The sequence below is a fragment of the Chryseobacterium aquifrigidense genome (genome assembly GCF_006716485.1).
In the GTDB taxonomy this organism is placed as follows: Bacteria; Bacteroidota; Bacteroidia; order Flavobacteriales; family Weeksellaceae; genus Chryseobacterium; species Chryseobacterium vietnamense.
The window spans coordinates 1115096-1873217 of the sequence record NZ_VFPD01000001.1; the positions used below are offsets into that span (position 1 = coordinate 1115096).

The following is a 758122-nucleotide window of genomic DNA, read 5'->3' on the forward strand; positions in this document are numbered from 1 at the left end:
TGCGAACAAAAATATGATGTATCGCAATAAATTAACATCGCGAACCTCGCGTTAGTTAAAATACCCGCACCTCGTACCTCGAAACCTGCACCTCATTCAAAAAAAACAAAATTTATCATTTGTAATTCAAAATCAATTACTATCTTTATGATATCAAAATAATATCAAATTAAAATTCAATTATGGAAAAAACATTAAAACCCATGTCGGGTTATCTTACACTGGTCATTTGCCTGGCCTTGTTTGTGGCGGCAGTCTATTTCTTTGTTACCGGAGTAGATCAAAGTATAGCCTATGTTGTTATCGCCATGCTTTGCTTTCTGCTTTCGTGCTTTTTCTTAAAAGGCTTAATGATTATTCAACCGAATCATTCGAGAGTATTAAACTTCTTTGGAAAATATGTGGGAAGTGTAAAAGAGAATGGATTATTCTTCATCAATCCTTTGTATTCATCGCAAAAAATTTCTTTACGTTCTGAAAATTTACAGGGACAGACTTTGAAAGTAAATGATAAAATGGGAAATCCAATTGAAATTGCAGTCGTAATCGTATGGAAGGTTGGAGATACTTACAAAGCGGCCTTTGATGTAGAGCGTTATTCTGATTTCGTGAAAATGCAGAGTGAAGCAGCTGTACGTCATTTGGCAATGAGCTTTCCTTATGATAATTTAGAGGATGATCATGCTCCGATTACTTTGAGAGAAGGTGGAGATAAAATCAATTCTATTTTGGAACAGGAACTTACAGACCGTCTTTCAAAGGCTGGAATTGTGATTCAGGAGGCCAGAATTTCGCATTTGGCTTATGCTTCGGAAATTGCAGGAGCTATGCTTCAGAGACAGCAGGCAACGGCTATTGTAGCAGCAAGAACCAAGATTGTGGAAGGAGCTGTAGGAATGGTAGACCTTGCATTGAAAAAGCTTTCAGAAGAGAATATTGTTGAGCTTGATGATGAAAGAAAAGCAGCAATGGTAAGCAATTTAATGGTGGTTCTTTGCGGAGAAAAAGCTGCAACACCGGTATTAAATGCGGGAACACTTTATAATTAAAAGTGAAAAATTAACAAGTAGATTGTAATGCAGATATTTTCTACACTACAATAGTCAGAATAATGTTAGAGAATTTAGAAAATGAAATCAGAAAAAGCTCAGAACTCTTCGGAAAACAAAAGCAAAAAATCTTTTGTGATAAGGATAGATGAGTCTACTTATAAACTCCTTGAAAAGTGGGCCAATGATGACTTCAGAAGTGTGAACGGACAGATAGAATACCTGTTGCATCAAAGTCTGGTGAACGCAGGGAGAAAGAAGAAAGAGTAGTTAAAAAAAAGCTGAGTTGAGGAGTATAAATACTTTTTTCAGGGAACATGGCTGTCAAAAGATAGAACTTCCTCTCTTTTTAAAATTACAGAAAATATAAAAAAGGATTCTTTATTTAGCTTTTTAATAAATAAATAACAATTCAATTAACCTTATACCAAAAAGAAAGCAGAGAAAAATTTCTCTGCTTTTTTATTGTATACAACTCTGAAGACTATCTGCTCCAACGTAGAATATGACGAGCCAAATCAAGCCTTTAATGGTAAAGAAAGCAAGTCCTGCCCATCCCACACGCTTGAACCACTTCTTAAGCTTTGAGTTATTTTCTTGTGAATTTTCCATTGGTGATTATCAAAAAGATTACCCTGCAAAGATAAGCATGTTTATAATTAGTCCAAATAAAAAGCCTATTAAAAATTAAAGTTTTGAGGTTCACATAATATTTTTATCTTTAGAGAGAACGAAAAGTAAGATTTTATGTCAAAAAAAGTAAAGGATTTCGGAATAGAAAAAACGCTGAAAAACTTAGGTATTAAAGAAGAGAACAAAGGTACCTCAACAGGCGGGAAATATTTCGCTTCAGGAAAGGTGATTGAAAGCATTTCTCCTGTGGATGGAAAGTTGATCGCTAAAGTAAAAACTTCCGGAGAAAGTGATTATGACAAAGTAATTGAAACTGCTCAAAAGGCGTTTCAGGAATTCAGGCTGATTCCAGCTCCCAAAAGAGGAGAGATGGTAAGACAGCTGGGCTTAAAATTAAGAGAATATAAAGATGATCTTGGTAAACTTGTTTCTTACGAAATGGGTAAATCATTACAGGAAGGTCTTGGTGAAGTCCAGGAAATGATTGACATCTGCGACTTCGCTGTAGGGCTTTCAAGACAGCTTCAGGGGTACACCATGCACTCGGAAAGACCTGGGCACAGAATGTATGAGCAATACCATCCGCTGGGAGTTGTAGGAATCATTACTGCATTCAACTTCCCGGTAGCCGTTTGGTCCTGGAATACAGCTTTGGCTTGGATCTGTGGTAACGTTACCATCTGGAAGCCATCTGAAAAAACACCGCTTTGTGCGATTGCATGCCAGAATATCATGATGGAAGTTCTGAAGGAAAACAATCTTCCTGAAGGAGTTTCAAGTGTATTGGTATCAGACCACGAAATCGGTCAGAAATTAGTAGATGATAAAAGAGTTGCCCTTGTTTCTTTCACAGGATCTACAAGAGTAGGAAGAATGGTTTCTTCTAAAGTAGCGGAAAGATTCGGGAAATCTATCCTTGAATTGGGTGGAAACAATGCTATTATCATTACAAAAGAAGCAGATATCGACATGTCGATTATCGGAGCTGTTTTCGGAGCCGTTGGAACTGCTGGTCAAAGATGTACTTCGACAAGAAGACTGATTATCCACGAAAGCGTATACAATGAAGTGAAAACAAGATTAACAAAAGCTTACGGGCAGCTGAAAATCGGAAATCCATTGGATGAAAATAATCACGTAGGTCCTCTGATTGATACTGATGCAGTAAACCAATATGAAGAAGCCATCAAGAAATGTAAAAAGGAAGGTGGTAAATTCGTTGTTGAAGGTGGAGTGTTAACCGGAAAAGATTACGAATCCGGATGTTATGTGAAGCCTTGCGTTGCAGAAGTGAAAAACTCTTATGAGATTGTTCAGCACGAAACTTTTGCTCCGATTTTATACCTTATCAAGTATAAAACATTAGAAGAAGCGATCGCCATTCAGAATGATGTTCCTCAGGGATTATCTTCTGCGATCATGACCCAGAATTTAAGAGAGGCAGAATTGTTCCTTTCTCATGCTGGTTCAGACTGTGGTATTGCCAACGTCAATATCGGAACTTCCGGTGCTGAAATAGGTGGAGCTTTTGGTGGTGAAAAAGAAACCGGAGGAGGAAGAGAATCAGGATCAGACGCCTGGAAATACTATATGAGAAGACAAACCAATACTATCAATTACACCGCACAACTTCCTTTGGCACAAGGGATTAAATTTGATTTATAAAAGCTTTACTTAAAGCACTCAAAAAACATAAAACTTAATAACCTGAATGGTTAAATGTTGTATTCTTTGGATCATTTAACCAATCACTTATTAAATCACACTACAAATTTATTATGGAACACACATTAGATATAAAAGCAAATAAAGTAAAAGAAACAGTAGGAAAACATGTGTTGGCAGACGGTTTCGATTTTGTGATGGATATTGAAAAATCACACGGATCATGGCTTTATGATAAATTGACAGACAGAGAATACCTGGATATGTTCTCTATGTTTGCATCAGCATCTATCGGATACAATCACCCTTATCTCTTAGAAAGATCAGAATGGTTGGGAAGAATGGCTGTAAATAAACCTACTTTAGCTGATGTTTACTCAGAAGAATACGCTCATTTCCTTGAAGTATTTGAAAGAGTGGTTATCCCTGAAGAATTACAATATGCTTTCTTTATCGAAGGCGGAACGATGGGAGTGGAAAATGCAATGAAGGCATGCTTCGACTGGAAAACCCGCAAAAATTTTGAAAAAGGATTAGATACTGAAGCTGGAATCTGTATCCACTTCAAACAGGCTTTCCACGGAAGAAGCGGTTATACTTTGAGCTTAACCAATACTTCTGACCCAAGAAAGTATCAGTATTTCCCAATGTTTAACTGGCCGAGAATTTTAAATCCAAAATTAAAATTCCCGATTACAGAGGAGAACCTTGAAGAAACAATCAAAAACGAAAATCTTGCTTTACTTCAGATTGAAGAGGCAATTTTGATGCACCCTGATAAAGTGGCTTGTATCATCATTGAACCTATTCAGGCAGAAGGGGGTGACAATCATTTCAGAGACGAATTCTTATTAGGATTAAGAAGAATCTGTGATGACAACGAAATCTTACTTATTTTTGATGAAGTTCAGACAGGAATTGCCATTACCGGGAAAATGTGGGCATTCCAGCATTTTACAGCAAAACCGGATATCATTTCTTTCGGGAAAAAAGCCCAGGTTTGCGGTGTACTGGCCAATAAAGAAAAGTTTGATCAGGTTCCGAACAATGTTTTCAGAGAAAGCTCAAGAATCAACTCTACTTTTGGAGGAAACTTTATTGATATGCTTCGTTTCCAGTTAGTGATGGAAGTGATCGAAAAAGAAAACCTAGTAGAGAATGCAAGAGTAGTGGGAGATTTCTTACTGGAAAGCCTAAAAACTCTTGCTGAAAAATATCCTGAAAAGATTTCAAATGCAAGAGGAAGAGGTTTAATGTGTGCCGTTGATCTTCCTACTGCTGAGCAGAGAAACCACCTGATGAATGAGCTTTTCAATGATGGATTGATCATTCTTCCATGTGGAGATCAGTCTCTTCGTTTCAGACCTCATTTGAATGTTACTAAAGAAGAAATTCAACTTGCTTTAGATAAAATTGAAAACAATATTAATAAAATTTAAAACCCGGGATTTGTAATTTTAAAAAAAACATTGTATATTTAGATACTCAAACAATTAGAATATGGAAAGAAGTACGAGAGTATCAGTTTATGTAAGTGATAACCCTTCAGAAATTCAGTTGGTTAAGTCTAAATTGGATGACGCGCAAATTGCAAATACCGTTGAAAATAACTATCTTACGTTTACCACTACACCCACAGCAACCTCGTTGAAGGTAATGGTAGATCTGGAAGAAGAAAAAAAAGCATTTGAAATTATTGATGCTTACCTTCAACAAAGTGAAAATCAATAAACAATTTCATAATTTTAAATTTTACTACTTCGAACCGAAAATTAATTTTAATTAATTTTCGGTTTTTTGATTAATTATAAACCATTAAAAGATGAATGCTTCAAAGATTGAACAAACAGCAGCTATTCTGATTTTTACTTCTTAAATCATTCAGTCTTTTAATCAAATTTTACAACATGAATCCAGAGATTAAACTAAGACAAGCGGAAATTGAAGACAGAAACATTATTTGGGAAATTATTCAGCAATCTATAGAAAGAAGACGACAGGACGGAAGTACCCAATGGCAGAACGGATACCCTAATCTCGGGACAGTGGAAAGCGATATTGCGAAAGGATTTGGTCACGTTATGACCGTAGATAGCGAAATTGCAGTATATGCAGCCCTTATTCTGAATGATGAACCCGCCTACAGCACCATTGAAGGAGCTTGGTTAAGTGATGGGGAATTTGTTGTGGTTCACAGAGTGGCTGTAGATGAAAAATTTGCAGGGCAGGGTATGGTAAAAAAACTTTTTGATCAGATTGAAGAATTTACCAAATCCCATGGAATTCAGAGTATTAAAGTAGATACCAATCATGATAATATTGCTATGCTGAAAATCCTTGAAGGCAGAGGGTATTCCTATTGCGGAGAGGTTCTTTTAAGAGACGGCATGAGAAAAGCTTTTGAGAAGATTATAATTTAGGCAAAAAGTTAAATCAACTTTCATTGAATTTTTAAAACGGCCTGTATTTATAAACTCTATCAGGTTTGTTCGTTTAGTTCTGAACTAATTTCTACTTTTGTTCAAATTTTTATATTATGCACCAAAGTATAGAAATTGATGAAAAAATTTTTCAGGATGCCGTAAAATTCTATGGCACCGTGTTTAGCTTACCCCCTTTAGCATCAAAAATTTATTCCTACCTTCTTTTTGACTATGAGAAAGTAGGAATTACTTTTGACGAGTTTGTCGAAGTGCTCTCCGCGAGCAAAAGCTCCGTTTCTACCAGTATTTCATTACTGCTTAATGCTCAGCTTATCGTAGACCACAACAAAATGGATGAGCGGAAACGATATTTTTTCATCAATGATGAATACAAAAAAATACGATTCGAGAAAATTGTCCAAAAAATGCAGGACGAATTAAGACTATTAGATGATTTAAACAATTTTAAAAAAAGTAAAGACGATGGATACAACGAAAGAATAGAAGTTTACAAAGCACTCTTAAATAAAAACATAGAAAATATTCAGGAATCTCTTAATAAACTATAAAATGAATAATAAGCTAGTTATACTTTCCATTGCAGCGTTTTCACTGACTGCCTGCAAAAAAGAAGCTCCGAAACAGGATGGCGCCAAGCCGTATCCTGTTGTTTCCGTGGAGTCAAAAAATATAGTGGGTTATCAGACGTTTCCGGCTACCATCCAGGGTAGGGTAAACAATGATGTACGTGCAAAAATACAGGGATATATTACCCAGGTATTGGTAGATGAAGGACAATATGTTACCAAAGGGCAGCCTTTGTTCCGTCTGGAAACCAATATACTGAACGAAAATGCAGCTGCTTCCAAAGCAGGAATTGGTGCTGCGGCATCAAGTGTTGCAGCGGCTCAGGCTTCTGTAAATGCAGCTCAGGTTGAAGTAAACAAATTAAAGCCTCTGGTTCAGAAAAATATCATCAGTAACGTACAGCTACAGACTGCCCAGGCTCAGTTGGCTCAGGCTCAGGCACAGTTACAGCAGGCCAATGCTGCCAAAAGACAGGCAGAAGCCAATTATAAAGGGGTGGAAGCCAATATTGAATATTCTATCATTCGTGCTCCTATTTCAGGGGTAATCGGAAGATTGCCTTTAAAAGTGGGAAGCTTGGTAGGACCGTCTGATCAGACCCCTCTGACAACAATTTCTGACACTTCTGAAATCTACGCTTACTTTGCAATGAATGAAAAAGAATATTTCGATTTCCTTGAAAAGTCACCGGGAGCTTCTATGCCTGAGAAAATCAAAAACTTACCCATGGTTGAACTTCAGTTAGCCAATGGAAGTCTTTATCCTGAAAAAGGGAGAATTGAAGCCATTACGGGGCAAATTGATCCTACAACAGGGACTATCCAGTTCAGAGTTGCTTTTTCAAATGCTCAGAAATTATTAAGTAATGGTAACAGTGGAACCATCAGATTCCCTCAGCATTATGATAATGTTCTTGTTGTACCTGAAAGTGCTACTTATGAGCAGCAAGGTATCGTTTACGTATACAAAGTAGAAAAAGGTGATACTGCAAGAAACGTTGTTGTGAATGTTATCGACAGAATCGACAATATGGCTCTTATCAAATCTGGAGTTAATAAAGGTGAAACAGTTATTGCAGCTGGTATCGGCGGTCTGAAACCGGGAACAGCCGTGAAACCGAAGCCAATTAAAATGGATAGTCTAGTTCAATCAATAAAACCGAAATTCTAATGATAAAAAACTTTATTAACAGACCGGTTTTATCTACCGTAATCTCAATTTTGATTGTGATTCTCGGTGTGTTGGGACTGATCTCGTTACCGGTTACACAGTATCCGGATATTGCACCACCTACGGTGAGTGTTTCCGCAAACTATACGGGAGCCAATGCTGAGACGGTGATGAAAAGTGTGGTAGTACCTTTGGAAGAACAGATCAACGGGGTGGAAGGTATGGATTATATCACTTCCAGTGCCGGAAACGACGGTTCTGCCCAAATCCAGGTTTTCTTCAAACAAGGAATTGACCCGGATATTGCAGCGGTAAACGTACAGAACCGTGTGGCCAGAGCGACACCTCTTTTGCCGTCTGAAGTAACCCGTTCAGGGGTGGTAACCCAGAAGCAGCAGACCAGTGCCCTGATGTATATGTCTTTCTATTCTGAAAATAAAGACCTGGATGATGTATATCTTCAGAACTTTTTGAATATCAACATTATTCCTAACCTTAAAAGGGTAAATGGTGTAGGGGATGCCAACGTTTTCGGAGGTAAAAACTACTCGATGAGAATCTGGCTGGATCCCGCAAAAATGGCTGCCTACAGCGTAACTCCTACCGATGTTACCAATGCAATCAACGAGCAGAGTAGAGAAGCTGCAGCAGGTTCTATCGGGCAGAACAGCGGAAGTTCTTTTGAATATATCATCAAATACGTAGGTAAATTCAACGATAAAGAACAGTACGATAATATCATCATCAAATCTCTTGCGAACGGGCAAAACCTGATGCTGAAAGACGTGGCTAAAGTAGAACTGGCAGGCCAGTCTTATACGGGAATCGGGGAGAACGGAAACAATCCTTCCATCAGTATGGGGATCTTCCAGACTCCGGGATCCAACGCACAGGAAATTATTAAAAATATCAAAGCCTACCTGAAATCAGCAGAGGGAACGTTTCCAAAGGGCGTAAAATATACTTTTAACTTTGATACCAACGAATTCCTTGAAGCTTCCATTGAAAAGGTAGTACATACCCTGATCGAAGCCTTTATTCTGGTATTTATTGTAGTATATATTTTCCTTCAGGACTTCAGATCTACGCTGATCCCGGCCATTGCGGTTCCGGTATCTATTGTAGGGGCATTCTTCTTCCTGAATCTCTTTGGATATTCATTAAACCTCTTAACCTTATTTGCATTGGTACTGGCAATTGGTATTGTAGTGGATGATGCCATCGTCGTCGTCGAGGCCGTTCATGCCAAGATGGAGCATGGTATTTCCGATGCTAAAAAAGCAACAGTAGAGGCAATGGATGAGATTACAGGTGCTATTATCTCGATTACTCTGGTAATGGCAGCGGTATTTATTCCGGTGACGTTCATTACAGGTCCTACAGGGGTATTCTACCAGCAGTTTGGTATTACGCTGATTATAGCCATCATCATTTCTGCGATTAATGCATTAACGCTGAGTCCGGTTTTATGTTCATTATTCTTAAAACCTCACGAAGCGCATCATAAAGAGTATAAAAATTTAAATCTGCTGCAGAAGTTTTTCTACAAGTTTAATATTGCTTTTAAAACAACTACTGAGCGTTACGGAAGAGGATTTGTATTCTTATTAAGACATAAATGGGTTACCTTAATCATTTTTGCTGTTACCGGAGGAATCTTATTCTGGGCAAGCAGCAGTATGAAGAAAGGGTTTGTACCTACAGAAGACAGAGGGATTATCTTTACCGATGTACAGCTTCCTCCGGGAGCTTCCATGGAAAGAACTTACAACGCTTTGAAAACACTTCAGGCTAAGGCATTGAAAGTTCCGGGCGTACAGAACGTAACGATTTCAACAGGTAGAGGATTCTTGTCCGGAAACGGTAGTAACAACGGTCTTGCCTTTGTGAAACTGAAACCATTTGAAGAAAGAAAAAAAGACGGACAGACTTCTGAAGATATCACCAAAAAATTATTTGGAATTGTAGGATCTGTTCCTGATGCTAAAGTAGTATTCTTCCAGCCGCCAAGTGTACCGGGATTCGGTAACAGTGCAGGTTTTGAAATGGTATTGCTTGATAAGTCAGGTGGAGAATACGCTGATCTGGATGATAAAACCAATGAATTCATCGGTAAACTGATGCAGAGACCTGAAATTCAGTTTGCACAGACTTCATTCAATACCAAATATCCTCAGTATCAGATGGAAATTAATGTTCCTTTGAGCAAACAGCTTGGGGTTTCTGTTAATGACATCCTGTCCACGATGCAGGGGTATATCGGAGGTATTTATACTGCCGACTTTACCAAGTATGGAAAGCAGTTCAGAGTGATGGTTCAGGCTCTTCCTGAGAACAGAAAGAATATTGAAAATCTGAATCAGCTTTATGTCAGAACAGGATCAGGGATCATGACTCCGATTTCACAGTTTGTAACCTTGACAAAAGCATACGGACCACAATCTGTAAGCCGTTACAACCTCTTTACTTCAGTGAAGGTAACGGGAGCGAACTCTGACGGATACAGTTCCGGGGATGCAATTGCCGCAGTACAGCAGGTAGCTGATGAAACCCTGAATCAAAACTATGCCGTAGAATTTACAGGGTTAACCAGAGAAGAATTAAATTCTGGATCTCAAACGCTTTTGATTTTCGGACTGAGTTTGATCTTTGTTTACTTTATCCTTTCTGCACAGTATGAAAGCTATATCCTTCCGCTGATCGTTATTATTTCTCTTCCTCTTGGGGTAATGGGAGCTTATTTCGGTCAGAAGATCATGGGGCTGGAAAATAATATTTACTTCCAGATTGCCCTGATCATGCTCGTGGGACTATTGGCGAAAAATGCAATTCTTATTGTTGAATTCGCTGTTCAGAGAAGGCATCATGGAGAAACCATTGTAATGTCAGCTATTAATGCAGCGAAAGCCAGGGTAAGACCTATTCTGATGACCTCATTCGCCTTTATTTTCGGTTTATTGCCGTTAGTTCTGGCAAGTGGAATCGGAGCAGTAGGGAACAGGTCTATCGCTACGGGTGCGGCCATCGGACTATTGATAGGGACCGTTTTGGGATTATTTGTAATTCCGGTTCTGTATGTGATTTTTGAAACACTGCAGGAAAAAATTAAACCTATCAAAAAAGAAGATATCAATTTAGCAGAATAAAATTAATTAGAGAAGTCAGAAGTTAGATCTTTAGAAATTAGTCTAAACCACATCTAACTTCCGGCCTCTAACATCTAATTTCTAATTTTTTATAATGAAGAGTTTATTAAACATCATAAAAGGAATCACTTTTTCAGTTTTCATACTCGGGGCCATCTCATCCTGTATGGCAAGAAAAGAATATGAAAGACCGAAGAATGTTGTGGACGAAAAGCTTTTTCGTACAGACATGCTTCCTTCGGACAGTACCAATATTGCAGATATTTCATGGAAAGAGATATTCACTGATCCGATATTGCAGGGGCATATTTCTAAGGCACTGGAGAACAATCTTGATATCAGAATTGCTTTAGAAAGTATTAATTCTGCAGAAGCGTATCTTAAACAAAGCAAGGCAGCCTATCAGCCGACTCTTTCCATAGGGCCCAACTATACATTTCAGACACAGTCTATCAATACACAGTTTGGACAGATCATCGGATCAAGACGTTATGTGAACCAGTTTGACATTACGGCAAGCATCGGGTGGGAAGCTGATATCTGGGGCAAATTAAAGGCACAGGAGAAAGCACAGCTCGCTACTTATTTAGGAACTGTTGCAGCACATAAAGCCGTAAAAAGCAGTTTGGTGTCTTCCATTGCTTCTGCGTATTATCAGTTGTTGACATTTGATGCACAGAAGAAAATTATTACAGAAACAATTGCGGTAAGAGAGAAAAATCTTGAAGCGACTAAGGCTTTAAAAACTTCCGGAACAGTTACTGAAGTGGCAGTACAGCAAAGTGAGGCTCTTGTTTTCAATGCCAAATCATTACTGATTGATATTGATACCCAGATCCAGTTGCTTGAAAATACCATGAGTCTTTTGATGGGAGAGCCTTCTCATTCTATCGAAAGATCTACATTGGAAGGGCAAAAACTTCCAATTGATTTAAAACTCGGGTACCCGACTCAGCTTCTGGCCAACCGTCCGGATGTCATGAGAGCAGAATTTAATTTAATGAATGCTTTTGAGTTAACCAATGCAGCCAAAGCTCAGTTTTATCCCACGTTAAAATTGACAGGAAGTGGAGGAATACAGTCCGTAGATATTGATCACCTGTTTAGTGTGAACTCTTTATTTGCGAATGTAGTGGCGGGATTGGCTCAGCCAATTTTAAATAAGAGACAGATCCAGACCAACTATGATGTAAGTCTTGCCAATAAAGAAACGGCTTATTTAAACTTCAGAAAAACAGTTCTGACTGCCGGAAAAGAAGTTTCAGATGCCATCAGAGTTTTCTCTGTTCAGGATTCATTTATTGAATTAAAACAACATGAGCTGGATGCCTACAAAAAATCGGTTGACTATTCTCAGGAATTGGTGAACTATGGGATGGCCAACTATCTTGAAGTATTGAATGCAAGTGTGAATTCATTGAATGCAGAGCTTAACATTTCCAATGCAAGATACAGTAAAATGAAAGCAGCCGTAGAGCTTTATCAGGCTTTAGGCGGAGGCTGGAAATAACCGTATTCTTTAATGTAATATTATAAAAACGTATGTCAGCAATGGCATACGTTTTTTATTGACAAAGATCACAAGTTAAATAATATTACAAAAATAAGATTTTGATAGTGTAAAGAGATAAAAAAACGGCCGCAATTATTCCGGCCGCAATTTATCTTTATAACTTTTTTTATTGAACGTATGCTACATAAGATTCATTTATAGCTCCTTTTCTGGTCTTGGCAAAAAATGCATAATCTATCCAGAAAAATCCATTGTTTCCCCAGGTAGTACCCCAGGAATTTTGTACTTTAAAAGCTTGTTTAGCATCGTCATAACCCACTACGCAAATGGCATGTCCTCCTCTTACAGCACCAGAATGACTTTTCCATATCCAATTGTTTGCCGCGCTTAAACTATCAAAACTTCCATCTACCATCACTGTAATAATTATTGGCAAATTCATACTTAAAAGTGTCTTTACATTACTGATATTGCTTTTATCTACAGTAGCCCAGGTTGTAAATTTATGAGTACTTGCTGCACTTTTTTGAGTTTCATTGGGTTGCGTAGAGCACTCTACATCTGTATATGGCATTTCATCCCAGCTGCAAACTCCCTGATCTTTTATTAAATTTAACCCACTGGATGCATAAGTTCCATTAGGGCAGCCATTTACTTTTATCTGATTATATACGTACTCAGGGCTTCTTGGGTTCGTTATCCCTTTAAAATTATATTCCAGAATACTTGCAGCGGCATAAGCTGTAGCAAATGCAACGCATGAACCTTCCTGTCCCTGATTTACTATTGGAGGAGTGTTGGGTATAGTATAACTTGACGGAATAGAAGCTATAAGTGTTTCTGCAGACTTGCCCTTAAATTTCATTGTTAATGCATCTATATCAGCTTTAGCAAATGAACTGTAGGTTTTGTCATCTACAAGGATTGCTCCTAAGGAACGCATTGCCTGGTTTTCCTTGTTAGGTTGCTTAGTATTTTGTTCTTCTTCATTTCTGTTACATGAAGACAAAGATAGCATCCCTAATACAATAGCAATTAATTTTAGATTTTTCATCATTGTATTATTTAAAATTTATTACATAAAAATATAAATTATTTTTACACAATTGTAATATATTTTATGAATTAACTACTTTTTTAGCTTTTTTTATGTGTTTGTTTGTTTTTATTTATCGATTTGTTGATGGGTGTTAATATTATTAATTATTTTGTGAATTTATTATAACAGGAATATTCGTTTCTTTTTCAGCTATAAAGTTGTCAATATTTCCATAGTTCTTTTCTCTTTATCTGATATCTCTTTTAAAATATCCGTAGCCAGATGAATATATTGAATATCTTTTGTCTGGCTCACTTTTTCAAACAGCTGAGACACATTTGTCCAGAGCTCAGCAATCTCTCTGAAGGCTTCATAACCTGCTTTTAACGGATCAAGCCGAAGCAGTTCATAACTTTCTTTTAAAAAATCACGGTATAAATTCCTGAACAATGCGCCACCTGTTCCTGCTTTTTCCATTAACAAAGCGGCTTGTTTAAATTCAGTTTCAATGTCTTTGCTCATATTGTACCATTTGACAATTTCAGTACTGGTTTTCAGGATTCCCTTATAAGAAACATTTGTAATAGGCGGGTTCAGATATTCGGCAGTATTACTTTTGATTGCGGTGATTATAGCTTTTTCCAGATCATATTTTCTATTGGTTTTCCTGAGGGTATAATACAGATTTTTGGAAGCCATAGGGCCCTTTTCAGCACGGGCCATTGCCAGACTTTTTAAAGAGGTTTGTACCTGACTGCCTTGTTGTCTGGTGTCTGCGAGGTAAGCATTTTCATCATCATAGCCGTAAATGGCAGCATAATGTCCGGCAAAATGAAAAGGATTTGAGAAATATTCAAGATGATAGCAATCCATTTTTAATCCGACTGCCTGTCCGCTATCCAGAAGTTCTTTTACTTGCTCCCAGGCCTTTTGTTGTGATGAAGTTTCTTTTACGGTTAATTCAAGATTTAGATTTTTTGCTATATTCTGAGTCAGGAAATCAGGTTTTATTCTTCCTCCGATGAAAGGGAAATCCATTGTTTTCATATTCCAATAGATAAAGCTTAAACCTTCCCCCAATCCGAAAAGCATAGGTTCGGAAAGTTCAATTCCGATTTGCTGTAATAATGTTCCGGTAGTGGTCGTTTCGCAGTGCTGTCCGTTAAAAGGTCTCAGGTTTTCTATTTTCATTTTGGTGTGGGTTATTCTTTTTTTCTGAAAAGGAAATTACATAAATATAGCTACATACCGAAATTCCGTTTTTGAATTTTCTGTGTTAAATTTTTTTAAAAAAGCAGAATGGATTTGTATATATGTATTCAACTACGTAGTTTTGTACTTTAAAATACAGACACTATGAAATTAGAGATACAATCCATAGGGAATTCCTACTCAGAGCATGCCATTGATCTGATTTTGACGATTCAGCAGAAAGAGTTTAACATTCCGATTACCATAGAAGACCAGCCTGATCTTCTTCATATAGAAAGTTTTTACAAAAAAGCAGGAGGTAACTTTTGGGGTGCTTTTGTAGATGGCGAACTGGTAGGTTCTATAGCGTTGGTTAAATTTGACGAAAGGGCAGGAGCAATCAGGAAAATGTTTGTTAAAAAGGAGTTCAGAGGAAAAGAACTGAATATTGCACAGGAATTACTGGAAGTTTTAATTTCTTTCTGCCGAGAAAACAGGATCGATGATTTATATTTGGGAACCATAACAGTACTGAAAGCAGCACAGCGTTTCTATGAAAGAAATCATTTTATAAAGATTGAAAAAAACGATCTTCCTGTAAAATTTCCTTTAATGAGAGCTGATGATGTTTTTTACCATTTAAATATTGACCAACTATGAATGTAATCAACGAAGCAGGAATTCTTGCCATATCCACAAGGCTGCACCGTCTCAGTGAACAGTTGAGGAAAGATGGAGCGCTTATTTACAAAGCATTCGGAATTGATTTTGAACTGAAATGGTTTCCGGTTATTTTCACCATTTATAAAAAAGAAATAGCAAGTGTTGTCGAAATAGCCAATGAGATAGGATATACCCATCCATCTACGATAACTCTACTCAAAGAACTTGAAAAACTGGAGTTGATCCAATGGGAAAAAGACAAGCTGGACGAACGCAAAAGACTTTTTAAGCTCACTTCAAAAGGGCAGGAACTCATTGATCAAATGAAACCCGTTTGGGAGCTGATGGCTCAGATTTTAGGCGATATCGCCGACAATAAAAACAATCTGCTGGCTGCAATTGATGAAGCAGAAGAGAAAATTGCAAGTCAGTCTTTTTATCAGAGGGCGCTGCAACGTAAAAATTCCAAGTAAATATCGGAGCGTTTTCTTCTACTTATGTTAGTAAATAATAATGTATAAAAAATAAAAAAAATAATTCCTTCTCATTGATCATCTAATCATAATAGGTCTTTTTGTTCAAGATGTGAAAAAGCTTTATTGAAAACTCATTGTCGTAGAACTACGACAATTTTCCAAATAATCGATAATTCATTTTGCAGTGAATATTTAAGGTTATATATTGCAATACCAAAATCACTAAAAAACTTATGAAAAAATATCGAAATCAACCACTTTTTACAGTGTTACTAAGTATCTAAAGCGGAATTTTTTTTCTGAAAATTCCCACTGTATCCATCTCAGGTCAATCATTGAAAAGCTTGTTCAAGAGACCGTTACATGCTTGTAGATTGATTCCTTGAACCGAAGGGTCTCACCTTATTCAATTAAGTCATACACCAAAAAAAAGATGTCATGTTTAAGGAACAGAATAATCTTCCCAAACCGGAAATAGATTCAGACAAGACAGATTTTGTAAGCAAAATCAAAGACAATAAAAAAGTTAAAGAAGTAAAGAAAGCTGCTTCAAAAGTGAACAATGCAGTCAATATGGTGAATACAGGAAAGCAATTCCTAAACCAGCCTTTACTGCCCAATGAACCATCCATAAGTAAAGATAAACTTTGGGTCAAACAGCCTACTTCTAAAATATTCAATGCTGACAGTATTCCGGAGAGTGCCATCGTAGGAATCAACCGGGTAGTAAAGCTTGATATCCATGTGGAAGGTAAATCTATAAAGTATTTCAAACATTTTAGCCTTACTCAAAGTGCTACTAAACATCACGAGTTTGAGCTTATTCTTGCTCATGATACGTTAGGAAGTGCAGAAAACCATAATCTTGAAGAAATACAGAATTTCCTGGGAAAAAGGATTACGGTGGTTTTCAAATATAAAGATGTGGAAGGCGGAGCTGAGCGGAATTTTATAGGAGTTATCACGGAAGTTGGATTCAGCCAGGAACAAGGAAGCCTGGGTAATCTTGTGCTGTCAGGTTTCAGCCCAACAATTTTGTTAGATGCTGCCCCACATATTCAAAGCTTCGGTGGAGCACAACCCATTAGCTTGAACAGTATTGCCAATGAAGTGATTAAAGAAGGATTAGGGCAGGGGAAATTTGACTTTAGAATAGATGCCCGCCATGGCAATGTATCTTACAGCTCTCAATACGGAGAAACGCATTATAACTACCTGGCTAGAATTGCTGAAGCTTATGGAGAACAATTTTTCTATGATGGAGAAGTTTTACATTTCGGACAATTGCCACCACAGGAAAAGCCTGTGTTGTTAACCTATGGCAGTAATCTGACGGATGTTAAAATTAAAATGAAAGCTCAACATGTGAATCCTTCATTTTATGGATATAACAGTAGTAAAAACGAAAAATTTAAAGGCGGAAGCTCAAAAATAACACATACCTCAGATATTGCGAAGAGGGCTTATGAAATTTCAGAAAAAACTTTTCAAACCCCATCTTTAAGAGTAGCTCCTATCAAAGCATCATCTTTTATGGATATTGATGCTTCTCAAAAGGGAACTGCAGGAAGTAAAGCTTCAGAAGTTTTTGTAACTTCCGGTAATACAACCGTTCCTTTTCTTTATCCGGGATGTATTGCGGATATCCAGATGCGTAAAACGGATACTAACGAAACCTCTTATTTTACTAAATTAATGCTTATAGAGGTAACCCATCAAGTGGATGCCCGCGGATACTATAATGGATCTTTCCAGGCCATCGCTTCTGATACCGGATTTATTCCAAGACCAGAATTTACAGTTCCGGTGGCGGAACCCCAGTTTGGAAAAGTAGTTTCCAATACCGATCCTGAAAATCAAGGCCGCGTGCAGGTTCAGCTTGACTGGCAAACCGGCCAGGACACCACAGAATTTATCCGTGTAATGTCTCCTGATGCCGGAAGCAGTGAGAAGGTAGGTAAGAACAGAGGATTTATGTCTATTCCTGAAGTGGGAGATCAGGTCATTATCAATTTTGTACATCTTCACCCCGATCGTCCTTTTGTGATGGGTGGAATGTATCATGGTGGAATTGGAGCTGGTGGTGGCACTGGAAATAATGTTATGAGTTTCAGTGGACGAAGCGGCGCAGAATTAAAATATGACAATGGAGCCGGATCTATGAATCTTAAAGATCAGGGCGGTGCCAATATGAATTTTGACGGAACCGGAAACGCAACTACCAATGCAAATAGCAACCATACTGTGAATGCAGGAAGTTCCAATGTCATCAATGTGGGAGGTAAAAAAGATGCTCCGCCACAATCATTGCTGAAAATGGATGCAGGCGGAAATATTACCCTTGACGGAAAAACAAGTATTACCCTACAGGTAGGAGATAATTCTATCACCATATCCGAAGAAGGTATTATGGCTTCAGCAGGAAAAGGAATAATTGATATCACGGCACTTACCGGAGCTCTGGGATTATCAAGTAAAGGCGGTCCTATGGATATCAGCACAGATTCGCCACTTACTATTACCGGCGGACCAAGCGCTGTGATGTCTTCAGGAGATACCAATATTATGTAATTCTAAAACCAAAATCATGGATGAGTTAGAATACATAACCCTCAATGCCCTGATGATGTGTGACCAGGGGGCAGCTCCGGATTTCTTTAAACCTACGTTCAATACGAAGGTGAAAATCCATGGCTGTCTTGTAGCGACCAATCAGGATGCTACTCCTCTTATTAATATCCCTTCCTTTAAAGTGTGTAAGATCAGTGGAGGACCTTGTACACCAACTACTGTTCCTATGACATGGCAGGATACCTGGCAGGTAAAAATTAACGGGATCCGTTCTTTGATAGGGAAAAGTACCTGTCAATGTCCTATAGGCGGGAAGATAGAGTTTATGACCAGTGGACAGGTTCCACTTCCGGATGATGCGGCCAAGGAGGTAAAAGATATGCAGGACCAGGCACAGCGTGAACTTGACGATAGTGGACATGGCGATAGTGTAGGTGAGGCAGGTTTTGTAGAAGGTATGATCCCGGTTTGGGGAAGCGGTCGTGACCTCATCAATGATATACAAACCGGAGATGTAGGCGGTGGCCTTATGAATGCCGGATTTTTAATCTGGGATGTCGCTTCTATAGCCGTAGGTGTAGTTTCTTTCGGAACCGGAACGGTAGCCATGCAGGGAGCAAAAGCAGGAGTAAAAGGAGCTATAAAAGCAGGGGCAAAAGCCATATCTAAAGAAGCTCTGCAACAGATGGGAAAAGCGGCACTAAAAAAGCTGAGCAAAGAAGCTTTAAAGAAAAGTGTGGATGATGTAGCCAAAAAATTGCTTAAGACCTGTGTTTTTGCCTGTTTTCCAGCCGGAACACCTGTGCATACTGAACACGGAATTAAAAATATTGAAGATGTCCACATCGGAGATCAGGTGTGGGCTTATGATGAAGATACGGATACCGTAGCCCTTCAGCCGGTAATTGATCTTATCGTCAATGAAAGTGACCATACTATTAGTATTTATACCGAAGCTGAAGTGATTGAAACAACTGCGATACATCCTTTTTATACTGTGGAAGGCTGGAAAGATGCTTCAGAATTAGAAATAGGCGAAAAAATTCTAACGAAAAATGATACGAAAGTTATCATTGAAAGGATAGAATATAGCTATGAACCTAAAAAAGTTTATAACTTTACGGTAGCTCATTTTCATACCTATTTTGTAGGCCTGCTGGCTTTACTGGTTCATAATTCTGGCAGATGCTTGTCCCAAATGATTCTGGAATCTCAGAAATGGTTTCAGAAAGTTAGACGTGGATATTTTTTTAATTTAGTATGGAATAGCGAATTAAGAAAACAAGCATTAGAAAAAGGTTTTAAATATTCTCATGAAGTTGAAGTTTTATTAAAGAAAGGGAAAGTTGGAAAAATAGATGGATTAATTGAAAATGCTGACGGAACTTTTAAAATTATTGAACGTAAAGCTAGTGATCTAAGTCAAATTTCAGATAAAACAATCAAAAGTTATATTGATGATGCAGCAAAATATAATGGTAAACCTATGACACAGACAGGCCAAGTAATAAATTCAGCTGGAGGTAAAGTAATATTACATGTTGAAAAAGTTGGTAACTTAAGTAAAGAAGTTATTGAGCATGCAAGAAAAAAAGGAGTAGAAATAGTGGATAATATTTCTGGATTAATTTAATTAAAAATTTATTATAAAAATGTATAAAACAGAATTTTCGAAGTATAATGGACTTATGGAAAAGATAATGGATGAACAAACTACATTAGAAGTTCATTTATCTACAGAGTTTAGCCAGAATGTTCCAAAGAAGTTTCTAAAATATACCCCTGATGAGTGGGCCAGATATGCTTTTGAAAATGAACTTGAATATAGTATTAACTATTATAAAGATGAAAAACCTTATTGCCAGGTTACCAGTGATTCTATGAGTATAATATTAAATTTTTATGATAACAATATACTTAAGCATAATTTAATGATAGTCTTTTCCAAAGGTGACATCATTAAAGGAGATTTTAAGGAATATAGTAACAATAAAATTTTTTTAAAACAAATTTCCTGGTATGGTGATCTTGGAAAAACACTATTATTCTATTCAAATAAGAAAAAAGACAATGTTTTTTTGAAAGAATTTGTAAAAGAAAATGAAAAAACAGTACTCATTGAACAATTTGGAACTGCAGATTTATCTAAACATTGGTTTGATACGCCTAAAGATTATTTAGACTATGAAGTACTATTAGATTACGAGAACCTATTTAATCAGCTTCCATCAGTACCAGCTTAAAATAATGATCTGACTATCAATCAGAAACTGGAGTTGGAATTATGAAATATATAAAATTCATTTTCAGCAATAAAGGCATTCAGAGTATACAATAGTAATGAAATGAGTATTTCAAATTTTTTATTCGGGGAAAATATTCCTCTTTTTCAACTGGAAAAGTTCTCGCAGGAATACACCCTGAAGGTAGAGAATACTTTTATTATGGGTGAAGAGAATAAACCAATCTCATTAAAAACCTCATCAGATATTATTATTGAACAGGAAAAGAGAGATCATAATATCAATACCACCATAAAACTACAGGAAATCACGGGTGATACTGATGATACTTTGATGAAGCCTTTTTTGTTGCAAAGTCTTGCTCTTGCAGATATTTCCCGCAATATTCAGTTGAAAAGAAATCTTAGTGGGAAAATTCTTTCTATTGAGAATAAACCTGATCTCTGGAAAAGTTGGGAAGAATGGAAAGAGAATAAGCTGGCGAGTGCTTTCCCGGAGGAAAAGGATCAAAATAAGTTGATTACAAATTATGAAAAGGGATTGAAAAACTTTGATGTTGAATTAAAGAAGAATCTGCAATACATTCTCTTACTGCCGGAAGTTTATAACCTTATATTTCCTCCTAATGAATATTACAGTTTTCTATTCAGTCTGTCAAATATTCATTCCAGGCTGATTGATGGTGTAGAATATCACTATCAGTTGAAACTGGTAAAACTTGAAGAAGAAAACAACAACCTTTTTGTAGAGTTTCATTCTGTACTGAACAACCATGATGAGCTTATGAAAAGCCATATCAAAAAGCTTTATGAGAAGGAGGAAGATTTTTCTGTTGACGAGTTTGAATTCAGTATCAAAACCAAATACAATTTTGAAAAATCAACAGCTAAGATCCTGAACGCGGAACTTTATTTTGTAGAAAAAATGCATGAACATCTGGCTTATTTCATTGATATGGATTTACATAGCAAATAATTAGCTTTAAACAAATAGTACTAACAATCAATTCTTTCAAGACTCATACACTATGATTGGAAAATATTGATAATAGGATTAAAAAAAGATTTTTGTTTTAAATGCTGTTTTTCGTCTTCCGTTAGGTCGTTAGTCCCAAGGCCAATCCTGTTCCAGGGTTTTTCGTTATCCATTCCATCAGCTAATTCAATAGATCTAATTTTAATTTTTTTATGAAGTCCTAGTATCGTTAAATCCATCAATTGACCTGGATTTATTTCCCCTTCTATAATTTCCCCAAGCAGATAAAAGCTCCTGTTGGTAAGTTGAAAAGCACTGGAAATCTTAAATTTAGCAGTAACATCATGCCAGCTGTATCCACAATGTCTGCACTGCTTTGCATAAGGAGTACGGGCAAGTTTATTACATTTCGGGCAATTATTGAAAAAAACTTTCTCAGGAGTTTCTGCAATTATCCGCGTTACAACATTTTGTTCAAAAACTTCATATCCATGTTCTAATAGTTTTATGACTTCAGGATCAGAATTTATCCAGCCCCGCTTTATCATTACATTTCTTATATGCTCACTTTCAGAACTCTTCAAAGTATACATATGATGATTCAGTGCTAACGCTTCGTCCCTGGTCATTAATTTCCCAAAATATCTGATAATATAATTTATAGTTTCTCTGTCCATATCCAACTAAAAAAAGTAAAACCTTTTTAATGACTTAGCTTGTCTAATTTATGATTTATTTCTTTACAATAGCCCTATATTATGGAATGTGATAATTAAGAAATAGAAATTTAATACTGACAAACTATTGTCACTAAAGTATGTTAATTTTACATCAATAAAAGAAAAAGCTATGGGTAAAATTACAGAGAAACAGACCTTTCATGTCAGGACAAAGGCAGAATGGCGGCAATGGCTTGAAGAGAATCATCATATAGAACAGTCTGTATGGCTTATTTGCAATACCAGAAAATCAAATTTACCCATTGTTCATTGGACCGAGCTGGTAGATGAAGCCCTTTGTTTCGGCTGGATCGACAGTACAAGGAAGACTATTGATGAAGGTTCATTTATGCAGTTATTCAGCAGACGGAAGCCGAAGAGTACCTGGTCAAAAATTAATAAAGATAAGGTTCAGAAGCTGATAGAAAATAATCTGATGACAACAGCAGGATTTGAAACCATCCGAATTGCCAAAGAGAATGGTTCCTGGAATATTTTGGATAGCGTGGAAGATCTTACCATTCCAGAAGATCTTAATAAAGCATTTAAACAGCATGAAGGTTCCGAAACCTATTTTCTAAGTTTAAGCAAATCCATAAGAAAAATGCTGCTCCAATGGATTGTGCTTGCCAAAAGACCCGAAACCAGAAAAAAACGTATTGATGAAGTAGCCATAAAGGCTGCTCAGAATAGAAAACCAAAAAATTTTTAAATCCTAAAATAAGAAATATTGTTTTTCTACGCTTGTGATTAAAATAAAAATAGGCTGTCCCATTTTGGGAACAGCCTATTCAATTGATTCATTCTTGAAATGAAATTATCTTAGAATCTCAAAGTAGCCGCAACAGACCAGGTTCTTCCAAAACCTAGGAATCCTGTATTACCGTCTGCAACACCCTGATACACTCTGCCAGCTTCCTGATACGTTTTTCCAGCATCCGGACCATTGGCAATTTTATCACCTGCAAAAATATTGGAGCTCAATTCAGAAATATAATATTTGTTGAATAAGTTGTATACATTTGCTCTCAATGTTAAAGATTTTTTCGCATCAAGTGTGAATTTGTAAGAAGCTCCTACATCAAATAAATGATAGCTTGGCAATTTTACAATTCCTTTTTCTCTTGCCGCTTCAGTAAGGAAGTTGATCGGGTTGAACTGAGCATAAAGCTTGTCATAATATTCCCAGTTGGCATCAATACTGAAAGCTTTCGTGATATTGTAATCAGCTCCGATGCTTGCTGTTGTCTGGGCTGCATCTCCAACCTTCAGATCTTTAATATTGATTGTTCCTGTAGCTCCTGCTATTTCCTGGTTGGTTTGAACATCCAGGATGTTGAAGTTGGCATTTCCTTTATATTTCCAGTTACCCATTGATACCATTCCTCTCAGCCTTAGGTTAGCAAAAGGTCTTGCCTTTGCTTCCAGCTCGATTCCCTGGTGCAGCTGACCTACATTCAGTGCATTGTAGAAATAAGCACTTCCAAGGCTTAACTGGGAGAATTTTGCAACATCTGCAGCCGTAGCATTGAATGTTCTTGAAATAAATCTGTCATCCCACTGCGTTCTGTATGCATTGATGTTCACATCTATATAACGTGATTTGAAACCATATCCCAATTCTACAGAGAAGATTCTTTCATTCTTTGCATCATTATAGATATTCTGGTTTGAAGGGAATAAAGCATTGAACAAGGGCTGTCTTGAAATTACCCCTGTATTGAAAAATACATTGTGATGATCATCTATATTATAATTGGCACCTCCTTTTACAATATAACCCGTTTTGTGATACCATTTTGTTTCCTGATTTCCAGGAGTGTACAACATATAATCTCTTCTCTTGTAATATTGCTCGGAAACAGATCCCTGAACGGAAGCACTCAGCTTCTCAGAGCTGTATTCTACCATTCCATAAAGACCTGCCCATTTTACAAGACCTTCATTGTGGATAGATACTTTCTGAGCATCTTTAAGCTTGGTAAGCGGTTCCGGTTTTACGGTTTGATTAATATAATATCCTTTTGGCGCATTGGCTGTGGAAGGAACAAATAACGCATCAGATCCTAACATATCGGTTACAATGTCATACAAAGCTCCTTTGTATGTTTTAAGATCGATACCTCCGTTGAAAGTCCAGTTATTTTTTTTGTAATTAAGGTCTGCGATTACACCATACCAGTCGTGAGCATTGATACTCTGCTTTCTTACGATACCGCTTGTTCCGTTCAGAGTAGAAACATACTGTCCGTTGTAATCACCAGGAGAACCTGCAGGAGCGGTGAAAGTTGATTTCTGGAAGCTATTTCCGTTATAATCAGTTACCATACCGCCTCTGTTATAACGATAAATCATGTCCCAGTTGATAGTACCGTCTCCGCCTGCACCATAGTTCATGAAATTCATAGTTTGTCCTGCAGCGTTTTTGATAGAACCGTTAAGTCCAGTACCGCCGCCGCCGCGTCCCCATGAACCGTAAACCACTGTAGATAACTTCAGGTTATCATTCATTGCCCAGTCCCAGTTCAAAGAGGCAATAGGCTTATGATAGAAGTTAGGTGCTAAATTGAATTGAGAATCATTCAGCATTCCTGTTTGAGGGTTGTATCTTCTTCCGTAGGTTTCAAATTGCTGTAAAGTGGCAACATTCGCTCCGGTTGCAGAAGACCTTCTCGTATCGTGTACCTGTGGTGCTCCGGTTGCAATTAAATTAAACGCATGTTTTTCATTAGGCTTAAATCCTGTTGAGAAAAACCATGAGTAACCTTCTCCTTTGGTTCCGTTGATGTATCCGTCACCTTGCCAGCGGGAAAGCAATACGGTTGTTCCCCACTTGTTTTTTAATCCTGAAGAATACATAGCAGAAATTCTGGAGTAGTTATCATTTCCAACTTCTCCTTTGATCATTGCTTTCTGTTCAGAATCGGTAGCTTTGGTTACAATATTGATGGTTCCTCCTACAGAAGGAACAACAAATTTGGAAGCTCCCAAACCTCTCTGGATCTGAATATTGCTGGCAATATCAGCCAAACCAGTCCAGTTGGACCAATACACCGTACCTCCCTGCATGTCATTCACCGGCTGCCCGTTGATGATTACTGCAATGTTGGCACCGTCAAAACCTCTCATGTTGATTCTGCTGTCTCCGAATCCTCCACCTACTTTGGTAACGTAAACGGATGGAGTAGACTTCATAATTTCAGGAAATTCTCTGTTTCCCAGTTTCTCCTGAATTTCTGCTGCCTTTATGTTGGAAACTGCAACAGGCGTTTTTCTCTCTTTGGCTGTCTGGGAAAGGTTTCTACCTACCAACATCACCTCATCAATAGATTTGGATTTCTCTAAAGAATCCTTCGTACTCTGCCCGTAATACAAGGCGGCCGTAGGTAATACAAGCGCTATAATTAGTCGCTTTTTAAGAATAATGCTCATGAAATAAACTAGCGTTTTTAAATTTAAGGCTGCAAAGATGGATAATTATTTTTTAATTGAGTATTAAATCTTACCGATGTGATTTTATTCAGTTTTTGGAACATGCTCTATTCCTCACTTTTTTGAATATGTTAATTATTTTATATCTTTCATTTACAATTTGTTATAAAATAAAATGATGAAAAATACAGCTTGTTTTTAATGGGTAAAAATAATTATGCTGTTCTCCATATTTTTAAATAAAACTAAATATTGTTGGAAAATATACTGTAATAATAACTAAGTAATAAAAAGCATAGGTGACTTGAGTCATAATTTTTATACTGTTGTTTTGATAACTTGGATTATCATTTTACTTAAAATCGTATTAGTTATGAAAAAAAATCTTTTTGAAAGGTTTTCAGATCGTGTTGTTTGTATAACCGGAAGTCCGGGTGCTTTTGTGGGGGCCAGTTTACTGGTGGTGGTCTGGGCTATTTGCGGACCTGTTTTCAACTATTCCGAAACCTGGCAGCTGGTTATCAATACAGGTACTACTATTATTACTTTCCTGATGGTATTTCTGATTCAGAAAACCCAGAATAAAGACTCTAAAGCTATTCAGATAAAACTCAACGAATTGATAGCATCCTATGAAAAAGCCAGTAACAGGCTGGTAGATATTGAAGATCTGACTGAGGAAGAACTGGACAAGCTCCACAAATATTATGAGAAGCTGGGCCAGCTATCGAAAGAAAAAGAAAATTCACAGGATCCCGTGAAAGAATAACTGAATACTATAATATTATTACATGATTTTAAAATCTTCTCAAATTGCTCACGCTGATTCATTGTCAGTGAAATCGCTGGTGCATTTCGTCATAGAACTGGAGAAACTGTTTAAGCGTATTGGAGAATATCTTCTTTCCGGAGGTGAAACAGTCTCAACGGCTGAAAGTGTTACAGCCGGATTTTTACAGTTTTCGTTTTCCCAGATGAAAGATGCCTCTCAATTTTTTAAAGGCGGAATGACGGCATACACATTGGAGGAAAAGGTAAATCTTCTTGAGGTAGACCCTGTGGAAGCTCAACAATATAACTGTGTATCTCCCCATATTGCTGAAACAATGGCGTTGCAGGTAGGTAAAGTTTACAAAACCGACTGGTCTATCGGAGTTACGGGATATGCCACTCCGGTAGAAGAATCAGAGGGGAAGCTCTTTGCTTACTTTGCTATTGCTTACCAGGGAAAAGTTGTTCTTTCAGAGAAATTAGATCTGCATTCCAGAACTAAGCCGATTAATGCTCAACTTTATTACAGTGAATTCATACTTGGATGTTTTAAGCTGGAGTTAGATAAGCACCGTGAAAATAAGAAATAGAAACCATCTCAATAATAAGCTATTAATACAATTAATTATGGAAAAATTGCAATTGCAGAGTAAATCTGTCCTTATTACAGGAGCAGACAGCGGAATTGGTAAGGCAGTCGCTCTTTTATTGGCTAAAGAAGGAGCAGATATTGCCTTCATCCACTATCATGATGCCAAAGATGCCAGGAAAACAGTGGAGGAAATAAAAAAAACAGGAAGAAAGGCTCTTTCGTTTGAGGGAGATATTAATGACAGTAAATTTTGTGAATCTGTTGTTGATGAAGTAGTTTCCAAATTCGGAGGAATAGATATCCTGATTAATAATGCCGGAACCCAGGTTCCCTGTGAAAGTATAGAAAATCTAAAAGAAGAAGATATCCGCAAGACTTTCGACTCCAACATTATTGGAATGATCCTGCTGACGAAGATCGTATTTCCTCATCTAAAACAAGGAGATGCTATTATCAATACTACTTCAGCTACTGCTTATATGGGCCATGAAGAATTACTGGATTATTCTGCAACCAAAGGAGCTATTGTTTCTTTTACCCGATCACTCGCACTTCAGGCCAAACCTAAGGGAATAAGAGTGAATGCTGTAGCACCCGGGCCGGTAGCCACGCCGCTTACTGAAAAAACATTCGGGGAAGAGGATGAGGATCAGAATAAACCACCGTTAGAACGTAATGCTTCTCCTGAGGAAGTGGCAGCAAGTTTTTTATTTCTGGCTACCGATGCTTCAGCACAGATAACGGGGCAGGTGCTTCATCCTAATGGAGGTCTTATTATTAACGGTTAAATTCAGTGGATATGAATGGAGTTATTATGCAGTTTTTCCATTGGTATCATCCTGGAAACCTTTGGAATGAATTTGTTGAAAAAGCAGAATATTTAAGAGATTTGGGATTTACTGCCGTATGGCTTCCTCCTGCCAATAAATGTAGTCTCAGCACAGAAGGCCGGGGCTACGATGTGTATGACCTTTATGACCTTGGAGAGTTTGATCAGAAAGGAAGTATTGCTACACGCTATGGTACAAAGGCAGAATATTTAAAAGCTATAAACAAAGCTCACGAAGTAGGAATGGCGGTGTATGCCGATATTGTGTTAAACCATAGGATGGGAGGCGATGAAGAAGAAAATATCACGGTACATCAGCTGAACGAAGAAAACCGGAATGAAAGAATTGCTGAAAATCTGGAAGTTACCGCCTATACGAAGTTTACCTTTCCGGGAAGAAATGGAACTTATTCGGATTTTATATGGGATCACCACTGCTTCAGCGGTATCGATTATATCATAAAAGAAGGAGCAGAATTAAAAGGCATCTTTAAAATTCATAATGAATATGGGGAAGAGTGGACTGACGCTGTAAGTCATCAGTTTGGTAATTATGACTATCTGATGGGAGCTGACATAGAATATCGTAATCCTAGCGTTGTGAAGGAAATGAAAAGCTGGATCCGATGGTATATGGAAACAACAAAAGTAGACGGTATCCGGCTGGATGCTTTAAAACACATCTCCTCCGATTTTTTGAAAGACTGGATCTCCTATATTAAAACAGAAGTGAATCCTGAATGTTTTGTTTTGGGGGAATTCTGGAAAGACGAAGCAGAAAAAATAGAATACTTTTCCGATAAAATGTCTGATCTTATCTCGTGTTTTGATGCTCCGCTGCATTATAACTTCTTTAAGGCTTCGCAGGACGGTAAAGATTATGATATGAGCCAGATTTTAAAAGGAAGCTTTTTGGAGAAGAAACCGGTATTCTCTGTTTCTTTTGTAGAAAATCATGATACACAGCACCTTCAGGCTCTTGAATCTGCAGTGAAAGACTGGTTTAAACCCTTGGCCTATGCTATTATTCTTCTTACCGATGAAGCTTATCCCTGTGTATTTTATCCCGATCTTTTTGGTACGGAATATATTGATACTAAAGATGAAGAGGAAGTGCATATCATTATGCCGAAGGTTGAAGAACTTCCTGATTTGCTTGAAGCAAGAAAGCGTTTTGCATACGGTCAGCAGATCGATTATTTTGATCATCCCAACTGCATAGCTTTTGTACGAAAGGGAGATGATAAGCATCCGGGCTGCATTGTAATCATGTCTAATACTGAAGAAGGTTATAAAGAAATAGAATTGGGAAAAGAACATGCAGATTCAGTCTATATCGATTTTTTAAAGAATCGTCATGAAGAAATTTATACGGATAAAAACGGGAAAGCGGTGTTTACTGTAAATCCGGGTTCAGTAAGTATATGGATAAAGAAATATAAGTCTTAGAATAACCATATTCTTACTCATTTTAGATACCACATCTTTGCATTTCAGGCAAAAATGGTCTTATAGTTGCAGATTTACCACCAATCAATCACTAAATTATTATATTATGGAAACGAAAACGGCAACCAAAAAATCACCAGCCAAAAAAACGACAACAACAAAAACAACAGCAAAAACTCCGGCTAAAAAAAATGCAGCCAAAAGTTTGGAAGATCTTTTTGAAGATGCACTGAAAGATATTTACTGGGCTGAAAAAGCACTACTGAAAGCGCTGCCGACGATGATGAAAAATGCAAGCAGTGAAAAGCTTAAAACAGCCATCGACAAGCATATCACCGAGACGGAAGGCCATGTGGAAAGACTGGAAGAATGTTTTAAAGCATTAGGAAAAAAGGCACAGGCAAAGAAATGCGATGCTATGCAGGGACTGCTGGATGAAGGGAAAAGTATACTGGAAGAAACAGAACCGGGAGCAGTAAGAGATGCGGGAATTATTGCAGCAGCACAGAAAGTTGAACATTATGAAATTGCCACATACGGTACACTTGCAGCGTTCGCAAAAGTATTAAAAGAAGAGGAGTGTCTTAAAAATCTTTTAAGTACACTGGAAGAGGAAAAAAAATGTGACGAACTGTTAACAAAAGTTGCCGATACCAATCTTAATAGTAAAGCAATGTAATACAATCTTTATAAAAGGAGACCTGAAAAGATCAGGTCTCTTTTTTATTGTTGAAATCTGGAAGGTTCAAAAAGCAGTAGTTTTATCTTTGGTTGATTTTGTATCAGTTTTAGTATATTTGTAGATATTATTTGTATCAATTTAGTTTTCTTATAGGGAACAATAATTAAATAACAACTTTTATACTTTACAGAGAAATTTTTCAATTTATAAAGATTAAAAATGACCCAACTTAGCCTGTTCGACTCAGAAGATCTGTACGAATTTCCAAAAGACCTTCTGGAATACAGAGAACATTTCCTGAATCAGGATGAAGCAGACAGCCTTAAGAACCTTTTGCTTGAAACAGCACCCTGGAAGCAGCGCACCCAGAAAATGTATGATAAAACGGTTCTCACACCCCGCTTAACAGCCTGGTATGGTGATCCGAAAACTGATTATCCACTGGGAAATGGTGAAGTGGAAAATAATCTCTGGACACCTGAACTGCTTTCTTTAAAGGAAAGAATAGAAGAAACATTCGGTTATCAGTTCAATTCTGTATTGCTTAACCTTTACAGAGATCATCATGATTCTGTCGCCTGGCATCGGGATAAAGAAAGCAGATATGGAAAACGACCCGTGATAGCATCGGTAAGTTTAGGGCAGACCAGAAATTTTGATTTCAGGAAAAAAGATCATCATCAGAGTAAATACAGCCTGCCTCTTCCTCACGGTTCATTATTGATTATGAAAGGAGACCTTCAGGAAAACTGGGAACATCGGATTGCTAAATCTGTCACCACGATGAAAGAGCGTATTAATCTTACGTTCAGACTGGTTAATCAGCTTTAGTGTGTTCATTTATAAGGCTTTGTGATTGGGCTTAAAGTGCTGGGCTCTGCTTTTTGGCAAATAAATTGTTGTATTTATAAACAAAGTCATTGTTTGACTTCATTACTATCACCACTTAAAATTTATTATTATGAAAAATCTTGTAGTAACAATTTTTGCATTGGCTGCTTTAACAGCGTGTAAAAAAAACGAACCGACATCAACGAGTCAATCTGAGGAAAGTACAACAATATCTGCTCCGGCAGAATCCGGGATGACGGTATCCGACTCTACCAAAATGTCTGACACCAAAGAACAGAAAAGTACTCTCAGTGATCATGACAAAAAATTTGCAGATGCTGCAGCCATAGGAGGACTTATGGAAGTCATGATGGGAAAACTCGCCGCAACAAACGCTGAGAATTCAGTGGTAAAATCTTTGGGAGCAATGATGGTAACAGATCATACCAAAGCAAATGACGAGCTCAAGAAATGGGCTTCAGAAACCGGGTATACATTACCCACAAGCTTGGATACTGAAAAGCAGAAGATGTATGATGATCTGAAAGCTAAGAAAGGAAAGGACTTTGACAAAAAATATACGGATCTTATGGTCAGTGATCATAAAGAAGATGTAGAAGCATTCAAAAAAGAGGCATCAGAAGGAACAGAAGCCTCATTAAAGTCTTTTGCAGCGAAGACCCTTCCTACACTCGAGCATCATTTGCATGAATCGGAAAAAGCCAAAAATGCTGTCAAATAATATTGAGTGTATATGACTTGCATCATAAGTCCGAACAGAAAGTATTTAATAATTTTGAAAGGATTAAATATTATTTGTTCTTGATTATAGTAAGAAGGCTGTCTCAAAAACGTCATTCTGAGTGAAATGTAATGTAATGAAGAATCTCATTTGTTAGATTATCAATAAGATTCTTCTTTCGTAACAAAGTCAGATTGTTTGAGTTTTGAGACAGCCTCTTTTTGAGTTATTCTTTCTTTTTATATTCTTCAATTTTCTTAAACTGTCTATAGGAATCTTTCAGGTTACGAAGCTGTTCAGATACAATTTCAATACTTTTTGTACTAAGATCACCCGTATCCAGTGCATTTTGATAGGCTTCTATCGCTGCTTTTTCGCCAAATACTACATTTTCTAAGGTAGATTCTATCAGATTTCCCATGGTAAAAGAATTTTTAACGTCAATCCATGTTCTGTGAACAGCTCCTGCCACAGACGTTGAGTCCTCCGGAATACCTTGTTTTTCTGTGATGAGGTTAATCAGTTCGTTTTTCATGATTTTCGATTGTGAAATCATATGCTCATATTCATCTTTTACATCCGGATACATTTCCCAGACTTTCCCATCTACTTTTTCAAAACCTTCCTTTCTGTCGTTGATAATATGAAGTAAATCATTAAGTACCGATATTTCCTGCTGATGATCCATAATATAATTTTTAAGTTAGATATAAAATTAAAACTTACCTGCCGAACTCTTTATAATCCTGGTCATATCTGAAAATAAAAGCCAAAGTCCTTTCTTTTTACATCAAAAAACTGCACCTTTGCCTCACAATGGGGTGCTACAGAACAGTGGCTGAGATGATACCCAGGAATATATTTCCACACCTGATCCGGATAATGCCGGCGTAGGGATTGATTACTTATCATCTCATCATTTGATTTCTAACAATTAATATGATGCAGGACATTTTAAAACAAATTACTTTACCGGAATGGTTTGGAGTCTTATTTTCAGTCATTCAGGTTCTACTGGCCCGTAAAAACAATGTCAACAACTATCTTTTCGGAATCGCAGGGATTCTGCTTACACTCTATGTGATGCTTACTTCAAAGCTCTATGCTGAATTTACCTTAAACCTTTATTATCTGATCATGAGCATCTACGGATGGCTGTACTGGAAATTCGGGAAACAAAAATCGGAAATGGAAATCTCCGTTACTACCACCACAGAAAAATGGATTACAGGAGGTATTGTTCTGGGAACGTTTATCTTATTCTGGTCTTTTCTTACTCATTTTACTGATTCTGATGTTCCGGTCTGGGATTCTCTGGTAAGTGCTTTTGCCTGGGCAGGAATGTGGCTCATGGCAAGAAGAAAAATTGAAAACTGGGTGATACTGAATGTCAGTAATATTATTTCCATCCCCTTGATGATTCATAAAGAATTATATCTATATGCTGTTCTGACATCATTTTTATTTTTAGTGGCTATTTCCGGGTATATGGAGTGGCAAAAAATCATTAAATCCAAAGCTAATGCTGAATACTAAAGAAATAAGAAAGGAACTTCATGGAGCCTCTGTAATTTCTGATGAGGTAATGCAATATATTCATAAAGAAGGACTGCTTAAAATCTGGGTTCCCAAAAAATATGGAGGACTCGGCTGTCGTTTTGAAGAAGGACTTAAAGCATTATTTGGCTGGGCTCAAACTGATGGAAGTTTTGGCTGGATGCTGACGCTTTGTGCAGGAGCTAATTATTTTTCCAGAAATATAAAGCCTGAGGTCGCCAAGTTATTATTCACCCATTCTGAAACCTGCTTTGGAGGAAGCGGAATGGTGGGTGGTACAGCAGAAAAACAAGATGATAACACTTATTTGGTCAATGGGTTATGGAATTTTGCTACAGGAGCACCTCATCTGACCCATTTTACCCTGAATGCCAGGATTACGGAAAACGGGAAACTCCTTACAGATAAAAATGGTAATGAGATCATCCGTTCATTTATTATTCCAAAAGAGCAGACTCAAATTATTTCCGACTGGAAATCTATGGGAATGAAAGCGAGCGGTACCTATTCATTTTCCATTGAAAATGTCATTGTAACTGAAAAGTACAGTTTTGTTTACGATTCCTTTTTCACGAATGATATTCTGGACAGTATTCCGTTTCGGGTTTTTGCAGATCTGACGCTCCTGGTCAATTATCTGGGAATAGCTTCTCATTTTATTGAAGAGGCAGAGGGTATTCGTCCTCAGATTAATTTTAAAAGTTTCGCAGAATCTGTTGAAAAGCATCTGGAAAAAGTTTTAACCATTGCCAGAGACGTTGAAAATATACTTGGTGATCACAAAGAAATTTCGGAGAATAAACAATGCGAGATTCATGAATATGGAGTAGAGCTGGTGAGAAAATTATCCCATCAGATCCTTACTGTTTATACACAGCTGGGAATCCGGGCTACAGATACTCATTCCGAAGTATATCAGGTATTTTGTGACTATTTTACAGCGGCTATGCATTCCAATTTCAGACCTTCCGCTCATGATTTGGACTTTCGTTTTTAAGAATTAAAAGAGCCGGAATGTTCAGGACAGGAGTCATAACTGAAATAAAAATTTAAGAAAAAGATAACTGAAATAAGCCTGTTTTAGGATATTTTAACAATCGTTTTATGATTGGTGTCATAAAACAAGCCTTTTGTATTTCACTACATTTGGAATAATAAAGCTAGCCATGAAATAAGCCGACATAAAAACTTGTTAAACTAAAAATTATAAAGATTACCAAAGATTATGAAAGACTTATTTTCATTAAACGGAAAGAATAAGGATCATGTTATTATGCATTTAAAAGAGGGGATGTATTCATTGATTGAAAATGATAACTGGATTACGGTTACCATTAGAAAGTGGTTTCATACAATGGTTATATCTTATTTGATTTGCAATGACCTGGTTACTTTAACTATCGTAAGAACAAAATTCACTCCATTTTACGAAAAATATACAGTGTTGTAGGATATATTTGCTATTCCATTGATGGCTGTATGGTTACTATATTTTTCTATGGAATATCATTATAAGATCTGAAGATTCTATCATAGGATGCTTGATTATGTTGTTCTTCTGAATCCAAAAGGAAATTCATTTTGTGTGGTGCAGCAAAATAAATGATCATTTAAGAACAACTATTTTGCAGGCCATTCTTCACGAAGAACCGCATAGATAACATCGTCAACCCATTTATTTTTCCAGAAAAGACTTTTCACAAAGTGTCCTTCCTTTCTTAATCCGATTCTTTCCATCAGTTGGAGAGAAGCTGTGTTGTCAGGATCCACAGAAGCTGTAATTCTGTGTTTTTGCAAATCATTAAACAGAAAATTAATAATACCCTGTAAAGCCTCAGAAGCATATCCTTTACCCTGAAAAGAGGAATTTAAGGTAATTCCCAGTTCTACCTGTACATTTTCATCTCCTATAAAATGAACTCCGATATCCCCGATAACCCCTTTTGTTTCTTTGTCCGTAATCAACAACTGATACCAGCTTTCAGGCTGATTGAATTCTTTAGTATTTCTTTGGATAAAACTTTCCACTTCTTCCAAGGTTTCAGGAATCCATCCTTGAAATTGATTCGCTTCTGCATCGGAACGATAATCAAAAATATCCTGTTTATCATTCATAGTAATATCCCGTAGAATTAATCTTTCTGTATAAAGTTGCATGATTGTAATATAATTTCAGACAAAAATAGTATTAATTGGGAAGTTATTCCATAGAGAATAGTGGATTTTATGGTCTCTGAGCCTGTCTTCATTAATTTTAATTCAATAAAAATTATAAAATAGTTGCAAATATCATTTAAATACTTACTTTTGTACCGCCTTACAATAACAATGGGGGATTGGCGCAGTTGGCTAGCGCGTTTGACTGGCAGTCAAAAGGTCACGGGTTCGAATCCCGTATTCTCCACTTGGTGCAATTGATAAAAGTTTCAAAATGCATTAAAAGATTGATAAAACCTGCAAAAATTAAAGATTTTGCAGGTTTTTTATTTTTCACCCTGTAAATTTTTTAAATAAACTCATTGAGTTTGTGGCAGAATCGCAGTGATTTTATGTTTTTACAGCACATTATTTTTAGTTATAATTTCTCAATATAACCATCATAATTACTTTTTCTAAGAACTTCCTCAGGAGTAAGTCTATAAATATCCACTATCAGTGACTTCTCTTTTTTAAAAAGAGTTCTGTTCCAACTCATTAAGCCCTTTTCATTATGAAACAGTTTCCCGTTATCATCTCCAAATATAGCTCCATAGCAGCTGTCCCAAAGTTTTCTGTGAGGCAGATAAACTTTGCGGGTAATCATAGCTGAATCAAAATCTTTAGATCTGTGCGCAAGGATCTGAGATTTAAAGAGGTTATGGACGGTAATATTCTGAATTTTGATGCTATCCGCTATTTTCTCAATCTTTTATAATCAAAATCAGACGTGTCTCTTTTACGTCCGATGCAGCTAAAGAGCACTGTACCCAGCATCAGCAGAAATATTTTCTTCATAAATAATGGAAGCTATTGGTCATTTATAATTTATGCCTAAGGGTCCCGTTTTTAGCCGTTTAGGTAAATATTTGTTCCCATCATTCACTGGAATATAAATATGCTTTTTTTATGTAAAAGTAAAATAAAACAACACCAAAAAGTATATTTATATACTTTAATATGTATATTTGTATACTAATTTGTTTGATATGAATTTTGATTTTATAAAAGCAATTGTAGAACTCGTTCAGCAGTTTACAGAACAAAATGAAGATGGCATATTATATAGTAATGATCTTCAGGGGTTTAAAAAATGGATGAATGATTCTTTTAAAGAAGATTCTGAGTCAGAAAATCCGCTTTGGATCGGGAAGCAATCTGGAAGAAGTTCTGATAGTGTAATTAATACTTTATTGGTAAGAATAGGCCGGTATGCGAAAATGTATTCAAGATCGATAGGAAAGTCTTTTTTTTCAAGCCAGGATGATTTTATCTATCTAATCAGTCTGAAAACGATGGGAGGCATGACAAAAATGGAACTTATAAAACACAATGCAAGTGAAAAATCTTCAGGGGTGCTTATTATAAATCGTCTGATTCATAATCAATGGATAGAACAGACCGTTTCTTCGAAAGATAAGAGAACAAAACATATTCACATCACAGATAAAGGGCTTGCTGTACTGGAGGAGCATATGGACGAAATTCGAAAAGCGTCAAAGGTAGTGGCAGGAAACCTGACCCATGCTGAGCAGATGCTTCTGATAACCATACTCTCTAAACTGGATGAATTTCATTATTCTTTATATCGGATGAATTTTGAAGTGGGTGATCTGATAGAAGCTGCATATAAAAAATTGAACTGAACAGCAGTAAAAGAATCTGCTAAATTATTACATAAATAATATAATAAATGAATACTGGAAACCTAAGAAAGAGAATTGCGGTAATAGGCGCTGGATTTTCAGGGCTGTCTGCTGCAGCTTATGCCGCAAAATCAGGAAATGAAGTACATGTATTTGAAAAGCATGATCGTCCTGGCGGCCGTGCCAGGCAATTTGTGACGGATGAAGGATATGTTTTTGATATGGGACCCAGTTGGTACTGGATGCCTGATATCATTGAAGACTTTTTTGCTGATTTCGATTGTAAAACATCCGATTTTTTCAGTCTGGTTTCTTTAGACCCCCAGTTTGAGATGGTTTTTTCAAAAGAAAAAGTTTCAGTTCCTGAGAACAATGAAGAGATCCGTAAGCTGTTTGAAAATATTGAACCCGGAGCAGCCAGACAGTATGATAAATTTATGAAGTCTGCTCAATTCAAATATGAAGTGGGAATGAAAGAGTTTGTAACAAAACCTTGTTATAGCTGGTTTGAATTTGCTTCTTTGAAAATAGCAGGTAGTACACTGAAGCTTGATCTTTTAAGCAATTTCAGAACTTATGTTTCAGGTTATTTTACAGATCCGAAACTTAAATCGCTGATGGAGTTCCCCGTGATATTTCTTGGAGCTTCACCAAAACAAATTCCAGCCCTTTACAGCCTGATGAATTACGGCGGATATGTGTTGGGAACAAAGTACCCGATGGGAGGTTTTTACCAGCTCGTTCTTGCGATGAAAAAAGTAGCAGAAAAACAGGGCGTACATTTTCATTTTAATCATGATGTACAGAAAATCAATATCGAAAAAGGAAAGGCAGCTTCCCTAACAATAGATGGTGAAAATTATGAATTTGATGCCATAATTGCTTCCTCAGACTATCATCATACGGAAACATTAATACCTAAATCACTGAGAAACTATGATAAAGCATACTGGGAAACCCGGACATTTGCGCCTTCATGCCTCATTTATTATCTGGGCATCAAAGGAAAAATTCCTCACTTAAAACACCATACCCTGTTTTTTGAAAATGAGCTCGACAATCATATAGATTGTATTTATAAAAATAAAAAATGGCCTTCTAAGCCGCTTTTTTATGTATGCTGCCCTTCAAAAACAGATCCTGATGTAGCCCCGGAAGGTTGTGAGAATCTTTTTTTGCTATTACCGCTGGCCCCCGGGATATATGATGATGAGCAGGTAAGAGAAAAATATCTAACGGAAATGCTGGAAAGAATTGAAAAACATACCGGTGAAACCGATATTATTTCCCGAATTGACTATAAAAAAAGCTATTGTGTGAGTGACTTTATTTCCGATTATAATGCCTATCAGGGTAATGCTTACGGCTTATCCAATACATTGTCACAGACAGCAGTATTAAAACCCAAAATAAGAAATAAAAAAATCACGAATCTTTTTTATACAGGACAGTTAACGGTTCCCGGTCCCGGTGTTCCTCCGTCTGTAATTTCAGGAAAAATTGTAGCAGCTGAAGTCAGTAAATTAAAAATAAAATAATATGAAAAAATTGTTTGATGAATTGTCTTACGAAGTGAGTAAGTACACGACTCAAAAATACAGCACCAGTTTTTCATTGGGAATACTGGCATTGAAGCCTTCCATCAGACCTGCTGTTTATGCTGTTTATGGGTATGTGCGCCTTGCCGATGAAATTGTTGATAGTTTTCATGGTTATGATAAAGAGAAGCTTCTGAAGAGACTAAAAGCGGAAACCTATGAAGCGCTGGAAGATGGCATATCCCTCAATCCTATTTTAAATTCATTTCAGGAAGCCGTCCGTCAATATGACATTGATGTACGGTTAATTGATCAGTTTTTACACAGTATGGAAATGGATCTTCATACAATTGATTATAATTCGGAGCTCTATAAGGAGTATATATACGGATCGGCAGAAGTGGTAGGTCTGATTTGTCTGCAGATATTTACAGAAGGCAATAAGCAGCAATATGAGAAACTGAAGCCTTTTGCAATGAAGCTGGGATCAGCTTTTCAGAAAGTTAATTTTTTAAGGGATCTGAAAGATGATTATCAGATTTTAGGAAGAACCTATTTTCCATCCTTAAATATGTCTGTTTTTGATAATACAGTAAAAATCAGGATTGAAAAAGAAATTGACGAAGAATTTAAAGAAGCATTACAGGGGATTAAAAAACTGCCGGCTTCTTCTATTTTCGGAGTATATCTGGCCTATAGATACTACCTGTCTTTGTTTGAAAAAATAAAGAAAACAAGTTCCCAGAATATCCTGCAGCAAAGGATCAGAATTGCCAATTCACAAAAGCTATTGGTTGCTTTCAAAAGCTATATCCGCTATAAATCTGCTTATTTCTGATATCAGCGTATGGGTGAATGATTTTTTGGGACATTAATAATCAATAACAAATAAATAATGTACAGATTATATAGAGAACAGCAGTTGAATTGCACTATTGAAACGGCATGGGAGTTTTTTTCATCCCCTCATAATTTATCACAGATAACCCCTCAAAGTATGAATTTTGTGGTTCTTTCCGAGAGTAGTGATGCGATATCCGAAGGAATGGAGATAGATTATACAGTCTCTCCTGTATTGGGAATTCCAATGAAATGGAAAACTGTTATAAGCCAGGTGGAAGACTATAAAAGCTTTACTGACTTTCAAAAAGAAGGTCCGTACAAACACTGGAATCATTTTCATGAATTTATTCCTAATGACCATGGAGTACTCATGAAAGATACGGTAGACTATGAACTTCCAATGGGGTTTTTAGGTAAAATAGCCCACCAGTTATTTGTAAAAGAAAAGCTCAAAAACATTTTCGATTTCAGATATAGGGTTTTACATCAGCGTTTTAACAATAAACATCATTAAAATGAATATTCTGATCGTGCTGGCAGTATTTATTTCCATGGAAGGAGCAACATGGCTTATCCACCGGTATATTATGCATGGCTTTTTATGGAGCCTGCACCGGGATCATCATGATCATAGCCATAACGGGAAGCTTGAAAGAAATGATTGGTTCTTTTTCATTTTTGCAAGCCCGGCTATTGCCTTATTATACCTGGGAGTGAAAGAGGATTTCAGTTACTGGTTTTTTATCGGACTGGGTATTAGTCTTTACGGAATGGCCTATTTCTTTGTACATGATATTTTTATTCATCAGCGAGCGAAGATTTTCACCAAAACAAACAATCCGTATTTCCTTGCCATCAGACGCGCTCATAAGCAGCATCACAAACATGTGGGAAAAGAAGATGGAGAATGTTTCGGTTTTCTGTGGGTTCCTGTTAAATATTTTAAAATGTATATCAATAAAAAATGATGCCTTATACTTACATACTGATTAACTTTTTCACTATCATTATTTGCTTCGTGGCTTCTTTTGATAGGAGGATACATTTTAATAAGCTTTTTGAGAAATTTCTCCTGTCATCCACCATTGTGGCCATTCCTTTTATTGCCTGGGATATATGGTTCACGGCAAAAGGGGTATGGTGGTTTGATCTTAACTACACTTTAGGATTTAAAATAGCAGGACTTCCCATTGAGGAATGGCTGTTTTTTTACTGTATTCCTTTCGCCTGTGTATTTACTTACTATTGCCTGGAAAAGTTTTTTTCGCTGGCATGGGCTACGGCTTTAAATAATCTTATTGTATTTACAGCTTTTATTGTTCTTGGTGTTGTGGGGCTTCTGTATTATGAGAGAATATATACTTTGCTTATTGTGACCGTAACGATTACCACGCTTTTTTATCTGCATTTCATTGCCCAAAAAGAATGGATAGGTAAAGCCAGTTTTGTATATCTGGTATTGATGCCCGGCTTTTTTGCAGTGAACGGAATCCTGACAGGATCTTTCATTCCTTCCCCTGTGGTTAACTATAATCCTGGTGACTTTTTAGGGGTGAGAATGGGAACCATTCCTGTTGAAGATGCCGTGTACGGATACAGCCAGTTTTTACTCAATATTTATGTCTTTAAAAAAATAACTAAAAATGAAAAATAGAATAATTATTACTGTATTACTAAGCTTTTTGTTGTTAAATAGTATAACTTCCTGTTCCTCTATGCCTGAAAAGGCCCAGCCTGTCGGACAGTTTGATGTCAATAAATATTTAGGCACCTGGTATGAAATAGCAAGATTTGATTATCGTTTTGAAAAAGATCTTGATAATGCCATTGCTCAGTACAGCCTTAATGCAGACGGAAGTGTAAAGGTACTCAACAGCGGATATAATGTAATAAAGAATAAATGGGTTTCAGCAAATGGTACTGCTAAATTTAGGGGAGACAAAAACGTTGCAGCTCTGAAGGTGAGCTTTTTCGGACCTTTTTATGCCGGATATAATGTAATTGTGCTGGAAGAATACAAATATGCACTGGTTGCAGGAAAAAACCTGGACTATCTGTGGATTCTTTCCCGTGAGAAAACCATCCCGGATCATATAAAACAGAATTTCATCTCCAAAGCGCAGGAAATAGGTTATGATACATCAAAACTTATCTGGGTAAAACAAGATAAAAAAAGTCCGTTTGACAAATAAATTATAGTAACGTAAAATCAGAAAAAATGCTCAAAATACAAGCACAATCAAAAATCCCCACAGATTATGGGATATTCACTGTATATGCATTTTCAGAAAATGAAGAAGACTGGACTCCTCATTTAGTATGGGTAGCAGAAAATACAGATGTTACTACCACTGTAAATGTACGTTTTCATTCGGAATGCATTACAGGAGAAGTTTTTCATTCTAAAAAATGTGAATGCGGCCAACAGCTGGATGCTGCTATGAAATATATGTCTGAAAACGGGGGAGTGATTATTTATCTCCGCCAGGAAGGAAGAAACATCGGGATCATTAATAAACTCCGCGCCTATGAACTTCAGGAAAAGGGATGGGATACTGTTGAAGCCAATCTGAAGCTGGGACTTCCGGCAGACGCAAGGAATTTTGATATAGCCGTTGAAATCCTCGATGTCCTGAAAATCAAAGAGGTTAACTTGCTAACCAACAATCCTGATAAGGTCAGGTCTATAGAGAACAGTGGAATCATTCTCAACAGCAGAATTCCCCTGGAAATTGAATCCAATGAAATGAATGAAAGCTATCTTGTCAAGAAAAAAAATTACTTTGGTCATCTTTTGGAGAAAATATAATGTCTTATCTGGAGCATAATGTTTTTTTAGTATACATTTAAATTCAGACATCATGGAAAAAATTCTGCTTACCGGTGCTACCGGATATATTGGTAAAAGAATGATAAGTGTTATCGTTGCACAAGGGTATAAAGTAGTATGCTGCTGCAGGGATATCAATCGGTTTGAGGCCGTTAAGGATATTGATAATAATTGCATTGAAGTTATTGAAGTCGACTTTCTGAAACCTGAAACTTTACATAATATCCCTGAAGATATTAAGGGAGCATATTATTTGATGCACTCCATGAGTACCGCTAATGAATATGAAGATCTGGAAAAGAAATGTGCTTATAATTTTTCTGAGTATATTCAAAAGACACAATGCAAACATATTGTATATCTTTCCGGCCTGGTGAATGAAAAACAATTGTCAAAGCATTTAAGCTCACGATATCAGGTTGAAAAAATCCTTATGGAGGGTAAAGTTCCTGTTACCGTTCTTCGGGCTGGTATTATTATTGGTTCAGGAAGTGCTTCTTTTGAAATTATAAGAGACCTTGTTGAAAAACTACCTGTAATGATAGCTCCTAAATGGCTTTACACGAAATGCCAGCCAATAGGAATTGCGAATGTCCTGGATTTTCTGATTTTTGTTTTGTTTAAAGAACAGGCTTACCGCAAAGACTTTGATATAGGATGTGATGATGTTCTTACCTATAAAGAGATGTTATTGAAATTTGCTGATGTAAGAGGATTAAAGAGAACCATTTTTACCCTTCCGGTAATGACTCCAAAGCTTTCTTCTTATTGGCTGTATTTTATTACCTCAACCTCTTTTCACCTGGCAAAGGCTCTTGTAGGAAGTATGAAAGTAGAAGTTGTTTGCAGAGCGGAGAGTCTGGCTCAGATTAAATCAATCACACAGATACAGCCGTTTTCTTATGAAAGTGCTCTCAAAAGGACCTTGGCAAAAATTCAGTCTAATGAAATAATTTCAAGCTGGAAAGACAGTTTTATTAGCAGCCGGGGTGATTCCACTTTAAAAGAATACCATGATGTACCCAAATATGGCTGTTTTACAGATCTCAGAAGTGAAGAATATGACAACAGGGAAGCTTGTTTGAACAGGGTTTTTCAGCTGGGAGGGAAGAATGGATGGTATGGGCAGGTACTTTGGGAAATAAGAGGGTTTATGGATAAACTTTTTGGTGGGCCTGGGCTCAGAAGAGGCAGAAGACATCCTTTAGATCTTAAAGAAGGAGATGCCCTGGACTTCTGGCGGGTTTTATATGCCGACCGTAAAGAAGGCAGGCTTATATTGCTGGCCGAAATGAAGCTCCCCGGAGAAGCATGGCTTATGTTTAAAATATATAAAAATAAAATATGGCAGAAAGCCGTATTCCGTCCAAAAGGTTTGTGGGGGAGAATATATTGGTTCATGGTCCTTCCATTCCATGGTATTATTTTTAAAGGAATGATTAAAAAGCTTAGCATGAGTAAATAAGCTGTGATCAATATAAAAATGACAATATAAATAATCAGATATAACCATTTTGTGGAATTACAGAAGTAAGGGATTTTTAAGTTGAAAGTTGTTATTTTTGTGATATTATGCATGATCAGCTACATCAACTTATTTCAAAAAATGTTAAGCTCTCAGATTCAGACCGGGTGTTGTGTACTCAATATTTTGAACCTGTCCTGTATCCAAAAAACAGAATAATTGAGGAAGAAGAAAAAATACCACGGTACTTGTATTTTGTGGTTTCCGGTTTTGTCCGGTTGTTCCATTATAATGATAAAGGAGATGAGATAACCACCCATATCAACTGTCCTCCCGGCTTCATTACTTCCTATTCGCACTTTACCAGTCAGAGTAAATCTGATGAAAACCTGGAATGCATTACGGAATGTGAGCTTTTACGTATTACAAAGCCTGATCTTGATCTGCTCATGCAGCAAAGCTCTGTATTTAAAGATTTCAGTTTTTTGATATTTCAGCAATCGTTATCCTATAATGAACAACGCGCAAAGGAGCTGGCAACGCTTACTGCTGAAAAACGCTATTTAAAGCTGATGGCACAAAATCCTGAAATTCTGCACAATGTTCCTATGCAGTATATCGCTTCTTTTTTAGGAATGAACCCTAAAAGTTTGAGCAGGATCCGTAAACAGATTGTTAAGTAACATTTGTGAAGTGATTTTGAATGAGCAACACTGAACTTTGCAGTATCATTTAAAATCAAGAGATATGACAAACAGAAACTTAGTATTGGTTTCAGGAGCAAACGGACATTTAGGTAACAATCTCGTAAGGTTACTCATCAAAAAAGGAGTTAAGGTCCGGGCATCTGTTCGCAACATCAAAAACAAAGAATGTTTCAATGACTTGGACTGCGAAGTAGTACAGGCTGATATTACGGACAAAGCTTCATTCATTAAGGCTCTTCAGGGTGTTCATACATTTTATGCCGTTGGAGCTTCATTTAAATTGTGGGCTAAAGATCCTAAAAAGGAAATCTACGACGTAAATATGAGCGGGACCCGTAATACTATTGAAGCTGCTGCCGAAGCGGGTGTTAAAAGAATCGTCTACGTAAGTTCTATTGCAGCTTTGGATTATACCAATCTTCCCGCTAAAGAAAGCAATGGCTATAATCCTGACCGCCGGGATATGTATTATAATTCCAAAAACGATGGCGAAAAACTCGCTTTTCAACTCGCTGAAGAATTGGGAATAGAGCTGGTATCCGTACTGCCGGGTGCCATGATAGGCAGTAAGGCATTTCTTCCTCTGAATGTCTCGTATGGGGTGCTGAAACTGATTTTAAATAAGCAAATTCCCATGGATACCAAAATAACACTGAACTGGGTAGATGTAAAAGATGTTGCAGAAGGATGTTATCTCGCTGCGCAAAAAGGACGTTCAGGAGAGAGATATATTTTAGCCAATGAAAAATGTATGACCATTACCGATACTACCAAACTGGCTCAAAAGCTTTATCCGGAATTGAAAATCAAAGTACCGGGTGCTGTCCCTAAGTTTGTACTCTATGCAATGGCCGGATTAATGGAATTTACAGCTAAAATTAGTGGAAAACCTCCGGTGTTGACAACAAAAGACATTGCAATGTTTTCAGGATTACAACAGAACTTTGATCTGTCTAAATCCAGAAACGAACTTGGCTTTCATCCAAAAAGTCCCGAACAAGCGGTGAAAGAAGCTTTCTCCTTTCTCATGGAAAATAAAAATTTGCTATAAATGAAAATCCTGTAAAATTAAAAGTTTGCAGGATTTTTTTTTTGAAAAGATGATCAAAATTTTCAAATAAACCTGTCATATATATTGGGTTTTTCAGGTTTACACTATTATATCATATTGTTGTTTAAGTTGACTGTTTCGTAATTATTTGCAGTTAGAGTGTAAAAATGGTAATCGAAAACAATGATTTGCCTCTTTTTTAATAATAAAAAGTGTGCTTTTTACATTTTTTTTTCGTGCAAAATGAAAAAAAAAATAATTCTTCTTATCATACTATTTATTCAAAAAAAAATAATCTTTTTAGACGTATTGTAAAATTGCAATTGATTGTGAATTCATGTTTTATGAAATTACTAAGTGTAAAATTAATGATAACCTTATCATATTTTTTATACAATTGATATCATAAAAATTCGATATGTAAATGGTTGATAAGCAGTAGATAGTGGCAGATTTATTTTTTTTATTCAGATGAATTTTTATATTTGTAATGTTACCAAAATGTTAACAAACTAATGAATCAGAACTTTATCCATACCTATGTCTCTGTAGATTGTGTTGTCTTTGGATTTGACCATGAAAACCGGTTGAATATATTACTGGTACAACGCCATGTTGATGACGTTCCGTTGGAAAAGCAGATCAAACTTCCCGGAAGTTTGATTTTCAGCGACGAAGATGTAGATGATGCTGCACAAAGAGTACTACATGAACTTACAGGAATTAAAAAAATGGTTCTCAAACAGTTCAAATGCTTTGCCGATCCTCTGAGAGCGAGCAATGCCCATGATATCAAATGGATGGATCAGGAATACAAACACCATATAGACCGGATCATTACAGTAGCTTATCTTTCGCTTTGTAAAATAGATCATAAGATCAACAGCACAAAATATGATACCGTAGACTGGTATCCTATTGATGAAGTTCCGGTATTGCCTTTTGATCATAACAAAATTATCACTGAATCTTTAATGGAGATCAGAAAATGGATTGAATCTGATTTCTCCATCATATTTGAGCTGCTGCCGAAAAGATTCACCATAAGACAGCTCTATCAGCTCTACAGCGCTTTGAATGAAAAAAATATTGATATTAAGAATTTCCATAAAAAAATATCTTCATTCCCCTATATCGTTCCTCTGGACGAAATTCAGAAAGATGTATCTCACCGTGCAGCAAGATATTACAGATTTGATGCAAAGATTTACAAGAAAAACAATACAAAACTTATAAAATAACCCTTTTAAAAAATTATGTACTTACTAGGCTATGACATTGGCAGTTCTTCTGTGAAAGTGTGTCTCATTGAGGCGTCCAGCGGAAAAGTGATTGCTTCTGAATTTTCTCCCAAAAAAGAGATGAAAATCACTGCGATAAATCCCGGATGGGCAGAGCAAAATCCGGTAGACTGGTGGACCAATCTGAAGTTGGCACATGAAGCTGTTATGCATGAATCTGGGGTACATGCTGAAGATATTAAAGGAATCGGAATTACCTGGCAGATGCATGGTTTGATTCTGGTAGACAAAGATCAAAACCTTTTAAGACCATCAATTATCTGGTGTGACAGCCGTGCCGTGCCTTATGGTGAAAAAGCTTTCAAAACTATAGGAGAAGAGAAATGTCTTTCACATTTGTTGAACTCACCGGGAAATTTTACCGCATCAAAGCTTGCCTGGGTAAAAGAGAACGAACCTGAGATTTTTGAAAAGATAGATAAAATAATGCTTCCGGGAGACTATATTGCCATGAGGCTCTCCGGACAGATAGGAATAACCATTGAAGGGTTATCGGAAGGAATATTCTGGGATTTTAAAAACAACTGCATTTCGGAAGATATTATCAACCACTATGAGATCCCGAAAAGCTTTTTCCCGGAAATTGTACCCACTTTTGGCATCCAGGCCACGGTTTCAAGGGCAGCAGCTGAAGAATTAGGATTAAAAGAAGGTACTCCTATTTCATACAGAGCAGGAGATCAGCCCAACAATGCGCTTTCCCTGAATGTCTTTAATCCCGGAGAAATTGCCTCTACAGCAGGAACTTCAGGAGTGGTTTACGGAGTTCTGGACCAGCTGGAATATGATAAATTATCAAGGGTGAATACATTTGCCCATGTCAATTACACTCCGGAACAGATCAGACTGGGAGTTTTACTTTGTATCAACGGAACAGGAATTTTAAATTCATGGTTGAAACATAATTTCGCCACCTCACTTTCTTCGTATGGAGATATGAACGATATGGCTTCACTTTCGCCTATCGGTTCAAAAGGATTAAGCATTATTCCTTTTGGAAACGGAGCAGAAAGAGTGCTTGAAAATAAAGATACAAGCTGTTCCATTCACGGAATTAACTTCAATATCCATTCAAAAGGTGATATTCTTCGTGCAGCACAGGAAGGTATTGTATTCTCTTACGAATACGGAATGGATATTATGAGAAATATAGGCATGAACATCCAGGTGATCCGTGCCGGAAATGCCAATATGTTTTTAAGTTCGATTTTTCGCCAGTCGCTATCCAGTGTCAGCAACGCGGTGATTGAACTTTATGATACCGATGGAGCAGTAGGAGCAGCAAGAGCGGCAGGAATGGGAATAGGATTTTACTCAGATTCCAGAGAAGCATTTTCTTCACTTGAAAAAATAGCAGTGATAGAACCCGAACACGAAAAACAGGAACAATATTTAGAAGCCTATGGCAGATGGAAACATCATCTTAACGAAATAATCTAGGACAATTACCACAACATTTTTCATCCTCTTACTGACTTTTCTGAATCAGTGAGAAGGGAATCTCTACGCAAAAAATTAAAATAAATAAAAAATAATCAAATAAATATGAACACTTTAACAGGTACAAAAGAGTTTTTTACAGGTATTGAAAAAATTAAGTTTGAAGGGAAGGAAAGCAAGAACCCGTTGGCATTCCGCTATTATGATGCTGAAAAGATCGTGATGGGAAAACCTATGAAAGACTGGACAAGATTTGCGATGGCATGGTGGCATACCTTATGTGCCAACGGAAGCGATCCTTTCGGAGGACCTACCATTCACCATCCTTGGGATATCGGAAATGATCCGGTAACAAGAGCAATGCACAAAATGGATGCAGGCTTCGAATTCATGTCTAAAATGGGCTTCCAATATTACTGCTTCCATGATATTGATCTTGTAGACCCTGCCAGTAACTGGAAAGACTACGAGAAAAATATGCAGACTATTGTAGAATATGCAAAACAAAAGCAGCAGGAAACCGGAATTAAGCTTTTATGGGGAACAGCCAATGTTTTTACTCATGAAAGATACATGAACGGAGCTTCTACCAACCCGAATTTTGATGTTGTTGCCTGTGCAGGAACTCAGGTGAAAAATTCAATAGATGCAACCATAGCACTTGGAGGTGAAAACTATGTTTTCTGGGGAGGAAGAGAAGGCTATATGAGCCTTTTAAATACTGACATGAAGCGTGAAAAAGATCACCTTGCGCGTTTCCTTTCCATGTCAAGAGACTATGCACGTCAGCAAGGTTTTAAAGGAACTTTCCTGATTGAACCAAAGCCGATGGAGCCTACCAAACATCAGTATGACTATGATTCTGAAACCGTAATCGGGTTCCTGAGACATTACGGATTAGACAAAGACTTTAAATTGAATATCGAAGTAAACCATGCTACATTGGCTGGTCATACCTTCGAGCATGAACTTCAGGTTGCAGTAGATGCAGGACTTTTAGGAAGTATTGATGCCAACAGGGGAGATTATCAGAACGGTTGGGATACGGATCAGTTCCCGATCGATTACTACGATATGGTTCAGGCATGGCTGGTACTGCTTCCGGCAGGAGGTCTGGGAACCGGAGGAGTAAATTTTGATGCCAAAATCAGAAGAAATTCTATTGATGCTGAAGATTTATTCATTTCCCACATTTCAGGAATGGATGTTTTCGCAAAAGGTCTTCTTGCAGCAGCTGATATTCTTGAAAATTCAGATTACAAAAAGCTGAAAACAAACCGCTATGCTTCTTTTGATAACGGAAATGGAAAAGCATTTGAGGAAGGTTCACTTACATTGGAAGATCTTCAGAGAATTGCTCACGAAATCGGCGAACCACAGCCAAAAAGCGGAAAACAGGAATTGTTTGAAGCCATCGTGAATATGTATATATAATTAAAAATAAAAGGCTTATAAACACTAAGGATTTTTATACACAATAATTATTAAAGAGCCTTTTATTCAACAACTAATACTAAAATAATAATTATGAACCGATTTTATTTCAATAAAAGCAATAGAGCCGCATTATTCTTTGCAATGACTCTGTTGCCTTGCGGCATAGCATATTCACAGGTTAAGAAAGATACAGTAGCTAAAGAAAATAAAATAGATGAAGTTGTTGTGATAGGATATGGAACCCAGAGAAAAGAAGCTGTAACAGGTTCTGTAGCCACTGTAAAAGGAGATGCCCTGCGTGAAGTACCTTCTGCCAATATTACCCAGGCATTACAGGGAAGGACGGCAGGGGTAGATATCTCACAAACATCTACAAAACCGGGTGCTGCCATGCAGATCCGTATCAGGGGAACACGATCTCTGACAGGAGATAACAACCCGCTGATTGTACTGGATGGTATTCCTTTCGTGGGGTCGTTGGGAGACATAAGCTCAAGTGATATCAAAAGTATTGATATCCTTAAAGATGCTTCTGCGACAGCTATTTACGGATCCAGAGGAGCAAACGGTGTTATCCTTGTTACCACCAACAGAGGGGCAAAAGGGCAGAGACCTAAATTCAGCTATAACACCTTTACAGGAGTCCAGACCTTGTTTTCAAAATATCCGATGATGGATGGTCCTCAGTTTGCAAAGCTGCGTTCTTATGCGATTCCTGCAGGAAATACGACACCTTTGTATTCCAACGGGGCAGATGAAAATAACAGTGTCAATACAGACTGGCAGAGCCTGTTTTATAAGCCGGCGATGATGACCAGTCATGATATCGGGGTTTCAGGCGGAACAGAAGGCGGAAATTATAATGTAGGGTTATCCTATTTTAAACAAAATGCGTTAATCCCTATTCAGAGTTATGAAAGATTTGCCCTGAGAATGGCCATTGACCAGCAGGTAGGATCCATCTTTAAATTCGGTTTTACAACCAATACCAATTATTCCGTTTCGGAAGGAAACGGGGTAAACCCGGGAGCAGTTTTAGGATATTCTCCTATTGCTAATCCTTACAATGCGGACGGAACTCCGAAAAGAGTAATGAGTACAGCTGGCGGTATCGATCAGACATGGATTTATACAAGAGGAAGTCTGGGGAATCTGGGAGATAAATATATCGACGAGACCAAGGCCTTCGCATCCTATAACAATCTTTACGGGGAAGCCAGCCTTCCGATCAAAGGACTGAAATACAGATTAAATGTAGGGTTGGATTACCGTACTTCAAACAGTGGAAATTACTCCGGTGTAGGAGTCTTTAATACAAATCCTCTGGGTCCTTCCGCCGCCGGAAGAGGGAATAACCAGACCTACCACTGGGTGTTGGAAAACCTTTTAACCTATGACCGTACATTTGGTAAGCATAAAGTAAATGCTGTAGCACTTTATTCAGCAGAACAGAATAAGTATACAAGCTCATACATGAGTGCAAAGAATGTTCCTGCAGATTTTTTCCAGTATTATAACTTAGGACAGTCGCCTCAGGCTGATATTACCGTAAGACCCGAAGACCAGGTGTACTGGAAAACAGGCCTGCTTTCAGCAATGGGGAGAATCATGTATACGTATGATAACAGGTATATGCTTACAGCAACTCTTCGTGCGGACGGATCTTCAAGGCTTGCTCCGGGAAATAAATGGCATACCTATCCCGCATTATCACTCGGATGGAATGTTACCAATGAATCTTTCATGCAGAATATCAAAGCGATTAATCTCCTTAAATTCAGAGCCGGATGGGGACAGACTTCCAATCAGGCAGTGGATCCGTATTCTACGATGGGAAGATTTAACGTAGCTCCTTATAATTACGGAAGTGCAGGAAGTACAGGGATCTATGGAAATCAGCCGCCTAACCCAAGCCTGGGATGGGAATATTCAAAAACACAAAACTACGGAGTAGATTTCGGGATCTTTAATAACCGCCTTACGGGGAGTGTGGAGTATTACAAAACCCATACCTATGACCTGTTGACGCAGAAAAGTCTTCCGGCGACAAGCGGATGGTCTTCTATTGTATCCAACGTAGCAGAAACAGAAAATAAAGGAGTTGAAGTTTCTTTAAACGGAGTTATTTTTGATAATCCGGATGGATTTACCTGGGAAGCAGGAGTTAATTTCTATACCAATAAAAACAAAATTTTATCGCTTGCATCAGGAACAGAACGTGACATCAATAACTCATGGTTTGTAGGTCATAATATTAATTCATTGTATGATTATCAATATATCGGTCTTTGGCAGGCTGGAGATCCTTATCAGAATATTCTGGAACCGGGAACTGCTGCAGACGTTGTAGGATCTATCAAAGTTCTTTACACCGGAGGCTATAATGCTGACGGAACACCCGTAAGAGCAATTGGACCGGATGACAGACAGATTTTTGATACTGCTCCAAAATTCCAGGGAGGATTTAATATGCGTTTTGCCTACAAAAATTTTGAACTGAGCACAGTTGGAGCTTTCCAGCACGGAGGAATCCTGGTAAGTACTATTTACGGATCTGCAAGTTATCTTAACAGATTAACAGGAAGAGGGAATAACGTGGATGTAGATTATTGGACAGAAGACAATACAGGAGCTTACTTTCCTCGTCCGGGACGCCATCTGAGCGGTGACAATCCAAAATATTCTTCTACTTTGGCGATGTTTGATGCTTCTTATCTTAAGCTTCGTACCATTACCTTAGGCTATAATGTCAACAAAGATTTTTTAAAGGATCTGAAAATTACCAGCTTAAGAATTTACTTCACCGTAACCAATCCTGTTGTACTATTCTCACCTTATCATAAGTTCTCAGGAATGGATCCGGAACCCAACTCTTTCGGAAATGAAAACCAGGCAGTAAGCGGATATCAGAACCGCCAGCTTGTTATTGGAACCAACAACCCTTCTACAAGAAATTACTTAATGGGACTTAACTTAACCTTTTAAAACTGTATTGTCATGATAAATTTTAACAAAAAACTGCTGTTAGGAGCAATCTTTTTATCCTTAACATTTACAGGTTGTAATGAAATTCTTGATGAACAGCCAAGATCAATATATACAGCTGATTATTTTAATACACCGGATGGCGTTAATCAGGGATTTACAGCCTTATACAGGCAGATGAGGTTACTGTATGGCAATGGCTATTTTATGAGCAACTGTCAGAACGGAACCGATGAATCTACCTGGGCACAAAGTGCAGATGGTAACTTTAAAGAATTGGATATGTCCGGAAACGGTATCATCAATTCCAATACTTTTCCTACAAGTATGGTTTGGAACTCTGTGTTTCCATATATCAATACTGCCAACGGAATTATTGAAAAAGGACCAGGATTCGGAATTGCAGAATCTATGATTTCTGAAGCCCGTTTCTTTCGCGGATTCTACTATTTCATGCTGGTGCAGACCTACGGAGGAGTTCCATTGGATCTGGGAACAGGAGAGTTGAAATATAACACTTTACCTTCCACCTCTTCTGCAAGAAATACCGTGCCGGAAGTATATACAAAAACTGTTTTTGCTGACCTTAAAAAAGCAATAGAAAATCTGCCTGCCTCACCAAGGGTAACCGGAGGGGTGACCAAAAATGTAGCAAGACTGATGCTTGCCAAAGCTTATCTTACTTATGGATGGTGGCTGCAGAACCCCAACGGGATTCCAACTTATCCTGAAGCAGCAAGAACTGACCCGGACGGACACAATGCCCAGTGGTATTTCCAGCAGGCTTATGATATCGCAATGGAAGGAATCAATAATCCGGGACCTTACGCCCTTCAGCCTACCTTCTATGATGTCAATGTAGGTTCAAATGACAGGAATACCGAATCTATGTTGTATGCAGACCATACACAGTCAAGTACATATTATAATGAAAGTGATCCTGTGGGATTTGGTTCAGGCTGGGCTCCGGATAATTTTGCAGCATGGATGCAGACCTGGAACTATACTGCCATCAAAAGCAGTAAAACCACAGCATGGGCGGGAACAGATGTAGTAAGTGGTGTACAGCGTGAAGCCGCTCAGTCTCTGGGACGTCCGTGGGTTCGTATGTGTCCTACCCTGGGAGTTATTAAAAATACTTTCGCAGATAAAACCAATGATTCCCGTTATGATGGTACTTTTGTAACCACTTACAGAGGAAACTGGAACAAAAACGGAACGGGTCTTACAACAGTTCCTGTTCTTTATAATGCCAATAATTTACCTGTACAGCCGGGCGGAGCTATCTTAAGCTTCCTTAATGATGACAGCCAAACTCCTTCTTATCCTACAGGAGCCGGGCAAAGCGGAGTGGGAGCAGGAACTTTGTCAGGAAGAGCAGACTGGGTCATTGCACCGAACGGTATCAGCAGAATTGTATACCCTGGCTTATGGAAAATCGGAACTTACCGTACTGATGATCCCAACGGTTTAGGATATCCGAATGCAGGATTAACCCGTCCTTTCAGCGTTGCCAAATTCTCAGAATTCTATTTTATTGCCGCGGAAGCAGCCGTAAAAGGAGCTTCAGGAGCTATGACAGCCAGAGATCTTATCAATGTTATCCGTGCCCGTGCCGGAAAATGGAAATTCAATAATGCGCAAAATGCAGCTTACGTAGCAGATAACAGCGCCGCAATGACTGCCGCTACGCCATCTGTAATTACCATTGATTATATTCTTGCAGAAAGATCCCGTGAATATTACGGAGAATTCTACAGATGGTACGATCTTGTACGTACTCAGAAATGGGGAGATTATGCAGCGACTTATCAGATCGGAGGAGCTTCTTATGGAGATCATGCACCGCAAACGGTTACAAGAACGATAAAACCATTTCATTATCTGAGACCGATTCCTCAGAACCAGATCGATGCAATGGAAGTATCGGCCGATATTAAAGCAAAATATCAGAATCCGGGATACAATTAATTTCATTCTACATTCATATCAGTAACAGAGTAGGTGTGAAAGCACCTGCTTTGTTTATCTGAATTAAAATTTAAAACTATGGAAAAAACCTGGCGTTGGTTTGGCAAAAAAGACAAAATAGCACTCAGTACACTTCGTCAAATAGGAGTAGAAGGAATTGTTTCTGCTCTGCATGATATCCCCAACGGAGAAATCTGGAATTCAGAGGTCATTATTGATTATAAAAACTATATAGAAAGCCACGGACTTCGCTGGTCTGTTGTGGAAAGTCTTCCCGTAAGCGAAGCTATCAAATACGGAGGTGAAGACCGTGACTCTTTAATAGAAAATTATATCACAAGCCTTGAAAATTTGGGTAAAGCAGAAGTTACAACAGTTTGCTACAACTTTATGCCTGTTCTCGACTGGGCAAGGACCGATCTTTTTCACGAATGGGAAGACGGCTCATCATCACTTTATTTTGACAAAGCCAAGTTTGCGTACTTCGAAATTCATATCCTTCAAAGAGAAGGAGCAGAAAACGATTACAGTCCGGAAATCCTTCAAAAAGCAGAAGAATTAAAAAATACCTTAACGGAAAAAGATAATCATGATCTGATAGATTCTGTCATTGTAAAAACACAGGGATTCGTGAACGGAAATATCAAAGAAGGCGAATTGAATCCCGTAGAAAAGTTCAAAAGTTTATTGGCATTGTATGATGGTATAGATAAACATCAGCTTCGCCAGAACATGAAATATTTCCTCGAAAAAATAATGCCTGTCTGTGAAAAATGGAATATCCAGATGTGTGTACACCCTGATGATCCACCTTTTTCATTACTGGGCTTACCAAGAATAGTAACCAATGAAGAGGACATTGACTGGCTTCTGAAAGCTGTTGATAACTCTCACAACGGATTAACGTTCTGTGCAGGATCTCTAAGTGCCAACCTTCAGAATGATGTTCCAAAACTGGCAGAGAAATTTGCCCACAGAACCAAATTCGTTCATCTGAGAAGTACAAATGTCTTTGAAAGCGGTGATTTTATCGAGGCTCATCACCTGGGAGGAAGAGGAAAGCTTATTGAAGTAATCCGTGTATTCGAAAAAGAAAATCCTGATCTTCCGATGAGAATAGACCACGGAAGACTTTTAACAGAAGATGTTGACAAAGGTTATAATCCCGGCTATTCATTTTTAGGAAGAATGCTGGCATTAGGTCAGATCGAAGGAGTAATGGCTGCCATTCAGTCAGAATTACAGAAAAATTAATCTGCGTTTGTAATAAATAGTAAAAAGTAAAATGAAAGACCTGTTTAGTATTAAAAACAAAGTAGCAGTCATCACAGGGGCTTCGGGCGTTTTGGGAGGCAGCCTTGCCAAAAGTTTTATAGAAGCCGGCGCCAAAGTTGTGGCTCTGGGAAGAAACCAGGAAACACTGGACGCCCGTGTAAAAGAGCTTACAGATTTAGGAGGAGATGCACTCGCTGTAGAAGCCAATGTGGTGGATATTGAAAGCCTTGAAGCCGCTTCTGTGAAAATAAAAGAAAAGTATGGCAGCATTGATATTCTGCTCAATATAGCCGGTGGAAATATTCCGGCAGCCACTTTATCTCCCGAACAGTCATTTTTTGATATGGATATGAAGGGATGGGCTGAGGTTACCGATCTCAATATCAACGGAACCGTTTATCCCAGCTATGTTTTCGGAAAAGCAATGGCGGAACAGGGGAGTGGCAATATTATTAATATTTCTTCCATGGCTGCCTATTCAGCGATTACGAGAGTAGCCGGATATTCTGCAGCCAAATCGGCAATTACCAATTTTACCCAATGGCTGGCCTCTGACCTGGCTTTGAAATTTGGAGATAAGATACGGGTGAACGCCGTGGCACCAGGATTTTTCATTGGTGATCAGAACCGTGCTATTCTGTTGAATCCGGACGGAAGGTTAACCGAAAGAAGTAAAAAAGTAATGGCCAAAACACCCATGCAGAGATTTGGAGAAGTAGAAGAGCTGAATGGTGTTGTACAGTTTCTATGTTCGGATGCAGCAAGCTTTATCACAGGAGCATTGATTCCTGTTGACGGAGGTTTCAGCGCATTCAGTGGAGTATAAAAAACTAATTTCTTCATATATAAATTGGAACAGGACCTTAATGGTTTCATTCAAGGTCTTGTTTTTAAAATGTTCAACGTTTAACCACTTAAACTTTTTTAGAGCAGGCTTTATGCATAATCAACACTCCTAAGTTTTATGAAATCTCTGATTTTCATCTTATGTGAACTTTCTGCAGAATCATGGAAACTTTCTTAAGTAAGCTAAAGTGTTTTAAAATAACGCTTTGTGACTTTTGTGGTTTATAAAGTTTAAACAAGTTTAGAATTAACATCCAGGATTGTAAAGTAAATAATGAGTAATTCCACTAAAAATAAAGAAGTTTTCGGAGAATTGTTTCTGCTTGAATCAGCAAAGGCAGAGAATCTCTATTTCGGATATGCCAAAGATATGCCCGTGATCGATTATCACAATCATCTTGAACCGGATGTTATTTCGGCCAACCAAAACTTCCGTTCTCCAACTGCTATCTGGTTGGATGGTGACCATTACAAATGGAGAGCCATGAGAAATTTTGGTATTAATGAACAGTTTATTTCAGGAAATGCTTCCGATCACGAAAAATTCATGAAGTGGGCAGAAGTGGTGCCTTATACCCTTCGTAACCCGCTGTTTCACTGGACCCATCTGGAACTGAAAAACCCTTTTGGAATCAGTGAATATTTATCACCCAATAATGCAGATACTTTATATCATCAGATGAATGAAAGTCTGCAGACATCTGGCTTTTTACCACAATCCATCATTCAGAATTTTAAGGTACAAGCGTTGTGTACTACAGATGATCCTGCTGATGATCTGGTTCATCACAAAGCTTTAAAAAACAGTGGATTTAACACAGCTGTTCTTCCAGCTTTCCGCCCTGATTCCTATATTAATATTATTAATTCTGAACAATATCTTTCAGGAATTAAAAAGCTTGAAAAAGTCTGCGGATTTTCAATCACATCAGCCTCTGACCTGTTGAATGCACTTCAGTCCAGAATCAACTATTTTGTGGATGCAGGAGCAAAAGTGGCCGATCATGGCTTTGAATATTTCCCGGATACCACAAAATGGAATCATAGTCTTGAAAAAGAGTTTTCCGAATTTCTGAAAGGTAATCTCTCAACATTTTCCGATCCGGATGCATTATGCGGTTATTTGCTGAAAGAGCTTTGCAAAATGTATGCAGAAAAAGGATGGGTACAGCAGTTTCATGTAGGGGCAACCCGAAACAACAATTCAGAAATGTTCAGAAAAATAGGTGCCAATGCAGGATATGATGCCATTGGAGAACCCTATTATGCACAGAGACTGAGCGTTTTGCTGGATGCACTGAATACAGAAGGAAAACTGGCCAAAACAATTATATACAATTTGAACCCGGCATTTAACGAGGTTTTGGCAACTCTTGCCGGAAACTTCAATGAAGGAGGAATCAAATCCAAAGTACAGTTTGGAGCAGCCTGGTGGTTTCTTGATCAGCTTGACGGGATGACCAAGCAGATGAATACGCTTTCCAATATCGGTCTGATCAGCACTTTTGTCGGCATGTTGACTGATTCCCGAAGCCTGCTCTCATTCTCAAGACACGATTATTTTAGAAGACTTTTGTGCAATCTGTTCGGAAGTGAAATGGAAAGAGGCCTGCTGCCTGATGATGAAAAATGGGTAGGAAAGATCATCCAGGACATCTGCTATCACAATACAAAAAATTATTTTGAAATTTAATACTATGCAGGACTCGACGAAAATATTATGTTTCGGGGAACTGCTTCTCCACTTTGCCCCGGATTCCGAAGGAAACTGGCTCAATGAACAGTCTCTGAAGATGTATGTTGGCGGTGCTGAATACAATGTCGCGGCAGCACTTTCCCAGTGGAAGAATTCTGTGAAACTGTTATCAGCATTACCGGAGAATTTTGTAGGAAACCAGTTGGAATCTCAGCTTAAAAATAAAGGGATAGAAGTCCTTGCAGAAAAAAGTCAAGAGAGAATAGGAACATTTTATCTTTCTTCCGATGGAGATATGCAGAATGCGTCAGTGGTTTACGACCGCTTTCCGTCTGTTTTTACCCAATCGGATTTTGAAACTTTCAATGATGATAAAATATTTTCAGGAGTAAAATGGTTACATATCAGCACCATCACACCGGCTTTGAGTGACCATGCATTTCGCAAATGTTTACAGATCATGAAAGAAGCCAGAACCAGAAATATTACGGTTTCTCTTGATCTGAATTACAGAGCGTTGCTGTGGCAAAACCAGAATCCTTACAAAATTAAAGAGCTGATGCCTTTTGTCAATGTTCTCATGGGAAATATCTGGTCTGTAGAGCAGTTCCTGAATATTCCCGTTGAATATGAGCTTGACGGAAAATTTGATGATGAAAATCTTCTGAAACAGGCTGAAAAAACAGCATTGGAAATCCGTAAACAATTCCCGGCTGTGGAAAAAATTGCAAATACCTTCCGCTTTACAAACGGCGAACAGGTCAATTATTTTGCCACTTTGTTTGCTGATGAAGAGCTTTTGGTTTCAGAAAAATATAATTCAGATAAAATCGAAGAAAGGGTAGGAAGCGGTGATTCTTTTATGGCCGCTTTGATTCATGGAATTTTAAAAGGAAATCCTGATCAGCAGATCCTTGAGGATGCGACAAAAGTTGCTTTTAAAAAACTTTTTGTAAAGGGAGATACCATTGATGAAAGCATTAATATCGAAAAATTATGAGTGAAATACTACAAAAAATAAAAGACCAGAAAATCGTTCCGCTGTTTTACAACGAATCGTTTGAAGTCTCAAAAAATATCGTAAAAGCTTTATACGAAGCAGGAATCCGTGTGATAGAATATACCAATCGAGGTCAGCAGGCACTGGAAAATTTTACTAAGCTTAAAGAAATTTCCCGTAAAGAATTTCCCGGACTTCTGCTAGGAATCGGAACGGTAAAAAACATAAAAGAAATGGATGATTATGCTCATGCAAAAGCAGATTTCATCATTACACCGGTTATCAGTGAAGCATTGGTGAAACATTCGCTTGAAAGAAATATCCTTTTGATTCCGGGCTGTTTTACTCCTTCCGACATCAATATTGCCTATCAGAACGGTTTAAAACTCGTTAAAATATTCCCGGCTGATGCTTTAGGGAAGAAATACATCAAATCGGTACAGCCTGTTTTCCCGGGAATGAATTTCATGCCCACGGGAGGGATCGATGCGGAATTTGAAGATATTATGGAATGGCTCAATGGTGGTGCTGTAGCAGCAGGATTGGGAAGTTCCCTTATTGGAAAAGATTGTAATGAAGAAGAGCTTACTCTGAAAACAAAAAAATTACTACAACAACTTAATCATAACTAAATGCAGGCTCCTCACAACCGCAATATAAGATGGTGGATGCTGTCCCTTGTCTTTCTCGCCACTACGATCAATTACCTTGACCGTCAGGTAATGGGTTTACTGAAACCTGTACTGGAAAAGGAATTCAGCTGGGATGAAAAAGATTACAGCTATATCGTCATGGCCTTTACCACGACTTATGCCATCGGTTATATGGCGATGGGAAGGTTTATAGACAAGGTGGGAACCAAAATCGGGTATGCGGTTTCTCTTATTGTATGGAGTCTTGCTTCTATAGGACATGGTTTTGTGAAAAGTACCATCGGGTTTATCATTGCGAGAAGTACTTTGGGAATTAGTGAAGCGGGAAACTTTCCTGCCGCGATCAAATCAGTGGCCGAGTGGTTTCCTAAAAAAGAAAGAGCGCTGGCAACCGGAATTTTTAACTCAGGAGCAACTGTGGGAGCTATTTTAGCGCCGCTATTGGTTCCTTTCATACTCGGACATTACGGCTGGAGACAGACTTTTGTGTGGATTGGAGCTTTGGGCATGATTTGGATTATCCTTTGGTGGAAATTCTATGCCGTACCGGAAAAAACAAAAAATCTAAGCAAGGAAGAACTGCAATACATTAAAAGTGATCAGGCTGAAAAAGCAGAAGAAAAAACGAAAATCCCTTTATCTGAATTACTCAAATATAAAGTAACATGGTCATTTGCCATCGGTAAAATGTTAACCGATCCTATCTGGTATTTCTTCATGTTCTGGCTGCCGGCCTATTTCTCGGATGTCTTCAAAATGGATTTAACAAAACCATCGCTTCCATTGATTATTATTTATAGCGGAACTACGATCGGAAGTATCGGCGGAGGCTATCTTTCATCATTTCTGATCAAAAAAGGTTGGGCCATCGGAAGAGCCAGAAGTATTACGATGTTACTGTTTGCTTTGATGGTCGTTCCGGTCATGTTCTCAAAGTATGTAGATAATATGTGGATGATCACAATCATCATTGCCTTTGCAACAGCCGCGCATCAAGGTTGGGGAGCCAATCTTATGACGACGGTCGGAGATCAGTTGCCTAACAATTATGTCAGTTCTGTCATTGGTTTTGGCGGAATGCTAGGCTCAGCAGCAGGAATAATTTTTCCACTTTTTATAGGAATCGTTCTTGATGCCTTTAAAAAATCAGGAAATATCAACGGAGGCTACAATATTATATTTTTCATAGCCGGAATATCCTATGTTACAGCCTGGGGATTGATTAAAATAATCAACCGGAAGAAAACCGTTTAAAATATATAAGATCGGTAAACGATTATAATGATAAATATGAATGCCATTTGCTGAGTGTAACGCCCTTGCGAACCTTATCAAGGAAGTAGTTAAAAAATTTGCGGACTCAGCGTTAAAAAAAATAACACCCATAAAAAAAAATACATTTTAAAAACTATAAAAAAAGAATAACAATGAAACAGAATATAATGAATTTAGCTTTCTTCAGGAATAAAACGAATGTACTTGCAGCAGCTGCTTTACTTTCAGTGACTACTATTTCTGCCCAGACATTCTCAGATTTCAACTACCGTGGAAACGATAAAATATACAATGATAACCCTCTTCAACCGGGCGAGTTTTATTCCCCGATTCTTCAAGGCTGTTACCCCGATCCCAGTATTACCAGAAAGGGAGAAGATTATTACCTAGTAAACTCTTCATTTTCAATGTTTCCGGGAGTTCCTATTTTTACGTCTAAAGATCTTGTAAACTGGAAACAGGTAGGGCACGTTCTGGACAGACCTTCCCAGCTTAAAGTTGAAAAATCAGGAGTTTCCCATGGAATTTATGCCCCGGACATTAAATACAATAAGCACAACGATACTTTTTATATGATCACTACTCAATTTGCAGGTGGTATCGGAAATATGGTCGTAAAAACAAAAGATCCGGCAAAAGGTTGGAGCGAAGTTCAGAAACTCAATTTTGAAGGTATTGATCCCGCTATTTTCTTTGATGATGACGGGAAAGCGTATATCGTTCATAATGATGCTCCACCACAAGGTACCGAGCAGTACAACGGCCACCGTGTTATTAAGATGTGGGACTATGATCTCGAAAAAGACCAGGTAGTTGCGGGTTCGGATAAAATTATTGTAAACGGCGGTGTGGATCTTTCCCAAAAGCCCATCTGGATCGAAGGTCCCCATATTTACAAAAAGAACGGTAAATACTATCTGATGTGTGCAGAAGGAGGAACCGGTGGCAATCACAGTGAAGTTATTTTTATGTCAGATTCTCCCAAAGGACCTTACGTTCCGGCTGGAAACAACCCGATTCTGACACAGCGCTATTTCCCGAAAGACAGAAAAGAAAAAGTAGACTGGGCCGGCCATGCAGATCTGGTAGAAACACCGGATGGCCAATATTACGGAGTATTTCTGGCGATACGCCCGAATGAGAAGAACAGAGTCAACAAAGGCCGTGAAACATTCATCCTTCCGGTTGACTGGAGCGGAAAATACCCGGTTTTCCAAAATGGACTGGTTCCAATGAAACCAAAACTGAAATTACCAGCTGGAGTTCAGAATCAAAACGGACAAAACGGATTTTTTCCCAACGGAAACTTTACCTATAAGGACAAATTAATCGATAAAAATCTTGATTTCCGATGGATTGCGATGCGCGGACCTCGTGAAAGCTTTATTACCGTTACCAAAAACGGATTGAAAGTCAATACTTTTACCACCAATATCAAGGCATTAGCTCCGGTTTCGGCACTGTTCCACAGATTGCAGCATGAATCTTTTGAAACTTCGGTAACCTTGGATTTTAAACCTAAATCAGAAAAAGAGCTGGCAGGAATTACCTGTTATCAAAGCGAAACATTCAATTATGTTTTCGGAATCACGAAAAAAGATAAGGATTTCTACATCGTATTGGAAAGAACAGAAAAAGGACAATCAAAACTGATCGCCAGCGAAAAGATTTCATTATCCAAAACGATTAAGCTGCAGGTGGTAGCCGATAAGGATGAACATAGTTTTAATTATTCGCTGGATGGTAAGAACTATAAAAACCTTGGGGGACCGGTTTCAGGAGATATACTTTCTACGGATGTTGCGGGTGGTTTCACAGGAAGCCTTATTGGGTTGTACAGTACTTCTTCCAATGATATTATACCGAATTAAGTTAGCATTAGCCATGTCACACTGAGCTTGTCGAAGTGTTTCCTTTTAAAATTGAAAAAAGTAAAACCAAACATCACAGTACATTTTGAAAATCAAAAAATCTTATATAGTTTCTTTATTAGGATTTATCGGGCTGAATCTTCTTTCAGCCCAGGTAAATCCTTCCGGAAAACAAAGTACAGCATTTACCAATCCCATCATTTGGGCAGATGCACCGGATTTATCCATTACCAGAAACGGAAACGATTTTTACCTGATCAGTACCACCATGCATCTGATGCCGGGAGCTCCGGTGATGCATTCCAGGGATCTGGTTCATTGGGAAATGTCAGGATATGTTTTTGATACTTTGAATGACAACCCGAAATATGATTTATTGAACGGAACCGTTTACGGCAGAGGCCAATGGGCTTCTTCAATCCGCTATCATAAAGGAAAATACTACGTTTTATTCTCTCCGAATGATGAACCTTTCAAATCTTATTTCTATGTGACGGATGATCCCGAAAAAGGAAAATGGAAACTGATCACAAGAACACGGCATTTTCACGATGCTTCACTGTTTTTTGATGACGATGACAGAATATATGTTTTCACCTCCAACAAAGTTTTTGAATTGAGCCCCGATTTTAAAGAGGTGATCGGAAATCCGGATGGAACTGAAGTGTTTCAGAAAGATGCTTCGGAAACCGGACTTCTGGAAGGCAACCAGATCATCAAAAGAAACGGAAAATATTATATGATGATGATATCCTGGCCCAAAAACGGAAAACGCCGTCAGGTCGTCTACAGAGCAGATAAAGTGACGGGTCATTATGAGAAAAAAGTAATCCTGGAAGACAATTTTTTAGGATTTTCCTACGCAGGTCAGGGCGCTTTGATTGATGATAAAAACGGAAACTGGTATTCTCTTATTTTTCAGGACAGAAATGGAGTGGGACGTGTTCCGCTGCTGCTTCCCGTACAATGGGAAAATGACTGGCCGGTACTGGGGGATAACGGAAAAGTTCCTTTGAAAGGAGAAGTTCCTCTTCAGCCATTCAAAGTCAAAAATCATCTCGTGGAAAGCGATGAATTCTCTGATAAAAAAATGAAAATTCAATGGCAATGGAATCATAATCCAGTGAATGAAGCATGGTCTTTGTCCGAAAGAAAAGGCTTTCTGAGGCTGAAAACCAGCAGAATGGTAGATAATCTGTACGCTGCACCCAATACTTTGACCCAGAGAATGGAAGGCCCGACTTCTTCAGCAGTTGTTGCAATGGATCTTAAAGGAATGAAAGATGGAGATGTTGCAGGTTTCAGTGCTTTCAACGGGGATTCCGGGATTTTGTCAATAGTAAAGGAAGGTAAAGAAAAATTCATTGTTTTTTCAACCAATGAAGTAAGTCTGGATAGTAAAACCAAAGCGATTACAGGAGTTAAAAAAGAAGAGAAAAAACGGATTCCTCTCAATTCGGATAAGGTTTTCCTCCGTATTGATGCCGATTTTAACCTCGGGAAAGATCTTGCAGACTTTTATTACAGTGCGGATCAGAAGAACTGGATGAAAATGGCAAAAGACTATAAAATGATCTTTGATTACCGGAGATTTTTTATGGGATCAAAATTCGCAGTTTTTAATTATGCCACTAAAAATACCGGAGGATTTATAGATGTGGATTTTTTCAGAGTCAATAAAGCCGAGAATGAAAAATAACAAAATTAGCAGAGAAAAGTCTGCTGTAAACAAATAAATAAAATAAGTATTCAGATGTTTAAACTTTATTAACCACAAAAGGCACAAAAGCTTCATTTTAAAACACTTTAGTTCACCTAAGTAAGTTTAAAATGATTCCGAAGAGAAGTTCACATAGATGAAAATCAAAGATTTTCACAAAACTTAAGTGTACTTATTATGCGTAAGATTTGGCTCAAAAAAACTTAAGTGTTTAAAACTTTTGTGCCTTTTGTGGTTAAAAATAATTAAACAGTATTGCTATTTTTTTATCTAAAATAATAAGTGTTAAAACTACAAATAAAAAATCATGAATAAATCAGTTGTATTAGCATTAGGTTTCGTGCTGTCAGGAGTTTTTATTTCTGCACAGGCTTTTGAGAAAAAAGTACCCCAGGATTTCGATATAGAAAAAAAGGAAATTCCACACGGAAAAATAGATACAATACAATATTCTTCGGCAACGGTTGGAACTACACGTAAAGCTTTGGTATATACGCCTCCCGGATATAAAAAAGGCACTCAATATCCTGTTTTGTATCTGCTACACGGTATTGGCGGAGATGAAAAAGAGTGGTTTAAAAACGGAACTCCGCAAATTATTTTAGATAATCTGTATGCCAAAGGAAAACTTTCTCCCATGATCGTTGTACTTCCTAATGGCCGGGCGATGAAGGACGATAGGGCTACTGGAGACATAATGGCAAGGGATAAAGTAGAAGCTTTTGCAACCTTTGAAAAAGACCTGCTGAATGATTTGATTCCCTTTGTAGAAAAAAAATATCCGGTTAAAAAAAACAGAACTGACAGAGCTATTGCCGGACTTTCCATGGGAGGCGGGCAGACCCTGAATTTCGGACTGGGAAATATCGACAAGTTTGCATGGGTGGGAGCTTTTTCCGCAGCTCCAAATACCAAAGAACCTCAACTTCTTCTTCCGGATCCATCCAAGGCTAAAGAACTAAAACTTCTCTGGATTTCATGCGGAGACCAGGACAGACTAATGCCATTCAGCAAAAGGACGAGTGACTATCTTACAGACAATAAAATTCCCCATATTTTTTATGTAGAACCGGGTGGCCACGATTTCAAAGTCTGGAAAAATGATCTGTACCTGTTCTCACAGTTGCTTTTCAAACCTGTAAAGCAGGAAGAAGTTAATCTTATTCTGAAGTCACAATAAATACAGGATTGAAGTTTTAAATCCAAATTTCTATGAATATCCGAACAATATCTATAAGTTTCATTGCGCTGACAGGTTTATTTTCGATAGGATCTGCCCAAAATCCAATTATTCAGACCAATTACACTGCAGATCCAGCGCCAATGGTGTACAATGACAGGCTGTATGTGTATACCACACACGATGAAGACGATTCTACCTGGTTTACCATGAACGACTGGAAAGTATATTCCACCAATGATATGGTGAACTGGACCGACCATGGGACAATTCTTTCGTATAAAGAATTCGATTGGGCAAAACGCGATGCCTGGGCTGCACAATGTGTAGAAAGAAACGGAAAGTTTTTTATCTATGTTCCAATGTGGTCCAAAACCAGTAACAAAGGGGCTATTGGTGTTGCTGTTGGGGACAGTCCGTTTGGCCCTTTCCATGATCCATTGGGAAAACCTCTCGTTCAGAGCGAATGGGGAGATATTGATCCCACGGTTTTTGTGGATGATGACGGACAGGCTCATATGTACTGGGGAAATCCTAAGCTTAAATACGTAAAGCTGAATGAAGATATGATTTCCTATTCCGGGAATATTGTAGAAGTCCCGATGACCGAAGAATCATTTGGCAAAAGGGACGGAAAACCCAACCTGGAGAGACCTTCAAAATATGAGGAAGGACCGTGGCTGTACAAAAGAAAAAATCTGTATTATCTTTTCTGGCCGGGTGGTCCGCTACCTGAATTCATAGGATATTCTACAGGTAAAACAGCACAGGGACCCTGGAAATATGGAGGAATTGTGATGCCTACGGAAGGGAAGTCATTCACCAATCATCCCGGTGTTATTGATTTCCGCGGGAAAACCTATTTCTTTTATCACAATGGCGCATTGCCGGGCGGAAGCGGTTTTACAAGATCGGTAAGCCTGGAAGAGCTTACATTCAATAAAGACGGCTCCATTTCACCATTTAAAATGACTAACGGAATTACAAAAGCTATCGCAACCGTTAATCCTTATTCATTCAATCAGGCAGAAATGATTGCCTGGTCGGAAAATGTAAAATCCTATCAGAATAAAGAGGCTGGTGTTTTCATCAAAGCAAAGAAAAATGGTGCTTATACCAGTGTAAAGAATGTGGATTTCCGAACAAAAGGAGCCGCAGCTTTTTCTGCAAGAGTAGGAACTACACATAACAGTGAGGTAACAATGAGCGTTCATCTGGATGCTGTGAACGGACCGGTTGCTGCAACGGTAAAGGTTCCGCTGACGGGTGGAGATGACCGCTGGGAAACCGTAAAAGCTCAGTTTGCTGAAAAAATCACAGGTGTTCATGATCTGTATTTTGTATTCAATGGCAAAGCCTCAACAGATATTATGTATTTCGATTACTGGACCTTTCTTGAAAATAATTAATTATGAGAAAAAAAGTTTTATATATTGTATTCAGCTTGTTTCTGATCAGCAAAAGCTTTGCGCAGGTAGCAGAAATTTCAAGTCCTGACGGACAACTGAAGCTTCATGTTTTTTCAGAAGACGGAAAAGCCTTATATGATCTTATCCTTCAGGGAAAAACAATGCTTGAAAAATCCCCCTTGGGTTTAGTAACCAACGAGTCTGATTTTTCAAAGAACCTGAAATTTACCGACAGCCAAAAAGATATCGTTTCCAAGAAATATACGAACCAAAGGATCAAAAAGTCTGAGGTTCATTATAATGCCAATACTTTAACCGTTAATTTCACCAATGCAGACCAGCATCAGATCAGCATCGAATTTCAGGTGAGTAACAACAATATTGCTTTCCGGTACAATATTCCACCGATGAAAGAACGGCTGAGTGTGGTGGTACAGTCAGAAAATACAGGATACAGATTTCCATCACCGACGACTACTTTTCTTTCACCTATGATGAAGCCAATGACAGGTTTTGCACGCACGGCACCAAGTTATGAAAGTGGCTATAAAGCCGATGCTGAACTGGGATTGCCATCCGATTACGGTTATGTTTTCCCGGGTCTTTTCCATATTGGAAATGAGGGTTGGATATTGCTTTCCGAGACAGGAGTAAATAGTACATATTGTGCTTCACACCTTGAAACCACAGCAGAAAAAAGCCTTTACAAAGTCGCTTATCCGAACATTGCTGAGAACAACGGTTTCGGAAGTACCGGAGCAGCCATTTCACTTCCCGGGAAAACACCGTGGAGAACAATTACAGTGGGTAGTTCTTTGAAACCCATTGTAGAAACTACCATTCCTTTTGATGTCGTAGATCCGATGTATGAGCCATCACAGGAGTATCAGTTCGGGAAATCTACCTGGAGCTGGATTCTGTGGCAGGACAAAAGCATGAACTATGATGATCAGATGAAATTCATAGACCTTGCTGCTGCACTGAAATATCAGTTTATTCTTATGGATGCGCTTTGGGATAAAAACATAGGCAAAGACCGCATGAGAGAGCTTATTCAATATGCAAAATCGAAAAATGTCGGGGTATTGCTTTGGTACAACTCCAACGGAGCAGCTAATGACGCACCGATGGGACCTAGAAATAAAATGAGCTCATCCGTTGAGCGTAAAAAAGAAATGAAATGGCTGAAAGATGTTGGTGTAAAAGGCCTCAAAGTGGATTTCTTCGGAGGGGACAAACAGGAAACCATGCGTCTTTACGAAGACATTCTCTCCGACGCCAATGATTTTGGATTAACCATTATTTTTCACGGAGCCACTCTACCGAGAGGTTGGGAAGTAATGTACCCGAATTATGCAGGAAGCGAAGCCGTTCTTGCCTCAGAAATGCTCTATTTCTCAGAAGATGTACGCAGGCAGGAAGCTTTTTTTGCCACGCTTCATCCTTTTATCAGAAATACGGTGGGAAGTATGGAATTCGGAGGAACTTTCCTCAATACATATTTAACGGAGTCCAACAGAGACAAAAATAAAAGACATACCACGGATAGCTTTCAGCTGGCTACAGCAGTCCTGTTTCAGAATCCCGTTCAGATGTTTGGTATCATGCCGAACAATCTTACCGATGCACCGAAGTTTCAGCTGGATTTTATGAAAGAAATACCGACACTTTGGGATGAAACCATTTTCATAGACGGTTATCCCGGAAAATATGCTGTGGTTGCGAGAAGACATCAGAATCAATGGTATGTAGCAGGCGTAAATGCTGAAAAACAACCTCAAAAGCTGAAAATAAAACTTCCAATGTTTGCTGGAAAAACTGCAAAACTGATCTATGATGATGCAAAAGGAAACTCATCAGAGAAAGAAGTAAAGGTAAATGCCAGGGGAGATTTTAGTATTGAAATGCAGTCGCAGGGAGGTTTTGTACTGAAAAATTAAAGAAGTAAACCTTACAGGTTTTTAAAACCTGTAAGGTTTGAATTGAGTAAAAAGACTACAAAGCTTTTGAAATTAAAAAAAACTGATTATGAATCATCTAAAAATATTTTTTCTCACTGTATTATTTGGGTTTTGTATACAAATTCATGCAGCAGAACCGTTCATCACCACTGAGAAAACCTCCGGAAGTATCGCTTTAAAAGAAAAAACATTCCATCTTTCGATTTTTACTAATTCCGGGATAGATCATGGAATTATGAGAGCTGTGAAAAATCTGCAGACCGATTTTGAGAAAGTGACAGGAGAGCAGCCTGTGATTCTTAACCGTATATCAGGATTGCAGTCACCTTTACTCATTATCGGAACGGTAGGGACAAAATCGGTCATTGATGATTTAATAAGACAAAAAAAGCTGGATGGAAAAGCATTGGCAGGGAAAAGGGAAAAATATATCATTCAGAATGTCAGCAATCCTTTTCCTGGCGTTTCTGAGGCCATCGTGATTGCAGGAAGCGATAAAAGAGGAACCATTTATGGGATCTATGAAATGTCTCAGCAGATAGGTATTTCTCCCTGGTATTACTGGGCAGATGTTCCGGTTGAGAAAAAAGATAATGTATACTTTAAAAAGGGAATCTATACCGATGGTGAGCCTGCGGTAGAGTATCGCGGTATTTTCCTTAACGATGAAGAACCTTCGTTGGGAGGATGGGCAAGAGCTACATTTGGCGGAGTAAACAGTAAGTTCTACGAAAAAGTTTTTGAACTGATCCTGCGCCTTAAAGGAAATTATATCTGGCCGGCAATGTGGGGAAAAGCATTCTATGACGATGATCCTCTGAGCGGGCCATTAGCAAATGAAATGGGAATTGTTATGGGAACTTCCCACCATGAACCTATGGCTTTGGCACAAACCGACTGGCACAGGTATATCAAAAAAAATAACCTCCCGAATGTCTGGGATTACGCTAAAAATGCGGATGTTTTACAGAAATTCTGGAAATCCGGACTCGAAAGAAGTAAAAACTGGGAAAAGCTCGTTACAGTGGGAATGCGTGGTGACGGCGACGAAGCAATGGGAGAAGGAACCAATATTTCCTTGCTGGAGAAAATTGTAAAAGACCAGCGTAAAATCATTGCAGATGTTACCGGAAAGAAAGCAGAGAAAATACCTCAGGTCTGGGCATTGTATAAAGAAGTTCAGGACTATTATGATAAAGGAATGCGGGTTCCGGATGACGTGATCCTGCTGTTCTGTGATGATAACTGGGGAAATGTAAGAAAGCTTCCGGATCTTTCAAAACCTTTGCATAAAGGAGGCTATGGAATCTATTACCACTTTGATTATGTAGGCGGACCGAGAAACTCCAAATGGATCAACATAAGTCCTATTCAGAGAGTCTGGGAACAGATGAATCTTTCTTACGAACATAAAGTAGATAAGCTTTGGGTAGTGAATGTAGGGGATTTAAAACCTATGGAATTTCCGATCAGTTTTTTCCTGGAAATGGCCTGGAATCCAAAACAGTTTAACGCTAAAAACCTTCTGGAATATACTGAGAAATGGACTGCTCAGCAGTTTGGTGAAAAACACGCCAAAGAAATTGCCAGGATGATTAATCTATATGCCAAATACAACAGGAGAGTTACGCCTGAAACCCTTGACAGCAAAACGTACAGCCTTGAAAATTATCATGAATTTGAGACGGTTTTAAATGATTACAGAGCATTGGCCGTAGAAGCTTTACGGTTAAAAGAGCAGATTCCGGCAGAATATCAGGATGCGTATTATCAGTTGGTTTTGTATCCTATCGATGCATGCAGCAATTTGTACGAAATGTACTACGCTGTAGCAAAAAACAGGGAACTGGCAGCGAAAAAAGATCCGGAAGCCAATTTCTATGCAGATAAAGTGAAGACATGTTTTGAAAGAAACGCTTATCTGGACAATCAATACAATAATGTGATTGCCGGAGGAAAATGGAAGCATATGATGGATCAGATGAGAATAGGATATAAAAGCTGGGCAGACGGAAAAGAAAATATAATGCCAGAAGTGACCTATATTTCTGACGATGAGGTTCCCAAAGAAAAGATATTTCAGGAGAAAAATGGTTATGTTTCCATTGAAGCAGAAAATTTTGCAAGAATGAGTAATTCTGACCGGATCCATTGGGAAGTGATTCCTGATTTCGGAAAAACAAAATCGGGGGTGACAACCTTTCCGCAGAATGCCTATCCAAAAGCTGATGAAAATATCTGGCTTGAATATGATATAAACTTTGAATCAAAAGGTGAGTTTGAAGTCCAGTTATTATTAGCTCCGACTTTAAATTTTAATCATAATAAAGGATTGCGTTATGAGATTTCTTTTGACAACGAAACTCCGCAGATTGTCAACTTCAATGGCCATTACAAAGGAGAATTGGGAAGATGGCAGTCTGAACATATCATTAAATCCGCTACAAAACATTCGGTTCAGCAGACAGGAAAACATACTTTACGTTTCAGAGTGCTGGAACCAGGAATTGTCCTTGAAAAACTCCTGATCAACACCGGAGGTTTAAAACCCTCTTATCTGGGCGCTCCCGAAAGCGAAATACTTCACTGAATGCTCCAATACTCATCACAAACAACACTTTAATTATGAAACACTAACCTTTATTCACATCCAATCTGAAATACAGTTCCCTGACAGAGAATGAAGAGAAAAAACAGCGGATGATTTTGTAAACAGCTTTATTTAACAGATCGCTGCCTGATCTATTTCAGGATATTTCCTGACGGTTTTTAAAAATGAACTGTCTTGATGGGGACTCTATTGCCCTTACTCTAATTATTTGCAATCAAAATCACGACTATCTAAAACTAAACCATTATGAAAAAACTTTTAAATCTTGTCAGTATTCATTCTATATTGTTTTTCAGTTGTCTGCTGCATGGACAGCTTACCACTGTAAAAATTGATAAGAACACATCTTATCAGAAAATAAAAGGATTCGGGGGATTTGTATGCAGTCCTCAGTTTGCGTATAACCATATGTCTACCTCAGAAATTCAGACACTTTGGGGCACTTCCAGTGAAGGTGGATATAACATTATGAGATTGTATATTCCCGAGAACAGCAGCAACTGGAGTTCCGTACTTGCCACAGCACAGCTCGCCAAATCTATGGGGCTTACCATTTTCGCCTCACCATGGACAATGCCCGCAGCCTGGAAAACCAATAACCATGTAAATGCAGTCTATACCGATGCCAACGGAGTACAGCAGATCGGATATTTAAAGCCGGAAAATTATCAGGACTATGCCCTTTATCTTAACAGCTTTGTGACCTATCTCCAGAACAATGGAGTAGAGCTTGATTATATTTCAATCCAGAATGAGCCGGATGAAATGGCCCAGTATCAGGGATGTATATGGACTCCTGCACAGATTACCAATTTTATCAAAAATTACGGGCAACTCATCAACTGTAAAGTAATTGCTCCAGAAAGTGTCGGATTTACGGATAATTTTGCCAGTGCTTTGCTGGATCCTACGGCAATGGCTAATTTTGAAGTGTATGGCGGTCATCAATATGGGCTTATGCAGTCTACCTACAAACAATTCCAGAATTACAACAAAGAAATCTGGCAGACAGAATATCTGATCAACTGGAACTCTTCATCTACCCAGCCAGCCCGTGATTTCAGCTGGAATACAGATGCTTTTACTTTCGCTGGTAGTGTCAACAATGCATTATTGGGCAATGTCAATGCCTGGATTCATTATTCTGCCAAACGTTATTATGGCTTAATGGGTGACGGAACTTACGGAACTCCTGCAGGTGTAATGACCAAAAGAGGCTATATTCTTTCACATTATGCCAAATACACAACAGGAAAGACGAGAATAGAGGCAAAATGGGATGACAAAACCGGAGTTTTACAAGGCTCTTCCTATATTTCCCAGGATGGCAATCAGGTCGTTCTTATGGTCATCAATCCTTCTCAGAATACATATAGTTTGAAAGTTGACCTGCCTTTTTATACAACTTCAGGAACAAAAATCCTGACCAATACACAATCCAATATGGTCAACACACCTATTTCTTTGAGTACGGCAACATTCCGGCCTACTGCTGATATCAGCCCTTCCAGTGTCATGACATTTGTTTTTAATAAAAGTGGTGACAGGCCTGCTTCTCTGATGACAGGTGGTGATATTCATTATAATAAAATTGAGACCCAAACGGCTACCAGTACATCTTTTGGGACAGGATTCAATATCAGTAATACAACGGTGACATTCTCCAATCCAAGCCCTCTTATCAGCAATAATATGACTACGGCTAACGGATATCTTCAGCTTAATGACAGGTACAATAAACTGATCCTGCATGTAAACAGCTATACAACGGCGGGACAAAGCTATTCGGACAATACTACTTTATACTATATCAATAACCTGGGCATAACCAAATCATATAATTACGGCAAAATTAATTTTCCTCAGGGAGGAAATTTCGATATCACATTCGATATTTCAAGACAGGTTCTTACAGACGGCTGCAAAGGAATTTTAGGACTGAGAAATTCCAATTACAGCTCTGTACTTACGCTTAATCTGGGTGATGTTTATTTCAATGTGGGTAATGAAATTGCTTCCAAATTTGGAGGAACCTATTCCGCAAGCGACAGCTATCTGATGGATGCCCTGGAAAACGGCTATTACACTTCTGTAGACTTCAGAAATGCAGCAGGAGTTACTTCCTCTAATAACTGGCAGCCTATGAGTGCTAACACTAACAGCATCTATTATGTGAATTCAAACGTAACTTCATCTGCCAATAATGTGATTTCAGGGACAGCTTGTTCAAATCTTGTCCTTTCCGGTCAGGGTATGGATTTTCAGGTGCCGTTTAATTTCACAGCCAATACGGCCTCTTACAGTCGTACATTTAATGGTTATGATGTGCTGATCCTGCCATTCCAGGCCAATATACCATCTGGAGTTACTGCTTATTTGATGTCTCCGAATGCCAATAATATCAACTGTATCGCAGTTTCAAACGGAATTATTCCCGCAAATACTCCGGTAATCATTAATGCGACAGGAAATATAACTTTCAACGGTTCAGGAAACGTTTCGACACCCAAAGCAATTACTGTCAATCAGATGAACGGAGTTTATCAGAGCATTAAAGTTCCTGCCAATGCTTATGTGCTGAAAACAGAAAACGGAGTAACAGGCTTCTATAAAGTAACTGCCGGAAGTGAGCCTGCAATAGGATCTTTCAAAGCATATCTTACAGAAGAAAATGCCTATTCTGCCAATGTTCTTCCTTTAAATTTCGGATCGTTAAGTGCCAGAAATATTCCTGGTGAGACTCAAAAAGAAAGTGTGAAAATATATCCAAATCCGGTAAAATCAGATCTTTTCATTGATTCTGATCTCTCAGAAGCTACGGCAACCATTTTTGATGGAAGAGGTGGTGTCATCAGATCCGGAGTAAAAATAAATTCAGGGAAAAACCATATTAATGTGGGAGATTTCCCCGCTGGTATTTACTTTATTGAGGTTACTCAAAAGAATAATACAGTGGTAAAACAAAAATTTGTCAAAGAATAAATTGAATTTAAGCCATCATAAACATTGCTTATGGTGGCTTATTTCCACAATTTCGTAGATGAAAACCAAAAATAACTGTGATTTATCATTAATTTAAGTGTATTATTTACATTTATTTAAAATAGAACATTATATTTGTTTTTTAGTGCATTGCTGCTCAATGATACGGGCAATTTGTATAAAATAAGAATGAAAACATAATTATCCATGAAGATATGTGAAATCAGTGGTGTGAAAATGATTAATCACAAAATCAACAGCCTTTTTCCGGACTTTACTGACCCCTAATTCTTATAAAGAAATATGCGCAGTCATCTGTGAAAATCTGTGAAATCTGTGGTTAGAAAATCATTAATTACAGAATCCACAAAGTTTTAGGACTTTACTGATCCCTAATTCTTAATAAGAAATACGCGCAGTCATCTGTGAAAATCCGTGAAATCTGTGGTTAGAAAATTATTAATCACAAAATCCACAGCCATTTTTCGGACTTTACTGATCCCTAATTCTTATAAAGAAATATGCGCAGTCATCTGTGAAAATCTGTGAAATCTGTGGTTAGAAAACCATTAATTACAGAATCCACAAATTCTTAGGACTTTATTGAAACCATATACCTATGAAAAGAATTGTAATAATCCTATGTGCAACCCTGGCAACCCCTTTATTTTTTGCCCAAAGCCATTATAAATACCCATTCAGAAATCCGGACCTTCCGGTTAATGAAAGAATAGAGAACCTTCTTTCTTTACTGACAACAGAAGAAAAGATAGGAATGATGATGGATAACTCCCAGGCAGTTCCCCGTCTGGAAATTCCTGCCTACGGATGGTGGAATGAAGCACTCCATGGGGTGGCAAGAGCAGGTACAGCCACTGTTTTTCCCCAAGCAATCGGGATGGCAGCCACGTGGGATGTTACGGAACATTTTAAAACGTTTGAAATGATTTCTGATGAAGCACGGGCAAAATACAACAGGTCTTTTGATGAAGCAAAAAAAACAGGGCGGTACGAAGGACTTACCTTCTGGACACCCAATATCAATATTTTCCGTGACCCAAGATGGGGAAGAGGTCAGGAAACCTATGGTGAAGACCCTTATCTTACCTCTGTTCTCGGCGTTGCAGCGGTAAAAGGTCTGCAGGGAAACGACCCTAAATATTTTAAAACTCATGCCTGCGCCAAACATTTTGCGGTACACAGCGGACCGGAATGGAACCGCCATTCTTACAATGCAGAAATCTCAAAAAGAGATCTGTATGAAACCTATCTTCCCGCTTTCAAAGCATTGGTTCAGGAAGGAAATGTAAGGGAAGTGATGTGCGCCTACAATGCCTTTGACGGGCAGCCATGTTGTGCAAACAATACTTTGCTTACTGAAATTCTCCGTGGAAAATGGAAGTATGACGGAATGGTGGTCTCAGACTGCTGGGCACTGGCCGATTTCTTTCAGAAAAAATACCATGGTACCCATCCTGATGAGAAAACAACCGCAGCAGATGCTTTGAAACATTCTACAGATCTGGAATGTGGAGATACCTATAACAATCTGAATAAATCTCTTGCAAGCGGGCTGATTACCGAAAATGATATCGATGCATCGATGCGCAGAATCCTGAAAGGTTGGTTTGAGCTGGGAATGCTTGATCCGAAATCTTCCGTTCACTGGAATACCATTCCATATTCTGTAGTAGATTCTGAAGAACATAAAAAGCAGGCACTGAAAATGGCACAAAAATCAATTGTGCTGATGAAAAATGAAAAGAATATTCTGCCTCTCAGCAGAAGTATTAAAAAAATTGCCGTTGTAGGTCCGAATGCTGATGACGGATTGATGCAGTTAGGAAACTATAACGGAACGCCTTCTTCCATTGTAACGATTTTAGACGGAATCAAATCCAAATTCCCGAATGCTGAAATCATCTACGAAAAGGGAAGTGAAGTTACAGATCCTTCTTCCAGAACGTCATTGTACCAGAATTTCATCAGTCAGAAAAACGGCGCGAAAGGAATGAAAGTAGAGTTCTTCAATAATAATGAATTCAAAGGGCAGCCGGCCAATACTTCCGTAAATTCCACCGCCATCAGCTATAACAGCTTTGGAGGAACTCAGTTGGCTCCCAATGTAGGAAGAGAAAATACCTCAGCTATCATTTCAGGGGTTTTCAAAAGCACTTATACAGGAGATGTTATATTTTCTGCTTCCACTTCTGATATCTATACACTTTTCGTGGACGGAAAAGAAATCGCCACAAGGAAAGGACCTGATGCAAGACATCCTTCGGAGTTTCCTGTAAAAATGGAAAAAGGAAAAGAATACCAGATAGAGCTGCGTCATACACAAAAAGGAAAATATGTAAGCATCAGCTTTGAAGTCTACAGAAAAGACCCTGTTAATTTTGCTTCGGTGAGAGAAAAGGTGAAAAGTGCAGATGTCATTGTCTTTGCAGGTGGACTTTCTCCAAGTCTGGAAGGTGAAGAGATGATGGTGAATGCAGAAGGCTTCAGAGGAGGTGATAAAACTTCCATTGCCCTCCCTAAAGTTCAGCGGGACCTGTTGGCAGAGCTTAGAAAAACCGGCAAACCTGTTGTTTTTGTTCTTTGTACCGGAAGTGCTCTGGGATTGGAGAAGGATGAAAAAAATTATGGTGCTTTACTAAATGCCTGGTATGGCGGGCAATCCGGAGGAACTGCTGTAGCAGATGTTTTGGCAGGGGATTATAACCCTTCCGGAAAATTGCCCATTACTTTTTATAAAAACCTTGAACAGCTGGACAATGCTCTTTCAAAGACAAGCAAACATGAAGGATTTGAAAATTATGATATGCAGGGGAGAACCTACCGTTATATGACGGAAAAACCTCTTTACGCATTCGGGCATGGACTGAGCTATTCCAAATTTGTTTACGGAGATTCAAAACTGAGCAAAAATACAATCAGTACCAACGAAAATGTGACGATCACAATTCCGGTAACCAATGTTTCAGAAAGGGATGGCGAAGAAGTGGTTCAGGTCTATATTAAAAGAAATAATGATATCCACGTGCCGTTAAAAACGTTAAGAGCTTTTGAAAGAACTTTGATTAAATCCAAAGAAACAAAAAATATTCAGCTCAACCTTTCCAAAGATTCATTTGCCTTTTATGATGAAAAAGCAGATGATTTGGTTTCAAAACCCGGTGACTATACCATTTTTTATGGGGGAACTTCTGATGACGCAGGGTTGAAAAGTATCCCGCTAACAGTAAAATAAAAATTGATTCAAAACAAATTGAGACATGCTTTAGTTTTCAAAATATACGATCTATGATAACAAAAAATAAAATATTTTCTATCGCAATTTCCCTCAGTGCTGCTTTTTTTTCGGCTCAGAATAAGACGGTCCGTACCTTTGATCTGGATCTGAAAGAAACCTCTGCTCCTGTTAAAATACAGCCCACCATGTACGGGATTTTCTTTGAAGACATCAATTTTGCAGCAGATGGCGGATTGTATGCTGAGCTGATTAAAAACCGAAGCTTTGAATTTGATGAGCCATTTACAGGATGGAAACAGCCCAACACAAAAACACTTTCTCCTAATCTTGATTCCGGGTTTCTGACCATTTATTCCGACCCTGCCAAAACCAATAAAAATTACGCACGAATTACCGTTCTGAACGATAAAAATTATATTCTGGAGAATGAAGGATTCAGAGGAATAGGTATTCATCAGGGTGAAAATTATGATTTCAGTTTTGATCTGGAGAATGTTTCAGGAAATATTGCTGCGGTAAATGCAAGTCTTGTTGATGAAAGCGGTAAGGAAATTTCTTCAGTTTCCACACTTATAAAAGGAAAGGGGTGGCAGAAGTATACAGCCGTTTTCAAAGCACCGCAGACCATAGAAAAAGCAAAACTGCAGATCACATTTACAGGAAACGGCATTGTAAATATGGATATGATCTCACTTTTCCCTCAAAATACCTGGAAAGGCAGAAAAGGAGGATTACGAAAAGATCTTGTTCAGAAACTATATGATTTGCAGCCCGGATTTTTGAGATTTCCTGGAGGCTGTATTGTTGAAGGAAGAACTTTGGCAGAGCGGTATCAATGGAAAAAAACAATAGGAAATGCAGCAGACCGTGAATATCTCATCAATAAATGGAGTACAGGATTTCCACACAGGCTTACACCGGATTACGGACAGTCTTTCGGACTGGGATTTTTTGAATATTTCCAGCTTTCCGAAGATCTCGGCGCAGAACCTGTTCCTATTCTGAGCTGTGGTATGGCTTGCCAGTTCAATACGGCAGAACTGGTGAAAATGGAAGACCTTGATCCCTACGTTCAGGATGCCCTGGACCTGATTGAATTTGCCAACGGAGATTCCGGTACAAAATGGGGGAGAATCCGAACTGAAATGGGACATCCGAAACCTTTTAATTTAAAATTTATCGGAGTGGGAAATGAGCAGTGGGGAGCAGATTATATTGAACGCTATAAAGTATTTGAAAAAGCCATTCATGCTAAATATCCTGGTATTAAGATTATCTCTGGAAGTGGACCGTCACCTGATGGCGAGTTCTTCGAATATGGCTGGAAAGAGCTGAAACAGCTTAATGCACAGATTGTAGATGAGCACTATTACAACTCTCCTGAATGGTTCATGAAAAATGCCGGCAGGTATGACCATTATGACCGTTCCGGACCAAAAGTTTTTGCCGGGGAATATGCAGCCCAGTCTGTAGGTGTGGTAAAACCAGATAATAAAAATAACTGGTTGACCGCCCTTTCAGAAGCCGCTTTTATGACCGGTCTTGAAAGAAATGCAGATGTTGTGTATATGACTTCCTATGCACCGCTTTTTGCCCATGCTGATGGTTGGCAGTGGACACCTGATCTTATCTGGTTCAATAATCTGAAATCTTATGCAACCCCAAACTATTATGTTCAGAAATTATTCTCCAACAACAAAGGAACGGATGTACTGAAAATAGAAAGCAACAGAAAAGCGGTATCCGGCCAGGAAAAATTATACGCTACAGCAGTAAAGGATGTTAAAACTCATGAGATCATTATTAAAATAGTTAATACTGATACTCAGGCTAAAACAGTAAATATCAAACCCGGAACTCTGAAAACAGGGAAGAAAATAACCAAAATCCTTCTGTCTGCACCACAGCTTTCTACTGAAAATAGTTTCGATGCTGAACCCATAAAACCTAAAGAAGAGATTTCTGAAGCCAAAAATGGTGAAATTTCAACGGAAATTCCGGCCAACTCTTTAGTGGTTTTAAAGTTAAATACAATTTAATTAACTGTAAAACATGTGTTTATGAAAAATAAGTGTGTTTTTTACATTTATTTAAAATAGAATCTTATATTTGTTTTTATCTCATCAGGAGAATTTAAAATCTCAACAATCAAAAACGTTTCACCACCATGAAAAAATATGTTATCGGGCTGGACTATGGTACAGATTCCGTACGGGCCGTCCTTATTGATACTGAAAACGGTTCCGAAATAATTTCTTCAGTCAGCTACTACCAGAGATGGAAGGAAGGTAAATTCTGTAATCCCTCAGCCAACAGTTTCAGACAGCATCCTTCAGATCATATTGAAGGTCTGGAAAAGACTATTTCAGAAGTAGTAAGAGAAAGCGGGATACCGGCAGAGCAGATCGTCAGTATTTGTATTGATACTACAGGCTCTTCACCGCTTCCTGTAACCAGTGACGGAACAGCCCTGGCCCTGGTTCCGGGATTTGAAGAAAATCCCAATGCTATGATGGTTTTATGGAAAGACCACACCGCTATTCGTGAAGCCGAAGAAATCAATATCCTGGCAAGAACATGGGGTGGTGAAGATTATACAAAATATGAAGGCGGTATTTATTCTTCAGAATGGTTCTGGGCTAAAATACTGCACATCAGCAGAGCAGATGCAGAAGTAAAAAATGTAGCTTATAGCTGGATGGAACACTGTGATTATCTGACTTTCCTTTTATCAGATCATAAAGATCTGGCCACCTTTAAAAGAAGCCGTTGTGCAGCTGGTCATAAAGCCATGTGGCATGAGTCATGGGACGGTCTGCCTTCCGAAGAATTCCTCAACAGGCTTGATCCTTCTCTGGGAGCGCTCAGAGCAAGATTATACCGGGAAACCTATACTTCAGATGAAATTGCCGGTTACCTGAATGAAGAATGGGCTGCAAAAACAGGTCTTACCACCAAAACCATCATTACCGTAGGAACCTTTGATGCCCATTCAGGAGCTGTGGGAGCAAGGGTGGAAGAAAATACACTGATCAGGATCATGGGAACTTCTACCTGTGATATTATGGTAGCCTCACAGGAAGCTGTCGGGGATACAACGGTAAAAGGAATCTGTGGACAGGTTGAGGGCTCCGTAATTCCAGGATTGATAGGGCTTGAAGCAGGACAGTCTGCCTTTGGAGATGTACTGGCATGGTATAAAGATATTTTAATGTGGCCGGTTCACCAGGTTATGATGCAATCTGAAAGTATTTCAGATGAGCAGAAGACAAAGCTTGCTGAAGAAATGGAGACAGGACTTATCAGAAAATTAACCCTTGAAGCTGAAAAAATTCCTCTTTCAGATACCGTTCCGGTTGCATTGGACTGGGTAAACGGAAGAAGAACACCGGATGCAGACCAGGAACTTAAGGCAGCGATCAGCCAGCTTTCTCTGGGAACAAAAGCTCCTCATATTTTCAAAGCTTTAGTGAATGCTATTTGCTTCGGAGCTAAAAAGATCGTTGACCGGTTTGAAGAGGAAGGTGTGAAAATCAATAAAGTGATCGGAATCGGAGGAGTAGCAAGGAAATCGCCGTTTATCATGCAGACACTCGCTAATGTTCTGGATATGCCGATTGTGGTTGCCGCTTCGGACCAGACTCCTGCTTTGGGAGCTGCTGTTTATGCGGCCGTATCAGCAGGGATTTATCCTACCGTTCAGGAAGCAAGCATGAAAATGGGCTCCGCATTTGAAGCGGAATACCAGCCGAAAGCCGAAGAAGTACAGCACTACAGAGAATTAATGCAGCAATACCAGAAGCTCGCTGATTTTGTAGAATACAATACCAAGCTGAAAAACAACAGAAAAGAACTTCAGAACTCCTGAATATTAACCTTTTGAATGATACTCAAAATGAATACCTATAAAGAACTCCAAAGAGAATGTTATGAAGCGAATATGCAGCTGGATGCGCTGAAGCTGGTGGTTTATACTTTCGGGAATGTGAGTGCTGTAGACCGTGACAAAGGCATTTTTGCCATTAAACCCAGCGGTGTTCCTTATGACGTTTTAAAGCCGGAAGATATGGTGATTCTGGACTTTGATGCCAATGTCATTGAAGGCAGGCTCAGACCCTCTTCCGATACCAAGACCCATGCTTATTTGTATAAAAACTGGGAAAATATCGGTGGAATTTCACATACTCATGCGATCTATTCCGTGGCTTGGGCACAGGCGCAAATGGATATTCCTGTATTCGGAACTACCCATGCAGATCATTTAACGACAGATATTCCCTGCGCTCCACCGATGCGGGATGAACTGATTGAAGGAAACTACGAATACAATACAGGAATACAGATTCTGGAATGCTTTAAAGAAAAACAGCTCTCTCCGGAAGAAGTAGAAATGGTTCTGATCGGCAATCACGGTCCGTTTACCTGGGGAAAAAATGCTGAGAAAGCAGTCTACAACAGCAAAGTGCTCGAAACCATTGCCGAAATGGCGTATCTCACCAGACAGATCAATCCTGATGCAGAACGTCTGAAAGAATCACTCATCAAAAAACACTATGAACGTAAGCACGGCAAGAACGCTTACTATGGACAGGAATTTAAACACTAAACACTTCAACATAAACAACTATTAACGATCAACAAAATTATGTTAACACCCCTCAATACCAAAGAAGTCTGGTTCATCACAGGAAGTCAGCATCTATACGGACCTGAAACACTGGCGCAGGTGGCAGACCACTCACAGAAAATTGTGGCAGAACTTGAAAAATCTTCTTTCATTCCGGTAAAAGTTATTGTAAAGCCGACGGTAAAAACCACCGAAGAGATATTTGAAACCATTGCAGCCGCCAATCAGGCAGAAAACTGTATAGGAATTATTACCTGGATGCATACCTTTTCACCCGCCAAAATGTGGATCAGAGGATTAAAAATTTTACAGAAACCTCTTCTGCATCTGCATACCCAGTTCAACAGAGATATTCCGTGGTCTACCATGGATATGGATTTTATGAATCTTAACCAGGCAGCTCACGGAGACCGTGAATTCGGTTTCATGGTAAGTAGACTCCGAAAAAACAGAAAGGTAGTGGTAGGACACTGGTCAGAAGAAAGAGTTCAGAGGCAGATCGGTGACTGGAGCCGTGTTGCTGCAGGCTGGGACGACTGGCAGGGAGCTAAATTTGCACGCTTTGGAGATAATATGAGATTTGTAGCCGTTACAGATGGAGATAAAGTGGAAGCTGAAACCCAATTCGGCTTTTCAGTCAATACCTGGGGAATCGGTGATCTTGTAGGAGTTATTAACTCAGTAAGTGAAGGAGAAATAAAAAGCCTGATGGAAGAATATGAATCTTCTTATCACATGGCAGCCTCTCTTTTGGCAGGAGGAGCCCAAAGAAGTTCACTGCACACCGCTGCAAAAATTGAATTGGGACTTGGAAAATTTTTAAAAGAAGGAGGATTTAAAGGATTTTCAGATACCTTTGAAGACCTTCACGGGCTGGAGCAGCTGCCGGGAATTGCCGTACAGCGCCTTATGCAGAAAGGATACGGATTTGCAGGCGAAGGAGACTGGAAAACAGCAGCACTCGTACGCGCCATGAAAACAATGGGGCAGGACCTTGAAGGAGGAAATGCCTTTATGGAAGATTATACCTATCATCTGGATCCTTCCAATCCTTCCATTTTAGGTTCCCACATGCTGGAAGTAGATCCTGTGCTGGCAGCCGGAAAACCTTCATGTGAGATTCATCCGCTGGGAATCGGGGGAAAAGCAGATCCGGTGCGTCTCGTTTTCAATTCCAGAGGAAACATTGATTCTCTCAACGCTGCCCTGATGGACTTTGGAAACCATTTCAGACTGCTGATCAATAAAACCAGAGCATTGGAAATTACAGAAGAGTTGCCAAAACTTCCGGTAGCAAGGGTTTTATGGAAACCTCTTCCTGATTTATATACCGCCGCAGAAGCCTGGATACTGGCTGGAGGAGCGCACCATACATGTTACAGTGAAAACATTTCAGCAGAGCAGCTGGAGGATTTTGCTGAAATTGCTAGAATTGAATCATTAGTTATTGATGAAGATACCAGAATGCGTGATTTCAAAAATACACTTCGTTGGAATGAAATGTATTATCGTTAATTAATTTTAAAAAATATGTAAATAATTATGAAAAAAGCAACACATAACGGCATTTTTATTTTATTATTTTTAATTATTTTCGGCTGCAGAAAAGAAAATAACAAACAGGATATTTCAGGAAAAATGGAGAATGTGCATACTTCAGACTATGGAGTGACGCCAAAAGGCGATTCTATTAAAAAATATACTTTAAGCAATAAAAACGGGATGAAAGTTGAGATCATCAACTTCGGAGGAATTATCACTTCTTTAACCGCTCCGGACAGGAACGGGAAATATGAGGATGTAGTCCTTGGCTTTACAAAACCAGAAGGGTATTTCAATGGCAACCCGTATTATTTCGGTGCATTGATCGGAAGATATGGTAACAGAATTGCCAATGCTAAATTCACACTGGAAGGTAAAGCATACGAAATCGATAAAAATGATGGACCCAACAGCCTTCATGGAGGAAAAGAGGGATTTCATACCAGATTCTGGAATATTGAAGTGGTAAAAGATGCAAAATTTCCAACGTTGAAATTATCCTACACCAGTGCAGATGGTGAAGAAGGATATCCGGGAAAACTGACAACAACCGTTTTCTACACGCTTACGGACGACAATGCTTTGGAAATCTCCTATGAAGCAGAAACTGATAAGCCAACAGTGGTAAATCTTACCCAGCATTCCTATTTTAACCTGTCAGGAAATTTCACTAAAACGATTACCGATCACGAGCTGCAAATTAATGCAGATCAATTCCTTCCGGTTAATGAAACCCTGATTCCTACCGGTGAGCAGAAAGCCGTAAAAGGAACTCCTTTTGATTTCACGGTTTCAAAACCTATCGGGAAAGATATCAGTGCAGAGGATGATCAGCTGAAAAAAGGAAAAGGATATGATCATAACTGGATACTGAATGGAAAAGGTCTGAGAAGCATCGCCAAAGTGTATCACCAGGGAACAGGAAGACTGATGGAAGTCTTCACAGATGAACCCGGTGTGCAGTTTTATTCCGGTAATTTTCTCGACGGAAAGTTTGACACCAAAACCGGCGGTAAAAATGAATTCAGAACTGGGTTCTGCTTAGAGACACAGCATTTCCCGGATTCACCGAACCAGCCTTCTTTTCCTTCCACAGAACTGAAGCCCGGACAGAAATACCAGTCGAAAACCATCTATAAATTCTCCGTTAAAAACTAAACCATGGGAAAATTAGCAACTATTGATATTATCATATTCCTGATCTATTTCGTAGTGGTAGCTTCCTACGGACTATGGATCTATAAAAAGAAAAAATCTGAATCTACAGGAAGTAAAGATTATTTCCTTGCAGAAGGATCTTTGACCTGGTGGGCGATTGGAGCCAGCTTAATCGCTTCCAATATCTCTGCTGAACAGTTTATCGGGATGAGCGGTGAAGGTTTCTTTGTCGGAATTGCTGTTGCCGCTTACGAATGGATCGCTGCCCTTGCATTAATTATCATCGCAGTTTGGTTTATTCCGATCTATCTTAAAAATAAGATCTATACCATGCCCCAGTTTCTGGAAAGAAGGTATAATAAATCTGTTTCGCTGATCATGGCAGTCTTCTGGCTGTTTCTGTATGTTATTGTGAATCTTACTTCCATTCTTTACCTTGGAGCTCTGGCTATTGATACTTTACTGGGAGGAGAACACCTTCACGGTATTATGATCGCTCTTTTGCTTATGGCCCTTCTGATCGGACTTGGAGGAATGAAAGTAATTGGATATACAGATGTTATCCAGGTAGCAGTCCTTATTATCGGAGGTTTTGCAACGGTTTATATGGCTTTGCAGATTGTAGACCAGAGAATCAACGGAGCGGCTGTAGGAAATGCGCTGGCAGGATTCAATACCCTGATCAATGAAGCTCCGCAGCACTTTAAGCTGATTCTTGAAAAACCAACAACGACCACAACTACGCTGGCAATGCCTCAGAACCTTGATGTACAGAAGTATGTCGTGCTACCGGGTCTGGCTATGTATTTTGCCGGCCAATGGATTGTTAACCTGAACTATTGGGGCTGTAATCAGTACATCACCCAGAGAGCTTTGGGAGCAGATCTGAAAACGGCAAGAACAGGGATTTTATTTGCAGGTTTCCTGAAACTATTCATGCCTGTGATCGTAATGCTTCCGGGAATTGCCGCTTACGTTTTATATTCAAAAGGACACCTTCCGGGATTTAATGGAGTAAAAGACGGAGCCTATTCTGCAATCTTAGGATTTCTACCTTCCGGTCTTAAAGGGTTGGCTATTGCAGCATTAACGGCAGCGATTGTCGCTTCCCTGGCAGGAAAAGTAAACAGTATCTCAACCATTTTTACCCTCGATATCTATAAAAAATACCTTAAAACAGACGCCACCGAAATTCAGATGGTGAGAACAGGCCGCTGGGTAATCATTATCGCCATGATGGCTGCACTGGCATTCACCTGGACAGATGTTTTGGGAATTGGGGGTGAAGGAGGCTTCACATTTATCCAGAAATATACCGGCTTTATCAGTCCTGGAGTTTTTGCCATGTTCCTTCTGGGAATGTTCTGGAAAAGAACGACTGGTACAGCGGCCTTGGTAGGAGTTATTTTAGGCTTCGTCCTTGCGATCTTCTTCAACAGCTTTGCCGTAGAAATTTTCGGGAAAGAGACATGGATGTACACTGCTTTCACTTATGAAAAGCTGGAAAATGGAGTAGTGCATACCATTACCGAAATTCCTTTCCTGATCAATATGGGATGGTCATTCTTTATCACGATTATTGCCATGATCCTGATCAGTCTTGCAGGTCCGAAAATTAATCCTAAAGCTTTTGCCATTGATGCTACGATGTTTAAAGTAGACAACAGAACTTTAGTTTTGATTGTGATGACACTTCTTTTACTAACTGCTTTGTATGTAAGGTTTTGGTAAACGAACGTTGAATATGAAAAAATGAATGGTCAATAGTGAATTCGTTTCACTGTCAATTTTTAAAAATTTATCATTGACTTGCGAAGCAAAATTGACTTTTTACATATAAAAAAACAGGATGCTTAAAAAGCATTCTGTTTTTTTGTTTCAGAATTAGCTAAATGCACTTCTATGGAGCTTAGTTCATTTCAATATATTTGAACCTGAACTTTAGTTTTTGATCGTGATGACATTGCTTTTTACTGACTGCCTTGTATGTGAGGTTTTGGTAAAAGCGAATGATCAATAGTGAATTCGTTTCACTGTCAATTTTTAGAAATTCACCATTGTCTTGCGAAGCAAAATTGACTTTTTGCATATAAAAAAAACAGGACGCTTAAAAAGCATCCTGTTTTTGTATTGATATCAGTTCATCCCAATATATTTGAACTTGAACAACTGACACGAAGTACCATAATAATCCCAAAGGTGTAAGTTTGAATTACCATCCATGGTACAGTTGGGAATGTCCCAGCCACGTGTAGGGTCCACCTTGGACAGGATTTTGTAGTAACCATTAGAAGCGGCAACTACCTGCCAGCTTTGTGCATCGTTACTATAGCTTTGCCAAAGCCGGATTGCAGTTCCCAGTGTATTGCTGTTGCTGGCTAAATCAATACAGCGATTGGATGCACTCGCTTTAGATACAAAGCGCCAGTAGCCATTACCCGCATCAATGGCAACCCATCGCTGTGCAGAAGCGCCATTTCTTGTCCATGGTCTTAGCACTGCACCATTGGAATCCTCTCCGGATTTCAGATCAAGTACTTTATTGGCATCGGTCTGAAATTCGATTTCGTAAATGCCATTGTTGACCAGGCTGCTGTTTGTATTACAGTTTCCAACAGGATAATTGGAGGATGCATATTGCTGGAACCACTGTTTAACTGGTGCGGCGCAGGCTTCCCAATCGTTGTTGTAGGCTGTTCCTGCATTAGGATCGCCTTTGTGGAGGAGATTATCCGGGGCAAGAACATTCCAGCTTACATTGCCGGCCTGATCCACAATATATTTTAAATTGGCACCAAATCCGCTTCCGCCTGCCGTACCTGTTGTACCAATACCGAAAGTACCATATCCTTGTGGGGCCCAGTCGGTTTCTGTAATAGCAATCGGTGCAATGTCAGCAATCGGTTTAACATTGATATTCCATGCATTCTGAAAGGATTGATAGTTGTTGACACCACCCCAATACCCAGGATAGATATGAACAGCATAACCAATATTACCGCCAGTGATCTGGTTATTGACATAGCCTTGATAATGTGATTGCCAGCCTGTACCCGGTATCCAGCAAACATTATTGGCCCCGTTGTTACGGATGATGTTAACCAGTGGCTGGAAGAAGTTTTTAAGCGCGGCAAAATGCTCGTTGCCCGTTGATCCCCATGTACCGTTTGTTCCAAGAATCTCAACAGGTTCATTGGCAAGTTCAAACATTACATTGTCAGCATTCTTCAATCCGGGATGTTGAGAGAGGAAAGTCCATACCGTCTTAAGATAGCTATGATAGGCATCGTTCACAGCAATACGGCTCGGACATACGCCTGGTGGACGTAGGATGACATACATTCCCAAGCTGCGGGCATGGTTAATCAGTGGGATTATCACCTGATCGGTATATGTTACCAGACGGTTATAATTGAATCTTGAGATATCGTTTTCAGGGATAGCCGGTCCGGGATCATTGGTCCAATACGGATCAATATGGAGGCGGATGTAATTGAGATACCAGCCATCAGCAGCGTTGCTGAGCTTGTTCATGACTGCTTTATTATAGTTAAGAGCGCCCTGTACATTATAATTATCCCAGGTACAGTAACCGGAATTAGCACCATATTGACAGCCATTGAACCAGGGGCTGGGAGTTATAGCGACACCATGTAAGACAACATTATTGTCACAGGGATCTTTAAGGTATTTGCCTCCAACATGCAGCATTGGTGTTGCTGCCAATGCTCTTGCGCTAACGCTGGCACTTAAGTTGGTTTCTGCTTCTTCTAGTAGATTTTTTTCATCCATCGTAGAACAGCTGGAAAGAATGATTAACAGAAAGGCCAGAAAAAGCCACATTTTGTTTGTTTTCATATTTGATATATTTAAAGGTTTGGTTTTATTTTTTAGCTTTCAATAACTTGTTTCCCATCCTGCACAGGAGTATTGCGCAGATAAGTAAAACTTTCTGATTTATTGACGCTGGATTTGAATGAGGATTGATGCTATATTGTTCTATTAAAACTACTCAACTACTTGTTTCCGTTTCTTCAACAATGGTTTTAACAGAACAATTGAATCATTTCTATTCAGTTTCTGATTTGAAAATCTTTTTCTTCTCTTTTTTTCTGGTTTCCCATGAAGGTGAGGATGGGTTTGTGAAAATCTAAGCTTCCGTTAAATATGGTTATTAGTTTTATATAAAAATAAGCATAATATTAAATATAAGTCAATATTTTATTAAAAATTAACAAAAAATTACATATCATAAATACGATTATAAACCATTTAATTATAATCTATTGTGTGGTAGGAGAAAATAAAAAACCTTATCATAAATTTTTATTGCGATCATTCTGAAAAAAGTGAAAATAACTGTTTGGTTTGCTTGAAATTGTCGGTAAGTACAAAAAAAAATCTCACAAAAGTGAGATTTCTAATAAGAGTATGCGGAATTTGTATTACTCCAAACTGTTAACTTTCTACAAATTCATTTTCAAAAGTATACAGTTGTATAGATTAGATCTTAAACATAAATCCGCGGGAGATTTTTTTGTTGTATTTTTTTTCGTCAAAGCGGTAAAGAAAAGATCCTTTTCTGGAAGAGGTCATATCCTTTTTGTTGGTATTCAAAAGAATATCCATACTGTTGATCTTGCTGGTAAAATTCCGTTTATCAAATTTTTCATCAAAAATAGCTTCGTAAAGATTCTGAAGATCCTTCATTGTGAATTTTTCAGGAAGAAGCTCAAACCCGATAGGTCCTGTGGAAGCTCTTCTCCTCAGCCTGGCTACAGCATCCTTTACCATTTCATTATGATCGAAGATAAGATCAGGCGCTTTCTGCAGTTCTACCCATTCTGCACTGTACTGCTCATTGATCTGAATATCTTTCTCAATATTGATCAGTGCATAATAGGAAATAGACATGATTCTTGCTGTTGGCTCACGGTTAATTTCCGTATAGCATTTCAGCTGTTCAAGATAAATATTTTCAAGACCGGTTAGTGTAAAAAGCACTCTGTTAGCTGCTTCATCTGAAGTTTCTTCACCGCCAACGAAGCCGCCCATCAGTGACCATTCGCCCATCTGCGGTTCAAAATTTCTTTTTACAAGAAGTATTTTTAGATTTTCGCCATCAAAACCGAAAATGATACAGTCAACGGCAACAAGGTGTTTGGGATATTGGGAGTAATCCTCGGTCATCTTTTATATTTTACTACAAAGGTAAATCTTTTATGAATACAATATTATATAAATGTGATTATTACACTTTTAAATATAAATGATTTATTTCATTAAAATTATTCTTAAAGCATATTTTGGGAGCTTGATGAGTTGGTAAAACTGAAAATTATCACAAAAATCAGGTTAATTATACATGAATGGAATGTTAAAGTTGTGTTAAAATTAGATTTAATGTTAATAATAATTAAGTAAAGAGGCTTACTGTTAAAAATACGATAAGGTATTCAGTATATCGTTGGTTTTTTTATCAAAATATATTCTCAACTCATTTTCATAGGGAATCATATGATTTTACAGCTTTGTTTTTTTGTTATTTTAATATCTTATTTTTTATGATAAGCTACTGCGTTTTTTGCTATTTTCAGGGCTTTGTAGAAAGTTTTAAATAAAAAAATAACTGAATCAGACGTTAGAAATGTTTTGTATATAGATTCTTTCCATTATTTTAGAAATGTTGAATTAACATTTATCCATGACTTCAAAACTTTCAGTTATTTTATTATGTTTTGTTTCATTTACCTCTGCACAGGTGAAGAAAAAAATTCATTATTTCCCTTTGGAAACTGTAAAATTATCAGAAAGTATTTTCAGTAAAGCTATGATGGCAGACCGTCAATATATCATGGCCATGGAACCGGACAGATTGCTGGCTCCTTACCTTAAAGAAGCCGGACTGAAACCCAAAGCAGACAATTATCCCAATTGGGAAAACACAGGGTTGGACGGCCACATAGGAGGACATTACATTTCCGCATTATCCCTGATGTATGCCTCTACAGGAGATCGGGCAATACAACAGAGAATTGATTACATGATCAGTGAACTGGCACGCTGCCAGAATATCTCTCCGGACGGATACATTTCAGGAATTCCCGACGGGAAAAAGATCTGGAAAGAAATAAAACAGGGAAACATTCGTGCTTCAGGCTTCGGTTTGAATGACCGCTGGGTTCCATTATATAATATTCATAAGCTGTACTCAGGATTACGCGATGCCTATTGGTATGCGAAAAATGAAAAAGCAAAAACAATGCTGATCAGACTGACAGATTGGATGTTGAATGAAGTATCAGGCCTTTCCGATGAACAGATTCAGGATATGCTGCGCAGTGAACATGGAGGACTCAACGAAGTTTTTGCAGATGTGTATGAGATCACCCATGACCGGAAATATCTGAAACTGGCTCACCGCTTTTCCCATCAGACTATCCTTACACCGCTTTTAGCAGGTGAAGATAAGCTGACAGGACTTCATGCCAATACACAAATTCCAAAAGTAATCGGATATAAACGGATTGCCGATCTTGAAAATAATACGTCCTGGAGTAATGCCGCTGATTTTTTCTGGCATAATGTTACAGAGAAAAGATCTTCAGTTATTGGAGGTAACAGTGTGAGTGAGCATTTTAACCCTGTCAATGATTTCAGCAGCATGATAAAAAGTATTGAAGGTCCGGAAACTTGCAATACATACAATATGCTCAAACTCACTAAAGAGCTTTATGCAACCCTGCCAGCATCTTACTACATTGATTATTACGAAAGAGCATTATACAATCATATCCTTTCCACAGAAAATCATGAGCAGGGAGGCTTCGTGTATTTTACCCCAATGCGTCCCGGGCATTATCGTGTATATTCACAGCCTCAGACCAGCTTCTGGTGCTGCGTAGGATCCGGAATGGAAAACCATGCGAAATATGGAGAAATGATTTATGCAAAGTCGGATAAGGATTTATATGTAAACCTGTTTATCCCTTCCACACTAACATGGAAAGAGCAAAATGTAGTGCTCCGTCAAGTCAATAACTTCCCGGAAGTTCCTGAAACAACATTGATCTTTGATGCTGCAGGGAAGTCAGAATTTGATGTAAAACTAAGATGTCCGGAATGGACGACACCTTCAGAAGTACAAATTCTGATCAACGGAAAACAGGAAAAAGTACAGCGCGGTTCTGACGGTTATTTTACCCTTACTAAAAAATGGAAAAAGGGAGATGTCGTAAAAATGATTTTACCCATGCATATCTCCGCAGAACAGCTGCCTGACCATTCCAATTATTATGCATTTAAATACGGGCCTGTAGTGCTTGCTGCAACATACGGAGCCGAAAACCAACAGGGACTTCTTGCGGACGATAGCAGAGGAGGCCATATTGCTCATGGTCCGCAGATCCCTTTAAATGAAATTCCGGTTATCCTTGGGAATTCCTCCGAGGTTGTCAATCATGTTAAGCCCTCCAACAATGGACCGCTCAACTTTGCCATTACAGGACTTTATCCGGCTGAAAAATTCGGAAAAGGCTTAAGTCTTGTGCCGTTTTACAGTATTCAGGCAGAAAGATATATTCTGTACTGGCCACAGTCGGACAAAAACGGAATAGAAAATACATTGAAGCAAAGGGCAAAAGAAGAAGCTGAAACCAGAAACCTGGATATGATCACGGCAGATAAGATCCAGCTGGGCGAACAGCAGCCGGAATCAGATCATTTTATAGAAAGCAAAGACTCCGGCACAGGGTATATGGAAGACCATCATTTCCGTGAATCCAAAAGCTGGTTCAGTTACCGGATGAAAAATAACGGAAAAAACGCTTCATTCCTTTACCTGCTGTATTTTGATGCCAATAACAATCGTACGTTGAATATTGAGATCAACGGTAAAAAAATCATTGCTCAAAATCTGGAAGGGAAGTCCGGAGCTTCACCTCAATATCTGCTCCTTCCGATACCGGATTCAGAAAAGAATAAAGAAAATCTTACCGTAAAATTCCTGGCGGATGAAAAATTGATGACCGCTAAAATCATTGAAGTCCGTATACTGTCAGAAAATTACGAAAAGAAATAAAGCTTAACCAAAATTAAAAACAGATTTTTCCCATGAAAAACAGAATCTTATACTTATTATTTTTTCTTGCAGGCATTTGCAGCTTTTATGCAAAAGTAAGGCTGCCTGCTTTGGTTTCAGACGGAATGATCCTACAGAGGAATCAGGATCTGAAAATCTGGGGATATGCAGATGCAGGAGAAAAAATTACGGTTAAATTTATCAATAAAACGTACCATGCAGCAGCTGACCAAAATGGCAACTGGTCTCTTATGCTTCCAAAGCTTACTGCGGGAGGTCCGTATATCATGACAATTAATGAGATTACCCTAAAAGATATTCTTATTGGTGATGTGTGGGTAGCTTCAGGACAATCCAATATGGAACTTCCGATGCGCAGGCTCACACCTTTGTATGGAGATGAAATTAAAAACGCCAATAATCAGAATATAAGATTCTTCACGGTTCCGCAGAAATACAATTTTAAAGCGCCGCAAAATGATCTTGACGGAGGAAAGTGGGAAAGTACAAATCCTCAGACCATCCTTAATTTTTCAGGGGTTGCTTATTTTTTCGCCAAAGAACTGAATGAAAAGAATAAAGTGCCTGTAGGCATTATTCATACCAGTCTGGGAGGTTCTCCGGTTCAGGCCTGGATGGATGAAAAATCACTGAAAAAATATCCGGAATATCTTGCTGAAGCAGAAAAATGGAAAAATGATGAGTTGATACAATCTACAGAATCCCAGGAAAGATCATTAAGCAAAGCATGGTATGCAGAGCTGGACCAGAGCGACATTGGTTTCAACCAGCATTGGGAAAAAGATAACGCCAATGATTCCGGATGGAAAACCATGATTGTTCCGGGATCATGGGAAGATCAGGAAGGCCCGTTTGACGGTTCGGTATGGTTCCGTAAAGAAATTATTCTTCCCAAAGGAGTGGATCAGAAAACAGCTTTTTTAAATCTGGGAAGGATAAAAGATGCTGATATTACTTACATCAATGGAATAAAAGTAGGCAATGTAACCTATGAATATCCGCCACGCTGGTACGACATTCCCAAAGGTGTTTTAAAAGAAGGAAAGAATATCATCACGGTAAGAGTCATCAATGGCAGCGGAAAAGGACAGTTTATTGCTGATAAGCCATATTATCTGGAAATCAATGGACAAAAAACAGACCTTAAAGGCGAGTGGAAATATAAAATAGGAGCAAAAATGGAAAAAATGGCTCCCGGACAAACATTTATCCGCTGGAAACCGGTAGGGCTTTACAATGCGATGATTAACCCGCTGATCAATTATAAAATCAAAGGATTTATCTGGTATCAGGGTGAAAGCAATACCGGAAAACCAAAAGAATACGGAGATTTGCTGTCAACCATGATCTCAGACTGGCGTTCAAAGTGGAACAAAAAAGATATGCCATTCCTGATTGTACAGCTGGCTAATTTCATGGAGAAAAAAGATGAACCTCTGGATAGTGGTTGGGCTGAGTTAAGAGAGCAGCAGAGACAGGTTTCTCTCAATGTTCCTTATACGGGACTTGCTGTAGCTATTGATTTGGGAGAATGGAATGACATTCACCCGCTCAATAAAAAAGCAGTGGGTGACAGACTTGCTTTACAGGCACTGAAAATCGGAGAAGGTAAAAAAATCATAGCTGACGGACCCATTTATCAGTCAATGAAAACGGAAGAGAATGTCATTATTTTATCCTTTAAACCCGGGACAGATGATCTGGTACAGGGAAGCCTTAAAGGTTTTGCCATACAGCAGAAAGACGGCAGCTATCAGTGGGCAAAAGCAGAAGCAAAAGGAAATAAAGTCATGGTATGGAATGATCAGATCACAAGCCCTGTCAATGTACGCTACGACTGGGCAGATAACCCTGACGGTAATCTTAAAAACAAAAGCGGGCTTCCTGCATCACCTTTTACAACAGAAAAAAATTAATTTAACATAGAAAACCTTATTAAAATCAATGGATAATCAGCCTCAAAAAATATCGGTAATAGAAAAAGTAGGGTATAGCCTGGGAGATCTGGCAGCCAACCTTGTTTTTCAGACCTTAGTGACCTACCTGACCTATTTTTATACAGATATTTACGGACTCAAAGCAGAAGATGCTTCTGTTATTACCCTTACTGTAGGATTAATTGCCGGGTTTGGCTTTAATCCGCTTATCGGAGCGCTGGCAGACCGTACAAGCTCACGATGGGGGAAATTCCGTCCATGGATTTTATTTACCGCTGTACCGCTTGGTATTGCAGCACTTTTGGCTTTCAGCACGCCTCACTTTTCCTATCAGGGTAAAATGATCTATGCTGCGGTTACCTATTCATTATTACTGTTATTGTATGCATCCAATAACTTACCGTATGCTGCTCTGAGCGGTGTTATCACTGGAGATATGGGAGAAAGAAACAGTATTTCTTCGTACCGTTTTGTAGCGGTGATGTTTGCACAGTTTTTTGTACAGGTATTTATGCTTCCTATCATTCTGTATGTTGGACACGGAGATAAAGCACAGGGAATCGAGACTGTTATGACATGGCTGGCTGTGATCGGATCCGTCATGTTACTGATTACCTTTTTTACTACCAAAGAAAGAATCATTCCCAAGCCGGAGCAGAAATCAAGTCTGAAAGAAGATTTAAAAGACTTATTTCAAAACAGACCATGGATTATTATGCTCACCGTGACCGCATTTATATTCATCACGCTGGCCATGAAAGGGGGATCTTACGTATATTATTTTAACAATTATGTGGATGAGAATGCCCTGAAGAATTTTATTTCACCTATTACAGCATTTTTTAATTCTGCAGGGATGAATTTCTTCGGGGAAGACCCAAAGTCTGCAGGTTTCGGATTGTTTAATGCAGGAGGAATTGTGATGATGATCGTAGGGATTACTTTCTCTAAAAAACTGGCAGACCGATTTGGAAAACGGGACACTTTTATTGCGTCATTATTCATTTCTACATTATTCATCCTCGCTTTTATATTTTATCCTCCGAAAGCAGTAGGAATTATGTTTTTATCACAGATTTTACATGGCTTCTTTTACGGAATCAGCACACCGCTTTTATGGGCTATGATTGCTGATGTGGCCGATTATTCGGAATGGAAAAATAACCGCAGGGCTACCGCTATTATCTTTTCTGCCATGATGGTAGGATTGAAAGTGGGTCTCAGCATCGGAAGCTCTCTGGTAGCTTTGATTATAGGAAAATACGGATATATTTCTGTACACGGGAGCGAACAGGTTATTCAGCCTGAAACAGTGGCAGCAGGAGCCAAAATGCTTGTGAGTATTTTCCCGTCCATACCGTTTTTCATTGCGTGCGGACTGCTTTTATTTTACAAAATCAACAAAAAAATGGAAGTTCAGATTGAAAAAGATCTGGCTGAAAGAAGAAAATAAAACGATTACTATGAAACGTATTTTAATTGGTTTGGCGGCTCTTACCGCTTCCGGGCTGTCGGCGCAGAAATCCGACGGTACTTTAAAAAAAGCATTTCAGGATAAATTCTATATCGGGACCGCGATGAGTCTTCCACAGATTGACGGGACAGATCAGAAAGCTGCAGCGATTATCAAAAAACAATTCAGCTCTATTGTTGCTGAAAATTGCATGAAATCGATGTTTCTGCAGCCTCAGGAAGGAAAGTTCTTTTTTGATGATGCCGATAAATTTGTTGAATTCGGGATGAAAAATAATATGTTCATCATCGGGCATACGTTAATCTGGCATTCCCAGCTTCCAAAATGGTTTTTTGAAGACAGCAACGGAAAAGATGTTTCTCCGGAAGTATTGAAACAGCGCATGAAAAGCCACATTACAACCGTAGTTTCACGCTACAAAGGAAAAGTAAAAGGGTGGGATGTGGTCAATGAAGCGATTCTTGAAGACGGAACTTACAGAAAAAGTAAGTTTTATGAAATCCTGGGTGAAGATTTTATCCCTTTGGCATTTCAGTATGCACAGGAAGCTGATCCCAATGCAGAATTATATTACAACGATTATAATGAATGGTATCCGGAAAAGGTAAAAACAGTCATTAAAATGGTTGAAAAACTTAAATCAAGAGGAATCCGTATTGATGGGGTAGGAATGCAGGCCCATGTCGGGATGGATAACCCTTCTATCGATGAATATGAGAAAGCGATTCTTGCCTATTCTAATGCAGGAGTTAAGGTTAATATCACAGAACTTGAAATCAGTGCGCTGCCTTCTCCATGGGGAAGCTCCGCCAATGTTTCGGATACCGTTGCTTATCAGAAAGAAATGAATCCTTACACCAAAGGACTTCCCAAAGAAGTAGAAACAAAATGGGAAAAGCGTTACCTTGATTTCTTTGGTTTGTTCTTACAACATAAAGACAAAATAAGAAGAGTAACCTTGTGGGGCGTTACCGACAAACAATCCTGGAAAAATGATTTCCCGGTGAAAGGAAGAACTGATTATCCGTTACTGTTTGACAGGAAAGACAAGGAAAAACCTGTAGTACAAAAAATAATAAAGCTGGCAGAGAAAAATTAAAATCAATAGAATTTTTACTTAATGAAAAAATCAAAATATTTATTCCCGGAAGATTATATGGCAGACCCTTCCGTTCACGTTTTTGAAGATAAAATCTATATCTATCCTTCTCACGACCGCGAAAGTGGAATTGAAGAAAACGATAACGGAGATCATTTCGACATGAATGATTATCATGTTTTCTCAATGGATGATGTGGACAGCGGAGACATAAAAGACCATGGTGTAGTCCTTTCGGTAAAAGATATTCCATGGGCGGGGAGACAGCTTTGGGATTGCGATGTGGCCTTTAAAGACGGCAAATATTATATGTACTTTCCTCTTAAAGATCAGAATGACATTTTCAGGATCGGTGTCGCTGTGAGCGATAAACCTTACGGACCTTTCATCCCTGAGAAACATCCGATGATGGGAAGTTACAGCATCGATCCCTGCATTTTTGAAGATAAAGGCAAATATTATATGTATTTCGGAGGAATCTGGGGCGGACAATTGCAGCGCTACAGAGATAATAAAGCACTTGAATCTGCTGTAATTCCCGAAAATGATGAACCTGCAATCCACTCAAAGGTAGCTCTGCTAAGCGATGATATGCTTGAATTTGCTGAAGCTCCTAAAGATGTGGTTATCATCGATGAAAACGGAAAACCATTGCTTCATGGTGACAAACACCGCTTTTTTGAGGCATCATGGATGCATCAGTACAACGGTAAATATTATTTCTCTTATTCAACAGGAGACACTCACTTGATTTGCTATGCAACCGGGGATAACCCTTACGGGCCGTTTACTTTTCAGGGGGAAATTCTTACCCCGGTGGTAGGATGGACAACCCATCACAGCATCGTGGAGTTTAAAGGAAAATGGTATCTGTTTTTCCATGATTCTGTTCCGAGTGGTGGCAAAACATGGCTGAGAAGTATGAAAGTAATAGAACTGGAATACGATCTGGAAGGTAAAATTAAGACGATTGAAGGTTTGGAAAACCAGTCATAATCATCTTTAATAACTTAAAATTTTTCAATGCGATATCTGAGATTCAACATTCTATTTTTTCTGATATTTCCGTTATTGGTTTTCGCGGAGGACGGAAGTCAGCTCTGGCTTCGGTTTCCTGCAAAAAACGGAATATCGGCAGATCAAATTATTTCCAAAGGCAGTAGTCCAACCCTGAATATTGCCAGAAAAGAGCTGAGCAGCCACTGGCAGGGGCAGGCGGTGGAACTTCGTACAGAAAACAAAGACAAAAACCTGAAAGACGGTTACCGGATTGTTTCCTCCCCTGAAAAAATCGTTATTTCTGCAGGCAAAGAAATAGGATTGTTGTACGGAGTCTATCATATCTTACGATGGCAGCAGACAAAAGCCGATCTGTCTCATTTAAATACTATTGAAAAACCATCATACGATGTAAGAGTTCTGGACCATTGGGACAACCTGGATGGAAGTATTGAAAGAGGATACGCAGGAAGATCACTTTGGAAATGGGAAGATTTACCCGGTAAAATTTCTCCGCGCTATGAAGAATATGCAAGAGCCAATGCTTCTGTAGGAATCAATTCCGTTGTTTTAAATAACGTGAATGCATCACCCAATATGCTTAGGGAAGACTATCTTAAAAAAGTAAAGGTTCTGGCCGATATTTTCAGACCTTATGGCATTAAGGTATATCTTTCCGTGAATTTTTCTTCACCTAAAGTGCTGGGCGGATTACAAAATTCAGATCCGTTGAATAAAGACGTACAAAAATGGTGGAAAGATAAAGCAGCTGAAATTTACAGGTTAATTCCCGATTTCGGCGGATTTCTGGTAAAAGCCAATTCCGAAGGGCAGCCGGGTCCTCAGGATTACGGAAGAACCCATGCAGACGGAGCCAATATGATGGCTGATGCCCTGAAACCTTACAACGGAATCGTCATGTGGAGAGCCTTTGTCTACAGTCCTAGCAAAGACGACAGAGCTAAACAGGCTTATCTGGAATTTGTTCCTCTGGACGGTAAATTCAGGGATAATGTGATCATTCAGATCAAAAATGGCCCGGTTGATTTTCAGCCGCGTGAAGCGTTTAATCCGCTTTTCGGAGCTTTAAGAAAGACTTCTGAAATGGTAGAGTTTCAGATCACCCAGGAATATCTGGGCTTTTCAAATCATCTTGTTTTTCTGGCTCCTTTATTCAAGGAAACACTGGATAGTGACACCTATTCTGACGGCCAGGGCTCCACAATCTCTAAAATAACAGACGGTACGTTAAGACCCGCAAAATTGACAGCCATTTCTGCCGTTGCCAATATCGGGGAAGACACCAACTGGACCGGGCATCATTTTGCACAGTCCAACTGGTATGCATTCGGGAGATTAGCATGGAATCATCAGCTGAGTTCAGAGCAGATTGCCGATGAATGGATTAAAATGACCTTCACAGATGATCAGAACTTCCTGAACCCGGTAAAGGAAATCATGCTTTCTTCCAGAGAAACTGCTGTAGATTATATGATGCCTTTAGGATTGCACCATATCTTTGCGGGAGGACATCATTACGGCCCTGAACCGTGGGGAGATTATAAAGGCGGAAGGCCGGATTGGTCACCTGTATATTACCATCAGGCTGATGCTCAGGGATTGGGTTTCAACAGAACAAAAACAGGAAGTAATGCTGTTTCACAGTATTTTCCGCCACTTAATGAAAGATATGGCAATATCTCAACCTGCCCGGAAAATCTTATTCTGTGGTTTCATCATGTTCCTTGGGATTATACGATGAAAGATGGGAAAACCCTATGGGACGAGCTGTGTTATACGTATGATTCCGGGGTGAAAAAGGTAAGGGATTATCAGAAAACCTGGGAAAGAATGGAACCTTATATAGACAAACAGAGGTTTGCAGATGTTCAGTCAAAGCTCAGAATTCAGTCAAAAGATGCGGTATGGTGGAAAGATGCCTGCCTGCTGTATTTCCAGACTTTTTCCAAAAAGCCTATTCCATACGACATAGAACGTCCTGTTCATGAGCTGGAAGATCTGAAAAAGATCAAATTGGACATGGGGCATCACAATTAAAAAATGAGGCAGCTCTTTTTCCTGGTCGGAAATGGAGCTGCCTCAAAACAATAAACTGTAAGTAAAATTTTAATCCAAAATAATTGGAATCATCGATAGGTCAATCTATCTGTATATATTCCGTTTTATCGGAGAGAAATTATCTTATTAAAAACATTTCCGTTTTCTTCAACCTGGATAATGTATTGATCTGCTGTTTTAGGATCAAGATCAAAAGTGAGATCCACTTTGCCGTCAGCATATTTTTTGTTTGAAGTATAATAGGTTGTATTGGAAAGGTCATATACTGAAATGCTTACAGGACCTTTAACATCAGACATGTGAAGCTTTGCCATATGTCCGGAAATAGTATATTCAGGCTTATGCATAGCGCTTACAGGTGTTTTTTCCACCTCCATTACATTATCAGCACCAATTTTGATTTTGTATTTCTCTATCTTGGCTTCTGATTCTGCTACCAGATAATACGTTCCCGGTGTAAAGCTTTGAAAATCATAAGTCTTCATCACATGGTCTCCATCTGCAAGATTTTCAGAAAACAGCTCGTCATGTGCAGTGTTGTAGACAAAAACAGAAACACTTTTAGCATTTGAAAGCTCAAAGTTTAACGTTTTGGCCTGTACATTTCCAAAGGAAAGGGAAAAATCTCTGTCCTTACTCATTACATTTGCGGAGAACAAGAAGGTTCCTGCAAAAAATACAGCTTTTAATAATGTGCTCATGGGTTAAGGCTTTTAGAATTACTACTGCAAAGTTATGGCAGCAACAGTTCCCAGGCTATAATTAAATTTTCATATTAATGTACTATATTAACCTTGTTTGGTGTTATTGGTGTATTATTTGTTAATTTTGCATATGAAATTATTTGTTTTTAGAGTATGAAACATGTAAATCCTTCTTTTGAAGCGATAAGGCCCAATATAGGAAGCAGCTTTACCAGCCTTAAATTTCTCACCAATGAGAATATAAAATCCCATGTCTGGCATTACCATCCTGAGATTGAGCTGATCTTTGTATGCAAAGGTTCTGGGAAAAGACAGATTGGAAGCAGTATTTCTTATTTTTCAGAAGGAGATCTTGTGCTGATCGGAAGCAATCTTCCACATTGCGGACTGACCAATGAAAGTACACATAATGAGTATGAAATGGTCATTCAGTTTAAACCTGACTTTTTAGGAGAACCTGTCTGGGATATACCGGAGATGCAGAGGATTTCGGCTTTACTGGAAAAATCAAAAGCTGGCATTGTGTTCGGGGAAGAGGTGAAGAGAAAAATCGGAAAAGAGATTACTGAGATGCATGAAACTTCCTCACTGGACAAATTGTGCAGATTTCTGAAAATATTGGATGAACTGTCTGTTACCCAGGATTACAGAATTTTAAATGCAGGAAAATATTACCTTCAGACACAGATTGAAGACAATGAAAGGATCAATCTCATATTCAATTACGTTAAAGACCATTTCAAGGAAGCTATAACCCTCGAAGAAATGGCTGATCTTGCCAATATGAAAGTACCTTCTTTTTGTCGCTACTTTAAAAAAATTACCAATAAAACCTTTACGCAGTTTGTCAACGAATACAGAATTACCCATGCCCTCAAATTGCTTGCAGAACAGCCTTTGAGTATTACGGAAGTCTGCTTTGAATCGGGGTTCAATAACTTCAGCTATTTTAACAGGACTTTTAAAGAATATATCAGTAAAAGCCCTTCTCAGTACAGGAAAGAATTCAACTATTTTATGGAATAATTTACATTCGGGCTTTAAAATCAAGTACTTTGTTGGAATGTATTGAAATATAAGTGTATATTTAACACTTATAAACAATGTTTAAAAGTATAATTTCTCTGTTATAAATTCAGTAGTTTTATACTTAAGATCCCAAGGATCTGTTTGATCAGATAAGATTGATATGCATGAACAGTTAATTAACCCAACCCTGCAAAAGTTTAGGACCGAATTCAAAGAAGAGCCTGAACGTATTTTCCTTTCTCCCGGGAGAATTAATATTATCGGTGAGCATGTAGACTATAGCGACGGCTTTGTATTACCCGCTGCGATAGATAAATACATCTGTTTTGCTGTCCGTAAACTCCCTCAGACAAACCTTTGTACCATCATAGCCCAAGATCTTGGAGAAGAATATATATTTGATGTTACAAAAGAGGTAAAACCGGTTCAACAGATGTGGATGAACTATATTCTGGGCGTTTTCAGCCAGTTGCAAAATTCGGAAAACCAGTTTTGCGGAATGGAAATTGTTTTCAGCAGTACCATTCCGATGGGATCCGGGCTTTCTTCGTCAGCTGCTCTTGAATGTGGGTTTGCCTATATCCTCAATGAACTTTTTGATTTGCACCTTACCAAAAAAGAAATTGCGGTGATCGGGCAAAAATCAGAGCATACTTTTGCCGGAGTTCAGTGCGGAATTATGGATCAGTTTGCCTCCGTTTTCGGAAAGGAAGATAAAGTCATTATGCTTGATTGTCATTCCCTGGAACATCAATATTTTGATGCAGACCTTAAGGGATACAGCCTGCTGCTTTTTGACAGCTGTGTAAAGCATACCCATCTGACATCCGGTTATAATGAAAGACGTAAAGATGTAGAACATGGAAAAAAAGTCTTATGGAAAAAATTCCCTGAAGTAAAAAAGTTCAGAGATTTTACCACGACTATGCTTGACAGTTTAAAAGACGAGATGGGAAGTGTTTCATACAAAAGATGTCTTTACTTACTGAACGAGATTAAAAGGGTAGAAATGGCGGCCAAAGCAATTTCGGAAGGAAATATTGAATATCTGGGAACACTTCTCAGGGAAACCCATGCCGGGCTGTCCACTGAATTTGAGGTCAGCTGTGATGAGCTTGATTTTTTGGTTGAAAACACATTAAAGCAGGAAGGCGTGCTGGGAGCAAGAATGATGGGAGGCGGTTTCGGAGGCTGTAGTATCAACCTCATTAAAGAAAATAAAGCTGAAGAAGTAATGCAGGCTATCAGTGAAAAATATTTCGAACATTTTAATATTCAGATGAAAGTTTACCAGGTTAAAATTTCAGACGGAATAAAAAAATATAACAATGAATACATCATTTGACCCTAAAAAACATCCCCACAGAAGATACAATCCTCTTTTGGATGAATGGATACTGGTTTCTCCACAACGGGCAAACCGGCCATGGCAGGGGCAGAGAGAAGAAACAGCAGAAGAAAACCGTCCCGGATACGATCCGGACTGCTATCTCTGTTCAGGAAATATCCGTGCGAACGGAGACCGAAACCCTGAATACAAGGGAACCTATGTCTTTAACAATGATTTTGGAGCATTGCTGAATGAAGAAGTTGAATTTTCCGAAAAACAATCCGGATTTTTTACCCTTCTTCCGGAACGCGGTATCAACAGGGTAGTTTGTTTTTCCGAAAATCACAGCCTTACCTTACCGGAAATGTCTGTGGAACATATTAAAAATGTAGTGGATGTATGGCAGGAGCAGTTCAATGAGCTGGCCGCTCTGGATCATATCAATTATGTTCAGATTTTTGAAAATAAAGGAAGCATTATGGGCTGCAGCAACCCTCATCCACATGGTCAGATATGGGCGCAATCGTCCATTCCTGCCATGGTTCAGAAAACCCAGGATCAGCTGAAATTGTATTTTGAAAAGAATAAAAGAACATTACTGGAAGATTATCTTGAGAAGGAAATCGCGGCTGGTGAGCGCATCGTCACAGAAAATGAACACTTTGCTGCTTTGGTACCGTTTTGGGCGTCGTGGCCATACGAAACAATGATAATCAGCAAACAGAAAAGAGAAAATATTGCGGAATTTTCTGAAGTAGAAAAAGAATCTTTTGCGGCTGTACTCAAGGATCTGACCACAATATATGACAACCTTTTTGAAACGTCATTTCCTTATTCTGCAGGAATTCACCAATCTCCGACAGACGGAAAAGAACATCCGGAATGGCATTTTCACATGCACTTTTATCCTCCGCTGCTCAGAAGTGCGGAAGTTAAAAAATTTATGGTAGGATACGAAATGCTGGCTGAGCCTCAACGGGACATTACCCCGGAACAAAGTGCCACAATATTAAGAAACCTTTCCATCATTCATTACAAGAAAAAATAATAAATCAATATCTTTGAAAAGAATAAGCAAATTATGATGCTGCCAGGTACAGAATTTCGCTTTTCCCAATAAAATTATGGAACAGATTAAATTAATTGTGACGGACATGGACGGGACGTTTCTCAACTCCAGCCATGAAATGAGCCCTGAGTTTTCAGAAGTTTATAAAGAACTGAAAAAAAGAAATATTGTATTTGTACCCGCAAGCGGAAGACAGATGCCGGGTATTACCCATTATTTCGGAGAAATAGAAAGTGAGATCGGTTTTATTGCTGAAAACGGAGGTTACGTGATCTATAAAGACCAGGAGCTTTTCGCTGATACCCTTGAATACAAATATATTGTTGACATCATTAAAGCGGTCCGTGAAATACCCGGTGCCAAAGCTGTATTATCAGCTAAAAAAATGGCGTATTACGAAACCGAAGATCAGCAGTTTGTAGACTTTTTCTCCAAATACTATACTGAAAACATGAAGAAGGATGACCTGACGGAGAAAATTGATGATACCGCCTTTAAAATAGCAGTCTATCACCCGGAAGGTTCTGAAAAACATCTGTATCCGGCCCTTAAAAAATTTGAGGAATTCGGTTTGGAAATAGTGGTTTCAGGAGCGCATTGGCTGGATGTGATGAATAAAGATATCAATAAAGGAAATGCGCTGAAAATCCTTCAGAAATCGCTGGGCATCTCTCCTGAAAATACGATGGCTTTCGGAGATTATATGAACGATATAGAAATGCTGAAGAATGCCAAATATTCTTACGCCATGCAAAATGCCCATCCGAATGTAAAACAGGTAGCCAATTTTGAAGCATGCACCAATGACAGCTTTGGAGTTCTGAAAACCATTAAGGATTATCTGCATTTGAATTAGTACATCCAGATAACACCAATTAAACTAATAAACTAATAATATGAATACATCAACCGGCAGAAAACCCGCTAAGGTCTGCTATGAGCACATCGGCGGAAAATTAGGACAGCTTCTTTTAGATCAGTTCGTTGAGAAAGGCTGGATTGCCAAAGCAAATCCTTCAGACCGTCACTATTATATTACTGATAAAGGGCAGGAAGAATTTACAAAAATGGGCCTTGATCTGTCACAAATAAAAGCGGAATAGCGGCTGTCACAGCAATTTTCAGCAGATTAAGATATTAATATTATTTATTAAAAATAAAGTCAGACTTAGGTCTGATTTTTTTGTTTTTAATCGTGGCAAGCTTCAATTTGGACTGTTTCTATTGTTAAATTTTATATGTTTTTTATATAAATAGTAAGGGATGAATCATAAAACTACGATATTTCGTAGTGTAATTTGCAAACTGTTTTTAATAATATATTGAAAACCAATTGCTTTATTGTTTTGGGTTGTTTTTTGGCATTATGCTCATAAGTTTAATTCAAAAAATACTACAGCAATGAGCACATTAACATTAAAAGACGGAACAGAAATTTTTTACAAAGATCAGGGACAAGGCCCGGTATTAATGTTTCACCACGGATGGCCTTTATCATCTGATGACTGGGATGCACAGGTGATTTTCTTTTTACAAAAAGGCTACAGAGTGGTTACCCACGACAGAAGGGGCCACGGACGTTCCAGCCAGAATATCTACAATCATACTATTGAGCAATACGCTTCTGATGCCGCAGAACTGGTTGAATTTTTAGACCTGAAAGATGTTGTACACATCGGGCACTCAACAGGTGGTGGAGAAGTGATCCGTTATGTGAATAAATATTCCAATGGAAGAGCTAAGAAAGCGGTTCTGATCAGTGCCATTCCACCGGTAATGGTGAAAAGTGAGAACAATCCTGATGGCGTTCCTATGGAAGTTTTCGACAACATCAGAGAACAGACAATGAACAACAGAAACCAGTTTTATTATGATCTTACTATTCCATTCTATGGCTACAACAGAGAAGGTGCTGATGTAAAAGACGGAGTACAGAGAAACTGGTGGCGACAGGGACTGATGGGCGGAATCGTAGCTCATTATGATGGAATCAAAGCCTTTTCAGAAACAGATTTAACCGAAGATTTAAAAGCTGTGGATATTCCGGTATTGGTTCTTCACGGTGAGGATGACCAGATTGTACCAATTGAAAATTCAGCAATAAAATCAGCCAAATTACTAAAGAACGGAAAACTGATCACGTATCCAGGTTTCCCTCACGGTATGCCGACTACAGAGCATCCAACCATCAATAAAGATATTTTAGCTTTTATCACAGAATAATCAGCATTCCCTATAAATGAATACGATACAGCCAGCTTTTGATACGTTGACTGAGGCCGTTCAGTGGCTTAATCAAAACGGATATACAGAAGATTTTAATCTTAAAAATGATTGCATCAGGCTCAATAGTTTTCTTGATGTCTCTCCGGAAGATTTTAAAATACGATACACATTCCGCTTTGAAGGAGATACCGATCAGGGAGATGAAAAAGTTGTCTATGGCATCGCTTCCGACAAGTATTCTGTAAAAGGCATCCTGACGAGCGCTTACGGAATCTATGCCGATACTGTAAGTACAGAACTCATCAGAAAACTATCATCCAATTAACGTAACCCAAATTATTTAAATAAAAATAAACTTTATGAAACCATCATCAAAACTACTTTCTCCTGAAAACCATGCATTGGTACTGATTGATTTTGAAGGACAAATGGCATTTGCAACCAAAAGTATCTCTATGAATGAGCTGCGCAATAATGTTGCGGTACTGTGTGGAGCATCCAAAATATTCAATGTTCCGACTGTCGTTACCACAGTTGCCGAACAAAGCTTTTCAGGTCCTGTTTTCCCGGAAATTGAAGAAGCATTTCCTATGGCAACTTCAGGATATATCGACAGAACAACCATGAATACATGGGAAGATGAAGCTGCTTATAAAGCCATTACAGGAACCCAGAAGCAAAAACTGGTTTTCGCAGGACTTTGGACAGGTGTATGTATCGTAGGACCAGCTTTATCTGCTCTTGAGGAAGGCTATGACGTGTATGTCATTACCGATGCCTGCGGAGATGTAAGTGATGAGGCACACGAAAGAGCCGTACAGAGAATGATTCATTCAGGAGTAAAGCCTATGACTTCCATTCAGTATATCCTTGAGCTTCAGAGAGATTGGGCGCGCCAGGAGACCTATGGTCCTGTAACTGACCTTATGAAAAAATATGGTGCTTCGTACGGATTAGGGATCCACTATGCCCACCATATGCTGAATCATTAAAATCTATATACCATTTTCAATGTTGAAATCTGCACCTTCAATACTGTTTTTAAAAGCTTTTATCATGACGGTTCTTTTATGTTCTGAAACGTTTTCATCCCAGAGTTTTAAGCTTCTGAGGTATGATGAAAATTATGAATACCTGAAAGATTCCACCAAAAGCTTTTATGATAACATTAAATATCTCCCTCTCAATGAAAAAAAAGATATTTATCTCTCATTGGGTGGCGAAGCAAGGTATGAATATGTGGATTTCAACAATGAAGATTGGGGCAGGCTTAACATAGGGCACAACGACTTTTTTCTCCAGCGCTATGATCTTCATGCAGACTGGCATTTCGGGAAAAACCTCAGAATATTTTCACAGATCAGAAGTGCTTTGCAGAATGGGAGAAAAAACGGTTCAAGAGGCATTGATGAAGACCAGCTGAGTATTCAGAATCTCTTTCTGGATGCAGGTTTGGTGAATAAGGAAAATCAGAAGTTGATAGTGAGACTGGGAAGGCAGGAGCTGGACTACGGTTCCGGCAGATTAATTTCTGTAAGGGAAGGACCGAATGCAAGGTTGTCTTTTACAGGAGCTAAAATCATGTATTCCTATAAAAATGTTTCCGTAGATGCTTTTGCGATGATGGCAGACTCTGTCAATACCGGAGTTTTTGATAATACCATTTCAAAACAGCTTAATCTTTGGGGGCTTTATTCCAAAATTATTATTCCTGAAGCTGGAAATCTGGATCTGTATTACCTCGGAATCCGTAGAGATGAATCTGTTTTCGAAGCAGGAACAGACAGAGAAAAACGACATACCGTCGGCGGAAGACTATGGAAATATGGCGGCGGATTTATTTATAACCTGGAAGCTGCCTATCAGTTCGGAAGCTTCGGAAACGAAAAAATCAGTGCCTGGACGGGCTCTGTGGATGTAGGATATCTCTTTGAAAACCTTACATTCAGCCCAAGCATCAATCTGAGAAACGATTATATCTCAGGAGATCATTCTAAAAACGACGGAAAGCTCAATACATTTAATCCTTTATATCCGAAAGGAGGGTATTTCGGCTTCAGTCCGCAGGTGGGACCTGTCAATTTAATTGATATTCACCCGTATATAACCCTGGATCTGACTTCCAAACTCAAAATGCAGATGGATGTTGTCTTCAACTGGCGATATTCCCTGAACGACGGAGTTTACCGGCCAAGCGGCGCATTGAACCGTCCCGGAAGCAGCTCAGATAAAAGATATATCGGAACGGCTTATTTAATCAGTTTCACCTATAATTTCAACAAACATTTCTCTTTGGTGAGCGGACTTCAGTATTTCCATAAAGGACCTTTTATTGAAGATATCATTCAGGATGCAAAAAGCGGTGTTTTCTGGAATATCAGGCTGGGATTCAAATTTTAATTATTACTAAATCATTTATTATGCAAAATTCAATTTCAAAATACATCAATTGGTCAAAAACACTCTTTACAGCATTGGTGTTGGCAACTGCAGGAACCAATTTCGTTTCAGCACAGGCTGTCGCAGAAAAAACAGCTATTGGGACCTCAAAAATATGGGGAACTGTTGACGGAATTTCTGTTGTAGGGCTGGTACAGGGACCTTCTGCCGCCAAGGCAGATTTACAGATCGCCTGCGTTTTCGAGTATGCGGAAGGGGATATTTTCAATCCACCGGCGCTTCCCAAAGAACTGAACGGTATGGTTCACCTGGATGAAGCACTCAAAGGAATTATTACAGAAGTCCGCAAAAAAGGACAATTCAAAGGACATGCGTTGGAAACCTTATTAATTAATCCTCCGAAAGGAAGCCTTGCCTCCGGGAAATTATTGCTGATCGGGCTCGGAAACAGGAATTCTTTTGATGCCGGGCTCATGAAAGAAGTAGGAAGTGTTGCGATGAGAGAAGCTTTGAAACTGCAGGTACACACCGTATCATTTGCCAGTGATATCAAAGATGCCGGAATTGATTCTCCAACCGCTTTAGTGGCAGAAAATGTGGTTTTGGGTGCTTTTGATGCCTATCGTGCACAATCTTATTTAAATACTCAGCACCTATCCGACAAAATGAAATTAAAAAAACTGATTCTGCTGGCCGGACCATCATTTTTCACTGTTGCCGGAGGAGGAATTCAGGATGCGATTTCGAAGTTGAACACCAAATAATTACAGATGAAAGCAGATCTCATAGTATACAACGGAAAAATTCACACTTTCAATCAGGAAACTCCGGAAGTTTCTGCAGTGGCCATTAAAGACGGGAAAATTATTGCGGTCGGAAATGACGGACTGGCAGACCAGTTCGCAGATGAAGCCACGGAACTGATTGATCTTAAGAAGAAAAGAGTGGTGCCGGGAATCAATGATTCTCACATCCACCTGATCCGTGGCGGATTGAATTACAACCTGGAATTAAGATGGGATGGCGTTCCCTCACTGGCTGATGCGCTCAGAATGTTAAAAGACCAGGTAGACCGTACACCTTCTCCGCAATGGGTTCGTGTTGTAGGAGGATGGTCCGAATTCCAGTTTGCAGAAAGAAGGATGCCTACTTTGGAGGAAATTAATGCCATCGCTCCCGAAACACCGGTTTTTATCCTGCATTTATACGACAGGGCCTTAATGAACAGGGCAGCATTGAAGGCGGTAGGATTTACCAAAGATACTCCGGCTCCGGCAGGCGGACATATTGAAAGAGATGCTAACGGTGAGCCCACGGGGCTGATTATTGCGACACCCAATGCCATGATTTTATACTCAACACTGGCAAAAGGTCCGAAGCTTTCCTACGAACACCAGCTGAATTCTACCAGACACTTTATGACAGAACTGAACCGCTTCGGAATTACCAGCGTCATTGATGCCGGAGGAGGATTCCAGAATTTCCCGGACGATTATCAGGTGGTGAACGAACTGAATGAGAAAAAACAGCTTACCGTAAGGATCGCCTATAATCTTTTTACCCAGAAACCTAAGCATGAATTTGAAGATTTCAGCGATTGGATCGATACTGTAAAATTATACCAGGGCGATGACATGTACCGCCACAACGGAGCAGGAGAGATGCTGGTATTTTCGGCAGCAGATTTTGAAGACTTTCTTCAGCCAAGACCGGATCTGCCTGAAAACATGGAAGCAGATCTTGAAAAAGTAGTCCGGTTACTGGTAGAAAACCGCTGGCCATTCAGACTTCACGCCACCTATAATGAAAGCATCACCCGGTTTTTAAATGTTTTTGAAAAGATAAACCGCGATATTCCCTTCAATGGTCTTCCATGGATTTTTGATCATGCAGAAACCATTGATGAAAAAAATATCGAAAGGGTAAAAATGCTTGGCGGCGGAATCGCTATCCAGAGCAGAATGGCCTACCAGGGAGAATATTTTGCAGACCGTTATGGTTCCTCGGCAGCAGAAAGTACACCACCCGTGAAAAAAATGCTGGGAATGGGAGTTCCTGTAGGTGGAGGCTCGGATGCAACAAGAGTAAGCAGTTATAACCCGTGGGTTTCCATGTATTGGCTGACCGCAGGAAAAACCGTTGGCGGACTTCAACTGTATCACGAGACAAAGCTGGACAGGGCAACCGCACTGGAACTGTACACAAAAGGCAGCGCATGGTTCTCTCAGGAACAGCAGAAAAAAGGTGATATCAGAGTGGGGATGTTTGCTGATCTGGCAGTTCTTAATCAGGATTATTTCACAGTTGATGATGAAGAGATCAAAAATATTGAAGCGGAAATGACCATTGTAGACGGTAAAATAGTCTATGCAAAAGGAACCTTTTCATCCTATGCACCACCATCCGTTCCTGTACTTCCGGATTGGTCTCCAACGAATCTTTATAATGGATATTACCCTGTTGGCGGACACGTCCAGAAAGAAATAGAGAAAAATGCAAAACAGGATTTAAAAGTTCCTTTAGCTTCACAAATTCATAGCTGTGCAGGAAGCTGTGATATTCACCATCATAACCATAACCAGGCAAGGATGAGCAACGTGCCTGTTAACAATTACCACACATTCTGGGGAGCTCTAGGCTGTTCCTGCTTTGCTTTTTAAATATCAATACATATGGAAATTTTAAAACAGATCCTTTCATCGGATTTAGGCTCAACATTCAATGATGCTTCATTTCTGGTTTTCCGGGTACTCCTTGCGATTCAATTGTTCAGAGTGCATGGCTTAAAGAAATTCAGGCCGGAAAACGGACAGAGGGAAGTGATCCCAAATCCTCTGGGATTGCCTGATCAACTCAATGCCATAGTCGCTTCATTTGCTGATCTGGTGGTTCCGTTTCTGATTATTTTAGGACTGGGAACCAGACTTGCAGTTTTACCGACCATCGGCGTGACGGCTATAGGATATTTTGTGGTTCACAGAAAAGATTCACTGGAAGTACGGGATGTTCCTTTTATGTACACTCTTTCCCTGTTACTGATTCTTGCATTGGGAGCAGGAAGATATTCACTTGATTATTACCTATTAAATCTATTATAAAATGAAAACTTCAATCGGAATTAAAAACGAAAATTTAGCAAAAGTTGCTGAAGTACTGGTTAGCACTTTAGCAGACGAATTTCTATTGTATACCAAAACAAGAAAAGCACACTGGAATGTGGAAGGAGCGGATTTTTACAATAAACACCTGTTTTTCGAGACACAATACGGACAGCTGGACGATATCATCGATGATCTGGCTGAAAGAATCAGAACGCTGGGCCATTATGCGCCGGCGACTTTAAGGGAGTATCTTGCATTAACGCATCTGTCTGAGCATCATCTGGAATCGAACGACAGTCTGACCTATATCAGAGCACTTCTTTCCGACCACGAAAGCATCATCATTCATCTTCGTGAAAATATTGAAAACTTTGCTGTTGAATTCCGTGATTCAGGTACAAGCGACTATATTACCGGATTGCTGGAAACTCATGAAAAAATGGCCTGGATGCTCCGTTCACATTTAAAATAAAAAAATGGAAGTAAAACATAATATCGGTTTTGTCACCTTATTGTTAACCATGATTGCCGGATATTGCGATACTGTGACTTTTGTATCGGCAGATGCCCTTTTTTCGGCCCATGTTACGGGAAACTTTATTGTCTTTGCCTATCAGTTTGTGAAAGGATCGGATATTCATGCCTGGGTAAAGCTGCTTACTTTTCCGGTATTTATTCTTGCGGTTATGGCAGGAGGAAGAATCGCCGGGAAAGTCATTAACCATTATACCCTGTTGTTCTGGGAAGGAGCATTGCTTTTGTCGGCCGGAATTATTGTTGCCGTTTTCAGTTACTATGGAACATTTTCAGAAGTCGTGATGTATACTGTGGCTATGATTACTGTTTTTGCAATGGGACTTCAGAATGCTTTCGGAAAACTCTATGCAAAGGACACTCATGGCCCGACTACCATGATGACAGGAAACGTGACCCAGGCTTCCCTGGATTTCGGAACGCTTTTATCAAACGGCTTTCACCATCCTGACGCATGGGCAAGCCTGAAGAAGCAACTGATTACCATACTCGGATTTCTGGTAGGCTGTTTTTTAGGGGCTTATGCAGGAAAACAATATGGGTTGGTAACACTGATTGTACCGGGGCTGGCAATGATCATCTGCTATTTTTACCACCGTAAAAACTAGTATTCGGCTATGGCAGATTACAGGATAATAGATTACCTTTAAAAAATGAATTTCAGTCTTTATTTTTTATCTAAAAATCTACTAAAGATAGTATGTTTTTCGTTGGTTTTGATGTTTTCATGCAATACAAAAGCACAGACCCAGGAAAATCCTGCACTGTTGAGAAAACAGATTTCCTCTTCCATCAATACAACTCAGAAAATCACTTTATTGCTGCGCCTGAGTGACTATTACATTACTAAAAAAGGGGAGTTGAAAGCTGATCTCGACAGTGCCGCTATTCTGAACAGACAGGCAAAAGCACTGAATATGAAATCCGGAGATCCTATGTCTGCCGGAAAACTCATCTTTCTGGATGCTAAAATAGATAAAGAAAGAGGCAGTAAAAATATTGCTTTTTCCAAAATGAAAGAGGCGCTTTCTTATTTTGAAAATCATCATTTTAAGGAGCAGGCCGGAGAAGCATACAATGAATTATCATATATGTATGACAATAAACCTGAATACTTTGATACTAAAATCAAACTGAAAGAAAAAGCATTGGAACGTTTTAAGAATTCAGGATCAAAACTGAATCAGGCAGGCGTTTTAAAAGATCTTGGCGAGCTTTATTACATGAAGGAGAATTCCGACAAGGCTCTGGAATTGCTCAAAGAATCGCTATCTGTTTACCAGTCGGCGAAATTCAAAGAATTACAGAGTGTGTACAATCTTATTTCGCAGGTTGAAATTCAGAAGGCGGATTACGAAGAAGCGCTCCGTTATGGTCTTCTTGCAGAAAAAACAGCCGAAAGTGTGAATGATTACTCTTTGCAGATGTGCTCTATTTACAGCAATATCGGAATGGTGTATTATTATCTTCGTAAGAATGATGATGCCATGAAGTATTGGGAAAAATCACTGGCCACAGCAAAGAAAAACAAAGATAACGGCTATATAAGAACGGTAGCCAATAATATTTCTACCATGCTGATCAGACAGAGAAAGTTTAATCAGGCTATTACCATGATTCAGGAGTACAGAGAAAGGTATCCGATTGTAGATCAGAATTTTGAAATGTCAGAAAACTATATTCTGTTCAGTACCTACACTATTTTAAAGCAGTTTAAAGAAGCGGAAGCCTATTACAAAAAACTGGTGGCTTATTACGGTGAAAATGCAGAAAAAAACAACCAGCAGGCGTCATTGCTGCGAAGCTTTGTTTTCTATCATTACCAGACCCGGAACTTTAATAAAATGTATCGTGAAGCCAGACTTTTTGATTCAATTGCTAAAAATAACGGAAATGATATGCTTCGCTCGGAAAATCATTTAATGTGGTTCAAAGCAGATTCCATACAGGGAAAATACCTTGATGCTATACAGCATTATCAGCTATACAAGAAACTTTCCGATTCTGTTTTTAACGGTGAAAAAAGCAAGCAGATCAACAGCCTTAAAATTCAGTTTGAGACAGAGCAGAAGGATAAAAACATTCAACTGCTGACCCAGAAAGCAAAACTGCAGGATATTAAGATTGCCAATGATACCTTTATCAGATATGTCTTCATCGGGAGTATTCTGGCGCTGATCCTTTTTGCAGCTTTGCTGTATAACCGTTCAAGATTAAAAAGCAATGCCAATAAAAACCTTGAACTGAAACGTAAACAGATTGATGAGCAGAACGAACAGCTGAAGAAATTACTTTCTGAGAAAGAATGGCTTTTAAAGGAAATTCATCACAGGGTTAAAAATAATCTGCAGATTGTGATCAGCCTGTTGAATACACAATCGGCTTATCTGGACAATGAAGATGCCCTGCTGGCTATTCAGAACAGCCAGCACAGAATGCACGCCATGTCTCTTATCCACCAGAAGCTTTATCAGTCTGATAATCTTTCAATGATTGATATGTCGTGGTATATTTATGAGCTGATTACCTACATCAAAGAATGTTATTCATCCGACAGAAAAATTAATTTTACAGTGGATACGGATAAAGTATTTCTTGATGTAGCACAAGCGGTTCCGATGGGGTTGATCGTTAATGAAGCAGTCAACAATACCGTAAAATATGCATTTCCGGATGACCGGAAAGGTGAAGTTTCTGTTTCGTTTAAAAATACAGGTGAAGACCTTTGTGAACTGAAGATCTCAGATAATGGAGTGGGGCTTCCGGAAGATTTTAATATCGAAGAAACAGAATCTTTGGGGATGAATCTGATGCGCGGACTTACCGATCAGCTGGATGGAACCTTCCATCTTGAAAACAATGGTGGCTTAAAAGTGACGATTACCTTCAGAAAAAATACAGAAATAACTCCTTCAAATTAAAGGCTGATTACCATGAAAGAAAAAATATTAATTGTAGAAGATGAATTTATTGTAGCCAATGATCTGAAACTGATGCTGATGAAGGCCGGTTACCAGGTTACAGGAATCGCGTCTTCAGTGGTTCAGGCCAGGAAACTGATTGCAGATAACAAACCAGATTGGGTGCTTCTTGATATCATCTTAAAAGGTGATCTTACAGGAATTGATCTGGCCTGGGAACTGCGTGAAATGCATCTGCCTTTTCTTTATATTTCAGCCAATACCAACCAGTCTACTCTGGAAGCAGTGAAAGAAACACAGCCCTACGGGTTTATGGTAAAGCCTTTCCGGGAGCGTGATATGATTGTTATGCTTGATATTGCCAGATACCGTTATGATATGGAAAGAGGCTGTGAATTGTGCACTGATACCGGAAATAATGAAGTTATAGAAGGAATTATCGGGAAAAGCAAGGTGCTTCAGGATGTCGTTGAAAAAATAAGAATAGTCGCTCCTACAGATACCTCTGTTCTGGTGGTCGGGGAGAGCGGAACGGGAAAGGAAAAAGTAGCCCACTCCGTTCATGAGCTTTCAGACCGCAGCACTCATCCTATTGTTGTGGTGAACTGTGCTGCACTGCCGCATGCGCTTATCGAATCCGAATTGTTCGGGCATGAAAAAGGAAGCTTTACCGGAGCCAATACATTGAGGATCGGAAAATTTGAACAGGCCAATGGAGGAACAGTCTTTCTGGATGAAATAGGAGAGCTGCCACTGGATTCGCAGGTTAAACTGCTGAGAGTTTTACAGGAAAAAGAAATTGAAAGGCTGGGAGGAAATAACACGATTAAAGTAAACGTAAGAATCGTAGCAGCTACCAACCGTTCTCTGGAAAAAGAAGTGGCAGAAGGAAGATTCAGGCTGGATTTATATTACCGTTTGAATGTTTTCCCTATTGAGCTGCCCCCGCTGAGAGAACGAAAGGAAGATATTGTATTGCTGGCCCATTTTTTCCTGAATAAATATGCAGCGGCATCAAGAAGAAATATCACATCCATCAGTGAAAAAGCGCTGGAGCAGCTATTGAATTATCACTGGCCGGGAAATATCCGCGAGCTGGAGCATCTTATTGAAAGAAGTGTTCTTCTGGCCAAAACTGCAGAAATAGAACGTTTTGACCTGCCTGAAAACATAGAAAAACCTATAGAAACACAGGGCCCATTGAAATCACTGGAAGATATGGAAAGAGATCATATTATGAATGCACTTCAGACTTCCAACGGAAAAGTTTCCGGACCGGGTGGTGCCGCGGAACTGTTGAAAATACAAGCTCAGACTTTATATTCCAAAATGAAAAAACTGGGAATTGACAAAGGCTATAAATAATCCCGGACAAAGCTAGCCGGAGATAATATTTCCTTTCAATTTTTAATCATAATTCTTCAAATAATTGGAGGATTAAAATCATTATGTCTTTACAATATTAAATCAATCAGGTAATTATGGAAAAAGAAACGCTCAGAATAGAAGGGTTCAGCGATGGTGTTTTTGCAATAGCCGTTACGCTTTTGGTGCTGGATCTTCACTTCCCCGAAGAGAACTCAATACAAAACGGGAATGATCTGCTGATCTTTCTGAAGAATCAGTGGCCGGCATTTCTGGCATTTATCCTTTCATTTTTTAGCATCTTTATCATGTGGGTGAATCATCATAAGATTTTCAAACAGATCTACAGCCGGAATTCAGCAATTACGTTCGCCAATGGACTGATCCTTTTTCTGGTGTCAGCAGTTTCTTATCCTACCGCTTTGCTGGCAAGGTATTTTGACGGTGAAGCCTCTTCTGTTGTCGTGGCACTTTATACCGGTATTTTTGTCCTGATTAATCTTGCTTACAATTTACTATGGTTTCTGGCCACCCGTAATAAAAAGCTTTTGCGCCCGGGTATTACTGATACGGCTATAAAAAAGATCCACAACAACTACTTGTATGGACTTCCTATTTATGTTATGGCATTAATCCTGTCATTCTGGATCCCGGCCTTGTCGCTGCTGATCATTTTAGGACTTTGGATTTTCTGGGCATTGTCTTCTGGGAAAATAGAAATGGTTGATTAAAAAGGATTATGTCCCTGTTTTACATCATCAATCTGATCTTCTATATATTGAGAGAGAGTCTTGTTTAAAAGGGACGTAATAAATTGGATATCGCTCCTTGACGGTAAATAGGCTTGTCTTATTATTGGATCATCTCCTTCATCCAGATATATAAATAAAAATTGATCCCCTGCATTATAGGCATCGACAACAAAAAAGTTTCTGTTGATATTTCTATTATAGAACAATAACCACGACCTGGCAGCATCTTGAAGTTCTTCCTGAGTTTCAAAAATATTATAATCCAGAACATAACAATAGTTTCCTGCAAGAAATAAAAGCTCTTTTAAAACTTTTGGAAAAGCTTGTCCATTGTTATATTTTACTTCAAGCTGTTGTATTTCTATAGGCGAAATTGGTTTTATCCTTCCTTCATATTCCTGATTATTGGGATATGCTGCCGGATTACTCTGTAAATATTTTAAAAGCTCTATTTCCATATTGATTATTTATTATAATAATGTTCCTTCTCTATTCCAAGTTTCTGCATTTTGGAAATAAGTGTTGTTGGTGGTAATCCCAGCAGTTTCGCCGCACCTGTTTCCCCGAAAATACGGCCGTTACATTTTTTGATTATTTTTAAAATATATTCCTTTTCAAATTCCTGCAACGTTTTAACCTGAAAATCCTGATCCGTGTTTTGAGGGTTAATAACTTTTGGAAAATCCATTTCCTTGATGATATTTCCTTTTGCCGTCAGCATGCTTCTTTCAACCATATTTTCCAGTTCACGGATATTACCCAGCCATGGATTGGTAATCATCATTTTTACTACGTTTTGAGAAAAACCATTAATCTTTTTGCCTGTTTTAGGATATAATTTTTCAAGGAAATAATCTGCCAGCAAAGGAATATCTTCCTCTCTTTCCCGCAGGGCAGGAAGGTGGATAGGAAAAACATTCAGCCTGTAAAAAAGATCACTTCTGAACCGTCCTTCCGCCACTTCTTTTTCAAGATTCCTGTTGGTGGCCGTAATGATCCGTACATTTACCTTAATCCTTTTATTTCCACCGATTCTTTCAATTTCTTTTTCCTGAAGAACCCTCAGAAGCCTTGCTTGTAATTCCAGGGGAAGTTCACCAATTTCATCCAGAAAAATAGTGCTGTTATGGGCCTGTTCAAACTTCCCTTTCCGCTGCTCTGTTGCTCCCGTGAAGCTTCCTTTTTCATGCCCGAAAAGTTCAGATTCTATTAAGTTGGCAGGAATAGCCGCACAGTTTATCCTGATCATTTTCTTTCCCGAAAATTCTGAAAGTTCATGAACCGCCTGTGCTATAAGCTCTTTTCCCGTACCCGTCTCTCCAAAGATAATCACATTGGATTGTGAAGGAGCTACCTGTGTGATCTGTTCAAAAATGAGCTGCATCGCTTCACTTTGCCCCACAATTCCCTGAAAGCCGTGTCTGCTTTTCTTGTCTTCTTCAATTTCTTTCGGAAAATTTGGGATATTTCCCTGAAATGTTTTCAATTGCTCCTGAATATCAATATTATGAAGAGTAATGGAAAGCTGGGTAGAAATGCCGTTTAAAATCCTTTCCGGAATACTGTCTCCTGAAATAAAGCTTCTGTAGAAAAGGAAAAGTACATTTTTACTTTCACTGACATTAGGCAGTCCCAATCCGACAGCCATCCGCATTCCCGAATTTTTAGCTTCGGTAAAACAGGAAGGAAGCGGTGACCATTCTTTAAGATCAAAAAGCAGCGGTTCTGCGGAATCAAGACAATTTTTTAAATGCCTGTCAAGCTGTTGATCTGTAGTATAGTTCTGATTTTCAATCCGGCTGCCGAGTATTTCAATAGCTCCTTTATCATCTCTGATAATCATACAATCATTGAATCCCAGTTCAGTTTTGAAAGATTTGTTGAAAGCAAGCTGAAGCTGTTTCTTATCTAAAATGGTAGAAAACTCTTTGGTTAAACGGGAAATCATAAGCTGTTCTTTCTGCATGTCCTGCAGGCGTTTTATCATTTCTGCATTAGAATCAGAAGGCTTACTCATAGAAATTCTTGCTTGAAAGTTTAAAGATAGGAAAATTGAGAAAAAATATATCCATGAGTTCTGAACTTTTGTGTCTTTAACTGTTGAAATAAAAAAAGATGAACTTTAAAGGTTCATCTTCAGTATATTGAGAAAAGATTTGTTTTTTTAAGATCGGATAAATTCCAAAAGGTCTTTATTAATTGTCTCATGTTCTGTAGTCGGCATTCCGTGAGGGAAGCCAGGATACGTGATCAGCTTTCCGTTCTTTAATAATTTAATAGATTTTAATGCAGCATTGGCAATGGGAACAATCTGGTCATCTTCACCATGCATCACCAAAACAGGAATATCCACAGCTTTAAGATCTTCAGTTAAATCTGTTTCTGAAAAGGCCTTGATTCCATCATAATGCGCTACGATTCCCCCCATTAATCCCTGTCTCCACCAGTTTCTTTGTATTCCGTCTTTTACGTTCGCTCCTTCTCTGTTGTAGCCATAGAAAGGGAAAGTCAGGTCAAAATAAAACTGGTTTCTGTTGTTAAGGGTCTGTTCCCTGATATTATCGAAAACTTCCATAGGAACGCCGTCAGGATTCGTTTCGCTCTTCACCATTACCGGCGGAACGGCACTGATCAGTACTGCTTTCTTAGCTCTTCCATTGGAATATTTGTTAACATAGCGGATTACTTCACCACCACCTGTTGAGTGCCCGATGTGGATAACATCTTTCAGGTCTAAAAATTCAACCAATTCTGCAGCATCAGATGCATATTGTTCGATAGTATGATTATAAATGTTCTGGCTGGAGCGGCCGTGGCCTCTTCTGTCGTGGGTAACCACTCTGTAGCCTTTCTGCAGGAAGAAGATTACCTGTGCATCCCAATCGTCAGATGATAAAGGCCATCCGTGGTGAAACATTAATACAGGTCCTTGTCCCTGATCTTTGTAAAAAATTTCTGTTCCGTCTTTTAATGTTAATGTGCTCATGTTGTTTATTTTTAATGTTATGAATTGATTTTTAAATATTTTTCTGATTAATAGGCTGTATTTTCCCGTACCAACTGAAAAAGATCTTCGGCACCGCCGTTGAATTTATTCCCGTTTATGAAAAAAGAAGGCGTCCCGTTTACGCCGCTGATGATGCCGCTTTCAAAGTCTGTATCTACTTTTTCTGCCAGTTCCTGCTTATGCATATCAGCTTTGAACTGAGGAACATTTAAACCCAGTTTTTCCGCAAGGTTTAATGGGAGACTTTCGTTCAGGAATTCCTGGTTTTCATAAATGGCATCATGCATTTCCCAGAATTTCCCCTGTAAAGCTGCCGCTTCTGCCGCCAGTGCTGCCGTTCTTGCATACTGATGCATTTCTGACAGCGGAAAATTTCTGAATATAAATCTGATCTGATCTCCGAATTCTTTCATTAACTCTTTAAGAACCGGATAAGCTGCTCCGCAGTAAGGACACTGATAATCCCCGTATTCTACAATAACTAAGCTGGCATCTGAGTTGCCTTGAGTGTGGTCAGCATTGCTGACTGATGGTTTTAGTGACATAATTATTTCGTGTTAAGTTTTTCTAATGCTTCTAAAATTCCGTCTGCACCAGGATTGATGGCAGTGGGAGAGAGGTAGCTCCATTCGATGATGCCGTCTTTATTGATGACAAAAAGAGCTCTGCTGCATTCTCCTTCTTCGTCATTGTAAACACCATACTTCCTGGCTGTTTCTCCCTTGGCTTCAAAATCTGCAAGCAGCGGGAAGTGCAGGTTTCTGGATTGTGAAAATGCCAGGTGGCACCATTTGCTGTCTACGGAAATTCCGAAAATCTCCGCATCATATTTTTTGAAATACTTCAGCATTTCGTTGTATAATGCCATCTGGTCACTACACACCGGGCTCCAGTCTGCCGGGTAAAATGCAAGGATAACGTTTCGTCCTCTGAATTCGGATAAGGTAATTTTCTGATCCGGGGTTGCAAATAATGTAAAATCAGGGGCAACCGTATTTTTTTGTAGCATAGGATTAGTTTTTAAATGTTGGAATTGGTATTGTTAATGCACAGATGAGGAGTAAGGCTGCCGGAAATATCAACGTCCAGTTTTCTAAATAAAAGAGCAGGAAAGGAGCTGCTAAAGCACCGGAGAGAAAGCCTATCCATAAGAATAACAAATGAAAGACATTCACTTTGTATTCCTTCCGCTCGTCTGCATGATCACTCATCACAAATAGGGCAGCAGTTTTTGCCAGGCTGTTTAAAGTTCCTGTCACAAAATCGGTGTTGATCTTTTGTTTCCCCACTGAAGTGACAATGGTATTCATAAGGCCCATCGAAAAACCGATAACGGCTACAGACACTCCATTGGCCATATGCTCATAATAATCAGTGATACTGTAAAGGATCATCATTCCGGAAACCATGTAGAAGATTATCTTTGTACTTCTGAACTTCTTTGATAATGATAAGCATGTTCCTGTATAAATCCCTGCCAGAAAAAAGCTGATTGCAATAACAGAACTAAAGATAATACCATATTTTTCACTGAAAACAGCCGCTCCCAGTTGGGTGGTATTGCCACTCATGAAAGAAACATAGGTTTTCCATTGTATCAGCCCTGTAGCATCGGTATATCCTGCAATAAAAGCAAGAAGTACTGCCAGTTTCTCCTGTATTCTGACGGTTCTGTCAGGGAACAGGATTTTTGTTTCAGGAATCACAGTCGTTATTTTCCAGGTTTGATGAATACTTTCTTTTGCGGAAATTTTTCTATTTCTCCTTCTTTCAGTCCAAAATTGGTGATGACCACATCTTTCGGGTTTCCTGCCAGCCATTCGCTGATATCAATAGATTCGTAGGTGCCGCTATTAAATCCGATTAAGACTTTACAGACCGTATCTCCGGTATTTTTGATATAATGCCCGGCTCCCATAGGCACATAGCCTACATCACCTGCGTTGAACTGCTCCGTCACAGAAACTCCTTCGGCCAGGAACACCGACATTTCTGCCTGTCCTGAAATAAAATACTGCCATTCATCCGCATTAGGATGCCAGTGCATTTCTCTTAAAGCACCGGGCTGCAGCTCCAATATAGAACCGGCCATTGTGGTGCTGATCGGAAATTCCTTACTCGTAACCAATCTTTGTAGACCACCACCGGGAATGACCCTTGGTTGCTGAGAATGCAGAGGATAACGGTGCAGGCTTGTCAGTTCAATGTCTGATTCCTCAGGACGTGCTGCGGCATTCACAGAGAGTTCATCCGGAACAACTCCTGCTGCAAAATATACCTCTTTCTGCGGAAGTTCTGCTACTTCTTCAAGGCTCAGCCCTAAATTCTGTGCAACGATTTCAGGAGGCATACTTGAAACAAAATCCGTAACGCTGAAGGTATGGTCTTCTGAAAAATTACCGTTGTCAAAAATCAGGATAAAATGACATTCCTCTGTTCCTGTAGCCTGGATAGAATGTCCGTAGCCTTTCGGAAAATACCATACGTCGCCGGGTTCAAAATTATCGGTATAACTTCGTCCGTCCGGATGGATAATGGTAGTACGCACCGTTCCTGAAATCACATATGCCCATTCTGCAGCGTTGGCATGCCAGTGAAGTTCTCTCATGCTTCCGGGCTGCAATCTCATGGATACTCCGGCAATGCCTACAGAAGCGGGAAATTCTTTTACAGAGGCTCCTCTCGTTGTACCGCCGTCATTGGTACGGGGTTCTTTTTTTTCTAATTCGTATCTGAAACTTAATGATGAAGGATTCATAGTATTATTTTTTTGTGATTAATTCTTTGTTTTGTTATCGTAAAGCTACTCCGGAATCTGGCTTTTTTTTAATGTCATTCGGTGAAAAGGCAAAATGAGTCGTTGGGAGTATAGATATATTGGCACTTTAAAATGGCTGGTTATATTGACCTGTTAATGCTTTATTTTCAATACTTTTTGCAAAGTTTGGTGTTTCTTCATGATTGTGGGTATCAGAAGCGGCCTGTCTGGATGCAGCGGCATCTGCAAGGTTGATCCCATGTTCTTTTAGATATTCAAACATTTCGGGAGTGGCCGTCGCATGAATTTCATTGGTGTAAAGACAGGTGTTTTCATCAATCTTTGTTACTTTCAGTTCCCATAGAACCTGAACTTTTGTACGTCCGTTTTTGGTAATTGAATCCGAGATGGAAAGCATTCGACAATAGTCCGGACGGTGAATATCTGCGATATAATGCTGTACCATCAGTGCATCTCCAATGGTTTCCACATTTAAAGACACTGGTTTGCCATCAAAAGTAACAGAAATGGCAGCTCCGATATGCTGAGTCGAACAGCGTTGGTATTCGGCATCCGGAAGATTAAGCAGCCAGTCTGCGATATTCACTTTTTCTATAGGTGCATTGATGGTGGCGCTTACGCTTGAATGGGATAGTGCGTTTTCGGGTGTTTGTAAGATTTCCATAGTTGTTGGTTTTGATTGTTATGTTATTGATGATGTAAAGCTACAAACCGACCATTCTAATTTTTACCGATGTTCGGTCAACAGGCGAAAACAATCGTTGAATAAGCTGATGATGTTCAAATGGTAAAGAGATGAACTTTATTGAAAACAAAAAATCACTGTGGTTTACAGTGATTGGTAATAAGTAATTGTAAAAAGCGGTTATTTATACAGCCATTTTTTGATCAGTCTGGTATAATTGGGCATGACGGCAAACACCATCAGAAAAACAATGATTCCGGAATTGATAAGTCCGTCAGAATAATGATTGACCGGAATATGTAAATATCGTAAAACAGGAACTATCAAAGCTGGAATGAGGACAGACAGCGGATAAATAGCTGACCAGGTTGCCAGAAACTGTTTCCAGCGTACCGGAACTTTATTTCCTTCATTTTCTGCAGTAAAAAGAAAATCAAGTCCGGATCTGATCTGGTAATGGTCATTTTTTCTAAACAATGGACTGGCTTTCTCAATGAGTTGTTTCCGGTTCTCCGATTCCATCCAGCTTTTAATATGATTAATCGTATCAAAACGGATAATGACGGTATACACAAAAGTCAGATCAGGAATCGGACGAATAATCTGCAGATCAATAAAACCTTCAGAATGTTTGGTAACAGGCACAATTTCGTCCAGCCATTTTTCATACTGTGATTGTTTTCCATCCAGAATATGATGGGTAATCACTACGGAGGCACCTTGATTTTCCATAACTGATTTTTTAAGGTTTTATTTAGTACGCTCTTTTATACTGCCACGGAATTTCTGTTTCAACGCCTAATGCTTTAGCAGAATGGATAGCAAAATAAGGATCTCTCAGATGTTCCCGGGCAATGATCACCAGGTCAGCATCCCCATTGACAATAATATCATTGGCCTGTTCTGCTTCTGTAATCATTCCGACAGCTCCTGTCAGAACCCCGGTATGCTCTTTAATGGCTTTTGCAAAAGGAACCTGGTATCCCGGAAACACTTTATCCTTGCTTACATTGGTAAATCCTCCGCCAGACGCTGTAATGAAATCTACACCATTTTCTTTAAGGATTTCCGAAAGTTTAATGCTGTCTTCCAAAGTCCAGGCTTCATCGGATTCTATATAATCAACTGCAGAAATTCTTACGAAAAGAGGCATTTTATCAGGAATAACTTTCCTGATTTCCTGAACGGTTTCTACAAGAAAACGAATTCTATTCTCAAAGCTTCCGCCATATTCATCCTGTCTTTTATTGATTACTGCGGAATAAAACTGATGGAATAAATAACCATGACCTGCGTGAAGTTCAATGGTATCAAAGCCTGCTTCAATAGAAAGAAGGGCTGCCTTAACAAATTTCGTCTGTAATTCCCGAATCTCATCAATCGTGAGCGCTTGGGCAAAAACGCCATTGAATTCGTGAGCAGAAGAAGATTTTACCGTCCAGCCTCCTTCTTCCGGAGTGAGAGGTTTCATTCTTTCGTTGGGATGCTTCAGACTTCCTTTTCCTCCTGCATGCCAGAGTTGGACCCCTATTTTTGCATCCTGTTCGTGAACAAAATTCACGATATTGGCCCATGCATCTTTCTGTTCCTCGTTCCAGATTCCTACATCAGATAATGTAGCCAGGCCTTCTTCTGAAACGGCTGTACATTCGGTGAGAATCAATCCTGCGCCGCCAACTGCACGGCTTCCAAGATGTACGAGGTGCCAGTTGCCAGGAACTCCGTTTTTAGCGCTGTATTGCTGCATAGGAGATAATGCAATCCTGTTCTTTAGAGTCAGGCTGCGAATGTGTATCGGTGAAAATAAATTCATTTTTTCTTTTTTTAAATTGTTTTTGAAAATGCTTCAGCTTCGGAAACCGCTTCTGACAGAACTTCCTGTACTTCTTCAAGTATTTTTTGCAGATCCGGGTTTTCTCCCGAAGCTGTTTCAAGAATATCGAGTTTTTCTTTTAAAACCGGATGTAATCCCATGATGGCAATGCTGGATTTCAGATCGTGAGCCCACAGTTTTACACCCTGAAAATCCCCGTTTTCATAAGCTGTTGTCAGTTTTTGTACATGGTTGGGAATATTTTCAATAAACTGTTGCGTGACCATTTGTTCGAAACTTCTGTCGCCGCCGCTTACCGTCTGCATATAGGTGAGATCAATGTAGCGATAATCAGATGAAGGGATTTCACTTTTCTCTTCCTGGCTGTTCTTTTCTTTCAATCCGAATTTTGAGATCAGTGTAAATAACTCTTCTTCATTAACAGGCTTGGAAATATATTCGTTCATCCCGCGGCTCAGGCATCTTTCTCTTTCTCCTGCCAGTGCATGGGCGGTCATTGCGATAACCGGAATATCCAGTCTGAGTTCTTCCCGTATTTTCTGGGTTGCAGCATATCCGTCCATCTGCGGCATCTGTATATCCATTAAAACCAGATCGCATGCATTGCTTTTGAGATAGCTTACTGCTTCAAGACCATTCGAAGCAATATGAAAATCAATATTCCACTGTGAAAGCAGATGTTTCATCAGGCTTTGATTAATCACATTGTCATCAACTACCAGAACTTTCAGGGGTGTATTGGATTTATCTTTAAAGTAATGCGGATCAGCAGACGGCAATACAGTAAGCTGTTCTTCAGCAATTCCGTAAGGGATATAGAAATGAAATGTAGTTCCTTTACCCTGTTCACTGCTTACTTCGATGTTTCCGTTCTGTAATACAATTAAGCTTTTCACTATAGATAAGCCTAATCCTGTTCCTCCGTAATTTCTTGTCGTTGAATCTTCTCCCTGGTTGAATCTTTCGAAGATTTCGGTGAGCTTTTCTCTGTCGATTCCAATTCCTGTATCTGAAATTTTAAATCCAAGAATGGCTTCCTTTTCTGTTTGCTGTTTACTGTAGATTTCAACAGCAATATTTCCCTGATGGGTAAATTTTATGGCATTTCCGATGAGGTTCACTAAAATCTGGGTCAGTCTTGTGGCATCTCCCACCAATGTGTCAGGAATGGAAGGGTCAATGGTGCTTGAGAGGGTAAGTCCTTTCTCTCTGGCCCGTTCTGTAAAAAATGTTTCTACGGAATTGACCAGCCCGTTGATGCTGAAAATTCCGGGAGTAATGCGCATCATTCCTGCTTCAATTTTGGATAGATCAAGAATGTCATTGATGATGGCCATCAGGTTTTCTCCGGAACGTTGTATGGAAGAGACAAATTCTGCTGAAGTTTCATCCAGAGGACGCTTCTGAAGTAAATTGGTGAAACCTAGGATTCCACTTAATGGAGTTCTGATCTCATGGCTCATATTGGCCAGGAAGTTTTCCTTGGTCTGTGCTGCCACCAGTGCTTTTTTCTCGGCAATATCAAGTTCGTTTATGAGTAATCTCTGACGTTTAAACTGACGGAGAATGTGATATCCTACGACAGAACCTCCCAGAATCAGTAAGATCAATATTGAAATATCATAAAATCTTGCTTTTTGTCCCATTTCCTCACTTTTCTGGCTGAGTTCAACCATATTCAGTTTTCTGCTTTCATATATTTTAGCCGTGATTCTGGTAATTTCATTGGAGATATTCCTTGCGCGGGGGTTGGCAATGGAGGTATTATCATCCATATTTCCAACAGACAGGTAACGGTTCAGAAGCTTATCTTTGGTTGTCTTCTTTTCCATGGCAAGAACACTTAACCGGTGAATCAGCTTTTCTTCTTCAGCATTTACATTATCTTTGGATAGAGAATCCAGAAAATTTTCTATCTGATTGATTTTTTGATCAATGCCTTCGAGATGCGTAGTGTCATTCGTTGCAATAGAAGCTCTGATTCTGCTTTCCACCCCTAGAATATCACGGTCAATCTCACGTAAATGATTGCTTGACCGCAATTCGCTCAGCAAGGTATTGTTATTCTGAATCAGCGCCTTCGTATTTCCTGCAGAATTAAGCTGAACAGCTATCAACAGGAGTGAGCCTGCAATAAATGTCAGGATGATAAAGTAGCTGAATCGCTTGTTATCCATTACTGAAGATATATTTTTCATAATTAACGGTCTGATTTAAAATAAAATACAGGTAAAGGCTGACAAACCCTAAAACGCTCAGGGATTGAGATCAAAAAACGAAATCAAATTTCTGATGGGGAGTAACGGCTAAAAGACATTCATTCTAGTATTCAGTGCTTTCCTGTAGGCATCTGCTACAGGAATGAATTTACCGTTGATCATAATACCGCCGTCCTGAAGAGTATCAATTTTGCCTACAGAAACAATATAGGAACGGTGTACTCTTATAAAATGATCCTTTGGAAGACGTTCTTCAGCGGTTTTCATCTTACCGTGAATGGCAAACATTTTTTCTTTGGTGTAAAACTTTACATAATCACCCATAGCTTCCGCATAGAAAATGTCATCCAGCTTTAAACGCCTTGTAATATTGGAGTCCCTCACGAAAAGGAATTCATCTCTTGTTACTTCCACATTTTCTTTTCTGCTTTCAAGAATTGTCTGTGCCTTGCTTACTGCCTGCAGAAATCTGACCGGCATAATGGGTTTCAGAAGGTAATCTGAAATATTAAGATCAAATGCTTCCAGTGCATATTCCTTTTTTGAAGTAGTAAAAATGATGATAGTCTCTTTACCGGAAAGGGTTTTCGTGAGTTCAATTCCTGTCATTTCCGGCATTTCTATATCGAGAAATATCAGATCGACGGAATTGGACTGAAGATAATGATAAGCTTCTATAGCATTAGAAAACTCGCTGACAATGGAAAGATCCGGAATCTGTTTTGCGAGGTGTGCTAATGTTGTTCTTGCAATATCATTATCATCCACGATTAAGGCTTTCATAGGTATAGTTGTTTATGATTTACACAAAGATAATTATAACTTTTTTATTTTGTGTTATCTGAAATAGGAACGGATCATCCATGCCATTTCTTCATGGGTTTCCATCAGCCCTGTAATGAAATCACTGGTACCGTAGTCTTTATATTTTTCAGCAAATGGAGTGATATTTCCACGGAGAAATTCGATGATGCTTTCATGATCACTTAATAAATCTTTCATGTATCCCAGACCATCGTTTGTTCTTTCACTGTATTCTGTTAAATGAGTCAGTTCCAGATAGACTTTCATTGTTGCCGGTGCATAATGCCCGATTTTACGCATTCTTTCTGCAACGCTGTCAATAAGTTCATCCAGTTGTTTGTACTGTTCTTCAAAGAAAATGTGATGGGCATGGAAGTTATCTCCGGTTACATTCCAGTGGGCATTTCTTGTTTTGATGTAAAGGAGCGTTTCGTCGGCTAATAATTTTGCTAACTGCTCTGCAACGGCTTCCGTGTTTTTTTCTGTAATTCCGATTTTTGTTTTCATAATAATTAAGATTTTAGTTGAACATTATTGTTTTTTTCCTGATGTAAAGGTCTGTAATAACACAACAGAACTATGTCGAATTTCGATGAACGGGCAGAAAGACTCGTTGAATTGGTCTGCAAAATTCGTGGATATTACTACGCTGATATCTGAAATAGAAAAAACTTATCAGTATATTGTATCTGAAAAGCTCTTTAAAAATAAATTTGCATTCTTTTTTCACCTTTGAACATCAAATAACTAGTAAAAGCAATAAAATACTTTATGATAAATAACCAGTTTATTACTGAAAAGTTTGGATTTCTCGGCTCAGAATTTATCCGTGAACTTGAAAAATGCAGCGTGATCACCGATATAAAATCTAAAACGGAGATCGTAAGCCCGGGACAGAGAATTCATTATGTGCCTATTCTGATCAAAGGTTCTGTAAAAGTATTTACGCTTAATGAAGGAAGAGAACTTTTATACTATTATATGAAACCGGGTGAAAGCTGTATCATGACTTTTGCTTCCATATTTAAAAACTGTATAAGTTCTGTATATGCTTATGCCGAAGAATCATCCAAAGCACTGTTGATTCCTGTTTCCAGCCTGCTTAAGCTGATGAACAGTTTTCCGGGGATGAATAATTTTTTCTACAATGAATACGACGGCCGTTTTACTGCGTTGATGAACATGGTAAATGATGCTGTTTTTCATAAGCTGGATACCAGGGTGCTTAATTATATCAGTCAACGTGCTGTGGTCACCGGATATAATCCTGTAAAAATTACCCATAAAGATATTGCATCAGCTTTGGGAACATCCAGAGAAGTGATAAGCCGTGTTCTTAAAAAGCTAGTTAACGAAGGGAAGATTATCCAACACAAAACGGCTATTGAAATAATAGCCGAGGAATAGGGTAATGGATCATCATTGAATAGGGATTAGCTTTTTAAATGCTTCCTTAAAAAAGCAAGGCTTCCTTCAGCTAGTGTTTGAGCATCATAAGGTGATTTCTGCCATAATGAAACCTTTTCCTGCATTCCGGGAATTGAGGAGCTGAAATTTTCAAGAACCAGATTCCCTTCAAAATTGATTTTTTTCAATGCCGAGAAGAATTCCTCCCAATTGATAGTTCCTTCTCCCAGCATACCCCGGTGGGATTCTGTAACATGAATGTGCTTCAGCATCTTTCCGGAATTGATGATCGGGTCATAAAAATTATTTTCCTCAATATTCATATGGAAGGTGTCAAGGTGAAGGAAGAGATTATTTCTGCCCGTTTTTTTAATAAGCTGCAGGACATTTTCTGCAGTATTACAGACGTAAGATTCATACCGGTTAATAGGCTCTATAGCAATATCTATACTTTTAGTTTGGGCGTAATCTGCCACATTGCACCATACTTCAGCGATGATTCCTTTTTCGCTTTCTGTGAGTGGTTTTCCGGTAAACACGCCGATTCCACTGTGTAAAACTCCTGCCAGCAGGTTGGTTTCCAGTTCATCAACTTTATCAATTGCTTTTTTGATAAGCTTTTCCGCGGCTTCCGGATAAAATGCAATATGAGCGTCTTTGGGAAGATTTAGTGAACAGACAGCTTCAAGGTGATTATCTTTCAGCTGTTTTTTTACGGTATTTGCATCAAAATCCATTGATCCGGGCAGCAGTATTTCAATCAGATCAAATCCGGCCTGTGCTGTTTTTTCTATCGCATATTTTCCCGATTCTGCATTCCATAACGGAGTCATCCAGGAGAGTAGGGAAGTTCCCAATTTTATATTCATCATATTTTCTTTATTTTAATTTAAAAAATCCACCATTCTGTTCGTATTCCGAAATAGGTCCCGAATCTTTTCGCTCCTGACTGCTGTAAAAACGGTGAATATAGACTGTTCATAGCCTCATCATTATATCTTGATACTTCTGCAATAAAACGGATGTGAGGTCTTGCCCAGACACTTCTTTCCGCAGTAGGAACAATGGTGGGAGCCAGAACAAGTTTCATCATCGAGGCGGCATCCTGGGTTCCGTTTTTTCGGGTTGCATAGTGAAACTCGGAGAGAATATGGAACCAGTTGTTACAATAATAAGTGGCTCTGATTCCGGTATTAAATTCTGTTTTCCTGTTGAAAATTTCACGGTTGTAATAGTCCGGAGCTTTATCAATACTGGTGGATCCTCCCTTACTTTTGGTAAAAACGGCATAAGGATTAAGCGACCAGCGGTGGGAGATATTCCAGAGGAAATGTTCAACAACCGTAAAAGAGTAAGCCCCTTTATATGTTTTTGTGGTCTCATCAGGAGCTCCATAGGTGCGCCAGGTCTGTGTATTTCCATTATCGCCGCCATTGGCAATTCCTGTTCCGTACCTTACAGAGAACTGATTGAATGAGCCCGGAATGGTTGTTGCCATATCTGTATTTAATTTAGCTCCAAAAACCCAGCCCTGATCCGACGGATACTGTTCTACGGAGTTTTCCCCTGATCTTTCTACATGATGAAATTCTGCCAGTAATTTCAGCTTGTGTTTCGTATTTTTAAATGGCAGCGTCTGTTCCAGAACAAATACCTCTCTTTGCCTGTAGATAAGGTTTTTTGATCCGCTGATCACATTGGTATAAGAGTAGGGAGTGGAGTTGCTGGCCGCAGTGTCAATAGCTGCCGGGAAAAACATTGAAAACCTGGTGTTTTTATGCCGCAGTCCCCAGCCGGTTGCCGAATGGTCATCAAAATAAAAGTAATCCGCAATGTGAATATCATCGTATCTCAGCCATCTTGATCCTGCCCAGACATCCCAGTCACTTCCCATAATGTTCCGGGCTTCTACAAATGCTTCCGGCAAGGCAATAATCATCCCCTGATTGGATTTTGAATCTACATTTCCCAGAAAAGTTCCTCCTGAATAAAAGCTTAGCCTCGCCTGCATATCGATCTTGGTACTTTTTACACTGTCACCGTTTACTACAGGGCTAAAATGGAAGGCCGGCAGGAAATCTACATAATCTCCCTGATCCATTCTGCCGCCTAAAGATCCCTGATTATTCAGATTCAGTTGCCTTCCTGTCTTTCCATCGGCATTCGGGGAATAACCTGCTCCGATTCTCCCGGTTGTGCCAAAGGAAAATTTCTTGTTGGTTATTGTGATCTGGGCATTAATTCCCCTGCTGGCGCATATCAGTAAAATGCACCAGGCTAATAAAAGCTTTGTTTTCATAGGAATTATTTAAAGGTTTTAGGCTTGTAGAATTTTAATGCAAATAATAAAATCACCACATAGCAGAGAATAGGAAGGAGATAGGCGTGGGCAATATCTTTTTCTGCAATTCTGCCCATGATCGGAGGGAAAACAGCTCCTCCAAACATTGCCATAACCAGGAATGATGAAGCCTGCTGAACTTTTGAACCTAATCTTTTAAGTCCGAGACTGAAAATGGTAGGGTACATTACACTCAGAAACAGGTTGAGCAAAATCAGACTGACAAATGATACCCATCCTAAACTTTGGGAAATAATCAGGCACAGAACAATATTGCACATGGTAAAGATAGCCAGCAGTTTGTTGGGAGCGATAAACCTCATCAGGAACGTTCCGATAAATCTTCCGATCATCATCATTGCCATACTTAAAGAAAAATAATAGGAAGCCTGTATCTCCGGAAGGTGCATTTTTTCAACACCATAATTGATAAAATAAGCCCACGTTCCACCTTGTGCAGCAATATTGAAAAACTGGGCAATGACTGCAAATATAAAGTGTCTCTGCTTATAGAGGGGAGCATGTGGATCTGATACAGCCAGATCATCTCCTTTCTCATTTTCCGAAATGAGTATATCTTCCGCATGAGGGTCTTTCAGATCAGGAACTCGTATAAAGCTGAAAATAATGGTAATCGCGAGAATGACAATACCAATCCATGTATAAAGATTTTTTACAGAATCCAGAGATCCTGTTCCGGAATCAGGCGCTCCGAAAATGAAATATCCTCCCAGCAAAGGACCAATAATAGCTCCCAGACCGTTAAAAGACTGGGCAAAATTAACCCTCTGATCACTGGTTCTTTCATCCCCCAAAGCAGCTACAAAAGGGTGGGCTACCGTTTCAAGGGTTGCCATTCCCATTGCCAGAACAAATAGCGCCAACCTGAAAAATTCAAATGAAGAAGTATTAGCTGCAGGAATAAACAAAAAAGATCCCAGTGCAAACAATGAAAGTCCCAGAATAACACCCAATTTATAACCGAATTTTTTCATAAACAGACCTGCCGGAATGCCCATCAATGCATAAGCCCCAAAAATGGAAAGCTGTACCAGCCCTGATTTGGATTTAGAAATGTGAAGGACATTCTGGAAATGCTTGTTCAGGACATCTCCCATGGTAAGGGCAATGGCCCAGAAAAAGAATAGAGAGGTAACAAAAGAAAGGATGACATAGTATTTCTTATCTGTAAATTTTGGAGTATTCATATCGTAGGTTTTTTAAGAGGTTTTACAGCTATTCTTTTCTCTGAATGCCTTGAATTCTTCATAGGTGTAATCCGGGCATGCTCCCGATTTCGAAGTGATAAAAGCACCCAGTGAAGTTGCCTGTTTCATGATCTCTTCCGGAGATCTTCCCTGAATTCTTTTAGACATGAAACCGGCCAGAAAAGAATCGCCACTTCCCACAGTATCTGCAATTTCAATTTGAACTGCGGAGAAATTATAAACGGTACCTCCCACAAAATACCGGGCACCTTTACTTCCCTTGGTCAGCACAATTTCATTGAGGTTAAAATAAGCCTGAAGATGTCTGATACTTGTATCTTCATCAATATATTCTTCACCCAGATATTCCAGAATTGTTCTGAGCTCCGCTTTATTCATTTTAACAAGATCAGCTTTATGCAATAACTTTTTAATAAACTCAAAATCAATAAAAGGAGGCCGGAAATTAACATCAAAAACCCTGAATTTTGAATGTTCCAAAAGTTCGAGCAGTGTATTCCGGGACATTTCATTTCTTGTGATCAGACTTCCGAAAACAAATGCTTCAGAATTCTGAATCAGTTCTTTATGTTCCGGCAGTGGCTGAATATAGTCCCAGGCAACTTCCTCAACAATGTCATATGAAGCCTCTCCATGCTCATCAAAATCTGCAATTACTGTCCCTGTAGCCTTTTCAGCATCTACCTGTATGGAGGCTGTCGTTATTCCCCAGTCCTGAATCTGATTAAGAAGGCGGTGTCCTAATTCATCATTTCCTATACGGCTGAGCATTCTGGTATCGATTCCCATTTTAAAAAGATTGTAGGCAACATTAAATGGTGCACCACCAGCTCTGGATCCTGTAGGGAAAATGTCCCACAGAACCTCTCCAAAACATACAACATGGCTTAAATTATTTTTTATCATAATAGGTTAAACGTTTAAGTTAATGTATAAAAAAATGTATTTTGTTTAATTACTTATTTAAAAGATGCTTTGGCAATAAGTTTTGCAGATAATGTTACCCTTTTCTCCGTTGCCGTATAATTATTGATTTGTCCGTCCAATAGCTTAATAGCCTCCTCAGCCATCGCTTCAATAGGCTGTTGGATATAGGTGATTTCTGTAGGGAAAAGGTGATAGGTTTCCGTTTCATCAAATGCTATTACAGATACCTGCTCCGGAACTTTTATATTATTTTTAACCAGATAGGAAAGTCCCGCGACTGCAAGTTTATTACTTGAAAAATAAAGTGCTGTATTTTCAGGACTTTTCCCTAATGTATTTTCAAGCTGAGAATGTACTTCCTCAGCAATATTTTCCAATCCTACCAGAATATGGCGTATTTCAACTGTTTTTTTGGAAGCGTGTACCGCTTTTTCAAAGCCATGCTGGCGATCCAGAAGGTGTGGAAGCTCAGTTTCATAGCCTATATAGATTATTTTGTCAAAGTTCTTATTAAGAAGTAAGCTGGTCGTATTCTCTGCTATTTCCTGATTGTTAATCGTAATACCAGGGACGGTTACCCCTTTAAGATATCTGTCAATTGTTACAACAGGATATTTAATATGCATAAGGTTTTCAAGAGTCTTTTCTGACCCTGCTACAGGAGCAACGATCATTCCGTCCACCTGCTGCTGTGAGAAAAGCTCAGTAAGTTTTTTGAACTTTTCTGCATTCTCGTCTGAGCTGCCAATGATAAGAGTATAGCCTAATTTTAAGGCTTTATCTTCAAGATTTCTTGCCATAAGAGAATAGAACTCATTGGAAATATCTGCAACAATAAGTCCCAGAAGCTTTGTTTTGTTAGTTTTAAGGCTTTTAGCGATCTTATTAGGAGTGTAGTTAATCGTTTCAGCAATTTCAAAAATTTTTTTCCGGGTCTCTTCGCTAATGCGCTGTCCTTCCTTTCTGTTGAGAACATACGATACTGTGGCCACGGAAACTCCTGCCAGCTTAGCAATATCTTTTATAGATGACCTTTTCATTTATTTTTTAAAAGACAAAAATATTTCATAAAATAGTAAAAAAACAATAGTCTAATTTATTTGGTAGTTAAATAAAATGGTGTAATTTGGCGATTTTTTTTAATTTATTTAAGTTATTGAATTTTAGTTATTTACATTTTGTTGATTGGTGTAAATATTAACCGTTTGTTAAATTATCATGCAGTAATTATTAATTTTGGTTAAACGTTTATTCTTTGAATTTTTAAAATTTCATCTAATTTTTATTTTCTGGAGCACTGAACACCAATTGTAAAGAAAAACGTACAGGTATTTTGTAATTAGTTTTATTTGGTTATATTTGAAATAAGTACTTTATGTACTAAAAAACTAACATATTAATAAACAACTATGAAAAATTTAAAGAAAATTACAAGAGATCAAATGAAAAATGTTCAGGGAGCAGGGACTCCAATTACATGTCCTGCAAAGTACTATCTTAAATGCGAATCTATCTACGTTTGTGATCCTGACCAGGGTATTTATGATTGTGTTTGCTCTTGCGTACCTATCGGATCTTAATAAAAATGTTTACATAAAAAATCAAGCCTTCTCTTTGAGAGGGCTTTTTTGCTATAATCCTTCAGACAAATAGTTTTTTGATTAAAGAATAAGAGTTTCTGCGTTTTTCCAGTTATCCCCTAGAACTCATTCATAGTAATGATATTTGAATTTGCAGTAAAAATCAATTATTTACATTTATCTACCTCTTTTTCAATCCAAGAATTCCAACAGAATAAACTAGATTTGGAAAAAAATAAAACATGGAATTTTCCCCTTTTAATCCTGTGATTAAGTTTTGTCTCCAAGGAATGGGCTTTGAAGACAAAGGAATGCCTGATGAAGCAGCTCAGTTATTTTTGAAAGCCTGGCAGGAAGCTTCGGATGATCATGAAAAGTTTCTGGCAGCTTTTTATCTGTCACGTCATCAGAAAACAGTTGCCGATCGGTTAAAATGGCTTGAAACTTCGTTAGAGTTTGCTTTAAAAATGAATGATGATACCGTTAAAAGTGCCTTACCTTCTCTTTATAGGAATATTTCAATATGCTATGATGATCTGGGAGATACAGAGAAATCAAAAAAAAATGCTGAATTATCGGTTTTGCTTCAAAGCCATCCGTCTGATAAAGGTCCTTTTTACCACGGTACAAAAGCCGACTTACAGATTGGAGATCTGTTAACAGCAGGCGGAAATTCTAATTACAAATCTGAGTTTACAATGAATCATATCTACTTTACCGCTTTAACCAATGGGGCAGGCCTTGCTGCTGCACTGGCCAAAGGCGATGGGGCAGAGCGTGTATATATTGTAGAGCCCACAGGTAATTTTGAAAATGATCCCAACGTAACAGATAAGAAGTTTCCGGGAAATCCAACCCGCTCTTACCGATCCGAAATGCCTCTGAAAATTATCGGAGAAATCACAGAATGGAACAAGCCAACTCCTGAAGACCTTCAGAAATTTCGTGAAAAACTGGAAAATAGTAACGGAGATATCATCAATTAATCATAAATCATATAAATTTTGGAAAAAAGCGGGTTATGATTACACTCATAAAAGCCGGAATGAATATTTCATACATTTGGGATAAGTTTTTCATTCATCCAATAATAGTTTTGAGCCTCTTTTTTAGAGGCTTTTCGTGTAAAAAGTTAAATTTTTCACAAATTAAATCGCTCTTTAATGAATATTCTTATATTTGAAATGAATTAAAACATTTTTTAAAACCATGAAAAATTTAAAGAAAATCTCGAGAGAAGAATTAAAAGCAGTTAAAGGAGCAGGACCTAATGTTCCACAATGTCCTCCAGGTGCTTTATGGAGATGTGAAGCCATCGGAGTTTGTTCAGAAGAATTTGATCAGTGGGACTGCCTTTGTGGTTGCTATCCTGTAACGCTTCCTTTTCCAAGATAAAACAAAGCCCTCTTTTTCAGAGGGTTTTTCATTTTTAATAAAAAACAGCCACAATGAAATATTGTGGCTGCCTTTTTGAAATCAAATATCGACTATTATAAAGATCTGGAGCGGGCAATATTAATAAGGTACACAAGGTGTGCGTACATGCTTCGCTTTACAGACTCTACTTTTATATCTCCGGTTGCCTGGTTAATGGTCGTTACCAGATCCGTATTACATTGGCCGGCAAAATTTCCACTTCCCAGATAGTTCACGGTATTGGTACTGGGATAAGAAATTCTGGGATAGTCAGGAGCTGTCTGATTGGCAACGGGAGTTGCGCCTGCAAATCCTTTGTTATCAACATATCGTGCTGTCCAGGTTCCTAAAAACTGTCCATTCCCGGTATTAATTCCTTGTCCCACAATAATCTGAGTATCTACAGGATTGCTGAAACCTGTACAAGAGGAGTAATGGTTTACAGAAACGGTACAGGAAGAAGCATTATCACCTGGTTGAAAGCATTTTCCTTCGTATATAGTGGACCTTTGTTCACTGGAAGAGGTTGAAGTGTTCAGTATAGCTTTTGGAGCAAAAATTTCTTCTGGGGAAATAAGAGTTAAAACCCCTTGTGCATCCGCCGCAACAATTTTTTTTTCAGCATTTGAAAGCCCTCTTACCCTTACAAGACCATTAACATCCAAAGTATGACTCGGAGTGGCGGTGTTAATCCCAACCTGTGCTGTTGAAGTGCCACAAATAGCAAGTGCTGCCAAAAATAATGTTTTTGTTTTCATGTGATTTTTTGAAAAAGATTAAATTTTTCACTAAGGTAAGAAATATCTTTAAAATAGAATGCAAATGGCCTGAAATGTAATATAAACTAATTGTAAATGAATATTAAACATATTAATATCAAGCTTAATGTTCATTTTTTTAAATAAGTCAAATTTTATACAGACAGTATTTGTTTGAAAAATATTTGTATTTTAGCCGAAATATATTGTTTTTTAATAAACATATTGGGTGCTAATTAAAATTCAGATAATTTGAATGAAAAAATTAGTAGATTTGCACGGAACAAAAAATAATAAATATTAAGCAATATTCTCTGTAACTGGATTTTTAGGAGGAAAGTATAAGAGAATAACAGGATTTTAGGTTATTAAACTACTGAAACTATGAAGAAACTTTTTTTACTTTTATTAACGGCATTTTTATTTATCGGTTGCAGCTCTGATGATGATACTATTTATGATTATGTAGGAACATGGTCTGGTTCTTATGAAGGAGCAGATAAAGGAGTCTGGAACTTTGTGGTAGATGAGAGTGGTAAAGTGGTAGGAACAATGCATTCCGATGTTAATAATGAAAACTATAGCATTACCGGAAATCTGAGTGAGACCGGAGATCTTACCGCCCGAGTAGGACTTCCTTCGCAAGGAGATTTCAGAGGAACGTTAACGACAGAGAAAAAAGGAAACGGAAACTGGTCCAACTCACTTCCAACACCTGCAGTATCAGGAAGCTGGAAAGGAGAAAAGAAATAAAACAAGAAAGTCTGCAGAATCTACTGCAGACTTTTTTATTTAAACAAATCCCATATGGGTAATCTTATCATTTTCATTTTTTAACACTACAAAATAGAGCAGAAGATCATCATCAGAAAAGTGCTTTTTAAAAGACTTCTCTTGTTGTTGATTCCAACGGACTGTTTCTTCATTATTTTCTATACTAAAATTCTCAGAATCTAATTTTAAAGTTAAAATCATGGCATGATCTGAGGTACAAAGATCATTTTTATACAGAACATGATTTTTCATTCTTATCGAATCAGAAACCTTATTAACTGTACCTAATTGAAATTCTCTCAGAAATCGTCTTCCTTCTTCAGTCTTTAAACCATTTTCAACCGTTCGTTTTCCTCTTTCTGAAATTGTATCTAAATCTTTAATCATCGTCATCACCTTTGCAAACTTCTGGTAGAGGAGGGGATCACCTGCTTCTTTACTATATATTTCCAGGCTTTTCCGGATCGTCTTTCCTATTTTGGAACAATGCCCGAATTCAGAACTGTTCTGTCTGACTTTCTCGTAGGAAGGATTTTTTTTAAACGCAGCTTTATTGAACCCGCTCTTCTTCCGAACCACATTCTTGCCGTTCAGCGTATAAAATACCAGATCGCCCACTGTTCCTGTGATCTTGATTATACTTTCATAGGTTGCCATATCTTCAAAATAGAAACCAAATATACCAATAAATATTGATAATCAAAATTTTAACATATATTTATCATATAGTTGTAGTATAGTTATATTATAATTAAAATATAAAATGTATATTTGCCGTGTGTTTTGTTAATTAATTATAAATCAGAAGAGTATGGGAACGGAATTATTTCAGCAAAAAATGAATATCAAGCAGATGGTTGTGGTTATAGTGGCCTCTGTTTTCATAGTTTCCTGCGGTTCCTCAAAAAGTGTTTCCGCCAGTAAAAAATCAAATACAAAGAATGTAGCGAAAGTTGAAAATCTTCGGAAACTGGATTCAAAATTTAATGGTAGTGTTTCCAGATCTATCAGTGATATTCTGAAAGATGCAGAAAAATATATCGGGACACCCTATAAATTCGGGGGAAATACTTCTTCAGGATTCGATTGTTCAGGATTTACCGTAAAAGTCTTTGAGGAAAATGATTTTAGCCTTCCAAGAAGATCTTCTGATCAGGCTGATGCCGGAAAGAATATTGATATAAGAGACGTAAAACCGGGTGATCTGTTATTTTTTGCTACAGCTGGAGGAAGCAGAGTTTCTCACGTGGGAATCGTTCATGATATTGGTCCTGACGGAGAAGTGAAATTCATTCATGCTTCTACCTCAAAAGGCGTGATCATCTCATCCCTGAACGAAAAGTACTGGAATAAGGCTTATCTGCATGCCCAACGAGTGCTGTAAACCTTTAAAACGCATTAAATTAATATTTTGTCTGCAAGGAAGAGATGAAATTCAATAGGAATAGGCTTTAGCCCGTTCAATAAAAAAATGAAACATTCAATTGGCTTTAGCCAAAACTTAAATAATTATACTTTTAAACCACCCCGTCAAAAATTCTTTGAATTTTCGCCACCCCTCCGGTGGAGGAGAATTCTAGATTTCCAATTTAAAATTTCTGAAATCCCAATAAAAGCTGTGTCATTGCAATAGTATTGCATCGCTAAACTCCGGTAATTTGCTCAAAACTATTATCAATGACAGACTTTATCAGATTCTTTGTTCCTTTATATTTTATTCTTTTTTTTCTCATTTCATTTGTTGGGATCAGTTACAAAGTAGCAAAACAGATTGGGAAAAATCCTAATGTCCTTCCTAAGGATGATTCTGCTTATGGACTTGTAGGGTTTTATTTTAAGTTGATGTTGTTTGCTCTGTTTATATATACCATACTTATTTTAATTTTTCCGAAAGACATTTTTTCTGCTTTTAAAATTATATTTCTGGAGCATGATCTTTTTCAATACATCGGATTAGGTTTAATGATTATTGCTTTGATCTGGGTGATTATAGCGCAATTTCAAATGAAAAACTCATGGCGGATTGGTATTGACAACACAATGAAAACAGATCTGATAACCCACGGATTATTCAGATTTTCCAGAAATCCTATATTCCTGGGAATGACGGTAAGTCTTGTTGGTTTTTTTCTTGTTGTCCCAACGGTAATTGCTCTGACTTTCCTTTTGATTGGAAGTATTTTGATGCAGATCCAGATTCGGCTTGAAGAGGAATATTTAATAAAAGAACACGGACAAATTTACCTTGCCTATAAAAATAGGGTTAAGCGTATGCTGAGCCGTTATTAAAAGCACAACGTTAAAAGCCGTTTTGCTGAACTTTTTTGTATCTTTGGGCAGTATAATTTTTCAAACTAATTTAAATAAGAAACATGTCATTACAACAAACTATTGAAAATATCTGGGACAACAGAGAATTATTGCAGAATGAAGACAGCCAGAAGGCGATCAGAGAAGTTATTTCTTTAGTTGATAAAGGTGAACTTCGTACTGCGGAACCTACAGAAAACGGATGGCAGGTAAATGAATGGGTGAAAAAAGCTGTAGTAATGTATTTTCCGATCCAGAAAATGGAAACTATTGAAGTAGGCCCGTTTGAATTTCATGATAAAATGCCTTTGAAGAGAGGTTATGCTGAAAAAGGGGTGAGAGTTGTACCACATGCAGTAGCGAGAGAAGGTGCTTACATTGCTCCGGGAGTAATTATGATGCCGTCTTACGTAAATATTGGTGCTTATGTAGATTCAGGGACAATGGTAGATACTTGGGCGACTGTAGGAAGCTGTGCACAGATCGGTAAAAACGTTCACCTGAGTGGCGGTGTTGGTATCGGTGGTGTATTGGAGCCTTTACAAGCTGCTCCGGTAATTATTGAAGATGACTGCTTTATCGGTTCAAGATGTATTGTTGTAGAAGGAGTTCACGTAGAAAAAGAAGCCGTATTGGGTGCCAACGTAGTATTGACCGCTTCTACAAAAATTATCGATGTTACAGGAGATACGCCGATTGAAATCAAAGGAAGAGTTCCTGCACGTTCAGTAGTAATCCCTGGAAGCTATACAAAACAGTATCCAGCAGGAGAATATCAGGTTCCATGTGCTTTGATCATCGGTCAGAGAAAAGAATCTACAGACAAGAAAACATCTCTGAATGATGCTTTAAGAGAGAATAATGTAGCTGTTTAAGATTAATATTTTAATCTAATACCACAATCTTGAAAGAAAAATTCCTTAAAATACTATTAAACCCTAAATATATATTTGGGGTTTATCTTATTATATCCGTTGTTACGGCAATTTCCAAATACCTGAGAGGAGATTATGCGATTAATAATTATCTGATTTTTAAAAATGTATTCTTTAATACCATTCATCAGAAAAACTTATTTATCCATTATCCCGATCTTTATTTTGATCTGAACCATTATGGTGTATTTTTCAGTGCATTGATTGCACCGTTTGCCATGATGCCGGACTGGTTGGGAATTTCCCTTTGGAATATTGCCAATACTTTCATCTTTATCTACGGTATTTATAAACTGCCATTTTCAGACAGCAAGAAAGCCATTTTCGGACTGCTTTGTCTTCAGGAATACATTACAGCGGCTTTAAGCCTGCAGTTCAACGTAGCACTGACAGGACTTTTGCTATTGTCTGCAGTATATATTTACGAAAGAAAAGAAGTAAAATCTGTAACAGCAATTTTAATTGGGATATTTGTGAAAATCTACGGAATAGTAGGTTTGACGCAGTTTTTCTTTATTAAAAACAAAACTAAATTTATTCTTTCAGGAATTGGCATTGCTATATTGTTTTTCGTGCTTCCAATGGCCTATTCAAGTCCGCAGTTTGTGATTCAGTGCTACACGGATTGGTTTCAGTCTATTGTAGAAAAGAATAATGAAAACCAGGTTCTTGGAAACATGCAGGATATCTCTTTAATGGGCTTTGTAAGAAGAGTTCTGGGAGACGCATCCATTTCTAATCTTGTATTTTTAGCCGGAGGATTGCCACTTTTTGCTTTACCGTACATCAGAATAAAGCAATATAAGCATTATGCTTTCCAATTGATGATTCTGGCTTCAACACTACTGTTTTTGGTATTGTTCAGTTCCAGTTCAGAATCTCCCACGTATATTATTGCGGTGGTAGGAGTATTGATATGGTTTTTCCTTCAGAAAGAAAGAACGCCGCTCATTATAGGTTTGTTGGTTTTTGTCATTATTTTCACATGTTTCTCGACCTCGGATCTGTTCCCGAAATTTGTAAAAGAGAATTATATTATTAAATATTCATTAAAAGCTGTACCTTGTATTGTGATCTGGTTGAGAGTAACTTATGAACTTCTGACTAAAGATTTTGAGAAAAATTACAGCCTGAATTAATACATATGAAGAAAATTTCAATTGTAATTCCTGCCTATAACGAAGAGGGAAATGTCGCTATGATCCATCAGAAAATCAAAGAAGTTTTTGATGGTTTGCACAACTATGATTTTGAAATCATATTTGTAAATGACGGAAGCCGAGACAATACTCAACAAAAATTAGAAGAACTTGCCAGTCAGTATGATGAAGTGAAATTTATCGAATTTTCCCGTAATTTCGGCCACCAGCCGGCTGTAAAAGCAGGAATGGACAGTGCCCACGGAAATGCAGTCATTTCTATGGATGGCGATCTTCAGCATCCGCCTGAGCTTATTCCTGAGATGATTCAGAAATGGGAAGAAGGGTATGATGTAGTTTTTACTTTCAGAACGTATCCTAAAGAGATTTCTTTTTTTAAAAGAAAAACATCAGACTTATTTTACAAACTTTTATCGAGCTTGTCAGATGTTAACTTAACGAAGGGCGGCGGCTCAGATTTCAGACTGTTGGATGCAAGCGCTGTTGAAGTCATGAGGAATTTTAATGAAGACGACCTTTTCCTCAGAGGATTAACGAGTTGGATGGGTTTCAAACAAACGGGAATCGACTTTACTGCAGCAGAAAGACTCTCAGGAAAAAGCAGTTACAACCTTAAAAAGATGTTTACTTTTGCCTTTACGGGAATTACCGCTTTCAGTGTGAAACCTCTTTATCTGGCTGCTTATCTGGGATTTTTATTCTCGGCACTTTCAGTCATTGGATATGGAGCATACGTCATTCATTCATTTATCGCCAAAACGGAGATTTCCGGCTGGGCCTCATTGATTATGACAATTGTTTTCTTCGGAGGACTTCAGTTAATCATCCTCGGAATTATGGGGATTTATTTAGGCAAAATATTTAAACAGGTGAAAGACAGACCTAATTATATTATTAAAAACAAAAATTTTTAAAATGGTTTTATTGAGTTTTGACATTGAAGAATTTGATATGCCATTAGAATATAAGGGTGAAATTCCCTTTGAAAAGCAGATTTCAATTTCACAGACAGGATTAGAGAGAATTCTCGATATTCTTAAAAAACATAATGCCAAAGCTACTTTTTTTTCAACAGTAGTTTTTGCAGAAAACAGCAGACCTCTTATTGAAAGATTGTTAAATGAAGGCCATGAGCTGGCTTCTCACACCTGGTTTCATTCAGAATTTGAAGAGAAACACCTCAAAGAATCAAGAGAGAAACTGGAAGAATTATTTTCTACAAAGGTTACCGGATTAAGAATGCCGAGAATGATGCCTGTAGACGAAAAAGAAGTGGAAAAAGCAGGATATTCTTACAATTCATCCATCAATCCGACCTTTTTGCCGGGAAGATATAACAATTTAAAAGTATCCAGAACGTATTTCAAAGAAGGAAATGTAACGCAGATTCCGGCTTCGGTTTCTCCTAATTTCAGAATTCCTCTGTTTTGGTTAAGTTTCCATAATTTTCCTTTATTTTTCTACAAAAAACTGGCTTTGGACAGTTTGAAAAAAGACCAATATCTGAACATTTATTTCCATCCGTGGGAATTTGCAGAAATTAAAGATGAAGCCTTTAAACTTCCTGGATTTACTGTAAAAAACTCAGGAAAAGAGATGGTAGAAAGGTTTGATTCATTTGTAGGTTGGCTGAAAGAAAAAGGACATACATTCGGTACATTTCAGGAATTTCAAAAACAGATACAACGATGAAGATTGCCTTTGATGCAAAACGGTTTTTCCACAATACATCCGGTCTGGGAAATTACTCGAGAGATCTTGTAAGAATCCTTTCTGAATATGAACCGGACAATGAATATCTGTTGCTCAACAAGAACAAATCGGAGAGGGGAAAAGAGATTCTGGAACGCCCTAATGTTCAATTTATTGAAACCTCAAAAGGGAATTTATCACGCCAACTGAAAATGGGTAAAGATGCCCAAAAACAGGGAGCCGATATTTTCCATGGATTATCCGGTGAACTTCCTTTAAAATGGGATCCAAAACCTATTAAAAAGGTGGTAACCATTCATGATCTGATTTTTGTAAGATATCCGCAGTATTATTCTTTTTTTGACAGAAAGATTCATTTCTGGAAATTTAAAAAAGCGGCTGATTCAGCTGATAAAATTATTGCTATTTCGGAACAGACCAAAAGAGATATTATCCAATATTTAAAAGTTCCTGAGACTAAAATTGAAGTCATTTATCAGGGATGTCATCATGCTTTTAAAGAACAGCAGTCTCCGGAATTAATGGAAGCCGTAAAGGAGAAATTTAAGCTTCCCGAAAGATTTGTGCTCAATGTTGGAACCATTGAAGACCGCAAAAACCTTTTGAATGTTGTAAAAGCAATCAGCGGAACAGAAATTCCATTGGTTGTGGTGGGAAGAAAAACCAAGTATTACCAGAAAATAGAACGTTTCCTGAAAAAAAATAAAATGGAAAAGCAGGTGCTCTTCCTCGAAGGAGTTTCTATGGATGAACTGGCTTGTCTCTATAAACTGGCAGATATTTTTGTCTATCCGAGTTTCTTTGAAGGCTTCGGAATCCCTGTGATTGAGGCGCTTTTCTCCAAAACTGTTGTGGTGACAAGCAATACAAGTTGTCTGCCGGAAGCAGGTGGAAAAGACTCTGTCTATATCAATCCGGATAATGATCTTGATATTAGGGCCAAACTCAAATTTCTTTGGGAAAATGAATCAGAGAGAAAACGCCGTGAGGAAAAGGGTTTCGAGTTTGTTCAGAAGTTTAATGACGAGCCCATTGCAAAACAGTTGATGAATTTTTATCAAAAATTAATCTGAAAAAACTTTGCATTTTAAAAATAAATCCTACATTTGCATCATAATTCAAACAATGAAACCAACTTTTTTAGCATTACATCATTATCATCATCATCTCTGCTAGACGGAATTGATTGATATAAGTATATGCTAAAATCAAAAATAATTAAAACCGTCTGAGTAAATAGACGGTTTTTTTGTTTCCTGAATTCTCCTCAGAAATTTCAACAGATCAGTTTTTATTTGCTCAGACCCAAAAAAGGCAAAATGAGTAAATTAAAAATTGCAATCCAGAAAAGCGGCCGGCTTTACGAAGAATCTCTTCAGCTTCTCAAAGACTGCGGAATCTTCGTCAACAACGGGAAAGACCAGCTCAAAGTTTCAGTAGATAACTTTCCGATGGAAATCATGTACCTCCGGAATTCAGACATCCCTCAATATCTGGAAGACGGAGTGGTGGATGTTGCCATTGTTGGTGAAAATCTTCTGATTGAAAAAGGTAAAAATATCAAAACAATCCAGAAGCTTGGGTTTTCAAAATGCCGTGTTTCACTGGCTGTTCCCAAAGAAGTAGAAACCGATGAGCTTTCTTATTTTCAAGGCAAAAAAATTGCCACTTCTTATCCCAATACCCTTAAAAACTTTTTAGAAAATCAAGGAATTGTATCTGATATCCACGTTATTTCCGGTTCTGTAGAAATCGCTCCCAATATCGGTCTGGCTGATGGAATATGTGACATTGTCAGTTCCGGAAGTACCTTATTCAAAAACGGATTAAGGGAAACGGTTACTTTGCTGAAATCGGAAGCTGTGCTGGCTCAAACACCCCGGTTATCATCTGAAAAAGAGGCTGTTCTTGAAAAACTGGTCTTCAGGATCAAAGCGGTTTTAAAAGCAAAAAATTCAAAGTACATTCTGATGAATGTTCCCAATGAAAAGATTCAGAAAGTATCAGAAGTACTTCCTGTATTAAAAAGCCCTACAGTTATTCCTCTGGCAGAAGAAGGCTGGAGCAGTATTCATTCTGTGATTGATGAAGAACGTTTCTGGGAAGTCATTGATGAACTCAAAGAAAATGGCGCTCAGGATATTTTAATCATTCCAATTGATAAAATGGTTATATAAAGAATCTAACAATCATTAAGGTGATAACGTGAGTTGAAGAATGATAATATTGGTTAACGCAAAGGCGCAATGAAAATGAAAACAATACTGTTTTAAGGCGCAAAGATTTTATCTACGATAAAATTGAATACGTGTATCAAAAAAAATAGCAATTAAAATAGCTGAATAATATAGCTTCAGCTATGATCTTAATGAAACTTAACAACTTAAAAGGATCTTAATGGTTCAAAAAACTTTTAAAATAGTACAATGAAAATATATAAATTTCCCACAAAAGACACCTGGAAAGACCTGGTAAAACGTCCTGTTTTGGAGAAGAAAGAAATTTCAGGGCTCATTACAGAAATTTTTGCAGAAGTTGAAAAAAATGGTGATAAAGCTTTAATAGAATTCAACAAAAAGTTTGATAAAGCAGAAACCCAAAGCATAAAAGTTTCTGATGCCGAAATTCAAGGGGCAGAAAAACAGATTAAGGAAGAATTAAAACAAGCCATTCAACAGGCGAAAGAGAATATTTCAAAATTTCACGCCTCTCAAAAACAGCAAATTCAGAAAATTGAAACCACAAAAGGTGTAGTGTGCTGGCGTGAAAATCGTGCTGTAGAGAAAGTTGGGATTTATATTCCGGGAGGAACGGCTCCATTATTCTCTACTGTATTGATGCTTGCAGTTCCTGCAAATCTTGCCGGATGTAAAGAAATAGTTCTTTGCACGCCACCGGATAAGAATGGAAATGTTAATCCCGCAATTCTTTATGCAGCAAAGCTTTGCGGCGTTTCGGAAATATTTAAAACGGGAGGAGCTCAGGCCGTTGCAGCAATGACTTTTGGAACAGAAAGCATTCCTGCTGTTAATAAAATTTTTGGACCTGGTAATCAGTTTGTAGTAGCAGCTAAAGAATACGCCCAGCGTTTTGGGGTTGCGATCGATATGCCTGCCGGACCTAGTGAAGTTCTTGTAATTGCAGATGAGCAGGCTGTTCCTGAATTTTGTGCGGCAGATCTTCTCTCTCAGGCAGAACATGGAAGCGACAGTCAGGTGGTTTTTATTACGACAGATCTTAAAGTGTTTGATGAAACAATAGAATGTGTTGAACAGCAAATCAAAGAATTACCCAGAAATGAATTTGCAGCTCAGGCATTGGAAAACAGTTCTTTTATTTTAGTGAATTCTGTGGAAGAAGCTCTTGAATTTAGTAATCTTTATGCACCGGAACACCTTATTCTGGCGATTGATGATTTTGAAAAATATATTCCGGAAGTTCAGAATGCAGGATCTGTTTTCCTTGGAAACTATTCCTGTGAGAGTGCTGGGGATTATGCCAGCGGAACCAATCACACGCTTCCTACCAATGCGTATGCAAAGAATTACAGCGGGGTGTCACTGGATAGCTTTGTGAAAAAAATAACATTCCAGCAACTTTCAAAAGAGGGCCTTCAGAATCTAGGAAAAACCATAGAGCTTATGGCAGAAGCAGAAGGTCTGTTTGCCCACAAAAATGCAGTTTCCATAAGATTAAAATAATAAATGTTGGAAAAAGTAAAGACGCGAGAAGGATATAATTAGAGTGTTTTTTAAGACGCAAGGATTTTATCTCCAATAAACTTAAATAATGCATATAAAACACAAAATAAAATTCAAGCCCTTGCTGAAAATCTTAGATTTTCTCGCGCCTTAAAAAAAGCAAGAATTAAAAAACTTTGCGCCCTTGCGTTTATCCAGAAAAAAGAATTTGAACCATTAAGAAAATAAAACTTTTAAGTAAAATTAAGCCTCAAGTACATTTGAATTTAGCGCACTGCTTAATAACTCAATTCATCTTAATGGTTTAGAATAATTAAAATGAAAAACAATACAATGAAAAATAACAGTATCAAAACTCTGGTAAGAGAAAATATATTACAACTACAGCCCTACGTCAGTTTCAGGGACAATAACGAATTTAATGCACCTGTCATGCTGGATGCGAATGAAAGTCCTTTTGGGGATTACAACCGTTACCCGGATTCTACCCAGAAAAGGCTTAAAAGCAAGCTTGCAGGACTTAAAAATGTTGTGCCCTCACAGATTGCCATAGGAAACGGAAGTGATGAGCTGATAGACCTTATCATTAAAATTTTCTGTGAGCCTAAAAAAGATGCCATTCTGATGATGAATCCGTCCTTTGCGATGTATGGTTTCTATGCAGCGATCAACGAGAATAAGGTTTTGAAAATAGATCTGGATGAAAACTTTGAAATCGTTAAAAATGATTTTTTAAAGACAGCAGAAGATCCTTCACTGAAGATTTTCTTTTTATGCTCACCTAACAATCCTACCGGAAACAGTGTAGCCGATATTGAATTTTATCTTCAGAACTTCAACGGAATTGTGGTAGTAGATGAAGCTTATATCGAATTCTCAGGACAAAAATCAAGTATTCAACTTTTGAATCAATATTCTAACCTGATCGTACTGCAGACATTTTCCAAAGCATGGGGAATCGCGGGCGCAAGGGTAGGAATGGCTTATGCATCAGAAGAAATTATTAATCTTATTAATATTGTAAAAGCACCTTATAACGTGAATGTACTGAGCCAGGAGCTTATTTTAAAGACATTGGAGGATGAAAACAAGCTTCAGGAAAATGTAAACCGTATTTTGGAAGAGATAACGTGGCTGAAACGGCAGTTTGAAGGAATTGCGTGTATTTCGAAAGTATTTTCAACAGATGCGAATTTCTTTCTGATCAGAATGGAAAACGTTGATTCAGTGTATGCAAAAATGTTGGAAGAAGAAGTTTTAACCAGCAGAAGAGATCCGGCAATTCCCGGATGTATCAGGATCAATGTAGGAAACCGAGCAGAAAATGAAAAATTAATTAATCTTTTAAAAGGAATATAAGATGTAACCATTAATAAAGAGTGTGTTATAAGAAAAGTTAAGATTCAGGATGAATAAAATACAAGCTAAATTAATAGCTTCAGGTATGTTCTTACTACTTCTTAACCACTTAAAAAAGCTTAATGGTTAAAAAATAATTTATAAAAAACATATGAAAAAAGTACTTTTTATAGACCGCGACGGAACGTTAATTATCGAACCGCCCACAGATTTTCAGGTAGATTCTCTGGAAAAACTTGAGTTTTATCCGGGAGTTTTTCAAAACTTAGCAAAAATTGCCAGTGAACTGGATTACGAATTGGTGATGGTGACCAATCAGGATGGATTGGGAACGGAGAGTTTTCCCGAAGAAGATTTCATAAAGCCACAGGAAAAAATGCTGCAGGCATTTGAAAACGAAGGCATCATTTTTAGTGATATTTTAATTGATAAAAGCTTTGAGTCCGAAAATCTTCCCACCAGAAAACCAGGAATTGGAATGCTTGGAAAATATATCTATGGTAATTACGATCTTGAAAATTCCTATGTAATTGGTGATCGAATTACGGATGTACAACTTGCTAAAAACCTTGGTTCTAAAGCAATTTATCTTAATCAAAACTTCAATACTGAATCTGAGCTGTCTGCTTCAAAATGGTCAGAGATTTATCAGTTCCTAAAATCAGGAATGAGGAAAGCCAAAGTATCCAGAAAAACCAATGAGACCGATATTGAAATTGAAGTCAATCTCGATGGAAACGGAAAGTCAGATATCTCAACCGGGCTTCACTTTTTCGATCACATGCTGGACCAGATTGCCAGACACGGCAATATGGATCTTAAGATTAAAGTCAAAGGTGATCTTGCCGTAGATGAGCACCACACGATTGAAGACACAGGAATTGTGTTGGGAGAAGCTATTTTAAAAGCATTAGGAAAGAAAAAAGGGATTGAGCGGTATGGTTTCCTGCTTCCGATGGATGACTGCCTTTCTCAGGTGGCTATTGATTTCGGAGGAAGATCATGGCTCGTTTGGGATGCTGAATTTAAAAGAGAAAAGATAGGCGATATGCCTACGGAAATGTTTTTTCACTTCTTTAAATCCTTTACAGATTCTTCAAAATCGAATCTGAATATCAAAGCAGAAGGTGATAACGAACACCACAAAATTGAATCCATTTTTAAAGCCTTTGCAAAAGCCGTTAAGATGGCAGTGAATCAATCAGATACTAATTACAGCCTGCCTTCTACAAAAGGAAGTTTATAAATATGATCGCTATAATAAAATATAACGGAGGAAATGTAAACTCTGTTCAGAATGCCCTCAACAGGCTTAAAATAGATTCTGTGATCACCGATGATCCTGAACAGATTTTAAAAGCAGATAAAGTGATCTTTCCCGGCGTGGGAGAAGCTTCCTCCACGATGAAACTGCTGAAGGAAAAAGAACTTGATCTATTGATTCCAAGCCTCAAACAACCGGTTTTAGGGATATGCCTGGGCATGCAGCTGATGTGTAAAGGAAATGAAGAAGGAGATACCGAAGGAATGGGGATTTTTGATATCAATGTCAGAAAATTTCCGGCAAAGGATATTGTTCCACACATGGGTTGGAATACGCTTTCAGAACAGACATCGCCATTATTTTCAGGAATAGAAAAGAATAATGATTTGTATTTTGTTCATAGTTATTATTGTGAGCTTTCAGACTTTACCACATCTGTTTGTGATTATATCCTGCCATTCAGTGCATCTTTGCAGAAAGACAATTTCTATGCGGTACAGTTTCACCCTGAAAAATCAGGACTGGTGGGAAATCAGATCGTTAAAAACTTTATAAATTTATAATGATGAAAATAATTCCGGCTATTGATATTATCGACGGGAAATGTGTCCGTCTATCAAAAGGAGATTACAATACAAAGAAAATATACAATGAAGACCCTGTAGAAGTGGCCAAAGAGTTCGAAAGCTTCGGGATTCAATACCTTCATTTGGTGGATCTTGACGGAGCGAAATCAAAGCATATTGTCAACCAGAAGGTTCTGGAAAATATTGCCAGGTCTACTGCTTTGGATATTGACTTTGGAGGAGGGCTAAAAACTCAGGAGGATATTGAAACAGCCTTCAATTCCGGGGCAAAACAGATCACTTTAGGAAGTATTGCGGTACAAAATCCTGAATTCTGTTATGGAATGATTGAAAAATATGGAGCTGAGAAGATCATTTTAGGGGCAGACTGCGAAAACAGAAAGATTAAAACTTCCGGCTGGCTGGAAGAAAGTAATAATGATGTCATTGACTTTATCCTTCAGTATCAGAAAAAAGGAATACAATCCACAATATGTACTGATATTGCAAAAGATGGGATGCTGGAAGGGCCTTCAACTGGACTTTACATTGAGATTTTATATAAAACATCCGTTCAGCTGGTAGCAAGCGGTGGGATCTCAGGCATCGCTGATGTCTATAAAATGAAAGATATCGGATGTGCGGGGACAATTATCGGAAAAGCAATTTATGAGGGAAAAATAAGCTTACAACAACTTCAAAACTTTATTGAAAATGCTTAAGAAAAGAATTATTCCATGTCTGGACATTAAGGATGGAGCAACGGTGAAAGGAGTCAATTTTGAAGATCTTAAAAATGCCGGAGATCCCGTTGAACTGGCCAAAAAATATGAGCTGGAAGGAGCTGATGAGCTTGTTTTCCTGGATATTACGGCAACTATTGAAGATAGAAAAACATTTGTAGAGCTGGTAAAAGAGATTGCTAAAGAGCTTAGTATTCCTTTTACAGTAGGAGGCGGAATTTCGTCTGTAGAAGATGTAAGAAAGCTTTTGGAAGCAGGAGCAGACAAGATCAGTATCAATTCCTCAGCGGTGAAAAATCCAGGGCTTATTTCTGATCTGGCCAAAGAATTCGGAAGTCAGTGTGTGGTGGTAGCGGTGGATACAAGACAGGTGGGAGGTAAAGATCTTGTTCATATCAAAGGCGGAAGAGAAGCTACGGAACTTACTACTCTGGAATGGGCACAGGAAGCAGCACGTTTGGGAGCAGGAGAAATTCTATTAACTTCCATGGATGGTGACGGCACAAAAAACGGTTTTGACCTTCGCATTACAAAGCTCGTTTCAGACAATATCAGTATTCCTGTGATTGCTTCAGGAGGTGCGGGTACTGTGGATGACTTTGTTAAAGTATTTAATGAAACAAAAGCTACCGGGGCATTGGCAGCCAGTATATTCCATTTTAATGAAATAGGAATTCAGGATTTGAAACAACAGTTAAAAACTCAAAAAATAGAAGTACGATGAAAATAGATTTTAATAAAGATAAAGGACTTGTTCCGGTAATTATCCAGGACAGCAGAACGTTGCAGGTTTTGATGCTGGGCTACATGAATGAAGAAGCTTTTGAGAAAACAAAAGCAGAGGGAATTGTTACTTTTTTCAGCCGCTCCAAAAACAGACTCTGGACAAAAGGTGAGGAATCCGGGAATTTCTTAACCGTAAAAAGTATTAACATCGACTGTGATCAGGACACCATTTTAATTAAAGCTGTTCCGAAGAATGTAGTATGTCATACAGGAAGTTTCAGTTGCTTTGGAGAAAAGAATGCCAAAGGGTTTCTGTATGAACTGGAAGAAAAGATCTCTCAGAGAATCGATACCAAAGCTGAAGGATCTTATACCTATTCACTTTATCAGAGAGGTATCAATAAAATGGCGCAAAAAGTAGGTGAGGAGGCCGTAGAATTGGTAATAGAAGCTAAAGATAATAATGAGGAGCTCTTTAAAAATGAAGCTGCAGATCTTCTGTATCACTTTTTAATCTTATTGAAAGCCAAAGGATTTTCAGTGGAGGAAATTGAAGAGGTTCTTAAAAGTAGAACTCAATAAAAATTAACTCGCTTTTTGATTGTGAGACAAAAATTCCTTCGGTAAATGAAAAACGTTATTTTAAGATCAGAGAAATAAACCTTAAAATATGATTGATGAGTTACAGAAAGCTAAAGATTTAATGGATAACGGGCAATATATGCCCGCTGTGGAAATTTTACAGAATATCAGAGAGTTACCTGTAAAATCTGAAAAATACAGATTGTTATTCATGTCATACTGTTGGTGTAATTTAGGAGAATATCAATGGTCTGTTAATATTGCCAATGATTTATTACAGAAAGATAGGCACAATGAGTTAGCTTCCCAGATAAAGTATTTGTCCTATTGTGGGCTTAAAGATTTTGATAGAGCCTTAGAAGAAATTATACGGTTTTTGTCATTGAATGAAGCGGATCTGTATAAAATAACTCTGGAAGAGTTATTATCAGATATCAAAAATGGCTTTATTAATGAACAGACTATTATTTCTACAATAAAAAAACTCGCATTAAAAAATAACTGTTTGAAGTAAAAATATTTAAACACGCTCTTTTAAAATAAAACAGCAGGAATAGCCCTGCTGTTTTTTAATATAATCTGATTAATATCTTATCTTTCAATCATAATATTCTTCACAAGAGTTTCATCACCTACTTTCAAAACTCCAATATACACTCCGTTCTGAAGGCCGGAAACATTAATCTTTCTTTCATTATTGACTTTCAAAAGTGATCTTCCCAAAGAATTGCTGATTTCAAAACTGAAGTTGGTTTCCTTAGAATCCGGTAATTCAATATTCAGAATATTATTAGCGGGATTAGGATAGATTTTTACAGTTTCCAGTAAATTTTTAGAAGCGGGTTTACTCATAGTAGTAGAAGCGCTTGCAAAATGCTGTAATGCACCCACGGTTGCCTTTCCGATCTTGTATACATAAACAGGATCCATATTAGTAAAGGTATCTTTAGAGCTGTGAGGATAAGTACTTCTTATTCTTTCAAAAAATCCGGTAATTACTTCACCTTTCTGTTCAAAAGGAATATAATCCGTATCGGCAGCCGGATCTACGGCAGTCAGAAGAGTAGAGTAGAGTGCTGTGCAATTTCTCAACTGTTGGGTAACAGCTGCAGAAGCTGCATTATTACTGGAAACACCTCCCTGGTCTTCATCACAATATACCGTTGTATTATTATTTCCTTTCACACCGCCCACCTGATCCAGATTGAAGACCAGTTTGATATCCAGTTTGCGGACGCCTCCCTGGTATACCACATTGTTCACATAATGGCTGCTTCCCTTTAATCCTTGTTCTTCACCGGAAAAATGAATGAATTTTATAGAATATTCTGTAGGAACATTTTTCAGAATCCTTGCAGCCTCAAGGATAATAGAAGTACCACTGCCGTTATCATTTACTCCCGGACCATAGATGGTATCGAAATGCCCGCAGATGATAACATATTTGTTAGGATACAGTGTTCCGGTTTTGGTAATGATTAAATTTTTAGAGCTGGTACTTCCAAAAGTAAAAGGACTTTCTTCTATCTGGCTGGCAGTATAGCCGTAAGAAAGATACTTGTTTTTGATCCAGTTCAGCGTATTGGTATTGGCTGCTGAGCCTGTGGTTTTTACGCCTAAATTACTAAACTCCTGGAGATTTGTGGTGATATTGGTCTGGGTAACCAAATCTGCTCTGTCTTTATAAGCCTGAATAAAAGTTTGAGCCGCAATACTCTGAATCATCAATGCAGAGCATAAAAGTGTTGTGAATTTTTTCATATAAATAATATTATTTGGTAACACGAATGTAGTAAATAAATCACAATAAAGTGTTTAATAGTTTAGATTAATATTGTATTTATTATGAATATCATATTAGTTTTGATGAAGCTTTTGTGAATATTGCAATTGGGATAAAGATAAAAACCTTTGAAAAAATTCAAAGGTTTAGGTATTATAGAGGCTTATAAATTGTATTATTTTTCGATCATCACCTTTCTAACGACCTTTTGATCTCCGGTTTTTAAAATTCCGATATATGCTCCGTTTTCCAGACCTGAAACATTAATTTTTGTTTCATTGTTTCTCTTGAAAATAGAACGTCCCTGGAAATCCGTAATTTCAAAAGTGAAATTTTTAATTCCAGAGTCCGGAAGTTCAATATTGATGATCTCTTTTGCCGGATTGGGATAGATTTTTATATTTTCCAACGTGTTTTTCCCTGTGGTTTCATGCGTTCCCAATGTGCCGGTGGCAACAGCGAAATGCTGCAATGCTCCCACAGACGCTTTTCCTATCTTGTAAATATAAACAGGATCTGTATTGGCAAAAGTATCATTCACTGTATGCGGGTAAGTACTTCTTATTCTTTCAAAGAAACCTGTGATCACTTCGCCTTTCTGTTCAAAAGGAATATAATCCGTGTCTTCAGCGGGATCTACCTCTGTCAGAAGAGGAGAGTAGAGTGCTGTACAGTTTCTGAGCTCCTGAGTTACAGCAGCAGAAGCGGCATTATTTGTTGAAAGTCCACCCTGATCTTCATCACAGTAAACGGTATTGTTATTATTTCCCATCACACCGCCTACCTGATCCAGATTAAAAACAAGTTTAATATCTAAAACACGGACCCCACTCTGATAAGCTACATTGTTGACATAATGTTTACTTCCCAGAAGCCCTTGCTCTTCTCCGGAAAAATGAATGAATTTTATAGAATATTCCGTCGGAACATCTTTAAGAATCCTTGCTGCTTCAAGAATAATAGAAGTTCCGCTTCCGTTATCATTGATCCCTAACCCTGTAATACTATCAAAATGTCCACAGATAATTACATATTTATTAGGATACACTGTTCCTGTTTTAGTAATCACCAGATTTTTAGAGCTGTAGCCCCCTAAAGTAAAAGGGTCTTCCACAATTTGGCTGGTAGTATAGCCATAGGAAAGGTATTTGGTTTTAAGCCATTCTAAAGCATTGTTATTGGCTGGAGTACCTGTTTTTTTTACTCCTAAAAGAGCAAATTCCTGAAGGGAAGTTGTAATATTGGTCTGGTTGACCATATCTGCTCTGTCCTGATAAGCCTGAATAAAACTCTGGGCTCCAATAGTTTGAATAGCGATAGAAGCCAGTAAAAAAGTAGCGATTTTCTTCATTGTATAGAGTAATGCTGAATATTCCCGAATGTAAACCAGATTCAGAATATTCTACCTGACATTATTTAGTAATGATTATTTTTTTTGTTGTATTTCCTTTATCTGTTGTAATAGTAAAGGTATACACCCCGTTTGTTAATCCTGAAGTATTTATTTTCTCCTGGTTTTCAAGGGATAAAACAGTATTTCCTGACATGTCATTGACTTCAACTTTGAATTGCTTTACTTTCTCCTGAAATTCCACGGTTACAAGATCTTTAGCCGGATTAGGATAAACTTTGATTGTCTCACCAGATTTTTGCACGGATGTTTCGTTGGTACCTAACAGGTTACTGGATGTAGATGCAATAGCAAAATGCTGTAAGGCTCCCACAGCAGCTTTTCCTACATTAAAAACATAGACAGGGTCCAGATTGGCAAAAGTATCACTTACCGTATGCTCGTTTTCACTTCTCAAGTACTCGTAAAACCCGGTAATGGTATATCCCTTGGCTTCAAAAGGCATATAATCTGAGCTGTAAGCATATGAAAGATTAGTCTGAAGAGGAGAGTAAAGGGTAGTACAGTTCATCAGTTCCTGTGTTACAGCAGTAGAAGCTGCGTTGTTGGAAGATACACCGCCGGTATCTCTTTCACAGGTAATCGTATTGTTGTTATTCCCAATCAGTCCACCTACCTGGTCAATATTTAAGACCAATTTGATATCCAGAACCTGGCTGCCGTTCTGATACGCTACATTATTTACATAATGATTACTTCCTACAAGGCCCTGTTCTTCTCCGGAAAAATGAATAAACTTGATAGAGTATTCTGTGGGAACATTTTTTAATATTCTTGCTGCCTCCAGAATGATGGACGTTCCACTGCCATTGTCACTTACTCCGGGACCTACAATCGTATCATAATGTCCACAGATAATAACATATTTGTTAGGGTATACAGTTCCCGTCTTGGTAATAATTAAATTTTTTGAAGTACTGCTTCCGTAGGTAAAAGTATCTTCAGACATGTTGTTTACAGTATATCCGTAGGACAGATATTTGTTTTTAAGCCAGTCCAGAGCATTGTTATTGGCTGTTGTACCTGTCTTTTTTATCCCAAATCCTGCAAATTCCTGAAGATTTGTACTGATATTGGTTTGGGTTACCATATCTGCTCTGTCCTTATAAGCTTGAATAAAACTTTGCGCACTCATATTTTGAAGCGCCATTGAAGTGAGCAGAAAAGCTGCAGCTTTTTTCATTTTTGATACTTTCTTTAGAGATTGCTAATATAGCAATAAATCATCATTTATTGTTGATTATTAACTGGAATAGCGTTTATTTGCTTGATTTATCAATAATAATTTATCTTTTTATTAAATTTATTATTGTATTAGATTAAAATTCGCTAAATGAATAAAATTTAGGTAAATTTTTCTTTATTATTAAATATGTTTAATGATACATTCATCTTTTGTGAATGCTATCTCATAAAGTTTACTGTTGATATGGCAATTAGAGTGGGATTGACCTATAACAAATTGTATATAACAAAAAAATCCCGGGAAAACCCGGGACTTATATTGATAACAAAATCTATTCTACATTATTTTACTTGATCTACAACAGCTTTGAAAGCTTCAGGGTGATTCATTGCTAAATCTGCTAAAACTTTTCTGTTAAGTTCGATGTTGTTCTTTTTAAGAGCTCCCATAAATTGAGAGTAAGACATTCCGTGCTCTCTAGTTCCCGCGTTGATACGAGTGATCCAAAGTGCTCTGAAATTTCTCTTTTTCTCTTTTCTACCACGGTAAGCATATTGCATTGCTTTTTCTACCGCGTTTTTAGCTACAGTCCAAACGTTCTTTCTTCTTCCGAAATAACCTTTAGCGTGCTTAAAAATTTTCTTTCTGCGAGCTCTTGAAGCTACGGCATTTACTGATCTTGGCATAATTTAAATTGTTTTTTTGAAAAGGGCGGCAGTGTTATTGCTCTTATTTGCACCGTTTCAGGGTTAAAATTGTGAATTTGTTTGAATTCTTATAAACCGAATATAGATTTATAAAAACTACTTAATTGCTAATTGACGTTGAACGCTTTTCTCATCCACTTTAGCTACGTAAGAAGTAGACGTAAGATTTCTCTTCTGCTTAGTTTCTTTCTTAGTTAAGATGTGGCTTTTGTAAGCGTTTTTTCTTTTGATCTTACCTGTTCCAGTAAGAGCAAAACGTTTCTTAGCACCTGATTTCGTTTTTAATTTTGGCATTGTTTTGCTTTTTTATTGTTTTTGTTATCAATATCTGTTTTGGCTACTCCTAAAGACATTAGGAATAATAGTTTGCAAAGATAAGAAAAAAATCAATTCGAAGGGTTATAATCTTGATTTTATCATGTCAATAAAAACCGTTTAAGGAAACGGTTCATTAATAAGTTGAGTTCTTTTAATCGAAAATCCACCTGGAAGATATCTTCAAAATCTTGATTTATGACAATAATTAATTAAAAATTCCAGACAATAATAATGTACAGATAGTATTAATTAAATAACAGATGGAATGAAAATATTTATGTTATGAAGAAATATTACTCAAAAAATTATGACAGGATAAAATATACCTGATAATCGGGATTGTAGTATTAGCCGGTTCTCTCTAATATTGAAGATTAACCTGTAAATTTAAACTGTTATGCTTTCATCTGCAGATTTACACCTTGAAAGAGCGTTATTTCTTGCTGTCTTAATTATTTTTTTCGGAGCAGGATTTTTGTGCACGTTGATTAGTTTCATTATCAATTTTATACAAAAGAAAGATAAAAAAGGAGTGTATTACCTTCTTATATTTCTTATTTCCGGCCTTATCGGAGTGGTCTTAACAGCATTTTATTGTTACATGATCCTGTTTGAACAGGCTGAAATCTATATGCCATAAAAAGAAGATGCAATGCAGTATAATAAAATGGAATAGACTAAAAACCACTGATATCAGGGATGTTTTTGCACAGTCTCTATTTTTATCTTTGACTCAAAAATTGACCAGGATAAAACGGTGTAAAACCTTTCTCTCAGATCAATAGTAATTATAACTTTTATAGCTTTCTTTTTCACACCCAATAAAAGATAAATTCTTATTTCGAATAAACACTAAAAAACTATGGGTAAAAACACTAGCCAAATAAAATGGAGTGAAGGAGAAGCTGTAAAAGTAATTTAGATGAGTCTCATTTTAGTAATTTTCACCCATTGTAAGAATCCTGAAAAAACAAATTTTAAGAATTACCTGAATATACTTAACAACCCTTCTTTAGATCACCTTTTCATAAAATAGTATTATTTAATTTCACAAAATCATTGTAACAGGAAATGCTGTAATGCTTTTCCGGCATGATAAAATGAACGTATGGCACACCGGATTTATTTATACAATTACGATCAAAAATCAAATCAGACATTCAATAGCTACCTGGGAGAGTGGAATTATGAAATTCCCTTATTGCTGTATCCTTTGCTGGCACAAGACATCAAAGTGGAAGGCGTTGAATTTTTCTCAGATAAAAATCAGGGCATTGTTCAGTTGCGTTATTTTTTCAATCTGCTGGCAGATATCTATCAGCTGCATTACAAGAAAGCTTATTACGAACCTGTAAATAAAATGTTTGAGTTCCTGGAAGCTTTACCGTATGACACTTTTGTATTGAATGCAACAGACGTTTTCAATATGAACGAAGAAAAACATAAGGCGCAGGCAAAGGAATGGCTGGTAGAAATTCAGCACAAAAACAAACTGTATAAAAAAGCTGTGGAATCTCAGAAACTTTCGCTGCTGGATTCTTTGTTGCCGCAGACGGGATATTCTTCATTTCTCGAAATTTTAGAAACTGACTGGATTAATTACGGATTGGGATATTTTGAAGAGCTAGCCTATAAAAAAGCTGCATCTACGACTTTCGAAGAAAACGGAAAGTTTGGTCTTAAAGATGCGAAAGGGGGCATTTTAGCTCCGGCAGTTTATGATGATATTTTTGAAGAAGATTATCATTACGGTATATCGGTAATTCAGAAAGGAACATTGTTCGGTTACCTGCAAAGTGACGGAAAAGAGTGGGTTTCTCCGGTATATGAAGAGGCTTTTGATGTATTCGATTTTGGACAGGAACCTTTAGGCGAAGTGAAAGTGAATGGCAAATCAGGGATTTTAAAAATCCATTCAAACACATGGATGGTACCTGCGGAATATGATGCTATTGAAAGAATAGCCTATGGATTCTTTAGCATAGGAAAAGATGGAAAGTTTGGAGTTTACAGCGATAAAAACGGACTGATTATTCCTGTTGAAAGTGAAAGCCCTTTTGAGTACGATTATTTCCCCGAATTATTTTTCGCCAGACAAAAAGGCACAGGCAAACGAAAATATTATACGAAAGAAGGAAACTATCTGGGAGATTTTTTAGAAGGAAGTATCTCAAAAGCAAGTACCTGTTTCTGGATTAAACCGAACAAGTTTAATAAGAAAGGCAGGTTGATTGATAAAAAAGGCCAACCTATCATAGACGAAGCGGATCAGCTGATTTTAATCGATAATTTTGAAACCCTTGCTGTTCGTAAAGACAAAAACTGGAAGATTTATCATGCTTTAAAACATCGCTTCCTGTTAGAAAATGAATCTATCAGTAAAGTAAGAGCAGAATCCAATGGCGGATATAAAGACAATGTGTTCATTCTGGAAACCAACAGAGGGTCAGGGCTTTTTGATGCCGGTAATGAAAGTTGGCTCATCGCTCCCCAACCGGAAATTAAACAGATTCACTATCTGGAAAATGGATTTTTATCAGTCCGGAAAAACAATGGGTATCAGTTGTTTGATTTTGAGAATGGTCTGTCGGAGAAATTATATGATTATATTTCTAATCCTTTGAATTACAGAACGGAAGAAGGTTTGTTGTTTCTGTATCAGGGTGAAAATATGTTCAGAATGCATGAGGATAAAAGTATTCATCGGGTAGAAATTTCCGGATATGGGGCTATTTATCTGGACAGGTATTCATTCCGGGGAAAGGATCTGGAATACTTTACTGGCTTTTATAACCGTTGGAAAAGTCAGGCTGGTAAAGACGCTGAACAGTTCATGGAGGCCGAAACCATTAAAAAAATGGCTTTTGATGCAAGAGAAAATCAAAATTACCACGAAGCACTTCGTCTGTTTGAGTTATCTGCTCAAAAAGGGGATATGGATAGTCTGGTGGAAATAGGACTACTGCTTACCGATCCTGAAATAGAATCATTATTTGATCCGCAAAAAGGTATCAGATATTACGAAAAAGCGGCACAACGAAACCATCCTGTAGCCTGGAACAATATCGGGGCTTTATACCACAACGGTATAGGGTATTCTTTTAATATCAAAAAAGCAATTCAGGCCTATGAGAAGAGTGCTGAACTTGATGATGAAATGGCACTTGTCAACCTGGGTGATTTGTATTATTTTGGAGAACATGTGCTGCAGGATTACAATAAAGCTTTGGATTTTTATCAGAAAGCTGAGAAAAAATACACCTACAATTACGATAAAATCTCAGAAATCTATTATCAGTTAAGAGATTATAAAAACCTTTTGGTGTACTTAAAGAAAGACTATGATCAGTCATATTCAGGTATTTATTACGGCATTATCTACGAATTGGGTATGGGAGTAAAGACAGATCTGAAGAAAGCCATTAAGTATTTTGAACAGGCCAATACTTACAGTGCCTATGAATATGCAACCCAACGTTTGATATATTACTATGGTGAAGATCCGGTCTTTAAAAATGAAAAGAAATATCTGAAATGGAGATCTTTTGCAGAAAAGCATGGCTTCGAAATAGATTAGCAGGGATTTACCTATATTTACTTTCCTTAATGGAATGCAATTTAATAAAGATAAGGATTTGATGCACAGGTTATTACTTATAATTACTTTACTTATTTGTTCGTTTTTTGCTCAGGCACAGGAGGTTTTAAGCAAATTAGAAAGAGAATACAGCCATGCATCAGACAATACGATTGAACAGCTCAACCTTGCTCCCAAGTACGCTACAGCTTTATTCTTTCATAATCTTAAGCCAAAATCTTACCAGATTTTAGATATTAATATTTCCCTTGCTACAAGGCAGACGGATGGAAAGTATGCTACAATTTTATATGCGGTGCAGGCCATGAATTATCGGCTGGATAATAAAATAGCTGAGTCTTCAAAAAGTCTCGATATGGCAAAGGCATACAGCTTTAAAACAAATAATAATGAGGCTAAAGGCTATTTCAATTATGCAAAAGGCTGGATTCTCACCCGAAACAATAAAACAACTGAAGCCGTTACTGCCTATTTAAAAGCGATTGAATATTATGAAAATGCTCCAACGACTTCCACACTGTACGGAAGGTTTGGCAACGTAGCAAAAGAACTGTCTGCGATTTACTCCAATCTTAATGAATACCAGCTGGAAGAAAAATACAGTAAGCAGTTTCTGGTGCTGGCATCCAAACAGAATGATCCCAATCTTATATTCGACGCCTATATGCGGATGGGTTATGTGTATGAACAAAAATACACTGAGAATCCTTCCAATACAGAGTTGAGAAATAAAACAGAGCAATATTATCTGCAGGCAATCACAACGTTCAACAAAAATAAAAACAGGATGCTCAACAGGAGCAGTCTTTCCTATGCAGCCATCAACCTGGCGAATTTATATACTGAATTTGACAGTGGTAAGGCCATGCAATATGCGCAGTTAGCCAATACAGTCAGTCTGGAAATTGGTGATCCCATTCACATTGCTTCTTCTTTTGGAATTTTGGCAGAATTGGCCTTACAGGATAAAAATTATGATTTAGCCAAGTCATATTTTCTAAAAGCTTCCATGGAGATTGGAAAAAGTCCGGTAAGAGATCATAATATCGAATTGTCCATTCTTGAATCTTTATCCAGAATCAGTGAAGAGCAGGGTAATTACAAAGAAGCTTTGACCTATTATAAAAGCTATGTTGATCAATACAAAAGTGTTTACGACCAGGAAAAACTGGATATCACCAAAAGATTGGAATCACAATTTGATAAAGAACGGCAGGAGCAGAAATACATCAAACTGCAGCTGGAAAGTGACAAGAAAGCCCAGGAAATTAAGCTGATCAATATTTTGCGCGCGCAGCGTGAACAGGTCTACAACAACTTAAAACTGGTAGAAGAAAACCAGCGTGAACGACTGAAATTTTCAGAACTCGAGTCCGAGAAAAAAGAACAGCAGCTTCGTTTGGCAAAACTGGAAACCCGGCAGAAGAATAACGATATTAATACCTTTAAAAAGTTACTGGCATTCAAGGAAAAGATCAATACCTACTACATTTCTTTTATTATATTTTTCATTGTTTTGATCCTCTTATTGCTGTATGCCTATAAACAGCGTGCTAAGTCCATTAAACGGAGAGATGAACTGCATGCTTTAGCCATGGAACAGGAGAAACAAAACTCGAAAATATCTACGCTTACCGCATTGCTTGAAGGGCAGGAGCAGGAGCGTGGCCGTCTTGCCCGTGATCTCCATGACGGATTGGGAGGTCTGCTTTCCGGTACGAAGCATCAACTGTCTTATTTAAATCCTGATCAATCTGAAAATATAGAAGAAGGAATCTCAAAATCAATTGAACAGATCGATGGTGCTGTAGAAGAACTAAGACGGGTGGCACATAATTTAATGCCTGATTTATTAACAAAATACGGTCTGGAAGTAGCCATTCAGGAGTTTGCTTCCCGAATTTCCAATCATGCTCTGGAAATCCATACAGAGTTTATCAATTACAGCAATTCCATATCGAAGGAAAAGCAGCTGGTTATTTACAGAATCATTCAGGAGCTGGTTAACAATGCTATAAAGCATGCTGATCCTTCTGAAATTATTGTTCAGATAAGCGAAGAAGACAATCTGTTAAACCTTACCGTAGAGGATAACGGAAAAGGCTTTGACCATACAGGCTTAGACGTTAGAAAAACAGCGGGTTTTCATAATATTGAACTTAGAGTCCAGTTTTTAAAAGGAACTATGAATATCACTTCAGAATTACATATTGGTACGAGTATAGAACTTCAAATCCCTATTCATTAAACATGATAAAAGTAGCCATAACAGACGATCATCCGCTTCTATTGGAAGGACTTAAAAATATTTTAGGAAACAGTGAAACAATAGATGTGGTAGATTGTTTCAAAAACGTCTCAGAAATGAATGCAGGCCTTGCAAAACAGGCAGTTGACATTTTGTTGCTGGACATCAATCTGGTAGATACCAACAGCATTGAACTCATCAAACCATTAAAGAAAAAGTACAGCGGCCTTCAGGTTATTATCCTGAGTGTTCATAATGAGCTGCCCGTCATCAACAGTACTCTGGCTGAAGGTGCTCTGGGATATATTCAAAAAAATGCTTCGGTTTCCGAAATCCTTGAAGGAATTACCACAGTATATTCCGGTAACAGGTTTTTATGTTCTCAAACCAAAGCTGTTCTGGATAAAAAAACAATGGGTGGATTAAGTCAGGTTCCGAAACTGACACGAAGAGAAAAGGAAATTCTGGGTGAAGCAGCAAAAGGACTTACCACCAATCAAATGGCAGAAAAGCTTTTTATAAGTCCGCACACCGTAGAAAGCCACCGGAAAAATCTGATAGAAAAATTTCAGACTTCTAACCTGAGTTCAGCCATAAAATTAGCGATAGAATATGGTTTGATCATCGAATAAAACAATTATCTAAAAAAAGGCCTGCTTACATCGTAAAAGCAGACCTTTTTTATATAATCAAATAATCGGGTGTGTTCTCTTAATCTTTGAATTTCAACGCAGCCTGGAACAGGTTCTTTTTGTCTACTAAATCATATTCTTCATTATAAACCGGCTGGTACATCAGTATGAAAACACTGCCATTAAAATCTTTTAAATTAATAGGCTGATCTACCATAATATCATAAAACCTTGTAATCGTACGGGTAGCAGTCCATTGCTTTGCATTGCCTTTAGGGTTTTTGTCAAATCTATGATCTTTCGCATCTGTATAATACCAGTATGAAGGCGCGGAATCCATCAGAAACATTTCTTTATCCTTGTTGTAAAGTTCCTCCGCCATACCCGTATTCTGAAACCACGGAACTTCAGTATCCAAAACACCTAAAGCTCCTGCATAGATGTCTTTATTTGTTGTAGCACCCACTAAAAATCCTTCCAGATTGGCAGATGTGATTTCAAATAAAAAAGGAGATTTTTTCAGTTCATAAACATCATTTACCGGTTCAATTACTTTTCCGTCTTGTTTAATAACAACTTTTAACGATTGCGCAAAAGTTATAAAACTTAGTAAACAAAAAAGAAGGGTCAAACTTAATTTTTTCATTGTATCTCTTTAAATAATTGCAGCAAAGATATTAGACTTTATCTCCCTGTACACTCGCTGATTTCAGGGGTTTTTATCTTATCATTAAAACAGATCAGCCTTCAGCCGGATTTTTATATAAGCCGTTTTCTGTTTTTTACCATTGGCAAAAACAGAATTACGAGGGTAGACTTCTGCATAAAAGGTATCATTATCGGTCCAGAATGCCTTTTTATCATCTGCTATTTTGAAATTGGTAAAATTTACGTACAGTAGATTATCTTGTTTCTTTGTTTGTGGAAAATATTTAGAAATGACAAAATCACTCCCCACATCATTATTGGATGAGACAAAGGTAACCCAGCCTTTCGTTGGAAGGATCTGTGGATAACCTCCTGTACTCAGTTCAAACATAATTGCATTTTTTATACTGAAAAAAGAATAATAGGAATCTGCAACTTCATCAGAATGTTCTTTGAATACTTCCAGGTTTAAGTATGGTGACCTTCCTATATATTCATTGGCCAGCGGCCCGGTCTCTGTAGAGACGCTTTCATGTTGTGTAATTACTTCTTCTCTGCCATTTTCTTTGTATACCCAGTTATCTGCCTGCAATTGTATATTGGGGTTTTTTACCAGCTTTTCACTAATTTGTTTTTTAGAATTTGCTTGAAATTCCTGTTCTGATATCTCGGTAATACTCCCGAATTTTTTAAAAGATTTATTCTTAGAATCACTCGATTCTTTAAAAGTACTGCTTCTGATCTCATAAAGATCCACGCCTTTTAAAGTAAGTTCATATGCAGGAGTAAATTCTGATTTAAGGACGAAAGCTTCAATACTATTTGAAATGTTATTATTAATGCTGTAGTGAATAGAATAGAAGTCCTCAAACTCTTCAAATCCATAATAATTATCAAGTTTATCATAAGCCATTTTCAAATGGGTGGCATCTTTACTAGGAGTTACGAAAAAATGTACAGAATCCAGCTTTGTAGATAATTGAAACGGTACTTCCAGAACATTATCCACGCCTTTTATTTTCTTGAAATCAGCAAGAGTTACTGTTTTCTGCTTACCTCCAGTTTTGTGAGTCTCGGATTTTTTGTTCTGTTGATTGCATCCTGCAAAAACAACCATCGATGATATAAAGAGTTGATTGATGATTTTCATTTTTATATTTTTGGGCAAATGTATCAGTATTCAGACCAACAGCCAATAAAACCGCCTGATATAGCGAATAAATGGCCGAAAACAGGGATGTTTTTAACGATGGATTTTGGAGAATTTTACAAAACGATAAACCCAATATTGTAATTTTACTTTATAAAAATGAAAAACTTAATAATCAGCCTTTCAATGGTGACTGCTTTACTAGCATCCTGCTCACCTGCTACAGACAAAAAAGTGGAAAAGAGTACTTCTACGGATACCAGAAAAGAAGTGGAAATCTCTGCACCGGAACCAATGAAGAATGATCAGGCAACATTGGAAATACCAGCTGATTTTTCAACATTAGTTCCTATTGACCTGTTGAATAACAAAAGCGCCAATGTACATGATAAATATGGTATAGAATTCTCTGGAAACTGCTATTCATGCGATTTGACAAGCCTGTCTATAACTAAGAAACACATCAGATGGACCAATGTCTGTGATGAAAAAGACACTTTTGACATTGATGATTTTTCATACTCTAATGAAGGAAACAAAACGATTTTTAAAACACCGGAAAGAACATATATTTTAACCCAAATAGATAAAGCTCCCGTTTATGAACTCGTAATAGAAGGCGAAAAACTGGAGCTGAAAAATAAAAGAATATCCAGATATTTTACCACCAAAAAAGCTTTAGCTCTTTTCACAGAGCATGATTGTGGAGATTTTGAAGGATAAACAGAAGAGCAGTCCGCGATAATCTCTTTAAAATGTTGACATAAAAAAACCTCAAATTGCTTTGAGGTTTTTTTATATTAAAATAATGACTTAATTATTTTGCTGGTTTTTTAGGACTCATCATCATAATCATCCTTTTTCCTTCAAGTTTAGGAAGCTGGTCTACTTTTCCTACGTGCTCCAGTTCCTGAGCAAGTTTTAAAAGCAAAATTTCTCCCTGGTCCTTAAAGATAATCGAACGTCCTTTAAAAAATACGTAGGTCTTTAATTTGGAACCTTCTTCAAGGAATTTTTCAGCATGCTTCTTTTTGAATTCATAATCATGGTCGTCAGTCTGAGGCCCGAAACGGATCTCTTTTACTACCACTTTTACTTGCTTAGCTTTAAGTTCCTTTTGTTTTTTCTTTTGCTCGTATAAGAATTTCTTATATTCTAATACTCTTGCAATAAAAGGTTCTGCTTTATCAGAAATTACTACTAAGTCCAATTCTTGTTCCGCAGCAATTTGTCTTGCTTTGTCAATTGGATAAATTCCTGGCTCTACGTTATCGCCCACCAAACGAAGCTCTCTCACACGAATTTTATCGTTGATCAAGTGTAAGTCCTCTTGTACCGGACGTCTTTGTGGGCCCCTGTTGTTAAATCTTTGTGCTATTGTATTATAATTTTATTGGTTAACTTTCTATTTTCTCTATTATTAAAAGATCAATTCATCTTTTAAAGTCTTTTATATAGCTGCTTCTTTTTTGAAGTAAGCAACAAAATCCTCCATCTTCATTACTCCAAGATCTCCTTCTCCACGTCTTCTTACAGAAATCGTGCCTTCTTTTTCTTCATTTTCTCCTACTACAAGCATGAAAGGAATTTTATTCAATTCCGCATCACGGATCTTTTTACCTGTCTTCTCGTTTCTGTCATCAATCTGACCGCTAATATCGTGATTTTCCAAAAATTGTGAAACTTTTTTTGAATAATCTACATATTTTTCACTGATCGGTAGAATAATAAACTGATCCGGGCTTAGCCATAACGGGAAATCACCTGCGGTATTCTCCAGCAAAATAGCAATAAAACGCTCCATAGAACCGAATGGTGCTCTGTGGATCATTACCGGTCTGTGTTTTTCATTATCATTTCCGATATAATGAAGATCAAATCTTTCCGGAAGGTTATAATCCACCTGGATAGTTCCCAGCTGCCATTTTCTTCCCAAAGCATCTTTCACCATGAAGTCAAGCTTAGGGCCGTAGAATGCGGCTTCACCATATTCCACAACTGTTTTTAAACCTTTCTTTTGAGCTGCATTGATGATCGCACTTTCCGCTTTCTCCCAGTTTTCATCAGAACCGATATATTTTTGTTTGTTTTCAGGATCTCTTAATGAAACCTGAGTTACAAAATCTTCAAAACCTAAAGATTTGAATACATAAAGTGTTAAATCAATTACTTTTTCAAATTCTTCAGAAAGCTGATCCGGAGTACAGAAAAGGTGAGCATCATCCTGAGTAAATCCGCGAACTCTTGTTAAGCCATGAAGCTCTCCACTTTGCTCGTATCTGTAAACAGTACCGAATTCTGCATATCTTTTCGGCAAATCTCTGTAGCTCCATTGTGACGTTTTGTAAATTTCACAGTGGTGAGGACAGTTCATTGGCTTCAGCAGGAATTCTTCTCCTTCATTCGGAGTTTTAATCGGCTGGAAACTGTCTTCCCCATATTTATCCCAGTGTCCTGAAGTTACATATAATTCTTTCGCACCGATATGTGGAGACATTACAAATTCATAACCTCCTTTTTTCTGAGCATCAGAAAGGAAATTTTCCAGTTTTCTTCTTAAAGCAGTTCCTTTTGGCAACCAAAGCGGCAACCCGGCACCTACTTTTTCAGAGAATGCGAAAATTCCAAGTTCTTTACCTAGTTTTCTGTGATCTCTTCTTTTAGCTTCTTCCAATCTCTCAAGATATTCTGTAAGATCTTTCTGCTTAGGGAAAGAAATACCATATACTCTTGTCAATTGAGGGTTCTTTTCATTTCCTCTCCAATAAGCTCCTGCTGCATTTAATATTTTAACCGCTTTTACAATTCCTGTATTCGGAATGTGACCACCACGACATAAGTCTGTGAAGTTATCGTGCGTTACAAAAGTGATTTCTCCATCATTAAGATTAGAGATCAGTTCCACTTTGTAAGGATTGTCTGCATACGTTTTTAAAGCATCTTCTTTGGATACCGGGTAAAGAGAGAAGGTAGAACCTTTCTTTGCATTTTCCAGGATCTTTTTTTCAATCTTTTCAAAATCTTTTTCAGATAAGCTTTCATCCCCGAAATCTACGTCATAGTAGAATCCGCTTTCAATAGCTGGACCAATGGTCAACTTAGCATCAGGATAAAACTCAAGGATTGCCTGCGCCAAAAGGTGGGCAGAAGAGTGCCAGAAAGCCTTCTTTCCAAGATCATCATTCCAGGTCAAAAGCTGTACCGTAGAATCCGTGGTTATAGGTGTGGTCGTTTCTACTTGTTTGTCATTAACAATTGCGGAAATGGTGTTTCTAGCCAATCCCTCGCTTATAGATTTTGCCACATCTAGAGGAGTCACTGCTCCCTCGAATTCTTTGACACTATTGTCTGGAAGTGTAATTTTTATCATTGTTTACTAAGAAATTTTAAGATGCAAAAATACGGAATTTTTAGATAAAATACTATATTAGCACATATTTAGAATGAGAATTAATATTAAAAATGTAAAAGATGCAGATGGTTTTGGTCTCACTGAATTCCATATTTCGTTTTTCATAGAAAAGGACTTTCAAGTTTTTATGCATTACAATCTTACTATTAAATAGCTTGTTCTTATCGTAAGTCTTTATAAACAAACAAATTATAATTTTAATATGAATGCTATAAATGTAGATTTGCACTGCGATTTATTATGCTATTTACTGGAGCCAGGCTCATTAATTGATGACAAAGAACTTGGCTGTTCGCTTCCTTACTTACAGGAAGGAAATGTAAAGCTTCAGGTGATGGCTATATACTCCGCAACAGGAGAGAATAGTACGGTTTATGCAGCAAAACAGAGTGAAATATTTTCAGATCTCCTGCAAAATGAAAGCTTTTTCTTATTCGATGGTAAAAATTATAAAAATCCTGAAAACACAGGCAAAGTAGGGGTTATCGCTTCTATTGAAAATGCATCCGGCTTCTGTGGCGAAGATGACACTTTGGAAACGGGGTTTAAAAATCTGGAAGCGATCATTGAAAAAACACAGCGAGTTTTTTACCTTGGAATAACCCATCATACTGAAAACCGCTTTGGAGGAGGAAATAATTCTGATATAGGGCTGAAAGATGACGGAAAAGTCCTGCTTGACTATCTCTCAGAAAAAAATATTGCTATTGATCTTGCTCATACCAGTGATCAGCTTGCCTATGGAATTCTTAATTATATTGATCAGAGAAACTACAAAATCCATGTTATAGCAAGTCATTCCAATTATAGACAGGTACATGATAAAAAAAGAAATCTTCCTGATGAACTGGCAAAAGAGATTATTAAAAGAAAAGGATTAATCGGACTCAATTTTATCCGTAATTGTGTTGATGATACCAACCCGGAAATGTTATATGAACATATTCAGTACGGTCTTAATTTAGGAGCAGAAGATGCGATTGCTTATGGAGCTGATTTTTTCTTCTGCAAAAATCACCCGGATAAATCACGGCATCCATTTTTCTTTGAAGGATACAATGATGCATCTGCTTTTAATGCGATCAATAAAGAAATTGAAAAACGTTTCTCTTCTGAATTGTTAGAAAAGATCAGTCACAAAAATGCATTGAATTTTATAGAGAATATGTATCAATAAACCATTCTTGTGTGATTATATCAAGGCATAATGAACAGGTCGCTCCTCCGGAGCTTTATTTTCACCGGACTTCATGATGTCTATTAACAGAAGATCCCGATGGGGTCAAACTAACTCCAATAAGAGCTAACTGTTAATAGAAAGTATTTTGTTTTAAAATTAAAGCTCCGGAGGAGCGGCCTGTTAATACCTAATGATAAGATAAAAATGTTTTTTATATGTTTTATTTTACATTAGATAAAATATTGTAGAATATTGTAATATAGAATCTTATGTATTATTATTTAATGCTTTCTTTTATACTTAACTTTCTGCTTGATAATCTCAATGACGTCCACATTCTGGACTTTAGATTTGATCCATCCATGGATGTCAATATAAAATAATGATCGTCGGTAATATTCATTGTTCGAATACTCTCCCAGCTTTTTATCAAAACTTTCAAATGCTTTCTGTCTCTGATCCGGCACCTGATTATTAAGGTTCTTGAAAAACTGAATGCTTTCAAAATGGAATTCTTCCGGCTTCTTCATTTTTTTAGCAAATTTCAGAGTGGAAGCAATAAATTCATCATAATCTTCATCATTTCCAGACTCATATTTTGCCATTAAGATCAGGATTCGTGTATGGAACAGGAGGTCTTCCTGTACATTTCCTTTGGATTCTATCACCCTCATAGAATACTCAATGGATTTATCAAACATTTTACTTCCGAAAAACATAGCTGCCATCTTGAGGTAAAGAATCATAAAATGATGCTCATCAATTCTTTCTCTAAGTCTTTCCATTTTTAATTCAACTTCAGGAATAAGCTTGGTTCCTGTAAAGAATTCTCCTTTTACAAAATGAATATTCATCAATGTATTATATTGGGTAAGGAAAATAAGTGACTGAAGGTTCTCATTCTGAACAAAATTCTCCGCATGCACCATTGTATTGAAATTTTGAAAATGCTCCTCCAGAATATCAATATTCCCGTATAAAAAAAGAATTTTCAGGAGGTAAGTATTCCCTTTGATGTACCAAACCGGGTGGCTGTAGATCATTTCTGGTTTCTTATGAAAAAGATCTACCCATTGGTAAGCATATTTCAAGGTGTATTTATAATCCTGTAATAGCTGGTTTTTCCAGACGTGGGCTTTGTAATACCATAATTTCTCCGTGAAATTCAGTTTCTCAGGGTTAATATTTTTTATCTCAGCGTTGAAGATATCCAGTACTTCCTGTCGGTCTGCATCATTTTTTACATACCCATGCGTAAGCATTTCGCTGTATAATTTCAGGGAAAGATTAGACAGTTTTGTAGTATAGCGGTTTTGTTTGCTGATCTCCTGAGACTGTTTGATAAGCTCTTCTGCACGACCTTCAATACTTCGTGTAATAAATTGTGATTCAATTACTTTTTCAAGGTCTATGATCTCCGATGCGATGCTTTTTTCATCCAGTTCAAGTGCTGTCTGTTTCGTTTTGTCCAGTATTTTTAAAGCCTGTTTGTAAAGTCCTTTCTGATACAGGATATTAGCAAAATCCAACTGTTCACGAAGCTGGATTCTATAGTTCTGATGACTCGGGTTCATTCGGAGACTGACAAGAATCTGCTTGTAAAGATGTGCTTTAAGATTGGAAAGCTGTTGTTTTGTAGATATTTTTTTCTCAATAATAATACTTTCATCATATTCTTTCATTTTATCCATTTCAGAAAATAACAAAAGAAATTTGGCATCTACGTTAATTCCGAGCCGGTTTACGTAGAGCTTAAACTGTCTTTTTTCAGAGGTGGTCAATGACTTTACCAATACAAACAAAAAATCTTTCTGCAATTCTGCCATTGTAAATTTTTGGGGATTAAATTATTGATTAATAAATAAATACAATTGTTTTTTGAGCTGTTGAATATTGTAATTTTCAGAAAAAGTGAAATTTAAAAAATATCGCAAGCTGTAGTTTTGAGCCAAAATTAAGTAAAAAACTTCACTTATGAATTCCGAAAAAATCGAAATTTTTGATACGACACTGAGAGATGGGGAGCAGGTTCCGGGATGCAAACTGAATACGGAACAAAAACTGATTATTGCTGAAAGGCTTGATGAATTAGGGATTGATATTATCGAGGCGGGATTCCCGATTTCCAGCCCCGGAGACTTTGAATCTGTTTCAGAAATTTCAAAGCTGGTGAAAAATGCGAAGGTATGCGGACTCACAAGAGCCAATAAAAAAGATATTGATACCGCAGCAGAAGCGCTGAAGTTTGCAAAGAAACCAAGAATCCACACAGGAATCGGAACTTCTGATTCTCATATTAAATATAAATTCAACTCAACAAGAGAAGATATTATTGAAAGGGCAGCAGATGCCGTAAGGTATGCAAAAACATATGTGGAAGACGTTGAATTTTATGCTGAAGATGCCGGAAGAACGGATAATGAATATCTGGCAAGAGTTTGTGAAGCGGTAATAAAAGCAGGAGCAACGGTCCTGAATATCCCTGATACTACAGGATATTGTTTACCGGAAGAATATGGCCAGAAAATAAAGTACCTGAGAGAAAATGTAAAAGGAATTGAAAAAGCGGTACTTTCATGCCATTGCCATAATGATCTTGGGCTGGCTACAGCCAATTCTATTGCCGGAGCGATTAATGGAGCGCGTCAGATTGAATGTACCATTAACGGATTAGGAGAAAGAGCAGGGAATACAGCTTTGGAGGAAGTTGTCATGATTTTAAAACAGCATAAAGATTTGAATCTGCATACCGATGTGAATTCCAGAATGCTGAATGAAATGAGTGCAATGGTATCTGATCTTATGGGAATGTCTGTACAGCCAAACAAAGCTATTGTAGGAGCTAATGCCTTTGCCCACAGCTCAGGAATTCATCAGGACGGCGTGATTAAAAACAGGGAAACTTATGAAATCATTGATCCTGCAGAAGTAGGTGTGAATGCCTCTTCAATTATTCTTACTGCCAGAAGCGGACGTTCAGCATTGGCCTACCGTTTTAAGCATATCGGCTACGAGGTTACCAAAAATGAACTTGATTTTCTATATCAGGAATTTTTGAAAATTGCGGATCTTAAAAAAGAAATTGACAACGATGATCTGAGTGTTATGATGGATTCTTTCACCAGAAAAATAGGATAGGTTTGATTTAAAATCAAGATAAAGTAAAAATGAACAACAATAAAAAGACACTTTTTGATAAAGTATGGGATGCCCACGTGGTAGAAACCATTCCTGACGGACCTCAGATCATTTATATAGACAAACATCTTATTCATGAGGTAACAAGTCCTCAGGCTTTTGCCGAACTTGAATCCAGAAATCTGGAAATATTCAGGCCTGAACAGATTGTAGCCACTGCGGACCACAATGTACCTACTTTAGATCAGGAAGAACCTATTAAAGATGAACTTTCAAGAAATCAGGTAGAACAGCTTACAGAAAATTGTAAGAAAAATAATATTGAACTTTTCGGATTGGGACATCAATATCAGGGAATTGTTCATATCATCGCTCCGGAATTGGGGATTACCCAGCCGGGAATGAGTATTGTGTGTGGTGACAGCCATACGTCTACCCACGGCGCATTTGGATCTATTGCCTTCGGGATTGGAACCAGCCAGGTGGCACAGGTATTTGCCAGCCAGTGTTTATTGCTGAATAAGCCGAAATCAATGAGAATTACGGTTAATGGCAAATTAAATGAAAATGTTCAGCCTAAAGATGTGATTCTTTATATCATTTCAAAAATAGGGACAGACGGCGGAACAGGATATTTCTGTGAATATGCAGGCAATGTTTTCGAGGAAATGTCAATGGAAGGAAGAATGACCGTCTGTAACATGAGTATTGAAATGGGCGCCAGAGGCGGAATGATTGCTCCGGATGAAACTACTTTTGAATACGTAAAGGGAAGAAGATTTGCACCGCAGGGAGAAGACTGGAATGAAAAAGTAGCCTATTGGAAAACTTTGAAAACAGATGAAGGAGCTGTTTTTGATCAGGAACTCAGCTTTGATGCTGCAGACATCTACCCAATGATTACTTACGGTACCAATCCGGGAATGGGTATATCAATTCGTGAAGTTATTCCGGCGCCACAAAATGAATCTGAAGAGAAAGCTTTGAAATATATGGGGCTGGAGGCTGGACAAACAGTTAACAGTATCAAAGTTAATTATGTTTTCATAGGAAGCTGTACCAATGCCAGAATAGAAGATTTCCGCTCTGCGGCTCAGTATATTAAAGGGAAAAGCAAATCTGAGGCTGTAAAGGCACTTATTGTTCCCGGATCTCAGCAGGTGGTTAAGCAGATTTATGAGGAAGGTCTGGATAAAATATTCAGTGATGCAGGATTTCAGATTCGTCAGCCGGGATGTTCAGCATGTCTGGCGATGAATGATGATAAAATCCCGGAAGGAGAATATTGTGTTTCCACTTCCAACAGAAACTTTGAAGGCAGACAGGGACAAGGTTCAAGAACAATTCTTGCCAGCCCGCTTACTGCAGCAAAAGCAGCCATAGAAGGTAAAATCTCAGCTTTTGAAAGTTTAAACTAAAAGTAATTTTAAATTATGTTTTAACCACAAAGAAAAACTTTTGTGGTTAAAGTCTAACAATGTAGAACGCATGCAAAAATTAGTTGTTTTAAAATCCCGCGCAGTTCCATTGCCGGCAGAAAATATAGATACAGACCAGATTATTCCGGCTAGATTCCTGAAAAGTATAGACAGAAAAGGGTTCGGAGAGAACCTGTTCAGAGACTGGAGGTTTAATATTCATACAGGAGAACCCAATCCGGACTTTGTTTTAAACAATCCCAGATTCAGCGGTGAGATTCTTGTGGCAGGAAATAATTTCGGTTGTGGAAGCAGCCGTGAACATGCAGCCTGGTCTTTAACAGATTATGGGTTTAAAGTAATTGTTTCAAGTTATTTTGCTGATATCTTTAAAGGAAATGCTCTGAATAACGGACTTCTTCCTGTTAAAGTTTCCGAAGAATTTTTAAAAGAAATCTTAGAAGGAATCAATGAAAATCCTGATAATGAAATTGCTATTGATGTGGAATTACAGTCGATCAGCTTTAAAGATACCACTGAAACCTTTGAACTTGATTCCTATAAAAAAATATGCCTGCTGAACGGTTATGATGATATTGATTTTTTAATCAGCAGAAAGCAGACGATCACAGAATTTGAATTAAAAACACAAAAAGCAAATGAGCGACAATTATTTTAAAATCGCGGTCCTTCCAGGAGATGGGATCGGCCCGGAAATCATCAGTCAAAGCATTAAAATATTAGATGTTATTGCTGAAGTTTTTCAATATAAATTCCATTTTGATTATGGATTAATCGGTGCAGAGGCTATTTTTAAAACAGGAAATCCTTTGCCTGAAGAAACACTGAAAATCTGTAAAGAATCTGATGCTGTGCTTTTCGGGGCTATTGGTGATCCGGTTTTTGATAATAATCCTGAAGCGAAGGTAAGACCGGAACAGGGATTACTGAAACTTCGTAAAGAGTTAGGATTGTTTGCGAATATCCGTCCCTTGAAAACCTATGCGTCACTGATTGATAAAAGTCCACTGAAAAGAGAAATCATTGAAGGCGCTGATATCCAGATTTTCAGAGAACTGGTGAGCGGAATCTATTTCGGTGAAAAATTTACAGATCCGGAAGGAGCTTATGCTTATGATGTCTGCAAATACAGTCGTGAAGATATTATTCCAATTGCCCATATGGCGTTTCAGGAAGCTCAGAAAAGAAAGAAAAAACTTACGCTTATTGATAAAGCCAATGTTCTGGATACTTCCAGATTATGGAGAAAAACATGTCAGGAAATTGCACCGGAATATCCGGATGTACAGCTGGATTACATGTTTGTAGACAATGCAGCCATGCAGCTGATTCTTAATCCTAAACATTTTGATGTCATTTTAACGGAAAATATGTTTGGTGATATTATTTCAGATGAAGCAAGTGTGATCGGAGGTTCTATCGGATTATTACCATCGGCTTCAGTAGGAGAGAAGAATGCTTTGTTTGAACCTATTCATGGATCATATCCACAGGCAAAAGGAAAAGGAATTGCCAATCCTGTTGCCTCTATTTTAAGTGTGGCCATGATGTTGGATCATCTTAATTTACAGGCAGCAGCAGATAAATTAAGACAGTCTGTAGAACATGCTATTGAAAATAAGTATGTCACGATTGATCTTAACACCAAACAATATTACTCAACAAGTGAAGTGGGAAGCTTTATTGCCGACCATATCAGATATTCCGAGAAGTCCTATTACAATTTTGAAAATATCAAGATAGGAAAATCCACCATTGTATAGAAACAAAAGTTCAGTTAGATAGTTAGAAAGAAAAGTTCCGCCTCATATGAGACGGAACTTTTCGTTTTTCATTATAAATAAAGCCTTAGGAGCCCTTTTATTTTTTTGTATTATCCGTTTTTCCTGATTTGTTTTTGGAAGACTTCTGAATATCTTCTTTATCAATATCAGGCGGATTGGTCTTTTTTGAGGCTGCAGGAATATTCTGGAAATCCTGATTTTGCTTTTGGGTTTCTGCGGTATTGGCAGATTCTTTCCTGTTGGTTTTTCCTTTTGTATCCATGACTTTGAATTTTAAATTTCAACAATATGAATACTATCATTCAAAGGGTTTGCCAAACAGAAATATTTTCTTCTAAAGTCCCAGAATACCTATTTTTCCGGTTTTGTCTTCTATTTCATAATTCAAAGCCTTGGCCAGAACAAAAACATTATTCAGGTTTTCCATCAGCTGTTTACGACCTTCTGTTCTCAACTGATTCTGATCAATTGATTTTTCAGCTGTTTCCTTAGCTTTAGCGGTAACGTTTTTAATGTCTTTTTCCGAGATTCTGTTAATAAAAGAATCATCCAGAGATTGGATTTCAACACTTGGAGTAATTCTGATCTCAGCATCAGGAAGCTCGGTAATAATAAGCTTTTTGTTGATGGAATCTACTTCGATCTTCATTTTATTAAGATCATACGAAACTTGCGCATTGGTTTTGGTATAAGTAATAATGCTGTTGCTGGAAATTTCCTTCCCAAAAACTTCATAGCCCATTTTGGTTTTCTGCATACTGGAGGTATTCTGTTCCATCACCACCATTTTATTCATCTTGGAAATTTGATTGGTCAGAATATAATAATCTGACTTTTCAGTTTTATTCCCAAGATTCAGGCAGGACTTCAGACCAAAAAACAGCAGCACCATCGCGCCGGCTCCCGCTGCAAAGGATAATATTGTTCTATAATTTCTCAAAATCTATTTAAAAATTTCTTTAATGACAGACGAATCGTTCTTTTTAAGAATTTGAACCAAATCCCTTTCAATATATCCTGTCGTAGGCATTTCGATAATTCTGCCTACTTCTTTTCCATATCTTTTCAGGATAATGGTAGGAACTTTCTGAAGATTGTAAAGACTTTCATCCCCGGTAGGAGATTCCTTCTTACGGTTAACAGCAATAATATTCAATTTACTCTCCGGATAACTTACGGCTTCCAATATTTTAATCAGTCTTGGAAAATCTCTGTGGCTGTCTTCACACCAGGTTCCCATGAAAACAATAATGTCATAAGTACCGATTTTCTCTTTTTTTAATTCACTGACTGCTTTTTGGTCAAGAACATACTCATCATGTTCCTTTACATACCAATCTGCATAAGGAGCTTTCAAAAACTGCTCTTTCAATTGGTTTCCTAAAAGCATTTTGCCATCATTCTGAGTTTCAACTTCACGGTTTACCACTACTTTTTGTGCAGTAAGCTGTTGTGCAGCTAAAAATAAGCTTGAAAAGGCAACAATATTGGTAATAAATTTTTTCATATTTTATTTTTCGATAATTGATTTTAAATCAGCAGGAGAGTAGTATTTGTTTTTTAATACTTTATGATCTGCCTGTCTGTAAACATTGAATTTTTCTCCGGACTTTTCATAAAAAGATTCTACTTCCTTTTCTTTGTAAAATTCTACAGTTTCTTTCGCCTGTTCTTCATTATCACACGCTTTCGACATATTGGAACGTTGAACTTCGTTGAATAGCTCTACAAATTTGTTGCCAAGTCCGAATTCCAGTACAGCACCACTTAATACATACTGAAGATCACACAATGCATCTGCAATTTCTACAATATTATTATCTGCAATGGCTTGCTTCAGTTCGTTTAATTCTTCCTGTAAAAGTTCTACTCTAAGATTGCATCTTTCTGGTGAAGGAATTTGTGGGGTATCTAAAATAGGGGCTTTGAAAGTAGTATGGAATTCTGCTACTTGGTTCAGACTATCAATTTTATCCATGAATTTTTTTATTTCCCACAAAGATAGAAAAGGATTTGTAAAATGTGAAATGTACGGGGACTAAATGTGTGAATAAAGAATTGTAGGGAAATTCTTCAAACCAAAATTTAATCTGTAAAGTCAAAAAAAACCACAACTATAAAAATTGTGGTTTTACTATGACATATTTTAATTCTATTCAATTATTGTAATTGCTCATATTTCCAGACTCCGGAGATGGTCAATATCATCAGTCCCGGTTGTTTTTCTCCATAGCTGAACACACAGATATATTTTGAATGACAGGAAGAACAATCTGTTCCAAAATACAAAGTGGGCAGATTATTAACAGTCAATTCTCCGAAATGAAACATGCTCCGAGAGGTTCCGTTGACGATTCCTTGTTGTAACAGTTCATCTTTAGATAATACTTTATCTTCATGATAAAGCTGCAGAACAGGAAATCCTGATGCATAAGGTCCTATCGTAATTGTGTTTTGGTTTCCGCAATGAGAGCACGTGAAAATTGTTGTTGCTGATGGAAGTGCCTCATCATTGATAAAGGAGCTTTTTTCAACAGGAACTTTTCCGGTAATGTTTATTTTTTCTGATATCGAATACATCTGAGTTAATTTATGGCTGAATAACCGTGCCTGCTAAGTTAGGATATTTTCCGCTGGGACTTTTCTTAATGGTAATTTTAATATACCCTTCTTCTGCCAGCTTATTCCAGGTTTTCTGATAGCCTGTATTGATATCGACAGGAATTTTCCACATCGTTTGTTTTCCTTTTCCTGCCTGGCTGAACCAAGGAATGATGTCTGCTGTCTGTGTTTTAAACTGCATAGAATTATTCAAAACATCAATTTCATAATAAAAATCGTATTTGTCTTCCGGTTGATTTAGTGCTCTCTGTGTAAAGGTATAGGTGTATCCATTGATGATAGGGCTTGTGAAACTTCCTCCCAGTGTAGGAATTCCGGTACCATTATAACTACCGACAGCTCCGCTGTATCTGTCAAACTTCTGTCCAACCTGTAAAGGAACATCATCAACAATATTATAACCTCCGTTGGCAGGCGGCCATCCTCCATTTAAATTATTGGCCTTAAAAAGTGATTCCAGCTCACTCCATTGGCCTCTTTTGTATAAATCATAAGCTTGATTTTTAAGCGCCTGGCTCACCGAATTATTGGGATCATAAGTTACGGCCAGTTCATCAGCGTTTTTGTAGAATACCGTGGTGACATCCGGGTTAGTGTTGGGTTCCTCATCTCTATCTGAATTACAGGCAACCGAGAGCGAAGTAATGGCTAAAAAAAATAAGTACTTAAATAAATGTTTCATATAAAAATTTTAAATTGTTTAAAATGATAGAGGTATGAGAAGGGATACCTTTTGAAACATTATTTTCTTTAGAAAGATCTTAAGTGTGAATATTATTAATGATCAGTCGGTAACAGATGTTGCAGAACTGAAATTTGTTTTAATAATATTCTTTTCAGACAGTAAATTATCGAAACAGCAATTCACGCCAAAATAAAATCAAAAGAAGCAATTGCATCCGGTGTCTTAAAAACGGCCTGGAGCTCCCTTAAATACAATCTGGGTAAACGGTACAATAAAATATTGCTATGCGATAAATTTAAATCAAAAAACTCATATACTGGTTATTTTGACTAGAATAAATTGTTATTTTGAAATTAATTTTAACAATAAATGTGTTTACGCTAATATTTTTCATTTAAATCAACGAAAAAAGCTGCCCGAATGAGCAGCTTTTGTTTCAAGTTTATTTTTTATTTTTTAATGAATTGTTTTGTAAATCCCGGGATCTGGATGATGTAAGTTCCATTGGTTAGTTTATTTACATTGACCGTTCCACTTTCAAGATTTCCTCCACTTACAAGCCTGCCGGACATGTCGTAGATTTTATATTCTTCATTACTGGTATTGGTAAGGGTAAGAATACTTTTTACAGGATTGGGATACAGTTTGATTTCGGTTGAAAATGGAGCAGCATCATCATTAGAATTTTTTACAGAAATACTGGCATTATTGATATCAAAGAAAATATGATTGCTTCCTTTGATCATTATTCTTCCGGAGTTTGTTAAAGTCTCAGGAATTGTAATACTCTCCGAACCGTCATTAGGAGTTCCTGTCAAAAGTGCTACCCATGTGTTGCCGTTATCTGTTGACCAGAGAATATCTACATTAGCTGTATTCACGCCATTCGCTGTAGTTCCTGCTACATCCCATGTAACTGTTTGTGAACTTCCTTTTACATAAGAAACTGCTGTGTTTTGTGAGGTGATCATAAACGGCCCGGCTGCCGGATCCACTGTTAGTCTTACATCATCGGAATTGTTACCTCCACCTCCGGCTTTATTATCGCGAACAGTGAGTCTGAAATTCAAGGTTCTGGCTACGGAAGGTAGAGCTTCGACATCTATTTCTGTTCCTGCGGTTTTGAAAGCGCCTGCCAAAATGGAAGACATTGCAGGAAAATACCTTACCGGAGAAGCTGAAGGCGTCCACGATCTGAATATCGGCCCTTGAATTTTTGATTCCTTCGCTGCAGAATTTGCTCCCGTTTCAGAAGAAGTTCCTTTATCCATCTGTTCCCAGATATAAGTAAGCGGGTCTCCATCTGTATCAGTTCCTGATCCGGTAAGCATAAAAGGAGTACTTTTAGGAATAATATAATCCGGACCTGCATTGGCTGTAGGAATTGAGTTTCCGGTAGCGGTATTTACAGAACATGCTTTTGCTTTGATATTATTGGTGATCTGTTCGATGCTTATGGCATGAAAAAACGGATCTGAGTGATTCTGAACATCATAATTGGTAACACCGGCATATCCCATAATAGTAGACCCTGAACCTGGTTCTACGGCCTTTAAGTCCATTTCAACACGGTAAGAAGATGTATGATTTCCACCGAACTGATGTCCCATTTCATGAGCAACAAAATCTATATCAAACGTGTCGCCCGAAGGATGACCGTTGGCCGGAGAAGTATATCCGCTTCCTTTATAGCTGCTTGGGTAGGTGATGCCCTGATTTTGGTAAGTAGACATGTCATTGTCACAGATACATCCGATACATCCTGCATTACCGCCGCCGCCATCTCTGCCGAAAAGATGTCCTATGTCAAAATTATTATTTCCGATGGATGAGCTCAGATTGTTCATCAGCTCCAGATTCCAGTTTTTCATTTGTGAAGAGGGAGAATAAGGGTCTGTAGCGGCATTGGTGTAAATAAGATCATCATTATTGGCAATCAGGATCATTCTCGCTGCAAAATCATTTTCAAAAATACCATTCACGCGGGTCATCGTGTTATTCATGGCGGCTAAAGCCTGAGCTTTTGTTCCTCCAAAATAAGAGGCGTATTCTCCTGTACAGGAAAGGGCAAGTCTGAACGTTCTTAGGATAGCATCATCTACATTTTTATGGGTTAGGACGCTTGAATTACCTTTTTTGGCAGCATCTAAAACTGTACATTCAAGTTTATTCAAATGGTCTTTGCTGTCAGATCTTTTATAAATAATATAAGTGGAAAGGTCTGTGGTATAAGGCTGAATAAAAACGGCAGATTTATCTCCATGGATTTCCATAGAAGATAATCCTAAAGGAGAAATGCTGAAATAAACTTTTGAGGCAGGATTTTTTATACTTTCACCAATATAAGATTTGATATCCGGATATTTAGAAGCAAGTTCCGGATCAAAATTAGAATTTTCCGTTACGTTGAAATTTTCCATTTTCCCTGTTGAATCGGGAAAAGAGATAATGACTTCGGATTTCTCTGCTAATCTTTTTGGAGCCTTTGCTAATACATTTTTTAATCCAGTCATATTCAGGTGAAAAAGCTGCGGATTTTTAAAAGCTGACATGTTTTCAAAAACGGGAGAGGAAATTTTGATGGAGCTGGAAGTCCATAAACGATCGGTCTGTGCAAAAGAAATACCTGACAATGTGAGCATTCCCGTCATCAATAATTGTTTTTTCACTTAAATGTATTTTCAGCAAAAATAGTAAAAAACTCAGTGAAAATGCATTCTTGAAATATATTTTTTGCCTGCCATCTCCATACGGAAAAAAAGAGGAGAGCGTAAAAGATTATAAAAAAGAAAAACCGTTCTATGCAGAACGGTTTTTCCCATCGTTTAATTTTAAAAAGTGTATTAATTACTAATTTTTAATAAATCTCTTAGAAGATTCTCCAATTTGAATCATATAAGCTCCTTTGATAAGATTGCTTACGTTTACAGAACCTCTTTGAAGTTTTCCTGAGTCAATTAGTTTTCCACCCATATCGAAGATCTTATAATCTTCTGAAGTTGTATTGGAAATATAAAGCATATCTCTCACAGGGTTTGGATAAAGCTTCACATCTGTGATCAGATCTTTTGTATTATGAAGATCTCCTTTTCCTGAAGAAACAATATTAAGCGTATAGTCTTCTACCTGTCCGTAAGTAAATGCTTCACATGAAGAAGTAGGGATTGAGCTATACTTCATCATTACTCTCATTCTTGTAGAGCCAACGGTAGCAGTAGCCGGGATTGTAATAGATCCTGTAACCGGGCTGGTGGTAGAACCTGCTTTTGTCCATGCCAATTCTCCGCTGTCGGTGAAGTCTCCATCTCCGTTGTAGTCAATATAAACTGCATAGGCTTCGCTATATTTTGTAGAAGTCCATACCGGAGTGATAGAAATTGTATAAGCACTTCCTCTGGTAACATTTGTAGAGACTGAAGTGAAGTTTTCGTAACCTGCAGTTCCTGTAGAAGTATTGTTAATAGATCCGAATGTTACATTTCCAATTCTTTCATCTGCTGTATTGGATGCTGAAGAAGAGCAATATGTAACCGTTCCTCCTGAAAGGGTAGTTACACTTACGGTGTTGCTGGAAACAGAAGCATTTCCTGCTGCATCTTTTGCCTTAACAGAGAAAGAATAGGTAGTAGCAGGAGTAAGTCCTGTTACAGTATAGGTAGTAGAAGCCGTAGAACCAATTAATGAAGCTCCCTGATATACATCATATCCTGTAACTCCAACATTGTCTGTAGCTCCGGACCATGAAAGGTTAGTGGTAGTAGAAGTAGTTCCTGACGCAGCAAGGGTAGGAGCTGTAGGTGCAACAGTATCAGGAGTTCCCGAACCTGCATTTACGGAGATGTTGGCATTGTTAACATCAAAGAAAATGTGGTTTGATCCTTTTACCATAATTCTTCCTGTCGTTGTATTGGCATTAGGAATCGTTACTGCCTGTGAACCGTCATTTGGTGTTCCTGCCAATAGAGTAGTCCATGTATTTCCGCTGTCTGTAGACCAAAGGATATCTACGTTAGCAGCATTGACTCCGTTGGCTGTAGTTCCTGCAACGTTCCAGGTAATAGTTTGAGAACTTCCTCCGGCATACGTTGTTGCTGAATTCTGTGAAGTGATGTTAAATGGTCCTGCAGTTCCGTTAACGGTGATTACAGCATCATCGGAATTATTTCCTGAACCTCCTGCTTTGTTGTCGCGAACGGTAAATCTGAAATTCAATGTTCTGGCAACTGAAGAAAGTGCTTCTACTGTAATTTCAGAACCTGCGGTAGTGGTTGCTCCTGCCAGAACGGAAGCCATTCTAGGGAAGTATCTTGCCGGGGAAGTCGTTGGAGTCCATGATCTGAAGTTAGGCCCTGAAGCTTTTGTTGCACTGGCTGCTGAACTTGCTCCTGTTTGAGAAGAAGAAGCGTTATCCATTTGTTCCCAGATGTATGTTAATGAATCTCCATCGGCATCCGTTCCTGTACCTGTCAGTACGAATGGAGTTCCTTTCGGAATGGTATAATCTAATCCTGCATTAGCTGTTGGGATTGCATTTCCTGTGTTGGTATTAACAGAGCAGGTTTTAGCTTTAATATTATTAGTGATCTGCTGGATACTTATTGCATGGAAAAATGCATCAGAATGTGGTTGAATATCCTGGCTGGTAATTCCAGCATAACCCATGATTGTTGATCCTGAACCCGGCTCCATATTGGCACCTGTTCCTTCATTGTTCATGGAGAAGGTGTGGTTTCCGCCGAACTGGTGTCCCATTTCGTGAGCCACATAGTCGATATCGAAATTATCTCCTGAAGGGATAGCATCCGCCGGAGAAGTGTATCCGCTTCCTTTAGATCCGTTGGTACAGATACAGCCGATACATCCTGCGTTTCCACCACCTCCTGAAGCACCGAACAAGTGACCGATGTCATAATTGGCTTCACCAATCACAGAAGTTAATGTACTTTGTAGTTGAGAGTTCCAGCTGCTCATTCCTGAAGCTGCAGAGTAAGGGTCTGTAGAAGCATTGGTGTAGATGACAGCATCATTGTTGGCGATAAGAACCATTCTGGCTGCGAAATCTTTTTCAAAAACACCGTTTACGCGGGTCATCGTGGTATTCATTGCCGCTAAAGCCTGAGCTTTTGTTCCTCCGAAGTAAGTGGTGTATTCTCCTGTACAGGATAGTGCCAGTCTGAATGTTCTCAATTTGGCATCATCAGCATTGGGTCTTGCGGCAAGAGCAGAATTGGAAACTCCTTTCTGTGCAGCATCTACCACAGTACATTCAAATTTGTTAAGATCATCTTTTTTGTCAGATTTTCGGTATACTACGTACGAAGAAAGATCTTTGGTGTAAGGCTCGATGAAAACAGCCGATTTATCACCATAAATTTCCATAGAAGACAGTCCTAGTGGAGAAACACTGAAATAGACTGTGGAATTAGGATCATCCAGACCTTGTCCTACATAGGATTTGATATCCGGATATTTTGCTGCCAACTCAGGGGCAAAATTGGAATTCTCCCTCACTTTGAAATTTTCCATTCTGCCTTCAGAATTGGGAAAAGAAATAATGAGTTCAGATTTTTCGCCTGCAGCCAGTCTTTTGGGAGCTTTAGCCAGTATGTTTTTCAATCCGTTGATGTCCAGGTTGTATACCTTGGGATTGCTGATACTGGTTTTGTTTTCAAAGATCTCTGATGAAGTTTTTTTTGAACCTTCAGACCAAAGACGGTCAGTCTGTGCGAAAGAAATACCCGAGATAAGGAGCATTCCAATCAGCGTTAATTGTTTTTTCATATTAAATATTAAATTTGATTGTGGAATATCAAAGCTAATAAAAAATATATTACGAAAAACGAAATTTTTTAAGGAATATTTAAACTTTTTACCTAATATATTATGTGATGCATTGAATATAATTGAAAAAGCTCATTAATAAAAGAAAAGTGAAAGCGACAAAAGAGTTTTAATTTGTAAAAAAAAAGAAATAAATGTATTTTTTTTATTAATTTATTAAAATGAGACAATAAAATTTACTTATTATTTAATTATATGTAAATAATATTAGTAAGTTGACTTTTGGTAAATATTGCCATATGCCGTGATTCTATCAATAAAAAAAGCTGTTTCAAAATGAAACAGCTTATTTTATTAATACAATTATTAATTACATTTTATCGTCAGCAGTAGGGCCGTAAAGTCCGGGAACTTTATTTCCGGTTGATCTTAAGTAAACAACCAGCTCGCCTCTGTGATGGTACAAATGATTGTAAAGAAAAGCTCTTATCACCTGAACTTTCGGCATGGGAGGGAAAAGTACATTTCCATCCATTTCCATTTTCCACTCATTGAAATAAGTGTTTTCATCAGAGTTTTCAAGAACTTTCTGTGCGTTGGCAACATTTTCTTCAAATTTCGCAAGGATATTCTCCGCTTTGGAAATATCTCCTTTGTCATACCTGTACGTACCCATATCAAAAATATCCTTATTGAAAGTGGAGTCGTACCAATTGTATACTTCAGCAATGTGAGAAGCCAGCTGACCGGTTGTCCAGTTTTTTTCGGATGGTTTCCAGTCCAGTGCGCTGTCGGGGATTGCCTGTAAAATTTTTCTGGTGTTTTCAGCTTCATGCAGAAATTCACCTAAAAGTGCCTGTTTAATCATTTGTATTGGGATTTTAACATGTTATTTCGTAATATCTCTTCCGATTACCAGTCTCTGGATCTCAGAAGTTCCTTCGCCTATAGTACAAAGTTTAGAATCTCTATAGAACTTTTCAGCAGGGAAGTCTTTTGTATAACCGTACCCTCCAAAGATCTGAACCGCATTGTTTGAAATTCTCACGCAAGCTTCAGAAGCATATAGTTTTGCCATAGCTCCTTCTTTTGTCATTTTTTGTTTTGCATTTTTAAGAGTAGAAGCTCTCTGGATAAGAAGTTCAGCAGCATCAATTTCTGTTGCCATATCTGCTAACATAAAGTTAATTGCCTGGAAATCTGCAATAGGTTTCCCGAACTGATGTCTTTCTTTAGCATATTTCAAAGCCGCTTTATAAGCTCCTCTTGCAGTACCTAAACTTAATGCAGCAATAGAGATTCTACCGCCATCCAACACTTTCATAGCCTGTTTGAAACCTTCCCCAACTTCTCCTAAACGGTGAGAATCCGGTACACGTACATTATCAAAAATTAATTCTGCTGTTTCAGAAGCACGCATTCCTAATTTATTTTCTTTTTTTCCGGAAGTAAAACCAGGCATTCCTTTTTCCAAAACAAAAGCTGTAGAGTTATTTTTAGCTCCTATTTCTCCTGTTCTTGTCATGACTACCGCAATATCTCCTGAAATAGCGTGTGTGATAAAGTTTTTAGCTCCGTTGATGATCCACTCATCACCATCTTTTACAGCAGTGGTAGACATGCCTCCTGAATCTGAACCGGTGTTGTGCTCAGTAAGTCCCCAAGCCCCGATTACTTTTCCGGAAGCCAGCTGAGGAAGCCATTTGTGTCTTTGTTCTTCATTTCCAAATTCATAAATATGGTTGGTGCAAAGTGAGTTGTGTGCTGCTACAGAAAGACCAATAGATGGGTCAACCTGAGAAATTTCGTCCAGAATAGTAACATACTCATGATAACCTAAGCCGGAACCTCCATATTGTTCAGGAACTACAATTCCCATAAAACCCATCTCCCCTAATTGGTGGAATAAGTCTTTTGGAAACGTTTGGCTTTCATCCCATTCCATAATATTCGGTCTGATGTTCTTTTCTGCGAATTCTCTAGCGGTTTCCGCTATCATTTTGATGTTGTCAATAGTCTCTGTATTCATATAATAATAGTTAGTTCCCAAAGATAACCAAATTGATGGAATGCTAAAATAAATTATTTCATTCATACTATGTAAAGGGTAATTCCTTTAATTATCAAAATTTTATATTTAAATAATTAATACTTTCTTAATAAAATATTCAATCTTTTCCATGTTTTATTTCACTATTTTAGTTCCCCAATTTTTAAGGCATGAAAAAAATTCTACTTCCTATCATTTTGATTTCTTCTTATATTTCTGCGCAGATCCCTGCCGGAGATTATGACGGGACAGCCGGACTGACGGGATATGCCTTGAAATCAAAAATCCACGATATCATTTCGGAAAAAATGATCAACTGGCATTATGACGACCTTAAGGTGTTATATGCTCAGACTGATCTGGATAAATATTATGATCACGATGCCTCTAACACTCAATACTTACTGGATATCTATTCTGAAATTCCTTCAGGGCCAGATTCTTATGAATATACTGCTGATCAGCTGGTAGCAGGTGTCGGTATGGAAGGGCAAGGGTATAACAGAGAACACATGATGCCGCAAAGTACATTCAGTACAAGCTCTTCCATCAGCGATTATCCTATGTATTCGGATCTGAATTTTATAATTCCTGTTGATGGATTTATCAATCAGCGGAGAAGCAATTATCCTTACGGAATAGGAAATAACACGAATCATTATATTTTTTCCAACACTTCGAGGATATCAAACGCAGCTATTCCAAATTATCCATATACCGGAAGAGTGTATGAGCCTGTCAATGAATTCAAAGGTGACATAGCAAGGTCATTGTTGTACTTTGTTGTACGGTATGAAGGGAAGTTAGGCTCATTCAATACGGCTTATACGACTTCTGCTAATCTTACTCCTGCTACGGATCAATGTCCCCTGGATGGTACGGAAGAAAGAGCGGTAGAACCTGCTTATATTGCTATGCTGAAACAGTGGAGTACGGCAGATCCGGTTTCGCAAAGAGAAATTGACCGCAACAATGCTGTTTATGTCATACAAAAAAACAGAAATCCATTTATTGATCATCCTGAATGGATTGATATGATCTGGTCCGAAACGCCTGACAATATTCCTCCTGCTGCTCCAGGATCACTGGTTTCAACACAGCAGAACGCTTATTTTGTAAATTTGAACTGGACGGCGTCTCCCGATGCTGATATTTTAGGATACAGGATTTATATGAATGGCTCCACGACACCTGTTGCGGTTACCAAAGGGACTTCCATTAGTATAGATCATTTGACTCCGTCAACCACTTATACTTTTACAGTGAAAGCTTTTGATAAAGCCTATCTGGAATCTCCATTCAGCAATACGGTGACCGCTTCAACGATTGCTTCTGATTCATATGCTCCGGATCTGATGATTACAAAATACATATCCGGAACCAATACGGAATTTGTGAAGAACAATGCTCTGGAAATCGTAAATAAAACAGGACACGAGGTTAATTTAAATAATTACAGAATTAATATTCAGTTTAAAAATAATATATCAGGGGCCTTCTATAATGGTGATACGTATGAACTGGAAGGCAAAGTAGGAAATAACGAAACGTTTGTCATCCTGAATCCAAAAGGTACTTTATCATGCTATAATCCTGATGAAGCAAGGTTTGTAACGGCTTCTGATCCTATGATGTTTGCGGGAGGGAATTATGTGGAGCTTGCATATAATAAAACAGTTACCATAGATGCAATTGGGGTAAAATACACCACCAATAACAATGGGAATGTATCTTTATACAGAAAGAGTACAATTCATCAGCCTAACGATTCGTTTACTATCAGTGAATGGGATTCCTATCCGTCCAATTACTGCCAGAATCCGGGTGGTACATTGTCTACAGCAGATTTGATTACTGTTAATACAGAGTTTGCAATATATCCGAATCCTGTTTATGATAATTTATATGTAAATGGAGAAGTTACCAATGTGAAAACAGCTCAGATTATAGATCTTTCAGGAAAAGTAATCTATACCGAAAAAGATCCTTTCAGATATAAGAAAAATATATCTGTACAAGGGATTCCAGCAGGAATATATTTCTTAAAGCTTGATGAAAAAGCCCATCAGTTTATTAAAAAGTAAATCATCTAAGGATTTAAACAATATCATTTTTGTGACAAGCCAAACCTAACAGGTTTTAAAAACCTGTTAGGTTTATTTTTATATGGTGTGGAAATAATTCAAGAGATTGCTTCGCTTTACTCGCAATGACTTTCCTAGCCCTGATAGGAGCGGTTACCCCGGAGTATAAGTGGGAGAGTTGAAGGGTTAAGCAGCCGGAACAGTAAGGAGCGAGGAGTATGAGCGGATAGCAGGAACAGCTTCTTAAAAAAAAAGAAAAAAGTAGAGTTAAAGTTAATATAATAACAAAACATCAAACATTTTTTTACATTTCTGTAATTTTGCGGTTTTATGTAACTTCTTAAAAACCTTGTGTTTACTGCATTATTGATATAAGCTGATTCACTAATAATCAATATCTATAAGTGTTTCTGCTTATATTTTTTATATATAAGTAATTATGCTTATATTTGCAGTATGATAGCGGTCATTACCGGTGATATTATAAATTCACAGCATGCGGACACTGAAGTTTGGATTACCAGGCTTAAACATCTTCTCGAAAAATGGGGAAGCGCTCCTCACACATGGGAAATCTACAGGGGAGACGAGTTTCAGTTCAAGTGCAAAATTGATGAAGTTTTCTGGCGTTTTCTAGCTATAAAATCTCTTATTAAAAGTGTCGAAAATCTGGATGTAAGAATGGCCATAGGTATTGGTGAGGAAAGTTTCTCTTCTGAGAAAATCACTGAATCTAACGGTACAGCTTATGTTAATTCAGGAAGATTGCTTAATGATCTTAAAAGTGATGGTCATACCGTTGCTATTAAAACATCCAGTGACCCGGTGGACAGGGATCTTAATATCCTGCTGAAATGGTCTTCCAAGGATTTTGATAACTGGACCATGGCTACAGCAGAGATTATTCATGAAATGATTATGAATCAGGATATCACGCAGGAAGATCTTGCTAAAAGATTTGCTATTTCACAGTCTTCGGTAAGCCAGAGACTGAAACGAGCCAACTATGAGCTTATTGTGGAAACCAATCAGTATTTCAGAAAGAAAATCTCAGAATTATAGGCATGATCTTCATCAAACTCATATTGGCACATCTACTTGGAGATTTTATACTTCAGCCAAATTCATGGGTTGCAGATAAGGAAAACTATAAACTGAAAAGTAAGTTTTTATACATTCATGTTCTGATTCACACTGTTTTAAGCCTGATTTTTCTTTGGGATCTTCAGCTTTGGTGGGTTGCCGTATTAGTGGGAATCACTCACTTTATTATTGATGCGGCCAAGCTTATTTTCCAGAATGTAAAGACTAAGAAAAGATGGTTTTTCATTGATCAGCTGCTGCATATTCTTGTGATTGCCGGAGTTTCTTTTTATTTCCGGGAATTCAGCTTCGGATTTTTAGAGAATCAGGAATTTTTAAAGATCATTATGGCAGCACTGTTCTTAACCACACCTGCTTCTATTTTTATCAAAATCTTATTGTCATCCTGGACACCTGCTCCGGATGGCCCCAACACTATTCAAACCGAATCTTTATCAAGTGCCGGAAAATATATCGGAATTTTAGAACGTCTGCTGGTTTTCACCTTTATTATGGTGAATCACTGGGAAGGCGTAGGGTTCATGGTAGCTGCCAAATCTGTTTTCAGGTTCAGCGACCTTGCACAGGCAAAACAGAGAAAACTTACAGAATATGTATTAATTGGTACACTGCTGAGTTTTGGACTGGCTGTCTTAACAGGAATAATAATAAAATAAATCAATAAATCTAACTACAATTTAGAAAGTAAAATTATGAGTCAAAAGAAAGAAATGTTGTACGAGGGGAAAGCAAAACAAGTATTTGCAACCGATAATCCTGATGAAGTAGTAGTACGTTTCAAAGACGATGCTACAGCATTTAATGCTCAAAAAAGAGGTCAGGTAGACCTTAAAGGAGAAATGAACAACGCGATCACAACTCTTATTTTTGAATATTTAAATGAAAAAGGGATCAAAACTCATTTCATCCAAAAATTAGACGAAAGAGAGCAGCTGGTAAGAAAGGTTTCTATCATTCCTTTGGAAATGGTAGTAAGAAACTACTCTGCAGGAAGTATGGCACAAAGATTAGGAGTAGAAGAAGGAATTAAATCTCCGGTAACGATCTTCGATATCTGCTATAAAAAAGATGAGTTGGGAGATCCGCTTATCAATGACCACCATGCCGTTTTCTTAGGAGCAGCTACTTATGAAGAGCTTGACGAGATGTATGAATTATCTTCAGATATCAATGATATCCTTATCGACCTGTTTGACAAAATCAATATCATCCTGGTAGATTTCAAAATCGAATTAGGTAAAACTTCAGACGGTGAAATTATCCTTGCTGACGAGATTTCTCCAGATACCTGCAGACTTTGGGACAAAGATACTATGAAGAAGCTTGACAAAGACAGATTTAGAAGAGACTTAGGAGAAGTTACTGAGGCTTATGTAGAAATCTACAACCGTCTTAAAAATCTTTTACAGAAATAAGCTTTCAGAGAAGGGTTATTATTCTGAAAACAATTTGTTATTTAAAACAAAAATTAAAAACTGAAGTTAACTTAGACTAATTTCTAACATCTAATATCTAACTTCTAATCATTAGAAAAAATAGAAATGAAAAGTTTAGACATTCATAAAAGTGAATATTTAAAACAGTTTGAAACCCAGACTTACGGAAGAAATCTTTTCAGAACTCAGGAAGAGGAAAGACTGGATGCTCCCAATGAAGAGTGTGGGATCTTCGGATTGTATTCAGATAATGATCTGGATACTTTCTCTCTTTCTCAGTTTGGTCTTTTTGCATTACAGCACAGAGGTCAGGAAGCTTGTGGTATTTCCGTTTTAAAAGAGGGCAGAATCACAAACATGAAAGACGAAGGACTGGTTTTAGATGTTTATAAAGAAATTCAGGAACCTGAAACTTTTATGGGAAATTCTGCAATTGGGCATACCCGTTATACCACTGCAGGAGATAAAAAGAAATATAATTTTCAGCCATTTTTCGCCAAAAACGAATATGACCAGATTATACTTTCAATAGCACATAATGGTAACCTTACCAATGCAAAAGAATTAAAAGCAGAATTAGAGGCTGAAGGCGTAGTTTTCAGAGCTACTTCCGATTCTGAAGTGATCCTGAGACTGATCCAGAAAAACCTTGATTTAGGTCTTCGTGGAGCTATTAAAGCAACAATGGAAAAGATTGAAGGAGCATATTCTGTAGTTGGGATGACCAGAAATAAATTCTTTGCGTTCAGAGACTTCAACGGTATCCGTCCGTTAGTGTTGGGAGCGATCGATGAGCGATCATATGTAGTGGCTTCAGAATCTGTTGCATTAGATGCTGTAGGCGCTCAGTATGTGCGTGATATCCTTCCGGGAGAGATCATTTATACCAATGAAAATGAGCCCGGAAAACTTCATTCTTATATGATGGATGAAGCAAAAGGTAAGCAGAGAATCTGTTCTTTCGAATATATTTATTTTGCAAGACCGGACTCTACCTTAGAAAATATCAATGTATACGAGATCAGAGAAAAATCCGGAGAGAAAATCTGGGAACAGGCTCCTGTAGAAGCTGATTTGGTGATTGGAGTTCCGGATTCCGGAGTTCCTGCTGCTATTGGTTTCTCTAAAGCTTCAGGAATACCTTTCCGTCCTGTTTTGATCAAAAACAGATATATCGGAAGAAGCTTCATTGTTCCTACACAGGAAATGAGAGAAAGGGTAGTGAACCTTAAACTGAACCCTATCATCTCTGAGATGAAGGATAAAAGAGTAGTGATCATTGATGATTCTATCGTTCGAGGGACAACTTCTAAAAGACTGGTCAAAATTCTAAAAGATGCAGGAGTAAAGGAAATCCACTTCAGAAGTGTTTCTCCGCCAATCATTGCACCATGTTATCTGGGAATTGATACTCCGTCTAAAGATGATCTGATCTCTGCCAACATGACGACAGAAGAACTTAAAAATTATTTAGGAGTAGATTCCTTGGAGTTTTTAAGCATAGATAACCTGAAAACTATTTTAGGATCTGCCAACCACTGCTTCGGATGCTTTACAGAAGAATATCCTGTAGGAAAAGGAGAAGAGGTAGATTTATTCAACTAATCTCTTTATTGAAATAATAAATAGAAGAGCCGGGTTTGTAATCCGGCTCTTTTGTTGTTTAAATGTAGCAAAAGCTTAATATTCCTGTATTATACAGTATATAATGGAGTTTTAATTTTGATGGATTAAAACTTCAGGATATGAAACATCTATTTTTCCCGGGTATTTTTATGATATTTGCCCAGCTTTATTCTTCACAGACTTTTGATAATCAGGCGCACCGCGGAGGGAAATCCCTTTACCCCGAAAATACAATCCCGGCCATGAAAAATGCTTTGAAAATGAATGTGACCACCCTGGAAATGGATCTGGTCATAACGAAGGACAAAAAAGTTATTCTTTCTCACGATGCCTTTCTCTCACCGGAGCTCGTTACAAAACCGGATGGAACTTACATTCCTAAAGATTCAGGTTTTTATTACAAAATTTATGAGATGCCTTATGCAAAAATCAAAACATTTGATGTCGGATTAAAAAAATTGAATAACTATCCGGATCAAAAGAAAATTAAAGCTCAGAAACCTCTTTTTTCAGAGGTTATAGATGCTTGTGAAGCCTATTCCCGTGAATTGAAAAGACCACTGCCTTTTTACAATATTGAAACAAAGACACGTCCTTTTTCTGATAACATTTTTCATCCTGAGCCAAAAGAATTTGTAGATTTGATGATGAAGATTATTATAGAAAAAAAGATTCAGGACAGGGTAATTATCCAGTCATTTGATCCAAGAACGCTGGAAATCCTTCATCAACAATATCCTAAAATCAGGACTGCTTTACTCGTGGAAAAAGTAGATGATAAAAAACGGGCTCAGCAGCAGGCTTATTTTAAAAATATTTCCGTGGAAAAATTCAAAATGTATCCCAATCATTTGAGTGGAGTAGCCGGAGATATGAAGTTCCTGAGTTTTACTCCCACTATTTACAGCCCTGAACATAGTCTTGTTACCCCGCAATTAGTGCAGGAATGTCATTCATTAGGCATGAAAGTAATCCCATGGACTGTGAATACCAGAGAAAGACTGAAGGAATTAAAAGACATGGGAATAGACGGTGTTATCAGTGATGATCCGAGAATATTCGAATAACCCTTTTTAATATAAATAGCCGGAAGAAAACTTCCGGCTATTTTATGCGTGCAGATTACGCTGCACTTAGGGTTAAAAAATTGGTCGTTGATTAGAATTTATAATTCAGGCCTAACTGAAATACTCTGTTGTTATTTTCAGCTGCAGACATGCTCTTATCAATCTTTGTTAAGCTGTTTACATATCTTGCATTGATACCGATATTGGAAGTGATGTCATATCCTAAACCAAGGCCTAAACCGAAGTTGAATTTGTTGATCATGTCTTTATCAATATCTGTAGAGTGAGAACTTGAAGTGGTAGTTGTAACACCTCCTGTAGTACTTGCTACAGTAGATTCTCCTTTATTTTTTCCGTTGATGAAATAACTGAATTCAGGTCCTGCTTCGATATAAAACTTATCCGTAGGTCTCATTTGAACCATTAACGGAACTGAAATGTAATCCATTTTTACTCTGCTCTGTACCTTAGTTTTTACATTCGTTACTCCATTGTCAGTTTCTGTAGAATACATTACATCTTTTGCACCCATTTGGTTATATAATACCTCTGGCTGGAAGCTGAATTGTTTTGAAATTGGAATATTAACGAATACACCCGCGTGGAAACCTAGTTGTTGAGTGTTGATTCCAAACTTCTGCTGGCTGAAATAAGCTGAGTTTCCTCCGGCTTTGATCCCGAATCTAATAGGCTGAACATCATTTTTTAGTGGTGATGCATTTACTGTTTTCGTTTCTGTCTTTGTTTCTGTCTCCTGAGCAAAAGCTAGCGTACCAGCAGTTAATGCTAATCCTAAAAATAACTTCTTCATAATTTTATTTTTTTAATTTTACTATTTGTGTGTCGGATAATCTCTCAATCAGACTCGAATTATTTTGCAAAATGCTTGCCAAAGTTAAAAAATGCCTGTTTATAAGGGTTTTCAGATGTTTTTTGGAAAGTTTTTTTTTAATCATTTATCCCTTTTTGATGAATAAACATATTGTAAAATGACTGTTTTATGAAAATAGTTGAATGCTCAATAAGCTTTATTGTTGATAATTAAAATGATAAAAAAAAAGAAACAGAGTACTATTTTCAGGAATTACTCAGCCTTCTTGGATTTTATTGAGAGACAGAAATAAAAAAACCGGACTATTAAAGCCCGGGACCAGTTTTTGAAAATAATAAAGATCTCTATTTAAATTGATAAGCTACGCCAATCTGAAGTGCATTATTTCTGACTTTAGTACCATAATCGTTTTTGAAAATTCCTGTTACTCCCGCTGTAAATCTGGCTGTCACTCCAAAATTTTGAGTGAAATAATATCCTGCACCAATTCCGATTCCGAAATTGAACTTATTATATAATTTCATTGGAATTTTATTGTCGAAACTTTCAGTACTAGTACTCGTTGTATCATTGTATCTTATTTCATTTCTTCCGTCTCCTTCTATTTTTCCTCCTAAAAGTAAGCCGAATTCCGGCCCTGCTTCCACATACAACTGAGGAAGAATGTGGTATTGAACCATTACAGGAAGGGTAAGATAATTTAAATTTGTCTTATAAGTATATTCCTGCTTTGTGTAAGAATTTTCTGAATGATGAATGAAAATATCTTCGGTTTTTGAACCTAATTGACTGAAAAGAAGTTCGGGTTGTATACTGAATTTTTCAGCAAGAGGAATATTCGCAAATACTCCGATATATGAACCAGCTTTCACTTTTTCACTATTATCTACTTCGTTTCTTTCGCCTCTGCTGAAAGTAGAGCCGTTGAAACCGGCCTTAATCCCAAATCTAACTGAAGGTGCTGTGGTGACAGGCTGTTCTTTTTCCTGAGCATTCATTAAAAAAGAGCCGACAAATGTAAGTCCTAGAAAAAATTTTTTCATGGTTTAAGTTATTTTTTTTGTTTTGCGGCAAAATATCTGCCATAAAGATGAGAAATGATAAAAATCATGCTGTATGCGAAAAAGTCAAGCTTAAACTAATAAACCTGACTTTTTCTATTGAAATCAAAATGTATTCTATTGATAAAACAAAATATCCTCAATATTCTGTTGTGCACTCTGTTGGACAGCCCAACCTGACACAGTTCTCGTTAAAAGGTGATGGTAATAGTTAGATTTTAATTTTGATATTCAATTGAATATCAACTGAATCAAAGCATACTCATTGTGAAAACAAGACCGTAAGTTGGAAATTTCCGGATAGAGTACAATCAATTATTCAATACGCAAATTTCTTGCCAAAAAATAGACAAATAATAAAAAAGCCGGATTATATTAAATCCGGCTTTGTATTGATGAGTAGTTTGCTTTAAAAGCTAAACTGATTTCTTAGAATTTATAAGCTAAACCAAACTGGAATACACCATTTTTAGCTTTATCTTCAGATAGATCTGGTCTGTTTTTAGCAACGTCTGTTAAACCTGCAACATATCTTGCAGTAACTCCGATGTTCTGTGTGAAGTAGTATCCTGCTCCAAGGCCAATTCCGAAGTCAAAACCTTTGAAAAGATCTTTAGCATCTGCAGAATTGGAATTAGCTTTCAGTTTTGAGTTAACCAAAAAGCTGAACTGAGGTCCTGCTTCCAGATATAGGTTAGGAAGAGCATTATATTGAAGCATTAATGGTACAGAAATATAATCCAGATTTACTTTTACATCATTACTTCCTTTAATCTTTGCTCCCATTCCGCTGTACAATACTTCCGGTTGGAAAGAGAAGTCCTGAGCTACAGGAATGTTAGCAAACAATCCTCCGTAGAATCCAGCTTTAGAATTGAAGTCATTCTCGGTAAGAGTAGAGATATTAAGACCTGCTTTTATTCCAAATCTAACTGGAGAAGATGAAGCAGTAGAAGTTGAAGTCTTTTGAGCGAAAGTAAAAGTACCTGCTACTAGGGCAAGACCTAAAAGAATTTTTTTCATAAGTTTTATATTTTAATAGTTATTAAGTTTTATTTAACATTTCATTAAGAATCAAACGGTGTGCCAAAGTTATAGTATGTTGTAAATCTGCTATTCAACATATGTTTATAAGAATAATTTTTTCATTTATGCTAAAAAAGTCGGATTAAATTAATCCGACTCCACTTTAATTATAAAAACTTAATGAAAAAAGCTTACTAAAGCTTTAGAATTTGTAATTTATTCCTACCTGGAATACGCCATTTTTCACAGAGCCCTCTCTGTCATATCCGTAAAGATATCGATGACTTTTATTTACAATATCAGATAATCCTGCAGTATATCTTACATTCACACCGATATTTTTAGTGAAATCGTAGCCAGCGCCCAATCCGATTCCAAAATCAAAACCTCTGGTCGCATCTTTAAGGTGTAAACTTCCCACATTGTTTTTCAGTCTGGCATCCATTAAGAAGCTAAATTGAGGCCCGGCTTCTACATAAAAATTAGGGAGTGCTTTATATTGAAACATTACAGGAACAGAAATATATTCCAATTCAAGTTTTGCATTACTTCCTCCTTTCTCTTTAGCTCCCACAGCACTATATAATACTTCTGGCTGAACAGAGAAATCCTTAGCGACAGGAATGTTTACAAAGACACCACCATAGAATCCGGCTCTTGACTTCATATCCATATTAGAAAGATTGGAAACATTCAATCCTGCTTTCAAACCGAATTTGATTTTAGAAGAAGATGGAGTAGTAGCTTCAGTAGAAGTTGAAGTGCTTTGAGCAAAAGTAAAAGTACCTGCAATAAGTGCCAGGCCTAGAAAAATCTTTTTCATAGATTAGTTTAATTTTTTATGTTGTTTAACGTCCGAGAAGCAACAAACAATATGCCGCTAAACCCCATGTATAAAGACTTTATGGGTTTTTAACAAATCGATAATTCATCAAAATGGGATGTATTTTTGCTGTTTTATGAACTCTTTGTTATTTTAACATAAAAAAAGAACAGATTAAAAAATTAATCTGTTCTTTTCTATTGAATATAAAATTTGTTAGTGAATGTGTAGCTTATTTAAATTTATAAGCTAATCCTACCTGGAATAGGTTGTTTCTTGTAGCATCGGATCCGCTAGGTCTGTTTTTCGCTACATCTGTTAAACCTGCTACATATCTGGCAGTAAGTCCTAGGTTCGGAGTGAAATAATATCCTGCACCAAGACCAATACCAAAGTTAAATGTATTTAGATTGTCTTTGTAGTTATCTGTAGTGTTAGACTGTCCATTTGATTCATTTTTGAACTTGTTTTTAGCACTTACCATGAAACCAAATTCCGGTCCTGCTTCTACATAAAGATTTGGGATCAGGTTGTACTGGAACATTACTGGTACAGTAATATAATCTAATTTAGTAGAAGCGGAATATTTTGTTCCTGCTACTGTATAATCTGATTTATTACCATATTGTGAATATTGAACCTCCGGCTGAACGCTGAATGAAGCTGCTAATGGAATGTTGGCAAATACACCTGCGTTGAATCCTATTTTAGATTTCTGATCATCAAGACCGCTATCTTTTGAAAGGGAAGAAACGTTCATACCTCCTTTTACCCCAAATGTTACCGGATTAGAAGATGTGTTTCCTGTCTGTTGAGCGAATGCGAATGTTCCTGCAGTTAACGCTAATCCTAAAATTAACTTTTTCATAACTTTAATTTTTTTAATTTTACTCTTTCTTAATTTTAAATTTTACTACTGTTCAGCATTTTCAGTTGAACGCAGAGTATCTTTCAAATTGCTTGCCAAAAATATTTTTTATGATTAAAATCAATAAAAAAATCACTTAGTGTTTAAGTGATTTTTAAAATATCTTATTGATTATCAATGTTTTTGCAATTTTAAATAAATGTTTGTTTAGACATGATCTAAATTGACAATTTTGTCAAAAACAAGCCGTAAATCAAATTTTTTTTTGAAAAAAATGTTAAGCATCGTTCAATTTTCTATAAAAAGATAAAGATTCAAGGATATTTTCCTGGCTGCACTGATGATCGTAATGGCAAGAACCTACTCCTGAAAGCAGGGAAAAATTGATTTTACTGTCTGTATTCTTTTTATCATTCAGTAATAATGCCGTGATATCTTCATCTTTAAAATCACTGATATCAAGGTAAGGATAATACCTCTGAATGTTTTCAATGATTATTTTTGAATCTTCCTGTGAAATAAGGTTTTCAAGATAAGCCAGATGAGCTTCAGCAATCATTCCCATAGCTACAGCTTCGCCGTGAAGAATTGGATTTTCCTGCTGTAAACATAAACTTTCCACAGCATGGCCTATGGTATGTCCGAAATTAAGTGTTTTTCTAATGTTCTGCTCATGGAAATCCTGATCTACCACATTTTGTTTAATATTCATAGAAGCTTGGATATGGGGAACGACTGTTTCCACTTCCAGCTTACGGATCTGAATCAGCTGATCCCAATGATTTTTATCAGCAATTAATCCATGCTTCAGCATTTCCGCGAATCCACTTCTTAATTCTTTAAATGGTAATGTTTCTAAGAATTTTGGGAAAATAAAGATTTGCTCAGGGAAAGCAAAAGTTCCCACCATATTTTTATAGTGCATCAAATCGATCCCGGTTTTTCCACCAATAGAAGCATCACACATGGATAAAAGGGTAGTAGGGATGTTGATAAACTGTATTCCTCTTTTATAAGTAGATGCAACAAATCCACCCATATCCGTAATTACTCCACCACCAAGGTTGATAACCAATGCTTTTCTGTCTGCCTGCATTTCTGTAAGAATTTCCCAAAGCTGATTGGCTGTCTGGATATTTTTCATTTCCTCCCCGGCTTCAATCTCCAAAATTTCAAATCCAAGGTCTGTTTCCATATTTCCTAAAAGAATAGGAAGACAGTATTCATGCGTGTTTTCATCTACCAGAATGAAAATTTTACTGAATTTTTTTTCGTGAAGAAACTCGTTGAGCTGAGAAAAATTATCGTTTAATATTGTTATCATCTTCTATTGTATGTAAAGTTAAAAATGTAAACTATAGTGCAAAGTTATGATTCTTAATTTTTAACTCGTAACTAAATTACTATCTTTGCATAAATTTTTAGAATGAGCAGAGATAATAATAATTCAGATAGACCAAAGAGACCAAGAATTTCAACCAAGAAAAGTTCTGATGATTCTCGTGCTTCCAGATCTGGAAATTCTTCAGGATCAAAACCTTTTAAAAAGCCTTTCTCTAAAGATGGAGGAAAAAAAGGCCCGGAACATAAAGGATCCAACTCAAGATTTGAAAAGAAACCTTTCAAAAGAAATACCGACAGTTTCGAAAATTCCAATGACGAATCAGGATCAAAATCTGAAAGAAAACCTTATATCACGAATAAAAGTGAGAGCTATGAGAAGAAATCTTTTGGAAAGCCTAAGAGAGGAGGAAAGAATTTCGATACAAGAGATAAGTACGAAAGAGGCAGCCTGAAATACGGAAGAAGACCATCTAATGGTGAAGAAAGAAATGATGACAAAACAAGATCTTTTGTACAGAAAAGAAGGCTGAATAAAATTGAAAAAGATGTTCATAAAGACAGCATCCGTCTTAACAAGTATATCGCTAACTCCGGAATCTGCAGCAGAAGAGAAGCTGATGACCTGATTACTCAGGGGTTGGTAGAAGTCAACGGAAAGGTGGTAACTGAGATGGGATATCAGGTACAGAAAACAGACAGAGTGGTTTTTGATGGACAAAGTATTACTCCTGAAAAGCCTGTATATGTACTTTTGAATAAGCCTAAAGGTTATATTTCTACTACAAAAGATGATAAAGCAAGAAAAACTGTAATGGATCTTGTAGCGAATGCTTCTCCTTACAGACTTTTCCCGGTGGGAAGACTGGATCGTTCCACAACAGGAGTTATCTTACTGACCAATGACGGTCACATGACTAAAAAACTGACGCATCCTTCTTTTGATGCTAAAAAGATTTATCATGTAACATTGGATAAAAAGCTTACTGGTGAAGATTTACGTCTTATTGCAGAAGGAATCCGTCTTGATGAAGGAGTAGCTGTTGTTGATCAGATTTCATATATCGAGGGGAAACCTAAGAATGAAATTGGAATTGAGATCCACATCGGATGGAACCGTGTTATCAGAAGAATTTTCCAAAGATTAGGGTACGAAGTAGAATCTTTAGACAGAGTAATGTTTGCCGGATTAACGAAGAAGAATATCAAAAGAGGACACTGGAGAATCCTTACAGAACTGGAAGTGAACAACCTTAAAATGCTTTAATATAATGATGAATATGAGTTATAAATGATGAATTATAGATTCAGGGATTGTAACTTAGTTCATTCTTTCAAAAAGTATCTTCAGGATAAAAAACAAAAAGCGCAGAATTGTTTTCTGCGCTTTTTTATTGTAGTAAGCTGTGAATTCCAAAATTCATAACTCATCATTAAAAAGAATTACCCTAACACGGTTACTCCTTTCTCAATCATTTCATAGATAGCATCTCTGCCATTGTCAGGTTTTACATTTACTGCACGTGTTCCGTTGAAATGAAGACACGTAACATATCCGTTAGCTACCGCATCCTGTGCTGTGAACTTGACACAATAATCTAATGCAAGACCTACGATTTCTACCAATTGAATGTCGTGATACTTCAGGAAATCATCCAGTCCGGTTTTCATGAAATGGTTATTATCCTGGAAACCACTGTAGCTGTCTATCTCAATATTTTTACCTTTCTGTACGATATGGGTTACTTTGTCTCTGTTCAGATCTTTATGGAATTCTGCTCCGAAAGTTCCCTGAATACAGTGATCCGGCCACATAAACTGTGGAACACCATTTAAAATAATACTTTCTCCTACCTTTCTTCCATTGCTGCTTGCAAAACTTTTGTGACCGGCAGGATGCCAGTCTTGTGTAAGAACTATCTGATCATATGCATTTTCCTCCATCAAGAGATTGATGTATGGAATAATTTCGCTGGCTCCAGGGACTGCAAGTGCTCCGCCTTCACAAAAATCATTCTGTACATCGACTATTATTAACGCTTTTTTCATATTTTGATTTCTCGAATTTTTGATAAATTTACAAAACTAATCTTCAAAAATTTGTCCAAACCTGAATTATCGGACAAATCGGCAACATAAATTTTCAATGCTTATCCATGAAGGGTATAAAAATTACAATATTTGAATTTTGTCTGCAGCCTGTTGTGTTTTGAGGCTTAAACCAAAAATCAATAGCTTATCTTTGCAGGAAATAAGTATTTTTTATGTCATTTGAATCGTTAGGATTATCACACAATATTATTCGTTCTGTCAAAAAATTAGGGTATTTAAAACCTTTCCCCATACAGGAGCAGGCTGTTCCTGTCATTTTACAAGGGAAAGATCTTATGGGAATTGCCCAGACAGGTTCCGGTAAAACAGCTTGTTTTGTGATGCCGATTTTAGAAAAATTACAGAATGCGGAAGTAAAAAAAGACCGTAATGTTCAGGTTTTGATATTGGTTCCTACGCGTGAACTGGCTATTCAGATCGATGAAGTGTTCAGGGCATTCACAGATAATTTAAAGAGAGAAGTCCGCACAATGGCAGTGTATGGAGGAGTTTCTATTAATCCACAGATGAAGGGAATGTTTGGGGTGGAAGTTTTGATTGCTACTCCGGGACGTTTGCTGGATTTAATTGATCATAATGCGTTGAGTATTTCAGGAATTAAACATTTGGTGATTGATGAAGCTGATAAAATGTTTCAGCTAGGCTTTGGTGAAGAAATGAATAAACTTTTTGCCATGATGCCTGTAGCAAAGCAAACTACATTGTTTTCAGCTACTTTGAATGATAAAGTTTCAGAAATGAAAGAACGTCTTTCTATCAATCCTACGATTATTGAAATTAAAAAAGAAGAAGTTGAAATTGATAATATCGAACAGCTGGCCTATCATGTTGCTCCGGAGAACAAAGGTCCATTTTTACGATATCTGATCAAAGAAAAGAAAGTAGAAAAAGCTTTGATTTTTGTTTCCTCTACAAGATCTGCGGATAATCTGGTGGAGAAGCTTAAAAAGAATAAAATAAAAGCGGTGGCCATCCACAGCCAGAAATCTCAGGGAGCACGAAGAAATAATCTGGAAGAATTTAAAGTAAACGGAGCTCAGATCTTGGTGGCTACAGATTTAATCGGGCGTGGGATTCATATTGAATCGCTGCCATGTGTTATCAATTACGAGTTACCCCGTTCGCCGCTGGATTATATCCACCGCATTGGTAGAACAGGACGTGCCCATGAAAAAGGAACAGCAATCACCATTTTGACGGATGATGAATTGCAGCATTTCAGAGTCATCCAAAAGAAAATGGGTAGAAAAGTTACGCTGCAAAGAACAGAAGGTATTGATTTACACGGATATTAATTATTAACAATAAATAAAAAGGTTTCAGTCTATACAATTGAAACCTTTTTTAATGAAAAACCGGTACCACAAAAATCATTATCGGTATAATTAATGCTTTATTCACTTTAAACTCTTGAATTTTTGATAAATTCGCACAAGCTGATATTCACAACTTATTTTACTAAATAATGAGAGTACAAATCGGCAATAATTAAAAAAAAATAAACCCTGAATAATGAGTGATTTAGAGAAAAAAAAGTTTCCCATAGGACCGTTTGAAGTGCCTGAAAACATCTGTGATACTACATTGGATACTTATATCAAAGTGATCAAAGACTTTCCTGGCCGGCTAAAGAATCTCATTGAACATTTTACAGACGATCAGTTGGATACTCCTTACAGAGAAGGAGGTTGGACGGTAAGACAGCTTGTGAATCATCTTTCTGACAGCCATATGAACAGTTTTATCCGTTTCAAACTGGCTCTCACAGAAGAAAACCCTACCATAAAGCCTTATGATGAAGCGAAATGGGCGGAACTTCAGGACAGTTTTCATATGCCTGTAAAGCCGGCAATGAGAATGTTGAAAGGAACACACCAGAGATGGGTAACACTTCTTAAAAGCCTTACCAATAAACAATTTGAACGAACTTTCCATCATCCTGAACACAATAAGAATTATAATTTAAGAGAAAGCCTGGCTTTATACGTGTGGCATTGTAATCATCATTTTGCCCATATTGAAAATCTGAAGATAGAAAAAGGTTGGTAAGGAAGAGTCTCAATAATCCAATATATTATCAGGAAATTATAGAAAGAATTTCCCTGTTATCTGAAAATTCTCATGGAAAATGGGGGAGAATGAATGTATGTCAAATGCTAAAACATTGTGACCTGGTTCTTCAGGTAGCTTTGGAAAAGGTGGAACTTCCCCGTATTAATGTGACGTTTAAGACAATTGGGATTTTTACTAAAATAGAAATGCATATTTTCAATAATGGAATTCCCAGAAATATGCCTACTTTTCGAAAACTAATCGTTAATTTTGAATGTGATTTTGATGTATCAAAAGCCAATCTGCTGAAAACGCTGGAAGAATTCCGGGAACTCTGTGAAAAAAACAGGCTGCCGGACCGCCACAGACTATTTGGTAAAATGACTGAAAAAGACTGGACATTTTTAGAATACAAGCATCTGGATCACCATCTAAAACAATTTAATGTATGAGTTTTTTTGATAAAATATTTGGCGGTAAAAGCGAAACCCCTGACCAAAAAACATTCTGGAAAAAGATAGAATCTGAAGAGGATCTTACTAAAGCGATAGAAGATTCCTTTCAGAATAAGATCGCAATATTTAAACATTCTACAAGTTGCTTTATCAGCAGAACTGTTCTGAAAAATTTTGAAAAAGAAGTAGAAAACTCAGAACAGCCAGTGAATGTATACTATCTGGATTTGTTAGCTCACAGACCTGTTTCTAACAAAATTGCAGCAGATTTTGAAATCAGACATGAAAGTCCGCAGCTGATTGTCATAGAAAACGGAAAACCTGTTAACAGTGCTTCACATCAGGATATTTCTTTAAGCCAGATTGTATCATGAAGAATATAAATAATTATCTAGCTAAAGTTTTAAATGTTCCGCTCCAGAATGTGAACACCTGCAGCCTGCACTATGAAGTAAAGAAAATCCCTAAAAATCAGTTTCTTCTCCAGTACGGCGAAATCTGCAGACATATTTTCTTTGTAGAAAAAGGACTGATAAAGATGTATTCTATTGATAAAAACGGGAAGGAGCATATTATTCAGTTTGCTCCGGAAAGCTGGCTGATCTCTGACCGAAGCAGCCTTTATTTCAATGAGAAATCCATTTATTATATAGAAGCAGTAGAAGATTCTGAAGTTTTGTTTCTTCATCCTGATTTCTTCAACAAATTGGTAGAACAGTTTCCGAATAGCATAGAAAGGAGTGATTTCCTTCTTCAGAAACACATCAGAAGCCTTCAAAACAGGATCAATTCCTTGTTGGGAGAGACTGCAGAAGAAAGATATATGAAATTCATCAAAATGTATCCGGACTTACTGCTGAGAGTTCCACAATGGATGATTGCCTCTTACCTGGGAATTACTCCTGAGAGCCTGAGCCGTGTAAGAAAGGAGCTGGCAAGAAAAAATTTCATCCCGGATAACAAATAGAAAAGGCTGGGAGATGGAGGCTTGAAATTCTGGTGAATATAAAAGAACTTTAACAGCTCTTGTTTAGATTTATCAATAAAAGTTGAGATCAATTATTTTAAAACTATTTTAGCTTCCATCTTCCTTACTTCAAATAAATCCTTTTGGCAAGCTGTCCCACCTGTCTGAGTTTTGCCTGTGTATCTTCCGACCATGGAAGCCCTATGCAGAGCCTCATACAGTTTTCAAACTGCTCCTGAAAAGTGAACATTCTTCCGGGGGCAATACTTATATTCTGCTTGATAGCCAGATCGTATAATTCTGTTGTGCGAATCTTTTTATCAAATTCTACCCATAAGGACAAGCCTCCCTGCGGACGGCTGGTTTTTGTTCCTTCAGGAAAAGATTCTGCAATGGTTTGTACATAATTCTGATAATTGAACTGTAATGTTCTGCGAAGCTGCTGGAGATGCTTTTCATATTTTCCGGATTTCAGAAAGTTGGCAACAGCTTCATTCACAATAGAAATAGAAGATGTAGAATGCAGAAGTTTAAGTTTCATGATTTTGTCTTTATACTTCCCCGGAGCAATCCAGCCCACACGATAGCCGGGAGCCAGAGTTTTTGAAATAGAGCTGCAGTACAGTACATTTCCGTCTTTATCGAAAGATTTACAGCATTTCGGACGGCTGGAACCAAAATAAAGGTCTCCATAGACATCATCTTCTATCAACGGAATATTATTTTCGGAAAGTATTTTTACAATTTCTTTTTTATTTTCATCAGGCATACAGCTTCCCAAAGGTGAATTAAAATTGGGAATCAACAGGCACAGATCTACTTTGGGAATTAATTTTTTTAAAGCCTCAATTTCTATTCCGGTCGTAGGATGGGTAGGAAGTTCCAGAACTTTTAAACCCAATCCGTTGGCCAACTGAAGGATTCCAGGATAGCAGGGACTTTCAATCGCAACAGTATCTCCAGGTTTTCCTAAAGCCATTAAACAAAAAGAAAGAGCATTCATCCCACCATTGGTGGTAATCAGATCATTTTCGCTCAGATTTCCTCCCCATTGTAAGGAACGTACTGCAATCATTCTTCTTAATTTCAGATTTCCCTGAAGTTCTTCATATTCAGTACCACCATCTTTTAATTCCCTGGTAGCGTTTATAATTTCTTTCTTCAGTTTAGCCTGAGGTAAAAGATCTCCTGATGGAATTCCAATAGAGAAAAAGGTAAGGTCCTTTTTACCCATATTTTCATACACTTTACTGATCAGTTCATCCGGTTCATCGTTATTGGCGATCAAGGACGGGCGGCTTACTTCCGGCAAAGGAAGTTTTACAGAGAGCAGCTGGCTTACAAAATAACCAGACTGTGGCTTAGATTCTACCAAAGACTGGGATTCCAGTTCCAGAAAAACACGCTTGGCTGTATTCATACTTACCTGATGTTCCTGGCATAGCATTCTTACGGAAGGAAGCTTGTCTCCTGTCTTTAGAATACCACTTCTTATCTGTCCTGCAATGCCATCTGCAATTTCCGTATATAAAAATTCCTTGCTCATATTTTTAAACTGTGCTCATGCAAATATACAAAACTGATACTGTGTTTATTTAATTATCCTTTCTAATTTTGAATATCAATTAAAAGCTTGAATAAAATGATGACAAAACAAATCTCAAAGGATGAAAATATAAGTGGCTGGATCAATGGTTTTATAGGGGTGGTCTTATTTAGTGGTGGTTTGCCGGCCACTAAGTTAGCCGTAATGGAAATGAGCCCTACTTTTGTAACAATTGTCCGTGCAGCTGTCGCTGGAGTCTTAGCGCTTACCGTTTTGTGGCTGGGAAAAGAAAAACGTCCCGTCAAAAAAGATTTGATCCCATTATTGCTGGTTTCCCTTGGCTGTGTGGTAGGATTTCCCCTTCTTTCTGCATTGGCTCTTCAGTATCTTACTTCTGCCCATTCTATAGTATTTCTGGGAATGCTTCCTCTGGCAACTGCGGTATTTGGAGTGATGCGTGGCGGAGAAAGACCTCATCCTGTATTTTGGTTTTTTTCAATTGTAGGAAGTCTTCTGGTTATCGGCTATGCTGTTTCGCAGGGAATATCAGCCTCACCTGTTGGCGATATTCTAATGCTGCTTGCCGTAATTTTATGTGGTATGGGCTATGCTGAAGGAGCTAAATTATCCAAAACCTTAGGAGGATGGCAGGTTATTTCCTGGGCTTTGGTATTGGCACTACCAATTATGATTCCTTTATTTTTTATTTATTTTCCTGATGATATTCAGAATGTGAGTTTTCAGGGATGGTTTGGAATGGCTTATATTTCTCTCTTCAGTATGTTTATTGGATTTATATTCTGGTATAAAGGATTAGCACAGGGAGGAATAGCTACTGTTGGTCAGCTTCAGTTACTTCAGCCTTTCTTTGGGCTGGCATTGGCGGCATGGCTTCTTCATGAGCAGGTAAGTATAGGAATGCTAGGGGTGACAGTAGGGGTGATTTTATGTGTTGCAGGAACTAAGAAATTTGCGAAATAATTAAATATAAAGCATTATGACTTAAGTCATAAGAAAGCTGCTTTACAATAGTCTACCTTTGAACTATCACCACAAAATAGAGTATTATGAAGATTATTATGTCAAGCCTGCTTATAGCAATTATTGTCCTGAGTTGTAAAAAAGAATCCAAAACAGAAACCCATGTTACGACAGACACTGTCATAGCTGATACCATAAGGACGGATTCTGTTTCTCCCGTAAGTCCAATCGCTTCCGATACAATCCATCGTGATACGGTTTCCTCAAAAAAACTTACAGATACTACAGGAGCCCATCAAAATAAAATCCCAAAGAAATAGTAGTTTTTTCTGTTATTACTTTGAAAAACCCGTTTTCATTAAGTGAAAACGGGTTTTTATTGTATTGGATTTCAATATACTGTACAATCTATAGCTTAAACATGTGGTATCAAAAAATCAATTTAATTGCATTTTTACTACCGATATTTGGTCAATAAATGAAAAACATGGCTGAAGTTATTAAAATTTTTAACTTTTTTTAACTTTAGGAATAATCATTAAGGTGCGGTTTTTGCATGCATATTACAATCGATTACCAATATTTTTACTAAGACTAAGAAGAGGAGAAGAAGAAAACAACACCAAAAACAACTATTATGGTTATCGACGAAAACATTTTGATTTCAGCGGGAGCAGAAACGAGACATTATACCCCTTCAGAAGTGATATTCTGTGAAGGGGATATTCCTAATTATTATTACCAGATTATTAAAGGAGAAGTAAAACTTAACAATTATAACGAGGAAGGAAAAGAGTTTATTCAAAACATTTTATCCGATGGAGAAAGCTGTGGAGAATCTATTCTATTCATAGAGAAACCTTATCCTATGAACGCTGAAGCCATTACAGAGTGCAGTGTTCTAAGACTTCATAAATCCATTTTTTTCAACTTACTGAACCAGAACCCTGAATTATATATGGAGGTTAACAGTTTTCTTTCTGAACGCCTTTATTATAAATTTATTATGATGCAGAATCTTTCTTCTCAAAACCCATCCATCAGGCTTAGGGGTCTTATGGATTATTTGAAGAGTTTTCAGAAAGATGCACGTCCATATTCATTCCTGATTCCATTAACGAGGCAGCAAATGGCTAGCCTAACAGGTCTTTGTGTGGAAACCGCGATAAGGACGATTAAGCATATGGAAAGAGATAAAATCGTGAGAATTGAAAATCGTAAAATCTTATATTAAATTTCTATCATTATTTATTTAAAAACCTATTTGATGTTATGAAAACAATCAGCTGTATGAATATTGATGAAAGTCTTCTGTACTCTTTTGGTGCGGAAGACAGGGATTATAAAAAGCGGGAAGCGGTTTTTAGAGAAGAGGATCATGCACTTTATTACTTTCAGATCAGTGAAGGGAAGGTAAAATTGAATAATTATAACGAAAACGGAAAGGAATTCATTCATAATATTCTGGGCAAAAAACAAAGCTTTGGGGAAGCCATGCTTTTTCTCAACCAGAAATATCCAATCAATGCCATATGTCTTGAAGATTCCCGGATTATCAGACTTCCCAAAAATAATTTCTTTGAAATGATCACACAGAACCCTGATCTTTCTCTTGAAATGAATGCCTGTTTTTCACAGGAAATTTTTTATAAATTGAAAATGGTACAGAGCCTTGCATCAGAAAACCCTATGCAGAGGCTCAAGGGTTTACTGGAATATCTTAAAAGCTATCATGATGAAGACTGCCAAAAATGTTTTCACATTGAATTTACAAGACAACAGATTGCCAACCTTACAGGTATGCGTGTGGAAACAGTGATCCGCACCCTGAAAAAAATGGAAAAAGAGGGTAGTATTATCCTAAAAGACAGAAAAATTTTGTATTAATCTGCATTAACATGATTCAGGTCATAAAAAAGTGAATTATTCTAACGTATATTTGACATACATTCTTTCACAATTCTTAAGCCCTTAGTAAAAGGCAAGCAAAAAGCATTTCGCTTTTATTATTATTTAAAATTATCGACACCCAATTGTTGCCGTCTAATACTAGTCACGGACTGCAATAGACATCACTAAATATTAATAAAAAAAATTCAGTTATGAACACTAGAAATTCAAGAAGCAACAGCTCAAGAGGACGTTCGCATTCGCCAGAAAACCTTGAAGAAGTATATCAATTAGGATATGATCATGGTTTTAATGATGCAACCAGAGATGAAGATTATGACGATGATTTTTCAGAATATGAAAATTATTTTGATAATGAAAATGACGATTATGATGATGATGATTACGATGAAGATGATTATGATGAATACGACGACGATTATGATGATGAAGATGATGAAGATTATGATGATGACGAAGAAGACGATGATGATCAGAGAGGTCGTAGAGGAGGAAGAAGCAGTTCCAGAGGCGGAAACGGTAACCAGCAGAGAGACAGTCAGGGAAGATTTACTTCCGGTAGAGGCGGTTCTCGTGGAGGAAACGCCGGTGGTGGTTCCCGCGGACGTTCAAATTCTGGTTCCGGCTCCAGATCAGGAGGCAGAGGCAGGTCATCATCAGGAGATGGTACTTCAAGAAGAGGTTTCGCTTCCATGAGCAAAGCTGAGCGTACAAGAATTGCCAGAATGGGAGGCCAGGCTTCTCATGGTGGAGGCAGATCTTCTAACTCAGGTTCCGGCTCAGGAAGAGGAGGTTCATCAAGATCAGGAAGCAATAGTAATAGCTCAGGAAGAGGAGGTTCAAACTCAAACTCAAACTCAGGAAATTCAAGAAGAGGATTTGCTGCAATGAGTAAATCTGAGCGTACAAGAATAGCCAGAATGGGAGGCCAGGCATCCCACGGAGGCGGAAGATCTTCAGGTCGTTCCGGATTCGGAGGCAGACGTAATTCATAATTCTTTTTCCAGGATTGCCTCTTTAGCCATATAAAGAGGTAATCCTTTAATAACAAACACCATTCACACCATGCCCAATAAAATATTAGAAACCAATAGTGCAGTTTCTGCCACCAAAAAAGGTACGGCAGATAAGACAACTGTCAATGAGGATGAAATGAAAAATTCTCCCCTTCACAAGTTCTTTGTGAGTGCCCTAAAGGATATTTATTTTGCTGAAAATGCAATTCTGGATGCATTGGAAAAAATGCAGGAAGCAGCTACTGCTGAAGAATTGAAGGATGCTTTTGAAGACCATCACCTTCAGACCCAAAAACATGTTAAGCGTTTGGAAAAAGTTTTCAAGCTCATTGATGAAAAGCCTGAAAAGAAAGAATGCAAGGCAATTAAAGGGATTATTGAAGAAGGTGAAGAAGTTATCAAAGCTACAGAAGACGGTACTGCAACGAGAGATGTCGCCCTTATTATTGCGGCACAGAAAGTAGAACATTACGAAATCGCCACATATGGCGGTTTGGCTCAGCTTGCCATAACGATGGGACATGATAAGGCAGCCGATCTCCTTGAAAGAACACTTCAGGAAGAAGAAGATACCGATTCTTACCTTACAGATATTGCAGAGACATCCATCAATTTTGATGCAGAACAAGAAGACTAAACTATATAATAAGCCATGTAGCTTGTTCTATATGGCTTATTTTAATCATGAAATCAAAATATATGGACTGTCAGAAAATTATAAAAACACTGAGACATAAAGATTTTGTAAAAGTATCCCATACCGGAAAGTGTTTCGAGGATGGAGCTGCAGTTTATGCGAAAGAGATCAAAGAAAATATCTTTCTTTTATTCATTATTCTGAAAGATATCGATATTGAAAATATACAGGCATTAATTGCTCATTTCGACTGTTTTGGCAGTATAGGATTAAAAGAACCGGAACAGATCATGTTTTATTTATCCATAAAAGATAAAAATGACCTTCATTATTTTGAACAGTATTTGAAAGTTTCCAATAACTAATACCATTTTTTGAATATGACATTTGAAAACGACACTTTGCAACAGTCCGAATTGAACAACAAAAATAATGCAATAGAGAATGAGTCTTTATTTCCGTCTGTTATGAATTCTTACGGAGTGACAGCTTTTCTGATTAAGTCTTTAGAAAAGATTAAGAACAATGCTACCTGTGAAGTTCTGAAAGGAGTTATAGATACTTATCTCGAAGAATATATCCTCAATATCCAGGAGTTTCATTCTAATAACACAACGAAAACTACGGATATGGATGCTGAAATAAGATATGAATCTCCCGCATTTACTTTATATGCCAAAACAGCTTATTATAAAGTTCTGAAGGAGGAAGAATATATCAACAGGCTTCTCGAAATTCTGGGAAAATAAGACAGATTAATTTCTGTACCCCATGATTTACTGCTTTTGAAAGAAAATACACCAACCACAAAAAGATTATGAATATGAACACCAACGAACACAACAAGAAAGCAGAACAACTGGATGTACACACTACTTCCAATGAAAATGAAAAACTGACTACCAATCAGGGCTTAAAGATCAATAACAACCAGGATTCTTTAAAAGCCGGAGAACGCGGCCCTTCATTACTGGAAGATTTCATTCTGAGGGAAAAGATTACCCATTTTGATCATGAAAGAATTCCTGAAAGAGTAGTTCACGCCAGAGGTTCCGGCGCACATGGCGTTTTTAAACTAACTAAAAGCCTTGCAGAGTACACCAAAGCAAAATTTTTAACAGAACTGGGAAAAGAAACACCTGTATTTGTACGGTTTTCAACTGTAGCAGGGAGTAAAGGAAGTACAGATCTTGCAAGAGATGTCCGCGGATTTGCGGTTAAATTTTATACTGAAGAAGGAAATTATGACCTGGTAGCCAATAATATGCCGGTATTTTTTATTCAGGATGCCATCAAGTTTCCTGATTTGGTACATGCTGTAAAACCTGAGCCTGACAATGAAATTCCACAGGCTGCATCTGCCCATGATACATTCTGGGACTTTATTTCACTGATGCCCGAAAGTATGCACATGATTATGTGGCTAATGAGCGACAGAGCCATCCCGAGAAGCCTGAGAATGATGGAAGGCTTCGGAGTACATTCTTTTAAATTCATCAATGAGGCAGGAAAAGTACATTTTGTAAAATTCCATTTTAAGCCCAGATTAGGCGTGCATTCCGTAGCCTGGAGTGAAGCTCAGATGATTTCGGGAGTAGATTCTGACTTCCATAAACGGGATCTTTGGGAAGCCATAGAAAACGGCGATTATCCGGAATGGGATTTTGGGGTACAGCTTATTCCTGAAGAAGATGAACACAAATTTGATTTTGATCTTCTTGACCCTACCAAAATAGTTCCTGAGGAAGAAGTTCCTGTGGAAATCTTCGGAACTTTAACACTTAACAGAAATCCGGATAATTTCTTTGCAGAAACCGAGCAGATTGCTTTTCACCCGGGACATATCATTCCAGGAATAGATTTCACCAATGATCCGCTGCTGCAGGGAAGATTATTTTCATATACCGACACCCAGCTCTCAAGACTGGGGTCGCCCAATTTCCATGAAATACCGATCAACAGATCCATCAATACGGTTCATAACAACCAAAGAGATGGTCATATGAGACAGCAGATCGTGAAAGGAAAAAGCAGCTATGAACCGAATTCCATAGGCGGCGGATGTCCTTTTCAGGCCATGATGTCTGAAGGCGGCTTTACGTCTCAGCAGGAAAGAGTTTCAGGAGTGAAAATCAGAGAAAGGAGTAAAAGCTTTGTAGATCATTATTCACAGGCAAAATTATTCTATAACAGCCAGTCTGCACCGGAGAAAACACACCTTCAGAATGCATTGATCTTTGAACTGTCAAAAGTAACCCGTCCTGAGATCAGAGAAAGACTGGTAGGGCAGCTTGCCTATATTGATACGGATCTTGCATGGAAAGTAGCAGAAAAATTAGGAGTGGAAGTTAAAAAACTGGAATGGCCTAATCAAAGCCTGCCGGCGGATAGTAACATCATAGACCTTCAAAGCGAAGAAAGAGAACCACATACAAAGTTTTCTGATGCTTTAAGCATGATGAATACCATTAAAAATACAATTAAGAGTCGGAAAATAGGCTTTATTCTTGCTAACGGTGCAGATGGAGGAGCTGTCAATGATCTTAAAACAAAACTTGAAGCAGAAGGCGCCAGAGTGGAACTGATTGCAACAAGTGTTGCTCCGGTAAAACTCAATGACGGTTCCGAACTGACTCCCAAACATTCTCTTACCAGTACGGCAAGTGTCTGTTTTGATGCTCTTACCATCTGTCCGGGAGAAGATTCCGTAAAAGAATTGATGATTGCTGAAAACAAACACCTGGTTCTGCATTTCATCAATGAAGCTTATAAACACTGTAAAGCAATTTACTTTGGAAAAGATACGGAGGTACTTTATCATAATTCCAATGTATCAGCGAAACAACATGAGGATCCTGCAATCATTACATGGGAAGACAGTGATCCATCAGATAAATTCATCCAGGCTATTGCTCAGCACAGAGTCTGGGATCTTGAAAAGGAGAGAAACGCGTAATCATAAAAACATCCTTCACACCAACACCAATCACTTTAAATATTTTAGATTATGAAAGCAGCCGTTTTTCACTCACCGGGTAATATTACCTGTGACACCGTAGAAGATCCCAGAATTCTGGATGAAAATGATATTATTCTGAGAGTAACCTCCACAGCCATCTGTGGCAGTGATCTCCATATGTATTCCGGAGGAATTCCGCAGGCCAGACCCATGGTAATGGGACATGAATTTATGGGTATTGTAGAAGAGACCGGGAAGAACATCAGCCATCTAAAAGTAGGTGACAGGGTAGTAGTTCCTTTTCCCATCGCTTGTGGAAGCTGTTTCTTCTGCCAGCATGATCTTCCTACTGCATGTGAACACAGTAACCCTGATTATTATGGACCGGAAGGAGGTATTTTTAAAGAAAAAGGCGGTGCCTTGTTCGGGTATACCGACCTTTATGGAGGATACAACGGCGGACAGGCCCAGTATGTAAGAGTTCCATATGCAAATTTTGGCCCCAGAAAAGTTCCGGAAAACCTTACTGATGAACAGGTATTATTCCTTACAGATATTTTCCCCACAGGCTACACAGGAGTGATGTGGGGAGAGCTTAAAGGAGGAGAAACCGTTGCTGTTTTTGGAGCAGGCCCTGTAGGTACAATGGCCGCCAAAAGCGCCGTTCTTCATCATGCGAAGAAAGTTATTGTAATTGATACCCTTCAATACAGATTAGACAGAATTAAAATGCTTACAGGATGTGAAACCATTTTGTGGGAAGATGCTGAAAGCACTATTGAGCAAATCAGGGATATGACAGACGGCCGGGGTGCTGATCTTTGTATTGAAGCTGTAGGTTTTGAACCGGAAAGAAGTTTTATAGACCGTGCAAAAGCTGTTTTGAACTTTGAAAAAGGCTCAATCAAAGTTCTCGAAGCATGCATGAGCGCGGTACGCAGAGGTGGCATTGTTTCTGTTCTGGGAGTTTATCCCGTTAATTATGACAATTTCAGACTTGGACAGATTTTTGACAAGGGAATTACACTTAAAGCAGGACAGTGCAATGTTCATCCTATCATCGATAAGCTCTTGGACTATGTGGTGACCGGAAAAATCACCCTTGATGATGTTATTACCCACCGTTTATCTCTTGATGAAGTAAGCAAAGGATACGAAATTTTTGATAAAAAAGAAGACGGATGTGTAAAGGTCGTTCTTGACCCGTGGAAGCTGACAGGCTTTTAATTAAAAATAAACGATACACCAATTACTCAAAATTTAATAGTATGGATTTTCAGAAAAATCTTTTAGAATATATAAGTCAGTCACTGATGACCACCGATGAAACCATTTCAATTGCAGAAAGTGTTACTTCAGGATGCTTGCAGCTGGCTTTTTCACAGATGCCCAATGCGTCTATGTTCTACAAAGGAGGAATGACGGCTTATTCTTTGTCAGAAAAAGTAAAATTACTAAAGGTTGACAGACAGGAGGCCGAAGAATGTGATTGCGTTTCAGAGAATATTGCGGAGACGATGGCTTTAAATGTAGCAAGACTTTACGAATCCGACTGGTCTATTGCCACTACCGGCTACTGCACGCCAATCAGAAATTCAGGATATAAAATTTTTGCCTATTTCTCATTTTCTTACAAAGGTGAGATTGTCCTAACTAAAAAACTGGAATTACATCCGAAAACACAAGCTCTAAATGCCCAGCTGTATTACACCGAATTTATTTTGGGATGTTTTAAAAGTGAACTCAACAGGCTTTTAATCTTAAAATAGATCTATGGAACGCAAAAATCAATATGCCCTTATTACAGGTGCTACCAGCGGTATAGGCTACGAACTGGCAAAACTGTTTGCAAAGAATGGTTATGACCTTGTTATTGTGGCCAGGAATCATGAGGAGCTGAAAATGAAAGCCGATGAATTCAAAAATTACGGAATAAACGTGATCAGCATCTCCAAAAATTTATTCCTGGAGGAAGAAGTTTATTCTCTTTATTCAGAATTAAAAATGAATGGAATAAGCCCTGAAATATTGGTGAATGATGCCGGGCAGGGAGTGTACGGAAAATTTCAGGATACGGATATCCACAGAGAAGTAGACATTGTTCAGTTAAATATCATTTCAGTCATCATATTGACCAAACTGTTTTTAAAGGACCGTCTGCCCAAGGGTTCAGGAAAAATTTTAAATCTGGCTTCTGTAGCCAGTAAAGCCCCTGGTCCGTGGCATTCGGTTTATCATGGTACGAAAGCATTTGTATTATCATGGTCTGAAGCCATCCGTGAAGAACTTAAAGATTCAGGAATTACAGTGACAGCACTTTTACCGGGACCAACCGATACTGATTTCTTTAATAAAGCAGATATGAACAGAAGTAAAATACTGGAAGACAGAGATAATCTGGCCTCTCCTGAAGAAGTGGCTGCTGATGGTTATCATGCTCTGATGAACGGTGATGATAAAATAGTATCAGGTTTAAAAAATAAGCTTTCTGTAGCAATGGCGAATATAGCCAGTGACAGTATGGCAGCTCATAGAATGGCAGAAATGCAGAAGCCTTCAGCAGAAGAATAAAAGGATATGTATGATAGGAAAATTAGAAAATAAATCTGTTTTAATTACCGGAGCAGACAGCGGAATCGGTAAGGCGGTAGCACTACTTTTTGCTCTGGAGGGTGCGGATATTGCAATCATCTATCATTCCAGTGACAACGACGCAGGAAGAACAAAGGCGGAAATTGAAAATCTGAATAAAAAATGTATCATTTTTAAAGGAGATATCAATGATTATGATTTCTGTGAAGAAACGGTAAAAGAAGTGATATCGGCATTCGGAAAAATTGACATTCTCATTAATAATGCCGGAATTCAGTTTCCTGCAGAAAGTATTGAGCAGCTTGAAGAGAAAAACATCCGGCAAACCTTTGATTCCAATATTATAGGAATGATTTTATTAACGAAAGTAGTATTTCCATATCTGAACGAAGGCGGAAGTATTATCAACACTACCTCAGTTTCAGCGTATCAGGGACATCCGGAACTTATTGATTATTCCGCAACAAAAGGTGCTATCGTTTCCTTCACCCGCTCGCTGGCACTACAGGCAAAGCCAAAAGGAATCAGGATCAATGCCGTTGCTCCGGGACCTGTTGCTACGCCGCTTACCGAAGAAACTTTTGATCAGGAGAAAGAAAATCCGGATAAACCTCCTTTGGAAAGAAATGCTACTCCCGAGGAAATAGCTTCCAGCTTCCTGTTTCTTGCAAGTAAAGATGCTTCACAGATTACGGGGCAGGTACTGCATCCCAACGGAGGACTGATAGTAAACGGTTAAAGTATATAAAGTATAAAACATCAAAATAGTTAAAATATGAAAACTACAGCACTTATTTTAGGCGTTATCAGCCTGTTTGCTTTTACTTCCTGCCGATGTAATATTGATGAAGATGAAAACCGAAAAAGAGACCAGAAAAGCAGTTCGCCCAATGCCGATAAATCCGGTCTTCCTGAAAGTGATACCTTGAGTATCAGATAAGTTTAACAATAAAATATTTGGTTATGTATAGAGACGGTGCAAGAAAAAGCATATGGCAGGAAGAGGTCAGAAAATTTTCTACAGAAACTGATCTCAATTCATTATATGATGCAGTCATAGTAGGCGGCGGGATTACCGGAACTTCAACAGCGCTGAAACTCCAGGAATCAGGAAAAAGATGCATTATCCTGGAAGCTGCGAATATTGGATTCGGGACAACCGGAGGTACAACTGCCCATTTAAATGATTTCTTTGATACAACTTTTAATCAGGTTATCCGTGATTTTGGGCCGGATAATGCCCAACTGTATGCACAATCCGGAATTGATGCTATAAGCATTATTGAAGATAATATTCAGAAATATCAGATCAGCTGTGATTTCAGAAGAAAATCAGCTTATCTCTTTGCTCTGGATGAAAAACAGGAAGAGCAGTTAAAAGATATTGTAGAGGGAGCAGCTAAGGTAGGCCACGAAATGAGTTATGTGAATGAGATTCCTTTTCCAATCCCATTCAGAGAAGCAGTGCTCATTCCGGGTCAGGGGCATTTTCATCCGGTAAAATATATTAAAGGACTTTGCGAGGCTTTTATAAAACTGGGAGGTTATATTCTGGAAAATTGTCTTGTTGAAGAACACGATGAGCAGAAAGACTATGTTATTTTAAAAACTTCTCAGGGAGAAATAAAAGCAAAGCATGTAGTCTATGCCACTCATATTCCGCCGGGAGTGAATCTGCTTCATTTTACGAACGCACCTTACAGAAGCTACGCCATGGCATTTACCATGAAAAATGATAAATATCCGTGGGAACTTGGCTATGATCTCTCTGAACCTTATCATTATTACCGCATTCAAAATATTGATGGTGAAAATCTATTGATTGCAGGCGGTGAGGATCACAAAACAGGGCATGCCGATGATACCGGAGAATGTTTTTCAATTCTTGAAAATTATATCAGAAAATATTTTGATGTGGAAACTGTATTTTACAGCTGGTCCAGCCAATATTATGAACCCGTAGATGGGCTTCCGTATATTGGAAAACTTCCCGGAAGTAATAAAAGAATTTTTACAGCTACCGGTTTCAGAGGAAACGGAATGATATTCGGGACTCTTTCCTCGCAGATATTGCATGATCTGATTATTACTGGAAAAAGTAAATATGGAGATCTGTTCAACCCTTCAAGAATAAAACCTATTGCCGGATTTTCAGATTTTGTAAAGGAAACCGCAACCGTAGCATTTGATTTTATAAAGGATAAAATTTTAACTGAGAAAATCGATTCTTTTTCAGAAGTTGGAGAAGGAGAGGCAAAAGTCATTAAGTATGAGTCCGAATCTTATGCCCTTTACAAAGAAAATGACGGTACGTTGCATCTTCTCAGAAGTACCTGTCCGCATGCCGGATGTCAGGTCCGGTGGAATAGTGCTGAGCTAAGCTGGGACTGCCCATGCCATGGATCAAGATTTGGTGTCAATGGGAAAATCCTTACCGGGCCCACCACAAAGAATCTGCAGAAAGTATTTCCTTATCAAAAACGTGATTCATAAACCTTAAACCTGGAACTTTAAACCTTGAACTTTAAACTTTAAACTCAGAAATATGCAACGCACCAGTTTCCTTCATCGCAACAGCTTAAGCATTGTTTTGATTACTCTGATGATTATTTTTCTCGCAGGGCAGTTCTTTATGGGCTGGAAAACAGAAAATAAAGAACTCATTGAAAACGGCCAGCCTGCTTTAAAGATCGGTGAATATATCCATAGCGGGCATTTTATACAGGCGACCTTTGAAAACTGGGAAAGCGAATTTCTCCAGATGATGTTATATGTTGTATTAACGATTTCTCTGCGGCAAAAAGGTTCCAGTGAATCAAAATCTATGACAGAAGAGGAAGATGTTGACAAAGAACCTGTGGCACATCCCAAAGCGCCATGGCCTGTTAAAAAAGGCGGCATATGGCTGAAGCTCTACAAACACTCTTTATCACTTGCTTTTGCAATTCTATTTCTGGCAAGCTTTATTTTGCATTTCTATGGAAGTCTTAAAGATTTTAATGATGAACAAATAATGAAAGGGAAACCCCTTATAACGGCAATTCAATACATGTCAGAATCAAGGTTCTGGTTTGAATCTTTTCAGAACTGGCAGAGTGAATTTCTGGCCGTAGCTTCTCTCGTTCTTCTATCGATCTGGCTTCGTGAAAAAGGCTCTCCCGAATCAAAACCTGTTGATATGCCTCACGACGAAACTCCTTAATTTTTATTCACCTTTGGCTTTGTCTGCATGATTGCAAAGTAGGATGCTGTGAATGCTGACAGGCTTTGGTACCCCACTTTATAAGCTACTTCACTCAAAGTATATTGTTTGGTATCTATTAACTCAATGCTTTTTAAAATTCGGGTGAGCTGGAGGTATTTCTGTAAGGTAATTCCCGTTTCATTTTTAAAAATTCTCTGGAGGCTTCTCACAGACATCTGTGCTTTTTCAGCTAATGAATCAATATCCAGATTATATTTAAAATTGGAATTAATATCATGGCACACGGGAATCAGCCTGGTGTCAGTGGGTACAGGGATTTCCAGACCGCTGCTTTCTTTGCAGAAATTGGGAAGACTCTTTAAAATGGCTTTAAAAAAAATGTCCTGTTCTTCATTTTCATCCAGAGATTGATTCCATTTTGAAGCATACAAAAGCATTTCCTTTAAAACCGGCGGAACAGCAAAAACCTGAACATTCTGATAAAATTCATCCTCAAAAACAGATTTAAAAAGAAATACCATCAGATTCACCGTTTGCGCTTCTGAAGTTATTTTGTGGGCTTTCCCTGAAGGTATCCAGATGACATGATGTTGTGGGACAAGATAAATTTTCCGGTCAATATGGAAATACTGATAGCCTTCCTCTACAAAAGTAAGCTGTGCACGGCTGTGTTTATGCTCGTAATCATCATGTTTCCAGCTTTTTTCGCACCATACATAAGCTTCTTTGTTGATAGAATCTACAAAGTGGCTCTCCGTTTTTTCAGTCAGTCCACATTTCATATTGTCGTTTGGTATGTATATTTTGGCAAATTTAATAAAAACGACAATAGTAATTTTGTATAATCAATGTAATCACTACATCATTACTATCAATTATAATCTTTATCTTACTCAGAATGAAAAAACTATGTCTTTTTTTTATTTTAATTTTATTATTTAATAACACTTACATCATGGCACAAACTAAAGCTAAAATATTGGTTCTGATCCATTCAGATAATGGTGGAACTTATGAACTGGCTAAGGAAGTCGCTAAAGGGATCGAAAGCGAAGATAATGCAGTTTCTTATATCAAACTTGTCAAAGCTTCAGAAAATCCACACCTGAAAAATCTTCCGGTAGCAACAGTGGATGAATTAACGTCTTATGACGGGATTGCTTTTGGTTCGCCTGTTTATTTCGGGAATATCAGTACAGGAATGAGCGAATTTTTATCCAAAACCGTTCAGTTATGGACCAATCATGCATTGGAAGGAGTACCTGCCACCGTTTTTATGTCTGCAGGAAGCGGAGCGGGAAAAGAACTTGCTCTTCAGGCATTCTGGAACAGTCTTGCCGTACACGGAATGGTATTGGTTTCTAATGGAATTCGTGGAACAGAAGAACTGAATAAAACTGTTCCACAGGGAAATACTGTTTTGGGAGTTACCAGCATGGCTTCTTTAAAAGATGTGGAAAGACCTACCAAAGGAGAACGAAATATTGCTGAACTCCAGGGAAGACATTTCGCAAAAGTAGCATTGGCATTAAAGGATACGCATCCTAAAAAAACATTAGCTGCTGTTGAAAATCACCAGAATTTCAGTGAAATACTGAAGAAAAAGAATATTACCCTTCCTCAGGTTCCCAAACCGGCAGGAAATTATCAGCCGTTCGTCCGTTCAGGAAATCTGGTATTTATCAATCAGGTCGCTTTAAAAGATGGTAAAATTTTAAATCCCGGGAAATTAGGCGTTGAAGTGAATGAACAACAGGTAAAAGAAGCTACAAAAGTAACGATGCTGAATGTGATTTCAGTGTTAAATGAAGCTGTAGGAGGAGATTTGAACAGAGTAAAACAATGTGTACAGCTTACCGGAATTTTCAATACCAAAGATGACTATACAAAACATGCAGACCTTATGAATGTAGCTTCTGATCTGGCTGTTGAAGTCTTTGGAGATAAAGGAAAACATGCCAGAGCAACTTTGGGAGCTTCTTCTATTCCCGTAGGTTCTTCCGTAGAGATTCAGGCAGTTTTTGAAGTGGAATAATTTTCCAATTTAAACAACAAAGTCACACATCCGTGTAAATCTGTGGGAGAAAAATTTTATTTTACCACAAAAGTTTAAAACACTTAAATTGGCTTAAGTACAAATAAGCAGCAAAGAAGTCCACATAAGTCAAAAAATCTTTGCTTTTTGATTGCGCAACAACCGTGTAAATCCAAAAGAAATCTGCGGGAGTTAAAAAACCGAGATAATCTCTGCGATAACAGGGATACTTTGCTCCAGCTGCTCTTCAGAAAGCGCTCCATAGCTTAACCGGAATCCGTTCACATGGTTTTTACTGTATTGTTTAGGATGAATAATCTTAATATTTTTTTCCAGTAAAAGCTCTGTTATAGCATCCCAATCCGGTTTTGCTTTAGGAACGATCCAAAAAGCAAGACCTCCTTCAGGTAATGTAAAATCGGCAATGTCTTTCATATATTTTGTCAACAGTTCAAAGACAAAATCTCTTTTATTTTTATAATGAACAGTAGCTTTTCTGATATGCTTTTTTATGGCTCCTTCTTTAATTAGCTGAAGAACTGCCTGTTCCATGATGACATCTCCGTGTACATCAATAATCTTTCTCAGATCACCGATTCTTTTCAGAAGTTCCTGATTTTTTGTAGCCAGATAGCCGATTCTTAAAGCAGGAGCAACCACCTTGCTTAAAGTTCCGATATATACATAATTGTGAAGCTCCGCAAAGCTTGAGATCGGGAGAATAGGACGGTATCCGAAATGAAATTCGTTGTCATAATCATCCTCAATGATGGTGATATTGTATTGGTTGGATAATTCAATCAATCTTAATCTTCTTGCCAGGCTTAAAGTAACCGTGGTAGGATATTGTCTGTGAGGAGTAATATATATCGCTTTTATATTCTGATGCTGTTTTAAGAGCTTTTCAACAGCCTCAATACTGATTCCGTCATGATCCACTGGAACGGGCAAAAGCTGCGCTCCGGCATACTGAAACGCTTGCCATGCCGGCTGATATCCGGGATCTTCTACAATGACTATGTCTTCAGGGTTCAAAAGACTTTGGGCGGTGAGAAACATGCCCATCTGGCTTCCCCTGGTGATAGAAATGTCATTTTCTTGAATATGCATTCCACGCTGATGATTGAGCATCTGAGAGATCATTTTGCGGAATTCCACATCACCATGCTCATTTCCATAACCCATCATCTGCCATTTGGCTTTGATGCTAAAAATCTGTCTGTAGGCTCTTGCCAGCTCTGTTACGGGAGCTATTTTACTGTCCGGGTGGCCATCATCAAAATTAATTACCATTCCGGTAGAAACTGCCTGCTGGTCCAGAGGATGATGCAATACATCTGCATTCTTTTCATGTAAGGCAGGAAGATTTTCAGAGACAAAAATTCCTTTTCGTTCTCTGGAAATTACCCATTCTTCATTAATCAACACCTGATAGGCTTCTACAACCGTATTCCGGTTAATTTTTAAGGACTGGGCAAGATTCCGGCTTCCGGGAAGGGTGTCTCCAGCTTTTAATCTTCCTGAACGGATATCACCGATGATGGTATCCGCAATCTGTAAATAAACGGCTTTATCAAGCTTTTTATCAATTTCTAATTCCAATTTCCAAGGGCGCAACATCTGGACTATCTATTTATGTAAAAACTGAATCATTTAAACAGTCCAAAGATAGGGTAATTTTGTCATGCAATAAAGCACAAAACCATAATAATTTTAAAATCATGGACAAGAAACAATTCAGTTCTAAAGATTTCCACGAAACATTTGCAAGACCGAAGTATGTAAAACCAAGCCATTTGATCCATAAAAATGTAGAAAATGCAGGAGAGCATAATCAGTTTTCAACAGAAAGAAAACACCCTGTTTTTTTTGTAGATCTGCCAAGCAAAAATGTGAGTATGACCATTGGTGGATTAACTCCGGGGCAGCAAACCAACAGACACCGCCACACCTATGAAACTGTATTATTTGTGATTGAAGGTAAAGGCTGGACAGAAGTAGAAGATGAAAGAGTGTACTGGGAGGCTGGAGACGCTGTTTACATTCCTTCATGGGCATGGCACAAGCATCAGAATCTAAGTGATACGGAATCTACCAAATATATCGCCTGCGAAAATGCTCCTCAACTACAAAATCTGGGAGTGGCATTGAGAGAAGAGGAAGGAAGAGATCTTTAATATCAGAAATTTAAACCATTAAGAGATCTGGCATTGCTAAACTATTTTGATATCGGAGATGATTTTCATTTCAAGGCGAAATTTGCTTAATCTTCTTAATGGTTTAAAATTATTTTAAAATTTTAAACGAACAGCATATGAAAAATGTTCCATTTAAAGGGATTATAGCGTATCCCATAACTCCTTTTGATGAAAAAGAAAAAGTAGACATTCCTCTTTTCAAGCATCTGGTAGAAAGGTTAATCACTTCCGGAAGTCACGGTATTGCGCCCCTGGGAAGTACAGGAGTAATGCCTTATCTGTCCGATGAAGAAAAAGAAGAAGTTACGGAAGCTACTTTACAGCAGGTAAAAGGAAGAATTCCTACACTGGTAGGGGTTTCCAATCTTACAACAGAAAAAACCATCCATCATGCTCAGTTTGCAGAAAAAGCAGGAGCAGATGCGGTGATGATCATTCCTATGAGCTACTGGAAGCTAACTGACGACGAAATTGTAACACATTATGATGCCGTAGCCAGTAAAATATCAATTCCTATTATGGCGTACAATAATCCCGCAACAAGTGGAGTAGATATGTCACCGGCTTTACTGAAAAGACTGCTTGAAATTCCCAATGTAACCATGATCAAGGAAAGTACAGGAGACATCCAGAGAATGCATTGTCTGAGAAGGGAACTGGGAGAAGAAATAGCATTCTATAATGGTTCCAATCCTCTGGCACTGGCTGCATTTTCTGCAGGTGCTAGAGGTTGGTGTACTGCTGCTCCCAATCTTATTCCTGAGTTGAATATCAGTCTTTATCATGCCGTTGAAGAAGGAGATCTTGAAAAGGCAAAAAAGATTTTCTACCAGCAGTTTGATCTTTTAAAATTTATTGTGAATAAAGGATTGCCAAGAGCTGTGAAATCTGGACTGAATATTCTGGGTGAAGATGGCGGGAATCTGAGAAGCCCTTTAAAACCTCTTCACGAAAAAGAATCCGAAGAATTAAAAAATATTATTAAAACCCTTATTAATTAGTACAATTATATGAAAAAGTCCATTTTTTATCATGCATGATGTCCTGTATGTATGAGCGTAGAACACGATATCGTAAACCTTATAGGATTGGAAAATGTTGAGATTATCCATTTGGGTAATGACAGAGCCAAAATTGAAAATGCTGAAAAGGCCGGTGTGAAATCTGTGCCTGCCTTAGTGACACCAAACGGAAATGTTCTACATATTAATTTTGGAGCATCTATGGAAGATGTGAAAAATTAGCAACAGTAATCTTATAATAAAAACGGCTCAAGAAATTGAGCCATTTTTGTTTTCCCACTGTAAAATCTGTGGGAGATTTATTGCTTATTCAGAACTTTCTAAATCGTTGCATTTCCTTCTACACCGTCAGAATTATCGGTTTTATTTCCTGTGATTGCAGCCGCTACAAAACTAAACAGGCTTACCAGTTTTCCCGCTTTGGTATCCCAGTAATAAGTTTCTTTAGGCTCTACACGGATAATTGTAACGTTGGGATCATCTTTACCATCAAACCACGCATTAGCCATTGGTGACCATTTATCTTCTATGGTTGCTTTGTCCTTATAAACAGAAGCTTCTCCGTATACTGAAAGATATTGGGAATCGCTGTTATTCATAAAAAACAGCTGAACTCTCCGGTCTTCTTTGATTTCAAAATTCTTATTGCTGGTTCCACTGCTGATAAACCAAAGATTTCCGCTGTCATCCGTTTCCTGTAAGCTCATTGGTCTTGAATTGACAGGAACGGTTTCAAGTTCTGTACAAAACATGCATATTCTTGCTTTTTCTGAAAGTTCTTTAATTTTTTTAATCGCTTCGAGATGGGTAAGATTTTCTGTTGACATGATATAATATTTTAGTTATTGGTATTCATTAAAATATTCAAATACCTGACCAAAAGGGAATAAAGTGTGGTACCTTACATAGATTTCTTATAGTTTTTTGGAAATCATGAAGAAACAGAATAATTCTTAATACATAAGGTGCAAAAATTTTATCAATTTTTATCTCTCGCAGATCACACAGATTTCGCAGTTGATTGTATATATATCTGCGTAATTGGCAAAATCTGCGAGAGAATTAAATATTTGATTTTGCGTGTCTTAAATTTAGATATTGTATTTTCCTGTCAATATGTTTTACGTAAATTTGACGAATGCAGATTTCGCCTCCCAAACACTTAGCATCTTATATCAGGCATTATATCTTTCTGGAAAATTCCAAAGAAGATATAAAAAGTTTAAGGCTCTTTACTGATGGGAGCTCCGGGCTTATCTTATCCGGTGATATGAATCTCTATTCCGGTATTTCAAAAGAACGGATGCCACTTTCCTTTTTCTACGGATCATTACGCAGTTACAAAGATTTTTCTTCAAAAGGAAAATTTTCCCTGGTTGCAGTTGTATTTCAACCTTATTTTCTGAATATTCTTTTAAAAACTTCCGCCAAAGAAACCTGTAATCAGATTATTTCCGTGGAAGATGCTCTAAAAAGTAAACTGGAAGTATTTCAGGAAAAACTTTTTAATAAATCAAATCCGTTAGCCATTATTAATGATCTGAATATCTTTTTTACCCATTTTTTATACGAAAGAATAAATACAGATCATCAATTAATAACAGCTGCACAACGATATCTTCTTCAAAGTAAAGGTTCAGTATCCTCCCAAGAATTGCAGCATTTCACAGGTTATTCGGAACGCCATCTGGAAAGAAAATTTGAACACTATATCGGAATGTCGCCCAAAAAATACGGAAATATCATCCGTCTCCATTACTTTCTAAGTATCCTGAATAATGGAACAGATGAAAAAAATATGACAATGCTTTCATATGAAGCAGGATATGCTGATCAGTCACATCTTATCAGAGCATTTAAGAATAATATTGGGCTTACTCCTAAACAGTATTTGAAGACAGAAAATAAAATGGCGGTTAATTTTATTGAGCTGTAACCTGCTATGGCGGTTTTATACAATTTTTACCAAGCAACACTACCTAGTTTTGCTAAAAAAAATCAATGAATATTAAAATTTCAACGGCACAATTTGAAAATAAGAGTGGTGATAAAGCTTATAATCTATCCGTTATAGAAAAACTGGCTGGTGAGGCTGCAGCCAAAGGATCTCATGTGATTGCTTTCCATGAATGCTCCATTACAGGCTATACCTTTGCCAGAAAGCTTTCCAGAGAACAGCTTCTTGATATTGCTGAACTTGTACCGGAAGGAAGAAGTATTAAAAAGTTGCAGGAGATTGCTGCTAAGCATGAGATCACCATCCTGGCTGGACTTTTTGAAAAAGATGCCCACGATAATCTTTTCAAAGCGTACGTTTGTGTTGATAAAACAGGGCTGAAGGCAAAATACAGAAAACTTCATCCTTTTATCAATCCGAATCTTACACCCGGAAATGAGTATTGTGTGTTTGATATTATGGGCTGGAAGTGTGGAATTTTAATCTGCTATTATAACAACGTTATTGAAAATGTAAGAGCAACAAGGCTTCTTGGTGCAGAGATTATTTTTATGCCACATGTTACCATGTGTACCCCTTCTACAAGGCCTGGAGCAGGATTTGTGAATCCTGAGCTTTGGGAAAACAGGGTAGCGGATCCCACATCTTTACGTCTGGAATTTAATGGAATGAAGGGCAGAGACTGGCTGATGAAGTGGCTTCCTTCCAGAGCTTATGATAACGGAGCTTATATTGTTTTTTCAAATCCAATTGGGATGGATGATGATCAGCTTAAAAACGGATGTTCCATGATTATTGATCCTTTCGGTGATGTGATTGCAGAATGCCGTTCCTGGGAAGACAGTTTTGAATCGGCTGTCATGATTCCAGAGAAGCTTACTCAGGCAGGAGGATATCGGTATATAAACGCCCGTAGACCTGATTTATACAGAGATATAATAGGGCAGGAGCATTCGTCTGAACAGAACGTTGTATGGCTGGATGATAAAACTGTTTAAGAGTACAATTCCTCCATGATCATTCTGGAGGAATTGTATTTTTTTATTGACTGAGCGTTTTCTGCAGATCTGTCCACGCTCCTCCGTTGTAGACCTGTTGAAAGCCTTTTTCTTTCAGAATATTTTCAACTTTTACACTTCGAAGCCCGTGCGAACATACGGTGATATAAGTCTTTTTGGGGTCCAATTCCATGTAACGCTCTCTGATTGTTCCTAATGAAATATTGACAGAGCCTTCTATATGACCTGTTGCATATTCTTTTTCCGTTCTTACATCAAGAATAACAGCTCCTTTTCTGACCAGTTCAGGTAATCCGTTATCTAAAGTCTGAAATCGGTATACCTTATAAATAACATATACCATAAAGGCTGTTCCGCAAAGTATAAGAAGACTTTTCATAGTTTGCTAAGGATTTTTTTGTCAATATAAAATGTCCCGAATGGAATAAAGCAGGCAAGAATTACTTTCCATGTTATTTCTTTAAATTTCCAGTTCTGTTCCACGCCAACGCTCAATGTATTGAAGAGGAAAAGCAGGAATAATGTTCCGTGGACAGGTCCGATAAGTCTTACAAACAAAGGATTTCCCATCCAATATTTCATCGGCACAGCAATAAATACCAGCGTCAATAATGAAATTCCTTCCAGAATCGCCAGAATTCTCAGTCTGCCGATTTTTGTTTTAAATAAATTGATCATAATTATCTGAAATAAGGTCTGTTTGCAAAAGGAGAAAATGGCCAGGGAATGGCAATGAAAATAATGATCAGCGCACAGGAAAACCAGATGCCCATCGTTTTGAATTTTTCTTTATCTGAAAGCTTTCTTTTAGCCAGTGCAGAACCAATTGTAATGATGATAATCGCTGTGATCATTAAAACCATATGAATCAATCCGAAAAACAGATGTTCAAAAGAATCTTTTGCTTCATGAAAATTTTTCCAGAAATATTGTATCACCGGACTTTTAAGATAGAAAATCATTCCTAAGATTAACTGAATATGAGCAATTGTGGCTGTCCAGTGTCTTACAGAATCATCAGTTGCTGTAAATTTCCGATCTGAAAAATATCCTTTGAAAGCACGGAAAATTGCGTAGAGTAAGCTTAGTAAAACCAGCCATCGGGTTTGGGAATGTAAAAAAGTAAGAGTTTGATACATTGTATATTTTTTTGAACACAGCAAAGGTATAATAAAAACATACTAATTAGTATGTTTTTTGATAAAAAAATTATTGCAGGCTTTGAAAATAAGACTTAAGCCCTTTTAAATAAACAAGATATACTTCTTTTGAATTCTCAACTTTTCCCAGGTTTCTGACTCCCCAGTACCCGGAAATAACGAAAACACTCACTTCTCTGGAATTGACGTTTTTCTTAATAATTCCGGCTTCTTTTCCTTTTTCAATATTGTTGGTGAAAGCTTCTTCCCATTCTTTTGACAGTTCATGCAAAGCCTGGGTAAAGGCGGTATGCCATGGCGCCATTTGCTGCACAAAATTAGAAGTAGGGCAGCCGTATTCCACTTTCAGAAAATCAGTTTCCATCAGGAGATTGTAGATGATCTCATAAATATTATCCAGTGGATTGCTGTTGTTTTGAAGAGATTCAATAAAGTTACGTCTGAAATTAGGTTTCATCAGCTCGTTAATAATAGCCAGACCCATTTCATCCTTGGTTTTAAAATGATAATAGAAAGCGCCTTTCGTCACCTGAGTCGTTGCAATAATTTCATCAATGCTTGTAGTCTGAAAACCTTTTACATAGATCAATTCGAACGCTTTCTGGAGAATAGTAAGACGGGTTGCTTCTGATTTCTTCATTAAAACTGCTGATTATTATACAAAGGAACAAATTTTAAACTAAAAATAAAACTATCATTATTCTGATACTTTGATACAATTTAAATAATTTTTATAATACAAATATTCGCCGGAAATTTGCCTTGTCAATATCAACAAAATACAAGACAATGAACTTTCAAAAAGAAATACAGATCAATACTGCAGCACAGACAGCCAAAAGAGGTCTTCCTGCAGCTTTATGGGCATTAACGATAAGTGCCTTCGGAATAGGAACTACAGAATTTGTCATTGTAGGACTTCTTCCCACAGTAGCTTCAGATCTTCAAATTACTATTCCTTCAGCAGGACTTCTGGTAAGTCTTTATGCGATAGGAGTGGCTATCGGAGCACCCATCTTAACGGCACTCACAGGGAAAATCCCTCGCAAGATGCTGTTGGTATCCATCATGTTGTTATTTGTTATCGGAAATGGGCTGGCATCTATAGCTCCCGGATTTATCACGTTAGTTCTTGCCAGAATACTTACAGGGTTTGCCCATGGGGTATATTTTTCCATTGGTTCTACTATTGCAGCTTCGCTGGTTCCTGAAGAGAAGAGAGCGACTGCAATTTCCATTATGTTTGCTGGACTTACACTTGCTATTGTAACGGGAGTTCCGCTGGGGACATTTATAGGACAGCATTTCGGCTGGAGAGCAACTTTCATCGGTGTTTCAATCCTTGGGATCATCGGATTGACTGCCAGCTTGTTACTGGTGCCTAAAAATCTTAAAAATGGAAAAACAGCCTCTTTAAAAAGCCAGTTTAAAGTACTGGGCAACAGACGATTGATTTTCGCCTTTTTAATGACCGCGATGGGATATGGAGGTACATTTGTGGTATTCACGTATCTGTCGCCTATTTTACAGAAAATTACAGGATTTCAGGAATCTACAGTTACTTTTATTCTTTTGATTTATGGAATTGCCATTGCCCTGGGAAACCTGATTGGAGGAAAAGTAGCCAATAAAAATCCTCTGAATGCTCTTTTATGGATGTTTGCGGCACAGGGATTGGTATTGCTTGCGTTTTATTTTACAGTAAGCAGTCCGGTTTTAAGTATTATTACACTTTTCCTCTTAGGAGCTTTATCATTTGCTTCTGTTCCCGGACTTCAGCTATTGGTGGTACAGATTGCAGAAAAAGAACTCCCCGGAACTGAAGATGTTGCTTCAGGGATCAATATTGCGGCTTTTAATATCGGTATCGCCATTGGGTCTTATGCAGGAGGAATGATTGTGACATCTTCCTTAGGCCTGGGAAGCACACCGTGGATAGGAGCTTTATTCCTGTTGGTTACCGTATTGATAACGATCTACAGTATCCGTTTAAGTAAGAAGAATATATAGTTTTTATTACCCGTGTCAAGGTTTAAAACCTTGATATGGGTTGGTGAAAGGATCTTTCATCAAATAAAGTATAAATCAGAATGGCAGAGATATATTTATCTGCTTGTATGTTGCTTTTAAAATATTTCAGTTTAAAGAAATTTGTTTAATTCCAATTATTTAGCATGCATGAAATTATAACTATTTGATGATAGAATATCTTTCATTAATTAAATGGTTTTGGTTAAAATCCTATGATATTCAATGATTTAACATAAAACAATAATTTAATTATTGAGTGAATTATTATATATATTTATACTTTAATTGTAAAAAACACAAAATAATGAAAAATGTAAAAGCAGGTCAAATTTGGATTGCAGAAACTTCCTGTGGGATTACAGCTACAACAACTCAGGATTGGACAGCACAACAAGCAACCGAATGGCGTGAAAGGGTTGAAGCAATTAATTGTAAAACACCTGTTTATTCTGGCTCTGATCCTAAACATCTTGCAAATAATCTCAATTAATGTAAATTTAAGCACTTCTAGTGAAGATATTGGATTATAAGTGCTATTAAAAATTAAAATATCTCCGATGGACTACCATAAAAAGTTACTTCAACTATTCGTTCTGTTGTGTAGTATTTTATCCTATGCTAAATCATACAAACAGGATACTTTGCGTGGTGAGTTTACCTATATGTTAAAAGCTAAATTTGATACTCGAACAGATAGCAAATATGAAGACCAATTCTTATTACAAATAGGTGATAAGCGTGCATTTTTTGCAAATACGGTATCACTAAAGGGAGATTCAGTAATGGCAAACGCAGGAACAACAACAAATAATCCAGATGGAAGTATAACGCTGGGATGGAAAAAGGGAACATTAATTCCAAAAACAGATTTTAACTTTACCATTATACAATCTAATGAAAACATACAGTATTTTGACTCAGCTTTCATGTCATTACTCACCTATAAAGAACCAGTGATAAAAAACTGGAATCTAGTGAATGAAACCAAAGTAATCAATACCATTCATTGCAAAAAAGCAGAAGTTTACTTCAAAGGCAGAAGATGGATTGCATGGTATTCAACAGATATACCTTTTCCGTATGGTCCCATGAAGTTCAGTGGATTGCCTGGCTTGATCATAAAAATCACAGATGAAAAAGGAGATTATGATTTTGAATTGGTAAAATCTACGTCTAATTCCCAATTAAAAAACAGACAAGTCAATATTAAGAAAAGCAGATACACCGGAGCTGTAGAAACCACACAGGCAAAATTAAAACAAGCACAGAGGAATGCAGAAACCAATGCAGCCGGCGTACTCGCAAGCTATGGAACTACCATTATAAAAGGACAGGAAATACTGAAGAAAAGAGAAAAAGAAAGAGAAGAAAATAAAAAATATCAAAATCCGCTGGAGTTGACACCTTAAATTATCAAATTTCATAAATATCCGCATCCGTAAATACAAAAAATGTACTTTTCTTAGGCAGATTTTTTGTATCCAGTCCTGTGAATTCGCTGAAAGCAGGTAATAATAATTGATTACTGCTAAGAGCAAAGCATGGAAGTCTGATATTTTTAATGGCAGAATTCAGGACAATTCCCGGGTGGATATGACCGGTAATCTGAAATCCGGATCTGGATGCATCAAAATCATGAATGAAAGTAATATCATCTATTTCCAGCCATTCAGCTTTGTGATTAAAGCATAATTTCTTTTCCAGCGCTTTTGAAATCCGGTCATGGTTTCCTTCAATAAGATAAAACTGAATATCAGGATATTGGCTTTTCCATATACAGAATTCATCCACATCAGAATTGTCTCCGGCATGGAGCAAATCTCCAACCACTACAAACTTTTCGGGCTGAAAATATTCAATCAGAGCGGATAATCTTTCCAGATCACTTTTCATAATATGATTGGCCAGTGCAATGCCGTTTTTTCGGAAATGAGCGGTTTTCCCGATATGAAGATCAGAAAGAACCAACGCTTTTTCTTTTTGCCAGAATACTGCCCGCTGATTGGTCAAAATGAAAGTTTCGTTTTGGATGGAAATATTTTTAGTTGCTATAAACACTTGATGAATTGAAAATTGAATGCTTAAAGTTAAACTATTTAAATGGGATCAGCCCACTTTCCGGCTTACATGAAATTTTTCATCAAAAATATAGGTGAGGGGAAAACCGGTAGCAATCTCCCGTTCTAAAATCTCTTCAGGAGAAAGATGTTCCAGGTACATGATTAGGGCACGAAGGCTGTTTCCGTGGGCGACAATCAATACATTTTCGCCTTGTTTCAATAAAGGTCTTATCTGATTTTCAAAATAGGGAATAACCCTGTTGTAAGTATCTTTAAGGCTTTCTCCACCCGGAGGAATTACGTCGTAGGATCTGCGCCAGATATGAACCTGCTCATCACCATATTTCAAAGCCGTTTCCGCTTTATTTAATCCTTCAAGATTCCCATAAGAACGTTCGTTTAATGCTTTATCTTTGATAACCGGAATATTGGGATTTCCTATTTCGTTCAGGATGATGGATAAGGTATGCTGTGCTCTGATCAGGGCAGAGGTGAATGCTATATCTATTCTTTCCCCTTTTAGCGCAAGACCTGCTTTTTTGGCTTCTTCAATACCGGCTTCAGTAATATCGATATCTTTCCACCCTGTAAATCTGTTTTCCAGATTCCAGAGTGACTGTCCGTGACGGACCAAGAATAATTTTTCCATTATTTATATTATTTAAACTTCTGAGAAGTTATACTCTAAGTTACGATGATTATTTAAATTTATCAAGAAAATTAACGGAGAATATTAGGCTAAGAATAAGATTAAAACGATAGGTTTTTATTTGATTTTATCATTTTTAGAATCCCGCAAAGTCGCAAATTTTATATGATCTATTTTTATTTAAGTCACAAGAAAATTAAAGATTTTCAGGAAGATTAACGGGACTAAATTTTATCGGAGATAAAAATATTTGCGCCTTAAAACGTTATTATTATCAATTTTTTACGTCTTTACGATAAACAAATATCCATTGGCATATCTGTTCTTACAGAAAACACATTAACCGATTATAAAAGATCACTTATATTGGACAGTTTCAGCATCCTTTTAATTCTTGCATCCAAGCCTTCGCTGGAAAGTGTCTGCCTTAAGCTGTCTACCTTAATCGGGAAGCTGAGCGGAGTAAAAGAACGGGAATGTTTTAAAATAATTTCCGATTTTTCAATTCTTTTAAAAGCCTCTACAAGCCGCTGTTCCTGAAGCTGCATATTAAAGACTTCTGTGTACGCCTGTTTTATTAAAAAGTGATTGGGATCGTGGTCTTCCAATACTTTAAAAATTAATCCTGCAGAGCTCTGTAATGATTTGTTGGAGCGCTGCTGTCCTGCATAATTTTGAATCACCATTCCTGAAATCACAGCAATGTCCCGGAATTTTCTCCTTGCCATTTCCGCAGAATTAATGCTTGCAATCACATCATTCATAAGGTTTTCTCTGCTTAAAATCTGTTGTAGATTATCTTCATTTAAAGGAATTTCTTTATCGCTGAACAATTCAAAGCCATAGTCATTCATGGCCATGGAAAAGGAAATAGGAGCCAGTTTTGAGATCCGGTAGGCAATCAGAGCCGCCATTACTTCATGGACCAAACGTCCTTCAAAAGGATACATAAACAAATGATAGCCTTCACGGTTTTTGATCATTTCTACCAGAAACTCGTCTTCTTTGGGAATATGGGAATTTTTTTCCTGATTAATTAGAAGCGGGTGCAAAAATTTAAGTTCTTTTTCTGAAGCTTTAGGATTTAAAGCATGCGAAAGTTTTTCTCTCAAAAAATGTCCCAGATTGGAACTCAAAGGAAGCCTTCCGCCGAGATAACTCGGAACCAGGGCTCTACCTTTAGCTGCCCTCACATATACCGTCATATCTTTAATGATGACAACTTCCAGTGTACGTCCGGCAAGAATAAATTTTTCCTCTTTTTTCAGCTTTGAAATAAAATATTCTTCAATCATTCCAATATAACCTCCGGATATAAATTTCACCTTCAGCATGGCATCACTCACAATCACCCCCATATTCATCCGGTGAAGCATCGCAATTTTCCTTGAAGTTACTTTATACAGACCGTCTTCCATAATGACAATTTTATGGAATTCTTCATAGTTTTTTAATACACTGCCGCCGATGGTAAGGAATTCCAGAATGCTTTTCCATTCCTCATCCAGCATTTCCTGAAAAGCATACACTTTTCTGATTCTTTCATACAGTTCGTCAGGATAAAAGCCATCTCCAACAGCCAATGTCATCAGAAACTGAACCAGCACATCGAAACATAAAACCTGTGGATCTCTTGGCTCAACCACTTTTTGTTTTACGGCTTCTTTCAGGGCTGAGACTTCAATAAGTTCCAAAGAATGGGTCGGAACACAATAGATTTTGGAAGTTTCAAAAGGGGAGTGGCCGCTGCGTCCTGCTCTTTGAAGAAACCGTGCCACTCCTTTGGCCGATCCTACCTGAATAACGGTGTCTACAGGTTTAAAATCAATTCCAAGGTCGAGGGATGAAGTAGAAACTACGGCTTTTAATTTTCCGGAACTTAAGTTTTCTTCAATCCAGATTCTTAAATGAGCATCAATAGAACTGTGATGAATTGCAATCTGGCCTGCAAAATCAGGATGTGCATCCAGCAATAGCTGATACCACATTTCACTCTGGCTTCTGGTATTCGTAAACACAATGGTAGATTTTGATTCAAGAATAATAGGAACCACTTTATCCGCCAGTTTATTTCCAAGATGTCCTGCCCAGGGTAATATTTCGATTTCCTCGGGAAAAACCGGCAGAATATCTATTTTTTTATGTTCTTTTGCAGTAATTTTTGTCTTTTTAATGTCATATGGAATAAGTACCTCCATAGCTTCATCCAGATTTCCGATGGTAGCTGTGATTCCCCAGATCTTAATCTCCGGAACATATTTTCTAAGTTGTGAAATTCCAAGTTCTACCATGACACCACGCTTTGAACCTAATAATTCATGCCATTCATCCACCGCAACACATTTAATTCCGGTGAAAAAACGTTCATTATTTTTCTGAGCCAGAAGCAAATGAAGACTTTCAGGGGTTACGACAAGAATTTCAGGCATCTTTTTTACCTGCTGCTGTCTTACTTTGGGATCAGTATCTCCATTTCTCACGCCTACAGCCCAATCGAGCCCGATTTCGTCAATGGCTTCCTGCATCGCTTTTGCAATATCTTTGGAAAGAGAACGAAGCGGTGTTATCCAGACCATTTTCAACCCTTTCTTATAATGTTCAGGATAATTTAGAAAGTCTGAAACCAAGGCTAAAAACACGGAAAAAGTCTTCCCAAAACCGGTAGGAGCAACGACCATTCCGCTATATCCGCTCCCAAATTTCTTCCAGGTTTCCAGCTGAAATTTAAATGGGGCAATACCTTTATCGGTCATCCATTGCTGAATGATCTTGAATCCGTTGCTATGTTCAAAAGCTGCCAATTTTATTTTTTTTTGTTTTAACGCAAAACGCGTAAAGTTTTTATGATTTTGTTTACTTTTCGATCGCAAGGGCGTTTCACTTAGCAAAGGCAATTCTTACTATCGCTGAACGTAGTGTCTTTGCGAACAAAAAATATTACTAATAAGTTAAAATACCTTGCGCCATTGCGTTAACATTATTGTACTAATTTTTGTTTTAAATGCAAGGAGCGCTAAGATTTTATATGATATTTTTACTTTTCGATCGCAAGGGCGTTTCACTCAGCAAAGGCAATTCTTACTATTGCTAAACGAAGTGTATTTGCGAACAAAAAATATTACTAATAAGTTAAAATACCTTGCGCCATTGCGTTAAAATCTATTGTATTAATTTTTTTATCTCTTCCAAATCATCAATTTCATCCACCGTTTTGTCTTTACGCCATCTTACAATTCTCGGAAACCGGAGGGCCACACCGCTTTTGTGGCGGTTGCTGAATCCTATGCCTTCAAAAGCAATTTCAAAGACAAGTTCTGCTTTTACTGTTCTTACAGGACCAAATTTTTCAATAGCATTTTTAGTTACAAACCTGCTCACCTCCATAATTTCCTTGTCCGTCAATCCGGAATAGGCTTTGGCAATAGTTACCAAGGTATCACCGTTTTTCACGGCAAAAGTATAATCGGTATAATAAGCACTTCGCCTGCCGCTTCCTTTCTGAGCATAGATGAGAACAGCATCAATGGTAAGCGGGTTGATTTTCCACTTCCACCAGTCGCCTTTTTTTCGCCCGGAATGATAGGGAGAGTTTTTTTGTTTCAGCATCAATCCTTCGCTGTTTATATCCCTTGAATTTTCACGGAGAACATCCAGTTCTTCCCATTTTTCAAAATCCAGACTTCTTGAAATAGTGATGCGTTCCGGATTTTCATTCAGCAATAATTCTTCAAGAAGCGCTCTTCTTGCCGAGATCGGTTTTTCTCTGAGATCGTTATCTTCCAGTTCCAATAAGTCGTAAACGAAAACTTCTATGGGGATTTCTGAGAGCATTTTTTTAGTTAAAGTTTTCCTGTTTAATCTTTTTTGTAATTCATTAAAATTTAAAACCTTACCTTCTTTCACTGCAAGTATTTCTCCATCCAGTACAAAGTTACCTTTCATGGCTTTTACGACTTCTGCAATTTCTGGAAATTGTTCTGTTACGAGCTCTTCACCTCTTGACCAGATGAAGACTTCGTCATTTCTTCGGATAATCTGTCCACGGATTCCGTCCCATTTGTATTCTACAAGCCATTCATCCGGATTTCCCAATTCTTCAGGCTCTTTTTCCAAAGGATAGGCGAGGCAGAAAGGATAGGGTTTTGAATTGTCAGGATTCACATTTTCGGCATCAATAAGTTCTTTGAAAGAAACTTCATCCGGAAGCCATTTTCCCATTAAACTATGCATCAAAGCACTTGATTCCTGGCCCGAAAATTTGGTCAGAGCATTGATTAATGTTTTATCTGAGACTCCAATCCGGAAGCTTCCACCGATTAATTTGTTGAAAATAAGACGTTCAGTGTAATCCAAACCGTTCCATGATTGCAGTACAAATTCTTTTTTTTCTGTATCTGTTTTGCTTTTTAAGCTCACGATATCATTCATCCATTCTGATAATGAACGTTCTATTTTTTCCTCGGGAGGTGGAAGAATCAATGATAAGGTTTCCCCGAGATCACCTACCGAAGAATAGGATTCCTGAAACAGCCAATAGGGAAGTTGTGTGATTTCCAGTGCCCATTCTTTCATGTAATTGGTATTGACATTTCTCTTAGGTCTTTTTCCGGTAAATAAGGCAATAAACCATACTTTATCCTCATCAGGAGCACGTTCCAGATAATCAATGATAGCATCAATTTTAGCATTGGTTTTATTGGTCGTTTCCAATGCGTTGATAAGATCTGCAAAATGTCTCATGATTCCGGGGTTTCAAGGGTTTCTTTTTCAGATTCTTCTTCGTCTTCTCCGTAAAGTGTTTCTACAACATCTGCTTTAATTCCTATTTCGTTCAGGTACTTGGAAAAAACTTCTGTCTGTCCGTGGGTTACATGTACAAGTTCTGCTTCAGTTGCTTTTACGGTTTGTAATAGTCCTTTCCAGTCTGCATGATCGCTCATCGCAAATCCTGCGTCTGCACTCCGCCATCTTCTGGCACCGCGCACCTGCATCCAGCCGGAACATATTGCCGTAGCCGGATCCGGAATTTTCTTAATGATATTACTGTCGAGTAAAGCTGGGGGTACAATGACAATTTCGTGTTCTACTTCTTTCGGACGTTCTCTGAAATCTGCAATGGTATATTCAGGAAGATCAATTCCTACTGTTTCAAAAGCGTCATTCAGTTTTCCGATGGAATAGTGAACATATATTTTTCCCAGTTCTTCCACGGCTTTCATGATACGCTGGGCTTTCCCAAGAGAATATCCAATGAAAACAGAGGTTTTGTTATTTTCTTTATTCTTCAGCACCCAATTCTGAAGTTTGTTATTTAAATCCGGAACTTCCAGCCAGTTGTAAATAGGAAGACCAAAAGTACTTTCCGTTACAAATTCATTACACTTTACCAGTTCAAAAGGAGTGCTTAATCCATCATTCTGTACTTTATAATCTCCTGATATGACCGTTACATATCCTTTATATTCAAGCCTTATCTGTGCAGAACCGATGATATGTCCGGCAGGATGAAGTGAAAGTTTTACTCCGTTAATGGTAATAGCTTCTCCATATTCTACGCTTTGGCATTCGATATCCGGTCCTATTCTTTGGTATAAAATAGGTTTTGTAAAATGATGACAAAGGTATTTTTTCATTCCCCAACGGGCATGATCGGCGTGACCATGGGTGATAACTGCCAGGTCTACAGGTCGCCAGGGATCAATATAAAATTTTCCCTGTGGACAGTAAATTCCTTTTTTGGTAAATGCGATTAATTTCAATGGTGTGACTGGTTTTACAAAAATACGCTTCAAAAACTTAACCAATTTTAATAAAGTGGTATTTTTTATTGATTAAAAACTGAATGTTTTATGGAAAAATATCAAAAAAGCTGTCTCCACGTAAAACAGCTTATTATTTTATTTTTCATTAGAACATCGTTTACCTAATCAATCCATTGAAAGTCTCGGATGGTCTGATGAATGTAATAGTCAGACTGAATGCCTTTACCATCGATGGCCATATCCGGAATACGGAAACTTCTGGAGAGAGAGCATATCCCAGTTTAAATTCGTTGCTGAGCATAGCTAAAAGAAGAAGAGGAGATTAAAATTAAACGATGTTTAATTTTAAGTATATATCGGTTTTTACTTTTTAAAGATTACAATTTAATGATAAATCTATCTTTTTATGATGTAAAAGGAGAGTTATTAAGAAAAAACATGTAATTCTATTAGTTTTTTTTGAGCTTTTCAGCAATATAAAAATGAACGTTGAGCCAATATTGGTCTTCTTAAAATCCTGGAATTTTGTATCATCATTAAAAAAGAATACAATGAGTAAAACAATTTTAATTACAGGTGCAGCAAGCGGATTTGGAAAGATTGCTGCTTTCGAACTTGCTAAAAAAGGACATCAGGTAATCGCTACTGCACAGATTTATCCTCAGATGAGTGATTTAATCCGTGAAGCTAAAGAACAGGGAATAAATCTGACAGTGGATAAACTGGATGTAACCAACCCGAGAGATGTAGAGTATATTGTAAAGAAGTATGATGATATAGATATTCTTATCAGTAACGCAGGAATTATGGAAGGTGGCCCTATTGCAGAACAGCCAGTAGATATTATCCGCTCTATGTTCGAAGTGAATGTATTTGGAGCGTTGAATCTTGCGCAGGGTTTTATCAAAAAGTTTGTTGAAAAGAAAAGCGGGAAGATTGTTTTTACCTCTTCAATGGGAGGGTTATGGACTGTTCCTTATGTTGCTGCCTATTGTGCTTCAAAACATGCGCTGGAATCTATTGCAGAAGGGTTGAAAACTGAGTTAGCTCCATTCAATATTAAAATTGCAACGTGTAATCCAGGAGTATTTGGGACTGGTTTCAATGACAGGGGAGTAGATTCTATTTTCCACTGGTATGATCCGAAAATCAACTTTACTCCGGAATCCGTATTTGATGGGGCTGCAGAATCTTTAGCACACCAGCTGGATCCGCAATCTATGGCAGACGTGATTGTAAACGTAGCATTAGATGACAATAGTAATTTCAGAAACGTACATCCAAAGGAAACTGAAGATTTCGTAAAACAACTTCAGGCAGATGCCTGGACATCAAAAAGCTAATATCATGGTACTGAATTATAAAACTGCAGAAAAAGCTTTACATGCCGCAAAAGAAAAGGCATTATCGATGAATATTCCTGTGAGTATTGCTGTAGTGGACACGGGAGGACATCTTGTTGCATTAGCGAGACTGGACAGTGTTTATGGAGTAATTGATTTTGCGGTCAAAAAAGCGAAAACAGCTGTCATGTTTGGTGTAAACAGTGATATCATGGGAGGAATTATTTCTGAAACAGGAGTTCATGGTTATGGAATGCTGAATTCTAATGAAGGGCTTCTGACTATCGCGGGCGGCGTGGTCTTAAAAGATACAGACGGAAAGATCATAGGGGCAATAGGTTCTTCAGGAGGAACTCCGGAACAGGATAAGGAAATTGCAAGGGCAGGAGCGCAGGCTATTGCTTAAATTTCAGATATTTGTATCATGGAAAATACTTCTGAGATTATATTTGACAAATTGGTTTATTCATGCGCTTTTGAATCTTACAGAGGCCATGAAGAGTTTATCCCTCACTATTTTCTGGGATTTCAGATTTCAGGAGAAACGCATGCTTTTCATGAACAGGGGAAGACGGTGATCAAAGAAAATACGGTGGTCCTTGTTAGGAAAAATCAACTGATCAGAACGGTCAAATATCCTTCGGCTCATGAAAAGTATCAATTTATTTCTATTACGCTTGATGATGAAACACTAAGACAGTATGCCACTGAGAATAAAATTGCAGCAAATGCCATTTTTCCAGACCAGGAGCGGTTGTTTTTTGAGCCTGATGATTTTTTTAAGAGCTATTTTGCTTCTCTTATTCCTTATATTAATAAAACAAAGGAAATACCTCCAAAATTAGCTGCATTGAAGGTAAAGGAAGCCCTAGAACTACTGTTGCTGAGCAATCCGGACCTTAAGAACCTTCTTTTTGATTTTTCTGAACCTCATAAGATCGACCTTGCAGAGTTTATGAACAAAAACTATATGTTCAATGTGTCGGTAGATGCTTTTGCAAGGCTTACAGGGCGGAGCCTTTCAGGATTTAAAAGAGATTTCAATAAAATATTTAAAATGACACCGAAACAGTGGCTGAAAGAAAAAAGATTAAAGGAAGCCTATTATTTGATTAAAAATCAGGATAAAAAGCCTTCAGATATTTATCTTGATTTAGGCTTTGAGAATTTATCTCACTTTTATTCTTCTTTCAAAAAGAAATTTGGGATGACGACTACAGAGGTGTAATGAAAGTGATTAAAAAAACACAATATATATCATAAGCATTGCTGATTTGTCAGAAACACAAAGACACAGGAAATTAATCCTGTGTCTTTGTATTTTCCTTTATCTAAGAAATTATATTTTCAGTGATTTGCACCCTTCCTGAAACAGCAGGAAACCGGAATTTCACTTTTCAAAATCATAGAGGTTGATTCCTGTTTCGTCATTTTTCATTTTTACCATTCTGGTATTCAATGGATAGAATATAAATTCTGCAGCTCCCTGAATTTTTGCTTCTAAAAGGTGTCCGGCTAAGGCTGTATAATCTTCTCTCCCCAGTGTAATGTGAAGATGCAGCGTTTGTTTTCCTTCTATTTCAGAAACATTTCCGGAAATATTGGTGACTTCCATCTGTTCTTTGAAAGTCCTGTCCACATATTTTTTGGTCGCCGGATTAAAGAAACGGAGAGTAGCTTCACTCACAGCTCCGATTCCGGTTACTTCTCCCGCCTTGATATTCTGATCCTGAATGAAATCGGTTAAAGTTTCTACTATATTGGAATGATTATCAAGACTAACGATGTAAATGTGATCTGTTTTTCTGGCAGACCAATGTTTTCCTTTATAATTCATGACCTCTTTATTTATTCTATTGTTTTTAAATAATTGATGATTCCTATAACGTCATCCTGACCGAAGCCTGTATTGTGTGCATTTTGATAAGTTTGAATCAGCGTTTCGGATAAAGGATAATCAGCACCCGCATCTTTGGCTAAACGGATGTCTTTCAGCATCAGGTCAAGGGCAAATGCCGGAGCGTACTTATCGGCTGTCAGCAGAGGGGTTTTTACTTTGGTAGCACCGCTTCCACTGGCACTCTCATTGATGATTTCCAGCATATCTGATCTTTCGACCCCTAATTTTCCGGCTAATAAAACTGTTTCTGCAAGTCCCTGATAAATGGCAGACAGAAAATAATTAATCGATAGTTTTCCTGCAATACCTTTTCCGTTTTCACCTAAATGTTTTACAGATTTTCCCATTTTCAAAAGATAGGGCATGGCACGCTGGATATCTTTTTCTTCACCTCCTGCCATAATGATAAGGGTTCCTTCCTGTGCCGGTTGGGTACTGCCTGCTACGGGGGCATCAATAAAAGAAGCCTCTTTTATTTTCAGAGCAGCAGACGTTGCAGCAGATGCTTCCAGAGAAATTGTGCTCATATCTACAAAGAGTTTCCCCTGAATGTTTAAAGGAATAATTTCTTCATATACTGCTTTTACGGCAGAATCGTTGGTTAACATTGTAAATATGACATCACTGTTTTGAACAAGGTCTTTAACCTGGGTGTAGACTGTCGATTTTTCTTCAAAATCTTTAGCTTTTTCAACAGATCTGTTGTACACTGAAAGTGGAAATCCTGCTTTTTCAATATTCTTTGCCATAGGATGGCCCATATTTCCTAATCCGATGAATCCGATTTTTTCCATTGTCCTGGTTACTATTTTGTTATTAATTAATTTTTTATGTGATCAATCTCCTGAGTGAAGGGGAGTTTTCTGAGTTCAATTAAAGTATAAATATGTGTGTTTTGCAGCAAAATATCGACCAAACAGTTCTTTTATAAAACTAAGTTTTAATTATATTTTTATCTATAAGCTTTTAAAACCGGATAAACTTTCAGAAATTTGCAGCAAATAAGAAGTAATGAAGATCGTAGATATAGACAACTGGAACAGAAAAGAGCATTTTGAATTTTTTTCTACTATGGCAAGCCCTTATTTTGGATTTACAACAGAGGTGGATTGTACAAAAGCTTACGATACAGCCAAAAAAAAAGGGTATTCATTTTTTGCCTACTATTTCCACAAATCTATGGTAGCGGTCAATAGAGTGGAGGAGTTGAAGCTTAGAATTGTTGATGGGCAGGTGATACAGTTTGATACCGTTCATGCCGGCAGTACAATCGGAAGACCGGATGGAACTTTCGGTTTTTCATTCACTCCTTTCTCAGAAGATTTTGAAACATTCAATGCCGCGCTGCAGGAGGAAATAAAAGGAGTACACGAAACCACTGGGTTGAGATTAAGCAACGGAAGGCTGGGAAAAGATCACGTCAGACATACTACCATTCCTTGGAATTCTTTCAGTGCGATTTTGCATCCTACAGATTTTAATACAGCAGAATCGGTTCCCAAAATTTCTTTTGGAAGATTCAATATCCGTGAAGGAAGAAAATATCTTCCGGTCTCTATTGAAGCACATCATGGACTGGCAGACGGAATTCACATAGCCAGATATCTGGAAGAGTTTCAGAAAGAGCTGGAGCAGTAATAAAGACCACATTTTAAAACAATTGTAACAAAAGCTGGATTGAATCCGGCTTTTGATTATTAATAATAAATCTTCCCGCGTTTTATTTTCAAAACCTGATCCTTTTCCATATGTTTTATGGTTCTTATAACTGTTTCTACACATAACCCGGTGAGCGAAGCAAGCTGTTGGCGGGTAAGCGGAATCTGAAAAGAATAAGGGTTTTTATCATCATGGTAGCTTTTCAGATAATCCATCAGGAGTTTTAGTTTGGAAACAGGATTTTGGAAGGAAAGATTATAAAGCATGATATATTTATAATACATTCTTTCAGCGAGACATTGGTAGACATTTAATGAAATTTCAGGGTTATTTTGGATCAGCTTCAGAAAGTTCTGTCCCGGCATTACAAAAATACTTGAATCTTCCATGGCAACAGCGTTCATAGGATAAGGCCTGTTGACAAAAAGTAAGGATTCTCCAAAGCTGTGCCCATCTGAGATTATATTTTGGATAAACTCTTTCCCGTTTTCTGTATAGTTATTAAGTTTAATTTTACCTTTTTGAATCTGGTAATAATATACTGGTGATTCTTCTTCACGAAAAATAATATCTTCCGCTTTATAGTCTTTAATTTCGGCTCCAAATGAGATAAGTAAAGTTTCAGTGATCATGGTTGTCATTTAATTTCATCTAAAATTTTAAATACCGGCTGCGAATGCTTCAAAATTTTATAATGGTAAAGGAACATCCATTTTATTTATTTCTCCTATAATGTGGTACCATTTGGATACCACATATTTTTAGTTTTTTCTGATCAATAGGTTGAAAATATTGATTGAGATCATAAAAAGTTAATGGAATAACATACTACATTTACTTCCTATCAAAAGAGGAATGCAAATAATGGGGAATAAGCTGATAAAGGCAATTATGATATTTTAGCTCAATATATAACGTGGTATCTATGTGGTACACATATTTAATAAAATTTTAATCATTTTTTCTTTCTTTGCCTGTATAAAAATGGAAAGAAATTCATATGTGTGATTTTTTTAACATAATCATTCAACAGATGCAGGCTACACACCATAAATTGTTACGTAATATTAATTAAAACCTAGAGAATTTTGAATACATAAAAATTATTTTGTTCCCGATATTGATTTAGTAGAACATAAATTGAACAGTGAAAAAAAGAATTTGCACAGATACACAAGAGATGTGGTATCTGAAATAAGAGATGAAAAAGTATTATGAAAAATAGAAAACCTGAAACTAATTTAGAGGATTTAACCCAAAAGATTCTTGTACAAGACGAAATAATGGCATTGGCCAAAGCAAATTCTCCTCGTCTCTTGAATAAATTCAGATTGGTTTATCCCGATTTTTTTAAAAAGTTATCTGATATACAGCCTTCCCTTAAAAACTCTGAACTGATCTTTTGTATTTACCTTAAGCTCAATATGACTACTAAGGAAATTGCAACCTATATTTTTGTTACGCCAAAAGCAATACAAAACAGGAAAAACAGGATTAGAAAAAAACTGAATATTCCTTCTGAATTTGATATCTATAAATGGTTTAATGAAATTTAAACCATTTTTTTCTGTTTTTATATTTCTACAATGGCTTTATCCAGATCATGATACAAAAGAATTTTCCAGCTCTTCTCTCTTGCTTCCTTTTCCCATTTAAGTCTTAATTCCATTGCTTTTCGGCCATCAAAATCACTTTTATAGGCCAGGTGGTATTTTAAATAAGAAGCCTGCGGAAGATCATCAGCTCCATAGAAAGCCGTTTCCTCATTTTCGCTGATCCAGAATACCTGCATAAAAGGAGTGTGTCCGCCTACCACTTCATAAGATATCTTATCAGTAATTTGTCCTTTGTCTTCATTCATCCATGTAATATTCGGGAGCTGAATCAGTTTTTCCAATATCTCAAAGTCAAAAGAAGGATTGCCTTTATTTTCCATGGCAAAATCAAATTCACGTTTCTGGATATAAATCTGAGCATTTGAGAAGGTGGCTTCGAAACCATTTTCTGTAAGGGTTACCGCACCTTCAATATGATCTTTATGAAGATGGGACAACAATAACTTGGTGATTTGCTCAGGACGAATATTTTCTCTCTCAAGAATTTCTGAAACCACCGTTTTTCTGGAGTCGTTTTTCCAGCCGATCCCGGCATCCAAAAGGATATAATCATTTTCCGTAATAATAAGAAAAGGCTGCACAGACATTTTGATACCTCCAACGGTATCAAAATTTTCTTCTGTTAAAAGCGTAAAATCTTTGGTTTTGCTTGCCGAAAAATTGCCTTCTTTAAGTGGAATAATTTTCATGCTGCAAATTTCCTTAATATTTCTAATATTCGAAAAGTTTTTCATCGATATATATGATCAATAAAAACAATGAAACAGGAGATGTCTGAAATCATTCTACTTAGCGTATCATCATCTATCATTCATAAATAGATAAAGAAGGAAGGCAGATTATTTATTTTTTTAATGATTATCTTTGATCTCTTAAAAATCTGACGGTCATCTGCGGTCGGATCATTTTTCAATTCAAATAAAACTTTATACGCAATGCAGGAGAGTTCTTCCCATGGTATTTCCCGGACTGTTATCTGGCTTATGGCCGTTATTTCCGGACTTGTAGTGGCCAATAATTATTATAATCAGCCTTTACTGGCACTTATTTCAGAAGAATTGCACGTTTCTGAGAGTGCGGCAAGTAAAATATCTGTACTGACTCAGATTGGCTACGCATCAGGATTGTTGCTGATTGTTCCGTTGGGAGATAAATTCTTCCGTAAGAAACTGATTTTAATTGATTTGTTTCTGGTTTTCGGATCCCTTTTATGGATGACTTTTGCCACTCAATTGTGGATGCTATATGCAGCAAGCTTATTGATTGGAGCAACATCAGTCATTCCACAGCTTTTTGTTCCTATTGCAGCAGAACTTTCATCAGATAAAGAAAAATCTTCCAACATCGGATTGGTCATGTCCGGATTATTATTGGGAATTCTTCTATCCCGTTTTGTGGGAGGGATTGTAGGAGAAGTCTGGGGCTGGAGAGCAATGTTTGGAATTGCTGCAGGACTGATGATTCTTGTTTGGCTAGCGGTTTATAAAATGCTTCCGGAAATGTCACCTAATTTTAAAGGAACCTACAAAGAGCTGATGCGTTCCGTGGCTCAACTTGCCAAAACACAACCTGTTCTTCAGCTTGCATCTTTCCGTGGAGCTATGGCATTCGGGTCAATGTGTGCTTTGTTTACCACATTGGTTTTCCATATGGAGAAACCTCCTTTTAATGCAGGGTCTTCCGTTGTAGGAAGTTTTGGATTGGCAGGAGCGGTAGGAGCTTTAGCTGCGGCCAAAGTGGGAAAATTGCAAAAGTATCTGGATATTAACCGTATTATATTGTATTCTTTACTGATCGTTATAGGAAGCTGGGGTTTTACCTATTTTGCTGGAGAAACCTATTGGGGACTGATTGTCGGGGTGATTCTTGTCGATCTGGGAGTACAATCGAGCCATATTATGAATCAGACCAATTATTTCCTGATTAAGTCCAATGCGGTGAACCGACTGAATACGGTGTACATGGTATCTTATTTTATCGGAGGATCCCTGGGAACCTGGCTGGCTTCTATTGCCTGGCAAAAGGCTCAGTGGACAGGCGTGTGCTTCGTAGGAACTGTATTTGGGGTATTGGCTCTAATCGCTCATATTTTGTTTTCAAAAAGGGTTAATAAGGCAAACACAGAGATGTAAATTTTTATATTTTTGACTAGCTGAAGAAGGGGGATTTTATCAAAGATAAAATCCCCCTTCTTTTATTTTCAAATCTTTACTCTTCCATTGTTTCCAGGGTCTGCATCATTTCCCTATGTTTTCCTCCCCATTCATCAAGCTGTTTCCAGATCGGAATCAACTCTCTGGCAATAGCTGTAAGTTCATAATCAACTCTGGGTGGAACTTCAGCATGAACTGTTCTCTTTACTAAGCTTTCCTTTTCCAACTCTCTCAGCTGAAGGGTAAGCATTCTTTCCGTTATTCCTGAAATAGAGTTTCTGAGTTCGCTAAAGCGTAATTTTCCGTCTTTTAATTTATTTAAAATAATCAGTTTCCATCGTCCTCCGATTTTACACACTGCATAACTCAGGTCGCATCCCTGTATATACTGTCTGTTGATATTATTGGTTGAATTTTCTTTTATCTTACCCATTACTTACAAATTTGTTAGTACCATACATTTAGCTGTATACAATGCAAATGTAAGGTTTGAGATTTAATTTTGTTCAACAAAACAGAAAATATACTGCAATAGAAGAACAATAGCGCTCATGTTCTCTGCAGGCACAATAACTTAAATCAAAATAGAAATGCAATTAACGCCTAAGATAACACAGATTTTAAATCATTTAGAAACAATACAACCTTTCAATCCTCAGGACTCCTTAGATGGTGCAAGAAAATTTCTTGAAACCATGTCTCTTCAGCTTAGTGGGAAGAAAGAAGCTGTAGCTGTCATTGAGGAACTGCATATTCCACAGGAAAATCATCAGATTCCTGTCAGGATTTATCGTCCCAAAGGAAAAGAAATTCAACAATCATCGGCTATTATTTACATTCATGGAGGCTGGTTTATCGCTGGAGGTTATGAAACACACGACGCTGTAGTTCGTAAATTGGCTAATAAAACCGGATCTGTGGTTATTTTTATAGATTATCGTCTTGCTCCGGAACATCCTTTTCCTGCAGGTTTAAATGATTCTCTTGACAGCATAAAATGGGTCATAGAAAATGCAGAATCTTTAGGAATTGATCCTGATAAAATAGGAATTATAGGGGATAGTGCTGGTGCAGCATTGGCTACGGCGGTGTCTACCCAAATAGGAAAGCACCTGAAGTTTCAGGTATTAATTTATCCTGCAGTAGATAATCAACTCAATTCAAAGACATGGGAAACTTATGAAAACGGTCCTGTTCTTAATAAGCAGGGTGGTATTGAAGCATGGGCTGGCTATCTTCCTGAAGAGGAGAAAGAGAATCCATTGGCGATTCCTGTCTTAATAAAAGCATTTAAAGAAACTCCATCCACTTTTATCATTCTGGCAGAACATGATCCATTGCTGGATGATGGCAAACAGCTTTCTGAAAATATGAAAAATGCAGGAGTTGACATTACAATAAGCTTTTACAAAGACATGGTTCACGGTTTTATGCATATGGGCGAACTCCTGGAAGAAGTACAGTCAGCAGTGGATGAAATGGCGGCTTTTGCTCATCAAAACTTAAAATCCGGCGAATAAAGTATCATGAAGAAATATGCATATATTGGATGTCTGGGTTTTATAGCTGTTATTACGACAGAATTTGGTGTTATCGGAATTCTTCCGCAAATTGCTGAACATTATAAAATCAGTATAGATAAAGCAGGGTATCTTTTGAGTGCTTTTGCCTTAATTATTGCGCTTACAGGACCTTTTATGACCTTACTCACATCTGGTTTTGACCGTAAAAAAATAATGCTTACTGCTATTTTCATGTTTCTGATTACAGGATTTGTATCTTCTTTTTCACCACCTTTCTGGCTGTTGATGCTGGTTAGGATTTTACCTGCATTTCTTCAGCCTGTCTATATTGCAACCGCATTATCCGTAGCGATATCTCAAGCAGATCAACGAAAAAAGAACGAATTGATGGGGATTGTATTTAATGGAGTAGCCATTGCGATGGTAACCACAGTTCCTTTTGCCACATGGATTGCGGGAATTGCTTCCTGGGAATATTCATTTATGATACAGACTGTAGTTAGTTTGATTGCATTAGTTGTTATTTATTTCCTTCTTCCTGCAATGCCTGTAAAAGAGAAGAAATCCTATGGAAAGCAGATCAGGATATTGAAACAGCCGCCCTTTATTTTGAGTACGCTGACTAATTTTTTCATGATTACAGCATGGTTTTCTACTTACAGCTATTTTGCAGATTATCTCAATAAAGCCAAGGGAATGGATACTTCAATGGTAAGTTATATGCTACTGCTTTTTGGAATTATCGGGGTATTGGCCAATGGAGTAGCCGGAAAAATGCTTAATAAAAATGTGGCAGGTACAACTGCTGTTTTCCTTTCCGGAACTATTGTTGTGCCTGTTCTTCTTTATTTTTCTGATGGAAATGTATGGGCAACGGTAGCAGTTATCGGAATCTGGGGATTCCTATATTCGCCAAGCTTTTTAAATGCATCCACGTATATGATTTCTTCAGCACCGGATTCACTGGAATTTGCCAACAGCCTTGCTACCTCATTCGGAAATCTGGGGGTGACGGTGGGAACTACAATCGGAGGATGGGTAATCGTTACAGAAGGAGTAGAGTATATTCCATGGATAGGCCTTGTTTTTGGACTACTTGCATTTCTTATGATGGCATTAAAAGGGATGTTAGAAAAGCGCAGTCAGGTACTTTCCACCTGTCATAATTAAAATGTAATAATTTTTGTTACATTAAATAAATTGTAGTAACTTTGTACCATTAATTTGAAACTTGTTTAAACATTTATTTTCGGAATAGTAAGAATGTATTAAGTTGTTGAGAATATTAAGATAAGCTTCGCTTAAGGCTTAAAAGTCAGAATGATTCATCTTAACTATACTTTATCTCTTAAATCAATTCTTAATGGTTTTAATATTTTTTAAGTTTAAACAATTTCTTGATTTAAAATAAATACAATGAAAATAGAAATCTGGTCAGACGTAATGTGTCCGTTTTGCTATATCGGAAAAAATAATTTTGAGCAAGCTCTGAACAAGCTTCCTTTCAAAGATGAAGTAGAAGTGGAGTGGAAGAGTTTTCAGCTGGATCCAACTTTAGATCCAAAAGAAACTCAGGACACCATTCAGTATTTCAGAGAAAAGAAAGGAGTGGGCGAAGCTCAGGCTACCCAAATGCTGGGCCAGGTTACCCAGATGGGAAAAGGAGCTGGAATTGATTTTGATTTTGGAAAAACTCTGATCACCAATACTTTCAGTGCCCATAAATTACTTCATTTAGCTAAGAAGTATAACAAATCCAATGAAATGGAAGAAGCATTATTTATTGCCCACTTTATTGACGGTAAGAATGTTGGAGACACAGAGGTTTTGATAGCTCTGGCAGAAAGTCTGGGAATTGATAAAGAAGAAGCAATACAGGCAGTTACTACAGATCAACTGGATTATGAAGTGAATCAGGATATTCAGGAGGCTAGAAACAATGGCATTTCAGGAGTTCCATTCTTTGTACTGAACGGTAAATATGCTGTTTCCGGAGCTCAGCCTGCGGAAGTATTTGAAAATGCACTTCAGCAGACTTATAAAGAAACGGTGAGTCCGTTTAAGGATCTTTCCGGTGGCAGCGGAGCTTCCTGTGATGCTGACGGATGCAGTATTTAAAATAATAAACCCCCAAAACAATTGATTTGTTTTGGGGGTTTACTTTAATATATTACAAAACCTGTTGTATCTTTGTCATGCAGTACGAACAGCTGTATAAATCTGATTTCTCAATGATAAAAATTAACAACGAAACGCATTATTCAATTGACGATACTCTTTTTGTTTTCGCATTAGATTCTGAAGCAGGAACAGTTTTCGATGATAAAAATAAATTAATTACCGGCATCGGAAAAGTGAATGCAGCGATAGAATTAACCAAAGAAATTCACGCCAGAAAACCTAAACTGATTGTGAACTTAGGTTCTGCAGGAAGTAAAGGATTCCACAAAGGAGAAGTGGTATGCTGTACAAAATTCATCCAGAGAGACATGGACGTAAGAGGGCTTGGATTTAAACTCTATGAAACACCATTATCCGGAGTACCTCCTGTATTGGAATACGGCCTTAAAATGGATACCTTGAAAGAAGGAATCTGCGGAAGCGGAGACAGTTTTGAAATGAATCACTCAGAAACTGATTATAATATTGTAGACATGGAAGCCTATCCACTGGCATTGATTGCTCAACAGGAAAATATTCCATTTTTATGTCTGAAATATATTTCTGATGATGCAGGAAGTGACGCAGCAGATGATTGGAGCGTACAGGTACATCTGGCTTCTGAAGCCTTTAAAAAAATACTGTTTTCATAAACAAATATAAATCCTGAACAAAGTTTCAGGATTTATATTTGTATTTTTACTTTCAACCCGCCACTCGTATGAAAGTTACTTTTTATCAACCGATGCATTCTGTTTTGAAAGATTATATTGAAGGATATTATTTTATAGAAAAAGATGATCATCAGGAACCTGTAAAATATCTTACATTTCCAGATAATTATTTTATTGTATCAGCATGTCAGGATGTTGCTGTGACGCAGGATAAAGGATGGGTAGAAATCACCAGGTCGCCGTCTGAGAATATCGTGGTTGATTTTGTATTCAGATGCTCTGTTCCTACTGAAATTTTTTACCGTCAATCGGTAAATGAAATTACGATCTATTTTAAACCATTAGGAATTTATCATTTTTTTAATGCTGATCAATGGGAAGATCTGGAGCAGGAAATCCTTCTTTCAGATTTTACTGATATTATGAGCGCTGTTTTAAAAGAGTCTGACAGGAGAATGCAAATTGAAATACTGGAAAACTATTGTCTTTCCAAATTCCGGCCCCGAGACTTACATCTGGCTTACACCCTATTGAATGATTTTGAAACAGAAATGAATATCGAAGAAATTGCAAAAAAAAATAAAATCACAAGGCAGTATGTCAACAAGGTTTCTCAGCGATATCTGGCTAAACCCGCTTCGGAATTCAGAAAAATACAAAGGTTTTGTAATGTTTTGATTTCAAATAAAAAATCCAGAAATCTTACAGAACTTTCCTACGAACATCTGTTTTATGACCAGTCTCATCTCATTAAAGACTTTAAAGAACTCACCAGAATAAGTCCGGGAAAATTCTTTGAACATGTAGATACAGAGAAAAATAATGTCTGGCTATTTATCTGAGTTTCCATTTTTACAATTCACACAAATTTCATTGAAATACATTTGTTGAAATATTAAATCCTTATTTCAATGAAAAAATTATATGTTGGGATTTCCCTTTTCACTTTCTTATTTTCGAGTGCCCAGAAAAATGATATTTCAGTAGTGCTTGCTGATATTACCGAAAAAGTGAAAAGCCATTATATTGATAAAGAAACTTATAAAAAAGTAGACTCTTTATTTCAGAGTGAGCAGAAAAAAGGAACTTTTAAAGACCTCAATAAAAAAGATTTTGCGGATCTTCTTACTCAAAAGTTAAGAACAACGATTAAAGACGAACATTTTTTTGTTAAATATCTCGAAAACTATACGCCTGAAAAACCGATGAGTGAAAAAGAGAAATTGAACAATGAACACAATAGTCTTGAAAATTTCGGATTTGAAACAGTTCAGCGACTTCCTGGGAATATCGGGTACATCAATTATAAAGGTTTTGCCTCTCCTGAAGCCAGTGAAAAAACATTAGCCGCCACCATGGACTTTGTTGCCAATACCCATTCTCTGATTATTGATCTCAGAGAAAACGGAGGTGGAGAAAACGGGATGCTTCTTCTGTTTTTAAGCTATTTTTTTGATCAGAAAAAAGATCTTTATACCACATATTTCAGACATAATCAGAAAACCGTTGTAGACAGTACTCAACCCAAAGTTTCCGGACAGAAATATCTTCATAAAAAGATTTATATTCTTACCAGTAAAAAAACTTTTTCGGCCGGAGAAGCTGTAGCCTATTTTTTGCAGCAATATAAACTTGCTGAAGTAATTGGTGAAAAAACAGGGGGTGCCGCTAATCCTGTAGATCATTTTATGGTTCAAAATCAATATTTACTGCTTGTTCCGGCAGGAAAAATAACAGCTTTAAGCACTCAAAAGAACTGGGAACATATAGGAGTGATACCCGATCAGGAAGTGAAAAGCGAAGATGCTTTAAAGACGGCTCACATCAAAATTTTAAAAAATATAATAGTTTCAGGAACAAAAACAGAACTGACCTTACCTGAAATAAAAAATCTTATTTATAAATTAGAACAATAAATACTTGTTATGTCATCAATCATTATCAATACATCCAGCGAAAAAGACCTCGAAATACTTCAGAATATTGGTATACAAACCTTCACTGAAACCTTTGCAGAAGATAATACTGAAGAGGCTATGAAAAAGTATCTGGAAGAAAGCTTTACTACTGAAAAGATAAAATCAGAACTGAATAATCCTGATTCATTTTTCTATATTGCCTGGGAAGAAGACAATCCGGTTGGTTACCTGAAAGTTAATTCCGGAAAAGCGCAGACAGAACTTCAGGATGAAACCAGTCTGGAAATTGAAAGAATCTATGTAAAGAAAAGTCACCACGGGAAAAAAGTAGGCCAGCTTCTTTATAATCAAGCTCTGGAAACGGCTAAGCAACTGGGTAAATCATACTTATGGCTTGGGGTTTGGGAAGAAAATCTGAGAGCACTCAATTTTTACAGGAAAAACGGATTTGTTGAATTTGATAAGCATATTTTCAGACTTGGGGAAGAAGAACAGACGGATCTGATGATGAAAAAAGTATTGGATTAATTTTCTTCAAAATAGAAAGATTGTATTTAACCACTGATTACACAGATTTTCACAGATGATTATGTAATACAATTCTTTATACCTTCTAAATGTCAAAATGAAAAACTCAGAATTTGTAAATCAGATCAATACCTATTATCCTTTATCTGAAGAAACGATTAAAGATTTATTGGATATCTGTACAGAAGAATACTATAACAAAAATGATCTTTTGCTGGAAACTGGGGCTATGGCAAGATATTATTATTTTCTCAAATCCGGATTGATAGGGTATTATACAATAGATGAACAAGGGGATAATATTTACAAAATCTTTTTTGAGGAAAGCAGTTTTGTAGCTTCTACGGCCGCCATTATTAAAAATGAACCCAGTGATTTCACAATTATTGCACTGGAAGACTGCACAGTGATACAATATCCTGCAAAAGCCTATCGGGAATTGCTTGAAAAGCATCATGATCTGGCACTTTTTCATATGCATTATCTGGAGAAAAACTGGGTGGTAAAAAAAGAACCCCTGGAAGTTTCTCTGAAATATGAAACGGCAAAAAAAAGATATCTGCAATTGGTTGAAAACACCTCTCTTCATAACAGATTAAAACAGCATCATATTGCCTCTTATCTGGGAATTACGCCTACACAGCTAAGCCGGATCAAAAAGGAAATTCATGAAGATAAATACTAATTGCATTTTACCCATATTTTTAATAATCAGTCATTAATGATTTATTTCATGTTTCTGGGATATATCTTAATATTATTTTAAATTTACATTATTTCACAAATAAGAGATATAATTAAAATAGTAATCCAACATGAAACTACATCACACGTATTTCTATCATCCTGATTTCGTAGAAGATAATACAGCTGTTATTGAGCACTTTGAAAGGCGGGAAATTTCAATGCAAAAAATTCAGAATGCTTTAGGCAGGGCAGAACGTTATATTGTTCCGGAGAATTCCTCCGAAACTACACTTTCTATGGCAATTGAAGCTGCAAGAGGTGTTCTTAATGAAAGTAATATTTCTATTCTCGATATAGATGTTATTATTTTTGTAAGCAGTTCTCCCGAACATCATATTCCCTGTGATGCTATCCAGATCCATCATGAACTTAACGGAAAACCGGATACCTTATGTTATGATATGAATGCCAACTGTATTGGAGCGTTTATAGCACTGGATCAGGTATCAAAATATTTAAAAGGAACCCGGTCCGGAACAAAAGCCTTGGTAGTTTGTTCCGAAAAATTCTCGAGGATATTAGATCCTGACAACCCGATTACCGCTTTTTGTCTTTCAGATTCCGCTTTTGCTTTTATCGTAGAAAATGATGGAGACAATACCTCAGGGTTAATAGATGTATTATATCATACAGACAGCAGCTTTTGTAATACGGTATTGTATCCACCTAAAGGAAATTCGGAGCATCAGCATGGCGATCTGACAACCTGGGATCGTATTTTTGACGGCATGGGAAGTGTCAATTTTGCACTTGAAAATATCAGCCTTTTCTTAAAGCGTAACCAGATAAGTCTGGAACAGATTGATTTGTTTTTATTTTCACAATTTTCTATAAAGAATATTAATATTATCCGCGATTACTTTCATTTGCCGGAAGAAAAAATTCCTTTTTATTCTAAAGAGCTCGGATATACCGGAGCTTCCAGTCCATTTTTAGCTTTAGACAGATACCAGAAAGAAGTAAAATCATTGAAAAAAGGAGATTATATTCTTATATGGACACTGGGGACAGGCTATCAGGCAGGATTAATGCTTTGGAAATATTAATCACTGGCTGATCTTATTTTAGCGAATTAAATAAAAACAAATTACAAAAGCTTCAACATATGTTGAGGCTTTCTTCTTTTTTCTTTCACAATTTTGCTCTGTCATAAGATTATTGGTATACTATATGTTTTAAAAAAGTATACCTGTAATTATCACTAATTAAACATTTTTCAGCATGAAGAAGCTTATCAACATTGTATTTGTAATGACTGCCTTTGTACAGTTATCCGCACAAAAAATTATTCATCAGGAAGTTTTCAGTCCGAAAATGAATAAAAAGATCAAAACAGTAATCATCACGCCTAATCTTCAGCCTAATACGAAGTATCCGTCTGTTTATATTCTTCATGGTTTCAGTGGTAATCCGGACAGAATTATGAAGCAGGATATTCCTGATTTGGTTAAAAAAGCTCAGGAATTAAAAACAATCTATGTACTTCCAGATGGAAATTACAGTTCGTGGTATGTAGACAGTCCGGTTGTTAAGGATTCACAATATCAGACTTTTATTGGAAAAGAACTGGTAGAATTCATTGACAAAAATTATCCTGTAAAAGCAGAAAAAAAATTCCGTGGAATTTTAGGATGGAGTATGGGAGGCTATGGAGCTACCAACATCGGGGTTACCTATAACAAGACATTTGGTATCGTTGGAAGTTCATGTGGTGCCCTTGATTTTAATTCTTTTGGAGAAGGATATCAGAAATATATGGTGAATAAGGTTTTAGGTCCATTGGAATCTATCAATCCGAATTTCCTTACCGACAGCAAAATAAAACTGATGGCCGGAGTAGATCAGCAATATATTTTCGACTGTGGAACGGAAGACACTCAAATGATCAGTATGAACAGAAATTTTCATAAAAAGCTGACAGAAATGAAGATCCAGCACCTTTACACAGAATCTTTAGGCGGACATGTTCCTGAATATTGGAGCAGATCGTTATCCGAACAACTTTCTTTATTTGACAGGTTTTTTAAGCAATAAATCCTTTTTTAAGTTTTGGCTAAAGCCGATCTTATCATAAACAATAAAAATAAACGGGCTAAAGCCCGCTTCTATTGATATAAAAAAACATCAGAATGAAATATCATATTTAAAAAAATACAATGAAGACTTTAAATATTCAATAGGAACGGGCTTTAGCCCGTTTAATAAAATAAATATAAATTCCGATGGCTTTAGCCAAAACTTACCACCTTTGATCCTTGTCAAGGATCAATCAAGTGAAATCAAATAAAAATCCTTTTCAAGCATTGCTTAAAAAGGATTTGCGATTGATTGAATGTTCAAAAATGCTAACTAAGCATTCTATTAAAAGTTTTGAAAGTTTTTGCCCAGATGTTCCTCGATCACAAAGAACGGATCTTCCGTAAGGGTGTGCGCTCTCATATCAATAAGGCTCACTTTACTCATCATACGAAGCATAATTCTTCTCTCACAAGGCTGTTCTATACCGTCAATATTTCTTACTCCTGCCCGGAAAGCCGACCTTCCGTGAGCACATAAGTGATTATTTACCAGAATCACATCTCCTGCCTGAGGCGTAAATCCCGAATAAATCAAATGTCTGGCTTCTTCCCAGAATTCATGCAGCGTATTCTGCGCTTCATCAGATTGTCTGATACTGGAATTGAACAACTGTTCAGCAGCATCAAAACGCATAAATGGAAGGCTGTAATTTCCATACAATACAGAATCTAATGTTTCCTCTTCACTGTTTCCCGTTTCAAGATTGGCATCTTTTGGGATTTTATAGATGGGCTCAAAAAGTGGTCTGTACTTTTCCCCGACAGATTCATGAGAACGGATAGAATAAAGAGTAGAAGGAACCTGTTCCTCATTTCTCACATACATAAAGCTTAAAAAATCTGCCTGATGTTTCAGAAAAGCATCTTCTGTATGTACATACAAATCGGTTGAAGATCCTGATCCAGTCTGTGTTTCTTTCATTCTTTCATCAGGTATTATAGCATGGATCAGTCCGCCGCCTTTACGCTGTGAATAATACTGTACAGGTTTTGAGGGAAGCGCTCCATGAATAAGGGCACATGCAAAACCGTATAAATTAAATTTTGAATAATCAGCTGCCTGCCAGTTGGGAGGAGTAGAGCCTATATTCTCCTGATCTATATCCATTAATCCGGTAAAGATCAGTGCACCATATTGATTTTTTGAAAAGTCACTCGCAAAATCAGCTGCTATATTTAAAATTCTCTCGGGTAAAAAATAAGACGCCAGCTGATGCACATGCTTAATAAAATCACGGTTTTCATAAGTGTCATATTTTTTCTGAAGATGCAAAGCCGCATCTTTTATCATTCTTCTTTCCTGAGAGGTGACTTCTATGACCGTAGGAAGCAGTTTTACAGCTGTTAAACAGTCTTTATCTAAAATTTCTGTAGAATTCATTAAAAAAAATTTGGTGTTAAGTAATAATTTTTATCTTTGTTTTTAATTATTCTAAATAACAATAGCCGATTCAAATTTAGTAATAATTATGTAATCACCAAATAAAATATAATAAAAAATGTAAAATTTAAAAACCTGACTATCAGATATATATAATCGTATATCCAAAAAACCACAACAACTCACAGATTTAAAAAATCACATTACAAAACTTTTATGAACAACAATTTAATATCCCTAGAAGAGCTCACAAGCATACCTTCACCTCACATTTCGGGGAATTTTGGGAATATTTTTCACCCTGACAATTATGATCATTATCGTAATGCTGTCAACAGTACTTTAGACCTGGTTCAGGAATTTCTTCACAGAAACAACAAACCTTTCAGTGGTATAGAAGCCAAAACAATGAAAGGAATGGTTCAACAGATTGATCTTAATCAAAAATTATCCAACTATAATGAGCTACTGGCAGAAGTAGACGAAATCTATGTGAAACATGCCACAGCTTTTCATCTTCCACAATATGTAGCTCACCTAAACTGTCCTGTAGTAATCCCGGCATTGGCAGGAGAAATTCTTGTAAGTGCCATCAATTCTTCTCAGGATACGTATGATCAGAGTGCAGGAGGAACCTTTATGGAAAGAAAACTGATCGACTGGACTGCCGGACAGATTGGATATAACACTAATGAGAGCGACGGTGTTTTCACAGCCGGAGGCTCACAGAGCAACTTAATGGGATTGGTCATGATGCGTGACTGCTTTTCTCAGAAAAGATACAATCATAATATTAAAATGGATGGTCTTCCAGTGGAGGCAAGCCGTTTCAGAATATTTGTTTCGGATAAATCTCATTTCAGCAATCTGAAAAATGCTTCAATAATGGGGCTGGGTGAGAAAAGTATCGTGAAAGTTCCTACAGACGACCGTTTCCGTATGGACATTTCTCTTTTAAAGAAATACATTAAAAGGGAAGAACAGCTAGGAAATATTCCTATCGGAATCGTAGCAACAGCAGGAACTACAGATTTTGGAAATATTGACCCACTGGATGATATCGCCAATATTGCTGAACATTATAACATCTGGATGCACGTAGATGCAGCTTACGGCTGTGCTTTATTGTTAAGTGATAAATACCGTGACCTGATCAACGGCATTGAAAGAGCAGATTCTGTAACGATTGATTACCACAAATCATTCTTCCAGCCTATCAGCAGCAGTGCTTTTATTGTTAAGAACAAGAAAGAACTGTTAATTCTGAAACATCACGCCGATTATCTGAATCCGAAAGAGATGGACGAAGAGGAAATTCCGGCACAGATCAATAAATCCATTACCCAGAGTACCCGAAGATTTGATGCTTTAAAACTTTGGTTTACCATAAGAATGATGGGTAAAGAACAGCTGGCAGAATATACAGATACTGTGATTGATCTTACCAAAGATGCCGCAGCAATGATTACTGAAGATGCAGATTTTGAACTTCTTTCAGATTCTGACTTAAGTGTTCTTGTTTTCAGATATGTTAATCCGGAAATCAGTGATCTGAATGCCCTGAATCAATACATCAAGATGAAACTGTTCTACAGCGGAGAAATACTTGTAGCAAGTACAAAGGTTGACGGAAATTTCTATTTAAAATTTACCTTCCTGAACCCGATTACCACGACAGAAGACATTCATCAGATTCTCACCACAATCAAAAATCATGGAAAAGACTTTAATTCAGAAAAATAAAACAGGAGAAAAAGCCCGGGAAATTACTTTCAGAATTCTGCTGAACGGAATGTTGAGAGAATTGGGAAACGGAAAATTCTATCAGGGCGTTCCGAAATATGATCTTCTCACGGCAAAAGCACTTCAAAACAGTGATTATTCATTGTTTATGAGGTTTGAAATGAAGAAAAGCGGACTGTTTTTATTTGCTCCGGTTTCCTATCGTTCCGAAACTCTTTTTCATGAATACGGACCTGTTTTGTGGGCAGTAGATCATCAAAATCAGGAAGTTTTTGAAGTTAATGATCAAAAGCTTACTAAGCTGGTTTACAGAGAACTTTCTGAAACTACAAACGAAACAGGTTTCAGAAACTTTGTGGAAAGAATTCAAAGCAGCTTAAGAAACCTGGAATTGACAACAGAAGCTTGTCTCCAGGATGATCAACTTTTAACTTATTCTTTTCTTGAATCTGAACAAATGCTTCCGGCAGGACATAATCTGCACCCTTTCACCAAGTCAAGAATGGGATTCTCTGAAGAGGAACAGCTTTTATACGGCCCCGAATTCGGAAAAGGATTTCAGCTGGATTATTTCCTGATTCATAAAGACTGCATCACGGAAAAATCTCTTCCGGGAATTTCTGCAAAAGAAATTTTTGAAAAATGGACTTCATTACCGGAAAGCTACGATTTTGAAAACATCAATGATTTTTATATAGTTCCATGCCATCCATGGGAGGCACAATATCTTTTATCAACAGCAGAATATCCTGAAATGCTGGGTTCCGGAAAAATTATTCACATCGGGCCATTAGGAGAGGATTTTTATGCAACATCATCCATAAGAACAGTATACAATCCTGATTTCAGCTGGATGTTGAAATTCTCTCTGCATGTTTTAATGACTGGTTCTGTGAGAACAAACAGCTTAAAAGATCTCAACAGAGGGTATGCTTCGGCAATCTGGTGGCAGCATCAAAAAGCTTCATTTGAACAAAGTTTCCCGAATTTTAAATTATTACTGGAACCATCCACGTTAAGCGTTCATTATGAAGGGAAAAATATGGACAGTCTGAATATACTGCTCCGTGAAAATCCTTTTTCAAATGAAGATAAAGTCATTCTGTTAGCAAGACTTTGCCAGGATGAATCTACAGATGGTTTCAATTTTACAACGCATTTCTTTAAAAATGTAGCCAATCAACTAGGAGTAGATGCAGAAAAAGCAGCTATTATCTGGTTTGAAAAGTATGTAAACCTATTGCTTTCTCCTTTAAACAGGTTGTATGATCAATTAGGCATGGCTCCTGAAATTCATCAGCAAAACTTACTTGTTCAATTGGATAATCAACTTCTTCCTGAATCTATTTATGTAAGAGACGGACAAGGGTATCTGATCAAAGAAAGCTTCAAAGGAAAATATGAATCTCTGATTAAAGATTATCCTGAAATTGAAGATCTTTTCATCAGAGATGAGCGCCTTCTCGACATTATTTCACATCACCTTCTGGTAAGTAACCTGAGCGCACTGATTGCTTCAATAGGCAAAACAGGTCTGGTTAAGGAAAGAAGACTGATTCATATTCTGTACAGAGAGTTTGAAAATCTTCATGAAACTGAACCTTCATCACTAACTGATTATGCTTTGAATCAAAGATATTGGGCAGTAAAATCAAATCTTCAGTCGGCCGTTGCTGATGTAGACGGTGGTGTGAATGCTTCTTCAATTTCTTATGCTAAAGTTCCGAACCTTCTTCATAAGCATTTCTTTTCGGATCAGTTAATCAATCCGCAGGGAACAGAAGTTTTCTTTAAAAGATACTTCCAGAAAGAAGATGTAACCATGAGCATGCGTCCTATAGATCTTGAAAACGATCTTGAAATGCTTCATGAATGGTTCAACCGTGAACATGCGGTAAAAATCTGGCAGATGAACTGGCCTATTGATGAACTGGAAACGTATTACAGACTGATGCTTCCAGGTGACGAAGCGCACAGTTATATCATTGCAGGAAATGATGAGCCTTCTTGTAATATCGAGATTTATTGGGCCTGCAGAGATATCGTGGGAGATTATTATGACGTATTACCTACAGATTACGGAACACACCAGTTTATCGCACCTACTGATCCTAAGAAAAAATTTGTATCTCCATCCACACAATCTATGGTCGACTATGTTTTTGCACAGCCACAGGTAGGAAAAATGGTAGGCGAAGGATCTGTAGACTCTCTTGCGTCTATGATGAACAAAGCCCATGTAGGCTTCAAAGTAGATAAAGTAATTGAAATGCCCCATAAAAAAGCCAATCTGAATTTCTGTTACAGAGAATGGTACTGGGAAAAATTCCCACAGAATAAAGAGGTACAAATCACCACAAACATCACAAAAAATGACTAACGAAGCCGTATACAATGTAATAGGCATAGGTATAGGCCCTTTCAACCTGGGACTTGCCGCATTATCTAATCCGATTTCGGAACTGAAAACCCTTTTCCTGGACCAGAGAGATGGTTTCGACTGGCATCCGGGACTGATGATTGACCATGTAACCCTGCAGACTCCATTTTTATGCGACTGCGTATCCATGGCCGATCCAACTAATCCTTTGAGTCTTTTGAACTATCTGAAGGAAACCGGAAGATTGTATAAGTTTTTTATAAGAGAAGATTTTTTCATCCCGAGAAAAGAATACAACCGTTACTGCCAGTGGGTGATTGCACAGCTTCCACAATGCCGTTTTTCTACGCAGGTAGTGGATATCACTTATGAAGAAGGGTTGTATCATGTAACTACGATTCACACCAAAACAAAAGAAACAACTGTTTTTAAAACGGAAAGACTGATTTTAGGAACGGGGACACAACCTCATATTCCTTCTTTTATTCCGAAAGATGATTCCAGAATTATTCATACCAGTTCTTATCTGTATCGAAAAGAGGAGCTATTATCTCAAGGGAAAAAGATTGCGATCATCGGTTCCGGGCAAAGTGCTGCAGAAGTATTCTATGACCTGCTTCAGAGCAGAAATGAAAAAACACAACTGGGATGGTATTCCCGTCCGGACAGATTTTTCCCTATGGAATATTCTAAACTGACACTGGAACTTACTTCTCCGGATTATGTAGAATATTTCTACAACAGAAGTGAGTCAGCAAGAAAAACCATTTTAAGCAAGCAGCAAGCTCAGTTTAAAGGAATCAACTACGATCTGATTAATGATATCTATGATTTTATTTATGATCTGAATATCGACAATGCTGATCCTAATCTTAAAATCATTCCTAACAGCCAGCTGAATAGAGTAGACAACAGTAATCCTGACTTTATCAACCTTGAATTCACACAGCTGGAACAGGAAGTTCCTTATGATCAGGAAGCTGATTATCTGATTCTGGGAACAGGATACCGTTACCACGAGCCTGCATTCATAAAGAATATTCAGGACAGAATTAAAAGAGATTCCAGCGGATTGTTTGATGTAAACAGGAATTATTCAATAGACTACAACGGAGGAGAAATCTATGTTCTCCACGCTGAAGTACATACCCACAGCTATATTTCTACTGATCTGGGAATGGCGGCGTACCGTAATTCCTACATCATCAATGATATTCTGGGAAGAGAGTATTATAAAATTGAAAAGAAAATTGCTTTCCAGGATTTCGATGTGGAAAAATATGCTGATTTACCAACTGCCAAAATTTAATCATACAATGAACACCAACTTAAAAAATACCGTAAGCCAGGAAAACTGGAATCAGGCTAACAGAAACCTAATGGCCAAAACCATCGCAGAACTCATGCATGAAGAGCTTCTGAAACCTGTAGCAACTTTTGAAGATAAAGAAGGATATACTGTTTTCAAACTCGAAACAGGATTTGAAAATATTTCATACCACTTCCGCGGACAGGAAAGGATGATGGACTACTGGCATATTGATAAAAACAGTATTACAAAAACCGAAAACGGTGAAGATCTGTCTGCCGTAGATGTGGCGGCTTTCTTCCTGGAAATGCAGTCTGTATTCGATTTGGATCCTTATACTATTGCAAGATACACGGAAGAATTACTGCATACGCTGTATTGTGATGCTTTGATTTTATCCAAAGGAGTAATGTCTTCAAAAGACCTTGCGGATGCAGATTATCAGACGGTAGAGCATAATATGACCGGACATCCGTGGGTAATTGTAAACAAAAGCCGGTTAGGTTTTTCTCCACGTGATCTGAAAACATTTGCTCCTGAAGCAGATGAGAATTTAAAAGTGATCTGGCTGGCTTCCCATAAAAGCAGATCGTCATTCCAGTCTTTGGAACACATTAACAGAGAAGAATTCTATCGTTCTGAAATAGGAGAGGATTTATATAATGATTTTCAGCAGCAGCTATTGAATAAAAGAAAAGTTGTTGAAGATTATCACTTTATCCCCGTACATCCATGGCAGTGGGAGCATAAGCTTCAGATTCATTTTGCAGGAGATATTGCTTCCGGACTTTTAATTCAGCTGGGAGAAGGAAGTGATACCTATAGTCCACAACAGAGTATCCGTACTTTATTCAATGTAGATCATCCGAAGAAAAGATATTTGAAAACAGCTGTTTCCATCCTAAGTACAGGAAATATCCGGGGATTATCGCCTAAACAGATGAAAATTGCTCCAGCCATTACGGATTGGGTAAAAGGCTTAATAAAAGATGATGCATACCTTGAAAATAAAGAAACTATTTTCTTAGGAGAAGAAGCTGCCATCACTTATCTGCACCCACAGTACGGAGCTATTGCCAGCGTTCCTTACCAATATAATGAATTCCTTGGAGCATTATGGAGAGAAAGTGCTGAAAACTATCTGAAAGAAGACGAACAAATGGTTACCATGGCTTCTTTATTGTATGTAGATGAAAGCGGACTTCCATTAGTTCAGGCATTTGCGGAGAAAGCAGGCCTGAGTATTGAAAAATGGATTGAAAGCTATCTGGATGCCTATCTTACGCCTTTGTTGCATATCTATTACACGCATTCATTATGTGTAACGCCGCACGGAGAAAACATTATGGTTGTTTTGAAAAATGGAGTTCCAAAGAGGATCGTAATCAAAGACTTTGTAGATGATATCGTTTTGACCACTGAAGCAAGAGAAAAGCTTCCTGCACACCTTGCAGATGGTTTGATCCAGTCTTCTAACAAAGAAAATATCCCGTTATTTATTTTGCTTGGCGTTTTTGATGCTTTCTTCAGATATCTGTCAAATGCATTACACACCTATTCAGACTTTAATGAAGAAAAATTCTGGGAACTTGTTCACAACTGTGTAGAAAATTATAAAGCGGAGAATACTCACCTTCAGGAACGATTTGAAAAGTATGACCTGTATGTGCCTGCATTCAAAAGATTCTATATCAACAGTCTGCGTCTGAAAAATAACGGTTACAGTGAAAATAAAGCATTTGCCATTCCAAGAAAAGATGGAGCATTGCCGAATCCACTGTACCAGATTGCCAATAAAAATTCAGTAGCAGCAGTATGAGGAAATTCCTGCATATACTAAAAGAAGGAGCGGTTTTTACGTATGGAGCCATAGCCGGAAAGAAAGTTGAGCTTACTTCCGGAAGTATCAACCGTTCCATCTTTAGCCTTGCCATTCCTATGGTGATGGAACTTGTCATGGAATCTGTTTTTGTGAGTGTTAATCTATTGATTATTGCCAAATTAGGAGATAAAGTGCTTGGACTTGTAGGGATCACTGACAATTACATCAATTTTGCTTATGCCATCGCAGTAGGACTTGGTATTGCCGCAGCAACGCTTATTGCAAGAAGAGCCGGAGAAAAAGATCAGGAAGGAATGGGCAGAACAGCTCAGTATATTATCCTGCTTGCCCTGTTTTTTGCCTTGCTGATTGGTGGTGTTTCCTGTTATTTCTCCGCTGAAATTGTTGATTTCCTTGGCGTCAATGCCAGTACGGTAACAGATGGAATTTCCTTTTCAAGACTGGTATTTTTAAGTATCGGGCTTGTGATTCTCCGTCTTTCGGTGAATGGACTCTTCAGAGGTGCCGGTGATGCCGATATTGCCATGAAATCACTTTGGATCTGTCATATTTCCAATATCATCTTTGCGGTAATCCTTGTTTTCGGATTAGGATTTATTCCTGCTTTCGGATTAATGGGATTGGCATATGCTATGGTTTTATCAAGGACATTAGGGGTTTTATACCAGGCTTTCATATTTGTTACCGGGAGAACCAGCATCAGCATCAGAGTTCCTTTCCAGCTTGATATCCCATTACTGCAGAAGATTCTGAAAATAGCCTTTGGAGGATTGGTCCAATATATCATTCCAACATCAAGCTGGCTGATTATGGTGAAGATCATCTCCACTTTCGGAACAACAGCGCTGGCAGGATACATTATTGCCCAGCGTATTGCTTCGGTCGCAACAATGCCTGCTTGGGGAATAGGAAATGCAGCAGGAGTGCTTACGGGCCAGAATCTGGGTGCCGGAGAACCGGAACGTGCAGAAAAAACAGTCTGGAGAGCCGGAACCATCAACATGACGTATCTGGTACTTGTAGCCTTATTCTGGCAGATCGCTGCGGAATATGTAGTGAAGTTTTTCACTACCGAACCTGAAGTTGCAAGATATGCAGTTCAATACATCCATGTCGTATCTATGGCTTATCTGCTCTTAGGATTCACTATGGTAATCAGCCGTGCATTGAATGCAGCCGGAAATATTATGCAGGTTACACTGCTTTATATCGTCATGTTTTATGTGATTCAGCTTCCTCTGGCCTATCTCTTAGGAGTAAGATTTCAGTGGGAACTGAGAGGAATATTTACCGCTATCGTTTCTTCGGAAATTGTTTTGGCTGTGCTATTCCTAATGATTTTTAGAAATGGAAAATGGAAAACTATAAAAATTTAAAATGAACACTACAGAAGAATTTTATGAAATTATCGCCTCTGCCATCGCCATCAAAAAAGAACTGGTAGATGAAAAACTAACGTATCAGGAAATCCCGGAATGGGATTCTATGTCTCATCTTCTGATCGTGGAAGCGCTTGAACAGTTTTATCAGATCAAATTTGATTTCAATGATATTCTGGAGATGGGAACTGTCGGAAAGATTCGTGAAAAAATGAAAAAATACGATGTATTCGTAGAAAACTAAGCCTATGAAAATTTTAGAAAATGTAATTGCTAATAAGAACCTGGCGTTTACAGATGCTTCCACCGGTACAACAATACCGGTGGGAACACTGTACCGGTCTTTAGGCTTAAACCCCGTAGAAAAAGGCCTGCTCTTTTTGTACAATGACAATCAGCTGTCCAGCATTGAGGTGCTCCTCAATTTTTATGGAACAGCGCACACGATAGCGGTATTGGGACAGAAACTGCATGAGGAGTTCAAAGAACGTATTGAAGCAGGGTACCGTCCGAAATATATCTTTGATCCACAGAGAGAAGCCATTGAAGGATACAGCCTGAAAGAATTCTCAGATCATATCAGAATTTTTGCAAAGGATGATTATAAACCTGAGATTACCATTAATCCTGAAATTAAAATCCTTCTAAGTACTTCAGGAACTACAGGTGTTCCGAAGCTGGTTAAATTATCTGATGAAAGTCTTTATCAGAACGCATTGAGCATCCTTCAGTATATGCCGGTTCAGGAAACTGATGTAGTTCCTTTAAACGTTCCGATCAATTTTGTATACGGATTCTCTATTTTCACGACCAACTGTATGCGTGCCGGAAGAATTGTCTGTACCGATAAAGACATTATGCAGAAAGCATTCTGGGATGAAATGGAGGAGTACGGTTACAGTACTTTGGGTGGAGTACCTTTTCTTTATGAAAACCTGAACAGAATAGGATTCTTCAGAAAAGATTCTCCAAGCCTGAGATATTTTACCCATACCGGAGGCGTAATCAACGCTGAATTGAGAAAAACCATTTTCTCTTATTGTCATGAATTTAAAAAAGATTTCTTTGCACAATACGGACAGACTGAAGCAGGTGGAAGAATGGCTTATCTTACTACAGAAGGATTGCTGGAAGGGGAGACTTCTATCGGAACTCCTGTACACAACGGAAGTTTCAGAATTGATCCTGAAACCGATGAACTTCTCTTTTCACACATCAGTATTTTCGGAGGTTACGCCAATAAGCTGGAAGATTTGACAACGTATGATCAGCCTTCTGTACTGCATACCGGAGATACTGCCAGAAAAGGTGAAAACGGAATATATTATATCACAGGAAGAATAAAGCGTATCATGAAGCTTTTCGGAATACGCCTGAATCTCGATGAGGTAGAATTTATTCTTAAAAATGAGATGCAGGGCAATACCTTCGTATGTCTGAATGCCAATGATAAAAAAATCGTTGTGCTGTATGACAATCCTGAAATTGATCCTCAAATCATCACCGAAACCATTAAAAATAAGCTGCGTATCAACCCGCAATATGTACGCACAGAACGTATAGAATCATTCCCATTATCACAAAACGGTAAAATAAACTATCCCCTGTTACAAAACTTACAGCATGAAAACATCTAAAACCCTTATATTACTTCTTGGTCTTGCTTTATCTTCCAACTCGCTTTCTGCACAGCAGGGCGACAGAATTCATGGCAAAATCATGCTGTCTGAAAAAGCACCGGTAAAAAACGCTGTTTTAAGACTTGTCAACACGTCTTATCAGGCAAAAACCAATAATTTAGGAGAATATTACTTTGAAAATGTGCCACCTGGAGAATATACGCTTCAGGTGGTTTTAAATGACATCGAACTGATGAGGGAACCCATCCACATTCAGAAAGATGTCTACGAAATTCCTGCTATCTACGCTCCTTTACACAATAATGTGATAGAGGGAATTACCGTATATGCAGTGAGCAGAAATAAATTTTTGGATAAAGACAGTACTTCAGTGGCCAAAATGCCTTTGAAAGTTCTTGAAAATCCACAGGCTTATACAAGCATCAACCAGCAGATCATGAAAGAACAGCTTACTTACGATATTTCGGAAGTATTGAAAAACGTTCCGGGTATGGTAAAAATGCAGGGAAGCCCGGGAAGAGGCTCCGGAGACGGAAGTTTCTACTACAGCCTTAGAGGTTTTCCTACCAAAGTATCCATGGTAGACGGTGTTCCGGCAACCACCAATGGAGAAATAGATCCTGTAGATCTTGAACGTCTGGAAGTGATTAAAGGACCTTCAGGAACATTATATGGAGGTGCGGTAACTTCGTTTGGAGGTTTGATCAATGCTGTAACCAAAAAACCGAAAGATTATTTCGGAGGAGAAGCTTCTTATTTGATGGGAAGCTACAACCTGAACCGTATAACAGCTGATGTTTACGGACCGATTACAGAATCCAGAAATATGTTATTCCGTTTGAATGCAGCCTATCAGTATCAAAATGGTTTCAGGGATTCCGAATTCAGGAAATCATTCTTTGTAGCGCCTACAGTTAGTTATCAGGTTAATGAAAGGCTTAAATTTAACTTAGGAGCTCAGATTTATAATTATGAAGGAACAAACACTCCGATTATTTTCCTGACCAGAACAAGGCCTTATGTTGCTCACAACCCTGATGAACTTGGCTTCGACTGGAAAAGGTCATACTCCAACAATGATATGACCCTAAAAGCTCCATCTATCAATGTAAAAGCAGAGGCTAATTACAAAATTTCAGATAAATGGACTTCGCAAACGTTGCTTTCAAGAAACTTCAGAAAGACGGAAGGATTATATCAATATCAGTTTATCAGAGGAACAACCAGTGATGCTCTGTTGGAACGTAACGTACAGTGGCAGAACTCGGAAGCTTCTTCCACAAGTGTTCAACAGAACTTCAACGGAGAATTTAATATTGGAAAAATTAAAAATAAAGTGTTGATCGGATTAGATTATTTAAATCAATCTATCAACAATAATCATTCTCCGATTGTAGTGTATGATTATATTGATGGGACAAACCCTTCAGGACCAGTGGTAGCACCAGTAACAGGAATATATGGTAATATATCCAAGGATCTGGCACTGCAAAAAATTCAGGCTTTTACCCAGGCTGCAATGCTGGTGGGTAAATCTCCATTGGTACGAAATACCACAGCATCCAATCTTTATGGAGCTTATATTTCAAACGTAACCTATATTACCGACCGATTGATTACGCTGGTAAGTTTGCGTATGGATCATTATGAAAGTAAAGGACAGCTTAATCTGAATGATAACAAACGTGCGGGTGAATTCAAACAGACAGCCTGGTCTCCTAAAGTAGGAATCGTATACCAGATCCTTAAAGATCAGTTATCAGCCTATGGAAACTATATGAATGGGTTCAGCTATACAGCACCTGTTACACAACAGTTGGCAGATTATAGCGGAGATATGAAGCCACAGATGGCCAACCAGTGGGAAATAGGATTGAAAGGAAATCTTTGGAGAAACAAAATTAATTTTACCGTTTCATATTATGACATCCTTGTTGACAATATCCAGAGAGGAACCGGAGTGATCCGTGACGGAAAAGAATACAATATTGTTGTTCAGGATGGAACGCAGAGAAGTAAAGGGATTGAAATCGAAACGATCATGAACCCTGTTCAGGGATTAAATATTATGGCCGGATATGCCTACAATCACAGCAGATATGAAAAAGCTGATCCTGCTGTAGATGGGCGCCGTCCGGAATCTGCAGGTCCTGCGAATGTATTCAATTCCTGGATCAGTTACATTCTTCCAATCAAAGGACTTCAGGGACTTGGAGTAGGTTTCGGGGTAAATCGTGTAGGAAAACAGATTACCGGAAATAAAGTGGTTACCGGACAGTTTATATTTCCTGCCTATACTTTGGTGAATGCTTCTGTTTCCCTTGAAAAAGAAAGATACAGATTAGGATTTAAAATGAATAACCTGGGCAATGTACAGTATTTTGCAGGGCAGGGAGTAGTAGTCGCTCAGATGCCTCGTAATTTCGTTGCTGAGGTAAGCTTTAAATTTTAAGGATGAAATTAAAGTTCAGAAAAATTGCATATCAGTTACATCTATGGCTCGGACTCACGTCCGGGCTTATAGTTGTTATTATGGCCACTACAGGATGTATCCTGTCTTTTGAAGAAGAATTAAAACATCTTGTTCATCCCAACAGATATTATGTTGAAAACATTGGAAGGAAAAAACTATCATTGTCAGAACTTACGGAAAAAGCAGAAAAAGCACTTCCTGAAGGTTTAAAGGTCAAAAGAGTAATAATGTCTTCCGATCCTGCACAAACCTATGTATTCCGAACCCTTAAAATGAATAATGAAGCATGGACCTATTGGGGAACTTATCTTTATTATTACCGTGTGTATATTGATCCTTATACCGGAAAAGTACAGGAAGTGGAAGATGCCAAAAAGGATTTTTTTGAAATTGTACTGGATCTTCACAGAAGGCTTTTGCTGGGTGAAAAAATAGGGAAAACAATTACCGGTTATTCCACACTGGTGTTGGCGATCATTCTTTTTTCGGGGCTTGTGATATGGTATCCCCGTAAAATGAGCAAAAGCATGCTGAAAGGAATGTTTTTCATTAAATTATCAGCCAACTGGAAAAGAATCAACTATGACCTTCATAATGTACTGGGATTTTATTCCGTAATTCCTTTGCTTCTGATCTCTTATTCCGCTTTGATATGGAGCTTTGAAGATGCAGACAAATGGATAAAGAATACATTAAATGGAAACATTCCCACAGAAAAGAAAGCCAAAAGTACCATTCCTTCCGGAGAGTTTTCAAACCGGGAACATATTCTCAATCTGATTGGAACCACCATGGAAAATGGACTTAAAAACAAAAAATCAGCGCTTATCAATTTTCCAAGATCAGAGGAAGGAACCTTTTATGCAGAAATTACTTATGATGGACGACAATACAGAAACGAACAGTTTAATTTTGATCAGTATTCAGGAGGTATTGTAAAATCTAAATCTTATAAAAACAAAAATATCGGATATGGAACCGCATTGAGAGAAAGAAATTATGACCTTCACACCGGAAGTATTTTGGGATTAACGGGCAGAGTCATTTATTTTCTGGCAGCAATGATCGCAACATCACTTCCCATTACAGGGTTTATCATCTATTTAAACAGGAAAAAGAAGAAACCAAAACATAAGAAAAACAAAATAGTTTATCCTTCTCATCATTAATAATAGCCTCTGGAAAGGGGCTTTTACTTTTTTAAACCACAAAATCACAAAAGATTTATTTTATCCGTTTAAATAAGTTTAAAATGATACCGCAGAACAGTTTATATAAGATGAAAATCAAAGATTTTAAAAACTTAGGTGTACTTTATTATGTATGAAATTTAGCTTAAAAAACTTAAGTGTTTAAAAACTTTTGTGACTTTGTGGTTAAATTTAAAAGGTTAAAACGTCATATTATCCAGTATCGATTTTATCGAAGATAAAATCCTTGCGCCTTAAAACAAGTTCTCTTCATCTCAATTGCGCCCTTGCGTTTTCCAACTAATAAAATAATCAGCTTATCAATTCTTTCACGTTTTTTGAAAAAACCTCAATCCCTTTATTCATTTCTTCAATATTCAGATCCCCAAATCCCAAACGCATCGCAGTCAGCCCTTTATTCTGATACAATAATGTTTTCGGAATAAAAAGATTGTCTTTTGCACAATTTCGGCTCAGCTGCATCAGATTCAGCGGAATATTCCATTCCAGCCAAATGGCCAGCCCTCCGGAAGGTTTCTGAAAAGATATCAAATCACCCAAATTTTCCTCCAGCAATCCGGAAAAATAATTACGCCTTTCCTGGTAGACTTTTAAAGACTTCTTAAGATAACGATTGATTTCTCCTTCTGCGATCATTTCTCCAAGTGCTCTTTCCATCAGAATATCACCCTGACGGTCTATAATTCCCAGGTATTTACGCATTTCTGTCATCAGATTTTCCGGAGCTACAATAAATCCTGTCCTGAACCCCGGAGCCAGAGATTTCCCGAAAGAACCAATGTAGATCACCATTCCATTGGTATCTGCGCTGGCTAAAGGAAGAATAGGACTTTTATCATAATGAAATTCATAATCGTAATCATCTTCGAGAATAATAAATCCGTATTCATTCGCTAATTCCAATAATTCAAATCTTCTCTGAGCACTTAGCGCAACGGTAGTAGGATAGTGGTGGTGGGGAGTTAGATAGAGCATCCGTATTTTCTGTTTTTTACAGGCTTCCCGTACGCTTTCTACGATAATTCCTTCTTCATCAATGGGAATCGAAACAATATCAACACCAGCTTTCATAAAGATCATGTTGACGGAAAAGTAACTCAAAGCACCCACCAATACGGTGTCACCGGCAGAAAGAAGAATTTCTGAAACAATATAAATACTCATTTCCGTACTTCTGGTAATAAGAAGGTTATTCTTGGAAATAGGAAGTCCGCGGGAAAGATTCAGGTATTGGGATAAATGTTCCTTAAAAAATTCACTTCCGTCATGATTGTAATGTCCAAAAGCTTTCTGACTGGATTTACGTTTCAAAATAGAACTGTAAAACCGGGAATGCTGTCCGATTTGCGTTAAACGGATATCTGGCACCCCATCATTAAAGACATACTCACAATCCGAGTGCTCAAAAGGATTATCTAAAATATTGGATGTTTTAAATGAAAAACCAGTCGTTATTGGATAGTTTTGAAGGTTATTTTGCTCAAAATCGTTCACTTTCACGGATTTTTCCTGATCTTTTCCAATCACAAAAGTTCCTTTGTTCGGAAAACTCTCTGTCCAGCCCTGTGCCGACAGTTCATCATACGCTGCAACCGCTGTATTTCTATGGATTTCCAACATTTCACTGAAGGTTCTTGTTCCCGGAAGTTTTGTTCCAAAAGGTAAAACACCTCGCTGAATGGAATTGATCAGCTGATTCGCAATCTGCAGATAGATAGAAGTTTCTGATTTTCTATCTATTTTTATAAAACTTTCATAGGGAATTCTAACCGGACTATCCATAATATCAAAACTGGCACCATAGAACCATCCGGCAATATACTACTTTTGACATCAAAATAAAAATCTATGGAATTTCATCATCTGTTAAAAAGAATTGTACAGGACGGAAGTACCCACGCCAAATGGTTGAATACGCTTTCATTTATGGAAAATGCCGGTGCAAGAAAAATATCAAAATGTGAACATCCAACATTAGTTTCTCAGATCCAACTGAAACATGCAGCTGAAGAACACCGCCACGCTTATTACCTGAAAAAGCAGATTGGTAAAATAAATCCTGAACTCTGCAAAACCTACGAAAGCACAGAGCTTCTGGCACCTATTGCAACAAGCCAATATCTTCACTCATTGGATATAAAAGCCTGTCGCTACCTTCAGAAAGCTTTTAATCTTGATAAAACAGATATTAAATATGCTGCCTATCTTTTTGTAACCTATGCGATTGAAGTACGTGCTGACGAACTTTATCCTGTCTATCAGGATGCGCTTACTGAAGCTTCTTCTAAAATCATGGTAAAATCTATTATCCTTGAAGAAGAAGGACATCTGGAAGAAATGATCAACCAGCTCAACGAATTTTCACCAGATTGGAAAGACCATGCAGATCATATTCTGACCATAGAAAAAGAACTGCACGAAGAGTGGATGAATGCTGTTACAGAAGAAGTTGCTCAGTTACATTATGCTTAATAATATCCTTCGTTTTCAGCAGTCCCTTGACAAAAGGAAAGCGGAAGGAACATTAAGGCGGTTAAGGCTTCAATCTGAAGGAGTTGATTTTTATTCCAATGATTATCTGGGTTTTGCACAAAATAAAGAGCTTCAAAACATTTTGCTGCAGAAGATTATAGACAATCCTCAAATGCTTTCAGGAAGTACAGGTTCCAGACTGATCAGTGGAAACAGCGATGTTGCCACTTCGGTGGAACATTTTATTGCTCAGAAACATCATTTTGAATCGGCATTGCTTTTCCCGTCAGGATATAATGCAAACCTTGCTTTGTTTTCAACGCTTCCCAGCCGTCATGATGTTGTTATTGTGGACGAACAGATTCATCGGTCCGTACATGATGCGTGTCAACTTTCGAATGCTAAAAAATTGAAGTTCAAACACAATGATCTTGAAGATCTTGAAAATGTGTTAAAAAGACAGGAAGGTCATTGCTATATCGCCATAGAAAGTCTGTACTCGATGGAGGGAGATTTTGCTCCTCTTCAGGAAATTGCAGCGATTGCAGAACGGTATAAAGCTTCTTTAATTGTTGATGAAGCCCACGCTTTCGGAGTTTTTGGATATGGATTGATTGAAAAATATGAATTGCAGAAACAAGTTTCAGCAGCCGTTGTAACTTATGGGAAAGCCCTTGGAGCTCACGGAGCAGCAATTCTTTGCAGTGAAACGGTGAAATCTTATCTGGTCAATTTTGCGAGTCCGTTTATTTATACGACATCAGCGCAGGATTTTCAGTGGATAAGCATAAAAAGCGGATATGAATTTTTGGATCAAAATATTGAGCTGTCTAAAAAACTTCAGGATAATATCAGGATTTTCCGAAGCCAAAATCTAGATTATCCATCCGCAGAAACGAGTCCGGTTCAGGCTATTCTAATCCCGGATAACCAAAAACTGAAAACAGTACAGGACACTTTATCTGAAGAAGGATTTTTAACCTATGCCATTTACAGTCCAACGGTAAAAGAAGGTAGTGAACGCTTGAGAATATGCCTTCACAGCTTTAATACAGAACAAGAAATTATGAAACTGACAGAAATTATTAAAGAATTTATGTAAGGTATAATTTTTAAAACCCGAAACACGAATCCCAAATCAAAACATGAAATTATTTATAACAGGAATAGGAACCGAAATAGGAAAAACAGTTTGTTCAGCTGTTTTGGTTCAGCATTTTAAAACAGAATACTGGAAACCGATACAGTCCGGAGATCTGCATTACACAGACAGTCATAAAATTGAAGCATGGACAGATACCAGCTTTTGCCATCCTGAAACTTACCGTTTACAGCTGGCAGCTTCACCACATCAGTCTGCAGGAGAAGAAAATATTACCATCAATCTGAATGATTTTCAACTCCCAAAAACAGAAAACCCACTGATTGTAGAAGGAGCGGGAGGTCTTATGGTTCCCATTTCAGACACTACTTTTATGATTGATCTGATTGATGAATTAAACCTTCCGGCAGCATTGGTCGTAAGAAACTATCTGGGCTGCATCAATCATAGTTTACTCTCAATCTTAGCCTTACAACAGAGAGAAATACCATTGGAATATTTAATTCTTAATGGAGATTTCCCGGAAGATACAGAAAGAGTGATCTGCAGTTTTATCGAAAAAGAAACAAAAATTATAAGGATTCCAGAGATCAATCATACCGATAAGGAATCAATACAAAATGCTGCAAAGCAATTAACAATAACAAAAACAGGATAATGGATACTAAAACAACATTGAGAAACAACTGGACCAAAGAGGAAATTGAAGAAATTTATCATTTACCTCTGATGGAACTTATTTATAAAGCAGCAACCGTACACCGCGAATGGCATGACCCTTCTGAAGTGCAGATTTCTACATTATTATCCATCAAAACGGGTGGATGCCCTGAAGACTGCTCCTACTGCGGACAGGCAGCACGTTATCATACCAACATCAAAGTACAGGCCTTATTGCCAACTGAAACCGTAATTGCACACGCTCAGAAGGCGAAAGATTCCGGATCATCAAGATTCTGTATGGCAGCAGCATGGCGTGAAGTTCGCAATAACCGTGATTTTGACAGAGTAATTGATATGGTAAAAGGCGTAAATGAACTTGGTCTGGAAGTTTGCTGTACGCTCGGAATGCTTACGGAAGAACAGGCTTTAAGATTGCAGGAAGCAGGACTATATGCTTATAATCACAATCTTGATACTTCTGAACAGTATTATGAAGAAATCATTTCCACCAGAACTTTTGACAACAGAATCAATACGATCAATAACGTAAGAAAAGCAGGAATTACAGTATGTTCCGGAGGTATTATCGGACTTGGTGAAACCCACAGAGACAGAATTTCAATGCTTCTGACGCTGGCAACAATGCCAAAACATCCGGAATCTGTTCCCATCAATTCATTAGCAAGAGTAGCTGGAACTCCATTAGAAGATAATGAAAAAGTCGATACCTGGGAAATGGTAAGAATGATCGCTACCGCAAGAATTGTAATGCCATCCTCTATGGTAAGACTAAGTGCCGGACGTATAGAAATGTCAGAAACAGAACAGGCATGGTGCTTTATGGCAGGTGCCAATTCCATTTTCACGGGAGAAAGAGAAACATTATTGGTAACGCCTAATCCGGGAGTTTCTGAAGATATGCAGATGCTTCAGACCTTAGGGCTTAAACCTATGATGAAAAAAGAAACATGCTGCTAGTAAATTATAAATGATAAATAATGAGTGATGAGCTGGATTATTAGTATTATGATTTTTATTGCAGCATTGATATCTGATTTCATCAGTACTAGTATTAGTTTTTAACGCTAAGGTTCGCAAAGAAAGATTTTTAATTCTTAAAATATTTCGTTCGCAAGGGCATTCTATTTAGCAAAGCAGAATATTTCTTATTGCTGAGTGAAACGCCTTTGTGAGCTTAAAACAACAAGCATATATAATAAAACCTGGCGATCATAGCGTTAAAATTTAAAAACCACATTCTTCTTTACCACTTTTTAGATCAATATATGAATACAATAACAAAAGAAATCAGTCTGCAAGAGAGAGATAAAACGGTCAACTGGCATCCGTATACCCAGATGAAAACAGCTGATGATGCTATTCCTATTGTAAAAGGAAAAGGGATTTATCTTTATGATACCGAAGGAAAAAAATATATGGATGTTGTTTCATCATGGTGGGTTACCTTGCATGGACATTCTCATCCATACATTGCCAAGCGTGTTTTTGAACAGCTAAACACATTGGAACAGGTTATCTTTGCCGGCTTTACGCATGAACCGGCTGTACAGCTTTCAGAGAATTTACTGAAACTTCTTCCTGCCAGTCAGGAAAAGGTTTTTTACTCTGATAATGGTTCTACAGCGGTAGAAGTTGCTTTAAAAATGTGTATTCAATATGCATACAATCAGAAAAAAAAGAAAACAAAGATTCTCGCTTTTAAAAATGCATATCACGGAGATACTTTCGGAGCGATGTCTGTAAGTGGAAAAAGCTTCTGGACAAAACCTTTTGAAAGTATGCTGTTTGAAGTCGTTTTTATTGATACACCAAATGCTGAAAATCTGGAACACCTTCATGCACAGATTAAAGAACTTGCTGACGAAGTAGCATGTTTTATTTATGAACCACTGGTTCAGGGTGCTGCCGGAATGCTGATGTATGATGCCGAAGATCTTAGCCAGCTCATGAAATTCTGCCGGGAGGAAGGTATTCTAATGATTCAGGATGAAGTGTTTACAGGATTTGGAAGAACGGGTAAGCTTTTCGCAGCAGATTATCTTACAGAAAAACCGGATATTATGTGTTTTTCTAAAGGTTTAACGGGAGGTACGATGCCCATGGGAATCACCACATGTTCCAATGAAATTTATAGTGCTTTCCTGTCGGATGACCGTTATAAAACCTTATTTCACGGACATTCGTTTACAGCTAATCCTTTAGCCTGTACGGCCGCTCTTGCCAGTATGGAAATACTCTTGACAAACGAAACTCAAATGAATATCAACCGCATCACTCATCAACATTCAGAGTTTGCAAAAGCGCTTGCTTTTCATCCTCATGTAGAAAAGGTTCGCCAGATCGGGACTATTTTAGCTTTCGATTTTAAAACCGGGAATGGTACTTCTTATTTCAACGAAATAGGGAAGAAGCTTTACAATGAATTCTTACAGAGAGGAATCATTATGAGGCCACTGGGAAATGTGATTTATCTTGTTCCTCCGTATTGTATTACATCCGAAGAACTGGATTTTGTCTATCAGAATATTACGGAAGTTCTGGATCAGTTTAAAGATTAAATTGATCCTGTTCCGGTAATAATTATTTTTAATTTTTTTTAAATGTACCTTATAGGTTTTTGAAGCCTATAAGGTTTTTTATGTGTTTACAGTATCGAAAACTTTTTAAGGAATTATGGCTTATTTTTTGAATATTCCCTGATAAATATTTGGTATGCTGTCAGCTTTTCTCATACATCTTGATTGGAAAGAATTACTATTGGGACACGAAGAATGGTCTTTTCTTTTAGAGATCATTCTTCGTACTGTAATTATGTTTCTGGCTATTATCATCGGACTTAGAATTTTAGGAAAAAGAGGGGTAAAACAGCTCTCAATCTTTGAATTGGTAGTCATTATCGGTCTTGGATCAGCAGCAGGAGATCCTATGTTTAATAAGGATGTCGGAATTATTTCATCCCTTATTGTTTTTATTGTTATTATTCTCCTGTATTCTATTGTGACCCATTTCATCGGAAAAAGTAAAAATTTTGAAAATCTGGTTGAAGGAAAATCCATCTGTCTGATAGAAAATGGTGAATTTTCAATTAAAAACTTTCAAAAAGAAAATCTGGGGAGTGACGAATTCTTCGCGGAATTAAGGCTGAAAGGAGTTTCGCAACTTGGTCAGCTTGAAATGGCTATAGAAGAAATATCCGGAGAGATCAGTGTATTCTTTTTTGAAGATGAATCGGTAAGATATGGGCTTCCAATTATGCCGGGATCATTAAATAATCCTTTACAGTATATTCAGGAGGAAAGACATTACTCTTGTATATTCTGCGGGCATACAGAGCATAAAAAACCGGGTAATGCAGGAAGCTGCCCAAGATGCCAAAAAGAAGAATGGGTAGCTTCCAGTAATAAAAGACGTGTAACCTGACCTCTATCCTAATCCTCAACATATTTATTTCTCGCTGCCTTCAGTCCGAAATACAGCATCAGTAATACCGCACAGCTTAACAGATAGAATGAACTGTTCCATGAAATGTCCCAATCATGAAGCTTTCCAAACAACGGAGGTCCGAAAGCAGCGATCAGATAGCCTACGGATTGTGCCATACCTGATATTTTAACCGCATTAATGCTACTTTTCGTTCTTGTAGAAAAGAACAGGATTGACAAACTGAAAGACAGTCCATTAGATATCCCGATAATCACAGCATTCACATAAATCCATTGAGATTTCATGAAGACAAACATCATGGTACTTCCAAACATCAGAGTACATATGAAAAGGATCATAAGTCTCTGGTCTTTCATTTTACTGGCAATAATCGGGCAGCAGAATGTCACAGGAATCATCGTAATCTGAATGACAAAAAATACCCATCCGGAACTTTCTCCCTGCATATGATAATCTCCAAGAAACGAAGGAAGCCACGCTACGAGGCAATAATAAAATAGAGACTGCAGCCCCATAAAAATACTGATATTCCATGCCTGGGCAGATTTAAACATATTAAAATCAGAGGTGCTGAGTGCTGCTTGGGGTTGAGCCGGATTTCTTTTATTACATATAAATTCCAGTGATAAAACCAGAAATCCCAATGCGGCGATCACCAGCCATATTCCCAGAGAACCTTTCCATCCAAAACCTGTCAGTTCTCCAATTTTCACACTGAATCCGGAAGCTAATGCTGCTGTAAGATTCATTGATACAGCAAAAATTCCAGTCATAAGACCTATCTGCTTCGGGAAATTATTCTTAACATATCCCGGAGTAACCACATTTCCAATGCATATTCCCAAACCAATGAATATAGAACCTAAAAACAAAAGCCATAGAGAACCACTGATTCGTAAAAATAACCCGAAGCTTAAAATAATCAGAGAATACATCAGAAGTTTACTGATTCCGAATGTATTGGAAAACCTGCTCACCAGCACAGAACAGGCAGCAAACATAAACAGTGGAATAGAAGTGAGCAGACTCACCTGAAAATTATCCAGTTGTAAAGCATCTCTTACCTCTCCAAGAACAGGAGCCACTGCCACAATCGGAGACCTGAGGTTGCTGGAAATAAGTATAACTACCAGAACATTAATGATTAATAAAACATACGAAGCATTCTTTTTTACTTCATTCTTCATCATAATAAAAACTTTTGTACAAAATTAACACAGTAATTTTGTTTAATTTTGCCAAAGTTTTAACCTGAAACGACATGAACGCTAACGATACTATAAATATAGATGAACTGAAAAAGCCGTATTTTGTATGGTTTGAAGAAAACTGGATTCATGATAACGTTCTTCATCACCATCAGAAGGGACAGCTCGTATATGTAGAGAGTGGTTTTCAATATATTACCATTGAAGAAAAAATCTATCTTCTTCCTCAGAATCATGCGGTATGGATTCCTCCAAATGCTATCCATAAAACCAACTCCCATTCTGAAAAGATCAAGCTGATGATCATGTTTGCAGAAATCAGCACTCAGGAATCTTTCTATGATCAGGTGAATGTATTTTCTGTTCCTCCTGTTTTGAAAGAAATGATAAAATATTCAGAAAAATGGTCTAAGCTGGTGAAGCCGGATCATAATGAGGACGTATTTCTGAAAGCACTGTTCAACGAACTTCCGCGGTTTGCAGAATATTCTCTGACCTTTCATATCAGCCTCCCGAAAGATAAGCGCCTTGATAAAGTGATAGAGCATCTGCACACTCATTACCATAATGAGATCAGGATGGAAGACCTCAGTGATACAGCCCTCTTATCTTTCCGTACACTGGAACGTATTTTCAAAAAAGAAACAGGTCTTACCCCAAGTAAATATCAGCAAATGCTCCGTATTATCAAGAGTCTGGAATATTTGAGTTCCGGGAATCTTACGGTTTCAGAAACAGCTTATGAAGTAGGATACAGGAGTGTTCAGGCTTATACCAGAAGTTTTCAGTCTGTGATGAAATTCAGGCCTACTGATTTTATTAAAACCATTCAATAAGTTATAAACCTGTAAAAAAACTGTCATTTATTGTTGAAAAGGAGAGTTATCAACATTATAAAACTTCGCATATTCCTTTAAGTAAAAGTAATTAGTGGGATTGAAAAAGAAAATATTTCACATTTTGACCGCTTTTCCACTTCAATAGTCAATATTCAATTATGATATTATTGAAAATAAAAAGGTCTCCACGAATGGAGACCTTAAAAAAACACAAATGATGAAAAAAAATTATTTCGATTCACAAATATAAACAAAAATCATGTTATGCAAAACATCATAAGCTTATTTTTTTTAAAAAATATTTATTTCAGGTAAAAATAATTATTCCTTAAATGTTGTTCATTTTATTTAAGATTCCGAAATTACTGGTATAAAAACATATCTATTTAAATATAATTCGCTATTTGAAGAATTGCATGCATGTTTTTCGTCCAAAATAGAAAAATCATTAAAAGTGAATTATTATCAAAATAAGACGATGATGAACAGATATTCAAACAACCGTTTAACTCTTTTGTGACCCTGCTCATAAATTCTGTAAGTTTTTTGTACTACTTTGCTTAAAAACCCGTCCTATGAGTCCAAAAATATTTAAGGGAGTCCCTGCACAAAAATTCGGAGGCTTCCACGATACAGAAAGCAGAAAAGTATTTGACCAGGATCTGATTCCGGAAAAGTTTGAAATATTAAAAAAAAGATTCTTTTCAGTTAATCAATGGGAAAACTATAGTGGGAAAGCGTTTGCTGCATTTAAATTATATGATTTTGATGGTAATCCCGTAGATCGGGAACCTCAAAAAGGAGATTTTATCCGGATCGATATTCCGGGTCCGGGAGAACCTGAGGCTAAAGGGTACGATTGGGTAGAAATAACAGATATCTGTTTCTATCAGGATAGTTTTTCCGAAAGTATATCCATCACATGCAGGCCATCCGTAGATCCTCAAAATAAGAAAAGCCGTCATATTGCTCATTTTTACAGTGCTGCCGCCACCTCAACCTTTATGATAACCAGGAATATTGCGTATTTAAAAGCAGCTGTATACGGGCGAAATGAAAAGCCTAACCGAAACGCTAAGTTTCTGGATGTCATCCGGAATTTTGCAATTGCTATCGGCGGAATGATGGGAATTGCAAAAATACAGTGGAAGCAGCTTACTGATAGTTTTCTGGATTTTGATTAAAACGACTGTACCTTTTTTGACTTAGATCAAAGTTTTGTGTTAACTGTTCGGAGACCTTTGCACCCGAATATTTTAAACAAAATTTATGAGTACAACATTAGAAAAGGGACACACTATTAATTTCTATCAGGCAACAGCTCCTATTATCATTTCGGTATTTGCGGTCTACCTTACCATAGGAATTGCTTTGGGAGTACTTCCCGGGTTTGTTCAGAACACATTGGGTTTTAACAGTATTATTGTAGGACTTGTTATTGGTCTGCAGTCATTGTCTACACTTTTAACCCGAGCCTATTCAGGAAAAATTACAGATACCAGAGGTGCTAAAAGAAGCAAAATGTCGGGGGTAGTACTGGCGGTTATTGCCGGGGTTATTTATGTACTGGCTGTATTATTTCAGGCTCATCCTTTGCTGGCACTTTCCTTTCTTTTATTAGCACGAATTATTCATGGAATTGGCGAAAGTTTTCTGGTTACCGGAGCATTAACGTGGGGAATAGGTCTTGTGGGACATTCCAGCTCAGGGAAAGTAATGACATGGAATGGTATTGCCATGTATGCGGGAATTGCAATCGGTGCTCCAGTCAGTATCTGGTTAAGTAAAGAATACGATATGCTGCCTGCTTTCCTTCTCATTGCCTTTCTCCCGCTGGTAAGCTGGATTTCCACTGCAAAACTTCCTTCTGTTCCCGTGGATAAAGATCATGTACGGACTCCTTTCTACAAAGTAATTGGTGCCATATCCGGTCAGGGGCTGAGCCTTGCTTTTTCATCAATGGCTTTTGGATGTATTGCTTCTTTTATTGCTTTATTTTTCTCACAAAAGAATTGGGGAGATGCTTCACTTGCATTTATGATCTTTGGAGCTTGTTATGTATTGACCAGAATCTTCTTTGCTTCTTTTCCGGACAAATACGGAGGTTTTACAATCGCCCTGATCTCTCTGGTCATCGAAGTAGCAGGGCAAATACTGATCTGGACCTCTGCTTCCAAAACATTGGCTATTGTGGGATGTGGATTGACCGGGGTTGGATTTTCATTGATTTTTCCGGCTTTAGGAGTTCTTGCTATTCAAAAAGTAAAACCACAGATGAGAGGAACTGCACTAGGCGCCTATGTAGCATTTGTTGACCTTTCATTAGGCCTTGCTGGTCCTATTGCAGGATTAATTGCCGGTTGGTTTGATTATCAGGCTGTATATCTGTTCGGAGGAATCAGCTGTATGATTGCAATGATTATTTTACTATATAATAAAAAATAAAAATGGAAAATTCTATAATATCTCAAGCAAAAGAAACGCAAAAAATACGTTCCGCATTTACTGTTAAAAAGAAACTCTTTATGACACCGCATTTAATCCGTGTTATATTTAATATTGATAAAAACCAGGCTGAACTGTTGGCTCATGTAAAATCCGGATCTAATAATAAAATTTTTATCCCGGCTGGAGAGGAAAACACTCAGCTTGTCAGAACCTATACCAACAGAAAAATTGATCTTGAAAACCGTGAATTAAGTATTGATTTTGTCGCACATGGTGATAACGGCCCGGCGTCTGCATGGGCATTAAAAGCCAGTCCCGGCGATATATTGGAAATAGGGATGAAAGAAAGTACAAGGCCTTTAATTCCTGAGGCTGATTTTTACCTGATTGCAGGAGATGCCACGGCATTGCCAGTGATTTGTGCCATTGCAGAACAGTTTCCATCGTATGTTAGAGCAAAAATACTATTGGAAGTGGCAGATAAAGAAGACCAGCTTATCCTGTGTTCTGCAGCAGATATTTCGGTTGAATGGCTGCATAATCCTCATCCCGAGCAAGGAAGCAAGCTTGCGGAAGTGGTGAAGTCTGTTCAGTTTCCCCCCGGAGTATTGAAAGAATATGTGTACATCGCCGCAGAATATGCCACTGTACATGAGCTTCGTACCTATTTCAAAACAACGCTGGAATGGGATCCGCATGGTATGTACATTTGTTCATACTGGAAAGCCGGGCAGGCAGAAAACCCATAGTTAGAACAGAATAAAAGCAGTAAGCAAAGCCATTTATTACTACTTTTGCTTACATGCAGGAACTTTTAACGTCATATATCAACAATAGAATATCAGTAACGGATGCAGAATTGGAAACAATTCTTTCCTATTTTATACCGGTCCGGTTAAAAAAGAATGAAATGCTTCTTTCCAACGGACAAAACAGCCAGAGAACATTTTTTGTTGTAAATGGCTGTCTCCGTATATTTTTCATCAATGAAGAAGGGCAGGATTCCACCCGATATTTTGCTTTTGAAAACCAGTTTGCCACTGCACTTACCAGTTTTATTACTTCTGAACCCTCTGAGGAATTTATAGAGGCCGTAGAGGATTCAGAAGTATATTATATTACCCATAAAAATTTTTATCATCTTCTGGATATTATCCCTCAGTGGGAAAAATTTTACAGGATATACCTGGAAACTGCTTATGTGAATAATACCAAAAGACTGATGTCTTTCCTTGTTCAGGATGCTCTTGAAAAATACCGTCAGCTTTTAGACGAAAACCCTGTAGTGGTAAGAAGGCTTTCCAATAAACTGGTGGCTTCCTATCTTAATATCTCACAGGAGACACTGAGCAGACTGAAGTCGAGGCTGTGATTTTTGTTTGATCAACCTAACATTATTACGGAGGTGTTTTTATTTATTTAAACTATTTTTAAACTGGCAAAAATTCTCAAAAAATTAATACCAGAGCCCTCTCAGAAAAAATTTAAGCCCTATATTTGCACTCATGTTAAAATGGTTCTCCATATTATGCTCAATGATGTATGTGCTGGCTACCACCAATGCGGGGGAAGTACTGAAAGTGCCTATGTTTGTTGAACATTTCATGGAATACCATGGAAGCTTTTCAGAATTTGTAATGGAGCATTATGATAACCACAAACAGGATTCAGACTGGGATACCGATCAGAAACTGCCGTTTATCAATCCGCCTATCGTACTTACTGTACACGCCCAGCTTCCGGAGCTTTCATTCGAAATAAAAAAACCTAAGGAAATTACTGTTTCAAAGAAAAGCAGTATCTACAAGGAAAAAGATTTTTCCAACCAATACCTTTCTCAGATTTTCCAGCCCCCACGGCTTTCTTAATTGACTTCACATTGAAAATTAATGCTTTATGTTCTTGCCTAAAGCAATGAATTCTTGTTATATATCAATTAATTCGTAATGCATTGTATTGATGCTTACCCTTAACCAGAGAAGTTACAAACGCTTGTTTTGATACTTTAGTTTTGGGAAGGATCTCAGCTTTTATAAGGCATTCCGGGTTACCAATTAATAGTTTTTCCATGTTAAATAAAATTATTGAGTTTTCTGTAAAGAATAAACTCATCATTGCTCTGTTTACGGTGGCTCTTATCCTCTTTGGAGTCTATGAAACCACTAAACTTCCTATTGATGCCCAGCCGGACATCACCAATAATCAGGTTCAGATCATTACCACTGCTCCTTCTTATGGTGCAGCAGATATAGAACGCCTTGTTACATTCCCAATTGAACAGGCTACCAGCAATATCAGCGGAATTACAGAACTGAGAAGTTTCTCCCGTTTCGGACTTTCATTAGTCACTGTAGTTTTTGATGACAAAACTGATGTCTATTGGGCTCGTCAACAGGTCCAGGAGCGCTTACAGCTTGTTCAGGACAACATCCCGGCCGGAATCGGCAAACCGGAATTAGGACCCATTTCAACAGGATTGGGCGAGATTTTCCAGTATGTGGTAAGAGCCAAAAAAGGTTACGAAAATGTGTATGACGAAACAGAACTTAGGACGATCCAGGACTGGGTGGTCAGAAGACAGCTTCTTGGAACCAAAGGTGTGGCGGATGTCAGCAGTTTCGGAGGAAAACTGAAGCAATACGAAATCGCCATTAATCCTAATCAGTTACAGGCATTTAATATCAATATCAATGATGTTTTTGCTGCGCTGGAGAAAAACAATCAGAATACAGGAGGTGCTTATATTGAAAAGAAAGAAACTGTTCTGTTTATCCGCAGCGAAGGACTTCTGGGAAGTACGGAAGATATCGGAAGCATTCAGGTAGCGGAAACCAAAGAAGGAGTTCCAGTGCATATTAAAGATGTAGCATCTGTAAAAATAGGATATGCGACAAGGTATGGTGCTATGACTTATAATGATACCGGAGAAGTATCCGGAGCGATTGTTCTGATGCTGAAAGGAGAGAATGCGAATGTAGTGATCGGAAATATTAAACAAAGACTCGAAAAAATTCAGGAATCCTTACCGGAAGGAGTTGTGATAGAGCCTTTTCTTGATCGTGCTAAAATGGTGAATAACACGATCAGTACTGTAAAAACAAACCTGATGGAAGGGGCTCTTATTGTGGTTTTCATTCTGGTGTTATTTCTGGGAAATTTTAGGGCAGGATTACTGGTGGCTTCTGTTATTCCTTTGGCTATGCTTTTTGCCATTATCATGATGAACATTTTCGGTGTAGGAGGAAATCTGATGAGCCTTGGAGCGCTGGATTTCGGTCTTATTGTAGACGGAGCCGTCATTATTGTGGAAGCTGTACTGCATCAGCTTGCCCATAAAAAGCATTTCGGAAAAGACAATATGCTCAGCAAAAAAGAAATGGATGACCAGGTTTCCGGTTCTGCCACCAAAATGGTTAACAGTGCGGTTTTCGGGCAGATTATTATCTTAATTGTCTATCTTCCGATTTTTACGCTTCAGGGAATTGAAGGGAAAATGTTCAAACCTATGGCTCAGACTGTTGCTTTTGCCCTGATTGGAGCATTTATTCTTTCCCTGACTTATATTCCGATGATGAGTTCTCTGGTATTAAGCAGAAAGAAAAAGGAAAAAGAGAATATTTCAGACCGCGTGATGGGCAAAGTGGAAACCGGACATCAGAAGCTACTGATGAAAGCTCTTAAATTCAGAAAAACTATCATCATTGGGGTGCTGATTCTGTTTGCAGGTGCTGTTTTTACCCTTTCCAGAATGGGTGGAGAATTTATTCCGTCTCTGGAAGAAGGTGACTTTGCTGTCGAAATGAGGATTCTTCAGGGAAGTAATATCAATGAAACCAAAAAAGCTACCACTCAGGCTGCACACATCCTTTTGACACAGTTTCCTGAAGTAGAAAAAGTGGTGATGAAAATTGGAAGTGCAGAAATTCCCACAGAACCGATGCCCATGGATTCCGGAGATATGATTGTTGTTTTAAAGCCAAAAAAGAAATGGACTTCTGCAACAACATTTCCTGAACTTTCGGACAAGATGAGTAAAGCATTACATGTTATTCCCGGACTGACAACCAGTTTTCAGTTTCCTGTACAGATGCGTTTCAATGAGCTTATGACGGGAGCAAGACAGGATGTGGTCTGTAAAATTTATGGTGAAGATCTTGACAGCCTTGCCGCCTATGCAAAAAAGATGGGAAGCATCATCAACACTGTAAAAGGTGCTCAGGATCTTTATATTGAACCGGTGGTAGGTGCTCCGCAGGTTGTGATTGATTATAACCGTTCGGAACTGTCCCGATATAATATTTCGGTTGCGGAAATCAACAGAGTGATCAATATGGCTTTTGCAGGGCAGACCGCAGGTGCTTTATATGAAGGCGAAAAAAAGTTTGATATCGTGGTGAGAATGGATAGTGAACATAAAAAAGATATCACCAGCATTCAAAACCTTTTGGTTCCTACTGCTTCAGGAGAGCAGATTCCTCTGTCACAATTGGCGAAAGTGGAACTTAAAAACAGTCCGAACCAGATCCAGAGGGAAGATACCAAAAGAAGAATCATTGTAGGTTTCAATGTAAGAGGAAGAGATGTGCAGAGTATCGTGGAAGAGCTTCAGCAAAAGGCAGGTAAAAGCCTAAAATTATCACCAGGATACAGTGTCTCTTACGGAGGTGCTTTTGAAAACTTAAATGAAGCTAAAGCAAGGCTGGGAATTGCTGTTCCTATTTCGTTGGTGATGATTTTCCTGCTGTTATTCTTCGCTTTCGGTTCTGTAAAACACAGCTTACTGATCTATACTGCCATTCCGTTATCTGCGATAGGAGGTGTTTATTTTCTGGCGTTGAGAGGAATGCCTTTCAGCATCAGTGCAGGGGTAGGGTTCATTGCTTTATTTGGAGTTGCCGTACTTAATGGAATTGTTTTGATATCAGAATTTAACCGATTGAAAAAGAACGGAATAACCAATACCAGCAGAATTGTACTCATGGGTACAAAAATCAGGCTTCGTCCGGTTTTAATGACTGCGTTTGTGGCTTCTCTGGGGTTTCTTCCCATGGCCATCAGCAACGGTGCAGGAGCAGAAGTACAGAGACCTTTGGCAACCGTAGTCATCGGAGGATTGATGCTTGCAACTCTTTTAACCCTGTTTGTCCTCCCGATTTTATACGTCCTGTTTGAACATATTAATAAAGATAAAATTAAATTCTCAAAAAAACTCAATTATAAAAAACTGTATGTTTTCTTGTTGTTAATGGCCTTCGGAATCAATCAGGCTCAGGAAAACATCACCTATGAACAGGCTTTGGAAAAAGCCTATCAGCAGAATGGAACGCTTAAAAATTCAAAACTGGTATCAGATTATCAGGAGAAACTGAAAGCCAGTTATCTGGATATTCCCCAGACAGAAATTACCGGTGGATTCGGACAAATTCAGGGCGAGGAAACGGATAATTCTTTCGGGATTTCTCAAAGATTCAGTTTTCCTACGGTGTATTCAAAAAGGAGACAAATGCTGGATGCAGAATGGTCTTCCAGTGTCATCAATCAGAATCTGACCAAAACACAGCTTACCAAAGAAGTAACAGACGTTTTCTACAGAATACTTGTGCTGCAGGAGAAGAAAAAAGTGCTGGAATACATCAGCCAGCTGTATCATAATTTCGCAGACAAAGCCGGATTAAGATTAAAAAAAGGGGAAGCCAATATTCTCGAGGAATCTACTGCCCAAATTCAGAACGAACAGATAAAAGTACAGTTGAATACCCTTGAAAATGATCTGAATGTGGCAAAACTTCAGCTTCAGCTATTGCTCCAGTCAGAGGTTCCTTACCAGCCTGTTGCTGATCGACCCATTGTGAATATTGGCCTTCAGGTTTCAGAAGAAATGGTAAAACAACATCCTGAGCTTCAGTATCTGCAGCAGCAGATTAAAGTAGGAGAGGCAGAAGTACAGCTTGAAAAAAGCAGACTGCTTCCTGATCTGCTTGTAGGATACACGAATCAGAGCATGAAAAACATCAATAACAACCGTTTCAATTCGGTTCAGGTGGGAGTGGGCATTCCGTTGTTTACCAAAGGACAGAGGGCTTTGGCAAAGGCTGCACAGGCTAAAATTGCGATCTCAGAAAATCAGTACCAAAGAAAAGAAATTGAGCTTAAAAACAGATTGAAACAACAGCTGAATAATTACATGAACCAACAGCAGATCATTGAAAATTATGAACAAAAACAGCTTCCCAAGTCCGAGACCATCTTAAAAACTGCTCAGAAACAAATGGAAGTAGGAGAAATAGATTATCTGGACTGGGTCATACTGGTGAATCAGGCCGTAAAAACCAAAGCAGATTATATTGATCAGCTGGAAAAGCTTAATCAGACCGCAGCCGAACTTCAATTCCTAATTTCAAAATAATACATCATGCATTTCAACAATATATCACTATACAGCCTTGCTTTAGTTCTTATTTTATCTTCATGCTCGGGGAAAAAAGAGGAAGAAAAAACGGTTTATGAAAACACCCAATTTTCTAAGAACGACAAAAACTCTGTGCAGCTTACAGAAAAACAGATTCAGTCTGTAGGACTGACAGTAACCACCATCCAGAACAGGAATATGGAAAAGCTGGTGAAACTTAATGGGAAAGCAGAAATTGCCCCCTCACACATCAGTTTGATTTCCAGTATTATGGGGGGACATATCAAGTCTATTAATGTGATCAATGGAAGCCATTTCAGCAAAGGACAGGTGCTTGCTGTGGTGGAAGATCCGCAGTTTATACAGCTGCAGCAGGATTATCTGGTAACAAAGGCCCAACTTGAAGCGGCAAGACTGAATTTTAACCGTCAGAAAGATTTGAACACAAGCAAAGCCAGCAGCGACAAGACCCTACAGACCGCCCAGGCAGATTATTCCACTTTAAACGCTACTTTAAAAGGGTTGGAAGAAAAGCTGAGAATTATCGGAATCAATGCCAAAGGTTTGAATACCGGAAATATCAGAAGTAAAATCAATATTTATGCACCATTTACAGGTTTTGTAAGCAAAATTCTCGTGAATAACGGTCAGTATATCAATCCGGCAGATACTTTATTTGAACTCATTAATCCGGCTGGATTACTTTTAGAATTAAAAGTTTTTGAAAATGATGTGAATGATGTAAAAGTGGGCCAGGAAATTCTGGTGTACAACAATCAGAATCCGGATGTGAAATCAAATGCTAAAATTGTCAGCGTAGTTCCCAGTATTGAAAACGGAGGTTCTGCAACAGCAATTGCCAGATTATCTTCTGTGAATACGGAATTCGTAAAAGGAATGTATGTGAATGCGGAAGTGAATATCAGCAGCCGTTATACACAGGGACTTCCCAACGAAGCAGTAGTTTCATTTGAAAATAAGAATTATGTTTTTGAAGATCTTGGAAAATCAAATTACAAAATGATTCCTGTCGTAACCGGAATTTCTGATGACCAGTTTACAGAGATTTTGAAAGCTGATGTTTTAAAGGATAAGAAAATCGTACAGAAAGGAGCCTACAGCCTGCTGATGATGCTTAAAAACAAAGCACAATAATTAAAGTGAAGCCAGAAAAACTTTTAGTTTGAAAATACTTAAGTTTAAAAAACTTTTGTGACTTTTGCGGTTAAAATAAAACATACAGGAAGAAAAGATCAGTTATCCGGCTGATCTTTTTTATTTCAAGCAACTTAAAAAAATGATATTTGACATGTTTTCGATAATTAAAATACTATTTGTCGCATAATTCATTTTAAAATAATATTTTTAAGAAGTGAATAGTTGTAAAGGATTTTTAGATGAATAATAAAAAATTTTATCAAAACTTTATGACAAAAAAACCTTTGCACAATTTCCATATTCCGGTGATGGGACTGGCTTACACAATAGACAGTCCGATTCGTGTTGCCCAGTATGGAATTTCTTCCGTCATCTCTATTATTGATGATGAAATCCTGGAAAAAATGAAGAACTTTTATAACAAAAAGTTTAATCTTGACTATTTCGGGATCTCAGCAAAAACAGAAGATTACAGAGCCAAAAGGGTTACGGCTTATCTGGATATGGTGGATGATATCGTGAATGAAAAGTTTGAATCTTTCAAACACGAGATCAGCAGGAATAAAGAGGCTTTGAAAGACTTCATGGCCATGCTTCCGAATACATCAGACCTCAAAAACGGTCTTCAGAACCTTATCAGTCAAAAGGATAACTGGAGTGCCAATATCAAAAATTTCATTGAATCCAATTTAAAACCGGGAAGTATTGATGTCAATATCATGACGAAAGTAGATAAAGACAATTATCAAAATAATGAACAGCTTCCGGTAATGTTTAACGATGCCCATGCTTCACTGCGTGGATTTGCCAAGAGTAAATTATCTTCTTCAATGGTTCTTTCTGCAGGGATGAATCCCCGTTTATACAGCTATATGGAAGAGTTTGACGATTTTTTCCCGGACGAAAATGGAAATATCAAAAAGAAAATCATCCTTAAAGTAAGCGATTTCCGTTCTGCAATGATCCAGGGAAACTTTCTGGCAAAAAAAGGATTGTGGGTTTCTGAATACAGGATAGAATCCGGGTTGAATTGTGGTGGTCATGCTTTTGCCACGGAAGGAATGCTTCTCGGACCAATCATGGAAGAATTCAAGCAGAAAAAAAACGATCTGATACAATCAGCCCATTCCTTAATGACCGCGGCTTTAGAACAAAAAGGGAAGCCCGTAATATCCCGACCTTTAGAAATGAAAATTACGGTTCAGGGTGGAGTAGGAACCGCAGAAGAACATGAGTTTTTATTGGCGAATTACAGTGTAGACAGCGTAGGATGGGGCTCTCCGTTTTTGCTGGTACCCGAAGCAACGTCGGTAGATACAGAAACCAGAAATTTACTTTTACGGTCAAAAGAGCAGGACTTTTATCTGAGTAATATTTCGCCTCTGGGAGTGCCTTTCAATACGGTAAAAGGAACCTCCAATGAACGATTAAAGCATGAAAAAGAAGCAAAAGGGAAATATGGAAGCTCATGCCCCAAAAAACTTCTGGCATTAAGCAAAGAATTCTCACCGGAAGGAACCTGTACTGCTTCCAGAAAATATCAGGACATCAAGCTCAAAGAACTGTACAATCATAAGGAAACCTTTACAGAAAAGGAATTTAATAAAAGGAAATCTGAAATTACAGATAAGGCCTGCCTTTGTGTAGGACTTGTGAATGCGGCATATATGGAGCAGAAACTTGAAATCAAAGGAGAAAAACAAGGTGTTGTCATATGCCCGGGACCCAATATTGCCTTTTTTGATAAGGAAGTTTCTCTTTCGGAAATGGTACAACATATCTACGGAAATGCCAATATTCTTTCCAACAGCCAGCGTCCGAATATGTTTATTAATGAATTGAAAATGTATGTGGATTATCTGAGAAAGGAAATCACCGGAACAACTGTACAGATTACCCACTCACAGACAAAAAAATGGAATGCTTTCAGGAAAAATGTTCTTGAAGGGATAGAATATTATCATGAGCTTTTTAAAGCATCCTCATTCTTCAGCAACGGTTTATCAACCATCAATCTTCAATTACAGGAGTATAAACTTCAGCTTATTGCTATTGAAATTCCTCAGGTTGAAAAGTAACCGTATTTTTTAATTGATAGATAATAAAAACAGTTTTCAATGCGGAGGCTGTTTTTGTTTTTTCTGTTCTGTTGAAGAGTTTTTATGAGATAAAATTCTTTGCGACTTTGCGTTTATCCAACTACAAATCACTTCTTAAGATGTGAAACCAAATTTGCTCTCTTCTATATATTGTTGGAATATCGCAAAGTCGCAAAGGTTTATAATTCTACTTTTTTAATTTTTAGGCGCTAGAAAATAAAGATTTTCAGCAAGCGTGTGTCTAGTTTTTACAGAACACAATTTTATCGGAGATAAAATCTTTGCATCTTAAAGCATTTAGCTTTTAATTTAATTGCGACTTTGCATTTATCAAACAAAGGTTTTAGTCAAAAAAAATCAGTAAACATCAGCATTTCCATTTATAATAACTATAAAGAGAATGGTCATTTTGAATATTCTCCAGGCATAATATTCCTTACCTTAGAGCTCACTTAGTAAATTATTTTTATGGAAAAAAGAAAAATCAAAAACACCGATTTAACGATTGCGCCAATCAACTTCGGAGGAAATGTTTTTGGATGGACACTAGACGAGAAACAGTCTTTCGATATACTGGACCGCTTTGCTGAAGCAGGATTCAATTTTATAGACACTGCAGATACCTATTCTTGGTGGGTGAACGGAAAAGGCGGACAGTCTGAAGAGATCATCGGAAAGTGGATGAAAAGCCGCTCTAACCGTAATGATATCGTTCTGGCAACCAAAGTAGGTTCGGAAACGAAAGAACATGGCTATGATATCAGCAAAAAGCATATTTTACAATCTGTAGATGAATCGTTACAAAGGCTTCAGACCGATCATATTGATCTTTATTATACCCACTTTGACGACAATATTACTCCGGTGGAAGAAACACTTTCGGCTTATGATGAGATCATTAAAGCTGGAAAAGTACGTTATATTTCCGCTTCCAACTTATCACCGGAACGTTTGAAAGCATCATTTGAAGCTGCAGAAAAGCATAATCTTCCTAAGTATGTTGCATTACAGCCTCATTACAACTTAATGGAAAGAGAAGGTTTTGAGCAAAATTATGCTCCGCTGGCTGAACAGTTTGATTTAAGTGTATTTCCTTATTGGTCTTTGGCAGCAGGTTTCTTAACGGGTAAATACCGTAATGAAACTGATCTGGCAAAAAGTGCGAGAGGCGAGGGTGTAAGAAAGTATTTAAATCCTAAAGGACTTGAAGTATTAAAAGCGCTGGATCAGGTAAGTGCAAAGCATAATACAACGCAGGGAACTGTTTCTCTGGCATGGCTGTTATCCAATCCTCTGATTACAGCACCGATTGTAAGTGCGACCAGTGCCTCTCAGCTTGAAACAGTCTTCAATGCACCAAAACTTGTTTTGGATCAGGAAGATATTGATCTGCTTAATAGAGCGAGCAACTAATTTTTTCGACTTTCATTATAGATTAAAATTAAATCCGTTCATTGCTGAACGGATTTTTTATGATTGAACGGCGAAAACCAACCCGTCAAAATTCTTTGAATTTTCGCCACCCCTCCGGAGGAGGGGAATTTAGGTTTCCGATTGTTATTTTCTGTTGTTACTATTAATCGGAATATTCCTTCAAAAGCTGTCTGTAGCTCATTAATATTGATGATTTTGAGATAAACCCGATAAAATCATTGTTCTCACTCACCACCGGAAGATTCCAGACACCTGTATCATCAAAGGTCTGGAGAATATCCAGTGGTTTATTTTCCCGATGAAGAACCGCTGGTGGAGCTTTCATAATCTGAGTAACCGTCTGGGAAGTTTCCATTTCTTTGTTAAAAAGATAAGGTCTTATATCATCCAGCGTCAGAACTCCCTTTAGTTTTCTGTTTTCATCCACCACAGCAAAAATATTTTTATCACCGTTCTTGACCATTTCAAACAGTTCTGTAACGGAAGCATTTTCATGAATGGTCTGGGAATATTTATCAATAAAATCTTCGGTTCTTAAAGCAAACAGCAGGTTCTTATCATGTTTATTTGTGAAAATTTTTCCTTCGTCGGCTAATGATTTTAATTCCGGAGAAATCGGTGAGAACCATTTGGCAATGAGATAGGATATGATGGAAACAATCATCAGAGGAATAAATAAATCATACCCGAAACTGGATTCCGCAATCAGGAAAATTGCAGTAAGAGGCGCATATAAAACACCGCTCATTGCTCCGGCCATTCCTACCAAAACAAGATTGGTCACCGGAACATCTGAAAATCCTAAATGCTGGCAAACCAGTGCAAACAGATACCCCAAAGTTCCTCCCGCAAAAAGGGATGGAGCGAAGTTCCCACCGTTCCCACCGCTAAAGATTGTAAATGAGGTAGCAAATGCTTTTAAAAGCAATACCAGAACCAAAAATATAATAATCGTCCAGTCTCCGATTTCAAAATATCTGAAAAAACTGTTTTCAATAATAGTGTAGGTATTTCCGTTGGTAAATGCCTTTACCGTTTCGTAACCTTCCCCGAACAAAGGAGGAAAAAGTACACATAACAGGGAAAGAACAGCTCCTCCGAACATCGCTTTACGCATTCTTGAAAGCTGAAGACCTTTTATAAAGTGTTCTACTTTTTGAGAAATAATCACAAAATAACGGGCATACAAACCAGTAACAATCCCTAAGATAAGGTAATAGGGAACATTTTTATAGTTGAAAGGATCTCTGGTATAAAATCGGAAAAGAACATCTTCCTGAAGCAAAATCCTTGACAAAAGACTTCCGCAGACCGCAGCCACTACCAAAGGGATAAAATCTGTGAAAACCACTCCGGTTAAAAGGATTTCAAAGGCGAACATAATCCCGGCTATAGGAGCATTGAACGCAGAAGCAATCCCTGCAGTGGCACCGGCAGCCAGTAACAAAGTACGTTCTTTATAACTTAGCCTGTATGTTTGGGCATAGTTGGAACCAATAGCAGCTCCGGTAACGGCAATAGGACTTTCCAATCCGGCGGAACCTCCCAATCCTACGGTAACAGCACTTTGTATCACCTGAGAATACATTTTAACGGAAGCCACAATACTGGAATTCTGTGCAATTTCGTATAAAATAGCCCCGATTCCTTTACGATCCTGACCTTTAAACAAGGTAAGAACAATCATTGTTGTCAGTACGATTCCTAAAAAAGGAAAAACGATATAGAATAAAATCTGATATTCAAAATGAACTTTATTTGTAATGAAATAATGGATATTGTGTACCAGCGTTTTCAGGATCACTCCTGCCAGACCTGCTGTGCAGCCTACAAGAATCCCTGAAAGAACAAGAAACTGATTTCTGCTCAGCCTGTTGTTCAGCCAGTGAAGAATAAGTTCATAACTGCGTGCTTTTTCTAATCCGTATTTCTGGAAATCTCTTTTAAATTTAAGGAAGCTAAGGTATTTTTTTTTGTTGTGAATTTTCACCGTCGAAATATTTTACACTATCATCAGATTGATACAGTTCTGTAAATTTATGAAATATATCACAAAAAATATAGTAAATAACCTTTTTCGCAATACATCCATGAATGTTTATTTCTATCAGTTTTATTTTATTTCTTTCGTTTTTCCTGAAAAAAGCAGGCCAACAGCCAGTACTCCAATGATTCCTGCTCCTGCCCATATTAATGGTTTTCTGGGAATAGAAAATAATGTTTTTCCGTCAATTCTCATATTTCCTGCGGAAGGTTTTTGTACATTTCCTCCGGTATTTTCATCCTTAGCAGCTTTCTTCATTGCCATTCTCACTCCTGCGGAAGATACATAGCGGACTATTCCGGGAAATATTTCATATAAATTTTTAAAAACTACTGCAGACCAGTCCGGATAGGAAGCTTCAGTTGGATTTTTTGCCGTCTTCACAATAGAAGCGGCCAGCTTACGGGGGTCAAACGCTGGAGGTGGTGTGCTGAGTTTTATTCCTGAATAATTTGCTGCGTGTTCTATTCCTGAAGATTTCTGAAACCCTGGATAAAGCGCACAGATATGAATATCAGGAAAGTCTGAAACCTCTCCCTGTAATGTTTCGACCATTCCGCGAACACCGAATTTTGAGGCTGTGTAGGCTGTCCCATAAGGTGCAGGCATCCATCCGCCAATGGAAATATTATTAAGCAGCACTCCTTTTTTTTGCTTTTTAAAAACAGGAAGGACTGCATGTGCCGAATGCATATATCCCAAAAGGTTGGTTTTCACAATCTGATCACTGACATCAACCGGAATTTCCTCAAATTTTCCAAATGCCAGCACTCCGGCATTATTGACCCAGTAATCAATTTTCCCGGTAAATTCAAGGGCTTCTCTAACAAGGTTCTGAACATCTTCTGCAACAGAAGTATCCGTAGGAACAGCAATTACTGTAGCTCCCAGTTTTCTGCATAATTCTGCAGTTTCTGTAAGTGCTTCTTCGCCTCTTGCTGCCAGCACAAGATCAGCTCCCTGTTCTGCAAAAGCTTCTGCCGTAGCCTTACCAATTCCGCTTGAAGCGCCGGTAATGACTACTGTTTCTCCAAAAAACGGAGGTCTTCTTTGATTTTTCATACTATGATAGATTTAGGTGTTCTTATTTTTATCATGATCCGTTTCCTGTACTTCTTTTCGGAAAAAGAATAAGCCTGATGGACGGATTATTGGTGATAAATAACCGAAACCAGTCCATGGCCAGCTGAAGTTTATTTTTAAATCCTACCAGAGGAATGATGTGGATGAAAAGCCAGGTAAGCCAGGCTGTAAATCCGTTAAAAGAATGCTTCGGAAGATCTACTACGGCATTGTATTTTGATATGATGGCCATACTTCCTTTATCATTGTACCGGAATTGTTCCAGTACTTTTCCGTCTTCTATCCGTTTAAAATTGGAAGCAAGGTTGACTCCCTGCTGAATGGCAACCTGAGCCAGCTGAGGATGTCCTTTGGGGTATTTTTCTTCGGTAAGCATCAGACAGATATCTCCCAGCGCGTAAATATTGGTAGTTCCCGTTACTTTATTATAGTCATCCACCAGAATTCTTCTTCCTTTTCCAATAGCTTCTTCCGGCAGGCCTGGGATTTCTTTTCCGATCACTCCGGAGGTCCAGATCAGAGTTTCTGTCTCAATAGTTTTTCCATCGCTTAAAATAACTTTGTTATCTGTATAATCTTTTACAGAAACATTCAAAAGGATTTTCACTCCTAATTCTTTCAGCTTCTCATAAGCTGTTTTCTGAGCCAGCTGACTCATAGGTGAAAGCAGAGTAGGCAGAGCATCAATAAGGTAAAGATTGGAAAGTCCAAGTTTGATTTCCGGATATTCTTTCTGAGCAATATATTTCCCCATTTCGGCAAGCATTCCTGCAAGTTCAACGCCTGTAGGACCACCTCCGGCAATGACAATATTCTGAAGTTTTTCAGCTTCTTTAATATCTTTATTTCTGGCAGCTTCTTCCAACGTAAGCAGAATATGATTCCTCAGATAAAGAGCTTCTTCTATATTTTTCATCGGAAGGGCACATTTTTTCACATTTTCCATTCCAAAAAAATTAGATTCTGTGCCTAATGCCAGTACCAGATAATCATAGCTGAGATTTCCGGTATCGGTTTCTATGGTTTTATTTTCAGGATTGACCCTGAGCAGGCTTCCCATGTGAAACTTCACATTTTTATTGTTTGAAAACAGTTTTCTGAAGGGATAACTGATGTTGGAAGCTTCTATAAACGATGTAGCTACCTGATAGATAAGTGGCGGGAAAAAATGATAATTGTTTTTATCAACCAGGGTTATTCTGAACCTTTTATCATTCCTGAGAGATTTGATAAGATTAATGCCCGCAAATCCTCCTCCTACGATTAGAATGTGCTTTTTCATAGTATGTGATTATTTCAAATGGTGTACTGAATTTCATTCAATAACAAGACCAAAGGAGGTTCAAAATAAATATTTAACATAATATTTAAAATGCTGAAATAGTCATATTTCCGGTATTAAACGCGAATTTCGTTCTTTACTTACCCTCTTCTTTTTAACGTTTCTATGGAGGTCAGCATGATGTTTGTACTTTACCAGTCATCCAACACTTTAAATATTTACATATGAAAACCGAGATTTTAACAGAAAAGCACCGACTGGGACTTGGTGGAGTAGCGATAGGAACAGCTTTTGAAAATATTACAGATGAACAGGCTCATGAAATACTGCAAACAGCCTGGAATGATGGAATCAGATACTATGATACTTCACCTTGGTATGGACTGACGAAGAGTGAACGCAGATTCGGAAATTTTCTCAAAGAGCAACACAGAAACGAATTTGTCTTTTCAACAAAAGTAGGAAGGCTTTTTCACGAAGTTCCAGCCTCTGAAGTGCCTCCCACCATGTGGAAGAAACCTCTGAACTACGATTTCTTTCATGATTATACAGCTGATGCGATACAAAAATCAATCGAGGACAGCCTGGAAAGAACAGGACTGAGCCATATTGATATTGTATACATTCATGATCTGTCTGAGGATCAGGTAGGAGACCGATATCCCTATTTTCTAAAACAGGCAAGAAACGGAGCTTTTAAAATTCTTTCTGATCTTCGTAACCAGGGAGTGATTAAGGCCTGGGGAATGGGTGTCAATAAGATAGAACCTATTTTAGATTGTATAGAATCTGCTGATCCGGATATCTGTCTTTCGGCAACGCAATATTCTATTCTGGAACATGAAGATGCGGTTGACCGTCTTCTTCCTGCAGTTAAAAAAGCCGGGGTAAAACTGGTTTCAGGAGCAGGATATAATTCAGGATACCTGGCTGGAAGAGAACGTTACAATTATAAAGATGTGATCCCAAAAGGAATGCATGAAAAGCGAGCCAGAATGACTTCTATTGCTGAAAAGTATAATATAAGTCTCATTGATGCTGCATTGCATTTTGTACTGGCCGCTGATGAATTTGCTTCCATTATTCCGGGAGCCAGCCAGCCTGAACAGGTTAAAGATAATATAAATGCCTTGCAAACCAACATTCCTGCCGAATTTTGGAAAGAATTAAAAAATGAAGGTCTGATTTATGAGAAGGCGCAGGTCCCTAATTAATTCAGTCCTTTCATTTTATAAAATATTGTAAGTTCAAAATTTCTTCAAAATTTAGTAATAGTTTTATAGCATGAAAATTCTAATCGTTGAAGACGAAACTGAGCTTGCCCAAAGTATTTCCGAATATCTTTCCGGAGAGCATTATCTGTGCGAATCTGCCATCACATTCACAGAAGCGATGAATAAAATAGAGATCTTTGAGTATGACTGTATTTTGCTGGATATTATGCTTCCGGATGGAAACGGCCTGAAAATATTGGAGGAATTAAAAAAGCAGCAGAAACAGGATGGCGTAATTATTATTTCAGCCAAAAATGCTCTCGACGATAAAATTGAAGGATTAAAATTAGGTGCTGACGATTATCTCACCAAACCCTTTCACCTTTCTGAGCTTATGGCAAGGGTTTATTCGATTATCCGGAGAAAACAGTTCAGCAGTTCCAATGTGGTAAAGCAAAATGAACTTCAGATTGATCTGCTGTCTAAAACGGTTACTGTAAACGATGAAATGATCTCTTTAACCAAAAAAGAATTTGATCTTTTAATTTATTTTATCGGTAATAAAAATAAAGTCATCTCCAAAAGTACCCTTGCGGAACATCTTTCCGGGGATTTTGCTGATATGCTGGACAATCACGACTTTGTGTATGCTCATGTGAAAAACCTTAAGAAAAAGCTCTACGACGCAGGATGTGGACATTATCTTAAAACAGTATATGGAACAGGGTATAAGTGGGAAATTCCAAATTAGTAACTGATTGTTGGAAGGTAAAAAATGATTATCTTTTGTATCCTACTTTACCCTTGAAATTCTGAACTTTAAACCTTAAACTCTGTACATTTATAATTCATCATTATTGTGAAGCCTCTACTTACCAAAACCACGAAACCCTTCCTTATCTATGTACTCATTGTACTGATAATAAGTATTCCTGTGTATTATTTTGTGGTAGATACGATCTGGAAAAGTGAACTGGATGAACATAATCAGATTATTGTAGAGAAAACGGCTTATGAATTCAACAAATTACAGTTGTCAGAAGATGCGCTGAACAAAAGTCTTGAATTGTGGAATCACATTCAGCCTGAAACCAATATTGAAAAAATTTCTTCCGATCAGATCAATCAGGATAAAATATACACTTATGAAAAGCATCTACCTTTCATTTCGGAACAAAAAAAGGAACGCTACAGATGTCTTGAAAAAGTAATTTACATTTACAACAAACCTTATCTGTTTACGATACAGACCAATATTGAGGAATCTCATGAAACCATAGCTGTCATTGCGATGATTACCATATTCTTTTTTGTAATGATTGTTGTGGGGCTTTTATATCTTAACCGAAGACTTTCTTCATCTATCTGGAAGCCTTTCCGGGATACTCTGGATAAGCTTAAAACTTTTAACCTTAACAGTCAGAATACAATAGAATTTCCGGCTTCTGACACCTCAGAATTTGAAGAACTTAATCAGTCTCTTTGCAAGCTCATAGAAAGTAATGTTTCAACGTATAAAACCCAGAAAGAGTTTACTGAAAATGCCTCCCACGAGTTGCAGACTCCGCTTGCTATTATTAAAAACAAGCTGGATCTTTTGCTACAGGATCAGGATCTCACTGAAAAGCAATACAAAATAGCAGAAGAAATCAACAAAGCGCTTACAAGAAGTTCCCGTATCAATAAAAATCTTTTGCTTCTCGCTAAAATTGACAATAATCAGTTTGACAGTTCGGAAACCATTTTGTTTGATCAGTTGCTCCATCAAAGCATTGATATTCTCAGAGAACATTTTGAGCAAAAAAATATTTCCGTCACAGAAGACATTTCAGTCGCTGCACAGGTAAGCGGAAACAATATTCTGGCAGAAATATTAATTAATAATCTTATCATCAATGCCATTCGTCATACAACTGTAGAAGGCTGCATTTCCATACAGCTTACAGATGCTGTTTTCGAAATTTCCAATTCCGGCACTGAAAAACTGAATATGGATCTGATGTTCAAGAGATTTTCAAAACTTTCAACAGATCACAGCGGAAGCGGTCTTGGGCTTTCTATCATTCAGGAAATCTGCAGGTTCCATCATTGGACAATCAGTTACAGATTTGAGAATCATCGTCATGTTTTCTCTGTTAAATTCTAATTAAAAAAATTCCGGATTCCGATAAATTCTAAATTTCTTCTAAATCGGATTGCACCTTTGTATAAAAATATACTGAGGCATTAATCGTATCTAGAAATGATTTCAAAAACATTCCAGGCTTTTAGTTCTACAGTATTTTTTATCCATCATAAAAGTACATCAGAATGAAAACATTTAATAAGGTTGCAGCCGTCACTCTTCTTTTCTGGCTGATGAAAATTGTAGCGACTACATTAGGAGAAACGCTGGGAGATTTTATTTCCATGACCCTGAATTTAGGATATGCTGCGGGAATTCTGATCACCCTGGTGTTTTTCATCATTATTTTATTCATGCAACTCCGTATGAAAAAATATACTCCTGCGGTTTACTGGATGGTGATTGTGGGAACAACTACGCTAGGTACTGAAATCTCTGACTTCATCGACAGAACATTAAAAACCGGATATCTTACCGGAAGTTTAATTTTACTTTCCGGGCTCTTGCTTTCTTTGTTTTTATGGTACAAAAAATATGGAAATCTGGAGGTTTATCCCATTTTTGAAAAGAATAAAGAATTCTATTACTGGACTGCCATTTTATTTTCCAACAGTCTGGGAACGGCTTTCGGAGATTTTCTGAGTGATAATTTAGGCCTTGGTTATATGACCGGAGCTTTGATTACAGGACTCATTATTTTAATGGTCGTATTGCTACATTATTTCACAAAGATCAATCATGTATTACTGTTCTGGATTGCTTTTGTTTTTACCAGACCATTTGGTGCTACTTTCGGAGATCTTTTAACCAAACCATTAGCTAAAGGAGGTCTGGACCTCGGAACACTCAATGCCTCTTTGATATCTCTTGCTTTAATGGTTTTGATGATTATCATTTCACAAAGAAAACACAACCGTGAGCTACTCCTTAAAAATGAATAATTACTATCTCATACAACTAAAAGAATTTTAAAGAAAATAAGAATGAATAAAACAGCTCTGTTATTTTTTCCGACATGTCTAATGATTTCTTCTCTAGTTTCTGCGCAGACCGCTTCTGTGACAGCCTCAGGGAGAGTTACAGGTAAAGACAAAACAGCATTACCTTATGTTCATATCATTTTAAAAAAAGAAAAAGACAGCACTTTTACAGCAGGAACGATTACCAATGAAGAAGGCAGATTTTCTCTTACTGGGATAAAACCGGATCATTATCTTCTGGAAACCTCACTCGCCGGATATAATACACAGATACAACCTGTTTTCATAGGAAGCCTTTCAGAATTTCTGGAAATCCCTGCAATTGAACAAGTTCCACAACAGGAAAGTGAAACTAAAATAGAAGCGATAACCATCACAGCATCCAAAAAGAATGAAATAGACAGCCATCTGGATAAGAAAACCTACTCTGTGGCTGATAACCTGAGCCAAAGCGGTGGTTCCGTATTGCAAAGTATGCAGAACCTTCCCGGAATCACGGTTCAGGATGGGAAAGTACAATTGAGAGGAAACGATAAAGTAACCGTTCTGATTGACGGTAAACAGACTGCTCTTACCGGTTTTGGAAGCCAGACAGGACTGGACAATATTCCCGCTTCTGCCATTGATAAGATTGAAATCATTAACAATCCTTCCTCGAAATATGATGCCAACGGAAATACGGGAATCATCAATATCATCATGAAAAAAAATAAGCAGAACGGATGGAACGGAAAAGCCGGGTTTACCACAGGTTTAGGATCTCTCTGGGTAAGAAAGGAAAATCTTCCTACGATCAGACCTCAATATACATTCACTCCTAAAATTAATCCTTCATTATCTGTTAATTACAGGAAAAATAAAGTTAATCTTTTTTTACAGGCTGATAATCTTTACACGGAAACGCTTAACAAAAATGAATTTGTAACCCGAACTTATGATGACGGAACCGTGATCAATTCTCAGCTGAAAAGAAACAGAAATACCAATTTCTTCACTACCAAAGCTGGAATAGACTGGACGATTGATTCTCAAAATACAATAACCGTTTCAGGAATGTACGGCAGCGAAAAAATTACTGACAGAGGCGATCAGCCGTTTTTCAACGGGGACTTATCCCAGCGCCTCCGTCTGTGGCAGTTTCTGGAAGATGAGCTGAAAACAACGGTTATGGGTACCGCTTCGTATCAGCATAAGTTCAAAGAAGCCGGACATGTTTTGAACGCAGGGTTTAATTATACCTTTCACAGAGAAGATGAAAAATATTTTTACGACAATTATCTTCCAGGATCTACAGGAACTGATGCTTTTAAATTATTATCGGATGAGCAGGTATATGATTTCAATGTAGATTATGTAAAACCATTGAAATACGGACGGATAGAAACAGGAATCAAGCTGCGGAACAGAAGTATTCCTACCAATATGAACTTCATTCCGGGAGCTAATTCTGTGCTGGATGTTTCTGCCGGAGGAAAAGCCGATTATAAAGAATTTATTCCCGCAGTGTATGGAAATTATGTGTTTGAAAATGAAAAATGGGAAGCAGAACTGGGAGTAAGACTGGAATATGTAAAAATTCAATACGATGTAAATCCCAATCATCCAACCTATAAAAGTGACGGATACAACTACACCCAGCCATTCCCGAATTTCAGGCTTGCTTATAAGCTTAATGACCGTAATAAGTTTTCTGTTTTCTATAGCAGAAGGGTAGACCGTCCCAATGAAGTAGACATCAGAATTTTTCCAAAATATGATGATGCAGAGATCATTAAGGTAGGAAATCCTGCGCTGCGTCCTCAGTTTACGAATTCTGTTGAACTCGGATATAAACACAATTGGGATAACGGATATTTATATTCTGCACTGTATCACCGTTTTGCTAATGGAACGATCACCAGAATTTCAAGTATTGTTCCGGGCAGCACGCTGATCTACGCCATCTTCCAAAATGCAGGAAAAAGCTATAACACCGGGCTTGAAGCAATATGGAATCAAAAAGTATCTGATGTCTACACCCTGAATGTCAACGGAAATGTATATCGTAACCAGATCAATGCATTTACTGTTCAAAATCTGTATCCTCAGCCTAATATTTTCTCTGCAGATCAGCAGACCGCTATCTCAGGAAATATCAAGATGAATAACATTTTTCATTTCTCAAAAGGGCTGGATATGCAGTTTACGCTTGTGTATCTGGCTCCGGATATTATTCCGCAGGGAAGGATACAATCCAGATTTTCAATGGATGCAGGGGTAAAGAAAGCCATTCAGAAAGGGAAGGGTGAGCTTTTTTTAAATGCGACGAATTTACTTAATACAATGGTGACTAAGAAGTCTGTACAAGGCAGTAGTTTTGCTTATACCAGTAATGATTACTACGAAACTCAGGTAATTCGATTGGGGTACAGTTATAAATTTTAATACAGAATCAGATGATTTTTAATGTGATTTAAAATGAAAAAGCACTTTCAAAAAACAGTGATGTATGCAATGATTCTGAGTTTATTGGTAAACAAAATCGATGCTCAGAATACCAATGATACAGTGAATGTCCAAAAACCTGTGCAGGACAGTATGATCGCGACAGAAATTCAAAAAAGCGGACTGAATTATAAAAGTCTTATCATTCCTGCCACATTCATGGCCTACGGAGTAGCAGGTCTTTCCATAAAGAATCTGAAACAGCTTAATGTATCTACAAAAGTTGAAATCAGCGAGCACCAGCCCGCACAGATACAACTGGATAATTATACCCAATATGCTCCGGCAGTAATGGTATATGGACTTAATGCAATAGGAATAAAAGGGAAACATAACCTGAGGGACCGCACCATCATTTACGCTTCCTCACAACTGATTGCGGCTGCTTTTACCATACCTTTAAAATATCTGGTAAAAGAGGAAAGGCCGGACGGATCCAATACGTTATCTTTTCCTTCAGGTCATTCAGCCACAGCATTTTCTTCGGCACAATTCATGTTCAGGGAATATAAAGACACCAATTTCTGGCTCAGTATCTCAGGATATCCGTTTGCTATTTTCACCGGAGTATACAGAATGCTGAATGATAAGCACTGGCTAGGAGACGTTGTGGCAGGAGCCGGATTTGGAATTCTTTCTACAGAACTGGCCTATTGGCTGTTTCCAAAAATTAACAATATATTGCGGGGAAAAAATAAAGTCAAAAATTCATTTTCATCTACGATGGTAATGCCTTTCTACCAAAATAAAATTGTAGGAATAGGATTGGTAAAAACTTTTTGATATTAATTTCCTCATTATTAAAAGCACGATTCAGTAATCTGGATGGTGCTTTTTCTCTATACAACCTTTGCTTTACGGATAATCTTTGCCAGCAAATTCGGAAAGAATCTCTTAAGATAGACAGCCATTACTTCTTTACCGCCTATTGCTTTTTGTTTTTTCTGTTTTTCAATCGCAGAAAGCATTTTTTTTGCGAAAATATCCACAGGCATTCCATTCTTTGTAGCCTCGTCCATTGTACCTTGTGTCGAACCATCTCCGGTGACTGCATTAATAGAAATGTCAGTCTGTATAAAACCCGGACATATTATTGTAATACAAATATTCTGATTGAATAATTCTGCCCGCAACGCGTCAAAAAAGCCATGTAAAGCATGCTTTGCTCCGGCATACCCGCTTCGCATTGGCGCTCCAAAAATTCCCATAAGGCTTGACACAACAGCAATCTGTCCTTTTTTATTTTCAATCATGTAGGGTACAACTGCTTTAGTGAGCGCTACTGTTCCTATATAATCAATATCGATCAGCTGTTTATCAACCTCAATATCAGTTTCCATGGCTAATGATCGTTGTGACAGTCCGGCATTGTTAATCAGAATATCAATCCTTCCAAACTGTTCTGATGCTTTTTTTGCAATAGCAGGCATGTCTTTATAATTTTTAAGATCTAAAGAAATTACAGCATATCGATCGTTATGTAAACCGGCATTTTCAGCCACGGAATGGAGCTGTTCTTCTTTTCTGGAAGAAAGAATAATTTTTGCATTGCTGTTTCTGGCCAGGTTTTTTACCAAAGCCTCTCCGATACCAGATGATGCACCTGTGATCCAAATGATTTTATGATCGAAATAACTGCCCATATTCATTACTATTATCACATTTTAAAGCTTGGCGATATACTTTCCGGCTTTCATTCCTGAAAAGATACAGCCTCCTAAAAATGTTCCTTCCAGAGCTCTGTATCCATGCATTCCGCCTCCGCCAAAACCCGCCGCTTCTCCTGCAGCGTACAGTCCTTCAATAATGCTGTCATCCTCTCTCAGGACCTGACCATTCAGATTTGTTTTTATTCCACCCAACGTTTTCCGTGTTAAAATATTAAGGCGTACAGCAATCAAAGGTCCGTTTTCCGGATCTAAAATTTTGTGGGGAGTCGCAACACGTCCAAGTTTATCTCCTAAATAATTTCGGGTATTCCGGATGTAATTAACCTGAGTGTCTTTTGAAAATTTATTGTTGAGTTCCCGGTCGCGGGCTTCAATCTGGGATTTTATTTTATCATATTTCAGGAGATTATTTCCGGCCAGTTCATTCATCCTTTTAACAAGATCTTCCAGATTATCCGATACAATAAAGTCTTTTCCATGTTCTTTAAAAGCTTCTACTGGTCCCGGTGCTTTTTTACCAAAAATCCTTTTCAGAAAAAGAGCATAATCTTTATTGGTGATATCCGGATTCTGCTCTGAACCCGAGAGCGCAAATTCTTTTTTAATAATTTTCTGGGTAAGAATAAACCACGAATAAGAATATCCGGTTTCCTGAATGTACTGTAAAGTCCCCAATGTATCAAATCCTGGAAGAAAAGGAGCGGGTAGACGTTTTCCTTTAGCATCAAACCATAGTGATGAAGGACCAGGCAATATCCTTATTCCATGGTTTGGCCAAATGGGATTCCAGTTTTGTAACCCTTCCGTATAGTGCCACATTCTGTCCGGGTTGATGATATGAGCTCCGGAATTTTCTGCAATGCCAATCATTTTACCATCCACATAAGCTGGAACTCCACACACCATATTTTCAGGCGCTTTTCCCAGTCTTTCCGGCCAGTTTTTCCTTACCAGCTCGTGATTGGCACCAATTCCTCCTGAAGCGATGATGATATTCGGAGCTGTATACTCAAATGCAGCGATGATATTCCTGTTCGTTGCAGCACCTCTTTCCTTATTATCATTTTCCAGAATATCGCCTTTAAGACCTTTAATTTTACCGTTTTCTTCTATCAATCCGGTTACCCGATGTCTGAATTTCATCTGAAGCAGTCCTTTTTCCTGAGCTTTATAAGCTTTTTCTACAAAAGGTTTTACCACACCTGTACCTGTTCCCCAGCTCACATGAAAGCGGGGTACGGAGTTTCCATGGCCCGTTGCCGAACCATCGCCACGCTCTGCCCAGCCCACCATAAACATCAGCCTGATTCCCAGTTTGGAAATATAATCGTACTTTTCTCCGGCAGCAAATTTCAGGTAAGCTTCTGCCCATTGGCGGGGCCAATAATCTTCCGGACGATCAAAGCCAGCAGTACCTTTCCAATCCTGAAGGGCCAGTTCATAAGAATCTTTGATTCCCATTCTTCTTTGCTGAGGAGAATTAATCAGAAATAATCCTCCAAATGACCAGAATGCCTGTCCGCCAATATTCTGTTCCGTTTCCTGATCCAGAAGCAATACTTTTTTTCCGGCATTGGTAATTTCCATTGCTGCGGTAAGTCCTGCCAGTCCGGTTCCGATAATAATTGCATCAGGCTGGAATCTTTCTTCCATTGTTACGAGTGTTTTGATTTAGATAAATGTATAAAATTATTCGTAATCAGATTTAAAATTAAAAATTTAAATCAGTCTTGCTATGATCAATTCAACCCTGAACTCTAAACTTTTCAACTGATCTATGTAAAAACAGCAACAGGAAAGAAGACCTCTGAAATTACACTAAACAAGGAGGATGGAACTTCATTTATTAATAAAAACTTAATACAGAATTAAAACAGGGCATTTTTCCGGTTATAATATAAAAGAGTGGTAAGCTATTTTACCACTCTTTTTAGTTGAAAAAGATAGAAGCATTTGTGTTTTAGAATCTTATTATAATCATCCAAAACTATCTTACAAAGACAGATTAATGATTATGAGGGAATCCATTATTATGTCTGATCTGAATGTAAATATACTAAATTGCATTTATTAAATCACTAAATATTGAAATATTAAAAAGATTTAATATTCCATTACAATTCCTTTCGCAATGTATACTGGAAAAAAACTTTCATCCCTTTTTTAAAGTAGTTGATATACAGAATAGTATGTATCTGTTTTTGCTCTTTAATTTTGTTTCTATGAAAAAGAGTTTTTATCTTCGTTTGGCACTTTCAGTGATATTACTGATGCATAGTGTGATTTCTATTTTCAGTGGGGATGTGAATGATTTTGGCCATTTCTATCTGGACAGATTAGGTTTCAGCCCTGTAGGAATTTATATTGCATGGGCGATAAAACTGACTCATCTTTTTTCGGTGCCGTTAATCTGGATTGACAGGTGTATTCAACCTGTAGCTGTTTGTAATATCCTCATTTTTATTTTCGGGATTTATTATGTTCATTGGCAAAATGGGTGGTTTGTAGTAGGTGGCGGAACGAATGGTATTGAATTCAGTGTTTTGCTGATCTTCAGCTTTTTCAATCTTATGTATCCCGAGATTTCTTTACGTTTTACGAATAAAAATAAGAGTTAGGCTCTTCAAAGATCTTCATGATGCATTATGATTCAAAAGGAGGTAATTTGTAGATCTTTAGCTTCCTTTGATAGACTTATATTTTTATATTTGAGTGAACAAATGGTACTTTGTACTTTTAAATCATCATAAGCTTGAGATCAGATCTTCAATCTAAATGGCGGATTCATTTGCTTTTTTGGATCTTGTATTATATTCTGGAAGTTTACCTGGACTTTTACTGGTCCAGGTATCAGTTTCCCGATTTCAGATGGCAAATGAGACTTCAGAATTCCCTTGTGCTGGAGCTTGGTTATTTTTTGGTTAAAATTCCGTTAGCATATTCCTTGCTGTACCTATATGAAAAGGTTGATCTTAAACTTGTTTTTAAATATATACTCTATATTTTCATTGTAATAACAGCTGTTTTGGGTCACCGTTTTTTAACGCATTACTTCCTATATCCTTATATCTACGGTGTTACTGAAACATTGGACGGAAAGCAGGCTTCGGGATTTATCAATGGTTATGTGGCATTCAATTCTTTTATGGATCTTATTTTTATGGTAGGTCTTATTTTCGGAATTGAAATTACCCGGCAAAAGAATGTACTCAAAGAACAGATCTCTCAGCTGAAATCAGAAAAACTAGACCAGGAACTTACTATGCTGAAAGCCCAGATCAATCCGCATTTTCTTTTCAATACCCTTAATAATATCTATGGAATGGCGCTGAAAAAAGCAGATGAAACTCCGGATGTTATTCTGCAGCTATCCAAAATCATGCGGTATAATATTTATGAAGCTGCGGAAAAAAATATTTCCATAGCCAAGGATCTTGAAAATATTAAAGACTTCATAGAAATTCAGAAAATCCGGCATCGTCAGCTTACTGTAAGTTTTATGGAGGAAATTGATCATCCTTCACAGGAAATTTCACCTCTGGTATTGATACAGTTTGTAGAAAATGCTTTTAAGCATGGTGTTTCCGAAAGCCTGGGAAAAGCATTCATTACGATAGATATCCGATTAAAAAATGGAATTCTTACCTATTTTATAGAAAACTCCAAACAGGAAAACTCTCATGAAAATTCCACAAAAATAGGCCTGAAAAACATCCGAAGACAGCTGGAACTGCTTTATCCCAACCATACGCTTCGTGTAGAAGATGAGAAAAACCGCTATACTGTAACTTTAACCATTGATTTTCATGATACCATCAGTCACTAAAAAATACAACTGCATTATTGTAGAAGATGAACCTATTGCCACAGAAATACTGGAAAGTTTTATCTCCAGAGATCAGGACCTGAATCTTGTAGGAAAATGTGCAGATGCAGTATATGCCAGCAGTCTGTTAAGTATTTATGATGTAGATTTAATGTTTCTTGATCTACATCTTCCGGTAGTAAAGGGTTTTGATTTTCTCAGAAATGTAAAAAATCCTCCCTTCGTTATTGTCACAACAGCTTATCATCAGTATGCTGTAGAAGGCTATGAGCTTGATATTGCAGACTATCTGATGAAACCTATTCCGTATGATCGCTTTCTGGCTGCTATTGATAAATTCAAGCATTTAATGGAAGCAGAAGATGCTTTACTCGAAGTCTCTGAGCGTGATTTTATTTTTATGAACAGTGGTAAAAAGAAAGTTAAAATTATTCTCCACGATATTTTTTATATCGAAAGTTTAAGAGAATACATTCATATTCATACAAAAACGGAGACTTTTACTTTTAAAATGCCCATCAGCAAAATAGAAGAGATTCTTAATCCCAAAATGTTTGTCCGTATTCATAAATCGTATATTATATCGAAACAAAAAATTGAAATCAAGTCTGCCAATGCTATTCATATCAATGGAAAAAGACTTCCCGTGGGGAGAACTTATAAAACACTGATAGAGCTTTAGGTATGCTCATTTTAATTTAATATCACTATTATTTTTCTCCTATTAATTATTAAGCCTGTATTTGCGGTATAACCTGTTTTCAAAAGAAGTTGATAGATTGGGATTGCCCATTTATAGATATTCTTTTCCGGTTCATATTCATTTGTACATCTTTGAAACTGTAAATAATAAATATTTGAATTATGAAAGTAATCGGAATTTCGAAACTAAGGAGCAGGTTCTTTTTAATGCTGGCTCTGGGAAGTATTTTCTTCAGTTGTAAAAACAGTGATGATGATGATTCGGCACCCAATTCACATGGCATTGAAGTAGCAACAGGAGTATTCAAAGGGACTATGAAAATTCAGGGGCAAGATTATTATAATGCAATAGTTAATGTGTCAAAGACAGATGATGCCCATGTTAAAGTGCAGCCAAAATCAGGTGAGGCTTATTCAGTAGCAACCTCTAAAACCATCAATGTTACCAATACTGCAGGAATAAGTGTTTCAGGCAATGACAGCCAGGGAAGTGTTAACTACATGATTTCATCAAAATCACTTCAGATAAGTACTCAGAAAACCTCTGAAAATGAGGTGGCTTTTTATTTTGAAGGAGAGAAACAATAATACAATAGAATGTGGTTGGTTTATTATTCGAATGTTGAATAATGTTTTGGCTTATGACTGATCGTGGTCTTAAGCCAATTTCTTTTAAAATAATTTAAGGCCAACGATCCCTACGACAATCAATAATGCTGACAATAATCTTAAAGTACTGGCAGAATCCTGGAAAAAGAGAACTCCCACCAATAGCGTTCCTACAGCACCAATTCCCGTCCATACTGCATAGGCAGTTCCGATAGGAATGCTTTTCTGAGCAAACCAGAGCAAACCACCGCTGACAGTCATACACAGAATTGAAAAAATGATCCAGTTCCATTTATTATTTTCCGGCTGTTGAGAAAGTTTAAGCCCTAAAGGCCATCCGATTTCAAAAATTCCTGCGATAATTAATGCCATCCAGTTCATACTATTTGTTTTAATGATATTCCGAATGAAAATCTATTAAAGAAAATTCATTGCTACTACAGTACAAAGCTACCGTTATCCATTTACAATCAATACTATAAACTTTGTGACCCGACAAAAAACAGAGATAGAATGTATTTTAGAGAAGATGAAACGTTTTACGTTTTCAATAGAATAGTATCATATGGAAGAGCATATTCTACTTATTGGGCTTGCTCACATATTTATTTCCTTTCACAAAAAAGCGCCAGGGCAAAAGCGCATCTTCTTGTGCATAGGCAACACCTATGCGCGGACCTGCAATAATTTCATCCGGAGCATATGAAATACCATGATCTTCAAGCCAGATTTCATGTCCGTTCAGATCTTTTTTGTTAAAGGAACGATCTATTCCTAAGGCTTTGGCAGCTGATCCGGGACCTGCTGAAATAGCAGGTTTGGAAACAGGCATATTTCTCCGCTGTTCCATGATTTCTTTACCAATCAAAGGTTCAACAGCTCTCACCAGTACTGCATGAGGCTCATCTTCCACGGATGTTACGATATTGAAAAGATGATGAATTCCATAGCATAGATAAACGTAAGAAATTCCGCCATGACTGTACAGCGTTTCAGTACGGTCTGTACGTCTGCCTCCGTAGGCGTGGGAAGCTTTATCATTAATTCCAAAATAGGCTTCGGTTTCTACAATGATTCCTGCTGTTTTTTCACCATTGATTTCTGTAAAAAGGACTTTTCCCAAAAGGTCCCGAGCCAGAAAAAGAACGTCCTGATTGGAATAGTAGGAGAGTGGTAGTTTCATGAATGATTCGGAAATTATTCACTCAAATTTAGTGATAATCATCTAAAAACAGAAATACATGAAAGTGAAATTAAAAAAGGTACCACAAAAATTCAGATTTCATAAAACAGTGATTAATTTGGCACATCCATTGTTGTTTTTTGTGTACATCATTCACACCACTATAAAAATTATAGGTTTTGACACTTATTTTTCCCTGGAGCAATCCGGGGAATTTTTGTTGCTGCTGAAAACGATTTCTAATTATTAAAAATTAAAAAGTCCCACATTTCTGTGAGACTTTCATTATTTATCTTGCTCCCGGAGGGCAGTGTTCTCTTAGATACCTGGTAAACATAGTGATCAGATGCAGCGATGTTCCTTCTCCTTCATTAATAGCGTGGGTACGGTTAGGATAAGACATCAGCTGAAACTGTTTGTTGTATTTTACCAGTTCATTGATGTAAACTTCTGTATTCTGATAATGTACATTGTCATCACCTGTTCCGTGAACCAACAGAAGGTTCCCTTTTAAGTTTTTAGCGTAAGCCAATGGTGAGCCCTTAACAAAATCTTCTCTGTTTTCCTGCGGAAGTCCCATATAACGCTCCTGATAGATATTGTCATAGAATAACTGATTGGTCACCGGAGCAATAGCAATACCTGTCTGGTAAATATCAGGATACTGCCCCAAAAGGTTCAGGGTAGAAGAACCTCCACCGCTCCAGCCCCATACGGCAACTCTTGAAGTATCAATATAAGGCCATTTTGCAAATAAAGCTTTCGCTCCCATTGCCTGGTCACGGATATTCATCTGGCCAATTTTACGATACACAGATTTTCTCCACTCGCGTCCTCTCGGGGATGGGGTTCCACGATTTTCAAGAGAAACATATAAATAACCGTCTTCAACCATATCTCCGGCATATAACCAATTCCAGCCGGTATAAAAATCGTCCGTTACCGTTTGCATAGCAGGCTCTCCATAGACTGTGAAGACAATTGGATATTTTTTATTGGGATCAAAATTTTTAGGTTTTACTACCCATCCATCCAGTGTAATCCCGTCTTGTGTGGTAATCTGGAAAAATTCAGCTTTAGATTTTGCAGGATCTGCTTTTTCTGACCTACTGGCAGCAACCAATTCTTTGTGCTCCGGAAGTGACACCACAGAACCTACTGAGAGTGAATTGACACTGGTATTAGTAAAAATCGCAATTTTTCCATTAGGTGAAATCGTATAAGTATTAGAGCCTGTATAGGATTCAGGAGTCACTTTTTGAGCTTTTCCTCCTTTCATGCTTACTTTATACAGGTATTTCTGAGTAGCATTGTTGGGGGATGCTAAAAAGTAAATCTGATTATTCTTAACATCAAAGAATTCCGGTTTTATTACATCGTAAGCATCTTTTGTAATCAATGTTTCCTTGCCGCTCATATCTATTTTATAAATATGTCTCCATCCGTCTTTTTCAGAAAGCCAAAGGAATTCTTTTCCGTTATCAATCCAGTCCCAGCCTTTTGGATCGTTGTCATTCCATCGGGATTTGATATCAATCCATGCAGCATCAGTTTCTGTGTGAATCGTCTTGCTGCTTCCGGAATTGGCGTCTGCCACGATGATTTTACTCTGATTCTGCTTTCTGTTAAGTTGCTGCAGAATAACGGATTTAGAATCCAGTACCCATTCCATTCTCGGAATATAATTTTGCATTTCATCACCTGCAATATCTGCTTTCTTAGAAGATTTAGAGGCAAGGTCATAAAACCAGATACTGCATCCTGAAGGGTTTTCTCCCACCTTTGGATATTCTACCGGAACGGTAAAAGAATACAGACTGTCTGTATTGTTAATCATCAGAAAGTTTTTCGTACCCCGTGCATCAAGCTTCCAGTAAGCAATTTTACTACCGTCGGGAGACCATCGGAAACCATCCTGAGTTCCGAATTCCTCTTCATATACCCAGTCAAAAGTACCGTTGATCATTCCGTCTGTACCATCTGTAGTGATTTTAGTCTGCTGATTACCGGCAAGATCTTCAATATACAGGTTATGCTTAGACACATAAGCGACTTTTTTTCCATCCGGAGAATATTTTGCAAACATCAGTGAGGAAGCGGGCAACCCTTTTCCCAGTTGGGTAAGCTTTTTAGTATTTTTATCAAAAATCCAGTAATCTCCCCGGGTATTGTCTCTCCATACTTTCTTTGTATTGGCAAAAAGCAATAAACTTTTATCATCAGGAGATACCTGAAAACTCTGTACCTGCAAAGCTTCAGAACTTCCGGCTGGAATCAGCTCGTTACTGCTTAAAAGGAGCTGATCTTTTCCAGGATGCAGTATATCAACAATTTCAACCCCTTTTTTAGTAAATGAATAATAAGCGTTCCCATCTGGAGTCCATTGTGTCTTCTGTGCTGCCCATGGTGACAAGCACAGGAAATACAATGCAATAGCTGTTAGTTTTTTTATATTCTTCATAAATTATATTTGAATTAAGCTCAATGTTCAGCTCTGTAATTTTCAATTTCTTCAACGGTTTTGATCAATCCATTCCCCAGAAGTCTGTATCCATCATCTGTAATCAGGAAATCATCTTCCACACGGATTCCTCCAAAATTCCGGTATTCATTTACTGTATCATAATTAATAAAGTCTGCATTCTTGTTTTCAGCCTGCCACATGTCAATCAGCTCCGGAATCATATAGATACCAGGTTCAACTGTAACTACAAAACCGGATTCCAAAGCTTTTCCCAAACGTAAAGATTTCAATCCGAATGTTCGCGTATCTTTTGGTTCTTCCTCGGTATAGCCAATATACTGTTCTCCAAGGTCTTCCATATCATGTACATCCAATCCCATCATATGCCCCAGCCCGCACTGAAAGAACAGTGTATGAGCATGGTTCTTTACAGCATCTTCGGGATTTCCTTTCATCAGTCCAAGATCGATAAGTCCTTCTACCAGATGTTGTGCAGCTTTCAGGTGAATATCTTTAAAACGTATTCCCGGTTTCAAAAGCTTTTGAGCTTGATTAAAAGCATTCAGAACTACCTCGTACATTTCCTTTTGCTTTGTGGTAAAAGTTTTGCCTACCGGAAATGTTCTGGTAAGGTCTCCCGCATATCCCATTGCCGTTTCCGCTCCGGAATCATTCAGGAAAAGATCTCCTTCTTTCAAAGTATTGAGACGGTAGTGATTATGCAGAATTCCTCCATTAATCGTCACAATGGGAGGATATGACATCTGACATTCTTTATTGGCAGCCAGATATTGGATGGCATTGGCAATTTCATATTCTTTCATTCCCGGTTTCGCGAGGCGCATCGCCAGCAGGTGCATTTCATTGGAGACATTCACAGCCTGTTCTATCTGTGCAATTTCCTGAGCTTCTTTAACAGAACGTTGTTTAACAATAGCCTTGATCATTTCTACGGATGGCTGCAGCGCTGCAATTTTAATTCCGAGAAGATCACCCAGCAAAATTTTATTGGAAGACTGATAGGGAGGAAGGTAATGAACCTTTCTGCCGGAAGTCTGTGCTTTTACAATATATTGTGCAAGTTCTGCGTAGGGCAGTGTTTCCTGTACACCGGATTTCAGACTTTTCTCTTTCAAAGTTTCCTGTCTTCCCATCCATACAATATCATCGATGCTCAATTCATCTCCGAAAATAATGGTCTTATTTTCATCAATATCAATAATGGCTGCAATACGGGGTTCCTGAATTCCGAAATAATATAGGAAAGTACTGTCCTGGCGGAAATAATAAGGATTATGTTCAAAGTTTACAGGATTCTCTATATTTCCCAGAAATAATAAGATTCCGTTAGACACGGTTCTCTGTAATACTGATCTTCTGTTTTGATAAGTTTGTGCTGAAAACATATATTATGAATACTTTTTATTATAAAAGTTTAAAGTTACGATTTTGTACTATTTATAGCCCTTTATTCATTAAAATTATGAATATGTAAAATTTGGATTTTAATGTGATATTGAATGTTCATATTTTGCTTATCTTCAGCAATATTTTAACCAAGCGAATAGAGTATTTCATTAAAGCATTGATGTTATGAAGAGTCTCCAGTTTTCTGTTCCTGCTGATGCCAACAAAAGTATCCGCATCCAGGAAGATATAATGCCTAATTTCTACCCTTATTTCCATCGCCACACCGAAACTCAGATCATGTGGATTCTTAAAGGACACGGGACACTGGCTATAGAACAAAATCTCTTTAATTTTGAGGCTGGTGATATATTCTATCTCGGAGCCAATCAATCCCATGTTTTCAGAGGTAATTTTGATAAAGATGAAAAACAAAAAGTTCATTCCATCTCTATATTTTTTGATCCGTATAAAAAGATCGCTGCCTTTTTCGACTTACCGGAATTTGAAGAACTTAAAAATTTCATCAATCATTCAGAGGTAGGTTTCCAGGTGGCTCCTAAATTAAAAACAAATATCGGGGAAAATATTGCGGCTTTACAAAAAACAAAAGGAGTAGAGCAGATCATAGATTTTATCAGAATTCTAAATCATCTTATGCACAACAGGCATTTGCATATTCCCTTATCTTCAGAAAAGAAACTACCTGATCATATTTCCGATACTGACAAAAGGATTATAGATGCCCAGAATTTTATTAAGAAAAATTTTGCCCAACATAAACTTACGCTCGATCTTATTGCCAAAGAAGCCTGTATGACGCCTCAGGCATTTTGCCGGTCATTTAAAAAGCGTACCCGTATTACTTATATTGAATATCTCAATGAGCTTCGTGTACAGCGGGCCTGCAGACTTCTGACAGCCAGCAGTATGTACAGTATTTCTTCTGTTGCCTTTAATAGTGGATTTAATAGTCTCACCAATTTTAACAGGGTTTTCAAATCCATTATGAAATATTCTCCTAAAGAATATCTGAAACACTACAAAGAGGCTACCATACAGCAATAAAAAACAACATGTTAAAATACGGTTAGAATACATTAAAATATTAACATTTATCGTTTTAAAATTCACCTAGTTTTGAATAAATATTATTTGATATGAGTACAAAACTAAACTGGGAAGGTATTTATCCTGCTGTATTAACTCCTTTTACAAAAGAGGGTGAGATAGACTTTGAAATGTTTGCTGTCAATACAGAAGCCCAGATTAAAGCAGGAGTTCACGGAATTATCCTTGCAGGAACATTAGGGGAAGCCAGTGCTTTGGAGACGGAAGAAAAATTTGAATTGCTGAAATATGCAAAAAAAATAACGCAGAGAAGAATTCCTGTCATTCTTAACCTTTCTGAAAATACAACCAAAAATGCAGTCAACTTTGCTCAGAAAGCCAAAGAATTGGGTGCAGACGGGCTCATGCTGCTTCCTCCGATGCGTTATAAAGCCGATAATCGTGAAGTAGTAGAATATTTCAAAGCAGTGGCTTCCGCAACGGACCTTCCAATCCTGATCTATAACAATCCTGTAGATTACGGAATCTATGTCACCCTTGAAATGTTTGAGGAGCTTATTAAATACCCAACCATTCAGGCTGTTAAAGAATCTACTAGAGATCTTGCCAATGTAACCAGAATGATCAACCGTTTTGGAAAAAGAATCAAAATTCTCGGAGGCGTAGATACCATTTGTCTGGAAACCCTCATGCTTGGCGCAGACGGCCTTGTAGCAGGTCTTGTAGATGCTTTCCCTAATGAAACCATGGCTATGTACAACTATGTGAAAGCAAATGAATACGACAAAGCCGTAGCAATCTACAGATGGTTTATGCCATTGCTGGAACTCGATATCCACCCAAAACTTATTCAGTATATCAAACTGGCTGCTACAGCAGAAGGAATAAGCAGTCCATATGTAAGAGCACCACGTCTGGAACTTCATGGAGAGGAAGCTGAAAGAATTCAAAAGATTATTGAAGAAGGCAGAGTGAATCGTCCGAAACTATTAACTCCCGAAATACAGATATGATAGAAGAAACATCACCACAAAATATTGATAGAAGAATTCAGATGGCAGTTGAAGCCTTTCGGTTCCTGAAGAATACGACCATCCATGAACGGGCTGAATTTATGAATGCCGTTGCTGATCAGATTGAAGCTTTGGGAGAAGAACTTCTAACAGCCGCTCATTCCGAAACGTCATTACCATTAGCCAGACTTACTGGTGAAAAGGCCAGAACAACAGGACAATGGAGAAGCTACGCTAAAGCTGTAGCTGCCGGAATCTATACAGAAGCCAGAATTGATCTTCCCCAGCCTGAAAAACAAAAGGGAGATATCCGGAAATACAATGTAGGCATTGGACCCGTAGTTATTTTTGGGGCCAGTAATTTCCCGTTTGCTTTTTCAACAGCAGGAGGAGATACAGCAAGTGCCATCGGGGCGGGATGCCCTGTCATTATAAAAGCGCATCCGGCACACCCACAGACTTCGCAGATAATGGCAGATGCTATAGCAACGGTTGTTTCAGCATTCGGATGGCCTGAAGGGATTTTCAGCCATATTACAGGGACATCTTATGAGATTGGTGCTTATCTGACGCAGCATCCGGATATCCGGGCTATTGCATTTACAGGTTCTTTTAATGGAGGAAAAGCTCTATTCGATATAGCCAGCCGCCGTGAAAATCCTGTTCCGGTATTTGCAGAAATGGGAAGTATCAATCCTGTATTTGCATTTCAGCAACTGCTTGAGACCAAGGCAGAAACATTGGCAAAAGAATATAGTACTTCTCTGACACTGGGAGTAGGACAATTTTGTACCAATCCGGGAGTATTGATTGCATTGAGAGGAAAACCGCTTGACCGTTTTATCAATACGTTAAAAGATGAAATTCAGAAAATTGCTCCCGCTAATATGCTTCACAAAGGAATATTTGAAAATTTCGAAAAAAATAAAAACATTGCATTAAAACAGCCAGATGTTGAGATTATTGCATCAGGGCATACGGAGGCAGAAGGTATTGTGGGAAATGCTTCGGTGATAAAAACGAATGCTGAAACCTTTCTGAATAATCCGGTATTGAGTGAAGAAGTCTTTGGTCCGTTTGGTATTGTTGTAGTGTGCGAAACAGAGGAAGAACTCATGGAAATTGCCCGGCAGCTAAAAGGACAGTTAACCATTACCATAGCAGCGACCAATGAAGATGTGCGTGACAACAGTACATTGATTAATGTTTTGAAAGATAAATGCGGAAGATTATTATTCAATGGAATGCCTACAGGAGTAGAAGTGGTGTATGGAATGCAGCATGGAGGACCTTTTCCCTCTACAACTGATTCACGTTTTACTTCCGTAGGACCGGATGCTGTGAAACGCTTTGTCCGTCCCATTTCCTTCCAGAACTGGCCGGATGAATTCTTACCAAAAGAGTTGAAGAATGAAAATCCATTGCAGATCAACAGAATGGTCGACGGAACAATGAATTCAGAATCTTTAAAATTACAGACCACATGAACAGAACATTTTTTTGCATAGATTCACATACCTGTGGATGTCCCGTACGTCTTGTTGCAGGAGGTGCCCCTATTTTAAAAGGAAATTCCATGATGGAACGTCGCCTTCACTTCATGAAAGAATACGACTGGATAAGAAAAGGACTCATGTTTGAACCCCGTGGCCACGATATGATGAGCGGAAGTATTCTGTATCCTCCAGCAGATGAAAATAACGATATCGGAGTTTTATATATTGAAACCAGCGGATGTCTTCCCATGTGCGGGCACGGAACTATTGGAACGGTTACCATTGCCATCGAAGAAGGTCTTTTTGTTCCTAAAATTCCGGGAAAATTAAGACTTGAGACTCCTGCAGGCCTTATCCTCATAGATTATGTACAGGAAGAAAAAAAAGTAAAGTCTGTAAAACTGACCAACGTAAAATCTTTTCTGTATGCTGAAAATCTGCAAGTCGATTGTCCGGATCTTGGATTAATAAGTGCCGATATTGCTTATGGTGGAAATTTTTATGCGATTATAGATCCTCAGGAAAACTTCAGAGATATTTCCGATTTTACAGCCAGCCAGCTCATCCATTATGGAAAAATTATCAGAAAACTGCTCAATGAAAAATATCAGTTCATCCATCCTGAAATTGAACACATTACAGGATTAAGCCATATTCAGTGGACAGGTAAACCTACTGACCCTAAAGCCAGCGGAAGAAATGCGGTTTTGGTTGGCGAAAATGCCTTAGACCGCTCTCCATGTGGTACAGGTACCTCTGCAAGAATGGCTCAATGGTATGCTAAGGGAAAACTGAAGGAAGGTGAAGAATTCATTCATGAAAGTTATATCGGATCCCAGTTTATCGGGAGAATTGAAGAGACCACTACTATTGATGGAAGAGCAGCCATTATCCCGTCAGTAGAAGGCTGGGCAAGAATTACCGGATACAATCATATAATTATTGATGATGAAGATCCTTATTGGCAGGGTTTTCAGGTAATGTAACAGACCTATGACACAGAATAAAGGAAAAGCACTCATCATTGGTGCAGGAATAGCGGGATTAAGCTCAGCTTATTATCTTTTGCAGAAAGGATGGCAGGTAGAAATTATTGAACAGAATGATCTTACCAACAACTGTTCTTACGGCAATGCAGGAATGATTGTACCCAGTCACTTTACTCCGTTGGCAGCACCGGGAGTTGTTGCGCAGGGAATGCGCTGGATGTTCGACAGTAAAAGTCCGTTTTATGTAAAGCCTTCACTCAACGCTAAACTGATATCGTGGGGATTGAAGTTTTTAAAACATTCCAACCAGAAGCATGTTGACTATTCTGCAGCAGCCATCAGAGATCTTAACCTGGCAAGCAGCAGGCTTTATAATGAAATTGCGAAACAAGATGACTTTGATTTTGAGCTTAATCAGAATGGCATTTTAATGCTTTATAAAACGGAGAAAGTTGCAGAGGAAGAAATAGAGCTTGCCCACAAAGCTACCGGGATGGGATTACCCGTTGATATTCTGGATAAAAAAGAGATTCAGCAACTCGAACCCAATGTTCAATTGGATGTTATCGGAGGAGTCAATTATAAATGTGATGGTCACATGAATCCGATGAAACTGATGAAACAAATGATCTCTTATCTTAAAAATAAGGGTGTCATTTTTCATACTCATCATCAGGTAACAGGTTTTGAATTTTCTGGAAGCATGATTAAAGCCGTAATTGCCAATGACAGAAAGTTTACTGCAGACCGTTTCGTCATGACCGGAGGTTCATTTCTCCCTGAACTGGCTCAGAAGGCAGGAATCAAAATTCAGTTAATGCCCGGAAAAGGATATTCATTTATGCATACCCCTGATAATCCGGTCAATACCCTGAATCATGCTGCTTTATTACTGGAAGCAAGAGTGGCTGTCACTCCTATGAATGGGCAGGTCCGTTTCGGTGGAACGATGGAACTGGCTTCCCATCATGATACAATTAATATGAAAAGGGTAGAAGGGATCATCAGGTCTATTCCTCAATATTTACCTGACTTTCAGATTCAAAACCCCAAAGAATCTGAAATCTGGTTCGGCTACAGACCCTGCGCTCCGGATGGACTTCCTTATCTGGGACAATCTTCCCAATTAAAAAACTTAATTATTGCAGGCGGCGGTGGAATGATGGGGTTAAGTTTAGGACCCATTTTTGGAAAAACAGTTTCAGAACTTGCCAACGACCAAAAGCCAACGGTTGATATAAAGATATTCAACCCTGAAAGATTTAGTTAAAAAACACCACATAAAACACACAAATCAAGCCCAAAACAATTGGGTTATTCAAATAATTTATTAACAACCAAATCCAAAATTTATGAAAAAATTTAAATTACTACTACTTGTTTCCCTATTTCCAATAATAGGTTTTGCTCAGGAAAACAGACCTCGTGAGTGTAAAGCAGATGAAATGATGAAAAAACATTTTGAGCTGCACCCTGAATCTAAGGTTGAATATGAAAATTTTGAGAAATACACCAAAGATTTCGTAAAAAAAATGGGATCCAACAAAAATTCATTGAATAATAGGGCCAGCAATCCAACCTACATCATCCCTGTGGTTTTTCATGTGTATGGAGAATCTCAGAGTAATGTAAAAGTAAATTACCAAAAAGTAGTTGACTTACTGCAACAAATCAACTTAAATTTCAATGGAATCAACACGGATTCAAATACTGTAGATCCTTATTTCCAATCTATCAGAGGAGCATTAAGTATTGAGTTCCGATTAGCGAAAATTGATCCAACCGGAAAAGCAACAAGCGGAGTGGTATTTCACCCTTTCAAAGGGGGATATGGCAACGGAGGTGGATATGATGCACAAATTGGCACAGATGCCTGGGATAATGCAAAGTATATGAATGTGTATATTCAAAATGATCTCTATTCTAATAAAGATTTATATCAATCAGGAGTTGCCTGGTATCCGGATTCATACATGACTTCAGTAAATACAGCCAGAGTTGTTTATAATGGACGTTATATATTTAATGCTGCCGGAACAGTGGCTTCAAACGAGTTTTCCGATACATTTACTCACGAATTCGGACATTGGTTAAATCTGCAACACACGTTCAATGTTCTTTGTTCAACTGCAAATCCTGGTAATGATGGTGACGGAGTTGCTGACACCCCTGTAGAAAATGCTTCTTCCGGATTGGGATGTAACCCTGGAAATAATTGTCTTGGACAAAAAGTAAATGTTGAAAACTATATGGGATACAATGGTTCTTCCGGTTGTTATAAAATGTTTACCAATGGACAAGTTAACAGAATGCTGGCAGCATTAAACCATCCTTCGCGAATAAATTTATGGCAGCCTGCCAACTTAGCAGCAACCGGCGTTGCCAATACTCCACCAAGATTAACCCTTAGCAACAGTACATTTACTGAGAACTTAAACAATAATGGAGTCGTATCATTAGATGGAACTGTAGCCTCTGCCCCTACATCAACAATTACGCTGAACGGAGCAACATTTGCCGTACCCAATGGAACAACTCTTACTGCAGGAACACATTTCACTTCTTCATTACCAGCAGGGCTAACAGCTGCTATAGCAGTTACAAGCCCTACGACTGCTACACTTACCATAAATGGTGCAGCCACCAGTCATCCTAAAAGTCAGGTCCTGAATTCATCAATTACGTTCCTGAATCCGGCTATAACAGGAGGGGTAACTTCATTAGGATCAACGACAGCTTTGGCATTAACTTTTTCTTATAAAGATCCTTATAAAATAGTTACAGGAACTCCTCTGGAAAGTTATGCCAACCCAACACCAACAACAGTAACCACCAACTCAGGGGCAACCTGGAAATATTTTATCATTAACCCGGAGCTTAGTGATGATGCAGGGTATGGCGCCTGGTACTATGGAGCCAATCAATTAAAATTGGAAACTTATTGGAAAGGATTAGTTTGCCAGACAGGAACAAGAAATATCACTTTAATTCCGGCCTGCACCACTATAACGAATGCAAATAATATAGGTTATCCAATTGGTACTCCCGGACAACTGGACGTGTACACCCCTACATACACTAACTGGTCTGGCCAAACCGCTTATGTTGGTTTTAGAAACCAATTCGAAGGCTACAATATTAACGGCTATTTCAAACTGACTGTTGGGGCCAATGGTTCAGGTTATTCTGTAACTGCGTTTGGATACAATACACAACCAAATGGCAGTATCACAACCCCTTGTGCATTATCATCGTTTACTGCAGACGTTGATACAACAAACCCAGAAACTTCTATCTATCCGAATCCGGTTTCTGATGTATTAAATATTAAAACAAAAGGGGAAATTAAGTCAATTTCTGTTTATGATATGTTTGGAAGAAAAATGAATGCTAAAGTTACGGGGGATAAAGTTGATGTTAAACATTTCCTAAGCGGAACTTATTTAATTGATATTGAAACTTCTTTAGGGAAATCTTCCCAAAAATTCATTAAAAAATAAGATCAAACGCTATACCGATACAATATGATCGTTAGTAATAGGTTTTATTTTAACTGCATATATTTGATTAAGATGGGCTCATTGAGCTCATCTTTCTTTTTTCTATGCCACAATCTTCTTTCAAATTAAACAGCAAAATACTTTTCTCAGAAATATGAATAATGGCTTAGTATTTATATGCGGTTGATCGGGCTTCATTGTAAGCCAATTTTTTATCCTATTTATGAGCAGTTCTTCATTTATTTATGTAATTTTATTCTTTGATAACAATATTCAATGCATTATAAAAACGACACCATCATCATCCGCAAATTTACTCCCGAAGAATTCCCTTTATTTTCTACTCTTTTTGAAAATGAAAATGTTACCCGCTATCTGCCTTACAAAACTCCTGAAGAATACAAGGAGATGTTTGACAAAGCATTGACAGATTACAAAGAAGGTCCATTCAGCAGATGGGCAATATTCAACACTCAAAACAATGATTTTGTGGGAATGTGCCTGGCCAGAATCTTCCTTGATAATCCTGACCAGCTGGAAATAGGATATACTTTAGGAGAAAATTACTGGGGAAAAGGTCTTGGAACTGAGGTTTGTAAAGCCCTCGTTGATTATTGTTTATCATTAAATCATCAGAAAGATATCGTTGCTGTAACCGATCTGGATAATATCGGATCCCAAAAAGTGCTTTTGAAAAGCGGCTTCAACAGAATTGAAAATCTTGCGCGAGAAGACAGAGAACTGGCTTACTTTATTCTACAAAAGGAGTAAACTTTTGGCTCATAGTACAAGCGGAGGACTTAAAATTCCCCTCCTTTGGAGGGGTGGCGAAAATTCAAAGAATTTTTGACTGGGTGGTTTTCTTTTACCACAGATTTCACAAATCTACACAGATGATTGTATATATTCTTTCCTTTAGTTTATGCAAAGCAATCAATAAAAATCTTTGATTTTTAAAGCTTCAGTGAACTTCTCAGCAGTCTGTTTGTAACCTAAAATCAACTTATCTTTTGTGACTTTTATGGTTAAAACACAAAGTCTTCAGCTATAAAAACATTTCATTTATCAGATAATTTATCATAACTTGCAGAAATTATGATGTCAAAACGTTGCAAATACGCGCTTAAAGCAATGGTCAGATTAGCAAGGAATTATAACCAGGGCTTTCTGCCAACCTCTGTTATTGCACAAGACGAGAACATCCCAAAAAAATTTCTGGAACAAATTCTTCTCGAACTCAAAAGAGCGAAACTTGTCAACAGTAAACAGGGTAAAGTAGGGGGATATTATCTTCTGAAATCACCCGATGAGGTCTCGTTAGCAGATATTTACCGTATTTTCGATGGTCCCATTGCATTGACGCCTTGTGTCTCTTTAAACTTTTACGAAGCATGTGATGACTGTGTAGATGAAGCAGTCTGCTATCTGAGAAAAGAATTAATGATCGTTCGTGAAAAGACAAGAACAAGCATGATGGAGGCTACTCTGACTAAGTTCATTACTAAAGAATAAAAATTTTTTATTTAAATTCTACTATTTTGATAGGAGTTATAGAATTTTGTATATATTTGCAGGACTTAAATCTCAATTCAAAATGGAAAACAGTCTGAAAAATGAATACGAAAACCTTTTGAGAGAGGCTACTGAAGCTTCTTTTCAAACTAATGGACTGCAATTACTGGCTGAAAGATTTCCGGATAAAGTGATCTTTTCAACCAGCTTCAGTTACGAAGATCAGGTAATCACTCATCTGATAAAAGATTTAAATATTGAAATTTTTACCCTGGATACAGGAAGACTTTTTGAGCAGACCTACGAAACCTGGACTTCCACAAAAGCATTCTTCAAAAAGAATATCAAAGCCTATTATCCGGATATGGAAGAGCTCAGAGAATTTGTAACAGAAAACGGCCCTGATTCATTCTATCAGTCAGTTGAAAAAAGGAAAGCGTGCTGTACCATCCGTAAGGTTCATCCATTAAAAAAAGCACTGGCAGGGTATAAAGTATGGATTACCGGTCTTAGATCCGAACATTCTCCCAACCGGCAGAATATGCCCCAGCTGGAATGGGATCAGGATAATAAGATCATAAAATTCCATCCCATCCTTCACTGGACAACAGAACAGGTGACAGAATACGTGAAAAATCATCATTTACCTTACAATCACCTTCACAAGAAAGGATTTGTAAGCATAGGATGTGAACCCTGTACCAGAGCGATTAAAGAAGGGGAAGATTTCAGAGCCGGCCGATGGTGGTGGGAGGATGCCAACAAAAAAGAATGCGGTCTGCATATTCATCAATAAAAAAGAAAAACATGTCAATACAGCAGTTAAACTATTTAGATCAGTTAGAAGCCGAATCTATTTATATATTAAGAGAAGTAGCAGGCCAATTTGAACGTCCGGCTTTATTATTCAGTGGAGGGAAAGACAGTATTGTACTGGCTCACCTGGCAAGAAAAGCATTTTTTCACGGGAAAATCCCTTTCACATTTGTTCATGTGGACACCGGGCACAACTTTCCGGAGGTGTTGGATTTCCGTGATCAGCTGGTAAAGCAGTTAGATGTTAATATTGCTGTGAGAAAAGTGGAAGATACTATCAAAAGTAAAAAACTAACCGAGGCTAAAGGTAAATTCCCAAGCAGAAACTGGCTGCAAACCTACACTCTTCTTGACACGATTGAAGAATTTGAATTTGATGCCTGTATCGGAGGAGCCAGAAGAGACGAAGAAAAAGCCCGCGCCAAGGAAAGAATATTTTCAGTTCGTGATGAATTCGGACAATGGGATCCTAAACTTCAACGTCCTGAACTGTGGAATATCTTTAACGGAAAAATCCACAAAGGAGAAAATGTAAGAGTTTTCCCTATCAGCAACTGGACAGAACTCGATATCTGGAATTATATCCGGAGAGAAAAAATTGAACTTCCTTCTATTTATTTCTCGCATGAAAGGGAAGTGGTAGATTTTAACGGACAGTGGCTTGCCAATTCTTCACATGTTGTATTAGAACCTGAAGATATCATCACTACCAAAAAAATACGCTACCGTACCGTAGGAGACATGACCTGTACCGCAGCAGTAGAATCCAATGCTGTGACAATAGATGCCGTAATTGAAGAAATTGTAGCGACCAGAATTTCAGAACGAGGCGAAACGAGAATTGACGACAGAGTGACAGAAGCCGCTATGGAAGACAGAAAAAAAGGAGGCTATTTTTAGATAAGCAATCAGAAATGAGTAATAAGTAATAGAACAGACAACTTTACTTCTTAACGACAGAACATTACTCATTACCAATTACTCATTATTTATAATTAAAATCGGATGGATATATTAAGATTTATAACAGCAGGAAGCGTAGATGACGGAAAAAGCACCCTTATCGGCAGACTGCTTTACGATAGCAAAAGTATTTTGCAGGACCAGTTGGAAGTTCTTGAAAAACATTCCAAAAATAAAAATGAAGATGGGGTAGACCTGGCTCTTCTAACAGATGGATTGCGCGCAGAAAGAGAGCAGGGAATCACTATTGATGTTGCCTACCGTTATTTTTCAACCGCGAAAAGAAAATTTATCATCGCTGATGCACCCGGCCACGTGCAGTATACGCGTAATATGATTACCGGAGCATCCAATTCTGATCTGATGGTTATCCTGATTGATGCAAGGAAAGGCGTGATTGAACAAACCAGAAGACATTCTATCATCGCTTCTTTATTACAATTAAAGAAAGTGGCTGTAGCCATCAATAAAATGGATATGGTAGATTATTCGAAAGAAGTTTTTGAATCCATTAAATCTGACTATTCAAAAATTGCAGAAAATCTGGGATTAAACGATGTCACTTATTTTCCGATCTCTGCATTGAAAGGAGATAATATTGTTTCAACATCATCCAGAACAGACTGGTACGAAGGGAATTCGCTTCTTGAGTATCTTGAAGAAGTAACCCTGAATGAAGAAAAAAATAATGGAAACCGTTTTCAGGTTCAGTATGTTATTCGTCCTCAGACCGAAGAACTGCACGATTACAGAGGATACGCCGGACAAATATTAAGTGGAAAATTCACAAAAGGAGACAAAATCCATATTCTTCCGGCAGATCTCACCACTGAAATTACTAAAATTGAGATCAACGGTATTGAAAAAGAGGAAGCTTTTGAAGGGCAGCCTGCAGTGATCCATCTTGCTCATGATTTAGATGTCAGCAGAGGAGATATTTTTGTCACGGAAGAACAGATTCCGGCCGTTGAGAAAGACCTTCAGGTTTTGTTATGCTGGCTTGATCAGAAACCGTTACAGCCAGGGAATAAATACCTTCTGCAGCAGAACAGCAGACTTGTGAAAGCAATTGTTAAAGAGGTAGATTACAAGATCAATGTTAACACCCTGATCCATGAACAGGCAGACAGCGAAATTAAACTGAATGAAATTGTAAAAGTTACCCTGCGAACGGCACAGCCTTTGGTCTATGACAGCTTTACCCATAACAAAACAACGGGCTCTGCCATTCTGGTGGATGAAACGTCCAATTCAACGGTAGCAGCCTGTATAATTCAATAGAAAAAATGGCAATTTCCGATCACTTAATAGAAAGAATTCATCAGACCAAACAAAATAGTAATCATGGATTCTTTGATAAAATAAAGACCAAAAAATGGGTCAAGGATTTGTACGAAACACTTTTCCTTCCCCAGAATAACAATACTGAAGAGCAATTGAAAATAAATTTTAAAGCACTTCAGCAAACACTTTCTGATCAGATAAATACTGTTACAGGAAATAAAGAGATTACAGAAAAACAGGTCAGTCAGTTTTTTGAGGCGTTACCGGAATTGTATGATCAGCTGGTTCTGGATGCAAAATCCATTCTGGAATTTGATCCTGCCGCTGACTCTCTGGAAGAAGTATACCTGGCATATCCCGGCTTTTTTGCCACCTATGTCTACCGTATTTCACACCAGCTCTGGAGTCAGGAAGTGAAAATTTTACCAAGGGTCATCTCAGAATATGCCCATAGCAAAACGGGAATTGATATTCACCCGGGAGCCACCATCGGAAAATCTTTTTTTATTGACCATGGGACAGGAATTGTGATCGGGGAGACAACGGTCATCGGGAATAATGTCAAAATCTATCAGGGAGTAACCCTCGGAGCATTAAATGTTTCCAAAGAAAAAGCCCATCAGAAAAGGCATCCCAATATTGAAGATGATGTGATTATCTATTCTGGAGCAACCATTTTGGGCGGTGAAACTACCATAGGCAGAGAAAGCATTATCGGAGGAAATGTCTGGATAACCCAGGATGTTCCTGCCAATTCGCTGGTTTACCATAAAAGTGAAATAAAAATAAAGGATAATACTTCATTACCGGAATCATTAACCTTTGTGATTTAAAAAAACAAAAAAATAAAGATATGAGATTTCAGAACGCATTAGAAACGATTGGAAATACTCCCGTCGTAAAAATTAATAAATTATTCAATTCAGATCATGAAATCTGGATTAAACTTGAAAAAAGCAACCCTGGCGGAAGCATTAAAGACAGAATCGGACTGGCGATGATTGAAGATGCAGAAGCCAAAGGATTACTAAATAAAGACAGCACCATCATAGAACCTACCAGCGGAAATACAGGAATAGGTCTTGCATTAGTAGCAGCTGTAAAAGGATACAAACTCATTCTTGTCATGCCGGAAAGCATGAGTATAGAACGCCGTAAAATTATGGAAGCTTACGGAGCTGGATTCGTGCTTACTCCACGAGAGAAAGGAATGAAAGGGGCAATTGAAAAAGCTAATGAATTGGCTGAAGAAACTCCCAATTCATGGATTCCAAGACAGTTTGATAACCCTGCCAATGTAAAAGTTCATGTTGAGACGACTGCTCAGGAAATTTTAAAAGACTTCCCGGAGGGGCTCGACTATATCATTACCGGAGTAGGAACCGGAGGACATATCACAGGAATCGCAAAAACGGTAAAAGAAAAATATCCTAACGTAAGAGTAATTGCTGTAGAGCCAGAATTATCACCCGTCTTAAGTGGAGGAAGCCCGGCACCACATCCATTACAGGGATTAGGAGCAGGCTTTGTACCTTCCATTCTGGATATTACCCTTTTAGACGGAGTAATCACAGTAGGCAAGGAGGAAGCTTATGAATACGCCCTTAATGCAGCTAAAAAAGAAGGTCTTTTTGTGGGAGTTTCCACAGGAGCCGCTTTAGCAGCCATCGCAAAACATTTACCGGAAATACCACCTAACGCTAAAATCCTTACCATCAATTACGATACAGGAGAAAGGTATCTCTCTGTAGAAGGACTCTTCTAAATCCCTAATTAACACCTACTTCAATGAAAACAAATATAAAATCACCAAAGGTATTCCTTATCGGTGCAGGGCCCGGCAACCCTGAACTGATCACTGTAAAAGCAGTAAAAGCAATCGCAGAAGCAGACGTCATTTTATGTGACCGCCTTGTAAGTCCGGAAATTCTGGAAACCTACGTCAATGAAAACACAGAAATCATCTACGTAGGGAAAGAATGCAGCAAAAATGCCTCTACCCCTCAGTCTCATATCAATACTTTGATGGTAGAATATGCCCTTCAGAACAAAACCATTGTAAGACTGAAAGGAGGAGATGTTTCTATATTTTCCAATATCCTGGATGAACTGCAGGCTTTAAAACAGAATCATATTCCGTACGAAATTATTCCGGGAATTACAGCAGCTTTAGGAGCAGCAGCATTTGCAGGGATGCCTTTAACGGCAAGAGAATATTCTACATCAGTTCGTTTTCTGACGTATTATAAATCGGAAATAATAACTGAAGAATACTGGAAAGAGCTTGCTTTCACTAATGATACTCTTGTTTTCTACATGTCCAAAGGAAACCTTACTCCTCTTGTGGAAAAGCTTATACAGCTAGGGATTTCAAGTGATAAAAAAATTGCAGTCATTGAACAGGCTACAACGCCTTATCAAAAGGTGTATACGTCATCTTTTGATGATTTTAACGAAAAATTCGGAGACAAAGCCTTCGCATCACCTTCTTTGGTTGTAGTTGGCAAGATTGTCAATCTGCATGAAGAATTTTCATGGCTTGAAAATGCAGAACAGGAAGGTCTTTACTTCAAATCAGTGGAAAACGGAAGTCTAATCCCTACAACTCAAAATTTCTTTGAATATGCTGTCTGAAACTAAATTAAATGTATTAAAACAAATCTCCGGAGACCTTTCCAGAGACGAAGCCATCTGGGCAAGCGGATATCTTGCGGGTATTGCCGGAGGGACTTCACTGACCGCTGTACTACCGCCACAGCAACTCAATAACAGTAGTCAAAATGCCGTAAAAAAAATAACCCTGGCTTACGGAACAGAAACCGGAAACAGCAAAAAACTGGCGACAGCATTGGCGGGTATCGTGAAGAAAAAAGGACTTCAGGTTAAACTGGCTGATCTTTCGCAATACAAACCTAAAGATCTGGCTAAAGAAGAATTCTTTTTCATTGTGATCAGCACTCAGGGAGAAGGAGAACCACCAGCTCTTGCCAAAAAATTCTACGATTATATTCATGAAAATGAAATCAATCTCAGCGGACTGAAATACGGAGTACTGGCCTTGGGAGACAGCAGTTATCCTCTGTTCTGCCAAACCGGAGAAGATGTAGATTCACGTTTTGAAATATTAGGTGGTCAGCGTATTATTCCAATCAGGAAATGCGATATAGACTATGAACAGGAAGCTTCTCACTGGATAGAACATGTAGTCGAAACGGTAAATAAAAATGCAGATCAGAGTTCAAAAAATATTGCAGCACCAAAGGTTTCTACCGGAAGAAAGAAATACCAGGGGAAAGTTTCAGCCATCATCAATCTGAACGATATTACTTCTGAAAAAGAAACGTATCATATTGAAATTGAAACAGAAGAAGTGCTTGCCTACCAACCTGGAGCAGCGCTGGGAATTATTCCATTCAATTCAAAATCTGTAGTAGATGAAATAATTACGCTGACAGGAATTGATCCTCAGAAACAGATAGAAACAGCTAAGGTTACAGCTTCTGTTGAAGAACTGCTGCACAAGCATCTTAACATCAGCTATTTACTCAAATCTGTCGTTGCTCAATATGCAAAAATAACGGGACATTCCATCCCGGAAGTGAGACTCAGCCTTCTTGATCTCCTCAGAATTTATCCCGTAAAAAATGCAGAGGAATTTGAAGAAATCTTACATATAGTAACTGCTCAGGCACCACGTCTGTATTCAATTTCTTCATCTCTGGAAGCACATGGTGACACGGAAATTCATATTACTGTTGCGAAATCAGAGTTCTTTATTGATCATCAGAAACACAACGGATTATGCAGTGGTTTTCTGAGTGAATTTAAAGAAGGAGAAGAGGTGGAATTTTATATTCAGGATGCAGGACATTTCAAACTGCCGGAAGCTGATAAAGACATCATTATGATAGGACCAGGAACAGGTATTGCGCCTTTCAGGTCTTTCCTTTGGGAACGTGATGCAACAGGTGCAGAAGGAAGAAACTGGCTGTTTTTCGGAGACAGGAATTTCGTTTCAGATTTTCTTTACCAGGCTGAACTTCAGGATTTCCTTAAAACAGGCAGCTTAACTCATTTAGATCTTGCTTTTTCCAGGGATACAAATGAAAAAATATATGTTCAGCACAGGCTGGAGCAAAAGGCTCAGGAAGTATTTTACTGGTTGGAAGGTGGCGCATCAGTATATGTATGTGGCGCTAAAGAACCAATGGCTCGTGATGTGGAACAAACACTTCTGACCATTATTCAGAATGAAGGAAAACGCAGCAAAGAAGATGCTGTAAATTATCTGGAAGAAATGGAGCTTGACGGCAGATATGCCAAAGATGTTTATTAAACGGAGTAAAGAAGTATTCGTAAAAAATTAAAGGAAACATTTATGAACAATGATAAAGAAAACCTTTCACCGGTAGAAAGGATTAAAACCAGCAGTAACGGGCTCAGAGGATCTTTAAAAGAGAGCCTTGCTGATCAATTTACCGGAGCTATCCGGGAAGATGACCAAACTTTGATCAAATTCCATGGAATGTACCAGCAGGACGACAGAGACCGAAGGGAAGAGCGTGTCTCCAAAAAACTGGAATGGCTGTATTCTTATATGATCAGATTGAGACTTCCCGGTGGCTTTTTAACTCCGGAACAATGGGTAGGATTGAATGAAACCGCTGAAGATCACTCAACAGGAACCATTAAAGTAACGACAAGACAAACCATTCAGCTGCATGGTATTTTAAAATCACATTTAAGACCTACCATTCAGAGCTTCAATCTGCAGCATCTGGATTCTATTGCAGCCTGTGGAGATGTCAACAGGAATGTTACCTGTACAGCCAATCCCTCCGAATCTCCTTTACAGCAGGAAGCTTACGAACTGGCAGGTAAAATCAGTGAAATGTGCCTTCCAAAAACCAAATCTTACTACGATATCTGGATTGATGACGAACTTTTGGTTGATCGTAAAGCAGAAGAAGATCCATTATATCAGGACAGATATCTTCCAAGAAAACTGAAAATAGGAATTGCTGTTCCACCCAATAACGATGTTGATGTATTTATCAATGATATTGCATTGATCGCCATTATTGAGAATGATAAAATTGTGGGTTACAATATTGCTGCCGGAGGCGGACTGGGAGCCACTCACGGAAATGAAGCTACATATGCCCGTCTTGCATCTATCCTTGGATTTGTGGATACGGAAGAAAAAGTATTGAAGGCTGTCTACGAAATCATCACGGTTCAAAGAGACTTTGGAAACAGAAGCGACCGAAAATTATCAAGGTTAAAATACACGATTGATAAATTGGGTATCGACCAGTACAGAGCTGAAGTAGAAAAAAGAACGGGATTCAGTTTTGAACCGGCCCGCGAATTTAAATTTGAACAGAGAAAAGACCGTTATGGCTGGATTCAGAATTATGAAGGAAAATGGTTCTATACTGTATTTGTTGAGCATGGAAGAATCCTTAATACAGCTGAATATCCTTTAAAATCAGGGTTACTAAAAATCGCACAGACTGGTAAAGCCAATTTCCGTTTTACCTGCAACCAGAACCTTATTCTGGCTGATATTGATGAAAAAGATAAAGCTGAAATTGAAGCTATTTTAAAAGAACACGGGATCTTTGATTATACAAACGATACAAGTGCCTTACGTAAAAACTCTGTTGCCTGTGTAGCTTTGAATACCTGTTCATTGGCTTTGGCAGAAGCTCAGCGTTATCTTCCTTCACTGGTCACAAAAATAGAACCTATCCTTGAGAAATATGGTCTTTTGGAAGAAGATATCACAATACGTATGACAGGATGTCCTAACGGTTGCGGAAGATCTCCAAATGCGGAAATAGGATTTGTAGGAACAGCCTACGGAAAATACAATCTTCACATCGGAGGAGACCGTTTAGGAATGCGACTGAATACAAAATTTAAAGAAAATATTGGTGAAGAAGAGATTCTTGCCACGCTGGATGAGCTTTTCGGGATTTATGTACAGAAAAGACTTGCAGAGGAAACATTTGGTGATTTTTCATACCGTTACTTACACACCTTAAATTAATTATATGGCCAATTTTCATTATGATCTGAAAAAAAACAAAAACAATCAACCCCTTTTTTTAGGCAGACGAATGTGTATGTGTTGTTGATTCTCAAATAACAATATATACAAAGCTGTTTCAACTTTTTTGATTCAAACCGCAAAAGTCACAAAAGTTTTAAACACTTAAGCTTTTTAAGAGCCAAGTTTTATGCATAATAAGTACAACTAAGTTTTGTAAAATCTTTGATTTTTATCTTATGTGAACTTTTATCATTTTAAACTTACTTAAGTGAACTAAATTGTTTTAAAATAAAAAACTTTTGGGCCTTTTGCGGTTAAAATTAATCAATGTAAAATTCAGACAGCTTCATTCTCAACCTAAAAAATGAAGAAAAAATGAAAAACAAAAAGCAGGGAAATTTTCTGCCTAAAGCAGGTATTATAGCATTTACATTTCTATTTTTTAACCTTGCAGAAGCACAGCAGCAGCTTATAGAGCTTAGCGGAAGCATCAAAAATACAGGAACACACAAAGGTCTCGATTCTGTAAAAGTACAGATCGAAAACACGCAGGATACTGCATTAACCGATCAATCGGGTAATTTTAAGCTCAGAACAAGGGTTACTATTCCATTCAGAGTGGTTATTCAGAAAGACGGGTTCAGCAGCCAGACGGTTGAGATCCTTTCGCCTTCCAACAAAATAACGGTGGGGCTTAGTCCTCAGAACACCATCATTGATGATGTTGTGATCTCCGCCTCAAGGGTTCCTGAAAAAATATTAAGATCACCGATAGCTATTGAAAAAATTGATATCAAAACGATCAGGGAAAGTCCGGCAGCATCGTTTTATGAAACCCTGGAAAATGTAAAAGGATTACAGCTTTTAACTTCCAGTCTTACTTTAAAAATCCCAAATTCAAGAGGATTTAACTCGCCTAATAATTTCCGTTTTATGCAGTTGGTAGACGGTGTAGATGTACAGTCTGCAACGCTGGGCGTACCATTGGGAAATGCAATAGGACCTACAGAACTGGATATCCAGTCGATGGAAGTCACTCCGGGAGCCGCTTCAGCATTGTACGGAATGAATGCCATTAACGGACTGGCGAGTTTACAGACCAAAGATCCGTTTACTTCTGAAGGAATAAGTGTATATTTCCGTGGCGGAGTGAATCATGTAGATAATGTCAACCATAAAATAAGTTCCCTGGGAGAAAGTGCCATCCGTTTTGCAAAGGTGATCAATAAAAACTTTGCAGTAAAGGTGAATGCTTCCTATTTCAACGGAACAGACTGGATTTCCAACAATCTTACCGATCAGAATTCCGGTTCATTGGTAACAGCCAATCCTAATTTTTCGCTGGCCAATAATCCGGCTGAAGATCTTTGGAATAAATACGGTGACGAAAGAAACAACCGTGTTGCCGTAAAAGTGGATTACAACGGTAAATCTACTACATTCAACGTTTCCAGAACAGGATATCTTGAAAAAGATCTTGTGAGTCCTGATGTGAAGAATATCAAATTCGATGCAGGATTATATTACCGTTTCGGAGACCAGTGGAGAACTTCTTACGTGTATCGTTACGGTTTGCTGGACGGAACTTTCCAGAGAGGAAATAAAATCCGTTTACAGAACGCCACGGTTCAGAACCATAAAGTAGAACTGACAGGAAGAGAATTAACTTTCAGAGCGTATGTATCCATAGAAAATACAGGAGATTCTTATAACCTGAAGCCTTTGGCAGACAATCTGGACCTTACGAATCTTTCCAATACAAACTGGAAAAATATATTTCAGTCTGCTCTTCAGAACAGCTTAAATGCTGGAACCAATCTTAATGACGCATTTATTCTCGCCCGTCAGGAAGCCGATAAAAACAGGGCAGTCCCTGGAACCGCAGCCTTTGAACAGTTAAAAAATACCATTATCGGAATCAATAACTGGGATTCAGCCAATGCAGGAGTAGCTGGAGCTCCGGCAACAGGAGGCGCAAAGCTTGAACAGAAATCCCGCTTTTATCAGGGTGAGCTTACCTATGATTTCAGCAGATTTGTGAAAATTTTCAGCCTTCTGGCTGGTGTGGATTACCGACTGTACAGCATTACTCCGGATGGAAATAACTTTGTTGATTTCAACCGTCCTGTGAGTGAAAGAAATATTCCTTTAGCCAACGGCACCTTCGGGAAAGATGTGATTTATCAGAAATATGGAGCTTTTGCACAGATTACCAAGCTTTTCTTTGATGATAAATTAAAAATCAATGCCGCATTACGTGTTGACAGAAACCCGGAGTTTGAAGCAAAGCTAAATCCAAGGATCAGTGTCGTGTATTCTCCCGTTAAAGAACATAATTTCAGGGCATCTTTTCAAAACGGATATCGTTTCCCTTCGTTATTTGAAGCTCTTTCTTTCGTGAACAACGGGAATGTAAGAAGAGTAGGAGGTCTTTCAAAAGTAAATGACGGATTAGGTTATCTGGAAAATTCTTATACACTGGCTTCTATTGACCGGTTCACCTCAGCGGTAAATGCAGATGTGGATGCAGGAAAAACCCAAAGCCAGGCTGCTCAGGATAATAAACAGCTTTTAACGGTAGCCAGTTTACAAAAACTACAGCCGGAAAAAATCAATTCATTTGAAGTAGGATATAAGTCTGTGTTTTTCAATAATAAACTGGTGCTGGACTGGGATTTCTATTACAATATCTACGAAGGATTCCTGGGACAGGTAGAAGTGGCAGTTCCAAAAAACAGCCAGGTGGGAAGCAATGCAGCCGTACTTGCGATGCTCGACAGAAGTAAACAAGACAGATACAGGGTTTATACCAATAGTAACAGCACTTACAAAAGTTATGGAACCTCTTTTGGAGTCCGGTATAATATTACAGGAAACTATAATATCAATACCAATGTTTCTTATAACGATCTTGCATCCAACAATACCTCAGACCTCTTTATTACTGCATTCAACACTCCAAAATGGATGGTAAACGTAAGTGTTGGAAACAGAGAAATCGTCAAGAATATAGGGTTTACCATTGTAGGAAGATGGCAGAGTGGCTTTACATGGGAAAGTCCGCTGGCATCCGGAGAAATTCCGGCTTATTATACGATTGATGCACAGGCAACATGGAAACTTCCTGAAATTCACGCAAATATTAAAATTGGAGCTACCAATTTGCTTAACCGCCGTTATTTCCAGTATGCAGCAGGCCCTGAAATCGGAGGCCTGTATTATCTCGCTTTTACGTATGACTTAAAACTGTAATCAGGATGAGCAATTCTTTATATCCCATATTTTTAAAACTTGAAAACCTGTCACTGCTGATCATTGGCGGTGGCAAGGTTGCCCTTGAAAAACTGGAGTCTGTATTGGGAAACTCTCCGGATACTTTCATCAAACTGGTGGCGAAAGAAATTATTCCTGAGGTCAGAGCCTTACAACATGAATTTTCTAATCTAACCCTGCATGAAAGAGGCTACGATGAGCATGATTTTAATGATGCCGATCTTGCCATTATTGCAGTAAATAATATTGAACTGGCAGGAGAAATCAGGGGAAAAGCCCAGCAAAAAAATGTATTGGTGAATATTGCTGACAAGCCTGATCTGTGTGATTTTTATTTAGGTTCCATTGTCAAAAAAGGAAGTCTTAAAATTGCCATTTCTACCAACGGAAAATCTCCTACCATCGCCAAAAGATTAAGGGAAACCTTTACCGAAGTCATTCCTGATGAAATGGATCATGTGTTGGATAATATGCAGCATATCCGGAACAAACTGACCGGAGATTTCAATTATAAAGTGAAGGAACTCAACAAAATCACTACGGAATATCTGTCCGATGGAAAAGCTTCTTCAAAACCGGATATGGAAATTGAAAAACTGATTAATATTACAAAAACAGCCCAAAGAAAAGCTAATATTTATCTCGCAATTATTGGTGTTTTACTTCTTTTCGGGTTATTTGGGCTTATGGTCTATCAGTTTAATCTTTCAGATGACCTCCAATATTTTCTGAACAAAGACGGTCATATCTTTTACTGGATGCTGTTTGCAGGCTTTATGGCGGAAATTGTCGCCGGATCTATGGGAATGGGCTATGGAGTGATCTGTACCACCATCCTTTTACTGCTGAATGTTCCACCACCTGTTGTGAGTGCAAGCATCCACTCTGCGGAATCCTTTACCACAGCAGCAGGAAGTTTCAGCCATTACAAACTGGGAAATGTCAATAAGAAAATGGTGTGGGTATTATTCCCGCTGGCTATTGTAGGTTCTGTTATCGGTGCATTAACGCTGTCTCATTACGGGGAACATTATGCTCATATTGTAAAGCCTATTATTGCCTGTTACACCTTGTATCTTGGAATTAATATCTTACGAAATGCATTTAAGGATAAAAAATCAGGACAAGCAAAAACCAAACGCAGAACCAATCTCAGAATATTAGGATTGGCAGGAGGTTTTATAGATTCTTTTGCTGGTGGCGGCTGGGGACCTTTGGTAACCGGAACGCTTATCAAAGAGGGAAGGATCCCCCGTTATGTCGTGGGAAGCTCCACTGTAGCCAAGTTTTTACTAACTGTAACAAGTGCAATAACATTTATTTTCACTATTGGAATTCATCACTGGAATATTGTTTTAGGACTTTTATTGGGTGGTGTTTTTACGGCTCCGTTTTCTGCGATGCTTACGGCAAAACTTCCTACAAAGAAAATGTTTGTTGTGGTAGGAATTGTGGTTATTCTGATGAGTCTTGTTACAATAACAAAGTCTTTTTTGTCATAAAAAAATTAAACGCAGAGATTTTAATGTTTTACTTTATTTTGAGGCATCAGGGGGGAAAATTAATGATGCAGTGTATTGACACTATCATTACTCATTTTTAGTAAAAATCTGAAACCATTAAAACTTTGCGTTTTCTTATTTTGAATGTTTTAAAACGCAAAGAATCTAATTGCTAATCTATAATTCAAGGAAGCAAAGTCAGAAATCAATAAATTGATTCTTTTTAAGCGTATGTATAGTCCAAAGCTTCATCAGCGACATGGTCGCGACTCTTTGCTGACTTTAGTAAAAATCTTCAAATACTTTAAACTTTGCGTTTTTTTTTATTGTTTTGTATGCTTTTTCGTAAATATTTTTATAACGCAAAGGCGCAACATGATTAAAAAAGGCTGCTATAAGGCGCAAGGATTTTATCTTCGATAAAATTAAATACAGGATATCTTAGTCTCTCATCAATTATTTAGATTTTGCAATTGATTCTTTTAAGTGGTGTATAATCCAAAGCTTCATCAACGACACAGTCGTAATCTTTGCTCACTTTATTAAAAAGCATACATCTTTAAACTTTGCGTTTTAATTGCATATTTTAAAGAAATTTAAATACATTATATCATTGTCCGCTTTTACTTTTCAAGTTCACGAATTACCACTTTAGCCATTTCTTTAGAGCTGAACGGATTTTGTCCCGTGATCAAATTACCATCCACCACAACATTGGAAGTCATTGGAATAAATGCTTTTTTGTAATGTACATTTCGTTCTTTAAGGGCTGCCTCAAGATTAAAGGGAACTTCATTTTTTCTTCTTGCCAATGTTTCTTCAAACCAGTCAAATCCCGTAATATTTTTACCTTTGATCATGTATTCTCCATCAGAAAGCTTTACGCTCACTAATCCTCCAACTCCATGACAGATCGCTGCGACCATTTTATTATTTTCATATTGGTCTCTTAATATAATCTGTAGCGTTGTATTATCAGGAAAGTCATACATTGTTCCATGCCCTCCAGCCAAATAAATGCAGTCGAAAGATTCATTCTTTACCTCATTGAGGCTTTTTGTATGTGCTAGTTCATTCATAAACCCTGGATTTTCATAATATTTTTTTGAAATTCCATCCAGGACCAGAGGTTTAAGGCTTTCCGGATCAACGGGAGTATTTCCGCCTTTCGGGGAAGCTATGTTAATCTGCCATCCTTTCCCCCTGGCAGCGTGATAAATATGGGTAAGCTCGCTCAGCCATAAGCCTGTTTTAAAGTTGCCGCTGGCATATTGATCTACGTTCGTTACGATTAGCAGTATTTTTTTCATCATGATAGTATTAATTAAAAGATTTCCTGAATTCTAACGGTGAAACAGCAGTTTGATTTTTAAATAAACGATGGAAAGACTGTGGATGTTCAAATCCTAAATTATACGCAATCTCAGAAACAGATAGTATTGTGGTTGAAAGCAGTTCTTTCGCCTTTTCTATTACTCTGTTCTGGATATGCTGCTGGGTAGTCTGTCCTGTATGCACTTTTAGCATATCGCTCAAATAATTAGGACTGATATTCATCTGTGACGCCATAAACTGTACGGTAGGAATACCATTAATCAATAATTTTTCATCTTTAAAATAATCATCGAGCAGATTTTCCAGCTGACTCAAAAGGTCATGGTTCACCTTTTTTCGGGTTAAAAACTGGCGGTTGTAGAATCTGTCACAGTATTTTAACAGCAAATCGATATTGGATACCAGTAAATCCTGGGTGAAACCATCCATATTAGCTTCTATCTCCCTGCTGATATTATCCATGATATCCGTTACGGATTTTTCTTCTTTTTCGGAGAGATACAAAGCTTCATTTGCAGTATAGGAGAAGTAGCCATAATCTTTTATTACAGAAGCTAACGGATATCCCTGCAGAAAGTCAGGGTGAATAACCAGCACGCTTCCTCTTACTTCGGAAAGCAGAATATCTTCAAACTGCAATACCTGGTGGGGAGCAATAAAATACATAATCCCATCTTGGAAATCATAATAATGCTGTCCGTATTTGCATCTGCCTGCACAATCCTTTTTAATGGAAACTACATAAAAATCCGTTGTCACTGAACTTAAAATAGTTTCAGGATCAATATTCACTTCATTAAAATCAAAGACACTGATCAAAGGGTTGGAAGGCCTTTTCAGATTCAGGTATCTGTGTAATGCAGTGATGGAGTTTACTTTTTCAGGAGCTTTCATTTTATTTCTTTTTTACCACCCCGTCAAAAATTCTTTGAATTTTCGCCACCCCTGCGAAGGAGGGGAATATTTTGCCTTTCGGTTGTGGTATTGGTGTTTCTAAGTTACTTATTTTAACGAAATTATTTTGCTGATTGCTGTTCTTTTTTGATCTGCTCAATTCCTCGTCTGTAAGTCGTCACCGCAAATTCCGGGAATCTCTTTCTGAATTTTGAGTCATCAAAAAGGTTGTCATGTTGATATCTCGGAAGCAGTTCCAGTAATTCTTTTGCATTTTTGTTGAATAAAGATCCTATTGTAAAAAACAGTTTCGGGATTACAGAATACCTGAATTCTTTTCCATAAACCTGAGAAGCAAAAGCAATAAATTCTTTATAATTCAGCTTATGATCATCTACCGGTAAATGCCATGTCTGTCCGTAGGCATCGGGTGTATTTCCGATCAAAGCAGTGGCACGGCTGGCATCAGGGGTCCAGATCAGGCTTCTTATCTTATCATCTCTCAAAGGAACTTTGAGTTTCTTATCCTCTTTAATAGCATTGAAAATAAGACTATTGGTAATACTCTGAGTTTTTCCGGGACCATAAAATTCAGGAGCTCTGCAGATAACAGCTTCTATGGTTCCGGCTTTCATTTCTTTTAAAAGCATTTCTGTCATCTGTTTTCTTATCATTCCTTTTCTTCCCACAGGAGCGAATCTGGTTTGCTCTGTTAACATCTCATTATTTTGAGGATACATATAAGTATTATCAAAATATACCAGCTTTGTTCCGTTGATTTTACAGGCTTCAATAACATTTTTCATGATGTTCAGAAACTGTCTTTCCCATAAATCCGTATCCATAGGAAGGCCAAGGGTAAAATAAGCGATTTCACTTCCTTTCACAGCTTCTATTGCTTTTTCTCTGTCTGATAAATCTGCTGAGAAAGCAGTATCTGTATCATTTACTTTTTTGGCATTTCTGCTGACAATACGGATATCTGAAGTGTAATTTCTTTTCAGTTCTCTTGCCAGTTCTTCACCAATCTGGCCATTGGCTCCTAATATAGTTTGCATCATTTTCTATTTTGAGGGTTATGTATTCCATTGAAAATAAACAAGATATTTTCAGCTGCTTCTATTTATGATACAAAATTCGGGCATAATTATAAAAACAGAGTAACTGAATCCATGGAAGTTGTAACATAATCTCTGAAGAGCGAAAGAAACATAAAAAATAATGCTGAGAAAGTAAAAATACAGCATTGAATCATTATTTTAACCACAAAAGGCACAAAAGTCTTAAACACTTCAATTTTTTCAGAGCCAAACCTTATGCGTAATAAGTACACCCTAAGTTTTGTGAAAATCAAAGATTTTCATCTTATGTGAACTTTCCTGCGGTATCATTTTAAACTTACTTAAATAACTTAAGTGCTTTAAAATGATACCTTTTGTGACTTTTGTGGTTTGGTGAAGTTTAAACAACTTTATAATAATCAGGTATAATTCTTTACTCTCTCAGCCTTACTGATCTTTATTTTTGGTCCAAAGTCAGGTAATTATCTTTAATTCTGCTGATCAGAATGTAGAACAATCCGGCATAGATCATCTGAATACCCATTGCTTCCCAGTTTTCAACCGTACTGCTACCAAAAAGCAGCAGAATTATCAGCGATGCTCCGGCCATAGTGGCAATACGGGTTTTAAAGCCAATGGTCAGCAGAAAGCCAATTGTAAATTCGAGAAAGGGGAGAGTGACACTAAAAAGATGAACCATTGGCTGCGGCAGCCAGCTTGTTTCAAAACCTTTCATCATTCCTGATGCAAAATCCTGTAGTTTCACCAAACGGACTAATCCGTGTCCTAAAAGATTGATTCCCATCGACACACGAAGGAAAAAATAAGCTGTTTTTGTATTCATATAGTAGTATTTTTTGGTTAGAAGAGGGATGTTTGAGGCTAGAAGTTATATATGTTATTCACTTTTATTGTGTTTATCATTTATTTCTTATTCTGTAATTTGTTTTTACGTACTTCAATCACTTCCTTCCTCAAGCTTCCAGCTTCCTTACTTATTAAACTTTTCTTCACTGTTATCAACAGGAGTATCAGGATCATTCATCACCATTTTAGCAATATCATCTTTTCTCATAAAGACTACCCCTTGCTTTTCTTTGGTATATTTTATAAATTCTTCCATGGCATGCATCATTGCGGGAGTTCCACCGATTCTGTCGTGAAAGCTAATACTCATCATTCTTCTTTTGGAAGCTCCTTCTTCATACAGACGGTCGAATTCAAATTTCAACTGAGTCAAAAACTGATCGGGGCTCCAGTGTTTTCCTTCAATATTGACAATATCATTATTCCGTAATGTGTAAGGGATTACGACAAAATTTTTCCCTTTTACTTTGGTAATGAAAGGCTCATCATGGCTCAGATCATCTATGTGGTACAAGAATCCCAGTTCCTGTAAAACTTTAAGCGTATTCGGGCCTCTTCTCAGCCAATTAGCATTATAACCTACCGCTTTCTTACCTGTAATTTTTTCAACAACATCTACGCCTTGTTTCACAAAATTCAACTCGTCAGCATAATTCTTGTTCCATTGATTGTCCCAGGCAATTCCATGGGCGGCAATTTCATGGCCTCCGTTCGCAATCGCTTTAGCCACTTCCGGATATTTTTCTGCGGCTGTTCCCACGACATGCGACGTTACTTTGATGTCGTATTTTTTCCACAGATCCAGCATTCTGTAAATTCCTTCATTTCCTCCGTAACGATACCAGCTTTCTGCCGGAAGATCGGGTTGCCCTTTAGGAAGGGGAGTTCCACTGAAAGGACTTTCTGCGCCCTCAGGCTGTCCACCAGTTTCAAACTGCATGGAAACGGAAATCACCAGCTGAGCCCCATTAGGCCAGTATTTTTTTGCTGAAGTCTGTGTTTCGTGTTGATCTTTTTTTGCTCTTTTATCTTTATTATGATCAGAAAAAGACATCAGAACAATTGTTGAAGCAAGCAATAGAACAGATTGTTTTATGTATTTCATTTTGAATGTATTTAATAAGACAAAATTGATCAATAATGAATCATAATATATTGTAAAAATTAATGGTAAATTTGTAAAAATCCATTTTTCATGAAACGAATCGTTAATTTCAATTCCTTTAATGTTTTCAGCATCGAAAAAGAAAACTGGGACGTTGAGTATCACAATCATAACTTTTATGAACTGATTATCATAGAAAAGGGAAAAGGATTTCACCACCTCAACAATATTACTTTCCCCTACCAAAAAGGAGATGTTTTTCTCCTGCGCCCCAGCGACGGGCATGAATTTTCCATTACCCATAAAACACGGTTCATTTATATAAAATTTACAGAACAATACATCTGGGAAAATCTACTCTCCAACAAGAAGAATGAGTTGAAAAAAGTGGTCCAGCTTCTGATGGAAGATCATTCTTTTGTATACGAATCGGTGATCAAATGTAAAACGGACAGGGAACATCTGTTACAGCTGGCCCGGATTCTTCTATACGAGTTCAGTCATAAAAACACTTATAATAAAGAGATAAGCTCAGATCTGTTTTCCGCCATTATTACGATTCTGATCCGGAACACGATGAGCAATATCACGGCTAAAAACTGGCTTACTCAAAACTTAAGCAGAATTGAAAGGATCTTGTACTATATCAACATCAATGCTTTAGATCCAGATAAAATGAAAATTGAAAATCTGGCCAAAGAGTTTATGCTTTCTCCCAATTATATCAGCATTTATATCAAAAAACAGACAGGTTTCTCCATACAGCAGCACATCATGCAGCATAAAATAAAAACGGCTGAAAAACTTTTACTTCAGAGTCATTATAATATCAGTGAAATTGCTGACAAGCTGGGGTTCAATGATGCCAGTCATTTCAATAAAATATTCAAAACGTATAAAGAAATGTCTCCTTCTGAGTTTAAAAAGAAAGGATTATCTTATTGATCATGAGGTTTATATATTTTTCATACCTTTAATAATCAAATCTTTAAGTCTATGAAAATAAGCGCAGGGATTTTGCTGTTTAAAAAGGAAAAAGACAATCTGTATTACTTTCTGGTACATCCCGGCGGTCCTTTCTGGAAAAGTAAAGACCTGGGATCGTGGTCTATTCCTAAAGGAGAAGTTTCTCCTGATGAAAGTTTATTGGAGCGTGCTTTGAAAGAATTTAAAGAAGAAACCGGTAAAACAATAGATGGGAAGTTTATCGAATTATCACCCATTAAACAGAAAGGAGGAAAAACCGTTTATGCCTGGGCTTTAGAAAGTGATCTTGAAACGATAGCCCTTTACAGCAATACTTTCCCTTTAGAATGGCCACCCAAATCCGGTAAAATATTGGAAGTTCCCGAAGTAGATCAATGGGAATGGTTTTCTTCAGAAGAAGCACGGAAACGCATAAATACTGCACAAAAAGATTTTATCATAGAGCTTGAAAGTATCATAAAAAATCAATAACACCTTAAAACAAAGACCATGAAAAAATTAAACAGAAGAACATTGAAAAACATTATCGGAGAAATCGGTATTGAACTTAATCTCCCTCTTCCTGTAGGCGTTTGCCTTGGAAACCTGCTTTCCCTATGCCCGCCTCATTCCCATTGCCGTGCAGATGAAAGATGTTATCCTGATGCTGCGGGCCCTTGCATCAACGGGCTGTGTCCTTCAGGATATCACTGCCATTCAGGAGAATGTGTAAGATAGTATATCAAAAAAATAAAACGTTTATCACCTGATAAACGTTTTTTATTATATCTAAAGTTTTACCTTATTATTCCGATTGCTTTTAACGCGCTGGATGTCAAGAATATATCATCAAATACCGTAAGTGATTCTACATCATTAAATCCTGAAGGAAGCAGGTCATTTTTATTGAAAGAAAGCTCTATCGATGCATCATAGGCAGCTGTAATACGAACTTTTGAATATCCGTTATAGTCAACTTGAAAACCTTCGAACATACAGTTCTGCTCTGCCTTCTGGTATTCTGCGTATTCTTCAAATCCTGCAACATCCGTTCTTTTCCCGTCATTATGATTCAGAGATTTCCATGCAGTATAATTCTTTGGTTCTTTCAGAATATTTCCTTCACGATCTAAGGGAACAAACATTCCAAGAGTCAAACGCTTTTTTAAAAAATTGGCATAATTATTCATCAGATTCAAAATCTGAAGATCGGCATATCCTTCATGTGAATAATATTCCAGCACGAAAGTGGTCATCGGAATCAGCTTATGAGAAGCATCAGTCGGCATAATGAGTTTTTACTTTTTTGGGCGATAAAAATAGTATTTTTATTTACGCTACCCAATGGAAACAGATGAATAGGATGGAATTTATACCCATTCTGAATAACAATAAGTTTAGGACATCCCCTCATTTTTCATTATTTTTGGAGGAATAACCATAGAACTCCTTTGTGAAAGACATAAAAGCTTTTACAGATACACATTACAATATGTTGAATAAGATACTTCTGGCAGCGGGCGTTTTTCAGTGCTGCTTTTATAATATTATAGCTCAGAATCCTGGCCAGCACCCGGTTTATACTTCGGAATGGGGACACCTTTATCGTGAAAATGAAAAAAGCAAAGATATTTTGGGAATCTTCTCTACTGAAGCTCCCGTTTATGTTCTGGATTCTACCCAAACCAAATACAAAGTACAGGTAAGCAACGGTGATATTGGCTTTATTGACCGTCAGCCATTACAAAAAAGCATGCGTGGGAAAAAGTCTGCTGGTGAACCCGCTCAGTATTTTTATAGAGGAAAAGAGGGATACCAATGTCCCCATTTTTATGTGCAGGTATCTGAGCTGCGTGTACGAAAAGAACCAACAACAGAAAGCATTCCAGTAAGAAGAGCCGCCTTAAATGAATTGGTCTGTATTGATTATGTTCCTTTATATGAGGACGGCTGGATCTATATAGGTGACCATTTTCATGAGAATCCTGAATATATTCAAATGAAATATCTGGGAACCGAACTTACCTACGACAAAATTCTGAAAGATTATCTTGCAGTGAAAGGTAAAACAAGGAGAAAGAATTGGCCCAGGTGGGAAGACTTCGTGAAATTGCATGGATTGAGGATAAAAACCTTAAACAGGCCTTACAATATTGGAAAGAATCTAATACCGGCGTAGAAAATCCAAAGATCGATATCGACTTTGAACTCCTTCTGGCAGATCAATTCGCAAAAAGACCGGGAACAGAAGCCTATGAAAAAAAATTAAAAGCTTTGAATCTGCATTTTATATGGAAGGAAACCTCCCTTTTTGACGGAAAAATTACAGACGAACAGATGAAACAGCTACAGATGCAGAAAGTGAAGGATATTCCTAATGTGCCGGAATGTGGCTGGGAACCTCAATATTTTTACAGAACACCCAATATCATTATTGCTTTTGAAGAATATAAAGGAAAAGTTTCCGGAAGTATCTACAAAATGTCCTTCAGTAATGGTGAAACTATAGTGTTAGGAAATGAACGTATGGATTCCCATTATGATGAAAAGAATTTTGTGACCCGTTTTGGTGATATGCTGTCTGCCCGATGGATTTCTTCTCCACACGAATATTACATTCAGAATGGTGATGCAGGGCTTTTTATTTTCACATTTAAAGATGGGAAACTTTTCAGCTATGAATGCATGTATTATTGTTAAATGAACTGTTAATCATATTGATCAATAGAAGCAGGTTTTAACCCGCTTATTTTATTATCTTCCATTCCAAGAGCTTCAGCCGAACCTATACGATATTAAGTTTCGGCTGAAGCCGATCTCTCTGTATGCAATTGTTAGAACGGGCTAAAGCCCGTTCCTATTGAATATTCGTACCGTTCTCAGATATGATACCGGATTAATATCAATAAAAGTAGTTTTAAGGCTTCTGCAAAATGTAGTCTACGTTAGGTTTCGGCTAAAGCTGATCCATCTGTATGTAATTATTAGAACGGGCTAAAGCCCGTTCCTATTGAATAATCATACCGCTCTCAGATATAATATCTGGTTTATGTATCAATAGAAGCGGGTTTTAACCCGCTTATTGATTAATGACCCTATCAAGGGCTTTAGCCAAAACTTGAAATATTTTCCAACATAAGTGATTAAATTTTAAAGCTGTATCTTTACGTCACCAACCAAAATATTACAATATGTCATTTATAACACCGGAAGGAGCCAGAAAGGCTCAGCTATCTCTATCTGAAAGGGCACCCGTTGCCCACGCTATTCTTTCAGGGGAAGAGAATATTTCTAAATACAACAGTGGAGTATGTCATGATGTGGTAGCATATGCATTATATATGCGGGGTGCCAGCATCAGTCCTAGCCAGCTTGCACAATCAGCAGGACAGAAGTGGTTAACCCTATTCAATTATCCTGCGGGAGAAAAGTGGGATGGATATACACCCATTCCGGCAGGCAAAGCCATTGGTTTTTACAGGCTTATCGATAAAACATTCTTTCATTCGGCTATTACTACGGGAAACGGAAACGAAATCAGATCTGTTAACGGATTTTCATTAGGATCAGCATGGAATGTACCTGTAGATATGAAATGGGTACTGGGTAAAAAGAACTCTGATGGAACCTTCAATTATGACGGAACCAAAATAGAAGTCTATATTTCTTCTTTATAAAGAATTTCTATTTCCATAAAAGGGCAGATCAGAATTCTCTTTTCTGCCTTATTACTTTTAAGCATCAGCACATTTCGGGCATATCCCGCTGATAATAAAATTATATTCCTGTGCGATAAAATGTTCCGGTAAACTGATTTCCGGAATAGCGTTTTCAATACATGTAACGGAATGACATTCCTTACAGTTGAAATGCACATGATTGTGAAAATGCTGTTCATGCGTACACTTTCCACTGCACTTCGCAAAATTCACTACACCGTCAATATTGACGATTTTGTGTATAGCACCTTCATTTTCAAGCCTTTCCAGCACCCTGTAAATGGTTACTCTATTGCACAAATCTCCCAGTTTCTTCTGAATATCAGAATGGGTAAGGGCCACATCTGAACCATTGATAAGGTTTAAAATTTCAGTTTTGGCGTGAGTATTTCTGACCTGTTTCATATTTTAATGCAACAAAGTTGCGTTATTTAATTTTTTATCTCTACTTTTGCAACAAAGTTACGATAAGAAAATTAATCCTTACTATTATGAAGTCAAAAATTCTTGATGCTGTAGGAATCTCCGCTGCTGTTTTATGCCTGATTCATTGTATCGTCTTTCCTCTATTATTGATTGTTCCCTTGGGAATATCCCATAACCCCTATATTGATTTGGCTTTCCTTTTCATTGGAGCCGTTGTTGTATTCAGAATAACGAAAAAAATGGAAAACCGATGGTTGAAATTTCTGTTCTGGATATCCCTAAGCCTTATTTTCATTTCTATATTGACAGATTTTCTCTTTGAAGTTCATCTTCCTCTGATTTATATCGGAGCTGCCGGATTGATTACAGGCCATATTATCAATTTTAAAAATCATAAACATTAAAATCATGACGAAGAAACTTCCTGTAACGGTGCTCAGCGGCTTTCTGGGAGCTGGTAAAACAACTTTACTGAATCATATTCTGCACAACAAGCAAGGCTTAAAGGTAGCTGTGATAGTAAATGATATGAGCGAAATTAATATTGATGCACGGCTTGTTGAAAATCAAAATACCCTTTCCAGAACAGAAGAAAAGCTGGTGGAAATGAGTAACGGATGCATCTGCTGTACACTCCGCGAAGATCTTATGGTAGAAGTGGAACGTCTTGCCCATGAAAACCGTTTTGATTATCTCCTTATTGAAAGTACAGGTATCAGCGAACCCATTCCTGTTGCCCAAACCTTCACTTATATTGATGAAGAGAGCGGAATAGATCTGTCCCGTTTCAGCTATGTAGATACGATGGTAACTGTGGTAGACTGTTTCAATTTCATGAAGGATTTTGGTTCTGATGAACTACTGCTGGACCGCGATCTCACTGATATGGAAGACGATTACAGAACAATTGTGAATCTTCTTACCGATCAGATTGAATTTGCCAACGTGATTATTTTAAACAAAACAGATCTTATCAATACTGAAACACTTGGCTTTTTAAAAGCAGCAATCCGAAAACTGAATCCCGGCGCAGATCTTTTACATTCTGAGTTTGGAAAAATTGATCCCCAAAAGATTTTAAATACCCGGCTTTTCGATTTTGATAAGGCACAGTCATCCGCAGGCTGGCAAAAAGAGCTGCAATCTGATCATCATACCCCGGAAACTGAAGAATACGGGATAAGTTCACTTGTTTTCAGAGATAAAAAGCCCTTTCATCCGATGAGACTGTGGGAATATCTGAATCATCATTATCCCGAGGGAACCATCAGAACGAAAGGCTTGTTCTGGTTGGCCTCAAGACCCAACGATGCATTGAATTTTTCCCAGGCAGGAGGTTCTTTTCGTCTGGAAAAAGCAGGAGTCTGGTGGAGTAGTATGCCTATGAACCATAGGCTGCAATATTCTTCATTTGTAGAAAACCAAAAGTTTATAGAAAGCAGATGGGACAAAAACTGGGGCGACAGAATTAATGAACTGGTGTTTATCGGGCAGAATCTGGATAAAGAACAGATGTTAACAGATCTTCAGCAATGTCTTATTAATGAAAGGGAAAAGGAACGGTTTGATAAAAACCAAAGTTTTGAAGATCCGTTTCCAGAAAATATTTAAAATTAACTTTTAATTAATGCAACAAAGTTACGATAAAAAATTAATTACAATAACTTACAGCATTATTTCAAAACAATATGGACAGAAGAAAATTTCTAAAAGGATCTGCACTACTTTCAGGGTTATTGACCTTATCACCGTCTGATCTCTGGAGCTTCGGGAAAACGAGTGAAAATCCCCGGGCAGGAAAAGCAAAGAACATCATCTTTATGGTAAGCGATGGAATGAGTCTCGGAACGCTTTCAATGGCAGATCTGTATTCTAGGAATATTTTAGGAAAAGGAAGTAACTGGCTTAATCTGTATCACGACAAAAAGGTTACCCGTGCTTTAATGGATACGGCTTCAGCAAGTTCTATCGTTACAGATTCTGCTGCCGCAAGCTCAGCTTTTGGAGGAGGAATCCGAGTAAAAAATGGAGTTTTGAACATGGGAGCTAACGGAGAAAAACATCTTCCGATATGGCAGAAGTACAAAAAAGCAGGAAAGAAAGCCGGCTGTGTAACTACGGTAACCATTACTCATGCTACCCCCGCCGGATTCTGTATAAATTCTTCCAAAAGAAATGCTGAACCTCAAATTGCAGAGATGTATGCGGAACTGGAATTTGATGTGCTGTTAGGAGGTGGAGACGAATTTTTTAACCCTTTAAAAAGAGAAGACAAAAAAGACCTCTATTCTGTTTACAGCAAAAAAGGATACCGGATTCTGAAAACACAAAATGATCTGAAAGAAATAAAGAAAGGAGAGAAATTATTAGGGATCTTCAGTACGGGAGCATTACCCTATACGATTGACAGAACACATCTTCAGGAATACAAAAATACACCAACTCTTGCTGAAATGGCCACTACCGCCATCAATCAGATGAAAGATCATCCCGGAGGTTTTGTACTTCAGGTAGAAGCCGGAAAAGTAGACTGGTCAGCTCATGCCAATGATGTAGCCGCTCTTATCCATGATCAGCTGGCATTTGATGACACTGTAAAGGCAGTAATGGATTTTGCCGAAAAAGACGGGAATACCTTAGTCATCATCACTACAGACCATGGAAATGCCAATCCGGGAACTATTTATGGAGCAGAAGCCACCAGGCAGTTTAACAGTATTTCAGACTATCGGTATACCAATGAATATATCCTGAACAAAATTCAGAAAGATTATTCGGTAAAAGACATTAAAGACTGGATTTATGAAGGCAATAAAATTACACTGAATGATGATGAAGCTAAGCATCTTCTGAGTTTTTACAACGGACTTGAAAAAGAAGAAGAAGGACTTTATAATTATAAAAAACTGCCTTTTAAATTATATTCAGAAATTCAGAAAACCAGGAATTCTGTAGGATGGATCAGCATGGATCATTCCGGAGATTATGTAGAAGTAGCTGCTTATGGCCCTGGAAACGAACTTTTACAGCCATTTGTTAAAAATACAGACCTTCACGATCTGATGCTGAAGGCCTGTTTGGTATAGACATTCATATTTTTTCATATTTAATTATTTGGGAGATACGAGGCGGATTGATTGTGTCCGCCTTGTTTTTTTTTTTTTTTTGTAAACAGAATTTAAATTCCTCCCATTACAAACATATTTTCCATCGTAGGGACTTTGCTTCCGCCTTCTTTTTCAAGCGTAATTGCAAAAGCCTGGGCTTTTGGTATATTGGCCAAAGCAATCCTACTGTCTTTATCTTCAGTGTACATTCCTGCATCTACAGGTTTCCCTTCATCAATCGCCCAAAGCTGATATTGCATTCCTGCAGGCGCTTTAGGTAGTTTTTCAGCATTCAGATAAACTTCTTTTGTTTTTTTGTCCCAGAAAACCATTGCTTTTGCCTCTGTGTGCTTTTCTACACCTTTCAGCATAACCATCTGCATATCGGGGTTAGAGAACATATCAAGCTTCTGATTCATCTTCTGCATCGCCTGATCCTGATGTTTTTTATCTGCTATCAGTAATGACATTTCTTTCTTACTGGCAGATTGGCTGTTCATCCAGAATAAATTTCCGGCAACACTTACAAGAAACAATGCCGAAGCTGCCACTGCATAAGTTTTCCAGGGAGTCGTAGTTTGAGTTCTGACCTGTTGCGTGATTTCCCTGTGAGTTTTTACATCAGAGATATCTGTTGAAAGAGCAGGAGTTACTTCTTCAACAGTCTGTTCCTGCTGAATTTTATTCCAGATTTTAGCTTTCAAATCACTTGGAGGTGTTACAGCCTGAGCTGTAGCAAGATGTTCCAAAGTCTTCTGTGCTTCTTCAAAAGCCTCTTTTACTTCAGCATTATTCTTCATCACACACTCCAAAATCCCCGCTTCCTCAGGAGAAGCATGGCCAAGAATATAAGATTCTATAATTCCGGATGATATGTATTCTTTAGTGTTCAATTTATTGATAATCTTTTAGCAAATCTTTTAATTTCATCAATGCATTCCGCATTTTCGTTTTTACCGTTCCCAGCGGTATCTTCAGCTTTTCGGATATTTCATGCTGGGTATATCCCTGATAATAAGCAAGATTTATGAGTTCCTGCTTGTCCACTTCAAGGCCTTCAAGGACATTATTAAATCCAATATAATCAGATGAATTATTGACTGTTGAAAGCTCTGCAGTATTATATACGAAATCTGGAAGTGATTGGTTTTTAAGTTCATTCTGGAACCCTTTAGACTTTAAATAATCAATAGCCGTATTCCGGGCAATATTGATCATCCATGTATAAAATCTTCCTTTGGAAACGTCATATTGATGGATAGAGTTCCATATTTTGACAAAGACATCCTGAATAACTTCTTCTGTATATTCTTTAGATTGAACAATTCGGAGAATAATTCCGTACAGCGCACCAGAATAGTGGTCATACAGATAATGAAAACCGGTTTCGTTTTTCTCTTTTAATAAAACGATAAGTTCCTCTTCCGAATAGGTTGTTTTAATAGCGTTTATTTTTCTAGTCAAATGTAATAAAATAAAACATATTCCCAACAAAATCTACAACAACTTTTATTTCGTACATGATAATAAGAAAATAATTAAAAAATAGTCAATATGAAAACAAAATTTTCAAAAACAATACTTGCTTTTTGCGCTGTCTTATCTTTCGGGACTTATCACGCACAAAGCACTTTTTTTAAAAGCAAAAATCCATATTACTCACACACTGCACAAAATACACTGAAAGTAAGCAATAGTGAATGGAAAAAGATTTTAAAACCCGAACTCTATCAGGTGGCCAGAGAAGGAGCTACAGAAACCGCTTTTACCGGAAAATATTATGAGTTTGATGAAAAAGGAACTTACTATTGTGCGGTATGCGGAAATCCGCTTTTTATTTCAACCTCCAAATTTGCAACAACCTGCGGCTGGCCTTCTTTTTATCAGCCGATTGGTAAAAAAAGTGTCAGATACAGAAAAGATACATCTTATCACATGGAACGTACAGAAGTACTATGCGGAAGATGCGATTCTCATCTGGGACACGTCTTTGATGATGGGCCGAAACCTACAGGAAAACGATTCTGCATGAACTCTATTTGTCTGGAATTTATTCCAAATAAAAAATAACGAACTGATTTACAATGAATTAAAAATAATTTTCATTTTTTTCAATCTAAAATAAAACCAACCTCGTAAATGATTTTAAAACACAACCAATACAATTAACTAAAAAATCAACGCAATGAACACACATTCAAAAATCACAGTTTTAGCAATGGTAGCTTTATCATTTGCTTTCAGCGGAAAGGTAACTGCACAAACGATGAAAGAAAAAACAGTAATGGTAGGAGGAGCTCCTATGTATCCATCCAAAAATATTATTGAAAACGCTGTCAACTCCAAAGATCACAAAACCCTTGTTGCAGCAGTGAAAGCGGCAGGTTTGGTAGAAACACTACAGGGTGCAGGACCTTTTACTGTACTGGCACCTACAGATGCTGCCTTCGCAAAACTTCCGAAAGGTACTGTAGAAAACCTTGTAAAACCTGAAAACAAAACAATGCTTACAAGTATATTAACGTATCATGTTCTGCCAGGAAGATACAGTGCTAAAGAAATTTGGGCTGCTGTAAAAGCCGGAAACGGAAAAAGCATGATGAAAACTGTACAGGGTGAGGATCTTACTTTCTGGACCAAAGGGAAAGATCTTTACATAAAAGACGCAAAAGGAAACAGCGCTAAAGTAACGATTGCTGATGTGAACCAATCTAATGGAGTGATTCATGTAATAGATACGGTATTGATGCCATAATAATTCTAAGATTTCAAACAGCATATTCACTGTGCTGTTTTTCTTTCTTTTATATCTAACACTAAAAAAATTAATAGTATGAAAAAAACAATTCAGGTTTCTAATCAGGGTGCCACCCTTGATACCAGCAGAAGAAACTTTTTAAAATTAGGTGGAGTAGGATTAGCCATTGCTGGCCTTACCATCATCGGATGTAATGATGATGATGACTTCCAGATTATAGAAGAATCCAGGTATGATCTTGGAACAGGAGATGTAGGTGTATTAAATTATGCTTATGCTCTGGAACAGTTAGAAGCAGATTTTTATACAAAAGTGGTTAATAACTTTTATACCGGAATTTCCAGTATCGAAAAAGAGGTTTTCACAGATCTCTATCATCATGAGGTGATTCACAGAGATTTCTTCAAAGTTGCCATTAGTGGTGCCACAGATCATGTGCTTCCTAAGCTTGAATTTCAGTATCCTAATGTGAATTTTAATGACAGAAATTCGGTATTGGCTACCGCAAAGGCATTAGAAGATACCGGCGTAGCAGCTTACAATGGAGCTGGGAAATATATTTCCAATCCTGCTTATCTTGTTATTGCCGGTAAAATAGTTTCAGTGGAGGCCAGACATGCTTCTGCCATCAGAAATCTGATCAATCCCGGATCTGCAGATTTTTCAGGAGATGACGTGATAGATGCTAACGGACTTGATCTTGCCAAAGAGCCTAAAGATATTGTAATGGCTGCCGGAGCATTTATCAAAACACCTTTTACCTGGAAAGAAAGAGGTATCAACTAATCATTCACCTTAAAAACTCACATTATGAATATTCTTAGATTACTGGATAAGCTTTCTAATGACAAATTTTTCACCAAGGAAGCATCAAGATTAGAAACGATTACGGATATCTCATTATTCGGGAAAAAAGCAGCTACAGCAGCCGTTCCTCTCGGACTCGGTGCCCTGATGGCTACTCCTGCCAAAGCAGAAACTACAAAACCAACATTAACAGGTACTGCTTTAAAAAGTGCACTGACAGATGCTTTACAACTGGCATTGGTACTTGAATACCTGGAAAATGAGTATTATAGCATAGGATTATCAACACCAGGCCTTATTCCCAATGGAGACAGAACTGTTTTTATGCAGATTTCAAAGCATGAATCCGCTCATGTAAGCTTCCTGAAGAGCACACTGACTTCTTTAGGAACAACTCCCGGAAATAAGCCCACATTTGATTTTACAGCCAGCGGAAACTTTATGCCTTTTACAGATTATAACCAGTTTCTTATCCTTGCTCAGGCCTTTGAAGATACCGGAGTAAGGGCTTATAAAGGGCAGGCCGGAAATGTAATGTCCAATAAGGTGGTACTGCAGGCAGCATTACAAATTCATTCCGTTGAAGCAAGGCATGCCTCACAGGTAAGAAGAATGAGAGCCAACAAAGGATGGATTGAGCTTGCCAACGGAGGGAGTATGCCTTCAGCGACCAATCCTGTTTATGCCGGAGAAGACAATACCAATCAGGCAGGCTACAACACGGCAACGCTTTTTGGTGCTGCGGCAGGTTCTGCAGCTTATGACGAAATTTTAAGTGGCAGCGATGCGCAGGCTATTGCTTCACTTTTCATAGTTTAGTTGTGATTTGGATGATGATAAGTGGTGAGTCCATTTCCGTATTTTTCAGGAAATGGACTTTTATAAACAATCAATCGTCAGGCCTTAAGAAAACACATTATGAACAACTTATATCATCCCGGTTCATCCTTAAGTATCCCATTTCATACAGGGGTACTTTTTATTTTCATAATGCCCATTACTTCGATATAAATGCAGGATTCTTATAAGTTAATTTAAAATAAGCATACATATAGCTTTATTAACAAATTTACTGCAATAGAATACAAAATTATTCCGTACTTTGCTTTACTTATTAAAATAATAATTTAAAGTGCTTAAAAATATTTAAAATATAAACTTTAAGGCCTTGATTATCATTTTTTAATAATCAAAAAAGAAAAGTCTCTAACTGTTGATATAATATATGAAAAAGTATCCAATTCCGGCAAATGAAGAAGGCCGAATGAAAAAACTGGAGTATTTTGGTCTTTTAAACCTCGAAAAAGATCCCCAGTTAGACATTTTTGCCGAAACAGCATGTCTGGTGACAGACTGCCCGGCAGGTCTTATTGCCATGATGGAAAGCGAAACCCAGACCATCCAAAGCTGTGTGGGGATTGCTCTTGATTTTGTAGAAAGGAAAAATACGGTATGCCAATATTCTATCGCCAGTGGCGACGTTGTCATTATCAATGATACTTTATTAGACGAAAGGTCTTCTGATAACGCAATTATTCTTGCCGGAGGAATCCGTTTTTATGCAGGAGTACCTCTTATTGATGATGAAGGATTCGCATTAGGAACTATCTGTGTTATTGATTATAAACCCAAGACAATCACAGATGATCAGATTTCAACCCTAAAAAAAATAGGAGCAGCGATCACAAAAGTTATTATGGGAAAAAGGAAAAACATCCAGGCTGAGTATTTTCAGCAGACTTTTACCATTTCCAATAATCTGATCTGTGTTCTGGATAAAGATTTCTCCATGAAAGATGTTAATCCGGCATTTGAGAAGACCTTTCAAATGGATAAAAGCCAGATTCTTAATCAGAATTTCCTGGACCTTATGGGAAATCATAATTCCCAGCTGCAATTACTTTCCAAAAATCTTCCCGATACCAATGAAGAAGTTACATTTACCACTTCCACAAAGACAGATGATACTCAAACCATCATTATTGAATGGTATCTAAAGCTCAATCAGGATCACTCAGAGATTTTCTGTTTCGGAATAAATATTACTCATCGAATCGAAGAAAAACTTAAACTGGAAAGCTCCGAGCGCCGTTTCAGAAGCTTCTTCGAAAATGCCATAGGCCTGATGAGTATGCATGATATGGAAGGAAATATCATTGCTGTCAATGAAAAAGGCAGAGAAACCCTGCAATATTCTGCCGAAGAGGTGGAAAAGTTGAATTTAAAGGACCTTGTTCCTAAAAAAAACTGGCCACTTCTTGAGCAGTATCTCGAAAGAATCAATAAAAACCAGGAAGATTTCGGAACCATGATCCTGAGAACAAAAGGAGGTGAAGATATGATCTGGATGTATCACAATCTTGTGGAGATCAATAAAGAAGGAAATCCTTATGTTGTGAGCACCGCCCTGAATGTTACTGAACGGGTAAGCCTGGAAAAAGATCTTGTTCATACCAAAAAGATGTTGGAACAAACAAGTGCCGTGGCCCAGGTTGGAGGATGGGAAGTTAACCTGAAAAACAATACTGTTCTCTGGTCACAATCTACCAGAGAAATTCATAAAATAGATAAAAATTTCCAGCCTGATTTTGACAATGCGCTGGGTTTCTACAGTGAAAAAAGCCGTGAAAAGCTGGAATCCTTATTCGAAAAGGCTGTAAAAGAATGCGTTCCCTACGATGAAGAATTACAGCTTATACAGAATGACGGTGCGATGATCTGGGTAAGGGTAAAAGGGATTCCGGAATTTGAAGATGGAGTGTGCACCAGAGTCTACGGAATCATTCAGAATATTGATACGTTCAAAAACATCTATCTTGAACTGGCCAAAAAAGAGGCTATGCTGCAGTCTTTTGTAAAGTATGTACCTTCTACGGTAGCCATGTTTGACAAAAACCTTAATTATCTTTCTGTAAGCAAAAGCTGGAAAGATGAGTTTCAGATGAATGACATCAGGCTTATTGGTGAAAATATGTTTAAAATATCACCCAATGTTCCGGATGAAAGAATAAAGATTTACCAGGATGCACTGGCAGGAAAAGCCTACAAAAATGAAGATATGGTAATAGAAGTTCCGGGTAAAGGAATCATTCAGCATTACAGCGTAGAAGTCACGCCATGGTATCTTTCCAATAATGTTATCGGGGGAATTATTGTTTCTGCACAAAATATTACAGCCTCTGTAAGAATCAATAAAGAACTACAAAATGCCAAGAAAATGGCAGACATTGCCAGCAAAGCAAAATCTGAATTCCTGGCCAACATGAGTCATGAGATCCGAACCCCACTAAATGGTGTTATTGGCTTTTCCGACCTTCTTTTAAAAACTCCATTGAATGAGATACAGACTCAATATCTTAATTATATCAATGAATCAGGAGAGAATTTATTGAATATCATCAATGATATCCTTGATTTTTCTAAGGTAGAATCCGGAAAAATGGACCTCATCGTAGACAAATCCAATATTTATGATATGGTAAGCCAGGTTATCAATGTCATTCTTTACCAGTCACAGAAAAAAAATATAGAATTACTACTGAATATAGAACCGGGACTTCCTGAAACGATCTGGCTGGATGAATCAAGGCTGAAACAAATTTTGATCAACCTTCTTGGAAATGCCGTGAAATTTACAACCCAGGGGGAAATAGAACTTAAAGTAGAAAAACTGAATCTGGACAGCAAAAATATCAAACTCAGATTTTCCGTAAGAGATACCGGAATTGGAATTCCTAAGGAAAAACAACAGCATATCTTCAATGCTTTTACCCAGGAAAACAGCTCTATCAGCAAACGATACGGAGGAACAGGCCTCGGATTGACCATTTCCAATAATATTCTGAAATATATGGGAAGCAGCCTGTCGTTGGTGAGTGAACTTCATAATGGGTCTGTGTTCTATTTTGACATAGAAGTTCCGTATGAAATGTCTGATCACCGTGAGGAGGACGACCTGAAAATAAATAAGGTACTTATCGTAGATGATAACGAAGCCAACAGGATTATTATTCAGCACATGCTTGCATATAAAAATATAGATTCAAAGCTTGCTGCCAATGGAATGGAAGCGCTCCAGATATTACTTGCAGGAGAGCGTTTTGATGTCATTCTGATGGATTATCATATGCCTATTATTTCCGGACTTGAAACCATAGAAAAAATCAAGGAACTATTTAACAAACAACATGAATCTTCTCCTCTGATTATTCTTCACACATCTTCTGAGGAACATGATGTCATCAATTCTTTCCGCCAGGAAAACAATTCCTACTTCCTGCTGAAACCTATCAAGTCAGAAGAGCTCTATAAAGCATTAAGACGGGCTGTAAAAAATACTGAAAAGGAGATCACCAATATCACACAACCGGAGGCAGAAACCTCTATACTGATGCAGGCGCCGCAGGTTTTACTTGTAGATGACAACCCTGTCAATATGGTTCTTAACCATAAAATGATGCGTTCTCTGATTCCGGATGCAGAGCTTACGGAAGCTACGGACGGACTTCAGGCTGTCTTACAGTGTAAAGAAAAAATATTCAATATCGTTTTAATGGATGTTCAGATGCCGGTAATGGATGGTATTGAAGCTACCAAACAAATCCGCTTACTGCCGGAATATGCCGATGTTCCAATTATTGGTGTAACTGCAGGTAATGTTCTGGGGGAGAAAGAAAAGTGTCTGGATTCCGGGATGAATGACTTCCTTCCCAAACCTTTAAGACAGGCAGATCTACTGGAAATGCTAAAGAAGTATATCATTAATGAAGATAATATCTCTGCTGAAGATTCTAGCAGTGAGGGAAATTACCTTGATATAAATCTCCTGAATGAACAAATAGGTGACGATGACGAGGATTTCAGAAAAATATTCCTGAACCTTGTGGTAGATCAACTTACTCAGGCTGAAGAAAATATCAGAAAAAGTACCGCAGAAAAAGACAGTGACCATCTGAAATTGATTCTTCACAAGCTTAAAGGAACAGCAGGAACAGCAGGACTGATAAAGCTTACTGAACGTACTGCCGGCTGGGAAAATAAAGCAGATCCTAATATGGATTTTATTTCCATGGAAAATGAAATTATCCAAGAGATAACAACAGGATTACAATTAATTAAAAATCTAATACAATAAAAAACTAAAATTATGCTGATTCTAATCGCCGAAGACGACGAACTGATTCTAAAAACGATTGAACATAAATTATTAAAAGAAGGGCACGAAGTAATCCTCACCCGCAATGGTAAAGATGCTATTGAAACCCTTAAAACAAGAGACGTAGATCTGGCCATCACCGATATTATGATGCCATTTGCCTCTGGAATTGAAATACTTTCTGCCATTAAGACCATGGGCAAGCAGATCCCGGTGATCATGCTTTCCAGCATGGGACAGGAAGAAGTTGTACTGAATGCTTTCGACCTTGGAGCAGCCGATTTTATCGTGAAACCATTCAGTCCCAATGAATTGACATTAAGAATAAAAAGATTTTCTTTAAAATAAACTACAACCATGTTTCTCACCACTTCTGTGCATTTTCTCTTTCTTGTTTTTCTGGGAATGCTATCTTTAGTACTCTTTCTGATCATAATTGTACTGATCTATAGTTTTTATCAGTACAGAGAATCCGTCCAGATTTTCAAATGGTCTGAAGTAATCAATAAAAAAATCTCAGAAGTGATTGTCTACGGCGAAGAAGACAGGTCTGCAGATACTGATTTTTCAGCAGCTTCCGCTAGTCCTTCATTCAGAAATCTATTCCTTCAGAAACTGGCAGAATCCGAGAAAAAATTCTCCGGAGCTGCCCAGAATAAACTCAAAGACTTATTTCAGGAATATGGACTTCAGGAAGAAGCGTTGAAAAAACTGAATCAAAAAAAAGAACACATCATTGCTGGAGGAATACAGGAACTTACAGCGATGCAAGTGGAAGAAGCATTGCCAAAAATTTCTACATTTTTAACTCATCATTCAGCTCAGGTATATCAGGAGGCCCAATATGCGATGGTTAACTTTAAAGGATTCGAAGGTCTTCATTTCCTGAACGGCATTTCCTCCAAAATATCAGAATGGCAACAGCTTCGTTTGCTTATTTCCATCACCCATGTTCCTGAGAACTCAGGTGATAGTATTAAAAAATGGATGGAAAGTTCTAATGATTCCGTAGTCATTTTTACCCTTAAACTTTTAAGAAAATTTCAGATATTATCTCTGTACCCTACAGTAACCGGTCTGTTGGTCCATTCTTCTGTTGATATAAGAATACAGGCAGTACAAACATTATTATCTCTGGAAAATTCTTCTACCATTGCTCATCTTATGGAAACGTATCCGCATCAGCCGAATGAAGTACAGAAAGAGATTCTCAAAATCATGAAAAAGTCAAAAGACCAATTCAGTACAGATTTTCTGAAAAATCAATTATTGAACAATGCTGATACAGGGATAAAAGTTTATGCCGCAGAAGCTTTGTGTGCTTTGGATAAACAGGAATACCTGACAGAAATATCCCAGGATGAAACCTCTTCCGAAGAATTAGTTCAAATTATTAAATACGCATTACAGGAAAAAGTATGTTAGAATTCTCACACATCATCTATGAAGTCGTTATTTGGCTGTTTTTGGTTTACGGAACAGCGGTAACCCTTATCTATGGCTGGATAGGAATTTATGCGCTTGGAGCTGTATTGCGATACAAAAAAGAAAATACATTTACGGACTACAGTATTATTGCAGCAAATCCCAATGCTCCCGTATTCAGCGTTATTGCTCCTGCATACAATGAAGGGATGACCATTGTGGAAAATGTGCGTTCACTCTTATCTCTTTACTATCATAATCTGGAAATTATCATTGTTAATGATGGAAGTAAGGATGATTCCATTCAAAAGCTTATCGAAGCTTATGAACTTGAGTCTGTCGCTTATTTTATTCAGGGAAAAATAGAAACCAATGCGGTAAGAGGAGTGTATAAAAGTAAAAATCCGGCCTTTAAAAAACTGATTGTTGTTGATAAAGAAAACGGAGGGAAAGCTGATGCTTTAAATGTTGGCGTCAATATTTCTTCCGGTGAATATCTGGTTTGCATTGATGTGGACTGTATCCTCGAGCAGGATTCGATTTTAAAGCTCGCAAAACCAATGCTGGAGCAGACTGATAAAAAGTTCATCGCCTGTGGTGGAGTAATTCGTCTGGCTAACAACTGTGTCATTGAAAATGGAAAAGTAGTAAGCGTCAATATGCCGAAAACCCTTTTGGGAAGAACACAGGCATTGGAGTATATCAGAGCTTTTGTACTGGGGCGTATGGCATGGTCCAGAGCTTCAGGATTGATCCTGATCTCCGGTGCTTTTGGTGTATTTGACAGAAAAATTGTCCTGGCATGCGGTGGTTACGATAAAAATACAGTGGGAGAGGACATGGAGCTGGTGGTAAGAATGAGAAAGTACATGGAAGAAAGAAATGAACCTTACGAAGTGCTTACCATTCCGGATCCTCTGTGCTGGACAGAAGTTCCCGAATCCAAAGATATTCTCAGAAAACAGCGAAACAGATGGATGCGCGGTACCATGGAAACCCTGTGGAAACACAGAAAAATGATGTTCAATCCGAAGTATAAAAAACTGGGAATGATCAGCCTTCCGTATTGGTTCTTCTTTGAATTTCTGGGTCCGCTCATCGAATTTTCAGGATATATTATCTTCATCCTATTTTTATTGCTGGGAATTATCAACTGGCCGTTCTTTACCATTCTTTTTGCCCTGGTGATTTCAATGGGGTTCCTGTATTCTATCTATGCGATATTGGTAGATCTCGTAAGCCATCAGGTCTATACCAAAAGAAAAGACTTCCTTAGATTGATTGTTACCGCTTTTTCCGAACCTTTTTATTTTCATCCTATTGTGGTAAAAGCAGGGGTTAACGGATTTATAGATTATTTCAAAAAATCCCATGGCTGGGGCGAAATGACGAGACAAGGTTTCAATCAAAGCACACAGCATTTACCTCTGAAAGAAAGAATATATGCAATTCTTCAGGCAGGACTCAAAAAATGGGGAATACTGGCATTGGCTTTCTTTGCTTTATTCTTAATAGGAGTGACCGCAGAATCTCTATGGTATCACTATACCTTTCCAACATTTAAAACATCAGCCATTATTGGCCGTCTTTTCGTTGAAAACATTTTATTTGCATTACAACTGACATTCTGTGTTGGAATTATATATCTGGTCATTAATTTTATCAAAGAAGGCTGGGCAAGAATCCTGGGAATGTTAACCCTGGTTATTGTGGCCGTTACACAGTATATCTTATTCCTATATTTTTCTGAAAGCCGTAACATACTGGGCGCAGATCTTTTATATTACAGCAAAGAGGAGATGAAGCAGATTTTGCAGGCCAGCGGAATGCTTAACTTCAAAAACTTTGCATTACTGGGAATTTTAATCACGGCTTCTTTTGTTCCTATATGGATTGCAGGCAGAACAGCCTTAAAATCAATCTATCCGGGATTGGTTATCTTCGTTTTCGGGTTAGCAGCATTCTTTATTCCTTCCAATATAATGGGAGCAAAAATTTTGAGTTCTGAGAGTGAGTTTAATCAAAATGCGGCAAAAAGCAAATGGGCTTATTTCTTCAAATCCAACGAAGAAAATTTCATCAGCGATCATCCGGAACTAGCCGAATTACTGAATGAAAATGAAGATTTTACTACCAATGCTGAAATGATCAATAAAAACTTTCCGTTTTGGAGAAAAGAAAACACACAGGATTTCTTAGGATCCTATATTAACAGATCTGAGAAAATTCCTAATCTTGTTTTTCTTGTGATGGAAGGTTTCGGGCATGCCTACACCTCACCAAAAGGATATATCGGTAACTTTACGCCGTATCTTGATTCTTTATCCAATAAAGGATTATACTGGGAAAACAGTTTAAGCTCAGCAGGAAGAACGTTTGGCGCATTACCATCATTGACGGGATCACTTCCTTTCGGAAAGAACGGTTTCCTGGAAATAGAAAAAACACCTGAAAATTTCAATCTTTATAATATCCTGAAAGCGAATGGTTTTGAAACAGGATTTTATTACGGAGGTCATGTATCATTTGACCGCTACCGCGAGTTTCTGGAGTACAGCGGGGTAGATCATATCGTAGATGAAGCTTCATTCAGCAGCCCTTACCGTAAACTTCCTGCCAACAACGGAGAAAGCTGGGGGTATGAAGACCAGGCTGTTTTAGATAAAATGCAACAGCAGCAAAAATTACAGAATCGTCCTTACTTTAATATGATACTTACGCTTTCAACGCACAATCCTTTTTTAATTAACAATAAGGGATATTATGAAAAGTTGTACAACCAAAGACTTAATTCTGGGACTTTAACTTCAGGGCAGAAAAAATGGGCAGCTGCCCACAAAGACCAGCTCATTTCTGTATTGAATGCTGATGATGCTTTGAAAGGTTTCTTTGAAAATTACAGCAAACGTCCGGATTTCAAAAACACTATTTTTGTCATTACAGGGGATCACAGTATGCCTGAAATCACATTGGAATCTAAAATTGACAGGTTCCACGTACCACTGTTAATTTATTCACCCTTATTAAAAGAATCAAAACGTTTTCACAAAACAGTAAGTCATTTTGATATTGCACCTTCAATTCTGGCGTACTACAGAAATAATTATAAAATCCATACACCTTCTACTGTAACATGGGTTGGAAGAGGCTTTTCTGCAGATTCTGAAATCAGCAAGGCTGGAATTCCTATGATGCAGAGTAAAAACCAACTTATTGATTTTGTATCTGAGAAGTATTATATTCATGACGGACAGCTTTTCACCCTTAAAGACATGGAAGAAAATGCCTACAATGATGCAGCAACCATGAGTAAAATCAATGGCAGGTTCAATCAGTATAAAAGTATGAATGCTCAGTTTTATTCCACGAAAAAACTGATGCCGGATTCGGTAATGGTCAACTTTAAGAAAAAAACAAAGTCAAAGTTTTAAAACTTTCGCGTATAGCCTAAAGTAATGTCAAACTGATTTCCTTTCTCACCCGGACGGAACTCCTGGTTATAATACATCGTTCCTACAGAAAAAAGATTGACGGAACGGTAAGAAAAATTATACTCAGCACCTACTTTAAAGGTTTTAAGCTTAAAAGTCTCATTTTCCAGAAGGTTATTTCGGTATTCTTCCGGGCTTATTCCTGTTCCGATCTGAAAAGCAAAATAGTCCTGAGCTCCTTTGGTATAATAACGCACCGTTCCTGTATAGGAATGTGAAATGTTTTTACTGTCGGGAGTGATATAAGTACGAAGATTGAACCAGAAATTTTTATAATATTTCCCTACAGCCGCAGTATACATCCAGATACTGTTGCTGAAATGAAGCTGACGGTAACCCAACTCAGCCTCAAAACTATGAGGAAGATTGGCGTTCAGGGAAACTCCGGTACGGTATTTCGGAAACAGCCCTACATCATCAGAATAACCTCCGCCAACATATAAATAGAACATTTTGGAAAGTCTTGGGTATGCTTCCAACTCAATCTGTGTACCGCCCTGGGCAAACTTGTTCGCATAGTTACCACGAAGAATTACAGATCCAATAGGGGTAATCCTTTTGTAACTTACACCCACGATATGCCAGTCGTCATCAAACTGTTTGTCAAAATGGGAATAATTGTAAATAATGCCCACAGCATTTTTAGAAGACAAATCCTTTATCCTTACTGCAAGAGCCCTAGCTTCGGTATTTTTTGGATTAACAGATAGGAGAGTGGTTACTGCTTGGTCAGCTTCCTCATAATCATCCATTCCAAAATATACTTTTGCTTTCAGCAGCAGTAAAGCCTCAGATTTTGAATGATAAGAAAGTCCTTTATCTATGATTTCAATAGCCTTTGTATTCTGATCATTCCAGTATTCCAGAGAAGCATAGGCCAGAAAATAATCTTCATCCTGAACCTCTCTTTTTCTGAGATCTTCAAACACAGCTCTTGCTGCTGCCAAATCTTTGTTCCAGGTATACAACCTTCCCAAAAACACGGAAATATCAGTATAATTGGGAGCTTTTTCCAATGCCTCTTTTGCCAGGGCAATAGATGTAACATAATCTTTCTGCTCAAAAGCAGTGGTACGGGCTTTAACGAACAGTTCATCAGCAGTCAGATTCTGCTGGCTATATAGTGTAATGGGAAAAAGTAATGCTAATAAAAAGGTCGGATATCTTTTCATCGAAGTTTATTATTAATGAGCTACATCTGGTATCACAAATATATTGAACTTTTATCTCTCAACCCAGAGATTATTCATCAAAACTTATTTTTTTGAGATTATTTTTTCTTAAAATATCAAATAATAGATATTTATGATGGAATAATTATTGTCGTAATTAAAAAGAATTGATTTTTTAAAAACCTTTATCATGAAAATAGCAACCTATAATGTGAACGGAATCAACGGAAGGCTTCCTGTTTTACTGAAATGGCTGAAGGAAGCTTCACCGGATATTGTCTGCCTGCAGGAATTAAAAGCTCCACAGGAACGCTTTCCAGTCCAGGAAATCAATAACGCAGGATACCAGGCCATATGGAACGGACAGAAAAGCTGGAACGGAGTAGCCATACTGGCAAAAAACAGAGAAATAACTGAAGTACAAAGATCTTTACCAGGTGACACAGAAGATGTTCAGAGCCGTTATATAGAAGCTATTATTGATCAAATGGTCATCTGCTGTTTGTATCTTCCCAATGGAAATCCTTATCCCGGACCTAAATTTGATTATAAATTATCCTGGATCAAACGTTTTAAAAGACGAACCAACCAACTCATCAAAATGGAACTTCCCGCCATACTGATCGGTGATTTCAATATTATACCGGAACCTATTGATGTTTATAAGCCTGAACGTTGGGAAAATGATGCGCTATACAGAACAGAAGTAAGAAAAGCATTTAAAGATCTTCAGAAAAAAGGCTGGCTTGATTCTCTGCGAAGTCTTTATCCTGATGAGAAAATATATACTTTCTGGGATTATCTGTATAAAGCTTACGATCGTAATGCAGGAATGAGGCTTGATCATATTTTATTAAGTCCTTATCTCCAGCCCAGACTGGCTTCCGGTGGAGTAGACAGCCATGTACGGGGTTGGGAAAAAAGCAGTGATCACGCTCCCGTATGGATTGAACTATCGGATCATAATTAATAGGAGTCCATGTATAATATACTCCCGCGAAAAATCAGGAGTATATTATATAATAAGTATTTAAATATTAAGATTGCTTGCGGCGACGGCCAGAAACCTTTTTATCAAGATCTCTGATATCCTGTCTCAGTTCACGGAACATCTCTTTAAAATTATAGCTCTCATAATCACCCGGCTCAAAATCTTCCGGGAAAATCCCTGAAGCGTACTGCCAGATTTCCACTACTTCTTCAAAAGGAATATCATACGGTTCATAAAATGAATTGTCAGCACTTACACAGATTGCATTTTCTTTTCTTTCTTTAAAACGCTTGTAGGTAATCCCGTCATTTAAAGTGACAAAAACATAGGTTTTACCCTGTTTCAGTTCATTGATTCCCTCTACATATTTTCCTACAATATAAGATCCGTTTCTGAATGGAGGCATAGAATCCCCATCTGCAGGAAATGCTCTGTATTTCCCATTGGTAAGAAAGGGAAGAGCAATGCGCTGAAGACTTTCGATGTAGTCTATATCGCTATAACCTTCCAGATAACCCATTGAAGCCTTCTGAGGTATAATTTCTATCGTATCATTTCCATGATTATCTACCGCCACCGGAAGTACAATTCTGTTATCCGGAAGCTTTAGCATTTCATCTATCGGATGCTTCTCAATATCTACAGACAGCATAAGATCAATACTTACATGGAAATATTTTGAGATTTTTACCAGCAGCTCAATTGGAGGTTCAGAAATTCCGTTTTCATATTTTGAATACCGGACTCTTGAAATCAATAATTCATCGGCTACATTTTGTTGGGAGAGCTTTCTCCTGGCTCTTAAAAAGCGTATATTATTTGAAAAAACTGACATTGATATAAGGTTGTCAGCAAAAATACAAAATTTGATTCCGTTATCAATAAACTGAACGGTTTTTACGACAAGAAGAAAACAAATTTTATCCCCCTTCTTATCTTTTTCGGGAAAATCACTCTTTTTGTGTACTTCAAATAACCATTTTCACTTTACCTAAGGCTATTTAAAGACAAATTACAAAGGCATTATTTATTTTTGAAAAATAAATACCAATAAAGACAATTTAATGCATAAATAATAACTCCAAATTCCACAAATTGAGTTATCATTTTTAACTTTTAGAAAATCAATCACATATAAGTGAAAACCATATTTTTATTAAAACACACTTATATTAATGAAATATTAAATGATAAAAACATATAATTAATTTATTGAAAATAATTTGCAATTGTGAAGTTATTATTCATATATTCGTGATGTAATAATCATATAAAATTATAGTTATGAAAAACTTAAAAAAATTAGACAGAAACGAATTAAAAGCTATTTCAGGTAACGGATTACTGGATCCAATTGGCGGTCTTCTAGGTGGACTAGGAGGAGTAGTTGGTGGAGTAGTAGGCGGTGTAGGAACTATCGTTGGTGGTGTTGTTGGTGGTGTAGGATCTACAGTAGGTGGAGTAGTAGGCGGTGTAAGCACTGTTGTAACTAACGCTTTATGCCAAACACAATGTGTTGTTAATGGTGTAATCCACATCAAATTACTTGAGTGCGGTTCTACTTGCTAATCAGCAGGAAAATTAACAGTAAAAAATCAGACCGCTCTTTTTAGGGCGGTTTTTTTATATCCCTGTGAAAGAATAAAATCAATATACATCCATTTTCAGTTCTTAGATTTATTGACATTCTTTTCAATGAATTATAATAAAGCAACACCTGCATTACTATTTCAGCCGGTGTGAAAACAACAATATAAATCCATCTTATTTCTGCAGTTATCAGTAATGAATAACTGCAGATTTTTTTTGGGGTTATCCATTCAAAATCAGTCTTGGAATTCAAATTATTGCTGGTGATTTTCCCTGTTTATGTATACAAAAATTAATCAAAAAAAAGTAAAAAAAAGAGGTGTAAATTTTTAATACGACGAGTTTTGTCGCTGTGCGCCAGTACCTTTGTATCAGAGATAAGATAAAGAATCCCGGGAAATTAATTGTCTTACTAAACCAATTTTAACCTTAAAATAACTTTTTTAATTATGTGTAAAAAACAACTAATAATCATTTTTCTCCTTTTATTTTGCATTTCCTATGCGCAGAATGAATTTACCACCATCTGGAAGCCCAATGCAAACGGCGTTATCGATCATTCCATAAGGTTTGGTGGCACAGGAACCGATTACACCATTCTATGGGAAGAAGTAGGATATCCTGAGCATAACGGGATGTTTGATTATTTAACCTCTAGCAGCAATGAACCTCTACTCATCTATTTTGGGCCATCATTCCATCCAGATCCTCTGCAGGCCACTTACCAATTAAAAGCATTCAGCGGTAACGGATTATTTTACGGATTCAGGGCCAATACTGAGATCATGCCTCAGGGTGGAAATCAGGAACTCATAGAACTTAGCCAGTGGGGAAATACGACATGGCTTCAGCAATTCGACAGAGCATTCGCCAACTGTCCCAATCTTAACGTAACGGCTGCAGACACTCCTGATTTAACACAGATAACCAGTTTATCACAAATGTTCCTTAACTGTTCATCTTTGACAGGCCACACTTCGTTTTCTTACTGGAATCCATTCCGTATTACAGACATGAGCGGTATGTTCAGCGGAGCGACTCTGTTTAATCAGAATATTGGAAACTGGGATACAGCCAAAGTAACCAATTTTAGCGGCATGTTTTCTTCTGCTTCTTCTTTCAATCAGGATATTTCTGCCTGGAACACGATGTCCGGAACTGATTTCTCTTCCATGTTTGCAGATGCCACAGCTTTCAACCAGCCATTAAATTCATGGAATACTGAAAACGCGACTAATTTCCGCTATACATTTTATAATGCAGCAGCATTTAATCAGCCACTTCATAACTGGAATACAGGTAAAGTGACAGATTTTGAGCATATGTTTGAAAATGCAGTATCATTCAATCAGCCCATCGGAAACTGGGATGTAAGTAAGGTTGATTATTTCGCCGGATTTAATATGTTTGCAGGTGCTTCGCATTTTGACCAGGATATTTCTTCATGGAATATCAAGCTTCAGAACTTCAGCTGGAATTCAATGTATTTCGGATTTAAAAATGTCGGTTTATCATGTACGAATTACAGCAATTTTCTCATCGCTCTGAATACTAATTCTACATGGGCGAACTCAACAATAACGTCCGGAACTATAGATGCAACAGGATTGGTTTATTCTTCACCGCAAGCGATGCTTGCCAGAGCCCAGCTGATCAACAAAGGCTTTAATATTATTGGAGATTCCTATATTTCCGGTTGCTTTCTGTCAACAAGAGAAGCTTCCCCAAAAACAAAAACTTCCGCTTATCCTAATCCGACGACAGGAGTGATCAATGTGGAATCCTCAGTAGATGAAAATGTTTATTTATATGATAATAACGGTATCCTCATTAAGAATATATTGTTTAGAAAAGGGAAAAACACTGTCGATCTGACTGAATATCCTTCAGGAGACTATATCTTTAAAGGCGATACTTTTTTCAATAAAGTCACCAAGCAATAGTAGAACAGCCGAAAGGTTAGCTATTTAAACTCTGCTCCAAAATCTAAGGATTTTGGAGCTTTATGGTTTACCTCATTTTATATAGAGATAACTGTCTTATATTTGTATAAACTAAGCATAACCAAGTTTGAACTAAGAATTGAATTCCAATATATTAAATAACAATTATGAAAAAAACTATTACATTTTTTACTATTCTTTTATCGATAGTATATATTCAGGCTCAAGAGAATATTGATTTATTGACTTACGAAAACACTCAGGATATTAATTTTTTCAACACTGTTAAAAATGGCACCCAAGTTAAGGAATATATAACAACGAGTAAAAATAGTGTGAAGGTAGGCGATACTTTAATCTTAGGATCTCCCACCTCAGAAGAACTCAATACAAGGACTTATTCTGGAAGTTATGGAAATAAAGCAAGAGGCGGTATTTCACAATCAAGAAGCACTTCCAAAAAAACTTATGAATTTATACAGATGGGAAGACCTGCTGGATTTGGAAGTATTATGTCCGCTATGGGTGGTGAAGCACAGAATATGGCAGATAACAGCTTCAAAAATACTAAAGTTATTGTCAGAGAAATAAAAACATATCACAGAGGAAGTAAAAATAAACCTTTGTATGTAGTGATGGTTTTGGGAGAAATAAATGATAGAGCTTTTGGAATCAATAAATATTTAAGCGTCATGGATACGGAATTAGGAATTGAATCTGGCGAAATTCTTTTGAAAAACAGAAAAATGACCAGAGATGAAGCGATTGCAAAATTAAAGGAGGCAAAAGAACTAGTGGAAATTGATATGATGAGTAAAGAAAAGTTTGAAGAATTAAAAAAAGAACTGGCTCCCATTATTAACAATAATAACTAAGAACGGATTTACTTTGGTAAAGCTTTAACCCCTTAAAAAACAAATTATCAAGAATTAGTGGTAATAAACAGTAAATTAAATTATCAAATCTCAGTAAAAATTGTTAAGTCCGCTACATGGACGAATTACGAATTCAACAATAACAACCGGAACCAGAGATGTTGGTAGGTCAGCCGAAAAGCCACTTATAAATTAAGCTCCAAAATCTAAGGATTTTGGAGCTTTTTATGTAAAAAATCAAAAAAACATTAGCATCATTACAAATTTTATATGAACACAATCCGTAAATTTGAGTCTTAACTGATATCCATGATAAAAAAGTACTTACTTTTTCTTTTAGTTTTCACTTTAGCAACGTCTTCACTGCTTGCCCAGAACTACGAAAGATATAAAATACTAAAAGACACCACATTAAACCCAACAAGTCTTGGATTTGAGAAGAAAATTTCCGTAATCGTTCCCATAGAATGGCAAAAGAAATCCAGGAACAAATTCCCATTAATTATTGTATTTGACAGGCAAAATAAAAGAAGTAATCATTATATTCTCAATACCATTGATTATTTAACAAGTAATGAACAAATTCCTTCATCAATCATAATAAGCGTTGAATCAGAACAAAGATACCGCTACCTTGAAACACAGTATAAAATTTCTGACCCCAACGGCCTTGCAATGGAGAATGAAAAATTTATTTTTGAACAACTCATCCCGTTAGCCGAAAGAGAGTACAAAGCCTCTGCTTTCAGAGTGTTAATTGGCCATTCAAGATATGGGTATTTTACAACCTCATTATGGAATTCAAGAATAAAAGATTTGAATGCCATTATCTCTATGAGCCCATTTTTTACGCAGAAAAATGTTGATTTAACAGATTCTATGAGTGAATTTGGTAAACGCTCTTTTCATACAAAAAAATATTACCGCTATGGAATCGGAAACGATTATCCTGAAGATTTCATGAAGATGGATTCAGTAATTAAAAAAATTAACAATCCTTTTCTGGATATGAAAGGATATGAATTTAAAAAAGCAGATCATAATGCAACGCCGGGTTTACTTATTAATACAGCTCTTTACGAAATATTTGAAGATTGGTCTGCCAGTCAGTCGAAGTATATTTCCAATAAGCAAACAGATTTGAGTATTAAATCATTATTGGATAAAGAAATCCTGTCCAATTATGGTGTTCAGCTAAATTTTTCCTTGGGTATTTTAAATGGAAAAGGGTGGTTTTTTTATAATGAAAAGCAATATGACAAAGCTATTCAGGCCTGGAAAATCCTCACAGATTCTTATCCAAATTTTTCAGAGGCTTATTTAAATATTATAAAGGCTAAAATCTTACTACAACAGGATTACTCTGCAACTGTCAAAGAATTCAATATTTCATTAGCAAATTCTGAATTTTATAAAGAAAAGGAAAAGAGGGATTTGGAAATGGAATTGCATGAAATAGTTAAATAAACGGATTTAATACGTGTAAAATCGAAAAATGTTAACGAAATTGCACAAATTCTATAACCAGAAATGAGCGAGAATTCAATGACAGAGAAATTTCCAACCATAAACAGTACTTTATCACCTGATCAACTGGGTCAACTTATCCAAGAAAAATATGGACTAACCGACAACACGAAATGCAGTATATTTCGGCTTGCCATGAACCATTTATACATTGTTCATGATGGTGAAAACAAATACGTCTTTAGAGTGTACACCCATCATTGGCGAACCCCATTAGAAATTCAGGAAGAAGTAAGACTTCTCAATCATCTGAAAGGAGCAGACCGACAAATTGCTTTTCCTATAGCTGATCAATCCAATCAGTTTATACAGGAAATTGAAGCTCCGGAAGGCACACGATTTGGTGTTTTATTTTCATATGCCAAAGGCATAAAAACCGCAAAATTCTCACCCAAAACAAGCTTTCTGATTGGACAAGCATTAGCTAAAGTTCATCAATCAACAGAAAATATCGAGCTGATGAGAATGTCCTATAATGCTCAAAATCTACTTAAGAATCCGGTTTTAAGAACCAAAGAGTTTTATCATCAAAATAGCAGCGAAATTGAATTTTTGGAAAGTCTCTCCGATTTTTTAACGCTAAAAATGGAAAATGCTGACCAACAGCACATGAGATATGGAGCGGTTCATCTTGATGTCTGGTTTGACAATCTGCACATCGGCGATGAAAAAGAAGTAACCTTTTTTGACTTTGATTTTTGTGGCAACGGTTATTTATGCTTTGATATTTCTTATTTTTTATTTCAGCTATTTACAACCCATCTGAACGAAGAGGAATACCAAGTAAAAGCAGACAGTTTTATAAAAGGTTACGAGACCATAACTGAAATTACTCCCGAAGAGAAAAAGCTTTTGCCTTTCGCATGTCTGGCCATTATGAACTATTATATAAGTGTTCAGTGCGACAGATTTGAATATTGGACCAATATTTTCCTGAATGAAGATCATTTAAAAAGAATGGTGGGGAATCTCAAACGATGGATTGCTTATCATAAAATTGAGCTAAAATAATGACAGGAAAAGACCTCATTTGCATTATAATTTTAGAAAATCACACAACATGAAATCAGTTTAGAATCATTAATGAATTCATTCTTTGATACAAATAATATCATAAAACAATTATAACTAAGTAATAGTATGACCAACAACTTCCCGGTTATTTTAACGAATGAAAAAGGTAATGGAAAAAAGCCTGAATTTCGAAATGCTCTGTTTAATTTAGACAAAAGTACTATCAGCAATGACAATGTGGAACATCTGATCACTATTTATAACTCAGCAAAACAATTAGATATTCGAAATAAAGTATTGAAATTGCTTTATGACTTTACTTATCCATTACTGAAGGATTTTTTCATGAATGCCTACAAGAAAGAACGTTATTTGGATATGAAAATATATGCCTTACGCGGACTTTCAAATTTTATTGAGGAAAAGGAAATCACTCAGCTTTTAAAAAAATTTAACCAATCATTGGCTAAAAGACAGCAAACAACGCCTTATAACTTTCAGGAATATGAACTTTTAAAAGGAGGAAATGCTTTGCCTTATTTAGCTGAAAAATTTGGGTATCCTTGTTTTAAAGAAACATTAGAACAAGTAAACAGACAATACGATGCAATGCCGGATGCTTTTAAAGGACATTATAGAATTGATGAAAATGGAGACATCAAAATGCTGAAAAGCCCGGGAGAATCTAAAGCAATGATGGACAGATTCTGGGAAGAGGAGAGGAGCAAGCTAAAATAATTTCTTTAATTTTTTTTATGATCTCTTAACAATCCAATCAGCGAAATAAATTTTATATTAGCGGCATAATAACCATTTAAAATTCAGAAATTAAATACAAAAAATATGAGAAACACTATTTATACATTGTTATTATTATTTTTATTCACGGACGTTAATGCTCAGGAATATGCAAAATTAATAAGTGAAGCTGATCAATTATATCAAGCAAAAGACTATAAAATGTCTGCTGATGTATATGATAAAGCTTTTAAAATCGAAAGTGAAAATCCCAGTCACTTATACAATGGCGCATGCTCATCTTCTTTGGCCGGAAATACAACAAAAGCATTTAAATGGCTGAACTTATCTATAGAAAAAGGTTGGACCAATCTAAAGCACTTAAAGTCTGATACTGATTTGGATAATTTACATTCAAAAAAAGAGTGGGGGAAAACAGTTGAAAAGTTAGAAAAAAAAATAGCGGCCATAGAAGCTAATTATGACAAACCATTGCAGGCTGAATTACTGGCAATTCTTGAGGAAGACCAAAAATATAGAGTTCAAATGAATGAAACTCAAAAAAAATTCGGTCCAAATTCTAAAGAAATGAATGATCTTTGGAAAATCACCAATCAGAAAGACTCTATTAATCTATTAAAAGTAAAAAAAATACTGGATGAAAAAGGCTGGGTTGGCAAAGACAAAGTAGGCGCACAAGCCAATAGTGCATTATTTCTTGTCATTCAACATTCAGATCTGGAAACACAAAAAAAATATTTGCCGATGATGAAAGAAGCAGTAACCAAAGGAAATGCAAGTCCAGGTTCTTTAGCTTTGTTAATTGACAGAATAGAAATCCGGGAAGGCAGAAAACAAATATACGGAAGTCAGATAGGAATCAATCAAAGTAATAATACTTACTATATTTTGCCTTTAACTGATCCTGATAATGTAGATAAAAGGAGAACTGAAGTTGGCTTAGAGCCAATCTCTAACTACGTTAAAAATTGGAATTTAGTTTGGGACGTTGAAAAATATAAAAGAGAATTACCTGAATTAGAAAAATTAAATAAAACTAAATAAATAGAAAAACTATTGCTAACAGCAGTTTGTAAAAATGACGGGTTAAGGCTTACTTTAAAAATATCCTAATCCGTCATTTTTTATGTAGGCTTTAAAACGTAAGAGACCAATTGTGGGACTGACAAATTTCTGGATTTAAGGGTTTGAAAATCTGATGCAATAATCGAGAAGGTAAAATATTGAAATCTAAGATGTTTTGTGATTCTTTGAAATCAAAATAATATACAATTTAACATAATATAAATTATAGGATTTTTAATATATCACAAAAATAGAGTATTAACCTCCTCAGAATCCTCTATATTTAATATTTTCCAGCCAAATACATTATAACGGTTTCTAAGAACTTCTTTGCTTATAAAACAATCCTGAGACTTTCCAGATTTCTTTCATTCTCAATTTTCTGATAAACCTTTTATGATTGGCGCTATACACTGTTGGGTTATTTTAATCAGGATTCGTTGTACAGAGAAAGTTTGAAAGAAATTTGTAGTGAAAATTAACCCTTGTCAAGGTTCTGAACCTTGACAAGGATCTCTTGCAACCTCCCAATCTTTAATCATATTTGACCCTTTATATTATGTTAAATTAGTCAAAGAAAACAAAATCTTGCCCAATGGCAGTTTTTATTCCATAAAAACAAAATACCTTTATCCTAACCAAAAAATAAAATAATATGAAACCTAAAATGATCTGGGCCAATCTGGCTGTAGCCAACCTTGAACGCACCCAGAAATTCTATACAGAACTGGGATTCAAGCCTAATAATCCGCATACTTCTAATGAACTGGTTAGTTTTTTTATGGCTGGAAATGAATTCATTATTCACTTTTTCTTAAAAAATGTCATAGAAAACAACCTGAAAAGCATGAAATTCGGAGATCCTCAAAGCTCTAATGAAATGATATTTACCCTTTCCGCTGAAAGTAAAAACCAGGTAAATGAATGGGCTGAAGAAGTAAGAAATGCCGGTGGAACCATTGTTTCAGAACCTGAAAGTTTTGGAGAAAACTACTATGGTTTTGTATTTGCAGATCCGGATGGACATAAGTTCAACGTATTTTTTATGTAAATTTTCAAAATATTTTTCCCTATATTTGACATTCAACAGATCATTATGAACCGCTCGAACTGCCTGCCTCCTCCGGCATTTTAATATTTTCAATTTAATTGAAGCGCACTCATGTCGTTAACGTATTAACGATCGGGTTTTTCGTGCTTCACATTCTGACAAAAATATTAATTCCAATTTTACAGTTCATTCTCTAATGAAAAAATCATATTTATTATTACATCTGGCCGTAATTCTGGCTGGATTTACAGGTGTATTCGGGAAACTGATCACTCTTAACGAAGGTTTGCTGGTCTGGTACAGACTCCTCTTCTCCTCTATTATTCTGTTCTTTATTGTAAAACTCTTGAGGATCCCAACGGATATTCCTTTCCGGGGAAAAATTCAGATCTCAAAAGCAGGGCTGTTACTTACATTACACTGGCTTCTTTTTTATGCCAGTATAAAATATGCCAACATATCCATTGGCGTGGTATGCTACTGCCTGACAAGTTTTTTCACAGCAGTATTCAAACCTGTTATTGACAAGGAAAAATTCAAGCTTTCAGAATTACTTCTCAGTACGCTGACCATCGTGGGAATCAGTTTGATATTTCATTTTGACACTTCCTATCAGCTTGGGATTGTATTAGGTGTCTTTTCATCGGCATTCGGGGCTTTGTATACGATTTATAACAAACGCCTTGTAAGTCATTTTGATACCAAAGTCATCAACTATTATCAGATGATAGCCGGTACTTTATGCTGGGGAGCGTTTTTGCCCGTATATCTCCTCTATTTTCAGTCAGATAGCATAGTTCCTGACTTAAAAAACACGGCTTATTTGGGCATTTTATCACTTTTTTGTACTGTTGGCTTATATGTGATGTTTGCAGAGGTTTTGAAGAAAATTCCTGCATTTACCGTCAATTTAACATACAATCTGGAGCCTGTGTATGCTATTATTATGGCGTTCTTATTTTTCGGAGAAAGCAAAGAAGTGAATCTTTCATTTTATATAGGATTGGCGTTTATTATTGCTTCTGTGGTTTTGCAGACAGTAATTTCTGTTAGGAAAACAAAATAATAATCAAAGCTTTTTAAAACAAAACCGGACACTTAAGTTAGTTTAAGTGTCCGGTTTTATATAATAGTTTTAAGTTTATTATCCATTCAAACCCAAACTGTTATACAGCTGTACCTGCCATATTCCCAATACTTCTTTGAGCATCACAAAGTAAAAGCCGCATTATAGCTGTTTGGAAATACAGTGATTTCAGTATCTATAAAATCTGAAGCTTGTGGAACAGGGTTTAATCCAAAAGTCCGAAACAAAGCAACAGACCTTTTCATATGAAACCCGGAAGTAACCAGATATACATCAGAAGGAGCCAGCTGCTTCAGCATCTTACTGGAATATTTTGCGTTTTCATACGTATTCATGCTTTTATCTTCTTTAATGATATCAGCCTCTGCTACTCCCATGCTTTTAAAATTTTCACTGAATAATTCGGCTTCACTTTTATGGCCTCTTCCCTTTCCGGAGATTACTATTTTACAAGGCAGATTATTTTGCCTGTATTCATGATATAACTGATAAGCCGTTACCATTCTGGAATAAGACAGTGTATGCAGCTTTTCTGTGTGCTCAAAATCTACAACACCACCGCCCAATACAACGATAACGGGATTTTGAGGAGCGGTTTTTTTACTCACAACCGTACTCACGTAATTTTCCTGCAGATATCTGGAAGTCAGTTTTCCCAGAAAACCATTGCCTATAGAAATGATCATTAAAACTGCAAAAATGCCAACTCCTATTCTCAGATTTTTGCCTTTGTTCTTTCTCTTGAGCAAAGCAATGATAACTATTGCAAGAAATACTAAAAAGTAAGGTTCTGTAAAAAGCTGTACAACACGAAATAAAAGGTCTAATAAAAATTTCATCTTCAAAAAATATTGATTAATGTATAGAAAACATCAGATCTGCAAAGGTAGGCATTTCCTGAATATTGCCTTCCTGACTGCGTTTCAATGACTTGAAGCCATTTCATGTTTCTATAAAGAATCATAACAATAAACAGCCTGTTGATTTTGTATTTGAAAGTCTTAGCATGATTTTCCGAAAACATTTAGATATAAAAAAGTGGCCAAGATTATTTATAGGCAGAAACTTCTGGTATCATGAGCTTTTCCGCTTACCACAAAAGTTTTAATATTTCTACAAAATATATTTTAAATAATAATTATTAAGTTACAAAAGCAATTTTGTTTCATTTTCCTTTTGATTTATACAATTATTTTATACATTTGCAAACAACACACCTTTTAGTGTGTTAACAACAATAAAAAATACCTACCCCAGTGAAAAAGCAGAAAAGTATTGCCGTTTTGATGACCGTACTCCATATATTTTTGGAAAGGCATTTTTGTAAAGGAAAAAGCAAAACGTCTTCATCAGGAATTAAGAAACGGTCCCTGCTTTAAAAAACTGAAAACAAACCTGATATTTTTACCATAGAAATCAAAGAATACAAAATTTCCTGAAGAAAACCTGCATTTCAGATAACAATTTATTTTTAAATCAAAAAAAGAGTTCTCACTGGTCAATTTCCGGACTGTATTTATTACAGAACGTTAACAGATTTATTGTTAAAATTAATATTACCTCAATGAAATATGGTTGTAAAAAAAGTACATTTGTCTTGTAACTTTAATACAATCAATGAAATGTCAACAGTTCTCAAAACATTTGTAGCTTATCTTAAAAGACCTGCTCTTTATCCTGAACTGGGCAGAAAAATCATTAAAAATACGGTAAGCAGAAGAAGCCCATTCAAGGGAAAAGCAAAAACCAATTCCTGGGCTGCCTCCATAGCTGTTTCCCAAAAAGAAGCAGTCGCCAGACTTTTCTCTATGAATACCGATCATTTCAGATCTACCTATGCTGATATCCTGGAGAAAGCCAGTTTAAAAGAAAAAGAATGCCCTATTACCATGGGTGGACCTGGCGCTCTGGAGCTTATTTATTATGCCTGCGAATTTACCAAAGCACAACACGTTCTGGAAACAGGTGTGGCTTATGGATGGTCTTCCTTAGCGATATTGCTTTCGCTTCAAAAGAGAAATGGCACACTCTATAGTTCAGATATGCCTTATCTTGCTCAGGATGGTGATCAGTATGTGGGATATGTTGTTCCAGAAAACCTTACAAAATATTGGCAGCTATTCCGTTTTGCAGACAGAGAGTCCTTACCGAAGATTTTTAAAAAAGCTTCCTCTTTTGATGTTTTCCACTATGATTCTGATAAAAGTTACCATGGAAGAATGTGGGCTTATCAAAAAATGTATAAAAGATTGAGACCTGGTGCTGTGTTTATTAGTGACGATATTGGTGATAATTCTGCTTATCAGGATTTTTGTGCTAAAAAAAATATAGAGACTACTGTGGTAGAATACAACGGAAAATATATCGGTGTTTTTATAAAATAAATAAAATATCATAAGAACTAGCCATTGATAAATTCTTAAACCATTAAGAATAGATAAGTAATTAAGAATATTAAGAGAATATCTAAAGACATTCTTGAAGCACAACACTTCATTCAAATTTATTTAAATCTTAACTTTACTTAAAGCCTTAAGTCATACTTAATGGTTCAAAAAATAATCTCCCGCTGATCACACAGATATCACAAATTATTACTCTAAAAAGATCTGCGTAATCTCCAAAATCTGCGAGAAACCATCCGCTTCATCAGGCAAGTTCACTTGCCCATCCTTTGCTTCCTCAAAATATAAAATCCTTCATTTCAAAACTTTGCGTTAATAAGATAATTTTAAACCATTAAGAATAGTAAATTATTAAGAACAATCATGAGGAAATTATACAGGAGATTCTTCATTACATTGCATTTCATTCAGAATGACATTTTTGAGACAGTCTCAGAAAACACAACGCTTCATTCAAATCTATTTGAATCTTAACTTTACTTAAAACCTTAAGTCCGCCTTAATGGTTCAAAAAAATAATCTCCCGCTGATCACACAGATATCACAGATTATTATTCTAAAAAAATCTGCTCAATCTCCAAAATCTGCGAGCGACCATCACCCGCTTCATCAGGCAAGTTCACTTGCCCATCCTTTGCTTCCTTAAAATACAAAATCCTTCATTTCAAAACTTTGCGTTAATAAGATAATTTTAAACCATTAAGAATAGTAAATTATTAAGAACAATCATGAGGAAATTATACAGGAGATTCTTCATTACATTGCATTTCATTCAGAATGACATTTTTGAGACAGTCTCAGAAAACACAACGCTTCATTCAAATCTATTTGAATCTTAACTTTACTTAAAACCTTAAGTCCGCCTTAATGGTTCAAAAAATAATCTCCCGCTGATCACACAGATATCACAGATTATTACTCTAAAAAGATCTGCGTAATCTCCAAAATCTGCGAGCGACCATCATCCGCTTCATCAGGCAAGTTCACTTGCCCATCCTTTGCTTCCTAAAAATATAAAATCCTTCATTTCAAAACTTTGCGTTTAATTTAATATTAGTAAAATTTCCCGCTGATCACACAGATATCACAGATTATTATTCTAAAAAGATCTGCTCAATCTCCAAAATCTGCGAGAAACCATCAAAAAAATCATACTGACCCTCCATAATCCACTTCCCTTTCCAAAATAATCTGGTTTCTGCTTACCGTAACCAATATTTTATCTCCTGCCTTAAAACCACATTGCTGTACCCACTTCCCTGCTATTCTTATTTCGGGGAAGTAGACTATTTTACCATACGCTCTTGAAAATGATTTGAGGAAAACCGTAAGGTAACGATTGTTCAGTTCATTATATTTGCTGCTGTTCATTCTTCTTTTTCTTTTCATATGTGTTATTTTTCTACAAATGAAGGGATAATAAGAAGGATAAACCATCTCAGGAAAGGATATTTTATTCTGAAAGAGGGATATTTTAGAATAGTATTTATTTTAAAACAGCGCTTTATTTTTTTGATCTAAAGCTTTATATTTGTTATTATGAGTTACACAGATATGCAAAATAAAAAAATACACCAAGGTAGAAATATAAAGCGTTTCCGCGAAATGCTGGGAATCAAACAGGAAGCATTGGCTTTTGAACTGGGCGACGACTGGAACCAGAAGAAAATCTCCCTTTTAGAACAAAAAGAAACCGTAGAATCTGATATTCTAGCGCAGGTAGCCCAGATTTTGAAAGTTCCCACAGAAGCGATTGAGAATTTTGATGAGGAGCAGGCGGTGAATATTATTTCTAATACGTTCACAAGCAATGATACATCAACTTTAAATGCTATAAATGTACAACCCACTTTCAACCCTCTTGATAAAATGGTTGAGCTTTATGAGCGTATGCTTCAGCAGCAGAGGGAAATGATTGAGAAGTTGGAGAGATTGATTGAGAAATAAAGTAAGCTAAAAGATTATAAAATAGATGTCAAATACTCTTAATAAAATGAATTCTGTAACTGAAAAGATTACAACCAATACTAGGGTTATTAAAAACTTATTAACAAAATATGGTGATACATTTAAAGCTTTTAAAGAATTAATAAATAATTCTATACAAGCTGGTTCAAAGAATATTTTTATCACCATAGATTATACAAACTCTTTAACTGTTAAATCAGGTATTGAGAAAATTGTTATTGAAGACGATGGCCATGGTGTTCCTTACTCAGAATTTAAAAAAAGAGTGCTCCAAATTGCAACTAATGTCAAAGAAAGAGGCCAGGGAATTGGACGTTTTAGTTCATTCCAAATTGGTGAATTAATGAAAATTGAAACTGTTGCTTTTGATAGATCAAATAAACAATATAGTAAAACTGTTTTTGGAATTGACACTACAGATTTAGAGGATATAGAACTTGAAAAAACCGATGTAAAGGTTGATTATCAATATTTTTCTGAAAAAAAAGTACCTACTTATTATAAAGTTGAAATTGAAAACTTACATCATAATAGCCCAACACGAGCTCCAAAAAAGAATTTAATAATAGAAGATTTTAAGCAAGAATATATTGCTCAAACCATTTTTGAGAATTACCCTTTTGAAATTTTCAATGACAAAATTAATTTTTATATCAATGGTCAAAAATTGAATAAATCTCATTTTGTTATTGGAGAGCCAAATTATAAAAAAGTTGACTATACAAATAAAAACGGAAAAATTTATGATCTAAACTTTTACTTCTATAATGTCAAAACATCATTAAATAAAGTTAAAGTATTTCTACAGGCTGAAAATGCTGGAATAAAATCTGTTGCCCATGAATTTACATATTCATCAGATTGGTATACTCATGATTTAGGAACTTGGTTTGTATATATTGATTCTGATTTATTTGACCAAGATTTGTTCAGAAATATAGATATTGAATCTTTAGGTGAAGAAGAGACCAAAAATTTAAAAATTTGTATAAAAGATACAATAAATGATTTTTTCAAAACAAGAAATAAAAGGTTTGAAAAGTTTGTAAGTACCTTGGAAAAAGATAAATACTATCCATATAAAGATGAAAAACCTGCTACAGATTCTCAAGAAATTGTCTTCAAAAAAATAGCATATTTAATTGAGGATAAGCATAATATTATTGAAAAAGATGATAAAATAAGGACTTTTCTTTTTCCTCTTTTAGATAAAGCTATTAGTGATGGTAATATTGAATATATCTTTAATAAGGTGCTTAATTTATCTAACGAAAACATAGAAAAATTTCATACCCTTTTACAAAAGACTGATTTAGAAAATGTTGTACATTTTGCAAGTCAGGTTGCTGATAAGACAGAATTTCTAAACTTTCTACACGAGCTCGTTTATGGTAAGATTTCAGCTCATTTAAAAGAACGTAGTCAACTTCATAAAATTGTAGAAAATGAATTGTGGTTGTTTGGTGAGAATTATAATAATACCCCGCATGTATGGTCGGATAAAAAAATAGGTAATATTTTAGAAGAGCTAGCTACTAAATATTTACATTATGAACCAACAGTTGAAGATAACAATATTATAGAAGAAACTGAAGGATTGGATAATATAACAGATTTATTTTTTCTTAATGAAAAAATAAATGACAATGAAGAACGAGAAATAATGGTAGTTGAATTAAAATCTCCTAAATGTGCTATAGGGAAAAAAGAACTTAATCAAATCGATACCTATGCATTTACAATAGAAGATTACCCTGTATTACCTACTGAGAAAGTAAAGTATAAATTATATCTAGTTTCTTCAAGATTAAATAAATATGCCAAGTCACAAGTGAAGTCCAGAAGGGATAGCTATCCAAATCAACCTTTTCTATATGATAAGAAAAAAGACAAAAACATTGAGGTATATGTAATGGAATGGTCGGAAATAATAGAATTAAACAAAAGGAAATTAAACTATTTATCTAACCAACTAAATATAAAAGATAAATCTGTTAAGGATAAATTTGAGAATGAATATTCTGCATTGATAGACGAAAAAATAAGTGCTCAATTACGACAAATAAAATAAGTATTATTATATCATCCATATTTGGATGATATTTTACTTTATAATATCTCCGCTAAAAAATAAAACTGAAGAATTAATAAATACAAATTCTTCTAGATTAATACTATGACAATCTAACTCTCCAAACCTTAAACTTATCTTAAAATCCTCCTTCCCAACTACTTATTATCAATATTTTTCATACATTCACATGATTTTATAAAAGTACATTGAAAACTCTTGTTTACTGCTATTTTCAATCATTAAATTGAAAAAAAGATCAATTAATGACAACAAAACAAAGATAGTTTTCAATTAAAAGCACAATCAGAGATATGTTGAAAAATTTTAGAACCGTTCGTTTATTACTTCTTCTTCCGCTTACATTTTTCGTGTTCGGTTTCCGTCCTCCTCTCAATGAAGAAGAAAAGAGGCAGATCATCATGATCAATACAAAGAATATTTTGTCTTATCTGCATTACAGCCCCAAACCTATTAATGATGCGTATTCAAAAGAAGTGTATAAGCAGTATTTTGAATCAATAGATCCTACAAAAACCTATTTCCTGCAATCTGATATGGATGAGTTTCGTAAATATGAAACCAAACTGGATGATTATCTGAACACCGGAGATTTGACTTTTTATAAACTGACAGTCGATAAATTGTATCAAAGGATTGATGAAATTGATAAAATGACTAAAGATATCTTCAGCAAGCCCATCAATCTCCAAGAGGATGAAATATTAACATTGGAACCCAAACTAAAAAATGCACCTGCCAACAAGCAGCAGCAATATAATGAATGGAGGAAATATGTGAAATACAATATTCTCCAGGAAATAGAATCCCTGAACAGGAAAAGCGAAGAAAAAAAGAAGGATGATTCTACCAATAAAGATAACAACAGCAAGCCCGAAGTACTGAGCCAGGATGAAAAGGTAAAAAAAGCGACAGAAAATGTGAAAGATCTTCTGGAAGAAAAATTTATCAGATTCAGGAAAAGACAAAAAATGGATTGGTTTACCGTCTATATGAATGCTTATACTCATATTTTTGATCCACATACTAATTATTATTCGCCGCAGGGAAAGAAAGATTTTGATATGGACTTTAAAGGAAAGATCATCGGGATAGGTGCAGTCATCCAGGAAAAGAAAGGAAACCTTTATATCGGTACATTATCCATTGGGGCTCCGGCATGGAAGACCAAGCAGCTGACGGAAGGTGATAAAATTTTAAAAATAAAATCTACTCCCGATACTGATGCTGTAAATGTTGTGGATATGCTTTCCAGCGAAGCCATCAAATTAATCAGAGGTGAAAAAGGGATTCCAATTACTTTAACGGTACAGAAAAAAGACGGAACGATTCAGGACGTAACCATGAACCGTGAAGAAATATCGATTGAAGATACTTTTGCTAAAAGTATTATCGTAAATGCATCTGGTAAAAAATACGGATTGATCAATTTACCCAAGTTCAATGCTGATTTTGAAGATAAAGACGGAAGAAATGCTTCTGATGATATTAAAAAAGAAATCATCAAACTTAAAGAACAAAATATCCAGGGAATTGTTCTGGATCTCAGAGGCAATTCCGGAGGTTCTTTAACGGAAGTTGGTGATATTATGGGACTTTTCATGGATGCGGGTCCGTATGTGCAGGTGAAGGATGGAAATGGAAAGATTACCACGTTAAAAAATAAAAATGAAGCGCCCATCTGGAACGGTCCGCTTGTGATTTTACAAAATGAATTATCCGCTTCTGCAGCAGAAATTTTGGCTGGCGTAATGCAGGATTACGGAAGAGCAGTTATTATGGGATCGCCTGTATCCTATGGAAAAGGAACCGTACAGGTATTTGTAGATTTGAACAGGTTTTTAAATACTGAAGAAGATTTCGGTTCGGTAAAACTAACTATTCAGAAATATTACAGAATCACTGGAGAGTCTACCCAGAGAAAAGGCGTAAGCTCAGATATCCAGATGAAAGATATCTTTTCTTATGCAGACATTGGTGAAAAATATGATGACTATGCATTAGCGTGGGATAAAATACCGGGAACGAGCTTCAACAGGCAAAACTTCCTCAATATTCAGGCTTTGCAGAAAGTAAGTGCAGAGCGAATTGCTAAAAATGATAATTATAAACTGTTACTGGAGTACGCTCAATGGAAAGAAAATCTGGGGAAAGAAAAAACAGTGCCTTTGAGCATTGAGAAATACAGCGACCTTATGAAGCAGAGAAAAACTCAGGATGATAAATTTAAAGTTTTAAAAACATTCGAAAGCGGTCTTACATTCACTATGTATCCTAAGGATATTGAAAGAGAGAAAAGCGATGCAGCATTCAAAAACAAATCTGAGGTATGGGTTAAAAATCTTCAAAAAGATCTGTATCTGAAGGAAGCCATCAATATAGTTGAAGATTGGGAAATAAGATCTTAAGCATATTTCTTTATTCGAAAGTTAAAAATTCAAAGCTCAATAGTGTATTTCCTTACATTTTTGAGCTTTTTTTCATTACAGTCAAAAATTTTGCATAAAATATTTGTGTAGCTAAATAACTACACATATATTTGTAGTCAAATAACTACACGATGAATTTAAGAAGAGATGTATTTCAGGCGATAGCAGATCCTACAAGACGATCTATATTGATGTTGGTGGCAGCACAGTCCATGACAGCAGGAGCCATTGCCTCCAATTTTGATACGGCAAGACCTACCGTTTCAAAACATCTCCAGATTCTTACAGAATGTGAACTGCTGAGATCTGAACAAAACGGAAGAGAAATTATTTATCACCTAAATCCCAATAAAATGAAAGAAATAGCCGATTTTATAGAACCCTTCCGCAAAATGTGGGACGAAAGGTTCAACAAACTGGAAGATGTGATGAAAGCGTATCAGAATAAAAATACGTGATGCGAAGTGCGGGATACGTGTTTCGGGGTATTAGGTTTTAGGGGTTCAAAGTTTCAAGATAGATTGGATAAATGAATTGCAATTTAAAATCTACAATAACTCGAATTTCTTACCTCGAACCTTGTAAACACAAAAACCCGGATCCCGCATCCCGAACCCTCAAACTCTCCTACTCTAAAACAAAATAACCCGGATCTCGAATCCCGAAACCCTAAAACACCAATATCATGGAACTTAAAACAAAAATTCAGGCAGAAGACGGCCGACAGGAAATCTTCATCATCAGAGAATTTGATCTTCCTGTAGAACTGCTTTTCAAAGCGTATACAGAAGCAGAACTTTTTGAACAATGGATGGGAACGAAAGTAACAAAATTCGAAAACAAACAACATGGTAGCTACCGGTTCGAAACGGCAAATCCTCATGGAGACGTAGTTTTCAGCGCCAATGGAACTATTCATGATATTGTTCAGAATGAGAAAATTATAAGAACTTTCCAGATGGAAAATACTCCTTTTCCGGCTCAGATTGAGTTCTTAACATTTGAAAAGATAACGGACACTACCAGCAAGATTACCATTCAAACCATTTATAAATCTGTAGATTTCAGAGATCAGCACCTGAAAATGCCATTCGCACAGGGGATCAATATGGCGCATAATCGTTTGCAGGAGATATTAGGTAGCATGTAGCGATGATTGATAATAGACAAAGAGATGAGAGACGATACGAGTTTCGAGGTGCGAGGTGCGAAGTTTATATACTACCCTGAATAACTCAAAACTCTCCCACTCTAATACTCTCAAACCCAAATAACCCGAATCTCGCATCCCGTAACCCAAAACTCTCCAACTCTAATACCCTCAAACCCTCAAACATACCACACAATGAATCCAAAAGTTAATTTTTTCTTCGAAAACGCCGGACAATGGCAGGAAGAATTTGAAAAATTAAGAGCTATTGCCCTTAGTACTGAGCTTGTAGAAGATTTAAAATGGGGCTGTCCCTGTTATACTTATGATGGGAAAAATATTTTCCTGATCCACGGTTTTAAAGAATATTGTGCAATTCTCTTCTTCAAGGGAGCTTTAATGAAAGACCCTGATAATATTTTGATTCAGCAGTCTAAAAATGTACAGGCAGCAAGACAGATCCGATTTACAGAGCTATCGCAAATCAATGATTTGGAGGAAGTTATTCGCTCGTATATGTTTGAAGCCGTTGAAATAGAAGAATCAGGTGCTAAAGTGGAAATGAAGAAAACAAAAGAGTTTGAAATGGCTGAAGAATTTCAGGAGAAACTGGATCAAGATCCTGCATTACAGGAAGCTTTTAAAGCATTAACACCCGGAAGACAAAGAGCCTATCTACTCCACTTCTCCTCTGCAAAACAATCTAAAACCCGTGAAGCCCGCATTGAAAAATGCATACCGCAAATCATGGAAGGAATAGGATTAAACGACTAACTATAAAAAAACAGATCATGATCACACCACAACCATCACAAAAAAGAACAAAAATCATCTATTGGATATTCACCCTTTGGATGGCACTGGGAATGGTTTCAACAGCTATTGTCCAACTGATGAAAAACAAAGATGAACTGGCCAATTTTACCAATCTCGGCTACCCTTCTTATCTGATGACCATCATCGGAGTCTGGAAAATTCTGGGCGTTATTGCCATCTTGATCCCTAAACGTTTGCTGTTGAAAGAATGGGCCTATGCCGGATTTTTCTTCGTTATGTCAGGAGCAGTTATTTCCCACCTGATCGTAGGTGACACAGCAGGAAGAACTTTTCCGGCGGTATTATTATTCGTACTGGTTCTTATCTCATGGTATTTCAGACCTGCAGACAGAAAAATCACTGTTATTGATTAATAGTTTTAAAGAATAACAGTCAGAAATTTTATCGAAGATAAAATCTTTGCGTCTTAAGAAATATTCTCACTGAGAAATTTGCGCCTTTGCGATTTCCAACAACACAACACAATAAATTATAAAAAAATTTGACATGAAAAACAAACTCACCCAGGAACAAATCAACGAACTTTTAAAAACATTAAAAGCCCGTTTTGAAAAAAACATAAACCGTCATAAAGACCTGAAATGGGAAAAAGTCCAGCAAAAACTGGAAGCCAACCCTGAAAAAATACGGCCTTTATACGAAATGGAAACCACTGAAGGTGAACCCGATGTGGTAGATTACAATAAAAAAACAGATGAGTATTCTTTCGTTGACTGTTCTCCGGAAAGCCCCAAACGCCGAAGCTTATGCTATGATTATCCTGCATGGGATGCCAGAAAGGCCAACAAACCAGAAAGTAACGTCATCGACACCGCTAAAGAAATGGGCATTGAACTTTTAACAGAGGAAGAATACCGCCAGCTTCAGGAATTGGGAAAATTTGATCAAAAGACTTCAAGCTGGATCAAAACACCATCGCAGATCCGTGAACTTGGAGGCGCTATTTTCTGTGACAGACGGTACAATACTGTATTTACCTACCACAATGGTGCAGATTCTTATTATGCCGCAAGAGGCTTTAGAGGAATCTTAAAAGTATAAAGGAGGTTCTTAGCTGGGATCTCTCAACCAGGGAGATTCCACGCTCCAGAAAATAATATTAACGCCAAGATAGTTTTTGGCATATTCTGTAAATTCTTCTTTGGTAAAAGGTTTCTTTGTTTTAGGGTTTTTATAAGTCAGCGTCGGCTCCTGAACTGCCATTGCTACCAAAGAAAGCTTTCCTTTATATTGATTAAAAAAAGGATAAGAATTTTTCATTTGTGCTTTTTTATCCGGAACAATATCAGGTCCCCCTAACCCAATATTATTTTTATAAGCAAAATCGAACAGCCTGGACATATATTGATGATCATTTTCCCATTCACAAGGAAAGAAATTGACATATTGCAGAACGTAAGAATGATGAAAAGCACTTCTTGCAAACTTTAGATTCTCCAATTCAGCCTGAAAATAACGGTCGCAGCTAAAACCTGTTTTATCCTTTTCCATATCAATATCGATCGATGTTTCAGGAAGATTGATTCCCTGAATCTTTCCGTCAAATTGCTTTGCCAATTCTCCTATCAGTTTCTGAAATCTCATTCGGACCGCTGGATTCCATTGCTGGGTAGCCCAACCATTTCCAACAGGTTTATTTTCACCCGGATTATCATATTGAGGAACCAATCCTCCTGTATATTCTTTATCTTTCAACACATAGTCAGGAATATATTTTGCCTGTGGTTCAAAAAACCTGTCCTGAAGCTGGATAAATAGTTTTTTGTTGAGGCTTGTCAGATAATTCAGATCTTTCTCAATAACAGAAAAATCATACACATCTTTTGAAGTTTCCAAAGCCTTCCAGTTGTAAACAATCTGTACTCCGCCAATGTCTTTACGGGTAATCATTCTTTCAATTCCATGCAGATCTCCCGAGGACGTATAAATATAATTCTTAGGAGCTTGTCCCTGTACAAAGTATAAACCTAACATACATAATCCCAAGCCCAGTACTTTTGCGATCTTTTTCATTAAATCAATTTTAAAAAGTAGATCATTTTTCGTGCCTAAAAGCATTAGACATTTCTAAGAGCATTAAAATAGTATTTCATTATGAGCAATATTTTTAAACATTATTGCCCAATTAGATTAAAGTATAATTAACAGGTCGCTCCTCTGGAGCTATAATTTTAAAGCAAATACGTACTATTAACAGTTAGCTCCTATTGGAGCTGAATTTGATCTCATCGGGATCTACTGTTAATAGAAAAAATGAAGTCTCCGTAATAATAAAGCTCCAGAGGAGCGACCTGTTAATTCATGCCGTAAGTATTGATAATTTCAATGTATTTTCAATTAATATTTTCCTTAAAATTCATTTTCTGAAATATTAATTTTCATCATAAAATCATTATCTCTTCATATCCTATTTTTAATATAAAAGTAGGGCCTACTATACAGAAACGGTATTGAATATAGGTTTGCGCAGTTTTGCAAATATCAAGGTAACGATTTGGTAATGGTGCACATTTCGCTTGATTTCAAAGAATTGCCTTCATAACTCTATCGTGTAAAAATACGAAATTTATAGAACTGTGAGCCATTTTATCTGAACTTTGACAGTAAATGACCAATTGCAGCTCATGGAAAAATCTTATCAGAAGGCATCCAATTTACTGCTTTTCCTCCAATGCGGTCAAATGTGGTTTCTGCCCTTTTATCGCGAATCTACAGATGAGGAATTTTTGGCGAATGTTAACGGAGAAAGAAACTGAGCGTTTTACACTGTAGGCGCAACTGAGCAGGTTTTCAAACCTAAAAATAGTATCCGCGCATGCATTCATGAGACTACCACCATAACCGCAGATGGCACAGTGAAATTACGATTACTTGAATCTGCGAAAACACCTGATTTTACCATTCCCTCTGGATCTACTGTTACTGCGTGGGCAAAATTTTTCTTACGAGAATTTCAATTTCCGGGTAAATTACAAATTAACTCTTCTTGATTGACTAACACTGCTCTATGATTGACGAAGTCTTCTGTTAATAAAATCTTCGCATTGATACCAACTCCTTTGAATGTGCTTGGTCACCCTGTTATAAACAATAGTGGGCGCGGTGAAATAGTTTCTATATCATTAAACGGATAAAAGTTCACGAATTCTGTTCTTGGGTTACAGCTCCATATTCTGTTTGTTCTAAAGTTTGACTTTTTGGAATTGCTGTAAACAGGAACTCCTTCACTCAATCAATCTTTAAATTCGATTTATATTCAAAAAATATATTCTGGTACAATTAAGTATATTATTACCAAAATTTTTTCCATGTTGAAAAAGATGTAATCCATATAAAAACAATCATTTAAGGGAATCCAAACAATCTATTCTGTTAATATATACGCAGATGATATAAAACTCAGCTATATTCCCTTTAAATAGCTAAAATTTGATTAAATTTACATCACCAATGCATAGAATTCATGCATTATAAAAACATCCAGAAAACTTCTATGAACAAGAAAAGTGCAACGATATATGACATTTCCAATAAGCTCAACGTAAGTGTTGCCACTGTTTCGAGAGCATTGAATGACCACCCAAGAATAAGCGTAGCAACTAAAGAGCTGGTCCGCAAAACGGCCAAGGAAATGAACTATAAGCAAAATAACCTTGCTAAAGCCTTAAAAAGTGGTGAAACCAAAAATGTAGGGATTATTGTTCCCTACATCAATACCAATTTTTTTTCCTCAGTAATACGGGGAATTGAGGAAGAACTCTCTCCACTTGGTTATCATGTCATCATCTGCCAGAGTCACGAAGATGTCAATATTGAAAAAAGACAGCTTAACACTTTGCTGAATGCTCAGGTAGATGGTATTTTCATGTCTGTATCCAAAACAACAACAGATATTAATCACATCAGAAACATTCTGGATACGTCAAATACTCCGATTATCTTTTTTGACAGAAAAAAAGATATCGCTGGCATCAGCACCGTAACGATTGATGATTATCGGGGAGGATATATGGCTACAGAACACCTCATCAAAGAAGGTTATAAGAATATCTGTCATTTTGCAGGAGACCTTAATCTTGAAATTTACCAGAACCGTCTTAATGGCTATAAACAAGCCCTAATTGATCATAATCTTCCTATAAAAGAAGATAATATCATTCTTACAGGCAGTTCTATTGATGAAGGAACGGAAGCTATTAAAAAACTTTGGAGTAAAAAATCTGTTCCTGACGCTATATTCTCTTCCAGTGACTTTGCTGCTTTAGGTGCCTGTCAGGAATTAAAAAAGAGAAAAATAAAAATTCCTCAGGAAGTTGCCATTATCGGTTTTTCCAATGAGCCGTTTACTCAGTTTATGGAGCTTCCGATCAGTTCAGTGGATCAGACTCCAGTGTTGATGGGGAAAATGGCAGGACAGGTATTTTTAGAGAACGTAAAAGAAAACGGATCTGGCGTTTCTATTGAGAAAAAAGTGGTACTTACCCCTCAGCTTCATATCAGGAAGTCTTCAAAAAAGAAGTAATTTTTCTATACTTAAAAAATATCGATGCTATTGGATAGTCAATCACTTTATATTTTTCTTGGTGGCTTTGGTCAAATTATTTTATGGTTATCATATAAAATATTGAAAAACAGAACAACTTACCTGATTGTATTGTTCTTCACCATTTTGATCGCATTATTTGGTTATTTAAATATCAATAGAGAAACGCTAAAAATGCCAAATGGCAATGCTGCTACGTTTGCATTTTTGCCTTTATTATATATGGTCTATTACTGGATTCTAAGAAATTTATTTCTTATTATTTTCGGAAATGAACCTTTACTGACAGGCTATATGCAATCAAGCTGGGAGCAAGGTGAATACAGAAAATTACATATGGGCGATGCTGTTTTCACTATATTAACTCTTATATTACCTTTTTTAACAACCCTACTCTTCTAGCGAATTACCAATAAATAAAAGAAAATGCCTTCTACACTACGCAGAAAGCATTTCAATCCTAATTAGTATTTATAATAAAAAAACATTTTTATAAGCTCACCCCCCTTCTCCAGGGGATAAAATCATTTTGGTTTAAAACAGCAGCTTTGGTTTTTACTTCTCCACTGGCTATTTTGATGATAAACTCCAACAGTTCTTCTGCCTTTTCATCAATCGTTTTTTCCCCGGTGATGACATCGCCTGTATTAAAATCAATAATATCCGGCATTCTCTCGGAAAGAGAAGTGTTGGACGATATTTTTACCACTGGAACTACGGGATTTCCTGTCGGAGTTCCAAGCCCCGTTGTAAACAACACCACATTGGAACCTGAGCCCACCAAAGCAGTGGTACATTCTACATCATTTCCAGGTGTACAGAGTAAATTCAGCCCGGGTTTCTGAATGTATTCGGTAAAATCAAGGACATCATTGATGGGAGATGAACCTCCTTTTTTAGCCGCTCCTGCAGATTTCATGGCATCAGTGATCAATCCATCTTTAATATTCCCCGGTGACGGATTCATATCAAAACCAGATCCTGCAGCAACGACTGATTTTTCAAAGTCTTTCATTAACTGTAAAAATCTTTCCGCATCTTTTTCATTTACACAACGGTTCACCAGCTCCTGCTCTACTCCGCATAATTCGGGAAATTCCGAAAGAATAGTAGCTCCTCCTACTCCTGCCATTACATCTGATAACCGACCTAAAACCGGATTGGCAGAAATTCCTGAAAAACCATCTGAACCTCCACATTCCAATCCTACTACCAGCTTTGAAATAGATGCAGGCTCTCTTTGAATTTCATTCGCTTTTTTAATGGCTTCATAAGAATCTTTGATGATCCCGCTCAGCATTTCATCCACTGTTCCCGATTTCTGCTGTTCATATATGATAATCGGTTTTTTATGGTTGGGACTGATCTTTTCAAGGGCATCTTTAAAAATATCAACCTGTAAATTCTGACATCCAAGGCTCAAAACGGTTGCTCCTGCAACATTCGGGTTATTAACATATCCTGCCAATAAACGGCCCAATGCTTCAGCATCCTGACGAATACCGCCACAGCCTCCCTGATGGGTAATGAATTTAACGTCAATATTTTTAAAAACTCTGGAATCCTGATCTTCTTCAGTGATAATTTCTTCCTCAGAGTTATTGATCAGAGATCTTAGTAATAGTTGATGTTTTGTTGCTTTTTCAAATAGAAGTTCTTTTTCGAAAACTTCTTTTAAAATCTCTACATTTCTGTTTTCACAAAAGACTAAAGGAAAAAACAGCCATACATTTTCTGTTCCCACCTGTCCGTCTTCCCTATGATAGCCCATAAAAGTTCTATCCTTCCATAACTCCACATCCGGAGCTGTCCAGGAAATCGTTTCTGTTTTGCCTTCTACTTTTGCACTTTGATGTTTTACATTTCCGGTGGTAATCACTTCTCCTTTTTGGATGGGCTGACTTGCTTTTCCCACCAAAACACCATACATGATAATGGAATCTCCTACCGAAAGATTTTCTGTGACAAATTTATGTTTGGCTTTTGTATCTTTTACAATCTCATAGGTAAAATCACCCAACGTAACATTTTCACCCTGTGTAAGATCAACCAGCGCAACAGCTACATTATCATCAGGATTTATCTTGAGTACTTTTTTTTGCATGATATTTAAGAGTAAGATTGAACAAAGTTTTGATACGCTGTTTCCACATCATGATGGTCAATTTCCCACAATGCTTTTGCCACTGCCTCTTTCAAGCCTTCAACGTTGGTAAGATCTGTATCCCAGAAAGAAGTTTCACATAATGCCAGTTCTGCAACTTTTTGATAATCATTTGCTGTCCAGATTTCTTTGAATCGGTTGATTATTGCCTCTTCATCGTTCAACGGAAGGGCTCTCTCATCAAAACTTCCCTGGTAGAATCTGATTAAACTTGCCAAAGAGAAAGTTAAATTAAGTGGTAATTTCTGATTAATTTCTACATACCTCACCAGACTGGGCAGAATTCTTACTTTAAATTTAGAAACAAAATACAAAGCGATGCTTGCCAGATGATGTTTAATAAAAGGATTTCTGAACCTGTCAAATACTTCTTCTGCAAATTCCTTCAACTCATTTTCATCCAGGCCTAAAGTGGGGTTTACTTCATTAAAAATTGAATCTCTTAAAAACTGTCCGATAAATGAATTCTCAAGAGATTCTTTTACCGTTTCTTTTCCTGATAATAGTGCCGGAGCCAGCATTAAAGTATGGCCGCCGTTCAAAATTCTTACTTTTCTAAGACGGTAAGGCTGAATATCATCCACTACTAAAATCTGCTCATTGATCTGATCAAAAGGGATTCTCTCATTCAGATTTTTAGCATCCTGAATTACAAAAAGTAAAAATACTTCAGAAACAACCATCATCTGGTCTTCATAATCCAACTGTTCTTCGTAGGATTCTGCATCATCTTTAGGGTATCCCGGAACAATCCTGTCAACCAATGTATTGTGGAAATAATTACACTGTTCAATCCATTGCACAAAATCCTCTTTTAAATTCCATAATCTGGCATATTGAATAATAATCTCCTTTAAAACAAAAGCATTATCTTCAATCAACTCACAAGGGATCATTCTCAATCCTTTATCTGATGATCCTTTGAAATGTTTAAATCTTTCATATAATAAAACCGTCACTTTTGCCGGAAAGTTTTTGTGCGGGCCGGAATATTGATCTTCAGTTTCATCATACGCTATTCCCGTTTCTGTAGTATTGGAGAAAATAAATTCCAGTTCTTCTTCTTTTGCCAATGCAAGGAATTTATCATAGTTTGTATAGGGATTAATTGATTTCTGAATCGCAGAAATGACCATCTTTTCATCAATAATTTCACCTTTTTTAATTCCTCTTGTAAAGAGAGTATATAGATTGTCCTGCTCTTCAAGCTTATGAACAGAACCACCCTGCGTTGGCTGAACATTGACAATTCCGGCATTGAAACCTGCTTTTTTATTCAATTGATCAATCACATAATCAGTGAATCCTCTCATGAAATTTCCTCCTCCAAACTGTACGATTTTAATCGGAAGCTTTTCGTGAGAACCATTGAATTCACGATTTAATTTTTGTTTTATCTGATTTTCCATTTTTTCTAATTTGAATGAAACTATCTTAGAATCTGATAGCTTTTGTTTTTATTTAATCACTTTATATTTCGGAACCAAAGTCTTCATTACGCTCCAGGCAATCAGGTAAGCCACTGCACATACTGAGAAAATGATCATATAGCCTTTATCGATTCCATCTGAAATAATAGCTCCGGATTTTTCCAGATCATGAACAAAATTTTCAGGCAGACGCTCATGGATATATTGGGGATATTTTTCCAGTAAAGGTATTCCGTCCACAGTAGTCCATGCTTTATGAGCATGATCAAACAGGACTCCTGAAGATTTATTGATTAAAAATGATCCGATTCCTCCTGCCATTCCTCCGATTCCCGTAATGGTTGCGATTGCTTTTTTAGGAAACATATCACCTACCGTAGAGAATATATTGGCAGACCATGCCTGGTGTGCTGCTCCTGCAATTCCGATAATCAGTACCGGAATCCAATATGAAACAGAACCCAAAGGCTGGGCTAGCAGAGCCAGCAATGGGAAAAATGCGAAGATCAGCATCGCCTTCATCCTTCCTGTATAAGCATCTATTCCTTTTTTCTCCACAAAATATTTAGGAAGCCATCCTCCGATAATCGACAATAAAGTGATCATATAAAGAACAAATAAAGGAAATGCACTCTGTGTAGAATCCATTTTGTAAACGGAGCTTAAATAAGCCGGCGTCCAGAACAGGAAAAACCACCAGATTCCATCTGTCATAAACTTTCCAAAGGCAAAAGCCCAGGTTTGTCTGTGACTGAAACATTCCCTGAAAGAAAATTTCTTTTCCGGCAGCGACGCATCTTCTGCTGGAAAATCATCCTGATCCTGCTGAATATAGATAAGCTCATGCTCATTAACCTTGTGATGTTCGTGTGGCTTTTTGTAATAGAATACCCAGAGGCCCATCCAGACAAAACCTAATGCTCCAATAATGATAAATGCCCATTCCCAGCCCATCGATTTTGCGATAAAAGGAATGGTAACCGGTGCAGCTAATGCTCCAACCGTTGCTCCAGCATTAAAGATACTGGTTGCTAACGCTCTGTCTTTCTTTGGGAAATACTCTGCAGTAGTTTTTATCGCAGCAGGAAAATTCCCTGCTTCCCCAACAGCCAGAACGAAACGGGCAAAAATAAACAGTGTGACACTGGTACTGATGATAGCTCCAACATTATCTACTCTTCCGATAATCTCTTTGGATTCTTCAAAACCTACCCACCAGCTTCCGGTCAGAGCTCCTGAAGTAGCAATTCCGCAGAAAGCATGGAGTACAGCTCCTATTGACCATATTCCGATCGCCCAGAGAAATCCTTTTTTGGTATCCATCCAGTCTACAAACTTTCCGGCAAAAAGCATACTTATTGCGTAGAAAATAGAAAATAATGCAGTGATATTTCCGTAATCATTATTGTTCCAGTGAAATTCCGGAGCGATGAAATCTTTCCAGGTGAGAGACAGCACCTGCCGATCCATATAATTGATGGTCGTTGCAATAAAAAGTAGCACGCAGATCGTCCATCTGAAGTTACTTGGTTTCGGAGATATTTCTTTTTTCATATCAATCGTTAATAGTATTGATTTTTATTGATTTTAACAACAGAACAAGACAAAAACTATCCTTTCCATGCTATTTCAGCACAGAATCTATTAATTTTTTAAACCATTGTTATTTAATTAAAGAATTGAAAACAATTAAGTTGAGTTTCAATGATTACCTCATCAAAGTCTTTACTCAATTTTTAATTTTTTTACCGGCTTAAAACAAAATGTAAGGATCGTTATCTTAATTCATTAATAACCTGAATCGAATAGGCTACTGCTTCTGTAATCTTTTCATAATCATATTCTCCTTCCTCATTTTTTAGAAACAGCTGGGAACCCAATCCTACACAATAGGCTCCTGCAGAAATCCATTCGGTAATATTTTCTTTTGCAGGCATTACTCCGCCTGTAGGCATGATGTTTGACCATGGCATCGGGCCTTTTACCGTCTTGATAAATTCAGGGCCTCCTACCTGTGTTGCCGGGAATATTTTCACAATTTCAGCGCCTAATTCTTCGGCATAAGAAATTTCAGAAACTGAACCACAGCCAGGCATCCATGCAATTTTTCTTCGATTGCAAATTTTAGCGACTTCCGGGTTTAAAGAAGGTGCCACAATAAAGTTGGCTCCATTCTGAATGTATAAAGAAGCTGTTGCGGGATCAATGACAGAGCCTATTCCCAATATCATTTCAGGAATTTCTACGGCTGCATATTTTACCAGATTGGCAAAAACCTCGTGGGCAAAATCTCCCCTGTTGGTAAACTCAAAAACGCGGGCACCACCATCAAAACAAGCTTTTATAATTTTTTTGCAAACTTCAGCATCTGCATGATAAAATACAGGAACAATACCGGTTTGCTTAGCTTTTAAGGCTACTTCTATACGATTAAATCTTGCCATAATTATCTTTTTATTCTTCCTCCTGAATTTCCATTCATCACTTCCAGGATGTCTTCTACACTTGAATAGCTAATATCTCCCGGAATAGTATGTTTGATCGCACAGGCTGCGTTTGCAAAATTCAATGCTTTTTCATCATCAAAATTCTTTAAACCATAGATTAATCCTGCGGCAAAAGCATCTCCCGTCCCGATTCTGTCAACGACAGGATTGATTTCCAGAAGATCTGTTTCAAAGTAGTTTTCGTTTACCCACGCTCTTCCCTGTGTCTGCTGGGAACTTGCGGTAACCCCTATTCTTATTTTATCAAAAATCTTATGAACGGAAGGAATCTGTTGTTTTAATTCTTTACAGGCTTCAATAAAACCTTCTTTATCTGAAGAAAACCGGGTTCCGAGAATCTCATTAATTTCATTCACTCCTCCGATAAATATGGTGGAATAAGAAACCAGTTCTTTAAGCACTTCACTTCCATTTTTACCATATTTCCAAAGGTTTGAACGGTAAGCAGGATCGGCAGTAACTTCAATCCCAATGTGCTGAGCGGTTTTCAACCCTTCTTTTAAGGCTTCATAGGCTGATTCCGAAATACCGGGACTGATTCCTGTCCAGTGGAAGTATTCGCATCCTTCAAGCACTTTTTTCCAGTCTATTTTTTCCGTCCGGATGTTCGCAAAAGAACCGTTCAGCCTGTTATAAGCAATTCTGCTGGCACGAACTGATGATCCTACTTCAAGAAAATACAACCCCAGAGGATGTTCATTCTTGTCGATAAAGGTGGTATCAATGCCAAAACCCTGAATGAAAGAAACCGCAGATTCTCCGACAAAATCATCGGATACACAGCTGACATGCTGTACTTCGCAGCCCATTGTTGCCAATGAAGCAGCGACATTCAGCTCTGTTCCTCCAAAAAAGAACTCCATTTCATGACTTTGTTTCATGGTTCTGTTTCCGGGTGGAGAAAGCCTCATAATGACTTCACCAAATGTGACTATTTTGCTCATTGTATTCAATTAAAAATCAAAATAGTTTTTCGCGTTATGATAACAGATATCTGAAATGGTTTTCCCAATCAGCTCAATATCATCCGGCAGTTCACCATTCTTCATTTCTTCTCCGAAAAGATTACACAATACCCTTCTGAAATACTCATGCCTTGGATAAGAAAGAAAACTCCTGGAATCTGTCAGCATTCCTACGAAGCAGCTGATTAATCCCATATTGGAAAGGGCATTCATCTGTTTGATCATCCCATCTTTTTGATCCAGAAACCACCATCCGGAACCGAACTGTACTTTTCCTTTGATGCTTCCATCATTGAAATTTCCGATCATCGTAGCGAAAATCTCATTATCAGCAGGATTCAGATTATATAAAATGGTTTTTGTCAGCTGATCCTTTCCATCTAAAGTATTTAAGAATTTAGATAACGTTTCTGCCTGAACAAAATCTCCGATGGAATCCCAACCTGTATCCGGTCCAAGAATTCTATGCATTCTTTCATTGTTATTTCTCAAAGCTCCCAGGTGGAACTGCTGTACCCATCCGTATTTATGATAAGCCTCACCAAGGAATAATAAAATTGCTGTTTTAAATTGATTAACCTGCTTTTCAGCAATCACTTTTCCTGCCAGTTTATCATTAAAAATAGCATTCACTTCCGCTTCTGAAGCTTCTTCAAAAGAAATATTGTTTAAGCCGTGGTCACACAATCTGCAGCCATTTTCATGAAAATATTCAATTCTTTTAAGCAAAGCATCACATAAAGTCTGGTAGGAATTAATCTCAATACCTGCAGATACTCCCAGCTTTACCATATAATCTGCAAAATTGTGATTTTCAATTAAAATTGCTTTATCTGGACGAAATGCCGTGCTTACTTTGATGCTAAAATCGCTTTTCGCAAGGTCCTGATGGTAATTTAAAATATCTGTTGGATCTTCTGTAGTACATAAAGATTCTACATTCATCATTTTCAACAAACCTCTGGTTGATTTTTCCGGTGTCTGAAGCTGAGCGGTGATATTCTCATAGATCTCCGACGCGTTATTTTCACTTAATAATTCATCAATTCCGAAATATCTCTTTAATTCCAGATGAGTCCAGTGATATAATGGATTCCTCAATGTATAAGGAACCGTTTTTGCCCATGCTTCAAATTTCTCTTTATCTGTGGAATCTCCAGTGATGAATTTTTCATTCACACCCATGGTACGCATGGCTCTCCATTTGTAATGATCACCGGCAATCCATACTTTAGAGATATTTTCAAAAACAGTGTCTTCTGCAATATCTTTAGGGATCAGATGATTATGATAATCAATGATAGGTTGTTTTTCCGCAAACCTGAAGTAAAGTTCTTCAGCGTATTTATTTTGTAATAAAAATTGATCTGTTATAAAAGGTTTCATTCTAGTCTAATCTGTAGTTATTCATTAGCAGGTTTTCCTATGGTGGCGAGAATTCCACCATCAACGTAAATAATCTGCCCGTTGATGAATCTGCTTGCATCAGAAGCCAGGAAAATAGCTGTTCCTGCCAGATCTTCCGGATTTCCCCATCTTCCTTCCGGAGTTCTGCTGATGATAAAATCATTGAATGGATTTCCATCCACACGGATGGGTTCTGTCTGAGAAGTTGCAAAATATCCGGGTCCGATTCCGTTCACCTGGATATTATGTTTTGCCCACTCTGTTGCCAGGTTTTTAGTAAGCATTTTAAGACCTCCTTTTGCAGAAGCATATGCCACTACATTATCACGTCCCAGCTCACTCATCATTGAGCAGATATTGATAATTTTTCCGGATTTTCTTTTAATCATATATTTGCCGATTAATTTCGACATTATAAAAGGTCCGGTAAGATCCACATCAATTACTTTTCTAAAGTCTTCCACTTCCATATCAATAGCCGGGATACGCTTGATGATTCCCGCATTGTTGACAAGGATGTCTATTTTTCCATGGGTAGCTTCCATCAAAGCTACTTTCTGAGCTGCTTCCAGTTCATCAGTTACATCAAAAATATAGCCGGTTGCTTTATACCCTTTTTCGTGGTAATAATTCAAAGCTTCCTCTAATTTTGATGGCGTTGTGCTGGTAATTGCCAGTTCAGCACCAGCAGCAGCAAGGCCTTCTGCCATTGCCATTCCTAATCCGTGAGTGCCGCCTGTTACAACAGCTACTTTGCCGGATAAATCAAATAAATTCATTAGAAAAATTACTTTAGTTCGTTTGTTTTGATACCGTCCATATCACCGTAGTCCATATTTTCTCCTGCCATACCCCAGATAAAAGTATAATGAGTTGTTCCTACTCCTGAATGAATAGACCATTCCGGAGACAGTACAGCTTGTCTGTTGATCATAAACAAATGACGGGTTTCATGAGGCTGTCCCATAAAATGACTTACCGTCTGCCCTTCTTCGAGATCAAAATAAAAATATGCTTCCATTCTTCTGGAATGGGTATGGGCAGGCATTGTATTCCATACACTTCCAGGGTGTAGTTCCGTCATTCCCATCTGAAGCTGGCATGTTTCAACTACAGAATTCACAATCAGTTTATTGATCGTACGTTTGTTGGCGTACTTTTCTTCACCCAATTCCACAATTTCCGCTTCATTTTTCGTGATTTTCTTGGTGGGATATGAATGATGTGCCGGCGCTGAATTGATGTAAAAATAGGTTTGCTCTTCACCATCTTTTTCAAAAAAGACTTCTTTAGCTCCTTTTCCTACGTATAAAGCTTCTTTATTACCAAGGTTATATACCGTTCCATCTACCGTTACTTTTCCGGCACCACCTACGTTGATGATTCCCAGCTCTCTTCTGTCAAGAAAATTTTCAGCTTTCAGATCATCCGTAGATTCCAGCTTCAAAGCTTTGGAAGAAGGCATTATCCCTCCTACAATAAGTCTGTCATACATAGAATAGACTAATTTTATCTTATCCTCATTGAATAAATCATTGATCAGAAACTCCCTCCTAAGATCTTCTGTGGTATAATTTTTAACATCTTCCGGATGATGGGCGTAACGAAATTCTGACTGTATCATACTCCTATTTTTACTTTTCTTTTTTTGTGGTTTTCTCAAACCAGTTAAATTAAATGTAATCGATTGCATAAAATTACACTAAAATTGGCAGAAATACTTGTGGGATAAATATAGAATTATTCTTCAATTAGTTAACAAAAAATTAATTTAAATTTAAAAACATCTGATTTTCAGATATATAAAATTAAAAATTACACTTATTTTTATTGAAATAAAAACTTTTTATTCAATAAAAATTAACCAAAAACAGAACACAGAACCTTCAAAAATATAAAATCATGCCAAAATAAAACGATATTTACAAGGTGTGAAATTGATAAAAATTAAACGCTTTTACAAAACATACTATATACATTACGATATATTATTAAAAACAATAAAATACTGATACAAAATCCCGCGAAAAAAGATGATAAAAATCAGAAAATATTACAAAATTTTATTCCAAGATAATAATTCAGGGATTTTGGGATGCAAAAAACATATGAATTTTAAGTTATTTTTAAGTTTTCTAAATATTAAGCATTAAAAAAATGAAAAATTCTCACCTAATTACACAACATTCAGAGAAAACCAATATTAACCTTATTTACAATATGTTACATAATAAAAAATCTCTCTAGTTGGATAGGATATTTTTATTTAAACCATCAAATTAATAAAAAAATAACATTTTTTTCTTTGCATATTGAAAAATAATATTAGTTTAGGAGCCAGAATAATGTTTTATAAAAAACTACGCAATCGATTGCACTAAAGCGTAAGAAAATATTAAAAAGCTTCATGACCACTAAAGTCCGCAGAATAATACTTAACAGTCCAAAACAAGAACGATTGAAAAAACTTTCAACCAAGAATTAAAACTATAAGGATACAAAATGGATAAAAGAGTACAATCAATAAAGTGGTTATATTTAACTGTTTTTCTGCTTCCTGTCCTTGCAATGGCTCAAGAAAAAGAAACAAAAAAAGATAAAGAAACCAAACTGGATGATGTGGTTTTAGTGGGATATACAAAGGTTTCTAAAAAAGATGTTACCAACGCTGTTTCTTCGGTGAAAGGCGAAGCGCTTAAAGATATGCCGTCTACCAATGCTGCTGAAGCTATCCAGGGAAGACTGGCCGGAGTGCAGGTTTCCCTGAGTGAGGGATCTCCCGGAGCTGATGTGGATATTGTCATCCGCGGCGGAAACTCCATCACTCAAAGTAATGCCCCGCTCTATATTGTAGATGGTGTGCAGATGGATAATGCCCTGACGATCTTATCGCCAAAGGAAATAGAATCAATTGAGGTCTTAAAAGATGCTTCATCAACCTCTATATTCGGTTCAAGAGGAGCCAACGGTGTCGTTCTGATCACGACAAAAGGAGGCCGTAAAAAGGGGAAAACAACAATCAATTATAATGGTTTTGTAGGAGTAAGAAGTATTCAGAATAAGCTTAATGTTCTGGATCCTTATGAGTATGTACTCTATCAGTATGAACAATATTATAAGAATGGAGACCTAAAAGATATTGAAACTTTTAATACCCGCTACGGAACATTTGATCAGCTGGATAAATATAAATCTGTCAAGAATGTAAACTGGCAGGATAAACTTTTTGGAAGAGAAGCCTTCAACTTTACTCATAATGTATCTCTATCCGGAGGAAATGAAAATTCGGCATTCTCTTTAACTCTGAATAATGTAGAAGAGGACGGGATTATGATTGGTTCCGGATTTAAAAGAAATATGGCCAACTTCAGATATGATTATGATATTTCAAAAAAACTGACCATTGGTCTTAATGCCCGTTACAGCCGCCAAATGATTTATGGTGCTGGAACTTCTGCTTCCGGTTCGCAAACGACCAACAGATTGAGAAATGCTATAAGATATCAGCCTTTTGAAGGAGGTTCTACGGTAGATGTTGATGAATTTGATCCGTTATTCGCAGATCAGACCAATCTTGTCAATCCAATTCTATTGGCCAATGATGAAGTAAAAGAAAGCGGAAGAAATGATTTATTGCTTAATGCAACGCTTGATTATAAAATCAGTAAAGACTTCACTTTCCGAAGTGTAATCGGATATGTACAGAGAGATCAGATTGTCAACCAGTTCTCCGGTCCGGTAACCAACCTTGCAAGACAGAATAATGATCAGCCTGTAGTATTTTTAAGCAACGCTCAAACCAGAAGAATTACCAATACCAATACCCTGAATTATAGAAGAACCTTTGGAAATCATAAGCTGGATTTGCTAGCAGGTCAGGAAACGGTAAGAACAGACGGAGAATCAACATCTATTAATATCAAATGGTTCCCGAAATCCTCTTCAGCACAGGAAGCATTTGCCAATTCGCAGCTGGCTTCTCCTCCGTCAGGAATGATTCAGGATGCTCCTAAAACCGCAAGAGAAGTAGACCGCCTGGCTTCTTTCTTTGGAAGAGTAAATTACATCTATAATAATAAATATATCGCAACGGTATCCATGAGAGCTGACGGCTCAAGTGTTTTCAAACCAGGCCCTAACCAGTGGGGATATTTCCCAGCGGCATCTTTAGCATGGAAGATCAAAGAAGAAAATTTCTTAAAACAGAGCAATTTTGTCAATGAACTGAAGCTTCGTTTAGGATACGGAAAATCGGGAAATAACAGAATCGGAGCCTTTTTATATGATACCTTCTTCACCTCTTCTTCAGATTATGGATATGCTTTTGGGACCAGTGTTACACCTGGTGCTACAACGGGAAATATCATGGCAAACCCTAACGTGAAATGGGAAACTGCAACCTCTTATAATGCGGGGATAGACTTTGGTTTATTCAAGGGAAGACTTTATGGTACCCTTGATGTCTATAAGACTCATACGAAGGACCTTTTATTACTGGCTAAAATACCACAGACCTCAGGATATGAATTTCAATATCAAAATTCAGGAAGCAGTGAAAATAAGGGGATCGAATTATCAATGGGAAGTACCATCATCAGTAAAGAAAATTTTTCATGGAAGATTGATGCCAATATCTCATCCAACAGAAATACGATCAAAAGCTTAGGAAATAATGCCTCCGCAAGTTCCAATTCTTACTACTACCCTTCCGGATGGCAGAATAACCTGTTTGACTTCCTGGTACAGGTAGGCAAACCGGTAGGAACTTATTGGGGATATGTAACGGCCGGTAGATATGAAGTGAGTGATTTTAATTATGACTCAGCCACTCAGATTTATACGTTAAAAACAGGAATTCCAAATTCTGCTGCAGTAGCCAACGGTGCCAAAGCTATACAGCCGGGAGATCTTAAACTTCAGGATCTTAATGGCGACGGTGTCATTGACAGCAAAGACATGACTGATCTTGGAAGCGCACAGCCTAAATTCTACGGTGGTTTTACCCAGACCTTCCGATATAAGAACTGGGATATGAGCCTTCTTTTCAATTTTTCCATTGGAAACAAAGTGTATAATGCCAACAAAGTAGAATATACAACCCAATACCTGTACAAGGATAATAATATGCTGGCAGAAGTAGCAGACCGATGGAGATGGTTTGACAATGCAGGAAATAAGGTAACAGACCCAACGGCTCTTGCTGCCCTTAACGCCAATACAACTATGTGGACTCCGCCTGCAGGGGCTTACTTCCTGCATTCGTATGCCATTGAAGACGGTTCTTTCTTAAGACTGAATAACCTTACCATAGGATATAGTCTGCCAAAAGGATCTCTGGAAGCCATCGGAGTGAAAAACCTGAGACTGTATGCTACCGTGAATAATTTATTTACAATTACCGGCTATTCAGGATTTGATCCGGAAGCCAATACAAGAAGAAATCCATTAACTCCGGGAGTTGATTATTCAGCTTATCCAAGAAGCAGATTTATCTTATCAGGAGTAGATATCACTTTCTAAAACGAACGCTATGAACAAAAATAAATTTTCAAGCCTTTTTTTATCTCTTGCCTTTGTGGTGACCCTGAATTCATGCAGCGAATATTTAGAGGTAGAAAACCTTTCCAACACCGCAGAAAAACAGCAGTTTGACTCAGCGCCGGATACTTTTGCTGCTCTTGTGGGAGTTTATAACAGTGCTATGGGTGACAATACCTATGGACAAAGAATGAACCTTATTCTCTCTCAGTCAGGAGACGACTTCAGAACGTCAGGAGATTACAATGCCAATGACAGAAGAGGAGTCAGCTGTTTTGGAGCAGTTCCTACCAATACAGAATTATTAAGACCTTTCCTTGATACTTACACAGGTATCGAAAGAGCCAATCTTGTTATTAAAAATATTCCGCTTTCTCCGGTGTATCAAACCGGATCCGCAGCTGATAAAAAGCTGATGGACCGTTATCTCGGTGAAGCTTTGGCATTAAGAGCAATGTTCTACTATGATCTTATTAAAAACTGGGGAGATGTTCCATTTCAGGACAAACCTTCAGTTGATCTTCCTTCGGTATATTTACCTAAAACAGACCGTGATATCATTTATGATCAGATACTGGAAGATCTTGCTAAAGCTTCAACCTTAGTTCCATGGAAATCTGAAGGAGGAACTACGGCACAAAGACTTTCAAAAGCTGCAGTAAAAGGATTAAGAGCGAGAATAGCCCTGGCAAGAGCAGGATATTCTCTGAGAAGAAGTCCCCAATTAATGGTACAAGGCTCCAATCCTCAGAAATATTACCAGATCGCATATGATGAGTGTAAAGAAATCATCAATTCCGGGCAGCATAAGCTAAATCCCAGCTATGAAGGTCTTTTCAGATCGCTGCATACCAACAGTCCGGATACAACGAATGAAATTATTTTCGCTGTCGGAGCGTTTGGAGGAAATTCACGAACAGATTCTAAAATCGGATATTATAATGGGTTAAGACATGATGACTCAGACTGGAAATCAGCAGGAGGAATCAGTGCTATTCCTACTTATTTCTATGAATTTGGTAAAAATGATTTGAGAAGAGATGTTAATATTGCTATTTTTAGAGTAAGTACAAGTAAACAGGAAGATCTTCAAACCTCTATCAACTGGAACGATGGAAAATTCAGAAAATCCTGGACAAGCATTACAGGAACTTCCCAGAATTTAGGAATTGACTGGCCGCTTTTGAGATACGCAGATATTTTATTAATGTTTGCAGAGGCAGATAACCAACTTCACAGTGCGCCTTCTCAGGAAGCTATTGATGCCGTAATTGCTGTCAGACAAAGAGCTTATGCCGGAAATCCAGGCCAGGTGGGAACAATTCCAACTTCAAAAAATCAGTTTTTCCAGTATATTGTACAGGAAAGACTGCTGGAATTCGGAGGCGAGGGATTAAGAAAATATGATCTGATCCGCTGGAACCTTCTTGAAACAAAAATCAATGAAACCAGACAAAAATTAACAGATTTCATGAACGGTACCGGAGCTTATGCCAACGTTCCTGAATATATTTTTTATAAAAAACCGGCATCAACCGTTATCAATTATGTTCCTACAAAAACAGCACAGCAAAATGTACTGGACATGGATATTTATGTCAACGGAATCAACAAAGCCGATGTTTTCTACAATCCTAACCAAAGTGTTGCCACGCCTTCAGGATATACAAAAATCAACTGGAGACTTGCTATGACACAGCCTTACATCAACGGAGATCCTGTGAAAAGCTATGCTTATTATTTCCAGCCTAATAAAAAGGAACTTCTTCCTATAGCCCTGGATGTAATCAATTCAAATTATAATCTTACCCAGGATTACGGATACTAGACAGTTTAAGTTTACATTCATATCAAAAATACAGGCTGATCTCTTTAGGAACACAGCCTGTATTTTAAACCAAAATTGCTTTATGAGACATTCCATCCTTTTTAAAAACTGTACGCTGTTTTCTGCTTTTTTGATTACTGTATTCAGCCTTCTTTCTTTCCGGACCAGGGAGAAAACCCTCCTGGTTTCGAAAGACGGAAAAGGTGACTTTACAACCATTCAGCAAGCGATAGATGCAGTTGAAAACAACTCTTATCTGAGGACAAAAATTGTTATTAAAGCTGGAATTTATAAAGAAAAAATTGTTATTCCTGAATCGAAAGGTCCTCTTTTTCTGGAAGGTGAAAATTCTGAAAAAACAATCATTACTTATGATGATTTTGCTTCTAAAAAAAATGCAGACGGAAAAGAAATAGGAACTACAGGCTCGTCTACTCTATTTATTTACTCCGATGATTTTAGTGCTAAAAATATTTCATTTGAAAACAGTTCAGGGAGAGTCGGACAGGCCGTTGCAGTATTGACTTCAGGTGATAGAATCGCTTTTGAAAACTGCAGGTTTTTAGGAAATCAGGATACTTTATATCTGAAAGGAGTTCAGGATCTTCAGGATAAGACAAAACCATCAAGAAATTATTTTAAAAACTGTTATATAGAAGGTACTACTGATTATATTTTCGGGGCAGGAACCGCTGTTTTTGAAAACTGTATCATTTATTCCAAAGAAACGGCAAGCTATATTACAGCAGCTTCTACTCCACTGGAAAATAAGTTTGGTTTTGTGTTTATCAATTCTAAAATTATCGGCAATGCAAAGGAACATTCGGTGTATCTGGGGAGACCTTGGAGGCCATTTGCTAAAACTGTTTATATTGATTGTGAACTCAATTCCACAATAAAACCTGAAGGATGGCACAACTGGAGTAAACCTGATGCTGAAAAGACAACATTTTATGCAGAAAGCCACTCAAAAGGTACGGGAGCAAATCCCATGCAGAGAGTTTCATGGTCACATCAGTTAACCCAACAGGAAAGAAAAAAATATACGGCAGGAAATATCCTGAAAGGCATGGATAGCTGGAATGCAAAAAAGAGTTTAAAATAATTCAACCCTTCAAAGAGAATTTTTCAATCATGACAAAGAGTTTCATCAGAATATTCGCTACCGGAATTTTATGCAGTATTTCCACGCTGATCAATGCGCAGGAAGTATTGAGCTTTCCGGGTGCTGAAGGTTTTGGAAGATTCACAACGGGCGGTCGTGGCGGAAAAGTATATTTCGTAACCAACCTGAAAGACGATCATTCTGAAGGAACATTAAGATATGCCCTGAACCAGAAAGGGCCGAGATATATTGTTTTTAAAACCAGCGGAACCATCTATCTTGAATCTCCTTTAAAAATAAAAGAAGGTAACGTCACCATTGCCGGACAAACCGCTCCCGGAGACGGCATTACCGTTGCCAATTACGAAACATTTATAGCGGCTGACAACGTTATTATCCGCTATCTGAGATTCAGAATGGGAGATCAGAAAAAATTTGAAGGTGATGCTTTGGGTGCAAGATTCATCAAAAATCTGATAGTAGATCATTGCTCTATGAGCTGGTCCACAGACGAAACTGTTTCCATCTACGCCAACGAAAATACAACCTTGCAGTGGTGTATTATTGCGGAAAGCCTCAGAAACAGCTTCCATCAGAAAGGAGCCCATGGTTACGGAGGAATTGCCGGAGGTAAACAGGCATCATTTCATCACAATATATATGCTCATCACGATAGTAGGAATCCACGATTGGGAGAATATGCAGGAAGTAAATTTGCCCTCACCGACCTTACTGATTTCAGAAATAATGTGATGTATAACTGGGGACACAACAGCATATACGGCGGTGAAGGAATGAACGTCAACATCATCAATAATTATTACAAACCCGGACCTGCAACCATCACCAGACAAAGGATTATTGCCATAGATAAAAATGAAAATCCGAAAACGGAAGTCTACAATACCTGGGGAAAATACTATATCCATGGAAATGTCATGGAGGGAAATCCTGAAACTACCAAAGACAATTGGAAAGAAGGTGTTTTTAATCAGATGAAATCCTCGTACAATCTAACGGAAAAAGATAAAAATTCCATAAGGATTAATCAGCCTCACGATATTAAAAATAATACCATCACCCATACCGCCCAGAAAGCCTATGAAAAAACTTTACAATATGGAGGAGCAAGCCTGGTACGTGACGCTGTTGATCTGCATATTATAAAAGATATCAAAACCGGAAACTTTACTTATAGAGGATCAAAAGGAAGCACAAATGGAATCATCGACTCTCAGGAGGATGTGGGTGGATTTCCAAATTTGAGGCAGGAAAAACCACTCCCAGATTCAGATAATGATGGAATTCCTGATGAGTGGGAAATTAAACATCATTTAGACCCGAAATCCGCCAATGCCTATGGCAGAGATCTGGATAAAAATTATGACAATATTGAGGTTTATTTCAACGATATCGTCAGTAAAATAACCGATGAACAACGTTAATAACCATGAAAACTCTTTGTTACAAATCGGTAAACTAATAAGAAAAAGTATGAAATTCAGCTTATTTACAATATGTATTGCGGGAACTTTTATCAGTTCAACTCTTTCAGCACAGACTTCTGTGATTGAAAACAGTAAGAAAAATCCTAAAGCACCATTTTCCTACGCTGAACTTTCTGTAAAAGAAGGCGGCCAATGGGAAGGCAATCAATACATCGGCGGAACTTTTAAAAACGTTCAGGAACTTACCCTGCCGGAAACCCATACGGATCACTCCTCATATATCAGATATGAAGGAATTGGTCTGGAAAACAATCAGATTGGCTACAGGCTCTATCTGGACTGGAGAAATGCTACAGATATTTTTGGTAAAAAAGTAAACACTCTGGTATTACCGGAAGTCGGTCAGGATGGTTTTGAATCTTATCATCATGATGCTCCGTGGGGACAGGATATCCTGAAGTCCGGCCGTACCATCGGAATCGGGTCTTACGGAAGATATGATGAACAGAATGATTATGTTGAAACTTTTAAAATCGTAAAAAAGACTACCACAAAAGTGGTCAATGAAAAAGACCAGTCTTATGCCATTATCAATTACAAGGGATGGAAAACCTGGGGTAATCCGGTAGATCTGCAGTCAAAACTGACTATTTTACCCAAAGATCGTTTCGTAAAAGTGGACCTTACCCTAAACAATAGCCTTTCAGGTTTATGTACGGGAATTGTTGCTTTTAAAGACATTCCTTTGAAACAGGGAATCAGTAAAAATAAAAAATGGGGCTATATTGCGACTTATGGACCGCAAACTTTAGCCAAAAAAGAAGACAATCTGGGAATGGCAGTCTTCTATCCTATTGAAAGTCTAGATCAATATGTAAAGACAAAATCTACCCATACGATCATTTTCAAAAAGACCAAAAATGTATCTTATTACTTTTTAGGAGCCTGGTCACAGGAACCCAACGGCTTAACTACCGAAGACTCTTTCTACCAGGACCTGAATAAAAAACTGGATATTCTGGATAAAACTCAACAACTTTAAAGTTTAAAATCATGAACTTTATTAATAATTCTATTACAATCTATGCATTGGCAGCAGTATGTTCAGGACTCTTTTTTTCCTGTGCACAACAGCCACTGCAAAATTCTTCATCCGAAATACAATCAAAAGTAAACGGAAAAATTTCAGCCAAACTTCCATGGTCGGAAAGAATGCTTCTTTCTGAAATACAACGCTTTCCTCAGGCATGGATGCTGGATTATAACAAAGCGCCCAAATGGAGCTATCCCACAGCCATCGTTCTGGAAGGTGCTGAAAGGTTGTTTGAAAAAACGGGAAACAAAGAATATTACAGATACATCACAACCTTTGGTGATACCATGGTGAAAGAAGACGGAAGTGTTGTTTCTTATGATCTTTCCAAATACAATATTGATATGCTGAATTGTGGAAATGTACTTCTTTACCTCTATCAGCAGGAGAAAAAAGACAAATACTTAAAAGCTCTGCAAACCCTGCGCTCTCAAATTGATGGCCAGCCAAGAACTTCAGAAGGCGGTTTCTGGCACAAGAAAATTTATCCTAACCAGATGTGGCTGGACGGGTTATACATGGGTGAGCCATTTTATGCCCATTATACCCATGATTTTTCAAAAGGCGAAGAAGCTGAAAAAGCTTACAACGATATCATCAATCAGTTTGAACTGATTCAGAAGCACCTTTTAGATAAAAAAACAGGACTTCTCTATCATGCCTGGGACGAAAGCAGAGAACAGCAATGGGCAAATAAAGAAACCGGACTTTCACCAAATTTCTGGTCAAGAGCAATGGGCTGGTACGGAATGGCTATCGTAGATGTACTGGATTATCTGCCTCGAAACCATCCGGGAAGAGCAAAATTACTTGCCTACCTGAAATCTTACTGTGATGCTGTTATCAAAGTTCAGGATTCCAGGACAGGACTTTGGTATCAGGTATTGGATAAAGGAGGAGAAAAAGGAAACTACTTGGAAGCAACAGGTTCATCTATGTTTGTGTACACCATGATAAAATCTGTCAACAAAGGATATTTATCCAAATCATATAAAGCATACGCCAAAAAAGGATACGATGGCATTATCAAAAACCTGATTACAGTAGATGAAAACGGTGTTGTCAGCTTAAATAAATGCTGTGCTGTGGCAGGTTTGGGCGGAACACCTTACAGAAGCGGTTCTTATGAATATTATGTAAATGAAGAAGTCCGTTCCAATGACCCAAAAGGAACAGGTCCGTTTATTCTTGCCAGTTTAGAATTTGAAAAATAAAAAAGGATTGAGAAACTCTTAGCCAGATAATGTATAATCGATTGTATGAAGACAAAAAGTGTTTTAAATATCATTACCCTTACAGCCTTTTCGGCAGCTTCTACCTATCTTCAGGCACAGGAAAAAAAATATGTTTCCGAAGTATGGACTGCTGATCAGGGGAAAAACTACAGAAATCCTATTTTATATGCAGATTATTCAGATCCGGACATTATCCGGGTAGAGAATGATTATTATATGACGGCCTCCAGTTTCAACGAAGCTCCCGGATTGCCTGTTCTTCACTCCAAAGATATGATCAACTGGAAACTGGTTAATTATGCAATCCAGGATATCTTGCCACCCGAACACTTTTCAACACCCAAAAGAGGTGATGGCGTTTGGGCACCCAGCCTCAGATTTCATAAAGGAGAATTTTATATTTACTGGGGAGATCCGGATTTCGGAATTTATATGGTAAAAACTAAAGACCCTCTGGGAATCTGGGAGAAACCGGTTTTGGTGATGGAAGGAAAAGGTTTGATTGATTCCTGTCCTTTCTGGGATGAAGACGGAAATGCCTATCTTATTCATGGCTGGGCCGGAAGCCGTGCCGGAGTCAAAAGTATGCTAACCCTCAATAAAATGAATCCGGAAGGAACAAAAGTACTCGATAAAGGAATTCACGTTTTTGATGGTCATGATGCTCATCCTACCATTGAAGGGCCTAAAATGTATAAAAGAAACGGCTATTATTATATTTTTGCCCCCGCAGGTGGTGTTGCAACAGGCTGGCAGCTTGCGCTGAGATCAAAAAATATATATGGCCCTTACGAAGAAAAAATTGTTCTGGAGCAGGGCTCAACAACCATCAACGGACCTCATCAGGGAGCATGGGTAGATACCCCTTCCGGAGAAAACTGGTTCTATCACTTTCAGGATGTGGATGCGGGCGGAAGAATTGTTCACTTGCAGCCAATGAAATGGGAAAAAGACTGGCCCGTAGTGGGAACAGACTATAATAAAAACGGAATCGGAGAGCCTGTTGTAAGTTATAAAAAACCAGATGTTGGACAATTATATCCTGTTGTCACCCCTTCTGAGACCGATGAATTTGATGGGAAGAAATTAGGTTTACAATGGCAATGGAGCGCGAATGAAAATATTGTATGGTCTTCCAAACTTCCCGGACAGCAATTTTTAAGGTTATTCTCAATAAAAGTTCTTGAAGGTGAAAAAAACCTGTGGAATGTTCCGAATCTGTTAACCCAAAAATTCCCGGCTCCTAATTTTACTGCCACAACAAAGGTAAAATTAGTTCCCGAAGAAGCTAAGGATGGAAAAACTGCAGGATTACTGATTATGGGACTAGATCATGCATCACTGGTTATCACCAACAAACCTGACGGCTATTACCTACAACTAAGGAAAGCTGAAAAAGCAGACAAAGGCGGTGAGGAGAAAATACTCTGGGAAACTCAGTTAAAAAGCAATGAGGCTTATTTAAAAGTGAATGTAACCGAACCCAATGGATTGTGCCAGTTCAGTTACAGCGAAAACGGTAAAAATTTCATCAAAGCAGGTGACGTTTTCCAGGCAAAACCGGGAAAATGGATTGGAGCAAAAGTAGGGCTTTATAGCATCAGTACGCCAAAAGCACCCAGAGGAGGATATGCTGATTTTGATTGGTTCAGAATTACTAAAAAGTAAAATAATATTGGTAAATGTTAAGAGGCTAACGATAGCAAAAAGCACTGTTTTAAGATATTTATGCGCTTTAAATCAGAGAATAAAAACCTCGCGCCTTTGCGATTACCCAACAAAAAAGTCATGAATAAAAGAATATATAAACCCATTTTGTTTTTATTAAGTATCTTATTTCTGTCAGCATGCCAGTCACAGGATAAAGCACAAAAAACAGCAGTAAAAACAGATAGAAAAGTAACCCATATTTACCTCATCGGAGATTCCACAATGGCTGATTATACCGGAGATTATGATCCCGGAAAAGACTATATGAAAGTCCGGTATCCCATCACAGGCTGGGGACAGGTTTTTCAGCTTTTTTTTGTAAAAGACAGTATACAATCTCTGAAACCTGGGATCACAACAGATTCCGTAGCGGTTATTGACAGGGCTCATGGTGGAAGAAGCACACGAACTTTTTTTCAGGAAGGAAGATGGCGGTATGTCTATGAACATCTTCAGGCTGGTGATTATGTGATCATGCAGTTCGGGCATAATGACAGCTCAGAAAAGCATCCTGAACGCTATGTGAACATTCAGGGATATAAAGAATTTTTACGTTTATTCGTTTCTCAGACGAGACAGAAAGGAGGAAATCCCGTTATTGTAACTCCAGTTGCCAGAAATTATCCATGGAAAGACGGAAAACTGGAAAATGTACATGGAGATTACTGGCAGGCCCCGATTGATATTGCCAAGGAAATGAATGTTCCCTATATCGATCTTAATAGATTATCGATGGAATACTTTACAAAAAAAGGACAGGATTTTACAACCATTCATTATTTTATGAACCTTCCTGAGAACTTGTATGAAGCCTATCCAAAAGGACAGAAAGACAATACTCATTTTCAGCCTGAGGGAGCAAAAACAGTCGCCTCTTTAGTGTATCAGGAATTAAAAAAAATAATTAAAACTCAAAAAAAATAACATGAAGAAGTCACTTACAATGATCGGTTTAGCCACAGCAATAATGTTTTCGGGGCAAGTTTTTGCTCAGAATCTGGAGATTTACAAAAACATTGAGTTTACAATGCCTCAGGTTGCAGAAACCACTTTTCCTTCCAATACAGTTTCCATCGCACAATTTGGCGGAATCTCAGGTGGAAATGTAAAAAATACGGCAGCTTTCAAAAAAGCCATTGAAGACCTTAGTAAAAAAGGAGGTGGAAAACTGGTGGTACCAAGAGGAATGTGGTTAACAGGTCCTATTGAATTGAAAAGCAATGTCAATCTTCATGTAGAAGAAGGCGCATTTATTATTTTCAGTAAAGATAAAAATGATTATCCTTTGGTAGATGTAAGTTTTGAAGGATTAAATACCATCCGTTGCCAGTCTCCTATCTCCGCAAAAAATGTTACGAATATTGCCATTACAGGAAAAGGAGTCATTGATGGAAGCGGTGACGCATGGAGGGCTATCAAAAAAAGTAAAGTTGCAGAATCTGAATGGAAAGAAATCATAAAATCGGGTGGAATTCTATCTTCCGATGGCAAAACATGGTACCCTTCAGAAAGCTATAAAAAAGGATTTGAAAGCAGCTCAAGCTTTAATGTTCCTGATAAAATATCCAAAAACGAACTAACTACCGTAAAAGATTTTCTACGTCCGGTGATGGTAAGTCTGGTGGGTTGCGACAAAGTATTGTTAGATGGTTCTACTTTCCAGAATTCCCCGGCGTGGAACCTTCATCCGCTGATGTGCTCCAACCTGATCCTAAGAAATCTTACCGTAAGAAATCCATGGTTTTCACAAAATGGCGATGGTGTAGATCTGGAATCATGCAAAAATGTTCTGATCTATGACAATACATTTGATGTGGGTGATGATGCTATCTGTATCAAATCCGGAAAAAATGAGGATGGCAGAAAAAGAGGAATGCCTACAGAAAATGTAATCATCAAAAACAATGTAGTGTATCATGGCCATGGAGGATTTGTCGTGGGAAGTGAAATGTCCGGCGGAGCAAGAAACATTCATGTATCTGATTGTACTTTCATCGGAACAGACATCGGGCTTCGTTTTAAAACAACGCGTGGAAGAGGTGGAATTGTAGAAAATATTTATATTAAAAATATTGATATGATTAATATTCCTACCCAAACAATTGGTTTCAATATGTTTTATGAAGGTTCTTCTCCGGTTTTAGAAGACGGACAGAAGCAGGAAGGAAACAAGACCCCCGAAAAAGTGTATCCTGTAACAGATGAAACTCCGGTTTTCAGAAATATCTTCTTTAAAAACATCAATGCCGTTAATTCTTATGAAGCCATCACTCTATTGGGTCTGGCAGAAATGAACCTTAAAAATATTGTGATTGAAGATTCAAAATTTGATACCAAAAAAGCACTGACTATTGTTGATGCAGACGGAATTCAATTAAAAAATGTAACGTTGAAATACTCTGAAGGTACGGGAGCAACAGTTTACAACAGTAAAAATATTAACCTTGCTGATGTAAAATTTGAATCCCCAATCAAACCTTATATCAAAATTTTAGGAAACAAAACGGAAGCTGTTATTTTGCCAAAAGAAATGCGATCCGACAAAAATTTGCTTTCTATAGGAACAGAAGTACCTAAGAATGCAGTAAAATAATATAATTTGTAAGAATCCGGCTCATGATTTTTAACAAAAGACATACTTATATTTCTATTTCTATTTTATTCGTAGGGACGATGGCATTCGGGCAGATGAGACCGAATGCTTCTCCTTACACCAATGAAGGTACTTTTGAAAAGCTTAAAAAGAAATACAGCTTTATTACTCCTATTGACCGTCCGATACCCCAAAATATCAGAATTGATAAAGATGTTGAATATGGCACTGCTCATGGAATTTCTTTAAAAGCAGATGTTTACTACCCTGCTGATTCGTCAAAAAAACATGCAGGAATTGCTATGGTACATGGTGGAGGCTGGATTTCCGGAAGTAAGGAAAATGAAAAATACATGGCAATGGAGCTGGCATCAAAAGGTTTTGTGGTCATTGCTGTTGGTTATCGCCTTGCTGATATAGCCAAATATCCTGCAGGTATTGAAGATATTGAAGCGGCTATTCAATGGGGCAGAAAAAATCACAGACGATATGCTTTAGATCAAAATAAAATGGCAGTTTTAGGTGAGTCTGCCGGTGCACAGATGGCGACCCTGGTAGGCGTAAAAGCCAAAAACAAAATAAAGGCGATCATCAATATTGACGGAATTGTTTCGTTTATACATCCTGAAGCTGAAGAAAGTACGTATGCCTCTTACTGGCTGGCTGGTGACAGGGATATCAATCTCAAAAACTGGACGGAAGCCTCACCGTTGGAATATGTAAATCAACATACACCACCTACTCTTTTCATCAACAGTTCGCAGTCCAGATTCCATGCAGGAAGAGATGATATGATGAAGAAATTGCAGTCTTATGACATCCCTACTGAATTTTATGAAATCAAAGATTCTCCGCATTCATTCTGGTCGGCAGAACCATGGTTTACAGAAACTCTGAAGTATACTGTAGATTTTTTAAATAAGGTTTTAAAATAGCTTTTAATCTCAAACGGATCAAATAAATGGTATGAAAAAATTACTTTTAATTCTATTCATAACAGCAGCTCAACTGCTATGGGCAGGCGAACCATACATTACGATTACAGTTGATCAGAAAGGAAACGGAGATTTTACCTCCATTCAAAAAGCCATCAATTCTATAAGGGATCTGGGGCCTGCCGAGGCATTAATCAAAATAAAACCGGGGACCTATCATGAAAAGATAGAGATTCCCTCTTCGAAACATAAAATCACTCTGGAAGGTGAAAACAAAGAAAATACGATCATTACCTATAACGACTTCTCCGGAAAGCCAGATGTGTTCAATGAAAAGATGACGACGTTCAATTCATATACGGTATTGGTAATGTCGGATGATGTTAAAATTACTAATCTCACCATTCAAAACAGCTCATGCAACGAAGGGCAGGCTGTTGCTCTTCATGTAGAAGGTGATCGTTTTATCATGGTAAACGCTGCTATTTTGGGATGTCAGGATACTTTATATTCTGCGACCAATCACAGCAGGCAATATTTTAAAAACTGTTATATAGAAGGAACTACAGATTTTATTTTCGGACAGGCTACTGCCGTATTTAAAAACTGTACGATTAAAAGTCTCGCTGATTCTTATATCACTGCAGCCGCCACCGAAATTGACAGGAAATATGGTTTTATATTTTTTGACTGTCAACTGATTGCAAAAGATGGCATTTCCAAAGTTTTTCTGGGAAGACCTTGGAGACCATACGCAAAAACAGTGTTTATCAATACAGAAATGGGAAAACATATTCTTCCCGAGGGCTGGAACCCATGGAAAGGCGACAAAATGTTTCCTGATAAAGAAAAAACCGCCTACTATGCAGAATCCGGAAGTAAAGGGGAAGGTGGAAACACTTCAAAACGCATCAACTGGTCTCATCAACTCACCAAAAAAGATCTGAAAAATTACACCCTGGAAAAAATATTTGATGGCTGGAACCCAAAATATTGAATTGTTGAACAGACGCATAGGGGAAGATTAATCCAAGAAAATCAGAAACTTCCACCAGTTTTTATGATTGAAAATTTTATCGAAGATAAAATCATTGCGCCCTAAAACACTGTCTTTTAACTTCATTAGCTCCTTTGTGTTTTTCCAGCTTACTTGTCTGATGATGTAGAAATTATAACAAGACAAAAAAAATTATAAAAAACAACTATGTATAAAAAGCTTACCCTACTTCTTTTCTTCCTCTCAATCATGACGTGGGCACAACAACCTACCCTGTTTCTGATTGGTGATTCAACGATGGCCAATAAAGAAAATCCTGATAAAAACCCGGAACATGGCTGGGGACAGATGTTTCCCTCTCTGTTGACCTCCGGAATATCCGTTCAGAATCACGCCACCAACGGGAGAAGTTCAAAAAGCTTCAGAACGGAAGGAAGATGGAATAAAGTAATAAATCAGCTTAAGAAGGGAGATTTTGTCATTATTCAGTTTGGACACAACGATCAGAAAATTAATGACTCGACACGGTTTACCAATCCATATACTCAATACAGAGCCAACCTTGAAAGATATGTGAACGAAGCGAGATCTAAAGGTGCTATTCCCATTCTGATGACGTCTATTGCCAGAAGAAACTTTAATAAGAATGGTGTTTTGATGGATACACATAAAGAATATCCTTTGGTAGTAAAAATGGTTGCCAATGATCTTAAAGTTCCTTTTGTGGATTTACAATTATTATCAGAGCAACTGGAAATTTCTTATGGTCCGGAAAATTCAAAAAAGTTGCATCTGCATTATAAAAAAGGGGATGAAAATTATTATCCGGAAGGAAAAGATGATGATACTCATTTGTCAAAGCTGGGAGCTGAATCCGTTGCAAAACTGGCAGCGGCTTCATTGAAAAGTCTAAACACCGGATTAGAGAAATATATTAAATAAAAAAATTTACGATCTGTGCGGTTTGTCATTATGCACTAATCAGACAGCAATATTTTTTTATCAAGTAATACATGATGATAAAAACAAGAATTTAGATTCTTAGGAATGATAAGATGCATAGGTATGTATATGTAAGTATATATAAATATTAATTTGTTCCGCAATTAATACAGTGATACAAACTACTCGTTTAGACTATCCATAAATTTTGTAATTCCGAAGGAATTCGTACAGCAAAGATTTTTTTATTGGGTAATAAATAAAAAATTTAGATTTCTAGAAAATGACAGAGGGAACGCAAACAGTTCTCTGCAGATCTTACAAAATTTCAATTTAAAAAAGATAAAAATGGATTTAAAAAAAGAACCTTTCTTTAAAGGAGACTCTGAATGGGAAGATCTGGGAAACGGTGTTTCAAGACAGTTTGTGGGCTACAATGCTCAGGTAATGATGGTGATTGTCAAATTTACGAAAGGAGCAACCGGAGCATTACACCAGCATTTTCATTCTCAGATCACTTATGTTGCCTCCGGGAAGTTTGAGGTGACTGTTGACAATGAAACAAAAATTCTGCAGGAAGGTGATGGCTTTTTTGCACAGCCCAATGTTTTCCATGGGGTAAAATGCCTTGAGGAAGGAAAGCTGATTGATGCTTTTACACCTTTTAGAGAGGATTTTCTTATTTAGGAAGCCGGAAAAAGCAGATCTATTCTTCATTAGATTTGAACTCTATACTCCAATTATTGCCGCTTTATTTTAACATTTAATCAATTTCAATTTGTGAATTTAAATAAATAATAAAATGCAACCGATTAACCAAATAAAATATTTAACATTATAACTATATAAATATTAATATATCAAAATATAAAATAATTAAATATTAACTTCATAATTTTACTTCAGAACAAATCACAAAATATAAACTATGAAAACAAAGTTCAAAGCTGTCTTCTTTACAGCAGCTCTAAGTTCAACTTTTGCCCTTACCGGATGTGGTCACGAAGAAATCAATAATGACCTGGCAGAAAGCGAAATCAGTATTAAAAACAGTCTTACACAAAAGATTGTTCCTCTTGCCAATTGTGTGGCTCCCGGATGGGCTTCTGAAAACGGAGGTACTACCGGAGGAGGAACGGCTGCAGAGACTACTGTTTCCTCGTATGCCCAATTAAAGGCTGCTATTGAAAATACTGCTGTAAAAGTGATTAAAGTAACCGGAACCATTACCATCACTACACGTTTATCTCTCCAGGATCAGACCGGAAAAACAATTTACGGAACAACCGGGGCTAAATTAGTATCTACAAACCAGACGAAAGACGGCTCAGGAATTATCAATGTTAAAAGATGTAACAACATCATTATCAGAAACCTTATTTTTGAAGGTCCGGGAGCTTACGATACTGACGGCTGGGATAATGCCATTCTTGATGACTGCCGAAATGTATGGATAGACCACTGCGAATTCAGAGATGGTGTGGATGGAAATTTTGATATCAAAAACAAATCAGACTTTATTACAGTTTCCTACACCAAATTCCATTATCTGAAAGCTCCAAAACCGGGTGGTTCAGGCGGAACGGATGACCACAGATTTTCTAACCTCATCGGATCCAGTGATGGTGCTACTGCTGACGCCGGGAAGCTGAATGTAACCTTTGTTCGTTGCTGGTGGGCTCCGGGATGCAGAGAGCGTATGCCTAGAGTAAGATTTGGCAAAATCCATATCCTGAACAGTTATTTCAACAGTTCTGTAAGCAATAAATGTATTGCAGCAGGAGTACAGGCCAATATTCTCGTGGAAAGAAATGTCTTTGAAAACGTAAAAGAGCCTATTAATTTAATGAGCGGCTTTACAGCAGTAACGCAAACGGGAAGTAGTTTCATTAATGTTACAGGGAATATTAACGGAAGCGGAACAGCATTCACACCGCCATACAATATTGGAAAACTAAATGTTGCGGATGTGAAAGCAGATGTTACCGCTAATGCAGGTGCTACTTTAGGAGGAAATGTTTGTGACGCATTTTAAATCATAAATAACAGTAATACAAGGAGGGTGCCTCAGCAATGAGGTGCTCTCTTTTGTATTCCGGCCTTTCAGTATTCTATAAAGATTAGATAAAGCCTAAGGTTTTGATATAAAAAACGGACTAAAGCCCGCTCTTATTAATATCTGTTGTTATTCTATTATTTTATTTTTTTCAAGCCATTTCGGATATTCCTTAGCAAGCAGTTTTTCGGCAAAGTCTCCAAACCAGCTATATCCATTTCTCCTTTCTTCCGAAACTTCATTATAATTATACTTTACACTGCCATCCCGGTCTCCAAACAGAGGTTTGTTGGTATGAATATCATAGAATCTCGCCCAGATCACAGAATTTTTATCTTCTGCCAGTATTCTCACCGCTTTCCCGTTCTGTTTTGCTACATTATAACTGTACCCTTCAATTTTATTCTGCTTAAACCACTCTACTGCTGCTTTTATAGACTTTTCTATTTCAGGAGTCACTGGCTGCTGCATCAAAAACCTGATAATTCCTACCGATTCTCCCGTAGCTAATGAAACAGGCTCAAAAGCTCTTGCTTTATCCGGCTGCAAAGTAATTTCATTATACTGATCAGCCCAAATAGAAGAATTTCCCTTTTGAAGAACCTGAGTTTTTAAAATACATCCGATGCCCTTCTGAACTGCAATTTTTGATTTTTCTTTTAGAGAAGAAGAAACCACATCAAAACCATTCTTTCCTTCCGCTGCATTATACAGAACTGTCAAGGCATTGATCATCGCATTATCATTATAAGTCACCTGCTTTCTGTAGAGTCCTGTATTGGGATAATATTGTGGAAAACCTCCGTTATCATACTGCATAAGAAGAAGATAGCTGATTCCCTTTTCTGCAGCTTTTAAATATTCAGGATTTTTTGTAGTTGAATACGCTTTAATCAATCCATTGATTTCTCTGGAAGTTGCATTATTATCAATAGTTGCATGATCATCCCCCGTAGACTTTATCTTTCTCAAAAGATTTTTATCAACAGGCAGATTATAGTTTACCACTGACTTATCTTCCAGCTGTTTTCCCCAGCCGCCATTGGGAAGCTGATAGAAAAGCATTTTCTCTGCCAGTGTATCTTTCAACTGAGCAGAATAATTTACCGCCAGTAATCCTAATGTAAATGTGTATATTTTCAGATTCATTTTTTTATTATTTAAAAATTACAACTTCATTACTTTCCTATTTTCACCACCAATGGTTTTGCAATGATCTGAGCCTGCTTCTGAAGCATATTCTCCCAGTCTCTCTGTGTTTGCACCTGTCCGCTTTTCTGCCAGGCAAACCCTGCATAATATGTTAAGGTTTTATAAGGCTTTGTAATAACATATAGATGACTTTCATCAGGAATATCTGAGGTAAAAGCGATTGATTTTTCAACGATTTGCGGATTCACAACAATTCCTTCTCCCACAAAAGCATCGTCTATTTTTTCCCAATGAAGATAATATCCGTTTTGATTATTCAGTTGGGTTTTTCCTTCATTTTTATGCAACGTAATTCCAATAGTATAGTTCGGAACAGGTTTTTCTGATTCAAAAACAGATTCAAACTTTGAAAAGTTGGAAGCCAGATCCAGTGAAATTCTTTTGGTTTCTTTTACTCCAAATTCACTCCATGGCTGATAAGTCAATTCTAAAACTGTTCTTAAAGGACCTTCAGCAATTGTTCTGGAGGCAACAAAGTTTTGGGAAACCTGAAGTTTTTCATTTTTCCAGATTCCAATCCCGCCTGTTCCTCTGCTGTTTCCTACATGGTAAGGATCATAACCTTCCCCTCTTGTATCTTTATGATAATACATAGGATCTGTAAGATACCCTTTGTACCATGTATTGATAACAGGCTTATCTGTTCTTTTCAACCAGATGTCAACACCACTTGAAAGCGTACTACTTTTAACTCCCTTTAAAGCTTCCTGCTGGCCTTTCGGACCATAGACCCTGAAAGCAATTTTATCATTTTCCCAGGCATAATCATCTACCCTTTCCGGGACTAATCTCGAATAGGTAGAAATCCCGCTTTCCGGGATTTGAGCGCTCCCATCCGCAACAATAGTGTATACATTGGTCTTTCCTCCGTCAATATTTACCAGAAGAAGTAATTCTTCATTTTTCCCATCAGCATCATAATCTATCCATTGAATAGGCAGCCATTTTCCTTTTGCATCTTTTATTCTAAGCTCTTCCTCACTGTTTTTATGTAAAAATGACCGCAGCATAGTTCTGGGAATTGACACTACTTCATTTCTGGAAAAATCCAAAGAATTAACAACTTTTACAGATCTTTGAGCATATAAAAAACATGAAAAAATGCAATCGATTGCGCAAATTAATTTAAAACTTATTTTATTCATAGATAGAGGTCTACAGTTTTACCAAAAATAGAAAATATTTTCAATATGGAGACCATAAACTTAGAGTTTCACATACTCTATTATAACTTATTGGTTGGAAACAATAATTATCTTCATTTCATCCATCGTAATCCTGTAAATAAAGATAAACCAAATCACGTATAATATTCTGATATTAATTTATTTTTTCAAAAATACTGAACATCGTTTCTTTGTCTAGAATTTCCATATTATTTGTTGAGAGTAACGCGAAGTGTAGTAAGCTTTTACTTTCACATTATTATTGAGGTCTTACAATTGTCACCTTCTCGTTTCTATCATTTCAGGAAATTATTAATTTTGAAAAAATGAACATCAGATAATATAATAACCTCTGAAAAGCTATTATTTTAAGTATTTTTATCAGGTCAAAAAAAACAGATCCTGCTTGACATATCTCAAATCAAAAATTTATATATTCTCAATTAAAAAACTTGAAATTCATATTAACTTTTCAGTGTATAATTAAAGTCTTGAACGCTCTTTAGATAAATTTTCATCTGCCTCTGATTCTTTCAAATATCGGATCTTCCTATTTTCGTTACAATATCTGATGGAACCTTTTTGAATATACCTGAAATAACAAACTTCAACAGGATACTGTATTTCCAATCGGTCGAACTCCTCTTCCAGATCAGCTGAGTATTGATAGAATAAAGAGACAACTCTATCGATCGCTATCTGCTCATCACAAATTTCAATTTTGAATAATTTTTACAACATGAGCGTAAGCTTTAATTTCCTTCTTTTTAGCCTTATACGAATACAAATCGAGAAGCAAGCCTATTGTATAACCTGATATTTTAAAAGCTTTTTCAAATGAACCACTATAATATGATGACGCAGGCAGATCATCATGAAGATACCACAATAACGAAAATATTACGGGCATTGCAACATCATAAGCCCTGCAATCAAGATATTCTTCAAGAGAAGGCTCCAACTTTTGCACCTCGATAGTACGCTGCATCAGAACATTATCCAGATATTTCACATTTACAGGGATGGATAGCATAATTTATATTTTTTTTCATAAAAAATCGGTAAAAAGGCAGCTAAGGTATTGTTGCCAGCCATCGTCTGTGCCGTCAAAAGACTACGGCATAAACGGTTTCCTCCCTAAAGGTACCCTCCAATTATTCCGTTTCCTTTTGACTTTTTTCATTGTCAACACTTCATATCTGCTTTCTTTTTTCCGGTTTTCTTTTGAAAAAATATTGATTAAAGCCCAACAAAGGTTTGGAGAGAAAAGGAAGGAGGGAAGATCGAAGAGCTTTTGACCTAATAAAACAGGTACGCAGCAGTTCAATCGTGTTTTATTAAATAAATGCTGTTTAACTTAAGTACGGGAAATACAAGGCTCTGCCGTGCTCAGAGCAATAACAATGAAATTTAATATAGTGAATGAGATCAAATTGATCTATACAAGAAAAGGAAATACTGAAAAAGAAGTACTGAACTCACAGGATGCTACAAATATTTTCCGGGAACATTTTGATGCAGATCAGATTGATTATAGAGAGTCATTTTATTCAATGTATATGAATCAGGCCAATAAGGTCTTAGGAATACAAAAAATATCAGAATCCGGGATTACCTCTTCTCTGGTTGATATAAGAATTATTATGCAGGGTGCTTTATTATGTAATGCCGTGTCATTTATTATAGCTCATAACCACCCTTCCGGTAATCTGACACCTTCTCGTGAGGACATAAACATTACACAGAAAATAAAAGAAGCCGCCCAACTATTAAATATTAATTTACTGGATCATTGTATAATAACCTCAATGGACTCCTTCTCTTTCGCAGATGAAGGGATATTATAGACTCTTTATGTTCTTAAAAATAAGAATTCAGACCGATAATCGGCCTGGATTCTTGTGGCGCCGCGAAAAGGTGATTGCCCTTCAATGGTCAACCATCTTTTCGCAAGTATTAAAGCATAATTTTAATTCTCCCCTTTTATCAAAAATTTATCAGCTAAAGACGCTTGATTTGTTCTTCTATTTTTCTGTTGTTAAACTGAAATTCAATTTTCTTCTCATTTCCAAAACTATCATAGATCCATACCGTAAATGATTGTGAAACTTCCGAGGTTGAAGTATAATACAATCTGAACTCTTTCTCATAAAGAGGATAGCTATCATTAGGAAAATAGGGCTGTGTATTATAATACTGAAGCTTTCCTGTTCCTTCAAACTGAAAATACCTAAGATAATACTTTGTGTCAGAAAAATTACCTTCAGGAAGTATTGTAATACGTATCTCCACATACTCATCTTTAGCTATGTCCTTAGGAACCGGCATAACCGACACCTCAAAAGGAAAATTCTGCCGAATTTCTAAATCATCCTTCTGGCATGATTGTACAAGTAATCCGATCATATAGAGTATTAAGGAAAACTTGAATAGCGTTTTAATTTTAATATTAATTAAATTTTTCATTTTATATTATTTTTAAAAATTATATCTTATTCCAAAACCCAACAGAGGGTAAAACTGATCCATTTGACTATTTTTCAAAAAGCGCAACTGCCCGCTGACTAGAAATACACAATGTTCCGTCAGATAGCTTTCAAGCGACAACTTACCACCCGCACCATAAATAAATTGATCTGCAGAGCCAAGTATTGAGCCATCGTAAATTAATTCATTACCCCTATTAACCTGCTCATAACCAACCAGCACGCCAATTCCTAGATTAAGATTGACATTTCGTATGAAATCTCCCCATACATAAAAACTGTAGCCACCGCCCAGCAGAAATGTATCTATCGGAATAGCATAATTGGTATATTTATAATTTTTCCTGCTATATTCTGCCAGACCAAAAAAGTAATTTCCATTCTTTACGTAAGAAACAAACCCCGTACTTATCAGATAATTTTGCTTTTCGGGAGATTTGGGAAATACTGAATAAGAAAGTTCAACACCGGTTTGTCCGGGAATCATCTGCTGGGCAAAAGATTTTACGTTCATTGTACTCATGAAAAGCATTGCTATCAATAATTTGTTCATCTCAATTGGTTTTAAAATTTAAACTATCGATCAGTCTTGCATTGATCAGCTCCTTATTCCCAAGTTGAACTTTTTGATTCCGCCCTCCGTTTCTTTCCAGCACTTCAATTTCTAACACCTGATCCTTTAACAAAGTAAACTGCTCCAGTAAATAAACAGCTGTTACACCCGAATTATGCTTTGAGATCGTCACCGGCGAATAAATCCTGATTGGTTGTAACAACTTATCCTGAATAACAGTTCTCTTTAAATTCTTCTTATCTGCAATTTTAAAATTGATTAATTCAATATCATAGTCTACATTGCTTTTGTTATCAACATGCAGGGTAAAGTAGAATTTATTATCATTGACATGTAATGCACGAACAGAAAACTGAATTCCGAAGCTCTTTGCTGCAATATGCTTTATTTCTTTTTTGCTCTTTCGATACAGGTTTTCCATAATCAATTCTGTAAGAGATGAAGAGCTTCCTTTGAGATCTTCAAAAAGTACATCGGCTGAATTTTCAGTGTTTCTCTCCATCTTTACAAGATCATAACTGAGGACATCAGGAAATGCACTGTAAAAAACATCGAAACTGTAAAATTTTCCATCTTCAGTAATAACCGAAAAATTGGTTTCCTCTTCAAAATCTCTGACTGTAGATTTGACTCTGAGAACATTGCCGATAGGCTCTGCCTTATTGGCAACCAACAGATCGCTTCCAAGATCTACATACCGTATAGATGAAGGAAATACCAGATGGGTCGTTTTATTGTAGGTCACCTGCAACCTGAAAGGTTCCAGCTTAACCTGTTCCAATGAAACATATGTCATCACGGAATCCTGACCCAATACTCTGCTTGCCAATAGAAGCAATAGTATTATGAGAATATAATGGCTCTTTTGCGTATTCATTCTTTAATTTTTTTATTAGTTATTTTTGGGCACGAGTAAAACCTGATGGCCAGCTTTTACAGTGATTTTTAATTGTCTCACTCTTTTTTGAAAATAACCCGACAATCCCTGCATGACTCCCCTGCTTAGATCAGCTGCAACCTGTTGTCCTGCCGATTGGGTCATCATAATATTGGTACCTGAAGTCTGGCTCATATTGGCAACAATATCACTGATTGCATTCTGCTCCGGTGAATACGGAACGTATAAACCCAATTGTCCATCATTATCATGAATATTGATTTCCACAGGATAGACATTACTCTTATATTGGATGGAAGAGATTTTTAACTGAAGTCTTCCAGCCTGAAATTTACCTGCAGCAACCAGCATAGTTCCTGGAGGAATCTCAGTACTTCCAAGCTGCATCGCTTCTGAAAGCCTTATAGATAATGTACTTTCATTAACCAATGTCTTAGTCTCATAGACTATACCTCTTATTGCATTTTTAGATTGGCCTGAAATCGTTTTTTCATTTTGAGCGTTATAAAACCTGTTCTTATTCAAACCTATAATAAAAGTACTGTCAGAAGGCTCTCTGTATAGCGAGGAAACAACACTGGAATACCCCGGTTTTACCGATGTCAGTGTAATGTTCTTCTTAACAGGCTTTTCAACATCTTCTTTTGATTCTATCTCTTTCTGCTTTGGAACTGTTGGAAGATATTTAGCAGCCATCTGATATGATTTTTCCATCAGTTCTAACTGGTCATTCAGACCAAGACCTGCGGGAACAGAATTGTTTTGCATCGCTTCATTCTTTAATCTTGAAATTTCTTTCCTCAGATGATGGACTTCAGAATCATCCCTGCTATAGAATGAACCCAAAGTCTGTTGTGCGTAGCGGTAACTGTTCACGGCATTCTGATCAGATTGCGGAAGAGTACTCGTATTAGAAATTGAAGCAGAAGGATTAGTAGTAGAATGTAAAGTGTTCTGTTCATTCCAATAGTCTGATAAGTTCGTTACCGCATTTCTTTTCTCTTCATTTTTTTGTTCTAGAAGCTGCTGTTCATAAGCCTTTTGTTTGTCCGACTGCAGCTGTCCTTCTTTTGCTTGCGGAATGTCCGCATTAAATCCTGCCTCTTCAATAATGGTATTGTTGGATTTTGGTTTAAAAATAAGATAGAAGAAAATTGCACATACGGCAGCCATCAAAAGATAGATGACAGGCTTTTTCAGTCTCTCCCATTGGACTTTCGGATGATCGCTTGACTCATTTTGAGGAAGGTCATTTTCTGTGATTTTAATTTTCTCTGAATCTTTCATGATCTATTCTTTTGTTAATGAGTTTACTGTATCATTCTGTCCTGAATCTTTTTCGAAAGTTTTCTTAGAAATTCCATCAATGTGATCAATAGACATCGTATTACTTCTCTGGCGTGTAGAAATGCAGACATTGATAATGACAATAATCGTCAGCACAACATAACTACCGAAGAAAACCTTGGTCAGGAACCTTTGACGTTCTACCGGAAGAACTTTCCAACGACTTTCAACCTTTACAACATAATTTTCGATTGTATCTCTTAGTTTTTTCATTACTTTTCTTTTAGCGTTCAACCGTTTCTACATCTCTGTTTTCAAGTACGTTGAATTTTTCAATGGTAAATCCCTGCGGATTGCTGTCAGACCGTACAGAATTAACCAATGAACAGTTTGTGATTAAATTTCTGATGGTAAGATTACTGGATCTGATAATGAACTGTCTGGAGTACGTTTTTATGGCATACGGATAACTTTCGAAGTTCGCAACAACACTGTCCACTTCAATCCTCTGCTGAATATTACCGGAAATGATCCTGTTATAGTAGCCTTTCTCCTGAAGGTCTTTATAGTAATTAAATGCAGATTGATCAGCCAGATTGAAAGCCCTTTTCACATTGCTTTCAATAGCATTCTTATCAGGAGCGATCGTAAAGAACAATTCATGAAATCGCCTTACATGCTCTCTCGCTTCCACAGGCCTGTTAATCGACATATCCTGCGATAGCGCCACCATTAATGATTTACCGTTATCCAACACATAGATCTTTTGACGCTGCTCTTCTGCAAACTGGTAGGACTTGAATACGACCACGCCTACCACCCCAAAACATAACACCGCAAAAACAAACGTAAACAGACGGATCTGCTTGAAGCTGCTCTCAATATTTCTTAAAGTTTTAAATTCCATAGAACTGTATTTTTATTTTAATAATCTTCCCGAAATATTTCCTGTTGCTGAACCTACTGCGGCTCCTGCAACATTGCCGGATTTCGTAGCGGTCTGGTTTACATTACGCATAAAATTACCTGCACCTCCTGCCTGAATCACCCAGCCTGTCACTGTTGGTACCGTAAAATAGCCTATGATCCCAATCACCATATAGATGATGTAAACCGTATTGGAAGTATCAGGAATGAAACTAGGATCTGCCAGCATCTCGATATCCCGTTCTAAAATCAAAGTTTGTATTTTGGCAAGAATCGCACTGAATATATCTGCAACAGGAAGCCATAGGTAAACACTGACATATCTGGTCAACCATTGGGTTAAAGTGGTCTGAAAGCCATCCCAAACCGAAATCGCAAATGCAATAGGACCCAGGATTGATAGTACAATCAGAAAGAATGTTCTGATGGTATCAATAACCAATGCAGCAGCCTGAAACAATATTTCAAGAAACTCACGAAAACCATCTCTGATATCCTTCTTGATAGTAAACATCTGCCTTTCAATATACATTCCGGACATCGTGACTAAATCCGAAGGCGACCATCCCAGCTCTTCCAGCTTTTTGTCAAATTCTTCATTAGAAATCAAATAGGCCATCTCCGGGTTTCTAAGCATGGCTTCACGCTCCAAAAGATCTTTCTTTTGCTGGAGGTCATTCATATCCATTACTTGATTTTCCAGCATTGAATGACTGCCCTGAACAATAGGACTCATCACCCCATTCAGACTTCCTAAAACCAATGTCGAGAAAAACATAATGCAGATGCCAATGGCAAAAGGTCTCAACATGGGAAACAAATCAATAGGCTCCGCACGGCTCAATGATTGCCAGACTTTTAATGCCACATAGAACAGGGCTCCTAGACCGGCAACTCCTTTTGCAACTGCAGCCATATCGGCGCACATCGGCATCATTTCTTCGTAAACGGAACGCAGGACTTCGTGTAAGTTGTTAGGTTCCATTTTACCAGTATTTTTGATTAGAGGTTCCGTAAAGATCTAACACCCTTTGGGTATTGTTTTGTTTTTTAGCTCTCAGGTAGCTGACCGAAATATTCTTGTTCGTATAGTATCTTACCAGATTATGATAGGCTTTAACCTCTTTATACACCCGGTCAACAACATCCATTCTTTCTTTATCATTAAGTGATAAGCCGCTGGAAGTAATAATCTCCTTCAGCTCTTTCAATAGCTCCGTACTCTCCGTAAGAAGCGCAGAATAACCATTGGCAATAGAAGCTAATTCCTGAGCATTGAAGTTGGGGTCATTCAACATTTTACCGAAATTATTCACATACATTTCAGAGACATCACCCACCAAAAGAACAGTCTGCTGAACTTTCCTGGCATCTTTGACAAGGTTGTTGACCGCTTTGAGCTTATCGTAATATTCTTTGCCCTGCTCATACACCTTTTTAACCTCATTGAAGTTCTTAACGACGTTGGAAACGGTTGATGAAGTCTGTACAATTTCGTTGGCTGAATTCAGAATTCCGGATGCCAGGTTAGCAGGATCTGTTACGACAAATTGCGCTTTTGTATAGGTGAGAGTAGCGAAGAATGCTACCATTATGGTTTTGATGATTAAATTTTTCATTGTTGTAAAATTTTAAATGATTTAATTGTCTTTCGTATTCGGTTTGATTCTCTTTAGAGAAATCCGCTTAATGGCATGTTCCACATTACCATCAAGTTCTGATGCAAGATTCATCACTTCCATCTTCTCTGTTTCTTCGGTGGTATAAGCCAGATATTCTTCGGTAGAAACTTCAGTTGCATAGACCGCAGAGTGCGTTCCTCCTAATCCGATCCACACTTCCTTATACAATCTTCGTGGATCATTGTTCATATTGATAGAAAGTACCTGAGATTTTTCCTTATCAGTCAATCCCAGCATGGCCTGAATATCATCGAACTTGTTCATATACTTACGCTGATCAAGAAGGATTTTACAGTCTGAATTGTTAATGATACTTTCCTTCACAATCGGTGACTGTATAATGTCATCAACTTCCTGAGTTACTACAATGGCTTCCCCGAAGAATTTCCTTACCGTCTTGAAAAGATATTTGATATACTCTGCCATCCCCTCCTTGGCAATGGCCTTCCAGGCCTCTTCGATAAGGATCAGTTTTCTGATTCCTTTAAGTCTTCGCATCTTATTGATGAAGACTTCCATGATGATAATGGTCACAATGGGGAACAGAATTTTATGATCTTTAATAGCATCGATTTCAAAAACTATAAAACGTTTGGATAATAAGTCCAGCTGCTTTTCTGAATTGAGCAGATAGTCATATTCGCCTCCTTTGTAGTAAGGTTCCAGCACATTGAGAAAGTTGGCAATATCAAAGTCCTTTTCTCTCACTTTCTTCTGCTCCAGAACTTTCTGATAATCATCTTTTACATACTCATAGAACCCATTGAAAGAAGGATGCTGGTCATCGGATTTAATCTTTTCGATATATCCACTGACAGCATTGGACAACGCTACCTCTTCTGAGCGGGTCGGTGGTTCATCATCTCTTTTCCATAGCGTCAGAATCAAGGTTTTGATACTCTCCCGCTTTTCAATGTCAAAGACCCCGTCATCTGTATAGAATGGATTGAAGGCAATGGGATTGTCTTCTGTATATGTAAAATATACCCCATCCTCTCCTTTGGTTTTACCTTTAATCAGTTCACATAATCCCTGATAGGAATTTCCGGTATCCACCAAAAGGACATGAGCGCCCTGCTCATAGTACTGTCTTACCATATGGTTGGTGAAAAAAGACTTTCCACTTCCTGAAGGACCAAGGATAAACTTATTTCTGTTGGTGATAATCCCCTGCTTCATTGGCAGATCTGAAATATCCAGGTGGATAGGCTTTCCCGTTAGGCGGTCGGCCATCTTAATCCCAAATGGTGAAGGGGAATCCTGATAGTTGGTTTCTTCAGTGAAAAAACATAGAGCAGGTTCAATGAATGTGTAGAAGCTTTCTTCACTTGGAAAATCGCCTGCATTACCCGGAATTCCTGCCCAATATAATGTTGCTGTGTCGGTTGTATTATGACGGGGTTTACATTCCATTAATGCTAAAGCACTACCTGTGTCATTCTTTAACTTCTTTAGTTCAGCAGGATTATCAGACCATGACATGACATTAAAATGAGCACGGATAGATTGTAACCCGAAAGAATGTGCTTCATTCAAATACTTTTCAATCCATTCCTTATTGATCTGATTGGCTCTGCTATACCTTGCCAGAGAATGCATGTTTCTTGCAGATTTTTCAAATTTGTTCAGGTTCTCATCACTGTTGTCAATGAACAGATACTGGTTATAAATGTGATTACAGCTTAACAGAAGTCCCACGGGTGAAGCAAATGAAAGAAGACAGTCACTGCGGTCTGTACTTAACTTTTCAAAACGGCTGTGAGATGTAACAGTACCGGGCAGATCTTCTGTATCCGATAAGGTGTGCATAGTGATACGATTGTTACCAATCCGCATTTCTTCAGATCCGAGCTTAATATCCTGTAATGAGGGATGAGTATCTCGTGATAAAGTAAGATACTGTTCCAAGAGTCCTGATCTTTCGCGGGTTCCTGAGATCTCATCTTCAGTCAGCCTTTCCAAATGAATGTAGCCACTGTCATTTATGATCCGTTCCAGCTGGTCGACAGCTTCAAAAAAACGACTGATCACCTCTTTATCCTTAATCTCTTTCGGAATCAGTCTGCCTTTGCATAATGATGAAAAGTTACTCTGCATCCGCATTCTTTCCTTACTGGTTTTCGTGATGAACAGGTAGCAGTAATGGTTTAAAAAAGGCCTCTCATTGAAATGCCTTTCAAATGATTTTGACAAAAAACTCTGATCTTCTCCCGATAAATCAGGATTGTAGTTTTCCTTAATAAACCAGTCCTGTTTATGAACAACCGTAAAATCAGGTAGTGTTTTAATCGCCTTGAACCAGGCGGAATGCATGGCTTCGTACTCAGCGGAAGCAACGGTAAACAGTTCTGGAAGTTGTACTTTAAAGCAAACCGTAACATCAGCGTCTTTTGAAATGATACAATCATTTTCAATCGCAAGCAATGGAAATTTACTTTCCAAGGTTGCTGCTTTAGAAGAATTTCTCATACGTCTGTTTTTTTACGGTTGGTTTTCAGATACCGGTACATACTCTTACGGCTGATGATGTATTTGGGATGTTTCCTGCGTGCACCTGCTTTCATCAGACCGTACTCACCGTATTTTCTATTCAGTGCGAAAGTCTGCCAGATCAGAAGTCCACTGCTGGCTCCTCCAAGAATTAAACAGAGATACGTATTAACGCCAGCCATATACATGACAATTACGGATACCAATATCCCTAATAGTCCACCTGAAAAAATAAAAAGGTATTGCGCTTTAAGACCCTTAAATTCTACCGTCCTGCCTATTCCCTTATTAATGTGATAGCTAGTCATACTCATCATGTTAAAGGAAGAATGAGCGAAGAATGGTTGCGGCAACAATTAAAAAGATGCATGCTCCGAACCAGCTGGCAGCCGTTTTACTGGTATCAGGATCTCCACTGCTGAACTTGTTGTAAACTTTTACTCCTCCGATGAGTCCGACGACTGCACCTATGGCGTAAATTAATTGGGTAGCGGGTTCAAAATAAGAAGTGACCATCTGTGTAGCTTCGTTAATTCCTGCTGAACCGTTGCCTTGACCGAAGACTGAATTAATTGTTGCCAATACTAAAACCGCATACAGCAATTTTTTTCTTTGTTTTTTCATAATGAATAGATTTTTAATGATGAAACCCGTACTCTACGGGCTTGAAGACAAAGATGTACTGGACCGGGAATTATTTGAAAGGAATGGCAGCAGGAGGAATCTTTTGGCCGTTAACTAACACAATCCTTCTAGGTATTTGATGGCAATTAATTGTAAATTTGTAGGGAATTTCAAAAAAGAAATCATGGATAAAAGATTCACTGACATTATTGAACTCATCAACCGATCTCGAAACAATGCAATAAGAAAAGTCAATGAAGAACTGATCGATTTATACTGGAATGTAGGAGAATATATCAGCAATAAAGTAGAACTGAGCGAATGGGGACAATCAGTGGTCAAAGAACTGTCTCAATACATCCAAGCCCATGATCCTCAGATCAAAGGTTTTTCCGATAAGAATCTCTGGAGAATGAAGCAGTTCTATGAGTCCTATAAGGAATTTCCAAAAATCTCAACACTGTTGAGAGAAATTAGCTGGTCTCATAATTTGTCAATCTTTTCCAGATGTAAATCTATTGAGGAGCGCGAATTCTATATTAAACTGACTAAACGTGAGAACTACAGCTTTCGTGAGCTTGAAAGGCAGATTTCCAGCAGCCTCTTTGAAAGGACGATGATCGGAAATTCAAAACTCTCAACGGTGTTGAGAGAAACAAATCCCGACATTGCCAATACTTTTAAGGACAGCTATGTATTTGACTTTTTAAATTTACCTGAAACTTTCAATGAAAGTGATCTTCAAAAAGGGTTAATACAGCAGATGAAAAATTTCATCCTGGAATTAGGTAGAGATTTTCTTTTTATCAGCGAAGAATACAAACTACAAGTGGGTAATTCGGATTTCTATATTGATCTTCTGTTTTTTCACAGAGGGCTGCAATGCCTGGTCGCATTTGAATTGAAGTCAGATAAATTCAAACCTGAACATCTGGGTCAGCTTAACTTTTACTTAGAAGCCCTGGACAGGGATGTTAAACGTCAAAATGAAAACCCAAGTATCGGCGTACTGCTTTGTAAGGATAAAGACAGTGAAGTCGTAGAATATGCCCTTAGCAGAAACCTTTCCCCCACCATGGTTTCCGAATACAAGACCCAGCTTCCTGATAAAAGAGTTCTTCAACAGAAACTCCATGAATTGTTTGATAACAGACCGGATTAAGTTCCGTTACAATGTAAAAGGGGAATTTGCCTAAACAAACTCCCCAATATCGAAACTGTCAGAAGAATTATTTCGCCTAGAAGAAATGATCTTGTTATCATCCGGAATGCTCGCTGTCAGTAAAGTGGCAATTCTTTTCGAAGCATCTCCTAATGAATTCTCTAAGAGATCAAAAAGCTCGGTTCCCTGAATTCTTTGAATGATATCTGCTGCCTGTTGTTCTAAGTCAGGCTCCAGCACGTGCTGTTGAAGCAGCTGACTCGCAGTACTCAATTCCTGGAAGGTAACCCCTGTAGCAAACCCGCTTTCAATAGTAGAGTCCTCGTATTTCCAATCTTCATCCTCCTGCCCCCAATCATCATTTCTGGCCAGAATATCATTGATATTTTCAGTATGACTGATAGGGTCAAATTCCTCTTCTTTGGTTTCTGATTCAAAGTTATTTTGTGCCATTAAAGCGGATTCATATTGTCTTTCCCTGGCACTGATTGGCAAAATCTGTCCTTCTCTTTGCCTTGTAGCTCCCATAATGGAAGGTACACTCTTATTGGTATCACTGTGATTTTTCCCTCGGATATTGATCAAAAATTTTCTGTCTATAAGAATCAGCATAATAATGATGAGCAAAAAGATGATGATGAGTTGTTCCATATGAGTAAGAATTAAAAGATTGGACGGTATTTATTGTTGAAATCATCAGTAATCTCCTTTTCAAACATTTCAAAATGATACGCCAGAATATTATCCAGGTAAGCATACAATGGAATCTGGTCTTCTGCGATAATCTGAATAATACGGGAAAGTCGCTCATGATATTCAGGCCGGATATAAATACTTTTATCACCACGCTTGGTCATTGTATGATGAGTAAGAAACTGCTCAATATAAGTTATATCATTGCTCTTCTTCCTGTTCAACTTATTCTTTTGTACTTCTTTTTCCTTTGGAACGTCAGCATTTTGAATCGGTACTTCTTTCTTTGGACCTCCCGCCATAATAGACATCAAATACTGCTCATCGATACCGTTCTCCTTACTGTTCTTTTTTTCATTTTCCATACTGCTATAATTTGACAATTTTCAGAAATTCTTCTACAAACTGATCCAGCCTGCATTGCGTTAACAGCTTAGCATCTGCAGGCAGTAGTGTAGACCGGAAAACCGTCTTTGTTGCTGCTTCACCTTCTTTCCGAAATCTTTTACTGTCTGCAATGGTTGTTTCCATAAGCTGCAGTCCTAAGTCTGTAATTACTTTGCTGTAATTTTCGTACAACATGGTCCTTTCTCTGCCATCAAACTGATTCCAAAAAAACCGGACGGTTTTTATTTCCGTGTGTTTTTCTTTCATCAGTACATTAATCAGTACATCCGTAAAACTTAAAGTACTCTCCAATACAATACGATCTGCTGTTATCGGAGAAAAGATATGATTGACACTGGTTAGTGTTTTCAAAATACCTGCGGTATTGACCGTGCCAGGCAAATCTAAAAATATGGCATCAGGGAGGATATCTGTATTATTGATGTACCGTTCAACCTCATTCATTACCGTTTCACTGCTGCTTTGAAAAATAGGATATGCTTTTTTGTTAATGGTAGTAAACTGTCTGTGTGCTAATTTTTTAAGAATCTCATTTTGCATCACTGTTTTTAAATCCCGTTCTCTCATCTGGAGTAAACTATACTGTGGAAAGTCACAGTCGAAAACAGCAACATTATATCCTAAACGATAATGAAGAATACTTGCCAGAAGTACTGTAAATGTACTTTTCCCTACTCCACCTTTTTGAGTGGAAAATGTAATAATGGATGGTTGTTTTTTTGTTTCCATTTTGCTTGAATTTGAGTTAAACATAATTTGAAAGAAAGACTGAATGCAGGTCATCGAGCAGTCAATAATTCAGGTTCACCACCCTGTTTTCAGTATTGCTGGCTGGGATTCCTGAAATCTCTATTGACTTCTATCACTCTTCACTGAATACCATCCATCTTGCCACCTTGGGAGAATGATTTCCTGATTTATATCTCTCACATACGATATGGTGATGGCTTGAATTCAGGAAGGCTGGAAAGCCGGATTTCCATTATTCAATATTTCTGTCAGATCATCAGTTATGAAGTCATGCGCTCAATCTGATGCAAATGAATAGTATTTCTTTGGGGGATGTTTTTTCATGGTTGCTTTTGGCTTTAAGTGACTGTCCTTGGCATTCTTTCTAATACTGTTTCTGCAAAACATAGTGATTACTTTGTTCCAGAAGATTGAGGAGTTTTTTGAAATGGTAGTGCCTGAATAGTATAATGCTATAAATCTATTCTATTAAAGATATTTCCTTTCACCCGAAAGGGGCAAGTTATGTTTTGAGTGCCTCATAACTTTTTTTGTGCCTCAAAACAACTTGCCCTGGCTGGGGCTTTAAAAACCACTCCGAAGTCGTGATTTTGATCGTATTAAATTGAATGCTATGGACAACAATAAAAAAAACAAAGGCGGACGTAAGCCAAAGCTTAATCCGAGTAAAAACAGGTATGTATTCCGTCTTACGGATGCAGAAAACAGTAATTTCCTGAAATTATATGAAACTTCAGGAATGACTAGCAAAGCGAAATTTATTACAACAATTTTGTTTCAGAAAGAACTGAAAGTTGTAAAAGTGGATGTTTCAACTATGGATTATCATACCCAGCTCACTAAATTCTTCTACCAGTTTCAGTCGATTGGAAACAATTATAATCAGATTGTAAAAATGTTGTATCGAAATTTTACCGAGAAAAAAGCGTCTTTCTATCTCTTTAAACTGGAAAACCATACCAAAGATCTGGCTTTAATTGGTAAGCAGATTATTGAACTCACCAAAGAGTTTGAGCAAAACCATATTCAAAAAAATCCTGAAAAATGATTGCAAAAATTGGAAAAGGTGAAAACCTTTGGGGTGCTCTGACCTATAATCAGCAGAAAGTTGATCATGGCCATGGAACTGTATTGTTGACCAATAAGATTCCTGATTTGTGGGATCAAAATTATTCGGTCAGATTTTTTCATAGGTACTTTGAACCCTACCTGATTGCCAATAACAAAACTGAAAAACCGGTAAGACATATTTCCCTTAATCCTGACCCCGAGGACAAGGTAGATGATAAAGATTATCTGGGAATGGCTCAGCAATATATGCAGGAAATGGGTTATGGCAATCAACCTTATGTTGTTTTTAAACATACGGATATTGATAGAACCCATATTCATATTGTGACCACCTGTGTTCAGATCGATGGAAAGAAAATACCGGATCAGTATGATCATCATCGATCAATGGAAGCCTGCAGAAAACTGGAAAAACAATACAACTTGAAAGCTGCCCATGAGAAGAAGAATTTAAATCAAAACTCTATTTTTAAACCGGTAGATTATACTAAAGGGAATATCAAAACCGAGTTGTCATCAGTACTAAGACATATTCCTAAAACCTATGGATTTCAAAGTATGGGTGCTTATAACGCTTTACTCTCTCAATTCAATATCTGTTTTGAAGAAGTTAGTGGAGAACTGCATGGAAAAATGAGAAAAGGAATCGTCTATTTTGTTACGGATGAAAATGGAAAAAAAATAAGCCTTCCTTTTAAATCATCCCTTTTTGGTAAGCACTCAGGATGGAAAAATATTCAGGCGCTCATTGAGAAATCAAAAGTAAACATGAAAGATGATCCTTCAAAACCAATTCTCAAAAGAACCATTGAAACAGCATTGAAAACCTCAAACTCTGAAGCATCTTTTAAAACGCAACTGTTTGAACAGGGAGTGGCTACTGTGATTAGAAAAAATGATCAGGGAAGAATATATGGCATCACATTCATTGACCATCACTCTCAATTAGTATGGAATGGATCACAGCTGAGTAAGGAACTTTCAGCCAACTCATTCAATGAATTATGGAGTGGATCAGAAACAAAACCAGAAACCAATATATATCATAATACTAAAGCTGATTTATTATTTGAAAAATCTTCAGACCATTTCTACAACAATAACATTACAGAAATATTTGCCGGATTATTCAGCGGTTTATTGTTGTCAGATACCAATGAGGATCAGGAGGAACAATTTTTTGCATCTCAAATGAAAAAGCGCCAAAGAAAAAGAAGATAAAAATAATCTTCTTTTGTAAAAACGGTCTTATAATGATGCTCAAAGAGCCAAAGGCGGACAACTTATGCTTGCAACGACGCATTTATAGTTGAGAATACGTAATCCTGTATTTATGCTTCTAAAATGTAATATGCAGGGTGAAGACGATTTAAGAGGACTTGCCAAAATCATGGCGTTTATGCGAGCGGTAAGCATTATTCTAGTACTCATGCATCTCTACTGGTTTTGTTACGGATTTTTTGCAAAGCAACAATGGACACTGGAACTCATCAATAAAATACTTTATAATTTTAATAAGACAGCAGGCCTTTTTTCGCAACCTATTTATTCTAAGCTGTTCGCAATAGTTTTACTGGCTTTAAGTTGCCTCGGAACAAAGGGAGTCAAAAATGAAAAGATCACTTGGAAAAAAATTAGTATTGTTTTTTCTATCGGTTTTGTCTTATTTTTTTTAAACGCAATCCTCTTACAATCTGCCAGCAGTTTTACTCCTGTACTTTATATTCTATCTACTGGATCCGGATACATTCTTCTAATGCAGGCTGGGGTCTGGATGAGCCGCCTTCTGAAGCATAACTTAATGACAGATGTTTTTAATAGTGAGAATGAAAGTTTTCAGCAGGAGACTCAATTACTCTATAATGAATACTCAGTTAATCTTCCCACAAAATTCTATTATCAGGGAAACTGGCATCAGGGATGGATTAACGTAGTCAATCCTTTTCGTGCGACTATTGTTTTAGGAACACCTGGTTCAGGAAAGTCCTTTGCCGTGGTTAATAACTATATCAGACAGCATATTGAAAAAGGATTTTCCATGTACATCTATGATTTTAAATTTGATGATTTATCTACCATTGCGTACAACCATCTTCTAAATCATTCCGATGCTTATACAGTAAAGCCGAAGTTCTATATCATCAATTTTGACAATCCCAGAAAAAGCCATCGGTGTAATCCCCTAAATCCCAGTTTTATGACGGATATATCAGATGCCTACGAAGCAGCTTATACCATTATGCTGAATCTCAATAGAAGCTGGATTCAGAAACAGGGGGACTTCTTCGTTGAATCCCCCATAATCCTTCTTGCAGCGATTATCTGGTTTTTGAAAATCTATGAAAACGGGAAATATTGTACGTTTCCACACGCTATTGAATTGCTGAATAAGAAATATGAGGATGTATTTACGATATTAACTTCTTATTCTGAATTAGAGAACTACCTCTCTCCATTTATGGATGCATGGCAAGGCGGTGCACAGGATCAGCTACAGGGGCAAATTGCATCGGCAAAGATTCCATTGTCAAGAATGATCTCTCCTCAGTTGTACTGGGTGATGACCGGAGATGATTTTTCTTTGGACATCAATAATCCACATGAGCCTAAAATTCTATGTGTTGGAAATAACCCTGACCGTCAGAACATTTATTCTGCGGCTCTTGGACTCTACAATTCCAGAATTGTTAAACTTATCAATAAGAAAGGACAGTTAAAAAGTTCTGTTATTATTGATGAGCTTCCAACGATTTATTTCAGAGGCCTGGATAATTTAATTGCTACAGCCCGAAGTAATAAAGTTTCCGTATGTCTAGGGTTTCAGGATTTTTCTCAGTTGACAAGAGACTATGGAGACAAAGAAAGCAAGGTTATTCAAAATACAGTTGGCAATATTTTCAGTGGTCAGGTAGTGGGTGAAACAGCAAAAACCTTATCCGAACGTTTTGGAAAAGTACTGCAGAAAAGACAGAGTATATCCATCAACAGGAATGATACTTCCACTTCCATTTCTACGCAATTGGATAGTTTGATTCCTGCTTCAAAGATCTCTACCCTGACCCAGGGATTTTTTGTTGGTGCCGTATCGGATAATTTTGATGAAAGGATTCAGCAGAAGATTTTTCATTCGGAGATTGTTGTGGATACTGTCAGGCTTTCTCAAGAAATGAAAAGCTATCAAAAGATACCGCAGATCCGGACCTTTATTGACCAAAATGGGAATGATTCGATGTCCCAACAGATTCAGGATAATTACAAAGAAATTAAGGCTGATATTCTCAACATCATCACGGAGGAGATGGATCGAATAAAAAATGATCCTGATTTACAGTATTTAATTAATGTTGATTAAAGGAATAAACCTCAAATCATCCTGTATTTGAGGTTTAACCTGACATTACGTTATTCAGCATCACCATTTATAAAATATTGATTGAGATTGTCGCCAACCAGTTGAAGGAATTTGGTGGGCCCCTGTTTTCGGTTTCGGATTTCAAATACGGTTTTATGGAAGTTGCCTAAATCGCAATCCAATGACCTTTCTACAACTTTGATAACTTCACTCAGCTCGATATTACCCCCATTAAAACAACGCATCTGGTAAAGAGCATAGATCAGTTCTATGAGGCCTACCTTTGATCCTGACCACGTCAATGGAGACAGTACTTTTGAAGTTGCATTTTCATTAGAGCCCTCAATCTGTTTTTTTAAGTAATGGTCAAATTGTTGATTGGAAATAAACCTGGCGATCAAATGGTCATGCGATGTGGTAAAATTGGGATCATAATTATAGAAGCCCGACGACAGCTTCATTTTGAGATCATAAGAATTACGGACAAATACTTTATGATCAAGATAAGTGGCTTCGCGCTTATAATAGCTGTAAAATTCAGAATGTTCCAAATAAAAGTTCTTGAGTTTCTCCTGCTCTGCCTCATAATATTTTTTTAAAGTCTTATTTCCTGCGGCCGGCTTATGAGACTCGATATCGAGTACCGCAGAGTAATAAATAAATTTTGAGATAAACTGTGGTTTTAGCTTCTTAAAAAAATGTACTTCTTCTGCAATATGATCAAAGTGATGGTTGGAAACCAGAAGCTTTAATTTTCTTACTGACTCGTCAATAATGAGCAAAGCCTTTTCTGAAATTTTGATCAAATCATTTCCGTCGGTATGTACTTCGTTAATCTTTAAATCCAGTTCTTCGAGTAACTGTGATGTCCTTTTAAAAATCGTTTTTGTTACCATGTCCTTTTTTCAGGAATTTACAAAAAATCGCTAATGCAAGACGTAATCAACTCATATCCAGCTCTTTTTTTCGATTCTTTATATAATCTGCCGGCCGGATGCCGTTGATATCGAAAAATAGATCTGAAAAATGCTGGCGCGTTGAAATACCCGATTCTTCCGCAAGAGCTTCAATGGTATACATGAGGTATTTTCTTTCCGAGTTGAGTAAGTGTGTGATATATGAAATTCTGAGTCCATTGATATAGGTCTTAAAATTGGTGCCTTTATTTTCATTGATGAAAGTTGAAAGATAAGACGTATTCGTGTTCATTTTAAGAGCTAGTATCCCTAATGTTAACCCCTTTTGTGTAAATCCGTTTTCGATTTCAAATTTCTGAAATCTCAGATCCAATTCTTTATAAAGCTCTTCAGGAAGCCCCGTTTTCACAGGATATACACTAACATCCTGTTTATCAATAGTTAATATATCATATTGCTTATTATTGAGTTTGTCCTGCAATAACAGATATTTCAATTTTATATTTTTTTCCTTATGGTATTTTATAACGAAGAGACACAGAAAGAATATTGTGGATACAATAAATATAAGAATATACGTCATACGGCGCGAGCTCATATTCTCCAATCTGTTTTTGCTTTCAGTGAGTAATCTTGTATCGTACTCCCTATGTATTTTCGACGATAGATAGGTGAAATCTTTACCGATAAGTTTATCAACCTTCAATAGCTGCTTGGTATAATACAGCTGTTTGTCCCGATCTCCTTTTTCTGAATAGTACGTTATAAGATCTTCATACGCCGGTCTTACTTCAGGAAGAATAAATGTATGCCGGTTAAAAATTGAATCAACTTTCTCCAGATAATACAATCCTTTATTTTCATTGCTTACCATATGGTTCTTTCCCAGGTAGTAATAAATTACGGATAACCACGAAAAATCATTAGATTTTACGATCTCCTGTAATGCCGAATGCAGATCATGGATGCTGCCTGCATAGTTTTTATGGTGATATGCAGAGATGCCACGGCATTTCAACAGATAGCTTTTTTCCAGTAAGAACCGATCCTGATCAGCAAGATGCAGAAGTGCTTTATCAACGAGATCGTCTGCCATTTCATACTGCTTAAGATTTCGATAACAGATCACCATTTGATGTATCGAATTAAAATAGCCTCTTTTAAAATTGAATAAGGTATTGGGATGATTTTTTTCTTTACTTTTCTTGTCAAAGAAGGCACTGCATTGTTTAAACAAATCTAAAGCTTCCTGATAAAATCCCAAATAACTTTTTACAACACCCAGATGATAGATGATTTTTTGATGTAGATACTCATCCTTACCATTTTTAGAATATTCATAAGCTTTCAGGTACTCTGCCAGAGCAGGTTCATATTTCTTAAGGTTAAAGTAATAAAAGATTCCTTTACCCAAATAGGCATCACCGATAATTTCCGGCTGCTTTGACCTTAATGCTGCATAGATTGTACTGTCTGCATAGGAAAGTTTTCCTTCGTTGGAAGGAGTGAAATAAACGGCAAATTTATAAGCTTCAGAAAGCCGTACAAAGTCAGAATCCTTCTTTGCTTTTGATATATAAATTCTTAAATACCTGAAAGCCGTAGAATCATTCTTTTCCAGATTTTCATATTGACTTCTCAGCCAAACATAATCATTCCTGCTTTTCTCCGCATGGAAATCAGTGATAGGCAAAAACAGCAGCAATATGATCATGATACATTGTGAGGTCGTCATGGTGATTAGTTTTTGGCTGAAAGAGTCAAATTTAGCCAAAAAAAGACAATAAAAGCTAGATAATTAAGTAAATCACAATTATGTGTAATATTTATTGTAAATCATTTATCCATAAAGAGATTTTACAGGATTATTACCGTCATTATTTATAAATGATGACGTCTTCTTTTGAAAAGCTGATCCGATATCAGTTTTTTATGCTCAGGTTTCAAAATACCTTTGGTCTAAGAATTCTAATAAATACCCCTAACCGGTTGGGAATAACTTAAATCAATATCAATATGAAAAAGTATATTCCTCACATCATTTTAACGATAGCAGTAAGCATAGCAACTTTAAGCTGCAGGCAGAACGATATGATAGATGAACCTGAATCACAGATCATCCGAAATCCTGAAAACAGTACATATTTTTCCCAAAAAACTCAGGACACAACGAGAACAGAAATACATCCGGCATCAGATCCACCGATAAAGGATACCCACGACTGGCGGATCAATGGAAATAATCCTTAAAATAGTAAGATATGATTCCCCATCACTTACCCTTGATCTGCAAAACAGGCTTACCATGTCCCAGAAGTGGCATTTGGGAAAGTATGGGGAATTTCAAAACAACCTGTCCGGTTTCAAAAGGTTCCAGGATGCCGGATTACTGCGGAGAGAAAATAAAGTGGATCCTGATACGAGCCATTTAACTTAAAAAATTACACCATGAAAATATCAACAATATGCATCAGCATTATAAGCTATTTCTTTATCTTATTATTTGTGTATGCTGCCGTGAGCAAAATACTTGATTTTGAAAACTTTCAGATCCAGATTGCGCAGTCACCATTATTGAGCACCTATGCAGGTATCACTTCGTATGCTGTGATTATTGCTGAGCTTCTCATATCCTTTTGTCTCATGTTTCCGAGATATCGTATATATGGTTTATACAGTTCACTTGGCCTCATGACCTCATTCACGATCTATATTTATCTGATTATTCATTACAGTGAATTTGTACCCTGCTCCTGTGGGGGTATTCTCGAAAAACTGGGTTGGGATGAGCATCTTATTTTTAATATTGGTTGTGCTATCATGGCCGCCATAGGAATTTATCTCTCTGTCAGGCTCAAACAAAGATTTTTAAAAACCTCTTTATGGATTATCTCTACGATCATTTTCAGCTTTTCCCTGGTACTGATCCCTTTCCTTTCCTCCGAACAGATGATGAAGAAAAATAATAATTTTATAAGACGTTTTCCCCATCATCCGATTGTACAGGATAAGAGCCTTGATTTAGGAGCTAATTCTTATTATTTTGCAGGCATAAGTAACGGAAAAGTAATTCTTGGTAACTATATCAGCCCGCTTACCATTACTGAGATTGATTCTTCTTTCACGACTTTCAGGCAGCATACCATAAAGCTTGATCACTATGATCATCCATTTAAATCTTTAACGCTTTATATTCGGGATTCCCATTTCTATCTTGCCGACGGAACCGTTCCTGTCATCTATCGTGGAAATCTCAATACTCTTTCTGCAAAAACGATGAGTTACAAAAAAATGTATTTTGACCAGCTGCAGGTATTGGACTCTACACAGATTGCGTTCAGAACTTTTAATCCTAATACCAAAATTCGATCGTTAGGAATTTTACAATCCATATCAGGTAATTATCATCTGAACGATGACATCATCAAAAAACAAAAGGACGGTCTTTTTGATACGGACGGCCAGCTTATTGCAGACAGCCGTACCAATACCTATTATTACATCTACTACTACCGCAATAAAATCATTACCATAAAAACATCGGAAAATTCTGTCTCCGAGCAAAATACCATCGATACTACCCATATTGCAAAAGTTCAGAGCACCATCCTATCCGATGGAAAAACAAAGATGACTGCTCCACCTTTAACAGTAAACAAGATGGCAACGGCCTGCTGGGGAGTAATTTTTAACCAATCGAATCTCATGGGAAGATTTGAGAATAGGGACCAATGGAAAACCAATGCTATTATTGATATATACAATACCCAGAATAAAAGTTACAGCGGAAGTTTTTATGTTCAGAACCGGCACAAAAATAAAATGACAGGAATGCTGGCTGGCAACAATTACTTCTATACACTTATAGGCAATGAAATCATCCGGTATCGTTATGCGCAGACGATCATGGAAGATTTCAGAAAAGGGGAAGCCGAAAACCTTAGATCAGAGTAGGCAAAACAACAAATCCAATTACTATGAAAAAGTTCATTCTGCCTGTCTTCATTGTCATGATAGGCGCAACATCTGCTCTCGCTAGCAATGTTAACAAAAGCAGCACGAAAGTCCCTGCAACAGGGTACGTTTTTCGCCCTGCCGAAGCTATTAAATGTGTCAATGCTCATGTGACATGTGATACATCAGGGAACGTTATGTGTACAGCAGATCTCGGAAATGGCCCTGAACAGCTTTTCCAAAGGATCAATAACACCTCATGCCCGAACTCACTTTTTGTAAAACCTTAATTTAAAAAGGATGCCCAAAAGGCATCCTTTACTTGTTAATCAATCCTGTTGATCACTTCCCTCCATCCAATCTGCTTTTACCCCATCTTTAAGGTGATATTCAAACCACTGCTCTACTCTTCGGGCGATATCTATTTTATTGGACCGCTTCAGGAATCCATGAGCTTCATCCTTATAAAACAAGGCGACGGCTTCTTTTTTATTCCTCTTTAATCCTATATAAAACTCCATAACCTGATTCCAATCTATATTTTTATCATTGATTCCTGTCCATAGTAATATCGGTGCACTGATTTCGGATACATTGTAAATCGGGCTATTTCGGATATACAATTCCTTATAATCCTTAAAACTTCCGGGCATTTTATACTGTCCTTTTTCAAACTGCCAGTAAAAAGGTCTCAGGAAATTATAATTATATGAAAAATAAGACCGTATCAAATCGCTGTTTCCCGCTCCCGAGGCATAGGCTTTAAATCGGTCTGAATGGGTGGCTATAAAATTAGTCTCATATCCTCCATGGGAATATCCGATGAGTCCCAATCTTGTAAAATCAATGGACCTCAATACAGATACAGCATCCAAAGCCTTATTCACACAATCCAGAGCCGAGAATCCCGTCCCTCTTTTGTCAAATACAATATCGGGAAGAAACACGAAATACCCACCCTCAAGATAAGAACGTATGTTTAGGCTCTCAGTACGCTCAAAAAACCCATCACGTAAATACTGATTGCCTAAGTGGCTTTGTTTCTCATAGACAATAGTGATCATGGGATAACTTTTTTTATCACTAAAATCCAAAGGGTAGTATAAAATACCGGTCAGGTCTGCTCCTTCGGAATTTTTATAGCTGATCCTCTCACTACGAATTCTTCCAACCTCTATATCATCCGGGTTGCTCTTATAGATGATTTTTGCTTTCGAGCCGTTAAATGCCTTAATATAGGTTGGAACATTATAATCCTCAATACTGACAGCCAGCAGGCTGCCATTCTTATGTTCAATTTTATCGATCCGCTCTCTTGTAGGAGCTAGCAGCATAACCTTTTTACCGGATTGGCAAGAATAAGAGAGGATGGCTGTCAGATCATTTTTTTTATCATACATTTTTATAATCAGGGACTCTTTGCTGTTATAGAGATTCTTATTCCCATTAGGGTAACTGCTTATGCCCTCTCCGCGAATTGGATTTACAATGGTTGAATGGAACCCATACAGTAAAGGAATTTTCACCAAATCACCGGTGTCTGTTTGATACCGCAACAGCCCGCCCTCCGTTTCAAACAGGATATATTGATCATCTTCTGAAAAATAGGGATCTCCGGTATCCGCTATTTTCAACTTTTTTTCAGTGAGCGCATCAATATCATAAAGCACCCAATTATTGTCGGGATTAGACAATACAAACCTTCCTGTCGATCCGTAATAAAGCATATACCCTCCCTTTCCTATATATTGCTGCTTCCCATTCTCAACTTGATAACGGTACAAATCAAACTCAGGATATTGGTGAATATAATCCTGAGTTTTGTAGTAATTATAACTGATAACATACATGCTGTCTCCAATATTGATTTTCTCCGGCGCTGTATCATCAGTATCCATTCTTAGCCTGCGGAGTTTCGGGTCCCAGACGGCTATTTCTTCCGACTCACCGCCTTGAAACTTCACTTCCAGTTTATGGTCATCCGCATTCCAGATGTCAGGATTACCGGGTAACTTTAGTGAATCAGCAGCGTAGGTAAGCTCAACCAGAAAACGCTCTGCGGTCCCCAGCTGGGAAATTGAAGCCGTCCTAAAATCCCGGTTCATATCAGTGCTCAAATGAAATGTTTCATGGTTTCCGCTAATATAAACCAGATCCGTTTTTCCATTCTTTTCTGTAACCCATGCACTGGCTCCCTTGTCAGACCAGCTGCAATCCAATATTTCGTGATCAGATGAATAGATTGCTTTTTCCGGTATTTTCAGATCATACAGCAGATTTTTCCCTGCCTCGTTTTTCATAAAAAACACATCATTCCCCTTCACAAAAAACCTTGTAACATTTTTATACGTTTCTTTCAGATTCCCTTCTTTCCAGATTTCCAGATCTGTTCCTGAAGATGAAACTCCCCGTAATACCACCCATTTATTCTGAGACTTTATAAATTTCGAACTGACTATATTATTCCAGCTTTTACTCACTCCCGAATTAAGGTTGATCATCTCAGCACTACTCTTTCTTATTAAAAGAAGATTTGAATCGCCAGTAAAATAAAACCTCGACACGCCTGCATACTGTTTCACCTTCTCAGGCTTTTTATGATCCACCAAAACAATGGTGTCCCTGCTTTCCTCATAAGTCTTCCGGAATGCAGTCCACTTTCTGTCCGGTGATGTTTCCTGAAACATAATCGTGTATCTAAGATTATGATACCTGGGATTAAATCTATCCTTTTTAACAGTCTGGCTTATACCGGGTATCCAAAAAAACATGATAATGATGTATAATAGTTTAATAGCCTTCATTCTGGGGATTTAAATTAGGGTTGAGTAATAGTTCATTCAACGGTATAGGCCAAACCCTGTGGTAAGATTTCCAGTTGGGCTTTACAGGAATAAGCTGATCTAACTTATCCATTCTTTTCAGATCAAAGAACCGCTGTCCTTTCTCCGTAAAGAATTCCCGTCTTTTTTCCTCCAGAAGTTCATTAAGAAACATATCCTGCGTAAGCCCTGTTGCAACAGCGGCAAGGCCTGCCCTCTGTCTGATATGGTTGAGATAAACAGCTGCTGCTGCTATTTTTCCCTGTCTGGCCATCGCTTCAGCCACAATACAATATCCCTCTTCCAGCCTGAAAACAATCGAGTACTCTGTCGTATTGGGATCAAGGCTTTTATATTTATAGGGCCTGTACCATGTCTGTCCGTTAAAGCTAACAGGAAGTGTCCAGTACTGTTTTCTAAGGTCTGTATCAGAGAAAGACGTCATAAGATCTGCTGAAAGCGCATAGGAAAAAGGTGCTGCATTGGTAAAATAATACAGCAAAGCCTCCGCAGTGCCATCATTCTCATTCTGAGGTTTCATCTGCCAGAGAATATGTTTTCCGGTCTTAAAAAACACTTTCTCTACATCCTCTTCAAAAATATATATCGGACTATTAACCACCTCCTTCCCCATCTGTTCTGCTTCAATCCATTTTTTCCGGGACAGATACACTTCAGCCAAAACCAGCTGTGCTACCTTACGGTTAGGATACAGCCTCTCAGCATTCTGATATTCATCAGCCAGCATTTCCACAGATTTTTGAAGATCATTTTCAAGATGGTTCAGCACTTCATTTTCAGCCATTCTCTGAAGACTCTTATTGATCTTAAAATCTGTTGTTTCCGTATAGGGAATATCACCAAATAACCGCTGAAGATTAAAATAGATCATTGAACGTATCAAAAGGGCTGTGCCGGTAATGCGCTGTCTGTCTTTCAGCGGTATTGCAGAAGCCCCTTCCAGGCCCTCTATAATTGAGTTGGTCATATAAATTTCTTTATACGCATTACGCCATATCAGTTCCACACTGACATTCCCGGCAAGCTGCTGGTTATGATAAATATCCTGGGCAGCATTGGTCGTACTGACAAAGTAAGCATCCAGTTCATCCGTATAGCTTGATAAAAAAGCTGAAAGCCCGTTACTGCCTCCTGAAAACATGGAGTTATCTCTTACCTCTGCCATCAGATTGGCCAATGCTGCATCAGCAGTATGGGTATCTTCAAACACCGCAGCGGTACTGATCTGATCAGTTGGCGGATCAATTTCCACCATTTTTTCACAACCCGGAATGAGGATCAAAAAAAGCATCCCCGCCCCTATTATTTTAACAATATTGTATTTCATGATTTGACATTTAAAAATTAAGCTGTATCCCAAAAGCAAAGGTTTTCAGCGGCGGCAGATATCCGGGTACAGTGAACTCGGGATCCAGTCCGAAGTATTTTGTCCACGTCCAGAGGTTTTGCCCCTGCACATAAAGTGTTGCATTTTTAAAGAGACTGTCACGGCCCTCAATACGGTAATTAAGCTGTATATTTTTTAGCCTAATGAAAGAAGCGTCTCCTATGGCTGCCGTACTATTTTTTAAGTTAGCTGTCAGACTGTTTACGGCGGCATTTCCACCCGCTGAGTATGGCATAATAAGTCCTTCCTGATGATCCGCTGACCACACATCCAGAAAATCTACAGGCATATTATTCATAGTACCGGGTACGGCCATCCCCCGTATATAATTCCAGTTTCTCTGTTTCACGAAATACAGCAGAAATGAAAGGCTTATATTTTTATAGGAAATCTGGTTCTGCCAGCCTCCGTAATATTTCATGCCTATATTTTCTATCGCCTGCGCATCTGCCGGAGCTGTAATTTTCCCATCCCCGTTAAAGTCTTTAAACCTGTACTGCCCTGTTACCGGATCAATCCCTTCATATTCAAAAACCCGCACCATGGAGGTAGGAAATCCTACTTTATAGGTATTGGCATAGGTAGACCCTTCCAGTCCCGGAAATTCAATAAGCTTGTTTTTAGGAATACTCAGATTAAACCCCGTCTCCCATCGCAGAGGGGTCGATTTAAGGATATTGACATTGAGTGACAGCTCCCAGCCTCTGTTTTCCACTGTAGCTCCAAGATTAGCCGTTACATTTGAAAAACCTGTGATAGAAGGTAGGGGAATCCCCACAAGCTGATCCGTTGAACGGTTTCTGTAAAAGGCAGCCGTCAGCATGATTCTATCCTTCAGAAATCCCAGTTCCAGAGCCGTTTCCAGCTTCTTGGTCTTCTCCCAGCTATAGGCAGGATTATAAAGCCTTGAAGGATACAGCCCCGTTACCCCGTCATAATTTGAATCCCCTATAGTGTAAGTATTCAGAAACTGGTAGTCTCCTATAAAATCACTTCCTGTTACGCCATAACTTGCGCGAAGCTTTCCGAAGCTCAGCCACTTCCAGGAATCGAATATCGGTTCTTTAGTAAAGAGCCAGGCAAGCCCTGCCGCTCCGAGTTCCGCTGCCCGGTTGGAGGGTCCGAATCTGCTTGAGGCATCACGGCGTCCTGTAATATTAAGTATATACCGATCCTTCCACTTATAGTTAATCCGTGCATAGAAGGCTGCATATCGATAAGGATTGGTCACTTGATTGGAGATTATCTTCGTTGAGGCTGCGCCTATATTTCCAATAAGGGCATTGCTCGGAAAACCAACCCCCGTCATTGAAGATAGTTTGGTGGTTGTCTGCTGAAAAGTAGTTCCTACCAGAATATCCAGTTCATTATTTCCCAGCTTCTTTGCCCACGAAAGCTGAGGTTCTATAATATAGGAGAACATGGTATTGCTGCTTTTGGAAGCTGAAGAATTCTCTGAAGTCATTCCATAGGCCGGATTGTACATCGTACTGGGCAGTAAGGAAAGTTCCTCCAGATTCTGGTAATTAATCCCGCCATTTGCCTTCAGTACAAAGTCTTTCCAAAATCGATACGATAGGTTCACACTGGAATTCCATTGCCATACTTTATTCGAATAGGTGCTCTCCAACGCTGCCAACGGATTGGTGAAGGTATTGTTCTCCCAGTTAAGGCTTCCATCCGCGGTATATAGTGCAGGCGCATTGGGACTCAGGTTCAGTGCCTTTAAGGTAAGATCCGTATTCACCACATTATTGGAAAGCGATGAAAACATATTAGAAGCCTCTATTCTGAATCTTCTATCCGCTGAGCTGTGGCTGAATGAGGAATTCAGTATATTGGTTTTATAATGAAAATCCCCCGGAAATACCGTCGTCTGGTCATTATGTGAAAAGCTTACTAAAAAGGTATTATTTTCTGTCCCGCCACTAAGGCTTGCCTGGGTTATGTTTCCTGTCGCTCTCTTCCCTATCAATTCTTTCTGCCAGTCGGTATATCTTCCCTGATCCCAAACCCCGTTCACATCATAGGCATTGGCAGGAAACGTCATTATCCCGTCATTCCTGTAAGCATCTCTGCGCATGGAAAGATACTGCTGGGTATTCATCATTTTCATTTGGCTTCCCACACTGCTTATGCTGTAAGTGGTGCTGATCATCCCGCCTAATCTCCCTTTCTTACCTTTCTTGGTGGTTACCAGTACCACACCATTGGCTCCCCTCGATCCATAAATAGCCGTTGCATCTGCATCTTTCAGAATCTCTATGCTCTCTATATCATTAGGGCTGATGGCATTGAGCGGACTGATATTTTTAAGCGGAACCACTCCCACTGAAAGAGCTGAGTTAAGCTGCCCTCCCACCGGAATTCCGTCAATCACATATAAGGGCTGATTTCCGTCTACTACACCGTTGGTTAGATTACGCAGACTGTTCCTGCCCCGGATCTGGATATCATATCCGCCTCCTGCTAACCCTGAATTCTGGGTAATGCTTACTCCTGTCATTCTACCCTGTGCTGCTGACAGTACATTGGTTACAGGTTGATTTTCGATATCTTTTGCTGAAACTTTGGCGATACTACCGGTTCTTTCTTTGTCTTTAACCTTATAGTAGCCGGCGTTGAGAATAACTTCTTCGATTCCCTTTACTTTTTGTTCTAAGCTGATATTAACGACTTTCTGATTAGTGAGTGTGAATTTTTCTTCTGTATAATCAGGGTGTCTGAACAATAGGATGGTATTTTCTGCTGAAACCTGTAAAGTGTAGGTTCCGTTGTTGCCGGTCATGGTTACCTGATCACTGCCTTCTTGGGAGATCACGACTCCTGAAAGGGGTTTACCTGATGAGATGACGGTACCGGAAATGGTGCGTGTCTGGGCTTTTGTATGGATGCTTACAGCAGTAAACATGAGCCCAAAGAAAATGCCTCCTATATGGTAATAGGAATTTTTCATAGATTTGTAAAGGTTTTTAATTTAATTAATGACTTAATTGTGCTCTTTCCTGATGTTTTAGTCGACTTATGGGAAAGGGCTTTTTTATTAGTTTCTGTTTTTTATTTTATTTTTTTTGTTATTACTTTTTTTTGTACTCCTCTTTCCAAAATGAGATAAGCTGCATCCAGCATCTTTGTTAGATGAATATAAGGTCTTACCAGATTGCTTTCCGGCCCGTGTCTATAGATTTTTTGTGAGAAATAGACAATTCCCGAAATAAAGTACTCAAACTCTTTAATGCTGTATTTCTTAAAGGCTCTTTTGAAAACCAGTAGTGGGTTTTCATATTCTTCATCAGACAGAGAACCTTTCATCATTGGAAAGTTGGTATCAGACGGTAAATTCACCTTCCATTTCTTTGTCTTTTTACTGATCATATAACCTTCACGGATAAATATGCACAATGATTGATGAAATTGTAAAATGACAGAAGGATCTTTCTTTAGCCAGTCTTTCCCGTTGACTGCATATTGCATGATAGAACTCAGCATCTGTTTAGCTGTAATGAGATCGTTGGTCTGAAAGAAAGTTTCAATAAAACGTATCTTTTTAACTGATCTAACAGCTGCTTTTTTGTTTTTCAATGGTTGTTTTACTGTAAATAATAGTTTTAAAAACCATGTAGGAGAAATCATAATGCTCCTCCCTACAAGGTCAAAGTTGAATATGAATGAATTTGTGTTCCCGTGAAAGCCCTAAAGCCGCAATAGGTCGTACACCCTATTGTACCGTATCAGTATACCTCTATTTTGTAAAGCGGCTTAGAATAAAAAGATAATTGTAGAAAAGCAGAACTGCATAAAATAAAAAACGGCATGGGACTCTACATTATCCAATTCGGGGTACTGGTATACCTTACACACAGATAAGAGAGCCCACGCCTAGGTCGTGAGCTTCCTGCTTATCGTCTCGTGTGTTAAAAATTACCAGTTTTCGAATCGAGATTCTAAGCAATAGCTTCTATTATTCGTTGAAGTATCGCAAAGTTACATTTATTGTAACCTATTTTACAAAGATAATGAAAAAAACATTAAACGACATATATATCTTCATGAAAACATATTAAAAAAACAAAATTTACTACATGTATAAATGGGAAGTAGAGAATTTAAAGTTTCAAATAGGTAAATTTATTCAAGTCTATCGGCTTAGGAAAGAATTATCACAATTTCAAGTTGGTCTGGAATTGAATATCTCTAAAGACCATATTGGTAGAATTGAAAGAGGATTGACAAATCCAACAATTGAAAATCTAGTAAAACTGGCTAACTTTTTAGAAATTGATATATTAATTTTGTTTAAAAAATTGGATGATTCTGAATTAAAAAGAGTTGAATTAGAAATTGAACATCTTCAAAAAAAGTTTAAAAATCAAAATAGAAGAAAACCTTAAGTATAGATGAAGATTATTTTCTTTTGTGATCATCAATTTATAACCACGATTGCATCTAAAATAGAATTTAGCTATTTTTATCTTTTAAATCCATAGATTTTAGTCTAGTCTATTGTCAAAAATTCATTTAATTTACCGAAAATCTATTTCTAAAATCTATGGTGATTACTAGTACTTAATAAGAAAGTTATTTAGTAAAATCTTTTAAAATAACCTTTGGAGTTAATTTCTCACAATATTCCTTCATAACGGATTCAAAAATATAGCTAAGTTCCTTTTGATATTTTTCTACATCAACCTGATTAACTTGATATAAAATTGCGTCATGCATAGGCAATAAAAAATCTACCTCTGGATAATTTTCATTTATTGATATAATTACTTTCTTCAATATTATTGATGCTAGACCTTGAATCTTTTGACTGATCAACCATTTTTCATCATTAATACTTTCAATACCCATTGTTCTATATCTTCTATTACCAAATTCTGTTTCTATATAACCATTTTGTTCAAACTCTTTTGAGACTAAATTCTCATATAAAATTAAATTAGGAAATTGACGAAAAAAATCATTAGTTACATTTTGCCTCTCAACTCCATAACAATATGAATAGAAAAACTGCTTTGCTTCATCTCTCGTTATTTTGTCATCTCCAATACTTTTAACAATTCCATGATAAATATCAGATTCATACATTTTGATCAAATTATCGTCATCAGCTTTTGAGGCGAGCAGTCCTGCTTCAAACTGGCTATAATCGAAGTATAATAGGCATTTCCCATCAGCTGGAACAATAATATCTCGATATTTTTTATTTAGTTGCTGGAGTGATGGTGAAATGACAAGAATCCTGCTGGTAATTGTACCAAAATAGTCAAAATATGGATAAATAGTATTATCCAATAATGAGCCTATTCGTGTTAGAATAGTTTTATTTTTCGATAGTTTCCTTTCATTTAAAAGTAGGTCGAATAAAGGATGCTTCCCTCTCTTTAATTTTAAATATTTCCAAAAACCCTTTGAATTGTATTTTAAACTCTTTGGGATAAAATTAATTAAATTATTTTCTAAATTCCTATAATCGTATTTTGAAAAAATTCCATAATCTAATTGAAGTTCATTTCTAAATTTATATAATTCTGTTTCAATTTCTGCTATATGTTTTTTAACTATTTCAATATCAAAAGCAATTCCTTTTTTAGTTGTTCTAAGTAGTATATTATGGAGTTTCTTTTCAATATTAATATACCTAGCAAATTCAATTGAATTTGATAATTCTTCACTTATATCAAAATATAATTTTTCTAGACAATCAAGTAAAAAGGGAACTTGATTAGCTATATCTAACTCACCACTATTATTTCCATAAAAAAATTCTTTAGCGGTTCGAACCTTATCTTCAAATTCATTCTTAGAAGTACAAAATTCTTGATAATTTAACGAATATATTGCATTCCAAATGTTCCAGGGAAAATCATTCTTTTTAAATTCTTTCTTTGAACGGCCAGTTATCTGTTTTTTAACTTTTTCCAAATCAAAATAGTGAACATTTTTTTCAATTTCAATATGGTGAATCAAGTTTTCAAAATTGAATGAAATTATCATTTTTGCTCCATCCACATTTAACTCATCTTTTTGAATTGTAAAAGGTTTACCAATTTCTTTTATATAAAATAAGTTTTCTTCAGCCCCCTTTATATATGTCGTTTGTTTGATTACAATAATATTCATATTTTAAAGAGAAATTAATGGAGCTGTATTTTTAATAATATCTGAAACTTTCAATTGAGGTAAATCAGAAACAAATTCTTCCAATTTTTCATCATATAATTTCTCATGCAAGTCTTTTAAATCTCCCAAAATTATTTCATTTTTTAGTTCTTTAGGGTTTACATTTCTCAAAGCAATTAAGGCATTACGTTGTAAAAAGTAATTCTCTGCTAAATTACCTTTATTGAATGCGCTAAGCATTACTTGTTTATAATTTCTCCAGTTAATTGATGCTAAATAAATATAGGATCCAGCTGTATTAGCTTGATTAACTTGATTAGTACTTTTTATGTTATCAATTGCCATTCTAATTAAATTTTTATCATCATGTTTCATAAAGCTCATAAAAAGCCATAAAAAATAAGTTTGACTTTCATAAATATTTTTCAAATTATTATTTATGATTTTCTTTATTTGATCAAAATCGGAAAGTTTGAAATATGATTTGTCTATAGACATAAGCAACTTTATAAATGAAGAGGTAAGCCAGGGTTGATTTTCTAACTCCTTTAGAACAAATTCAATTATTTTTTTAAAATCAATACAATCCTTCAACCCCTTTGTTCTAGCAAATAGTTGCAGTTTAGTAATGCAAAATGCTATTTTTCGTCGTTGAATATATTTGTCTTCATGGTCAATATTACTTTCAACTGCATCAAGAAATAATTTATAAGTCATATGTACAGCAATTTGAACATCTCTTTTTCTTTTTGTTGATAACAAACTATTTATTTGTTCAATTTGAATTAATGAATCTGGTAAAAATTCTTTTATTCTATTTCTGTCATTTATATCATTGTAGTCTAAAATAGTGGTTTTTGATGAATTCAGATTCAATCCTAATTCTCTTAATGCTACTGATAAATCGTATATTGCTTTTATTGCTTCTGCTTTTGTTTCACAAACAATTCGTATATCATCCATATATCTATAGTAGTGTTGATGACAGTTAGAATAAATCATTATTTGATCTATTTTATTAAGATAAAGATTTGCTAGAAAAGATGAAGCATCTCTATTTTGAGGAATTCCAAATTCTGAATTTACTTGTTTTTCATTCCATTTAGTAATTAATTTCCCAATTGAATTTATTATTCTAAGCAATTCACCAGTTTCTGATTTAATAACATAATCATGAACCAAAGATTCTAAGTAATCTAGTAATAGCTTTGTATTTATATTCTCAAAAAAATTTGTTATATCTGCAACGACTAAATATGGATATTTTTCATTTAATACAAATTTGGTTTGAAAAACATATTTTTTCCATTGTTCAATCGAATAATGATACATATATTTAACTGAATTTCTACCAGAATTATATCGAAAAGAATATATTTGTCGATGAAGTATAAAGTCAAGTTTTTCAGCTAATTTATCTGCATAAGCCTGATAAATAACTCTATCAATAAAACTTGTTTCAATAGTAGGTCTAGTCGAAAATCCTGATTTTGGAACTGTAAAATGTTTTGCAACAGCAGTTGGCTGATAAACATCTAATTTTCCTATATAGTTTTTAACTCGATCATAAAATGTCTTTTTTGATAACAAAAATCTAAAGTTAAGAGGATCTTGAAACCAATCATCCTTTAAATCTTGTTTTAAACGCTTCAAAGCTCTCCAAATATTTAGCTCACAACCATTAATTATTACTTTTTCATAATTTACGAGACTTCCATCTTTTTCTAATGTTATTTTAGATGTATCATCTATGCATTGAACTTTACAAAGTTTATTATCCCTTTCTTCTAGAACTCTATTTATTAATTCAACATCAATTTTCTTTGCAATAATGGAACTTGCAAATCCGTTTTCATCAGAAATTTGTGTAATAATACCACTTAAAATAGCTTTATTTGACTGAAATAAGCCTGCACCAGAATATCCTGAAATTTTTTCTTTAGCTTCTTCGGCGTTAATATTAGTTTTACATTCTAAATTTATAAAATTAGTGCCGTTTGCTGAAAGTTTATAATGAAATAAAAGATTGTGAGGATTATTATCCATAAATTGTGGATAGCCATATGAGTTATAATAACCTTTATATGTAGATTTACCAATTATTATCTGGGCTAAGTTATCTGAAACTAAATGTGCATCTCTTACAGCTGATTTAGTAAAATCAATTAAAATAAGTGCTAAATCTTGGTCTTTTAATGCTATTATATTTTCTTTTTTTACATTGAATTCCTGATAATTACCGTTCTCAACTTGTCTAAAGATTTGAACACTTTCAAAAATAGATTCATCTGTGAAAGTTTCACCGTTTCTTTTACCAAATAAACAATGTAATGCAGTAAAAATATAATGAATTCCTGAGTTATCTAAAGTCTTATACACAACACCAGTACCCTTTATTGATTTTGTAGTTCCTCTAAAGTTAGGTTCCAATCGTACAGTGTTCGATTTAAGAACTGTTTCTTGATGATCATTTAAATTATAGGAAAAATTACTCATGCTTAATCAAATATCCGTTTTTATAATTGGGGTTGTTATATTCAAAACCAAACTCAGCCATTTCTTCAGCTGAAAAATTTAATCGTTTATCATTTGGAACTTCTTCATCACTGTAATTAAAATAAAAGTGATCTTTTATTAGTCCTTTATTCTTACGATTTAAAATTTTTGCAAATGATAGTTTGTTAGGTAGGTTAGATTTTAATCTATTTGAACTGACTATATATTGATTTGAACTTATTAGTTTCGTCATTTCAAGACTAATACTTCTGTGACTGGCATGATGAGATAGTTTGACATAATCAACCACTAATACATCTTGATTTTTTTTAACTAAAAGTTTCCTAATTGAGTTTACAATAATATCGGGATTTGCATCTCCCAAAAATAATATTGATGTATCATTAATTTCGAAGAGAAATGCAATACTAACACGATTTTCCAGTGTTTGGTCTAAATCTTCAGATTTATCTACAAAAATTCTGCTATTATTTGTAACTAGCTCCCTTATAGAAAAGCGATAATCATTACCCTCAGTTGAGATGTCCAATTCGTTCTTACTTATAAGCTGTTGCAAATCTGACATATACGGAGATAATATGGTTATTTTTGCACCAAAAAAAACAAATTCCTCTAAATCGTCCGCGATTATCTTATTATTTCTTGGAATCTGATAACTTTCTAAAAGATTTTGAATTTTGCAAGACTCAATATAGCTTATATCATTACTTTCTACGAAATAAGAAGAAAAAAAATTATTAAACCAAACATTCTTAATAATTGATTTATCAATATCTTCATCTTCTAATAAATATTGAATTCCTTTTACATGATCCTGATCAGTATGTGTAATAACTAGTAGATCTATATACTCTTTATTATTTTGAATTTCTATAATTTCTGATTTCAGATATTTTCGGTATTCAGACTTTTTATTCCCCCCATCTATAAGAATATTTTTATACGTTGAGTCATCACCCAAAAAACGCATTAATAAAGAATCACCATTACCAGCCTTGATAACTTTCAATGTATTCATAATTTGACTTTTCTATTGGTTTAGTTTTTTTGCAAATCAATTTTAAAGTTTTTATAACTGGAAATCAGATAAAAAAACAGTAATCTAACCTATAACTTTAAATTTCTAAAAGCTGGATAATTAATTTTTTTTACAACACTCCAAAATTACAAAAAACTATGTAAAAACATATCCAAGTATGTTTTAAAAGCTTTTATTATAATTTTGAATTAAAAATATTCTTGCTTCCCTCTACAATATTTGATAACAATCTTAAAAATCAACTTCAGTATTTGCCTATTATGATCTACTTTCCCACGTTTTCACATCAGAGATCTATAAAGAAATATTTAATGGAAAATCTTTTCTATATTTTTAATACAAACTTTTCTAAACTCTACCCTCGGTTGTAATATGTATTAACTTATCTATTTTACGGCTTCCCATAAAACAATCTCATATAATTATCTTATTTTAGCTTGATATGACTTTTACTAACCAATCACAAATGAATCAAGAACATCATAAATGGCTCACCTACTGGAAAAAAAATTTAGCAGACTCCCTTAATACCAATATTGAAATTGACGGTTCTCAGCATTTTGAAATTGAAGATTTCAAAATTGAAGACAATTCTATTGCTGATCTTAAAAAAGTTAATACACTTATTGATTCCGAAGAAAGAAGAATCAATGCAAAAAGAGGGATTAAAAATAAAGACGATGAAGACTGGATCACTATAGACCATATATTTGTAGTAATTGCTCCATTCAAGCTTAAACCGGCAACAGACCATCTCGTTCATCTCAAAGATAAGAAACCCAAATTTCCTTTTTGGTATTCTGCTTATTTAAATAGGAATGGAAAACTCTATATTCCTGACGAAATGTTTCCTTTATTTCAAAGACAGTATCTGGAACCCCTTGCTGATGAACGTACTGAATTTATTTTCGGGAGTATTGAAGAAGTAGATTTAGCTACCACTCTAGGAAAAGAAAATTATTCAAAATATCCCGAGTATATACAATACGTACAGGATATATTTAAAAAAGTTACCGGTCAGGAGCTATGCGAATACCACTCAGGAGCTTATGAAACGATCTTTAATGCCATAGTGTTACTTCCACAAGAGGAAATGAATGCTGCAATGGGAATCATAGAGCTGTATGAAAAAATTCTTCACCAAAAGAATCTTCCCGAACTTTTACAGTCTTTTATAACCTTAAATAACAATCAGGAAAAGTTACCTATTACCGTCCCTGATTTAATAAATACCAATGATTTGCACCTCGGGCAGATGGGGTTTGATTTTCCTATTTCCATTTCACAAAGAAAAAGTCTAAATACTCTTTTAGGATCTAATGAAAAGGTTTTTGCAGTCAATGGTCCACCAGGTACGGGAAAAACAACGCTGTTACAAAGTATAGTTGCCAATAAGATGGTTGAAAGCGCACTGAAAGGAGAAGATGCGCCTGTTATTTTAGCCTGTTCTACCAATAACCAGGCGGTTACCAATATCATAGACAGTTTTTCCCGGTCCAATACAAGAGAAGGAAAATTACAGGGCAGGTGGATTCCAGATGTTGATGGTTATGCCACTTACCTTCCCTCTACCAATAAAAAAGAAAGCGAATTAAAAGGGATTAACTATAAAAAACTAAATGGTAATGGCCTTTTTAACGATATAGAGAATTTAGAGTTTTTACAGGACGCTAAAGAATATTTTTTACAGAAAAGTAACGAATACTTTAATTCTACCGCTCTCAGTTTATCTTCAGTAGTTCAAAAATTACAAAAAGAAATTTCAGACATTGAACAGATCCTTAAAGACTCTGGTGATACGTGGAAGGATTACTTACAATCCGAACATGTATTTACGTCTAATTACCTTCTCAATAATTCGAAAGTTTCCAATTATTATCAGGAAGATTTGCTCAATGAAGATGTACTCAAAAATGATGTTGAGGACCTGACTAAAACTGAACAAAATATTATTACATATTTTAACAATGAACCATTTTTCAGAAAAGTTTTTTGCTTTCTGGGAATACAGTCTGCTCTAAAAAACCGAGCTTCGGAAGTAAAAATAATTCTTAGAGATTCCCAAATTGCAATTCCTGAAAATTTTGTGTTCAAGAAAAATGAAATTCTTGATACAATAGATTCTAAGATAAATACCGCTAAAAAGATTATTGGTTCCATTGAAAAATGGAAACTATGGAAGAATAACAATTCAATTAAAGGTAACCCTCCACGTTCAGAAGAAAAGTATTGGGAAAGTGAGCACCTAAAAATAAAAGAAAAGATAAATGTCAACTCTTTTTATGATGAACTTGATGTTTCTCTTCGCCATAAAGCATTTCAATTGGCTTTACATTACTGGGAAGGAAGGTATCTACTACAACTTGAAGCAGATCTTCGTGATCCCAAATTTAATGGGAAAGGGAAAGAACCTATGATTAACAGATGGAAAAGACATGCAATGCTTACACCATGCTTTGTCAGTACATTCTTCATGGCGCCAAAGTTTTTCAGTTTTTATAAATTTTTAAGGATGAGCGGAGAAGGCAACAAAATACATGATAATCCACCTCTATTTAATTTTATTGATCTTCTCATTGTTGATGAAGCAGGCCAGGTTTCTCCTGAAGTAGGTGTTGCCACATTTGCTTTAGCTAAACAGACTGTTGTTGTAGGAGATGTAAAACAGATTGAGCCCATTTGGAACGTTACCCATAAAATTGATATTGGTAACCTTAAAAAGTGTGAAATTATCGAGGACTATGATGATATTGTTTACGAAAAACAATTTGACCCTAAAGGTTTTCTTTCTTCTACCGGAAGTATTATGAAAATGGCTCAAAATGCATCGGGATTTAAAGAGCCAAATTTGCATGAAAAAGGGGTCCTGCTAACAGAACATAGAAGATGTTATGATGAAATTATTAATTATTGTAATGTTTTAGCTTATGACGGAAAACTTATTCCATTAAGAGGAAAAGCAGAAAAAGATTTGCTTTTCCCGCCAATGCATTGTATTCATGTTGAAGGCCAATCAACAAGAAACCCAAATGGCAGCAGGTTTAATATTGAAGAAGTTAAAACAATTATTAACTGGCTGACAGACAACAAAACAGAAATTGAAAAGAAATATAAGTCAATTGAACACGCTGTTGGTATTATTACACCATTTACAGGACAAAAAAACAGCTTAAAATCGGCTTTAAAAGATGCAGGATTTAAAGTTGAGGACTTTAAAATAGGAACAGTTCACGCGCTACAAGGTGCTGAAAGACCTATTGTCTTATTCTCAATGGTCTATGGTGATGAAGATAAAGGCACATTATTTTTCGATAGAGATAACAAACCGAATATGCTCAATGTAGCTGTTTCTAGGGCCAAAGATAATTTCATTGTTTTTGCCAATACCAAGATTCTTAATAAAAATGCTAAAACCCCTTCAGGAGTGTTGTCGAACTTTTTAAAGTACCATACTCAAAATTAACCTTTCCATGAAAAATTATTACTGTTTAGACCTTAAATTTAAAGATGAAAGAATATCTGATAAAGAGCACCATGCTCATCTTTTTGTCTCAGATAAAGAAATATATATCCAAATTATTGAAAATGATATCACCTCAAGAATAGATGCTTATTATTCTAATTCAGAAAATCCTTTAGGTTTATTTGAAGAGAATTTTCACATTATTGACTCTAAAGTTTCATTAATTCTTGATAAAAGTAGAATTTATAAAGTCTTATCATTTCAAACCAATGAACAATATCGATATTTTACAATATGGTTAACCAATATTTGCATTATTAAGGATAATACAGATAAAGAAAATATCAACAATGGTATTACCTTTCTAAATAAAAATGGTTTACAAGTTGTTAATGAATTTTATTCTTTTTTCACTAATCATCGTAATAAAAATACATTTTCAATATCAAGGATGGATGGTATGTCCAATTTCTATAAAATTGACAATATGTCTTTCAGACCAGAACTAGAATATACAAGTAATGAGCATAGAGGGAGTGAAGAATTTACTGTAAAAAAGCAAGGAACAATTAACTTCAAATTTGAAAACATTGACTATGATGAAATTAAGCATCACATTGAAATTATTTGCAATCTATTTTCATTCTTTTTCAATGTTAGAGTTACAATGGAAAAACTTATTTTCCGTACAGAAAAAGATATATATATATTTCGAGATACAGAGCCAAATAACCAAACATATGTTTCAGACATGGAAACGGTATCCATTTTTCTGAAAAAAAATAATCGAATTGAAAATTTTTTGAAAAAGAATTGGTACCTTAAATATAGTCAGAATGAAAAGAAAATTTCAAAAGCTATTGATAATATCCTTCATTCAAGGGAAGTTGATTTTTCATCAGCGTTTCTGCTTCTCTTTAATATTATTGAGATTTTTAATATTAAGCAAGAACAAGAAAAGTTTGCCTTTAATACTGATAAAAAATCTATTTCAGATCAGGTATATAAAACTCTAAAAAATTATCTGGTAGCTAAAAAAGATCAGATGGAATTTGAAAAGAAAATTAGAGGTATTATTGATAAGTTAGAATTTAAACCATTTAAGAGCCCATTAGAAGAGACTTTACGAATCAATAATGTTGATCCTGAAATTTTCGGGTATCCTTTTGCAAAACTAAAGAAAACAAGGGATGCTATTACACATGGGAGCCTCAATTCTATAAAACCAGATCAGCTACAACTACAAGTTTATTGTTTAAGAAAAATTGCAATATGTATAGTATTATCCCAACTTGGATTTAAAAACGATTTAAATAAAGAATTTCCTGACTAATAAAATTTTACACCTAAATTATAATAAAACATTTAAGAACAGGAAAATTTTCTGAAAGTTTTAAAATTACTATAATCCCTAAATCTATTTAAGATACTATAATGAATAATATCATTAAGCTTACCCGTACAGAACTCTATGATAAGGTGTGGGCTACACCTCTAACTACATTATCTAAAGAATTTAATTTGTCTGATAACGGACTAAGAAAGATCTGTAAAAAATTTGATATCCCTTTACCTCCTATGGGATACTGGCAAAAATTACAATTTGGAAAGAAAGTAGTAAAAACCCTATTGCCTCAACAAGAAAATGAAAAAGAGATAAAAATTCATGTGGATAGAACTAAAAATGATCCTAATCCTATAAATTCACTCAAACAGATTGTTACCGAAAAAATCAAAAGCAATTCCGCATTAATTTTAAAAGTATCCGAACGGTTAAGTAAGCCGGACGAAATCGTTAGTAAAGCACAAGCTAACCTTGACACGAAAAAAGTTCATGATTCTTATGAAAAGATAAAAGGAACTATTTCTACTGATAGAGGGTTACCTAATATTGTTGTTTCTCCAAAAAATGTGTCTCGTTCATTAAGAATACTGGATAATCTGATAAAGAATTTTAAAACTTTAGGATATAAGGTAAGTGTAGATTCTGAAGGATTAAAATTTGCAGCATATGAAGATAAAATTACACTATATATTAAAGAAAAAAGCAATATTAAAGATACAACGAATGAAAGAGGATGGAAAAGCAGAGATTTAATAGCAAATGGAAAACTAGCAGTTAAGATCGTGCAATATGGGACTATTGAATTTGCAGACACAGATAAGTTACTCGTTGAAGATCAAATTGAAAAAATTTTGATAAAAGTTGAAACTGAGTTTCAAAGAATGGCTGAAAATAGAAGAGTGTGGAAAATTGAAAGTGAAAAGAGAGAGGAGCTTAGAAAGATTGAAGAAGCAAAACAAAAATTGAAGGATGAAGAGCTTACAAAATTTATTTATTTCTATAATGATGCCCATCGATGGAAGAAGTTTATGATTTTAAAGGAGTATTTTGAGCATTTGAAATCTACTAATACTACAGACAAAGAATGGCTTGATTGGGCTGAAAAAAAACTCGATTGGTACAATCCGGCTAAAAATGCAGAAGACAATTTAATGGAAGATGTTGATAAAAACTCGTTAGAAATCAAGAAGAAAAATAGATGGGAATGGTAAAGAATAAATTAATATACAAATTAGAATGCTATAGTAACGCTCTATTATAAAGAATTTATTAGAATATTTTCAGTCATATAAATCCATGAAAAAAAATAAAGAATTCAAAGGACTTTGGTACTTGCCAAGCAATCCAGAAAACAAAATTGGCGGAACATTAATAATCAAGCCTGAAAAGATAGTGTTAGAATTATTTGGTTGCTATCATACAGAATCAGAAATTATAAAAAGAATATTGGAAAATAAGGTATCAACTGTAGAAACAATATATGGTGATATTAATGATAATAAAAAAATAACCTTATTTAATTGTCGAGAGTCATTAAATATAAATTCATTGAATTCTGTCCACTTAAGTACTTATGAATGCCTATACACCTTAGAAGGTTTACATTTAAATTCTACTGAAGATAAATTCTTTGATAAAATTTCTTTATTCTCTCCCATTTTTTCTCAATGGAAACAGCCTGCCATTATTGAAAAATCATTTTATTTTGGTGAACGTAATAATAAAGTGAAAAAAGTAGAAGTTTCTACGGATCAAGATTCCTACTGGAAAAAGAATTTTGATATCACAGAAGGATATCAATTGACCCTTAGCGGGGAGAGTCAATTTAATGGAAATTTTGAAAACACAGAATTTAATTTTAGCCAAACCACGGCTCTATCAATAGTATGTAAAGAAAAGAAGAGTTTTTCAGTTTTATTAGAAAAGGTATTTATTACTTGTAAATTTATAACGTTAGCAACACAAATTCCTGTTCTAATAACAGAACTTTTTTTATATAATCAACAAAATATTCCTCAGAATTCTGATCCTATAAAATTATATTTCATAAGTAAGAAAAAGTCTACCCAAAAAGTTGATTCTACAAATTTTTTATTTACTTATGATGATATTTCTGATATTTTCCCTGAAGTAATACTAAAATGGTTTAAAGAAAGTGATCGTCTCACCCCAATTCGAAATCATTTAATAGCTAGTATTCAACAAAAAGGATACTTTTCAAGTCTTGATTTCCTAACTATTATACAGTCTTTGGAAGGTTATCATCAGAGATTTATAGGTACTGATAAGATTCTAAAGGAGAGAATAAACGATTTAATAAATAATTTCAATGCCGTACACCTTATTCGAAATAGCAATATTAAAGTTGACAGAGTAGTAAAAACTAGAAATTATTATTCTCATTTTTACGATCGTAAAGGAAATGAGTTATTAGGGCAAGAACTATTGGAGGAAACTAATAAACTACGAGTTTTACTAACTTGCTGCGTACTTTCACTAATAGGTATCGATAATAGTAAAATAAATGAAATTTTAAATAAAAAGAATTCCATTAAAAGATTATTTTAATTGTAATAGCTAAGATTGAATTAGTTGAATTAGTCAATACTTAATCTGACAGTTATAATCAAATTGAATAACTTTAGAATAGATTAAGCATTATGACTACGCAATCTATTTGCGCATTTACCTTTGATGGTTCGCCATTATATATCTTTTATAAGACATATTAATTCTTTATTTTACTCTCTCGAGTATTATATCGGATTCGCCAGCCAATAATAGCTTATAAAGCTCGATAACTTCATTCCAATCTTTAGGCTGATATTTAGTTTGTTTCCCTGCAAAAATTACCATAAGTGATAAATCTTTATTTACTTCAATTACATTTTCATCATCTGTAATAACCGAAACCCAAAATGCTCCATGTTCTTCATCCATCAATTGGAGATCTGATATAGCTTGTATAATATTCTTTTCATCTATATTGTCTTTTTGATAACCGCCTGCATATTGAATATAATTTTCTGTCATATTATCGTTTTTTATATTTTTGATTTACGCTAGCTGGCTATGGATAAACAAAACCCGGATATTTCCTATCGAAATCGATTACTCTTTCATCGTCATATTTATCAAAAACGTATCCCGTGAACAAATCTATTTCACCCAAACCGAAATACAGCTTTTCAGTTTCGTAATATCTAACCTGGTTCTCCTCAAAATAGAGCAATGTGGTTTCTAAAGCATCCCCAGGACGATTTATTAGTTTTTCTTTGTTGATCCAAAACAATTTGTAGTCAGCATAACTTGCCTGAAATGTTATTTGTGCAGTTTCAAAGTCCAAATTGCTTAAAATGTCCTCAAATTCTTTCAAAAATGCTTTAAGCTCAATTTCATTATCAACAAAATACTTTGCTGTTCGCCCAAAAGAAATCAATATGTTTTCGTAAAAATAAGGGTATTCACTTTCTCCTAATGAGAAAATATTCGGGTGAAAATAATAGTATTTCTTTTTAATCATTTCTCGTATTATGAAATCCTTTGAAAGGTCATAATCTCTATCTATTAAAATAGCTCCATGAAAATAATTATATTCCATAATCTTATAGGAACGCCACAGGTCCTGATCTCTAATATAGTGAATTAAAAGAAATATCTAACAATTAATGCTTTTTTTATTAAATATCTGAGAAAAAATCCCGAATGATTAAGCTTGGGATTCAGGAAGACTTTTTCTCCAAAATCAATAGAATTCTATCTTATCTAATAACACCCTTTACATTTACTTTTATCAACATATACTTTATTACCGGATGAGTTGGTGTAATAACAGCCTCCTTTATCTCCCACATGTAAAGTATGACCATTATAAGAACATCCTGAATTGCCATCACAAGAAACCAAAATAATGACACAAGCTAAGTAGAATTATTTTTTTCATTTTACGATATATTATTTATTGCAAAAATATATAGCGTTGTCATTGATAAAATACGGCTATCCGTAATGCTTCTATATGGAGTCATTCTACATCACCCTCTTAGAAATCTGTTATTAGATTTTTCCAGATTAAGTCCTTAAGAAGAATGTTGCGCCAGGCATCACGTTACACATTTTGAAAGCGAGGTAGATTACGGCTTAACAATGCTGTAATTTCAAGATTTACAAGACTACGGAAAACCGTAATTAGTTCCTTTAAAGTTCATTTAGATTTGTAGATATAAAATTAACTACAATGAAAAAATCATTACTTTATCTTGTATTACTTCTCTCCGCTATTTCATGTACCAACTATTACACTGTTCGGCTACAGGAAGATACACCTCTTTATTCCAGCAGTGACAGCAGTAGATCAGTTACCATTATTCCTAAAGATACGGAAGTTTTCTTGTCTTCAAAAGCTGTTAAGAAAAATTATAGAAAGCTTAAATGGGGAAATTATTACGGGTGGGCTAATAAGCCCAGCTACACCACTTACAGCAGCTATTCTAAAACATCATCGTATTCTTCTCCATCAGTAAGATCATCCTCTGGTTACAGTTCTCAATCAAATTCAGGCGGTTCAGTACATGTTAAAGGGTATACGCGAAAAGACGGAACCTATGTTAGGCCACATACAAGGAGTGCTCCCAGAAGGAGATAAAGTTGCCATCAAAATTGCTTTTTCAACCCTTTAGAAAGCAATGATTACGGATTTCCGTAATGAAAGTAATGACCAAAAATTTACTTTTGATCTGGTATTAATCTGTTTTGATATCAAAATAATTATTAATTAATCTTTATTGTACTATGAATACAATCGAAGCAATCAAGCCAGGACCCAAGCCTAAAAAACCAGATGGAGAACCCGACAGAAGAAGAAGGGTAAACCCACCCAATCAACCAAAGCATCCAAAGCTAAAACCTCACGAACATGAAAGAGGGGATTAGACTTGGATAAAATGTAGAAGCAGCTCATTGGCTGCTTCTTTACTATATTATTTTTTTGAAATTAATTCTTATTTCCAAATTCAAATGATGTACTGAAATCATTTTTTAGAATGATAAAAGCATCAAACTTTTTACCGTTTTTACTTTTCATGTTTTTGATTAATGATGTTTTGTTTTGAGTTAACAGTAAAGTAAGATCTTTAATGCTGAGTTGTATTCCACATATAGTTCTGAAGAGAATCCAATTGCATTTTTCATCAGGACATTTTACGATTTTGTCTTTGATAATAAGAGTGTGTTGTTGGCATTTGGGGCATTCGAGTTGTGGAATATTTTCCTGTTGAATCCTAAGCGATAAAAGTTCGTTGGTGATTTCTGCGGTGTAGTCTTGGATGTCGTTGATGAATTGAGTTCTGTTGAGTTCACATTTTTCAATTTTATCCAATGCCATTTCCCATTCTGCCGTCATTTGGACATTGGCTATTTTTTTGTCTTTGACAAGGTTATAGACCTGTAAACCTTTATCTGTGGGTTGCAGGGTTTTGCTTTTTCTGGTGATATAGTTTCTGCTAAGCAGCGTTTCAATAATGGAGGCTCTGGTGGCTGGGGTTCCGATGCCGATATTGGATAGAGCTTTCTGTTCTTCTTTGTTTTCAATAGATCTCCCAGCATTTTCCATTGCGGATAACAAATCGGCTTCTGTATAAAGTTTAGGTGGTTGTGTGGTTTTTTCCAATAAGTTAGTTTTTGATATCTTCAACTCATCGCCGATTTTGAGTTCTGGAAGTTCAGTAAGGACTTCATTTTTATTATTGGAATTTTCATTGTCAGATAGAATTCCTTTGATGGCTCGCCAGCCTTTCTCCAAGATTGTAGAACCTTTGATCTGGAATTCATAATGATGTACTTTTATCATGATGTGGCTGACTTGTTTTGTACAGGCATGGGATAATGACTCCAATAAACGGTAAGCAATCATATCATAGATAGCTTTTTCAGTTGCAGTAAGTGCGGATGGAACTTTCGTAGTGATGAGTAAACCGTGATGGTCCGTTACTTTTACATCATTAACGATTCTCTTGTTGAAGTTTCCGAATTTTAAAGTAGATACGGCTGATTTAAATTGATCGTTTGTATTGAGGATTCTGACCAGTTCAGGAATCTCTGTCCATAAATCTTCAGGAATATATTTGCTGCCGGTTCTGGGATAGGTAATGAATTTCTTTTCATAAAGGCTTTGGGCAATTTTTAAAACCTCATCTGCAGAAAGGCCCAATTTTCGGTTGGCTTCTTTCTGTAATTCTGTGAGATCGAAAAGTAACGGAGATTGTTCCTTCACTGTTGTAATAGATACATCCTCGACAACAGCTCTCCCCTCCCGCTCTATGGATTTTTGGATTTGTTCTGCCTGCTTTTTTTCTTCCCATTGTAATAGTGAAAGACTGGTGAAATTTGTATATTCTTTTCTATGGCTCAGCTGAATTTGAAAGTACTTTTGCTTGGTGAAGTTTTGATGCTGAAGAAATCGTTGACAGATTAAAGCAAGAGTTGGTGTCTGCACTCTGCCTAATGAGTAAAGATCTTGGTTTCCGGCGATAGTTAATGCCTGAGTAGCGTTGATTCCTACCAGCCAGTCCGCTTCACTTCTGGCTTTAGCAGCTTCATACAAACCGTCAAAGGCATCACCTGGCTGAAAATTCTTAAAACCTTCCTGTATTGCTTTTTCTGTAAGGGAACTGATCCAGAGTCTTTCAAAAGGTTTATTGCAATTAAGATATTGGTAAATATAACGAAATATTAATTCTCCTTCCCTTCCAGCATCCGTTGCTACTATGATACTGCTGCATTGATTGATGACTTGTTTTATGGTGTTGAGTTGTTTTAAAGCTGAAGGATCAGTCTCATAGCCTTTTGCTTTATTTAGTTTTTTGGGAATCAGAATAAAAGGATTTGGAAAGATAGGCAAAGAGGCTTTGTTAAAGCCTCTTATACCATAATCCTCCGGCATTCCTAATGCGATCAGATGTCCCAATGCCCAGGTGACACAATATCCGTTACCGGATAGATAACCATCTTTTTTTTGATGGGCTCCTAACAATTGTGCGATTTCTCTTGCGACACTCGGTTTTTCTGCGATGATTGCTTTCATATGATGGATTTAGATGTTTATTATAGTTTTTGTCTTCTTGGTCTTCTAACCTTTTTTTGCTGATCCTCCTGTTGTTTATTGGCAGGTTGTTGCTGTTTTGATTCTAAAGGTTCTTTGATATTTTTAGTCGCTTCATTGGTTTTACCCTGAGAATTAACAGCAGTTTGGGTTTTATGATCTTCTGTAGGTTTTGCCTGCTCTTTAAGTTTATTAGGATGGGTAAAGGAGAAGTCAGTTTTGGAAGTTTCTTTGTTGAAGGTAATATAGCCTTGATAGGCTTTACCTTTAGCATCGGTAAGGCCGTCAACGTACACGGTTTGTCCGGCTTTGAATTTTTCATATTGTGAATCGTCCAGCTCTTTTCCTCTGAATACTCTGGGTGCTTCTTGATCCGTATGTTGACTTTGTTGTGGCGCCTGATTATTATTGAACAGAAATTCTACATACCGCTTATCTGCATTAAACTGTACGGTGGCATCGAAAGATTCTCCTTTTTTAGAAGTCATTCCTTCAAGATATAATGGTCCACCTTCGAGTAAGGTTTGCTTCTGATGTTCATCGAGTTGTATTCCTTTGATTTCATTAGGAATTTTCATGTACTCCGCTCTATAAGCAACCAATTCGTTGGTTAAACGGTCACGGCTGATGACTGATGGAATGATTTCATCTGTTTTAGGATTGACCAGATCTACTACCCTACCCATATTTCCGCTTTCTCTAAGATTCTTTTTGTCTTCATCACTGAACTGATGCCCGAGGAATTTCATATTGAGGTTAGGTTCTTTTCGGATACCATGCAGATGAACAGCAACTTGTCCGGTATCTCCTGTTTGAAGGGATAGTCGAACATCCATCTTGCTAACCGCCGTTCCCAGATTAATGGTAATGGGAATCAGTGTATTGGTTTTAAAACCTCGGAGTAATGAATCCATAGCATTCATCTTTTCAAGCTTCTCCTGATTAAGTCCGAATTTTTCCATCGTTTTCCAGTCGATCTGTTCAGGCTGAAAACGATATTCCTGATTTTCTGTGTTGTTGTCCATTGTATTTTGATTTTTGGGATTGTTATTGTTTTTAGGTAAAACTTCGTAGTCTTTCAGCTTTTCTTTTTCTTCGGGGGATGCCTGATCGACATATTTTTGAAGATCGTTAGCGGTATTAACAGCATCGTATTCTGAAACTTTGAAAAAGTTGAAATGCGTGGGATTTTTAAGCTGCCGGTAAAAATTGGAAAAGAAGTTGGAGAATAGATCGCCGTGCTTATCTACCGTGATCAGCTGTTCATTATCCTTTTTTTCTTTTGGAGGAACCTTTTGCAGATTCCCATCTTGATCAATTCCTCTGACCAATTCAACTTGGTTGGTATGAATGTTCAGGACAAGGAGTGTATCTCTTGTTGGTTTGATTTCACTGGTTTCCTGAGAATTTACTATTTCATCTTCCATCTTATTTTATTTAATGGGATGAAGGTATTTAGTCGATCACGAATTCATAAAATTTGGAATTACAGTAGTGTATTTGGCTGTTGAAGTCTTGATCATAATGAAGAGCTTAGGCTCTCTCTGATCAGTTGATGAACATCAGAAAGCTTATAATAAAGCTTTCCGCTGATGGTATAGTAAGGCAGCTTTTTATCCGTTCGATATCGTTGTAACGATCTGGAGCTTATTTTTAAAAGCTGTAAAACATCCTGGTTGTCCAAAAGCTGCTCCCCATCAATTTCTATAAATCTGGACTGGTTCTTAATCATCTGTTCTTTTAGAATATCAAATCTTTCCATGATTCTCTCCATCCAGGCTATAAATTCTGTTCTCTCAATATTCATAACTGTGATTTTTATGATTGTTGGTGATGTAAAATTGAACAACAGGAATGATATAAAATCACTACTTTTTCGTAGTAACGAAGAGATTTATTTTATTAGTAGTAAATCTTTTATCAAAAAAATCGATATTTATAGTAAAATAATAAAGACTATGGGCTTAACTGAACAGCTTTTTGGAAATGGTGCTGAAAGATTTTCAGACTGTGTTGAAATTAAAATAGCAGAACTTAATGAAAAACATAAAGATTTTCTTTCTAAAGAAAAAATAGATCTTTCAACAGCGTATATGATTTCGTTCGGACAGTCTGGAAGCGGTAGAGTCGGATTTGGCAGGACACAAGATATCTCCCCTGAGATTGATTCGGAAATTGACAAGATTTTACACGAATGTGCCGAAAAGCATTTGCAAAAATTATAACATACTCTTGAACAGGTTTATTCTTAAGACTTTATTAATCGAAAAGTCAGATTAATTCGTTCTTTCATTCGTATCGTTGATTTAGCAATGCGATGTTCCCAATTTTCTTGTAAGTCTCCCTTCATAATAAGGAGTGAGCCATTAGGAAGTGGCAAACTGTATTTGCTTTGATGATGATCTTTCTTCCTGAAATCAAAGTTTCTGGTTTGTCCAAGACTGATTGATGCAATAACGGGACGTTTTCCATATCGGCTTTCCTTATCCCGATGCCATGCAACGGAATCATTATGGTCACGATACAGGTTTAGCAAAACACCATTGAACTGACAGCCAAATTCCTTTTCAATTCTTTGTTTTAAGGAGAACAATTCAGAAGTCCATGGATTGGTTGGCTTTTTATTTTCTTCGGAATCGTTATATTTTGAATCTCCATACCAAGCGGTCAACCGTGGAGTAAGTACCATCTTATCGTACATTTTCTGGGTACGCTGTTCCCAGGGTGCAGTTTCCAATAATTTGTTTCTAAGCAGGTCAGCTTCTTCCCGGCTCAAGAAATTCTCTCTGTATTCCAAAAGGTCTTTTGGAAACTCATAGAATTCTTCTGTATCAAATAAACTCAGCTGGGTCATTGTAATTTGTATGTAAAACATTTAACTTTGTCTCATTCCGTTTCTACGGAATAATTTTTTTTCATCATTTGTGTTTTTACTTCCCTTCGGGGAAGTTTTTTGATTATGCCATGTACTCAAAATAAATTTAATTCTTATCTCCCATTTTTTCTTTGATCTGTCTGATATCAGTTTTAATTTCTGTGATAAAACTTTGAATATGATGTTCTGAAAATTCATCAGGCTCATATTCTTTGGTATTAATACTACAGGCAAACTCCCAGATTTCTTTAATTTCAGACAATGGAATTTTATAAGGTTCATAAAATTGATTGTCAGCCTTCACCCATATACCATCTGCTTCATGAAACTGAAACCTCTTATAACTGATACCATCATTGGTGGTAATGAAAACATACGTTCTGTCCGTTTTCAAATCCGAAAGATTTTCTACATATTTTCCCACGATATAGGTTCCGTTCTTATAGGGGGGCATTGAATCTCCGTCAGCTGGAAATGCCCTAAACTTACCCCCTTTTAAAAAAGGCAATGATATGGTCTCCAGACTTTCTATGTATTCCGGATCTCCGTAGCCATTCAGGTAGCCCATTGAAGCTTTTTGGGGAATAATCTCAATTTGATTATTTCCATCTTGATCAACCTTTATAGGCAGAACGATTCGATTGTCAGGAAGCTCCATGAGTTCATCGATAGAAAATTTTCTAACATCTACAGTCAACAATAGGTCGATGCTAATGTTATAGAATTTTGAAATTCTAAGCAATATTTCAATAGGAGGTTCTGTTCTGCCATATTCATAGGCGACATATCTGGATCGGGTAAGAATTAATAGATCTGCCAGTTCTTGCTGAGTCATATTTTTCTTTCCTCTCAAAAACACGATGTTATCAGAGAATTTTGACATTGTTACAATTTTAGACAACAAAAATACAAAATTTGTTTCAAAACGTAACTAATTTTGTCACATGGAAAGAGCAATTGTACATATGGATTTGGATACGTTCTTTGTTTCCTGTGAAAGACTAAAAAACTCTGAACTGGAGAATAAGCCTGTGATCATAGGAGGTGGAGACCGTGGTGTAGTAGCGTCCTGCTCTTATGAAACCCGTTTTTTCGGAGTCAGAAGCGCGATGCCGATTAAAATGGCTTTACGGCTATGTCCCGAAGCAAAAGTCATAAAAGGATATATGGAAATGTATTCTAATATGTCTCATATGGTAACGGAAATTATTCAGGAAAAAGTACCTGTTCTCGAAAAAGCAAGCATTGATGAATTTTATCTGGATTTATCCGGAATGGATCAGTTTTTCGGATGTTATAAATGGACTCATGAAATAGCAGAAAGCGTACAGAAAAATACAGGTTTACCGATAAGTTTTGCGTTGTCCACCAATAAAACTGTATCCAAGATCGGAACCGGAGAATCAAAGCCAACCGGAAGATTAGAAGTGAAACAATCTGACATACAGCCATTTTTAAACCCGCTTTCAGTAAAGAAGATTCCTATGGTTGGTGATGTTACCTTTCAGCTGCTCTCAAGACTGGGGATCAGAACGATACAAACGCTTTCAGAAATGCCTGTTGATGTACTTCAGCAGCTGATTGGTAAAAATGGAAATGAACTTTGGAAAAAAGCACACGGAATTGACGAAAATCCTGTGGTTCCCTATTCTGAACGAAAATCCATTTCTACAGAAGATACTTTTGCTCAGGATAGCATCGATATTCAGGGTATTCAAAGTATACTCTCAGGAATGGTTGAAAAGCTCTGTTATCAGCTCCGGGCAGAGAAATGGCTGGTATCGGTAGTGGTGGTAAAACTCCGGTATTCCAATTTTGATACGGAAACCAAACAATGCAGGATTCCTTACACCTCAGCTGACCACACCCTGCTCAGGTATGTTTTGGAACTCTTTAAAAAAGTATATACCAGACGTATGAGAATAAGATTGGTTGGCATAAAGTTTACCGGACTGGTTCACGGATGCCATCAAATGGATCTCTTTGAAGATACGGAAGAGTTGATGTCACTCTATCAGACAATGGATAAAATCAAGAACAGGTTTGGTACTTCTAGTGTAGGAAGAGCCTCGGGTTTATTAAAATAATTTCAAGATGTTTCTGAATTGTCATTCTTATCATAGCCTTCGGTATGGAACCATTTCTATTAAAGAACTGGTTAAGCAGGCTGTACATTTTAATATTAAAACCCTGGCTCTTACGGATATCAATACCATTACCGGGATATATGATTTCTACAAACTTTGTCAGGATCATAATATCAAACCGATCGTCGGAGTGGAAATAAGGCTTCAGGATGAACTGTATTATATCTGCCTGGCCAAAAATCAAAAAAGCATTGCAGAAGTCAACAGGCTTTTAACCGCATATAACTGTGAAGACATTGAAATTCCTAAAGCAAATCCTGATTTTACAGATACTTTTGTTATTTACCCACTGGAGAATATTCCTGAAAAATTAGCAGATCATGAATTTATAGGCATCAGACAGAACCAGTTAAATCTTTTGATTAAACCGGAATTAAAACAGTTCATTCATAAAATGGTTATTCTTCATCCGGTTACCTTTAACACCACTGAAGAATATGAGCTTCATAAAATAGTAAGGGCTATTGATTACAATACATTGATCAGTAAGCTTACAGAAGCTGATTACTGTAAAGACAACGAAATGTTTACTGATAAAAAAGAGCTTCTGGCTCAATTTTACCATGAGCCACAGATTATTGAAAACACAAAGTATATTGTCAATAGCTGCCATTTTGATTTTGATTTTTCAACACCTAAAAACAAAAAGCATTTCACTGACAGCAAAGAAAATGATTCTAAGCTTTTAAAAAAGTTAGCATATCAGGGACTTTCTAAGAGATATTCCGATGATAATCTACAGGCGAAAGCAAGAGTGGATAAAGAATTGGGGGTTATTGACCAGCTTAATTTCTGTGCTTATTTTCTCATCACCTGGGATATCATCCAATACAGCAACCGAATGGGGTTTATGCATGTAGGAAGAGGCAGCGGTGCCAATTCAATAGTCAGTTACTGCATCGGAATTACTGACATATGTCCTCTGGAGCTGGATCTGTATTTTGAACGGTTTCTAAACCTCAACCGCAAAACGCCTCCTGATTTTGACATAGACTGGAGCTGGCAGACCAGAGATATTATCCTTGAATATATTTTTGATAAATATGGTAAGAACCATGTTGCCTTCTGTGGAACCAATGTTGAATTTAAATACCGTTCTATTTTCCGGGAAGTAGGAAAAGTATTTGGGCTTCCGAAAGATGAGCTTGATATACTGGCAACAAAACCCATCCAGAAACATGATAGTAATTCGGTATCCAGACAGGTTCATTACTACGGAAAGCTTTTAGAAAAGTTTCCTAACCAGAGAAGCATGCACTCCTGTGGAATCCTGATCTCCGAAGAACCTATCACTAATTATTCAGCACTCGAAATGCCTCCTAAAGGTTTTCCGATCGTACAGTTCGATATGTACACTGCTGAAGAGATTGGCCTTGAAAAATTTGATATTCTCTCACAAAGAGGATTAGGAACTATAGATGACACTGTAAAGCTGATTAAGGAAAAAAGAGGAATTGATATTGATATCCGAGATACAACTCTTTCAAAAGACGAAGCCCGATGCAATGAATTCTTAAGTTCCGGAAAAACGATTGGCTGTTTTTATATTGAATCTCCTGCAATGAGGGGATTACTCCGAAGATTGAAATGCGACAACTATAAAGTACTGGTAGCTGCCTCTTCCATTATTAGACCCGGAGTGGCTCAAAGCGGAATGATGCGGGAATATATTTTCAGGCATAACCATCCTACAAGATTTGAATACTTCCATGAGGTTTTTGAAAAAGAACTGGGAGAAACCTACGGTATTATGGTATATCAGGAAGATGTTATTAAAATTGCCCTGCATTTCGGAGGCTTATCCGCTCCTGATGGTGATGTGCTGAGAAGAGCAATGAGCGGTAAAGGCCGTTCTTTATCAGCTTTACAGAAAGTAAAAGATAACTTCTTTGAATCCTGTAAAAATCTGGGACATCCTGAACAATTATCCATGGAAGTATACCGGCAGATCGAATCATTTGCGGGATACTCATTCTGTAAAGCACATTCTGCTTCTTATGCCGTAGAAAGTTATCAGAGTTTATATCTCAAGGTCTACTATCCTATCGAATTTATGGTTTCTGCGATCAATAATGGTGGTGGATTCTATAGAACCGAAGTCTATATTCACGAAGCCAGGATGTCAGGAGCTTTTATCCACAATCCTTGTGTTAATTTAAGCCAGTACCAGACAACGGTTTATGGTTCGGATGTTTATTTGGGGTTTATGCATATTGAAAGGCTGGAGGCAAGGTTAGCACAGCTGATTCCTGAAGAAAGAACCCAGAATGGAGAGTATACCTCTCTTGAAAACTTTGTCAAAAGAATTCCTATCGGTATCGAAACATTGCAAATTTTAATCTTTATCGGAGCATTCCGCTTTACCGGAAAACAAAAACATGAACTACTGATTGAATCAAGATTTCTTCTGGGAACTCATAAGGTGCCTTTCAGGCATCTGACTTTATTGGAAGAACCTCAGAAAGATTATCAGCTTCCTTCTATAGAAAGAAACAAGTTTGAAGATGCTTTTGACGAAATAGAGATATTAGGTTTTCCTGTTTCTTTCAGTCCTTTTGATTTGCTACAAATCCGGTACAGAGGTTCTGTTTTGGTAAAGGATTTATTGAAGTTTCATAAACATCAGGTTAAAATGCTTGCCTATCTGATTTCAAGAAAGCATGTACCTACCAAGAAAGGAACGATGTATTTCGGAACCTGGATTGATGCAGATGGAGAATATTTTGATACCGCTCATTTTCCAAACTGCCTTGAAGAATACCCTTTTCAGGGTGGTGGGTGTTACCTTCTATTGGGAACTGTAGAGGTCGATTTCCATTTTCCGACTGTTACCATTCATAAAATGGCTAAAATGCCTTTTATTCCTGATCCCAGGTATTCAATGGATAAAGACAAATCGCAGGAAATTCAAAGAAGTCTTAGGGAGGATGTAAGTATGACTTTTCGTAAGCCTTATCCTCAGCAGCATGAAATAGATTTACCTCGTAACAAAGGTATGTGGAAATAAATTACATTTCTAGTAAAAATCTTTATTTACTTATATTTGATAAACCAATATAATTATGAAGTTATAAAGTTTTTTAAAATTGCAGCTTTTTGTTTGATAGGCTTAAACAACTTAACAAAAAATCTCTCCTTTTGAAAGAGAGATTAAAGCAACTGGTATTAAAAAAATGAGGGAAATAAATGATAACTCTGGATGTATTATCATTGTCATTTGTATATTTAGAATCCGATTCAGCAACTATATAATAAATTATTCACCAGTTAACTCACCCATATTGCTTTTTCCATTTTGCAATAGTATTTCGGCTCAGCTTGTAAACTCTTGCAAGTTGCATATTATTGAGTTCATGCTTTTTTTGATAGTCTAAAATTTTTATAATACTTTTTTCATCATAAGAACGATGTCTTTGATTAAATAGCTCAGTGTCACTTGTTTTTTCCAAAAAAATGATTTTATTCAAAAGAATGATATCAAGAGCACAAAGCGAAGCCTTTTCCATAATTTTTTTACAATCGTTTAATTTATCTGGAAACTTTTGTTCTATCATATCTTTATAAATACTCTTATAGTTAGGCATTGACGTTATTTTTTGTACTTTTCTATCCATTTATATAAAGTTGTTTTAGGAATGTTATACTCATTTATGATCTGCAATTTGGTTTTTGCATTTGTTTCTATCAATTCAAGAATAAAATCTATGATTTCCTGAGTATAAATTTGTTTCCTGAACTGTGGTAGAACCTTAGATTTCTTAACAGACTGATTTTGTTTTATGCTTTGACAGGCGGGAGGTGAAAAAAGTATTAAATGCTGCGTATAAATCCTGAAGAAGTCATATTCCAAAAGCTTACTCCATCTCAAAAGTAGATTGGTGTCAAGACTTTCAGCATTATACATTTCTTGTAACTCTTCCTCAGAACACTTTAAAAAATTTATAATGCGAGATATATCCATCTCAAGTTCATTTACTCTCTTATTGATCATCCCTCCTACACTTATACTCTTAAAGTCCATTTAGAAATAATTTGTTGATTTTTCTTTTAATTCTCATTTACAAAGTTAAAAATGCGATCACTTACAAAGAAAAAATGTAATACTTAAAAATGACTAAATACAGCCCCTTAGATATTTAGCATTCAATAAAGGAATTCACAGCGGCAATAACAAAATTCAAGTATCTAAAAATACCACAATCCTAAAACCGATCATATATTTATAAATATCCTTACCACTCATATAGTACAATTAGTCACTACCGTCCATCTTGTAAATCAAATTCTATATTACTCGCCTAAAAAAATAAACAGGTTTACCGTAAGATATTCCGGTTCTATAGAAAAAGCCTGTCCCTGACCTTCTACTGAAGCAGAAGCCGTATGGGTATGGCTCCAGGAATTGGCATTTGTATTTCTGGTTTGGGTTATATCTTGAAAACGTTTATCAATACCGGTCTTATTATTTGGGGTCCCTTTCCTGTCATTAATAGCATATAAACCAGCAGGTCCCATATGATGATCAAGTAGGTTATGTGAATGTCCTCCACTGTTAGCACTAACTGTAGAAACATTATAGCTTGGCAGATTTTGAGTTGTCAGTTTGACAGTATGGCTACCTCCAAGGGTACCATTAGATCCACTAGTATATTTTATGTACCTATTTCTCGCATCCCATAAATATTCTGAAAAACCTAAAGCATATGCATTTTTTTTGATTTTCTCAGAAGGTAATGTATTTATATTTCGTCCATTGATGAGAAACCATCCTGAATGATCATTTTTTTGCATCCCATATTTAATATCACCTAATGACGGAGATAGTTGTAGATCTTGTCGCTTTTTAACATTCCCTTCATGATCTACAGCAAGAACATTAACAGGTGAATTAATAATATCAAGCTTCCTGATTCTCATATTACCATTTACATCAAGGGTTTTTGTCGGTTTGGATGTGTTTACTCCAATTTGAGCATAAATACAAGAATACATACTTATACATAAACCAAATACTACTATTTTTTTCATCTCTATATTTTTTAGTTTCCAAGATAAATAAACGTATTGACCTCTATGTATTCAGGTACAATACTAAATGACTGGCTATTACCTCCAGCATTAGAAATTTTAAAAGAATGGGTATGATTTCCAGAGTTTGTAGTTTTTGCCTGAGGGCTAAGGTGTGGATTTCGTTTATTAGCACCATTTGTATTACCAACATTCGCCAAAGTACCATTAAAATTAGAACCAAATATATCAGAACGCTTATCAATAAAAGAATGATTGTGAGAAGCATTAGAAGATAAAGAGGTTTCACCAGTAAAGCTTAACTTTGACAGATTATTTTTATCAAGAATTACAGTGTTCTTCCCTCCTGTACTAGCTGTATATTGAGCATTCCCAGATATTTTAAGGAATTTACCTGTTGCACTCGGCAAAGCTGTTGCATATCCTATATTTTTTGCCGATAAACTTGCATTTGACGGCAAAGAAGATATTTGGCGACCGTCCAGAAGATACCACCCATGATGATCAGTCTTCTGAAATCCTCTCTTTACATCTCCTTTTTGCGGCTTAATTTCCTCGTATTTCTTTTTTCCCACTACACCATCCGCATCAGTGACTATTATATACTCGGGATCTTTTTCCGTTTTAATATTTCTAACCCTTAATTCTCCGTTGACGTCAAGAGCTTTAGTAGGTTGCTTTATATTTATACCTGTTTGTGAATGAATCCATTGAACGGAAAACATTAATATTAGTAAGATTTTAAATTTCATATTTTTTGATTTAACAATTATTTTCCTAGATACACAAATTGTTTCAGACTAATATAGCCGGGTGTCAAATTAAAAGCAGTTCCACTACCATTACTTTTTAATGTTATATTATGGGAATGAGCTCCTGATATACTTGTTGTTCGTATGGTATTGTCTGAGCCCCATTTTGCTCCTGTATTTTGAGCATTCAAAGTCATTCCACCTCCGTTAGCATGATTAATCATATTGACAAAAATATGATCATGCTTACCCGCAGAGCTTGTTCTTCCGTTCAATTCGAATGCAGGTAAATTATTTCTCGAAAGTGTAATGCTAGATTTTCCTCCAATTGTGCCTAGAGAGCCGGCAGTATTTTTACTTTTGGATAATTTATTCCTAAAATCTGGAAGAGCGGAGCTAAAGCCCAGTGAGATAGCATTCTGTTTTGCAACTGAGGGTAAGGTAGAAATACTTCTTCCATTTAAAAGAAACCAGCCATGATGATCCTGATCCTGAATAGCATCTTTGATATCACCAATGATCTCCTTTCGGAATTGAGTGTAATCCTGTTTTGAAATATATCCATTTTCGTCAGAAACTAATATTTCAGCATTTGACCCGGCAACAGGCAAATTCCGAACTTTAACATCTCCATTTACATCTAAAGTTGCTGTTGGTTTTGCTACATTTATTCCTACCTGACTGTAAAGCCCAACGGAAGGAACAATTGTAATAATTACAAAAATAAGTTTTTTCATTCGTGTGTTTTTTTAGAGAGCTGCAAAGAAAAGAGATTACATTCTTATCTAAAAAAATTAACATACGTAAAAAAAACAAAAAGCAGAAATCTTGTCGTCACGATGGTTACAATCACTTAAGACAACAAATAAGTGAAATTTAAGTATTTAAGACATTCTAAAAATCTTATAATGGAGAGGTTAAAATATATGAATCTGCTTAAATAAGTTTAAAATGAAAGCTTTGGTTGTTTTGTAAAGTTTAAACAAATTTATTTTAAAAGAAGTAAAATCCTATAAGTTTTTTAAAGATTAAGGATTTATTTTCTTTAGCCAAACATACAAATCCTCTCCTTTTTCCAGTCCTATTTTTTTTCTTAATGTATATTTTCTGGTCTGAATGGTTCTATAGGATCTGAATGTATATTCAGCAATCTCTTTAGAAGAAAAATTTAGATAAACATAGGCAAGAAGTGTTAATTCACCCAAATTAAAACTAGGATTACATTCTAAAAGTCTTGGGCTAAATTCAGGATAAAATGTCTGAAACTTTTCAAAGAAAGATGTTGTATTTTTTTTAGCTTCATAGATAACTTCCTCCAGCGTTACATCTAGTTTTTGTTGTAATTTCACATAATACATATTTTTTTCCTCTAGCAAATGATCTTTTTCCTGCAAAAGCAAATTCTTCTCAGAAATGACGGCTCTCTTTCTTCGTTTTAACTTTAAATATCTATAACCTATTATAATATTTAGAAACATAAATGGTATAATAGCAGATAAAAAAATAATCCAATTGAGTTTCCTGAATTTGTCACTTCTATTCTGGTATTCGTTTTCTACTGTATTTACTGCAGACTGAAGGTTTGTTATCTTTAAACCGGCTAATTCATCAGACTCGATATAATATTTTTCCAAATAAATTTTCTCTTTTGCTTTATCATTAAGAAATCCATAAGACATTGAGATCTTTTTATTGGTGTAAGTAGAATATTCAAGATCTTTGATTCTATTCTGATCAAGATCCTGTAAAGATTCAAAATAAAAATCAACTGCTTTTACATAATTTTTCAGCTCAAAATAGTAATCCCCAAGAGAAATGAGCTGGATATATTTTCTTTTGATCCTGTTTAAGTGGGTATAACTTTTATTAAAATAATAATAAGCTGAGTCATACTTAAGGTTGTGTAAACACACATATCCTTTTATAGTGTATAAATTTAAATTATCAGAGAAATCATCATCCAGATTCTTGGATATTTTATGATGGATACTAATAGCTTTGTTAATAAACTTTTCTGAATACAGAGATTCCTGTTTATTAAGGTAATACGAAGCCATTCTTGCATTAGTTCTGGATAATATTTTTTTTGCTTCAATATCATTCTTTCCTGATAGAAGTTCTATAATCCTATGATATTCTTTAAGTTCACTATCAGTGAGTTTTAACTTATTATAGTTAATCGCTTTTATTTCTCTGAATTGGCATTCTAATACAGCATCTTTCTTCGTTTCACTTCCATTTAATCCTTTTTCAATATATAAAAAACTATCTTTATAGTCCATTAATAGATTTGTACAACGAGCTATATTCAAGTAAGATTCTGCTAATTTCAATGAATTTTTCTCATTTTCAGAAATCATAGCCGCATCCTTTGCATATGTAAGAGATTGTATAGTATTCGTATACAGAGTTTCTTTCGATTTTTCCAGCAAGCCATCAACTCTTTTAATCTCAATTCGTTGACTGTATAAAAAACCGAACATAAACAATAAAAAAATACGTATAAATTTAAATAACATATAAAATTTTCTATTTTTAATTAATATAAAAGAAAATAATTAACAATTTACAAAAAAAACAACATATACTTCAAGATCTTAACTTTAGCTACCTATTTGATTTTAATGCATTACCTATCATCAGCTTATTTAATTTAAAGACTTAGATCTAAAATCATTTGCTTACGATAATTTGAATAATATTAAAATGGATAAAGCGTCCAAAACAGAAATACCAATATTAATTTCTGCTATTTTAGACATGAGATTTGCCATCTGTTATAAAATTTTATACTGAGCTAGAGGTTAAAATGCTAAGCAAAAAACAATAAATCAGAGATTCACATCAAGTTGTACTATTTTAGTTTAGTTACATCGTTTCCATGACAGAAAATAATAATCTCATTAGTTTGATTATTAATTAGACTTCTTGCTTTATCAGAATGACAAAAGTCGAATGATTTGACTTTTGAAATAATCTCCATATTTTATATTTGTCTTATTTCAATAATGCTGCAGTTCTTCTTAATAATAAATTTTATAGAATTAATACCTGTTGACAATTTTGTTTGAAAAGACTGAATTGGGAAATATTACTGAAAAAAATCTTATTGTAATTTACCTTGTGACCGTCTATAAAGGTTTTATAAAAATTATAACTGCCTCTAAAAAAACCAACAGTATAATTTATCATTGAATCAAAAGAATATATAATGGTCTCAATTCCTATTTGATCAGACACACTGATTAATACCGTAATCTTGGGGAATTTATTTCTTCTCATTGTAAGGGCTTTGTTGTTTTTACAAAAGAAAGGAATACCAACCCTATTAAAAAAAATAGCCATACGTAAAAACAACCCAAATGCGCAACAAACTAGTAATCAATAATTAAAAATTTATTTTCAAGAAGATACTGTAAAGATTGCGTACATACTTACAACCAAATAATAATAATGAGAAATTTATTATTTATTAAAAAGAAAATTTATCTGACATAAATTTCTATATTGTACTCAATATTTTTTTATCCAAAACAAGTGATATAAAAATACTATTATCACAAATAACCTTACCTTCTTATTATTGACAATTTGTTTAAATGAGCATTTTATAACCAAAGACTATGTCAATTTAATGCTCTATGAACCATTGCAAAAAATCAATACCTGTCAGTTCTTTTTTTGGTAAATTAAATGGACTCTCTGCCATTTGATCTTCAGAATATGACATCGCAGCTAAAAAAACAGCAGAAGTACTATAGAATTCTGCTGTTAAATATAATTTCTATTATTTGATCAAATCTACATGATAATATATCAGGTAAATATTCTATCAGTTCTTTATCAATTGTATTTCGAAGAAGCTTCCAATACCATTTCCTGTTCCACCGCTTGGATTAGCAATAAAAGTAAGACCATGATTTGCGCCAAAAAAATAAGCTCTGCCTGCTTGTAATTCAGCCACTCCTATAAATGTAGTTGCGCTCCCGACAGTATTATTCGCAGCATAGGTCCCTTTAATGTAATCAGTTGGTATAGAAAATCTTAACACCCAATTACTGGTAGTAGAATCAGCAAATCCTACAACAGCATTGGGTACATTATAAGTATCGGGATCAGTAAGTTTAATAGAAGTTGTCATGGTTATTTTATACAAACCAGTTTCAGGAGCTACAAAATAGCCTTCTTGATGGTCAAAATCATTACCTGGGTCATCAACCTGTGTAAAATAATTTAACCTATAAATTACCCCAGTTGTATTTCCAGTTTCACGATTATTATATAAATATGCTCTGGCAATTCCCTTTATTTCATTTTTCTTCTTTTTAATTACCCCATTAGCATCCGCCACCAAAGTTATATCCTGAATATTCGAACTGGGTACGATATCTCTCAGCCTGAGGTTTCCATTTACATCAAGTTTTTGGGTAGGATCAGTAGTACCTATTCCCACATTTCCATTATCAAGCACATTTACTCTAAATATGTTGTCTGAACTTGCAAGACCCATTATATATTCTGAAGCATTGTTATTCCGAACATTCAAAGTACCTCCTGCATAATTATAACCACTTGGCCCCAATATTATTTTTCTTGATTTAGCAATCCCATCTATATCAAGCTTCTGTGTAGGACTATCTGTTCCTATCCCAACATTATTATCAGCTGCTAATACTACATTATTGTTACTACTACCGTTGACCGTTAATTTCATGGAACTGCTGCTATTAGTGCCATCTCCCTGATAATAGGTCCTTATTCCTGACAAAATTTTATTGGTATCCCCAACATAACCACTTGTATAAAGGTTCGCTACATTCTGACCATTTTGCAGATTACCGGTACCAGACCTTTCAACATACAAACTAGCTTCGTTACCATTTCTGAATATTAAAGAATTATCTGCCATACTCATAACTCTATTGCCTGTTAAAGTCCCATTGGCATTATAAATATTAGTATTGGTATCAGTATTCAGCTTTATCCACTTGCTTGTGGAACCATCAAAATGATAAAATCCCATTGCGTCAATGTTGGATGCCTGTCCTGTAGCTGAGCCTGTAGAGACGTCATTTACGTAAATTAAAGTAGAAGGTTCTACAGATATCATACTCAGTGCCCTCTGCCTGTCTACACGGGGAATAAGAACTCCATCTGCATTTGTTGTAGAACCTGTTGGGGTTTTAGCTATAATATCTAGTGTACTTTTAGGAGCAGTAGTATTAATACCTACTTGCCCAAACATGATACTGCCTAACAAGATGGCAGCCAGAGGTAATAGTTTTTTTTCCATGATAGAGATTTTATTTGTTATAAACAAAAAAACCAAAAACTGACAATACATCAAAAAAAAGACATACTCTATAAGCAGCAGAATTTAAAAAGCTATAAAATAGATAGTTAAAATACAAAATTAAAAAAACATGTATAAATTACGTACCTATATTTACTTTGCTAATCCCCATATTGAATCTTTCTAATATTTTTATGTTTGCTATTTTTTAAACCAAATAAAAACTTTACACACATAAGCTTTTTAACGTCCAAACTCTTGTGCATAATAGATGCACTAAATTTTATGAAAATTTTCGATTTTACTCTTATGTCAGCTTTTCTGCAGAATTATTTTAAACCTACCTAAACGGTTCTAAATATTTTAAAATAAAACCTTTCTTTGTTATGTAAAAATTTAGACAACTTTACTATTTTTATATTAGTATCGTTTTAATTCTAAAAACTAATAGGTGTTTTATACAAAAAGGCCGTCTCAATCTGAGACAGCCTACGGAAATGCATTGTATTAGAGTTAATGAGAGACGTCTAATAAATATGCAAAGATTTAATAAATTGTAGTGTATTTCAAGCACCTAATTTATTATATCTAAAACTTATAAAAATTTAATGCTAGTAGTAAATGGAATAAATAACATTATAATTAACAACCGCTTTCATTATCTAGTCCATAATTGTAATGGAAATCTGTGGTGCAACGGAATCATTTATTATTACATTACCTGAATCTTGTTTAGCACATTTAACATATATAGTTTTAGTATTACCTGAAGGAATCGTCACAAATGTACTCATTGTGTTAGAGCTATTCCAATTTACAGCTGTATAACTCTGAGGTATAATAGATACAGAAGTATAAGAACCACTCCCCGCTTGTGTATCAAATATATGGCACCATGTATGCTTGGCATCACTGGTTTTTAGTCTTCCCATATTGACATCCACCTTATAAGTTCTTCCTCCCTTTAAAACAAAATCAGTATTATTAACTTTAGAAATATAGCCTACCGGAGTAGAATTATACAACTGTTCTTGAAAGCGCACCCGATCTCCACTATTAGTGCTTGTATATGTGATAGTCTGTGAGGCATTAGAAGTAAAAGTAGCTGATGTATTTAAAGTTTCACTCACTGAATCAAGCGTTTCCCACTTTCTATTCGTATCAGTACCAGTATTTACTTGTATTTTACCTATATCCTTATTATAAATAATCGTGGCTGCGTGCGCTCGATCTGAAGCAATTGCATCCCTTTGTGCGGTGGTCAACTGCGGCAGACGCACTCCTGAATCAGTCCCGGAAATATCTAATTTAGCTTTAGGTGAAGCTATTCCTATACCTAAATCTCCCGAGGAATTTAATACCATCTGTGAGTTTGATACCCCATTCACAGAAAACTTCAATTCTGAATCAGTAGTATTACCATTACCTTGATATGTAGCTCTTATTCCTGCCAGATCTTTTTCCCCTCCTTCAACAAATCCTTTAAAATGAACTCGTCCAAATATTTGGTTGGCAGACAAATTTTCCCCAGCATTTTGACGATACAATGATAAAGTAGGAACTGTAGCAGTAGTTGATTCAACTTTTATATCAGCATTATTCCCTATAAACCTTCCGTTACCGCTGACATCCAGCTTTTGCGTAGGAGAATCTGTACCTATACCTACGTTATTGTTGGAAGCTAGTACCAAATTATTGTTGATATTCCCATTAACTGAAAAAGTCATGGAACTATTGGTATTGATTCCATCTCCTCGATAATAGGTTCTTATTCCTGACAGTGTTTTATTTGTATCCCCAACATAACCACTTGTATAAAGATTTGCTACATTCTGACCACTTTGCAGATTACCGGTACCAGACCTTTCAACATATAGATTAGCTTCATTGCCATTTCTTAATACCAAAGAGTTATTTGCCATACTCATAACCCTATTGCTCGTTAAAGTGCCATTAGCATTATAAATATTAGTATCTGTATTGAATTTTACCCACTTACTTGTGGAACCATCGAAATGATAGAATCCCACCGCGTTGATATTGGATGCCTGTCCTGTAACTGTGCCTGTAGATATATCATTAACGTAAATTAAAGTAGAAGGCTCAACCAATGCCATACTCAATGCCCTCTGCCTGTCTACACGCGGAATAAGAATTCCATCTATATTGCTTGAATTACCGATTGGATTTTTTGCCGTAATATCTAAGCTACTTTTTGGGGAGACTGTATTAATTCCCACCTGTCCAAACATAATGTTGCCTAACAGTATAATAGCAACAGGTAATAGTGATTTTTTCATTTCTTAAAATAATTTATGTGTATTACAAAGAAATAAGAGAAAAAAGAAATACGTAGAAAAAGACATACGTAAAAAAAACAATTATTAAAACACTGAAAACAAACATATTAAATTCAACCCACTTACATTTCATATAGAAAACACGTATTTCATCGTGTATTAAAGAGAAAAGAAATCTACAAATCTCCAGTGAAATACTTGTACTTTAAATTGATAGGAAGTTTATTTAACAGATCATTTTCTAATACATCTATTATTACTTATTTATTGACTGCTTCTATTGCTATGAAACAAACACCATTCAATATCTGTTAGAATCGTTGTGTTTATACTTAAATTACAACTCTTGCTATTTAATTATTTAGATGAGTGACATATTGATAATGCTATTTTTGAAATAATTGAAAGGAAAGATCCGTAGCAGACAAATCTATAAAAGGATTAGTACCAGGATTAAATTCCCCATTAGCAGTCCCTTCATTATATTTAAATATATTATCTTTTAATTTTAAAACTATTTCCAATTTATTATTAGATGAATTCAATGGAATTGATGATAAGTCTATAATAAAATTCTTATTGTGATAATTAGTAGAACCAGATCCAAATGAAGAAGTTGCGCTATACGTCTTAATAACACTGTTATTTAAAAGCACTTGTATATCATAAATGGTATAAGTTGCATTAGGAGGTGTATTATTATTGTTTGGTCTTAAACGAATAGAATAATCAAGATTTATCTGCATAAAGCTGTTCGGGTTGGTACTCTGGGAGTTAAAATACAGTGTATATATGGGGTTAAACACAACAGAAGAAAGGGGTGAGTATTTCCAAGGTGCTAATACAACCGTCCCAACAATTTGGCTATAGGAAAAGCTTCTTGTAGTAGCTACAGAAGATGAATACCCCTGTAAAGCTGTCAAATTATAACCATCATATGCACCTGGCGGCAATCCATTTAAAACTCCTACAACGCCGTTATCATCAGCAACCAAAGTCTTGGTTGCAGTAAATCCTGTTGTCCCATTCACTGGTAGATTACGCACTCTGGCCTTACCATTCACATCCAATCTTTCTGTAGGAGAAACTGTATTAATACCCACATTACCATTTTCATTAATCCTAAATAATTCAAAGGCCTCAGTACCGTAGGCAAGAAATACAGCCTTTGAAGCGTCTTGATTCCTTACCTGTAAGCCTCCTGCATATTGAGACAAATTCCCAATGTTTACAGGACCTCCCTGAATATTTACTTTTGAACCAAATGTTAGAGTATTGGTGCCTATACCTACGCTACCATTGTCCTTAATCACAAAATCTGATCCTGAAGCACGGCTTTCTCCTAAAGAAGTAGTTCCCAGTTTTACCATAGAATTGGCAGAGTCATCTATAAAAGCATCCGGAGTAAAATCTGCTTTAACCCCACCAATATTCAGCTTTGTCCACTTACTTACCGAGCCATCAAAATAATAGAATCCCACCGTATCAATATTGGATGCCTGTCCTGTAGCCGTACCAGTAGAGATGTCATTGATGTAAATTAAAGTAGAAGACTCTATAGAGGTCATACTCAATGCTCTCTGCCTGTCTACACGAGGAATCAGAATTCCTTCTACATTTGTTGAAGTCCCTACTGGATTTTTTGCCGTAATATCTAAGCTACTTTTTGGGGAGACTGTATTAATTCCCACCTGCCCGTACATGATTATACCAGTTAATATAGCAACAAGAGGTAATAATGTCTTTTTCATTTTTTAAAATAATTTATGTGTATTACAAAGAAATATAGAAAATGGAAAAAGGAATAAAAAAGACCTACTTAAAAAAAACAACAATTAAAACGCTGAAAACAAGCATTGTAAAACTCACTTGTTTAGATTTTAGTAGAAAATACGTATTTCAGTACAAGAATACTAAGTGTAAAGAAAAGTAATCTCTAAATAATATCTTGAAATTCATGCAATAATATTTATGTGCCCAAAATTATTTTTTCATTAATTAATCTTAAAACAATAATACAAGAGTAGTTCGAATCACCAGAATTATATGTCTTATCTCATATTATGTTCGTGATTTTAGATTACATAATATTCGAAAATTTTTATTGATCGTAGATGTTCAAGTGGAACTTTTTACAAAGTGAACCACTTGTAACAACTATTATCTTTAAATCTCCAAAGAATGTAGGCAAAGATTTGATACCTACATTTACCTACAGAGTTTATTTAACCTTAGTATTTAATGTAAGTATTAATCCTATACCACAACTATCTTTGTCCATAAAAGGATAGCCTGCAAGTTTAACCTGATGATTCGAAATTTTTATAAAATCAAAACCAGATAAAGGATTCCAATAATTAACAATAATAGCAACCCCTATACCCAAACCTGCTCCTGTAAGTATATCGCCACTCCAGTGTCTATTATTTCCAACGCGCATTAATGCTGTCATAATTGCAAATAAATAACCAGAGGAGGCGTAGATAATATTATTGTCTTTATACTCCAAGAATTGAATTGTTGCAAGATTGAAGGCCAATGCAGAATGACCAGAAGGATATGAATTATAAGCAGATTTATCAGGCCTTAAACTTCCAAAACTTTCTTTACTTATATATGTAATACTTCCTGTGATCAAAGATGAAATAAGTACATTGGTGATCATCTGCCTAGAACCATGCAAAGCCTTAAATCCAAGAAACTGTCCTGATAATAAAAATAATAATGGAGTATATTGTGTAAAATCATCAATTTTTGTTTTAAAATTATACCCAAACAAGCTTCTTACATTTCCTTGAACATTATCTTCAAGTGACGGAATTTTCAAAACAGATCCTGCGGCTATTAAACTTACAGGCAAGATTAGTTTTTTATACGTAAATGTGTGGCTAATGTTTTTATCCTTATATGCAACAAATGAAGAATCTTGAGAATTAAAACAATAAGGAATAGAAAGTAAATAAAATACTATTAACTTTTTCATAAATTAAAATAGGTTATGCTAAAACGTCTTTAAATGATTACTCAACTTTTCCTTATCATTATACTGTAAAGAAAAAGTTCTGTAAAAAATAAACGAATTAAATACATTAAGAAGGGTACGCTTGAATCATACTCAGAGGTCATATGTCTTTTTAAGTAAGGATAATTAGACCGTCACTGGTTGCCAGTTATCTAAAATCTACTGGATGTATTAAGGCACTATCTGTTTATAGGTGATAGCATCATAAAATAGAATAGTCCGATAATAATTTTTTTTTCATTGCTGAAAGAATCTATGTTTAGTACAAAGAAAGGAATTCAAAAGTTGAGAGAAAAAAAAGGACATACATAAAAAATACGTTTTTACAACTACCTAAAAACAAGATTTTTAATATAAAGGTTATATATAAAAATACGTTTTTTAGGTAATTTTTTGCTTGAAGTTTTCCTAAATGTGATTTTAATCTTTTCAAAAAGTAAATTAAAACTTCCTATTTTCTTACATCCTGCCCGCTTTTTACTTCTATTTAATAATTTCTAGAAATTGCTTAAGATATGTCCATCTTCATTAAAACAAAGTGGCTGCCCTAATTCTAAGACAGCCCTTGAAAACACAAATAACAAGTAGAATGATGAGCAACCTTTCTACAAATATAATTTAGTACTCCTCTTTGACATGCCAACAACTATTATGCTCATCAATACTATTACATATATCATTTAAATGTTTTTAATTAATATAGAACTTTCAAAGCATTCCTGATATTTTTCTTTCAATTATATGGCTATTTTCAGAGAATTTTCAGATAAAAAAACTCACTCACTAAACCACCAATTCTTAACAAGTGTTATCCGCATTCCCACAGAAAAAGATCCAAATCTATTTAAATTTTCAAGATCTGTAACAGCATAGACTTTTCCCAATCCTCTGGAATACGTCACGAAAACCTCTGTTCGGTCTGAAATGGTAAATCCACCGCCACCGTTCAAAACATAATCAAGCTTTGTAGAATGATATTGCTTTCCGTTGTTATAATCTAATCTCCATATTATATATTCAAACTTTCCTCCAACAAATATGTAAAATCTTCCTTTTTGGAAATTTTGATTTAAATGTTTTTTCAGATTTATTCCCCCTGCATATGTGGAAAAACTTAGATCCTTACTATAAGGGTTTTTAACCGGTACAGATAGTTCAAAAAAAGGTTGCAGATACAATTCACTAGAATCAAAATATAAAATTTTTGAAAGAGCTACATCCAGTGATAAATGGGCTGTATATTTATTAATCCACCTGCTTTTTCCTTCCTTTTGATCTGTTAAATTGCCTCCTGTATAACTTGCTCCTAAATTCCATTTTACAAACTGTGATCGCCATTCATCATAATGCTGAGCATAAAGAATTTCCGAAATTAATATAAGCAAGCAAATAAAAAGTTTTCCTATCATCTTATTGGTTTAGTTTCTTCTGTCCATTTTATCAACGTTCATACCTATTACACCTCAAATATCAACGGCATCATTAAATCGATTCTTTAAACACAGATTGATGAGGGTCAAAATTTATATTGGAAAGAAATGAACTATTCTGAAATTGTTTATTTAAAAAAAACACTAAAAAGGATGATTTAAATAACCATATAATAATCAAATACTTAACATATTAACGATTACAGAAAACAAGCTAATATATGTACCTTATACGTATGTATCTCTAACATGTCACCATATTAATAACTACTGTATTTTGCAAAGCTGCATCTCTTTTAACCGTTTATCAAATTCGTTTAGAATATGTTCTACAGGAAAACTAACTTAACATGTAGTATCATTGTAGACAGAACTAGATATCTAGAAACTGTGCTATAACAATAGATTCACTACAAATTAAGAGAGGGTTTTCTTTGCCATAGAAGATACCGGAAATAAAAGGAGGAGACCTTTTGGTCTCCCTTTCCGTATATCTAAAAGCGTATTGCTGGCATGAGCTTCGCTCGCAGCCTTCGGAAAGAACTTCGTTTTTTTCTCCTCTTTTTCCCAGCAGAGCCTACTTCCTCTTAGGCTTTGAAGCTAAATTGATATTTTTTTGTTTTATATAATTTAAGTAAGTATAATTTCTGGGCAATATCACTTCATTTGAGTCCCAAAATGTTGCAGTAACATCAGGCTGAATAGGGATAAGATGTTCCAACGACTGTAATTTTTCCCAAGGCGTTTTTCCATTCAAAGAAAAGTGCGGTCTTTTCTTATTGTAAAACTCCTACCATTCAAAAGCTAAAGCATTTAAATTAAGATCAGGATCAGGTAAATCCACTAGCGACCAGAATTCGGATTTGTCCATTTAAATAAGGGGATCTTGGCTTGATAGGTCTGTATTTGATAAAATGTTCATGTAGCTCATATTGAAAGTAATAATTAAAAAACCAATGAAAGAACGCAAAACCTATTAGTCGCATTAGAAGACTAAAGAGAAAATTTACATGTAGACGTAATTTATAAAAATCAATCTTTGCATAAATTTTAGAATCAAAAAGGCTTATACGCCGAATCAAAATATTGGTATATACTTTCTATACGTGTAAATTCCATTGATATTGACCACCTAATTCCTGATTAAATTGACCACTAAGAATGAAGTCAAAAAAGGTGTCTAAAAGATGGTTTAAAAATATAAAATAAATCTTTACTCTGAGCTGATTTTCTGATCAGCTTTTTTTCTTCTCATCGATTCCCCTGTAAGATCTATTCTCAGGGAGTTATGTACCATTCTGTCAAGGATTGCATCCGCTATTGTTTGTTCCGCAATCACTTCATGCCAAGCGCTTACAGGCAGCTGGGAAGCAATAATAGTTGAGCGTTTTCCGTGCCTGTCTTCTATAATTTCCATAAAATCCTGCCTTTTAAGATTATCCAGCGACTGTAACCCAAAATCATCAAGGATAATAAGATCCTGCTTTTCTATTCGGTCAATCTCTTTAAAATAAGAGCCGTCTGCCTTAGCCATTTTAAGCTTTGAGAAGAGTTTATTGATGCTGAAGTACATAACTTTATATCCCATTGTACAGGCTTTGTAGCCAATGGCAGTTGCAATAAAACTTTTTCCAACTCCTGTACTTCCTGTAATAAGAATATTCTGTTTCTGAGAGATAAAATCACAGGAAGATAACCTTCCAATAGTATTCTTATCAATATTCCTGGAAGAAGAGGCTGTGATCTCTTCTATAAATGCCCTGTATCTGAACTTAGCTGTGATAATCAATCTCTCTACCTTTATGCTTTCCCTGTCGTCATACTCGGATTCAATTAAGTAGGCTATAAGTTCATCATTGGTATAGGAAACACTTCCTGTTTCCATTGTTGTGGAAAAAGCCCTGTGCATCCCGTGGAGCTTTAAATGTTTCATTTTTTCTAATGTTGCCTGATTCATAGGTTTCGTATTAATGATTTAATTGTTAATGATTGTAGATGTTACTGATAGTATTTTCCGCCTCTTATGTTTTTGTGTTTAGGCAGTTTCTTTTCTTCAAAAAATGCATCGTCATCGGTGAGATTATCCAGACCTCTTTCCAAGATACTTTTAATCATGGCTAGGCTGTATTTTTCATATCCCAATGCTCTTTTACAGGCATTGTCAAGTCTTATGCTGCCAATCTTTTTTGATAATGAAAGGATTCCCAGGGCAGGTTTTATAGGATTGCTCAGGATGCTGTTTCTTTTCCAGGATTTTGATGATGTACTGTTCACAATATTCTCCAACAGACCTTCCCCAAGAGATAAACCGGGATGGATTCCATTCCGTCATAAACTGATAAGATGAAGGCATATGTTCTTTTACGGTCGTATACTGATATTTGGCCAGGATTCTGTTGTGGAATGCTATTCTGCGCTGGTCATAGTAGATCTCGACCGTGTTTTTACTAAAAATAATGTTTACTTTTTTACCAATATAGCTGAACGGAACACTGTAATAATGCTGGTCTTTGCTTAAATATACATGGCTGGTCTTATGAACAGTGGCACGTACAGAATGCTTGAGTTGGTACATCATAGCGGGTAGTGGGGATAATGCATGTCTTTCAACCTCACGGAAAACATCAGCCCTGGAATACTTCTTTCTTTTCATGGGAGCTTCATTATATCCTTCCAGCAGGTTTTCTATAGCTTTGTTCAATGCTTCCAAGCTAAAGAAGTGATCTTTACGCAATGGAGCAAAAATGCGGGTATAAACAATACGTACCGCATTCTCAACCAAAGCCTTGTCCTTGGGATGATAGGTACGAGTAGGAAGTATTGTAGTGCTATAGTGGGAAGCAAAATCCAGAAGGGAATCAGTGATGACAGGTTCGTACTTATGACTTTTTTTTACCGCTGTACGCAGGTTATCGGTAACAATAGCTGCGGGAACTCCTCCATAATAATGCAGGGCTTTGGTAAGGCTTCCAAGAAAATCTTCTTTTCCTTGGGTTCTTGTAGCTTCTACGAAGGTCATGCCACTGGCTCCAAGTATCGATACGAAGATCTCGACTTCCTGTTGTTCTCCTGTTTCTTTATCAATAATGTGAAGTTTTTTTCCTGTATAATCCACAAAAAGTTTATCCCCTGCCTTATGTTCAATATGCATGGAGGGGTTCACCTTTTTACACCATTCCCTGTAATGATGACAAAAGCGGGAATATTGGTAGCCCAAAGGGTACTTCTCTATGTATTCTTCCCATAGCAGATAACGGGTAACACCTACACGTTTTAGTTCTATGGATATGTAAGGAAACAACGATTCAAGCTGTTTTTTGATACTGTCCTTATCCCTTATAGCGGTTGGCGGAGTCTCAAATAAATCATCTAAATCTTCATCACTCAGCTCTATCAGCTCCTCATACGTAAGCTGGTGTTCATTGAACAGGCTGATATACTTTTTGGCAGTATTGCGTGAGATACCCAGCTGTTTGCTTATCTGCAATTTACTTACTCCCTGGGTGTATAATCGTAATAATTGTTTGATGTTCAACATGTCTATTCTTTTGTTAGCCATTGATATTTTTTGGCTAAGTTATTCAAGACACGTTTTTTGACTTTTTTTGGTGGTCAGTTTGGGCAGGAATACCCTGGTCAATTTGCTCAGGAATCAACTGATCACTTTCGCAGGATTGAGATGGTCAATTTTGAAGGATTCTACAACTGTTGTCTGTTCTAATTTTGCGCTATAATTTTCTCATGTTAAAACTGACATATTAACACTAAACCTTGGGAAATAAATGTATAAGATTATGAAAGAGCAAAAATCAGTAAGAATTGGCGTAGCTTTATTTTTTATCAGTCTAACAACAGCCTTCCAGGCTCAGACAATTGCAGAAAAACAACCCGATCTCAAAAGCACACCTATCAACATGGAGATGATGCTGGGTAGCAGGGGTATCTATTATCAGGTTATGGTTAATAAAAAGTTTAAAAGTATACCAAAACTTGGCTTTTTCAGTATTACCAATGGAAATGCTCCTTGGGAAAAAGAGATGACACCTGACATCATGACACAATCGCATATTACTTATACATTGTTAAGGGGTTTAGAAGTCACAACAGGTTTGCAATATACTCCTGTTTATGGATTCAGACCGGTAGCAAGTCTGATATATTCATATTCTACACCTGAATTTACTATCGTAGCAAACCCAAAAATCGATCTAGCAAGTGATTGGGCATCAGAAAACATGCTACTCATAGAATATCGTCCAAAAATTAATGATAACTGGTCATGGTACGGTCGTGTACAAGGTTTGTATGGATTTGTTCCAAGCTCAGGTGATCATAACAGAAGCTACATTTATCTGCGTGCAGGACTCAGCTACAAAGAGTTTAGCTTTGGTCTAGGTAGTAATTTTGAATGGTATGGCCCTATTAAACATAATGAGAACAGTATTGGTTTGTTCGCCAGTGTACTTGTCTTCTAATAATAATTGTCTGAAACCGTTGATTTACAATTTTTTTATTGATAAGTTTTATTTTGAAATAATCAATGTTAAAATTTCATCCTAATCAAATAGTGAATATAATCCAATCTCTTGTAACAAAATATATTTATGGGAACAGATGAAAGTTGAAAAGACGGTCAATTGAGCAACTAATTTCGAAGTGAATGGAACGTCTTTTTAAGGTTTGAGATCATATCACAGCGATATTTAATTTTTTTTATAACGCTTTTAAATCGTCCGTCAAATGTTTCTATATTTCTTCGGTTATGGCATAAAACCAAAATAGCCAATTAAAGACTTAAAAGTCCAATAATAAATTCTAAAAGCTTTGTAAATTAAATTGCATTAAACTTCTGTTAAATTTAAAAACGAGACTTTAGTTTTAACTTAAAAGCTTAAAGCAATTCTTCTATCTTAATCAAATTTTCCTAGAAAATGTATTTATTAAAAGTCAGACGTACCATTATAATTAAAAATGCAGAACAAAAAGATCTGCACTAAAATTTTAAAATTATCAAAAGAAAAATTTATAATTGAAAGTTTAGCTTTTAAATGTTTCCAGTGCCCAATCCTCAAAAAGTTTCTGACCAGCGGAGTAATGACCAGCGGGAACTAGAAGTGAATTAGTAACAACAAAATGCATATACTTACTTTCATTTTCTGTAATCACTTTTTTGTCCTGACCTGTAATTTGAATATACTCAGAGACAAAAGTCCCCATTTTGCCACGTCTTGGTCCTGCAATTTCAATGGTGTTATTTTTAGGTTCTTCCAAAGAGAATTGTACTATAAATTCGGCAACATCATCAAGTGCAATTGGTTGATAGTCTAAGTTCGAAACAAAAACTTTATCCCCTTCTCCCTGAACTTGGATGATGGCTTCCACATGTTCGTGAAATTGTGTTGACCTAATTATAGTGTAAGGTATACCCGAGTTTTTAATAGTATCCTCTTGAAGTTTTTTTGCTCTGAGATAACCGATTTCCAATGCATCATCTGTTCCTACAATTGATAGAACGATATGATGCTTAATACTAGCATTCAATTCTGCTTTGACAAGATTCTTTCCCGCAGTCACAAAAAATCGAAGTGCATTTTCTCCTTCGGGAGAAGATGAATTTGATAGATCGATTACTATTTCAGTTCCGGTCAATGCTTCCTGAAGCCCTTCACCAGTAATGACATCGACACCTTGTGATGGCGAACCGATTACTACTTTATGACCAAGTTTTTCCAATTTTTTAGTTACAAGCCTCCCTGTTAGACCTGTACCTCCTACTACTAAAATTTTCATATCTGATTTATTTAATATTGTAAAGTTTTTTAAAATAAGCTGCGCACTTGAACACCAAAGGGATTTTCAAACCAATATCTCCAATATCCATCGGTTCCTCTTTTAGCATAATCATTAGATGTTCCTCGAATACATATTTTTTCACCATTATTCGCAATACGTGCTATACTCCAGTCCAAGATTAGTGATGCTAGATTACCATATACATAAACATTCCTTGTTGTAATTTTGATTGGCAAACCGAATTTAAAGAAGCAGTCCAATTCTCGCGCAATCTCCAATCTTCCTCTACGAGGCTGACCACTATCACGAATAAAGATTGCATCTTCCTCATAGAAACGAAGCATAGTCTCCGTATGGAAAGAATTCATATGAGCAAGAAAAGAGTCGACTATTCCCTCGGGAGTTCTCGACAATGAGAGTACTGAGCTTTCAACAAAATTCTGTCCAATCATAAAATCTAAATTTTCTTTAGAAGTAATTTTTTTGTCTTACAAAATTGAGCAATTGGCATATGCAACGCCACTCACAAATTAAGGTAAAAGGTGGACAAAAGAAGGAACAATCTTAATGATCTAAGGTTTGGTCTGAACATTTAGCGTATTGCTTCCGATATTCACTTGGTGAAAAACCTGCATTTTTACTAAACAGCCTGATGAAATATTTGGTGTCTTGATATCCCAGCTGATAGGAAATTTCCTTGATGCTTATTTCGGTATAGTAGAGCAATCTTTGCGCTTCACTCATCACTTCCTTCTGTATATGTTCGGAAGCAGATAAACCAGTAACTTTTTTTACTGTATCGCTTAGATGTCCAACAGTTATATTAAGCATTGCTGCAAATTCAGATGGACGCTTTATACTCCGGAAATGTGATTTTACAAGATTCCTGAATTCCTTCGTGAGATTTATAGAACGTAGGCTAACACTTTCGGAATTAATGAATGATTGGCGTTTGTAGCATAAAACTGCCTGTTCAATAAAAGCTGAAAGCAATGGTTTTTCAACTTGCCTATAAGGGGTATCGTTCAGATCTTGTAATTTCATGATTGACTCAAAGATTGTTCTAAACCAATGCCGCTCATTATTAGAGAGAGCGATAATCAAGGTTTCCTCTAATAAATTATCCAAACTGGTTTGTGCCATTCTACCGATATGACGGCTTTCAAAAGACAAATAATAACCTGTTGCACTAAGAGTCTCTAGAATCTGATGAACTTGTCCAGGAGGAGAGATAAAAAGTGTCCCCACCGGCATTGTTAAATGCTTAAAATCAAATACAACTTCAAGCTGATCAGCCTCAATTAGCATGCAAGTATAATGGTCGTGCCTATGAGGTGAAAGTGCTTTTATAATACCTGGTGTAGATACGTTCCAAATACCAACAGCAATCCCACTGCTGTAATCCATTCTATTTACTGTAATTGAATCGTTTTTAGGCATAACAATTTCTTTGCACAACTAATTTAGTTTTTCTTTATTTAATAGTGTGTATTATTCAAGACTAAAAGTAAAGAAGCTAACTAAATGTGCAATTTTTTCAAAAACATCCATTTTTAACAGTTATCTAAAATTCCAACGTTGCAAACAACAGTATTGATAAATAAAAAAGAAATTAAGTATATCCTTTTCTTGATCGGTTGGACCTTCAGTTTATGAATCAATGAATTATTTAAATTTCATTTGAATTGTTTAAATAAAAACAGGTAGTATGTAGTAACAAGCAACTTTTACTATTTCAAAAAATAACTGTTACCTTTACATCTTCATTAAAACTAAAATAGTTATGAAAGGCAATACAGCGTACCGAAAGAAAATAATAAGATCCAGCTATGTCAAATTAATCGGGATATCTATTATCGTTAGTATTATGTGTTGTCTTATATCTTATACTTTAAAACATTTGACAGGACAGGTACAGGAATACCTCTTTGAAGAAATTATAGCCACGGAAAACAAATTGCTAATCTTTCTACCAAGTGTAGGCATTACAGCAATCTATTTCCTACGTAAATATTTCTTTCAGAATAGAAAAAATAAAGGAATTAAGGAAATATATACAACCCTTGAAACAAGAAAGGATCATCTTCCTTTTTTTAAAATACCTTCTCACTGCATTAATGGCTTTTTAACGGTCATTTTCGGAGGATCTACAGGAGTCGAAGTATCAACAGTAGTTGCCACCGCAACAGTTGGTAATCAGGCATACAAACATTTGCATAGTGCTTGGGCCTACAAGACGGAACTGATATGTGCAGGTATTATAGCGGGTGTAACCGTACTCTTTGGAAGTGCGCTGGGCGGTTTTCTATTTGCATTTGAAGTTATTACACGTAAATACAATAAAACCTTACTGATCAGTGGAATAAGTTCGATGATTATAGCTCATCTATTTGTGCATTTTTATGACTCAAACCCATTATTTACATTTAAGGTACAGGACTGGCGGTGGCAATCCATACCTTTTGCTGTGATACTAAGTTTAATCGGAGGTATATTTGCCCTTTATTTTACAAAAATTGTCATCTACGCAAAAACATTTTTTGGTGGGATTAACAACAATTTCATACGTGTAAATTTAGGTGCCATAACTGTTGGGGTATTTATCTTTTTTCTTCCGGCATTATATGGTGATAGTTATCAAGGGCTTGGTAAAATCCTTGAATCAAGTTCGTCCGATATTGTTAATCTCGCATATTTAATTCCTCTGGTTTTGCTCATCTTTATAAAGCCATTGGCAGCTTCCCTCACTCTCGGCGCAGGCGGTGACGGCGGTGTATTTGCCCCGAGTATTGTTACAGGTGCATTTTTAGGGGTATTTTTTGCCCAATTCTGCAACCATTATTTAGGTACTCATCTTGTGGTTATTAACTTTGCGTTATTTGGAGCCGCTGCCATGCTTTCCGCAGCTATTCACGCCCCTCTTACAGCCATGTTTATTATTTCTAGTATAGTACCGTCTGGCTATCTATTGCTGTTTCCTTTGTTCATCAGTAGTATTATTTCTAAAATTCTGGCAAAGAAAATCTATCCTTACAATGTGTATACTTACAAAGAATTTCCAAGCAGTCCGAACACAATAAATTGATTATAAGTACCGTACGATATTTAAATAAAACAAATCATATCAATAACATCTTATCTATTTATATTGGATTATTACATTTACTAAAAAAAGTAATTTGCAAAAACTTTACAACTACAAGTGATTAAATATTAAAATCGGAGTTACCAATTCCTTTTTGATTTGCCTCAAACGAAGCAAATCATCGATAAAAGTGTTTGAAGATACGCCCGCCTTGATCACAAACAGCCAAATGGCGCCAACTAAAGACAGTTAGCGCCATTTTTATTTTGCATAAGAATGAATAAATTTGTAAATGTTGGATATAAATTATTCAAAAAATTTAGAATCTAATAATTTTTAAGCATAAAATCAAATAAAGGGTTGACAAAGAATTTTACAGAGTTGGAAACTCGTAGAGATTTACATAAATAAAAGCGAAAAATTAAAAATCTATACTTTTAAACTGATGGTAAATGGTAAGTTAAATTAATATTTGATTCAATGCACTTTTATAACACCCTAAAATAAATTCGGTATAATACAACTGTGCATCCAGTGCCTGGGTCTTATCATGAAGCTCTATGCGTTTTGAAAGTACAATCTCTCCTTTGTAACTGAATGAACAGAATGAATACACTTTAAATCCCGAATTTCTTACAGATGCAGCATATCCAGTAGAAGCAATTCCCCAATCTGTTCCAAATGATTCAGCGACCTTTACAGCGATTGTATCAGCCATTTTTTGGGTTTCAAAACTATTTTCCTTAACTTCGATTTGATTTATATCTAAAAATTGAATTTTTTCAGGTAATGTAAAAGTCGTTATTCCTCCTTTGTAAAACAGTTTTGCATTAGCCATTTGGGAAAAAGCCAGCTGTATTAATCCCGAGGTTACGCTTTCTGCTATAGAAACCGTTTCATTCATTGTAATGAGTGAAGTACTGATATAATCAAGTAAACTTTGCTGAAATTTCATGGGTCTATTATTTGTTGATCAAAAAAACTTTTATGCTGCTGAAATCAATATTCAGATAACGTCATAATCATTCATGGTTGTCACAAAATAATGCTCAATCATTTCTCTGGCATTTCTGCACATTGACAAAAGATCTTCTCTGGTCATATCTTCAAAAATAAAATCATCATGAACTTCAATAATGAACTCAGTCACTTTTTCGGTGTTCATCAGATCATAGGCCATTAAATCATTTAAATTATCTAATCTACATTCTTCCTTAAAAAAAGGAAGTTTCCGGGTAATGGAATTCTTAAACTGAAAAAGGTGTATTGTTTTCATGACTTTTGACGTTAAAGTGGTAATAAGAAAGTCTGTTTTGTATTTAAACATGTTGTTTACTCATGAATGTTCAAACAGTTTTATGGACTCAGTTGATGAAAATTTTTATATATCTATCAATTCCTATAATATGGATGAAAAGGACAGAAACCATGGGGCTCCATCCTTGATTAATTAAATCCTTTCGAAAACAGATCTACTATTTTATCGGGATTTAATATGCTCATTGTCAAAATTGAGAATCCTTAAGCCTACTAATTTTATATGTCGTATATTCGCTTTTTCACATCTTTCTTTATTACTACAATGTTTTCAAATACGGGAGAACGGCCTGTTGTTTGATAAATATTTTCAACTGTTCACTATATTTCCTATCTAAAATTGCACTATTTATAGTGATATAAGCTTTATGGATTTTGTGAATTCCTGATTATTATACTACAAAGATGGCCGTTTAAGTGTTATACTAAGCTATATATATCCGGTATAATTTTACATATATCACACATTTATAAGTCTTCCAGATTTCCAAGACGTCTTTGTTTCAGCTGTTTATAAAATGAAGGGGAAAGTCCTGTAATTTTTTTAAACTGATTGGAGAGGTGGGCCACGCTGCTGTAATTGAGTTTATAAGAGATTTCTGTAAGATTAAGTTCATCATATAACAGCAGTTCTTTTACCTTTTCTACTTTATTAATAATAATAAAATGCTGGAGTGTCATTCCTTTCACTTCTGAAAAGGTATTAGCCAGATAGGTATAATCATAGCCTAATTTTTCACTTACATAGTCTGAGAAATTTTCTTTTGGGAGTTCATCTGAATAATGAATCATTTCTATCACTACATTCTTTATTTTCTCTATCAGGATACTTTTTTTATCATCTAATACTTCAAGTCCTGTTTTAAGCAAATTTTCTTTAAGTATCTGTCTTTGTTCTGAGCTAATATCATCCAATAATTCTACTGTCCCTAAATCAACGACAGCATTTTTAATGCCCAATCTTTCCAGTTCCTGATGGACAACCATTTTGCAGCGCAAACTTACCATATATTTTACATACAACTTCATCTCCCCTACTGTTTACATCCGTCAATTATTTCATTAACAGTCATTTATCCAAAGTTAGTCTATTAAATCGGAAATATCTATGATTTATACAACAAATTAAAAGACAATTGCAAAGCTTTCCTTTTTTAATGATTGAAATTTACAGGTAACAAAAAAATATTTCACAATGTCAAAAGAAAAAGACGGAAAAAAGAAATCAGATAAAACCCCACCCGCAAAATCTGCAAAAGAGAAACGGGAGGATAAAACGAGTAAACGAAGAGAAAGGGAACAAGAAGCCCGAAATACCGGCAACTAAATGGTATCCTTGAAAAAAGATGGAATTATACTCAGAAAAACAACATTAGACTTTGAGAGTGAAGGAGTTCTAAATCCTGCAGTCATTCAGGATAACGGAAAAATACATTTATTATACAGGGCTCTTGCCAGGAATAACTTCTCGAGTATCGGATACTGTATATTATCGGATTATAAGACTCCTGAAATACGGCTCAGCAATCCGGTTATTATCCCTGAATTTGAATACGAAAAACACGGTGTTGAAGATCCAAGAATTGTCAAAATCGATCACTTATTTTACCTTACTTATACCAGTTATGACGGGGTTAATGCATTGGGTGCACTTGCCGTATCTAAGGATCTAATATCATGGCAAAAGCTAGGAATCATTGTGCCAAAAATTCCATACAAAAAGTTTAAGCTTTTAGCAGAATCTCAAGGTGAAATAGGAGAAAAGTACAGACGTTTCAACAAACTCCCGCATACTCATATAAAGGATAAAGAGGTCTTCCTTTGGGATAAAAATGTGATATTTTTTCCAAGAAGAATTAATGGTAAGCTTTATTTTCTACATCGCATAAGGCCTGATATCCAAATTGTAAGGATAGAAAAGATTGAAGATCTGAATCCTGATTTCTGGAAAGACTACTTCCTTCATTTTAAAGAACATATTGTATTATCTCCCAAATATGAGCATGAAGTAAGCTATATTGGCGGTGGATGCCCCCCTATAGAAACTGAGCATGGATGGCTTTTAATCTACCATGGTGTACATGATACCATTGAAGGATATGTTTACAGCGCATGTGCTGCTTTACTGGATCTTGATACTCCTGAAAAAGAAATTTCAAGACTTCCTTATCCTCTTTTCAAGCCCGATGAAGAATGGGAACAGAAGGGAGAAGTGAACAATGTCTGCTTCCCTACCGGAGCCATCGTAGAAGGACATACACTCCATATTTACTATGGCGCTGCTGACAAAAGAATAGCTATTGCTTCTTTAAGCATCCCTGAATTACTGAAGGAATTACTACAGTACACATCATAATTGACTATTCTATACAGAATGTCAGGTTTAAAATAAATATCAATATGAATAAAAATATAAAATCAGACGTGGAGGAAAAGACAAAAAGACAATCTTTACAAAGTAATAAAAACACAATTAACTATAAACCTGAAATTATCTTTATAAGTACTTTTCCTCCCAAGGTATGCGGTATTGCAACATACTGTCAGGACTTGGTACAATCCCTTAAATTAAAATTCAGAGAATCATTTAGCATCAGCATCTGCCCAATGGAAACTGAGGATGAGGATGAGCATTATCAATATGAAGATGATCCAGAATATCGCTTAAATACATCCGATGCCGTATCTTATCTGGAGCTGGCTGATAAAATCAATAAGAATAACAATATTCAACTGGTTATGCTCCAGCATGAATTTGGATTTTTCAACGAAACCCCCAACGGATTACTGCTTTTTCTTCAAAATACAGAAAAAGATATCATCATTACTTTTCACACCGTTCTACCAAAACCGGATCGGGAATTAAAAGAAAAGGTAAAAGAAATCAGCAGTTTTGTAAAATCTATTATTGTAATGACCAGTATTTCTGCGGATATACTGAACAATGATTATGATATACCACCTGATAAAATTAAAGTGATACCCCACGGCACCCATTTACTGCCATTTATCGATAAAATTTCACTGAAAGCGAAATACGGATTTAAAGATAAAAAAGTTCTTTCAACCTTTGGTTTACTGGGTTCGGGGAAAAATATTGAAACAACCTTAGAAGCTCTGCCTGAAATCATTTCCAAAAACCCGGATGTAATGTTTCTGATTATTGGAAAAACGCATCCCGGCATCATTAAGTATGAAGGTGAGAAATATCGTGATTTTTTGAAGGATACTGTTAAGAGGCTCCATCTGGAAAATCATACTTATTTTATCAATCAGTACCTGCCTCTAGATAAGTTGTTGGATTATCTTCAGCTTACCAATGTCTATCTTTTCACTTCAAAAGACAGAAATCAGGCAGTAAGTGGTACTTTTTCGTATGCCATCAGCTGCGGATGTCCCATTATTTCCACGCCTATTCCCCATGCTTTGGAAGTACTGAATGAAGACCTGGGAATTATTATTGATTTTGAAGCTCCGAAGCAGCTTGCTGTTGCCGTAAATACATTACTAAAAAATGAAACTGTACAGGAAAAATTACGATCAAATAGTCTGGAAAAAATGGCTCCCACAGCCTGGGAAAATTCTTCTATTTCGCACGCCCTATTATTTCAACAATACAGCAAAGATAAAATGACATTACATTATACATTCCCCAACATTAATCTAAGCCATGTCAAAAATATGACAACGGATTTTGGGATGATCCAGTTTTCTAAAATCAACAAACCTGATATCAATTCCGGGTATACTTTGGACGATAATGCCCGGGCTATGATTGTAGCCTGCAGACATTATGAGCTGAGCAGAGATGAATCTGATCTTGATTTAATCTCAACTTATCTGAAACTTATTAAGTTTTGTCAACAACCGGATGGAAGTTTTCTCAATTATATAAATCAGTACAAGGAATTTGCTCAGCAGAATTATGAAACCAACCTTGAAGATTCCAATGGAAGAGCTATCTGGGCACTGGGATATCTTCTTTCAATAAAAGCAATCTTACCGCAGCAGTTTTCTGATGAAGCAGAATCAATCATTGAAAAAAGTATTTCATCTATTGAGAATATCCATTCTACCCGGGCAATGGCTTTTATCATCAAGGGATTGCATTATCAAAACTCTGAAAACAATATTCCATTATTGAAAAAACTCGCCAATCGTCTCGTGAAAATGTATCAGCATGAAAAACATAAAGACTGGCATTGGTTTGAAAACTATCTTACTTACGGAAACGGTGTACTCCCTGAAGCTTTATTGTGTGCGTGGATTACCACCAAGGATGAAATGTATAAACAGGTTGCCGATGAATCATTCAAGTTTTTGCTTTCTAAAATATTTAGTAAGGGCGGCATCAAAGTAATCTCCAATAAAGGATGGCTACAGAAAGAAACGGTTAAAAGTCCTGAATCAATTGGCGGGGAACAGCCCATAGATGTTGCTTACACCATACTTGCATTATCTACATTCTACAAGGTTTTTAAGGATGAAAAATATTTGCAGATGATGAGGAGTGCTTTTAGTTGGTTTTTAGGAAAAAATTATTTACATCAGATTATTTATAACCCTGCAACAGGTGGATGTTATGATGGGCTTGAAGAGAAAAATGTCAATCTCAATCAGGGAGCGGAATCAACAGTCAGCTTTCTCATGGCAAGGCTCTGTTTTACTAAATAATTAGTTTACTTGTTTTTCAACCAGCAGCCAACCCTATGATCAAAACTCTGATATCAGTCATTTATCTGCAACTCTGTAATAAGACCTTAGGTTTATGATCTTTAAGATTTCTTCTTTTTCCAGCTCCAAATTTATACAATTATGGGCATAATCACAGATTTTTTCCCTTTTATAAAACATCACTCTCTCAGTAAGAAAAAGACTCCGGATACTAACAATGTGTGATAACTGCAATATAAAAAACAAGCTGTAATACATAGGTTATAAAAACACCACCTTGTACTGCAGCAATTAAGTTATATTAAATTCCACGTCATGAACACAAATCATCATAAAGGTGACAAACCTTTCAAATTCCTGAAAACTGGAATTTACAGTCAAAATAAATTTATAACTTTCTTGCAAAGAAAATTAAATATTATCACAGAATTGACGCATTAAAAAGTTATACTTAAAAAATACCCTAAGAGCGTTAAAAATAAATGCATTATTTCTACTCCATATACGACAATAATAAATAGAATCACATGACTTGCAGCATATTAATGTAATTTATTTAGATATACATTTACTGTTCATAATAGTTGTACATTCTCATTAGTACAATTGACTCTCCCCTAAAAGGGAGGGTTTTGTTATATACTCTCCTCCTAAGCATTAGAAAGGTTAATATCTGTAGGATATTAAATCGGACTGTAAAATTTACTATATAGTGTTTCCAGGATATGAGTATGATTATACCTCTACAGAAATCTACTCATAATAGCGGGGATTTTTTATTTACACAGTTTTCGATTTTGCAAAATGTAATGACTTTTGTATGGGAAATTGTAATTGCTATGCGAAGCCGAAAGTGAAAATGCTAATTTTCATCATCATAGTGCCGTTGACCACTCCTTTAAAGATGTTATCGTTTTAGTAAGAGTAACAAATACTATATAGCTTTCAGAAACCATCAAAACGAAATAAGACAAAGCATCAATATTCCAAACAAATTTGAATTCTAACATTAAGCTATGATCGGAGGAATAATAAAGTATAGTAATGTTATGTTTTCTGAATAGCGTAATTATATATTGTATCTTCACTAAGATATAAATACAATCTTGTCTTAAAAATTCCTAAAAATGTTTTTTCCAAAATATAAACACGCTCTATTGTATGTAGCTTTTCTAGCTGATAATCAGTTAAAAAACATTCTATAGCATCTATATTTTCTCCAATTAATTGATCTTCTGATATAATATTCTGACTTTTATCGTGGAAGTAATATTTTTTACTAGTCATATCGATAAATAATTTTTATTTGTAAAATCTTTTTTCTGTTCAGAGTACTTTTCAAACTTTTAAAGTATTGACTTAACCCAAGTTGTGAACCAATTTCTGTGTTATCTCATTAGTTTTTATTTGAAATTTCAATATTTGGGCAACATCTTTATAATCATATGATTTGTACTCATTACTTGTTGCACAGTCATAAAACAAAATATGGTTTACTGCAATAATTCCTAATAAGTAATAACTTTTAATTTCCAAGATCATGTTTATGGATTTCCATGATTTTATAGGTATAAGTATCTCATCTTTGATTTATATTTTCCATTTATTCTGTTATAATCGAAATTTTAGCTTTCTCTCCGTTTTAATGATTTCCGATAGTGAGAAATTATAAGAAAGGTCGGTTTGGTAAGGAAAAAAGTTCTTTTCATGAGCCTTCAAACGTTTTTTTGGATTCATGATGAAATATATTCTATATCAACCATCATATCATATAAACTAAAGATGGCCGTTTCACTATATATCAAGCTATATAATGCATAACTTAAATAGGTTTATGGTACAATTGTAATAAAAAGATAAATTAAAAAAATAGCGATCAATACAATTCCCTGCATGATATTAGTTCTGCCTGTTGCCAGTGAAACAGTAATAATAAAAAGAGACAGCCCTAAAAGTATTGTTGATTTGATATCTATCCCCAATGTCATTCTTATACCGGTTATTACAGATATAATGGCAATCGCAGGAATACTTAGTCCGATACTCGCTAAAGCTGAACCAAAAGCCAGATTTAATGAAGTTTGAATCTGATCACTTTTTGCAGCTCTGAATGCAGCCAGACCTTCCGGAAGCAGAACAATACCAGCAATAATGATACCTACAAGAGATTTGGGGGCACCCACAGAAACAACTATATGTTCAACATCCTTTGAAAGAAGTTTTGCCAGCAAAACGACTATTCCCAGGGATAAAATTAACAATATACAATTGATATACAATTGTTTTGTGGAAATTATTTTATTATTGCTTTCTACAGGCAGATTCTCGGATAATTTGTTTTGTGGAGAAATGAAAAAGCTTCGATGTCTAAAAGTTTGGATCATGGTAAATCCAAGATAAAGCCCTAAAGAAATCAAGGCGATAAAAAGCAGTTGGAGGGACGTGTATTCGCCTCCGAGGTGACTTACCGTATAATTGGGCAGAATAAGCACAAAAATAATAACAGAGGTCAGTGTAATCAGTGCCGTACTTACCCCCTGTAAGGTAAAGCTCTGTTCTCTATATCGTAAGGATCCTATCACAATACAGCTTCCAATGATTCCCGTAAGGATTATCATCACTGCAGCAAAAACCGTATCTCTGGCAAGAGTAATGGTTTCCAACCCTTTTGCTCCCATCATAATGGAAATAATAAGCCCTACTTCTATGACCGTAATAGCAAATGCCAAAAGCAAAGTTCCAAATGGTTCCCCCAAACGATGCGCAATAACTTCGGAATGGTACACCGCAGCTAAAACACTTCCTATTAAAAATAAAGTAAGAATCACAGAGTAATACCCTGAAGAAAAAACAGAATTTCCAACATAAGAGAACCATGCCAGGATAGGAATCAAAAATGTCCACATCCTTAAATATTTTTTTATATACATAAAAACATTAATAATTTTTTTACCATTGAATTCTCTTTTGGAGAGAATCAGCAGATTTATATTCTCCTTTTCAAAAACAGTTTTATAAATGATTTGAAGTGGAACAAAGAGGTATGCCGGAAGTATTAAATAATGAAAGAAAAAGAAGTGAATACACTGGTTCTTTGAGTCCAGATTGTCAGCTCAATGCAATTATTCAGCAAGATACAAATAATCAATCACTTATTTGGAATTATCGAGCAGTATTTTAAGTTTGTAATCATTTCCTAGACTTAACCACCTCCATTACTTTATAAGGAGTCATCAAACACTGCTTTTATGATCAACCACATTTCAGATGTTCAAAATAAGCTGGAATTTTGTAAAAGTGTGATATGTGCAACATAAAAGAAACAATCTGTAATACAATAGATTAATAAATACCCAACTTTGTATTGTAGCAATGAAGTTACACTAAAACCTACCTTATGGACACAAACCACAACAAAGGCAACCAATCTTTCAAAATTCCAGGAGACTGGGATGTGCAATCAAAACAATTGAAAGAAAAATTTTCAACATTAACGGACCACGACCTGAAGCTTGAAGAAGGTAAAGAAAAGGAAATGCTGGAAAGAATCGGAAACAGATTAAGAAAAAACCGTGAAGAAGTTCTCAATATTATCAAAGAAATCAATCTTTCATAAATTGTTTTCAAGGACAGTTAAAGCCAATGAAAAGATATATTTATCAAACGCTTTCACTGGAAAAAGGGATGGAATATTAGACAGTTCTGTCCCTTTTATTTACAATACCATGTGCTTTTTTTATGTTTAAACCCACAGTGATGAATCATAGAGAACTTGAAAAATCGAAAGTATATATTACAAGCCAGATTGTAGATTACATTCCAAATTCTGTAGTCAGTAAAAATATACTTGAAAAACTGACCGGTAATATCAGTGTTTTATCTTTTGATGACAAAGAAGGGTTATCTGAAAAGATATCTCCTTTCGATACTGTTGCACAGATCATTGAAGGTAAAGCTGAAATCATTATAGACGGAGCTTCTTACTTTATGGAAGAAGGTGAATGCATTATCGTTCCTGCCCATAAACGTCATTCAATAAAAGGAAATAAACGCTTTAAGATGATATTAACAATAATAAAAAGCGGCTATGAATAATCTAAACACTATATCTGTTTTAACGAAAAAGATATTTAAAAAAACAGTGGAAATCCAAAAAGAATTTCCTGAACTGTATGAACTTCTAGATGAAACTCCATTATTTTTTTCTGAGAAAGAAAAAAATATTACGATAAAAGATTTAAGACAATATCTTGTTTCCCTTATCATACAACAAAAATCCTTTGAAAAAGGAACTATGAAGAAAAATGATCTACAATAAAATTCTAATGAAAAAGTTAATCAAGCATCCAAAGAGCAAATCGGGACTCAGAAATAAAAAAAATATTTCAAGAAGAGCCTATTATTCCCAGTTTACCTCTCTTTTCTATCTGCGAAATACCAACATCACCTTAGAAAGAGACGCTAAGGAAATTCTTAGAATATTAAAAGAATTACAGCAGCTTATTAACAAATCAAGATTGGTATTCAGTACATACTGCAGCTTAAGCCAGCATAACCTGTGGCAGTCTGTTTTAGAAGACCTGAGTGAGAACATAAAGAATATTAGAATCCAGTTTGAATATATACTGGGAAATATTATTAAAAAAAATAAAATCAATTCACTCATATTCTGGCAGCAAAACAAACTCTACACAGATGAAATGGAAGTAATCCATAAAAAACTTATTCTGTTGACTATTCAGGTTTTACCGGAAGAAGAAAGCTTATCTTGGAAGGTAAATATTTATAATTTTTATGATGAAATTTTTTCTTTACTTACTCCACTTATCGGGATGTGCAGGCTTGAATTAGACTTTATAGAAAAATATTCACCTAAAACCTTTAACCAAAATGTTATGGATATTATTAAAGATATTCCAGAAAATTACACATTACAGGAAGCAAAGGAATATGAACACGAATACATAAAAATATTAACTAACTACAGTCATGAATTATGTAGGAAAAATAATTTTTGGGGCAGCTTATTGTATATCCTTTCAGGAGGCTTGTACCCATTACCATCAGAACGTACCTTAACTAAAAAAAGGATCTACAGAAAAATAAAAGATAAGCTTTCTTGACAAAGCCTCAACCTAAATTTTCCATCCTATTAAATAGTTTATAATGAAAACAATACATCTCTTTCGGTTTAACGATTCTATTTTCCGTAAAATTCCTTTCTTCAAAGAAGAAAATAGGCTGAAAACCGATGTAACAGAAATTGATTTAATGAATATTGAAATAGTAACTGAATATATTGTGAAAACCCATGATGACTTTAGTTTCGACAACACATCAGTAAATGATCTTTTATCGATGTGCAAGAAAGCTCAAAGAATAATTGAACATTACTTTATTTTGGGAGTGAATGGTTATGATGTTATTTGACAATTACTAATCAAACCTTATTCAGATAAGGAATTAAATGGAATTAATCCAATATACCGTCATTACTATTATTTTTTTCAAAAAAATGATAGAGAAAGATAACGTTTCCCGTATAAGCAGGCTTACTTTGATTTCTTATTAGAAGTTTTGCTTCTACCGCTACTTTTATAGTCCCTCTCAATCGGTAACTGATTTAACAGTTGCCTGGAGCCTTACATCACTACCTACCAATACAGCTTGACCAAACTTAAAATTCTCAATCCCATAATTAATTTCCATTTTCACGTTCCTCACCTCAGCAATTTGCTTCCATAGATAAGGGATTAGCGCTAATAGCAAATAGCCATGAGCAATAGTGGATTTAAAGGGATATTCATTTTTTGCCCTTGCCTCATTAATATGGATCCACTGATCATCTAAAGTTGCTTCTGCAAAACTATTGATTTGCTGCTGGTCTATAGTGTACCAGTCAGAAAAACCAACCATTTGCCCTTCCAAAACTTTATATTCAATAAAATTGTTAATAATAATCATGTTTGAATGTCTTACTATTTAAGATGATGAAAATTATTTCTTGAAAAACCTCTCACGTGCTGTGAGAGGCAAATGAACATTATGAAAATAAAAAGTAATTAAACTTACACCAATGTTCTTTCAAACAATATACTCAAACTCCGAAGGTTACTGGACTTTGAATTGTAAAAAAATAAAAAATATAATACTGAAATTGAAAATAATGTCTATTTCAAACAGATGATATTAAAGATTAATTACGCCAATTTTACGTTGACAGCATTTAAGCCCTTGTCGCTCTTTTGTACATCAAAAACGACTTTATCATTTTCACGAATTGCACTTACGCTCAATCCTGAAGAATGTACAAATATGTCCTTACTTCCATCTGCTGGAGTAATAAATCCGAAGCCTTTTGCTTCATTGAAAAATTTTACGGTGCCTTGTTGCATTGTAATTATTATTAAAAATTGAATAGTATGTTCTGTAAACGCTACAGACTTTATTTATAAAATGATCTGACCGGTACTGTAAATCCGAGCAGTTTTTGAATATTTTTAAGATCTAATCGCTCATCGGTATCGCAAAATGAAATAGCAGTACCTTCCATTCCTGCCCTTCCGGTTCTACCGATCCGGTGGACATAAGTTTCCGGGATATTGGGAAGCTCGTAGTTCACTACATGAGGAAGATCATCAATATCAATTCCTCTAGCTGTTATATCTGTAGCTATCAACACTTTAATCTTACTGTTTTTGAAATCATCAAGAGCATTCTGTCTTGCCATCTGAGATTTGTTTCCATGAATTGCTGCAGCAAAAATCCCTACCCTTCCAATTGCTGTACAAGCTTATTGGCAACATGTTTAGTACGGGTAAAAACCAGTGAACGCATTATATGTTCATTTTGCAATAAATCAATTAGTAAACCTGTTTTTATCTTTTTTTTCCACAAAATAGACGGATTGTTTCACCGTTTGTGCCGTTGAAGATACTGGATTTACAGTAACCTCTACAGGATTATTCAGAATTGTTTCTGCAATTTTTTTTATCCATGCGGGCATTGTAGCTGAAAAAAACAAGGTCTGTCTCTTCTGAGGAATTAGCCTCAAAATTTTTTTGACATCATTGACAAATCCCATATCCAACATTCTGTCTGCTTCATCCAAAACTAATATTTCTATTTTAGAAAGATCAATATGTCTTTGATTGGCCAAATCCAGTAATCTGCCTGGTGTAGCCACCAGAATATCTACTCTTTTTCTAAGGGCGGCAAGCTGATTTCCTGCTGCAACTCCTCCATAAATAGAAAACTGTGATAAAGGTAAATATTTGCTGTAAACAGCAAAATTCTCTTCAATCTGTATTGCCAGCTCACGAGTCGGTGTAAGTATTAATGTCCTTATTTCTTTATGTTCAGGAGTATATTTTTTTAACAGCTGCAGGATAGGCATTGCAAAAGCTGCCGTTTTCCCCGTTCCTGTCTGGGCACATCCTATAATATCTTTTCCGGCAAGAATATGCGGTATAGCGGAATACTGTATTTCAGTTGGCTTGGAATATCCTGACTCTGTTACAGCACGGATTATTGGATTAATTAAATTTAAACTTTTAAAACTCATCATAATTTACAGATTTCCCGATATTTTGTAAGCAAATTCACTTTTCAGAATTTGAATTGGTGTACGACAGGATGAGTTAAGAACTTCTTTTCTCATCACTTTCACTTGCTTAGCTTAATATAAATCAAATAATTATCATTGATAAGCCTGCAATAACGCATCATTCTAAGATGAAAAAATTTATATAGCATTTCACATTAGAAACCCGATTGATAATTGGGTGGCTGAAAAAGCAAAGACTGAAAGAAAAAATTGTGAGTTTAAACTATTACAGAATAGCAAAGGCAGAAACCTGTTTTATAAATGCTTTGCAAATGTACAATAAAACAATTAAACTACAGTCAATTTAATTAACTGATTATCAGAAATATATTCGTAAATTACACGCATAAACTGAATTGTTTGCCTGTGCGGATGATTTTAAATTTCACTCCTATGCAAACGTCACTTCCCATAACTCTTCCCCATTCCCAAACTTCCGACCTACATTCTGCTTCGCAGGTGAGGATTGCTTATTTTATTATGATCCATCATAAACCTGATGTATTTAAAGAAATGTTTCAGAAGATTTATACAAGGGATCAATTTTATCTTATTCATATTGATCGGAAGGCAAAAGCAGAATTTACAGAAGAAATACAATTATATTTAATACACTTTCCCAATGTATATATTTTGGAAAGTATAAATATTGTAGCTGGAGGGTTTAGCATGATTAAGGCTGAACTTAATGCAATGGAATACCTTTTGAATGTTAGTAATGACTGGAATTATTTTATCAATCTAAGCGGTGAAGATTCCCCCCTTAAGTCACAAAATACTATACGTAAATTTCTTACAGTCAATAATGGAAGAAATTATATTTTTTATTATGATCAGAAGTTTTACAGGCCAGATACTCTTCAAAGAATACAAAATCACTTTACAGAGCTAACCCACAAAATCTCTTCATTAATATATAAAAGAGATTTTATGAAGGGTGTTATCCCTTATATTGGTGGAAAATGGTTTATTTTTACAAGAGAAACCTGTGTTTTCTTGACCAATAATAAGAGGGTAATGGATTTTGAAGACTACTATCTCCATACTCTTTTACCAGCCGAATCATTTTTTCAGACGGTTCTTCTCAATACCGTATTTAATGATATTATCGTAAATGACGATAAAAGAGCAGTTATTGAAAAAAGTTTTTTTAATAAAGACCAATATGCTGATAATTTCATCGAAACTCTAAAATCTTCCAATTATCTTTTTATCAGAAAAGTAAATAATAAAACAAATAAAAATATTCTAAAATACATAAGTGAAAGTTATCAGCTTCCTTTGTTGGAAATTGATGAGATAGAACGGGAACTTAGGAGAAATAGCAATCAGAATAATTAATTAAAATTATCAGAATTTGTAAACAAATGCAATATCTCTTGGCTCACCTCCACTTTCGCCGGTATAAGAAGGATCAAAAGCAATAACGGCACCCCTCCTTTCCACCATTTGATTGGCATATAAACCTGAAGATTGTTCTTTCACCGCACCAAACGGTCCACTGATTGCCAACGCTGCCAATTTTTCGTTCCCAGAGTTTTTGGGAAGGTATAAATCTCCTGAAAGAGTGATTCCGTAACGATTTTTGAAAGTAACCGATTTTCGGATTACTTTATCGCTGAGTTGAAAAGTATAATGTTCATTTTGTTCTGCTGCATTCATTTTTCTTTGATATAATTTTTTATTCTGTGCGAATACCTGTCCGATGAAAAGAAAGGACAAAGCCAACACTGTTGTTGCTATTTTCATATCTGAATTTTGTTTAAAAATTACTGATACAAAATTATAAACAGCGGAGTGCTACCAGTTAATGATAATCAAACCAAAAATTAAGAAATTCAAACTTCGGTCAAACGAAATGCTTTTGGATTGGCACCTGTTTGTTTTTTAAAGAAATTATTAAAATACGTCGGATAATCGAATCCGAGAGCGAAAGCCATTTCTGAAATATTCCAATCGGTGTGCTGCAACAATGCTTTTGCTTCTGTAAGAATACGTTCTGTGATATGCGCTGTCGTAGATTTTCCGGTAACTTCCTTTATGGTACGATTGAGATAATTGACGTGAACATTTAGATTCTTTGCAAAATCCTGAGCTGATTTCAGTTGCAGAGATTGGTGTGTAGTTTCAATAGGAAATTGTCTTTCTAACAGTTCTAGAAAAACTGATGATAATCTTGATGCCGCATTCTTATTCTGGTCGAAATCTTCTGCAGGTTCCAGCTTTAAAGATTCGTGAATGATAAGACTTATGTAGTTGCGTATCAGCTCATCCTTATAAACATAATCGCTTTCCTGTTCTGCAATTATCTTTTGAAAAATGGTATTAAGAAATTGTCTTTGCTCTTCGGTAATTTTCAGAACAGGAGTTCCACCGATTTTAAAGAAAGATGACTGCTGTAAACTTTCAGAGCGTTCAGAATTCTTAAAAAATTCCTCGGAAAAAAGAATGGTATATCCTTTATAAGTCGTAGAAATTGTTTCCCAGGAATATGGAATATGTGGGTTTCCGAAAAAAAGCACCGTTCCCTCCTGCTCAAAACTTTTATCGGAATAATGAATTTTACTTTTCCCGGTCGTAAGGCAGATTTTATAGAATTCTTTTCTGCTGTACACACGGGTTTCGTTTCCGTCCTGCTCAATTTGAAACGCACGGAAACCTTTTAATTTTAACTCAGTATTAAACTCCGAAACAGCTCTTTTTATCTTTTTCTCATTTTTCAAAGTTAAGAAAATCAAACTACACATATAAGTATTAAAAATGTAATTTACTATAGCCTAATGTTTCGTAAACTTCAGCAAAGGAATAAAAGACAATCGAAGCTAACTAAAGACCAATAACGTCAATCACCATTTTTTTAAATGCTTAAAATTATATTGCAAGTAGTTTAAAGTGTATGAAAATTACCTGTTAAAAATGAGCTTTGTAAGTCTTTTTTTATTTGGCTCAACCGAATCAAATCATCTATAAAAGTGTTTGAAGATACGCTCTTTGAGGTCACATCACAGGATTATTTAATTCTACAATTCTTTCCAAATCCTCAACCAAATGTTTCGATACCTCTTCGGGTATGGGTACAAGACCAACACAGCCAAATTAAGGCTTATTATTCCATTGCTGATTTCTAATAGTTTAAAAAATTAAATTGCATTAGAAAAAAGCTAAAATAACTTGTTTGATAAAATTGGGATTAGTAATTGATTTTTAATTTGACTTAATCGAATCAAATCATCTATAAAAGTGTTTGAAGATACGCTCGTCTTGGTCACAAGACCGACATTTGAAGATTTCACTCTCTTATGTCCGTTTTTTCATTCTATAATCCCTGCTTTCAAACGTTTCCCGACTTTGGAGCAAGTTTAAAGGAAATGATCTGTTCTAATTATCAGAAAGGATAAGGACAGTCATCATATTTTGCAGTTCTCCGAGTAATATTTTATAAAAGGTAATATTTATATAAATTTTGGTATTAAAACAGCTTATCCCCAAATCAAAATATTAATATATACTTTCTATCCGCAATAAATCTTCTTTAAAAAAATTCGAGAAATCATCCGTTGGTGCTCCAAAAAAGCAATTTGCGGTTCTTTAATAATCCGACTATGCAGCCAAATGATCTATATCCATTGCATGAAAAAGAATTCAGACTGTATTACACTTCCGAATCAACGGTTTCAAAAAATGTGATATTGGTTATAAAAAATGACCAGTAGATCATTCAAACTGCCACAAAAGATTTACTAAGATTTTATTGTAAATATTTTCCTAACTATTTTTTGAGAAATCTGCTTATTTGTAACGGCTTATAGAATACTTAAATGAGCCATTCACTACCTATTACTGCAATTGAAAGACAGTTTGAAGACTTATGTTCAGCAGTCCCATAGCTTCATAATTCAAAATTGAATTATGGAATTTATACTCATAGAAAAGAATGCCTACGAAGCCTTGAATAAAGAAATTGAGGGGCTTAACAAATTACTTTCAGAAATAGCTGCACCATATCAATCCACCTATAGTAAAAACAGGTGGCTGGATAATCAGGAGGTATGCCAGCTTTTGAATATTAGTAAAAGAAGCCTACAAAATTATAAGCAAAAAGGCCTATTGCCCTGCACCTGCATCAGTCGGAAAAATTATTTTAAATATAATGATGTAATCGCATTAGTTCAATCAAAAAATTAAAGGATGCAATCTATAAAAAACGCTACCGAAGAAATTTTATCCTGGCTTAAAGATTTGAATGCTATTAAAAAACATATTAAGCAGATAAGCCGATATTTACGACCGTCCCATCAGGAAGAAAAATATTTAACCGGCGATGAAGTATGTCGCTTGCTTCATATCAGCAGGCGCACACTTCAACAATACCGGGACGATCGCATATTACCTTTTGTACAAATTCAGGGAAAAATATTGTACAAGGAATTAGATATTTTGAACCTGTTGGAAAATAATTACAAAGCAAAATGATATACCAAAAAATCTTATGAATTAAAAGCAGCTTCTAGCTCCTTAAATTTATGAGATACTTCTTCCATATCCCGACCCACCTTCTCATTAAGGATTTTAGCATAGATCTGGGTAGTAGCTATGTTTTTATGCCCCATCATCTTACTAAGACTTTCCAGTGGCACACCTTCGCTTAAAAATAAAGTAGCAAAGGTATGCCGTGCTATATGAAAGGATATTTTTTTTCCTTTAAGGCATTCTACTTCCCTTGCAAGCTTTTTAAGACTAAGATTACATTGATAGTTGCCTACCAGAGTAAAAAGAAGACTGTTCTTTGCAGTACCTTCATACTTTGCAATAATCTTTTTAGGAATATCGAGCAATAAAATATTTGAGGATATTGTTGTTTTTTTACGCCGTAGAATGATCCATATATTGCCATCAAAAAATTCACGTATATGTGTCTTATCCAATCTTTTAATATCGCTGTAAGACAGTCCGGTAAAGCAACTAAATAAGAACATATCTTTTATGTACTCAATATTTTTTTTCATAGGTTGATATTCGATAAGCGCTTCCAGTTCTTTTTTCATAAGATAACCTCTGTCCTTATCCTTACGAATATTGCTATACTCAACAAAAGGATTATCATAAAGTAACTTTCGGCTGATGGCCAGCTTTACGATCGTTCTTAATGAAACCATATATGCCCATATTGTGTTGTGACAGTTATTTTTTTCATTACGCATATAATAATCGAAATCCTGCACAAAAGCACAGTTGATTTCCTTTAAGGGGATATCATTTTTGGCATAATTGAACATAATAAAACCGGCTAAATTATTACGAAGTATGGAATATGTAGAACAAGTAGCTTTTGATCGGGTACCACTAGCTACTTTCTTTTTAAAGTCCACGATAAAATTATCCATAAATTGCAACAGTGTAAATTCGTTACTATCCAAACCAAGAAAAGTATTTTTCAGTTTTTCAGTAGATACAGTATGATCCTTATCCAAAATCCTAGAATAACACTGCTCTATACGGACTCTTATTTTATCCAGTCTTTGATTTGTTTCCACTGCATCCCTACTTTTACCATTTACCCTTCCATATTTTAAATCCCACTGTTGTGGATTAATTTCCAACTTAGTGCTAAACTGAGAGATATTGCCATTAATGGTTAATCTCGCCATAATAGCTACCGCACCATTTTTCTTAGGTGCGTTTTTTTTTAGGTAAAATAGTAACTTAAAAGTTGACCTTTTTGTAGTTTCCATAACTCAATGTTTTGATATTTAAAATTAAATTCAATTGAGTTACGAGGCAATATGAAATACAATGCAAAATTCAGAATTACAACCAATTACATATTTAGCCCTAAAAGAACATAGGTAATGATTTGGTAACCTGATTTTTCAGTTGGACTTCTTTAAGTAGCTTTTCACTGCACCATTTCAATTTTATCATTCTCCTAAAATCCTTTATTCATGCAGGTCTTCACCTTTTTTTACGTTTTTCTTAGAGTTCATTACTTTTAATATACAAATACTATTATTATTTTAGCAGAATAGAAATTTGATTTTTAACAATTAAGGATATGAAAAATTTAATCTTATTGGGCGCTGTATCAGCTTTTTTAATCAACTGTAATAAGAAAACTGAAGCACCGGCTCCCAAAGTGGAAGCAGATACCATTGCTGTGGAAGAGCCTGTAATAGATACTCTTGGACCAAAATCGTTCTGTTATATCGGGGCTACAGGAAAAGACAGTGTTTTTGCTTCTATTGATGACAATTTAGGAACAATCACCGGAAAATTATCTTATAAAAACAGCGAAAAAGACAGTTCAAAAGGAGATGTAACAGGTTTCAAATCCGGAGATACCCTGAAACTAACTTATGAATTCAGCTCTGAAGGTAAAAAAAGCAAAAGAGATATCTACTTCCTGCAGAAAGATAATACTTTAACGGAAGGTATTGGTGATCACAAAGAAGAGGACGGACAAACCAAATATGCTGACGAGAAAAAAATCAGCTATAAAGACGGACAGAAGCTAACGCCTGCAGACTGTAAAATAGTCAACGAAGCTTTGAAAAAATAATCCATTATAAAACACAAAACAGCCTTTTTTCCAAGGCTGTTTTTTTATGCTAATTCTGTTCGATTATTTCAATAAAACGGTTCACAGCTTCATCATCTGTACTCCATGAAGTAATAAGACGAATGGCTGAAAAATTTTCATCTACTTTTTTCCAGACATAAAACTCAAAATTCTCAGACAGTATCTCTATAAGCTGGTTATTGAGAATAGGAAAAATCTGGTTGGTATAGGTATCTGAAAGAAATGCAGCTCCTTTTTGCTGCAAAGCTTTTTTAATTTTCATTGCCTGCTGATTGGCATGTTGTGCCAGCTCAAAATACAGATTATCCTTCATCAGCTCTAAAAACTGAATTCCCAACAGTCTTCCTTTCGCCAATAATGCTCCTTTCTGTTTGATATTAAAAGCAAAATCTTCCTGTAATACAGGATTATTAATCACAATCGCTTCTCCAATTAAGGCTCCGTTTTTAGTTCCTCCAATATAAAAAACGTCAGTAAGAGCAGCTACCTTTTCCAGGGTAAGATCGCTGATTTCAGCTGTCAGCCCATGCCCAAGTCTTGCCCCATCCATAAACAGATATAATTTATTTTCCTTACAAAATGCAGAGAGTTCTTCCAGTTCTTTTGCCTGGTAGATTGTTCCCAGCTCTGTAGAATTGGAAATATAAACCAATTTGGGCATTACCTGATGCGGCACATTACGATGTCCTTCTAAAATCGGGATAATATCTGACGGTTTTAATTTACCATCTGCCGTTTCAATGCTTAATACTTTATGACCTGTGGCCTCAATAGCTCCTGTTTCATTATTCAGAATATGTCCGGGTGCTGCGGAAATAACACATTGATAAGGTTTTAAGATCGCTGAAATAACAATTAAGTTCGCCTGCGTTCCCCCGGAAACTAAAAAAACTTCCGAATCCGGATTGTTGATTTTTTCTTTAATTAATGCTTTCGCTTTTAATGAATACTCATCTTCTCCATAGCCAGCCTGCTGTACAAGATTATACTGTAAAAGTGCCTGTAAGATATTGGGATGGCAGCCTTCAGAATAATCGTTTTTGAATGAAAATTTCATAGAGTAAAAGTAAAAAAAGTTAAAATAACAAGAGTCAACTTTTCATTTTATTTTGTTAGATTTGTACTGAAAATCATCTAACATTTTGAAAACAACCCTAACAGAAGAGAATTACCTGAAAGCTTTGTTTCATTTAGTTGACAATGAAGGAAAGGTTACGATTAATGAACTCAGCAAATTTTTAAATGTCAAAATGCCGAGTGTCAATAATATGATGAAGAAATTTGCAGAGAAAAAGTGGGTCATTTATGAAACCTACAAACCCTTGATCGTTACAGAAAGCGGGAGACGTGAAGCAGCCCTGGTTGTTCGTAAACACCGACTTACCGAAATGTTCCTGGTAAAAAAGATGAATTTCGGCTGGGAAAACGTTCATGAGATTGCAGAACAGCTTGAGCATGTGCATTCTCAAATCTTTTTTGAGAAAATGGACGAAATCCTGGATCATCCTAAATTCGATCCTCACGGAGAACCTATTCCTGATAAAGATGGCAATATTATTGCTCAGGATCTGCAAAAATTAAGCAATTGTGAACCGGGAGAAAATGTAACTTTTGCCTCTGTTACCCTTTCCGATGATGCTTTCCTGACCTACTTGAATGACAGGAAATTACTGCTCAATACAAAGGTAAAAATTATAAAAATAGAAAGTTTTGACAAATCAATGACGATAGAAATTGAAGGCAAAACAGAAATTTTAAGCAAAAAAGCTACTGAAAAAATACTGGTTAAGAAATAGTCTTAACGGATCCCATCATAAACCTAACAGGTTTTGAAAACCTGTTAGGTTTGACACTTAAAAAATTAAACATTAAGAAGCACTTAACAACTTAATAATCTTAATGATTTTAAAAATATTGATTTTAGTTTTTAAGCTATTAAAGATTTTTTCGATACTGTTAAAAAACGGTTAAACTCTTCTTCTCTCAATACCACAAAATTTATTTTTAGTTAGGTTTGCAAAACAATCTACAGACTTTGTCTTTTCTGACAAATACATACATTAATTATTACTCAAAAAATTATGAAAAAAAGCATTCCGTTTTTTATTATTTCGATGTTGCTAAGCCCATTGGGAAATGCTCAAACCACTCAGGTAAGAGATTTTGTAATTGAGCCACAGATTCAACCTAATTTTTATATTTACAAGACTTTTGGAGTATTCGGAGGAAAGGAATATTCTACCAATGCAGTGTATCTGGTAACTAAAAAGGGAGTTGTTTTATTTGATGTTCCATGGCAGAAAACACAATATCAAAGTTTGATGGATACCATTCAGAAACGCCATAACGTTCCTGTGATTGCAGTGTTTGCTACCCATTCGCATGAAGACAGAGCCGGAGATTTAAGCTTTTATAATAAAAAAGGAATTAAAACTTACGCTACGGCAAAAACCAATGAACTGTTAAAGAAAGAAGGAAAAGCTACTTCTACCGAACTTATCAAAACAGGAAAACCTTACCGTATTGGTGGTGAAGAATTTGTAGTTGACTTTCTTGGTGAAGGGCACACAGCCGACAATGTTGTAGTATGGTTCCCGAAATATAAAATTCTTGATGGGGGCTGTCTTGTAAAAAGTAATGCTGCAGTTGATCTTGGCTACACCGGAGAGGCAAATGTTGCAGAATGGCCGAAAACCATGACAAAGCTGAAAAACAAATATTCACAGGCAACTTTGATTATCCCCGGACACGATGAATGGAAAGGAGGCGGACATGTAGAACATACTCTTGATCTTTTGAACAAAAAATAAATATGAAGCGCCCTGGCGAATGCCAGGGCGCTTCATATTTAAAACCACCATTTTAATGGCGGATATTTTCTAAAAGTTGTGATACTTTTTCAATTTCTTCCATCGTATTGAAATAATGGGGAGATAACCGGATCGCGTGGTCTACATTTTTAGAGGTAAAATCAATTAAAGCATCTTCTCTGCGGTTTTCCTTAAAAAACACCTTATGATCACTCAAAGCCTTATGAATTTTTTCTACATTTCCATCTGGCTGGCAGAAAGTGACAATACTGCTTAATCTATTTCCTTTATCCAGCACTCTGAAATCACTATTCTGCAGATTGATTCTTAAAGTATCTGCCAACTTCCGGTTGTAACTCTCAATCTGATCCATTCCAATGGCATTGGCATAGCGCAAAGCTTCTGCAAATCCCACCAAAGCAGCATAAGGTCTTTCAAAAAGCTCAAATATTTTGGCTGTGTCATGAACCTGGTAATCATCAAATGCGGTCCATTTAGCTCCCAGACTATCCAAATATAAAGGATAAATTTTCCGGTTTAAGGCTCTATCAGAAACATATAAAAATCCTGTTCCTCTCGGTCCGCGCATAAATTTCCTTCCGGTTGCCGTGAGAAAATCACAATGGATGTTTTCTACATCCACCACGATCTGTCCCACAGACTGACAGGCATCCACAAGATACAGAACATCATACTGTTTACATAACTTTCCCACTCCTTCCACATTCTGAATTAAACCGGAATTGGTAGGAATATGAGTAACAGCAATTAATTTAGGATTATGTTTCTTAATTAATCTTTCAAAATCTTCAAGATCCAATTCATGGTCAGGAAGATTCGCAACCCTGATGATTTCAATATGATATCTTTTCTGCAAAGAAATAAAAGCAATCTGATTGGATATATAATCATCATTAGTGGTAATGATACAGTCGCCTTCTTTAAAAGAAATGCTAGACAGAGCTTTTGCATAGCCATCTGTAGAACTGCCTGCAAATGCAATATTGGAAGGCTTTGTATTAATCAGTTTTGCCGTCTCTTCATAAAACTGATTGATGAGACCTGCGTTTTGTACTGCTGCCGCATAGCCTCCAAATTCCTGTTCTTCATACAAAAACTTAATGGTAGCATCCACAACGGTTTTTGGCATCAATGATGCGCCTGCACTGTTTAAAAATATTTTATCCGAACATCCCGGAGTATCTTTTCTTATAACCTCTGAATTCATTTTTATCTATCCTTACAACAAATTTACTTTTAATTTTTCCTAAATACCCCCATAAAAAATCCCGAATTTTCATCCGGGATTCTATTTTTTACTCAGTGATTTTAATCTAAAACACTCCAACCTCTTTTTGGGTTTGTGTTCGTGGATACTTCCTGCTCATTAACGATGATATTTTCTTTTCTCTGGCCGATATAATCAAGCTCACTCAGTTTAGAGAAGATAATTTCAAGGCTTCTCAACATCTGTTGAATATAAAGCAAAGGTTCACCACAATTATGGTGGTCATAATTCGTTTCTGCTACAATAGAAAGCTGGTTCAGTAAAGTATGAGGCGCAATTTCGCTCCACTCTAAGCTGTAGTTCAGCATTTCTTCCAGTTCTGCAGGAACAAGAAGCTGGGTTGAATTGTATAAATGAAGCGCCAGTCTTGCAAAAGATTCAATTAAAAATACAGGTGGCTGCCAAGGCGTAATATTTCTGAACTGGAAATACATATCTCCAAAAGTATTCACCATGGTAGTACACAAGAACTTAACATTTTGTGCTAAAGCTGTATTCTGATTTTTGTGAGATGCTTTCTGAATAATTTTAAAAGCATACTGCTGAAGATTTCCAATAGACTTCGCATAGCTGCTGTAATAATCTACCAAAGCCGGATGACTCTGTACAGAAGTACAAGGCGGAATAAAGTTGGAATCTACCTGGGCGATATTTCCTTTTAAATCTACCTTACCGATAATAAGATAATTTCCTCCTGAGTAGCTGCTGTTCAAAGATGTTACAGGAAGCAGTTCAATATGATGATTCGGCTGTGCACTTGGGTGTCGTGGCGGAATTTCCTCAGGATCAATATCTCCGAAAGGTACTTTATCAAAAGGATTTACAGAGATCAAAATATAATATTCTCCATCGGCCTGCTCTTCATTCATAGATTTCGCCAATGATTTTACGCTGATTCTTCTGTCTGTCAGTTCAATACGGTATCCTGCCATTGTAACCGCGCTGCAACGCTTGATGACCAGCTGTACATCATTGGTTGCGGTATTGTGAACGTCAAAAATAGTACGGTCTGTAAATTCATTGGAAATAGGCAGAAGTCCGTAGTTATATGTAGTAATTCCAAGGGAATTGGAATCTCTGATGGTATCAATTAAGAAATTATCCTGATCATTAAGGTGTCTCTGGGAAACTTTCATCCCATCCACCCAATTGATGGCAAAATGTTTAATAGGCTGTATCATGTTTAATACTTTTTAATTTTTGTGTTTATGATTTTCTTGTGACTCCCTCCTCTTCATGCTGAATAACTCTCTTACAAATCACCACTTCATTTTCAGAAATGTTGTTTGTCGTAATGTCGTGGTCGAAATCTATATATTTTCTAAAACTGAAAAACGATTTTTTTGTGTAGAAAATCCAGTAATACGGCTCATTTCCTTCGTCTGAAAGATGGATAATTGAACCCGGATTTTTATGGTTATAATCATCTACTACTCTGTAGAACCAATCTCCGAATGTAACTCCTGTAGGAAGTGTTTTCGCTTTAATTCTGAATCGGTTGGTATCTTCTAATTTTTTGCTCAGTTCAACATTCAGGACCATTAATCTGTCAAAATCTGCTCCCTCAAAATCAGGAAGTTTCTGATCCGGAGAATATCTCCATGTTTTATAAATATCAAAAGGAATACTGATAAACTGAATATAGCAGTAATAAAACACCATGGGAACCACAAAGATCACCATACTTGTTGCTGCCATTACAGCATATCCTGTGCCTTTGCTCATCCAGTTGAAGATCAGTGTGAAAAGATATCCACCCAAAGCGATACATGTCAGTGAAAGGATAGATTCAAACAGAATGCTCATTGCCAGAGAATCGATATGCTTTTTGAAATATTTATGCAGCAGATTCACATGAATAATCCCAAAAATAAGGTAAATTACCTGTGCAATAAGATACCAGTACGGATTAAAAAGATTTCCCGCAAACCCGAAAACACCCGGAATAGCCAGACATAAACTGCAAAGGAGTACGTATATAATAATTACTTTAATTTTGATCGCAGGTTTATTTCTCCTGATTACACCGAGTATAACCATCATAATAATTGCGATTAAAGGCATTAAGATATACCTTAAAAAAATACCTTTTACTGAAGAAATTTCCATTTGTTTCTTTTCGAATTTATACTTTGTTGGTAGTTGTAAATATAATAAAATAATTTAGAGGAATGTAGAGTATCCAAGGCGGCTGGCATTTCTTTCATCGTCCTCAAGGCTGAATGAATATTCCTCCTTTTCTGTGACAAAATTCTCCTCCACATCCACTGTTACGGGAAGAAAATAATCATAAAGAGCCTGAAGCACATTTCTGAACGGACTTCCCTGAATATACTTCTTCATATCTCCATAAGGAATGGGACCAATGTTCACCACCCAGTTTCGCTGCCCGTCCATATGAGGCCCGCTTGGAATATAGGTGACTCCCAGTCTTGAATTTCCAAGTAACATGGAGTTATCATTTTTCTCAATCCCGTCAATAATATTAGGTGAAAAACTTACTTTTACCGGTACCTGCAGAAAAGCAGTCATACATCTTTCAAACCATCTCTTGTCTCCTCTGATCTGATGAAAAAACGGCAAAATATGCATAAAAATATAGGCACTCTGCTTGTCCAGCATTTTTATCATAGGCCAAAGTTCACTTACTGTTTCCAGTAAAGAATCTGTACTGCTGGTGATATCAAATTCTGATTCTTTAAGTAAAGCACTGATTTCCGTAAAAAAAACTTCCAGCTCAAATGGACGGAAAAACTTACGGGCATCATCCTCTACCCTTTTCTGTTTCCGGATTTCCCTTACCACAGTATCTACATTCTTTCTGGAAGCTCCAAGAGACGGCGGATGAAATAAACCTTCCGGAAGATAGTCGTAAATACCTTCCCTGTAAGTCTCTATAGTAAAAACTTCCTCGTCAAATCCTAAATAACTGCTTGAAATACTTTTAATATCTTTCAGGTAAGCACGGTCGTTCACACCTACACGCTCAATGAAGATATTGCTTACCGCACGATGGTATTTCAAGAGGTTTACAGCCACAGCTTCAGCCTTAAAGTCTGTCTGCAGCTTATTGTAATGCATATCTACAATATTATTCTCATACATAGTGTTTCCTCTGATTATGACTTGTAAAGATAATATATCTCATAAGTTTGAAAAAATATTTTTACAATAATTTTATCCTAAAAATAATAATTTATTGACATTAATAGGAATAATTTTCTACAAATTCCGTGAAAATACGGTAAATAGCCTATTTATTTGCTTTTCTGAATTTAAAATTACCTATTCAGAATCAATTGATTAATGGTTTTTTAATTAAGGTTTAAAATTTAAAGCTTAAGGTTCTGATTTGGATTTTAAATTGTTCTTCTTTATGTTCTATCCTACCTTCATTACCAAAAAAATTCAAACTGCCCAACCTACTATAACTGCTTCTTTTATGTAAATTAAATTTTATTAACATCATCATACGGAATAAATTCAGGATAATGCATGCTCATTCCGAAAGTGGGCCGTATCTTTGCAGACTGAAAATTGTTATTTAAAATGAAAAGTATTTATTCTAAAATTCTGATTTTAGCATTCATGGCCTCTTCACTTTATTCTTATGCGTGGGGATTAACGGGACACAGAGTGATTGCAGACATTGCACAAAACCACCTTTCCCGCAAAGCAAGAAGAGAAATTAAAAAGATCATGGGAAAAGAGCGTCTGGCTTACTGGGCGAACTGGCCGGATTTTATCAAATCTGATACCACAGGTACCTGGAAGCAGGCTTCATCATGGCATTATGTAAACATTGATCCGATGACCGACTTTAAAGCTTTTGAACAAAATTTAAAAGCACAGGCAGGACCAAGCCTCTATACTCAGGTAAACACATTGTCCAGCCAGATCAAAGACAAAAACACTTCTGAAAAAGACAGAAAAATTGCTTTAATTTTCCTTATCCATATTATGGGAGACCTTGCTCAGCCATTACACGTAGGAAGAGCTGAAGATTTGGGTGGAAATAAAATCAATGTTACCTATTTCGGGGAAAAAACTAATTTACACTCTGTTTGGGATGGAAAATTAGTAGATTCTCAAAAATACAGTTACACTGAATATTCTAAACTTCTAGATATCAAATCTAAAGAGGAAGTAGCACAGATCCAGTCCGGAACACTGGAAGACTGGTTGTACGATTCTCATAAAATCGCCAACAAGATCTATGCACAGACTCCAAACGATTCTAAATTGTCTTACGACTATCAGTATAAGTTCAATGAAACGATGGAAAGACAGCTTCTATACGGAGGATTGAGACTGGCGAAAGTATTAAACGAGCTTTTCTAGTTGCGGGTTTAGGGTTTCAGGTTTGCGGGTACTCAATATAACCTGAAATAGTACTTTTAGATATAAAAACGGGACTTCGGTTTCGTTTTTTTTTGTTTAAAATTTAAAGTTCAAGGTTTAAGGTTTAAGGTTTAAGGTTTAGTAAAATTATAAAGTTTTGTAAATGAATTTATTATTTTAGAATTTATAATTATTCTTTTAAATTATAAGTTAAAACACACAACAAACTAGTTATCAATCATTTAATCTATTGTTAAAAAATCATTAATACATTTTATCGTATACTTTGTATAAAAATATTGAATCATGTGTAACCTTTTTACCTTTTCATACGTATATATTATAGTAACTCTTTTTTGAGGAAAAAATAAATGAGACAATTAAAAATCACTAAGCAGGTTACCAACAGGGAAACTGCTTCATTAGACAAGTATTTGCAGGAAATTGGTAAAGTGGAACTGATTACTGCGGACGAGGAAGTAGAATTGGCACAAAGAATACGTGCAGGTGACAGAGCCGCACTTGAGAAATTAATCAAAGCCAACCTTCGTTTCGTAGTATCTGTATCTAAGCAATACCAAAATCAGGGTCTTTCTTTACCCGATTTGATCAATGAAGGTAACTTAGGATTAATGAAAGCGGCAAAAAGGTACGATGAAACTAGAGGTTTCAAATTTATCTCTTATGCAGTATGGTGGATTCGTCAATCAATCTTACAGGCATTGGCTGAGCAGTCAAGAATTGTAAGATTACCATTGAACAAGATTGGATCTATCAACAAAATCAATAAAGCATACGCTCACCTTGAGCAGGAAAATGAAAGACCACCTTCTCCGGAAGAATTGGCTGAAGTTCTTGACATGAGCGAGGAAGATATCAAAGAATCAATGAAAAACTCCGGAAGACACCTGTCTATGGATGCGCCTTTGGTAGAAGGTGAAGATTCTAATCTTTATGATGTATTACGTTCAGGAGAATCTCCAAGTCCTGATAAAGATCTGATGCTTGAATCTCTGCAAATCGAGATTGAAAGAGCATTGAATACTTTGACGCCAAGAGAGGCTGACTTAGTAAGATTGTACTTCGGACTGAACGGAAAACACCCAATGACTTTAGAGGAAATTGGTGAAACTTTCGATCTTACAAGAGAGAGAGTTCGTCAGATCAAAGAAAAAGCAATTAAGAGACTAAAACACAATACCAGAAGCAAGATCCTTAAATCTTACCTGGGTAAATAATTTTAGCGTAAAAAAATTTTATAGGCGGAGTCTGGTTTCAGGCTCCGTTTTTTTTATGGCTGTAACATTTTTCAACGTTTGTTCAACTAATTAAAATCATATCCTTTAATCACTTGTGTTAGAATTGAAATGATTAATTTTAATTGCTTTGGATATGATGCTGATTTTCAACCCAAACAAAACATACTATGAAAAAAATATTTTTCGGCTCTATTCTGGTTTTATCTCTACTTTCATGCAGTGAAAACAAATCACGGCAAGCTCCTACCGTAGAAAATGCAGTTGATAATGCAGAATCTTCAGTTTCAGGAGCTATTAAAAAAAATACAAGATATTCCTCTCGTGAAGGAAACCTTGTTCATGAAATCTATCAGGAGCTGATAAAAAATGATCAAGCTTTGCAGGATCTTGATAAAAGAATAGCGGTTATTAATCAGGAAACTGAGGATGCAATGACCGAATATGATGATGTTATTCAAAAATCAGAAACATACTATAATGATGCAACGGCACTATCAAATTCGGTAACCGATTCTGTCACAAAGAAACAGATTGAAAAAGAGATAAAAACCAGTTCTGAAAAATATGACATAAAAACACAAACTATCCGGGACCTCATCGCTAAAATAAAAACAAACAGAACAAAAGTTCATGATCAATACGTTGTATTCAAAATCAGAAAAACGCTTCCCGAAATTGAAAAATACCAGAATGCGCATCCTCTGAAAACAGATAGCCTCAATCAATTCATCAATAAACAGAATAAACTGTTGGAAGAACTGAAAAATCTAAAATAAAAACCATCACCTCATGAAATATACTACTCAATGGCTTACCGATAAAAGCCGCGTGAAAGAGCTCGTAGACTTTTTTATTACCCACAAAACAGATTCTTATATTTCCCATGGCGAAATGATGTCCGGCAGAGCGATAGATTCACACCACTGGAATCCGGATCTTGAACTGATTCTTACCGAACAGCTGATTACTGATTTTAATTCTGATGGCAGTTCCAAACTGAATATTCTGATTGCAGAAAATGAAAATGGGGAAATTGTCGGCATGATGGTTTTTAATGTGATCAACAGTCCTTTTAAAAAATATGCCATTCTGGAAGATATGCTTCTGGATCAGTCTGTAAGAGGTCAGTCACTGGGAAGTAAACTTCTGGAGAAAGCCATCCATGAATCTAAAAACTGGAATATCAGCTTTATTTTACTGGAAAGCGGAGTCAACAATCATGGAGCTCATAATTTTTTCAGCAAGTATGGGTTTAAAAAAGTATCGGAAAGTTATATTTTAAGTTTATAAATTAAATACGGTACAAAGTAGTTTTTGTCTTTGCATTTTCAAAAAACAAATCTTATGAACTCTATTTCAATCATTGGAGCCGGAATCGGAGGATTGACCCTCGGAAATGTACTGAAACAGCATCAGTATGATTTCACAATTTATGAGTCCGCTCCCGAAATAAAACCTGTAGGAGCTGGAATTATGATGGCCGTGAATGCGATGCAGGTTTTTGACCACCTGGGTTTAAAAGAAAAGATTGAAAAAGCAGGTAATAAAATTCACAGGATTGTTATCGCTAATGAATCTTTACAAACAATCTCCAAAACCGAAATCCTTGAACTGGAAACGCATTACAATTCCTGCAATGTTGCGATTCACCGGGCCGAACTTCAAAAGATTTTGGCTGAAAACCTCCCTTCTGATTGTATCCGATTAAATCATTCACTGCAGACAATAAGAAAAAAGGAACACTATATTTTAGATTTTGACAATGGAAACCAGATTGAAAGCACAATCGTTTTTGGTGCAGACGGTATAAAATCTCCTATCCGTAATCAGATCCTGAAAACCGGTACCATACGAAATTCAGGGCAAAAATGCTGGCGTGGTCTGGTAGATTTTGATCTGCCGGAAAAATACCATCAGGAAGCTTTTGAAATGTGGGGCAAAGGAAAACGTTTTGGTTTTGTAAAAATTTCTAAAAAAAAGGTTTATTGGTATGCATGTATCAATGAAAAAAGTTTCAGCAGTGAGGCATCGCTTACAGATATTTTTAAAGATTTTGATTCCCTGGTTTTACAACTTATTGAAGCCACTGAAAACGGAAATATTATTTGTAGTATCATTGCCGACCTTGCTCCTATTCCCAAATGGTATTCTGAAAATCTATGCCTGATTGGAGATGCTGCTCACGCTACAACTCCCAATATGGGACAAGGTGCCTGCCAGGCTATTGAGGATGCTTATATTATTGGAAAACTGCTGGAAAAAAAACAGGATTTTAATGCAGTTTTTGAAGGATTTCAAAGTATCAGAAGAAAAAAGGTGGATTATATTGTCAATACCAGCCGTACCATTGGAAAGATTTCTCAATGGGAAAAAGGAAATTCATTCCGTAATTTTCTGATGGGCTTGATTCCGGAAAGCATGAATCAGAAAATGGCAAAAAAAATAATAGAACTGGAAATGTAGATTATGATGATAAGAAAAGATACAGTTTAAAAATCATAAACAATTTATTAATAACAACTAAAAATTAACAACATGAAAAAAATCTTTTATGTATTGCTCCTGCTCATAGGAGTTCATACGGCACGAGCACAGGAGGTCCCGGTACTGGACAGAGGTTTATTTTTTGGTAACCCGGAGATTTCCGGCGGGCAGCTAAGCCCGGATGGAAAATGGATTTCCTTTACAAAAGAATATGGAGGAATTATGAATATCTGGGTAAAAAAAATTGACGAACCTTTTGATAAAGCACGCCCACTTACAGACAGCAAACGCCCGCTGAATGGCTACTTCTGGTCAGAAGACGGAAAATATATCCTGTATGTAAAAGATAATAACGGAGATGAAAACATGAATATTTTTGCGGTTGATCCTATGGCGAAAGTAGCAAAAGGAGTTCCGGAATCCCGAAATATAACGCCGCTTAAGGATGTAACTGCTCAGATTTATATGGTGAGCAGAAAAGATCCTGATCTATTGATGATTGGATTGAATAACCGTGATAAAGCTTGGCACGACTTATATTCATTGAAAATTTCTACAGGTGAACTGAAAAAGATTTTTGAAAATAAAGACCGCATCACCAGCTATGATTTTGACTGGGATGAAAAATTAAGGGTTCTGTCAAAAACTGATGATAAAGGAACCACACAGTATTTTTATAAAGAAGGTGATAAACTGACTCCTATTTATGAAACACTGGTAACGGAAAGTGCTTATATCTCCAACTGGAACGAGGACAATTCCAAATTTTATCTTGTAACCAATAAAGGAGATCTTGATAAATCGGCATTATTCCTGATGGATCCTAAGACTAAACAGATCACAAAAGTAGAAAGTGATCCTAAAGATAAAGTAGACTTTGGAGGGCTGTTTCTGGACAGAAATACAAGAAAGATGATTAACACCTCTTACACCGGAGATAAAACGGAGTATTACTGGAAAGATAAAATATGGGAAGCTAACTACAAATTTCTGCAAAGCAAATTTCCCGGAAGAGAGGTGGCTTTTTCAAGCTCAACCAATGACTATTCTAAGTTTCTGGTTTCTGTAGGAGGAGATAAATATGCTTCTGAGGCGTATTTCTTCGATGCAAAGACAAAAGAGTTAATTTTTCAATATACACCCAGAACAGAATTGAAAAAGGTTGAAAAATATCTGGCTGCAATGACTCCTATCAGCTATAAAAGCAGTGACGGACTTGAAATTCCGGCATATCTGACTTTACCTGTAGGATCAAGCGGTAAAAATGTTCCTGTAGTGGTACTGGTTCACGGAGGTCCGAAAGGTCCAAGAGATTATTGGGGATACAATTCAACCGTACAATTTTTAGCCAACAGAGGATATGCGGTATTACAACCCAACTTCAGAGCGAGTGGCGGATACGGTAAAAAGTTCCAGAACGGCGGAGATCTTCAGTGGGGAAAACTAATGCAGGACGATATCACCTGGGGTGTAAAATACCTGATTGATCAGGGAATTGCAGACAAAAATAAAGTAGTAATTATGGGAGGAAGTTATGGTGGATATGCAACACTCGCAGGTTTAGCCTTCACTCCTGATGTATATGCTGCCGGAGTAGATATTGTAGGACCTAGCAATTTATTTACGTTGCTGGATTCTGTTCCTGCTTACTGGGAAGCTGCCCGTGCTTTCCTTTACGGAATGGTGGGTGATCCTAAAACTGAAGAGGGTAAAAAACGTATGCATGATGCCAGTCCGTTATTCAGTGTAGATAAGATCAACAAGCCATTACTGATTGTTCAGGGAGCGAATGATCCAAGGGTAAAACAGGCTGAGGCGGATCAAATTGTCATTGCACTGCGTGATAAAGGGAAAAAAGTAAATTATATCTTAGCCGATGATGAAGGGCACGGATTCCGTAAACCTGTAAACAGCATGGCAATGTACGCTGAAACAGAGAAATTTCTAGCTGAAGTAATCGGAGGAAGATATCAGAAAGAAATGCCTGATAATGTGGCAAAACGTCTGAAGGAAATGACGGTGGATATTTCAAAAGTGACCTATACACCAAAAAGCGAAAAAACTGCAGGAACTACTAAATAAAAGTATTTATATTAATTATAGAAAGCCACTTCATTTTATGAGGTGGTTTTGTTTTTAAACAAATAGATTAATCAACACATAATCTTACAACTTATAAGAATAATATTATCTTTCTCAAGATTTTTAATTAATTTAATTACAAAATAAACAACAAAAATACTGTTAATTTGGAGTAATTTAAATTTAAACAAATAATCATTGTTAATAATATAAAATTCCCATAACATTGTTTCCAGATTGCAATCTAAAACATTTTATTATTTATTAAAAATTAAAATTTTAACGATGAAAAAAATTATCTTTATTGTTGCCTTTGGTGCAGCTGGACTTATGAGTGCTAAAAATATTACTGCTAAAAAAGTAATTAAAAAAGCTGAAACTATTGAGAAAAAAGCTGTAAACCATAGTAAAGTTTCTCAAAAGACAAAAGCTATTTTTTATAACTGGATTCAAGTAATATCTCCGTGTGGAGCTGTTTATTATTTAGAAGCTAGTGATTATGATAGCGTGGGTGATTTTACTGATGATGTAATTTACTTTAATGCGCAAAAGTGCGGAACATCTTATCCTCTAGCATAACGAATTATAAATAAGGCGGATAGAAGTATCCGTCTTATATTTTAACAAAAAACAAATAGAATGAAATTTATAGTTGTATTATCAGTTACATTTATTAGCTTTATTAAAGGGCAGGATACTAAATTTCCTGATAATTTTACACTTCAAGCCCCTAAGTACCAAGTGAAAATCTATGAAAAAAGTAATCTAAATATTTATTATCAGGTCAAGTTTTCTGATAATATCAATGTTCCTGAAAGCAAGAAGGAAGCACTTTGTATCTTACAAGTAGGAAATAGCCATTCTAAATTTAGTGACAATAAGGGTGTCCAACAAGATTCAATATCTGAAAAATTTAGTCATCAAGAAAGAATTGGAGGAAAAGAAATTAACCAACTACTTAAAGTTCGAGAAATATGGTCAAATATTATCTTTAAAAATAAATTAACAGATAGCTTAATTATACAGGATAAAGCCAAAAATAAGTATCAATATAATGAAAAAATACCTTTTTTTACTTGGACTATGAGTGAAGAGAGAAAAAAAATCCTTAATTATGAGTGTAAAAAGGCAACAACACGATATAGAGGTAGAGATTATACGGCTTGGTATACAGATAAAATACCTATTAGTAATGGGCCTTATGTTTTTGGTGGATTGCCTGGTTTAATACTTGAAATTGAAGATAATAAAAAATATTTCCATTTTGAAGCAATTGCAGTTGATCAAAAACCTACTGATATTTACTTACGTAATGATAAAAGCATATTCAAAGTAAGCAGAGATAAATTTAGAATGATTCAGCAATCATATTATGATAATCCTGGATTTTTTCATGGTAAAGTTTATAATGGTGATGGTAGCCAAATGCCAATAAAATCTAATCCTCTCCCTTATAACCCTATTGAATTAGAGTAAATAAAGAATCAATCTGTAAGATTAAAATATTAATGTACTTAAATTTAAAAAGCAACTCTGAATAAACAAACCATCTCACTTTCACGAGATGGCTTTTGTTTTTAAGTTCTTATTTTTCCTTTTCAGCCTGCGTCAGCTCTATCCAGCGAACTATTTCTTCTGTCTGTTTTTCGGAAAGTTTCGCTTCCGGATGAAGATAAGTATAAGAAGTAAGCGGCATTTTTTTCTGCTTTATTTGATTCACAATAGATTCTAATTTATTAGTCTGTTTACGACGGCTGTAGCTCCCCCATTCATTAAAATTCAATTCTTCTTTTCCTTTTTTAATATGCTTTTCAAGATAATAACTTAAAGGCTGTATATAAGAATAAAATGGATAATGAGTAGAATTGCTGTGACAGTCGTAGCAGGAATTTCTAAGAACAGACTGCACATTATCAGGAATTTTGTAAACCTTTGAAATATCTGTAGAAGGAACCTGCCCGTAATCAATATTACGGGCAGGCTGAATAATCTGAATAAGTAAAAAAATTAGAACAAACCCTAGCAATATGTTTTTCATGTGTCGGTTCATCTCTTTTTACTGTTTTAAAATACTTTTTTTATAGATCCGCAGTTAATCATTTTCTGTCCTTCATATGGATTGATAATCTCTTCCGATTCACTGATCCAGGTTCCGCCTTTTCCATTATTGTACATCGGACAGAAGTCCTGGTATAATTTTAATCCGCCAGTTCCCTTCTCTTTTATTAAATCATTAATATCATTACTCAGAGATAGCAGATGTTCTCTCTGATGGGCTATATCATCATATTTTTCACCGATATGCTCTGCATTTTCTGCTGCACTTTCTACAATATCACGCAACTCAGAATTGTTTTTTGCATCGGTTTTACTGATATCTATTTTCTTTAATATAGAAAACAGACTTTTAGCCGCATCGGAAGCTTTTTTAGAATCATCCTGAGCCAGGGCATTTTTTAGAGGAAGGTAACCTTTGATAATTTGCTGAATCGGAAAAGCTGAAAGCTCGCCGGTTTCTTTTTTACTTTCTTCCGGGTTTTCTTTTACCTCTTGGTTTGAGATTTCTGCAGGTTCAGTTTTACCCGTCGTTTTAATTTCCGGTTCTGCTTTCTTCTCAGATATTTTACTGTCGGGTTTATTACAAGAGTATAATGTAGCTCCCACAAACAATACGGTTATTATATTTTTCATTGTTTCTTAAATAATATGGTTAAAAAAATTAATACGTTAAAGTAACACCTGCACCCCAGCCCATTTCATTATCATAGTTTCCGGAAACGGATAACCATTTTTGAAGAATATACCTCATTCCCGTTGAGAATTCACCATCAGAATTGACGCTGAAGTTTCCTCTCAGTCTTCTTGAAAGTGGAATATCCTCACGGCTCAGTTCCAACAGTACTTTTCCGTTCTGGTCTACACTTGCATCAGCTGTAATCAACATCGGAAGTACATATTGCATACCTACCATGAATGCCAATTTGTCTTTGGAAGCTTTTTGCTGTCCGAACCAGGTCTTTTTCCCATGAAAATCCATACCCATATCTTCTGCCATTTGTCTTTCCATGATCTCATGATTTTTTTGAACTCTTACTCCTGCATAGGGAAGCGCCCACTGGAATTTTCCTAAAAACCGTCCTACTTTTGCACTTCCTTCAAAATGATCAAAATTCCAGTTGGAATGAAACTCATTAAGGTTAGCCCATCTCGGTCCGAACATCGTCATCGTTTCTGCATGGATCTTATTACTTGCTACATCCAGCATCGCCATAGAACTGGTCATTTTATTATCCTGTATAAAGTTCTTCCAGGCTAATTTTCTGTTCGGAAGCTGTGGATTGGGTTTAGAGTTTTCATAACTGAAGATTCTTCCCATTCCCGCCATCATATGGTATAAGATATGGCAGTGGAAAAACCAGTCACCATCCTGATTCGCTGCGAATTCTATCGTTACGGTTTCCATTGGCATGATATCTACCACATTTTTCAATGGAGAATATTCCCCTTTTGAATTAATCAATCTGAAATCATGACCATGAAGGTGCATCGGGTGGCGCATCATAGAATTATTATACATTTTAATTCTAAGCACCTCTCCTTTTTTGATCAGAATTTTATCCGTCTCTGTTACGGTTTTGTTATCCAGCGTCCACAGATAATGGTTCATATTCCCTTCCAGCGTAAATTTCATTTCTCGGATGCTGTCTGTAGGAAGAATAGTTTTTTCAGGAGATTTTAAGATATTGTAAGACAATCTTTTAATGGTTTTCTCTTCTCCCATATCCATTCCGGAGTGTTGAGAATGATCCTCTTTTTTATCTTCTTTCGTCTTCACTCCCATCATCTCATTGATATGCTTTGCTGTAGTTTTCCTTTGATTTTCAGATAATTCCGGGTACATTACTTCGTTCATATCCATCATCTGGTTTCCCATCGTCATGGTCATAGGCTTCATATTTCCGCTCATTTCCATCATGCCGTTCATCATTTTCATTCCTTCAAAAAGCATCAGCCTTGGAAGATTGGGAGCTTCTACCTTCTCACCGGACCCCAGCCAAAGGGAAGCGTGTCCTATCCTGTCTTCTGAAGTCGCTCTGAATTCAAAGCTTTTATTCTCCGGAATCGTGACTTCAATATCATAAGTCTCGGAAACCCCGACAATCAAACGGTCAACTTCTATCGGAACCACATCATTTCCATCATTTCCGACTACTTTTATCTTTCCGCCTCCATAATTCAGCCAAAAATAGGTAGATGAACCTCCGTTGGCCACTCTTAATCTCACTTTGTCTCCAGGCTTTAGATTGGAATAATCTGAACTGGGAGTTCCATTGATCAGGAATTTATCGTAATAAACATCACTTACATCCATCGCCTCCATTCTTTTCCATTCATTCAGGGCTTTTGTACCTAAATTGCCGGACTTGATGGCTTCCCAGTAACTCTGTACTGCATTTTTCTTTACCGCATACCAGTCTGTGTTGGCCATATGAAGTCTTCTTGCAATCTGCATCGGATCATCATCACTCCAATCTCCCAGTAATACCGGAATTTCAGCATTGTACTCTGTTTTAGGTTCACCTTCTCTTTTTTTGAAAACCAGGATACCATTCATTCCGATCTGCTCCTGCAGTGCTTCATGAGAATGGTACCAATAGGTTCCGTTCTGAGAGATTCTGAATTTATATAAATGGGTTTCTCCCGGTTTTACAGGTTTCGTGGTCAGATTAGGAACACCATCCTGTTCATTGGGAAGAATTACCCCATGCCAGTGCAATCCTGTATTTTCCTTAAGCATATTGTGCAGATAAATTTCGGCTGTGTCTCCTTCCGTAAAATATAAAGTCGGAGCCTGAAGTTTCCCGTTGATCGCAATTGCTCTTCTGTTTTTTCCGGTGAAATTGACAATGGTGTCTTTTACATACAGATCATAACGAACCGTTTTCCCACCGAAAGTAATTCTTCCGTTTTCGGAGTTACGTTTTAAAACAGATTTTTCTTCTTTGGGATTTTCAGCCTGTGTATGGGAATGATCTTCTTTTTCTACCAGATCCATCCCGCATTTAGGGCATTTTCCCGGTTTTTCCGAAACTATTTTCGGATGCATCGGGCATGTATAAGTAGTTTGAGCTTTAGCTGATGATACAACTTTTTTTTCTGGCTGAACAGAAGGCTTTATTACTTTTGTTTGATCAACCTTAGTTGCTTCCTTTATTTTATTTGTCTTATTTATTTTTATTTCTGCAGGTTTTGCCTTTGTTTCTGTTTTAGCTGCAGGTCTCGCTTCCGGCTTTACAACGGCTGTCTTTTTAACCAGAGTCATTCCGCATTTCGGGCAGTCCCCAGGTTTTGAGGAGACCACTTCAGCGTGCATCGGACAGGTATAATACGTTTTTGTATTTTGAGCGAAAGTAAAAACAGAGAATAACAGCACCAGAAACATTATCAGTTTTTTCATAATATTTCAAAGTTTTTAAAAGTTGTACAACTTAAAGTCAATTATAACTTTAGCTATACAACTTATTATTTTAAAGAATAATAGACTAATTATTTAATCTCCGACTTTACACTTCCGCATGAAAGCATAGACTTCCCATAGTATGGGTTGGCAATCTGTTTTTCATCGCTCAGCCAGCTGCCGTCTGCCATTGGGCAATATTGAACATAGACTGGTTTTTCAGAAAGTTTGAACTCCTTGGTTAAAGCGATCATATTATCTGAAAGGTTGAGAAAGGTTTCTCTCTGGGCAGTAACATTTCTTGCTTCGGAAATAACAGAAGCATCTTTTCTAAGAACATTAAGATTCCCTTCCGAAACCATTTTATAGTCAATGGTTGAAGCTGTTTTAATGAATTCTGTTGCGGCTTTTGAAGTTTTATCTGCATCATCTGAAGCTAGTGCTGATTTGATTGCGATATAGTTCTGATACAGCTTAGAAATCTGAGCATCTTTTTTAGACTGTGCTGATAATGAAATGATTGAAAATAAAGATAAGGCTGATGTAATGATATATTTTTTCATTGTTTTAGATTTTAGAATTAATTTTTAATAAAGAATAAGGGTAACGCATCAGGAATATGCGTCAGAACATGTCGCCTGTAACTGTATAAGATGATACAGAAAACGACAGACGGATTCTAAATTCTAAAATTACAATGATTGATGTAGATAGGTACCGGCCGGTATTCGGGCGGTGCATTGATCTGGATCTGAGTAAATTTGGTGGCTGAAAAAGATTTATCAATAACAGCAAACTGATGTTTCACCGGAATTTCTGAAATCTGGCCTAAAAAGTCAATTTTAAGCAAATCTGATTTCTGGGAATCATCTACTTTTACTACTTTGATCTCTGTTTTGCAGCATCCTTTTTTGTCTTTAACACCGCATTTAGCACAGATACCATCTGTTTTCTGGCTTACAGAAACAAATTCCTTCATGCAATAATGAATGCTAAAAGCTGCTCCGGAAGAAAACCCGAAGTAGAAAATAGAAAACAATATGGCAAGAATCTTTTTCATTGATAGGACAAAGATAAAAATATCTCTGAGACCGTTGTTATAAAATTTGGTAATGTTGTTATAAAATTCGGGTAAAATAAAAAGCTTCCGAATGTCTCCGAAAGCTTTTATTTATTTTTTGAGAGATTAACATCAACCTCATCTTTTAATTTTTTACAGTTTAAATTCTAACTTCACATTAAAGAAACGTCCTGTAAGACGTACCGGAACAGGATACATATAATTACTGTTATAATCTGTGATCCATTGGTTCGCAACAGTATTGTTAATATTAAATGCATTGAAAACCTGAACTCCTAATGTCAGTTCTTCAAAATTACCCCAGAAACCGGATCTCTTATTTTTTTCTTTCGGATCGATGAATACTTTTGTCAATCCCAAATCTACCCTTTTATAAGAAGGAAGTGTCTGCTGATAATTATAAGCTGAACCAAAATCTGGTTGTCCGTTGCTATTAAACATTACTGGAGCTCCTGTAGGTAATCCCATAGCGTATACCAGAGTAAGGTTCACACGCATAGACGGGAAGCTTGGCATATAATCCTGATAGAACATGGCAAACCTCAACCTCTGATCTGTAGGTCTGGGAATATCTCCTCTTCCATCAATATTTTCATATACTCTAGCATAACTCGCAGATAACCAAGAATCTACACCTGGTACAAATTCCCCGAATAATCTGGTATCAATACCATAGGCATATCCTTTGGAATTATTCTGCCCAGAATACCGGATTCTTACATTATCCATATAATACGGAATAAGGTTATCCATTTTCTTGTAATAAAGTTCCGTTGTCAGTTTGAATGGTCTGTCATACATCTGGAACTCATAATCATTGGCAAGAATAACCTGGATAGAGCGCTGCGATTTTATATTAGAGTTAAAATTACCATCTAAATCCTTGATTTCTTTATAGAAAGGAGCCTGATAGTAAATTCCCCCTGAAATTTTAAATAACATATCGCTGTCCCAGTCCGGTTTTATCGCAAATTGGGCTCTTGGAGAGAATATCGTTTCTTTATTGAAACTCCAGTTGGCAACACGTACTCCGGCATTCACAAACACTTTACTGGCACCCCAATAAAACTTCTGTGAATACTGTGCATATGCTGAAAGTCTTGTAGGCTCAATATTGTTTTGTCCGGCAATATAATAAGCAAGCTTAAGATCTCCTGTTGTTCCGGTTCTCGGATCAATTATTTCCGGTCTTGGAAGGCTGTACCCTGCAGAATCTACTAATTTCCACTCATTAGTAAGATCTTTCAGATTTTCTTTTTCATATTTGAAACCTATCTCAAAGTCTGTGTTTACATTGGGTGAAAATTTGGCTCTGAACTGAGTTCCGTAGGTTCTTACAAATAAGTCATTTCTTGCATGTTCTATTTGCCCTCCCACATCAAAAGAAGTCACAGGCTGTTGTGTTACCGGATCAAAAGTCTGAAGTTCGTAGGCCGACTGTATGGTATAATACTCTCTTTCTCTGTTCTGATAGGCAAAGGCATCCAGGGTAAGTTTCCACTTGTCTGCCGGCTTATAATTCATAGAGAATGTTCCCATCATATTTTTATACTGGTCATTTTCCTGACCTCCATATCCAATATTGACGGTAATAGGCTGCTGAAGACTTCCAAACGTAACGCTTTTTGCTTTAGGAATCATCTGATAGTCGTTCTTGGAATAATATCCGATGAATGACATGCTGAATTTATCACTGACATGATAGTTCAGATAAGACTGGAAATCCCAATACGTTGGATTAAAATCCGTATCTTCTTTTAAGGTATTAAGAACAAGGTTGGTGTTTCTGTATCTTCCCGAAAATAAGGCTGTAAATTTTTTATTTTTGGAAGCCAGCCCGGTAGTGAGCCTTCCTCCAATTAAACTGGCCTCTCCTGAAACTTCAAATTTTTCAGGTTCACGGTAATAGATATTTAAGGCAGAAGACATTTTATCACCATACTTGGCTTCAAATCCTCCCGCAGAGAAATTCACTGCAGAAACCATATCCGGGTTAATGATACTCATCCCCTCCTGTTGAGAGTTTCTGATCAGGAAAGGTCTGTAGATCTCAATATCGTTAATGTAGATAAGGTTTTCATCATAGTTTCCACCACGAACCATATATTGTGAAGACAGCTCGGTATTGGAGTTTACGGAAGGTAGTGTTTTAAGCAAGCCTTCAATTCCTCCATTAATAGAAGCTACTGATTTCGCTTCTTTTGCTGAAATTCTTACGTTGGTAAGGTCATTGGTTCTTCCTGTTGCTTTTTTCTGGAAGACAACTTCCTCTATATCGGTTACTCTAGTGGTCGCTGTATCCTTTTTTCTTTGTTGGGAGAAAATCAGAAACGGGACCATAAGGCTTAGCGGTAAAACTAGTTTTTTCAAAAGAAATGTTTTAGAATTTCTAAAATTAATGTTTTTTTAACAATTACAAAATCGATTCTCTAATTCTTGTCAATTTTTGTAACAAATCTTCTAATAAATCTAATCTTAACATGTTGGCACCATCAGATAATGCGGTTTCCGGTGTAGGATGTGTTTCGATGAAAATTCCGTCTGCTCCTACTGCAATTCCTGCTTTAGCAACAGTTTCAATAAGGTCCGGTCTTCCACCTGTAACCCCTGAATTCTGGTTAGGCTGCTGTAAAGAGTGGGTAACATCCAAAATCACAGGAGCATATTCTCTCATTGTAGGAATTCCTCTGTAATCCACGATAAGGTCTGTATATCCGAAAGAATTTCCTCTTTCAATAATCGCTACTTTCTGGTTGTCAGAATCTGTTACTTTCTGAACCGCAAATTTCATTGCTTCCGGTGAAAGGAACTGTCCTTTTTTCAGGGTAACACATTTTCCGGTTTTTGCGGCAGCGATTAATAAATCAGTCTGACGAACAAGGAAAGCAGGAATCTGTAAAACATCTACATATTGTGCTGCCAACGCTGCATGCTCATTTTCATGAATGTCCGTTGTTGTAGGAATATTGAAGGTCTCTCCTACTTTTTTAAGGATTTCAAGAGATTTTTCTTCACCAATGGTAGTGAAAGAATCTACACGGCTTCTGTTAGCCTTTTTGAAGCTCCCTTTGAAAATATAGGGAATATTGTATTTGTCTGTGATACTGATTACCTTTTCAGCAATTCTTAATGCCATATCTTCTCCTTCAATAATACAAGGACCGGCAATAAGGAAAAAGTTCTTTGAATCTTTGTGCGAAATATTATCTAAATACTGAATCATTTTGATATAATTAAAAAGTTCAGTAAAAATACTGAGAAAGTTTCACAAATGGAAATTATTTGATTGCTTTAACAGGCTATGGCTGCAATAGTTTTTAACTCTTTTCCATTTTTAAATTTCCGGTTATTAAATTGACGGATGCTTCGACAGGCTCAGCATGACAACTCTAATAATAGCTGTTTTTATTAACGTGTACCTTACAATAGACAGACAGTATGATAATCAAAAGAATATTGGTTTCTGGTTATAAATTGATAGATGCTTCGACAGGCTCAGCATGACAACTCTAATACTAGCTGTTTTTATTAATATGAAAATTATAATAAACAGTATAAATAATCAATGTACAAACACGGCAAGGCCACATTACATTAGCGTCATTTTTTAGCGATGTCATGCTGAGCCTGTCGAAGCATTTTATAAAACACTAAACAACATTGCAATCATAGCTTATGAATGTATTATTGAAAAAGCGAATATTCATCGGCTTTGTTTAAAGATAATGACTTTGCAAAATAACAATATGTGGAAGAGATGCATAAAATAATTCTTGAATCCTGATTATTTATTGGAGGATGCTTCCACAGGCTCAACATGACAACTCTAATACTAGCTGTTAATGAGTACTCGATAATTGATAATAGATAGTAGATTATTGACAGATGCTTCGACAGGCTCAGCATGACAGCCCTAATACTAACTGCTTCATTCACGAAATCAGTCTACCATAACTTATAAGTTAGGTTTTGGCTGAAGCCAATGCCTGTTACTTTTATTGATAAACGGGCTAAAGCCCGTTCCTATTGAATTTCCAATAAAATGTTATAATATAATTGGATAAGTTTTATCCGAAGGTGATTCGTGTATTTTAATTCATTTTTTTTAAAACCTTCTCAAATGTATTCACATTTCTGCTGGTCAACTGATCTTTAAGACTTTTCTTTCCCAAAATCTTCCCAAAGGTAGAATCTAAGGTATTTCCTTTCGGGACCTGCCAGTAAAAGATATCATTGATAATTTCTGCCTTTTCGTTTTCAGCCTGTGCAGCTTTCTGAAACTCCTCCATCAAAACCTTTTCCACTCCGGGAATTCCTACAAAGCCATAAATATGAAAATTTTCATTCTTTTCAAAAGGAATACTGTTCCAGAAAACTTCTGTTTCTTCCTTAGATTTCACAAACAAAAAAGCTTCATATGAGAAATGTTCTGACATTGCTTTTTCAAGAATGGTTTTTAGCTCTTCCACGCTTTTATCTGAAGAAAACACGATATTTCCGGAAGCCAATATTGAACTCACGTCTTTCATACCAGCATTTTTAAAAACCTGGCATACATCAGCCATTTTCATATTGGTTCCTTTTACGTTGACGCCACGGAGAAAAGCACAGTATTTCATTTTATTTAGGGATTAGGTTTTAGATAATAGGTTGCAGTGATTGTTGGTCGGAGGGTTTGAGAGTATTAGAGTGAAAGAGTTATTATAAAACTCTTTTCTGAATTCTTTCAATTTTAAATATTTCAATCTTTTAATCGATTCTAATGTACAAGTTATAGTCTGTTCCGGAAGGTTTCAGATGGTAAATTTTTTCTAAAATTTTATTGTTGCTATTCAGATGATCTTTCACTCTGAATTCCTTTAAAAGCTTATAGTGGGTTTTATAATACAAAGAATTCGCATTGTCTCCTTCGTATAAATTCTGATAAGAAAGAAGATATTTTGGTTTTCTTGTTTTTACGGTATTGATCCAGTAATTAACCTTATCTTTTTTAATTTCCTCCTGAATCTGTTTATCAACCAGTCCAACCTCATCAATTGTTTTTAATCCTGAAAAATAAGGTACATAACCCGCTGGTTCCAATAGAATCCACTGGTTTTTATCTTTTTCATATTGATTTAAAAATGTACCAATTGTTCTGCGGTAATTCCATTCTCCATTTCCTGTTGCAATGGAGTGAACAGTCTGGAAAACAAACATTGGGAAAATGTAGAATATAATCAATAATGACAGCCAAAGATTTCTTCTCTCTTTTTGTTCCAACACAAAAATCAGGACCGGAACGAAAAGCAAAATCTGCGGCACCCAATAGTACCAGTCGAACAAACTTTTCTGAGAAATGAATATGATTTGTTTTGCCCATCCGAAAAGAAAAATCATCCACAAAAAGTAGTTTCTTTTCTCTCGCTGTCTGATCAGATAAATAAAGCAAAGCAATTCAAAAATCAATATTACAATAGTCAGAGGATTGAAATCTCCCGGAACTTTCAGCATTCCCCAAAAGTTTCCAAAGCTTTTAAAAAAATATCCGATATGCTGCTGGATCGTAAAGTTTTCACTGTAAAGCAATTTTTTTGCGGTAATGGTATTGTTTACCAGTTCCCCAAAGTAAAACCAGTTGAAAGCTACTGTAGATAAAACTCCAAAAGCTCCTCCGAAGATATAATTCCATCTTATTTTTCTGTTCCAGAATAGATCTACAAGGAATACAATTCCGAGGAATATGACGGTATCAATTCTGGTAAACATGATTAAAACGGGAAGAAATGTCAGAACCCATTTTTTTCCTTTATTAAATCCATAGTACAGCAATGCCATCTCCAGAAAAAACAGGATTCCGTATTCCATCCCAAGGATTGAAATTTTAATTGATGGAGGCAAAATACCGATCAGAAATATAAAAACCGCTTTATGCCATGGGTTTTTAAGAACCAGATGAGACAGCCATAAAGTTCCTATGGTAAACAGTAGGGAGTTAAAAATCAAAAGAGGTTCAATAAAGTTTTCTTTTCCAAAAACCAGATTGAAAATATAGGAGACAAAAACATACAGATGTGTTGTAGATGCAGAAATTTTAGTATCGCCGTTGAAGCCTATTACCCCATAATCCAATAGGTTCTGGGCAACTCTCCAGGTAATAAATGCATCTTCCTGAATGTAGTGCGTTAATAAAAACAGAAGCTTAAAAAGAACCGTAGCAATGACGGCATAGATTGGGAATTTGCTATTTTGTGTTTCGGACATTATGTATTTTTACTTTCACAAATATAACCTTAAAATTCAGGATTCCCAATAATAAAAAAACGGAACCGAAGTTCCGTTTTAAAGTATTTTATTTTGTTGCTTTGATAATCGCGGTTGTAATCTGATTTTCTTTTTCTTTTGAATACGTGGAATCATAAGGTTCCATGACATCAAATAAGTACTGATAGAATGGCGTAATCTGCTGTACATTTTCAGACTCTTTCATCGCTTTATCTCTACCCATCTCCTGAAGATCTTTGATAAATACATTGAACTTCTTGTCTATTGGCTCGATGGATTTTACCAGATATGCATATGCTTTTTCTTTCTGTCCTATCTTTGTATAAGCATCTGTTACTGCAGAAACCACAAGAGAATATTCCATAGGTTTTGTTCTCATTTGTCTTCTCAGATAACTTTGATCCGCTTTGGAAAGACTTAAATAATAATCATATTCTTCAAAGATTCCTTTTTTAAGAACTTCAGCAATCTGAAGACCTTTCTGCTCCTGTCCTGCAATGATGTATCCTGAAACAATTGAACTTAAAGAACGGGGATCGTTATATTTCTCCGCAGGAATTTCTTTCGCTGCAAGATCCAGAATTTCCAATGCTTTCGCTTTCTGTCCGCTTAGTGCAAGGGCTGCCGCCGCTCTGCTTGCTGACATTCTGTAGCTGATGATATTGGAAGTAGCCGTTTCATCAAAGTGAGCATTTAAATTCTTAAAGTTCCCCCATCTGAAGTTTTTCACTACGTTATAAAGAGAATTAGCATCTACTCTTCCCATATCTCCATCAGCTGTCGGAGGCGTTTGGATAGGGATTAATCTGTAACTGAATCCGTCAAACTGAAGGTAATCGTTCAGATAGAAAATGTTCTCACTGTCATAAATACCTCCTGATGAGAAGTTGATCGGACGCTTCCAGTCGAAATTCGCTAAAAGATCCATTAAAATCAGGTTATTCTTATACAATGTATTTCCTTTGTAAGTAATCATGATCTGATCGGCTACATTCGGAAGATCTTCTTTGTTGATAATTCCTGCTTTTAAAGCATTTTCTTTGTTGACAGGAAGGATGAATTTGTTTACCGGAAGGATATTGTATTTTTCAAATTTCTCTTCTCCGAAGTACATTTTCAATAATTCATCTTTTTCAGGAGATTTGAATTTAATGAATTCAATCGCCTGTTTCAATGTTAAAGAATCCTGAGTAAGATATTTTCTGAACGACTGGAATTCTGTTTCCGGAGCTCCCTGTTCTTTCAACATAGAGAAAACACCTTCCCAATCTTCCTTCTTCATCATATAAATCTGATCATTTACACCATCTCTATAATCTTCGTGTGTCAACTGGCTTGGGATTCCCATTGCGTTGTAAGTTCTTCTTTTTACCTGGTCAAGATTCCATGGAGTTGAAGCAAGGGTAAAGTTCACCACCTTTACATCATCTCTGAACTGTTCTGTCTCCTGAATAGCCCAAACCGGGTATGTATCGTTATCCCCGTAAACGAAAAGGATATCGTTTTTCGGTAATGATTTTAAAACTGAATACGCATAATCATATGCAGTATATCTGTTGCTTCTGTCATGAACATTATAGTTCTGGAAGCCCATCATGAAAGGAACTCCTAATAAAACCACTCCCAATGCAATGTTCGCTCCGTTTGATTTTATTTTAGATTGTAAGAACCATAGGATGGCTCCTGCACCCAATCCGATCCAGATCGCAAACGCGTAGAATGAGCCTACCATTGCATAATCCCTTTCTCTCGGCTCAAAAGGTTTTACCCCTGTATAGAAAACAATACCTACACTTGTTAAAATGAATAAAGATAACAATGCATAGAATCTTCCAAAGTCTCTGTTCAATTGGAAAAAGAATCCGATCAAACCTAAAATTAATGGAAGGAAGAAGAATTTTACTGTACTTTCATTCTTAAATTTAGCAGGCATTTTATCCTGATTTCCTACCACAGCATTATCAACGAAAGGAATTCCGGAAATCCAGTTTCCTTTTGTGCTCTCCATATTTCCTTCAAGATCATTCTGTCTTCCCACGAAGTTCCACATCAGGTATCTTACGAAGTAATATCCGTTCTGGAAAGTGATAAAGTAATCCATATTCTGAAGGAATGAAGGCTTCTGAACATTGATCAGGTTATAAGGTTTCACTTTCAGATAATCTGAAGCGGTAATTGATTTGTCTTCATATTTTGCTCTCAGTTCATCAAAGATCTGCTTAGCCTGAGGATTATCTGCCACATCTTCGTTACCGTAGTTGAATGTAAAATCAGGAGCACCATACATAGAAATATAGTTGGCCATTACATCCTTATCTTCATTAAACATTCTTGGCATTAAGCTCACCTGAGACTTGTTGAATACATAATTGAAACGGTCTCCGGTTTTTCTGTACGTTCCGGTTTTTTCGTCTTTTTCGTAGATTTCCCCGGTTTTTTGTGTTTTAAAGCTTCCGTCTTCGTTTTTCTCGATTCCGTTAGCATCCAGAAATGCCGTATAATTTTGCCCGTAAATCGTAGGCCAGTCCCCATACTGCTCTCTGTTATAATAATCCAGCATACCAATTGCTGTATCCGGATCATTAAGGTTCATCGGTGGATTAGCATTGGCTCTGATAGGAATAACCATCCAGCAAGAGAAACCAATCATCATGAAAACTACAGATAATGCAGCTGTCTGGTAGATGTTTCTTTTTGCTTTTCTTGCATATTTGATTAAGAAATAGCAAATTGCTACCATTAAAACAAATGCTGCAATAGTTCCTGAGTGGAAAGGAAGTCCAAGACCGTTCACGAAGAAAATCTCAAGTCTTCCGAACATGGTCATAATTAAAGGGAAGATAATTTTGAAAACGATAATCAAAATTCCCAGTGTGATAAGGTTTGCCCAGATAAAGTTTTTCCAGGTAAACTTGTAATTTCTAGCATAATATACCAGACATACTGCAGGAATTGCCAGCATACACATCATATGCACTCCTACAGAAAGTCCTAAAATAAAGAAAATAAGAATAATCCATCTTTCACTGTCTCCCGCCTGATACTCATTCTCCCATTTGGTGATTAACCAGACCAAGAGCGCAATAAACATAGAAGCCATAGAATAAACCTCTCCCTCTACTGCTGAGAACCAGAATGTGTCTGAGAAAGTAAAGCAAAGTGCTCCAACTGCTCCGGCAAATAAAATAGAGATTTCCTGATGTTTTGTAATTTCTTCAAAATCTTTGTTCAAAAGTCTTCTCACAAAGTGTGTGATCGTCCAGAACAAAAATAAAATAGTCAGCGCACTGAACAATGCAGACATCGCGTTGATCACGATAGAATAATTTTCGCCTTTCCCTAATGCAAAAATGGCTGCCACGGCACCCACAATCTGGAATAAAGCAGCTCCGGGAGCGTGCGTTACTTCAAGTTTTACTGCAGAAGAAATGTACTCGCCACAATCCCAAAAACTGAAATTGGGTTCTATGGTGGACAAGTACGTGAAGAAAGCAATAACGAAAATCACCCATCCTGAAACGGTGTTCCATTGCCTAAAAGTCCAATTTTTCATAGTATTAAATCAATTATGCGAAAATAAGGCTTTTATCTTATTTTATGCGGGTTTTAACAAAATTTAAAAATTTTGGCGTAGTATTTGCGATTACACTCGTGTCAAAACTGTAAATACGAAAATAACTTTTTACAAAACTATGCCCTAGAAATCAAACAAAAGTTTAGTAATTATTTATTTTTTTGTATTTTTGCAGTCAGATTTTTATTGAAAATAACAAATAATGAGTAATGTTTACGATAATATTCTTGGCCTGATAGGACACACTCCGATGGTGAAGCTAAATACTGTGACAAAAGATATTCCAGCAACCGTTTATGCCAAGTTAGAATCATATAATCCTGGACATTCCACCAAAGACCGAATCGCACTTCATATTATAGAGAACGCAGAGAAAAAAGGCCTTTTAAAGGAAGATTCTGTAGTTGTAGAAACTACTTCCGGTAATACCGGGTTTTCTATTGCGATGGTATGTATCATTAAGGGATATAAATGTATTCTTGCAGTAAGTGATAAAACAAAACCTGAAAAAATTGCTTATCTGAAAGCATTGGGAGCCACGGTGTATATATGCCCGGCCAATGTACCAGCAGATGATCCCAGATCATATTATGAAGTAGCTAAAAGAATCGCTCAGGAAACTCCAAATTCTATTTACATCAATCAATATTTTAATGAACTGAATATTGATGCGCACTATCAGACAACAGGTCCTGAGATCTGGGAACAGACACAAGGTAAGATCACTCACCTTTTTGCCTGCACCGGAACTGGTGGTACGTTATCAGGTTCTGCCAAGTATTTGAAGGAAAAGAATCCGGATATCAAGATTATTGGTGTAGATGCAGATGGTTCTATCCTTAAAAGCTATCACGAGACAGGAGAAATACACAAAGAAGATGTACATCCTTATCAGATCGAAGGAATGGGTAAAAACCTGATCCCTGCCGCCCTGCTTTTCGACAAGGTGGATGAGTTTGTAAGGGTAAATGATGAAATGTCCGCGTACAGAACCCGCGAAATTGCTTTGAAAGAAGCTATCATGGGAGGTTATACTACCGGAGCTGTAACACAGGGATTGATGCAGTATGCCCAATCTCATGAGCTTACAGAAAATGACGTAGTTGTTTTAATTTATCCTGACCACGGCTCCAGATACATCACTAAAGTATATAGTGATAAGTGGATGGCTGAACAGGGATTTGTCAACAACTGTGTTCACAACTATGACGAAGTTTTCAAAACGGAGTTTATAAAATAAGAACGAATAAAATCACGATACAAATAAATAAAGCCTTTTGCGTGTTCAGACAAAAAAGGCTTTGTTACTTAAAAATTACGATACAATGTTGGATATTTTTGAAAGAATAAAAGAAAATCCAGGACCACTTGGACAATTTGCAGATTATGGTGAAGGCTATTTTATTTTCCCGAGATTAGAGGGACCTATCGGCCCTAGAATGCAGTTTCAGGGGAGAGAAGTAATTTTCTGGAGTGCCAATGACTATTTAGGATTGTGTAATCATCCTGAGGTAATAGAAGCGGATGCAAAAGCGGCTGCAGAATATGGAATGTTCTACCCAATGGGAGCAAGAGCGATGTCTGGAGAAACAGATCAGCACCTTCAGTTGGAAAGAGAATTGGCAGACTTCGTAAAAAAAGAATCAGCATATCTATTGAATTTCGGTTACCAGGGAATGGTTTCTACCATTGATGCTTTGGTGAGCAGAAATGATGTAATTGTTTATGATATGGATTCTCATGCCTGCATCGTGGATGGAGTAAGACTTCATTCCGGTAAAAGATTTACCTACAAGCATAATGATATGGCAAGTCTGGAGAAAAACCTTCAGAGAGCAACCAAGGTAGCTGAAGAAACAGGAGGAGGTATCCTTGTAATTACTGAAGGGGTTTTCGGTATGAGAGGACAGCAGGGAAAAATCAAAGAGATCTGCGATCTTAAATCTAAATATCAGTTCAGACTTTTAGTGGATGATGCTCATGGTTTCGGAACGCTTGGTAAAACAGGAGCCGGTGTAGGTGAAGAGCAGGACTGTAATGATCAGATTGATGTATACTTCTCTACTTTTGCTAAATCTATGGCAGGTTTCGGAGCATTCCTTGCGGGAGACAAAGAAATCATCAGATATCTGAAATTCAACCTGAGATCACAAATCTTTGCAAAATCTCTTACGATGCCAATGGTAATCGGAGGATTAAAAAGACTGGAGCTATTGAGATCAAGACCGGAAATCAAAGCTAAACTTTGGGAGAATGTTTACAAACTACAGAACGGACTTAAAGAAAGAGGATTCAACATTGGAGACACCAATACTTGTGTAACTCCGGTAATGATGCAGGGAACTCCTGTAGAAGCTACTCTATTGGTAAAAGATTTAAGAGAGAATTACGGTATCTTTACCTCTGTGGTGGTATATCCGGTCATTCCGAAGGGAATGATTCTTTTAAGGCTTATTCCTACCGCTTCTCATACAGATGCAGAGATCAATGAAACTCTGGCAGCATTTGAAGCAATTCATGATAAATTAGTAGGTGGCTACTACAAAGAGCAGGAACAAAAATTACTGCAGGAACAAGGATTAAGTTTTAAAGCGATTTAATATCCTAAAAATAAAAGAAAGCCACTGATTGATTCAGTGGCTTTCTTGTTTAATAACTATAAAGCACATGAAACTTAGAGGTTACACACTGGGAATTTTATCAGCCGTTTCATATGGTCTGATTCCTATTTTTATTCTGCCAGTGAAGCAGGCACACTTTTCAATGGATATCACCCTGTTTTACAGATTTTTCTTTTCGGCTTTAATGGTGGGAGGATATCTGCTGTATTCACGGGAAAGTTTTAAAATCAATAAAAAGGAAACCTTAATTCTGGCCATCCTTGGAATCTGCTATGCCCTTTCTTCAGAATTTTTGTTTTTAGGGTATGATTTCCTTACCCCAGGAATTGCTTCAACCGTTTTATTTATTTACCCGATTATTGTAGCATTGATCATGCTTTTCTTTTACAAGGAAAAGCTTACCAAATTATCCGGAGCTTCTTTACTGCTTGCATTTGCGGGAGTCATTGTTTTATGTTTAAAAGGAAACGGACTGGAAATCAATTTTGCAGGGTTGGGAATTGTTATGCTCAGTTCACTTTTCTATGCTTTATATATGGTTATTGTCAACAAATCGAATATCAAAGTTTCCGGATTCAAGCTTACGTTTTATTCCATGTTTTTCACCTCAATGTTCTTTATGACCAAAGCTTTGATGGCGAATGAATCATTTGTGATTCCTTCCCCAGAGATCTTCATTAACTTCCTGGTTTTTGCATTTCTCACTACCGTTATTTCCAGTTTATGCCTTGTATTTGCCATCAAATATATCGGATCTACACCTGTTGCTATTTTAGGAGCATTGGAACCTGTAGTTGCTGTATTGATCAGTGTTTTGATGTTTCATGAAAAATTCACTCCAAATCTGCTTATTGGGATTACTTTAATTCTTTTTGGAGTTACCCTGAATGTAATCGGCGATCAAAGGAAAATAGGTCATGCCTAGAACAGATTATTTGGGAAAGAATACCATATTTCGAACTTAAAAAATCATCCATAAAAAAATATTTGAAAAAATAAATAGATCACTTTCTGGCATAACAAAATTTCTGATTATATTGCATCTGTCTATTAACAGGTGTTTCCCCCACTGAACAGACCCATGTATATACTTTTAAAAACCGATGAAAGAATTGCAAAAACTGACCAAAGATCAATTATACAAGCAGCTCAAAGAAAAATCAGAAAATCTATATAGCATTGCTCATGAAGCCCTGGAAAACAATTTTTTCAATGAAAGCTATGTAGACGAGGAAAGTCTTGCTGAATTTCTCGAAATGCTGGATGATGAAACAGCAGAAAAAATAAAAGAAGCCTCTCTCCACATCAATAATGAAGATGATGGTCCTGAGATTGTACTTATACAAAATGAAAATGACAATTCCCTTGAACTGATTACCGAAGAAGGGGAAGGATATAAAATCATTCTCATAGAAGGCGATCTTCATTTATCTAAAAAACTGTTTGTTGAAGATTATATTGTTCTTATTGTTACCGGTAATATACAGGCAGAAAATATCATCATCAATGGCTCATTGTACTGCTCTGGAAATGTTACCTCAAAAGTATTATTTGGTGCTTCGGGGAATGATAATGAAACCTATATCGGAGGAAGCATTATGACATCCCTCATTGCAGAAAACGGGCATTATACTGTTGCTGAAGGAAATATTTATTCTCGATACCTGATCAGTTTTCATAATGAAATAACAGGAAAAACCGGAAAGTTTATTGAGAATATCAGCCTTGAGAAACCCAGTGAAATAGAATTATTAAATCCGGCAATTCTAGATCATGATGGATATTTTGATGAGAATACTTTCCTAAGCTTTATTGAGAATAATGCTACCGATGCTTTGTTTAGCAGACCCGCTAATTTATTCTAAAATAATTAGTTATTTCTATAGATTGAAAATGAAAAGAATTGGGATGGATTCAGATTTTAATAAATGCAATATCTCTGCGACTTTTTCTCACTGTTTATAATCAGGGGAAAAAATTTTTTTCTAAAAAAACTTTAGAATAACTTTGCAAAAAATTTCTGTTGAAAGACCTGCTTCTTATTACTCCGCCTTTTACCCAGCTTAATACTCCTTATCCTGCAACGGCTTATATTAAAGGATTTTTAAATACCAAAAATATTTCCAGTTACCAGGTAGATTTGGGGATCGATGTTATTTTGGAGTTGTTTTCAAAGGATGGAATCCGGAAGGTTTTCAATAAAGAAATTGATCTTCAGAACACCTCTGAAAATTCCCAGAGAATTTATGCCTTAAGAGAGGAATATTTAAAAACAATAGATCAGGTTATTCCTTTTTTACAGGGAAAAACACCTACACTGGCCAGGCAGATCTGCAGTATGAACTTTCTTCCCGAAGCTTCCCGTTTCAATCAGCTGGATGATATGGAGTTTGCTTTTGGAAATATGGGTCTTCAGGATAAAGCCAAGCATCTGGCAACTTTGTATCTGGAAGATATTTCCGATTATATTGTAGAAAATATAGACGCTGATTTTGGTTTTAGCAGATATGCAGAACGCCTTGGAAAAAGTGCCAATTCTTTTGATGAACTCTATTCAAAACTATCTGGTGAACCCACATTTATTGATGAATTTACGTTAAAAATTCTTCAGGAAAAAATTGAAACTGTTCAGCCAAAGCTTGTTTGTTTTTCCATTCCGTTTCCTGGTAACCTGTATTCAGGATTCAAATGTGCCCAATGGATCAAAAAGCATTATCCTCACATTAAAATTGCTATGGGAGGAGGATTTCCCAACACAGAATTAAGAGAAGTCAAAGATCAGAGGGTCTTCGAATTTTTTGACTTTATTACTTTAGATGATGGTGAACTTCCGCTGGAACTTCTTCACCAAAATTTAGAAATTGCTACATACGAAGGTGAGTTTAAAAGAACCTTTCTTCTCGAAAAGAATGAAGTCGTCTACAAAAATAATTCTAAAAGACATGACTTCAAACAGTCTGAAATAGGAACTCCCGATTATACAGATCTAAAACTGGATCAGTATATTTCCGTTATTGAAATTGCCAATCCAATGCACAGCTTATGGAGCGACGGACGCTGGAACAAACTTACAATGGCGCACGGATGCTATTGGGGAAAATGTACATTCTGCGATATTTCTTTAGATTATATTAAAATCTACGAGCCTATTTCTGCTAAAATTCTCGTAGACCGAATTGAAGAACTGATCAAAACAACGGGCGAAACAGGGTTTCATTTTGTAGATGAAGCTGCTCCACCTGCCCTTATGAGAGAGGTTGCCCTGGAAATTCTCAGAAGAAATCTTGTAGTGACCTGGTGGACCAATATCCGTTTTGAAAAAAGCTTTACCCGCGATTTATGTTACCTTCTGAAGCTTTCGGGATGTGTGGCTGTTTCCGGTGGTCTTGAAGTGGCCAGCGACCGATTGCTGAAATTAATTGATAAAGGAGTTTCTGTGGAACAGGTTGCCAATGTAACCAGAAATTTTACAGAAGCAGGAATTATGGTGCATGCCTATCTCATGTATGGCTACCCTACCCAAACCGTCCAGGAAACTATTGATTCTCTGGAAATGATCAGACAGATGTTTGAGATGGGAATTCTTCAAAGTGGGTTCTGGCATCAGTTTGCCATGACAGCTCATTCCCCTGTAGGAATAAGTCCGGAAGATTTTGGAGTCATTCCGGTAAAACAGGAAATTTTGTTTGCCAATAATGATATTGATTTTAAAGATAAAACCGGAATTGATCATAATAAGTTCAGCTTCGGGTTAAAAAAATCTTTGTTCAATTATATGCATGGAGTAAATTTTGAACTGCCGCTTCAGGAGTGGTTTGATTTTAAAATTCCAAGAACAACAATTCATCCGGATTATATTCACGACTGTCTTTTGGAAGATGGACAATTTAGTCTGAAAGGAAATTCCAAAGTTATCTTTCTGACGAAAAATGTAATCGCTGAGAATCGCGTAAAAAATAAAAAGAAATATTCTGGTACGTATACGCTTCTTACATTCCACTTAAAAACCAATATTGTAAAGGTTGAGCTGGAAGAGGAAAAGGCAGAATGGCTGATGAGTGTACTGCAAGATAATTCAATTGAAAATTATAAAAAACCTACTGTTCAGCAACTTAAGAATCAATTTGAAGAAAATTTCGAAGATTTTGAATTATTCTGGTTCTCAAAACCGATGCAGCAATTGAAGGAAAATGGCGTGATTTTAAGTTTATAAAAATTTCCACTTTTTTCTCAGGAATTTTTAAAATTGCTGAATTTTCTGTGAATTCTTATTTGTCTGGATGAATAAAACTTGATTGAATTATAATCTACCACAGATTACACGGATTTACACAGATTTTTATTTTGATTTAAGAGAGTAAATTTTTCATACAGAAAGATCAAATCCGAATTTTTAACTACCATATATAAACCGGCAAAATATTCCCCTCCACCGGAGGGGTGGCGAAAATTCAAAGAATTTTTTGACGGGGTGGTTGATAAAGACTAACGAGATCCTTATAAGTTTCGGCTAAAGCCGGATGAATTTGATCTATAATAAAAAAACGGGCTAAAGCCCGTTCCTATTGATATAAAAATATATTTCTTTTAATTAGGGGTTTCTTTTGTTACAGTCCCAACCGACACTTTCTCCTGTACTTTAATAAAATTGGGGTCCATAATGGCCATACGTTCAGCTAATGCTTTATAGGTTGGAAATTTTAAAATAGAAGCTCTCCCGGACATTTCCTTGTATATGGTAAAAGATTTTCCACCCGCTGTCTTTAACTGTTTTGTGGTCGTAATATATCTTCCGATAAGCTTACTTTTAGCGTCATAGATCTCAATATCTATAGAGGTCTTATCCATGATGGTATCTTCCGAACCGAAGCTTACGGGTAAATTGGTAAAATATCCTACCGGAACGCCATTACTAAGGATCTCTCCTACTTTATTGACCTCAATATTCATCTTATCAATTTTCTTTCGGATGGCATACGCATCTTTCGTTTTAGCATCCAGCTTTCTTTTAGGTACATTGGAGAAAAGCTCATCAAGATTTTTAACATTGATCCCTTTGTTATCAATTATTTTAAGATCCTTAACTGATGTAAAGACTGCAGATTTTTCTTCTCCGGAAAATGCAGAAGGTGATGAGTAATCAATCTCAATTGTTTTCTCCCGGTTATAGACTCTATTGATGCTGATATAGCTGTCGCGAACAGAGTCAACGATGCTTTTATCAATGAATTTTATAGTATACATCGGGGTCTCCTTCAGATCCATAAACGTATATTCGCTGGATTTGTTGGAGAGCTTAGCTACCGGAATGCCGTCAAGATTAATAATCCCTCTCTTGGTTTTGATATTCTGAGCATGGAGGAAAACACCCAGAACTGTAAAGAATATGATTATGCCTTTCTTCATACCATCAGACTTTTACCTAAATAAAAAAAGTGTAACACAAAGTTACACTTTCTTGAAAATATATTTAGCTTTTCATTTAATTATTCACAAAGGATAATTCCTTTATTATGATTAAATTCTACAACACCGCTTTTGATAGCATAAGCAAAAACAGAGTCTTTTCCGGATTCTTTAGTGAAGTTTTTAGCATAAGCCTCATCAATAGAATTAGCAAAAAGCTTTACATCACCTCCGATTAAAGAAGAAACAATTCCTGCGTGGTTTTTCATGATGTGAAATTCACCATTTTTTCCAGGCAATAATACTGAATCTACCTCTCCTTCAAAAACTACGTATTCTGGTGTTAAAATTTTTATATTCATTTTAATTTAGATTTGAAGATTTCAGATTTCAGATTTCAGACAACCTTAAAGTCTCATGTCTTGTATCTGTTATCTTTATGTCTAATTATTAAGCGTTTTCAGCTAACATTTTTTGTCCTGCTTCGATAGCTTCTTCGATGGTTCCTTTCAAGTTGAAAGCTGCTTCTGGTAAGTGATCTAATTCACCATCCATAATCATGTTGAATCCTTTGATTGTATCTTTGATATCTACCAATGATCCTGGAATACCTGTAAACTGTTCAGCTACGTGGAAAGGCTGAGATAAGAATCTCTGAACTTTTCTTGCACGGTATACAACAGCTTTATCTTCTTCAGAAAGTTCTTCCATACCAAGGATTGCGATGATATCCTGAAGAGCTTTATATCTTTGAAGGATTTCTTTTACTCTTTGAGCACAGTTGTAGTGATCATTACCTAAAATTTCAGGGTTTAGGATTCTGGAAGTAGAAGAAAGTGGATCTACCGCTGGATAGATACCTAATGAAGCAATCTTTCTGTCAAGTACTGTAGTTGCATCCAAGTGAGCAAACGTAGTTGCAGGAGCCGGGTCAGTTAAGTCATCCGCAGGTACGTATACCGCCTGTACTGAAGTAATTGAACCATTTTTAGTTGAAGTAATTCTTTCCTGCATCGCACCCATTTCAGAAGCTAGCGTTGGTTGGTAACCTACCGCTGATGGCATACGACCAAGAAGTGCAGATACCTCAGAACCAGCCTGTGTAAAACGGAAGATGTTGTCTACGAAGAAAAGTACGTCTCTACCTTGTCCGCTTTCTCCACCATCTCTGTAGTACTCAGCTAATGTAAGACCAGAAAGTGCTACTCTAGCTCTTGCACCTGGCGGCTCGTTCATCTGCCCGAAAACGAATGCAGCTTTTGAATCTTTCATAGCTTCTAAGTCTACTTTAGAAAGATCCCAACCTCCGTTTTCCATAGAGTGCATGAAATCATCACCATATTTGATAATACCTGATTCCAACATCTCTCTCAGAAGGTCATTTCCTTCTCTCGTTCTTTCACCTACTCCGGCGAATACAGAAAGACCTCCGTGTCCTTTTGCAATATTGTTAATCAACTCCTGAATCAATACTGTTTTACCTACACCGGCACCACCGAACAATCCAATTTTACCTCCTTTTGCATAAGGCTCAACTAGGTCGATTACTTTAATACCTGTAAATAAAACTTCTGCTGAAGTTGATAATTGATCAAATTTTGGAGCTGGTCTGTGAATTGGAAGACCACCATCCTTAGAAATATCTTGAAGTCCATCGATAGCATCACCAACAACGTTGAATAGTCTTCCGTTTACAGCCTCTCCGATTGGCATCATAATAGGATTTCCATATCCAATTACGTCTTGCCCTCTTTTAAGACCGTCAGTAGCGTCCATTGCGATACATCTTACTGTATCTTCGCCAATATGTTGTTCTACCTCTAAAACTACTTTTTCACCGTTTTCTTTTGTAATTTCTAACGCGTCATAGATTGCTGGAACAGCTTCCACATCTGTGAAGACAACGTCGATTACCGGACCAATAATTTGAGAAATTTTACCTTTAATTTGGTTTGCCATTGCTAAATTTTTTCTTGGTGCAAATATAGTGATTCTTCATAAACCCGCAATTGGTAAAAAAAAGATTTTTATCATGCTTTTCAGGATATGAATGAGTTTGTCATTTAATGCGTAGAATTCAATATTTATCATTATATTTAACAGCAAAATTGCAATTCGGTCATTTGTTATTATTATAGTATAATATAATGTAGGATATTTTTCAAAATTTTCATTTTCAAATTTTCAGATTCCCTCCGTTACATTAAAAATAAAGGTTTTATATTTGCAATCAAAATTTTTCCGTTTTGAAAGTTTTCAAGAATTTTACAGATTACTCCTCACAGAAGCCTTTAGCATTATCTTTAGGAATGTTTGACGGGGTACATCTAGGGCACAAGAGTATTATCGATGAACTGGCTAAAATAGGCACAGAAAACAACCTGGAAACTGCAATCCTTACTTTCTGGCCTCATCCAAGATTTGTTTTCAATCCGAATGAAGATTTAAAGCTTCTGAATACACTGGAAGAAAAGAAACAGCTGGTAGAAAAATATGGCATTGATAATTTGTTCCTGAAAGAATTTGATGAAGAATTCAGAAACCTTACGGGAGAGGAATTTGTACGTGAGATTTTAGTTGATCAACTGAATGTAAAGTACCTTATTATAGGATACGATCATTCTTTCGGAAAAAATAAAAGCGGAAATTTTGAGCTTCTTCAGAAATTATCAAAAGAACTTGATTTTGAAGTAGAGCAAATGGAAGCTATCAATATTCATGAAAATAATATCAGTTCCACGAAAGTACGTAATGCACTTTTAGCAGGAAATGTTAAAGAGGCCAACGAAATGTTGGGATACCTCTACTCTGTTTCCGGAACTGTAGTTCATGGGAAAAAGATTGGGAGAACCATTGGATATCCGACAGCAAATATTGATACTGAATCCATCAAGCTACTGCCTAAAAAGGGAGCTTATATTGTTGAAGTATTCGTAAAGGGCAACCAGTATAAAGGTATGCTGAGCATCGGAACCAATCCGACGGTAAATGGAGAAAAACTAACTGTGGAGGTTTATATCCTTAATTTTGATGATGATATCTATGATGAAAAGATTACGGTAAGTTTCAGGGATTTTCTTCATGATGAAATCAAATTTGAAGGTCTTGACAAGTTGATTGAAAGACTGGATGAGGATAAAAGATTAACACAGATATATGATTTCAAGGAGTAATAATTTTGACTTTCTAAGGCTTATTTTTGCAAGTTTTGTTGTCATTTCCCATTCCTATGCTCTTTCAGGGTCGTCTCACGGTGATCCTCTGTCACAACTTACCAACGGCCAGATGGAATTTTCTTATCTGGGAGTTCACGGTTTTTTTATTATCTCAGGATACTTAATTTTTAAAAGTCTGCTGCGCTGCAAAGGTCTTCCTGATTTTTACTGGAAAAGGCTTCTAAGACTTTTTCCGGCATTGTTAGTTGTACTTTTTCTTACCGTTTTACTGGCTCCTTTTGTGTATGAAAGTTCTGTACCTTATTTACAGAACGCTTCTGTATACACTTATATCCCACAAAATATCACTTTATTTTTCCGTCAGAAAGGTATCGACGGCGTTTTTGAAAACAATCCCTACAAGCACAGCATTAATGGAAGTTTGTGGACTATATGCTATGAATTCAGCATGTACGTCATGGTTTCACTGCTGTTCTTTATCCGGGGAAAAACATTTGTGAAAACCGCTGTCATTCTGTTATTTATCTCAAGTTATGTTTTAAGCATCTTCTATCCTTATTTTCTTTACGGATTATTGCTCAAGTTGGCATTGGGAACTAATCACTTTTATAATCTGATGTGCTTTTTTACCGGAGGAATGATCATGGCTTATCTGAATACCAGTAAAAGAACAGAAAACATCCTCATTATAGTTTCTTTCGCTGTTCTTATTGCCAGTGTTTATTTAAATATTAATCAGTATACCTCCTATATTACTCTGCCCCTGCTGGTAATTCTTCTTGGAAAGAGCTCTACCCCATATCTTAATAAAGTTGGAGAGACTATTGGGGATACTTCCTATGGGATTTATATTTATTCTTTCCCTATACAGCAGACATTGATGTATTTCTTTAAACTGGATACAGCTATGTTATTTATATTTTCATTACCGCTATCTATCCTGTTCGGATATGCTTCCTGGCATCTTATTGAAAAGAAAGCATTAGAATATAAAGATTTACTAACGAAAAGGGCTATTCTCACGGAATAGCCTTTTGGTTTATTTTAATACTTTTAAGTAGATTTTCTGGGTTTCATTATTCAGTTTTACATTCGGGAACTGTTTATCATAATCAATAAAGATATCTCCTTTTTCATCTGCTTTTCCGTTTCCATCAGAATCCCAGCTTATGGTTATATAGTATTTTGCAGGGCCGGAAGGTTTTGGATTAATCTTATTTTCTGCATCTTTCGGTATTGGCAGGTTGATGGTGAAAGGTATTGATTTCTGTTCATATTCCTGTTCTGTAATTAAAGAAGCAGGAGCATCGGCCAGCTTTTCATCCATTCCATATAAGCTGACTTTGAGCCGTGCATTTTTAATGGTAAATGGGTCTGTCCCTGAAAATTCTATTGTAAGAGTTTCGGGAGATTTTTCAGAGGACGATACAGCAACTGTGCTTTTTTCCGTAGTGTTCTTATTTACCGGCTTGGTACAGCCTGACAACATGAATGCGCCTACTACTAAGAATAATAAAAGGTGATTTCTCATTTGTTATTTATTTTATTAATGTTAAATATATTATTTCACCGGTAATAGATAACAAATTCCGTTCCTCAATTTATTTTATGTACTATAATGAATTGACTTCATTCTGAGCTTTTTTAGTCAGGGATTTAAAGACAAGATCATAGGACTGATCAATAAGTTTAAAGATCAGATCTCTTTTCAATCCATCAACAGTTACAGAATTCCAGTGGGTCTTATTCATGTGATAAGCGCCTGTAATCTGAGGATATTGCTCACGAAGCTCTGCGCTCCATTCAGGATCTGTTTTTACATTAAGGGCCAACGGCTGTCTCTCAAGTCCCATCAGTAAAAACATTTTGGTGTCTACTTTCATTACAAGAGTTTCATTATCAAACGGAAAACTTTCCGTAACTCCTTTTTTGGCAAGACAGTAATCTAAAATTTCGTTGGCATCCATATTCAATATGAGTAATGAGTGATAAGTAATGGGTAATGATCAAATTAATTCTTGAATCTTTGATTCAAATTTAGTAAATTTAAGAAACAAATAATCTCACAAAACCACAATTATTATGAAAGCTCTGGTAATAGGTGCTACAGGTGCCACAGGAAAAGATCTTGTCCGTCAGTTATTGAATGACAAAGAGTTTGATGAAGTGGATATCTTTGTAAGAAAGCCTGTTGATATTCAAAATGATAAACTAAAAGTTCATATAGTGAATTTTGAAAAACCGGAGGAATGGAAAGATATGGTGAAAGGAGATGTGGCGTTTTCGTGTCTGGGAACAACTTTAAAGAATGCCGGAAGCAAAGAAGCCCAGAAAAAAGTAGACTTTGACTACCAATATGAGTTTGCAAAAGCTGCGAAAGACAATGAAGTGGAAGATTATATTCTGGTCTCAGCTTACGGAGCGAATCCCCAGTCTAAGATTTTCTATTCCAAAATGAAGGGCGAACTGGAAGAAGCTGTCAAACAACTGCACTTCAATAAGATCACTATTTTTAAGCCGGGAATGCTTGAACGAAAAGACTCTGAAAGAACCGGAGAGGTTTTGGGAAGCCGCATTATCAAATTCGCTAATAAACTGGGGTTATTAGAAAGTCAAAAACCTCTGCCGACAGATATTCTGGCAAAGGCCATGATCAATTCTTCAAAAATAAAGAGCAACGGCTATTCCAGTATCAAACTGGGGAATATTTTTTGTTTTGCGGAGAAGAGTAATGAATAATTCGGGATGCAAGATACGAGGTTCAGGATGCGAGGTAATGTGGTTCATGTTAAAAATGAAAACCTTTTTAGTAATTTCCCGAAAACCTACCCATCATCTATTACCTATTTTGTTGTTTTGCTGCCCATTTTTTGTCCTAATTTTTCATATTCAATATCGTTAGGTTCCCAAAGTTCTATTTTATTACCTTCAATATCCATGATATGGACAAATTTTCCATATTCATAAGTTTCAATCTTATCTACAATAGTTATATTTTCCTGTTTTAGCTTTTCAACCAGTTTTTCAAGATTTTCCACCCTGTAATTGATCATGAAATCTTTTTCAGAAGGTTGAAAATATTTTGTCTTTTCACTGAAGGGACTCCACTGGCTGAATCCTTTTTTAGAGTTATCAGCACCCTGAAACCATTCAAATACAGCTCCATACTGATTGGTGCTAAGTCCAAGATGATTTTCATACCATTCCCGCATTTTCTTAGGATCTTTGCACTTAAAAAAGATTCCGCCAATGCCGGTAACTCTTTTCATATTATAAGACTTTTTTTCTGTAACGGCCTTAAAGGCAAATCCTAACATAAAAGAAGCCAGGATACAAAGGGTAAAAATTACTTTTTTCATAGAGTATACTATTAGGATTTAAATAAAAAAAGTGGATGCAAACCACCCACTTGTAAAAATATAGTTTTTTATCTTTATTTCAGATATTTTGTAATAGCTTGATCAGTAGGCTTTGTAGTACTTACAAAAGAATCAATCAGTTTTCCGTTTTCATCCACCAGGAACTTGGTAAAGTTCCAAAGGATGCTTGTGTTCTTTACTCCGTTCAATTCCTGTTCAGTCAGATATTTAAAGATGGGTGCCGTATCATCTCCTTTTACAGAAACTTTAGCGGCCATTGGGAATGTTACTCCATAATTTTTCTGGCAAAAAGCTCCGATTTCGGTATTGGTTCCAGGTTCCTGTCCTCCAAAATTATTTGCAGGAAATCCTATCACTACCAATTTATCTTTATATTGTTCATATACCTTTTCAAGATCTGTATACTGTGGTGTAAACCCACATTCTGAAGCAGTATTAACAATCAGGATTTTCTTTCCTTTAAAATCTGCAAAATTGATTTCTTTGCCATCAAGACCTTCTACTTTGAAGTCATATATTGTTTTTCCCATAAGTTCTGTAGTTTTAGCTTTAGAAATTTCACTTTTCTGGTTAGTGCAGCTTTGCAGAAATGCTATGAAAGAAAGCAGCAGTAAAAAAATCTTTTTCATGTCTTATAATTGTATGCAGAGAACTGCAGTTGAATTAAAACTTAAAAATATTAGCCGGAAATACTTTATTGATGTCTACTTTGTTTAATAACATCACGTAATCTCCGTCTTTTTTAGCACTTGAAGATTCAATTCTGAAAGGCATAATAATGTTTCCAACTTTTTTAAAATCAGAATAGATCAGCGTTTCATCTTTTTTCACTTCTTTGATCAACATATAAGTTTTTGTATCGAAATAATACATATTCTTATTTACATTCTTGGTAAGTTCTACCTTGTGGCAGTAGATTTCTCCTACTTTTTCTTTTCCAAGGTATTTGGCATCAAAACCTTTATTTTCCCAATCAATGAAATCATTATCAAAACTTTCCGGCACATATTCAGGATATTCCTGAAGCTTGTTGGCTGCATAATTCATTGCATAGCCTTTGGTGCCATCAAAACCTTCTATTGCGGTTTCTTTTCCGCCTGTAGTAATCAATGTTTTAGTAAGATTTGGACGTTGCTGAAAAATTCTTATCGGATATTCATCTTTAATTCCCAATATTACTTTTCCCTGAAGCAATACTGAGTTTAATAATTTCCAATTGGTTAAACCTCCGGATAATTCAATGTTCTTGTCAATAATTTCCTTTGCGGTCTGTCCGAATATCACATGCGAAAATATCAGTCCAAATACTAATAATAACTTCTTCATTAATTTTATTTATAGATTCAAATATAGGGGGATTTACGTAAAATTGCAAAAAGGCAAAATACAAAGATCAATTTGCTAATTTCAGATCAGTTTTCGGGCTTTTTCAAGATCTTCAGGAGTATCAATGCCTACTCCTACGAAATTGGTTTCTATCATTTTGATTTTCATTCCATATTCAAGGTACCGGATGCATTCAATCTTTTCGGATATTTCCAAAGGTTTCATAGCCAGCTTTGAAAATTGCAGTAAGGCTTCTTTCCTGAAAGCATATACTCCAATATGTTTAAAATAACTTACATCATAAGAAATTTCTCTGTGAAAAGGGATTACAGAACGGCTAAAATATAAAGCAAAACCATTGTTATCAGTAATCACTTTTACATTATTAGGGTTTTCAATTTCTTCTTTTTCATGCAGTTGTATTTTTAAAGAAGCTAAAGATATTTCCTGTTGGTCATCATTTCTGAAAACTTCAATCAATTGCTGTAATGGCTCCAGCTTAAGGAAGGGTTCGTCTCCCTGAACATTGATCACAATATCGCAGTCTATGTTTTGCACTGCTTCAGCAATACGGTCGCTTCCGGTCTCGTGCTGCCCTGTCATTACGGCTTTACCACCATTTTTTACGATTTCATCAAAAATAATTTCAGAGTCTGTAGCAACAAATACTTCATCAAACAGCCCGGTTTCCACTACATTCTCATAGGTTGTGGTAATAACGGTTTTTTCTCCTAAAATCTGCATTAATTTCCCTGGAAAACGGCTTGCCTCATAACGTGCAGGGATAACAGCTATTATTTTCATTCAATACAATATTAAGTAATTCTTTTTAAATCAGGAGGTTTCATTCCGACATCTGTAAAAGTCCGCATAAATCCTTTATCCTGAGACCAAATGTAGTGAAAAGTATCTTATTTACTCTACAAAACAGAGATTTCAGCAGTTTAAAAAGAGAGTTTTACACCTACCATATTGTATTCCCATTGGCGGGATGCAACAAAATTGAGATTATATTTTGTTTTTCCAATAGTTCCTTCTGATGAAGTATATCTGCTTTTTGATATTGTTTTCCCTATAAAATATCCCATTAATAAGGCTAAAGGATAGTCTGAAGCCCAGTGAACTTTACTCTGCATCATTTGAAAGCATAATGCTCCTGCCAGCGTATATCCTACAGGTTTGATCCATTTTGCATCCGGATAGTTATCTGCTATCACCGTGATCCCAGCCATAAAGGTGGTTAAATGGCCTGAAGGCATTGCATCGTAATTCGAGGTATTTTTACTGAATGCAGAAAAGCTTGGAAACGGATTCCACGCCCCGCCTTTATGACCATATTCTTCTGCAATAAACGGGCTTTCTCTTCCTGTAATTCTTTTAAGGGTTTGGGTAAAAACTCCGGAAAGAATTAAACTTTCCATTAAACCACTGGCAGTTGCCTGAGCTCTGTAATCATTTTTTATCAATCCATAGGTTCCGAAACCAATCCCTAATAATACTAATGTAGATCCGTTACCGATCAGGTACAGTGTAGATCCGACATCTTTAGGAATTTTAAAAACACCTCCTACTTTGTGATAGTTGTTATCCTTATCCATTCCCCATTTTTCTGCCAGCTCTCTTGAATTGTCAATCAGTTTCTGATCAAATGGCAGGAGAATCAACGTCGCTGCAACAGCACCTCCCAGATAATACGCATGGTCTTTTGCTACAAAATCTTTATTGGTATTGATAAAGTTTCTGGGTAATTTGGTTACAAAATCCAATAATTTAGGCTTGGGATAAGTTCGGACAGATCCGTCCTTCAAGGTGTAAGTTTGTACTTTTGGCAGCTCAGCTTCTTTGGGAAGTTCCTGTACCTTCAATGTATCAACCTCTTGTGAGCATACCAGTATTGAAACTGGTAAGAGTAGAAATCTCAGTTTTTTCATCGTGTAATTTTCGACTTTATTATATTCAGGTGTGTAAAAGCCTCAAAGATAATTCCTTGTTAAGTATCTTACAAAATGATTATTTAACTTTTAATATTTATTTAATTTTTTGAAAAGTAAATGTAACTTTAATTTAACTATTTGATAAAAAAACGCTTCGACTCTGCTCAGCGTGACACATTAATACTTATTCTGGGTTTAATGATGTCATGCCGGACAGAGTCGAAGCATATGTTTTTATGTGAAGACTACTTTAAATTGTTCAAAGCACTTTCCAGTTTTGGAAGCATTACTTTGATCTCATCTACAGCCAATCCTCCTACAGAAGCACGGAACCAAGGTTCTGATTTTTCTTCTCCGAAAGCTGAGAATGGTACTAAAGCCACTCCTGCGTCATTAATCAGGTAAAATACCAGGTCTGAAGAGTTTTCAATGACTGTTCCATCTGGTTTTGTTTTTCCAATATAGTCTAATTTAATAGTAAGGTAAAGAGCTCCCATTGGTTCAATGCTGTCCACTGAAAGTCCTTTTCCTTTTAGATCCTGAACTCCGTTGTGAAGAACTTTTAAGCTTTCTTCAAGTTTACCTTTAAAATCCTCAACGAAAGTATCTACATTTTCTGAATTTTCATAGAATTTAGCGGTTGCTTCCTGCTCTGGTTTTGGTGCCCATGCTCCAACGTGGGTAAGAAGCGCTTTCATTTTGTCCAGAATATGTGAAGGCCCGAATCCCCATCCTACACGTACTCCTGTTGCTGCAAGGCATTTTGAAATACCGTCGATATAGATTGTATAATCTTTCATTTCAGGGAAAAGAGAAACCGGATCTACATGCTCAGCCCCAAAAGTAAGGCAAGAATAGATCTGGTCATACATTAGGTATAACGGTTTTTCATCTGCTCCTCTTTTTTTGTTTTCAGCGATCACCAGTTCGCAGATCTCAGAAAGCTGTTCTTTTGTAAACATGGTTCCTGTAGGGTTCAATGGAGAACATAAAGCTAACAATACTGCTCCATCCAAATGCGGTCTTAAATCATCTGCAGTTGGAAGAAAGTTGGTTTCTGGTTTTGTTTTCACTTCTACAGCGTTGGCAGAAGTAAGATAAGCATAGTGATTGTTGTTCCATGATGGTGTAGGATACACAACTTTATCTCCTTCGTCTACAATTGTTTTGTATACAGCATAGATCAATGGTCTTGATCCTGCAGTAATCAAAATATCTTCTGGAGAATAATCAAGATTCCATCTTTTTTTCAGGTCTTTGGAAACTTCTTTTCTTAAAGATAAAAGTCCGTTGGCAGGCGGATAGTTTGTCAGATTATTCTGATATGCTTTCTGAATCTCTTCCTTCAGTAATGCTGGAATAGGATAGATATTAGAATTCAGATCACCAATAGTAAGATTGGCAATTTCCGCTCCTTTTGCTTTTAGATCATTTACTTCGTTACCAATTTTTACAATTTCAGAACCGATCAGGTTCGCTGCTAATTTTGAAACTTTCACTTTTTCTTATTTTAAATTTATATTATCGTTCTCCATGAATCTTCTCATCTATTTGATCTACCGGTGTTTGTGCATCAAAAAGAGTCATGATCTCTTTTGCTTTTTTGGCTGTATAGGAATTCGGATATTTTTTGATCATCCTGTTGAATTCCGCTCTGTTTTCATCATTTAGTTTTCCGGTTCCTTTGTCCATGTCTCTTTCATAGGTTGGCGTGTTATCCATTCCCAAAAGATAATCAGACAAATATATTTTATAGTCCTGTCTGACAGCCTTTATAAGATTGCTCTCAGGGTATTTGTTCATAAAGTTTTCCCAGAACATAAGCCTGTCTCCCAGCTGTTCCCAGCTAATTATTAATCCAGCATCAGCTGCATAATTGGATTCACTTTCTTTATCAGTCTGTGAAATATAGACTTCATAATCAGGAGTTACTTTATTCTTAAACAAGGATGAATAATATCCCGGAATGGTCCATATTTCAGTCATTCCTTCTCCTACTTCCCTGAACTCAAGACCTGCTTTCTTCAATTCCGAAGCTATTTTTTTAACATTGTCCGGCAAGTTGTACTGATCCTTATCGTAATTATAATAATTCACATATTTATCCAGAACATCAGTATGAAGGTTCATCAGACACTCTGTATACTTTCCTCTTATTTTTAAATAATCTTCGTATACTTTGTCATTCTGCTCCGGACTGTTTCCAGCCATCTCTTTTTCAATTTTGGTGCGGTACCACTGAAGAGATGTGATGTAATCTTCCGTTTTGCTGGTAGATGAACAGGTTGTGTCTATTGGTTTATACTGATCTTCTCTGGATTCAGTCTGAACAATCGAATCGTTTACCTGTTTTACTTCTGAAACTGCAGTTTCCTTTTTACAGGAAACTACAGCTGCAGAGAGTATGCATATTGCTATAATTTTTTTTATCATCTGCTGTTTTCAGAGTATTAATCCAGCTTCAAATCTGTTTTAACGGCCCCTATTTTAGCTTCCAATGATTTTAATTTGTCTCTGAAATCTGCTTCTGAAGTAATGGAATCCTTCACTGAAACATAGAACTTGATTTTTGGCTCTGTTCCTGAAGGTCTTACGCATACTTTTGTTCCATCCTGGGTGTAATAGATCAATACGTTAGATTTGGGAATATCATTCATTACTTTTTTCTCGTTGGTAGAAACGGTAAGGCTTGTCTGTTCTTTGAAATCCTTTACTTCTTCTACTAATGATCCCGCCAGCTCTTTTGGAGGGTTTTCACGGAAGTTTTTCATCATATTCTGAATTTCTTCAGCGCCTTCTTTTCCTTTTCTTACGATATTGATTAATCCTTCGTAATACATTCCAAGATCCTCATAGATCTCAATCATGTACTGGTACATTGTTTTTCCGTTGGCTTTGCACCAGGCTGCAATTTCACAAGCTAAAAGAATACTTCCACAAGAGTCTTTATCACGAACGAAATCTCCGGTCATAAATCCGAAACTTTCCTCACCACCACATACAAATTTCTGAGTTCCTTCTGCTTCACGGATCATTTTTCCAATCCATTTGAATCCGGTAAGACCTACTTTGCATTCTACCCCAAATTTCTGTGCAATATCAAAGAAGATATCTGAAGTTACGATCGTAGAACCAATGAATTCTTTTCCGGTAATTCTTTCCTGTTTTCTCCATTCATTCAGGATGTAGTAAGTAAGGATTGTGTTGGTTTGGTTACCGTTCAGTAATTGCATTTCACCGTCAAGATTTCTTACTGCAATACCTAATCTGTCTCCGTCCGGATCTGTTCCGATCACGATATCTGCATTGGTAATTCTTGCCAGATCCATTGCCATTTCCAGTGCTGCAGGCTCCTCCGGGTTTGGAGAGTCTACTGTTGGGAAATTTCCGCTTGGGATCATTTGTTCTCTCACAAGATCCACTTTTTTGAATCCTGCTTTTTCAAGGGCTTTGGGAACAGTTGTATAGGTTGTTCCATGGATAGAGGTGAAAACAATATTCAAATTTTCTTTACCAACATTCTGATAGGTAGAGTTTTCAATACATGCATCAATATACACATCATCCTGCTCCTCTCCGATCCATTCGATCAGATCATCATTTCCGTTGAATTTAATTTCTTCAAATTTTACAGAATATACTTCATTGATAATGGCTTCATCATTAGGTGGAACAATCTGTGCTCCATCATTCCAATATACTTTATAACCATTATATTCCGGCGGATTGTGAGAAGCTGTTAACACGATTCCTCCATTACATTTTTTGTCACGTACTGTGAAAGACAATTCAGGAGTCGGTCTGTGATCTTTGAAAAGCAATACTTTAATTCCGTTTGCCGTCAAAACATCTGCTACCAGTTTCCCGAATTCTTTTGAGTTATTACGAACATCATAAGCGATGGCCACTTTAATTTCTTCTCCTTTGAATTGCTGTAACATGTAGTTTGCCAATCCCTGGGTAGCCTGTCCTAATGTATATTTATTCAAGCGGTTGGTTCCTACTCCCATTATCCCACGCATTCCTCCTGTCCCAAATTCCAGTTCTCTGTAGAAAGAATCTTCCAGATCTGGGGAATTGCTATCGATCAACGTCTGTACAGCATCTCTCGTTTCTTTATCGAAGGTATCACTTAACCAAAGTTTCGCTTTTTCTAGTGTATTCATATTTATATGTTGTTCTTTTATAATTTGTAAAGTTCTTAGTTTCTAATTTAAATAACACTGTTTTTAATCCAGTTTTTTGTTTTCAACTTTCGTCGTTTTATCAATTTTAAACGCCCTGATCGGATCGTTATAATAGACAAATTTTGCGGTGTTCTGAATATGTCCTTTTAACGAATCTTTTACATTTACTTCTGCATAATTCCCGTTTTTAGAATCAATATTCAGGTTGGTTATTTTCCAGTAAGGAGCAATTAAACTTGCTGTATCTGAGATTTTTATAACAGCTTCTTTTGACAATCCAAGAAAATTAGCACGGCTTCTGTTCTGCATTTCCACTTCTGCTCTTCTGGTGTTGACAGATCCCATGAAACTTGCATTATTTTTCATACTGAGTCTGAAATTGTCTGTTTTGATTTCACTTGAAATGTTCACTTCAACAGAATCTGAAACAGCTACTTTTTCAAGGTTATATTTTGAATAAATCGTTACATTATAAAAATCTACACCTTTTGTACCTCTTTTTTCTTTGATGAAAAGTGTTTTGTCTTTTACATCCACATCCAGATTACCTGCCACATTCGGATAGGTTTCTATTTCTACAAAATTCTTTGGACCTTTAGCATAAAATACTCGGAATTTTCCTTCCAGATCAAGGTTTACGAACTCCGAAACATCCACATCTTTCTTTTCAATATTTCCTTTTGGAGAAACTTTTCCACAGGAAACTACTGCCACCAGCATCAATGTGTATACAATTTTTTTCATATGTAATTTCAAATATTCTATATTATAATCGTAATGATTTTTACTGAAAATCTCTTAAAGCCCTTTTCATGCTTCTTACAGGACTTTCAATATTACTTTGAACAAAAATAGGATTAAAATTTCTAAAAATCTTTGTCTTTTGACAATAAAATACCTGATAATTTTCAATTTTTTGCTTTTCCTAAAGCTATTTCTTATTCGTTTTTTCTTTTACTTTTTTATAAAACCAGGTTTTAGGACTTCCTGCCATTGAAAATAAAAGCAGATAGTTTTTACTTACGCTGGAAATTTTCATTGGGGTTACATTTTCGTTATCATTATACTTCATTTTCAACAGGTTACTATCTACCTGATAAATTCCGCTGTTCCCCATTGAGCTGAATGTTTTATCCCGATAAAATGTCAGAACTCCTGTTCCGTATCTGGAATTGTTTGTTTTATTTTTCAACGTATCCGTATTACGAATTTCACCATCATAAATATCAATAAACTCCCATGAACCGGAAAGTTTATTGGATGAACATGAAGCCATTAATAATAAAAGAAAACAAAAAAGTATGGGTTGGGTTTTAAACATTAAGTTAAAAGTTTTTATAAAATTACAAAAAAGCACCCTGTTGACAGAGTGCTTTTTATGTATTGAAATTGGAGTGATTATTTAGCTTAACCACCCCGTCAAAAATTCTTTGAATTTTCGCCACCTCTCCAGAGGATGGGAATGGTCATACATCGACTAAAGATTTACATTAACAGATTATTTTCAGTATGTTTAACTGAATACCCCTCTGAATTTATATCACTTCGTCGATATTATAGTTCTTGTGCTCACGATTGGTTCTGATGATCATTTCTCCCAAGAATCCTGCGATAAAGAGAAGTGTTCCCATAATCATCATGGTTAATGCGATAAAGAACCATGGATTATTGGTGATTAAATGTCCGTAGATTCCTCTTGCCACATCAATCAGTTTAGAGATTCCCAGCCAAAGTGCTGAAAGGAAACCGACGATAAACATTAAAGTTCCTACTGCTCCGAAGAAATGCATTGGCCTTCCTCCAAAACGACTTACAAACCAAAGCGTTATCAAATCCAGAAAACCTCTTACAAATCTTTCTGTTCCGAATTTTGAAGTTCCGTAAGGTCTTGCCTGGTGCTGCACTTCTTTTTCGGTAATTCTTCTGAAACCCGCATTGGCAGCCAATACCGGGATATAACGGTGCATATCTCCGTACACATCAACCGATTTTACCACCTGTCTTTTATAGGCTTTCAGACCACAGTTGAAATCGTGAAGATAAACTCCTGAAACTTTTCTTGCTGCTGCATTGAATAATTTTGACGGAATATTTTTCGTCATTACATTATCAAAACGCTTCTTTTTCCAACCGGAAACGATATCATAATTATCATGAATTACCATATTATACAGTTCCGGAATTTCTTCCGGGAAATCCTGTAAATCAGCATCCATTGTAATCACTACATCACCGTTTGTTCTTTCAAAGGCAGCATGAAGTGCCTGGGATTTTCCATAATTTCTGGAAAATTTAATAGCGTGGATCTGAGGATACTGAACTTTCATATTCTCAATAATGCTCCACGACAAATCCGTACTTCCGTCGTCTACAAACCAGATTTCATAAGATAAATTACTGGTTGTACACACTTTATCAATTCTTGAAAAAAGTTCTTCCAAAGAGTCTTCTTCGTTCAGTAACGGAATAACTATAGATAAATTCATTTAATTTTAATAAAAATTAGGCTTGATTGGTTTCTTCGGGCTGATGTATTGTTCTTGTTCTGAAAAATGCTCCGAAAAACACCGACAAAACTACGTAAAATATAAGAATTGCTGCAAAATATCCTGAAAAATGACTTGCAGTAAGCATGTCTTTTCCTTTAACTGCCTCAGGAGTGAAGCTTTGCAGTCTTTCCTTGTATTTCTGATCCAGCTCATCAATATCTTTCTGATGCTTGAGAATTTTTCTTGCAGAGGTATATTCTGTATCCAGTTCTGATTTTTGTCTCTGTACATATTGATAGTTCAGCAGGCTTTTAGCTGCAGGATCTACAAAGGTTAAAAACGCATAAATACTGAAAATGGAAAGAATTCCTCCGATGAACATCGGAACAAATGCTCTTTTGAAAGCTTCTTTGAATTTTACTACTCTGTGGTTGTTCCAAAACGATTTTACAGACCAGAAAGCAACTCCGGCATATAAAAGAGGTAAAACAAAAGCATTGGCTTTCAGGGAGATATCAAAATAATTGACTCCTGAAAAAAAAGTATATACTACAAAGAAAACGATCATTGTAGCAATAAAAAGTATAATTCCTAGTGTTGATGGACTTTTCGTCATATTTAAATTTTTAGAAAAAAGTTGAAAAATTTTCCCTCTAAATGTCAGGCGTTTAGCTTTACCACTGCATTTTTTCGACTAATTTTCTTTAATAAAGTTTTGAAGTTTATAAAATATTCCTACCTTTGCAACGGCAAGTCCTAAACAACCAGCTCCTGAGAATCCTCCAGGGTGGGAACGCAGCAAAGGTAATCGGTCGTAGCGGTGTGATTTAGGTAGCTTGCCATTTTTTTTTGTTTTAAAGTAAGAAGAGAGGTAATTTGATAATTATCTTTTTTTGTTTTTAATACCTTATGCATCATTTCCATTTTTCTAATTTTCAGATTACCTCCGGTTCAGTTATTGATTAAAATTCGAAGGTCTCCCCCAGTTTTGGTAAAACAAGTTCTACATTTTTATCTGCAAAATGCTGTAATGCACTTTCATGATTAATTTCAATGGCAGGGAAAGTATCAAAATGACATCCGATTACTTTTGGAGTTTTCAATAGCTCTGCTGCTGCAAAAGAAGCTTTTCTAGGACACATGGTGTAGTGGCTTCCGATGGGAAGGATCGATAGATCAATGTTTCCGTAAAGTCTTGGAAACAGCTCCATATCAGCCATTACTCCTGTATCACCTGCCAGATAAATGTTTTTACCTTCAGGGAGTCTGAAGATATACCCTACAGGAACGCCTCCGTAGCTTCCATCCGGAAAAGAACTTGTATGGTGAGCCGGAACCATGGAAATTTTAAGATCGTCGATTTTTGCCGATCCTCCTAAGTTCACATCGTCTCTGTTTTTAGCCTGCTGGAAATAACCGCATACTTCAGGAACTCCAATAATGGTAGCTTCCGGATAATGCTGCAGCACCTCTGCTACATCTGCAATATGATCACCATGGGCATGGGTCAACAGGATATAGTCGATTTTTTGAGCAGCAATATCAAAACCTGATTCTGCTTTTTTGTAGTTGTAAAAAGGGTCGCTCAGAATTGTTTTGTCCTTGTACGTGAACAGGAAACAATTTTGCCCTAAGAATTGTATTTTCATTTTAAATTTAATTTCAATTATTATTAAACACAAATGACTCAAATCATTTCACAAACAGCACAATAAAGAGTGATATTCGTGAAAGCATTCGTGCCATCTGTGTTTTTTAATTTATTATTTCTGTGGGAATTTATCTTCAATCAGCCTGAGATTAATCCCATGTTCCAGATACGCTTTACAACCGTCTAAAACCGTTGTAAAGCCTCCTGTATTGTCATTAATTACTTTTAACAGGTCTTCGCCGGTCTGGCTGAATCCATAGCTTTTAATGATAACAAGAGTTCCTTTTTCCATGGTTTTGAATTCGTAGTCTACGTTGGTTGAGGGCTCTCCCCATTCTGTACTGATCAGCTGGTTCGGAATAATCTGATGAACTTTCACCACGTTTTTTACGCCGTACATTTCCCATTCCCAGGTAACTGTCTTACCTTCTTCTAATTTTCCGGTAGATTTGGTAAACCAGAAATTCGTTGTTATTTCAGGATTGATAAATGCTTCAAAAACATCTTCAACGGGTTTTCTGATAAGCATTTGAGCTTCAACATAGACATTGGAATTCATAAGTGTTTTATTTTAAAAATTATTTAAATAAGTTAAGCCCCACTGCCGTAAGAACAGCCATTACAAAAGTCATGATTCCTACCTGCTTCAAATATTGATCTAATTCTTTCGGTTCTTTTACAGATAGAATCTTTCTTCTCAGCTTGGATAGTGGAAATAACAGAATCATTACAATGAAAACGTAATAGTTTTGCTGTTGCATAAATCCATTCATTCCTAAAAATACAAGGATAAGCAATAACGGAAGCTGCAGCAGAACCATTTCATAGATCATTGCATTTTTGAATCCGATTCTTAATGCAAAGCTGTTTTTCCCTGATAGTCTGTCACTTTCGATATCTCTCATATTGTTCAGGTTAAGAACGGCCATACTCATCATTCCGACAGCTGTACCAGGCAATAATATATCCCAGCTGAATGTTTTTGTAAATAAGAAATAGCTTCCACATACAGAAACCAATCCAAAGAAGATAAACACAAAGATATCTCCTAAGCCCATATAACCGTAAGGTTTTTTACCTACCGTATATCCAATAGCTGCAAGGATACTTGCTACTCCTAATCCTATGAAGATATAGAATTCATTCATATAATTGGGAATGAAAGCAACGTACAACAAAGCGATGGTAGCAATGAAAGATAAAGCGGCAAAAAGAATTACTGCTGTTTTCATCTGTTTTGCTGTAATTTTCCCTGATGCTACAGCTCTTGCTTCTGCTTCATTGATTCTTTTGGCATCGGTTCCTTTCACTCCATCACCGTAATCATTGGCATAATTTGATAAAATCTGGTATAAAAGCGTAACCAAAAGAGCGAGTGCAAGGATTTTCCAGTCCCACGTTCCCCCTTCTCCGTAGAGCCTCCATTTTGCAATGAAAGCACCCATAATAATTCCGCTTAAGGAAAGCGGTAAAGTTCTTAGCCTTGCGGCTTTTATCCAATCAGTCATATATTTATAAGTAATGAGCAATGGGTAATAAGTAATAAAAGATATTATTCATTACTTATTACCCATTACTAATGTTATGATATCCATTGATCTTCTCCGAAGTTAGGTTTTCTTTTTTCAAGAAATGCATTTCTTCCTTCCTGAGCTTCTTCTGTCATATAGGCAAGACGGGTTGCTTCTCCCGCGAAAACCTGCTGTCCTACCATACCATCGTCTGTAAGGTTCATGGCGAATTTCAGCATTCTGATAGACATTGGAGATTTTCCTAAAATTTCTTGTGCCCATTCATAAGCAGTATCTTCTAATTCTGCATGAGGAACTACTTTATTGACCATTCCCATTTCGAAAGCTTCCTGAGCGGAATAATTTCTTCCTAAAAAGAAAATCTCACGGGCTTTTTTCTGGCCTACCATCTTAGCAAGGTAAGCAGAACCGTAACCACCATCAAAACTGGTAACATCAGCATCTGTCTGCTTGAAAATAGCATGTTCTTCACTTGCTAAAGTAAGGTCACATACTACGTGAAGTGAGTGTCCTCCACCAACTGCCCATCCCGGAACCACTGCGATCACTACTTTCGGCATGAAACGGATGAGACGCTGAACTTCAAGGATGTTCAAACGATGTCTTCCGTCTTCTCCTACATATCCCTGGTGTCCTCTGGCTTTCTGATCTCCTCCACTACAAAATGCCCAGCCTCCATCTTTAGGGCTAGGTCCTTCTCCAGAAAGCAATACAACCCCTATTGAAGGATCTTCATAGGCATCATAAAAAGCATCGTATAATTCTGAAGTTGTTTTAGGTCTGAAAGCATTGCGCACCTCAGGTCTGTTGAAAGCAATTCTTGCTACTCCGTTAGATTTTTTATAGGTAATATCTTCGTATTCCTTGGCGGTTTTCCACTCGATCATCTTATAAAAATTTTTCTCAAAGATACGGAATTACAGAGAATTTCTCAGGTTGAAATTTAAGGTTCATCACGATAAAAAACAGAAATTTTGAACAGATGAATTTGACATGAAGAATTTTCAACAGAAACTGTATAACAGAGCTGTTAACCGATTAAACCTAACAGGTTTTAAAAACCTGTTAGGTTTACAGAATCTAGCTTAAAAACCATAACAGATCAAAAGTTCCTTTATGAGACATAAAATCCGGATAAGACTCTACGTCAACGCCTTCTGTTTAAAATAAAAACCGGAACATTGCTGTTCCGGTTTTCGTATCTGTTGTTGTTAAAAATGATTATTTTGCTCCAGCAGCTGTAAGTTCAGCTTCTTTAGCTTTCATTTCTTTAACTTTATCTACGTTTTTAGTTACTACATAAATTTCTTTTAACGCAGTAACAGCTTCAATATTTTTTGGTGCTACTTTATACCATCCTTCTGCAAATGGTAATGCTTTAGCAAATCTTTCTCTTCTTGCATCGATTAATTTAGATGCCTCGTCTGGCTTATCTTTTCTCAATGCATTAATATCTGCCACTACTTTAGAGTCATCACCAATCGTAGTATATACCAAATTTTGGTAAGCGTCAGCAAAATCAGGTTTTAATTCGATTGCTTTCTTGAATGCTTCTAAAGCATCTGCAACCGTTTCAGGTTTTTTACTCTGCATTACCCCTAAATTAAACCAGCTTACTGCATCATTTGGATTTTTCGCCAATTGTTCCTTCAATCCTGCAACAAATTTTTCTGTGTTTCCTGACTGAAGATATGCAGTAGTCTGAGCTTCTTTAAGCTTGGCATTGTTCGGGAATTTAGCTAATCCCTTATCAATAATCACAAGTGCTTCATTAGCTTTTTTAGCATTCAGAAGTAATGAAACCAATGTTTCATACAAATCAGTCTCTATACTTTTAGATTGTTCAGTTTTGAAATCAGTATAGTCTGAATTTTTCTTCATCACCTCCCAGGTTGCTTTATCAAAATTCACAACCTGGCCACTTTTCTTTTCTTTTGCTGTATAAGTGGTTTCTACACCTGTAAATCCTGAATTCACAAGATCTGTATATATTTTGATAGACTGGTCACTGTTATTAGCTAACGCGTGGCTAAGTCCTGCATAATACATATATATTTTATTGTCCTGACCGCTGGATTTTAATAAGTCATAAACTTCAATAAACTTAGGTGCTGCTGCTGCATAATTTTTTGCATCATAGGCAGCCATAGCTGCTTTGTTGGCTTCCTGAAGCTTTGCATTCAGAGCATTTGCATCTTTTTGCGCGAAAACAAAAGCAGACGCCACGATAGCCATTCCTAAAATTAGTTTCTTCATAATAACTATTCTATATTTAATTGTACAATTTATTCTTCAGAATCAGAATTCTCATTCTCCTCTGCCGGGTTTTCATTTCCAGCCTGAGGTGTTACATTGTCATTTTCCTGGTTATCAAATAGCGATCCTACAACTCCTTCTTCTGTTTCTTCTGTTTCTTCAAGTTCTTCAGAATCTTCTTCTACATCTTTATCCATTTCTACTTTTGCAATGGCTGCAATTTCGTCATTTTTCTTAAGGTTGATCAGTTTTACTCCCTGAGTATTTCTACCCATTACTCTCATTTCGTCCATTCCCATTCTGATGGCAACACCGGATTTGTTGATAATCATTAATCCGTCTTCGTCTGTTACATTTTGAATAGCGATAAGGTTTCCTGTTTTTTCAGTAATGTTCAGGGTAATAACTCCTTTTCCTCCTCTGTTGGTAATTCTGTAGTCTTCTACTGCAGTTCTCTTTCCGTATCCTTTCTCAGATACTACAAGTACTGTTTCGTTCTCTACATCGTTCACAACAATCATACCAATAGCTTCGTCACCATCTTCAAGCAAGATACCTCTTACCCCGATAGATCCTCTACCTACTTCTCTTACTTTCTCTTCAGGGAAACGGATACATTTACCATTTTTAGTAGCAATCATGATCTGAGATGTTCCATTGGTAAGATAAGCTCCTAATAACTGGTCATTATCTCTGATCTCGATAGCATTTACTCCATTTACTCTTGGTCTTGAATACGCTTCTAATGATGTTTTCTTGATAGTACCGTTTTTGGTTACCATCACAACGCTCATTTGATTTACATATTCGGAATCCTTAAGATTGTTTGTTCTGATATAAGCTTTAATCTTATCATCCGGTTCAATGTTGATAAGGTTTTGTACTGCTCTTCCTTTTGCTGTTTTGGAGCCTTCAGGAATTTCAAATACTCTTAGCCAATAACATCTTCCTTTTTCTGTAAAGAATAACATGTACTGGTGGTTGGTTGCAGAAACAATATACTCAAGGAAGTCGGAATCCCTTGTTGTTGCTGCTTTGTTTCCTACACCTCCTCTACTTTGAATTTTATATTCTGAAAGCGAAGTTCTCTTGATGTATCCTGCGTGAGAGATTGTAAGAACTACAGATTCATTCGGGATAATATCTTCGATAGACATTTCTCCTCCTGAATAATCAATTTCAGTTCTTCTTTCGTCTCCGTATTTTTCTTTGATTTCGATCAATTCATCTTTGATAATCTGGAATCTTCTTGGCTCATTGGCTAAGATGTCTTCAAGATTTGCAATTTCTTTCATGATTGCATCGTACTCATCGCGGATCTTATCAAGCTCCATTCCTGTAAGACGAGCTAATCTAAGATCCAGAATTGCCTGAGCCTGAATATCTGAAAGTTCAAATGCCTCGATCAAGCCTTCTTTTGCAGCCTGAGGGTTGGCACTGTGACGGATAATAGAGATGGCTCTATCCAGGGAATCCTGAGTTCCGATCACTTTCATGAATCCTTCAAGAATGTGTGCTCTTTCCTTTGCTTTTTTAAGTTCAAACTGAGTTCTTCTTACGATTACCTCATGTCTGTGTTCTACAAAGTGGTGAATGATATCTTTAAGGTTCAGCTGCTCCGGTCTTCCGTGTACCAATGCAATATTATTAACACTGAAAGAAGTCTGAAGTGCTGTATATTTATATAATAGGTTAAGAACTACATTCGGGATTGCGTCATTTTTCAATTCGTAAACCACACGAAGTCCTTTTCTATCCGATTCGTCTCTGATTTCGTGGATTCCAGGGATTTTTTCGTCTTTAACAAGCTCTGCTGTTCTGGCGATCATTTCCGCTTTGTTCACCTGATAAGGGATTTCAGTAACGATAATAGCGTTTCTGTTTCCGATCTCATCAAAGTTAACTTTCGCTCTTAAAACCACTCTACCTCTTCCTGTATGGAAAGCATCTCTTACTCCGTCATATCCATAGATGATACCACCTGTAGGGAAATCCGGCGCAATAATGTGCTGCATCAGTTCGTCAATCGTAATTTCTTTATTATCGATATAAGCACAGATTGCATCTACAGATTCTGACAGGTTATGGGGCGCCATATTGGTTGCCATACCTACTGCAATACCGGAAGTACCATTAACCAAAAGGTTCGGAACTTTAGTTGGCATTACGGTTGGTTCCTGTAAACTATCATCGAAGTTATTCTGAAAATCAACTGTTTCTTTGTCTAGGTCTGAAAGAACCTCATCAGAGATTTTTTTCAATCTTGCCTCGGTATAACGCATTGCTGCAGGCGGATCACCATCCATAGAACCGAAGTTACCTTGTCCGTCTACCTGAGGATAACGTAAGCTCCAATCCTGTGCCATTCTTACCATAGCATCATATACAGAGGAATCTCCATGCGGGTGATATTTACCTAATACATCCCCAACAATTCTCGCAGATTTTAAATACTTTCTGTTAGAAAATACCCCTAATCCATACATACCATAAAGTACTCTTCTATGAACGGGTTTCAAGCCATCTCTTACATCCGGCAACGCTCTTGAAACGATAACGGACATCGAATAATCGATATAAGACGACTTCATTTCATCAACAATGTTGATAGGAATCAGTCTTTCTCCTTCTTTTTGCATAAACAAATTTTATTGTAATGATATTCAGACCCTTAGCTGTAAGTCTGAAAATTATTTATTTCCAATTTTTATTAACGGGCTAATTTACGAAAAAAATGCCGATTTTTGCTGTAGAATTTATCCAAAAAAATCTTAAAAATTCATAAAAATATGAGCGTATTAAGTATAACTTTCCACTGCACGAAAGATAACCTGGAAGAATGGGAAAATTATATTGATGAAACACTGGTTTTAATGACTGAAAACCTGCTGGATGTCAACAAATATATTCTTTCTGAAGTGCACAGTGACTTTATTGAAGAAGGTAAAAATTATAATCTCCTTTTAATTTTTGATAATAATGAAGTAAGGGAAGATTTTATTCAAAGCGAACTTTTGAATATTTCCGAAAGAATCGAGAAGAAGTTCGGGCAGGAAGTAATGGTTTTCAATACCTTCCTTAATCCCAAAAAATCGAGATTATAACTGATCATAAAAAAAGCACTGAAAAAAATCAGTGCTTTTCTTTTTATCTGTGATGTCCATGACCACGGCCCTTACCTTTGTGATGATGCCCGCGATCGTCATAAATATACACTTTCTTTACCTGGCCTGGTGCGTAGTACCTCGCACTTCCGCCATAATACCTTTTTGCATGGCCCGGAGGCATTCTTCTTCCGTGATGATCGTGTACCACACAAGAAGACAGCATTATTACTACCACAGCTACCCCAGCCATTTTAAACATACTTTTCATTATTTTCACTTTTTCAATTTCGTTAGCGAAATATATCAATGTTAATGCCAAAAGAAATTGAAATTAAGCTAATGTATGTTAAAACTGGCTGCTAATTTTTTATTTTGAATATTGTTAATTACCGCTTCTTTTTTTCACCTGCCCGGGAGCATAATCCTTTGCACTTCCACCAAACACTTTCTTAGCCTGCCCTGGCGGAACTGTTTTCACACGATGTCCATTGTCATGAACTACACATGATGACAGCATAAACATCACAATAAGGACTCCTGTAACTTTAATTAAATTTTTCATTATTTCTACTTTTTCACTTTTAATATAACAATGGTAATGCCAAAAATTCAAAGTTCAAAATTTAAAGTTTAAGGTTTAAGGTTTAAGGTTTAAGGTTTAAGGTTTAAGGTTTAAGGTTTCAATATACAGCCTTTTATTGTCAATGGTCAATTTGCTTCGCAAGTCAATAGTGAATTTTGGAATGGAGATCAGTGTGCTTATCATACCTATTCATCATTCATCATTCATCATTCATCATTCATCATTCATCATTCATCATTTATAATTCTCTAGACGTTTTCGCTTCTTTTTTCCATAAGGATAAGATCTTTCCATTCTCCGTTGAGCTTTCCGATTTTTTTACGAACGCCTACTATTCTGAAACCATTTTTCTGGTGAAATTTGATAGAAGTTTCATTTTCAGAGAAGATATTGGTCTGCAATGTCCAGAATCCATGATCCTCGCTGTCCAAAATCAATTTTTTAAGCAATACGGAACCCAATCCCTTTCCCTGGTATTCATTATCAAAATAAATGCTTACTTCTGCAACTCCTTTATAACATTCTCTTTTGCTGACGGGTTTTAAGGCACACCATCCTACAACTTCATTATTCTCATTTTCCAAAACCCAGCGGCAGTCGTTGAAATATCCCATACTCCAGGCTTCAGCAGTTGGAACTTCTGTTTCAAAAGTGGAAATTCCACCGTCTATTCCCTGGCGGAAAATTTCAAGAACCCTGGCTTCATCACTGGGAAGCATTTCTCTTAGTTCGTAATTCATCGTATTTAATTGTATTTTCTTTTAATTTTTCTTTTAATCCTTGAATAATGAGTCTGTTTACTCTTCTCATCCTGAGAAACGACACTGATATTTCCATCCACTTCAAGAACGGAAAGCTTTACATTATTTATGTTTTCAATTCCATGTTCTCTTATCGCTTCTTCTAATTCACTTTCCGTAATCTTTACGCGATTCAGGGCTGCCTGATCTGCAATCCCATCTCTGATCAAAATAACAGGTTCATCTTCCATGAAAGTCTGAAAGGAGCGACTGGAAAACATAATTCTTTTCAAAATAAAATTAGCAACAAACAAAACCAATGCCGCAATAATTCCGCCTTGGAGAGAGGTGTCAGGGCCTACCATCGCATTCTGGACAGCATTTGAAATTAACAGCAGTAATACTACATCTCCTGCATTGAGCTGAGAAAGCTGATTTTTACCAAATAAACGGATGGCAATTACCATAAAAAGGTAAACGCAGAGGGAACGGACAGCAACGTTAAGAATAGGATCCACAATTTTTTTATCTACTCAAATGTATCGATTTTTGTGATTTGTAAAAAATATTTTATGGACAGATTTTGGTATACATTTTGAGCCTGAAGTTCTGACAAATACCACAAAAATTAATGTCTCATGAAAAAATTATTTCTCTGTTTAGTAATATTCCTGTTCTTTGTATCCTGCAAGAAGAGCGAGCCTCAGTCTGCTGCGTCTTCGGAGGCGGCCATCACCGAAAAAGTTAATGAGCTTTATACGCAATATGGAAAATCTAACGAAGCTATTTATAACCAACCCATTCCGGATACTTTATTTTCTCAGAATTTAAAAAAAGTTTTAGACGAGGCAATAAGTGCATCAAAGGCTGATATTGAAAAGGTAAAGAATAGTGATCATCCTGATGAAAAACCTTTAATTTTTGAAGGCGCTATGTTTTCCAGCCTGTATGAAGGATTTACAGATTATAAGATCAAATCTGTCAAAATACAGGATAAAACTGCTGAGGCATTGGTAGCTTTTGAATACAATATGGCTTCCCCTAAGGTAACATGGATGGATACAGTAAATCTCACCAATACAGATGAAGGATGGAGAGTTGATAATATTACTTTTGATACAATAGGAAATTCTAATGATCTTAGAGCAAAATTAACAGAATTTGTTAAGAGTACACAACAATAGAAAAGCCGCTTTTTGTAAGCGGCTTTATTTTTTACGGGCACTGAACGATTGGAACGTCGCTGCAAATTACTTTATTTGCCCACTCGCAAAACGTACAGTATTTTACAGGTGCTCCTCCGTACACTGACTTCAAATCTGACTTTGTCAGCTTCTTTAAATTTTTCATATAGTTTTAATTTTATGGTAGCCCAAAATTAAAATCTTATACTCTATTGTTTATTACAACTTGAACTGATAAGTTTTCATTATTCACACATTATTGAATAATATGCAATAAATACTATCTGCTGTGAATCTCTACTGTTACAGGCATTACGTAAGTATACGCAACCATATTATCAGTTAGTTTTTTGCGGTCTACTTTGTAATCAAGATCACTTAATACTGTTTCAATTTCTTTACTTACAGTTTTACAATCACCAGTGGAATGTACATTAACGATCTTCCCATTTTTTGCAATATCAAATTTCACCACAGAGTTTACGGTTCCCTGTTTGTAATCAGGGTTGGTAAGGTCAAAATTGGCTTCTAATTTATTTCTGATATCGTTAAAAGTTTCACTCCTGTTCAACTGAATTTCCTGAATGGTATTATGATCTGTAGTTTGAGCTTTAGCAGTGTTCAAAACAGCAGCAAATCCGCAAACGAAAAGTGAAGCTATCAATATTTGAATTCTATTTTTCATAACTAACTGGTTTTAAATATTATACTAACCTATTTTTGTATCTCTTAACCAAAGTTATTAAAAATAATTCATATTAATTTTACATTCAGTTAACATTGAGTTAACATTCAAGATTAATTAACTGATTATCAGTGTTATAAATTTTAAAAATAATTGAAAATTTAATATTGGAGGGTAATTTTAAGCATAAAAAAGGCTAAACCTGATGAGTTTAGCCAATAATTATCTCGATTTTTTATTTTAAAAATGCTCTATCCTTTTATGAATACTTATTCCAGTTCCCTCTTCAAGAACTTCCCAGTCAAACTTTTCTTAGACTTCACAATTTCCTCAGGAGTTCCCTGTGCTACAATCTGTCCACCATGCTTTCCTCCTTCCGGTCCAACGTCGATGATATGGTCTGCTAATTTGATGACATCCATATTATGCTCGATGATAATGAACGAGTTTCCAAGTTCTACCAATTGATTGATGGCATCCATCAGGATTTTTACGTCTTCGAAATGCAATCCTGTTGTTGGTTCATCAAGAATATAAAGGGTATTTCCGGTTTGTCTTTTTGATAATTCGGTTGCTAACTTGATACGTTGCGCTTCACCTCCGGAAAGGGTTGTCGATTGCTGCCCAAGGGTAATATATCCCAAACCTACATCCTGTAATGTTTTCACTTTTGCAAAAATCTTAGGAATTGGCTGGAAGAAATCTACAGCCTCATCAATCGTCATATCCAATACGTCAGAGATTGATTTTCCTTTGTAACGGACTTCCAGGGTTTCTCTGTTGAAACGTTTTCCGTTGCAGGTTTCGCAGTGTACGTATACATCCGGAAGGAAATTCATTTCGATTACTTTCAATCCTCCACCCTGACAGGTTTCACATCTTCCGCCTTTTACATTGAAAGAGAATCTTCCCGGCTTATATCCACGGATCTTACTTTCTGGAAGTTCAGCAAAAAGGTTTCTGATATCAGTAAACATTCCGGTATAGGTTGCAGGATTAGAACGTGGCGTTCTTCCGATTGGAGTCTGGTCTACATCTACAATTTTATCAATATTCTCTAATCCTTCAATTTTTTTGTATGGTAACGGTTCCTGAACCGCTCTGTAGAAATGCTTGTTAAGGATTGGATACAATGTTCCGTTAATCAATGAAGATTTTCCACTTCCTGAAATTCCGGTTACTACAACCAGTTTTCCAAGAGGAATATCCAGGGTTACGTTTTTAAGGTTGTTCCCTGTAGCTCCTTTTAAAACAATATTTTTACCGCTTCCTGCTCTTCTTTCTTCAGGAATTGCAATTTTTCTTTTTCCATTGATATATTGAGCCGTGATGGTATCTGCTTTCAACAGGTCTTTTGGTTTTCCCTGCCAAAGGATTTCTCCACCGAATTTTCCTGCTCTCGGACCAATATCCAGCACCTCATCGGCTTCAAGTATCATGTCTTTATCATGCTCTACCACCAATACAGAGTTTCCAATGTCTCTCAGGTTTTTCAGGGAATGGATCAGCCTTTCGTTATCTCTCTGGTGAAGCCCGATACTTGGTTCATCAAGGATATACAATACATTGACCAATTGTGATCCGATCTGTGTTGCCAGACGAATTCTCTGTGATTCTCCTCCCGAAAGGGTTTTTGAACTTCTGCTCAGACTTAAATAATCCAACCCTACATCCAGCAAAAACTGAAGCCTGGTTTCAATTTCTTTTAAGATCTCATGAGCAATGATTTTATTTTTTTCTGAGAATTTATCTTTAACATCAGCTAACCAGTCTTTTAAATCTGCTAAGCTTAAACCATTGACTTCAGCAATATTCTTCCCGTCAATTTTAAAACTTAAGCTTGAAGGCTGAAGACGGGTTCCATGACATTCCGGGCAAATTTCTTCTGTGGTGAAATGTCTTTCCAGTAAGATGGCTTCGTAGGATTCTCTTTCATCGATAATTTCTTCCATAAAAGCAATCAAACCATCGAAACCAATCTTTATTTTCTTGGTAATTCCTGCGTATTTCAGGTCTTTATTGAATTCTTTATGACATCCGTTGTAGATATAATCCAGTGCTTCTTCCGGAATATCCTGCAAAGGAGTTGTTAATCCCAATCCGAAGATCTCTAGGATATTTTTGATCTGGGAAAGAATCCATTTATTGGATTTAATATCTTCCAACGGCAATAATCCTCCCTGATTAATGGATAACTTTGGATTATCGATGAAATAATCCGTATTGATTTTTTTAATGGTTCCTAATCCTTTACAATTAGGGCAGCTTCCTTTTGGAGAGTTGAATGAGAATGTATTCGGTTCAGGCAGCGCCAGAGAGTGCCCTGTTTCAGCATCCATCAGGTTTTTGGAAAAGTATTCGATATCTGTACTTCCCAGTTTCTGAATTCCTATGATTCCTTCACCCATTTCCATTGCTGTACGCAATGATTTTTCCATTCTGCCTTCTGAAGCATTCTCTCCGATAATCCAACGGTCTATCACAATATCGATATCGTGGGTTTTATAACGGTCAAGTTTTAAATCATACTCAATATCCTGCAGCTCACCATCAATTCTTGCCTGTCCGTAACCTTTTTTAGCCATCTGAACAAAGAGCTCATGATAATGTCCCTTTCTGGAACGCACCACTGGTGCCAAAAGCATGATTTTCTCTTTTTTATAATTTTCTTTGATGGTTTCCAGGATCTGATCTTCGGTATAGCTTACCAACTTCTGTCCTGTAGACAAAGAGTAAGCATCGGAAACTCTTGCGTACAAAAGACGTAGAAAATCGTACAGCTCGGTAACTGTTCCTACCGTAGAACGTGGGTTTTTATTGGTTGTTTTCTGCTCGATAGCAATAACCGGAGAAAGTCCTTCAATTTTATCTACATCGGGACGCTCCAATCCACCTAAAAACTGACGGGCATAGGCTGAGAATGTTTCGATATAACGACGCTGGCCTTCTGCAAAAATAGTATCGAAAGCCAATGACGATTTTCCACTTCCGGAAAGGCCGGTAATAACGACCAATTCATTGCGTGGAATTTTAACATTAATATTTTTAAGGTTGTGTTCACGTGCTCCGTAAACTTCTATATATTCTGTTGATTTGCTCATAATTCGGAGTGACTTTGCCTGAAAATCACAACGTGCAAAAATACGAAATTTTATAGACTTTTTTTGAATATAAAAGGGATAAAAGTTTCATAAAAAAATCTCAGGTTTTGTTAAAGGATTAAATTGGAAATTGTTGGATTATGGTTCCGGGTGATTATGTTTTGGCTGAAGCCAATAGGTATGTTTTAAAATAAAAAACGGGCTAAAGCCCGTTCCTATTGAATGAATCCAAATTAATAATTCATACAGCTCATTAACTTGCATTTATAAATTTGCATAAAGATTGCTCAGATGATTGCTCATATTTTCTTTGCTGAGTGAAACGCCCTTGCGAACATTTTAAGGCTATCAATAAGAACTTTGTGAGCTTTGCGTTATATTCATAAGTTTTGGCTGAAGCCAACAGAAGTCCTATCTATTTTTAAAACGGGTTAAAGCCCGTTCCTATTGATATGGTTTAAAAATGCATATTAATAAAGACATTTATATTTTAAACTGATTTAATGATCTTTGAAGAATTACATATCCTGAAAATCAACATCTTCATTGGTAATTCTTACAATATATTCAATTCCGTCGATAGCTTTGGCAATAATCTGGTTTCTGATGATATTGGCCATATTTTCCCAATAGGCTCTTCCATAGAAAGAATAGTTCTGGGGAATGATTTCTACCTCAACCGTTCTTACGAATCCTTCTTTTGGTTTATTACTGATCATTGTGCCTCTTCTTACTCTTACTTCCCTTACCTCATCTTTCAGAATCATGCGGCAATAATTTTTAACGTCTTCCAAAGAAATGATCTTATCTCTGGTTGTCAGTGCATATTTATAAGCCTGAATGCTGTCAGTTCCTTTTTGCTCTTCAGCTCCTCCTAATGTTTCAGTAAGCAATACTACCGTCTGAGACTTCAACTGATTGGAAAGTTCAGTCCCTGGTCGCATATGATTAGCCAGCGTACAGTGCGTTACCCAAAAAGAAGCATAGGTGTGGTCTGTTTTTTCTACAGGTTCCATGATTACGTAATTCAGTTCCTGTCTGATATTCCTTTTGGCATTGTTTACCTTCTGCACCATGGTTTTCATTTTGTCAGACATTTCGCTGAGAACTCCTTTTACATTATCTCTGTTCAAAAGGGAAAAGGCGGCAATTTCATCTCTTGTCAGTTCCAGAACATTGGCAATCATGTCGACTGCATTTCTGCTGGTGAAGCGCTCCATCCCTCCTTTTCTTACAGTGTATAACCCTTTTTTAAGATCATCGGCTGGTGTGAAAGGAATTTCAGTATATTTTCTTCCGTCACCATCCTGTACCTCATCCACATAAAGGAAATGCTCTCCTTCGTCTGTTACCAAAGGAATGTTATTCCCCATAATATCCAGGCTGTACTCGGTTTTTTTCCAACCTCTGTTGTAGATTGGGAAGGCATTCAGCACAAATGAGAAATTGTCAAGAATTTCTGCCGAAAATTGCGGTGGAAACTCAAACGTAAGCCACAGGTAGCTTTTATTATCCAGAAATTTAGTGATTTCTTCTTTTCCGGCAAGAAAATCAAGATTCTGCGGTAGCTGTCCAGGTTCTGAGAACAGACTTTGAGAAATTCCTGTTACTTCAATAAACTTATGACGATAGATACTTTTAATATCTTCTATCACCTTATTTCTGATAGATTGCTCTTTGAACATCTGCTCATAACCATCGTTTTGACTTTCTGTAAGATAGCTTAATCCCTCTCTTACAAACAGAGGGTTACCATTACTTGACACCGTAATGTACGGTAATAATTTATAGACGAAATCAAGATGTTCAAAAGCCGGATTGGAGCAGAATATGCTCAGATATTTCGGGAAGTTTTCACTTACGTATTTGCTTACATCTACTCCAATGGTAATTTTTCTGTAATCTTCGGGTTTCCCCTGAAATCTTGCAATAGGGATTTTATTGAATCTGTCATCGATGCTGTAGCAGGTATTTCCTACAAACATGATAGAAGTGTGAACTTTATTGATTCTTACATTTCCTACCGGAGTAAAAGGAATATTCAGCTGTTTGTCTGATTCTGATTTCACCGTGGAAGTCATCTGTTTACGGAAGAAGAATTCCGTGTGTTCCAATAAAATCTCGGAAGACTCATAAGGCTGTGTAAAAGCAACGGAATGAGCCGGAATAGGATGTGTATATATGGACGGTGTAAGAAGTTTTGCCAGTTTTTCCAATATACGGGCATTCACCGTCTGTATTTCATTATTCGCTTTAAAAACTTCTGTACTGAATGCATCTATCAACAGTTTTACAAAAGGATCCAGAGACTGTGGGCTTCTTAATCCCCAGACCTTTGTTGCATTCTGCAGCATTCTTGCTTTTACAGATTCTTTGGAATAAATATTCTGATCTAAATTCATAATTTTCTTTCGCTGTTAAAAACATTAATCAATAGACATCGGACTCAGAAACAGTTCTGTTGAGAAGCTGAACCGTTCTCCAGTTTCCTCCATTTTTGCATTGATGGCAATTCTTACTTTCTTTTTAATTTCGGTGTGTTCTTTAGTATCGTAGCTGTGCTCTACAAACTGTATATGAGCATCAATCTGCGGGTTTACGATTCTGGGTTCATATTCCTGAATCTGTCTTCTTAAGCTTTTGATAAAAACGCTTTCCCAGATGGCACTTGTAACTCCATTATCGAATTCAAGATTCCAGACATCATTTCCATAGTTTTCATCATATCTGTTCTCCCCTTTTTTGGTGGTGATCAGCAGCATAATATTGTGGGCAATACTTTCCCCCATATCGCAGGTATCGATACTTCCGCCTTCGGTCATTAAAGTAGACGGTACGAAAGGCATTCTGTAATTTGGTGTATCCATAACTTATTGTTTTTACTTCATGGTCCTGTTTTAAAAACGAAATACCAAATTACACATTTTCGACAAATAATAGTTACAATACTTTAAATATTATTGAAAAATAAGGGCCTTCAAACTGAATTGAAAGCCCTTTAATCTGTTATATTTTTATTTTAAGCATTTTCTTTTTTTCTGTTGATGAAATAGTACACCGGAAGTCCCAGCAATACCAGAACAAAACCTGGCCATGTATACTGCTGTTTGTAAATAAGCAATAAGATGCAGAAGCAAGTTCCTATGATAAGATAAATAACAGGTGTTACCGGATATAGCCATGTATTATAAGGTCTTTCCAGTTCCGGCTGTTTCATTCTTAAATAAATAACTCCAAAAACCGTAATCATATAGAACAGAACAATTACGAAAGAGATCATATCTAATAAATTTCCGTACTGTCCACTCAGGCAAAGGATTGAAGCCCAGATCCCCTGCATCCATAATGCATTTTCCGGAACTTCATTTTTATTGTTTCTTACTGCAGATTTAAAAAACATTCCATCTTTTGCCATCGTCTGGAAAACTCTTGCTCCTGCCAGAATCAATCCGTTATTACATCCAAATGTTGAAATCATTACCAATAAAGCAATGATGACAGTTCCCGCACTTCCAAAAATATTCTGAGATGCTGCTACTGCCACTCTATCATTGGCTGCAAATGCAATTCCGTCTCTGTCCAGTGCATTTAAGTAGACATAGTTTACGGCAATATAAAGGATCATGACGGCAGAAGTACCGTAAATCATTGATTTCACCACATTCTTCTTAGGATTTTCAATCTCACCGGAAACAAATGTCACACTTTCCCAGGCAACAGAACTGAAAACAGAACCTACCATTGCAGCAGCAATTCCACCTAAAAGTGTCATTCCTCCGATGGGCTCCCAACCTTCTTTAAGGAAATTACCACTCAAATCTTTTTTAAGGTTATTGAAAGAATCTGTTCCCCAGCTGAAGTTTTCTGCTAAATGAGAAATGTCTACCAATATAAATCCGGCAGCAATAAGACCTAGTAATGCAATAATTTTGGAACCTGTAAAGATATTCTGAAGAATTTTACCGCTTTCCACTCCTCTCGTATTGATATAGGTAAGCAAAACAATGACAGCAATCGCCAGAATCTGTATCCATGTAATTTTAAATTCTCCACTCTGAAAAATAGGAGCGGCATCGTTTAATGATGGGATCAGATACGCTGTAAATTTACCAAAGGCCATTGCTACGGCAGCAATTGTGCCTGTTTGTATTACAGTAAACAATCCCCATCCGTAAAGAAATCCCATTCTTTTACCAAAGATCTCTTTCAGGTAAGTATATTGCCCTCCGGCTTTTGGAAACAGCGCGGACAGTTCTCCATAGCTTATGGCTGCTGCTACAGTCATCACTCCTGTGATCACCCATACTACAATCAGCCAAAAACCTGATCCCAGGTTTCGCATCATATCAGCACTTACAATAAAGATCCCGCTTCCGATCATAGATCCCATCACAAGCATGATGGCATCCCATAGTTTCAGTTTTTTTTGCATAGTCAAGTATAGGGGTCAAATATAATCAAATCTGCCTTTGATTTTCAAATTTGTTGAAAATTCGTTAAAACACCTGTTTTTTGTCATTTTTTATTCCTTTATGATTCAATTTTAATTAGTATTTTTGAGAAAAATATTAAACATGAAATTTAAAGTTTTATTATTTGCAGCCGCTTTAACAGGTTCTTCATTAGCATTTGCTCAATCTGGTCCACCAGAGGGGAAAGCTTTGGTAGGTGATACGTATGGAAGTCAGGTAACTTCATCTGCTGAATCCAAAGCGATCACCGTAGATAAATTGAATAAGCAGCTTAAAAAAGACAACAAAAAAGTTGAGAATGTATCTATTAAAGGAAAAGTAACTGATGTATGTGACAAAAAAGGCTGCTGGCTTACGATCCAGACAGAAGATAATTCTAAGTTTTTTGTAAAAATGAAGGATTATGCTTTCTTCGTACCTACAGCATTAAAAGGAAAAAATGTAGTATTGGATGGTAATGCAGAAAGAAAAGTAATTTCTGTAAATGAGCAGAAGCATTATGCAGAAGATGCTAAAAAACCTCAGTCTGAAATTGACGCTATCACTGAGCCAAAAGAGGAAATCAGATTTGTAGCGAATGGAATTAAAGTGGTTAACTAATCTTTAGAGGAATCGATATTCTAAAATTAAGTTTTGGCTAAAGCCGGATGAATATTCATTAAAGTAAATGGGCTAAAGCCCATTCCTATTGCATAACATTATCATTGAGTGGACAGCCATTTGAATTTTGGAAATTAGTTATAAAAAAGTTTCGGCAGGCCTGAAGGCCTGCCGAAACTTTTTATGAGGAGATTATTTAAATCCTTTTAATCTTCTATTTTAAAATCCACAACCGCATCCAGCTTCGGATATTTGGTTGCTGAAATAAATTTCTTTCCGGTACAGTCTATTTCCAGCCAGCCCTTCTTTTGTTTTACATCACCAGCTGCCATTACAAAAGGAATAAATGAGATCTCATTTTTCCCTTCTTCTTTGATCTCCCTGTACTGAACTGCAATATCCAGGATACATTCATGCTCTGTATTCAACTTTACATTTCTGTAAATAATATCATAATGTGTTTCCTGATTCTCTGGAATTTCAAGGTAAGTTTCCCATCCTGTAATATCGGAGTTCAGCTCACTGATTGCTTCCAATGCATAATAAAGAGCAATTGTATAATATTTTCTGGTTCCTGCTCTGGCATAATCTTCTACAAAGTGTCCGCCTTCAAATAAAATAGTGGGCATTCCTGCTTTGATAAAATTATCTCCGGTAGAAGTAGGATAAAATTCATCAGAATATCTACCGATCTGGTTGGGTATCATTTCTTTTAAATGGTTGTATACACTTCCGATTACAGCCATACATTTTTTTCTGTTTTCAGTAACCGTACGTTCTACGTTTTCAGAAGGTGCTAAAAAGGAAAGTGTAGCAGGATGGATACCATCAGTCGTAAAAATGGTTCTCTGCTCATGAAGGTTTAAAGCGTAATCATATTTTTTCGAAGCCGCTGCTTTTTTGAGGAATTTAATCTCTTTGCTTGCTTCGTTATGAAAATCTCTGTTCAGATCAATATCGGCTGCATTCAATCTGGTCCATCTTTCAGATCCGTCCGGATTCAGCATGAATATAAAATCAAGCTGTATTTTACTGAACAAATCCTCTTTCATTTCAGGAGCTTTATCAAGACTCACTAAAAGGTCAAGCATAGCATGGGTAGCATTGGATTCATTGCCGTGCATTTGTGACCAGGCCAGTACCTGAATATTTCCGGTTCCAATACTTAACTGATAAATAGGTTTATCTAAATAGGAGGTTCCGATCTCCTGAATATAATCGCTGAGATTGTCCTGTAGATAAGAAAATAATTTTTCAGGAGAAATATAGCGATTTGAGAAATCGGGGTTTTGGGAATAGATCTGTTCAAAATTCATTGTAGGAATAGTTTACAAGAATCAAATTTAGCCATTTTTAGTCAAAAACTTAAATTAACATTTGTAAATATCAACAAAATTCACAAATTTACATTTGCCATCTGATTTTAAAATTGTTTACAAGGTTTAAATTAACCAATTTTCGAGTTATGAAAACAAGTTAACACTTGTAACATTGTTAAACAGTAGTGAAAGACAAATTGTCTGTGGATAAAATTGTGGATTGCGAATAATTTAATGCATGCTATTTAAAATGTTAAAAATCAATACTTTATGGAATTCATCTCAATAGTATTTGTAACAGTACTTTAAGTGTATAAAAAGGCGGATTTTACTATTTGAGGACTATTTTATTAAACATAAAAATTGTGGAAAACCAAGTTGTTTATAGTTGTATACATATGTAAAATGAGTAAAAAACTAAATTGGCTTCGAAAAATTGTTCAAACAGCACATTTTTTAAGAGCTTTACTCTTTAATAAAATGAGTAGCTTAACAGGAACTCTATTTTACCTTCGATTTAACCGAATATAGGCTTAAAATGGTGTATTTACATCAGTAATTTACCTGTGTAACTCTATTAAAAGTGCTTTTATATGCGTTTTATGAGGTATTTATTGATAATCTTATTACCGAAAACGATATAAGCAGTTTAATAATGTATACTCTGTTTTTAAAGATATTTAACGGACAAAATAGCACTATAAATGGACTGAATTTACATTTTTAAACCAGTATTTTGGAAAAGTATAGGTCTTTTAATAGATACAAATAACCTGTTGAAAGTTGTAATGATAGATTAGTATAATAAGTAAATACAATTGTAATTAATATATAAGTTATTGATTTAAAAATAATTAAAATTAAGTTACAAATGTATACAGAGAATATTTTCATTTATTTACATTTGTATTTTGCATTTGTAAATTATTAGAGTTACATTTGTAAAATAATTAATGACTTATTTTTATGAGTTTAAATGAAAGAATTTCCAAAATTATAGAGTATTCTCAACTTACTCCCTCTGAGTTTGCAGATGAGATAGATGTACAGCGTTCGTCTATATCACATATTACATCAGGAAGAAATAAACCGTCTCTCGAATTTATCATAAAAATAAAATCCCGTTTCCCCGAACTTCTGTGGGACTGGCTGGTTACTGGAGAAGGTGAGATGCTGAAATCACAGGTGCCCGAATCAGAAATTAACGAAGAGCATACCGAAGAAGAGAAAATAAAAACGACTCCACTACCCGATCTTTTTACCATGATGAATGATGATGATGAATTCGGGAGTGATGAAACGGAAACAGAAACTTCAATATCAAGTCCTGGAGAATCGGTTATACCGGCCCAGAATAAAGCTCCGGAAAAAATATCGGATTCTCAGCGATTAGAAAACTCCGGCGACCATTTATTGGGTCAACTATTTGGTAATCAACAAAGTAAAATAAAACGTATTGTTCTGTTCTACGAAAACGGAAAATTCGAAAGTTTTGAGCCTTAAAAAACCTGACCAAAGAAATGATCAGGTTAAAAAAATATTTGAAGAAGAAAACTAAAGCTATTGCTTTATTTTATTTTTAAATATTGTGAAGGATATCAGCTGATGGTATTTTATATTTCAGATCATCTGATCCCCCTATTTATATTGTTATAATTTTAGCTATAGATAAGGTGATTAGTGTATTGGAGAGACACTGTCTTAAGACAGATGTATAATAAGTAATTGAAGATATCGTTATATGTTTTTTTATGGCTCTATCAAATATAAATATTTAAAATCAAATCAGCAATAAAAATCAAATTATTTTACAATATGATTAAGACATAAGATCATTGCCCAGATTATTACTAATTCGTTATAAAATTCCTAACCTTTAAGTTTCATAAAAAAAGACCTGCAAAACTGCAGGTCTAACAAATATATTTAAGAACAATATTATTATTTCTTTCTTCTTTCCAATTCTTTTTTGATCAGTCCAAGCTCTCTTCCGGTTTGTCCGGCTACAGAGGTGTTTTCCTGCGCTCTTCTCGTCAAATAAGGTACAACATCCTTTACAGGTCCGTATGGAAGATATTTAGCCACATTATAGCCTTTATCTGACAGATAGAAGGTGATATTATCACTCATCCCGTAAAGCTGTCCGAAATAAACGTGTGGATTACCGTTTTCCAGAGATTTTGCTTTCATTTTATCCATAATCAGTTCAGAAGAGATTTCGTTATGGGTTCCGAAGAACGCTGAAACCTTATCCAAATGATCCATCACAAAGTCAATTCCAGCATTATAGTTTTTATCTGAAGCCTCCTTGGTTGGCTGAATCGGGTCTGCATACCCTTTTTCTGCTGCTCTGGCTCTTTCTTTTTCCATGTAAGCACCACGTACAATTTTGTACCCGATGAAGTAATTTTTCTCTCTTGCTCTCTGAAGATGGGCTTCCATATACTCCAACCTTCCCGTTCTGTACATCTGAATGGTATTCCAAACGATAGGCTTCTGCTGGTTATATTTCTCCATCATCTCTTCGCAAAGATGGTCTGCTGCATCCTGCATCCAGGTTTCTTCAGCATCTACCATTACTTTTTTATCATGTTCATGGCAAAGACTGCAAACTTCATCAAATCTTTTTACGACTCTTTCCCATTCTTCTTTCTGGCTGGTAGTAAGTTCTGCTCCTTTTCCAACGGCTTCATAAAGATCAATTCTTCCGAAAGCGGTAGGTTTAAAAACAATAAAAGGAATTGCCGGATTTCCTACTGAGAATCTTACAATGTCCTTAATTTCTTTGCAAACCGCATCAAAGGTTTCCTCATCTTCTTTCCCTTCAATGGAATAATCAAAAATACTTCCAACTCCTCTTTTGAACAGCTGTTTCACCACTTTCATACTTTCTTCACGGGTTTCACCACCACAGAACTGTGCAAATAAGGTATTTTTTACAATTCCGGTTACGAAAGGAAAGTTATTGTGTACTGTGAAATTCAGAACAGATGTTCCAAGGCTTGTAAGAGCGGGCTGTTCAATCATTTTAAACATCCAGTAAGCCTTTCTCAATTGTGCATCAGACTTGTCTGCAAATGCAATTTTAGTATCATTAAAAATGGGCATTCCTATTTATTAAATTTAGTTATGCAAAGGTAATAATAACCTCAGTTTATTTAAAGAATTTTTTTACAATTTATGCTCTATTCCATTTAAAAGCATTGCGATGATTCCAATGAAAACCCAGAAACGTAATATATTCAATGTAAACAAGTTACTTCTTCGGGAAGCATTTAACAGGAGATAAATGCATACGATCATGACAAAAAGCCCTCCGGCAAAATAATAGGCCATAAACCCGGTAATACCGGTTTTTGTAATAATCTTCATTGAAACTACCATGGTAACGATGAGTAAAGAAGTCAGAATAATTTTTGTATTTCTGCTTTTAAAATAGTTGGGAATGGTAGTATATCCGAATGTTTTATCCACACTTCTGGTGAGAGTATCTTTTACAATATCAATACATAGCAGGATAAGGAATAGAAAAACAGCCATCAGGAAAACCTTTTTGGAAAAGGTTTCGTAGTACACCATCATTCCAAAAAATGGATATAAAGTAAGACTGACAAAAGTAAGATTGTTCAGGATCAGTATTCTGCTCAGTTTATGGCTGTAAAACCACATAAAGAACTGATAGACTACAAAAAAAACAAATACATTGTGGGAAATCATCCAGGCTACGCCTAAAGAAATAGCACTGAGAGCCAGGTAGGCGTAGAGAAAATATTTTTGTTTGATGAACCTCTGTAGCCTAGTTCTGAAAGGTTTTACCAAATGATCTTTCTCCAGGTCATAGAATTGATTGATAATACCGCCTGCCAGAATGGTAAGAACAGTACAAAAAATAATCCCATGTACTTTGAAATCGAAGACAAATTTTCTGAAAGATTCATCCTGGTTGAACAGGAAAAAAGTAGAAACATAGAGAGCAAATGTCAGGAGAGCAGCTACAAAAAAACGTGCTCCGAGGAGAAAGCCCACGAATTGTGAAAATCTGTAAAATAAAGATTTTGATACATAGTTTTTGGATTGGAAAGGTTCTTTTTCAGAATTCATTCCAATCTGTTTAAAATCTGTAAATCACTTCTTTTTGGAAGCCTTCAAGCATTTTTTCAGCTTTTGCGTAATCTTTGGTAAATCCTAAGATATAGCCGCCTCCACCGCTACCACACAGTTTCAGATAATAAGCGTTGGAATCCAGTCCTTTTTTCCAGATATTAAAAATACTTTCAGGGATCATAGGGCGGAAATGTTCATAAGCCCAGTGAGAAAGCTTTTTAAGATTTCTGAAGAATGGATTCATGTCTTTTTTAAGGAAAGATTCGATACAAGCGTTGTTGTAACGGATAAACTCTTCTTTCAGGGTTTTACGGAAACCTTCTGTTTTCATTTTTTCGAAGAAAATCTGGATCATCGGTCCTGTCTCTCCGGTCATTCCCGAATCAATCAGGAAAATAGCACCTTTTCCTTCTTCCCCTTCCGGAATATTTACCCTGTCTAAATTTTCTTTATTTTCGATAAGGATTGGCAGATTCATATAACAGATCAGTGGATCCATTCCTGAACTTTTTCCATGGAAATAACTTTCCATTTCGCCAAAAACAGCTTTTAATTTTTTAAGATTATCTTTTGAAATATTTTCAGGGTTCAGTTTGCTGATTGAATATTTTTCAAAAATAGCAGCCACCAAAGCTCCTGAACTTCCCACTCCATATCCCTGTGGAATATTGGAATCAAAGAAAAGGCCGTTTGAAATATCTTTTTTGAAGCTATCGATATCCAGCTTAAAATCGTCGGAAAGATCGAGTGCTGTAAGAAATTCAGAATATTTCTGCAGATGTCTGTTGGAATTAAGTTCAAATTCAGAACTTAAATCTGAAAATTTCAAAGTTCCTTTATAGAAGCTGTAAGGTACAACAAGCCCCTGGGAATCTTCAATCATTCCGTATTCTCCAAACAGGATTATTTTTGCATAAAATAAAGGGTTGGTCATATTGACATTAATCTTTTGCAAAGTTAAAAATTATTCCGCTGAATATAAGCAAAACTCAGGCCGAATTGTCTTCTATTTTACTTTCTTCAGTTCTTCTATTAAAAATACGAAAAAAATATGGTAAATAAATATAATTTCATAGATAAAATTCAATGAATTACCCAGATAAAAAAAGACGTTAAAAAATAACGTCTTTTAATTTTATAATGTTTCTCTGTCTTTTCTCATTTTAACCTTCAGGAATCTTATTAAAATCAATCCTGCGGCAAAAAATATGGTCATGGACAGTGCCGCAATACGCATATTATTGAAATGCTCGATCAATGTAGCAAAGATAAATGTTCCGATAATAATGGCAATTTTCTCCAATACATCATAGAAACTGAAGTAAGTTGTGTTCTCCATTGAATTTTCCGGAAGTAATTTTGAATAGGTAGATCTGGACATGGCCTGAAGACCACCCATTACCAAACCTACTACTGCAGCAACTCCATAAAACTGGTATTCTACCGTCGGGTTTTCTTTGTTCAGGAAATAAGCCCAGAGACACGCTACAATCCAAAGGATGATGGCGATTGAAATAACGTTTTTGTTACCGATTCTCTTGGATAATCTTGAAAAAATAACAGCTCCAATGATTGCTTCGATCTGAATCACCAAAAGGGTTCCGATCAGTTTATCCTGAGCAAGGTTAATTTCACTCTTGCCAAATAATGTAGCCATAAGGAAAATGGTCTGCATTCCTACACTGTAAAAGAAGAAACTTGACAGGAAGAATTTCAGATTTTTATCTTTGAAAAGCTCTCCTCCTACTTTAAACAGTTCGTGAAAACTTTCTTTTGCAATATCTTTATAGAAGCTCAGATTGTCTTTAAATACTTCGAAAAAGCCTCCCTGCTCTTCATGTTTTTTGAAGATATTCTTATAGTTCAACAGCACTAAATCTTTAGGAAGTTTATCTTTCACATCTCCAAACTGAGGAAGGTGCTTGAATGTATATTGAGAAAAACCAAACCACCATGCTCCCGTTAACAGGAAACTGATTCTTGTAAACAGTAGCTGCTGAGCTGCTCCTTTGGCAAAAACCTGAATCAACACAAGACAAATTACTACTAAAACTACCGAACCAATATATCCATAGACATATCCTCTTGCAGAAAGCGCATCCTGCCTGTCCGGTGTAGCGATATCCGGAAGAAATGAGTTGTAAAAAACTAAACTTCCCCAGAAACCAACACTGGCCGTAATACTGAATAAAAGTCCTAAAAATACATTATGCATTCCTGTAAACATAGCTAACCCCATACAAGATGTTGCACCCAGATAGCAAAAGAACTGCAGGAAAGATTTTTTGTTTCCGATGGTATCAGCTAATGAAGATAAAAACGGAGACAGCAATACTACAACAAAGAATGATATGGTAAGAGAATACCCGTAAACAGCATCAGGCTGATATTCTTCTCCAAAAATTTTGATCATATGCCTTACCGGAACATCAATCCATGTTTTGGTTTCTGCTACGTATTCTTTTTTCTCGTAAGCGGTGGTAAGGATAGAGTAATAAATGGGAAAAATGGTAGAGGTAATCACCAGGGAATAAACAGAATTTGCCCAGTCATATACAGCCCAGGCTTTCATAATTTTCGGATTATTCTTTATGTTTTTAGGCTGTCGATTCTCAGTTTCAGACATTTCAAATATATATTAGTAGCACAAAAATAGAAAAACTACGGAATATTCTACGGTTTTTAATATTATTTTGAAAATAATAATGGTAAGGTATTGAAATAATTCAGCAAAGTTTTAATGCTATTTTATACTTTCCAAGGGCTGAAAATCATCCATGTATGTTGGTAAATGATGTATTGACTAACCTGAATGTAAGGTTGTCAGATCGTATCATTCTGTTCTGTAAATAAAAAACCGGTGTCTTTGACCCCGGTTTTTTAGCTTACCACACACAGTGTGGTTGTATGTGTCAATTATAGGTTTTCAATCACGATTGCAGAAGCACCACCACCACCGTTACAGATAGCAGCTGCTCCATATTTAGCGTTATTTTGCTTCAATACGTTGATTAGTGTAACGATAATTCTTGATCCTGAACTTCCCAGTGGGTGACCTAATGCTACAGCACCTCCGTTTACGTTTACTTTAGCAGCATCTAATCCTAAGATTTTGTTGTTAGCTAATCCTACTACTGAGAAAGCTTCGTTGAATTCGAAGAAATCAATATCTGAAACTTCTAATCCTGCTTTTTTAATAGCGATAGGTAATGCTTTTGCCGGAGCTGTTGTAAAGTTTTCAGGCTCATGTGCTGCGTCAGCATAAGAAACGATTTTTGCAAGAGGTTTCAATCCAAGTTCTTCCATTTTTTCTTTAGAAACAAGGATCAATGCAGAAGCTCCATCGTTCAGAGTAGATGCGTTTGCAGCTGTTACTGTTCCTTCTTCTTTTTTGAATACGGTAGGTAGCGTTGAAATTCTGTCAAAGTTTACCGCTTTATATTCTTCATCTTCAGCAAAGATTACGGGCTCTCCTTTTCTCTGAGGAATAGAAACCGGCACAATTTCTTCGTTGAATTTACCTTCGCTCCAAGCTTTTGCAGATCTTTTGTAAGATTCTACAGCGAAGTTATCCTGATCTTCTCTTGTAATATTATAGTCTACTGCACATTTTTCTGCGCATACTCCCATATGTACTTTATTGTACACGTCTGTAAGACCATCAAGTACCATTCCATCAAGCATTTTGATATCGCCTAATTTTGTAGCCACTCTTGCATTGTAATAATGAGGAACTAAAGACATGTTTTCCATACCTCCTGCAACAATTACTTCTGCATCACCAGCTTTAATAGCCTGAGCTGCCATTGTTACGGCCTTCATTCCTGAAGCACAAACTTTATTGACTGTAGTAGAAGGCGTATTGATTGAAAGACCTGCTCCTAAAGCAACCTGACGAGCCGGCGCCTGGCCTTCTCCTGCCTGAAGAACATTTCCCATATAGATTTCCTGAACTTGGTTAGGATCCAAACCGATTTTATCTAATGCTCCTTTTACAGCAGTTGCTCCCAGTTTTGTAGCCGGAACTGTTGATAAGCTTCCCATAAAACTCCCCATAGGTGTTCTTACTGCGGAAACAATGAATACTTCTTTCATGTATATAATTTTTATTTAGCTGAAACGGAATAAAGATTCCGTTTTTATAGTTAGAATTTATTTTACTTTTACGTATACTATATCAAATTGAGTTCCTTCAATTTTGGTATTCACTTTCAGAATATTATCCTGAGTAGCTACTATTTTATTATTGAAGACATCCCCTATCTGTGCGGGATCATTTTTATCAGATTTCTCCAACACGATTGCTTTATAATTGCAGTCATCCACAAAAACCAATGTAGATTTGATAAAGTCTTTTCCATTATTGAAATATTCGGTTTGAACATTATCTTTAATGGTCATGTACCATATTGCTTCCGGGTAATTGGGCCTTACAAACGTTCCTTCTTTTATATTTGTACATTTAGGCGGATTATCCGGTTTTTTCTGTTCCGTTGCCTGAGCTTGAATCTGTGTAGCTGCTGTCAACAAAATTCCTGCTGAAAAAAGTGTTAAGAAGTTCATGTTTATATTTGTGTTCTGTTGTTAACTTTTTTATTTCCTCCTACAAAAACCATCAGAAAAGCGCCTAGAAATTCTACAGCCCAACCCCATTTCAGTTTAACAATTCCTGCAAAAGTTTCCTGCCAGGATTTGAATGGTAAAAAACTAAAGTATTGCAGCGACTGCATTTTTACAGCAACCAGGGTAAATCCGAATAAAAGAATAAGCAGAATACCAAAAAACCTTACGATTTTGGCACTGTTATTTACAATTCCAAAAACGGCACAAGCAGAAAAAATCCAGCATGCTATAGCCAGATAATGATCAAGCTTCCAATAGTTCCAGTTCCCTATTACAGGCACATGTACCAAGGGTAGAAAACTACCTATAATTACTAACAGTAATCCTAATAACTGAATATTTTTCATATTTACTAAAGTGCCAAAATACAAAAAAAAACACAGTTTTAAATAGTGTGTTTTAAAAATAGAAATTCCGTACCCGAACACTTGTTAGCTACAAAAAAAAATCAGTATTTTTAGCTATTTTACAAATAAAAACAGGATTTATTATCAAATTAAAAATAACTACTTACCGTTTCTATCATGATAGAAGTCCATATTTTTCTTCTGCAAAGCTTTATTGTATAAAAGGATATCTGAAAATAAAAAAATTGCATTTTTTTTCAAAAATGCAATTTAATATCTTAATAAATATAAGTTTCAATTAGTGTTTCACTGACGAAACATCTTCCGGGTTATGTTTATGTTTAAACAGTACGGCAAAGAAAACCGCCAGTATTAATGCATAGATTGCAAAAGAAAGCCATATCTGCTGCCAGTCTTTTACCATCACCACAGAGGAAAGAGTTCCGTCTGAATTGACAGCTGCATTGAAGCTTTTCTTTAAAATGTTCAGGAAAGTAGGATTATCAGGGGTTGTCTGCAGGTAAGCAGAAAGATCTGAAGCCGTAGAAAACTTGTGGGTAAAGAACTTATCAATAGCCCATCCTGCGGCATAACTTCCAAAAACTGCTCCAAAACCGTTGGTCATCATCATAAATAATCCCTGAGCCGAAGAACGGATCTTTTTGTCGGTAGTCGTTTCCACGAAAAGGGATCCTGAGATATTAAAGAAATCGAAAGCCATTCCGTACACAATACATGAAAGAATGATTAATGAAAGTCCAAATCCGTCCGGCACCCCATAAGCAAAGAATCCGAATCTTAAAACCCAAGCCAGCATCGATATCAGCATTACTTTTTTAATTCCAAATTTCTTCAGGAAGAAAGGAATTGCCAAAATAAACAGGGTTTCTGAAACCTGGGAAATTGACATAATGATGGTAGATCTCTTTACTACAAATGAGTCTGCATATTTAGGAAAATGAGCAAATTCACTTAAAAATACGTCACCATATGCATTGGTAAGTTGAAGTGCAGCTCCCAAAAGCATTGAAAACATAAAGAATAATGCCATTTTATAGTTTCCAAAAAGCTTAAATGCATTCAGGCCTAGCTGCTCGGATAATGGTGAATGTTTGTCAATAAGTTTTTGTGGGGGACATTTTGGAAGTGTAAGGGCATAAATCCCTAAGAAAATTGCTACAACACCTCCGATGTAAAACTGACCTTCTGTTTCTTTATTCCCACTAAGGTTTGTAATCCACATCGCAACAATAAAACCAATAGTTCCCCATACACGAATCGGTGGAAAGTCTTTCACCACATCCAGATTGTTATTTTTCAGGATCGTATAAGAAATTGAATTAGCAAGTGCAATGGTAGGCATGTAGAAACACATGGCCAAAAGCATTACTGAAAAGAAGGAATTCGGGTCTGCAGAATGAGGTAAAATAAAAAGAATAACCCCATAGAGGATGTGTAATACTGAAAATATGCGTTCCGCATTTACCCAGCGGTCAGCAATAATTCCGGTAATGGTTGGCATAAATATAGAAGCAATTCCCATTGTTCCGAACACAGCTCCAAACTGAGTTCCATCCCAATGTTTTGTGCCAAACCAGAAGTTTGCCATCGTAATCAGCCAAGCTCCCCAAACGAAAAATTGGAGAAAACTGAGGATGGTCAGGCGTAATTTTAAATTCATAGTTTATATAAAAAGTATCTCTTTAGTCAATTTTCTTTTTCCTTCTCTTGATTTCTTCCTGGATTTCAAGGGCGGTATCATAGTCTTCTTCTTTAACGGCTTCGTCCAATAATTTCTGAAGCTCTTCCATAGAAAGAGATTTTAAGTTATCTTCTGTTTGTACAGTTTCTGAGAATGATTGTTCTTCTTTTGAAACATCTTCCAGTTCCAATAAGATTCCGGCTTCATTTAAAACCTGCTGCGTTGTAAATATTGGCGCATCAAATCTTACGGCCATTGCAACAGCATCGGAAGTTCTGGCATCAAGGATCAGTTCTTCTTCTGTTACTTTATTTTTAAAGTTGATATTTGAAAAGAATACTCCGTCTACAATCTGATAGATAATGACAGAAATCAGCTCAAAATTGGCAGAAACTATAAATTTTGTAAATAAATCATGAGTAAGAGGACGCGGTGGATGAATATCTTTTTCCAATCCGAGAGAGATAGACTGGGCTTCGAAATTTCCTATAACAACAGGTAATTTTATATGTGTTTCTTCATGCTCCAGTAACAATGCGTAAGCCCCCGACTGGGTCTGGCTGTACGATATTCCGCGAATAATTAGCTGCTTATAATCCATAGCTACAAATATAGATTAATTTTTTATTGTGTTTTCACTTTTTTACGCAAAAATAAAAGCCCGGAAAGCCGAGCTTTTATCTGTATTGTTGATGATTGTCAAACGTCAATAGTGAATTTTGCTTCGCAAGTAAATTATTTATTTAAAAATTGACAAGCAAAGCGAATTGACTATTCACAATTCACTTTCTTATCCTTTAATTGCTTTAATTTTCTCAGTTAGTGCAGGAATAATCTGAAAAGCATCTCCTACTACTCCATAGTCAGCAGATTTGAAGAACGGTGCTTCAGGATCACTGTTGATTACTACGATTGTTTTTGAAGAGTTTACTCCGGCAAGGTGCTGAATTGCTCCTGAAATCCCTACTGCAATGTAAAGATTCGGAGAAATAGCTTTACCTGTCTGTCCTACGTGCTCTGTGTGAGGTCTCCATCCGATATCAGAAACAGGCTTAGAACATGCTGTAGCTGCTCCTAAAACGTTTGCTAAATCTTCGATCATTCCCCAGTTTTCTGGCCCTTTCATTCCTCTACCGGCAGAAACAACAACTTCAGCTTCTTTAAGGTCTAATTTACCTGAACTCTGCTCGTGAGAGATCACTTTAGTGTCTTCATTAGCTACAGATAGGTTTTTCACTTCTTCTGAACCTGATACTGCATTTTCTTTAACACCGAAAGCGTTTTGAGAAACAGTAACGATTACTCCGTTTCCTTCTGCTTTTGCATGCATGAAACCTTTTCCTGAGAATGCTCTTCTTTTTACCTGGAAAGGAGAAAGGCTTTCAGGAGCTTCCAATGCATTAGTAATTAAAGAATAGTTCTTCATTACAGCAAGCATCGGTGCAATAGAAGAAGCATCAGTAGTGTGAGGGAAAACAATGATATTTCCATCTGCCACTTCACTTACAGCCTGTGCAAATGCTTTTGCTGAGAAATTTTTAAGACCTTCGTCTTTGATATTGATGACGTTTGATGCTCCATATTTGTATAATAAATCTGAAGAATCTGTTGGGTTTACAGAGATTGCCGTAACGGTATCTCCTGCTTTGTCAGCGATAGCTTTAGCATAAGAAACTGCTTCGAAAGCTGCTTTTTTGTAAACTCCGTTTATATTTTCTGCGTATACGAATACTGCCATTTCTAAGTTGTTTAAGGTTTAACGTTCAGGATTACAGGTTGTTAATGTATTGAATAGTAATGAACTAAATCCCATCAGTACCATCCTGAATCTTTTTACTTTTTACTTGGTTCTTATTAAATTACTTTAGCTTCTTCGTGAAGTAATCTTACCAATTCATCCAGATTATCAGGAGAAACCATTTTCACAGCAGCTCTTGGTGGAACGCTGTCATAAGATACTCCCTGAACTTTTACTTCTGAAGAAGAAGGTTCTACTACCTGCAAAGGTTTTGTTCTTGCAGACATAATTCCTCTCATATTCGGGATGATAAGATCCTTCTCATCTACTAATCCTTTCTGACCTGCAATAACTGCTGGTAATTTTACTGAAATAGTTTCTTTTCCCCCTTCAATTTCTCTTACTGCAGTAGCTTCGCTTCCGTTTACGTCTAATCCTACTGAAGCGTTTACGAAAGGCTGGTTTAATAACTGAGCAACCATTCCCGGAACAGAACCTCCGTTATAATCGATAGATTCTTTTCCGCAAAGGATAAGATCATACCCTCCGTTTTGAGCTACAGCTGCAATTTCTTTTGCTGTAGAATAGCTGTCTTTTGGATCAAGATTTACTCTTACCGCATCGTTAGCACCAATGGCCAAAGCTTTTCTGATTACAGGTTCTGTAGCAGCATCACCTACGTTGATTACTGTTACTGTTGCTCCCTGAGATTCCTGAAGTTTAACCGCTTTTGTCAACGCAAATTCGTCTAGAGGATTAATTACCCACTGAATTCCGTTTTTGTCGAAAGCAGACTTATCTGCTGTAAAGTTAATTTTGGAAGTAGTATCCGGAACACTACTAATGCAAACTAATATTTTCATATGTTGTTCTTAATTTTTTTATGGGTCATATGTAACCTTAAGGTTTCACGTGTACTATTTTATTTTTTCCCTTTTGGCGCATAAAATCATGACTGTTTATGCAGAGAATTTGTTTGAATTAATTTTTGCTAATATAAATAAAAAATATATTATGCATGCATAATACTTATTAAATTATTATTCAATACATTAGATGTAGTTACTAAGCTGGTTTTGTTGCCCTAAACTCTATTTTACTTGGCAAAACTCTCGGATTCATCTTTAAAATATCCAGTACAAGATTCCCCATATCTTCGGGCTGAATCTTCCAACTGTCTTTTTCAGACGGAATATTTCCGTTAAAATGAGTAGCTACAGATCCTGGCATAATCACAGTAGATTTAATATTGTATTTCCTTAAATCGATCATGGCTGCCTGTGTGAAACCTACCACGCCGAATTTTGAAGCATTGTATCCTGTTCCGTTTTCAAAGAAATTAGCTCCTGCAAGACTGGAAATTGTAATATAATACCCTTCGGTCTTTTTCAGTTCTTCCACGGAAGCTTTTAAGGTATAAAAAACGCCTGTAAGATTGGTTTCAATCATATCATTCCATTCTTCTGCCGTCAGTTCATCTACGGGCTTAAAAATACCTAATCCTGCATTAGCAATGATATAATCCAGTCTTCCGAATTTTTCAACGGTGTATTTCACAGCTTCCTGTTCACTTTCCAGGCTTCTTACATCAGAAACAATCCCCAAAACATTTTCTGAATATTGCTTAAGTTCTTCTTCCGCCTTCATTACATCATCCCGTTTTCTTCCTGAAAATGCTACAGCAATTCCATTTTCAAGTAAAATTTTCGCAATCCCGAAACCTATTCCTTTGGTTCCTCCTGTTATATAAGCTGTTTTCTGATCTGACATATGATTAAAATTTTTAATTCTCTAAAATAACAAAAACGCTCCAATTGGAGCGTTTTGCTGATCCTAAGATTTATCAGTAATTATTTTTTGATGAACTTCTCTGTAAAGTTTCTTCCTTCTGTTTCTACATTCAGTAAGTAAGCTCCGGCCGCCAGGTTTCGAACATTTACCTGATCTCCGTTTAACGTTACATCCACTTTCTTTCCAGACATATCATATACTTCAACATGTTTGATTTTATTTGGTGTTGTGATTTTTATAATATCAGTAGCCGGATTTGGATAGATAGACAGTTTTACGTCATTTTTAACTGCATCTTTTGTAGACAGTGCAGCTTCATTATTAATTTTGATATTATCGATATAGGCAGAACCTCCGTAATTATCATGTACAAAATCCATTCTGTTAATATTATTGTTACTGAATGGCTGGCCCGTGTAAATCAGAGTATCATTAAGATAATACTGGATTCCCGTAGCTGTGGAAACTATTTTTACCCTGTACCATGTATTGGCATTCCAGGTTTGATTGGTATTGACCAAATTATTTGAGCCTGCTGTTGCAAGCAGAATGGATCCATCATAAGAGAAATCAATATAAGTAACGATTCCCCCTGCTCCTGTTGTACTTACTGTTCTAAAAACAAAATCTGAACTCGATGTACTTTTTTGAGTCAGTCTTACATCAAATGATTGGGTAAAGCTATTATACGTTAATGGGGTGGCAAAGGTATAGAAACCACCCATTACAGGACTCTGCTGTGGTCCGTAAGGTGCATCTGTTGTTATTTTAAAACTGTTTGAACCCTGGCTTGCCATTTCAGCTGATACCAATTGGCTTGTCAGATATACTGGTGGTGTTGCTCCATTATTAGTAGTAACCCAGCCCTGCTGTCCATTAATATTTCCTGCTGTATACCCTTCACTGGCTTCAAAAGAAATAGTCTGCTGAGCAAAAGATGATATTGAAATCAACGAAATTGCGAAAATGTAAAGTTTCTTCATGATATTTTTTTAGTTTCGAACAAATATATATGTTTTAAATCTAAAAAGCAAAATGTATGAATATTTTACACTTATTATAAAATTAACATAATATTTTTAACCAAAACCAATAAAGATATTAAATCTAAGGAAAAACATCAATTCCGAAAAATCATCCACAAATTCATCAAAATACTAAAAAGAGTACATGTTTTCAGAGGTATAAAATAATTTATCTGATGATCACTTTTTCAGTAAAATTCCTTACTTCAGTTTTTATATTGATCATGTATATTCCTTTGGGTAAGCCTTTTACCTCTATTTTATTATGGTTTATTTCAGTCTTTATAAGCTTACCTGTTTCGTCATAGAGCTCTATACTTTTTACTTTGGTAGCCGTATTAATATTGATAAAATCATTTGCAGGATTAGGATAGAGAGATATTTTTTCAGGATTTACACCGGATTCCTGAACCCCCATTGTTCCCAGCTCGCTATTAATTTTAATATGATCAATATACGCTGATCCCAGCGAATTGTTATGAACAAAACGAAGCTGATTTATATTCAGGGAATTTGCTGCTGTTCCTGTGTAGATCAGCAGGTCATTAAGGTAATACCTGACATCCGTAGCGCTTCCCACAACTTTTAACCGATACCACATGTTCGCCAGCCAGGCTGAGGGTGTAGAAATAAGATTCTGTGTGCCGGATAACATATCCAGAATCTTTATCCATCCGGTTTTTCCAAAATCCACCCTTACTACAAACTGGTCATCAATATTATTTACTCCCTGAAAACCAAAGTCAGAACCGTTGAGCTGCGACATATTGATATCGAATGATACAGAAAAATTATTGTAGGAAAGAGGAGCCGGCAGATTATAAAAACCTCCGATGATTGGCTCAGCCTGCGTTCCATACGTATTTTCTTTAACAATTCTCAGGGAACGGCTTCCGTCGCTTGCTTTATCAAAACTGATGGTTTGATGGGTAACATTTTCCGGTACCCCTCCGGTGGGAGTACTGATCCAGCCGGCCTGTCCATTGATATCTCCAACGTTGAATCCCTCAATAGGTTCAAAGGAAACAGACTGTTGGGCGAAAAAACATATTGATGATAGCAAAAATGCAATTGAGTAGTATTTTTTCATAGTAAATCAAGTTTTGTATTAAAAATATAAACTTTCAATGAATAGTGAAATAACTTATTGCAAATAAAAAATTAACCCTTTTATTTTCAGTGGATTTAATTTTAAAATTCTTGAAAAAGGCTCTGCTAACAGTTGATAATAGAACAAAAAATAAGGTATTTCTTTGCAGAAATACCTTATGATATTATATTTTCGATTAATTACTTTGAATAATTCTCAAAGAACAAAGGAATACTTTCAATTCCTTTATAGAAATTGAATAATCCGTAATGTTCGTTTGGAGAGTGGATCGCATCAGAATCCAACCCAAAGCCCATTAATACGGATTTAGCGCCTAAAACCTGCTCAAACATGGCTGTAATCGGAATACTTCCTCCTCCTCTGTAAGGAAGAACTTCTTTTCCGAAAGCAGATTCCATTGCCTGTTTTGCAGCAGCAAATTCTTTCGTATCCGTTGGTAAAACGTAAGGCATACCTCCGTGGTGAGGGGTTACTTTAATTTTTACGGTATCCGGAGCAATCTTTTCAAAATATTTTGTGAACTTCTCTGTAATTTCCTGAGGAGTCTGATAAGGAACCAGACGCATCGAAATTTTAGCAAAAGCTTTTGAAGGAATTACTGTTTTTGCTCCTTCTCCTGTATAACCGCCCCAGATTCCGTTGCAGTCTAAAGTAGGACGGATAGATGTTCTTTCTAAAGTGGTATATCCTTTTTCTCCCTCAATATTGCTTAGTCCGATTGATTTTTTGAATTCTTCCGGATTGTCTTTTAATTTGTTCATTTCAGCTCTTTCAGCATCTGAAACAGTTTCAACATTGTCGTAGAACCCGTCAATAGTGATATGACCGTTTTCATCGATCAGATTAGCGATCATTCTTGAAAGAACGTGAATAGGGTTTGGCACTGCTCCACCATAAAGACCTGAATGCAAGTCTCTGTTTGGACCCTCCACTTCTACTTCCACATAACTTAAACCTCTTAAACCTGTTGTTACCGTTGGTTGTTCGTTGCTATAGATATGAGTATCAGAAATTAAAATACAGTCACAAGCTAATTTCTCTTTATTTTCATTGACCCAGTCTCCTAAGCTTACAGATCCTACTTCTTCTTCTCCTTCTAAGATAAATTTTACGTTGCAAGGAAGAGCATTAGTCTTCATCATTGCTTCAAAAGCTTTCAAATGCATGAAGAACTGTCCTTTATCATCAGCAGAACCTCTGGCAAAAATGGCACCTTCAGGATGTAATTCAGTTTTCTCAATATAAGGCTCGAATGGTGGCTTTGTCCATAATTCCAACGGGTCTGCCGGCTGAACATCATAGTGTCCGTACACCAATACAGTAGGTAAGCTTTTATCTAAAATTTTCTCTCCGAAAACAATTGGATATCCTTTTGTCTGGCAAACTTCCACATTATCAGCTCCTGCATTTTTAAGGTGTGCCGCCACTACATCTGCACATTTCAAAACGTCATCTTTATACGCGGGATCTGCAGAAATAGAAGGAATTCTCAATAACTCAAATAATTCATCCACGAAACGCTGTTTGTTTTCGTTAATGTAATTTAATGTCTCTTGCATTGTAAAAATTTATTTTGTTAAAATTAAAAAAAATGCCCGGCAGGGACAAACAAAAAGGAAGGATTTTCCCAACGTTGTGCTAATGAATCTTATAGCCCTCTTTTTTAATAAAAAAATGCCCTGCAGAAACAGGGCACTTATATATTTTGTACTTCTAATTAGTGTTCAGCTTTTGGTGCCTTATCAGCTTCGGCAGGTTTTGCAGCCGCAGTACTGTCTGTTTTTGGAGCAGCAGCTTCTGGTGTTGCATGAGCCTCTTCTTTATGCTCTGCAGCTCCAGCTTCATGTCCGTGAGCTTCTCCCTGAGGGTCGTCAGAATATCTTTCTACTCCTTCTTCAAGTTTCAAAGTACCTCTGTTTCCTCCTTGAGGAACTTTCTTACAGCTTACCGCTACCGTTGCAATCGCTAAACATATAACTAATTTTTTCATATGTAAAATTATTTTTTTAAAAGGTAATATGAAACCGCACTATTTTGGTCTATGACGACCTTCCAGACAGCAAGCGATTTCATGCTTAAATTTTTGATTGCCCAAAAGTAAGAAATCCTGCTTTTTTCGGCAACATTTTTATACTGATTTTAATATTATTTTCCCTTTTTTGGATTGGGTAAAAATAAGATATTGATCTCCTCCATCTTTTAAACCATATTTCTTTTTGATTTCATCAGGTTTTAGAGGATAATTTTTTGTTATAATATTAAACTGACTTTTCTTTTTAATACTTTTAGAATCAACATATTCCATTTCAAAAATTCTCCCCGGGAAGCTTTCAATTTTTTCGTCAGAAGTATAAAGATGACTGTTGGGATGAAGTTTTTTTAATCCGAATTTCTGGGAAATCAAATTGAAGACTCCAGCCTTCAAAATGGAATGATTGGGGATATATAGATATCTTTCAGGTTCAGAATATTCGGAATGAGCAGTTTCTTCTTCCCCAAATGTAAAGCTAAAGACAGATTCATTGCTCTCAAGGTTCACACAATTACATATAATCTTGTTAGTATTTTCGTTGGAAAGAAATACTACAACTTCTTTCACATCATTTTTCAGAGCAATAATATCTATTCTTGAAATACCAGGCAGCACCGACACAAGATATTTAAGATCAATAAGCGGGGAAAGTTTAATGACTACCAGATTGGAAATAGACTGTAATTGTTCATGAATTTCAAGAATATCGGGGGACAGATCTTCCAAAAGAAAAACTTTGTTTTTTTGTTCGTCTCTTCTCGCCGGATCAAGATAAATAACATCAAAGTGTTCCTGATTCCCGTTCAGAAAATCTTCAAGCTTAGCATTGATAAATCTTGCCTTTCGACCTAAAATACCCCAGTTATTTTCAACAACCTTTAAAAGCTCTGTATTTTGCTCTATTAAAGTGACATTCTCAAAATTTTGAGACAGATAATAAGCATCGATACCAAAACCGCTTGTCAGATCAATGAATGTATTTCCTTTTAGAAATTCTGATTTATAAAGAGCTGTTTTTTCTGAAGAAGACTGTTCCAGATTAAGCTGTGGTGGGAAGAGAATGCCTTCTTTTAAGAGAAACGGAAATTTCCTTACCGCCACCTGTTTTCCTTTGATCTGCTGTACAATTTCATGCATAGAAGCTTCTGGAAATGGCGATTTTTTTAATAATAATGTATGTAAATCTGTATTCAGATTTGCATTGATATAGTCTTGAATGTCTTTGTTTAGTAATTTAACCACAGATGACACAGATTTTCACAGATGTTTATGTTTTATTTATTTACGTAATTTTAAATATTTGAATTTATTCATTCTTAACCGCATAAAAAATCTCCATAGATGCTTAATGTTTCATTTTACGTATCAGAATACACATTATCATTGAAAGTTAAAAAAATATGTGCAATCATCTGGAAAATCTGTGCCATCTGTTGTCCATTTTGGAATATTATTCTAAATTCCCTCTTACTTTCCGAAAAATACTTTTACTGATAAAATCAGTATTAAAGTTCACCAAAATTCCTAATTTCAATCCTGTTAACTTTAAATAGGTTAACAACTGTTGATGATGAATATTTGCTATTTCCGTTACGGCTTTTACTTCTATAATAATTTTATCTTCAACAACTATATCGGCAACAAAACCAGAATCAATAATAATATCCCTGAATTTAACCTTCATCGGAACCTGAGTCTTCACTTTTAAACCATTATTTTCCAATTCGCAAGCCAAAACCTTCTCATAAACTTTTTCCAATAAACCTGGTCCAAGTTCATTATAAACAGAAAATATAGATTTTCTGATATAAAAACTTATCTCATTTTCTTTCATAACATTTGCATTTTGTGTTTCATAAATCTACACAAAATCTTGTTAGAAATGATCAAATTATCTCTTATAAGAAATATAATCAGCCGCTACCGGAGTTATACCGTTTTGCTTAAGCAAAGAATTGATTTGTCCTCTGTGATAGGTGGAGTGATTGACGGCATGAAAAAGCATTTCAAAAATAGTGTTTTCAAACTTTGTCGCTCTTGAATTCTGATATTCTATTCTTTTATCCAAATCAAGATTACTGATAATGTCAATACTTTTAAGAAAATTCTTATGATTAATCTCCTCCAGGGATTCGAAGGGATTGATCTGCCATACTTCAAAGGTTTCCTCTCCTAATATCCGGGCATTCCAGATCTGTTGTGCATTAAGGGTATGATTTATTAAACTGATCGTTTTATCGTCAATAAGCTCTCTGTTTTCAGAAATAACTTTAATCATCTCAGCGTTGAAATGATAGGTATATTCAAATAAATCTATCAGTTTTTCTTTCATTACTCAAACATTTCCGCCCAGCGTACCGCTTTTATTTCTTTTTCGTCATAGAGATCAGCAACAGACTTTTTAACGTCTAGTTTAGGGTATAAATTCACTCCTATCAGCTTTATTTTCCCTTCTTCGATCCACTGCTGTTCTTCAATCGCGTGATCATAGATTTTTTTCTGAATAACGCCTTGTTTCAATAGTTCAAGATATCCTCCTGCTTCTTCTATTTCAATAAATAAAGCCCATGCTTTTTCTGCAAACTGACGGGTAATATCTTCTACATAGTAACTTCCATTCGATGCATCTTCAAATACGTTGATAATACTTTCGTATGCCAGAACAATCTGTTGTTTGAAAGAGATTTCTTCCGAATTATCTGTACTTCTGTCAACAAGATAATTGTTGGAGAAAACAGCGTCTGCCCCACCGATCATTGCAGAAGCAAGTTCCAGGGTAGAACGGATAAGGTTGTTTTCGTTATCAGAAACGGCTTTATTTCGCAGCGAAGTTTCAGCAAAGATGTAAGGAACTTCATCCTGTCCATATTCTTTGGAAAGTTGGTTAAAAACGATTTTAAAAGCTCTCAGTTTAGCCATTTCAAAGAAATAACTTCCTCCTACTGCTATTCTGAAAATCAGTTTATTTAAGACCTCAGCACCATATACTTCTGCCAGTTCCTTAGCTTTTGCAAGGGCAATTCCAAGCTGTTGGTAGATAGCAGCTCCGGCATTCTGATGGAGTGAAATGTCTATACAAATATTTCTTTTAAAATCTTTTGACAGCAATTCTTTTACCAGCTGATCATCAATAGTGGCCTCTTTTTCATTAAAAACATCAATCAGTGAAAAATACTGATCTTCTTCTTTAGGGCTGATATGCCCCGCCAGATCTTTATTATTAACAAAAAGAGTTTTCTGATCCAGGTTTTCAACATTCTGATCAAGGATAAATGCAAATACTTCTTCTTCCAGACTTTCATGGTATCTCGCTACCAAATGGGTGCTTTCTTCAACTCGTGGCAGGTTGACCAAAGGTTTCTGTACCTCTGTGTAAAAAGGCTTCACCTCTACTCCTTCCAGATTCTGTTTCTCTAAAACAGGGTAAATATCCTCTGTTTTAAGCTGTTTTTTGACTAGATTTTCCCAGTTTGAAAGTATATCTGTATTTGACATTAGTTTTTTTATTTGTGAATGGTTAATGGTGATTCTGCTTTGCAAGTGAATTTTTATAAACTAAAATACATTTCACCTTAACGTCATTCTATTCAACTTTTATTACTTTTTAGCCACTTTTGTGCTGTCTACTACCAGAATGAAGATCTCTTCATTCGGTTTTTTCATAAAATAATTCTCTCTTGCGTACTTTTCTTTTTCTGACTTGTTGTTCATCAGCTTTTTATAAAAAGCATCATTTTTCTCGTATTCTTTTTTATAATAATCCAGCTGATCTTCATACTTATGAATCTCGCCATTCAGTTCATTAATAACCAGAAATGAGGTTTTATCGAAAAAAATCATCCATACCAAAAACAGACAGATCGTAATGGTATACTTGTTCAAAACATATTTCTGGATAAGTTTGAAGGTTTCAGATTTCGGCTGAATGTCTTTGATAAGGTTGTTTTCTTCCATTTTTTTAATGTTTTTTCAACGAATTTTTAATAACGGTAGTTAAAAAATCAATCGCTACGGAATTCTGTTTCATATTGGGAATGATAAGATCGGCATCATTTTTAGACGGCTCGATGAATTCCTGATGCATTGGTTTCAATGTAGTCTGATAGCGGTGTAATACTTCGCTCAGATCTCTTCCCCTTTCCTGGGTATCTCTTCTGATCCTCCTGATCAGTCTTTCGTCAGAATCTGCATGAACAAATACTTTCAAATCAAATTCTTTCAGCAATTCTTTGTTGGTCAGAACAAGAATTCCTTCTACCACCAATACGTTTTTAGGTTCTACAGTAACATGATCTCCTGTTCTGGAATGGGTAACAAAGCTATAAATCGGCTGTTCAATAGATTCATTATTTTTTAAAGCTTTTACATGTTTTATCAGTAGGTCAAAGTCTATTGATTTTGGATGGTCATAGTTAAGAGCTTCTCTTTCCGTCAGTGTAAGACCTTGGTTGTCGTGATAATAATTATCCTGAGAGAGGATATTCATTCCCTCAATATCAAGCTGCTGAAGTATCTTATCAACAACTGTAGTTTTGCCGGATCCTGTACCACCGGCAATTCCTATTACAAGCATTGTTTTTTTTGTTTCTTTATAGTTGGTACAAATATACTATTTTAGATAAAATATGGCAATGTAAGTGTGTTGAGAAATTAAAAGATTAAAGCACTTAAAGATTGAGAGATTAGCTGGAAGCCTTTCAGTTTTTGTGATGTATTGCCCTTCCTCCACTATCTCCTCCGAATTCCATAAAAAAAACCGACAATTAATTTGTCGGCTTTTTATTTTATACGATTTCGCTTGTTAATTCACGCGAAATTAATTTTTCATGCATAGGCTTCAAAACATCCATTGAGCCTGTTTTTACGGTACACTTGCCTTTATAATGAACAAGAATTGTACATTGTTCAGCCTGTTCCAGGGTATGCTTGCATATTTCGATCAGACAGTCTATTACATAATCAAAAGTATGAATATCATCGTTATGCAGTACCAGTTTATAAACTTCATCCGTATCATCTAAGACGAGAACTTCTTCTTCGTACTGACGTTTTGGATTTTCGTAATCTTTTATGCTGTTATAAAAATTCATTCTCATGCTTTTAAACTTCTCCTATTTTGTCCGCCAGATTATCAATAGCATTAGGTTCCTGATAAACCAGCTCCACCAGTTCTACACTTTTATTATTCATTTTCAGAATTTTAAAGTGATAATCTTCAAGGTCAAATTCCTGGTTTTCTTCAGGGATTTCTTCCAGCTCATAAAGAATAAATCCGGCCAGTGAGTTGTATTCGCTTTCTTCGGAAAGAGGAAGTTTTTTAGGAAGGAATTCATTAATTTCGTCCAACGGCTGCGTGGCCTGTACCCAATAGGTATTATCCGCTATTTTATCAACGATTTTTTCTTCATCATCTTCTTCATCCTGAATTTCTCCCACAAGCTCTTCCAGAATGTCTTCCAGTGTGATAATTCCTTCTGTTCCACCAAATTCATCGATAACAATGGCAATATGTTGTTTTTTAAGCTGGAAAGTCTTCAATAAGTCTGAAACTTTTTTGCTTTCCACCACGAAGAAGGCATCACGCATTAAGTCTTTAAGATCTTCATGGTCCAGATTTCCCTTTCTCTTCACAAATTCTCTTATAATTTCCTTTGTGTAGAAAATTCCGATTATATTATCAATGGAATCAATATAAACGGGAATACGGGAGTATCCGCTGTCCATAATTTTATTGATAATATCATTGATATCTTCTTCAAAGTCTATAGAAGTAATATTCTGTCTTGGAACCATGATCTGCTTGGCAGAGTGATCTGTAAAATCAAATGCATTTTTAATAATCTCATAGTTTTCTTCTTCAATTTCTCCGCTGTCTGCACTTTGTTTTACCAAAAGCTGAAGTTCTTCCGTAGAGTGAATTTCCTGCTCTGAAGCCGGGTGAATTTTAACCAGTCTAAGGAATCCGTTTGACATGGAGTTCATCAACCAGATAAACGGTTTAAAAATCGTATAGAAAACTCTCAACGGAACAGCTGTTGCCATTGTAGTTGCTTCAGACTTTCTGATCGCGATTGATTTCGGAATAAGCTCACCAAACACAATGTGCATGATGGTAATCAATACAAAACTGGTCACCACTGAAATTGTGGTAATCGTTGTTTCCGTCAAGTCTATATTAAACGAATGAAAGAGGCTTTCAACCACATGGTGCAAAGCACTTTCTCCTACCCAACCAAGGGCAAGGGATGCCAATGTAATTCCTAATTGTGTAGCCGAAAGATATTCATCAAGATGTTTGATGATATGTTCTGCCTGTTTAGCCATAGAATTTCCTTCTGCAGCCTTTAACTGAATTTGTGAGTAACGAACTTTAACAATTGAAAATTCTGCGGCTACGAAGAAGCCATTTAGTAAAACAAGAAATAAGGCCAGCAAAAGCCTGACTATGTCCGAGTCCATTTAGAGATTGTATAAATTTTATTAGCTACAAAGATATGCAAAATAAAAATAACCTGAATCCGGGATAGATTATTTCGATGAAGGAATTTTCTTCAGAAAATACAACACGATATAATACTGCTAATTTTTAATAAAAAAAAACAATTGAAACAAACTGTCCTTTTCTTATAAAAACGTGATTTTTGAACAACCCCTGACTGTTTCAGCCCTTTGTAAACAAAAAAGCACCGAAATTATCGGTGCTTTTATTTGTATAATAGAATAATTCTTTATGAATTTTTCAAAGCTTCTGCTCCGGAAACAATTTCCAGGATTTCGTTGGTAATTGCAGCCTGTCTTGCTTTGTTGTAGAAGATTACAAGATCATTCTTTAAAGCTTGAGCGTTATCTGTTGCTTTGTGCATTGCAGTCATTCTCGCTCCGTGCTCAGATGCTACTGAATCTAAGATGGCTTTGAAAACCTGAGTTTTGATAGACTTTGGAATCAGGTTATCCAGGATTTCAGCTCTGTTAGGTTCAAAGATATAATCTGTTTCAACCTGTGGCTCAGTATTTTCCGGCATTGAGATCGGAAGAAGCTGTTCTGTAGTTACTTCCTGAGTAGCAGCATTAACGAATTTGTTATAGATAACATAAACTTCGTCAAATTTACCTTCTCTGAAGCTCGTCATTACCCCTTCAGTGATATGAGCAACTGCATCAAAATTCAGATTATCATAAACAGAACTTCCATTAGTATATACCGTACGGTTTCTTCTTACAGCATCATATACTTTTTTACCTACAGGAAGAACTTCAACCTCGTACTGGGCATTGTTCTGGAACTGAAGGTTAAGCTCTTTTACGATAGAAGAGTTAAAAGCTCCCGCAAGACCTCTGTTTGAAGTAACAGCGATGAATAGTACTCTTTTAACCTCTCTTTTCTGAGCATATACAGAAATCTGATCAGGATCAGAGCTAGAATTTACATTCTGGATAAGCTCCTGTAATTTTTCAGAATAAGGTCTTAACATTACGATTGCATCCTGTGCTTTTTTAAGTTTCGCCGCGGAAACCATCTTCATAGCACGTGTAATCTGCATCGTAGATGAAATTGACGTAATTCTGCCTCGTATTTCTTTTAAGTTTGCCATTAATTTGGGTTCAAAGTTTAAGGTCTAAAGTTTAAGGCTTAAAACGCTATATTTTAAACCTTAAACATTGAATTTTTTAGTTGTATTTAGAAGCTAAATCGTTAGCTGCCTGCTTAAGAACACCTGTAATATCGTTATCGATTTTTCCAGCCTTGATAGCAGCCATTGTATCTGGGTGCTTAGATTTAAGGAACTCGATGTATTCGTATTGGAATTCTTTGATCTTGTTCAATGGAACGTTTCTCATTAAGTTTTCTGTTCCAGCGTATACGATCGCTACCTGACTTTCTACAGGAAGTGGTGCATTTACCGGCTGCTTAAGGATTTCTACGTTTCTTTCTCCTTTAGAGATCACTGCTAAAGTAGAAGCATCAAGGTCAGAACCGAATTTAGCAAACGCTTCCAATTCTTTATATTGAGCCTGGTCTAGCTTCAATGTACCAGAAACTTTTTTCATTGATTTGATCTGAGCGTTACCTCCTACCCTTGATACAGAGATACCTACGTTGATCGCAGGACGAACCCCTGAGTTGAATAGATCAGACTCCAGGAAAATCTGTCCGTCTGTAATAGAGATTACGTTTGTAGGGATATATGCAGAAACGTCACCAGCCTGAGTTTCGATAATTGGAAGGGCTGTTAATGAACCACCACCTTTTACGATTGGCTTAAGAGACTCTGGCAAATCATTCATTTGCTTAGCAATTTCGTCATCAGCGATTACTTTTGCAGCTCTTTCCAATAGTCTTGAGTGAAGGTAGAAAACGTCTCCAGGATAAGCTTCACGGCCCGGTGGTCTTCTCAATAGTAGAGAAAGCTCACGGTAAGCAACAGCTTGTTTAGATAAATCATCATAAACGATAAGTGCTGGTCTACCAGTGTCTCTGAAGAACTCACCGATAGAAGCTCCTGCCATTGCAGAATATACCTGCATTGGAACCGGATCTGATGCGTTAGCTGCAACGATTACCGTATAAGCTAAAGCTCCTTTATCAGAAAGAGTTTTAACGATTTGTGCTACAGTAGAAGCTTTCTGACCGATAGCAACATATATACAATATACTGGCTTACCAGCATCAAAGAATTCTTTTTGGTTGATGATCGTATCAATCGCAACAGTAGTTTTACCTGTTTGTCTGTCACCAATGATAAGCTCTCTCTGACCTCTTCCTACAGGGATCATCGCATCAATTGCAACGATACCAGACTGTAAAGGCTCAGTTACCGGCTGTCTGAAGATAACTCCAGGAGCCTTTCTTTCCAATGGCATTTCGTATAAATCCCCAGTAATAGGACCTTTACCATCGATTGGGTTACCAAGAGTATCTACTACTCTTCCTAACATACCTTCTCCTACTTTGATAGAAGAGATTCTGTTTGTTCTTCTTACTGTATCACCTTCTTTTACTAATTTACTTTCACCAAGTAGAGCAACCCCCACGTTGTCTTCTTCAAGGTTAAGTACAATACCTTCTACATCACTAGAAAATTTCACCAACTCTCCGTATTGTACGTTTTCTAACCCGTATACACGAGCAATACCATCACCGATGGTTAAAACTGTACCTACTTCCTCAACGTTTGATTGAGTATCGAAGTTGGCCAATTGCTGTTTTAAGATCGCAGATACTTCTGCCGGATTTATTTCTGCCATTGTATGGTTGTTTTTCTTAATTTAATTGGAAATCTTTTTTAACTTGGTTCAATTTTGTCTTCACAGACGCATCTACCTGCTGGTCACCTACTCTCAGAACATATCCTCCAAGAATTTCAGGTTTCACATTTACTTTCAGATCAAAGTTTGAATCAGCATTTACAAGATTTGTAGATCTTAAAATCTGGTCAAGATTCTCTTTTGAAAGCGGAGTTGCTGTAGTAAGCGTTACTCTCTGTACACCACTAAGGTCTTCTACTTTGTTGATAAATTCCTGAGCAATATTTTTCAATTGGTTTTCACGTCCATGCTTAATGACCAATCTGATCAGGTTTTGAGAAGAAACAGATAAACCTTTGAATATTTCGTTTGCTACTTCTATTTTCTTTTTAGAATCGATGTAAGGAGTAAGGAAAAACTTGTTTAAATCTTTAGATTCAGTCATTACCTTTACTACATCTTTCATTTCAGAAAATACAGTAGCCGTTTGCCCTGATTCGTTGGTGAAGTCAAGTAAACCTTGTGCGTATCTTTTAGCTACTTTAGATGTAAGCATTCTTAGTTAAGGTTTGATTTGTTTAAATAATTTTGAACTAATTCGTTTTGAGCTTCGCTGTTGTCTAGCTTTTGCTTCAGGATAGACTCAGCAATGTTTACAGATAAAGTACCAATTTGAGTTTTGATGTCTGCCATTGCAGCATTTTTCTCAGCGTTGATAGTCTGCTTAGCAGCTTCGATCATTTTGTCTCCTTCAGCTTTAGCAGCATCTTTAGCTTCTCCTACGATTCTGTCTTTAATTTCTCTGGCTTCTTTAAGGATAGCATCTCTTTCGATTTTAGCTTCACGAATGATTCTTTCGTTATCCTCTTTTAAAGTTTCCATTTCTTTTCTTGCTAATTTAGCTTGATTAAGAGCGTCAACAATAGATGTTTCTCTGTCGTCGATTGACTTTAAAATTGGCTTCCAAGCGAATTTACCTAACAAAAATAATAATGCTAGAAAAATAACAGACTGGATAATAAATAGTCCTGATGAAAACTGATGAATTAATTCCATTATATAATGTATAAATAATTATTACTTTTTTTTTAAAATTAACATTGCTGCAGCCAACCGCTGCAACAATGTTTTAGTTTTGTTTGGCTTATGATGCGAATAACGCAGCAAATGCAACACCTTCAACTAGTGCAGCTGCAATAAGCATAGCAGTTTGGATTTTTCCAGATTGCTCAGGCTGTCTAGCGATAGCTTCAAGAGCAGCAGCTCCGATTTTACCAAGACCGATACCTACACCTAGTACGATAAGACCTGCACCAATAATTCTAGGGATTTCCATAATATATAATTTTAAAAAATTGTTTTAATATTTGTTTAATTTCTCTTTTTAACTTTTAATTAGTGAGCAGCGTGATGTTCGTGCTCGTGCTCTTCAACTGCCATTCCGATAAATAAAGCAGATAGCATTGTGAAGATATATGCCTGTAGGAATGCTACCAAAACTTCAAGTAAATAAATTACTAATGTTAAGAATGGAAATGCTACTCCTGCGATCCAGTTTTTAAAGATATAGATAGATCCAATCAAAGTCATTACTACGATGTGACCTGCAGTCATGTTTGCAAAAAGTCGGATCATCAAAGCGAATGGCTTAGTAATAGTTCCTAATAATTCGATTGGCAACATAATGAATTTCATCGGAACCGGAACACCTGGCATCCAGAAGATATGTTTCCAGTAATCTTTGTTAGCTGAGAATGTTGTAATCAAATACGTAAGAATAGCAAGGAAGAATGTCATTGTAATATTACCTGTAACATTAATTCCAAAAGGCATCAATCCTAAAACGTTAAGAAAAAGAATAAAGAAGAATACGGTTAATAAATACCCCATAAATCTCTTATACTTATGTCCAATGTTAGGAAGAGCGATTTCATCTCTTACAAAAATCACCAAAGGTTCTAAGAATCTTGCTACTCCTGTAGGAACTGCAGACTTCTTATAAGACTTAGCCATACCAACAAACAACACAAACATGAAAACTGCCACCAAAATGATAATCAATACACTTTTTGTGATAGAAAGATCTAAAACTCTCTCTTGTGTTGGATGATGATCTTTATCCAGAGTAATAGTTCCCTTTTCGTCTGTTTTATAGATCTTCTCATGATGTAATACATAATAAGCTCCATCTACTTCAGTTGGTTCTCCATGCATAAATCCTTCTTTGTTACTCATAAAAGAATGGAATCCATTATCATAAAAAATAACAGGAAGAGGAAAACCGATATGATGACCATCTTTATCAACCATCAATGTGAAATCATGAGCATCCAACAAGTGATGATCGATGAACTCTTTGTTTTCTTTAGTTACTTTGTCTTTCTCTGAAAGCTCTTTAGCAGGAGCCTCACCAGTGGTGGCCTCACCATGCTGTGCAGACACTAAGTTTAATACAAAAATACTGTAAAATAAAACTGCGAATTTCTTAAACATTGATAGGTTTTTTTCGTTGTGCAAAAATATGATATTTTTTCTAGTTTCAATAAATAATTTTACTGTTTTTTATCATGATTAATTAACCCGATCGCGTAGTATGTAAGCAGTGCTGTCAGGACAAAATAAGGAATGATAAAATGAAATTTATAGCCAGGAATCACTTCAAAGTTCAGTTTTTTTCTGATTAAGTACATTAAACCAAATTTTAAAAGGATCAAACCAATAACAGACAATCCTAAAAATTGTGGTGCTACTCTATTAATTAAAATTACAAGCGTGATCATCATCATAAACATGACGCTTAGAAAAAGATAAAATTTGATGATCACAATTTCATCCAGGTGAAAAACAAATTTCCAAAGGGAAAAATGTACCAGGAAAGTCAGAAAGAATAAAATGACAACAAGAATATTGGGATTGATTTTCATTCTATATTTAATTGATCGCAAAAATAGACTTTTTCTATCGGATTATACTATGATTTGATATTTATCATTTTTCTTGTCTATAATAATATTACGTATATATATAATATTACGCATTCAAACACTTTGCATATGCTAAAAATTCCTTATTTTTGCAAACCTATAATTTACAATCAATATGTTTAATAGTTTACAGGATAAATTAGACAAGGCATTACACAATATTTCCGGAAGAGGAAAAATTACTGAAATCAATGTTGCGGAAACCGTAAAGGAAATCCGTAGAGCGTTGGTAGATGCCGACGTTAACTATAAAGTTGCGAAAGATCTTACAAAGAGAGTTCAGGATAAAGCATTAGGAGAAAACGTTCTTACTTCCCTTACTCCGGGACAGTTGATGACAAAAATTGTTCATGATGAATTGGTAGATCTGATGGGAGGCTCTCAGGAAGGAATTAATCTTTCAGGAAAACCTACTGTAATTCTTATTGCAGGTCTTCAGGGATCTGGTAAAACAACTTTCTCGGGAAAGCTTGCTAATTATTTACAGACAAAAAGAAATAAAAAACCTTTATTGGTAGCCTGTGACGTATACCGTCCTGCAGCAATTGACCAGCTGAAAGTATTGGGAGGACAGATTAATGTTCCTGTTTTTACTGAAGAAGGCTCTACAAACCCTTCTACGATTGCTGAAAACGCCATCAATTTTGCAAAATCAAACGGTCATGATGTTGTGATCGTGGATACGGCAGGTCGTTTGGCAATCGATGAGCAGATGATGAACGAGATTAAATCTGTTCATTACTTCATTAAACCCAATGAAACACTATTTGTTGTTGACTCAATGACAGGTCAGGATGCCGTGAATACAGCAAAAGCATTCAACGATGCTTTGAACTTTGACGGAGTTGTTTTAACCAAACTAGATGGTGATACCAGAGGTGGAGCTGCATTAACAATCCGTTCTGTTGTTGAAAAGCCAATTAAATTTATCTCTACAGGAGAAAAAATGGAAGCTTTAGATCTTTTCTACCCGGAAAGAATGGCAGACAGAATCCTGGGAATGGGAGACGTTGTTTCCTTAGTAGAAAGAGCTCAGGAGCAGTTCGATGAAGAAGAAGCTAAAAAACTTCATAAAAAAATTGCCAAAAACGAATTTGGTTTTGACGATTTCCTTAAGCAGATCAATCAGATCAAGAAGATGGGTAATATGAAGGATTTGATGGGAATGATTCCCGGAGTTGGAAAAGCAATCAAAGACGTAGAAATCAGTGATGATGCGTTTAAGCATATTGAAGCCATCATTTACTCTATGACTCCTGAAGAAAGAAGAAGACCTTCTATCATCAATACACAGAGAAAAGGCAGAATTGCCAAAGGTGCCGGTAGAAAAATCGAAGATGTGAATCAATTGATGAAACAGTTCGATCAGATGGGTAAAATGATGAAGATGATGCAGGGGCCTCAAGGGAAGCAAATGATGCAGATGATGAGCAAAATGCCAAATATGCCTGGAATGGGTGGAATGTTTGGAAAATAAAAAAGGTAAAATTATTCATAAAAAACTCTCAGAAATTCTGAGAGTTTTTATTTTATATAGATATATGTTTATTTAAACTTATACCCTACTCCTAACTGGAAAAAATTCATTTTTAGTTTTTCTCCATCTACAGGATTTTTAATCATATTGGTAAGACCAAAGCTGTAACGTGCATCCACGAATAATCCTTTGTATAGATTATAATCAGCCCCTAAAAACAAACCAAATTCTGTGGACTTCAGCCCATCATCAAAATAGTTTTCAAGATATTTTTCACCTTCGCTGATAGCGCCTGGATTCGACTGAGCTCCACTCACTTCAATTTTAGCTTTTGTATTGGTTCTGAAACTTACATACGGACCTGCATAAAGTCCCAGTTCAGGAGTTGCATAATACCTTGCAGATACAGGAATAACAATTCTGTTAAAGTGCAGTTTTTCCGTTACGGTAACTCCGGAAGCTTTTACCACTGCTTTTCCTCCCAGGTTAGCATATTCCACTTCTCCCTGTAACGCAAATTTATTGTTCAGTTTATGCTCAACCAAACCTCCGATATAAAAACCGGATTTAGACTCAAGGCTTGCTCCTATTCCGCCAAAATCGACACTGTTAGCATCAGAATTTAATGTTGATAAAGCATACCCCGCTTTTAGTCCGAATGTAGTTTGTGCATTCAACCCCGCAAATAAAGCAATGGCAGATGCTAATAAGATTTTTTTCATGATTATTAAATAGTTTTATAGTAAAGAAGCCCTAAGATAGCTATCTCAGGGCAAATATATCTATTTTATTTTGCAAATACATATTTAACTCCAAAAGTCACGGAAGTTAAACTGATACCAAATTTGTAATCATCAGCTCTTTTTGCCCCGTCAATGTCTCTTTTGTAAGTATTGTATCCGAATTCCCCAATTGTAGCTTCAATAGACCAGTTTTTAGTCACGAAATAATCCAGCCCCGGTTTGATATTCACTCCGATATTGGTATAGTTATTTTCTCTGTTCAATGCAGCTGTAAGCAAAGGATCCGCATCGTTAATATTACTGTTTGCTTTCATTTTTTCCTTGCCGAACTCCAATGGAACCTGTAACTGTCCGAAGATATATAATTTATCAGATAAAGTCCAGTATTTTCTCACGAATGGAGCTACCACAAAGGCATTATCTGTATATTTAACTTCAAATACATTACTGATGGCAGGATTGCCCAATCTGTATTTTGTGACAGCACTTTTATAACCTAAACCAAGTCCCACGGCCAGGTTATTAGTAACGAAATACCCTGCTGTAGGAAGGATTCTGATCACATCATCCTTTCTGTTAGTGTTGAATTCGTCCTTTTCACTGTGATAATATCCTACCTGACCGGAAAGATAAGAAGTTCCTTTTGCAATCTGTGCATTTGATAAACCGAAAAGTGCAACAGCACCCATCAATACGATTTTTTTCATGATTATTATATTAGTTTTGTATAGAAAAAAAGCCCTAAGATTTTCTCAGGGCTTTCTTGCTATATGCTTTGTTTATTATTTTGCAAATACATATTTAACTCCGAAAGTTACAGAAGATAAATTCAATCCGAAGTTGTAGTTGTTTGTAGCATCACCATCTTTTGGCTTGTAGTTGCTATAACCGAACTCACCGATAGTAGCTTCGATAGACCAGTTCTTGTTTAAGAAATAATCTAAACCTGGCTTAACAGTTACACCAATTTTAGTGTATTTAGCTTCAGTAGAAGTAGAAGTATAAACTGTAGAGTTTCCTACTGTAGTTTGTGAGTTAGTTTCAGTTTCAGTTTTTCCGAACTGCATTGGAACTGCCAATTGTCCGAAGAAATATAATTTGTCAGATAAAGTCCAGTATTTTCTTACGAATGGAGCAACAACAAAAGCTGGCTGCTTAGTAATGCTTTCTCCTACTGTGTTACCAAGAGTAGTAGTTAGGGTGTTTTTTTCAGTTTGGTAACCAACTCCTAATCCGATTGCTAAGTTAGTGTTTACGAAATATCCAACTGTAGGTAATACGTTGAAGTTTTCTTTTTTATCGTTACCGTTGTTAGATTCTACTTGAGAATAACCAACAGATCCTGATAAATATGTAGTTCCTTTAGCAATCTGAGCGTTTGATAAACCGAAAAGTGCAACAGCACCCGCTAATAATATTTTTTTCATTTTAAAAAATTTTAATACTTTCTGAGGGCAAATTTACAGTGGTCCCCACTAATATTAAAATTTGTTAATGTGATTAATATCATTGTTAAAATTTAATGTTTTATAAAAATAAATCCTAGTTAAGAGATGTTATTAAGTTTTTCACAATTTTATGAATAAAAAAATCACTTTTTTTCAACAAGAGCTGAATATATTTGTTTTTTTTAATTTTGCTTTTTTTTCTAAAACCCCATGAACTCTGGAAAAATGCTAAAATTAATTAACCTAAACTGTTAATTTCAAAGTTATTAACTCTTAAAATTTAAACAAATGTTTATTATTTAAGATTCTTTTTACTTTCTTAACCGTTATAGATCCACTCTACTAAAAATTTAAGATCAGGAATCCGTACAGCCTTTATATAAGTAATCAAAAAAACTCCGGCCTTCGGCCGGAGTTCTCATATGCAATTGCTTTTGTTATTTCAAGAAGAAATTAAATCCTAAGTTTACAGCTCCTACGTTCCAATTATGTTTGTACCAACCATAATCACGTCTGTTACTGATAGACTGATATCCGATATACAACTCTCCTTTGGACATCTGGTATCCAAATTTAGGCTGTGCATAGAAACCGCCATCTACCCCATCCTTTGTAGAAATACCATATCCAAGGTCTAATCCTACAAAAACAGGAGCTCCTTTAAATTTATATTTCCCGGAAACAGCTACAGGAACAAATCCGAAATCGTCAAAGTGATCTTTTCCGAAGAAATGAGAATATCCTGTGGTTACCCCAAGGTCGAAACCTTTGGCAATATTCCACATATAAGCTGCATCCACTCCTAATGTAAACGAAGATACATCACTTGCATCAGATACAGGAACACCAATATGTCCACCGATTTTAAAACCTTCCTGCGCTTGAGCAGCACCTCCTAAAAGTGCAAAAGCACCTAGTAATAATAGTTTTTTCATTTTTTTAGTAGCTTTGAATTACCTTGCAAAAGTACTAATTATTTTTATTATTAGAATAAATCATACTATAACGGGAAAAGCAGGACAAATTTTGTCCTGCATTATATTATTTGATATTAAAAAATTTAAGAATTAGTTTCCTCCGAATTTGAAACCTACACCCACCTGGGCAAAACTGTTCTTTACAGTACCTCCGCTATTGTCGTTAGATAGGTTTGATACCCCTAAGCTGTATCTTGCATCAAAGAAAAGTCCGTTTTCCAACATATATTCAACGCCTAAGAACGGAGCAAGGTTTAATGATTTGATATCTTTTTTAATATCTACATCACCGCCTTCACCTTCCACTTCCACATCAAGGAAGTCTGAACCAATTACAGACTTTTGTTTAGCCGTAAGAATGATTCCCACGTTTAGACCGGCTGCTACTGAGAAACCTTCTGTAATGAAGTATTTTGCAGAAACCGGAACCAAAAGAGTTCCAAAAGTCACTTTTGTTGATTCACCAAAATACATCCCTCCGGCATTTACTCCATCTATTTTTTCTTTAGCTCCCAGTGGTGAATATAAAACTTCCCCCTGAACAGCAAAGTTATCATTGAATTTGTACTCAGCCATCCCACCGATATAGAAGGTGTATTTCGGAGACATTTTTCTCCCCTCAAGATCATCCTGCTTATCGTCCAGTTTAATCGTAGACATTGCGAAACCGGCTTTTGGACCAAATCGAAATTCTTGTGCGTTGGCACAAATTCCCATAGCAGCGACCGCTGCAACAAGTAAAAGTTTTTTCATGTTTAATTAGTTTTTACATTATAAGGTCTGCAAAACTAATTATTTTTTTCAAATTAACAAATTTTAACTAACCAATTTAAGGTTAATAAAAGGTTAACGGAAACTTTTACTCATATCCACTAGTCGTTTCTTAGTCTTTTCTCTTCATCGTTATAAGCCAGAATAATCTTTCTTACCACCGGATGTCTTACCACGTCTTCTTCCGTAAGATGTACAAATCCGATCTCTTTTACTCCATTTAAAATTCTCATGGCCTCTTTCAGCCCGGACTGCTGGTTTTTAGGAAGATCAATCTGACTAGGATCACCTGTGATAATGAACTTGGCATTCATCCCCATTCTGGTAAGGAACATTTTCATCTGCGCATGAGTGGTATTCTGCGCTTCATCTAGAATCACAAAAGCATCATCCAGCGTACGTCCTCTCATGAAAGCCAATGGAGCTACTTCAATGACTTTCTTTTCCATGAAGCCTTCCAGTTTCTCATGCGGAATCATATCACGAAGCGCATCATATAAAGGCTGTAAATACGGATCAAGCTTTTCTTTAAGATCCCCAGGAAGAAATCCCAGACTTTCTCCCGCTTCTACAGCTGGTCTTGTCAGGATAATTCTTTTTACTTCTTTATCTCTCAAAGCTCTTGCTGCCAATGCTACACTGGTATATGTTTTTCCGGTACCTGCAGGACCAATGGCAAAAACCATGTCCTTTTTGTCCGTTTCTTTTACCAGCTTTTTAAGATTGGTCGTCTTAGCTTTAATTACTTTTCCGTTTACTCCTTTTACAATGATATCCTGGTCAAATATCAGTTGTTTCTCATTTTCATCTTTAATATTCAATATATTTTCAACATCTTTCAGCCCTATTGAATTGTTTTTGGAGATAAAACTGACAATATCATCCAGTTTTTGTTTCAGTATGTCTAAAGCTTCCTGATTTCCCATGGCAAAGATGAAATGATCTCGTCCTGTAATTTTAATGGTTGGAAAGCTTGATTTTATTAAGTTGAAATATTGGTTATTAACTCCATAGAAGATTTTCGCATCGATATCTTCCAAATCATATGTTAATTCAAACATGCAGTATTTTTATTTTTAGATTTTAAAATTAAAGCTTTTTTTCAAATTTATATCAAATTCTTTTCAACAATCTTTCGGGCTTTCTTTTTATTTTAAATAACTTTGCAATACTACACTATTCTATAAATTGCTCATGTCAATTATTACCCTTACTTCGGATTTCGGAAATTTAGATTACAGAGTTGCCGCTGTGAAAGGCAAAATTCTGTCTCTAAACCCTGAGGTTAATATTATTGATATCACCCACGAAATCCAGGCATTCAACCTTATACAAACTTCGTATATTGTAAGAAATGCTTATAAATATTTTCCTAAAGGAAGCATTCACATTCTTTCTGTAGACAGTTTTTACAGCAAATCAAGAAAGAATATCCTCTATAAAGCAGACGGATCATACTTCCTGGCGGCAGACAATGGCCTTTTAAGCCTCATATTTTTTGATATAAAACCGGAAGCCATCTACGAGCTTACGCTGAATAACCGTTTTGATGATGTTATCAACTTCACATCTACGGACATTTTTGTTCCTGCAGCAGTGCATCTCGCCAATGGCGGACTTCCTGAAGTCATAGGAAGAAAAATAAGCACAGCAAAACAGCTGATGTTCCCACGGGCGGTTTATAATGAATCGGAAGGGATGATTATTGGTGAAGTTACTTACATTGATAATTTCGGAAATATAATATCAAATATCAATAAAGATTTTTTTGAAAACATCAGTAAAGGCTACAGCAGTTTTACTATAAAATTCAGAAATTTAAGCCTTTCAAGAATATTTTCAAGCCACACAGAAGTGGTTTCAGACTGGAAACGGGAGACCGAATTCCACGGACAGTCTGCAGCTATCTTCAATGATAGTCAGTTATTGGAGCTTACCATCTACAAAGGAAGTAAGAAAAACGGCGCTAAAAGCCTGTTTGGACTGAATGTAGGTGAAAATATCTATATTGAATTTAGCTAAGATTATATATTTCTTAAAAAAACCGATTTTTTTTATATATTTGTCAAAATCTAAAAATCAAAAATGGCAGAATACAAATTATTGCTTCCTTCCATGGGAGAAGGTGTTATGGAAGCGACAATTATCACTTGGTTATTCAATGAAGGTGATAACGTAAAGGAGGATGACTCCGTAGTAGAAATTGCAACAGATAAAGTAGATTCAGACGTACCGACACCAGTTTCGGGGAAAATTGTAAAAATTTTAAAGCAAAAAGATGAAGTTGCAAAAGTAGGTGAAGCCATTGCTATTTTAGAAATTGAAGGAGAAGGCGCTGCTTCAGAAGAAGTAAAAAATGAAACTCCGGCAGCTACTCCGGATGCTGACACTTTAAAAGCGATTGAAGAGCCTTTACAAACAGTGGCTGCTTCAAACGTAGAATTCTCAGGAGACCTTTATCTGTCTCCACTTGTAAAATCTATCGCACAACAGGAAAATATTTCTGAAACTGAACTGAAATCTATCAAAGGAAGCGGTTTAGAAGGAAGAATTACCAAAGAAGATATATTGGCATATGTTGCTAACAGAGGAAGCAAGCCGGCTCAACAGGCAGCTCCGGTACAGGCTACTTCTGCTCCACAACAAGCAGCATCTGCTCCGGCAGCTACCATTCCGGTAAGTGCAGGTGATGAGATCATTCCAATGGACAGAATGAGAAAGATCATCGCTGAAAACATGGTGAAAGCAAAACAAATTGCTCCACACGTTACTTCTTTCATTGAAACAGACGTTACCAACGTTGTAAAATGGAGAAATAAAAACAAGGCGGTATTCGAAAAACGTGAAGGTGAAAAACTGACGTTCATGCCTATTTTCGTTAAAGCGGTAGTAAAAGCTATTCAGGATTTCCCGATGATCAATGTTTCTATCAATGGTGAGAATATCATCAAAAAGAAAAACATCAACATTGGTATGGCGACTGCCCTTCCGGACGGAAACCTTATTGTTCCTGTCATCAAAAATGCAGATCAGTTATCACTTTCAGGTCTTGCAAAAGCAATCAACGATTTAGCTTACAGAGCAAGAAACAAGAAATTAAGACCGGAAGATACTCAGGGAGCAACGTATACAATTTCTAACGTAGGAAGCTTCGGAAACCTGATGGGAACACCGATTATTCCTCAGCCTCAGGTTGCTATTTTAGCCATTGGAGCCATCGTTAAAAAGCCTGCAGTTCTTGAAACAGCTGACGGAGATGTAATTGCTATCAGAAACTTAATGTTCATGTCTCACTCTTATGACCACAGAGTAGTAGACGGATCTTTAGGTGGAATGATGCTGAAGCACGTTCACGACTACCTTGAAAACTGGGATCTGAACACTGAAATATAAGTAATGAGTAATTGGCAATAAGTAATTTTTGCTGATTGTAAATAGTAAACCTTCGATTCAATCGGAGGTTTTTTTTGGGTTTTTATCAGTTAAACTCAATAAAATATAAAAAGATTAAACAACCTAAAAGACATATTACAAATATTCAAACAAATGACTTTTTTATTATCAAATCACTAATAAAACAAATCTAAATCTATAATATCAGAAGTTATTTGTAAATTAGATTTATTAACATTATTTTTAAGCAAATAAATATTCAATAATGGATCTTGATTACAGAAAGCATGACATGACCAGATTTTCTGATTTCACCGAGGAAGATGAAAAATTAATCACTGAAGTTTATGATCAGCTTTCAGACTCCTATGACATTTCGGTAATTGACATTCAAGATTCTCCTTATGAACAATTCAGTTCTCACGATCTGTATCCGATATTTATCCCGAAGATCTGCTATTCTTTAAAGGATCGCAATAAAGACAACCCTTTCTACCTTTATATTGTCAGTAAAGTCGGTATGGCTTCCAGAGGTGGGCGCCTGGGACGAAAATATGATACGGTACAACTTTGGGGATTAAAAAAACTTGAACAAGATTTTGGGTATATTTCCATTAACAAGAAAAGATTGATGGATAAGATTGCAGGAATCTTCACTAGTTTTAATATCAATTTTAAAGATCATGATTTTAAAGATTTCTATGTTTTAGGAAGTGATCAATATAAAGCCATGAATTTTTTAAACTCAAAGAGAAAAGAAACAATACAATCTTTTCCCAATGAAAACTTTAAACTTGAAGTGAGAAATACTATTTTAAGTTTCGGTTTACCCGAAATACTGACGACAGGAAATGCTGAAATTATTTCAAAGTTCCTAAATGAAATATAAATTCCAGATTTTACCGTAATTTCATCCCTCAAAACCTGCAAATGCTGAAAATTTTCACCCTCATCAAAAGATCCCTCAAAAATTCTTTCGACAATATCCGGAACGAACAGTTGAAGCACAATCTGCTTCAGGCCATTCCCTTTTGGATAGGATCTGTTATTACAGGTTTCTTCGCTGTGATGTATGCACAGGTATTTGCCTGGGGTGAACATCTGATGAATTTTATTTTCGACTGGCACGCATGGATGATTTTCATTATTGCTCCTATAGGATTTGTTCTATCATGGTGGTTGGTGAAAGAATTTGCCCCCAACGCCAAAGGAAGCGGTATTCCACAGGTAATGGCCGCAGTAGAGCTCGCCAATCCGAAAGAACATAGGAAAATCCGGAATCTGTTAAGTATTAAAATTATTTTTTTCAAAATCCTGTCTTCTGTCATTCTTGTCATCGGAGGAGGTGCTGTGGGACGTGAAGGCCCTACCATTCAGATTGCAGGTTCAGTTTTCAGAAAAGTGAACGAGTATCTTCCTGATTGGTGGCCAAAGATTTCCAAGAAAAATATGATTATGACGGGAGCAGCGGCCGGACTTGCTGCAGCGTTCAACACTCCCCTTGGCGGAATTGTTTTCGCTGTGGAAGAATTGTCAAAAACCCATATCAATTACTTTAAAACAGCTTTGTTTACGGCAGTAATTATTGCAGGCTTAACAGCTCAGACATTGGCCGGATCTTATTTATATCTTGGGTATCCGAAAACCAATGATGTTTCTTTAATGGTCATGTTTCCCATTATATTGGTTGCAGCCGCTGCCGGTATTCTGGCAAGCCAGCTATCTGTTATCATGCTTAAAATCAACGGCTGGAAGAAGAAAAAACTGAAAACAGATAAAGCCAATGTGGTCTTTCTGATCATTTGTGCCTTAATTATTGCTTCCATTGCTTATTTTATCAACAGAGAAGTACTGGGTTCAGGAAAAGAAATTATGGAGCGTGTCCTTTTTACCAAAGATAAGCATGAAGACTGGTATGTTCCCATTCTGAGAATGCTGGGTCCTGCCCTTTCCTTTACTTCAGGAGGTGCGGGTGGAATATTTGCTCCGGCTCTTACTGCGGGAGCAAGTATAGGTTCTGTTATTTCAGGAATTATCCATTTAACACCCAACGAAACCAATGTCGTTATTCTGGCAGGAATGGTTGCTTTTCTTACCGGTATTACAAGAGCACCTTTTACTTCAGCCATTATTGTGCTGGAAATGACCGACAGGCATTCTCTGATCTTTCACCTGATGCTGGCGGGAATGGTTTCTTCCATTGCTTCAATCCTGGTAAGCAGACATTCTTTGTACGATGTTTTGAAGGTGAATTTTCTGGCTGAAATCAGATCCAAAAACGAACAGAATCCTGAAACCCATAGCAAAGGTGAATAAATATTCTCAGGAAGTCCTAACTATTTCACCAATCCTCTTGCATATAAGAAATATATTCTATACTTTTGCACCTCGAAATAATTAACAAATTCATTTAACATTATGAACAATTACGAAACTGTTTTCATTTTAACTCCCGTTCTATCTGAGTCACAGGTAGAGGAAGCAGTGAACAAGTATGTAGATCTTATCAAAGAAAAGAACTGCGAAATCGTTGCTAAAGAAAACTGGGGATTAAAAAAATTAGCTTATCCTATCCAATTGAAAAAGAACGGGTTCTATACTCTAATTGAATTCAAAGGAGAAGGTACTGTGGTAGCTGATCTAGAATTAGCATTTAAGCGTGACGAGAGAGTAATCCGTTACCTTACTACAAAACTTGACAAACATGCTGTTGAGTACGCTGTAACTAGAAGAACTAAAGTAAAAGCAGCTAAAGCTTAATTATTAACCCTATTTTTTAAAAAAGACAAGACATGGCAATAGATGAAATGGCTAAACAAGCCTCAGCTGGAGGAGAATCAGAAGTAAAATTCCTTACTCCGCTTGATATCAATACAAAATCTGAAAAGAAATATTGTAGATTCAAAAAATACGGAATTAAGCACGTTGATTACAAAGATGCTGATTTCTTATTACAGTTTGTAAACGAGCAAGGTAAAATTTTACCAAGAAGATACACTGGAACTTCTTTAAAATACCAAAGAAAAGTTTCTGCTGCTATCAAAAGAGCAAGACACCTTGCATTACTACCATACGTAGCTGACTTATTGAAATAAGACAAAAATAAATAAAAGAAGAGGTTTTCCCTCTTCTTTTGTTGCTGAATACATCATTAATTCTAACTTGATTTTAGATACAACCTAAAATCTAAAAAAGGACAACAACAATGGAAATTATCCTAAAAAAAGACGTAGAAAACTTAGGACTTGAGTTTGATACAGTAAACGTAAAGCCAGGTTATGCTAGAAACTTCTTAATTCCTCAAGGAATTGCGCTTTTAGCTACACCTAAAAACAAAGCTGCTTTAGAAGCTACATTAGAAGCTAGAAAAGAAGAAGAAGCTAAATTAATCGCTGCTGCTAACGCTGTAGTTGAGCAATTGAAGAAAACTTCTATCACAATCCCTGCAAAAGTAGGTGCTGGTGACAAATTATTCGGATCTATCAACAATGCTGATCTATCTGCTGCTTTAGAAAAAGCTGGTGTTTCTGTAGAGAAAAAATACATCAAGATTCCTGGTAACACAATCAAGAGAACTGGTAAATTCGCAGCTCTTATCAGACTTCACAGAAATGTTGAGTACAACTACGAGTTTGACATCGTATCTGATGCTCCGGTTGAAGCAGCTCCTAAAAAAGAAGAAGCTAAAACTGAAGAAGCTTAATAAGCAACTGAGAATTTCTCACAATACAAGACCACTTCAATTTATTGAGGTGGTTTTTTGTTTGTGTGATATGGGATGTATAGATTCTTAACTACCCCGTCTTTTTGCTTTGCAAAAATCCACCCCTTCAGAGAAGGGGAATGTAGGAAATCTTAACTGTTATTACTCGTTAAATTAGTTTTTTTAAACATTACACGTAAGAACAGCCAAGAAAATCTAATCCAGCATTATAAACCCTGCTACCTCGTAACCCGAATGACGAAACTCAAACTCTCAAACTCTCAAACCCTCCCACTCACTACTTATCCCCTCTCAATTTATGCTGATATTCCGTTGGAGCCATTCCGATTACCTTTTTGAAGATATTACTGAAAGACGAGAGACTGTTGTATCCTACCATCATAGCAATTTCATACATATTGTATTTTCCTTCAAGCATCAGTTCAAGAGAACGGGTAATTCTCAAAGCTCTTAGAAAACGAATGTAATTCATGCCCAGAATCTCTTTAAATTTCCTTGAAAGGGTTCTTGTGCTCATTCCGAATTCTTTTGCTGTAGATTCAATCGTAAGGGGCTTCTCAAGGTTTGCATGAATATATCTTGCAATCTTCAGCAGTGTTTCATCTTTTGGAAAAGGATGCTGAATCGGAAATGCCAGATGTTTATGTTTCTTTTCCTGTAAAACTCCTTTGAGAGCTTTGAGAAAATAATATTTTGAGGTATCATTTTTTGTGATTTTCCCATCCCAGTCTTTAGTATAAAAAATCATTTCCCGGAGGAGATTATTGACAGAATAAATATTGATTTCATCAAAAAAGCCACTTTCATTTTCTTCCTTTTTAAAATAAAAGTTATACAAATCAACCTTTGGACTGGTAGAAAAAATATAATGCGGTGTCCCGGCAGGAATCCACATAAAGCATCTGGCAGGAAGATACCAGTGTTTCTGATCTGTGAAAACATGTACGATACCGCCTTCTGCATAGACTAACTGTGCTGAACTGTGATAATGAATCTCCGTGGTGACATTTCCTGTGAGGACATGATAGATGTAGAATTCGGCATCATCTTCTTCTACCGCTTTAAAATGGCTGTTGTTCATAGGATAAAGGTATGAAGAATTTTCAAATTGGCGTAAATGAGCAAATCTTTTTCTGTTTTCACAAATCGGGTACTATGCTTGTCGTCGTAACTTTGCTGCATCAAAATCATTTTAGCAAAAATACTTTAATTAATTTATGAATATCATATTTAACGCATGCCGGTATATGTGCATTGCGTTGTGCTTATTATTGAGCAGTTTTTTACATTCACAGATGATAGATTACCAGAACCTCGGCTTACAGCAAGCTATAGAGATTGGTTTGAAAAACAACAAAAACATACAGATCAGTCATCTGAAACAGGAAATGTCCGTGACCAAAGAGAAAGATCTCAAAATGGAGAAACTTCCGGACATTGAATTTCATACAAGCTATAATCAGGTAACCAACCTGTTCCAGCATCAGAATGGCGTATTTAATAAAGCCACCAAGTATGATGTAATCAATGGAATGTATGACTTTACATTGTCTGCTTCCATCCCGGTTTACATGGGCGGAAAAATCAAGAATACAGAGAGAAAAGCGGCTATTGATACGGAAATTTCTACTTTAAAAACGCATCTGGACGAGAGACAGCTGAAAATGGAAATCATTACCGCTTTTCTACAGATCCATCACTTAAAAGAGCAACAGAGCCTTATTAATGATAAGATGAAGGAGGATTCCGTAAACATCAGGCAGGTGAAAGCTTTGAAAGCTAATGGGGTTGTAACGGTAAATGAAGTATTAAGAACTTCGCTGCAGTTGTCCAATCATACCATGAGCTGGACGGAACTCGATAACGATATCCAGATTGCAGAGCACAAGCTGAAAACGATTCTTGCCCTTCCAGAAAATCAGGAAATGCACGTGAATACGGAAGATCTTATTTCGGACAATGCTGCCATTCCTTATGTTGATGAGCTTACAGAAACCGCTTTAAACAAGAATGAATCTGTTGAAATCACCCATAAGAATCTTTCTCTGAAGGAGCTGGATCAAAAAATCACCAAAGCAAATTATTTGCCTAAAGTTATGGCTGGCGGAGAATATTTTTTAAAGTATCCGAATATGATGTTCTTTCCGCCGGAACCTTATGCTTACCGCCTCGGGATGATAGGAGTAAATCTTACCTATCCTATTGAAAGCCTGTATAAAAATAAATATAAAATGCAGGAAGCAAGAGAAAACATTGATCTTGCCAAGCTTCAGATTGAAGAAAACGAAGAAAAAATCAGACATCAGGTGTACGAAGCTTACAAAAAGTTTGAAGAAACCAACCAGAAGGTAAAAATTGCTGAAGAAGCAATTAATCAGGCAAAAGAAAACTATCGTATTGTAAGAACAAAATACGCGAACAAACTAAGTCTTATCACTGAACTGATAGACGCAGACAATACTTATCTGGAAGCTGAATCTAATCTTATTTCCGTAAAAATTAACAGACAACTTAAATATTACCAACTCCAATATACGATTGGAAACTTATAAAAACTATGGCACAGAAACAACTGACACAAAAGGAAAAAAGAATCAACAAGTCCATTACTTTACTGGCCTGGATTCTGATCATCAGCGGAATCACGGGAATGATCAGCTTTTATCTTTTTTCGAGAAAGAATGTGACAACGAATGATGCGCAGATTGAGCAATATATTACGCCTGTATCCAGTAAGGTGTCAGGTTTCATTAAAACGATAAAGTTTAACGAAAATCAGTTTGTGCATAAAGGGGACACCTTAATTGTTATTGACAACAGAGAGTTTGTGAATCAGGTACACATGGCTGAAGCTAATCTTCATGCTAATGCTGCCACCATCAGCACCATTGAAAGCGGTGTCAGCACCAAAGAAAGTGACACGAAAATCATTGATGCTAAAATTGCTTCCGCCAGAATTGATATCTGGAGAACGGAACAGGATTTTAAAAGATATAAAAACCTGTTGGCAGAAGATGCCGCTACAGAACAGGAATTTGAAAATGTAAAAGCTTCTTATGAACAGTCAAAAGCCAATCTTTTAGCGCTGGAACAGCAGAAAAATGCAGTAAGAGCCGGAGCCAGTGAACAGCAGACCAAAGTTGCTCCCGTAAAAAGCCAGATCCAGCAGAGTTCTGCCAGTCTTAACAATGCGAAGCTTTATCTGTCTTATACGGTAATTACTGCTCCTTATGACGGATGGGTTGGAAAAAAGACTATTCAGGAAGGACAGTTGATTAAAGAAGGCCAGGCTTTGGTGCAGATAGTCAGCAAAGAAAAATGGATCATCGCCAATTATAAAGAAACACAGCTGGGACAGATTGATCAGAGCAAGGAAGTAATTATTACTGCGGATGCTTATCCCGATGTTGAGTTTAAAGGAAGAATACTTTCCGTTTCTCCTGCATCAGGGTCCCAATTTTCTTTGGTAAAACCTGACAATGCCACCGGAAATTTCGTAAAAATAGAACAGCGATTTCCTGTTAAAATTATTCTTGACAACAATAAAGACAATGAAAAGCTGCTTTCCGGAATGAATGTTCTGGTGAGCGCGAAGAAGATTTAAGTTTGAAAGTGGCAGTGTTTGAGAGTATTAGAGGATAAAATATTCTGTTTTAATTTAATTTTCAAATTCTCCCATTTTCAAATTTTCAAATTAGAATATTTTTTTTAGCGAAAAGGCAAACGGCAACATAGCAAATCTGCAAATTTTTTCTTTACGCATATTTGCCGTTTTACCTTTTACTTTTACACCCTTTTGTCCTTTGTCTTTTCGCATTTTTAAATCCGGTTCAATGACAAATTTGTTCATTTGACCTCTCCTTTTTCTGAGCTTAATGCTTACAAATTATGCAACATAATACAGTTTATCATAAATGGGTACCACAATGGCTGAAACTGCCTCTTCTTATACTGGCATTGTTTCCCCACCTGATGTTGTTGTCGCTTTTACATTCGAACAGCGCCTTCACATCTTCTTTTATGGATGTAGATTCAGATGACATCCAGTATTTAATGATTTTGATGTACGGGACATTTGTGGTTACCCTTTTAGTATTACAGAGGTTTATGGCGTATTTCAGCGTGAAATATTATGTTCTGCTGATGGCATCAATTTCGGTAATTATTCTTTACATTTTATCAGTCACTAATGATTATCATGTTATTTTGGTCATCCGGTTTTTAGAAGGAATCTTCGGTTTGCTGGAAGGTGCCATTTTTCTGCCTTTAATTATTGCTGAATTAAAAACAAAGCATGCGAAAGTTTTAGCATATCTTTTTATGTATACCATTATGCTGACCGGAGGAACTATTACGACTTCCCTGCTAAAATCAAGTATTGAAGATTATGATTTCCAGCATATGGTTCTGATGATGGTTTATTTCCATGTATTTGTGCTGATCATCGGTATTGCTCTCTTCAACAGAAACAGATTCTTTCCCAAGAAACCTTTATATCAGTTGGATATTACAAGCTGGTTTTTGCTTTGGGTATGTCTGCAGGCCGGCGGTTATGCCATTATTTATGGAAAGAGACTGATGTGGTTCGAATCTGATACCATTATCATGTGTCTGTTTATATTCCTTCTTTCCGGAGGTTTATTTATGCTTAAGCAAAGAAATTCTAAGAGACCGTTGTTCCATTTTGAAGTTTTCAGTTCCAAAAATGTGATTGCAGGAATGATTCTGTTTTTCATATTTTATCTGATCCGCTCCGGACTGAATAATGTCTACAGTATCATGGCTACCGTATGGAAATGGCCCTGGGATTATATTGTAAACATCCAGTACTGGAATGTGGCTGGAACTCTTTTGGGTATTTTATTATCCGGAATCTGTTTGGTCCGGGGAATTTCCTCAAGGATTGTTTTCTTTACAGGATTTCTGCTGTTAGCCATAGATTGCGCGTGGTTTACCTACACTTTTTATCCCGATACTACCCTTTCCACGATCTGTCCACCCTTATTCCTGCAGGGAGTTGCTCAGGGATTATTATTTACGCCGCTTGTTTTCTTTTTAATTTCAGGAACACCGGAAGAATATGTTGCCAATGCCACGGCGTTAGGAACAACAACCCGTTTCTGGACAACCGCTATCGGTTATGCTTTGATGCAGAATCTGATGTTATTTTTAACCTTAAAACATTCCGACACTCTTAGCGCTAATCTCACAGATACGAATCCTGTCTTCTATAATCAGTGGAATCAAATCTTTGGAGCCAATATTTCCAAACTATCGGTTAATGATTCTTTAACTATGACAGCAGGAGCTTTTAAAGCTAAAATTACAGCACAGTCCATTCTCCTTTCCAATATGGAAATTTTTACCGGACTTTTCTGGCTTGCATTCATTACTGCTCTTTGTTTGTTGATTTATCATCCGGTAAAAATAGCAGTGCGAAATATAATGTAAAGGAAGAAAGCTGGAGAAGAAAGCTTAAATAGCAAGTAAATTTGATTAAGGTAATTTCCTTATTTTTTAACGCCAGGAATACGCTAAGGAAATATAAAATGATATGAATACTTTCCATCCGAAAAGGCATTTCATTCAGCTACGCCCATAATGAATTAACTCTGCTAAGTGTCGACGCCTTTGTGAACAGAATTTCTCATTTTTCAGTCAAATCTTACATTTAAATTAAGTAATAGCTAAAGGGCTCTTTAACTAAAGCTATAATAAAGTTCTCAATAAACAAACAGTATTTCTCAAATTTCAAAAAAAGTTTTCTGTTCCAACTGTTATCTTCAATTTTCTATCTCCATTTCTCATCCACTTTGGCCGGTTTATTGTTCGTATTTTTCCAGCAGCAAATATTGCTTAAACCAATACGTTTAATACAAAAGCTTACCAATGGAAATTGAAAGTATTTTACTGAAACAAAGAGATTTTTTCACAACACAGCAAACCAAAAACCTTGCTTTCCGGAAAATGTATCTTGAAAAGCTTAAAAATCTTATTATTGCTAATCAAGATATGCTGTGTGAAGCGATTCATAATGATTTTGGGAAATCAAAATTTGATACCTTCACCACAGAACTTTCTTTCATTCTGAATGATATTAATTACTATATCAAAAACTTAAAATCACTTTCAAAACCTAAAAAAGTAAGCACCAACCTTGTCAATCAGCTCGGAAACAGTAAAGTTTATGCTGATCCGCTTGGCTGTGTACTCGTGATCGGGGCCTGGAATTATCCTTACCAGCTGTCACTTTCTCCTATTATTGCGGCAATGGCTGCCGGAAACTGTTGTATTCTTAAGCCCAGCGAAATAGCAGAAAATACCATGAAAACTATGGCATCTATTATCAATGAAAACTTTCCACCAGAATATCTTTATGTGTATGAAGGAGGAATTGAAGAAACAACAGCTCTTTTAAGATTAAAATTTGACAAAATATTTTTTACGGGAAGTACAAAGGTTGGAAAGATTGTTTATAAAGCGGCCGCAGAACATTTAACTCCTGTAACGCTGGAACTGGGTGGAAAATCTCCGGCAATTGTCACTAAAAATGCCAATCTCGAAGTGTCTGCCAAAAGAATTGTGTGGGGAAAATTCCTCAATGCAGGACAAACCTGTGTAGCTCCCGATTATCTGTTGGTGGAAGAAACTATTCAGGAACAGTTTCTGGAAATGTTGAGAAAATACATCAAAGAATTCAAATATAGTCAGGATTCTGAACAATACACAAGAATTATCAACCAAAGGAATTTCCAGCGCCTTATCCACCTTATCAATAAAGAAAAAATCTACTCGGGAGGAAGTTTTGATGAGGAAAAACTCTATATCGAACCCACTATTCTGAATCATATAGACTGGAATGATGACATTATGCAGGAAGAAATTTTCGGTCCGTTGTTGCCTGTCATCAGTTTTAAAAATTACAATGCTGCACTAAACTCCATTTCAGAACTTGAAAAACCGCTGGCAGCTTATCTTTTTACCAATGATTCGGAAGAAAAAGAAAACTTTACCCGAAAACTGTCGTTCGGAGGAGGCTGTATCAATGATACTGTGATGCATTTAAGCAATGATCATCTTCCGTTTGGAGGAGTGGGAAGCTCCGGTATGGGAAATTACCATGGGAAATATGGTTTCGAAACCTTTTCTCACGCAAAATCAATTCTTGAAAAAGCGACATGGGGTGAACCGAATATCAAATATCCACCTTATTCTGAGAAAAAATTAAGCTGGATCAAAAAATTAATGTAACACTGAAGTCCCTATTTACAGATTACACTCATTGTATGGTAATTATATAAATCAACTCAATAGAAATAAAAAACTGCCTCATTGCTGAAGCAGTTTTTATATTTTATCCTTTTTTAGGAGCCCAGGTTGTAAAGAATTCTTTCACTTTTTCTTTACTATATCCTTTCCCTTCTTCTAAAACATCACTTTGCTGAACTTTGATCATTTTCCCATCTTTATCTAAAACAATAAAAACCGGATAACCAAATTTATCCCCTGGATTGCCATATTGGGCAAAAACCTTTTCATTCTTGTTATCAGGAGAAAAGTTTAAATGATAGTAGACATAGTTCTTATCTACAATTTCCTTCAGTTCAGGGGTAGTCTGAACGTAATTATTAAAACGAAGACACCAGATACACCAGTTTCCACCAGCCTGGATCATTACATTCTTGCCTTCTTTCTTAGCCTGAGCAACGAGTTTATTAATATCTGCCTGGGCATCAGCTTTTGGGTCATAAGGTTTAGGAAGCTTCGCTTTTTCTTCAGCGGCCTTTTTCTGAGCTTCTAATTTAGCCTGCTCTGCAGGCACTATAAGAGCTGTTTTTTGTTTTCCTTTATCGGGCGAATTCTTTACATCTTGCGAAAAAGCGAAAACACTTAATCCCAAGGAAGCGAATATTATCAATTTTTTCATAATATAAAAGTAAAAAAAATAACATATATCCCTCTGCAAAAATAGAACCATAATTTTATTATCACTAAATTTGCGTGTTTTATGAATTTTCTAATCAAAATATTAACTCTGATCTCTAAGCTTCCGCTTAAAATATTGTATATTTTTTCGGACGTTATCTTTTTCCTGAATTATTATATTGTAGGATACAGGAAAGAGGTTATCACTCAAAACCTTAGAAAGTCTTTCCCTGAAAAATCCGAAGAGGAAATAAAAGAAATCCGAAAGAAATTCTACCTTAATTTTTCAGATTATCTGGTAGAAACCATTAAATCTTTCACTATTTCAGAGACAGAATCCCGGGTGAGAATGCAGCATATCAATCAGCATTTATTTCACGAAGCTAAAGAAGAAGGTAAAAATATTATCCTTTTGGCAGGGCACGTTTTCAATTGGGAATGGATCAATGCACTGGCAAAAATTATCCCTCAGGCACATTGCCACCCCGTATACAGAAAGGTAAACAGTGATTTCTGGGAAAATCAGATGAAGAAAGTCCGAAACAAATTTGGAAACGAAGCACTGGAAGCCAATGAAGTTATTCTGAATATTTTCAGATCTAAAAATAACGGAGATTCAGCTTATATGTTTGTAGCTGATCAAACGCCTCACCACGCTCATGTCACTTACGGACTGGAATTTTTGAATCAGCGTACTCCTGCTTTCATAGGCTATGACAGGCTTGCTACAAGGATGGATCTTGTTTTCATCTATTGTGAGATGAAAAAGGTAAAACGCGGTTATTATCAGGTTAATTATCACAGAATATATCCGGATGGTGACAAGTTTACAGAAAATGAAGTAGTGAGAAAATTCCATAAATTATTGGAGAATACTTTACACAAATATCCTGACAACTACCTTTGGTCACACAGAAAATGGAAATATCAGGACTCTATCAAAAATTTTGATTCCGAAAAAAAATAGGTTGACATGCAGAAAAAACTGGCAGTTGCCATCTTAAACTGGAATGGCAGGAATTGGCTTGAGAAATTTCTTCCGGGTGTAGTACAATTTTCTCAGAATGCGGATATTTATGTAATAGACAATCTTTCTACGGATGATTCCATTGAGTTTCTGCAGAAGAATTTCCCTACAGTCCATATTATTAAAAATGATCGGAACTATGGGTTCGCAGGGGGCTATAATGAAGGATTAAAATCCATTCAACATGAATATTACTGCCTTCTTAATTCTGACGTAGAAGTTACAGAAAACTGGATAGAACCTGTATTGGAATTGCTGGAAAACAACGCTGATATATCTGCAGTACAACCAAAAATTTTGTCTTATCACAACAGAAGTTATTTCGAATTTGCCGGTGCTGCGGGTGGTTTGATTGATAATCTCGGATATCCATATTGCAGGGGAAGAGTTTTTGATAATCTCGAAGAAGATAAAGGTCAGTATAATGACGAAACAGAAATCTTCTGGGCATCAGGATGCTGTTTTTTCATTCGTGCAAAAGACTTCTGGGAACAGGGTGGTTTTGATGCCAGATTTTTCGCTCATCAGGAGGAGATTGATCTTTGCTGGAGACTTATTAATTCAGGAAAAAAGATTTATTATACCGGAAAATCCAAAGTTTATCATGTAGGGGGCGGAACGCTCAATAAACAGAGTGCACAGAAGACTTATTTAAATATGAGAAATAATCTTTCTATGATGCTTAAGAATCTTCCTTTTCCTCAATTGATCCGGGTAATTTTTTTCAGATTATGTCTGGATGGTGTTGCAGGAATTTATTTTGGCTTAAAGCAAGGTTTTCCGCATTTGTGGGCTGTTCTGAGAGCTCATTTTGGATTTTATGCTCAGCTTCCCGGAACATGGAAACTTCGCCAGAAACATCAGAAACATCATTTTTATCAATCTAAATGGCTGATTTTTAAACATTTTTTGGGCGGAAAGTGATAGGTGGCAGATGACAGGTTATAGGTTGCAGGGATTAGGGATTAGGGATTAGGGATTAGTTGAAAATTACGACTTTATTTATAGAGTAAAATTTATAACTTCAATTAGCCTAAGTTCAACACTTTAAACTTTAAACTTTAACCTCCAACATTAAACTTTAAACCAGAGAACCAGTAATATAAACAACCAAGGAACTATCAACAACTTATAATTTTTAAAACAATGGATTTCTGTGCAATAGATTTTGAAACGGCTACCCACGAGAAAAGTTCAGCTTGTGAGATGGGAATTTGCGTGGTACAGGATTCTCAAATTGTGGAAACAAAAACCTGGCTGATTAAACCACCAAGTTTTCCTTATTTCAGTAAATTTAATATTGCAGTTCATGGGATTCAACCGGAAGATGTGAAGGATGCACCTACTTTTGATGAAATATGGTATGAAGCGCAGGACATGATGTACGGCAGTCTTATGATCGCTCATAATGCAGGATTTGATGCTTCTGTTTTAAGAGGTTGTCTGCAGCATTATGGGATGTTTACTCCCCAACTCAACTATCTGTGCAGCATACAGCTTGCAAAGAAGTCATGGAACTACCTTCCAAAGTATGGTTTGAAACCATTGGCGGAATACCATAAAATTGATTTTACCCACCACAGAGCAGGAGCTGATGCTGAAGTATGTGCCAAGATTTCTTTACTGGCATTTGAAAAACTCTTCCTCACCAGTAATGATGAAGTAAATGATTATATGAAAGCAAAAATTAAAAGGCTTTAGTAATTCTACAAACAAATCAAACCCGGGTTCTTTTTATCTGTGAAAACCTGTACATTTTACAGGACATCAATTATTAATTACTCAACACTTCAGACAACAGATTAAATTTTGGAATATCAACTTCAAAAGTTTCCTGTGTCTCCATGTTTTTAACCAGGTATTTTCCGCTCATATTACCTACTCCGGAACGAAGCATAACATTGGAAAAATAAGCAAAATTTTCACTGGTTCCTATCTCGGGAGTCAATCCGATCACCCCGTCGCCTATAATTTCTGTGTATCCGAATCCGACATCAAAAATCAACCATTTTCTTTTCAATACTTTGATAGGAAAGCTTCCGTCATTTTCTATCGTGATATTGTATTTAAAAACGTAACGGTTTTCGGAAGGATAACTGTTTTTACTATCATATTCAGGTATAACTGAAACTTTGATATTGGAAGTCATTTTTGAAAACATCATTGTAGCATTTTCTTAATAAATACAAAAATCTCGCCTTTTTTAAGGCGAGATTGTATATTATGTTATAATTTTATTAAAAACTATAATCCAAGGCCTTTTCTTTCGTCACCACCCATTAAAATTTCAACAGGGTTGTCGATACCTTCTTTTACCGCAACAAGGAATCCTACAGATTCTTTACCATCGATAATTCTGTGGTCATAAGACATAGCTACATACATCATTGGTCTGATTACTACCTGTCCGTCAACAGCTACCGGTCTCTGGATGATGTTGTGCATTCCTAAGATTGCAGATTGTGGAGGGTTGATGATTGGTGTAGACATCATTGATCCGAAAGTACCACCGTTTGTAATAGTGAAAGTACCACCAGTCATTTCGTCAACAGTAATTTTACCGTCTCTTACTTTTACAGCAAGATCTTTAATGTTTGCTTCAACCCCTGCAAAAGACATATTTTCAGCGTTTCTCAATACCGGAACCATTAATCCTTTAGGACCTGAAACGGCAATTGAAATATCGCAGAAATCATAATTTACTTTGAAATCTCCGTCAATAGATGCGTTAACATCCGGATACATTTGTAATGCTCTTGTTACTGCTTTTGTAAAGAAAGACATGAAACCAAGTCCTACTCCGTGTTTTTGAGCAAATTCTTCTTTATATTGTTTTCTTAATCTGAAGATTTCAGACATATCCACTTCGTTGAAAGTCGTCAACATTGCTGTTTCGTTCTTCACAGAAACCAATCTCTGAGCGATTTTTCTTCTTAAAACTGAAAGTTTAGTGGTAGTAGTAGTTCTTGCACCTGTAGCAGTCATAGGGCTTCCTCCTAATGCAGGAACTGCCGCTAATTCAGCATCAGTTTTAGTGATTCTTCCGTCTCTTCCTGTTCCTGAAACCTGAGCAGCATCCATTCCTTTTTCGTCAAGGATTTTCTTAGCAGCCGGAGATGGAGCTCCTGTTGCATAAGTTTGTGGAGCAGCTACCGGAGCAGCTGGTTTTGGAGCTTCTTGTTTAGCAGGTTCAGCAGCTTTCGGAGCTTCTTCCTGTTTTGGAGCTTCAGCAGCAGGTGCAGCACCTTCTGGTTTTTTAGCATCCATATCAATTAAACAAACTACCTGACCTACTTGTACTACATCACCTTCTTCTGCTTTTAAAGTGATAATTCCACTTTGTTCTGCAGGCAATTCAAGAGTTGCTTTATCTGAATCCACTTCGGCGATAGGTTGATCTTTTTCTACATAATCACCATCTTTTACAAGCCAAGTTGCAATTTCAACTTCTGTAATTGATTCGCCCGGTGAAGGAACTTTCATTTCTAAAACTGACATATCGAGTATTTTTTATTTTTTAATTGATTATTATTTTAAATTAAGCTGTAACGGGTCTTTTTGCAGGAGCATCATCTCTGTCGAAAACTCTGTTGATCACTGCATTTTGGTTTTTCTCAAACATCTTGTGGCTACCTGGAGCTGGAGCACCGCTTGGTACCGGAGCAACGACCTGGATTCCTGTATCTCTGAAGTTTCTCAGGATATAAGACCAAGCCCCCATGTTTTCAGGTTCTTCCTGAGCCCACACTAATTGCTTTCTGTTTTCATACTTATTGAAGATCGCTTCTATAGCATCTGCCTGAAGAGGATACAACTGCTCAAATCTTACTAAAGCAATATTTTCACAGTTCAGTTCTTCTTTCTTCGCTAATAATTCGAAGTACAGTTTACCTGAACAAAGAACTACTTTTTCTACTTTTTTAGGATCCGCTGTAGGATCGTCTAGGATTGGCTGGAATGAACCTGTTGCAAAATCTTCAAGTGGAGAAACCACTTTAGGGTGTCTCAATAAAGATTTAGGGCTCATTACGATCAATGGTTTTCTGAACGCCCATTTCAACTGTCTTCTCAATAAGTGGAAGTAGTTGGCAGGTGAAGTAATGTTGGCTACTACCATGTTTTCGTTAGCACAAAGAGTAAGGAATCTCTCCAATCTTGCTGAAGAGTGCTCAGCTCCCTGTCCTTCTGAACCGTGAGGCAATAACATTACCAATCCGTCCTGAATTTTCCATTTTTCTTCTGCAGCAGCTAAATACTGGTCAACGATAATCTGAGCACCGTTCACGAAATCTCCGAACTGAGCTTCCCAGATGGTTAATGTATTTGGAGACGCCATTGCATATCCGTAATCGAAACCTAGAACACCATATTCTGAAAGGTGAGAGTTGAATACATCAAATCTGTTCTCAGAAACATGTCTTAATGGGATATACTCTTCTTCGGTATCTTCAGTTTTTACCACTGCATGTCTGTGAGAGAATGTTCCTCTTTCCACATCTTCTCCTGAGATTCTTACATTGTGACCTTCTACAAGAAGCGTTGCATAAGCTAACCACTCTCCCAGTGCCCAGTCTAATGAATTTCCTTCAATCGCTTTGATACGGTTATCGAAAAGTCTTGTAATTTTATTGATAAACTTTTTGTCAGCCGGAAGTGTTGACATTTTAATCGCCAGTTCTTTCAGCTTCTCCAAGTCATATTTTGTATCTACCGGTAACTGAACTGCTCCTCTTTTACCAATCGGATAGTTTACCCAGTCTTCAGCCATGAACACGTCCATTACATTTTTCTCGATCTCTTTAGAAGCATCGAAATCTTTATCTAACAGCGCTTTGAATTCCGTTTCCATTTTAGCAATTACATCGTTAGAAGTAACGCTGTCTTTCAATAATTTATCCTTATAAATTTCTCTTGGATTCGGGTGTTTTGAAATGGTTTTATAAAGGTTAGGCTGAGTAAATCTTGGCTCGTCCCCTTCGTTGTGACCATATTTTCTATATCCTAAAAGGTCGATATAAACATCTTTTCCGAATTTTGCTCTGAAGTCAGCTGCAAAGTGGATGGCATGAACAACGGCTTCAGCATCGTCAGCATTTACGTGCATTACAGGAGATTCTGTAACTTTTGCAATGTCTGTACAGTATGTTGAAGATCTTGCATCCATATAGTTAGTTGTAAATGAAACCTGGTTATTCACAACGATATGAACTGTTCCTCCTGTTCTGTATCCTTCTAAAGTCATCATCTGAGCCACTTCGTAAGCAATACCCTGTCCGGCGATAGCCCCGTCACCATGGATGATGATTGGCAATACTTTCGAATAGTCTTTGTATTTGTCGTCTACTTTTGCACGGCAGATACCTTCTACCAAAGCAGCAACTGTTTCAAGGTGAGACGGGTTCGGAGTAAGGTTGATACATACTTCTTCTCCGGAAGCTGTTTTGATCTTTTTAGATGATCCTAAGTGATATTTAACGTCACCTGAAAATACATCTTCTTCAAATTCTTTTCCTTCAAATTCTGAGAAGATCTGCTTGTAAGATTTTCCGAAAATGTTTGTAAGAACATTCAGTCTACCTCTGTGAGCCATTCCTAACACCACTTCATCTACTCCTAACTGAGAAGATCTTGAGATCAGTTGATCTAAAGCCGGGATTAAGGTTTCACCTCCTTCTAATGAGAATCTTTTTTGTCCTACAAATTTTGTGTGAAGGTAGTTTTCAAAAGCAACCGCCTGATTTAATTTTAATAAGATTTCTGTTTTTTCGTTTGCAGAAAGACTTGGATGGTTTTCGTTTACCTGAAGCCATCTTTTGATGAAATCTTTTTCCTCAACATTGTTGATGTGCATGTATTCTACTCCGATAGAATCACAATAGATGCTTTCAAGGTGCTTGATAAGGTCTGCCAAAGTAGCAGGCTCCTTCATTCCTGTTTCTACAGCACAGTTGAATTTTGTATTTAAATCTTCTTTAGAAAGACCGAAATTTTCGATGTCTAAAGTAGGGGTATAATGTCTTCTTTCTCTAACCGGGTTAGTCTTTGTAAAAAGGTGTCCTCTTGTTCTGTAAGCCTCAATAAGGTTTACTACTTTAAATTCTTTCTTGATATGCTCAGGAACTTCTCCATTTGATACTGCCTGAGAAATCTGTTGTTGTACTGCCGGGGCAGCGTTGGCTGAAGCCTGAATAAACTGGGTGTTATCGTCATCTCCGTAGTTCTCCAAAGCAAAATCGAAGCCTTGAAAGAAAGCTTTCCATGATGGTTCTAGAGAGTCCGGGAATTTTAAGTACTGTTGGTATAAATCCTCAATTAACTGAGAATGAGCTGCGTTTAGGAATGAAAATCTGTCCATTATTACAGTTTATCTATTTATTAAAATTTATTTGTAGAATTAATCTTCAAATTTAATAAAAAAAACCGAGTTAGAACAGTCTGAAACCGTTAAAAAAACTTAAGAAAAAATAAATTAAAAAAAAATTACTTATACACTGATAATGAGAGCTTAACATTTACCTCCTGACCTTCCATAGGACGTTCAATAAAGGTCTGGCGGATATCTCCGAAGCGCATCTCGTCTTTTTTGGCTTTCTGAATAAGCTGCTGAATTGCCCGAATTCGCCCCTCGTAGTTCCCTTTGTAGTAAATTACATAGTTTTGAGACGGATTTACGGACCTAAAATTGAAATTATTATCAGACACTCCGATTTTCTTAGAAAGTGGAATTCCGAGGAAATAAGAAACCTCTTTGTCTTTGTAATTATCAGCGTCAGTAATCAGAATCGGGTATCCGAATTCATCATCTCTTTTGCCAAGATCCATCGTTACGAAGTTATAGACTTTGTTATAATTCATCACGATATTTTTGTACAGCGCATCTTTTTTATTTGATGTACTTACATTGATTCCCAACAACAATTTGTCTTCTTCATTTTCCACCATCAGACTGTCATATTTGATGGCTGCCATCTGGTTATCTTTTTCCACTTTATTTCCTAAAGAGTTTTTAAGATTCACCATACTTTTGTTGATATTTTCAGCGAAACGGTCCTCCGTCCAGAAGTTCTCCACTCTTTTCCAGACAGGCAGTTTCGGAGTGTGTACGTACCAGATAATTTTTGTTTTTTCTGCGGAAACAGGTTTGAATTTAACGTCAACCAATGTCGGATTTTCGTTTTCATCCTCAAAAAGCTGATATTTCAATGTTTTATTAAGGTTTTCATACCGGATAAACATTTCTCCATCAGTATCATTTTTAGGATCCACATAGCTGATCGCACTTCCCTGCCCCTCGTAAGGCGTATAATAATCAATATCTATAGACGGTGAGCTGGTAAAAAAATTATTCCATCTTGTAAAATTCTGAAGATTATTAAACTGGGTAAAAACCTTATCCACGGGATAGTCGATCTCTTTTTCAATCGTAAAGTTTTTACTTTCATCCACAAAATAATACATGGAAGCAGCATAAGCTCCCCCCAAAAGAATAATGATTACCGCTAAGATTTTAAAAATACGCATCGCACAAAAATAATACAAATAAAAAGAGTGAACAATATACAGATTGTTTTGAAAAAAAATAATGCATTAAAAAATATTGATTTAATGATTAATATCAAATAATCTGTGGTATGTATGGTATGCATATTGTTTTTTGGAACGACTTAATTTTATTTTTATGAAGAAGTTATGTACATTTCCATTGGTTTTGTTATCATCAGTTGTATTTTCCCAATACTCAATTTCTGAAATCCCACAGGATGGATACCTGAAAGACTTTGATATTGCAGTTGACATCATTCAGAAACAGCATCCAAATCCTTACAGATTCCACAGTAAGGAAATTATTGCCAAAAAAATAGATTCTCTCCGTAATATTGTTAAAAAAGATCCAGGCTATATTAGCCTTCTTATGAACAATCCTACGAGAATCATTGGGGACGGACACAGTTCTTTCAGTGCAGATTCCAATTATTTTGAAAGTATTTTAAGTTCTCTCTATTTTTTCCCTTTGCAGACTTATGTACAGAATGGGCAGCTATTTGTGAACGGATCAAATCCTTATGCTATTGAAGTGGGCAATGAGATTACGGAGATTAACGGTATAAGTTCTAAAGAACTTTTACAGGCTGTTCCTAAAGCCGCAGACGGAAATATAAAAGTGGAAGATATAGATGTGTCTTTTTATATTCCTTTTATTTTAAAAAACCGTACGAATGATTTCTCCTTACGATACAAAACATCTAACGGGGAACAGAAAACCCTGAAAGTGAAGGGTATTAAATATCCCAGATTCTATTATGAAAGCAGGCATTCTGTATTGCCGGTTGATCTGATTTCAGAAAACGCTGGAATTTATGGGTATACAATTGATTCTGATACTTACTACTTATCTGTGAAATCGTTTTCTTATGATGAAAGCTTTTTTTATGAAAGGTTAAAGAAATATTTCCAGGAAATAAAAGATCTGAAAATTAAAAAACTTATTCTGGATATCCGCAACAACCCGGGAGGAGCCATCAGTAATGTTCCCCTGCTGTATTCTTTCATTGCTAAAGATAAAACATTCAATAATGAATACAAATACGGAACTAAGGTTGTTGACATTAACTACAACAATTATCTGGTAGATCCCCAGACCAACCGTTATTATTCTGATAAGGATATTGCCGACCAGAATAATTTCATGAGACAGAGGTTCGATAAAGCAGAAAAAGGAGATTATTATTTTGGAAACTCAAGACTGGATAATACGTATATAAAAAGCTATCCCAGAGATGGTGCATTTTTTGACGGAAAGACTGTATTATTGATCAATAACCGTACTTTTTCTGCGGCCACTTATTTTGCTTCTTTATTTCAAAGTGAAAAAAGAGGCTCAATTGTAGGAAAGGAAACGGGATCCTGCAGCAATTTTACGACTGCAGCATGGTTTCTTACGTACAGACTTCCTCATACCAAGTCCACTATTTCTATTCCTAGAACAGAAATATTCTTCAACAGTGATGATAAGGAAAATGTTGCCAACTGTAAGGGTGTAATTCCTGATCAAACGGTGAACACCCAATTTTTCTTACAGGCATTAAAAGAACACAAAGATCCGGAGCTGGAATATTCATTGACCTTATTTTCCAAATAAAATCATGATAAACAAAAAAAAGAAACCTGTTTAGGTTTCTTTTTTTATATACTTATTATAAAGTGTATGATTTAAAGAGAAATGTATATTTGTACTCTTATATTCACGATTTATCCTATATGTGTTCCCGGTGCAATCACAGCGCCTTTCTTCACTACCACAATCCCATCCTGAACAGAATAGGTTCCATAATCTCCATCCGGAATATGTTTTCCACCGATGATTTTCACATTGTCTCCGATGTAACAGTTTTTATCAAGGATTGCTTTTTCTATATAGCAGTATTTTCCAATTCCCATATTCGGACGTCCTCCCCTGTCGTTGATAACAATTTCCTTTGTATTCTGGTAGAAATCAGCTCCCATCACATAGGAATTCACGATGGTACTTCCTTTGTCAATTCTGGTTCTGTTTCCAATCACTGAATTTTCAATTTTATCTGCCATAATGATGCATCCATCTCCAAAAACAGCCTTACTGACGTATGATCCGTTGATTTTTGAAGGCGGAAGCATTCTTGCTCTGGTATAGATTGGAGAGGATGAAAACAGATTAAACTGCGGCAGGTCCAGACAAAGGTCAAGATTGGCTTCGTAGAAAGATTCTATGGTTCCGATATCTGTCCAGTAGCCTTCATATTGATAGCTTAATGTTTTGTATTTTCCAATGGAACTTGGAATGATATCTTTTCCGAAATCATCACCTGCTCCTTCATCAAACATCTTTTTAAGGATATTCTTGGTGAAAATATAAATTCCCATGGAAGCCAGAAACTCTTTTCCGGTATGTTTATTCTCTTCTGAAACTTCAGATTTCATACCTTCCAGCATATCATAACCGGGTTTTTCATGAAAAGAGGTAATATTTCCTTCATCATCAGATTTTAAGATTCCAAAACCTGTGGCATCTTTTGCGTTGACCGGAATAGTAGCAATGGTAAGATCGCCTCCGTTTTCAATATGAAAATCGAGCATTTCCCTGAAATCCATCTGATACAACTGATCTCCTGAAAGAATAAGAATATAGTCATAATCATATTTTTCAAGGTGCTTCATCGACTGGCGTACGGCATCTGCTGTTCCCTGATACCAGCTGTCATTTTCTACATTCTGCTCGGCTGCAAGAATATCAACGAAGCCTTTGCTGAAGATATCAAAGTGATAAGAATTCTTAATATGTGAATTGAGGGAAGCAGAATTAAACTGCGTTAGCACCAGAATTTTATTCAATCCTGAATTCAAGCAGTTTGAGATAGGAATATCTACCAGTCTGTATTTTCCTGCAATAGGAACAGCCGGTTTTGATCTGGTATACGTTAACGGGAATAATCTTGTTCCTCTGCCTCCTCCTAAAACAATAGAGATTACATTTCGATTCATAAATATCTTGCGTTTTATTTTATTAAGTTTACTGTTCTGTTCTTAGTGTTTACTGCTACTTTAAAGCATTCTTTATTTTCATATTTCAGGTCTGAATTAGCTATTGTCACTTCATACGCTCCCTGGTTATCAAGTTCTTTAACTTGTTTATTAACATTATCAATAGGAATATTATGGTCTCTCAATTTGTTTCTGAACATTTTATTGACAATCAGAACATCCATTACGTCTGCGCTTCTCATCACAAAATCTTCTAAATCCTTATGATATTTTGCTTCCCAGCCTTTACCATATTTCTTTGTAATAGCGGCCAGTGTATTTTTATTCGCTCTGTTTATCTTTTTTCCCAATTCATCATCAATAATACATCCACCGGCATGTACCGTTTTTATTTTCCATTTCTCAGAAATACCATTGGCAGCTTCTTCACCGTACTTATCTTTAAGACCTGATCCGTATAACCAAAAATAGCCATTACGAAGCCCGTCATCTTCTTTTTTACAGGAAGAAATTAGAATTATGATGGATAGAAAGGAAAAAAACTTTTTCATGTTTAGCTATTATATAAAGCTATGTATTTTTCTGCAGATTTCTCCCATGCAAAATCAAAATTCATATTGGCATGGATAAGATCTTCCATCACTCCCTTTTGATTATAAATTGCCATTGCCCTGTTCATCGCATGTACAACGTCATCTACTCCGGGATACGTAAAGTTCAGTCCCGCGCCACCGGTTGAAATATCTTCCACGGTATCTCTCAGACCGCCCGTAAATCTTACTACGGGAACGGTTCCATATCTCATGGAGTACATTTGGTTCAGTCCGCACGGTTCTACTCTTGAAGGCATCAGAAGGAAATCTGCCGAGGCGTAGATTTTGTGGGAAAGATGTTCTTTATATCCCAGATCCAATGCAAAATTGGTGTAGGTATAATCATATTCTTTCAGCTTATTTTCAATATAGGTATTTCCTGATCCGAGAATCATAATATTTAAAGCACCATAGCTCTGCTTAATGCTTCGCCATACAACATCCGGCAGCAGGTCTGCACCTTTCTCTGTTGCGAATCTTCCGATAAAGGCAAATAAAGGAAGTTCAGGTTTCAATCCATATTCTTTACAGAGGTTTTCTTTATTTTTTTTCTTTTGAGCTACTGCATTTGTACTGTTAAAATTAAAATCAAGCATCGGATCGGTTTCGGGATTCCATACTTCTGTATCAATACCATTTATAATTCCATATGCCTTTCCGAATTCCTGACGAACCAGGCTTTCGAGTCCGCGGAAGCTGATAAAAAGTTCTTCAAGATATCCTTCCGAAACGGTGGTAAAAGCATCGGCACATTTGATCATACTGGCCAGAGGATTCATCAGTCCGTTCCAATCCATCAGTCCCCATTTGTAGGTATCGAAAGAAGGCATATACTGTGCCATTGTCCAGCTCATCATTCCCTGATATTCTCCGTTATGAATAGTTCCTATTGTTTTTACTCCTTTTAAGAATCCGAATTCCGGACAATTTTCCACCATAAAAGGAACCAAACCTGTATGATAATCATGGCAATGCAGTACATCCGGACGGATTTCCATGGCACAAAGCCAATGCAGTACTCCATGCTGAAAAGCCAGAAACTGGAAACTTTCATCCTGATACCCATAAGGATTGTCTCTATCCAGCAATCCGGGAATTCTTACCATATACAGTTCAAATCCCAAAACATTTGTCTTTTCTTTCAATACCTGAACCTGAAGCATATTAGCTCCCTGATGGATAAAGCCATCAAAAACAACATCGAATTCATGATCATGAATAAAAGGTTTATTGTACCAGGGCATCACTACTTTTGCCTCTATTCCTTTTATTTTATTCTGATATTTTGGTAACGCTCCCACCACATCTGCCAGACCTCCTACTTTTGCTACGGGATAACATTCTGTACTTAAATGATAAACAACCATTCTTTATCTCTTATGTTTAATTCTGTGTAATTTATACTTTTTATCTTTCTTCTGTCTTAAAATAATTCCGGCCAATGGGGGCAGCTTCACCGTCATTGTTTTTGTATACCCTCTCCATTCTTCATACTTCTCGTCCAGGATTTCAGGCACGACACCACTTCCACTGTATTTTTCATCATCCGAATTTAAAATAACTTCCCAGTGTGTTCCTGCAGGAATCCCGATTTTATAATCCAGAACTTTTGGTGCCAGGTTTAAAGCCACCATCAGGACATCTTCTTTCTTTTTTCCTTTTCTGAGGTATACATACACCGAGTTTTCCAGATCATCTGCTTCCACCCATTCAAAACCGTGTTTATCAAACTGATTTTCATAAAAAGCAGTTTCTGATCTGTACAGATGATTCAGGTCTTTCACTATATCCTGCATTCCTTTGTGGACAGGATATTTCAGCAAATGCCAGTCCAGGCTTCGGGTAAAATTCCATTCACTGGTCTGCCCGAACTCATCCCCCATAAAAAGCAGCTTGGCTCCGGGATGGGTGTACATATAAACATATAAGGTACGGAGATTAGCAAATTTCTGCCATTCATCGCCTTTCATTTTATAGATAAGACTTGCTTTTCCGTGTACTACTTCATCGTGTGACAAAGGCATCATATAATTTTCATTATACATATACATGGAAGCAAAAGTCAGCTTATGATGATGGAATTTACGGTTAACAAAATCTTCTTTGAAATAGTCCAGTGTATCATGCATCCATCCCATCATCCATTTCATTCCAAATCCTACGCCACCGTCATGAACAGGTTTTGTAAGCATGGGAAAATCTGAACTTTCTTCCGCTATGGTGATGATATTATCTCCAAATTCTTTATAAACAGCTGTATTAAATTCCTGTAGGAAAGTTTTAGCCTCCAGATTTACATTGGTTCCATATATATTAGGTTCCCATTCCCCTTCGTTTCTTGAATAATCAAGATGAAGCATTGAGGTTACGGCATCCACACGCAATCCGTCTGCATGATAACGGTCCAGCCAGAACATTGCATTGGAGATCAGAAAAGATTTCACTTCATTTCTTCCGTAATTGAAAATATAGGACTTCCAATCCGGATGAAACCCTTTTCGCGGATCTTCGTGTTCGTACAGATAAGATCCGTCAAAGCGATGAAGACCATTGGCATCTCCCGGAAAATGGGACGGAACCCAATCCAGAATAACGCCTATACTATTTTTATGAAGTTCATCAATAAGAAACATCAGATCCTGCGGTGAACCAAAGCGAGAGGTTGCTGCATAAAAACCGGTGATCTGATATCCCCAGCTGGGTTCGTAAGGATATTCCATTACGGGCATAAATTCCACATGGGTAAATCCCATTTCTTTTATATAGGGAACCAGTTTTTTGGCAATATCTCTATAGTTTAAAAAACGTTGAGGCTGATCATCTTCTCTTACCCAGGAGCCCAAATGCAGTTCATATACGGATATCGGGGCTTCCAGCCTGTTTGTTTTCCATCGGTTATCCATCCACTCCTGGTCATTCCACTCATACCATGTGGTAGAAACCAGGGAAGCTGCCTGAATATTCTGTTCCCAGCTTACCGCATAAGGATCACTTTTTTCCAGAATTTCGCCTCCTTGTGTTTCAATAGCATATTTGTATAATGTTCCCCAGGTTAATCCTTCAATAAATCCTTCCCAAATCCCTGACTCATCCCATCTTGGAAACAAAATATGATCTTTGTGATTCCAGTTGTTAAAGTTTCCAATCACAGAAACTTTCTTTGCATTGGGTGCCCAAACAGAAAAATATACGCCCTTTACGCCATCTTTTTCAGCAGAATGCGCCCCAAATTTGCCATACAGCTTATAATGTCTACCTTCTTTGAAAAGGTACACATCATGATCGGTGAAAAGCGTGTAGGTCTTAACAGAATTCATCAAGATCAGTTTGTATTTATATTTTCCCTGAAACTACGAAAAATACTGACAATAGCGATGAATTATTCATCAAATAATTGTCAAGATCATTCCGTGTTTTGTCTATCTATCAAATATATCATTTTTTAACTCACATTTTTATGATTTCAAAACAATCTTTTTTTATAAATTTAACATCAATATTTTATTAAACACAACGATGAGGTTTGAACTTTATACAGCAGAAATAGACGACAGACCGGTATTTATTACCGGAAATTTCAACAGCTGGAATCCTAAAGATTATAATTTTCAGCTTAAACAAACTGATACATCCAATTATTGTATAGAAATTGAAGATCAGGTTCTTCCTGATGATATTGAATATAAATTCACAAAGGGAGGTTGGGAAAATGTAGAACTGGACCAGTATGGCAATATCACACCCAACCGGAAAGTAAAAAAATCTGCAGGTAAAACAGCTGACTCTGTAGAAAAATGGAGACTGAACTGGGGCCCGTTCAAAGAAGAATATTATCCAATAGCAGAAGTTATTTCCGAAAATTTTTACATTCCACAGCTTGACCGTTACCGTAAGGTTTGGGCACTCCTTCCCTACGACTATCACAACACGGATAAACGATATCCTGTTTTATACCTTCAGGACGCACAAAATCTGTTCAATGAAGGAAGCGGTTTCGGAAATTGGGAAATTGACAAAAAACTATCCATCCTTGCAGAATACGGCCGTGGTGATCTTATCATCATTGCGATAGAACATGGCAGCGAGGAAAGAATTAAAGAATATATTTTTGATAATGATCGTGTAGCCAACGGTTCTGAAGGAAAAAAATACATCCGCTTTATTGCAGATACTTTAAAGCCTTTTGTGGACGAAAATTACAGAACAAAAAAAGACCGCGACAATACCGGAATCGGGGGCAGCTCATTGGGGGCGCTTATCAGTATATACAGTGGATTTCTTTACCCTGAAGTGTATTCCAAACTTTTGATATTCTCGCCTTCGCTTTGGGTAGAACCGAATAACAACTTTCCGATGATGAATTTCCGGGTTCCGTTTAAAACTAAAATTTATCTTTACGGCGGAGGTCAGGAAGGCTCTAAAATGGTCAAAAGAATTCATATTTTTGAAGAATATCTGAAAAGATGGGAAGAAAAAAAACTTTTTGATTTTGAATTTAAAACCAACATCAATCCTGAAGGCACTCACAATGAATTTTATTGGTCACAGGAATTCCCAAGAGCTATTGAATGGCTGTTCTATGATAATACAGAAAATCCTGTAGAAGTAAAACCACAACAACAAAGCATTAAAAACTAAATCTATAAACCGTTGCAGAAAATTCAGGCAGTCAAGAACAAATGAAGGCAGCGGTAAAAATGAATTTAGACAATATAACATCTATTTATGAAACTAATCAATAAAAAAAACAAAAATTACACTCAGGTTTTTCACCTCTTTACTGAGGAAGAATGGACAAAAACCGGTAAAAATTTCAATAAAAACATTTCCACTTTTTTCACAGGAAAGAAATATGAAGTCTTTGTCAATGCCCATGAAGAAGGGATTACGTACTTCATTGGATTAGGAAAATCTACTTTACAAAATTTTGAAATCCAACAGGCGGCAGCGAGGTTTTCACAGTCTCAAAAAGAAAAACTTCAGGCTGTACCTACATTAGCACTTGCTGATTTCATGAATGAAAAGCAGTTTGAAGAATTTGTAAAAGGACTGTTAACAGGAACTTACAACTATCCTTTTGATAAAAAACATGCGTTTTGGAATGCCAAATTTGAATTGCATTTTGAAAATTTAAGCCAGAAAAAGCTTGATCATATCAGCCAGAAAGCAGAAGCTCTGATTAACGGACAGTCTGCCTGCCAGGACTGGCTCAATAAACCAGCCAATCTTAAAAAACCGGATATCTTAAGCACATACCTTAAAAATCTGGCTAAAAAATATGACTTAAAATACTCTGCTTTTAACAGAAAAAAATGTGAAGAGCTTGGATTAAGCGCTTATCTTTCTGTGAACCAAGGCAGTGCTTATGATGCAGCGTTCACTATTTTAGAATATAAAACGACTGTAAAAAATGCCAAAACTTTCGGATTGGTAGGAAAATGTATTTTGTTTGATACGGGAGGAATATCAATAAAAAGCTCTGCCAATCTGCACTATATGAAATCTGATATGGGTGGAGCTACCGCTGTTTTGGGAACGTTAATCTATGCCGCTGAAATGCAGCTTCCGGTCAATATTATTGCCGTTCTGCCTATTACAGATAATGCTGTTTCTGAAAAGGCGCTTCTTCCAAGTGACGTCATCACAGCCTACAACAAAAAAACCATTGAAGTGCTTGATACTGATGCTGAAGGCAGGCTGATTCTTGCAGACGGATTATCTTATCTTGCTAAAAACTACAAAACCGATTTCCTTATTGACCTGGCTACTTTAACAGGAAGCTCGGTAAGAATGTTCGGAGACACCTGCGCTGCGATGTTCTCCAATAATGAAGAACTTAAAAACAACCTGATTAAAACCGGAGATCAGACCAATCAGAGGGTTTGGAATCTTCCTTTATGGGACGTCTGGAAAGATGATATCCAGTCTGATGTAGCAGACATGAAAAACATCTCTCTAAAGCCTGTGGGAGACTGTATTATTGCCGCAAAATTCCTGGAGCAATTCATTGAAAATCACCCTAAATGGGCACATTTAGATATTGCAGGGGTAGCCTTTGGAAGTGTGGGTTATGCCAAAGAAAAAGCAGCCACTGGTTTTGGAGTTCAACTCCTTGTGAATTTAATCGAAAATTATCACTAAAAATTAGTTTTTTACAAAAAAACTCTGTATAATTGATTAGTGAATTTTCAAAAATGCACGATATTTTATTTTTTAATATTAATAAAATAACATATAAATGCTTTTATTTTTGAAAATTCACTAATTCTTAAAAAACATTATATGGAGAAGAAAACCATTGTGTGTATTTCGTGCTATTACAAAGGCTACGATTTTATGGACGAAATGAAAAAGCTCGGCAATAAAATCATCCTTGTAACCTCCGAAAACCTCAAAGAAAAAAACTGGCCCTGGCATGCTATTGATGAAACATTCTATATGCCTGAGCTAAAGCCATCCGTATGGAATCTGGAACACCTTATTCAGGGATTTTCCCACCTGATGAAAACCAGAAAAGTAGATGCTGTAGTGGCTTTGGATGATTATGATGTTGAAAAAGCTGCATTAATCAGGGAAACATTCCGTATTCCCGGAATGGGACAGACCACCCACCGATATTTCAGAGATAAACTTGCTATGCGGCAGAAAGCAAAAGGTTCCGGGATTAGCGTCCCTGAATTTACTGCTGTATTCAATGATCATGAAGTGGAAGAATTTACAGACCGCGTTCCTGCCCCATGGGTACTGAAACCCCGGTCTGAAGCATCAGCATCAGGAATCAAAAAGATCACCTCCAAAGAACAGCTTCATGAAGCCCTGGAAACTTTGGGAGAAGAACGTCATCTTTTTTTACTGGAGAGTTTTAAACCCGGAGATGTTTACCATGTGGACAGCCTTACTTTTAACAAGAAAATAGTGTTTACTTCTGCCTCAAAATATCTTGCACCTCCTATGCAGGTTTCTCATGAAGGCGGTGTTTTCAGATCCAAGACTTTAGGAAGATATTCCGAGGAGTTTAAAGCATTGGAAGAAATAAATGCCAGAGTTCTTTCCAATTTCGGACTTGTCAACGGAGCCACCCATACAGAATTCATCAGGGGAAAAGAAGATGGAAAATGGTATTTCCTTGAAACGTCATCCAGAGTTGGGGGAGCTCATATTCCCGACCTCGTTGAGGCCTCAAGCGGCATCAATATCTGGAGGGAATGGGCAAAAATTGAAGATGCTCTTTTAAGAGGCCACGATTACAGTGTTTCTCCGCCTACAGGCTATTATTCAGGTTTGATTGTTGCCCTGATTAAAGATAAAGAACCGAATTACAGTACTTTTGAATGTGAAGAGGTAGTCAAATTTCTTCCCATAGATTATCATGTTGGAATTGTTTACAAATCCGGAGATGCCTCCGTTGTACAGGACAGACTGGATGCTGCAGCAGAAATAATCCATACTGACATGCTGAATATTCTACCTCCGAAAAGTAATAAATTGAGTTCTTAAAAATAACGCGTGACATTGATATTCAAAATGTTATTGAATTCATAATATATAATCTGATCCAAGATTCTCTACTAAAATGTAATTTAGAAAGATCAACTAAACAAGGAAAAATGCCTCACATAGAACATACAGAGTATTATTCAAATATATTGGGAACAAGTCTCAAGGTAGAAGTGACCGGGCATTACGGACATCCTATCATTATGTTTCCAACTTCCCAGGGACAGTATACCCAGAATCATGATTTTCATCTCAATGGAAGCATCAACTGGTTTATAGAACAGGGAAAAGTAAAGCTTTATAATGTACAGACCATCGACAGCTGGAGTTTTTATGATGAAAACATAGCTCCTCAGCAAAGAATAAGGAACTACGAACGGTATGTACAGTTTCTGATCAAGGAATTTGTTCCTTATATCCAAAAACTTCATAAAACCCATCGTGTGGCCGTAGCAGGAGCCAGTTTCGGAGGCTATCATGCTGCTAATTTCGCTTTCAGATTTCCGGATGTAGTTTCTCATCTGTTTTGCCTTTCGGGAGCCTTCAGCATAAGGAATTTTATGGACGGCTATTCTGATGATCTGGTATACTTCAACTGCCCGAGGGAATTTGTACGAAATGATGAAGCCTGGAAGTACAAACATATGCATATTGTACTGAGTACTTCTGATCAGGATATCTGCAAGGATAAAAATATGGAAATGGCTGAAATTCTGAGAATAAAAGGCATAGAATTCTGGTATGATGAAAGAAAATGGATAGGCCACGACTGGCCGTTATGGAGAATGGTCTTCCCAACCTTTATAGGAGCATTTTTCTCTTAAAACAATAAAAAGACAAATAGAAAAAATATACCACACCTTAAAAACAAAAATTATGACAAAAAAAGTAGGAATTCTTTTCGGTATGGAAGACACTTTTCCCTGGGCATTCATAGACAAAGTAAATGAACTGGGAGGTGGAAATATCATAGCTGAACCCGTTACTATTGATAAATTAGAACAGGGAGCAGATTATGGCTATGCAGTAATCATCGACAGAATTTCACAGGACGTTCCCTTTTACAGAGCGTATTTAAAAAATGCAGCCCTTAACGGCACTTATGTCATCAATAATCCATTCTGGTGGAGTGCTGATGAGAAGTTTTTCAACAATGCCCTGATGTCCAAACTGGGAATTCCACTTCCTAAAACCGTTCTGCTTCCATCCCATGAAAGACCGGACAATACTTCAGAAACATCATTCAGAAACCTTAAATTTCCGCATGACTGGGAATATATCTTTAATTATGTAGGATTTCCCGCATACATGAAGCCTCATGACGGCGGCGGCTGGAAAAATGTTTACAGAGTGGAAAATCCGGATGATCTTTGGAACAAACTGGGAGAAACCGAGCAGCTGGTGATGATGGTACAGGAGGAAATTATTTTCGATGATTACTACAGAGTGTACTGCCTGGGCCAAAAATATGTCCATATCATGCCTTATGAGCCGAGAAATGCGCCTCATTTAAGATATGCTACCACTCATCAGACACAAGGTGAAGAACTTGAAAAATTACTGAAGACCATTCATGATTATACGATTAAAATGAATCAGGCTTTAGGATACGATTTCAACACCGTGGAATTTGCTGTAAGAGACGGTATTCCTTATGCCATCGATTTCTGCAACCCGGCTCCTGACGCAGACCGGAATTCTGTAGGAGAAGAAAATTTTGCATGGATTATAGAGCATGCTGCCAAACTGGCTATAGAAAAAGCTAAAGAGTATGTTCAGGGGAAACCCAATATTGCCTGGGGAACCTTCGTGAAAGATTCCATAAAATAATATTGAAAAAAAAATTAAAAAACACAAAATAAATGCATCATCAGTTTACTATTGGAATTGAAGAAGAATATCAGATCATCGATGTGGAAAGCAGAGATCTGGTTTCTCACGTTTCAAAAATCATTGAAGGCGGCAAAGCGGTTTTAAGTGAAAATTTAAAGCATGAAATGCACGAATCCATGATTGAAATGGAAACAGGAATTTGTCAGAATATTCAGGAAGCCAGGGCAGAATTGACGAATTTGAGACGTCACCTCATCAATATCGCCCATGAGCAGGGACTGCGTGTTTCCGGAGGAGGTACTCACCCATTCTCTCATTGGTCTGAAAACAATATCACTCAGGGAGAAAGATACATTAAAATTGTTGATGATATGGGAGATGTAGCCCGTGAAAATCTTATTTTCGGACTGCATGTTCATATTGGAATTCCTAATCGTGAAGAAGGCGTAAGAATTCAGAATGTGATGAGATATTTTCTTCCTCACGTGTATGCTCTTTCTACCAATTCACCTTTCTGGATTGGAAGATATACAGGTTTTAAATCGTACAGGCAGGAAATCTTCGTAAAATTCCCAAGAACCGGTATTCCGAGTTACTTCAACTCTCTGGCAGAGTTCGACAGTTATGTAGATCTTCTGGTGAAAACAGGAACCATCGACAATGCCAAGAAAATCTGGTGGGATTTGCGGGTACATCCTTTTTATCCAACCATCGAATTCAGAATCTGTGATATGCCGCTAAGAATTGATGAAACGGTATGTCTTGCAGCCATTATGCAGTGCCTTGTTGCTAAAATTTATAAGCTTCACCAACAGAATCTAAGCTTCAGAAGTTACAGAAGACTGTTATTGAACGAAAATAAATGGCGTGCCTCCAAAAGTGGTATCGAAGCCCACCTCATCGATTTTGGAAAAGAAGAATCCGTTCCTTATCCTCATTTATTGAAAGAGCTTTTAGAATTTATTGATGATGTGGTAGACGATTTGGGATGCCGCCATGAAGTGGAATATGCCTGGAAAATTCTGGAATACGGTACCGGTGCAGACCGACAGCTTCAGATCTTTAAGGAAACAGGTGATCTGACGAAAGTCGTTGATTATATGATCTCTGAAACGGAATATGGCATAACCCATGGCGAACCTGCTTCATAATATTTTTGGTAACTTTACAAAAAATATGATGTAATGAAAGATATTCGAATTGCGCTGTTGGACATGAACAACAATCATGTGAATCAAGGTTTTAGAAACATTAAAGAAATTTCTGAATCTTTTCAGCAGAACTCTGAAGAAAATGTGGTGATCAAGACATTTGACGTAAGGTTTAAAGATGAAATGCCAGAGATTGGTGATTTTGATATTTTCATTTCTTCCGGCGGACCAGGAAACCCACATCGTGAAGGTTTTGCCTGGGAAGACCGATATGCTGATTTTTTAACCTCGGTTTTTGAGCATAATAAATACCATGAAGATAAAAAATATCTTTTCCTGATCTGCCATTCATTCCAGCTGGCAAGTATTCATTGGAATCTGGGTAATATATGTAAAAGAAAATCTTATTCCTTTGGCGTAATGCCTGTTCATAAAACAGATGAAGGTAAGGAGGAATTCCTGTTTAAAAATCTTCAGGATCCTTTTTATGCAGTAGATTCCAGAGCTTATCAGTTTATTGAACCGGATCATGACCGTTTTGAAGAATTGGGAATGACCATCATGGCCATTGAAAAATTCCGTCCTCACATCAATCTTGAGAGAGCGGTAATGGCAGTTCGTTTTTCAGAGGAAATATTCGGAACACAGTTTCACCCTGAAGCCAATCCTGAATCTTTGATAGAAAACCTGAAAGATGAAAAAAACAAAGAAGCCATGATCGAAAACTTCGGGATGGAAAAATATCTTGAAACGATAGACAGAATAGACGATGAAGATAAAATTATTCTGACCAGACATCAGATTCTTCCGAGATTTCTTCAGTTCGCAAAAAAAAACATTTTGAAAGAAGCTGAGACTTTGGTTTAGAAGGCTGGAAGCTGGAAGAAGGATGCTGAAAGTTATTATCGGTTAAGATTATTGATTATTGATTATTGATTATTGATTATTGATTATTGATTATTCTTTTATTTATAAACTAATAATTTAGATTCCAGAATTGAAAACTTCCCTCTTGCAGCTTCCAATAGTTTACTATAACAATCGGGCAGAAACGCTCGATTTTTTTACCATCACAAAAGAAAAAAAATATGATCCCAAAATACAGAAAACAGTACAACCAGGAGTTTTCGGATGAAAAATATAGTCAACTCAAAAATATATTGGCAGAAAAAGGAGGTACAGCACCCGCTTTCAGAGTTTCAGAAAGTCCGATTTTTTTGACCAAAGAATTTGAGAATAAGCTTCTCGATGCCAGCGAAAGTATTATCAGCCAGATCAAAGCAATGCCGGCAGAACTCCTTCAAAAGGCTATTCCTGATCACTGCAGAGTTCCCAATGATACCAGCCAGCCCCATTTTTTTACTATAGATTTTGGAGTCTGCAAAAGTGAAAACGGGACAATAGAACCTCAGCTTATCGAACTTCAGGCATTTCCTTCTTTGTATGCTTTTCAGAAAGTATATGAGGAAACGTATTGTGAAGTCTATCCTTTTCTTTCGGAGATCAGAAATCCTATGCCGCATGAAACCTTTAAAAACTACTTAAAAGAACTGATTGTAGGAGATGAAAATCCTGAAAATGTCATCCTTCTCGAAATTTTCCCGGAAAGACAGAAAACCGCTATTGATTTTGCTCTCACAGAAAAATTAATAGGTATCAAAACCGTATGCCTGACGAAAGTAAAGAAGGAAGGGCGAAAGCTGTATTATGAAAATAATGGTAAGCTAACCGAAATCAAGAGAATCTACAACCGTGTTATATTTGACGAGCTGGATAATATTCCAGATCTTAGTACAGAATTTGATTTCCGTGAGGAAGTGGATATCAAATGGATCACCCACCCGAATTGGTTCTTCAAAATCTCAAAATTCCTTTTACCTCTACTGAAGCATCAGTTTGTTCCAAAGAGTTATTTCCTGCATGAATTCCCTGAAAATGAAAATCTGGATGATTTTGTATTAAAGCCTTTATTTTCATTTGCGGGAAGTGGCGTTAATTTAAATCCTACGAAAGAAATTACAGAGGCTATTCAGGATAAGGAAAACTATATTCTGCAGAGAAAAGTCTACTATGAACCTATTTTTGAAGATATCAACGGAGATTTTTCAAAAGCAGAGATCCGTTTGTTGTATATTTGGCGGGAAAATGACGAACGCCCTATCCTACTGGAAAATCTCGGAAGAATGACAAAAGCCGCCATGGTTAATGTAGATTTCAATAAAAAAGATGCCATCTGGATTGGAAGTTCCAATGCTTTTTTCGGATAAAAAACTGATAAAAACTAATACTACATGGAAGAAAGATCAACACCTTTCGCAGAATTTGACAACAACCTTTTAACACGAAGAAGAAGCCTATTACCCACGTGGATTAAAGTTTTCTTGTGGATCTTTTTAATCGGAGGAGCGCTCGCTGCTATTTTTTTGATAGCAGGCTCTATGATGACTCATGTCTCTTTATCTTTATATGGGATGGATGCCAACCATCCTTATTCAATGACAGGACTTTTGATCTGTGTCTTGTTTTTATTTAAAGGGATCGTTGCCTATGGACTTTGGTTTGAGCAAAAATGGGCAGTACAGACCGCAATAGCTGATGCTGTTATAGGTATTGCTATTTGCCTCATTATGATGGCCATTATCCCGTTTGTATATCCAACAATCAGCTTTACGCTCAGATTAGAATTGATTCCTTTGTATTTTTATCTTAAAAAAATGCAGAACATAAAGAAATCCTGGGAAAACTTATAGAAACAAACCTCCGAAATTTCGGAGGTTTTATTTTTTATTCCTGAAGACCTCATCAATCATAAAAAATCCCCCAACAAAGGAGGATAAAAAAATTGACATGTACGCTGTGTTTTCACAAACATTGTAAATATACGGATATGGTGTAGGTGTACTCTACGGGAAACCGTAAGACGTGAGTATATTATTTGTATATTAGGTTTCCATAACGCTTTTTTAACGATCTTCCAGCACTTCAGATTATTAATAACCCAGTATACTCTTTCTTAGCATCAAAACTAGGGCAAGCCTTATGGACATTGGGAAAATCTCTATGTCCCTGAATTTTAGCTTTAGGAAATTTTGATTTTAATTCTCTTAACAGCTTGACAATAGATTTTTTTTGCTCTTCCGTTCTTGTATCTTTTGGATGGTTGCTTTTATCAATGCCTCCGATGTATGATATATTGATAATTTGAGAATTCCATCCTGCAACTCCATTGGATACCTGATCAATAGGCAAAGTGTTGACTATTTGTCCATTAGCTTTTATCATATAGTGATACCCGGGATTTTTCCATTTCAGGTTCTCTTTCCAATACCTTTTAATAGTCTCTATTTTAACGTCTGGCTGTGTTGCTGTACAATGTATAACGATGTAATTGATTGTTCTCATAGATTTCAGTTTAATTATTATTGAGCAAAATTAAACCTGTAACTCCCAAAATAGTGAAGGAAAAACACCCTATTTTAAATTGGCAGACAGGATGCCTGAAAACCAGGAAAAGCTGATAAAAACTCTTTAGAAACCAGTAGATCTCTGGAAGAAGCCTATAAAGTCTTGGCGAAGATGTTTACACTATGAAATACAAAAACAAAAAATCCCTCTTAGCGAGGGATCGTTTTTTATAAATCCGGACATGCCATCTCGTTGTCATGTGGAATACACACTTTTTCATTCCATGGCAAAGGACAATCATGCCAGCCTGGAGGACATCCTCCTTTTCCAGTGATACTTCTTAACTTCTCCTTAGAGATTTTCTTTAAATTTTTCATGATTTTGATTTAGTTAGGAGTCAAATATAAATATTATTCTCCAATTAGAGATTTAACATAAAAAAATAATCGTTACGGATTTCCGTAAACAAAAAACATTCAATAAAAGTATCTTAGAAAGATGAAAGAATTTATTAAAGACTGTCTTTTATTTCAAAGCCCGGACTTGCAAGTAAGGTTGATTGGATGTATTACCTGGACATGTGCAATCGGATGGGTCATTTTAGTGTATGAAATGTTTATTAAGTAGTATATTTGAACCATGGAAAACATGGAAGAAATAGAAGCTAAAATAATCGAGAAAATACGAGAAGACCATAAGAAAAATGGAGGGTGGAACGGTTCGGATATTAATGAACTGGATCAAATCATTAATTTACCCATCCTTGAAAGAAACAAATTATTCGATAAAATGGTAGCTGAGAAAAAGATCGCTTATCTTAAACCTCTAAATACTACCCGAATTACGCTGCCAAAATAAAGCCGTTACAGTACACAAGGATATTTTGTACTGTACCAAAACAAAAACCTCCCCATAAGGGAAGGCATTAAAAAAACTTCTTGTACTTTTAGTTTATTCAAACTGCGTAAATATAAGTAGAGAATGTATTGGCAACCCTACGGGAAACCGTAATATTGAAGTTAAATTGTTGGCCTCCTTTGAAATAGACAGCGCCAGCACAATAGATACAAAAATTGCAATACGTTTTCTATTCCGTATTGCAATTTTAATAAGTTCTATAAAGATGTATTTACAGGTTTTTATCGTCTTCCAGTAATTCCTTGGCCTGGTATTCCTGAACCAGATCAATGGCATTGGAAATAACATCACTTAAAGCCGTGATAAAAGTTCCTTCTTCTGCCATTCCTATCGCATGTTTCAATGCTTCAATTTCTTTAGGAATAATCTCATAACTAACGTCTCTGCCTGTAGAATTAATCCCATCAATGATCAATCCGTTGATTTCATCTTCCGTTCTTCCGCGAAGGTGTTTTTCATTTCGGATGATAATATAATCAAACATTCTTCCGGCAATCTTTCCGCACTCTCTGATATCGTTGTCTCTTCGGTCTCCAACACCAGAAATAATACCGATTTTCTTGGTGGATTCTACGTTTTTCAGATAATCTTCAATGGCTTCATATCCTGAAGGATTATGGGCAAAGTCAATCAGTACCTTAAAGTTTTTGAATTTAAAGACGTTCAGTCGTCCCGGTGTCAGCTGAGCACTAGGAATAAAAGTTCTCAAAGAATTGGAAATATCCTCAATTCCGAATCCGTAAAGGTAACTTGCCAAACTGGCTGCCAATACGTTTTCAATCATAAATCTGGCCTTTCCTTCCATCGTAATCGGGAAGTCTTTGGCTTTTCCTATTCTGATCTTCCAGTCTCCTTTTTTGATGGTTACAAAACCTTCTTCATAAACACAGGTTATTTTTCCTTCTTTAGCAAATTTTACGATATGAGGATTGTTTTCATCCATACTGAAAATTGCTACATTAGAATCGAGGTCATTCACAATCTTCATGGAGTATTCATTGTCGGCATTCAAAACACTCCAGCCGCTCTTTTTCACGCTATCCAGTACCACACGCTTTACTTTGGTAAGATCTTTCAGACTGTGAATATCATTCATTCCCAAATGATCCTCTTCAATATTGGTGAGAACCCCGATATCGCATTGAGAAAAACCGAGTCCGGAACGTAAAATTCCTCCTCTTGCTGTTTCCAGCACTGCAAATTCTACAGTAGGGTCTTTCAGAATAAATTCTGCAGAAAGCGGTCCTGTAGTATCTCCTTTTGAGAGCATGGTATTTTGAATATAAATTCCGTCCGAAGTGGTAAATCCTACTCTGTAACCGTTACTTTTTACAATATGAGAAATAAGTCTTGTTGTGGTGGTTTTTCCATTGGTTCCTGTTACCGCAATGATTGGAATGGTAAAAGGTTTCCCCTGAGGATACAGCATATCAACTACCGGAGCAGCCACGTTTCTTGGTAAGCCTTCACTTGGAGCAAGATGCATTCTGAATCCAGGTGCTGCATTGACTTCAATAATGGCACCACCACTTTCTTTTAAAGGCTGGGTAAGGTTCTCTGCCATCACATCAATACCGCAAACATCCAATCCGATAATTTTAGAAATTCTTTCTGCCATTGTGATATTTTCCGGATGTACCATATCAGTGACATCAATGGATGTTCCTCCCGTTGAAAGATTGGCCGTTGATTTAAGATAAACCACTTCTCCCCTTTGAGGAATTGTTTCCAAAGTATATTGAAGTTTATCAAGTAATTCTACAGTGTCTTTATCAACTTCAATTTCGGTAAGAACATTTTCATGGCCATAACCTCTTCTTGGATCTTTGTTTTCTTTTTCAATAAGCTGTTGCAGGTTCAGCTCTCCATCTCCTATAACATGAGCCGGAACTCTCCTTGCAGCAGCCACCATTTTATTATTGATCACCAGTACACGGAAATCATATCCTGTGATATATTTCTCAACAATTACTTTTCTTGAATATTTCTGAGCATGTTCAAGACCTACCTTAGCAGCATCCCAGTCGTTGACGTTAATGGAAGATCCTTTTCCATGGTTTCCATCCAACGGTTTGATTACAATAGGATACCCTATTTTTCTGATTACAGCGTTCAACCCTTCTTCATCCACTACCAGATCTCCAATGGGCACCGGAATCGCTGCATCGTGAAGCATTCTTTTGGTCAGCTCTTTATTACAGGCAATATCTACAGCAATAGAACTTGTTTTTCCGGTAATCGTAGCCTGAAATCTTTGTTGGTTCACTCCATAACCAAGCTGAACCAATGAGTTTGTTCCCAGTCTTATCCATGGAATTCTTCTGGACGCAGCTTCTTCTACAATACTTCCGGTAGAAGGTCCAAGACGAACACGCTCCCTGATTTCTTTTAACCTATGAATACACGCATTCAAATCATAGTCTTTGCTTTCAACCAGTGCTTCTGCAATTTTTACAGCTTCTTCTGCAGCAAAGATTCCTGCATTTTCTTCGATATAATTAAATACGACATTATATACTCCTGGAGTTTTTGTTTCACGGGTTCTTCCAAACCCTACATCCATTCCTGCCAGAGTCTGTATTTCCAAAGCAATATGCTCAATGACGTGTCCCATCCAGGTTCCCGTTTCCACTCTATGGAAAAAACCTCCCTCTACTCCTTCTGAGCATCGGTGTGTAATCAATGATGGGATTAATTTTTCAATCCTTTCCCGGAATCCTTCGATCTTATTGGTAGGATAATTCTCCATTTCTTCTAAGTCCAACCTCATCTGTATCAGCTTCTTTCTTCTGATGCTCCAGATGTTAGGACCTCTTAGTGCCTGAATCTTTTCGATTTTCATAGTCTATTGGCATTTTAACAGTTAACAATAACTCCTTTCATAGCCAAAGATAATGCAAAACCCTAAACGAAACTATACCACATTTAAAGATTCATTAAAAAAAAATTAATTTTAATTAACATTTCTAAAACATTAAAAATCAACTAAAGATGGCATGAAATTAGCCAAAGAATGTGAATTATTTTTTAATTTTGTACAATGATGAAACCTGTTGGAAAATTAATAGTTATCGGAGGTGCTGTAAACAAAGGAAGTTTTGCTGAAACCGATTATGATCAGAATATAGAAAAGAATCTTAATTTTTTTGAGCGTGGGATCTTAAGAAAGATTATCAACGAATCAAAACTTAAAGAGAACTCTGTGATTGAAATCGTCACAACCGCTTCTCAAATTCCTCAGATCGTAGGTTCTGAATACAAAAAAGCATTTGAATTTCTTGGGGCTAAAAATGTAAATGTTCTGGACATCCACAACCGTGAGGAGGCCAATTCTGATGCGATGGTGGCAAGAGCAAATGCTGCCGATGTCATGATGTTCACCGGAGGAGATCAGCTGAGACTGACCTCTATTCTTGGCGGAACAAGATTTCATGATACGGTTCTGTTAAAATATCAGGAGCAGGATTTTATCTATTCCGGAACTTCTGCAGGTGCCGCCGCAGCTTCTGAAAATATGATCTATCAGGGAAGCAGTTCTGAAGCCTTATTGAAAGGAGAAATCAAAACCACTCAGGGATTGGGGTTAATCGATAATGTTATTATTGATACTCACTTTGTACAGCGGGGAAGAATCGGGCGTCTTTTCCAGGCGGTAGTCAACAATCCAAGAACGCTGGGAATCGGTCTCGGAGAAGATACAGGGCTTTTCATTCATAATGACGTGATGACTGCCGTAGGTTCAGGTCTTGTAATACTGGTAGACGGAAGGTTTATCAAAGACACTAATCTTACGAATATCAATCTTGGAGAGCCAATCTCTATTGATAACTTAACGGTACATGTGATGTCTATGAATGATCATTATGATCTTACGACAAAAACATTAACGATCGAAAATTCTCAATTTAATCCGATACCACAGGATAAATAGTGCGGGATGCGGGGTTTTGGGGTTCGAGATATATAAATAACAGAGATTCGTTTTGTAAAAGAAAATAATCCCAGAACTCGTATCAATACGGGGTTCGGGAGTCGAGGTATGTAATTAACCACGATCTCTTTTTCAAAGGCAATAAACCCGAAATCACAGATCCCGGAACTCGGAACTCGTATTAACTCAGTATTTAAATAAAATGCTTATCTTTCTTCATTAATGCCCGGTTGTATTATTGATTTAAATAAATACGGAACTCCGGAACACGAAACCTATATCTACCTATGAAAGTAATTATCCACGGAGGTTTTTTCTCTGAAAGCGATCAAAGCCACGAAGTAAAAACAGCAAAGCAGAATTCTTTAAAAGCAATTGCTCAGAAGGCATTCGACTATCTTAAAACACATTCGGCTTTTGATACTGTTGCCTATGCTGTTTCTTTACTGGAAAACGATCCGTTATACAACGCAGGAATCGGTTCTCAGATCCAGAGTGATGGTGTGATCCGTATGAGTGCTGCCATTATGAACGGAAACACTCAAAAGCTAAGTGGTGTAATTAATATTGAAAATGTGCAGAACCCTATTTTTGTTGCTAAAGACCTCATCAATGAAGATGACAGAGTTTTAGGAGGAAATGGCGCTAAAATATATGCTACAGAAAATGGTTTTGAAAATTTTTCTACGGAAATTCCTCAGAGAAGAAAAGAATACGAAGCCAAATTGGCCAATGGAGGGAAAGGAACTGTAGGCTGCGTAGCCATTGATCATGAAGGAAAACTGGCTGTTGCCACCTCTACCGGAGGAAAGGGTTTTGAAATTCCAGGGAGGATTTCAGATTCCGCGACGGTGGCTGGAAATTATGCCAATGCTTTCTGTGCGGTAAGCTGTACGGGTGTAGGTGAAGATATTGTCAGTAATGCTACTGCAGCAAAAATTGTAACGAGAGTTACAGATGGAATGAGCCTTGAACAGGCTTTCAGTAAGACATTTGATGAACTTGCAGTCATAGATGGGTTTGCTGGTGCCATCGCTATTGATAAAGATGGAAATATCTATCATCAGGATTCGTATCCTACTATGGTTTTCGCCAGTTTTGATGGTGAAAAACTTGAAGTGTTTTCCTAAATTTAACATTTTTTTATAAGTCCATTTATTTTTTTGGCACGTATTTTACATTATTCATAACAACAAATTTTAATATTAATACTTAAAAAAATAGAAATCATGGGAAACAAGACAAAAGGTTTATTAGCTTTACTAGGATTAGGTGCATTAGCTTATTGGAAATATAAGAATTCAAGCCCTGAAGATCAACAAGCTGTAAAAGATAAAATCAATACCGCAAAGGACAATCTTAATAAGTGGGGAAATGACCTTAAAAGCAAAGCCAATGATGTTGCTTCCCAGGTCCAGAATAAGGTAGACGAAGTAAAAACAAAAGCTGAGGACTCCCTGAGCTAACCAACACAGAGCAGTTTTTTTAACATTCATATATAGGAAAAAAGTCATCGTAATCAATCTTACGATGACTTTTTATTTTAATACGACCCTTAATTTTTTATTTTTTCTGTGCTATAAGCGCATAGACAAGAGGTATTTTATTTCCAAACTGTGGAATTCTCCATTTTCCGGTCTCAAATTCTTCTACATGCCTGAAACACGGATAAGGTGACCAATCAAACTCCCGGAACGTATTCAGCTGTAAATCTTTTTTAATCAAATTATCAAGAACTTCCGCTAAGGAGTGATTCCACATGACATATTCCTGTACGATAGATGCAGACTGATCTGCATAGGTCCCTTCGTAGGTTTCTACAATAGGTTTTTCATTGAAATAGTTATACGCTACCTTCGTAAAATCATCATCAAACATCCAGACAACAGGGTGAAATTCTGCCATAATAAATTGCCCTTCTGGTTTTAGAAAATGATTGATAATATCTGCCCATTTTTCAAGGTCAGGAAGCCATCCTATTGTACCATAGCTTGTATACACGATATCAAATTCCTGATCCAGAATATTTGGCAGATTATACACATCTGAACAGATAAATTCCGTATCTGTATTACACTGCTGTGCAAGCCCTCTCGCAGTATCAATCGCTTTGTCAGAAAGGTCTATTCCTGTAACCTTAGCTCCCATTCTTGACAAGGAGATAGAATCCTGGCCGAAATGGCACTGCAAATGCAGAATGGCTTTCCCTTTTATTTCTCCAAGAAGATCTAATTCTATTGAGTTCAGGGAAGTTCTGCCATTTACAAATTCATCTACAAAATAAAAATCCGATTTCAGATGAGGTTCTACTTTGGCATTCCATGATTTTTTATTAATTTCTAAATAGTTTTCCATTGTTTTAGTTTAAAAGTGTTAGTTATACCCGTAAAGTACTGTGTTAACAGTATACAACGGTTATAATTTCTCTATCAATTTTTTCTTTTGCTCAAGAAACTCCTCATCACTTAAAACCCCCGTTTCTTTTAATCTTCCCAACTGCTCCAGCTGATCTAACACACTTGGTTCAGGCTTACTCTGGAAATGTGTTTCCGGACGGGACATGAATTCTCTTACTTTTTCGCAGAACAGTTCAGCATGATACTTTCCTGCTCCATCAATTTCTACAACGTCATCTGTAACCTGAATATCTATGGAAGCCAGTAAAAATGCTGTTTCATATTGTATGGAGCTTATCTTACTGTAAGAAAAGTCTTCTACTTTCAATCCATACATGAATTCCTTATCCACAAAAATCAGTCTTCTGTCGGTGGCAACTAAAATAATATGATGGTTGTTTAATTTGTTTCGGCCCTCTACGAGAGAGACAATTTTTTCATCTGCTGAAAGGATATCCGGCAATTCATGAATTTCTTTTCGGGCAAATATGGTAGGGCTGATATCCAGCTTTTTAAGTTCTTCTCTTATTTCGTCAAGTCTTGATTTTTCACTCATAGCATTAGTTTATGGGGCTAAATTACTGTTTATTAGTAATAATTTTTAATTCAATAAAAATATCTAATCTTCTGATGGTATCACAATGGAAGTATGCAGACAGTATAGTTTCCAGCCCAAGGTTTCATACAGTAGTTTTCCTTCTTCCGTGGCTACTAAAAGATTATTTGAAAATCCTTTGGACAAAGCGATCGTCTCCAGTTCTTTCAGTAAAAAACGGGCAAGCCCTTTCCTTTGATGATTTTTCTCGGTAATAATCCTGTCATAAATAGCACAATCATCTATAAGAGAGACGCGGCCTATTGAAGCCTGCTCACCATTTTCTGCTACAATTCTGACCACAAAGGTGGTGTTATATTCAGAAAATTCAAGGTGATATCCTTCTGCAAGACTGGTTTCCGGAAATTGCATCGGATGAAAACAGGTCATCAAATATCCCTGTGACTGCAGTTCCCATCTTTCAGGAATTTTTTCTATAAATTCATCAGGAGAAGTGGATACTTTCAGGTAAATCCAGGGCTCATCAATTGAATTGGCAAGTTGGAAAAAATCATCATTAAGCTCAGGAAACACAAAACGTTCTTTTTGTTTTTCATCTCCTACGTTCACATAGAATCCGGATTTATGGGGAACAGGAAAAGGTGTTTCTCTTGAAAGGCACCATCCTTTAAGCCAGCTCTCTACTATTTTTGAAGATACTTTATTCTTCATGATTGGGTTAAATATTTTATTTTAGTTGCTCCAGCAGTTTCTTTTTTTGCTCTGCAAATTCTGCATCGGTTAAGATTCCACTTTCTCTCAGTTTTCCTAATTTTTCAAGCTGATTAAAAATTTCTTCTGATGAAACTGAAACACTTTTGTTTGCTGAAGTAATTTGTTTTAAAGATTGTTCCTGTGGATTATTATAAATGTTTTTTATTGTATCATAGAACTTCTCGGCATCTTCCTTATCCATGTAGCATTCAAACTCAACTGTTCTTTCTTCCAGATGCAGCTGAATGATGGGAGATCTCGGATGGGTAACAAAGCTCAGCAGCTTTATGGTTTCATTAGGGTAAATATTGATTTTTGCTGCACCAAACATGCCTTTTGATACAGAAATCAACCTCAATGGTGTTGCTACCAATACTCCGGCATCCAGTGTGTTGACAAACTGAGCATCTGTAATCGCGATAATCTGTTCATCTTCTGAAATCAGATACGGAAGTTCTTTGATTTCTCCTTTGGTAAAGACCGAGAGATTGGCATGAAGCCTTTCCAGCTCATTCTTTATTTTTTGGTGTCTTCGCCTATATACCTCTTTTGAGATTTGATGACAACCGGAATCTATGGCTGCAGGAAGGGTCTTTTCTACCATCATCACTGCCTGAGCTGCTTCAGTATTTTCTTTACTCAGCATTTTATGGATATCATTAATGCTGAATGCATTAAGATTGTAAAGCAACTCATCATTGATATCGCTTACTTTATTTAAACATTTATTGCATAAAATAGTACCGTCTGAAAGCTTATTGGCTCCCAAAAGTGTGTCCATAGATGTTAATTCTGTATTGCACAATGCACAATTATCGCTCATTCCTTTTTCTTTTATAATTTATCAAGCAGTTTTTTCTTTTGTTCTGCAAATTCCTCCTCAGTTAGAACTCCAATCTCTCTCAGTTTTCCCAATTTTTCCAGCTGCTCAAAAATTGCACCTGAATCAACCTGATCCGTAGAATAGACATTTTCCTGCACCAGATCAGGAATTGTTTGAGTAAATGCCTGAAATGGACTCGAATTTTGCATGAATTCGTTTTCAGTATAATTGGTGCCTCTGCTTTGAACACTGGAAAATGCACGTCCGTCATTTTTATTATGCAGCTTAAACTGCGCTGAACCTCGGTAAGTATTGATTTTAAGTATGGAGTACAAAAGGGTTTCATCAAGATCAATGGAAGAGACAGCCTGAATGAGGAATTCATTTTTTACAACTCCACCCAGAAATTTTTTATCAATAAAAGCAATTCTTTTCTGGGTTGAAAATATGATTCCTTCTCTGTTACTTTGAAGATCTATTCCTTCTGCAATGGCCAGCAGTTTTTCATCTCTATCCAGAACATTAGCCAGTTCATTCACTTCTTCATTAGCCAGAACACTCAATCTTGCGTTCAATGCAACGATCTGATCTTTTATTTCATCCAGTCTTGTGGGGGCATCATATTCGTAGCGGCTGTTAGCCATAGATTGAGATCCTCCCGGATTCTGGCTGGCATCAATTTTACTTTTCAAAATCATTCCTGTAATTTCTGCAAAATAAAACTGATCAAGATTATTAATGAGATCTCTGTTGATCGTAATGGCTTTAGTAAAACAGGCTGCGCACAAATAACCACCGTCAGCAAGTTTATTTTTACCTACGGACATATCTGTAGCCGTCAGCGGTGTACCGCACAATGCGCAAATAGTATTCATTTGGTTTTTATGTTTAAAAGTTTTTTGTAGATACAGGGACATCCATTGACCCTGTTTTATAATATCGGATCCAAATTACAAATTCTGAACCGATTGTAAAGGTTAAAAATATTTAAATCTTAGCACCCATCAAACAAAACAACCACAAAATTACTTTTGTGGTTGTTTTGTTTTTTTAAATATCTATGATGTTATTCTCCTAAAAACTCTTCTAAAGAAACCGTTTTCTGCTCTCCTGCTTCAAGGTTTTTAAAAGTAACTGTATTATTTTTAATTTCTTCTTCCCCCAGGAAAACAAGGTTCTTTATGCCTTTCTTTTCAGCATAGGTAAACTGCTTGTTGATCTTTGCATTCTCAGGATATAATTCTGCTGAAATTCCTTTGGTTCTCAGCTTCATGATCAGTTTCAATGCTTCTGTAATTCCTTCACCTCCAAAGTTAGCAAACAGATATTCTATTTTGGCTGATGCTTCTTCAGGGAACAGGTTAAGTTCTTCCATCACAAGATAAATTCTGTCTAATCCGAATGAGATTCCTATTCCAGGAATGTTTTTAACGCCAAAGACTTCAGTAAGGTTATCATATCTTCCACCACCTCCGATGGATCCCATTGCAACTTCATCTGCTTTCACTTCGAAAATAGCTCCGGTATAATAATCCAGTCCTCTTGCCAAAGTAATATTGAATACCAGATTTTGAATATCAACACCAAGGTTCAAAGATTGTGTAAGAACAAATTCCAGCTCTTCTACTCCTTTCAAACCAATTTCGTTTCCTGCAAATTTTTCTTTCAGCTGAAGAAGATTTTCCAACGCATCATCTGACTGACTGAACAAGAAATCCAGCTTATCAATAGATTCCTGAGAAATTTCTCTTTCCAATAATTCTTTTACAACTCCGTCTTTACCAATTTTATCCAGTTTGTCCAGTGCTACAGTGAAATCAATCAGCTTATCTGTAATTCCTGCATATTCTGCCAATCCGGATAGAATCTTTCTGTTGTTCATATGAATGGTTACCGGAACTTTCAGATTTGCAAAAGATTTAAGATACAACTGAACCAGCTCTACTTCCTGTAGTAAACTTTCACTTCCTACTACATCGGCATCGCACTGATAAAATTCTCTGTATCTTCCTTTCTGAGGTCTGTCTGCCCTCCAAACCGGCTGAATCTGATAACGTTTGAACGGAAACGTCAGTTTACCATGGTTCATTGCTACGAATCTTGCAAAAGGTACGGTAAGGTCATAGCGAAGAGCTTTATCTGAAATTTCTTTTGTTAATTGTTTTGAATTAATTTCTTTTATCAGATTTTGGAAATATAAATTTTCAATTTTATGTCTTAATGAACCTTCGAGAAATAAATTTTTATTATTATTATTTTGAATTAAATATTCACTATATCCTTTTATTTCATTATTTAGATCAAATTTTTCTATAATACTAGAAAACTCATTGTTAAACGTAATTCCAAGTAAATCTTTGTATTTAAGAAAATCAAAACGATCGTTGTTACTAGAGAAATGTTCAATAGAATCTATTAATCTATCAATCTGTGCCTCTAATGTACTTTTTTTTAACCAGCTTTCTTTCAAAGAATTCATATATTCTCCAGATTCTAAAATTTTAAAAATCAAGCGGTCACCTTCTTCTCCGTATTTTCCTGTCAACGTAGAAAGATTTTCGAAACTTGGTGTTTCCAATGGCTGAAACCCGAATAATTCAAAATTATTCTGTAAAATACTGATGATATATTTTCTTCTGGAAACTTCCTGTGCCGTAAAATCTCTCGTCCCTTTTGCTAAACTTGGCTTCATTTGTTGTATGTCATTTTGATAAATGCAAAAGTAAGGAATTGAAAGGAATTTTACATAGTATAAAAAGCTGAAGAAAGTCTTTCCTCAGCTTTTCTTGTTGCAGCATCAATTATTCAGAAATCATACGCTTTCAAGGATTTCAAGAATCTCTTCACCATAATTTTCAATCTTATGTTTTCCAAATCCCTTGATTTCCAGCAATTCTTCTTTCTTAGCAGGTTTATACTTAGCCACAGATATCAGTTCTTTATTGCTGGCGATGAAATAAGTGGGCAGATCCTGTTCTCTGGCTTTTTCTGATCTCCAGAGTTTCAGCGCGTCCAGAATTTTTTCTTCATCTGTATTCAAAAGATCATTTTCTGCAGAATATTTTACTGCCTTTGGTTCTTTTACTGTACTTTTTGTAAGCTTTAATTCTTCAAAATACAATATAACAGACCAATAACGTTCCTCATTCACAAAAGCTGTTTCTACTTTCATAATCTCATTGGCTTCAAGGAAATCATCCAGCATTTTCTGATCTCTGTAGAGAAATTCTTCCGGAAGTCTGATTTTAAAAACTTTTACTTTCATCATTTGTGTTTTTATTATTTACCTCCTAATAAAAGAATCTCGTCTACACGAATTTCTGTGATATACCGTTTTACCCCATCTTTATCATCATATGATCTGTAGGTGATTTTTCCTTCTATGGCAATTTCCTTTCCTTTAGAGACATACTTTTCAAAGATTTCTGCTGTTTTCCCGAAGGCGATCAGGTTGTGCCATTGTGTTTCTTCTACCTTTTCTCCTTTAGCATTCGTGTAGTGATCACTGGTGGCTAAGGATACACTTGCTTTTACATTTCCATTGTCGAAGTTTACCATTTCAACTTCTTTACCTGTGTAACCAATTAATGTTACTTTGTTTCTTAGTGACATAACTTTTAGATTTTAAAGATTAATAAATTCAGATAAGAGACGTTCACTGTTTTTCTCAAATCTCTGTTGCAAAGATTGCGATGTTCCGATACCACAGTCGGTTATAAACTATTTAAATCCGTTTGTAGTCGTTTGAAAACGAATAATAAAATAAACAGAATTCTGTAGAAAACAATATTTATAAAGCTTTAAAAGCATTAATCATCATTTTTAAAGTAAAAATTACATGATGGAAACCCCATATCCTAAAATATTTTCTCTTTCTAAAAACATTGAAAAATAGATGTATTACAAGGTTTTTTTTCTCTTTAATTTAATTTTTTTTTGCAAATTTGTAAAAATGTCTGATATGCAAAAAGAAAAACTCCGTACAGTAAGAAAGATGAAAGGCTTCACTCAACAGCAAATGGCTGAAGTGATTCCTACTGACGTCTCCAATTATAGCAGAAAAGAAAGCGGTGCTGTATCTATAACACAGGCAGAATGGAACAAGCTTGCCCAGTATTTAGAGGTTCCTGTTGAAGAAATCTACGAAGAAGAGGAAGCTAAAATTGTTATTGAAAATCCTGTTTTTAATGATAATACCGGAGTCAATGTAGGTAACAATAATGCTACAGCAAATATCAGCAATGAATTAAGCATAGAAATTATAAAAACGATGCAGGAATATATTGGTTTGCTTAAAGAAGAAATCGAAAGGCTTAAAAAATAGAAAGCATCAAAAAAATTGACAGATTAAAATTAAATTCTTTTAATAAAAAAAACATCTCTGAGAGATGTTTTTTTAGTATATGCTTAATTCGATGGGATTGTAATTTTTTGCTCTATTTCCTGCTTTTTTAAGGAGAGAACGACGCTCTTCAGGATCTTCAATGAATTTATTATAAAGAGTAGGATCAGTTAATTCTTTTCGTTGGTAGTCAAATATTTTTTCTTTCTTCACTGGCTTAGCATTAGAATGCAAATTAGCAGAACTACAATAATATTTCCTTTTTCTGAAATTATACATCGTAAAATGGTAATCATCATTATCATCAAATACCTCAAGAATTAAACCGGGTAATTTACTAAACTTATATGGACCAAAAGGAAAGGGTATTTCTTTGGTAAAATATGCAATCCAGGTTCTCCCATATTTTTTTGTTATAGCTTTTTGGCATTTATATTTCCCAATTGTTTTAAATTCATTTATAAGTTGCCAATTGATATTATTTGTTTCTTCATATTTAAAGTATTCATTGGAAGTTTTAAAAGTTATATAAATCTTTCCCGTTGTTGTTCCTATATTTTCTGGAAATTCCGAAGTGTATTTCATTTGTTCTTCAATCGGACTGTTTTCATGAAGCTTTTTTTCAAAACGAAGGGAATCTCCGACATATTGATTCATATTTTTATAATAAGATTCTTTCTCGTTCATCAAAAGAGCAAATGCCGCATCCTGAGTAATAGCATTTTTGGTTTGACTTTTATAAACTAATTTATAATCAGCTTCATATACAACATTAAATCCTCCCTGAGATTTAACAATAATTATAAATAAAGAGAAAAGTAGGCTGTAGTAAATTTTCATAGCTTAAATATTCAAGCAAAGCATTATTGATACTTTGCTTGAAGTATGAGTTAAAGTTATTAATGAATATAAAGAGTTATTCCTTTGGGTCTAGTACCACATTCATTGTAATTAACAAATTCTAAAAAACTTGTTATCTGCTCCATTGTATATCCTTCTGTTTGCGTTACATTTACAACACTTCCACAAGAGGTTCTGAAAGAGAATGCGCTAACTACACCAGCTAGCAAAATAGCACCTAATAAAATTGTTTTTTTCATAATTTGTTTTTTTTAATGATTAATAATAAATTTAAATAATCATTTTAAAAATATAAAATAAATCAAAAGCAATGTGAATTATTTTATTATGTTAAATAATTGAAAAACAACATTTTAAATAGAAAAATTGTGTATATGTTAAATAATTACAGCTTTAAATAATGTCTGTAAAATATAATTTTCATTATAATGATATAAGAGAATAAATTATAAATTTTGAGAAAATAAATAAATTATTGAGACAGCATATATAAATCGGGAAATACCCAAAATTAAAGCAGAATATTTGCATCTGGATTGAAATAAAAAAAGCGCTCAACAAAATTGTTGAGCGCCTCCTACTTAATCATGCAACTAAAAATAAAAATTGAAACTTATATTTTTTCACATTCAACAATGCTTTTGCTTCTGTTTCAATAGGAATAGGCTGGGTAAACTTTAATCCTGCTTTTTCAATGCTCATCTTAAACTCACTTAAAGTTCTTTCTTTTCCGGTAAGGCAGACCAGCATAACCATATCCAGAAGTTTGGCAATGTGTGGTATATTTAATACTCATCAGGGATAACGGCATGATGAATAGTTTTCCGGAGACCAGAAAATCTGCATACTGAGCTTGAAAACAAGAACAAACCTTATCAGTTTGTTCTTGTCTGACATTGGTCAATTTGAAAATAAGCTTTAATAATGAGTTAATCTTTTGCCTGTGAAATCCTTGTGATACTGTTAATAGTAGCATCTAGTGAGGTATCAGATTTTATTTTAATAAGATATCCGCTTCCTATGGATAAAGGATCCGCAACACTCACAAGATAAAAAACCAGATCTCCTGAAGTTACCCCATTGGGAGCAACAGCGGTCTGATCTATGGAGAATGTTGAAGGAGGAAGTGGGTTGGAGAGATTTACAGTCACAAATGCTACAGAACCGTTATTCTTATTACTGTAACTCACAATGACCCTCCACATATGAACCTGTCCAGCAATAGGGTTCTCTAAAAACCGGTTTGTTGACGGATCATATATATCTGCGGGTACCGGGTTGGTAATATTTTCCGGCCATGTGGTGGTAGGAGGAGCCGCAAAGTCTGTCACAATATTCATCGGTGTCTGATAAACAATATTCTGATACGTCATTAAAGGCACCCCTCCTGAAGATTTGAATGCAAATGTGGGTTTCACTCCTGCTCCACTATTGAGCTTAACAACACCTTCATTGGCCGTTGTAAGCGTCTGGGAGGAAATTACGGTACTCCACTGGGTTCCATTATAATACCTTAAGGTTTTATTGGTAGAATCGTAGATGATCATTCCCGCAGCAGGCGTTGTTACGTTGGCCGGAGGATTGGCATTTCTGGAGAGTACAACTGCTGAATTAGCTGAGGTGACATCCAGAACTCCCTGAGGAGAAGTGGTGTTAATCCCTACCTGTCCAAGCATAAATGAAGAACACAGAATACTGAGTAATAAATTGGATTTTTTCATGGTTTGTTTTTTTGAATGTTTGATATCAAAATTACAAAAAAACACAATACAGTGAAATAAATTTTAAATTTATTTACTGAAAACAAGACTGTTATACATAACAATATAGATTTATGTGTAAATATTTACATTAAAACACTGATGAATATTACATTATTCAAAATGTAGAGAATTACAAAAAAATTTTAAATGTTCTAAAAAATTGATCCCATCAATAAAAACCCTTCATTTTCATAAAATATGTTGTAATAGTGATGAGTGCTTTTCTAATTATCCATTTACAAACGGATAATTCCTTATCTTTGTGAAAATTCATCTATGAAAAGGAGCATCAATATTTTTGAGTTTCCTCTCAATTTGGGACTTACCAAAAAGGAACATGAGACAGAACCCGGAGTTCGTAAACTTCCGGACTGGCTCAGAAAATTTGGTTTTCATAGTAGAATTAATCCGACAAATGTTATCAGACTGGAAGCCCCTGACTATTCTTTGGATTTTGATAAAGAATCAAAGGTCAGAAATGCAGGCCAGATTGTTGAATATGCTAAAAAACAGGCTGACTGTATTCTCCATCACTACGAGAAAAATTCATTCAATATTATTCTGGGAGGTGACTGCAGTATTCTCATAGGAAATGCCATTGCTCTGAAAAACCTGGGAAATTTTGCACTTTTTTATCTTGACGGACATACAGATTTTATCCCACCGGAACTTTCTGAAACCGGAGGCGCTGCGGGAATGGATCTCGCCATTATTACGGGTACCGGACATCACAAACTGACTGATATCAATGGATTGAAACCTTATCTGGCTGAAGAAAACATCTACTGTTGTGGAAATGCAGAAACTGATGATGAAGAGTATGTAGATCAGATTATCAATTCCGGGATTCATTATTTTGATCTTTATCAGCTCAGAGAAAATGGTTTCAGAAAAACGGCTGAAGACTTTCTGACAATGGTAAATAGTAAAGGTCTGGATGGATTTTTCATTCATTTTGATGTCGATATTTTGAAAGATGAGATCATGCCTGCCGTAGACAGCAGAATGAAAGATGGCATCAGCTATGATGATCTCAGGGAAATGCTGGAACCTTTGTTCGGAAACCCTTTGTGTTTTGGAATAGAGATTACCATTTTAGATCCTGATTATGATGAAAACGGAATATATACCCAGCCATTTGTAGATAACTTAATTCAAATTATAAAAAATAAAGAAGAGTAAATGAAGAAGAGCATTAAAAGAACATTCAGGGTTTCAAAATATGTAATCTATAAAGAGACACTCGTTGATTACAAGGAACATTTCTGGTCATTTTTGGGAGCATTTTTTGGGATTGGGATTATTGCATTTATTCAGTCTCATTCACTCACAGAAACGGAGAATATATTCCTGATTGGTTCTTTTGGGGCATCAAGTGTTCTTATTTATGGAGCAATACAAAGTCCTTTGGCTCAGCCCAGAAATCTTATCGGAGGGCATGTACTCTCGGCATTGGTGGGCGTTACTGTCTATCAGTTTGTTCCGGATATCATCTGGCTTTCAGCACCTCTGGCAGTCGCATTTTCTATTGTGCTGATGCAGTATACAAAGACTTTACATCCACCGGGTGGAGCTACAGCGCTGATTGCGGTAAGCTCTACAGGAAAAATTCCGGAATTGGGATATTGGTATGTTCTCTCCCCTGTTCTTTCCGGATGCATTATTCTTTTGATTGTTGCCTTATTTTTTAATAATATTACCCCCAACAGGAGCTATCCTACTCACAGTATGTTCAAAAAACTGTTGAAAAAAAGACACAAACACCACTTAAAATAAAGATCATGAATTGCCTGGAATGTGGCGAAAAAATCATCGGAAGGTCTGATAAAAAATTCTGCAACGATGCCTGCCGGAACGCCTATAACAATAAGCAGAATAAGGATTCTAATAACCTGATGCGGAATGTTAATAACAAACTCCGTAAAAACTACCGCATTCTGATGGAAATCAATACCGATGGTAAAACAAAAGTCCCCGTATCCAGACTGGATGGCTTAGGTTTTGATTTTGATTACTTCACCAATCTGAAAGTTTATAAAAACGGCTCTGAATACAAGTTCATTTATGATTACGGTTATAAACTTCTGGAAGATGATTTTGTACTGATTGTAAAAAATCAGGCATAACAACCACCACAAAAATAATACTATGAAAGAAGTTGTCCTGATCACTGGTGCCAGCGGCATGATTGCCAAAGAACTGGCCAAAAAAATAGGTGATGAATATGAGATCAGATTTCTGACCCGAAAAAAAGTACAAGATCATGAATATGAGTGGAACATCAAAACAGGAAGTATTGATGAAACCGCATTTAACAATGTTTCCCACATCGTACATCTTGCGGGTGCCAATATTTCAGAAAAGCGCTGGACACCGGAAAGAAAAAGAGAACTGATTGCCAGCCGCGTAGATTCTGCAGAACTTCTTCGAACAACTTTAAGAAAAAACAAGATCAGGCTAAAATCTTTTATTTCAGCTTCGGGGATTAATTTTTATGGTACGGAAACGTCAGAAAAAATTTACACGGAAACCGATCCTCCGGGCAACGATTTTCTCAGTGAGGTGGTTGTTTTATGGGAAAGGGCTGCTGACGATTTTAAGGAACAAGATCTGGCTGAAAGAGTTGTCAAAATACGTACCGCTGTTGTTCTTTCTGAAAAAGACGGAGCATTAAAGAAAATGATCCCTCCTGTTCAATATTATATTGGATCACCTTTAGGAAACGGCAAACAGTACATGCCATGGATTCATGTTGAGGACATCTGTTCTGTTTATGAATTTGCTTTAAAAAACCCAGCAATAGACGGCGCTTATAATGCTGTATCTCCACAGCATGCCACCAATAAAGATTTGACAAAAAAGATTGCCAAAGTACTTGGAAAACCTTTATTCATGCCTAATGTTCCTGGATTTGTCTTGAAGTTAATCTTCGGAGAGCTGGCTACGGCTATACTGGAAGGTTCCAGAGCTTCTTCACAGAAACTTCAGGATGCAGGGTTTCGCTTTAAGTTTCCTGATCTGAATGAGGCCTTAGAAGATCTATTAAAGAAGCAATAACAGAATGGGGGAAGAACTTTTAATCCTAAAAAATATTTCCAGGCATATTTCGCTTACCAATCAGGAGAAATCTTATTTTCTCTCTCTATTAAAGGAAAAAAAGGTTGTTAAGAAAGAATTGATTTTACAACAGCAACAAGCCTGTAAAGAGATTAATTTTGTTCAGACAGGAATTTTGAGAGCTTTTCATATGGATGCCACAGGAAAAGAATCTACGATTATGTTCGCGGTTTCTGACTGGTGGATCACTGATATGTATTGTTTCATCAATCAGAAGCCTGCCATGCTGAATATTGAAGCATTGGAAGACAGCTCTGTTTTGCAGCTTCAAAAACATCATCTGGATGATCTTTATCACAAAGTCCCCAAATTTGAACGGTTTTTCCGGATCATGATGCAAAACGCTTACATCAGAGAACAGCTCCGAACGATTGAAAATCTTTCTTTACCGGCAGAAGAACGCTATTATAACTTTTTACAGAAATATCCTGAAGCAGTAAAACGGATCAAACAAAAACAAATTGCTTCTTATTTGGGAATCACTCCTGAATTTTTAAGCCTTATAAAATCCAAACAAAAAAACAGTTTCTCTTAAGCTATATTATTTTTTTTATTCTGAAAGTTCTATTATTTTACTCAAAAAAAATTATGTTTATACTTATTGCAGGCCCTTACCGTAGCGGAACAAATGATGATCCGCAGCTTATTCAGCAGAATCTTCACAATCTTGAGGCTGTTGCTCTTCCTATTTTCAGAAAGGGACACATCCCTATTATCGGAGAATGGGTTGCATTGCCATTGATCCACCTTGCCGGATCTACCCAAATAGGTGATGAAGCATGGCAGGAAATACAGTATCCCGTAGCTCATGCCCTTCTGGAAAAATGTGATGCAGTGCTGCGTATAGAAGGAGCATCAAAGGGAGCTGATGAAGATGTAAGAATAGCCAAAGAAAGAGGTCTTACCATTTATTATAGCATAGAAGATATTCCTTATGCAAAATCCTGATATCAAAATCCTTCAGACAGAAATCCTTTCAGACAACTGGTATACTTTAAACAAAGTTACCTATTCTGTTTTGAAAAAGAACGGAACCACAGAAACCCAAAGCAGAGAAGCCTATGACCGCGGAAACGGAGCTGTAATTCTTCTTTACAGTACAGTCTCTAACACCGTTATTCTCACCAGGCAATTCAGATTACCAACTTATATCAACGGAAATGCTACAGGAATGCTGATAGAAGCCTGTGCCGGACTTTTGGATAATGATAATCCGGAAGACTGTATAAAAAGGGAAACCGAAGAAGAAACCGGCTATAAAATCTCCAAAGTTGAAAAAATATTTGAAGCTTATATGTCGCCTGGATCTGTGACGGAAATTCTTTACTTCTTCATTGCAGAATATTCCCATGAAATGAAAATTAATGATGGAGGCGGCCTCGAAGAAGAAGGTGAAAACATAGAGGTCCTGGAATTATCGTTTGAAGAAAGCCTGAAAATGATTGATACCGGAGAAATCAAAGATGCAAAAACCATTATGCTTCTGCAGCATTTGAGGATTAAAGGGATACTGTAAAATACCCTATAAATGATGATGGATTGATGATAATTGATACAAGAAAATGGCCCATTGAAATAAAAACATTAACTTATAACTCTTATTTAAACTATTAACATATGATTGAACATGTGAAGCTTGCCATTAATCCGAAATTTCAGGATTGGGTTCTTTTTGAAAATGGTACTTATATTATTTTTGACGACATCAGTACAATTGAAGATGTAAAAGAGGAAGCACTACAATTAATGAAAGAGTTCGGTCCGGTTTCTGCCGGAGGTCCCGCTGGAGATTTCAGTGTAATTCATTTAAGCCTTACTGAAGGATGGCTGGTTTCCGGGCATGGATATGGCATGTATACGTATGTACATCCCTCTGAACTGGATAGTGAATCCCCAAATGATCTTGAAATAGGACTTTACGGTAGGTCTAAAAGAGATTCAGATGGTCAAAATCCGGAAATTATTCATATCAACAGCAGTAAAGTTTCGTAAAACATAATATCAGATTTACGGTTTACCGGTACAGCAATAAATTCACAATTCTTAATTAAATAAAGATGTTTCAAGATCATATTACGGTGGAAAACCGTCACAAAGATTTTATTAAAAAAATCACTGAGTCAGAAACAGTATATGCTTTAAAAGATGGCAAAGGATATGCAACCTCCTACTCCAACGAGAAAGAATATGAAAATGGTGATGAAGTGCAGATCATTTGTTTCTGGTCGGACACTGCCAGAGCAAAATCATGCATAGAAAATGAGTGGAATCACTATGAGCCTTCTTCTATTCCACTCAATGAGTTTGTGGAAAACTGGTGCCTTGGGATGAATATTGACGGATTGTTGGTGGGAACTGATTTTGACAGCAATCTGTTGGGTTACGAAGCTGAGCCTTTAGAATTAATCCTTGATATTATTGAAGAACTTAAAGCTTCAGGAAAATCATTGGAGCTAAAGAAGTTTGAAAGCATTGGCGATTTGGAAAACCAGATCAGAGAAGTGTTGGCAGATTAATTGGTTATTATACTCCATGAAGTCTTTGGGAATAAAGATCATTAAAGTAAGTGCTTTATTTTTGGTTCTTGTTTTCAGCATTCTGATGCTGAAAACCATTTCCCAGTATACCTCTTTTGATAAAAACATCGGATTTCTGGCCTTTAAGCAGCAGGTAGTCAGTAATCCATACTGGATGGCTTTTTTCTATATTCACATCTTTTCTATAACGCTTTGCCTTCTGGCGGGTCTGACGCAATTTTCAAATCGGTTTCTGACAGAAAACAGAAATCTTCATAAAATTATTGGTAAAATATATGTTTACAATATTCTTGTGATCAATGTTCCTGCATGCTTTGTACTGGGACTTTTTTCAAATGGCGGACTTATCGGAATTACCGGATTTCTGATTCAAGATGTACTTTGGGCTTATTTTACTATCGCGGCTGTACTTTTTATCAGAAAAGAAAATGTGAACAGACACAGGATTTATATGATCTTAAGCTATGCGGTCACCACCACAGCTCTTACTTTCAGAATCATTAAGAACCTCTTTTATAACGAAATACAACATGATTACGAACTTTTTTATGGGTTGAATGTCTGGACTGCCCTTTTAATCAACTTGACCATTGCTTATGTGATCCTCAAAAAAGATCGTTTGTTAACGGGAAAAATCCAGACTGGAAAGGAAAATATAGATACCGATAAATGATATCAGAAAAAAAGCTGCAATAAATATTAGAGTATTAAAAATTGCTTTGTAGTCACTATTTCTGGTCCATTTACTGAAAAAACGCATGATCAGATAAGAGATTCCTCCAAAAATGGCAATAATAAAAAGAAGAAAAAAATAATATATCATGGCTTCGTGTTAATTGATGTAAATCTATTGTTTTAAATCTAAAAAAACAATCAAGTACAGGACAATAGTCAGAGACCAATATTCATGAGGTAATGGAAGAGATGCAGAAATCATTGAATGGGTTGTAGAGAGAACCATGACTGTATGAAAAATCAAATCAGTTTACTTCCGAGATCCGGATCAGAATCTTATTGAAGTAAGTAATTATTATTAACAAAAACAGCTCTGTATCAGTTTATTACTATCCTTTTTTCAGGATTTAAGGGCTTATAATTTTTAAAACATAAAGTAGTTAGTATAAAATTCATATAAAATTTGCAAAAACCATTGAGAAAATCTATTTAATCCTTTATATTTCGAATTTAAAGCCTTAATTTTGCATAGAAATTCAGAAAATTCGGATTCTTTCAACAGGTTATGTACATGAAAAAAATGATGATTGGGCTTGCTTTAGCCTTATCCATTACTATTTGGGGGCAAAAAACTCCCGCAAAAGCCAACAATCTGACCCTTTACAGCTATCAGACTTTTAACTGTGACAATAAAGGGTATTTTGACCCGGCTAAATATAAAAAAGAAGAAATAGACGGGATCAATAAACTTTTGTACCAATTCAATGGGGTTGTATTTGACACCCAGCCTGTTTTTAAAATTGCACAGCTTGAAGAAATCCGTAATAACAGAGAAGCTTATTTACAGGAGCTGGAAAAGCAGTATAACGAAAAGAAAAAAGAATTATACAGCCTTAAAGTGATAGATCTTCCGAAATGGAAAAAATTAATGGAAGAAACCATTGATTCTTTTGAAAATGAATACCAGCTTAATAAAGAAGAAATCCTTGCATATTCTGATCCTTTCACGCTGAAAAACAGCAAATATTACGATACCTGCAGAGAACAGATTGATGCAATTTCCTCTCCCGACAGAGAAAAGATGTTTGCAGCATGGAGAGCATATACTGAACTTAAAAGTAAAAATAATGCTGACCCAAAGGGCGTAATGGCAAGATTTGATGCCAAAATGAATGATCCTCAAAAAGAAGATTATGCATTAATCGATATGATTGGTCTGGGTTTTCACAACTGTGCCAACAGCAGCTTCAGACAAAAGCGTGATAATGAAGAGACCACTTACAAGGATTTTGATAAGATTTTCACCAAGCTGAAGAAAACTTGTGATCAGCCATAGATTTATTAAAGATTGAAGCATTTAATTATTTAAAAATATCATAGCAGTACTCATATTGGGTGCTGTTTTTTATTTGGTAAAGTTTGTAGAAAACGGTTAAGGAACGGTTAAAAGTGGGTTAATGGCTTATTATTTATTTGTGAAAGCACTTAATACTTCTACTTTCGTACTTCTAAAACTATTCCATGAAATACATTCTTACGTTTCTGACATTGTTACTTTGCATAGCAATATCAGCGCAAAAAACAACTTCTATTCTTCCGTTTTTTCTGGAAAACAATTCCGTGTACGTATATTGTAAAGTCAATAAAACGGATAGTATTAAGTTTCTTTTTGATACAGGTGCAGATGGCTCTGTCATTAATAGCAACTCAAAGAAAAAGATCCCACTGAAAATTGATGGAAAATCTGAGAACAAAGGTTCCAACGGAGTAAATACTGTAGATTACAGCAGCCACAATACAGTACAGTTTGGAAATATTGAGAAAAAAGAAATACGATTTACACTTATTCCTTATGAATCAGCCCATTTTGATGGGGTCTTCGGAACAGACCTGATGAAGGGCCAACTCATTGAAATTGATTATCATAGAAATGAGATCCGTCTTTATGAAGAGAATGATCCACTTGTTGATTGGGCAGGATATGAAAAGGTAAAACTCCATATGATCGACAACTACCCTGCTGTAGAAAGCAGTATCCTGGTGAATGGTAAAGAATATTCTGGATTCTTTGGACTCGACAGCGGAGCGGATGATGTGCTTACAATAGCTTCTCCTTTTGCTAAAAAGAATGCTCTGGTAAAAACTATGAAAACAATTGGCAAAGCTACAGCGCAAGGTTCCGATGGTTCTGTGTATGAAATGCCTGTGGTTCTTTGCCCGGCTGTAAAATTCGCTCAGAAATATCTTTATAATCTCCCGATTACGCTTTCCGGTTCTACGGAGGGAATTGATTCTACAGAAAAAATGGCGGGATTTTTTGGTAATCAGTTTTTAAAAAGGTTCAATACAGTGATTGATTTCAAAAACGGGTTTATTTATTTTAAACTGAATAAAAATTTGTATTCGGAGTTTAAATAGCTGTGAAAGTTAATTTTACATATTCTATCTGCTTTTTCTACAATCAGTTGTACAGACCAAAAACATTCAAATAAATTAATAATGAATAAGTTATGGTTTATCAGATTTAAATCCGTAATTTTGCACCCCGAAAATAAGGATTAGAGATATGAAAAAAATTGGTGAGCACAGAACACTTCTTGGAGTTGATAAAAACGTTACGTTAAGAGAATTAAAGACGATTTACAGAAATGTAATGAAAGATACCCATCCTGATAAATTCATTAATGATGAAGCAGGAAAGCAGGAAGCAGAAGAAAAAAGCAAATCTGTGATTGAGGCGTACCACTTTTTGGTAAGTATCAATCCTGAAACACAGGAAAAATACAAGGAAGAATATACTGAAACCATTACGAAATCTAATATTCAGGATTTTTATCTGGAGAAATCAATTTTGACGGTTCAGCATCTGAACGGAAATATGTATGAATACATGGGCGTTCCAAGAAATACATACATTAAAATGATTAATGCTGATTCACCAAGCCGTTTTGCAAGAAGACATATCTACGGAAACTTCGTTTACAGAAAGTCCGGAGAGGCTATGGCAGATTAATTTTTTCCACTACAATATTTGAGAGCTTCCAGTTTTGCTGGGAGCTTTTTTTATGTTTCGGCTAAAGCCATTTATTCGTTGTTATAGAGTTAAGCGGGCTAAAGCCCGCTCCTATTGAATTAACAGTTTACGTTTGTCATTCTGACGAAGGAAGAATCTCTGTTGTAATCAGACCCATGAGATTCTTCACTACATTGATGAACTACGTTCGCAGACTTTCAGTCTGTGTTCAGAATGACACAAACCGATAATTCAACTTAAAAACAACTTACTTTCTTTTCATAAACATCATCCGGCAATTATTGCGATATAATTAATGATCAATAGAAATGGGCTTTAGCCCATTTAAATAATAAAAACCATTCAACGGCTTTAGCCAAAACCTATATAATCCAATTTTAAATCATCAAATATCAACAAAAAAGCGCCTCAGAAGATCTGAGGCGCTTTCGGTTAATTAAAGGCTTAATTTTTAATTATCTAAATGCTTCGGAGTAAATCCGTCTTCATTCAGTTCTCTATGTACGTAATCTGCTTTCATTTCAGCTTCGTAGTCTACTTTGGTATCTTTACCCATTCTTCTCAGAACAGAGTCAAATAGAGAGTATACTACCGGTACAATGATCAATGTAAGGAATAGTGATGATGTCAGACCACCAATTACTACCCATGCAAGACCTTTGTTCATTTCAGCTCCGGCACCTGTTGCCAATGCGATCGGTAACATACCGAAGATCATCGCAATGGTAGTCATCAGGATCGGACGAAGACGTGCGTGGTTCGCCTGTACCAGGGCATCGTGAGTATTGGCACCTGCTGCCTTTCTGGCATTCGTAAAGTCAACGATAAGGATCGCATTCTTCGCTACCAGACCAATCAACATGATCATCCCCAACATCGTAAAGATGTTCAATGAATTGGCAGTTAAGGCAAGGATTACCATTACCCCAATCATCGCTAACGGGATTGAGAACAATACCACGAAAGGATATACGAAACTGTCATATAGTGAAACCATTACCAGGTATACCAATACGATAGCTGCCAATAATGCAATTCCTAACGTACCGAAACCTTCCTGCTGGTTCTCCATATCTCCACTCCAGATGTAATCTACACCTACAGGTTTTTTGGTACTGTTCATGAACTGATTAGCCCACTCATTAGCTACATCCCCTACCGGTCTACCAACAGCTTTCGCTCTTACTTTTACAGAAGGAGACTTGTCTCTACGTTCAAGCAAACTTGGTCCTGAACCCATTTCCACATTAGCAAACTGGCTTAAACGAACCTGCTGCCCCTGAGGGTTTGTAAACATAAGGTTTTTAACATCATCAATAGATTGTCTGTTCACATCTCCGAAACGGATATTGATATCATATTCATATTCCCCAGCTCTGAATTTTCCATCTGTATTTCCGTTGAATGCAGTCTGCATTGTCTGTCCTACACTTGAAAGGTTTAAACCTAAGGCAGCCATTTTATCTCTGTCAATACTTACCTGAACTTCCGGGCTACCAGTGTCAGTTGATAATTCAGCGTCTACTGCTCCCGGAACTTTTTTAAGTAATTCAAGGATTCTTGTTGCTTCTTTTACTGCTGTAGCATTATCCGGAGCAGTTACCACCATTTCAATAGGAGCATTTTCAGCACCCATGATACCGATTGGAGCCGTTTTAAACTCAACTCCTGTGAATTTCTCCTCCAGCTGTCTTTTTATTTTTGCAGCCTTGATGTTGGTACTTTCAGAACGTTCAGACTTATCTGTTAAGTTCACCTGAACCTCAGACTGATATGTTGTTGCCTGAGCACCACCAAAACCTGTAGACTGCTGTCCAACTGTTGTAATAAGATCTACAACATCTTTATCATTTCTTAAAAACTTCTCAACGTCTAATGTTAATTGGTTTGTTTTTTCAACGGTTGCATCTTTGGACAATTCCATTTGTACTAAGAACTGACCACGGTCGATTGGCGGGAAGAACTCTCCTCCAATGAATCCGAATGCTACCAGCATGAATGAACTGATTAAAACAATAAATGTGATCACTACTGTTGAAATTCTTCTTAATGTTGTTTTCAGACACCATTCAAGAATTCCTGTGATCCAGTGTGTAAACTTGTCAATTAATCCTTCAAACCAAAGAATAAATTTCTCAAACCAGTTTTTACCTGTTAAATGTTCCAGTTTACCGAATCTTGAAGATAACCAAGGAATGATGGTAAATGATGCCAATAAGGATAACAAGGTGGCAATAACTACCGTGACGCAGAACTGGGCAAGAATGTTGGCTACAAGACCTGAGCTCATTGCAATCGGTAAGAATACCACTACAATTACCAGGGTAATCGCCGCAACGGTAAATCCAATCTCTGAAGCCCCGTCATACGCTGCTCTGATCTTACTTTTACCCATCTCCATGTGACGGTAAATGTTTTCGAGTACTACAATCGCGTCATCCACCAGGATCCCTACCACGAGTGAAAGACCCAGTAAACTCATCAGGTTCAAAGTATATCCCATAAGGTTCATTCCGATGAATGCTGCCACCAATGAAGCCGGGATAGAAACCATTACGATGAATGCGTTTCTGATACTGTGAAGGAATAGTAACATCACAATCGCCACGAGGATAATCGCTAAGAATAAGTCGAAAATAACGTGGTTGGCAGATTCAAGGGTAAATTCTGTAGTATCGTTTACGATTTTTACTTTTACTCCCTGAACTTTATAAGCTTCTTCTACAGTTTTAATGGTCTTCTGAACACTTTCAGATACCGCTACCGCATTGGCATCAGATTGTTTTTTAACCTGCATCAAAATAGTAGGAAACTGGTTGAATCTCGCTACTTTTTCAACATCCTTCTGAGAGTCGAAAACTGTTGCGATATCAGATAAACGTACCTGAGCTCCATTTTTATTGGAAACTACAAGGTTGTTCATTTCCTCAGTTGATTTATACTTTCCTGAAAGTCTGATGGTAGATTTTGTAGTTCTCGTTTTCAAACTTCCTGTAGGGAAATCAAGGTTTGATGAAAGAATGGCCTGTTGTACATCTCCAATTGAAAGTCCGTACCCCTGCAATTTTTTCTCATCAAGATTCACCTGGATTTCTCTCTCCTGTCCACCTACAAGGTCAACCTGAGCCACACCGTTTACACGGGAGAAAATAGGTTCAATCTTTTTATCCAGTAAGTCGTAAAGGTCTTTACTGTTCAGTTTATCAGATGAAATACTCATCGTGATAATCGGTAAGTCATCTAAGGAGAACTTATTCAGCGAGGGCGCTTTTACATCTTCCGGAAGGTCTGCAAGAATGGCATTTACCTTTCTCTGGGCATCGTTCAAAGCATAGTCTACATCAGCCCCATCGTTCAGCTGAACCATGATAACAGATAAACTCTCGTATGAAGAAGATTCTACTTTTTTAACGTTTTCCAAAGAACCTACGGCATCTTCAATCTTTCGGGTTACGGAGGTTTCCACCTCTGCAGGTGAAGCTCCCGGATATACCGTAGAGATTGTTACCATGTTGGTTTCAAACTTCGGAATCAATTCGTATCCCATGAGTGTATAACTCAGGATACCTCCCAACGTCAGAATTGTAAATAATACAATTACCAGCGAGGGTCTTTTAATCGATATTTCTGCTAACTTCATAGATCTGCTACTTTATAATGTTCACTTTAGATCCATTGTCCAAATTGATCTGTCCGCTGGTAACTACCTGCTCTCCTCCATTCAATCCGCTTAAAATCTGAACTTTATCTCCGTAAACTTTTCCTATGGTTACTTTGATCAATTTAGCAACTCCATTCTGAACAACGAATAATTGTCCTGAGCTTACTCCATTTACAAACGCTTCTGCAGGAACTGTCAGCATATTCTGAGTTTCTGCCCCGTTGTTTGTACTGAATTTAGCAGTTGCATACATACCCGCTTTCAGGTTTCCTCTGTTCTGTACTTCAATTTCAACAGGGAAATTCAGAGAAGCATCACTTTTAGGAGCAATAAAGGTAATTCTGCCTACGAAAGAATCTTCAGGTAATACATTTACTTTAATCGGAACTTCCTGACCTAACTGAATTTTTCCGATCTGGCTTTCATCAACTAAAACAGAAAGCTTCAGACTGTTGATATTAACGATTTCAAACATTGATGTTCCAGGAGAAACAACTGTTCCCGGTTCAACCATTTTCTTGTTGATTGTACCGCTGATTCCTGCACGGATGCTTGTATCATTTACTTTTACACCTTGTGCTCTTACTGCTGCCTGCATATTTTTAAGCTGCAGTCTTGAGTTATCAAGCTGTTGTTTTGTAACTCCACCTGTTTTATATGCGTTCTCATAGCGTTGGTTATCAATAATAGCATTCTGTAGATTGTTCTGAGCCTGAGTAACATCCACCTCGATAGCATCTTTTTTGATCGTTGCTAAAACCTGGCCTGCTCCTACCCTTGAACCTTCTTTTACCAAAACGCTTACGATGCGTCCTGAAATTTCAGAAGATTGATTCATTTCCTGTTTTGGAATGAAAGTTCCATTGGCCGAGTAGTCTGTATCAATATTTTCTCTTGTAACGGTTACAATATTAACATTGATTTTATCTACCTGCTTGGCAACTTCTTTTACTTCCTGAGTCTGCTTTTCTTTGTTTCCAGCAATCTTGTACGCGGCTAAACCTATCAGTACAGCTGCTACGATGATATATATTAAAGTTTTTTTCATTTTAGTTTATTATAAGTTTTGTAGTGTGTTTAGTTCACCCTTAGCTTTTATCAGTTTAATCTCTGCCTGCTTGTAATCTAACAATGCATTAGAATAATTCTGTTTTGCCTGTGTCAAAGCATTTTCAGAATCCAGTACTTCTGTAAGTGTTGCCAATCCATACTGATAGTTAGACTGAGTATTTTTCTGAACTCTTTCTGCCAACCCTACATTATCTTTCATGCTTTCGATATTAATCAATGCGTTTTCCATATTGGTTACTGCATTTTTATAATCTAAACTTAAGCTCAGCTGCGTATTTTCAATATCAACATCTAGATCCTGGATATCAATTTCTGCCTGGTTGATCTTGGCTTTCGTAGCTCCTCCTGTGAAAATAGGAATATTTACATTCAAGCCTATTGCTGAGTAGTCACTCCAAAGAACGCCTTTGCTAAGACCATTCGTCAGCGGGAATTTTGCTCCGTTTGCTCCCCATCCGTAGTTCGCAGTAAGATTTACTGAGGGATAAAGATAAGCTTCAGTCGCTTTTTTATTGAAAACCAAAAGTTCCCTGTTTTTATTTAAAACTTTAAGCTCTGTACGATCATTAAGATTTACGTTGCTCGCAATCAGTTCAGGCTTTGGTTCGATCTGTTTTTCTTCAAGCTCGATGTCTGTAGAAATCGGGATTCCCATATAAAACTTCAGAGCATTTTTTGAAAGCTCAACAGAGTTGATTAGGGCCTGTTTATTGGAACCGATATTGGTAAGCTGAACATTTGTTCTGTCTAAATCGATTGATTTTGCCAAACCGTTATCAACCAAACTTTTAATAACATTTCTTACCTTCTCTGTATTGGCATAGCTGGCAGTTACCGTTTTAAGATTCTCCTCCTGTACAAACACCTGATAATAAGCTGTTGCTACATTTTCAATAATCTGTTCGTTGGTTAACTGAGCATTCAGCACATAAAATTCTCTTGTTGATTTTGCTGCTTTAAGCCCTGTAAATACTCTTTGGTCAAAAATGGCCTGCTGAAGTTGTACAGAAGCTGTTGAACCCCAAGGCTGCCCAAACTGGGCTCTGATTTTCTCTCCTCCAAATTCCAGCAAAGATTCCTGAATAATTGGATTATAGGTTAAACCTGCCGTTGCACTGACCTGTGGAAGGGCACCGGCTCTGGCTTCATCAATCTTGTATTCGGCTTTTTTAACCTGTAAAGCAGCTTTTTTGGCTTCTGCTTTATTCTGGAGTGCCTGTTTTATTGCTTCCTGCAGGGAAACCTGCTGCTGGGCAGACATCAGTGTAGAGCCGAAAATCATAAATGCTGAAGCTATCCCAATTTTTAGCTTTGTAGCAGTTATACGTTTTCTATTCATAATTTTATACTTCGTTTATTTTTTATTTAGTTTTCAGCCATTATTTATTTCTATTTGACGAATCATTTTCAGAAATACTTTAGTTTTTTTTAGTTTTTGAACAACATATTGATGATAATCTCTTTTCTTTCAGAAATAATCTTATCATATTCTTCATCATTGATTAATAAATTCTCCATGAATAATGGTCTTATAGCACTCGGGAACACCAGAAGGGAAACCATATTCAGAATAAACTGAACGGGTGCCATTTTCTCAATATTTCCCAATTCCATTTCTTTTTCAATATCCTTGTACATATCGTTCAGGATATCCTCTTCAATTTCTCTGTGATGACAGGTCCCTTTATTAATTTGTGACACGATATACGTTTCCAGATACGGATACTGAAGGCTTGTAGAAAGACTGCTTTCTATGAATTTGCTGATCTTCTCTTTAAAAGGCATATCAGAAATCTGAATGATCTTCGACTTTTCCTGTTCTACCCTCTGTGCTTCATCAAAGATGATTTGAATAAGCTTATCTCTTGAACGGAAATAATAATTAATAAGGGTTCTGTTCACTCCTGCTTCATCTGCAATCTCCTGCGTAGTAGCATCAAACTTTCCTTTCACAAAGAATAAATTCTTCGCTGTCTCCTTGATCAATTCCTGTGTTTGGTCTTTTTTTGCTTGATTTGACATTTTTGTTAAACAAATTTGTGCAAATTTATACTAAAAATTATTTTTGACAAAATTGTTAAACAAAAAAATTAAACATAATTGTCATGACATCCATCATGTTTATGACTTGAAATTTGAAATAATAAAATGTTTAAGACAGGAAATTATCTTCTATAAAAGATTATTAGAGAATTCTTTTTGATATACAATTTACTTAGAATACTTCGATCAAGAATAGGGATAACAAAAAACGGGCAGAAATTTCTGCCCGTTTTTTGTTTTATAATAATTTGATTTTATCGTCTGAGATATCGATGATCTTATCTTTATAAAGTCCTCCAATTGCCTTTTTAAAGTTTTTCTTACTCATCTGAAGTTCATCCTTAATTTCTTCAGGTGAAGATTTATCAGAAACATAAAGAAGTCCGTAATTTTCTTCCAGTTTGTTCAGAATTTTCTGTTTGAACTCGTCAATATTTTCAAAACCTTCCGGCTGTAAAGAGATATCAATTTTCCCATCTTCGCGGATTGTTTTGATATATCCTGTTTCTTCTGACAGCGGGTACAGTTTTTTGAAAACATCAGAAGCGTAAATCAATCCAATATATTTTTTGTTGATGATTACATTCCAGCCCAGTTCACTTTCATTCATCATGATCAGGTCTACTTTGTCTCCTTTTTGGAATGGAAGCTCATCATATTGAGGGTTTCTCTTGAACTTAGTGGTCCCGGTGATCAGTTCCATATCTTCATCTACATAAATATAGACCAGATATCTTTTCCCTTCGACAATTTTTGTTTTCTGCTGCTTGTAAGGGATAAATAAATCTTTAATAATTCCCCAATCCATAAAAGCTCCACTTGGAAGACTTTGTACACAGCTCATTACTGCAAATTCACCTACCTCCGCCAATGGAATTTCAGTAGTTGCTTTTAATTTATCATCATCCTGATACACAAAAACTTCAACCTCCTCACCTGTTTCTTTTTCATCCTGAATAAAGATTTTAGGCAGAAAAGCCTTTTCACCGGCTTCGTCTACGAGGATCCATCCTGAATTAATTTTTTCTGAAATTGTTAAAGTTTGAGTTTTTCCGAGTTGCATTGATGATAAATTAGCTGACAAAGGTACGGAAATTTGAAGATGCTATCCTAGTCTATATAATTATAATTCTCTTAAGGGCTTTATAAAAAGTTATGAAACTATGAAAAACGTTATGTTTTAAAAAATATGTTTTGGCTGAAGCCAGCGGATTGATTGTATAAAATAAATGGGCTAAAGCCCGTTTCTATTGAATATTATAAGTTCGAAATATAATCCATCAGCTCACGTTTGCTGCTTTCAAAATCAAAAGCATCATATACCAAGAAATAGCGGTCTTTATCTGCGCAATTGCGGTACATCGATTTAGCGAGTGCTAATTTCTTATTATCAAAACTGAGTGCTTTCACCAGATCTCTTATTTGTACTGAAGTAAACATCGAGGTACGCATCTGCTGATTGATCATCGCAATTTTTCCATCGTCAAACTTCTCATTGCTCATCATCATATCAAAAAACTGGCGAAAAGAATGAGTATCCATTACATTTCCTTGAAGAGGCCAATCTCCGGAATGATTTCCGTAAGGATTGTTCCAGATATCATTCCAGTCATTAAAGCCATATTGATTTTGCACAGGATAAGAATCCAGAAGATAGAGACCTTCGTTGGTAAAGAAATCCAATACCATTCTGTTGTTGTTCCGAAGTGTGAGTGTTGTTCTGTAGATCAGAAATCCATTATCGTATATGGAGATAGGTATTCTCCCAGATGGCAGATCAAAAAACCTGTACTTTCCGGAACCGTTTGCCATCATCTGATCGCCAACTTCCACGGTAAAAAATCCCTGTTCGGGAATTCTCAGAAAAACTTCTGCATACCCATAGTTTTTGTTCCATTGATAATTAGTTTTTTTTATTCTAATTTCATTTCCTTTTCTCTGAGGAAATGGAGTATGTCCAGATTCCGGCTGATCGAAAGTTTTATTTCTTTCATCCGGGCTTTTAGAGGTTCTCATTTCTGTAGTGGAAGCCTCATTTTTTAATAATTCTCCTGCCTTTCCTGCTTCCTGTGCCCATGAACTGATTCCCGCCAAAAGCATCCAACTGATCAAAATCTTTTTCATACATGAAATTTTGAAAAACCGTTTCCATTTTCATGCCAAAAGCACCACAAAAAAGGCTGCTTCCATAAGAAACAGCCCTTAATTTTAAATATTTAAATGATTAAATTTATTAATCAACCATTACATATGAATAGGTCTTTTTGCTGTAGCATCCAATGCAGCTTCTTTAATAGCTTCTGCATAGGTTGGGTGAGCGTGGGAACTTCTTGCGATATCTTCAGCACTTGCACGGAATTCCATAGCAATTACTCCTTCCGCAATAAGATCAGCAGCTCTTGCTCCTACGATGTGCATCCCTAAAACCTCATCCGTTTTTTCGTCTGCAATAATCTTCACAAGACCGTCGATATCACCACTTGCACGGCTTCTACCTAAAGCTCTCATTGGAAAAGATCCTACTTTGTAAGCTACACCTTCTTCTTTCAACTGTTCTTCAGTTTTACCTACTCCTGCCACTTCCGGCCATGTATACACAACACCAGGAATCAGGTTATAGTTGATGTGAGGTTTTTGTCCAGCTAATGTTTCAGCAACGAAAACTCCTTCTTCTTCAGCTTTGTGAGCCAGCATAGCCCCTTTGATAACGTCACCGATCGCGTAGATATTAGCAACATTAGTCTGTAAGTGGTCATTTACTTTTACTCTTCCTCTTTCGTCAAGCTCTACACCTGCTTTTTCAAGGCCAAGACCGTCTGTGTAAGGTTTTCTACCTACAGAAACTAAACAGTAATCTCCTTCTACTACTACTTCTTCTCCTTTTTTATCTTTAGCCGTAATCTTTACAGTATCTCCGTTTCTTTCAACCGCAGAAACTGCAGTAGAAAGCATAAACTTCATTCCTTGTTTTTTAAGAACTTTAGTCAATTCTTTGCTTAAAGCACCATCCATTCCAGGGATGATTTTATCCATAAATTCAACAACCGTTACCTGAGCTCCTAATCTTAGGTAAACAGAACCTAGCTCAAGACCAATAACTCCACCTCCGATTACTACCAGGTGTTTAGGGATTTCTTTAAGGTTTAAAGCTTCCGTAGAAGTAATCACTCTTTCTTTGTCTAGAGAGATGAAAGGCAATGTAGATGGTTTAGAACCTGTTGCAATGATTGTATATTTAGACTCGATGGTTTCAGAAGAACCGTCATTTTTAGTCACTTTAATCTGAGTAGCAGATTCGAAGCTTCCTACTCCTTCAAAAACAGTAATCTGATTTTTGTTCATCAGATAGCTGATTCCGTCTGTATTCTGCTTGATCACTTCGTTTTTACGCTCGATCATTCTTGCGATATCCGCTTGCGGCTCATTGATGATAATTCCGTGACCTGCAAAATTGTGTTTTGCATTTTCGAAATGCTCAGAGCTGTCAAGAAGCGCTTTTGACGGAATACATCCAACGTTAAGACAAGTTCCGCCTAAAGTTGAGTATTTTTCAATAATTGCTGTTTTGAAACCTAATTGTGCTGCACGGATAGCAGCAACATAACCACCGGGACCAGAACCTATTACGGTAACATCGAATTGACTCATGTTATTCTATGAATTTGTTTATTATTATCTATCTTAATTCTCACAAATTTACATATAAATTACCAAGCACCAAAGTGAGTTTTATCAATTTTAAAAATGGTAATTATATGCTCCAGTTTAATGAAAAGTATTATTTTATGAATTTTATATTTTCTTCATTACCTTCCTTCAGATAAATTGCTGTAAAGACAAGTGGTTTTTCAGCTGATGCATTATCAAAATGAAGGATTTTTACATTTTTAGGCTCATAAAAAGCATCTCCCTCATGAAGTACTACTTTTTCCTTTCCCTCTATCTGGAAAACAGCTTCACCGGAATTGATGATTCCCAAAACGGGACAGGGATGCAGATGTTCGGGAGCTCCTTGCCCTGCAGCCATTGTTATTTCCTGAATCTCTGTAGATTTTACTTTCTGATCAAGAGCAGTTTTTAATAACTCTTTTCTGGAGATGGTTTTCTGCTGAGCAACTACAACAATAAAATTCATCATTAAAACGGTAATTATCAATGGCTTCATAGATTGGTATTTAATTGGTTATCTGGAATACCTTGTTATACATTCAATTTTCCTTGTCCAAATGTACCTGTGCTTTCAAAAAATGAACCTCCATACACATACCATTCCAGGCTTTCCAGATATTCTACTGCATTTTCCGGAGTGATGTGAGGACGGTCTTTTTTCGAAACAATTCCTTTATACCATCTTCCCGATTTGGAGTAATGCTCATATTCCACAAGATAATGAATCCATATTCTCTGGCACAATTTGCACTGTTGAATGGATACTTCTCCATATCTTCCGTTGGTGTGATCTATGCCCAATTCTGAACTTCTGAATTCTGTATAATGAAAGTCCGGCTTCTCACAAGCACATCCTAATTTTTGGATTTTATTCATAAATGAAAATTGGTTTTCAGATAAAATTTATAACTCCAAAAGTAAGAAATTAACAGCCTATAAAGCAAATGGAGTCATCATGGTTTGATCAGGTCCAGCAGAACTTTTTCATATTTATCCAGAATAATATTCTTTGAGAACCTTGATTTAATAGAGTTTTTTATAGCATCTCTGTTATAGTTGCTCTGCAGTACATTTACAATCTGCTGGGCAAAATCATCATAGTTTTCAATATTGGCAATTTCACCGTTTATATTGTGCTGAATGATCTCATTGATTCCTCCGGGACAGTTATTAACTAAGGAATAAGTTCCGCATGCGCCTGCTTCCAGAAGGACGTTGGGAAAGCCTTCATACCGTGAAGAAAGCACAAATAGATCTGCATATTTCAGGTATTGGTAAGGATTTTCCTGTCTGCCATGGAAGATCACTTTTTTTAATCCTAAGAGTTCTTTAGTTTGAAGTAAAAGATCTTTATCTTTTCCGTCTCCTAAAATGTGAAGCATGATATTTTCATTTTTCAGCCTTGAAAAAACCTTCAGCAGGTTATCAAATCCTTTTCTGGAAGATAAATTACCAATAGCCACTACATTCTTATAATTGTATTTGAAGCATTCCGGTTTTAAGGAAATGGCCATTTTATCTTCAATGAAATCAAAGTCCACAGGATTATTGATCTTGACAATTTTTTTCTTTTTAATATTAAAATTATCAACAAGATCTTTCATCATATCATCACTCTGAGCAATGATTCTCTGATAGTTATTGTAAAAATTATAGAAAAATTTAATCTCTTTGCGGGTTACATGCTGTGTTACAACATTAGTTTCCCTCGCAATGAATTTTGTTCTTGGAAAAAGTTTTATAAACAGAGATAAATAAGCATTGACTTCACCAAAACCAGAGAATACAATATCAGGTTTTCTTCTGTAGATTTCTCCTAAAATAGGTTTTAATGAATGTCTTATTCTTTCGGTATTGATATCGATAATTTCGACATCTTTTTTCAGAAAATTCAAATATCCGCCTTGTTTACGTAACAGCAAAATCTTGGGCTCAAACCGATCCCTGGAAAGATGATTCGCTATAGTTGTAACAATCCTTTCTGCTCCCCCGGTTTCTAAGTCCGGCAGAATAAATATGACAGATATTTTTTTCATCAATGTAAAGTTAGTAAAAAGTTTTGTTAACCTTTAAGCCCATTTCGTTAAATAAAGGTATAATTTCGTTAATGTTTTCAATACTTAGAAAGGCATATTTATCTTCAGTATAATTGACTCCTCTTCTTCTAAAAAAAGAAAAACTCCCATCATCTTTACCAAAAAAACTTTCGGGTTCTCCAAAAATGATATTCCCAAAATGATGGGTATTCATTTCAGCATTTACCTCCTTTATTTCATTCAGATTTTTATATTTTAGAACCTTCCCGCTTCCCTTTTCAACGATAGCTATCCTTTGGTTTGTAATTACATAATAGTTATTTTTCAGTTTCCAATACTTTACAATCCATCTGAAAAAAGTAACGTATAAAGCATTACAAAAAACCCCAATCCCTATTATTGAAAAGAGCCAAAAACTGGAATTTAAGCTACTCGTAATAAAAAACACGCCAATTGCAAGGTAGAATACAGAAAAAGCTGTTCTCAACTTTTCTGTCATATTAAAAAAGAAACTCTTCTTAGGAAGAATTTCTTTTTTAATTATTTCGTTATTGTTTAAAATCATTTTAGTTAGCTACGTCACTGATAAATTTAATTCTCAACATTCTCACTTCTTCATCAGATAATTCATCCCCGAACTCATCCAGCAAGACTTTCATACTGTCGCTCTCAGATTCGTTCATGAATTCCATGAATCCGTCTACGATGTCTTCATCAAAATTGTCTTCAATATAGTAATCAATATTTAGCTTTGTTCCCTGATAGACAATCCTTTCCATTTCTTTCAGAAGTTCATCCATAGAAAGGTTTTTAGCTCTTGCGATATCTTCAAGATCAATCTTTTTATCAGTGCTCTGGATAATGAAAACTTTATGGCTTGATTTATTGGCCACCTGTTTCAGTACCATATCCTGAGTACGTTCGATATTGTTCTCTTCAACGTACGTTTTGATGTAGTCTGCGAATTCTTTACCGTATTTTTTAGCTTTTCCCTCCCCTACGCCGTAAATTTTGGTAATTTCATCTACCGTAATAGGATACTGAACGGTCATGTCTTCTAAACTTGGATCCATAAACACAGTGTATGGTGGAATTCCATGTTTTTTGGCTACTTTCTTTCTCAGTTCTTTCAACAGGTTAAAAAGGTTCTGATCTAATCCTCCTCCAGCCTGTTGCTGAACCTGATCGCTCTCCGCTTTTGCCTGGGTAAGATCAAATTCTCTGTCTTCAGCAATTAAAAAAACATCTTTAGATTTACCATTCAGGACACTTTTTCCTTTCTCTGTAATTTTTAAAACCCCGTAGGTTTCAATATCTTTTTGTAAAAAATTCTGAACAGTCGCCTGTCTCAAAATTGTTTTCCAGTAGTTATCTTTTTCATCTTTTCCAAAACCGAAATGAGCACTTTGTTCAAGTTTATACGATTTTGTAACTGCGTTTTCTTTTCCTACAATAACGGATATCAGATCTTTTGATTTGAATTTTTCTCCGGTATCATTAATCAGTTCCAAAGACTTTTTTAAATCAGCCGTTGCATCCTTCAATTTTGGCGGATTGGATGAGTTATCACACATTTTTGCTCCGTTTCCGTTTACCGGATCGAAACTTTCCCCAAAATAGTATAGAATGTATTGTCTTCTGCTCATTGAGGTTTCAGCATATCCTACCACTTCATTCAGAAGCTGTAATCCGATTTCTCTTTCTGAAACAGGTTTTTGAGCCAGAAACTTCTCCAGTTTTTCAATGTCTTTCGGATCATAGAATGCCAGACAATGGCCTTCACCCCCATCTCTTCCTGCTCTACCGGTTTCCTGGTAGTAGCTTTCCAAAGATTTCGGGAAGTCGTAATGAATAACAAAACGTACATCCGGTTTATCAATTCCCATCCCAAAGGCAATAGTGGCTACAATGACGTCTACTTCCTCCATCAGGAATTTATCCTGATTGGCGACTCTCACTTTTTGGTCAAGACCGGCGTGATAAGGAAGTGCATTGATTCCATTCACCTGCAGAAGCTGAGCAAATTCTTCAACTTTTCTACGGCTCAGGCAGTAAACAATTCCGGATTTTCCTTTATGCTGATTGATAAATTTTACAATTTCCTTATCTACATTGATTTTAGGACATACTTCATAATATAGATTAGGACGGTTGAAGCTTTCTTTAAACACCAATGCATTGGTCATTCCTAAAGTTTTCTGGATATCATCCTGAACCTTAGGAGTTGCAGTAGCCGTTAAAGCAATCACCGGTACATTGGCGATTTTGTCAATAATCTGTTTCAGATTCCTGTATTCGGGTCTGAAATCATGCCCCCACTCTGAAATACAGTGAGCCTCGTCGATAGCAAAGAAAGAAATTTTCACTTCTTTCAAAAAATCCAGGTAATCATCTTTAATTAATGATTCAGGAGCTACATACAGAAGTTTGGTTTTGCCGCTTTTGATATCGTCAAAAACCTGCTTGGTCTGCGTTTTGTTTAATGATGAATTCAGTACGTGTGCTACTCCATCATCTGATGAAAGCCCATTCACTGCATCTACCTGATTTTTCATCAACGCTATTAAGGGCGAAACTACTATTGCTGTTCCTTCCGAAATAAGAGCCGGAAGCTGGTAACATAATGATTTTCCGCCACCTGTAGGCATTAAAACAAATATATCCTTCCCATTCAATAGGTTATCTATAATTTGTTCCTGCTGGCCCTTAAATGTAGAAAACCCAAAATACTTTTTCAATTCGCCTGATAAATTGGCTTTTTTTGCGCTCATCTAATTTTCTATTGCTAAATTTGCATCACACCCAAAGTTATAAAAATTCTGCTTAAAATAAAAGCGAACGAATTTATAAAAAATAAAATTTATATTAAATATTCTTTTTAAAATATAACGTTTTTTAGGAACTTTTTTGTATACCTTATCTTCATAAAATGGATAGAACCAACATTATATCAATTGCCAAAAGCACTTTAGAAATAGAAATTTCTGAACTGGAAAAATTAAAAAACAGAATTGATGACCAATTTGCACAGGCCGTAGAGATTATTCACTCAGCAAAAGGGAAACTCATTGTAGTAGGAATCGGAAAATCTGCCCATGTGGGGAACAAAATTGTTGCTACGTTAAATTCTACAGGTACGCCTTCTCAGTTTTTACATGCGTCGGAAGCTATTCATGGTGATCTTGGAGTTATTCAAAAGCAGGATGTTGTTTTATGCATCTCAAATTCCGGAAATTCTCCCGAAATTGCCAACCTGGTTTCATATTTAAAAGATTATTCTTCTGCTTTAATTGGTATGACCGGAAATAAAACCAGTAAACTGGCTGAGTTTTCAGAAGTGATTTTGGATACCCACGTGGACGTTGAAGCCTGCCCGAATAAATTGGCACCTACAAGTTCTACAACGATACAAATGGCGTTGGGAGATGCTTTAGCTGTTGCTTTAATGGAGCTTAATGATTTCAAAGCCAATGATTTTGCCAAATTTCACCCCGGAGGAAGTTTAGGAAAAAATCTGACGTCTAAAGTAGAGCAGTTTTTATCTTCACAAAAGCCTCAGGTTACAGAAGATTCTTCCATAAGAGATGTGATTATTTCCATCAGTGCCTCAAGCCATGGAATTACAGTGGTAACGAACGACGACCAGATTATTGGTGTTATCACAGATGGAGATTTAAGAAGAATGCTGATGAAAGGAGAAGATATCAGTAAGGTTTTGGCTAAAGATATTATGTCTGCCCGTCCCAGAACCATTGAAAAGGACGCGCTGGCTAAAGAAGCCATGAAAGTTCTGAAAGAAAATAATATCGGTCAGCTGGTAGTAACGGAAAAAGGAAAGTATTTCGGGATTATTGATCTGCATAAACTGTTAGACGAAGGGATTAACTAGTGTTCAAATAAAAGAGGTCAGGCATTATACCTTCGGATCAGCATTTTAATCAAATATTTTTAAGGTATTATGATGATTATTCTTTATTTATTGATTCTATTCCCAATATTTTTGAAAAAATATCTTGACTATCAGGATTCACAAAGAAATAAAGTACATTATCTTCCGTTGGAACCTGATCCTAGCCCTGACTATTCCCACCATGACAGAAATCTGCACCATGATCAAAAAAGTCAGGACTATTTTGATCTTGTCGTCCGATGCCTGATTTTCTGTACTTTTGATGATAAAAAATACGATTCTGTGGCAGACTGTCTGTCTCTGACAGATATCGGATATGATTTACGCATATTTTCGTACAGCGAAGAAATAGAATCTTTATTCAGAAATAAGTTCATCAGCGAATCGCTGAGACAGAAAATAGCAGATTTTAAAAAGGTTACTGATGAAGTGGATGAAGAAGAATGGTATTTCGAATCATTAGATCTCAGACATGATGAAAGATGGAAAAAAATTAATGTAGCAGCAGAAGATCTTTTAACAGAAATGAATATTAAAGAGAGGGATTTTGATTTTGCTTTATATGTACCTCGATAATTTTAGAATCCAACATCGGTCATTTAACTAAATATTTCATAAATTTGCGCTTTAAAAATTGTATTCTGTGAGTGATGGTAAAGACATGTCCTTCCTTGGACATATAGGAGAATTAAGAGGGCATCTGATCCGTTCGATTATTGCTATCATAATTGCGGCATTTGTGGTTGGTTTTAATATCAACTGGATTATGGACCATATCTTTTTTGGGCCTACCAGAAATGATTTCCCGACTTTCAGAGTTGTTAATCATTTTTCAAGAATGATTTTGGGAGAAGACAGTATTCATCTTCCAAAGGACTTCCCTGTTCGTGTACAGAGATTATATCAGCAGTTCAATGTAATGATGGCTGTTTCAATTTTTGGAGGAATGGTGGCTGCATTTCCGTATATCGTATGGGAACTGTGGCGTTTTATAGGCCCTGCTTTACATCCGAGAGAAAGAAAAAATTCTATTTATATTATTAATGCGGTATGGATTCTTTTCATGACCGGAGTATTATGTGGTTATTTCCTGATTCTTCCGTTCGCCGTTAATTTCGGGGTTATTTTTAAAATCTCAGATATTATCGTTCCGCTGTATGATTTAAGTGATTATACCACTTTATTCTTACAGGTAGTTTTGGGTATGGGTGTTATTTTTCTTTTCCCGATTTTGATCTACTTCCTTACCACCATCGGAATTCTTACCCCTACATTTATGAAGACTTACCGTCGTCATGCGATCGTTTTGATTATGGTAGTGGCTGCAATTATTACTCCGGCAGATGTTTTAAGTATGCTGATGGCTGCATTCCCGCTCCTTATCTTATACGAATTCAGTATTATGATGTGTACATTCACTTATAAAAAAGTACAGAAAAGCAACGGAAATCTTCCGGCAGTACAGAAATAAACAGTATTTTTTACTAATAAAAGCTTAAGCGCTACCATTTGATTGAACGGTAGCGCTTTTTTTATTTAAAAAAATTAACCTTAATTATATTTATTCTTAATATAATTAAAAACAACGATAAAATTAAACTAAAATTATAAAGTTTGGAGCAATTAGTAACGTATCACCAACTAAAGATTTAAAAAAATGAACTATCTTTAAAAACTTTAATAAAAATCAATCAAGAAATATGAAAAAGAAAATTATTTTCGTCTGTGCATTGGCTTTAAGTCTGGGTGGTTTACAGGCACAACGCTGGGAGCCGGTCTCGGAGAAAGTTACGCCAATAAGAAAAGAAGTAAAAGTAGAATATGCCTACAAATTTGATCTTTCTGCATTAAGAGATCAATTGAAGAATGCTCCTGAAGCAGGAAAAGGAGGAAACGCTGTAATTGTTTCTCTCCCTACAGCAGATGGAAGAATTGAAAGATTTTCAGTGTACAATTCGCCAGTGGTAGAAAAATCCATGGCAGAGAGATATGAACTGGGAGCATATGCAGGCATCGGGCTGGATAATCCACATAAACAAATCCGGTTCAGTACAGCACCCAACGACTTTCAGTCTATGACATTCAATACCGATACAGGAAAATATGAATTCATAGAACCTATCAATAAAGAAAAGGACATATATGGAGTCTTTTTCAAATCTAACAAATCTCACGAAGACCCTTTTGAATGTACAACTTCTGAGCCTGAAAAGGTAAAGAAAGAAATGAATAAGCTGCTTAAAACAAAAAATGTTTTAAAAGGGTTAGGTAATGCTAATAAAAGTAACGAACAAAAATACAGAACGTATAGAATTGCCATCTCCGTAAACGGTGAATATACACAGCTAGCCGGAGGTGTTCCTGGAGCGGCAGCCCGTATTAATGCTACAATGAACCGTGTAAATGGTGTTTTTGAAAAAGATTTTGGAATCCATATGATTGTACAGGATCTTCCCCAACTTATATTTGCAGATCCCACTACGGATCCTTATTCGAATGTAGTAACAAATTCAAATGGTACTTATAGTGCTCCCGCAGCATGGAACCTTCAGCTTCAGCAAACGCTTACCAATACTGCCGGTGTAGGGAATGCCGCCTATGATATAGGACACTTCTTTGGCCACAGAGGTGGTGGTGGAAGTGCCGGAGATGTAGGAAATGTCTGCAGAAATCCTGCAAGCAATAATGATGCTACTTCCAAAGGAGCGGGAATCACTTCCCCTTCTACTCCGGATCAGCCTTTCGGAGATAATTATGATATCGATTTTGTAGCTCACGAGATTGGCCATCAGTTCGGTGCAGCACACACGATGTCTATCGCTTTGCATGGAGCCCACATGGAGCCGGGATCCGGGTCTTCTATTATGGGATATGCCGGTATTACCAATTATAACGTTCAGATGCATTCTGATGCTTATTTTCATACCAAAAATATTGAGGAAGTAGGAGCTTATGTTAATGCTCAGGACTGTGGAACTATTACAGCAGTAGCCAACACACCTCCTTCTATTCAGCCAATGGTCAATAAAATGATTCCTAAAGGAACAGCTTTTGTGTTAACAGCTTCTGCAACAGATACACAAAATGATCCGATGACCTATACCTGGGAACAGTATGATCTGGCTACTTCTGCTTTTGGTCCCGTAAGTGCTACCAGAAATAATGGAGCGAATTTCAGATCTCTGATGCCTACCAACTCGCCTACACGTTACTTCCCTAAATTCACAAATGTTCTTAACGGTGCTCTTACCAGTGCTGCAGATTGGGAAACAGTATCCAACATACCACGAACTATGAATTTCAAGGTAACCGTGAGAGATAATAACCCGGATGCTGCACAACAACAGACTCAAAGCAGTCTGATGAAAGTGGATATCGGAAATGAAGGACCTTTCAAAGTAACTTCCACTACGGTTTACAATAATACACCGGGAGCTGTTACATGGGATGTGGTAAATACCAATAATGCTCCGTATAATGTTCAAAATGTTAAAATAGATTATACTACAGACAACGGAACTACGTGGACGGTTATTACTCCATCTACAGCGAATGACGGATCTGAGCCGTTTTCTTTCTCCTCTCTGGCAACTGGTACCAGTGTAAAAATAAGAGTAAGCGCCATTGATAATGTATTCTACGCTGTTGGAAATGCTACCGTATCGGCATCTACAAGTGCCTGTACAACATCTGCTCCAACAGGGATTACAGTAACCGGTATTACAAGAACTTCAGCATCTGTCAACTGGACAGCGTTAGTAGGAGCAACATATTCTGTAATGTATAGAAAAGTAGGAACAGCAACATGGACTACGGTTCCTGTTTCAACAAATGCTTATAACATTTCAGGCCTTACTGAAGCTACCCAATATGAAGTACAGGTAGCCAATGTTTGTAGTGCTTCTGTTGGTTCTTATTCAGCGTCAACAAATTTTACAACTTCTCCATTTGCTAAATGTTCAATAACGGGAACAAACGCTGCTGACGAGTATATTTCCAATGTTACGGTCACCGGTGCAGGAATGAGCCCAGTTTCAAATAGCAGTAATAATACTCCTTACACAGACTATACTTCAGATCCTTCAAAACTGATTACCCTGATGTCCGGTTCTTCAGGTAATAATGTAAGTATCACCAAGGGATGGACAAGTTCTCAGTATAATGATGGAGTAACTGCATGGATAGACTTTAATAAAGACGGAGTATTCTCTTCTTCTGAGGTAATCTACACAAGCGCACCTAGTATCATATCACCTGTTTCAGGAACATTCTCCGTACCGGCAGATGCTTATACGGGAGGAAACGTCATCATGAGAGTGGTATTAGGATATGAAAGCCAGCCAAGCAGCGGATGCAGCAACCAGCAGTATGGTGAAGTTGAGGATTATCCGGTATTAATCCAACAACAGCTTTCTACCAGTGAGACTATGAAAGATCAGAGCTCAATTCAGATCTACCCTAATCCGGCAAGTGATGTATTGAATGTAACCAAGATCTCATCTAAAGCTCAGTTTATCATTACGAATATGGCGGGTCAGAAAGTAATGAACGGACAGATTAATGACAACAAAATCTCTGTATCCAAATTAAGTACAGGAGCTTATATTATTTCTATTGAAGATAAAGGAACAACTTCAAATCTGAAATTCATCAAAAAATAAAACCTAACCCGTTTTTTACAGCCCGGCAGTGACCGGGCTTTTTTATGTCTTCTTAAAATCTGTATTTAATTTGATTTCCGGCACGGGCTATTAATTTAATTTTATACTTTTGAAAAGATTTAATAAAAGTTCAAATGAAAAAGTTGTCATACACACTCTTATTTGCATCGGGACTGGCTTTTGGACAGTTCTTTGAGAAAGATAAGGTTTTCACGAAACAGGATACTTTAAAGGGTTCCAATACTGAATTCAGAAATTTTTGGGATGTCAAGAAATATGATCTTTCCGTAGAACCGGATTTTGAACAGAAAAGCATCAAAGGAAATAATAAAATCAGCTTTGAGATTATAAAAGATGTTACCAATCCTGTTTTCCAGATAGATCTTCAGCAGCCCATGAAAGCTGATAAAGTAGAAGGAAACTTTCCTGTTGCCAATTACAAACAGGATGGAGACTTTATTTTCATTACAGCGAATAAGAAATTCAAAAAAGGCGAAAAATATACGATTAACGTGATCTATTCCGGAAAGCCCACCATTGCTAAAAACGCACCCTGGGACGGAGGATGGGTTTTTACTACAGATGAAAAAGGAAATCCATGGATGACTGCTGCCGACGAGGGAATAGGAGCTTCCATATGGCTTCCTACGAAAGATATCTGGAGCGATGAACCTGATAACGGAATCATTATGAAAATTATCACGCCTAATGATCTGGTAGGTGTAGGTAATGGCAGACTCACTGATAAAAAAACAAACGGCAATAAAACTACTTATACCTGGGAAGTTAAAAACCCTATCAACGCCTACTCCATTATCCCGAGTATAGGAAAATATGTCAATTTCAAAGATGTATTTGAAGGTGAAAAAGGAAAACTGGACCTGGATTACTGGGTCATTGACTATAATCTGGACAAAGCAAAAAAACAGTTTCAGCAGGTAAAACCTATGCTCTCCGCATTTGAATACTGGTTTGGTCCGTACCCGTTTTATGAGGATTCATACAAACTTGTAGAGTCTCCTCACCTTGGTATGGAACATCAGAGCAATGTAGCCTATGGAAACAAATATCAGAACGGGTATCTTGGAAGAGATCTTTCCGGGACAGGAGTTGGATTAAACTGGGATTTCATTATTATTCATGAAAGCGGCCACGAATGGTTCGCCAATAATATTACCGCAAAAGACCAGGCTGATATGTGGATCCATGAAAGTTTCACCAATTATTCCGAGACTCTTTTCACGGAAAAATATATGGACAAAAAATCTTCCGAAATCTATGTTCAGGGGATCAGGAAATTGATAGACAATGATGTTCCTGTTATTGGTCAGTACGGCGTAAGAAATGAAGGTAGCGGAGATATGTACCCGAAAGGCGCCAACATGATTCATACTATAAGACAGGTCATCAATAATGATGAAAAATTCAGACAGATTTTAAGAGGTTTGAATAAAGATTTTTATCATCAGACGGTTACCACCCAGCAGATAGAAAATTATATTTCCTCAAAATCGGGAATCGATTTTTCAACGGTGTTTGATCAGTACCTGAGAACAATAAAAATCCCAACCCTTGAGTATGCTCAGGATGGTGATACTTTAAAATTCCGTTATACCGATGTGGTAAAAAACATTAAATTACCTATAATCATCGATGGTGATCAAACCATAAATCCAACAGAAGAATGGCAGACCGTAAAGCTTAAAAAGAATACTCCTGTTGAACTAAACCCCAATTATTATATTAATTATAAGAATATTAAATAAAGAGAAAGGGCAGATTCGCACACCAGCGGATTTGCCTTTTTGCTTTTTGACTCTAAAATTTTAAGAAAAGTTTAATACTTTCGTCGTAACAAACTCAAAAAAAAAGCAACTATTTAACTATTAATTTAAACCTAATGAGAAAAACAGTACTTAGCCTTGGTATTTTTGCTGCTTTTTTAGCAAATGCTCAGTCTATAAAAACTACCATTGACCTTGTCAATGTAAAAGATGATAAAGTAGCCGTTACCATGGAATTTCCGAAAATGAAATCCGGTGATATTAAATTTCATTTCCCAAAAACAGTTCCGGGGACTTATTCTGTAGACGATTATGGAAGATTCATCGAAGGAATCAAATTTTACGATAACAAAGGAAAAGAACTTACGTATACTAAAGTAAACGACAATACCTACTCATTGAAAAATGCTCAGGCACTTTCCAAAATCTCATATCTTGTCAATGACAGTTTTGATGATGAATTAGATACATCAAAGCATAAAGCTGTATTTTCTCCTTCAGGAACTGATATTGAAGCAGGAAAAGTATACATGATTAATACTCATGGATTTATAGGATATATTGAGAATATGCAGGATGTTCCTTATCAGCTTGTTGTTCAGAAACCAACTGATTTCTATGGAACCACAGCATTGGTAGATCAGGATAAATCTGAATCTACAGATACCTATACTCTTGCCAACTATGCTAAGGTGACAGATTCTCCATTAATGTACACAAAACCTGATTATATTACCTTCAATGCCGGAGGAATGGATCTTGTATTGGGTGTATATTCTCCGACAGGAAAATACAAAGCTGCAGATTTTAAAGAAAATCTTGAAAAAATGGTTGTTGCCCAAAAGAAATTCCTTGGGGATATGAACACCAATAAGAAATATGCTATCATGCTTTATCTTTCCGGTGGTGACGGACCTAATGTAAAGGGATTCGGAGCCTTGGAACACCACGAATCTACAAGTGTGGTACTTCCTGAAGGAATGCCGAAGGATGCTATTGACAATACCATTACAGATGTGGTTTCCCACGAATTTTTCCATACTGTAAACCCTCTGAAGACCCACTCTGAAGAAATTCACTATTTCGATTATGCAGATCCGAAAATGTCTCAGCACTTATGGATGTACGAAGGTGGAACAGAATATTTTGCCAATTTATTCCAGATTCAGGAAGGGTTGATCAATAAAGATCAGTTCCTTGAAAGAATCGGTGAAAAGATTGCCAACTCCAAGAGCTATGATGATACGATGCCATTTACGGTAATGAGTAAGAATGTATTGGTAGAGCCATATAAAGATCAGTACAGAAATGTATATGAAAAAGGAGCTCTTTTAGCCATGTGTTTAGATATCGAGCTTAGAAAACTGTCTAACGGAGAAATGGGATACCGTGATATGATCAGAAAACTGTCTCAAAGATTCGGAGAAAACAAACCTTTCAAAGATGATAAACTGATTGACGAACTGGTAACGGTAACCGGATATCCTCAGGTAAAAGACTTCTATAACAAATATATTGCAGGAAACCAGCCAACACCTTATGCTCAATACCTGAACATGGTAGGAGTAGATATTAAAAAGCAGGAGAGCCATCCTTTATTCTGGTTTATCAAAGATCCGAACCAGACAGGTTTTGATGAAAAGACCAATGCTTTCGCTTTTGACGATCATTCTGCACTGTCTCCATTTGCAAAAAGTATCGGATTTAAAATCACAGACCAGGTGCTTGCTTTAGATGGCAGAACAGTAGATATCAAAAAAGTACAGGATTTTATCGGATATACCAGAACTATCAAAGACGGACAGGAAGTTACGGTAACTATCTTAAGAGATAATGCCGGTAAGAAAGAGAAAATGACATTGAAAGGAAAAGCGATTCTGGATAAAATGACTATGGAAACACCTGTATTTAAGGCGAATCCAACTCCGGAAGAACTGAAACTACAGACTCAGTGGCTTACGGGTAAAAAATAAAGAGAAAAGCGGGGAAATTTTCCCCGCTTTTTATTTTTCTAAGGTTGATTTTATTATTTGATACAAACCTAAGATTATGTGGTACAAACCTAACAGGTTTTGAAAACCTGTTAGGTTTTTTTATTTATAAAAGTATAATTAAAGAACTTCCTCTTTTTTAATCGTTATTCTAAAGGTGCTCCCCTTTCCTATTTCCGTCTGAGAAATCTTGATATCTCCATTGTGATATTCATGAATCACTCTTCTTGCCAAAGACAGTCCTAGTCCCCAGCCTCTTTTTTTGGTAGAATATCCCGGATTAAAAGCATTTCTGGCCTGCTGTTTTGTCATTCCGCTTCCGTTGTCCTTTACTTCAATTAAAATATTTTTATTTCTTTCAAAAACAGACATGGTGATTGCTCCTTCTCCTTTCATTGCATCCACGGCATTTTTCACCAGATTTTCAATTACCCAGCTCATCAGAATTTTATTGTGGGGAACAAGAACGGTATATGTAGGAAGATTGAGTGTAAAATTGACCTTTCTGGAGATTCTTGTTTTTAAATAATCATAATTCTCCTGAATGGTTTTATTGAAATTTCTATCGTTCAGCTCAGGCACAGAACCTATTTTTGAGAATCGTTCTGAGATCGTTCTGAGTCTTTCAATATCCTTTTCTATCTCATGTACTCCTTCTGATTCAGGATTATCAAGCTTCATAATTTCCATCCAACCAATCATCGAAGATAGCGGAGTTCCGATCTGATGGGCAGTTTCTTTTGCGAGCCCCGCCCAGAGATATCCTTCGTCCGTCTTTTTAATGGTCTTGAAAAACCAGAAAGAAAAGCCAAAATACAGTAAAATAAACAGTCCTAAAATATAGGGGGAATACCGGAGATTATTAAGCAGACGTGAGTTGTCATAATATACAAACTGATTATTTCCATCCGGTACTTTGATTTCAATAGGATCATAATTTTTCTCCATATTCCGGATCAGATCCTGCAGTTTTTCAGGATTCTTAATTGTATTTTCAGGAATATTTCTATAATATCCAAGATCAAGAATCGGGTTCTTGTATTTATCCGTTACGATGAACGGAATGGTATTGTTGATATTCAGAATATCCGGCAGCAAATCCAGAACATCTGTATCCGGAGTTTTCACTTCCTGCTGTATTCTTATCGCTTTGGAAAGAAGGCTGATTCTTTTGATCTCCTCTTTTCTGAGAAAATTAATAAGCGATGTTGAGGCCACTACAATAGCAATAACCAAAGTAGTCATAACAACAAAAATGATCCAGTTATTCAGTCTGGTGAGTATGGATTTTCTCAAAGGTATTTTATTTTAAAACATTCAGGATTTTCTGCAGCTCAGTATTTCCGCTTCCCTGATAGTTGTTGATGATAATCGAAAATACATATTTTTTCCCATCTTTTGCCGTGTGATATCCGGCAAATGATTTGGTATCTCTCATGGTTCCGCTTTTCATCTTCATGCCATTATCCTGAACCGGAAATCCATCATAGTACGCTTCAAACCAGGATTGTTTTTTTGCATATAAAAGAGCCTGTACTTCTGCTTTTGCAGCAACATAATTCTGTGGAGAAAGTCCGCTTCCATCAGCAAAATTGATCATATTAGGATTAATTCCCTTCGATTTCCAGAATTCTTTCAGATAAGAAACCCCGCTTTTGAAGCTTGAATTTCCCTTCTTCTCTTTTCCTAAAGTTTTAATCAGTGTTTCACCGTACAGGTTGATACTTTTTCTCAGAAACCAGTATACAATTTTATCCAGAGTCGGAGATTGATAAGTAAGAAGAATATTATTTTTCGGAGCTGCCAGGGCCTGCTTTCCTTCTATTTCCAGCTGAGAATTTGTTACTGCTTTTCCTGAAAGTTCAATTCCGGATTCTTTCAGCCATTGTTTTACTTCTACGGCCAGCTGTAGTGGCGGATTGGGAGTAGAACCGGAAACCGTCACTGTTTTTCCTGCCGGAAGCATTCCGTTAATCAGAGCGACATCAGAATGAGGAGCGGTAAAAATCAGACTTTGATCTGAGCTTCCTCCTGCTTTCAGGTCATTCAGCCATTTCACACCTTCCAGCGGATAAGAAAAGCTTTTAAAATCGGTTCCGTTAATATTGATATCAAACTGGTTTTCTTTCCAGTTAATTCCCCAGACTCCGGCTCCGTAGTAATTACCCAGATCATCCCAGGGCCAACCTCCGGGAATCGTTTGATGGTCAAAATAAGAATCATCAATAACAAGATCTCCTGATATTTTTGTGATCCCTGAGTTTTTAATTGCCTCAACCAGCTTCTTTTTAAAATTTTCAGGCTTATAGGCATCATATCTCCAGCTTCCTAATGTAGGATCACCGTTGGAGCTGATGAAAAGATTTCCGTTCAGTGTTCCTCCGGAGATATTTCCGGAATAGCTTGAAGTGGTTGTGAAAGTATAGTTTTTCCCTAATGTTTCAAGTGCTGCGCCTGCCGTGAAAATCTTCTGTGTAGAAGCAGTAGAAAGTCCTTTATTTCCCTGATACTCGTATATAAAATTGCCGTTTTCATCGGAAACATAAAAAGATAAGCTGGAAGATACAGCTCCCGAAGAGTCCATAAGATCTTTTGTTACTTTATCTAATTTTTGAGCTATATTCTGCGCAGCAACTATCTGTACAGAAAGCACGAGAACAGCAAGTGTTTTTTTCATTGCATTGTTGTTTGGGTCCGGACAAATAAGGTTCAAACAATTCAAGGTAATTGTAGAGATACGACCTCGTGGCTGAACCTTTTCGTATATTTAATTCTAATCAAATATAGTTAAAATAAAAGCTATTCATACTCCCGGAGATCATCGGAAGTGAAAAGAATGTGATGGTCAGGAGATTTTTCAAATGAACGATCATGTTTAAAATATTTCTCGTAATCATCTTCATCCATAAAAATATCCATCTGACATTCTTTTATATAGTTTGATTTTTCTCCGTACTCCTGAATAAAATAACCGTTATCATTCCATGGTTCATGATGGCAGCGCAGACAATTCTTTTGGTGTACGGCCTTATTCCCACATATTTCACAATCCTGTAAATATTGAAATAATGTTGAAATTTCACTTTGATTTTCTTTCGGGAAAAGTAAAAGAGGAATAGTTTTTAAAAGCAGGTAATAATTGGGCTCCTGCCATGAAAAATATTTCTTTCCTTCCCAATCATTCAGGTCTGTGTAAAGACACAACTTCTGAAGGTCATATTCAACCTCAGCTTTTACAACATTTTTAATATTCAGAACGGTCTTATTGTTTCTTGTGATATTTTGTTTATTATCAATTTCAATAACCGGCTGCTGTTCCAGAAAATGATTCAGACATAATGTGGTCTCCCATGAGCCTATGGTTCTTATTTTACCTTCGCTGCCACAGATCTCACAAGTCTTTACTGATAATTTCGAATACTTATCCCTGATATTTTTAAGCTTGTCATTGAGGGCTTCGTCTTCAGAATAGGTATAGCATCGCAATTCCCCGAACTTTTCCTTCCCAAAGACATTATATTCCAGGTTCCATCCTGCAATGGCAAACTCAAACAGCAATTTCCGGATCAGTTCTTCCCATCCGGTACTGTTCACAGAAAAATTGGTCAGATTTCTTTCTATGAAAAGATTGATTTCTTCTTTGTTCATTAAAGGCTGCTTCCTGCTTCTATTTCGTAAGGTTCTTTGCCTTTTTCAAAAATCCTTGTCAACTCACTTCCTTCTACGGTAATGGAATTATCTGTTCTTCTGATCCAGTTTCCTTCTCTAAGTCCTACCACTTTGATATCATTTTGGGTAAGGAATTCCTGAATACGGGTTTCTCTGGTTTCTCCATTATGCTTCAGATCCGGATTAGGATCAAGATAATGTGGATTGATATTGAAAGGCACCACTCCCATACAATCGAAGCTTGGCGGATATACAATCGGCATATCGTTCGTAGTTTTCATATTCTGACCTCCGATATTACTTCCGGCACTGCATCCAAGATAAGCTTTTCCTCCCGATACATTTTCTTTCAGAACAGACATCAATCCTTCTTCGTGTAATGTTTTAACCAATAAAAAAGTATTTCCGCCTCCGGTAAAGAACCCTTTTGCCTGATGAATGGCTTCTTTTTTATCTTCGAACTCATGAAGTCCTTTCACTTTTATATGGATGGTTTCAAAGAAAGAGCGTGCCTTAGCAGTATAATCATCATGAGAAATTCCACCTGGTCTTGCAAAAGGGATAAAGACAATTTCGTCAATTCCTTTATAGAGTTGGATTAATTCTTCTCTTAAGTATTCCAGATATTCTCCACCAAAAAGTGTGGATGTTGAAGCTAATATGATATTCATACCACGAAATTATAAGTATTATTAAAAAATGAATCACAAAGATAGCCTCAAAGATCAACGAATCAAAAATTAAACTAAAAAAATCCTATTTCTCGTTAATATTTTCTAAAAAAACTTAAAGGCTCTAAAATTTAAGATTTTGTGGAATTATTATTGAATTTTAGATTATGAATTTAAAATATAAGATTATGAAAATGAGTAAAATTAATAGCCTATTTTTAGGTTTAATACTAGCAGGAAGTGTAAGTCTTGTAAATGCACAAACGACTCAGCCTGAAACTTCAGCGGCAACGAGTCAAACAACCAATCCAACTATCGAAGATCTTAAAAAACAGATCGCGGCCAATCCAAAAGATGCAGAATCATTAGCAAAACTGGCTAATGCTTATCAGGAAGCTTCAGACTGGCCAAATGCTATTGATACATGGAAAAAAATATCAGTTTTATTACCGGACTGGGCTCCCGCTTATTACAGCCAGGCCTATGCCTATCAGTCTGCAAAAGATGATGCCAATGCAAAAATTGCTTACGAAAAGTATATTGCAACGGTAAAACCTGAAGAAGTAGAGCAAAATAAGAAGAATCTGGCGTACGCTTACTTCTATCTTGCCTTTACAGAGCAGCAAACTGATCCTAATAAAGCAAAAGAACATATTGCGAAATCGATACAGTATGATCCTACCAACCAGGATGCTGTGAAGCTTAGCAAAGCATTAAATTCTTAGTAAAAATGAAATGCCGGAAAGTTTTTCCGGCATTTTTATTTAGTTATATATGTTTTTTTAAATTTAACGCAAAGATCAAGTAAATGCTGTTAAATTTTTGAGGAAGCCAAGGGTGGAATCAATTTCATTGATTCTTTCTAAGCGCATGTATGTCATAAATAAAGCTTCATCAGCGACATTGTCGCTTTCTTAGCACATAGGAATAAGAGAATTTAAGCTAATCTTTGCGTTAATTTTAAAATATATTTTTTGTGCAGAGTTACTTTTTTTTAATTCCAGATTTCTTGTATTATTTGAAATTTTGTCTTGCTATGATCCTACTCGATCATTTTTCCGTAAAAATCTGTTTCACCATGTAAATGGCGGATGATTCTCTCAATATTTCTCTGGATACTGGCTTCGGTTTTTAAATTATTGATATACCGGATCAGCTCATGTTTTCTTGAAGGAATCAGGTTTTCGAAATTCGCTGTTGCCAAAGCACTTTCTTTAATTGCTTTTTCTAACTGAGGATGGATAGAAATACTTCTGTCAGCATCATCATATTCCACAGCAACTTCAATAACTTCTCCGATTCTTTTTGGCGAATTTTTCAGCATGGTCAGGTTTACATACAGTCGCCATTCACCCAGATATTTCATGAGGTTTTGTTTAAATTCTTTCCCATTCACAGTTCCTTTTACAGGTATCGGGCTTTTATTTCTTCCGGACTTTTCAAAAATCATATCCAGAATCTCTTCCGGAACAAATACAAAAGGATTAATTCCTATGATTTCCAATTTGGCGGTGAAAGTGTTGTTTTTCATGGATAGCAGAATTTAAATGATAGATGATAGATGATAGATACAAAAATAACAGTTTGGCGGATAGGTATGGAATTTCTTTTTTATTTTCAAAAACAATTACTCTCATAAGCTCCTACATCCAAACCCGTTTTACCCTCAAACCCTCTCACTCTCCTATCCTCAAACCTGCCAACCGTAAACCCCGGATCCCTGAACCCCGTAACTCAAAATTCATACCTCAGAACCCAATTAATTCCCTATATTTGTATCAATAAATCTATTTATCAAAATGAAATTTTTTATTGACACAGCTAATTTAGAGCAAATTAAGGAAGCAAGAGATCTTGGAATTTTAGATGGTGTAACAACCAACCCTTCATTAATGGCAAAAGAAGGTATTCAGGGAGCTGAAGCAATCAAAAACCATTATAAAACGATCTGCGAGCTTGTAGACGGAGATATTTCCGCAGAAGTTCTTTCTACAACATATGAAGAAATGATTAAGGAAGGAGACGAATTGGCTGCTATCCACCCGAATATCGTTGTAAAAATTCCGATGATCAAAGACGGAATTAAAGCTTTAAAATATTTTTCTGACAAAGGAATCAGAACAAACTGTACTTTAATTTTCTCTCCGGGACAGGCTCTTTTGGCAGCAAAAGCAGGAGCAACTTATGTTTCTCCATTCTTAGGAAGACTAGATGATATCTCTACAGACGGTCTGAACCTTATTCAGGAAATCAGATTGATTTTCGATAACTATATGTACGAAACTGAAATCTTAGCAGCTTCTATCCGTCACTCAATGCACATCATCGACTGTGCTAAAATTGGAGCAGACGTTATCACTTCACCACTTCCTCCGATCTTGAGCTTATTAAAGCACCCATTAACAGACAGCGGATTGGCTCAGTTTATTGCAGATTCTCAGAAATTAGCATAATCATTGATCCTTTTCACAATATAAAAATCCCGGAACGCTGTTCCGGGATTTTATTTTTATAATGTTCATATTTATTTCAGCAGGTCCAGTTCAAGAATATTATTCTGTTTTTTAATATTGGCTTTGGCTCTGGCTTCCTGATCTCTGCTTGCCTGTACCGGGTCCAGTATTTTTCCGGTACTGTCTCTCATTTCAATGATAGTTCCCTCTGCCAGCATTTGCTTTTGGCTCTTCATAGGATCCTGACGGTAATCATTAAAAGCTTTTTTAAATTTTGCTTCGTTGAGTGTGATAAGGGTATGATAACGCTCTTTATCTTTGGTACTTATCCATTCATATCCGGCCGGAAGTTTCTGGCTGCCTTTTAATTCGAATGAATGAGAGTGGGTATTATCTTCAACTTTTACGATCAATCCCGGAAGTCCATAAAATTTGTACGGCCCATCCTGAATGGGAAGATCTGTAGTAAACCATGCCGTCCATTTTCTGCCGGCAAAGTCACAAACAGCTTTCTGCGTATTAAATTCTCCAATTTTTTCTTTTTCCGGAAGAACTTTCCAGTTCTGTTTTCTCTTTTCCTCTACCTGATATTCATCAGAACCCAGAGTGGTGAAGAAGTTAGTAGAATATTCGGGATACATTTTTTCAATGTTGTAGCGTATTTTGCCTTTAAACTTAAAATTTCCCAGGTTAATATTTAAGCTTTGGGTATCTTTTTCAGTAATAGCCCTCATCGTAGAGTCGGACTGAAAATAATCTTTGCTATAAAATTTGGATCCTTTGGAGGCTACTTCCAGATACATCGTTTCACTTAACTGTTTGTCCCTCTCCGTAGAGTCTGTGATAAATTTATACTCGTAGATGAATCTCTGATTCTGTGCATGAGTCATTACAGCCCATATAAGACTGAATAGAATGATCATTTTTTTCATGGTTAGTTTTTAGTTTTTAGTTTTTTTCTGTTATAATTTTAACAACCTTACACGGATTTCCCACTGCCACTACATTATCCGGAATATCTTTTGTGACAACACTTCCTGCTCCAATTACCGAATTATTTCCGATAGAACCCCCCGGAAGCACGACCACATTACCTCCCAGCCATACATTATCGCCTACCTTGATGGGATGTGCATATTCAAGACCTTCATTTCTTTGTTGAACATCAAGCGGATGACCTGCTGTATAAAAACTGCAATTGGGGCCGATAAACACATTATCACCAAACTCTACTTTAGCACAATCTAAAATAATAAGATTATGATTGGCATAGAAGTTCTCTCCTACAGTTATATTATATCCGTAGTCACACCAGAAATTGGGTTCTATACAGATATTTTCCTGTATACTTCCAATAATTCTTTTGAGGAGCCTGTATCTGTTTTCTGTATCTGAGTTTTTCAGTCCATTATACTCCTGACACAGATCTTTGCACGCAATGCGTTCCTGAATCAGTTCATTATCATAGTTGGCATTGTATAAAAGCCCAGCTGCACATTTTTCCTTTTCTGTCATGAGATATAACGTTGATTGCTATTACTTATTGTTCATTGAAGATAATAATATATCCTAACATTATGAATTGATATTTGTCATTTTTCATATGACTTCTTTTGCTAAAAAAACAGGATGACAAAAAATGCCATCCTGTAGATATTAGAAAATATATAATTTTACTTGAACAAATCGGGTTCTATTTTATTGTTATTTTTTAATTGGTCTTCTTTTGCTCTTTTTTCAATGTTTCTGTACATCTCATTGGCATCAATCGTTTTTCCATCCTGATTTTTCATTTGTACTACAGCTCCTGCAGGAAGAGTACTCATCGTTTGTTTCATATCTTTTGTAGGATCAGCCAGATAATCTTTCCAGGCTTTTTTAAACTGCTTTTTGCTGATCTCTATTTCTTTACCTCCGAAACCAATGGTAGTAAGACCCGGTATCTGGGGATCATCCTGTGTTACAGCTTCCGTTTTTTTGTTGCCGATTAATGTCATGATATGTGACCCTGTCTTATCCTCAACTTTAACGATCAGCCCTGGAAGTCCATAGAATTTATAGGGTCCGTCCTGAAACGGGATATCTGTAGAAAACCATGCCGTCCAACTTCTTCCTCCATAGTTTGTGGTTGCTTTTTGGGTGTTATATTCTCCTATTTTTTGTTTTTCAGGTAATATCTTCCATTCAGGTTTTTGGTCTTCCGGCATTTTATAGGTGGTATTTCCGATATTTTCAGAGAATGAAACACTATACTCCGGATACTTTTTTGTAACCGTTGAGGAAATTGCTCCCGGTTTAATATTTTTTTTGATATTGATGCTGCCTCCAAATCCTCCTTTCATCTGCTTGGCAATATCAGCTTTCATTGTTGAATCAGTAACAAATTTTTCGCGGCTGTAATATTTAGATCCGTTTTTATCAATATCCAGAAACATTACATCATTTTTCACTTCTGCTCTATTGGTAGAATCAGAAATATACTTATAGTCATAGAAAAATCTGTTTACTTGAGCGTTAGCAAACACCCCTAAAAATGCAAGTAAAATCAAATATTTTTTTTCCATAATTTATGCTAAATCGTATTAAAAAGGCTTTGCCAATCTGAAACTGACAAAGCCTGATGGTACTTTATTTCTTTGTCTCAATTCTTATCTCTCCTTCGGTCCCTTTTACAAGACTTCCTTTGATAACATTCATCCTCGCGATATTTTCAGGTTTTAAAGTATTAATATCTTCTTTAGAACTCTCTTTTCCGTCTATATAATATTTATATCTGAAATCATCTCCGGCACTTATATTGAATTTTTTTACTCCATTCATTGAAATGTTGCCATTCCCATCTTTTTTAATAAAATCAGCACGCATTACCATCACGTTGGGAGAAGAGCTCACCATCGTAAAATTGCCTCCTCTGAAATTTTGTGCTATTTTTTCTGTTTCCAAGCGGGCTTTTTCAGCTTCTTTTCTGATTCTGTCTGCATCAATTCTGATTCTTTCACTCTGTACCCTGATTCTATCTCCTTCAGCTCGTGCTCTGTCACCTTCTATTCTGGCTTTCTCTCCTTCCACTCTGGCTTTTACGGCTTCCTTCATTGCTTTTTTAGCTTCTGCCATCGCTTTGCGTACTTCTTCTTTTTCTTTAGGACTAAGATCCTTATAGTAGACGGTATTGTTATTTTTAAAATAAACTACTTTCGCTTTTGGAGCCTGAGGTTCATCCGGTGCATGAGGTGGTGCGGGAGGAACCATCTGTTTTACTACTCTTGCAGCCTCTCTTCCCGCTTTTTTAGCCGCTCTTTTTATTTTACGAAGCTCTTTTTTACTGAGCGGGTCCATATTTTCAAGTTCCTTCATCTGATTTTTCCATTCAGCAGAATTGAAATATTCATCCACTTCAACTTTGGAAGCCATCTCTCCTATCTCGGATGCCAGGTTACTTATTTCTTCAATTTTATCACTGAAGGCATCACTTTCCGGATCCAATCCATCCAGCTCTTTCTCTTTTTCTTTTATCTTTTTTTCAAGCTCAGTTAATTTTGTATGATCTTGTGGTGGTACAGTTTTTAATTCTGTAATAGTTCCATCAATTGATTTTTCAGGTCTGATTGTGTCTTTCTTGATTTCTGAAACTGCTTTTTTGATGGTAAGATTTGTTTCTTCAATTTCTCTGTTTTTAGCATTTACCAGATAAGCAAAAGCTACTGAGAATACAACCGGCAAGGCAAAAATTCTTCGCGCATATCCGAATTTGGTTTTTGGTTTTTGTAACATCTTAAGTCTTTTTTTTAGGTTTGAACTTAGAAACGGACTGGTAACAGGCAACTGTGTTCCGGAAAAGTGGCTTGCTAAAAGCATCTGCGCAAATGCTTTGGTGTCCGATTGTTTTACGGCTTTTTTATCAGCCAGATATTCGTGGATTAAATTAATTTCTTTTTTAATAATATGAAAAAACGGATTGAACCAGAACACAGAAGTAATAATCTCGATAAAGATTTTATCAAAGGAATGTTTCTGCTCAATATGTACCATTTCATGCTTTAGTATCTGTTTTCCGACATCAGAATTCAAGGTAATTGTATTCTTCCAGAAAAGATTTTTAAAGTATGAAAATGGAGCTTCGGTAAGGTCTGTACGGTAAAAATTGATCCCGTCAAAGCTTTCTTTCTGAAATTGGTTTTTAAACTGCTGGATTTTGAAAATCCCGTACAGCAGCTTCCCTAGAAAATAGAGAGAAACCAGTCCCAGAGCTGAAAAAATAATGTTAAAATAAAGGTTACCATTGTTTATATTTTTTTCTGTATTAAAATTCTGAATCTTATTAAGAAGCATGTATACATCACTATTGACTTCTATCGTAAAATCATCTACTTTGATAAGTGGCAACAAAAGTGATATCACAATGGCTCCCAGCAGATAAAATCTGTTATAATGATGGAATGTCTTGTCTTTTAATGACAACTGATAGTACAAAAACGTTACACCTGAACATAATATAACTTTCCCAAAGTATAAAAGTATTGCTTCCATAGGTCTTAGTCTTTGTTTTTGAGTTCATCTAATAGCATCTCAAGATCTTCTACTGTCATTTCATTTTTTTCTACCAAAAATGAAACAGCACTTTTATAAGAGCCTTTGAAATAGTTTTTCACCAGACTTTTCATCGTCTTCCCGGAGTATTGTTCTTTTGAAACCAGCGGGAAATACTCATGTTGTCTTCCATGTACACGATAATCTACAAATTCTTTGTCTTTCAATACTTTTAAAATGGTAGAGACCGTATTGGTATGTGGCTTCGGATCCGGAAAAAGATCAAGAACATCTTTAAGAAACCCTTTTTCTATCTTCCATAAATACTGCATTACCTGTTCTTCTGCTTTTGTTAAAGTCTGAATTTTCATATCCTGTTCATTTATCAGTTATATTGATATAAAACTTTTCAATTCTATATCACTAAGAAATTAGTTATACAAATGTAGAAATAAATTTGAATCTAACAACTATTTTTTTAGTGATAAAACAATTGCAATTTTAAGTAATTGAAAATCAATGAAATAAAAATAGTTAAAATTTATTAAATTTTTAATGAATTGATTTATTAGCTGTTTATTTTACATAAAATTATTTGATTTGGTTTTTATTTTACACTAAGAACATCTAATTGTTCCGGGTCTTGAAGAGTGAATTCATTAGCTTTGGGAACAATCTTTGTAAGGGTTTACACTCTTGCAGGGATCATAAGCCAGATCAAAAAATTCAAAACAATTACAAAATAGTATTGCAGGAGGATCTATTAACCGTAAATTTGATATGATTCGGCAAGAAACTAACCTGTAAAAATCAAAATTGCAGGAAAAGCGGTCCATCATTCAACATATAATTAATAATAAAATCTTTTCAAAATGAAAAAAATACTTTTTATCGGAATGGTACTTATGGGAATCATAGGCCTTTCATCATTTATTAAGCCGGATGAGTCCAGAAGTCCAAAACCTGCAAAATCAATTTATGATTTTAAGATTGAATCCATCGATGGCGGAAAAATTGATTTTTCTGAATACAAGGGGAAATACATTCTTATTGTGAACACGGCATCCAAGTGCGGATATACTCCTCAATACAAAGGATTAGAACAGCTTTACAAAGATTACGGTGATAAACTGGTTGTGGTAGGATTTCCTTCTGATAATTTTGCAGATCAGGAGTTTCATGATAATGTGGAAATAAAGTCTTTCTGTGAAAAGAACTATGGTGTAACCTTTCCTCTTACCACAGCGGTAGATGTAAAGGGATCAAAAATCACTCCGGTATTTGACTATCTTACCCACAAGTCTCAAAATGGAGTAATGGATGCGAAAATAAGCTGGAACTTCAACAAGTTTCTGATCAGCCCTGAAGGAAAATTACTGGAGCATTTTGACTCTAAAGTTGTTCCTGAAAGTGATAAAATCACCCATTATTTCAAATAAATACTATTTACAAACACTACTATCATTATTAGTAGTGTTTTTTTATCCTTGCACAACAACCTCTTTACATTGGATGATAATTCATACACTAATTGAGTTGTATTAACAATTTAAATTATAAAAATCACTTCAATAAAGTCCCTGAACGCATCATTTTTACAACAATGAATAGTATACATTATAGAATTGTTAAATTTTATTAAATAAATATTAAAATGTATTTGTTTTAACCGGGAAATTATATTTATTTTAGTGCTTTAAAAATTTCTCATGAAAAGATATAATTTATTGATTGTACTATTACTGCTTATTTTCAATGTTACGACAGCACAAAAGAAGGGTTCTCCTGCTGCCGATCTTAGCATACTAAAAGATACAAAATCAAAAATCGAAGCTACCGTTCCATTGGTTATTCAGCATCTTCAGACAATCTCCACAAAAGAAGGAGATAATAATATTGTGAATAACGGAAAGATTGCTTTAGGTAGAGAATATGGTATTTTAGAGTCTGAATGGTTTTTATATAGAAACAATATGAAAAACTGTATCCTGAACAATTCTTCTAAAAAAGCTAAGAAATGTATGGAATATCATAACAATATGTTGAGAGGTACGATGATCAATTACAACAACTATATTACCAACCTTACCAGAAAGAACGGTTATTTGGGAGTTGAGGGAGATACAAAATTTGAGTTCAAACCTGCTGACATCGCTACCAAACTAAGTGAAGCGTATTTCAATGCAAACGATGCTGCCGGCAGAATGAAAGCGGATCAGAAAAGAGAATTTTTGGGACAGACTATGTCTGATGACAACAAGCTTACTCCTTACGCTCAACTGGCACAATAATATTTAAATCATATTAAAAAAATAAAAAAGAGAATGGCAATTGCCATTCTCTTTTTTTGTTCAAAAGCAAAAAATCTCCGCCGTAAAAGCAGTTTTGTGGTACTAATCATAAAACCCTTGGGGAAAAAGTAGAAAATTAGGCAGAGATTTTTTTGCATATGCTCTACAGATCAACTGTCCTACCCATGATCTGTAAGAGCTTTACAAAAATAGGACTATACCCTTCTGCTGGCTGAAAATACCTGTAGAATTAAACGTTCAAAACTGTAGAACTAATACTACTTGTCGCTATAGAAGTAAAAATACCTCAAGAAAGGTTCCTATGATTATTGAATATTTTTATTCTATTTCCACCAGTGGTAGTAATTATGCAATCCGTCATATTCAAACCCACAGCGTGGATACAGTGTATTTCCTATGTCATTCGTTTTTTCTGTTTCAAGCATCAGTCCACACGCTCCTGTTTCCTCACACCATTGTTTGCTGCGGTCAATTAATGCTACAGACAGTCCTTTTCCTCTATACTCCGGATGAACAAACAAATCACTTAACAGCCACTGCTTTTGTAATTTGGTATAATGAAATAGTTTATAAAGCTGTACAAAGCCTACCGCTTTGCCCTCCGCTATCACAAGAAAAATATCAGATTCGCTGTTTAAAAGCCTTTCTTTGAGAAAAGCTTTTCCCTTTTCAACATCTGACTCCTGTCTGTAAAAAACACGATAAAGATTGAACAACTCAGCCGTTTCATCAAGATCCTCAAGACTTGCCTTTTTAATAATGTAATTCATTGTTATATCTATTTTTATTAACAGGGCAAAAGTAACTTTTAACAGGATCGGTAATATCATCCAGAAATATATTAAATCCATAGGCCAGATACCATAGTCAGCTTTATTTACACTTAAAATACCGCATGTTTCGGATTGTACTATTCCGAAGAACTATAGATTTTTGCAGAATAAAATCAAAACAATGAAAGATATCATTCATAAAATCAAGAATATTGACTGGCAGAGCATTACCGAAACCATGCATGAAAACGGATATGCTATAATTCCTAATCTGCTTTCTGAAGAGGAATGTGAAATAATGAAATCAGATTATGATCAATCAACATTTTACCGTAAGACAGTTGTTATGGCAAGACATCGTTTTGGATTGGGTGAGTATAAATACTTCAACTATCCATTACCAGCAATTATTCAAACCATAAGAACAACCATTTACCCCTATCTGGCACCTATTGCCAATGCATGGTTTAAAGCTTTACATATTGACACTCAATTTCCTTCAGATCATCAGGAGTTCTTAGATCAATGCTATCTAAACGGCCAACAAAAGGCGACGGTTTTAATTTTAAAATATGGAAAAGGCGGATTCAATACGCTGCATCAGGATTTATATGGAGATATCTATTTTCCCATTCAGATCGTTGTAATGCTCAGCGAACCTGATAAAGATTTTATGGGTGGCGAGTTTGTGCTTACCCAGCAGATTCCCAGAGCACAGTCAAAAGCCATTGTTTTAAAACCTAAAAAAGGGGACGTTCTTATTTTTACAACTCAATTTAAACCGGGAAAAGGAACAAAAGGGTACTACAGAGTCAATATGAAACATGGCGTAAGTGAAGTTAAAGAAGGAAACCGGTATGCTTTAGGTATTATTTTCCATGATGCAGCCAGTTAATTATTAAATGTTATAAAAAGATAAATCATGATTCAGCATTCTCAACTATCATCTGAAAATCTGAGAAGTAAAATCCACAGCAGAGACATTTGTTTTGGAGGGAATAAAAAACTGAAAATCTACGGATTACTCAGCTGCCGTTCAGGAAAAAGAATGAAGATGGAAAACAGGGTTTTCTTTGCAGATGAAAAAGAAGCTCTACAAAACAACTATCGTCCGTGTGGTCATTGTATGAAAGAAGTTTATAAAAAATGGAAGAAATCAATTGTTAATAGATAAATTTTAAGGACTTAATCAAATAATCTATAGAATTATGGATTCTCATCACATTGGTTCAAATCAAATTTATATTATTGCGAAACATTAATTATTTTTAATCATGGTAAAAATAGTATTTGTAGGATTATTTGTTTCGTGCTTCCTGGTTATTTCAGCACAAAATAAAGCTGTTATGGAAATTAATTATGAGACTAAGTTAATTTCTGATAGCTTAAATAGGGAAAAAGTAAAAGTTTATTCATCAGTTTTACTATGTAATAATACCGAATCAATTTATTGCAGTGCAGAAGCTAAAGCATATTACAAAGGCAATTCCACACCAACTATAAATACAAATTATGGAAATATACCAAAATATCCTAAAGCTGTAGAAAGTATCTATAAGGCTAAAGGTGTTATTCATGCATATCTTCCAGTAGGAAAATATATTTTTTCATTTGAGGAACCTAAATTAAACTGGGAAATTTTAAATGAAATTAAATATATACAAGGTTTTAAATGCCAGCTGGCAAAAACCATAACCGATACAGGAGATCTATTTTTTGCGTGGTTTACGAATGATGTCGCGATTTCGGATGGTCCATTTCGTTTCAAAGGACTGTCCGGTTTAATTTTGGAAGTCTTCAATAAAAATAAAACCATCGAAATATATGCAACAGAGGTTAAGAAATCTGACGAAATTATAGAAACTCTGCAATATTATAGTGAGGTTAAAGCTAAAAATAAGAAACAGTTTTTGGAAGCGAGAAGAAATTTCCACGAAAATCCTTCAATATATAATGGCAATTTGAAAGTTGTAGATTCCAATGGCAACGACAATACTAAAATTATGACAGACCGGTTGAAAAATACAAATACTTTTCTTGATTAAAAATTACTTTCTGCAAGTGCATTAGCTATTTTTTACGATATAAAAAAATCGGTATAACAATAAGTCATACCGATTTTTCGTTTAGTAGCGGGAACCGGACTCGAACCGATGACCTTCGGGTTATGAGCCCGACGAGCTACCTACTGCTCCATCCCGCGGTATATTTTTAGAGTGTTTACCGAAAACACTTGCTTAGTAGCGGGAACCGGACTCGAACCGATGACCTTCGGGTTATGAGCCCGACGAGCTACCTACTGCTCCATCCCGCGGTGTATTTTTAGAGTGCTTACCGAAAGCACTTGCTTAGTAGCGGGAACCGGACTCGAACCGATGACCTTCGGGTTATGAGCCCGACGAGCTACCTACTGCTCCATCCCGCGGTGTATTTTTAGAG

At 36.7% G+C, this 758122-nt stretch carries 692 protein-coding genes, 4 tRNA genes, 1 other RNA gene and 2 pseudogenes; 391 read left to right on the forward strand and 308 right to left on the reverse strand.

The features are described from left to right. Nucleotides 1-182: 182 nt before the first annotated feature. Together FB551_RS04930 and FB551_RS04935 are read left to right on the forward strand one after the other, a co-directional pair. The gene (locus FB551_RS04930; protein ID WP_047431050.1) at nucleotides 183-1049 is read left to right on the forward strand and encodes an SPFH domain-containing protein; all 867 of its coding nucleotides are present in this window, start codon (nucleotides 183-185) and stop codon (nucleotides 1047-1049) included. A gap of 81 nt (nucleotides 1050-1130) precedes the next feature. Beyond that, on the forward strand, nucleotides 1131-1319 hold the full coding sequence (locus FB551_RS04935; RefSeq protein WP_047431047.1) for a hypothetical protein: 189 nt from the start codon (nucleotides 1131-1133) through the stop codon (nucleotides 1317-1319). A gap of 192 nt (nucleotides 1320-1511) precedes the next feature. Here FB551_RS04935 and FB551_RS23195 read toward each other — a convergent pair whose 3' ends face one another. Then, nucleotides 1512-1661, reverse strand: coding sequence for an FAM210 family protein (locus tag FB551_RS23195; protein WP_002979804.1), 150 nt, complete (start codon nucleotides 1659-1661; stop codon nucleotides 1512-1514). A gap of 135 nt (nucleotides 1662-1796) precedes the next feature. On the opposite strand from FB551_RS23195, the gene amaB reads away from it, so the two are divergent. From amaB to FB551_RS04975, 8 genes are all read left to right on the forward strand, one after another. Then, the gene (gene amaB, locus FB551_RS04940; RefSeq protein ID WP_047431044.1) at nucleotides 1797-3347 is read left to right on the forward strand and encodes an L-piperidine-6-carboxylate dehydrogenase; all 1551 of its coding nucleotides are present in this window, start codon (nucleotides 1797-1799) and stop codon (nucleotides 3345-3347) included. Nucleotides 3348-3460: 113 nt separating this feature from the next. Continuing rightward, nucleotides 3461-4786 (forward strand): L-lysine 6-transaminase, encoded by a 1326-nt coding sequence (lat, locus tag FB551_RS04945; RefSeq protein WP_047431041.1) that lies wholly within the window; start codon nucleotides 3461-3463, stop codon nucleotides 4784-4786. Nucleotides 4787-4847: 61 nt separating this feature from the next. After that, complete coding sequence (locus FB551_RS04950; protein WP_034694374.1) at nucleotides 4848-5078, forward strand: DUF2007 domain-containing protein; 231 nt, start codon at nucleotides 4848-4850, stop codon at nucleotides 5076-5078. A 176-nt stretch (nucleotides 5079-5254) separates the two neighbouring features. After that, nucleotides 5255-5767, forward strand: coding sequence for a GNAT family N-acetyltransferase (locus tag FB551_RS04955; RefSeq protein WP_142015582.1), 513 nt, complete (start codon nucleotides 5255-5257; stop codon nucleotides 5765-5767). A 116-nt stretch (nucleotides 5768-5883) separates the two neighbouring features. Further along, nucleotides 5884-6339 carry a hypothetical protein gene (locus tag FB551_RS04960; protein WP_034694378.1) on the forward strand — a complete coding sequence of 152 codons (456 nt, stop codon included), beginning with the start codon at nucleotides 5884-5886 and terminating at the stop codon, nucleotides 6337-6339. A 1-nt stretch (nucleotide 6340) separates the two neighbouring features. After that, on the forward strand, nucleotides 6341-7528 hold the full coding sequence (locus tag FB551_RS04965) for an efflux RND transporter periplasmic adaptor subunit (RefSeq protein ID WP_047431036.1): 1188 nt from the start codon (nucleotides 6341-6343) through the stop codon (nucleotides 7526-7528). Then, nucleotides 7528-10674 carry an efflux RND transporter permease subunit gene (locus FB551_RS04970; protein ID WP_142015585.1) on the forward strand — a complete coding sequence of 1049 codons (3147 nt, stop codon included), beginning with the start codon at nucleotides 7528-7530 and terminating at the stop codon, nucleotides 10672-10674. The genes FB551_RS04965 and FB551_RS04970 overlap by 1 nt, the downstream gene beginning before the upstream one ends. A 94-nt stretch (nucleotides 10675-10768) precedes the next feature. Next, complete coding sequence (locus FB551_RS04975; protein ID WP_052186970.1) at nucleotides 10769-12184, forward strand: efflux transporter outer membrane subunit; 1416 nt, start codon at nucleotides 10769-10771, stop codon at nucleotides 12182-12184. Nucleotides 12185-12353: 169 nt separating this feature from the next. Here FB551_RS04975 and FB551_RS04980 read toward each other — a convergent pair whose 3' ends face one another. Next, complete coding sequence (locus tag FB551_RS04980) at nucleotides 12354-13244, reverse strand: C1 family peptidase (protein WP_142015587.1); 891 nt, start codon at nucleotides 13242-13244, stop codon at nucleotides 12354-12356. A gap of 192 nt (nucleotides 13245-13436) precedes the next feature. Further along, nucleotides 13437-14417: a BtrH N-terminal domain-containing protein gene (locus tag FB551_RS04985; protein ID WP_142015590.1), complete on the reverse strand. Its 981-nt coding sequence runs from the start codon at nucleotides 14415-14417 to the stop codon at nucleotides 13437-13439. Between the two features lie 165 nt (nucleotides 14418-14582). Between FB551_RS04985 and FB551_RS04990 the strand changes: the two genes are divergently transcribed. The 6 genes from FB551_RS04990 (at nucleotide 14583) to FB551_RS05015 (ending at nucleotide 21345) form a co-directional block, all read left to right on the forward strand. Next, entirely contained in the window at nucleotides 14583-15077 is a 495-nt protein-coding gene (locus tag FB551_RS04990; protein WP_142015592.1) for a GNAT family N-acetyltransferase, read from the forward strand. Then, complete coding sequence (locus FB551_RS04995) at nucleotides 15074-15553, forward strand: MarR family winged helix-turn-helix transcriptional regulator (RefSeq protein WP_142015595.1); 480 nt, start codon at nucleotides 15074-15076, stop codon at nucleotides 15551-15553. Before FB551_RS04990 ends, FB551_RS04995 begins: the two co-directional genes overlap by 4 nt. Nucleotides 15554-15994: 441 nt before the next feature. Continuing rightward, on the forward strand, nucleotides 15995-18127 hold the full coding sequence (locus FB551_RS05000; RefSeq protein ID WP_142015598.1) for a type VI secretion system Vgr family protein: 2133 nt from the start codon (nucleotides 15995-15997) through the stop codon (nucleotides 18125-18127). Between the two features lie 16 nt (nucleotides 18128-18143). Further along, the gene (locus FB551_RS05005; RefSeq protein ID WP_142015600.1) at nucleotides 18144-19760 is read left to right on the forward strand and encodes a polymorphic toxin-type HINT domain-containing protein; all 1617 of its coding nucleotides are present in this window, start codon (nucleotides 18144-18146) and stop codon (nucleotides 19758-19760) included. Nucleotides 19761-19779: 19 nt separating this feature from the next. Next, complete coding sequence (locus FB551_RS05010) at nucleotides 19780-20370, forward strand: hypothetical protein (protein WP_142015603.1); 591 nt, start codon at nucleotides 19780-19782, stop codon at nucleotides 20368-20370. A 102-nt stretch (nucleotides 20371-20472) separates the two neighbouring features. Continuing rightward, complete coding sequence (locus tag FB551_RS05015; protein WP_142015605.1) at nucleotides 20473-21345, forward strand: hypothetical protein; 873 nt, start codon at nucleotides 20473-20475, stop codon at nucleotides 21343-21345. Nucleotides 21346-21395: 50 nt separating this feature from the next. On the opposite strand, the gene FB551_RS05020 is transcribed toward FB551_RS05015, so the two are convergent. Beyond that, nucleotides 21396-22022: a hypothetical protein gene (locus FB551_RS05020; protein ID WP_142015608.1), complete on the reverse strand. Its 627-nt coding sequence runs from the start codon at nucleotides 22020-22022 to the stop codon at nucleotides 21396-21398. A 172-nt stretch (nucleotides 22023-22194) separates the two neighbouring features. Here FB551_RS05020 and FB551_RS05025 point away from each other — a divergent pair, with 172 nt between their 5' ends. Then, entirely contained in the window at nucleotides 22195-22776 is a 582-nt protein-coding gene (locus FB551_RS05025; protein WP_142015611.1) for a YdeI/OmpD-associated family protein, read from the forward strand. Between the two features lie 110 nt (nucleotides 22777-22886). Here the strand turns inward: FB551_RS05025 and FB551_RS05030 are convergent, their stop codons facing one another. Then, entirely contained in the window at nucleotides 22887-25496 is a 2610-nt protein-coding gene (locus FB551_RS05030; protein ID WP_142015614.1) for a TonB-dependent receptor, read from the reverse strand. 373 nt (nucleotides 25497-25869) lie between these two features. On the opposite strand from FB551_RS05030, the gene FB551_RS05035 reads away from it, so the two are divergent. From FB551_RS05035 to FB551_RS05065, 7 genes are all read left to right on the forward strand, one after another. Next, the gene (locus FB551_RS05035) at nucleotides 25870-26265 is read left to right on the forward strand and encodes a low affinity iron permease family protein (RefSeq protein WP_047431012.1); all 396 of its coding nucleotides are present in this window, start codon (nucleotides 25870-25872) and stop codon (nucleotides 26263-26265) included. A gap of 22 nt (nucleotides 26266-26287) precedes the next feature. Then, nucleotides 26288-26857 carry a CinA family protein gene (locus tag FB551_RS05040; protein ID WP_082001960.1) on the forward strand — a complete coding sequence of 190 codons (570 nt, stop codon included), beginning with the start codon at nucleotides 26288-26290 and terminating at the stop codon, nucleotides 26855-26857. A 37-nt stretch (nucleotides 26858-26894) separates the two neighbouring features. After that, on the forward strand, nucleotides 26895-27647 hold the full coding sequence (locus FB551_RS05045) for an SDR family oxidoreductase (protein ID WP_142015617.1): 753 nt from the start codon (nucleotides 26895-26897) through the stop codon (nucleotides 27645-27647). A gap of 11 nt (nucleotides 27648-27658) precedes the next feature. Beyond that, nucleotides 27659-29137 (forward strand): alpha-amylase, encoded by a 1479-nt coding sequence (locus tag FB551_RS05050; protein ID WP_142015619.1) that lies wholly within the window; start codon nucleotides 27659-27661, stop codon nucleotides 29135-29137. Between the two features lie 106 nt (nucleotides 29138-29243). After that, the gene (locus tag FB551_RS05055) at nucleotides 29244-29816 is read left to right on the forward strand and encodes a YciE/YciF ferroxidase family protein (RefSeq protein WP_047431002.1); all 573 of its coding nucleotides are present in this window, start codon (nucleotides 29244-29246) and stop codon (nucleotides 29814-29816) included. Between the two features lie 222 nt (nucleotides 29817-30038). Beyond that, nucleotides 30039-30650 carry an alpha-ketoglutarate-dependent dioxygenase AlkB family protein gene (locus FB551_RS05060; protein ID WP_142015622.1) on the forward strand — a complete coding sequence of 204 codons (612 nt, stop codon included), beginning with the start codon at nucleotides 30039-30041 and terminating at the stop codon, nucleotides 30648-30650. 130 nt (nucleotides 30651-30780) lie between these two features. Continuing rightward, nucleotides 30781-31392, forward strand: a complete 612-nt coding sequence (locus FB551_RS05065) for a DUF4142 domain-containing protein (RefSeq protein WP_142015625.1) — start codon at nucleotides 30781-30783, stop codon at nucleotides 31390-31392. A gap of 226 nt (nucleotides 31393-31618) precedes the next feature. On the opposite strand, the gene FB551_RS05070 is transcribed toward FB551_RS05065, so the two are convergent. Next, the gene (locus tag FB551_RS05070) at nucleotides 31619-32080 is read right to left on the reverse strand and encodes a PA2169 family four-helix-bundle protein (protein ID WP_142015627.1); all 462 of its coding nucleotides are present in this window, start codon (nucleotides 32078-32080) and stop codon (nucleotides 31619-31621) included. Between the two features lie 251 nt (nucleotides 32081-32331). On the opposite strand from FB551_RS05070, the gene pnuC reads away from it, so the two are divergent. Together pnuC and FB551_RS05080 are read left to right on the forward strand one after the other, a co-directional pair. Beyond that, on the forward strand, nucleotides 32332-32928 hold the full coding sequence (gene pnuC / locus FB551_RS05075; protein ID WP_142015630.1) for a nicotinamide riboside transporter PnuC: 597 nt from the start codon (nucleotides 32332-32334) through the stop codon (nucleotides 32926-32928). Further along, nucleotides 32915-33946 carry an acyl-CoA dehydrogenase family protein gene (locus FB551_RS05080; protein WP_142015634.1) on the forward strand — a complete coding sequence of 344 codons (1032 nt, stop codon included), beginning with the start codon at nucleotides 32915-32917 and terminating at the stop codon, nucleotides 33944-33946. Before pnuC ends, FB551_RS05080 begins: the two co-directional genes overlap by 14 nt. Before the next feature lie 623 nt (nucleotides 33947-34569). Here the strand turns inward: FB551_RS05080 and FB551_RS05085 are convergent. Beyond that, entirely contained in the window at nucleotides 34570-35106 is a 537-nt protein-coding gene (locus FB551_RS05085; protein ID WP_142015637.1) for a GNAT family N-acetyltransferase, read from the reverse strand. Nucleotides 35107-35279: 173 nt separating this feature from the next. Here FB551_RS05085 and FB551_RS05090 point away from each other — a divergent pair. Beyond that, a tRNA-Ala gene (locus tag FB551_RS05090) sits at nucleotides 35280-35353 on the forward strand. Nucleotides 35354-35524: 171 nt separating this feature from the next. Here FB551_RS05090 and FB551_RS05095 read toward each other — a convergent pair. After that, nucleotides 35525-35752: a hypothetical protein gene (locus tag FB551_RS05095; RefSeq protein WP_142015640.1), complete on the reverse strand. Its 228-nt coding sequence runs from the start codon at nucleotides 35750-35752 to the stop codon at nucleotides 35525-35527. A gap of 382 nt (nucleotides 35753-36134) precedes the next feature. Between FB551_RS05095 and FB551_RS05100 the strand changes: the two genes are divergently transcribed. The 36 genes from FB551_RS05100 to FB551_RS05275 all read left to right on the forward strand — a co-directional run bounded on the left by FB551_RS05100 (nucleotide 36135) and on the right by FB551_RS05275 (nucleotide 87152). Next, nucleotides 36135-36791 (forward strand): MarR family winged helix-turn-helix transcriptional regulator, encoded by a 657-nt coding sequence (locus tag FB551_RS05100; RefSeq protein WP_142015643.1) that lies wholly within the window; start codon nucleotides 36135-36137, stop codon nucleotides 36789-36791. A gap of 47 nt (nucleotides 36792-36838) precedes the next feature. Further along, nucleotides 36839-38329 carry a phytoene desaturase family protein gene (locus FB551_RS05105; RefSeq protein WP_142015646.1) on the forward strand — a complete coding sequence of 497 codons (1491 nt, stop codon included), beginning with the start codon at nucleotides 36839-36841 and terminating at the stop codon, nucleotides 38327-38329. 1 nt (nucleotide 38330) lies between these two features. Next, nucleotides 38331-39167 (forward strand): phytoene/squalene synthase family protein, encoded by an 837-nt coding sequence (locus tag FB551_RS05110; protein WP_142015649.1) that lies wholly within the window; start codon nucleotides 38331-38333, stop codon nucleotides 39165-39167. Nucleotides 39168-39221: 54 nt separating this feature from the next. Next, nucleotides 39222-39686 carry an SRPBCC family protein gene (locus FB551_RS05115; protein WP_142015652.1) on the forward strand — a complete coding sequence of 155 codons (465 nt, stop codon included), beginning with the start codon at nucleotides 39222-39224 and terminating at the stop codon, nucleotides 39684-39686. A gap of 1 nt (nucleotide 39687) precedes the next feature. Then, nucleotides 39688-40140: a sterol desaturase family protein gene (locus tag FB551_RS05120; protein ID WP_047430966.1), complete on the forward strand. Its 453-nt coding sequence runs from the start codon at nucleotides 39688-39690 to the stop codon at nucleotides 40138-40140. Continuing rightward, nucleotides 40137-40826 (forward strand): lycopene cyclase domain-containing protein, encoded by a 690-nt coding sequence (locus FB551_RS05125; RefSeq protein ID WP_142015654.1) that lies wholly within the window; start codon nucleotides 40137-40139, stop codon nucleotides 40824-40826. Before FB551_RS05120 ends, FB551_RS05125 begins: the two co-directional genes overlap by 4 nt. Then, nucleotides 40816-41364 carry a lipocalin family protein gene (locus FB551_RS05130; protein WP_142015657.1) on the forward strand — a complete coding sequence of 183 codons (549 nt, stop codon included), beginning with the start codon at nucleotides 40816-40818 and terminating at the stop codon, nucleotides 41362-41364. The genes FB551_RS05125 and FB551_RS05130 overlap by 11 nt, the downstream gene beginning before the upstream one ends. A 26-nt stretch (nucleotides 41365-41390) precedes the next feature. Further along, nucleotides 41391-41981, forward strand: a complete 591-nt coding sequence (ribA, locus tag FB551_RS05135; protein ID WP_142015659.1) for a GTP cyclohydrolase II — start codon at nucleotides 41391-41393, stop codon at nucleotides 41979-41981. Nucleotides 41982-42033: 52 nt separating this feature from the next. Beyond that, nucleotides 42034-43467 carry an SDR family oxidoreductase gene (locus FB551_RS05140; protein WP_142015662.1) on the forward strand — a complete coding sequence of 478 codons (1434 nt, stop codon included), beginning with the start codon at nucleotides 42034-42036 and terminating at the stop codon, nucleotides 43465-43467. A gap of 107 nt (nucleotides 43468-43574) precedes the next feature. Then, entirely contained in the window at nucleotides 43575-44150 is a 576-nt protein-coding gene (locus FB551_RS05145) for a Crp/Fnr family transcriptional regulator (RefSeq protein WP_047430958.1), read from the forward strand. A 64-nt stretch (nucleotides 44151-44214) separates the two neighbouring features. Further along, on the forward strand, nucleotides 44215-45225 hold the full coding sequence (locus tag FB551_RS05150) for an NAD-dependent epimerase/dehydratase family protein (RefSeq protein ID WP_142015665.1): 1011 nt from the start codon (nucleotides 44215-44217) through the stop codon (nucleotides 45223-45225). A gap of 515 nt (nucleotides 45226-45740) precedes the next feature. Next, on the forward strand, nucleotides 45741-46466 hold the full coding sequence (locus FB551_RS05155; RefSeq protein WP_142015668.1) for an NUDIX hydrolase: 726 nt from the start codon (nucleotides 45741-45743) through the stop codon (nucleotides 46464-46466). Nucleotides 46467-46481: 15 nt separating this feature from the next. Then, complete coding sequence (locus tag FB551_RS05160; RefSeq protein WP_047430950.1) at nucleotides 46482-47966, forward strand: xylulokinase; 1485 nt, start codon at nucleotides 46482-46484, stop codon at nucleotides 47964-47966. A 105-nt stretch (nucleotides 47967-48071) separates the two neighbouring features. Then, the gene (xylA, locus tag FB551_RS05165; RefSeq protein ID WP_142015670.1) at nucleotides 48072-49400 is read left to right on the forward strand and encodes a xylose isomerase; all 1329 of its coding nucleotides are present in this window, start codon (nucleotides 48072-48074) and stop codon (nucleotides 49398-49400) included. A 93-nt stretch (nucleotides 49401-49493) separates the two neighbouring features. After that, nucleotides 49494-52388, forward strand: a complete 2895-nt coding sequence (locus tag FB551_RS05170; RefSeq protein WP_142015673.1) for a SusC/RagA family TonB-linked outer membrane protein — start codon at nucleotides 49494-49496, stop codon at nucleotides 52386-52388. Nucleotides 52389-52400: 12 nt separating this feature from the next. After that, entirely contained in the window at nucleotides 52401-54359 is a 1959-nt protein-coding gene (locus FB551_RS05175) for a RagB/SusD family nutrient uptake outer membrane protein (protein WP_047430941.1), read from the forward strand. A gap of 78 nt (nucleotides 54360-54437) precedes the next feature. Next, complete coding sequence (gene uxuA, locus FB551_RS05180; RefSeq protein ID WP_142015676.1) at nucleotides 54438-55613, forward strand: mannonate dehydratase; 1176 nt, start codon at nucleotides 54438-54440, stop codon at nucleotides 55611-55613. A 31-nt stretch (nucleotides 55614-55644) separates the two neighbouring features. Then, nucleotides 55645-56460 carry an SDR family oxidoreductase gene (locus FB551_RS05185; protein ID WP_142015679.1) on the forward strand — a complete coding sequence of 272 codons (816 nt, stop codon included), beginning with the start codon at nucleotides 55645-55647 and terminating at the stop codon, nucleotides 56458-56460. A gap of 294 nt (nucleotides 56461-56754) precedes the next feature. Beyond that, the gene (gene uxaC / locus FB551_RS05190; protein ID WP_142015683.1) at nucleotides 56755-58173 is read left to right on the forward strand and encodes a glucuronate isomerase; all 1419 of its coding nucleotides are present in this window, start codon (nucleotides 56755-56757) and stop codon (nucleotides 58171-58173) included. Continuing rightward, entirely contained in the window at nucleotides 58163-59176 is a 1014-nt protein-coding gene (locus FB551_RS05195; RefSeq protein WP_226798622.1) for a sugar kinase, read from the forward strand. Before uxaC (FB551_RS05190) ends, FB551_RS05195 begins: the two co-directional genes overlap by 11 nt. After that, nucleotides 59173-59808: a bifunctional 4-hydroxy-2-oxoglutarate aldolase/2-dehydro-3-deoxy-phosphogluconate aldolase gene (locus FB551_RS05200; protein ID WP_142015686.1), complete on the forward strand. Its 636-nt coding sequence runs from the start codon at nucleotides 59173-59175 to the stop codon at nucleotides 59806-59808. The genes FB551_RS05195 and FB551_RS05200 overlap by 4 nt, the downstream gene beginning before the upstream one ends. Further along, nucleotides 59809-61083, forward strand: a complete 1275-nt coding sequence (locus FB551_RS05205; protein ID WP_142015688.1) for an MFS transporter — start codon at nucleotides 59809-59811, stop codon at nucleotides 61081-61083. Nucleotides 61084-61256: 173 nt separating this feature from the next. Next, nucleotides 61257-62975 carry a glycoside hydrolase family 43 protein gene (locus FB551_RS05210; RefSeq protein WP_142015691.1) on the forward strand — a complete coding sequence of 573 codons (1719 nt, stop codon included), beginning with the start codon at nucleotides 61257-61259 and terminating at the stop codon, nucleotides 62973-62975. Between the two features lie 85 nt (nucleotides 62976-63060). Next, nucleotides 63061-64674 carry a glycoside hydrolase family 43 protein gene (locus tag FB551_RS05215; protein ID WP_185150203.1) on the forward strand — a complete coding sequence of 538 codons (1614 nt, stop codon included), beginning with the start codon at nucleotides 63061-63063 and terminating at the stop codon, nucleotides 64672-64674. Between the two features lie 328 nt (nucleotides 64675-65002). Further along, on the forward strand, nucleotides 65003-65875 hold the full coding sequence (locus FB551_RS05220) for an alpha/beta hydrolase (RefSeq protein ID WP_142015694.1): 873 nt from the start codon (nucleotides 65003-65005) through the stop codon (nucleotides 65873-65875). Between the two features lie 32 nt (nucleotides 65876-65907). Next, nucleotides 65908-67284: a glycoside hydrolase family 43 protein gene (locus FB551_RS05225; protein ID WP_185150204.1), complete on the forward strand. Its 1377-nt coding sequence runs from the start codon at nucleotides 65908-65910 to the stop codon at nucleotides 67282-67284. 2 nt (nucleotides 67285-67286) lie between these two features. Then, entirely contained in the window at nucleotides 67287-69224 is a 1938-nt protein-coding gene (locus FB551_RS05230) for a glycoside hydrolase family 97 protein (protein WP_142015698.1), read from the forward strand. An 88-nt stretch (nucleotides 69225-69312) separates the two neighbouring features. Then, nucleotides 69313-71835 carry a glycosyl hydrolase 115 family protein gene (locus FB551_RS05235; protein WP_142015701.1) on the forward strand — a complete coding sequence of 841 codons (2523 nt, stop codon included), beginning with the start codon at nucleotides 69313-69315 and terminating at the stop codon, nucleotides 71833-71835. A gap of 267 nt (nucleotides 71836-72102) precedes the next feature. Next, nucleotides 72103-74838 carry a T9SS type A sorting domain-containing protein gene (locus tag FB551_RS05240; RefSeq protein WP_142015703.1) on the forward strand — a complete coding sequence of 912 codons (2736 nt, stop codon included), beginning with the start codon at nucleotides 72103-72105 and terminating at the stop codon, nucleotides 74836-74838. Between the two features lie 619 nt (nucleotides 74839-75457). Then, on the forward strand, nucleotides 75458-78091 hold the full coding sequence (locus tag FB551_RS05245) for a glycoside hydrolase family 3 C-terminal domain-containing protein (RefSeq protein WP_142015706.1): 2634 nt from the start codon (nucleotides 75458-75460) through the stop codon (nucleotides 78089-78091). Between the two features lie 53 nt (nucleotides 78092-78144). Then, on the forward strand, nucleotides 78145-80133 hold the full coding sequence (locus tag FB551_RS05250; RefSeq protein WP_142015709.1) for an alpha-L-arabinofuranosidase C-terminal domain-containing protein: 1989 nt from the start codon (nucleotides 78145-78147) through the stop codon (nucleotides 80131-80133). A 128-nt stretch (nucleotides 80134-80261) separates the two neighbouring features. Continuing rightward, entirely contained in the window at nucleotides 80262-81962 is a 1701-nt protein-coding gene (locus FB551_RS05255) for a ribulokinase (RefSeq protein WP_142015712.1), read from the forward strand. Nucleotides 81963-81989: 27 nt separating this feature from the next. Next, nucleotides 81990-82700: an L-ribulose-5-phosphate 4-epimerase gene (locus FB551_RS05260; protein ID WP_142018071.1), complete on the forward strand. Its 711-nt coding sequence runs from the start codon at nucleotides 81990-81992 to the stop codon at nucleotides 82698-82700. Nucleotides 82701-82739: 39 nt separating this feature from the next. Further along, nucleotides 82740-84236 (forward strand): L-arabinose isomerase, encoded by a 1497-nt coding sequence (gene araA / locus FB551_RS05265; protein WP_142015715.1) that lies wholly within the window; start codon nucleotides 82740-82742, stop codon nucleotides 84234-84236. Nucleotides 84237-84263: 27 nt separating this feature from the next. Further along, nucleotides 84264-85421 carry an aldose epimerase family protein gene (locus FB551_RS05270; RefSeq protein WP_142015718.1) on the forward strand — a complete coding sequence of 386 codons (1158 nt, stop codon included), beginning with the start codon at nucleotides 84264-84266 and terminating at the stop codon, nucleotides 85419-85421. 3 nt (nucleotides 85422-85424) lie between these two features. Further along, entirely contained in the window at nucleotides 85425-87152 is a 1728-nt protein-coding gene (locus tag FB551_RS05275) for a sodium:solute symporter family transporter (protein ID WP_142015720.1), read from the forward strand. A gap of 405 nt (nucleotides 87153-87557) precedes the next feature. Here the strand turns inward: FB551_RS05275 and FB551_RS05280 are convergent, their stop codons facing one another. After that, the gene (locus tag FB551_RS05280; RefSeq protein WP_142015723.1) at nucleotides 87558-89279 is read right to left on the reverse strand and encodes an RICIN domain-containing protein; all 1722 of its coding nucleotides are present in this window, start codon (nucleotides 89277-89279) and stop codon (nucleotides 87558-87560) included. 645 nt (nucleotides 89280-89924) lie between these two features. After that, entirely contained in the window at nucleotides 89925-90611 is a 687-nt protein-coding gene (locus tag FB551_RS05285; protein WP_047430882.1) for an NUDIX hydrolase, read from the reverse strand. Between the two features lie 514 nt (nucleotides 90612-91125). Here FB551_RS05285 and FB551_RS05290 point away from each other — a divergent pair. Genes FB551_RS05290 through FB551_RS05315 form a run of 6 tightly spaced genes read left to right on the forward strand, consistent with a single transcriptional unit; the run spans nucleotide 91126 to nucleotide 101089 of the window. Beyond that, on the forward strand, nucleotides 91126-93501 hold the full coding sequence (locus FB551_RS05290) for a glycoside hydrolase family 127 protein (RefSeq protein ID WP_142015726.1): 2376 nt from the start codon (nucleotides 91126-91128) through the stop codon (nucleotides 93499-93501). A gap of 32 nt (nucleotides 93502-93533) precedes the next feature. After that, entirely contained in the window at nucleotides 93534-95438 is a 1905-nt protein-coding gene (locus tag FB551_RS05295; protein WP_142015729.1) for a sialate O-acetylesterase, read from the forward strand. A 28-nt stretch (nucleotides 95439-95466) separates the two neighbouring features. Further along, nucleotides 95467-96912, forward strand: coding sequence for an MFS transporter (locus tag FB551_RS05300; protein WP_142015732.1), 1446 nt, complete (start codon nucleotides 95467-95469; stop codon nucleotides 96910-96912). A gap of 10 nt (nucleotides 96913-96922) precedes the next feature. Continuing rightward, nucleotides 96923-98032: an endo-1,4-beta-xylanase gene (locus tag FB551_RS05305; protein ID WP_142015735.1), complete on the forward strand. Its 1110-nt coding sequence runs from the start codon at nucleotides 96923-96925 to the stop codon at nucleotides 98030-98032. Between the two features lie 21 nt (nucleotides 98033-98053). Next, a complete protein-coding gene (locus tag FB551_RS05310) occupies nucleotides 98054-99028 on the forward strand; it encodes a glycoside hydrolase family 43 protein (RefSeq protein ID WP_142015738.1) in 975 nt (324 codons plus the stop codon). A 27-nt stretch (nucleotides 99029-99055) separates the two neighbouring features. Then, nucleotides 99056-101089, forward strand: coding sequence for an alpha-glucuronidase (locus FB551_RS05315; protein WP_142015741.1), 2034 nt, complete (start codon nucleotides 99056-99058; stop codon nucleotides 101087-101089). A 125-nt stretch (nucleotides 101090-101214) separates the two neighbouring features. On the opposite strand, the gene FB551_RS05320 is transcribed toward FB551_RS05315, so the two are convergent. Next, nucleotides 101215-101811 carry a hypothetical protein gene (locus FB551_RS05320; protein WP_142015743.1) on the reverse strand — a complete coding sequence of 199 codons (597 nt, stop codon included), beginning with the start codon at nucleotides 101809-101811 and terminating at the stop codon, nucleotides 101215-101217. Between the two features lie 156 nt (nucleotides 101812-101967). Here FB551_RS05320 and FB551_RS05325 point away from each other — a divergent pair, with 156 nt between their 5' ends. The 17 genes from FB551_RS05325 (at nucleotide 101968) to FB551_RS05405 (ending at nucleotide 118520) form a co-directional block, all read left to right on the forward strand. Then, nucleotides 101968-102840, forward strand: a complete 873-nt coding sequence (locus tag FB551_RS05325) for an AraC family transcriptional regulator (RefSeq protein ID WP_142015745.1) — start codon at nucleotides 101968-101970, stop codon at nucleotides 102838-102840. A 163-nt stretch (nucleotides 102841-103003) separates the two neighbouring features. Next, nucleotides 103004-104188, forward strand: coding sequence for a galactokinase (gene galK / locus FB551_RS05330; RefSeq protein ID WP_142015748.1), 1185 nt, complete (start codon nucleotides 103004-103006; stop codon nucleotides 104186-104188). Continuing rightward, nucleotides 104172-105221, forward strand: coding sequence for a UDP-glucose--hexose-1-phosphate uridylyltransferase (locus FB551_RS05335; protein WP_142015751.1), 1050 nt, complete (start codon nucleotides 104172-104174; stop codon nucleotides 105219-105221). Before galK ends, FB551_RS05335 begins: the two co-directional genes overlap by 17 nt. A 76-nt stretch (nucleotides 105222-105297) precedes the next feature. Further along, a complete protein-coding gene (locus FB551_RS05340; protein ID WP_002978750.1) occupies nucleotides 105298-106098 on the forward strand; it encodes a Cof-type HAD-IIB family hydrolase in 801 nt (266 codons plus the stop codon). Between the two features lie 40 nt (nucleotides 106099-106138). After that, entirely contained in the window at nucleotides 106139-106345 is a 207-nt protein-coding gene (locus FB551_RS05345; protein ID WP_142015753.1) for an ArsR family transcriptional regulator, read from the forward strand. Nucleotides 106346-106643: 298 nt separating this feature from the next. After that, nucleotides 106644-107465 carry an alpha/beta fold hydrolase gene (locus FB551_RS05350; RefSeq protein WP_142015756.1) on the forward strand — a complete coding sequence of 274 codons (822 nt, stop codon included), beginning with the start codon at nucleotides 106644-106646 and terminating at the stop codon, nucleotides 107463-107465. Nucleotides 107466-107481: 16 nt separating this feature from the next. Continuing rightward, nucleotides 107482-107793 carry a phosphoribosylpyrophosphate synthetase gene (locus FB551_RS05355; protein ID WP_142015759.1) on the forward strand — a complete coding sequence of 104 codons (312 nt, stop codon included), beginning with the start codon at nucleotides 107482-107484 and terminating at the stop codon, nucleotides 107791-107793. A gap of 34 nt (nucleotides 107794-107827) precedes the next feature. Next, nucleotides 107828-108460, forward strand: a complete 633-nt coding sequence (locus FB551_RS05360; RefSeq protein WP_047430847.1) for a hydrolase — start codon at nucleotides 107828-107830, stop codon at nucleotides 108458-108460. Nucleotides 108461-108524: 64 nt separating this feature from the next. Further along, nucleotides 108525-109868, forward strand: a complete 1344-nt coding sequence (locus tag FB551_RS05365) for an alginate export family protein (RefSeq protein WP_226798623.1) — start codon at nucleotides 108525-108527, stop codon at nucleotides 109866-109868. Between the two features lie 20 nt (nucleotides 109869-109888). Beyond that, the gene (locus tag FB551_RS05370) at nucleotides 109889-110632 is read left to right on the forward strand and encodes a M17 family peptidase N-terminal domain-containing protein (RefSeq protein ID WP_142015764.1); all 744 of its coding nucleotides are present in this window, start codon (nucleotides 109889-109891) and stop codon (nucleotides 110630-110632) included. A 6-nt stretch (nucleotides 110633-110638) separates the two neighbouring features. Next, nucleotides 110639-112528, forward strand: coding sequence for an amidohydrolase (locus FB551_RS05375; RefSeq protein ID WP_142015767.1), 1890 nt, complete (start codon nucleotides 110639-110641; stop codon nucleotides 112526-112528). A gap of 12 nt (nucleotides 112529-112540) precedes the next feature. Further along, the gene (locus tag FB551_RS05380) at nucleotides 112541-112966 is read left to right on the forward strand and encodes a DoxX family protein (RefSeq protein ID WP_142015769.1); all 426 of its coding nucleotides are present in this window, start codon (nucleotides 112541-112543) and stop codon (nucleotides 112964-112966) included. 1 nt (nucleotide 112967) lies between these two features. Further along, nucleotides 112968-113441, forward strand: coding sequence for a Dps family protein (locus tag FB551_RS05385; protein WP_142015772.1), 474 nt, complete (start codon nucleotides 112968-112970; stop codon nucleotides 113439-113441). A gap of 4 nt (nucleotides 113442-113445) precedes the next feature. Further along, complete coding sequence (locus FB551_RS05390; protein ID WP_142015775.1) at nucleotides 113446-114111, forward strand: YoaK family protein; 666 nt, start codon at nucleotides 113446-113448, stop codon at nucleotides 114109-114111. 45 nt (nucleotides 114112-114156) lie between these two features. Continuing rightward, nucleotides 114157-116424: a tetratricopeptide repeat-containing sensor histidine kinase gene (locus FB551_RS05395; RefSeq protein ID WP_142015778.1), complete on the forward strand. Its 2268-nt coding sequence runs from the start codon at nucleotides 114157-114159 to the stop codon at nucleotides 116422-116424. 12 nt (nucleotides 116425-116436) lie between these two features. Continuing rightward, a complete protein-coding gene (locus FB551_RS05400) occupies nucleotides 116437-117789 on the forward strand; it encodes a sigma-54-dependent transcriptional regulator (RefSeq protein ID WP_142015780.1) in 1353 nt (450 codons plus the stop codon). A 116-nt stretch (nucleotides 117790-117905) separates the two neighbouring features. After that, nucleotides 117906-118520, forward strand: a complete 615-nt coding sequence (locus FB551_RS05405) for a TMEM175 family protein (protein ID WP_142015783.1) — start codon at nucleotides 117906-117908, stop codon at nucleotides 118518-118520. Here FB551_RS05405 and FB551_RS05410 read toward each other — a convergent pair. From FB551_RS05410 to FB551_RS05470, 13 genes are all read right to left on the reverse strand, one after another. Then, on the reverse strand, nucleotides 118517-118999 hold the full coding sequence (locus FB551_RS05410) for a hypothetical protein (RefSeq protein ID WP_142015784.1): 483 nt from the start codon (nucleotides 118997-118999) through the stop codon (nucleotides 118517-118519). The genes FB551_RS05405 and FB551_RS05410 overlap by 4 nt on opposite strands. Before the next feature lie 5 nt (nucleotides 119000-119004). After that, complete coding sequence (locus FB551_RS05415) at nucleotides 119005-120558, reverse strand: sigma-54 interaction domain-containing protein (RefSeq protein WP_142015787.1); 1554 nt, start codon at nucleotides 120556-120558, stop codon at nucleotides 119005-119007. A 147-nt stretch (nucleotides 120559-120705) separates the two neighbouring features. Further along, complete coding sequence (locus FB551_RS05420) at nucleotides 120706-121527, reverse strand: alpha/beta fold hydrolase (protein WP_142015789.1); 822 nt, start codon at nucleotides 121525-121527, stop codon at nucleotides 120706-120708. Nucleotides 121528-121574: 47 nt separating this feature from the next. Beyond that, complete coding sequence (locus FB551_RS05425) at nucleotides 121575-122093, reverse strand: DsbA family protein (RefSeq protein ID WP_142015792.1); 519 nt, start codon at nucleotides 122091-122093, stop codon at nucleotides 121575-121577. Between the two features lie 2 nt (nucleotides 122094-122095). Continuing rightward, nucleotides 122096-122557: a redoxin domain-containing protein gene (locus tag FB551_RS05430; RefSeq protein ID WP_142015794.1), complete on the reverse strand. Its 462-nt coding sequence runs from the start codon at nucleotides 122555-122557 to the stop codon at nucleotides 122096-122098. A 4-nt stretch (nucleotides 122558-122561) separates the two neighbouring features. Continuing rightward, nucleotides 122562-123254 (reverse strand): YoaK family protein, encoded by a 693-nt coding sequence (locus FB551_RS05435; protein ID WP_047430804.1) that lies wholly within the window; start codon nucleotides 123252-123254, stop codon nucleotides 122562-122564. A gap of 5 nt (nucleotides 123255-123259) precedes the next feature. Further along, entirely contained in the window at nucleotides 123260-124306 is a 1047-nt protein-coding gene (locus FB551_RS05440) for a cupin domain-containing protein (RefSeq protein WP_142015797.1), read from the reverse strand. 127 nt (nucleotides 124307-124433) lie between these two features. Next, nucleotides 124434-124991 carry a hypothetical protein gene (locus tag FB551_RS05445; RefSeq protein WP_142015799.1) on the reverse strand — a complete coding sequence of 186 codons (558 nt, stop codon included), beginning with the start codon at nucleotides 124989-124991 and terminating at the stop codon, nucleotides 124434-124436. A 201-nt stretch (nucleotides 124992-125192) separates the two neighbouring features. Then, a complete protein-coding gene (locus FB551_RS05450) occupies nucleotides 125193-125744 on the reverse strand; it encodes an antibiotic biosynthesis monooxygenase (RefSeq protein ID WP_142015802.1) in 552 nt (183 codons plus the stop codon). A gap of 22 nt (nucleotides 125745-125766) precedes the next feature. Further along, complete coding sequence (locus tag FB551_RS05455) at nucleotides 125767-126825, reverse strand: NADH:flavin oxidoreductase/NADH oxidase (RefSeq protein ID WP_142015804.1); 1059 nt, start codon at nucleotides 126823-126825, stop codon at nucleotides 125767-125769. Between the two features lie 11 nt (nucleotides 126826-126836). Continuing rightward, complete coding sequence (locus FB551_RS05460; protein ID WP_142015806.1) at nucleotides 126837-129044, reverse strand: hybrid sensor histidine kinase/response regulator; 2208 nt, start codon at nucleotides 129042-129044, stop codon at nucleotides 126837-126839. A gap of 108 nt (nucleotides 129045-129152) precedes the next feature. Further along, nucleotides 129153-129848: a LytR/AlgR family response regulator transcription factor gene (locus tag FB551_RS05465; protein ID WP_047430790.1), complete on the reverse strand. Its 696-nt coding sequence runs from the start codon at nucleotides 129846-129848 to the stop codon at nucleotides 129153-129155. A 54-nt stretch (nucleotides 129849-129902) separates the two neighbouring features. After that, the gene (locus tag FB551_RS05470) at nucleotides 129903-130376 is read right to left on the reverse strand and encodes a Dps family protein (protein WP_047430786.1); all 474 of its coding nucleotides are present in this window, start codon (nucleotides 130374-130376) and stop codon (nucleotides 129903-129905) included. 264 nt (nucleotides 130377-130640) lie between these two features. On the opposite strand from FB551_RS05470, the gene FB551_RS05475 reads away from it, so the two are divergent. Further along, nucleotides 130641-131276, forward strand: coding sequence for a Crp/Fnr family transcriptional regulator (locus FB551_RS05475; RefSeq protein ID WP_047430780.1), 636 nt, complete (start codon nucleotides 130641-130643; stop codon nucleotides 131274-131276). A 26-nt stretch (nucleotides 131277-131302) separates the two neighbouring features. Here the strand turns inward: FB551_RS05475 and FB551_RS05480 are convergent, their stop codons facing one another. The 5 genes from FB551_RS05480 to FB551_RS05500 are packed head-to-tail and all read right to left on the reverse strand — an operon-like array spanning nucleotide 131303 to nucleotide 136813. After that, complete coding sequence (locus FB551_RS05480; protein WP_226798624.1) at nucleotides 131303-132148, reverse strand: sugar phosphate isomerase/epimerase family protein; 846 nt, start codon at nucleotides 132146-132148, stop codon at nucleotides 131303-131305. A 17-nt stretch (nucleotides 132149-132165) separates the two neighbouring features. Continuing rightward, nucleotides 132166-133575 carry a carbohydrate porin gene (locus FB551_RS05485; RefSeq protein ID WP_047430778.1) on the reverse strand — a complete coding sequence of 470 codons (1410 nt, stop codon included), beginning with the start codon at nucleotides 133573-133575 and terminating at the stop codon, nucleotides 132166-132168. 5 nt (nucleotides 133576-133580) lie between these two features. Beyond that, on the reverse strand, nucleotides 133581-134825 hold the full coding sequence (locus FB551_RS05490; RefSeq protein ID WP_142015809.1) for a sugar MFS transporter: 1245 nt from the start codon (nucleotides 134823-134825) through the stop codon (nucleotides 133581-133583). A gap of 12 nt (nucleotides 134826-134837) precedes the next feature. Continuing rightward, complete coding sequence (locus FB551_RS05495) at nucleotides 134838-135752, reverse strand: carbohydrate kinase family protein (protein WP_142015812.1); 915 nt, start codon at nucleotides 135750-135752, stop codon at nucleotides 134838-134840. Nucleotides 135753-135805: 53 nt separating this feature from the next. Beyond that, entirely contained in the window at nucleotides 135806-136813 is a 1008-nt protein-coding gene (locus FB551_RS05500) for a LacI family DNA-binding transcriptional regulator (protein ID WP_142015815.1), read from the reverse strand. A gap of 369 nt (nucleotides 136814-137182) precedes the next feature. On the opposite strand from FB551_RS05500, the gene FB551_RS23695 reads away from it, so the two are divergent. The 3 genes from FB551_RS23695 to FB551_RS05510 all read left to right on the forward strand — a co-directional run bounded on the left by FB551_RS23695 (nucleotide 137183) and on the right by FB551_RS05510 (nucleotide 138748). Beyond that, nucleotides 137183-137353, forward strand: a complete 171-nt coding sequence (locus FB551_RS23695) for a bacteriocin-like protein (protein WP_409993834.1) — start codon at nucleotides 137183-137185, stop codon at nucleotides 137351-137353. 581 nt (nucleotides 137354-137934) lie between these two features. Then, nucleotides 137935-138339 (forward strand): NAD(+)--rifampin ADP-ribosyltransferase, encoded by a 405-nt coding sequence (arr, locus tag FB551_RS23650; RefSeq protein WP_374709944.1) that lies wholly within the window; start codon nucleotides 137935-137937, stop codon nucleotides 138337-138339. Between the two features lie 223 nt (nucleotides 138340-138562). Beyond that, the gene (locus FB551_RS05510; RefSeq protein ID WP_047430765.1) at nucleotides 138563-138748 is read left to right on the forward strand and encodes a bacteriocin-like protein; all 186 of its coding nucleotides are present in this window, start codon (nucleotides 138563-138565) and stop codon (nucleotides 138746-138748) included. Nucleotides 138749-138843: 95 nt separating this feature from the next. On the opposite strand, the gene FB551_RS05515 is transcribed toward FB551_RS05510, so the two are convergent. Next, entirely contained in the window at nucleotides 138844-139527 is a 684-nt protein-coding gene (locus FB551_RS05515; RefSeq protein ID WP_142015820.1) for a hypothetical protein, read from the reverse strand. A gap of 384 nt (nucleotides 139528-139911) precedes the next feature. Here FB551_RS05515 and FB551_RS05520 point away from each other — a divergent pair, with 384 nt between their 5' ends. Then, nucleotides 139912-140280: a hypothetical protein gene (locus FB551_RS05520; protein ID WP_047430760.1), complete on the forward strand. Its 369-nt coding sequence runs from the start codon at nucleotides 139912-139914 to the stop codon at nucleotides 140278-140280. 39 nt (nucleotides 140281-140319) lie between these two features. On the opposite strand, the gene FB551_RS05525 is transcribed toward FB551_RS05520, so the two are convergent. Further along, nucleotides 140320-140958, reverse strand: coding sequence for a hypothetical protein (locus FB551_RS05525; RefSeq protein WP_047430758.1), 639 nt, complete (start codon nucleotides 140956-140958; stop codon nucleotides 140320-140322). Between the two features lie 154 nt (nucleotides 140959-141112). On the opposite strand from FB551_RS05525, the gene FB551_RS05530 reads away from it, so the two are divergent. The 16 genes from FB551_RS05530 (at nucleotide 141113) to FB551_RS05605 (ending at nucleotide 155874) form a co-directional block, all read left to right on the forward strand. After that, complete coding sequence (locus FB551_RS05530) at nucleotides 141113-141685, forward strand: C40 family peptidase (RefSeq protein ID WP_185150205.1); 573 nt, start codon at nucleotides 141113-141115, stop codon at nucleotides 141683-141685. A gap of 293 nt (nucleotides 141686-141978) precedes the next feature. Continuing rightward, nucleotides 141979-142590 (forward strand): methyltransferase family protein, encoded by a 612-nt coding sequence (locus tag FB551_RS05535; protein WP_142015822.1) that lies wholly within the window; start codon nucleotides 141979-141981, stop codon nucleotides 142588-142590. 83 nt (nucleotides 142591-142673) lie between these two features. Further along, on the forward strand, nucleotides 142674-143486 hold the full coding sequence (locus FB551_RS05540) for a 2,3,4,5-tetrahydropyridine-2,6-dicarboxylate N-succinyltransferase (protein ID WP_047430755.1): 813 nt from the start codon (nucleotides 142674-142676) through the stop codon (nucleotides 143484-143486). A gap of 29 nt (nucleotides 143487-143515) precedes the next feature. Beyond that, on the forward strand, nucleotides 143516-144685 hold the full coding sequence (locus tag FB551_RS05545; RefSeq protein WP_047430753.1) for a glycosyltransferase family 87 protein: 1170 nt from the start codon (nucleotides 143516-143518) through the stop codon (nucleotides 144683-144685). Nucleotides 144686-144690: 5 nt separating this feature from the next. Continuing rightward, nucleotides 144691-145620, forward strand: coding sequence for a glycosyltransferase family 2 protein (locus FB551_RS05550; protein WP_047430751.1), 930 nt, complete (start codon nucleotides 144691-144693; stop codon nucleotides 145618-145620). Between the two features lies 1 nt (nucleotide 145621). After that, the gene (locus FB551_RS05555) at nucleotides 145622-146398 is read left to right on the forward strand and encodes a polysaccharide deacetylase family protein (protein WP_142015825.1); all 777 of its coding nucleotides are present in this window, start codon (nucleotides 145622-145624) and stop codon (nucleotides 146396-146398) included. Then, on the forward strand, nucleotides 146395-147492 hold the full coding sequence (locus tag FB551_RS05560; protein ID WP_047430748.1) for a glycosyltransferase family 4 protein: 1098 nt from the start codon (nucleotides 146395-146397) through the stop codon (nucleotides 147490-147492). The genes FB551_RS05555 and FB551_RS05560 overlap by 4 nt, the downstream gene beginning before the upstream one ends. Before the next feature lie 246 nt (nucleotides 147493-147738). Next, entirely contained in the window at nucleotides 147739-148596 is an 858-nt protein-coding gene (hisG, locus tag FB551_RS05565) for an ATP phosphoribosyltransferase (RefSeq protein WP_142015828.1), read from the forward strand. A gap of 249 nt (nucleotides 148597-148845) precedes the next feature. Beyond that, complete coding sequence (gene hisD, locus FB551_RS05570; RefSeq protein ID WP_142015830.1) at nucleotides 148846-150120, forward strand: histidinol dehydrogenase; 1275 nt, start codon at nucleotides 148846-148848, stop codon at nucleotides 150118-150120. 333 nt (nucleotides 150121-150453) lie between these two features. Then, nucleotides 150454-151479, forward strand: coding sequence for a histidinol-phosphate transaminase (gene hisC / locus FB551_RS05575; protein ID WP_142015833.1), 1026 nt, complete (start codon nucleotides 150454-150456; stop codon nucleotides 151477-151479). 151 nt (nucleotides 151480-151630) lie between these two features. After that, a complete protein-coding gene (gene hisB / locus FB551_RS05580; protein ID WP_142015836.1) occupies nucleotides 151631-152725 on the forward strand; it encodes a bifunctional histidinol-phosphatase/imidazoleglycerol-phosphate dehydratase HisB in 1095 nt (364 codons plus the stop codon). Between the two features lie 2 nt (nucleotides 152726-152727). After that, nucleotides 152728-153306, forward strand: a complete 579-nt coding sequence (gene hisH / locus FB551_RS05585) for an imidazole glycerol phosphate synthase subunit HisH (RefSeq protein ID WP_142015838.1) — start codon at nucleotides 152728-152730, stop codon at nucleotides 153304-153306. A gap of 2 nt (nucleotides 153307-153308) precedes the next feature. Beyond that, nucleotides 153309-154031 (forward strand): 1-(5-phosphoribosyl)-5-[(5-phosphoribosylamino)methylideneamino]imidazole-4-carboxamide isomerase, encoded by a 723-nt coding sequence (gene hisA / locus FB551_RS05590; protein ID WP_142018074.1) that lies wholly within the window; start codon nucleotides 153309-153311, stop codon nucleotides 154029-154031. Further along, nucleotides 154024-154776: an imidazole glycerol phosphate synthase subunit HisF gene (gene hisF / locus FB551_RS05595; protein ID WP_142015841.1), complete on the forward strand. Its 753-nt coding sequence runs from the start codon at nucleotides 154024-154026 to the stop codon at nucleotides 154774-154776. The genes hisA and hisF overlap by 8 nt, the downstream gene beginning before the upstream one ends. Next, nucleotides 154773-155360 (forward strand): bifunctional phosphoribosyl-AMP cyclohydrolase/phosphoribosyl-ATP diphosphatase HisIE, encoded by a 588-nt coding sequence (gene hisIE, locus FB551_RS05600; protein ID WP_142015843.1) that lies wholly within the window; start codon nucleotides 154773-154775, stop codon nucleotides 155358-155360. Before hisF ends, hisIE begins: the two co-directional genes overlap by 4 nt. Before the next feature lie 88 nt (nucleotides 155361-155448). Next, nucleotides 155449-155874: a hypothetical protein gene (locus tag FB551_RS05605; RefSeq protein ID WP_047430734.1), complete on the forward strand. Its 426-nt coding sequence runs from the start codon at nucleotides 155449-155451 to the stop codon at nucleotides 155872-155874. Nucleotides 155875-155951: 77 nt separating this feature from the next. Here FB551_RS05605 and FB551_RS05610 read toward each other — a convergent pair whose 3' ends face one another. The 5 genes from FB551_RS05610 to rpmI form a co-directional block, all read right to left on the reverse strand. Then, nucleotides 155952-157121: a M28 family peptidase gene (locus FB551_RS05610; protein ID WP_142015845.1), complete on the reverse strand. Its 1170-nt coding sequence runs from the start codon at nucleotides 157119-157121 to the stop codon at nucleotides 155952-155954. A 197-nt stretch (nucleotides 157122-157318) separates the two neighbouring features. Next, nucleotides 157319-158494, reverse strand: a complete 1176-nt coding sequence (locus tag FB551_RS05615) for a M28 family peptidase (RefSeq protein WP_047430731.1) — start codon at nucleotides 158492-158494, stop codon at nucleotides 157319-157321. Nucleotides 158495-158555: 61 nt separating this feature from the next. Further along, entirely contained in the window at nucleotides 158556-159737 is a 1182-nt protein-coding gene (locus tag FB551_RS05620; RefSeq protein WP_047430729.1) for a M28 family peptidase, read from the reverse strand. 344 nt (nucleotides 159738-160081) lie between these two features. Next, nucleotides 160082-160426, reverse strand: coding sequence for a 50S ribosomal protein L20 (gene rplT, locus FB551_RS05625; RefSeq protein WP_002979659.1), 345 nt, complete (start codon nucleotides 160424-160426; stop codon nucleotides 160082-160084). Nucleotides 160427-160543: 117 nt separating this feature from the next. Then, on the reverse strand, nucleotides 160544-160741 hold the full coding sequence (rpmI, locus tag FB551_RS05630) for a 50S ribosomal protein L35 (RefSeq protein ID WP_034694453.1): 198 nt from the start codon (nucleotides 160739-160741) through the stop codon (nucleotides 160544-160546). A gap of 1132 nt (nucleotides 160742-161873) precedes the next feature. Between rpmI and FB551_RS05640 the strand changes: the two genes are divergently transcribed. From FB551_RS05640 to FB551_RS05650, 3 genes are all read left to right on the forward strand, one after another. Then, on the forward strand, nucleotides 161874-164342 hold the full coding sequence (locus FB551_RS05640) for a tetratricopeptide repeat protein (protein ID WP_142015848.1): 2469 nt from the start codon (nucleotides 161874-161876) through the stop codon (nucleotides 164340-164342). A gap of 61 nt (nucleotides 164343-164403) precedes the next feature. Then, entirely contained in the window at nucleotides 164404-166611 is a 2208-nt protein-coding gene (locus FB551_RS05645) for a histidine kinase (RefSeq protein ID WP_142015851.1), read from the forward strand. 2 nt (nucleotides 166612-166613) lie between these two features. Then, a complete protein-coding gene (locus FB551_RS05650; protein ID WP_142015854.1) occupies nucleotides 166614-167243 on the forward strand; it encodes a response regulator transcription factor in 630 nt (209 codons plus the stop codon). Between the two features lie 79 nt (nucleotides 167244-167322). On the opposite strand, the gene FB551_RS05655 is transcribed toward FB551_RS05650, so the two are convergent. Together FB551_RS05655 and FB551_RS05660 are read right to left on the reverse strand one after the other, a co-directional pair. Then, entirely contained in the window at nucleotides 167323-167889 is a 567-nt protein-coding gene (locus FB551_RS05655; protein ID WP_047430721.1) for a hypothetical protein, read from the reverse strand. An 84-nt stretch (nucleotides 167890-167973) separates the two neighbouring features. Continuing rightward, on the reverse strand, nucleotides 167974-169041 hold the full coding sequence (locus tag FB551_RS05660) for a resolvase (RefSeq protein ID WP_142015857.1): 1068 nt from the start codon (nucleotides 169039-169041) through the stop codon (nucleotides 167974-167976). 159 nt (nucleotides 169042-169200) lie between these two features. Here FB551_RS05660 and FB551_RS05665 point away from each other — a divergent pair, with 159 nt between their 5' ends. Beyond that, nucleotides 169201-169764, forward strand: coding sequence for a hypothetical protein (locus tag FB551_RS05665; RefSeq protein ID WP_142015859.1), 564 nt, complete (start codon nucleotides 169201-169203; stop codon nucleotides 169762-169764). A gap of 94 nt (nucleotides 169765-169858) precedes the next feature. Here FB551_RS05665 and infC read toward each other — a convergent pair whose 3' ends face one another. Both infC and thrS read right to left on the reverse strand, forming a co-directional pair. Further along, nucleotides 169859-170359, reverse strand: a complete 501-nt coding sequence (gene infC, locus FB551_RS05670) for a translation initiation factor IF-3 (protein WP_027372223.1) — start codon at nucleotides 170357-170359, stop codon at nucleotides 169859-169861. Nucleotides 170360-170491: 132 nt separating this feature from the next. After that, entirely contained in the window at nucleotides 170492-172411 is a 1920-nt protein-coding gene (gene thrS / locus FB551_RS05675; protein WP_047430716.1) for a threonine--tRNA ligase, read from the reverse strand. A gap of 244 nt (nucleotides 172412-172655) precedes the next feature. On the opposite strand from thrS, the gene FB551_RS05680 reads away from it, so the two are divergent. Further along, complete coding sequence (locus FB551_RS05680; RefSeq protein ID WP_142015862.1) at nucleotides 172656-173630, forward strand: dipeptidase; 975 nt, start codon at nucleotides 172656-172658, stop codon at nucleotides 173628-173630. Between the two features lie 284 nt (nucleotides 173631-173914). On the opposite strand, the gene FB551_RS05685 is transcribed toward FB551_RS05680, so the two are convergent. Beyond that, on the reverse strand, nucleotides 173915-175459 hold the full coding sequence (locus FB551_RS05685; protein WP_142015864.1) for a hypothetical protein: 1545 nt from the start codon (nucleotides 175457-175459) through the stop codon (nucleotides 173915-173917). A gap of 148 nt (nucleotides 175460-175607) precedes the next feature. Here FB551_RS05685 and FB551_RS05690 point away from each other — a divergent pair, with 148 nt between their 5' ends. The 4 genes from FB551_RS05690 to leuB all read left to right on the forward strand — a co-directional run bounded on the left by FB551_RS05690 (nucleotide 175608) and on the right by leuB (nucleotide 179973). Then, complete coding sequence (locus tag FB551_RS05690; RefSeq protein ID WP_082001952.1) at nucleotides 175608-176771, forward strand: 2-isopropylmalate synthase; 1164 nt, start codon at nucleotides 175608-175610, stop codon at nucleotides 176769-176771. A gap of 29 nt (nucleotides 176772-176800) precedes the next feature. Then, entirely contained in the window at nucleotides 176801-178189 is a 1389-nt protein-coding gene (gene leuC, locus FB551_RS05695; protein ID WP_047430711.1) for a 3-isopropylmalate dehydratase large subunit, read from the forward strand. 70 nt (nucleotides 178190-178259) lie between these two features. Then, on the forward strand, nucleotides 178260-178868 hold the full coding sequence (leuD, locus tag FB551_RS05700) for a 3-isopropylmalate dehydratase small subunit (protein WP_047430710.1): 609 nt from the start codon (nucleotides 178260-178262) through the stop codon (nucleotides 178866-178868). Beyond that, a complete protein-coding gene (gene leuB / locus FB551_RS05705; protein ID WP_047430708.1) occupies nucleotides 178849-179973 on the forward strand; it encodes a 3-isopropylmalate dehydrogenase in 1125 nt (374 codons plus the stop codon). Before leuD ends, leuB begins: the two co-directional genes overlap by 20 nt. Nucleotides 179974-180070: 97 nt before the next feature. Here the strand turns inward: leuB and FB551_RS05710 are convergent, their stop codons facing one another. The 10 genes from FB551_RS05710 to FB551_RS05755 form a co-directional block, all read right to left on the reverse strand. Next, nucleotides 180071-180256, reverse strand: coding sequence for a hypothetical protein (locus FB551_RS05710; protein WP_047430706.1), 186 nt, complete (start codon nucleotides 180254-180256; stop codon nucleotides 180071-180073). Nucleotides 180257-180328: 72 nt separating this feature from the next. Then, complete coding sequence (locus FB551_RS05715) at nucleotides 180329-180934, reverse strand: DUF4230 domain-containing protein (RefSeq protein ID WP_047430704.1); 606 nt, start codon at nucleotides 180932-180934, stop codon at nucleotides 180329-180331. A 3-nt stretch (nucleotides 180935-180937) separates the two neighbouring features. Continuing rightward, nucleotides 180938-181501: a TlpA family protein disulfide reductase gene (locus FB551_RS05720; RefSeq protein ID WP_142015867.1), complete on the reverse strand. Its 564-nt coding sequence runs from the start codon at nucleotides 181499-181501 to the stop codon at nucleotides 180938-180940. Between the two features lie 3 nt (nucleotides 181502-181504). Beyond that, nucleotides 181505-181972 carry a pyrophosphohydrolase domain-containing protein gene (locus tag FB551_RS05725; protein ID WP_034694493.1) on the reverse strand — a complete coding sequence of 156 codons (468 nt, stop codon included), beginning with the start codon at nucleotides 181970-181972 and terminating at the stop codon, nucleotides 181505-181507. Between the two features lie 182 nt (nucleotides 181973-182154). Continuing rightward, nucleotides 182155-182574 carry a hypothetical protein gene (locus FB551_RS05730; protein WP_142015870.1) on the reverse strand — a complete coding sequence of 140 codons (420 nt, stop codon included), beginning with the start codon at nucleotides 182572-182574 and terminating at the stop codon, nucleotides 182155-182157. A gap of 10 nt (nucleotides 182575-182584) precedes the next feature. Then, complete coding sequence (locus tag FB551_RS05735) at nucleotides 182585-183298, reverse strand: glycohydrolase toxin TNT-related protein (protein ID WP_142015872.1); 714 nt, start codon at nucleotides 183296-183298, stop codon at nucleotides 182585-182587. 452 nt (nucleotides 183299-183750) lie between these two features. Then, complete coding sequence (locus FB551_RS05740; RefSeq protein WP_142015875.1) at nucleotides 183751-185970, reverse strand: zinc-dependent metalloprotease; 2220 nt, start codon at nucleotides 185968-185970, stop codon at nucleotides 183751-183753. Nucleotides 185971-186151: 181 nt separating this feature from the next. Continuing rightward, entirely contained in the window at nucleotides 186152-189082 is a 2931-nt protein-coding gene (locus FB551_RS05745; protein ID WP_142015878.1) for a reprolysin-like metallopeptidase, read from the reverse strand. A 370-nt stretch (nucleotides 189083-189452) separates the two neighbouring features. Then, complete coding sequence (locus FB551_RS05750) at nucleotides 189453-189950, reverse strand: DinB family protein (protein WP_047430696.1); 498 nt, start codon at nucleotides 189948-189950, stop codon at nucleotides 189453-189455. A 21-nt stretch (nucleotides 189951-189971) separates the two neighbouring features. Then, entirely contained in the window at nucleotides 189972-191111 is a 1140-nt protein-coding gene (locus FB551_RS05755) for an acyl-CoA dehydrogenase family protein (RefSeq protein ID WP_034698301.1), read from the reverse strand. Nucleotides 191112-191302: 191 nt separating this feature from the next. On the opposite strand from FB551_RS05755, the gene FB551_RS05760 reads away from it, so the two are divergent. The 6 genes from FB551_RS05760 to FB551_RS05785 all read left to right on the forward strand — a co-directional run bounded on the left by FB551_RS05760 (nucleotide 191303) and on the right by FB551_RS05785 (nucleotide 198449). Then, the gene (locus FB551_RS05760; protein WP_142015880.1) at nucleotides 191303-193216 is read left to right on the forward strand and encodes an endonuclease; all 1914 of its coding nucleotides are present in this window, start codon (nucleotides 191303-191305) and stop codon (nucleotides 193214-193216) included. 456 nt (nucleotides 193217-193672) lie between these two features. Continuing rightward, on the forward strand, nucleotides 193673-194278 hold the full coding sequence (locus FB551_RS05765) for a SatD family protein (RefSeq protein WP_047430691.1): 606 nt from the start codon (nucleotides 193673-193675) through the stop codon (nucleotides 194276-194278). Nucleotides 194279-194280: 2 nt separating this feature from the next. Then, a complete protein-coding gene (locus FB551_RS05770; protein ID WP_142015883.1) occupies nucleotides 194281-194976 on the forward strand; it encodes a DUF3307 domain-containing protein in 696 nt (231 codons plus the stop codon). Nucleotides 194977-195012: 36 nt separating this feature from the next. Then, complete coding sequence (gene purC / locus FB551_RS05775) at nucleotides 195013-195735, forward strand: phosphoribosylaminoimidazolesuccinocarboxamide synthase (RefSeq protein WP_047430685.1); 723 nt, start codon at nucleotides 195013-195015, stop codon at nucleotides 195733-195735. A gap of 126 nt (nucleotides 195736-195861) precedes the next feature. Next, nucleotides 195862-197361 (forward strand): amidophosphoribosyltransferase, encoded by a 1500-nt coding sequence (gene purF / locus FB551_RS05780; RefSeq protein ID WP_047430682.1) that lies wholly within the window; start codon nucleotides 195862-195864, stop codon nucleotides 197359-197361. Between the two features lie 140 nt (nucleotides 197362-197501). Beyond that, nucleotides 197502-198449, forward strand: coding sequence for a glycerophosphodiester phosphodiesterase family protein (locus FB551_RS05785; RefSeq protein WP_142015886.1), 948 nt, complete (start codon nucleotides 197502-197504; stop codon nucleotides 198447-198449). A 91-nt stretch (nucleotides 198450-198540) separates the two neighbouring features. On the opposite strand, the gene FB551_RS05790 is transcribed toward FB551_RS05785, so the two are convergent. Together FB551_RS05790 and FB551_RS05795 are read right to left on the reverse strand one after the other, a co-directional pair. Then, on the reverse strand, nucleotides 198541-199260 hold the full coding sequence (locus FB551_RS05790) for a porin family protein (protein ID WP_047430678.1): 720 nt from the start codon (nucleotides 199258-199260) through the stop codon (nucleotides 198541-198543). Nucleotides 199261-199625: 365 nt separating this feature from the next. Continuing rightward, nucleotides 199626-200324 (reverse strand): porin family protein, encoded by a 699-nt coding sequence (locus FB551_RS05795; protein ID WP_047430674.1) that lies wholly within the window; start codon nucleotides 200322-200324, stop codon nucleotides 199626-199628. Nucleotides 200325-200371: 47 nt separating this feature from the next. Between FB551_RS05795 and FB551_RS05800 the strand changes: the two genes are divergently transcribed. Beyond that, the gene (locus FB551_RS05800; RefSeq protein ID WP_142015889.1) at nucleotides 200372-200557 is read left to right on the forward strand and encodes a hypothetical protein; all 186 of its coding nucleotides are present in this window, start codon (nucleotides 200372-200374) and stop codon (nucleotides 200555-200557) included. 214 nt (nucleotides 200558-200771) lie between these two features. On the opposite strand, the gene FB551_RS05805 is transcribed toward FB551_RS05800, so the two are convergent. From FB551_RS05805 to aroB, 4 genes are all read right to left on the reverse strand, one after another. Further along, entirely contained in the window at nucleotides 200772-201365 is a 594-nt protein-coding gene (locus tag FB551_RS05805) for a porin family protein (protein ID WP_047430668.1), read from the reverse strand. A gap of 205 nt (nucleotides 201366-201570) precedes the next feature. Continuing rightward, complete coding sequence (locus FB551_RS05810) at nucleotides 201571-202191, reverse strand: porin family protein (RefSeq protein WP_142015891.1); 621 nt, start codon at nucleotides 202189-202191, stop codon at nucleotides 201571-201573. Nucleotides 202192-202423: 232 nt separating this feature from the next. Continuing rightward, nucleotides 202424-203059 (reverse strand): porin family protein, encoded by a 636-nt coding sequence (locus tag FB551_RS05815; protein ID WP_142015894.1) that lies wholly within the window; start codon nucleotides 203057-203059, stop codon nucleotides 202424-202426. A 277-nt stretch (nucleotides 203060-203336) separates the two neighbouring features. Continuing rightward, nucleotides 203337-204383, reverse strand: coding sequence for a 3-dehydroquinate synthase (gene aroB / locus FB551_RS05820; RefSeq protein WP_142015897.1), 1047 nt, complete (start codon nucleotides 204381-204383; stop codon nucleotides 203337-203339). A 102-nt stretch (nucleotides 204384-204485) separates the two neighbouring features. On the opposite strand from aroB, the gene FB551_RS05825 reads away from it, so the two are divergent. Next, on the forward strand, nucleotides 204486-205667 hold the full coding sequence (locus FB551_RS05825; protein ID WP_226798625.1) for a pseudouridine synthase: 1182 nt from the start codon (nucleotides 204486-204488) through the stop codon (nucleotides 205665-205667). Nucleotides 205668-205843: 176 nt separating this feature from the next. Here FB551_RS05825 and pncA read toward each other — a convergent pair whose 3' ends face one another. Beyond that, nucleotides 205844-206449 (reverse strand): bifunctional nicotinamidase/pyrazinamidase, encoded by a 606-nt coding sequence (gene pncA / locus FB551_RS05830; protein WP_047430657.1) that lies wholly within the window; start codon nucleotides 206447-206449, stop codon nucleotides 205844-205846. Between the two features lie 215 nt (nucleotides 206450-206664). On the opposite strand from pncA, the gene FB551_RS05835 reads away from it, so the two are divergent. The 5 genes from FB551_RS05835 to FB551_RS05855 all read left to right on the forward strand — a co-directional run bounded on the left by FB551_RS05835 (nucleotide 206665) and on the right by FB551_RS05855 (nucleotide 209986). Next, nucleotides 206665-207807 carry a DEAD/DEAH box helicase gene (locus tag FB551_RS05835; protein ID WP_142015899.1) on the forward strand — a complete coding sequence of 381 codons (1143 nt, stop codon included), beginning with the start codon at nucleotides 206665-206667 and terminating at the stop codon, nucleotides 207805-207807. Nucleotides 207808-208024: 217 nt separating this feature from the next. Beyond that, nucleotides 208025-208561: a YfiT family bacillithiol transferase gene (locus FB551_RS05840; protein WP_047430653.1), complete on the forward strand. Its 537-nt coding sequence runs from the start codon at nucleotides 208025-208027 to the stop codon at nucleotides 208559-208561. Beyond that, complete coding sequence (locus FB551_RS05845) at nucleotides 208555-209016, forward strand: DUF1569 domain-containing protein (protein ID WP_226798626.1); 462 nt, start codon at nucleotides 208555-208557, stop codon at nucleotides 209014-209016. Before FB551_RS05840 ends, FB551_RS05845 begins: the two co-directional genes overlap by 7 nt. Then, on the forward strand, nucleotides 209013-209393 hold the full coding sequence (ytxJ, locus tag FB551_RS05850) for a bacillithiol system redox-active protein YtxJ (RefSeq protein ID WP_142015902.1): 381 nt from the start codon (nucleotides 209013-209015) through the stop codon (nucleotides 209391-209393). The genes FB551_RS05845 and ytxJ overlap by 4 nt, the downstream gene beginning before the upstream one ends. Then, nucleotides 209390-209986: a Crp/Fnr family transcriptional regulator gene (locus tag FB551_RS05855; protein WP_034698263.1), complete on the forward strand. Its 597-nt coding sequence runs from the start codon at nucleotides 209390-209392 to the stop codon at nucleotides 209984-209986. Before ytxJ ends, FB551_RS05855 begins: the two co-directional genes overlap by 4 nt. 124 nt (nucleotides 209987-210110) lie before the next feature. On the opposite strand, the gene FB551_RS05860 is transcribed toward FB551_RS05855, so the two are convergent. Next, nucleotides 210111-211532 (reverse strand): aminotransferase-like domain-containing protein, encoded by a 1422-nt coding sequence (locus FB551_RS05860; protein ID WP_142015905.1) that lies wholly within the window; start codon nucleotides 211530-211532, stop codon nucleotides 210111-210113. Between the two features lie 96 nt (nucleotides 211533-211628). On the opposite strand from FB551_RS05860, the gene FB551_RS05865 reads away from it, so the two are divergent. From FB551_RS05865 to FB551_RS05935, 16 genes are all read left to right on the forward strand, one after another. Then, nucleotides 211629-212513 carry a DMT family transporter gene (locus tag FB551_RS05865; protein WP_142015907.1) on the forward strand — a complete coding sequence of 295 codons (885 nt, stop codon included), beginning with the start codon at nucleotides 211629-211631 and terminating at the stop codon, nucleotides 212511-212513. Between the two features lie 86 nt (nucleotides 212514-212599). Then, on the forward strand, nucleotides 212600-212833 hold the full coding sequence (locus FB551_RS05870; RefSeq protein WP_047430641.1) for a hypothetical protein: 234 nt from the start codon (nucleotides 212600-212602) through the stop codon (nucleotides 212831-212833). Between the two features lie 317 nt (nucleotides 212834-213150). Next, nucleotides 213151-213747, forward strand: coding sequence for a Crp/Fnr family transcriptional regulator (locus FB551_RS05875; protein ID WP_047430637.1), 597 nt, complete (start codon nucleotides 213151-213153; stop codon nucleotides 213745-213747). Between the two features lie 38 nt (nucleotides 213748-213785). Beyond that, nucleotides 213786-214400: a Crp/Fnr family transcriptional regulator gene (locus FB551_RS05880; protein WP_226798627.1), complete on the forward strand. Its 615-nt coding sequence runs from the start codon at nucleotides 213786-213788 to the stop codon at nucleotides 214398-214400. Nucleotides 214401-214615: 215 nt separating this feature from the next. Further along, complete coding sequence (locus tag FB551_RS05885; protein WP_142015910.1) at nucleotides 214616-215419, forward strand: KGG domain-containing protein; 804 nt, start codon at nucleotides 214616-214618, stop codon at nucleotides 215417-215419. Nucleotides 215420-215489: 70 nt separating this feature from the next. Then, on the forward strand, nucleotides 215490-216077 hold the full coding sequence (locus FB551_RS05890) for a ferritin-like domain-containing protein (protein WP_047430634.1): 588 nt from the start codon (nucleotides 215490-215492) through the stop codon (nucleotides 216075-216077). A gap of 62 nt (nucleotides 216078-216139) precedes the next feature. Continuing rightward, nucleotides 216140-216442, forward strand: coding sequence for a hypothetical protein (locus FB551_RS05895; protein WP_142015913.1), 303 nt, complete (start codon nucleotides 216140-216142; stop codon nucleotides 216440-216442). Between the two features lie 15 nt (nucleotides 216443-216457). After that, nucleotides 216458-216826: a hypothetical protein gene (locus tag FB551_RS05900; RefSeq protein ID WP_047430628.1), complete on the forward strand. Its 369-nt coding sequence runs from the start codon at nucleotides 216458-216460 to the stop codon at nucleotides 216824-216826. Nucleotides 216827-216894: 68 nt separating this feature from the next. Continuing rightward, nucleotides 216895-219033 (forward strand): catalase, encoded by a 2139-nt coding sequence (locus tag FB551_RS05905; protein ID WP_142015916.1) that lies wholly within the window; start codon nucleotides 216895-216897, stop codon nucleotides 219031-219033. Between the two features lie 51 nt (nucleotides 219034-219084). Continuing rightward, nucleotides 219085-220263 carry a zinc-dependent alcohol dehydrogenase gene (locus tag FB551_RS05910; RefSeq protein ID WP_142015918.1) on the forward strand — a complete coding sequence of 393 codons (1179 nt, stop codon included), beginning with the start codon at nucleotides 219085-219087 and terminating at the stop codon, nucleotides 220261-220263. 41 nt (nucleotides 220264-220304) lie between these two features. Further along, nucleotides 220305-220805 carry a CinA family protein gene (locus tag FB551_RS05915; RefSeq protein WP_047430617.1) on the forward strand — a complete coding sequence of 167 codons (501 nt, stop codon included), beginning with the start codon at nucleotides 220305-220307 and terminating at the stop codon, nucleotides 220803-220805. A 4-nt stretch (nucleotides 220806-220809) separates the two neighbouring features. Beyond that, nucleotides 220810-221607, forward strand: a complete 798-nt coding sequence (locus tag FB551_RS05920; RefSeq protein WP_047430614.1) for an SDR family NAD(P)-dependent oxidoreductase — start codon at nucleotides 220810-220812, stop codon at nucleotides 221605-221607. A 10-nt stretch (nucleotides 221608-221617) separates the two neighbouring features. Then, nucleotides 221618-222367, forward strand: a complete 750-nt coding sequence (locus FB551_RS05925) for an SDR family oxidoreductase (RefSeq protein ID WP_142015921.1) — start codon at nucleotides 221618-221620, stop codon at nucleotides 222365-222367. A 36-nt stretch (nucleotides 222368-222403) separates the two neighbouring features. Next, nucleotides 222404-222568 carry a hypothetical protein gene (locus tag FB551_RS23200; protein WP_156121418.1) on the forward strand — a complete coding sequence of 55 codons (165 nt, stop codon included), beginning with the start codon at nucleotides 222404-222406 and terminating at the stop codon, nucleotides 222566-222568. A gap of 23 nt (nucleotides 222569-222591) precedes the next feature. Continuing rightward, on the forward strand, nucleotides 222592-224121 hold the full coding sequence (locus tag FB551_RS05930; protein ID WP_142015924.1) for an FAD-dependent oxidoreductase: 1530 nt from the start codon (nucleotides 222592-222594) through the stop codon (nucleotides 224119-224121). A 52-nt stretch (nucleotides 224122-224173) separates the two neighbouring features. Further along, a complete protein-coding gene (locus FB551_RS05935; protein ID WP_142015926.1) occupies nucleotides 224174-224830 on the forward strand; it encodes a DUF6766 family protein in 657 nt (218 codons plus the stop codon). On the opposite strand, the gene FB551_RS05940 is transcribed toward FB551_RS05935, so the two are convergent. Continuing rightward, nucleotides 224827-225615, reverse strand: coding sequence for an AraC family transcriptional regulator (locus tag FB551_RS05940; protein WP_226798628.1), 789 nt, complete (start codon nucleotides 225613-225615; stop codon nucleotides 224827-224829). The two genes, FB551_RS05935 and FB551_RS05940, sit on opposite strands and share 4 nt — an antisense overlap. A 116-nt stretch (nucleotides 225616-225731) precedes the next feature. Here FB551_RS05940 and FB551_RS05945 point away from each other — a divergent pair, with 116 nt between their 5' ends. Next, nucleotides 225732-226868 carry an Atu1372/SO_1960 family protein gene (locus FB551_RS05945; protein ID WP_142015932.1) on the forward strand — a complete coding sequence of 379 codons (1137 nt, stop codon included), beginning with the start codon at nucleotides 225732-225734 and terminating at the stop codon, nucleotides 226866-226868. Nucleotides 226869-227060: 192 nt separating this feature from the next. Here the strand turns inward: FB551_RS05945 and pdxR are convergent, their stop codons facing one another. Continuing rightward, nucleotides 227061-228488 (reverse strand): MocR-like pyridoxine biosynthesis transcription factor PdxR, encoded by a 1428-nt coding sequence (gene pdxR / locus FB551_RS05950; protein WP_142015935.1) that lies wholly within the window; start codon nucleotides 228486-228488, stop codon nucleotides 227061-227063. Nucleotides 228489-228589: 101 nt separating this feature from the next. Here pdxR and FB551_RS05955 point away from each other — a divergent pair, with 101 nt between their 5' ends. From FB551_RS05955 to FB551_RS05965, 3 genes are all read left to right on the forward strand, one after another. Then, nucleotides 228590-229045 (forward strand): cupin domain-containing protein, encoded by a 456-nt coding sequence (locus FB551_RS05955; protein WP_142015938.1) that lies wholly within the window; start codon nucleotides 228590-228592, stop codon nucleotides 229043-229045. 137 nt (nucleotides 229046-229182) lie between these two features. After that, complete coding sequence (locus FB551_RS05960; RefSeq protein WP_142015941.1) at nucleotides 229183-230067, forward strand: dihydrodipicolinate synthase family protein; 885 nt, start codon at nucleotides 229183-229185, stop codon at nucleotides 230065-230067. A gap of 51 nt (nucleotides 230068-230118) precedes the next feature. Next, the gene (locus FB551_RS05965; protein ID WP_226798629.1) at nucleotides 230119-230310 is read left to right on the forward strand and encodes a thioredoxin family protein; all 192 of its coding nucleotides are present in this window, start codon (nucleotides 230119-230121) and stop codon (nucleotides 230308-230310) included. A 98-nt stretch (nucleotides 230311-230408) separates the two neighbouring features. On the opposite strand, the gene FB551_RS05970 is transcribed toward FB551_RS05965, so the two are convergent. Next, nucleotides 230409-230915 (reverse strand): pyridoxamine 5'-phosphate oxidase family protein, encoded by a 507-nt coding sequence (locus FB551_RS05970; RefSeq protein WP_047430589.1) that lies wholly within the window; start codon nucleotides 230913-230915, stop codon nucleotides 230409-230411. Nucleotides 230916-231226: 311 nt separating this feature from the next. On the opposite strand from FB551_RS05970, the gene FB551_RS05975 reads away from it, so the two are divergent. After that, entirely contained in the window at nucleotides 231227-232024 is a 798-nt protein-coding gene (locus FB551_RS05975; RefSeq protein WP_142015944.1) for a helix-turn-helix domain-containing protein, read from the forward strand. Between the two features lie 65 nt (nucleotides 232025-232089). Further along, entirely contained in the window at nucleotides 232090-233043 is a 954-nt protein-coding gene (locus tag FB551_RS05980; protein WP_142015946.1) for a nitrilase family protein, read from the forward strand. 43 nt (nucleotides 233044-233086) lie between these two features. Here the strand turns inward: FB551_RS05980 and FB551_RS05985 are convergent, their stop codons facing one another. The 4 genes from FB551_RS05985 to FB551_RS06000 form a co-directional block, all read right to left on the reverse strand. Continuing rightward, nucleotides 233087-233443 (reverse strand): rhodanese-like domain-containing protein, encoded by a 357-nt coding sequence (locus FB551_RS05985; protein WP_142015950.1) that lies wholly within the window; start codon nucleotides 233441-233443, stop codon nucleotides 233087-233089. After that, nucleotides 233440-233742: a DUF3817 domain-containing protein gene (locus FB551_RS05990; RefSeq protein ID WP_142015954.1), complete on the reverse strand. Its 303-nt coding sequence runs from the start codon at nucleotides 233740-233742 to the stop codon at nucleotides 233440-233442. Before FB551_RS05990 ends, FB551_RS05985 begins: the two co-directional genes overlap by 4 nt. 2 nt (nucleotides 233743-233744) lie before the next feature. Then, nucleotides 233745-234203, reverse strand: a complete 459-nt coding sequence (locus FB551_RS05995) for a hypothetical protein (RefSeq protein WP_142015957.1) — start codon at nucleotides 234201-234203, stop codon at nucleotides 233745-233747. Between the two features lie 70 nt (nucleotides 234204-234273). After that, the gene (locus FB551_RS06000) at nucleotides 234274-234864 is read right to left on the reverse strand and encodes a TetR/AcrR family transcriptional regulator (RefSeq protein WP_142015960.1); all 591 of its coding nucleotides are present in this window, start codon (nucleotides 234862-234864) and stop codon (nucleotides 234274-234276) included. Nucleotides 234865-235013: 149 nt separating this feature from the next. Between FB551_RS06000 and FB551_RS06005 the strand changes: the two genes are divergently transcribed. The 3 genes from FB551_RS06005 to FB551_RS06015 all read left to right on the forward strand — a co-directional run bounded on the left by FB551_RS06005 (nucleotide 235014) and on the right by FB551_RS06015 (nucleotide 237664). Next, nucleotides 235014-236234: an MFS transporter gene (locus FB551_RS06005; RefSeq protein ID WP_142015963.1), complete on the forward strand. Its 1221-nt coding sequence runs from the start codon at nucleotides 235014-235016 to the stop codon at nucleotides 236232-236234. A gap of 325 nt (nucleotides 236235-236559) precedes the next feature. Next, nucleotides 236560-236745, forward strand: a complete 186-nt coding sequence (locus tag FB551_RS06010) for a hypothetical protein (protein ID WP_142015966.1) — start codon at nucleotides 236560-236562, stop codon at nucleotides 236743-236745. Nucleotides 236746-236812: 67 nt separating this feature from the next. Beyond that, on the forward strand, nucleotides 236813-237664 hold the full coding sequence (locus FB551_RS06015) for a GLPGLI family protein (RefSeq protein ID WP_142015969.1): 852 nt from the start codon (nucleotides 236813-236815) through the stop codon (nucleotides 237662-237664). A 4-nt stretch (nucleotides 237665-237668) separates the two neighbouring features. On the opposite strand, the gene pdeM is transcribed toward FB551_RS06015, so the two are convergent. From pdeM to FB551_RS06040, 5 genes are all read right to left on the reverse strand, one after another. Further along, complete coding sequence (pdeM, locus tag FB551_RS06020) at nucleotides 237669-238313, reverse strand: ligase-associated DNA damage response endonuclease PdeM (RefSeq protein WP_142015972.1); 645 nt, start codon at nucleotides 238311-238313, stop codon at nucleotides 237669-237671. 48 nt (nucleotides 238314-238361) lie between these two features. Next, a complete protein-coding gene (locus FB551_RS06025) occupies nucleotides 238362-238964 on the reverse strand; it encodes a 2,3-bisphosphoglycerate-dependent phosphoglycerate mutase (protein ID WP_185097535.1) in 603 nt (200 codons plus the stop codon). A gap of 347 nt (nucleotides 238965-239311) precedes the next feature. Further along, on the reverse strand, nucleotides 239312-241765 hold the full coding sequence (locus FB551_RS06030; protein WP_142015975.1) for a ligase-associated DNA damage response DEXH box helicase: 2454 nt from the start codon (nucleotides 241763-241765) through the stop codon (nucleotides 239312-239314). A 358-nt stretch (nucleotides 241766-242123) separates the two neighbouring features. After that, nucleotides 242124-243704 (reverse strand): ATP-dependent DNA ligase, encoded by a 1581-nt coding sequence (locus FB551_RS06035; protein WP_047430554.1) that lies wholly within the window; start codon nucleotides 243702-243704, stop codon nucleotides 242124-242126. Next, nucleotides 243701-244723 carry a ligase-associated DNA damage response exonuclease gene (locus tag FB551_RS06040; RefSeq protein WP_142018076.1) on the reverse strand — a complete coding sequence of 341 codons (1023 nt, stop codon included), beginning with the start codon at nucleotides 244721-244723 and terminating at the stop codon, nucleotides 243701-243703. Before FB551_RS06040 ends, FB551_RS06035 begins: the two co-directional genes overlap by 4 nt. A 197-nt stretch (nucleotides 244724-244920) precedes the next feature. Between FB551_RS06040 and FB551_RS23585 the strand changes: the two genes are divergently transcribed. The 4 genes from FB551_RS23585 (at nucleotide 244921) to FB551_RS06055 (ending at nucleotide 247297) form a co-directional block, all read left to right on the forward strand. Next, the gene (locus FB551_RS23585) at nucleotides 244921-245052 is read left to right on the forward strand and encodes a hypothetical protein (RefSeq protein WP_262711488.1); all 132 of its coding nucleotides are present in this window, start codon (nucleotides 244921-244923) and stop codon (nucleotides 245050-245052) included. Between the two features lie 225 nt (nucleotides 245053-245277). Beyond that, on the forward strand, nucleotides 245278-246069 hold the full coding sequence (locus FB551_RS06045) for an SDR family oxidoreductase (protein WP_047430548.1): 792 nt from the start codon (nucleotides 245278-245280) through the stop codon (nucleotides 246067-246069). Between the two features lie 4 nt (nucleotides 246070-246073). Continuing rightward, complete coding sequence (locus tag FB551_RS06050) at nucleotides 246074-246475, forward strand: GlcG/HbpS family heme-binding protein (RefSeq protein ID WP_142015978.1); 402 nt, start codon at nucleotides 246074-246076, stop codon at nucleotides 246473-246475. A gap of 18 nt (nucleotides 246476-246493) precedes the next feature. Next, nucleotides 246494-247297: a helix-turn-helix domain-containing protein gene (locus FB551_RS06055; RefSeq protein ID WP_142015981.1), complete on the forward strand. Its 804-nt coding sequence runs from the start codon at nucleotides 246494-246496 to the stop codon at nucleotides 247295-247297. Nucleotides 247298-247459: 162 nt separating this feature from the next. Here the strand turns inward: FB551_RS06055 and FB551_RS06060 are convergent, their stop codons facing one another. Together FB551_RS06060 and FB551_RS06065 are read right to left on the reverse strand one after the other, a co-directional pair. Next, entirely contained in the window at nucleotides 247460-247906 is a 447-nt protein-coding gene (locus tag FB551_RS06060; RefSeq protein WP_142015984.1) for a PPC domain-containing DNA-binding protein, read from the reverse strand. Nucleotides 247907-247917: 11 nt separating this feature from the next. Then, a complete protein-coding gene (locus tag FB551_RS06065; RefSeq protein WP_142015987.1) occupies nucleotides 247918-248763 on the reverse strand; it encodes an NAD(P)-dependent oxidoreductase in 846 nt (281 codons plus the stop codon). A 217-nt stretch (nucleotides 248764-248980) separates the two neighbouring features. Between FB551_RS06065 and FB551_RS06070 the strand changes: the two genes are divergently transcribed. Next, on the forward strand, nucleotides 248981-249607 hold the full coding sequence (locus FB551_RS06070; RefSeq protein ID WP_142015990.1) for a chloramphenicol acetyltransferase: 627 nt from the start codon (nucleotides 248981-248983) through the stop codon (nucleotides 249605-249607). Nucleotides 249608-249666: 59 nt separating this feature from the next. Here FB551_RS06070 and FB551_RS06075 read toward each other — a convergent pair whose 3' ends face one another. After that, nucleotides 249667-250260, reverse strand: coding sequence for a Crp/Fnr family transcriptional regulator (locus FB551_RS06075; RefSeq protein ID WP_047433261.1), 594 nt, complete (start codon nucleotides 250258-250260; stop codon nucleotides 249667-249669). 582 nt (nucleotides 250261-250842) lie between these two features. Here FB551_RS06075 and FB551_RS06080 point away from each other — a divergent pair. Then, the gene (locus FB551_RS06080; RefSeq protein WP_052186959.1) at nucleotides 250843-251184 is read left to right on the forward strand and encodes a helix-turn-helix transcriptional regulator; all 342 of its coding nucleotides are present in this window, start codon (nucleotides 250843-250845) and stop codon (nucleotides 251182-251184) included. Between the two features lie 17 nt (nucleotides 251185-251201). On the opposite strand, the gene FB551_RS06085 is transcribed toward FB551_RS06080, so the two are convergent. Beyond that, nucleotides 251202-251933, reverse strand: a complete 732-nt coding sequence (locus FB551_RS06085) for an MBL fold metallo-hydrolase (protein ID WP_142015993.1) — start codon at nucleotides 251931-251933, stop codon at nucleotides 251202-251204. Between the two features lie 246 nt (nucleotides 251934-252179). Here FB551_RS06085 and FB551_RS06090 point away from each other — a divergent pair, with 246 nt between their 5' ends. Next, nucleotides 252180-253376 (forward strand): MFS transporter, encoded by a 1197-nt coding sequence (locus FB551_RS06090; RefSeq protein ID WP_142015996.1) that lies wholly within the window; start codon nucleotides 252180-252182, stop codon nucleotides 253374-253376. Between the two features lie 76 nt (nucleotides 253377-253452). Here the strand turns inward: FB551_RS06090 and FB551_RS06095 are convergent, their stop codons facing one another. Beyond that, complete coding sequence (locus tag FB551_RS06095; protein ID WP_047430517.1) at nucleotides 253453-253830, reverse strand: winged helix-turn-helix transcriptional regulator; 378 nt, start codon at nucleotides 253828-253830, stop codon at nucleotides 253453-253455. A gap of 157 nt (nucleotides 253831-253987) precedes the next feature. On the opposite strand from FB551_RS06095, the gene FB551_RS06100 reads away from it, so the two are divergent. From FB551_RS06100 to FB551_RS06145, 10 genes are all read left to right on the forward strand, one after another. After that, nucleotides 253988-254917: an alpha/beta hydrolase gene (locus FB551_RS06100; protein WP_142015998.1), complete on the forward strand. Its 930-nt coding sequence runs from the start codon at nucleotides 253988-253990 to the stop codon at nucleotides 254915-254917. A gap of 6 nt (nucleotides 254918-254923) precedes the next feature. After that, complete coding sequence (locus FB551_RS06105) at nucleotides 254924-256090, forward strand: MFS transporter (RefSeq protein WP_142016001.1); 1167 nt, start codon at nucleotides 254924-254926, stop codon at nucleotides 256088-256090. A gap of 246 nt (nucleotides 256091-256336) precedes the next feature. Further along, nucleotides 256337-257038, forward strand: coding sequence for a DsbA family oxidoreductase (locus FB551_RS06110; protein ID WP_142016003.1), 702 nt, complete (start codon nucleotides 256337-256339; stop codon nucleotides 257036-257038). 113 nt (nucleotides 257039-257151) lie between these two features. After that, on the forward strand, nucleotides 257152-257733 hold the full coding sequence (locus tag FB551_RS06115) for a 5'-methylthioadenosine/S-adenosylhomocysteine nucleosidase family protein (RefSeq protein ID WP_047433258.1): 582 nt from the start codon (nucleotides 257152-257154) through the stop codon (nucleotides 257731-257733). A gap of 68 nt (nucleotides 257734-257801) precedes the next feature. Continuing rightward, a complete protein-coding gene (locus FB551_RS06120; protein WP_142016006.1) occupies nucleotides 257802-258596 on the forward strand; it encodes a helix-turn-helix domain-containing protein in 795 nt (264 codons plus the stop codon). A 69-nt stretch (nucleotides 258597-258665) separates the two neighbouring features. Continuing rightward, a complete protein-coding gene (locus FB551_RS06125) occupies nucleotides 258666-259670 on the forward strand; it encodes a S41 family peptidase (RefSeq protein ID WP_142016009.1) in 1005 nt (334 codons plus the stop codon). Between the two features lie 9 nt (nucleotides 259671-259679). After that, the gene (locus FB551_RS06130) at nucleotides 259680-260201 is read left to right on the forward strand and encodes a GNAT family N-acetyltransferase (RefSeq protein ID WP_047430501.1); all 522 of its coding nucleotides are present in this window, start codon (nucleotides 259680-259682) and stop codon (nucleotides 260199-260201) included. Nucleotides 260202-260298: 97 nt separating this feature from the next. Beyond that, nucleotides 260299-260886: a Crp/Fnr family transcriptional regulator gene (locus FB551_RS06135; RefSeq protein WP_142016012.1), complete on the forward strand. Its 588-nt coding sequence runs from the start codon at nucleotides 260299-260301 to the stop codon at nucleotides 260884-260886. A 130-nt stretch (nucleotides 260887-261016) separates the two neighbouring features. Further along, a complete protein-coding gene (locus tag FB551_RS06140; RefSeq protein WP_142016014.1) occupies nucleotides 261017-261994 on the forward strand; it encodes a 3-oxoacyl-ACP synthase III family protein in 978 nt (325 codons plus the stop codon). A 175-nt stretch (nucleotides 261995-262169) separates the two neighbouring features. After that, nucleotides 262170-262982, forward strand: a complete 813-nt coding sequence (locus tag FB551_RS06145) for an alpha/beta hydrolase (protein ID WP_142016016.1) — start codon at nucleotides 262170-262172, stop codon at nucleotides 262980-262982. A 327-nt stretch (nucleotides 262983-263309) separates the two neighbouring features. On the opposite strand, the gene FB551_RS06150 is transcribed toward FB551_RS06145, so the two are convergent. Then, nucleotides 263310-264407: a Fe(II)-2OG oxygenase family protein gene (locus tag FB551_RS06150; RefSeq protein ID WP_142016019.1), complete on the reverse strand. Its 1098-nt coding sequence runs from the start codon at nucleotides 264405-264407 to the stop codon at nucleotides 263310-263312. 216 nt (nucleotides 264408-264623) lie between these two features. Between FB551_RS06150 and FB551_RS06155 the strand changes: the two genes are divergently transcribed. Genes FB551_RS06155 through FB551_RS06195 form a run of 9 tightly spaced genes read left to right on the forward strand, consistent with a single transcriptional unit; the run spans nucleotide 264624 to nucleotide 278343 of the window. Further along, on the forward strand, nucleotides 264624-266150 hold the full coding sequence (locus FB551_RS06155; protein ID WP_142016022.1) for a pyridoxal phosphate-dependent decarboxylase family protein: 1527 nt from the start codon (nucleotides 264624-264626) through the stop codon (nucleotides 266148-266150). After that, nucleotides 266122-268530 carry a GNAT family N-acetyltransferase gene (locus tag FB551_RS06160; RefSeq protein WP_142016025.1) on the forward strand — a complete coding sequence of 803 codons (2409 nt, stop codon included), beginning with the start codon at nucleotides 266122-266124 and terminating at the stop codon, nucleotides 268528-268530. Before FB551_RS06155 ends, FB551_RS06160 begins: the two co-directional genes overlap by 29 nt. After that, nucleotides 268523-269839 (forward strand): lysine N(6)-hydroxylase/L-ornithine N(5)-oxygenase family protein, encoded by a 1317-nt coding sequence (locus FB551_RS06165; RefSeq protein WP_142016027.1) that lies wholly within the window; start codon nucleotides 268523-268525, stop codon nucleotides 269837-269839. The genes FB551_RS06160 and FB551_RS06165 overlap by 8 nt, the downstream gene beginning before the upstream one ends. A 7-nt stretch (nucleotides 269840-269846) precedes the next feature. After that, the gene (locus FB551_RS06170) at nucleotides 269847-271658 is read left to right on the forward strand and encodes an IucA/IucC family protein (RefSeq protein WP_142016030.1); all 1812 of its coding nucleotides are present in this window, start codon (nucleotides 269847-269849) and stop codon (nucleotides 271656-271658) included. Further along, nucleotides 271655-273058 (forward strand): MATE family efflux transporter, encoded by a 1404-nt coding sequence (locus FB551_RS06175; RefSeq protein WP_142016033.1) that lies wholly within the window; start codon nucleotides 271655-271657, stop codon nucleotides 273056-273058. Before FB551_RS06170 ends, FB551_RS06175 begins: the two co-directional genes overlap by 4 nt. A gap of 1 nt (nucleotide 273059) precedes the next feature. Then, complete coding sequence (locus FB551_RS06180) at nucleotides 273060-273305, forward strand: acyl carrier protein (RefSeq protein ID WP_002979498.1); 246 nt, start codon at nucleotides 273060-273062, stop codon at nucleotides 273303-273305. A gap of 4 nt (nucleotides 273306-273309) precedes the next feature. Beyond that, nucleotides 273310-274698 (forward strand): AMP-binding protein, encoded by a 1389-nt coding sequence (locus FB551_RS06185; RefSeq protein WP_142016036.1) that lies wholly within the window; start codon nucleotides 273310-273312, stop codon nucleotides 274696-274698. After that, complete coding sequence (locus FB551_RS06190; protein ID WP_142016038.1) at nucleotides 274685-277153, forward strand: TonB-dependent receptor; 2469 nt, start codon at nucleotides 274685-274687, stop codon at nucleotides 277151-277153. Before FB551_RS06185 ends, FB551_RS06190 begins: the two co-directional genes overlap by 14 nt. Nucleotides 277154-277155: 2 nt before the next feature. After that, the gene (locus FB551_RS06195) at nucleotides 277156-278343 is read left to right on the forward strand and encodes a PepSY-associated TM helix domain-containing protein (protein WP_142016041.1); all 1188 of its coding nucleotides are present in this window, start codon (nucleotides 277156-277158) and stop codon (nucleotides 278341-278343) included. A gap of 333 nt (nucleotides 278344-278676) precedes the next feature. Here FB551_RS06195 and FB551_RS06200 read toward each other — a convergent pair whose 3' ends face one another. Continuing rightward, nucleotides 278677-280167 (reverse strand): aminotransferase-like domain-containing protein, encoded by a 1491-nt coding sequence (locus FB551_RS06200; protein ID WP_142016043.1) that lies wholly within the window; start codon nucleotides 280165-280167, stop codon nucleotides 278677-278679. 66 nt (nucleotides 280168-280233) lie between these two features. Here FB551_RS06200 and FB551_RS06205 point away from each other — a divergent pair, with 66 nt between their 5' ends. From FB551_RS06205 to FB551_RS06230, 6 genes are all read left to right on the forward strand, one after another. Beyond that, nucleotides 280234-280857 carry a hypothetical protein gene (locus FB551_RS06205; RefSeq protein ID WP_142016046.1) on the forward strand — a complete coding sequence of 208 codons (624 nt, stop codon included), beginning with the start codon at nucleotides 280234-280236 and terminating at the stop codon, nucleotides 280855-280857. Continuing rightward, nucleotides 280850-281959 carry an aminotransferase class I/II-fold pyridoxal phosphate-dependent enzyme gene (locus tag FB551_RS06210; RefSeq protein ID WP_142016049.1) on the forward strand — a complete coding sequence of 370 codons (1110 nt, stop codon included), beginning with the start codon at nucleotides 280850-280852 and terminating at the stop codon, nucleotides 281957-281959. The genes FB551_RS06205 and FB551_RS06210 overlap by 8 nt, the downstream gene beginning before the upstream one ends. 43 nt (nucleotides 281960-282002) lie before the next feature. Next, nucleotides 282003-282617 carry a dethiobiotin synthase gene (bioD, locus tag FB551_RS06215; protein WP_142016051.1) on the forward strand — a complete coding sequence of 205 codons (615 nt, stop codon included), beginning with the start codon at nucleotides 282003-282005 and terminating at the stop codon, nucleotides 282615-282617. Continuing rightward, the gene (bioB, locus tag FB551_RS06220; protein ID WP_142016054.1) at nucleotides 282617-283600 is read left to right on the forward strand and encodes a biotin synthase BioB; all 984 of its coding nucleotides are present in this window, start codon (nucleotides 282617-282619) and stop codon (nucleotides 283598-283600) included. Before bioD ends, bioB begins: the two co-directional genes overlap by 1 nt. Before the next feature lie 308 nt (nucleotides 283601-283908). Beyond that, complete coding sequence (gene bioA / locus FB551_RS06225) at nucleotides 283909-285201, forward strand: adenosylmethionine--8-amino-7-oxononanoate transaminase (protein ID WP_142016056.1); 1293 nt, start codon at nucleotides 283909-283911, stop codon at nucleotides 285199-285201. A gap of 154 nt (nucleotides 285202-285355) precedes the next feature. Further along, entirely contained in the window at nucleotides 285356-286063 is a 708-nt protein-coding gene (locus FB551_RS06230; RefSeq protein WP_047430450.1) for a DUF421 domain-containing protein, read from the forward strand. 8 nt (nucleotides 286064-286071) lie between these two features. Here FB551_RS06230 and FB551_RS06235 read toward each other — a convergent pair whose 3' ends face one another. Further along, the gene (locus FB551_RS06235) at nucleotides 286072-287277 is read right to left on the reverse strand and encodes a CynX/NimT family MFS transporter (protein WP_226798630.1); all 1206 of its coding nucleotides are present in this window, start codon (nucleotides 287275-287277) and stop codon (nucleotides 286072-286074) included. A gap of 71 nt (nucleotides 287278-287348) precedes the next feature. Here FB551_RS06235 and FB551_RS06240 point away from each other — a divergent pair, with 71 nt between their 5' ends. The 10 genes from FB551_RS06240 to FB551_RS06285 all read left to right on the forward strand — a co-directional run bounded on the left by FB551_RS06240 (nucleotide 287349) and on the right by FB551_RS06285 (nucleotide 301661). Continuing rightward, nucleotides 287349-288131 (forward strand): helix-turn-helix domain-containing protein, encoded by a 783-nt coding sequence (locus FB551_RS06240; protein WP_142016059.1) that lies wholly within the window; start codon nucleotides 287349-287351, stop codon nucleotides 288129-288131. Between the two features lie 578 nt (nucleotides 288132-288709). Beyond that, nucleotides 288710-289318 (forward strand): hypothetical protein, encoded by a 609-nt coding sequence (locus tag FB551_RS06245; protein ID WP_052186958.1) that lies wholly within the window; start codon nucleotides 288710-288712, stop codon nucleotides 289316-289318. Nucleotides 289319-289403: 85 nt separating this feature from the next. After that, the gene (locus FB551_RS06250; RefSeq protein WP_142016062.1) at nucleotides 289404-290579 is read left to right on the forward strand and encodes an MFS transporter; all 1176 of its coding nucleotides are present in this window, start codon (nucleotides 289404-289406) and stop codon (nucleotides 290577-290579) included. A gap of 2 nt (nucleotides 290580-290581) precedes the next feature. Continuing rightward, nucleotides 290582-291331 carry a siderophore-interacting protein gene (locus FB551_RS06255; RefSeq protein ID WP_142016064.1) on the forward strand — a complete coding sequence of 250 codons (750 nt, stop codon included), beginning with the start codon at nucleotides 290582-290584 and terminating at the stop codon, nucleotides 291329-291331. 53 nt (nucleotides 291332-291384) lie between these two features. After that, the gene (locus FB551_RS06260) at nucleotides 291385-291954 is read left to right on the forward strand and encodes a Crp/Fnr family transcriptional regulator (protein ID WP_047430438.1); all 570 of its coding nucleotides are present in this window, start codon (nucleotides 291385-291387) and stop codon (nucleotides 291952-291954) included. A 133-nt stretch (nucleotides 291955-292087) separates the two neighbouring features. Then, entirely contained in the window at nucleotides 292088-292450 is a 363-nt protein-coding gene (locus FB551_RS06265; RefSeq protein WP_142016067.1) for a hypothetical protein, read from the forward strand. Nucleotides 292451-292650: 200 nt separating this feature from the next. Then, complete coding sequence (locus FB551_RS06270) at nucleotides 292651-296988, forward strand: CusA/CzcA family heavy metal efflux RND transporter (RefSeq protein ID WP_142016071.1); 4338 nt, start codon at nucleotides 292651-292653, stop codon at nucleotides 296986-296988. 6 nt (nucleotides 296989-296994) lie between these two features. Then, entirely contained in the window at nucleotides 296995-298146 is a 1152-nt protein-coding gene (locus FB551_RS06275; RefSeq protein WP_142016074.1) for an efflux RND transporter periplasmic adaptor subunit, read from the forward strand. A 272-nt stretch (nucleotides 298147-298418) separates the two neighbouring features. Beyond that, nucleotides 298419-300227: a hypothetical protein gene (locus FB551_RS06280; protein WP_142016076.1), complete on the forward strand. Its 1809-nt coding sequence runs from the start codon at nucleotides 298419-298421 to the stop codon at nucleotides 300225-300227. Between the two features lie 489 nt (nucleotides 300228-300716). Beyond that, nucleotides 300717-301661 carry an aldo/keto reductase gene (locus FB551_RS06285; RefSeq protein WP_142016079.1) on the forward strand — a complete coding sequence of 315 codons (945 nt, stop codon included), beginning with the start codon at nucleotides 300717-300719 and terminating at the stop codon, nucleotides 301659-301661. Between the two features lie 163 nt (nucleotides 301662-301824). On the opposite strand, the gene FB551_RS06290 is transcribed toward FB551_RS06285, so the two are convergent. From FB551_RS06290 to FB551_RS06300, 3 genes are all read right to left on the reverse strand, one after another. Beyond that, nucleotides 301825-303672: a chloride channel protein gene (locus FB551_RS06290; RefSeq protein WP_142016082.1), complete on the reverse strand. Its 1848-nt coding sequence runs from the start codon at nucleotides 303670-303672 to the stop codon at nucleotides 301825-301827. Nucleotides 303673-303795: 123 nt separating this feature from the next. Next, complete coding sequence (locus FB551_RS06295; RefSeq protein WP_047430420.1) at nucleotides 303796-304788, reverse strand: SDR family oxidoreductase; 993 nt, start codon at nucleotides 304786-304788, stop codon at nucleotides 303796-303798. A 31-nt stretch (nucleotides 304789-304819) separates the two neighbouring features. Next, on the reverse strand, nucleotides 304820-306091 hold the full coding sequence (locus FB551_RS06300; RefSeq protein ID WP_142016084.1) for an NAD(P)/FAD-dependent oxidoreductase: 1272 nt from the start codon (nucleotides 306089-306091) through the stop codon (nucleotides 304820-304822). 224 nt (nucleotides 306092-306315) lie between these two features. Between FB551_RS06300 and FB551_RS06305 the strand changes: the two genes are divergently transcribed. The 6 genes from FB551_RS06305 to FB551_RS06330 all read left to right on the forward strand — a co-directional run bounded on the left by FB551_RS06305 (nucleotide 306316) and on the right by FB551_RS06330 (nucleotide 313677). Next, nucleotides 306316-307305, forward strand: coding sequence for an aldo/keto reductase (locus tag FB551_RS06305; RefSeq protein WP_142016087.1), 990 nt, complete (start codon nucleotides 306316-306318; stop codon nucleotides 307303-307305). Nucleotides 307306-307375: 70 nt separating this feature from the next. Beyond that, a complete protein-coding gene (locus tag FB551_RS06310; RefSeq protein WP_142016089.1) occupies nucleotides 307376-308056 on the forward strand; it encodes a response regulator transcription factor in 681 nt (226 codons plus the stop codon). Nucleotides 308057-308164: 108 nt separating this feature from the next. Further along, nucleotides 308165-309451 (forward strand): sensor histidine kinase, encoded by a 1287-nt coding sequence (locus FB551_RS06315; protein ID WP_142016092.1) that lies wholly within the window; start codon nucleotides 308165-308167, stop codon nucleotides 309449-309451. Between the two features lie 164 nt (nucleotides 309452-309615). Further along, nucleotides 309616-310371, forward strand: coding sequence for a COG4705 family protein (locus FB551_RS06320; protein WP_142016095.1), 756 nt, complete (start codon nucleotides 309616-309618; stop codon nucleotides 310369-310371). 42 nt (nucleotides 310372-310413) lie between these two features. Further along, nucleotides 310414-312834, forward strand: a complete 2421-nt coding sequence (locus tag FB551_RS06325; RefSeq protein WP_142016097.1) for a TonB-dependent receptor domain-containing protein — start codon at nucleotides 310414-310416, stop codon at nucleotides 312832-312834. Nucleotides 312835-312867: 33 nt separating this feature from the next. Continuing rightward, the gene (locus FB551_RS06330) at nucleotides 312868-313677 is read left to right on the forward strand and encodes a phosphatase PAP2 family protein (protein WP_142016100.1); all 810 of its coding nucleotides are present in this window, start codon (nucleotides 312868-312870) and stop codon (nucleotides 313675-313677) included. A 56-nt stretch (nucleotides 313678-313733) separates the two neighbouring features. Here FB551_RS06330 and FB551_RS06335 read toward each other — a convergent pair whose 3' ends face one another. Both FB551_RS06335 and FB551_RS06340 read right to left on the reverse strand, forming a co-directional pair. After that, nucleotides 313734-314537, reverse strand: coding sequence for an SDR family oxidoreductase (locus tag FB551_RS06335; RefSeq protein WP_142018078.1), 804 nt, complete (start codon nucleotides 314535-314537; stop codon nucleotides 313734-313736). Between the two features lie 21 nt (nucleotides 314538-314558). Next, nucleotides 314559-316217: an FAD-binding dehydrogenase gene (locus FB551_RS06340; protein ID WP_142016102.1), complete on the reverse strand. Its 1659-nt coding sequence runs from the start codon at nucleotides 316215-316217 to the stop codon at nucleotides 314559-314561. 569 nt (nucleotides 316218-316786) lie between these two features. On the opposite strand from FB551_RS06340, the gene FB551_RS06345 reads away from it, so the two are divergent. The 4 genes from FB551_RS06345 to FB551_RS06360 all read left to right on the forward strand — a co-directional run bounded on the left by FB551_RS06345 (nucleotide 316787) and on the right by FB551_RS06360 (nucleotide 319680). Beyond that, nucleotides 316787-317182 (forward strand): DoxX family protein, encoded by a 396-nt coding sequence (locus tag FB551_RS06345; protein WP_142016104.1) that lies wholly within the window; start codon nucleotides 316787-316789, stop codon nucleotides 317180-317182. A gap of 170 nt (nucleotides 317183-317352) precedes the next feature. Next, nucleotides 317353-318390, forward strand: a complete 1038-nt coding sequence (locus tag FB551_RS06350) for a sensor histidine kinase (RefSeq protein ID WP_226798631.1) — start codon at nucleotides 317353-317355, stop codon at nucleotides 318388-318390. Continuing rightward, nucleotides 318371-319072, forward strand: a complete 702-nt coding sequence (locus tag FB551_RS06355) for a LytR/AlgR family response regulator transcription factor (protein WP_185150206.1) — start codon at nucleotides 318371-318373, stop codon at nucleotides 319070-319072. Before FB551_RS06350 ends, FB551_RS06355 begins: the two co-directional genes overlap by 20 nt. A 182-nt stretch (nucleotides 319073-319254) precedes the next feature. Then, nucleotides 319255-319680 (forward strand): hypothetical protein, encoded by a 426-nt coding sequence (locus FB551_RS06360; protein WP_047430382.1) that lies wholly within the window; start codon nucleotides 319255-319257, stop codon nucleotides 319678-319680. Nucleotides 319681-319764: 84 nt separating this feature from the next. Here FB551_RS06360 and FB551_RS06365 read toward each other — a convergent pair whose 3' ends face one another. From FB551_RS06365 to FB551_RS06380, 4 genes are all read right to left on the reverse strand, one after another. After that, nucleotides 319765-320082, reverse strand: coding sequence for a DMT family transporter (locus FB551_RS06365; protein ID WP_047430380.1), 318 nt, complete (start codon nucleotides 320080-320082; stop codon nucleotides 319765-319767). Nucleotides 320083-320281: 199 nt separating this feature from the next. Continuing rightward, entirely contained in the window at nucleotides 320282-320884 is a 603-nt protein-coding gene (locus FB551_RS06370; RefSeq protein ID WP_142016110.1) for a DNA-3-methyladenine glycosylase, read from the reverse strand. Between the two features lie 289 nt (nucleotides 320885-321173). Beyond that, nucleotides 321174-323345, reverse strand: coding sequence for a S9 family peptidase (locus FB551_RS06375; protein WP_142016112.1), 2172 nt, complete (start codon nucleotides 323343-323345; stop codon nucleotides 321174-321176). A gap of 20 nt (nucleotides 323346-323365) precedes the next feature. After that, nucleotides 323366-324754, reverse strand: a complete 1389-nt coding sequence (locus FB551_RS06380; RefSeq protein ID WP_142016115.1) for an aminopeptidase P family protein — start codon at nucleotides 324752-324754, stop codon at nucleotides 323366-323368. A gap of 187 nt (nucleotides 324755-324941) precedes the next feature. Between FB551_RS06380 and FB551_RS06385 the strand changes: the two genes are divergently transcribed. From FB551_RS06385 to FB551_RS06470, 18 genes are all read left to right on the forward strand, one after another. Next, nucleotides 324942-325823, forward strand: coding sequence for a helix-turn-helix domain-containing protein (locus FB551_RS06385; protein ID WP_142016118.1), 882 nt, complete (start codon nucleotides 324942-324944; stop codon nucleotides 325821-325823). A gap of 92 nt (nucleotides 325824-325915) precedes the next feature. Further along, the gene (locus FB551_RS06390; protein ID WP_142016121.1) at nucleotides 325916-326839 is read left to right on the forward strand and encodes a dihydrodipicolinate synthase family protein; all 924 of its coding nucleotides are present in this window, start codon (nucleotides 325916-325918) and stop codon (nucleotides 326837-326839) included. Further along, complete coding sequence (locus FB551_RS06395) at nucleotides 326836-328326, forward strand: aldehyde dehydrogenase (NADP(+)) (RefSeq protein ID WP_142016123.1); 1491 nt, start codon at nucleotides 326836-326838, stop codon at nucleotides 328324-328326. The genes FB551_RS06390 and FB551_RS06395 overlap by 4 nt, the downstream gene beginning before the upstream one ends. Further along, a complete protein-coding gene (locus tag FB551_RS06400) occupies nucleotides 328323-329321 on the forward strand; it encodes a 4-hydroxyproline epimerase (RefSeq protein WP_142016126.1) in 999 nt (332 codons plus the stop codon). Before FB551_RS06395 ends, FB551_RS06400 begins: the two co-directional genes overlap by 4 nt. A gap of 7 nt (nucleotides 329322-329328) precedes the next feature. Beyond that, nucleotides 329329-330594 (forward strand): NAD(P)/FAD-dependent oxidoreductase, encoded by a 1266-nt coding sequence (locus FB551_RS06405; RefSeq protein ID WP_142016129.1) that lies wholly within the window; start codon nucleotides 329329-329331, stop codon nucleotides 330592-330594. 82 nt (nucleotides 330595-330676) lie between these two features. After that, entirely contained in the window at nucleotides 330677-332824 is a 2148-nt protein-coding gene (locus tag FB551_RS06410) for a M43 family zinc metalloprotease (protein WP_142016130.1), read from the forward strand. 276 nt (nucleotides 332825-333100) lie between these two features. Next, nucleotides 333101-333595 (forward strand): GNAT family N-acetyltransferase, encoded by a 495-nt coding sequence (locus FB551_RS06415; RefSeq protein WP_142016133.1) that lies wholly within the window; start codon nucleotides 333101-333103, stop codon nucleotides 333593-333595. 324 nt (nucleotides 333596-333919) lie between these two features. Beyond that, on the forward strand, nucleotides 333920-334336 hold the full coding sequence (locus FB551_RS06420; protein WP_081983596.1) for an RrF2 family transcriptional regulator: 417 nt from the start codon (nucleotides 333920-333922) through the stop codon (nucleotides 334334-334336). A gap of 82 nt (nucleotides 334337-334418) precedes the next feature. Beyond that, nucleotides 334419-335132: a phosphoadenylyl-sulfate reductase gene (locus FB551_RS06425; RefSeq protein ID WP_142016137.1), complete on the forward strand. Its 714-nt coding sequence runs from the start codon at nucleotides 334419-334421 to the stop codon at nucleotides 335130-335132. Nucleotides 335133-335143: 11 nt separating this feature from the next. Next, a complete protein-coding gene (gene cysD / locus FB551_RS06430) occupies nucleotides 335144-336052 on the forward strand; it encodes a sulfate adenylyltransferase subunit CysD (RefSeq protein ID WP_262711489.1) in 909 nt (302 codons plus the stop codon). A gap of 105 nt (nucleotides 336053-336157) precedes the next feature. Beyond that, nucleotides 336158-337396 (forward strand): sulfate adenylyltransferase subunit 1, encoded by a 1239-nt coding sequence (locus tag FB551_RS06435; RefSeq protein WP_142016142.1) that lies wholly within the window; start codon nucleotides 336158-336160, stop codon nucleotides 337394-337396. 5 nt (nucleotides 337397-337401) lie between these two features. Then, nucleotides 337402-338232, forward strand: a complete 831-nt coding sequence (epsC, locus tag FB551_RS06440) for a serine O-acetyltransferase EpsC (protein ID WP_142016145.1) — start codon at nucleotides 337402-337404, stop codon at nucleotides 338230-338232. Nucleotides 338233-338252: 20 nt separating this feature from the next. Next, nucleotides 338253-339164, forward strand: a complete 912-nt coding sequence (gene cysK / locus FB551_RS06445) for a cysteine synthase A (protein WP_142016147.1) — start codon at nucleotides 338253-338255, stop codon at nucleotides 339162-339164. Between the two features lie 23 nt (nucleotides 339165-339187). Then, a complete protein-coding gene (gene cobA / locus FB551_RS06450) occupies nucleotides 339188-340033 on the forward strand; it encodes a uroporphyrinogen-III C-methyltransferase (protein ID WP_142016150.1) in 846 nt (281 codons plus the stop codon). Then, entirely contained in the window at nucleotides 340023-341735 is a 1713-nt protein-coding gene (locus tag FB551_RS06455) for a diflavin oxidoreductase (protein ID WP_142016153.1), read from the forward strand. The genes cobA and FB551_RS06455 overlap by 11 nt, the downstream gene beginning before the upstream one ends. Nucleotides 341736-341777: 42 nt before the next feature. Continuing rightward, nucleotides 341778-343454, forward strand: coding sequence for an NADPH-dependent assimilatory sulfite reductase hemoprotein subunit (locus FB551_RS06460; RefSeq protein WP_142016154.1), 1677 nt, complete (start codon nucleotides 341778-341780; stop codon nucleotides 343452-343454). A 378-nt stretch (nucleotides 343455-343832) separates the two neighbouring features. After that, nucleotides 343833-346709 carry a TonB-dependent receptor gene (locus FB551_RS06465; protein WP_142016157.1) on the forward strand — a complete coding sequence of 959 codons (2877 nt, stop codon included), beginning with the start codon at nucleotides 343833-343835 and terminating at the stop codon, nucleotides 346707-346709. Between the two features lie 5 nt (nucleotides 346710-346714). After that, entirely contained in the window at nucleotides 346715-348232 is a 1518-nt protein-coding gene (locus tag FB551_RS06470; RefSeq protein ID WP_142016160.1) for a TSUP family transporter, read from the forward strand. A gap of 623 nt (nucleotides 348233-348855) precedes the next feature. On the opposite strand, the gene FB551_RS06475 is transcribed toward FB551_RS06470, so the two are convergent. The 5 genes from FB551_RS06475 to FB551_RS06495 form a co-directional block, all read right to left on the reverse strand. Beyond that, on the reverse strand, nucleotides 348856-349545 hold the full coding sequence (locus tag FB551_RS06475; protein ID WP_226798632.1) for a type 1 glutamine amidotransferase domain-containing protein: 690 nt from the start codon (nucleotides 349543-349545) through the stop codon (nucleotides 348856-348858). A 7-nt stretch (nucleotides 349546-349552) separates the two neighbouring features. Beyond that, nucleotides 349553-350461: a helix-turn-helix domain-containing protein gene (locus FB551_RS06480; protein WP_142016163.1), complete on the reverse strand. Its 909-nt coding sequence runs from the start codon at nucleotides 350459-350461 to the stop codon at nucleotides 349553-349555. A 122-nt stretch (nucleotides 350462-350583) separates the two neighbouring features. Continuing rightward, nucleotides 350584-351519, reverse strand: a complete 936-nt coding sequence (locus FB551_RS06485; RefSeq protein ID WP_142016166.1) for an NAD-dependent epimerase/dehydratase family protein — start codon at nucleotides 351517-351519, stop codon at nucleotides 350584-350586. 460 nt (nucleotides 351520-351979) lie between these two features. Beyond that, complete coding sequence (locus FB551_RS06490; protein WP_142016169.1) at nucleotides 351980-352366, reverse strand: DoxX family protein; 387 nt, start codon at nucleotides 352364-352366, stop codon at nucleotides 351980-351982. Nucleotides 352367-352513: 147 nt separating this feature from the next. Beyond that, a complete protein-coding gene (locus FB551_RS06495; RefSeq protein WP_142016172.1) occupies nucleotides 352514-353494 on the reverse strand; it encodes a polysaccharide deacetylase family protein in 981 nt (326 codons plus the stop codon). 90 nt (nucleotides 353495-353584) lie between these two features. Between FB551_RS06495 and FB551_RS06500 the strand changes: the two genes are divergently transcribed. The 3 genes from FB551_RS06500 to FB551_RS06510 are packed head-to-tail and all read left to right on the forward strand — an operon-like array spanning nucleotide 353585 to nucleotide 355198. After that, entirely contained in the window at nucleotides 353585-354439 is an 855-nt protein-coding gene (locus FB551_RS06500) for an AraC family transcriptional regulator (RefSeq protein ID WP_142016175.1), read from the forward strand. A 51-nt stretch (nucleotides 354440-354490) separates the two neighbouring features. Next, nucleotides 354491-354952 (forward strand): NUDIX hydrolase, encoded by a 462-nt coding sequence (locus tag FB551_RS06505; protein WP_142016178.1) that lies wholly within the window; start codon nucleotides 354491-354493, stop codon nucleotides 354950-354952. Between the two features lie 18 nt (nucleotides 354953-354970). Continuing rightward, the gene (locus FB551_RS06510; RefSeq protein WP_047430305.1) at nucleotides 354971-355198 is read left to right on the forward strand and encodes a hypothetical protein; all 228 of its coding nucleotides are present in this window, start codon (nucleotides 354971-354973) and stop codon (nucleotides 355196-355198) included. Nucleotides 355199-355257: 59 nt separating this feature from the next. Here the strand turns inward: FB551_RS06510 and FB551_RS06515 are convergent, their stop codons facing one another. Then, nucleotides 355258-355749: a hypothetical protein gene (locus FB551_RS06515; RefSeq protein WP_142016180.1), complete on the reverse strand. Its 492-nt coding sequence runs from the start codon at nucleotides 355747-355749 to the stop codon at nucleotides 355258-355260. A gap of 203 nt (nucleotides 355750-355952) precedes the next feature. Here FB551_RS06515 and FB551_RS06520 point away from each other — a divergent pair, with 203 nt between their 5' ends. The 3 genes from FB551_RS06520 to FB551_RS06530 all read left to right on the forward strand — a co-directional run bounded on the left by FB551_RS06520 (nucleotide 355953) and on the right by FB551_RS06530 (nucleotide 358137). Next, the gene (locus tag FB551_RS06520; protein WP_142016182.1) at nucleotides 355953-356639 is read left to right on the forward strand and encodes a hypothetical protein; all 687 of its coding nucleotides are present in this window, start codon (nucleotides 355953-355955) and stop codon (nucleotides 356637-356639) included. After that, the gene (locus FB551_RS06525; protein ID WP_142016184.1) at nucleotides 356552-357160 is read left to right on the forward strand and encodes a hypothetical protein; all 609 of its coding nucleotides are present in this window, start codon (nucleotides 356552-356554) and stop codon (nucleotides 357158-357160) included. Before FB551_RS06520 ends, FB551_RS06525 begins: the two co-directional genes overlap by 88 nt. A 491-nt stretch (nucleotides 357161-357651) precedes the next feature. Beyond that, the gene (locus tag FB551_RS06530; RefSeq protein ID WP_047430298.1) at nucleotides 357652-358137 is read left to right on the forward strand and encodes a hypothetical protein; all 486 of its coding nucleotides are present in this window, start codon (nucleotides 357652-357654) and stop codon (nucleotides 358135-358137) included. 57 nt (nucleotides 358138-358194) lie between these two features. Here FB551_RS06530 and FB551_RS06535 read toward each other — a convergent pair whose 3' ends face one another. After that, a complete protein-coding gene (locus FB551_RS06535) occupies nucleotides 358195-358584 on the reverse strand; it encodes a Fur family transcriptional regulator (protein WP_002979333.1) in 390 nt (129 codons plus the stop codon). Between the two features lie 86 nt (nucleotides 358585-358670). Between FB551_RS06535 and FB551_RS06540 the strand changes: the two genes are divergently transcribed. From FB551_RS06540 to FB551_RS06550, 3 genes are all read left to right on the forward strand, one after another. Further along, a complete protein-coding gene (locus tag FB551_RS06540) occupies nucleotides 358671-359009 on the forward strand; it encodes a MerC domain-containing protein (protein ID WP_142016187.1) in 339 nt (112 codons plus the stop codon). Nucleotides 359010-359013: 4 nt separating this feature from the next. Further along, nucleotides 359014-360216 (forward strand): GTP-binding protein, encoded by a 1203-nt coding sequence (locus FB551_RS06545; RefSeq protein WP_142016191.1) that lies wholly within the window; start codon nucleotides 359014-359016, stop codon nucleotides 360214-360216. A gap of 77 nt (nucleotides 360217-360293) precedes the next feature. Continuing rightward, entirely contained in the window at nucleotides 360294-361691 is a 1398-nt protein-coding gene (locus FB551_RS06550; protein WP_142016194.1) for an alkaline phosphatase, read from the forward strand. A 92-nt stretch (nucleotides 361692-361783) separates the two neighbouring features. On the opposite strand, the gene FB551_RS06555 is transcribed toward FB551_RS06550, so the two are convergent. Both FB551_RS06555 and FB551_RS06560 read right to left on the reverse strand, forming a co-directional pair. Next, nucleotides 361784-362605 (reverse strand): anti-sigma factor, encoded by an 822-nt coding sequence (locus tag FB551_RS06555; protein ID WP_142016197.1) that lies wholly within the window; start codon nucleotides 362603-362605, stop codon nucleotides 361784-361786. Nucleotide 362606: 1 nt separating this feature from the next. Beyond that, entirely contained in the window at nucleotides 362607-363176 is a 570-nt protein-coding gene (locus FB551_RS06560) for an RNA polymerase sigma factor (protein WP_226798633.1), read from the reverse strand. A 90-nt stretch (nucleotides 363177-363266) separates the two neighbouring features. Here FB551_RS06560 and msrB point away from each other — a divergent pair, with 90 nt between their 5' ends. From msrB to FB551_RS06600, 8 genes are all read left to right on the forward strand, one after another. Next, a complete protein-coding gene (msrB, locus tag FB551_RS06565) occupies nucleotides 363267-363782 on the forward strand; it encodes a peptide-methionine (R)-S-oxide reductase MsrB (protein ID WP_142016200.1) in 516 nt (171 codons plus the stop codon). Between the two features lie 115 nt (nucleotides 363783-363897). Then, a complete protein-coding gene (locus tag FB551_RS06570) occupies nucleotides 363898-364467 on the forward strand; it encodes a fasciclin domain-containing protein (protein ID WP_142016204.1) in 570 nt (189 codons plus the stop codon). Nucleotides 364468-364545: 78 nt separating this feature from the next. Then, a complete protein-coding gene (locus tag FB551_RS06575) occupies nucleotides 364546-365256 on the forward strand; it encodes a ferritin-like domain-containing protein (protein ID WP_142016207.1) in 711 nt (236 codons plus the stop codon). A 24-nt stretch (nucleotides 365257-365280) separates the two neighbouring features. After that, complete coding sequence (locus tag FB551_RS06580) at nucleotides 365281-366096, forward strand: ferritin-like domain-containing protein (RefSeq protein WP_047430273.1); 816 nt, start codon at nucleotides 365281-365283, stop codon at nucleotides 366094-366096. Nucleotides 366097-366502: 406 nt separating this feature from the next. Continuing rightward, a complete protein-coding gene (locus tag FB551_RS06585; protein ID WP_142016210.1) occupies nucleotides 366503-370411 on the forward strand; it encodes a response regulator in 3909 nt (1302 codons plus the stop codon). 12 nt (nucleotides 370412-370423) lie between these two features. Beyond that, nucleotides 370424-370780 carry a response regulator transcription factor gene (locus FB551_RS06590; protein ID WP_047430267.1) on the forward strand — a complete coding sequence of 119 codons (357 nt, stop codon included), beginning with the start codon at nucleotides 370424-370426 and terminating at the stop codon, nucleotides 370778-370780. Between the two features lie 9 nt (nucleotides 370781-370789). Then, nucleotides 370790-371857, forward strand: a complete 1068-nt coding sequence (locus FB551_RS06595) for a HEAT repeat domain-containing protein (RefSeq protein WP_142016213.1) — start codon at nucleotides 370790-370792, stop codon at nucleotides 371855-371857. Continuing rightward, complete coding sequence (locus FB551_RS06600; RefSeq protein WP_142016216.1) at nucleotides 371851-375288, forward strand: sulfatase-like hydrolase/transferase; 3438 nt, start codon at nucleotides 371851-371853, stop codon at nucleotides 375286-375288. The genes FB551_RS06595 and FB551_RS06600 overlap by 7 nt, the downstream gene beginning before the upstream one ends. Here FB551_RS06600 and FB551_RS06605 read toward each other — a convergent pair. Next, nucleotides 375285-376520, reverse strand: a complete 1236-nt coding sequence (locus FB551_RS06605) for a YaiO family outer membrane beta-barrel protein (protein ID WP_142016219.1) — start codon at nucleotides 376518-376520, stop codon at nucleotides 375285-375287. The two genes, FB551_RS06600 and FB551_RS06605, sit on opposite strands and share 4 nt — an antisense overlap. A 190-nt stretch (nucleotides 376521-376710) precedes the next feature. On the opposite strand from FB551_RS06605, the gene xth reads away from it, so the two are divergent. Beyond that, the gene (gene xth / locus FB551_RS06610) at nucleotides 376711-377490 is read left to right on the forward strand and encodes an exodeoxyribonuclease III (protein WP_142016221.1); all 780 of its coding nucleotides are present in this window, start codon (nucleotides 376711-376713) and stop codon (nucleotides 377488-377490) included. A 67-nt stretch (nucleotides 377491-377557) separates the two neighbouring features. On the opposite strand, the gene FB551_RS06615 is transcribed toward xth, so the two are convergent. Beyond that, nucleotides 377558-378346, reverse strand: coding sequence for an XRE family transcriptional regulator (locus tag FB551_RS06615; protein WP_047430251.1), 789 nt, complete (start codon nucleotides 378344-378346; stop codon nucleotides 377558-377560). A 449-nt stretch (nucleotides 378347-378795) separates the two neighbouring features. On the opposite strand from FB551_RS06615, the gene FB551_RS06620 reads away from it, so the two are divergent. The 9 genes from FB551_RS06620 to FB551_RS06660 all read left to right on the forward strand — a co-directional run bounded on the left by FB551_RS06620 (nucleotide 378796) and on the right by FB551_RS06660 (nucleotide 388401). Continuing rightward, a complete protein-coding gene (locus tag FB551_RS06620) occupies nucleotides 378796-379080 on the forward strand; it encodes a bacteriocin-like protein (protein WP_047430248.1) in 285 nt (94 codons plus the stop codon). Nucleotides 379081-379550: 470 nt separating this feature from the next. Beyond that, nucleotides 379551-381044 carry a BspA family leucine-rich repeat surface protein gene (locus tag FB551_RS06625; protein ID WP_142016224.1) on the forward strand — a complete coding sequence of 498 codons (1494 nt, stop codon included), beginning with the start codon at nucleotides 379551-379553 and terminating at the stop codon, nucleotides 381042-381044. A 167-nt stretch (nucleotides 381045-381211) separates the two neighbouring features. Further along, the gene (locus FB551_RS06630; RefSeq protein ID WP_047430245.1) at nucleotides 381212-381919 is read left to right on the forward strand and encodes a hypothetical protein; all 708 of its coding nucleotides are present in this window, start codon (nucleotides 381212-381214) and stop codon (nucleotides 381917-381919) included. A 309-nt stretch (nucleotides 381920-382228) separates the two neighbouring features. After that, complete coding sequence (locus FB551_RS06635; protein ID WP_142016227.1) at nucleotides 382229-383386, forward strand: alpha/beta hydrolase-fold protein; 1158 nt, start codon at nucleotides 382229-382231, stop codon at nucleotides 383384-383386. A gap of 195 nt (nucleotides 383387-383581) precedes the next feature. Beyond that, nucleotides 383582-384457, forward strand: coding sequence for a phosphotransferase (locus tag FB551_RS06640; protein WP_226798634.1), 876 nt, complete (start codon nucleotides 383582-383584; stop codon nucleotides 384455-384457). 129 nt (nucleotides 384458-384586) lie between these two features. Continuing rightward, nucleotides 384587-385198 (forward strand): hypothetical protein, encoded by a 612-nt coding sequence (locus tag FB551_RS23475; protein ID WP_226798635.1) that lies wholly within the window; start codon nucleotides 384587-384589, stop codon nucleotides 385196-385198. Nucleotides 385199-385303: 105 nt separating this feature from the next. Further along, nucleotides 385304-386263 carry a DUF6624 domain-containing protein gene (locus FB551_RS06650; RefSeq protein WP_142016230.1) on the forward strand — a complete coding sequence of 320 codons (960 nt, stop codon included), beginning with the start codon at nucleotides 385304-385306 and terminating at the stop codon, nucleotides 386261-386263. A gap of 676 nt (nucleotides 386264-386939) precedes the next feature. Continuing rightward, on the forward strand, nucleotides 386940-387335 hold the full coding sequence (locus tag FB551_RS06655) for a VOC family protein (protein WP_047430228.1): 396 nt from the start codon (nucleotides 386940-386942) through the stop codon (nucleotides 387333-387335). 196 nt (nucleotides 387336-387531) lie between these two features. After that, nucleotides 387532-388401, forward strand: a complete 870-nt coding sequence (locus FB551_RS06660) for a DMT family transporter (protein WP_047430225.1) — start codon at nucleotides 387532-387534, stop codon at nucleotides 388399-388401. A 143-nt stretch (nucleotides 388402-388544) separates the two neighbouring features. On the opposite strand, the gene FB551_RS06665 is transcribed toward FB551_RS06660, so the two are convergent. Then, a complete protein-coding gene (locus tag FB551_RS06665) occupies nucleotides 388545-389261 on the reverse strand; it encodes a YdcF family protein (RefSeq protein WP_226798636.1) in 717 nt (238 codons plus the stop codon). A 783-nt stretch (nucleotides 389262-390044) separates the two neighbouring features. On the opposite strand from FB551_RS06665, the gene FB551_RS06670 reads away from it, so the two are divergent. Then, complete coding sequence (locus tag FB551_RS06670) at nucleotides 390045-390806, forward strand: O-methyltransferase (RefSeq protein ID WP_142016233.1); 762 nt, start codon at nucleotides 390045-390047, stop codon at nucleotides 390804-390806. A 523-nt stretch (nucleotides 390807-391329) separates the two neighbouring features. Continuing rightward, a complete protein-coding gene (locus tag FB551_RS23205) occupies nucleotides 391330-391473 on the forward strand; it encodes a hypothetical protein (RefSeq protein WP_167497822.1) in 144 nt (47 codons plus the stop codon). Nucleotides 391474-391976: 503 nt separating this feature from the next. Here the strand turns inward: FB551_RS23205 and FB551_RS06675 are convergent. Beyond that, on the reverse strand, nucleotides 391977-392216 hold the full coding sequence (locus tag FB551_RS06675) for a SymE family type I addiction module toxin (protein WP_167497823.1): 240 nt from the start codon (nucleotides 392214-392216) through the stop codon (nucleotides 391977-391979). Nucleotides 392217-392366: 150 nt separating this feature from the next. Between FB551_RS06675 and FB551_RS06680 the strand changes: the two genes are divergently transcribed. The 8 genes from FB551_RS06680 (at nucleotide 392367) to FB551_RS06715 (ending at nucleotide 400344) form a co-directional block, all read left to right on the forward strand. After that, nucleotides 392367-392774 (forward strand): helix-turn-helix domain-containing protein, encoded by a 408-nt coding sequence (locus tag FB551_RS06680; RefSeq protein WP_142016239.1) that lies wholly within the window; start codon nucleotides 392367-392369, stop codon nucleotides 392772-392774. Nucleotides 392775-392799: 25 nt separating this feature from the next. Further along, the gene (locus tag FB551_RS06685) at nucleotides 392800-394866 is read left to right on the forward strand and encodes an ATP-binding protein (RefSeq protein ID WP_142016242.1); all 2067 of its coding nucleotides are present in this window, start codon (nucleotides 392800-392802) and stop codon (nucleotides 394864-394866) included. Between the two features lie 314 nt (nucleotides 394867-395180). Then, nucleotides 395181-397295 carry a carboxy terminal-processing peptidase gene (locus tag FB551_RS06690; RefSeq protein WP_142016245.1) on the forward strand — a complete coding sequence of 705 codons (2115 nt, stop codon included), beginning with the start codon at nucleotides 395181-395183 and terminating at the stop codon, nucleotides 397293-397295. 152 nt (nucleotides 397296-397447) lie between these two features. Next, the gene (locus FB551_RS06695) at nucleotides 397448-397774 is read left to right on the forward strand and encodes an ArsR/SmtB family transcription factor (protein ID WP_142016248.1); all 327 of its coding nucleotides are present in this window, start codon (nucleotides 397448-397450) and stop codon (nucleotides 397772-397774) included. A 227-nt stretch (nucleotides 397775-398001) separates the two neighbouring features. After that, the gene (locus tag FB551_RS06700; protein ID WP_142016251.1) at nucleotides 398002-398466 is read left to right on the forward strand and encodes an SRPBCC family protein; all 465 of its coding nucleotides are present in this window, start codon (nucleotides 398002-398004) and stop codon (nucleotides 398464-398466) included. A 195-nt stretch (nucleotides 398467-398661) separates the two neighbouring features. Continuing rightward, nucleotides 398662-399240 carry a YdeI/OmpD-associated family protein gene (locus FB551_RS06705; RefSeq protein WP_047430196.1) on the forward strand — a complete coding sequence of 193 codons (579 nt, stop codon included), beginning with the start codon at nucleotides 398662-398664 and terminating at the stop codon, nucleotides 399238-399240. Between the two features lie 17 nt (nucleotides 399241-399257). Continuing rightward, nucleotides 399258-399656: a DoxX family protein gene (locus FB551_RS06710; RefSeq protein WP_142016254.1), complete on the forward strand. Its 399-nt coding sequence runs from the start codon at nucleotides 399258-399260 to the stop codon at nucleotides 399654-399656. A 133-nt stretch (nucleotides 399657-399789) separates the two neighbouring features. Then, nucleotides 399790-400344: a DUF4256 domain-containing protein gene (locus FB551_RS06715; protein WP_142016256.1), complete on the forward strand. Its 555-nt coding sequence runs from the start codon at nucleotides 399790-399792 to the stop codon at nucleotides 400342-400344. A 9-nt stretch (nucleotides 400345-400353) separates the two neighbouring features. Here the strand turns inward: FB551_RS06715 and FB551_RS06720 are convergent, their stop codons facing one another. Next, the gene (locus tag FB551_RS06720) at nucleotides 400354-401316 is read right to left on the reverse strand and encodes a hypothetical protein (RefSeq protein WP_142016259.1); all 963 of its coding nucleotides are present in this window, start codon (nucleotides 401314-401316) and stop codon (nucleotides 400354-400356) included. Between the two features lie 806 nt (nucleotides 401317-402122). On the opposite strand from FB551_RS06720, the gene traM (FB551_RS23655) reads away from it, so the two are divergent. The 3 genes from traM (FB551_RS23655) (at nucleotide 402123) to FB551_RS06740 (ending at nucleotide 404248) form a co-directional block, all read left to right on the forward strand. After that, nucleotides 402123-402293: a conjugative transposon protein TraM gene (gene traM, locus FB551_RS23655; RefSeq protein ID WP_226798710.1), complete on the forward strand. Its 171-nt coding sequence runs from the start codon at nucleotides 402123-402125 to the stop codon at nucleotides 402291-402293. A 503-nt stretch (nucleotides 402294-402796) separates the two neighbouring features. Then, on the forward strand, nucleotides 402797-403825 hold the full coding sequence (locus FB551_RS06735) for a LacI family DNA-binding transcriptional regulator (protein ID WP_047433242.1): 1029 nt from the start codon (nucleotides 402797-402799) through the stop codon (nucleotides 403823-403825). A 30-nt stretch (nucleotides 403826-403855) separates the two neighbouring features. After that, nucleotides 403856-404248: a hypothetical protein gene (locus FB551_RS06740; protein WP_142016262.1), complete on the forward strand. Its 393-nt coding sequence runs from the start codon at nucleotides 403856-403858 to the stop codon at nucleotides 404246-404248. 88 nt (nucleotides 404249-404336) lie between these two features. On the opposite strand, the gene FB551_RS06745 is transcribed toward FB551_RS06740, so the two are convergent. From FB551_RS06745 to kduI, 8 genes are all read right to left on the reverse strand, one after another. Beyond that, nucleotides 404337-405950 carry a UxaA family hydrolase gene (locus FB551_RS06745; RefSeq protein WP_047430187.1) on the reverse strand — a complete coding sequence of 538 codons (1614 nt, stop codon included), beginning with the start codon at nucleotides 405948-405950 and terminating at the stop codon, nucleotides 404337-404339. Between the two features lie 5 nt (nucleotides 405951-405955). Continuing rightward, nucleotides 405956-407419, reverse strand: coding sequence for a tagaturonate reductase (locus tag FB551_RS06750; RefSeq protein WP_047430184.1), 1464 nt, complete (start codon nucleotides 407417-407419; stop codon nucleotides 405956-405958). Nucleotides 407420-407467: 48 nt separating this feature from the next. After that, nucleotides 407468-408994 (reverse strand): MFS transporter, encoded by a 1527-nt coding sequence (locus FB551_RS06755; RefSeq protein ID WP_142016264.1) that lies wholly within the window; start codon nucleotides 408992-408994, stop codon nucleotides 407468-407470. Nucleotides 408995-409215: 221 nt separating this feature from the next. Continuing rightward, nucleotides 409216-409884, reverse strand: a complete 669-nt coding sequence (locus FB551_RS06760; protein WP_047430178.1) for a bifunctional 4-hydroxy-2-oxoglutarate aldolase/2-dehydro-3-deoxy-phosphogluconate aldolase — start codon at nucleotides 409882-409884, stop codon at nucleotides 409216-409218. A gap of 2 nt (nucleotides 409885-409886) precedes the next feature. Continuing rightward, a complete protein-coding gene (locus FB551_RS06765; RefSeq protein ID WP_142016267.1) occupies nucleotides 409887-410891 on the reverse strand; it encodes a sugar kinase in 1005 nt (334 codons plus the stop codon). Nucleotides 410892-410900: 9 nt separating this feature from the next. Beyond that, on the reverse strand, nucleotides 410901-412298 hold the full coding sequence (gene uxaC / locus FB551_RS06770) for a glucuronate isomerase (protein WP_047430173.1): 1398 nt from the start codon (nucleotides 412296-412298) through the stop codon (nucleotides 410901-410903). A gap of 17 nt (nucleotides 412299-412315) precedes the next feature. Beyond that, nucleotides 412316-413098, reverse strand: coding sequence for a gluconate 5-dehydrogenase (locus tag FB551_RS06775; RefSeq protein WP_047430171.1), 783 nt, complete (start codon nucleotides 413096-413098; stop codon nucleotides 412316-412318). Between the two features lie 8 nt (nucleotides 413099-413106). Further along, nucleotides 413107-413943, reverse strand: coding sequence for a 5-dehydro-4-deoxy-D-glucuronate isomerase (gene kduI, locus FB551_RS06780; protein WP_047430167.1), 837 nt, complete (start codon nucleotides 413941-413943; stop codon nucleotides 413107-413109). Nucleotides 413944-414821: 878 nt separating this feature from the next. Here kduI and FB551_RS06785 point away from each other — a divergent pair. From FB551_RS06785 to FB551_RS06850, 14 genes are all read left to right on the forward strand, one after another. Beyond that, the gene (locus FB551_RS06785) at nucleotides 414822-417839 is read left to right on the forward strand and encodes a SusC/RagA family TonB-linked outer membrane protein (protein ID WP_047430165.1); all 3018 of its coding nucleotides are present in this window, start codon (nucleotides 414822-414824) and stop codon (nucleotides 417837-417839) included. Nucleotides 417840-417849: 10 nt separating this feature from the next. Continuing rightward, nucleotides 417850-419685 carry a RagB/SusD family nutrient uptake outer membrane protein gene (locus FB551_RS06790; protein WP_142016270.1) on the forward strand — a complete coding sequence of 612 codons (1836 nt, stop codon included), beginning with the start codon at nucleotides 417850-417852 and terminating at the stop codon, nucleotides 419683-419685. Nucleotides 419686-419767: 82 nt separating this feature from the next. Continuing rightward, the gene (locus FB551_RS06795) at nucleotides 419768-420790 is read left to right on the forward strand and encodes a pectinesterase family protein (RefSeq protein ID WP_047430159.1); all 1023 of its coding nucleotides are present in this window, start codon (nucleotides 419768-419770) and stop codon (nucleotides 420788-420790) included. Between the two features lie 29 nt (nucleotides 420791-420819). Continuing rightward, on the forward strand, nucleotides 420820-422235 hold the full coding sequence (locus tag FB551_RS06800) for a pectate lyase (protein ID WP_047430157.1): 1416 nt from the start codon (nucleotides 420820-420822) through the stop codon (nucleotides 422233-422235). Nucleotides 422236-422284: 49 nt separating this feature from the next. After that, a complete protein-coding gene (locus FB551_RS06805; RefSeq protein ID WP_047433240.1) occupies nucleotides 422285-423280 on the forward strand; it encodes a DUF4861 family protein in 996 nt (331 codons plus the stop codon). Between the two features lie 11 nt (nucleotides 423281-423291). Further along, entirely contained in the window at nucleotides 423292-424545 is a 1254-nt protein-coding gene (locus FB551_RS06810) for a glycoside hydrolase family 88/105 protein (RefSeq protein WP_047430154.1), read from the forward strand. 45 nt (nucleotides 424546-424590) lie between these two features. Continuing rightward, nucleotides 424591-426234, forward strand: coding sequence for a glycoside hydrolase family 43 protein (locus FB551_RS06815; protein ID WP_047430151.1), 1644 nt, complete (start codon nucleotides 424591-424593; stop codon nucleotides 426232-426234). A gap of 120 nt (nucleotides 426235-426354) precedes the next feature. After that, nucleotides 426355-427200 (forward strand): rhamnogalacturonan acetylesterase, encoded by an 846-nt coding sequence (locus tag FB551_RS06820; RefSeq protein WP_047430148.1) that lies wholly within the window; start codon nucleotides 426355-426357, stop codon nucleotides 427198-427200. A 1-nt stretch (nucleotide 427201) separates the two neighbouring features. After that, a complete protein-coding gene (locus FB551_RS06825) occupies nucleotides 427202-428869 on the forward strand; it encodes a glycoside hydrolase family 28 protein (protein WP_047430145.1) in 1668 nt (555 codons plus the stop codon). A gap of 23 nt (nucleotides 428870-428892) precedes the next feature. Next, complete coding sequence (locus tag FB551_RS06830) at nucleotides 428893-429804, forward strand: alpha/beta hydrolase (protein WP_052186955.1); 912 nt, start codon at nucleotides 428893-428895, stop codon at nucleotides 429802-429804. Between the two features lie 31 nt (nucleotides 429805-429835). After that, entirely contained in the window at nucleotides 429836-430801 is a 966-nt protein-coding gene (locus FB551_RS06835; protein WP_047430142.1) for a pectinesterase family protein, read from the forward strand. A gap of 207 nt (nucleotides 430802-431008) precedes the next feature. Next, nucleotides 431009-431743: a rhamnogalacturonan acetylesterase gene (locus tag FB551_RS06840; protein ID WP_047430139.1), complete on the forward strand. Its 735-nt coding sequence runs from the start codon at nucleotides 431009-431011 to the stop codon at nucleotides 431741-431743. A gap of 348 nt (nucleotides 431744-432091) precedes the next feature. Beyond that, nucleotides 432092-432430 carry a cupin domain-containing protein gene (locus FB551_RS06845; protein WP_047430136.1) on the forward strand — a complete coding sequence of 113 codons (339 nt, stop codon included), beginning with the start codon at nucleotides 432092-432094 and terminating at the stop codon, nucleotides 432428-432430. A gap of 241 nt (nucleotides 432431-432671) precedes the next feature. Beyond that, nucleotides 432672-433778, forward strand: coding sequence for a pectate lyase family protein (locus FB551_RS06850; protein ID WP_047430133.1), 1107 nt, complete (start codon nucleotides 432672-432674; stop codon nucleotides 433776-433778). 150 nt (nucleotides 433779-433928) lie between these two features. Here FB551_RS06850 and pelA read toward each other — a convergent pair whose 3' ends face one another. The 3 genes from pelA to FB551_RS06865 form a co-directional block, all read right to left on the reverse strand. Then, nucleotides 433929-434948, reverse strand: a complete 1020-nt coding sequence (gene pelA, locus FB551_RS06855) for a pectate lyase (RefSeq protein WP_047430130.1) — start codon at nucleotides 434946-434948, stop codon at nucleotides 433929-433931. A 29-nt stretch (nucleotides 434949-434977) separates the two neighbouring features. Further along, nucleotides 434978-436156 carry a DUF4861 family protein gene (locus FB551_RS06860; RefSeq protein ID WP_047430127.1) on the reverse strand — a complete coding sequence of 393 codons (1179 nt, stop codon included), beginning with the start codon at nucleotides 436154-436156 and terminating at the stop codon, nucleotides 434978-434980. A 736-nt stretch (nucleotides 436157-436892) separates the two neighbouring features. Further along, nucleotides 436893-437210, reverse strand: coding sequence for a terpene synthase family protein (locus FB551_RS06865; RefSeq protein ID WP_047430125.1), 318 nt, complete (start codon nucleotides 437208-437210; stop codon nucleotides 436893-436895). A 370-nt stretch (nucleotides 437211-437580) separates the two neighbouring features. Between FB551_RS06865 and FB551_RS06870 the strand changes: the two genes are divergently transcribed. Beyond that, nucleotides 437581-438024: a JAB domain-containing protein gene (locus FB551_RS06870; protein WP_142016272.1), complete on the forward strand. Its 444-nt coding sequence runs from the start codon at nucleotides 437581-437583 to the stop codon at nucleotides 438022-438024. 154 nt (nucleotides 438025-438178) lie between these two features. On the opposite strand, the gene FB551_RS06875 is transcribed toward FB551_RS06870, so the two are convergent. The 11 genes from FB551_RS06875 to FB551_RS06925 are packed head-to-tail and all read right to left on the reverse strand — an operon-like array spanning nucleotide 438179 to nucleotide 447145. After that, nucleotides 438179-438643 (reverse strand): DUF3872 domain-containing protein, encoded by a 465-nt coding sequence (locus tag FB551_RS06875; RefSeq protein ID WP_142016275.1) that lies wholly within the window; start codon nucleotides 438641-438643, stop codon nucleotides 438179-438181. Between the two features lie 12 nt (nucleotides 438644-438655). Continuing rightward, nucleotides 438656-439216, reverse strand: a complete 561-nt coding sequence (locus tag FB551_RS06880) for a conjugal transfer protein TraO (RefSeq protein WP_142016277.1) — start codon at nucleotides 439214-439216, stop codon at nucleotides 438656-438658. Between the two features lies 1 nt (nucleotide 439217). Beyond that, the gene (traN, locus tag FB551_RS06885; protein ID WP_142016280.1) at nucleotides 439218-440114 is read right to left on the reverse strand and encodes a conjugative transposon protein TraN; all 897 of its coding nucleotides are present in this window, start codon (nucleotides 440112-440114) and stop codon (nucleotides 439218-439220) included. Nucleotides 440115-440129: 15 nt separating this feature from the next. Continuing rightward, nucleotides 440130-441422 (reverse strand): conjugative transposon protein TraM, encoded by a 1293-nt coding sequence (traM, locus tag FB551_RS06890; RefSeq protein WP_142016283.1) that lies wholly within the window; start codon nucleotides 441420-441422, stop codon nucleotides 440130-440132. A 3-nt stretch (nucleotides 441423-441425) separates the two neighbouring features. Further along, the gene (locus FB551_RS06895) at nucleotides 441426-441695 is read right to left on the reverse strand and encodes a hypothetical protein (RefSeq protein WP_142016285.1); all 270 of its coding nucleotides are present in this window, start codon (nucleotides 441693-441695) and stop codon (nucleotides 441426-441428) included. A 10-nt stretch (nucleotides 441696-441705) separates the two neighbouring features. Continuing rightward, nucleotides 441706-442329, reverse strand: coding sequence for a conjugative transposon protein TraK (traK, locus tag FB551_RS06900; RefSeq protein WP_142016288.1), 624 nt, complete (start codon nucleotides 442327-442329; stop codon nucleotides 441706-441708). A gap of 12 nt (nucleotides 442330-442341) precedes the next feature. Next, nucleotides 442342-443334, reverse strand: a complete 993-nt coding sequence (gene traJ, locus FB551_RS06905; RefSeq protein ID WP_142016292.1) for a conjugative transposon protein TraJ — start codon at nucleotides 443332-443334, stop codon at nucleotides 442342-442344. Nucleotide 443335: 1 nt separating this feature from the next. Then, on the reverse strand, nucleotides 443336-443968 hold the full coding sequence (locus tag FB551_RS06910; RefSeq protein ID WP_142016295.1) for a DUF4141 domain-containing protein: 633 nt from the start codon (nucleotides 443966-443968) through the stop codon (nucleotides 443336-443338). Nucleotides 443969-443989: 21 nt separating this feature from the next. Then, the gene (locus FB551_RS06915) at nucleotides 443990-446500 is read right to left on the reverse strand and encodes a TraG family conjugative transposon ATPase (protein ID WP_142016299.1); all 2511 of its coding nucleotides are present in this window, start codon (nucleotides 446498-446500) and stop codon (nucleotides 443990-443992) included. Then, complete coding sequence (locus FB551_RS06920; RefSeq protein ID WP_142016302.1) at nucleotides 446497-446829, reverse strand: DUF4133 domain-containing protein; 333 nt, start codon at nucleotides 446827-446829, stop codon at nucleotides 446497-446499. Before FB551_RS06920 ends, FB551_RS06915 begins: the two co-directional genes overlap by 4 nt. Nucleotides 446830-446839: 10 nt before the next feature. Next, nucleotides 446840-447145, reverse strand: a complete 306-nt coding sequence (locus FB551_RS06925; RefSeq protein ID WP_142016305.1) for a DUF4134 domain-containing protein — start codon at nucleotides 447143-447145, stop codon at nucleotides 446840-446842. Nucleotides 447146-447329: 184 nt separating this feature from the next. On the opposite strand from FB551_RS06925, the gene FB551_RS06930 reads away from it, so the two are divergent. After that, nucleotides 447330-448307, forward strand: a complete 978-nt coding sequence (locus FB551_RS06930; RefSeq protein ID WP_047433236.1) for a PDDEXK nuclease domain-containing protein — start codon at nucleotides 447330-447332, stop codon at nucleotides 448305-448307. A gap of 30 nt (nucleotides 448308-448337) precedes the next feature. Here FB551_RS06930 and FB551_RS06935 read toward each other — a convergent pair whose 3' ends face one another. Genes FB551_RS06935 through FB551_RS06945 form a run of 3 tightly spaced genes read right to left on the reverse strand, consistent with a single transcriptional unit; the run spans nucleotide 448338 to nucleotide 450137 of the window. Beyond that, nucleotides 448338-448958, reverse strand: coding sequence for a hypothetical protein (locus tag FB551_RS06935; RefSeq protein WP_047430121.1), 621 nt, complete (start codon nucleotides 448956-448958; stop codon nucleotides 448338-448340). A gap of 11 nt (nucleotides 448959-448969) precedes the next feature. After that, nucleotides 448970-449365, reverse strand: coding sequence for a DUF3408 domain-containing protein (locus FB551_RS06940; protein WP_142016307.1), 396 nt, complete (start codon nucleotides 449363-449365; stop codon nucleotides 448970-448972). 4 nt (nucleotides 449366-449369) lie between these two features. Continuing rightward, nucleotides 449370-450137: a ParA family protein gene (locus FB551_RS06945; RefSeq protein ID WP_142016310.1), complete on the reverse strand. Its 768-nt coding sequence runs from the start codon at nucleotides 450135-450137 to the stop codon at nucleotides 449370-449372. Nucleotides 450138-450771: 634 nt separating this feature from the next. Here FB551_RS06945 and mobA point away from each other — a divergent pair. From mobA to mobC, 3 genes are all read left to right on the forward strand, one after another. Continuing rightward, entirely contained in the window at nucleotides 450772-451206 is a 435-nt protein-coding gene (mobA, locus tag FB551_RS06950; RefSeq protein WP_142016313.1) for a conjugal transfer protein MobA, read from the forward strand. After that, nucleotides 451203-452450 (forward strand): conjugal transfer protein MobB, encoded by a 1248-nt coding sequence (mobB, locus tag FB551_RS06955; RefSeq protein ID WP_142016315.1) that lies wholly within the window; start codon nucleotides 451203-451205, stop codon nucleotides 452448-452450. Before mobA ends, mobB begins: the two co-directional genes overlap by 4 nt. A 130-nt stretch (nucleotides 452451-452580) precedes the next feature. After that, on the forward strand, nucleotides 452581-454581 hold the full coding sequence (gene mobC / locus FB551_RS06960) for a conjugal transfer protein MobC (protein ID WP_142018082.1): 2001 nt from the start codon (nucleotides 452581-452583) through the stop codon (nucleotides 454579-454581). Between the two features lie 50 nt (nucleotides 454582-454631). Here mobC and FB551_RS06965 read toward each other — a convergent pair whose 3' ends face one another. Then, on the reverse strand, nucleotides 454632-455477 hold the full coding sequence (locus FB551_RS06965) for an RteC domain-containing protein (protein WP_142016317.1): 846 nt from the start codon (nucleotides 455475-455477) through the stop codon (nucleotides 454632-454634). Nucleotides 455478-455523: 46 nt separating this feature from the next. Then, entirely contained in the window at nucleotides 455524-457233 is a 1710-nt protein-coding gene (locus tag FB551_RS06970; RefSeq protein ID WP_142016320.1) for a helix-turn-helix domain-containing protein, read from the reverse strand. A gap of 281 nt (nucleotides 457234-457514) precedes the next feature. Here FB551_RS06970 and FB551_RS06975 point away from each other — a divergent pair, with 281 nt between their 5' ends. From FB551_RS06975 to FB551_RS23660, 4 genes are read left to right on the forward strand one after another with little or no spacing between them, the layout of a single operon-like run. Further along, a complete protein-coding gene (locus FB551_RS06975) occupies nucleotides 457515-457748 on the forward strand; it encodes a hypothetical protein (RefSeq protein ID WP_142016323.1) in 234 nt (77 codons plus the stop codon). Next, nucleotides 457732-457935: a hypothetical protein gene (locus FB551_RS23210; RefSeq protein ID WP_167497824.1), complete on the forward strand. Its 204-nt coding sequence runs from the start codon at nucleotides 457732-457734 to the stop codon at nucleotides 457933-457935. Before FB551_RS06975 ends, FB551_RS23210 begins: the two co-directional genes overlap by 17 nt. An 11-nt stretch (nucleotides 457936-457946) precedes the next feature. After that, nucleotides 457947-459452, forward strand: a complete 1506-nt coding sequence (locus tag FB551_RS06980; protein WP_142016326.1) for a DoxX family protein — start codon at nucleotides 457947-457949, stop codon at nucleotides 459450-459452. A 23-nt stretch (nucleotides 459453-459475) separates the two neighbouring features. Next, nucleotides 459476-459742: a DUF6520 family protein gene (locus FB551_RS23660; RefSeq protein WP_226798637.1), complete on the forward strand. Its 267-nt coding sequence runs from the start codon at nucleotides 459476-459478 to the stop codon at nucleotides 459740-459742. Nucleotides 459743-459781: 39 nt separating this feature from the next. Here FB551_RS23660 and FB551_RS06985 read toward each other — a convergent pair whose 3' ends face one another. The 4 genes from FB551_RS06985 to FB551_RS07000 form a co-directional block, all read right to left on the reverse strand. After that, a complete protein-coding gene (locus FB551_RS06985) occupies nucleotides 459782-462139 on the reverse strand; it encodes an alpha/beta hydrolase family protein (RefSeq protein ID WP_167497825.1) in 2358 nt (785 codons plus the stop codon). Nucleotides 462140-462242: 103 nt separating this feature from the next. Continuing rightward, complete coding sequence (locus FB551_RS06990; protein WP_226798638.1) at nucleotides 462243-463622, reverse strand: RagB/SusD family nutrient uptake outer membrane protein; 1380 nt, start codon at nucleotides 463620-463622, stop codon at nucleotides 462243-462245. A gap of 10 nt (nucleotides 463623-463632) precedes the next feature. Further along, nucleotides 463633-466638: a SusC/RagA family TonB-linked outer membrane protein gene (locus FB551_RS06995; protein ID WP_142016332.1), complete on the reverse strand. Its 3006-nt coding sequence runs from the start codon at nucleotides 466636-466638 to the stop codon at nucleotides 463633-463635. A gap of 101 nt (nucleotides 466639-466739) precedes the next feature. Continuing rightward, complete coding sequence (locus tag FB551_RS07000; protein ID WP_142016335.1) at nucleotides 466740-467264, reverse strand: hypothetical protein; 525 nt, start codon at nucleotides 467262-467264, stop codon at nucleotides 466740-466742. A 500-nt stretch (nucleotides 467265-467764) separates the two neighbouring features. On the opposite strand from FB551_RS07000, the gene FB551_RS07005 reads away from it, so the two are divergent. After that, nucleotides 467765-468073, forward strand: a complete 309-nt coding sequence (locus tag FB551_RS07005) for a helix-turn-helix domain-containing protein (protein WP_142016337.1) — start codon at nucleotides 467765-467767, stop codon at nucleotides 468071-468073. Nucleotides 468074-468260: 187 nt separating this feature from the next. Here the strand turns inward: FB551_RS07005 and FB551_RS07010 are convergent, their stop codons facing one another. The 3 genes from FB551_RS07010 to FB551_RS07020 are packed head-to-tail and all read right to left on the reverse strand — an operon-like array spanning nucleotide 468261 to nucleotide 473343. After that, on the reverse strand, nucleotides 468261-469808 hold the full coding sequence (locus tag FB551_RS07010) for a DNA polymerase (RefSeq protein WP_142016340.1): 1548 nt from the start codon (nucleotides 469806-469808) through the stop codon (nucleotides 468261-468263). A gap of 3 nt (nucleotides 469809-469811) precedes the next feature. Beyond that, a complete protein-coding gene (locus FB551_RS07015) occupies nucleotides 469812-472238 on the reverse strand; it encodes an RNA-directed DNA polymerase (RefSeq protein WP_167497826.1) in 2427 nt (808 codons plus the stop codon). Nucleotides 472239-472296: 58 nt separating this feature from the next. Next, nucleotides 472297-473343: a ComEC/Rec2 family competence protein gene (locus FB551_RS07020; protein WP_142016346.1), complete on the reverse strand. Its 1047-nt coding sequence runs from the start codon at nucleotides 473341-473343 to the stop codon at nucleotides 472297-472299. Nucleotides 473344-473830: 487 nt separating this feature from the next. On the opposite strand from FB551_RS07020, the gene FB551_RS07025 reads away from it, so the two are divergent. From FB551_RS07025 to FB551_RS07040, 4 genes are all read left to right on the forward strand, one after another. After that, entirely contained in the window at nucleotides 473831-476827 is a 2997-nt protein-coding gene (locus FB551_RS07025; RefSeq protein ID WP_167497827.1) for an AAA domain-containing protein, read from the forward strand. Nucleotides 476828-476834: 7 nt separating this feature from the next. After that, on the forward strand, nucleotides 476835-478160 hold the full coding sequence (locus FB551_RS07030) for a HEPN domain-containing protein (RefSeq protein ID WP_142016351.1): 1326 nt from the start codon (nucleotides 476835-476837) through the stop codon (nucleotides 478158-478160). Between the two features lie 101 nt (nucleotides 478161-478261). Next, the gene (locus tag FB551_RS07035) at nucleotides 478262-479383 is read left to right on the forward strand and encodes a hypothetical protein (protein ID WP_142016355.1); all 1122 of its coding nucleotides are present in this window, start codon (nucleotides 478262-478264) and stop codon (nucleotides 479381-479383) included. A gap of 85 nt (nucleotides 479384-479468) precedes the next feature. Further along, a complete protein-coding gene (locus FB551_RS07040; RefSeq protein ID WP_142016358.1) occupies nucleotides 479469-480740 on the forward strand; it encodes an ApeA N-terminal domain 1-containing protein in 1272 nt (423 codons plus the stop codon). A gap of 168 nt (nucleotides 480741-480908) precedes the next feature. Here the strand turns inward: FB551_RS07040 and FB551_RS07045 are convergent, their stop codons facing one another. After that, nucleotides 480909-481205, reverse strand: coding sequence for a hypothetical protein (locus FB551_RS07045; protein ID WP_142016361.1), 297 nt, complete (start codon nucleotides 481203-481205; stop codon nucleotides 480909-480911). A 37-nt stretch (nucleotides 481206-481242) separates the two neighbouring features. Further along, on the reverse strand, nucleotides 481243-481773 hold the full coding sequence (locus FB551_RS07050) for a hypothetical protein (protein ID WP_142016365.1): 531 nt from the start codon (nucleotides 481771-481773) through the stop codon (nucleotides 481243-481245). 636 nt (nucleotides 481774-482409) lie between these two features. Between FB551_RS07050 and FB551_RS07055 the strand changes: the two genes are divergently transcribed. Next, the gene (locus FB551_RS07055) at nucleotides 482410-482817 is read left to right on the forward strand and encodes a hypothetical protein (RefSeq protein ID WP_142016368.1); all 408 of its coding nucleotides are present in this window, start codon (nucleotides 482410-482412) and stop codon (nucleotides 482815-482817) included. Nucleotides 482818-482963: 146 nt separating this feature from the next. After that, the gene (locus FB551_RS23215; protein WP_167497828.1) at nucleotides 482964-483104 is read left to right on the forward strand and encodes a hypothetical protein; all 141 of its coding nucleotides are present in this window, start codon (nucleotides 482964-482966) and stop codon (nucleotides 483102-483104) included. Between the two features lie 61 nt (nucleotides 483105-483165). Here FB551_RS23215 and FB551_RS07060 read toward each other — a convergent pair whose 3' ends face one another. The 3 genes from FB551_RS07060 to FB551_RS07070 form a co-directional block, all read right to left on the reverse strand. Beyond that, nucleotides 483166-485253 (reverse strand): type IA DNA topoisomerase, encoded by a 2088-nt coding sequence (locus tag FB551_RS07060; RefSeq protein ID WP_142016371.1) that lies wholly within the window; start codon nucleotides 485251-485253, stop codon nucleotides 483166-483168. Nucleotides 485254-485273: 20 nt separating this feature from the next. Next, nucleotides 485274-486698: a DUF3945 domain-containing protein gene (locus FB551_RS07065; RefSeq protein ID WP_142016374.1), complete on the reverse strand. Its 1425-nt coding sequence runs from the start codon at nucleotides 486696-486698 to the stop codon at nucleotides 485274-485276. Nucleotides 486699-486790: 92 nt separating this feature from the next. After that, entirely contained in the window at nucleotides 486791-487078 is a 288-nt protein-coding gene (locus tag FB551_RS07070) for a helix-turn-helix domain-containing protein (protein ID WP_123861603.1), read from the reverse strand. Between the two features lie 13 nt (nucleotides 487079-487091). Between FB551_RS07070 and FB551_RS07075 the strand changes: the two genes are divergently transcribed. Continuing rightward, entirely contained in the window at nucleotides 487092-487496 is a 405-nt protein-coding gene (locus FB551_RS07075; RefSeq protein ID WP_142016377.1) for a hypothetical protein, read from the forward strand. 23 nt (nucleotides 487497-487519) lie between these two features. Here FB551_RS07075 and FB551_RS07080 read toward each other — a convergent pair whose 3' ends face one another. Continuing rightward, nucleotides 487520-488125 (reverse strand): alpha-ketoglutarate-dependent dioxygenase AlkB family protein, encoded by a 606-nt coding sequence (locus tag FB551_RS07080; RefSeq protein WP_142018084.1) that lies wholly within the window; start codon nucleotides 488123-488125, stop codon nucleotides 487520-487522. 127 nt (nucleotides 488126-488252) lie between these two features. Continuing rightward, complete coding sequence (locus FB551_RS07085) at nucleotides 488253-489029, reverse strand: XRE family transcriptional regulator (protein WP_142016380.1); 777 nt, start codon at nucleotides 489027-489029, stop codon at nucleotides 488253-488255. Nucleotides 489030-489090: 61 nt separating this feature from the next. Between FB551_RS07085 and dinB the strand changes: the two genes are divergently transcribed. Both dinB and FB551_RS07095 read left to right on the forward strand, forming a co-directional pair. Then, the gene (gene dinB, locus FB551_RS07090) at nucleotides 489091-490233 is read left to right on the forward strand and encodes a DNA polymerase IV (protein WP_142016383.1); all 1143 of its coding nucleotides are present in this window, start codon (nucleotides 489091-489093) and stop codon (nucleotides 490231-490233) included. Between the two features lie 7 nt (nucleotides 490234-490240). Then, nucleotides 490241-493300 carry a DNA polymerase III subunit alpha gene (locus FB551_RS07095; protein ID WP_142016387.1) on the forward strand — a complete coding sequence of 1020 codons (3060 nt, stop codon included), beginning with the start codon at nucleotides 490241-490243 and terminating at the stop codon, nucleotides 493298-493300. Between the two features lie 265 nt (nucleotides 493301-493565). Here the strand turns inward: FB551_RS07095 and FB551_RS07100 are convergent, their stop codons facing one another. The 13 genes from FB551_RS07100 to istA all read right to left on the reverse strand — a co-directional run bounded on the left by FB551_RS07100 (nucleotide 493566) and on the right by istA (nucleotide 511677). Next, on the reverse strand, nucleotides 493566-493907 hold the full coding sequence (locus FB551_RS07100; protein ID WP_142016390.1) for a helix-turn-helix domain-containing protein: 342 nt from the start codon (nucleotides 493905-493907) through the stop codon (nucleotides 493566-493568). After that, nucleotides 493883-494314, reverse strand: a complete 432-nt coding sequence (locus tag FB551_RS07105; protein WP_142016392.1) for a transposase — start codon at nucleotides 494312-494314, stop codon at nucleotides 493883-493885. The genes FB551_RS07100 and FB551_RS07105 overlap by 25 nt, the downstream gene beginning before the upstream one ends. Before the next feature lie 269 nt (nucleotides 494315-494583). Then, the gene (locus tag FB551_RS07110) at nucleotides 494584-495321 is read right to left on the reverse strand and encodes a hypothetical protein (protein WP_142016395.1); all 738 of its coding nucleotides are present in this window, start codon (nucleotides 495319-495321) and stop codon (nucleotides 494584-494586) included. A gap of 11 nt (nucleotides 495322-495332) precedes the next feature. After that, the gene (locus FB551_RS07115; RefSeq protein WP_142016397.1) at nucleotides 495333-496073 is read right to left on the reverse strand and encodes a hypothetical protein; all 741 of its coding nucleotides are present in this window, start codon (nucleotides 496071-496073) and stop codon (nucleotides 495333-495335) included. Between the two features lie 17 nt (nucleotides 496074-496090). Beyond that, nucleotides 496091-496810, reverse strand: coding sequence for a hypothetical protein (locus FB551_RS07120; RefSeq protein ID WP_142016400.1), 720 nt, complete (start codon nucleotides 496808-496810; stop codon nucleotides 496091-496093). A gap of 291 nt (nucleotides 496811-497101) precedes the next feature. Next, nucleotides 497102-498592, reverse strand: coding sequence for a helix-turn-helix transcriptional regulator (locus FB551_RS07125; protein ID WP_142016402.1), 1491 nt, complete (start codon nucleotides 498590-498592; stop codon nucleotides 497102-497104). Between the two features lie 1313 nt (nucleotides 498593-499905). Further along, on the reverse strand, nucleotides 499906-501366 hold the full coding sequence (locus FB551_RS07130) for a hypothetical protein (RefSeq protein WP_142016405.1): 1461 nt from the start codon (nucleotides 501364-501366) through the stop codon (nucleotides 499906-499908). 662 nt (nucleotides 501367-502028) lie between these two features. Continuing rightward, nucleotides 502029-503666, reverse strand: a complete 1638-nt coding sequence (locus FB551_RS07135) for a hypothetical protein (protein WP_142016408.1) — start codon at nucleotides 503664-503666, stop codon at nucleotides 502029-502031. Nucleotides 503667-504052: 386 nt separating this feature from the next. After that, a complete protein-coding gene (locus FB551_RS07140; RefSeq protein WP_142016410.1) occupies nucleotides 504053-505369 on the reverse strand; it encodes a hypothetical protein in 1317 nt (438 codons plus the stop codon). A 518-nt stretch (nucleotides 505370-505887) separates the two neighbouring features. Continuing rightward, nucleotides 505888-506649 carry a phosphatase PAP2 family protein gene (locus tag FB551_RS07145; protein WP_142016413.1) on the reverse strand — a complete coding sequence of 254 codons (762 nt, stop codon included), beginning with the start codon at nucleotides 506647-506649 and terminating at the stop codon, nucleotides 505888-505890. Between the two features lie 815 nt (nucleotides 506650-507464). Further along, complete coding sequence (locus FB551_RS07150) at nucleotides 507465-508097, reverse strand: hypothetical protein (RefSeq protein ID WP_047430115.1); 633 nt, start codon at nucleotides 508095-508097, stop codon at nucleotides 507465-507467. Nucleotides 508098-509331: 1234 nt separating this feature from the next. Continuing rightward, nucleotides 509332-510075 (reverse strand): IS21-like element helper ATPase IstB, encoded by a 744-nt coding sequence (istB, locus tag FB551_RS07155; protein WP_047430109.1) that lies wholly within the window; start codon nucleotides 510073-510075, stop codon nucleotides 509332-509334. Between the two features lie 204 nt (nucleotides 510076-510279). Beyond that, nucleotides 510280-511677 carry an IS21 family transposase gene (istA, locus tag FB551_RS07160; RefSeq protein ID WP_226798639.1) on the reverse strand — a complete coding sequence of 466 codons (1398 nt, stop codon included), beginning with the start codon at nucleotides 511675-511677 and terminating at the stop codon, nucleotides 510280-510282. 235 nt (nucleotides 511678-511912) lie between these two features. Between istA and FB551_RS07165 the strand changes: the two genes are divergently transcribed. After that, on the forward strand, nucleotides 511913-512593 hold the full coding sequence (locus tag FB551_RS07165; protein ID WP_142016416.1) for a hypothetical protein: 681 nt from the start codon (nucleotides 511913-511915) through the stop codon (nucleotides 512591-512593). Nucleotides 512594-513155: 562 nt separating this feature from the next. Here the strand turns inward: FB551_RS07165 and FB551_RS07170 are convergent. The 3 genes from FB551_RS07170 to FB551_RS07180 all read right to left on the reverse strand — a co-directional run bounded on the left by FB551_RS07170 (nucleotide 513156) and on the right by FB551_RS07180 (nucleotide 515351). Then, complete coding sequence (locus FB551_RS07170; RefSeq protein WP_047430106.1) at nucleotides 513156-513908, reverse strand: SDR family oxidoreductase; 753 nt, start codon at nucleotides 513906-513908, stop codon at nucleotides 513156-513158. 29 nt (nucleotides 513909-513937) lie between these two features. After that, entirely contained in the window at nucleotides 513938-514363 is a 426-nt protein-coding gene (locus FB551_RS07175) for a YybH family protein (RefSeq protein ID WP_052186950.1), read from the reverse strand. Nucleotides 514364-514475: 112 nt separating this feature from the next. Continuing rightward, nucleotides 514476-515351, reverse strand: a complete 876-nt coding sequence (locus FB551_RS07180; protein WP_082001945.1) for an AraC family transcriptional regulator — start codon at nucleotides 515349-515351, stop codon at nucleotides 514476-514478. A gap of 343 nt (nucleotides 515352-515694) precedes the next feature. Here FB551_RS07180 and FB551_RS07185 point away from each other — a divergent pair, with 343 nt between their 5' ends. Next, entirely contained in the window at nucleotides 515695-516996 is a 1302-nt protein-coding gene (locus FB551_RS07185) for a chloride channel protein (protein ID WP_047430100.1), read from the forward strand. A 460-nt stretch (nucleotides 516997-517456) separates the two neighbouring features. Here FB551_RS07185 and FB551_RS07190 read toward each other — a convergent pair whose 3' ends face one another. The 3 genes from FB551_RS07190 to FB551_RS07200 form a co-directional block, all read right to left on the reverse strand. Continuing rightward, nucleotides 517457-517951 carry a CinA family protein gene (locus tag FB551_RS07190; RefSeq protein ID WP_047430097.1) on the reverse strand — a complete coding sequence of 165 codons (495 nt, stop codon included), beginning with the start codon at nucleotides 517949-517951 and terminating at the stop codon, nucleotides 517457-517459. A 51-nt stretch (nucleotides 517952-518002) separates the two neighbouring features. Then, nucleotides 518003-518272, reverse strand: coding sequence for a hypothetical protein (locus FB551_RS07195; protein ID WP_052187039.1), 270 nt, complete (start codon nucleotides 518270-518272; stop codon nucleotides 518003-518005). A 509-nt stretch (nucleotides 518273-518781) separates the two neighbouring features. Continuing rightward, nucleotides 518782-519342, reverse strand: a complete 561-nt coding sequence (locus FB551_RS07200; RefSeq protein ID WP_226798640.1) for a helix-turn-helix domain-containing protein — start codon at nucleotides 519340-519342, stop codon at nucleotides 518782-518784. Nucleotides 519343-519508: 166 nt separating this feature from the next. Here FB551_RS07200 and FB551_RS23590 point away from each other — a divergent pair, with 166 nt between their 5' ends. The 3 genes from FB551_RS23590 to FB551_RS07210 are packed head-to-tail and all read left to right on the forward strand — an operon-like array spanning nucleotide 519509 to nucleotide 522987. After that, nucleotides 519509-519640: a hypothetical protein gene (locus tag FB551_RS23590; RefSeq protein WP_262711490.1), complete on the forward strand. Its 132-nt coding sequence runs from the start codon at nucleotides 519509-519511 to the stop codon at nucleotides 519638-519640. Then, nucleotides 519641-520669, forward strand: coding sequence for a glycoside hydrolase family 130 protein (locus FB551_RS07205; RefSeq protein ID WP_047430094.1), 1029 nt, complete (start codon nucleotides 519641-519643; stop codon nucleotides 520667-520669). A 44-nt stretch (nucleotides 520670-520713) separates the two neighbouring features. Continuing rightward, nucleotides 520714-522987 (forward strand): glycosyltransferase, encoded by a 2274-nt coding sequence (locus tag FB551_RS07210; protein ID WP_082001943.1) that lies wholly within the window; start codon nucleotides 520714-520716, stop codon nucleotides 522985-522987. Between the two features lie 1047 nt (nucleotides 522988-524034). On the opposite strand, the gene FB551_RS07215 is transcribed toward FB551_RS07210, so the two are convergent. Beyond that, the gene (locus FB551_RS07215) at nucleotides 524035-524274 is read right to left on the reverse strand and encodes a hypothetical protein (RefSeq protein ID WP_047430091.1); all 240 of its coding nucleotides are present in this window, start codon (nucleotides 524272-524274) and stop codon (nucleotides 524035-524037) included. 545 nt (nucleotides 524275-524819) lie between these two features. Then, nucleotides 524820-525917 carry a calcium:proton antiporter gene (locus tag FB551_RS07220; RefSeq protein ID WP_047430088.1) on the reverse strand — a complete coding sequence of 366 codons (1098 nt, stop codon included), beginning with the start codon at nucleotides 525915-525917 and terminating at the stop codon, nucleotides 524820-524822. Nucleotides 525918-526384: 467 nt separating this feature from the next. Between FB551_RS07220 and FB551_RS07225 the strand changes: the two genes are divergently transcribed. The 5 genes from FB551_RS07225 (at nucleotide 526385) to FB551_RS07245 (ending at nucleotide 528417) form a co-directional block, all read left to right on the forward strand. Continuing rightward, nucleotides 526385-526603, forward strand: a complete 219-nt coding sequence (locus FB551_RS07225) for a hypothetical protein (protein WP_047430084.1) — start codon at nucleotides 526385-526387, stop codon at nucleotides 526601-526603. A 140-nt stretch (nucleotides 526604-526743) separates the two neighbouring features. Then, the gene (locus FB551_RS07230) at nucleotides 526744-527082 is read left to right on the forward strand and encodes a cupin domain-containing protein (protein WP_047433224.1); all 339 of its coding nucleotides are present in this window, start codon (nucleotides 526744-526746) and stop codon (nucleotides 527080-527082) included. After that, a complete protein-coding gene (locus FB551_RS07235; protein ID WP_047430082.1) occupies nucleotides 527075-527305 on the forward strand; it encodes a hypothetical protein in 231 nt (76 codons plus the stop codon). The genes FB551_RS07230 and FB551_RS07235 overlap by 8 nt, the downstream gene beginning before the upstream one ends. 7 nt (nucleotides 527306-527312) lie before the next feature. Beyond that, nucleotides 527313-528110 carry a hypothetical protein gene (locus tag FB551_RS07240; protein WP_142016419.1) on the forward strand — a complete coding sequence of 266 codons (798 nt, stop codon included), beginning with the start codon at nucleotides 527313-527315 and terminating at the stop codon, nucleotides 528108-528110. 43 nt (nucleotides 528111-528153) lie between these two features. Then, nucleotides 528154-528417 carry a hypothetical protein gene (locus FB551_RS07245; protein WP_047430076.1) on the forward strand — a complete coding sequence of 88 codons (264 nt, stop codon included), beginning with the start codon at nucleotides 528154-528156 and terminating at the stop codon, nucleotides 528415-528417. A gap of 177 nt (nucleotides 528418-528594) precedes the next feature. Here the strand turns inward: FB551_RS07245 and FB551_RS07250 are convergent, their stop codons facing one another. From FB551_RS07250 to FB551_RS07260, 3 genes and pseudogenes are all read right to left on the reverse strand, one after another. Beyond that, the gene (locus tag FB551_RS07250) at nucleotides 528595-528951 is read right to left on the reverse strand and encodes a MaoC family dehydratase (protein ID WP_226798641.1); all 357 of its coding nucleotides are present in this window, start codon (nucleotides 528949-528951) and stop codon (nucleotides 528595-528597) included. A gap of 236 nt (nucleotides 528952-529187) precedes the next feature. Continuing rightward, nucleotides 529188-529382: a cold-shock protein gene (locus tag FB551_RS07255; protein ID WP_047430072.1), complete on the reverse strand. Its 195-nt coding sequence runs from the start codon at nucleotides 529380-529382 to the stop codon at nucleotides 529188-529190. Between the two features lie 50 nt (nucleotides 529383-529432). Continuing rightward, a pseudogene (locus tag FB551_RS07260) lies at nucleotides 529433-530551 on the reverse strand (DEAD/DEAH box helicase). Between the two features lie 435 nt (nucleotides 530552-530986). On the opposite strand from FB551_RS07260, the gene FB551_RS07265 reads away from it, so the two are divergent. Further along, the gene (locus FB551_RS07265) at nucleotides 530987-531934 is read left to right on the forward strand and encodes a beta-1,6-N-acetylglucosaminyltransferase (protein WP_047430069.1); all 948 of its coding nucleotides are present in this window, start codon (nucleotides 530987-530989) and stop codon (nucleotides 531932-531934) included. 27 nt (nucleotides 531935-531961) lie between these two features. Here FB551_RS07265 and FB551_RS07270 read toward each other — a convergent pair. Together FB551_RS07270 and FB551_RS07275 are read right to left on the reverse strand one after the other, a co-directional pair. Then, a pseudogene (locus tag FB551_RS07270) lies at nucleotides 531962-532342 on the reverse strand (alpha/beta hydrolase); the annotation flags it as partial. Between the two features lie 89 nt (nucleotides 532343-532431). Further along, on the reverse strand, nucleotides 532432-533316 hold the full coding sequence (locus FB551_RS07275) for a helix-turn-helix domain-containing protein (RefSeq protein ID WP_226798642.1): 885 nt from the start codon (nucleotides 533314-533316) through the stop codon (nucleotides 532432-532434). Nucleotides 533317-534153: 837 nt separating this feature from the next. On the opposite strand from FB551_RS07275, the gene FB551_RS07280 reads away from it, so the two are divergent. The 3 genes from FB551_RS07280 to FB551_RS07290 all read left to right on the forward strand — a co-directional run bounded on the left by FB551_RS07280 (nucleotide 534154) and on the right by FB551_RS07290 (nucleotide 535066). After that, nucleotides 534154-534306, forward strand: coding sequence for a TraQ conjugal transfer family protein (locus FB551_RS07280; RefSeq protein WP_226798643.1), 153 nt, complete (start codon nucleotides 534154-534156; stop codon nucleotides 534304-534306). 196 nt (nucleotides 534307-534502) lie between these two features. Next, on the forward strand, nucleotides 534503-534778 hold the full coding sequence (locus tag FB551_RS07285; protein WP_047430063.1) for a helix-turn-helix domain-containing protein: 276 nt from the start codon (nucleotides 534503-534505) through the stop codon (nucleotides 534776-534778). Nucleotides 534779-534781: 3 nt separating this feature from the next. Beyond that, a complete protein-coding gene (locus FB551_RS07290; protein ID WP_047430060.1) occupies nucleotides 534782-535066 on the forward strand; it encodes a helix-turn-helix domain-containing protein in 285 nt (94 codons plus the stop codon). A 14-nt stretch (nucleotides 535067-535080) separates the two neighbouring features. Here the strand turns inward: FB551_RS07290 and FB551_RS07295 are convergent, their stop codons facing one another. Next, nucleotides 535081-536325 (reverse strand): site-specific integrase, encoded by a 1245-nt coding sequence (locus tag FB551_RS07295; RefSeq protein ID WP_047430057.1) that lies wholly within the window; start codon nucleotides 536323-536325, stop codon nucleotides 535081-535083. Nucleotides 536326-536645: 320 nt separating this feature from the next. Between FB551_RS07295 and FB551_RS07300 the strand changes: the two genes are divergently transcribed. Beyond that, entirely contained in the window at nucleotides 536646-537149 is a 504-nt protein-coding gene (locus FB551_RS07300; protein WP_142016423.1) for a hypothetical protein, read from the forward strand. Between the two features lie 49 nt (nucleotides 537150-537198). On the opposite strand, the gene FB551_RS07305 is transcribed toward FB551_RS07300, so the two are convergent. After that, entirely contained in the window at nucleotides 537199-538227 is a 1029-nt protein-coding gene (locus FB551_RS07305; protein ID WP_142016426.1) for a threonine aldolase family protein, read from the reverse strand. Between the two features lie 85 nt (nucleotides 538228-538312). Between FB551_RS07305 and FB551_RS07310 the strand changes: the two genes are divergently transcribed. Both FB551_RS07310 and blaIND read left to right on the forward strand, forming a co-directional pair. Further along, nucleotides 538313-538966, forward strand: a complete 654-nt coding sequence (locus FB551_RS07310) for a metal-dependent transcriptional regulator (RefSeq protein ID WP_047430050.1) — start codon at nucleotides 538313-538315, stop codon at nucleotides 538964-538966. A 285-nt stretch (nucleotides 538967-539251) separates the two neighbouring features. Then, nucleotides 539252-539980: an IND family subclass B1 metallo-beta-lactamase gene (blaIND, locus tag FB551_RS07315; RefSeq protein WP_047430047.1), complete on the forward strand. Its 729-nt coding sequence runs from the start codon at nucleotides 539252-539254 to the stop codon at nucleotides 539978-539980. Between the two features lie 52 nt (nucleotides 539981-540032). Here blaIND and FB551_RS07320 read toward each other — a convergent pair whose 3' ends face one another. From FB551_RS07320 to FB551_RS07335, 4 genes are all read right to left on the reverse strand, one after another. Next, on the reverse strand, nucleotides 540033-541208 hold the full coding sequence (locus FB551_RS07320; RefSeq protein ID WP_142016429.1) for an aminotransferase class V-fold PLP-dependent enzyme: 1176 nt from the start codon (nucleotides 541206-541208) through the stop codon (nucleotides 540033-540035). Between the two features lie 101 nt (nucleotides 541209-541309). Next, entirely contained in the window at nucleotides 541310-542449 is a 1140-nt protein-coding gene (locus FB551_RS07325; protein WP_034697821.1) for a hypothetical protein, read from the reverse strand. Nucleotides 542450-542474: 25 nt separating this feature from the next. After that, nucleotides 542475-543377 (reverse strand): TssN family type VI secretion system protein, encoded by a 903-nt coding sequence (locus tag FB551_RS07330; protein ID WP_047430037.1) that lies wholly within the window; start codon nucleotides 543375-543377, stop codon nucleotides 542475-542477. Nucleotides 543378-543431: 54 nt separating this feature from the next. Then, nucleotides 543432-544349, reverse strand: a complete 918-nt coding sequence (locus tag FB551_RS07335) for a type VI secretion system baseplate subunit TssG (RefSeq protein ID WP_226798644.1) — start codon at nucleotides 544347-544349, stop codon at nucleotides 543432-543434. 468 nt (nucleotides 544350-544817) lie between these two features. Here FB551_RS07335 and FB551_RS07340 point away from each other — a divergent pair, with 468 nt between their 5' ends. The 8 genes from FB551_RS07340 (at nucleotide 544818) to FB551_RS07375 (ending at nucleotide 552910) form a co-directional block, all read left to right on the forward strand. Next, a complete protein-coding gene (locus FB551_RS07340; RefSeq protein ID WP_047430031.1) occupies nucleotides 544818-545609 on the forward strand; it encodes a S1/P1 nuclease in 792 nt (263 codons plus the stop codon). 371 nt (nucleotides 545610-545980) lie between these two features. Continuing rightward, a complete protein-coding gene (locus FB551_RS07345) occupies nucleotides 545981-546847 on the forward strand; it encodes a sigma-70 family RNA polymerase sigma factor (RefSeq protein ID WP_002979276.1) in 867 nt (288 codons plus the stop codon). A 188-nt stretch (nucleotides 546848-547035) separates the two neighbouring features. Further along, nucleotides 547036-547644: a hypothetical protein gene (locus FB551_RS07350; RefSeq protein ID WP_142016432.1), complete on the forward strand. Its 609-nt coding sequence runs from the start codon at nucleotides 547036-547038 to the stop codon at nucleotides 547642-547644. Between the two features lie 13 nt (nucleotides 547645-547657). Then, entirely contained in the window at nucleotides 547658-548158 is a 501-nt protein-coding gene (locus tag FB551_RS07355) for a GNAT family N-acetyltransferase (RefSeq protein ID WP_047430025.1), read from the forward strand. Nucleotides 548159-548212: 54 nt separating this feature from the next. Further along, on the forward strand, nucleotides 548213-549331 hold the full coding sequence (locus tag FB551_RS07360) for an FAD-dependent monooxygenase (protein ID WP_142016434.1): 1119 nt from the start codon (nucleotides 548213-548215) through the stop codon (nucleotides 549329-549331). Between the two features lie 72 nt (nucleotides 549332-549403). Continuing rightward, the gene (locus tag FB551_RS07365) at nucleotides 549404-551434 is read left to right on the forward strand and encodes an alpha/beta hydrolase family protein (protein WP_142016437.1); all 2031 of its coding nucleotides are present in this window, start codon (nucleotides 549404-549406) and stop codon (nucleotides 551432-551434) included. 285 nt (nucleotides 551435-551719) lie between these two features. Then, nucleotides 551720-552013 carry a hypothetical protein gene (locus tag FB551_RS07370; RefSeq protein WP_047430019.1) on the forward strand — a complete coding sequence of 98 codons (294 nt, stop codon included), beginning with the start codon at nucleotides 551720-551722 and terminating at the stop codon, nucleotides 552011-552013. A gap of 60 nt (nucleotides 552014-552073) precedes the next feature. Next, a complete protein-coding gene (locus FB551_RS07375) occupies nucleotides 552074-552910 on the forward strand; it encodes a GLPGLI family protein (protein ID WP_047430016.1) in 837 nt (278 codons plus the stop codon). A 109-nt stretch (nucleotides 552911-553019) separates the two neighbouring features. Here the strand turns inward: FB551_RS07375 and FB551_RS07380 are convergent, their stop codons facing one another. From FB551_RS07380 to FB551_RS07425, 10 genes are all read right to left on the reverse strand, one after another. Next, the gene (locus tag FB551_RS07380; protein ID WP_310018637.1) at nucleotides 553020-553472 is read right to left on the reverse strand and encodes a heme-binding domain-containing protein; all 453 of its coding nucleotides are present in this window, start codon (nucleotides 553470-553472) and stop codon (nucleotides 553020-553022) included. A 26-nt stretch (nucleotides 553473-553498) separates the two neighbouring features. Further along, nucleotides 553499-554125: a DUF3347 domain-containing protein gene (locus FB551_RS07385; RefSeq protein ID WP_142016442.1), complete on the reverse strand. Its 627-nt coding sequence runs from the start codon at nucleotides 554123-554125 to the stop codon at nucleotides 553499-553501. A gap of 28 nt (nucleotides 554126-554153) precedes the next feature. Further along, complete coding sequence (locus tag FB551_RS07390; RefSeq protein ID WP_185150215.1) at nucleotides 554154-556877, reverse strand: multicopper oxidase domain-containing protein; 2724 nt, start codon at nucleotides 556875-556877, stop codon at nucleotides 554154-554156. A gap of 104 nt (nucleotides 556878-556981) precedes the next feature. Continuing rightward, nucleotides 556982-557455, reverse strand: coding sequence for a DUF3347 domain-containing protein (locus FB551_RS07395; protein WP_142016445.1), 474 nt, complete (start codon nucleotides 557453-557455; stop codon nucleotides 556982-556984). Nucleotides 557456-557571: 116 nt separating this feature from the next. Then, on the reverse strand, nucleotides 557572-557952 hold the full coding sequence (locus FB551_RS07400; protein WP_047430003.1) for an HYC_CC_PP family protein: 381 nt from the start codon (nucleotides 557950-557952) through the stop codon (nucleotides 557572-557574). A 153-nt stretch (nucleotides 557953-558105) separates the two neighbouring features. Beyond that, nucleotides 558106-560343, reverse strand: a complete 2238-nt coding sequence (locus tag FB551_RS07405) for a TonB-dependent receptor plug domain-containing protein (protein ID WP_142016447.1) — start codon at nucleotides 560341-560343, stop codon at nucleotides 558106-558108. Between the two features lie 43 nt (nucleotides 560344-560386). Further along, on the reverse strand, nucleotides 560387-561196 hold the full coding sequence (gene kdsA / locus FB551_RS07410) for a 3-deoxy-8-phosphooctulonate synthase (RefSeq protein ID WP_047429997.1): 810 nt from the start codon (nucleotides 561194-561196) through the stop codon (nucleotides 560387-560389). A gap of 868 nt (nucleotides 561197-562064) precedes the next feature. Next, nucleotides 562065-562592, reverse strand: coding sequence for a DUF1697 domain-containing protein (locus tag FB551_RS07415; protein ID WP_142016450.1), 528 nt, complete (start codon nucleotides 562590-562592; stop codon nucleotides 562065-562067). 130 nt (nucleotides 562593-562722) lie between these two features. Then, nucleotides 562723-564216 carry a hypothetical protein gene (locus FB551_RS07420; protein ID WP_142016452.1) on the reverse strand — a complete coding sequence of 498 codons (1494 nt, stop codon included), beginning with the start codon at nucleotides 564214-564216 and terminating at the stop codon, nucleotides 562723-562725. An 88-nt stretch (nucleotides 564217-564304) separates the two neighbouring features. Then, on the reverse strand, nucleotides 564305-567790 hold the full coding sequence (locus FB551_RS07425) for a glycosyltransferase family 117 protein (protein ID WP_142016455.1): 3486 nt from the start codon (nucleotides 567788-567790) through the stop codon (nucleotides 564305-564307). A gap of 223 nt (nucleotides 567791-568013) precedes the next feature. On the opposite strand from FB551_RS07425, the gene FB551_RS07430 reads away from it, so the two are divergent. From FB551_RS07430 to FB551_RS07450, 5 genes are all read left to right on the forward strand, one after another. Further along, on the forward strand, nucleotides 568014-569051 hold the full coding sequence (locus tag FB551_RS07430; RefSeq protein ID WP_142016458.1) for a PLP-dependent cysteine synthase family protein: 1038 nt from the start codon (nucleotides 568014-568016) through the stop codon (nucleotides 569049-569051). A gap of 88 nt (nucleotides 569052-569139) precedes the next feature. Beyond that, nucleotides 569140-570411, forward strand: coding sequence for an aminotransferase class I/II-fold pyridoxal phosphate-dependent enzyme (locus FB551_RS07435; RefSeq protein ID WP_185097549.1), 1272 nt, complete (start codon nucleotides 569140-569142; stop codon nucleotides 570409-570411). 67 nt (nucleotides 570412-570478) lie between these two features. Then, nucleotides 570479-571357 carry a DMT family transporter gene (locus tag FB551_RS07440; RefSeq protein ID WP_142016461.1) on the forward strand — a complete coding sequence of 293 codons (879 nt, stop codon included), beginning with the start codon at nucleotides 570479-570481 and terminating at the stop codon, nucleotides 571355-571357. A gap of 178 nt (nucleotides 571358-571535) precedes the next feature. Next, entirely contained in the window at nucleotides 571536-572297 is a 762-nt protein-coding gene (locus FB551_RS07445) for a hypothetical protein (RefSeq protein WP_047429981.1), read from the forward strand. 158 nt (nucleotides 572298-572455) lie between these two features. Beyond that, the gene (locus FB551_RS07450; RefSeq protein WP_142016463.1) at nucleotides 572456-574645 is read left to right on the forward strand and encodes a B12-binding domain-containing radical SAM protein; all 2190 of its coding nucleotides are present in this window, start codon (nucleotides 572456-572458) and stop codon (nucleotides 574643-574645) included. A gap of 374 nt (nucleotides 574646-575019) precedes the next feature. Here FB551_RS07450 and FB551_RS07455 read toward each other — a convergent pair whose 3' ends face one another. The 3 genes from FB551_RS07455 to atpD form a co-directional block, all read right to left on the reverse strand. Further along, the gene (locus FB551_RS07455) at nucleotides 575020-575838 is read right to left on the reverse strand and encodes a hypothetical protein (RefSeq protein WP_047429973.1); all 819 of its coding nucleotides are present in this window, start codon (nucleotides 575836-575838) and stop codon (nucleotides 575020-575022) included. Between the two features lie 80 nt (nucleotides 575839-575918). Beyond that, nucleotides 575919-576200, reverse strand: a complete 282-nt coding sequence (locus FB551_RS07460) for a FoF1 ATP synthase subunit delta/epsilon (RefSeq protein WP_047429970.1) — start codon at nucleotides 576198-576200, stop codon at nucleotides 575919-575921. Nucleotides 576201-576288: 88 nt separating this feature from the next. Then, on the reverse strand, nucleotides 576289-577797 hold the full coding sequence (atpD, locus tag FB551_RS07465) for a F0F1 ATP synthase subunit beta (protein ID WP_034697748.1): 1509 nt from the start codon (nucleotides 577795-577797) through the stop codon (nucleotides 576289-576291). Between the two features lie 287 nt (nucleotides 577798-578084). Between atpD and FB551_RS07470 the strand changes: the two genes are divergently transcribed. Both FB551_RS07470 and FB551_RS07475 read left to right on the forward strand, forming a co-directional pair. After that, nucleotides 578085-579011: a bifunctional riboflavin kinase/FAD synthetase gene (locus tag FB551_RS07470; RefSeq protein WP_142016466.1), complete on the forward strand. Its 927-nt coding sequence runs from the start codon at nucleotides 578085-578087 to the stop codon at nucleotides 579009-579011. Beyond that, complete coding sequence (locus FB551_RS07475) at nucleotides 578995-580044, forward strand: acyltransferase family protein (RefSeq protein WP_142016471.1); 1050 nt, start codon at nucleotides 578995-578997, stop codon at nucleotides 580042-580044. Before FB551_RS07470 ends, FB551_RS07475 begins: the two co-directional genes overlap by 17 nt. Nucleotides 580045-580053: 9 nt before the next feature. Here the strand turns inward: FB551_RS07475 and FB551_RS07480 are convergent, their stop codons facing one another. Beyond that, on the reverse strand, nucleotides 580054-580545 hold the full coding sequence (locus FB551_RS07480; RefSeq protein WP_226798646.1) for a hypothetical protein: 492 nt from the start codon (nucleotides 580543-580545) through the stop codon (nucleotides 580054-580056). Between the two features lie 82 nt (nucleotides 580546-580627). Beyond that, nucleotides 580628-580981 carry an MmcQ/YjbR family DNA-binding protein gene (locus FB551_RS07485; protein WP_142016473.1) on the reverse strand — a complete coding sequence of 118 codons (354 nt, stop codon included), beginning with the start codon at nucleotides 580979-580981 and terminating at the stop codon, nucleotides 580628-580630. A 115-nt stretch (nucleotides 580982-581096) separates the two neighbouring features. Between FB551_RS07485 and FB551_RS07490 the strand changes: the two genes are divergently transcribed. Then, on the forward strand, nucleotides 581097-581753 hold the full coding sequence (locus tag FB551_RS07490) for an NAD(P)H-binding protein (RefSeq protein WP_142016476.1): 657 nt from the start codon (nucleotides 581097-581099) through the stop codon (nucleotides 581751-581753). A 104-nt stretch (nucleotides 581754-581857) separates the two neighbouring features. On the opposite strand, the gene FB551_RS07495 is transcribed toward FB551_RS07490, so the two are convergent. The 12 genes from FB551_RS07495 to FB551_RS07550 all read right to left on the reverse strand — a co-directional run bounded on the left by FB551_RS07495 (nucleotide 581858) and on the right by FB551_RS07550 (nucleotide 592946). Then, nucleotides 581858-582373: a VOC family protein gene (locus tag FB551_RS07495; RefSeq protein ID WP_310018614.1), complete on the reverse strand. Its 516-nt coding sequence runs from the start codon at nucleotides 582371-582373 to the stop codon at nucleotides 581858-581860. Between the two features lie 74 nt (nucleotides 582374-582447). After that, the gene (locus FB551_RS07500; protein ID WP_142016479.1) at nucleotides 582448-583023 is read right to left on the reverse strand and encodes a glutathione peroxidase; all 576 of its coding nucleotides are present in this window, start codon (nucleotides 583021-583023) and stop codon (nucleotides 582448-582450) included. Between the two features lie 34 nt (nucleotides 583024-583057). Next, nucleotides 583058-583720, reverse strand: a complete 663-nt coding sequence (locus tag FB551_RS07505) for a hypothetical protein (RefSeq protein ID WP_047429954.1) — start codon at nucleotides 583718-583720, stop codon at nucleotides 583058-583060. Between the two features lie 81 nt (nucleotides 583721-583801). Further along, complete coding sequence (kdsB, locus tag FB551_RS07510) at nucleotides 583802-584524, reverse strand: 3-deoxy-manno-octulosonate cytidylyltransferase (protein ID WP_047429951.1); 723 nt, start codon at nucleotides 584522-584524, stop codon at nucleotides 583802-583804. Between the two features lie 140 nt (nucleotides 584525-584664). Further along, nucleotides 584665-585651 carry a phosphatase PAP2 family protein gene (locus FB551_RS07515; RefSeq protein WP_052186946.1) on the reverse strand — a complete coding sequence of 329 codons (987 nt, stop codon included), beginning with the start codon at nucleotides 585649-585651 and terminating at the stop codon, nucleotides 584665-584667. Between the two features lie 248 nt (nucleotides 585652-585899). Continuing rightward, entirely contained in the window at nucleotides 585900-587153 is a 1254-nt protein-coding gene (locus FB551_RS07520; RefSeq protein ID WP_047429949.1) for a pyridoxal phosphate-dependent aminotransferase, read from the reverse strand. Nucleotides 587154-587175: 22 nt separating this feature from the next. Further along, nucleotides 587176-588087 carry a hypothetical protein gene (locus tag FB551_RS07525; RefSeq protein ID WP_052186944.1) on the reverse strand — a complete coding sequence of 304 codons (912 nt, stop codon included), beginning with the start codon at nucleotides 588085-588087 and terminating at the stop codon, nucleotides 587176-587178. A 17-nt stretch (nucleotides 588088-588104) separates the two neighbouring features. Then, nucleotides 588105-589820, reverse strand: coding sequence for a phospho-sugar mutase (locus FB551_RS07530; protein ID WP_047429946.1), 1716 nt, complete (start codon nucleotides 589818-589820; stop codon nucleotides 588105-588107). A 63-nt stretch (nucleotides 589821-589883) separates the two neighbouring features. Continuing rightward, nucleotides 589884-590585 (reverse strand): GIN domain-containing protein, encoded by a 702-nt coding sequence (locus FB551_RS07535; RefSeq protein WP_142016481.1) that lies wholly within the window; start codon nucleotides 590583-590585, stop codon nucleotides 589884-589886. 187 nt (nucleotides 590586-590772) lie between these two features. Next, nucleotides 590773-591162 (reverse strand): hypothetical protein, encoded by a 390-nt coding sequence (locus tag FB551_RS07540; protein WP_142016484.1) that lies wholly within the window; start codon nucleotides 591160-591162, stop codon nucleotides 590773-590775. A 214-nt stretch (nucleotides 591163-591376) separates the two neighbouring features. After that, nucleotides 591377-592327: a glycosyltransferase family 2 protein gene (locus FB551_RS07545; protein WP_142016487.1), complete on the reverse strand. Its 951-nt coding sequence runs from the start codon at nucleotides 592325-592327 to the stop codon at nucleotides 591377-591379. A gap of 16 nt (nucleotides 592328-592343) precedes the next feature. Further along, nucleotides 592344-592946 (reverse strand): DUF4199 domain-containing protein, encoded by a 603-nt coding sequence (locus FB551_RS07550; RefSeq protein WP_142016489.1) that lies wholly within the window; start codon nucleotides 592944-592946, stop codon nucleotides 592344-592346. A 131-nt stretch (nucleotides 592947-593077) separates the two neighbouring features. On the opposite strand from FB551_RS07550, the gene ffs reads away from it, so the two are divergent. Continuing rightward, nucleotides 593078-593175, forward strand: an RNA gene (gene ffs, locus FB551_RS07555) — signal recognition particle sRNA small type. A 117-nt stretch (nucleotides 593176-593292) separates the two neighbouring features. Here ffs and FB551_RS07560 read toward each other — a convergent pair. The 6 genes from FB551_RS07560 to gyrA all read right to left on the reverse strand — a co-directional run bounded on the left by FB551_RS07560 (nucleotide 593293) and on the right by gyrA (nucleotide 600408). Then, nucleotides 593293-593979: a metal-dependent hydrolase gene (locus FB551_RS07560; RefSeq protein ID WP_034697707.1), complete on the reverse strand. Its 687-nt coding sequence runs from the start codon at nucleotides 593977-593979 to the stop codon at nucleotides 593293-593295. A gap of 114 nt (nucleotides 593980-594093) precedes the next feature. Further along, a complete protein-coding gene (locus FB551_RS07565; RefSeq protein ID WP_142016491.1) occupies nucleotides 594094-594540 on the reverse strand; it encodes an SRPBCC family protein in 447 nt (148 codons plus the stop codon). A 19-nt stretch (nucleotides 594541-594559) separates the two neighbouring features. Continuing rightward, on the reverse strand, nucleotides 594560-595489 hold the full coding sequence (gene menA / locus FB551_RS07570; protein WP_047429931.1) for a 1,4-dihydroxy-2-naphthoate octaprenyltransferase: 930 nt from the start codon (nucleotides 595487-595489) through the stop codon (nucleotides 594560-594562). Nucleotides 595490-595563: 74 nt separating this feature from the next. After that, nucleotides 595564-596400 carry a 1,4-dihydroxy-2-naphthoyl-CoA synthase gene (locus FB551_RS07575; protein ID WP_047429929.1) on the reverse strand — a complete coding sequence of 279 codons (837 nt, stop codon included), beginning with the start codon at nucleotides 596398-596400 and terminating at the stop codon, nucleotides 595564-595566. A 334-nt stretch (nucleotides 596401-596734) separates the two neighbouring features. Continuing rightward, nucleotides 596735-597769, reverse strand: coding sequence for a tetratricopeptide repeat protein (locus FB551_RS07580; protein WP_047429927.1), 1035 nt, complete (start codon nucleotides 597767-597769; stop codon nucleotides 596735-596737). A gap of 29 nt (nucleotides 597770-597798) precedes the next feature. After that, nucleotides 597799-600408, reverse strand: coding sequence for a DNA gyrase subunit A (gene gyrA / locus FB551_RS07585; RefSeq protein ID WP_142016493.1), 2610 nt, complete (start codon nucleotides 600406-600408; stop codon nucleotides 597799-597801). 150 nt (nucleotides 600409-600558) lie between these two features. Between gyrA and FB551_RS07590 the strand changes: the two genes are divergently transcribed. Next, nucleotides 600559-600873, forward strand: coding sequence for a DUF4286 family protein (locus FB551_RS07590; protein WP_047429921.1), 315 nt, complete (start codon nucleotides 600559-600561; stop codon nucleotides 600871-600873). A 43-nt stretch (nucleotides 600874-600916) separates the two neighbouring features. Here the strand turns inward: FB551_RS07590 and FB551_RS07595 are convergent, their stop codons facing one another. The 4 genes from FB551_RS07595 to FB551_RS07610 form a co-directional block, all read right to left on the reverse strand. After that, the gene (locus FB551_RS07595; protein ID WP_047433213.1) at nucleotides 600917-601144 is read right to left on the reverse strand and encodes a hypothetical protein; all 228 of its coding nucleotides are present in this window, start codon (nucleotides 601142-601144) and stop codon (nucleotides 600917-600919) included. A 114-nt stretch (nucleotides 601145-601258) separates the two neighbouring features. Next, a complete protein-coding gene (locus FB551_RS07600) occupies nucleotides 601259-601438 on the reverse strand; it encodes a hypothetical protein (protein ID WP_047429919.1) in 180 nt (59 codons plus the stop codon). 269 nt (nucleotides 601439-601707) lie between these two features. Next, a complete protein-coding gene (locus tag FB551_RS07605; protein ID WP_142016496.1) occupies nucleotides 601708-602199 on the reverse strand; it encodes a GNAT family N-acetyltransferase in 492 nt (163 codons plus the stop codon). A 5-nt stretch (nucleotides 602200-602204) separates the two neighbouring features. Then, entirely contained in the window at nucleotides 602205-602717 is a 513-nt protein-coding gene (locus FB551_RS07610; RefSeq protein WP_047429912.1) for a DUF421 domain-containing protein, read from the reverse strand. A gap of 120 nt (nucleotides 602718-602837) precedes the next feature. Here FB551_RS07610 and FB551_RS07615 point away from each other — a divergent pair, with 120 nt between their 5' ends. After that, a complete protein-coding gene (locus FB551_RS07615; RefSeq protein ID WP_142016498.1) occupies nucleotides 602838-603383 on the forward strand; it encodes a hypothetical protein in 546 nt (181 codons plus the stop codon). 31 nt (nucleotides 603384-603414) lie between these two features. Here FB551_RS07615 and FB551_RS07620 read toward each other — a convergent pair whose 3' ends face one another. The 6 genes from FB551_RS07620 to FB551_RS07645 all read right to left on the reverse strand — a co-directional run bounded on the left by FB551_RS07620 (nucleotide 603415) and on the right by FB551_RS07645 (nucleotide 611601). After that, nucleotides 603415-603549: a bacteriocin-like protein gene (locus FB551_RS07620; protein ID WP_079241841.1), complete on the reverse strand. Its 135-nt coding sequence runs from the start codon at nucleotides 603547-603549 to the stop codon at nucleotides 603415-603417. 114 nt (nucleotides 603550-603663) lie between these two features. Continuing rightward, nucleotides 603664-604068, reverse strand: a complete 405-nt coding sequence (locus tag FB551_RS07625; protein ID WP_047429906.1) for a hypothetical protein — start codon at nucleotides 604066-604068, stop codon at nucleotides 603664-603666. Nucleotides 604069-604337: 269 nt separating this feature from the next. Then, nucleotides 604338-607169, reverse strand: a complete 2832-nt coding sequence (uvrA, locus tag FB551_RS07630) for an excinuclease ABC subunit UvrA (RefSeq protein ID WP_142016501.1) — start codon at nucleotides 607167-607169, stop codon at nucleotides 604338-604340. A gap of 518 nt (nucleotides 607170-607687) precedes the next feature. Beyond that, nucleotides 607688-609571: a type VI secretion system baseplate subunit TssF gene (locus FB551_RS07635; RefSeq protein WP_142016503.1), complete on the reverse strand. Its 1884-nt coding sequence runs from the start codon at nucleotides 609569-609571 to the stop codon at nucleotides 607688-607690. Nucleotides 609572-609595: 24 nt separating this feature from the next. Continuing rightward, a complete protein-coding gene (locus FB551_RS07640) occupies nucleotides 609596-610036 on the reverse strand; it encodes a GPW/gp25 family protein (protein WP_002979175.1) in 441 nt (146 codons plus the stop codon). 152 nt (nucleotides 610037-610188) lie between these two features. Next, nucleotides 610189-611601, reverse strand: a complete 1413-nt coding sequence (locus FB551_RS07645; RefSeq protein ID WP_142016506.1) for an APC family permease — start codon at nucleotides 611599-611601, stop codon at nucleotides 610189-610191. A gap of 142 nt (nucleotides 611602-611743) precedes the next feature. Here FB551_RS07645 and FB551_RS07650 point away from each other — a divergent pair, with 142 nt between their 5' ends. Then, the gene (locus tag FB551_RS07650; RefSeq protein WP_047429898.1) at nucleotides 611744-612241 is read left to right on the forward strand and encodes a DUF4920 domain-containing protein; all 498 of its coding nucleotides are present in this window, start codon (nucleotides 611744-611746) and stop codon (nucleotides 612239-612241) included. A gap of 206 nt (nucleotides 612242-612447) precedes the next feature. Here FB551_RS07650 and FB551_RS07655 read toward each other — a convergent pair whose 3' ends face one another. Beyond that, nucleotides 612448-613557 (reverse strand): M14 family zinc carboxypeptidase, encoded by a 1110-nt coding sequence (locus tag FB551_RS07655; RefSeq protein WP_142016509.1) that lies wholly within the window; start codon nucleotides 613555-613557, stop codon nucleotides 612448-612450. A gap of 969 nt (nucleotides 613558-614526) precedes the next feature. On the opposite strand from FB551_RS07655, the gene FB551_RS07660 reads away from it, so the two are divergent. Beyond that, complete coding sequence (locus FB551_RS07660) at nucleotides 614527-615063, forward strand: helix-turn-helix domain-containing protein (RefSeq protein WP_142016512.1); 537 nt, start codon at nucleotides 614527-614529, stop codon at nucleotides 615061-615063. A 438-nt stretch (nucleotides 615064-615501) separates the two neighbouring features. On the opposite strand, the gene FB551_RS07665 is transcribed toward FB551_RS07660, so the two are convergent. The 31 genes from FB551_RS07665 to FB551_RS07815 all read right to left on the reverse strand — a co-directional run bounded on the left by FB551_RS07665 (nucleotide 615502) and on the right by FB551_RS07815 (nucleotide 644203). After that, nucleotides 615502-616668 carry a proline dehydrogenase family protein gene (locus FB551_RS07665; protein ID WP_047429892.1) on the reverse strand — a complete coding sequence of 389 codons (1167 nt, stop codon included), beginning with the start codon at nucleotides 616666-616668 and terminating at the stop codon, nucleotides 615502-615504. Between the two features lie 63 nt (nucleotides 616669-616731). Further along, a complete protein-coding gene (locus FB551_RS07670; protein WP_047429889.1) occupies nucleotides 616732-617661 on the reverse strand; it encodes a UbiA family prenyltransferase in 930 nt (309 codons plus the stop codon). 10 nt (nucleotides 617662-617671) lie between these two features. Beyond that, nucleotides 617672-618598 (reverse strand): mevalonate kinase family protein, encoded by a 927-nt coding sequence (locus tag FB551_RS07675; protein ID WP_142018088.1) that lies wholly within the window; start codon nucleotides 618596-618598, stop codon nucleotides 617672-617674. 201 nt (nucleotides 618599-618799) lie between these two features. Next, the gene (locus FB551_RS07680) at nucleotides 618800-620290 is read right to left on the reverse strand and encodes an MFS transporter (protein WP_047429885.1); all 1491 of its coding nucleotides are present in this window, start codon (nucleotides 620288-620290) and stop codon (nucleotides 618800-618802) included. A gap of 290 nt (nucleotides 620291-620580) precedes the next feature. After that, complete coding sequence (locus FB551_RS07685) at nucleotides 620581-621759, reverse strand: acetyl-CoA C-acyltransferase (RefSeq protein WP_142016514.1); 1179 nt, start codon at nucleotides 621757-621759, stop codon at nucleotides 620581-620583. 57 nt (nucleotides 621760-621816) lie between these two features. After that, complete coding sequence (locus tag FB551_RS07690; protein WP_142016517.1) at nucleotides 621817-622227, reverse strand: hypothetical protein; 411 nt, start codon at nucleotides 622225-622227, stop codon at nucleotides 621817-621819. 2 nt (nucleotides 622228-622229) lie between these two features. Then, nucleotides 622230-622634: a hypothetical protein gene (locus tag FB551_RS07695; protein WP_142016520.1), complete on the reverse strand. Its 405-nt coding sequence runs from the start codon at nucleotides 622632-622634 to the stop codon at nucleotides 622230-622232. Nucleotides 622635-622932: 298 nt separating this feature from the next. After that, nucleotides 622933-624315, reverse strand: coding sequence for a nucleoside permease (locus FB551_RS07700; protein ID WP_047429875.1), 1383 nt, complete (start codon nucleotides 624313-624315; stop codon nucleotides 622933-622935). A gap of 22 nt (nucleotides 624316-624337) precedes the next feature. Beyond that, entirely contained in the window at nucleotides 624338-624937 is a 600-nt protein-coding gene (locus FB551_RS07705; protein ID WP_047429872.1) for a bifunctional nuclease family protein, read from the reverse strand. A 189-nt stretch (nucleotides 624938-625126) separates the two neighbouring features. After that, complete coding sequence (locus tag FB551_RS07710) at nucleotides 625127-626074, reverse strand: electron transfer flavoprotein subunit alpha/FixB family protein (protein WP_047429869.1); 948 nt, start codon at nucleotides 626072-626074, stop codon at nucleotides 625127-625129. 116 nt (nucleotides 626075-626190) lie between these two features. Beyond that, on the reverse strand, nucleotides 626191-626937 hold the full coding sequence (locus FB551_RS07715; protein WP_047429867.1) for an electron transfer flavoprotein subunit beta/FixA family protein: 747 nt from the start codon (nucleotides 626935-626937) through the stop codon (nucleotides 626191-626193). A 202-nt stretch (nucleotides 626938-627139) separates the two neighbouring features. Further along, nucleotides 627140-627844, reverse strand: coding sequence for an SDR family oxidoreductase (locus FB551_RS07720; RefSeq protein WP_047429864.1), 705 nt, complete (start codon nucleotides 627842-627844; stop codon nucleotides 627140-627142). 80 nt (nucleotides 627845-627924) lie between these two features. Next, complete coding sequence (locus FB551_RS07725) at nucleotides 627925-628848, reverse strand: T9SS type A sorting domain-containing protein (protein WP_142016523.1); 924 nt, start codon at nucleotides 628846-628848, stop codon at nucleotides 627925-627927. A gap of 211 nt (nucleotides 628849-629059) precedes the next feature. Then, nucleotides 629060-629980 (reverse strand): T9SS type A sorting domain-containing protein, encoded by a 921-nt coding sequence (locus FB551_RS07730; protein ID WP_142016526.1) that lies wholly within the window; start codon nucleotides 629978-629980, stop codon nucleotides 629060-629062. Nucleotides 629981-630180: 200 nt separating this feature from the next. Continuing rightward, the gene (locus FB551_RS07735) at nucleotides 630181-631560 is read right to left on the reverse strand and encodes a dipeptidase (protein ID WP_047429859.1); all 1380 of its coding nucleotides are present in this window, start codon (nucleotides 631558-631560) and stop codon (nucleotides 630181-630183) included. Between the two features lie 158 nt (nucleotides 631561-631718). Next, the gene (locus FB551_RS07740) at nucleotides 631719-631991 is read right to left on the reverse strand and encodes a hypothetical protein (protein ID WP_047429856.1); all 273 of its coding nucleotides are present in this window, start codon (nucleotides 631989-631991) and stop codon (nucleotides 631719-631721) included. Between the two features lie 138 nt (nucleotides 631992-632129). Beyond that, the gene (locus FB551_RS07745) at nucleotides 632130-633275 is read right to left on the reverse strand and encodes a class I SAM-dependent methyltransferase (protein WP_142016529.1); all 1146 of its coding nucleotides are present in this window, start codon (nucleotides 633273-633275) and stop codon (nucleotides 632130-632132) included. 208 nt (nucleotides 633276-633483) lie between these two features. Beyond that, nucleotides 633484-633867, reverse strand: coding sequence for a GxxExxY protein (locus FB551_RS07750; RefSeq protein WP_047429850.1), 384 nt, complete (start codon nucleotides 633865-633867; stop codon nucleotides 633484-633486). A 57-nt stretch (nucleotides 633868-633924) separates the two neighbouring features. Continuing rightward, the gene (locus FB551_RS07755) at nucleotides 633925-634365 is read right to left on the reverse strand and encodes a DinB family protein (protein WP_047429847.1); all 441 of its coding nucleotides are present in this window, start codon (nucleotides 634363-634365) and stop codon (nucleotides 633925-633927) included. Next, complete coding sequence (locus tag FB551_RS07760; RefSeq protein WP_047429844.1) at nucleotides 634365-635528, reverse strand: methylmalonyl-CoA mutase family protein; 1164 nt, start codon at nucleotides 635526-635528, stop codon at nucleotides 634365-634367. The genes FB551_RS07755 and FB551_RS07760 overlap by 1 nt, the downstream gene beginning before the upstream one ends. A 102-nt stretch (nucleotides 635529-635630) precedes the next feature. Continuing rightward, the gene (locus FB551_RS07765) at nucleotides 635631-635987 is read right to left on the reverse strand and encodes an FtsB family cell division protein (protein ID WP_034697620.1); all 357 of its coding nucleotides are present in this window, start codon (nucleotides 635985-635987) and stop codon (nucleotides 635631-635633) included. A 4-nt stretch (nucleotides 635988-635991) separates the two neighbouring features. Then, nucleotides 635992-636606, reverse strand: coding sequence for a uridine kinase (udk, locus tag FB551_RS07770; RefSeq protein ID WP_034697618.1), 615 nt, complete (start codon nucleotides 636604-636606; stop codon nucleotides 635992-635994). Between the two features lie 211 nt (nucleotides 636607-636817). Next, on the reverse strand, nucleotides 636818-637123 hold the full coding sequence (locus tag FB551_RS07775) for an ATP-dependent Clp protease adaptor ClpS (RefSeq protein ID WP_099049883.1): 306 nt from the start codon (nucleotides 637121-637123) through the stop codon (nucleotides 636818-636820). Between the two features lie 10 nt (nucleotides 637124-637133). Further along, entirely contained in the window at nucleotides 637134-638492 is a 1359-nt protein-coding gene (locus FB551_RS07780) for a hemolysin family protein (protein WP_047429837.1), read from the reverse strand. A gap of 269 nt (nucleotides 638493-638761) precedes the next feature. Beyond that, nucleotides 638762-639625: an ATP synthase F1 subunit gamma gene (atpG, locus tag FB551_RS07785; RefSeq protein ID WP_047429835.1), complete on the reverse strand. Its 864-nt coding sequence runs from the start codon at nucleotides 639623-639625 to the stop codon at nucleotides 638762-638764. Between the two features lie 76 nt (nucleotides 639626-639701). Further along, nucleotides 639702-641279, reverse strand: coding sequence for a F0F1 ATP synthase subunit alpha (atpA, locus tag FB551_RS07790; protein ID WP_047429832.1), 1578 nt, complete (start codon nucleotides 641277-641279; stop codon nucleotides 639702-639704). A 16-nt stretch (nucleotides 641280-641295) separates the two neighbouring features. Next, on the reverse strand, nucleotides 641296-641835 hold the full coding sequence (atpH, locus tag FB551_RS07795; protein WP_047429828.1) for an ATP synthase F1 subunit delta: 540 nt from the start codon (nucleotides 641833-641835) through the stop codon (nucleotides 641296-641298). A gap of 2 nt (nucleotides 641836-641837) precedes the next feature. Next, nucleotides 641838-642335 carry a F0F1 ATP synthase subunit B gene (locus FB551_RS07800; protein ID WP_110366266.1) on the reverse strand — a complete coding sequence of 166 codons (498 nt, stop codon included), beginning with the start codon at nucleotides 642333-642335 and terminating at the stop codon, nucleotides 641838-641840. Nucleotides 642336-642423: 88 nt separating this feature from the next. Beyond that, nucleotides 642424-642615: an ATP synthase F0 subunit C gene (gene atpE, locus FB551_RS07805; protein WP_027384648.1), complete on the reverse strand. Its 192-nt coding sequence runs from the start codon at nucleotides 642613-642615 to the stop codon at nucleotides 642424-642426. Between the two features lie 59 nt (nucleotides 642616-642674). Further along, nucleotides 642675-643772, reverse strand: a complete 1098-nt coding sequence (gene atpB / locus FB551_RS07810; RefSeq protein WP_142016532.1) for a F0F1 ATP synthase subunit A — start codon at nucleotides 643770-643772, stop codon at nucleotides 642675-642677. A gap of 59 nt (nucleotides 643773-643831) precedes the next feature. Then, complete coding sequence (locus FB551_RS07815) at nucleotides 643832-644203, reverse strand: hypothetical protein (protein WP_142016535.1); 372 nt, start codon at nucleotides 644201-644203, stop codon at nucleotides 643832-643834. Between the two features lie 175 nt (nucleotides 644204-644378). On the opposite strand from FB551_RS07815, the gene ffh reads away from it, so the two are divergent. Next, a complete protein-coding gene (gene ffh, locus FB551_RS07820; protein ID WP_034695428.1) occupies nucleotides 644379-645740 on the forward strand; it encodes a signal recognition particle protein in 1362 nt (453 codons plus the stop codon). A 68-nt stretch (nucleotides 645741-645808) separates the two neighbouring features. Here the strand turns inward: ffh and FB551_RS07825 are convergent, their stop codons facing one another. The 6 genes from FB551_RS07825 to FB551_RS07850 form a co-directional block, all read right to left on the reverse strand. Further along, on the reverse strand, nucleotides 645809-646462 hold the full coding sequence (locus tag FB551_RS07825; protein WP_142016539.1) for a porin family protein: 654 nt from the start codon (nucleotides 646460-646462) through the stop codon (nucleotides 645809-645811). Nucleotides 646463-646527: 65 nt separating this feature from the next. Beyond that, entirely contained in the window at nucleotides 646528-647190 is a 663-nt protein-coding gene (locus FB551_RS07830; RefSeq protein WP_142016541.1) for an outer membrane beta-barrel protein, read from the reverse strand. A 75-nt stretch (nucleotides 647191-647265) separates the two neighbouring features. Next, complete coding sequence (locus tag FB551_RS07835; protein ID WP_047429809.1) at nucleotides 647266-647910, reverse strand: outer membrane beta-barrel protein; 645 nt, start codon at nucleotides 647908-647910, stop codon at nucleotides 647266-647268. Nucleotides 647911-648368: 458 nt separating this feature from the next. After that, on the reverse strand, nucleotides 648369-648866 hold the full coding sequence (locus FB551_RS07840; RefSeq protein ID WP_047429806.1) for a hypothetical protein: 498 nt from the start codon (nucleotides 648864-648866) through the stop codon (nucleotides 648369-648371). Between the two features lie 132 nt (nucleotides 648867-648998). After that, the gene (locus FB551_RS07845; protein WP_047429803.1) at nucleotides 648999-649661 is read right to left on the reverse strand and encodes a porin family protein; all 663 of its coding nucleotides are present in this window, start codon (nucleotides 649659-649661) and stop codon (nucleotides 648999-649001) included. Nucleotides 649662-649780: 119 nt separating this feature from the next. Continuing rightward, the gene (locus tag FB551_RS07850) at nucleotides 649781-650740 is read right to left on the reverse strand and encodes a PhoH family protein (RefSeq protein ID WP_142016544.1); all 960 of its coding nucleotides are present in this window, start codon (nucleotides 650738-650740) and stop codon (nucleotides 649781-649783) included. Between the two features lie 133 nt (nucleotides 650741-650873). Between FB551_RS07850 and FB551_RS07855 the strand changes: the two genes are divergently transcribed. The 7 genes from FB551_RS07855 to rplI all read left to right on the forward strand — a co-directional run bounded on the left by FB551_RS07855 (nucleotide 650874) and on the right by rplI (nucleotide 656775). Continuing rightward, a complete protein-coding gene (locus FB551_RS07855; protein WP_047429800.1) occupies nucleotides 650874-651701 on the forward strand; it encodes an SAM hydrolase/SAM-dependent halogenase family protein in 828 nt (275 codons plus the stop codon). 63 nt (nucleotides 651702-651764) lie between these two features. Then, nucleotides 651765-653072, forward strand: coding sequence for a dihydrolipoamide acetyltransferase family protein (locus tag FB551_RS07860; protein WP_142016547.1), 1308 nt, complete (start codon nucleotides 651765-651767; stop codon nucleotides 653070-653072). A gap of 265 nt (nucleotides 653073-653337) precedes the next feature. Next, nucleotides 653338-653961, forward strand: coding sequence for a hypothetical protein (locus tag FB551_RS07865; RefSeq protein WP_047429795.1), 624 nt, complete (start codon nucleotides 653338-653340; stop codon nucleotides 653959-653961). Nucleotides 653962-654002: 41 nt separating this feature from the next. Further along, on the forward strand, nucleotides 654003-655388 hold the full coding sequence (locus FB551_RS07870; protein ID WP_142016550.1) for a chloride channel protein: 1386 nt from the start codon (nucleotides 654003-654005) through the stop codon (nucleotides 655386-655388). A 102-nt stretch (nucleotides 655389-655490) separates the two neighbouring features. After that, nucleotides 655491-655832, forward strand: a complete 342-nt coding sequence (gene rpsF, locus FB551_RS07875) for a 30S ribosomal protein S6 (RefSeq protein WP_047429790.1) — start codon at nucleotides 655491-655493, stop codon at nucleotides 655830-655832. Nucleotides 655833-655864: 32 nt separating this feature from the next. After that, nucleotides 655865-656167, forward strand: a complete 303-nt coding sequence (gene rpsR, locus FB551_RS07880; RefSeq protein WP_002979091.1) for a 30S ribosomal protein S18 — start codon at nucleotides 655865-655867, stop codon at nucleotides 656165-656167. A gap of 110 nt (nucleotides 656168-656277) precedes the next feature. Next, nucleotides 656278-656775 carry a 50S ribosomal protein L9 gene (gene rplI, locus FB551_RS07885; protein ID WP_047429787.1) on the forward strand — a complete coding sequence of 166 codons (498 nt, stop codon included), beginning with the start codon at nucleotides 656278-656280 and terminating at the stop codon, nucleotides 656773-656775. Nucleotides 656776-657073: 298 nt separating this feature from the next. Here the strand turns inward: rplI and FB551_RS07890 are convergent, their stop codons facing one another. Further along, on the reverse strand, nucleotides 657074-657877 hold the full coding sequence (locus tag FB551_RS07890; protein ID WP_142016553.1) for a helix-turn-helix domain-containing protein: 804 nt from the start codon (nucleotides 657875-657877) through the stop codon (nucleotides 657074-657076). A gap of 214 nt (nucleotides 657878-658091) precedes the next feature. Between FB551_RS07890 and FB551_RS07895 the strand changes: the two genes are divergently transcribed. Next, nucleotides 658092-659348, forward strand: coding sequence for a TolC family protein (locus FB551_RS07895; protein ID WP_142018089.1), 1257 nt, complete (start codon nucleotides 658092-658094; stop codon nucleotides 659346-659348). A 5-nt stretch (nucleotides 659349-659353) separates the two neighbouring features. Further along, nucleotides 659354-660400, forward strand: a complete 1047-nt coding sequence (locus FB551_RS07900; RefSeq protein WP_142016557.1) for an HlyD family secretion protein — start codon at nucleotides 659354-659356, stop codon at nucleotides 660398-660400. A gap of 90 nt (nucleotides 660401-660490) precedes the next feature. Here FB551_RS07900 and FB551_RS23220 read toward each other — a convergent pair whose 3' ends face one another. Next, nucleotides 660491-660646 (reverse strand): hypothetical protein, encoded by a 156-nt coding sequence (locus tag FB551_RS23220; RefSeq protein WP_167497829.1) that lies wholly within the window; start codon nucleotides 660644-660646, stop codon nucleotides 660491-660493. A gap of 38 nt (nucleotides 660647-660684) precedes the next feature. Between FB551_RS23220 and FB551_RS07905 the strand changes: the two genes are divergently transcribed. Further along, a complete protein-coding gene (locus tag FB551_RS07905) occupies nucleotides 660685-662247 on the forward strand; it encodes an MFS transporter (RefSeq protein WP_142016560.1) in 1563 nt (520 codons plus the stop codon). Nucleotides 662248-662685: 438 nt separating this feature from the next. Beyond that, nucleotides 662686-664047: an aldehyde dehydrogenase gene (locus FB551_RS07910; protein ID WP_142016562.1), complete on the forward strand. Its 1362-nt coding sequence runs from the start codon at nucleotides 662686-662688 to the stop codon at nucleotides 664045-664047. Nucleotides 664048-664150: 103 nt separating this feature from the next. Here the strand turns inward: FB551_RS07910 and FB551_RS07915 are convergent, their stop codons facing one another. Then, on the reverse strand, nucleotides 664151-664723 hold the full coding sequence (locus FB551_RS07915; protein WP_079241880.1) for a thioredoxin family protein: 573 nt from the start codon (nucleotides 664721-664723) through the stop codon (nucleotides 664151-664153). A gap of 81 nt (nucleotides 664724-664804) precedes the next feature. Between FB551_RS07915 and FB551_RS07920 the strand changes: the two genes are divergently transcribed. From FB551_RS07920 to FB551_RS07930, 3 genes are all read left to right on the forward strand, one after another. Continuing rightward, nucleotides 664805-665689: a lysophospholipid acyltransferase family protein gene (locus FB551_RS07920; RefSeq protein WP_142016564.1), complete on the forward strand. Its 885-nt coding sequence runs from the start codon at nucleotides 664805-664807 to the stop codon at nucleotides 665687-665689. 6 nt (nucleotides 665690-665695) lie between these two features. Beyond that, complete coding sequence (locus tag FB551_RS07925) at nucleotides 665696-666673, forward strand: glycosyltransferase family 2 protein (protein WP_142016567.1); 978 nt, start codon at nucleotides 665696-665698, stop codon at nucleotides 666671-666673. 222 nt (nucleotides 666674-666895) lie between these two features. Then, nucleotides 666896-667450, forward strand: a complete 555-nt coding sequence (locus FB551_RS07930) for a 3'-5' exonuclease (RefSeq protein WP_142016570.1) — start codon at nucleotides 666896-666898, stop codon at nucleotides 667448-667450. A gap of 73 nt (nucleotides 667451-667523) precedes the next feature. Here the strand turns inward: FB551_RS07930 and apaG are convergent, their stop codons facing one another. The 4 genes from apaG to FB551_RS07950 form a co-directional block, all read right to left on the reverse strand. After that, entirely contained in the window at nucleotides 667524-667913 is a 390-nt protein-coding gene (gene apaG, locus FB551_RS07935) for a Co2+/Mg2+ efflux protein ApaG (protein WP_047429760.1), read from the reverse strand. Between the two features lie 80 nt (nucleotides 667914-667993). Further along, nucleotides 667994-669247, reverse strand: coding sequence for a 2-oxoglutarate dehydrogenase complex dihydrolipoyllysine-residue succinyltransferase (gene odhB, locus FB551_RS07940; protein ID WP_142016573.1), 1254 nt, complete (start codon nucleotides 669245-669247; stop codon nucleotides 667994-667996). Between the two features lie 40 nt (nucleotides 669248-669287). Next, nucleotides 669288-672104 carry a 2-oxoglutarate dehydrogenase E1 component gene (locus FB551_RS07945; protein WP_142016575.1) on the reverse strand — a complete coding sequence of 939 codons (2817 nt, stop codon included), beginning with the start codon at nucleotides 672102-672104 and terminating at the stop codon, nucleotides 669288-669290. 125 nt (nucleotides 672105-672229) lie between these two features. Next, on the reverse strand, nucleotides 672230-673270 hold the full coding sequence (locus FB551_RS07950; protein WP_047429752.1) for an SRPBCC domain-containing protein: 1041 nt from the start codon (nucleotides 673268-673270) through the stop codon (nucleotides 672230-672232). A gap of 157 nt (nucleotides 673271-673427) precedes the next feature. On the opposite strand from FB551_RS07950, the gene FB551_RS07955 reads away from it, so the two are divergent. Beyond that, entirely contained in the window at nucleotides 673428-674888 is a 1461-nt protein-coding gene (locus tag FB551_RS07955; protein WP_047429749.1) for a S41 family peptidase, read from the forward strand. A 110-nt stretch (nucleotides 674889-674998) separates the two neighbouring features. On the opposite strand, the gene FB551_RS07960 is transcribed toward FB551_RS07955, so the two are convergent. The 4 genes from FB551_RS07960 to glgB are packed head-to-tail and all read right to left on the reverse strand — an operon-like array spanning nucleotide 674999 to nucleotide 680177. After that, complete coding sequence (locus tag FB551_RS07960) at nucleotides 674999-676267, reverse strand: glucose-1-phosphate adenylyltransferase (RefSeq protein ID WP_047429746.1); 1269 nt, start codon at nucleotides 676265-676267, stop codon at nucleotides 674999-675001. 14 nt (nucleotides 676268-676281) lie between these two features. Continuing rightward, a complete protein-coding gene (locus FB551_RS07965) occupies nucleotides 676282-676818 on the reverse strand; it encodes an FEKKY domain-containing protein (protein ID WP_142016578.1) in 537 nt (178 codons plus the stop codon). Nucleotides 676819-676820: 2 nt separating this feature from the next. Then, a complete protein-coding gene (locus FB551_RS07970; protein WP_142016581.1) occupies nucleotides 676821-678227 on the reverse strand; it encodes a glycogen synthase in 1407 nt (468 codons plus the stop codon). A 3-nt stretch (nucleotides 678228-678230) separates the two neighbouring features. Beyond that, on the reverse strand, nucleotides 678231-680177 hold the full coding sequence (glgB, locus tag FB551_RS07975; RefSeq protein WP_185150207.1) for a 1,4-alpha-glucan branching protein GlgB: 1947 nt from the start codon (nucleotides 680175-680177) through the stop codon (nucleotides 678231-678233). Between the two features lie 199 nt (nucleotides 680178-680376). Between glgB and FB551_RS07980 the strand changes: the two genes are divergently transcribed. The 9 genes from FB551_RS07980 (at nucleotide 680377) to FB551_RS08020 (ending at nucleotide 690091) form a co-directional block, all read left to right on the forward strand. Further along, on the forward strand, nucleotides 680377-681498 hold the full coding sequence (locus FB551_RS07980; protein ID WP_047429734.1) for an alpha/beta hydrolase: 1122 nt from the start codon (nucleotides 680377-680379) through the stop codon (nucleotides 681496-681498). 87 nt (nucleotides 681499-681585) lie between these two features. Beyond that, nucleotides 681586-683001, forward strand: coding sequence for a leucyl aminopeptidase family protein (locus tag FB551_RS07985; RefSeq protein ID WP_142016587.1), 1416 nt, complete (start codon nucleotides 681586-681588; stop codon nucleotides 682999-683001). Between the two features lie 141 nt (nucleotides 683002-683142). Then, complete coding sequence (locus FB551_RS07990; protein ID WP_142016590.1) at nucleotides 683143-684357, forward strand: ATP-grasp domain-containing protein; 1215 nt, start codon at nucleotides 683143-683145, stop codon at nucleotides 684355-684357. A 110-nt stretch (nucleotides 684358-684467) separates the two neighbouring features. Continuing rightward, nucleotides 684468-685181, forward strand: a complete 714-nt coding sequence (locus FB551_RS07995; protein ID WP_142016593.1) for an alpha/beta hydrolase-fold protein — start codon at nucleotides 684468-684470, stop codon at nucleotides 685179-685181. A 52-nt stretch (nucleotides 685182-685233) separates the two neighbouring features. Beyond that, nucleotides 685234-686187: an ATP-grasp domain-containing protein gene (locus FB551_RS08000; protein WP_142016596.1), complete on the forward strand. Its 954-nt coding sequence runs from the start codon at nucleotides 685234-685236 to the stop codon at nucleotides 686185-686187. A gap of 32 nt (nucleotides 686188-686219) precedes the next feature. Further along, the gene (locus FB551_RS08005) at nucleotides 686220-687341 is read left to right on the forward strand and encodes a carboxylate-amine ligase (protein ID WP_047429720.1); all 1122 of its coding nucleotides are present in this window, start codon (nucleotides 686220-686222) and stop codon (nucleotides 687339-687341) included. Nucleotides 687342-687374: 33 nt separating this feature from the next. Next, a complete protein-coding gene (locus tag FB551_RS08010; RefSeq protein ID WP_142016599.1) occupies nucleotides 687375-688208 on the forward strand; it encodes a type 1 glutamine amidotransferase in 834 nt (277 codons plus the stop codon). A gap of 221 nt (nucleotides 688209-688429) precedes the next feature. Further along, the gene (locus tag FB551_RS08015; RefSeq protein WP_142016602.1) at nucleotides 688430-689608 is read left to right on the forward strand and encodes a hypothetical protein; all 1179 of its coding nucleotides are present in this window, start codon (nucleotides 688430-688432) and stop codon (nucleotides 689606-689608) included. A gap of 24 nt (nucleotides 689609-689632) precedes the next feature. Further along, nucleotides 689633-690091 carry a hypothetical protein gene (locus FB551_RS08020; RefSeq protein ID WP_047429711.1) on the forward strand — a complete coding sequence of 153 codons (459 nt, stop codon included), beginning with the start codon at nucleotides 689633-689635 and terminating at the stop codon, nucleotides 690089-690091. Nucleotides 690092-690323: 232 nt separating this feature from the next. Here FB551_RS08020 and FB551_RS08025 read toward each other — a convergent pair whose 3' ends face one another. Beyond that, nucleotides 690324-690743 carry an N-acetylmuramoyl-L-alanine amidase gene (locus tag FB551_RS08025; RefSeq protein WP_167497830.1) on the reverse strand — a complete coding sequence of 140 codons (420 nt, stop codon included), beginning with the start codon at nucleotides 690741-690743 and terminating at the stop codon, nucleotides 690324-690326. A 230-nt stretch (nucleotides 690744-690973) separates the two neighbouring features. Beyond that, entirely contained in the window at nucleotides 690974-691123 is a 150-nt protein-coding gene (locus FB551_RS23225) for a bacteriocin-like protein (protein ID WP_167497831.1), read from the reverse strand. A gap of 271 nt (nucleotides 691124-691394) precedes the next feature. Between FB551_RS23225 and FB551_RS08030 the strand changes: the two genes are divergently transcribed. Next, nucleotides 691395-691604, forward strand: a complete 210-nt coding sequence (locus FB551_RS08030; protein WP_142016607.1) for a hypothetical protein — start codon at nucleotides 691395-691397, stop codon at nucleotides 691602-691604. A 271-nt stretch (nucleotides 691605-691875) separates the two neighbouring features. Here FB551_RS08030 and cphA read toward each other — a convergent pair whose 3' ends face one another. After that, entirely contained in the window at nucleotides 691876-694506 is a 2631-nt protein-coding gene (cphA, locus tag FB551_RS08035) for a cyanophycin synthetase (RefSeq protein ID WP_142016610.1), read from the reverse strand. A 201-nt stretch (nucleotides 694507-694707) separates the two neighbouring features. Between cphA and FB551_RS08040 the strand changes: the two genes are divergently transcribed. The 3 genes from FB551_RS08040 (at nucleotide 694708) to FB551_RS08050 (ending at nucleotide 697061) form a co-directional block, all read left to right on the forward strand. Next, on the forward strand, nucleotides 694708-695595 hold the full coding sequence (locus FB551_RS08040; RefSeq protein ID WP_002979057.1) for a cyanophycinase: 888 nt from the start codon (nucleotides 694708-694710) through the stop codon (nucleotides 695593-695595). 287 nt (nucleotides 695596-695882) lie between these two features. Next, nucleotides 695883-696725, forward strand: a complete 843-nt coding sequence (locus FB551_RS08045; RefSeq protein WP_142016613.1) for an isoaspartyl peptidase/L-asparaginase — start codon at nucleotides 695883-695885, stop codon at nucleotides 696723-696725. 99 nt (nucleotides 696726-696824) lie between these two features. Beyond that, nucleotides 696825-697061 carry a YtxH domain-containing protein gene (locus FB551_RS08050; RefSeq protein WP_034695510.1) on the forward strand — a complete coding sequence of 79 codons (237 nt, stop codon included), beginning with the start codon at nucleotides 696825-696827 and terminating at the stop codon, nucleotides 697059-697061. A gap of 97 nt (nucleotides 697062-697158) precedes the next feature. Here FB551_RS08050 and FB551_RS08055 read toward each other — a convergent pair whose 3' ends face one another. The 8 genes from FB551_RS08055 to FB551_RS08090 form a co-directional block, all read right to left on the reverse strand. Beyond that, nucleotides 697159-697950 (reverse strand): class I SAM-dependent methyltransferase, encoded by a 792-nt coding sequence (locus FB551_RS08055; protein ID WP_142016616.1) that lies wholly within the window; start codon nucleotides 697948-697950, stop codon nucleotides 697159-697161. A 60-nt stretch (nucleotides 697951-698010) separates the two neighbouring features. Then, a complete protein-coding gene (locus tag FB551_RS08060; RefSeq protein WP_142018090.1) occupies nucleotides 698011-698547 on the reverse strand; it encodes a PH domain-containing protein in 537 nt (178 codons plus the stop codon). A 63-nt stretch (nucleotides 698548-698610) separates the two neighbouring features. Then, the gene (locus FB551_RS08065) at nucleotides 698611-699258 is read right to left on the reverse strand and encodes a GNAT family N-acetyltransferase (RefSeq protein WP_142016619.1); all 648 of its coding nucleotides are present in this window, start codon (nucleotides 699256-699258) and stop codon (nucleotides 698611-698613) included. 16 nt (nucleotides 699259-699274) lie between these two features. Further along, nucleotides 699275-700123, reverse strand: a complete 849-nt coding sequence (locus FB551_RS08070) for a PH domain-containing protein (RefSeq protein ID WP_142016622.1) — start codon at nucleotides 700121-700123, stop codon at nucleotides 699275-699277. An 11-nt stretch (nucleotides 700124-700134) separates the two neighbouring features. After that, the gene (locus tag FB551_RS08075) at nucleotides 700135-700998 is read right to left on the reverse strand and encodes an SHOCT domain-containing protein (protein ID WP_167497832.1); all 864 of its coding nucleotides are present in this window, start codon (nucleotides 700996-700998) and stop codon (nucleotides 700135-700137) included. Between the two features lie 191 nt (nucleotides 700999-701189). Next, on the reverse strand, nucleotides 701190-702815 hold the full coding sequence (gene hisS / locus FB551_RS08080) for a histidine--tRNA ligase (RefSeq protein WP_142016624.1): 1626 nt from the start codon (nucleotides 702813-702815) through the stop codon (nucleotides 701190-701192). 120 nt (nucleotides 702816-702935) lie between these two features. After that, the gene (locus tag FB551_RS08085) at nucleotides 702936-703391 is read right to left on the reverse strand and encodes an HRDC domain-containing protein (RefSeq protein WP_226798647.1); all 456 of its coding nucleotides are present in this window, start codon (nucleotides 703389-703391) and stop codon (nucleotides 702936-702938) included. A gap of 11 nt (nucleotides 703392-703402) precedes the next feature. Further along, a complete protein-coding gene (locus FB551_RS08090) occupies nucleotides 703403-703735 on the reverse strand; it encodes a single-stranded DNA-binding protein (RefSeq protein WP_047429680.1) in 333 nt (110 codons plus the stop codon). A 349-nt stretch (nucleotides 703736-704084) separates the two neighbouring features. Between FB551_RS08090 and FB551_RS08095 the strand changes: the two genes are divergently transcribed. Beyond that, nucleotides 704085-704447 carry a helix-turn-helix domain-containing protein gene (locus tag FB551_RS08095; RefSeq protein WP_142016627.1) on the forward strand — a complete coding sequence of 121 codons (363 nt, stop codon included), beginning with the start codon at nucleotides 704085-704087 and terminating at the stop codon, nucleotides 704445-704447. A 72-nt stretch (nucleotides 704448-704519) separates the two neighbouring features. Here FB551_RS08095 and FB551_RS08100 read toward each other — a convergent pair whose 3' ends face one another. From FB551_RS08100 to FB551_RS08110, 4 genes are all read right to left on the reverse strand, one after another. Further along, on the reverse strand, nucleotides 704520-705305 hold the full coding sequence (locus tag FB551_RS08100) for a GLPGLI family protein (RefSeq protein WP_142016630.1): 786 nt from the start codon (nucleotides 705303-705305) through the stop codon (nucleotides 704520-704522). Nucleotides 705306-705364: 59 nt separating this feature from the next. After that, nucleotides 705365-705565, reverse strand: a complete 201-nt coding sequence (locus FB551_RS08105) for a hypothetical protein (protein ID WP_142016633.1) — start codon at nucleotides 705563-705565, stop codon at nucleotides 705365-705367. 346 nt (nucleotides 705566-705911) lie between these two features. Beyond that, on the reverse strand, nucleotides 705912-706082 hold the full coding sequence (locus FB551_RS23230) for a hypothetical protein (protein WP_156121404.1): 171 nt from the start codon (nucleotides 706080-706082) through the stop codon (nucleotides 705912-705914). Between the two features lie 173 nt (nucleotides 706083-706255). Beyond that, the gene (locus FB551_RS08110) at nucleotides 706256-707047 is read right to left on the reverse strand and encodes a hypothetical protein (RefSeq protein ID WP_052186941.1); all 792 of its coding nucleotides are present in this window, start codon (nucleotides 707045-707047) and stop codon (nucleotides 706256-706258) included. Nucleotides 707048-707365: 318 nt separating this feature from the next. On the opposite strand from FB551_RS08110, the gene FB551_RS08115 reads away from it, so the two are divergent. The 13 genes from FB551_RS08115 to FB551_RS08180 all read left to right on the forward strand — a co-directional run bounded on the left by FB551_RS08115 (nucleotide 707366) and on the right by FB551_RS08180 (nucleotide 716431). After that, the gene (locus tag FB551_RS08115; protein ID WP_142016636.1) at nucleotides 707366-708271 is read left to right on the forward strand and encodes an arginase family protein; all 906 of its coding nucleotides are present in this window, start codon (nucleotides 707366-707368) and stop codon (nucleotides 708269-708271) included. Next, the gene (locus FB551_RS08120) at nucleotides 708272-708865 is read left to right on the forward strand and encodes an HPP family protein (protein ID WP_047429677.1); all 594 of its coding nucleotides are present in this window, start codon (nucleotides 708272-708274) and stop codon (nucleotides 708863-708865) included. A 5-nt stretch (nucleotides 708866-708870) separates the two neighbouring features. After that, nucleotides 708871-709215, forward strand: coding sequence for a DUF2116 family Zn-ribbon domain-containing protein (locus tag FB551_RS08125; RefSeq protein WP_047429670.1), 345 nt, complete (start codon nucleotides 708871-708873; stop codon nucleotides 709213-709215). A gap of 22 nt (nucleotides 709216-709237) precedes the next feature. Then, nucleotides 709238-710146, forward strand: coding sequence for a TIGR01777 family oxidoreductase (locus tag FB551_RS08130; RefSeq protein ID WP_142016639.1), 909 nt, complete (start codon nucleotides 709238-709240; stop codon nucleotides 710144-710146). A gap of 4 nt (nucleotides 710147-710150) precedes the next feature. Beyond that, the gene (locus tag FB551_RS08135) at nucleotides 710151-710741 is read left to right on the forward strand and encodes a Crp/Fnr family transcriptional regulator (RefSeq protein WP_142016642.1); all 591 of its coding nucleotides are present in this window, start codon (nucleotides 710151-710153) and stop codon (nucleotides 710739-710741) included. A gap of 53 nt (nucleotides 710742-710794) precedes the next feature. Beyond that, a complete protein-coding gene (locus tag FB551_RS08140; RefSeq protein WP_142016645.1) occupies nucleotides 710795-711154 on the forward strand; it encodes a DUF4406 domain-containing protein in 360 nt (119 codons plus the stop codon). Next, on the forward strand, nucleotides 711141-711722 hold the full coding sequence (gene nudK / locus FB551_RS08145) for a GDP-mannose pyrophosphatase NudK (RefSeq protein WP_142016648.1): 582 nt from the start codon (nucleotides 711141-711143) through the stop codon (nucleotides 711720-711722). The genes FB551_RS08140 and nudK overlap by 14 nt, the downstream gene beginning before the upstream one ends. Before the next feature lie 101 nt (nucleotides 711723-711823). Then, the gene (locus FB551_RS08150) at nucleotides 711824-712198 is read left to right on the forward strand and encodes a hypothetical protein (RefSeq protein ID WP_142016651.1); all 375 of its coding nucleotides are present in this window, start codon (nucleotides 711824-711826) and stop codon (nucleotides 712196-712198) included. A gap of 65 nt (nucleotides 712199-712263) precedes the next feature. Further along, nucleotides 712264-712722, forward strand: a complete 459-nt coding sequence (locus FB551_RS08155) for a DUF2750 domain-containing protein (protein ID WP_142016654.1) — start codon at nucleotides 712264-712266, stop codon at nucleotides 712720-712722. 16 nt (nucleotides 712723-712738) lie between these two features. After that, complete coding sequence (locus FB551_RS08160) at nucleotides 712739-713416, forward strand: DUF2306 domain-containing protein (RefSeq protein WP_142016657.1); 678 nt, start codon at nucleotides 712739-712741, stop codon at nucleotides 713414-713416. A 573-nt stretch (nucleotides 713417-713989) separates the two neighbouring features. Beyond that, a complete protein-coding gene (locus FB551_RS08170; RefSeq protein ID WP_142016659.1) occupies nucleotides 713990-714754 on the forward strand; it encodes a hypothetical protein in 765 nt (254 codons plus the stop codon). Between the two features lie 185 nt (nucleotides 714755-714939). Further along, nucleotides 714940-715836 carry a retropepsin-like aspartic protease gene (locus FB551_RS08175; protein ID WP_142016662.1) on the forward strand — a complete coding sequence of 299 codons (897 nt, stop codon included), beginning with the start codon at nucleotides 714940-714942 and terminating at the stop codon, nucleotides 715834-715836. Between the two features lie 148 nt (nucleotides 715837-715984). Continuing rightward, nucleotides 715985-716431 carry a KTSC domain-containing protein gene (locus FB551_RS08180; protein WP_047429652.1) on the forward strand — a complete coding sequence of 149 codons (447 nt, stop codon included), beginning with the start codon at nucleotides 715985-715987 and terminating at the stop codon, nucleotides 716429-716431. A 472-nt stretch (nucleotides 716432-716903) separates the two neighbouring features. On the opposite strand, the gene FB551_RS08185 is transcribed toward FB551_RS08180, so the two are convergent. The 12 genes from FB551_RS08185 to recQ all read right to left on the reverse strand — a co-directional run bounded on the left by FB551_RS08185 (nucleotide 716904) and on the right by recQ (nucleotide 731703). Next, nucleotides 716904-720092, reverse strand: coding sequence for an efflux RND transporter permease subunit (locus tag FB551_RS08185; RefSeq protein WP_047429649.1), 3189 nt, complete (start codon nucleotides 720090-720092; stop codon nucleotides 716904-716906). Between the two features lie 7 nt (nucleotides 720093-720099). Then, complete coding sequence (locus FB551_RS08190) at nucleotides 720100-721161, reverse strand: efflux RND transporter periplasmic adaptor subunit (protein ID WP_142016665.1); 1062 nt, start codon at nucleotides 721159-721161, stop codon at nucleotides 720100-720102. Nucleotides 721162-721170: 9 nt separating this feature from the next. Further along, entirely contained in the window at nucleotides 721171-722523 is a 1353-nt protein-coding gene (locus tag FB551_RS08195; RefSeq protein ID WP_047429644.1) for a TolC family protein, read from the reverse strand. Nucleotides 722524-722612: 89 nt separating this feature from the next. Then, complete coding sequence (locus tag FB551_RS08200) at nucleotides 722613-723206, reverse strand: TetR/AcrR family transcriptional regulator (RefSeq protein WP_047429643.1); 594 nt, start codon at nucleotides 723204-723206, stop codon at nucleotides 722613-722615. 259 nt (nucleotides 723207-723465) lie between these two features. Continuing rightward, nucleotides 723466-724290 carry a CvfB family protein gene (locus FB551_RS08205; RefSeq protein ID WP_142016668.1) on the reverse strand — a complete coding sequence of 275 codons (825 nt, stop codon included), beginning with the start codon at nucleotides 724288-724290 and terminating at the stop codon, nucleotides 723466-723468. 194 nt (nucleotides 724291-724484) lie between these two features. Next, the gene (locus tag FB551_RS08210) at nucleotides 724485-725351 is read right to left on the reverse strand and encodes a DUF4476 domain-containing protein (protein WP_142016670.1); all 867 of its coding nucleotides are present in this window, start codon (nucleotides 725349-725351) and stop codon (nucleotides 724485-724487) included. A gap of 120 nt (nucleotides 725352-725471) precedes the next feature. After that, nucleotides 725472-726875 carry a dihydrolipoyl dehydrogenase gene (gene lpdA, locus FB551_RS08215; protein ID WP_047429636.1) on the reverse strand — a complete coding sequence of 468 codons (1404 nt, stop codon included), beginning with the start codon at nucleotides 726873-726875 and terminating at the stop codon, nucleotides 725472-725474. A 130-nt stretch (nucleotides 726876-727005) separates the two neighbouring features. After that, entirely contained in the window at nucleotides 727006-727392 is a 387-nt protein-coding gene (locus FB551_RS08220) for a cupin domain-containing protein (RefSeq protein ID WP_142016673.1), read from the reverse strand. Nucleotides 727393-727427: 35 nt separating this feature from the next. Next, a complete protein-coding gene (locus FB551_RS08225) occupies nucleotides 727428-727772 on the reverse strand; it encodes a hypothetical protein (protein ID WP_047429626.1) in 345 nt (114 codons plus the stop codon). A gap of 77 nt (nucleotides 727773-727849) precedes the next feature. Continuing rightward, nucleotides 727850-728932 carry a glycosyltransferase gene (locus FB551_RS08230; protein ID WP_047429623.1) on the reverse strand — a complete coding sequence of 361 codons (1083 nt, stop codon included), beginning with the start codon at nucleotides 728930-728932 and terminating at the stop codon, nucleotides 727850-727852. A gap of 10 nt (nucleotides 728933-728942) precedes the next feature. Next, nucleotides 728943-729497 (reverse strand): hypothetical protein, encoded by a 555-nt coding sequence (locus tag FB551_RS08235; protein ID WP_142016675.1) that lies wholly within the window; start codon nucleotides 729495-729497, stop codon nucleotides 728943-728945. 1 nt (nucleotide 729498) lies between these two features. Further along, nucleotides 729499-731703, reverse strand: a complete 2205-nt coding sequence (gene recQ, locus FB551_RS08240) for a DNA helicase RecQ (protein ID WP_142016677.1) — start codon at nucleotides 731701-731703, stop codon at nucleotides 729499-729501. 158 nt (nucleotides 731704-731861) lie between these two features. Between recQ and FB551_RS08245 the strand changes: the two genes are divergently transcribed. The 6 genes from FB551_RS08245 (at nucleotide 731862) to FB551_RS08270 (ending at nucleotide 741260) form a co-directional block, all read left to right on the forward strand. After that, nucleotides 731862-732821, forward strand: coding sequence for a KpsF/GutQ family sugar-phosphate isomerase (locus FB551_RS08245; RefSeq protein ID WP_142016679.1), 960 nt, complete (start codon nucleotides 731862-731864; stop codon nucleotides 732819-732821). 111 nt (nucleotides 732822-732932) lie between these two features. Beyond that, nucleotides 732933-733418, forward strand: a complete 486-nt coding sequence (locus tag FB551_RS08250) for a hypothetical protein (protein ID WP_167497833.1) — start codon at nucleotides 732933-732935, stop codon at nucleotides 733416-733418. Nucleotides 733419-733485: 67 nt separating this feature from the next. After that, nucleotides 733486-734313 carry a twin-arginine translocase subunit TatC gene (tatC, locus tag FB551_RS08255; protein ID WP_185097534.1) on the forward strand — a complete coding sequence of 276 codons (828 nt, stop codon included), beginning with the start codon at nucleotides 733486-733488 and terminating at the stop codon, nucleotides 734311-734313. 229 nt (nucleotides 734314-734542) lie between these two features. Then, the gene (locus tag FB551_RS08260; RefSeq protein ID WP_142016683.1) at nucleotides 734543-737503 is read left to right on the forward strand and encodes a reprolysin-like metallopeptidase; all 2961 of its coding nucleotides are present in this window, start codon (nucleotides 734543-734545) and stop codon (nucleotides 737501-737503) included. 134 nt (nucleotides 737504-737637) lie between these two features. After that, complete coding sequence (locus tag FB551_RS08265; RefSeq protein WP_142016685.1) at nucleotides 737638-739269, forward strand: M1 family metallopeptidase; 1632 nt, start codon at nucleotides 737638-737640, stop codon at nucleotides 739267-739269. 134 nt (nucleotides 739270-739403) lie between these two features. After that, a complete protein-coding gene (locus tag FB551_RS08270) occupies nucleotides 739404-741260 on the forward strand; it encodes a M61 family metallopeptidase (protein ID WP_142016687.1) in 1857 nt (618 codons plus the stop codon). A 138-nt stretch (nucleotides 741261-741398) separates the two neighbouring features. On the opposite strand, the gene FB551_RS08275 is transcribed toward FB551_RS08270, so the two are convergent. From FB551_RS08275 to pepE, 4 genes are all read right to left on the reverse strand, one after another. Then, entirely contained in the window at nucleotides 741399-742574 is a 1176-nt protein-coding gene (locus FB551_RS08275; protein WP_047429594.1) for a sensor histidine kinase, read from the reverse strand. A 7-nt stretch (nucleotides 742575-742581) separates the two neighbouring features. Further along, nucleotides 742582-743955: a D-alanyl-D-alanine carboxypeptidase/D-alanyl-D-alanine endopeptidase gene (gene dacB, locus FB551_RS08280; protein ID WP_142016689.1), complete on the reverse strand. Its 1374-nt coding sequence runs from the start codon at nucleotides 743953-743955 to the stop codon at nucleotides 742582-742584. 122 nt (nucleotides 743956-744077) lie between these two features. Beyond that, nucleotides 744078-744926, reverse strand: a complete 849-nt coding sequence (locus FB551_RS08285) for a hypothetical protein (RefSeq protein ID WP_142016691.1) — start codon at nucleotides 744924-744926, stop codon at nucleotides 744078-744080. Further along, complete coding sequence (gene pepE / locus FB551_RS08290; RefSeq protein WP_142016693.1) at nucleotides 744926-745618, reverse strand: dipeptidase PepE; 693 nt, start codon at nucleotides 745616-745618, stop codon at nucleotides 744926-744928. Before pepE ends, FB551_RS08285 begins: the two co-directional genes overlap by 1 nt. A 194-nt stretch (nucleotides 745619-745812) precedes the next feature. Here pepE and FB551_RS08295 point away from each other — a divergent pair, with 194 nt between their 5' ends. Continuing rightward, nucleotides 745813-746343, forward strand: coding sequence for a tetratricopeptide repeat protein (locus FB551_RS08295; protein WP_226798648.1), 531 nt, complete (start codon nucleotides 745813-745815; stop codon nucleotides 746341-746343). 317 nt (nucleotides 746344-746660) lie between these two features. On the opposite strand, the gene FB551_RS08300 is transcribed toward FB551_RS08295, so the two are convergent. Further along, nucleotides 746661-747149, reverse strand: coding sequence for a YdeI/OmpD-associated family protein (locus tag FB551_RS08300; RefSeq protein WP_047429581.1), 489 nt, complete (start codon nucleotides 747147-747149; stop codon nucleotides 746661-746663). A 268-nt stretch (nucleotides 747150-747417) separates the two neighbouring features. Between FB551_RS08300 and fsa the strand changes: the two genes are divergently transcribed. Further along, entirely contained in the window at nucleotides 747418-748071 is a 654-nt protein-coding gene (gene fsa / locus FB551_RS08305) for a fructose-6-phosphate aldolase (RefSeq protein WP_047429579.1), read from the forward strand. A 71-nt stretch (nucleotides 748072-748142) separates the two neighbouring features. Here fsa and FB551_RS08310 read toward each other — a convergent pair whose 3' ends face one another. The 5 genes from FB551_RS08310 to FB551_RS08330 form a co-directional block, all read right to left on the reverse strand. Beyond that, nucleotides 748143-749003 carry a GLPGLI family protein gene (locus FB551_RS08310; protein ID WP_142016695.1) on the reverse strand — a complete coding sequence of 287 codons (861 nt, stop codon included), beginning with the start codon at nucleotides 749001-749003 and terminating at the stop codon, nucleotides 748143-748145. Nucleotides 749004-749019: 16 nt separating this feature from the next. Then, complete coding sequence (locus tag FB551_RS08315) at nucleotides 749020-749586, reverse strand: sugar O-acetyltransferase (RefSeq protein WP_142016697.1); 567 nt, start codon at nucleotides 749584-749586, stop codon at nucleotides 749020-749022. A 158-nt stretch (nucleotides 749587-749744) separates the two neighbouring features. Next, nucleotides 749745-750635: a GLPGLI family protein gene (locus tag FB551_RS08320; RefSeq protein ID WP_142016699.1), complete on the reverse strand. Its 891-nt coding sequence runs from the start codon at nucleotides 750633-750635 to the stop codon at nucleotides 749745-749747. A gap of 64 nt (nucleotides 750636-750699) precedes the next feature. Further along, entirely contained in the window at nucleotides 750700-752598 is a 1899-nt protein-coding gene (locus FB551_RS08325; RefSeq protein WP_142016701.1) for a M56 family metallopeptidase, read from the reverse strand. Between the two features lie 5 nt (nucleotides 752599-752603). Beyond that, nucleotides 752604-752969 (reverse strand): BlaI/MecI/CopY family transcriptional regulator, encoded by a 366-nt coding sequence (locus tag FB551_RS08330; protein WP_047385363.1) that lies wholly within the window; start codon nucleotides 752967-752969, stop codon nucleotides 752604-752606. A 501-nt stretch (nucleotides 752970-753470) separates the two neighbouring features. On the opposite strand from FB551_RS08330, the gene FB551_RS08335 reads away from it, so the two are divergent. Both FB551_RS08335 and FB551_RS08340 read left to right on the forward strand, forming a co-directional pair. Continuing rightward, nucleotides 753471-754037: a glutathione peroxidase gene (locus FB551_RS08335; protein WP_047429573.1), complete on the forward strand. Its 567-nt coding sequence runs from the start codon at nucleotides 753471-753473 to the stop codon at nucleotides 754035-754037. 270 nt (nucleotides 754038-754307) lie between these two features. Further along, nucleotides 754308-754889 carry a hypothetical protein gene (locus FB551_RS08340; RefSeq protein WP_047429571.1) on the forward strand — a complete coding sequence of 194 codons (582 nt, stop codon included), beginning with the start codon at nucleotides 754308-754310 and terminating at the stop codon, nucleotides 754887-754889. A gap of 344 nt (nucleotides 754890-755233) precedes the next feature. Here FB551_RS08340 and FB551_RS08345 read toward each other — a convergent pair whose 3' ends face one another. Next, entirely contained in the window at nucleotides 755234-755680 is a 447-nt protein-coding gene (locus tag FB551_RS08345; protein WP_142016703.1) for a GNAT family N-acetyltransferase, read from the reverse strand. A gap of 184 nt (nucleotides 755681-755864) precedes the next feature. Here FB551_RS08345 and FB551_RS08350 point away from each other — a divergent pair, with 184 nt between their 5' ends. The 3 genes from FB551_RS08350 to FB551_RS08360 all read left to right on the forward strand — a co-directional run bounded on the left by FB551_RS08350 (nucleotide 755865) and on the right by FB551_RS08360 (nucleotide 757728). Beyond that, nucleotides 755865-756578, forward strand: coding sequence for a 2OG-Fe(II) oxygenase (locus FB551_RS08350; protein ID WP_142016705.1), 714 nt, complete (start codon nucleotides 755865-755867; stop codon nucleotides 756576-756578). A gap of 27 nt (nucleotides 756579-756605) precedes the next feature. After that, nucleotides 756606-756857 (forward strand): Ada metal-binding domain-containing protein, encoded by a 252-nt coding sequence (locus FB551_RS08355; RefSeq protein ID WP_142016707.1) that lies wholly within the window; start codon nucleotides 756606-756608, stop codon nucleotides 756855-756857. Nucleotides 756858-756957: 100 nt separating this feature from the next. Then, nucleotides 756958-757728, forward strand: coding sequence for a GLPGLI family protein (locus FB551_RS08360; RefSeq protein WP_142016709.1), 771 nt, complete (start codon nucleotides 756958-756960; stop codon nucleotides 757726-757728). A gap of 85 nt (nucleotides 757729-757813) precedes the next feature. On the opposite strand, the gene FB551_RS08365 is transcribed toward FB551_RS08360, so the two are convergent. From FB551_RS08365 to FB551_RS08375, 3 genes are all read right to left on the reverse strand, one after another. After that, nucleotides 757814-757886, reverse strand: a tRNA-Met gene (locus tag FB551_RS08365). A gap of 38 nt (nucleotides 757887-757924) precedes the next feature. After that, nucleotides 757925-757997 (reverse strand) — tRNA-Met (locus tag FB551_RS08370). Between the two features lie 38 nt (nucleotides 757998-758035). Beyond that, a tRNA-Met gene (locus FB551_RS08375) sits at nucleotides 758036-758108 on the reverse strand. Between the last annotated feature and the right edge of the window lie 14 nt (nucleotides 758109-758122).

What these genes read in the sequence shown, in the direction of transcription:
- FB551_RS04930 (WP_047431050.1), top strand. Translation starts at nt 183, where the DNA reads ATGGAAAAAACATTAAAACCCATGTCGGGTTATCTTACACTGGTCATT.
- FB551_RS04935 (WP_047431047.1), top strand. Translation starts at nt 1,131, where the DNA reads ATGAAATCAGAAAAAGCTCAGAACTCTTCGGAAAACAAAAGCAAAAAA.
- FB551_RS23195 (WP_002979804.1), bottom strand. Translation starts at nt 1,661, where the DNA reads ATGGAAAATTCACAAGAAAATAACTCAAAGCTTAAGAAGTGGTTCAAG.
- amaB (WP_047431044.1), top strand. Translation starts at nt 1,797, where the DNA reads ATGTCAAAAAAAGTAAAGGATTTCGGAATAGAAAAAACGCTGAAAAAC.
- lat (WP_047431041.1), top strand. Translation starts at nt 3,461, where the DNA reads ATGGAACACACATTAGATATAAAAGCAAATAAAGTAAAAGAAACAGTA.
- FB551_RS04950 (WP_034694374.1), top strand. Translation starts at nt 4,848, where the DNA reads ATGGAAAGAAGTACGAGAGTATCAGTTTATGTAAGTGATAACCCTTCA.
- FB551_RS04955 (WP_142015582.1), top strand. Translation starts at nt 5,255, where the DNA reads ATGAATCCAGAGATTAAACTAAGACAAGCGGAAATTGAAGACAGAAAC.
- FB551_RS04960 (WP_034694378.1), top strand. Translation starts at nt 5,884, where the DNA reads ATGCACCAAAGTATAGAAATTGATGAAAAAATTTTTCAGGATGCCGTA.
- FB551_RS04965 (WP_047431036.1), top strand. Translation starts at nt 6,341, where the DNA reads ATGAATAATAAGCTAGTTATACTTTCCATTGCAGCGTTTTCACTGACT.
- FB551_RS04970 (WP_142015585.1), top strand. Translation starts at nt 7,528, where the DNA reads ATGATAAAAAACTTTATTAACAGACCGGTTTTATCTACCGTAATCTCA.
- FB551_RS04975 (WP_052186970.1), top strand. Translation starts at nt 10,769, where the DNA reads ATGAAGAGTTTATTAAACATCATAAAAGGAATCACTTTTTCAGTTTTC.
- FB551_RS04980 (WP_142015587.1), bottom strand. Translation starts at nt 13,244, where the DNA reads ATGATGAAAAATCTAAAATTAATTGCTATTGTATTAGGGATGCTATCT.
- FB551_RS04985 (WP_142015590.1), bottom strand. Translation starts at nt 14,417, where the DNA reads ATGAAAATAGAAAACCTGAGACCTTTTAACGGACAGCACTGCGAAACG.
- FB551_RS04990 (WP_142015592.1), top strand. Translation starts at nt 14,583, where the DNA reads ATGAAATTAGAGATACAATCCATAGGGAATTCCTACTCAGAGCATGCC.
- FB551_RS04995 (WP_142015595.1), top strand. Translation starts at nt 15,074, where the DNA reads ATGAATGTAATCAACGAAGCAGGAATTCTTGCCATATCCACAAGGCTG.
- FB551_RS05000 (WP_142015598.1), top strand. Translation starts at nt 15,995, where the DNA reads ATGTTTAAGGAACAGAATAATCTTCCCAAACCGGAAATAGATTCAGAC.
- FB551_RS05005 (WP_142015600.1), top strand. Translation starts at nt 18,144, where the DNA reads ATGGATGAGTTAGAATACATAACCCTCAATGCCCTGATGATGTGTGAC.
- FB551_RS05010 (WP_142015603.1), top strand. Translation starts at nt 19,780, where the DNA reads ATGTATAAAACAGAATTTTCGAAGTATAATGGACTTATGGAAAAGATA.
- FB551_RS05015 (WP_142015605.1), top strand. Translation starts at nt 20,473, where the DNA reads ATGAGTATTTCAAATTTTTTATTCGGGGAAAATATTCCTCTTTTTCAA.
- FB551_RS05020 (WP_142015608.1), bottom strand. Translation starts at nt 22,022, where the DNA reads ATGGACAGAGAAACTATAAATTATATTATCAGATATTTTGGGAAATTA.
- FB551_RS05025 (WP_142015611.1), top strand. Translation starts at nt 22,195, where the DNA reads ATGGGTAAAATTACAGAGAAACAGACCTTTCATGTCAGGACAAAGGCA.
- FB551_RS05030 (WP_142015614.1), bottom strand. Translation starts at nt 25,496, where the DNA reads ATGAGCATTATTCTTAAAAAGCGACTAATTATAGCGCTTGTATTACCT.
- FB551_RS05035 (WP_047431012.1), top strand. Translation starts at nt 25,870, where the DNA reads ATGAAAAAAAATCTTTTTGAAAGGTTTTCAGATCGTGTTGTTTGTATA.
- FB551_RS05040 (WP_082001960.1), top strand. Translation starts at nt 26,288, where the DNA reads ATGATTTTAAAATCTTCTCAAATTGCTCACGCTGATTCATTGTCAGTG.
- FB551_RS05045 (WP_142015617.1), top strand. Translation starts at nt 26,895, where the DNA reads ATGGAAAAATTGCAATTGCAGAGTAAATCTGTCCTTATTACAGGAGCA.
- FB551_RS05050 (WP_142015619.1), top strand. Translation starts at nt 27,659, where the DNA reads ATGAATGGAGTTATTATGCAGTTTTTCCATTGGTATCATCCTGGAAAC.
- FB551_RS05055 (WP_047431002.1), top strand. Translation starts at nt 29,244, where the DNA reads ATGGAAACGAAAACGGCAACCAAAAAATCACCAGCCAAAAAAACGACA.
- FB551_RS05060 (WP_142015622.1), top strand. Translation starts at nt 30,039, where the DNA reads ATGACCCAACTTAGCCTGTTCGACTCAGAAGATCTGTACGAATTTCCA.
- FB551_RS05065 (WP_142015625.1), top strand. Translation starts at nt 30,781, where the DNA reads ATGAAAAATCTTGTAGTAACAATTTTTGCATTGGCTGCTTTAACAGCG.
- FB551_RS05070 (WP_142015627.1), bottom strand. Translation starts at nt 32,080, where the DNA reads ATGGATCATCAGCAGGAAATATCGGTACTTAATGATTTACTTCATATT.
- pnuC (WP_142015630.1), top strand. Translation starts at nt 32,332, where the DNA reads ATGATGCAGGACATTTTAAAACAAATTACTTTACCGGAATGGTTTGGA.
- FB551_RS05080 (WP_142015634.1), top strand. Translation starts at nt 32,915, where the DNA reads ATGCTGAATACTAAAGAAATAAGAAAGGAACTTCATGGAGCCTCTGTA.
- FB551_RS05085 (WP_142015637.1), bottom strand. Translation starts at nt 35,106, where the DNA reads ATGCAACTTTATACAGAAAGATTAATTCTACGGGATATTACTATGAAT.
- FB551_RS05095 (WP_142015640.1), bottom strand. Translation starts at nt 35,752, where the DNA reads ATGATTACCCGCAAAGTTTATCTGCCTCACAGAAAACTTTGGGACAGC.
- FB551_RS05100 (WP_142015643.1), top strand. Translation starts at nt 36,135, where the DNA reads ATGAATTTTGATTTTATAAAAGCAATTGTAGAACTCGTTCAGCAGTTT.
- FB551_RS05105 (WP_142015646.1), top strand. Translation starts at nt 36,839, where the DNA reads ATGAATACTGGAAACCTAAGAAAGAGAATTGCGGTAATAGGCGCTGGA.
- FB551_RS05110 (WP_142015649.1), top strand. Translation starts at nt 38,331, where the DNA reads ATGAAAAAATTGTTTGATGAATTGTCTTACGAAGTGAGTAAGTACACG.
- FB551_RS05120 (WP_047430966.1), top strand. Translation starts at nt 39,688, where the DNA reads ATGAATATTCTGATCGTGCTGGCAGTATTTATTTCCATGGAAGGAGCA.
- FB551_RS05125 (WP_142015654.1), top strand. Translation starts at nt 40,137, where the DNA reads ATGATGCCTTATACTTACATACTGATTAACTTTTTCACTATCATTATT.
- FB551_RS05130 (WP_142015657.1), top strand. Translation starts at nt 40,816, where the DNA reads ATGAAAAATAGAATAATTATTACTGTATTACTAAGCTTTTTGTTGTTA.
- ribA (WP_142015659.1), top strand. Translation starts at nt 41,391, where the DNA reads ATGCTCAAAATACAAGCACAATCAAAAATCCCCACAGATTATGGGATA.
- FB551_RS05140 (WP_142015662.1), top strand. Translation starts at nt 42,034, where the DNA reads ATGGAAAAAATTCTGCTTACCGGTGCTACCGGATATATTGGTAAAAGA.
- FB551_RS05145 (WP_047430958.1), top strand. Translation starts at nt 43,575, where the DNA reads ATGCATGATCAGCTACATCAACTTATTTCAAAAAATGTTAAGCTCTCA.
- FB551_RS05150 (WP_142015665.1), top strand. Translation starts at nt 44,215, where the DNA reads ATGACAAACAGAAACTTAGTATTGGTTTCAGGAGCAAACGGACATTTA.
- FB551_RS05155 (WP_142015668.1), top strand. Translation starts at nt 45,741, where the DNA reads ATGAATCAGAACTTTATCCATACCTATGTCTCTGTAGATTGTGTTGTC.
- FB551_RS05160 (WP_047430950.1), top strand. Translation starts at nt 46,482, where the DNA reads ATGTACTTACTAGGCTATGACATTGGCAGTTCTTCTGTGAAAGTGTGT.
- xylA (WP_142015670.1), top strand. Translation starts at nt 48,072, where the DNA reads ATGAACACTTTAACAGGTACAAAAGAGTTTTTTACAGGTATTGAAAAA.
- FB551_RS05170 (WP_142015673.1), top strand. Translation starts at nt 49,494, where the DNA reads ATGAACCGATTTTATTTCAATAAAAGCAATAGAGCCGCATTATTCTTT.
- FB551_RS05175 (WP_047430941.1), top strand. Translation starts at nt 52,401, where the DNA reads ATGATAAATTTTAACAAAAAACTGCTGTTAGGAGCAATCTTTTTATCC.
- uxuA (WP_142015676.1), top strand. Translation starts at nt 54,438, where the DNA reads ATGGAAAAAACCTGGCGTTGGTTTGGCAAAAAAGACAAAATAGCACTC.
- FB551_RS05185 (WP_142015679.1), top strand. Translation starts at nt 55,645, where the DNA reads ATGAAAGACCTGTTTAGTATTAAAAACAAAGTAGCAGTCATCACAGGG.
- uxaC (WP_142015683.1), top strand. Translation starts at nt 56,755, where the DNA reads ATGAGTAATTCCACTAAAAATAAAGAAGTTTTCGGAGAATTGTTTCTG.
- FB551_RS05200 (WP_142015686.1), top strand. Translation starts at nt 59,173, where the DNA reads ATGAGTGAAATACTACAAAAAATAAAAGACCAGAAAATCGTTCCGCTG.
- FB551_RS05205 (WP_142015688.1), top strand. Translation starts at nt 59,809, where the DNA reads ATGCAGGCTCCTCACAACCGCAATATAAGATGGTGGATGCTGTCCCTT.
- FB551_RS05210 (WP_142015691.1), top strand. Translation starts at nt 61,257, where the DNA reads ATGAAACAGAATATAATGAATTTAGCTTTCTTCAGGAATAAAACGAAT.
- FB551_RS05220 (WP_142015694.1), top strand. Translation starts at nt 65,003, where the DNA reads ATGAATAAATCAGTTGTATTAGCATTAGGTTTCGTGCTGTCAGGAGTT.
- FB551_RS05225 (WP_185150204.1), top strand. Translation starts at nt 65,908, where the DNA reads ATGAATATCCGAACAATATCTATAAGTTTCATTGCGCTGACAGGTTTA.
- FB551_RS05230 (WP_142015698.1), top strand. Translation starts at nt 67,287, where the DNA reads ATGAGAAAAAAAGTTTTATATATTGTATTCAGCTTGTTTCTGATCAGC.
- FB551_RS05235 (WP_142015701.1), top strand. Translation starts at nt 69,313, where the DNA reads ATGAATCATCTAAAAATATTTTTTCTCACTGTATTATTTGGGTTTTGT.
- FB551_RS05240 (WP_142015703.1), top strand. Translation starts at nt 72,103, where the DNA reads ATGAAAAAACTTTTAAATCTTGTCAGTATTCATTCTATATTGTTTTTC.
- FB551_RS05245 (WP_142015706.1), top strand. Translation starts at nt 75,458, where the DNA reads ATGAAAAGAATTGTAATAATCCTATGTGCAACCCTGGCAACCCCTTTA.
- FB551_RS05250 (WP_142015709.1), top strand. Translation starts at nt 78,145, where the DNA reads ATGATAACAAAAAATAAAATATTTTCTATCGCAATTTCCCTCAGTGCT.
- FB551_RS05255 (WP_142015712.1), top strand. Translation starts at nt 80,262, where the DNA reads ATGAAAAAATATGTTATCGGGCTGGACTATGGTACAGATTCCGTACGG.
- FB551_RS05260 (WP_142018071.1), top strand. Translation starts at nt 81,990, where the DNA reads ATGAATACCTATAAAGAACTCCAAAGAGAATGTTATGAAGCGAATATG.
- araA (WP_142015715.1), top strand. Translation starts at nt 82,740, where the DNA reads ATGTTAACACCCCTCAATACCAAAGAAGTCTGGTTCATCACAGGAAGT.
- FB551_RS05270 (WP_142015718.1), top strand. Translation starts at nt 84,264, where the DNA reads ATGAAAAAAGCAACACATAACGGCATTTTTATTTTATTATTTTTAATT.
- FB551_RS05275 (WP_142015720.1), top strand. Translation starts at nt 85,425, where the DNA reads ATGGGAAAATTAGCAACTATTGATATTATCATATTCCTGATCTATTTC.
- FB551_RS05280 (WP_142015723.1), bottom strand. Translation starts at nt 89,279, where the DNA reads ATGAAAACAAACAAAATGTGGCTTTTTCTGGCCTTTCTGTTAATCATT.
- FB551_RS05285 (WP_047430882.1), bottom strand. Translation starts at nt 90,611, where the DNA reads ATGACCGAGGATTACTCCCAATATCCCAAACACCTTGTTGCCGTTGAC.
- FB551_RS05290 (WP_142015726.1), top strand. Translation starts at nt 91,126, where the DNA reads ATGACTTCAAAACTTTCAGTTATTTTATTATGTTTTGTTTCATTTACC.
- FB551_RS05295 (WP_142015729.1), top strand. Translation starts at nt 93,534, where the DNA reads ATGAAAAACAGAATCTTATACTTATTATTTTTTCTTGCAGGCATTTGC.
- FB551_RS05300 (WP_142015732.1), top strand. Translation starts at nt 95,467, where the DNA reads ATGGATAATCAGCCTCAAAAAATATCGGTAATAGAAAAAGTAGGGTAT.
- FB551_RS05305 (WP_142015735.1), top strand. Translation starts at nt 96,923, where the DNA reads ATGAAACGTATTTTAATTGGTTTGGCGGCTCTTACCGCTTCCGGGCTG.
- FB551_RS05310 (WP_142015738.1), top strand. Translation starts at nt 98,054, where the DNA reads ATGAAAAAATCAAAATATTTATTCCCGGAAGATTATATGGCAGACCCT.
- FB551_RS05315 (WP_142015741.1), top strand. Translation starts at nt 99,056, where the DNA reads ATGCGATATCTGAGATTCAACATTCTATTTTTTCTGATATTTCCGTTA.
- FB551_RS05320 (WP_142015743.1), bottom strand. Translation starts at nt 101,811, where the DNA reads ATGAGCACATTATTAAAAGCTGTATTTTTTGCAGGAACCTTCTTGTTC.
- FB551_RS05325 (WP_142015745.1), top strand. Translation starts at nt 101,968, where the DNA reads ATGAAACATGTAAATCCTTCTTTTGAAGCGATAAGGCCCAATATAGGA.
- galK (WP_142015748.1), top strand. Translation starts at nt 103,004, where the DNA reads ATGCATGAACAGTTAATTAACCCAACCCTGCAAAAGTTTAGGACCGAA.
- FB551_RS05335 (WP_142015751.1), top strand. Translation starts at nt 104,172, where the DNA reads ATGAATACATCATTTGACCCTAAAAAACATCCCCACAGAAGATACAAT.
- FB551_RS05340 (WP_002978750.1), top strand. Translation starts at nt 105,298, where the DNA reads ATGGAACAGATTAAATTAATTGTGACGGACATGGACGGGACGTTTCTC.
- FB551_RS05345 (WP_142015753.1), top strand. Translation starts at nt 106,139, where the DNA reads ATGAATACATCAACCGGCAGAAAACCCGCTAAGGTCTGCTATGAGCAC.
- FB551_RS05350 (WP_142015756.1), top strand. Translation starts at nt 106,644, where the DNA reads ATGAGCACATTAACATTAAAAGACGGAACAGAAATTTTTTACAAAGAT.
- FB551_RS05355 (WP_142015759.1), top strand. Translation starts at nt 107,482, where the DNA reads ATGAATACGATACAGCCAGCTTTTGATACGTTGACTGAGGCCGTTCAG.
- FB551_RS05360 (WP_047430847.1), top strand. Translation starts at nt 107,828, where the DNA reads ATGAAACCATCATCAAAACTACTTTCTCCTGAAAACCATGCATTGGTA.
- FB551_RS05365 (WP_226798623.1), top strand. Translation starts at nt 108,525, where the DNA reads ATGACGGTTCTTTTATGTTCTGAAACGTTTTCATCCCAGAGTTTTAAG.
- FB551_RS05370 (WP_142015764.1), top strand. Translation starts at nt 109,889, where the DNA reads ATGCAAAATTCAATTTCAAAATACATCAATTGGTCAAAAACACTCTTT.
- FB551_RS05375 (WP_142015767.1), top strand. Translation starts at nt 110,639, where the DNA reads ATGAAAGCAGATCTCATAGTATACAACGGAAAAATTCACACTTTCAAT.
- FB551_RS05380 (WP_142015769.1), top strand. Translation starts at nt 112,541, where the DNA reads ATGGAAATTTTAAAACAGATCCTTTCATCGGATTTAGGCTCAACATTC.
- FB551_RS05385 (WP_142015772.1), top strand. Translation starts at nt 112,968, where the DNA reads ATGAAAACTTCAATCGGAATTAAAAACGAAAATTTAGCAAAAGTTGCT.
- FB551_RS05390 (WP_142015775.1), top strand. Translation starts at nt 113,446, where the DNA reads ATGGAAGTAAAACATAATATCGGTTTTGTCACCTTATTGTTAACCATG.
- FB551_RS05395 (WP_142015778.1), top strand. Translation starts at nt 114,157, where the DNA reads ATGAATTTCAGTCTTTATTTTTTATCTAAAAATCTACTAAAGATAGTA.
- FB551_RS05400 (WP_142015780.1), top strand. Translation starts at nt 116,437, where the DNA reads ATGAAAGAAAAAATATTAATTGTAGAAGATGAATTTATTGTAGCCAAT.
- FB551_RS05405 (WP_142015783.1), top strand. Translation starts at nt 117,906, where the DNA reads ATGGAAAAAGAAACGCTCAGAATAGAAGGGTTCAGCGATGGTGTTTTT.
- FB551_RS05410 (WP_142015784.1), bottom strand. Translation starts at nt 118,999, where the DNA reads ATGGAAATAGAGCTTTTAAAATATTTACAGAGTAATCCGGCAGCATAT.
- FB551_RS05415 (WP_142015787.1), bottom strand. Translation starts at nt 120,558, where the DNA reads ATGAGTAAGCCTTCTGATTCTAATGCAGAAATGATAAAACGCCTGCAG.
- FB551_RS05420 (WP_142015789.1), bottom strand. Translation starts at nt 121,527, where the DNA reads ATGAGCACATTAACATTAAAAGACGGAACAGAAATTTTTTACAAAGAT.
- FB551_RS05425 (WP_142015792.1), bottom strand. Translation starts at nt 122,093, where the DNA reads ATGTCACTAAAACCATCAGTCAGCAATGCTGACCACACTCAAGGCAAC.
- FB551_RS05430 (WP_142015794.1), bottom strand. Translation starts at nt 122,557, where the DNA reads ATGCTACAAAAAAATACGGTTGCCCCTGATTTTACATTATTTGCAACC.
- FB551_RS05440 (WP_142015797.1), bottom strand. Translation starts at nt 124,306, where the DNA reads ATGAATCCTTCATCATTAAGTTTCAGATACGAATTAGAAAAAAAAGAA.
- FB551_RS05445 (WP_142015799.1), bottom strand. Translation starts at nt 124,991, where the DNA reads ATGGAAATCTTACAAACACCCGAAAACGCACTATCCCATTCAAGCGTA.
- FB551_RS05450 (WP_142015802.1), bottom strand. Translation starts at nt 125,744, where the DNA reads ATGGAAAATCAAGGTGCCTCCGTAGTGATTACCCATCATATTCTGGAT.
- FB551_RS05455 (WP_142015804.1), bottom strand. Translation starts at nt 126,825, where the DNA reads ATGAATTTATTTTCACCGATACACATTCGCAGCCTGACTCTAAAGAAC.
- FB551_RS05460 (WP_142015806.1), bottom strand. Translation starts at nt 129,044, where the DNA reads ATGAAAAATATATCTTCAGTAATGGATAACAAGCGATTCAGCTACTTT.
- FB551_RS05465 (WP_047430790.1), bottom strand. Translation starts at nt 129,848, where the DNA reads ATGAAAGCCTTAATCGTGGATGATAATGATATTGCAAGAACAACATTA.
- FB551_RS05470 (WP_047430786.1), bottom strand. Translation starts at nt 130,376, where the DNA reads ATGAAAACAAAAATCGGAATTACAGAAAAAAACACGGAAGCCGTTGCA.
- FB551_RS05475 (WP_047430780.1), top strand. Translation starts at nt 130,641, where the DNA reads ATGATAAATAACCAGTTTATTACTGAAAAGTTTGGATTTCTCGGCTCA.
- FB551_RS05480 (WP_226798624.1), bottom strand. Translation starts at nt 132,148, where the DNA reads ATGATGAATATAAAATTGGGAACTTCCCTACTCTCCTGGATGACTCCG.
- FB551_RS05485 (WP_047430778.1), bottom strand. Translation starts at nt 133,575, where the DNA reads ATGAAAACAAAGCTTTTATTAGCCTGGTGCATTTTACTGATATGCGCC.
- FB551_RS05490 (WP_142015809.1), bottom strand. Translation starts at nt 134,825, where the DNA reads ATGAATACTCCAAAATTTACAGATAAGAAATACTATGTCATCCTTTCT.
- FB551_RS05495 (WP_142015812.1), bottom strand. Translation starts at nt 135,752, where the DNA reads ATGATAAAAAATAATTTAAGCCATGTTGTATGTTTTGGAGAGGTTCTG.
- FB551_RS05500 (WP_142015815.1), bottom strand. Translation starts at nt 136,813, where the DNA reads ATGAAAAGGTCATCTATAAAAGATATTGCTAAGCTGGCAGGAGTTTCC.
- FB551_RS23695 (WP_409993834.1), top strand. Translation starts at nt 137,183, where the DNA reads ATGAAAAATTTAAAGAAAATTACAAGAGATCAAATGAAAAATGTTCAG.
- FB551_RS05510 (WP_047430765.1), top strand. Translation starts at nt 138,563, where the DNA reads ATGAAAAATTTAAAGAAAATCTCGAGAGAAGAATTAAAAGCAGTTAAA.
- FB551_RS05515 (WP_142015820.1), bottom strand. Translation starts at nt 139,527, where the DNA reads ATGAAAACAAAAACATTATTTTTGGCAGCACTTGCTATTTGTGGCACT.
- FB551_RS05520 (WP_047430760.1), top strand. Translation starts at nt 139,912, where the DNA reads ATGAAGAAACTTTTTTTACTTTTATTAACGGCATTTTTATTTATCGGT.
- FB551_RS05525 (WP_047430758.1), bottom strand. Translation starts at nt 140,958, where the DNA reads ATGGCAACCTATGAAAGTATAATCAAGATCACAGGAACAGTGGGCGAT.
- FB551_RS05530 (WP_185150205.1), top strand. Translation starts at nt 141,113, where the DNA reads ATGGGAACGGAATTATTTCAGCAAAAAATGAATATCAAGCAGATGGTT.
- FB551_RS05535 (WP_142015822.1), top strand. Translation starts at nt 141,979, where the DNA reads ATGACAGACTTTATCAGATTCTTTGTTCCTTTATATTTTATTCTTTTT.
- FB551_RS05540 (WP_047430755.1), top strand. Translation starts at nt 142,674, where the DNA reads ATGTCATTACAACAAACTATTGAAAATATCTGGGACAACAGAGAATTA.
- FB551_RS05550 (WP_047430751.1), top strand. Translation starts at nt 144,691, where the DNA reads ATGAAGAAAATTTCAATTGTAATTCCTGCCTATAACGAAGAGGGAAAT.
- FB551_RS05555 (WP_142015825.1), top strand. Translation starts at nt 145,622, where the DNA reads ATGGTTTTATTGAGTTTTGACATTGAAGAATTTGATATGCCATTAGAA.
- FB551_RS05560 (WP_047430748.1), top strand. Translation starts at nt 146,395, where the DNA reads ATGAAGATTGCCTTTGATGCAAAACGGTTTTTCCACAATACATCCGGT.
- hisG (WP_142015828.1), top strand. Translation starts at nt 147,739, where the DNA reads ATGAGTAAATTAAAAATTGCAATCCAGAAAAGCGGCCGGCTTTACGAA.
- hisD (WP_142015830.1), top strand. Translation starts at nt 148,846, where the DNA reads ATGAAAATATATAAATTTCCCACAAAAGACACCTGGAAAGACCTGGTA.
- hisC (WP_142015833.1), top strand. Translation starts at nt 150,454, where the DNA reads ATGAAAAATAACAGTATCAAAACTCTGGTAAGAGAAAATATATTACAA.
- hisB (WP_142015836.1), top strand. Translation starts at nt 151,631, where the DNA reads ATGAAAAAAGTACTTTTTATAGACCGCGACGGAACGTTAATTATCGAA.
- hisH (WP_142015838.1), top strand. Translation starts at nt 152,728, where the DNA reads ATGATCGCTATAATAAAATATAACGGAGGAAATGTAAACTCTGTTCAG.
- hisA (WP_142018074.1), top strand. Translation starts at nt 153,309, where the DNA reads ATGAAAATAATTCCGGCTATTGATATTATCGACGGGAAATGTGTCCGT.
- hisF (WP_142015841.1), top strand. Translation starts at nt 154,024, where the DNA reads ATGCTTAAGAAAAGAATTATTCCATGTCTGGACATTAAGGATGGAGCA.
- hisIE (WP_142015843.1), top strand. Translation starts at nt 154,773, where the DNA reads ATGAAAATAGATTTTAATAAAGATAAAGGACTTGTTCCGGTAATTATC.
- FB551_RS05605 (WP_047430734.1), top strand. Translation starts at nt 155,449, where the DNA reads ATGATTGATGAGTTACAGAAAGCTAAAGATTTAATGGATAACGGGCAA.
- FB551_RS05610 (WP_142015845.1), bottom strand. Translation starts at nt 157,121, where the DNA reads ATGAAAAAATTCACAACACTTTTATGCTCTGCATTGATGATTCAGAGT.
- FB551_RS05615 (WP_047430731.1), bottom strand. Translation starts at nt 158,494, where the DNA reads ATGAAGAAAATCGCTACTTTTTTACTGGCTTCTATCGCTATTCAAACT.
- FB551_RS05620 (WP_047430729.1), bottom strand. Translation starts at nt 159,737, where the DNA reads ATGAAAAAAGCTGCAGCTTTTCTGCTCACTTCAATGGCGCTTCAAAAT.
- rplT (WP_002979659.1), bottom strand. Translation starts at nt 160,426, where the DNA reads ATGCCAAGATCAGTAAATGCCGTAGCTTCAAGAGCTCGCAGAAAGAAA.
- rpmI (WP_034694453.1), bottom strand. Translation starts at nt 160,741, where the DNA reads ATGCCAAAATTAAAAACGAAATCAGGTGCTAAGAAACGTTTTGCTCTT.
- FB551_RS05640 (WP_142015848.1), top strand. Translation starts at nt 161,874, where the DNA reads ATGGCACACCGGATTTATTTATACAATTACGATCAAAAATCAAATCAG.
- FB551_RS05645 (WP_142015851.1), top strand. Translation starts at nt 164,404, where the DNA reads ATGCACAGGTTATTACTTATAATTACTTTACTTATTTGTTCGTTTTTT.
- FB551_RS05650 (WP_142015854.1), top strand. Translation starts at nt 166,614, where the DNA reads ATGATAAAAGTAGCCATAACAGACGATCATCCGCTTCTATTGGAAGGA.
- FB551_RS05655 (WP_047430721.1), bottom strand. Translation starts at nt 167,889, where the DNA reads ATGAAAAAATTAAGTTTGACCCTTCTTTTTTGTTTACTAAGTTTTATA.
- FB551_RS05660 (WP_142015857.1), bottom strand. Translation starts at nt 169,041, where the DNA reads ATGAAAATCATCAATCAACTCTTTATATCATCGATGGTTGTTTTTGCA.
- FB551_RS05665 (WP_142015859.1), top strand. Translation starts at nt 169,201, where the DNA reads ATGAAAAACTTAATAATCAGCCTTTCAATGGTGACTGCTTTACTAGCA.
- thrS (WP_047430716.1), bottom strand. Translation starts at nt 172,411, where the DNA reads ATGATAAAAATTACACTTCCAGACAATAGTGTCAAAGAATTCGAGGGA.
- FB551_RS05680 (WP_142015862.1), top strand. Translation starts at nt 172,656, where the DNA reads ATGAATGCTATAAATGTAGATTTGCACTGCGATTTATTATGCTATTTA.
- FB551_RS05685 (WP_142015864.1), bottom strand. Translation starts at nt 175,459, where the DNA reads ATGGCAGAATTGCAGAAAGATTTTTTGTTTGTATTGGTAAAGTCATTG.
- FB551_RS05690 (WP_082001952.1), top strand. Translation starts at nt 175,608, where the DNA reads ATGAATTCCGAAAAAATCGAAATTTTTGATACGACACTGAGAGATGGG.
- leuC (WP_047430711.1), top strand. Translation starts at nt 176,801, where the DNA reads ATGAACAACAATAAAAAGACACTTTTTGATAAAGTATGGGATGCCCAC.
- leuD (WP_047430710.1), top strand. Translation starts at nt 178,260, where the DNA reads ATGCAAAAATTAGTTGTTTTAAAATCCCGCGCAGTTCCATTGCCGGCA.
- leuB (WP_047430708.1), top strand. Translation starts at nt 178,849, where the DNA reads ATGAGCGACAATTATTTTAAAATCGCGGTCCTTCCAGGAGATGGGATC.
- FB551_RS05710 (WP_047430706.1), bottom strand. Translation starts at nt 180,256, where the DNA reads ATGGATACAAAAGGAAAAACCAACAGGAAAGAATCTGCCAATACCGCA.
- FB551_RS05720 (WP_142015867.1), bottom strand. Translation starts at nt 181,501, where the DNA reads ATGAAAAAATTTATTACCAATATTGTTGCCTTTTCAAGCTTATTTTTA.
- FB551_RS05725 (WP_034694493.1), bottom strand. Translation starts at nt 181,972, where the DNA reads ATGGATAAAATTGATAGTCTGAACCAAGTAGCAGAATTCCATACTACT.
- FB551_RS05730 (WP_142015870.1), bottom strand. Translation starts at nt 182,574, where the DNA reads ATGTATTCGATATCAGAAAAAATAAACATTACCGGAAAAGTTCCTGTT.
- FB551_RS05735 (WP_142015872.1), bottom strand. Translation starts at nt 183,298, where the DNA reads ATGAAACATTTATTTAAGTACTTATTTTTTTTAGCCATTACTTCGCTC.
- FB551_RS05745 (WP_142015878.1), bottom strand. Translation starts at nt 189,082, where the DNA reads ATGAAAAAACAATTAACGCTGATTGGAATGCTCCTTATCTCGGGTATT.
- FB551_RS05750 (WP_047430696.1), bottom strand. Translation starts at nt 189,950, where the DNA reads ATGATTAAACAGGCACTTTTAGGTGAATTTCTGCATGAAGCTGAAAAC.
- FB551_RS05755 (WP_034698301.1), bottom strand. Translation starts at nt 191,111, where the DNA reads ATGAATACAGAGACTATTGACAACATCAAAATGATAGCGGAAACCGCT.
- FB551_RS05760 (WP_142015880.1), top strand. Translation starts at nt 191,303, where the DNA reads ATGAAAAAAATTCTACTTCCTATCATTTTGATTTCTTCTTATATTTCT.
- FB551_RS05765 (WP_047430691.1), top strand. Translation starts at nt 193,673, where the DNA reads ATGATAGCGGTCATTACCGGTGATATTATAAATTCACAGCATGCGGAC.
- FB551_RS05770 (WP_142015883.1), top strand. Translation starts at nt 194,281, where the DNA reads ATGATCTTCATCAAACTCATATTGGCACATCTACTTGGAGATTTTATA.
- purC (WP_047430685.1), top strand. Translation starts at nt 195,013, where the DNA reads ATGAGTCAAAAGAAAGAAATGTTGTACGAGGGGAAAGCAAAACAAGTA.
- purF (WP_047430682.1), top strand. Translation starts at nt 195,862, where the DNA reads ATGAAAAGTTTAGACATTCATAAAAGTGAATATTTAAAACAGTTTGAA.
- FB551_RS05785 (WP_142015886.1), top strand. Translation starts at nt 197,502, where the DNA reads ATGAAACATCTATTTTTCCCGGGTATTTTTATGATATTTGCCCAGCTT.
- FB551_RS05790 (WP_047430678.1), bottom strand. Translation starts at nt 199,260, where the DNA reads ATGAAGAAGTTATTTTTAGGATTAGCATTAACTGCTGGTACGCTAGCT.
- FB551_RS05795 (WP_047430674.1), bottom strand. Translation starts at nt 200,324, where the DNA reads ATGAAAAAATTTTTTCTAGGACTTACATTTGTCGGCTCTTTTTTAATG.
- FB551_RS05800 (WP_142015889.1), top strand. Translation starts at nt 200,372, where the DNA reads ATGAGAAATGATAAAAATCATGCTGTATGCGAAAAAGTCAAGCTTAAA.
- FB551_RS05805 (WP_047430668.1), bottom strand. Translation starts at nt 201,365, where the DNA reads ATGAAAAAAATTCTTTTAGGTCTTGCCCTAGTAGCAGGTACTTTTACT.
- FB551_RS05810 (WP_142015891.1), bottom strand. Translation starts at nt 202,191, where the DNA reads ATGAAAAAGATTTTTCTAGGCCTGGCACTTATTGCAGGTACTTTTACT.
- FB551_RS05815 (WP_142015894.1), bottom strand. Translation starts at nt 203,059, where the DNA reads ATGAAAAAGTTAATTTTAGGATTAGCGTTAACTGCAGGAACATTCGCA.
- aroB (WP_142015897.1), bottom strand. Translation starts at nt 204,383, where the DNA reads ATGATAACAATATTAAACGATAATTTTTCTCAGCTCAACGAGTTTCTT.
- FB551_RS05825 (WP_226798625.1), top strand. Translation starts at nt 204,486, where the DNA reads ATGAGCAGAGATAATAATAATTCAGATAGACCAAAGAGACCAAGAATT.
- pncA (WP_047430657.1), bottom strand. Translation starts at nt 206,449, where the DNA reads ATGAAAAAAGCGTTAATAATAGTCGATGTACAGAATGATTTTTGTGAA.
- FB551_RS05835 (WP_142015899.1), top strand. Translation starts at nt 206,665, where the DNA reads ATGTCATTTGAATCGTTAGGATTATCACACAATATTATTCGTTCTGTC.
- FB551_RS05840 (WP_047430653.1), top strand. Translation starts at nt 208,025, where the DNA reads ATGAGTGATTTAGAGAAAAAAAAGTTTCCCATAGGACCGTTTGAAGTG.
- ytxJ (WP_142015902.1), top strand. Translation starts at nt 209,013, where the DNA reads ATGAGTTTTTTTGATAAAATATTTGGCGGTAAAAGCGAAACCCCTGAC.
- FB551_RS05855 (WP_034698263.1), top strand. Translation starts at nt 209,390, where the DNA reads ATGAAGAATATAAATAATTATCTAGCTAAAGTTTTAAATGTTCCGCTC.
- FB551_RS05860 (WP_142015905.1), bottom strand. Translation starts at nt 211,532, where the DNA reads ATGAGCAAGGAATTTTTATATACGGAAATTGCAGATGGCATTGCAGGA.
- FB551_RS05865 (WP_142015907.1), top strand. Translation starts at nt 211,629, where the DNA reads ATGATGACAAAACAAATCTCAAAGGATGAAAATATAAGTGGCTGGATC.
- FB551_RS05870 (WP_047430641.1), top strand. Translation starts at nt 212,600, where the DNA reads ATGAAGATTATTATGTCAAGCCTGCTTATAGCAATTATTGTCCTGAGT.
- FB551_RS05875 (WP_047430637.1), top strand. Translation starts at nt 213,151, where the DNA reads ATGGTTATCGACGAAAACATTTTGATTTCAGCGGGAGCAGAAACGAGA.
- FB551_RS05880 (WP_226798627.1), top strand. Translation starts at nt 213,786, where the DNA reads ATGAAAACAATCAGCTGTATGAATATTGATGAAAGTCTTCTGTACTCT.
- FB551_RS05885 (WP_142015910.1), top strand. Translation starts at nt 214,616, where the DNA reads ATGAACACTAGAAATTCAAGAAGCAACAGCTCAAGAGGACGTTCGCAT.
- FB551_RS05890 (WP_047430634.1), top strand. Translation starts at nt 215,490, where the DNA reads ATGCCCAATAAAATATTAGAAACCAATAGTGCAGTTTCTGCCACCAAA.
- FB551_RS05895 (WP_142015913.1), top strand. Translation starts at nt 216,140, where the DNA reads ATGGACTGTCAGAAAATTATAAAAACACTGAGACATAAAGATTTTGTA.
- FB551_RS05900 (WP_047430628.1), top strand. Translation starts at nt 216,458, where the DNA reads ATGACATTTGAAAACGACACTTTGCAACAGTCCGAATTGAACAACAAA.
- FB551_RS05905 (WP_142015916.1), top strand. Translation starts at nt 216,895, where the DNA reads ATGAATATGAACACCAACGAACACAACAAGAAAGCAGAACAACTGGAT.
- FB551_RS05910 (WP_142015918.1), top strand. Translation starts at nt 219,085, where the DNA reads ATGAAAGCAGCCGTTTTTCACTCACCGGGTAATATTACCTGTGACACC.
- FB551_RS05915 (WP_047430617.1), top strand. Translation starts at nt 220,305, where the DNA reads ATGGATTTTCAGAAAAATCTTTTAGAATATATAAGTCAGTCACTGATG.
- FB551_RS05920 (WP_047430614.1), top strand. Translation starts at nt 220,810, where the DNA reads ATGGAACGCAAAAATCAATATGCCCTTATTACAGGTGCTACCAGCGGT.
- FB551_RS05925 (WP_142015921.1), top strand. Translation starts at nt 221,618, where the DNA reads ATGATAGGAAAATTAGAAAATAAATCTGTTTTAATTACCGGAGCAGAC.
- FB551_RS23200 (WP_156121418.1), top strand. Translation starts at nt 222,404, where the DNA reads ATGAAAACTACAGCACTTATTTTAGGCGTTATCAGCCTGTTTGCTTTT.
- FB551_RS05930 (WP_142015924.1), top strand. Translation starts at nt 222,592, where the DNA reads ATGTATAGAGACGGTGCAAGAAAAAGCATATGGCAGGAAGAGGTCAGA.
- FB551_RS05935 (WP_142015926.1), top strand. Translation starts at nt 224,174, where the DNA reads ATGCAACGCACCAGTTTCCTTCATCGCAACAGCTTAAGCATTGTTTTG.
- FB551_RS05940 (WP_226798628.1), bottom strand. Translation starts at nt 225,615, where the DNA reads ATGAAATGTGGACTGACTGAAAAAACGGAGAGCCACTTTGTAGATTCT.
- FB551_RS05945 (WP_142015932.1), top strand. Translation starts at nt 225,732, where the DNA reads ATGAAAAAACTATGTCTTTTTTTTATTTTAATTTTATTATTTAATAAC.
- pdxR (WP_142015935.1), bottom strand. Translation starts at nt 228,488, where the DNA reads ATGTTGCGCCCTTGGAAATTGGAATTAGAAATTGATAAAAAGCTTGAT.
- FB551_RS05955 (WP_142015938.1), top strand. Translation starts at nt 228,590, where the DNA reads ATGGACAAGAAACAATTCAGTTCTAAAGATTTCCACGAAACATTTGCA.
- FB551_RS05960 (WP_142015941.1), top strand. Translation starts at nt 229,183, where the DNA reads ATGAAAAATGTTCCATTTAAAGGGATTATAGCGTATCCCATAACTCCT.
- FB551_RS05965 (WP_226798629.1), top strand. Translation starts at nt 230,119, where the DNA reads ATGAGCGTAGAACACGATATCGTAAACCTTATAGGATTGGAAAATGTT.
- FB551_RS05970 (WP_047430589.1), bottom strand. Translation starts at nt 230,915, where the DNA reads ATGTCAACAGAAAATCTTACCCATCTCGAAGCGATTAAAAAAATTAAA.
- FB551_RS05975 (WP_142015944.1), top strand. Translation starts at nt 231,227, where the DNA reads ATGCAGATTTCGCCTCCCAAACACTTAGCATCTTATATCAGGCATTAT.
- FB551_RS05980 (WP_142015946.1), top strand. Translation starts at nt 232,090, where the DNA reads ATGAATATTAAAATTTCAACGGCACAATTTGAAAATAAGAGTGGTGAT.
- FB551_RS05985 (WP_142015950.1), bottom strand. Translation starts at nt 233,443, where the DNA reads ATGAAAAGTCTTCTTATACTTTGCGGAACAGCCTTTATGGTATATGTT.
- FB551_RS05990 (WP_142015954.1), bottom strand. Translation starts at nt 233,742, where the DNA reads ATGATCAATTTATTTAAAACAAAAATCGGCAGACTGAGAATTCTGGCG.
- FB551_RS05995 (WP_142015957.1), bottom strand. Translation starts at nt 234,203, where the DNA reads ATGTATCAAACTCTTACTTTTTTACATTCCCAAACCCGATGGCTGGTT.
- FB551_RS06000 (WP_142015960.1), bottom strand. Translation starts at nt 234,864, where the DNA reads ATGAAGAAATCAGAAGCAACCCGTCTTACTATTCTCCAGAAAGCGTTC.
- FB551_RS06005 (WP_142015963.1), top strand. Translation starts at nt 235,014, where the DNA reads ATGAACTTTCAAAAAGAAATACAGATCAATACTGCAGCACAGACAGCC.
- FB551_RS06010 (WP_142015966.1), top strand. Translation starts at nt 236,560, where the DNA reads ATGAAAAATGTAAAAGCAGGTCAAATTTGGATTGCAGAAACTTCCTGT.
- FB551_RS06015 (WP_142015969.1), top strand. Translation starts at nt 236,813, where the DNA reads ATGGACTACCATAAAAAGTTACTTCAACTATTCGTTCTGTTGTGTAGT.
- FB551_RS06025 (WP_185097535.1), bottom strand. Translation starts at nt 238,964, where the DNA reads ATGGAAAAATTATTCTTGGTCCGTCACGGACAGTCACTCTGGAATCTG.
- FB551_RS06035 (WP_047430554.1), bottom strand. Translation starts at nt 243,704, where the DNA reads ATGAGACATTTTGCAGATCTTATCAACGCATTGGAAACGACCAATAAA.
- FB551_RS23585 (WP_262711488.1), top strand. Translation starts at nt 244,921, where the DNA reads ATGAATGTAATAGTCAGACTGAATGCCTTTACCATCGATGGCCATATC.
- FB551_RS06045 (WP_047430548.1), top strand. Translation starts at nt 245,278, where the DNA reads ATGAGTAAAACAATTTTAATTACAGGTGCAGCAAGCGGATTTGGAAAG.
- FB551_RS06050 (WP_142015978.1), top strand. Translation starts at nt 246,074, where the DNA reads ATGGTACTGAATTATAAAACTGCAGAAAAAGCTTTACATGCCGCAAAA.
- FB551_RS06055 (WP_142015981.1), top strand. Translation starts at nt 246,494, where the DNA reads ATGGAAAATACTTCTGAGATTATATTTGACAAATTGGTTTATTCATGC.
- FB551_RS06060 (WP_142015984.1), bottom strand. Translation starts at nt 247,906, where the DNA reads ATGAATTATAAAGGAAAACATTGGTCTGCCAGAAAAACAGATCACATT.
- FB551_RS06065 (WP_142015987.1), bottom strand. Translation starts at nt 248,763, where the DNA reads ATGGAAAAAATCGGATTCATCGGATTAGGAAATATGGGCCATCCTATG.
- FB551_RS06070 (WP_142015990.1), top strand. Translation starts at nt 248,981, where the DNA reads ATGAAGATCGTAGATATAGACAACTGGAACAGAAAAGAGCATTTTGAA.
- FB551_RS06075 (WP_047433261.1), bottom strand. Translation starts at nt 250,260, where the DNA reads ATGATCACTGAAACTTTACTTATCTCATTTGGAGCCGAAATTAAAGAC.
- FB551_RS06080 (WP_052186959.1), top strand. Translation starts at nt 250,843, where the DNA reads ATGAAAAATAGAAAACCTGAAACTAATTTAGAGGATTTAACCCAAAAG.
- FB551_RS06085 (WP_142015993.1), bottom strand. Translation starts at nt 251,933, where the DNA reads ATGAAAATTATTCCACTTAAAGAAGGCAATTTTTCGGCAAGCAAAACC.
- FB551_RS06090 (WP_142015996.1), top strand. Translation starts at nt 252,180, where the DNA reads ATGCAGGAGAGTTCTTCCCATGGTATTTCCCGGACTGTTATCTGGCTT.
- FB551_RS06095 (WP_047430517.1), bottom strand. Translation starts at nt 253,830, where the DNA reads ATGGGTAAGATAAAAGAAAATTCAACCAATAATATCAACAGACAGTAT.
- FB551_RS06100 (WP_142015998.1), top strand. Translation starts at nt 253,988, where the DNA reads ATGCAATTAACGCCTAAGATAACACAGATTTTAAATCATTTAGAAACA.
- FB551_RS06105 (WP_142016001.1), top strand. Translation starts at nt 254,924, where the DNA reads ATGAAGAAATATGCATATATTGGATGTCTGGGTTTTATAGCTGTTATT.
- FB551_RS06110 (WP_142016003.1), top strand. Translation starts at nt 256,337, where the DNA reads ATGAAAATAGAAATCTGGTCAGACGTAATGTGTCCGTTTTGCTATATC.
- FB551_RS06115 (WP_047433258.1), top strand. Translation starts at nt 257,152, where the DNA reads ATGATAAAAATTAACAACGAAACGCATTATTCAATTGACGATACTCTT.
- FB551_RS06120 (WP_142016006.1), top strand. Translation starts at nt 257,802, where the DNA reads ATGAAAGTTACTTTTTATCAACCGATGCATTCTGTTTTGAAAGATTAT.
- FB551_RS06125 (WP_142016009.1), top strand. Translation starts at nt 258,666, where the DNA reads ATGAAAAAATTATATGTTGGGATTTCCCTTTTCACTTTCTTATTTTCG.
- FB551_RS06130 (WP_047430501.1), top strand. Translation starts at nt 259,680, where the DNA reads ATGTCATCAATCATTATCAATACATCCAGCGAAAAAGACCTCGAAATA.
- FB551_RS06135 (WP_142016012.1), top strand. Translation starts at nt 260,299, where the DNA reads ATGAAAAACTCAGAATTTGTAAATCAGATCAATACCTATTATCCTTTA.
- FB551_RS06140 (WP_142016014.1), top strand. Translation starts at nt 261,017, where the DNA reads ATGAAACTACATCACACGTATTTCTATCATCCTGATTTCGTAGAAGAT.
- FB551_RS06145 (WP_142016016.1), top strand. Translation starts at nt 262,170, where the DNA reads ATGAAGAAGCTTATCAACATTGTATTTGTAATGACTGCCTTTGTACAG.
- FB551_RS06150 (WP_142016019.1), bottom strand. Translation starts at nt 264,407, where the DNA reads ATGAATTCTACAGAAATTTTAGATAAAGACTGTTTAACAGCTGTAAAA.
- FB551_RS06155 (WP_142016022.1), top strand. Translation starts at nt 264,624, where the DNA reads ATGAACAACAATTTAATATCCCTAGAAGAGCTCACAAGCATACCTTCA.
- FB551_RS06160 (WP_142016025.1), top strand. Translation starts at nt 266,122, where the DNA reads ATGGAAAAGACTTTAATTCAGAAAAATAAAACAGGAGAAAAAGCCCGG.
- FB551_RS06165 (WP_142016027.1), top strand. Translation starts at nt 268,523, where the DNA reads ATGACTAACGAAGCCGTATACAATGTAATAGGCATAGGTATAGGCCCT.
- FB551_RS06170 (WP_142016030.1), top strand. Translation starts at nt 269,847, where the DNA reads ATGAACACCAACTTAAAAAATACCGTAAGCCAGGAAAACTGGAATCAG.
- FB551_RS06175 (WP_142016033.1), top strand. Translation starts at nt 271,655, where the DNA reads ATGAGGAAATTCCTGCATATACTAAAAGAAGGAGCGGTTTTTACGTAT.
- FB551_RS06180 (WP_002979498.1), top strand. Translation starts at nt 273,060, where the DNA reads ATGAACACTACAGAAGAATTTTATGAAATTATCGCCTCTGCCATCGCC.
- FB551_RS06185 (WP_142016036.1), top strand. Translation starts at nt 273,310, where the DNA reads ATGAAAATTTTAGAAAATGTAATTGCTAATAAGAACCTGGCGTTTACA.
- FB551_RS06190 (WP_142016038.1), top strand. Translation starts at nt 274,685, where the DNA reads ATGAAAACATCTAAAACCCTTATATTACTTCTTGGTCTTGCTTTATCT.
- FB551_RS06195 (WP_142016041.1), top strand. Translation starts at nt 277,156, where the DNA reads ATGAAATTAAAGTTCAGAAAAATTGCATATCAGTTACATCTATGGCTC.
- FB551_RS06200 (WP_142016043.1), bottom strand. Translation starts at nt 280,167, where the DNA reads ATGGATAGTCCGGTTAGAATTCCCTATGAAAGTTTTATAAAAATAGAT.
- FB551_RS06205 (WP_142016046.1), top strand. Translation starts at nt 280,234, where the DNA reads ATGGAATTTCATCATCTGTTAAAAAGAATTGTACAGGACGGAAGTACC.
- FB551_RS06210 (WP_142016049.1), top strand. Translation starts at nt 280,850, where the DNA reads ATGCTTAATAATATCCTTCGTTTTCAGCAGTCCCTTGACAAAAGGAAA.
- bioD (WP_142016051.1), top strand. Translation starts at nt 282,003, where the DNA reads ATGAAATTATTTATAACAGGAATAGGAACCGAAATAGGAAAAACAGTT.
- bioB (WP_142016054.1), top strand. Translation starts at nt 282,617, where the DNA reads ATGGATACTAAAACAACATTGAGAAACAACTGGACCAAAGAGGAAATT.
- bioA (WP_142016056.1), top strand. Translation starts at nt 283,909, where the DNA reads ATGAATACAATAACAAAAGAAATCAGTCTGCAAGAGAGAGATAAAACG.
- FB551_RS06230 (WP_047430450.1), top strand. Translation starts at nt 285,356, where the DNA reads ATGCTGTCAGCTTTTCTCATACATCTTGATTGGAAAGAATTACTATTG.
- FB551_RS06235 (WP_226798630.1), bottom strand. Translation starts at nt 287,277, where the DNA reads ATGATGAAGAATGAAGTAAAAAAGAATGCTTCGTATGTTTTATTAATC.
- FB551_RS06240 (WP_142016059.1), top strand. Translation starts at nt 287,349, where the DNA reads ATGAACGCTAACGATACTATAAATATAGATGAACTGAAAAAGCCGTAT.
- FB551_RS06245 (WP_052186958.1), top strand. Translation starts at nt 288,710, where the DNA reads ATGAGTCCAAAAATATTTAAGGGAGTCCCTGCACAAAAATTCGGAGGC.
- FB551_RS06250 (WP_142016062.1), top strand. Translation starts at nt 289,404, where the DNA reads ATGAGTACAACATTAGAAAAGGGACACACTATTAATTTCTATCAGGCA.
- FB551_RS06255 (WP_142016064.1), top strand. Translation starts at nt 290,582, where the DNA reads ATGGAAAATTCTATAATATCTCAAGCAAAAGAAACGCAAAAAATACGT.
- FB551_RS06260 (WP_047430438.1), top strand. Translation starts at nt 291,385, where the DNA reads ATGCAGGAACTTTTAACGTCATATATCAACAATAGAATATCAGTAACG.
- FB551_RS06265 (WP_142016067.1), top strand. Translation starts at nt 292,088, where the DNA reads ATGTTAAAATGGTTCTCCATATTATGCTCAATGATGTATGTGCTGGCT.
- FB551_RS06270 (WP_142016071.1), top strand. Translation starts at nt 292,651, where the DNA reads ATGTTAAATAAAATTATTGAGTTTTCTGTAAAGAATAAACTCATCATT.
- FB551_RS06275 (WP_142016074.1), top strand. Translation starts at nt 296,995, where the DNA reads ATGCATTTCAACAATATATCACTATACAGCCTTGCTTTAGTTCTTATT.
- FB551_RS06280 (WP_142016076.1), top strand. Translation starts at nt 298,419, where the DNA reads ATGACAAAAAAACCTTTGCACAATTTCCATATTCCGGTGATGGGACTG.
- FB551_RS06285 (WP_142016079.1), top strand. Translation starts at nt 300,717, where the DNA reads ATGGAAAAAAGAAAAATCAAAAACACCGATTTAACGATTGCGCCAATC.
- FB551_RS06295 (WP_047430420.1), bottom strand. Translation starts at nt 304,788, where the DNA reads ATGAAAAATCAAAGAAGACCTCCGTTTTTTGGAGAAACAGTAGTCATT.
- FB551_RS06300 (WP_142016084.1), bottom strand. Translation starts at nt 306,091, where the DNA reads ATGAAAAAGCACATTCTAATCGTAGGAGGAGGATTTGCGGGCATTAAT.
- FB551_RS06305 (WP_142016087.1), top strand. Translation starts at nt 306,316, where the DNA reads ATGAAAACCGAGATTTTAACAGAAAAGCACCGACTGGGACTTGGTGGA.
- FB551_RS06310 (WP_142016089.1), top strand. Translation starts at nt 307,376, where the DNA reads ATGAAAATTCTAATCGTTGAAGACGAAACTGAGCTTGCCCAAAGTATT.
- FB551_RS06320 (WP_142016095.1), top strand. Translation starts at nt 309,616, where the DNA reads ATGAAAACATTTAATAAGGTTGCAGCCGTCACTCTTCTTTTCTGGCTG.
- FB551_RS06325 (WP_142016097.1), top strand. Translation starts at nt 310,414, where the DNA reads ATGAATAAAACAGCTCTGTTATTTTTTCCGACATGTCTAATGATTTCT.
- FB551_RS06330 (WP_142016100.1), top strand. Translation starts at nt 312,868, where the DNA reads ATGAAAAAGCACTTTCAAAAAACAGTGATGTATGCAATGATTCTGAGT.
- FB551_RS06335 (WP_142018078.1), bottom strand. Translation starts at nt 314,537, where the DNA reads ATGGGCAGTTATTTCGATCATAAAATCATTTGGATCACAGGTGCATCA.
- FB551_RS06340 (WP_142016102.1), bottom strand. Translation starts at nt 316,217, where the DNA reads ATGGAAGAAAGATTCCAGCCTGATGCAATTATTATCGGAACCGGACTG.
- FB551_RS06345 (WP_142016104.1), top strand. Translation starts at nt 316,787, where the DNA reads ATGAAAAAGAGTTTTTATCTTCGTTTGGCACTTTCAGTGATATTACTG.
- FB551_RS06355 (WP_185150206.1), top strand. Translation starts at nt 318,371, where the DNA reads ATGATACCATCAGTCACTAAAAAATACAACTGCATTATTGTAGAAGAT.
- FB551_RS06360 (WP_047430382.1), top strand. Translation starts at nt 319,255, where the DNA reads ATGAAAGTAATCGGAATTTCGAAACTAAGGAGCAGGTTCTTTTTAATG.
- FB551_RS06365 (WP_047430380.1), bottom strand. Translation starts at nt 320,082, where the DNA reads ATGAACTGGATGGCATTAATTATCGCAGGAATTTTTGAAATCGGATGG.
- FB551_RS06370 (WP_142016110.1), bottom strand. Translation starts at nt 320,884, where the DNA reads ATGAAACTACCACTCTCCTACTATTCCAATCAGGACGTTCTTTTTCTG.
- FB551_RS06375 (WP_142016112.1), bottom strand. Translation starts at nt 323,345, where the DNA reads ATGAAGAATATAAAAAAACTAACAGCTATTGCATTGTATTTCCTGTGC.
- FB551_RS06380 (WP_142016115.1), bottom strand. Translation starts at nt 324,754, where the DNA reads ATGTTTTCAGCACAAACTTATCAAAACAGAAGATCAGTATTACAGAGA.
- FB551_RS06385 (WP_142016118.1), top strand. Translation starts at nt 324,942, where the DNA reads ATGAAGAGTCTCCAGTTTTCTGTTCCTGCTGATGCCAACAAAAGTATC.
- FB551_RS06390 (WP_142016121.1), top strand. Translation starts at nt 325,916, where the DNA reads ATGAGTACAAAACTAAACTGGGAAGGTATTTATCCTGCTGTATTAACT.
- FB551_RS06395 (WP_142016123.1), top strand. Translation starts at nt 326,836, where the DNA reads ATGATAGAAGAAACATCACCACAAAATATTGATAGAAGAATTCAGATG.
- FB551_RS06400 (WP_142016126.1), top strand. Translation starts at nt 328,323, where the DNA reads ATGAACAGAACATTTTTTTGCATAGATTCACATACCTGTGGATGTCCC.
- FB551_RS06405 (WP_142016129.1), top strand. Translation starts at nt 329,329, where the DNA reads ATGACACAGAATAAAGGAAAAGCACTCATCATTGGTGCAGGAATAGCG.
- FB551_RS06410 (WP_142016130.1), top strand. Translation starts at nt 330,677, where the DNA reads ATGAAAAAATTTAAATTACTACTACTTGTTTCCCTATTTCCAATAATA.
- FB551_RS06415 (WP_142016133.1), top strand. Translation starts at nt 333,101, where the DNA reads ATGCATTATAAAAACGACACCATCATCATCCGCAAATTTACTCCCGAA.
- FB551_RS06420 (WP_081983596.1), top strand. Translation starts at nt 333,920, where the DNA reads ATGATGTCAAAACGTTGCAAATACGCGCTTAAAGCAATGGTCAGATTA.
- FB551_RS06425 (WP_142016137.1), top strand. Translation starts at nt 334,419, where the DNA reads ATGGAAAACAGTCTGAAAAATGAATACGAAAACCTTTTGAGAGAGGCT.
- cysD (WP_262711489.1), top strand. Translation starts at nt 335,144, where the DNA reads ATGTCAATACAGCAGTTAAACTATTTAGATCAGTTAGAAGCCGAATCT.
- FB551_RS06435 (WP_142016142.1), top strand. Translation starts at nt 336,158, where the DNA reads ATGGATATATTAAGATTTATAACAGCAGGAAGCGTAGATGACGGAAAA.
- epsC (WP_142016145.1), top strand. Translation starts at nt 337,402, where the DNA reads ATGGCAATTTCCGATCACTTAATAGAAAGAATTCATCAGACCAAACAA.
- cysK (WP_142016147.1), top strand. Translation starts at nt 338,253, where the DNA reads ATGAGATTTCAGAACGCATTAGAAACGATTGGAAATACTCCCGTCGTA.
- cobA (WP_142016150.1), top strand. Translation starts at nt 339,188, where the DNA reads ATGAAAACAAATATAAAATCACCAAAGGTATTCCTTATCGGTGCAGGG.
- FB551_RS06455 (WP_142016153.1), top strand. Translation starts at nt 340,023, where the DNA reads ATGCTGTCTGAAACTAAATTAAATGTATTAAAACAAATCTCCGGAGAC.
- FB551_RS06460 (WP_142016154.1), top strand. Translation starts at nt 341,778, where the DNA reads ATGAACAATGATAAAGAAAACCTTTCACCGGTAGAAAGGATTAAAACC.
- FB551_RS06465 (WP_142016157.1), top strand. Translation starts at nt 343,833, where the DNA reads ATGAAAAACAAAAAGCAGGGAAATTTTCTGCCTAAAGCAGGTATTATA.
- FB551_RS06470 (WP_142016160.1), top strand. Translation starts at nt 346,715, where the DNA reads ATGAGCAATTCTTTATATCCCATATTTTTAAAACTTGAAAACCTGTCA.
- FB551_RS06475 (WP_226798632.1), bottom strand. Translation starts at nt 349,545, where the DNA reads ATGATGAAAAAAATACTGCTAATCGTAACGAACGTAGATCAATATGCC.
- FB551_RS06480 (WP_142016163.1), bottom strand. Translation starts at nt 350,461, where the DNA reads ATGAAAGCTCCTGAAAAAGTAAACTCCATCACTGCATTACACAGATAC.
- FB551_RS06485 (WP_142016166.1), bottom strand. Translation starts at nt 351,519, where the DNA reads ATGCAAACTATATTAGGAGCCAATGGCCAGATTGGTGAAGAACTGGCA.
- FB551_RS06490 (WP_142016169.1), bottom strand. Translation starts at nt 352,366, where the DNA reads ATGAATACAAAAACAGCTTATTTTTTCCTTCGTGTGTCGATGGGAATC.
- FB551_RS06495 (WP_142016172.1), bottom strand. Translation starts at nt 353,494, where the DNA reads ATGAAATACATAAAACAATCTGTTCTATTGCTTGCTTCAACAATTGTT.
- FB551_RS06500 (WP_142016175.1), top strand. Translation starts at nt 353,585, where the DNA reads ATGAAACGAATCGTTAATTTCAATTCCTTTAATGTTTTCAGCATCGAA.
- FB551_RS06505 (WP_142016178.1), top strand. Translation starts at nt 354,491, where the DNA reads ATGAAAATAAGCGCAGGGATTTTGCTGTTTAAAAAGGAAAAAGACAAT.
- FB551_RS06510 (WP_047430305.1), top strand. Translation starts at nt 354,971, where the DNA reads ATGAAAAAATTAAACAGAAGAACATTGAAAAACATTATCGGAGAAATC.
- FB551_RS06515 (WP_142016180.1), bottom strand. Translation starts at nt 355,749, where the DNA reads ATGCCGACTGATGCTTCTCATAAGCTGATTCCGATGACCACTTTCGTG.
- FB551_RS06520 (WP_142016182.1), top strand. Translation starts at nt 355,953, where the DNA reads ATGTTGAATAAGATACTTCTGGCAGCGGGCGTTTTTCAGTGCTGCTTT.
- FB551_RS06530 (WP_047430298.1), top strand. Translation starts at nt 357,652, where the DNA reads ATGTCATTTATAACACCGGAAGGAGCCAGAAAGGCTCAGCTATCTCTA.
- FB551_RS06535 (WP_002979333.1), bottom strand. Translation starts at nt 358,584, where the DNA reads ATGAAACAGGTCAGAAATACTCACGCCAAAACTGAAATTTTAAACCTT.
- FB551_RS06540 (WP_142016187.1), top strand. Translation starts at nt 358,671, where the DNA reads ATGAAGTCAAAAATTCTTGATGCTGTAGGAATCTCCGCTGCTGTTTTA.
- FB551_RS06545 (WP_142016191.1), top strand. Translation starts at nt 359,014, where the DNA reads ATGACGAAGAAACTTCCTGTAACGGTGCTCAGCGGCTTTCTGGGAGCT.
- FB551_RS06550 (WP_142016194.1), top strand. Translation starts at nt 360,294, where the DNA reads ATGGACAGAAGAAAATTTCTAAAAGGATCTGCACTACTTTCAGGGTTA.
- msrB (WP_142016200.1), top strand. Translation starts at nt 363,267, where the DNA reads ATGAAAACAAAATTTTCAAAAACAATACTTGCTTTTTGCGCTGTCTTA.
- FB551_RS06570 (WP_142016204.1), top strand. Translation starts at nt 363,898, where the DNA reads ATGAACACACATTCAAAAATCACAGTTTTAGCAATGGTAGCTTTATCA.
- FB551_RS06575 (WP_142016207.1), top strand. Translation starts at nt 364,546, where the DNA reads ATGAAAAAAACAATTCAGGTTTCTAATCAGGGTGCCACCCTTGATACC.
- FB551_RS06580 (WP_047430273.1), top strand. Translation starts at nt 365,281, where the DNA reads ATGAATATTCTTAGATTACTGGATAAGCTTTCTAATGACAAATTTTTC.
- FB551_RS06585 (WP_142016210.1), top strand. Translation starts at nt 366,503, where the DNA reads ATGAAAAAGTATCCAATTCCGGCAAATGAAGAAGGCCGAATGAAAAAA.
- FB551_RS06590 (WP_047430267.1), top strand. Translation starts at nt 370,424, where the DNA reads ATGCTGATTCTAATCGCCGAAGACGACGAACTGATTCTAAAAACGATT.
- FB551_RS06595 (WP_142016213.1), top strand. Translation starts at nt 370,790, where the DNA reads ATGTTTCTCACCACTTCTGTGCATTTTCTCTTTCTTGTTTTTCTGGGA.
- FB551_RS06600 (WP_142016216.1), top strand. Translation starts at nt 371,851, where the DNA reads ATGTTAGAATTCTCACACATCATCTATGAAGTCGTTATTTGGCTGTTT.
- FB551_RS06605 (WP_142016219.1), bottom strand. Translation starts at nt 376,520, where the DNA reads ATGAAAAGATATCCGACCTTTTTATTAGCATTACTTTTTCCCATTACA.
- xth (WP_142016221.1), top strand. Translation starts at nt 376,711, where the DNA reads ATGAAAATAGCAACCTATAATGTGAACGGAATCAACGGAAGGCTTCCT.
- FB551_RS06615 (WP_047430251.1), bottom strand. Translation starts at nt 378,346, where the DNA reads ATGTCAGTTTTTTCAAATAATATACGCTTTTTAAGAGCCAGGAGAAAG.
- FB551_RS06620 (WP_047430248.1), top strand. Translation starts at nt 378,796, where the DNA reads ATGAAAAACTTAAAAAAATTAGACAGAAACGAATTAAAAGCTATTTCA.
- FB551_RS06625 (WP_142016224.1), top strand. Translation starts at nt 379,551, where the DNA reads ATGTGTAAAAAACAACTAATAATCATTTTTCTCCTTTTATTTTGCATT.
- FB551_RS06630 (WP_047430245.1), top strand. Translation starts at nt 381,212, where the DNA reads ATGAAAAAAACTATTACATTTTTTACTATTCTTTTATCGATAGTATAT.
- FB551_RS06635 (WP_142016227.1), top strand. Translation starts at nt 382,229, where the DNA reads ATGATAAAAAAGTACTTACTTTTTCTTTTAGTTTTCACTTTAGCAACG.
- FB551_RS06640 (WP_226798634.1), top strand. Translation starts at nt 383,582, where the DNA reads ATGAACCATTTATACATTGTTCATGATGGTGAAAACAAATACGTCTTT.
- FB551_RS23475 (WP_226798635.1), top strand. Translation starts at nt 384,587, where the DNA reads ATGACCAACAACTTCCCGGTTATTTTAACGAATGAAAAAGGTAATGGA.
- FB551_RS06650 (WP_142016230.1), top strand. Translation starts at nt 385,304, where the DNA reads ATGAGAAACACTATTTATACATTGTTATTATTATTTTTATTCACGGAC.
- FB551_RS06655 (WP_047430228.1), top strand. Translation starts at nt 386,940, where the DNA reads ATGAAACCTAAAATGATCTGGGCCAATCTGGCTGTAGCCAACCTTGAA.
- FB551_RS06660 (WP_047430225.1), top strand. Translation starts at nt 387,532, where the DNA reads ATGAAAAAATCATATTTATTATTACATCTGGCCGTAATTCTGGCTGGA.
- FB551_RS06665 (WP_226798636.1), bottom strand. Translation starts at nt 389,261, where the DNA reads ATGAAATTTTTATTAGACCTTTTATTTCGTGTTGTACAGCTTTTTACA.
- FB551_RS06670 (WP_142016233.1), top strand. Translation starts at nt 390,045, where the DNA reads ATGTCAACAGTTCTCAAAACATTTGTAGCTTATCTTAAAAGACCTGCT.
- FB551_RS23205 (WP_167497822.1), top strand. Translation starts at nt 391,330, where the DNA reads ATGGTTCAAAAAAATAATCTCCCGCTGATCACACAGATATCACAGATT.
- FB551_RS06675 (WP_167497823.1), bottom strand. Translation starts at nt 392,216, where the DNA reads ATGAAAAGAAAAAGAAGAATGAACAGCAGCAAATATAATGAACTGAAC.
- FB551_RS06680 (WP_142016239.1), top strand. Translation starts at nt 392,367, where the DNA reads ATGAGTTACACAGATATGCAAAATAAAAAAATACACCAAGGTAGAAAT.
- FB551_RS06685 (WP_142016242.1), top strand. Translation starts at nt 392,800, where the DNA reads ATGTCAAATACTCTTAATAAAATGAATTCTGTAACTGAAAAGATTACA.
- FB551_RS06690 (WP_142016245.1), top strand. Translation starts at nt 395,181, where the DNA reads ATGTTGAAAAATTTTAGAACCGTTCGTTTATTACTTCTTCTTCCGCTT.
- FB551_RS06695 (WP_142016248.1), top strand. Translation starts at nt 397,448, where the DNA reads ATGAATTTAAGAAGAGATGTATTTCAGGCGATAGCAGATCCTACAAGA.
- FB551_RS06700 (WP_142016251.1), top strand. Translation starts at nt 398,002, where the DNA reads ATGGAACTTAAAACAAAAATTCAGGCAGAAGACGGCCGACAGGAAATC.
- FB551_RS06705 (WP_047430196.1), top strand. Translation starts at nt 398,662, where the DNA reads ATGAATCCAAAAGTTAATTTTTTCTTCGAAAACGCCGGACAATGGCAG.
- FB551_RS06710 (WP_142016254.1), top strand. Translation starts at nt 399,258, where the DNA reads ATGATCACACCACAACCATCACAAAAAAGAACAAAAATCATCTATTGG.
- FB551_RS06715 (WP_142016256.1), top strand. Translation starts at nt 399,790, where the DNA reads ATGAAAAACAAACTCACCCAGGAACAAATCAACGAACTTTTAAAAACA.
- FB551_RS06720 (WP_142016259.1), bottom strand. Translation starts at nt 401,316, where the DNA reads ATGAAAAAGATCGCAAAAGTACTGGGCTTGGGATTATGTATGTTAGGT.
- FB551_RS06735 (WP_047433242.1), top strand. Translation starts at nt 402,797, where the DNA reads ATGAACAAGAAAAGTGCAACGATATATGACATTTCCAATAAGCTCAAC.
- FB551_RS06745 (WP_047430187.1), bottom strand. Translation starts at nt 405,950, where the DNA reads ATGCAAAAAAAAGTACTCAAGATAAATCCTGATGATAATGTAGCTGTT.
- FB551_RS06750 (WP_047430184.1), bottom strand. Translation starts at nt 407,419, where the DNA reads ATGGAAAATCAGATAAAACAAAAATTAAATCGTGAATTCAATGGTTCT.
- FB551_RS06755 (WP_142016264.1), bottom strand. Translation starts at nt 408,994, where the DNA reads ATGAAAAAAGAAATATCTCCGAAACCAAGTAACTTCAGATGGACGATC.
- FB551_RS06760 (WP_047430178.1), bottom strand. Translation starts at nt 409,884, where the DNA reads ATGGCAAGATTTAATCGTATAGAAGTAGCCTTAAAAGCTAAGCAAACC.
- FB551_RS06765 (WP_142016267.1), bottom strand. Translation starts at nt 410,891, where the DNA reads ATGAGCAAAATAGTCACATTTGGTGAAGTCATTATGAGGCTTTCTCCA.
- uxaC (WP_047430173.1), bottom strand. Translation starts at nt 412,298, where the DNA reads ATGAAACCTTTTATAACAGATCAATTTTTATTACAAAATAAATACGCT.
- FB551_RS06775 (WP_047430171.1), bottom strand. Translation starts at nt 413,098, where the DNA reads ATGAATTTATTTGATTTATCCGGCAAAGTAGCTGTTGTAACAGGCGGC.
- kduI (WP_047430167.1), bottom strand. Translation starts at nt 413,943, where the DNA reads ATGATACAGTCAGAATTTCGTTACGCCCATCATCCGGAAGATGTTAAA.
- FB551_RS06785 (WP_047430165.1), top strand. Translation starts at nt 414,822, where the DNA reads ATGGATAAAAGAGTACAATCAATAAAGTGGTTATATTTAACTGTTTTT.
- FB551_RS06790 (WP_142016270.1), top strand. Translation starts at nt 417,850, where the DNA reads ATGAACAAAAATAAATTTTCAAGCCTTTTTTTATCTCTTGCCTTTGTG.
- FB551_RS06795 (WP_047430159.1), top strand. Translation starts at nt 419,768, where the DNA reads ATGAGACATTCCATCCTTTTTAAAAACTGTACGCTGTTTTCTGCTTTT.
- FB551_RS06800 (WP_047430157.1), top strand. Translation starts at nt 420,820, where the DNA reads ATGACAAAGAGTTTCATCAGAATATTCGCTACCGGAATTTTATGCAGT.
- FB551_RS06805 (WP_047433240.1), top strand. Translation starts at nt 422,285, where the DNA reads ATGAAATTCAGCTTATTTACAATATGTATTGCGGGAACTTTTATCAGT.
- FB551_RS06810 (WP_047430154.1), top strand. Translation starts at nt 423,292, where the DNA reads ATGAACTTTATTAATAATTCTATTACAATCTATGCATTGGCAGCAGTA.
- FB551_RS06815 (WP_047430151.1), top strand. Translation starts at nt 424,591, where the DNA reads ATGAAGACAAAAAGTGTTTTAAATATCATTACCCTTACAGCCTTTTCG.
- FB551_RS06820 (WP_047430148.1), top strand. Translation starts at nt 426,355, where the DNA reads ATGAATAAAAGAATATATAAACCCATTTTGTTTTTATTAAGTATCTTA.
- FB551_RS06825 (WP_047430145.1), top strand. Translation starts at nt 427,202, where the DNA reads ATGAAGAAGTCACTTACAATGATCGGTTTAGCCACAGCAATAATGTTT.
- FB551_RS06830 (WP_052186955.1), top strand. Translation starts at nt 428,893, where the DNA reads ATGATTTTTAACAAAAGACATACTTATATTTCTATTTCTATTTTATTC.
- FB551_RS06835 (WP_047430142.1), top strand. Translation starts at nt 429,836, where the DNA reads ATGAAAAAATTACTTTTAATTCTATTCATAACAGCAGCTCAACTGCTA.
- FB551_RS06840 (WP_047430139.1), top strand. Translation starts at nt 431,009, where the DNA reads ATGTATAAAAAGCTTACCCTACTTCTTTTCTTCCTCTCAATCATGACG.
- FB551_RS06845 (WP_047430136.1), top strand. Translation starts at nt 432,092, where the DNA reads ATGGATTTAAAAAAAGAACCTTTCTTTAAAGGAGACTCTGAATGGGAA.
- FB551_RS06850 (WP_047430133.1), top strand. Translation starts at nt 432,672, where the DNA reads ATGAAAACAAAGTTCAAAGCTGTCTTCTTTACAGCAGCTCTAAGTTCA.
- pelA (WP_047430130.1), bottom strand. Translation starts at nt 434,948, where the DNA reads ATGAATCTGAAAATATACACATTTACATTAGGATTACTGGCGGTAAAT.
- FB551_RS06860 (WP_047430127.1), bottom strand. Translation starts at nt 436,156, where the DNA reads ATGAATAAAATAAGTTTTAAATTAATTTGCGCAATCGATTGCATTTTT.
- FB551_RS06865 (WP_047430125.1), bottom strand. Translation starts at nt 437,210, where the DNA reads ATGCTATCCATCCCTGTAAATGTGAAATATCTGGATAATGTTCTGATG.
- FB551_RS06870 (WP_142016272.1), top strand. Translation starts at nt 437,581, where the DNA reads ATGAAATTTAATATAGTGAATGAGATCAAATTGATCTATACAAGAAAA.
- FB551_RS06875 (WP_142016275.1), bottom strand. Translation starts at nt 438,643, where the DNA reads ATGAAAAATTTAATTAATATTAAAATTAAAACGCTATTCAAGTTTTCC.
- FB551_RS06880 (WP_142016277.1), bottom strand. Translation starts at nt 439,216, where the DNA reads ATGAACAAATTATTGATAGCAATGCTTTTCATGAGTACAATGAACGTA.
- traN (WP_142016280.1), bottom strand. Translation starts at nt 440,114, where the DNA reads ATGAATACGCAAAAGAGCCATTATATTCTCATAATACTATTGCTTCTA.
- traM (WP_142016283.1), bottom strand. Translation starts at nt 441,422, where the DNA reads ATGAAAGATTCAGAGAAAATTAAAATCACAGAAAATGACCTTCCTCAA.
- FB551_RS06895 (WP_142016285.1), bottom strand. Translation starts at nt 441,695, where the DNA reads ATGAAAAAACTAAGAGATACAATCGAAAATTATGTTGTAAAGGTTGAA.
- traK (WP_142016288.1), bottom strand. Translation starts at nt 442,329, where the DNA reads ATGGAATTTAAAACTTTAAGAAATATTGAGAGCAGCTTCAAGCAGATC.
- traJ (WP_142016292.1), bottom strand. Translation starts at nt 443,334, where the DNA reads ATGGAACCTAACAACTTACACGAAGTCCTGCGTTCCGTTTACGAAGAA.
- FB551_RS06910 (WP_142016295.1), bottom strand. Translation starts at nt 443,968, where the DNA reads ATGAAAAATTTAATCATCAAAACCATAATGGTAGCATTCTTCGCTACT.
- FB551_RS06915 (WP_142016299.1), bottom strand. Translation starts at nt 446,500, where the DNA reads ATGAGAAATTCTTCTAAAGCAGCAACCTTGGAAAGTAAATTTCCATTG.
- FB551_RS06920 (WP_142016302.1), bottom strand. Translation starts at nt 446,829, where the DNA reads ATGACTAGCTATCACATTAATAAGGGAATAGGCAGGACGGTAGAATTT.
- FB551_RS06925 (WP_142016305.1), bottom strand. Translation starts at nt 447,145, where the DNA reads ATGAAAAAACAAAGAAAAAAATTGCTGTATGCGGTTTTAGTATTGGCA.
- FB551_RS06930 (WP_047433236.1), top strand. Translation starts at nt 447,330, where the DNA reads ATGGATAAAAGATTCACTGACATTATTGAACTCATCAACCGATCTCGA.
- FB551_RS06935 (WP_047430121.1), bottom strand. Translation starts at nt 448,958, where the DNA reads ATGGAACAACTCATCATCATCTTTTTGCTCATCATTATTATGCTGATT.
- FB551_RS06940 (WP_142016307.1), bottom strand. Translation starts at nt 449,365, where the DNA reads ATGGAAAATGAAAAAAAGAACAGTAAGGAGAACGGTATCGATGAGCAG.
- FB551_RS06945 (WP_142016310.1), bottom strand. Translation starts at nt 450,137, where the DNA reads ATGGAAACAAAAAAACAACCATCCATTATTACATTTTCCACTCAAAAA.
- mobA (WP_142016313.1), top strand. Translation starts at nt 450,772, where the DNA reads ATGGACAACAATAAAAAAAACAAAGGCGGACGTAAGCCAAAGCTTAAT.
- mobB (WP_142016315.1), top strand. Translation starts at nt 451,203, where the DNA reads ATGATTGCAAAAATTGGAAAAGGTGAAAACCTTTGGGGTGCTCTGACC.
- mobC (WP_142018082.1), top strand. Translation starts at nt 452,581, where the DNA reads ATGCAGGGTGAAGACGATTTAAGAGGACTTGCCAAAATCATGGCGTTT.
- FB551_RS06965 (WP_142016317.1), bottom strand. Translation starts at nt 455,477, where the DNA reads ATGGTAACAAAAACGATTTTTAAAAGGACATCACAGTTACTCGAAGAA.
- FB551_RS06970 (WP_142016320.1), bottom strand. Translation starts at nt 457,233, where the DNA reads ATGACGACCTCACAATGTATCATGATCATATTGCTGCTGTTTTTGCCT.
- FB551_RS06975 (WP_142016323.1), top strand. Translation starts at nt 457,515, where the DNA reads ATGAAAAAGTATATTCCTCACATCATTTTAACGATAGCAGTAAGCATA.
- FB551_RS23210 (WP_167497824.1), top strand. Translation starts at nt 457,732, where the DNA reads ATGGAAATAATCCTTAAAATAGTAAGATATGATTCCCCATCACTTACC.
- FB551_RS06980 (WP_142016326.1), top strand. Translation starts at nt 457,947, where the DNA reads ATGAAAATATCAACAATATGCATCAGCATTATAAGCTATTTCTTTATC.
- FB551_RS23660 (WP_226798637.1), top strand. Translation starts at nt 459,476, where the DNA reads ATGAAAAAGTTCATTCTGCCTGTCTTCATTGTCATGATAGGCGCAACA.
- FB551_RS06985 (WP_167497825.1), bottom strand. Translation starts at nt 462,139, where the DNA reads ATGTTTCAGGAAACATCACCGGACAGAAAGTGGACTGCATTCCGGAAG.
- FB551_RS06990 (WP_226798638.1), bottom strand. Translation starts at nt 463,622, where the DNA reads ATGAAATACAATATTGTTAAAATAATAGGGGCGGGGATGCTTTTTTTG.
- FB551_RS06995 (WP_142016332.1), bottom strand. Translation starts at nt 466,638, where the DNA reads ATGAAAAATTCCTATTACCATATAGGAGGCATTTTCTTTGGGCTCATG.
- FB551_RS07005 (WP_142016337.1), top strand. Translation starts at nt 467,765, where the DNA reads ATGTATAAATGGGAAGTAGAGAATTTAAAGTTTCAAATAGGTAAATTT.
- FB551_RS07010 (WP_142016340.1), bottom strand. Translation starts at nt 469,808, where the DNA reads ATGAATATTATTGTAATCAAACAAACGACATATATAAAGGGGGCTGAA.
- FB551_RS07020 (WP_142016346.1), bottom strand. Translation starts at nt 473,343, where the DNA reads ATGAATACATTGAAAGTTATCAAGGCTGGTAATGGTGATTCTTTATTA.
- FB551_RS07025 (WP_167497827.1), top strand. Translation starts at nt 473,831, where the DNA reads ATGAATCAAGAACATCATAAATGGCTCACCTACTGGAAAAAAAATTTA.
- FB551_RS07030 (WP_142016351.1), top strand. Translation starts at nt 476,835, where the DNA reads ATGAAAAATTATTACTGTTTAGACCTTAAATTTAAAGATGAAAGAATA.
- FB551_RS07035 (WP_142016355.1), top strand. Translation starts at nt 478,262, where the DNA reads ATGAATAATATCATTAAGCTTACCCGTACAGAACTCTATGATAAGGTG.
- FB551_RS07040 (WP_142016358.1), top strand. Translation starts at nt 479,469, where the DNA reads ATGAAAAAAAATAAAGAATTCAAAGGACTTTGGTACTTGCCAAGCAAT.
- FB551_RS07045 (WP_142016361.1), bottom strand. Translation starts at nt 481,205, where the DNA reads ATGACAGAAAATTATATTCAATATGCAGGCGGTTATCAAAAAGACAAT.
- FB551_RS07050 (WP_142016365.1), bottom strand. Translation starts at nt 481,773, where the DNA reads ATGGAATATAATTATTTTCATGGAGCTATTTTAATAGATAGAGATTAT.
- FB551_RS07055 (WP_142016368.1), top strand. Translation starts at nt 482,410, where the DNA reads ATGAAAAAATCATTACTTTATCTTGTATTACTTCTCTCCGCTATTTCA.
- FB551_RS23215 (WP_167497828.1), top strand. Translation starts at nt 482,964, where the DNA reads ATGAATACAATCGAAGCAATCAAGCCAGGACCCAAGCCTAAAAAACCA.
- FB551_RS07060 (WP_142016371.1), bottom strand. Translation starts at nt 485,253, where the DNA reads ATGAAAGCAATCATCGCAGAAAAACCGAGTGTCGCAAGAGAAATCGCA.
- FB551_RS07065 (WP_142016374.1), bottom strand. Translation starts at nt 486,698, where the DNA reads ATGGAAGATGAAATAGTAAATTCTCAGGAAACCAGTGAAATCAAACCA.
- FB551_RS07070 (WP_123861603.1), bottom strand. Translation starts at nt 487,078, where the DNA reads ATGAATATTGAGAGAACAGAATTTATAGCCTGGATGGAGAGAATCATG.
- FB551_RS07075 (WP_142016377.1), top strand. Translation starts at nt 487,092, where the DNA reads ATGATTGTTGGTGATGTAAAATTGAACAACAGGAATGATATAAAATCA.
- FB551_RS07080 (WP_142018084.1), bottom strand. Translation starts at nt 488,125, where the DNA reads ATGACCCAGCTGAGTTTATTTGATACAGAAGAATTCTATGAGTTTCCA.
- FB551_RS07085 (WP_142016380.1), bottom strand. Translation starts at nt 489,029, where the DNA reads ATGTCAAAATTCTCTGATAACATCGTGTTTTTGAGAGGAAAGAAAAAT.
- dinB (WP_142016383.1), top strand. Translation starts at nt 489,091, where the DNA reads ATGGAAAGAGCAATTGTACATATGGATTTGGATACGTTCTTTGTTTCC.
- FB551_RS07095 (WP_142016387.1), top strand. Translation starts at nt 490,241, where the DNA reads ATGTTTCTGAATTGTCATTCTTATCATAGCCTTCGGTATGGAACCATT.
- FB551_RS07100 (WP_142016390.1), bottom strand. Translation starts at nt 493,907, where the DNA reads ATGGATAGAAAAGTACAAAAAATAACGTCAATGCCTAACTATAAGAGT.
- FB551_RS07105 (WP_142016392.1), bottom strand. Translation starts at nt 494,314, where the DNA reads ATGGACTTTAAGAGTATAAGTGTAGGAGGGATGATCAATAAGAGAGTA.
- FB551_RS07110 (WP_142016395.1), bottom strand. Translation starts at nt 495,321, where the DNA reads ATGAAAAAAATAGTAGTATTTGGTTTATGTATAAGTATGTATTCTTGT.
- FB551_RS07115 (WP_142016397.1), bottom strand. Translation starts at nt 496,073, where the DNA reads ATGAAATTTAAAATCTTACTAATATTAATGTTTTCCGTTCAATGGATT.
- FB551_RS07120 (WP_142016400.1), bottom strand. Translation starts at nt 496,810, where the DNA reads ATGAAAAAACTTATTTTTGTAATTATTACAATTGTTCCTTCCGTTGGG.
- FB551_RS07125 (WP_142016402.1), bottom strand. Translation starts at nt 498,592, where the DNA reads ATGTTATTTAAATTTATACGTATTTTTTTATTGTTTATGTTCGGTTTT.
- FB551_RS07130 (WP_142016405.1), bottom strand. Translation starts at nt 501,366, where the DNA reads ATGGAAAAAAAACTATTACCTCTGGCTGCCATCTTGTTAGGCAGTATC.
- FB551_RS07135 (WP_142016408.1), bottom strand. Translation starts at nt 503,666, where the DNA reads ATGAAAAAATCACTATTACCTGTTGCTATTATACTGTTAGGCAACATT.
- FB551_RS07140 (WP_142016410.1), bottom strand. Translation starts at nt 505,369, where the DNA reads ATGTACGGGCAGGTGGGAATTAATACAGTCTCCCCAAAAAGTAGCTTA.
- FB551_RS07145 (WP_142016413.1), bottom strand. Translation starts at nt 506,649, where the DNA reads ATGAAAAAGTTAATAGTATTTTATTTACTTTCTATTCCTTATTGTTTT.
- FB551_RS07150 (WP_047430115.1), bottom strand. Translation starts at nt 508,097, where the DNA reads ATGATAGGAAAACTTTTTATTTGCTTGCTTATATTAATTTCGGAAATT.
- istB (WP_047430109.1), bottom strand. Translation starts at nt 510,075, where the DNA reads ATGAATCAGGCAACATTAGAAAAAATGAAACATTTAAAGCTCCACGGG.
- istA (WP_226798639.1), bottom strand. Translation starts at nt 511,677, where the DNA reads ATGGCTAACAAAAGAATAGACATGTTGAACATCAAACAATTATTACGA.
- FB551_RS07165 (WP_142016416.1), top strand. Translation starts at nt 511,913, where the DNA reads ATGAAAGAGCAAAAATCAGTAAGAATTGGCGTAGCTTTATTTTTTATC.
- FB551_RS07170 (WP_047430106.1), bottom strand. Translation starts at nt 513,908, where the DNA reads ATGAAAATTTTAGTAGTAGGAGGTACAGGTCTAACAGGGAGGCTTGTA.
- FB551_RS07175 (WP_052186950.1), bottom strand. Translation starts at nt 514,363, where the DNA reads ATGATTGGACAGAATTTTGTTGAAAGCTCAGTACTCTCATTGTCGAGA.
- FB551_RS07180 (WP_082001945.1), bottom strand. Translation starts at nt 515,351, where the DNA reads ATGCCTAAAAACGATTCAATTACAGTAAATAGAATGGATTACAGCAGT.
- FB551_RS07185 (WP_047430100.1), top strand. Translation starts at nt 515,695, where the DNA reads ATGAAAGGCAATACAGCGTACCGAAAGAAAATAATAAGATCCAGCTAT.
- FB551_RS07190 (WP_047430097.1), bottom strand. Translation starts at nt 517,951, where the DNA reads ATGAAATTTCAGCAAAGTTTACTTGATTATATCAGTACTTCACTCATT.
- FB551_RS07195 (WP_052187039.1), bottom strand. Translation starts at nt 518,272, where the DNA reads ATGAAAACAATACACCTTTTTCAGTTTAAGAATTCCATTACCCGGAAA.
- FB551_RS07200 (WP_226798640.1), bottom strand. Translation starts at nt 519,342, where the DNA reads ATGAAGTTGTATGTAAAATATATGGTAAGTTTGCGCTGCAAAATGGTT.
- FB551_RS23590 (WP_262711490.1), top strand. Translation starts at nt 519,509, where the DNA reads ATGTCAAAAGAAAAAGACGGAAAAAAGAAATCAGATAAAACCCCACCC.
- FB551_RS07205 (WP_047430094.1), top strand. Translation starts at nt 519,641, where the DNA reads ATGGTATCCTTGAAAAAAGATGGAATTATACTCAGAAAAACAACATTA.
- FB551_RS07210 (WP_082001943.1), top strand. Translation starts at nt 520,714, where the DNA reads ATGAATAAAAATATAAAATCAGACGTGGAGGAAAAGACAAAAAGACAA.
- FB551_RS07215 (WP_047430091.1), bottom strand. Translation starts at nt 524,274, where the DNA reads ATGACTAGTAAAAAATATTACTTCCACGATAAAAGTCAGAATATTATA.
- FB551_RS07220 (WP_047430088.1), bottom strand. Translation starts at nt 525,917, where the DNA reads ATGTATATAAAAAAATATTTAAGGATGTGGACATTTTTGATTCCTATC.
- FB551_RS07225 (WP_047430084.1), top strand. Translation starts at nt 526,385, where the DNA reads ATGGACACAAACCACAACAAAGGCAACCAATCTTTCAAAATTCCAGGA.
- FB551_RS07230 (WP_047433224.1), top strand. Translation starts at nt 526,744, where the DNA reads ATGAATCATAGAGAACTTGAAAAATCGAAAGTATATATTACAAGCCAG.
- FB551_RS07235 (WP_047430082.1), top strand. Translation starts at nt 527,075, where the DNA reads ATGAATAATCTAAACACTATATCTGTTTTAACGAAAAAGATATTTAAA.
- FB551_RS07240 (WP_142016419.1), top strand. Translation starts at nt 527,313, where the DNA reads ATGAAAAAGTTAATCAAGCATCCAAAGAGCAAATCGGGACTCAGAAAT.
- FB551_RS07245 (WP_047430076.1), top strand. Translation starts at nt 528,154, where the DNA reads ATGAAAACAATACATCTCTTTCGGTTTAACGATTCTATTTTCCGTAAA.
- FB551_RS07250 (WP_226798641.1), bottom strand. Translation starts at nt 528,951, where the DNA reads ATGATTATTATTAACAATTTTATTGAATATAAAGTTTTGGAAGGGCAA.
- FB551_RS07255 (WP_047430072.1), bottom strand. Translation starts at nt 529,382, where the DNA reads ATGCAACAAGGCACCGTAAAATTTTTCAATGAAGCAAAAGGCTTCGGA.
- FB551_RS07265 (WP_047430069.1), top strand. Translation starts at nt 530,987, where the DNA reads ATGCAAACGTCACTTCCCATAACTCTTCCCCATTCCCAAACTTCCGAC.
- FB551_RS07285 (WP_047430063.1), top strand. Translation starts at nt 534,503, where the DNA reads ATGGAATTTATACTCATAGAAAAGAATGCCTACGAAGCCTTGAATAAA.
- FB551_RS07290 (WP_047430060.1), top strand. Translation starts at nt 534,782, where the DNA reads ATGCAATCTATAAAAAACGCTACCGAAGAAATTTTATCCTGGCTTAAA.
- FB551_RS07295 (WP_047430057.1), bottom strand. Translation starts at nt 536,325, where the DNA reads ATGGAAACTACAAAAAGGTCAACTTTTAAGTTACTATTTTACCTAAAA.
- FB551_RS07300 (WP_142016423.1), top strand. Translation starts at nt 536,646, where the DNA reads ATGAAAAATTTAATCTTATTGGGCGCTGTATCAGCTTTTTTAATCAAC.
- FB551_RS07305 (WP_142016426.1), bottom strand. Translation starts at nt 538,227, where the DNA reads ATGAAATTTTCATTCAAAAACGATTATTCTGAAGGCTGCCATCCCAAT.
- blaIND (WP_047430047.1), top strand. Translation starts at nt 539,252, where the DNA reads ATGAAAAAAAGCATTCCGTTTTTTATTATTTCGATGTTGCTAAGCCCA.
- FB551_RS07320 (WP_142016429.1), bottom strand. Translation starts at nt 541,208, where the DNA reads ATGAATTCAGAGGTTATAAGAAAAGATACTCCGGGATGTTCGGATAAA.
- FB551_RS07325 (WP_034697821.1), bottom strand. Translation starts at nt 542,449, where the DNA reads ATGATACAGCCTATTAAACATTTTGCCATCAATTGGGTGGATGGGATG.
- FB551_RS07330 (WP_047430037.1), bottom strand. Translation starts at nt 543,377, where the DNA reads ATGGAAATTTCTTCAGTAAAAGGTATTTTTTTAAGGTATATCTTAATG.
- FB551_RS07335 (WP_226798644.1), bottom strand. Translation starts at nt 544,349, where the DNA reads ATGCATTACAATAAGCTGCAGACAGACTTTAAGGCTGAAGCTGTGGCT.
- FB551_RS07340 (WP_047430031.1), top strand. Translation starts at nt 544,818, where the DNA reads ATGAAAAGTATTTATTCTAAAATTCTGATTTTAGCATTCATGGCCTCT.
- FB551_RS07345 (WP_002979276.1), top strand. Translation starts at nt 545,981, where the DNA reads ATGAGACAATTAAAAATCACTAAGCAGGTTACCAACAGGGAAACTGCT.
- FB551_RS07350 (WP_142016432.1), top strand. Translation starts at nt 547,036, where the DNA reads ATGAAAAAAATATTTTTCGGCTCTATTCTGGTTTTATCTCTACTTTCA.
- FB551_RS07355 (WP_047430025.1), top strand. Translation starts at nt 547,658, where the DNA reads ATGAAATATACTACTCAATGGCTTACCGATAAAAGCCGCGTGAAAGAG.
- FB551_RS07360 (WP_142016434.1), top strand. Translation starts at nt 548,213, where the DNA reads ATGAACTCTATTTCAATCATTGGAGCCGGAATCGGAGGATTGACCCTC.
- FB551_RS07365 (WP_142016437.1), top strand. Translation starts at nt 549,404, where the DNA reads ATGAAAAAAATCTTTTATGTATTGCTCCTGCTCATAGGAGTTCATACG.
- FB551_RS07370 (WP_047430019.1), top strand. Translation starts at nt 551,720, where the DNA reads ATGAAAAAAATTATCTTTATTGTTGCCTTTGGTGCAGCTGGACTTATG.
- FB551_RS07375 (WP_047430016.1), top strand. Translation starts at nt 552,074, where the DNA reads ATGAAATTTATAGTTGTATTATCAGTTACATTTATTAGCTTTATTAAA.
- FB551_RS07380 (WP_310018637.1), bottom strand. Translation starts at nt 553,472, where the DNA reads ATGAAAAACATATTGCTAGGGTTTGTTCTAATTTTTTTACTTATTCAG.
- FB551_RS07385 (WP_142016442.1), bottom strand. Translation starts at nt 554,125, where the DNA reads ATGAAAAATATAATAACCGTATTGTTTGTGGGAGCTACATTATACTCT.
- FB551_RS07390 (WP_185150215.1), bottom strand. Translation starts at nt 556,877, where the DNA reads ATGTTTCTGGTGCTGTTATTCTCTGTTTTTACTTTCGCTCAAAATACA.
- FB551_RS07395 (WP_142016445.1), bottom strand. Translation starts at nt 557,455, where the DNA reads ATGAAAAAATATATCATTACATCAGCCTTATCTTTATTTTCAATCATT.
- FB551_RS07400 (WP_047430003.1), bottom strand. Translation starts at nt 557,952, where the DNA reads ATGAAAAAGATTCTTGCCATATTGTTTTCTATTTTCTACTTCGGGTTT.
- kdsA (WP_047429997.1), bottom strand. Translation starts at nt 561,196, where the DNA reads ATGATTCAGTATTTAGATAATATTTCGCACAAAGATTCAAAGAACTTT.
- FB551_RS07415 (WP_142016450.1), bottom strand. Translation starts at nt 562,592, where the DNA reads ATGAAATACTGTGCTTTTCTCCGTGGCGTCAACGTAAAAGGAACCAAT.
- FB551_RS07420 (WP_142016452.1), bottom strand. Translation starts at nt 564,216, where the DNA reads ATGTCCGAAACACAAAATAGCAAATTCCCAATCTATGCCGTCATTGCT.
- FB551_RS07425 (WP_142016455.1), bottom strand. Translation starts at nt 567,790, where the DNA reads ATGAAAAATTGGACTTTTAGGCAATGGAACACCGTTTCAGGATGGGTG.
- FB551_RS07430 (WP_142016458.1), top strand. Translation starts at nt 568,014, where the DNA reads ATGAGTAATGTTTACGATAATATTCTTGGCCTGATAGGACACACTCCG.
- FB551_RS07440 (WP_142016461.1), top strand. Translation starts at nt 570,479, where the DNA reads ATGAAACTTAGAGGTTACACACTGGGAATTTTATCAGCCGTTTCATAT.
- FB551_RS07445 (WP_047429981.1), top strand. Translation starts at nt 571,536, where the DNA reads ATGAAAGAATTGCAAAAACTGACCAAAGATCAATTATACAAGCAGCTC.
- FB551_RS07455 (WP_047429973.1), bottom strand. Translation starts at nt 575,838, where the DNA reads ATGAAGAAAGGCATAATCATATTCTTTACAGTTCTGGGTGTTTTCCTC.
- FB551_RS07460 (WP_047429970.1), bottom strand. Translation starts at nt 576,200, where the DNA reads ATGAATATAAAAATTTTAACACCAGAATACGTAGTTTTTGAAGGAGAG.
- atpD (WP_034697748.1), bottom strand. Translation starts at nt 577,797, where the DNA reads ATGGCAAACCAAATTAAAGGTAAAATTTCTCAAATTATTGGTCCGGTA.
- FB551_RS07475 (WP_142016471.1), top strand. Translation starts at nt 578,995, where the DNA reads ATGATTTCAAGGAGTAATAATTTTGACTTTCTAAGGCTTATTTTTGCA.
- FB551_RS07480 (WP_226798646.1), bottom strand. Translation starts at nt 580,545, where the DNA reads ATGAGAAATCACCTTTTATTATTCTTAGTAGTAGGCGCATTCATGTTG.
- FB551_RS07485 (WP_142016473.1), bottom strand. Translation starts at nt 580,981, where the DNA reads ATGGATGCCAACGAAATTTTAGATTACTGTCTTGCCAAAAAAGGAGTT.
- FB551_RS07490 (WP_142016476.1), top strand. Translation starts at nt 581,097, where the DNA reads ATGAAAGCTCTGGTAATAGGTGCTACAGGTGCCACAGGAAAAGATCTT.
- FB551_RS07495 (WP_310018614.1), bottom strand. Translation starts at nt 582,373, where the DNA reads ATGAAAAAAGTAATTTTTACCCTTTGTATCCTGGCTTCTTTTATGTTA.
- FB551_RS07500 (WP_142016479.1), bottom strand. Translation starts at nt 583,023, where the DNA reads ATGAAAAAGATTTTTTTACTGCTGCTTTCTTTCATAGCATTTCTGCAA.
- FB551_RS07505 (WP_047429954.1), bottom strand. Translation starts at nt 583,720, where the DNA reads ATGAAGAAGTTATTATTAGTATTTGGACTGATATTTTCGCATGTGATA.
- kdsB (WP_047429951.1), bottom strand. Translation starts at nt 584,524, where the DNA reads ATGAAAATAATAGCTGTTATCCCTGCACGTTATGAGGCAAGCCGTTTT.
- FB551_RS07515 (WP_052186946.1), bottom strand. Translation starts at nt 585,651, where the DNA reads ATGAAAAAACTGAGATTTCTACTCTTACCAGTTTCAATACTGGTATGC.
- FB551_RS07525 (WP_052186944.1), bottom strand. Translation starts at nt 588,087, where the DNA reads ATGATAAAAAAAATTATAGCAATATGCATACTCTCTGCAGCTGTAGTT.
- FB551_RS07530 (WP_047429946.1), bottom strand. Translation starts at nt 589,820, where the DNA reads ATGAATACACTAGAAAAAGCGAAACTTTGGTTAAGTGATACCTTCGAT.
- FB551_RS07535 (WP_142016481.1), bottom strand. Translation starts at nt 590,585, where the DNA reads ATGAAAAAAATTGTATACACATTGATGCTGGTGGCAGTAGTTTCCTGT.
- FB551_RS07540 (WP_142016484.1), bottom strand. Translation starts at nt 591,162, where the DNA reads ATGTTTAAAACCCAACCCATACTTTTTTGTTTTCTTTTATTATTAATG.
- FB551_RS07545 (WP_142016487.1), bottom strand. Translation starts at nt 592,327, where the DNA reads ATGAATTTATCTATAGTTATTCCGTTACTGAACGAAGAAGACTCTTTG.
- FB551_RS07550 (WP_142016489.1), bottom strand. Translation starts at nt 592,946, where the DNA reads ATGACGAAAAGTCCATCAACACTAGGAATTATACTTTTTATTGCTACA.
- FB551_RS07560 (WP_034697707.1), bottom strand. Translation starts at nt 593,979, where the DNA reads ATGAAAATACAATTCTTAGGGCAAAATTGTTTCCTGTTCACGTACAAG.
- FB551_RS07565 (WP_142016491.1), bottom strand. Translation starts at nt 594,540, where the DNA reads ATGAATTCCAATGTCTATGTTGAAGCTCAAATGCTTATCAGAAAACCC.
- menA (WP_047429931.1), bottom strand. Translation starts at nt 595,489, where the DNA reads ATGACTGATTGGATAAAAGCCGCAAGGCTAAGAACTTTACCGCTTTCC.
- FB551_RS07575 (WP_047429929.1), bottom strand. Translation starts at nt 596,400, where the DNA reads ATGATCGAGTGGAAAACCGCCAAGGAATACGAAGATATTACCTATAAA.
- FB551_RS07580 (WP_047429927.1), bottom strand. Translation starts at nt 597,769, where the DNA reads ATGAAGAAACTAATTTTAGGAATGGCTATCGTGGCGTCTGCTTTTGTT.
- gyrA (WP_142016493.1), bottom strand. Translation starts at nt 600,408, where the DNA reads ATGCAAAAAGAAGGAGAAAGACTGATTCCTATCAACATTGTTGATGAA.
- FB551_RS07590 (WP_047429921.1), top strand. Translation starts at nt 600,559, where the DNA reads ATGAGCGTATTAAGTATAACTTTCCACTGCACGAAAGATAACCTGGAA.
- FB551_RS07595 (WP_047433213.1), bottom strand. Translation starts at nt 601,144, where the DNA reads ATGAAAAGTATGTTTAAAATGGCTGGGGTAGCTGTGGTAGTAATAATG.
- FB551_RS07600 (WP_047429919.1), bottom strand. Translation starts at nt 601,438, where the DNA reads ATGAAAAATTTAATTAAAGTTACAGGAGTCCTTATTGTGATGTTTATG.
- FB551_RS07605 (WP_142016496.1), bottom strand. Translation starts at nt 602,199, where the DNA reads ATGAATTACGAACTAAGAGAAATGCTTCCCAGTGATGAAGCCAGGGTT.
- FB551_RS07615 (WP_142016498.1), top strand. Translation starts at nt 602,838, where the DNA reads ATGAAAAAATTATTTCTCTGTTTAGTAATATTCCTGTTCTTTGTATCC.
- FB551_RS07620 (WP_079241841.1), bottom strand. Translation starts at nt 603,549, where the DNA reads ATGAAAAATTTAAAGAAGCTGACAAAGTCAGATTTGAAGTCAGTGTAC.
- FB551_RS07625 (WP_047429906.1), bottom strand. Translation starts at nt 604,068, where the DNA reads ATGAAAAATAGAATTCAAATATTGATAGCTTCACTTTTCGTTTGCGGA.
- uvrA (WP_142016501.1), bottom strand. Translation starts at nt 607,169, where the DNA reads ATGAGCAAATCAACAGAATATATAGAAGTTTACGGAGCACGTGAACAC.
- FB551_RS07635 (WP_142016503.1), bottom strand. Translation starts at nt 609,571, where the DNA reads ATGAATTTAGATCAGAATATTTATTCCAAAGAATCTGTAAAAGCAAGA.
- FB551_RS07640 (WP_002979175.1), bottom strand. Translation starts at nt 610,036, where the DNA reads ATGGATACACCAAATTACAGAATGCCTTTCGTACCGTCTACTTTAATG.
- FB551_RS07645 (WP_142016506.1), bottom strand. Translation starts at nt 611,601, where the DNA reads ATGCAAAAAAAACTGAAACTATGGGATGCCATCATGCTTGTGATGGGA.
- FB551_RS07650 (WP_047429898.1), top strand. Translation starts at nt 611,744, where the DNA reads ATGAAATTTAAAGTTTTATTATTTGCAGCCGCTTTAACAGGTTCTTCA.
- FB551_RS07655 (WP_142016509.1), bottom strand. Translation starts at nt 613,557, where the DNA reads ATGAATTTTGAACAGATCTATTCCCAAAACCCCGATTTCTCAAATCGC.
- FB551_RS07660 (WP_142016512.1), top strand. Translation starts at nt 614,527, where the DNA reads ATGAGTTTAAATGAAAGAATTTCCAAAATTATAGAGTATTCTCAACTT.
- FB551_RS07665 (WP_047429892.1), bottom strand. Translation starts at nt 616,668, where the DNA reads ATGCCCATTTTTAATGATACTAAAATTGCATTTGCAGACAAGTCTGAT.
- FB551_RS07670 (WP_047429889.1), bottom strand. Translation starts at nt 617,661, where the DNA reads ATGAATTCTGAAAAAGAACCTTTCCAATCCAAAAACTATGTATCAAAA.
- FB551_RS07675 (WP_142018088.1), bottom strand. Translation starts at nt 618,598, where the DNA reads ATGACCAACCCTTTATTTTATGCAAAAATAATCCTGTTTGGAGAATAC.
- FB551_RS07680 (WP_047429885.1), bottom strand. Translation starts at nt 620,290, where the DNA reads ATGTCTGAAACTGAGAATCGACAGCCTAAAAACATAAAGAATAATCCG.
- FB551_RS07685 (WP_142016514.1), bottom strand. Translation starts at nt 621,759, where the DNA reads ATGAAAGAAGTATTCATTGTTTCCGCAGTAAGAACACCTATGGGGAGT.
- FB551_RS07690 (WP_142016517.1), bottom strand. Translation starts at nt 622,227, where the DNA reads ATGAACTTCTTAACACTTTTTTCAGCAGGAATTTTGTTGACAGCAGCT.
- FB551_RS07695 (WP_142016520.1), bottom strand. Translation starts at nt 622,634, where the DNA reads ATGAAAAATATTCAGTTATTAGGATTACTGTTAGTAATTATAGGTAGT.
- FB551_RS07700 (WP_047429875.1), bottom strand. Translation starts at nt 624,315, where the DNA reads ATGAATTTAAAATTACGCCTGACCATCCTCAGTTTTCTCCAATTTTTC.
- FB551_RS07705 (WP_047429872.1), bottom strand. Translation starts at nt 624,937, where the DNA reads ATGGATTATAAGCAGCTAATTATTCGCGGAATATCGTACAGCCAGACC.
- FB551_RS07710 (WP_047429869.1), bottom strand. Translation starts at nt 626,074, where the DNA reads ATGGCAGTATTCGTATACGCAGAAAATATAAACGGAGTTTACAAAAAA.
- FB551_RS07715 (WP_047429867.1), bottom strand. Translation starts at nt 626,937, where the DNA reads ATGAAAATATTAGTTTGCATTAGTAGTGTTCCGGATACTACTTCCAAA.
- FB551_RS07720 (WP_047429864.1), bottom strand. Translation starts at nt 627,844, where the DNA reads ATGTCAGATCAGAAAACAGCTTATATAACAGGAGGAACCAAAGGAATA.
- FB551_RS07725 (WP_142016523.1), bottom strand. Translation starts at nt 628,848, where the DNA reads ATGAAGAAACTTTACATTTTCGCAATTTCGTTGATTTCAATATCATCT.
- FB551_RS07730 (WP_142016526.1), bottom strand. Translation starts at nt 629,980, where the DNA reads ATGAAAAAATACTACTCAATTGCATTTTTGCTATCATCAATATGTTTT.
- FB551_RS07735 (WP_047429859.1), bottom strand. Translation starts at nt 631,560, where the DNA reads ATGCAAGAGACATTAAATTACATTAACGAAAACAAACAGCGTTTCGTG.
- FB551_RS07740 (WP_047429856.1), bottom strand. Translation starts at nt 631,991, where the DNA reads ATGAAAAAATTAGTTATATGTTTAGCGATTGCAACGGTAGCGGTAAGC.
- FB551_RS07750 (WP_047429850.1), bottom strand. Translation starts at nt 633,867, where the DNA reads ATGAAAGAAAATGAGATAAGTTTTTATATCAGAAAATCTATATTTTCT.
- FB551_RS07755 (WP_047429847.1), bottom strand. Translation starts at nt 634,365, where the DNA reads ATGAAAGAAAAACTGATAGATTTATTTGAATATACCTATCATTTCAAC.
- FB551_RS07760 (WP_047429844.1), bottom strand. Translation starts at nt 635,528, where the DNA reads ATGTCAAATACAGATATACTTTCAAACTGGGAAAATCTAGTCAAAAAA.
- FB551_RS07765 (WP_034697620.1), bottom strand. Translation starts at nt 635,987, where the DNA reads ATGGAAGAAAACAACCTTATCAAAGACATTCAGCCGAAATCTGAAACC.
- udk (WP_034697618.1), bottom strand. Translation starts at nt 636,606, where the DNA reads ATGCTTGTAATAGGAATTGCCGGTGGTACAGGATCCGGCAAAACTACA.
- FB551_RS07775 (WP_099049883.1), bottom strand. Translation starts at nt 637,123, where the DNA reads ATGAATTTTTATAACAGCATAAAAGATTACGAAAATCCAAAACGTCAG.
- FB551_RS07780 (WP_047429837.1), bottom strand. Translation starts at nt 638,492, where the DNA reads ATGGACTCGGACATAGTCAGGCTTTTGCTGGCCTTATTTCTTGTTTTA.
- atpG (WP_047429835.1), bottom strand. Translation starts at nt 639,625, where the DNA reads ATGGCAAACTTAAAAGAAATACGAGGCAGAATTACGTCAATTTCATCT.
- atpA (WP_047429832.1), bottom strand. Translation starts at nt 641,279, where the DNA reads ATGGCAGAAATAAATCCGGCAGAAGTATCTGCGATCTTAAAACAGCAA.
- atpH (WP_047429828.1), bottom strand. Translation starts at nt 641,835, where the DNA reads ATGCTTACATCTAAAGTAGCTAAAAGATACGCACAAGGTTTACTTGAC.
- FB551_RS07800 (WP_110366266.1), bottom strand. Translation starts at nt 642,335, where the DNA reads ATGGAATTAATTCATCAGTTTTCATCAGGACTATTTATTATCCAGTCT.
- atpE (WP_027384648.1), bottom strand. Translation starts at nt 642,615, where the DNA reads ATGGAAATCCCTAGAATTATTGGTGCAGGTCTTATCGTACTAGGTGTA.
- atpB (WP_142016532.1), bottom strand. Translation starts at nt 643,772, where the DNA reads ATGTTTAAGAAATTCGCAGTTTTATTTTACAGTATTTTTGTATTAAAC.
- FB551_RS07815 (WP_142016535.1), bottom strand. Translation starts at nt 644,203, where the DNA reads ATGAAAATCAATCCCAATATTCTTGTTGTCATTTTATTCTTTCTGACT.
- ffh (WP_034695428.1), top strand. Translation starts at nt 644,379, where the DNA reads ATGTTTAATAGTTTACAGGATAAATTAGACAAGGCATTACACAATATT.
- FB551_RS07825 (WP_142016539.1), bottom strand. Translation starts at nt 646,462, where the DNA reads ATGAAAAAAATCTTATTAGCATCTGCCATTGCTTTATTTGCGGGGTTG.
- FB551_RS07830 (WP_142016541.1), bottom strand. Translation starts at nt 647,190, where the DNA reads ATGAAAAAAATCGTATTGATGGGTGCTGTTGCACTTTTCGGTTTATCA.
- FB551_RS07835 (WP_047429809.1), bottom strand. Translation starts at nt 647,910, where the DNA reads ATGAAAAAAATATTATTAGCGGGTGCTGTTGCACTTTTCGGTTTATCA.
- FB551_RS07840 (WP_047429806.1), bottom strand. Translation starts at nt 648,866, where the DNA reads ATGAAAAAACTATTATTACTAGGTGCTTTTGCACTTTTAGGAGGTGCT.
- FB551_RS07845 (WP_047429803.1), bottom strand. Translation starts at nt 649,661, where the DNA reads ATGAAAAAACTTTTACTTGTTGCAGCGGTCGCTGCTATGGGAATTTGT.
- FB551_RS07850 (WP_142016544.1), bottom strand. Translation starts at nt 650,740, where the DNA reads ATGTTTGAATTAACATATGATTTGGAAGATATCGATGCGAAAATCTTC.
- FB551_RS07855 (WP_047429800.1), top strand. Translation starts at nt 650,874, where the DNA reads ATGTCAATTATTACCCTTACTTCGGATTTCGGAAATTTAGATTACAGA.
- FB551_RS07860 (WP_142016547.1), top strand. Translation starts at nt 651,765, where the DNA reads ATGGCAGAATACAAATTATTGCTTCCTTCCATGGGAGAAGGTGTTATG.
- FB551_RS07865 (WP_047429795.1), top strand. Translation starts at nt 653,338, where the DNA reads ATGGATCTTGATTACAGAAAGCATGACATGACCAGATTTTCTGATTTC.
- FB551_RS07870 (WP_142016550.1), top strand. Translation starts at nt 654,003, where the DNA reads ATGCTGAAAATTTTCACCCTCATCAAAAGATCCCTCAAAAATTCTTTC.
- rpsF (WP_047429790.1), top strand. Translation starts at nt 655,491, where the DNA reads ATGAACAATTACGAAACTGTTTTCATTTTAACTCCCGTTCTATCTGAG.
- rpsR (WP_002979091.1), top strand. Translation starts at nt 655,865, where the DNA reads ATGGCAATAGATGAAATGGCTAAACAAGCCTCAGCTGGAGGAGAATCA.
- rplI (WP_047429787.1), top strand. Translation starts at nt 656,278, where the DNA reads ATGGAAATTATCCTAAAAAAAGACGTAGAAAACTTAGGACTTGAGTTT.
- FB551_RS07890 (WP_142016553.1), bottom strand. Translation starts at nt 657,877, where the DNA reads ATGAACAACAGCCATTTTAAAGCGGTAGAAGAAGATGATGCCGAATTC.
- FB551_RS07895 (WP_142018089.1), top strand. Translation starts at nt 658,092, where the DNA reads ATGATAGATTACCAGAACCTCGGCTTACAGCAAGCTATAGAGATTGGT.
- FB551_RS07900 (WP_142016557.1), top strand. Translation starts at nt 659,354, where the DNA reads ATGGCACAGAAACAACTGACACAAAAGGAAAAAAGAATCAACAAGTCC.
- FB551_RS23220 (WP_167497829.1), bottom strand. Translation starts at nt 660,646, where the DNA reads ATGAACAAATTTGTCATTGAACCGGATTTAAAAATGCGAAAAGACAAA.
- FB551_RS07905 (WP_142016560.1), top strand. Translation starts at nt 660,685, where the DNA reads ATGCAACATAATACAGTTTATCATAAATGGGTACCACAATGGCTGAAA.
- FB551_RS07910 (WP_142016562.1), top strand. Translation starts at nt 662,686, where the DNA reads ATGGAAATTGAAAGTATTTTACTGAAACAAAGAGATTTTTTCACAACA.
- FB551_RS07915 (WP_079241880.1), bottom strand. Translation starts at nt 664,723, where the DNA reads ATGAAAAAATTGATAATATTCGCTTCCTTGGGATTAAGTGTTTTCGCT.
- FB551_RS07920 (WP_142016564.1), top strand. Translation starts at nt 664,805, where the DNA reads ATGAATTTTCTAATCAAAATATTAACTCTGATCTCTAAGCTTCCGCTT.
- FB551_RS07925 (WP_142016567.1), top strand. Translation starts at nt 665,696, where the DNA reads ATGCAGAAAAAACTGGCAGTTGCCATCTTAAACTGGAATGGCAGGAAT.
- FB551_RS07930 (WP_142016570.1), top strand. Translation starts at nt 666,896, where the DNA reads ATGGATTTCTGTGCAATAGATTTTGAAACGGCTACCCACGAGAAAAGT.
- apaG (WP_047429760.1), bottom strand. Translation starts at nt 667,913, where the DNA reads ATGATGTTTTCAAAAATGACTTCCAATATCAAAGTTTCAGTTATACCT.
- odhB (WP_142016573.1), bottom strand. Translation starts at nt 669,247, where the DNA reads ATGTCAGTTTTAGAAATGAAAGTTCCTTCACCGGGCGAATCAATTACA.
- FB551_RS07945 (WP_142016575.1), bottom strand. Translation starts at nt 672,104, where the DNA reads ATGGACAGATTTTCATTCCTAAACGCAGCTCATTCTCAGTTAATTGAG.
- FB551_RS07950 (WP_047429752.1), bottom strand. Translation starts at nt 673,270, where the DNA reads ATGCGTATTTTTAAAATCTTAGCGGTAATCATTATTCTTTTGGGGGGA.
- FB551_RS07955 (WP_047429749.1), top strand. Translation starts at nt 673,428, where the DNA reads ATGAAGAAGTTATGTACATTTCCATTGGTTTTGTTATCATCAGTTGTA.
- FB551_RS07960 (WP_047429746.1), bottom strand. Translation starts at nt 676,267, where the DNA reads ATGAATCGAAATGTAATCTCTATTGTTTTAGGAGGAGGCAGAGGAACA.
- FB551_RS07965 (WP_142016578.1), bottom strand. Translation starts at nt 676,818, where the DNA reads ATGAAAAAGTTTTTTTCCTTTCTATCCATCATAATTCTAATTTCTTCC.
- FB551_RS07970 (WP_142016581.1), bottom strand. Translation starts at nt 678,227, where the DNA reads ATGGTTGTTTATCATTTAAGTACAGAATGTTATCCCGTAGCAAAAGTA.
- glgB (WP_185150207.1), bottom strand. Translation starts at nt 680,177, where the DNA reads ATGAATTCTGTTAAGACCTACACGCTTTTCACCGATCATGATGTGTAC.
- FB551_RS07980 (WP_047429734.1), top strand. Translation starts at nt 680,377, where the DNA reads ATGAGGTTTGAACTTTATACAGCAGAAATAGACGACAGACCGGTATTT.
- FB551_RS07985 (WP_142016587.1), top strand. Translation starts at nt 681,586, where the DNA reads ATGAAACTAATCAATAAAAAAAACAAAAATTACACTCAGGTTTTTCAC.
- FB551_RS07990 (WP_142016590.1), top strand. Translation starts at nt 683,143, where the DNA reads ATGGAGAAGAAAACCATTGTGTGTATTTCGTGCTATTACAAAGGCTAC.
- FB551_RS07995 (WP_142016593.1), top strand. Translation starts at nt 684,468, where the DNA reads ATGCCTCACATAGAACATACAGAGTATTATTCAAATATATTGGGAACA.
- FB551_RS08000 (WP_142016596.1), top strand. Translation starts at nt 685,234, where the DNA reads ATGACAAAAAAAGTAGGAATTCTTTTCGGTATGGAAGACACTTTTCCC.
- FB551_RS08005 (WP_047429720.1), top strand. Translation starts at nt 686,220, where the DNA reads ATGCATCATCAGTTTACTATTGGAATTGAAGAAGAATATCAGATCATC.
- FB551_RS08010 (WP_142016599.1), top strand. Translation starts at nt 687,375, where the DNA reads ATGAAAGATATTCGAATTGCGCTGTTGGACATGAACAACAATCATGTG.
- FB551_RS08015 (WP_142016602.1), top strand. Translation starts at nt 688,430, where the DNA reads ATGATCCCAAAATACAGAAAACAGTACAACCAGGAGTTTTCGGATGAA.
- FB551_RS08020 (WP_047429711.1), top strand. Translation starts at nt 689,633, where the DNA reads ATGGAAGAAAGATCAACACCTTTCGCAGAATTTGACAACAACCTTTTA.
- FB551_RS08025 (WP_167497830.1), bottom strand. Translation starts at nt 690,743, where the DNA reads ATGAGAACAATCAATTACATCGTTATACATTGTACAGCAACACAGCCA.
- FB551_RS23225 (WP_167497831.1), bottom strand. Translation starts at nt 691,123, where the DNA reads ATGAAAAATTTAAAGAAAATCTCTAAGGAGAAGTTAAGAAGTATCACT.
- FB551_RS08030 (WP_142016607.1), top strand. Translation starts at nt 691,395, where the DNA reads ATGGAAGAAATAGAAGCTAAAATAATCGAGAAAATACGAGAAGACCAT.
- cphA (WP_142016610.1), bottom strand. Translation starts at nt 694,506, where the DNA reads ATGAAAATCGAAAAGATTCAGGCACTAAGAGGTCCTAACATCTGGAGC.
- FB551_RS08040 (WP_002979057.1), top strand. Translation starts at nt 694,708, where the DNA reads ATGAAACCTGTTGGAAAATTAATAGTTATCGGAGGTGCTGTAAACAAA.
- FB551_RS08045 (WP_142016613.1), top strand. Translation starts at nt 695,883, where the DNA reads ATGAAAGTAATTATCCACGGAGGTTTTTTCTCTGAAAGCGATCAAAGC.
- FB551_RS08050 (WP_034695510.1), top strand. Translation starts at nt 696,825, where the DNA reads ATGGGAAACAAGACAAAAGGTTTATTAGCTTTACTAGGATTAGGTGCA.
- FB551_RS08055 (WP_142016616.1), bottom strand. Translation starts at nt 697,950, where the DNA reads ATGGAAAACTATTTAGAAATTAATAAAAAATCATGGAATGCCAAAGTA.
- FB551_RS08060 (WP_142018090.1), bottom strand. Translation starts at nt 698,547, where the DNA reads ATGAGTGAAAAATCAAGACTTGACGAAATAAGAGAAGAACTTAAAAAG.
- FB551_RS08065 (WP_142016619.1), bottom strand. Translation starts at nt 699,258, where the DNA reads ATGAAGAATAAAGTATCTTCAAAAATAGTAGAGAGCTGGCTTAAAGGA.
- FB551_RS08070 (WP_142016622.1), bottom strand. Translation starts at nt 700,123, where the DNA reads ATGAGCGATAATTGTGCATTGTGCAATACAGAATTAACATCTATGGAC.
- FB551_RS08075 (WP_167497832.1), bottom strand. Translation starts at nt 700,998, where the DNA reads ATGAATACTATTTGCGCATTGTGCGGTACACCGCTGACGGCTACAGAT.
- hisS (WP_142016624.1), bottom strand. Translation starts at nt 702,815, where the DNA reads ATGAAGCCAAGTTTAGCAAAAGGGACGAGAGATTTTACGGCACAGGAA.
- FB551_RS08085 (WP_226798647.1), bottom strand. Translation starts at nt 703,391, where the DNA reads ATGATGAAAGTAAAAGTTTTTAAAATCAGACTTCCGGAAGAATTTCTC.
- FB551_RS08090 (WP_047429680.1), bottom strand. Translation starts at nt 703,735, where the DNA reads ATGTCACTAAGAAACAAAGTAACATTAATTGGTTACACAGGTAAAGAA.
- FB551_RS08095 (WP_142016627.1), top strand. Translation starts at nt 704,085, where the DNA reads ATGCAAAAAGAAAAACTCCGTACAGTAAGAAAGATGAAAGGCTTCACT.
- FB551_RS08100 (WP_142016630.1), bottom strand. Translation starts at nt 705,305, where the DNA reads ATGAAAATTTACTACAGCCTACTTTTCTCTTTATTTATAATTATTGTT.
- FB551_RS08105 (WP_142016633.1), bottom strand. Translation starts at nt 705,565, where the DNA reads ATGAAAAAAACAATTTTATTAGGTGCTATTTTGCTAGCTGGTGTAGTT.
- FB551_RS23230 (WP_156121404.1), bottom strand. Translation starts at nt 706,082, where the DNA reads ATGGTTATGCTGGTCTGCCTTACCGGAAAAGAAAGAACTTTAAGTGAG.
- FB551_RS08110 (WP_052186941.1), bottom strand. Translation starts at nt 707,047, where the DNA reads ATGAAAAAATCCAATTTATTACTCAGTATTCTGTGTTCTTCATTTATG.
- FB551_RS08115 (WP_142016636.1), top strand. Translation starts at nt 707,366, where the DNA reads ATGAAAAGGAGCATCAATATTTTTGAGTTTCCTCTCAATTTGGGACTT.
- FB551_RS08120 (WP_047429677.1), top strand. Translation starts at nt 708,272, where the DNA reads ATGAAGAAGAGCATTAAAAGAACATTCAGGGTTTCAAAATATGTAATC.
- FB551_RS08125 (WP_047429670.1), top strand. Translation starts at nt 708,871, where the DNA reads ATGAATTGCCTGGAATGTGGCGAAAAAATCATCGGAAGGTCTGATAAA.
- FB551_RS08130 (WP_142016639.1), top strand. Translation starts at nt 709,238, where the DNA reads ATGAAAGAAGTTGTCCTGATCACTGGTGCCAGCGGCATGATTGCCAAA.
- FB551_RS08135 (WP_142016642.1), top strand. Translation starts at nt 710,151, where the DNA reads ATGGGGGAAGAACTTTTAATCCTAAAAAATATTTCCAGGCATATTTCG.
- FB551_RS08140 (WP_142016645.1), top strand. Translation starts at nt 710,795, where the DNA reads ATGTTTATACTTATTGCAGGCCCTTACCGTAGCGGAACAAATGATGAT.
- nudK (WP_142016648.1), top strand. Translation starts at nt 711,141, where the DNA reads ATGCAAAATCCTGATATCAAAATCCTTCAGACAGAAATCCTTTCAGAC.
- FB551_RS08150 (WP_142016651.1), top strand. Translation starts at nt 711,824, where the DNA reads ATGATTGAACATGTGAAGCTTGCCATTAATCCGAAATTTCAGGATTGG.
- FB551_RS08155 (WP_142016654.1), top strand. Translation starts at nt 712,264, where the DNA reads ATGTTTCAAGATCATATTACGGTGGAAAACCGTCACAAAGATTTTATT.
- FB551_RS08160 (WP_142016657.1), top strand. Translation starts at nt 712,739, where the DNA reads ATGAAGTCTTTGGGAATAAAGATCATTAAAGTAAGTGCTTTATTTTTG.
- FB551_RS08170 (WP_142016659.1), top strand. Translation starts at nt 713,990, where the DNA reads ATGAAAAAAATGATGATTGGGCTTGCTTTAGCCTTATCCATTACTATT.
- FB551_RS08175 (WP_142016662.1), top strand. Translation starts at nt 714,940, where the DNA reads ATGAAATACATTCTTACGTTTCTGACATTGTTACTTTGCATAGCAATA.
- FB551_RS08180 (WP_047429652.1), top strand. Translation starts at nt 715,985, where the DNA reads ATGAAAAAAATTGGTGAGCACAGAACACTTCTTGGAGTTGATAAAAAC.
- FB551_RS08185 (WP_047429649.1), bottom strand. Translation starts at nt 720,092, where the DNA reads ATGAAGTTAGCAGAAATATCGATTAAAAGACCCTCGCTGGTAATTGTA.
- FB551_RS08190 (WP_142016665.1), bottom strand. Translation starts at nt 721,161, where the DNA reads ATGAAAAAAACTTTAATATATATCATCGTAGCAGCTGTACTGATAGGT.
- FB551_RS08195 (WP_047429644.1), bottom strand. Translation starts at nt 722,523, where the DNA reads ATGAATAGAAAACGTATAACTGCTACAAAGCTAAAAATTGGGATAGCT.
- FB551_RS08200 (WP_047429643.1), bottom strand. Translation starts at nt 723,206, where the DNA reads ATGTCAAATCAAGCAAAAAAAGACCAAACACAGGAATTGATCAAGGAG.
- FB551_RS08205 (WP_142016668.1), bottom strand. Translation starts at nt 724,290, where the DNA reads ATGCAACTCGGAAAAACTCAAACTTTAACAATTTCAGAAAAAATTAAT.
- FB551_RS08210 (WP_142016670.1), bottom strand. Translation starts at nt 725,351, where the DNA reads ATGAAAAAGATTTTGATCAGTTGGATGCTTTTGGCGGGAATCAGTTCA.
- lpdA (WP_047429636.1), bottom strand. Translation starts at nt 726,875, where the DNA reads ATGAGTCAATTCGATGTTACCGTAATAGGTTCTGGTCCCGGTGGTTAT.
- FB551_RS08220 (WP_142016673.1), bottom strand. Translation starts at nt 727,392, where the DNA reads ATGAAGCCATTGATAATTACCGTTTTAATGATGAATTTTATTGTTGTA.
- FB551_RS08225 (WP_047429626.1), bottom strand. Translation starts at nt 727,772, where the DNA reads ATGAATAAAATCCAAAAATTAGGATGTGCTTGTGAGAAGCCGGACTTT.
- FB551_RS08230 (WP_047429623.1), bottom strand. Translation starts at nt 728,932, where the DNA reads ATGAAAAAAATATCTGTCATATTTATTCTGCCGGACTTAGAAACCGGG.
- FB551_RS08235 (WP_142016675.1), bottom strand. Translation starts at nt 729,497, where the DNA reads ATGATTTTAAACAATAACGAAATAATTAAAAAAGAAATTCTTCCTAAG.
- recQ (WP_142016677.1), bottom strand. Translation starts at nt 731,703, where the DNA reads ATGAGCGCAAAAAAAGCCAATTTATCAGGCGAATTGAAAAAGTATTTT.
- FB551_RS08245 (WP_142016679.1), top strand. Translation starts at nt 731,862, where the DNA reads ATGGATAGAACCAACATTATATCAATTGCCAAAAGCACTTTAGAAATA.
- FB551_RS08260 (WP_142016683.1), top strand. Translation starts at nt 734,543, where the DNA reads ATGAAAAAGAAAATTATTTTCGTCTGTGCATTGGCTTTAAGTCTGGGT.
- FB551_RS08265 (WP_142016685.1), top strand. Translation starts at nt 737,638, where the DNA reads ATGAAAAAGTTGTCATACACACTCTTATTTGCATCGGGACTGGCTTTT.
- FB551_RS08270 (WP_142016687.1), top strand. Translation starts at nt 739,404, where the DNA reads ATGAGAAAAACAGTACTTAGCCTTGGTATTTTTGCTGCTTTTTTAGCA.
- dacB (WP_142016689.1), bottom strand. Translation starts at nt 743,955, where the DNA reads ATGAAAAAAACACTTGCTGTTCTCGTGCTTTCTGTACAGATAGTTGCT.
- FB551_RS08285 (WP_142016691.1), bottom strand. Translation starts at nt 744,926, where the DNA reads ATGAACAAAGAAGAAATCAATCTTTTCATAGAAAGAAATCTGACCAAT.
- pepE (WP_142016693.1), bottom strand. Translation starts at nt 745,618, where the DNA reads ATGAATATCATATTAGCTTCAACATCCACACTTTTTGGTGGAGAATAT.
- FB551_RS08295 (WP_226798648.1), top strand. Translation starts at nt 745,813, where the DNA reads ATGAGTAAAATTAATAGCCTATTTTTAGGTTTAATACTAGCAGGAAGT.
- FB551_RS08300 (WP_047429581.1), bottom strand. Translation starts at nt 747,149, where the DNA reads ATGAAAAACAACACTTTCACCGCCAAATTGGAAATCATAGGAATTAAT.
- fsa (WP_047429579.1), top strand. Translation starts at nt 747,418, where the DNA reads ATGAAATTTTTTATTGACACAGCTAATTTAGAGCAAATTAAGGAAGCA.
- FB551_RS08310 (WP_142016695.1), bottom strand. Translation starts at nt 749,003, where the DNA reads ATGAAAAAAATGATCATTCTATTCAGTCTTATATGGGCTGTAATGACT.
- FB551_RS08315 (WP_142016697.1), bottom strand. Translation starts at nt 749,586, where the DNA reads ATGACAGAAAAGGAAAAATGTGCAGCTGGGCTTTTATACAATGCCAAC.
- FB551_RS08320 (WP_142016699.1), bottom strand. Translation starts at nt 750,635, where the DNA reads ATGGAAAAAAAATATTTGATTTTACTTGCATTTTTAGGGGTGTTTGCT.
- FB551_RS08325 (WP_142016701.1), bottom strand. Translation starts at nt 752,598, where the DNA reads ATGGAAGCAATACTTTTATACTTTGGGAAAGTTATATTATGTTCAGGT.
- FB551_RS08330 (WP_047385363.1), bottom strand. Translation starts at nt 752,969, where the DNA reads ATGAAAATTCAGACTTTAACAAAAGCAGAAGAACAGGTAATGCAGTAT.
- FB551_RS08335 (WP_047429573.1), top strand. Translation starts at nt 753,471, where the DNA reads ATGAAAAAAATACTTTTTATCGGAATGGTACTTATGGGAATCATAGGC.
- FB551_RS08340 (WP_047429571.1), top strand. Translation starts at nt 754,308, where the DNA reads ATGAAAAGATATAATTTATTGATTGTACTATTACTGCTTATTTTCAAT.
- FB551_RS08345 (WP_142016703.1), bottom strand. Translation starts at nt 755,680, where the DNA reads ATGAATTACATTATTAAAAAGGCAAGTCTTGAGGATCTTGATGAAACG.
- FB551_RS08350 (WP_142016705.1), top strand. Translation starts at nt 755,865, where the DNA reads ATGAAAGATATCATTCATAAAATCAAGAATATTGACTGGCAGAGCATT.
- FB551_RS08355 (WP_142016707.1), top strand. Translation starts at nt 756,606, where the DNA reads ATGATTCAGCATTCTCAACTATCATCTGAAAATCTGAGAAGTAAAATC.
- FB551_RS08360 (WP_142016709.1), top strand. Translation starts at nt 756,958, where the DNA reads ATGGTAAAAATAGTATTTGTAGGATTATTTGTTTCGTGCTTCCTGGTT.